Genomic DNA, 764,125 nt, shown 5'->3' on the forward strand with positions numbered 1-764,125 from the left:
AAGCGTAGGTCCCCGCCCGCTCTTTTTTTTATCGTTCGATCCGCCCTGCACGCCCCGCGTGTAGGGCTTTTTTTGTTGAGATTGATTAAAAGTGTAAAATCAATGAATAACTACTCTGAGATGTTTTTACCAAGGAATATTATTCGGTATATTAAAGGTTTGTAAGGACATTTTACTTTAAGAGTATAGATGCTTTAAACTCTCTCAAAATTTGTTAGTGGTTATGGACTTTTCTGAATTTATCAACCAATATAAAAATAAGTTACACAGTCTCTTTAATGTTCAAAGTGATATTGATGAGTTAAGTTTAAGCCGCGGTTTGCCTGATGAAATATTTGATCAAGTAATGGATTGCAAACCCCTGAGTGTATTTATTCCTGAAGAATACGGTGGTCGCGGAGCTGAAACTCACGAAGCGTTATCGATGTTGGAAGCCAGTTCATATCAATCGCTTCCGCTTTCCTTAATGATGGGAATTAATGGGGCACTTTTTTTACAACCGGTAGCAAATTATGGGCGTGAAGAAATTAAACAGTCGATATTTGATCGGTTTTTGTATGAAAAAAATATGGGTGGACTGATGATTACAGAGCCCGATTTTGGTTCTGATGCCTTGCATATGGAAACATCTTTTAAAAAGGTACAATCAGATGAGGGGGATGTTTTTGAAATTAATGGGACAAAACATTGGGCTGGCTTAACAGGGGCAGCAGATTTTTGGTTGATTACAGCTCGAAAGCAAAATAATAGTGGCGATTTAGGTCGTGATATTGGTTTCTTTATCCATGATAGTAAGCGTGGTGGTATTGAAGTGGAAGAATATTACAAAAATTTAGGATTGTACATGCTTCCATATGGAAGGAACAAAATCAATATTACTGTGCCAGAAGAGTATAAACTACAACCTAAATCGATAGGTATTAAAATGATGCTGGATGTGTTGCATCGGAGTCGGTTGCAATTTCCCGGTATGGGTATTGGCTTTTTGAAGCGATTGATGGATGAGGCTGTCACTCATTGCAAAGAACGTTATGTGGGAGGACAAAGTTTGTTTAATTATGATCAGGTAAAAAAACGATTAAATAGGTTACAGTCTTCGTTTACGGTATGTTCTGCTATGTGTGCATTTACAAGTGAAAATGTACCGCTTACCAAAGATGTATCTAATATGGATCTTTCTGCGAATGCTATTAAAACCTATACGACGGATCTAATGCAGCAAGCGTCTCAATCTTTACTACAACTCACAGGAGCCAAGGGATACCGACTCGATCATATAGCCGGACGGTCACTTATTGATAGCCGTCCGTTCCAGATATTTGAGGGATCCAATGATATTCTTTACCAACAGATATCTGAATCGGTCTTAAAGAATATGCGTAAGCTCAAGCTTAAAAATTTGCACGAATTTTTAAGCGATTTTAAGCTCACGAAACGGGCATCCGATTATTTTTCCGATCTCTTGGATTTCAAAATTGATCATACTTTAGCGCAAGATCGATTGGTAGAGTTGGGTAAGATATTGAGTCGTGTAATTTCACTTGAGTTTACCTTGCGCCTTGCTGACAAGGGTTTTAATCAAAAGCTTATTGATAATGCAATCTCTGTACTTAAAACAGATGTTGAGCGAATGGTTTCAACCTTTACCAATGAAAAGACTCAAAATGTAGTTGAAAATTATGAAGAATCAAGTTCTTGGTTAGAATCAATTCTCCCACAACACGCTCATAGTCAATAAGAGGTTTACCAATTCTAAGTTCATTGCTATGGAGAAGGTAGTAGTTCTGACCGGTGCTGGTATGAGTGCCGACAGCGGATTAAAAACCTTCCGTGATTCTGATGGTCTGTGGGAAGGCCATGACATACAGGAGGTAGCCACCCCACAGGCTTGGGAACGAGATAAAGAACTTGTATTAGAGTTTTACAATCAGCGAAGAACGCAGCTGCATTCGGTCGATCCCAACCCAGGTCACAAGGCATTAACTCAATTAGAGGAGCAATACGATGTGACGATTATCACCCAAAATGTTGATGATCTGCATGAACGTGCCGGTTCCTCGCACGTTGTACACTTGCATGGAGAACTATCGAAGGTTCGCAGTGAAGAAGATCCCTCTCTTGTCTATGATATTGGTGGAGATATTATTGAAGTGGGAGATACAGCCGAAGATGGTGCTCAGCTTAGGCCTCATGTGGTCTGGTTCGGTGAACCGGTGCCGAATATGCGAAAAGCGGCAAATATTGTCCCAGAGGCCGATATATTGATAGTGATTGGTACTTCACTTGTCGTTTATCCGGCAGCGGGGTTAGTAGATTTGGTAGATCAAAATATCCCAAAATTTATTATTGATCCTGCCACTCCCGAACTTCGAACGTTTGAGGGATGGGAGCACGTTCAAGAGACTGCAGCAGAAGGAACCCCAAAGTTAGTTCAGGATTTATTAGAAAATTAGAAAAATAATTTTTGAGACAACGTATTATTTATGTGTGATTATAAGGCAAGTAAAGAAGAGAAAGAAGTTTTAGAGAATTACCTATTGCAGTTTTTGAACCTGGAAAAGCGATACCCATTACTACCCGGTATTGAGAATAAAGCAGCCATGGCGGAATTGATGGGGTTAGAAAAAGAAGAGTTAACTGAACTTCGCGAGCGTTTTGCATCTAATGCTAAAGAGGCTGCAATTGAATTGTTGGAAGATGGAGAAGTTGCTGAATGGATTGAAGATCTTCCCTTTGAACCGGGAGATACTATTGTTGCTATTGGTGATTCTCTTACGGATGATTTACAAAGCTGGTTCAACATTTTTCAGCATGTGCTTGAAATTGGATTGGAAGGTGCAGACTTGACCTTTGTGAACAGTGGGGTTTCTTATGATACTTCTACCGATGCACTCAAACGGTTAAATCGTGATGTGTTGGATCATGATCCGGATTGGGTTATTGTGGCATTGGGTACCTTTGATGCACAGCGTTTGCACGTTTCTCCCGATCGCACATTGGTATCACTGGCTGATTACTGGGAAAACTTGAATACTATTGAAACGGTAGTAAGTGAAGTTACGGATAATCCACTTATCTGGCTTACACCTCCTCCGGTTATTACCGAAATGCAACAACAGATGAGACTTTTTCATTTTGATATTTTTGAGGAAGATTTAAGCCAGTATCGAGAAATTTTGACCGGTAAAAAGGGATACATCGTCGATCCTCTCGGTGAACGGATGAAAGACAAAGATGACAGCGTTGAAGATCAGGAAGAGGAAGAACCGGGTCCTGCAGCGTGGAATTATTTAAGTGATGGATTACACCCTTCACTCTCAGGACATTCAAATACTGTTAAAGAGCTTATCCGTTATTTGGCATTAGCGAAAGAACCTGAAGAAGGTGCTCAATTTGATACGCCCGATGATTACGAGGCAGGAGCTGAAGATTAATTAAAGAGTAATCTTCAATTCGAGAATACTTAACGAGGGTTTATAGCTGGTGCCATAGCTTTTGCTTGAAAGCTGTTTCTGTTCAATAAATTCAGGATTAACCATTCCTACCTGTATAGACTGATTAGCATTACTGTAAGTGATAAGTCCGTTAACGCTATGTTGGGACGAATTACTTGAAGCCTGCAGATTAGCAGGCTTATCAGCAAGCATGAAAGCATCCATTAATCCAAATCCCATACCCAGCCAGGCACCAACGCCGGCTCCATATTGTAACCCTTTTTCAACCCTTTCTTGCAGGATAAGGGTAATAGAAGTTCCGACGACCATACCACCAGCTGCACCGTAGATGGTATCAAGTAATACCAGTATTGACCGATTTGTACCATCATTAAAAGTGCCCGATATATAAAATTGTTCGCCTTTATCAATTTGGGATATATCATAAGCGCCCATTCCTATGCCGTACAGTGTGCCTGCTCCAAGTCCTATTTCAACTGGTCTATAATCATTGGAATTTTGCAGCGCCATAGTAGCACCGCCGAGTAGTACACCATTCATAGCTCCATTTAAGGTACTACTGCCTAATAGTTCTATAGATTGGGCTTGTACTTTATTTTGGGAAAATGCAATGCCGAAAATAACAATGAGTAATAGAACGAAATGTTTTTTCACGACCCTTGATTGCTATGTAATTAAAATTACAGCGTTAATGTAGAAAATATCGGTTAAGAATCCCATTTACTATTATTCAGGATCTTCGAGTGCTACGGGAAGAATTTTCCCATTGAAAAACGTAGAGCCTTCTAAGGCAAAATCGGAAATATAATCTCCCATTTCTGTTACATTCACCGGTGCTTCCAGACCGGGGAAAGCTTCCTCAAACATTTCCGTTTGTACGGCTCCAAGACAAAGTGCATTAGTTTTAATATTTTTTTCCGAAAACTCAACAGAGAGACATTCGGTTAAAATGCTTAGCGCTCCTTTAGAAACGCTGTATGCTGCGAGACCTGGAAATTTAGCGCTTCCTTGAAATCCCCCCATGCTGCTAATATTTACAATGTGAGCTGGGTCATTAAACAAAGGGAGCATCTTTTTGGTAATGTGTACTGCACTGATCAAATTACTTTCGATCTGTGATCGCCAGTCTTCTAACGTAAGTTCTTCAAACGATTTATTTATTAAAATCCCTGCATTGTTGATAAGGATATCAATATTGTCGAAATCCTTTTCAAGGAGTTTGATCAGTTTGTCAACATCCCTTTGATCGGTAAGATCAGTAGGGATGGCAGAAATATTGGGATAAGAACCGGCCAACTTGCTTAATGGTTGTTCCGATCGGGCAACAGCAACAGCATGATGTCCTTTATCAGCAAGTTTTTCACAAATTTCCTTTCCTATTCCGCGACTCGCTCCGGTAACGACAGCAACTTTTGACATAAATACAGTTTAATTTTTTAGTGAATGTACAAATCCCAATGAGACCTTACAACGTAGTTCTAATTATAAAAGTTTTGCCTGCCTTGCGTTGTTAAAGTGACCTAATTTATTCATATTTATAGCCGGAAATTATGCGTATTTGCCCAAATTGAAGTTTTAAATTTAGTCAGAATATTGGTAATCATGGCTGATTCAAGTGAACGTCGGTTAGTGCCGTTTAACATTCGAGATTTGTCTCCCTATGTGGCAGGTAAAACCATTGCAGAAGTTGAAAAAGAGTATCAGCCTCCACAGATTTCCAAGTTAGCTTCGAACGAAAATAGGTTGGGATGCAGCCCGGATGTGAAGCATGAAGTTGTGAAGGCGATGCAGGAAATTCAGGATTACCCAGACCCGATTTCCAGGCAACTCCGTAGAATGTTGGCCAAGCAGAATAATGTAAAGCCGGAAAATGTCATGATTGCTGCGGGATCAGAAAGTGTGATAGCCAATCTTTGCCGTACTTTTTTCCTGAATCATGAGGAAGCAATTACAGCCGATGCTACATTTGTAGGCTTTTTTGTTCAGGCAAATATTCGAGGAATATCTATCAACAAGGTGCCCGTAACTGATGATTATCGTTTTGATCTGGATGCAATGGTTGAGCAAATATCCGATCGGACAAAGATGATTTACATCGCCAATCCCAATAACCCTACTGGCACGTATATTACTGATTCTGAGTTTGAGCGTTTTATTCGTAGAGTGCCAAGCGATGTTCTCGTAGTAATGGATGAGGCTTATTATGAGTATGCCAAAGAAGTCGCTGACTATCCCCACTCACTGGACTATGACTACGATAATGTGATTACGCTCCGAACCTTCTCGAAAGCCTACGGATTGGCTGGATTTCGGATTGGGTATGCCATTGCATCTGAGGAGATAATCAGCGAAATGATGAAAACGAAGCTAACTTTTGAACCCACTACGCCGGCACAGGCAGCAGCTTTGGCCGCATTGGGTGACCAGCAGTTCCTGAAAAAAACGAAAGATATCGTCCAAGAAGGAAAAAGTAGACTTTACCAATTTTTTGAAAAACACAATGTCAATTATATCCCGTCTATTTCTAATTCGGTAATGATGATTTTACCTAATGAACAGCAGGCTATTGATTTTACCCAGGCTATGCTTGAAGAGGGCGTAATTTTGCGCCGAATTAATGCTTTTGGTTTACCTAACTGTGTGCGGATTACTATTGGACGAAAAAAGGAGATGAAGCATTTTGAACACAGTTTTGAGAAGGTGATGAACGTATAGAAATTTCAAATAAGCTTATAAAAAAGTAACAGATATGCCTACTAACGAAGAGCAACAAAAAGAAATGCCCCAAATCATATCATCGATCGATTGGAACGGGCTGGCAAAGCTGATGTTAACCTCTCGAGCTATGGATGATAAAGAGGAACATGAGCTTGTTCCTAACAAAGATGTCTTGTATCAGTTTTCTGCACGAGGACATGAGCTCGGGCAGATTTTATTGGGTTCACAACTTACTCATAAACACGACGCCGCCAGCGCATATTATCGCTCTCGTCCCCTAATGCTCTCATTAGGATTAAGTTTGGAAGATGCCATGGCCGCACCCATGGCTAAATCGGGAGGATATAGTGATGGTCGTGATATTGGTGTGGTTTGCAACAAACCCGGAAACGATGGGCCTACAGTGCTGCCAATGGCTGGTGATGTAGGATCGCAGTACACTCCTGCAATCGGTTGGGCTCAGGGAATCCAATATCATCAAAACCAGCTCAACGAAGAAGAATATGAGCGCGCAATTTCTGTTGTCTTGGGCGGTGAAGGGTCGGTAGCGACCAATGGTTTTTGGTCGGCACTGACCATTGCTACCACTCAGGATTTACCCATACTATTTTATATTGAAGATAATGGTTATGGTATTTCGGTCCCGGGTGAATTTCAGACGCCAGGCGGTAATATTGCAAAGAATCTGTATTCCTTTAAAAATATCAGAATTTTTGATGGGGACGGAACCGATCCGGTTGAAGCTGCTGATCTCATTAGTCAATCAGTCAACTATGTGCGTGACCGTAAAGGACCGGCAATCATTCACTTGACGATGCCTCGTCTTAACGGTCATTCGTACCAGGATAACCAGGCCTACAAATCCGAAGAATTGATCGAAGAAGAGCAGCAAAACGATCCGCTGGATCATCTAAAAACGTTTTTAGTACCCGACAATCTTTCGGGTGATGACTGGAAGGAACTGGAGAAAAAGGCCGAAGAAGATATTGAGGAAGTTGCTGAAGCTGCATTATCACGTCCGGAACCCGATCCCAAGACAACAGAGCGCTATGCTTTTTCAGAAACGGATGACAATGGAAATTTGGATACACAGCTTATTGGCGGGCTAGCCCCCACTGGATATACTTTTCCTGAGAGTTCGGGGACGCCCAAAGCCGGCAAGCAACGCATTAATATTGTAGAAGCCATTCGAAAGACGCTGGATTACGAACTTGAAACGAATCCCCGCCTGATGGTTTTTGGTGAAGATGTGGGAGCGAAGGGAGGGGTTCATGCCGCTACAATGGGATTACAAACCAAGTATGGCGATTCGCGTGTATTTGATACCAGCCTATCCGAAGAGGGTATTATCGGTCGTTCTGTAGGATTAGCTTACTCTGGACTGATGCCCGTTGCTGAAATACAATTTCGCAAGTATGCCGATCCGGCTACCGAACAGCTTAATAACTGTGGGACTATCCGCTGGCGTACGGCTAATCAATTTGCGGCGCCTATTGTTGTGCGTATGCCCGGGGGGTTTGCCAAATGTGGTGACCCATGGCATAGCCTCAGCAATGAGGTCTTTTTTGCTCATGCCGTGGGATGGGAGGTTGTGATGCCCAGCAATGCACAAGATGCGGTGGGGCTTTTACGATCTGCCATGCGAAGCAATAATCCAACGATCTTTTTTGAGCATCGTAATTTATTGGATGCCAAATATGCTCGACAGCCATATCCGGGTGATGAGTTTGTAGTACCTATTGGCAAAGCGAAAAAATTGCAGGAAGGGGAAGCCCTTACTATTGTAACGTGGGGTGCCATGTGTGAACAGGTAGAAATTGCTGTAAATGAAATGGATGTTTCTGCTGATGTCATAGATCTCCGGTCTATCATGCCGTGGGATAAAGAAGCGGTATTAGAATCTGTCCAAAAAACCAATCGCTGTTTGATTGTTCACGAGGATACCAAAACAGCCGGTTTTGGCGCTGAGATCAGTGCTCTACTCTCTCAAGAGGCATTCAAATACTTGGATGCTCCTATTGAACGGCTTACCATGCCAGATATTCCCGTTCCTTATAATGTTGGCTTAATGGATGCTGTATTACCAACATCCAAAAAAATTAAGGAGAAAATAGAAGCCTTAGTGGCCTTTTAGGTCAATAATTTAATTTTCAAAAACGGTTGATAATAGCTTCTTTTAGAATCTATTATTGATCGAAATCATGCAGTGGACTAAATGCATGATAATATAAAAAGTATATTTATGGGATTAGGGATATAACAAGCAAAACCTTTCCTATGTTGTTTCACGGTATTAATTAGGGACACAGTTGAATTTTTCATTTCCATGAAACTTAGCACCAAGTTAATAAGTAGTTTCTTAATCGTAGCTCTTTTTGTAGGAGGAATAGGGTTCACGGCTTCCTTTTTCAATGATGTGGTAAAAGATCAGGTCACTTATGAAAGTGATAAGGCTATTCAGGAGGTTACCTTAGCCGGTGAACTGGGATTACAGCTTTTCAAAAGCTTAACGAGAACGCAATATTTATTGGAAGACAGTTATCGTGAAAGTCTTTCGATGGAGTATAGTAGGAGCAATAAAACCAAAAAAGTACAGATTGCAGAGATTAAAAAATCACTTGGGAAATTTGAACAGAGTCTTGAAGAATTAAGAACATTAGTAAAAAAAGAGCCGGAAAATATTTTTGAACACCCTGTTGATTCCTCGGAAGTGCTTAGATTGTTGGAGAATTTAGAGAAAAAGTATAGAAATTATTCGGCCCTTCTCACTCAATTCCAAAATATTAGCAGCAACAACTATCAGGATCGAAAAGAATTTTTTACGGTAACCATAGAGCCTTATTTCCGATCGAATTTATTGCCTAATATTGAGCAGTTGCGAAATCAGATCCACCAAAACCACCAGCAACAAATTGCCGGCTTAAACAGTCAACTCGATAGAGTAGGTTATATCTTAGTTATTGCCACTGGCATAGTTTTAATTATTGCAATAGCTCTCTCCATGTTTGTTTACAGATCGATAGCAAATCCTATTGCTAAAATTGCGGATGCTGCCCAAAGTCTTGGCCGCGGAAATTTACAAAATCGCATTAATTATGATTCGAACGATGAATTAGGAGAGCTGAGTGATACCTTTGATCAGATGGCAGAGAATTTGAGTAAAACAACTGTTTCGCGCGATTATGTAGATAGCATAATTGAAGCTATGGTTGATTTACTGGTAGTGACAGATGGTAATTTTAAGATTTTGCGTGTCAATTCTGCTGCACTTAAAACTCTTGATCGTACAGAAGATGAATTGGTGGGGATATCTGTTGATTCCATTTTTGAGGAGATGCCGGAAGTAATTTTGGGTGAATCGATTGGGGATGCCAACAAGACCTACACGGGCAAGTTAAAAGATAAAAATGGGCACTTGATACCGGTAAGTATTTCAAGAGGTACAATAAAGGGTGAGGAGGAAAGAGTTAAGGAGTATGTATTTGTTGCCAGTGATATAAGTTCGGAAAAAGCCGCCCAGCAGAAAATTGCCGAATCACTCAAAGAGAAAGAAGTATTACTGGCAGAAATTCATCATCGTGTTAAAAACAATCTGGCCGTTATATCGGGATTGTTACAGATGCAGATGTGGGAATCAGAAAGTTCCAATGCAAAATCTGCTTTGCAGCAAAGCCATTTGCGTGTGCAAAGCATTGCGTTGGTTCACGAAAAACTTTATCAATCAGAATCGCTTTCTTATATCCAATTTAACCGTTATTTGGATGATTTATTGGCAACAATATCTGATGTGTATATGGATGATAACTCTGATATCGAGATGCAATCTAATCTTGAAGAAATAACCCTGACCGTAAATCAAGCAATTCCTTGTGCGTTATTAATCAATGAGTTGGTAAACAATGCCTTTAAGTATGCTTTTGATAGTGGTAGTGGAGTAATTAGTGTTACGGTTAAACGGAGCGGAGATCAAGTTTTGACAAAAGTTGCCGATAATGGTATTGGAATTCATGAAGAAGACAGAAATCCCGAATCAATGGGGTTGAACTTAGTTAGAACATTGGCCAAACAGCTAAATGGTGTGCTAAAATTTTATAATGATGACGGTGCTCATATCGAGGTTTTGTTTACTCCAGAGGAAGTTACAAAAATCTGATTCCTTTGGAATATTTTACGAATGTACAATTATTAGGACATCGATTATTTATAAGTACTCATATCTCTAACGAAATATTCTATTCTAAATAAAATGATCGTTAATGAATAGTAAGAAGTTTTTGTTAATCATTTTTTGTTTTTCCCTTTTGCCCGCGTTGCTGTTTGCACAGCGCTATAATATTAAAACCTATTCCGTAAGTAACGGTTTACCCCAGGCTCAGGTTCATGATATCACGCAGACACAGGATGGCTATATCTGGATGGCTACCTACGGCGGCGGGTTGGCAAAATTCGATGGGACAGAGTTTACAAACTATACGATGAAAGAGGGACTCAAGGATAACCTTGTTGAAGCACTACTTGTTGATTCTAATGATAATCTCTGGGTTGCAACCGATAAAGGAGGGGTGGCCAGGTTTCAGGGAGACAGCTTGGTATATCCCATAAAAAATGATTCTCTCGATCAATATTCGATTGGGGGGATGAATCAGCTTAGTGACGGCAGTATATGGTTTGCTACATACAAGGGAGGGGTATTTATCTTGCAGGATAATAAAGTGGATCGATTAACAACTTCCGATGGGTTATCCGGCAATATTGTTTGGGATTTTTTGGAAAGAAGCACCGGTGATGTCTGGATAGCGACAGGGAACGGACTTTCGATTTATGACGGAAAGAAATTTAAAACCTACAGTAAAGGAGATGGACTTTCCGGAAATAGGGTGTATAAGATTATTGAACGTAAAAATGGAGATATTTGGCTTGCTACCGACAATGGGATAACGATCTGGAATGGTACCCGTTTTGAGCCGGTTAGATCTGTCAATGATAATAGCCTTGATAGTGTTTACGATATTATTGAAACATCTGATGGCAGGCTCTGGATTGCAACAAGATCCCAGGGAATTTACATCTTTGAAGAGGGGCAGTTCAGGCAAAGAACGGAGGAAAACGGTCTCAGCAGTAATAATACCTATAGTTTATTTGAAGATCACAATAACCAAGTTTGGATAGCTACTGATGAAGACGGTGTTAATCTGTATAAGGAAAATGGATTTGTTTTCTATAACACGGATGCCGGACTTACAACCAACGAAGTATTAAGCATTCATCGAGATATGGAAAATGTTCTTTGGCTGGGAACAACAGAAGGGTTAGTATCTTTTGATGGGAATATCTTTAAAAACCATCCGCTGCCTGAAGATTATTATAACCAATACATTTGGAATATTGTTGGGTTACCTAATGGTAAGAAACTTATTGCTATGCCGGACAGTACTCTCATGGAATTTGATGGTAAAACCTATACGAATTTTTCTGAGAAATATGGTTTAAAAGAACTTTATATCTATAACCTGATGGTCGACTCTTCTAATAACCTCTGGATTGGCACGGATACAGGTTTGTATAAAGTAAATCTGGAAAGTCGAGAGGCTAAGCATTTTTCTACTGATGATGGGCTTGCTGATGATTCAATTTTTCAAGTTTATGAAGATGAACAGGGCAGAATATGGGTTGGAACTTACTATGGTTTAAATCTCATTGACGGAGAAACTATAAAAACATTCAGAATTGAAGACGGACTTGTTCATAATCAGGTGAATTGTATAACGCAGGATGAGCAGGGAGGTATTTGGGTTGGAACCCGGGGAGGGGTATCTGTTTTAAAATCAGTAAAAAATAATGAGCTCGCTGATATCGATAGTTTTGACAAGGAAGATGGGATGAGGTTGTTGAATGCTCATTTTCTTTGGTTCGACGAAAATGGATTATTATGGCAGGCTACTAATGGTGGATTGCAAAAGCTTGATGTGAATACCTATCGTGAAACAGGGGATATGCCGATTACCCATTATCCCTTATCGGATGAAGGTATAGGGTTAGAGTTTAACTTTCAGGCTTTGGCCACTCAAGACCAGTCACAGGCTTGGATGGGTAGTATGAGTGGGTTGGTCGGTTTTAGGCCGGATGAATTGGGAGATATGTCTCTTGCAACATTAAATATTACAGATATTAAGGCAAATAGTGTGCCCGTAAATTGGTCTGATTATAATGATCAACTGCAATATCATAATGGAAGTCTTGACTTTCCTTCAGCTACGTTCCCGGCCGAGAAAAATATTTTTGAGTTTACTTACCGAGGGCTTTCATTTACAAATACCGAGAATATAAGATATCGTTATAAACTTGAGGGATTTAATGAAGATTGGATGCCGGTTACAAAAGAAAATTCGGCGGTATTCACAAATTTAGATCCCGGCGATTATACTTTTATTGTTCAGGCCCGAATGGGACAATCCGGCTGGAAAGCGAATGAAGCGAAATATAGTTTTTCAATTGCGGCTCCTTTTTGGCAAACGTATTGGTTTTTCAGCATCGTCGCCCTAATGTTTGCGGGGTTTGCTTATGCACTGGTACGGTATCGAATGCATAAGTGGGAGAAGCAGCAGCTTCAGCAGCGCGTTGATAAACAAACAGAACATTTAACGGCAGCTCTTAAAGAGAAAGAAGTGCTGATTAAAGAAATTCATCATAGGGTGAAAAATAATCTGGCTGTAATTTCCGGTCTGCTTGAATTGCAGATGGATCATGCCGATAACCAATTTGCCAATCGTGTTTTGTCGGAGAGCCAACGCCGTGTACAGTCTATTTCTATGATCCACGAAAAACTTTATCAGAATGAAAGGCTGGCCGAAATAGATTTCGAAAAGTACATTAATGAGCTTATTGATATTGTGGCCTACTCATTTAGTAATCCCAATAAAGATATCGAGGTAAATACAAATATTGATGACTTTAAGCTTGGAGTTGATCAGGGTATTCCCTGTGGATTAATCCTTAATGAGGTGGTCAGTAATGCCTTTGAGCATGCTTTTACCGACCAAGATTCTGGAATCATAGATATATCGATCTCATTAAATGAGAGCCAGAAAGTAAAAATTGCGGTTGAAGATAATGGAAAGGGGTTGCCCGGAGAGCATGAAGATTTTAGACATGAAAGTTTGGGGATCACCTTGATCGAGACGTTAGGGCAGCAACTTGAAGGAGAGATAGGGTGGAAGAGTAACGAAAGGGGAACCACATTTTTGCTCGAATTCGAAAAAGAAACCCCTTCCGTTAAACTTCCTGCGTAGGATTGTTACTTGCTTTTAAACTCTTCTATAAAGTTCTTGGTAAAATCAGAGAGCACTAATCGGCCGCTTATTTCCGCCCGTTCTTCCAGCAGCTCATCCCAGTTCTCGGTTCCTTTCCAAAGCACTTTTTTAAGTTCTTTCATGGCATCGGGACTGTAACCGGCAAGCTGTTTTGCCAACGATTCTACTTTCTCATCCAGGTCAAAGTGATTTTCGCAGACTTTTGAAAAGAGTCCATTTTCTCGAGCCCACTCGGCCGAGTTCCAGCTCGAAGCATCGACCGACAACGTGCTGAATGCTGAGGTTCCCACTTTGCGTTCTACGGCAGGACCAACTACAAACGGACCGATGCCTAATGCCAGCTCACTCAGCTTAATAGCCGCGGATTCGTGTGCTATGGTGTAATCTCCAGCTGATGCAATACCTACTCCGCCTCCTACCGTTTTCCCTTGCACGCGGACGATAGTAAGCTTGGGGCACTGACGCATAGCGTTAAGCACCAGTGCAAATCCCATAAAGAAATGTTTCCCTTCCTGGTAATTATCGATGGCAATAAGCTCATCAAACGAAGCCCCCGCACAAAAGGCGCCATCTCCCCGACTTTTAAGCACGATTGCATATGCATCGGGATTTTTGCCCATTTGGGTAATGGTATCGGCTAAATCCCGCAGCATTTTTCCCGGCAGAGAATTTCCCTTGGGATGATAAAATTCAATGGTTCCAATGTTGTTTTCAATATTGGTCGTAATTTCTCCGTTGTCAGGCATGGTTTATATTGGATTATTTTGAAATTTTTTATTTACAAGAATATCAGAATAGCCTTTGAATAAGCGTCAATAAGTTTACTCACATCTTCATGTTTTTGGAATAAGTTCAGACTCCTCTAAATAACCAAGATCCTTGGATAAAATGATATAATATCTACATTCTTCTAAAGAACCCTGAGAAATATTCATGAAACGCCCGTTATCCTTCTTGCCGCGTTTCTTAAAACCTTCTGCAATGTTTGCTGCTATAGATACAGCTGCTCTTCTAAATTGTGAAGTTAAACCATACAACTCTGTTTTTGGGAAATCCTCAGTTTGGGAATAAACTTATAAAACAAATTCATGTGCTTTTTGCCATACAATTAGATCCTTAAATGTTTTGGCTGGTTTCCTCATGATTTGTCTTATACATTCTGATTTCGGAATTTTGGATTCCTTAACAGCAAGATCAGTTTAAGGAGGCAGCCTTACATTAAAGTTCAATCTGTGCAGAGCTGTGGTAAACTAATCTTCATTTCCCTCAAAAATATCCATATCCAGTACTTCACGGCGTTTGATAAGTGTTAGAATCGTATATTCAGCGACTAACACGTCATCTTGGTTTGTGACTTCTACATCCCAATAAACAATTCCAAACGGAAATTTATCTTTAGCTTTTTTCTGACGGACCGTTTTCCGCTTCACGATCAGCTTGGCCTGGATGGTATCGCCGGGAGCAACGGGATTCGTAAATCGTAAATTTTCTAATCCATAGTTCAGGATTACCGGTCCCTCATCGGGATGAACAAAGAGCCCTGCCGCTCTTGAAAGTACAAAATAGCCATGAGCCACAATCTCACCAAAAAGAGAGCGCTCGGCCGCTTCCGGGTCGGTGTGAGCATAAAATTCATCACCGGATAAATCTGCAAATCGTTCAATATCTTCCTCAGTTACTGTGTGTGTGTCAGTGGTTCGTGCTTCTCCGACTTCCAAATCCTCAAAATACTGCTGAAAGGGATGAGTTTCAGCCTCTTTGGTTTCCGCTCCTTTTATGTATTGATTAGTAATGTTTGTCAGGGTTGTTGGTGATCCCTGAAGCGCCACACGCTGCATATTGTGGATAACAGCACGAGCACCTCCCAATTCCTGTCCGCCGCCGGCATGACCCGGTCCTCCGTGTACCATGTGAGGCATGGGCGAACCATGTCCCGTTGATTCATCCGCACAATCACGGTTAACCACCATAAATCGCCCGTGATAGGGGGCACAACCCAATGTGACTTCGCGGGCGATATCATCATTCGCCGTAAAAAGTGATCCCACCAGCGATCCATCCGCTTTGTTAGCCAGCTCGATCGCTTCTTCATTTGATTCGTACGGCATTACGGTGGTCATTGGTCCAAAAGCTTCCACTTTGTGAATATTATCGACCTCCAGCGGTCTGTGACAAAGCAGTACTTTGGGATTGGTGAAAGCCCCATTATGCTGACCATTGCCGTTACTGTATACTGATTCAGTCGTCTCCAGGAGGGACGAAACCTGCTGCTCAAAACGCTCTACTTGCGTGGCGCTGGCCAATGGACCCATTCGCGTTTCTTTTTGCCCCGGATCACCAACAGTTGTTTTCTGCAGACGATTTTTTAGTGCTTCAACAACGTCATTGACCCGTTCTTTTGGGACGATAGTCCTTCGTATTGCGGTACATTTTTGACCCGATTTTACGGTCATTTCATTGGCCACCTCTTTTATAAACAAATCAAACTCTTCCATATCTGGGGTGACATCCCCACCAAGAATGGAGCAGTTCAACGAGTCCGCCTCAAGGTTAAAGCGCACGTTATTGGCGACAATATTGGGATGGGATTTTAACTTCTGTCCCGTAGTAGCAGAGCCAGTGAAAGAAACCGAATCTTGGCTGTTTAGATGATCCAAAAGATCTCCCGGGACATCGGCGGCAATAAACTGAATAGCTCCTTCGGGGAGAAGATTCGATTCCAGCATATCCTTAAAAACCTTGTAAGCCAGATATGAGCCGGTGGGCGACGGTTTTATGATGGCTGGCATCCCGGAAATAATGCAGGGGGCCATTTTTTCCAGCATGCCCCAGACCGGGAAGTTAAAAGCGTTGATATGTACGGCTACACCCTGTCGTGGCACGCAAATATGCTGCCCAACAAAGGTCCCTTCGCGCGATAGTCGTTCATGGCCGCCTTCCACATGATAGGGAAGATCAGAAAGTTCAATGCGTGATTTACTGGACAGCGTAAACATACTGCCGATGCCGCCTTCGATATCAATCCAGGAATCCTGTCGGGTAGCTCCGGTATGCGTTGAGAGCTCGTAATAGTCTTCTTTACGCTCCAGCAGATGCTGAGCCAAAAACTTAATTTTAAAGGCCCGTTCATGAATGGACATTTTCCGAAGTTCGGGACCTGCTTTTTGACGTGCATATTTGCAGGCCCCCTTGTAGTCCAGATCGGCTTCCAACATCTGAGCCACCGGACCACCGGTAACTGCACTGATAAGATCTTTTGATTCTCCTCGATCAATCCATTCGCCTTTGATATAGCTTTTTACTTGCATGGTTAAATACTTTTAGGCCACTGGTTTACACAGAAAAAAACCGTTCTAATCTGTGAAGATCTGCGGCTAATTCTGATTATTTTTTTGTTTTCCCCACGTATCATAATTCGCTGATTGACTCGGTCGGTCTTTGGGTTCCTCCCGAAGTGGTTCACACTCTTTCAGAGAGTCATGCAGTTGCCCGGGCAGTTGTTGATATAGTTCTGTACCTTTCGTTTTCCATTTAATCATGTCATCGGAGACATCTTTTATAATTTTCGCAGGATTACCAACGACCAGTTTACGTTTGGGAATTTCCATTCCTTCTTTGAGAAATGACATAGCTCCGACAATGCATTCATCTCCCAACTCTACATTATCCATCACCACGGAATTCATCCCTACAAGGCAGTTGCGTCCAATATGAGCCCCGTGAATAATGGCACCATGACCGATATGAGCACTTTCTTCGAGTACTACCGTTACGCCTGGAAACATGTGGATGGTGCAATTTTCCTGTACGTTGCAACCATCTTTAATCACAATCTTACCCCAGTCGCCGCGAATAGCTGCACCGGGAGCAATGTAGACATCTTTATCGATGATCACATTTCCGGTCACCGCTGCCTGTGGATGCACAAACGCACTTTCATCGACCACCGGTTTGTATCCTTCAAATTCGTATATTGCCATAACAAAATCTCTGATTACCATTAAGGCATTAAGATCTCAAAAAATAATCATGCTTAATGCATTGAGTGACTTAGGGGTTATGAAGAATTACACTTTTTCTAAGATAACTGCCATACCCTGACCAACTCCAACACAGAGGGTACAAAGCGCATATTGTTCGTTTTGCTCATGCAGTTCAATCGAGGCTGTTTGAAGTAATCGAGCTCCGGACATGCCCAACGGATGTCCCAGTGCAATAGCGCCGCCGTTCGGGTTTACGCGCGGATCTTCATCCTCGATGCCTAACTGACGTAATACTGCCAAACTTTGTGCAGCAAATGCTTCGTTCAATTCAATAATACCTATATCATCAAGGGATAGATCGGTGCGCTTCAACACTTTTTTGGTAGCACCAACGGGCCCCATTCCCATAATACGCGGCTCAACACCAACGACTGCAGAAGCAACAATACGTGCCATCGGTTCTAAATCAAAATCTTCGATGGCAGAATTACCGGCCACGAGCATAGCACAAGATCCGTCATTAATGCCACTGGCATTTCCCGGGGTTACAGATCCATCCTCACGAAAAACAGCTGGCAGTTTACTGAGTACATTAACGGTGGTATTGGGGCGAACAAATTCATCTTTTTCAAAGATAATAGGATCACTTTTCCGCTGCGGGATTTTCACCGGCATAATCTCTTTAGCCAGTCGTCCGCTATCGGTAGCACGACCCGCTTTTTGTTGCGACCAAGCTGCAAATTTATCCTGGTCCTCGCGACTTACGCCAAATTTATCGACAATATTTTCAGCTGTTTCGCCCATTGCCTCGCTGCCATACTGCTCATCTATTTTAGGGTTTACAAAACGCCATCCAAAGGTCGTATCATGCATTTCAGTATTTCCGGAGTAAGCAGCTTCTCCTTTACCAAGCACCATCGGTCCGCGGGTCATGTGTTCCATTCCGCCGGTGATAAACAGATCACCTTCGCCCACCTTAATAGATTTATAGGCCATAACCGCACTGCTCATGCCCGAAGCACAAAGTCGATTTACGGTTTCACCCGGGACCGAGGTCGGGAGTCCTGCCAGTAGCGCAGCCATCCGTGCCACGTTCCGATTATCTTCCCCGGCTTGGTTTGCACATCCAAAAATAACATCTTCAATGCGTTCGGGATCAATATCATCATTTCGATTCATTAATTCTTCAATCGTCAATGCCGCAAGATCATCGGCTCGAATAGGGGAGAGAGCCCCTCGATATTTTCCAATGGGGGTTCGAATAGCATCAATAATATAGGCTTCAGACATAAAGAGTAGTGAGTTGTGACTATCGAGTATTGAGACAGGTCGATTTTATCTGTGCATTCTCATAACTCAATATCATGTTCTAATTATCTTCTTTAAAATGGTATTCTTGTGTTCTGAAAACGGTTCCGCGAAAAAGGGCTACTTGCTCATTTTTTTGGTTTTTAATACTGATGTTATAAACACCAATACGTCGGCCCAGGCTGAGCTCCTCCGTTTCTGCAGTTAGGGTATCATTGGGCAAAACCTTTTTCATAAATGAAATATTGTTTTCCATGGCAACGGCGACCCGGCCATAGCTGTTGGAGGCAAAGGCCAGGGCACTGTCGGCCAGTGAGAAAGTGACGCCTCCGTGGCAAACATTGAATCCGTTCGTCATTTCTTGTCTAACTTTCATCTCAAGTTTCGCATAGCCGGGCTTGATCTCAATGACCTCAATGCCCAGCCATTGACTGAAGGCATCATCCGCCATCATTTTATCAACTACGTTTTCAGCTAATTTCTGCTTGTTCATTTGGCCACTGTTTTACACAGGTCAGCACGGATTAAATCAGTCAATATTCGTGAATATCTGCGGCTAATAAAATGTACTGTTATTTCGCACCTTTCTCTTCAATAATGGATTTGGGCGGTATCGATCCTCCCGGTATTCTGTCTGCAATCGCGAAATGCGATCAAGAACCTGCTGCAAGCCAATTTGATCAGCCCATTTCAATAAACCTTTGGGATAGTTGACGCCTTTGGTCATGGCTAAATCCACATCCTTAACCGTAGCCACATTCATAAATACGGCATCAGCGGCTTCGTTGATTAGCATAGCTAAGATTCGATCGACAATTTTTTGTCCAAGTTCTTTGTCTTTGGTTGGTTTGGGATTCTCAGCGTCATCGCCATATTCGTAGAATCCTTTGCCAGTCTTTTTTCCTAACCAGCCAGCTTCAACAAGTCTTTTCTGCGTGAAGGAGGGTTTGAATCGGGGATCATAGAAAAATTCTTTAAACACCGTCTCGGTTACTTTGTAATTCACATCGTGACCAATGAAATCCATTAGTTCGAAAGGTCCCATTCGAAATCCGCCAATTTCCTTCATCGCCCAGTCGATAGTGGGGACGTTGGCTACGCCTTCTTCGTATTGACGAATAGCCTCACTGTAAAACGGACGCGCTACACGGTTGACGATAAAGCCGGGCGTATCTTTGGCTAAAACGGTCGTTTTTCCCCAGTCGTCGATCTGCTTTCTGGCTGATTTTGTGGTTTCATCGGAAGTGGCAATGCCGGGAATAATTTCCCCCAGGGGCATAATGGGCGCCGGATTAAAAAAGTGAATCCCCAGGAATCGTTTGGGCTTCTTAAGTGCTGATGAAATCGAAGCAATGGACAGGGAGGAGGTATTGGTAGCCAGAATGCAATCACGAGAAACAATACCCTCCAAACGCTGAAAGACATCCTGTTTGATGTCCAGATCCTCAATCACAGCTTCTATGACCAAACTACATTCACCAAAATTAGTGAGATCTTCTTCAAAGTGGATACGGTCCATGACTCCATCCACTTCTTCTTGGGTCATACGATCTTTTTCAACCTGACGCTGCAGTATTTTACGCAGAGCATGTTTAGCTTTTCCCAACTGATCAGGATAAGCATCATATAAATACACTTTGTGATTGTTTTGGGATGCAATCTGGGCAATGCCCTGACCCATGGTTCCGGCGCCTACTACACCAATGATCTCATCTTTCATTTTTCTTGATAGTTGTTTTTGAATTCTTGCACTCTGAAAATAATGATTTCAATTCTAAAACCAACTCAGCAAATTTTAAAAAGAGGCGCCAACATAGAGAAAAAATGTCCCTGAAATTGAAACAAAGATTTATTTACCCTTAAACTCAGGTTTTCTTTTTTCCAGAAAAGCCTGAACCCCTTCGTGATAATCATCAGTTTGGCCGGCCTCGGTTTGCAGATCAGCTTCCAGCTCAAGATGTTTATCTAAATTATTAGATAACGATTGGTTGATAGCCTCTTTGTAGAGTGCAAAGCCTTTGGTAGGCATTTGGGCCAACTTTTGACAGACGGATTGAGCCTGATCCATAAGTTCGTTGGCTTCCACTGCCTTATAAATAAGTCCCATTGCTTCGGCCTTTTTAGGAGATATTTTCTCATCCAGCAAGTACATGGCATTGGTTCGTTGCAGGCCAACTAATCTCGGAAGGAAAAACGTACCACCGCTGTCAGGAATCAATCCAAGTTTGCTAAACGATTGCACGAAAACAGCTTCGTTGGATGCAAGTACGATATCGCAGGCGAAAGCGATGTTAGCGCCGGCTCCGGCTGCTGTTCCATTTACGGCACAAACAACAGGTTTGTCAAGCTCCCGAATGGCATTGATAATAGGGTTATAACTTTTTCGAACGGTTTTACCAAGTTCATAATCGTCTCCCTTATCAACAACTTCCGGCAAATCTTGTCCGGCGCAAAATGCCTTCCCATTGCCGGTGAGCAACACACAACGAACATTTTCATTTCGCGTTGCATTGGTAAGTTCTCGTTGTAGCTCTTTAGCCATCGGCTCTATAAAGCTGTTGAGCTTATTGGGACGATCCAGAGTGATAGTCAGAATATTATTCTCAAGAGAAGTAGAAATAAATTCACTCATATAGTTTAATATTTTTAGCAGCGGATTTTTGAACGGATTAAAATAGCTGTTGTAATCAGCATAGATCTATGGGCTATATGCATTTAAAATGTTCAAAGGGCTCGTCGCAGTCGTGACAATAATATTGCGATTTACAAGCTGTGGAGCCAAACTCACTTTGCAGTTCGGTATTCGTTGAATCGCAATAGGGACAGGGAATAACCCGACTTGATCCCTTAATATTTTTTAGAAAATCATCATCCTTTTCCATCTTGCCCGGAGGCGCAATACCATACTCCTGCAATTTCTTTTTGGCTTCATCCGGCATCCAGTCGGTAGTCCAGGTTTCAGAAAAATCTTTAATAATCTCAAAGTTTTGAATGCCGTTTATGCGCAGTGTTTTCTCAATTTCGTTCTCTATGGCTTTCATCGCCGGACATCCGGAATAGGTAGGGGTGATGCGTACCATAACCGTACCATTATCAATAGTCACTTCCCGGGCAATACCGAGTTCTATGATCGACAATACCGGGATTTCAGGATCCTTTACCTCAGAAAGCAGATCCCAAATCTCATCTTTATTATATGTGGTTACAGAAGCCATAACATACCATTAACGTTGTACTGCTAAGGATTATTAGTGTGGTAATGTTACTAACTAACAACCGATAACAGTAAATTACTCCCAGTTGGCATCGGGATACGAGCGCCGCAAGTGCTGCATTTCGGCCAGCAGGTGCCCCAGATGTTCGGTGTGCAACCCCTTGCGACTGCCTTCTACCATAAATTGATCCCAATCAGGGACATCCAAAGTCGCTTCTTCAAGGGTATCGGTCACTAAGTCTTTCCAGTCCGATTTAAAGGTTGTCGTATCAGCAGCTAATCCCTCATTTTGTAATAAATCGTCAATTTCATCTTGGTAAAATAGTTCGCCGATGTAAGTCCAGATATCGTCAAAGGAATCCTGAATACGTTGATGACTTTCTTCGGTACCGTCCCCGAGTCGTAATACCCACTCGCGGCTGTGACGAAGGTGATACTTTACTTCTTTAAAATGCTTTTCAACCATTCCACGGAACTGCTCATCTTCTACATCAGATAGCAGTTGATACAGATAATAGCTGTAAGAGGAAAACAAAAACTGTCGGGCAATGGTAAATCCGAAATCACCTTTTGGCAGTTCAACAAGCTTTAAATTTTTGTATTCGGGATCGTTTCGGAAATAGACTAAATCGTCGCGGTGCCGTCCCTCACCCTCAATTTCAACAGCATACTCATAGAGATTAGCTGCGTGACCAATATAATCCAATGAAATATTAGCTAACGCAATGTCTTCCTCTAAGATTGGCCCGTGTCCGCACCATTCCGAGAGTCGGTGTCCCAAGATAAGGCGGTCATCAGCCAACCGTACCAAGTATTCAAATAGGGCTTCCTGTTTTGTTACATTTGTTGATTTAGCAGCTGTAGTACTCATGATCGTCGTTTTGTAGCTCTGGGTACACTGTAAAATTGAGGGTGTCGGTATGGCTTGTCATCGGCTGGATCAAAAAAGGGTCCGGCGTCTTCACCTTTGGATGCTACAATTTGGTCGCTGGGCACTACCCAAATATTTACGGCTTCTTTACGCCGAGCATATACATCGCGTGCATTTTCTAAGGCTTTTTCGGCATCTGGAGCGTGCAAGCTACCCGCATGTTCATGGGGTTTGCCGTCACGTGGCTGGGTGAATACCTCCCAGAGCGGCCACTGCGTGTCTTCTTTTTCTGATTTTGTTTTGTGGTTGTTCATGTTGTTGTATGTAATAAGATTGACTCTAAAAAAGTAACGATGATCTAACTTGCTTTTTCTTCACTCAATTTCTGTTTCCCAGCATATTCTTCAGCTGCTTCGCGCACCCATTTGCCATTTTCATGGGCTTCACGACGTGCTTTCATCCGTTCTTTGTTCATAGGTCCATTGCCTTTGACCACATTCCAAAACTCATCCCAGTCAATTTCTCCAAACTCCCAGTGACCAGTTTCTTCATTGTATTCTAAATCAGGATCCGGAATTTCAAGCTCTACGGTATGGGCTTCTTGCACATGACGGTCAACAAAGCTTTGGCGAAGTTCATCATTCGTTTTTGATTTTACGCCCCACTTAATCAGCTCAGCACTGTTGGGTGAATCTTCATCATGAGGACCGAACATCATTAGGGTTGGCCACCACCAGCGATTGACCGCATCTTGAATCATATCCTGTTGCTCAGGAGTACCATCGGCCATTGTCGCTACCATTTCGTAGCCTTGTTTCTTGTGGAAACTTTCTTCTTTACAGATACGCACCATCGCCCGAGAATACGGGCCATAAGAACTGCGAGCTAACATAGTTTGATTAATGATTGCAGCCCCATCTACCAGCCAGCCGATTACGGCCACATCCGCCCAGGTAAGCGTTGGATAGTTAAAAATGCTTGAATATTTTGCCTTACCTTCGAGCAGCTGGTCGATAACTTCTTGTCGACTTGCCCCTAAGGTTTCAGTAGCACTGTATAGGTAAAGTCCATGTCCCGCCTCATCCTGTACTTTGGAAAGCAGAATCATCTTTCGTCGAAGGGAGGGCGCGCGGGTAATCCAGTTGCCTTCTGGTAGCATACCCACCACTTCAGAATGCGCATGCTGTGACATCATCCTGATAAGTTGCTGTCGGTAGCGATCAGGCATATCATCTTTAGGCTCAATTGTTTCTCCGTTATCGATACGTTCCTGAAAAGTTTTCATCTTGTTTGGTCACTCATAATTTACATTTTTGAAACCGGTTTCACTCGAACATATACATGAACATCAAATTAAACAAATACATTCAGTACAACGTGCTGAGATCATTAATCTTATAAGCAATATGGGAAGATAATTAAATAATTTGAGACGTAAACCGTTGGATACTATATTATCTTATATTAAACATAAAAAAAGAAAGAGGAGAACATAGGATGGGAGCACAACCTAATCAGACCGCTACTTTAGACCGACCAGTTGAGGAGGAATTTGATGACCATCTCGGCTTACAGGATGTTGATTATATAGAGCATTATGTAGGAAATGCCAAGCAAGCCTGTCATTTTTATCAAACGGTTTTTGGATTTGAACTGAAGGCCTACAGTGGGTTGGAAACCGGAAACAGAGATCGGGTTTCCTATCTGCTGCAGCAAGGAAATATCCGTTTTTTGGTGACTTCTTCGCTAAACAGCCGTTCTCCTATTGCCAAGCACATTGCTCAACATGGAGATGGCGTACATGATATAGCTATGCATGTGGAAGATGTGGATCGAGCCTATAAAGAAACCGTTAAGCGTGGAGCGAAGGGGATGGAAAAACCACATGAGCTTGAAGATGAGCATGGAACTATCCGCAAAGCAGCTATTGCTACTTATGGAGATACTATTCACACCTTGATCAATCGGTCGAATTATGAGGGGATTTTTATGCCCGGATTTGAACCCACGGAATCTCCGATTAAAAATATAGATCCGGTAGGTGTACAGTACGTGGATCACTGTGTTGGGAATGTCGAAAAAGGAAAGATGAATGAGTGGGTTGATTTCTACCGTGATGTGATGGGTTTTACGCAGTACATTCATTTTGATGATCAAGATATTTCGACGGAATATTCGGCCTTGATGTCCAAGGTGATGGCGGGGGGACGTGGGATGATTAAATTTCCGATTAACGAACCAGCTGAGGGCAAAAAGAAGTCTCAGATCGAAGAATTTCTGGATTTTTATGAAGGCCCCGGGGTGCAGCATATCGCTTTACTGACGGGCGATATTATCAAAACCGTGAAGGAGCTAAAAGGACGGGGACTCGAATTTTTACATGTTCCTACGACATATTACGAGCAGTTAGAAAATCGCGTCGGAAAAATTGACGAGCCCATTACTGAGTTGCAGGAATTAGGTATTCTTGTTGATCGTGACAATGAAGGATACTTACTGCAGGTTTTTAGCAAGCCGGTAGTAGATCGACCGACCTTCTTTTTTGAGATCATTCAGCGAAAGGGTGCTCGAGGATTTGGAAAAGGAAACTTTAAAGCACTGTTTGAGGCTATTGAACGTGAGCAGGATAAACGAGGAAATCTTTAAGGCAGTTATGAGTCTTGAGTAGTGATAATTTCAAGACTTATGACCCATTATCCAAGACTAAAAATGAGGTATCAATAATGATTTATCATCAGTTAGGAAAAATTCCACATAAGCGTCACACCCAATTTCGTCGACCAGATGGAGAGCTCTATCAAGAGCACCTGTTTGGTGCCGAGGGATTTCATGGTGTGTCATCATTGATGTATCACCATAATCCGCCTACCAAAACATTCAAGGTAGAAAAAGGTGAAGAAGTGAAAATTGAAAAGTGGGATGAAGGTATGCTGCGTCATCATCACCTGCGTACGTCCAATATCGAGAAGGGCGGCGATCCGGTAATGGGCCGTAAAGTGTTGCTGTATAATAATGATGTACAGATTGGAGCCGTTCGCCCCACCGAGCCGATGGATTATTTTTATAAAAACGGAGAGCATGATGAGTTACTGTTCATCCATGAAGGTGAAGGCTATGTACAAACTATGTTTGGTAAGCTTGAATTCGGTTGGGGGGATTACATCTATATGCCGCGCGGTACGATATACCAGATGGTTTTTGAAACAGATGAAAATCGTATGCTCACGGTTGATTCTACGGGTCCGGTGGATATACCTGATCGGTATTTATCCGATAAGGGACAATTTTTAGAAAACAGTCCTTTTTGTGAACGTGATATTCGTCGCCCGGAAGGGCCGATTTTCGTGAATAAACAAGGGGAGTTTGAAGTCCGCATCAAAAAGCAGGGACGATATACCTCGTATTGGTACGAGCATCATCCCTTTGATATAGTGGGCTGGGACGGCTACCTGTATCCCTGGATTTTTAACATAAAGGATTTTGAGCCGATTACCGGACGGGTCCACCAGCCGCCGCCGGTGCATCAGACATTTAAAGGGGACAATTATGTAGTATGTTCATTTTGTCCGCGTAAGTACGATTACCATCCGAAATCGATTCCGGCGCCTTATGCGCACTCTAATGTAGATTCTGATGAAGTGCTTTACTATGTACAGGGGGATTTTATGAGTCGAAAAGGCGTGGAAGAAGCAAGTATTACCCAGCATCCCGGCGGTATTCCACATGGACCGCACCCCGGGAAATATGAGGGCAGTATCGGTAAGGAAGGTACGGACGAATATGCGGTGATGATCGATACCTTTCATCCGCTGCATTTGACCACCGAAGCCAAGAAACTGGATGATGAAAGTTATCCATATTCCTGGAATGAAGATGCTGATAGAGAACAAGTGGAAGCCGAAGAGTAATTCCTTTTTAGCTATCGAATGGTCAAAGCCTGCCAGGTAAAAACTTGGCGGGCTTTTTTATGGTCAGTGTTTTTTTTGGAATTACATTAGCTCTAACTATTTGATTTTACTTAATTAGCCCTGCTTTTATATATTACTATAAACATTCAAATGGGATGAGCCAAAAGATCATCACTGTCATATTATTCCTAACTGTCTTTTGGGGAAAATCTCAAGGACAGATTAAGATTCCGACAAATCTCACCTTTTCGGATACGTCATTAGTACATACGTTAATTGATTCAAGTTTTGAACTTTCTTTTGCTGATCCGGATCGGGCGATAACGTTTGCCGGGCAAGCACTCGAAATTGCTCAGGAAATTAATTACCCCGAAGGTATTGCCAAGGCACATCGTGAGCTGGGGTATTCGAATGGAGTGATGGGAAATTTTGAAGAAGCACTCAATCACCATCAAAAGGGTATTTCCTATAATCGTAAATCAGGGGATACGCTTGGTATAATATCACAACTTAATGACATAGGAAATCTGTATAAGACTCAAACGCAGTATGATACAGCACTGGAATATTTTTTTCAGGCGCTCGAGTTGAGTGAGGCTAATGATGCGGAGCGTGCTATAGCTTCAATAGCCGGAAATATAGGCCTGGTTTATTTTGAGTTGGAGAATGAAGAAAGGGCAGAGGAATTTTATAAGCGTGCTTTGGAAATTAATCAGCGGTTGGACAATCGACATGGCATGTCGATTAATTACAACAATCTGGGGTTGTTGTATGGCGATCAGGGGAATTATGGGCAGGCGTTGGAGTATCATTCCAAAGCACTTAAGATACGCCGTGATTTGGAATATACTATCCGAATCGCAAACAGCTTGAACAATATTGGGCGAATATATATGCAGCAAAATAGTTATGATGATGCTATGGATTATCTAAATCGCGCTTTGAAGTTGAATGATGATCGGGACCCCGATCTCACTTCGATCATCCACGAAAATTTGGCGAAGGTGTATTATTCCTCAAAAAGGTATGATTCGGCGTTGGTTCATGCTGAAAAGACGTTGAACCTTTCCCGGGATTTTGGCACCAAGCTTGGGGTAAAAGTGGGTTACGAACTGCTTTCGGATATATATAGCGCTATCGGAAATTACGAAGAGGCGTATAACCACCAGAAAAAATTGAGGGCCGTCGAGGATAGTATTCTGAATGAGGAGAAGTCGCGACAGATTAACGAACTGCAGACCAAATATGAGACGGCTCAAAAAGAAAAGGAAATTGCGCTACTCGATAAAGAGAATCAGCGCGAAACGCTCATGAGGAAGGTTTTTCTGGCCGGGTTGGTGATGGTTGGTATCATTGGATTTTTGATTTATAACCGACAGCGACTGAAGATCAATAAAAATCAGACAGAACTTGAAAATATTCGTTTGAAGGAAAGACAGTTGGAAAAGGATCTTGAGTTCAAAAATAAACAGCTTACGACTCACACATTGCACTTGGTGCAGAAAAATGAGACGATGAAAGAGCTCAAAAATAAGATTACTACAATTTGTCGGCAGGATAATAGAGACATCAATAAGTCGCTGCAAAAGTTGCGAAACATGGTGAATTATAGCTTTAGTCTTGATGATGACTGGGAGCAGTTCCGCCTCTATTTTGAGGAAGTGCATACCGACTTTTTCAATGTCCTGAAAGAACAGTATCCTGATCTAACTCCTAACGAACTGCGACTTTCGGCACTGGCAAAATTGAATTTATCGATCAAAGAGACCGCCACTATTTTAGGTATTACACCCAATAGCGTAAAAACGGCTCGCTACCGTCTTCGAAAAAAGCTGGACATCGAGACCAAAGAAAACCTCACCGAGTTTATGATGGCAATTGAGAAGAGAGAGGCAGGACAAGAAAGTTAATAACCTTTGTTTAAAGCTGTTTGTGGTTGTTTTAACGTACTGTTTACCTATTGTTTACCTTCCTGAAATTGCCCTTTTCCATCATGGGAGATAGGTTAGTATTTGTCGGATATGTCGACTTTAAACCAACTAAATCCAAACGCTATGTATGACTACTTTTCAGTATTTATTGCACCTGTTTTAATACTCTTGATGTTGCCGGCTTTACTAATAGCTCAGGACCAAAGTGATGCTTTTGTACGGAATATAGACACAGAAGAACTTGAATGGGGAGGGTGTCCCGAATTTATGCCGCAAAGCTGCCGCATTGCAGTTCTTCAGGGAAACCCCGCCCATCCCAATGCAGATATTTTCTTCAAATTGGAAGGGAATACAAAAGTGCCCAATCACTGGCATCATTCTGCGGAGCGCATGGTGTTGGTAGCGGGGGAAATGGAAGTTGAATATGAGGGACAGCAACCCAAAGTGATAAATATCAATTCTTATGCATATGGACCGGCTGAGCACCGCCATAAGGCAGCGTGTATCTCGGAGGAGCCATGTGTGCTTTTTATTGCTTTTGAGGAACCCATCGACGCTTTTGCTGTTAAGTGATCTGTTTTGGATAACAGGTGGGATCTCTTCGGTCTTATTTTCTAAATCGGAACTACGAATCTTGATATGATGAAAAAACTAATCGCATTTATTTATGGAATTATTTGTTATCTAATTTTCTTTGGAAGTTTTCTGTGGTTGATACTTTTCCTTGGAAATTTTGAAGCCTATGCGCCCACAAAAGTGAACTCGGGCGCAGCAGCACCGCTGGTCCAATCTCTATTTGTTAACGTAGGATTGATAGCCCTGTTTGGGATTCAGCACACAGTAATGGCACGGAAATCTTTCAAAAATTGGTGGACAAAATTGGTGCCCAAACCGGTAGAACGAAGTACCTATGTATTGTTTTCGGCCATTGCACTAATTTTGATTCTTTGGTTCTGGCAACCGTTGCCCGAAACAATTTGGAAAGTCGAAACAGCGGGGGTCTCGTTGGTACTGCAGTGGGGATTCTGGCTGGGTTGGTTGATTGTATTCCTTTCAACCTGGATGATCGATCACTTTAATCTATTTGGTATCAAACAAGTCTGGAATTATTTAAGGGATAAAGAGCAAAGCCCGCCGCAATTTATGGAACCCGGATTTTATAGATATGTCCGTCATCCGCTTATGCTCGGATTTTTAATTGCATTCTGGTCGGTACCGCAAATGACCGTTGGACATTTAGTATTTTCTTTTGGAATGACGATCTATATCATTGTTGGTGTGTATTTCGAAGAGAAGGCAATGATCCGTCGCTTTGGGGATGAATATATCGAATATAGTGAGCGGGTACCTAAATTTTTTCCCGGTTTTAAATGGAATACAAATCCTAAAGAAGAGGAGTTTGTACAGGTACGGGAAGAAAGTTAGATATTTCTTTAAGATGAATAAAAACAGTAGTATAGATGGGTGTATATTGCCCAGTAATTAAAAATATTTAAAATGATAAACAACAGGGAGAGAATCTTATGGCTGATCCAGAAACGATTAAAGAAGCTTTTCAACGAAATCAAAAGGCATTACAGATGCGTCCGTCGAAAGCCAAAAGTACAGCGAAAACTAAAGTACGATTATTTGATGGAACGACCTGTGTAGTAGAGCATAAGCACTGGAAATTCAAAGTTGATATCGGGAAAGCAGAGGGTGGCAATGATGCCGGTCCGGGTCCCGGTATTTTGGAACGCGGCGCGTTGGGCAGTTGCTTGGCAATTGCCTATTCGCAGCGTGCAGCTGTGTTAGGCATCCCGATTCATAATATAGTAATTAATATTGAGTCCGATTTCGATGCTCGGGGCATGTTGCATCTTAGTGATGATCCGCCCGGTTTTGATGCCCTGCGGTACAAAGTATATATCGAAAGTCCGGCTCCGAAAGATCAAATCATGCAGATGATCGAGGAGGCAGATAGGCACAGCCCGGTGCTTGATGATTTTAGGCGGGCTATTCCGGTAGAGCGAGAAGTGGCGATTAAATCCACAAATCCGGAGGTTACATCATGACAAAGCAAGATTTAGAATTTGTGGCTCAACAGCTATGCAAACCATCGGGAGATTTTGCTGAAACAATTGGCCAAAAAATGGATGAAGTGAACGAACCACTCTTTGACCTGACATTGGCCGCGATGGATCCAGAATCCGGAGATCAAATCCTGGAGGTTGGTTTTGGTACGGGTAAGTACATCGAGCGACTTTTTCGGGGCAGCGAAAATCTACAGGTTACTGGGATTGATTATTCCAGTGAGATGGTAGAAATGGCCCGGAAAAACAATCAAAATGCCATTACCGACGGACAGCTTGAGGTGCAATTAGGCCAAAGTGATGATTTGCCGTTTCCAGAAGCATCTTTCGACAAAGTCTTCTGTAATATGGTGGTTTATTTTTGGGATGATCCGGCGCCTCATTTGCAAGAGGTCAAGCGAGTGTTAAAGCCTGGAGGACTATTTTTTACAGGGATTAGAGCTCGAGAGAGTATGCTTAATTTTCCATTTGTTGATCATGGATTTAGGCTTTACTCACTTGATAAATGGAAAGAAATCCTTGGAGAAAATGGATTCTCATTTGTGAGGACGACCTCGGCACTGGATCCGGCCATCGAAGTCGATGGTAGTGAGACGCAGCTTAGGTCGTATTGCGTAGTTGCTGCTAATTAAGAAATATTAAAATCAACAAGATAGTTAAAAAACAATGAAACCCGATTTACAGCGTAGAGTACAGCGATACGGATGGGATTATTCTTCGCCATATTACCAAAAGGGATGGGAGCGACAATTACGTCCCGCACAACAAAAATTGATCGAGGAAATTGATTTGCAGCTCGGAAAAAAGGTGCTGGATATTTCCTGTGGTACTGGACTGGTAACTTATCCAATTGCAAAAGCAGTGGGAGTAGAAGGTGAAATTATTGGCATTGATCTGTCCGAAAAGATGATTGAAAAGGCACGGAATATTTTCAACGATAGGGAGATAAAAAATGTGGAGTTTAGGCACATGGATGCAGAAGAGTTGGATTTTGAAGATGCTTGCTTTGACATCGGCGTCAACTCGTTGGGGTTGATGTATTATCCGAATCCGGATAAAGCAATTCAGGAAATGCATCGGGTTACAAAACCAGGTGGACGTGCGGCAGCATTGGTTTGGGGGCGTCGCAAAGCTTGCGGGTGGGCTGCGATTTTTCCGATCGTGGATCGTCGCGTGGAGTCAGATGTGTGTCCGCTATTTTTCCAGCTTGGTACAGGAGATACGTTAGCCCAAGAGTTTAAAGACGCTGGTTTTGTGGATATAGAGTCGGAGCGATTTGAGGTTTTACTGCCGTACGAAACGGATGAGGAAGCCCTTATTAGCGCATTTCAGGGTGGAGCAGTAGCTTTGGCATATCGCAAGTTTGACGAACAAACCAAGGAGGGTGCACATGCAGAATATATTGAATCCATACAGCCTTTTAGTAGTGGCACCGGATATGAGATTCCCGGAGAATTTGTGATCGTGTCGGGTAATAAGTCCGGATAAAAAAAATTGTTTTAAATCAAGTATGATTAAGGTGGATATCATGTTAAGGATTAGGTTATTTTTTTGGATATGCATCGAATATTTACCGATTGCAAACACCTATTAAAACGTGAATTCGTTGCTTCTTAAGCGCCTTGGAATTACAGTCACTTTTTTTTGTGTTTAATAGAAGCAAAACGAAAACAAAAAAGAATGTTGGCAGAGATTGGAATAAGGCTATGAGCAATATTTTAATCACTGAATTGAAAAATCAGGGTCCGGGAGATATTCTTGGTGCTATTGGTGGCGAAACGGATATCGATCCCGGAATTATTGGAAACATTGATATTAATGGTTCCAAAGCTTTTGTAGAAGTAAGTAATGGTAAGGCGGCAGAACTGGCAACTCAACTGAATGGAAAAAAGGTGGGCCATTCCAGAGTGTCGGTCCAAAATATTGACGAAAATGATTTTGCGGATATTGAAACAATATTTGATTATGTGAACCACTTCCAGCGACTGGTTGAGTTGGAGCGCGAAGCGGAAATGCGGGAGCATGAGGAAAGTATTCGAACCCTTTCTGGCCAACAGCGGGAGGCCGAAGGCAAAGCGATTCTCCATTTGAAGGGGCGTGATGAAGGCAATGCCCTGGAAGGAAAGCTTGTAAAATTTATGCGTCAGTACCAGGGAGAGCCGCTACCCGATACCGAAATATCTGTAGGCGATTTAGTGATGATCTCCCGTCGCGATCCACTGTTAAGTGATAATCCTACAGGAACGGTCGTGCAAAAGACCAATTATTCGATTACCGTTGCTTTTGATCAGCCCCGTAGCTTTATATTTGGTAAGGGGTTACGGATGGATCTATATGTCAATGATATTACGTACCAGCGGATGAACGAAGCTTTGGAGAAACTGCAAGGAGCAACTGGTCGTTCGGATACTTTGAGAAATATCATTGTTGGAATTAGCGATCCGCCCAAACCTAAAAAAGCAGAGGTGGATAAGTGGTTTAATCATAAGCTTAACGAGTCGCAGCAAGAAGCGGTAAGTTATAGCCTCGGTGCTAAAGACTTTCATCTTATCCATGGACCGCCTGGTACGGGCAAAACCACGACGGTTATTGAAGTAATTGAGCAGGCGGTCGCCAATGGACAGAAAGTACTTGCTACGGCGGCCTCGAATATTGCCGTTGACAACATGCTGGATTTTTTGCTTGACCGAGGAGTTAAAGCAGTTCGGGTGGGCCATCCGGCACGGGTGACTCCACAGCTAAAAAAACATACCCTTGATAGTCTGATTGAAGAAAATGACAAATACCAACAGTCTGAGGAGTTGAGAGCTCAGGCGTTTGAAGAAAAAGAAAAACAGGATGAGTATACGTATCCATCGGGGAAATTTCGGCGCGGAATGAGTAATACCAAGATTAGGAAGCTTGCTGAACAGGGGCGTGGTTCCCGTGGGGTATCCAAGGATAAAATTCAGGACATGGCGAAGTGGCTTAAAATTCAAGATAAAGTGGAACACCTTTTTGATAATGCTGATGAGTTGCGCGAAGATGCTGTAAATCAAATCATGGAACAAAAGCAGGTTATTTGTACAACCAACAGTACAGCGGGAAGTGAATTGCTGGATGATCGTAATTTTGATCTCGTGGTGATTGATGAGGCAACGCAATCAACCGAACCAAGTTGCTTAATTCCCATTACGCATGGCCAGAAAGTTGTCATGGCCGGTGATCATCGACAGTTGCCACCTACGGTAAAGAACCTCAAAGCTGCCAACAAAGGATTGGAGGATACGCTATTTGAGCAACTTGCTGAATCCCATCCTGAAATCAAGAACATGTTGCAGATCCAGTATCGCATGCACGAAAAAATTATGAGATTCTCCAATAATGAGTTCTATGACGGAGTGTTGTCGGCTGATGAAAGTGTAAAAGAGCATACGCTTGAGGATTTTCAGCTGGATGTCAATAGCTTTGATAACGAAATGATGTCGATCTTGGACCCTGGTGAAGCCCTCGTATTTGTAGATACCTCTGGGCGCGATGCAGAGGAGCGGACCAAACAGGGATCGACCTCCAAAGAAAATCCGGAAGAAGCATTATTGATAAAACAAATGGTAAATAGCTTGCTGCGATCAGGTATGCAGGCAAAAGATATTGCGGTAATTAGTCCCTATAAGGATCAGGTTGATCTGTTAGACCGCGAAGTGGATACCGAAAATCTGGAGGTAAAGTCTGTTGACGGATTCCAGGGACGCGAAAAGGAAGTGGTAATTATCTCGCTGACCAGAAGCAACAAGAAAAATGCCATAGGTTTTTTGAAGGATGTGCGCCGACTTAATGTTTCATTGACTCGGGCCAAGCGAAAGCTGATTGTTGTTGGAGATAGTTCTACCGTGGCATCTCATGAAACCTATGAACGTTTTCTTGATTATGTACGAGATGAAGGAAGTGTGATAGAAGTGTAGTTGTAGAATAGCTATTTCTGCCTGCTCAGCTCTTCAGCAGCTATTAGGGCTTTATACACATTAACTACTCCGTCAGAAACAGACAGCTCTGCAAATGCAGCCTGTTTAGCTTCTTGAGGATTTCCTTCGTGTGGAACAGTAACTTGCTGGTTAGGATACTGGCTGGTGTTATCCATGATGACTTGTCGAATCTGTTGGGCAGTTAAATCTGGATAATATGCCATAAGTAACGCAGCTGCTCCTGCAACCACAGGCGATGCCATGCTGGTTCCCTCTTGGAATTTGTATTTATTATCAGGCATAGTGGAATAGATATCCATGCCGGGGGCAAAAATATCTACGGTTTTATCCCCATAGTTGCTAAAGTTGGCGACAAATTCTTCATTGGGCATCCAGCTGGTAGCCCCGACACTGAGCCAAAGAGTAGCGGCAGAATCACCATCGATAGAATAGCTATAGGTGTCAGTAGGGTAATTTTCTCCGATATCATTATTTTGAGCTTCATTTCCCGCTCCCTGGACCATTAGCACGCCCTTGGAATCCGCATAGGCGACAGCTCGGTCAACCACTTTTTTATGGGGCGAATATCCTTTTCCAAAGCTCATGTTGATAACGTCAGCTCCGTTATCTACTGCATAGCGGATGGCGTTGGCTACGTCTTTGTCGCGTTCGTCGCCATTGGGCACGGCCCGAACGGCCATAATGCGTGTGTTGGTGGCTACACCATTAACTCCGATTCCATTATCACGCTCTGCAGCAATAATTCCGGCCACATGGGTACCATGTGAGGGATCAGGTCCGGCTACGTCGTTATTACCGTAGTACCGTTCGGATTTATCCTCATAATTATCGCCTACAATATTGCGGGGATTGAATTCCGGATTGTAGCCATATTTGGCAAACTCATATATCTGTTTCTTTTGATCCGCAATCAGTGTAGAATCGATGTCATTTTCCATGACATAGAGCATCACATTTTTGGCAAAATTAAGCTCTTGGCTGGTGGGTTGAAGATCTTGGATATCTTCATAGGAATAAGCGCTATCGGCGTAGTGATTGTTTAAAATTTGCCGAGCTTCCTGCATACTCTGGTTTAGTGACTCAATATTATTGTACTGTTGATTTAGCTGTTTGACTTCTTTTTCATAGTCAGCCCTAATTTCCTGATAGTAGGCAAAGCGTTTCCGTGCCTGTTTATTAAGTGTGGTAGTATCCACATTGGCAAACCGCTGGTGCAGCGGGCGATAAATGCGAGTAAGTTCAAAGGTATCGTGGTTGACATTTTCGCCGTTGGCACCACCAATGAAATTCCACCCGTGAATATCATCCACATAGCCATTTTTGTCATCATCTTTTCCGTTATTAGGAATTTCGTCCTCGTTGGTCCACATCACATCATCAAGATCTTCATGCTTTGTATCAACGCCGCCGTCAATAACAGCTACAATTACTTCTTTTTTTGGTGATTTATTACTGAGCACAGTTTCATAGGCTTCTTTACTGCTTATTCCTCGAAATTGTGTTTCTTGCTCATCCCAGTGATGCCAGCCCTTTGGCGGTTCCAGCATGGTTGAAAAATCGATAGTGTCTTTTATAACGGCCTGTTGATTTTCGGATGGAGCAGCCGTTTCGGGTTGTGTGGTTGTAGGTTCTGTGGTAGAGCAACCGTACAGGGTGGCGATGATACTAATAAAGAGAAGAATGCGGAAAGTCATAGGTGTAAATGGTTAAATGGTTTAACGTAACGGTCTGAAGTAGTGATCGTTATAAGTTCTTGATAGATTGCAAAAATTCGTCTGATGCTTTCTGATAAGCGGTTTTCAACGCTGCGGCCGTTGTTTGGCTCAGCCAGCGGCCGGCATCGGATTCATAAAAGGACTGATAGTCGCGAATTAGCTCATTATCAATACCGTGAAATTGAACCATCAGTTTTTGTTGGGTTTCTCGGTCGATTTGCATTTGGGCCTGGGTGCGAAAATTATCAACAAAGCCTTCAATTTGGTCGTCGCTGAGTGTTCGCTGTGGACTTAAGGTACTAAATGCTTTTACCAGCGAGCGGAACAGAATGGTCTGCATCTCAATTTCTGTCTCGACGGCCGACCTGCTTTGCACGAGGTTTGATAGGAGCTTAGTCCGTTCTTCAGAGGGGGGATCTTGTTCAAGCTCGTACCGGTTTACAACTCTTTTTCTGATGCCTTCAATGGTATAATATTCTTTTTCAGCATCCAGTAACGGCTGGTTTTTCTCTTGGACAAGCCACTTACTAACTGATTGAGCATGGTTTTGATCAAACTTTTCTTCAAACGTTTGCTGGATATAGTTTGAAAGGGTATCAGCCGTGAAGGTTTTCAGAAATAGGGCTATCATCTGCTCGTTCTGAGAGGCCGGCAGTCCAAAGGGGTTCTGTGCAAATTGTTGGTGCAAATCGCGTGGACTTTCCTTAAGCTGTTCTTCCAGCGGAATCTGCTCTAAGATTGTATTAATGGTATTCTGCTTGGATGATGATTGCGCGATGGTTGACAAAGGCAACACAAGCAGTACAAAAGAAAAAATCAGAAGTTTGCGAAGTGAAATCATATAAAAATTGTTCTCAAAAAGTGTGATGGAAATTGTAACAAAACTATAAATAAATTATTGGTCTTGAAATAGAAGAATGGGTTTTATCATTAAAATAGTCATTACTGTTGAGATTCACCCGTCATCGGTACAAAACGAACCGGAAGCATTTTTTGTCGGGATATATTGCCATCATTATCTTTAGTAATCTTCGTCAAAATTTGGTTGCTGTCCACACTGCCGACCGGAGCAATCATAATTCCGCCGGGCCCCAGCTGATCAATCAAAGGTTGGGGAATTTCCTCCGGGGCAGCTGTTAGAATAATTCGATCAAAAGGGGCGTATTCGGCCCAACCTTTATAGCCATCTCCAATTTTAGTTTGGATGGTGTGGTAGCCCAGAATTTCGAATCGTTTTATGGCCTGATCACCCAGCGGTTTTACAATTTCAATGGTGTAAACATGCGGTGTGAGCTCCGATAATACGGCTGCTTGATATCCGCTGCCGGTACCAATTTCGAGTACTTTATCTCCGGCCTCGACTTCCAGCCATTTGGTCATATATGCCACAATGTACGGCTGAGAGATTGTCTGATCATGGCCAATGGGCAGGGGACGGTCAGCGTAGGCCAACTCTTGATAATTTTTGGGAACAAAAAAGTGTCGAGGCACCTGTTTCATCGCAGCAACGATGGCCGAGTCGGTAATTCCTCTGCTGACAATTCCTTCTTCCACCATTTGGTGCCGCTCTTCTTTACGCTCATCGAAACGAGGGCGGTTCCAATTCAGGGTATCGGTCCTTATGGTGTCTATTGAAGATGCCTCTGAAAGCTGTTCAGTTTGAAGAGAAGGAGAATTGTCAAGAGCAATCCAAAGTCCTGCTCCGGCGATAAGTAAAACGAGTAATTGATTGAGCTTTTTCATGACGTTGAAATAACCGTTATATCACACATAGAAAACATACTACTGCCAATCGTTTGTTCAAAATTTGGCAGAGGTTTGCCTTTTCGCTTGGCAAAACCTAAAATTGAGCACAGATCAACGGGGAATAAAAATGTGTTTTATGGATTTCAAAGAACTTCAGCAAAAAATTGATCATGCACGTTCGCTTGATAAGGAATTGCCACCTTTGTCGTGTAAAGAAATTTCTGAGCTGTTACAGTTACGTTCGGATGATCAGCAGTCATATCTGACCTATATCGATGAAAATGATAACCGCACTGAGATAAGTTATGCCGATTTTTATCAACAGGTACTTAATTGTGCCCGCTTGTTACAAAATAAGGGACTTAGGCATGGCGATCGTATTGCAACTATATCACATAATCACTGGCATACCGTTGTCCAATACTTTGCCGCCTGGCTATTGGGATTGGTGGTTGTGCCCGTGAATCTGGGCGAAGATGATGAGCGCATTGCCTATATCCTCGAAAATGGAGAAGTGGAGCTGGCTTTTGTACGGACCGAATACCGAGAGCGATTTCGGGCTATCTTGGAAAAGTATGAATATCTGAAAAATGTAGAATGGATTGTTTGCGAAGGAAGGATCGAAAACTTCACCAAGGAGGAGGGTGAACTGGAACTCCCTAAAGATTCTTTGGCTGAATCGGAAGCGCTTATTGTGTTTACTTCCGGAACTACAGGGCCGCCCAAAGGAGTAGTACTGAGTCAGCGTAATTTGCTGGAAGATGCCCGTAGCATTGCCGAGTGGCATAATATTGATAGCGAAACTCGTATGATGTGTGTACTGCCTATACATCATGTGAACGGGACTGTTGTGACGCTTATAACGCCTTATCTTGCCGGCGGATCGACCGTTCTCAATCAAAAGTTTAGGACTGGCCGCTTTTTTTCCATCATAAAAAAAGAGAGTGTTCATATTGTAAGTATGGTGCCAACCTTGCTGCAGTATCTCAATAATTATTATGCGGATAACGAGGTGCCCGATACGGCTTTGCTGCAGCATGTTATCTGTGGGGCGGGGCCGTTGACCGTAAAAGTGGCGAAAACGTTTGAGGAGCGTTTTGATATCCCCATTATTCACGGATACGGTCTTTCGGAGACTACGTGCTATTCTTGCTTTCTGCCGGTTGATCTGGACGAAGAGGAACACAAAAAATGGATTGCTGATTATGGCTATCCGAGTATCGGAGTGCCTATTCCGGCGAATGAAATGGCGATCCACGATGAGGATGGCAACGAATTAGAAGAAGAGGAAAGGGGCGAAATTGTGATCCGGGGTGTAAATGTGATGATTAAATATTACAGTAATCGGGAGGCTAATGAAGAAACATTTAAAAATGGTTGGTTCCGAAGCGGTGATGAAGGCTTTTACGTAAAGGATGATGATGGGCGTTCGTATTTTTTTATTACCGGTCGGCTCAAAGAACTTATTATACGCGGCGGGGTGAACCTTGCGCCCCTCGAAATAGATGAGATTATTAACAAGGCGCCGGGCGTTAAAGCAGGTATTGCTGTTGGGTTTGAGAACGATTGGTACGGTGAAGAAGTAGGGGCATACGTTCAGCTCAAAGAGGGGATAGAAGGAAATGAGGAGGCAATTTTGGAGTTCTGTCGAGCACATTTACCGTTTTCTAAATCACCGAAAGTTGTTGTTTTTGGGGATCAGATTCCGGTGACCTCAACGGGGAAATATCAGCGGCGTAAGGTGATGCATCATTTTGAGGAGTGGAAAGGTGTGCAGTTTCGGGATGATTAGTGGAATGCCGCACCCAAAACAATAAAACTTGCTCCTGTCTTCGTTATTAATTAAGGTTGTAAAAAGGGATCATCTATATCACGGTACAAAAGCAGGAGGTCACTATGGCTCATTCACTCAACCTTGATCTTTTTACACGCGTTCAGTCTGATTTTGAATCTCAGCAGTACAAAATTCTGGCGGGACTCAAAGCCATTTCCGAGGATTTTCAGATGAATAAAATCTATCCTCACTTAAGTCATCTGGTAGAACTCTATACCACGCTCGACGATATTCTAAATCGTCTGCAGGATTTGCGCAATGAATTTCCGAAACGTATCAAAAAGATCGATTTTGTGAACGAAGTTATTGAGCACGAGGTCGTTTTTGTGGATGGATCGGATCTGAGTAAAGTTGAAGATTTAATTGACTGGGGATTACCCCTAATCAAGGCAAAAATCGAGGAAGGTAAGACGATTTATGAGTTTGTAAATGATGAGATTAAGCTCGAAGAAGTCGGTATTATTCCCAATTATACCGATGAGGGATACTTTTTTGTGCCCGATAATGAAGAGTCTAGACTATTGCTGTTCCAATACGAGCTTACCGTTTTTGAAAGTTCGCAGGATAAGTATCGATCGCTCAAAACGGCTTTTTTAAAAGGGTTAGAACAGGAAGGAGCCCATCGATCTCCAAATGCTATAAAGCTGGATCTTATTGATGAAAACAAACAGTTGCCCAATCCGGCCACTTTTGCCTTTAATACAGATCTGGATTTCCCATTTCGGGAGACTATTTTTCCGGTCACAAAGCGTAAATTATTGCAGCAGCTTTATGAGTAGTAATTAGTGAGGAGTCTTGAGTAGTGAGGGGTTAAGGAAATTGCTGCGATTTTATTTTGTAAGGAATCCACAACTAAATGGTCTTATCAATATCATTTATAATTAAAGACCATGATCATGAATAGGTTTAAAAATCTGGATTAGTTTCTCAACTTCGCAGATGCAGTGTATCTATTAGTTCTAATATCGCTGAGGGAGCAGGAAGGAATACAAATAAAGATTTCAAACGATTTCTTAGTATTGCGTATGGATCATCTTATGAATTGGAGACTCAGCTTATAATATCAAAGAATTTAGAATTGATTAGTAATTCTAAAAGCGAAAAACTTTGTACTGAAATAGAGGAGTTACAAAAGATGTTATATACACTTGCTCAAAAGTTAGTTTAATAATTTTGACTTCAAATACTGATTCCATTCTATAAATTAACTGCTCAAGACTCATAACTCAGGGCTATTAACCACCGCCAGAGTACACCTCGATACGCACACTAACTTCTGATCTTCATTAAAAATTCTGGTCTCCCATACTTGGGTTTGCCCCCCTTTGTGTAAGGGTTTTGAAATTCCAGTAACGGATTCTCCTTTATGGGCCGATCGAACGTGATTGGCATTAATTTCAACACCCACGGCCGTTTTTCCCTCTTCTTCAATATTTAACCAAGCGCCGATAGAAGCCAATGTTTCGGCCATAGCAACCGAAGCACCGCCATGAAGCAATCCAAAGGGTTGTATTGTATGTTTGTTGACCGGCATGGTAGCTTTTATTTCATCAGATTTGAATGAAGTAAAAGAAATATTAAGAGCATCCCCCATATTTTTTTCAGATATAGAGAAGAATTTTTGTACGCGTTTTTCGAGATTAGGTTGGATATACATAAATGATTCTCTTACAATTAATTAGTGGATGTTTAAGATAATTATAAAAGATGAAGAAAAAATTTAAATAGACTTTTAAATCATCCACAATCGTTTAAATTATTGGTAACAAACGTCATCAACAATTAAATAGCGTACTGTCATGGCTTACGATCCGACAACTATCATAACCGAGATTGAAAAGGGAATAAAGAAGCACGATAAAGAGGTTTTTATATCAACCAAACGCAATGGCGAATGGGTGGATACCTCCAGAGAAGAGTTTCAGGAGAAGGTTCGAAATTTGGCACTGGGATTGTACGAACTTGGGGTCCGTGCCGGTGATAAAGTGAGTCTGCATTCCGAGAACAGTGCTGAATGGGTTATTTGTGATCAGGCTATTCTTTCGCTCGGAGCGGTAAATGTCCCTATTTATACGACCCAGCCCGGAGAACAGATTAAGTATATCCTCGAGAACTCAGAGACCAAGGTGCATATTGTTTCGAACGATGAACTTTTTGCTGATACAAAACCCATTATCAAAGATATCACCAATGTAAAAGCTATTATTTCGATCTTTGCATCAAAACATGGCAAACTCAGAGAGTTTGAAGATATTTTGGGAATGGGAGCAAAGAAGCATCAGGAAAGCCCTGAGCTCTTTGAGGAATTGCGATCAAAAGTGCAGCCCGATGATCTGGCTTCATTAATATATACTTCTGGAACAACCGGAGATCCCAAAGGCGTGATGCTTTCGCACAATAACATTGCATCAAATCTTCTGGCCTCGCTGGAGCGGGTCCCTTTTGATGAAACCGTCCGGGAACATGAAAAAATGTTGTCGTATCTGCCGCTTTCGCACGTATTTGAGCGGATGATTACCTATATGTATTTGAGTATGGGCTACCCGATTTATTACATCGAGGAAGTGGATGAAATCCGTGAGGATTTTGAATATGTAAAGCCCTACTATTTTGCTACGGTGCCGCGGCTGTTGGAAAAGATTCATACAGGTGTTAAGGTGAAAGGGCAGGAGATGAGCGGGCTCAAAAAGCAGCTTTATTATTGGGCAATTAATCGGGCCGAGGATTATGATCCTGAAAATCCGCCCAGCGGACTCGATGCTATTAAGCATAAAATTGCCGACAAGTTGGTGTACTCAAAAATCCGTGAACTTTTCGGTGGAAACTTACTCGGAATGGTAAGCGGGGGTGCGGCACTGTCGCCCAATTTATTTCGATTTATGAATGCACTGGGGCTTATCTGTATGCAGGGATATGGGCTGACGGAAACATCGCCGGTGCTGTCAGTGAATGATAAAGATCACATGCGCATAGGTAGTTCGGGTACGCCACTTTCGAATGTAGACATCAAGATCGCTGATGATGGAGAAATCTTAGCTAAAGGTCCCAATGTGATGGAGGGGTATTATAACAACAAAGAGAAAACCGACGAAGTATTTACGGATGACGGTTGGTTTATGACCGGGGATGTAGGGAAATTAGAGGACAATTACTTGTTTATTACGGATCGTAAAAAGTCTGTCTTTAAGCTCTCTACAGGAAAATATGTTGCTCCCCAAACGATCGAAAATTTGTTATGTGAAAGTGGTTTCATCGATCAGGCTATGGTGATTGGCTATCAGCGTAAGTTTTGTTCAGCATTGATTGTCCCCGATTATGGGAATGCTAAAAAGTGGTTAAAGGGACGTGGAAAATCTGTTTCGGATCCCGCAAATGAAGATCCGGAAGTCCGAAGGTTAATACAGCGCGAGGTCGATAAGGTAAATAAGAAGCTATCGCCCTGGGAGACGGTCAAGAAGTTTGTTCTTCTGGAAACACCGTTTTCTATTGAATCCGGTGAACTTACACCGACGCTTAAAGTTAAACGACCTGTCGTCAAAGAACGTTATGAAGATGTAATCGAGTCGATTTATGAGGATGTGGAGGAAGAATCTACGGCTGAAAAATAATTTGTGCCTCTTAGTGACTTTGCCTGAGAACCCAAATAATAACTATTGATACAAAAGCATTTATGTCTACAAGCAAATACGATATTCAGAAAGTAGCGGTACTTGGATCAGGAACGATGGGCAGCCAAATTGCGGCTCATTGTGTGAATGCCGGAATGGAAGTTTGGCTGCTTGATCTCAAAGATGAGGAGAGCGAAAATCCTAATCAGACAGTGATTGATAATATTGCCAAGCTCAAAAAAATGAATCCTTCTCCAGTTGGATTGTCGGAATATGTTGATCGCATTACGCCCGGTAATTTCACTGATGATCTGGATATTCTTGCAGAGGTCGATTGGGTTTGTGAGGCTATTATTGAGAAGATGGATATCAAAAAAGACATGATGTCCAAGATTGAGGATGTTCGTACGGAAGGGACGATCGTGAGTTCCAATACTTCGGGTTTACCGATCGGTAAAATTAGTGAAGATTGCTCGAATGAATTTAAAGCACACTTTTTGGGTACACACTTTTTTAATCCACCGCGGTATATGAAGCTGTTGGAGGTTATTCCCACGGAATCAACGGCCGACGATGTTATCGAATATATGTCGCGCTTCTGTGAACGTGATTTAGGTAAAGGAGTGGTGAAGTGTAAGGATACCCCGAATTTTATAGCCAATCGTATTGGTATTTTCTCGATGGCCAGTATTATGCCGCACTTTTTCAATGGTGATTTTCGGGCTGAGGAAATCGATTATTTGTTGGGTACACTCACCGGCTATTCCAAAGCGGCTACATTTCGTACGGCCGATATGTCGGGTTTGGACGTGATTCATCATGTGGCAACGAATTTGTATCCTGCTATTCCCGATGATGAGCGACGCGAAGTATTTGATCTGCCCGAAGCTTTTGAGCAGATGGTGAAAGATGGTAAACATGGTAATAAAGCAGGCGAAGGATTTTATAAAAAAGTTCGCACTGATTCGGGAAAAGAATACAAAGTGATTCATCCCGAAACGGGCGAATATGAGTCGCAGATTGATCCCGATTTCGAAAGTGCAACCGAAGCCAAGAAAAAGTTTAAAACCTCCGAAGAACGGTTAAAATTTTTGGTAAACCAGGATGATAAAGTCGGGCAGTTTTTGTGGAACATTCACTGTGACCTACTGCTGTATGCTGCTCATCGTATCCCCGAGATTACCGAATCCGTGGAGGCTATCGACCGCGCGATGAAGTGGGGTTTCAACTGGGAGTTGGGGCCATTTGAACGGTGGGATGCCATTGGTGTTGAGGAGTCGGTAAAGCGTATGCAGGATGAAGGACTGGATGTGCCGAAAAATGTTTTAGACATGCTGGAGCGTGGACGAGATCAGTTTTATGACAAAGATGAAGGAACAGTATATAATTTAGCCACAGGAGAAGTTGAGGAGCTAAGTCCACCGGCTAAAGGAGCTATTCAGGTTTCTACTCTTAAAGCGAATGAAAACGAAGTGTTTGGCAACGAAAGTGCCGGATTGTACGATCTTGGTGATGGTATTGCTCTTTTTGAATTTCGAACCAAGCAGTATACGCTGGGCTTTGAGCTCGTGCAGTCGCTAAAGAAGGCGTGTGATGTGGTCGAGGAACAGTTTGACGGTCTGGTTATTAGTCATGATGGAGATAACTTTACCTATGGGGCTAACCTGATGGAAGCAATGGGCGCTTGGCAGAAGGGAGAGAAAGACCAGGTGAGACAGGCGGCAAAGAATTTTCAAGATGTAGCAGTAGGATTGCGCTATCGTCCCTTTCCGGTAGTGGCAGCGCCTTTTGGCCGGTCGCTCGGTGGCGGAGTTGAATTTATTCTCCATGCGGATAAGGTTGTTGCACATCACGAGTTGTATGCCGGTCTGGTGGAAGTAGGCGTTGGTTTGCTTCCGGCTGGAGGAGGGACCAAAGAAATGGTGCTACGAACCATGCAAGGTCTTATTGAAGATGAACAGGTTGATCCCATGCCGAATATTAAAGAAAAGTTTAAGACTATCGGGATGGCTAAAGTTTCTGACGGCGCGCCTAAAGCAAAGCAAATGGGTTATTTGCGCGATTCGGGTGCCATTATCATGAATCGAGACCTGTTGATTACCAACGCCAAGGCCGAGGCCAAAAGAATGGCTGATGCCGGTTATTATCCCCCCGAAAAACCAATGATTAAAGTGCTTGGAAACGAGGCATTGAGTTCGTTAAAAATGATGCTTCATATTATGCACGAGGCCAATTTTATCACTGATTACGATAAGGTAGTGGCAGAAAAAGTAGCGTATGTGATGAGTGGCGGTGATTTAAGCGAGCCACAGGAAGTACCTGAAGATTATATCTTACGGCTGGAACGAGAGGCCTTTTTAGAACTTTTGGAAGACGAACGAACGCAAGCCCGAATCGAGCACATGCTCAAGAAGGGAAAACCGTTGAGAAATTAGAACACTGATTACACAGATGGAGCGGATCGTCACAGAAATATTCCGTGTGAATTAGTAATATCCGCGTTATCTGTGTTCCAATTAAATATTTTACATTATGAAAGAAGCTGTAATTGTTGCTGCTGCGCGAACACCAACCGGAAAAGCGAATAAGGGATCATTGCGATTTACTTCGCCTGATACGTTAGGTGGAGAAGTAATTAAGAATTTATTGCAACGGGCCCCGAATCTACAGCCGGAAGAAGTAGATGATGTGATCATGGGTTGTGCTTTCCCCGAAGCGGCCCAGGGATTAAATATCGCTCGTCAGGCTGCTGCTTTAGGGGGACTTCCACCTTCCGTACCGGCCGCCACAATGAATCGCTTTTGTTCCTCGGGATTGCAGACTATTGCCCAAGCAGCCGAACGTATTATGGTGGGTGGTGCCAATGTTATTATTGCCGGAGGGGTGGAGTCGATGTCGCTTGTACCTATGGGAGGATATGTCTCACGATTGAATCCCGACTTGGTTGAGAACTATCCCGAGATCTATATCAACATGGGATTGACGGCCGAAAATGTAGCAGATAAGTACGATGTAAGTCGTGAAGACCAAGACGCCTTTGCCTATCGAAGTCATCAGCGAGCACTAAAGGCATGGGATGAGGGCTACTTTGATGATCAGATTGTGTCTATTGAAGTGAAAGAAAAGAAGGTAACGGCTGATGGTGAAGTAGAAGAAAATGGATTTATTTTTGATACAGATGAAGGTCCGCGTAGCGATACTTCTGAAGAAATCTTAGCAAAGCTGAATCCTGCTTTTAAGCAGGGAGGATCAGTGACGGCTGGAAATTCATCCCAAATGAATGACGCTGCGGCAGCAGTCGTGGTCATGAGTCGCGAAAAGGCCGATGAGCTGGAATTGCAGCCAATTGCTAAATATCACGGTTTTTCAGTTGCGGGTGTACCACCTGAGATTATGGGAATCGGTCCCGTAGAGGCAGTGCCAAAAGTGCTTACCCAAACCGGGATGGAACTTTCGGATATTGATTTAATTGAGCTTAATGAAGCTTTTGCTGCCCAATCTTTAGCCGTGATTCGGGAACTGGGACTAAATGAAGATATTGTCAATATCAACGGTGGCGCTATTGCCATGGGACATCCGCTTGGTTGTACCGGTGCTAAATTGACAACTCAGATTCTGCACGATTTAAAGCGACTGGATAAACAGTTCGCCATGGTGACTATGTGCGTTGGCGGCGGTATGGGCGCTGCCGGTATTTTCGAGAACTTAGCTTAGCTTTATGTCATTCTGAACTTGTTTCAGGATCTAACTTTTTAATTTTATAAAAGACTATAATGTTTACATCAGATACGTTAGCAGATCAAACGATTTTAATCACCGGCGGTGGCAGCGGATTAGGGTTGGCTATGGCCAAAAAGTTTGCCTCACTCGGCAGTAATATTGCTATTTGCGGCCGAACCGAAGAAAAACTCCAAAATGCGGTTGAGGAAATTGATAAAACCGGTAATGATAGTTCGGTCAAATATTATGTAGCTGATGTCCGCGATTATGACCGTATTAAAGAGATGGTCGGAGAAATTGCATCTGATTTTGGAGTAATGACCGGCCTTGTCAATAATGCGGCAGGGAATTTTTTGTCCGCTTCGGAAGACCTTTCTCCCGGTGGATTTAAAGCGGTGGTCGATATCGTCTTACACGGCTCATTCAATTGCACGCATGTATTTGGTAATTATCTGATTGACGAAGAGCGCGAAGGCAATATCTTAAATATGGTAACGACCTATTCTGAGGATACCGGATCAGCTTTTGTGCTTCCATCTGCTTGCGGAAAAGCGGGGGTATTGGCCATGACGCGGTCACTGGCTTATGAATGGGCTACGTATGGCATCCGACTAAATGCTATAGCGCCCGGACCCTTTCCTACCAAAGGAGCTTGGGAACGATTGGTTCCCGATGAAAGTGCAGAGCAGAAATTCCTATCTAAAATCCCTGCAGGTCGTTATGGTGATAAAGAGGAGTTAGCTAATCTTGCTACCTTCTTAATGTCGGATATGGCGCCCTATATCACCGGAGAATGTGTAGTCATTGATGGCGGTGAACGACTGTCAGCCGGTCAGTTTAATTTTATCGATAAGCTGGGATCACGTGACGAGCTAAAGAAATTTTTCAAGATGATGCACAAGAAATAATAAAATCATCAAGCATGATGGCTTATGAAAATAGGTAACTCAATGACTAAAGGCGTTTGAGACGTTTCTTAATTTTATCAATCGTCTTATTCAGTTTCCAAAGGTGATAGGCATTGTAAACTGTTTCCCGTTTAAGCTGGATTGATTTTAGAAAATCAAGAGCAGCTAACTCAGCAGCCCTGCTTGCATCAAAAGATTCACTGTTAAAAAACAGGTGACCATCTCCATTCTCTTCGCCTAACCGAACAGATTGTTTCAATACATCACAATCTAAGATAAAATGATTATTTGCAGCCAGTCGATGGTGCCGGGCGTCGGTTGCTGTTACATTAATAAAAATGTTAGCCGTTGCTCCACTTTCAAATCGCAGCAACATATGCATAACGTATAGATGTTGCTCTGAAAGTTCTACAGTCTTAATATCAATGTGGTGCACCGATCCGTTTATCCACCGTAAGCAGAATGCGAGCTCATCGATCCAGTAATATTCAAAAGGACGGTCTGACTCTATAAATTCTGAATAATTTAACTCACGATTGATTTGCAGAAATGAAGGTTTAGTAATCTTTTTCGCCATCCATTTTGAGGCGGGTGCCAGGGTAGGCCAGTGTGAGAACTGAACAAGTACATTTGATTCTTCAGCAGCGTGATAAACTTTTTCAACTTGTTTTGTATGAGTGGGAATAGGGGCTACTAAAAAAGTGTGATATCCTGCTTTAACCGCCTTCAGTAATTGATCCAGATTTTCAGTGGGTTCATCCATTAATAGGCATGCATCAACATCACCAATTTCGGAGAGCTTGGCAGAAATGACCACTTCAGAGACAGTGCGATGTGGACGCATATGTTTTTCCCATGCAACGGCTCTTTCAGCAGGACCAACGATGCCTATTCTCATAACCTGGTTATTTGTTAGTAATTAACTATCCATAGTTATGAAATAGGTCATTAATTTCAAAACTGATTAACCAAATAGAGAGGTATTATTCAGGCATGACTAACGCAAGAATAAAATAAAGAAGCACCGGGCTTCCCCAACCCAGAAAAGTTGTGATTACGAATATAATTCTAATAATTGTAGGATCCCATCCCAAGTATTCAGCAATACCACCGCATACTCCGGTAATCATTTTATCAGTTCGGGACTTTTTTAAACGAGCTCCCATAAGCAATATCAGTTAATGGTTTTATAGATATTTGTTGAAATAGTACGTCAGATTTAGTGGGATGTTTCGGATGATTTTACATTCACATAAAAAGAAAGTCCAAAGTAATAGAAGGGAAATAAAAATGAACTATAAATTAACCACGGCGGTGATTGATCAAAATAATATAATAATGCTAAGAGCTGCAGGGTGAAAATACCGCCTAATATCAATGTTAAAGGTCGCAAATATTTTGTGCGGGATGGGTAGACAAATTTGACAGGTAAAAAAGTAACGAAGGCGAACATTAATAGAATTCCAGAAGCAAATGCAACAGGCAATTCGAGCAGAAAAATATAGAATACAACAATATTCCAGTAGGATGGGAAGCCAAGGAAAAAGTGATCTTCTGTTTTAGCGTTGGTTTTTGAAAAGCCAAAAATACTTGCGACGGAACAAATTGCAAGTACCCAGGTAGGCAAACCCATGGTTGCATAAATCCAGAGCAGGGGGGCGATGGTCCACGTAATAAAATCGATGATGTTGTCCATCAAGGCACCGTCAATAGCTGCGGCATGTTCTTTGGTTTGCGTAATTCGTGCCAGTGCCCCATCTAAAGAATCGATGATACCAGCGACGGCCAGTACCCAAACCGTTTCTTGATAAAACCCGTTATATGTTAATATGAGTGCCCACAAGCCAAGTCCTGCCCCTAAAGCAGTAAATAGATGGACCCCGTACGCTGCTGCTTTTTTCACAAACAGTTTATGTTATTAATGATATCCTTCTTTTGATCATCCATAATAAAATAAAAAAAGCGGAACCTATGAAGTCCCGCTTTTTATCGAAAGGAAAGAGGTAATATTGTTACATTTTTGTGTCCATTGGACTATGATTCGTTATCATCTTTGGATAGTTGATAGCTAATAGGCAATGAGTACTGTACGCGTACCGGCTCGCCTTTAACTTTACCGGGTGTAAATTCGGCTTGTTTTACAACCCGTAGTGCTTCTTGATCTAAACTTTCATGAACTCCTTTTACGATGGTAGGATTGGTAACATTGCCGTTTTTGTCAACAATAAATTGTACGATGACTCGACCTTGGGCCCCGGCATCGCGTGCATCCTGGGGATAATCAATCATTTTCTGTAAAGAACCTAAGCCTCCAATGAGTTCTGGCATGTTTTCTACAGCAACGTAATAATTACCTTCGTCTGATTTTGAAGGGGATTTAGGTTTAGAATAAGCTTGTTCTTTGAGATCAGCGAATGCCTTATCAGGATTGTTAATTTCCATCTTGATAACGCCATATTTACCTGATTCGCCATACTGGGTTTTGGCTTCTTTACCCTTAAGGGCATCAACTGATTTAATATACTTTGGCTTCAGACGGGAGAGCTTGTCTTTATTTTCTTCCGTTCGGTCCCATTCTTCTCCATTTATTATATAAAGCGGAATGTTCTCGGAAGACTGATTAGCCATTTGAGCCTGTGTTTGTTCTACTTCACTTTTAGTAATATTGTCATCAGCCATATCCGTGCAGGAGATAGTCACAGTTAAAAGAGAAGCGGCAAAGAGTGTTAGCAAAAAACTTGATCGAAAATTCATAGTAGTATGGTTTTGATTAGACATAATTTGGATACGTTTTTTTAAAGAAGAAGGATTAACGGCCATTGATAAAGCTAACCGTTGATGACAGTCTCGCTTTGCAAGCTCGAAAAGAAGCGAGGCATACTTTTTCTTTGAAAAACGGTTAGTAGCTAAAACTTTAGTGTCACATAAAATTTCGCGGAATTCTTCACGCGATGAATAAAAGTGATACACTAACGGATGAAACCAGAAAAGACTTTTTATGAAGACTAAGAAGCTGTTAAGCAAAAAGTCATGGTTTTTGATATGAACCAGTTCATGCTGAACAGCCATGGCAAGTGATTCTTGATCTCTCTGTAAATCAGTCGGTACTACAATTTTGGTATTTAGCCACCCATAGGTATAGGGAATGGAGGTGTTGGTGGAATATGCTATGAGGGTATTTTGATAATGATCTGGACTTTCCGGCAGATTGTGCATCAACTCTTTTTCATTGGCTAAAGCATGAAAGTTCAACTCATTTCCAATTTTCCTCAGTCGAGCAAAATCGAATAAAAGTTTTATCAACAGTAAGGCTGCACCAACGACAAAGATCAGACTAATTACCCCGGTCCAAAAATGAGGAGTCAGTATTGCGTTCAGTATTGATGGGTCGGAGGTTGTGGCAGATACTGGTATCGGATTTTGTATCACAATAGATATTCCTGCTACAGCCGATTCTGTGCTGGTGTTTATTTTGTCTATCAGGTATGTCCCTAAAAGTCCAAGAGGGAGAACCAGCAACAGTGCTGTTCGAATGTGATAATGGTAAATGACATTGGGGGATTGATATTTGGATAATGCCCATGCTACAGGAGCAGCTACCAGCGTCCAGATAATGACTGGAAGCCATAAATACTCGATCATTTGATCGCCAAACGATTGAAGCAGATTAATGTATTCCATTATTGATTATCCTCCATGTTATCAATCATAGATTTAATTTCATTTAAGTCCTCCGAAGTCAAGTCATCACTATTAACCAGTGCCTGTACTAAGTCCTTGGGAGACCCTTTAAAGGCTTTTTTCATAAGATCTGTAATGATATTTGAGCGTACCGATTCAGGTTTTTGGGCGGGACTGTAAACATAGGTCACGCCTTCTTTACGATATTTGAGAAACCCTTTATCGGCCAGGTTTTTCATCACGGTCATAATAGTTGTATAGGCAACTTCGCGCTTTTTTAGGATGCGCTTGCGAACCTGTTTGACAGTAGCTTCGCCCATATCCCATACATGATTGAGTACTTCCATTTCGGTTTCACCCAGTGGCGTCAGTGATTTTTTCATCTGTCTACGACTTACTAATCATTTAGTTTTAATCAGTTAGTACTAATATAATAGTATTATTATTTTTGTCAAATTATAAGGAGAATAAATTATTTCTAAATAATGGTCTTAGCAATTTGGATAGCCTGATCTGCAGTTTGTGCTCGGGCGGGCAACGGATAATTCATTTCTGTGATAAAATCTATCAGTTTTGGAGAGGCAGCTAGTAATATAAGGGGTTTTTGTGCTTTAAGGGCCATCATTATTTCTGAGGTGGTCCCGGCCCCCGATCCGCAAGCTATAACTACATCAGAAGATAGTATGTTTATATTATTACGGGCACTGCCCATGCCGGTACAGACCGGTATATCTACAAACTTTGAGCAATTTCGTTTATCTGAGTCAGGCAATATTCCGATCGTAAGGCCGCCTGATTCTTTTGCTCCTTTCGAAGCGGCATCCATCACGCCTTTATTTCTACCTCCGGTTAAGAGAGTCCAATTTTGATTGGCAACGAATTTTCCCAGCTTGTAAGCAAGGTTTATATCTTTTTGGGATGCCCCATCACCGGGCCCCATTACACCAATGATAGTTTTTGTCATAGTAAACACACTTTAATTGGAACTTAGTATTGATAAAATATATTAACATAACGCATTCATTAAATATAAGTTCTGATTAATGTCATCACGGCCGTATTTAAAAGAGATTGATAGCCGCATAAATAACTCCGACCCGGATGCTCATGAGCAAGCTATTTTAGTATTACATGATCAATTAAATTTGTCGGTTTGGCCGGAATGGGTACACAAAGAACAACCTTTGTTACTATTTATTGAAGCGAAAGCAAAGGGAGCTTCATTGCCATATCACAAAAAGAAGTTGACCTACGTTCTGAGTTCCATGCGTCATTTTGCTGTGGAGTGCTATAAGAAAGGTTATCCAGTGTACTATTACGCTACTGAGGGGCATTTTGATGAAGGATTAACCGAAATTTTGACGGAGTATACTGATCTCAGTACTACTTTTTTTTTGACTCCTTCGGAATGGGACAGTCGTAACCGGCTTAGAAAGGTCAAAAATACCTTCAGGGATAGGGTTAAAGAAATACCCAATGCGTTCTTTTTTGCTGATTCAGAGCAATGGAAAGAGAACATTGAACCGGGATATCGGATGGAGTATTTTTATCGGGATATGCGCAGGCTAACTGGTTATTTGATGAATGAGAATCAGCCGGAAGGAGGAGAGTGGAACTATGATGAAGAGAATCGGGAATCGCTTCCCAAAGGATATTCTGTACCCAAGGTTACCTCTTTTGAGCCGGATGTCATTACCCAAGAAGTATTAAATCTTGTGGAAGATCGCCACCAGCATCATTTTGGAAAACTTGAAGGTTTCCAATTTGCAGTAACCAGAAAACAGGCGCTTCAGCTGCTTGATGAATTTATTGAGCAGCGGTTAGCTGACTTCGGTCTCTATGAGGATGCTATGGCCACTGATGAACCAACGCTATTTCACAGCACCTTATCACTTTATTTGAATAATGGATTGCTGCTGCCATGGGAAATTTGTGAACGATCCATATGTGCTTATAAAGATGGCAAGGTACCGATTAATTCTGTTGAGGGATTAATCCGACAAGTTTTGGGATGGCGCGAATTTGTCCACATCTATTATGAGGCGATGATGCCGGAGATTCGTGATACGAACTTTATGAATTTTGAGAATCCGCTTCCCAAAATATTTTGGTCTGGTGATACGGACATGCATTGCATGCAGCAAAGCTTAGAGCCGGTGATTGAGCAGGGCTATTCACATCATATACAGAGACTGATGGTGCTCAGCAACTTCAGTAATCTCACGAAAACCGATCCGCGTGAGCTTAACAAGTGGTTTTGGTTGGCCTATGTGGATGCCTATGAATGGGTAGTGTTGCCGAATGTTCTGGGGATGTCAACTTTTGCCGATGGGGGTGTGCTTGCTTCAAAACCGTATGTTAGTAGCGGGAACTATATCAACAAGATGAGCAATTATTGTACGTCGTGCGAATACAGTGTCACCAAGAAGACCGGCGAAGGAGCCTGCCCGTTTAATTACTTGTACTGGAATTTCGTGGATGAGCAGCGAAAAGCTTTTGAAGTGAGCGGACGCAATAGTTTTATGGTGAATATGTATGACAAAAAATCGGATGAGGATAAAAAAGCAATTAAAGAATCTTCAAAGCAGTTTTTACACCAATTAGAACGTTATTCAGTTTAATCAAAATTATTATCAATTATGGAATTTACACAAGTAAGTAATTTGAATTTCAATATTTCGAGAGTTACGCTTGGAACGTGGGCTATCGGCGGCTGGATGTGGGGTGGATCCGACGACCGCCTGGCAGTAGATACAGTGATAGAAGCCCTTGAAAAAGGAGTGACGACCATTGATACTGCTCCCGTATATGGATTCGGTAAGAGTGAAGAATTGGTCGGTCAGGCTGTGCAGGAATTTGGAAATCGGGATCAAATTCAGATTGCAACGAAATTTGGATTGCAATGGGATGATGACGGAAATATCCAGAGGAATTCAACGCGGGAACGAATTCTCAAGGAAATAGATGATTCACTTCAAAGATTGCAAACCGACTATGTTGATATTTATCAAGTACACTGGCCGGATTTGGATACCGATTTTGCAGAGACAGCCGAAACCTTGCAGGAATTGTTAGATGAAGGAAAAATTCGTGCCATTGGAGTCTCAAATTTTTCGCCTGAGCAGATGGACGAGTTCCAACAAACAGCCCCAATCCATGTTTGCCAGCCACCTTATAATTTATTTGAACGAGGTATCGAAACCGATATTATTCCTTATTGTAAAGAGAATGATATCACGCTGTTAACGTACGGTGCCCTTTGTCGAGGATTATTATCGGGGAAAATGAGTAAGGATCGTACCTTCAACGAAGGAGATATGCGACGTAATGTAGATCCCAAATTTCAGGGTAAAACCTTTGAAAGCCATTTAGAAGCCGTTGAAAAGCTAAAAGAATATGCTGATAGCAACTTCAATAAGGAAGTCATACACTTGGCTGTCCGTTGGATTTTGGATAAAGGAATAGATTCGGCTATCTGGGGTGCTCGAAAACCGGAGCAAGTTACCTTTGAGAAGGTTTTTGGTTGGAAGCTTACTGATCAGCAGATTAAAAAAGTTGAGCAAATAGTAGAATCAACGGTCGATGATCCGGTAAGTCCTGCTTTTATGGCTCCACCCGAGTAATAATTTATAGACGAGCATCTATTATGAAAAACATCAACAGCAAACGCGTATTTAAGCGAAACGAAAAGGAGCCTAATGCCGATGGAGATTATGTACTGTATTGGATGCAGATTAATCGTCGATTCCAGTATAATTATGCCTTGGAATATGCTGTGGGATGGGCCAATAAATTAGGCAAGCCGCTTCTGATTTACGAGGGGTTAAAAAGTGATTATCCCTGGGCCTCTGATCGTTTTCACCATTTTTTGATGGAGGGGATGGAGGAGCATTTGCAAATTGCTCAAGAAAAAGATTTGAATTATCACTCATATATTGAGGATGAATCGGGTGCTGGAAGTGGTTTGTTTTATGAGTTAGCTGATAATGCTTGCGCGATCATTTCGGATGAATTTCCGGTTTATATTATCCGAGACCATAACGAAAAAGTCAGCCCAAAACTGGAGGTTCCTTATATTACGGTCGATTCGAACGGGATTATTCCGTTGGGATTGACGGAAAAAGCACCCTACAATGCATACTTTTTCCGGAAGATCATGCAAAGAAATTTTGTGGATTGTTTTACCCATCCGCCCCGGAAAAATCCATTGGCAGATCTTGAAAATAAGTCAAAAGTTGAATTAAAGGATAACTTTCTGAAGAAGTATCCTCCTGCAGATGAAAAGCTCAATAACCGGAAGTCATTTATAAGCTCGCTGCCGATCAATCACCAGGTTGGTAAAATTTCCTTGCAGGGTACACGTCAGGCGGCACTGGGTAAACTGGGACAGTTTATACAGCACGGGCTGTGGAAGTATGAGGACAATCGCAATGATCCCGATATCAATGCAACCAGTGGGTTAAGTCCCTGGCTGCATTTTGGCAAAATATCAGAGTATGAAATTGTAGATGCTGTGCTCGATCATCAGCCCGAAGGGTGGGATCTGGATAACATCACGTTTAACAAAGGATCTACCGGAGGATTTTTTAACGGTGATCCCAATGTGGATGCGTTTTTAGATGAGGTGATTACGTGGCGGGAGGTTGGTTTTCATTTCGCACATCACGAATCAGAATATGATCAATATGATTCACTGCCTGATTGGGCGCTAAAAACGTTGGAAAAGCACAAAGATGATCCGCGGGAATATGTGTATGAACTGGAAGAATTTGCCGGGTCTCAGACTCATGATGAGATTTGGAATGCTGCCCAGACGCAGCTTCGAGAGGAAGGGATAATGCATAATTATTTGCGGATGCTTTGGGGCAAGAAAGTGCTGGAATGGACGCCCAATCCCGAAACGGCGCTGGCTTATCTCATTGAATTAAATAATCGGTATGCCATCGACGGGCGTGACCCCAATAGCTATTCGGGTATTTTCTGGATTTTCGGTCGCTTTGATCGCGCTTGGCAGGAGCGTCCAATATATGGGAAAGTGCGTTATATGACTAGTGACTCCACACGCAAAAAGTTGAAGTTGAACAAATACTTAGAGAGGTACGGTTCACAGCAAACATTGGAGATGTGATTATTGCGCTACCGGGTTGCGCCGATCAAAAAATAAACATCAATCTTAGACCTGTGTAGATCTGTGGCCTACAGTTTTTCAATTAAAGCTTTAACCAGCTTTGCAAAATCATCTTTACGAGCGTCGGCGGCTTCTTTGACTTCATCGTGGTCGAGTTTTTCGCCGGTTACACCGGTAGACATGTTGGTAATTAATGAGATGGCAGTACTTTTGAGATTCAATCGCGCAGCTTCAAAGAGTTCAGTGGCTGTAGACATCCCAACTGCGTCAGCCCCCATTTTACGGAAAGAACGGATTTCAGCTTTGGTCTCGTAATTCGGTCCGGTTACATATATATAGGTGCCTTGTTGAGTAACTAAGCCTAACTCAGCAGCAATCTCTCGCACTTTTGGGACCCATTGATGATGGTTGTAGCGATGCCGCTTGTTACCACGGGGAGAGATCGCCATGTTACTGCGGATTACGCTCTCAATAACCATTAGATCGCCCACCGAAAAAGAGGTATTGATAGCTCCGGCGGCATTTGAAACGATGAGTTTTTTAGCACCAAGATGATTAGCGATATATACCGGAGTGGCTGTTTCGTCAAACGAGAAGCCTTCGTAGTGGTGAAAGCGCCCCGAAAATGCCATTACATTAATTCCATTAACTTCTCCAAAAATAAGTTCTCCAGCATGTCCCTCAACAGAAGAAACCGGCATTCCTGGTATGTCATGGTACGAGATGGTAGAAGGATTTTTAATCTGATCCACAAAACCACCCAGGCCGGAACCTAAAATAATGGCGGCTCCGAAGGTATCGGGTAATGCTTGGTCATCTAAATAACTGAAAATATCGTCTGTAAATTCAGGATATGACATTACGCAATAGGTTCAATTTTGTAGCCTTGCTGTTCGTCATAGTCGGTTAGATTAAACAGGGGATGGTGCGAGTCATGATATCCCATCACGGTGTAGCCTTCTTCATAAGCTTTTTGAGTAAGCTCTTTGCGAACTTTCATGCTTTGGTCGGCATCAAAATCGTATTTAGCGGCAAACGTTCGATTTACTTCTCCCCGTGTCGCTAATACATCTCCAGCCATCAAATATTTTTGATTGCCATCATCAAATAGCAATACTTGCGAGAATTCGGTATGACCGCCAATTTTGTTAACGGTCACTTCGGGATAAGGTTGAGCTTCTTCCTCGAGGAATTGCAGGTCTGCTTTGGCATCTAAAAAATGGGTAAAAGCCGTCTTTTCCTCATCGTAATATTCCTCTTGGGCCATAACTTTTTCCCATCCTTTTTTAGAAACCCAAACGTTAGCATCGGGAAAGGTGAGTTCCCAATATCCTGATGATTGCCCGGCTAATCCACCAATATGATCGTAATGAAGGTGACTGGCAAAAACATCGGTGATGTCATATTCGGTCAGGTTGTATTTAGCCAAGTTATCTTTAATGATATCGGTACTTGTATCTTCACCAAAGTCGCCGATTCCTACATCAAAAAGAATGTTTTTATCGCCAGACTGAATCAGGAATGGGTTCAATGAAATTTTAAGGGCACCCTTGGCCGGTGGATCGTCCCGATCAATACGATTAAATTTTTTATCTAATCCAACACTAAAAGTCCCTTCATAGAGGGGATGGGCCGTTAATTGCTTGGTTGCCATCTTATGATTTTTTGTTCTTTTTATTTTCGTACTTGTCGTAAGCTTCGATTATATCGCGAACTAATTTATGGCGAACCACATCGTTTTCATCCAGGTAAACAAACGAAATCCCATCGATATCTTTGAGAATTTTTTGGATAGAGATAAGTCCTGATTTTTGCTTATGGGGCAGGTCAGTTTGGGTAATATCGCCGGTGATGATGGCCTTGCTGTTAAAACCAATACGTGTTAAAAACATCTTCATTTGCATATTGGTTGTATTTTGAGCTTCGTCCAATATCACAAACGCATTATTGAGCGTGCGCCCGCGCATATAGGCCAGGGGCGCAATTTCAATACTGTTTTTTGCCAGATGCATTTCTAACCGATCGTATTCAATCATATCTTCAAGCGCATCATAGAGAGGACGCAAGTAGGGGTCAATCTTTTCACGCAGGTCACCCGGTAAAAATCCAAGTGTTTCGCCGGCTTCAACGGCAGGACGTGCAAGCACAATCTTTTTTACTTTTCGTTCTTTGAGGGCCTTCACCGCCAAGGCTACCGAAGTATAGGTTTTACCCGTTCCAGCTGGGCCAATCGTAAATACAATATCATTTGCAGCGGCGGCTTTAAGGATCTTTTTTTGTCCCGGTGTTTTGGCCGTAATCGCTTCACCGGTATGGGTATTGAGGATAAAATCACCGGTAACGCGGGTATCATGTAATGGATTGGGTTTCTCTGTCTTGCGGTCGCTGTGCTTTAGAGCAAGGACCGTTTCAAGATCACTCTCCGTAAGGTCCTCATTGTGTACTGCCATGCGCTCAAGTTCATTAAAAATTTCAAGCAGTTCTTTGCAGTCCTTATCGGGACCGGAAATCTTTATAGTACTGCCGCGTGCCGTAATTTTTGAATCGGGGTAAGCTGCGTCGATCTTTTTTAGATGTTGATCCTGAAAACCTAAAATGAGGACCGGCTCAACATTATCTATTTGATATGTTTCTTCACGAATGGTCGATTGGTCTGCGATAAATGGCCTCTATTTTTAATTAGAAATCTGACCGTAAAATAAAGAAATTGTATGAATTTTTCGTAAATCAGGAAAAGGGATTTAAGCAATTTTCCCTTTTCCCACTTTGGCTTTCTGCGTCAGATTTTTAATCCGTTCAGGAATATTTTTGGCCTTGAATACTGCACTTCCCGCTACGAGAACATCAGCACCGTACTTCGTTACTTTTTGGATATTATCGAGGTTTACTCCACCATCGACTTCAATAAGAAAACCGGCACCATGCTCATCACGCATAACACTAAGTTTTTGCAAGCGCTGATAGGTATTTTCGATAAAAGATTGCCCGCCGAAACCGGGATTTACGCTCATCAGGAGTACTAAATCGACATCGTTAATTACCGGTTCAACAGTTTGCAAAGAGGTGCCCGGATTAAGGGCAACTCCAGCAGTTAACCCGTGGTTATGAATGTTTTGGATAGTGCGATGAAGGTGGGGACAGGCTTCTTGATGTACGGTAATCTGATCGGCTCCGGCATCAACAAATCGTTCGATATATTGATCCGGGTTTTCAATCATCAGGTGTACGTCCAGAAAAGCATCGGTACAGCTTCCGGCCGCTTCCACAAACTTGGGTCCGTAGCTGATGTTGGGGACAAAATGACCGTCCATAATATCGCAATGGAGCCATTGGACTTCAGACTGATTACACTTTTCGATATCTTCGCCCAGGCGTGTATAGTCAGATGCTAAAATTGAGGGTGCTAAAATAGGTAACGTAAAATCCATATCAATTAATTATTGTTGTCTTCAGATGAGGATACATTTGCAGTGTCAATGACCGCTCCGGATTCAAGCTCTTCCTTTACTTCAAATCGCTCTGATACAATGAGTTTAAGTGTTTCTCCTTCTTTTACCTGCTCTTTCTGCGGTTCATAGCTAAGGATGACATTTGCCTCAACCTCTTTGCTGGGTTGAAATCGAATTTCGCCAATCCGCAAACCTGCTTTTTGTAATTTTTGTTGCGCTTCAGCAAGTCGCAGTCCCTTGATATTGGGGACGTCTACCATTTTTTCGCCGAGTCCGTCACTGACAGCTAAATCAACCGTGGTACCCTTGGGTACAATATCATTTGGGGATACTGATTGACGTAATACAACATTTTTAAATCGGGACGATTCATAGCTGATCGTGCCCACACGCAACCCGTAGTTTTCGAGTTGGACCCGAGCATTGCGAAGCGAGAGGTCTACTACTTTGGGGACTTGAACCGTTGGATTTGATTCCGTGTTAACGGTGAGATACACTTTTCGGTTGGGCTTTACAATTTCTGCTGCAGCAGGCATCTGGTCGATTACATAATCGGCCGGGTATGCTGAATTGGAGCGGCGTTCAGCAACTTCGTATCGAAGCCCGTAAGACGTGAGTTGCTGTTGAGCTTCATCCAACGAAACCTGGGTGATGTCGGGTACTGTAACGCCTTCGTTGTAGTTGGTGTAGGCTGGCATGATGACAAAATCGAGCAGTGCTAAAAACAGTGCGCCTGCGGCAATAATACTAACCAGGCTCAGGTAAAATATTTTATGGGTGAGTAAGGATTTTATTTGTGACCACATGTGCTAAAAATATGATTCTTTAGGAATTACTTAAAAATGAAATTTCAGTGTAAAAGTTCGGTGTGGATTCAATAGATTCGTGTTCGCCTCCAGTTTTCGATTTTTAATCTTAACTGTCAGATAAGCGTCAAAAGCTGATACTACGTGATTTAATATCAGAAATGAAACCATGTTCCCCGCTAATCGATAGCTGTCATTAAAATCTTCAGCCATCTGGGCGCCTAAGATAAAATGGTTCGACATTCCGCTGCCATCCCAATTTAGCCGGTACTGAGTTGAAAAGTCATTCCAGCCCGGTCCGTATTGGTAATATTTGCTGATAAGTTCATAATATTGCTGTGAACCGTAGTCCGGCATAATATGCGAAAAATTGTTCCCAACATATTCTGGATATACAAACGGGGTATTGCGCTCTACATTGCGCAGTAGGTCAATATCTACTTTCGACCAGTCGCTATTGGGATTATAATCAGCAGTTTTATTTTCAATATGTTTTTTAAGATCATCAATATAGCTGTTTGATAAATTATTCTGTTCGTGATATTCCACCAGCCACTGGGCATAGTTGACCACACTCCAATTGTTGTTGGCAAATCGTTTGTATCGTCGTTCTTCAGCTTTCGCATCGTGAGAGCTTTTAAGATATACGCCTACCATCACCGCTTCTGCCAGAAAGTATAATCCTGCACGCATCCATTTTTTATTTATTGCTTGTCCGCTGCCGGGTATAACTGCTGAACTAAGCAGCGCCCATCCCGCTTTTTCTCGTGCAGGTTGATAAAAGGGGGACGATTGAGTGTAGTCAATTTTGGGCTTCAGATCATCAATAGTGATTTTTTGGTGCGTTTTTACGGTCTGAGCAGTCGTACTGCTAATTACCATTCCCACCATGAAAACTAAAATTGCTGATCTTTTAATCATGATTCAGAACATCAAAATCGAATGTTAACCCAAAATGGAAGTATATATCTTTTCCGTACGTAACCCCCCTTTCCGTTGATTCGGTCATAAATTCGTTTGGTAAAGTAACATCAAATTTGTTGAATCCATAGGCGCTACTAATGAATAATTTGAGTGGAAACAGGTAATAACTGTTGAAAGCAAATCGTAATTCGCCTCCTATTCCAGTTTTAAGGTTGTTTCCAATTTCGAGCGGACCATTCCACCCGTTGCCGGTTTCTGCGAATAATTGAAAATAAAGCTTGTCGAAGGTATGTCGACCAATTTGAGTATTCATTTTGTTAATCAGTGGAAAGGTAAAAGAAAGTTTAGCCAGAGCAGTGGTATTGCCGCCAAGAGCAAAATAGGGATAGCTGCGCATACCGGTAAATCCACCAATATAATCGAGATAGAAAAACTCATTAGGGTTATTGAGATAGCTGAATCCACGTCCGTAAAAGTTAAGAGCAGAGAAACGACCTACAGGATATCCCAGCCGTAGGTTTGCCTCCAAAGAATGATTCGTGGTTTCCTGATAGATGGGTTTGAGCGTACCGTCTTCGACTTCGTAATCCTCAAGCAGCTTATTAGGCTCATAGGTATACCGAAAAGCGCCACGCAGCCCAATAGGGGCTACATCATGGTTGGGATAGGGGGTCCAGTTTTCATAAATATAAGCGGTCGTTAAGGTGGTTCCTTTAAAATATTCGGATGAGGATGATGGAATGAATGATTCAAGTTCTTGGGAGTAAAATCCATCCGTTTGAACGCGGTATGGACTATATCCGACTCCGAGCTCAAGCAGGTTATGTTGATTTATTTTACTTCGCAGAAAAAGATCTGCTTCCCAAATATTATAAGCAATATCTACATTAGTGGTGTCGGGCAGGCAGGACGTACACGGAAATTCCTCGACGGCAAGTCCATCCGAAACATTACGCCGCAAATTATAGAAATCCAGTGTGATGGTAGGAGACCAACGTTTTTTGATAAAAGGAAGCCCTACCTGTTCAACGGATAAAAACAGATCGCGATCCAGGTTGGTAAGTCGAGAAGGATTAACGAAATCACCGATACCGTCGCTGGACTTCGAGGCAAAACCAAAAAGGGCACTTCCAAAGAAATTAAGTTGTCCCGTTACGTCGCGCGAAGAAAAATAGGTGCCCAGTTTCATGTCACGTAGAAGGTTACTACCCAAATCACCAAACTGTCCGGCCGTAAGCAGACGTCCATTGCTGCCATTTTTTTTGCTATAGTTGTCGAACCTAATTACAGGATAGAAGCTAAAACTCGTAAAGTTATTATCGTACGGCTGCAACTTTAATTGCCTTTTCGTGTTGGCCTTACCAGCGGGAAGCATAAGAGAATCGGTTCGTGCTAAATTTTGCAGTTTTGTTTTTTCTATGATGTCGATATGCTCGGCATCAGAAGGATAAACCAATTCAGATTTTTCAGGAAACTTTAAATAGGAGGGCGGCTTACGGTTATAGTGAGCCGCTGCTTTAGGAACATTTTTTGTGAGGTCAATAGAGGAAATCGTGTAGCCCTGAGATTTAAACTCAGAAAAATAAAGTGTGCTATCTTCTAAATGTGGCATAAATGCCCCGCCAACAACGCTTGTTAATTGCTCGGTTGATCGTTCCTCTTCTTTAAGCGGAATACGGTAAATATTGAAAATGCCATCTGGATTGGCAGTATAGTAGAGATATGCTCCCTGCTTATCGACATAGGGATCGCGGTAATCGGTGAGCGTATCCTGCAGTACCGGAGTTACAGTTCTCGATTGCATATTAAGCTGATAAATATCACGGCTGTGGTTGTCAGAGAAGGAAAAATAGAGCTTCTCTTGATGGGGATGCCACGCTGGACTGTAAACCTGTTCGCCCTGGGTATAATTGGTCAATGAACGCAAGGAACCCGATACAATATCGACCTCTACTAAATTAGTAGTGCCATTCGATTGCTGAATAGCAATCAGGGAATTTTGGTCAGGATGCCAACTGGGAGATGATAGCCGTTTACTGTGGGTGATGCGATGTTCTTTCTCAGTATTGTGATCATAAATAAACAGGTCGTTATAACGTTCTCCATACTTGTTTAGCTTTTGTCGGCTAAAGGCGATCTGTTCTCCATCCGGGGAAAAAGAGAAAGCAGATTGAAGATCTTTTACCGTAGCGTCCTGATTTTCGTAGAAACTGTACTGTTGACCGGAGGATTGTAATTGGCCAATATCGATAGCCAGTGATGAATTTTTAGCACGATCTCTATCATCAATAAAGAGCTGAACGGCCGACGATCGGCTATGTTTGTTAGACAGATAGGCAATCTTATTGTTATTGGGACTTACTTTTGGATAGAAGTTATAAAATCCGTCTGTCTGAAAGGGAGTCGTCTCTGTTGGTTTCAACGAATTTACCGTCTTTCGGTAATGATTTACAGATGCTGAGATGAAGTCATCGAATAGCTTACTGCTCGAAATACCGGTTGTTTCTTTTAGGGCTTCATCAATGGTGAAAACGCCGGTTTCTGCCAAGCTGTTTGACAAACTCGGTAAAATATCTTCTCCAAACCGATCTGCAAGGTAAGAGGTAAAGGCAAAGCCCTGATTATAAATACGTTCGCGCTGCAGAGCATTTTTGGATCCGAAAATGCCCATATCTTCAAAAGAAATAGGATTATCCGAGAGAATAGCTGTTCGAAATAGCATGTCGCGATGGGCGTCCCAGTAATCATAGAACAAGTTTTGGCGCTGATATTGGGCAACCCCCTCGGCGAGCCATGCGGGAACATTGATAGAGGCGAAGGGATAGGTGACGATGCCTTTGGGGTAACCGTAGAGAACGTCAGGACGCCGTACATCGGAGTATGAGAGCCATTGAAAGTAAATGGCGGGTATGGTACGGCCTTTCTTCATTGCCGTTTGTAGTTGTACGATATGCGTAAATTCGTGGGTAATAACATCCCATAACCAGTCGTGCGTACCGCGCAGTGGCATATCGAGTGATGAAACCCAGATATCAATTTGATTGTCAAAAAAATAAGCTGCTCCGTTGGAATAATCCCTTCGGTCTTTTAAGACAATATTCGTTTTAGTATTGGGTTCGAAATTGTAAAGTTCGGTGATAGGTGGATAGATTGCTTCTGCGATGCGGGCTGTAGCTTGTGCCGAACGGTTATTTCCCTCCTGGAAGTGGATATTAAAATGCTCACTTTCGATGGTGTACCAGGACAAGTGGTTATTGGGATAATTGAACTGAGAGGGTGATAGCTGTTGTGCCAAAGCAGTATTGAAGCAGTTACACCATCCCCATACAACAAGTAGCAGGGCGATATTGAGGTAACGATTATCCACCTATTGTATGACTACAATTTTAATCATTTTTTGTTCTTTTTGTCCGGCCACGGTTGCTGTGATCATCCCAAAATACAATCCGCTGCTCCAGCTTTGCGTAGAAATTTGATACTCTTCGGGAGCACCGCCGTTGGCTTCGTAATTCTTATCAAAAATAATTCTTCCGCCGGAAGTGATGATTTTTACTTCTACCGACCCCGATCCATTGGTCTGAAATCGAATATTGGTATGGTCATCAGCGGGATTCGGCCAGTTATATGTTTCTTCTTGTACAAGAATATCATCAGACGGAGGGGAGGGTTGAGAATTTTCGGAATCTAAATGTCCGGTGATTTTATTCGTAAATGAATTGCCATATTGTCCGGCCCAGAGCACCTCTTCAATATCATCCAGCTTCCAGGCTTTTACATCACCACGGTGACTGACGGCATACAGGATATTTCCATGAATGAGCGGATGAATAGGATGATTGTTTTGATCCGAGATATTCCCTACATACAATGGAAATCCCTCTACACTCTCACCATCAGTGGTGTATGCATTGATATTCAAAGAAATACTGTCTTGTGTGGGGATGTAAAGAATATTTTCTCCCGATTGTCCAGAGCGGGTGATCAATGGTGTGCCAGTGAATCGAGTATTTTTGGGAGGATAAATAGGAAAGTTCTGTAGTAATGCTCCGTTAGTATTGCGTGCTTCAAGAGCTCCATTTTGTCGATTTATGTAGCTGAAATTAATACGATCATTTTGGTTAAGGTCGGTGATAGCAGGCCATCCGATATCAGTATTTTGAACAATGGTTTTTGGTTGCTTAAAGCTCTCAGTGTCAAACAATAACAGTTCACTATCAGACAGATAATAAAATTTTGATTTCCCCTCACCAATTTTTATAGCTCCGGTATAATGTCGCCCTTCACTTTTATTGATGGGATAGGTGATGCCATCGGGTTTCAATAAAAGTTCCGTAGCAGTAAGTACTGTCTGCTTTCCGTGAACTGTTGCCGATTGCTGTTGGGCATTTAATATTGGAGACTGTACAGTCCCATCTGATAGATTAATTTCCTGGTCAGTAAAGTCGGCATAAAGAATTTGGCCATCGTTGGAACTCAAAAACGCATCATTTGCATCGATTTGGTTGGTCCACTGTGTATTCCACTGATTACCATCCCACTGCCAGGCTGCAAGTTTAACTTGAGGTTGGGTAGGGGACTCACCCAAAATGAGGTTGTTTGCAAGAAATGGTTGTTGTACGGATGCTGATTGAAAATCCAAAACCGGATCAGATTCGTTACCCAAATCTAAAGCATACGTTGACTGTTGGCTCGGAACGATGAGAAAAGAATCTGAGGCAGCGGTATGTAACGTAAGCCCCAATGGATACCCAGAAAAGTAATCTGAATCTGTGGTTGTATATGTGGTCTTGTCATCAATATTAGAGATCGGAAGATCTACCGACTCGATATTATTTGAAGAAGTTGGACGAATGCGAAAGGTAGCTACCGGTTCATTTTGAGAAAAATCGAATAGCTCGAAAAAACTGGAAGCACCGGAGTTGCTTTCATTCGAAGGGCGGGTGTCAGGCCCAAATCGGTTTTCATAGAATCGCAGCGTATCACCGTCAAGGGTAACTACAGAGGCATTATTTCCATCCCACCAGAAGTCGAAAGCGGTACCACGTGCTTGATTGCTGAAGTCGCTATTAGCGGCACGTCCGATATCCTGTGCTCCGTCAGCCTCTTCGAGATCGACGCCACGCCGATCAGGATTGTTATTTATTCTTTGATGTCCCATTTGATTATATATAACAGCTTCATCGATGTGCCAAATGAGTATTCCTCCGTTAAGCTGTCGGTCATCGACGGTATTTGCTGTTTGGTCGGGACCCACATCTAATCCCCCCGGTAAGTTCCATTCCAGATTACTCACATTTGTAACTACGCCCGGAATTAAAGACTCTTCAAAGCCATCAGATTGGTTTACAAAAACCTCATCATAATTGTTAAATGTCTTGGTTTGAACTGTTCCGTCAGATTGTTCAAAGGTGAGAATAACGCCATTGTTGTTGGGATCGCGATGACGGTTTTCAATCAGAAAATATTCACTGGTCGATAACGGTATTTTAGCAATACTATTTTGTTGATGGTACGAAGCAGCTGGCAGGGAAATTGGAGCGTTATTTGATTTACTCATAGAAATAGGGGTTTGCCATCCGAGGTAAGTCTTTTCCCAGGCTGAGGGCTCCGGTGGGAAGAGTCCACGGTAAGAAAAGAAACTTTCACCGTCCATCAATCCAAATCGTCCAATTCCGGAGTTACCGGTTTCGGTATTAAATAAATCGGGTAATCCCAAGTAACTGCCAATGGATGCACAAATAAGTCCATTGGTGGAGAGCTGAAGTATAAACTCCTCACCTGATATATCTTCGCCGCGGCGCGAAATACTACGAGGTAAAATCATGGAATTGGTTACTCTAAAGGCCCCGTTATTAATGGGGAAGCCTTCGAAATCAGGTTGGTTAAGTAAGTTGCTTAACACAGATTGGTCCAAAAACAGAGAAGGGATATCCTGTGGTGTTTTATCGAGGGTTGTTCCCGTAAGGTCAATATCACGGCCGATACCGGCATGAAAGATCGCAAATGTCGTTTTCTGTAGATCTAAATTCGAGGTAGAAAAACCACCTTGTTCGTCGACAGTCTGCCAAGTATCTTGGGCTAAACTAGCAACCTTTTCGTTGGTAAAGGTTTGACCGGTGGGAGCATACTGCTCCATTTTTTTGGGTAGCTGATATATGGCCGGAAGAACTCGGTATTCTATGTGTATCTGATTGCCGGAAACTTTTTTGAAATAGTTTTGGGTAAATTTCAGGTGACGTTCAAAATAGGATTGGTCATGGGGCAGTGGATCTATGGTAACGTCAGAATTATCGAGGTAGGTTAAATTGGAAGGGTCATAAGTGCCATCGCCCGATGTTAGTCGGTTATCGTCGGGCTGAAATTCAACCATAACAGCAATGATGGTTAGCGTATCAGGCACATTAGGTTGTAGATTGGTGGAGGAGGTGAGCGAATGGTTTCGCTTAATCTCTACTTGCTGGGCAAAGGTGTTACTAAGTCCTAAAAACAAAAGCATGCTGAAGATCAGCATGCTTTTATGAAAAAAAGTAAGTAGTGAATATAAAGTCATGAGCCCACGTTGGCCCGGATTAGAAGTTCAACAGTAAACCAAAGCGGGTTGTATTGGCAAGAGGGTGGTTTTCATCCCCCAGTGTATTAATATAGCTGAAATCAACTCCGACAAATTTATACCGGATTCCGGCTCCCAATGTCATATATTGCCGATCACCGTTATTGGGATCTTCATAATAGTAGCCGCCCCGAACCGCAAATAGATCGTTATACCAATATTCGGTACCTACAGCATACATTAATTGTTCGGGAAGAGAGAGAGTCACTTCTCCGGTACCTGTATTGCGGGTAAAACTTCCCCATGATGAGAAAAGCGAATTGATAACTCCTTTGGGTTCCCCACTAGAATCAAGACGTGCCATCACTTTTGAAATATCATTGGCAATCGTCAATTTATGGATGCCATCCTTGTCAAGATTTGTATTAAACGCCCATCCAATACGGAAAACGGTTGGCAGCGGGTCTTTTTGGGCATTGTCGGTGTAGTTTACACCGGGACCAATGTTTGAGATATTTAATCCTGCATTTACATTGGCATCGTTACCAATGAATTTGAAACTGTTAGATTTATACATGGCTGCAAGATCAACCCCCACACTGGAACCGGGATTAATTCGTTGCTGACTTACCTGACCATCAGCAAGACTACTATATATAAATCGGAATCCGGAGCCCAGTGACCAGTTTTCGTTAAGTTTTAGCCCATAAGAAAGTCCTGCAGCAAGTTCATAACTGTTAAAACGTCCCTGTTCTAATCCGGTTTCATCGGTTCTGAGTTGTTCACCCAAATTCAAAAAAGTGACATGTCCCCCGAATGTACCTATCCCATCCATGTGGTACTTACCTCCCAGGTAATCATAAAACAAATCAGCATTAAACTGGGGCAGCCATTCGCTATGTGTAAAGTTTATTTGGTTTCCTTTTTGAAAAGCAAGTCCAGCGGGATTCCAGAAGACTGCAGAAGCGTTATCAGCAATAGCAACACCTGTATTGCCCATTCCTGCTGCCCGTGAGTCGGGTTCGATCTGTAAAAATGGAACTGAAGTAATGCCAACCTGACCATACGATAAGGTAGCCAGTACAAATAGAAGGGTAAAAGTAGTAAATGCTTTCTTAATCATAGAAAATCAGTTGATAGAAGTACATTCAGCGTTTAACAGAAGATAATAATATTTGAAATTATTATTCTGAATAAAGTGCTCATTATTATCTTCTTGATATAAAGTTATCAGAATATATAAGAAATAAAAAAGCAGGATGAAATACTTCATCCTGCTTCCACTTTCTTAACGAAATTTAATTAAACATTTCAACAACCATGGCCGAAGCACCGCCGCCACCGTTGCAAATTCCGGCACATCCATAACGCCCGTTTGTACGCTTAAGGGCATGTAAGAGCGTTACAATAATCCGTGCTCCCGAACACCCAATGGGATGTCCAATACTGACTGCACCGCCATGGATGTTAACTTTTTCCGGATTGAGCTCTAAAATCTGCTCATTGGCCAGGGAAACAACTGAAAATGCCTCATTTATTTCAAACAGATCAATCTCCTCTTTATCGATGTTGGCCCTTTTCATCGCTTTGGGCATAGCATCAGCCGGTGCGGTGGTAAACCATTCGGGTTGTTTGGCGGCACTGGCCTGACTTACAATACGGGCCAATGGAGTATATCCAAGTTCTTCCGCTTTTTCTTCACTCATTAAAAGCACTGCAGCTGCACCGTCGTTTATACTGCTTGCATTGGCAGGGGTAACGGTTCCGTCTTTTTGAAAAACAGGATTAAGTTTAGGCACTTTATCGTAATTGATACGTTTGAGCTCTTCATCCATAGTAACTTTGGATACATTACCCTTGCGATCTTTTACTTTCATTTCAATGATTTCATCATCAAAATAGCCCTCTTCATGAGCTTTGATAGCTCGCTTGTAGGAAGTAATGGCAAATTCATCCTGCTCTTCACGACTGATATTGCATTCTTTTGCACAAATTTCTGCCGCATTACCCATGTGAAAATCATTATAGACATCCCAGAGACCATCTCTGATTATCCCGTCTTGTGCTTCCGCATGTCCCAATTTAGAACCAAAACGGTGTTTATTTAGGTAATAGGGGACATTACTCATGCTTTCCATTCCGCCGGCAACAATGACATCAGCTTCTTCAAGCTGAATCTGATTTGCAGCGATCATGATAGCTTTCATACCTGATGCACAGACTTTATTAACAGCTGTAGCGGGTGTGAGTTCAGAAAGCCCGGCTTTAAGAGCAGCTTGACGCGCGGGAGCCTGCCCGACACCTGCCGTAAGAACATTCCCGAAAACAACTTCTTGTATCTTTTCCGGTTCAATACCCGTTGATTTCATTAATTCCGTAATTGTCGCAGCTCCTAATTCTGGTGCTGAAAATGATGATAAGTTTCCGCCGAAAGAGCCAACAGGAGTACGTTTTGCATCAACAATAACTACATTCCGCATAATTTAAACAGTTTTTGGGTTATAGATCTTGTTCATAAATCTGGAATTTATTCAAATGCCTGATCCAGATCTTCAATTAGGTCGTCAGCATCTTCAATACCAACCGAGAGCCGGATCAACGAATCTTTGAGTCCCGCTTTTTCTCGAACCTCTTTTGGGATCGATCCATGGGTCATAGAAGCAGGGTGACTAATTAACGATTCTACACCGCCAAGACTCTCGGCTAATGTAAATATTTCTGTTCTACTCATAAATTCCTGCGCTTTTTCCATGGAATCATCCGTCAAAGAAAATGAGACCATTCCACCAAAATCGCTCATTTGTTTTTTTGCAATGTCGTGTTGTCCGTGACTCTCGAGGCCGGGATAAATAACCTGATCCACATCGGGATGTTCGTCCAAAAATGAGGCAACTTTCTTAGCGTTATCTACCGATTGTTGAACACGTACAGAAAGCGTTTTGATGCCCCGCAAAGTAAGGTAACAATCCATGGGTCCGGGAACGGCTCCTGTAGTCTTCACTTGAAAGCGGAGTTGTTCCATAATGGCCTCGTTAGAAGTAGCAACAGCGCCACCTATTACATCTGAATGTCCCCCCAAATATTTGGTAGTAGAGTGGAGAACCATATCTGCTCCCAACGCTAATGGTTGCTGCAGATAAGGAGAAGCAAAAGTGTTATCAACCAGTGATAGGATATCCTGGTTCTTTGCAAAGTTTGTGAGTTCTTCGATATCTACTACGCGCAACAGGGGATTGGTAGGCGTTTCGATCCAAAGCAGCTTAGCATCATCGGTAGCAGCTTTTTTTACATTTTCGATATCAGTCATATCTACAAAAGTAAAGTCGATACCGTATGGAGCAAAAACCTTGGTGAACAATCGATACGTACCGCCGTAAAGGTCATTAGAGGCAATTATCTGATCGCCGGGACGAAACATTTTGAGAACCGCATCCATTGCAGCACAACCGCTGGCAAAGCAAGCACAGGCATCGGCATCTTCTAATCCGGCAATAAGCTTCTCAAGGGCTGTACGAGTGGGATTGCCTACTCGAGCGTAATCATATCCTTTATTAACATTGGGGGCCTCCTGGGCATACGTAGAAGTTTGGAAGATAGGAGGCATTACCGCTCCAGAGGTTTCCTCTGGTTGTTGTCCTGCGTGGATAGCTTTAGTGTTGAATTTCATTACAGAAAGGTATTATAGGTTAGCCTTTACATTTTTTGCTTCCTGTTCCATTCCCAGAATAGAATATGCTTGGAAAAGCTTATTCCAGATTTCCTGATTTTGGGATTCCTTCTCTGTTAGGTTTTCAAAAAGGGGAATAGAAGCTGATAAATATTGCTTAATTTTCTCCTGTATTTGTTCATCGTGTTCCTCCGTTATCAATGGCACAAGTTTTTGATATTGGGAGGCACTGTTGTAGTAAAAAGTAGCTGTACGTTTTTGAATATCCAAGTTCCCCGGATTGGCATCAGAAATCCGGCTAAACTGTTCGCTTGCCCTAGTTAATAGGGTGTTCGCACTGTCAAATTTGGTTTCATCAAGTGCATCACCATTTTTAAGAGCACTAAAAACCGAATTAAGCTTTGCTTTTCCAGCGAAGTATAATTCGGTAGCCAAAGATTGACCGTAAATGATATTTTGCGGTTCATTTTCAATTAATTGTTCGAGCAGTTCTATGGCTTTTTGATGTTCTCCTGCATTGATATATGCATTTGAAAGCCCGTGAAGAAGATTTAGATTATTGTTGGAAAATGATTCGGCCTGTTCATAAACTTCTACTGCTTTTTTAGGATAATTATTTTCCAGATACAGATAGGCAAGTTGTTCCAAGAGAATAGTAGGAGGGTTACTTATCTTCGTCTGGGCTTCTTTTAAGGTGTTAATAGCTTGGTCAGGCTGTTGATCTTTATACAGGGCCCGTGCTTTCATTGTATAAGAAATGGCACTGTCTGGAATAATAATAGTGGCGTTATTGAAATGGGCAGTCGCTTCTGCGTAGTTAGGTTCTTCTATACTTTCTCCCTGCAATAATTTAACACCTTCATTATGTTCTAAACTCCAGGTTACATTGAGCAGGTCGGTTACTTTATCCTCTGATTTTGCTGATTTATTGTATAAATCGGCGGCTTGTTCTAAAGCCTTACGAGCATCTGAATAAGAGGGGACACGTTCAGAGGGTTCCTCTTTTTTTTGGGCCAGCTGAGTAAGTAGCTTTCCCTTTTGGAAGTATAAATCTGCCTTCTCAGGATCAGAAGAAATATTCTTATCTATAGATCGGATCTGTTTCTGGATCTGTTGTTCGGAAAGGCTATCAGATTCAGCCGGATTTTGAGTTGAAGATTGTAATGTTGAGCAACTAATAAAGAACCCGAATGCAAGCATAAGGCTTGCCATTCGGGTAAAGTCATGAATCATAAAAAAGAAAGTGAATTATTAAATGCGAGTGATTAGATGGTTGTTACCCGTCCATGCCCGCTTTTTCCATCGCTTCCTGGGCTTTTTCATCCATTCCAAGGAAGGTGTAAATTTGAAATAAGCTTCTCCAGTAACTTTGATTCTCAGGGTCAAGCTCTACGGCTTTTTCGTAGTAATCCATAGCTTGGCGAATGTCCTCTTTGCCTTGTTTATCAAACTTTGCCGCCTGTTGATTATCGGTGGTTCTGTTACGACGATCAAAAAGAGTTTTGGCTCGGTTTTGATAAATAACGCCCAGTGTTTCGTAGGCAGCGGGATCATCAGGACGAATTTCAAGAGCCTTTTTAATCTCTTTCTCAGCACGATTTGTAAGCTCTTCTTTTCTGGCTAACATCTTTTCATTTTGGTCACTGAGCTGTTGGATTTGACTCTTAATTTTATCCTTTTCTGAGCCATTAGCCTGTTTTAACTTTTGTTGTAAATCCATGATTTTCTCAGAATTAGTACCCATGGAATCTTGCAGCTCTAATGCCTGCTGATAAATTTGGGTACCCATCACTAAGCGGTACTGCGCATTATCAGGATTTTGTTGAACAAGGCTTTCCAGAGTTGAGATAGCTTTTTCGGGTTGATTGGCTCTGCGGTAGGCATCTGCAAGATTGGTAACAATGGGCGTACTCTCAGGAAAGCGTTCTTTACCTTTCTCAAACGCTTCAACAACTTTTTCCTCATTTCCTAAGTTGTAATAGTAATTTCCCAAATGCATGTAATCAACGGTATCAATCTCCGATTCGGAAATCATGCTCATATATTTTTCTTTTGAGGTAACGGCTTCTTTAAACTCTTGGTTGCGGGCAGCTATCTGAGCACGAACATTCCAAGAGCTTGCACTATCTGGCTGAATTTCGGTGGCATTTCGCAAGTGGAATAAAGAATATTCCATCGGATTTTCTACCGTACCTTTGAGACTGTCGTTGGTAGCATAGTCAACCCCTTTCTGAAATTCGTTTTGCCATACAGCAACTTTTACACCAGATATGTTGTCAATTTCTCCTGGTTTATTTTCAGAGGTATCAGCGACAGTTTTTGCTGTTTCAAATGCGTCATTCATTTTTTTGTAATACTCGAGACGCTCGCTCGGATCATCTTTAGATCCTGCAAGTTCGCCTAAAGCAACGGCTTTGTAATAATACCCCAAAGGATCTCCAGGATACGTTTCAATGGATTTTTCTGCTGATGCAATAGCAGCTTCAAAGTCCTGGTTTTTCAGATTACTTTGTGCTTCGTCAGCCAACGGATTTGAAGTTCCGCATCCTATCAAAATCGCCGCGAGCAACGTTACAAGTAGATGTGGTAATTTTTTAATAAACATGGTTTCTTATTGCTATAAATTCAATGTTATTAGAATATCCAATCGTGATTGCAGAAAGTAATCATATATAGCCCTTTCTGCAATATTAATGCTTAAATTTATTATATTAGGCAACTTATAAAGTAACAGTCTATTAACCCAGTTATCAACGTATATGTTCGGCAGCAGCCACTTCGAAAGTCACCACTACAACGATTTTGAGTATCTTAAAATTTCAAAGGGGACAGAGGATTCCCCAAATCTCGTTTTTTTACATGGTATGTTTGGGGGGTTAAGTAATTATGATGCCTTGGTAGACTATATAGATGACTATAATATTTATGTTCCCTCCATTCCCCTTTATGAGTTTAAGGCCAGAAAGCTGACGTTTAAGAATATGGCTAAATGGCTTCATTCTTTTATGGAAGCATTGGAAATTGAAAACCCTATACTGTTGGGCAATTCTATGGGAGGACACCTGGCTCTCGAATATACCGTTCAACAGCCGGACAATGTTTCAGCACTGATTTTAACCGGAAGCTCTGGTTTGCAGGAAAGAGATTTTGGGTCCACATTTCCCCGACGTAACGATCGCGACTATGTGCGAAAACAAGCAGCAATTACATTTTACGATGATGAGTTCGTAACTGAAGAACTTATGGATGAGATTATGGAAGTGATCAATGATCGATCAAATTTATTGAATGTACTTGCTATTGCCCGGGAAACCCATGAGTACAGCATGGAGGAATTTTTACCGAATATTGATCAAGAAGTACTGCTTATCTGGGGTAAACAAGATGAAATTACCCCTCCCGAAGTTGCGGTAGAATTTCAGGAATCTCTGCCGAATTCTCGACTCAAGTGGATAGACAAATGTGGGCACGCTCCGATGATGGAACATCCCGAAAAATTTGCTTTTTATATGAATGAGTTTTTGATCGAATTAAAAAATAAAAATGCAACTTCAATCAAATAATAAACTATGAAGAAGATTATTCATACATCACAGGCACCCGAAGCTATAGGACCATACAGCCAAGCCGTTGTTCATAATGATTTGGTTTACTGTTCAGGACAGATAGGATTAGATCCTGAAACCGGAGATTTTGCAGGTGATGATGTAAGCTCACAGGCTGAGCAGGTCATGAAAAACTTAAAAGCGGTCTTGGAAGAAGCCGGATCAGGGTTTGATAAGGTGATTAAGTGTAGCATCTTTCTTGACGATATGGATGATTTTGCAACGGTCAATGAGATTTATGGCAGCTACTTTGAAAGTGATCCCCCGGCACGCGAAACAGTTGCGGTAGAAACTCTGCCTAAAAACTGTAAGGTGGAAGTCGGCTGCATAGCGTATATCTAAAAAAGGAAGTAGGAAATATATTTGATACTTAGGAGAAACGGGGGAACCGTTTCTCCTTTTTTATTTATATGACCTAATTCTCTAATTCGAAAAGACGTTCTGCTTTGTTACCCATCTTGTCAAAAACAACGACTTCAATTTTCATAGAAGAGGAAGGTTCAAAATTAGGGTGATAGTATAAAAAGCGATCACTTTCTGGTTCAAATTTAGCAATTCCCTGTTGGTCATTGACAAATATTTTTGATCGCGAGTAGTCAATACCGGATAAGTTATCGGTGGCATCGATATAAATAACCCACTTACCATCGGGACGCTCCCGAACGCGCGGATTTGTGACCTTTGGGACCGTCTCGTCTTTTTTTAAAGAAAAATGCCCCAAAGATTCAGCCTTTCCTATGATATGAGTACTGGAAAACTTTGTAGGAACTAATTCCCATTCTTCGTCCTCTCGGTTGAAATTGTAGAACGACAACTTTGTAGTGTCAATTGCTATGCTATCTCGAGAGGTATAAAATCTAAAATTTTTTCGAACCGGATAGGAATTTGGGATGATATTAACTCGTAAAGAGTCATTGTTAAATTTATGCACAGACATACCTACCGAAACCGTATCGTAAAATGTTTGTTTGGGAAATACAGCAAAATGGTTTTGGTCGATGGTTGTAACAAATGAGGTGTTTTGAGGCTTTATGCGGTAAAATTGTAGTGGACCTAATGCAGGGCTGTTAATAAAAAGCGGGTTTTGTTCTTTCGTGCTGATAGCAACACCATTTACATGTTCGATAATGTGTTTTTTATCAGCTAAGCCAATTGTTGTATGCTCGTATTGATTGTAAGGGATGGTAACCCAATCTGTAAACCAGTTCCACTGATTGGGAGATACAAGGTTAATACCTGCGTTGTAATTGGTGTATGATCGTTTACGATTTTGCAGCGGGTCTTCAAGAACATTGATAGTACCCTTTGCCGTGGAAGTATTGCCGTAAAAATCTTTTGCCGTAATTGTGACCTGATGAGTGCCTGCTAATAAATTAAGTACGCCTTTACTATTATTGGTCTTGTAAAAAGGAAGTGAGTTCCCATCTGCAATATATAACCGCTGGAATCCTTTATCGGAATCTTTCAAAATCGGGTACACCCGATCAATAAACATTTGATGGGTTTCATTGTAAGAGAAGCTGTCAACTTTTGAATGAAAGATTTTTTCCCCATTTATATCAAGCTCCAGTTCGTAAACTGCATAACTGTTATGAACGTTATTTGATTGGTCAAAAGTGTTTACACCCAGTCCTACAGGACCATGAACATTGACGGTGCCGAAGTTGTAGGATCCATTTTTAAGTTGTGCTCGTCTGGTATAGATAGCATTTTCTCCTTCTATTGTAGAATTGGAGCTGAGTGGTTCTACCGAAAGCTCTTTAATTTGCGGTGGAATGTTATCTTTAACGGATAAATTTGTGAGTAGAGGATTAAAGGGTTTGTGTGATGGCGTTCGAAGTTCAAAATGCAGATGAGGAGGCCCAATACCTGATGCGCCACTGTATCCGATTAGGTCTCCCTGGGTTACTTCAATATTTCGCCATCCCCAGAATTTCTCCATTTCAAATTGATAATCTTCGGCAAACCGAACCGAATCGGCCAATTGCTGCAGTTTATCATTAAAAGAGAGTAGATGTGCATAAACAGAATAGGAGCCATCATTATGTTTTAAGTATATCACTTTGCCGTAGCCTCGGGGGCCAATCGCAACGCGATCAACCGTACCATCTCGGGTGGCATATACCTCATAGCCCTTTCGTCCCCAGGTTTTTATATCCAAGGCGGCATGAAAGTGTGCCGATCGTGTTTCTCCGAATGTTGAAGAAAGATAGCTGCTTGCTTCAGTTGGCCATTGATAGTGAGCTTGTGAGGGATCAAAATTATGTAGCTCCTGAGCAGCTATGGGCTGTGTGCTAAACCCGATGGCAATAAATGATAAGAGTAGATAGCGAATATTCATGAGTTATTCTACGGTTACCGATAGTGTCGTGAGTCCGCTGTCTAACGAAGCTTCAATAGTATCACCGCTCACAATAGGGGATACGCCTTTGGGGGTTCCGGTTAAAATGATATCGCCGGGCTGCAGGGTAAATATAGTTGATAAATAGTGAATAAGATCGGCTACTGAAAAAATCATCAGCTTTGTGTTATCAGATTGGCGGGTTTCGCCATTTACGGTAAGGTGCAGATCGATGTTTTGAGGATTTGCAATCTGATTTTTTTTGACGAAAGTGCTTAACGGTGCAAAAGTATCAAAGCCCTTGGCAACGGACCACGGATGTCCCTTGTCTTTAGCTTTTTGCTGGATATCACGGGCAGTAACATCAATACCGATACCATATCCACCAATATGCTCTAATACTTTCTCTTTGGGGATATTCTTGCCGGCCTTGTCAATAGCAACTGCCAACTCCACTTCGTGATGCACATTTTTGCTTTGTGGAGGGATATGAATAGCATCGCCATCAAAAATGATACTACTCGTCGGTTTTAAAAATACCAAGGGTTGAGCGGGTACTTCATTTTGTAATTCTTGGGCATGCTCAACATAATTTCGGCCAATGCAAAAGATATTACGAAATTGTAGATGGGATAGTCCCGGTATGCTTTGTTTTTTCATAAGGTATCAAATATAAAAAAGCCTTGGTCTCTTAAGAAACCAAGGCTTTAAAAATTTGGAATAAAGTGTAGTTACGAAACAGGCTCAACACTTACATATTTACGCCCACCGGAGCGAACGCGAAAAGTAACCTGTCCGTCAGCTTTGGCAAAAAGTGTGTCGTCGCCGCCACGGCCTACATTTTCGCCCGGGTGGAACTTGGTACCACGCTGACGTACGATAATGTGACCGGCTTTGACAACTTCTCCGCCATATTTTTTAACTCCAAGTCGTTTCGATATCGAATCGCGACCGTTCTTTGTAGATCCTTGTCCTTTCTTATGCGCCATAACAATCTAAAATTTCTGAATTATCCTTCTTGCTTACTGTTCAATGCATCCAAAACGGTAACCCGCTCTTCATCTTCGGGAACAAAATCTTTAAGATCTTCAAGATCTGTATTTCGGATATGACTGATTGCTTCCTTTGCTGTCATATCGGTAGATACTTGAGCCGTTTCTTCAGCTTCGGAAGTATCTTCTTTTTTCTTTGCAACCTTTTTGCTTCCGCTACCAGAAGTAAAAATACTGTTAATTTCGATTTGAGACATCGGTTGGCGGTGTCCGCGCTTAACCTGATATCCCTTGCGACGTTTCTTTTTGAAAACAATAACCTTGTCTGACTTCACATTATCAAGTAACGTCGCTTCAACAGCAGCACCATCAACAACAGGTTGGCCTACTGTTACATTACCATCGTCGTTAGTTAATAAAACTTCGTCAAAAGTTAGCTTTTGATCGGTTTCATCACTTTGTTTGTCAACAAATAGGACATCGCCTTCTGATACGCGATATTGATGCCCACCTATCTTTACTACTGCGTACATCTAATTATGTAATTTTATGTTTTAAATTCTTTTGGCTACAGAATGCCAAATATAAGCTTTTCGAGGCTCAAAGCAAAGCCAAAAATCTTATGAATTATAGTCGTTAAAATTGTATTATTGTCAATGAATTGAGTCCAATAGAATAAAAAAATTGTTATGGATAAGGAGTTACCTGATTTGCATAAGCAAGCTTTCATGTTTAAAAATAATAAACGCTTTCAAAATGATGGAGGCCGGGCATGGATTAAGGATTCACAACTTCATGAAGCTCGAAAAGATGCCAATGGTAAATTGAAAACCATCAATAAAAAGAAAGAAGCTGACCATGTAGAAGAAGCCAAAGATCACAATCCATCGTTGTAATGTTCTTCAATTCAATTGATTAAAATGAAATATGTCCGACTTCGTTCTTGGATAGTTTTGATAACCGTGGGAGTCGGTATCATTGTTCTGCTCAATTATTCTACCGGGGGTTCAGGTCCGTACAAAAGTGCTAATCCTATAACTGATTCGCTGCTTACGGAATCCTATCCTGAATTATATGAAGCTATTACGCAGCGGAATGCCCGGGATATTGAGCCGTTTCTTTCACACAAACATCCCGAAGTGCGCAAGCAAGCGTGGCGGGCTTTTGCCAATACTCCGGTAGATTCGATTAGCCAATTTATTGATCTTGCCAAAGATCAGAACACCGAAACTGCTTGGTTTGCAATAAGCAAGCATGCCCTTAACGAGAATCAACTTAGGGAACTCGAACAACAGTGGCTCGATAATCCTAAACTACGAACAGGTATATCGAGGGTGCTTGGACAACAGGGTGATGAGCAAACGCTCTCATTTTTATGGGATCAGCTGGACCGAAATTTAGCAGATAGCGAATATCATTTTGCATTGGCAGTGGGGCGTTTGGTTTTGAATCATGACGTGGGTCCAAGTCGCCAAATCAGAATTATTCAGAAAGCTTTTGACACAAAAAGCTACAAAGTTACTCGCGCCTATTTGTATGGATGGTATCGTGGTGCTAAATCCCAATTAACTGATACTGCACAGGATACTCTTTTTAATCGCTGGCAGTTGATGGGGACAGGCATGAGCCGGGATGTGGATCAATATATAAATAAGTTACTGCCCGAACGTACGACACATACGATGACGATTTTCTACAATGGTGAACAGATGCTGGATCACCAGGTTCAGCTGGCCTATGAGTTGGCGACTTCAATTGGTAAAGTTCCATTAAATGATAAGAATGCCTTAGCGGCTAATATTCTTTTGAGAAATGAAAATCCCCATGTCCAGGTTCGAATGCTGCAGAGTTTGGATGGAAAGATTACGGACGGTGACGACCTATATCAATACATCCGGGAAGAGATACTAACGGATGCCAGTTTGGCTGATGCTGTTTGGTTGGAAGCGTTGGCGCTTGTTAAAAAAATAGATGCTCAGATTGTGCGAGAGTATCAAGACAGGCTTGACTCTATAGGGGAAGATAATTCCTATTTGTGGCCGGAGGTTTTGGGGATTTATCAGCAATATAAACCTTTAGTGGAGTACCTGCAGCGTATTGAAGGAGTAGTACAAGAGAATGAGCAATTGCCAACGATGTATGCACTGCAAAGCTTGGGAAGTTTTGTGCAGGATATTCAAAATATTGGAGAGCATAGGCAACAAATTCGCAATATCGTTTTTGATGCACTGGACCTTGGTGATCGCGGCGTTGCTTACATGGCCGGTCCACTGCTTGAAAATGAAGACCTTTTTGGGCAAGAAGATTTTAATCGTATCAACAATAGTTTGAAGGCCTTTGCGCTTCCGGAAGACATTGAAGTCTATCAAAGGTTTGGGGCATTCTATAAAGAACGTTTTGAGGAACAGGCTAAACCCGTGATAGATTCATTGGCTGCTAAAAACTATCTGCCTTTAAATCGATCTTTGGCTAATGCCGGATGGGATGTTAATGTTCCGGAAGAACTGAAAGCTGAGTTCCGCTTGCCTGATTGGAATCGCCTTTGGGAGTTGGGGCGCACACCTACGCTGCTGATGCGAACAGAGAAAGGACGTATCCAGATTGAGATGAATACCCTTAGTGCTCCGGCAACGGTGGCGATGATTGATAGCATGAATAGTGCCGGTCATTATGACGGGGTTCCTTTTCATCGCGTGGTGCCAAATTTTGTAATTCAGGGTGGGGATATAGAACGGCGGGATGGGTTTGGCGGACCAGACTTTGTAATTCCTACCGAAGCATCAGAAAAAGAATTTCAACGCGGGGCAGTAGGTATTGCCAGTGCCGGTCCCGATACTGAGGGCAGTCAATATTTTATGATGCACCAATGGATGCCACATCTAAACGGTAATTATACCCGTTTTGGGAAGGTAGTAAATGGAATGGACGTGGTTGATAACATTGAGAAAGGGGATAGGGTGCTATCAACGTCTTGGTATTAGGGGTTGGTTATCCGGAGTGTCAGCATTTTTAAAAACTACTTTTGTGTGAAATTCTCCGTTTTCGCCCATGGGATCTATTCCATTAAGGCGTTGAAGCTGCATAACCAACTTTTGGTCGAATAATTCTCCTACCTTTAACAAAGATTGGAACTCGTCACTTACGGCACTGATTTTTATTTCTACCGGTTTTAAAAGTAAAATGGGCAGTAGTTCATTGAGTTCTTTTTGCCAAATCGGAAAAACACAGGAATAACCCATTTCGCCAAATACATCTTGTCGCCATTGTTTGATATCTTCTAAGTGCCAGTCGCCGAAAACGAGATTTTCAATAGGTTGATCTATTTGACTCAGTTTATCTGCAACTCGTTCCAAATAGGTGTCATTCGGGCATTCGGGAGGTAAGGCCACCAAAAGTATTTCCAGATTCAGAAATTTCGCCTGTTCTTTAATTTCAGCCAGGGGAATGTTTTGATGAGGTACAACTTCACTGGACTCATTAAATGTAGTGAGCAGTTTTACATCTGCCTCAGGATGAGATTCCCTAAAAAAATGCAGAGCCAAGTAGGCATCTTTTCCACCGCTCCAAAAAAGAATATTCATGTTGTGTGATTAGAATATTTGGAATTCGTGAGTTTGTAAATTAATAAAATATCGATTCTGAATTCTGATTATTGAATTCCTATATTAGGGCGCACGTTTATATGCTCTAAGATAAAAATATTCATTAACGTTTTAATCCAAGGTAGGTTTTTAATGAGCAGCGAGATCCAAAAAGTACATTTGCGAACCAAAGGTATACTGCCCGTCCAGAAATTGCGCGTATTAGCCAATGCGGGCATCATTTCACATGCTGATGGATATCCATTGCAGGATGACCAATTTCAGCCCAACTCCATAGATTTGCGTCTGGGAGAAAAGGCCTATCGGGTGCGTTGCAGTTTTCTCCCCGAAGACGAATCAGTAAATCAAAAGCTGGATAAGCTCAGCCAATATGATTTTTCAATTACGGATGGGGCGATTTTAGAACCCAATTGTGTTTATATCATACCGTTGTTAGAAGAATTGCACCTGCCCTCTCATATATCGCCACAGAAAACGTTATTCAATGGAAATGAAAACGGAGTAGACTATCAAATTGTATCGGGCGAACATCTTTCGGCCAAAGCCAACCCCAAGAGTACAACGGGGCGCCTCGATGTATTTACGCGTGTAATCACGGATTATTCGCATCGTTTTGAGGAAATACGATCTGGCTATAAAGGGAGAATGTATCTGGAGGTGGTTCCCAAGTCATTTCCCATCAAAGTAAAAACGGGAGACCGGCTAAATCAGCTACGCATTCGTCATGGTTATACTGTGCTTTCCGATCAGGATATTTTGCGAACACACAGCTCTGATCCGCTGCTTTTTACCGAGCAGGGAGAGCCGGTAAAAGTAGATAATCTAAAAGTTAATAATGGACTCTTTTTGAGTGTGAATTTACATGCTTCGGAAGGTCAGATTGTGGGTTACAAAGCCAAAAAACACCGCGATTATATAGATCTTGATAACATCAATTATTATGAAGTGTCAGAATTTTGGGAGCCGATCTACCATCAGCCGGATGATCATCTTATTTTAGAGCCGGAGGCATTTTACATTTTTGCTTCCAAAGAGCGCTGCCGCATCCCGGAATATTTAGCTGCAGAGATGATCGCTTATGATACCGGATCGGGAGAGTTGCGAACCCATTACGCAGGCTTTTTTGACAGCGGTTTTGGTGGTCGCGTAGAGGATAAAGGAGCACGTGCGGTACTCGAGGTACGCTCACACGATGTGCCTTTTTTGATTGAAGATGGACAAACGTTCTGCAGTATGAAATTTGAACCTAATACAGAAGTTCCAGAATTTGTGTATGGTGATGATATTAAGAGCAATTACCAGGGACAAGAGCTTCGATTAGGAAAACATTTTAAACAATAAGAGTAGAGCTTATTTTATGGCTCCGAATAATGTAAAAGAATGTGTGTGTCACAATCGGAATTTTTCCGAGATAAGGCAGTATGCCAGTCAAAATAATATCAATTCACTGAATGAACTTCAGGATCAAAACTATTGCAGTAACAGCTGCGGTTTGTGTGCTCCTTATGTAGAAATTATTTTGGAAACCGGTCAGACAGTATTTAGTCCTGGCGAACCCTTTCGAAAAAAACGGTGAGTGATGAATATATTTTATGCGCCTCCCTCGCAGATAAACAATGGGTTCGCCGAGCTGTTGGACCAGGAAGCTATTCATGCCTCAAAAGTGATGAGGGTGCGAGAAGGGGATTCTTTAACCGTTGTTGATGGAGAAGGAGGGCGTTATCAGGGGATTGTTCGTCGTATTACAAAAAAGTCGGTACAAGTAGAAATTAACCATGAGCAACACAGTTCCCGCCCAAAGCCTCAATTTATGTTGGGGATGGGAATCATCAAGAAAAGAGATCGCCTGGAATTTGCTGTTGAAAAAGCTATTGAATTGGGAGCTGCCCAAATATGTCTATTTCGAAGTGAACACACGATCAAAGAAAACGTGCGTATGGATAGGCTGAAATCGATTGCTGTTTCATCCATGAAACAGAGTCTGCAATCGCATCTCTGTGATATAGAAGTCTATCATTCGCTCGAGGTGATGATGGAGACAATTTCAGCAGATAACATAATGGTAGCTCACGAAAAAGTAGATGAATCCAACGATATTGATTATCAAAGTCTTTCTGCTGCCGAAAAGATTTTGCTATTGGTTGGGCCGGAGGGCGGCTTTTCAGATAATGAGATCGATGCATTTATAGATAAAGGAGCCGATCTTGTATCACTTGGAACAAACAGACTGCGTGCAGAAACAGCTGCAGTCGCTTTCCTAAGTCAGTTTTTGTAGAGAGAATTTTTCGTATTAAAACGAAAAAGCCCGGCCAAAAACATGAGCCGGGCTTGAATAATTTTACTTGAATAAACGGTTAGTACCGATTCTTTGAAGGGATTGTGTGTGAGGCCGCATATTCTTCCAGTTTTGCTACTTCATCCCACATTTTCCTTGCTTCCTCAATGGTTTCGTCAAGTTTGTTTCTTACAGGGTAGTATTTTTTAAGTCCCCACACCTGACGTGCTAATTCGGCTTTTATGAGTCCGCGAGGCATCCATTCAATTTCCTCAAGATGTCCTTGGGGAATAAATAATGTGTCAGATTTAAACTCCGGCTTAGAGAGCGTATCGGTGACAACCATATTTTTCTCTTTCAGGCGACTGAATACTTCATCCATCTGTTCTTTTGACCACTCAAATTCTTCATTAAAGCGATCATAGTTGTCCTCCCATTTTTCACGGAATGCGTCACCGTTTTCATCAAGATAATCTCGTACAAATTCGAAGCCAACCCGATTACGAAGCATATAGTTGGCAACAATTTTGGATTGAGCAGTATCGGGTTGAACAATATGATCGGGCACGATACCTCCGCCGCCGTAAACCGTTCGTCCGGCGTCAGTCGAAAATTTTAGTGAATCAGGAACATGAGAAACAAATTCCATAGCATCGCCTTTAGCGTCTACGCCACGTTTATAAATTTCATAGGCGTATTCTTCACCTCCCTTGTTGTTATATGGCTTCTGAATCAACCTGCCGGAGGGGGTATAATATTTAGATATCGTAACACGAATTTTGCTGGAATCAACCAGTTCATATTGCTGCTGAACCAATCCCTTGCCAAAGGTACGTCGTCCGACAATCCATCCCCGATCGTGGTCCTGAACAGCACCGCTTACAATTTCACTTGCTGAAGCAGATCCCTCATCAACAAGAATCATCAGCGGTTTATCTTTGAAGAACCCATCGCGACGTGAATAATAGGCTGAAGTGAATCGCGTATGACGGCTTTTTGTAGAGACAATTTTTGTTCCTTGGGGAAAGAATTCTTCCGTAATAGCCACAGCCTGACTTAAATACCCTCCCGGATTCCCTCTTAAATCCAAGAGCAGGCGTTCCATACCGTTATCCTGAAGTTCTTTCATCGCCTCCATGAACTCTTGGTGCGTGGTTTGGATAAACTTATCCATTTTGATGTATCCGGTCTTGTCGTCCATCATATAAGAAGCACCGATAGAGTAGAGGGGGATATCGTCGCGAACGATGGTAAATTGGATTGGATCTTTTACATTCGGTCGCTTGATCGTAACATCAACCTCAGAACCTTTGGGTCCTCGTAAGGTATTACGGACATCTTCATTGGTAAAACCAATGGCACTTTCGCCATCAATTTTGGTAATACGATCCCCGGATCGAATGCCCAACGCATCACTGGGTCCACCGGCGATGGCCGTGATTACCGTAATCGTATCTTGAATGACATTAAACTGCACCCCAATACCCTGAAACTTGCCTGAGAACTCATCATCGATATCATCACTAAGCGAAGGTTCAATATATACCGAGTGTGGGTCTAACCCTCTAAACATAGATTCAAGCGCATCTTCAGTACGTTCAGTCATATTTTCATCGGGATAGTTATTTGTGACATACAGATAAGCTTGTTCAAACTTATCGACTGATTCCCCCAGGCTTTTTATTTTTATATCCCCAAAGCTGGTGTCAGCCGGGGTATCTTTAAGATTAGCTGTACTATCTGAAAGATTTTTTACTAATCCCTTTACACTGTTTTTGTATAGTTCTGTTACATCAACCTGATCGACGTAATTGTCGATTATACGTCGTTGGGTCTGGACGTACTTTTTGATGTTTTTTTGCAGGGTATCATTTCCGGGAACGATGGTTTCAACACCGGCAAACCAGAAAAGTGATAATACAAACAGCGTGACAATATTAGGGATGATAAACTTTTTCATGCTCATGGTGCAAAGGTATTGGTGATTACATTACAAAAATTATTTCTAAATCGTACTGCTAAAGAAATAACGTATTATCGAATGCAAATGAGTAATTTTTATTTAAGCTGTAAATAGCTGATTAATTTAATATTTGTCAACGTATGACTACAGAATATATTGACTTAAATCTTTGTCTTTAACAAGATCATCCAGCTGTTTGTTCACATAATCTTTGTCAATAGTGATATCACCAGAGTTAATATCATCGGGGACAGCAAATAACAGCTCATCCAATAGCGAAGACAAGATGGTGTGCAATCTTCGCGCACCAATATTTTCCACCCGATCATTTACCTGGGCTGCAATCGAAGCGACTTCTCGGAGAGCATTTTCGGTAAACTCAATATCCACACCCTCCGACTTTAACATCGCTTGATATTGTTTGGTTAACGCATTTTTGGGTTGCGTTAGAATATCAAAGAAATCCTGTTCGGTAAGGGAGTTTAGCTCAACGCGGATCGGGAAACGGCCCTGTAATTCCGGAATAAGATCAGAAGGTTTGGAGACATGAAAAGCCCCTGAACCAATGAACAGCATGTGGTCAGTTTTAACCATGCCGTGTTTTGTAGAAACATTACTACCCTCAACAATCGGCAGCATATCACGTTGTACACCTTGGCGACTTACATCGGGGCCTCCACCGCCACCGCCTTTGCTATTATTTGATGATTCGGCCACCTTGTCGATTTCATCAATAAAAATTATGCCTTGTTTTTGAACGCGTTCAAGTCCTTCCTGTACTGCTGATTCGTGATCGATCAGCTTTTCGGCCTCTTCTTCCAATAAAATTTCACGCGCTTCTTCAATGGTTACCTTACGCTTGGTTTTTTTCTGTCCGCCCAGATTGCCAAGCATATCCTGCAGGTTGATTCCCATTTCTTCCATTCCACCCTGGGGACCAAATACTTGCATCATGGGAGAACGCCCAGATTTTTTGACCTCGATCTCTATTTCACGTTCATCAAGCTCACCATTGCGGAGTTTATCACGAAACTTTTTGCGCGTACGTTCATTGAGCTCTTGGTCAGACGCACTTTGCGGATTAAAATTCTGATCATTTGAATTGGCATCAAATCCCGGCGAACTGTTATCGCTTTGGTTTTTCTTGACAGGAGGGATAAGAATATCCAGAATGCGTTCTTCAACAATTTCACGCGCTTCTTCTTCTACCCGATCGCGCATCTCCGTTTTTACCATGTTGATGGAAATATCGGTCAGATCACGGATCATTGACTCGACATCGCGTCCAACATAGCCGACCTCAGTAAATTTACTTGCCTCAACTTTTATAAAGGGAGCTTCGGCAAGCTTAGCGAGTCGCCGGGCAATTTCGGTTTTACCGACTCCGGTAGGACCAATTAAAAGAATATTATTTGGCAGAATTTCGTCTCTGATATCTTCATCAGCATTCATGCGTCGCCAGCGGTTTCGCAAGGCAATGGAAACCGATCGCTTGGCATCATCTTGTCCAACAATGTATTTGTTCAATTCCGCAACCACTTGTTGCGGTGTAAGGTTTTTCTGTGTAACTGTCTTTTGTAAAGTACTCATCAATCTTCAATTTCTAATATACTCAGGTTATGATTCGTATAGATACAGATATCTGCTGCTATATCGAGTGCTTTTTGCACCATCTCACGAGCTGATAAATCCGGAGCGTTGTCTTTGAGAGCCCGCGCTGCGGCAAGGGCATAATGTCCTCCACTGCCGATAGCTAAAATTTGATCATCAGGTTCAATGACATCTCCCTGGCCCGATATCAGCAGAGCCTGATCTTTGCTCATTACGACCAAAAGAGCTTCAAGTTTGCGCAAAAATTTATCCTGCCGCCATTCTTTGGCCATCTCTACAGCGGCGCGTTTTAAATTGCCGTTATATTGCTTCAGTTTTTCCTCATATTTCTCGAAGAGGGTAAAGGCGTCGGCTGTTGAGCCGGCAAAGCCCGCAGCAATTTTTCCCTCATAGAGGCGGCGCACTTTATTAACGGTTGCTTTCATGACAGTATTTTCCATGGTGGCCTGTCCGTCACCACCAAGCGCAGCTTCACCGTTGTGAATAATACCCAAGACGGTTGTTGCTTTAATTTCAGGTAAACTCATTAAACTATATTCTGTTTCAATTTTTTAATTGGAATACGTAAAATCAGGAATCAGATTTGTAATACTTGGATTTGGAGCTTCCGCCCGAACGTGATGGTCGAGGTTTTCGCTCATCTCGTTTTTGCCGGCCACCCGACTTTGATCCATTTCCCTTGTTATAATAATCCAGGTCTTCACGGCCGGGACGGTCATCAAGGTCATCCAAATCGCTGGTTTCATTCGCTATAAGTTCGTCAATGTCGTTTTCTTGCATCACTACATCAGTAATATCAATATCAGAACCGGCGATGGTAGCTTTGTATTCATTTAGAGAAATGGAATCATCAGCAACAAGCGTAATCTTCAGCCAGTAGCGGAACATCCATTTGCGACGAATGCTCAGGAATCCCTTTTCCAGATAGGCTTTTAAATAAGGATTAATATAAATATCAACGGCGCGGTAATCGGTGGTGGTGCGGAACTTGCTTAACCATGCATCGAGGTCAGCAAGAATGGTATTTTTGGTCACTACGCTGCCCGATCCACCGCAAGTAGGGCATACTTTGGATACCGAATTAACAACGCTTGGTCGGATACGCTGACGCGTAATTTGAACTAACCCAAAATCGCTCATGCCAATAACATTCGTCTTGGCGGGGTCTTTTTTGAATTCCTTCTTAAGCTCGTCATAAATTTTCTTGCGGTTTTTATCATTACGCAGATCAATAAAATCAACGACAATAATTCCGCCAATGTCGCGCAGTCGTAACTGTTTAGCTACTTCGCGTGCTGCTTCAAGATTCGTTTTCAGGGAGTTGTCTTCCTGCTTTTCTTTAGCAGCATAAGGGCCGGAGTTTACATCTACCACATACATGGCCTCCGTCTGTTCAAAGATGAGATATCCACCGGACGGCATGCGTACCCGTGGACTAAAGATGGAGTCTACATCTTTGGCAACTTTCATAAAATCGAAGATATGCTCACGACCTTTGTAAAGCTCCACATTGGGAAGCATTTGCGGGGCCACCTGGCTGACGTACGATTTGATCTTTTTGTGCATCTCAGGGTCGTCAACCAGTACGCGATCATACTGTTTAGCAAAAAGATCACGAACCAAACTCTCGGTCATATCCAGATCTTTGTAAAGCAGCTCAGGGGGCTCAGCCGTTTCGAGGCGCTCCAGAATACGTTCCCATTTTTTGAGCACATCGCGCATATCATCCTCAATAGACTGCTCATCCTGTCCTTTGGCAACCGTTCGAATAATCACCCCAAACCCATCAGGCACCATCGAGCTCACGATGTTCTTTAAGCGTCGGCGTTCTTTGTAATTATTTATTTTGCGGGATACAGCCACGTAATCGCCCATGGGGATGAGTACGAGAAAACGTCCTGCCACGGTGATATCCGTCGAAATACGAGGTCCCTTAGATCCTATGGGTTCTTTAACAATTTGAACCAACAGCTTTTGGCCGGGGTTTAGAATTTTACCCGCCCAGTTCTGTTTTTCGTAGTTGGATATCTGATTGAAGTCCGTCTTTTTGAGCTCTTCGCGCACATTTTTATGAATGGCATCGCGACCGTTAAGCATCTGAACATATTCTTTCAGATGGTCACCGGCGTCAGAAAAGTGCAGAAAAGCATCCTTTGGAGTACCCATGTCAATAAATGCAGCACGGATACCGCTCATAACCTTGTGAACCTTCGCCAAGTAGATATTCCCTACTGTACGTTGGTTTTCATCAGATTCTATAAAAAGTTGGGCAAGTTCGCCGTTTTCCAGCAGAGCTATCCGGGTCTGCTTTCCCGAAGCGTGAATAATGATTTGATTTTTCATTTAAATATTCTTCTTTCACGCAGTTGCTGTCCTCCGGACGTATAATCCTGATCAGTAAATCAATGGCTTTCATAGTAACAACAGTCTTACAGTTCGTTCGTCTTAGCGGGATTACAGCAACCGCTAAATTAAAATTCCTGTTAGGAGAAAAATTTGTTGGTGTAATAAGATCGTATTCAGAGGAAGGGGTATCTTGCAGAAAACGATCACAAGAGATCAGCGAGTTCAAAAACTTCGCTGCATTCTTCAAAAAGAAGCTCAAATGTTTTCGAAAAGTAAATAAAACCTTAAGTAGTGCTTGTGAGTAAATAATGTGCTGCAAAAGGTAAACCTAAATTTTTTAAAAATCTCTGAATACTTGGTACAAAGTATCACGATAATATACAAGTAGTTTTGCTATTATGTAAACGGAAAATTGTCGGAGTGAGTTCGCGAGTTAATACGATCTTCTTTTATTCCGCTTTATTTAACAGCTTCTCAACTTTTGTGTTATTTGGCTCCGAAAAATAATTTATCTGATGGGAGCTTCGGCTGTGTATCCATTTTTATAGCGTCTAATGAGCCAAACTATTACCCTTCTTGTTGAGCACGGGTAATCTTAGCCCCAACATTGGTGAGTTTTTCCTCCAGATCCTCGTAACCCCGATCAAGGTGGTAGATGCGCAACACATCCGTTTTACCGTTGGCAACCATTCCGGCCAGAACTAAACTTACACTGGCACGCAGATCCGTACTCATCACCGAAGCGCCTTTAAGTTCTGTTTTTCCATTGATATGAGCAGCGTTTTTCTTGACGTCGATATCGGCGCCCAGCCGTACTAATTCAGGCACGTAGCTAAACCGATCATCGTAAATGGTATCCGTGACTTTTGATGCTCCGTTTGCTTGCGTCATCATGGTAGCCCATTGGGCTTGCAGGTCGGTAGGAAAACCGGGATAGACTTTGGTTTTTATGGAAGTGGGGATGAGCTCTTGGGGCGCTTTAATATGGATGCTACTGTTATTAATCGCTATTTGGGCACCCGTTTCTCGAAAAGTTTTTGGAAATTGACCGAGGTCATCCACATCCACATTGGTCAGTGTAACATTTGATTGCGGATGCATGGCGGCTGCGATCATGAAAGTGCCGGTTTCAATACGGTCAGAGGCGTTACGTGCCGTAATGCCTTGCAGGCTATTTACTTTTCGGATCGTTAGGGTGCGCGTTCCAATGCCTTCAATGTCGGCGCCCATTTCGACCAACTTTTTGCAAAGCAATACTACATCAGGTTCTTTGGCCGCATTTTTGATCGTAAATTCTTTAGCGCGAAGTACCGATGCGAGTACTAAATTTACCGTTGCGCCAACGCTGCTGGGTTCGAGGGTAAAGGTGCCGCCCTCCAATTCTTCGGGAGCGCTGGCGATGACATAGCCCTCATCGAGCTGAATATCAGCGCCCATCTCCCGCATGCCATCGAGATGTAAATCCACGGGACGCGGTCCCCAAGCACAGCCGCCGGGCAGCGAGACCTTGGCTTCGCCATATTTGCCCAACAGGGCACCCAGCATATAAAAAGAGGCCCGCATTTTTCTTACCAGCTCATAGGGAGCCTCGTAATGCGTTAAATTTTTGGGATCTATGGTGAGTACACCCTCGTCCTCATTAAAATCAACGCGACAACCCGTAACGCGAATTACATTATTAAAGGTGTAGATGTCGCGCAATTTAGGGATGTTGGTAATGGTTGTAGGCGAATCGCCTAAAATAGCTGCTGCCATCAGGGGCAGGGCCGCATTTTTTGATCCGCTGATTGGAATAGTGCCTTGGAGAGGGGTAGGGCCTTCAATTACAAATTTATCCACTTGCTTCTATTTCTAAGATTAGAGCGTCTTTTTCGAGAGAATCTCCCTGTTCAACAGCGATCGATGATATTACGCCTTTGATGGGAGCTTTAAGTTCATTTTCCATCTTCATGGCTTCAAGAACAGCAACGGGGTCGCCAAGTTCCACTTCATCGCCTTCTTCAACCAGTATTTCCAGAATTTTACCGGGCATGGGAGCATTGAGTTCTCCTTCACCAATTTCGGCGGAAGTTTTAAAACCCATACGATCCAGCAGTAAATCTTGTTCGTTGCGAACATCCACCGAATGCCAGTTACCATTTAACGTAAAAGTTACGGTATGCTTGTCGTATGATACATTATCGATTTTGTAGAGTTTTGTTCCCATTCGCAGCAGGTAGCGCCCGTTTTCCTGACGATGAAACTCGTAAGTTTGAGAATCATCATCAAAAACCACTTCGTTGGCATCTTCTACAATTTCGAGTTCGGTGGTGGTATCGTCTAATACAGCTTCAAATTTCATAATTAGGTCGATTTAATTTCAGCAAGTCCTTTGCTGGTGGCTTGGAAAGTAAAATCTTGCAGGTTATCGGTGTCATAAAAACTGGTAAGGGCAATTTTATTGCCGCTGCGCTCATAAGCCTCTACAAAGCCAAAGCTGAGCAGGTTGATAAGGTCATCGCGCAGCTCGCCCTGCAATAATCCCGTTTCTTCCATGATATCTTGGAATTCTTCGGGAAAGATGAGACGTTCGAGCACTTTTTTTTCGGTTTTCGTTATTTTATGCTTGCCCATAATACTTCTTCTTTTAAGAGACCTTGAACATAGGAGGGAGATCGCTTTTTAACAATTTACTCAGTGCCGATTTTAATATCGCCATAGGTAATTACATTTAAATCTCCGTCGAGGACACGAATTCTATAGAGCCCGTTAGCTTGGGAACCTCCCGATTGCCCGGAAATTTCCTGTCCATTTAATCGTATGGTCACCAGCGATGGTGAAGAGATATCGTCGCGAACGGCTATTGGAGGTTTACCGGCATCGGAAACGTTCTCAAAGGAATAGACTTCTATACGGTTAAGGTTGTCAATATTACTGAGATAAATATTAATCGTTAAATCCTGATTATAATCTATTGGATTCGGATAGGGGGGCTGTAGGCTTGATATGCCCGTTCCAATATTAAGAAGCCCCCGGTACATAGGACTTACACGCCAATCATCGGGATCATTATTGGTTATTTCTCCTTCAGCTTGAGTAGCGGTATACCCACTGGGAGCAGATAATGATTGGTTCTCGAACTCCCGCTGATCATCACTTTTAGAACATCCCGAAAAGATCAGGAATCCCGCAAAAAATAAAATAGTTACATATTGAGTAAATGAATTAAATAACATGAACGAAATTCCTATGAGATACTTTCAATAATATTTCAATTTCATCCATAAAATAGGGAACTTTGAACGCTTATTTAAAACAAATTTAAGAGTTTATTTTGAAAGTTTTGAAGCCGCTTGGTCTTGCTGGAATTCTTGTCATCTGTATAGTCGGGAGCATGATATTCCCGCAGAATGCAAAGGCGCAAGATTCGTTGTTGACCTACGAACATCCGGATAGGCCGCCTACAATGGAAGAACTGTTGAAATGGAAAGAGGTTTTTACCTACAAGGTAAAATTTGGGTTCTTCAAACTTGGGGAGGTAAAAACGACCATCATCAGGGATACGACCTATCAGGGAAAAAAAATATGGTGGCTGCGTACTGTGATAACATCAAATTCGGGGATCCCTTTTGTGGGCAAAGAAGAAAATCACTATAACACTTTTATGGTAGAAACCGACAGTATGCCTTACACAAAGCTGTATTGGCGCGATGATTTGGATGAAGAAGAATTTGAATCCGAGGTATATGAGTTTGATTATGAAAATGAGAAAGTGTACATCTCGGAGAAAATGACTCCTGTTGATACACTTTCGCTTACAGAACCGTCAAGTTCGGGGCAGCTTATTTTCTATTATTCCCGATTGTTTGCAGGTACTGATAAGGATTATCGACTACCGGTTTACCTGGAGCGTAAAAAGGGATATATCAACGCGACGAACAGTACCAAAATAGAGAGGCGCAACTATGATGCTTTTGAGGAGCCGGTCGAGACGTATTTTAGTAAGGGCGATGCTGATATTGACGGCCCATTTGGATTTCGAGGAAAATTTAAGGCATGGTATATCACCGACGATTTACGTGTGCCTGCCGAAGCTCATGCCAAGGTTTGGCTGGGCAATGTTAAAGTGCAACTTATTGATTATAAAAAAGAACGCAGATAACTAATGAAGATACAGTTTAAGAAGTTACCTCATGCTAAGGACTTACCGCTTCCTTCCTATGAATCAGCATTTGCGGCCGGGATGGATATTCGAGCTGCTCTGGAAGAACCCGTTACCCTGCAATCAGGCGAACGGCAGCTTATCCCATCAGGGTTGAAAATGGCGATGCCCAAAGGTTATGAAGCTCAAATGCGTCCTCGAAGCGGATTGGCCTATCGACATGGTATTACTATGCTGAATACGCCCGGGACTATTGATGCCGATTATCGCGGAGAGCTGAAAATGCTGGCGGTGAATTTAGGTGATGAGGCTTTTACCATTAACCACGGCGATCGTATTGCTCAGATGGTGATTGCTCCGGTTATCCAGGCCAAGGTAGATGAAGTAGAGGAGTTGACTGATACCGAGCGCGGCGACGGTGGCTTTGGCAGTACGGGCGTGAAGTAGGAGTTCGTTAATTTGTTATTAGTTATTGCCAACAGCTAATAACATATAAATAGTTATATATTTTGCTCGATAAGATACAACCCTATATTGACCTTGTTTCCAATAATCAAAATTACCGTCGGCTGTGGCTCAGTCAGGTTGTATCCAATTTTGGGGATTGGTTTGGGATTTTAGCCGTTTACGCCCTTATCACCAAGTATTCCGATTCGGAATTTTTGTTGGGACTCATCATTGTGGTCAAAATGATGAGTTTGGCCAGTTTCTCTCCATTTGCCGGTTATATTACTGATCGCTTCAACCGGCGTCGGCTGATGATGCTTTGCGACTTGGTGCGTGGGGCAATTGTACTGGGATTATTGCTGGTCGTATCCTACGAAACACTTTGGCTGGCGTATGTACTTACCGCGCTGCAGATGATGTTTTCAGCCATATTTGAACCCGCCAAAACCTCATCCATTCCCAATGTAACCACTGAACGAGAGCTCGTTGATGCCAATGTTCTTTCAGCGGCAAGCTGGAGCATCATTTTTACGATTGGTATGGGGTTCGGAGGTTTGGCAACAGCGTGGCTGGGAACCGATCTTGTCTTTATTATTAATGCGTTAAGCTATGTGCTTTCGGCTTGGTTTATCTATCGAGCGGTCATTCCTCAGAAAAAAATGGAAGCTGCCGAGCGCAAGCGAACAAGAAACCCATTAACGGGTATTAAAGAAGGCTTTCGGTATCTATTGGATAATCATCATGTATTGCGTCCCACCTTGGCCAAGGGATGTTTTACGATGTTACTGGGCGGACTTACTTATATGTTGATTCTTGTCTCGGAAGACGTGCTTCTGATGGGAAGCGTGGGACTGGGGTTGCTGTATTCGGCCCGCGGCGTAGGTACAGGCATTGGTCCGGTAATCGGGCGACGTATCTTTAACCGAGAGCGCGACTGGGTGCGAGCTATGGGGTACTGCATGATGTTTGCCGGGGCGATGTACGCGGTAGTTGGAATGACCACAAGCTTAGTTGTGATGTTGTTTTTTGTATTTATTGCCCATGCGGCATCGGGCGCAAACTGGGTAATGAGCACGGTGCTGTTACAACGGCGAACGCCAGACACTTTTCGCGGACGTATTTTTAGTACGGAGTGGTTGCTCTTTACGCTTACGCAATCGGCATCGGTAATGACCGCCTCCTGGGTTTTGGAAAATGACTGGCTGACCATTCAACAGACGATGATCGTCTATGCTTTGCTGCTTTCCGTAGCGGGAATTGTTTGGCATTTTACTATTGCGCAGCAAGAGCAGACCTTTCAACTAAACAGAGAGGAAAGTGAACATTTTGCGACTGCCAATAGGATAGATGTATAAGGAGAATCTGATTGTTAGGATCCTATGATTTTGTCCTAACTCTATAATGGAAAGAAAAAAATAAAAATCCCGCCATTCATAAAGACAATGACGGGATGTATGAATCTGATCAGGAATTAATTACCGGTATAAACAATGCGCCAGACATTGCCTTCAACTGAATCAGAAATATAAAGTGATCCATCGGGACCTGTAGCCAAGCCCATTGGTCGATGTTCGGCATCGCCCGGTGATTTTATGGTGTCTACACCGGCGAAATTATTTGCAAAGGTTTCGTCTTCTCCGGAAGGAGCTTCACCATCAAAAGGAAGGAACGAAACTCGATACCCTTCCTGAGTTTCAGGAGCTCGATTCCATGATCCATGGAAAGCTACAAAAGCACCCTTGCGGTATTTTTCAGGAAATTGCTCTCCGTTATAAAAAAGTAAATCGTTGGGCGCCCAGTGACCGGGAAAGGCGTAAATAGGATCTTCAAAATTGTCGGCCTGACCAACTTCTTCACCATCACCGCCGTACTCCGGCGCTAATACACGTTTTTCCTGGAACTGATCATAATAAGAGTAAGGCCATCCAAAATTATCGCCATCATCAATGGCAAAAAATTCTTCAGCAGGAAGCTCCGCATTTTCTTCCTCATCAAAAAAGTCAGGCCAAAGTGCACTCAGCTGATCGCGTCCGTGTTGCACGGCATAAAGCTTATTTACCGAGCTATTCCAATCAAGGGCAACAGCATTTCGAATGCCCGTTGCATAGCGATGCCCATCTTTTTGTTGATCCTGTGCCAACTGATCAGCCGAAAACTGCCAAATACCAGCCTGACGCTCCAACTGTGGACACGGGTCTTGTCCCGGAGATCCAGGGGTGCGTCCTTCTTCCTGACAAGCATTGGAGGGGCCGCCCACATTTACATAGAGGTTGCCGCTATTATCAAACGTAAATGACTTAGCAGCGTGGGTATTTTGGTCAGGTAACCCAGTCACAATGGTTTCAGCTTCGGAGCTGGGGATGAGGTTCTTCTCCGGCATTTCGTACCTAAATACTTCCAAGTCCGAACTTCTATACAGATAACCGTCGCGAATAGCTATTCCGGTACCGGTGTGTTCTCCAAAGTATTTAATTTCATCGGCCACACCGTCACCATTGGTATCGCGAAGAGCTGCAGTACCTGCCCCGTCTTGTTTTTCACTTAAGGCCAGATAGATATCTCCATTATCACGAATGGTAAGGTGGCGAGCCGGGCCAACGTCCTCAGCAACAACCACGGCCTGGAAGCCCTCGGGAAGTTGCAGTTGGGTATCTTGCTCAAAGGCCAGCTCTGATCGGTTGCCCGCTGTATCAGGCTCCGCCGTACAGGAGACCAGCATCAAGCCTATTCCTAAAATAATTCCAATATGAGCTGATTTATGCATGTATTACCGTTATTTTGATATTAAAAATATATATGACATTTCATTCACTTGTAACTAACCATCCTCATGGAAATATAAAAATTTAAAAAGCAGCTCAAGCATTCCAATTGAGAAGTAATATTTTGACGTTTGTCTGATGATATCCGGTCGCTTGTAAAGTCATTATCTCTTTATTTTAAGGCTATATATCTTTCATATCGTCTCCGTATCTTCTCCATAATTTATCAGAGAAAGTGCGTAAAAAGGTACGCAACCGTTTAGGGATTGATATAAACTTATAGCTTGACGGTTTTGAATGGGGTATTTGTTGCTTTCCGGATGTCGATTATATAGACCATCAATCTTTTAAGAGTAATAATGAGCCAAGACGGTTTTTTTAGGTGACAAATCCTAATAATTCATCAGATGGCAAAATCACAAAATTTTGAAATGCTGACCCACTAAAACAAGGATCGAAACAGCATTAATAGCGTTTTGCACTGTGCCTAAAATGGTAGTTCGAACAAAAACCCATCAGGTCGCCAAAATCTGATGGGTTTGAGTATGTAAAAAGAAGATTTCTCTATTATTATTCTTCCGGAATATTGTAATCAATGTTATCCGGTTGATAATCGCCCAGTAAGTGTTCGGCAAAGTAGCGCCAGCGAAGCCGTTCAAAATAAGGTGAATAATCTCCAAACCCATGACGCTGGCCGGGCAGCATCATAAAGTCGAATTTTTTACCACTTTCAATGAGCGCATTGGCTAATCGAATAGTATTGGCCGGGTGCACATTGTTATCTACGGTGCCGTGGACCAGCATAAGATTTCCTTCAAGGTTTTGAGCAAGATCAATATTGGTCTCAATTTCTGACTGGAATTCAGTTTCTGTTTTCACCGAATCCGATGAAGTGCTGTCGGCTTCTACTTGGTTTTCTACTCCTTTTACGCCATGATGGATTTCGCTCCACCACATATTGTAAATATTGTTGTCGTGATTTCCGGCTGAGGATACCGCCACATCATAAAAGTCAGGATAACTTAGTAGGGCTGCCGTACTCATAAATCCACCACCGGAGTGCCCGTAAATACCAACCTGGTCGATGTCAATATATGAGTGACGCGATGCCAGTTGTTCCAGCGCATATTTGTTGTCTTCAAGCGGATAGTCGCGCAAGTCGCCGTATCCATAATTGTGGTAGTATTTGCTTCGGATGGGGCTCCCGCCGCGCTGTCCCATGGCAACTACGATAAATCCAAGTTGGGAAAGAGCCGTCTCATCCACATGACGGAATCCGATAGGGAAGGGTTCGGTTTGTGGTCCGGGATAGACGTAGGTGATGATGGGATAACTTTTGGTGGAGTCAAAATCAAAAGGCTTCCACATTACCCCGTATAAATCGGTGGCATCGTCAGCTGCTTTAATGCTAAATGTTTCGGGGGCCTGCCATCCGGCTTCTTTTAAACGACTAACGTCGGTTTCTTCAAGCGTGGTTATTACGTCACCATCTTCATTACGGAGGACAGAACGCGTAGGTTGATCAACGCGGGAATAATTGTCTATAAAAAAGTTGCCTTTATCAGAGGCGCTGATATTATGGGTCGCCTTTTCGGGCGTGAGTCGCTCTATACCAGAGCCGTCAAAATTAACTTTGTAGAGTTGCGCATAATAAGGATTCATGTCAGCTTCGCGGCCATAGCCTTCAAAGTAGAGCGTGCGGTCGGTGGTATCGATCTTGGCAATATCACTGGCAACAAAATAACCGTCTGTAATTTTATTCTTCAGATTGCCGGTTTTATCATACAGGTAATACTGTCCCCAGCCGGTGCGCTCCGACCACCAAATAAATTCTTCGCCTTCGTCAATAATGGCCAGATTAGCCAGCATTACATTAAAATAGGGGTTACTTTCTTCGCTGAAGAGTACTTCCGTTTCACCGGTTTCTGTATCGGATTTGAGCACGTCAATTTTATTCCACTCGCGGTTGCGGCGCAGCATATACAGATAGTCGGATCCCGTTCCGGTATAGATGCCGCCATTATTGAAGTAAGCACCACCGATGACTTCATCCGTCCATTTTTCCTTATCGGTATCCAGTTTAACGCCTTCGGTATTTTGGAGGGTGTCAGCCTTGAAAGCCCACATTTCGTGTTGGGGGACATTTTCTTCGCCGGGCATGGGATATTTGTACGTTTCGAGCTCGGGACGTTCTTTCAGGGAGTTGATGACCCACAGTTCTTCGACATCGCGCTGGTCGGTGCGCTTGGCATACAGTTTATTGGAGTCCTCGAACCACTCAGCGACTGATTGCAGTTTTTTATTGCTCGTGGTATCTCCGGCATCAGCCTGAAAGCTATACCACCGTTCGCCATCATCCGTAAGCTGATATTCCGTACTGTCGGGATCATCGGCATTCATCAGGTAGAGGTTGTGATTCTTGGCGTAAGCAATCCAGCTGCTGTCGGGAGAATAGGTAGCCCAGCGCTCGTTGGATTTCTCTTTCAGCGAATCCCCTTTAATGAGTTTGTTGTTTTCGAGCTTGTACTTAAAATTGATGCTGTCAACGTGAAAGGTGAACAGACCATCTTTGACATTATATTCAAAGTCACCGAGCTCCAGTTTTTTGTGATTAAAGGTCTTGCTGAACGTTTCTGAAAGCTGCGCGGCCATTTCTTTGCGATTAAAAAGAGGACTTTTTTCTCCATCTTCAGCATCCACAAAATACCAGTGGGTTCCGGTTGGATTTTCATAGCTGTACCAAAAACGATCCTGGTCTTCAATCCACTGGGGATTTACTTGGGTATCGCCCGTCATCTTTTCCATACGATCTTCGGTAAAGCGCTGGGCAGCTTCAAAATTCGCCTTTTGGGCTTGTGCAGTAAATGAAACAAGCATTAGCCCAATAAATAGTAAATAGCCTCGCATTCTTGATTGTAGCATAACGTATAATAGTGCCGGTTAATAAAAGTTGGGTAGTATTTATAAAATTGATGCAATGGTTGTAAAAGAATAGCAGGTAAAAGATCGTAAAAAAAGCAGATTTTTATCAGGCAATGAAATGCAAAACTAATAAATATGATAACAGGCGAATAAGAAATACCTGTTACTCAAAGTGCTTTTTCTCTTTCTCGAAATCTTCATCTGAAACAAGTCCCTGTTGCCATAATCCCGTCAGGTAATCCATGCGCTCCATCGAACCCGGATTACCTTCAGGTTGCTCCGGTTTGGTTTGTTCTTTTTTCTGTAAGCGCTCCTTTTGGAAGGAAATCGCTTTTTCCAGCATCTTTTTCAAGGCGAATGGATCAGCTACCCCTCGAAGCCTCATAGAAGTAGCCGTAGTGTTAAGCGTAATGTTCCCAACGGAAACCTTTTTTTGCAACCAACTTTGCTCAACTGATACGCGCTCAATATTAACCAGATCAATGTTGCGTTGGTACTTATTATCTCGTGAAGAAATCTTGGTATCGCTAAAAGTATAGGTGTACTTTTTTTGTCGCTTATATACCAAGTAAAGTCCCACTAAGCCAATCCCAAAAAGAGGAATAAACAGTACTGAGAGGGCATATCCAAGCAGATGATTCTTCCAGCTGGTCTGCAGCGTGATGGTTTTTTCTGAAGTTTGATCGGCCATAAGGTTCAAGCTTTTTGGCAGTTAGTTGATCTGTTGTAAATGTAGGTAAAATTCAGCAAAGACTAAGGCGAAAAAACTAATTTTTCCCAAACAGATTTCATATATTATCAGGCTTTCATAATCACAGCATCGTTAGTGATGTAAGAATTTTTTTCATGAGACTTAAACCCTGGAAATATATTGTCGCTGTCTGGATGACAGCTGTTATCATCGCCGGCTTTTTGATCCCCATTCCCGATATCCCAATCCTCAAAGAATCGGCACGTAATTTGTTTTTGCACGTACCCATGTGGTTTACCATGTCGGTCTGTTTTGCAGCGGGATTATATTACAGTATCCGTTATCTGAACAATCCGATCATGAAGTTTGATCGTAAAGCAGAAACGGCCACGCAGGTAGGCCTTATTTTTGGTATTTGTGGATTGATAACCGGTGCGATATGGGCCCGTTTCACCTGGGGCACATGGTGGACGTTTGCCGAACCCCGTATGAACTTATCGGCATTGGGGATGCTGATTTATGTGGCTTATTTTGTATTACGAACGGCTTTTAATAATCCCGAAAAAAGAGCTAAAATTGCTGCCGTTTTCAATGTGTTTGCCGCCACAACGATTCCATTTTTACTGTATATTATCCCGCGTCAGCTGCCAAGCCTGCATCCGGGCGCCGAAGGCAATCCGGCTTTTAGCGAAATAACGGCTCCGGAGCTGCGATATATTTTCTATCCTGCTGTTGTTGGCTTTATTGCGCTGGCCGTTTGGCTGAATGACATTCTTAATCGCTACAAAACTGTAAAGCATTTAACTGATCAACAACGAGCATGAAATTTTTTCCTATTCAGGTACAAGAAGATACCGTTGCTGCCGTTGATACATTGACAAAGCAATATTCTCAAAAATGGGATGGCGCAGCCGGCTTGGATCAAGCCAGCCCGTTAATACAAACAGTAGCTTCGAACGATCTCATTTTTATAGTGTTGGGGGTCAGTCTTGTTATTTGGTTTGTGTTACTGTTTTTCATCATCAGAGTGGATAAAAAAGTGAGCAAATTAGAAGAAGAAATTGAAAAATCTAATGTCCAGGAAACGTCATGAAACCTAAACTCATTATTGGCATAATTGCTATTGTCGGGTTTACATCGTTGTTGATGTATAACTTCGGAAACAGCATTAGCACCTACGTAAACTTTGAACAGGCCTCAGGTATGGAAGGTGCCCACGTGGTAGGCAAGTGGGACGACTCTCAAGATTATGGCTTTTCGATGGAGACCAAGCAGTTTTCTTTTTATATGGAAGATCAAGACGGCAATGTTCGTCGGGTCATTTATCCCAAGCCCAAGCCGAACAATTTTGAAGAGGCCGACCAGCTGGTCGTAATCGGTGAGATGCAAAACGGGGTATTTTATGCCAACGATATGTTGATGAAATGCCCATCAAAATATAATAATGCCGATGAAGCTGAATTTGAAAGAGCAACGGCCTCCAGGGGTTAATATTTTATGATTGGTTTTTTAGGAAATCTTTTTATCAATGCCGCATTTGCCTGTTCAATTCTGGCGGCAATAGGATATTACATATACGCAAAGAACGAGAACCCCCAGCACTTCAAGATATCGAACTGGCTGTTTGGGATACAGGGCATTTTTCTGCTGGTTGCATCGGGATTACTGATGTACCTTATTCTTACCCACCAGTTTAATTTCTATTATGTTTATAATTATACCAGCAGCGATCTACAGTTTAAGTACCTGATTTCAGCCTTTTGGGGCGGACAGGAGGGGAGCTTTATGCTTTGGGTGTTCTTATCAACCCTCATTGGGCTGGGGCTGATGAGATGGACCCGCGAGCCATACCGTGGTCCGGTGCTCTTTTTTCTGACGTTAACACAGGTCTTTTTACTCTCGATGGTATCGGGTATCTCGTTGGGTGATTTTCAACTTGGAGCTTCTCCATTTCGGTCGTTGGCCGAAGCGATGCCCAATGCCCCGTTTCTGCAATCCAATCCTGATTTTGTCCCGCAGGACGGCAAGGGGTTAAATGATCTGCTTAAAAGTCCCTGGATGATGATTCATCCCCCCATTTTATTCATGGGGTTCGCGATGATGACCGTCCCATACTGTTTTGCGATGGCTGCCCTCTGGAAGCGCAAGTATAATGAGTGGGTAGATCCCGCTTTGCCGTGGACATTAGGGGCTAATGTTGCTTTGCTGACTGCTATTTTCTTAGGCGGGTACTGGGCTTATGTAACGCTGTCATTTGGTGGATACTGGGCTTGGGATCCTGTTGAAAACGCCTCATTTGTACCGTGGCTGCTTGGTACGGCCGGCATCCATACGATGATTATCCAGCGGAAAAGTTCTACCTCACAGAAAGCTTCTATTCTGTTCGCCATATTGGCGTATGTGGCTATTGTTTATGAAACATTCCTGACGCGTTCGGGAATTTTGTCCGACTCTTCGGTGCACAGCTTTGTTGATCTGGGGTTATATAACCAGCTCGTCATATTTATGGCGGCTGTCACTATTATTGGGTTGGGACTGTTTTTCTATCGATATAAAGAGTTGCCCTCTCAGGAGAAAGAGTCCAAATTTCTGAGCCGCGAGTTTATGACATTCGCCGGTGCCATGGTGCTATTTCTAATTGGGCTTGTGATTATTTTAGGTACAAGCTCACCCATCATCGGGCGTTTGTTTGTTGAGAATCCCACACCTCCCGAGGTCAGCTTTTATAACGAATGGACCATGCCATTGGCTATTATAGCGGCAATAATGACTGTACTGGGGCAGTTCTTGTTCTGGAAACGTCAGGATGGGGAGTCGCTGGCGGCCGATCTGTTATGGCCGGTTGCGATAAGCTGTGTTGCAGCACTGGCTACCATTATGATAGGGGATGTTCGCAATATTTATTACATGGTATATCTGTTGGCTTCCTGGTTTGCTGTGATTGGCAATAGCGTAATCATGTATCGACTGATCCGCAAGAAGCCCATACTCATTGGAGGGGTATTGAGTCATGTTGGTTTCGGAATTTTACTGCTTGGGATACTGGCTTCATCAGCCTATAACGAAATGCTTTTAGATGATTCTGTTAAAAATTATAATGCTGCCATTGAGCGGGGGGAGGTTACTGATGAGCAGGGATTCCAAAAAACGCAGAAGGTGAACTTTCTGGAGCTGAAACTAAATCAGCCCAAAGTTATTGATGATCGCTATAAAGTTACCTTCGATGGATTTACGCTTAAAAATCAGGAGCGACCGGGACAGCAAGAGTATCGCATTAAATTTGAGCCTGCTGATGGAGAAGGAGAGCAATTTGTGCTGAACCCACAGGTCTACCCGATGTTGTCATCTTCTTCGCAATCTGAAATTCAATGGTCGGTGGATCCTGATGTGCGTACCGGATTGATGAGTGATATTTACTTATATGTGGCTGGCAGTTCCTTTGTGGAGCGCCGTAATGACGAAGCCAAAGAAGCAGCGGCCAAACGCCGGGGTATGGCCTCAACCGAGGATGATACCGTAAAAGTTCAAGAAGTAAGTATTGGACGTGGTCAAACGATAAAAGTTGGAGAGTTTGATCTTTCTTTTGAAGATTATCAAGAGGTAGATAATCAACAGCTAAAAGATAGCACGATTGTAGCCATTCGGGCCAATCTTAGGTTGACCCAACGCGGTAGTGATTCTTCGGTACCACTCCGACCGTTGTTTTCCATCTACGTGCAGGATGACGAAAACTGGACCTACGCTCCGCCGGTCCCCATACCGGGTTATGAGGATGCAAGTGTTCAGTTTACCAGTGTTGACCCGTCAAATGGCGGCATTGATCTTAAAATCCGAGGGATTGATACAGAAGTGGAGGAGCAATGGGTACTGCTCGTTGCCGAAGAAAAGCCATTTATTTCGGTAGTTTGGCTGGGCACCTTTTTACTGATGGCTGGATTTAGCGTTTCCATTTTTCGACATTGGGGAAGAGAACGAAAAAAATCCGACTAATCATGCGCCAATATCTACCGGTCTTGTTGCTGATAATAACATTTGTTGCAGCAAATGCCGACCGGTCTTGGGCGCAACAACCCGATCCCAAAGTCGCATTTCTAAAATCCATGGCCGTTCCGGGGTGGGGTCACTATCATGTGGATCATAACAATTGGCGGCGCGGACAATATCATCTTGCCGCCGATCTGGTTTTGATTCTCAGCTATGCAGGGTTTTCTATTCATTCCAATAATCTGCAGCAAAACTGGTATGCCTACGGCCGACAACAGGCCGGAGTGACTATTGAAGGTCGCAGTCGGCAGTTTCAATTAGCTGTTGAGAATTTTGATAATTTGGAAGCCTACAATGATTACCAAGCGCGTAGCCGTAATTGGGATCAGATTTTTGATGACGTTCCCCAAAATCGATGGCAGTGGTCGGGTCGTGAACAACGACTGCAATATCGCGACTTGCGCACCCGATTTGAACAGATAGATCAGCAACTGCCGGCCTTGCTGGGATTGATGGTGGTTAATAGAGTGATAAGCGGTATTAGTGCCTACAATCGGGCCCAAAAGAAGCAGGATTCGAAGGTAAGTAGTTCACTTTATTTATCGCCTTATCACCGCACCGATGGACTGGTAGCTAATCTAAGGATAAAATTTTAGCATATGCCGCGATATAAGGTTTCGATAGAATTTAATGGCACCCGGTACAGCGGCTGGCAAAAGCAGCCGAATAGTAATACCGTGGAAGAAGAGATTGAATCGGCATTGTCCAGGATCTTGACTCAACCTGTTGATGTAATCGGCCAGGGCCGTACAGATAGCGGGGTGCACGCCGAAGAGCAGGTGGCACATTTTGATTTTCCCGAGCCACTTGACCGCGACCGTATTCTATATGCCTTGCTGGGCGTGTTGCCGCACGATATTGCCGTCTGGGAGATGCAGCAGGTTTCGGACGATTTCCACGCTCGTTTTGATGCTACCGCACGACGCTATCGGTACCAGATTATACGACGTCCGGCACCACTAATGCGATCAATGTCTGAACTGGTCCTTGATGAACTGAATTTTGAAGCGATGCGTTACTGTGCCCAAAAAATTGAAGGGTCGCACAACTTTGACAGCTTCACCAAGCCCGATAATGAAAATCCCGATTCAGTTTGTGAGGTCGCCGAATCTTCTTTCTCCGAAAGCAGTTACCAGCTTTGTTACCATATCGAAGCCAATCGGTTTGTTCGTCACATGGTGCGCAGGTTGGTGGGAACTATGATGGAGGTGGGAAAGGGCAGCAGAACGGTTGAAGAGTTTAATGATATGATTAATAACCCCAGCAAAAATAAGAATGCCCATGGAGCCGCTGCACAGGGTCTTATTCTGGAAAAAGTAAGGTACGAAAAAAGCTAAAAAAAATTCTTGACTCGGGTTACCTAAATCTATTATATTTGTCCTCTCTTTGAAACGGTTGAAACATTTTCAAAAGAGTTACATTCCTCGGTAGCTCAGCGGCAGAGCAATCGGCTGTTAACCGATGGGTCGTAGGTTCGAATCCTACCCGGGGAGCTCAAAAAATATAAGGACTGATTGGCGAATGCCGGTCAGTCCTTTTTTATTTTAAGATTTTTCTTTACCAGCTTATTATCCGCGACATGTGGAAATCTAACTGAACCCCTCCTTATAATTTGCCCAGACATAAGTATAGTATCGGGCATTATGTGATGTTTCTGAATGTACTCATTCGGCGTTAATCTCCTAGCGAACTGTGAGGCCGGAAGGAGTTATACCCAGATCACAATCTTTTGGCGGCCATTTTCCAAGAAAAAACCAATGTAGGTTTAAACATTCTGTACCAAATGTGAGTATTATGGAGAGAATATATAATAAGAAATTAGTAGGATACCTGGTATTTCCATATTAACTTGTAGTAAATCAAGAGTTTAATGCAACTTTGAGTTGCCATATCTATTCAGAAGAAAGGCTTGAAATACTAGAAAAGCTAGCGTATTCATGATTGAACCGGAGGGAAAATGTCTTTATTCAAGGGAATTGTAGAAATGGTTATGAAAAGACATCTCACTTCTAATAAGTACAAGACTGACAGAGACGGATCAAACAAAATTAATAGAGATTGTCGGTCATGAAAGAGTGACGCTTAACTATGATAGTAAATCGTATTCAAATTGGACAAGCTCCAGCACCAAACGTCCGGTTTAGCAGTGTTGCTATTTAACGAGAGCGGCAAAATCGTTTTTGAAGAGTTTACTATGATCTGCTGAGCACGATCAATGCATGAGGGTATTCGGTTAACCCGTCTTACGCTGAATCAAGTGGGTAAGTTTAAGCATTTGGTTACTAACCAAATAAATATCGGTTCCCCTGCTAAGTACATTAAAAAGCGATCCGGGTATTTGTCTGGCCGCTTTTAAAATTTAGTAAAGATGTCAATAAGCCCTTAATTGCGGAACTGATGATTTTCAATATCTCAAACACGCAGTACCAGTTTTAATACCCTCCGTTTTTATTATTGGTGCCACTGTTAATCTGGTAGAGAAGGATTTTAAGTATAAAAACCGAACAAATGAAACCACCGTCCAACATTCTTAAAGTTGCTTTAGTTGCTGCTTGTATTTTCCTAAATATGGTGGGAACAAGTTACGGCCAACAGTCACAGTTCCAGTTTGAACATTTTCAGCTGCCGGGTGGAGATCAGGCTAATTTTGTAACGGGCATCACTGAGGATTCAATTGGTTTCATGTGGTTCAGTACTTGGGATGGACTTTATCTCTTCGATGGATATTCATTTACCAATTATACCCACAATCCTGCCGATTCTACCTCTCTTTCTGCAAATTGGACAGAGACTGTGTATGCTGACCACGAAGGCACACTTTGGGTCGGAACTTATGGTGGCGGTTTGAATCGCTTTAACCCTGAAACAGCCACGTTTACACACTTCCGAAATGATCCTGATAATCCAACCAGTATAAGCCAGGATTCCGTAACGGTTATTATTGAAGATCACATGGGGCAACTTTGGGTTGGAACGATGGGCGGTCTAAATCACATGGATCGTAAGACAGGTACATTCACCCGCTATACGTATGATCCTGATGATTCAACCTCACTAAGTAATGATCAGATACGAGCGATTTATGAAGACAGCAAAGGTACTCTTTGGATAGGAACCAACAGCCCTTTTGGCAGCGAACAAGACAATCCCGGTCCCGGTGGGCTGAACCGTTTTAACCGGGAATCAGGTACATTCACACGTTATTTGCACGATCCGAACGACTCGAATACCCTGACCTCAAATCATGTTATGAGCATCTTTGAAGATTCAAGAGGAACATTTTGGGTTGGAACTTGGAATTATGGATTGCATACAATGAATCGCGATAAGGGTATATTTACTCGCCACCCGTATGATCCGAATGCGCCCGATAAACTCAGTGCATCATTTAGCGGCTTTCAGACAGATGTTGAGGGTGGGGGCGCTGTTCAGATTATCCATGAAGACAATCAGGGCGGTCTTTGGATAGGAAGTTTTGGGCTCGGTTTAAATCGATACGATCCTGAAACGGATAAACTCATCCGTTTTGAGCCTGATCCGGATGATCCATCATCCCTGTCTTCAAACAGTGTTTGGAGTATGTATCAATCACAAGACGGGACGAACTGGATTAGTATGATTCCGGGTGGTCTCAATAAAACCCGTTTAAATCAAAGCCCTTTCGAGCATTTTACTCTCACCCCAATGCATTCCAACAATTTCATAAATGTACTTGATGCAGACTATTCCGGAATATTACGCGTGAATGCATGCTGCCCTGAAAATACTATCGTCAGCTTTCAGCATTTAGAAAATGAGATTTCGTCATATAGGGCGAGTTCTACACTTCCTGTGATCGAAATTCTAATTACAGCCATCGAGCAAACAGAAGATGGAACTCTTTGGCTTGGCAGTCATGAAGGAACTCAAACGGCCCGACACGGCGGTCTCTACCAAATGAATAAGGAGACTAACGAGATTATCCCGGTGTTAGTTGATTCAACAGATACTGGTACCAAAATAGGGCCTATAGTAACCATTTATGAAGACCGTGAGGGTCTCTTATGGTTCGGTACAAATTGGACGGGTCTGTTTCGATTAAATAGAGAAACCGGGAAAGTAAGCCACTATACACATGACCCGGATAATCCAGCAAGCCTGAGTCATGCGAATATAACCACAATTTATGGAGCGCCCTTTCAACCGGGTGTATTTTGGATCGGAACCGAAGGAGGCGGACTGAATCGTTTTGATAAAGAGACGGAAACATTTACCCGTTTTCAACACGACCCCGGTAATCTGAACAGCCTGAATGGCAAATATATCACGAGTATTTATGAAGAGGGACCGGGCCGCCTTCTTATTGGAACACACAAATCCGGTCTCGATTGGTTTGATGTTGAAAAAAATATCTTTACACATTTTACCGCTTATAATAGTGGGCTTCCCGATAATTATGTTTCATGCATAATTGGAGACGATAAGGGGGATATTTGGATGGGTACTCCCCAGGGTTTAACTCACTTCGATCCCGAATCCCAGTTCTTCTATACTTTTGGAACAAGACACGGCGTCAGAGCTCATCCTTTTGTGTCATCCTGTGAACGTGATATAGCAGGCAATTTCATTTTTGGTGGAATAAATGGCTTTACCGTTTTTCATCCTGACGATATTCAATCAGACGTCTTAGCTTCTCCTGTGGTTTTCACGAATTTTCTACTAGCCGGACATCCAGTCGGGCCAGACAGTGATGGACCCCTACAGACTCCAATTTGGAAATCACAGGAGATTCGTCTGCAACATGATGAAAGTACTTTTTCTTTCGAGTTTGCAACTCTCGACTATCGCGATCCGCAGTCAAATCAATACACCTATTTGCTGGAAGGCTACGATCAGGATTGGCGTGACGCAGGGACTCAGCGCCGAGCCAGTTATAATCGTGTTCCCCATGGAGAATACGTCTTTCGAGTCCGGGCCGCCAACAGTGAGGGAGTATGGAATCAAAAGGGTACAGCAATCAAACTTTCCATTCTTCCTCCGTGGTGGAGAACGTGGTGGGCGTATGGTCTTTACGGTCTGATTCTTGCGTCAGGTATTTTTGTCGTGGACCGGTTTCAGCGATATAGGCTGATAGCAAAGGAACGGGAACGGGCACGAGAACTGGAGCTTCAGCTGGAAAAAAAACATAGCCGGGAATTTGAGAAAGCTTATTCTGAACTTCAAGACTCACTCCAAAAACTTACAGCCGCCCAAGACCAACTAGTTCAGCAGGAAAAACTGGCCTCCCTCGGTCAGCTTACTGCTGGCATTGCCCACGAGATCAAAAATCCGCTAAATTTTGTGAATAATTTTTCGGAGCTGAGTATGGAATTGATTGAGGAAGCGCGGGAAGAAGTGCGACGTGTGACGTGCGAACGATCACCGGATGATTTGGAAAGTGGCAAGGGTGAAATAAATGGAAAGCTTACCGATGACAGCCATCAGCTGAAAGTAATTTTAGACGATATCGAAGCCAACCTAAAAAAAATCCATAAACATGGAATACGCGCCGACTCTATCGTAAAATCTATGCTGCTGCACAGCCGGGGTAAAAGTGGAGAACGTATACCAACCGACCTTAATAAACTAATTGATGAGTATGTAAAGCTTGCCTATCACGGCATGAGAGCTAGTGATAAATCCTTCAACATCGACATACAAACAGACTATGATCCCCAGATTCCCATGAAAGATTTGGTGGCCCAAGACTTTAGCCGTGCTTTTTTGAACATCATTAATAACGCCATGTATGCCGCACATGAAATTTCCAATTCTCAGCCCGACCGGAAACCAGTAATTCAGGTAACAACAAAAAAAGAAGATAACAACGTTGAAATACGAATTAGGGACAATGGGGGTGGCATTCCCGATGACATTCGCGAAAAAATATTTGAGCCCTTTTTTACCACTAAGCCGACTGGAGAAGGCACCGGGCTAGGGCTTTCCATGGCCTATGATATTATAAAATTGCATCGGGGGGACTTGGAAGTTGATTCAAAACTGGGTGAGTACACAGAGCTTATTATTACTATCCCAATTGACTAATTCGAGTAATTATTATGACATTTTTAATGGTAGACGACGAAAAAGATATTGAAATGCTGTTCCGTGCCACGGAGTTCTTTACCAAACCAATAAACTTAGTTTCCTTGAAGACTGAAGTTCAAGATCAGTTATTAAACGGTGACGGCCAATAGCTAAAAAAAGGTACCTATGAAAACGTATAACATAATGGTCGTTGATGATGAACCAGATCTTCAAATGTTGATCCTTCAAAAATTCCGCAAGCAAATACAAAGCGAAGCCTATGCGTTTCTTTTTGCTAAAAATGGTATAGAGGCCATTGATCTCCTGGATCACGGAGCCAATGATATTTCTCTGATTTTATCTGACATTAACATGCCCAAAATGGATGGGCTTACCTTGCTTAAGAAACTTCAAGAAAAGGAAAACCAAGCTGTAAAAACCATCATTGTCTCGGCCTATGGAGATATGGAAAATATCCGAATAGCCATGAACCATGGGGCCTTCGATTTTGTAACCAAGCCTATAGATTTCAAAGACTTGGAAATTACTATTTTAAAGGGGCTGAAAGAGATTGGTTATATCAAGGAATCCCAAAGAGAGAAACGGTTATTGATTGCCGTACAACAGGATTTGGATATAGCAGCACGTATTCAGCAGAAAATGCTCCCACAAGATTTTCCGCCCTATCCGAACCGGGATGAATTCAGTATTTATGCTGAAATGCATGCTGCTAAAGAGGTGGGAGGTGATTTTTATGATTTTTTCTTCCTTGATGATACGCACTTAGGCTTTGTAATCGGAGATGTGTCGGGAAAAGGTATTTCGGCCTCCATCTATATGGCTGTGGCAAGAACAATGCTCAAAGCGATTGCATCCCAGATACATGATCCGGCAGAATGTCTTAAAAAGGTTAATCTCATGCTTATTCCTGAAAGTGATTTTACAACTTTCGTGACCGTGTTTTATGGTGTACTGGATACAACAAGCGGTATGGTAAGGTATTCGAATGGCGGTCATAATCTCCCCTATATTCTGAGGCAGGACCAAACATTGGAACAGGTAGAGAACACGGGCGGTCTTTTGCTGGGTAAAATTGAACCTGTCGATTTTGAGGCCAAACAAATACAGCTTAAACCGAGTGAAAAAATCATATTGTACACTGATGGGATAACCGAGGCTATGAATGAGCATGAAGAGATGTATGAAGAAGAGCGTTTCGAAAAATATCTTACCGAGCACCATGATTATACGCAAGATAAGCTCTTGCGCGGGGTCATGGCAGATGTACTTAAATTCACAAATCAGGCCAAACAGTCGGACGATATAACCCTTTTGGTCCTAGAGTACTATGGAACGAAGAGTGTCTGATCGCATATGCTTTTAGGTTACAATTTTGTTATATGATGATGGTTTTCGGATAAGCAGTTACTGAAATATTTACTCTGCTTTTCTCAACTGTACTTCTTCTTTTTAGTCTTCGAGATAACAACTTTTGTGTAAAATTTTTGGTTCGCATCATTAAAATTCGGGTACAATTTGAGCAGTTTTTGGTAGTCAATCTGGCACTTATTTCCTTTTGAACCCCGTCTTAGGACTCTTATAGGCCATTGTAAGGAAAAGACTTTCCGCATACCATCTGTATACGGGGAGCACAAAAGGCTTCATCTTTTATAGGTGGGGCCTTTTTTATTTCCTGCCATTCCGCTTTTAGCCATTTATCGTATATATGAGATGATAATTTCTCTTTCTCTTTTGTACCTCTTGTAAGCTTACTTGAAGTTGACTGTTTGAAAGTGATAAAATTTACCTATTAAGTGGTCCGAAAAAAGGAAACTTGCAATAGGAATTATTTTCTTTGAAAGGTATTCTCAAGAAAACAAATGGTGCCCCAGCGGGGCACCATTTTAAGGGTAGGTTTTATACTAAAAGCGGTAACCAGCAGAAATCTTGATAACACGATTATAGGCCTTGGTGTTTGTTACATCATCCATCTTCAACAAGCCAAAATCATAGTTTGCACTTACAAGCAAACCGTTATTAAATTGATAACCCATACCACCTACGGCTCCCAGGTCGAACTTTTTAAACCCGGAAACTCCTTTATCGGTATCCTTTTCACCTTCGAACTCATAGGGAACCTTATTATTTAATAGATAAGAGAACTGAGGACCTAAAAAGACGTTGAAATTTTTGGTCATCCCGTATTTTGCAAGCACGGGAAGGTCTAAGTAGGTAGAGGTGTTAGTAACGTCGAAATTAAAGCCAAGAATCTCTTGGTTGGCTTCAAATCCTTTTTGGGATATGTATAGCCCACTTTCCAAATTCCACGCTTTTGCAACAGGAATTTCCGCAAATGCGCCAGCATGGAATCTAATATGGGTATTCAGATCAGCATCTTTCACATCTTTTCCGTGCCAATTAGAAAAATCGGCACCTGCTTTTGCACCAAAACGTATGTCTTGGGCATGAGTATTTTGGAATCCCCACAAACAGATACTCAAAATTAGAATAGACTTTATTATTGTTTTCATAGGTATTGCCTTTACAATTTTATTTTTACGTGATATTGTTAGCTCTACCTTTGTTCACTGAATCCATTCTTGCTTTTGGACTGGTATATGAACCAGTGAAATCTGGGATTGGTCAGTATCTCTCTGCTCTACACACGGTTTTTGACAGTGTATAGTCTCGATGAGAAACAAAGAATACTGCTGATTTTATATTACGGACTTTCCAAATAATTATATATAGATTAGAAAAAAATAATTTTTGTCCCCCATTTGTTATCATTTTTAAAAGAGATATTATTAGTTGTAACGAAGATTCAAGAGTGAACGTAGCCAGCCTTTCCGGTACGTTCAAGGTCAGAATTCAGTTGGTTATGCAAAGAATTCAACATATCGGCTGAACCAATCATCCGATCACACTAATAGTCTTACTACAATGAACTCAATAACAAACCTGCGCAACAAGTCGATGGGGTGGGTACTATTTGGCGCCCTCCTAATTACAGGTTGCAACGACAATCAAGTCAGTGGTCCAGGTCAAAATCCCGACATTCCTAACCTATTGCAGACAATTCAGTCTGACCCCGGATTAACCATACTTGAAGAGCTGTTGGAAGGCACCAGCCTTCAGACCGTTCTCGATCAGAATGGAGCCACCACGTTCTTCGCACCTACTGATGCTGCATTTAGTAATCTTCCGGCCGGGTACCTGGAAAGTCTGGACATGAATCAAAAACGAGAGCTACTTGAATATCACGGTTATCAAGGCAGCTATCGCATACCAAACGAAATTAAAAAAGAGTCCATCACTACGATGCAAGGAGATCCTTTGTTTGTCGAGTTGGGACAACCTTTTGGTAATCTGCTCAATAATCAGGCACGGTTTATAAAAACCAATACCGAAGCCCCAAACGGAGTGCTTCATACCATTGACAAGGTACTTATTCCCGATCAATTGGGTACTCTGTACGATAATATCTATAAGCGGTATGAGTTTAAGAACTTCGCTGCGCGGCTGGAGGCGGCCGATCTGGCCGATATGTTGCGAGCTCCTGGGACTAAAACGTTGCTTACTACAAGTGATGTAGCACTGGACTGGTATGAATCCGGTGAAGGTCTCAGCTTCACCGAGGGGGAGTGGAATGAAATTATGCAATATCATGTACTCTTCACGGATTTCACCAGTACAGGACAAGGTACCAGAATGGCCTTGCCTACCATGCACCAGGATTCGGTTTATCTGGTCGTAGACCAAGTCGCGGAATTTTTGATTAACGGTGGAGGCGGAAGTCCTGTTCAGCAAGTATTTTCCACTAATGGAAAAATTGTACTACCGTCCGGTATTATGCTCCCTGATAAGTTCCTTGGGGTTCTTCCTATCCTGGACAAGCGATTCAATTACAAAACATTTCGTGCAGCATTGGCCACAGCGGGCATGACGGGCAGACTTTACAACAGCAATAACAACGCTGATGAAAAATTTACGCTCTTCGTGCCGGGTGATAATGCCGCTGGCATTAATAACCTGCCGAGCAATGAAACCCAATTAGCTGAACTATTGCAATATCATATTCTGCTTGATGAATTTGATACCGATGAACTGCAGGATGGACAAAGCTATACCAGCTGGCAAGGTAAACAGATAACGATTACCAGAAACGGAAATCAAATTCTGGTAAATGGTGTCGCTGCAGTAAAACAGCCGCAAATGACGGGGAAAAACGGTGTTGTGTATGTTATTGACCGTGTACTTGAGTTGCCATCCAATTGAATAAGGATTGGATACCTAGATTGTAGCTGAAGAATAGGCACATATAAGCCCTGAGTCATTGAGCCTCGGGGCTTGTTAATGGGGGAGGATAGGGTACTCGGATCTTTAGGATTTGGGTTTCATAGTCCCCGTCTATAAAAATAGGGGATAAAATTTATCCGCATTATGGTGAGTAAAAAAATTAACCAAGTAATACTCTTATTATGACCGCTAACATACACATAAGCCGAAAACTTAATATTCTAAGTGCTTTATCATTCCGGCTTTTTCTACTTCTAGTCTTCTTGCTTTTTTTAAGTAACTGTGCCACTATGAATTTTCCCTCAGATGATAAAGCACGGGAGGCTAATAACGTACCTGGTCATTTCCTCGTTGGAACACCAAATGGGACGACAACATTAGAACCGAATCCTGATGAGGGATGCCGGAACCCAATGGTTGATCCACGAGATGGTACAAAGATTCAATTGATTCGTTCTAGTAAAGATCGGGGTGACTATAAAGTACCAACCAATCGTTATGGGGTTGGTGGGAAGGAACTACTCAGGCTGGATTGTGGTACCGGCCGTGTGGTGGGAATTGTCAGGAAATAGTATTTGTCAATTTCTTACATCGATGGGGATAATTTTTCTAAGAGTGAAAAGTGAAGATCAAAGTATGGTTGTGTAAAAGATGAAATCCAAACAGGAAAGGCAATGGTTATTCCCTTCAGACTTTGCTTCTATTTGAATTGTACCTGCTGCTTTTGAAAACTTTATTAGGTTTGAACTATAGCTGTAAGGGAAAAAGCTATGTTTTATATATTCAATACTTTGGATACCCAAGCACGGCTAACATAAAATTTCCGAGCAATTTTAGCTTAGTTTTTCACCTTCCCAAAATTCAGCAATTATTGATAAACTTTAGGTTGCTTTCTCTTCTTTTTTAATAATTAAGGGTTAACAAATTTTGTGTAAAATTTTTGTTTCGCATCATTAAAATTTGGGTACAAGTGGAACAGTTTTTGGTAATCAATTTTGTACTCATTTCCTTTAGGACTCCGTCTTAGGACTCTGATAGCCCATTGTAGAGGAAATATTTTCCGCATATCGTCGCAGGTCATCAACTGTCGGGGAGCATAAAAGGCTTCATCTTTTATAGGTGAGGCCTTTTTTATTTTGTGATAGTCTTTTCACAACTGATTATAGGCTATATGTTACATTTCAATCATGATAGTTTTATCCACTGTTATTAAGATACTCAGTTACGAAGAAATTCGATTATCTAATGAAATCGATTACATTCTATGTATATTCCAAAGTTATTTTAAACCTATTTAATTAAGGCATGGGTAACAATAAAAAATATACGGTAGAAGATGTGGCAAGGGAGGCTGACGTATCTACAGCGACAGTCTCAAGGGTATTTAGTGGGTCAGCAAAGGTTAACAAAGAAACTACAGAAAAAGTACTTCAAGCTGCCAAAAAGTTGGATTATCGTCCCAATAGAGTGGCTAGTAGACTTCGGGGTAAGGGGGGACATTCAAAAGTTTTGGGATTAATTGTGACTGATTTGCAAAACCCATTCTTCTCAGATATTGCTCGAGGTGTAGGAGATATAGCCTATGAAAATGATCATGGCGTGATTGTTTGTAATACAGATGAAGATCCCGAAAAGGAGCGCTTTTATCTGGAGACATTGCTTTCAGAAAAGGTAGCAGGATTAATAATTGCGCCTACTATAGGCAACAAAGAATATTTGAGGACAGTAAATCAAACCCTACCGCTGGTTAGCGTTGATAGACATCTTTCAGACTTTGATGTGGATACTGTCACTGTAAATAATAAAGAAGGGTCATATCTTGCAGTTAAAAGATTATTGGAGTTAGGCCACAAACGAATTGGTATTGTTTGTGGCATAGAAGGCATTTTAACGACCGAAGAAAGATTAAACGGATACAAAAAGGCGCTTAAAGAGGAGAATATATCTATTAACGATGAGTTAATATTTCATGGTAACTCTAAAGAAAAGGGAGGGGTTGAGGGAGTACGTCATTTACTGAATATTACCGAACCACCTACTGCCATTTATTCAACCAATAATCTGATGACACTGGGGATATATGAAGAACTTTACAGACAAAATGTAAAGGTACCCAACGATGTTGCTATTGTTGGTTTTGATGATATGTCCTGGGCAACTGCACTTAACCCACCACTTACAGCAGTTCGACAGCCAGGGTATGAATTAGGAGCTACAGCAGTGGAACTTTTGCTAAAACGATTGTCAAATCCCAATCGACCCATTTCTAATACTGTGTTGAAGGCTGAGCTTATCATTCGCCATTCTTGCGGAAATCCTAAGTGATCACTCTTATGTGCTTATAATGGAGCTACGCGCACAAATTAATTGTAAACGTTTACATTTTATTTTAAAAAAAGTAGTAGTAAGGAATGGCTTCCTATTAAAAATGCCCTTATAAAGGCTTATATACCGATAATAGAGTAGGTAATCATTAATTTTTGCAAAGGTATTGATTTTATTGTGAAAACGTTTACATATTTAAAATGAATTTGATGTAGCTGTTATTATGTCTCAGTAATGTAACCGGTTTCACAAAGTTACATCAAGATAAAATGGGATTATCACTTAGCAGGAAATAAAAAATGAAAAGGGGATAATTTATGAGAAAAGTTAATCTTAAGTTAGGGATTTGCTTAGTTATAGTTTCTCTCGTGGTTTTATTTCGAGGACAAGTAAAGGCTCAGGATTCAGATACAAATCACACTGTAACTGGAGTGGTTATAGATGCTGACAATGGGAATTCATTACCCGGCGTTAATATATCTGTAAAAGGCACAACACGGGGTACAGCAACTGATTCAGAGGGATTCTATCAGCTGACAACTCCCTCGGAAACAGATACGCTTGTATTTTCTTTTATTGGATACGCAACGCTGGAAATCCCGATTGAGGGTCGCTCAGAAGTCAATGTAGAATTGAGTTCTCGAGCTCTTACCGGGGAAGAGATTGTAGTTACCGGTTATGGCGTTGAACGTAGAGATGAATTGACCGGATCCATATCCAGCGTAAATCCGGAAGATATAGCCGATATTTCAACCCATAATCCTTTACAGAGTTTACAGGGACGAGTATCCGGTTTAAATATTACCAGAGATGGAACTCCCGGAGGTGGTACTCAGCAGGTTCTTATTCGTGGGATAAGTACGCTCGGAGATAATGAACCACTTTATATTATTGACGGTCAGCCTGTTGAAAGGCGACGCTTTGATCTGTTGTCTTCCAATGAAATTGAGTCTATCCAAGTTTTAAAAGATGCTTCTGCCGCTTCTATTTATGGGTCAAGAGCCTCAAATGGGGTGATTATTGTCACTACGAAAAAGGGACAATCTGATCAACTACGGTTGGAGTTCAATACCCGAACTACATTTGAAAGCCAGTATCCAACGGTAGATGTAATGAATACCGAACAGCGGGGAAGAGCAGCTTGGCGTGCCTCGGTAAATGATGGTGCAGATCCAAACGATCAAGTGCATTATGACTATGATTGGCAGATGCAGGATGGTCAGCCTGTACTTAACAATATCCAAACGGTGGAATGGCTTGATCAAAATGTACAAGGTGGTATACGAGCTTCCGATACTGATTGGTTTGATGTTATTACCCGAAACGGACTTAGTACGGAAAATAACATCTCATTATCCACTGGTGGCGAAAACTATAGCTTGATGACTGCGGTAGGTCATAATTATCAAAAAGGGGTTGTTAAATTTAATGATTTTGAAAGGTACACGCTCCGCCTGAATTCATCCCTTGATTTATTAGATGGTAAACTGACGATTGGAGAAAACATGCAGCTGGCAAGGAGCGAACAGACTCCCTTTTCTGATTATGTGTTTGGTGGAAATCCTTTGAGTACAGCTACGTTACTCCATCCCATAATACCTGTGTATGCTGAAGATGGGAGCTTTGCTGGGCCAATTGGCGGGGGCTTGTCCGACCGGTTGAACCCCTTGGCTACCTCATCATTTCAACAAGATGATCAAAATGAGATACGATCAGTTTATGGAAGTCTGTACGCTGATTTAAGCATAACGGATAATTTAGAATTCAGTACAAATTTTTCCGTCGATTATGACGAGGAAGTGCAGGTCGTAACACTTGAGCAATTTAACATTGGGTTTCTTTCTCGTGACCCCAATAGGCTGGTGCAGGATAACCGAAAAACATCGAATTGGACATGGTCTAATACACTTAATTATTCATTTGATCTTGGGGAACACAGCACGGAAATACTGGCTGGCGTGGAAGCAAACCGCAGTGATACCGAATTTCTTTCGGCAGAACGGCAGGATTTTTTGCTGGAAACTGATAATTTCTGGGAATTTGATGCGGGATCCGGTCCAATGAGTGTGTCGGGCACTTCCACAGGTTTCAGATTGTTATCTTACTTTTCCAAGATTAATTATAATTATAGCAATAGGTACTTAGCAACCGCAACTTTCCGATATGACGGTTCTTCTCGCTTTGGTGAAGATAAGCGGTTTGGTTTTTTTCCCGCTTTTTCTTTGGGTTGGAGAATTACTAACGAAAATTTCTTTAGGAATAGTGATAGTTTCGACTTTATATCCGACCTGAAGTTGAGGGTTGGTGCCGGTCGTATGGGAAATCAGCGTATCGATGATAACGCTCCTTTTGCTTTCTTTACTCCTGCCTACGGCACCGCCGAGTTTTTATGCTGTGGCGCATTTGGTAGACCTACCGGCACAGCTTATGCTCTTGGCGGCCAACAAACGGGAGAACTTCCTTCCGGTATTAAACAAGTTCAACGAGCCAATCCTAATTTGAACTGGGAAGAAACAGATGAAGTGAATGTTGGTTTGGATTTCGGTTTATTTGACCAGCAGTTAACTGGTTCATTTGATTATTTTATACGCGAAACTCGTGATATCTTGGTTCTTCCACCACGTTTAGCTGTACTTGGAGAAGGCTCAGATAGGTGGGAAAATGGAGCCACAATGGAAAACCGTGGGTGGGAGGTTTCTCTAACTTACGATGATGTTATTGGAGAGTTGGGCTATAGCTTTACAACTTCACTTTCCTCATCTAAAGATGAAATAACATTTGTACCGGAATCTGTTGTTCGAGATTTCCCCGGGAATGTGGAAAAAACTATTGTTGGTCGTTCCATAACTGCTAATTTTGGATATGTAGCCGATGGGATTTTTCAAAATGAGCAAGAAGTGCAAGCACATGCTGATCAACCTGGAAAAGGAGTTGGTCGACTACGGTTTAAGGATCTAAACAACGACGGCACAATTAACAGCCTCGACCAGGATTGGTTGGGTAATGAGCTTCCGGATCTTCAATACGGGCTTCAAGGTAATTTCAGTTACAAACAGTTTCGTTTGTCCTTCTATCTCCAAGGAGTTTACGGTGTTGAACGGTTTAACCCTGTTAAACCCAGATTATTCTATGGGGTTGGGACCAACTCAGGTGAGAATTTATTAACTCGTGCTCTTGATGCCTGGACCCCGGAGAATCCCGACTCGGATATTCCAGCTTTATCTCTCGACAATGCCAATAATGAGGCCAGAATGTCTTCATTTATGATTGAAGATATGTCGTATGTAAAACTTCGCAACCTCCGGCTGGAATACACCTTGCCCTCAGCTCTTCAGGAATCTTTAGGGCTAACGAATGCACGAGTGCATGTGTCGGGAGGCGAACTATTTACAATCTCCTCCAGTGATTTTACGGGGGGAGACCCTGAAAATCCCGGATCATTTTATCCGCTTCCCCGGACATTTACCTTTGGTTTTAATTTAGCTTTTTAAGTCTGGAATTATACGCAATGCGCAAAACAAGATTAGCTTCCAATAAATTAAAAATAACAGGAAAAATATTATGTCTTTATTAAAAGGTAGATCAGTGATTTTTGCCACACTTCTTTTGCTGTTAATGTTGACAGGATGTGATAACTTCTTGGATTATAGTCCCAGTGGGGTTATAAATGAAGAAAATATAGAGGGTGTAGATGGTATTGAACAATTGACAACGTCCGCCTATGCTGCGCTTGGTAATTCGGACTGGCTTTATTCCTATGAGTCTAATTGGCTATATGGAAGTGTACGCTCTGATGATGCCTATAAAGGTGGCGGAAGTTTGGGTGATCAGGCTGAAATGGACTGGTATGAACGATTCGTTTTTATTCAGGAAGACCAGGGATACCAACAACGTGCATGGCAAGCACTTTTTGCTGGAATTGAGCGAGCAAATCTGGCTTTGCGAAAGATAGACGAAGTGAGGGAAGGAGGCCTTGAAGATTCAACATATCCTCTGCAGCAACGAGAGGCTGAAATGCATTTCCTAAGAGGTCACTTTTATTTTCGACTGGTTCTTCTGTTCAAAAACGTGCCTTGGATTGATAGGACCATGACGATTGAAGAAGTATCCGAAGTCTCTAATGTTAAATTTACTCGGGATGAGTTGCTCGATAATATCGCGGATGAATTTCAGTTTGCAAAAGATAATTTACCCGATATGCAGGAAGAAGTTGGTAGGGCAAGTGCCGTATCAGCAGCAGCTTATTTAGCTCGAACTCGGCTATATCAAGCCTATGAACAGGATGAAAATCATAATGTGATAAATATCAACCAGGATCGATTAAACGAAGTTATTGATGAAGCTGATTATGTAATCAATTCCGGCAAACATGATCTTTTCGATGACTTCGCCAAAAACTTTATCACTGAATATGATAATGGGCCTGAATCAGTATTTGCAGTCCAACATTCTTTTGATGATGGGACAGAACAAGGTGGTAGGATGAACTATGAGCATGGCTTGAATTATAATATGGCATCAGAATATGGTTGCTGCTGGTTTCATATACCCAGTCATAATTTAGTAAATGCGTTCAAGACCGATGAAAATACTGGATTACCTTTGTTTGATACCTTCAATGATGAGATGGTCAGCGATACTGATCCGAATGCTTATCAAGAACGGACATTTGATCCTCGTCTCAGCCATACGGTTGCCATTCCCGGCCATCCCTTTAAATATGACTCAGACTGGCTTTATGAAACCGGCTGGGCACGACAACCGGAGCTCTATGGTTCCCATGCTACGATGAAAGAAGTGCAACATCCTGATCAACCGGGTACCCAATCTTGGGGGCCTTTCTGGGGGAGCGCAAAGAATGTCGACATCATTCGATATTCGGATGTATTGCTGATGAAAGCAGAGGCATTGATACAGACAGGCCAGCAAAATGAGGCACTGCCCTTAATCAATCAGATTAGAGAGCGTGCAGCAGAGAGTACGGATATGGTGAGGTATTCGGATGGGTCTGCACCGGCTGACTATTTTATCGAACCGTATCGGGATGGTGACAACATCAACTGGACTCAAGATAATGCGCTGGAAGCTCTTCAATGGGAGCGCAGGTTGGAATTTGCAATGGAAAGTTGGCGCTTTTTTGACCTGGTTCGATGGGGAATTGCTGAGGAAGTACTTAATGATTATTTCCAAGTGGAACAAGAAAGAAGATCATATCTTGGTGAAGCCCACTTCGAGGCCAACAAAAATGAATACCTACCTATTCCACAACAGGAGATCGTTTTAAGTGAAGGGTTATATGAGCAAAATCCAGGTTATTGATAGGCAAATTAAAGTTCCTGCATTCGCTGTGATTAAAGAGTAAATCCAGTCTGATTTGCTGCAGCAGAGGGAACCTAATAACAAAACCATGAAATATTATGGAATGGACCCTAAAAAACCGCCTTTTTGCTATCTATTTTTTAATAGGATTAACTGTTGGGGTGAATGGAGAAATATATGGACAGAAATCAGAGATTAAATCTGATTATAGTTCACCAATACCTCAATTTGATTTCCCGAATACGTTAGAGGAGCAAGAGGAAGCGTTAAAGAGAAATCCGCTGATACAACGATTTGCAGAGTCGCGGGAAAGATTATCGGATGATCCATATAGACCAATTTTTCATTTTGTAAATCCAGAAGGAAATCTTAATGATCCAAATGGATTTTCTTTTTGGAATGGCAATTGGCATCTATTTTACCAAGCCTATCCGCCCGAGGATCCGCGACAGCACTGGGGGCATGCCGTTAGTAAAGATTTGGTACACTGGCGTGATCTGCCTTTGGCGATATATCCTAATCCCGAAAGGGCATCCTATTCAGGATCTGCTTTAGTAGAGGAAAATAGGGTTATTGTAAATTATCATGGCACTGAAGTTGGTAATATGGTTGCAATTTCAGATGATCCTCTGCTTTTAAATTGGGACAAGGTTACTGGTGAAGCTGTTATTCCGATGAAAGAAAGAGATTCGGCATTAGTTAATGGCGAAGCAAGATCTCATCATGTTTATGATCCATTTTTGTGGAAAGAAGATGATATGTACTATTCTATATCTGGGTGGAGAGATCGTGATGAAAAAACTGGCAGATTAGTTGCTACTGCAGAGCTGTATCAGTCACCGGATTTAAAGAACTGGGAATATGTGCATCAATTTGTAGATGGTGACCGCTTTACTATGGTAGAAGATGATTTGGCATGTCCGTACTTTTGGCCAATTGGTGATCGCTATATTTTACTTTTCTTTAGCCATTATAGCGGTGGACAATATATGCTAGGGGACTATGACAAGGAACGAAATAAATTTGTTCCGACTTCCCATGGTTATTTTAATCATGGGCCTGTACGTCCTGGTGGTGTTCATGCACCCTCTGCAACTCCAGATGGAGAAGGCGGAGTGGTCACTATTTTTAATATAAACGCTCCAAGAATAAACCCATCAAAAGGTTGGAACCAGATAATGTCCTCTCCAATGCGTCTCACCTTGAGAGACTCCGATGAGCTCGGCATTGAACCTGCAGGAGATTTTGAATCTTTGCGTTATAATCATCGATCTGTAAAACAGGTGACTCTTCCCGCAAATCAAGAAATTGTATTGGAAGATATTTCAGGGAATGCCATGGAGCTAAAAGCTAAGATAAATCCTAAAGATGCTCAGCATATTGAATTGAATGTGTTAAAATCTCCTGATCGAGAGGAGTATACAAGAATTACTTTTTATAATAATACAGGATTTAGAAAACGGGATTCAGGGAATCAGCAAAGCATGCTTTCAATCGATACGAATAATTCTTCTATACGATCAGATGTACAGTCGAGACCACCTGAAAATGCACCGCTTTATCTTGAAGATGATGAAAACCTTGAACTGCGAATATTTATTGATAAAAGTGTGGTCGAACTTTTTGCCAATGGCAAGCAATATGCAGCTGTACGGGTCTATCCTGATCTTGAGGAAAGTGTGGGTGTTTCCATACGATCTCAGGGGCAGGAAAGTGAGTTGATTTCCTTGGATGCTTGGCAGATGAAAAACACTTGGGAGATATCGGTAGATGAATGGTATGAAAAAAAAGTTTGGCGTTAACTGCAGCTTTTGCTTGATGGTTAAACTGAATTACGCCTATAAAGATTTATTTTTTAATTAATCTTCTACCTATGATGAAAATAAAAACCTTATTTCTAATAAGTGTACTATTATTGGCAGGGGCAATAACCGTTGAGGCTCAGCAGTCATTAACAAAAGAAATTACTATAGGGGAAAACGATCGGTATCTTAATTTTCCGGTTGTAGGCTGGAATAGTAAATCCGATAACGATCAGAAAATGATGCGAATTCGGTACAATGGAGAGGTACTTGATGAGTTTTTAATTAGTATAGCAAAGGGAGATGCAGACTGGTGGGCCTTTTTTCCCGTCGAACGTTATGCCGGTGAAAACTTGACGGTGGAGCTCGATGATTCTTCGGGCAGTAAAGCATTAGAAAAGGTTTACAGCGATACTATATTCCCGGGTCTCGAAAATCTTTATCGAGAGCGTTATCGGCAGCAAGTACATTTTTCATCACGACGCGGCTGGAATAACGATCCGAATGGACTGATCTGGTACGAGGGCGAATGGCACCTTTTTTATCAACATAATCCTTATGGGTGGAGCTGGGGAAATATGCATTGGGGACATGCGGTAAGTAAGGACTTGGTACAGTGGGAAGAACTACCCGATGCACTGTATTCACCTAATCACAATAACATGGCTTTTTCGGGTGGAGCTGTTGTTGATTCGGATAACACATCTGGATTTCGAAGAGATGGTGTGGATCCTCTTATTGCCACTTACACTCGAACCGGCTCGGGAGAACATTTAGCTCTTAGTTATGACAATGGTGGCACTTTCGAAGAATATGAAGGAAATCCCGTGGTTGAACATAATGGACGCGATCCTAAAGTTTTTTGGTATGAACCAGGAAACCATTGGGTTATGATCGTGTACAGTGAATCACAAAAGCGTGATTTGGCTGATTCCGGGGAGCAAGTAAGATTATATCAACATTCTATATATACCTCTTCTGATTTGAAGAACTGGGAATACCAGTCTGGCGTAGCTGATTTTTTTGAGTGTCCGGAACTATTTGAACTGCCTGTTGAAGGTAGCGACAATGAAAGCAAATGGATTATGTATGATGGGGATGGTAAATATGTGATCGGGGATTTTAACGGGAAAGAATTTACTATTGAACAGGGGGTAACGCAGTATGATTACGGTGGGGATTTCTATGCTTCTCAGACCTACAGCAATGTTCCAGACGAAGATGGAAGGAGAATTCAAATAGGCTGGTTCCAGACTGAAACTCCATATATGCCCTTTAATCAGAGTATGACTTTTCCAACTGAATTATCTCTCAAAAAAGATTCCGATGGTTATTTTCTGGCCCCGACACCAGTGAATGAAATTGAGAAACTTCATCAAAAAAGCTGGAAAATTGAAAATCAGATCTTAAATGATAACACCATCTCATCCCCGCTACGCGGAGATCAATTTCATATAATTGTTGAATTGGACAAAGGGGAAGCTACCAGCTTTGGCATGAATATAAATGGGTATGAATTGACCTATAATCAACTTCGAAGTACCCTCAACGATACGTTTTATCCCATCGATAAAACGCTCAAGCTTGAAGTTATCGTAGACAGAATGGGAGTCGAGGTATTTGTCAACGATGGAGAGTTATATTATGTAGAAGAACATAATTCTGTTGACACAGAGCAGAAGGTGGTGGTATTTAGCTCTGGACGTGGAGATTCTAAAATGCTGATAAAAAATTTTGAAGTTTATGAACTTTCATCAATCTGGGATAAATAGATCTTGTATCTACAATAAATCGGTAAACGAAAATATCAATTAAACTCATCCATAACTTTAAATGTGGGATTATGAAAAATTTTATTTCTTTTTGGGGCGCTATTATGTTAGTGTCCGCCGGTCTGTTACTAAGTGCTTGTCAGACTAATGATCAAACCAATGGCGTTACTTCTGAAGATGATATAGCCTACGACGAACTTTACCGTCCGCAGTTTCATTTTACACCGGCCCAAAACTGGATTAACGACCCCAATGGCTTGGTGTATCATGACGGTGAATACCACCTTTTTTATCAATACAACCCATTTGGTGACCAGTGGGGGCACATGAGCTGGGGTCATGCTGTAAGTACCGACCTGATGCACTGGGAGGAACTCGATGTGGCGCTTCAAGAAGAGGACGGCATCATGATTTTCTCTGGCAGTGCAGTTGTGGATAAGCAAAATACCTCAGGATTGGGGGCGGAAGAAAATCCCCCGATGGTTGCCATCTATACTGGTCATCACGACAGTGAGGAAAACCCCAAGCAGGATCAGCGCATTGCCTATAGCACTGATAACGGACGCAGTTGGACCAAGTATGAAGGCAATCCCGTAATTGATGAAGAAATGGAAAACTTTCGTGATCCCAAGGTGATTTGGCATGAGGAAACCGAAAAGTGGATTATGGTAGTAGCCCTACCCACTGAATACAAAGTCCGTTTTTACAGCTCTGATAATTTGATTGACTGGAAGATGGAAAGCGAATTTGGTCCAGCAGGAGGAACAGGGGGTATATGGGAATGTCCCGACCTGTTTAAACTCCCTGTGGATGGGCATGACGGAGAATCGCGCTGGGTTTTGCAAGTTGATATGAACCCAGGAGCAGTAGCCGGTGGATCGGGCGGACAATATTTCGTGGGTGATTTTGATGGATCAGAATTTACCGAAAGCGAAGAAACCAAAGGCGAAACGCTCTGGGTAGACTACGGTAAGGATTTTTATGCCGTGCAATCATATTCGAACATTCCCGATGGGCGACGCATTTGGTTGGCGTGGATGAACAACTGGAACTATGCCGGCGAAATTCCAACTAATCCGTGGAGAGGGGCTATGACTATCCCGCGGAAAGTAGGGTTGATGTCCACCGATGAGGGTCCACGTCTTACACAAAAGACGGTAGATGAATTAAATACTATTGCTGGTGAGGCCCAGCAGTTTGAAAATATCACCATTTCTGACGGATTGTTCACGGATGAAAACCTCGAAGGTACGACCTACAAAATTGAAGCCGAGATTCAGCTCAATGATGCCGAGCGTGTTGGATTTAACCTTCGCAAAGGAGATGAAGAACAAACTGTTGTCGGCTATGATGTGAGGGCTGAAGAACTTTTTGTGGATAGAAGAAACTCCGGAGAAGTATCTTTTCACGAAGATTTTGCAGCAGAGATTCAAACAGCACCGTTAAGATTAAATAAAAATATTCTGACATTAGAAATATTGGTTGATCGTTCTTCGGTTGAAGTCTTTAGCGGTAAAGGTGATCGCTCGATCACTAATCGGATATTTCCGAGCGAATCTTCGAACGGGATCGAAATTTTTAGCGAAGGCGGAGCCGCAGAGGTTGTGAATTTGGGTTTCCGGGAGCTGCAATCCACATGGAGTAATTCTCAATAAATAATTTAAATATTTCATTACTATACTATGATTAAAACGAGATCATTATTACTGTCGGCCATCGTTGCTTCGCTGGCGGGATTTCTATTTGGTTTTGATACCATTGTGATTTCTGGAGCCGACCGGGCGATACAGGAATTATGGCAGATCAGCGACCTCTTTCATGGTACCTTTATTATGTCGATGGCGCTTTGGGGAACAGTGGTAGGGGCGTTATTTGGTGGCATTCCCTGCGACAAACTGGGCCGAAAGAATACCTTATTTGGTATTGGTGTATTGTATCTGTTATCCGCACTGGGATCTGCATTGGCTCCCGATCCGTATATCTTTTCTTTATCCCGGTTTATTGGTGGACTGGGTGTTGGGGCCTCGTCGGTAGCGGCGCCAATTTACATTTCTGAGATTACTCCCGCCAAAGATCGGGGGCGTTTAGTAGCCTCATATCAATTTAATATTGTGTTGGGGATCTTGGTTGCTTACATATCAAATTATGTGATTGGTACCTACTTTGATGACGTGGCCTGGCGCTGGATGCTGGGAGTAGAGGCGGTACCCGCTGCCATTTATGCCTTCTTTGTGCTGGGCATCCCCGAAAGTCCGCGCTGGCTCGCACTTAAGAAAAATGATGATGCAACGGCAAGGAAACTGCTTGAGCAGCTCAATCCCAAAGCCAATATTGAGCAGCTAATGACAGATATTAAAGCATCTACAAAAAAGGTTACCGATGCTAAATTCTTGTCCAGGAAATATAGCTTTCCCATTTTATTAGCCTTTTTGGTGGCATTTTTCAATCAATGGTCAGGCATTAACTTTGTATTGTATTATGCACCCCGTATTTTTGAACAGGCTGGTATTGCTGCCACCGATGTGTTGGGGGCATCCATCCCGCTGGGAATCGTCAACTTGCTGTTTACTATGCTGGGGATGTATCTGATTGATCGTGTGGGACGAAAGCAGCTGATGTACTACGGATCATTCGGATACATACTGTCACTATCAGGTGTTTCATGGGCCTTTTTTAGCGGTGCCGAGGGTGGAATCGTTGTAGCGTTTGTTTGCTTTTTTATTGCGGCACACGCCGTGGGACAGGGCGCAGTTATTTGGGTATTTATTTCCGAAATTTTTCCTAATAAAGTACGTGATTCGGGTATGTCATTGGGATCGGGCACCCACTGGATTTTTGCAGCCATCATTACGCTCATAACTCCAACCGTGTTGAGTGCCTTTTCGGGCGGAACCATTTTTGCTTTCTTCGCTTTCATGATGTTCTTGCAACTTCTGTTTGTCTGGAAAGTAATGCCTGAAACCAAGAATAAATCCTTGGAGGAACTCGAGAAGGAATTACTGCCAGAAGATGCAGAATTGGAAGGCAGCTGGGAATAGCAACAGTACAATTTGATTAAGAAAATATAGACAAGCAGTAATCGATTTATGAGTGACAAGAGCAATATTTTGTGTATTGGTGAAGTACTATGGGATTCTTTGCCTTCCGGATTGTATTTGGGCGGTGCCCCCTTGAATGTGTGCTACCACTTAAATCAATTGAATATTGAGTCGGTCATCGCCAGTAAGGTAGGTAAAGACCGGTTGGGCAAAGAGGCCGTTCGGCGGATCAAAATGATGGATATTTCTACCGATTTAGTGCAGTTCGATGAACAGCACGAAACTGGTTTTGTAGGGGTGGAGTTCACAGAGGGTGGGGACCCCCAATATAATATATTACAACCGGTAGCCTGGGATGAGATAATACTTTCTGACAAGCTGGGAGATACCGCAGAGCAATCTTTGGGGTTGGTCTTTGGAACACTTGCCCAGAGAAATGAAACAAGTCGTAAAACCATACAATCCCTGATGGAACGCGGGTTGACCCTGATTTTTGATATGAATCTCCGTAAACCATTTATCAATAAAAAAGTAATTCGCCAGTCATTGGAAATGGCAGATATTGTTAAGATGAATGAAGACGAACTCAATCATCTTATCGAATGGTATTCGCTTTCAGGTGGTCCCAAAAGTGCTGTTGAGGATATAGTTGCTCACTTTAATTGTTCTACGGTGTGTGTCACAAAAGGGGCGAACGGCTCGATGCTTTTTAAAGATGATAAATGGTTTGAGCACCAAGGCTTTCCAGTAAAGGCTAAAGATGTTGTTGGTGCAGGTGATGCGTTTTTAGCTTCTCTAATACATGGCATTATTACTGGGGTAGACGGTAAGGATTTGCTGATTTACGCGAATGCGACTGGGTCGTTAATAGCTCAAAAAGATGGGGCGACGCCACAATATAGTTTAGATGAAATAAGAAGCGAAATGGTTTAGCGGTAATCTTATCTCTTTGGACAGAACGAAAAATCGTTTTGTGGGACGGTTAGTATTTTGCTCATTCTAAGACAATAACTCCAAAACCCAGGCCCGGCTCACACCAAATTTTCGAGCAATCTCGACTTGGTTTTTAACCTTCCCCGAGTCAAGCAATTCCTGATAAATCTTACGTTGCTTAGCTCGGCTTTTCCGTTGCTTTTTCTTCTTTTTTGATGATTCGGAGTTAATAAATTTTGTATAAAATTTTTGGTTCGCATCATTAAAATTTGGGTACAAATTGAACAGTTTTTGGTAGTCAACTTTGTACTCATTTCTTTTAGGACCCCGTCTTAGGACTCTGATAGGCCATTCAAGAGGAAAGACTTTCCGCATATCGTCTGTATACTTGGAGCTAAGTATTTCTGAAGTGCAAACCTGAACTTTTCCAGGGTCACTGTTTTTTTATTTACTGCCAGTCTTTTTCCAGCTGTTTATTGGCTAAATAATTGGTTTCAACTTCTCTAGTTTTATAAATATTCAAACCAGCTGGAGTATTATGACGGTTTGTATTCAGATTATAGTTGATAAAAATACAGGTCATTATTGTATAAGAAAGGGCTTTGGAAAAGTTAGGGTCCTTCTTATTCATTAATTATGTTTAGCCTCCATAAGGGTTTTTTGCTTCTAACAGATTAAATGATCATAGGTAGCAGTACAAAACAGAACTTGGATATCATCTCCTTGGTAAAGTGTGGAAGTTTTTTAATGTGAAGTTTGAATTAGAGTCTTAATAGTATGTCATCTGTAGAAAGAGTAACGTTTAATAACAGTACCAGTAGGGAGTTCAGTCAAACGGTAAAGCAGCGGGTTAACCAATATTTTGAGGAGCGTAATCTCTCAAAGAATGCCAACCTGCAGATGGTAATTAAAACCGTTGTAATGCTAACGCTTTATTTTGGACCCTATGCGTTGATCATGTCCGGGTCGCTCTCTGTCGGAGCGATGTGGTTTTTAACGTTTATTATGGGTATTGGCATGGCGGGTATTGGTTTTTCTGTATCCCATGATGCCTTGCATGGGGCGTATTCTTCTAATAAGTATATTAATCGTGCATTGGGATATACTTTCGATTTGGTGGGAGCAAATGGCTATATCTGGAAGATAACCCACAACATTATCCATCACACCTATACTAATATTCACGAACACGACGAGGATCTGGAGGTGGCTGAATTTATCCGCCTCTCCCCACATTCAGAGTATAAGCCAATCCATCGCGTCCAACATATCCTAGCCTTCTTTGCCTATAGCCTCTCCACGTTTTTCTGGGTGTTTATTAAAGATTACAAGCATTTTGCAAAGGATAATATTGGTCCGTACGAAAACAAAACTCATCCCACGAGTGAATGGATCATCCTGTTTGTAACCAAGGCCATCTACTATACCTACATGCTGGTGCTTCCACTGCTTCTACTCGATATTACGTGGGTTCACCTGTTGGTTGGCTTTACAACGCTTCACCTGACAGCTGGGCTAACCGTAGGCATTGTTTTTCAGCTTGCCCACGTTGTGGAGGGAACGGATCATCCGCTGCCGGATGAAGATAATATGATTGATGAACATTGGATGATTCATGAAATGGTGACTACCAATAATTTTGCGCGCGATAATAAAGCATTATGCTGGTTTGTAGGTGGATTGAACTTCCAGATTGAACATCACCTGTTTCCTAGAATTTGCAGCGTACATTATCCGGCTATCAGTCATATTGTAGAACAAACGGCCGATGAGTTTGATATTCCGTACAATCAGCATGACACCTTTTTTGAGGCAGTAGCATCTCATTATCGTACGCTCAAAAAATTTGGAGATCCGGAGTTTACGTATTCCGAAGCTCACACATAACAGGCGTATAGTCTAATTATGTGTTTTCTTCGAAGTTTAATCTTGAGGATTATCTAAAAACCCAGTTAAATGATTTTTTTAAATAGCCTCAGGGCTAAGGGGGAGCACACATATCTCCTTATTGTTTTTTAAGTGGTGTACATCCCCAGCCGGAATGAGTAGTGCTGGAGGAATTTCTTCCAAATCTTGCTGGGTTATACCATGTTTTCACGCCTTTTTCAAAGGTGTCTTCATCAAAAAAAGAAGTAAATTTGCAATCAATATTATTTGAAAAGGATTGCCTTTGATCCAAGGTGTCATATGCTGTGGTAAAAGTATGAAGTTTGTTTTGGTATTCTTTTACAACGTCAAGCTCATATACACTAAGAGTAATCGCAGTTTGGATCTCTTTTTCAAGGCGCTGATAGGTCTGGTTGGCCATCGAGTCGGCTAACTGAAAGGAAGAAATTCTCGGACTGCTCTCCAGTAAGTCCAACCTCTGTGAATCGATATGAGAAAGGTGGAGATTTTGCGGGGAAGCAAGCATAACATGGGAAAATGGCATAAGGTTCGCTGCCATTTCGGGTGTTCCATTATTACAAGTTGAGAGTACTATAAGATCATACCATTGATCATCTGTGGCCACAAACTTCTGGATGCCTGAAGAAAAAGTTTCAGTATTTACCGTAATATTTGGCAATGTTTGGTGGTATCTATTCCCTCCGTCATCAGGTATTTCGTGACCGAAATAAAGAAAGAAATTTCGCTGGTTCTCTTCCCCGGAATAGGTTCGGTATTGGTTATATAGCCGAGACTCAGTTGTAAAAAAATCTTCATTACTATTGGGATGGCGATAGTTTACCTGGCTAGTTTTCTCACCGTTTGTGTAGTGATAAAAACGGCTGCTTTTGCGTGGAAAAAGGCCCAGGAATTTTTTCTCCGGGCGCTGATAAAAAATAAAGACTTCTCCCGACTCCGCTTCGTCCGCAACGTTTAGCGCCGTATCAAGTACTTGTTGGTTTTTCCGTACCGGTTCTCCGACAGCATCATGATAAAGGTAATCGGCATCGGCGTGAATATAATAAATTACAGAATAGGCTACGTCTGTATTTTCATCAGTGGTGCCATCTCTGAATAATTCAGAAGTATGGCTACACCCCGATAAAACAATTCCCGTTAGTAGGGGTAGCCAAATCAGGGTTTTAGATAGGAGCATACATGCATAAATAATTTATAGCAGCAGAAGTATAATAACAATCAAAAGAGCAGTTGTAAGACCAATGGTTAAGGTTCTATCAGCCTGTTCCATGAAATCTTGAGAGTATTCGGAGAAGTCATCAAGGTCTTCGTCTACAACTTCATCGAATCCTTCTAAGCCGTTTAGTTCACTCTTTTTTTCTGATATACCATTTTTAAAAGAGTTTAATTGAGCTATTTTATCTTCAGATAAATTGGCCCGTGATTCGATGCGGTCAACAGCTTCGAGCATTTTGGTAAATGATTCATTAAGAAGCATTCGTTTTTTATCTGCACTTTCTGTTTCCTGAACCTGTTGAACAGTTTTGTTAAAGTGTTTCTTAAACGTTTCTTTTATATCTGTTGACTGTGCAACAGCCATCGATTGGACAGCAAACAGTAAAAGTATTGATGATGTTATAAGGCGTATTGTTTTCATATTAGTCTCCGAACATTATTTAAGGTTATTTTTCTTGATGTTTCTTTGACCAGTTGACTCATTACCAATGAAAATAATTATACATACTTTAAGTATATATATAATTAATCAAAGAAGTCTTATTTATTAACAATCCAGGCACATAACGTAAGAATCTGATTCATAGATCAGCCAATCAGGTGAATATACCCTTAACTCTAGCTACTGTACGAGGAACAATGTTTATCTTAGAATTTCAGTATTGATCACGAATTTGATTACAATCTAATATTATTTCATTGTTATTAGTAGTTAGAGCATGTCATAATCAAGATGCCCCAGCACGCTTACTAATGTTCAACTACGGATTACAAAATTATTTGTAGGTAAGCCGCTACCTTTGTGATTCAAGATCAGGATTACTATAAAGGTGAGGGACTTGGATGTTCAGCTTAAGCAGAATTCGTCTGGCGCAGTATCCATACGCGAGTTATTTGATGAAGAAATCGGACTATTAAAGGAAACGAGATTGTTCGGCTTTTACTTTGGCGACCTGCTTCATAAATAGATTTTTACTTAAGGACCTTCGAAACCCAGGCCCGACTAACACCGAATTTTCGAGCAATTTCAGCTTGATTTTTCACCTCTCCTGAATCAAGCAGCTCTTGGAAAATTTTGCGTTGCTCAGCCCGACTTTTCCGTTTCTTTTTCTTCTTCTTTGGTGATTCGGGGTTAACAAATTTGCATAAAATTTTTGGTTCGCATCATCGAAGTTTGGGTACAAATTTAGCAGTTTTTGGTAATCAATTTTGTACTCATTCCCTTTAGGACCCCGTCTTAGGACTCTGATAGCCCATTCAAGAGGAAAGACTTTCCGCATATCGTCTGTATACTTGGAGCCGATCGAAGCTAAAGTGCGAACTTGGTCCTTTCCAGGTTCGCACTTTCTTATTTTGTACCAGTCTTTTTCCAGTTGTTTATCGGCTATATACTGTATTTTGATCATGCCAGTGCCATTCTCATCTACATTGGCGTTAACAGCATGAATTAACGTTTTTACAATGTGTTCACGCTATTGGTGTCTCCATTTCTCTATTTGGCTGAAATACTTCAGGATCTTCTGGTAGGTCCTTAGATTAATACTTATCTGCTCTCCAAGAGTATTGATGTTGAGATGTGATATTAGTTGTAATACCTCTGAAATATGCAATAAGGATACAGCGTACTACGATCTTAAAATCCTTCAAGAAAATTTGAGCGAAACTCAAAAAAGAGGCTAATTGTACCCTGAAATATCAACAGATGATGGCATTAAAAACAACCAGGATACCTTTCGGTAATTCTATATTTAATTAGCTCTAAAAATTCTAATGTTTTTTTTCAGCACTATTTATTATTACCGTCAAAGTTTGAGTTGATACGGGTTGGCTGGAAATCATTTACAGATCTGGGGTTAAATAAGAGACTTTTTGCCATTCTACGTCCGCTCTTTATCTGAAGAACAAAATATGCTATGAAAGGATTAATTCATTTCTATCTGGTTACGACCATTTTATGTATCAGCTACATGAATGCGACAGGTCAGGGCGCCTCGGGTGCTAAAAAAGACGGTCGTTTTACCGCTAATGTGTCCGGTGTAGCACCTCTTAATGTTGATAAAGTTGGCCTAATGAAAGGTTTTGATTTGCGTCTACAGTGGTGGACACTGCTTGGGGAGCCGATGGAATATTATCATTTCCGATGGCATACCTCCAATGAGTATAAAATTGACGGTAATTGGATAAAACGGACGGATCTTGAAAAATATCCAGATCTCCTGAAGCGGTTTGATAATATCCGTCCAATTAAAGTAAACCTTGAAATTAAAGGGAACTTTGATGGATTTGTTTCGAATTCAGAAACAGAGAACGACCCCAAAATACAACCGTTTTTCAGTAGCTTAACTTCTGATGGATCGTTCAGTAACCATTCCGACTTTCGATACCGTATCAATGATATCCGACTCATGCGGGCTAAAAGTGGAGTGTGGGGTAAGGCTATCACTCCTACCAGCCCGTTGAACTGGGAGCATTTTCTTGAATTCTGGATCTTTACAAAACATGTGGCCTTGACTAATGATAGCCTTAATGATACCAAGGGGCTCACAGAACAAGAGCTGGAGCTTCGAAGAAACCAGATGAAAACGCTGTTTCGGGAATCTACTCAGATTATCGAGCTTTACGCAGAAGACCGGGACTGCGATTTTACTCTGCGAAATTTTATAGAGACCGAGATCAGTCACAACCTTCATAATCACGAAATAACTGTACTTACCGAAGAGGATCACACCTTTCTCTACAATATCGATACCGGCCGCTATTCATTTAAGAATTCGCAACAACAAGAGGTATCAAAGTCTACGATTCCGGAATATTATGTCTATGATCCTGTTTACATCGTACGACAAAAGTAATCGCCTAATTCATCCTTGATGATCTGGTATAAGGGGAAGAGGAGAGGAGCTGTTACTGATCTGACCAGACTGCCAGTTCATTACCACCCGGTTCTACAAAATGAAACCTACGGCCCCCAGGAAATGGAAAGATTGACTTTGTGATTTTACCACCAGATTGTTGGATTTTAGTTTGTGTAGCTTCCAAATCATTACTGTATAATACAACTAAAGCGGAGCCATTCTCTATGGCAGTATGTTTTGAAGATTTAAAAAAGCCACCATCTAATCCGGAATTTGAAAAGGCAGTATATTCTGGCCCATAGTCTTTAAATGACCATTCAAAGACCTCCTTGAAGAATTTCTTTGTAGCCAATAAATCACTTGAAGGAAACTCTACATAGTTTATTTTTTCGTGATTACTCATATGATCGGCTTTATTCTATAATGCTTAAAATTTGCAATGACCGAATAGTTTGATAATTCAAATGTACTATTATTATTTCAAATATTAGCTAATAAAATTTTAAGACGAAATCAGTACAGACAATCTACAATTTAGCAATAGAGGCATTTAAAGCTGAAAAGCATTTGGAAACGATCGCTCTTACCCAACAAGCAAAAAAAGCTTTAGGCCAAACCAATGATCCCCTTCAATAATACATGGATGGGCAGCCGGGATTTCCCGGAAAGCTTTTCTTATTTTCTGTTCTTGTTTCATCTGTAGTTTTTTTTGCTTGGGGGTACCCCTGCCGGTTGTGTGTACTATAGATGTAACTCACAATTAAAACAGCTAATATTATGCGATACACATTACTACGATGGTTATTATTGATTCCTTTTGCAGCACTGGTACTGATCTCGGGTTGCAACTCCACTGGGACAAACGGCAATCTGTCAACGTTATCATTGAGCTTTGCCGCCCAGAACTCCATACAATCCACACAAAAGGAGAGGGCTGAGATGCAAAGCAGTCATGTAGAAATTACCGAAGCCAAGATGTTGATTCGGAGGGTCGAATTTAAGAGTGATCTCGAGGATGATGGAGTAGCCGATGATTCTCTTGATTTTCAAACCGGCTCTTTTGTTGTCACACTGAATCTCGATGGAAGCCTCAATGAGGTTGCGGTGAGCGAAGTGCCGACAGGACAATATGACGAAATAGAGTTTGATGTGCACAAGCCGGAGGATAATGAGACTCCACCCGACCCGGATTTTAAAACGGGGGATAGCGGGGACCAGCGGTTTTCCGTAATTATTACGGGAACATATGACGGACAGGATTTTCGTTACCGGTCAAACGAAAATATGGACCAGGAAATTGAACTGGCTTCACCACTCATTATTGACGAGGATCAGGGAAGTATAAATGTGACCATGACTGTTGATATCTCGAAATGGTTTGTGGATGAAACCGGGAATGCCCTTAACCCGACCAATCCGGATAACCGGAATGCGATCGACGAGTCCATTGAACGCTCCTTCGAAGACGCCTTTGAAGATAATGACGGGGACGGCGAAGAAGATTAATCCCTCTGATGATGTAACCTACAACCGGGCATCCAGGTGGATGTCCGGAATAGGTCAAACATTTGAGCTGATTGTGATAACAAGGAAACTTGGTAAGTGCAGGTTACTCTGAGAGAAAAATAGTTGATATCAGAAGGAATAAAATAATAAGCACACAACCTATTACTGATATAATAGAACAAGTAAAGAATACTTCAGGAACTTCAGGAGATAATTTACTATTGGCGCTTGAAAACTTGGGCCCATTCTTGAAATCCGGGGTAATTCGTCTCCAGCTCTTCAAGTACCTTTTCAGACGCTATCTTTCCAACACCATTCGGGAAAACTTCTTTCATCCTCTTAACAAAAGATAGTCCATATTTCTCTACTAATGGATTTGCCTTCATCTCAAAAGCTGACTGATACCAAGCATAGTTACCAACTCCTACTTTCACATATCGTTTTTCAAAATCTTCTAACGTATGATACTGGGGCTCAAATCCTTCTTGGATAGCGTGTCCGGTGATATCCCAAATTTCCGCCAACTCGGGCCGTTGTTGAAACATATACAGATAGGAAAAATAATTGGCCATAAATTCATTAAACCATAAGGCTGGCTCACCAATCCCGTAAGCATTCTTATAAACATGCCCCAATTCGTGTAGGCTTACTAAATCCACCATGGTTCCTGAAATTTCTTCCCATGAGTACCCGGTATTTTGGATACGTTGGCGGAGATTTTTTGAAAAATTGTTATCCAGGGAAACCATAAAATCATACACGGTTCCCTCTCCACTAACAGGTAAGACCGCAACCGGAGGATCTTCATCATTCATACCACTAACATGGGGAAGTCCGTATGGTGAAGAACTAATTTGGATCCAGTCCAGTGAATCGACAAGTGCCAAGTGAAATTGTTGCGTTATCCCCAATTCTTTTTTGAAAAATTGAATAGCATCATTCAATAAAGGACCGAGCTTTTCGGCTCGCTCTTTATAACCCGGCTTATAATGTACCACAACACCTTCCCGCACAGATTCCAGATCAAGCGATTGTACTTTTGCAAGCATCGTTCGGTTATCCCTTTGACCGGTTTCTTGTGCAATGGCAGTGGTAGAAAAAATAAAAAATGCCATTAATGCTGATAGCAAACCTGCTCTCTGACAAATACTCATAACATTGATAACTTTAATTTGATAATTTTTTGAAAGACCAACGTAATGATATGCAATAACAACGACCACTCATCGGTCTCTAAGGTGATAATTAATGGATTTTATCACCTACTTGGTAACTTTTTTTCATCAAGAATCAGTATTTGAATCATTGCTATCATCCTTCACACACTCTCTTCCACAATGGCAATCTCCTCATCGGTAAGCCCATAAAGCTCGTACACCAGCTGGTCTATTTCCTCATCCAGTTCACTTGTATCGGCATTATTCTTTTTGGCAGTAAGAATTTGATCAACATTGGACTCAATTTTCTCTTTAACTTCATAGTCTGTATCAGCAATAGGAATACCACTAACATGCTGACGAAACCAACGCATTCGACCTCCCTTATCTGGATCACCTAATACAGAAGAAACTCGTTTATAATAGTTGAAGACCAGTTTAGAATTCAGAATACCCAACACATACCTGTTATTTGATGGAATAAAATATGCGGTATTGGTTAAATAGTGTCCTTTAGTATCCAAAGTAAATCTTCTTTCCTTAGCGATATCAGGATAAATAATTTTGGGTTTCTCAAACTCGTCATAATAATCGCAAGCTCTTAACTCCCAATAATGGTCGCCTTGGTCATACCTCTTTTTGAGCCTATCCTTATATTGATCTAAATAATTTTTAACGGCTGGATATCGATCAATATCAGTACCAATTTTGGTAACTATTAGATACAAGTCTTTAAAGGCTGTGCGGTAAAAACGGATATCATTTCCTTTCAGAACTGGTCTGATAATTTCTTTTGATTTAGCATCTTCTTTAATCAGCTCATCTTTCTTCTCTTCGTCTATTACGAATGCTTTGTTATAACCAGTTATTAACCCCCGGTATATTTCTGTACCTACATATTCCAGCAGTTCAGTTCCTTTCTCTCGCATTTTATCAATGATATCCAACTCAATTGGTTCTGCAAGTGACCAATTGCTTCCTGATATCGAGCGATTATCTAAGGTTGCCAATCCATTCGTTATACGATCCTGGAAGTTTTGAGAATCCAAGTCTTTTACTTGCATAAAGTCAAAGGCTTGCGTCTCAATTTTTCTATTCTGAGTCAAAAATATAGCTGGAAAGGTTGCTGCTTCTGAAAATACTGGTAATTCTCCGAAATCAATGATCTGGCTAATTTGTTTTAGTTCAGATAAGTAGTTTCGCAAATTTTCTCCGTAATTGGTTCGCATGAACTTATTGGAGGTAATCATACTAAACCAACCGTGGTCTTTTAGGATGGAGTGTCCCAACTCAAAGAAGTATGTATAAATATCCGCAGTACCATTATATACTTTGTAATGAGCCTTGAGGTATTCCTTGAATTCCCCTAACTCCTCCTGTCGTACATAGGGCGGATTACCAATCACTGTATCAAAACCAGCAAAGTTGCCATCTTCGTCAAGTACCTCGGGAAACTCAAATCGCCATTCAAAGGCTTGGTCGTAGAATGAGGCATTTTCGAGTTCTTCTAATTCCTCTTCCAGCTTATCAATGTTCTTCTTGGTCTTTTTGATTTTCTTCTGCTCTTTCTTGCTCTTCTTGTCACCCTCAAAAAGATCCAGCTTGGCTTCTTCCTTAATCAGCACTTCGCGCTGTTTCTTTAGCTTCTGTCGGACGGGGTGCAGTTCTTTGAGTCCCACGGAAAAGCTCTCTTTAATAGAGCTGATCTGCTCTTTCAGCGCTCGCTTGTCCGCCCGATCGCCGGTTTCCTTATAGCTGCGGACGGCCTGCTTGTAGTCTTCAATCGTCAAATCATCGTTGTTGGCCAGAATTTGAGAAAGGTCGGCATCCAGCTCAAAACGGCTTACCAGTGAGTTACCCTGTTTGATGTTGATATCAATATTGGGCAGTACTTCTAAAGCTTGATAGTCGGTATCTTTACGGTAATAGGCGTGCTTGAGGAGCTCGATCCACAGTCGCAGTCGGCATATATTCACCGAGTTGGGATTGATATCCACTCCAAACAGGCAGTTTTCAATGAGGATATTCTTTTCACGAAATAGGGCTTTTTGCAGGCGTTGGGTATCGCTGCCCACGCTACGCTCAATATGGCCGCTCTCTTTCCAGTCCGAGGTTACCCGGTACTCAAAAAAGGGATCGGTGCCCCAGGCAATACTCAGCTCATCATTATCCACGCTGATATCCACATCACGGAATCGGTTATTATCCTCATCCACAAAAATGCGCAGGTCATTCTTTATGGCTATCAGCTCGTTAAGGGCCGAAACCAAGAAATGCCCAGAGCCTACAGCCGGATCACAAATGGTGATGCTGTTTACGATCTCGTTGGCCTCAGGGTAGGGGATTTCATGCCGGGCAATTTTACTGGCCACCTCCTCGATGGACTCACAATCCCAATCCTCGTATGACTCGTTAAATTTCTGTACTACGGCCCGTCGAATGGTTTCCCGGCACATATATTCGGTAATATAGCCGGGCGTAAAAAAGGAACCGTCTTTATAGCCGTTGATCTTCTCGAAGATACGTCCCAGGACCGAAGCGTTAATGAGGGTCTTGGCCTCTTTCTGGACTTCCGCCGTGCCTTCGGTATTAAAGTTATACGCATCGAGGAAGCGCAGCAGGTATTCGAGGGTGGACAGGGATTCGCCTTTTAACCGCTGGCCGTCTTTGTCCGTGATTTTACTGCGATGGTACACGGGCATTTCCAAATTGTCTTCCAGCGCAGAAATCGCAATGGCATCGGCCTCAATCTCCGAGACATCAAATAGCGAGCTGTTCAGATACGGGATATGACCAAAGTGCTTGTTGATGCGGTCTGAACGCTCCTCATACTTTCGGGCCAGCACTTGGAAGAACAGCTTGTTGAGCTCGTCATACTCTTCAATTTCTTCGTGGCTCAGAAAGCGGAATCGGTCATCCTCCTTGTGATATTTGTAAAGCTGGGCTTCCAAAAGTTTGAGAAATAGAATACGATTGATCCAGGTAATCAATAGCTGGATGGCCACATTGAACAGCTGTTCCTCTTCATCGTCGCCATACTCCGAGTGGTTGGGGATTCTTGACAGCACGCTCATGCTTTTGAGCTGGGTGATCGTATTCTCAATGAGGGAGGCATGCTGTCGGTTTTCCTCATCCAGCCGTGTAATATAATGTGTGCCTTTTTCTTTGAACTCTTTAAGCCCCATGATGTAGAGCAGTTCGCGATAAAAGCCTTTATTCAGCTCATTACTGTCACTGGCAAAGGGCTCTTTAAGCAGATGAGTGGGAGTAAACAGCTTAAACAGCGGCACCAGCTTTTTCTGTTCGTCGCGGCTGAGTTCTTTCTTATCCAACAGCGAGCGGTAATTGCTGATATCGACCTGTGCTGCTTTAATACTGACATCGAGATCCTTAATAAATTCGGACAGGTGATCGTAGACGAATTGCGTGCGGGAGCTTACCTTTTTGTCCTGCCGCCACTGCTCATACCAGTTTTTTAGCTTTTTGGATTCATAAAAATGGCGCTCGAAATCCTGGGCATCAAAGATATACCAGTTGTACACATCGGTGATAATGATGTGTTTGATATCGTCGTTGTCATTGTCAATCCGTTCTCGCAGGTAGTAGAGTATGGATTCATGGAAAGCTTTACGATTCACCTCATCCCCGGTAATCATTTCGGCTTTGTTGGATGGGCGCTTGGCCTCAATCATTACGCCTACCGAGGACTTCCGCGTCTTACCGTTATGGATCGCCAGATCCTGCCGCTCCTTGGTATTGATGTAGTAGTCCTCCTCGAAATTCGTATTGCTGAGGAAGGGCTTGATGAGATTTTTCAGGTGTTCTTCCGATTCTCCTTCGTCAACGGCATCATCAGCTTGTTTTAATAATTTGAGCAGTCGCTGGCGAAAGGATTCAAATTCGGTTTCGGTGATCGTCTCTTGGAGAAATGCGTTATCAACGGCTTTTCGTGCGGTAATCGTCTCTGTCTGCATGCTTTACTTGTTCACTAACCAACATTTTGTTTGCCCTCATTCTAAGGACTGGCAGGGGAACAAGCAACATTGAGATTCCGGGCTTAATAGAAGGAGGGAGGTCCTTCTATTCGTGTAGATTATCAGCTGATATTCTTCCCGTTAATCGTACCCAATTTATTTCTATCTGCGTTGGCGATTATCTCTGGTACTAATAATCTTTATCCACAATTTAATTGCGGTTAAGCCAATGACTGAATATGAAATGATTTTATTGCAGAGATACCAACGGTAAGGTAGCCAATGTATATCGATCACGTACTACGGAATAAGTGTTACACCAAAATTTTCCGCAATGAAAGCAGTGATAACAAAACAAACATTGGTAATCCCAGCACAAGCGCCGAGCGACCACCAGAAGTTTATGCCGTTCTTTAATAGTACCGGCATAGCCAGAAACATCGGCAGGGTAGGGATAACATACCAAAAGGTATAAAAGGCGTGATTGCTTATCTTTTCGTCTCCCTGTCCTTCGATATACAGCCAGATCATCACCATAATGGTAACAAAGGGAAGGGAAGCCAAGAGCGCCCCCAACCGGTCGGTTCTCTTGGCCACTTCCGAAACCAAGACTATGATAAAAGCGGTCACCGCGTATTTAAGAATGAGAAATTTCATAATCTTGGTGTTTTTTTAGTCTGCAATTTTCGCTTCACTGTTCTCAAATTGAGCCAGCAGGGCAGGAATCACAATCATATTAAGCAAAGTGGAGCTAATAAGTCCACCCAGAATAACCTGTGCCATAGGCGACTGTATCTCATTGCCCGGTTCACCGGCCGCCAGTGCCAGTGGAATGAGGGCCAGTCCCGCGGTGAGGGCTGTCATCAGGATCGGATTGAGCCGTTCCATCGCACCCTGACGTATAGCCTCCATAAAGGATTTACCCACCTGCCAACGCAGATACTGGTAATGCGAAACAATTAATATTCCGTTTCGGGTGGCAATACCGAAGAGCGTAATAAATCCAACCAGAGAAGCAATGGATACAATACCGCTGGAGAACCATACGATAAAGATCCCACCGATCAGGGCAAAGGGCAGGTTCACCATCACCAGCAAAGCCGTTTTCAGGGAGCTGAACTCCAGGTACAACAGCAAATAAATGAGCAGGATGGCAACGATACTCAGTAGCGAAATGGTACGCGTAGCCTGGGCCTGGCTTTCAAACTGTCCGCCATATTCCACAAAGTATCCCTGTGGAAAATTAATATTCTCAGCTATGTTAGCACTGATGGCGTTTACCGTACCGCGCAGGTCGCGCCCGGCCACGTTGGCCGAAACCACAATTTTGCGCTGTACGTTTTCGCGGCTGATGGTGTTGGGACCACTGCGCGACTTTATGCTGGCCAGCTCTGATAGCGGAACCACCGTTCCATCGCTAAGCGTTAGATTGGCATTTCGTACGGCCTTAATACTGCCGCGGTGTGCTTCGTCGTAGCGGACCATCAGGTCGAACAAACGATCGCCTTCGATAATCTGCGAGACGGTTTCACCGGCAAAGGCTACGTCTATCTTCTCCGATAGGTCGCCCATGTTCATTCCATAACGCGCCAGCGCCCGGCGGTCGGGACGAATCTGGATTTGTGGGACGTTCTGCTGCTGTTCGACCGAGAGATCCACAACGCCTTCGACATCCTCCATCTGGCCCCGAACTTCCTCAGCCAAGGTCCGTAGTCGATACAGATCTGTACCGAAGATCTTTACGGCAATATTGGCGCGTGTCCCTGAGAGCATGTGGTCAATGCGGTGGCCAAGAGGCTGGCCGATCGTGATATTCGTACCCGAAACCACACTTAAATCAGCTCTCAGCTCTTCCAAGACATGCTCCTTGGTTGTGCCTTCGGGGATATCCAGGTTCACATTAATTTCCGAGGCGTTAACTCCCTGGGCATGCTCAGACATTTCTGCTCGGCCTGTCCTGCGTGCGGTACTTGTGACCGCGGGGTGATCCAACAATATATTCTCTATCCGTTGGCCTATTTCGTTGGATTCATCCAGCCCGGTGCCCGGAATAGTGACGGCGCTGATTACCAGGGTGCCTTCATTAAACTCGGGCAGAAAAGAACTTCCCAGGTACGGTACTATAACCAACGTCCCCAAGAACAAGACCAGCGTACCGGTCAGCACGCTTTTCTTGTAGTGGAGAACGCTATCCAGTACGCGATGATACCCCGATTTGAGTTTCTTGGTGAACCAGCTTTCTTCCAATTTGCCTTTTGATGCCTGACCGGGCAACAGGTAGTAACACAGCACCGGGGTTACCGTCATGGCGATAACCAGAGAGGCCCCGATGGATACAATGTAGGATAGCCCCAGTGGTTTCAGCATGCGTCCCTGCAACCCGCTTAAAAAGAAGAGCGGGATAAAGACGATCATGATGATCAGCGTGGCATTAATGATGGAGGTCCGTATCTCTTTGGATCCTTCAAACACCACTTGCATGGCCGACTTTTGCTCCGCCTGCGGAAGCTTGGCGTTTTCCCGAAGCCGCCTGAACACGTTCTCAACATCAATGATCGCATCATCTACAATTACCCCGATGGCAATAGCCATCCCGCCCAAGGTCATGGTGTTGATGGTGATATCGAAAAACTTGAGTACGAACACCGAGGTAATGAGCGCCAGCGGTATGGCTGTGAGGGAAATCATCGTCGTACGGATATTAGCCAGGAAAAGCAGCAGAATAATGACTACCAGAATAGCTCCATCCCGCAGGGCTTCAATGACGTTATCAATGGCCAGATTGATGAAATCTGCCTGACGAAAAATATGGGTGTTGATCGTAAATCCTTCGGGCAGATTCTGCTCAATCTGTGCCAGCGTTTCATCGACCCGATTCGTTAGCTCGAGCGTATTGGTATCCGGCTGTTTCTTGATGGAAATAATTACGGCCTGCTTACCATTGACGGAGGCATCCCCTATCTTTTGGGCAGCAGCAATTTTTACCTCGGCTACATCACCGATGGTAATGGGTTGATTATTGCGTTTGGCCACCACCGATTGCCTGATATCTTCCAGCGAATGAGCCCGCCCAATACCGCGAATGGTATATTGCTGGCTGTATTCCTGAAAGAAACCTCCCGAAAAGTTTTCGTTGGAGGATTCGGTGGCTTCCATCACTTGGTCCAGGGTTAGGTCGTAGGCTTTCAGTTTGTCGGGATTCACGCGGACCTGGTATTGCTTTAGTCCGCCTCCTATGGGGACGACCTGGGCCACCCCGGGAATCGCCAGCAGGCGTTGCCGGATTTCCCAGTCGGCAGCGGTACGTATTTCCAGCTCCGAATGCCGGTCGCTTTCAACGCTCACCAACATAATTTCTCCCATAATGGAGGAGATAGGCGCCATCACTGGCGGTGGCACTTCTTCCGGCAAACGGTTACTCACCATGGAGAGTTTTTCGTTGACGATTTGGCGGGCCTGGTAGATATCAGTACCCCATTCGAATTCCACCCAGACGATGGAAAATCCTTTGGAGGTAGCCGAACGCACCCGTCGCACGCCGCTGGCACCGTTGGTTGCCGTTTCAATCGGCAGGGTTACGAGCTGTTCCACTTCCTCGGGGGCCATCCCATGTGCTTCGGTCATCACCGTAACGGTTGGGGCCGTCAGATCGGGGAATACGTCCACGGGCATGTTGATGACCACATACGCACCGGCAAAGAATAAAACGATAGAGGTTACGACGACAACGAGTCGCTGCCTCAGTGATCCTTTAATAATCGCATCTAACATATTTAGTCTGTTTGATAAATTTTGAATTTCTAAGCGTATTTAGCCTGCATTTCTCACCAAGAAATTTGATTATCAGCAAGGCGAAGGTAAAATTGCCGCGGAAACGTACCGCAGTACGTTGAGCACACTATTTTCCCCTTAACGTAGCTGAGGAACAAATTTCGTAGTGGGTTGCACATCGTTCTATTTTTTTTTGCTGTTAAATATTGATGCAAGTTTATGTGATCCATAAGGATACAACGTTAAACCATAAATATTTGTGAGAAGTACAGGTTAGTGGGAGTGCCCGTGGGATGGCGCCTCGGACGAGAGCGAAGCCAGTTTCACCTGGTAGGCATTCTTGGTCACCACATGTTCTCCACCTTGCAGTCCGGAGGTGATCTCCACCCATCCGCGATGTTCAATGCCGGTCGTAACACGCTGTTTCCGGAAGGATTCCCCGGAGACATGGACATATACGTTGTAGTTTCCTTCTTCTTCAATTAACGCGGATTGCGGGATTGCCAGAACATTTTCTTGGGTATTGGTATTGATGTGCACTGTGGAAAACATGCCCAGTGGGAGTCCGTTTTTGGTATTGTCGAGCTCATAAATCAGGGACAATGTTCGACTCTGCGGATCGATGCTATTGGTACGACTGATTAACCGTCCATCCAGCTCACCAACTTCATACAGTCGGTCATTACCCTGCACCCGGAAGGCCGCTTGACTGGCATGGGCAATACGACTTTGCTGCGCAGCCGGAACGTTAGCCTTCAGCCATACTTTGGAGGCATCCGCTATGCGGTACAATGGTTGTCCGGCCTCAACCTGCATGCCGGGGGTGACAAAAGATTCAACGATCGTACCATTAATCGGAGCTTTGAGTGCAAACCGGTAGGATTCGATTGATTCGCCGTAGCCTTCAATGGCAGCGGTATCCACCTGAATTACCTCATTAATGGTCTGGTAGCGCGTCAACGCCTGTCGGTACTCGATGCGAGCCTTCTGCAATTCAGTTTGCGGGATGGCTTCCTTTTTATACAAGCGCCCGGAGCGATCCAGGTTGGACTTGGCCAGTTCTAACTCCGATTGTGCGTTAATAAATTGCTGCGCGTAATTTTCCCCGCCTGCCGATTGAATAGCCGGATTCAATACCGCAAGGGACGTCCCTTTTTGCAACTGTTGTCCAATAATCGGCAAGTTTCCATTCTGGCTGGACAGGATGATGCCTGAAAAGGGTGCAGAAACGACGGCCTGTCTATTCTGCGCAGCCATAATTTCTCCGGTGGCGTCTACGGTTTGCGTAAGTGTTCGCCGGTGCACCTCTTGGGTACCAAAGGGAATATCCCACTGCTGCTCTTTTAGAAAAGTAATCAGATTGGGATCTTCCTCGGCATGAGTTTGAGGAATTTCATCAGCCGAATTATACACTGGGATACCCTCTACTTGTATGGTGTCATTCACCATACCGTAAATCTCGATGGTTAAATCATAACGACCAGCCTGATAAAAGGTAACATCCGGACCGTAAATGCCGGGCACCTGTACCTCGGTTTCTTCTACCGATACCTCGGCACCATTATCCGAACGGAAGGTAAAGTACACCTCGGAGTTGGCAATAGGGCTGAAATCAGAAAGCCGGGTTAGATGCACCGCAAAGGTAGCCTGTTGGCCAACGATAATTTCAGGATATTCCATAAAGAGTTCGGTCTCGTCGGTCCATTGGGTCACGGCGCCACTACCTTCTCGCGGCAAACTATTACTCTGAGAAGTGGACTCCTCACCATCTTGGTGCTGTTCTTCATCCTGTCCGGGTGTATGTTCCTGTTGGGTTTGTTCGGTCGGTTGCTGGTGACTGTGGTCGGCCTCTTCGCCGTGACTGTGACCTTCATCAGAACCACAACCAGTTAGCAACAAAGCGGCTGATATTAATAAGAGAATCGTTAAACGCTTCATGAACTTTGTTTTTTTTAAGTTAAAGTAATGCTTCGCGGTAAGACGTTAGTGTTGATGGTCGCCGTCTTCACCATGGTTATGGTCGCTGTTCCCCATTTCGGAATGAGCATTCCAACGGTCGAATGTTTCCCCGTCAGCATCCAATTCAACCGAATGGCTTTCTCCGGCCGCAAGATCTACGGGGTTGGTAGGACCAAGGTCGGTTCCGTTTGATAATGCAACTCCAACCGATACCGCTGGCAGGGCATCTTGGGTCGTGTTTTCAATCGTGCCATTGAAAGATTCAGATTCGCTGTCGTACGACAGGGTCAGGCGAACTCCTTTTCGAACTTGCTCGTAGGTTTCATCAAGACCCAACATCGCGTCAGAGGTTTCTCCTTCATGGCTATGCGCATTTTCACCGGAATGCTCTTCTTCCGCCTCCGAGTGCTCATGCTCCTCCTCAGATTCATGCTGATGATTTGTTTCTGTACCGTCAGCATGCTGTTCGGTTTCGTGAGTATGTGTATCCTCTCCGTGGCTGTGTCCGGAATCGTCCGAGCCACATCCTGTTATCGTTAAACCTGCTGCGATTGAGAGAATAAGAAGTAAGCGTTTCATGGTATTAGCTGTTTTGAGAGTTAAAAATTCGTCCTGCGGATTGTACGTCCAATTCAAAAAGGGCCTGGTTATAGTCGGATATGGTTTCGTAGATCATGGTTTGTCCATCGACGTAAGCCTGTGTCGCATCGAGGAGTTCAACCAACGAATACCGTCCCTGCTGATAGGCTGCCCGGGCCGCCTCCAACATCGATGGGTCCATCGTATCTTGCATCAACCTCCATTGCTCCAATACGAGTCCCACTCGCTCGTAAGCCGTTGATACCTGGTTGCGGACCGCCTGCTGCTTTAAGGTCAGTTCGGTCTGTCGCGACCGCGTTTGGGCTCGGGTGATTGTTACATTGCCCCGATTCCGGTTGAATATGGGAAGCTTTATAGAGCCGCCGATCACAAATCCTTCGGCGCCATCCGACTGATTTTTATAGCCGAAATTAACGTTCAGATCGGGCAATCGTTCCCTTTTTTCAACCTTGTATTGCAGGTCAGAAGCATCAACCATTTGCTCTAAAGCAACAAGATCAGATCGGTTGGCAAGGGCATATTGAATGAGAGTTTGCTCCTGTACATTGATAGGCTCTATCGTCAAGCTATCTGCAGGTTGGATCTGAGTATCCAGTTCTTCTCTCGAAAACAAGTAGGTGGCCAGCTGATTGCCTGCCTGCTTACGGTTAAGCCGAACCTGATCCCGTTGCTTTCGGTATCGGCTGAGCTCTACGTTAAATCGCTGCACTTGCAGCCCGGAGAACGTACCCTCGGCTTCACGCGCCTTTGCTGAAGAACGTGCTTTGCGTATAACGTCCAGCGCTTGGTTATAGATTTTCAGTTTTTGTGAGTGCTGCCAGTATTCGGCATACAAGGATTTTACCTGCCGGATCAACTGTAGCCGATCATACTCAAATTGAAGCTCCGCCGCCTTTTGTGATTTGGAAGCGCTTTTGTTGCGCAAAAAAGGTTGACCTAATAGTTCAATGGGTTGCGATAGCATATAGGTCGTTTCCTCGTAATCGACCGTGCCGGCATTTAACTGTTCTCGATTGATACTGACTTCAGGGTTGGGATATGCCTTGTACCGGATCGCTTCTCCCTGCTTGCGCAACTGGTCATATCGGGCAAGCTCCTGCTGTAGGCTGTTTTGATTGAAAAGTTCGACGGCTTCATCAAGCGTAATAGATGTTGATTGTGCATGGACCATCACTGGAAATAATACCAGCAATAGAGTCCACCGTATATACCTTGTCATGGTGGGTAAATTGTTGTTTAAATAATACAGTTAGGAAAGGGAAGTCCTTAAATAAGGGAAAGTTAAGCTATAGGAGGGCCACGAAGGGAAAAAGAAAAGAGATCATATTGATTGCCTACCCGGCTTGGTGGAGGCAAATCCAAAAGCGTTGGAGACTGTTGAAGCGTTAGATTACAAGCATCAGATCCAGTATCTAAACCCAGAACTATAAATAACTGTATGTCTGGGCTCAGCTGATATGGGGTAGTTAACGTCCCAATAATATCATCGGCCATACTTACCTCATGCTGGTGGGTATTGTCTTCACTGTGATCGGCCTGCATGGGCTCATCATTACTTTCATGGGCGTGGATATGAGCATGAACGTCAAGATCGCTGTTCATGTGAATGTCTAAATCATGGAGGTGAGCTCCCTGTCCAAATAACACACAGAAAAAGGTCGCTGCTATGATCAGCAGACCGGTCGTAATTTTGACGATATGTTTATTGCTTTTAAACACCTAAAAGGATAGGTAAAAAGGGTGTTAAGATCAATCAGATCCTTTTAGCGTAAATAGTGATCTAAAGACCTGACAACGCGGTCATTTTGCGAATATGGAATTCATTAAAAAAAATAAAAACCGCGGGTCGGTCTCGGGGGCTGTATAACAGAGATCTGTTTTTGCTGCTATCTGCTACTCTTCTATTTCTACTTTACGCCATTACTGATTGCTTGGCTTTCTGCTTGAGATAGTATTGATCGATAGTGGCAAATATTTTTGCCATTGCTTCTTCGGCATAAACACCTGTGGCATAGATAGTTCTCTTACCGTTTGAAAAAGCGAGAAGCGTCATTCGAGATAGGGGATAGGTATTTTTTTTAATTTGATAAAATCCTTTATACCGATCCGTTTGGTAAAAGCTTCTAAACTTTTTGTCCGTAGTCATAATGTATTCCTCTTTTTTTTAAAGGACTCACATAAATTGCAAGTGGGTAAATAACCGTTTGTAGATAATATTATGCCGTTTTGAGTATTTCTGAGCGGCGCTTCGACAATTTAAAGTTTTTTCTGTGAATAAAAATTAATGTTTGTAAAACAATGTTAATATAAGCGGCAGTAATGCGGCTTTCTAACCAGTAGGGAGATATTTTTCTGTAACAACCTGATGGGTTTACTGCATTCCCCAATCTCTGTCAATATTTTGTAATAAGCTTATATACCGGGAATCTTTCTTAATAGCATTCAGCTCACGGGGGAACAGGTGATGCATTACCTGGGTTGGCCATGGTCTCCAAAAAGGTATATTCTCAAAGGCCTCAAAAGCCTTATCAATATCATTCAAAGCAGCATGAATAACACCCTGGGAAAAGAAGTCTTTTTCCTGGATAAAATACTTCAGATGATATTCCGCGGATTGGTTCTTTGAAGATTTGATATTTATCAATGTCTGTAGAAGTTTGGGACCGTTATTGGTCCAGGGAACGGTTAATTCCCCCAAGTATTTTTGCGACTCTTCGTACTTCTCCCTTTGATAATGTATCAGAGCTATATAAAAAGAAGCCGTTGGCCAGTCAGATTGCAAATCGTAAGCTTGCCATGCGTATTTCAATGCATCGCTAAAATGGCCGTTAATCAGATAAGAGTAGGCCAGGTTAATAACTGCTTCGGGCGAAAAAGGATCAAGGTCCACCGCTTTTTTAGCACTTTGAAGCGCCCGGTCCTTATTTCCCATTAGCTGGTAAATCCAGCTCAGTTTATTATGAGCGTTGGCATAACCGGGCCTTAGTCTTACCGCTTTTTTTAATGCTTGTATGGCCTCTCGACCTTCTTGTCGGCTGGTATGCAAAAGTCCTAAGGCCGAATGCGCTTCCGCCAGATTCGCATCTTGATCCAGTGCCTGATGAATAAGTTCCTCGGCTTCAGATAGTATCTTCTCGGTTTCTTCGTAACCGTAGCCGAATAAGCCCAGCAGAGCATGGGCCTGTCCTACCAGTGATAAGGAAAATTCAGGATCTACAGCGCTGGCTTCTTTAAAACAAGATAACCCTCGTTTTAGCCCTTTTTGGGTACGTTGTTCTACCCAGCTCCATCCTTGTGTGTAGAGTCGATAGGCTTCCAGCTGATCGGTATGTTGGACTTCTACGCGTTTTTTTTCTTTAGCGCTGAGCTTGGTCTTAAGGGCTTCTGCTATCTTTTTAGTGATAGTACTCTGAATACGAAACAGGTTATTTGCATTAAGTTTGTTTTCAAAATCCTTGGACCAGTACTGGCGATCTGTGGTGGTATTTATTAGCCTTACCCGAACCTTGACCTGATTATTCACTTGCTGCACGGTTCCCTCCAGAATCCACTCAACCCCCAGTTCAGCTGATATTTGCTTTAGCGGGATTGCCGCTTTTTTATATCGCATTACGGATGTTCGAGAGGTGACCTCAATACCCGAAATACTTGAAAGGCGCGTCAGCAAATCATCATGAATTCCATTGGTGAAGGTCGAAGAGGTATCTGATGATCTGAGTGTTTCGAATGGTAGTACGGCAATAGAAGGCGAAGATTCTTTTATTGCTGAATCATGGTTAGTATTCGAACTGGAAATTTGATTCCTGATACGTTCAATAGTTGTTTTTAGAGCATTAGATGGTGTTACCTGCCATTTGTGTTCAAGTTTATTACTGAACTCTTGGTAAACTTTTAATGCATCCGTTGGTTGTCCCGTGCGATTGAGCAATTCTATCAGTCGAATATGGGCCTCTTCTGAAAGCCTGGTATAGTCCACTGCTTTTTTAGCCCAAATCTGTGCCGCTTTTATATCCCCACTTTCTTCTGCCTTTTCTGCAAGTTTCCACGAGGCATCATGAGCCAACATTCTTAGTCGTTCTCTTTTGCTGTCCAACCAGTTGTAAAAATCATTGGAAACATCGGTTACATGAAAACCGACGAGTAGGTCATCGCGATACAGGTCAAGGGCAAGCTGATACTTTTCGTCATGCATTAGGTCTTCAAAAGCAAGGACGTCGCACCAAATATGGTTCTCATTGACACTAATTTCTTCCGAACCCCGGTTCTGAATGATCTCCTTCCCCAACGAACTTCTGATATGGTAAAGTAAATTGCTTAGGGCATTACGTGCTTTTTGCTGGTTTAATTTCGGCCAGAATAAAGCAATAATTTTATCTCTCCGCTTAAATCCGTTTGGATCTCCCAATATCAGGTAGGTAAGGAGAGCCAGTCTTTTGGAACCAGTCAGTAGGGAGGGATCATACTCACCATTTTCTTTCTGAATAGTCGTAGATCCAAGTATGCGAATTTCAACACCCATGGGAAGTAGAAAAAAATTGACTCTTAGAAGCAATCTAAGAGTAATAACGGATTAAACAAAGAAAGGGGCCTTATAATGACTGTGAACTAAAAACTTTCACAAAAAAGAGCTCTTATGAAAAATTCAAAAAATATATTTTTTAGTATGATCCGGTCGGGTATAACCATGCTGATGTTGTTCTTTATAGCCAGCGCTTGCAGCGAACAATCTGGGACTTCTACCGACTCCTTATCGGAGGTGAAAGATCTGACCCAAGCAAAGTTTGTAGCCCAGGGAGGTCCAAATGTAGTTGACATCACCTCGCAGCATAATCACGATACGAATGAACATCTGTTTCAGGTAAGCGAAGAGGAGATACCCACAGGCTGGACGACCTTTCGCTTTAATAATCGTACGCACTCAGATCATTTTTACTTGCTCTACAAAGTTCCCGATGCTGCCATACAAGCCGCCAATTCTGTTGGTGAACCGGTGCTGGATCACTGGTATAATACCGTGACGGTACCCTTTCAGCAGCAATGGAATCCTTATATAGAGGGAGATATTGATTTCGGTACTTTTGTTAATAATCTCTTCGGAGCAGTATTGAGTTCAGCCCCTTGGTTTGTGGAGGCTGTTACCATGGGTGGGCCGGGTCTAACAGCAGCAGGCCAAACTTCGCAAACGACTGTAAAGCTTTTGGCCGGGACTTATATTGCTGAATGCTATGTAAAAGATGAAAACCAGGAATTCCACTCCTATAATGGGATGCTCGATGTAATAAAGGTGACTGATGAAGCTTCTGGAGAAAAGGAGCCTCGTGCTACCATGGAGGTAACCGTAACACAGAACGGCATCGATCATGAAGAATCCGTTCGTCCGGGCATGCACACCGTGGCCATTCATTTTGGAGCGCAGCCCGCTACGGGTTATGGACACCTGCTGGGGCATAATGTACAGTTGGTACGTTTTGATGAAGGGTATGATCAGGAATTACTTGATGAGCTTGGCGCCTGGATGAATTGGACAACCGAAGAAGGGCTTGTAGATCGCGCTCCTGCAGGTGCTACTTTTCTTGGGGGAAGTATGGAGATGACGGGAGGTAACACCGCTTACTACCAGGTAAATCTAAAGCCTGGCAGTTATGCCTGGATTGCGGAGGTTCCCGATCCTGCTTCCAAAGGGATGCTTAAAACATTTTCCATACCATTTGGGAGATAAGCACGATAAAATCCTTAGCATTCCAAGAACAAAACGGCAGCAGGTGATAGTATGTTAATTAGTTCTTGAAAAAGACCTCGGAAAGCTTAATTGCTTCCGGGGTCTTTTTATATATAGCCCAATTTACTTTTTAGACAGAAATAGTATTGGCTCGTAGAAATGATGAAGAAAGCGGAGAATCATTGTCTGAACGGGTGAACCCAATAATGGAAAAACAACGAACACGGAAAGCCCATGGTCTATTCTGTTTGTTGAGCTACAGAAAACGCTTCTATCGTTTTTTTATTCACTGGTTGTTCAGAAATCCAGGCATAGCGACCGGGGACTAAATCAAGTGTGAAATAGGCGGTATTACCCTCGGGCATTTCTTGCGTGCCACCAATAAAGGTCGTTGGCGCAATGTTTTCAGCCGTTGAAACAAGTCCTTTCGCATTGTTAAAATCCATCCAGGTAGCAATTTTTTCAAGGCTGTCAGTTTCACTTAGTTTAGCGACATGAACATCACGGCCGATCAGGGCAGGGGTTTCTTCATTGAAATTAACTTTGACCAGATGTTTGCCCGGAGTTACCTCTCCCTGAATATCCAATCCTTCGTCGGTAGTTGTTATTTCAATAGTTGCAGACTGCGGTGGCATTGCATCGGTGGTATCAGTCGTTACATGCAGATCTCTCATCATCCCTTTTTTCCAATGGAATGTACCGTCAGCGGTTTTGATATAGCATTCCATAGCATAATTACCAGGGATCATAAAAAGAGTAGTCTCAGTAATTTTTCCGGGAGATACGAATCCGGCCCCGCCACGGAATATAATGTCGTTGAACCAGTCCGGCAGTTTGGAGAATACAGCCATGGCCTCGTCATTTTTCCCTTCCATAGTCAGATAGGAAGATTCCTGAAAAATGGGACTAACTTCTCTCAATAGATCCTTACTGGTTTTACTACCTGGTAAGTAGTCAAAAAAGAGAAAATGAACCATGGGGCTTTTGTTGACAAACCGAAATGTTGTCCACCCGGCGGAGATAGTATCGGTGTCCGTTTGAAATAGGTGTCGGTCATTTTCAGCATCGTAAATGGCACTCACTTCAACTAAGGTCGGTTCTTGGCTTGAAGAAGATTCATTCTGTGCCTGGTTGTTAGTACAGGCAAAGACGACTACGCTTAATAGGACTCCCAAAATTATATTCGATAATGATTTCATAATATTCCCTCTCTTATTTTTGCTCTATTGTTAAGTAAAATAATTTATAGTTATTAAAAGTACACTTCCGCCGGTTTAAACATTGATCAAGTTATATTCTTTGTATAATCATGAGAGTAATATCATCACTTTGGGGTGCTCCGTCAGCATGATCCTTAACATCCTGCAAAATAGCAGCTAATAATTCCTCTGAGGAATATCTACTATTCTTAGCAGCCTGTGCTTTTAATCGATCTATGCCGTACTCTTCCTTTTGGTGGTTCATGGCTTCCGTGATTCCATCAGAGTAAATTAAAAGTAAATCACTCGGCTGCAGTGAGATGGTTCGCATTTCATATTGCGATTCCTCCATGACTCCCAAAAGTAATCCCGTTGAATCAAGATGAACAGGTTCTTCATTATTTCGGATAAGAAGCGGGGCATCGTGACCGCCATTAGAATATTGGATGGTAGCATTTTTATGATCCAGAATGCCGTAAAATAATGTGGCAAATTTGGTAGGCTCGGTACTTCGGCAAAGTAAATTATTTGTTCCGTGCAGACACTTGATGCAATCCTTGTACATGATCGCATGGCTTCGGAGTGTTGCCTGTAAGTTAGCCATCAACATAGCGGCCGGCATACCTTTGCCTGTAATATCACCTACACAAAAACCGAGCTTGCTGTTTGGCAAGCTAATAAAATCAAGATAGTCGCCCCCGACAGCCTTGGCCGGAATGTTAGCAGTACTTATTTGAAACCCTTCAATTTCGGGGGTTGAATTCGGAAGCAGGTGCAATTGAATGTCCCGAGCCATTCTCATCTCTTCCTGTAAACTTAAAAATGCTTTTTCTTCCTCATACAGTCGTGCATTTTCTATTACTTGTGCTGATTGGGAGGCGATTATTGAGATAAGCCGGCGGTCTTCATCCGAGAATGGCTCCCCATCTTTTTTATTGAACACAGCCAGGTAGCCAATAAGATCTCCTTTTATCATAAGTGGGGCACAGAGGATAGAGCGGAATGAAAATGATGTCTTTTGAAGAAAATTAAACCGTTCATCTTCCTGAATATCATTGCTTAATAAAATGGACTGTTTTTTTAACATCCATCCCTTGAGATGGTCATCCAGTTTGATGGGCACCTTTTCAACAGAGGAATCATAATGTCGTACCATGGTATGAAATTCCTTTTCAGGGGTATCTATTTCAAGCAAACTTACGGTGCCTTCTTCCACGCCAAGATGTTTTATGCATTTAAAGACGATTTGGTCAATAATTTTTTTAACCGGCTGAATGGATGATATCGTCGTTGCAATGTCATTTAAAATTCGCAATTCATTTACGGCCAGTTGTAGCCGACGAGTTTCATCAGTTATGGACGGTTGCATAGTCATTTAAGTAACAATAGATAGGAATATTGTTTTGTGTACAGAGGAGATGCTAATCCTTCAGCAATAAAATATCCTAAATTATTTATAAAACTTATTATTAATACTAATAATATAATATATTATTTAATACTGGTATTAATAATTTAAATTAAGAGGGTGTAGAGAGTTAGCCCTTAGCTCCGTAATGATAAATTCTTTTTTACACTATGATGTGATTAAAAAACTCGGCGAAGGTGGGATGGGAGTAGTGTATCTTGCCCATGACACCAAGCTGAATCGGAAGGTTGCTCTAAAATTTTTGTCGAGACGTATCTCTTTTGATTCCGTCGAAAAAGAGCGGTTTCTGCAGGAGGCTCGAGCTGCAGCTTCCCTCAATCATCCTCATATTGCTCAAGTTTATGCTATCGAAGAAGTCGATGGCCAAGTATTTATTGTGATGGAATTCATCAATGGAAAAGAGTTACGAACGGTTATAAAAGAGGGTAAACTTACGCTTGAAGCAAAGAAATCTATTGCTATTCAGATAGCCGAAGGGCTACAAGCTGCCCAAAGTAAGGGTATTATACATCGAGATATCAAGTCGGGGAATATCATGTTGTCGCCTGATAACAGCGTTAAAATCATGGATTTTGGTCTGGCTCGAATAGAAGGGGCTCCACAAATTACCCAGACCGGTACGACTATAGGAACTGTTTCTTATATGTCGCCCGAGCAGCTTAAAAATAACAAAGTTGATAAACGATCGGATGTCTGGGCATATGGGGTGGTTCTATATGAGCTTTTTACGGGAGCGCTCCCATTTCAGGGAATTTATGAAGCCGCGATCATGTATGCGATTACAGAGGAGGATCCCGTTAAGCCTTCAAAAGTAAATGGTTCCATACCTGAAGAAATTGAATCTGTTATTGAACAGTGTCTAATTAAAGATCCGGACGTTCGATATCAGGATTTTGGAGAAGTATTAGGCGATTTGAAGGGGACATCCTCAAAAAGGGACAAGTTGGTGAAGCCCAATGCGAAGGCTGCCAAGCCAAAGCTTGGGAGGTATCTTTACGTAACCTTGCCTGCAGTATTACTATTGCTGCTTATTGCTTTTTTACCAATCAGGCAATATATCGGCTGGGAGAGTTCGGAAAGTGTGCTTTTGCCTGAAGAACGCGGGCTGGCAATTTTACCATTCAAGAATATTAGTGCCCCATCTGAAGAGCTGGAGGCACTTTCGGATGGATTGATGATGAATATAACAAGCCGACTAACCCAGGTAAGTAACTATCGGGGAGCCTTATGGGTCATTTCCGCAAGTGAAATTATTCAAGAAGGCGTCACTTCGCCCGGACAAGCTCGAAAAGATTACTCGGTGAATTTAGCGGTGACCGGTAGCATACAGAAGTTCGAAGATCGGATACAGCTAACCATGAATTTGGTCGATACCAAATCATTGCGACAATTAATTTCGCGAGAAATAAATAGCGAAGACAATAGTATGTCCGTATTACAGAGCCGAGTGTTTGAGGAGTTGTTAGACATGCTGAATATTGAATTGCAGTCCGATGTAACTGACGTTGTAATTGAAGGCAATTATAATAGTCGCAGTTCGCAGCACTATATACAGGGACAAGGGTATCTTTTGCGGTATGAAAAAGGTGACAATCTGGATAAAGCAATAAGTCACTTTCAACAGGCCGTGGATGATGATTCTGATCATGCCCCTGCCTATGCTGCGCTGGGAGAAGCATTCTGGCGTAAATACCAAGAAACCGAAGATGTAGTGTATGTTGAGCAGGCAAAGAATGCCTTGGCAAAAGCAATGAAAATAAACAGCGATCTGGTACAGGTAGTTTCAACTCTCGGATTGATAAACCGTGGAACTGGCGATTATGATGAGGCTATTGAGAATTTTAAAGAGGTTATTACCCGCGAACCCAATAATGCGATGGCCTTTCGGCAACTGGCCGGTACTTATGTCGAAAAAGGGGAATTGGATAAGGCAGAAGCGAACTATAAGGTGGCCATTAAGCTAAAACCAGACTATTGGAGAGGATACAGTGATTTGGGCAATTTTTATTTGCAATATCGGGGAGACATTGATAAAGCGGACGAGCAATATCAGCATGTACTGGCGTTGACGCCCGAAAATTATATTGGTTTGTCCGGGCTTGGGGTCATCAATATTTACCGGGAAAACTTTGAGCAGGGTATCAATTTTTTAGAGCAATCAATGAGTATAAGGGAAACGTATTTTGCCGCTTCAAATTTGGGAGTAGCGTATTATTATCTGGGCAATTACAGCGAAGCAATCCGCTGGTATAGTAGGGCCTATGAACTGAATTCCAGTTCTTACCGTGTTTTGGGGAACATTGCCTCAGCTCATGAGGCTATCGGTAATGATGATTTGGCTGTTAATTACTACAAAAAGGCTATTGATGCTGCCAAGCAACAGTTGGAGGTAAATCCCAATGAGGTTCGCATTATTAATAACTTGGGATCTTATTACGCTGATATTGGGGAAAACAGAGTGGCATTAGAGTATCTTAAACGGTCATTAGCGTTAGATTCGAATAATAACGAAATACTTTTTTATACTAGTGCTGCCTATGAACGGATGGGAAATCGTGAAAAAGCATTGGAATGGATAGAGCAAGCAATTAGAAAGGGGTATCCTATTTCGAATATCATAAATCAGCCTGAGCTGTATAGCATGATTAATGATGACAGGTTTAAAAAAATGATTAAAAATTATGAGTAGCGATTACTGACCTTGCCGATTTTTAGGATAGGACGTTGCTGTTAAAGGAGGTCGAATAGGAGGGAGCGCATAAATTATTGCCAAATAGAATAATGTTTTTACTATAACCCTGATTGTATCAGGATAACAATAAATAAAAAGGACAAACCCATGACCATTAACAAAATAATTTTACTTTTTGTGTTGGCTGTGTTCAGTTTTGCGACTATAGGTTTTGTTTTCCATGCAGAGAGCGTTGATGGAATGTTGCGTACTTTCAATGTTAAAATTGAGAAAACTGATGATGGCACTTGGCGTGTACGAGATAATAATGGCAGAAATAAAGGAACCTTAAGTGTTGAGAGAGGTGATACCATAAACTGGCAAGCAAAAGGGTCAGACTTGGTTTTTATCTTTTCGAAAGAGGTGGAAAACTATTTTGAGTACGAAGGGAGCATGTTTGAGGATGGACGTACTCAGAAAATTTTGAACAATAAGAAGCTACGTCTTACGCTTAAAGAGGATGCCCCTCAGGGGCTTTTGCCCTATGAAGTTTATGTAATAACTGAGGGTAAGTCGGTAGTGGGTAATTCACCACCCCGTTTAATTATTAATTAATCCTATTGGGTAGCAAGCTGTAATTTTAAAAAGGGGTCAATAGGTCTATCTTGATTTTTAGGGAATCTTCATGGGTATGACAATAAACTGTTTTAATCGTGATATAGAATTCCTTTCGTTTTAAGCAACCAATACTTTTTGAGCTGTGCTTGTTCGGCATATCATCAAAAATATTCATGGAGCAAGCCACATATATACTGAAAAAATATTATCCCAAAAGCTGGTGATAGCTGAATTCGTTGAATAAGAGGAATTTTTGTGAGAGTTTTGACTACAACTACAAAGGGCATAGTCTTTTGATGCCTGAGCTTTGGAGTAGGTACTTTTAAAAAAACGGATAGAAATCCGGTGCGCTAATCATACTCGAATGTCGATCTCAGATGGCAGAGCAAAAAACCGGCCAAAGCACAACCGAAAATATTGAGCAAACGCTTGGTATAGAAGGGGACGCAGGTAAAAAAAGAAAGAGAGTTTTCTACGGCTTATTGGTGGTCGTCCTACTTCTGTCAGGGTGGTGGGGATGGAAATATCTTTCGGCAACAGAACCGTTCAATTATGTTACCGGAGAGGTTTCCCGCGGTAATTTGACTATTTTAATATCAGCAACAGGAGATTTGCAGGCTGTTAATACTGTGGAGGTAGGCAGTGAAATATCGGGGCTGATCGAAGAAGTGTTTGTAGATTATAACGACCGCGTAACTGCAGGACAGCTTCTGGCACGGATTGACACTGATCGGTTGGAGGCCGAAGTGGCTCAGGCAGAGGCCTCTCTGGAGTCGTCGCAGGCTATGTTATCGGAGTCTATTGCGGGATTGGAGGAACAGCGTAGCATCACGGGAAGAGCCCGGCGGCTTGCTGAACAAGATTTAATTTCTGATCAGGAGTTGGAGAATCAACAAACAGCACTGACGCGTGCAGAAGCCGCGGTCGCCAGCGCCCGGGCACAGATTGTGGTTAATGAGGCGAACCTCAATATGGCACGAACAAATTTATCCAAAGCCTCGATTCTTTCACCCATTGATGGCGTCGTGTTAACCAGCGATATAAAATCGGGACAGGCCGTGGCCGCATCATTTCAGACTCCCGTGCTTTTTACTCTTGCTGAGGATTTGACACAGATGGAGCTTCACGCCGATATCGATGAAGCGGATATCGGGCGAATTAGTGAAGGACAACAGGCTAAATTTACGGTGGATGCTTATCCCGACTCAACATTTTCGGCTACACTCACCAAAGTGCATTACGCTCCACAAACGTCTTCGGGTGTTGTTACCTACGAGGCAATACTAACAGTGGATAATTCGGATATGCTGTTATGGCTTGGTATGACTGCAACCACCGAAATCGTCACGCAACAGGTGGAAGACGCTTTGATGGTTCCCAATAGTGCGCTCCGGTTTACCCCGCCCGAAAGTACTGATCTAACCGAGGGTGATGTCGTTTGGGTATTGGATGATAACAAACCGAAAGCCATTCCGGTAACAACGGGAGTCAGCGACGGGCGTAGCACGCAGATTCTAAAAGGTGATCTTGAGCCAGGGCAGCAACTTTTGATTAATATCAGGATTGAGGAGTAGGTAAATGACTCATGATGCTCCGTATACCGTTTCTAAAAAACCTCGCGTTGTTACTGGCAACGGGCGGAATCCACTGGTGCATTTTTCAGGCATTACAAAAATATATGGCGAAGGTCCTGCCCAGGTAGTAGCTCTGGATAAGGTAAATTTGCAGATTTTCGACGGTGAATTTGTGGCCATTATGGGGCCCAGCGGTTCGGGTAAATCAACGTGTTTGAATATGATTGGCTGCCTGGATACGCCGACCTCGGGCTCGTACAGTTTTAAAGAAGTAGAAGTGGACACCCTCGATCGGAACCAGCGTGCGCTGTTGCGTCGTTATTATCTCGGTTTTGTTTTCCAGGGATATAATCTGATGAAAAGAACAACCGCCCTCGAAAATGTGGAGATGCCGCTTATTTATCGAGGAGTCAGTAAAGCCGACCGGAGGACCAAAGCCATGCAGGCACTTGATGATGTGAATCTCCGGGGACGTGAGCATCATACCCCGGCCAAACTCTCGGGCGGTGAACAACAGCGGGTTGCAATCGCCCGTGCCCTGATAACTGATCCGGATTTGCTGTTAGCGGACGAACCTACAGGTAACCTCGATTCCAAATCAGCGGTCGAAATTATGGAGCTGCTGACATCGCTCAATAACAAAAAAGGGATCACCATTGCAATGGTAACCCATGAGCCGGATATGGCCGAATTTGCTGATCGTACGATTCATTTTATGGATGGACGTATCGTCAATAATGAAAAGAATAAGAACCGCCACACATGATTCTGAATATTATAAAACTGGCTATTTCCTCTATCGGACGTAATCTCATGCGCTCCTCGCTGACTATTTTGGGTATTGTGATTGGGGTAGCGGCCGTAATCAGCATGGTGACGATCGGCGGTGGTGCTACCAGTCAAATTACCGGTGAAATTACCAGTCTGGGTAGCAACCTTTTGATATTGAGGCCTGGAACACGGGGCGGCCACGGCGGGGTACGTACCGAAGCTCCTTCGTTTGAAGTTGCTGATGTTGAAGCTATTCGGGAGGACGTGACAGGAATATCCGGGATCACACCAGTATCATCAAGCGGAGCCGTTGCCGTGTATGGCAACGAAAACTGGTCAACCAGCATTATGGGCACTGATAATCAATACTTGTCTATTCGCTCGTGGAGTATCGTAAAGGGACGTTCTTTTTCGGATGGAGAACTTAGAGGCGGTAAGCTGGTCTGTATTCTGGGCGCCACGGTAGCCGACAAACTTTTTGGATATCAAGACCCGTTGGGGGCAAAAATCCGGGTGGAGTCGGTGAGCTGTACGGTTATCGGTGTGCTGGAGGGTAAAGGGGAGTCTACTTTTGGAATGGATCAAGACAACTTTATTCTGATGCCGATTAAAGCGTTGCACCGCCGACTAAAAGGGAACACCGATGTAGGTTCCATTTATATATCCGCGGTAAGCAAAACGGTATCGGCCCAAGTACAGCAGGATGTTATTTCGTTGATGCGGCAGCGCCGCAATATCAGAGGGGCTGATGAAGACGATTTTGAACTGAATGACATGGCCCAGATCGCCAGTACGGTAGAGAGCACTACCGGCATTCTTACAGCTTTTTTGGGGGCTATTGCTGCTATAAGCTTACTGGTGGGCGGTATTGGTATTATGAATATCATGTTGGTATCCGTGACCGAAAGGACCCGAGAAATCGGCATCCGGCTTGCCATCGGGGCGTTGAGCCGAGATGTGCTACTGCAATTTTTAGTTGAGGCTATTATGCTGTCGCTTTTCGGTGGTATTATTGGGATTGCTTTGGGATTGGGGCTGGCGGCCTTTGTGGCGCCGATGTTGGGCGTTCCTTTTGTGATAAATGCGGAGATTATTTTGATCGCATTTCTCTTCTCTGGCCTGGTGGGAATCATATTTGGCTTTTTCCCTGCTCGTCGCGCAGCTCTAATGGATCCTATTGATGCACTCCGGTATGAATAGAGAAAGTTCGTGACCTGGTTGCAGGATAAATTATACCCTGTATAAAAGGAGAGAGACGATATGTTAACTAATCTGAAGCTGGTATTGCTTGGGAGTTATCCCCATTTGTGATTTAAACACTTTGATAAAGTGGCTCAGGCTTGAATAGCCAACTTTATAACAGACGTTGGTGACATTGGTTCCTTTTTGTCGCAGTAATTTGCACGCAAGCTCAACTCTTTTTTCGTTGATGTACTCCACAGGAGTCATCCCAAACTCATTTTTAAAATAGCGGTAAAAGGAGGACTTGCTCATATAAGCGATTTTTGCAACCTTCTCGATAGATATTTCTTCGGTAAGGTTATCTTGAATATATGCTACTGCGTTTGATAATCGGTTTGAGGTGACATGGTCTTTATAGTTTTTAATCAATACTTTACGCGACTCCGACTGTAACATATATACGATAAGTTCGGATATGTTTAAATCAATCAAAAGGTCGCGCTGCTTTTTTGCTTTGGTGAATATATAGAAGAGTTTTTCAATTAGCATATCCACTGCTTTAATATTGGAAAAGTGGACTGATTCTTCCGGATGATATTCCCATTCCCCCGAATCACCGTGTCTGGGCATGGTTTCATTCATTTTTTGGACTACCCTATTCACTTTAGAATTAGGCAATTCTATGGTTATGCACTTCGTGGGATTATGCTCTTCTGCCTCCGGGAAATCGATAAAGATCTTTTTGTCAGGGGGTAAGACCAAAGATTCGTTTGGTTTGAACTCGAAGGAGGCATCTCGGTCGGAATGAATAATCTTTTTCCCGGATATCATTCCGCAATACATTGGCGTTGAGGGATGGAGGGCAACGCCTTTTGCCTTTTTGTAGGTATCATAAATGGAAAAGACCGCATTTTTTCCAGCAAAACTCGTACGGTTCTCTATTAATTGCTGCGGTTCGTTTTGCGGTGATTTCAATATCTGAGAACTCATACGTCTACCCTCATTATTAGATGATGACAAAAGGTTTATTAAGATATATAGGTATTACCCAAATTAAATACAAATTGGGAAAATAGCATCAAATTTTGATATAAAAGAACAAGATACTCTCAGTTATTTAACTAATAATCATTCATACAATAAAAATTAATGAGTGGAGATTATTATGATATACGAAAGACCTGATTTTAAGGACGCCTATGATAATTATATCGGCGGTAAATTTGTCCCGCCCGTCGATGGGGAGTACATAGAAAATATTTCACCAGTAGACGGCAAGCCTTTCTGCAAGGTAGCGCGCTCAAACGAGAAGGATATAAATGCTGCTCTTGATGCAGCTCATAAGGCGGCACCGGAGTGGAATAAAGCTTCTGCGGCCGAACGCGCGGCCGTGCTGAATAAGATTGCTGATATAATGGAGGAGAATCTTGAATATCTGGCAAGGGTTGAAACCATTGAAAATGGAAAACCTATCAGGGAAACACTTAATGCCGATCTGCCGCTGGCGGTCGACCACTACCGCTATTTTGCGGCTGCTGCACGTACAGAAGAGGGAACTATTTCTGAGCATGATGAACATACTGTCTCCATTCAACTGCCGGAACCACTCGGGGTCGTGGGACAGATTATTCCCTGGAACTTTCCCCTGTTAATGGCGGCTTGGAAAATTGCTCCTGCATTGGCCGCAGGGAACTGTACCGTAGTAAAACCTGCCGAGCAGACGCCTGCAAGTATCATGGTAATGCTGGAACTTGTTGGCGATGTGATACCGGACGGAGTGTTAAATGTGGTTAATGGTTATGGTCCCGAGGCTGGGCAGGCTTTAGCTACTTCTGAGCGGATCTCAAAAATTGCCTTTACCGGTGAAACCACTACTGGACGACTAATCATGCAATATGCTTCTGAGAATATTATCCCGGTAACGCTGGAGCTCGGTGGCAAGAGCCCAAATGTATTTTTTGAGAGCGTAATGGATCATGATGATGCGTATTTGGATAAGGCGCTGGAGGGTGCTGCCATGTTTGCCCTCAACCAGGGCGAAGTTTGTACTTGTCCCTCACGGATACTGGTACAGGAATCGATTGCGGATGAATTCATTGATATGGTGGTAGAAAGAGTTGAAAATATCAAGAGCGGTAATCCACTGGACAGTGAAACAATGATCGGGGCACAGGCGTCCAACGATCAGTTGGAAAAAATCCTCAATTATTTTGATGTCGGTCGTCAGGAAGGAGCAGAGGTTCTGGTAGGTGGAGAAGCCAAAGATATGGGCGGCAACGGGCTGTCGGATGGCTATTATGTTGAGCCGACAATATTTCGCGGTAACAACTCCATGCGTATTTTCCAGGAAGAAATATTCGGTCCGGTAGCCTCACTCACTACCTTTAGTGATGTCGAAGAAGCCATTCATATATCCAATGAAACGCTATACGGCTTGGGCGCCGGCGTTTGGACACGTGATGCCCATGAACTCTATCAGGTGCCCAGAGCTATAAAGGCCGGTCGTGTTTGGGTGAATAACTATCACACCTATCCCGCGCACGCTGCTTTTGGGGGATATAAAAAGTCTGGCTTTGGCCGCGAAAATCACAAGATGATGCTCAATCATTACCGCCAAACTAAAAACATGCTCATTTCCTATGATAAAAATGCGATGGGATTCTTTTAGAATCTATTTGAACATCAATGAGATGTTTGATGAAATGAAAGAAAGAACGGGTACCAAGGAATTGGAGATTCCCTGATTGTCTATCGTATTAACAAGTAATATGTAAATTACAAAACCTGTAATGGGGAGGGGGCGGTAAATCCGAGCCCTCCCTAAATAGGTTATAAAGACAAACTAAATGTTATGTCAGTTGAGAAAGTAAAGATAACACCGGAGGCTACGGAAATCCTGGAGCAGTTGCGTGAAAAACACGGAGAACTGATGTTTCATCAAAGTGGTGGGTGTTGTGATGGTTCTTCCCCAATGTGTTATAAAAAAGGGCAGTTTCGTATTGGAAAAAGTGATATCAAATTGGGAGAGGTTGCTGATACGCCTTTCTATATGTCAAAAGATCAATTTGAATATTGGAAACACATGCAACTTATCATCGATATCAAGGAAGGGAGAGGCTCCAGCTTTTCTCTTGAAATACCATTGGGAAAGCGTTTTGTCGTTAAATCCAGGCTTTTTACGGAAGAAGAGCTCAATAGTATTGAAGAGGAATAGAGTTTTAATTAAAAAAGAAAGTCTCTTAAGGTTTCACTGAAATTCCTTAAGAGGCCTCCCCGATGATATATTGTGGATGGTCCTGAAGTCAATCCCCAAATAAGAATGGGCAGGTGTTCAGGTTTTTCACTCATCAGTTTTTTGGTGTGATATTTTGATTTACATGGAAGAAATTATCCGGATCATATTTCGATTTTATCTTTTGCAGACGTTTGTAATTATCTCCATACGAGGCTTTTACACGGTCGGTTCCTTCATCCATCATAAAATTGATGTAGGACCCACCAAGCGTAAAGGGCTTTAATGCCTTCCAGTAATCCCGAGCCCATGTTTTGATTCTTTTTGCATTTTTAGGATCCGGGTCCACGCCTACGATGACCATTGACCACCTTGCATCACGCATATTCCAGGCCGTCTCCTCTTTTTCAGTATCATGAACTGCTCCATCGATCGGGTAGAGGTGCATGGTGGATTGGGCGGTGGGTACCTCGGCAAAGCGCACATGCTGTTCGATGGCTCCATCACTTAATTCCTTGACAAAATCCCCTTTCCAATACCATTGATCGCCAGATGGATAAAGACCATCAAACAGGGATTGCAGTGTCGGATAGGGCATCTCTCCGGTAAATTCAAATAACGGTTTGGCTACATCACGGGCCTGCTGTATGATTTCTTCAAATTGATCTTTTGGGCCGGTGTAGCACCATACAAGGCCGCATACTTTTTTTCCATGTATCTCTTTTGGGAAAGGATCACCTGCTGCTACTTGTGCTATGAGATAAAAAGCGTAAACGTCGTTTGGCATTTCAGGTAGCCAGTCGCGGTACCACTTCATCGTGTTTTCAAGCTGGTCGATAGGCCAGAACAGCGGGCCGCCGATAACGTTTTCTACAGGATGGAGCCGATATTCGAAAGAAGTAACCACTCCAAAGTTACCGCCACCGCCACGCAATGCCCAGAACAGGTCTGCATGTTCTTTATCATTGGCATGCACAAGTTTACCATTCTGAAGCACGATATCGGCACTAATCAGATTATCAATGGTAAGACCATATTTACGGCTTAGATATCCATGACCGCCTCCGAGAGTAAGGCCGCCGACTCCGGTTGTAGAGAGAATTCCGCTAACCGTTGCCATGCCGTATTCATGAGTGGCGCGATCTACCTCTCCCCAGGTACACCCGGCTTCCACGTGGACTGTTTTATTTTTTGGATCTACCTGTATCTTCTTCATGGGAGATAGGTCGATAACCAATCCACTGTCGGTTAAAGAAAGCCCCGGACCGTTGTGTCCACCACTGCGTATAGAAACTTCAATTCCTTCTTTTTGGGCAAAATTAACTGCTTTTATAACGTCTTCGGTGTTTTTGCACTTGGCTATGAATGCAGGATGCTTGTCAATCATGCCATTATATATTTTACGGGCCTCATCATAATTATCATCTGTTGGACGGATGATTTCCAAGTTCAGTTCTTTGGTTAAATCTCTTGTTTCTGGTTTCATAGTTATCCTGTTTGTAAAAGTTTATGGAATGTTATTCCGGATATTCGATATAAATCGAAATTGAATGAATGTGGTAAATGAGTCTGTGATATAATATTTATTGAAATAAAAAGGCCACGCAAACTTGCATGGCCTTTTTGGATATATCGGTGAACGTGCCATACTTAACTTAATCTTAACTTCGAGAAAGTCTTTTTATGGGTTTTCCGGCATAGTCGAAATACAAGGTCTGCTTGTTGTTATCTTTTTTCATTTTTACCTCGTATTCTGTCCTGAGAGCATCAAAGTCATGAACAACCACTTTGTTATTGGTCATTGTCCAATCCTTGTAGTCTTCGTCTATCAGATTCAATAAAATAATCTTTGGAAGACGCGTATTTTTTGTCACAAGCAAACCATTAATCAGATTACCATCTTTTTTATTATAAGTAGCAAATAGTTTTACTTGCTTGCTTCTACTGCTATTTTTTATGGCGTATGTTTTTATATATGAAGGGAGATTAATTACCCCCTCAAAATTAATATTTGAGTATTGTTGTAATTCTGAAATATTCATGAAGTATGGGTAGTCGTCTTCTCCAATCTCGCCAATGATTTTGAGTATATTTTGATCGGAAATTACTACTTCCGAACAAGGGCAATCTTTATCATTAGCCACTTGTGCATTGGCTAACAGAACGTTAAAGAACAAGAAGCCTGTGGTTAGGATCAGGGTTAGAAATTTATTTGTTGTGTTCATCATTTTCCTCTGAGTAGTTATACTCATTTTATTTATGGGGAAACATGATAAGAAGGGGGACTCAGTCAGTAACACTTTTGTAAGGAATGCTTTCTGGGGGGAGGCTTTCCTGAATATCAGTTTTGTCTTATCAATGTAGCTCTATTACAAACCGTATCCTATATATAAATTTAATATTTTCAAGCACTTATGCTGTAATAATAGAGAGGCGATGAAAAATAACGAACAGTGTTTATCTTTTTTTTAGAAAGAATTTCTTTGGTGTATTACGATCTGTGTGGAAAACCGATGCAGTGCTGAAATGTATTTGAAAGATTTTCTAATCACTTCTATGGGTTAACCTATCCTTAAACTCAATTTATTTCCGATAAAATAAATAAAAACAAATAGTTAGGATAAATTAATGAAAGTTATAGTTCAGAATTTTGTAACGTGATTAGCAGTTGGATATCCAACAAAACCAAATAAAATAGGAGAAGTTAAAATGAAGAAATATTTCTTAACAATTGCGCTATTTCTGATAGCAATGGGCGTTAATGCTCAGTGGCTGACGGAAACGTCATGCACTCAGCAGTCTCAAAAAATAGTTGACAAAGCAATTGCTCACCTGGTAAATGTGGAATCATCTTTGGCCGTAGGTATGGCAAATGCGGCACTGATGATTGATGAAAATTGTGGCACCGCTAAATTGGTGTTGACGAATGCTGCAATGGAGGGCGAATATGGGTCTCGCAGCCAAAAAGTGAAAGATCTTGATACGAAGACTTTTACAAACCAAGAGAAAGGCTGGCATAAGATAATGGCTACGCCGGCAGAAGATCGAACAAAAATAATTCAAGAAATTGCAGAAGCAAATCCAAAGGTGCCGCTTTTTGCTTTTTGGTCAAGTGCAACCCTTGAGGATGGAAAAGATAAATTGTCGGAATATGTTGTAGCGTTTCCCGAATATGCTGCCCCCGCTTATAATATTATGTCGTACCGGTATGCGGATGGTACTTACGGTGAAGAGCCGAATATGACGAAAGCTATTGAAACGGCACAAAAGATACTTCTTACCCACGATGGGCCTAATGCATATGACTCTATGGCCGAGCACTATGCTTTAATGGGAGATTATGAATCTGCTTTTAAGCACCAGGCAATGGCTTTAGATTATGCGGCAAGCGGTGGATCTGTTTACGGTGTCAATGCAGGCATCTATTTTCGCCAGAAAAACAAGCAAAGTCTGACTGATACCCTGAAAACAATGACCCAAAAGAGAATAGCCTATCAGATGAACAATGATTATGAAGGTTTGGCACAGTTCTATTCTGAAGATTTAGGAATGGTTGGATGTAACTCTGATATGGAGCCTTGTATATTTTATACTACTCTTGAAGAGGAAGATCCCAATTACGTATGGAAACGCTGGGATGTCAGCGACCTAAAAGTTTATTTCAGTCCGGATATGACGGTTGCGATTACGACCTTCAATAACGACGGAGAATATACCTTTAAAGGCAGCGATAAGCTGGTGGCTTACAAGACTCGTGCGAGCGAGGTGTGGAAATTGGATAACGATTGGAAGTTGATACATTCCAACTTTGCGCCGCTGGCACTTGGTTCTGGTATTCCCAAAACAGAGTAAGGGGCGGAGGGAAACCAAGTACTTTTTAAAGTTTAAAAATGAAAGGGCACCATTGGGGTGCCCTTTTTTATTTGCTCTAATATGAGAATGGCATTTTTTTAATACTGTAAACTATTATAAGCAAGTTTGAATAACCTGTATACCGACAGATCTCCCTATCTTTTTGCACCTAAAAAAATTTTTATTCCGGTGAAGGAACAATTGGCAGCGGCCCTATGTTGAGCGAGGTGATTGAAAAATGAAAAAAGCATAGATGAAGAAACAAGATCATATACAATTAAAAAGTTTAACAAAAAGTTATAAGGAGGGCGATAAGAGCCGTTCAGTACTTGATAAATTAGATCTCTCAATAGAAGAGGGGGAGATGATAGTTTTATTAGGTCGATCCGGATCGGGTAAAAGTACCTTGCTGAATATTGTAAGTGGAATTGATAGGCCTGACTCCGGGAAAGTTATTATCGGGGAGACGGATTTATCCAATATGGACGAAAAAAATCGTACCCTTTTCAGAAGGAAGGGGATCGGTTTTGTATTCCAGTCTTTTAATCTTATCCCTACGCTGACCGCCCTCGAAAACGTATTGCTTCCACTCAAGCTTAAGGGTGATGATGACAGAAATATCGCAGATAAAGCCCAACAGTATTTAGACCAAGTAGGACTGGGAGATCGGGGCGAAAGTTATCCCGATCGTCTTTCGGGAGGAGAACAACAGCGTGTTGCTATTGCGCGGGCGCTGGCCCATGAACCGATGCTGATTTTAGCCGATGAGCCTACCGGGAACTTGGATTACGAAACCGGCCGAACCATCCTGGATATGTTGAACAGCTTGGTGCGTAAAAATGGTCGAACGATGATCATTGCTACCCACGATCGTGATATTTGCAAAATAGCCGATCGGGTGGTGGAACTGAAAAGCGGGAAGCTGCATGATGTTGAATTTAGTGTTTCCGGTGTAGAATGAAGGATCAATCATCGAAAAATCTACTTTGGCTGTCCAGTATTCGTTTTTTGCTGCGCCACCCGTGGCATTTTGCGCTGTCGATATTGGGCGTTGCCCTGGGCGTGTCTGTAGTTGTTTCTATTGACCTCTCTAACAATTCTGCGAAAAAGGCCTTTTCATTATCAACAGAAACAGTGACCGGAAAGGCTACCCATCAGATCAAGGGGGCGGGGGAAAACCTGAATGAAGAGGTGTATCGAACAATTAGAATAGAAGAGAATATTCGAAAGTCGGCGCCGGTGATCGAAGGATATGGGCGTATCGAAGGCATGAACAGGACTTTCCAAGTATTAGGGGTAGACCCGTTGGCAGAAGGTCCATTTCGAGATTTTGCCAGTCAGCAATCCGGCATAGAGCTGTCGGAATTTATGAGCGGAGAAAATACAGGCATCTTGGCTAAACCGGTGGCGTTGCAGCTTGGCGCATCGATAGGTGATACCTTGGCGGTGTCGGTGGGCGGGCGCCATTACTCGTTGCGGCTGGTGGGGCTTATCAATGCCAGTAATGAACGCAGCCAACGCGCTCTTGAAAACCTATTGATTGTTGATGTAAGCACGGCTCAGCGATTGTTTGAGATGCCGGGCCAGTTATCTCGTATCGACTTGATCGTTCCACAGAATCAGGAAGAGACGCTTATCCCGGAAATAGCATCCCAGATGCCGGAGGGCGTGAGTATTGTTCGTTCGGATTCGAGATCTGAAACCGTCTCACAGATGACCCGGGCATTTGAATTTAACCTGCAGGCGCTGAGTATGCTGGCTTTGCTGGTTGGCATGTTCCTGATCTATAATACCATGACCTTTTCGGTTGTACAGCGCCGCCAACTTATTGGCCGTCTTCGTGCGCTGGGCGTTACCAAAAAAGAGATTCTCACCTTTATCCTTAAAGAGGCAGCATTAATTGGTTTTCTTGGGACGCTGATCGGCATTATAGCGGGTTTCTTTTTGGCACAAGTACTGCTAAAGTTAGTTACGCAGTCGATTAATGATCTTTATTTTGTTCTGTCGGTTCAAGAGCTATCTATTGGTTTTTTCTCTCTGGCCAAGGCAACGGTGTTAGGTATTGTCGCTACATTGGCTGCTTCATTCTGGCCGGCTCGCGAAGCATCGCAGGCAAAAGTCTCGACGGTACTTCGCCGGTCCTCGGGCGAATCAAAACTTACGGATCGATTATGGTTTCTGGCCGGAGCAGGATTTTGTGCCGGGCTTTTGGGCGTAGCTATGTTGCTGGTTCCTAATGGAGGAATTGCCGCAGGTTACACCTCGTTGCTTTTTATGATTGTCGGTTTTTCATTGATGATTCCACTGCTGGTTGTGTGGTTGGCGCAGTTATTTCGGCCGATGATGGGTAAGGTGAATGGATTAATCGGTAAGATGTCGGTCCGGGGTATTGTAACTGAATTGAGTCGGACGTCGGTGGCCATCGCGGCGTTGGTTGTCGCTGTGGCATCCACGGTAGGTGTCGGCGTTATGGTCGACAGTTTTCGAACGACCGTAGTGTCTTGGCTGGAGGCCCAACTCCAGGCTGATGTGTATATACAGCCGCCGAGTTCGGTAGCTCGAAAAACGGACTCAGAACTGGATCCTAAGCTGGTTGATCTGCTTAAAAAGACAGAAGGAGTTGCCCAATCTCATACTGTTCGTAGCGTAGATGTGCGCACTAATAATGGGACGGATAATTTAGTGGCCATTGATCAGGGGATTGAGGCTCAAAATAACTATCAGATGAAAAGTCAGGCCGGTAATTTTTGGCAACGCTATAACCACGAAGATATCGTAATGGTTTCGGAAGCATATGCATATCACAATGAGGTATTGATGGGTGACTCCATTTTCATACAAACCGATCGTGGTAAAGTCAGCTACCAGGTGCAAGCTATCAACTTTGATTACGCTTCGGATAGAGGCACGATTACCATTAATCGGGCTGTCTACAACCAATATTTTGATGACAATGCCATTTCGGGGTTGGCGCTCTATGCTGCGGAGAATGTAAACGTAGATCAGCTTGTGGAGCAACTCCGGGAGCGTGCGGCCGGTATGCAAGACGTTTTTATCCGATCTAATCGCGGACTCCGGGAAGCATCTATTGAAATTTTTGATCGCACTTTCACCGTTACTATTGTACTGCGCATGCTTGCAGTATTAGTGGCGTTTATTGGGATTTTAAGTGCCTTGATGGCTTTGCAGTTGGAACGTGCTCGTGAGCATGCAGTGCTTCGAGCTAATGGTATGACGCCGGGTCAGTTATGGAATTATGTGATCACTCAGACCGGGGTTATGGGGGCAATAGCGGGGTTGTTGGCGCTGCCATTGGGGATTCTGATGGCCTACATTCTTGTATATGTGATTAACCTGCGATCTTTTGGATGGACGCTACAGTTCGTGATTGATTATCAGTTGCTTCTACAGGCTGTTGGACTGTCAATTGTTGCCGCACTGTTGGCGGGAATTTATCCATCATTTAAAATGGCCAAAGCCAATCCTGCTGATGCACTACGAAACGAATAAGAAGAGGAGATGATGAAAACATCCTATTGGTATATCGCTGCAATTGCATTAATCATTGGTGTGGGCGGGGGAATATGGTATATGGTTGAAGATAATCCCCCAATTGAGGGATCGGTTTCGGTAGCCGAGGCGATGGGAGGAGGTGATCAGGAGGGATATCTGCGGGCTACTGGGCCGCGCGAATTTGTGTTTCCCGATGATCACGGTCCGCACCCGGGATTTAAAACCGAGTGGTGGTACTATACTGGGAATCTTTTTACCGATGACGGACGCCAGTTCGGTTATCAGTTCACCATTTTTAGAAACCAGTTGACACCGCCCTCCGAAGACCATGACAGCCTGAATGCACAGTCTAACTGGAATACCAATCAGCTGTACCTGGGTCATTTTGCTATTTCAGACGTATCTGAAGAAGAACATGTTTTTGAAGAGCGATATAGTCGCGGGGCAGCAGGTCTTGCCGGGGCTCAGGTAGAACCGTATCGCATTTGGCTGGAGGATTGGGAGATTAAACGAATTAATGCTGGAAGTGGCCGTGACAAAAATTTTCCGGTTGAAATAAAAGCTAAGATGGAGGACGGCACAGCCATCAATCTGAATATCAACCCGGCCAAGCCACTGGTGCTGCAAGGCGAGCAGGGATATGATAAAAAAGGGACCGAAGAAGGCAACGCCTCCTATTATCTGTCGTTTACGCGTATGCAAACCGACGGAATGATCACCAAAGGTGGCGAGCAATTCAAGGTTTCGGGGTCGAGCTGGATGGATCACGAGTGGAGCACTTCGGCTTTGGATGAAGGGCAAGAAGGCTGGGACTGGTTCTCCATTCAGCTCTCCAACGGCTACGACCTGATGTATTATCAGCTGCGAAATAAGGATGGCTCTGTCAGTCAATTTACGACTGGTGCTTTAATTGATCCGCAGGGGGAGAAAGTATTGTTGGAACCCGGAGATGTAACTATCGAAGTACTGGATCAATGGAAAAGTCCGCATACGAACTCTGAATATCCTTCGGAGTGGAGAGTGCATATTCCTAAATCAGATTTAACCCTTGATTTGGCTACTTTATTTGATGATCAGGAGATGGCGGTATCGGTGCAGTATTATGAGGGTGCCCTGTCTGTTTCAGGCAGCATGAACGGAGAACAAATCAGTGGTAATGGCTTCATCGAGATGACCGGCTATGAAACCGACTAAGCCTTTGGGAAGGAGTGGGTTAAATTGTTTACTGGCAAGTGCTGCAACAAGCGGCCGGCTCCGAATCAATAGGGTCGGGACGATCACTATTTGAAGGACTCCAAAAGCTATTATCGGAATACTTGTTTTGAATCCGCATTGCATTTGCAATGGCGATAAGAGCGACTCCCACATCGGCAAAAATAGCCTCCCACATCGTGGCTATGCCCAAAGAGGCCAGTATCATTACGAATATTTTAATTCCAAGTGCAAAGCCAATATTCTGCCAAACTACGCGATGCGTGAAATGAGCGATGTTGATGGCAATGGGAATCTTTGAAGGTTGATCCGTTTGAATGACCACATCGGCGGTCTCAATGGTCGCATCCGAGCCGATACCGCCCATGGCAATGCCCACATCAGCCAGTGTAATTACCGGCGCGTCGTTAACGCCGTCCCCAACAAAGCCCACCGTTTTATTGGGACCTAAGGCCCGTTCAACGTGGGCATATTTATCATCCGGGAGCAAGTCTCCATAGGCATTATCTATTCCCAATTCTCGAGCTATATGATCAACTATCTGTTGGTTATCTCCCGAAAGCATGATGATATGAGAAACCCCGAGCTTGTGAAGCGCTTCAATAGCTTGCTTGCTATCCTCTTTAATCTGATCTGCAATACTTATGGTTCCGATATACCTGCCATCTTCTGCTACATGTACGTAGGTATAAGCATCATCCCAGCTATTCGCAGTAAGGGGAATACCAAACTCTTTCAGCAGTTCCCGGTTTCCAACGACTACATTTTTCTGATTGATGATTCCCTGCAACCCTTTGCCGGAAATTTCTTGCTGATTTTCAACGGTATAAAGGGATTGACCATTCGTGTGATTGAGAATGGCTTTGGCAATGGGATGCGTAGATTGTTTTTCCAATGAAGCCGCCAGCTTAATTAATTCCTCTTTGTCGTAACCATTCACCGGATATACTTGCTCCACTTCAAAAGACGCTTCAGTCAGGGTTCCTGTCTTATCCATAAACAACGTCTTCATTTTGCGCAGCTGATCTAAGAAGTCGGATCCCTTAAAGAGAATGCCATTGCGGGAAGCTGCCCCTATGCCGCCGAAATAGCCAAGAGGGATGGAAATGACTAAACCACACGGACAGGAAACTACCAGAAAGATAAGTGCACGGTAAAACCAATCCTGAAAGACATAATTTTCAACGATTAAATAAGGTAGAAAAGTAAGTGCTGCCGCTGACCAAACAACGAAAGGAGTGTAAGTCCTGGCGAATTTGGTAATAAATCGCTGGGTGGGCGCTTTCCGTTTAGCAGCTTTTTGTACCATGGCAAGGATGTTTGCCAGTTTGGTATCCTCATAGCCACCGGTCACCTCAACCCGTATAGGTGTTTCCCGGTTAATGGAGCCGGCCCATACTTCTTCTCCGGCTTCTTTGCTCATCGGCTTGGATTCGCCCGTCAGAGCTGCTGTATTCAGGGAGGCTTTTTGTGTTATCAGTTTTCCATCTAGCGGGACCTTTTCACCGGGTTTAACTTGAATAATTTCACCGCTCTTGACAGTTGCAGGATGAACTTCTTTTGTGCTGCCATTTCGTTCTACAGTGGCAATATTCGGTTGTTGGTCTACAAGTGACTTGATAGATCTTCGAGCACGATGGACCGCATTGCCCTGGGCATATTCGCCGATCATATAAAAGAGCATTACAGCAACTCCTTCGGCGTATTCCCCAATGGCAAAAGCCCCTGCCGTTGCAATTCCCATCAGCAGAAACTCGCTAAAAATAGTGCCATTTTTTATTGAGTTATATGCTTTGATCCATACCGGGCCGCCGACTGAAAGGTACGAAAACCCATACAGTGGCAAGTACACATACGCTTGGCCTGAAAACGAGATTGCATGTTCAACAATCAAGGCTGCTGCTAAGAACAGCGAACTGACAACGGCTTCTTTATATTTTTTTAGGAAAAGCATTATGGTTATAACTTATCGATATTCTTTCTAAAGTTTTGGTATTAAATATTTTTTTTGACCTTAAGATAACTGCCGTTTCTTACTGTTCTCGCATTTTTATGTAAATTTTGTGCAGAATTTTGCGGAAATGAGTTCGCCCAGAAGGTTTTTTCTGTAAAGTATTCATCAGATTCAATAGTGGATGGAATAAAGTTAGATCATTGTTAGCAGCAATGATTTTCATCCTTTTGAACAGGTGGACATAGAATATCCCCATAAGAGCAAAATACGCAACAATCTCCTTTATTGGGTTTTAGTACCTTTTTGCAATTCGGGCATTCCCAAAAATACTGGCAGGAGTCGGTCGGCATAGTCTCTGTAGACTCATGTCCACATTTTGGACAAGTGATTGTTGATTGAAGTTTAATTTTTCGGTCAGCGTTATTCATTTTCTAAGTTGCTTTCCGGTTTCATTCTTTCCTTCTAACGCTTCAAGAATAGGGCAATCTCCAATAGGCCTATCTTCAGAACAGGAATCAATGAGATTGGTCAATGTTTCTTTGATACCTACTAGATCATCAATTTTTTCTGAGACATCTTGATGTTTTTGTTGGGCCTCTTTCTTGATTTTCGAGCAAGCGGTATTCTCATCTAGCCGCAACTCCAACAGTTCTTTGATTTCAGTTAAAGTAAATCCAAGTTGCTGGGCACGTTTGATAAATGTAATCTGATCAATATGACGCTGGGTAAAAATGCGATAGCCTGACCGGCGCCGATCAGGTTTGGGAATAAGTTCGCGCTGTTCGTAGTAGCGGACCGTTTCTTTGTTGACATCGACTCTTTTTGCCACTTCACCAATTTTGTAAGTGGTGATCCCCTCATATTTTTCCTCCATATCTTTTATCATAACAGATGGATTGTTTAATCCGGGGATACATATTCCCGGATAGTAGTATTAACTTTTCTTGACCATGGTTTTTACCACAGCAACAGGTTGGGTTTTGGGTCCCCGAGCAGTCGCTTGGTGCTTCTTTGATTACGGTGACTTCGCAGCCACAATTCTTGTTGGGACACTGATAAACTTCTCCTTTTTTGAGTGGCATAACAATACCCTTTTTATTACAGAATGTAATTCACCTACAATAATATTAGCCCTGTACCATGGTCGAGAGTCAAATTAAATCTCAATTATTACTGGACGACCAATGAAGGGCAGTGATATTCCATTTTCCTTTTTCTTTCTTAAGGACGGCCAGTTCAAGGCTGTTCAGATCTAACTTTCTATCGCTGTAGGTACCCCAGGTATGTGTTTGAGTTGAAACCCAAGCAGTATTGCCCTTAATCGTTACATTTTGTGATTCAACTTCCCGTTTCATAGCACTCAGAAATTTCCCATCAGAATGAAAGTGGTGAGACAAATATTCCTCCTTTGTTTCGATATTCCCGCCTTCGAGGATTCGTACAGATTCTGATAGTAGGTTTTTGGCTGCCTGGCTGTCATTATCAATAATTGCCTGGTGGAACGCATCAAGTGCCTTGATTACATTCTTTTCTGAAGCAGAAGGCTGGCCTACAGATATAGAAGTTCCGATTATAAGTAGGAAAATTGCAGCTAATGATATTCGAGTAAACATAATGTTGTTTTAATGATTAATTGAGTTGGGTTAAGGTCATTCGATCAATAAGTATGCTTCCAGTTCCATTTAGTTTTAGCCCCACACTTCCCGTCTCGGGGGCATCCCCATGGCCATGGACTACCATCTCTTTGTTGATATAACCCCGGAAATGAGTGCCGTTTCCGACCGTGCGAACAAACAGCATTCCCGAAGCAGAATAAGATTCTTCGGCAAAGACTTCACGGTTGCCCTCGCTGACACGTCCTTGTGAAATAGTCCCGTCGGAAGAGAGCGTCACAAAATCATAGTTTTGAGCATCCTGCACATGGTTGACGAGAGAAATACTACCCTCAAAATCAGACAGGTCCAAGTAATAATCGACCTGCACGTCTTGGAATGAGTCCTTTCCTACAAAGAAATTCGTGGTAGAGTCAGCCGATATCCTAAGCAGGTGATTATTGCCGCTTTTGACAACCGTTGGCTGCAGTTTAGAAGCAGAACCTTCCAGCCAGCGGAAGCGGGAAAGCAACGTGCTCACGCCATTGGGACCGATCTCCCATGACCAGTTGCCATTATCACTGACCCTGAAGGTGGTATTTGCTTGTTGCAGACTATCCGTGGAAACGGAAATAGTGCTTTGCTGCTCTACCAGCTGTCCGGTACCCGCACCATAGCCAAAGACCATTTTGGCACCGTGGTCGCCGGTTTCATAGAGGAAGAACACTCCGGGCAGAGCGATCACAAACAGCCCAATTCGAATGGCCTGCTGATCCATTTTTTGATACCAGTGGAGTAGTATCCGCAACACAGCATAGATCCCAAAGAACCAGACGGTCCAAAGGGCCCAATCAGCATGTTCATTCAAAACCGATTGCGCTCCCGACGGCAAAAACACGCTGTCAGCCGCAAGGGTCCCTGTATAGTAGGCGGCTATACCTGATACTGCCCCAATTCCATAGAGGATGGTAGACTTTAGGTCATCCCACCAGTTATCGGGTAGAAAGAAGTTTAACAAGTCCATCAACACTGCCAGTAGAATAATGGCTATTGGGAAATGAACAAGGATCGGGTGAATATTGGGAGCCCACTCTGGAATTAATTCCATAACAAGAGTTTCTATTAATTATAACAGTTGCGTATAAGCGAATGCGGATATTCCTAAAACATTAATGATAATAAATATGGAGACAGCAATTTTCTTGATTTTACCACCACTTTCCATGTCCATCATTTTCATTTCATGATCTTGCATATATTTTTTGTGTTGCCATACCAGCCATCCGGCTATAAATAGGAAAACAGCATTCATCCAGAAGGTGTAATCGATTTTAAACTGTGTGATCTCCGATACGATCCGCCGACTTTCCGGTACGATGTCCAGTAGTGAGAACAGCCCGTTCAGGATCAAGGCCGTAAGTACAATGCTGACAAACATGATTCCCGCAATATACAGGGCGACCCGCCAGCCGTAATATTTGGCATTGATATGTACCAGCGGGGGTACCATTAGATCGGAATAGATAAAGCCCATGATGCCGGCGAAGAGCACTCCGTTTTGATTGAGCACCGTCGCAAGTGGGATATTGCCCATTGAGCCAATGAAAGTAGCAGCTGCTACAAAAGGAGCAACAAGGGCATTCTCCAAGGTTACCAGCCAGCCGGGCAGGTGCTGGGCTTCGGTCAGAAACAGGCTCGCCCAGAACGACTCGGGAACCAGCACTGCCACAAATCCGGCAATGGTGAATCCGATCAGAATATCTTCCCAGGCCATCTTCCAGTCATTGACAAACTTGTGTCCGACCAGCTGCCATCCTTCTTTACTGGTGATGCGTTCTTTCCAGTCGAAATCCTCAGTCAGTCCGTCGTCATCCTGTTCTACTTTTTCGCGGGCCGCCTGCAGCCAGCTTTCGGGATAGGTCCATTTGATAAGCAGGCTACTGATAGCAATGAGTACCAGTCCGCCAATAAGTTCAGCCGCCAGGAACTGCCAGCCCAGAAAAATGAGGACCAGAATGCCCAATTCAATGACAAGGTTGGTGGAGGCAAACATGAAGGCTACGGCAGCTATAAAGTGCGCTCCTTTTTTGACCAGCGATCGCGCGGCGGCCAGGGCGGCAAAAGAGCAGGAGGAAGAAGCGGCGCCAAAGAAGGTAGACAGCGAAATGCTTTTCAGATTAGCATCGCCCATGTATTTGGTAAGTTCTTTCTTGGGGACGAAGGCTTGGATCATCCCGCTGACAAAATAGCCAAGTATAAATGCCCAGCCGGACTTCCAGAAGAACCCGAGGGCCGTTTTTGCTGATTCACCATATAGGTTTAAAAAATCCATAAGCAATGATGGTTGCAAAATAGTTGCTTTCAAAAAACAATACACCAAGTCGTTTAAACCGGGCGCAGGATATTTGTTTGTAATGGGATTTTAAAGAAATTGACTACGTTGATGTTTATAAATGATTCTGTCAGTTATAGTTATTTAAGTAATTCTCTTTTTCTCTTATTAAATTCTTCTTCATCGATTTCTCCACTGGCATATTGGCGTTTAAGTATCTCCATGGGGGTTTCTTTGCTTTTGCTGTTTTGATTTACATTCATGAGAGATCGAACAGCAAATACAACCAGCGCTATTATTAAAAACCACCATACAAACATCATCCAACCGCCTCCGAATAAACTAAAATCATGCATAATTCAATTTCAGAAATTTAATTTTTGTTGATTCAATAAACCTGTACTAACTATTAAAACCACATGCGGACGCCGCCGACCATACTCAGCTTGCTTAGGTGGCCGCCCTCGGCGCGGGCCATGTCGGCGGTTTCTCCCAGCTTGCGCTCCCAGTTGATGCCGACGTAGGGCGCAAATTCTCGTGCGAATTCATAGCGAAGCCGGAAGCCGAGTCCGATGTTGTTGAAGCCAGCCCCAACGCCCCATTCAGGTACATCCTGAAGGGCAAGGCTGGTTTCAAATACCGGCTGGCCAATCAATCGTTGTGTAAACAAAAGATCATATTCGGCTTCCAGGGAGGCAGAAATATCGCCGTTTTCGCTGATGAACATACCGCCGTCTACATGGAAGAAGTAGGGGGCCATGCCCTGCAGGCCAATTACCGCAAAGCCTCTCGACTTGTTGCCTCCGCCTTCATAGGCCAAATCATATCTGATACCGCCCTGAATGTCAAAGTACGGCCCAATGGCTCGGCTATACAAGCCCTGGAATTCCATTTCGGCTTCCCGTTCGGTGGTTAGCGCTTCCCCGCGGGATTTGAACCAGAACTTATTTAGGTCTTTGCCCACGTAGCCCTGCACCTCCCACATCAGGGGATTAACACCGCTGACACTGCGGTATTCCAGCTTTTCAGCAATCAGGTAAACCTGTGTTTGATTATCCATCATCAAATCATTGCTGAACTCAGGTGCTTTTTGAGCAAAGGCTGAGCTGCTGGCGATTACAATGATAACGATAGCAGTAAGAATGAATATTGACGCGCGTTTAATCATGGTCATGATGTTGCAATTTTGTATGTCAGATAGAATTCGTTCGTAAAGGTTCGCTGGATCTACTTACGAATAGTCCTGTCCGTAAATGCTTCCATTTTTATCGGCTACTTGGACCACACGGAACATACCACGCTCCATGTGATACAGGATGTGGCAGTGGAACGCCCAGCGCCCTTTGTCTCGCGGCGTAATGAGCGCTGAAATGCGTTGAGCGGGTTGTACCAATAGGGTATGTTGACGAGGATTGTATTGCCCGTTGCCGTTTTCCAGCTCCATCCACATGCCGTGCAGATGAATCGGGTGCTCCATCATGGTATCGTTGACCAGCGTTAGCCGAAGCCGTTCGTTGTGTTTAAATTCGATAGGGCCATCCACTTGGTGGAACTGCTTGCCGTCAAACGACCACATGTAGCGCTCCATGTTACCGGTCAGGTGTAGTTCTACGTCTCGCTGGGCATTGCGTTTATCCCTGTTAGGACGCAGGCTTTTTAGATCATTATATACCAGTACTTTTCGCCCGTCGTTACCGAGGCCGATGCCCGGTTCATCGAGCCGGTCAAACTGATTCTGTGCAATAGCAGCCGCGCCCGGTCCGTGCTTGTTGGGACCATGCTTGACGGGGGATTGGGGGTCTTTGGACATCTCCATGTTGCCATAATCCATATCTCCGTGATTCATATCCCTATCATCCATTCCTTCCATATTGTCGCCTTCTATCTCCATGTCGCCCATCGACATCATCATGCCCATATCTTTCATGTCGCGCTTGGGGCGGGGGCGGAGGTCTGGGACTGGTGCCTCTATGTCTTCACGAGGCGCCAGTGTTCCACGGGCGTAGCCACTGCGGTCCAGGGATTCGGCAAATATGGTATAAGGCTTTTCTTCTTTGGGTTCAACGACAACATCATAGGTTTCGGCAATGCCGATGCGGAACTCGTCAATGGGCACTGGCTCTACATTCTGGCCATCGGCTGCTACTACGGTCATCTCCAGGCCGGGAATACGAACATCAAAGGCCGTAGTACCGGCTGAAGCGTTAATAAATCGTAGTCGTACTTTTTCGCCTTTCTTGAACAAGGCATTCCAGTTGGAGTTAGGGCCGTGGCCGTTCATCAGGTAGGTATAGGTGGCACCAGTGACATCCAGCAGGTCGGTAGCACTCATGCGCATATTTCCAAACATGGCATAGTCTTTAATGGTGTCGCCGAGACCGTTCTTTTTGACATCACTGATAAATTCTCCAAGATCTCGTTTCTGGTAATTGTAATAGCCCTCCATTTTGATGTTGTTCGCCAACACGTCATGCGGATCTTCGAAGGTCCAGTCGGAGAGCACAATCGGATAGTCGCGATCATATTCAACAGGATCCTCATCGGCGGGATCAATGACCAATGGCCCGTAATGCCCCAGCTGTTCCTGCAGGCCGGAGTGGCTGTGATACCAGTATGTGCCGCTTTGCCGCACCGGATAGCGATATTCAAAGGTCTCACCGGGGGCAATGCCGTCAAAACTAACGCCGGGTACCCCATCCATCTGGAAAGGCAATAGGATCCCGTGCCAGTGGATGGAAGTCGTATCATCCAGTTCGTTGGTTACTCGAAGCATTACGTCTTGTCCTTCTTGCAGGCGGATTAAGGGCCCCGGCACCGAACCGTTTATACCTATGGCTTCGCCCCGCTTACCGTCAATCTTGTGAGGCATTTTACCGATGGTCAAATCAATGACATTGTCGGGGCCCTTGGGAGTTAACACTTCCCACTTCTCGCTGCCGAAGCCCGCTAACGCGTAACCCGGCAATACCGCACTTGCCCCGGCAAAAGCTGCCAGGGAGCCAGCATATCGGAGAAAGGTGCGGCGATCCATACCATTATTGTTATCGTCACTCATAAATCAGCCTAACTTATTGTTTTTAATTAGCTAAAGCGTCGGTTTCCAAATATCGAACCGAAACATACGAACCGAACCTTAAATTAAGCTTAAAACATTATTGGTCAGTGTCTTTTATCTTAGAGGTGTTATTTCATTAAATAGAATTACAGTTTTATGTGGATATTATTAGTTGAAGATGAAAAACAGCTGGCTAACAATTTGAAGAGGGGACTGGAAGAAGAAGGTCACGTGGTGGAAGTGATGCACGACGGAGAGGAAGCTGAGCTACAGGGACTGGTGAATGATTACGACATGGTTATCCTGGACTGGCGGCTGCCTAACCGTGATGGCAAGCAAATTTTGGAGCACTGGCGTGCAGAAGACCGATCTTTTCCTGTTCTTATGCTAACAGCACTGGGAGATTTGGATCACAAGGTTGCTGGTTTGGATGCCGGGGCCGATGATTATATGGGTAAGCCATTTTCTTTTGAAGAGCTCCTGGCTCGCGTTCGAGCATTAGGACGGCGATCCTCGGAGATACAGAATAATGAAGTGGTTTTGGTGGGGCCTATTGAATTGGATTCGCGCAAACACTGGGTAAAAGTTTGTGGCATTAAGCGTTCGTTGCGGCCCAAAGAGTTTATCCTCTTAGAACTTTTGCTCAATGAACCGGAGACCGTCTTTTCCAAAACACAGATTGCCGAGCGGGTCTGGGGATCGGCCTATTACGTCAGTGACAACACGATTGAAGCTACGATCTCTACGCTACGACAAAAGCTGGCGGAATCATTTGAAGAGTGTAAGGAGACATTCTTGGAGGATAATTCAAAGGTCATTGAAACCATCCGAGGAGCAGGTTATCGCCTTAATAGCAATTTAACACAGACGGAAGAATAACATAGTGGCACATTTTACCTCATTTTTTGACCGACTTTCAATTTCCAAAAAGTTGGCATTTTGGTATGGGCTTAGCCTTTTCGTGATGCTTAGCCTATTTGGCTATTTCCTGTACGAGACATTTCATAATTCCATTCACCACAACTATGACCGGCATCTCCGGTTTGAGGCGGAACAGTTGATTCCTTATATCCAAACCGAAGATTCGCTCTCCATAGATCTTACAGGGTATAGCAGAAATGCCGCACTTGAAAGTGGGGTTGAATACGGCACATATGTTCGACTGTATAACCAACATGATAGCCTGATTTATAAGAGCCCCAATTTTTCAAATGTATCACAGACTTTGAATACAGATATTCCCGATATGCCCGAGGAATATTCGTTCAGCAGCCAGTGGCAGGAACTTCCAGCACGGACACTGTTTTACCCTATTAACAATAGTGAAGGCGAATTCTGCGGGTGGCTTGAAGTCACTGGTTTTGAATGGACCCTGCATGAGGAGCTAAGTCGGTTTAGGCAATATCTTCTTGTCTTGATTGCCATAAGTGTGGCATTTTCCATCCTTGGGGGATACTGGTTGTCACGTAGAGCACTTCAACCGGTAGCGTCTATCAATGATGCGGCCAAATCAATCACAGCTACCGATTTGGATAAACGCATTCCGGTCAATTACCAAGTAAAAGATGAGTTGACCGACTTGGCCGAGACATTCAATATGATGTTGAATCGGCTGCAAAAAGGTTTCGAACGAGAGAAACGCTTTACCTCCGATGCGGCTCATGAGCTCATGACGCCACTGTCATCAATGCGCAGTGATGCCGAGATTATGCTCCGTAAACCACGATCCAAAGAGGAGTACCAGGAAACAATAGAGCGAATGCTCACCGAAGTTCGAAAGATGAGCGAAATGATACATCTGTTGCTGCAACTTTCACGGGTAGAATCGGTACACCGCTCGAAGCCGGAGAACGTTAGCATCAGCCGCATTGCAGAAGTAGTGACCGATCAACACCAGGAAAGTGCTCAGGCAAAGAATATTAGTATTCAAACACAAATTGATCCTGACCTGCAAGTTATGGCGCATGGAGCTTATATAGAAGAAGTCATCAACAATCTTCTGGACAATGCTGTGAAGTACACGCCCAAAGGCGGAAAGGTGAAGCTGCAATTGCAACGCAGCAGCGGCAAGGCGGTCATTCACCTGAGTGATACCGGAATCGGTTTTGATGAAGAGACCAAACAGCATCTGTTTGAACGGTTTTACCGGGCCAATGAGTCAGTAGTGCAAGAGCAAACCGGGAGTGGCTTAGGGCTGCCACTCGTAAAAGCCATTATCGAACTATATGGTGGAAAGATTCGAGCTTATAGTGAAGGAGAGGGGAAAGGAAGTACATTCGTGGTTGAGTTGCCGCTGGCAGATGGAAAGGAAATTTAATGCGGTTTGCTCGCTTCGATTTTTTTGAAGATGCCCTTCGCAGTTAAATCCTGAACCTTTTCAATATTCCAACCGGCCTTTTCAACATTTTCTACCGTATTACGGGCAATATGAACGCCACTCAGGTAGTGGATGGGAGTATCCAGTTTTTCCATTAGACTGGCAAGAAAGGTGTGTTCTGCCCGCATGTGCTCCAGCAGATGCAACCGGCCGCCGGGCTTGGTGACTCGTAAGGCTTCCTGTAGGCCACGCACCGGATCCGGCACCGAGCAAAACACAAAGGTGGCAACCACCTCCTCAAAATGATTGTCGGGAAACTCCATGTCTTGGGCATCCATTTCGCGGAGGGTTACTGAATCGCCCATCGATTTCGGCAGCAACTTATTGGCTAGCTTCAGCATGCCTGGGGAAAGGTCTATCCCCGTTAGTTGAATATTCTCAGGATAGTACGAAATATTTTTCCCGGTGCCCACTCCAATTTCCAGTACTTTTGGACCGTGGATTTTCTGCCAGAGTTTTTGTCGCCATTTTTTATACCAAAGCTGTTCTACCGGCCACTCCATCAAGTCATAGATGGTCGATACAGTGTTATATCGTTTGCGGGTAAATTCCGTCTGTCCGTTTTTCAGCTCCTTCATAAGCGTGTGCAAATAGTGGTGAAAAAAGACTGACAAATAATTAGGTATTAGTGATTTCCTCCGCCCATGCCATGACCGCGGCCATTTCCGCGTCCGCCTTCTTCCCAATAATCACAGGTTCCATTTTGGTTAGCATCAGTAAAGCCAGGCCCATGCCAGGTGGAACTGCCGTCTTGGGCATAATCACAAATACCGTCTCCGTTTTGATCTACGAAGTTATGACCAGGCCCACTGTGAGTATTTCTTTCAAAATAGTCATTGATTTGGTTGCTGTTTTCATCATGAAATCTCATGCCTTCATGACGTTGATGCATAGCATGGGAGGTATCCCAGTAATCACAGATACCATTACTATTCTGATCTACAAACCCCGGTCCGTGCCAGGTTGGGCTCCCATTTTGGGCATAGTCGCAGATACCGTCACCATCCTGATCTATGAAATCATGACCGCGCTCCCCGAAGTGTTGATCTTTCATCAACTGAGCATCATTACTATTTGAGGTAGCAATCGAACCTGCTTCATGGGTGGACTGTTCCACATAGTCATTGATGTTATTACTGTTTACATCTACGTACATGGGATAGACGGCGTCATCTTCTTGCTGGCTGTTGGTGCTGCCACAACTGCTAAGCAGTAATATGACCGCTATGTATACTAGATAACTTATCAGGCTTCTCATCTTGATCCTCTCGTTAGTATTGTTGAATATTTAATAATACATATATTAAAATACGGTTGTCTTACTAAGCACGCGCAGAAGATTTATCGCCTTACTTTGTCATGAAAATACCTACAACAAAACTCACGCAACTGTCGAGTTACTCATCTGTTGTTTGTTGAAGTTCTGACGCGGTCCAGGGGCGGGTGCGCTTTCTATATTTTTTGGAGACTTTGATAACCTCATCTTGGCTGATCTCAGGTAAATCTTCCTGATTTTGGGCACGTAAATAGTTAAGTATGGAGGCAATTTCCGCAGCACTCAGACGGGCTTTGAATGAGGGCATAATGCCTTGATACGTTTGTCCCTGAACGTCAATCTCACCCTGCAGACCATGAAGTAAAATACGGATGGGAACAGATTTGTCGCCGCTGACCCATTCTGAATTGACCAGTGGTGGAAAAACGCCTGATACCCCTTCGCCGTTACTTCCATGGCAGGAGGCGCAGTTTTGAGAATACAGGTTTTCACCATTCAATAACGCCGGATCCCCCTCTTCGTTAAAAGGTACTTCGCTTGGTTCATCGAGGCCGGGAATCATTTTTCTCATATTGCCATATTCTTCGGAGAGACGACGGTTCATTTGGGCCATATTTTGCTGCCCCATCCGCTGGTGCAGCCGCGCCATCTGATCATGCATGCCCATCATCTGGCTATACCACTCACCGGTCATATGACCCTGCATGTGCATCCCCATGCCTTCAGCCATCATATTATCACCCTGCATATGACGCCCCATGTTGCCAGCCATCATTTGGCGGTGGCTGACATCCATGTCGCTGTGCATCTTCTGCATCTGGCGGTAAAGTGATTGTAAGTCCGAAGGAAGTGTGTCCGTTGCGCCTTCGTAGTTTGCCACTAGCATTTTGTAATTAGATTGCAAAGAATCATAGGCGACTTGTAGTTGCTCTCGTTGCTCTTCACTCATGTAGTTTGAGCGTCCCATTTGACAGGAGGATAGAAAAACGAAGAGCCCAATTATAACCAGATAAAATCCAATGCCTTTTTTATTCATATCAACTCTCTTTTATAGTTAAAATTAACTTATCACAAAATTTATTAGTTGGGATTCATAGCCATCCACTTCGAAGTCCTGCTTTTTTCAACCCCTTTACAATATGACTGGAGCTTCGAATAAGCTTCCAGATCAATTCCGACCGATAGTTCTCTATCATCAAGATAACAGGACCAAGGTTGATACCATAATGATAGGAAGACGTCCACCCATTACTGGTATTTTTCCCATTTGGATAACTCAGGTTAAAACTGCATCTGAGACAATATTTTCCTGTGATCTGAGGATATACGTCTTGGAAATTTTGGATAGTTGGCAAGACAATTTCAGGGGCGAAGGGGAGTGATGTGAGGACAGCCCACGGGGCAACCGTGCCATCATCGGGGCCGTAGGGTGCGCCACGGGCGATATAGCCAAAGAAGGAGCGTTCAATGCCGTTAACTTTTTTGGTACTCCAACCCGGACCATCACTGGCTGTTATTCCCCAGAAATTTTTCCCATAGCCTTTAAAATCCAATGGATTTCGTATGGCGTATTCTTGCTGGATATAGGTAGCACGACGGCTGTTCTCAAAATAGTCGATTCCTTTTTCCCGCATAAAATCGTCCTGGATTCCACGAAAATCGATCCAGATGTGGGAGTATTGGTGGATAAACAGCGGTCCGCCATAGATGAATTCATAGCCATATATCTTTTTCCATTCATAGGTAGATGTCCAGGCTTTGTAGCTTTCCTTTGATAATGGTTGAGACGGAGAGCCGAGGGCGAGGAAGTACAGGAGCCCGGCCTCGTCATAGCCTTCCCACCGATAGGGCAGAAAGCCGTCCTTCGGTGTCCACCCGTGGGTGATTGTGGCCTTACCGTTGCAAGCCCATTTCCAATTGACGCGGCGATAAATGTCATCGGCCAGGGTACGTATTTCCTGTTCCTGTTTGGTATCGCGGTCAAAAAAAGCGGCAGCCAGTAGCATGCCAGCCAGCAGAATACCGGTATCGATCGTCGACAATTCGCACTTACCAGCACGTTTCCCAGTCTTCATATCCAGAAAATGATAATAGAAACCTTTGTGTCCAGTAGCACTTGGAGCGGGACTTTGCTCGCTGGTCCAAAAGAAGCGCAGGGTGGATAAGGTACGTTGAATTGCTTCCCTTCGTGATATCCAGTCGCGTTCAACGCCTACCACATAGGCTCCTAGTGAAAAACCGACCGACGCTATACTGGCAGGCGCGCCCAACTGTGAATTGTCTGCTACCAGCCCGTTATTCGGATTGGTTTCATGCAAGAAATAATCGAAAGCGTGGCGTTGCAACCTATCCAGTCTTTCACTATCAAAGTCGGAAGGTGGTTCGTGTTCTGTTGGTATCTTATCGAATCGAATATTTTCTGATTTTTTTGGAAGCTGGCGAAATGCTTCTTCTGTTATCCTTTGGGTAGAAATACCATCATAGAGTTTATCCTCTATAGCCTTAATTACCTGGTCAATCACTTTGGAATCAGCACCGGTAGCAACCAGCATACGGCGAAGCTTAGCCTCATTGAAAGGCTCTTGTTCTCCGGATGCTTTTGTGACATTTATTGTTGCCATTCCTGCATAGTTGATTGATAACCTTTCAGACAGGCCTGATAGCTAGCTGTTTTGGTTCAAAATCTTTTTCCGCTCTTCAAATTCTTCCCGTTCAATTTCGCCGTGTGCGAACCTCTTTTTTAAGATTTCCATGGCATCCTCTTCCAGTTCTTTTTTGGGACGATAGGGGATGACATTGAAAACAACCAGCAGGATAATGCCAACCACAATGAGCCACCATATCCAATGCATGCCTATAAAGTGATGATCGTAAAACATAATCCTGATATTTTAGTTTACAGCTGGTAAATACATCAATAACTGTATTTAAGTCATATTTAAGATAGGAAGAGGTGCCTTAAAACAACCTTAAAATAGCTGATAAAATCAGCCTGTTCTGTAATTAATCGATTGTTTGAATAGGTTGGCGATATATTGCAACCCATTTCATGATGGGTTACTTTCCACCTGTTCATCTGCACCCAATCCAATATTGTATATAGTTGCTATCAAAGCACCGACCAGCCAACCCAGAATAAAGGTTTGTATGAGGCCCAAGAATGCATCCAATGGCGGGACACTCATGCGAATTATGGGTTCTACATCCAGCCCATGCAAAAGGCTGTTAAAGAAAAAGATAGTCGCCTCTCTTCCCACCGAAACCATCAGGATAATACAGCCGATATATAGAACAGTGCCGGTAGCACCAACGGCCAGTCCCATTTTTTTGATGTTTAGCGTTTTCATAGTGACCTCCGAATTTAATGTTGATGATCCTGATGTTTGGATCTTTTTTGGTGGTGACCAATCATCAGGATGTGGCAGGCAAACATCGCCACGACAAATAGAAAGATGATTATATTATTGCTCAGCCCCAGCGTTGGGGCGAAAAACAGAAGCAGAAGTGGAACACCACATCCAATAATCATCCAAAGGGTATGCTTGCTCATTTTTATATGATATGGTTAGTTGTTGGTAAGGGAACTTTTGAGCCTGTTGAACTCTTCTTTTGATATTTCACCGGTTTGAAATCGTCTACGGTGAACTTCGACGGCTGCATTTCTGGTTTCAAGCCGGTGCTTGTCGCAAAGAGCAAGATACCAGATCAGAAGAAAGACCCCAGCAAGAAATAACCACAGTACCGGGGCCCAATGAGTATTTAGAGCGTTTAGCCAATCTATGATCAGTTGTGATGTTATTGATGGTTACTGCCTTTCATGCCATCTTTTTTGTTCATCATTCCCTGGCCATTCATCATGTTACCCTGCATCATTTGCATGCACATCATCTGCATTTTCATCATGGATGAATCACCCATCATCTCCATCATTTTAGAGTGATTCATATTGCCGTTCATCATAGACTGCATCATATCCATGTGTTGTTGCATGCGCTTCTTCATTTGAGGGTCATTCATCATCTTTTGCATATTGCCCATCATCATGGTACTGTCCATCTTCATCGAACCCATCATCTGCTGCATCATTTGTTGGCGCATCTGGGGATTCTGGGCCATGTGTTCCATCATCATGGCGCGCATGGTGGAGTCTTGCATCATCTCCATCATTTGTTGCCTTTTTTGTGTCATGTCTCCCTGCTTCTGCTGGGTCATACCCATAGTTGTAAAGAGTAGCATGAAGGATAGAATCATTGTTAAGCGTTCCATAGTAGTCACCTTTTATTTGGATTAAATTCCAGTTTAATTTCTTGTTATAGGTTGTTTATTACCTTTTTTAATCTCTTTCGGACCTCGTCAGCAATAGGCTGAAGCCGGTCATTGGATACGGCCTGCATCGAAGCCACCGGGTTTACGGCCGAAACTTCTACCATGCCATCTTCATTTTCTTCTACAATGACGTTACAGGGTAGCATCACACCAATTTTGTCTTCCGCCTGCAGCGCCTTGTGGGCAAAGTTTGGATTACAGGCTCCCAAGATTTTATACTTTTTAAAATCTACATCCAGCTTCTTTTTCAGCGTCTCCTTGACGTCGATTTCCGTCAACACTCCAAAGCCCTCTTTTTCGAGTAGGCTGGTTACTTTTTCGATGGCCTGATCATAGGAAAGATCGACTTTCTGTGATGTGAAATATTCCATAGTGTTTTTGGTCTTTTAAGATTCAATAGGTTTTTGATGTTCTGCTGTAACATACAACAACCTCCCTTAAAGCAACCTTAAAGTGTGGAGTTTAATTAATTGAGTATTTCAGCCCCTTCTTTACCATCTCTTATTCGGTATACTTGTTCAATGGACGTGACAAAAATAATACCGTCACCTTTGCGTCCGGTTCGGCCGTTTTCTTGAATAATTTGAAGAATCGAGCTTATCTGTCCAGCTTTAGCTGCTATTTCAATTTTGACAACATGAGTATGCATGGCCGGAAAATTTAGAGAACCATGTTGTTTATCGGGGTCACTGTACCGACCTGTTCCTTCACCTTCGAAAACGGTCATGGAACTGTAGCCTTCATTTCTTAGTGAACAATAAACATCTTCTAAGAGCTTGGCTCGGATATAAGCTTTGATGAGTTTCATACAAACCTCTGCCTTAACTGGAGTTTAAATCTAATATAAAAAGTATTGCTTAAAATAAGCTTAAAAACTCTCCTATTTTTTGATAAGACGTAAAATTATAGGGATGACAATATCTTCGTAATCCAAGCCCCACTGATACCGAACTCTCGAGCAATTTCGGCTTGGGTTTTCCCTTTCACTGAATCAATAAATTCCTTGTAAATTTCACATTGCTCAGCCTGAATTTCTATTTCTCCGGTCTGGTGGGGATTATATTTGGTTTTTATGAATCCATCGGAATGCTTCAGTATGAGTAGAGCGTGCTTAGGGATTAAAAAAGGGGAGGGGTAATATTATTAAAATCAGTTCATTAACAGGTAGTTGACAATACCATTGCGTTGTTACCAATAACAAGAAGTTAGTAAGTAATTAATGATTCTTTTTCTTGTTTTGTGAACTGCTTGATCTGATATTCCCTACTGCAAGCTTGCGAACGATTAGGAAATAGCTCTACATAAACGACTTCTTTTGGTTTGTGGGCCTTTAGGTATTTGGCTCCATCACCCCGTCTATGTTGGTGCCAACGCCGTATCACATGATTTGTGCTTCCTGTATAGAGAGTCCCATCTGTGCAGCGAATCATATATACAAACCACGTTTTCATAAAGTTGGGAATAGTTGGCTGGAATAAAAGTTGATTAGGTTGAGTATAACCAGCTTTTGCGAATAGTAATAGTTTAAGTAACTCATAGCATCTACAATATTATTGATCCGGTGGGGCAGATCAGTATATTTTCAGATATTTATCTGACTAACAAAGAGGCGGGAGGTGAAAAGTATTTGTACTTTTATCATTCCAAGTATATTACTACTTTCTTCAGTTGTTTTATATGCAGAAAGCTAAGCAGACATATTACCTTTCCTTTTTACAGGTTGCATTAATTCTGTTGCTCTTAACAGGGATGCAATTTGAAGTAGAATCGTCTCATCAGATAGATAATGCTTCGACAATCCATATTCAGGAGACACAATCATTCCAATCGCCTTCAAGATTTTCGTTTCGCAGTTTAGCAAAAACATATAATTCTCAGGCGCTTATTTTTTCGTCTCGATCTTCGGAGAATCGATCTCTTTTCTCTTTTCTCACAGTCTGTGAGAATGAACAGAATACCGAGGACAAAAAAGAGAATTGGATCAAAGTTTCTCGAGCTATCGAATTTGCGATACCGACATTGATCAATAAATCCCATCTTTCAAAATCCGGATTCAGGAATTTTTCGATAAAAGACTTACCGCTGATCCTCCTTTCTACTGTAGTATTCTTGCATTAAAGGTTTTGCTATTTACCTGGACTCGTGAATAGCAGGGGGACTACCCTTTAAGAACCATTGCAAGAAGAATCTGATCACATGAAGACCTTATTAAAAAAACTGAAAGAGCGGTGGAAAATTAACAGTAACCGTCAACTGCTGCTAATTTTGGTCATTTTTTCTATCTCTGGCATGTCCGTCCTTTATGTTCGCAAGGCGGCATTTGCATGGTTAGGATTTACCAACCAAACACCCTTTTGGGAAGAAGCAGTAGTCTGGCTGTTAGTCGTTGTTCCATCATATCAGTTGCTATTTCTTATTTACGGCACTTTACTGGGACAATTTGAATTTGCATGGCAGTTTGTAAAGAAAAACATCAATCGGTTAAAACAGCTGGCAAAAAAGGTTAATCTATTGTAATGAACTCATCCAAGATTAACAGAAACCTATGAAGCCATGCCATCTGAAACTAAACTTTCACTTTTTGATGCCTGTGGAATGGCAATAGGAGGTATGGTAGGTGGGGGAATTTTTGCAGTCCTGGGAGAGGCCGTTATGACTTCCGGGAATGCGGCATTTATTAGCCTTGGACTGGGTGGGGTACTGGCACTTATTACGGGTATTGTATATTCAAAGTTAACCATTCAATTTGATGAATCGGGTGGTGAGTTTGTCTTCATAGAACATATTGCAGGAGCGCGGTTTGCAGGTACTATAAGCTGGTTTCTACTCTTGGGATATGTGTTCACCATAAGTTTATATGCGTACACTTTTGGGGCTTATGCGGGACGATTGTTTGGGTTGGGGTCGGGTCCAAATGCTCTATTGGGCAGCATCGTGATAATGGTGATTGTCGGGCTTAACCTTTCCGGTGTTAAAAAATCCGGGATCTCCGAAGATATACTGGTATATACGAAAATCATTATTCTGATTGGATTGATTGGTGTTGGCTTTATTAATGTGAGTCCGGATAAGGTATATCCGATTGTGAATATGGGTATTGGCAGTACTGTAAAGGCGGGGGCTCTGGTATTTGTAGCGTATGAGGGATTTCAACTGCTGACCTACGATTACAACACCATTGAAAACCATAAAAAAAATCTTCCGCGTGCAGTCGTAATTTCGATAACGACCGTTATTGCAATCTATATACTGATTGCTTTTGTGTTAACGGGCTCTTTAAGTCCCGATGTTATCAGTCATCATAAAGAAACGGTCCTCGCGATGTTGGCTGAACCTGTGTTAGGACAATTTGGGATCCTGGTTGTTTTGGTAGCTGCTGTTTTTTCTACGGCCTCCGCAATTTTAGCTACAACCTTTGCGATAGCGCGGCTTGCAAAACGTATAGCTGCCGACGGACAGCTACCGCATCAACTTACAAGCTTACAAAGAGCGGGCTTGCCTGTTTATTTCACCTTTTTGGTTGCAACACTTGCGATTATCGTGCAATTTTTTGGTAACCTGGAACAGATTACAACCTTCTCGAGTCTTGTCTTTCTGTTTGTTTTTTCGATCGTCAACTTTATGGGATACAAACATGCTATTTATGAAGGTTGGAAAAGCAGTCTTCCTGTCGCAGGGGCCGTGGGATGTTTTTCGGCAATGGGTGTGTTGTTATATGAAACCTACGCCTCCAATAAAGAAACGGTATTTATCGTCGGGGGAATTGCAATAGTGCTGCTTGTCTGTCGCGAAGCTTATATCTGGGGACATTCGAAGTATATATAAAGGAAAAGAAAATTGATTAACTATTAACTTAATTGAAAAAAAAACGTGAAAGAACCAACATTTAAAAAATCGATTCAAAACTTTTTTAGAAAAGATTCGGCTGCTGGAATAATGTTGATACTTGCTACTCTTGCAGCATTATTAGTAGCTAATAGTCCAATCAGTGGGTTATACCATCATTTTATGGAATTACATATATCACTTGGCATTTCTTCGCTGAGTATTGACCATTCCGTGCATGAATGGATTAATGACGGGTTGATGGCCATCTTTTTTCTATTAGTGGGCTTGGAGATAAAACGGGAGCTAAAGTATGGAGAACTATCATCGGTACAGTCGGCTCTGTTGCCGGTTATAGCTGCTTTTAGTGGGGCGGCACTTCCTGCATTGATCTTTTGGGCATTAAACGGAGGATCGCCCTATATGAACGGTTGGGCAATACCCATGGCTACCGACATTGCTTTTGTAATTGGGATAATGGCCGTTTTAGGGTCAAAAGTACCTATTTGGGCTAAAGTATTTGTTACAACCATAGCAGTGGTGGATGACCTGATAGCCGTGATGGTGATTGCCATATTTTATACCGAACAGATTAGCATGTTTGCATTGGGTATTGCTGCGGTGTGCCTTGTGATTTTACTGATGTTGAATTACGGAAAAGTAAACAAGTTATCGCCCTATTTGATTATTGGATTTATTATGTGGTGGGCCGTTCTTGAATCCGGCGTTCATGCGACAATTGCAGGCGTAGTGCTCGGCTTTACCATTCCAACGGCCCGGGGATGGAGTGTAGAGCGTCTAAAAGAGTATGCGCGTGAAGGATTTGAGCTATTTCAACAAGCTGCTGACCATAACCTGCCCGTTACCAAGGATCAAGCCCTGCATCACATGGATGCAACTATGCACCAGGCAGAATCCCCTTTGCACCGGTTGGAGCACAAGCTGCATACTCCGGTTTATTTTGTCATAATGCCCCTTTTTGCATTTTCTAATGCGGGCTTGGTTTTTGACCCCCAAATAATAGGTGATGCTTTTGCTTCTACATTGACTTGGGGGATTATACTGGGACTCTTTTTCGGTAAGCAGATCGGAATTTTCAGTGCTACTTGGATAATGACCAAGCTGAACTTTTCTCAGCTTGCCGATAACAAAGAAACTTGGAAGGTAGTATATGGGCTGGCACTTCTGGGTGGAATAGGTTTTACGATGTCGCTTTTTATTGCCAACCTATCATTTGATAATCAACTATTGTTGGAATATTCAAAAGTCGGTATCCTCACAGGGTCAATTATCAGTGGTACCGCAGGATATCTATTACTAAAGCGGCAACCCGAGTATGGTCGTGATACGCAGCAACCTTTTGATGTTCCGGAGCAGCAGGTAGAAAAAGCCGGGACCCATAAGGAATGACAACGGAACCGATGATTTAAATTATTACAAAAGTCTCTTTTCTACCCATAATGGTGATACTATTGTGACGACCATTTATTTATCAATCAGGCTGTATGGCCCGATGATAAGCAATGTTAGTGATAATAGGTACAAGTATTGCTATGAAAAGCTTACAGTAGAAATAGGTTAAACCATTCAAATTTTGCAGGTGATCTCAACTATGTTTGGAGAGCTGATTAGAAAGTCTGGTTAATAGTATTAAAATCTTAAAAGGAGAGTAATTATGTCTTTAGCAAAAGTAATCGAAGTAATTGCCGAGGGAGATACCATGGAGCAAGCTGTTGAAAATGCCGTCAAACAAGCTTCGGAAACGGTAAATAATATCAAGAGTGTATATTGCGAAAATATTCAGGGTATTGTAGAAAACAACCGCATAGAGAAATATCGCGTGAATGCGAAAGTGACGTTTGTTGTAAAAAAATCTTAATCAAATACTTCGGTTCAGCCTTGTTAATAGGTAGATGTTAGATTAGAATGGGCCCCGTATTTTGGTACATGGAAAAAATATGGAGTTTCTCCATCAGCAGGATAAGATTATACCTATGAAGGTGGAAAATCTTACAACGACAGGATTATCTTATCCAGCAAATATTGATGGTTTATTTTCTTTATGATCAAAAACGATAGATAATTTTCGCTATTCTTCTGCGCTGGGTGTTATCGATATGGATGATGGACTTATTTCTTGTCCGGGGGGACGAGGAGGTGGATTGGTCTACAACCAATAGGCGAACGAATAAATCACCTTGTTACAGTATAGGGATGATGCCTATAATATTTGGGCTGCGAGTCTAACCGAACATGGAGCCATGCTACACCGCCTCCGGCGGTATTGAGCCAAATAGTATGATCCGAAATAAGCTTCTTGGTTACTTTCCCTACCATTTGCCAAAAGGCCAATTGTTGTTCTTCAGGAGCATTCTTAGTAAAGACGCCAATATGTGAATAATTGAGTTGTTGATTACTGGGGGTCGGGGCAATCAATTTGGCATCGCCACCCAGGTTCTCGAAGAGTACAACTTGTTTGCCGGGCTGAAAATATTGAAGAAATGGACTCGGATCCGGAGGCAAGTCGATAGCAGGTGCACGCGTAACTGTAAACTCAAAGGATTGATCTAATGAATGCTGGGTAGCAGGGGGTGTTTCCCAGTGATAGGCGCGAAATGGTATATCCGTTAATAGATCAATAAAGAACTGCCGGAATGCTTTTTGCTGCTTCAAGAGATCTAAAAATGCTTCGTAGCTAAGCTGATTATTTGCTCGATATAGTCGATACTTGTAGGCCTTGTTTTCAGTAACGGGGTTAACTTTAAGGCTGTAGTCCATATCATCGATCACCTGCAGCAAATTGGTATTTATTCTTCATCACGCTTTATGACAATTAGCGTAATATCATCACTCTGCTCACTCGATTTACTAAACTCTTTGACGTCCTCAATAAGCAGCTTAATTGTTTCTTCGGGAGTACATTCGGGATGTTCAAGCAACCAATCCTTAAAACGGACTTCTTCGTAAAGGTCGCCATTAGCATTTTGTGGTTCGCTGATACCATCAGAATAAATAATGATTTGCTGGCCGGGTTTGAGCGTAACTTCTCCTTCTTCAAACTCCGCATCATCCATAATACCTACCATCAATCCACCTTTGTTGAGATGGTTGATATCGCCTTTGTCATAATCAATATGAAAAGCATCGGTGTGGCCGGCATTCACATAAGAAAAGGTGTGGTTTTCAGCATCGAGCTGACCGCAGAAAAGGGTGATGAATTTGTGGTTTGGCGTATCTCTGAAAAGCGAACGGTTAACAAATTCAATAGTTTTGGTAAGAGAGTGATTATTTTCAATCTGGGTTCGAAGTACGGCCCTTGAAGAAGCCATCAATAAAGAAGCGGGGATACCCTTTCCGGTTACATCGCCCAATGCCAAAACATGATCCATATTGTTGCTCATTGAAATAAAATCATAATAGTCACCGCCCACATAGGTTGCCGGTTGCGTTATACCTGCAATTTGGTAGCCGGGGATGGTGGGGGCTTCTTTAGGAATAAATCCTGACTGAATTGAGCGTGCCAGATCCAGCTTTTGTTCAAGCAGCATTTTCTGTTTTTGCTGTTCGTGCAGACGTGCATTTTCTATGGCTATAGCTGCTTGATTAGCCAGTGCCTGAAAGATAGGAATTTCAGATTCTATAAAGTCTTCATTCTCTTTTTTATTCAGCGCCTGGATGATTCCAATAATCTCTTTTTTATGATTAAGGAGCGGTACGCAAATAATATTTCGAGTTGTGAATAGATCCGGTTCAATATCACCCAAAAAGCGGGAATCCTTCTCAACATCATTTACTATGGTCGGCTCTTCATTCATAAAAACCCAACCGCCTACGCCTTCGTCTTTGGGGATATGTTGACCGGTAATCTCTTCCGTGGCCGGCCCGGTAGGGATGCTTAGTACCAGGTCATCAGTTTCTTCTTCATAAAGCATAAGCGAGCTGGCTTCGCACTGCATGATCAGCTTAACTGCATTAATGATATCCTGAAGCATGTCATCCAGATCCAGGTTGGAATTGATCTGCCCGGTGAGTTCCATCAAAAGGTCAAGGCGCTCATCTCCAAGAATTTGTTCTGTCTTATTGTTAATAAAATCTGTTTGCTGGTCCATAACGGTCTCTCTAACGTTACCCCTGAATATTTTTTTATTGTTCATAAGGGTACCAATTTTAGTTTTATCGATCAAATTCGCATAATTAGCTAAGTCTTGTATATTATTAGCTCTAAATTTAATTAGAGAGACAACCTAAACAGAAAAAATACCTTATGAATTATTCGATAAACGAGCGATATAACTGTATTTTGATAGAGTTTAATGGAGATCTTATGGGAGGTCCGGATGCCAATAAATTTAACAAAGACCTGCATGATTTAATCGACCAGGACAAAAAGGAAGTGGTAGCAGATTTGAGCAACGTTAAGTTTATGAACTCTTCCGGATTGGGTATTTTAATTGGCGGACTTACAACAATGCGAAATGCCGGTGGCGACTTGCGGATTGCAGGGGCTGATAAGAGAATTGAAAGTTTATTGATGGTTACAAAATTGATAACTGTTTTTAATAGTTATCGGACGGTTGAGGAGGCTATTGAATCGTACGAAGAAGATCCAATAGGAGAAGAAGGTGAAGAGGAATAAAGATATAGGATATGTAGTTTATTTGAGGTGCCGCGAGATTCATGCTTGCGGCATTTTTTTATTGATAATAAAAAAGGCCGCTTTTAGCGGCCTTTAGAAATCAGATAAGTGGATAAACGAAATTAAATTTCGTCAACTTTTCCAGTGTTTTTCCACTCTTGAATTTCCATTCGAATATCTTGCGCCTTTTTCTTCATAGCTTGAAGGGTTTTACGAGCGCGCGTTCCTGCAGCTTTATTTCCCTTGTTGTAGAACTTATTAATATCTGGTTCCAGTTGATCTAACAATTCATTCATTTCATCGAATCGGCTCATTATATGACTCCGTTTGATTAGTGTTAATATTTAAAAATTTCTTCCGATATATATACTTTTGTTACATCGAATGGTCGAATCTATGTATATGGAACTGTCGTGTCAAGTAAAAAAGCCCATTTTAATTCATTAAATGGACTTTTTTCACAAAAAAATGGGGATTCTGAATTTGTTTTCGGAAAATAGGTTAGTTTTTATGGGTATTGATGGCAATAGTTTGATCTAAATTTGGAAGCTGATTAAAATCTCGGGCCGTTGCAATTCGTACGGGATGATGAAAATTGCTAAACTCATCCGGAATTTGGTTCTCCCGGAATTTGGAATCCATCGAGTCCCAGCTTAGATCGGTTTTGGGTTTATTATCTGTAAAAATTTCTGATTCATCGGATTTTGAAAAAAGAAACAGTTGTTCTGCCTGTAATTCATTGTACAAGAAGGTAGATAAGCGTGGCAAAGGTAAGGGTTCTAATTTATCTTCATCAGCGTTTTGGATCAACGTAGAAAGTACTAAAACCGATTTGTTGGGCAGTGTATCCATAAATGTATGATCAAGGATTAACTCACCGTTTTGTTGGGTTATTACATTGCGTTTATAAGGATTAATACCAATGGCAGATACGCCCTCGTCAGCAAGAAGGGCAATAAGACGGTTGTTGAGATCTTTGATGCTACGGATTGTTGCCTCATTTCGCATAACCCCGGTTTGTATTATTCGTTCGGTGTATTCGCTATCGGAATGAATAATAATAGAATGCAGGTCGGAGTTGCTTTGCTGTTGTGAAAGTGAGCGAGCTAAACTGGTTAAAAAGACCCCATTATCTAAGTGATCGTAGTCGAGTGCTGCAATGTATTTCATATAAAAAGAATTATCTGTTTGAAAGTGATGTGGAACTAAAACTATGGGGAAGAAGATCTTCGCTAAAGTGAATGGATTCAGAATTGTCGGCATGATGAAGATGCACTTGTCTCTTTGGCAGGTGTTCAATAATAACCTGTCGGCAAGCACCGCAAGGACTGCTGAATTCTCCTTTGCGGGTGTGTATTTCGAGACTTTTTAATTTATCGCTGCCAAACGTTAAAGCTTTTGCAATGGCAACACGTTCGGCGCAAAGTCCCATATTCCACGAAGTACATTCTATATTTACGCCGGTAAAATATCCCTGATCGGTCTCAATCAGCGCTGAAACTGGAAAATCTGATTCATTGACAACAGCCATATCCAATAGCTGTTTTAGCTTTTCTATTTTGTTGATATTAAACTCCAGAGCTGGATTTTCGAATACAGTACTTTGAAACTTATCCTTATGAAGGGGTTTGGCAGTACACCCTAATTCCGCTTCCCAGCTTGGAATCATCGATGAATTTATTTCATCCGTAAATAGTTCCGAGGGTTGATGGCCCTCGCTTAGGCAGTAAAAAAGGGCATTTTGGGCAGCGCTGATACTCAGTGGATAAGAGATATTTTCGATACGAACCCCGGGAAACCATTTGCCGCTCTCGCTGCGGACAACAGCCGCTGAAGCTTTTTTGGAATAGGGAACATAATTTTGATCGTAAAGGTCGTTAATATCCATTACTCTATGATTGATGACATAACAGCGTTCGCCACTTCTGCTCTTATATTACTGATATTTTTACCGTATGACCGGTAGGGATACGTTCGATTTGTTAAAATAATAATTGCCAGATTTTCTTCGGGATCAATCCAGTAGCTGGTCCCGGTAAAGCCAAGATGACCAAACGTTTTTTCACTGGTCAGTGATCCCGCAGTGCTATTTTTTCCGCTTTTTCGATCAAATCCATAGCCGCGGTTGCTGTGTTTGCCTTGACGCTTGGTAAACTGTTCTATGGTCGAACCGTCCAGGTATTGACGTCCTGCATACCAGCCATCATTTAGCAGCATCTGGCAAAAAATAGCGAGGTCTCGACCGCTCGAAAATAATCCCGCATGACCGGCAACGCCATTTAGATAATAAGACCGTTCATCATGGACCTCGGCATGGATCGTAGTGTCTCGAAAAACCGTGTCAATTTCAGTGGGAGGAATACGATCAACAAAATAGGAGCCCATTTTTCGGGGATTGAAAAAGGTAGAAGACATCCCCAGGGGATAATAAAAAGTTTCTCGCAAATACCGGTCGAGCGGCTTCCCGGAAACTTGTTCTATAATTTCTCCAAGTAGAATAAACCCCAGATCACTATATCGATAATCGGTGCCGGTTTTATAAGTGAGCGGCTCATTTTTAATGGCCTCAATAATTTTCTTCTCTGATTTCAGCGAATCAACATAGATCCTAAAAGGAGGGAGGCCCGAGTTATGTAACAGAAAGTTTCGGATAGTGATATCCTTTTTTTCGCCTTCCGAAAACGCAGGTATATATTTCCCAATTTTATCTTTGAGGTCAATTTTCCCTTCCTCAACCAGTTTCATTACTGCAGCTGTTGTAGCCGTTACTTTTGTGAGTGAAGCCAGATCATAAACCGCATCTTCTTTTATCGGGTTGAGCTTTTTATACGTTTCATACCCAAATCCTTTTTGATAGGCTATGGTTCCATCTTTTACGACAGTGACTACACCACCCGGGAACGTGGAATCAAAAATAGCCTCATTCATGATATGATTGATATTGCGTAGTGAATCTCGCGACAGACCTGCCACTTCCGGTTCATCATAACGCAATGCAGTTTGCGGTAGCTCTATTCCATGGCCGATGGAATATAATCCCGGAATATTAATGGGCAGCTTGCCACTTATTGCTGATCCCCCAAATAGCGCGGGCACGGTACTTTTTACCTGATTACCATTGGCTGACCATGCTAACAGTTGTACATCGGTATCTGATAAATCCTGAACCACATAGGGATTTCCAAAAGCGGTTAACACAGAGGGCTTGTTGCGGATTAGCTTTTTTAAAAAAGGTAACTGTTCATTGTTGAGTTGTACTTTTTGACCGGATTTTACGTAGATAAATGAGCCAATGATAATGAGGTCGGATTTTTGAGCCTCTTTGACCATCTCCTGTTTGTCTTCTTTGCTTGTACGTTGATCCAACAGGTAGGAGCTAACATCGGGATGATAATCTCTGAGCCGTGAGACAAAAGAAGAACCGGTATATCCGCTCTTTCCATCTGAGACTGATACCACCATTACTTTGGGATATTCGGATGCTCGGATCGGTAGAATATCTCTATCATTTTTAAGCAGCGTCAGTGATTTTCTGCTGATTTCTTCGGCAATTAACCGGTTATTTCGAGTGTTAATGTTAGCGCTTAAGGAATCAATATCAATTTCTTTGTCTTCAAAGAGTCCTTGCTGCTTTTTCCACTTGAGGAGTTTGCGAACTGAATGGTCAATGCGCTTTTCTGTAATCTTGCCCGAATTAACAGCTTGCTCAATTTCGCGAAGGGCCGTTAATTCGTCAGGGCTCAATAGCATAAGATCAACGCCCGCCTTCAGTGCTTTTACAACTGCTTCGCCGGGCGAAAAGTTGGAGGAAATACCGTGCATATCTAATCCGTCACTTACAACTACACCGTCAAACTGAAGAGAATCTCTGAGTATGCGATTAAGTACAGTAGCGTCCATTGTTGCGGGTAATGCGGAGTCGGGACTAATTTTAGGGAATGAAATGTGGGCGCTCATTATACTATTTACCCCATTATTGATAGCTGAACGAAAGGGTACCAATTCGAGAGTATCAAGCCGTGCAAAATCGTAGTTAATTACGGGCAAAGACAGGTGAGAATCGATATCTGTATCGCCGTGTCCTGGAAAATGTTTAGCTGTTGGAATGACTCCCTCGGACTGGACGCCTTCAATAAATTTATTTCCATATTCAGCTACAACATCAGGATTGCTTGAAAAGGAACGAACATTAATCACCGGATTCTTAGGATTGTTGTTTACATCCATTACCGGAGCAAAAATCTGTTGAACGCCGAGTGCCTTGGCTTCTTGTGCCGTGATTTTTCCCTTCCAGTAAGCGTATTCGGGATTTTGGGTTGCTGCTACTCCCATGGCGTGTACAAATCGGGTAGTACCTTCTACCCGCATAGCGGCTCCATATTCCATATCTTGGGTGATCCATAGGGGGATTTTCGAGGCACGCTGAAGTTTATTGGTTAAAACCGTCTGACCGTATATAGATCCGCTGAAGAAAACAAGTCCGCCGATTTGATACTCTTGAACATGGCGTAACAACTGCTGGTAAGTATCGCTGTCATTGCTTTGGTAGTTTCCATATGCGCGAATAAAAAACAGTTGACCAATCTTTTCTTTGAGTGACATCTCTGCCAGGAGCGAATCCACATTTACAGAACCGCTAACCTGTTTGTGCTTATCAGCTGCTACTGATTGTTCTTTTGTTTTGGTGTTTTGCTCGGAAATGTTATTCAACACACTTTCCTGTTGAATGCTCCCTGGCTTTGGAGATTCGGAGGTTGTTTTTTTAGATGTAGAGCACGACTGAGTTGAAGTGATGAAAACGGCAATGGAAGCTACCAGCAGAAAGGTGTTTTTGTAAGAAATGGTCAAATAATTGTTCATGAGATTTGAAAAGATGATATCTAATAATACTAAATGGTTGATAACATAGTTGAATGCCGAAGGGGAATCAACATCAGCAAAATAGTAAGCGGAAGTTTTATTCCTCCGCAGGGATAAAGCTCATAGTTTTAAACTGATTTTCGTCAAAAAAAGTACTGTCTTGATACAAAAATTTATACTGACCGTTCAGCCAGCTTTCGGTTTGATCCCCATAATATTCTGAAAGTGGGTTTCCGGATTGCCCCGTTGGATTGATAGACCAACTTTTGCTTACGTCAGAAAAATCAATAATACGTCGAATAGAGGGTCCCAGCACCATTTCGTAGGGATTATTCCAACTGTATTCCCCGTTGTTGATGCTCATGTCATGCCCGTTTACGGGATGTGGCCCATTATTAAGCAAGTTATTAACGATCAATTTCAATGCTTGCGGGGCATTGGGATCTTTGGCGGCTTGCCCAAATAACTGAGGCTCAAAAGTGATAGTATGCAACTGCCCCCATCGCCATTCAAAGGGCTGGTTGCCGTAATTCTGCTGTAGAAAGTTGATAGCTTCGCCCATGCTTTTTTTAATGATATCGTCGCGGGTTTCGATTCTATCTTTCGTATTGATATCATCAAAAAAGCTGCTACCGTTTTGCATAAAGCGGCTGAGTGCACGAATGGGCATTGAAGAGAATCGTACAAAGTTTTCATATCCTGTTTTGCCCATTTCGTCTCTAAAAGTGTTTTCAGCAAGATGGATTAAAAAGACATCCATGATAGAAGCCGCCGTTTCCGATTGCTCATACCGAGAATCCCAGTTTTCTAAGTAGGAAATGGCGGTCTCGTACTGCTGCTGATCACTGTTTTTTAAAACCGGAAGAATGAGTTGTGAGAGATCTTCGGAAAATTTGGAATAGTTATCATTTTGCATCTGCTGGAACAATGGTGGAGAAAGCTGATCGTTTTCCGTCAGGTATTGTTCTATCCGACTGATGCGGGAATCCGGCTCCCAATACACCGAAATATAGTAGGGATAATCACTGTCGACAGGAGAGGTATTTGCGTTGGCTACCCAGCCTCGATCTGGATTAATGATCGTTGGCAGCTGTTCGTCCGGCACATATCCCTGCCAGTCGTGTTCGGTATTCCAGCCTTCTCGCAATAATATCGGATTTTCATCCCGAATGGGAATATTAGCCATCGACAGCTGGGCAATATTGCCAGCTTTATCAGCATAGATGAAATTTTGCGCCGGTACTTTAAAGTTATAGGCCCCTTTTTGAAATTCTTCAAACGATTGTGCCCAGTTCATGGTTAAAAGCGCTTCAATCTCATTGGATACCTCGTAGCCGGTCCACTGCATAGATATAACGCGGTCTTCGGTAAATTTTTGCTCAGGATACACTTCCGAGATCACCGGTCCATGGTTGGTGATCTTGCGGGTAAATAGCGTATCATCTGCTCCCTTTATTTTTATGACCTCTTTTTGGATTTCGAACTTGTCATAAACCGCTTCGTTAGCCAGCGAATCAATAACATATTCGTTGGGGTTTTCGGGATTTACAGCCTCTATAAAAAAGTCGGTATCATCAAGCATGACATTTGTCAGCGACCATGCCAGATGATCGTTCTGCCCTAATATTACGATAGGCGCACCGGCCAGCGTTGCTCCAGAAAGGTTTCGGTTGTTGACGCTCAAGTGTGTTTCGTACCACTTGCCCGGCATATTCAGTCCCAAGTGGGGATCACCCGCTAAAAGAGGTGCTCCTGTGGAAGACTTTTCACTGCCAACGGCCCAAGCATTGCTTCCGACGTGCGAACCCTGCCGCCCCATACTTTTATTTAACCGTTCATTTTTTTCGAGCAGTGGCATCAGCGTTTGCGCCCAGTTAGATTCGGTGGTGTTATTTTTGGTTAGAAATCGGTTGTCGGGCAGCAGCTGGCCGAATTTATCCTCTGAAAGAGTATCTGCAAAATAAGTGTAGTTTAATTCCGATTTCCACGCCAGATTTAACTCCCAAGCCATCATACGTGCCATTGCAATAGAATGAGTTGGTGTCCATGGGATGGGTTCCATTTCGGCCAGCGTAAATTGTATAGGCAGACTTTTGGGATTGTTTTTCACATAAGAGTTGACGCCATCCGAATAAGCTTGAAGTATATTTTTCGTGGAATCGGATAAGGTGGGAGCAATTTTTTGGGCCATATCCCAAAACCCCAGGGTACGCTGTAGTTCGTCGTAGGGAAGGAGGTCTTTTCCCAAAAATTCGGCAAACCGCCCTTCGGCTGCCATCTGACTTAAGGTCATCTGCCAGAGGCGGTCCTGGGCGTGGACATATCCCAGCGCATAATACAGATCCTCCATATTATCAGCATAAATATGGGGTACGCCATGGGTATCCCAGTGGATATCAACTTGTTGCTGGATGCTATCGTGCGTTTGAGTGGATTGATAGTCGGGAAGCGGTCGGTAAAAAGTCCAATAAATGGCCAGACTGCCGATTCCAACAATCAGGATGAGCAGAAAAAGCGCAATACGTAAAAATTTATTCATAAGTCCGCGAAAATAGTTGATGGTAAATCAGGAATGTAGCAAACATAGCAATTAATGAGTAACGGGGAAAAGGTTAGTTCGATAAATTGGGATAAAGATGTCTTGCTGTCATTTATTTTAAACAATCTGCGATGTATTATTACTTTAAGTTCGTTGAAAATGCCTCAGAAAATCGATACTCTCTTTTATCAATAAACAACAATTAATAGCAATAAATTTTTAGTGATATGGATATTAAAAAAGTAGCTGTCATTGGCGGCGGTACCATGGGAAATGGCATTTGTCATGTGTTTGCAATGAATGGCATTCCGGTGAATCTGGTAGAGATGAATCAGGAGCTGGCTGACAAGGCATTGGCGACCATCGAGAAAAACCTGGAACGGATGGTCAAAAAAGAAAAGATTGATGCGGATCTAAAAGTGCAGACGCTCGAAAACATTGAAACGCATACTGATACGGCTAAAGCTGTTAGTGACGTGGATCTGGTTGTAGAGGCGGTGCCTGAAAACTTTGAGCTAAAGAAAAAAGTATTTTCAGACGTCGATAAAGCTGCACCGCAAGAGGCGATATTGGCTTCTAATACATCATCCATATCGATAACAAAGTTAGCTGCAACTACTTCGCGTCCGGAGCGCTTTGTGGGCATGCACTTTTTTAATCCCGTGCCTATAATGAAGCTGGTAGAGGTTGTTCGTGGGCTGGATACGGATGCAGATGTTGTGAAAGCAATTGAAGAGACAGCTGAACTTTTAGGCAAGAATCCCGTTGAGGTGGCTGATTATCCGGGTTTTGTTTCCAACCGGGTGTTAATGCCGATGATCAATGAAGCAATCTATTGTGTCTATGAAGGCGTGGCAGAACCCGAAGATGTAGATCAAGTAATGAAGTTAGGAATGGCACATCCGATGGGGCCCCTGCGGCTGGCTGACTTTATTGGTTTGGATGTTTGCCTGGATATTTTAAATGTGCTTTATGAGGGATTCAAAGACCCAAAATATCGACCGTGTCCGCTGTTGGTTAAGATGGTAGATGCCGGCAAGCTCGGGGATAAGTCCGGAGAAGGGTTCTATACGCACGAGTAAAACAATGAGTTTATTTGAATGTTAAACCCTCAGGAATCTGTATTCTTGAGGGTTTTTGTTTTCCCTACCAAAACTTCCAATAGTTAAGGTAGTGTTTAAGGCGATCTATGAAATGTTGGCCTTGGAACCATCCGAAAACAAAGCATATAATTATGAGGGTATAAACAAGTACCGTTGTTAAACTACTGGCAATAGTCGTTACTGCGTGATAGCCAGAAAGCATATAAATCCCTCCTAATCCTATGCCCGGAAACATCCAGAAAGCTATAATGTTAATTAGCGCAAAGCCAAGGAAAGCACTTAATAGGGCGTGGGTTAGTCGTTCGGTTAATGTAGGTACCCGTTCGTGATTGCGCTCATCAATATGTAATTCATTCTCACTCAATGCAGGTCATTTTGTTATTCATCGATTAGTAAGGTTCTAAAAGTTATTGATAAATAAAAAAATCTCCCTGTAGTATTAGCTATTTAGGTGTTGGAAGCTGTAAAAAAATGTTTCTCGTTTCCATTTTTATCATATTCTTGTTATTTGTTGACGTCTAAACATTTATTGAAAACGGGATTTTTATGGAAAAAATAAAACCACTGTTACTGATTGTCTTTTGCACGTTGATCACTATTTCCAATGGTCAGGCAGAAGACTTCGAGGATACAATTTTAACTCATCGTTCATTTTCGACTTTTCAAGCTGATACGGCTGATACTGCTACAACGAAGGAAGCGGATTTGCCACTTAAAGCGGAACGGATTATTGATATCAGCACCTCCGAAGGCACCTGGATGTCGGTTGATGTAAGTCCCGATGGCCGGCAAATTGCTTTTGATTTGATGGGGGATATTTACACCATGCCGATTTCGGGTGGAGAGGCTAAACAGATTACTGATGGAATGGCTTTTGACGCCAAACCAAAATTTAGTCCGGATGGTAAAAATATGCTGTTTACCTCAGACCGAGATGGTTCTGATGAAATATGGTACATAAATTTGGGAACGGAAGAGTTACATCAAGTGACCAAAGGTAATGATAACCGCTATAATTCAGCTGAATGGACACCAGATGGGAGTTATATTATTGCAGCAAAAGGAGGTTTGACGAACAAGCTTTGGTTATTCCATAAAGATGGAGGCAGTGGTGTTCAATTTGTTGATGGCCCTGAATCGCTCCGCACTATAGAACCTGCTATTAGTCCCGATGGACGATTTGTTTATTATTCACAGCGGATGGGAGCCTGGAATTATAACGCACAATTGCCCCAATATCAGTTGGGCGTCTATGATCGCGAGAACGGTGAAACAAGTACCATAACGTCGCGCTATGGTTCGGCGTTTACCCCGGTTGTTTCGCCTGACGGGAAGTGGTTGGTCTATGGATCTCGGTATGAAGATCAGACAGGATTAGTCATTCGCAACCGTGATAACGGCGATGAGCGTTGGCTGGCGTATCCGGTGCAGCGTGATGAGCAGGAGTCGCGCGCTACATTGGGGGTGTATCCCGGAATGTCATTTACTCCGGACAGCAAGGAGTTGGTGGCCTATTACGGTGGTAAAATCTGGAGGATCCCGATTGATGGGGGAGAGGTCCAAGAGGTACCGTTTAAAGTGGATACAGAAATTGAGCTTGGCCCACGACTGGATTTTAATTATCCCATCAGCGATGAACAGGAGGCTATTGCTACTCAAATAAGAGATGCCGTGCCGTCACCGGAAGGAGAAAAGCTCACGTTTACGGTGATGAATAAATTATATGTAATGGACTTCCCGGGTGGTACACCGCGTCGCGTTACGGATCTGGACGTAACCGAGGCTCATCCCACATGGTCGCCCGATGGCAGATGGATCGCTTTTGCGACCTGGGATAAAGACGAAGGAGGGCATATTTATAAAGTTACACCTGACGGACGAAATCTTCAGCAACTTACCGAGAAAGCGGCAATTTATGGAAATCCTGCCTGGTCTTACAACAGCGATAGAATTGTGTTCTTGAAAGGAACTGCTGAAAGTTACCGTGACGGATTAGGTCCCGGGGCTTATTTTGGCTCATTAGATGATATTTTGTGGATTCCGGCTGATGGAGGAGAGGCAACATTGGTTGCTAAAGCCGACGGACGTACCAATCCGCATTTTATTAAAAGTAATGATCGTATTTATCTCAATGATGATAATACGCTGGTTTCGATTCGTTGGGATGGTACTGATGAGAAAGAGTATGTGGAGATGACCGGTATTACAACGGCCGGATTTGGGAATCAAAATGGTGTTCCGCACGAAGAGCGTATCCTTCACCCGGTTTCACCAAAAGAAAATAATCCTCCAAGTGAAGCTTCCCTGATAACTATGGCTCCGGAAGGAGATCAGGCGTTGGCGAAGATCAATAATGAAATTTATGTGGCTACGGTGCCCAAGGTGGGTAATAAGATTAGTGTATCGGTTGCAAACCCAGATAACGCGCAATTTCCCGCCCGCAAGTTGACTGAAATTGGTGGTCAGTTTCCCCAATGGAATACGGATGGACGGAAAGTACATTGGTCTATTGGTAACGGGCATTTTGTCTATGACCTGGATGAGGCCAAAGCTTTTGATGATAGCGTAAAAGCGGCTCAAAAAGCGGAGGAAGAGCAAGAAGCTGAAGATGGCGAACAAGAATCCGAAGAGGATAAGAAAGAGGAGAAACCCGAGGAAAAGAAAACGCCTGAAAAGTATAGTCCGGAAGAATATGCAGTTGAAGTTGCTTATGATCGAGATATGCCAGAAGGGATTGTGCTATTACGGGGTGCTCGCATCATCACGATGGATGGAAGCGAAGTGATCGAAAAGGGAGATATTCTTATTGAGGACAATCGCATCAAAGAGGTGGGAATGAGTGGAACATTGCATGTGCCGTCCGGTGTCGAACGTATTGATGTATCGGGCAAGACGATTATTCCCGGCCTGGTGGATACCCATGCTCATATGTGGCCGACGTGGGGCATTCACAAAAATGAAATATGGAACTATTGGGCAAATCTGGCCTATGGAGTTACAACCACTCGTGATCCACAGACTTCTACCACAGATGTTCTTTCGTATAGCGATATGGTGAATGCCGGAAAGATGCTTGGTCCACGCGTATATTCGACTGGTCCCGGCATTGGGTACTGGGCGTATAACATTCGCGACCTTGATCATGCCAAGGATGTGATGCGACAATACAGCGAATATTATCATACTAAATATATCAAGATGTACCTTGCCGGAAATCGTCAGCAGCGACAGTGGCTGGTGATGGCTGCAAAAGATCAAAAAATAATGCCTACTACTGAGGGCGGGCTCGATTGGAAGTTGAATCTTAATCAGCTCATTGACGGTTATCCCGGACATGAACACAATTTCCCGGTGTATCCCATTTATAGCGATGTGGTTGATGTGGTTGCCGAATCTAAAATGGCAGTAACTCCCACCTTGCTTGTTACCTACGGCGGTCCATGGGCCGAGGAGTATTATTATTCTACCGAACAGCCCTATCAGGATTCAAAGCTCTCATTCTTTACACCCTATGCCGAGCTTGCATCCAAATCACGAAGACGCGGTTTTTGGGCTACAAAAGATGAACATGCGTTTTACAAACATGCAGAGTTTATAAATGATCTCGTTGAGTCCGGAGGGTGGACTGGTATCGGAAGTCACGGTCAGCTTGAAGGTCTTGGTTATCACTGGGAGCTTTGGTCGGTACATGCCGGTGGAATGTCGAATCATAATGCATTGAAAGTGGCAACGATTTTGGGTGCTAAATCCCTGGGACTTGATGAAGATCTGGGTTCCATAGAAAAAGGCAAGTTGGCTGATTTGGTTATTTTAAATAAAAATCCGCTGGATGAAATCCGTAATACCAACTCGGTACACTGGGTAATGAAAAATGGCCGCCTGTATAATGGGGAAACACTCGATGAGATCTACCCCCGAAAACGCAAAGCTCCGGAGCGGTGGTGGGGGAATGATAAACCCGACGCAGGACTGCCAGGAATGAAAAATGAGTAATTTTAAAATTCACAATGAATTAATAATGATTCTGATTGTAGTATGAATACGATAAAAATTCCTACGCCCCGCGAAATTGAGCAGGCACGAGAAAAACTGGGAGATCGGGTGCGACGGACACCCGTTTGGCAGTGGAAGAGTGATGTAAAAGATCAGTTTTTAAGTGCTCAAACCAATGTGTTTTTGAAGTTAGAGCTCTTTCAATATGCCGGCAGCTTTAAGCCACGCGGTGCGCTTATGAATATGCTGAATCTCTCAGAAGAGCAGCTCAAAAATGGCGTTACGGCCGTCAGTGCTGGGAATCATGCTATTGCTGTTGCGTTTGCTGCGAAGTCTCTTGGTACTACCGCAAAAGTCGTGATGCCCAAGACAGCTAATTCATTTCGCGTTGAAAAGTGTAAGTTGCATGGAGCAGCGGTAGAATTAGTTGATGATGTTCATACGGCCTTTCAGCGGGTAAAGGAAATCGAAAAGAATGAAAACCGTGCCTTTATTCATCCCTTTGAGGGAGAGCAAACAGCATTAGGCACTGCAACGGTTGGATTCGAATTTGTGCAGGATGTCCCAAACCTTGATGCTGTAATTGTTCCTATTGGCGGGGGGGGATTATGTGCCGGCATTGCCTCGGCCGTCAAGCAAATGGTCCCGGATTGTAAGGTATATGGTGTAGAGCCGGTGGGGGCCGATAGTATGAGTAAAAGCCTAAAAGCAGGTGAACCCGTCGAAATTGATGAAGCTGATACCATCGCCGACAGCCTTGGAGCACCACATGCCGCACCCTATAGCTTTGGATTGTGTCAGCGTTACGTGGATGAAGTTGTTACCGTTACCGATTTGAAGATGGCCCAGACCATGCGCGTAATGTTTGAAGAGTTGAAATTGGCTGTTGAACCGGCGGGGGCTTCAGCCCTGGCTGCAGCAACTGGACCGCTTGCTGATGAGGTCATGGATAAAAATGTGGGAATTATTGTCTGCGGCACTAATATTGACACTGAAAGTTTTCAGACAATACTTGATGATATAAGATAGCGTAAAAAGCAAAGCCTCATCTTGAATCCCAATGTGTCGCAACAGGTTCTGATGCAGGATATACTATCAAATAAATGTAAAAATTATGAATACTGATGATTGACCTACGAAGTGATACCGTAACTACTCCAACCCCTCAAATGCGAAAAGCTATGGCCGAGGCCGAAGTGGGGGATGATGTCTTTAGAGAAGATCCAACAGTAAATGCTCTTGAAGAGAAGGTTGCGAACATGTTTGGTTTCGAGGCAGGACTATTCACGCCAAGTGGTACCATGGCTAATCAGTTGAGCATCAATGTATTAACCGGTCAGGGAGATGAAGTCTTGATCGAAGAAACAGGGCACATTTTTAACTATGAGTCAACAGCAGCTTCACACCTTTCATCAGTTTTACTTCGTCCGCTGCAAGGAGTGAAGGGCAAACTCTCCGCAGATGTGCTAAAAGATACCATCCGCGGACAAAAAGAATGGGAACCCCGAACGCAGGTTGTTGCATTAGAAAACTCAACGAACAAAGGGGGCGGGTGCTGTTATACAGAGCAGGAATTTGCGGCAATAAGCTCGTTTGCTACTCAAAATGGCTTGGCCATCCATCTTGACGGCGCGAGAATTTGGAATGCAATGACAACTACCCAAACAGAGCCCACCTTTTTTAGCAGAATTGCCGATACGATGTCGGTGTGTTTTAGTAAGGGACTCGGCGCACCGGTGGGATCCATGATTCTGTCATCCCAAAAAAATATTACCGAGGCTCGTCGCATGCGCAAGATGTGGGGCGGAGGTATGCGTCAGATTGGGTTGTTAGCCGCCGCGGCAGATTATGCCATCGAACACCATCTGCCAAAGCTCAAAAAAGATCATCAAAGAGCTCAAGAGCTGGCCAAAGTAATAAATCAATGCTCAGGTCTAAGTATTGATTTGGAGTCCGTAGAGACCAATATTTTGATTTTTAACGTAAAGGAAATGGCTGCTGAGGAAGCTGTTGAACAGTTGGCGGATGAAGGCATACAAGTAGTGCCCTTCGGACCAAAAACACTGCGTGCCACTTTCCATTTTCAGATTGATGATGACGACTTGGCGACCGTCAAAGAAGCATTTGAGAAGCTGTTTAACGGATAAAAAACTACTGGCGCTTTTCGTCGCTTTGATACGATTGGAACAGTGGGTTGTCACGTCCCACAATCTGTAATTGGTTAAAATCACGAACCCCCAGGTGCAGCCGAATATAAGGACTAACGGCTCTCAAAAAGTACCAGTAAGCACTTTTCTCCATTTCTTTCCGGTACTCTTCCACAAACTGGTCCAGCTCTTTTTGCGCTTCAAAAGGTGCCCGATAATATTGCGAAGCCGAAGGCACGTTATAAGTACCCATATCCGTAAGTGCTCCGCCCGAAACCGACCGGCTGTATTGCTGATCTAATTGGATGGGAGTATCAGTTTCTTCATCCGGCTCAATAGAAATCCGCGTGGAGTCGATTTCCTGCGCAGCCCCATCTTCAGGCACTGCAAACAAAAATCCGCCCAAAACAATGAGCATCAAAAAGTGATAAAAATGCATGCTGGTTATTGAATTATTTTTTTATCCAGTAACTATAACAAAAAAACACCCATTTTGTTTTCTTCAGGATGATATTTTGTGGATTGCCGACACCAAAACCTCAGCCAATGTAGATAAGTCTTTTTCTTTGGTAACAAGCGGCGGCACAAGTCTCATTACATTCCCCTGTGTACAGTTCGACAGTACGCCATGATGCATCATCTCTTCCACGACCGGACGTCCTTCAAATGAGAGCTCCACTCCGATCATAAGTCCTCTGCCACGGATATCAACTACCTCATCCATATCAGAAGTACGGTCAGCAATTTTCTGCTTCAAGAACGCTCCTTTTTGTTTTGCCTGATCGACCAGATTTCCATCAATAACCGTTTGGAGAGCAGCAAGGGAAGCAGCACAAGCCAGAGGATTGCCCCCGTAAGTACTTCCGTGATCACCATAGCTCATCGTTTCGGCAACCTTATTTTGGCAGACCATAGCGCCAATAGGGAATCCACCGCCCATCGCTTTAGCCATCCCAATAATGTCGGGCTGTACGCCATAGTGTTCAAAGCCGAACATTTTACCTGTTCGAGCAACGCCCGTTTGGACTTCATCAACAATCAAAAGCGCATTGTGCTGATCGCAAAGCTCTTGAATGGTATCCATAAACGCCTGCGAAGCTATATGCAATCCGCCTGAGCCCTGAATGGTCTCAATTACAATACCGAGCGTGTTTTCATCAAAATGTTTGTTAAGCACCTCAATATCATTCATTGGGATCTCTTGGAAGCCACCTAAGAGGGGATCGTAGCCTTTAGCATATTTGTCCATGCCCATCGATATCGTCCCGACTGTTCGGCCGTGAAAAGCGTTGCTGACCGTTAGGAGAGAACCTTTTTTTTGATGAGTTTTGCCATATTTTCTTGCTGCCTTTAAACATGCTTCCATTGCTTCCCCACCGCTGTTGCATATAAATCCTTTATCCAGTCCGGTAATTTCTGATAGCAATTGCAACAGCTCAGCCTGTGGCTTACTGTAATAGAAGTTGGAAATATGCATGAGCTGCCCGACTTGATCTTGCACTGCTTCCACCACATTCGGGTGGCAATGTCCTAAACTGTTAACCGCAATACCGGCCAGGGCATCCAAGTATTTGTTGCCTTCCTCATCCCAAACATAAGCGCCTCTGCCTTTGGTAAGGGTGATAGGATAGCGGTTATAAACGGGCAGGTGGTACTGTTCGGTAAGCTGCTGATAATTCATAAAAACGGTGAAAGCTGTAGCCAATTAAAAATTATAACAATAAACTCTTTTTGTACGAAGTATTAAAGCTTCTAAAAATAAGATCAATAGTAATAAAAATTTACCGAAACTATGAATAAAACGGATTTGCTTACCTTGTTAGTGATAGTATTCCCTTTAGGGGTCTGGCAGGTTTTTGGTTAGGACAATGGCGATACAGAATCTTCTATTTCCTTAAAAAAAGAGCAACCAACCTTGTTTGACTTTTCATCCTTACACGCAAAAATACATGAAGAAAGACTCAATATTTCGGAAGATTTGGAAGCTTTTTTATGGGTATTTGATGCTGCTATTTTCATCCCTAATGCCAAGTCTGCAGAGCCCATAATATCACTGGTCAATTAGATCATTAGCGGTGGAAATGGAAATCATTTTTCAATTAATATTTTGGTATGCACCGATGCCCAAATAGGGAAGGGGTATCGAATATTTTTCTACCGAATATTTGATCTAAAAAGTACTCCAGAATGGAGATAAAAATTGGGACATATTAGGAGTAACAAGGAAGAAAAAAAAACTGAAATGAAGTTTATGAATATGTTATTGAACTTCATTGATGTACTAAAGAACATGGAGTGATAGTTCCTTTTTGAATAGTGTGGCAATTTGACATATAAAGCGATCAATTTGAGTAATGAATGGTTGCAGGTTCAATACCTTGTTGGGTTGCAATAACTTACAGCGATTAATCTAATTGGGTTTATCATTTACATTGTAAGAGGCGAAAAAGCTATAAAATAAAATTGTCAAGAGTACTGATATTCTAAGCGTGTATAATTTATTTTATTAGCCTTTAAGTAAAATACACCGAATACCTAAAAAGTACTTTAAGTGTATCCGGTGTTAATATTGTGCGGTACTTAAATTATTTAGGTAGGAAATAGACGGTTTGTTGAAGAATGGAATAGAAGGATAGTTTATATTCCTGTAAGTCCAATTATATTAAGGGTTTATAGTATATTAATTGCGGGTTAATTTGTTGGATTACTAAAGTCAATCTCCGCCTAAATAATTTAAGTTTATGCTTCAAAATGGATGGAAGACAATTTTTCAGTACAATATTGAAAGTATGCAAATAAATGAAAGGCAATTAATTACAAGATATACTTAATGTAAAATAAATATAAAAAAGGGCTGAGGTAGACCTTTATTGGCTAAAATAAATTTGAAAGTTACACTTTAGAGCCTCTCTACTGTAATAGAATTTTGGAAATTTTCAGTACTCAGGAGAAAAGTTTTTATCTGGAGAAAGGAAATGGACAGGTAATTATAGATAAGATTTGCGTTGTAACAACCATAGGAATGTCAATACGAAATAGAAAAATTTGACAAAAAAATAAGGGACTAAACAGTCAGTAAATAAACGACTATTTAGTCCCTGAAATGGATGAGGTATCTATCTGTCAGGTACTCATTTTCTAACTCAAATTAGATGAAAGTTTTAGTCCTAAATCAGATTAATCTACGAGTGATAATCCAATGCGACCACGCTCCAAATCGAGCGATACAATCGTGAGTTTTAGGATGTCGCCAACGGCAACAACATCATGCGGATCTTCGACCTTCCGATTAGCCATTTTTGAGATGTGTAGAAGACCGTCTTGCTTCACTCCGATATCCACAAAAGCACCGAAGTCAACAACATTGCGAACCGTACCTTCAAGCGCTTGTCCTTCGCTCAAATCTTCCATCTTCATGATGTCATTTCGGAGCACGGGTTTGGGTAGCGATTCCCGCGGATCGCGTCCCGGTTTCTGCAGGTTTTCAATGATGAGTTCAAGGGTCGGAACACCCACGCCAATCTGTTCAGCGATCTGTTCCTTATCTATATGTTTGAGTTTTTTGGCAATAGCTTCTGTCTGTTCGCTCAACTTTTCCAAGTTGATATCAAAGAGATTGCAAAATTTTTCAGTTGCTTCATAGCTTTCCGGGTGAATGGCGGTGTTGTCGAGAGGATTGCCAGACTCTGGAATACGCATAAATCCGGCTGCCTGCTGGAAACGAAATTCACCGACCCCCTTAATATCTTTGATTTGCTCGCGATCTGAGAAGATCCCTTCGGTTTCGCGATGTTGCACTATGCGTTTGGCTACTCGGCTGCTTAAACCGGAAATATGGGACAATAATGGCGCACTTGCCGTGTTTAGGTTCACTCCCACCTGATTTACGCAGCTTTCAACCACATCATCCAGTGACTGTGCCAACTGATTTTGATTTACGTCGTGCTGGTACAATCCCACCCCAATCGATTTCGGGTCTATTTTGACCAGTTCAGCCAGCGGATCCTGCACGCGGCGGGCGATGGAAATATTGCCGCGTTGCGGGGCATCCAGATCCGGAAATTCCTCAGCCGCCACTTTTGATGCTGAATAAACAGAGGCTCCAGCCTCGTTGACAATCATGTAATTGAGTTCCTCATCGGGGTGTTTCTCTTTTCGCTTCTGTAAGAAATTTGCCACAATCTGTTCGGTCTCGCGACTGGCAGTTCCGTTGCCGATGGCAATCAGATTGACATCATATTTGTCGATAAGTGTATCAAAAACCTCTTCGGCTTCGGCGACCTTTTCCTGTGGCGGCGTGGGATAAGTGGTCGTTCCTTCAAGATATTTACCCGTCTCGTCCACCACGGCCACTTTACACCCGCTCCGATAAGCGGGGTCAATGCCCATCACTACTTTGTGATCGAGCGGCGGCTGCATCAACAAATTTGATAGATTTGTTGCAAAGGTTTCGATAGCGTGCTGGTCGGCTTTCTCGGTCAGATTATTGCGAAGCTCACGTTCCAGTGAGGGAAGCAGCAGTCGTTTATAGGCATCTTCAACCGCATCCTGAATGTGGGGGACAAAAATGCTCATGTCATTTTGTATTACCACATCGTCAATATTTTCGAGGGTGACTTCATCCCATAGCTCCACATTCACGAACAACACGTTTTCACGTTCCCCGCGATTGATCGCTAAAATCTGATACGGTTTAAGATGTTTAGCCTTTTGGGAAAATTCGTAGTAGTCTTCGAAATTGGTACGTTCTTCTACTGCGGGATTTTTCTCCGTTTTAATCACGGCATGCTCCTGAAAGATATCGCGCAGCTTCTCCCGCACATCGGCTGACTCGTTAATCCATTCAGCGATAATATCGAGGGCACCGTCCATGGCCTCCTCCGCGGATTCAACTTCTTGTTCGTCATCCACAAACTTGGCCGCGTGCTCCATGGGGTCGCCCTGCTCAATCTCCTGTTCCCAGATAAGCTCAGCCAGCGGCTCCAATCCCTTCTCTTTGGCCATATCGCCCTTGGTGCGGCGCTTCGGCTTGTAGGGTAGATAGAGATCCTCCAGTGTATTTAGATCAGTGCAGGCTTTGATTTTTTCTTCAAGCTCTTCGGTAAGCTTATCCTGCTCATCTATGGTCTTAAGAATGGTTTTTTTACGATCCTCGAGCGTGCGGTGGAACTCCAGCTTGTCGCGCACACCTCGGATATCCTCCTCATCAAGTCCGCCGGTGGCCTCCTGACGATAACGTGCCAGAAATGGGACGGTGGCACCGTCATCCAAAAAGTCAGCTACTGCTTTTACCTGCTTCGGTTTAAAGTTCAATTCCTGCGCAATATTGCTAAAAATCTGTGAATCAGTCATGTAATGAAATAAAATCTTAATGGTAAATTTGAGTCTTCTGGATTCTGAATCCTGAGTTCAGAATCCTATATTTGACCTGCCAAAAATAACTACACTAAGACTATAAGTACACATGAATTTTGACTTGGATATGGTACACGAAGCGGCTGTTGAAATAGCAAAGTTAGGGGGCGATCATACGCTCAATTATTTTAATAAGTCATTTGATATAGAGCGCAAATCAGATGATTCTCCGGTAACGGTTGCCGACCGGGAGGCGGAAACAATTTTACGAGAGGAGATTCAAGCCCGTTTTCCTGAGCACGGCATCGTGGGAGAGGAGTATGACGTTCATAATCCCGATAGCAGCGTGCAGTGGATCTTGGATCCCATCGATGGAACGAAGTCATTTATCCACGGGGTGCCGCTGTATACGACGCTGATTGGAGTGATGGTTGATGACGAACCAGTGATTGGTATCATTTATGCTCCGGCGCTTGATGAACTTTGCGATGCGGCTAAGGACAAGGGAGCGCGCCTGAATGGGGAACCGTGCAGCGTGCGTTCTTGTGATAATCTGTCCGAGGCCAGTTTTATGAGCACGGATGTATATACAGCAGCGAAGTTTGGGTATGGGGATGCGCTTGATGCTCTGATCGAAAAATCGCGCATTCATCGTACTTGGGGCGATGCATACGGACACATGCTTGTGGCAACGGGACGCGCCGACCTGATGTTTGATCCCATTTTGAATATTTGGGATGCGGCACCACTTCTAACTATTCTACAAGAGTCGGGGGGAGTATTTTGTGACACGGAGGGCAAAGAAACAATTAAATCAGGAAATGGGTTTTCGTGCAGCAGGGAATTATTGCCGGAGGTAATAGAGGTTTTTGAAAGTAATTAATAAAAAAGGTCGCAATGCAAAACATTGCGACCCTATTAGCAATTAACTAATAATAGCTATCACATTTCCAGAACTACTCGGAATCGCGCCTCATTATTGATCATTCGATCATACGCTTCATTTGCTTCTTCAAGTGGATAAGTTTCAATAGTCGGCGTGATATCTGTCAGCGCACTAAAGTCCAGCGTATCTTCGGAGTCTTTTGCCGTGCCGCTGGGCCATCCGCGAACAGACTTACGTCCCATGATGAGTTGAAAAGGACTTACTTCAACCGGTTCTCCGGTGGCAGCGACAATCATCAGCGTACCGTCAGTACCGAGCCCGTCAATAACCGATGAAATGGCATCACTGTTAGGAGCTGTTGCCAGTATTACTTTTGCTCCGCCCAACTTTTGAAGTTCTTCAGCGGCATCATTGGCTTCAGTATCAATAAAATGATCGGCACCGAGCCCATAAGCCAGTTCCTGTTTGTCCGTTCCGCGCGATAGGGCAACGACTTCGCATCCAAACTTATGAGCATATTGTACGCCCAGGTGACCGAGTCCACCAATACCTTGGACGGCTACCAAATCACCGGGATTAAGATCACTGTTGCGCAGAGCGTTAAAAGTGGTAATGCCGGCGCACAACAGGGGAGCCGCATCAGCAGAATCAAGTGATTCGGGTACATCAGCCAGTGCATTTTGAGGAGCCGTCATATATTCGGCATAACCGCCGTCGAAAGTAAGTCCCGTTATTTGAGCGTTTTCGCAGTTAATAAAATCACCTTTACGACAGGCTTCACATTCGTGGCAATGTCCGCCGTGCCAGCCTACGCCTACGCGCTGACCTTCTTCCCATTCGGAGACGTTGCTGCCAACTGATTCAATGGTACCTATCACTTCATGACCCGGTACGCGCGGATATTCAATGCCCGGCATAGTTCCATCTTTTACAAAGGCATCACTGTGACAAATGCCACAAGCTTGTACTTTAATTAACACTTCATCTTCAGAAGGAGTGGGAATATCTTTTTCAACGAGTTCAAAATCTGAACCCGGTTCTGATACTTGCATTGCTTTCATTGCACTCATAAGTAATAATATTTTAAAGTTGAACTTTCTTTGCTTTTTACCAACAGAAAAGCGAGCCCAATCATTTACATTTTTGGGAACAATTAAAAAAAGCTTCACTTAGATTTATCGGAAAGTATAAGACTCCTTATATTCCTGCGTTAGGTAATAGCTGCCAAGTATTTAGAAGTGACTTTTTAACATCCAATTTTGATCTTGCTCATGTCCATAAATCGTAATAATTCTTTTTCTGTTACGGCAATAATCGTTTCTCTCACCATTTTGATAGGTACGGGTATTAGCTCAGTACAGGCTCAATCTTTTGATCACGAACCGTATCCAAAACTTGATTATGATTTCATTTCGGTAAATCTGAATTTGGGGGTACAACCTCAAAATATGCGCATTGATGGGGAAGCTACCTACCAAGTTGAGGCCAATATCAGTGGGGCGGATACATTAACGCTTTATGCATCGCATCTGGATGTCAGTAATGTGTCGGTAGATGGAGAAGCTGTTGATTTCTCACTACAAAATGACTCCCTGTTTATTCCTGTGGATGACTCTACGGTAGCAGGATCGCAGTACGAAGTCAATATCCGTTATTCCGGACGTCCCCAGTTTGGAGTCCTGCAAAACCAACACGAAACTATTTGGAGTTCTCAACTGCCAAGGGCACAACGTCACTGGATCCCTATCGTTGATCATCCGCAGGTAACACTCCAAACCACTTTCAATATATCGGTGCCATCAGGGGTGAGCGTTTGGGCGACCGGTGAAAAAGTGGACGAGGAAGTGCTTTCGGTTGAAGCTGTTCGTTATACGTTTGCATCACAGCAAGAAATTCCGGCTTCCAGTTTGGCCTTTGCCATGGGTGATTTTGAAAGTCAATCAACGAGTTACGGCGAAAAGAAAATTAATTTGGTTGTTGAAAAATCGCTTGCCAATGAAATTGATCAGCAAACCGTACTGCAGAATGCATACAATTATTTAGAATCCGTAGAGGAAGCATTACAGCGCGATTATCCCTTCAGTCAGTTGCAGGTTGTGGTGTTAGGCGATCACAGCGGAGAGACCAAATCGTGGGGAGCCTCTACGGTTTTTTTATATAAGAATAGGGGAGATTGGGATACCCAATTAATGCGGGGCATCATTGGTCAGTGGTTTGGCATCCATCAACGCGAGCGACAGTGGAGCCAGGCCGATGCCATAACGCTGAGTCAGACACTCCTTTTTCAGGAGTTAATGTCAGATAACACTACGCTAAATACAAGTAATCAACCACAAGGATTTTCAAACTCATTATACCAACAGTTTGGTCCGGAACGATGGAATAGCTGGCAAAAAGGCATTGGAGAATGGCAAAATGAATCCATAAAAACATTTATGCGGGATTCTCTAACTCAGATGATGGATCTCGGTGGAGTAATCAGCTGGGAACAGTATGCAAATTTCTGGTATGCCCATAAGGGACAACCGTTATTTGAAAAACCACAATTTTCATTGGATGCTGAGGATTCTGTTACGCAACGAGATTCTGTAGCTTATGAAGTGTACTATGATTTCAATGAAGCAGAAGGAACAATTAAGCTGCAATTTAAAGCTACCAATGGATTTTTTGGGGAGCTGACGACCATAAATGCCTATGCGATATATCCGGGTAAAGTAGATACCTCAGAAGTAACCTTTACCGGCAAGGAAGATTCTATTGTGCTGCAGGTTCAGCCGACAATAAATACGCTTAAATTAGATACACAGGACCATCCTTCGCTGACTCTCGAAGAGTTTAAGCCGTCTTCATTTTTGATCAACGACCTCCGCGATGGTGAAACGGTGACAGACCGTGCAAAAGCTGCCCGTAAGCTGGGATATCATAGCGATAATCCTGATCTGCAGCTTGCAATTAAGGATTTTATGAACCAGGATCTGGAGCCGGAAGTGGAAGCGGGGCTGCTGCTTTCGCTGGCAGACATTACGGACGGTGCTTCCGGTACTGAGCAAGTTTTTTTGGACGCTCTAAAAAGCGATCACCGTGTTATTCGTGAGGCCGGATTAATGGCACTGCAAAATTATCCCCAGAATAGTACGGTTGTGAATACCGTACAGGCCGTGGCTCAACGGTCTGATGAACTGCCCATGTTTAAAAAAGCTACGGAAGTGCTTACTGTTGTGATGGCTGAGGAATCATTCAGTGGATTTGTACAATCGGTCGTCCAGTCGGATACGGAGGGTCATCGATCTATTTTTTCTATTCGGCAGCTTGCTAACGTTGGACAGGTTGCGGATGCCATAGAACAGGCTAACCTATTTACGGAAAATCAATACTCTTTTGATATCCGGAGTGCGGCGCTGCAGATTTTAATTCAGCATGACCATGCGGCTAATAATTGGTTGTCATTAGCGCAAAATTTACTTGATGAAGCTGATCCCCGTATTCGGTTTTTGGTGCTGAAGGGATTAGAGCGGAATATGAATAATGAAATCCGGCAGTACCTGAAAGATTATATGCAGGATGAATATGACGCTCGGGTATATCAGAAAATTAATGATATTCTTTGATTGGATGGAATATTGGAACCCCCCGGCATTAGCCTGAGAATGGTCGCGGCATTTTTTAATGGTGTATAAGATCCGGAGAGGGGTTCCCAGAATTTGCTATCCCTGCTTAATCCATTTCATGAGTTCTTTCCAGTTAGCACTTTTACCATAGCTTAATATACCTACGCTGTATATTTTAGCGCTCATCCACATAATTCCACTAAAAGTAGCAATCATCAACAGAATAGAAGAACCAATCTGCCAGAAGGGGACATCCGTGATGGCAATACGGGTAATCATGACGATAGGCGTACAAAACGGGATTAGTGAGCCAACCACGGATAATGTTCCGTCCGGATTTTCCATAGTCTGAAACATGATAAAATAGGCGATCATGATAGGTACCATAATGGGGAACATATACTGCTGGGTGTCAGCTTCAGAATCAACGGCTGATCCTATGGCTGCAAAAAGACCTGCATAAAGCAGATATCCAAGGATAAAAAAGATTGCAAAATAGATGATTAATGAAGTTTCAATAGTGGGTATGGTAAACACCGATGGATCAATACCCTGCGAAGCCTGAGCTGTTTGGGCTGCCTCGGGCATATTCGACATCTGTTCGGTTAAGAAGATACTGGCGATTGGACCCGCTGCTGCGGCAAGGCCCAGCAGAGAAACCACCCAGAAGGTCATTTGGGTAAGGGCCAAAGCACCGATACCGGCCAGTTTGCCGTATAGAAGTTCAATAGGTTTTACTGATGAGGCAATAACTTCAATAATTCGGTTGGTTTTTTCCTCAATAACGCTACGAGTAATTAATCCGCCATAGCCGGTTATTGATCCAAAAATGATGATCCCCATAAAAATACCGACAATCGTGAGAAATCCAGTATCATCTTCAGTTTCTTCCCCGGTATCGGTGAGCTTTGTAGTCGATATGGTGATACTACTTTCATAAATCTTTTGCACATCTTCGGATACATTTGCGCGGGCCAGCCGCTCATTGCGAATCACTTCGCGTAAATCTGTGCGCAGCGTATTTTGCAGTTTAAGTCCGCCGCTGCCGCTGGATACAAATTCAGGATTTTGTTGACCTTCAATATGCGATTCATTAAGAACGATAAAGCCGTCGATCTCTTCCTGTTGGACCAGGGTGCGCAGTGAGTCTTCGGTGAGATCAGATAAATTTTGATATCTGTCAGGGGCCATTTCTTGCAGTCGCGGATATAGGACTTCTGTTTGATCCGATATGCCAATTTTTTGTGGGGCATCAGAATCCCAGGCAGCAATCCCAACAATAATGCCAATAAAAGCGATCATCCCCAGAGGAATTAATATGGTAGCAAGGATAAAAGCTTTTGAACGGATGCGGGTCAGGTATTCCCGCTTGAGTACGAGTAAAATTTGACGCAAACTCATGTAATTAACTTAATTCTTTTGGATTAATATTATCTTCGCCAACAGTGGAGATAAAAATTTCGGTAAGTGAGGGTTCCACACGTTCAAAGGTATAAATTTGGGCATAGTTTATGGCTTTTTTGAGGATTTCCTGCATGGATTGCCCATCGAGTACCCGAATTTCAGCATAGTTCGCCGAGCGGTTGTTGATTCGTACCTCTTGTAATTCATCCAGAAACGAATCATCGCCCTCAAACTCGATATTGATAGTATTTTTTCCGTATCGCTGCTTTATTTTACGAAGATTACCATTTAATACCGCTTTGCCCTTATTGAATAGGCAGATGTCATCACACATTTGCTCTACCTGTTCCATTCGGTGCGTTGAAAAAAGGATCGTATTACCATTATCGCGCAGTTCAATGACGATCTCTTTAAGCATTTCGCTGTTGATAGGATCAAGACCGCTAAACGGTTCATCAAAAATATAGATGTCCGGATCATGGGCAATGGTCGCAATAAATTGAACTTTCTGAGACATTCCTTTTGAAAGCTCACCGACTTCTTTGTCAAACCAGTCGATGGCCTCAAAACGATCCAGCCAGTAGCGGGTTTTCTTTTTGGCTTCGTCGTGGGATAACCCTTTGAGCTGTGCCAGGTAAATAAGTTGTTCACCCACCTTCATCTTTTTATACAGTCCGCGCTCTTCTGGCATATAGCCGATCATGCTCTGTGTTTTTGAGCTCACGGGATAACCGTTAATCGTTACCGTACCGCTGTCGGCAATAAGAATGTGATTGATAATACGAATTGCTGTTGTTTTGCCAGCTCCATTGGGACCCAATAACCCAAATATGCGGCCTTTGGGAATTTCAAAGCTTACATTATCAACAGCTCGGGTATCCCCAAACGATTTCGAAATATTATTTACTTCAATTACTGCCATAAATGGATTTGATGATTATTTTTTACTGAAAGTAGGACAAAGTTACTTATAAAGAAAGATTTTGATTGACGCCTAAAGTTTTGATTCTTTCAACAAGAATAAATGAGTGCTTCCAATAAGGCAATGCTAATACGAATCACATTTTAAAGGGTTACATATATGAAAGTTTTCCATCTTAGTGCGGAATGTTATCCGGTTGCAAAAGTTGGAGGGTTGGCAGATGTCGTCGGAGCATTGCCCAAGTATCTGAATAAAGAATTGGCTGAGGCTTCTGTAGTGATGCCCAAGTATGCCAATGGATGGATGGCCAATCACAGTTTTGAGACGGTATTGCAGGGCTCTGCACCGTTAGGCGATTGGCAGTTTGAATTTACCATCGAACGAGAGTCCAAAGATACATTGGGTTTTCCCCTGTACCTGGTTGATATTCCCGGACGGTTCGATCGTCCCGGCATTTATACCGATGCTGATACTGGCAACAGTTATTGGGATGACTTTGAGCGTTTTGCCAGCTTCCAAATTGCAGTGTTGGATTGGATAAATGGGATGAAGCAGAAGCCCGATCTGCTGCATTGCCACGATCACCATACCGGGCTGGTACCATTTATGCTTACTCAGTGCTATCGTTATAATGACCTGAAACATATTCCCACAGCATTAACCGTGCATAATGCAGAATATCATGGCGCTTACGATCGGGGTAAGGCTCACCTGTTGCCTAATTTTGATGAGTATAACTTTGGCCTACTTGACTGGGACGGTAAATTAAATTGTCTTGCTGCCGGACTTAAAACCTGCTGGCAGATTACCACTGTTTCAGAGTCATATATGAAAGAGCTTTCCTATAACAGTAACGGCTTGGAATGGCTGTTCCAAGACGAACAACAGAAGTCACGCGGTATTATTAACGGGGTCGATACTAATGTTTGGGATCCCGACAACGATCCGATGATTGCTCATTCGTTTAACAAGCGCAAAACGGCGGCTGGTAAACGAAAAAATAAGAAAGTACTTTGCGAAAAATTTGGTTTGGATCCACAGTATCCCACCATATCCTTTATTGGACGCTTGGTTCATGAAAAGGGAGCCGATTTGCTGCCGGATCTTTTTCGTTCTTTTTTGGAGTCTGAGCAATCGGTGAATTTCATCGTACTGGGCACCGGTGATCGAGAGCTTCATCATCAGTTTGAGTCTATGAGTGATCGGTTCGTTGGTTATTTTGATGCTACGTTGGATTATAACGAACCGTTGGCGCATCAGATTTATGCCGGCAGTGATTTTATGATTATGCCTTCGCGCGTTGAGCCATGTGGGTTGAATCAAATGTATTGTATGCGTTATGGTACGGTACCAATTGTGCGCAATGTCGGTGGACTGAAAGATACGGTGGTCGATATTGGTAAGGATGATGGTTATGGATTTACATTTAACGATTTTACCTTTCATGCAGCCCACGATGCGGTGCAACGAGCGATCAATCTTTTTGAAGATGGACGGAAAATGGCAGGTATTCGTAAGAGAATTATGAATCTGGATTTTTCTTGGAATGCCTCGGCCAAAGAATATATTAAAATGTATACCGAGCTGATTAAACAATAGTCAATTTATAGAAAACTATATTTACATATGCGTAGAAAAGTAATTGCGGTTATATTAGGCGGTGGACAAGGGACTCGATTATTTCCACTAACGAAAATGCGGTCGAAGCCGGCCGTTCCGGTAGCCGGGAAGTATCGGTTAGTGGATATACCTATTTCAAACTGTATTAATTCTGGTGTTCGACGTATCTACGTGCTTACCCAGTTTAACTCTGCTTCGCTAAACAGACATATCAAAAATTCATACAATTTTGATGTGTTTAGCAGAGGTTTCGTCGATATTTTGGCTGCTGAGCAAACCCCTGACAGCAAAAACTGGTATCAGGGCACGGCCGATGCAGTGCGGCAGTCCATCCATCACATGGAAAACCACAGCCACGAGCATGTGTTGATTTTATCCGGGGATCAACTTTACCAAATGGATTATCGCAAGATGATGAAAAAGCATGAAGATAATAATGCTGATATTACCATTGGTACCATTCCGGTTGTTGCCGAAGATGCTACCGGTTTTGGAATTATGAAGACGAATAAAAATGGATTTATTGAAGACTTTGTTGAAAAGCCGGAATTTGATGAGCTGGACCAATGGAAGTCAGAAACCCCTGAAAAGTTTAAAAATGAGGGAAGGGAATATTTGGCATCGATGGGGATATACATCTTTAAAAAGGAGATCCTTAACGACTTGTTTGATGAATATGAAGATGCCACAGATTTCGGAAAAGAGATCATCCCCGAGGCTATCAAAGAAGATTATCAGGTACAAAGCTATGAGTTTGATGGTTACTGGACAGATATCGGGACGATAAAATCTTTCTTTGAAGCGAACCTGGCACTTACTGATGATCTACCCAAGTTTAACCTTTATGACAATGAGGATTTTATCTATACCCATGCCCGGATGCTTCCGGCCTCCAAATTGTCTGGAACAACCTTTGATCATTCGGTACTGGCTGAGGGCTGCTTGATTGAAGCCAGCCGCATTGAACGATCCGTCATTGGTATTCGATCACGAATAGGAAAGGGGACCACGATAGAGCACTCCATCATCATGGGGAATGATTTCTTCCAGTCTCAGGAAGAAATTGAGCAAAGTAGCGACGAAAATCCCCCCATGGGCATTGGGCAACGCTGTTTTATCAGTAATGCCATTGTCGACAAAAATGTTAAAATCGGAGATGATGTACGCATTGCCGGCGGTGACCATCTCGAAGATGGGGAATACGAACACTACCATGTGGTTGATGGCATTGTGATTGTACCCAAGGGGGAGGTCATCGAAGATGGAACGAAGATATAGCCATTCGTACTAAGTGATGAGTACTGAAAAAAATACGTTCAGTTTTTTTAAACTCGATCCGTTGCAATATTGCGGATCGAGTTATTTTTTTGTGATGAGATATCGTAAATGACTAATCACCGTTTTGAATTTCTTTAAGCTTACTCATCGCCCGGTCGTTGAGATTGTCAAACAGTTCTTTGTCAATATCGCCGACGGTGAATTTGAGATGGAGCCAAACTACGTAGGTCGCCATCACATCCTCGTAGCAATAATGCTCGATTTCAGCCAGTTTATCCTCCCGAAACATTTTGAGCACCTCATTCCCTTCGCCGGTCTGTTTAAAGGGGATGTCTATCAGGTAGCCCAAATGTTTGAGTTTTGGCCATGAACTTGCCCCATAATTACTGAACTCATCAAGGAGATCAACATTGTCGTTGCTGTATCGATATTTGATATCGTAATGGTTGAGGCGCTTGGGCATCTGTAACCCGTGCTTTAATGCACGATAGGTGAGTAGAGGGAGGTCAAAACCACGACCGTTATGATGTACCAAGCCAAAATCCTTGTAGGTGCTCAGAGCGTCAAATAGTTTTTTTAGTCCCTCTTCTTCATCAGTGCCGTGCCAGCCCACTTTCTTTTTTGGCATACCATTATTTTCGATCCACAATCCGACCCAAGAGATCATTTTATGATACATAGGCGGTAGAAATCCGGATGAGTTGCGTGCTAACTCTTCACTGGCCTGTATAAGTAATTCATCGTCATTGCTCTCGGGATTTTCAATGACCTTACGTACAAATTCAAAATCGGGGATGGTCTCAACATCAAAAACAAAAAACATAATTACTCCGTCATTTCTCCAACTAAATTCTTATTAAATTGCTCGGCTACAGCAGCATTATCCTCATGCTTGGCAAGAAGATACATTATTTTTGTGAGCGTTGCTTCGGTCGTCATATCTTTTGCGCTGAGGGCTCCCAGCTCAAGTGCTTTGCGTCCGCTTTCGTAATTGTTAAGCTCCACCGCATCATAGGCAGCTTGGGAGGTAATAATTAGAAGAATATCGTTACGCAGGCATTGTTCAAAAAAGGGTAGCAGGCTTTCCCTACCGTGGATGGGAAAGTTGCCGCTTCCAAACGCTTCGATAATGAGGGAGCGCGTATCCCTAAAGTTAATTTGATTTAAAAAATCGGGATTTAAGTTTGGATATATTTTTAGCAGAAAAGCCTGATCAGAAAAGTTGGTAGAGACATCCAGTGAATTTGAAGGAGTATGCACATGTTTACGGATATCAATATTGATTCCGATTTCTGCCAAAGGCGGGTAATTGGGGGACGCAAAGGCATCAAAATCACCGATACTCATTTTAGTAGCCCGATTGCCGCGGTATACAAAATCGTTGAAACAGATGGCCACTTCGGGCAACGGCATGGTTGCTATCTCAATAGCATTAATCAGGTTGCGGCGTGCATCGCTGCGGATATTACTCATGGGCACTTGGCTGCCGGTTAGAATAATGGGTTTGTCCAATCCCTGTAAAGCAAATGATAATGCAGATGCCGTATAAGCCATGGTATCGGTGCCGTGCAGAACTACAAAACCGTCATAATCTTCATACCTGTGGTGGATAAATGCTGCTAATTTCGCCCAGTGTTTTTTGTTGATGTCGGAGCTGTCCTCGAAAAAGAGTCGTTCCATTTTTATATCCGCAATTTTTGAAAGCTCCGGAATGGACTGATACATCAACTCAGTCCACTTCTGGGGATTCAGGGTCGGTTTTTGACCAGCGCTGGTATCCATGGCAATAGTACCGCCCGTCTGTATTAGTAAAATATTTTTCATGAATGGTAAAGGTTTAAATTTATTTGCGATTAATGTTACCAAATTTACCGCAAAGTATTGAGTTCAAATCTTTTTTTGCCTTACTTGTTGAAAGACAACGCAACGCACCGGAGTAAACAATGGTTGAAAAGGCTCTGTTACATATCAGCTTTCCTACAAATGACTGCTGCCATTGTATATTGACAGATTACTTTGGTGTTTCCCCTCATTCCAAAAAACGGAGGTAGCCTATGAATGTTTATAAGCCATCAAAAATTAGAAATGTTGTACTATTGGGACATGCCGGTTCGGGAAAAACGACCTTGGCAGAAACGATGCTGTTCGAATCGGGAAGTAAGAACCGACGGGGTTCCATAGAAGAAAAGAATACCTCGTCGGATTATCATGAAATTGAGCACGAAAAAGGAAAGTCGGTATTTTCCAGCCTGTTGAACCTTGATTGGAGAGGCAGTAAGATTAATCTCATCGATACGCCGGGCACAGCTGATTATATCGGAGAGGTGGTAGGGGCGCTTCGCGTGGCTGATACGGCTATTTTTTCTCTCAATGCAGAATACGGGGTGGAGGTTGGAACCGAGCTGCACTGGAAGTACACGGATCGATACAATATTCCGTCGCTTATTATTGTCAATAAACCGGATAACGAATATTCTGATTTTCAAAGAACGGTAGATATGGCCAAGGAGCGTTTTGGTCGCGGGGTGGTTGTGGTTCAATATCCCTATAGTGAGGGCGAAGATTTTCATGCTATTATTGATGTTTTGAAAATGACGATGTACGAATTTCCCGAAGATGGCGGCAAACCAGATAAATTGCCCATTCCGGATTCGCATAAAGCGCAGGCTGATTTATTGCATAATGAACTTGTTGAAGCAGTGGCCGAAAATGATGAAACGTTGCTGGATTTATACCTCGAACAGGGAGAACTCACGGAAAGCCAGATGCGAGAAGGCCTGCAAAAATCTTTATTGAACAGGGATATTTTCCCGCTCTTTTGCTGTTGTGCCAAGCGCAATATGGGTACCGGTCGTGTAATGGGATTTTTGGGCAATGTGGCTCCCAATCCACTGGAGGCAAATCCACCAAAATCGGTAGATGGAGAAGATGTTGCTTTGACGACTAATGGCGATCCACTATTGTTTGTCTGGAAAAACAGCTCGGAATCGCATGTGGGAGATATGCTCTATTTTAAATCATATGGTGGTACCGTTCAGCCGGGACAAGATCTTGTTAATCATAAAACGGGCAGTGGGGTACGACTGTCTGGACTCTATTGGGTGAATGGTCACAAACGTAAAGAAGCAGATCGTGTACCCACGGGTGATTTGGCAGCTGCCGTGAAACTGAAAAATACCGGTGTGAATGATACGCTGCATCCTAAAGGCGGTGAAGTCGAAATTGAGCCGATTCATTTTCCCGATCCGGTAATTCGTACCGCTATAAAATTAAAACAGGAAGGTGATGAAGATAAGCTGGGAAATGCGTTGCATCAGTTGCAGCGCGAAGATCCATCCATGCAGATTGAGCACAGTCAGGAGCTAAAGCAGGTGATTGTCCACGGACAGGGTGAGGAGCACTTGGCTGTTATCAAATATGCACTTGAAACACGATTTAACCTGAATCTGGAATATGTTCAGCCTAAAATTCCGTATCGCGAGACCATTACAAAGTCAGTAAGAACGGAATATAAACATAAGAAACAATCGGGTGGAGCGGGGCAATATGCTGCTGTATCATTGTTAATAGAGCCGCTTACCGACAATATGCCCGAGCATGATGATCTGAAAGTACGTGATACACAGGAAATTGATCTGGAGTGGGGGGGCAAGCTAATCTTTAGAAACTGCATTGTGGGTGGCGTTATCGATAATCGCTTTATGCCGGCAATCCTGAAAGGAATCATGGAGAAGATGGAAAATGGTCCGCTTAGCGACTGTCGCGTTCGGGATCTGCGCATTTCGGTATATGATGGTGATATGCATTCGGTCGACTCCAACGATGCGGCGTTCCGTACAGCGGGACTTATGGCTTTCAAACAGGGATTTATGGATGCTAAACCAAAGTTAATGGAGCCGGTCTACACGATTGAGGTTAACGTTCCTGCCGATTATATGGGGGATGTAATGAGTGATATTAGCACGCGGCGCGGACAGATTCTGGGCATGGATTCTGAGGGATCTATCCAGAAAATTAAAGCTCAGGTTCCACTCGAGGAGTTGGATCACTACGCTACACGCTTAAAATCCATAACCCAGGGTAGCGCTCGATACAGTCGGGAATTTTCTCATTACGATCAGGTGCCTCATGATATTCAACAGCGTGTTATGGAAAAAACAATGGAGATGCAGGAGGTATAAATCACTGAAAAATCAGGATACTTTTGAAGTGTCCTGATTTTCATTGCAGGATTAATCAGCGTTTTCTTTTTTTAACCACTTGCTGTTGGGATGATTGGCTTCCAAATGTTGAATATATCGAGCTGGTAATGCAAAAAAGAGTTCCTCGCGGATTGCTGGAAAGCGCTGCTCCATTTTTTCTTTTGGTTGTTGTGGTCGTTGTTCCGGATTCCAGCTGAACCCTTCGAGGCGGCGGGCTTTGGTCTTTTCGCTTTCCGGTAGATACGATCCGTTAACGGCCCCAATGGCTTTCATTCTCGACAATTCTCCCTCTTTAAAAAAGATGCGGATATTCGGAGCAGATAAATCTACAGCACCGTCGGGTTGGTCTTGGTCGTTTTTTGTAAATCTCAGAAGTTTAGAATTGCCAAATACATAAATTTCATGCAGTGCTCCTTCCATAAAATCCGCATGGAGAGTATCACCTGTAATTTGGTTTAAGCGATCTATACTTGTGTCTTGCTGTACTGAAAAGGGACGAGGATGAGAAATTAAGCTATCAATATCGCCATTAGTAATTTTTGCTCTGATGTAAGGTCCGGTTAGCTGCACTTGTTTATGCCATGATTTTGCATTCGACCATAGCTCAAACGTATCCGTGCTGTCGGAATATTTTGAAGTATCTGAAACGGATGAAAAAGAAGGAGACCAGATGCGAACGCTGTCATAACCAAACACTATGGTTGTGGTATCGATAAGAGTGCGTTGCTCTTTAGACAAAATGGTTTTGGCTCTGATATGTGTCGTATCAGCTTGGGCAGTGTCGGCGGTATCCTGTTTGAAACTTTTGAGCCAGGCGTTGCCTTCAAGGAGTCGACGACCGGTAGAATCGGCTTCAAGGTATTGGCCTTTAATCATGGAGTCGTTCTCACGATCATCCCCAAAAATATCGCCGTAGAGTTCGTAATATTTTGTTTCTCGATTGCTGAAAAGAGAATCTCCTTCGAGGTACTGAAGAGAATCAGAAAGCTGTACCTTGCCGTAAAACTTTGCACTATCGGCTTCGCGGTAGTAAAAGCCAGAGTCTGCTACCAGGGTTCCTCGCTGATCTTCGAGGCGAATCTCATTGAGAAAGTTGGCCACTTTGGTTGTAAATCGATAATCAACGCTATTCCCAAAGAGGGTAGTGCTGTCCGCTTCAATGATAACGCGTCCACGCAGTTGACTAAAATCGATATTGGTGTAATATCTGAGCGTGTCCGCCCAAATTTTTTCTTCGTCTGTATTGATTTGAATGTTACCAAAAGCGCGTATTTCATCTCTATTTACAAACTGATAGGCGCTGTCGCAGTACATCTCCATATTTTGGCTTTGCAGATGTACATTCCCCAGAATCTTTTGCACGCGTTCGTCTTGGTATTGCCCGCCTTGAATACTATCAGCCTCCAAGATATTAACCTGATTTTGAGCCAGTGCCTCTTGATTCCATCCAGCCAGCAGAACTGCTAAACAGGCAAGTAGCAGGATAAATATTGTATATAGTTTCTGGATGTTTTTCGGGTCCATTTAATTAACAATTACGCGTCCCTTTGGTTCTTTTATAGTATAGTCTACTAAGTCGGTATCACCTTCAAAGCCGGTACCGGCAATGCTGTCAGTCGGGGTTTTAATAATGACAAATTTGGGTGTACTGATATTATTGTTGGATTGATTCCATTTGAGATATTCGGAGTCAAGATAGCGATTATCTCTGGTTTCTACCTGTACATTCCCAAAGAGTTCAAAGATGGCATCTTCTGGTTTATATATTGCTCGGTCAGAAAATACCTTTGTCTTTACTGCTCCCAGCGAATCAAAAACGTGGACGGTAACCGGGCCTTTAATACGGGTTTCGTTTGTATTATTGGATGAATAAGTTGCTGCATATGAACCCCAAAGGCGGACTTTTTTTAAACCGTCTTCCATAATTTCCATATCTACATCCCAAGTTTCAGTGGAAGAGGTAAGCGAATCTTTTAACGCTTCGTCAACCTTTTGGGATTCTTCTTGTGATAGATCGCCACAAGAAGAAATGCCTACCATAATCAGCACGCATATGCAAAGCGAAATAAGCTTTTTATGTTGTTCCAAAATAGCGGTCACCTGCATCACCTAATCCGGGGACAATAAATGCATCTTCATTTAAGTGGTCGTCGATGGCTGCGGTTATGGTATGCACATTGGGATGTTCTTCTTCCATTTTTTGCAAGCCCTCGGGTGCACAAATTAACGATACAAACCGTAAATGTTGTGCTCCTTTGTCTTCTAAAAAAGAAAGTGCATCGTGGGCACTGCCCCCGGTGGCCAGCATTGGATCAACAACCAAAACCATATCATCTTCAACGCCGTTTGGAATATTGGAATAGTAGTCTTCCGGCTCATGAGTCGTCTCGTTTCGTTCCATGCCTAAATGTCCAACCCGCGCATCGGGAATAAACTGAAGCAGAGCATCAGAAAGGCTAAGGCCGGCACGTAATATCGGAACCACCATTACCCCTTGATCGATATCGTATCCGGTTGTTTTCTTGATCGGTGTTTCGACCTCAAAAGTGGTTTGCGGTAACTCCTTAAGCGCATGATAAGCCAGAATCATAGCAATACGCTTTATGGCTGACCTAAATTCAGAAATATTTGTATTGACATCCCGCAGTATCGTTAGATCTCTGTTGACTACGGGATGTTTTATAAGCGTGACATTTTCAAAATCAGACATAATGATTGTGATTATACATCTGGATTTTCAAAGTATTTCTTGGTGATTTTGTAAGCAACACCGGACAATGCAAATAGCGCAATAATGTTAAAGAAAGCCATCAGCCCCAGCATTACATCACCGAACGCCCATATTGTTGTGAGCGTAACCACGGCACCAAAAAAGTGCATACCTACAAAGGCCAAACGATACCAGAAAATAGATTCAAAGCCGAACAGGTATTGAGCGGCGCGATCACCATAGTAGCTCCAGCTAATGGAGGTCGAGATAGCAAACAGTAGTACTGCAAATGTTACCAGATATCCACCACCTGGAATAATAGGGGCTAATCCTCGTTCAAAAGCTGCTGAGGTTAGCGGAGCACCGTTTTGTACTACTCCACCATAAAGATTATTTAACTGGGTGCCATCAGAGGAGTAGACAGTTACACCACGGTACCCGTCTTCATTTTGTCGGGGGGCCAATTCAATACGACCGTTAAAAGGGGTGTTGTATGATACATCAGAAAACATTGTATCAACGGGTGCTTCGTAATGTGTCATTTCACCGTTGGTAGGAAGTCCATTTTCAAAATAAAGTACAGGAGCATCTCCTGCTTGTCCTGTGCCACCAGATGTTTGAGTGTACGTATAGGAAACGATATCTGCTGTAGGATCAACAGAAGATTTATGATGCATGTCCCAAGCACCGGTAGAAATAATTACCAGTCCGGTCATGGTACAGATGATAAGCGTATCGATAAAAGGTTCAAGTAGTGCAACAACCCCTTCGCGAACTGGTTGGTCGGTTTTGGCTGCTGAGTGAGCAATAGGAGCGGATCCCTGTCCCGCCTCGTTTGAGAATAATCCCCGCTGAACACCGTAGCTCAATGTAAAGATCAGGGCACCGGAACCGACCCCCAATGCACCGGCTGTTGGGTTAAAAGCATTACTGACGATAGCCACAAAGGATGGAATAACGTCTTCATAATTAATCAAAAGAATTATCAGGGCGCCCAATACATAAAGAATACCCATAAATGGAACCAGACGCGATGTTACTTTTCCAATACGCTTAATACCGCCAAGAACAACAGCAGCAACTAAACTGGCAGTGATAAGACCGGTAATCCAAACTGGGATTTGAAAGTCTGTTTTCATCACATCGGCAACGGTATTAGCCTGCACCGCATTACCGGTAAGGAAAGCACAAATGGCAGCTGAAATGGCAAATGCGACAGCCAGCCATTTCCAGTTTTCTCCAAGCCCTCTTTCTATATAATACATGGGCCCTCCGGAGACACTGCCATCGGGATTAGTTCCGCGATACTCTTGAGCTAACGTTACCTCGGTATATTTGATAGCCATTCCAAATAAAGCTGTTACCCACATCCAGAATAAAGCACCCGGACCGCCGTAGTGTATGGCAAGGGCTACACCTGCAATATTACCGATCCCCACTGTTGCCGACAAAGCCGTGGTAAGTGCTTGGAAGTGGTTAATATCACCCTCGTCCTCAGGGTCATCATAAAAGCCCGTTACAACTTTTAAACCATGGCCAAATCTCCGAATTTGTATAAAGCCCAAACGTACGGTAATGTAAATTCCGAAGGCCAACAAGATGACGACCATGGCGGGCATGGCTTCGGGGGTATTCCAGATAAGATCTACAAGCCAGCTTATAATTTGATCAAATGTCTCCATGTGTTAATAAATGTTCTTGGGTTATTTTTGAGAAACAATCAAGCGGAAGGTATAAAAAGATTTTCGAATTTTTTAAGTTTAATTGATAATCTACTATGACAAACCATTAAAAAACGTTAAAATGATATAGGTAAGTGCAATCGTCTTAATTGATTAAAGTACTTATATTTCGAAGGAACAACGGTTAATAGTGATTAGAAAAATGGGTGAGGCTCTATGACTAAAGCAGACATTGTAGACGTAATTGCATCTTCAACAGGACTTACAAAAGTTGAAACTGAGGCTGTTGTTAACGGTTTTATGGAAACAGTGATAGATGCAATGAAGCGTGGAGAACATATTGAGTTGAGAGGATTTGGGACATTTAAAGTCGTAAAACGTGCTCAACGGGTTGCTCGAAATCCCAAGACCAATGAGGAAGTGATAGTGCCGGAGCAATATGTGCCGGTGTTAAAAATGTCGAAAGATTTCAAAGAGGCTGTGAATGAGTCGGTTATGGAGGACGAGGGAGAATAGAATAGTTTTTTTTTTTGAGCCCAAATTTTTGGGTTTTATTTTAGAGATATCCGTAACTTAATTGGTTATTACAATTATCGGATGCCTGTGGTATCGACGAATTTTAAAAATTGAGGTGGTTATTATGCCAAGCGGAAAGAAAAGAAAACGATCAAAAATTGCTAAGCATAAGCGAAAAAAACGGTTACGTAAAAATCGACACAAGAAGAAATAGTGTCGATTATCTATAAGGCTAAAAAAGCCTTCAGATTATTCTGAGGGCTTTTTTTATAGTGATTCTATCCCGATAAATCTTATGCGGCCTGAGATTCCAGGGTTTGATCTGCAATTCGCAACACGCGGTTTGCTTTAACAAGCAGTTCTTGCAGGCATCGACTCACAAAATCATGCACATCATTAAGGCTGTTCATATCTTCAAAGGTATATTGAAAGTAGGATATCAGGTTAACTGCTGACAAATATTTTCCACTTTCAGAACCCTCAACTTCAATGTGCCAGCGTGTAATAATATCGTCATCGGACAGCAATTCGTTAACCTCCTTACTGATTTGCTCCATCCATTGGCTGGCATCTTCTAACCGATGGTGACCATTATGGGCCGCCAGCGTAGAATGAGGGGCCTTTTCATTAAACAGCCAAGTGATTTCGATATCAATGGCCGGTGAAATGTTAGTGCTAACCATGTTGTCTTCCTGTAAAAAGGGATGTTCTTCCATTCCTTTTAACTCCTTGGCCAACACCGTTTCACGAAACCGATCCCAATCAAAATTAATCGATAGTGCTTTTAGGAAATCGGATTTGGGTTTGAGATCAAATTCTATTTCCAGTCCCGTCGCATTTATTCTATCTTCATTCCAAGTGCGAAAGGTATTGATAGTAAAGTCTCTCTTATTTAAGTCACTTTCTATCCGGTTTACTACAGAGTTGAATATCGGATATGTCATTCGTTCAACCTATTAAGTTCAAAATTTGTATTTCAGAACGTCTCTTTAAAGCATGAATAACTTTTACACGCTAATATATTTAAACCGTGAGATAAAAGAAAAAATCCAGGATGCATTTTTTAGTTTTGCAATTTCCCCCCACAAAGATGTGCTCCATATATATATTGACAGGGATGATGAAACTTCGCGACTGATATTTAGTGCCAACCCTAAAGAGACAGCCCTATTTTTGGATTTTTATCGTCCCCCCAAAAAAAGTAATGTCATTGATTTTTTTGATCCGCTTGAGGGTAAACAGATTACCAATATGACATTGGCTGAAAAAGATCGCTTGGTAACAATTTATTTTGAGACCGGACAGCAGTTGCTTTTTAAGCTTTTTAGTGGAAATCCCAATGTGTTTTTGGTTGAGAATGATGTGATTGTTGATGCGTTTAAGAATCCAGAAGAAGTAAAAGGACAAAAACCTCCTAAGCCCGAAGCACCCATTTTTTTGGATGAGGTAAGCCCACGCCGATCGGCCAAAAATCAGATGACGGAAGTAAATCCACTGCTGCCACGAAATTTGTTACCGTATTTGATTGATGAGCATAATGTGGCAGATATGGAACCCGATGAAGTAAAGAAGTTTACTAATAAAGTTACACGGGCATTGCTTGATGATCCCAATCCCCGGGTGCTAAAGACCGGTGATTTTTGCTTGTGGTCGAAAGAATGGCTGGATATTGTCAGTGAAAAAGAGTGTGAAGAAGTGAATGATTGCGTGGCGTTTGCCTATAAAAATGCCGTGCATCTGCGTAGGCTGCATGAAAAAAAAGAGGATATTTTGCAGTTTTTAGAGCGAAGTAAATCCCAAAAAGAAAGTTTGATTGCCCAGCTGCAACAGGCTGATAAAAGTTTAGAGCGAGCTGAACAATATGAGAAATATGGGCATCTGTTGATGGCGCATGCTCACGAGACGGTTAACGAGGGGACTACTGAAATTACCATTGAGGATTTCTATGAAGGCAACGAAGAGATTACGATCCCGCTGAAAAAAGAGAAATCAATCTCCGATAATGCTGAGTATTATTACGAGAAGTCCAAAGATGCCAAGAAATCATATCAGAATGCCAAGCAGCGTTTGCCCAAGGTAAAGGAGGAACTTGAACAAGTGAATAAGCTGTTAGGTGAACTCGAGGCAATAGAACACTTACCAGATCTCAACAGCTGGATTAAGGATCATAAGAGGCAGCTTGAGGATTTTGGTTTTGGCAGTGGAGATGATAAGCAGGCTACTTCGCCATTTCGTAAATTCAAGGAGGGGAAATTTGAAATATGGATTGGAAAAAGTGCAAAAAGTAATGATCAGTTAACCAGTCACGCCCATAAAGAGGATATTTGGCTTCACGCTCGTGGTGTGGGCGGCTCACATGTTGTTATCCGCATGGGCAACCGGAAGGATTTTCCCCCGCAGCAAGTTTTGTTGAAAGCGGCAAGCTATGCAGCTTATTTTTCGAAGGCTCGAGGCATGAAATCGGCTCCCGTAATGTACACTAAAGTTAAGTATGTCCGTAAGCCGAAAGGGGCCGCACCGGGAGCAGTAGTTGTGGAACGTGAACAAGTAGAAATGGTACCCCCGATGAAACCCCAAAATGCATAACAATGATTTCTAATTTACCGAAACGTATTTTTCTTAGTGGATTTATGGGCGCTGGTAAATCGGTAATCGGTAAGTCATTAGCGCGGCAATTAGATTTGGCTTTTTTAGATTTGGATGAAAAAATCGAAGAACAAGTTGGACAATCCATTCCCAAGTTGTTTGAGGAGTCCGGTGAATCGACTTTTCGGACAGCTGAGCGACGTGCATTACTGGAAGTGATCCGGAATTTCGAGGGTGTAGTATCGCTTGGGGGAGGGAGTTTGCAAAATCAGCACATGCTCGACCACGTTAAATTAAATGGATTGCTTGTTTTTATAGAGACACCGATTTCTGTTATTTTAGACCGCATCTCGCAGGACGAAAACCGTCCACTTCTTTTAGATGAGCAGGGAAATCCCAAGAGTAAAAAACAGCTAAAAAATGAATTGACCGCATTGTATGAAGAACGACTCACTCTGTATCAGCAAGCGGTAATCAAAGTGGAAAATGATGGACAGCAGAGCGTTGAAGAAATTGTAGAAATGCTATTGAAAAAGATTAAAAATCATGTCGAATATTATTGATGTGCACATTTCGCTGCAACAACAATATCAAATTACTATTGGGCAGCAGTTAACTGAATCCTTTAAAGCATATTGCGAAGCACATTACAATCGAAGTAACATTTTTGTTCTCATTGATGAGAATGTTAACCGTTTGCATCGGGATAGGGTAGAAAAGTTGGTTCAGGATTTCAGAAGTATTCATTTTATTGAAATTCCGGAGGGAGAATCTTCGAAATCAGTTCGGGTATGGGACAATCTTGTTAATGAGATATTGGAAACAGGCATAGAACGATCAACACCGATTTTAGCTGTAGGAGGCGGGGTAACGGGTGACTTAGCGGGATTCGTTGCAGCAACAGTGCTTCGGGGTGTTCCACTTATCCACATGCCGACTACACTTTTGGCGATGGTGGATAGTTCTATTGGCGGCAAGACAGGCGTTAATCACAGCACGGGTAAAAATTTGATTGGTAGTTTTTATCAGCCGCATGCCGTATTTTCGGATATCGCATTTTTGGAAACACTCGAACAAAAAGAGTGGATTACTGGAATGGCAGAAATATTGAAATATGCTGCCATTCGGAATCCGGAACTTTTTAATGAGATGGAAGAGCTGATTCATCAACCGTTAACCCCCAGGCAGCGATGGGTTCAAGTTGTTGAAGAAAGTGCCCGAATTAAATCTGACATTGTAGAAGAAGACGCCCATGAGGCCGGAAAAAGAGCGTATTTGAATTTTGGTCATACTTTTGGTCACGCTCTCGAGAAGGTGTCAGGGTATGGGGAGGTTACCCATGGCGAAGCCGTTTTTGTGGGGATGATTGCGGCCTCTCATTTGTCGCAAGAGTTGGGACATCCGGTAAGCGATGCACGTTTTTCTCCTTTTCTATCGTTGTATAAAAAACAAATTTCGTCGCTTTCCGTAAATATCGAAGAACTTTTGGAGGCCATGAAATCTGACAAAAAAGTAAAAAACAATACTATTCGTTTAGTGTTGTTGAATGAATGGGGATCGCCGTATCTTTATAATTGTAAAGACCTTTCGCTGCTTAGGCAGAGTTGGGAATATGCTTTAGATAAATTTAATGATTAACTCTTTCGCAGGTACTTGTGTTTTATCGCTGGTTACATAAAAGCTGGAAATACTTCTGGAGAATAGTCTTTGTACTATTAATCATCGCTACCGTTTTATCGGGAATTGTGATTGGTGTTTTACAGCTTGACGTGGCTAAAAATTATCTTGCCGACCGCATAGTGCGACAGATAGAAGATACTTACAAAGCAGAATTAAATATCAGGGATGTCGATGGCTTTCTTCCGTTCGAAATAAGTTTGTATGATGTTACATTACTGCGCACTGACGATGCTGATACTGATACCTTGGCCTCCATCGAGCAGCTTGACAGTGAAATTGATGTGTGGGGATTACTGCAAAATAAATTGACCATTGTGGGCTTTTCGTTGGAGTCGCCGGAGATTAATCTTCGATCAGATGAGAGGGGTAAATTGGTGTTGCTTGAACGCAGGGTCGACGCTAAAAAGCGCCAGGCGGTAAATGATGATACCTGGTTGAGTAGAATTGAAATAATTGCTCCCAGTGTAAGCATAAAAAATGGACACGTTCACTTAAAAGCCGAAACGGATAAACATCAAATTGGGAATTTGCCCTCTTCTTTTTCGCTGAGGAATATTAATGCTTCGGTCTTTGTGGATTGGAGTGAAAAACAGCGTTACCTGGACATCGAGTCTTTTTTCGCAGAGTCAGAAAATTTACAGGTCGAAAATATTTCTGCATCCGGACAACTTTATAATGATCACCGATTTCTGGAGTTTAATTCATTTTATTTAACATTGGGTAATTCCCGGTTCGTTTTTAATGGAGAAGTTGATGGAGTAAATATTTTAGAGCCTGATGTGACAGATCAACTTAAAGCGGCTCGGTATGATCTTGATGTACGTTCCAATGAAATCCATCTGCAGGATCTCGCAGATTTTATGGATAATACCCCAGAACTTGAAAAACCATTGAGCCTGGATTTCAGAACTGAAGGATCGGCAGATTCTCTATGGATTGACCGTGCTGAACTTGGGATTGGCGATAGTTTTGTAAATTTGAATGGGTCTGTAAAGAATGTTATTGACCCGCAAAACCTTTTTTATCGATTTCGTTTTGAAGGGATAAATCTCCGAAATGAAGATCTTGCACAACTTTTGGATTCGCTTGCAATTCCTAATAATAAAGAACTTCAAAGTTTAACCGTTTCGGGTCAGGCTACTGGTAGTTTGCAGAAGGTGCAAGGTGATTTTTCCCTATCGAGTACTCTTGGAACGCTTGAAGTTGAGGTGGAAACGCAGCTTGTAGCCCCCTTTAGCTATAATGGTTCTCTTACAGGAAAGGGATTGGATATTGCTCCCTTTTTTGCTGAAAGCGTAGACACGACTGCACTTAATTTTAATGCTCAGATTACAGGCAGAGAGTTTTCGTTGAAGAAAGCAGCCTCGGATCTAAATATAACCTTTACGAATAGCAGAATTGGGACTCATGAATTTGAGCAGTTCGCTCTTGCTGCTTCACTGGGCAATCAAATTTTAAATCAAAATTACGAATATCGTAATAATGATGAATTTCTGCAGGGTTCCGCATCCATAAATTTTAGATCAAAGGATCCGGCATTGGCCATTAAAGGGAATGCCGAAAACATTAATTTAGCGAATTTTTTGCCCCGTAATTCGGTTTCTCAAACTGCTCTTAATTTTGATTATAGTGTAGAGACGCAGGGAATTGATCCCGAACGTATTCAGGGCCGGGCGAATCTTGATATAGCCACTTCGGTTATTGCTGGTGATACAGTACGTGCCCATCAGCTCTATATGGATTTAAATGCACCGGATGCTTCGAACCGCCAGTTTAGACTCACCAGCTCTCTGGTTGATGTGAGCATTAGTGGAGAGGTAACTCCTTCTGATGTGATTTCGCAAACAAAATTTTGGAGCTCATATCTTAAAAGTAGGTTCAATTCCGAAATAGCAATGACTCAGCCAATTTCTGCTGATTCTTTTAATGGTTCTCCACAAGATAAGAATGTGGTTGTGGATGGTGATATTCAAATAAAGGATTTGGGATTGATTAAAAAATATCTCCCATCATTTCCCACGATTTATGCCGAGTCGGATGTTGCTTTTAATGTAAATACAGACGGTACGCGATTGCTTCTGTCAGCAGAAATGACATCGGATACCTTGGCTTATAATGATTTCAATTTTGGCAATGCCAATACTCAATTTACTGCCAGCTTTAGGAGTGATCGAACGCTGAGTGAATTTTCTTCGATAGACTGGGAAGCCAATATATCAAGACTGGAAACGGAGTCAGTTGATTTAGATTCAGTTGTTTTTGACCTGTCTATAAAGCAGGATTCTGTTTCTTTAACCCAGCATATAGGTGCCATATCAAACGATGCGCAATTTGATATGGCAGTACAATCACAAATTTCTGATTCAGTGATTACTATATCGATACAAGAATTTTTTCTGGGAAATCAGTTATATGCGTGGGTTGACGAACGAACCCCGCAACTGCGGTACCATCGCAATGGAGAGGTAGATTTTGATGAGTTTAGCTTTCGGAACCGGAATGAGTACTTCAGATTACAGGGCAAGCTAAGCCCCAACCGCAGTGATTCGTTGATTTATACGCTGCGTGATATAAACCTGAAGCGGATATCGGATCTGGTTAAAGGAAAAATTGATTTTGCAGGAGTACTTAATGGCAGCTTAATTACCAAATCCCTTACGAGCCAGCCGACAATACAGGGTAATCTTAACGTAAACCGGTTAAGGTTAAATAACCGTATGGTTGGGGATGTACATTTTAACAGTGAATATAATCAAGACTTACAACGGTTTGATACGCATGTTGATATTTTAACTGACAGCACGAAGTATCAGGATTATCTTGAATCAAATGATGGAATAGGGCAGGATATTCGGTTGGATGGATATTTTGTTACTCCCGACCCGTCGGTCCGACAAGATACCGTATACTACTTCGACGCCAATTTTGAGCAGGTAGATCTATGGTTTTTAGCGGTAATTGCTGATAATGTTTTTGCAGAGGTCGAGGGGCAAGCTTCGGGGTCGGGTTATATTACCGGCAACTTAGAGAATTATGATTTTGCTTCCCAATTTGAAACGAAGAACGTATTTGCACGTCCAGAATTTTTAAATACCAATTACTTTTTAAGCGGCCCGGTACAATTCAATAAGGGGGGAGGGGTGATCCTTGATTCGTTAAATGTGATGGATACCAAGGGAGGCACGGGAACAGTTTGGGGCACCGTAGATCTTAATGATTTTGATCCTATCACCTATCTTGATTTAGCGCTGGATATGAACCAGTTACAGTTTCTTAATAATAAGATGAATCCGGATGTGCCATTTTATGGCAATGTATCAGGTTCGGGGCTTGTAAGGCTTTCGGGGTCAAACACTGATATGTTTCTGCGCACAGAAAATCCTGTAGAGATAACCAGCGACTCTGAGGTTTCCATTCCACTACTCGAAGAGACAGAACTGCAGGAGAGTGGAAAGTTTATTCGCTTTGTAGATTCTTTTGATGAGGTGAATAAAAAGTCGGAAACGGCTATTCAGCGTACTGCCCAACAGTCTGAACGATCCGAAGAGGCGTTAGAACAGGCTCTTGAAGAGATGACATTTAGCGAGCGTTTTGACCTGGATCTGCGATTTAATGCATCTGAAAACCTAAGAGTTAATCTTATCTTCGATCCCGTAACGGGAGAAGTGCTTACCGCGCAAGGAACCGGGCAACTTCGCATCACAATGCAAGACCAAGACGTACAGATGTTTGGTCAATACAATATCAATGCTGGAAACTATCAGTTTGTAACAGGAGAAATTATTAGTCGTCGTCTGCAGTTGGAATCCGGCGGTACGATCGTTTGGGAAGGCCCTCCCGATAATGCCCGGTTGAATATCAGTGCGGTTTACAATGCGCGTCCCAATGTATCAACATTGCTGAATGGGGAGGGAGGGAATGACCCAAATCAGAATGGTAGCCAACAGGTACCGGTAGACCTTATTGTTGAAATAAACGGAACACTTAATAGTGTTGAAAATAATTACTATTTTAGACTCCCTTCTACGATGGAGCTTTCCTCAAATTCAACTTTGCAATATACACTTAACCAAATCAACCGAGACGAACAGCAAAAACTGTTGCAGGCCACCAGTATTCTTTTTACGGGGCAGTTTATCCCCACCCAAGGTATGGGCAGCGGTACTGCAACGCTAAGTCAAAATCTAACTCGTGGATCTACGTATTTGAATCCACTGCTATCAAGCCAGGTAAGTTCGTTGTTATCTAATCAAATAAATACCTTACTTAATAGTGATGTAAGTCGTCTGGATATTGATTTCAACTTGAATGCTTATAACGAAGTGGACTTGGGTATTGCATTGCGCTTGTATAATGATCGGTTAATTTTACGGCGTGAGGGACAAATAACAGGTGGTGGCACGCAAAGTACGCCGGGTGATCGTATTGGTGATTTAAATGCTACATACCGCATCAGAAAAGGATTATCGTTGACAGCCTTTCATCGGCAAGATCAAGCTTTGAGTAATGTTCAGGGGCCTCAAGCCGGTGATGTAACACCGTATGTAGATGGATTGGGGATTGAATCGCAGGTACAGTTTAATACTTGGCGGGAATTGATAAATCGAATTAAAGGGATTTTTGGGATAAACAAAGATTCCGAAAACAGTGAATAGTAAATTTATGTTGCTGAAATAAATGCAACGCGGAAAAGAAATAAGAAATTTTTAAAACGTTTTATATAAATAATTAATGAAGAAAAGTAAGAAAGAGACATTTGAAGATATTATTCTCGATATTTTGCAGAATAATCCGGAGGCACATCTGCCATTCGAGGTTTTGCAGAATATTTTGAAGGTAGACAGCAAGAAAGATAATCAGCGTCTTAAAGACGCCATTAACAGTTTATACGACCGCAACTTGATCGTAAAGCGAAAAGGCGGTGCTATACAACTCTCAGCCAACAACGGCAGTGACAACAACAAGAGGGATCGTAACACCGTAGTTGGCAAAATGGATATCAGTCGGCGCGGTACTGGTTATCTGATTGCTGAAGGATTTGATGAAGATATTCGAGTGCACTCGAAAAATCTTGGCACCGCCCTGCAGGATGATACGGTAAAAGTAAAACTCTTGAGAAAAAAAGGTAACAAAAGTCGACAGGAAGGAAAGGTTGTTGATATTGTAGAACGCGGACGCAGTATATTTGTCGGCATTCTTAAAAAGCAGGGCAAACAAAACTACATTATTGAACCTGACGAAAAATCAGCTCATACCGATTTCTTTATGCTTCCAAATAATATTGGTGATGCACACCCGGGTGAAAAGGTGGTTTTTGAACTGGTGGATTGGGTGCATCCCAAGTCGCTACCTGAAGCCAAAATAGTGGAAGTGCTTGGTAAAGAAGGGACCAATGACGCCAATGTACTTTCTATATTGGCGGAAAATCAGATCAAGGCAGGATTTCCTGAAGAAGTTGAAGAGTTTGCGGGTAATATTAATCGAGAAATTACCGGGAAAGAAATTGACCGACGTCGCGATATGCGGGATGAGGTAGTACTTACCATTGATCCCGATACGGCCAAAGATTTTGATGACGGACTAAGTATCAACGTACTTGATAACGGGAACTACTATCTGGGCGTACATATTGCTGATGTAACCCATTATATGCCGCGAAATACAGTACTTGACGATGAGGCTGAACATCGTGCTACCAGTGTGTATTTGGTAGATCGCGTTATCCCCATGCTGCCCGAGGTTTTGAGCAACGATGTATGTAGCTTGAATCCGCGTGAGGACAAGCTTGCTTTCAGCTGTTTTATGGAGATTGCCCCAAACGGTAAATTGGTAGATTATTCTATTGAGGAAACCGTTATCCATTCCAATAAGCGATTTACGTACGAGCAGGCACAAGAAATTATTGATGGCAAGGAAAGCGAGTATTCCAAGCAGATTCAAACGGCCGCCAAATTAGCACATGTGCTGTTGGATAAACGTTTTCGTGAGGGGAGTATTAACTTTGAGACACCCGAACCAAAATTTGTGCTGGATGAAAATGGTAAGCCCATTGATGTAAAACTGAAAGAACGGTTATTTGCCCATAAGCTGATTGAAGAATGTATGTTGATGGCGAACCGGACGGTTGCCAAATATATCGAAGATATACGCAAGCAGTCCAACAAGGAGAAATCCAAAGACCTTTATCCATTTTTATACCGTATTCACGACCAGCCCGATCTTGATAAACTCAAGAATATTGAGGAAAATGTGAAGCCCATTGGGATCAATTTTCATATTGACAGCCCGACGGTAAGCTCTAAGGCGATAAATGTGTTATTAGAACAGATAGAAGATACATCGCTGGAGCTCACAATTAATGATTTAATGCTTCGGGCAATGTCGAAAGCGGAATATAGTCCTAACAATATTGGTCACTTTGGATTAGGCTTTAAGAATTATGCACACTTTACCAGCCCCATCCGGCGTTATCCTGATGTGCTGGTACATCGCTTATTGAAAAGCTATCTTACTGGAAAGCCCAGTTATTCTCATAATGAACTTAAACAGCTGGGATCGCATTGTAGTGAAAGAGAGCGGGCTGCAATTGAGGCCGAACGAGATTCGGTTAAATTGAAACAGGTAGAATATCTGAGTGAGCGCGTAGGAGAAGATTTTGACGGTGTTATTAGCGGCGTCATGGACGGTGGTATTTTTGTTGATTTAAAAGATATCCACTGCGAAGGTATGGTTCGTGTTAGTGATCTCGATGATGATTATTACGAATATGATGAAAAACAGCATTGCCTGATTGGTAGAAATCACGGAAAAAAATATCAATTAGGGAAAGAAGTTCGAGTTAAAGTCGTTAGAACAGATGTAAAGGCGCGACAAATAGATTTAAAATTGGCAGATAGTTGAAATTAATTTTAATGCGTATCCACTTATGAAATTATCTCAATTTCTTCGGCGATTTCTGGTAGCTCTTTTTCTTACCGCTTTTGTTGGTGGGATGATACAAGAAGCGCAAGCTCAGTATTTTTCATTTGGGAAGAACAGGGTACAGTATAAGAACTTCAATTGGCGGTATGTGCAGTCGGAGCACTTCGACGTATATTACTATCAGACAAAGAATTATGATTTGGCCAATTTTACAGTTTATTCGATGGAATCAGCTTATAGACAGCTGAGCGAGGATTTTGATCATGAAATTGCTGATCGTATACAGGTAATTATTTATGACTCTCACAATGATTTTTCCCAGACTAATGTAGTACCCCTGCCGGTTAATTCTGAGGGTATTGGTGGGGTAACGGATGCGTATAAAAACCGCATAACTATGCCTTTTGATGGGAACTTTGCCAAATTTAGAAGTACACTACATCATGAACTTGTCCATGCTGTTATGAACGACATGTTTTATGGCGGCAATGTGCAATCACGTTTGAGTGGTAATGCCCTGCAAATTCCGTTGTGGTACAGTGAGGGGATGTCTGAGTATACTTCTCTCGGATGGGATACCAATACCGATATGTGGATCCGTGATGCAACAATCAATAATTATCTTCCCCCGATTCGCCGGCTTGGTGGATATTTTGCCTATCGAGGGGGACAATCGGTTTGGAATTATATTGCTGAGGAATATGGTCGCCCAAAAATCACCGAAATTATGCAGTCGTTGCATAATCAACGAAATCTGGAAGTGACCATAAACAGAACGCTTGGCTTAAGTCTGGAGGAACTGTCGAAACGTTGGCAAGATTTTTATCGAAAACGATATTTGCCGGAGGTTGCTAACCGAGAGGATATTACATCATTTGCCGATCTGTTGACAGAACGTGATAAAGCCGGAACCTACAATACAAGTCCTGCTGTGTCACCACAAGGTGATAAAATAGCGATGATTACTAACAAGCGGGGCTATTTTGATGTTGTGGTGATCAGTGCTATAACAGGTGAAAAAATTAAGACTCTTATTAAAGGGGAGGATAATGTAAACTTTGAAGAACTCAATATTCTTAATCCCAATTTGACATGGTCGCCAGATGGACAGAAAATTGCTCTTTCCAGTAAGTCTAAAGGCTCTGATAACTTGGCTATTGTTGATTATGAGACCGGAAAAGTGAAGATGGTTCAGTTTCCTAAACTTGATGCTATCGGTTCAGTTGACTGGGCACCGGATGGGAATAAAATTGCCTTTGACGGAAATATTGGCCCTAATCAGGATATATACGTATACAACCTGCAAACGCAGGAGTTTAATAATGTCACTAATGATGTATTTTCAGATTATGAGCCTGCTTGGAGTGCTGATTCCAATACGCTTTATTTTGTTTCGCACCGCGGCAATGAGGTTCGTTTGAATAACGTGCAGAATACCTCGCGCTTGTTAATGGATGAAGATCTTTACACTTCCGATATCTATTCTGTTAAAATTGGTTCTTCAATGGCACAGCGACTTACGAAGACTCCCAATTGGAATGAAAAGCAACCTGCAACAAGCAGAGATGGTAAACTCTTTTATATTTCCGATGAAAATGGGATTCCCAATATCTACTTGATGAATCTTCAAGATCGCACCTCCTCACCGGTTACAGACTTACAGACCGGTGTTATGCAGATGTCGATTAGTGCTGATGCCAGCAGATTGGCCGTGAACTCAATTAATGATGGCTACCTGGATATATTTATGATTCAGTCGCCGTTAACTCGTGTTAAAGATCGTCCGCTTGAACCCAACCAGTGGGCTAAGAGAAGAGCACAAGAATCCGAAGCTGAACGGGTACCGGCTACCAAGTACGTACGCGAAATGTTGACAGCGCAACCGATAGATTCAACCAGCTTGACCGATGCTGTTTCCTCTCAAATAGATCCAACGCCCAAAAAGGCGTATGTAGATACTAATGCTACCCAGCCAGACACAACAACTAACCGGCAAGATACCACCCAGCAACAAGAGGAATCCGACAGCTTTGATTTTAGAAATTATGTGTTTGATTCTTCGGTAGAAGAAGACACGGCTTTCGTGGAAGAATATATGGATGAGGCAAAGTTTAACCTGGAAGGTAATCAAACTGATGATGGGCGATATATCCCACGGGAGTACCGATTACGTTTTAGTACCGATATTATTTATGCGGGGGGTAACTTTTCTACCGCTTACGGTACCTATGGCATAACACAGATCCAGTTTAGTGACTTACTGGGAAATCACCAGATAGCATTTGGTACGAATCTAAACCTGGATTTGCGGAATAGCACCTACTTTCTTCAGTATGCCTATTTAGAAAACAGGGCTGACTGGCAGTTTACGTTCTTTCACAACGCCAGTAATTTTCAGGATTTTTCTGGCCAGCTTTATCGATTTCGATCTTATGGCGGAGGTATAAATATGCGATATCCGTTCGATAAATTTCGACGTATTGATGTTGGTCTCTCAGCAGTGGGAATAGCGCAAGATTACAGTATTGCTTATGCGGATACCAGTCAAAATGAGACTACAGCCTTTGCTTATCCACAAATTATTTATACCAGTGATAAAACACTGCCCGGATATATTACTCCTGCCGGAGGTTCGCGCTATTCACTTAGTCTTACAGGGAGCCCGCCCATCACCAATGAAACGCTACAATTTGCCTCTGTATTAGGTGACTATCGCAAGTACTTTAATTTAGGTTCTCGATACTCATTAGCGTTTCGCGGATCCGGTGCTGCTTCGTTTGGACGCGATTCGCAGACCTTTTTCATGGGGGGTATGCTTGGATGGATAAATTCCAAATACTCGGGACGCAGTATCCCCACAGATAGACTGGGAGATACCTTTTTTACCTTACCGGCACTGCCGTTACGAGGACATCCATATAATTCTATTTATGGAGATAAATTTACCTTGCTTAATGCAGAATTTCGATTTCCGCTCTTTGCGGCCATTCTTCCGGGTCCCATTCCTATTCTGCCTCTCTATAACTTAACTGGTGTTGCCTTTTGGGATGCTGGCATGGCTTGGGGACAGGATATCGTCTTTGAGTATTATCGGCAAAACGTCAACCAGCAATATATACGTGAGAGTGTAGTGCTCAACGAGTCAGATCTTAATTTTAAAGTTAGTAAAAAATCTCAGCGTCAAGTTAATACCGGTAACGGTACATTTAATGTACCGGTGAATGACGGTGATATTTTGATGGGTGCGGGTTTTGGATTGCGTACTATTCTATTTGGATTCCCGCTCCGTTACGATGTGGGTTGGCCGTATTATCGTGATGGCTTTGATAGTGACCCAATTCACTACATTACTATTGGTGTAGACTTCTAATCAACCTTATCAGGTTGAGGGGCTGAATTCTTTGTGAGTCGCAACTCTATCGTTTTAAAACTCGATCTACTTTGAGCAGACGATCAAAGTTTTTGTCGGGATCTTTAAAATAAATAAAGGTTAAATACTCTTGCTGGGCCGATAAAAATCCTTGGTCAAGGCTCAGATCGTCCAGTTGATTATCTTGTACAATGATATATTTGTAAGCGTAGGTTCCCTGCTTGATGAGTGCTTGCCCTGTCCACATTTGTTCATCGGGATCAAAGCTCATTTTGTTGAGGTCACTAATCATCCAATTATTGAAATGACCCACGATGTAGATATCTGCTGAAGAAGAGATTCTTTCATCTGTTTGCAGCCTAAAGGCTACTTGTGCATAGTTGCTATTGCGTTCATCACCGCGATTGCCTTCCGTGGCAGCTGCTTGGGTTTGATTTGGATTCGTATCAAGGTTTTGTACATCCCGGCGCAAAATAATTCTGGGTGGTGTAATACCCGGCTGATAATCCAGAATTTGTTGACCATCAACCTCAAAATTTTGAAGATCAAGACGTTTAAACTCGTAGTTGCCTATAAAAGCATTATCATGATCAATGTATCCCCGCAGTTGGCCCGGGGTAATGGTATCCAGAAACTCAACCTGTTTCGTTCGTCCCCAAAACCTATTTTGTACGAATGACATTGCCAGATCAAATTGGGGATATTCTACAAAATCAGGATAGTCATAGGTGCTAAAAAGCTGCTCGAGGGGCCGGCCATCATTGCGCTGGGCAAAAAGCCGCTCCGCCTTCGTTTGAACCCGTCCTTCATCTTCGGTGATAAAAAACGGCATTGAAAACAAAAGACTGCTATCATCGGTAGAGTATACCTTAATAAGATAATTTCCGCTTACTGCAGGTTGCAGTTCGTTATTGGGAAAAGAAAATTCTAAATGCTGATATGATGGACGCTGCCCAAAGCTTATGTTGGAAGATTGGATGGTAGTCTCTGAAAAGCTGTTTAGGTATGTATTGGGTCCAATTCTGCTCTTGTTCCAACTTTGATCAAAGTGTTCAATCGTCACACGGAATTGCCGGTTTTGTGTCCCCAGATAATCAAAAGAGAGCTGAAGGGATTGGCCCGAATGGAGTGTTATTATGGGCGCTTCTTGGGGTTGTCCTGTAGGGTATAGTTGAATACTCTGGATATCATTCGGCGGGGCTTTTTGTGATGTGAGCGCAAGGCTTCCATCCAAAGGTTTTTTTGAAGAAAACTGTTGCTGTTGTGAGGGGCCTGAGGCTGCACATCCCACGGTAATGACTGCCAGCAAAACATTGAAAATAAGTCTACTGTAAAAATGTACCTTTAAATACAAAATGTGCGGGCCCCTCGAGTTTAATGTTGTTGTATTTATTTAATTCGGGCTCAAATGAAAAATGTACCGTTAATGTCCCACCCTTGGTTTCCACCGAATATTTACTCTTAGATGTTTGATCATCTTGTAGATAGTGCCAGACAAGGGCAGAGGCGATAGCTCCGGTGCCGCAGGCAAGCGTTAAATCTTCTACCCCACGTTCATAAGTTTGGAGCTTGAGAGCGGAGGACCCTGTGCCGCAGATAAAGTTTATATTTGTTCCTTTTGGTTCAAACTGTTGATGGTATCGAAGCTGGCGTCCCCGGTTAACAAGTTCTTTTTCGTTATTTAACTCTTCTTCATCTATAGTTTTTACCGCATGCTCGGTGCCGGTGTGAATAGTATACAATTGTTCGTTGTTAACCATTTTTTCTTTAACTGAAGCCGCCATGGGAAATGAGATAACTACGGAATCCGGACCGGAGACTTCAGCCATGTATATATTATCGTGCACATTAAAAGCGTGCTGGCTATCAAACCCCAGAGAGCGTGCAAACAACGCAATACAACGAGCGCCATTGCCGCACATCCCTGCGTCACTGCCATCAGGATTACGATAGAACATGGTGTAATCAACGTTGTTTAGCTCCGGGGGAAATAATGCTAAGATGCCGTCAGAACCTACCCCGAATTTTCGATCACAAATTACAGGAGCCCATGAAATGAGTTCCTCTTTGGTCAATGATTCGGAACGGTTATCAATTACAACAAAGTCGTTGCCTGCCGCCTGCATTTTTGTGAACGGTATGTTTTGGTTCGGGGTATCCATTATTCAGAGAAAGCGGGTAAATGTTGCCAGGAATCTTCTTTGTTGATGATGGGATCATTGCCACGCATCAGGCTCGAAAATCGAAGTGCCAAAGAGGTAAAAATGAGTTTGGGCTGGACGTTGCGGTAAACCATTGGTTTGCAGTCATTGACGTGTTCAATCATTTCTTCAAGTCGGGCATTAGCCAGTGTTTCGCAAAACTTTTTGATGACTTCCAGTTGATCAGCATTGGTAATTAAATCTTTATTTTCTGTAGCTCTAAAGACCAGCAAGTCGCGTAGAAAAACCTCCATCACATTCAAAATCGCAATTTGACCCTCGAGATTCTCTTGACTCTGCCAGTCTTGGGCCGTTTGCGTAATATTAACGGCATCCTGTGAATAAGAGTGCCGCAAATATTCAATAATAGCTTCGCGCGTACTTTTAAGCGTATCTACGTCAAAAAAGCGTGTCATCGCATAATTACCGCCCGAGACGCGTGCCAGGTACGAAGCCTCATTCTCATCTACACCATCTTGTTCAATAAGAGCTTGTTCAATCTCTTTTGTTTTTAAGGGAGATAGCTGAATATGTTGGCATCGCGAAATAATAGTCGGAAGCAGCGCTTCAGTATGATCAGTAGTGAGCAAGAATATAAGATCCTCGGCCGGTTCTTCAAGCAATTTTAAAAAGGAATTGGCGGCTTCCTTCTTCATGCTTTCAATGCCAGTCATGATAATCACGGTTTTTTGTCCCTCGTTTGGTTTGTAATAAGCAGCAGGACGAATTTCTTCCCTGAAATAATCGATTGGGTAAAAAGCACGCTTGTTTTTGGTACTTTCTTCATTGGTGAGTGATGGCCGTAGGCTAAAATCCACGATTTCGTAGGGATCCTCTCGTAACAATTCTAATCGCTCCCGAAGCTCCTCTACGGAGACGTTTGTTGGAACAGGTAAAAATACGTGAATATCGGGATGGGTAAACCACGATGATTTTTTGGAAAAGGCTTGGTCTCCCAAATCAGTCAGGTGATCAACACCGTTAATAAGTTCGGCAAAGGCCAGTGCAAAAGCGGTTTTACCGATGCCCGGCGGACCCGAAAAAAGGTAGGAATGACTAATGCGCCCCGAGTTGATAATGCGCTTTATCTGCTCACGGGCAAAATCTTGCCCCACCAGGCGACGATCACCAAAATTAAATGTAAGATCTTTATAGTCGATCATGATGTGTTATTCTTCAAAAATGTAATCAAAAAGTAAAATTCCTGCGGTAATGGTTACACCGGCATAGCCAAAGAGCGCCCAAAAATCGTTGAGATAGTTATCGGTAAATCCCTCTATCAATGCGGCTTTGGTCGTTCGCACAAGAATAAGAATTAGCGGGAAAAGAAGCGGAATGCTGAGCACTGAGAAAATAGCTCCTTTGCGATCAGCTTGAGAAACGATGGCGCCGAGCATAGTGGCTACCCCTGATAGTCCTGCTGTTCCAAAAAGTAATACTAAAATAAGTGCCCAAAAATCTGCAATCGGCATACCGAGCAGAAAAATATAGAGTAAAAACGTGACGAGGTTTACAGTGAGTGTAAATAAAAAGTTGTAGCACAGCTTACCTACAAATACTTCGGAGGCATTGCTGTGGATGCGAAGCAGATCAAAAGTATTGCGGTCGGTTTCCATTACAAAAGAACGTGACAGACTGGACAGGGCGGCAAAGAGTATAACAATCCAGACAAGTGCACTTTTGGGGGTGGGAGCCAGCTGCTCGGCATTAAGAGCAAAGAGGATAAGCAGCAGCGATGCTCCTACGAAGGTCAGCACGGTATTAATCGCATACCTCGACCGTAGCTCAGTTTGTAAATCTTTGGCGAATACTGCCGATATTCCTTGTAAAAAATCCATCAGCAAAGTTTACAAAATTTGCTTCCAACTTTTAAACCAAAATACAAAATATGAGTGCACAAATTGGTCGAGTAATTAAGTTGTAACAGATGAAAAACGATGAGTATATTTGACCTGCATATGATATATATAATTTAGATTTTTTCGCATGAATATTTTCAGCTTATTAAATGAGGAAACAGTGTTTTCAAATCTACAAGCCAAAGATAAAGCTGAGATATTAAACAGGATGATATCTTCGTTAGAAAATGATGTATCTGATGAAGAACTTGATGAAATTAGAGAAGCCGTTTTTGAACGAGAAGGAATTATGTCTACGGGGGTTGGCAAAGGATTGGCTATTCCACACGGCAAGGCATCAGGAATTAATCAGACGTATGCTGCTTTTGCTATTTTAAACGAACCGGTTGATTACGAAGCTATTGATGGCGAACCGGTAAATATGGTTTTTCTTTTAGTGGGGCCACAGGCCAGTAATAACTTGCACATAAAAATGCTGAGCCGTATCTCACGATTGATGAATAACAGTGATTTTAGAGAACGGCTGCGAAATTGTTCAACTGCTGAAGAAATCATTGAGGCTTTTAAAAATGAAGAGCATGTTTCGCTGAATGATTAATATTTGTAGAAAGCAATCAGACCGAGATATATGTCTCAAAAAAAATCAATGTTTCTGGGTACCGGCCTGTTTTTCGCATTTTTATTTTCGATCAGTACGGTTCAGGCACAGCAAATCATTTTTTCGCCGGAAGTCGTTAACACTATTGAAAATAGTCGGGCTAATGATGCTTATTGGTCGGTCATTGTTCGCGACACCACAGGAAAAATTTTAGAAGGATATAATTTTGAAAAATTAGTGCGTCCGGCATCAAATCTAAAGCTGCTTACTTCAGGGGCAATTTTAGACGAGCTGGGGCCCGATTATAAGTTCCGTACAAAAATGTACGGCATCGGTTCACTGGTGGATGATACTTGGAAAGGTGATATTATTATTCGCGGCGCTGGTGATCCATCCATAAGCGGAACGTTTTATCGGGATGATCGCTTTCATGTATTCGATAAGTTTTTCTCGGCATTGTACAATAGAGGCATACGCAGAATTGATGGCAATTTAATTGGGAATGACTCTTTTTTTGATCAGCAGCCTTATCCCAAGGGATGGAGCTGGGAAGATCTTTCATTCTATTATGGCGTCGAGATCAATGCCCTTTCTTTCAATAATAATGCGGTGGATCTGACAGTTTATGCAAATGGCGATGTGGGAGAAACGCCCGAAATTGAGTGGTTTCCCTTTGATACTGATTACGTAAATTTTATCAATGATCAGGTTATTGCACCGGCCAATACCGAGTATGACGAATTTTATAGGCGTAAACTTGGAACCAATACTATTGAGCTGGCCAGTAAATTACCCAAAGGATATGTAGAGAAGGAATCACTTTCGATACATAACGCCCCGCTTTTTTTCTTGGATACGTTTGAAAGGTATCTCGAAGATGGAAACATTGAGCTGAGCGGAAGAATTATGGTTGACAGTCAGCCACAGGACTGGAATGAAAAAAGTTATCAGCAGTTGGCCGAGCATGTTTCCGTTCCCTTTGATTCGATGTTGACGCAAGTAAATAAAGAAAGTGACAACTTTTACTCCGAAATGTTGCTTAAAACAGCTGCTGCCGAGCATTATGATGCGACGGGAAGTACTGAGCTGGGAATAAGCCTGGTTAAAGACTTTGCCAAATCCATGAAGATAGATACCACGGATCTTGAAATTCAGGATGCTTCTGGAATGTCAGCCGGTACGATGGTAAGGATTTCGGACTTGAACCGGTTTTTAGTTGAGATGAGATCCCATCCCTATTTTGGTATCTACAAAAAGAGTTTACCGGTAGCGGGGCAAGATGGATCGTTAAAAAGTCGATTTTTGAATTCGCCGCTTAAGGGTAAGCTATTGGGTAAAACGGGCTATGTTTCCGGGGTACGGAGCTTGAGCGGTTATATGCAAAGCATTTCGGGTAAGCCGTTAATATTTTCGGTAGTGACGAACAACTATACCCAAAAGACCTCTTATATTGATACCGTGCAGGAGCAAATTCTGGAAAAGATATACGTAAAACATTAGGATTCGATGACAGATAAAAAACCCACCATTTTAATAACGGATGACGAGACAAGTATCCGGAATTCGTTGCGAGATATCCTCGAGTTTGAGGATTATCACGTGCTTGAAGCAGAAAGTGGGAAAGAGGTATTTGATCTCTTGGATGAAAATGGAATCGATCTTATGCTACTGGATATTAAGATGCGTGGCATGGATGGGATCGAGATCCTTACCAAAATAAAAGAGGAAAACTATCAGTTTCCGGTGATCATGATTTCGGGCCACGGCAATATTGAAATTGCCGTTGAAGCTACCAAAAAGGGCGCTTTTGATTTTATTGAAAAACCCCCTGATCTCAATCGACTGTTGGTTAGCGTTCGCAATGCGTTGGATCAACATCGCCTTACCGAAGAAAATAAGAGCATCAAATCGCGTCTGCCTGATGTTCCTGACATCATTGGGGAAAGTGATGCCATTAAAAAGATTAAGAAAACCATTGATAAAGTGGCGCAGACCAGTTCACGGGTGATGATTACCGGTGAGAATGGAACGGGAAAAGAGCTCGTTGCACGTTGGATTCACGAGAAAAGTGATCGCAGTAGTGAGGCTTTTGTGGATGTGAATTGTGCAGCTATTCCGGCTGATTTGTTGGAAAGCGAACTTTTTGGTCATGAGAAGGGAGCCTTTACCGGGGCCAGCAGCCAGCGCATCGGTAAGTTTGAACAGGCCGACGGAGGAACATTATTTCTTGATGAAGTAGGGGATATGAGTCCAGATGCCCAGGCAAAAGTGTTGCGCGCCTTGCAGGAGAATGCCATTGTTCGTGTCGGTGGAACAAAGAAAATATCGGTTGATGTGCGAGTGATTTCGGCAACTAATAAGAATCTTCTTGATGAAATAGAAACTGGTGGATTTCGCGAAGATTTGTATCATCGCCTAAATGTCATTCCAATTCATGTACCGCCACTACGCAAACGCCGCGAGGATATTCCACTGCTGGCCAAAGATTGTCTCCAGAAGTTGGCTGAAAAAGATATTATGTTTTCAGGAATAAGCTTTACTGATGAAGCATTGGAAGAACTCAAAAAGCAGGACTGGTCTGGGAATGTGCGTGAGCTGCAAAATGGTATTGAGCGATTAGGATTATTGGCGGATGATTCAGAGATAAACAAAGAGGATGTCCAAGACCTCACGCTTTCTGGCGGCAAGAAAAGTGATACTTTTACCGATTTGGCGGATAATGTAGAAACGTTTCAGAAATTTAAGGAATCGGCAGAACGGTTGTTTTTGATACGCAAATTGGATGAAAATGATTGGAATATTTCCCAAACGGCCGAAGCCATTGATATTCAGCGGAGTCACATGTATAACAAGATGAAAAAGTACAATATTGAACGTTGAGAATACGGCATACGAAATATCCTTTTTATGAAGGAACAGGATATTTCGTAGTTCGTATCCTACGTATGATAATTTTAGTTCCTAACAGCATTTAGAATGTCAGCAAAGATTATAGACGGAAAAAAAGTTGCTCAGCTAACGCGTGATGAAGTTCGATTGGATGTGGAGGATTGGACAGATGCCGGTCATCGTCCTCCATTTCTACAGGTGGTCTTGGTGGGGAATAATCCCGCCTCGGATGTATATGTAGGGGCCAAGACTCGGGCTTGTAAAGAAGTTGGAATTGAAACGGATACGATGCGTCTCCCCGATACCGTTTCTGCCAAAGCCTTGAAACAGACTATCCATGAATTAAATAATGACGATTCTGTGGATGGTATTTTAGTTCAGCTTCCGCTTCCTAATCACTTGTCGGCGCATGATGTTATTGAGTCAATCGATTATCGAAAGGATGTGGATGGGTTTCATCCTATGAATGTAGGTCGGCTGACCGTTGGAGAGCCCAGCTTTCGATCGTGTACGCCGGCCGGAATTATCGAACTATTAAAGCATTACAGCATTCCAACGAAAGGAAAACATGCCGTTGTGGTTGGGGCCAGTAACATTGTGGGACGGCCGATTTCAATCTTGCTGAATAAAGAAAGTGGAGAGCAGGGTAAGGCTACAACAACTGTTTGTCATAAGTTTACTAAAGATTTGACCAAGCATACCATCGATGCTGATATATTGGTAGTAGCAGCGGGACAGCCAGAGCTTATCAAGGGAGAGATGGTCAAAGAAGGGGTTGTTGTTATTGATGTTGGTATCAATCGCGTAGCAGATGAAAAAAAGGAAAAAGGCTATACCCTGGTAGGTGATTGTGATTTTGAAAGCGTTAAAGATAAAGCCAGCTGGATTACCCCCGTACCCGGCGGCGTGGGCCCAATGACTGTGGCCATGTTGATGAAAAACACCTTGCTTGCCGCTAAAAAGTCAATCTACCCGGAATAAGCTATCGGTTTTTTGCTATCTATAATATTGATGGGATGACAAGATCAGTCATCCCATCAAATTCATAAGCTCTTATTTTACTTCAAAGCTGATGGCTGTTCCACCGCCCGGGGCCATCCAGAGTTCGATCGTCGTATCTGCAGTAACTTCCTGTGTTTCGATTTCATAAGCTGTGGGGTTTTGCTGCCAGTGAGCGGTTTCTGCATCCCGATATATAGTGGCATGATAAGTCTTTCCGGTATCCAGAAAATCGAGAGATACTTCCTTCGTGCGTTCATTTTCGTCTGTAACTGCTCCTAAAAACCAGTTGTCACTGCCTTTCTCTTTACGAGCCGTAATGACATAATCTCCAATCTCTGCATCAAGCACGTGAGAAGCATCCCAATCTATCGCAACATCCCGAATAAACTGGAACATGGGATGAAAATCGCCATTATCAGTAAGATAGTTTTCCGGTAGATCAGCAGCCATCTGCATGGGACTATACAATACGACATAAAGTGCCAGCTGATTAGCCAATGTTGACCCCACTTGTTCGTCATCACTGTATTTATCAAAGGTGATATCAAAAATGCCGGGCGTGTAGTCAATAGGTCCGCTTAGCACGCGCGTAAAAGGTAGAATAGTGGTGTGTTCGGGAGGCATGCCTTCACTCCAGGCATTATATTCCATGCCGCGCACTCCTTCGCGGGTCATCATGTTGGGATAAGTTCGGCGTAGTCCCGTTCCCTTGATGGGTTCGTGGGCATTGATTCCAATCTGATATTCAGCCGCTTTTTGGATCACTTTTCGATAGTGACGCACCATCCACTGACCGTGATGATATTCTCCTTTTGGAATAACCCCTCCGGCATAGCCTGTTTTGACGTGATGAATTCCGAGATCCTGATAAAGCTGAAAGGCGGTATCAAGACGAGTTTCGTAATGAGCAGCTTGTCCTGAGGTTTCGTGATGACCAACCAGCGCCACATTGTTTTCTTGGGCGTAATGGGCCACTTTCTGCAGATTGAAGTCAGGGTATGGAGTGGTGAAATCGAAAAAGCCCAGTGAATCTGTTCCCCAGTATTCCCAGCCGGTATTCCATCCTTCGATGAGCAGCCCTTTGATGCCGGCTTTGTTGTTAAAATCGACATATCGACTGGCATTTTCAGTAGTAGCTCCATGTGTTGATCCACCCTGATCACCAAAAGAACCGTCAGCCGCTTCTTCCATGCCCCAGGTTGATTTCCCGAGATGCATCTCCCACCAGATGCCGGTGTATTTCATGGGCTCAATCCATGAAGTATCATCCAGTTTGTTGGGCTCGTTTAGATTCTCGAGGATAAAAGATTCGGCCAGTTCTCCTGCACTTTTGCCAACTTGAATAGTACGCCAAGGCGTAGAAAAGGGCGGTTTGGTTTTTACCTTTGTGCCATCCGCCCAAGGGACGAGTTCGCTTACTAATTTCAAATCCTCCGTAACACCAAGGGTCATTCCTGCATAATCGGTGAGATTCGCTTCATGAAAACTCAGGTAAACGCCATCGTCCGTTTTCATGGTGATGGGCGTGTTGGCCGCCTTGAAGTTATCAATCTGTCGATCAACACGCTCATTTTCACTGGCGAATTCAGAGGCGTCAATTTTACTTACTTTTGACTGCTTATAATTGTATTCATAGCTGTCATAATCAGCGGGGATCCACCAGCTGGTGTGGTCGCCGGTCAGTGCGAAATTGGTATGCTCATTCATAATGAACAGGCTGTCAGCCATCGACTTCTGGGCAGGAACTTCATATCGAAATCCAACCCCATCATTAAAAACTCTGAAACGAAGTTTTACTACACGCTCTTGATTGTCCGTTTCTTTGAGTGATACCAGCAGTTCGTTATAGTGGTTACGAATTTCTTTTTGTTCGCCCCAAACCGGCTGCCAGCTATCATCAACAGACCTCCGTTCAATGCTTGAAATTTGCAGACCGTCTTTTAAAGGAGGGCGGTTTTTGAATTCAAATCCCAAGCCTGAAGTGTCAACAACTTGCTTTCCTTCGAACTGTACAGTGTATTGAGGATTTCCGGAATCGGAAATAGAAAATGTGACTGCGAGCTTTCCATCCGGAGAAGAAACTGTTGATAATTTATTCATCATGTCACAGCTAAAAATTACGAGCGAGCTGATTATTGCGAGCGTAAACGCTTTCAAATAATGCATAGTAAGCTATTGATGTAAGTAATTATTAATAGGACTTAAAATTCATGCTTTTGGGATAAAAAACAACTTCCTGACCAAAGAATAGAAACGGCATTAGATGGAATTTATAGTTTACTAAAAAAGGGGTGACATAATGGTGTCACATATGGTAATTAAGTTAGAACTGAACATCAATTAAACAAAAGTAATCTGCCATGAATACCGCGATAAAAACAACACAAAAAAGTCTTGATACGAACTTAGAGCCAGTTCTTCGTAAGGTTTTGAAGGAGGCTGAAAAAGAACACCGTCAACTCGAGGAGATGTTTGAGCTGATGGGATGGGGCGATATACCCGACACTCTGAAGCTGGAAATCAAAGATGATGTTTCGGCAATGGTTAATGAATTGAAGGGCCAATACTCCAGCTGCGATCCATACGTAGAACGTCGTCGTCAGCGCGTGGTGCACTGGGTGGAAAGTTATCGTGATGGCATCTGCTCTCTGGATACCGCCATTAAGGCCTTGCATATAAAATCGTTGTGAAATTATTGGAGAGGCGCTTGGCAGCAAGCGTATGTGAGCGGTCTTATTTAGCATTTTTAAGAAATTCTGTTAAGCAGGTCGCTCACATTTTTTTTATCTTTGCTCAAACCAGAACCGCAATGCTTGCAGATTCTCTGTGCTATGAAAAATTCCTCTCCTTTTGATCGAATATCACGCCAAGGACTAACCTATGATGACTTGCTTTTAGTCCCGGGGCATTCCGAAGTTGTTCCCCGCGATGTAGATACAAGCGTGGATTTGACTTCGGATCTTACGCTTAACATTCCCGTCATCAGTGCGGCCATGGATACCGTTTCCGAGTATAGACTGGCTATTGCATTGGCGCGTGAAGGAGGTATCGCTATGCTGCACAAAAATATGTCGATTGAGGATCAGGCTGATCAGGTACGCATGGTGAAGCGCAGCGAGAGCGGCATGATTGTGGATCCGGTGACACTGGGGAAAGATGAGACGGTCCGCAAAGCACGGGGATTGATGAAAAAGCACAAGATTGGAGGAATACCCATTGTGGAGGATGACAATACCCTGATTGGCATTGTTACCAATCGCGATCTTCGTTTTGAGCATTATGTGGATAAGAAGCTCAGTACCATCATGACGACTGAGAATCTTATTACGGCTCGCGAAGGGACGACACTGGATGAGGCAGAGAAGCTACTGCAAAAGCACAAGGTTGAAAAGCTACCTATTGTTGATGAAGATATGAAGCTTGTGGGATTGATTACCTTCAAGGATATCGAAAAGAAGATGAACTTTCCCAATGCCTGTAAAGATGATATGGGGCGTTTGCGTGTAGGGGCGGCTGTGGGTGTTACGGCTGACACCCTTGACCGCGTTGAAGCATTAGTGAATTCCGGGGTTGATGTCATCACGATTGATACGGCTCACGGGCATTCGCAAGGAGTGTTAGAAATGGTAAAAGAAGTGAGAAGCACCTATCCCGACTTGAACCTTATTGCCGGAAATATCGCGACGAAATCCGCAGCTAAAGCTCTTGTTGATGCCGGGGCCGATATTCTGAAAGTAGGAGTCGGACCGGGATCTATCTGCACCACGCGCGTGGTGACCGGCGTTGGAGTGCCGCAAATGAGCGCTGTGATGGAAGTGGCTGAATTTGCACACGAAGCTGGTGTGAGTGTTATTGCAGACGGTGGTATTAAGCAGACCGGGGACATCCCGAAAGCACTGGCCGGTGGTGCTCATGCTGTGATGATGGGGTCGATGTTTGCCGGTGTTGATGAGGCTCCGGGCGAAACGGTGATTTACGAATCGCGCAAGTATAAGTCGTACCGTGGAATGGGAAGTTTGGGCGCAATGGAACAGGGTTCAAAGGATCGTTACTTTCAAGATGTGGAAGATAATATCAACAAGCTGGTGCCCGAAGGCATTGAAGGACGTGTGCCTTATAAAGGATATCTAAGCGAGGTCGTGCACCAGATGACGGGGGGGTTACGTGCTGCGATGGGCTATTGCGGAGCACCGGATATTCCCTCGCTACAGAGAGCGGAATTTGTACAAATTTCGGCGGCGGCTTACAAAGAAAGTCATCCCCATACCGTAGAGATTACGAAGGAGGCCCCCAACTACTCGGTAAGCTAAACAGGTAATTACGAGTTATTTACGGGCGTTTACGAGTATACTTATCCCAATAATCATAAATATCAGGTGTGGGAGCGTTGCGGCTAACATGGGGTCAATTTGTCCCTGCCCACCAAAGGGTTCAATGACTTTCATCATGACCAAATACAGAAAACTTACTGCCAGTCCGGCTGCAATATAGAATCCTTTGCCGCCTTGTCGTCGTACTGATGCCAGGGCAAATCCCACAATAGTGACTACGATTATAGAAAACGGGTAAGCGTATCGTCCATAAAGCTGTACTCGTGGCAATTCTATACCGCCTGCTCCGCTGCGTTGAATAGATTGAATATAGTTTTGTGCTTCGGGGTAGGTAAGCTGATAAATGTCGGACGTTTTGCGGGTTAAATCACGTGGGTATATATTCAGCGTTGTATCCATGGAATCGATATGGACCTCGGAATATCCCATCTGGGAAAAAGTTTGTTTCTTTACATTTTCAAGCTTCCAGTGTTGCTGTTTTTTCTGCCAAATCATGCGTTGTATGAATAGTTTTTCGCTGATACTATCGCCTTTAAAGTTTACCACATCTACCCGGTATCCGATCCCCTTATCGGGATTGAAGTAGTTGATTTTAAAGATGGAATTTTCAGATTCTTGTCGAAATATTCGGTTTGTATCTACTTTATCCGATTTACCGCTTAGATATTCCTGCTCAAACGTAATGCGTTTTTCATTGGCATTGGGGATCACAAAAGCATCGAGATAGCTCATAGTGGCTGTCATTAAAAAAGCGAAAGCCAGATAGGGTAAAATGAGGCGGTATAAACTTACTCCGGCTGCTTTGAGGGCTGTGATTTCAAGCCGTTCGGCCATTTGTCCTGTTAAATACAAACAGGCAACAAATACGGCAACAGGTATAATAAGGCGGGTAATCTCAGGAATATAATTGAGATAATAGACTCCAAAAATTTGGATAAAGGTGGCTCCTTTATCCGTAAAGTCTTCGCTATTTTCCGAAAAGTCGATGACGATAAAAATGAATATCAGCACCATCATTACAAACAAAGTGATGGTCAACATCCTAAAAAAGATATAGCGGTCAATTTTTTTTGTCACGTTGAGTCCACAATCTTGAAAGTTTAAAAGGGGTACTAATGCTGATGACCATGAGAAGCCCCACGGCACCGAGCACAATATCTGATATCCACATGCCGGTGAATGGGGAAATGAAAAGCCGATCTGCCAGTTTTTCGCCTTGTATAATAGAGATCCAGTAGAAGGTTAAAAATACCGTACCAATAAGTGCAGCATATCCCAAATTGCCTTTCCTGGTATACATTCCGATAGGGGCGCCGAGGAGTACAAAAACAATACAGGCAATAGGGATAGAAAATTTTTTATGGATTTCAACCAGATATTGCGCAATCTTTTCGAGGCGCCACTCAGTATCGGAGACGACTTCTTCAATAAACGATTTATAATTGCGAAGTTTCATCAGGCCAATATCGTGCAGTCTCAATTGTTCTGCTTTTGACTGGAACTGTTGCAAAGCTACAAATTGGCTTTCATAAGGGATATCTGTAGTATCACTATTGGATTGTCTCAACTTAGATTCCCTTTTTTGACCGGTATTGCCTTTGGTAAGTGTAGGATAGATATAGTTTTTATTTTGTTGGATATGCTCTTTTTGTTCTTCTATTTGATTCTGAAGGGAATCGACAACGCTACTCATTGCCTGAATATTCATAGTACGGTCGTTGCGGGAACGATCAGCAGGGTTAGAGCGCGAAAAAGCTAAATCTGAAAGGTCAAAACTGATGCGGTACCGTTCAAATTTTGTTTCTTCAAATACGTCAATCAGTTTTCCTTTTTGCCGGCGATCAAGTTTGCGGAGCACGGATCCGTTACTGAGAAACAAGGTTAAAGTTTGTCCGCTCTGTTTACTCTCCAGTCGTCCTTTTTGGGCTTTTATATAGGCTTCTTTACGGTCGCGCGTAGGATGTTGGTATATGGTTACATCACGGAGTGAATCAGATTCATTGGTGATTTCCTTTACCAGAAAAGTGTAATTATCGATACCCTCGTAAAATTCATTTTCCTTCAGATCAAAACCCGGTTTTTTGAGTCGGATATCGATAAACAGGGAGCGAGCCCGCTGATTGGCGTCGGGAAGTATATCATTAGAAAACCACATTAAAAAGACAGAAAGCAAAATAGCAGCTGTCAAAACAGGATTTATAACATGAATGGGATTAATGCCCGCGGCCCGTATAGCTGTTAACTCGTTTAACTCGGTAACTTTGCCATAAGCCATCAGCGAAGCCACAAGTACGGCCATTGGTACAGCAAGAACCACCATGGAAGCCAGGTTGGTAATAATCAGCTCTAAAATAACTCCCAGTGGTAATCCCTTGCCGATCAGCATATCTATATAAAGAATCAGAAATTGCATTAGCAGCAGGAACATCAACGTGCAAAAGCAGAAGATGAAGGGGCCTATATGCCGCCTAAGAATATCTAATTGTAGTTTGTTGGGTAATAATCGCATAATGTTGATCAGTTAAGAAGCCTAAAATTAGGTCTATATGGGTTCTTTACAAAATGGAGATTTATTATGAGGACAAAACCAGAGTTTGTACTTTTATGGAAAGCAGGAATCCATTATAATTCTTCAGAGTGCATGGAGATACGATCATTTCAATAAAAAAAAGGAGCTGTATATAGAGAATCGCTACTATAGATTTGCTGATAGAAATAATATGTAAATATATTCTACAACGGTTTCGTGCAGCTCAACGCATTTAATTTTTTAACCTTAGTTTTATTTTTTTGCTTGGCAGCTATGGTAGCGGGCCCCGAGCAGAGTATGGCTCAGGGTGGAGAGGATTTACTGCACATAACGCCTGCCCAACCAGATACCTTGCCCCGGTTGCATGAGCCACCTGCTATTTCACAACCTTTTCCAGATACTCCTCCCAAGCTTTTTTATATAAAACTCCCACAAGAACAGACCTATATCCAGCGTGATTCTTTGGGAGCGTACCATAGTCAGCGCATGCTATTTGAGATGCCGATTGCATCCAGCATGCGGATGAGTTTTGAGGAATATGCTGAAAAGTCTAAACAGCGCCATCTGAAAGATAATTGGCAGAAGCTAATACAAGAGCAGCAAACCCAAAGTCAGCAACAGGCGGGACTGCTCGATTTTAATCTTGATATACCGGGCGGGGAGGAGTCTGCATTTACAACTATTTTCGGCAAGCCTGAAGTTAATCTGCGCATCAACGGGACGGCCAATATGAATGTTGGGGCTTCGATTCAGACGACCGAAAATCCCGAAATACCGGAAGATCAGCGCCGGCAGATCGATCCTACTTTTGAGCAAAGTTTGAAATTAAATATTCAGGGAACCATCGGGGATAAGCTTTCGATCCAAACGGATTGGGATACCGAGCGTGACTTCGATTTTATGAACCGCCTGAGTATTGTCTATGATGGTTACGAGGATGAGATTTTGCAGCGTCTGGAGTTAGGGAACGTATCTATGCAAACAGGCAACTCGCTTATCAGAGGCGGTAGCGCATTATTTGGGGTTAAATCCGTAGCACAAATTGGATCATTGAAGTTGACGTCCGTTTTATCACAGCAGGAGGGGGATAGTAAAACAGAAACGATTACGGGCGGTGCCCAAGAACAGGAAATTTCTATTCGTCCGGGGGATTACGAGTCGGATAAACACTTCTTTCTGGATTTCTTTACCCGCCAGGAGTTTGAAAATAACGTCTCAAATCCACAGCAGCAGGGACAGGCGTTGCAGCTTACGGAGGTAAACGTGTGGGTGCTTCGTGAATCTTCACAATCACAAGAGGGCGAACGTCAGGCAATAGCGCTGGGCAATTTAGGCGTTGTGCAAAATCCGGATAGTACCTTTTTACCGCCGAATGAGGAACAAGATGTATTTGATGAGGACACGCTGGCCCAATATCGGGACCCTGCTCAAGGGGTATCAGCCGAAAGTTTTGGGGTGGAGGCCACCTCATTTGTAGAAGGATACTTTGTTCCCCTGCAGGAAGGCGCGGACTATAGGTTGGATCGAAACCTGGGCTATTTATCTATCAAACGGAATTTAGGTTCACGGCAGGCACTGGCCGTTTCGTTTAAATATCGTGATCCCCAGACCGGTGAAACTGTTAGTGTGGGGGATGTGAGCCAAGGGGGGAATGAGCGTATGTATTTAAAGTTGCTGCGTCCTCAGACGGTGACCACCACGAATGTTTTGTGGGATCTGATGATGAAGAATGTGTATTCATTGGGCGCGAATAATTTAACACAGGATGGATTGGAACTCGATATTAAATATACCGAGCAAAATGTTCCCAGCAGTTCTCTGCCGCAACGCGATCAAATTTTGCTACAAGATTTGGGGCTTGACCGCGTAGATCAGCAAGGGGCATTAAACCCGGATAACAAAATCGATTTTAGTACAACAGTGTTAGAGCCTTCTACGGGCATCCTTGTTTTTCCCTATTTGGAGCCCTTTGGTTCACGTATTGAACAATTACTTACAGAATCGGGGACTCCGCCTGATCGTGTAAGTGATCTGACATTTGATGAACTTTACAACGAGAAGAAGGTCAATGCGAATCAAAGCTCAAAAAATAGTTTTTATCGGATTCAGGGGAGCTCAAAGGGTAGTATTTCATCGAGTTATTCACTGGGATATTCACTGGTAGAAGGATCGGTAAAGGTCTTTGCAAACGGACGCGAGCTGCAGGAGGGCACTGATTACGCTGTTGATTATTCGATTGGAAGTATTACGATCTTAAATGAACAGTATCTGCGGCAGGGACAGGAGATTAGAATTGAATACGAAAACAATCAGCTTACCCAGATTGGGAAGAAAAGCTTTACCGGACTACGAGCAGAGTATCAGTTTACGGATAATATATCGCTTGGAAGTACCTATTTTAATCTTAAAGAGCGTCCGTTACAGGACAAAATTCGTATTGGGGACGAACCGGTAAATAATTCGGTAGTGGGGGTTGATGCCAATGCTCATTTTGACACCCCTTGGCTTACACGGCTTATTGATCAGGTTCCATTGCTGCAGACCAAGGAAAATTCGAACTTGTCTTTGAGTGGAGAATTTGCCCATCTCCGACCGGGCGTATCCCAGACAAGCGCTGTAAATGATGCGATTGAAAGCAACCGCCTGTTTGAAGATGAAGAAAATGGGTTGTCTTTTATCGATGATTTTGAAGGTTCGGATATTGGACTGAGTTTTATGAACCCCAGCCGCTGGAATCTTGCTGCAGCACCCGCAGCCGTGCCGGGCTATGGGCCGGATGAGGTCTTTTTTGAGGATAATCCGCCGGAAAATCTATCAACGAATATTGCAGATAAAATTGCCCGCTCCGATCTTAGGGGAACATTTGCCTGGTACAGTATTCCACAAAATATTGATCAAATCTTGGGCGGTGTTAACTTTACGCCTGAAACCGAGCAAGTTAAGGTGACGGATGTTTTTCCTAATCGGGATGTTCTTACCGAAGAAAATTTTATTAGCACGCTCGATATTTATTTTGATCCCACTGAACGCGGGCCTTATAACTACAACGAAAATCTACGAACGTTGCTGCGGGATGAACCGGAACGTACCTGGAGTGGGATGACGACCACCCTGCCTTCGGGTCAGGAAGATTTAACGCAAAATAATATCGAATTCCTCGAATTTTGGATGCAGTCGGTATTGCCTAACGGACAATCTCCATCAGCACAGGACCTGCAGGATTATGAGGGTAAAATTTATATAGATATTGGAGTCGTTTCAGAAGATGTGGTTCCCAATTATAAAACCAATACCGAGGATGGATTGGTACGACGCCCTCAGGATTTACAAGAAGATAATATTAGCGGGCAGTCCCGATCATATATTCCCACACCGCTGCCAGCTCCCGAGGGTCAATTTTCAAATGATACTCGGGAGCTGTCGGATGTAGGATTAGATGGTGCACCGAATGCTGGAGGAGTCGATAATAAAAACGAGCAGAATTTATTTTCAGGATTTCTTGAGGCTATGGCTTCAGAATATGGGATGGGGACGCAGCAATATCAGCAGATTGAAAATGATCCCTCTAACGATGATTACGTGTATTATGGAGAGAGTCAATTGAATAATAGAAACCTCCAGGAAAGATTTGCGCGTATGTATGGCTATCATGATGGGAATACCCCGCCAAACGAGGGTGAAAAGCGTGCCGTGACCAATAAGCCCGACACCGAGGGATTGATAACGCCATCTATTGTTGAGCAAAACAACGCTTATTTTCAGTACGAAATTGACTGGAATCCTGCCGACTTTTCTGAATTGGAACCGGGTACCGAAGGCACTTTTATTGTTGATAAAGTAGATGGGGCCAATCAGCAGGATCGGTGGTATCAGGTTCGCCTGCCATTAGAGGATTGGGTACGCAAAGTGGGCGGTATCGAAAATTTCCAGAATATCTCATATATCAGGGTATGGCTTTCGGGATATGAAAAACCATTTACCCTTCGCTTTGCTACTTTTGAGCTGGTGGGTAGCCAATGGCGCCCGGCCACCAATGTAGATCAGCAGCAAGGTACTACGCAAGGAGAGTTCAATATTTCATCGGTAAATATTGAAGAAAACAGCCAGCGCCGCCCAATTCCATATCGCCAACCCCAAGGAGCAATACGAGCTGTCAATCGCGATCGTCAGCGGCAAACTATTGCTAATGAGCAGTCAATCACCATGAATGTAGAAAATCTGGGACCCGGTGAATTGAAGATGATGAAGCGCGTATATCCAGGAGGATTGAATATGATTAACTATTCCAATGTGCGAATGTTTGTGCATGGGGAGGGATACGATAATCGCAGTGATGCAGAGCTGGTGGTACGGTTTGGGACGGATCTTACAAACAATTACTACGAGTACCGTCAACCTATTTCTCCCTCCGACCCGAATTATCCTTATAGTACTGAGCAGTTAAGTGAAATGAGTGAGGCCGAACGCGAGATGGAGGCTGAGGAAGTCTGGCTCTACGAAGAAAACAGCCTGAATATTTTGACGCGAGCCTTTAATGAGTTAAAACAGCTTCGCGATCAACAGGGGGTCGAAGCCAATACGGTTTTTGAGCGCAGCGATCTGTTACAGGACGCTCCTTCAGGGGCCGTAATTGCTGTTAAAGGAAATCCTTCACTTGACAGAGTGGGAGAGATCGGAATGGGGATTCAAAATCCCTTTGATCCGCAAAATCCCGATGCCGGTGGAATTGCTTCATTGGACGGGCAATTTTGGTTTAATGAGTTACGGGTATCGGGCTTTGATAATAAATCGGGTTGGGCAGCCAATGCCAAAGCAGAGATGAAGTTGGCCGATTTTGCTACGGTAAATGCAAACTTTAACAGAGAAACGGATGGTTTTGGTGCTCTTAATTCACGGCTGGGGCAGCGGCGGATGTCTAACGTTCAGGCGTACGATCTGAATTCAACGGTTAATATGCACAAGTTTATACCCGATCGTTTTGGCTGGAATATCCCGGTATCCCTTTCAACACGACGTTCATCTTCTACGCCTCGATATTTGCCGAACCAGGGAGATGTTCGGCTCTCAGAATTTGAAGATGCGGTAAATTCTCGCAACGATATTACTGAATCCCAGAAACAACAAATTATTGATCAGCGTATCCGTCAAAGTCAGACGGTAACAGAGAGTTATTCCATCAATGTTTCAAATTTATCAAAGTCCAGATCGCAGTCAAAGCTTGCTGAATATACGCTCGATAAAACTACTATAAATTATGTTTACAATGTTAGCAAACGACGAAATCCCCAATATCAGCGCCAGGATAACTGGAATTATAGCGGTTCTGTTCGGTACAACTATAATTTCCCGCAAACAAAGGTATTCCGGCCACTGGGATTTCTTGGGCAAGTGCCGCTTTTGCATCCCTTAGCTGGCATTCAACTGGGATATACTCCGGCTTCGATCAACGCATCGGTGGGGATTGATCGGGAATACGACGAACAGCTTCGCAGGGTTACCAATCCCGATTTGGAGAATGCGCTGCAACAGTCACACAGCTTTACTTACGATACGGAATTTGGCTTTGGATATAATGTTACGCCAAGTATTAAAACAACTTTTCGCTCTCGCACGGTCTTTGATTTATCGCGAGCTGGAATTGAACAGGCCGGCTCGGCTAATCCCATGGCTGATTCTACCCGGTATTCAGTTCGTCCTTCTTTTAATGTGCTGAACGACTTGGTATTTGATACGTTGTCATCCAGACGTACCAACTACCAGGAGTCGTATACTGCCGGTTGGCAGCCAAGATTAAACAAGGTACGTGCGTTAGACTGGATTAACTATTCTGCTAATTATAGCGGTGGATATCAATGGAGGAACAGTCCAAGGGGATCCAATTTGGGGGCAAACGTGTCGAATAATTTTTCGTTAAATCAGACCCTGGATTTCAGTATGCGGAGTCTGCTAAACGGAATGGATTGGTATCGAAACTTGCAAAATAATGGTAGGTCAAATAATACTTCAGCGGCGGATACGTCCAAAGGCTTATCAGAAGATCAGCTTGCCAAAACGCTTGGCAGTATTGGGAAAAAGGCGGCAGGAGCATTACTAAGTATACAGTCTATAGACTTCTCATTTAATATTTCACAGAATTCGCTCCAAAGTGGATACGCCGGCACCTCACCGCTTTATGATATGTTTGGACGCAATAGTGAAGGATATTCGCCCCCATTCTTGTACCGCACAGGATTTGCAAACGAAATTGGACTCGATCGGCTGATTGATAATCCAAGTGAAAAATCATCGCTGCAGCTCCCATCAAATCGTAGTTTAACCGACGATATTACCGTACGGTCTCGGTTACAGCCATTTAAAAACTTGAGAATCGATTTGTCTTGGAATACCAAATGGAGTGAGACAAACTCACAATCAATTACTATTGATCCTAATCAAAATCAGAGTATAGTACGTTCACAAAATGGATCTATTTCTTCGAGCGTATGGGTATTTGGGAACGGTTATGAGGATTTTTTCAAGGAACAACTGAACACCGCTTTCAATGATATTGGCAATAATACAGTTATTATCGACTCCACCGGTAATAGTGATGGACGTACCGTCTTGGGCCGAACTGCTCTTCAGGATGATTTCAGGAGATCATACTTAACCTTTAGCCAAGGAGCTATTGGCGACCGTAGCTTTGCGCCGTTTCCACTTCCCGGCTGGCGAATTACATGGACCGGCATTGAAAAATTTATTCCCTACTTTGGGGACTTTATGTCTCGCGCATCTATATCGCATAATTATAGCGGTACTTACCGACTGGGATGGGTTTACAATGCGGATCAAAGTAGGCTGCCGGATATTTCACTGGGGGCTTATTCAGTGAGTAACCGTCGTCCTGAGTTCGAACCCAATAGTATTAATATTGAGAAGCGATTTAGTCCACTTCTGGGATTAAATTTGACCTGGGAATCGAACTTACGCACCAATGTGCAATATGAACAGAGCAAGGTTACAAGTCTTGCTTTATCAAATTCCACAGTTATCGAACGTATTTCAAAGGGACTCAAACTCACCTTTGCCTATACCATCCGGAATTTCAAAATTCCATTTCTCACGCGCTTGGATAATGCCGTAGATATTACGCTGAATGGGAGCTATATCGAGGATGAAGAGAAAAAGTTTAAACTCGATTCCGATCTGGATGAGGCTCTTACCGCCGGACCGGATGATATTATTAAAGATCCCAATCGTGCGGAGTTTTCAAGTACGGTTACTGGTGGACAGGCGCGTATAAATGGGGCAGCCGTTATTGGTTACCAGTTTTCACAAATGATTCAGGCCAATTTTGAATACAACTACAGTAAGTTGCTGCCCAAAACATCAGGAGTATACGGACGTACCGATCACGATATCAGGTTTAATATTGTGGTGTCCATTCGGTCGAATTAGGAAAAAGATCCGCAAAGTTTTGGAAACTTACCGATATGAATGCAAAAAAATTATTCCGTATTTGTTTTCTTGCCACCAAATGAAATTCCTATCCCAAAAATTGAGAGAGCTATCATCAAATAGGGCAGCCAGTCTCCGAAGCGGGTGTACAGTGTTTGGGAAGTAAGTACCGGTACTTCAAAATCAAAAGCGGTCGTTTCCCAGTAGGGGGTTTCTACTTCGACAGAACCATCCGGGGCGATGATACCCGAAATACCGTTGTTGGCACTGCGCACAACCCAGCGATCAAATTCAATGGCACGCAGACGTGCGTACGCAAAATGTTGCTCATGTCCGCTGGTATTGCCCCACCAGCCGTCGTTAGTAATGATGGTTAGATAGCCTGCTCCATTGCGCACGTAGTTAAGGATCCAGTTAGGGAATACTGAGTCATAACAGATCAGCGCAGGTGTTGCCGTGCCATTTACAGAAAACTGATCAGCGGCATATCCTTTGCCGTAACCTTGAATTTGATTCCAGTCTACCCATCCGAAAATGTCAACAGCATTAAGAAAATGGACAAAAGGAATGCGTTCTACAATGGGTACCAAGTTATGCTTACGGTAGACTTCCATCGATTTATTAGGATAAAACCCGAGTGCGGCATTAAATGGTAGATATGCTCCACGCTGACTTCCGTAGGTAAGGGCAGGGATATTATCGTCATAAAATTCAAAAAAAGTAGCTCCGGAGATGAGGGTGATCTGCCATTTTTCAGCATATTTCTGGAGCTGTTTTTTCGTGCGATCTGAGAACCTACGGTAATTGTTTATGTTTAGAATTTGATTCTGCACGGCATTTTCGGGCCAGACAACCAGCTGAGTACCTTTGGTGATCAGGGAATCGGAAAGGGATAATAAATGATTATTAGCCTGTTGAGCGTTCTCAAAACCACCGTTGGGTTGGTAGGAGTCAAAGTTGGGCTGTACCACCACCACGTCATGGGTCTGTTCGGGTTCTGTTTCACTTCCAAACAGGGAGATAAGACCCGACCAGAGGGGAAAAATAAGCAGTACCGAAGCCATTACAATTTTTGTGGTCCGCTGGGGCTTTTTCAGGTGTTGATACGCAAGCGCTGTAGTGAGAATCACCCAGAAAGAGATACCCCAGTAGCCGGTCACAGAGATATATTGCACTAACTGTGGGACGTTAGCCCATGCATTACCCACAGCGAGCCACGGCCAGGCTAAATCCCAAAGGTGATGCAGGTATTCATAACTGAGCCAGAAGGCCGTTTGTAGCAGGGCAATAAACCACGGAGAAAAACTTCGATGCTGTACTTTGTACTGCAGCATCACGGGGATGGTCATGACGGCGGCATTGGCCAGAATTGCAGCCACACCGCCGGCTACGGTTGCCATCACCAGCCAGTAGGTAGTGATGATATTCCAGATGAGAAAAGCTGGATAGACTTTGTAGGCTGCCTCCCGAGCCGAATCAGACAGGTCGATGATACGGAAGACAAGCAGGAATGCCGGAAAGATAAGAAAGGGCAGCGGTAACGGGGGATAGCTTAACCCCAGCAGGATTCCTGCCGTGATGCTTAGCATCCAGCTGTTATTCCAGAGTTGTTGAATAGTATTTTTCATTCGCTGTAATCTTTTGGGGCAATAATAACCACTATTTCTCCTTTAATGTTATCGCGAAGTTGAAAAGTGTCATGCACTGATTTTATCGATCCGCGAATCACTTCTTCAAACTTTTTGGTAAGTTCACGGCAAACCGCCATCATGCGTTGGTCGTCCATATATTCTCGCAACTCTTCTAAGAGTTTCATGAGCCGGTGGGGACTCTCGTATAGCACAATACTTCGCTCTTCGTCCACCAGTTGTTTTAGCTGCTTTTGACGACCTTTTTTCTGAGGCAGGAAGCCTTCGAATACATATTTATCGCACGGAAGTCCGCTGGCAACGAGGGCTGTTGTAGCAGCATCAGGTCCGGGAATTACGGACACTGAGTGACCTGCCTGATGTACAGCACGAACGGCCAGAAATCCCGGGTCGGAAATGCCCGGCATGCCGGCGTCCGAAATTAGGGCAACATTTTGGCGGGCATCCAATATATTTAGCAAATGTTCTACTTTTTGATGCTCATTATGTGCGTGAAAGGCAAATGTTTGGGCATCAATTTCCAACCGGTTAAGCAAAACAGCCGAAGTGCGGGTGTCTTCACAGGCGATATAGGAAACAGATTTGAGCGTTTGGATGGCACGTTGAGAGATATCATCCAAATTTCCAATGGGCGTTGCAACAATATATAGGGTGCTCAAAAGTGATCAAGTTTTAAGGTTTTCGGATTTTAAATCCCATGAAAAGTAACAAAAACTTCTTAACTATTTCGACTGTCTATCGTAATTAAGCGGGCTGATATTTAGGCGGAAAAAGGCTATACTAAGCTCCGTTAGAAAATGAATGGTGATTGAGGGTTTTTGTGTTATCAATCCTATCAGAATTTCATCACCTAAATAATCAGGATACTATTACTATGACAGATTTTAGTCCATCAGGTATTAATCATATTACTATTCGCGTTAATGATATTGAGCGAGCTGAAGAATTTTATGGGGATATTTTAGGATTTGAGTTACTCCGAAAAATGGGCAAAAGTATGGCTGTATACCAGGTTGGCGATGAGGATACGCTGGTCTTGGTTGAGGCGGAAACAAGTTATGACCCTGAATCGCGTGATTACCGGGTTGATCACTTTGGGTTTTACCTGGATTCGGAGGAAGAAGTTGACGAGATGGCAGCATATTTCCGTGAAAAGGAGGTGACGGTACTAAGTGGACCGGCGAATCGAAAGCGTGGCCGATTTGTGTTTATTTCGGATCCTGACGGCAATATGCTGGAGTTTTTCTACGAAGAAGATGACGAATAGTTTTAGGATTGAAACGTTATAGATCAATCCTAAAAGCTGACACTCTGAATCTTTCAATTTCTTGGAGAATAGAACTTCCGTAACTTTGTCAGCAGATATGGAGGTATAGGGTGATGGCATGTTATTTGCATTATTGCACTCATAAGAATCAAAATAGAATTTAATTGTTTAATTTAGTTTCACATGAGCGAATCCAAAGATAAAGCAACTGAAGAACAAACAGCCGAAAAGGAACAACAGGAGCAGTCGGCTGAACAAAATGAAAAAGCTGAAGCGCTGCATGCGAAGTATGAAGATTTTGAAGCAGATGAGCTGCGTGAATTGCTTGTTGCACGCGATCAGGAAGTGCAGAAATTAGAAGAAGAACTGGCTGAAGCGAAGGACAGTCACTTGCGTAAAGCTGCTGAACTGGAGAATTACCGCAAGCGGGTACAGCGAGAACGATCACAGGTGTATGAGACGGCAAAAGCCAATGCGCTGGATGACTTTCTTGAGATTAATGATGATCTGCAACGCACGCTCAAAGCGGCTGAAGAACTCGATGTTAATGATACGCTGATGGATGGTGTAACCAACGTGGCCAGTAAGTTTAAAGATGTGCTCAACAAGTACGGCGTAGAACGCATTGACGAAGAAGGGGTTCCGTTTAACGTGGATTTACACGATGCGATGATGCGACAAAAGCCAGAAGATGATAGCATTGACAGTGATGTTGTGCTCAATGTTGTGGAAAGCGGCTACCGTATGGGAGATCGCACTATCCGACACGCAAAAGTAATTGTAAGCGAATAGAATTTTTAAGATTAGTTAGTAATTTAATACATGTCTAAACGAGACTATTACGAAGTACTCGGCGTCAGCAAAGATGCATCCGAAAGTGAAATCAAAAAGGCCTACCGCAAAAAGGCAATGAAGTTCCATCCGGATCGCAATTCTGAAGATCCGAAAGCGGAAAAGAAGTTTAAGGAAGCTTCAGAAGCCTATGAAGTGTTAAGTGACGAGCAGAAGCGTCAGCGGTACGACCAGTTTGGTCACCGCGGAGTGAATGGCAATGGCGGATTTGGTGGCGGCGCCGGATTTGAAGATATCGGTTTTGAGGATATCTTCAGTCGTTTCAGTGATATATTTGGCGGTGATTTTGGTGGTGGACGTGGTCGTTCGCGCGGACGTCGTTCTTCGGGGCAGCCGGGTTCGGATATGAAACTTCGCATCGAGCTATCACTGGAAGAAATTGCTTTCGGAACCGAGAAAAAGCTGAAGGTTAAAAAGCACATTAAATGTGACGAGTGTAATGGTACCGGTGCGGAATCAGAAGAAGATTTCGAGATGTGCGGTACCTGTAACGGTACAGGTGAAGTACGACAGGTTCGCAAGACGATGCTCGGACAGATGGTGAATGTACAACCGTGTCCGGAATGCCGTGGTGAAGGACGTATCATCCGTAACAAATGCTCAAAATGTCACGGAGAGGGTCGTTATCAAGGAAAAGAAACAGTGAAAGTAAATGTCCCGTCCGGCGTATCCGAAGGAAATTATATCACGCTGCGCGGTAAAGGTAATGCCGGTAAGCGCGGTGGAGAAGCAGGATCGCTGGTAGTGCTAATTGAAGAGAAAGAGCATGAGCATTTTGAGCGTGATGGTAACGATATTTATTACGATCTGGTACTCAGTGTCCCGGATGCTATTTTGGGGACTGAAGTTGAAGTGCCTACGCTTAAAGGCAAAGCAAAAATTAAGATTGAAGAAGGTACACAACCCGGTCGGCTGTTGCGGATGAAAGAAAAAGGCATCCATGGCTTAAACCGATCTGGAATCGGAGATCAATTTGTGCGGGTGAATGTATATATGCCTAAGAATCTTTCTGATGAAGAGAGAAAGCATGTCGAGGCGTTGAGAGGCAATGAACACTTTAAGGCCTCAAACAAAGAAGATGACGGCAAGGGATTCTTCTCGAAGATCAAAGATGTTTTTACTTAGTTTTTTGCCACGAGATAATAGATAAAATCAGCAGTAGTACGGTATCCCGTGCTACTGTTTTTTTATTTCAGGCAGTTTTTTTTGCCATCCATTTGTCGAAAACCTTGGCAAAACGTTCTGGTGATTCCGGATCCATATTAAAATAGAGTGAGGGTTCAATGAGCTCCAGCTCCATCAGCGCAAAAGTGTTGTTGGCTGTGCGGACGTAGTCGGCGCGGGTGTACAACGGTTCCGGATCAATCATATCACGCATAGAACGGGCCGTTTTTAATAGATGGTCTTTCGGTTTGACCAATGTAAGTCTACCGCCGTGTTCTTCCTGCACGCGAAAATCGTTGGTTTTTGGTGTTTTTAGGATGGTGTGACTGTAAATATCACCAAAAAAGAATACCGAAAATTCTCCCTCCTCTGTGATGTTATCCATAAAAGGCTGCACCAAAAAAGGCCGGGAGGCAAAGACCGTTTCCAGATCTTCGACAAACACATCATAATTTGATTGATGGATGCGAAAGGTGTCGTCGGCTCCTGCGCTGATGGTTGGTTTTACAACGATTTCGTCGGATTCCAAATCCGTAAATACCGATGGAAATAAATCCGAAGAAAATTTATCAAACCAAAGGCTTGAAACGATCTCAACCCCCTGGGAGTCGAGGTCACGAAGGTAAGTTTTGTCGATATTCCATTTGACGATGTCGAGACTATTTTCGAGCACTGCATCTGATTGCTCAATATCTGTCAAAACCTGCATAAAAGCCTGTGGATCGTCTTGATAATCCCAAGGACTGCGAATAATGACGGCATCGAAACTGTTCCAATTTACCGTAGCATTGCGCCAGGAAACCTCTTCGGCATACCAGCCTAATGCTTTGAGTGGATCAAAAAGCAGGTGATCGTAAACTTCAAAGTCCTCATAATTATCCATCGACAGAAAGGCGCAGCGCTTCATCATTAAAATAGGTATGGTATTGAAATTTAGCTCGCGCTAAATATACTATTCCGGATTTAGAGCGCCAAGCGATGTCTGAAAATGGCTTATCTTTTATCAGCGGCTTAGTATTTTACAAACAAAAAAGCCCCGGAGTGTTATCCGAGGCTTTATATCATTAGACAATATGATATTATCGTCGGTTACCGGCTTTTTCTTTGGGACGGGCTTTATTCACTTTAACGGCACGACCGTTAATTTCGGCACCGTCGAGTTGATCGATTGCAGCTTGAGCTTCTTGGTCATTTTCCATTTCTACGAACCCAAATCCCTTGGATCGACCGGTTTCTCGATCTTTAATCACTTTGGAGGAGGTTACCTCTCCAAATTCTTCAAAAACGTCCATTAATTCTTGGTCTGAAACCTTATAAGAAAGATTTCCCACGTAAATATTCATTAGTTTTATTCAGTTAATTGCTGTTGATATCGGCAGGAAGTAAATTAAATTCCCATCGTGCAAAAGTATATTACGAGGTTTTACAATAGGAAAAAATTAAATTTTTAAAAGAAGTGGGAGCTAATCAATTCGGATACTAAAACACCAAGAGTGATGCACGCTCGGTGTGACACTACAACTTTTTATACATATAAAGATGGTCTCGGTATTTGTCATTGAAATTGAGGGCATCGGGAATACGTCCTGCTTCACTGAAGCCAAATTTATTTAGGAGGGCAATACTTGCTTCGTTATCACTTACCAAAATGGCAACGGCAATTCGGTAGTCTGATTGTTTGCAAAATTGCAGGGCATGTTCCATCAGCTGGGTAGCTATTCCTTGGTTCTGATGGTTGTAATCCACATAATAGCTAACTTCAATAACTTCGGAAAGAGCTGCGCGGTTTTTGCTGTATTTTGATACCGATAGCCAGCCAAGCAGCTCATTATCATCCAGATAAACAAAAACAGGGTAGGTATTCTTGGGATGGCGGTTGAACCATTGCTTGCGTTGTTTTAGAGAAACGGGGTGGGTATGTGCCGTACGAAATCCCTCTGCAACCGCCTGATTATAAATATCATTTATGGCTTTTAGATGTTCAGGCTCAGCCCGGGTAATCATGAGTCAAAAGGCAATGTAATGGGAGACTATGAGTTTACTTTAGATTTCTTTTTACCCATCTGTTCTCCCTGACGTTTTTTACAAGCCTCAATATCCTGACATGTCCCAAAAAAGTGGAGGGAATGCCCGGTAATATTAAATTTGTGGATTTTCTCCATCATCGTTTTGATCTCCTGAATTCGGGGATCGCAAAATTCTAAGACCTTGCCGCATTTTTTACAGATGATGTGATCGTGTTGCTGGTAGGCGTAAGCACGTTCGTAATAATATTGGTTTTCACCGAATTGCTGGCGCTGCACCAGTCCGCATTCCACCAATAAATCAAGTGTATTATACACCGTTGCTCTCGAAACACGTGTGCCCCCTTCTTTCATATTGAAAAAGATATCATCGGCATCAAAGTGCCCGTCGGCGCGGTAAATTTCTTCGAGAACCATGAAACGTTCGGGAGTCTGTCGTTGATTGTGCTCTTTTAGGTACGAGCTAAAAATCTCTTTTACTAAATCAATTGTTTCTTCGCTTGCCGGATGAGCCATAAAAAGAGGATAAAATTTTTCTTTTAATATAAGGAATTGGGATACCTAAAAAAATTCATTCAATGCCGTATTATACCATTTTAAAACCACAAATATTGAATGGTGCTGAATTTTCAATTCAGAATGTTATATTCGATCTGTACAAATTGATTGTGATCAGTGTTTTAAACAGTAACTAATTCTTGATTTATGCCCACAGTTGTAGCTTTTGAAACGTTAACCGACCTATTTCTAAATTTATCGAAAAAATATAAAGGGACCGATAAAACGGCTTTTGCACGAAAGCCGAAGACGGATGAACCCTATGAGACGATAACTTGGGATCAAGTTCACGAAGATGCTCATACCTTGGCTGCCTACATAGTTAAGCATGGGATTGAGGCCGGTGACCGAGTAGCCATCCTCAGTGAAAACCGCTATGAGTGGGCAGTAGTGGATTTAGCTCTGCAACTAATTGGGGCCATTAATGTATCGCTTTATACCTCGCTGCCATCAAAACAGTGTGAGTATATTTTGAAGAACTCGGAGGCGAAGATGTTTTTTGTCTCTACGGGCATACAGCTTAAAAAAGCGCGCGAAGTTTTTGATAATTGTGAGCATCTGAATCGTGTTATTGCATTTGATGAGCCCAATATATCAAGCTACATGGATGATGCTTACGTTTCTCTTTTTGATCAAGCGATGGTAGAGGGGGCAAAAGAATTGCCAAAAGTAGAAGATGAAATTGCTCGTCGCAGTAAGGCAATTGAACCCGAAGATCTGGCTACGCTTATCTATACGTCGGGGACAACGGGCAAGCCTAAGGGAGCAATGCTTACGCATCGTAATATTGTCAGCAATGTAAAGGCCGCCCATCAGCAGATCGAAATCATGGATAATGATCGCTGCCTTTCGTTTTTGCCTCTTTGTCACTCTTTTGAGCGAACGGCGGGCTATTATGCAATGATGGCTGGCGGGGCTGAAATCTATTATGCAGAAAGTGTGGATACGGTGGCCAAAAATATGACTGAAGCACATCCCACAATTATTTTGAGTGTGCCGCGTCTTTTTGAGAAGATTTATAATCTTGTTTCTAAGAGCGTGGAAGAAGGTAGTGCTATCAAACAAAAAATATTTGATTGGGCACAGAAAGTGGGCCGCAAATATGCTGATGGTCAGCGCGGGGTGGTTTCTATGCAGAAGAAATTGGCTGATAAACTGGTTTTTGATAAGCTTAAAGAACGTACTGGCGGGCGTATCCGCTTTTTTGTGTCGGGTGGAGCGGCTTTACCGGCAGAGATAGGTCATTTCTTTATGGGGGCGGGCCTCCATATTATTGAGGGATATGGCCTTACCGAAACTTCTCCCGTTATGTGTTGCAATACCTATGGAGATGAGCAGATGGGAACCGTTGGCAAAGTGTTGCCGGGCGTTACCGTAGCCATTCAGCGATTGGAGGATAGCCAAATTATTGCCGAGATAAGCGGTGAAGATTATCCGACAGATCAGAATTCAGAGCAGGGTGAAATTTTATGCAAAGGCCCCAATGTAATGAAGGGATATTGGAAAAATGATGAGGCTACTCGCGAAATGATTGATGAGGAGGGTTATCTGCATACTGGTGACGTAGGAAAATTTGTGGATGGCAAACTGCAGATTACGGATCGCATCAAACACATGATTGTAAATGCCGGTGGCAAAAATATTTATCCGGGGCCCATTGAAGACCTGTTTAAAACAAGTAAGTGGATTGATCAGTTGGTCGTTGTCGGTGAACGTCAACCTTACATGGCGGCACTAATTGTACCCGATTTTGAAGTGCTTGAAGAACATGCTAAGGAGAAGGGGATTGCGTATGATTCTCTTGAGGATCTGATTGAAAAAGAGGCAATACAGAACATCTATCGTAAGGAAATTCGAAGTCATGCTAAGGACTTAGCATCGCATGAAAAAATCAGGGATTTCCGCATTGTCTCCAATGAGTTTACTGTTGAGTCTGGTGAGCTGACCCCCACTCTAAAGATCAAGCGCCGTATTGTTGAAGAAAAGTATGGCCATCTTATTGATGACATCTTCTCAAACTAAAGCAGCAATCATGTTGGTATTGGTAGTTATTGGCTAAAGAAGGAGGAAGGCATTTGGCTGATTCTGATTTATTTTTATTTATTGTAAAAGGGGAGGTGGCTCAAGCATTCATCAATGGTATTTGCCGTTTTTAGCAGTGATCGATTATTCGGGCTGATAAATTTATTTGCTACTGCTTCGTCAATAAATGAAATGAGCTTGTTGTAGTAACCATCAATATTGTAAATAATTACTGTTTTGTCCTGGATTCCAAGTTGCCGCCAGGTAATCGCTTCCATCAGCTCTTCGAAGGTGCCGAAACCACCGGGCAGAGCTATAAACGCATCCGAAAGTTCGGCCATCATCGCTTTTCGTTCATGCATGGTATCAGTGATATGCAGGGCAGTAAGGTTTTCGTGGCAACTTCCATGTCATACAGATGTTGTGGGATAACACCGTGAACCTGTCCGCCACGTGACAATGTAGCATTGGCAATTTCGTTCATTAAGCCCACCGAACCGCCGCCATACACCAAGCCTATTTTATTAGATGCCAATGCGTGGCCCAGCGCCTTTGTCTGAGGGATAAAGGAAGAATTATTCCCGGTTTTGGATCCACAGTAAACGCAAACTCTCTTTTTGAAGCTCATACTTTTTCCGTTGGCATCATCCGTTCTACGACAACTCCGATTTTTTCAAGGAAATAGTCGATTTCTTCAAGCGTATTTTGTTTGCCCAGACTGAGACGAATGCTCGAATTGGCAATTTTATCATCGAGTCCGATACCGGTTAACACGTGCGAGGGCTCCATAGCTCCCGAAGTGCAAGCTGATCCGTTAGAAACGCAGATATTTTCCACATCGAGATTAAGAATAAGCATCTCCCCGTCAATGCCATTTCCGTTTGAATCCATAAATGAGATATTAATAATATGAGGCACGCCGTTTTCGATATCCCCATTGATCTGATAGCGATCGCCAAATTTTTTATCAAGCCCGTTAATGAGCTTTTTCCGAAGTTTGGTGAAGTGTTTATGATGATCGTTCATTTCTCGTTGGGTCAGCTCCATTGCTTTAGCTAAGCCGATAATACCGGGTACATTCAGCGTACCACCGCGCCGGCGACGTTCTTGAGAACCGCCGTGCATCCAAGGCATCCAAGGTGTAGCATGACGCATGTACAATACCCCAATGCCTTTGGGGCCGTATATTTTATGGCCACTGATACTCAAGAAATCGAGTCCCAGTTCATTTACATCCACCGGAAGTTTGCCAACGCTCTGAACGGTATCAGAGTGGAAAGGAATATTGTGCTCATTACAAACCTCACTAATTTCTTTAAGCGGATTGATGGAACCGATTTCGTTATTTACGTGCATCAGTGAAACCATGGCCGTATTATCGTTGATGGCTTCCTCAACCTGCTTAGCAGTGATAAGCCCCTTGGAATTTGGCTCCAGATATACCGGTTTGGCTCCATGACGTTTTAACGCTTCAGCAGTATGTAAAACTGCATGATGTTCAAGCGGAGAGGTAATTACTTCCGTTTTTCCTGTAGCATTGACAACGCCCTTGATGGCACAGTTGTCACTTTCTGTCCCGCCGCTGGTAAAGATAATTTCAGCCGGTTCGGCCCCGATCATTTCGGCAATGGTTTCCCGGGCTTCTTCAACAGCCACTTTTGCGCTATTACCCATTCCATGTGGAGAATTAGCGTTTCCGTAGTGTTCGGTAAAGTAGGGTTTCATTGCATCAAACACACGTGCATCCACTGGAGTGGTGGCGGCATGATCAAAATAAACGGTATCCATATCACAGATTTTCATTAACGATTAAAGCAGTCCAAAGATATTTAAAATCAGGTAGAAAAACAGCTGCTATCGTCATCCAAAAAGGAGGATAAGATGATGTTTTGAGTTAATCCGGTTTTTATCTGTGTCCTTTATAGGTTAGTGGCATTCATTATAGAAGCTGATTTTGGGGCAAATATATCAATTAAAACAGTTTGGACGCTTTTCTATGAACTGGTAAATTCACCTGTGCAATAATTAGTTTAACAGCTCAAAAATTATAGTCACTCATGGATAAGATGACGCTCGAAGATGTGCAGGTTAAAGGGAAAAAGGTTTTAATGCGCGTGGATTTTAACGTGCCGATTAAAGATGGAAAAATTGGCGATGATAATCGTATAGTGCAGGCGTTGCCATCTATCAATTACGTAATTGAGAATAAGGGAAAGCTCATTCTGATGAGCCATTTAGGTCGTCCTGGTGGAGAAGTTGACCCTTCGTTGAGCTTGAAACCGGTAGCTGAGCATCTGCAAACATTGGTCGATACGAATGTGCACTTTGCTGAAGATTGCATCGGAGAAAAAGCAAAGAACGTAATCGATCAGGCTGAGGATGGGGAGATTGTATTGCTCGAAAATGTGAGGTTCCATGCAGGAGAAAAAGCCAACGATGAAGAGTTTTGTAAACAGTTGGCCGAGCATGGCGATCTTTTTTGTAATGATGCATTTGGGAGTAGTCACCGGGCACATTCTTCAGTAGCAGGGGTGACGAAGTTTTTACAGCCGGCTGTATCGGGCTATTTATTGGAAAAAGAGATTAAATACTTGAACGATTCAATAAATCATCCCAAGCGCCCTTTTGTAGCTATTCTGGGCGGAGCCAAGGTATCCGATAAAATTGGAGTAATTGAAAATTTACTTGATAAAGTGGACAGTATTCTTGTCGGTGGTGGAATGACTTACACTTTTTATAAAGCCAAGGGCTTGCCGATCGGTGATTCACTGGTGGAAGATGAAAAAGTGGATCTGGCCAAAGAATTATTGAAAAAAGCAGAAGAAAAGGGGGTCAATTTTGTATTGCCCTTGGATTCCGTTGCTGCCAAAGAGTTTAATAATGATGCCGAACATAAGGTCGTCGATGAAGAGGGGATTGAAGACGGTTGGATGGGCGTTGATATTGGACCGCAGACCTGTCTATCGTTTGGCAATATTATTAAGAATGCCAAGACTGTGGTTTGGAATGGACCGATGGGCGTTTTTGAGATGCCCAATTACGCCGAGGGTACAAACGCCGTGGCTGAAGCACTTACAGAAGCCACTAAGTTGGGAGCTACCACTATTATTGGTGGCGGTGATTCGGCATCAGCGATTAAGCAGGCAGGACTTGAAGATGCCGTTTCTCATGTTTCTACCGGAGGTGGTGCCAGCCTTATGTTTCTTGAAGGCAAAGATCTGCCGGGAGTAGTGGCGCTAACTGACAAGTGACAGGGTATAGTCCAAGGTTTGCTTTTAATATAAGGACGGGATGATTTCCCGTCCTATTTTTATTTATACTACTTTGTTAGATCAAAAACCTAAAAAGAGAGTTTCATTATGTCACGTCCGAAAAACGAAGTGCTTACCGATGATTATAAAGCCAGTAAAAATTTTTATAAGTCTGATCTGATTCTCCAAGATTATGTTAACCAATATCTGTCTGAACAGGCGAATAGATTTTTAGCCGAGAAGTTAAATCAGTTGGGAAAAGTAGCAGCAACTGAGATGGATGAACTTTCGCAGCAAGCAGATAAAAATGAACCGGTTCTTAAAAAGCGTAATAAGTTTGGGGAAGATATTGATGAAGTCGAATTTCATCCGGCTTATTGGGAGTTAATGAATATTGCCGCTGAATCAGAGATGTTTTATTTGAAATATCATCCTGAAAAACGGGAAGAGTTTACGGGAAGTCGACATCAAATGGGTTTTGCACTCGGTCAATTGTATGCCATGAGTGAACTTGGGCAGTACTGCCCGCATTGCATGACCGATGGCGCTGCCTATTTATTAGAAAAATTTGCTGATGATGACGACAAAGAACGTTTATTGCCAAGGTTGGGAGCCCGATTGGGGCATAAATTATTTTCAGGAGCGATGTTTTTGACGGAGAAATCGGGCGGTTCGGATGTAGGGGCTAATTTATGCAGGGCTGAGAAAGTTAGTGGGGATGCCTACCGTCTTAATGGTGAAAAGTGGTTCTGCAGTAATGTCAATGCAGATGTGATTATGGCCTTAGCACGTACAGGGCCGGTGGAGAAAGGCACGCGCGGACTGTCGCTTTTTCTCGTTGAAAAGGAGCTGCCCGATGGAGAGCGAAATTCATTAGAGATTATTCGGCTAAAAGATAAGTTGGGCGTGCGATCAATGGCTTCGGCCGAAGTTCGCTTCAACGATACACTGGGTAAACGCATTGGTCGTGAAGGAGAGGGCTTTAAGACGATGGCGCACATGATTAATATATCCCGAAACTACAATTCGGTAGCAGCTCTGGCGGCACATCGTCGGGCCATCATTGAAGCCTGGCAATACCTGAATCACCGAAAAACTTTTGGCAAACGCGCAGTAAAGCATGCGCTGATCAGGCAAAAATTTTTGGAGCTGGGTTCAAAATATTTAGCTGACTTTCTGTTGGTTTGGCGTGGTTTGCGGGCTATGGATGATGCTGAAAGAGGGGATGAAGATGAACAGCATCTGCTGCGCATGATTACGCCGATGGCAAAGTGGTGGTCGGCTGAGAATGCGGTTTATGGCGTTCGCGAATGCATGGAGCTGATGGGTGGTAACGGCTATATCGAGGATTTTGTGATGCCAAAGCTGCTGCGTGATGTCAATGTTTTACCCATCTGGGAGGGGTCGGGAAATATTATTGTATTGGATATGCTTCGTGCCTCCAAAAAGTCTCGTGGTTTGGATATAATTTTTGAAATCATAGAAAAAGCAGCCAAGCGATCTTCAGATTATGGAGGAGTTATAAAAGAGAGATTGGCTGAAATCAAAATGATTTGGAAAGACATCCGTGCGTTTGATAATCGTGATAGAGTGGAGGCCACTGCAAAGCCATTGTTTAAACAGTTAATCAAGGTCTTTCAGATGGCACTTCTTGTAGAGGAGAAACAATCAGATGGTAGTAAACGGTTTCAGCTGGCACTTGATTACTTCGCAGATACCTTTGAAAGCTCATTAAAGGCACAAAATCCACCGGACATTGATCATATTGAAACCCTTATTGGATGGGAGTATTAGCCCGCGCTTGCAGATGCACCGCCTCCCGCAGTACTGGCAGAAGCACCTGCTCCTCCGGTTGTTCCGGGAAAAGATGCTGTGCCTGTTGCCCCGAGTGTAGAAAAGCTGTTGGCAACACTTGCCACCGAAGGGGTATTTGAGCTAAAGGCTATCCAGGTGATTATAGGAACGGTATCAGTATTCGCCGTAATAATATTTTCGAGTTCTTTTTCTCCCAGACCGAAAGCCAAGGCATAAATAAAATGCTTATCCAGTTTATCTGAGGAAATACTGTGTTCTTTGGCGTGTTCAAGCCCTTTTTTATAGTTACTCCACTGATGGTAAACTTCCTCACCTTTGGGCGTACGTCGAATGATGGTAAAAGACAATATTAATGCAAGCACGGTAACAAAGAGAGCTATTAACCCAACAGGACCCGCATAAATTAGTACCGGAATACTGGCTATAACCAGTAATAATTGCACTGCAATATTCCAATAGCAGCCGGTATAGCTTTGCTCATCAATCCAATATTGGTCAAATGCATAACCTTGTAAACTTTTCTTCCAATTGGAAAACCATGATGATACCTCCGAAGATGTTCCTTCAAAGATATTATGCAATTTCTGGTGACCCTCTTCGAGGCGTCGTTCCACAAAGGTGATAATCTGTTTTTCCCACTCCTGTAATTCTGTATTTAACTGTTTTTCTGTTCGCTTGATAGAAAATGTAGGCTTATTATCAGCCAGAAAACCTTCTTCGGACGGTTCCTCCTGAATTTTGAAATACCCGTCTCGAGCCAAGTCAAGAACCGTAGCCATCAACAAGTTGCTGGTGATATTTCGTCCTTGCAGAAGCCAGCCAATAGCTGCCGGACGAATTTGGCCTGGGGCCATGATTGTTTCTGTGGATGAAAATCGGGAAGTAGAATGCCGCTTACCATATTTTTGATAAAGCAGGACAAATCCCCCGATGCTAAGTAGAATGATGAGGTAATTGAGGGTACTCCAAAGATCTGACAGATAAGCTTGGCGCTCTATTTGCTGATCACGTTTTTCCTGGTACGCCCGTTCTTCTTGTTCGGCTTGATCAAGAGAAAAACTGTTATTGGTAACAGCGATCTGTGACTTATTCAGAATCCCGGTAGGAAATATGGTCCTAACTTTAGTGAATTCGTCTTTATTGATATTAGATGCATTTCCCGTAAGTGCATTGGGTGATTTTTGAAGATTAAACCGTCCTTTGGGGCCTCTTGTCCAACCGTAAAGAGAGTCCACTACAACTGCTTTGGGGAGTTGGATATTGATTTGCAGCTTGGCAGTAGGTTTGTCTCTTTCATCCGATAGAAAATTCCAGAAAAATTGTGACCATTCCGGTCCAATAGTTAAAGCCCCTTCTAATACGTAGGAAACAGTGAACCTTCGCTTTTCATCCTCTGCTGAATAACGCCATTTCAGTTTAATGGCGTTATCATTTTTTGCTATGCTGAAAGTTCCGGGCGCCTCTGTGTTTTTATTAATATATGATTTACCATTTTCACGAACTTGAATATCGGTAATAGCCGAAAAACCCTGTCTTGGAATTTGGTACTCCGCCCAGGAAAAAGATCCATCATACACATAAGTAAGGTGTTCTGTAATCTGAACGGTGCCATTTTCATTGATAGTAACTTCAACACGGATTTCAGGAATCTCATAGTCTTTTGCAGCGCTTTGAACAAATCCCACACAAAATAATAGAGCACTTAAAGCAAGAATTTTTCGCCACATAGCTTATCAATTTGGAATAAATTGTTTGCTTTTTGTAAATCCCGGTGGGGCCAACACCGGGATAATAAGGACTATTCTTTCATTACCCGAAATCCGGTATAGTTGGTGGGAGCAGAAGGAACCTCATCCCGCTCATCCACAAAATTAATGGCCGAGTAACCGTAAGTACTTTTGGTATCAGAACTATCAAATAACTCAGCTGCATTTCCTCCTAAATCATAGATGTTTGCCTCCCCAATTTTGACACTTTTATATGATCCGACTTCCTTTAACATTGTGTGATTGAGTTCTGCCATTTTCTGGCGAAAATCGGCAAAATCGTCGTAGTTGATATCGTATCCTGCCCAATAGTTTAGCGTATTTTCGGATTTTGCCACCTTTCTTGCCTCTTTATTCAGTTGTTCAGCCTCCTGGGAATTGGGCAGTCTGTAGCTTTCACCGGTTTGATTGTTGAGCCATTGAATATATTCTTGAGCCTTTGCTTTGGTTACACCAGTTACCGGGTAATTGGCTCGCACTTCAGCGTAGGAATGATTATTATCAAAAGCTGCATACTGGGCGTTAGTAACCTCAAATCGGCCGATAGAAGTAGAGTCTTTTTTTATGGGGGTAGTTTCAGGGATGAGCGTTCCGTTTTTTATTATTCCAAAAAGCCCGGTATTTGTTTGGGCTTTGTCTTTGGTGATCAAATCAGCGATAGGACTTTCTTCTTTAAACGCTTCATTTTCTTCCTCGTAGGTGCCAAATAGATATTTATCAAACCATTTGATTTCCTCTTTCATCTTACGTGTTTGATGGGTGATCTTTTGCAGGCCGTGAGGCTGTCCCGGGAACCATAGAAAACGTACCGGGGCTTGATCAATTTGCTGCAGTGCGCGATAGTATTCCCATCCCTGGTCACGCGGTACAGCCCGGTCTTCGCTACCATGAAAGATGATGGTAGGGGTTTTAATCTTTTCCATCTCAAAAAGCGGGGATTTTTGGATATAGGTCTCGTTGAAAATTTTTCCATTGGTATCATCCCAAGGAGCACCACCAAAGTAGCTCTGGTCAAAAGAGACGCCGAAGCGACAGGTTCCGTAATCGGACGTCCAGTTGACATCTCCGGCACCCGGTGCTGCAACCTTAAACATATCGGGATACTTGACGGTGAGCATTGTTGTGATAATAGCACCATTTGACCAACCCTTAACGCCCATCGAATCGGGATCGACCTTGCCTTCATCAATCAGCATTTCAACACCATTAACCACATCGGGAACCTCATATTCATAGTAGTGTCCTTTGATCGACTCCACAAACTCTTGTCCGTGATTGCCTGAGCCGTGATAATTCGGCTGTAGCACAAACGCTCCCTTTTGAGCCATGATATTATTAAAATCGGTCCACGATTCATTCCACTGGTCCAGATCTACCCCCGATGGACCGCCATGGATAGTTACGACCAAGGGATATTTTTTGCCTTCTTCATAGTCGTGTGGATAGTAGAGGATGCCATTCACTTCCTCATCCAACGCACCGGTCCAGCGGATAACTTCGGTTCTGGCTTTCTTCTTTTTATCGAGATATTTGTTAAGTTTAATAACTTCATTGCCTTCGGGGATTTCTACCGATCGACGTTTTTCATTCAGTTCGGCCAGGCGATATTGGGGAGGCAGGGAGGCAGTGGAGTAGACATAAACGAATTTCTTGTGATCCTCCCCGACTGCTGTTACGGTAATATGTTCGTTTCTGTCTCCGGCATCCACTGATTTCTTGCGCCAATCGGCCCCATTTTTTTCAAGATAGGCAAGCTTGCGTGTAGGTCCGTTGGCCAAGCTGACCATCACATCATTACCAAATACATCAAAGCCGCCTCCAAGTCCCCAATTCCAATCGATGGGTACGTCAGTAACATTATTATTTTCAAGAGAATAATAGTGTAGCACACTTTTTCCGGCACCATTCCACTCCGGATCAGATGAAATAACTGAGACAAAATAAAATCCATTTTCATCGTCAGTAAACTCAAAATTGCCCGGTGTCTGGTACCCATCGTTTAGAATTTGCTGTTTTGATCCATCTTCAAGATTCCATAGATAATAGGTGGGCTTGGGATTGGCATCAGCTTCGTAGGACGGAGACATAATATGTGATGTCACCATCCAATGGCCATTCTTAGAAACCTTATATTGTCCTACCGGATATTCATTATCCGTAAGTCGGTTAATGTTTTTATCTTTTAAATCAAAAGAGTAAACCCGAATGGCTTTAAAATGAGCAGTGTCTTCTACGACGACTGTGTTATCTTTCATTTCTTCATACTTTTGCTCATAAAGTGTTTTTCCCTCGTTAGATTCAAAAGCCAGTTTCTGTTCGCCCATCCATTGTATATTGGAAATGCCGGTCTTAAACTCGTGCACTTCGTATGGTTCGCCCCCCAACGTACTCATTGCCCAAAGCTTTTTTCCTTCGTCGCGTGAGGATAGGAAATAGATTGTTTCTCCATCCTTAGAAAACAGTGGACTATAATCAGATTCATTGCCGCGGGTTAGTTGAACGGTTTTATATTCTCCGTTATCCCGTTTATCCAAATGTGTGAGATAAAGATCACTTTGAGAGGCATCTTTTTCCTTATCTGGCTGATATTTAACCCAGACCATGGAATTTCCATCCGGAGAAAAAGTAAGCGAAGATGCCCGTTCCTGATTGATAACGTCTTCGACCGTCCATTCATTAGTTTGCGCAGCTGCATCATTGATAGACAAAAACAGCAGACCAACGCATAGCAGTGAGTACAGAAATTTCATATCAAGTTGGTAGTTTAAGAATATTGAAGTTGACACCAAGAGAACTATTAGAACACATATCAACAGATAAATAAATAAAGTAGCAATGGCAATGGGTATAAAAACTTTTTACCTATTTATAATAGGTACAAGCTTCTACGCAAAAATTTCTGTAAGGAATTCCTCCGAAATATATCTTACCTTTAGAACGAAATAATAAAAATTAATGAGGAAAACGTTATGAGTTCACTCAATAAAGCAATGATTATCGGCCGATTAGGACAAGATCCGGATGTGCGTTATACGCAGTCCAATACCGCCGTCGCGAATTTATCAGTAGCAACATCAGAACGCTATAAGGATAAACAGGGCGAATGGAAAGAAAACACCGAATGGCACCGCGTGGTGGCCTGGGGGCGTTTGGCCGAAATTTGCCAAGAGTATCTAAAAAAAGGATCACAAGTTTATATTGAAGGTCCCATTCAAACACGAAAATGGGAAGATAAAGAGGGGCAAACTCGATATACCACAGAGATTAAGGCGCTGACCATGACGATGCTTGACAGCAAAGGTGAAAGCGGCGGCAATGTGCCTCCCAAGCCGGATAACTCGCAACCGGTATCGAGCAATGTTGACCTTAATGAAGATTTTGAGGATATCGACGACGACTTGCCATTTTAGTGGTATCCTTTCAAAATTTAGCCTAAATTAAAAGCGGTAGGGAGTTCTCCTTGCCGCTTTTACTATTCTTGAACCTCGTGGCTACAGTCAATAGCTTTAAGTAAATCTGAAATTAAAAATAGGTAGTTGGACGACCCGAGTAGTTTAGTGTTTCTTTTCGACTTTGTGTCGCAGCAGGGAGAATCTGTGCTCATCGATCCTACGTTAGATCCAGTGGCGCTGACGATACAGATTGTATTAATTATTCTGGGACTCTTTTTTTCGGCTCTTTTTTCGGGATCTGAGGTAGCTTTTTTCTCAATAGTTAACCAGCAAGACCTGCTGACCAATCGTGATACCGAGGGTTCTCCAGATTATATGCTTAGCAAGATGTTTGCATATCCCCGGAGGTTGTTAGCGACTATCCTGATTTGCAATACCTTTGCCAATATTGTGGCTTCGGTGTTGGCTGCAGTAGTTGCAGGGAATATTGTAGCCTATTTTGGGCTTTCGGAGTTTTTGATCTATACGCTGGAGGTTATCGTGCTGACGTTCATGATTTTAATCCTCAGTGAAATAACGCCTAAAGTCATTGCTATAAATAATCCGCTGAATAGTGCTCGGCAGCTAAGCTCCTTTGTCTATGTATTATTTATGCTGTTGAAGCCGATTTCCACTCTTATTGCCAGTAGCACACTTAGCCTGGAAGAACGGTTACCCAAACTTAATAGCAAGATGACTTCTGAAGATATTATGACGATGGCAGAAGTCAGCGAGCAGGAGGGGTCTATCAAAAGTGATGAGCGGGAGATTATAGAAAACGTGATAGAGTTTGGTACAACTACGGTCCGTGAGATAATGACTTCACGTGTTAATATTGTTGCTATATCTACCGACAACTCCCTTAATGAGGTGTTACAGCTTATTCGGGAAAAAGGGCTGTCGCGTATGCCGATATACGAAAACGACCTCGATAATATTTTAGGGGTAATTCACTCTAAAGATGTGCTGCCATATATCAATTCTGATATTGAACGGACAACAATAAATTGGCGTACCATTGCTCGCAAAGCTCTTTTTGTTCCCTCTACTAAAAAAGTCGATGATCTGCTTCGCGATTTCCAGCAGGAAAAAACACATATCGCTATTGTTGTTGATGAATACGGTGGTACTGAAGGGCTTATTACGCTGGATGATATTTTGGAGGAGATCGTCGGAGAAATTTCTGACGAGTATGATGATGTGGAAGAAAGTCTGTATACAAAATTTAAGAGCGGCGTATATATTTTTGATGCTAAAATAGATCTCGATGATATGGAGGATATACTGAATATGGAGCTTACCTCCGGGGATGATGAATATGAAACGTTGGGTGGTCTTGTCTATCATCTTACAGAACGTATCCCCAATGTAGGCGAACGGGTATATTATAATAATATGGAGCTTACAATCCACTCCGTTAAAAATAATCGCGTAAAAAAACTCCGTGTAAAGGTTCAGGATCGCCCCAAAAAATAAAATTATTTGAAAAATAGTATAGCTATAAATGAGCACTGTTTTTGAATCGCTTGTAAAAACCGATGTAGATTTAACGCCTTATAATACGCTGAATATTTCTGCAAAAGCGCGATATTTTGCTTCGGTTGAATCTGAGTCGCAGCTAAAACAAATATTGCAACATCCCAAAAGCGAGGGACTACAAATTTTGGTGCTGGGCGGGGGCAGTAATGTCTTATTTGTAAATGATTTTGATGGTTTAGTACTGCACATTGGGATCAAAGGACGAGAAGTGATCAAGGAAACGGATGAAGATATCTGGCTAAAAATTGGGGCAGGAGAAAACTGGCATCAGATCGTGCGTTACTGTGTGAATAACGGATGGGGCGGTATCGAAAACCTTTCGCTGATTCCCGGCACAGTGGGAGCAGCCCCCATTCAGAATATTGGCGCTTATGGCGTTGAGCTGGAAGAGGTTTTTGAGTGGCTGGAGGCTGTAGATATAGAGGGAAGAGAAACCCGCCGATATGAAAAGCAGCACTGTGAATTTGGCTATCGCGATAGCATTTTCAAAGGAGAGTTAAAGGGGGTTGTTATTGTAACAAGTGTTGTACTGAAACTATCTAAACAACCCGAACTGAATACTTCATACGGCGCGATCCAATCAGAGCTTGATAAAAGGAATATTAAGCAGCCTACCATTAGGGATATCAGTGATATTGTTATTGATATCAGAAATAGTAAGTTGCCCAATCCTGATTCACTTGGTAATGCAGGCAGTTTCTTTAAAAATCCCATTGTCAAAGAAGAAGTCTATGAGCGTATTATAGAGAAATATCCCGAAGCGCCGGGCTACGATATGGGAAATCAGAAAACGAAAGTACCGGCCGGCTGGCTGATTGAAGAAGCCGGTTGGAAAGGGAAAGTTGTGGGGAATACCGGAACCTACAAGCAACAGGCGCTGGTTATAGTAAATCATGGCGATGCCACTGGTAGAGAGATTATGGACTTAGCCGACCGCATCAAAACGACAGTGAAAGAACAATTCGGCATCGATCTTGTTCCGGAAGTTAATATTGTGAGTTCGGATGGCCTGGTTTAACGATCGTAATAAATATTTTAGCAGACACCTCTTTGGGGCCGGTCTGGAATGTCCGGTAAAGCTTTATTACTACCGGCAAGGCTATCCCCAAAATAAGCAGTCGCGACCATTTATAGAACACGCGATCTATAATAAGAGATTGCTTACGGCTTTAGCTCGTTCCGTTTATTCCAACGGAATATTGGTAAATGAGAAGCAGGTAACCAAAGCATCTGATAAAACTGCGCAGTTTTTGCAGAGTGATGAGGTTGTTGTTTTTGATGCAGTATTTGAGCATCAGCAGATGATGGCGCGTTTGCCCATCGTGCATAAAGCAGGTAATCAGCTAACGGTTTTTTATATCCGTACCAAAGCATTTGATTCCCGTAAACACAGCATTACAGATGCCGAGGGGCAAATCAATAGTAAATGGGAAAAGTATCTGTTGGATTTAGCTTATCAGATATATCTGGTTTGGAAGAATTGGCCTAAGGCGGACATCCGGGCAATACTGGTTATGCCGGAAAAGTCGAGCAACGCATATACCGATGATCTGCCACTGTTATTGCATCCGTTGGATAATAGGGCTAAAGCCGAATCCATTGATGCTTCCAATCAGGAATTGTTGGCCAAATTGGATGTTTCTGAGGTAGTTAAGAAATTGATAGGAAACACTGGCTTTGCTGAACAATATCTTCCCAAACCTTCGGTGGAAGATACATTGAATTTTTTTCGTTCGGTCTATTTTGGAGATGAAAAACCGGCTACGGAGGTCGGTTTAAAGTGTAAAAGATGTGAATTCCGTATTGAGTCGGAGAGAATTAGTAACGAAAAAAAAAGTGGATTTAACGAATGTTGGTCCTCAGTAATGCCGGTAGAAAATCCATCCGAAAATCACATTTTTGATTTAATAGGTCCGGGTACCAATCGGCGACTTTCTAATGGCAATTTTGACCCAAAAGATATTCCTACTGATTCTATTTTCAGTTCCGCAAGTGTTATGAAATCGGAGGGACGGATTTCTCAGGAGATGCGCCAGGCGTTGCAGGTTCATAAGAAGAAGGATGAAGAGGTTCCTGAGGAAATTATCCGACCTGATTTATTTGAAGAGCTTGAACGGTGGCAATTTCCATTACATTTTCTTGATTTTGAGGCGGGCAACTATGCCGTACCGGTCCGTAAAAATCGCAGGCCTTACCATTTAGTTGTTTTCCAGTTTTCGTGTCATACGTTGTATCGGGATGGATCCTGGAAACATAGAGAGTGGATTGATGATTTCCGGAGTGGCTACCCCAATTATGAACTGATCAGAAAGTTGAAGCAGGTCCCCGATATTGAAGAAGGGACTATCGTACAATATTCCAACTTTGAACGGAATGCCTTAAAAACAATCCGGTCAGAGTTACTGCATGAACAAGATGTAATTGCAGATGCGAATAACCTTAACAACTGGATTGAACAGATTATAAATCGTCACGATTCTTCACACTCTCAGCCACCCTATATTGCCGATTTAAGTCGCCTGGTAAAGAATTATTATTACAATAGGGAGATGGAAGACTCCCTAAGTATCAAAGATGTACTTCGTTCGGTTATGAGCCATAGTCCCTATCTGAAAAATATCTATTCAAAACCGTATTCGAGCAGTAATTTTGATCAAATTATTTGGTGGCAATCCAATGGGCATGGCGGAGCACGTAATCCTTACTCAATCCTGACAGAGACCGGGGATTCGCCTATACGTCGTGGCACGGAGGCGATGGTGGTGTACGGCAAAATGATAGCACAGGAGTTGCCCCCCGAAAAGCGTAACGCCTATCAAAATGCGCTGCTGAAATATTGCGAACTTGATACGTTAGCTATGATGATGATATATCAGCACTGGCAGAAAAAGAGGCAAGAATCCTAAATTTTTGTACAGGAACATATATAAATTGTGTACATTTATATATGGTTACTACCGAATTTAATTCATCAAAGAAATGATACCTTCTCTAAGATTATTTATCACGGCCCTTGTACTTTCATTTTTTATAAGTTCTTGTTCTGTTCAGAAAAGTCCTATTACCGGATCTAAAAGAGCTTATGGTTACAGCTGGCAGCAGGAATTACAGATTGGGCAGGAGGCTGATCAACAAATTCAACAGCAGTATGGAGTTTATGATGATAAAGAGGTACAGCAATATGTTGAGCGTATTGGGCAAGAGGTGCTGGAGGTTAGCCATATGCGGCGCGAAGATGCCGATCCTCAATATCGGAATACAGAATTCTATTTTCGAGTTTTGAATAGCCCGGTGGTAAATGCTTTTGCTTTACCCGGTGGATATATTTACGTCACTCGCGGATTGCTGGCTCATCTTGAAAATGAAGCACAACTTGCTGTGGTACTTGGCCACGAAATAGCCCATGTGGCGGCACGACATGCCTCACAGCGTGCTCTTGAACAGCAATTGGGACAAATTGCATTGATTGGCGGTGCGGTTGCCGGTGAAGAATTGCTTGGAGTGCCGGGACAAAGTGTGCTGCAACTGGGAGGTCAGGCCGCTCAATTTTTATTCCTGAGCTACGGACGTAATGACGAGCGCGAATCTGATGAGCTGGGGGTAGAATATGCCGCTATGAAAAAATATGAAGCTGAAGATGGTGCCGGTTTCTTTTCTGCTTTGGAACGAATTTCAAACCAGTCGGGGCACACTATTCCTACGTGGCAATCATCGCATCCCGATCCCTCCGAGCGAGCCAAACGTATTCCCGAACTGGCCGAACAGTGGCGCCAAAGGGGATATGAACAGAATGTTGAAAATGCCGATGAGTATATGAAGGTGATTGATGGCATTATTTACGGGGTAAATCCGCGAGAAGGTTTTACTGAAAATGGTGTGTTTTATCATCCGGATTTAAAGTTTCTGTTTGATTATCCGGATAAATGGGAGGTCGTAAATCAGCCTACTCTTGTTGCCGCGGTTAGTCCGGAGCAGGATGCCATTTCACTTATGGAAATCGATGCTAATGCTGATTCGCCGCAAACATCGGTAATGAATTATGTCAGTCAGGATGGCTTTACCGTACAGTCGAAGCAGTCTACCCGGCAAAATGGATTAAATGGTTATCGGGCGATGGCTACTGCTACGACTGAAGATGGAACCCAGTATCGTTTTTTAGTGTACGCTGTTACGTATGATGGCAATATCTATCGTTTCACCAATTATAGTCTGGCTGACAAATTTGGCATTTATCAACCAAACTTTGAGCAAACCAGCTATTCGTTTGAAGAGCTTACCGATCAGGATAAGTTGAACCGGAAGCCAGTTCGCCTGCAAACAAAAAGGATGGATCGATCGCAGCCACTGTCGTCACTTACAGATAATTTACCAATGGATATAACGTCTGAAGATGTGGCTATCATCAACCAGATTGATGACGATGCAACAGTTGAACAAGGAAGTTGGATTAAGATTCCTCGGCAATAGTTGTAAATGAGAGATGAGTTTTTCGAACTCGTTATTTAATACTCATTTTGCCTTACTTTTAAAGAAATAAGCAATATCTTTGGACGAACTTTCTATTTAAATAAAGTCCAAATTTATTAGCAATGATTGAGCGATATTCCCGTAAGGAGATGGCCGATATCTGGTCGCTGGAAAACCAATTCCAAGCGTGGTTGGAGGTTGAGCTGGCTGCTTGTAACGCCTGGAGCAAGCTGGGTAAAATTCCCAAAGAAGATGTCGACAAGCTCTACGAAAAGGCATCATTTGATGTAGATCGGATTAAGGAAATCGAGAAACAAACACGTCACGATGTAGTAGCTTTTACGCGATCTGTCTCGGAGTCGCTCGGCGAAGAGAAAAAGTGGGTTCACTACGGTCTTACCTCCACCGATGTTGTAGATACGGCCAATGGATATCGCTTGAAACAGGCTAACAAGATCCTGCGAAAAGATATTCAGCATATCATTGATGTACTGGCTGAGAAAGCTAAAAAGCACAAATACACTGTGATGATGGGGCGTACCCACGGGGTGCATGCTGAGCCCACCACATTTGGACTTAAATGCGCGCTCTGGTATGCAGAGATGAAGCGGAACCAAGAGCGGTTTGAGAAGGCAGCCAAGAATGTGGAGTTTGGAAAGATGAGTGGCTCGGTGGGAACCTTTGCCAATATTCCCCCGGAAGTTGAAGCATCGGTCTGTGAAGAATTAGGACTTTCTCCAGCCCCAATATCTACGCAAACACTGCAGCGGGATCGGCATGCAGATTACATATCTACGCTGGCACTTATTGGGTCAACGATGGAAAAGATGGCGGTGGAAATACGACATCTGCAGCGTAGCGAAGTGCGAGAAGCGGAGGAGTTTTTCCGGAAGGGACAGAAGGGATCATCCTCGATGCCGCACAAGCGGAATCCGGTCAGCTCAGAGAATATTTCGGGGTGTTCACGTGTGCTACGCGGTTATATGATGTCGGCTTATGAAAATATTCCGCTCTGGCATGAGCGCGATATTTCTCACTCATCCGTTGAGCGCATCATTCTGCCTGATGCTACGATTTTGCTGGATTATATGCTTAATCGTTTCTCGGGGGTAGTCGAAAAGCTTACGATTTTCGAAGATAATATGCACGACAACATCTATAAAACGTTTGGGCTTACGTTCTCACAGCGCGTATTGCACAAACTGATTGATACCGGCATGTCGCGTGAAAAAGCTTACGACACTGTGCAGCCGCTGGCGATGAAGGCTTGGGAGGAAAAGACGATGTTCCGTGATCTGGTGGAGGCTGATGAAACGGTACAGGCCAATCTCACTGATGAGGAAATTGAGGAGGCTTTTGATCTGGATCACCACACCCGGAATGTGGATCGTATTTTTAAACGTGTGGGATTAGAATAACAGGGATTTAGCAGATTAATACAGGATTTTGGCAATGGTACTTTGTAGAGCTATACGTAGCTTAGTGGCAGGTTTAAATATTATTATATGAATAATTGGGCAAAACTTATTTTTTCGGGAGAACTTTCATTTGAGGAGAAAGCCAAGGAGGTTTTCGAATACCAGTTTGAGAACAATGTGGTATATCAGAGATACTGCAAGGCTTTGAATATCGATTTGAAAGTAGCTCGGGATGATCCCAATAGTATACCATTATTGCCCATCAAAGCATTCAAAGATGCAAAAGTCACAACCCATCCCGAAGAAGAGCCTGAGGTTGTATTTAAAAGCAGTGGGACTTCCGATATGCAGCGGAGTATTCATCGGGTGTATGATTCTACGCTTTATGAGCAGTCGCTGTTAAAGGGATTTCGTCAGTTTTATAACTTGGATAATGCTGTAATTTGGGGCTATACGCCGGGCTATGCTGACAATCCACATTCCTCACTGATCTACATGATCCAAACCCTAATTGAGCAGGATAACAGTGGATTAAGTCGATTTTTACCGCTGGACGAGCCAGTGAATCCCGGTGCAGTGAAAGAAGTTAAGCGGCAAGAGAAACAGTTAATTTTATTCGGTGCAGCCTTTGGGTTAGTCGACCTACTGGAGATTGAAGAGCTTAAACTGCCCTCTAATAGTTTTATTATTGAGACCGGAGGAATGAAAACCCATCGTCGCCAGCTTTCGCGTGCGGAGCTGCATCGGCAATTGGAAAAAGGTTTTGGACTGGATGGCAGTCGTATTCATTCCGAGTATGGCATGGCCGAGCTGTTAAGTCAGGCGTATGCTTCAGGGGGGAAGTGGTTTTCTACTGTCCCGTGGATGGAGGTTACGATACGCGATCCTGAGAATCCAAAGAACATATTACCGCCATACAAAGAAGGATTAATTGGTGTGATTGATCTGGCAAACATTCACAGCTGTTCATTTTTGTTAACGGGAGATAAAGGTGTGATGGATAAAAAAGGTCGCTTTCAGGTGCTGGGACGATGGAATCCCAAGGATTTACGTGGCTGTAATTTTCTAATTGACGAAGATTAAATTAAGGGCGCATAGATTTAAAAGACAGTTACCTTTATGACCGATACCGAACAACGAATAACAGCCTTGCTTAAAGCTTCTGAAAATTGGCTCAGCGATGATAATCACTACCTGTTGGACGCCATCGACCGCACCGTGCGAGAAGGGTATTTTAGCTTGGAGGATGTAAAACATAGCATTCGGACGATAAAGCAAAGCATTAATCGGAAGTCGATCGAGGAGTGGATTAACCGTGCTGGGATAACTGACAAGCAGGATGCATCCGGCAATAATATACTTTGCCTGCATGCCGGAAATTTGCCGCTGGTGGGCTTTCAAGATGCCTTTGCTACGCTCTTGAGTGGTGCTCGTTATACAGGTAAAATTTCGCGCAAGGACCCGTACTTATTGCCTACTTTTTTAAATGAAGTTAAGAAAACCGATGTATGGTCTGATCGGGACGTGCAATGGACACATCGTCTGGATGATTTTGAAGGAATGCCGCATGATAAAATTATTTTTGCAGGATCAGAATCATCAGTGCCGGAGGTAAAACAGGCTATTCAAAGGTTGAATTTAGCGAAAAAAGATGCAGGATTTCTGATTCGTACCGCTCATTTTTCAATGGCTTATTGTGATAAAAAGGATAAACAGACCATGCAAAATTTGACGGAAGCTATATTCCGGTATGGTGGAAAAGGGTGCCGATCGGTTGCCATTGTGGTTTCTCCTTTTTCTTTGGATGAGATTCAGGAAGAACTGATAGATCAAGTTAAACGCTTCTGGGTCGAAAATCCTCAGCACGATTATCCATCTCCAAAACTTAAGCAACAAGTTGCTTATAATATGGCCGTTGAACGACCCCAAGTCTGGTTAGAGTACTTTTTGTTGCAACAGGGTGGGTTGGAGTTAGATCAAGATTTTGTATGCTACTGGGTACAGGGTGATGAGCCAGCCGTGGCAGAGTTGGCTCGATATTACGAATCCCAACTCCAAAGTGTTTATGTAACTGATTCTAAAGTGGAAATTTCTGGAATTGAGCACGAAACAGAATTATTGAACAATGCTCAAGAACCATCACTGTCATGGAAACCCGATGGCGTAGATACGTTAATGTGGTTAACTGAGTAAGTTATGGATTGGACGCTATAAGTTGGTTAACTGTTCGTTGAGCACTTTCCAGCGCACCATCCATGTAGCCGGGGAATTCATTTGCTGTTTCCGATCCTGATATAATTAATCGGTGATCCCAGTATGGAGTTTGAAAAACAGTATGTCCGTTATGTTGATGAGGAAGGATATGCGTCTCGTAGCTTGCAAAGCTAAAGGGTTCATTCTTCCATACTGTTTCGTGATAGGAGAGATAGTTATCAATTTTTTGACCGTAAAACCTGCGGAGCTGATTGAGTACTAACTCTTTTCGCTCGTCTCGAGATACCGAATAATAAGCTTCGTTCATGAATCCCTTTAAGGCGTATCGGGATTGTTGCTCATCGGAGTGGTCGTACATCTCAGTGACGGGACCTACATTACTGAAAATTGTGCCACTGGAACTGTCGGCTCTCCAAAATGGATCTTCAAAAGTGAGAGCAACTTTGATTGATTCAGCCATCCAGGTATGTGTTTCTTCTGCGGTATCAACAAGAGTATCTGGCAGAGTAGGTTTAAATGCAATGGAATCCACCAATAGTTTGGGTGGCAGCGTACTGATAACGATATCCGCTCTAAAATGTTCGGTACTTGTTTTCACGGCAAGAGAACCCTCATTTTTATGGATGGATGTAACTTGCTGGTTCAGCAATATATTGCTTTGCTGTAATTGGTCATTTAGTATTTGAATCAATTTGTCTGTACCGCCCTTAATACGATAGCTGGGTTCGTCGTTGGATGGCAAATCAACAAGTTGCGGCGGCGAAATGGACATAGGCTCATAATATCCCTTACTGCCCATATACTGTTTGTAAATACTTATATTGAGTTCATCCAGGAGGTCAGTTAAGTGCTGATGCTTTTTGCCCAGCCAAGTTGCCCCCATTTCGATGGGAGCTTCGTTCTCGGTGCGGGATGTGTAAATACGTCCACCGAGCCGGTCTCGTGCCTCAAGGATGTTAGTATTAAACCCCTCTTTTTCAAGTAGATATGCCGTGGTTAATCCGCATAAGCCACCACCGATGATGATAATATTCATAAATATTTATCGCATTAATTGCCGAATACAATTGTGATAAGTAGGATAGTATCTTCTTTTACACTATACGAAAAAGGTTGTCCCTCTTTTAAATAGAGCCAGTCATCCTTGATAAGAGTTTCTGCTTTGGAGTCAATGTGAAATAGAATTTTCCCTTTTAGACACAGGGCAGATATTTCGCTGTCAACAGAATGCTGTTCAACGGTCTTTCCCTTAGGGAGTGCCATGCGAATGACTTCCATCTTATCAGTTTTTACCAACGCATAGGTGGTGTCTACTTTAAGTTCTTCGCGCAGTGTTTGTAGGTTGATACGATCCCCTGATTTTACGTGTCCGTAACTCATAGTCAACCTCCGGTCATTTGGTGGAAATAGTTACTAATAATCTACTTAGAAAAGCCCAATGGATAAAGTAAATTCAAGCAAATTTTAAGCTCTACAATCAAAAATAAATTATTTTTTATCCCCGTAGCTGGATTAAAGTAAACGGTATTAGGTAAATGAGTCCAAGCAGGTATACCGAGGATAGTTTAGAAAAGAAACACAATTTGTTAGTAAGGGTCATCCAGGTCAATAATGCCTTGTTCAACTAATTTTATTACGCCTCAGACTGGAACCGATTTAGAGATCGATTCCACTCGACAGTAAGTTTCGGTTGTCATGGGTTGCTGTGTTTGAAGGTTGGCATATCCATAAGATTTGTTCCAGATAAGGTTCCCTTCCCTGATTAGTGCAATGTTGACGCCCGGAATAGCATAGTTGTTCAAAATTCGGGGAATGCGTTCATCCAGCATATCGGAAAATTCCGAATGGGGGAGCTTGCTGGTAAATGAGGGCCGAAGCATAGTTTTAACAGCCCAAACCAATAAGTCCCGTGAAAAATGCAACCGATGTTTTAATCGACCACCGCGTTTTTATTCTTGTATTATTCATAGTTATGGCAGCTTTGGTGAGCACTGCCTCCTAATTCAATTGGCTAATGGTTTTTCCATAACGACATAGATATCTCGACCTGATCCCTGCGCAGAACTAAGCAGGGAAAAGCCCGCCATTTTGAGTTCTTTTATAACTGTCTTAGCAGTAACACCATGCTGACTTCCAGAATCGCGCCCTTCGGGTTCTGATTCTGAGCCACGTGGTTTAAAGTCAATAATGGCTAATCGCCCACCCGGTTTGAGAGATTGATACAGACTCGCGTTAAAGGCTTCTGGTTCATCAATATGATGATACACTCGGCGCATAAATATAGCATTGCAGCATTCCCGGGGTAGGTTAGTGTTGTTAGGAAGACCTTTGAGCACAGTAATATTTTCTAAATCAGATTCATTTACGGCTGCCCGGAGCTCTTGAAGGGCTGTCAATTCTGTACTGAATATTTTACCTTCTGGACCTATATGTCGGGCGATGGCCAGTGTTTGATCACCATCTCCGGCTCCGATATCTGCGACTACGGAGCTATCTTCAATAGCAAGAACTTCAATAAGCCAATCTACATCGGATTGGTCACCCGGAGCCTGGCCACAAGAAAGAGAGGTGATTGACATGATAACCAATAGGGTAATACATCCGCGTTTTGCAAAATTGTCAAAAGTAAATTTCATCATTATTTGCGAAGTTTTGTTGCTTTACAAAAGTATTATAAAGCAATGAGTTGTTTATTACTAATGACATTAATTTTCGTTTTACTATTTCTGTCAAAAGATACTGACATCTTTTATATTTGCCCTGCACCATTTCCAAATATGGACTTACAATACAGATCAGCACACAAATAAACTGAATCATGAGTTATACCTTTTGGGATTTTCTACAACTTATTGGGGCACTGGGAATTTTCATTTATGGGATGAAAGTATTTAGTGATGGTCTGCAAAAAGTGGCAGGTAATAAGCTGCGGGCTATCCTTAAAGGAATGACCAGTACACGATTTCGCGGTATCCTTACCGGCTTTAGCACGACGGCGATAACACAGTCTTCATCCACTACAACGGTCATGGTAGTGAGCTTTGTCAATGCGGGGCTGATTACGTTTCTGGAGTCCACCGGCGTTATCATGGGTGCTAATATTGGTACTACGGTCACATCATGGATTATCTCGGTATTTGGATTTAAGATGCAAATTACGCCTCTTGCGATGATTATGATTGGGGTGTTTTTCCCCTTTATGTTTTTTGGTCGTGAGCGGCTGCGTAACTTGGCAGAATCGATGATTGGTTTCGGTATACTGTTTATTGGTCTTGATTTCATTAAAAATGGGGTGCCGAACATCCAGCAAAATCCTGAGATGTTTCAGTTTTTGAATCAATTTACCGAATTTGGTTTCCTTTCAATTGCGCTCTTTGTGATCGTGGGTACGCTGTTAACGTTGCTAACACAGTCTTCTTCGGCAGCAATGGCCATCACCCTCGTGATGCTCTTTCAGGGATGGATAGATTTTCCTATTGCGGCGGCCATGGTACTGGGCGAAAATATTGGAACGACGGTGACTGCTAATATTGCTGCCGTGGTTGGGAATGTGTACGCCAAAAGGGCCGCTCGATTTCACTTTGTGTTTAATATCTTCGGTGTACTATGGATGATGATACTTATGCAGCCTTTTCTTTTGGGGATTGACGCCCTTATGGGATATTTCGCTCCTGGAGCGGGATCCGTAATGCATGCCACCAGTGAGATGGGAAGAGCTAATGCTACCTTGGCACTATCGCTCTTCCACAGCACCTTTAACGTAATAAACGTATTGTTGCTCGTTGGCTTTGTGCCATATATTGTCAAGTTGGTAGAGAAGTATCAGAAAGAAAAAGAGGACACCCAGACGCGTTTAAAGTATATTTCATCCGGGATGATGTCATCGCCCGAACTATCTATTGAGCAAGCGCACAAAGAGATCCAGTTTTTTGCCCGTCTGATCGACAAGATGCACTTTAGCATTGAAGGATTATTGTTTAACAAGCAGAATAAACAGGATAAATTTCTTGAAAAAATTGAGAAACGAGAGGGCATAACCGATAATATCGAGCTGGAAATAGCGGAGTACCTGACCAAGATATCCAGCTATAATATTACCGAGGAATCGACGCGACGTATCCGCGGAATGCACAGTATGATCAATGACCTTGAACGGGTGGCCGATATTTACTATCAGATGTCGAAAACCTTTGAGCGAATGCAAGGGGAAGGCTATGAACTACCCCAAACAGCAATGGAGAAAATTCACAAGCTGCTCGATCTGGTACACGATGCCATCCAAAACGTTCGAAATAACCTCTCTGAAGCCAACGGAAAAATCAATTTACAAGAATCGATTGAAATCGAAGATGCCATTGATGAATGCCGGGATAATTTGCAGGAGTTTCACTACTCTCAACTTGAGAATAATGTGTATTCCAATGAGGTGGGATTTGTCTTTCTTGATTACTTGAACCGGCTGGAGAAAATTGGTGACCATCTCTTTAATGTCAATGAAGCGATTGCCGGGGTTAAAGTAAAAGCGGCCTACGAAGAAGTGGTCGAGGAAATGGCATAATAAAACTTCAACTGGTGTTCAAGCCAGTTGAAGTTATCGGTAGCTTTTTAATAATAGAACACAGATTGTGCACATTGCTACAGCGAGAGTTGATTAGCATCCAGATCACCAAATATCTGTTAAACTGATGACGAATACTAAATCTAAGAAGTTACCGAAAAAGCTCGATCGAAGAAGTAGGTTATAAAAGAAAGGCGATACCCAACTACCAGTGATTTATTGTTTTATTTACTGATATATTCTGACCTCTAAGAAAATAAGGACTCTTCAACATATTGAAGAGTCCTTATTGAATTTTATGACATTAATTAGCGGGCCAATTACCATAAATGCTTTTATAAGAAGCTTGGTCAGTTCCCAGTAGCGTCCGCTGAGTTCCCAATATTATGGCATTCATCACTGAACGAGGTGAAACATGCAGCTTGTTATTTTTGGTAACAGATATTTTACCAAAGTGACCAAAACCTAATGCATGACCATTTTCATGCAGGGCCACTGTTTCTAAGTCAATTTCTGTAGCTGTATTTCCAGAATCAGTCCAAGTAAAATCATCATTGTACCAAACTTCTTTGAGGGCGGTGTCATCGGCTCCGTCGTTATTGATGTCGGTTGGGTTTCCATCTTCATCAATAAAGACAAATGTAAAAGTTACTCCCAATACATTGTTACTGGACCCTGATCCTACATAAGTCTCAAAAAATATACCAGGTAGGAAACCAACTTGAGAAATATCTGCCAAGAAAGGATTACCGCTTAATATAAAGCTTGGATTAGATTGCGTGTTCGATCGCTTGACGATCTCCAGTTTTGCATTGGTTTTAATGGTATTCCATGTATCAAACGAAGCGTCAATTGCCGCTGTCCCATCAAATTGATTCGTAAAACCAAAATTTGCCGGAGCAAAAATATCCCAAACAATATAGGTAAGGTTATTTCCATCGGCATTACGACGGCTGTCGTTGGGTACCCAGTGGGCCGTCAATTGCTTGGTACGATCGTTGGCGAAGATAGTCTGTCCCGAAGCACGGTTATTATTATCTTTTTTGGTTACAGTTTCGGCATAGGCAAGTCTAATATTTGATCCTTTATCTTTCAGCATGGTATTTATACCATCAAAACTACTGACCCCTTCTAAACTAATTTGGCGAAGGTCCTTTGTTTTCGTCATGCTTAAATTATTGATCCGGTTCATTAATAACGACTCTATTTCTGAAGAAATATCTCTCTCTGGAGTGGGCGCATTAATGGATGAATCGCTGCAGGAGGTAATTAGAAAAATACTAATTATGAATATGCAGGTAACTTTTCTTTTGAAATGTAACATAGTAGCTCTCTATTTAATTTTTGTTTTATAAATTGCATCTCTCCTAAAATATTTAGAGATATAATAATTATAGCTAAAAAATTTATATTAGAAAAAAAAATGGGTTTTTTATTAAACTTCTTTGGTGTTAAAGGACTGCTCTCCATATCTAATGTAATCACCCTTCAAACCAGTCTTAATTTTGCTTATCTTTGGCAACTAATTATAGGACAATAGAACACAGATTACGTAAATCTGGTAGATAACTCCAGAAACTTAACTCTTTAAGATCGGTTGTATTCCAATCAGCCGTATAACACAAATAACTAATACCAAAGACTAAGAACTTACTGAATGAGCTCGTACAAGCCGGAAGATATTGAATCCAAGTGGCAGAAATACTGGGAAGAACAAAAGACGTTCAAAACCCCGGAAAATCACGATAAGCCCAAATATTATGTGTTGGATATGTTTCCCTATCCCAGTGGATCAGGGCTGCACGTGGGACACCCGGAAGGTTATACCGCCACTGATATTCTGGCACGCTACAAGCGCATGAACGGCTTCAATGTGCTACATCCGATTGGGTGGGATGCTTTTGGACTACCGGCTGAGCAGTATGCGGTAAAGACGGGCACACACCCGCGTGATACGACCGAAAAGAATATTAACCGGTTCCGCGAGCAGCTCAAGGATCTGGGCTTTAGCTACGACTGGGATCGTGAAGTAAATACGACTGATCCGGACTATTACAAATGGACGCAGTGGATTTTTCTAAAATTGTTTGAAAAAGGATTGGCCTACGAAGACGATGTGCCGGTAAACTGGTGCCCTGAGTTGGGTACAGTATTGGCCAACGAAGAAGTGATTGACGGCAAGAGCGAAGTTGGTGGTTTTCCTGTAGTCAAAAAGCCAATGCGTCAGTGGGTGTTGAAGATTACGGAATATGCTGATCGGCTGCTTGAGGGACTTGATGATCTGGATTGGCCGGATTCAACCAAAAAGATGCAGCGCGATTGGATCGGAAAATCTATCGGTGCTGATATCGATTTTGAAGTGGCCGAATACGGTGAGGAGATCCGCGTATTTACCACCCGACCTGATACGATTTTTGGAGCTACCTATATGGTGTTGGCGCCCGAGCATGATCTGGTGGATAAGATTACGACCGAAGATCAGAAAGAAGCCGTGAAAGCTTACCAGGAAGAAGCGGCGCAAAAGTCTGATTTGGAACGTACCGAGCTTAGTGATGAAAAGACGGGTGTGTTTACGGGGGCTCATGCAATTAATCCGGCTACGGGAGAAGAAATTCCCATATTGGTCGCCGATTATGTATTGGTGACTTATGGAACCGGAGCTATTATGGCGGTACCCGGTCACGACGATCGCGACTGGGAGTTTGCCCAAAAGTTTGATTTGGATATCGTCGAAGTGGTGAAGGGTGGTGATGTTTCTAAAGAAGCCTATACAGATACCGAAGAGGGGACGATGGTCAACTCTAAAAATGATGATATTTCATTAAACGGCCTGCCGGTTGATGAGGCGATCGAAAAAATTACGGATTGGCTTGAAGTAATCGGGCAAGGTGAAAAAGCAGTAAATTATAAATTGCGCGATTGGTTGTTCTCACGACAGCGCTATTGGGGCGAGCCATTTCCCATCATACATGTGGATGGAGAACCCAAACCGGTTGGCAAAGATGATCTGCCGGTTACGCTACCCGAGATGGATGATTTTGAGCCTACCGATGACGGAAATCCGCCGCTGGCCAAAGCTACGGACTGGGTTAATACGGAAGATCCCGAAACCGGCAAACCGGCCGAGCGCGAAACCAATACCATGCCGCAGTGGGCAGGGTCCTGCTGGTATTACCTGCGCTATTGCAGTCCAGAGTTTAATGAAGGTCCCGTTGATCCCGATGAGGAGAATTACTGGATGCCGGTAGATATGTATGTAGGCGGCGCCGAGCACAGCGTATTGCACTTGCTGTATGCACGTTTCTGGCACAAGGTGCTGTACGATTGCGGAGTTGTATCCACCAAAGAGCCGTTCCAGCGACTGGTGCATCAGGGGATGATCCTGGGTGAAATGGAGTTTACCGGATATAAAAAAGGCGGTGATTGGATTTCATCGAATATCAAGGATGATTACAACAACCTTGAACGTGTCAAATTGGACGACAAACAGGTTGAAAAAAAAGGAGATGACTTTGTAATTAAAGGCACTGAAATCCGCGTGGATGCAAAAGCACACAAGATGTCGAAGTCTCGCGGAAATGTGGTCAATCCGGATGATATTATTGATCAGTATGGAGCAGACTCCATGCGACTGTACGAGATGTTTATGGGCCCCTTGGAGCAAGTGAAGCCCTGGAGCACGAAAGATGTGGACGGCGTTTATCGGTTTTTGGGACGCGTGTGGCGCCTGATGATTGATGAAAATAGTGGTGAGTTAAACGATTCCGTTACGGAGGGCGAACCATCCAAGGAACAGCTGAAGGTACTGCATGAATGCATCCAGAAAGTGACCGGAGATATTGAGGAGCTGTCGTTTAACACGGCGATTTCAGCGATGATGATTTTTATTAATGAGGCAAACAAGTGGGAACAACATCCCAAAACCGTATTGGAACCGTTTTTGAAATTACTTTCACCTTTTGCGCCACATATCGCTGAAGAGCTATGGCATAAACTCGGCCATGATGAAAGTATTGCTTATGCCGACTGGCCGAAGTTTAATGAGGAATACTTGATCTCTGATACGCAGTTGTACCCTATCCAGGTAAATGGGAAAGTACGCGGTGAGATTCATGTTCCTCGTGAGAATGCCAAGGACAAAGAGTATGTGCTTTCAGAGGCGAAGGCTGAGGAGAATGTGAAAAAATATTTAGAGGATGGAAACCTTGTGAAAGAGATTTTTGTCCCCGAACGCATTGTAAATCTGGTGGTGAAGTAGATTAGTAGCCGCTGGTTTAAGTGGATTAAGACAGGCTTAAAAAAAAACTGGCATCGTAGTTCTGCTGCGGTGCCAGTTGTAATTTTGCTTTATTGATTATATTGGAATATCATATTCCTATTTAACTATTTAAAGAAGGCGATATCTTCCTCGTCGCGCAAAATAGCGGGTAGTTTACCCTGAGCCTTATCTTTTCCTTTGCTGGCCAACCAATTGTTAATCTGCTGTTGAGATATGGAATAGACTTTGGGAAGGCCAAGAGCATTACTTTCTCTGCGAATAGCGTAGTGACGATTGATCTCACGAACCTCACCGTCAATTTTTTCGGCAAGTCGATCTAATGTATCACGATGAAGCTGCTGCGGGGTACGGATAAACCAAAAGTGTTGAGGAGCGGCTGCACCTTCTTGAAGCGTGGCCCCAATAGTGAAGTTGCCAATTTCAATGTCCATATCTTGCGATATGATTTTTAAAGCTTCTTCAGCTTCATAGGCATACAATGCTTCTCCATAATCATCGAGCATTTCACTGACTCTTCCCATAACTTTAATCCGGGGTGGGTTAGTCTGGGTGAATTCTACAATATCGTTTAGCGCATACCGCCACAGTCCCGAGTTAGTGGTTACCAGAATGGCATAGGGCGTGTTAGGTTTCACATCCCATAGAGGTACCGTCTCTTGCACGGCCATTGAGTCTTGGTCGGGGAGAGGATTAGGAATAAACTCATAAAAGATTCCATTATCGGCAACGAGTTTCATATCTGGTTTAGTCCAGTTATCTGAAAATGAAAAGTAGCCTTCCGAAGCCCCATAGGTCTCAATAAAACTCACATCATGGTTATCCATCAGTTTTTCGAGATGGGGTTTATAGTTTGCCAGCTTTACGCCACCACAGACCAGCAGGGTTAGATTAGGCCAAACTTCGCGAATGCTTGATGCTCCTGTTCTATCGAGCACTTCTTTAAATATGGTCAAAATCCAGCTGGGGACTGCAGTGATAACACGAATATCACTGTCTATGGCTTTATCAACGGTTTGATTTACTTTTTCATCAAATGGGAGCTGGCTTAGTTTTATGGGATCAATTAACTGGAATGGAGTTAGCCACCACGGAGCTTGTTGTGCAGTATAGGCACTTATTTCTCCAATTTGATACCTATCTTTTTCTTCAAGCGTTCCCGGAATGCTTATATGCTTGCCCCAGAGATCAAATATGTTGGGATGTTTTTTAAGGTAGTTCAATACTACTTTCCGCATGAAACTACGATCGCTTTCAAGTCTTGCGTCCGTCAGGGGCAGGTGTTTTCCTTCGCCCGAGGTGCCGGCCGATACAGCAAATTTGTTAACCTTTCCAGGCCAAAAAATATTACTCTTGCCTTGTTTGAGCTCCGCTATTTGCGACTTGATATCCTTATAAAATGAGATCGAAATACGATTTGTAAACTCATCAAAGGTACCGATGGATTGCAGATCGTGTTGCTGACCAAATTTAGTGTTTTGGGCAGTTTTTAGTAATCGAATAAGCTGTTGCTGTTGAATTTCTTTAATACTCAAAGCAGGATGATTTGGACTAATAACGTTATAGTAAGAAAATAAAAAAGCCCCGAAAAAGTTCGGGGCTAAATATTTAATACAAAGAATCCAATAGGTTATCGCTGTTCAACGGGAACCCATTCTTTATTCTTTTCGCCAACATACAGGGCACGGGGGCGAACAAGGCGGTTGTTTTCGGCTTGCTCAATATAATGTCCCGTCCAGCCGGAAACGCGGCTCATAGCGAAAATACAGGTATAAAGATCAGGCTTGATGCCCATCGAGTAGTAAACGGTAGCAGAGAAGAAATCGACGTTGGGATCGATATTTTTTTCATCCTTCATTGTTTTCAGGATAGCCTCTGACCATTCATACAGATTTTCATGTCCTGTTTCTTCAGAGAGTTCTTTTGACATGCTGCGTAGAATTCGGGCGCGTGGATCCATCGTTTTGTATACGCGGTGACCAAAGCCCATAATTTTTTCTTTACGCTCCAGTCGTCCATGTACATAATCAACGGGATCGGCATCTTTATCTTCAATATCCAACAGCATATTCATCACCTGCTGATTGGCGCCGCCGTGTAATGGTCCTTTAAGAGCACCAATAGCACCGGTCACTGAAGAGTACATATCTGACTCCGTTGAGCAGATGGCACGGTTGGTAAAGGTTGAAGCATTCATGCCATGTTCAGCGTGTAAAATGAGGCAGAGATTCATCGTCTGCTCGGCCTTTTCACCCGGCTCTTCGTCGTTGAGCATATAAAGGAAATTATATGCCGTACTCTTTTTATCGAGAGGAGCTACAATATTTTTGTTATTACGAGACCGATCAAAAGCAGCAATAATAGTTGGAATTTTGGCTGTAATGGAAATAGCCTGATTAATACGAAACTCCTCTACATCATCGGTTTGTACTTCGTGAAAGTCTCCGAGCATAGAAACAGCTGTTCGAAGCACAGCCATGGGTTCGGCGTTTTTCGATGTGCTTTTGATATAATTTAAAACCGGCTCGGGGAGCTCACGATCATTTTGTAGCTTAGTATTTAATGCATCGAGCTCTTCTTGGTTGGGAAGACGATCATTCCACAAAAGAAAGCAAACCTCTTCAAAGCTCGCGTTTTCGGCCAATGTGTCAATATCGTATCCGGCATAAATAAGCTCGCCTTTTTCGCCGTCAATAAAACTTTTAGTACTGCTAAAGGCAACAATACCTGCAAGCCCTTTATTTATGTGCGGATACTGACTTAAATCGATTTCTGTATTTGTACTCTCAGCCATTCTATACTCCGAAATTTTGGATTGAATATATACTTTTTGTTTCGGTTAAATGTAATAAAAACAGATCAAAAAATCAGGGATAAGTTGAACGCTATCAACCGATAAACCCAGTTTTTACGATGTATAACGAAAGTTAGGTTAACAGCGTTTACCTGAAAGACTTAAATTAATACTTTTTAGTCTTAAATCGAAGATTTTGAAGGCTTTTATTTTTGTTTTTTGGCTTGATTCCAATGCTCATCCATATCTTCAAGCGTAGCATCAGAAAGTGATTTGTTCTCTTGATTCAGTTGCTCTTCAATGTATTGAAAACGCTGGATGAATTTTTTATTTGTTGACCGAAGGCTGTCTTCAGCATTGAGATCGAAAAACCGTCCGGCATTAACTAAAGAGAAAAGCAGGTCACCAAATTCTTCGTGGCTTTTTTGGGGATCGTTTTCTTCCAGTGTTTCTTTAAATTCTTGGAGTTCTTCTTCCAGTTTATCCCAAACCTGAGAAAATACAGGCCAGTCGAACCCTACATTAGCTGCTTTTTCCTGCATACGCTGGGCGCGGATGAGGGCAGGAAGTTGATTAGGGATACCATCTAACAAGGATTTTTTGCCTTCCTTCATTTTAATATTTTCCCAGTTTTCGGCTACTTGCTCTTCATCTTTAGCGACTTCATCACCAAAAACATGGGGGTGACGGCGAATCAGTTTTTCTTGGATGGAGTAAATTACGTCTTCAATTGAAAAGGTGTTAGATTGTTCGGCCATTCGGCTGTGAAATACCACATGCAATAAAACATCGCCCAACTCTTTTTCGAGTTCTTCAAAGTCTGATTCATCGATTGCTTCAACCGCTTCGTAGGCTTCTTCAATAAGATTATCTTTAATACTCTGGTGGGTCTGTTTCCGATCCCAGGGACATTCATCGCGAAGAATTTTCACGATCTTGATAAGGTCATCAAAACTTTTTGTGGGTTTTCTGTAATCTGCCATCGGGATGTAAAATGAGAGTTAGGAATTTAAATTACTGAACATCTGTCCACTGAATCCCTATCACGTTTTGCGCTTTTTCTTTTTAGCGGCGGGAAACAGAATGTTGTTTAAAATCAGGCGGTAGCCCGGGCTGCTGGTATGTAAGCTCAGGTCGGTGGGAGGGTCGTTGACGCGGTGGGTATAATCTTCGGGGTCGTGTCCTCCATAGAAGGTGAAGGTTCCCTTTCCATAATTTCCGTGGATGTATTTAACCATATCACGGCCGGGACTTTCACCTAAAATTACAACTGATTCTTTAATCTTATCTTTTTGAAACGCCGTTGATTGTCCATAAAACCCACGAATGCTGCTTACGTGATTTTGTGTAAGCATGGTTGGAACAGGGTCCCATTTGGCCGAAAACTCAAAGAGAGTAAAAAAGTCGATCGACTGATCTACGTTATCTAATTGTACTGGCACGTCAATATTGGCATGTTCATATTCGGAAGGATCAGTACTCAATACAAAATCAGTGAATGCCAGCGTATTTTCGAAATTGAGTTTTTGTTGGGCTTTGGGATCCATGGGATCGCCATCAAATTGGGTAGGGGCAATATCAATATCCTGGGCTGCCAGTGCAATATCAAAGGTGTCGGTTCCCGAGCACATAGCAAACATAAATCCACCGTTTCCAACATATTCTTTAATTTTGGCGGCCACTGCTTTCTTCTCGTTGCTTACCTTGTTGAAACCTAATTCTTTGGCCATGGCTTCCATTTGGCGAACTTGCTTAATATACCACGGCTGATTGCGTGATGAGACCCAGAACTTTCCATACTGTCCGGTAAAATCTTCGTGATGCAAGTGTAACCAATCATATTCCGAAAGTTTGCCGTTTAATACTTCGGGATCCCAGACTTTATCGAATTCTACTTCGGCATAGGTGAGGGCCAGTGTAACGGCGTCATCCCAGGGTAGGGCTTGCTTGGGGGTGTAGACGGCAATATTGGGTGCTTTATCGAGTTGAATGACTGATGTATTTGCATCGGGATTCTCAACTTGATTAATAATTTGGGCCGCTTCGGAATTGGATTTGGTTTCTATTTTTACATTCCGCATTCTTGCTTTTTTGACCAGATCCTCGGAATAATTAGTCATAAAACTCCCCCCTTTGTAATTAAGCAGCCATTGTGAAGAGTTTCCATCCTGGAGATTGTTGAAAATGATTCCGTAGGCTTTAAGGTGATTGGTTTGGGAGGCATCCATCGGGATAAAAAGTTTATCCTGTGCCAAACCGGGCACACTTGCCAAAAGGATGAGGATAAACGAAATTAGAAGAGAACGTTGCATGATGTCAGACCTGAATATCTTCGAGTTCTTGAATGCGTTCGCGGGCATAACTTGCATAAAATCCATTGGGAAATTGTAGTAAAAATTCTTCGTAAAGAGGTAACAATTGATCTATCGTTTTTGGAATTTCATGAGTTTTATGTTCAGGAAGTTGAACGTGTTTACCTTTTGGTTGCTGCTGTTCTACATTCATATCATTGTTCGTTATCAACTGGTCGGCTAATCGGACTTTGGCCCACATTAATTGTTCACGGAGGGCCGATCTGTTTCCTTGTATTTGTAAAAAGCTGGCTAATGCGCGATATAAAAACGATGCATTCTGTTTGTTTTTTGAAGTATTTAATTCAAGCAGAGCATACCCTAATAATGGATTGTAGCGATCTTTTTGAAATAATTGCTCCAGGGTGGCAATGCTTTGTTCCTGTTCACCGTGGGAAAGATGTTCTATAATTTTAGCAAAAGGGTCAATTTTAGAGCCCGTGCTGTCAGCCTGTAATCCTTTTTGTATCCATAGCCGAAGTTGAACAGCATCATTGGCAAAATAAGAGGTCGTCTGACGCTCGAGTGCGTTTAGTTGGATCTTGGCAAATTCATAGTCCCCGGCAAAAAAATCTGTAAGAGCCAGATAATAACGATTTTTTTCGGCCAAGTCGCCAATGCGCTCCTGCTTATTGCTTTTTGAAAATGATAGTCGGGCGCGGGTATATTCTTTGGCAAAAAGATTTAAGCGTCCTTCGATATATGCTTCTTTTGCTATCGTGCGATTATTACCGGCTAAATTTTTCAGCTCAGTCAAGTATGTTTTTGCTTTATCCGGATCATGCAAAACATCCAATGACAGTTCGCTCAAGGTCGTTAAAACCTGATCCATCTGATAATAATTGGGATCATTGGTTCGGAGAGTATTCAAGGTTGAAAAAGCTTTTTGATAAAGAGACGAACGTCTTGCGGAGAGATCCAGATTATGATTCTCAAGATATTTAGCCCACTGTATATATACCTGCGCCAGTTCCTGACGGCTTCTGTTTGACAGGGAAACGATATTGTTATCTATGTAGTAGGAATAGGCTTCTTCGGCCAACTTAAACTTTTGTTCAGCCCGCAATTTGGAGCCAATATTAAAGAGGGAGTAAGTGAGGCTGGATGATTCCTCTTCCATATTTTTTGCGGTTACTACTGCTCGTTCAAAAAGCTTGCGTTCCATCAGCAGCCAAACTTCCAACTGTTGTAGATTTCGATAACTGGGATGGGAGGGAGCAAGCTCATCTAAAAAGTCTGAAATTTCCAGAATAGCTACATCATATATATAATCATCCCGAAAGCGCATGAGTCGACGCTGCACGTAAGTCAGGCGATCGGGATTGTTTTTCACTAATCCCAAAAATTCTTGCATGGCCTGTTCATAGATGCCCGCCTGCATATAGGTTTCTGCCAGTTCTGAGGAAACCAGGTTTGATTGTCCCGATGATGATTGTAATTGCTGATAAATTTCGATAGCCTTTTCGTATTCTTTACGTTCTTTAGCTGTGCGAGCAATTTGTAGGTGTACTTGCTGATTGTTGGGATAGTCGCTAAGAACGTTATTCCAAATTTCCACACTGTGTTTAATGTCACCGCTAATATGATATAATTCGCCGAGACGTATTTTTGCTTGTGGAAGATGTCTGCCATCTCGTACAGCTTTTTCTGTTATGGCAATAGCTTTATCATATTGTTTAAGGTTAATGAGACTCTCAGTAAGCTTACTAAAATACAGATATCGATGAGGTTCTTTGTTGTACAGCTCTTCAAACTGTTTAGCAGCTTCCTCATATTTTTGTGCACTCAATAACTGGTCAGCCTTAAAATAACTCTCATTTTGCTGAGCAAACACCATTTGATGGGATAGCACTCCCATCAAAAAGAAAACTAAGAGTACAACGTTTTTAATGACAGATTTAAGAATCATCGGAATGTTGATAAATTTTTTGCTGCGTAAGGAATTCCGGGGCAAATGATGTCATCGCATTATAAAAGCTGTGAAGCGGAAATCCCACCACATTGTAATAATCTCCTCTTATTGCTTTCACAAAAAGGGAACCGTGCGGATCTTGAATACCATACGCTCCGGCTTTATCCATTGGATTTGCCGTTGCTATATAAGCATTGATAAGTTTGGAATTAAGATTGCCAAAAATAACAGTTGTTGTCTCAACTAACGTAGTGGTATCGGTTATGTTATTTGAGGCATCTGATTTTACCAAGGAAACCCCGGTAAGTACTTGATGCGAATTTCCGCTCAACTGCTGCAGCATGTTTTTTGCTTCCGAACGGGTCGGTGGTTTCTCAAGAATTTTATTGTTAAAGGTGACAATAGTATCGGCACCTATCGTTAGAGCATTACGGTAGTGAGGGGCTACAGCTTTGGCTTTGCGATCAGCAAGTGTTTCTACAATTTGGCGGGGCGACCAACGGGAATTGTAGTCTTCAGTTATATTGCTGGCATGAACCTTAAAAGATATGCCTATTTTTTTAAGGAGCTTTTTACGTCGGGGACTACCGGAGGCCAAGGTAATGGTTTTCAAAATAAGAAGTTACAACCTGTTTAGAATTGGTTTATAATCATCCAAAAATAGAAAAGAATAGGTATTTAAATTGGTAATATGCTATAACAACTAATTATTGAAGTAAGATCTCAAAATAGAGGGAATTATTGTAATGCTAAGACAGTACTTTTTGTAGCTCAATAAATCAATCGTTACTTTAGCCGCAGCATCGTGATGAAAGAAAAGAGATATTCTTTCGTTACATTGTTCATTATCACCATATTATAAAATGATAAATTACAATGGGATCACAAAAGTACGGACGCAGAAGTTCTAACCAACCAATGATTTTCGATGCCTGGAATTATAAAGTGCTGGCATTGGGACTATTTCTGGTAATTGTAGGCTTTTCAGCAATGTATCTCGAAAATGAAGTTGAAGGTTTCATATCTCTATATATTTCTCCGATTGTGATTATGAGCGGTTATGCAACCGTCATTTTATCTATCCTTAAACATGACCGGAACTCCTCAAAAACATCCTGACAATATTTTGACTTGAGCTGATGGATCGGAAGCTAAATGCGTTATTCCTTTTTATAGCGGTTATCGTATTTATTACTGCTGCGAATACTACACAGCAGTGGAATATACTGCTTGGTGTATTATTGGCTGCCTTTTTTTCTTTGGGAGCTTTTGTTTTTAACGGTTTGTCGCTTGACGGGATGTTTTCAGCGATAGTTATTGGAACTTTTGCTTTTGGACTTGGAGGTTGGGAGTTGGCGGTTGTACTGCTACTGTTTTTTATAAGCAGTGTTGTTATTTCAGATCGCTCAAAAAGCCGCGATCAAAATATTTCGCAAAGTGTAAGACGAGGGGGGTTACAGGTTTGGGCTAATGGCTTTTGGGTTGTATTATTTTTGATAGGTGTTGCCATTTTAAATACCCAAATATTTTTGATCGGAGCCATAGCTGCAATTGCAACTGCTGCAGCTGATACCTGGGCGACTGAGCTGGCCAGCCGAAATCCGGGGAGCACTTATTTGATAACAAATTTTAAAAAGGTTAACCCCGGTACTGACGGGGGCGTAAGTGTTAAAGGAACTACGTCAGCTATTTTTGCAGCAGCAATGATTTCGGGGGTAAGTGTTTACGTTTTTTCACTTCATTTTTCTGTTTTTCTGATCATATTCGTTGCAGCTTTTTTAGGATGTCTTATAGATTCATATCTGGGAGCCCTTTTTCAACAGAATAAACGTTCAGTAATGTTACCGGTTCTCAATTTCGAGATTAATTTTTCGAATAATTTGGTGAACGCAATTGCTACGGGTATTGGTGGATTACTGGCAATAACTTCAAAAATGTTTTTTGCATGAAAAAAGTATGGTATAAGCAACTGCATTGGCAAATTATTATTGGACTTGTTTTAGGGTTAATATGGGGCTTGGTAGCCAGTGTCACCGGATTATCAAGTTTTACGGTTGACTATATACAGCCCATTGGTACCATATTTATAAACCTTTTAAAACTAATTGCTGTCCCACTGATTTTAGCTTCGCTTATTGTTGGGGTTACAAGCCTTAACGATATCGCCAAACTTTCACGCATGGGAGGGAAAACTATTGGTATTTATCTTGTTACCACCATGCTGGCGATAACCATTGGGTTGACAGTTGTAAATGTTATCCAGCCTGGAAATTTTTTGCCGGTTGAAACCCAAGAACAGCTGATGTCTGGATATCAGGATAATATTGAGGGGGCTGACCAATCCGCCCAGGAGGTTCTGGATCGAACTCCTATGTCATTTTTTGTAGATATTGTTCCTGAGAACTTTTTTGCCGCGGCCTCTGACAATGGCAATATGCTTCAGGTTGTGTTTGTGGCCCTTCTTCTCGGCATTGGACTTATGCAGATACCGACGGAGAAAAGTAAGTCACTTGTTAACTTTTTCGATTCCCTGAATGAGGTGATCATCAAAATAGTAGACCTGATCATGAAGGTGGCGCCATATGGGGTTTTTGCCTTAATGGCAGGTGTTATTGTGGATCTGGCTGGCGATGATATAGGCCAGGCACTGGATTTATTGGGGGCGTTGTTCTGGTATACTTTCACGGTAATTTTAGGCCTCTTTTTGCACCTGATGATTGTTTATTCTGGGCTGTTTAAAATTTTTAGCAAGATGAAATTACGTGACTTCTTCAAAGCCATTCGTCCGGCTATGCTTTTGGGATTCAGTACCAGTTCAAGTGCAGCTACATTACCCGTAACGATGGAGCGTGTGGAAAAGAATGTTGGCGTTGATGAAGAGGTTGCCAGCTTTGTACTGCCGATCGGTGCAACGATTAATATGGATGGTACCAGTCTATACCAGGCGGTAGCAGCAGTATTTATTGCCCAGGCTTTAGGCATGGACTTGGGGATTGCTCAGCAGATAACGATCGTACTTACAGCTACATTGGCATCTATAGGGTCAGCCGGGGTACCCGGAGCGGGAATTATCATGTTGGTAATTGTTTTACAAGCCATTCAGGTGCCGGTTGAGGGTATTGCCCTTATTTTGGGGGTTGATCGTATCCTTGATATGTGCAGAACGGCCGTAAACATAACCGGTGATGCTGCGGTTTCGGTGGCTATTGCACATACCGAGGGATTGTTGGGAGAAATGCATCTTGATGATGAATAACAGATAGCACGAACGTTTTAATCTCGATGCCTTGTTTGGCTCATACCGGTTACACTAATAAATCCCAGTTTTACCTGGCGTTGTGATATGAAATCAGAAAGTCCGAGCATATGAAAGTGATCAGCCTGTCTTGGCTCTTAATTCTATGTAGTATTGGTCCCATCGAAATACTTGCTACTCCAACAGCCAACCAGATAGACTCTGTCTCTTATGAACAGGAGTTGAAAGAGGGGATTGATGCTTTTTACCGAGCGAACTGGACGAAGGCCGGTGCTGTGTTTAAAGAGCTTCAGGAGGTAAAGCCAGAGGACTCCCGTGCTTACTTTTTTGAGTCAATGATTCCTTTTTGGAAATATTACTTTGGGGATCGTTCAAAGCAAACCGCTGACCGGTTTTTGAGTCTTTCCCAACATGCTATCGAGGTTAGTCAGGATCAGCTCAATAAAAATTCCAGTGATACCACAATGGTATTAATGCTTAGTGGACTGTATGGATATCGGAGCTTGGTAGCAGCTGCGGAAAAAAATTATAAAGAAGCTCTGCAAAGTGGAATGACGGGCTTTAAGTATACGCGACAGCTTTTGGCACTTGATGCCGACGATCCCAAAGCACTTATCGGCAAAGGTCTTTTTTACTACATGGTAGGGAGCGTACCCAATGGACTAAAATGGGTTTCCAACATGGTGGGGATGTCGGCTGATATGCAGGAGGGATTTAATGCATTGGAAAAAGCAGCACGGTCGGATAGCTACGTTAGCAATGATGCCCAAATGATTCTTGCATATTTGTATGAACGGGAGCAACAGGATGAAAAGGCGCTGAATCATTTAGAAGAGTTGTGCAAGCATTATCCCGAAAACATCATATTCCAATATAACAGGGCGCGTCTATTGGAGAAGACGAATCAGCTTGCTCAGGCACGAGAAAAATACCAAATGGTTGCAGCTATGGATACCAATGCATTGGGAATTTTGAAACAGAAAAGTAAAGACAGGTTGCAAAAATTATAATCTGTTTGTAAAAAATGTTTAACTCTAAAAATAGAGCTCCATTTTTTTGAAAAAGATTACGAAAAACACGTAATTATTAATTAATAATGCAATTGTTCATTTCCCAATATATAGTGTATGGGCATAGGGCTACCGAGTGTTTCTTTTAAAAAAATAATCATTGTATTTACACTTCTTTTGGGCTTTGCCCTGCAAGAGGGGTATAGCCAGTCTGCAGGAGATATTGCTGTTATTGGTTTTAATTCGGATCGAGATGATTTTGCCCTAACTACATTTGTTGATCTGCCATCTGGAACCACCATTTATTTTACCGATCGTTCTTGGGATGAAGAATCCAAAAGCTTTAATGGCAACGAGGGGACATATTCTTATACGGTTCCATCCGGTGGTTTTAAGGCTGGAAATGTAATTACTATTAATCCTGATTCCGAAACAGCTACTGATGGTGGAGTTGTTTCTCGAATATCAGGTAGTTTTGATTTAACCAACCGAGGCGACGAGTTATACTTTTATTTGAGTACGGCAATCGAGAGTCCCGAAGATAACCCTTCCTCTTTTTTGTTCGCAATGACTAATAATAATTCGTGGGAGGCAAGCAAATTAAACAATACAGGGTTGGCAGCGGGGAGTACGGCTCTATCTAATATTGGTGGTAACATTAATAATAATGCAGAATATATCGGAACCAGGGAAGGGACCGCTTCAATTCTGAAAGAAGAAATTCGTAAGGTTAAAGAAAATTGGTCAAGTACAGATAACTCAAGTGATCAAAGTATTTCTTTTAATACTACTCCTTTTTCGTTAATCCTCCCTCCAACCATTGCTTTTAAAGCATCTGCGATTACCGCTAATGAAGGAGATGGTACTGCAGAACTTACGGTGGAATTAGTAGAATCCAATAACACAGCTGTAGATGTGGAAGTATCTTTTTTGAGCAATTCCAGTTCAGCTATTAATGGTGATGATTTTACCAATTATTCTACTCAGACCCTTAGCTTTGATAATCAGTCTTCCAACGGAGCTACCCAAACTGTTATAGTGGACATAACGAATGATTCTGATTTTGAGAACTTAGAAAAAGCTGTTTTTCAGCTTCAGAATATTTCTGAAGGTGCCATTATTGAACCTGATGTATTGACGCTAACTATTGAAGATGATGATGCCCCTGATATTGTGATAAATGAGGTACATGCCGATCCTACAGATGGACTTGATGGTGATGCAGATGGAAATGGAGAGAGAGAGGCCAGTGCTGATGAATTTATTGAATTTGTAAATAATCAAAATTCTGATTTGAATATTAGTGGCTGGAAAGTTTTCAATAATTCTGATTTAAAGCACACTTTTACAACTGGGACTATTTTATCAGCTAATAATGCTTTAGTCCTTTTTGGAGATAGCGAGGTAAGACCTGTTGGTAATTTTGGTGGTGCTTTAATTCAGAGCAGTAATGAATCCGCATCACTTAGTTTGGGTGAAGATGGTGATAATATAAGACTTGTAGACTCAGACGGTAATGAAGTGATAAGCTTGGATTATACCTCTGCAAATAATGACCAATCAATTGTGAGGAAACCGGAAATTACTGGTGAATTCGAACAACATACCACTGTTGCTGGAAATAGTGAAAAATTATTCTCTCCCGGTACTAAAGTAGATGGAACGGCCTTTGGTTCGAAATACGCTATTGGTATTCGTGGATCTGCAGGTTGGCGAATGATATCAACGCCTACCACAAATACTTCTTTCGATGACCTCTTGGGAAGTCTTTGGATGCAAGGCATCTCGGGTTCTGATGATCCTTCCGGTAGTTTAACAGTGGCAGGATGGAACGAGTTACAAACATCTTTTGATGATATCCCTTCCAGCATGTCTGATAAGATGAGGGGCGGGAAGGGGTATATTGTGTATGTTTTTGAGGACGATGATTTTAATACAACCGGTATACAAGGAGGGTTTCCAAAAGTTATCAAAACCGATGGAAACGAAAACAGCAGTACGGTTGACGTAACGGTATCGGCTACTGATTCAGATAATTCTTCTTCAATAGAAGGTGATGAAGGCTGGAATTTATTGGGGAATCCTTTTGGTACTGATCTTTCTGTTGGGGCATTGATTAGGGCTCTTGAAGATATTGCTCCTGTAGTAAATACGAATATTTATGTTTGGGACCATAACGAAAATAATGGCAATGGCGGATATATTACATTATCTGATGGCGATCGAATAGCCCCTTTTCAGGCATTCTTTGTTCGATTCAGTAATGAAGTAAATGACCAAACATTTACTTTTGATAAAAGTGCATTAGAGGCAAATAACAGTGCTGAATTTTATAACAGCAAAGTAAAAGATTCCTTTGCATTTGATGTAGAACTTCATGGAGATGAATATTACGATACCTATTCCCTTGAATTCAATAAAAATGGTACTATAGATTTAGATCGATATGATGCCTACAAATTGATTTCGCTAAATCCCAATGCAATTAATTTATTTGGTAAGCATGGTAACAATCGCTTGCAAAAAAGTGTGTTGCCTGAGGATCTAAAAAGTAATTTGGAAATCCCCCTTTCTTTTGATGCCAATGAGCGTAGGAATTTAACCTTCCGATGGAATAATATTGATGATCTTCCTAATGATTGGGAGGTTATACTGGTTGATAAAGAGACAAACAGAAAAATTGATCTACGTACTGCAAAAGAATACCAGTTCACAGTTTTATCAGCTGGTCAAAAAGAAACGATCAATAACCAAAGGCTTTTGAACAAAAGAAAAATCGGTGGAGAAGATTCGCGTTTTGTACTTTCGATAAATGCGAATTTGGAAACAACGAATGGGAGAGATCTTCCCGAATCTGTTAAATTGAATCCTAATTATCCCAATCCTTTTAATCCTACAACGACTATTCCATACGAAATTGCCGAGGATACGGAAGTAAAACTGACAGTCTGGAATATGATTGGCCAAAAAGTAGCTACGCTTGTTGATGGGATGGTCGAAGCAGGAACACACAAAGAAACTTGGAATGCTACTAATATGCCGAGTGGTATTTATATTGCACGTTTTGAAGTGGGTAACGAGGTGTTTACTCGGAAAATGACGTTGATAAAGTAAAAGGATAAATATTTTGGAAGGGTAAAAGAGGAGAAGAATTTTTTTATCGTGTTTCTTATTATCTTGGTAAGGGTATTGTTTAACTTATTTGGTGATGTTCTGGCACAACTTGGGTTAACGTCATACGAGAACAACTCCCATTGACGGGGGCTGGGAAATTTAGCTGCTTTAGGCGGTACGGATGCCAAAAAAAACGTTATGCGATCATAATCAAGAATAGATTTTTTAGATCTATCCAACTTTCTATATTTTCATTGAATCATATAATATTTTAAACTGTTAAAACAGTGATTTTAATCCTAACAACAATGGAGTTCTCCCTTTAATACAAATGCAATACAAAAATATTCAGGGTCTTGAAGTGCCCGAAATTGGTCTTGGAACGTATAAACTTCACGACAGAGAGTGTTCACAAATAGTACGTAAAGCACTTGAGATCGGCTATCGACATATTGATACTGCACAAATGTACAAAAATGAGCGAGCGATAGCTGAAGCACTGAACGTTTCAAACGTACCCCGGGAAGATATCTTTTTAAGTACAAAAATTTGGCACACAAATCTCGAAGCTGATGATGTGCTTCAATCTACAGAGGAGACGCTGCGTCAGTTAGATACTCCCTATGTTGATTTGCTGATGATTCACTGGCCTAATGACCAATATGATCTCCGGGCAACCATTGAATCAATGTTAGTGCTTCGAGATCAGGGTAAAGCCATGAATATCGGTGTGAGTAATTTCCCCTTACACTTGCTTAAAAAAGTAAAAGAAGAAATTCGCGCTCCCATATTTTGTGACCAGGTCGAATTTCATCCCTTTATTGATCAGCTTGACTTGCTGGATTATGCTATCGAAAATGATATCATGGTCACAGCATATAGCCCATTAGCGCAGGGGAAAGTCATGCAGAATGAAGATATGCAGGAAATTGCTGAAAAATATGACAAATCACCTGCCCAGATATCATTGCGCTGGTTGATTGAGCAGGAGAATGTCGTGGCCATTCCGAAAGCTTCAAGCGAAAAACACCTGCGTGAGAACTTTGAGGTCTTCGATTTTTATCTTGAAGACGATGACTTTGATCGTATCGATCAGCTTGAAAAATCGACAAGGCTTGTCAATCCAAGTTTTGCCCCCGACTGGGGATAAGCTTTTGCTGAAATAAATGTAAGATTATTCTAAGTGCCCGATGCGTTAAGTGTCGGGCATTTTTTTTGGTTCATTCTTACTTCATGAAGAAGGAGATAGATCTTTTGGCATTAATTTGAGATCGCTTTTGCTAAAACTTTATTATCCGATATTCTTCGTATCTGATGATTGAAAGAGGGCTTGTTTGAATCAGTTGAAACCTTATTTGATTCAGCTAAAATAGTATCATCAAGAACCGATTCAGCCATAAATTTAATGTCTATCTCGCTAACAGAAGCATTTTCCGGCAAACAGGAAAGAGCCCATTCAACATAGCGAACATTATTGACGTGCTGATTAAGATCAAGATCGGATTTTCGAACTTCAAATTGTTGTGAGTAATCTGCTTGATCTAAATCAGTGAAACCGGCTTTGGTAACAGGGAGTACATGGTCGGTTTCATCGGGAGCCAGTTGTAAAATTTCTTCCGGAATACGCGTGGGACGGCGACTCTGAATATTCATGATGAGCCAATAACTCAACGATTTGCCGATGATTTTTCCGTTTTTATCCATAATTAAAAAGTCGCGGTAGGCACGAAGTCCATCGCCGCTTGAAGGCCAGGTTTTAATAATTACTTTTTCTCTCCACTTGGGAAAGCGGTCAATTTTAACATTGAGCCGATGTAGAACCCAGGTAAGTTCATCTTGTTGCAAGTCAGTAATATCAAATTGAAGCTTTCGAGCATGGTTCCCGGCAACTTCCTGCAGTAAATTACAGATGGCGGGTAGTGTGGCCTGTTGATTGATATCAATCTCCGAGGCTCTGATTTTGAATTGTTCTTGAAAGGTTAAGTCGCTCACAGTAGTCTATTGTAATTAAAAAAGGAAAGTAAACAATACTGGCAGGCATCCGAAAAAAGAAATCCCCAATACTTCTAAAGTACCGGGGATCTTTACCTATGACTCGGAGTGTGGTTATAGGATTATTTGCTTTGGCCCATACGCCAAACCCGATTTCCCCATAATTTAATATCATCAAGGATAAGATAGATAGCTGGTAAAATTATGAGGGTAACGACCGTAGAAAACGTTAGTCCGCCGACGATAGCACGTGCCATGGGATAGTAGGGCGGCCCGTCACCGCCAATTTGTGTGGTTCCAAAGCAAAGTGGTACCAATCCAAGTACAGTTGTTCCGGCGGTCATTAAAATAGGACGCATACGATCTTTACAACCTTTAATAATAGCTTCAAATCTGGATAGTCCCATTTCTCGGAGCTGATGGATATGATCAATCAGTACGATTCCATTATTAACTACGATCCCCATCAAAATAAGAATGCCGATCATTGCCATAAACGAGAAAGTAGTTCCGGTAATAAAGAAGAACCAGAATACTCCGACGATACCAAAAAATATGGAAGTGATAATGCTGGAGGGAAATAGAACTGATTCAAAGAGCGATGCCATCACCAAGTAGATTAAAAACATGGCCAACAGTATGTTTACCATCATTTCGTCCATGGCCTCCTGATCCTGCTGAAAACTGCGGCCTTTGTTCCACCCGTAGCCGGAAGGATAATTTATTTGATCTAACACCGGGAAAATGCGCTCTTTCGCTTTATCCATGGTTATACCATCAAGATTGATCGTAATACCCAGTGATGTTTGTCGATCTTCACGCTGTATTGTTCTTGGTCCTCGATCCATTTTATAATCGGCCAGCGATGCCAATTGTGCCGACTTCCCATTGCCAATGCTAACAGGCAATTGCATCAGGTCCTGTATTGTTTTTCGGTCAGATTTCTGAATGGCCAGTACTACATCTGTTTCTCCATGTTCACCGCGGACCCGTCGTAAATTCATTCCTCGCATTGAATTGGATACCAAACTGGCAATTTGCTGAGAAGATACCCCCATATTGCGTGCTCGTTCTCGGTTAACTTGAACTTGGACTTCTTCAGTTCCGGTTTCTGCTTCGGATCGGACATCAGCAAGGCCTGGAATGTCCTCTAAGCGTCGTTCAACTTCTTTTGCAAGGTCAGATAGTACCTCAGTTGATTCGCCAATTACAAAGACTCGCAGCTGTTCCCCTCCGGTACGATCTCGGTACTCAAAAGAAGGGGCACCAATGGCGAGCTTAGGCATTTTTTCTTCAATTTCCTTTTTAATCACGGTAACATCTTTTTGAGCGTCTTCGTCATCTGTCAAAAGGATGGTTGAAGTTGCCGAACCGGTTTCGAAATAGGAGTAAACAGCATCAATTTCGAGGTCTTTCTTATTGGCATAGAGAAATTCTTCAACACGAGTAACCGATTTTTCAACCGTTTCAAGGGTATAGGTATCATTAAGATTGTAATGCAATCGGAGTTCTCGTGATTCTGAAGCTCCGAACATTTCAACATTTACGGCGTTCATTGGGATGGCTACACTTAATAGGGTACCTAATATCAAGGCTACGGACAGATATCTGCGCTTGAGCAACCAGCTGAGCATGCCACCATACCAATTTTGTAACCTATCCAACCAATCTGTTTGTTCCTTTTTTTCAGGAGGAGATATTTTGGAAGTCAGTAGGGGGATAACGGTTAACGAAATCAGCAGGGATGCTGCAAGTGCTAAAATAATCGTAATGGCAACATGATAAAGCTGTATGGCGATCATCGAATCTTCACTAATGATATTGGGCAGAAAAACAATAATTGTTGTTAATGTACCTGCGGTAACAGCCATTCCAACCTGCTTAACACCGCGTTTTATAGCTTCAGTTTTATCATCCATCAGATTCTGGTTACGATGGATATTCTCGGTAACTACTACCGCATTGTCAACGAGCATACCCACCGCCAGCATCAATCCCATCATGGAAAGGATGTTGAGTGAAAGTTCCATAAAGTAGAGCAGACCAAGGGTAACAATCAACGAAAAGGGTACAGCCAGGGCTACAATTAAAGTTGTACTAATGCGCCGTAAGAAGAGATACAGAATGATGACCGAAAACAGGGCGCCCAACAGTCCGGCTTTAAATAGTTCGGTAAGCGAGCTGATGATTCCCGTTGCTTGGTTGTGCATCTCAAATATCTTAATGCCCCGCATTTCCGGCAGCTTGTTAACTTCATCAATTTCGGCAATTACGCGATCACCAACTTTAACAGTGTTGGCACCGGATTCTTTAAAGATATCCAGGCCGATAGCATATTTTTGGTCAAGATGACGGCCATAATCGCGTTCGGGACTACCATAGCCAACCGTAGCGATATCTCTTAACTTTAGATCATTGGGGCCTACAACAAGATTAGCGAACTCGGCCGGTTCAGTAATCTCTCCTGTTGGCCGCACAAGGTATCGTTTACCGGCGTCTTCAACTTTTCCGGCCGTTACCGAGAAGTTACTGCGCTGCAGCCTTTCGGCAAGCTCGTTGAGATTAATATTGTGTGATTTTAGACGCTCTGGGATCAGCTCAATTCTGATTTGTTTTTTCTCAACGCCATATAAATCTACCTTAGCTACGCCCTGTATGCGTTCGATACGTTGTTTAAGATTGCGATCTAAGAGATCATAGGCGTTTGAGAGGTCTCGTTCGCTGGAAATTCGCAGGTTCATCATCGGATTATCCTGCGCAGAGAATTTATTGATGGTAAAGCGTTCAAGATCATCCGGCAACTGATTACGGATACCGTCGATTTTTTCTTTCAGTTCCATCGCTTTCAAGCTGATATCAGACCCCATCTCAAACTTTACAAAAATGCCCGCCTGGTTTTCGCTCGAGTTTGAGCTTATCTGTTCAATACCGCTGATGGTAGCAATAGCCTCTTCAATGGGACGCGTTATATTGCGGTCAACTTCTTCGGGTGTTGAGTTCTGATAGGGGACACTAATGTAAGCTCCAGGAAAAGAGATATCCGGAAAATATTCCAGGGGCACCATACGACTGGCAATAATTCCAATAATCACAAAACTGATGAATATCATCATCGTGGTTACCGGCCGTCGTAACGAAAGATCAGTGAATTTCATAATGGTTGTTCCTCCGTTTTAGCTGTTGGATTGATCAAGTGCCGGTTTCTGTTTGTAGACCTTGCGGTCCATAATGGCGTACATGGTTGGAATCACAATAAGCGTAAGCAGGGTTGAGACGATGAGTCCTGCGATGACCGTGATGGCCATAGGGGCTCGAAGTTCGGAGCCATCACCGAATCCGATAGCCAGCGGGAGTAATCCCAGTGTAGTTGTCAATGTAGTCATAACAATGGGACGAAGGCGTGATTTTCCGCCTTCAAGGATGGCTTTGATTTTATTCATTCCTCGATCACGATATTGGTTAATCAGATCGATTAGTACAATAGCATTATTCACCACAATGCCGGCCAGTAGTATTAATCCGATAAAAACGACGACGCTAATTGTTGATCCCGTAATCCATAAACCAAGGATAGCACCCACCAGGGCCAGTGGAATGGTAAATAGGATGATGAATGGGTGGAGTAGCGACTCAAACTGAGAAGCCATGACCAAATAAACCAGAAATATGGCCAGTGAGAGGGCAAAAAGGAGTGATCGGAATGAATCAGCCATCTCTTCGTTTTGACCAGTAACTTGTGCTTGCACTCCCATTGGAATTGCTGTTTCATCTATTACATTTCGTATTTCATCTGCAGCAGTAGCAAGATCACCGTAATTTAAGTTCGCTGAGACAATAGCAACCCGTTGTTGGGCGGCCCGACGAATTTCACTTGGCCCCGTTGCGACTTTAACATTGGCAATACTGGATAACGGAACCGGAGATTTGCTATTGGGATTGATGATGATATTTTGGATATCCTCAATTGAGGAACGATCCTTCTTTTTAGCACGCACCAGTACATCAATTTTTTGATCTCTCCAAGAATATCGGGTTGCGACATCTCCCCGTACCTTACTGACTACGAGATCGGCCACTTCGTGTACCTGCAAGCCAAGTGAGGATGCTTTCGGACGATCAAAAGTTATTTGTATCTCGGGACTACCTTGCTCCATTGTAGATTTTACATCGGCAAAACGTTCGTTGGTAGATAGTTTTTGGAGAATTTCATCGCTTACCTTTTTTAAATCATCTAAATTATAACCGGATATTTCGACCTCGACCGGAGTTTTAAATGTAAATAGGGCTGGTCGTGAAAACTTGTAGTTTAAGCCCGGTATACGTCGTAAATCAGTTCGCAATTCATCCATGGTGGTTGCTTCAAGAGATCGACCTGCCCCGCTTGCAAGTGTTACCTTCAATTCACCCCAGTTTTCGCCCCCCTGATTTGGATTGGCGTCCATCTGATTACCTGTCCCGGCTACGGCAAAGGTCGTTCGGATAGGATTTATATCCTGGGCAGCTTGTTGCACTTGCTGTAGAGCTTTATCAGTCTGCTCGATAGGAGTCCCCGGGGGAAGGTTGAATTCGACGTTAAACTCTCCCTGCGAAAGGGAGGGGATAAGTTCCATTCCCAATTGGGGGACCAGCATTAGAGATCCTAAGAGACTCAAAAATGCAAAGGTGATGACTATAAAGCGATGGCGTAGCGACCATCGTAAAACGGTCGGATATTTGTCTTCCAGAGACGAAAACCAATTTTCAAAAGCATTTAAAATAGGATTTAATACGAACATAGTCCCTTTGCTGAAAATATTGACGACTTTAGATCCCCCTTTAATAATATTGGTTGGGATGGTTTCAAAGACGAAAATACGGGCGGTCCGCATCCATCCGCCTGCTTTTGTTTTAGGTTCTTTTAGCTTTGGTTTCTCAACTTCTGATTTTTCTCTTCCCGCTAATGAGGAAAGCATGGGAATCAGGGTAATGGCAACAATCAATGAAGCAAGTAGGGAGAACGTTACCGTCAGTGCCTGATCACGAAAAAGTTGTCCGGCTATACCATGGACGAAGACCAGTGGAAAGAATACAGCAATAGTTGTGAGGGTAGAAGCAACCACAGCCATACCTACTTCCCCCGCACCATCACTGGCAGCTTTCAAAGGGTTCTTACCCATCTCGCGATGACGAGCAATATTTTCAAGCACGACAATGGAGTTATCAACCAGTAAGCCGATCCCGAGTGCTATACCACCCAGTGACATGATATTCAGGGTGATATCATTGCCATACATCAAATTAAAAGTGGCAATGACTGACACCGGAATAGAAAGAGAAATAATAACTGTTGCCCATAGGTTACGAAGAAAAAGGTAAAGAATTATTATCGCTAAGATACCACCGATTATTCCCGCATCAACAACTTCACTCACTGCAGAAGAAATGAATGTAGATTGATCAAAAACCTTGGTCATTGCCATTCCTTCTGGAAGGCGTTCTGAAAGGTTATCCATCTGCGCTTTTACATTTTTGGCAACATTAACGGTATTGGCGTCACCCTCTTTGTAAATGGCTATTTCTACCGCCTCCTGACCGTTAAGCCGTGTTATGGCTTCGCGTTCTTTATAACCTTGGGTGATTTCGGCAAGATCTTTTAAATAAACGGGATTTCCATCTTGGCTGCTCACCACCACATCTTTGATGTTATCAACAGATTGAAACTGGTTAAGTGTCCGTACCAGATATTGTTGTGTACCTTCTTCTAGGCGGCCGCCCGAAAGGTTTACATTTTCCGCTCCAAGTACCTGTGTAATTTGGCCGATTGAAATTCCCAGGTGCGATAATCGATCCTGATTAACGGCCACCTCGATTTCTTCCTCCAGTCCACCACTGATCTTAATGGAGGCAACACCCAGTGCCGATTGTAAATCTTTTTTTATCTGCTCATCAGCATAGCGGCGCAGTTGCTTGAGCCTACTGATTTGAGAGTCCGATTCCTGTTCCTGATAGTTGGCAAAGTTAATGTTTTGCTGCTGATCCGGTTTTTTATCCTTTATGTAAAAAGCGTATCGCATGATAGGATCGAGGGAAGGATCGAAACGTAATATTACCGGCCGATCAACTTCCAGTGGTAACTGCAAAGCATCCAGTTTTTCGCGAACATCAATACTGGCAAAATCCATATCGGTTCCCCAGGCAAATTCCAACGTCACATCTGATTGTCCGGATCGAGAAATGGAGCGCACCTGCTGTACATTTTTCACTACACCTAAGGCTTCTTCAATAGGTTTGCTGACCAGGTTTTCGACTTCAGCGGGTGCTGCTCCTTCAAAATCAGTCCGTACCGTAAGTGTCGGGTAACTTAACTCAGGCAGTAGATTGATATTGAGCCGGCTCAGTGAAACCATTCCAAAAAGAATAATACCGATCGTAAACATGGCAATGGTGACCTTGCGTCTGATGGAAAAGTCGATCAATTTCATAGTGAATCTCTTTAGATGATAATGATAAGCTGTTGATTATTATAAAGATACAATTTCGACCAAAGCACTGTCTTGGAGACTACTTTGTCCAATAGTTACCACCGTGTCGGATGGAGCCAATCCTTCAAGTACTTCAATATTATTCCCATTAGAGTAACCAGTTTTTACATTTCTGCGATAAGCCATACTATTTTTGATGACGTACACACTGTTCATTCCGTCCTCTTGGATGACTGCATTTTTGGGAATCATGAGGGCATCATTATGGGTGTCGTAAACAATACGCACGCGACCGAACATCCCCGGTCTTAACTGTTTGGATTCATCGCGGATGGATACGGTGACTTCAAAAGTCCCTGTTTCTGGATTTACCGTCGGACTAACGCGCAGTACCTTTCCTTCAAAAGTCTCATTTTTGATGGCATCAACCTGTAACAGGGCTTGCTGGCCCTTTTCAATTTTAGACATTTCATGCTCGGGGACTTTAAGAACAGCCAGTATGGGATCGAAATCAGTAATTTCAAAAACTTCCTGATCGGTATTAATCATATTGCCCACTTTAATCAGCCGATCTGAGATAACCCCCTTAATAGGAGCCCTGATTTTTGAGTTCTTAATCTTAAGTTGTGCCAACTCGTATTCTGATTTCTGGGCCTGATATTCATACTTAGCGTTTTCAAATTCCTGTGCACTGATTAGGTTCTTGTTAAAAAGCTCTTCTTTTCTGATAAGCTCATTTTTCAGACGATCCATCGTAGCTTTGGCTCGTTTAGCTTCTAATTCCAACTGTTCATCTTCCAATTGGGCAAGCACCTCATCAGCATTTACAAAATCACCTTCTTCTACATTGATCTCCGTTACCATTCCCCGGACTTTTGAAACTACCGTAGCTTCGTCCTCAGCTTCAAGTGTTGCGGTGCTTGAATAGTAAGCCGAAATTTCACCATTTGTTGCCTTGGCAATTTCCACAGGAATAGCAGAGGTGGAATCTTCATCACTTACATTTTTTGACTGTGATTCTGTACTGCAGGAACTGGTTACTATTGACACGCAAAACAGTGATCCTAAAACAACCCAACTTTTTAACGTCTTCATGTAATATTTCTGATTTTGAGAGATTCCGATTAAGAACTATCTGTGTTGCCTTACGGATAGATCAGAAAAAAAGTTACGATTTTTTATATGATGGGAGCTGAATTTTTAAAAAGGGAGGAATATAAAAAGGCTGCATGAAATAGAATCATGCAGCCTTTGAAAAGATATAAGGAGTAATTATTGAGTAAACATTTCGGGATGCTGAGTATGAAAATCAGTAGCCTGTTGATATTCTTCTGCAACGCCTATTAATAGGCCTTCATCAAACAAATCACCAATGAATGTAATGCTTGTGGGTTGATTTTCATCCGTAAAACCATTGGGAACAATAACGGATGGATGCCCGGTAAGGTTAGTGAGCAGCAGATTGTTACCGCCATAAGTAGGGGATATATACAAATCCACTTTTTGCATCAGCGAATCCATTTTTTGGATCAGAAGCTGCCGCGCCCGGTTAGCTTGAATATATTCTACGGCGGGAATAAAACGGGCGGATCGAAAAAGGTTTGGCCAGGCAGACTTGCCTTGGCGCACCATTTGATCGTCTTTGTTTGACAGGGTAAGCTGATCAAAGGCTGCGGCACCCTCGGCTGTTAAAACAAAACTTAGATCATTGGTGGGAAAGTCGGGGAGTTCGATAGGAGTGAGATTTGCTCCAAGGTTTTTGAGTGCTGCCAGTGTAAGGCTGTCTCTTTGTCGATTATCATAATCGCTTTCAAAGGCCGATTTTAGATACCCAATATCCAGGGTACTAAAATCAATATCGTTCTGATAATTAAAAGGAACATTGACAACAGTTTGGTCGTGGCCGTCAGGTCCGTAAATAGCATCAAAAACCAAGGCAGCATCTTTGGCCGATCGAGTAATGGGCCCAACTTTGTCCATGCTCCAGCTCAGGGCCATTGCGCCGTGACGACTTACGCGCCCAAAGGTGGGCCGCAGCCCGGTTGTTCCGGTTCTGTTGGATGGGGATATAATTGATCCCCAGGTCTCGGTTCCGATTGCAAAGGGGAAGAGCCCGGCTGACGTACCTGCTGCCGAGCCTGCTGATGAACCGCTCGATCCCTGTTCAAGATTCCATGGGTTCTTGGTTTTGCCATCAAACCACACATCGCCGAAGGCCAGGGCGCCCAAGGTTGTTTTAGCAATAAGAACAGCTCCGGCCTCTTCCAGTTTTTTAGCTACCGTAGCCGTTTGGTCAATTTGTTGATCTTTGTAAGGCGTGGCTCCCCAAGTGGTTTTATATCCTTTTACTGAAAATAAATCCTTAAGACCGTACGGAATGCCGTGCAACGGACCGCGATAATTTCCGTTGGTAAGTTCCTCGTCCATCTTCTTGGCCTGCTCTAAAGCCAATTCTTCGGTTACAGTAATGATCGCTTTAAGGGTATCATTGTATTGTTCAATCCGATTAAGGTAAAACTTTGTGAGTTCGGTGGAGGAGATTTTGCGTTGCTTTATCAGCGAGGCCAATTCCTCAACGGTGTAAAAAGCCAGATCGGTTTGTTTCTCCGGCAAGTTTACATCCTCCGGTATATTCCAATTGTTGGGTTGCGCTGTTTTGTGGAGGGTTTTACCCGGAGGAATAGGGTTAAAATTTAGTGCCGGTGGAATTTTATTATTCAGTTCAAGATTGCGGATGCTTTGGTATGATTCCCGATTTGATTCCAGTTCGGTAATCATTGAATCGCGCTCAGCGACCGTAAAGTCAATACCAATTAATTTTGAAGCTTCGGAAATAACCTGGGGCGTAATCTCATCATCTAAAAAATGAATAGAAGTAAAAGCCAGCAGAAAGCCAAGGAATAATCCCAATGCAAGAATGATATATCGGTTGCTCATGGTAGTAAGGTTGGTGAAAGTTTGATGAGTAATATAAAAGAGTATCGCAGAAATGGAAGCTGAATTACATCCTTTAAAATAACAGAGTAGGGAGTAATACGGTTATTCAAAATTGGCTTCTCAATATTAATACCGTTATTATCATGAGCAGATTATAATTTTATTTACTGATTCAATACAGGTCCGTATTTTACTTTTAAATGCGGTTAAAATGGGAATCCGGTGCTCTCGAATATATTCAAGATAGTCCGGAGCAGTCCCCGCTGCTGTAAACTCCGTAAGCTTTTGATCCTTCATAAACCACTGTTCCAACGTTTTGGGACGGGAAGGTTGTCGAAAGTGGAGTAAGCCAGAAGACCTGCCGGTATTGATGACGGCAACATGCTTTCGGGAAGAAAAGCTAAGTCCATGATTCGAATACGCTTACTTTATCTATATAAGGCTGTGTTTTTGTTGGGATTATTGCTTTCCCTTTTTATGGGGGGATGTGATACAGGTCAAAAAGCTGAGCAGTCTGATCAGCCCAAGAATCCCGCAGAAGTACATTTTTCTGATTCTCTTAAGGCAGAATATGCGGAAGGTTTCAGAATTACTTATCACAACAATCACAAGTTGCTGGAGATTCTAAAGCCTTTTCAAGACCAAGTAGACACGCTTCGATATTCGTTAGTACCCCGTGATATTGCTGATGAAGTGAAAATTGAAAATACAACGGAAGTTCCCATCCCCATTAGAAGCCTGTTGGCAACGTCTACCACCCATATTGGCTTGGCCGAAATGCTTGATGCCACGGATATTATAACTGGAATGGTCGGGGCGGACTATGTTTATAATGAGGCTATTAAACGGCGCCTGGAACAGAAGGAAATGGTAAGTCTGCCGAAAGGAGAATTAAACAAGGAGAAGGTACTGTCGATGGATCCCGATTTGCTTATGGTTTCCGGTGGTCAGTCATCACAATTCGATAATATTAGAATTTTGATGGATTCTGATATTGATGTGGTAGTCAACTCAGAGTGGTTGGAAACTACTCCACTCGGAAAAGCGGAATGGGTTAAAGTTTTGGCAGCGTTGTTGAATAAGGAAAAATCAGCTAACAAAAAGTTTAATGCAGTTGTCAAAGAGTATAAACGTCTCAAGTCCAAGGTAAGAGAGAAAAAAGATAAGCCGTTGGTTATCAATAATATGCCTTATAAAGGGGCATGGTTTGTATCTGGTGGAGAAAGCTTTATTGCTCAGTTTTTAAAGGATGCCGGAGCCGATTATCCATGGTACAATTCCGAAGAGACTGGGGGGTTACGAATGGATTTTGAAGTGATCTATGAGATTGGACTGGGGGCAGATATTTGGATCAATCCTGGTGCTGCAAAGAGCAAGGAGGATATTTTGGCTAAAGATTCTCGTTTTAAAGATTTCAAAGCTTTTCAAACGGGTGAAATCTACAATAATAATAAGCGAGTTAGTGCGTCAGGAGGAAATGATTTTTGGGAATCGGGGGCGGTACATCCGGAAAGAGTACTGGCTGATCTCATTAAAATTTTTCATCCTCAGCAGCTGCCCGACCATCAGCTCTACTATTATCAGAAAATCGAATGATGGCCAATAATACTGCAGACATAACGCCACGGCATAAGACGGGGATTCGTCCGCTCTATTTTGGGCTGTTGATTGTCGGTCTTGCTGCACTTTTGCTGATTAATTTGGCGCTGGGTTCGGTAGATATCCCGTTGGGCGATATTGTACAAATTTTGATTGGCGAAGAAGCGACCAACCAAGCCTGGAATAAAATTGTAATTAACATCCGTATTCCACGCGTAGTGACAGCGATTTTGGCCGGCAGTGCGTTATCAGTAGGTGGGTTACTCATGCAAACACTTTTCCGTAATCCGCTTGCCGGCCCGTCGGTGCTGGGTATTACGGCTGGTGCCAGCTTGGGAGTTGCCATTGTGATGCTGGCCGGTGGAACCATCACCAGTATTTTTGCCATTCAACAGTTGTCGGCTTTAGGCAGCTGGGTTATTGTGATTGCAGCCAGTTTGGGGGCCGCGGCAGTGCTACTGCTCATCTTGCTTATATCCATTAAAGTGCGTGATAATGTAACGCTCTTAATCATTGGTTTGATGATTGGAAATCTAACGATTGCGTTGGTAAGCATCTGGCAATATTTTAGTCGTCCCGAACAAATACAGGACTACCTGATTTGGACATTTGGCAGCCTTGGCGGTGTGCCCTTGGATCAGCTGTGGATATTGGCTGTTGTGGCATTCATTGGGGGCGGGATTGCGATGGTACTTTCAAAGCCGCTAAATGGACTTCTGTTGGGAGAAAATTATGCTCGCAGTATGGGATTATCCGTTTCCGGATCTCGAATTTGGATAATTGTAAGTACAAGTTTATTGGCGGGTGGTATCACTGCATTCTGTGGACCTATTGGTTTCGTGGGTATTGCTGTGCCGCATCTTACCCGATCGTTGATGGGAACGAACGACCACCGTGTGTTAATTCCAGCTACATTATTAATGGGGGCTATCTTATTGCTTGCTTGTGATATTATTGCCCAGGTTCCCGGTTCAACAACGACGCTTCCCATAAGTGCTGTTACATCGATGGTGGGATCGCCGGTTGTAATTTGGGTTATTATCCAGCGCAAAAACCTGCAGGCATCATTTTGATGGAAATAGGGAACACCATTATATCGACCCGGGACCTTACTATCGGATTCCCCGCAAAGGGGCGGAGGAGATCCCCAACAGTGGTTGCAACTAAAATAAATGTAGCATTGCAAGGGGGGCACATTGTATGCTTGCTGGGCCCCAACGGTTCAGGAAAATCTACTTTGATTCGAACTTTGGCTGGGTTGCATAATCCATTAGGTGGAAGCGTTCTGCTGAACGGGAAAAATTTGAATCAGTTCGGAGTAAAAGAAATTGCTCAAAAAATAAGCACCGTCTTAACGGATCGCATCACCATCGGAAATATCAGTGTGTATGAGTTGGTGGCTTTTGGACGATCGCCCTATACCGGTTGGTTTGGGTCGCTGAATAAAAAGGACGAGGAGGTAGTACGATGGGCTATAGAATCTGCGGGCATTGAAGATTTTGTTGATCGCGATGTCTTGCACTTAAGTGACGGCGAACGTCAAAAAGTGATGATTGCACGGGCGTTGGCCCAAGACACTTCGGCGGTGTTACTCGACGAACCCACAGCACATCTTGATCTGCCCAACCGCGTAGAAATAATTCGATTGTTGCGAAAACTGGCGCATGATACCCAAAAAGGCATTTTGTTGTCCACTCATGAATTGGATTTGGCCCTTAAAGCTGCTGATACCTTATGGCTTATCAGCCGTGATGGGCAAGTAATTACAGGTACGCCCGAAGATCTTGTCCTGGATGGAACATTTGAATCGGTCTTTGAAAAAGATAGTTTTGATTTCGATCGCAGTACCGGCTCTTTTACGCTCCATCATCCTCAAAAAGGGATGGTGCATTTATTGGGCGATGCAGTGCCGACCTTCTGGACACGGCGTGCACTTGAGAGAGAAGGTCATCAAGTAGTAGAACATAATGGAACTTCTCTTCAGGTTGAGGCAACATCAACAAAAGAGGGATATAAGTGGAAGGTAATGTCAGCAAAAAACAGTTATAATTGTTCTTCTATCAAAGAATTGCTGACGACATTGAGGCAAAAATAAAATCTAACCAAAAGGTTTTGATTTATTGGGCATGCCCTGTATTTTCGAGTCGTGCATTGGTTTCCATTTCCGAAATATTCTCGGGATGGAATTAAAAGGGAATCCGGTGCTCTTCCCGACTATTCGGGTAGAAAATCCGGAGCATTCCCCGATGCTGTGAGTTCCATAACCTTTTGATCTTTCTTGAACCACTGTTTCTCTCGGTTTGACCGGGATGGGACGGGAAGGTTGTCAAAAGCGGAACAAGCCAGAAGACCTGCCAACGCACAGCATTCGTAGCTTTCGGGAGAAAAGCGAAGAGTAAAATGTCGTTTCTGGCTTTCAGGACGTATTTATACCTTCCAAGTTTGATGCCCAAAGGTACGAATGATGAATTAATCATCATTTGTAACCTAAATTTTAAATTATGATCACAACTAAAAAATTACTTTCAGGGCTGTGTGCCTTGGGGATTTTTCTATGGATAACTACACCAACGCTGGCGCAACAAAAAGGCGGAGAAAAAGATAGTACAATTTATGAGCTGGACGAAATTATCATCAGTGCCAGCAAATACGAGCAGTCGCCACAATCGGTAGGGCGCAATGTTACTGTTATTTCGCAGGATGAAATTCAGAATACTGCTTATACTAATATCAGTGAGCTACTGGCACAGCAACAGGGTTTGCATATGATAGGGGCTGGTCAAACCCCGGGATCATTGCAACAGGGTTTTATCCGCAATGCCAATTCCAATCATTCTGTCGTAATGATTGACGGTGTCCGAATTAGCGATCCTTCCACTAATAATAACTCCATTGACCTTTCAGAGCTTTCGCTTACCGGTATCAAGCAAATCGAAATTGTTCGTGGCTCGCACAGTACTCTTTATGGCTCATCGGCCATCGGAGGAGTTGTAAATATCATCACAAAAAAAGAGGGAACCGAAGGATTTAATATTAATGCTGAAACCAAACATGGACGGTTTGGTGAGGGGACCTATACTACTACAAACAGTTTGTTCGCAAATTATTCAACAGAGCAGGGTTGGTATGCCAATGTAGGGGCCAATTTTCAGCTCACTAATGGACTGGATGCAACCATAGATACGCTGAGCAGTAACAATAATTTTAATCCACAGGATCAAGATGATTTTAATAAATTCGATTTAATAGGAAAACTTGGATATGCGGCTAATAAATATGAGTTCTATGCTTCGTACCGGCGTGAGGACCAGCGTAGTGATGTTGATCAGGGCGCATATCAGGATGACAGTAATGCTTATACTGCATTTGAGCGCGACCTGTTTACTTTTGGTGGGGATGTAGAATTATCAGATCGCGTAGCAATTGAATTTCAGGGCGCATATTCCGATCTGAAAAGAGATTTTGTAAATGATTCGTCGTTGGTAAGTGCTAATGGGAATTATGATGGCATTTATACAGAACTTAATGCCGAGGGAGCTCTTTGGGAAAATGAATTGAAGGCTATTATCGATGCTGACCACATCCGATTTGTTGCCGGCGCTTCCACATCACGGCAAACAATGTCTACTCATAATTATACCTTTAGTCGGTCTCAGTTTGGCGTATATGAATCTACCACCGACCTGGATTCCCTGGGATTAAAGGAGGTTATTTATAACGCCTATGGACATGCTAATATTAATGGTGGAGTTCTTTCCGAGCAGTTAGATTCGTTTTCGTTAGGATTGGGAGGAAGATTGGTCCATCACGATGAATTTGGTTCGCACTTTACCTATGAGATTAATCCCAAGCTTCAACTGACCGAATCCACGCTTTTTTATGGAGCGATAACCAGTGGATTTAATGCCCCCTCGCTATATCAGCTTTATTCACCTTCAAAAGGTGCGAACAGCTTTACTAATCGCGGTAATAAAAATCTGGCTCCCGAAAAATCGGTCTCCTACGAGATTGGGTGGAAACAAGAGGTTGGCAATCAGTTTTCTTTTGAACTCTCTGCTTTTAAGACAACAGTGACCGATGTGATTGAATATGTTTATTTGTGGAATGGCGAAACCCCGATAGAAAACTTAAGCGTAAGTTTTCCTGATTCGGATTATCGCGGTGATACATTTATTAATGCTTCGGAGCAACAGATAAAGGGAGTAGAGTTATCAGCCAAGGCCAGTATAACATCCAGGTTAAATATCAACGGGAATATCTCGCTTACCCGTTCAACCTTAGCGTTTGCACCGACTGATGTTGATCCGTCATATACGGGAAATAATCACGTGCAAATATATGAAAGTGGGCAATTTGTTACCCAAGAAAAGGAAATTGAGGGGTTAACCCGACGGCCCTCTGTGAATGCATTTATGAGTGCTACTTTTTTGGCAACAGATCAGTTGCGTATCAAAATTGATTCGCGATATGTGGGAGCCCGCGATGATGTATATTATAGTGCTAATCTGGGACCGTATGGAGCTCTCGACCGTAGCAATATCTCAGGATATAATGTAACTAATGCTACGGTAGGTTATTCGATTTCAGAAAAGCTATCAACTTTACTAAAGGTCGAGAATATTTTTAACTCTGATTACCAAGAGTTGAACGGATATAATACGCGAGGAAGAGGATACTTTATCAAGTTACAGTATCATCTTTAAAATTACCCTTGCTCAAGTAGTTTTGAGTCTCCTTCCATGAACGTTTATGAGGAGGAGACTTTTTATTTGTCATTTAACGTTGATTTGGCAAATAAACAATAATAAAACAGTGCTTCTGTAAGTCCTAAGCGTCTAAATTTGAAAGTTATCCACATTTTATTCTAAAACGGATAAAAAACTCCGTAAATATTGCATCAATATTTGTGACCTATTGTGGATAACTTCTTCATTTTGTGGAAAAGTTTTGGCCTTTTTGACTTGCTCCCAAGTACCAGTCCGTTATATTTAATTGATGGAATAAAGAGACATCATTATTGCTTTTCAGCACCTACCAAATAGTCATAATTTTATTAAAGTAAACCGGAGTTAGCTATATGAAGTTTTCACGATTTTATACACAAGAGAAGTGGGATAGTCCATTTGGGGATATGAATTTTGAGAGTCGCAAATCGGAGATTAAAAATCCTGATGGGTCAATTGTTTTTTCAATGGAAGAATTGATCGTCCCTGATTCCTGGTCACAGGTATCAACAGACGTTATTGCGCAGAAATATTTTCGCAAGGCTGGAGTTCCCCAGATGACAAAGAAAGTGAAAGAAGAGGGAGTACCGGAATGGTTGCAACGATCGGAAGCCGATGAAAAAGCGATGAAAAAAGAAGGGATTGATGAAGATGATTATTATGGCGGGGAGTATGACAGTCGCCAGGTTTTTCATCGCCTTGCCGGTTGCTGGACATATTGGGGATGGAAACATGATTATTTTGATTCAGAAAAAGACGCCAAGGTTTTCTATGAGGAGTTATCATACATGCTGGCTAACCAGATGGCTGCACCAAATAGTCCCCAATGGTTTAATACCGGTTTACATTGGGCTTATGGCATTAATGGTCCGTCGCAAGGCCACCACTATGTAGATGGAAAAACAGGTGAATTGAAGGAATCCGAGGACGCCTATTCTCATCCCCAGCCGCATGCCTGCTTTATCCAGAGTATCGATGATAACCTCGTTAACGAGGGTGGAATTATGGACTTGTGGGTCCGTGAGGCACGTCTCTTTAAATATGGTTCCGGAACAGGCAGTAACTTTTCCAAAATCCGCGGTGAGGGAGAGCCCCTGAGTGGCGGCGGAAAATCATCCGGGTTAATGAGCTTTTTGAAAATTGGTGATAAAGCAGCCGGGGCTATCAAATCGGGTGGTACTACACGGCGCGCAGCGAAGATGGTAACGCTTGATCTGGACCATCCCGACATTGAAGAATATGTAAACTGGAAAGTCCGAGAGGAGCAAAAAGTTGCTTCTATTGTTACCGGATCTAAAATATTGGAGAAGCATCTTAAGAAAATTATCAAGCTTTGTAACAAGCCGGTAGAAATTGACGGACGAACTTTTAACGGAGCGGTTAGCCGCGATCCTGTTAAAAACAAAGAACTTGGGAAAGCAATAAAAGAAGCGAAACAAGATCAGGTGCCACTAAACTATATTGAGCGTGTTGTTCAGTTAGCGGCACAAGGTTACACCGATCTCGAATTTGATACTTATGATACCGATTGGGATTCGGAAGCCTATCGCACGGTAAGCGGACAAAATTCGAATAACTCTGTTCGTATTCCCAACAAGTTTATGAAGGCCGTCAAAGAAGATGACGAGTGGGATCTTTACTGGAGAACGGAGAAGCGGAAGGCGGCGGAAGAAGGACGTGAACCTAAGCCGTGCAAGACGATGCCGGCCCGTGAATTGTGGGATCAGATCTCAAATGCAGCCTGGGCATGTGCCGATCCGGGAGCACAGTATCATGATACTATTAACGAGTGGCATACGTGCCCCAACGACGGACCGATTAATGGAAGTAATCCATGTTCGGAATACATGTTCCTCGATAATACAGCTTGTAACTTGGCATCGTTGAACTTGATGAAGTATTTCAAAACGGACAGCTGCGAAGAGTTTGATGTGGAATCGCTCCGCAATGCTTCGCGTTTGTGGACGGTCGTGTTGGAAATCTCAGTACTAATGGCGCAGTTCCCATCCGAAGAAATTGCGGATCTATCATACAAGTATCGTACGCTTGGACTCGGATTTGCCAACTTAGGTGCGGCACTGATGGTTCAAGGAGTTCCATACGACAGTGATGAAGGGTGCGCCATCGCCGGTGGGTTGATGAGTATTATCCACATGAATGCATATAAGACGAGTGCAGAGATGGCCAAAGAACTTGGCACCTTTGAGCGATTCGAGGCTAATAAAGAACCGATGCTAAAAGTTGTCAGAAACCATAAGCGTGCGGCTTACAATGTGGATCCTGATGAGTACGAGGGTTTGACCGTAAAACCGATGGGCATTGATGCAAACGAGTGTCCGGAGAATTTATTAAAGGCGGCTCGTAACGATTCTGATGAGGCCGTGAAAATGGGAGAAAAGCATGGTTATCGTAACGCGCAAGTTACCGTTATTGCCCCAACCGGAACGATCGGTTTGGTCATGGATTGCGATACGACAGGTATTGAGCCTGACTTTGCGCTGGTGAAGTTCAAGAAGCTTGCCGGTGGCGGACACTTCAAGATCATCAACCAGTGTGTGCCTAAAGCGTTGCAAAATCTGGGATATAGTCCCAAAGAGCGTGAGGAAATTATTAACTATGCTAAGGGACACGGTTCGCTGGATGGCTGTCCCCATATTAATGAGGAAAGTCTTCGCGAAAAAGGATTTGGTGACAAACAGCTTGAAGCCATTGAAGAAGCGCTTCCAAGTAGTTTTGAGATTAAGTTTGCTTTTAACCAGTGGACGTTGGGCGAAGACTTTTGCAAAGACGAGCTCGGTCTTTCTGATGAACAGCTTGGAAATCCACAGTTTGATATCCTCAAGCATCTTGGGTTTACCAAAGAAGAAATTCGGGAAGCCAACAATTATGTTTGTGGTACTATGACGGTTGAAGGTGCTCCACACTTAAAAGATGAGCACTTGCCGGTTTTTGATTGCGCCAACCGCTGTGGACGTATCGGGACACGTTATATCAAGCCTGGCGGACATATCCGCATGATGGCTGCTGCTCAACCGTTTGTTTCAGGGGCAATTTCCAAGACTATTAATTTGCCGAATGAAGCAACAGTTGAAGATTTCAAGGATGCGTATATGGAATCTTGGGAGCTGATGCTCAAGGCTAATGCCTTGTATCGGGATGGTTCTAAGCTGAGTCAGCCATTGAATAGCCTGAGTGATGTCTTTGAAGATCTGGACGAAGAAGATCTGGATGAGGAGACGAAGGCGCAGCAAGACAAAGTTGTTGAAACAGCGGAACGCATTGTTCATAAATATGTAGCTGATCGGAAGCGTTTGCCAAGTCGCCGAAATGGATATACCCAGAAGGTGAAGATTGGCGGGCAGAGTGTTTACTTGCGAACAGGGGAGTATAAGAATGGTCAACTCGGTGAAATTTTTATTGATATGCACCGCGAAGGCGCTGCGTTCCGGAGCTTGACGAACTGTTTTGCGATTGCTATTTCACTTGGCTTGCAACACGGCGTACCGCTCGAAGAGTTTGTTGATGCATTTACATTCACCAAATTTGAGCCCAGTGGTACGGTCAACGGAAGTCCCCATGTAAAAATGACGACTTCAGTTATTGACTATATTTTCCGTGAGCTTGCCGTTACATATCTCGGTCGTGATGATCTGGCTCATGTTCCTGCAGAAGATATCATGTCGCGCAAAATGCGACCTTCTGAAGAGGCCAAACAGTCCAATGAAACCACGAATCGGGTAGATACGCCCGAACAGACCGAGGCAGATGATAGTGCTCAACAAGCTGAAACTGTTGTTGAATCACAGCCAACGAAACAATCGCAAGCTGCTGCTGATGACGATAGTTATCAAAGTGATTATGAGAAGGCGAAGGAACTGGGTTATACTGGTGATTCTTGCCCCGAGTGTGGAAGCATGACGATGGTCCGCAATGGAACTTGTCAGAAGTGTATTACCTGTGGATCAACCACCGGTTGCTCGTAAAAATTACATGGTTAAATAACTCAATTTAAAAAAGCCCGCTGTGCAAACAGCGGGCTTTTTTATTGTCTTATTCCTTTGTCAACTCCTAATTGGGACTCTTACGTAGCACTATTACCCAATCCACGGATAGTCATCCCAGTTGGGTTTACGCTTTTCGAGGAACGCATCACGTCCTTCGGCGGCCTCATCGGTCATATAAGCCAGGCGTGTCGCTTCGCCCGAGAATACTTGCTGACCAACCATGCCATCGTCTACAAGGTTAAAGGCGTATTTAATCATACGGATAGCTGTGGGACTTTTCTCAAGGATTTCCTGCGCCCATTGGTAAGCCATTTTCTCGAGCTTATCGTGAGGAACAATGGCATTGACCATCCCCATGTCATAAGCCTCTTGAGCAGAGTAGTCGCGGCCAAGAAAAAAGATTTCACGCGCTTTCTTTTGTCCCACTTGTCGGGCCAGCAGGGCGGAACCAAAGCCTCCGTCAAAGCTGGCTACGTCTGCATCGGTCTGTTTAAAGATTGCATGCTCTTTGCTGGCAATAGTAAGATCACAGACTACATGCAGACTGTGTCCACCGCCAACGGCCCACCCGGGAACCACTGCAATTACGACCTTGCCCATGAACCGGATGAGTCGCTGAAGGTCCAAAACGTTTAATCGTGGTGTTCCGGCATCATCTTTATATCCGGCCTTGCCGCGCACGTTTTGGTCGCCGCCCGAGCAGAACGCCCATTTCCCGTCTTTTGGGGAAGGGCCTTCGCCGGTGAGCAGTACTACGCCGATGTTCGAATCTTCACGGACATCCAGGAAAGCATCCTGTAATTCGAAAAGAGTTTTCGGACGAAAGGCATTGCGAAGTTCGGGACGGTTAATGGCAATACGTGCCACCCCGTTGGATTTTTTAAAGGTAATATCTTCGTACTCATTGACGGTTTTCCAGTTCATAATATCAGTAGTAATTATTGTGTAATTAGTTTTAAGAAAAAGAGTCAGATATTTTCCAAAAAATCGTTAATCTTTTCGATCAAGGCCGAAGGATTATCGAGGTGGATCCTATGTCCTGCTTCAATAGATGAAAAGGTAGCATTTGGCAGCTGCTCTAACAAGTTCTGATTAATGTGTTGATATTTTTCGTCAGCCGATCCTGCTATCAGTAGGGTAGGCGTCGTAATTTTTTGGAGCGTATCGCAAACCGGTGTCATGCTTCCGGTACCAAATCCTTTTAGCGAAGCCGCGAGGGCAGGGGGCCATTGTTCGGATTGTATTTTCTTGTAGAGGGCCACACTCGATTCATCTTGAGGGACCGGGGATTTGAACAGCTCCAAATTCTCCCAGTTTGAAAGAAAATCCTCAAAATTTTTGGTGATCGATTCAGCTCGCTCAACATCAATTCGCCGGCGTTCTTTTCGTTCTTCGGGATCGGAAATTCCGCAGTTAGTACTTTCGAGAATCAATCCCTCAAACAACCCAGCATGTTGAGATATAATTTGGAGTGCTAAGCGTCCGCCCATGCTGTAGCCATAGAGATAATGAGGCTCATTATTGAGATTTTCTATTAAAGAGTAAAGATCATCTGCCTGGTATTCTTCTCGGTACCGCTGAGGAGATGTCGGTTTTGTAGTTTGCCCGAATCCTAATAAATCAATGGTTATGGGATTGCAAAATTTGCTGAGATCCTCAATTAAATGAGTAAAAACGCGCTGATCGCCCATAAAACCGTGCAACATTAACAAATAGGGCAGTGTGTTTTTTTGCTGATGAACCGTTGTTGCGTACTCCTGGTTGTTGACAGTTAGATACTTCATAGCTCGAAATTCCACAATTTTTTGCGCAGCTCCATCGAAGCGTGGGGGTCGGTTTTACATTCGATAATTGAGAGACCTTGTTGAGATGATACAAGTTCGGGAAGATTTATCTTTTTGAGAGTCGCTTTCGAGTCAACTGAATAATAGGGGATGTCATAAGTGCTGGCAAGTTTACTGATATTGGCCTGTTGTGGCGTTTCAAAATAGGTCTCAAAATGCTCTTGATCGTCGGCGATGGGTAGCATCCGGAAGATAGACCCGCCATTATTATTTAGGATGACCACGACAAGCGATTGATCCATATTTCGATGATTGAGCAGGGCGTTGGTATCGTGTAAAAAGGCCAAGTCGCCGATGAATAGTACCCCCGATTTTTGGAGTCCTTGACTAATACCCATGGCTGTGGAAGTAATACCGTCGATACCGCTGGCACCCCGGTTCACAAAAAACGGAATGTTTGTTCCCTGTTGACCAAATAAATTTATGTCGCGTGCGGGAAAAGAGTTCGAAGCCATTACAAAATGTTGGTCGCTAAGTTGCGGCGTTAAATGATGGTAAATATGGCCATCGGTAAGAGTCTGTTGGGGTGTGATGGCGTTCATATAATGCGACTCAAACTGCTGTGCTGCTTTCTTCCATTGGTTGAGCCATTGCGATCCGGTTTCAGAAGAAATTCCATCAATACTGAATTTCTTACCCATCCACGGAATGCGTTGACTATTGGATAAGGTGGCATCCTGCCAGTCAGGTGTACTGGCAAAATGGAAGTGGTGGTTGGGTGACCATTGGTCTAATGCCAGTTCCAGGCTTTTATCAGTCGGCTGAAAGCCGAATCGGAGTATCAAATCAGGGGCAAGTTGGCTGCGTAGATCTTCATTCCGTAGAAATCCAGCAAAGCCTTGGATTCTTTGCTTTGATGCAATAGGAGATTCTGAGAGAACCGGCGCATTTATTTTGTTGGCCAGTGCTGTAATAGAAGAGGTATCATCACCGGGTGCCAGCGGACCAATTATAATAACCGGTTTTTGAGCAGATAAAATTTGTTGCTGGAGAGAATTATTGAATTTGATTCCTGTTGATGTTGCTGTATAGTGCTTTCCCGAATCTCGGCTATTTTTTAGATGCTCCTGCTCGATTTTTTTGCGATAATCTTCAGTAGGTTCCAGCGGCTTTCGAAAAGGAAAATTCAAGTGGATGGGTCCCCGTTTTTCTCGGGAAATGGCAACCGATTGATGAGCAAGCATTTGAAGGCGTTGTAAATCCTTTTCGGTCGTCGTGGGCTCACCTATATTGTGGAAAAAAACAGGATAGCCCCCAAAAATTTCAAGTTGGTCAATAGCTTGATTGGCCCCTGTTGCGTGTAAGTGCGGAGGCCGATCAGCTGTGGCTAATATAAGAGGAACTCCAGACTGCCGTGCCTCGATTACAGCGGGGTAATAATTGGCTAATGCTGTTCCTGACGTACAGATTAAGACGGCAGGTGTATTTGTGGCTTTCCCTACTCCTAATGCTGTAAATGCAGCTGTGCGTTCATCCAAAATAACCTTTTTTTGCAATCTTGGATTGAGGGCCGCAGCCAATGTCAAGGGCGTGGATCGGGAACCCGGAGAGATAATTACGTGCTGAACACCGTAGCTTGAAAGGTGATTAAAAAACGTATTTGTCCAGTGAAGGGCTATATTGCCTTGGTGTTGGTTAGTCATATTGCAGGGCCGAAAGCATAGGCTTCAACTTAAGATTCGTTTCCTCCCATTCGGTAGCAGGGTCGGAATCCTTTACGATTCCGCATCCTGCAAATAAATGGGCATAATCTTTTGTACATAAAGCACTACGGATGGCAACAGCAAATTCCATATTACCTTTACCGTTTATCCAACCAATGGGGCCGGCATATCGACCGCGGTCAAAATGTTCCAGATCTTTCATGAAAGGAGCTGCTTTTTTCCAGGGATAACCACCTACTGCAGGCGTGGGGTGTAGTTGACTTAGCACATCAAATGCATTTGACTCTCCATTTAATTGTGCTCGAATAGGAGTGTAGAGATGTTGAACATTGGATAATTTTTTAATTTCGGGCGTCTTACTCCGGGTTACGTCTTTTACAAAAGGTTGCAGATGTTCTTCAATATCCTGAATTACAAAATTATGCTCGTTACGGTCTTTGCCATTGGTCGATAATTTCTTTTCTAAAAAAGCATCCTCTGTTGCCGTATTCCCTCTTCCGATACTTCCCGCCAGTGCTTCGGTAAGGAGCAGTTTGTTTCGTGCTGCAATTAATCGTTCAGGAGTGGATCCTAAAAACGTATCGCCGGATGGTTTATGGATTAAAAAATTGTAGCAGTTTGAATATTGTTTCCGCAGGTTGTTTACAACCTGCGTAGGCGGAATGGCTGTGTTTTTGGCGACTTTGATACTGCGTGCCAACACAATTTTCTCAAAGGTATTGTTATCAATAAGAGTTTTTGCCTTTTGTACAGAATCAGACCATTGAGGATAATCCAATTGTTGTTTTGGCAGGGGCGTTGTTGATATCTCATCGTGTTGAGTTGCATCTGGGATAGCTCTTTTTTGCTCTAAGGCAGCTTCAATATGCTCAAGTTGATTAACAAGGTAATCATAAAGTTCAAGTTTTGTATCAAAGGTTTCTATATCTACCACAAATGTAGCCAAACTAAATTTTCCATCTTTGATGATCATCCATTCCGGAAGGCTGAATGAAGCCGGGGGAAACTCATTCCAGAGTTCGTCATGATTTTCGTCAAAAAAGGAAAACCCGCCAAGTAAAAATAATCCTGAGTAGGGATGAGAAATTGCCGAAAACTCTGCAGTGTTTTGGCGAATGTCTTCAATCTTATCACTAATTATCTTAAATCGATCACTACCTGCAGCGGAAACTGAGGTTATCTGATTACCGGCAGCAATAGCAAATTCGTCGGTTGGTTTCTCCCAGTAATATTGAAAACCATCTTGTTTCCAGCACATTTCGAGGTAGGCCAGGGGGTCAATCGATTGGATAGGGAAACTGAATACGGCGTAACGCGAACGGGTGTTTGGGAAAAGATTATCTAAAAAATCGTTTAGCTCCGATTCACTGAAATGGGTAACTACAGCCGGCAGATGATCTTTTAAATCTGATAAACTATTGTCATTCATGAAATAAGTACACTTTGTTAACTATCGCTTTCACAAGTTTCAATATAAATTGAAAATTAATATTTCCATAATGATAATCGATCGATTGTTCAGGTAATTAAATTGAAAGCGCTTTCAACAAAAATGATAAAACAAGTTTGCATATCTATGTTAAGATTAAGAAAATTGAGCCGATAATATTTTAGTACAGACAAATATCATTTACAAGCATTGGCTATGGTAGAAATAAAGGAATTTGACCTTCAGAATGTATCTGTGCACTATAAATGGAATAATGATAAGCAGCTGAATTATTACGATTCGGATTATCCTCATCAGCATGAAAGTTTTGAAACGTTTCTAAAACGAATTAAATCGGTTTTGGATGAGCGCAATGAAACCAGTGAGTTGTTCGAGATTCACTTGTCTGAAAACAACAAGCTTATAGGTATTGTAGACATTCACGCTATCGACAAATACAACAAGCGATGTTTTGTGAACTGCACGATTGGGGATCGCCATTATGCCGGTAAAGGATATGATGTGGAAGCGTTAAAAATTGTACTTGCTCACTGTTTTAATGAGAAGGGCATGCACAAGGTTGGTACAGCAGCTTTTGATTTTAACACCTCGTGGATTGAAAGTGTGGAAAAGCTTGGGTTCCAGCAAGAAGGACAATTACGTGAACATGTCCTAAAGAATGACTCCTACTGCGACAAACTGATTTTTAGTATACTGGAAAAAGATTTTCAGACCAATAAAGTAGAAGCTGCTGTTGCAGAATAAGAAATATTTATTGCCTACTGGGCACTGTCATCACCACCGGAATCATAGGGATTATTTATACCGTATTCAGTAGGATCATAATCGGCTAATTCAAAAAAGTGATCCCAAGCTGCTTTGCTTTTCCCATCTTCATCAACCCAGTTAGGATGACTTTGTTTGATAAGTCCAACTGCACGCTTGGCATATTCCACCCGTTCTTCTTCATCTTTGATGCGAGGCAGAGAATCAATCATACGATCAAGATTGTATCCACAATCGAAATCTTTCGGTTTTTTCTGTTCTACAAACATAAATGGTTTTCTTGGTCGTTAATTTTTGAGGAAGATAACAGAGTTGACTGTTCGAATAAAGAACTATTTTAAACTTATCGATCTCATATTATAGGGTATTTCAAATCTTTTTCGAGTAGAAAACTCAAAATTCCTATATTCCGACGCTTACATTCATTTTTAAACTTTTATCGAAAAGTAACTACACGCAATATATAAGATGTATCATAACTCCATATTAGAAACCATTGGCAATACGCCGCTGGTAAAGTTAAACGAGGTCACAAAAGAATTTGAAGGGACGATCTTGGCAAAGGTTGAGTATTTTAATCCCGGTCAAAGCGTGAAAGATCGCATCGGGCTTAAAATGATTGAAGATGCCGAACAGAAAGGCCTTATAGAGCCGGGGGGTACGATTATTGAAGGAACGTCCGGTAATACCGGTATGGGATTAGCGCTTGCTGCCACCATAAAAGGATATGATTGTATTTTTACCACCACCGATAAGCAGAGCAAGGCCAAAATAGATCTCTTGCGGGCATTGGGCGCTGAAGTTAAGATTTGTCCTACGGATGTAGAACCCGACGATCCGCGGAGTTATTATTCGGTTGCCAAACGCCTTAGTGAAGAAATACCCAATTCCTATTATCCCAACCAGTACGATAATCCCAGCAATACTCAGGCACACTACGAAACTACGGGGCCCGAAATTTGGGAGCAAACCGAAGGCAAGGTAACACATTATGTAGCCGGTATGGGTACGGGAGGAACCGTATCAGGGACATCAAAATATTTGAAGGAGCAAAACGCTGATATTCAAACAATTGGCGTTGACAGTGTAGGCTCGGTGTATAAACATTATTTTGAAACCGGAGAATTTGATAAAGATGAGATTCATCCCTATTTGACAGAGGGCATAGGAGAAGATATTATTCCCGAGAATATGGATTTTGATCTCTTAGATGAAGTCATCCAAGTTAATGATAAGAATGCCTTTCAAATGACGCGAAAGCTGGCAACCAAAGAAGGGTTATTTGTTGGCGGTTCTTGCGGTGCTGCTGTATACGGAGCACTTGAATATGCCCGCAATAACAACTTTGGCAAAGATGATATTATGGTGGTCATTCTACCGGATAGCGGAACGCGCTATGTGTCAAAGATTTTTAATGATGAATGGATGGACGAGCACGGATTTTTAGATTCTGATGAGTAACGAACGGCAAATTTAATTTGTAATCAGTTTATTATGGCCGATCAAACAAAAGATTTTAAACAGGGACAGATTCAAATTGAACTACCTGAAGAAGAAGCTTCGGGCACGTATTCAAATTTGGTAATGATATCGCATTCACCTTCTGAGTTTATTCTGGATTTCATTTCAGTGATGCCGGGAGCCCCGAAAGCAAAAGTTGTTAAACGCATGGTGCTTACGCCCGATCATGCCAAGCGATTAATGAATGCCCTTTCGGAAAATATTCAGCGCTACGAAAGTGAAAACGGTGCGATATCTAATAATAACGATGATATCGATGTTCCATTTAATTATCGCGGACCTACGCCCGAAGCGTAAACCAACGACTCCATGTTCGAATTTCTAAAACGGTTATTCAAAAGCCAGGATCAGGATCTTACGTTTGTCGTTTTTGATGATGATCCGGAGTCTTCCACATCCTATAATTTTAAACCTTCAAGGTTGTGGAACTTATTTTATACTTCCCTTTTAATCGTTTCTGTTATTGTATTGCTACTGGTCATGTTTACGCCTATCAGCGGATTGCTGTATAACCAGCATGATGCCGAACTACGTGAACGGGTTATTGAGGTCTCGCAAAAGGTGCAGGCACTTAGGGATTCGTTAGAAGCACGAGATACTCAACTGGCAGAGATGCAGCAGGTTATTGCTACTGGCAGTGATACCTCATTTAGAGTTGATCAACAGAGGTCATCCGCAATGCAATCAGCTAATCAAGAAATATCGGAACTTGATTTTACATCTGAAGTAAGTAATAAGGGAATGTTGTCTCAAAACGAGATAATTTTTTCGAATATATTTAAGCAGGCACCTGAATTCCCGACAAATTACCCTGTTGACGGTACTTTTACCCGAGGGTTTAACCCCGAAAATGGACATTACGGTATTGATGTTGCTACTAAACAGGGAACATCGTTTAAAGCAATAGCTGATGGATCCGTTATCAACCAAGATTGGACGATCAACTATGGATATGTACTGCATGTACAACACAGTAATGGTATAATTACAGTGTATAAACATGCGGCAAGTGTTTCAAAATCTATTGGTGATATTGTTTTAAAGGGTGATATTCTGGGAACGACGGGTGATGTGGGAGTATTAAGCTCCGGTCCCCATTTGCATCTTGAAATTTGGAAAAACGGAGTACCCCAAAACCCTAATACGTATTTAATAAAATCTTAAGCTGTTTATGTTCAATAATAATAAGAAAGACAAGGAATCTATGAGTCCTAATAAATCCGGTAAAAATTTACCCTCTGTAAATATGATCAGCGAAGGCACCGAACTTAAAGGTACCTTGGAAACAAAAAATGATATCCGTATTGCAGGAACCTTGGATGGTGAAGCAAAAGCGAAAGGCAAAATTATTGTTTCATCAACCGGAAAGGTTGATGGTAACATAGAAGCTGTTGATGCTGATATTGCCGGCAATATCGACGGAGAAGTTCGAGTCACCAACAAACTTATCCTACGCAAATCGGCTACTATAGAAGGAGATATTTATACGAAAACGATTCTTGCCGAGGAAGGATCCCAGATAAACGGTTCTTTCCACATGGGTGATGATATTAAAGAAGAAATAAAGAAGAACGGTTTATCTTCGAAGTTGGGAAGCTCAAAATCAAAAGATAATAAAGCAGATAAATCGGTTGCTAAAGGTAAGTCAAAGGTCAATAAAGATTGACGAATAATAAAAAGCCGACTGATTATGTAGAATATCTTTCGTTAGGGGGAGAGATAGCAGCCGGGCTATCTGTACCTATCTTTATTGGGTATGGGCTGGACAGTTATTTTGATACGAGTCCCTGGCTGCTATTAGTCGGTTGCTTAATAGGGATTGTTAATATTTTTATTCTCATCTTTAAGCTAAATGACCGGTTGAATACAAAGTGAAATAAGGGAGTTGGTGGATCAGCAGGTTAAACATTTGGCGCACAAATTTTTCTGGTATTCTCTTTTTGCTTTCCTGGCATTAATGGGAATACCTTCCCTATTAAGTGGTTCCAATTACTTAGCTGTTAGTGTTGGGTTTCTGCTGAGTTTCTTATTTGTAGGCAGTAATTTTTTTGTTATAAAACAAATAAAGACCGAAAAAAGCGCAAATATACTAACTCGATTTTACCTTTCACTTGGTATTCGTTTTCTGTTGGTCATAGCTGCTTTAGTAGTGATTTTGAAGACGATAAAAATTCATCAAATTTACTTTACAGTTAGCTTCATAATTTCTTATATTTTCCACTCTGTAATCGAGATTATTTTAATCAACAAACTACTTGAAACTGATAATTAGAATTTAATGCTAAGGGCCTGCCGCCGACTGTTCGTTACACTCTTACTGGTTCTCCTCTTCACCCCATTAACACAAGCCTCGGAAAAAGCCGCACAGAATTCCGAAGGTGCTCCTATTGACGTTGTAGGAAAAGTTGTCGACCATCACGAGTTGGCGGTTTTGGGATATCATTTGCCATTACCCCGTATCTTTCTTGTAGAAGGAGAGTGGTTTGTTTACGGTAGTACAGAAAGTGCTGTAGAATCTGGAGAGTTTGTTGAAAAGGATGGGGCATTGGTGCCTGCTAATGGTGCAGAAATTACGGTCGACTTTTCCATAACCTCTCATTTGATGTATGTTTGGTTCGGGCTGATACTGACCATTTGGATAACTATCGCAATGGCTCGAAAGTACAAGAAGGGAGTAGGGCGTAAGACTGAACCCCAGGGATGGTTCCAGAATTTATTTGAGATTGTCTTTGTATTCGTACGCGATGATATTGCAAAAACAAATATCTCCGATGCAAAATATGAGAAGTTTGTTCCCTATTTATTTACGGTCTTTGTGGGTATTTCTTTTATGAATCTTTTTGGGCTGTTACCGTGGGGCGTAACAGCAACCGCTGATATTACTGTTACAGGTGTGTTAGCAGCATTTACCTTTTTTATAACGCAATGGAACGGCTCGAAAGATCACTGGGAGCATGTGTTTTGGTTCCCCGGAGTTCCAGGCTGGATGCGTATTATTTTAACTCCCATTGAAATTATTGGATTGTTCACCAAGCCTTTTGCGTTGGCTGTTCGACTCTTTGCAAATATGCTCTCCGGTAAGATTATGATTATCTGCATTCTGGGATTGATCTTTATTTTTGCCGACCTTTTTGGCGGTGCGGCCGGTTTTGGTATGAGTTTATTCTCTGTACCGCTTACCGTTGCACTTTATGCACTGAAGGCTTTTGTAGGTGTTTTGCAGGCGTACATTTTTACACTTCTTTCGGCCGTATTCATTGGGATGGCAGCCGAAGAGCATGCGCATGATGAAGGAATTGAAGCGCACGCATAACAAATTTATTTAAATCATATAATCTAAACCTAAACTTAAAACTAAAATAACAGGTAATAAATATGGGTTTATTAGCAGCAGGAATCGGAGCAGGAATTGTAGCAGTTGGTGCCGGAATTGGTATCGGTATGATTGGTAAAAGTTCAGTTGAAAGCATCGCTCGTCAACCCGAAGCATCTGATGATATTCGTGGCGCTATGATATTGACCGCTGCTCTTATTGAGGGTGTGGCACTTATTGGCGCTATTGTATGTATTCTCCTTGCTCTTGGAATCGGTTAATAATAATTATTCAATTATAAACTATGATGCTATTTTTAGCAGGCGGAGGAGGAATACTCTCCTTTAATAGCGGTTTCGCTATTTGGGTAGCCATTTCGTTAATAATCTTTCTTGCCGTAATGGGCAAGTATGCGGTTCCATTAATTATGGACTCCCTGCAAGAGCGTGAAAACCGTATTAAAGATTCTTTAGAATCGGCTGAACAGGCGTTAGAACGTGCTGAGAAGATTTCTAAGGATAATGAAAAGGCACTGCGTGAAGCAGAGAAAAAGGCGAAAGAAATTCGCAAGGAGGCTATCGAAGAGGCCGAAATGCTCCGTGCAGAACGAATTGAAAAATCCAAGCAGGAAGCTGAAAAAATTGTTGAGCAGGCTCGAGAGTCCATCGAACAGGAAAAGAAACGTGCAATGATGGAGCTTCGCGATGAAGTGGCACGTTTGGCTATACAGTCTGCTTCTAAGATTATTGATGCCGAATTGGATGAGGAAAAGAATAATAAGCTGGTAGAAAGCTTTATAAAAGACATTTCAAAAAACTAAAGTAGATGCCTACAACAAAAGCAGCCGAAAGATATGCGACCGCCCTTTTAGGATTGGCTAAAGAGCGGGATGAGGTTGAAGAAATATTGGAAGATATCGAGTACATCCATAATACGCTTGAGGGTTCCAAGGATTTGGTTGTATTTTTAAAAAGTCCTGTCATTAAGTTTGATGACAAGACTCAGGCTTTGGAAAAGTTGTTTTTTGATGAACTTGAAGAGCCAACAAAGCTTTTTCTAAAGCTCTTATCCCGTAAAGATCGCATAAATCTGTTAGATCAGATTACTGAGGCTTTTATTGCGAAATATAAAGAATATGCCGGTATTATTACTGTGCAAGTGTTTGTTGCCCGGGAGTTGAATAAGGAACAGCAAGAGCTGCTTCATAAAAATCTGGAGCAAAAAACACAGAAAAAAGTGGAAATGAATATCACTGTTGACAAAGAACTAAAAGGTGGTATGGCTATCCGCATTGAGGACACAGTAATAGACGGAACGGTTAAGAATAAGCTTAGTGAGCTTGAAGAATCGTTATTGTCAACAACTGTAGAATAGAAATTAAAGACGTTTTAAATAACATTTGAACCAATGAGTCAAGTTAGACCAGACGAAGTTTCAGCAATATTACGCAAACAATTATCCGGCTTTGATAACGAAGCGGATACCTATGATGTGGGAACAGTCCTCGAGGTGGGGGATGGTATTGCCCGCGTATATGGGTTGTCAAAAGTACAGGCCGGTGAACTTGTTGATTTGCCTGATTCAATAGATGAAGATGGTAATTCCATTCGTGGAATGGTACTTAATCTTGAGGAAGACAACGTTGGAGTCGTTCTTTTTGGTGCAACCAGCGCTGTTGAAGAAGGAGATACGGTTCGACGAACAAAGAGTATTGCTTCTATAAATGTTGGAGATGGTCTTCTCGGTCGCGTAATAGATCCTCTTGGACGTCCACTCGACGGTAAGGGGCCTATTTCTGGGGACACTATTCGAATTCCCCTCGAGCGTAAAGCGCCCGGTGTAATTTATCGTGAACCGGTAAAAGAACCGCTCCAAACAGGTATTAAGGCTATTGATTCATTGATTCCTATTGGCCGGGGACAGCGTGAGCTTATTATTGGTGACCGCCAAACAGGTAAAACCTCGGTTGCTGTTGATACAATTATCAACCAGAAAGAAACACAAGATACTGATAAGCCGGTTCATTGTATCTATGTAGCTGTTGGTCAGAAAGGATCTACTGTTGCAGGAATTGCCAAAGCCCTGGAAGACAACGATGCAATTGATTATTCGACGATTGTATCTGCTCCTGCAAGTGCTACTGCTCCCATGCGCTTTATTGCTCCTTTCGCCGGAGCTGCTATCGGGGAGTATTTCCGTGATACAGGGCGCCACGCCTTAGTAGTTTTTGATGATCTGTCTAAGCAGGCTGTCGCTTACCGTGAACTTTCGCTACTACTCAGAAGACCTCCAGGGCGTGAAGCTTATCCCGGGGATGTATTTTATTTGCACAGTCGTCTCCTGGAGCGTGCGGCAAAGATTATTGATGATGATGAGATTGCCAAGCAGATGAATAATGTGCCTGAAGAATTACGACCACTGTTGAAGGGAGGAGGATCGTTAACCGCATTGCCTATTATTGAAACACAGGCTGGTGACGTTTCCGCATATATTCCAACAAATGTAATTTCTATTACTGACGGCCAGATATTTCTCGATACTGATCTGTTTAATTCTGGTGTGCGACCGGCTATTGATGTTGGTACCTCGGTATCTCGTGTAGGTGGTTCCGCACAGGTTAAATCGATGAAGAAACTCTCCGGTACAATGAAACTTGACTTGGCGCAGTACCGAGAGCTCGAAGCTTTTGCCAAGTTTGGTTCTGATCTTGATCCGGCCACGCAGCGACAGTTGAAGCGTGGAGAGCGTACTGTTGAACTCTTGAAGCAGGATATCTATGAACCACGTCCGGTTGAAGATCAAATAGCTCTACTCAAGATTAACAGTGAAGGACTGCTTGATGAACTTGAAGTTGATCAGATTCAGGAGTTTGAGCAAGAGTATATTGAAACGGTACATGTCAAATTTGACGATGAGATGGCCGAGCTTGCTGAGTCAGGAACCCTTGATGATGAGTTCGGTGACAAGTTAATGGACGTTGCCAAAACGATAATCAATCAACTTAACGCTACACAAGAAGAGGAAGCGTAATTCATGGCGAATCTTCGTGACATACGGAACCGGATAGAATCGATTAAAAATACGCAGCAGATTACGCGCGCCATGAAAATGGTTGCTGCTGCTAAACTGCGTAAAGCGCAAGATCGCATTACACAAACACGGCCATATGCTTCAAAAATGAAAGAAATGGTGGCACGGTTGGTGAGAAACTCCGGTGATGACAATGTATTATTGCGTACACCTGAGTCAACAGATAACGTATTGTTTATTGTTGTTGGTTCTGATCGCGGTCTCTGCGGTGGGTTTAATAACAACTTGTTCAAAGTTGTAGAAAAAACGATAAAGAAAGAGTATAGCAAGTATCATGAAAGTGGTAACCTTTCGTTGATATGCATAGGTCGCCAGGCAACCAAATACTTTGGAAAACGTAATTACGAAGTTATAGCAGAATATCCCGGCTTTTGGGATAATATTGTTTTCAATAAAGCAACTGAGATCATGAAATCAGTTGTTGGAGATTTTAAAGCAGGAACTTATGACGAAGTGAAGCTGGCTTATAATGAATTTAAGTCAGTTATCGCTCAAAACCGACTTGTTGAATCGGTACTTCCAATTGATCCATCAACGTTAGTTGAGGATGAAGATATTTCTGCAAAAGAATATATTTATGAACCTGATGCAGAAAATATTCTCCAAAAACTATTACCTTTACACTTGAACTTGCAGCTCTGGAAAGCTATTCTGGAATCAAATGCTGCTGAACAGGGTGCACGGATGACAGCAATGGATAATGCTACTGAAAATGCTCAGGAAATGAAGGAAGATCTTCAGCTTGAGTATAATAGGGCACGGCAGAGTGCAATTACAACCGAAATTTCTGAAATTATTTCGGGTGCTCAGGCTCTGGAAGAAGCATAAATAATATTTTACAACTGGAGGGATGGCAGAGCGGTTGAATGCACCGGTCTTGAAAACCGGCAGGCCCTTATGGGTCTCGGGGGTTCGAATCCCTCTCCCTCCGCTCTAATGAAAGCCCCTTCTTAACGGAAGGGGCTTTTTGTTTAAATAAATCTATCGTTTGTTCGTTGGTAGATATAATATTTTGATTATAACAGTTCAGCCATGAAAAAATATATATCGGCATCTCTTTTTTTATTATTGTTGCTTCCGATGATTAGCATGGGACAAGATACCGTGAAAGTATCACTTGAATCATTTATTGAGCGTGGAATTGAAAACTCCGGACAAATTGAATATGAGCAGAGAAAGGTTGCACTTGCAAATAATCAGATTAATCAGGCACAGTCTAAACGATTTCTTCCCCAGTTTGAACTTAATACGCAGCATGGTATTGTTCCCGGTGTAATAAGCCAGACTGATTTGCCTAAAGATCAGTATTATTTAGATCCCGAATTGGAAAATGATTGGGAGAATTGGGCCGTATTTACACGGGCCGAAGTATCTGCGGTACAGCCCATTTTTGCATGGGGAGCTCTTAAGAATGCCGTTAAAGCAGCAAGATCTGCCGCCGTTGCGGCTCAAAAGCAGTTTGAAAAAGAAAAGGCAAATTTACGGGTCCGGCTGTTTGAACTTTATCAGAGTTACTTGCTAACGAATGAAATATTGGTTTTGCTTGATGAAGCCCAAAATCAAATTGACAAGATCGAACGTCAGATTGAGGAAAAACAAGAAGAGGGGGATGCCGATTTTGATGAATCTGATTTATTTAAATTCAAGGTATTTAAGTCTGAGTTTGATATCCGTGCGGCCGAAGTACGAAAAGAAGCAGAAATGACACAGCGTATCTGGAATTATGTGCTTAGTGCCGATGAAAACACGGTTTACGAGCCTGATAGTAATTTTTTAGATCCTGTTGAAGAGGAGTTAAGAGAAATAGATTATTACCGTTCGTATGCTCTTGCCAATCGTTCTGAAATTGGTGCCATCGAAGCCGGTATTAATGCGGCTGAATATGGTATGAAGGCCCAAAAGCAGAAGAATTATCCCACTCTTTTTATAGGGTTAACAGGCAGCTATGCGAATACGCCCAATCGCCCGCGCCAGAGCAATCCTTTTATTATCAATAATTCGAACTATGCCTCCGGTTCTTTTGGATTTGGTATCCGCCAAAATCTGGATTTCTTGAGTATTCAAGCTGATATTGAAAAAGGTAGAATTCAATATCGTCAGGCAAAACATTTGAAAGACGCAGCCGTTGATGGTATAGTTTTGGAAATTAATCAGGCGTATAAAGAGACGTCTTTATCAAAAGTTAAAGTTGATAAAACGGATGAGGCTCACGTTACCAGTAAACAATGGCTGCGACAGGAACAATTAGACTACGATTTTGGTATGGGAGATACCAAAGATCTGATTGATGCCATGAAGAAAGAACTTGAATTGCGGGTTAACCTCAAACGAGAAATTTTCAACTTCAATAATAACATTGCTGAATTGTATCGTAAATCAGGTCTGCCCATTTTAGAACTTTCGAACCAGAATTAATATCATGAAATTATTGAATAAGGTTACCATAGTATTTTTATCAGCATTGTTGGGATTCATTTTTTTTAATCCCGCAAACAGTTTTGGCCAATTAGATAGCTCCTCGGTTCGTAATTTATTAGAAGAGCGGGATAAGGAGATGAAAGATCTGCTTGGACCCAAAGGAACAGAATATACTCAAAAGCAGCGCGATCAGCTTAAAGATATCATCAACGGGATTATTGATTACCGTGCCATGGCTCAGCAAGCACTGCAGACTACCTATGATACCCTGTCAGAAGAGCAGCGTACTGAATTTGTAGATCTCTTCTCGACTATCATTCGTGACCAATCCTTAAATAAGTTGGATATTTACAGGGCGGATATAAAATACGAGCAAATAAAAGTAGAGGACAGCTCTGCAACAGTTCAGACTTTGGCTCAGCTCGAGCGGGTACGAACCCCGGTTACTTATAACATGAAATATAAGGGAGAAAGTGAACAGTGGGTGGTTACCGATATGATTATTGATGATGTCTCAACAGCAGGATCTTATCAGCGGCAATTTCAGAATGTCATCCGCAAGAAAGGGTATAATTCTCTTTTGGAAACCCTCCGCAAGAGAGCTGCTAAATAAGGTTTAATAAAGAGGCATTATCCCATTATATTTCTATCAAATTAATCCAGATTTATGCTAAAATCAGTACAACAAAAGCGATTGGCTTCGGAGGGATATGTATATGCCACTTATGGTCATCCACGCTATTTAAAGCATGCTATAGCTTCTGTGGTTTCGTTGCGGCGGTACGATGAAGATCGACCGGTGGCGTTGGCTTGCACTGATAAACACAAAAAGATTCTCGAGGAACATGGTCTCAAGGATGTTTTTGATCACATCCATATTTTACCCGAAGAAAATGCATCTATTGTGGGATTTAAGCATCACCTGCATGAATTCATGTTTTTCGAAAAAAATATATTTCTTGACAGTGATATTATTTGGTGCAAAGAACCGGAAAGCCTGTGGCAGTCGTTCGAACCTTATCCATTTACTATAACGGGAACTCAAATTTCTGATAACTTCTTTGGTGGTCCTAAGAATATTGGCATTATTGCGGATATCCTTTTTCAGCGGCGAAAACGCACGCTTGATCATTTTGGGCTTACCTATTTAAGTCGCGTACAAACGGGAATGGTTTATGCCCAAGACTACAGTTTGACCAAGAAAGTATGCGAGTTATCACAGAAGATGCTCGATCGCAAAGATGAGACCCATTTCAGAAGTCGTACCCTGGAGCAGGGACGGAGTGAGGAATCTTGTGAATGGAGTATGGCCATGGCTATGTCTAAGCTTGATTTGCCGGTATATCCATGGCTGCAAGGGCATACCAGTCCACAGTTAGACTATATTTCTGATTTGACGTCCCACGACGCAGATTTCGAGTATGTGGTTTGTAAATATTACAGCGACCGCTTTGTGTACAATTTTAGGGGATTAAAGAGCAAGTTCCTTCGCAAGTTATTAACGAAGATTTTTTCATTAATCCCGGGTAAAGGAGATTATTTAAAGACAACCCCATATTGCCTGCATTTCGGCTGGTATCATCAAAAACAGCCGTTTTTCGAATTTTCTGAACGTACGTGGAACCGGTTGGTTAAAAGTTATAAACGATTACCCAATAAGCAGCGTTTGGCCAAACATTCAGAATAGTAGTCGAGTAGGAATTTTGCGTCGTGACTTTTCTTTAGATGTAGTTTATATTCTTTCCATTTGAATAAACAATTCACAAAAGTTTTAAGGTATTTGGCATCGAATTTAATCGGATAAAAAATAGGTGGATTGCTTTTTGGCGGACAAGTTTTGGCAAGAAGCTTTCGAAAGTTATTCAGTACAGCTTTGTTGCCGTAATCATAACCTATTTAATTTATCAGCTTACAGAAATTGGGTGGCAGCGGGTCTGGGAATCACTGCCGGTAACTCCGTGGTTCTATATCTTATTTCTATTCTTATACTTTGCATTACCGGTATCAGAACAGTTTATCTATGGTACATCGCTTAAATTTTCTTTTAGAAAGGGCTTACCGGTCTTTATACAAAAGAAAATATATAATGCAGATGTGTTGGGGTATTCCGGAGAGGCGTATTTTTTTGTTTGGGCAAAAAAGAACCTTGAGGAGTCGTCCGGTTATATTTTTGGGGTAATCAAAGATAACAATATAATCTCTTCGATTACTTCCACATTGGTTGCCGCTGTACTGCTATCTATATTTTTATATGTCAGCCAGTTAAATTTACAGCAGCTAATCGATGTAAATCGCCAATACTTCTATTATGGTGCCATAGCTGTTGTTTTAATATTGGCTTCTCTAATTTATTTCAGACAGTATGTGATTACAATGCCTTTAGAAACGGCCTCAAAAATATTTGGCATCCATATGGCGAGGCTCCTTTTTGTTTACAGTATAGAGATCATTCAATGGATGGTCGTCATGCCTGAGGTTCCGCTGTATATCTGGTTTACCTATATGGGGGTTAAAATCATTTCGACACGCATTCCATTTTTGCCAAGTAGAGACCTCTTGTTTATTGGTGCCAGTTTGGAAATATCGAAATTTTTAGATGTTTCAGGGGCTGGTATCGCCGGAATATTATTGGCAAGTAATGTATTGACCAAATTGATGAACGTTGGTCTCTATTCATTTTTGGCATTTCGCGGGCGGTTAATTAAAAAGAATGCCTCGCAAAACGACGACGAATCCTGAAATAAACTTAGTCCAAATCGTATCTTGACAAGAAGAGCTACGAGATTTTTACACTCCATTGATAGGTTTTTCTCAAGAGGAGATTACTCTCAAAATTTATATAGCGGTCAAGCATTTTTGCCCAGGGATATCCAATGATGAGAAGTTCGTAGATATACACGTCAAACATGATACTCATTGTCAAATATACGCCAAAGTGCATCATTATGAGAGCAGTAGCGATATAAGGGCGTGTTTTTTCAAACCAAAAGAGAAATCCAAAGAGTTCAGCCAATAGTCCAAACACAAGGGACATGGTACCAAGAAATCGGTATTCCAAGACCCATTCCTGGATAATATTAGGAGTAAATTGTCCTTTAGCTGAAGCTACATCAACACTTCGTTCGGCAATCCAGAGCGAAAGGTGTTCGCCTGCCGGCCAGGTAAGACCTGTTCCAATTAATTTGCTTATAGCCGCGGAAGTATATCCTAATCCAAAGAAGAAAAAGATAAAACCCATTGTAAATCGGCGGTACTACAAGGGGTTATTACCGAAGAAAAATAAACCAAGCCCTAATGCTAATAGGCTCATCCCGATAAAATTGGATCCGTGAGATATTTCTCCCAGCGAAAAGCGTGACACATAGTGCAAATGAAAAAGGGCCAGGGCAATCAGGTAAGAATATTTAGGTAAAATTCTGACAAAGCCCATGATTGCAAATAGGGAGATTAGAGCAGCATTTATCAATGAGATATTATGCTCAAACATAAAAGAAACATCCACATACTGGGCCATACCCAGTGGGAGTACTACCTCTCCAATTTGTTGAATGTAAGGACCCCACTGCCAAGCATATTTTAATACAAAAACAATAACGAAAAGCTCAAATACTTTAAAAAAAAGAGCTTCTCCTTTTGTCGGTTCTTTATCACTCTTAAATAAATTTTTCCAAAAATTCACGCCTACTCAACTCTTAGGTTATTATTTAATAGTGTAGTATCTGCAGTAAGATAGATAAATGGTATAAATTCTATTTGCGGCTCGTCATCTTTTGTTAAGGATCCCCTTGCCTGATAAACCAATAAATTACTTTCACTCAATTTTTTTCGCAATAATTTCCGCATTCCTGATTGTTTTTTGTGCGTCCATACTTCAGTCTTGGATATATAATTGGCAATGTCATTGGTGTTAACATTTAATTTATCAAGAGCAACCGTTTTGCCCGGCAAGCCATCTTTATCAGTTGTTTTCCAAAGAGAGTCTATCGTTGTTTTGGAAACATCTTGTACAATAGCTCTTTTCCAAGGGGTTCCAGCCTGGGAAAACATAGGATAAATACTAAACGGCCAAAATTCTCCAAGGTGGGTGGCCACAAGCAACCCATAAATAATTAATGTGGTTAGAGTTACTTTTACTGATTTTTTGAGGGAATTCTTTCTCTCCAAAATAAGCTATCGAATAGTTAAAATTTCGCGTTAAATATACGTACTTTTGCACTTGTAAAAAAACTAACCGTGGCTAATTAGTTCTGATGAATTTACTACTTGTTACACAGGATTTCCCCCCGAAAACAGGGGGGATCGAGACCTATTCTTTTGAGCTCGCGAAACGTTTTAATGGCCATGTTGAAAAATTTGGCGTAATTGCCCCGTCACACCCGAAAGCATCGGTGATCGATAACTCTGTGCCATTTGAGGTATTTCGCGTTCCGATTAAAGATAGTCTGTTACCATTGGCTGCTCCGGTGGTATTACTCCAGGTCATTGGAAATAACCGATTTGATACGGTGTTTCATGCCCAGTGGCAAACTGTTATTGCTTCAATCCTCACAAAAAAGCTCATTGGATATCCCTCTAAAATATATGTGGCTGCCCATGCACGAGAACTATTAATCGAACCTTTTGCAGGGCAAGCGGGCCTCATATCTAAGCAATTACATAAGTTTAGAAAAAAGCTGTTAGCTATGGTTGATGGATTTTTTCCTGTCAGTCATTACACTTCGGATTTACTTAAAAGTGAGGGTGTGGCAGATGAGAAAATTAACGTAGTGAATAATGGCACTGATCCCCAATTCTTTTCTCCCCGAGATACTCAAAATTTGGCTGAGAAATTAGGAGTTACTGACAAAAAAGTAATCTTTTCGGTTTGTCGGTTGGTGCCCCGCAAGGGAATGGATTTAGTTCTTCGGTCATTAAAAGAGATAGTAAAGAAAGACTCTAATGTAATATACCTTGTTGGCGGGAGCGGGCCTGATGCTACTCGACTCAAGGAATTATGTAGCTTGTTCGATCTGCAAGATCATGTAAAGTTTTTGGGACGCCTTCCGGAAGCTGAATTACCCCATTATTATAGCTTGGCTGATGTATTTGTGATGCCCGCCAAAAACGATCCTCCGGATGTTGAAGGATTTGGAATTGTATTTTTAGAGGCTAATGCCTGTGAAACTCCAGTGATTGGAAGTAAAACGGGTGGAATACCAGATGCTATCGTTGATGGCCAAACAGGTTTACTGATAGCGGAAAATAATATTGAAGAATTATCAGAGGCTATGTGGAAGATGATCACTGATAGCGATATGGCACGACGTATGGGTAAAGTCGGCCGCGAACGAATTTTATCTGAAATCAATTGGGATACCTCAGCCCAACGTATATTAGCTGAAATGAAATAATATCTTTACGTTCTAAGAGTTTATTAATATCAACAGACGGTTATTACTTTTAATTATTAACAAGCGATTTTTTATTGTGAAAACTATTTTCGCGAGAATTTTATTAGTATTTCTTTGTATTACCGCAACCTATTCATCGAGTTTCGGTCAATCCGAAATAAAAAAATTCGAAGACGGTTCTATTCTGCTGGAAGATTTTGAAGATGATTGGGTGGGAGATTTACCGGGTGACTGGTATGACCGTGATGGAAATAAACCCCTATATGAGCATACCATTGAGGAACAGAAGACTTACAAATACAAGGTAAAAAAAGAAGACGGCAACAAGTTTCTACGTTATGAAGGTACCCGTGCAAAACACATGGGATTTCCGTTGATCGATAAGGATCAAAATAATATTTACGATATAAATATCTATGATACGCCTATTTTATCATGGAAAGTGCGGGCGCATCGGCTGCCGAAAGATGGGAATGAAAAATCGAGTGACCACAACGATTCGGTGGCAAGTGTTTATGTGGTTTTTGATATGGGCCGCGTAGCATTAGTGAAAAAAGTTCCTAAATCAATTCGATATACTTGGAGCTCAACTTTACCAGAAGGAGAGACCGGTTCAAAACTTTTTGGCAATCAACAAATTATTGTTGTTAAATCTGGTGTACAAGATACTGGGAAATGGGTTACTTTTGAGCGAAATTTGGTGGAAGATTATCGACGTATGTTTGGCGATGATCCGCCCCAAAATCCATTAGCTATCCTTATTTTAAGCGATGGTAACAGTACTGATAGCTATGTAAAGGCTGACTATGATGATATAATTCTGAAACCGGCGAAGTAAATAGCTATTCATTGCAGATATTTTTATAAAATGATTAACTTCACGGTTTATAAAAATTTAATGATTTTATTTTAATGGAAAAGATTCTCCATTTCTTTCGTCCCCTCATAAAATTTAACGCCTCGCATCCATTTTGGGTATTGGGAGTATCCATACTATCTGCAATACTGTTGGGTGGTTATGCACTGCAGTTAAAGATTGACACCGATTTGGCCAACTTGCTACCTGAACAAAATCCGCATGTTCTGGCACTGGATGAACTGCAAGAGACCGTAGGTGGAGAAACCGCGATGGAGGTGGCTGTAAAATCGCCCAATTTTGAAGATAATAAGCGCTTAATAAATGATCTGATCCGGGAAAGCCTCAAATTGTACGATGATGAGTCTAACCGCTATTTCTTTAAGCGGTCTGAGTTTCGCAAAGAAACCGACTTTTTAGAAAATAATGCCCTCTATTTTGCCACCTCTGATGAGTTGGCTGATATTAAATCATATTTGAAGGATGAGATCCAAAAAGCCAAAGAAGATGCTAACCCTTTTTTGGTAGATTTTGATGACGAAGAAGAGGACTCCACAGAAATGGGGAGGTTTGAGGAGAGCTACGAGGCGTTGATCCCGTTAGAATATCCCATCAGTGCCGATAGCACTATTGCGGTTTTTAAATTATATCCCACCGGTTCAAAGAGCGATTTAAGTTACCTACGGCGGATGTTTTCGTCATACGACTCGCTGCTTACCGAAATGAATCCCCAATCCTATAATGCCGAAATGCAGGTAGAGTATGGTGGACGCTTAAAAAGGCATCTGTCAGAAATAGATTCCATCATGGGTGATGTTTTCAGTAGTTTTGCCTCGGGTATTTCAAGCGTCTTGCTGTTAGTGATGTTTTACTTCTCTTTTAAAAAGTATCTTAACTACCAGCGCGGGAGCAAAGAGGGCAGGGAGCATACCTTTTGGGAACACCTGTTGCGATTGCCGGTGCCAATTTTGGTAATTGGCATCCCCCTTGTTATTAGTCTTACCTGGACCTTCGGTATCACGTACTTTGTACTCGGAACACTCAATACTATGACCTCAGTGCTGTTTGTGATCCTCTTTGGGATGGGGATTGACTATGGCATCCATTATTATGCACGATATATTGAGTTCCGTGCTGGCGGAAAACCCATCATGGATTCGCTTATTGAGACATACGAAAATACGGGTTCGGCTATTTTGGTAAGTGGATTAACTACGGCTTTTTCTCTCTATGTACTGGTGCTGGCGCAGTTTAGAGGATTTTCTGAATTTGGATTTATTGCGGGTTCAGGAATTATTCTGGCGCTGTTGTGTATGCTATTTATCATTCCGTCATTACTGGTGGTTTTTGAACGTTTGAATTGGATTTTGTTTAATGCGAGCGAAGCCCCCAAAGATCGTTCAAAAAGCCTGATGCATCGCTTTCCGTTTGCACGTTCTATTGTAGTCATGGGATTGCTAATTTCGGTTGCTGTAGTATTCAATTCTCAGCACTTGCAGTTTCAGTATGATTTTGGTGATCTGGAGCCGGAATTTCCAGAGTATGTTAAGTTTAATGAATTGGAGAACCAGGTTTCCAGATCTAATAAACGAAACCCTGCATATATATTAGCTGATAACCAAGACCAGGTTATTGAGATATTAAAAAAGCTGCGCCACAGAATGCAGACTGATACCACCAGTCCTACAATTTTGGATGTAGAGGCACTGCCAGAGCGTTTTCCGCCTTCTGATGCAGCCGCTAACGCCAAGCTCCAAGAAATCGCCGAAGTTCGAGAATTACTGAAAGATCCATTTTTAGTTGATCAGGAAGATGAGCAGCTTAATAAACTTCGAAAGGCTGCACAGACCACAGAACAGCTAAATATCAATCAGGTGCCGGATTATTTTAAAAGTCAATTTGTTACACAAGATGGAGATGTTGGTAATTTTGTGATGGTATACCCCAGCGTGGGGTTATCTGATGGAGAACAATCCATAGCTTTTAAAAATGATGTGGGGAAAGTAGAACTTGATAGCGGTGAAGTGTTTTACGCCGCCAGTACGTCAATTATAGCGGCCGAGATGCTCGAGTTGATGCGCAAAGAGAGTCCCTATATGGTCGGGGCCACCTTGCTGATGGTTTTTATTTTAATGTTTGTTGCTTTCCGATCTTTTAGATGGGCTATTATTGCGATGCTTCCACTGTTAGTTGGATTACTGTTGCTGTTTGCTATTATGATGTTTACAGGCATGATGTTTAACTTCTATAATTTGGTGGTCTTGCCAGCTATCCTGGGAATAGGAGAGGATAATGGCGTTCATTTGGCCAGTCGATATCGCGAAGAGGGGAAGAACAGTATGTGGGATGTCCTGTCGAGCACTGGTCAGCACGTAACTATTGGATCCCTAACAACTATGCTTGGATTTTCGGGCCTACTTTTTACCAATCATCCCGGCCTGCAATCGCTTGGTACTATGGCCGTTATTGGAATTGGAATGACCCTTGTGGCTGCACTTACCTTTTTGCCTGCGCTTATACAATGGCTTGAGGATGCCGACTGGATTCAATTTTAGAGATGATCTTATTTGATCATATATATTCTACTCCGTTAGACTGGTTGAATCAACTAAACGAGGATGTAGAAGTGAGTAAATTATTTTTATAGTGTTAGCGCAAATCTTATCTTCGCATCAGATACAAAGCTAATTAAAAAATATACCAACCGTGAAAGATTCTATCAGGATTGCATCAGGACAAGGGTTTTGGGGAGATCTGCCGAATGCACCCATAAATCAGGTACGTAAAGGACCTATTGATTATCTGGTAATGGATTATCTGGCCGAGGTGACGATGTCTATTATGCAGAAACAGAAGTTGCGTAATCCTGACTATGGTTATGCCCGGGATTTTGTGGGAGTTGTAACTGAAATTCTTCCCGATATTGCCGAGCGCGGCATTAAAGTAATCTCAAATGCCGGTGGTGTAAATCCTGAAGCCTGTAAAGAACAAATTCTGGAAGCCATTGAGGACCAGGGTTATGAGGATATCAAAGTAGCAGTGGTTGATGGTGATAATATTTTAGGTGATCTTGATACATTGATTGCCGATGACCATCCCCTGAACAATATGGAAACCGGTGAACCCATTACATCGGTTAAGGATGAGCTGCTCAGTGCCAATGTCTATTTTGGATCGCGTCCCATCGTGGAAGCACTGAATAAAGGCGCTGATATTGTAGTAACCGGACGTGTGACTGACACTGGTTTAACGTTGGCACCAATGATTCATGAGTTTGACTGGTCGTTTGATGATTACGATAAAATGTCTGCAGGAACGATTGCCGGCCATATTATCGAATGTGGAGCCCAGGTTTCGGGGGGTAATTTTACCGATTGGCAGAAGGTGGATGACTTTTTGGATATTGGATTCCCAATTATTGAAGCGAATCCTGATGGTAGTTTTTATGTGACCAAACATGAATATACCGGGGGCTTGATTAGTGAGCAAACGGTAAAAGAGCAGTTGCTTTACGAAATTGGAGATCCTACCGAATATATTACCCCTGATTGTATTGCTGACTTTACATCTGTGAACCTTGAAGAGGCCGGACCGAATCGAGTGAAGGTGTCCGGGATCAAAGGTCGACCTGAGACTGATACGTATAAAATTTCTGCCAGCTATAACGACGGTTACAAGTTGTCATCAACGCTGGTGTATTCTTGGCCGCAGGCGTTGAAAAAAGCCCAAAAAGCTGGTGAGATATTACAGGATCGTGCTGACGCACTGGGCCTCGAATATGAGGATTTCAGGGTAGAGTATGTGGGTGTAAATGGATGCAGTGAACGACCAATAACTGACGAGCTTTTGGGAGAAGAACATGAGGAAGTGCAGATGCGCGTTTCTCTGTCCGGGAACAGTAAAGACGATTTAAATCGTTTTGGCAAAGAAGTGGCTCCACTCATTCTAACAGGACCCAGTGGTGTTACAGGTTTTGCAGGGGGACGACCGAAAGCCAGTGGCATCGTTGCTTATTGGCCTGCTCTTTTAGATAAAAAGGCTGTTTCTCCAAGGGTTCGTATCTTCTAAATTTATCGCTAATTAACTTAGAATTTTGGCGTAATATTTCGGATTTTACAGTGCTGAAAAATAAAACAGTAAAAAAGAGTACCTCATAAATGGTTATTGGAATTATTGGCGCAAGTATTTCGGGATTAATTGCCGGCAAGCGGCTGGCTGAGGCCGGGCATGATGTTACAATTATTGAAAAAAGTCGTTCCCTTGGCGGTCGCCTCAAAACAGTGAAGTTGGATGATCTGAATTTGGATGTTGGGCTCACGCATTTTGATGTCAACACTAATACCTTTGGTTCCTTTGTAAAAAAGCAGGAAGAGGAGGGAGCGGTACAGAAATGGGCGAAAGAATTTAATTATTACGATGGGACAAAACTTTTAGATGTTGGTCCCAATTCTGATTCCCACCAATATTATACAGGTACAAATGGACTACAGTCTTTAGCAGAAAGTATGAGCCGGTGGGTGGATATTAAATCGGAGGAAAAGGCTGGTGGATTGACGTATATTGGGCCTGATCGTAGTAAAAAGCGATCCTGGATGATCAATCTTACTGATATCAGTGTTTTTGAATGTGATGCTGTTATTATTGCCACTTCTGCTGTAGATGCTTACGGCCTATTGCAAACAGTGCAGAACAAAACAGAATCCCGCCGCATAATCCGACATATTGATGAAGTCCGATATGATGGTTGTTTCTCACTGGCTGCAACCTATAATAAACAGGAGTTGCCGGATTGGAAAGGTATTGAATGCGAAAACAGTGCTATCAAATGGATTAGCAATGAATCGTCGAAGTTAAATGCTGATCAAGCAGCACTTGTCATACAATCCACACCAGCATTTTATCGTGAGCACGCACACAAAAGCGATGATGAGATTAAAGAGCTGATTTTTGAGGAAGCTTCTGATATCGTCGGATCGTGGGTTCACCATTCTAAATCAACCTATCTACAAAACTGGAAGTACTTTAAAGCCAAAAACCCCATTAATGAATATTTTATGGAGTTGGAACTCGATGATGCTCCACTTGCGTTAATAGGAGACTACTTAGGTGGTTTTTCTCTGGAAAACGCCTTTGTATCAGGGTATAACTTGTCAGAATATTGGAAAAAGAAATATACCGAAGTTACGGTTTAATAATTATTGCATAATAATCTGAGAGAGTCAGATAGAAAACAGGAAGGTCCCCGTGGGGTCGCTACAAAAGCTCAATCAATATTTCAAAAAATATAAGGGAACCATCATTCTTGGTTCTCTTTTTTTGACCGCTTCAAATTTCTTTTTGATTTGGATCCCTGTATATCTGCGTCGGACTGTGGACGAAGTTTCCAGTATCAATATCGAAGAATCACCTGACTCTTTTGATACAATTATTGAGGTGCTTTTTGATAGTACTGCAAGCTGGGTACTGGCTAAAAATGCGCTTTTACTTGTAGGCGCTGTTTTGCTTTCAGGATTTCTGCTGTTTGCCACCCGTCAAACCTTAATTGTAGCTTCTCGGAAGATTGAATTTGATCTGCGTAACGATATTTTTGACAAACTGTTGAAGTTACCCCAGCGTTTTTACAGTAACTATGATTCCGGGGAAGTCTATGTTCGTGCAACAGAGGATGTATCTAAAGTGCGTGAATATTTTGGTCCTGCCTATATGTATACTATCAATACCTTAACGCGCATGGGGTTTATTATCACGATGATGATTATTGTGAGTCCGGAGTTGACATTGTGGGCACTGCTGCCGCTACCATTCCTTTCCGCATTCGCCTATTGGGTAAGCGGTTATATCAATGATTATTCGCGGATTATTCAAGAGCAGTATTCGACCATTGCGGGACGGGCCAAAGAATCGTTTTCAAGTATCCGTCTTATTAAAGCCTACAACCGGGAAGATTATGAAATGCAGCGCTTTGAAAATGAAAGCGAATCATATAGAAAGAAGAAATTGCGTCTCGACTTGGTTGAATCGCTCTTTCATCCCACATTAAATTTATTGATTGGGTTATCAGTAGTTATTGTCGTTTGGAAGGCGGGCCAGCTTGTCATAGAAGGACAGCTTACCGTTGGGAACATCCTGGAGTTTATTGTGTATGTGGCATACCTGACATGGCCGGTAGCTTCACTGGGATATACGGTAAATCGTTTTCAACAATCCATGGCATCGTGGAAACGAATTGACCAAGTGTTAACCGAGGAGATTAACATTGAGGACAAAGCACATACCGATCAGGAAATTGACCAGATAAAAGGAGCAATAGAATTTAAGGATGTATTTTTTAAGTACCCCGGGGCCGAAGAGTATGCATTAAAAGATGTAAATCTTAAAGTGGAAGCCGGGCAAAATGCAGCTATTGTCGGGCGAACGGGAAGTGGAAAAACAACGTTGATTGAATTAGTACCACGCTTGTTCGATGTAACCAAAGGAGATATTTTGATTGATGGTAAAAATATCGAATCTATTCCGTTGCAACTACTTAGAGAAAGTATTGGACTTGTACCTCAGGATACGTTTCTATTTTCTGATACTATCGGTGAAAACATCGCATTTGGAACGCATGATGCTTCGCAACAAGATATTGAAGAGGCCGCTGAAAAAGCCCAGGTACGTGACAATATTTTGGAATTTGATAAAAAATTTGAGACCATATTAGGCGAACGAGGCATAACCTTGTCGGGCGGACAAAAACAGAGGACTGCCATTGCAAGGGCTTTGATTCGAGATCCTAAAATTATAATACTCGATGATTCGTTAAGTGCAGTAGATACTAAGACTGAAGAGGCAATTCTGCAACATCTCAGAAAAGAACTTAAAGGAAGGACAACCTTAATGATCAGCCATCGCATCTCAACAATAAAAGATGCAGATATCATATATTATCTGGAAGATGGCACCGTTGTAGAACAGGGAACTCACGAAGAGTTACTTGAAAAAGAAGGTCGTTATTCAGTGATGTATAACAAGCAACTCATCGAACAAGAGTTGGCTGAAATTTAGCGAAAGAAAAGTAAATAGAATCAATAACGAATAAAGATTGATTGTTTGATCGCAATCTAATCTAAAAATAAAAAGAGGTATCACAATGATTATTGTACCATTAGGTGTCGGTTCTGCTACACCAACGGCTACACGTCACCTTTCATCAGTAGCTGTGTGGAGAGAAGGCAGTGTCTACTTATTTGACTGTGGAGAAAACGCACAAATGAGGATGCTGCAGGGAGGATTAAAACGTTCACAAATCGATTGTATCTTTATTTCACATTTTGATACAGATCACTATTCAGGACTCATTGGGTTACTCTCGACTTTGCAGCTTCAGCGCAGAGAAAGAGAATTAACCATCGTTGGTCCGAAGGGGATTAAAGATTTTGTAGAATGGAATTTTAACTTTGCGAATATTGATATCAAATATCCTCTTAACTTTGTAGAAGTTGAAGAGGGTTTTGAAGAGGAACGTGTTGTTGATGAGGATGAATTTTACGTTGAAGCACGTCCGTTGAATCATACGAAGTTTTGCATGGGATTTCGTTTCCAGGAGAAGGATAAACCCGGAAAAGTTGATGCTGAAAAAGCCCAGGAGCAAGGAATTAGCGAAGACTGGCAATACAAAGAATTGAAGGCGGGTAATGATGTTGAACTTGATGACGGTACGGTTGTAAAATCAGCAGATATTGTTGGACATCCGCGTCCCGGAGATAGTTTTGCCTATATTACGGATACGAAATATTGCCCTAATTCTGTTAAACTGGCTATGCACACAAATGTACTTTTCCATGAAGCTACATTTAGTGAAAGCCTTTCTGAGAAAGCTGAAGAAACGGGACATTCTACAGCCAAAGATGCGGCACGTGTAGCTAATGAAGCTAAAACAAAGCTGTTAGTGATTACGCATTTCTCGGCACGATATACCAATGAATATGTATTGCTTCGCGAAGCCCGCGATGATTTCTTCCCAACGTGGGTGGCAACCGAATTGCGACCGATCTTTACCGATCCGGCTCATGAAAAGGGAATTATTCAGCCAAAGGTTTATCTCAAGGAGATCAACCAAAATAAAGACAATGGCAATAACAATAATAACAACAATGACGGTGGTTCCTCATCGTCGGGTAAAAAGAAACGAGGCCGGAAAACGAAGAAGCGTTTTCGTAAACGGAAGAACTATTCGGGAAAAGGTAAAAAATCTCGAAAAAAGTACAGCAAAAGCAGCAATAGCAGTGATTCCGGTAGAACCAGAAAGCGAAGAAGTAAAAGAGACAGCAAAAAAGATAACAAAAACAATAATAACAATGGTGGTAGCAGCAGTGATCAACGCCAACCCAAGCAGATTACCCCACGCACCCCATTTGATGATTTCGACCGTTTCTAAATTACCTATAGTGTGAGCAACTCAACAACTGATAAAGCCGTCGATTCGGATCTACTTCGGCGGCTTTATCAATTTATAAAGCCATATCGATGGTATGTATTACTGGGCATTGCACTTACCCTAAGTGCGGCCTTCATGGGTACGGTACGTCCCAAGCTTACCCAAATAGCCGTGGATGAGTATATCCGTAATAAAGATTTCGACGGTCTCCTTTGGATTATCTTACTGCTTATTGGGGCCTTGGTCAGTGAGTTTTTATTGCTTGTAGCGAATACATATTTAACCCGCTGGTTTGGACAGGGAACCCTGTTCAATTTACGTAACGCAGTGTTCCAAAAAATACAGTCGTTGCATGTACAGTTTTTTGATAAAAATCCCATCGGTCGCTTAATTACCAGGACGACCAGCGATATTGAAGCATTGAGTGATCTTTTAAGTGATGGGGTGGTCAATATTATCGGGGATATGTTCCGTATCTTCTTCATATTGTACTTTATGTTTAGTATGAGCTGGGAGCTATCGCTGGTCGCAATTTCAGTATTGCCCATCTTGTTTTATGCAACCTTTGTTTTTAAAGCAAAGGTGCGGACGTCATTTCTTAAAGTTCGTGACCAAATAGCCCATCTCAATTCATTTGTGCAGGAGCATATTAATGGGATGGCTGTCGTCCAGCTTTTCAATAAGGAAGAGCGAGAACGGGAAAAGTTTAAAGATATCAACGCCGGCCATCGTGATGCCTATATTGAAACCATTTTTTATTTCGCCATCTTTTGGCCGCTGGTGGAGATTATTGCCAGTTTGGCTATGGCTTTGGTTATTTGGTATGGAGGCGGACGTGCATTAATGGGACAGGTAACCTTTGGGATTTTGTTGGCCTTTGTTCAGTATGTACGAGATTTCTTTCGACCAATTCAGGGGCTTTCTGAGAAGTTTAATACTCTGCAATCGGCTCTTGCATCATCGGAACGAATTTTCAATGTATTGGATACTGAAAACGAGATTGCTGATCCAGAAAACCCTGAATATATAGAAGAGGTTAACGGAGAAATTGAGTTTGATCATGTTTGGTTCGGTTATAATAAGGAAGAAACGGTCTTAAAAGATGTTTCTTTTAAGGCACAGCCGGGGAAGACAATTGCCTTTGTAGGGGCTACCGGTGCAGGAAAATCAACTATTATCAATTTGTTGCTTCGTTATTATGATATCAATGAAGGATCGATAAAAATTGATGGAAAGGATATAAGAGATCTGAAACTTCAAGAATTGCGTTCTAACTTTGCGTTGGTATTGCAGGATAATGCGCTTTTTTCCGGTAGTATTATGGAAAATATCACCTTGGGGAATCCCGATATATCTGAAGAAGAGGTCATTGACACGGCTCGCGAAATTGGGGCTGATACCTTTATTAATAAGCTACCCAATGGATATGGTTATGAGCTCAGTGAGCGAGGACAATCAATCTCGATGGGTCAGCGGCAGCTCATCTGTTTTATCCGTGCAATGGTTTATGATCCTAACATCTTAATTCTTGATGAGGCTACATCCAGCGTAGATTCTGAGACCGAAGAAACGGTTAATAAAGCGTTTAAAAAGCTCATGGAGGGCCGAACATCAATTGTAATTGCTCACCGCTTATCAACGATACAGGGCGCCGATAAAATATTGGTCATGCACAAAGGGGAGATCCGGGAGCGGGGTACTCACAAGCAGCTTGTGGAAAAGGAAAAGGGCATTTATCGCAAGCTCTATGAACTACAGTACAAGGATGAACTGCTTCCTGTAGTTGAATCAGAATAGGATTTACCGACTTATCACATTATTAACCGCATTTATAAACTGTTCAATTTCTGCTTCGGTGTTGTAATAGTGGACAGAGGCTCTCACGAGATTATCAAGATTTCTTTCCTGCATATCTAATAACGTACTGCTTTTGGATGAGGTGCTGACGTTGATTCCTTTGTTGAAGAGACGGCTTTTTATTTCTTCGGTTGATTTTGAATCAGCTGTAAAAGTAACAATACCTCCTTTGATTTCTCCAATATTATGGACGGTTATGCCGGGCAGTTCCATGAGTTCCCAGCGCAGGTTTTCTGCCAGTTTGGTGATGCGTTTCCAGATTTGCTTGATCCCAATATCGCTGGCATATTCCACAGCCTTTTGTAAGCCCATAATTCCAGCATAGTTCATTTCCCAGTTTTCAAATCTTCGGGCATCGCTGCGGATTTTATACGCTGTCTCTGATTTCCACTCGGCAGCATGTAGATCAATAAACGGAGGGAGGAGAGTATCTATATTATCTCTTTTGACATATAGAAATCCAGTGCCTCGTGGTCCCCGCAAGTACTTCCTCCCTGTAGCTGAAAGCATATCACAGCCAATCTTTTGGACGTTAACGGGATATTGACCTACGGACTGACAGGCATCAACCAAATAAAAACAGTCGTAATTTTGGGCGACTTTACCAATGCCTTCGACCGGGTTAACAAGTCCACTGTTAGTGGGAATATGAGTAACGTTGATCAATTTAACGCTTTTGTCCATCATCTTTTTGAGTGATTCCACAGACGCTTGCCCATGCTGGTCGTTTGGAATAATCTCAATTTGGACATCCACATATTCCTTAAGTCGCAAATAGGAAATAAAGTTGCTGGCATATTCAGCTTTTGAGGTTAGAATACGATCGCCATCCTTAAAATCAATTGAATAGAATGCCATATTCCATGCCGCGGTAGCATTTTCAAGAAGTGCAATTTCATTGGGTTGAGCATTTATAAATTCTGAGATAATATGATAAGTCTGCTCAATAGCTTCCCTGTTTTTATGGGCCGTTTCGTATCCTCCATACAGAGATTCCTCGTTCAGGTAATTGACAACGCTTTCGGAGACCACTGTTGGCATCAGTGATGCACCGGCATTATTAAAGTGGATAACATTTTGAGTCCCCGGTGTGTCGTCTCTTAATTTATCAATGTTCATTACAAAATTATTCCTGTTATGATTCTCAGGATTGTGTATGGTAAGAACCTACTAAAATCTGGAAGAGAAGGATATCCAAAATGAATGCTAATAAAAAAAGGCGATGTATTGGAATACATCGCCTTTCAAATTATAAAGTTGGACTTTCTTGTAGATTTAGTTTCCAAATCGATTTAGAAACTCATCATAGGCTTGTAAAGCAGCCTCATCTTCTCCCATTTCATCAAGCGTTTCAGCCCGAACCATCATCGCTTTTTGCAGATACTCCTGGTGACTGCCGGAGTCTTTGAACCTGTTGATGAGCTTCGTGCTGGCATCCAACAGCATAGACGAATCATTCTCCTTAGCAATTAAATCAAATCGCTTACAATGGATTTCATCGAGTTTTTCTTTCATCAGGAGTTCAGAATTAGCACCCAGCCTGTTGATGATGCTATTGTAAAGCGGGAGCAGTTCATCAGAAGTGGCATCAGTTTTTTCCAGAATATTAACCTTGAAGATCATAGCTCGTGATGCTTGTTCATAGAACTCGGTATTGTTCGAATCTTTAAAACGATTTATAACTGAGTCTAAGGCAGGGAGCGCTTCATCCTGTTTGCCGAGCTTTAAAAGGGCAATAGCCCGACGGATAACTGAACGTTCTGCCGCCTCTTTTAAATTAATGCCATTTTGGTTGTCGTAACGATCAATAATTTCTTCGAGGGTAGGAATAAGCTCTTCCCACCGTTTCATTTTATAAAGTAGATCAGATTTGCGCAGCAACGCCTTTTGTACGAATTGATGTTCTTTAGTTACTTTTTGCATAATATTATTTGATTGCGTGGCCTGTGACATTGGCAGTTCCAGGTCAATGGGATCGATATCAGCGTTTTCATTCTCTTTGGGTGGTTTAGAAGAGGGGGATTCTGTTCCTTGATCTGATTGCTCGTCTATTTTAAAATCAATATTACTTTTATCTTCCACATCATTTTTGTGGCCCGCTTCTTTTGAACCTTTTTGTTCTACTTCGTCAAATGGTTCTACCGGTTCGGAATTTTTATCGGTTTCCTCTTTTGAAGCTGCGGACTGCTCGGTAGATTCCTCCATATTTTTCATAAACTCCTGGATGGACGAATCCTCATGTCGGTTACTATTAACGGGAGAATCCTGCGATTGGTTATCAGGAATATCAGGAGAGGTATTTTTAGAACCTGTTGCTTCGAAACTGTTTAAAAAATCGTCAAGATTATTATCACTTATTTCCTCTCGTTGAACCTGTTGTTGGTCGTTATCATCATTGGTTAGTGTATTACCGGTATCCTTTCCATTGCTGGTACCGTTTTTTTTAGAAGTTTCAACAGCCGCAACTGATGCTGCATTTTTTTCTTCATCAGTTTCGCTGTTTAATACAGCATCAACAGTAGATACACCGACATGAGAAACAATCTCTTGAAATGTTTTCGAAATATATTTGATGATCAGATCTGTTTTTTTGTCTTTAAAATGTTCTGCAAAGACCTCCTTTATCTTTTCAGCTTTTCGCTGGTGAATATCGGGATGCTGATCAAAAATACCCTCATAAGCAGTTACAAGTCCTTTTGCTAATGCTTTTTTAGTAGTGTCGGGATTTTGGAATTCCTCAAAATACTTATCGGGCTTACCTTCGTTATCGAGGATGGAAAAATCTTTCAAAATTCGCACGACCAACAGATCATTGGGATCAGAATACGAAAGACGTTCTAAAAGATCACTGTTAACTACAATCTCATCGGCATCGTAATTAACCAACGTCTCAATGATTGGCTCAAAATTCTTTGTGTTTACTAAAAAAGCTTCAGATACCTTCATAGCATGAATAGTTAGTTTTGCGTTGAATTCATTTTCTTAAATTAACGGCAGAACCACTAATTAAAAACTGCTAATAAAAGCCTTTTCGAATTAGAATTTTGTAATAGTCACAATAAGTGAGGGGAGATCAGGAAGAAGAATTAGTAAATGATTTAGCAAAGGCGCTTTCCAGGCTCTCTTTTGATATGGGTTTTGTCAGATAAGCAACATAATCCGTTTCTTTGGCGCGTTCCAGATGTTTGGGATCGTCTGATGAGGTTACATAGATCAGCTTTACGTCGCGGTGTTTATTGATTTCTTTAGCGGCTTCGATACCGTCAACGTCATCGGCAAGGTTGATATCCATTAAAATAAGATCAACAGCCCCAATACGGAGTGCCGATTCTATAGCTTGGGAACCTTTGGAACTGGAACCAATGACCGTGTGACCCATTTGATTTATAATACGTTCAAGGATGATCTGTTGAATTTTGTCATCCTCCACAATCAATACTTTTTTAGATTGTACTCCTGTATTTTGAGCCATAAATACTTTGGGGGCTATTGCACATTGTAGTGATATTCATTTGCGCAAGTATGCAAAATAAGCACTAATTTTACAATTAGTTATATGGATTTTATCTCTTTAGAGCTTGTGGTTTAAATAATAAATGTATTAGTAAATGCTTTTAATGCTCTATAAAAAAGACAGGCTACCCCAGATGGAATAGCCTGTCTTTTTTGCTTGAAAAGTATTTAACCAGTATGACCTTGCTTTTATAAAAGTTATTCCTCAACAGCCATATCCATTTTTGCCATAGCTTGTGCCTTATTACGAACCAAGGCATATTCAAGGGAATGTTCGTTCCACGTAGAAATGTTTGCAAATACCTTTTGGGCATCTTCACTCATCCCTGATTTTTGATAACTCATTGCCAGGTAAAATTGACCGTATACGTTTTGGGGATCACTCTTTTTGAGTTCCTCCACCGCCATGTCAAAGTTATTCTGTTGATACAAAACAATTCCATTGAGCATATGATACAGTTTCATTTCGCTGTCATTTTGTGATTGTTCAGCACGTTTATGGATATTTTCTACCATTGCAGTAGCTTTTTCGAAATCGCCTTGCTTTGTAGCTTTTAAGACTTCATTTCGCATTGAAAGGAGCTCCAAATTGCGTTTTCTGTTTTCCGTCAGTTCATTGTTCGCCAGTATGCTATCAGAAGCGTTCATGCTTATTTCCGCTGCTTCGATGTCGCCTTTTTCAAGACTAATGAGTGCTTTTATCTGGTAAAGTGTTGCTGCATTTTCAGGGATTGATTCCTGTTCCGCCCACTTTATAGCATTATCTGTTTCTTTAAGAGATTGATCATAATTATCCTCATAAAGATAGGTATTGGCCATCGCCTGATGCATGAATATTTTATTACTTGCCGAAGGAGCAATGGCAATAGCTTTTTGATAAGCATCACGTCCTTCTTTGTAGTATCCCTTAAAGATCAGGTTATCACCAATTTTTTGTTGTGAGAAGTAAAAATTGGGATTTAGCTCCAGTGCTCTGTTATAGTGCTCAATAGCTAAGTCGTATTCTCCCATCTTCGTATACAAGTCGGCTATAGAGTCGTGGGGATTTGCTTCTTGGGGAAGTAAGCTTATATAGGTATTAAAAACGTTTTCCGCTTCAGTATAGCGGCCCTTATCTTTATACAGATATCCCAAATTATTATAGGGAGGAGCAAACTTATTATCTAAAGCAATTGCAGCCTGTAACTGCTTTTCAGCCTCATCGATCATATTTGAGCCCTGATAATAAATGGCCAGTTGATGGTGCAGGCGTTTATCATCGGGATATTGTTCAGTAGCTTCCTTTAACAATGTGATGGCTTTCATGGGGTTATTTTGAGCATTGGCATAGACTGCCTCAATAAGAAGACGTTCTCCATCCGAAACTTGATCCTTATTATTAACCGCTTTTGTTAGATGTTGTTCAAATTCGGTATCGGTTGATGCTACCAGTGCCCGATAGACGTTGGCAAGAGCAAATTGAGGATCTTCTTGCAAAGCCTTGTCAAAAGCCTCGCGAGCTTCTTCAACCCTGATATTGTCAAAAAGTGTCCTTCCCTCAACAAACAGCGCTTTTGCTTCGTCGTTAGTGGTGGTTACCGGTATTTCCTGAGCAAGCGCAGGAGATGCCATAATCATCAACACCGTAAATAAACATACAATGTCATACTTGATATATAGATATATCTTTTTCATACAAACCTCGATAGTTAATTGGGTAATATGGTTATGTAATTATGACCGTTAATTTTAACTACCGTACCTTTAAAAGGTTCCTAACATAAATAAAAACAGATACTTATAGAATTAAGTAGAATGTTAATAAATGTGGGGTAGGAGATATTAGAAAATGCTTAATTAATAAAATTTAAGCGACAGAAAGCATTTAAAACTTTACTTTAGCGTGTAATAATTTCACAGTTGAACGTACGAACCCTATTACGTATTCGCTGTTATCCTAAAATAGTGTTAGATGAAAAACGCTAAGATATTTATTGTAGACGATTCTCCTATACAGCTTGTATTACTGGAAAAGGTGCTGCTGAATGAGGGATTTAATGTAAAATCGTTTTCAAATGGTAAAAAGATGGTACAAGCTATCATCCCCGAGAGGCCAGACTTAATAATTTCTGATATTCATATGCCGGAACTGAATGGCTTTGAACTGATTGAAGAGGTCAGGAGTTTTTCGGAAGGCCAGAATATTCCATGCTTTTTGGTTTCTTCGAAAGCGGATGCTGTGATCCGCCAAAAGGTAGATGCCATAGGGGCCGATGGTTTTATCAAAAAACCTTTTGAATACCAGTCATTGATGTCCGTAGTTAAAAGTCTGCTAAAAGAAAATGAATTGGCTGGAAAAAGTGCGCTTTAAATTAATATCAGTTTAACGCTGTTTTCCCAGATACATTCCAATTTCTTTTTACCTTCCTGATATAAATAGTCTCGTTGGGTAGTAAATTTGTAGAGTTACATATTTGTACTTTATCTCGCTGCAGTCCTTGGAATTTGAGCAAACAAAAAAGTTTGTTTTTAACTATTTACGGATATAGATAATAACGATTACCGCGCGATGAGCTGTTAATAACATTTACCTTAAAGATTCGAACTACAAAAACAGTATTAGATACCTTTCGTTGGGGCCTGCATCTTGTTCCCGTTAATGTCAGCCGCCAAGGAAGCAAAACAGATCATAAAAAAGTGCAAATTCGGTTGTAGAAATAACAGCTTATCTCTTATATTCAGTTTCTCAAATAAAATGCCTGAGTGGCGGAATTGGTAGACGCGCCGGATTCAAAATCCGGTGGCCATTGCGGTCGTGGGGGTTCGAGTCCCCCCTCAGGTACTTTTCATATCTTAAACGGCAAGCAACTCTTTTATGAAGCCCAAAAAATTTTTTACCTACGCTGCACTCATTATCCTCATAGCCGGAGGGGCTATTTGGTATATCATTGATAATTATAACAATCGCCAGGAAAATGCTACTGCCCAAGTAGTGATGTATAAAAATCAAGGCTGTCAGTGCTGCGACAAGTGGGCGACCTATATGCAAGGTAGCGGATATAGCGTAAAGTCAGTGAATTCGCACAACTTATATGCTGTAAAAGCGGACCAAGGGATTCCCCAGAATATGGGGGCTTGTCATACGGCGGTTGTGGGCGATTACGTGGTAGAAGGGCATGTGCCTGCTGAAGATATTGGACGCTTGCTGGCCGAAAAGCCCGATGCGCGCGGTTTGGTGGTTCCGGGCATGCCGGCCAGTTCACCGGGCATGAATACAAAGCTTGGTGAACCTTATAAGGTTTACCTGCTTAAGAATGATGGTTCTACCGAAGTGTTTGCCCAACATTGATTATAAATACAGAAGCATGATTGATGATGAACACCTGTTCCCGTTATAGCCTTCTTATTTTATTGTTGGTCTTTTTGTTTTGGGGATGTAGTTCCGAAAGCGGATCACAAAAGAAGGGACCCACTCAGCCCCTCAAGCAGCTTGATCCCGGATCAGCGCAATTGTATCCCGCCCAGCGAGAGGCGAAAGCCCGTGATTTTGAAGTTACGTTATTAAGTGATAAGACGTTTAAACTCTCGGATTATGAGGGACAGGTGGTATTGCTCAATATCTGGGCTACCTGGTGTGCACCGTGCCGAGAGGAGACTCCCGATCTACAGGAACTGTATGAAAAATATAAGGATCAGGGGTTAATGGTGTTGGGGGTTTCCATTGATGAGCAGGGAGAGTCGGTGGTGCGCCCGTTTATTGAAAAGTACGAGGTTTCTTACCCGGTTGTGATCGATGACGGAAGTATTATGGATAAATACGGTCCTACCATGGGAATTCCGACGACCTACGTCATCAATAAAAAAGGGAATCTGGAATATTTTGCGGTTGGGGCGCTGACCAATAAAGAGTTGGAACCACGTATTAAGGATCTTCTTAAGCAATAGCATTGCCCTTATATTAACGTTGAGGGAATAGGGCCATTTTGAAGTAGCATTGACTGCTTTTTTGACTTTTAACAGCTATATACTCATACTAACAACGTCATAAAAATTAACTTTCGGGATAGGTTGGGTATCAAGAGGTGCAGCCGTAATACCGTTTGCTGTAGGAGTTGCTTGTGATAAATAAAATGTTGGCGGTAGTTATATATTTAGCATAGCTGGTACTAAATTCGATTCCCTTCTTAGTGTTGTTGTGTTCTGTCTCGTTGAACATTGTTGTATAGGAAGAAGATGTTGGCGATCAAACCACCATTCGACTTTAAGCGAATTATAAGCAGCCAATATCTATCTTTCTTCAGCCAACTAACACGAAATAATAGATCAGGTATGAGTTTGCTTAAGAATAAAAGGGTTGTATTCACAGTTTTCATTTCGGTCTTAATGTTAACAATTGTAGCCGGTAGTCCATATTCGGCCAATGCGCAGCAGAAGGGTGATGACGTTAATAAAACGCTTCCCCATATCCAGAAAAAGTTAGATCAGCTCAGGGAGCGCGGGGTGTTGTCTAATAAAGATAGTATGGATTCTGCTAAGGTTCGCAGTAGGGTTACTTCGGGTGTAGATTATAACTCGCTTAACAGTGATTTTACGGTTTTCGAACACGATCAGAGCTCGAATCGGAACCCGAATCCTAATCCCAGTCACAACTTTGAGCTTTACTCTCAGGGACAGCCGGTTGGGAATATCAATGGAGATAGTTTAAATGGAAATCCAGTTGATGACTATATCGTAACGGCTATTGCACGCGATGAAACCACTTCGGAGTTAGATGACCAAACATGGAAAACGGCGGTATTTTATGGGGATAATACCTCCGGAACGCCCGATCAAATCATTCGCAGAAAACTTGTGCCCGCCGGTGATCTGAATGGCGACGGTTATGCCGATGCGGTAGCAGTCGAAACTAATTTGCAATATCCGTCGAATACCGGACAGCCTGTATATATCTACGAGGGGTCGTCAAACGGTTTTGTCCAGACAGGTACTACCTTATTTGGTGGATTCAGCAGTGATCAGAAGCAAATATCATTTCAGGATTTTAACCGGGACGGTTACCAAGATGTGCTTACCTATTATCCTGATTCGTCAACGGATGTAATTATTACGTGGGGGGCGTCATTATTTAGTGATATTACATTTAATACTTTTACATCAATACTTCCCAATGGTCCGCGTCGCTTGGCTGTTGAGGATGTAGACGGAGATACGCTAAAAGAGATAGTTTCGCTGAATGGTTCGTATGGTGATGGACAGATTCATGTTGCCGAGATAGATACTACGGCCCAAACCAATCCCACAACAGGTATTACTGTAGAGCAGCAGTTTGGGTTTACCTCATTTACCTCTCAGGCCAGCGATCAACATCTTCACCTTATCGATATTGATGGCAGTGGTTATCATGAAATTTATATCTCAGAAGGTCGAAAGAGTCCCAAACATGTGGTGGCTTATGATACCGTAAGTGGTACGGGCTATAATACAGCATCTATCGAATTTTTTAACGGCTCGTTGGTTCCTTTCGGAGATTTAAATAATGACGGGCGTCACGACTTTATACAGGGTGACTCAACCAATTCCTATATGCCATATATTTCTTACGGCCCGGCCGACCTAACTACCAATCCGTCCCTGGATTATCAGCTGACAGGGAATAACAGCTCCAACTGGCAATGGGAAATGGGGTATAACCCATACAGTGGTTTTGGCGATTTGAACGGAGATGGTATTGATGATGCTCTTCTGGCTCATAACGAAGCCGTCAGTAATGAACAGATGTTGGGGCGCCGAATATTACAGGGCAGTGGATCCGGGGCTTTTAATTCCGTTTTTCATCAGTATCCTGGAGTAAACTTTTACAGTAGAATAGCATCAACAAAAAATGTCGGGGATATCAATGAGGATGGTACGGAAGACTTTGCCATGGCCCTAACGGATCAGCAAAAAGTAGAAATATATCACAGTAACAATCAAACTCCTGATATGACGCTGGATCTCACCTATTCTCCTACGTTTATAATGCAGGGAGATTTTAATGGAGATGATGTGTCTGATATAGGGGTGATGAGTCGAGATTTTTTGACTAAAACAGCTACCCGAATTGAAATATTCTGGGGTGGGGCATCGATGGATGCTAATGCAGATTTTACAGTAAATGCCTCTGATTTTCAAAGTGCTGATTCCCCGGAAATTTATGGAGTGCATAATATCGGAGATATAAATGAAGATGGGATGGACGACTTTTTAACGGGCTCATCCTTTGCTCATGACAGCACCACAAGCCCGGTTACCTACCTTAATGAGGCTTATATCTTTTATGGTGGCAGCACTATTTCAGCTTCGCCCGATATAACGATACAGATGGGCGATGGAAATGGAAACTATATCTGGGCCGGTGAAAAAGCGGTTTCACTGGACGATATCAATGGGGATGGCGTGGGTGATTTTGCAGTAAGTGCTGCAGGAAAGATGAATGCTGACGAAACATATGGGCAGGTACAGGTTTTTTATGGGGGATCCGGAAACACCTATACGAATCCGGATATGATTCTCACTCCTGCAGATTACTCCATCTCAAGTTTTGGATGGGGACTGGCATCCGGAGATTTTAATGGTGATTCGGAATTTGATATTGCGGTTAGTGGAATGAATTTTTCCGGTAGTCAAGAAGCAGGAGAGGCAATAGGGATCCAGATATATAATGGAGGACCTGATTTTGATAATATGGCTGATCGATTTTTGAATCGTCCGGTTGTTGATCTACAGAATTATTCTGCCATCAGCTATTACACCAATTTTGAGGTTAATGGTGCCTTGGAATCACTGTCTGATTTTAATCGGGATGGTAAAAATGAATTATTGTTCACTTCTTCAAATTCATCAGGTAGCCATGCAACTATATATACCTTTAACACCAGCAGTTCTGGTCCCACAATGGTATTGAAAGGGGCAAATAAGGCTACAGGGTTGGGTGGACCCTACCATGCGGCAAACGGAGATTTCGATGGTAATGGCCAGGTAGATATCGTAATGACGCAACTGCTCGACAATAACGATGCCTTTAATTCCAGTCGTGTGTATTGTTATCTGCTACCCGATCCTATTAATATCGCTTCGGTCGAAGATGTACCAGAAGACCAGGGAGAGTGGATACGAATATCGGTTGACGGTTATCTCATGGACGCGATGAGTGAAGATATTTACGGTTTTGACAGTTGGTCTGTCCGTCGTATGGAGGTTGATAGCAGTTGGACAAGCGTGGCCACAGTCAAGCCATATAGTGATGGTTCTAAGTTTGTGGATGTCCGCGTACCTAAAACCCAACCAACTGATGATAATTCGGTAGATCATACTTATCATTTTAAAGTGGTAGCGTATGATTATACCACTGATAACGTGACACGTGTGTTAGCGGAAACGGTTGTTGATAGTGGAAAAGCGTTTGATAATATAGCACCGGGACAGGTTGGCAATGTGGCGGTCACTGAACAGGCTGCCAAGACCTTGTCCTGGTCGGCAACGGACGATAATGATGTAGATTCGTATCTGATTCATGAGATAGATGCCAATGGTCAGGTGGCTAACTCTGCTGTTGGTAGCACACCACATACTGCTACGAGCTTTACACTTCCCGATACCTTCGATGGGGTGCGAAACTTCGCGGTACAGACCCGTGACGTTAATAATAATACCGGACCTGTATCTCAGGCAGTGAGTGCTCTATATCCCCAAGTTACCGGGTATAATTTTAATGCGGGTTGGAATCTCATCGGTTTGACTGTTGAGGCTGATCCGGATTCCATTCAAGCCAAACTTCAAAATGCAGCTGCCAGTGGTGTTTTTGAATACAATGGTGGGTATACGGAAATTTCTAATATGGAAGCAGGAAAAGGGTATTGGGTGAAGTTTTCTGGCGATGAGCTACAAGAGCTGCAAGGACTTCCCTTCGCAGATCTAACGGTAGATTTACAGCAGGGATGGAATCTTATTAGCGGTGTGGGCGGAGCGTTGCCTGTTTCTATGATACAAGATGCTGATGGTATATTTCTGTCCAGAACAGTATATGCGTTCGATCAAATGTATGCTTCTTCGGATACACTACAACCGGGCACGGGGTATTGGGTTCGGGCTTCAGCTGATGGGACAGTGAGATTGACACATCCCAAAATACAGGCTGCAAATCAAAATACGGCACCGAAGAGAAACCAGTTAACAAAGCAAGATGAAGAAGTCGAAAAACAATTTGGAATGGTTACCATATCTGATGGTCATAATAGCCGAACCCTCTATTTTGGCAGTGAGCTGCCTGAGCAGATTGACAAGCGGAACTATTCGTTGCCACCATTGCCTCCCGGCAATGTTTTTGATGCACGCTTTGATGATGATATGCGTCTGTCTGAAAAAGAAGAGGTGCAAATCTCATTAAACAGAGCTGAAGATACAGCGCTGAATATTTCTTTGAATACCCAAAACCTTATTGATCATAAACGCTATACGGTGCAAGAGTTTAGGGATGGAGAGCTTCTTACCGAATATACTGTACAGGGTGATGAGTCGGTGGATATAAAATATGGGGAAACAAATTCACTACTGTTGTCACCTGCTGGCAATGAACTTGATACAGAGAATGATATGCCTGAGAAATTCAAGCTGGAGCAAAATTATCCCAATCCATTTAATCCAACTACTCAAATTGAATATGCTGTTACTGAGCAGGCCAGTGTTACCTTGGAAGTATTTAATATTCTGGGACGGAAAGTAGCAACCCTTGTCAACAATGAGCAACAACCCGGTAACTACCAGGTTACTTTTGATGGATCTAACCTTGCCAGTGGAGTATATTTGTATCGCTTGCAGGCGGGCAATAAGGTATCTACGAAAAAATTTATCTTAGCTAAGTAGTAACATCACAATAATGTTAATTCTTAATGCAATTAGCTGATGCGATTATTACTGATATCATTGCTGCTTAGCTTTATGCTGACCAATTGTCCTATCCAGGAGGATACCGATTTGGTTGAGATGCAGGCTTCAGTAAATCCGGAAGAGGCAGGAGAGGTAAATCCACCGATAGGAACTTATATAGCAGGTAAAGAAATTACGGTTACTACACAGTCTGCTGATTCGCAATGGCAGTTTACTGGGTGGAGCGGAGATACCACCGCACAGAAAGATTCCATCACTTTTGCTATTACCAAGAATATGAATCTTACTGCTAACTACAGAATTCCGGCTAAAGCTTTTAGCAATAAGGTTACGGTAACCGATGGTTTAAACAGTAAGCAATTGGTTTTTGGGATGAATACCGATGCTACCGCCGGCTTTGACAGCGGCATTGATGTGGAATTGCCGAATGTAACTCCACCCGATGGAGCATTTTATCGACGATTTAACATCCCCGATTACGCACTAAGTGAAGATTACAGAGCGGTACAAGAAGAGCAGACCGTCTGGGAGATAGAGTTTGCTCCTCAAGAAGGACAGAGTATTACGCTTAGTTGGGATTTTACCGGGACAACTCATGTAGGGACGCTTACCCTTACCGATGATCCCATAAATCCCACATTTGAAGTGGATATGAAGGCTAACACCACTTATGATGTAACGGATACATCCGTAAATACCTTATATATTGTTAGTAACTGATGTTATGAATCTTGTTGCGACTTGCCGTGATCTTTAGCCGGTAATTTGCCGGTATAGGTTATGCTTTGATCAATAAATTTTTGCAGGGCTTTGGAATGTGAGTACACTTTTTCTTCGATCATGATAAAGTCATCATATAACCCCTGATCCGGTAAATATTTTCTGATGCCGGGACGATCGGTCAATGATGATGCCAGCTGCTCTCCAATTCGGGCTATAAGCAGATCCTCATAAATACCCAGACACATATTTCCGTTAATGAGATAACCTACACCGCCGCCTTCCTTTCTTTTTTCCAGCTCTTCATTGGCAATTAGATGGTGATCTAATAAATCTTCCAGTTTCTCACTATACTCAGCCACGGTTACCCGATTAATTCAGAATATTATTTATTTGCTCAAGGTGGTTCGCCAACACTCTTTTTTTAAGATTATCAATTTTATGCTCGATATCCAATGGAACAGAAGCTTCTGAGTCTTGTAAAGATCTTCTATACAAAATGAGCGCTTGTCCCATAGATTTTTGAGAACGTTTGAATGATTCTTCGAATAGCAGATCTCCCTGTTCAACAAGCAGATCTGCAACGGCTAAAGCTAACTCAGATTTAAAAGTATCATCATAGGTAAAAAGCTCAAGTGTTTGCTTAAAGCCAAGCTCGTAAAATTTCTTTGGATGATCTTTGGTGAGCCTGCATAATGCATTCTGGATTTCTTCTATGGCTTCTTGATATTGGTTTTGGTTCTTTTTGAATATGATCTGCTGAAGCAGTTGCGTAAGATATTAGATCTGCCGCATCAAGAAATCCTGTTCGTGGCGATGCATAAAACCTTACTTCAGGTTTTGGGTTTTAGCCCGCGAGGCTTCGGCCATCTTACTGTGATATTCTGATAATTTACCGTCAAGCTCATTGTCTGTAGTGCTGAGCATGCGAATAGCCAACAGAGCGGCATTGCCTGCCTTGCCAATAGCTACGGTTGCTACAGGAACACCCGGAGGCATTTGCACAATAGAGTAGAGGCTATCAAGTCCGCTTAGTGTGCTTGTTTTAACGGGAACGCCAATAACAGGCAGGGTAGTGTGAGCGGCCGTCATTCCTGGCAGGTGAGCGGCGCCTCCGGCACCTGCAATAATTACTTGAATACCCCGATCACGAGCTGTTTTGCCGTATTGAGCCATGTCATCAGGGGTTCGGTGGGCTGAAACCACTTTTTTTTCATAGGGAATCTCAAAGTCATCTAATATTTCACAGGCTGCTTTCATCGTTGGCCAATCACTGTCGCTGCCCATGATTACGCCAACCAGAGGATCTATATTACTCATTCTGTTTGATTTTATTGGAATTTAATTATGATAAAGGATACAGAATCAGGTTGAATGTTAAAAGCTTGGTTATTTTGAACTTTAACCCATAAGCCTCAACGATCCTAAAACTAAATTCGAATTCCATCAGTTAAGGATTGAGCTTTTTTGTAAGTGGATTCCATGTCGTTACCCAATAGGGTGTAGTGGGCCATTTTTCGACCTGGACGACTATCGAGTTTGCCATAAACATGGAGATGTCCGTCGGATGCAGTTAATGCCTCTAATGCATTATCAACTTGGGTATCGCGCTCATCGGTACCTAACAGATTAATCATGGCCACAGCCGGGGCACGCAATTCGGATGAGCCGAGTGGAAGGCCCATTACAGCACGGACATGATTTTCAAATTGTGAGGTTACACACCCTTCGATGGTGTAGTGTCCTGAATTATGGGGACGGGGAGCCGATTCGTTGAGCAGCAGGTTTCCCTCTTTGGTTAAGAAAAACTCATAGGCAAAAATACCCTTCCCGTCGATAGCCTCTGTAGCTTTGACTGCCAACTCTTGAGCTTTTTGTTGGATGGACGTTGCCACGGGGGCGGGAGATTTTACAGCCACACAGATATGGTTTTCTTGCACTGTTTCGCAACAAGGGTATACTACATGACCCGTTTCATTGCGGGCAACCTGCACAGCCAATTCATGGGTAAAATCTACAAATGCTTCGGCCACAATATCGTGATTGTCATGTCCGCCAAGGTCATTAAACGCTTTTTTGGCCTCTTCGAGATTTTGAATCGTTTCATTTCCATAGCCGTCATATCCCCCTTTGGATGATTTGAGCACATACGGCCAGCCGTAGTTTTGGCCAAATTCCTTTAGGTCTGTTACCGTTTTGACGAGCTTATAGGGGGTAACCGGAATGCCGGCGTTTTCGAAAGTACGTTTTTCGATGAGTTTGTTTTCAATTTTAGCAAAACTATCGGGGGCGGGAAATATATTTGTGCCGCTTTGCTCTTGGGCTTTTCGGAGAACGGCCGAATCAATAAATTCATTTTCAAGCGTCAGAACATCACATAATTTGGCAAATTTAGCAAGGTCATCCACTGAATCATACGACCCTGTGGTTGAATGTGGGGTCATAAATTGTACGGGCTCGTTTTCATTCCGATCAGAAAACACACCAACCTGAATACCGTACCGAAAAGCCTGTAATCCAGACATTCGAGCTAACTGTCCGGCGCCGAGAAAGCCCATTTTAAAATTTGCGGATAAAGGATTTTTATTCATTATGCTATTGCTATTTATAATTTCGAAATTTGAACCGAACTTAATAATTATTCAGCTGGGAATTAAGAAAATTGGTACGGTAATTTGAATAGCTTATCTATTCTTAATTTTGCACAAAGTATCGTATTTTAAGAGCCGTTAATTTTAAAAACATCTTCCAAAAGAAGTAGGTACATGGATATTGAAGCTAAGTTAGAGCAGGTAAAAGAACGGTTTGAAGAAGTAACAGCGGCGATGAGTGATCCATCGGTGTATGATGATCCGGACCGTTATACTGAGCTTACCAAAGAGCATAGTGATTTAAAGGAATTGGTGGAACTTTATGACAATTGGAAAGAAACAAAAAATCAAATTGCCGGTAATAAAGAGCTTATTGAAGAGGGAGATGACGAAGAAATTACAGAAATGGCTAAACTTGAGTTGGAAGAGTTAAAGCCGAAGCTTGAGCAATTGGAAGAGGATATTAAGTTTAAGCTAATTCCCAAAGATCCGGATGATACCAAGAATGTAATTGTTGAATTGCGTGCTGGAACGGGGGGAGATGAAGCTGCTATTTTTGTAGGAGATCTGTTTGATATGTACCGTCGTTATGCGGATAAAAAAGGATGGAAACTGAATATCCTGAGCCTTAGCGAGTCTACCAAGGGAGGATACAAAGAACTGAACTTTGAATTGGAGGGTGATGAAGTCTATGGTGTAATGAAATATGAAAGCGGAGTCCATCGCGTGCAGCGCGTACCGGAAACGGAAACGCAGGGACGCGTACATACGTCAGCGGCGACCGTCGCCGTATTGCCCGAGGCCGAAGAAGTAGATATTGACGTAAATATGTCGGATATCCGGGTAGATACGTTCCGTGCCAGTGGGGCTGGAGGACAGCATGTGAACAAAACAGATTCAGCAGTTCGGTTAACGCACGAACCAAGTGGAGTCGTAGTAGAATGTCAGCAGGAGCGTTCGCAACATCAAAACAAAGATAAAGCGATGAAGATGTTGCGATCAAAGTTATATGAGAAAGAAGAGGAGAAACTTCGCAAGGAACGTGAACAGGAACGCAACAGTCAGATTTCTACCGGTGACCGCAGTGCCAAGATTCGAACCTACAATTTTCCGCAAAGTCGCCTGACCGACCACCGCATTAATTTAACGGTGTATAACCTCGAAGATATTATGAAGGGAGAACTTGAGGAGGTTATTGAAGCGCTGCGTGTTCAGGATAATCTGGATAAGTTGAATGCCGTAATGGAGGAAGGATAGTTATTGGTTATTAGTTATCGGGGAAGCCCCGATAACTAATAACCAATAACTAATAATAACTAATCGTTAAACGGTAGGACCTGCCTTGATTAATTCTTGGCTTGCCTCATCTTCAAATTGCTGAAAGTTTTCAGCAAACATAGCAGCTAACTCTTCAGCTTTTTCATCATAGGCTTCCTTGTCACTCCAGGTTTTTCGAGGAGTGAGTACTTCTGTTGGAATGCCATCCACTTCATTAGGAATAGCCAGCCCAAATACCGGATCAATATCGAAGGTGGCATTATCAAGGTTGCCGTCCAGGGCTTCACTCAACATCTGACGAGTATGGCCCAGTTTCATCCGGTGACCTTCGCCATAGGATCCGCCGGTCCAGCCGGTATTAAGTAACCATACCGTTGAATTATGCTTGCGGATCTTGTCGGCCAGAAGCTCGGCATATACTGTGGGATGCAGCGGCATGAAGGGGGCACCAAAACAAGCTGAAAATGTCGCCTGTGGTTCAGTAACACCACGTTCGGTACCTGCTACCTTTGCAGTATATCCGCTTATAAAATGATACATAGCCTGCTCAGGCGTCAGCTTGGAAATGGGAGGGAGCACTCCAAAAGCATCACAGGTTAAGAAAATTACATTGCTGGGATGATTACCTTGGCCACTATCAGCAGCATTGGGAATATAGTCGATGGGGTAGGAGCAGCGCGTATTTTGAGTATAGCTGGTATCGTCAAAATCGGGTTCACGATTTTGGTAGAGTACTACGTTTTCGAGAATAGTACCCGGCATTTGGGTGGTAGCATAAATAAGGGGTTCCCCTTCTTCAGAAAGATTGATGGTTTTGGCATAGCACCCGCCTTCGATATTAAATACACCGTCTTCACTCCAGCCATGTTCATCGTCACCAATAAGAATGCGACTTTGATCAGATGACAAGGTGGTTTTTCCTGTACCTGACAACCCAAAAAACACTGCGGTATCACCGTCTTGATCCATATTGGCCGAACAGTGCATAGCCATTACATCCTGCTTGGGAAGCAGGTAATTCATCACGGAAAAAATGCCTTTTTTAACTTCGCCGGAATACAGCGTGCCGCCAATCAGGATAATCTTTTTATCAAAATTAACGAGTACAAAAGCCTCACTTCGAGTTCCGTCTACCTCGGGATCGGCTTTGAAGTTAGGTGCAGCCAGTACCGTAAAATCAGGTTCATGATTTTTAAGCTGCTCATTGGTAGGACGAATAAACATGTTGTGCGCAAACAACCCATGATAAGCGGCTTCACTTACAACCCGTACATTCAATTGATATTTTTCGTCGGCGCCGGCGTAGCAATCCTTCACATACAGTTTTTTGTCCTGCATGTAACCGGTTACCTTTTCATACAAATTTTTAAAAACTTCCTCATCTGTAGGCTGATTGATTTCTCCCCAATCAATGTCGTCATGAATAGAAGGTTGATCAACAATAAACTTATCTTTGGGGGAACGTCCGGTATATTTGCCGGTTAATACACGAAGCGCATAGTCTTTAGTTAGAATGGCCTCTCCATTTTCAATCGCCTCTTCATAAAGCTCAGGAGGTGTGAGATTCCAAATGGCTTTCTCGTTGTTTTCTAACCCTAAATAATCAAGTCCAACGTTGCTGCGGGGATGTGAATGCTTACTCATTGATAAGTGATTTTAGATTCCTTTAGCGTTTTTATTATTCCAGCTCAAAAATAAAAATTGGTTGTTATAATCGCTACCAATTTCAGATGCTAAGTATAAGCATAATTATCATGAAAGTGTTGTGCCTCTTGAGGATATGAATTCTTTATATATCGAAAGCGCTTACAGCCTAAATAACAAAAGAAGAGTACAAGGTATTTATAAATAAGTTATATACGTGATCTAAATGAATAACTAAATAAAGTATCCTTTTTTTAATCAATACCAGTCTTTTGGAAAGGACAAATCATAATATTTCCAATTGGCATCTGAGCAACTGGTACATATAAGGCCCATTATTTTTCACTGTGGAAATTCTGCAAGAAGTTTTTTGGTGTTGAGTGTTAAGTCAAACGTTTCTCCCTTGAGATCAGTAAAAATACGGTATGCTTTTTTAAGATACTCTTGGGCTAAATTATATTCTTTTAACTCAAAATAGGTTTTGCCCAAATAATGTTGGTTTTTCCCATAATACAAGGTGTTGGTTTGATCATTGTCCTCAAAAATTTCTTCTGCCCGAAGTAATAATTCATCAGCCTGTTCATAGTTATTTTGCTGATACTTAAATATTCCATGACTGTTTAAAATCTTGCCCAGTTCTAAAAAGGAAGAACCATAATTATCTTGAAATATTTTTTCTCCCTTTTCATAATAGGTATTTGCTTTAGTCGGTTTATTCCACTCCTTATAAAGGGATGCTTTTGTAAAGGCCAGATACCCATTATAGCCGTGTTCCTTACCAAATGCATCAATCATGGTTTGGGTGGCTTTTTCCAATGTTTGTTCAGCTTGAATAAACTTTTTTAAATCTATTAATAGGGTGGCATAATTACGGAGAGCAAGAGCATAACGGTAATGCGTAGTTCCTGCTTGTTTTTTTATAATTCGGATTGATTCCCGGTGATATTTGATAGCTTCATCAGATTTGCCGAGTTCATGAGCAGTGAGTGCCAATCCGCTTGCTGTGGAAGCTACCAACATATGCTCCGTACCTAACGCCTGTTTTCGAATACGATAGGCCTTGTTGAATAATTCATAAGCTTTGTTACTAAGATTCATTCCCATATAGGCTACCCCCATATTATGGTAGGTGAGTCCAAGCTCGGGATTATTGGGTTCATATATTTTTTTTCTTAGTTGTAATGAGGCCTCATAATTTTCAATAGCCTTTTCAGGGTTACCTAACTTGGAATATGCTACAGCTAAATTATTAAAATAGTATGCTTTATCGCTGATTGATTTGGAATCATTATTATTGACCGGAAACTGATTGATCTTCTCTAATGTTTTTATTGCTTTGTTGTATTCTGCACGTTCATTATACACATTGCCAATATTGTTAATATTGACTCGGTATTCAGAAGTGTGGACCGATCCCATTTTTTGGTGTAAAGAATCTGATTCTTGGAAAAATACCAAGGCCGAATCGAGCTTTCCTTCTGCACGATATAAATTACCTATTAGAGTGTAAATATCTGCTGTCGATATTGATTCTGTTTGTACGGAGTCAGAAATTAATTTATAGGCTCGCTTAATATTGGGTTTGGCCTCATCTACTTGGCCCATGTTTAATTGAATTTGCCCTATTGATCCCAGAATAAGAGCTTTGTTGTATGACGAGACGGGTTTCGAATCAATTTTTTGTAAGCCACGTTTGAGTATTTCGCTGGCGGTCATGTCTTCGCCAACACTTTCTTTAGGATTATTAGACCTAAATAGAGAAAGAAGAAAATTTGTCATCTCTTCAGCACGCTCACTTTGGATTTGAGCGCGATTGCGTTCTTCTGTCAATCGCCAGGTATAAAACCCGATGAGCCCTATGGTCAGCATCATAATAACGGCGGATAGTGTTAGGCTTTTCTTATGACGTCCAACAAATTTAGAGGCCCGATATTTGAAGGTATCGGTACGGGCCGATACGGGTAGACCGTTCAGGTAATTATTTAAGTCTTCCAGAAACTCAGTGGCCATTCGGTACCGTTGTTCCGGCTCCTTGCGAATTGCTTTGAGTGCGATTCCATTGAGATCGCCTTTTAATTGTACAGCACGTTTTTTAGAAGGGGCTTTTTTACTGGGTTTATCTGCAGACTCTGTTAAAATAATCTGTTCAGCTTCGTATGTAGTTCGATCCTTTAAGTCAAAAGGGGGGTGTTCACAAAGAAGCTCATAAAAAATGACTCCCAGCGAATATAAATCAGTAGCAGTGGTAATATTTTCTTGTTTGATTTGTTCAGGGGCGGCATACTTTGGGGTCAGAAGGCGGGTCCCCGTTCGGGTAAGAGAAAGGTCATCGTCATCTTCGAGTAGTTTGGAAATGCCGAAGTCAAGAATTTTAACATTACCGCTTTCATCAACTAAAATATTATCCGGTTTTAAATCGCGGTGTATTACCAAGTTTTCGTGAGCAAAGCGAACAGCCTCTAAAATCTGTTTAAAAAGGACTATTCGATCTCGGATTGAAATCTCATTCTTGCTACTATATTCAATAATGGGAACTCCGCACACATATTCCATGATGATATATGGAAAACCGTCGTCTGTAATACCGCCATCATAGAGCTGGGCAATACCCGGGTGTTTAAGTCCGGCAAGGATGCGTTGCTCTCTTCTGAAACGTTCAATATTAGTCTCAGTAGCTTGACTATGGCGAATAATTTTGATCGCGACTTGATGGTCAAAATTATCATCAGTACGCTCAGCCAAGTACACTAACCCCATACCACCCTGACCGATTTGTTTTTTGATCGTATAGGATCCAACTTGTTGACCTATGAAATCATAGTTGGTATTCAGTGATTCCAAGTCTCCTGTAATGCCACCTAAAAATTCATGCTTGTGATTTTTTAGGTCATTTAGCCATCCTTCGGAATCAAAGATGGATTCCACTAATTGCGTAACCTCATTCTTCAGACGTTTATTTCCTCCACAGGTTTTTTCAATGTAGGCGTAACGTTTTCCTGGGGGTAGGTCAAGAATCTCATCAACAATCTGTTCAATTTTGTCCCAGTTTAAATCACTCATGATGGTATCAATCCCGAATTGAATTTAAGTTACATACTGTTAGGCAACGAAGAATATCGCAGTGATCTATTTTATATAGATATACGAAAATAAAAGATCTAACAGATCATCTATTCTATCTCAAATCTTGCTTTCAATTTATTATAAAGCCATCCCCGAGCCTTCATCCAGTCTCTTTTTACGGTACTTTCTGAAATGTTTAGTGCTAAAGCTGTTTCTTCAATGGTCATTTCCCCAAAAAAACGCATTTCAACCACTCTAACCAGTCTTTCGTTTAGTTTTTCCAGCTCATTTAATGCATCGTCGATATTTATAAATTCTTCAGTCTTTTGTTTTTGAGCATTTAAAATACCATCAATATAGGTTAGGTTTTTTTCCTTACCACCCCGTTTCTGGGCATGCTTTTTTCTTGCATGATCAATGAGAATTTGTCGCATGCATCGCGAGGCTATTGCCAAAAAGTGAGACTTGTCATTAAACTCAATCTGGGTTTGGTCAATCATTTTAAGGTAAGCTTCGTGCACCAGCTCCGTTTTTGAAAGCGTGTGATCAGGATTTTGACGCGCCATATGAGAATAGGCCATCCGATGCAATTGCTCATAGATGAGGGGATATATTTTATCAAATACTCCTTTTTCTCCTTCCCTAAGTCGTAAAAGCAGTTTTGTAACTTCTGAACCGGTACCCATTTATGTCTGTAATTTATTTATCAAATCTTTCGGCATTCTCTCACTATTACGTATGCCTCGTGTTTTTGGAGATGATTTAGTTTGAGCCAATTAACATAAATTTTTCGTTATACGCCAGTTTGCCTGTTTATCTCTCTTATTAAGGAAAGGAGGGCTGTTTTATATCCCCAAAATAATCCGGATCTCTTTGAGCCCTTTCACCAATTGGTTTCGTATTTCTATTCTGATGGGGATCACCCTTTCAAAAAGAAACTTAAACCATACATACAACTAAAAAAATATAATTTATGAAAATCATACGAACGCTACTTGGTTTTTCGATAATGGCGATGGTACTGTTTAGCTCTTGTTCGGACAGTCCATCAAGTACTGACGATAACAATACTAACAACCCTCCTGTCAATGAAGCCCCAACTGCTGTGGCCGATGCCGATGCGACAACCAAAGATGTAGGTGAACAAATTACCCTTGATGCGTCCGGCTCTTCTGATCCTGATGGTGATAATCTTTCATTCAGCTGGAATTTAGATACTCCCAGTAGCAGTAATGCTCAACTGTCTGATACTCAGGTTGAAAACCCTACGTTCACCCCAGATGTTGCCGGTGACTATGTGGCTACGGTAACTGTAAATGATGGGAATGGAGAATCCAGCCAGGATGATGTTACGATAACAGCTGAATCAAATATTGTTGAGATTACTGATGATATTACGGAAGATGAAATCTGGACCAGTGATAAACAATACCGAGTGTTAAATTATATTGAAGTACGAAATGGTGCCAAATTAACCATTGAACCTGGAGTTACGGTTACATTTGCCTCGGATGCTGGGATTTCGGTTAGTTCCGATAACTCGGTACTTGTTTCTGCTGGTGAGTCAGGAGCACCCATTACTTTAACTGGTGAACAAGAATCTAACGGGTATTGGAGAGGAATCCGTATTAATTCAAATTCCGTAGAAAATGAAATTAGTTATACTATTATAGAATACGCTGGTAGCACTTCCGCGGGTACATACTTTGAGGCGGCAGCACTGACCATTGATCGAGCAAAAGTTCAGCTTGCCGATGTTACCATTACTAACAGTGGACAGCATGGTATTCAAACCCGAAGGGATGGTTCGGAATTTGCGATGCAAAACATGATCTTTGCCGAAAATGATGGGGATCACGCTTATATTCATATCAGTCAAATTGGATATTTTGATGCCGGAAGTACCTTTGACGGTGGATATGTAACAGCATTTGGCGGTGGTACAACCGTTGATATGAACGTAGCTGCTCTTAATGGTGCAAAATATCAAATCGTAAATAATGTAGACTTTGATCATTATGTAACAATTGCAGCCGGCGCCGAGTTTGAGTTTATCGCTGATGCGGGAATTGTAGTCGGAAACGGAGCTGTTATTGAGGCGGTTGGTACTGAAACCGACAAAATTGTGTTTACCGGAACCAGCAAGGCACCAGGCGCATGGCGTGGTCTGAGAATTGTTTCGGCTTCTGTTGACAATATTATGGAGCATGTTAATATCAGCTATGGCGGAAGTACAGAAATGGCGACTTATTTCGGAAAGAGCAATATGGTAATTGATAATGCCAAGCTTACCCTTCGAAACGTATCTTTTACGGGCAGTACCGGTTATGGTATCGAAACCCGAAGAGAAGGGGCAGACTTTACCTTGCAGAACAGCAGCTTCGATAATAACGCAGATTCCCATATGCTAATACATCCCACACAAATTAGTGGAATTGACAATCAAACCAACTTCAATGGTGGAGATGTGGAGGTATATAAAGGGGATACAGAATCCTCGGGATCTGAAACCTGGAGTAATCTTAACAACGGAGCCTATTATGTTACGGGCACCATAACATTTAATAACAGTGTAACGATAGAACCCGGAACACTTTTCGAGATGGATACAGACAAAAAGCTGATCGTTTCTGCCGGAAATAATCCGGGTACAATTAAGGCCTTGGGCTCAAGTCAATCACCTATCATATTTACTGGCCGATCAGAGGTACCGGGCGCCTGGGGTGGCATTCTTGTTTCGTCTGGGTCTGTAGAAAATGAAATGGATCACATAAAAATTGAATATGGCGGTGGAGATGATCTGGCTATCTATTTGGATGCCGGTAATCTTGGTGTCTATAATGACGGATACCTGAATCTATCCAATGCCCAAATAGAAAATAGTGCAAGTTACGGAATCATCGTAAGAGAGAGTAGAGATGCACAGCTCAATATGGGTAGTAATGTGACCTATTCAAATAATGGGAACGACAATTTATTAATCGATTAACACATAGTTCAAAATTGCATTTAATAGCCGATAAAAGCGGGACGTTGATAGCGTTCCGTTTTTTTTTATTAATGAGCTGTTTTATGATTAAAGTAAGTAGCTATGAGTAAGTTCATACATAAAAAAATTAATACAAGCATTCCCCGATGGCTCGGGGGGATTCATTGATGGTTCAGGAGCGTTAACTAAAAGGTTAAAGACTTACGATTAAGGTGGGTACTTGGGAGATTTAAGATATTGATTAAACAAATTCGTTGACCTGTTTTATCTATTATATAATATCATTTTTTCAGGATTACGGCTATATGACCTGTTTTTGAGTTCGGTCTCGTATATACTACTGGAGGTGCAAAAACAAATACCGAATTCAAATTCATATCGCTATGATAAATAAAGCTACGCTACTCTGCATTGTAATTTCACTTTCACTTATTTTTGGGTGCAGTGATAACAGCACGGGACCTGACAATAATAATGATAACGGAAACGAAGATAATCCACCTACTGCAAGTGCAACAGCAGATGCCGGCAGTAATTCAGATGAAGTAGTAGGGTTTGAAGTTATCGCAGATGGGTCGGGTTCAAGCGGCAGTAGCAGTGTAAGCTATTCTTGGGCCATAAGCAGCCAACCGGCAAACAGCAGTGCTTCATTAAGCGATGCGGATACAGAGAATCCCAGTTTTATTCCGGATTTGCCCGGAGAATATACCCTGCAGCTTGAGGTTACCTCAGATGGTGAGAGTGATACCGATGAAGTGGTTTTTTCGGCTATTGCAAAGCGCCTTTTTGTGGATGCCAACAATGGTTCTGATGGAGATATCAATGGATATATGCAAGACAGTCCCTTAAAAACAATTACAAAGGCACTGTCTGTTTACGATCAAAATGAGAATGATGCCTTTTTGGATATTGATACGATACGTGTCGCTGAGGGGGTATATGATGAGGCCAATGGAGAAAGTTTTCCGATTGATTTTTCTGGAAACCTAATAGTAAAGGGGGATCAAAATGTCGATCGGAGTAATATCCATATTTTAAGTCCTGATGTAGACAGAGATCCGGCCATAGAACTTGGTGAAGGAATAACCTTGCAACACTTGCATATTGAGAATGGTTATACCGGCGGTTCTTTTAACGGAGATCCTGATGCCGTCTTTATTAAAAGTGGAACTTCAGTTGAGACCTCAAATGTGATCTTGGAAGATGTCTCAGTAACTATGAATGCTGAAGAAGGGGTGGCAATCTCAACCGGCTCATCAATGAATGTAGAAGTAAGAGGTTTCGAAGGGGCACGTAATATTATTAATGGGAAAAGTGTTGGACAAGCCTATACAAACCGTTTTAATACTTCGGATACGCGGGTTCATATCCAGGATACCGACGTAATAAATATGGGTGATGTTGAGGCCTTTGACATGGAGGATGCTAATAACCTGAACGTGATTGTAACCAATACGACCGTAAGACCGGGTGCATCAGTTATTGAACCGCCAACGGCTTTTCAAATAAATGCCAATAATTGCAGTTTATCACTTGATGGCGTTACAGTAACCACAAGTAACGGGACCGAAACTGGAAATCGATATCAGCGGGCATTGGATATGGATGCCGACCAACCCAACAGTAATATTGAAGTTCGTAATTCTACTTTCCAATATACCGCAATCTCTACTATCGAGTTATATGCTGCTGATGTAAATATTGTTGATAGCATTATTGAAGGCACCAACACCGAAGAACGGGCAGCTGGTAGTATCAACTACTTGAGTAATGATGGCATCAAGCATCTCGATGGTTCTCTTAAAGTACGTGGTACCACTATTCGAAATATTTACGGCAATGCTATTGCGATTGGAGGCCCTGATAGTCCAAATGATAATAACTTCAGCGTCGATTTAGGAACCGATGGGTCAGCCGGAAATAACGTTTTTGAAAATATTGATGGTTGGGATATAGATCTTACCCGCGGTTCAGGTGATGTGTCCGGCGAAGTCCCGGCTATTGGTAATACGTGGTCAAATGCAGCAGCTCCCAGATGTGGTGCAGATCGCAGCCAGCCTGAAGATGGAGAGATTCAAGTGAGTGTCAGTGGAAACAGTCTTCGATGGGGGTTAGGAAGTGGTGAAGTCTGCAACTGATCTAACCATCAGGAAGTAGCTAACTATTACGGGTCTTATAAATAAACTACTCTGATAGAGATAGATACCTTTGATGCCATCGCTTTAGGGCGGTGGCATTTTTTATTTTGTCTGAAATTTCCAAAGAATGTTTAAATGGATTTATTAACTATTTAATTAAAAACGATTCTATAAATTAAAGTAGGTAGCTTGTTCGCTTGGAATTTTGATATTCGGATTCCGGTTAGTGATAAAGCGCATGATTTTAGCGATATCATCTACCTTTAGAGTGATAGCTGCTGATTGATCCCCCAGTAGTTTCTGAAAAGAGGTTTCGTTTTTTTTCTGATAGAGCAGATGATAATTAGTAGAGAAATCGAATAGGGCTTCATCAGCATCACGTGGATCATGTGGGGCAAATTGCAGCTGTTGAATGTTATCAACCGGAATTTCGAGCGTATCGGTTTTCAAATCTCCCTTTTTGATATTAATAAGGAGTAAATTATCATCAAAATAGAGAATAAAATGATACAGAGGTTCTGATAATTTGATGATGCCGGAAAAGCTTATTCCAAAAAGACCCAATGCAAGCAGCTGTCTGATATTAAAGGGATACCAGTTCATCGTTACAAAAGAACCGGCCAGTAAGTAGGTTCCGCCGGCAGTGGCAACCAGAATAATTAATCCCCAAAAAAGGTGGTTGCTTTCCTCGAATACATGCAGTTCTTTATGTCTCATTGCACTTGCATTATGATGAGTTGATTTTATATCAGAATGATTAATAAAAGTCCCAGACGTTTAATATCTTTCGCCATTAAATTGCGTTCTCAAAATTATGTTATAGCGTCATTCTGTAATCTTGAATTTGATATACAGAATTGTATGCGATTTTGTGAACATTTCGGAAAAAGTAATATAAGAATTTTAAGTAATGAGCAGCTCGGTTAACGATAATTACGAAGCAGTTATTGGGCTTGAAGTACATGCCCAGCTATTAACAGAAAGTAAGGCTTTTGCCCCGGTTTCAACAGAATTTGGCGGATCGCCCAATACCCAGGTTACTCCGCTTTGTTTGGGGCATCCCGGTACTTTGCCGGTATTAAATGAAAACCTGGTGCGTTATATCATTAAGATGGGATTGGCGACGAACTGTGACATCGCCCGAAAATCAATTTTTGCGCGTAAGAATTACTTTTATCCTGATCTTCCCAAGGGATACCAGATTTCGCAATACGATACGCCCATCTGTCACGATGGACATATTGGTATAACTACTGACGGGGAGGATAAAGAAATTGGCATTACGCGTATTCATATGGAGGAGGATGCCGGGAAGTCTATTCACGATCAGGACCCGTTTAATACGCTAATTGATCTTAACCGAGCCGGTGTTCCGTTGATAGAGATTGTTTCGGAACCGGACCTTCGTACCCCCAAAGAAGCCTATGAATATTTGAAACGAATCAAGCAGATTGTGCAATACTTGGAGATCTGCGATGGGAACATGGAAGAGGGCAGTCTGCGTTGCGATGCTAACGTCTCTGTCCGTCCGAAAGGCCAAGAGGAGTTTGGTACACGGACTGAGCTTAAAAACATGAACTCATTTCGTAATGTGGAGCGGGCGATCGAGTTCGAAATTGAGCGTCAGATTGAGCTCATTGAATCCGGAGGCGAAGTTGTACAGCAGACATTGCTCTGGGATGCCAATAAGATGGAAACACGCATGATGCGCTCTAAAGAAGAAGCGCATGACTATCGGTATTTTCCCGAACCGGATATTCCACCGGTTATAGTAACTGACGAAATGCTCGAAGACATTAAGCAGGAGCTGCCAGAAATGCCCGATATACGCAAGCAGCGCTTTATGGATGAGTTCAATATGAGCGAAGAAGATGCGCAAACGTTAACTGAAGATCGTTATTTAGCAGATTTTTATGAAGATGTACTGCATCATGTTGGTAGTCCAAAGGCCGTTTCCAATTTAATTTTAACCGAGGTGTTGCGAACGTTAAACGATCGAAGTATTGGGATCAAAAAACTTCCTATTTCCGAGGAGCGACTGGCTGGACTAGTACAATTGCGTGAGGATGATAAAATCAATTCATCTGCAATGACCGAAATTTATGATGCTATGCTTGAAGAGCAAAAATCAGCCGAAAATCTGGCCAAAGAAATGAATCTAATTCAAGTTTCAGATACCGGATTTCTTGAACCTATCGTTGATGAGGTTATCGAACAATACCCTGATGAGGTAGAACGATACAGAGATGGCAAAAAGGGGTTGATTGGCTTTTTTATAGGACAGGTTATGCAGCGCTCACAAGGGAAGGCTAATCCGCAGATGGTTCGAGAGATGATTTCGGCACGGCTTGAAGAAGAATAATTAAGTGTTATAACATAAATTCTTTTGTTTCAGAAAAAGACTATGCTAACCAAATTAAGGTACTGTTTTATTGTTCTGGCTATTGGGGTAATCAGTTGGGGATGTTCAAACGAGCCGGAAAATAAAACGGCACATATTTCTGGGAGTTTTACCGTTTCAGACTCCATAGATTCAAGCGGAGACTTTTCAGGTATTGGATTTACGATCATTCAAAAAGATTCTGCCAATGCCGATGCTGATACTCTTTACCATGCGGTAACTGATTCTAATGGCAGTTTTTCCGGTCTGGCCACCTTTCAGGAAAAACGCCGATATCCATTAATTATTAGTCGAAACAAAAGAAATTTAGCCCGAAGTGGTATTATCCTGGCTGAGGATGATTCTGTTTTTATTACGGGAGAACTACCCAACATCAGGGAAACACTAAAGATTTCTTCCCACGAGCACGATGCGATGGAGACCTATCAACGGTTGGGCAAAAATTTTCAACGGGTAATGCAGCTGGCACGATCCGGACAGCTTAAAGGGGATACCTTGCGTGATGAGCTGCAGAAATGGTCGAACCTCTATTGGGATGTCTATGAAGAGGAAGAAGGGACTTTTGCATCAAATTTTGCTGCTCGTGAGGCTATTAAAATTCTGGAAAGCTTTGACAAGCCTCAAATGATGAATCGTATTAGAGCGGTTGATGGATATGATGATTTAAGTGACCTTGGGGCTACTTTTGGAAAACGATATATGGCAGAGAACAAGGGATTGGATTCTGCGCTGGTATATTTAGATTCATTGGCTCAGATGACAGAGTCGGAAGGCAGTACAAAACGCATTGCCCGAGAAAAAATAAAATTGCTCTATGACAGTGCCCGGGTAGATCAGGCGCAACAGCAATTGTCTGCATTTAAGCAGTCATATCCTGAAGATTCGACCAGTAATTGGGTTGAGTCCATGTCATACGATCTTAACTATCTGTCGCCGGGAGATACAATTCCCGAATTTCAATTTTCTCAAAATGGGAGAGTCATTAGCCGGGATTCGCTTTCGGGAACTCCCTATATCTTGGAAATTACTAGGCTAAGTAATCGTTTGTATCAAAATCAGTTTGACCGAACGGTTGTTATTCACAGTATTTACAAAAACTACGGATTACAAATTGTAACATTACCTCTTGATGAGAGTCAGGTTACGGTGGATGCTTTTTTTGAAGAACGAGTAAAGCCGTGGCCGGTAGCCGATGCTCAGGCATTTGACCGCGAAAAATTGTTAAAGAAATTTAATATCCGTTTAATACCTACGCGCTTTCTTGTTGACGAGCATGGGAAAATTATAAGAAAGTATGTGGGCAACGAGTTTGAAGATGTAATTCAAGGAATCCAAAGAATTATTAACAAAGACAAAAACGAGGAACCTACATCATGAGACGATTTTTAATCGCCGGAAATTGGAAAATGAATTGTGGACCCAAGGAAACCTCAACACTTCTGCAGGGTATAGAAAATATTATTGGAAACATGCCCAAAGCTGTTGACGGATTGGTTTGTCCGCCTACCATTTCGCTAACTACGGCCTCGGTTGAATTACAGGATATTGACGGCCTTGCCTTAGGAGCCCAGAATGTACATTCTGAAGATAATGGAGCTTATACAGGTGAAGTAAGCACTGAGATGCTTACTGAGGTAAATTGTGAATATGTTATACTGGGGCATTCCGAACGTCGCCAATATTTCGGTGAAACCGATAAAACAGTAAATGCCAAGGTGAACAAAGCATTAAATGACGGACTAAAGCCAGTGATTTGTGTGGGCGAATCATTAGAACAGCGAAAGGCCAATGAGCACAAATTGCGTGTAAAAAAGCAGGTTCAAGGTGCATTAATTGGTGTTGAAGAAGATGACGCTTCTAATCTTGTTATTGCGTATGAACCGATTTGGGCAATCGGAACCGGAGAAACGGCTACTCCTGATCAAGCCCAAGAAATGCATAAGATGATTCGCGAAGAATTGTCCGAGTTGTACTCGGAAGAGGCAGCCGCCAAAATTCGTATTTTGTATGGCGGTAGCATGAAACCGCATAATGCTGAAGAATTGCTTCAGAAACCCGACGTTGATGGAGGACTTATCGGGGGCGCTTCACTTAAGGCTGACAGTTTTACGGATATCATCCATATTGCAAATGAGCTTTCTTAGTGGATCTATCCCAAAATGAATCCAAATTACGATTTTGAATCTTAATTAGCTGTAAATAATGAATGTATTACTACTGGGCAGTGGCGGACGCGAACATGCAATGGCGTGGAGCATTGCCAAATCAGATCGATTAGATGAACTCTTTATTGCCCCGGGTAATCCGGGTACGGCGCAGGCTGGTACCAATGTAGATCTTAACCTGTCTGATTTTGATGCTATTCTTACCTTCATCGAAGAAAATAACGTTGAGCTGACAGTAGTAGGACCGGAAAAACCATTAGTGAATGGTATTACTGATTTTCTGGAAGAGAAGGGGCACAAGGTTTTCGGGCCATCCAAAGTAGCGGCACAGCTCGAAGGCAGTAAACAGTTTGCCAATGAGTTTATGAAGAAGAATCGAATACCTACAGCTAATTTTGAGACCTACTCGCGGGATGAATTTGATAAGGCACTTAAAATAATTAAAAGCAAAGACGAGTATCCTGTAGTCTTAAAAGCGGATGGTCTGGCCGGTGGAAAGGGGGTTTTTATCTGTGAGTCGGCCGAAGAGGTCGAGAAACGTCTTAATGAATTAAAAGAAGATGAGCGTTTTCAGCAGGCTGCCCAAAAGCTGGTGGTCGAAGAGTTTATGAAAGGGGATGAAGCCTCGGTATTTGTTATCTCGGATGGGAAAACAGCTAAAATTTTGCATTATGCCCAGGATCATAAACGCATTGGAGAAGGGGATACCGGGTTGAATACCGGTGGAATGGGCGCCTATTGTCCTACCCCTGTCATTGGCAATCGCATGCTCCAACGGGTAGAGAAAGAGATTATCTTACCTACCATATCGGCCATGCTGTTAGATGAAAATTCGTACAAAGGTATTTTGTATTGTGGCTTAATGATTACTGATGATGGACCCAAGGTCGTTGAATTTAACTGTCGCTTGGGGGATCCCGAAGCACAGGCGGTTTTACCGTCATTGGAGTCTGATTTGTTGGACCTTATGGATGCGGCTGTGAATGAGCGGCTGAATGAGAAAGAAGTGAAAATTGATAACAAGTATCGCTGCTGTGTGGTAATGGCTTCAGCAGGATATCCGCTTGACTATGAGAAGGGTAAAGTAATTACTGGAATAGATAATGTTTCTGATGATGCTCTTGTATTTCATGCCGGGACCAAGGCTGAGAATGGTAAAATATATACTGATGGGGGACGGGTACTAAGTGTGGTCGCTGCCGGGGATACGTTGCAGGAATCTATTAAAAACACCTATGCCGAAGTGAAAAAAATCGATTTTGATAATAAGTACTACCGATCAGATATTGGAACAAAAGGGCTTAAATACTTCGATTAAAGGCCGTTTTTTTGAGATTTGTTCTTATTGTTCTGTTCGCTGTAAAAAAAGTTCAGCTAACTTACTCCTGATTATTTTCCCCGTTCTGGTTTTGGGAAGCTCATCGACCCGAATAATTTCTTTGGGGATTTTATAAGCAGCAAGCGTTGTTTTTAAATCCTCTTTAATGGCCGTGAAATTGATGGGCTCTCCATTTTTAGTGACAGCAACAGCCACAACTTTTTGTCCCCACTCATTATCAGCTATTCCAAATACGGCTGCTTCTTTAATAGCTGTTAGCTTAATGAGGTTAGATTCAACCTCAAAGGGAGAAACATTTTCTCCACCGGTAACAATGCGATCCGTACGTCGCGAATCAATAAAGAGTTGGTTATTAGCATTAAAATAGCCAAAATCGCCTGTTCTAAACCATCCCTTCTCATCAAAAATATTTTTGTTATCCATATTCAAATACCCATCAAAAACCTGTGGTCCCTTAATCCATATTTCGCCTGTAGTGTTAATACTGACGACCTCGTTTTCTTCATCTCGTATTTGAATATTATTCGGTTCAAATACAGTTCCTACACTTTGTAAAGGCCCATACGTGCCGCTGGGTTTTAAGATAGGATTAGCTGCAATTTGAGCACAGGTTTCAGTCATCCCGTAACTTGGAACCAACGGAATACCTTTGTTTCTACATTCTTTGATAAGGTTTACATTAATGGGGCCGCCGCCAAGCAAAATGGCTTTAAAATTTTGATGGACAAGAAACCCTGATCGCTCCATCAATCTTTTTAACATAGTCGGAACCAGCGATGCGGCTTGGAAAAGCTTATTTTCAGTTAAAAAGGTAGTAATCATTTTAGGGTGAAAACTCTTCATCCTGAATATGGCAGAGCCATATAGAAGAGACCGTAAAATAATCGAGACTCCTCCAATATGAGCTAACGGTAAACAAAGCAGCCAGAAATGGTTCTTACGAGGTTTAAAATTTTTGGCAGAAGCTTTTGCTGCAAAAAGCATTTGCCGTCGTTTAAGTGGCACAATCTTTGGGATGCCGGTGGTTGTTCCGGAGGTGAAAAAGTATCCAAAAACCTGGTCGGGCCCGGTTTGTGGAGTGTAATGTTTAGCTTCAAAACCAAGGGCAACATCAATTTCAAGTGATCGTGTTAAATCGAGTTGCTTAATATCTATGGAATCAGAATGATCTATTTTAGCCTGTAGTTTTTGGTCAACAAATACCAAGCCGGGATCAGTTTGCTCAAGCTGACGATTAAGTTCGCCTGACGAGGCTTTGGTATCAAAGGAAATAAAGGGAATACCGAGGTTCCAGCAAGCAGCAATCGCAAAAATAAGAGTGTCAGAAGAGGGGGCCAGAAACCCTATTGGTTTTTCAAAGTGATGATCGAAATCGAATAGGAATTGCAGAAAAAAACGTTCAAATTGCTTGAGATCCCCATAGGAATGCAAGCCAAAGCTGGATCCCAGGAACAGATCATCTTGTCTGGGGGCAGCAAATGTTGGTATTTGATCTGTTTTACCCACGGTCAAAAAAGTTTTTTAAAAAGCTTTTGTTGCTCAAAATTGATTGATGTTACGGGCTGAGATGATATATTAAGGTATCCCTCTGAAAAGATATTCTTATCAGAGGAAATATCCTTTGCTAATAAAAAGCCGGTTGAAAGTCCATGTGCTATGAGTGGTGATCCCAATCCCGCTGCCATTAAGTCTATAAAATATCGGCCAACGCTACTTTCAAGGCTCGTCGTAATCACTACTTTATTATTATGAGTGTTTGCAAGCCGTTTTGTTTCAATATTTTTTTGGAAACTGCCAACTACCATCGGTTTTATAATAAGATATTTGGTGAAAGGAAGTAAATTTGGCCAATATGGATGTTGCGCAGTTGATTCATCCAATGCAAGGGGCAGGGCAGTATGTTGGGATAATTGTTCCAGGTTTTTGGGAGTAGGCTCAACTAACGGTTCTTCACAATATTCAATATTCAAGTCATTTAGCTGATTGCAATACTCAACAGCTTGATCCAAACTCCAGGCCTGGTTAGCGTCGACTCGAATCGTTAGTTTGGGATATTTATTTCTAATCTTGCGGAGCAGCGGAAGTTCTTGTTCAAAGTGAAGTCCAATTTTACACTTAATCGTTTGGTACCCGGATGTAATGTTACGTTCAACAGTATTAAGAACTGTATCCTCTTGAAGTGAAATTAATGCGTTGACAGGTACTTTTTTCGCCGAATCGGGGAATAAATAGGGAAATAGTGATTGATTATTTTGCTGAGCTTTAATTTGATATGCAAGGGTATCCAAACCAAATTGCAGAGAGGGGGGGATATCGGCATCTCTATAAAATTGCTTAAGCTCATCAATAGGTTTTGAACTATCTAATTTATTCTCAAGTGTTTGTTGATGAGCGAGCAGTATTTTTTTGACCGACTTATGGTTTTCTGCCGAGAAACCGGGTAATGGCGCTACTTCCCCAAAAAATTCCTGCTCCTTTTTCGTGTGAAATAAAACAAATCCCTTCCGATATTGAAAGATTTGGTTACTTGTTTTTAGTGGTTTAGAAAAAGGGAGTTTATATGAATGGCAGGCTAATGTCATAACGAATCCACAATGATTCCTATACTAAAAAGAACGCCATAAAAGGTCATAAAACGAGCGGTATCTTCCAATACCTTATTGAATTTACGTTTATCATCCCAAAACCAGACTTTGTAAAGTTGTGAGAATCCATAAGGGCTAATTACAAAGGGTAGAAATACGATGGCATCATATCCCAGCTGGAAATAAAAATGAGGAGGAATGGCTAATGCCAATAATAACATCAGCAGGTATTCCCAACGCAGGGCAGTCTCCCCAAAAATGACCCCGAGCGTATTTTTGCCAGCAACTTTATCCTGTTCGACATCACGCAGATTATTGATGACTAAGATGTTTGTTGAAAGTGCCCCCACCGTTAAAGAAGCCCAAAACGAAGCGTTACTCCATTCGAGGGCATTAACATAATAAGTGCCCATAACGGCAACGATTCCGAAAAAAATAAACACAAAAATATCTCCAAGTCCGTTATAGCCCAGTGGAAAAGGGCCCCCGGTATAAAGTATTCCGAAAACCAACGAAGCCACTCCAATCCAGAATATAGCCCAGCCGGCATGCCACACAAGATATAAGCCCAGAAGAAAAGCGAATGCCATAGTGATTATGGTCGCATTACGCATGGATTCGGCAGAAATGAAACCTTTTGCGGTAGCTCGTTCAAAGCCGATACGTTCGTCCGTATCAGCTCCTTTTTTGAAATCAAAGTAATCGTTGGCAAAGTTAGTCCCAATTTGAATCAAGAAAGCACACAGCAGAGCAACAATTGTTGCATCCCATAAAAACTGTTGATCATGATAGGCCAAAGCGGCTCCAACGCAAACAGGGACAAAGGCAGCAGGCAGTGTTTGGGGACGCGCAGCTTTGACCCAAATACTCACCGTTGTAGAGTTTTTCATGTAATAAATAAGAGAAAAATTGTGGAAAAAGTTTGACTCCAATTATAGCAATAAATATCTCGCTTAAAAAAACAAGCTATTTTCAATTTCCGGTAAAATATTTTAACCAAGAATAGATAAAAAGCATATAATAATTAAAAAAATTAATCAAAAAGCTATTTAGTCCTTTTAAAATAATATGTTAATAAAAATATAATTAAATAATTTGTGTAATATCGAGTATATCGACTATATTTAGGGCAGTTTAAAATTTTAACACAACACAACTTAATACTCCAATGACAAAAGCAATGCGACGATACGATCCTTTGGCAGCCGCACGAAATTGGTCACCAGAATCAAACGGGAAAGAACGAGAGGCGATGAACATTACTGAGATCTTCGGTGAAAATACTTTTCAGCAGGAAGATCTTGAAGATCGGCTTCCCGAGACTATTTGGAAAGATTTAAGAAAAACGATCCGGGAAGGAGAGCAGCTAAATTCTGAAGTAGCTGATGCAGTCGCTGTGGCCATGAAAGATTGGGCTACTGAAAAAGGCGCTACACATTTTACACACTGGTTTCAGCCGCTGACAGGGCTCACTGCTGAAAAGCATGATAGTTTTATAACGCCCAACCAGGGAGGGGGAGCTATTGCCGAATTTTCAGGGTCAGATTTGATTCAAGGTGAACCGGATGCTTCCAGTTTTCCCAGTGGCGGATTACGACAGACGTTTGAAGCCCGTGGTTATACGGCATGGGATCCTACATCTCCTGCTTTTATCATGGAAAATGATAATGGTTGTTATTTGTGTATTCCCACTGCTTTTGCTTCATGGTCTGGTGAGGCGCTTGATCACAAGACGCCCATTTTACGGTCTAATGAAAGCCTCGATAAACAAACGAAGAGAGCTTTGAAACTTTTTAATGTTGATGCCAAGAGAGTTTCTTCTACCGTGGGCTGTGAACAGGAGTACTTTCTGATTGATCAGGAGTTTTTCTATCGTCGTCCTGATTTAATGACTGCCGGCAGAACGCTTGTAGGCGCTAAGCCTCCACGTGGCCAAGAACTTGATGACCATTATTTTGGCACTATCCAAGAACGAGTGCTTTCATTTATGTTGGAAGCTGAAAAAGAGTTATACAGGCTTGGTATACCGGTCAAAACACGTCATAATGAAGTTGCTCCGGGACAGTTTGAAATAGCTCCCATTTTTGAGACCTGCAATATTGCCGCCGATCACCAGCAGTTAATGATGATCACCCTCAAACGAGTGGCTCGAAAGTACGGTTTTGAGTGCCTGCTGCATGAAAAACCCTTTGATGGATTAAACGGGAGCGGCAAGCACCTTAACTGGTCCCTTAGTACCAGCGATGGAATGAACTTGCTTGAACCGGGTGATAATCCTCATGATAATATGCAGTTTCTGTTTTTCTTTACAGCTATTTTAAAGGCTGTATATGAACATCAGGACTTGCTGCGCATAAGCATTGCTCATGCGGGTAATGATCATCGTCTGGGAGCTAATGAAGCCCCGCCTGCTATTATTTCGGCTTATATTGGTGAGCAGTTGTCAGATGTAATTGATCAGCTGCTAAATGGCGGAGCCAAAGAATCTAAGCAGGGTGGTCTGTTGGGATTAGGAACACCTGTGTTACCTTCACTGCCTAAGCACGCAGGTGACAGGAACCGGACCTCCCCGTTTGCTTTTACAGGCAACAAGTTTGAGTTCCGGGCTGTAGGATCCAGTCAGTCTATCTCTTTCCCGATTGTGGTATTAAATACTATTGTGGCCGATGCCATCGATAAACTTTGTACTGATCTTGAGGAGAAAGTTGATGATGGGGAATCATTGGAAGAATCGCTTGGAGAAGTGGTTCGAGAGGCCCTTTCCGATTCCAAAGATATCATCTTTAACGGTGATGGCTATTCTGAGGAATGGGAAAAAGAAGCTGAAAAACGTGGATTGCTAAACCTGCGTACTACCATGGATGCACTGCCAAAGCTGACAGACGAGAAAAACATTAATCTGTTTGAGAAGCACAAGGTGCTAAATAGTCGTGAGATACATTCAAGGCAGGAAATCTGGGCTGAGCAATATCTGACTACGCTCAATATCGAGGCAGATACTACTGAAGCCATGGCTAAGACCATGATTTATCCCGCCGCAGTACGATATATGAATGAGCTTGCTGATAATGTGAAACGTATTGACGGCCTCGGCTTGGAGAACAGAGGATCCATGGAGATGCTTAAAAAAGTTAACAGTGGACTGAACGATCTCAATGATGCTCTGGAAGAACTTCGTGGAATTGTCCTTCAAAGTAATGGAGACTCAGTCTTGGAAAGTGCTACCTATGTGAAGGATAATGTACGGCCGGCCATGACAAAGATTCGTGATTCGGTCGACTTTCTGGAGCGTCATGTAGCGGATGATTATTGGCCGTTACCTATCTATCGAGAAATGCTGTTCGTTAAATAGCAACGGTTGATAAACGGTTAATTTTAAGAACCCTCGGGGTAATCAAATCCCTGAGGGTTTTTGTATTTATACCTGTGGTAAGTGACTTCCTGCACATTTGTTGTAAAAAGGAGAATGATTTTTTGCAGGTCTGCGATTATTTCAACAAAATGAGAAAGTTTGGAAACTAAAGCTTTTAATTAATCATCATATTATGAACAGGATAGGATCTGGAATTCTCATTGCAGTACTATTATTGGGACTACAATGGCCAGCGATGGCTCAGCAAGAGGATTCCCAAAAGCGGTATAAGCAGATAGACGAACATACAGAAGAAATCTTTGAACAGGTTGTGGAATGGCGGCGTCATTTTCACGAAAACCCTGAGTTGTCGAACAGAGAAGCAGAAACCGCTGAATATATAGCCGATTATTTACGTGATCTTGGAATGAAGGTTGAAACCGGTGTTGCGCATACGGGTGTGGTCGGAGTTCTGGAAGGGGGTAAAGAAGGACCGGTGGTAGGATTGCGAGCTGATATTGATGCACTCCCAGTTAAGGAGCGTGCAGAGGTACCTTTTAAATCTACGAAAACGACTACCTATCTTGGCAAAGAGGTAGGGGTAAGCCACGCCTGTGGACATGATACACACATCGCTATGCTGATGGGCGCCGCAAAAATTCTTGCCGATATGAAAGATGAGCTGAAGGGGACTGTTAAATTTATCTTTCAGCCGGCTGAAGAGGGAGCACCTCCGGGAGAAGAGGGAGGCGCCGAATTAATGGTAAAAGAAGGAGTATTGGAAAATCCTGACGTGGATGTGGTCTTTGGCCAACATATCAATTCACAAACCGAAGTGGGAAAGATTCGATATCGTCCCGAAGGTACGATGGCTGCCTCAGATCGTTTTGTAATTACCGTAAAAGGAAAACAGACACACGGTTCCACACCATGGACCGGTGTCGATCCGATTGTAACATCAGCGAAAATTATAGAAGGATTGCAGTCGATTATCAGCCGTCAGACTGAACTTACAAAAGCTGCGGCAGTAATATCGGTAGGTAAGATTGAGGCCGGGGTTCGCAATAATATTATCCCTGAAGAAGCAGAGATGATTGGTACTATACGTACGTTGGATACTGAAATGCAGGATATTATCCATAAAAAAATACGTCATGTTGCAACAAAAACAGCAGAAAGCATGGGTGCAACTGCGGAAGTTGAAATTGAAAAAGGGTACCCGGTAACCTATAATGATCCTGCGCTAACCGAACAGATGCTACCGACCTTGGAGGGGATTGCTGGCTCAGATGATATTATTTTATCGGATGCAATTACCGGGGCCGAGGATTTTTCATTTTTCCAGAAAGAAGTGCCCGGATTGTATTGGTTTGTGGGAGGTATGCCCAAGGGAATGAATACCAGTGAGGCCGCTCCTCACCACACCCCGGATTTTTACATTGAGGAAGAAGGGATGAAGTTGGGCGTGAAATCCATGGTGGGCCTCACTGTCGATTACATGAATCAATACTCAAAATAAAAGATAGAGGAACTCTGTCGTCACATTTTTGTTTTCTATTGTTCATTGCTGATTTATGGCAATCAGAAAATTAGTATAGAATGCTTTTCTGTATAACCCTTTTTTGATTGGGATGGACAACAAATGCATGTGGCAACCGTATCAATATTTGTTTGCGATAGTTGAGTTCTATGTACTGTTAGAATTGGCGGTTATGAACCGTATATTCCACCAAAATTAATTGCTAATAAATTTTATTTATTCTTGAATTATCAATCCCCACAATACAGTCCGAATACGCAAATTTCGATATTTCCACCGGCTGTAAAACATCTGCTTATTATTAACTTATTGGCGTTTGTAGCGTTAAATACGCCTATGGTTGCTGAGTATTTATTTACCTATGGAGCACTTTGGCCTATTGGGTCCGGACGTTTTGGCGTTTGGCAATTGGTAACCTACATGTTTTTGCATGCCAGCTTTGGGCACATCTTTTTTAACTTGTTTGCACTTTGGATGTTTGGGCAAGCCATCGAAAATTTTTGGGGAACCAATCGTTTTGTGATTTACTACTTTTTAACCGGTATTGGAGCGGCTCTTTTGCATATGCTGGTTGGTGGCGCAGGCGCTCCAACATTAGGTGCTTCCGGGGCCGTTTATGGCATTTTGCTGGCCTTTGGGATGATGTTTCCCAACCGACCGATCATGCTTTTATTTCCGCCTATCCCCATTAAAGCAAAATACTTTGTAGCTATTTTTGGAGCTATCGAACTTGTCAGCGGGTTAACGAGAACCAACTCTGGAGTGGCGCATTTTGCACACCTCGGAGGTATGCTTGTAGGTTTTATCCTGATAAAATATTGGGGATTAAAAAGTGAAGAAACTTACTACTAACAGTAATTTTTTTTTACCTTTACTTAATGTTATAAAAACATTAATGGCGGACTCGACCTATGTATGACGATTCTTTCGGTAACTCAGTAAAGCGCGGTTATTGGGGATTGCCTGTGGCAATACGGGTGATTATCACCATTAACGTGGCGATATTCATTGTTCAAACGCTGCTGAGTATCTTTAGTCCTGCCTTCAGTAATTTATTTGTTGATGCTTTTGCTTTTTATCCACAGTGGCAAACGGCTCTTTTTCAGCCTTGGAGAGCCGTTACTTATATGTTTTTGCATGGCGGTGCTTTTCACCTGCTTTTCAATATGCTCTGGCTTTGGTGGATGGGGCGATCTGTTGAACAATCGATGGGGCCGCGGACCTTTTCTGTTATCTTTTTTGGGGCCGGAATCGGAGGAGCATTGTTTAATGTTGTGGCAGCTCCGCTCTTAGGGTTTAATCCCGTTATTGGAGCATCAGGAGCGGTATACGGCATTATGGTGGCCTTTGCGATGCTCTATCCCACTATGCCTATTATGCTGATTTTTTTTCCGCCTATCCAGGCACGATACGTTGTAGCCGGACTTATTGCTATTGATGCATTATTGCTGGGATCATCAGACGGAACCGCGCGTATCGTCCACTTGGCCGGGGCTGGCGTAGGTTATTTATTGATGAAATATCACGGACAAGGTCATGATTTAAGCCGCTGGATATTACCCATTGAACAGTTTTGGTATCGATTGAAGGGGGCCTATCAAAAGAAAAAATCACGCCCCAAAAATAAGAATATGTATTCTGTTTCTGATGCTGAAATTGTTGAGGAAACAGACCAGTCTGAACTTGATGCTATCTTGGAGAAAATTTCCCAGAAAGGCTATGATGGTCTTACGGATGAGGAGAAGAAAAAACTCTTTGAGTTAAGCAAGAAAAATTAAATATAAAATTTGAATGATTTTTATCGTTCCTGTGGTTCAGTAGGGTACGATCAGAAAAAGTAACAAAGATATTATGTCTCACATTAAGCGACGAGATTCTATTCAGGTCATGGTTGGTGATGTACCGGTGGGCGGTGGTGCACCCATTGTGGTACAATCGATGACAAACACCGACACCTCCGATTTTGATGCTACGGTCGATCAAATTAAGCACTTACACAGGGAAGGATCGGAGATCGTCAGAGTTACCGTTAATAATGACGCGGCCGCTGAGGCTGTCCCCAAAATCAAGGAAAAACTGTTGGCCGATGATGTAACGGTGCCTATTGTCGGAGATTTTCACTATAACGGTCACAAGCTGCTGGTTGATTATCCTGAAGCGGGGCAAGCGCTCTCTAAATTTCGTATTAATCCCGGAAATACCGGTACTAAAACACGGGATGAGAACTTTTGCACAATTGTAGAGCAGGCCATCAAACATGATAAGCCGGTGCGCATTGGCGTAAACTGGGGGTCGCTGGACCAAAAGCTGTTGGCTAAAAAAATGGATGCGAACAGTGAGCTCGAAAATCCCAAGTCGTCGAAGCAGGTAATGCTGGATACGATGGTGGAAAGTGCTCGTCGTTCTGCCGAGCTGGCCGAAAGTGTAGGCCTGGCATCCAACAAGATTATCATTAGTTGCAAAATGTCACACGTGCAGGATGTTGTGCATGTGTACGAACGTATCGCAGAATTGCTTCCTTATCCGCTGCATGTGGGACTCACCGAAGCGGGCATGGGTATGAAGGGAACCGTAGCCAGTACGGCTGCACTTTCGGTGCTCTTGCAACAGGGAATTGGCGATACTATTCGTGTCTCCCTTACTCCTAAACCTGGCGGTGATAGGGCACAAGAAGTGCGTATATGTCAACAGGTTTTACAATCACTGGGCATACGCAATTTTGTGCCCCAAGTGACGGCTTGCCCCGGTTGCGGACGTACTAACAGTACCTATTTTCAAGAGCTTGCGGATGAAATTCAGGATTACCTGCGCGAAATGATGCCGATCTGGCGCGATGTTTATCCCGGAGTTGAAGAGATGAATGTTGCGGTGATGGGTTGTGTAGTTAACGGTCCAGGTGAATCGCGCAATGCCAATATCGGTATTTCCCTGCCCGGTACCTTTGAAGAGCCCAAAGCCCCCGTTTATATGGATGGTGATCATTATACAACCCTCCGTGGCGAAGGCATCGGGCAAGAGTTTCGTAATATCCTGGATGATTACGTGATGAGAAATTATGGGAACACAAATGGGAAAGAAGAGCCTGAAACTGCTGAAGAAACAGGATAAATCTATCGGCCTCATAAATGCTTTTACAACTGCTGTTTCCCCTAAAGTAGTTGTTTTATTACTTTCAGTAGTTCTGTTTTCTTGCAGTGATCGTGCCCCTGTCAATGAACAATATTTGGAGACCGAAACCTATAAGCAGTTCAGTAAAAATCAGCAGAACGAGTATACCACTCGTTTAAAAAATCTCCAGTCACTAAAAAAATATCTGACCGAGTTTGCGGAATGCAATACAGAGCAAGAGCTAAGCTTTCCAGTTCAATTTGATGGTAGCATTCTGGAGAGAGAACACAATGCCTGCGAACAGGTAGCGGAGAAAGTTAATCGTAATTTTACCTCTCAAAGAATTGGATATTCTAAATGGCAGGATATTGTTATTCGCTGGATCTTGCTTCAAAAAGAATCAGTTTATGAGGATGCAGAGCTTTTAGCTGCTACCTACCGCGGTAATACACTGATAGGTTTTCAAACGGTTGGGGTATTCAGGCAAAATTTACAGCAAAATTTTTCTACGGATATTGAGGTTGCTCAGGATCGCGATCAAATAGTCATAAAATCGGCAGTAGATCGTGGGATTAAATATCCTTTCGAACAAAACAATGTTATTGAAACGGTATATCAAGTGGATACTTCCGGTACAATCGTAGAACAAACCGATCAAAAGACAAGTTATCAGTCATTGCCAAAAATTCTCAATGATTTGAACCGCTGTGCTATGGGCAAGAGATGGATGTTGCCGGCCCAAATAAATGAAGTTACTTTGAACAAGGAGGGCGTTTCCTGCGCAAAAGTCGGCAGTAAATACAATGGTAACTTTATAGCTCGCTCTGTTGGATATACGATTTTTAAGGATCTAACTGTGCGCTTGTTTGATATGAGAAGCCGTTTACATCCAGAAAACCACCTTACGATGGCGGGGACTTATAAGGATGAAGCACTTGTCAGTTTTCAAACGGTCGGTAAATTTCATAATTATTCCCCGAACTTTATTACTGATATCGATATTTCCTCAAATGTTAGGATTCATCAAGATGGAGATTCTCTGTATATTATAAGCAATGTTATTCGCGATCGGTCTTTTCCGGTCAAGCAACAAGATTTGATAACTGCAAATTACGTATTGGGTGCGGATGGTAATATCAGAGAAATCTAAATAATATAAGATTAGTTAATATCACAAATACATTTTTTATGATTATGGATTATTCAAAGCGTTTTATCATTTTTATCGTGTTACTCGTAGTTCCCCTAATTGTGTTCGGGCAATCCAGTGTTAGTGAGGTGGAGGAAAAAGCGGATTCGCTATATCAACAGTTTGAGGAAGAACAAGCACTGGAATTGTACCAGCAAGTACTTGAAAATAACCCCAATAACTATAAAGCGCTTTGGCGGGCCAGCTTTTTGTATTCTCGGGTTGGCAACCGGTTTAATGACAAGGATGATCAAAAGAACTATTATAACCAGGGGATTGATCTTGCTGAGCGTGCCCTTAAAGTCGACTCCACTGATGCAGAATCTCACTTTGTGATGTCGGTTGCTATGGGACGAAAAGCACTTATTTCAGGCGCTCGGGATCGTGTTGCTGCCTCACGCGCTATTAAAAAGCATGTTGACAAGGCATTGGAATATGATGAAAACCATGCCGGGGCATGGCATGTACTCGGGCGATGGAATTTTAAGGTAGCGAATTTAAGCTGGGTGGAACGTGCTGCGGCCAATACTTTATTTGGTGGCATACCCGGTAATGCAAGCAATCAAAAAGCTGCTGATGCGATTCAAAAAGCCATAGATCTTAACGATAAATATATCCTGTATTACGTTGATCTTGCCAAGGTTTATGAAAAGATGGGGCACGATCAGCAAGCGATATCAGTTTGTGAAAGTGCAGTGAAGCTTGATAACCTTACCCCCGATGATCCCACCTTAAAAGAACAGTGCAGAAAACTTATTTATGATCTGCAATAATTGTTATGTTTAGCGGTCAAAATTGGATATTTGGTAATTGTATTTTGCTCATCCAGGTAATTAAGAATTTCAATTCTCAATAAATAATGGAACGAATAGGTGTATTAACATCCGGTGGAGATGCCCCGGGGATGAATGCCGCCATACGTGCGGTTGTGCGAACTTGCGTATATTACAATTTAACCCCTTATGGTATTTGCCATGGATATGAAGGACTCATACAGAATGATATTAAAAAAATGGATGCCGGTTCGGTAAAACATATCATTCACCAGGGCGGGACGATCTTAAAATCTGCTCGCAGTAACGATTTTAAAACTGAAGAGGGCATGCAAAAAGCCTGGGAAAATATTCAGAAGCACCAGCTTGACGGCCTTGTAGTGATTGGTGGTGATGGAACCTTCACGGGAGCTATGAGATTTGGTGAGAAATTTGATTTCCCTATTGTTGGAATTCCGGGAACCATTGACAACGATATTTTTGGTACAGATTTTACGGTTGGTTTTGATACAGCTGTAAATACAGTTGTTGAAGCCGTCGATAAAATTCGCGATACGGCCACTTCTCACAACCGGCTGTTCTTTATCGAGGTTATGGGTCGCGATGCCGGATTTATTGCCGTGTATTCAGGCATTGCCGCGGGTTCCGAAGAAATTCTGATACCTGAAGAAGATCGAGGGGTCGAAAAGCTTTTTGAATCTTTGGCACGAACATCAAAACGAAATAAGTCATCACGACTTGTTATCGTTGCTGAAGGAGATAAAAATGGCAGTGTTTATGATCTCGAAGATAAAGTGAAAGAAGAATTTGGGGATCGCTATGAAACCAAAGTCACAATTCTGGGTCACGTACAGCGCGGCGGGCGTCCGAGTTGTGCCGACCGGGTATTAGCGAGCAGGCTTGGTGTAATTGCTGTTGAGGCCTTAAAAGATGGGAAAAGAGATATTATGGTTGGGGTTCGTGATCGAGAGATCCGGTATACCGAATTTGAAAAAGCTACTAAACAAAATCCGAAAATGGATAAAGAGCTGCTTCGTATAGCCGATATCATTTCTATTTAAGGGTTTATATTCTAATATAATTTAATGGAACATCCTCCTGATCATACCTCCCAAAATGGAAATTCTGTTGATACATCCTACCACACCCCGGAATGGGCAAAACATGTAATTTGGTATCAGATTTTCCCCGAGCGTTTTCGCAACGGCGATCCATCCAACGATCCTACACGTGAAAGAGTAGGGGGGCCCGAGGGATGGGAAATATCGCCTTGGACGGGCGATTGGTATGAACGGGCATCTTGGGAGAAATCACTGGGAGATTCTTTTCGTGATGGGGTATTTAAACGGCGATACGGCGGTGATCTGCAGGGTATTATCGATAAACTGGATTATCTTCAAGAGCTCGGAATCGGCGGCATATATCTCAATCCTGTTTTTGATGCGGTGTCATTGCATAAGTATGATACCAGTCATTATCATCACATCGATCGCTTTTTTGGGCCCGACCCCGAGGGGGATGTCGAGATCATGAAGCAGGAAGATCCCGAAGACCCCAAAACTTGGCAGTGGACTTCAGCAGATAAGCTTTTTTTGAGACTGATTGAAGAGGTTCACAAACGAGGGATGAAAATCATTATAGATGGTGTTTTTAATCACACTGGAACCGACTTTTGGGCTTTTCGGGATGTAAAAAAGAATCAGTCAAAATCGAAATATAAAAAATGGTATTCCATCAATTCATTTGCTGATGAGGAGGGGAAGAAATTTGATTACGATGGATGGTGGGGCGTCAAAAGCTTGCCAGAATTAAAAGAAGTTCATGGTGCGCTGGTAAAGCCTATTCGCGAACATATTTTTGCTATTACCCGTAGATGGATGGATCCCGATGGAGATGGGGACCCGTCTGATGGTATTGACGGCTGGCGTTTGGATGTGCCTGAAGAGGTTGGGAAAAAGTTTTGGAAAGAGTGGAATGCAGTGGTTCGGAGTATTAACCCCAATGCATATACGGTGGGCGAAATATGGACGGACAAAGGCAGAGAATGGGTCAACGGTGAGCTGTTTACGGCGGCGATGAACTATCCCTTTACAGAAGCTATTCAGGATTACATGATTGACCAGTCAATGACTCCTGCTGGTTTTCTGAAAAGATTGCGAATGATTAGAGAAGGATTGCCCGATGGGGCCGAACTGGTTCAGCAGAATCTGATGGATAGTCATGATACGCCGCGGGTGGCATCGATGATTGTTAATCCCGGTCGTGAATTTGATACCAATACCAAGCCGGAGGAAGGGTTTGAAGTGCGTAAACCAACCGCTGAAGAACGACGCCTGCAGAGGTTGATCGCTTTATTTCAATATACCTATGTAGGGGCGCCGATGATTTTTTACGGTACCGAGGCGGGTATGTGGGGTGCGGACGATCCTGATGACCGCAAGCCGATGGTGTGGCCGGAACTTGATTTTGACAATGAGAAAAGCCATCCTCTGGGCAAAAAGCGACCGGTAGATCAAAATGCGTTTGATGAGGGATTATTTAATTGGTATAAGAAATTGGGTAACATTCGCAATCGGCATTTAGCATTACGGGTAGGGAAGCTTAAGGAGATATTGGTGGATAACGAACGACAGGTTTTTAGTTTTGCACGTTTTCTAAACAACCAAATGTTTTGTCTGGTAGTCATCAACCGATCAGAATATACCCGCAAAATAAAAATACCGATCGACCATTTTGAAGTTAAGCAGCGGAAATATCTTGAAAATGTAATTACCGGAAATGGTGCACAGATAAACAACGGTAAAGTCACTGTGATGCTCCCGCCAATTTCCGGTGCTGTTTTATCCCCGGAAGAGACTTAACCATGCGTATAGATCCCAAATACTTTAACACCTTTTTGCTTATTGTTGCGGTAGTGGCCGCCTCTCTTATTGCTTTCTTTGTGATGAGTAATCGTAGTGCCGAGAGGTCGGATTTTAAGCAGCGTATGTTTGCTCAGGATTCGCTGCAAACCATCTGGTGGAATAAGGTGCAATCCGATGACAGCCTGAGAATAGCTGACTTTAAGGGAGCTTTTATCGTCTTGGATTTATGGTCAAACTGGTCGGATGCTTCGCTCAACTCACATACCGAACTGGCCAAAGTTAAGCAAGAATATCCGAATGAGTTGCAAGTTATGGCAGCCGCAGTGGGACTCCAGAAACAAGAAGTAGAAGAGTATATCGAAGAGCACAAGTTTCCTTTTCACTTCGTAGCAGGTTCAAGACAATTTTCAGCGTTCGATATGCCCGGCTTACCTGTCCAATTTGTATATGATCAAAAACTTGAACTTAGGCATGTGTTCTTGGGATATTCCAATGACCGCCAATACGATAGCTTACGGGTTCTAATAACCAATGGAAACCAGCAATAACTGGATTATATTTGATGGAAAGGTCATACCGGAGGATCAACCGGTGGTACCTGTGGTTTCTCGGGGTTTAATGTATGGGGATGGTATTTTTGAGACCTTTCGCACCTACGAGGGGCAATCTTTTTGCCTAAAAGAACATCTCGATAGACTGCATTCCGGTATGCGTATTCTGGGTATAGATGTCAATTCCAAATTACAAATTGGAACGTTACAAAAGATGGTGTTTAAGCTGTTGGAAAAGCAGCAGCTGTTACGTAGGGGTGCTATCGTTCGATTGCAGGTATGGCGCGATGGTCAGCGAGGCTATCATCCACAAGAGGAGAGTATTACCCATTTTTCAATAACGGCCTCAGCCTGTCCTGATGAGTTTTCATTGCCTGTTTTAAAAACTGTTAACCGGAAGCGCATCCCTTCTCAGTCAATACCGTCGGATGTAAAGTTTACCAACGGTATCAACTATATATTGGCAGCACAGGAAGCGGCTAAGGAGGGAGGCGATGATGCCCTCATGCAAACTGTTGACGGCTTTATATCAGAGACGACTATCGCTAATATTTTTTGGATAAAGGGTGATAAAATCTATACGCCCGACAAGGAATGTGATCTTATTCCGGGAATCACAAGAATGGTTATCATGGATATTATTCGCGAAAGCAATGGCTGGAAACTCGAAGTGGGCAAATATTTTCTTGATCATATTTTAGATGCTGATGCTGTATGGCTGTGTAACTCGGTCCGAGAGGTATTACCAGTTAAAAAGATTGACAGGCAAGCGTATGATGTTGACCATACTGCAATACAAAAATTACAAGCTTCGTATATTCAACGCTGTCGATCAAAGAAGAAACCGTTAAAATCGTAATTGGGATGGATGACCTGCTTATATTAACTAAATATTTTGCAACACAAGGAAATGTTATTTTATTGCAGTCTCAGTCCGATGCTCATCCCTCATCACGGGTTTCTTATTTAGCAGCATGTCCTAAAGCAACGATTAAAGCATATGGAGATCAAATTACCGTCATCAGGGGTGGAGAAGAGCAGAGCATTCAAAAAAATCCCTGGGATGCTTTGCAAGCTTTTCGTAACGAAGCAGATGGTTGGCTTTTTGGCTATTTAGGCTATGATTTAAAGAATTATATTGAGCAGTTAGACTCTTCTAATACCGATCCGGTCGCGGCGTCGGATATGCATTTTATAGTCCCGGGATTTTTACTGAAATACGATCATAAAACGAGAGAAACAACATTGATAAAGGGCGATATGCCCTCCAAGGATGAAATTGATCGGCAAACTTTCGACCAAGAAGAGTTTGCGCTTGGAAAGCTGGAACAACAGACAAATCGCGAGCGATATATACAAAAGATAGAAGAAGCACAGCATAGGATAAGTGAAGGTGATTTTTATGAAATTAACCTTTCGCACCAAATGAAAGCACCTTTTAAAGGTTCGGCAATGCATTTATATGAAAAGATGCGAAAGGTTGGGCCGGTACCTTTCGGCAGTTTTCTAAAGTATGACGATCTTTCTATTTGTTCCCAATCTCCAGAGCGATTTCTGCGAAAGGAGGGGAGCACTGTTTACTCTCAACCGATTAAAGGAACCGCAAAACGAGGCGCGACCGCCGATGAAGACGATATTTTGAAGGACAAGTTGATGGCATCAAAAAAAGAGCGGGCCGAAAACCTGATGATTGTTGATCTGGTTCGAAATGATTTAAGTCGGATTGCTCAAAAGGGTACGGTAAAAGTCCCTGAACTTTTTGCTATTCAATCGTTTGGGACGGTGCATCAAATGGTATCGACGGTAATCGCAGAGACCATCGAGGAGGACCCTGTGAATATACTTCGGGCTTGTTTTCCAATGGGATCGATGACGGGAGCTCCCAAAATTAGTGCTATGAAATCTATAGAGGAGCTTGAGGACTATAAAAGAGGAATCTACTCTGGAGCAATAGGTTATATAACCCCTGAGGCAGATTTTGATTTTAGTGTGGTAATACGAACAGCTGTTATAAAAAATAGTCAACTATATTATTCGGTAGGTGGGGCTATTACCAGCGATTCGGATGCCCAGAAAGAGTGGGAAGAAACACAAATTAAAGCTCGCGCGCTCTTACATGTACTTGAAAACCTTGAAAAAGAGTAAGCACTTTCCCCAAATGCCGATATACGTCTCTAAAGGGCTATTTTAGGGATTTAAAAGAGAAGTTGCGAAATCCTTGAAATTAGTTATTATTACAAATGTAAGCCCTTACATATTTTTACTTGAATTATTTTTTTAATTATGATTTTTGAGGAATAATCAATTGGCTGGTAGTACAATATACGACATTGCAAAAAAAGCAGGAGTGAGCATAGCCACTGTTTCGCGAGTTGTTAATAATAGTGAAGGTATCGCGGATAAAACGAGAGAAAAAGTTTTAAAAGTGGCGGATGAACTTGGATACTATCCACAGGCCTATGCTCAGGGATTGGCGCGAAAAAAGAAGAATATTATCATGGTCGTGGTTCCGGTATTATCCAACTACTTTTTTATGGAGGTATTGGCCGGTATTCAGGATGAGATCTCCAAATACAATTATGACCTTAATATTTTTAATGTGCAGAGTACCGGTGAAGATAATATGTTTTCTCAGGTAGAGAATATTATCAAGCGCCAGTGGGCTGATGGATATCTTTTTATCTCTACACATTTACGGGATACCGAACTTGAGAAGCTGCAAAATTATGATATGCCGATTACACTTATTGATGAATCGTATCCCGGGATGGATTCAGTTTCGGTTGATAATGAAAAGGGTATTGAAAAGGCGATGCACTATTTCCTTGAGAATGGGATGACTCGTATTGCAATCATTAGTGCCATGAAGACTTCCAAGCCCGGAAGGCAGCGCATTGAGGGCTATAAAAAAGCACTTAAGGAAGCCGGTGTTTCTGTTGAGGAAGACCTTATTGTATCGGGTGACTCTATGTATCGCGATGGATTTTCTGAACAGAATGGCTACGAGGCGATGAAAAAGCTGTTGGAACTTCCGAACCCTCCGCAAGCTTGTTTTTGTACTTCTGACATTCAGGCGGTAGGTGCTATGAAAGCAATGGAAGAAAAAGGAATGCAAATACCTATTATTGGCTATGATGACATTACGATTTCTAATTACATCGGATTGTCGACCATACGCCAGCCCATGTATGATATGGGCAGTCTTGCTACTAAAAAGCTGATGGATCGCATGAAAAATAGAGAGGTAGAGCCTGAACATAAGGTTTTTGCGCCCGAGTTGATCCTGCGTTCTTCCACAGAAACAGAAGTAAAAGAAGAAGCTTGATTCACAAACCCGAATTGCAATTTTAGAAAGGAATTTTAAATTATTTTTTGATTTATGTGGAAACCTGAAGCTTGCATTTTCGACCTTGATGGCGTTATTGTAGAGACATCTGATGCTCATTTTAAGGCCTGGCAACGATTGGCAGAATCGCTGGGGATTTCTTTTGGGGAAGAGTTTAATGAGCAGCTTAAAGGCGTAAGTCGACGTAAATCAATAGAAAAGATTTTAGCTCTTGAGGACCGGCAATTACCCGAGGAAGAAATCCAGCGACTAATGGATAAAAAGAATGGCTGGTATCAGGATTCTATTGCAGAATTGACTCCAGATGATATTCTGGAAGGCGTCCCTGAATTTTTAACATCGCTACAACAAATGGAGATTCCGCTGGGTATCGGCTCATCCAGTAAAAATGCCCCTTATATAATTGATTATTTGCAACTGAACGATACCTTTGGAGTAATCATCGATGGGAACAAAGTGGATAATACGAAGCCTGACCCGGAAGTATTTTTGAAGGGGACCAAAGCATTGAATGCTGATCCTTCTAAAACGATTGTGTTCGAAGATGCTGCCTCGGGGGTAGACGCGGCTAATAATGGAGGGATGATTAGTGTTGGTGTTGGTTCTCAAGAGTATTTGGGAGATGCCAACCTTGTAATTTCTGACTTTGTCGGTTTAACCCCACAGAAATTATTTTCTCAGTTAAACGAAAAATAACAGATCGATCTAAAACCTTTGATTTATGGATAAGTATTTGAAAACTGATCAATGGAAGATTATTGAAGAAGGCTTTGATCCTGAACGACAGCGTTCATCAGAAAGCATTTTTAGTATTGGCAATGGCCATATGGGCCAACGGGCTAACTTTGAAGAGCAGTACAGTGGTGATTCACTGCAGGGCAGTTATATTGGAGGTATTTATTATCCCGACCCAACAAAGGTAGGATGGTGGAAAAATGGCTATCCCGATTATTTTGCCAAAGTGCTTAACTCGGTAAACTGGATTGGTATTGATGTGTATGTCAACGGTGAGCAGCTGGACCTTGCCGAATGTACAGTTACGGATTTTACGCGTACGTTGGACATGAAGCAGGGACTCTTGCAGCGAAGTTTTATAGCTGAACTGTCGAACGGAAATAAGGTTGCCGTAGAAGCTTGTCGATTTGTGAGCATGGAACGGACTGAGGTAGGAGTTATTGAATATAATATCAAAGCGCTGAATTTCTCCGGAACCGTTACATTTACGCCGTATATCAATGGCGAAGTCTACAATGAAGATGCTAATTATGATGAAATATTTTGGGAGGAAGTGACCCAGGATTCTTTTGACGATGGGGGCATAGTAACGACGCAGACAAAAAAGCTCGATTTTCACGTCTCGGCGGCGATGAAAAATGACGTTCAGATAAATGGGAAAACACTCGATATTGATACAGCAGCTTCTGTTTCTTCAATGTATGCCGAGCAGTCTTACGAAGTTGAAGTCAGTGAAAATAATGAAGTTCAATTTCATAAATATGCTGTAGTTGCTTCTTCTTTGAATCATGATCGTAAGCGCTTACATGACCATACAAAAGAGTCTGTGGCCGATGTGGCTTCCGTTGGATTTGATCAATTAAAGGGGGAACACATCGATCGGTGGCATACCATTTGGGAAGGCAGTGATGTGCATATTGAAGGTGATGATGAAGCTCAGCAGGGGATTCGATTTAACATTTTTCAACTTTATCAAACGTATACCGGCGAAGATGAGCGCCTAAATATTGGTCCAAAAGGATTTACCGGCGAAAAGTATGGCGGTTGTACCTATTGGGACACCGAAGCGTATTGCCTGCCGTTTTATTTGAATACGGCACCCGACAAGGTTGCACGTCAGCTGCTATGGTACCGCTACCGCCACTTGCCCAAGGCTATTGAAAACGCTGAAAAACTCGGCTTCACCGATGGAGCAGCACTCTATCCCATGGTAACCATGAACGGAGAAGAGTGCCATAATGAATGGGAGATTACCTTTGAGGAAGTCCACCGTAATGGTGCTATTGCATATGCAATTTATAATTATATCCGTCACACGGGGGATGACTCCTATCTAAAGGAAGCAGGACTCGAAGTGCTTATTGCAATTTCACGCTTTTGGAGCCAGCGGTTTAATTTCTCTGAAAAGCGCCAACAGTATGTGATGCTGGGTGTTACGGGTCCCAATGAGTATGAAAATAACATCAATAACAACTGGTACACCTCGTACATTGCCTGCTGGTGTATGCGATATACAATGGAAGCTATTGAGAAAGTGCGCGAAGAAGCACCGGAGCAATTTGAGGAAATTCAGCAGAAGACTTCATATAATGATGCCGAAACTGAGCGATGGAAGGATATCTTAGAGCGGGTATATCTTGGTGAAGATGAGGATCTTGGGATTTTCTTACAGCAGGATAATTACCTGGATAAAGTCCAGCGTACGGCCAGCGAACTCGATAAAAGTGAGCGTCCGATCAATCAGTACTGGTCGTGGGATCGCATTCTACGTTCGTGCTACATCAAACAAGGCGATGTGGTGCAGGGACTCTACTTTTTCGAAGATCACTTTGATGAAGATACTATTCGCCGAAATTTTGATTTCTACGAGCCCCGAACGCTACATGAGTCTTCATTATCGCCTTGTATTCACGCTATAATCGCTTCAAAGCTCGATTATAATGACAAGGCCTATCAGTTGTATTTACGGACTGCACGACTCGACCTCGATGATTATAACAAAGAAGTCCATCAGGGGTTGCATATTACCAGTATGGCCGGTACGTGGATGTCGATTGTAGAGGGCTTTGCAGGAAAGCGGGCCAAAGACGGAAAGCTGTATTTTAATCCATCGTTGCCTGATGAATGGGATGCCTATTCCTTTAAAATTTTGCTCAATGGTAACCGGCTTAATATCCGTGTTGAACCGGGGCAAGTTACTGTCCGTTGTGAAAAAGGCAGCGAATCCACCGTGAACATTTATGGTGATGAATATACGGTTTCGCCTAAAAATAAAGCCGTAATTTCATCGCCGGAGCTCCACTAATAACCAATATCAAATTAATGATTAATTAGTCTCTATCATTATGAAGAATCAATTTTCTTTCTCTACCAGAATACTTTCCTTTCTATTATTATTTTCTGTTTCTGCCTTAACGCTGGGATGTGACAATACAAACGGACAAAAACCGGATGCCAATGCCCATATTGAGCATCCCGAGTGGTCGAAAAGTGCCAATATGTACGAAGTAAACATCCGTCAATATACCGAGGAGGGTACTTTTGAAGCTTTTCAAGAGCACTTGCCGCGGTTAAAAGAGATGGGGGTGGATATTCTCTGGTTGATGCCGATTCATCCCATTGGAGAAAAAAAGCGTAAAGGCGAGTTGGGCAGTTATTATTCGATTCAGGATTATACGGCCGTCAATCCTAACTTCGGGACGATGCAAGATTTTAAGGAACTTGTCAAAGCAGCGCATGAGCATGATATGAAACTCTTTTTGGATTGGGTCCCGAATCATACGGCGTGGGATCATCCGTGGACGGAAGAGCATCCTGAATATTATATGAAAGATTCTACCGGAGCGATTACGTATGAAGCCGACTGGACGGATATTGCTCAGCTCAATTATGAAAACAAAGAGCTTTGGGATAAGATGATCGAGAAAATGAAGTTCTGGATTGAAGAGACCAATATTGACGGTTATCGCGTGGATCATGCGGGACATGATATTCCATTGGAATTTTGGAAAAAAGCTATTCCTGAAGTAAATAAGTCGAAGGATGATTTCTTTTGGCTGGCCGAGTGGAATACGCCCGACATGCATCCTTGGTTTGATGCGACCTATACCTGGGAGTACTTTCACCTGACTACAGATATTGCAAAAGGGGAAGCTTCTGTTGATGAGATTACGGAGTATATGGCGAAACAGGATTCGGTATACCCGGATCACGCTTACCGGTTGTATTTTACCTCAAACCATGATGAAAATTCGTGGAATGGTACGGATGAAGAGTTATTCGGTGATAACTTCGAGAATTTTGCCGTAATGGCTGCAACCATTGATGGGATGCCTCTTATTTACAGTGGGCAGGAGACCGCCCTGGATAAACGGTTAGAATTCTTCCAAAGAGATCCGATTGAGTGGGAAGGGTCTGAGTACGAAGATTTCTACCGCACGCTATTTGAACTCAAGGATCGCAACGAGGCACTTTGGAATGGTCAGTATGGCGGTGATTTCGAAGCTGTGGCTACGGAATCATCCGGACAAACGTATGCCTATAAAAGGGGTAAAGGAGATCAAGAAGTGTTGGTGATCCTTAATTTTGAGGGGAACGAACAAGAGATTTCATTTCCGAACTTAGATGATTCAACGGAGTATATCGACGTATTCAGTGGTGAAAATGTGACCATTGATACTGAGGGGGTAACGCTTGAGGCAAATGATTATCTGGTTCTCGAGAAGTAAGTCCTACTTTGATACGCTAATTTGATATGCAAAAAATCATGCTATGAAGAAAAAAAATGAAAAACCCAGGCTAAGCTTTTGGGATATCTGGAATATGAGTTTTGGATTTTTGGGCATTCAGTTTGGCTTTGCCCTTCAGAATGCAAATGTCAGCCGCATATTCGAAACGCTCGGCGCCAGCGTTGATGATATTCCCATTCTATGGATTGCCGCTCCCGTTACGGGCTTAGTGGTACAGCCCATTATTGGTCACCTTAGTGACAGAACCTGGAATAGTTTTGGACGGCGAAAACCATATTTTCTATTCGGAGCAATATTTGCGTCATTGGCGCTTATCATCATGCCCAACTCACCTGTACTATGGGTGGCCGCCGGTATGCTTTGGATTATGGATGCTTCTATAAATATTTCAATGGAACCATTTCGTGCTTTCGTGGGGGATATGTTACCCGCCGAGCAGCACACCAAAGGTTTTGCAATGCAGACCTTTTTTATTGGCACCGGAGCTGTCATTGCCTCGGCCTTGCCGTATATTATGACAAATTGGGTGGGTTTGGCTAATACCGCTGCTCCGGGTGAGATTCCCCCGGCGGTTCGGTGGTCGTTTTACATTGGGGCAGCTACTTTTTTGGGGGCTGTTTTATGGACGGTTTGGACGACCGAGGAATATCCACCGGACGAACTTGAGCAGTATTCCAAAAATGAACCGGGCGAAGGTTCCATTATTGATGCTGCCAAAAAAGGAGAAATTGATTCTGGAAATGCCAAGCGTAAATTTACTGCAGGATCTATTTTAATCGCGATTGGATTAGCGTTAACCTATTACATTTATGGAGCTTCATTTGAAAAAGAACTCTACATTTTTAGCATCGGGGTAGCCGTTTTTGGCTTGGTGATGACCGTAGCCGGTTTTATGCAGAAGAATTTAGGCAAAGATGAGCATGGACTGGTCGTCGTTGTGTCTGATTTTTTGAGTATGCCCAAGACCATGGTTCAGCTTTCGGCCGTACAGTTCTTTTCTTGGTTTGCCCTTTTTGCCATGTGGATTTATACCACAGCCGCGGTTACGTCTCATGTGTACGGAACCAGTGATACAACCTCTGCACTTTATAATGAAGGGGCCGACTGGGTAGGAATGCTGTTTGCTATATACAACGGTTTTGCCGCTATTATCGCTTTTGCACTGCCGGTGTTGGCCAAATGGAGCAGTCGAAAGATTGTGCATGCAATTTCTCTGTTGATCGGAGGCATAAGCCTTGCAAGTATTTACCTGATAAGTGATCCCATGATGCTCATTCTGCCTATGTTGGGTATTGGTATTGCCTGGGGAAGTATTTTGGCGATGCCGTATGCTATTTTATCGGGTGCTATTCCGGCCAAGAAAATGGGGGTGTATATGGGATTGTTTAACTTTTTTATTGTGATACCCCAGATTGTGGCCGCCAGTATTTTGGGCACAATGCTCAGAAATCTATTTAACGGTGAAGCCATATTTGCTCTAATAGCAGGAGGGGGAGCCATGGCTTTCGCCGCACTCATGATGATTTTTGTGGATGATAAAGCAGCTCAGGAAATGAATGATCCGGAAGCCGTGGAACCCACCGAGTAATTATTTGGATGTAGTATCCAACCCGATGACCGGATTTGAATCGGATGGGTTTCTTAAACTGATTCTCGATCCGTAGTTCTGCTGCGGATCGTCTTTATTTGTTGCTGATATAAAAAAAGCTCGACACCTATAAAGTGCCGAGCTTTTACATGAGTTTTTCGAATGATGTTTTTTAGTCCAATTCCAGAATTAATACAGACCGAGAGGGAATTTCAAGATCATCCACTTTGTACGTTTCGCCTGTAATAACATCTGTTCCAGTGGAAAAGCCATTTAGCCGTTCGTAATAATAATCGGTATCCAACGACATAGCCTCTTCGTTTTTATTGAATGCTATCATTACCGATTTTTCTTCATTATAACGGAAAAAAATATATACGCCATCATGTTTGGGCGCGTACTGCATCAGTTCACCGGAATGAATAACGGGATTATCTTTCCGCCAGTTGAGCAGCTTTTTCACAAAGGCCTGGGCTTCTTGTTGTTTATCGGATAATCCTTCTCCGGTAAAACCATTTTTGGTATCGTTTTCCCATCCGCCCGGAAAATCCTCGCGAATCTGTCCGTGATCGTGTTCCTTTTCATTACTCATCAATAGTTCAGTACCATAATAAAATTGAGGGATGCCACGCATCGTCATAATGTATGCCAGTCCCATTTTATATAGATCTAAGTCCTGATTTACTTGTCGATAAAAACGATCCATATCGTGGTTATCGGGAAATATCACCATGTTAAAGGGATTAGCGTATGCATAATCGAAGCTCAAGGTTTCGTAAAGATCAACAAATCCGCTGCCCCAGTTTTCATCGTTGTTTAGAGCTTCAACAAGCGTCGTTTGAATGGGGAAATCCATGAGGCTGGGAAGACAGGAGCTAAAGTTGTCAGGCTTGTCGCTGCCGCGCTGCCATTTGGATAGTACCAGTGGATCAACGCTCCATTCTTCACCCACAATATTGAAATTGGGATATTCTTCCATGATTTGGCAGGTCCACTCGGCCATAAACTCCTGTCCGGCATAGGGATGGGTATCATGACGAATACCATCGAGACCGGCATATTCAATCCACCAGAGGCTATTGTAAATCAGGTAATCAGCCAGCAGGGGGTTGCTTTGATTGAGATCCGGCATCGTTTTCACAAACCAGCCATCCGTCATTATTTTCTTGTCGATATCAGAAGCATAAGGATCGTGCAATGTCGTTCGCCGGTGATTCGTTTCCTGATAGTTATCGGGATAATGCACCCAGTCCTCGGTTGGTAGATCGTCCATCCACCAGTGATTAGAGCCCGCGTGATTCATAATCATATCCATGATAAGTTTAATGCCTCGTTTTTCAGCTTCCTCACTCAGTTTTTTATAGAGCTCGTTGCTTCCGAAGCGGGGGTCTACTTTGTAATAATCGGTCGTGGCATAGCCGTGGTAAGAAGCTTCCGCCATGGCATTTTCCTTGACGGGATTCAGCCACATCGCCGTAAAACCCATCTCTTCGATGTAATCAAGATGATCGATAATACCTTGAATATCGCCCCCATGCCGACCGTAATCGTCATCTCTGTCGAGACTATCAGCATATCCTGCTACACTGTCATTATCGGGATTTCCATTTGCAAAACGATCGGGCGTAATCAGGTACATGACGTCTGATGAGTTAAAGCCTTGGCGCTGCGCAGAGTTTTGCTCTCGCTCTTTGAGTTCGTATGCATAGCTGAGCTTCTGTTCGCCATCTTTTGAAAGTGTGATGTCAAAGCTTCCGGGTTTGGTATCTTTGGAGATATCCAGGTAGACAAACAGGTAGTTGTCGTTTTCTACTTTTTGCACCCGTTTAATTTTAATGCCTTCATAGTTGACGGCAGGAGAGAGGTTTCCAATATCATCGCCGTAAATCATAACCTGCAATTCGGGATTTTCCATCCCCACCCACCAGTGGAGTGGTTCCACGCGCTCAATGGCGTAGTCTTGTGCATCTGCTGAAAGATTGAATATCAGGAATAGAGCTAAAAATGTTGTTATAAAATGATATTTACGTTTCATAGAAGTAGGGGTTCATTCTGATTTACATTCGAGCTTACTTTTCTAACAAAAATGTCAGTGGAATATGTAGTCTGTTTGACCAAGACTTTTCGGAATGATCAGCCCCTTCAAATTCCCGGCTGATCCAGTTTTCGGGCGTATATCCTTTATCACGCATTGTTTGATCAATAAGGTCTTGGTAGGGAGGATAGAGCGAATCCAGCGTTGCTGTACCATGATCGAAGTAAATTTTATGGTTTTCCGGTGAAGGTAGATTGGCAGAAAGATAACTATTAATCGCCTTGGGAATAATGTTATCCGATTTTGAAGTTCCAATCCAGTGGGTAGATAAGCATGCGGCTCCACCGAATAAATCTGGATATTCACTTAGCCCATAAATAGAGATAAGTCCGCCCATACTTGAGCCCATCAAATAGGTATGCTCGGAACCGGGTTGAGTTGAGTATGTACTGTCGATGAAAGGTTTGAGTTCACTGACGAGAAACTTTAAATAATAGTCTGCTTTCAAATTAACAGGACCTAACTTCATCAGAGAATCCCGTTGAGTCTTGGGAATATAATTAACTGCTTTTGCGGGAAAATATTCAGCAAATCGCTGATCGTCATTGTTCCAAATTCCAACTACAATAACAGGTGAAATTTTATCTTCAGAGATTAACTTGCCAGCCACTTCATCTACTTTCCACTCTTGGTTGTTCCAGGTTTTGGAGGAATCAAAAAGCATTTGCCCGTCGTGCATATAGAGGACACTATATTTGTTGCTGCTGCTGTAATTGTCTGGAAGCCAAATATCAACGTTTCGAGCATCTACAAAATCTGATGAGAAATGATACCGATTAATATGTCCCGATGTTACCTGCAAATTATGGGTGGTATCCTGCTGAATCTTATTCTTTTTAGGCTGATCTGATAAATCAGAATTGCAGGCTTGCGTGAGAATAATAACTAAAAAAGCTAATATTGGAGAAAGGAGGATTTTCATAGGAAGTATTATTTATTATGGACGGTCGGGTGGATTTGAAAAAGGGGTAATCTCCAATTGGGAAGACATGCTGCTTTCGTTTTCATTTTCGTCAATGGCCGTAAGGCGATAGTAGTAGGTGGTTCCATTCTCAAGAGCGGTGTCCGTATACTCAGCAGCCTGTATCATATTTGACCCGTTGACCGGATCCATACCTGAGATGTCTGAGATGCTGCTGGTGGATCGGTATAAATTATAGCCGGTCAAATCACTTTCCGTATTGGCATCCCAGGTTAATACCACTTCCTGATCTCCGGATGTCCCTTTTAGGCTGGTTGGTGCCGAAGGAGCGTTATTATCGGTATCATCAGGGCTGGTGGAAGAGCCTCCGCAGGAGGTCAGTACCAAAAAACCACAGAGTGTTATTACTATCGATGGTATTAGAAATATACGGTTCATAAAATTCTTGGTTATTTGATTAACGTCATCTTTTGAGTAAACCGCTGTTCGCCAATTTCAAAAACAGCAAAATACATCCCACTGGCCCGCTGACTGCCGTCAAACGTAACGGTATGAACACCGGCCTGACGAACTTCATTATTTATGAGCGTACTCACTTTCTGACCAAGTAAGTTATAAACCTGAACTCGTACCTCTGATTGTTCCGGTAGCGAAAATCGCAGGGTAGTGGATGGATTAAACGGATTGGGATAGTTAGGGTTTATGGTTATTTCCTTGGGTAGGAATTCTTCTTGTTGCTCGTTGATATACCGTGTATCCCCGATTACCAATAACATGGAAGTATTTTCGCGATCCGGGATAATTGTTACTTCTTTTTGATTACTTAAATCATACTTACGGCCTGACTTAGTATTTAAAAGCCCAAGTTGAATTCCTGGATTATTCTTCCAACCCTTAGCGCTAATAGTAACTGGTTCTCCGGGAGTAGCCGAGAGGGCTAATTCTTCTCGATGACCTTGTTTGTTTTGATTTCGATATACATGCGCTAACAAGTTGGCCCGTGCAGATTGTTGTTCACTCTTATTGGTTGCAAATCGCAGTGATGCCCCTTCAAATTTTGAGGGGGGAGCTACAATATTAGCATGGGATTTTTCATCATTAACAAAGGTGAGGCGGCTTGTAGATGTTTTTTCTCCATTTTTTTGAGTAATGAGTTGGAGTTCGGTTTGTTTCGCTTCTGGTTTTTGTTTGGAGGATGTCTCCTCGTAGGGAATTAGTAAATGATTTAACCCTTGATCATTCCAAAAGTAAAAAGCTTCACCAGAACGTGCTGATACAAAATCGTCTGCTTGGTTGTATGAGCCATCAAACTGCCAGATGGGTTGTAGGTTACTATCGTTGATTTCTGATACCTTTGACCACGCCACATCGGTATGCAGTGGATTGGATATAATATTCCATCCGTCGTGTAGCGGAATCGAAGCCTGATTATTCTCATTGAGTTGTACGGTGGGGACGGTCTGCTGGTAAGTAAGATCTTCTTTGCTGGTGACCCAGAAACCGTTGCCGGCATTCATGTTGAAGGTAGAGCTGCCATCGTATTTAACCATATAATTCTGATCTTCGCCATTGTCCCAGAATGCTTGCCAGTCAACACTTGGTTCACCACTTAACAGGTCAGATAAACCTTGATTGGGGGTACCGGGCAGGGCTACTAATCGGTAATCTTTGGTAGTGGAGGCCTCGCTAAAAGTTCTTGAGATATCCACAGCTATTTGTGTAGGGACAAAGCTGAGCAGATCTTCTGCAGGTGCCTCAAACTTTTGAGTGGTATAGATATGAAATTCGCCGGCCGTCATCGTAAGTGTCGTATCAGTATTGTTTACTGAGAGGGTATCCCCGGAAAAGAAATCGTACCAATCACCGGTTTGAGAAAATTGAGGCTTCAGTTCAGTATCCGTAACACCAAAATTACCCGCAATATTTACTTTTAATTGGGGATGACTAATCGTAATACGTTTGGTAGCATCAGTCACGTCCATGATTACATCGGAGGTTGCGGAGGTAAAAGCTTCGTGAGAATTGCGAAGCCGGATAAGTGCTTTGTAGGTGTCATAAAGTTTTTTGCGATTTGCCTCCTGGTAATACTCCCAGCGGATCGGTTTTTTTCCCGTCCGTCCATTTTGATTGATATCAATCTCATAACCCAGCTCTCCAAATTGCCAGAACATCTTGGGGCCCGGCACGGTAAAAAAGAAAGCCGATGACAGTTTTATTCGATTTAGTGCCGTGTTTAATTCCGTAATATCATAAGAACCACTACTGTTACTGTTGCCGTAGTTTATGTTTTCATACATAATACGCTGCTCATCATGGCTTTCCATATAACCCACTAAATTAGGGTTGCTCCAGTTTCTGTTTGCATGATAGATCCCGGAGAAATTACTTTCTGAGCTATATCCCATCGAGGATTGTTTGTAATTGTGATGCATATTGCCCCATAGCAGCATGCCATAATCGGCCAATTCCTGTTCTTCACTGTTTGCCGTCAAGTGTTCCAGGATTACATAAGAAGAATCGTCCACCGCCCATTGCTGGTCGGCCATGCGTTTTAAAATTCGTATCCGATCGTCATCACGAGCCCATCCATCGCCCATATTTTGGGTAAAACCTTTGGTGAAGTCGAAGCGATATCCATCCGCATTAAACTCCTCGAGCCAGTAACGGGTCACCCGATCTACATAATATTTGGTGGCTTGAGATTCATGATTGAAATCATATCCCCAAGAATACGTTTGATTAGGAGATTGGACATTAAGATACGGGTTTTGGGTTGTAGGTTGCCCGTAGTCACCTTCGTTCCACAGCCGTACCAGGGGTGACTGACCATACACGTGATTTAACACAATATCTAAAATGACCGCCATGCCGCGGGAGTGAGCTTCATCAATAAAAGCTTTTAGATCATCAGCGGGGCCGTAATACTTGTCCGGTGCCAAAAGAAAAGCCGAATTGTATCCCCAGCTGATGTTACCCTCAAACTCCATTACCGGCATTAGCTCAATCGCATTCACACCAAGCCGGTCGAGATAATCAAGCGTGTCAGTTAGCGTTTTGTAATCGTGATTCTCTACGAAATCCCGAACCAGCAATTCGTATACTACCAGTTCCTCTTTGTCAGGGCGATCGTAGTTTTGGTGCGCCCATTGGTAGTCCGTTTTTCCGGGCTGCAAAACGCCCACACTAAAATCCGTTTGATCGGCAGGGTAGGGTTGTAAACCCGAATAGGTTGCTTCACTGATATACTGGTCGTCGGGTTGCAGGACTTTTTCGGAATAGGGGTCCGCTACGCGTATTTCTCCATCTACAAAATATTGAAATCCATATTCTTTATTTGGATCAGGTACATCAAATTCAATCCAGAAATAACTGCTGTCGGCATTGACCGTCTCTTTATTCATAAAATAATTGGGATCCACTTCCCAATTCGTAAAATCACCGATTACGTATACAAACTCCTTGTTAGGTGCAAAAAGGGAAAGGCGAACCGTATTGTCATCCACATAAGTGATACCATCTTGGAGGCCCTGCGGACGAGCTTGCTGGGTAATTTCCGGGTTAACGACCAGTTGCTGAGTAACCTGATCGGTATTCGTACCATCAGTTCCTTCTAAACGCACTTCAAAGTTACCGGCATTTTGAGCAGGATAATCATGTGAAATAGTATTGCTCTGGCTTTGAGCAACCTGCTGATTGTTGATAAAAAGAGTAAGCTGCTCATTACCAGTGTCGGTGGATGCAATCCCTTCGATGGTAACCGTACTGTTTTGTGAGGTAAAAGCGGGATCCTCAGAAGGAGAGGTAAGGCTTACATTAAATTGATTTTGGTACACCTCCGCAAATATATCTTCGCCGCCGGTGGCTTTTCCTTCTCGTGAGCCATCACTACTTCGGAAAACAAAAGCCATTTGTTCGATGGTTTCACCTTCTGGCACGCCATAATACTCGCGTATAGAAGGAGTAATATCCAAGGTATAGCGATTGGGATTATCAGCATCGCGCTCCATTTTTGCTTTCGGGATATTTTCACCCCAATCAGCCATTACATATTTCCAATCAGAGTTACTGGTACTTTCGTTAGTAATAACGCCGGTATGAGCATACACATCGCCTGTATAACCCTCCAGGCCGCCGGTTCCTTTGGTAGCATCAAAGGTAATCGTTACCGATTCGCCCGAAACAGGAAATTTGGGATTGGTTGTAATTACTTGTGCCTGAGCTGTTATAAAAAGCCCCAGTAAAAACAGAAGTGTTGTGGCAACGCGTCTCATAATAGTGTAGGTAAATTAATAAAAGCCCACCCATCATTGATGAGTGGGCTTTTTACGGATTTTAAACTAATGTTAGTTTTGGGTTATACTATATGTATAGGGATCACCGCTGAGATCTAACTCAATGGTATAATTTCCATCAGAATCGATGGCGATATTTTCACCGCCGGCCTCAAGAATACCGTCTGCGCCGTTATCCCCATATTCGATATTCCAGGCATCATTTGCACGGAACTTAACTTCACCAGAGGTAAGATCTGTGGTAATGGTCCAAACTTGATTAGCAGAGTCATAAGTCATGTTTTGGTCAGATTCCCACTCATTCGCTGTAGCTGAACCAATTAAACCCCATTGGGTTTGGGTTACGGTATATTCCAGGCGATTGATATTAACATTAATTTTATAATAACCTGGATCAGCAATTTCAATGTTGTCACTTCCTGGCTCTAATGTTCCGTCGCCACCACTGTCACCCCAATCGGAACTCCAATTACGCTCGGGGGTAAACTTAAATTGGTTACCTCCATTAGCCATATAAACATATCCCTCGTAATTATCAGTCAAGTCAACTGTTGTAAGGGCAGGAGCGGTTCCCGGATCCCAATCGTTGCCTTCGTTACTGGCTCCTTGATAACTGCCGGGCACATATATTTCCGGACAATACTCACAAGTAGAAAATGGAGTAAAGCCAAGGGTTATCGTATCTGATGTATAAGAAGTATCAGTGAGTGTTGTCTTGACACGAAAGTCTAAAGTTGACTCTTGTAAGGGAGTGAAGCCAAGACCCAGTAAGTTTGCATTCATTTCTCCTACTGTTATTGAATATGATGTGCCTTGGGTATTAGCAAATTCAATAGGATCAGAAAAGTCATTACCTGTCTCAACCATTTCAATAGTAACATCAGGTGCAGCAGAAAATCCATAATCTGGATTATTCCATTCAAATGTGACCAGATTTTGATCTGTCTCATCTTCTGAAAGGGTAAAACTCTGACCGGATTCCGGAGCGGTAATTGCCGGAGAACCCGGATCACTGTTCATAACGGGTCCCATTTCCTCTTTGTCACAAGAGGAAAAGACCAGGAACCCTGCCAGTACAAATGTTAATAGGCTAAGTTTCTTCATGATTATTTGTTTTTAGATTTAAAATCGTTTTGAAAATCGGACTAATTAATAACCCGGATTCTGTTCCAGATTTAGATTTGAGTTGATGTCGGAAGCCGGAATAGGGAAGAGGTTAAATTTTGAATCAGTACTTCTTCCGGCCGGATCTTCACCTTTCCAAGCCCATATATAATCACTTCCGGTAAATTGACCGAATCGACGCAAATCAGTTCTGCGGTGAGCCTCCCAGTACAGCTCTCTACCGCGTTCATCAAGGATGAATTGCAGGTTAAGATTACTGGTACTAATATTGGCTTCATCTGATCCGTAAGCTCGTTCTCTCAGATCATTAATAAGACCAACTGCCTTATTCATATCACCAGAATTTCCGCGCATTGTAGCTTCAGCATACATTAAATATACATCTGCTAACCGGAACATGGGAAAATCAATATCTACAAAGACTTGATCGGAACCACTTTGACCGTTTTGGTTTAGGTTCTTCCACTTGGTAAGTCCATAGCCATTGGTAAACTCAGCCAAAATAGGAATTTCTTTTTCTTGACCGTCAGTAAATAATGTATTCCTATTATTAGCCAGTTCAACATGGTATGTACTGTCATTTAAATTGACTGTAATATTATGCCGACCGGGTTGCTGCGCATAAAGGTTGTCTCCTCCAGAATCAAGAGTTCCGTCTCCTTCATTATCGCCCCAATCTTCATTCCAATTTTGTTCCGGAGTAAACTTAAATTCGCTACCAGCATCATTAATGTAGATATATCCGGTATAAATACCATCATTATTGTTATCTACAAGGGCAGGGGCTGTTCCTGGATCCCAGTCATTTCCGTAACCGCTTGCTGATTGGTAGCCGCCAGGTACGTAAATTTCGGGATCACTGTTTGGATTACTTACCTGTTCACCGGCTGTTCCTATTAATTCGAATTTATCGGCGAACTGTGGAGTGGTACGGTGTCCGGCCCATGCTTCATTGGTTCCAAAGTTGCTGGGATTCATATTACCCCCAATAGCGGCGTGGTGGATGAATGTTGTCCCTCCATAGGTTTGGGTATTTACGCCGTCGAAGGGGATGGAGAAAATGAGTCCATCAGCATTATGGTTATCAGCCATGAATAGCTGATCATAGTTGTCATCCAGCGTATAACCGCCTTGGTCAATCACTTTATTTGCATAGGTGACGGCGTCGCCGTAACGAGCTTCATCAATATAAACTTCGGCATTGAGGTACAGCTTCGTTAGGAGGGTCCAAACGGCTCCTTGGTCAGCTCGTCCGTAGTCGTTATCGCCGGGAGCAGGCATTTCGCTTTCAATTTCAGTGAGTTCCGTCTCAATGTAATTGAAGAGCTCCTGGGCACCAACTGGTTCGGGCTGATAAGCTCCAACAGGATCATCTTCGGTTACAAATGGGACATTACCGCCAAACATATCAAGGGCATGCCAGTAGCTGAGGGCACGCAAGAAACGAGCCTCGGCAAGGTATTGCTGTACTTGCTGGTTGTCACTACCCTGCGCGTTACGAATAAATTCATTGGCAAGACTAATTTGATAATAGATACGACTGTAAAGAGCCATTACAAAGTCGTTGGAGGCATTCCATGCATGGTAATTGAATTCCGGAAGGCCGGTATCATTCCATCCAACAACGGCTTCGTCTGTTGATATTTCTTGCGCTACCCAGAGCTGACGAATATAGCTTGAGAAGCCTTCGTCAATACCCTGTATGTCGGCGTCGCCAGCTGGCCCTTGCTGTCCGGTAGTGGCAAATCCTGCATATAACTTTGCCAGAACTTGGCGGTATTTGTCAGGCCCTGTATATACTGATTCTGATGTTTCAACATCGTCATCAATCGGACTGGTATTGAGATCGTCCGTACACGAAGTAGCGGTAATAGCCATTAAGGCGATTAACACGATCGCGACTATTTTAAATTTTGTGTTTAACATAATGGTCGGTTTTAAAGAATTTCAATTAAAAGTTGAGGCTTAATCCAAGGATAAAGGTACGAGGGCGTGGATATACTTCGTTATCAATTCCACTAAATACCTCGGGATCCAGCCCACTGTAATTGGTAATTACAAAGGCATTTTGCACGGTACCGGAAACACGCAGCGATTGTACCTGATCAAATAGATTGTTAAAGGTATATCCAACCGAAACGTTATCCATTCTCAGGAAGGATGCATTTTCAACGTAATGATCAGACTGATATTGAGCGCTACTGAATCCATAGTCATTAATATCGCTCATGGCATTGTTTAAGTAACCGGTACTGTTATACATAAATTCATAGACCATGTGATTAGACGCTACGTTGTTGTATACGTAATTTCCAATATTAGCCCGGGCAGAGAATGATGCATCCCAGTTTTGGTACTGAAGCTTGGATGATAATCCAAAAGTAAAGTCAGGTGCAGGATCTTGATAACGGTATTTGTCGTCAGCCGTAATTTGCCCGTCTTCATTACGATCAACATAAACACCGTCTAAAGGTTTTCCATTCTCGTCATATACCTGTTCGTATACATAGAACGAACTTCGGGGATTACCTTCACTGTGGATCTGAATAGTATTGCCAACTCCACCCGAAATTCCACCGGTTTCAACACCGATATAGTCTTCGGATTGTACGTTTGTGAGCTTGGTAATTTTATTAACGTTGTGGGTAGCATTAAATCCAACTTCAAGATACGTATCTTCTTTAGAGATCAAGCGTCCGGTAATATTGGCTTCAAGCCCCTGAACTTCCAATGTTCCAATGTTTGAAAGTATTCGGTTCGTGAAGTTTGTTCCGGCCGGTACGGGAATAACATTCAACAGATCATCCGTTACACGGTGATAGGCTTCCAGAGAACCGAACAGTCGGTCGTCAAAGAATCCATAGTCCAACGCAATATTATAAGTAGTTGTTTCCTCCCACTTTAGATTAGCGTTGTATCCCTCAGGTCGCAGGGTGGTCACAAACTCATTGCCGAACTGGTAACGAGCTGTTGGTTCACTGGCCGTATAACGTGCAAGGTAAGGATAGTCACCCTGATTAATGCGCTGCTGGCCGGTTACACCGTATCCTAAGCGAAGTTTCAACTGGTTTAAGTTCTCAAAACCATCCATGAAGGATTCTTCGTGGATTTTCCAAGCCAGAGCAGCAGATGGGAAAAGTCCCCAGCGCTCGTCTTTAGAGAATCGAGATGTACCATCTTGGCGCAAGGTGGCGGTCAACAGATACTTGTTGTTGAAAGTGTAATTCAACCGACCGAAGAACGAAACAATATAATGCTCGGTTTTAAAGTCGGTGTTTTCATTGACAACCAGGGTATCTGCTGTATTGTAATTGGTAACGTAGTTCGAGCTTTCCTCATAATGATGCTCCCATGAGTAACCGGCTGTTACATCAAGTTTGCTATTAACAGAGGGTAGCTCATTTTTGTAATTCAGGTAAAAGTCGAGCAGTTCGTTTTCTTTGCGCTGATCGTACTCAGTACGGATACCATTTGGTTGACCTTGGCCAACATATTCAAAAGCGGCCTGGTCAGTGACCAAATAATTGCCATCAGCTACATCCGAATAGTCATAACCGAGATTTAACGTTGCAGTTAGGTTTTCTTCAAAAGGGAGGGTGTAATCAAACTTAGCGCTACCGATTGATCGATAAACTTTAGATTCGTCAGTCGTTTGTTCCAATAGGGCCATTGGATTTGACGGAGCAATTGAAATAGGATTACCATTCTGACCCGTCCATGCATAATAATTTCCAAATGCATTATCAGCACTAACCGGCTTAGTCGGATCAAACGTTACAGCGGATCCAATAGCACCGCGATTGGCAAAGCGGTTATCAACCTGAGAGCCTTTGATGTTTAAGTCAACTTTAAGCTGATCATCAAAAAAGGTGGGATTAACCGCAATTGAACCGGTAAAGCGATCCATGTTAGAGGTTTTGAGTATCCCGTTGTTGCCGTTAAAGCCAAGAGAAATACGATAGGGAACACTTTGGAAGGCACCCGTTAAACTAATGTTATGTTCTTGACTAAAAGCATTCTCATATATTTGATCTTGCCAGTCAGTATTTGCTTCACCCAGCAACTGTTGAGCAGAAGGATTCAGTTGCTCTTCTACAACAGTTCGGAACTCATTAGCTGAAAGTACATCAAGTTCTTTGGTTTTGGTCTGGAAAGAGAACTTGCCAGTATAGTCAACAGCCAAGGCCTGATCGGCGGTACCTCGCTTGGTGGTAATAAGAACAACACCATTAGAAGCACGTGAACCATAAATGGCCGTTGCCGAGGCATCCTTCAGGATAGAGATTGATTCAATGTCATTGGGATTAATCGTGTTCAGGGGGTTACGCATTCCTGAAACATCGCCACCACCCAGTGGAACTCCGTCTATGACATAAAGCGGGTTATTATCTGCAGAAAGGGAGGACCCTCCGCGAATGCGTATAGTAGCTCCGCTACCAGGGGCACCGTCGTTTGAGGTTACCGTTACACCGGCCGCTTTGCCTTGAAATAATTCTTCCGGAGAGGTGATAGCACCTGCGTTAAAATCATCAGAATTTACCGACGTAATTGATCCGGTATTATCATCTACATCCTGTGTCCCGTAACCGATGACTACAATATCTTCGAGTTGTTGGACATCGGGGGAAAGGGTTACATCAATGGTTGTTTGTCCATCGATTGGGACTTCTTTTTTAATATATCCTACAAAGGAAAAGACCAGCGTATCTTGCAACGAGGGTACATTTAATGTAAAGGTTCCGTTTGCAGTAGAAGCAGTTCCGCGTTCGGGCATATTTTTAACAGTAATATTAACGCCCGGCAGGGTTTCCCCGCTTTGAGCGTCTGTTACCGTTCCCGATACGGAAGTCTGCGCTAACCCGGGGACTGTGAGCCCCAGTATCAGACATGACGTAATGAGTAGCTTTTTGATTGGTATCATAGAGGTTGGTTTAGATTATTGTGGATAAGTCTGAACATGTTCTTTAATTGAGATAAAAAATCTTTCAATATTTTTAGTTTACACCCGATATGTAAGCGCTTTCATCATACATAAAAAAATTAATGGTCACCACGATATGTAAGCGCTTTCATATCCACTCATAGGTAACAATTTATGAGGAGATATTCAAGTAAATACGTACCGTCGGTATTATTTTTTTATGCTTTAGGTAAGCACTGTATTTTGACAATATCGTCAATCAAGTAAAGCTGGTATCATATAAAAATGAAATGATTATGATTCATATTAGGTTATAAATTATTCCAAATTGCAAAAATTAGTGAAGAGGTAAATGAAAAATCTGAAGACTACTGTTCATACATTAGGTGAGTTAAAGGAATCGGGCTGGGAATCAATTTCTGTCAAAGAAGAAATAAGGCAAAACCTTATTGCAAAAATAAAATCCGGAGAAACCCTTTTTCCCGACATTATGGGCTATGAAAAGTCTGTCATTCCGCAGCTACAGCATGCCTTGTTGGCGAAACACGATATTATATTGCTGGGGCTTCGAGGGCAGGCTAAGACCAAAATACTGCGCCAACTAACATCTTTTCTGGATGAATATATGCCCATAATTGAAGGTTCTGAAATCAATGATGATCCCTTTAACCCGGTTTCTAAACAAGCACGAGAATTAGTTGATGAAAAGGGAGACGACACACCAATAAGTTGGGTGCACCGTAGCGAACGCTATGGCGAGAAACTTGCAACCCCCGACACGGCCGTGGCCGACCTTATCGGTGATATCGATCCCATTAAAGCGGCAGCCCAAAAATTAACGTTGGCCGATGAGAATGTCATCAATTTTGGTTTGGTACCAAGAACCAATCGCGGAATTTTTGCTATTAACGAACTGCCTGACTTGCAGCCACGTATTCAGGTAGCGCTTCTTAATATTATGCAGGAACGTGATATCCAGATTCGAGGCTTCAATGTTCGTATTCCGCTGGACGTAATGATGGTATTTTCGGCCAATCCCGAGGACTATACCAACAGGGGAAGTATTATTACGCCGTTGAAAGACCGCATTGATTCTCAAATTTTGACGCACTATCCCAAAGAGCTGGAAACGGGAATGAAAATTACCCAGCAAGAAGCATGGATTTCCCGCGATGGGGCCGTAGATGTTATGGTTTCTCCGGTTATCAAGGAATTGCTGGAGCAGGTTGCTTTTGAGGCCCGTGAATCAGAATACATCGATCAGAAAAGTGGGGTTTCTACTCGCATGCCGATTACGGCGATGGAACAGCTTATTTCTGCAGCTGAACGCCGGGCTCTGGTAAATAATGAATCTGAGACCCAGGCTCGCATCACGGATGTATTTCATATTGTTCCTGCCCTTACCGGTAAGTTGGAGTTGGTATATGAAGGGGAACAGGAGGGGGCGATAAATGTGGCTAAGCATATTATTGGCAAGGCGATCAAGAAAACGTTTGCCCAGTATTTTCCCGATCCTGCAGAACAGAAAAAAAGTGATGAGAATATGTATCAGCCGGTGCTTGATTGGTTCGCCGATGGCAATACATTGAATATCAGCGATAAAATGAGTCAGAAAGAGTATGAAGACCTACTTAAAGGCGTTACCGGGCTCTCATCATTGGCATCAGAAAATTCACTGCTTGATAAAGATAACGATCTATATGTGATCATGGATTTAATTATTGAAGCATTGCACCAGTATTCAATGGTCGGGAAAGAGGATCTGGACAATGCACGCAGCTATTCTGATATGCTGGGAAGTATGCTCGGCTCTATTGATAATCTGGATGATTTCGAGGATTTTGATGAATGATAGTGATTGCAAGTAGGCTTGTAAGCCCTTATATTTACCGACCGAATTAAGCAATAAAGAAATTTAATGATCCCATGAAAGACGGAATTCACCCAGAGTACAAAGAGATTACGGTTGTAATGAGCGATGGTACCGAATTTAAAACTCGCAGTACGATGGATACCAATGACGGTGTGTATCAAAGCGAGGTTGATTCCAAAAACCATCCTTTCTATACCGGTAATATGAACTATCAGAAGAAAGCAGGTCGTATCGATCGCTTTAAGAAGCGTTACGGCAAGCAAGACGACTAATATTTTCTGGAAGCCTAATGAAATTCGGGATGCATTTCATAAAGAGATGCATCCCTTTTTTATTTGATGATTTTTTTTAACCTAATGAGTATTGGTCATGGATGTTTTAAAATATACTGTCGGACCTTTTGCTGAAAATACCTACCTGCTTTTGGAAGGGAATCAGGCTTTAATTATTGATCCCGGTTTTTTAGAGGATTCCGAATATCAAAAAGTAAAAAAACACTTTGATGAACAGGATGTAGAATTATTAGCGGTTGTATTAACGCATGCGCATGTGGATCATGTGCTGGGATTACAAAAGGTTCTTGATGATGTTGATATTCCTGTTTATTTGAGTAATAAGGACCGTTACCTGTGGAATAATTTTGGCTCACAAGCAGCCATGTTTGGGTTCACCTCCGATGGGTTTTCTTTTGAACCCGATGTGTTGCCGGTTACTGAAAACTGGTCATTGGGCAACTTTTCTTTCGATGTTCGATACACACCAGGTCATGCGCCCGACCACGTTTCTCTATATAGTAAGGCTGATGGCTTGGTTATCGCAGGAGATGTCCTTTTCAGAGAGGGTATAGGACGTACTGATCTATATAAAGGTGATTTTAAGGTACTGGAACAGTCTATCCGCGAGCAGTTATATATGCTACCGGAAGATACGGTGGTATATCCCGGACATGGAGAAAAAACAACCATTGGCCACGAAAAGCAGGCCAATCCTTTTGTAAAAGCGTAGACAGCGAGCGTTACTCTTTTTCGTTGCTGTCTTGATCCTGCAAGGTTTTAAGCCGATTGATTTCCTTCTGATACTCCGCACGCTTATCAGGTTTTAATTGTTTAAGTCGTTCGTATGTTCTGATGGCGGCCCCAAGTTTTCCCTGTCGTTCATGTATTTGGGCCAGCGTTTCCGAGACAATATCGTCAACATCATCGGCCGATATATTCTTTTTTGTTTTATCTTCTGATTGTTTTGTCTCTTCCGGACGTATGCGCTTTGATTCAACAGAAGAAAGCTTTTGGATGAGCGAATCCAAATTTAATACGGGGCCTGGTTCATCAATCGAATGCGTGCTTTTTTGAGTAGAAGCGGTATCGGTTTCAGGCGTCCAGGCTTCGAATGTATTGGGATGGCTCAGATAGTAATGCAGTTTCTCAAAAAACGGGCTGCCGGGTGCAAATATACGAGCTTTGAGCGCTTCATCGACAGCTTGATCGTCCATTCCTTCTAAGTGATAAAACCATGCCAGTAGAAAATGTCCTACCGCATCAGGTCCGCGTTTCTTAAGCTGTTTTTTAAGTCGTTTTGTAGCTTCAATGGGCTCCTTGTCGAAATGTTCGGCATAAGAAGCCAATGATTTTGGAATTTTAAAGGGTAACTGAGGCATCTTTAAATTATTACTGATTCCCGGCCAATGTATGCACTTAATATTATATAAATAGATTTGTGGAGCCCATCAAAATATTATTCCGCTCTACCAATCACTCACCGCATCGTTAAACATATTGTTGGCTATTTGATTGAGTGCTTCAACAGCCGCGTTTGTTTCTCCTTCAATGGGGTTTTCGTTAGTATCATATGTTTCTGATCCGCTGAATGTGCTGCTCCATTCAGCCTGCTCTTTGTCGGTATACTGAAAGGTAGCCCGTACCGAAATGGTAACTTCGTTTAAACTGCTTTGGCCTTCGCCGGTTACGCTGAATGGCTTATTGGCATAATTGACAATGGATCCTTCCAATACGGCATCAGCACCATCCCTTGAATTCGAAAGTTGTAGTCTTGTTTGATTAATAAATCGATCAACAAGGGCGGTATTAAGTCGATCACTTAAATTTCCAACTCCGCCGGATGATTGATCGGCAAAGAAGGGAATATAAATAGTGTTAACATCTTCCGGAATAGATGTCCCGGTAAAGCTGTATCGAAAACATCCGCTTAGGGCAACAGTGATAAGCAGTAAAACAAAAAGCCCCCGTTTTTTATTGCAGATCATATTGGTCCAACTTGCGATAAAGAGTTCGTTCGCTAACGCCCAGCGCTTCGGATGCTTTTCGACGATTTCCATCGAATTTTTTGAGAGCTTGCTCAATCAGAAATTGCTCCGCTTTTTCTATTGAGGGTACTTCATCATCATTAAAAAACTGATAGAATAAATTTTCATCTTCAGATTCTTCTTCAGAAATATCTGCTTCGGCAAAAGATTCAACGCCGCCGATCTCCTCATCAGCAGCATTGCCAATATCTACGTCCATTTCAACGTCAGACATATTGCTTTGACTAAACTCGTCCTGGATGTTTTGAGGAAGCGCCTTCATGTTTTTTTGCGAAAATGTGGAATAGAGAAATGTCCCAAGCATTTTCTTTAAATCCCCAATATCGCTTTGCAGCTCAACAAGGGCTCGGTAAATGAGGCGTTGATCATCATTCCCAAATGCTCCGTTTGAATCTCGTTGTGAATCTTGATCGGCAAGGACAGGCAGGTTATCGGCTGACCCTTCGTGCTGTCGTCCCTTGAGATATTTCTGAAGTTTTTCGGTATCAATAAATTGCGATTTTTCGAGCACTACCAGCTGCTCGGCTACATTGCGGAGCTCTCGGACGTTCCCCGGCCATCGGTACGAAATTAAAAGCTCTTTTGCATTATCCGAGAAACCCTTGAAGACAGAATCGTATTTGGCAGAAAATTCAGTAACGAATTTTCTGAAAATAGGGATAATGTCATCGGGTCGTTCGCGAAGAGGGGGAAGTTTTACTTTTACGGTATCCAGTCGGTAATAAAGATCTTCGCGAAAATCTTCATCTTGAACAAGCTGCCATAAATCCTTGTTAGTGGCAGCTAATACTCGTACATCTGTCTTGCGGACTTTGCTGGAACCAACTCTAAAGTATTCGCCCGTTTCAAGGACTCGCAATAATTTCACTTGAACATTGGGAGGAGTATCTCCAATTTCATCCAGAAAAATGGTACCGCCATCGGCTTTTTCAAAATACCCTTCACGCGACTCATGAGCCCCGGTAAAAGCCCCTTTTTCGTGTCCAAATAGCTCGCTCTCAATAATGCCTTCGGGGATAGCTCCACAGTTTACAATCACCATGTTTCCATCTTGGCGATGGCTGATCTCATGAATGGCTTTGGCCGTTACGTCTTTTCCCACACCACTTTCACCTTCCAAAAGCACGGTGATATCCGTATCGGCCACCTGTATAACTTTATCAATAACCTGCTTGAGCGCGGCAGATTCTCCAATAAGTCCAAATCGTTCTTGAAATGCTTCACGATCCATAGGGGAGAAGCTCGTTTAAATAAAATTTATATTAAAACTCTTTTGTATAGGTAAAGGTAATAATTACTGCTTTAGATACATAAAGAATAAGCAGCAAGTGTTATAACGGGAGCTCTTTTACAAGCGTTTCTCAGCAGTCAATTATCGGGTGTTAATAGATAAGTTGCTGAGATATAATTCAATTATGCAGCGACTGTTTCCTGGCTGTACTCCTGAATGCTGCTTTTTTTGATGACATCTCCCATCAATGTAGCAGAAGTACAATCCGTAATCGTAACCTCAACGTAATCACCTTTTCCAAGGTGATCTTCGCGATCGAAAACAACCATTTTATTCGTATCAGTACGTCCGCATAACTGTTCATCGGAACGCTTACTGGTGCCTTCAACAAGTACCAGGTGACGTCGGCCAATTTCTTTCTTATTGAGCTCTTCTTGGATATTCATTTGCTGCTCGATAATCTCAGAGAGGCGACGTTTTTTAACATCTTCCGGTACATCATCCTCATATTTCCGCTGTGCTAATGTTCGTCCACGCTCGGAGTAGGCAAACATATAGGCCAAATCATACTTTACTTCAGCCATCAATGACATGGTATCTTCATGCTCTTCTTCCGTTTCGCCACAGAAACCGGTAATAATATCCGTTGAGAGTGTAACGCCCGGAATGATATCGCGCATTTTTTTAACGAGATCTAAATACTGCTCTCGAGTATAGGGACGTCGCATGCGTTCGAGTACGTCATTATTGCCCGACTGTGCCGGAATGTGAATATAGTTACAGAGGTTCGGCTGCTCGGCGATAATTTCAAGCAATTCCTCAGGGAAATCCTTGGGGTGTGGCGATGAAAAGCGAATACGCATCTCCGGATCAACCTGGCTGGCCTTGTACATCAGGTCGGCAAAGGAGTTCTCCCCATCGTCGTAAGAGTTAACATTTTGTCCAAGCAGGGTAACTTCTTTGTAGCCCTGATCGCTAAGTTGTTGGAGTTCTTCAATGATGCTCTCAGCGGTGCGGCTTCGCTCACGTCCACGAGTAAATGGCACTACGCAAAACGCGCACATATTGTCACAGCCGCGCATGATCGTAACAAAAGCGCTAACGCCGTTATCATTTCTGCGCACCGGCTTGATATCGGCATACGTTTCTTCGAGGGAAAGAATAGTATTCGCAGCCTTTTGCCCGTCATCAACATCAGAAAGCAATTTGGGTAAATCACGATAGGCATCAGGACCCACAACGAGATCAACAAGCTCTTCCTTTTCCATGATCTTTTCGCGGATGCGCTCTGCCATACAGCCCAGCACGCCCACCGTCATATCGTGGTTTTGACGTTCGCGTTTCATTGCTTTAAACTCTTTAAGGCGATTCCAGACGCGCTCCTCAGCATTATCACGGATAGAGCAGGTGTTGATAAAAATGACTTCGGCATCTTCGGGCTCGTTGACCGGCTGCATACCTTCCTCCATCAAAATGGAGTTTACAATTTCGGTATCAGAGACATTCATCTGACAGCCGTAGGTCTCAATGTAAAAGTTCCGTTGATCCACTGTGGACAATGTTTTATTCCTGATTATTTAGACTGGTGAATATAAGAAGAGATTCGCTCTTTATGAAGCTGATGTTAGGGGAAGTTTAACTGAGTATTTATAAAAAAGGCTCGCAAAGTATTGGGCTTTACGAGCCTAAATTAGGAAACCAATAGCCATCAACTAATAATAAATTCCTAATTTGGCCAGGTTTCGGGTTGTTTACGCCACTCGGCCAGTGTTTCGAGATCAGATTCATCTACATAATTGTTTTTACTGGCCACATCGATAAGCGTAGCATAGTCGGTAAGCGTAAACATGGGTACCTTGGCTTTTTCGAAACGCTCATTGGCCTTGTCAAATCCGTAAGTGAAAATGCTGAGTACTGCTTCGATATCGGCGCCGATAAACTGCAGGGCTTCGACCACTGAAATAGCCGATCCACCGGTCGAAATCAGGTCTTCAATAACAACGGTGGTTTCTCCCTTTTGGATACCACCCTCAATCTGATTGCCAAGTCCGTATGCTTTAGCTTTGGCACGGACATACGACATTGGCTTATCCATATTTTCTGCCACCCAGGCCGCGTGCGGTATGCCCGCTGTGGCTGTTCCTGTAATGACATCCACTTCGGGATATTTGTTGGAAATAAATTCCACAAATTGTTGAGCAATCTTTTTTCGGATTTTGGGATACCGCATCGTCAGGCGGTTATCACAATAGATGGGCGAATTCCACCCCGACGACCACGTAAAAGGATCGTTGGGACGCAGGATTACCGCGTTGATGTCCAGTAAATCAAGGGCGATTTCTTCTGAGAATGTTTGATCAATAATCATATACAATTGTTAATAGTTCGTGTGCTGATCAACGTTAATGATAATAAAAATGTCGTTACTGATTGATTAGCATATTGTTAAATAATCTCTAAAACATATAAAAGTCCCTGCATACATATCAGGGCGTAGAATCCGGCTAACAAATCATCCGCCAGAATGCCCCAGCCTCCAGGTAGACTTTGCAATTTATTTACTCCGAGGGGTTTCTGTATATCAAAAAAGCGGAAGAAGATAAATCCAGCGAGCAGCAAGAGCAGATCTTGTGAAAGGATGCCGCTAAAAGGGATGGCGATAAATGCCATGGCTTGCCCGGCAAATTCATCCATCACCAGGGGAGAGGGGTCGCCGCCCCATTCTTTTTCGCATTCCTCGGATACCCAAACGGTGATATAGGAAAATAGTGCTGTTATGAGGGCCATGCCGTACCACGGACTATATAATCCCACAAAGTAGATAGGGAAAAGGGCAAAAAAGCTGCCCCAGGTTCCTGGGGCGTTTGGTAAAAATCCGGAATAAAAAAAACTACCGAGTATCGGTTTTAGTTTTGGCATCGCTCTGTTTTAAAAATATTTTTCTATTAATTAAAATGTATTCTATTCCCGAGTAAACGGTTATGGCCACAATGATCATCATCAGCCAGCCTAAAATTCCTGACTGAAGGAGTTCTATACAGTAACTGCTGAGCCAAACATCTGTTTCGATAAAAACGCCCACCATCAGTACCAGGTAAAGAAAGAACATCTGGCTTAAGGTTTTTGCTTTGGCCGTCATCCGAGTATCCATCGTAAAGTCGCGGTAATCAGCCAACATGCGCATACCGGTGACAAAAATATCCCGGAAAACAATAACACCAATAGCCCACCACGGAAATTGTGCGGCATCAATAAAGGGCAAACAGATAAAACCTGCAAAGGTTAAAAACTTATCGGCCAATGGATCTAAAAATACCCCGTAATCGGTTTCGGCGCTGTACATACGGGCGATATATCCGTCAAAGAAGTCGGTGACGACAGCGACCGCAAAAATACCTACACTAAGGGCACGCCACACCACTTCATCCTGTACATACAGGATTAAGAAGATGGGGGCCAGAATAATACGGATCGTACTTAATATGTTGGGTATTTGTCGCACGGTCAAAAGATAGTAATTGTTAAAGAGAATTAAATCTTTTTTGTGATGCAATAATTAGCTTCGAAAAGCTGCCAGAGTTTGATATTTTGATCAACGATTTTGTTAAAACTAAATATTGATGTTGCATGCAGTGCCGGATTATATCTATCGGAAATGAATTATTGATTGGTGATACCGTAAATACCAATGCCAGCTGGTTGGGCAATGTACTTACCGAGGTGGGCATTGATGTGACCCACATTTATACTATTGGTGATGATCTGGCTACGATGAAGGATATTTTATCGGAGGCACTGTCTGCTACGGATCTTATTATAACGACAGGTGGGTTGGGACCTACCCATGATGATATTACCAAACGAGCGGTTACCGAGCTTTTTGATTGTGAATTGGTTCTTGAGGATTCGGTACTGGATTTTATTAAAAAGGTATTCAAAAAGCGCAATATTCCTTTTAGCAAGTCCAATTATCACCAGGCTGAGGTTCCCGACTGCTGCGAAGTGCTTTTTAATACGCATGGGACGGCCCCCGGCATGTGGTTTGATCGGGGATCGGTAAAGCTGGCTGTTTTGCCGGGCGTTCCACACGAGATGAAACATCTGGTGAATGAAAAGGTGATACCCAAAGTACGAGCTATAAATGGAGATACGGAATTTCGACGATCACACTATATTACGACTGCCGGGATTGGGGAAAGTACACTTAGCGATGAGGTCGTTGGTTCGCTTGTTGACGTATTACCCGAGCACGTAAGCGTAGCATATCTGCCAAGTCCGCAGGGCACACGCATTAGAATTAGTGCGTACGGCAGTTCAGATGATGAAATTGACGAGCGAATTGCTCCGGTTCGGGATCATATCAAACAAAAGGCTGAAAAATATATTATTGGTGAAGGCAAAGACCTGAACCTGGCGAAAGCGGTTGGTGACTTATTAGTGGAGCACGAGATGTTAATAAGTGTTGCAGAAAGCTGTACTGGCGGTTATCTGGCGAATGCCATAACCGATGTTCCGGGCAGTAGTCGGTACCTGATGGGTGGCCTTGTTGCGTATGCCAATCAGGTTAAAGAAAACCAACTTGGGGTTTCAACGGACGATCTAAATAGCCACGGCGCTGTAAGTAAGCCAGTGGCGCTGCAAATGGCCAAAGGGGTTGCCAAACAGTTAGGGGCTGACATAGGCGTTTCAACAACGGGGATTGCCGGTCCCAGCGGTGGAACCGAGGAAAAGCCGGTGGGGACGGTTTGGATTGGATTCTGGAATCAAGATGAGCATTTCGCTATTAAAGCTCACTTTACAAATGATCGCCAAATCAATAAAGAGCGATCGGGTGCCGTTGCTTTAGAGATGGTAAGGCGATCGATCATGGGAATCAAAGAAATGCCATACGGCTTCAAAAAATATCCGGCTTGAAAGTATTACGCACTACATACTTGCTTTTGATGCTGCTGGCGGGATGGCAAGCGGTGGCTGTTGCGCAGGTCGATTCTACTGCTGTAGATTCTGTAGCGTTCGATTCTGCGGCAATAGATACCCTCTTTTTATATCCCCCGGAATTTCCTTTAGCAGTTACTGATACCACTTCTTTAAATACTGTAGCAACAGACACTCTTTTTCGTTTTCCTCCCAATTTAACTGCATTGCAAGATACCACGGGTCAACTCGTAGCAGAAGAAAAGAAAGAGCTTTTTAAAGTTAGGCCCTGGGAATTTCATTCACCATTGGGAGCTGATCGGACGGCTACCGACAGCACGCTACGATGGCAGCATTGGTCGGATTGGATCTATAAGCTTAATCGAGAACCCGGCATCATTAGTTATCGATTGGGAACCAACATTCGTTCCAATGCGGTACAGCGCAATGCTCACGAACCGCGTCACCAACAATTATATTGGGAGGATATCTCGTTAAATGATCCCGTATCCGGAGTGGTGAATTGGGGACTGATTCCTGAAAATAAGATTGCCGATTTTTATACCCGTGATTTGGGTACGGTCCACGAATCACGGTTTTATCATCACCAATATTATATAAACAAGCCGCTTTCCAGGCTGATTTATAGCGAGAGCAAGTTCAACTATCGCAATCTGGAGTTTGAAGTGAGCCATAATTTGTCACAGCGGACCAATGTTGAGTTAAGCTACTGGGATCGAAGATCCGGCGGAGAGTATAGCAACTCCGAAATCACTGGACGCCAAATTTATTTAAAGGCCAGCCATCACTTAGGCCAAGACAAATACTTAAAGCTTAATTACATCACTAATAGTTATGATATTGGTGAACCTTTTGGGTATAACATGGCGGATATGCGGACCTTTAATTTTGATCGCTATGCAGCCTCGGCCGTTCAGTCTTCAGCTACATCGGAGCAAAAAAATAATGTATTGGCACTAAATTATTATCAGCGCAATTCGGACAGCACCCAAACAAAAGATAATTTCAGGGCGGGACTTTTTCATCGAAGTGATGAACGATTTTTGACCTCTCCAGGCGATAGTACCGGATATAGTTTGACATCAGTAGGAGCCAACACCCGCAAGTGGTGGCAGTGGGGAGGATTACAGCTGGAGGCCGGAGCTAAGGCCAAGTATTCTTTTAATAAAACACCGGCAAACAGGAGTTTTACAGCCGATGATTGGGCTAATATAAAAGCAGAAGGAAGTACGTTGATCGAGTTTATTCCGCTTATTGATTTAATGGCCGATGGGGAATTACAGATGCGATCCGATGGGTTTCAGTCTTATCAAATAAATGCCGAGGGTGAAATACCAGTTGGTAGATTTACCTTGACGGGCGGAGCATCTTCAGGTACTGTTATGCCTACCCCACAGCAATTGTATTGGGATTCGGGGCAATTTAACGGAAATCCCGATCTCGAGAATGAAAAGATCCAGGATGTGCGGGGAACGCTGAGTTATGGATTCAATCCTGACACTAAAATTGGAGTTCGAGCGCAGCACAAAGAGGTTACCAATGGTATTATGATTGCAGACAGTCTTTTTAGGAATGTGGATCGTTACGCCTCGCAATCGGCTACCGCCTTTTTTGAATGGGATTTAACCCACTTTGAATTTGAAGGGTCGGCTGTTTTCCATCGTTTTGCCGATAGCTATGTATCGCCAACCGGTACAATCCCGATGTCGTCACAGGAACGGGCTTGGTTGAAGGGAAGCGCTTATTGGAAAGGGTATTTGTTTGACCGTGCCACCTACGTGAAAGCAGGCGTTTCGGGGATGGCGGCTCCGTTTCGTTATCAGGCCGATCATTATAATCCCGAACTAAATTACTGGCAGTCAATGAGTAATGACCAGTCATTGCCGATGTTTAACAGGTTGGATGTTGATATTTCGGCACGAGTGCGTTCGATTATATTTATTTTGCGGTGGGAAAATGTGCTTGATGATGTTAGCCAACTCGGCTACTTTGAGACTGCTCAATACCCCATGTCGCAGCGTCGGTTTATTTTTAGCGTGCGGGCACTTTTCAGAAATTAAAAAATGACAAAAGGATGAGTTTAGGTTACGTCGTTAAGGAGGGCATGGCTGGAATCGGCCGTGCAAAATTGGCAGCATTTACGTCAATATTTTCACTGTTTATTGCGGTATTGCTGTTGGGATTATTGGCTCGTTTGGGCTATAACGGATACGAGGTAGCACAATCCCTTAAAAAATCTATTGACGTAGAAGTGTTTTTAATGGATTTGGACGAGCGAACTACGGATGAGCTCTCTGAGCGACTGGAAGAGGAGGATCTTGTTCAAGAAGTATCCTACATATCTAAAGACAGCGCAGCAGCTGTTTTTGAAGAGGAGTTCGGTTCTGCTGGAAGTTCATTGGCTGACCTCAAGTTTTTACCTGCTTCTTTTAAGCTGAATATTAATCCCAATGCTCAAATATCACAAGTGGATTCGCTGGTTGACAAGATTCAATCTTATCGCGGAGTGGATGAAGTACGGTTTAATCAGCAACTGCTGAAGCGAATAGAGTCAAACTTTGAGACCGCGGCTATGATGGGCGGGGGATTGGGTATCCTTATTTTACTGGCTTCAATGATTTTGGTTTTTAACACCATCCGACTTACGATTTATGCCAAACGAGATCTTATAAAAGCGATGAAGCTTGTTGGGGCTACCAATGGATTTATCCGCAGGCCGTTTGTAGTTGAGGGAATTATACAGGGATTAATTGCCGGACTGTTTTCGGTAGGGGTGATGTATGTTATATTCCACTATCTGCTCCCCCCATATTTGCCTCAACTGGGGGTTTTGGAGTGGCCTTTTGGGCGCTGGTATTATCTTAGTGGAGCCATGCTGCTATTAGCTGTTTTTATGGGATTTTGGGGAAGTCAATGGGCCGCCCGCAGGTTTATCAAAGAGACTTCCATTTCTTCTGAATAACAGAAGTCATGTAAAATGGGTTCAGAAGGGCGTTGGGTCAGTTAAATCCGGTTTGATTTCTATTTTCGCTTATCTTTTACATAAATAGCTTTTGATTGCCCTTCGCCGGTTGAACGTTCTTCAATCTCAAATAATTTAATAGCCTTTACCAGGTTGCCCAATTTACGGTACCCATAATTGCGGGGATCAAATTCGGGGGACTGTTTGGCGATATAGCTACCCACCTGACCGAGATGTGCCCAGCCGCTTTCATCAGAGGACGCCTCAATGGCATTGCGCATCAGGTTGACGAGTTTGGTGTCTTGCTTAAGCTCATTGGTTGAAATACGTTGGATGGTTGCATCTTCGTCCGTTTCTTCTTCGCTGCGAAGCACCTCGGTGTAGATAAATTTGTCACAAGCCGCGACAAAAGGTTCCGGGGTTTTTTGTTCTCCGAATCCATATACAATAAGTCCGGCCTCACGGATGCGAGCTGCTAACTTGGTGAAATCGCTATCACTTGAAACGATGCAAAACCCATCAAACTGATTCGTATACAGCAAATCCATGGCATCAATAATCATGGCACTGTCGGTGGCATTTTTACCGGTAGTGTAACCAAATTGTTGGATTGGTTGAATGGAGTGATCAAGCAGGTGGTCTTTCCATCCACGAAGCTTTGGAGAAGTCCAGTCGCCGTAAATGCGTTTAACATTGGCGGTGCCATATTTTGCTATCTCTGCTAAAAGCCCTTCTATGATAGACGGTTGGGCGTTATCAGCATCGATTAGTACTGCTAATTTATCCGATGTTTCCTGATCCATAAATTGAAATCATTCAAATTAAATTTCTTGTCACTCCTCCTACTGATAGGAGGTTAATAAATTACGATATTAATGCTTAACTCCAAGATGGGATAAAAGGGTTTTACAGGATGGCCAAATTTTCAAAGGTTGGTTGTTCTCAATGAAGAAAATAGAACAGTGTGTAAGCTTCCACAACAGAGCTACTGATGGGCGATAATAATTTATGGCAATAGTAAGCACAGCAATTTATCATGAGATAACGACAAAAGGCTTTTTTAGAGTGATAGAAAAGGATTGGTGCTCAAGAATTAACATTGAGTTAACAAAAGACTCAGAATTTTGAAATACATTAAGTCACAGAATTTCAGCACACTATCACAATATGAATAATCAACTCTAAATATCTGAGAAAATGGTTAAAAATATTTTTGCACTCATCCTTTTTAGTAGTGTTTTCTTGTATTCTTGCGGATCCGGTGGACCTGCTAATGAGGTTAAAATTGACGGATCAAGCACAGTTTATCCATTGACCGAAGCAATTGCTGAAGAATACAGAAGTGAAGCTCCGAATGTGAGAGTTACCGTAGGGCGATCTGGGACCGGAGGCGGGTTTCAAAAGTTTATTCGCGGAGATATCGATATCAATGATGCTTCCCGCAAAATAAAAGAAAGTGAAGCGAAAGTAGCTCGAGAAAACGGGATGGATTATGTTGAGCTTTCTGTTGCGTATGATGGATTGTCGGTTGTTGTACACCCTGATAATGACTGGGTTGATTATTTGACAGTTGAAGAACTGAAGATGATCTGGGAGCCCGAAGCCCAGGGAGAAATAACGCACTGGAATGATGTACGTGAAGAATGGCCTGAAGAACCCATAAACTTGTATGGGCCCGGTACAGCATCCGGAACGTTTGATTATTTTACCGAGGCTATTGTTGGTGAAAGTGGTGCGAGTCGCGGAGATTTTACGGCCAGTGAAGATGATAATGTGCTGGTTCAGGGCGTGAGCACTGATAAAAATTCACTGGGCTTTTTTGGTCTTGCGTATTTTGAAGAAAATAGTGAGAAGTTAAAGCTTGTACCTGTCAAGGACGGAGACAAAGAGCCTGTTACGCCAACTATCAAGGCAGTGGCAAATAACACATATACCCCTCTTTCACGTCCACTATTTATTTATGTAACCAAGGAAGCTGCACAACGAACTAATCCTCAAAACTTTGTGAATTTCTATTTGGATAACGCTTCAGAGGTAGCGCGTTCCGTAGGATACGTAAGTATGCCTGACTCGCTGTACGAAGTAGAGAAAGAAAAATTCCAAGCATTCTATTCGCAATCTGATACTACGGCTGCTGCAGAATAACAGTATAAAGGCTACTGTTCGAAGAGGACGGTAGCCTTTTTTAATATCATTTGTTATCAGATATGAGGATTAAAGAAAAAATTATTGAGAAAATCCTGGCGGCGTGTGCCCTGATTACGATACTCACGACCCTTGGAATTATTCTTATTCTCGCGGTTGAAGCATTCAGCTTCTTTCAGAAAGTATCTATAGTAGAGTTTTTTACCTCAACAGAATGGACACCGCTGTTCACCCAAAAGAGCTACGGCATACTTCCGCTTCTATCCGGTACGGCGTTAACAACGTTCATCGCGATTGCTGTAGCCTTACCTATAGGTATTATCGTGGCGGTTTATCTTAATGAATATGCCAACGATCGACTACGACGGATTTTAAAGCCTCTGTTAGAAATATTGGCGGTTGTCCCAACTGTGGTGTATGGCTTCTTTGCCCTGATGATTGTGACTCCATTTCTGAAAATATTTATTCCCAATCTGGCGGGATTTAATGCCCTTTCTCCGGGTATTGTCATGGGGATTATGATTATTCCTTTTGTGTCATCGCTAAGCGAGGATGCGCTAAGTTCAGTTCCCGATTCCCTGCGAAAGGCTTCATTTGGAATGGGATCTACGAAATTTCAAACAGCCTTTCGCGTAATGGTTCCCGCAGCCTCATCGGGCATTATTGTTTCAGCGATTTTAGCCTTATCCCGAGCAGTGGGAGAAACGATGATTGTAGCGATTGCCGCCGGTATGCAGCCGCGTTTTTCGTTTGATCCAACCGTACCCATTCAAACAATTACCTCATACATCGTGCAGGTCAGCATGGGCGATGTACCGCATGGATCAACCGCATATCAAACTATTTTTGCCGCCGGTATTACACTTTTTGTGTTCACCTTTATCCTGAACAACATCAGCTATTGGATTAAATCAAGATATCAGGAGAAATATGAATAACGCTAAAAAAAGCAGATTACTTGATAAAGGTTTTAGATACTTTGGGATTGGCGTGACGATTTCATGCTTACTGGTGCTGTCTATATTTATCGGATTTGTGCTCTATATGGGTCTCAGTCGTTTAAGCTGGGAATTTCTAATTAGTTTACCGTCTCGTTTTGCAGAACAATCGGGTATTTATACCGCATGGATTGGTACCGTTTGGGTATTGGTATTTACGACCCTCATTTCGTTTCCCCTGGGGGTAGGAGCGGGAATTTACCTCGAGGAATATGGCAAAAAAAGCAGGTTAGCTACTTTTCTCGAAATCAATATTGCCAACTTGGCCGGTGTACCATCTGTTATTTATGGCCTGTTGGGATTAGAGGTTTTTGTGCGCATGATGAAGATGGGTAACAGTATTTTAGCTGGCTCTTTAACCCTTGCACTGCTTATTCTGCCGATTATTATTGTATCAACGCGAGAGTCACTGCGTGCAGTACCAAGCACTGTTCGTGATGCTTCCAATGCTTTGGGGGCATCAAAATGGCAGACGATATGGAATCAGGTGCTGCCAGCTTCGTTTGGCGGCATATTAACGGGTGTGATTTTGGCCTTATCTCGAGCAGTGGGAGAAACAGCTCCTCTTATTGTGGTGGGAGCATTGGCGTATGTCCCCTTTGCACCATCGGGACCGCTGGATGAGTTCACAGTGCTGCCTATTCAGATTTTTAATTGGGTATCACGACCGCAACACGAATTTGTGATTAATGCCGCAGCAGCTATTATTGTGTTACTGCTCATTACGTTTGCTATGAATGGTATTGCCGTGTATTTACGGAACAAATGGCAACGAAAGATCAACTGGTAGGTATTATATTTTTAATTAGGTTAATATGAGAATGGATTTAGAGACAACACCAAGTCAGAAACCGAAAACATCACAAGTTGAAACCAAACCCAAGCTGAATTCCAAGAACCAGTCGTTCAAGCTTCAGGCTAAAAATATTGATGTTTTCTATGATGATTTTAAGGCTATTGACAATATCAGTCTGAATATCGTAGAGCAATCCATTACTGCTTTTATTGGCCCTTCAGGATGTGGTAAATCAACGTTTTTGCGCTTGTTTAATCGTATGAACGATTATATTGACGGCTTTGATATGAATGGAAAAATCCTGCTTGATAATAAGGATATCTATGATCCGTCTATAAAGGTAGAAGAACTTCGCAAAATTGTTGGGATGGTTTTTCAAAAGCCCAACCCATTTCCTAAATCTATCTATGAAAATGTAGCTTATGGGCTGCGAATTCAGGGAATTAAAGACGAAGAATTTATTGAAAATCGTGTAATAGAGTCTCTGAAACAAGCTACGCTCTATAGCGAAGTGGACGGTAATTTAGATAAGCAGGCATTGTCATTATCCGGTGGCCAACAGCAGCGATTGTGTATTGCCAGGGCATTAGCAGTAAAACCGTCGGTACTGTTGATGGACGAACCCACATCAGCACTTGATCCTATTTCGTCTGGTAAAATCGAGGATTTAATTCATGAGCTTAAAAAGGAATTTACGATTGTTATTGTAACACACAATATGCAGCAGGCAGCACGTGTAAGTGATAATACTGCTTTCTTGTATATGGGTAGATTGATTGAATATGGAGATACTCAAAAAATATTTACCAATCCGGATAAAGATCGCACACAAAATTATATTACCGGACGATTCGGATAACAACTCATCAGTCAGTCAACTATTTAAAATTTTTAAAAGATGGCACCACAACACTTGGATAGCGAACTTAAGTTATTAAAAGATAATGTCTTGGAGCTGATGTTTTTGGTAAAAAACCAGCTCGAAAAAGGGCAGGAAGCCCTTCATGATTTTGATGAAGAGTTGGCTCACGAAATTATGGCCAACGAAAAGCGGGTAGACAGTCTGGAACTTACCATTGATCGGGATTGCGAAAATTTGTTAGCGCTCCATAATCCGGTAGCCGTAGATTTACGTTTTGTGATGGCTTCCTTTAAGATAAATTCCGATTTGGAACGTATTGGTGATCACGCAAATAGTATTGCTAAATATATTGTGGATTTTGGCCGTAAAATAGATGATGAAACCTTAGAAACGATGCGTCTTGATGAGATGTATGATACGGCTAACAAAATGGTAAGTAATATCTTTAACGCTTTTATCACAGAAGATACCGGGTTGGCAAGAAAAGTTTTTCGCCTGGATGAGACACTGAATCAAATTAATCGTGAGGTGTCAGCATCCACGGCTGAACTCATTGAAAAAGATGTAAGCCAGACCAGAAACTACTTATACCTGTTTTCCATCGTCAGAAAACTGGAGCGGGTGGGAGATCTTTCTAAAAATATTGCCGAAGAGCTCATTTTCTATATTGAAGCTAAAGTGCTTAAGCACAAGAAAATGAAATCTAAAAACGGTGACGACGGCAATTCTGAATAATACTTGTCATCGTAATTTATTGGTAAGTAACTGCAGTAGTTTCCTTTTGCTAAGCAAATTAGCAAAGCAGCAGTAAGTATTTTATTTAATAATAAGATCAGCACATAAAAAACAATTATTATGAAACGTATAGCATTTCTATGCATATTTTTACTAAGTATTTCTGTCATTCCATCTTTTGGACAGATAAATTTAGGTGATGATGCAACTCTAAGTGGCCGCGTATATAGCGATTACTACTGGGTGGCACAACATCATAACCAGGATATTGAAGGAAAAAATGGATTTTGGTTCCGAAGAATTTATCTGACCTATAATCGGGATTTAAATGAGAGTTTCTCTACCCGTGTTCGTCTGGAGATGAACTCCGCCGGTGACTTTCAATCCAGTGCCGAGATGATTCCTAATGTGAAAGATGCGTACTTAAAATGGCAAAATGAGAACCATCAGATTATAGCCGGGATTTCAGGGTCGCCTCTTTTTGGAACTACGGAAGATGTGTGGGGCTATCGATCCGTGGAAAAATCTCCGCAGGATTTGTATGATTTTGGCAGTTCTCGGGATTTTGGAATTGCGTTTAAAGGAGAACTGGGTAGTAATCAGGCATTGAACTACCATCTTTTTTTGGGTAACGGCAATAGTAACAAACCCGAAATTGACAAGGGTAAAAAAGTGAGCTTTGCCTTGGGGTACGACGTTACTGACAGTTTTATCATTGAGGCGTATGGAGATTTTAACAGTAAGACCAATGATCCCGATAGCTATACCGGGCAACTTTTCGGGGGATACCAAACCGAAAATGTCAATATAGGTGCGCTGTATTCGTATCAGTACCATGAGAGCCAACTTGGCCTGTCAGCGCGAAACCTGGACCTTGTATCAGTATTTACGAATTTCAAAATTAGTGATAAAGCCAAAGGATATTTGCGTGCAGACCATCTTTTTGATGGATATGTGGGCGGCAGTGGCAACTCCTATATTCCTTTTGCAGAAGGCGTTGAATCGACATTTATGGTTGCAGGAGCCGATTTATTGTTAGCCGATCAGGTACACTTAATGCCAAATATCGAAACCATTATTTATGGCGAAAACGATCAGAATTTTTCACCTGACACCGATATCATTCCCCGGTTGACCCTATTTTATGAATTTTGATCTACTCCATTTTATAGGCTGATCCGCCAGTAATTTCAGTAATAGTTAACATTAATGGTTAATCCTGATTACCTTTGTGCCAGCATTTGAGCAAGAAAATTATGTTAAAGAAAAGGTATTTTGAGTTCTGAAGTTACCCTAAAACATATTGCCCAGGCACTGGGCGTGTCAGCAATGACGGTTTCTCGTGCGCTGAATGACCGTGATAATGTGGATGAAAAAACCAAGGAGCGGGTCCGCGAAAAAGCACAGAGCATGGGGTATACTCCGAACAGGGTGGCCAAAAGTTTGGTATCCCGAAAAACGCATACCATCGGTGTTGTTATACCTGAAATCACCCATGCTTTTTTTCCAGAAGTAGTTCGAGGCATTGAAGAAATAGCCTACAAATTAGATTATCAGCTCTTTCTAACCAATGCTAATGAGTTGTTTAGCCGCGAGAAAGAAGCCATTGAAACCTTACGCAGTCAGCGAGTTGATGGATTGTTAATTTCATCATCACTCACTCACGAGGATTACTCCTTTTATCAGGATATTATTGCGGGTGGAGCTAAAGTGGTCTTCTTTGACCGTTGTATTGAGGATATTGGTGCGAGTTGTGTTAGTGTAAATGACCAGGAGAGCAGTCGAAAAATAACTGAACATTTGATTACTGAGCATAATCATACGCAATTAGCTCATCTCAGCGGTCCCCAGAAAGTGTCGATTGGAAAAGAGCGCTTACAGGGATATATAGATGCGCTGGAAGCTCATGACTTGACCATAAGCGATGAATGGATCATACAGGCGGGATTTAAGGAAAATACCGGCTATGAAGCTATGATTAGACTTCTTGAAAAGGGGAGGGAAAATCTTCCCGAAGCTGTTGTGGCGGTTAATGATCCAACAGCGATTGGTGCTATTGAAGCAATAAATGAATATGGATTATCCATTCCTGATGACATTGCCATTGTTGGTTTTACCGACGATATCCGTTCTCCTTTGCTTAATGTACCGTTGACAACCGTGCATCAGCCTGCCTACGAAATGGGAGAACGGGCGGCAAAAAAACTTATTAATTTTATTGAAGAAGATGATACCACCGTGGAAAAAATTGAAGTTCCTACCACGCTAAAAATTCGATCTTCGTGTGGTTGCTAAATTAGAAATTATCATTTTCTAAAAAATATATCCTACCTTTAATTCTGTTTGATAAAGTCTTTGATTGTCTTATATTTTTAATCAACTATGTTATCGTTAACATTATTGATAATTGTTTTGTTGTAACCGGTTTCAACTAAATAGTTGCTGGTATGATTAAGAAGTATTTGTTTATCTCTTTGTTTTGTTTGGCTTTTATTGGTTGTCAAGGAGATATCCCAACTGATAATGAAAACGGGGATGATGGGAATGAATCTACAACACTGATAGAGGAAACAGGGGGCGAATTTGTAATGGGAGCCGACCTCTCTTACGTGAATCAGGTTTTAGATCATGGTGGCATTTATAGAGACTCTGGAGCTGTTGAAAATCCTTATAAAATATTTAGCGATTATGGCACTGATGTAGTACGGTTACGATTGTGGCATGATCCCAAGTGGACGGCTAATATATATGAGGGAGAAAATAATCCCATGTATAACGGTCTGGCTGATGTAACTGAAGCTGTTCATCAGGCTAAGGAGCACGGCATGGCGGTGAATCTGGATTTCCATTATTCAGATACCTGGGCCGATCCCAAACAGCAAAATATCCCCCAGGCGTGGCGCGATATTACAGACTTGGATGAGCTGAAAAATGCGGTGTACAACTATACCAAAGAAACATTGCAGCACTTAGAAGATCAGGGATTAATGCCGGAATACGTGCAAATAGGCAATGAAACCAACTGTGGACTGATGTACAGCAATGCACCGCAGGATTTTCCGGCGCTTAATGTGTGTGATAATAATTGGGCGAATGCCGGAGAAATTTTTAATAGCGGTATTCAGGCCGTCCGGGATGTTGCTTCGAATTCTGATGTGCAAACTAAAGTTATCCTTCATATTGCGCAGCCCGAAAATGTATCCTGGTGGTTCGATAATATGACTACAACCGGTAATGTTACTGATTTCGATATTATTGGATTTTCGTATTACACAGCGTGGTCGGATGTACCTTTTAATCAGATTAGTAATCGCATTTCGGAATTTCGTGAGAGTTTTGACAAAGAAGTGATGATTGTGGAAGTGGCTTATCCCTGGACTATGGAAAATGCCGACAACTACAATAATATTTTTGATCAAAATGCTTTGGTAAATGGATATCCGACAACAAAAGAAGGTCAGTACAAATTTATGATTGATGTGACCAAGGAAATTATGGACGGCGGTGGAACCGGATTGATGTATTGGGAGCCGGCCTGGATCTCATCTGACATGAAAACCCAATGGGGAACTGGTTCCGCTTGGGAAAACAATACGCTCTTTGATTTTGACGGTAATATTCATAAGGGCATCGAGTATATCAATCACGACTATTAAACGATTAGGGTACAAATGTTAACGGATCCTAAACCAATTTTTATGAAAAAAGGTAATGATTCCATCTTAAAAGCTCTTTGTATTGGTGTTATTCTGATAATATTTGCGGGAGTAATGCAATCGGCAAATGCTCAACAGCAATCGTTGGTAAAAATCGATGACAAGGGCGTTATGAGAATGCTTGATTCGGGAAAAGAAACGTCTTTCTTTGGGATAAACTATTCGCCGCCGTTTGCTCACAGTTATCGCGCTATCAATCGTTTAGGAAAGAGTCATAAAAAAGTTATAGATCAGGACACTTACCATTTTACTCGCTTGGGATTTGACGGATTTCGCCTGCATGTTTGGGATACTGAAATTAGTGACAGCCTCGGACATTTGGTAGAAAATGAGCACTTAGATATACTGGATTATAAGTTGGCAAAATTGAAACAGCGGGACATTAGAGTAGTACTGACGCCCATCACCTATTATAACAATGGTTATCCTGAACCTCCGACTAAAACCGATGGTTTCGCCAATTATATCTCTAAAGAAGAGGCCCCCCAAAATCCCGAGTTTTGGCCGGTCATCAAGCGGTATCTTACGGAGTTTATAAATCACAAGAATCCGTATACGGGGCTTACCTACAAGGAAGATCCCAATATTATTGCTATTGAGATTGATAATGAGCCTACGCATAGTGGCAGTCAGGATTCGGTAACCAGTTATATAAATTTGCTGGCTGATTATCTGCGGGCGAACGGACTGGAAAAGCCCATCTTTTACAATATTGCCCAGAATCCATCGATGACCGAGGGCGTGATGAATGCCGATATCGAGGGTACAACTTTTCAGTGGTATCCCGGGGGATTAGTGGGCGGTCAGGAAATCACCAAAAATTACCTGCCGTATATCGATGAATATGTGATACCATTTGCTGATGAAGCAAACTTCCAAAACAAGGCGCAGATGGTCTATGAGTTTGATTCGGCCGATTTTTTGGAACCCTATACGTATCCCGCTATGGCCCGCAGTTTTCGGGAAGCGGGGTTCCAGTGGGCTACACAGTTTGCCTATGATCCTATGGTAATGGGACATGTCAACACGGATTACAGGACACATTATTTGAGTATGGCGTATACGCCTTCAAAAGCAATAAGTATGAAAATTGCTTCGGCGGCATTCCACCAGCTTAAACGAAATCAAAGCTATGGGCGATATCCATATAACAATACGTTTGGGGATTTTGAGGTGAGCCATGAAAGTAGACTAAGTCAGCTAAATACAGATACGGATTTTTATTATTCCAATGATTCGGAAACAGCCCCGAAAGACGCTCAGGCGTTGAAGCATGTTGCCGGCGTAGGCAGTTCTCCGGTGGTATCGTACGAGGGAACAGGCGCCTATTTCTTGGATAAAATAAGCGACGGTATTTGGCGCTTGGAAGTGATGCCTGATGCCATTCAGATTCGAGATCCCTTTGATGTGGTTTCATTGGATAAACGGCTGACGTGGATTGACTGGAATATCCATCCCATGAGTGTCGATTTACCGGATTTGGGTAATTCTTTTCATGTTACAGGGATTAATAATGGCAATGATGAACAGATAGGTGCTACGGGCGGATCATTTTCGGTATCGCCCGGAGTTTATTTGGTATATCGGGATGATCAGTCCCAAAACCTTCCAGCTTTAGACTATAAAATGGGTAACATAGGCATCAATGAATTTGTGGCTCCTCCTGAAACCGAGAGTGAGCCGATTGTTCGACATGATTCTCCAAGTAATGTTCGTGCAGACAAGCCTGTTACCATCACTGCTAAAGCCGCTGCATTGAAGAAGGGTGATACAGTGAATCTTGTTGTACAGAGCGGTTGGCAGACGAAAAATATTTTAATGAAGCAAACGTCTGCTTATGCCTACGAGGCAACAATTCCCGCTGATGATTTATATAGTGGTACGATAACATATTGGATTACGGTTGATTCCGGTAAGAAATTCCTCACCTTCCCCGGTGGAAACCAGGGTCACCCCGGCGATTGGGATTATTATCACAATAATCAGTATCAGTTTGAGGCCTTTGACCCAGAAACTCAAATTTCGCTTTTTGATGCCTCGAATGGAACATCAGCGATAAATTATGCTTTTCAAACCTGGAACAGTGATAAGGGGGTAGAGGTGATTGCTTCTGGCCAAGCCGGCCAGCGAGCACTGCAGGTGTATGCCGGAGAAAATCTAACCAAAGAAAATGAAACCCTTGGTTGGAATCTGATATTGGGAGATAAATTGGAGTTAGTGGGACAGTCATTTGATCAGTCTGACCATTTTGCGGTAGAAGCCAAAGGGGGAAGCGAATCAGGGACTATAAAAGCTATCCTCGTCCTGCAGGATGGTACTTCCTACAGTACAATGATAGAGTCGTCAAATGAATTCAATACCTCTAAAATACCATTTTCAGCTTTCCAACAAGATGCTATGATGCTGCTTCCCCGTCCGTACCCCATCTTTTTACCGCTTTGGTTCGAGGCAGATGTAGAGAGGGCTCTTGATCCTTCAAAAATAGAAGAAATCCAATTCCTATTTGTTCCGGCTGATGGAGGCTCTGTCGTAAAAGAAAACACCAGTTTTTCAGTGGAATCAGTATGGATAGAACAAGCAAAAAATTAATCATGTTTATGAGAAAACTTTTAACGGTACTCATTATTTCCACATTGCTGGGATGGGGTTGTAGTCCATCCGATAGCACAAACGAGTCATATAAAGATGAAACCACGCTCAATTTTAACAGCGACTGGCAGTTTGCGAAAGGTATCGATACCACCGTTGTTGATGATTATTTTGAGAAACAGAGCCAAGTAGAATGGGAGGATATTTCTCTACCACATACAGCACATATCGAACCGCTGGTCATTGAAGATCAACAGTGGCAGGGCACGGCCTTTTATCGCAAGTTTTTTGAGGTTGCATCTGAACACAACGACAAACGCATTGCCGTTAAGTTTGGTGCCGCTATGCATGAGGCTGATGTCTATCTGAATGGCGAAAAACTGACTAAACACAAGGGAGGTTATTTGCCATTTGTAGTGGATATCACCGTTGAAGTGCGTTTTAATCAGGAAAACGTGCTGCTGGTCAAATTGAATAACGAAGACAATCCGACTATTCCACCGGGAAAACCTATTGCCAATCTTGATTTTAATTATTTCAGCGGTCTATATCGTAACGCTTATCTATTAATTGATGAGAAGCTACATATCTCCGACCCCATTGCCGCAGGTCGTGTAACTGGCGGTGGACTGTTGGTGCAAACCTCTGAAGTATCCGATGAGTCGGCGATCGTTAGTGTACAGACTGATATATGGAATTCAGGTGAACGTTCTCAAAAAGGGTTAGTTAAAGTGACTCTTCACAATGAAAATGGAAATCTCATTGCAGAAGAGCAGACATCAACCGAAGACATTAATGCTGGTAAGTTCAAAAAAGTAAGTCAGCAGTTTACCGTTAACAATCCCAATTTATGGTCACCGAATACCCCTTATCTCTACACTGTAACCGTAGAGCTCGAAAAGGGTGGTGAAACTGTTGATACAAAACAGGAAAAGGTGGGCATTCGCAGCTTTCATTTTAATTCGGATAATCAGTTAGTACTCAATGGCGAAGTCATTCATCTTCGTGGTACCAATCGTCATCAGTCGTATCCGTATATCGGCTACGCCTTGTCGGATAATGCCCAATACCGCGACGCTTACAAAATTAAAAAAGCTGGATTCAACTTTATTCGCACAGCCCATTATCCGCCGTCGCCGGACTTTTTGGATGCCGCTGATGAGCTTGGTCTGCTGTTTATGAATGCGATACCCGGCTGGCAATTTTTCGGGGATGAGGAGTTCCAGCAGCTGGCCTATAGGGATATCCGTCAGATGATTCGCCGTGACCGTAATCATCCCAGTATTGTGCTTTGGGAAGCCTCGCTGAATGAGTCGGATATGCCAGAGTCGTTTATGGATAAAGCGCATAAAATTGTGCACGAAGAACTACCCTACAAAAACACATACTCAAGCGGTTGGATGGATTACGCTTACGATGTCTTTATCCCCGCTCGTCAACATGCACAGCCACCTGAATATTGGAACGAATACTCCAAGGATAAGCCATTTTTTATCGCCGAATATGGCGATTGGGAATATTATGCTCAAAACGCCGGATTTAATCAGGATGAGTTTGAGGATTTGACTGAAGAAGCACGTAACTCTCGTCAGCTTCGCGGGGACGGGCAAAAACGGCTGGCCCAGCAAGCGCTTAATTTTCAGGAGGCCCATAATAGTAATTTGCAAGGTGGAGCTTTTGGTGATGCCAACTGGGTAATGTTTGATTACAATCGGGGTTATGCTGACAATATCGAAGCCTCTGGCATTCGAGATATTTTCCGTATTCCCAAGTTTGCTTATTACTTTTATCGGAGCCAGGCCGGACCCAACATGGCAGACGATGCTGAGTTTGGCAAGCCGATGATTTACACAGCTAACTTCTGGTCGGATGATGAAGTTAGCACTGCCAAAGTATATAGCAATACCGACGAAGTCGAACTGTTTTTGAACGGAGAATCCTTGGGGCGCCAATTACCGGACAGTAATCGCGTATCTTCAAATCTGAACCATCCGCCGTTTACTTTTGAAATTGATGAATTTGAACCGGGTAAGCTGCGTGCTGTCGGATATATCGACGGGGAAGAGGTTGCCGAGCATATCCAAGCGACACCCGGTGAAGCCCAAAGTATTGAGTTGGAGGTAGACTTTAGCAATAAACCGCTGCAAGCCGGACAAAAAGATGTGGTATTTGTGTATGCTTCTGTGGTAGATGAAAACGGAACCGTGGTTCCTAATGCTGATCATGAGATTTATTTTGAAGTTAAGGGCAATGCAGAACTCGTTGGGCAGAATCCTATAAGTGCCGAAGCCGGTATTGCCACAATATTGCTCCGTGCAGGGGATAAGCCAGGAATGCTTTTAATTACCGCCACAAATGAAGAATTAGAACAGTCAACTAGTCAGATAGAAATTCAATGATTATTTAACATAGCCCTCTACTAACCCATGTCACCCTGAATTTATTTCAGGGTCTAATGTAATGGATGCTAAAACAAGTTCAGCATGACATGGTAGGGGGCTCACAAAAAGCTTCTAATAAAAGATGGTTAGTCTTAACTGTAATTAGAATTTCCTAGCGGCTTTAACAACCCATTTTGTTACGGTAAAAATGGGACATCAATCAAAAAGATTAGTTAAACCTAAATATGATGAAGACATTTTTAATTAAACTTATAGGGCTCATTTTTGTATCGGTAATTTTTGTTACTCATAGTTTTGCCCAAGACTCCACGAAACCCGAAGGCACGGTCGACATCACCTATGCTGTAGGTGCCGATATGTCGTTCCTGAAAAGTGCTGAAGATAACGGCAGAGCATTTAAAGACAATGGCAAAGTAAAACCCGGACTCGATATTTTTAAAGCTCACGGTTACAATTGGATACGTCTGCGGCTGTTTCATTCGCCGGATGAGTTGCCTAACGATCTGGAATATACTATTGAGTTAGCAAAAGAGGCTAAAGAGCGCGGGTATAAATTCCTGCTCGACTATCATTATGCTGACAGCTGGGCCGATCCCGGTAAGCAGCCTATTCCTGAAGCGTGGAAGGGATTATCGGTAGATGTATTGGCAGATTCAGTCTACCAGTACACAAAAAATACCATTGAAGCCTTTCGGGAAGCAGGGGTAATGCCGGAAATGGTACAGGTAGGCAACGAAATACGCAATGGCATGTTATGGCCTACTGGAAAGCTGCCCGATAGCTGGGACAATTTTGCCAAGTTGGTGAAGGCCGGCGTTGATGGTGTAGATGCGGGACGAGGGCAGGCCGCACGTCCATTGATTATGATTCACTACGATCAGGGGGGCGATGCTGAGGGCACCAAGAAATATTACGATAAATTTAATTCCTACAATATACCCTACGACATTATTGGGCTTTCCTACTATCCATGGTGGCATGGAAACCTCTTGGAATTTCGCGAAAACCTGTTGTCGCTCGTTGAAAATTTCACCAAAGATATTATTCTGGTGGAGACCGCTTATCACTGGAAACCCTCGGAGTATGAAAATACGATTCCACCATATCCCGAAACGCCAGCCGGGCAACGGGAGTTTTTAGAGTCCGTCAATGAAACCCTGCTCAACATTTCATCCCCAAAAATTAAAGGCATTTTCTGGTGGGAGCCGGCAGTAGAAGGTGGATTGGGGGCACGTAGCTATTTTGACGAAGAGGGCAACGCTTTGCCGGTGATGAATGTGTTTGATAAGTATCGACTGGGGCAAAAAGAGGAAGAGGGAATTCCGGATTAGATATTTCTTGAAAGATGATCAAGCCAAATGTTAACGCCAGACTTAAATCTTATGAGTTTTAACTTCTTAAATAAATCAATCCAGATATTTTGCCTTGCTCTGATTGGTATTTTATTAGTACCCAACTTTTCAGAGGCACAGAGTCGTCAGCGTTACTCCATGGATTTGGATTGGCGTTTTACTCGGGGAGATATAGAAAATGCCGAAAATCCTGATTTTGATGATAGTGATTGGCGTCAGCTCGATGTACCACACGACTGGAGTATTGAAGGGGCATTTAAGGAAGACTACCCCACTGGTGGGAGCGGTGGTTATTTACCCACCGGGATAGGATGGTATCGAAAAACCTTCACGGTACCTCGGGATCTGCTCGATAAAAAAGTATGGCTACAGTTTGATGGCATCTACATGAATAGCGATGTATGGATTAATGGACACCACTTGGGGCATCGTCCGTATGGCTATATAAGCTTTAAATATTATATCGAACCGTATTTACAAGCGGGCGAAAATGTTATTGCCGTTCGGGTGGATGACTCCAAACAACCCAGCTCACGATGGTATTCGGGAACAGGCATTTACCGGCATGTATGGATGACTGTAACCAATCCATTGCATGTTGATCACTGGGGCGTTTATGCGACGACTCCTGTAGCGAATGAGGATCATGCTGTTGTTGAAGTACAAACGGATGTGACGAATGAGATGAAATCGCAACAGGAGGGCACATTGTCAGCTGTGTTGCTTAATGAAAACGGGATAGAAGTAGCTCGGGCCGATAGTAATTTTTCAGTTCATTCTACCAGCCAACAAATGGTAGAGCAAAAACTGAGCATAAAAAAACCGCAGCTTTGGTCTATTGATTCTCCATCGCTGTACACTTTGCAGGCTGTAATTAAACAAGGAGACGAGGAGATAGATCGTAAAGAAACTACAATTGGAATTCGCAATATAGAATATAAAACAGATGAAGGGTTCTTTCTGAATGGGGAACACGTGAAGATGCACGGTGTAAACTTGCATCACGATGGCGGACCGGTGGGCGCAGCGGTTCCCATAGGGGTGTGGGAACGACGACTTCAAAAGCTTAAGGCTATGGGCGTTAATGCTATCAGAACGGCTCACAACCCAATGTCGCCCGAATTTATGGCACTTTGCGACCGTATGGGATTTCTGGTGATGGATGAGGTGTTTGATGAATGGAATCATGGAAAACGAGAATTTACGTATCACCAATATTTCGAAGAATGGGGGCAGAAAGATGTAAAGGATTTTATAAAACGTGATCGTAATCATCCGTCAGTAGTAATGTGGAGTGCGGGCAATGAAATTGGGGAACAGGTGCCCAAAGCAGGCGTAGGTACGCTGGAAAAATTAATTGGGACTTTTCATTACATGGATCCCACTCGTCCGGTAACTACTGGGAACGATCATATCGGAGATACTACTGCTCCTACTACAAAGCGGTTTTTAGATGCGTTGGATATTGTAGGCTACAATTATGCTGATCGGTGGACAAATCGGCGGGAGCTGGTATACACCGTTGATAAGCTCGACCATCCCGATTGGAAATATGTAGGGACCGAGAGCCCTAATATTGTTGCCCAACGAGGAGATTACACACTGGGTGATTCTACGATTGTACAGCCCAACTATAATTCCAATATGATTCGTGTTGCCGAGCTCTGGAAGTTTGTCCACAATCACGATTACGTTATTGGAGACTTCATGTGGACGGGTATTGATTACCTGGGAGAAGCATGGTGGCCCAACAAGCACGCTTCATTCGGCTCACTCGATTTGGTGGGATTTCCTAAGGATTCGTACTACTTTTACCAGAGCCAATGGACCGAGGAACCCATGCTGCACCTGTTTCCACACTGGAATTGGGAAGGGCATGAAGGGGATGTGATTCCTGTGTTGGCTTATACCAATGTAGATGTGGTAGAGCTCTATTTGAATGGTAAATACTATGGTGAAAAGCGCATCTCATTCCCGAGAAAAGGAACGACCTGCGGATGGAACTGCTACGATGAAGAACCGGTCGATGCGACTACAGCCGATTTGCATGCTGCGTGGGATGTTGTTTATGAACCCGGCACTATAAAAGCGATAGGAAAAAAAGATGGTAAAGTGGTTGTTACCAAGGAAATTCAAACTACCGGACCCCCTGCATCAATACGTATTAGTAGTGATAAAAACGAGTTATCGGCTAATGGACGAGATGTGGCTCATATCAAAGTCGAAGTGGTTGACAAAGATGGAAATGTTGTTCCCCGAGCCAACAACAAGCTTAATTTTGAGATTGAAGGAGAGGGCAACATTATTGGAGTTGGTAACGGCGATCCCCAGGATCATACTTCGCATCAAGCAAATTACCGTAAAGCTTTCAATGGAATGGCTCTGGTTATTGTCCAATCAACACGAACAGCAGGGGTAATAAGAGTATCGGTAAAAGTTGATGGGATGGAAGGGCAAACCATAGAAATTAATACCCGGCAAAGCGAGGACCCGTTTAATTACTGGCAGCAATAGATATCGGTATATAAAATTTTCAATTAATCGAAGGTTGAAATTCTTATGAATACAGATACAATAAATATCGAACAACATGAACAGCATACCTTACCGGTTGTAGAGCTTGAAAATAAAGAGCTTAACATTGCGATCCTCCCGGATATGGGGGGTAAAATTATAGAACTGAGAAGCAAGCAATCGGGTACTCAGTTTCTACAGGAATCGGCCACAGATTATAATGTTGTTTCTCAGCCTGCTTATGGTGAAGAATTCTCACCTCCTTTTGCTGCCGGGTTTGATGAATGCTTTCCAACTGTTTCTCCATCTAAATATGAGTTTAAGGGACAAGAAATTGATCTTCCTGACCATGGTGAACTGTGGACAAAAGCCTGGAACTACAAGGAACACAGAAATGGTGTTTCAATGTGGACACATGGCGAGCAGTTAAATTATCAGTTTGCAAAACATATAGAACTTGATGGATCAACAGTTCAGATTACATATGAAGTAGAAAGTCTGGAAGAAGTTCCGTTTGAATATATTTGGTCGGCACATCCTTTGTTGAATATTTCGGAGGGGGACGAGCTCATACTACCCAATGAAATATCTGAAGTTGTCTTAAATTGGGCTTCGAAACCCAACTTAGGTAGTTTGGGTGATACCTTGCCATGGCCAAAAATACTTGGGAATAACTCAAATATTGATTTTCATTACGTACAGAATAAATCTTTAAGTTTCGCGGCTAAGTTGTTCTCTGATCGTTTGACCAACGGAAAAGCCGGACTTTATAAACAGCAAGCCGACGAAACTTTGATGTTTTCATTTGATACCGACCAGGTTCCTTTTTTAGGGCTCTGGCTTTGTTATGGAGGATGGCCTACAGGCAGCAAACAAAAAGAATATACGTTGGCTTTAGAACCCTGTAATGCTCGTCCTGATTCTCTCGCGGAAGCGTGTAGATGGGATGATCAGCAACAAATTTCTCCATTGAGCATCAAGTGCTGGGAAGTAGATATATCTATTTTTGATGGTAAACAGGATCTATAGACGCTTAAATTTATAAAAATAATTTTATGGAATTTTCATTATTAGATACTATTGTTTTTTGCTCTTATGCATTGATGATTGTGGGCATTGGACTTTGGGTGTCGCGGGATGAAAAAGGACATCAGAAAACAGCCGAGGATTACTTCCTTGCTGGCAAATCTCTGCCGTGGTGGGCTATTGGGGCCTCATTAATAGCGGCTAATATTTCGGCCGAGCAAATTATTGGGATGTCCGGTTCCGGTTTTGCCGTGGGATTAGCCATTGCTTCTTACGAGTGGATGGCAGCGGTTACACTCATTATTGTTGGTAAGTATTTGCTGCCCATCTTTATTGAAAAAGAAATTTTCACTATTCCTGAATTTGTTGAACAACGATTTAACACCACGCTGAAGACGATTTTAGCAGTCTTTTGGATCGCGCTATTCGTCTTTGTAAATCTAACTACGGTGCTCTACCTCGGAGCATTGGCGCTTGATACGATTATGGGAACCGGTGATGGTAGCTTAATGATGTATGCACTCATTGGGCTTTCAGCTATTGCAGCCGCGTATTCATTATATGGTGGACTCTCGGCCGTAGCGTGGACCGATGTCATTCAAGTTGGACTGTTGGTTCTTGGGGGCTTTGTGGTGACTTTTGCCGGCCTTTACAACCTTACGCCCGATGGTGGTATTTTCAACGGTATTGCTCATCTTTATGAAGTGGCCGGCGATAAGTTTGATATGATTCTGGAACATTCCAATCCTGAATTTAGCAATCTGCCTGGTATTGCAGTTTTAATTGGCGGGATGTGGGTTGCCAATCTCTATTACTGGGGATTTAATCAGTATATCATTCAACGTACGTTGGCGGCCAAGTCGTTAAAAGAGTCTCAAAAAGGAATTATTTTTGCAGGATTTTTAAAATTGTTGATTCCACTGATTGTAGTAATCCCCGGTATCATCGTTTATGTATTATTTAATCAACCCGAAGGAACTATGCAGATTACGGGTGTTGTAGATGCATTTACGAAACCTGATGGGAGTATTCAATATGATAATGCCTATCCATGGCTGATGAAGGTGTTTTTATCGCCCGGCTTCTTGGGATTGGTAGTGGCGGCACTTGCTGCGGCTATTGTCTCGTCGATGGCTTCGATGTTAAACTCGGTGGCCACCATCTTTACGATGGATATCTATATTCCATATATCAATCCAGATGCTTCAGATAAGCAAACGGTAAATATGGGACGAATTTCGGCTTCTGTGGCTTTGATAACTGCTATTATTGTAGCACCGCAGCTCGATAATGTGCCCCAGGTTTTTCAGTATATCCAAGAATACACAGGGATGGTGAGCCCCGGAATACTGGCTGTATTTTTGATGGGACTATTCTGGAAAAAAACGACTTCCAAAGGGGCCATATACGGAGTACTGTCATCTATTGTCATTGCGGTCTTTTTAAAAACACCGGCTGTGCAACTTCCATTTCTGGATCAGATGTTGTATACGCTCATTCTGACGATTGTTATTATCATGGGGGTCAGTTTGACGACCAATCCGCATGATGAAGATCCCAAAGCGATACATACCACTGCTGAGATGTTTAAGACCAGCCCTGCATTTAATATCGGATCCTATATTATTTTGGTGATTGTTGCGGTATTGTATGCCGTATTTTGGTAATAAATGAGAATATTTAGTATTGATTCATGGAACAGTTTATTCAACAAATTGAAGAGGAATTTGAAAATCGTTTTGGACAGAATTATAAGCTGATCGAGTCTCCGGGTCGGGTTAACTTAATTGGGGAACACACGGATTATAACGATGGATTTGTGTTGCCGGCGGCCGTGGATAAAGGCATTTATTTGGCTATTAATGTTAACGGTACCAATAAGTGCCGGTTTTATGCTGTTGATAAAAAAGAAGCATTTGAAACCGATATTTCTGATGATATTGAAAGGTCGGATTTGGGATGGCCCAATTACCTGCTTGGCGTCGTCGATCAGCTGAAGAAACATGGCTACGATGTAGGTGGTTTTGATTGCGTATTCGGCGGAAATGTCCCCATCGGAGCGGGTATGTCGTCGTCTGCTGCATTGGAGGGCGGCGTGTTATTTGGATTGGCTGAACTCAATGGTTGGGATATTCCACCGGTGGAGATGGCAACGATCGCCCAGAAAGCCGAAAATGAATTTGTGGGCGTACAATGTGGGATTATGGATCAGTTTGCCAGCTTGAATGGAAAGGAGGGATATGCGTTAAAGTTGGATTGCCGTAGCCTCGATTATGAATACTTTCCTTTTAATAGAGATGATATTAAAATTGTGTTATGTGATACCCAGATTCGCCGCGAGCTGGCTTCATCAGAATATAATGTGAGACGGCAACAATGTGAGCAGGGCGTTGAGACTCTGCAGCAATGGGATCCTGAAATTAAGAGCCTTCGCGATGTAGAACTTTCTTTGCTGTTACAGCATGAAAAGGAAATAGATTCGACCATTTTTAAGCGGTGCAAATATGTGGTGGAAGAAAATAAACGCGTGATTCAGGCTTGTGATGATCTGCATCAGGGAGACTTTCATTCTTTTGGTCAACGCATGTATCAATCCCACGTAGGGCTACAATTAGAGTATGAGGTAAGCTGTAAGGAGCTTGACATATTAGTTGATATCGCTCGTAGCCTTAATGGCGTATTTGGCGCCCGAATGATGGGGGGCGGTTTTGGAGGCTGTACCATAAACCTGGTAAAAGAAGAGCATGTAAATGCTTTTACCGATCAGATTAAAGAGCAATATAACGACCAGACCGGTGAGGAGATTAAGGTGTACAAAACTAAAGTCTCTTCGGGAACGCACGAGATAAACCGGGCGGAAGTGACTTCTGAATAGTTTTCAAGAAATTAAACCAATAGTATTATGTCATTAGATTTAAATAACCACCCACATCGCAGATGGAATCCGTTAACCGGCGAATGGGTGCAAGTATCGCCGCACCGAGCCAAACGTCCGTGGCAGGGAAAGGAAGAAGAGACACCGGGCAATAAAAAGCCGGAATATGATCCCGAATGTTATTTGTGCCCCGGTAATGATCGGGCGGGTGATGCCAGCAATCCGGAGTATGAATCAACCTTTGTATTTACCAATGATTTTAGTGCTCTAAAACCTGATGTTCCTTCAGATGAGATGAATACCGATGATTTGTTAGTGGCAAAGGGAGAAAAAGGGACCTGCCGGGTAATCTGTTTTTCACCTCGGCATGATTTAACGCTTCCGGAGATGGAGCTTTCGCAGATTCGAGATGTCGTAGACCTATGGGTTGATGAATACACGCAGCTTGGGAACAGGGATTACATCAATTATGTGCAGATTTTTGAGAACAAAGGAGAGATTATGGGATGCAGTAATCCGCATCCACATGGACAGATCTGGGCTCAGCAAACCATTCCCGATGAACCGTCAAAAGAGTTAAAACAGCAGGTTACCTATTTCGAAGATCATGGACATACGCTGCTTTCAGAATATTTGGACTTGGAGCTTGAGCTCGATGAACGGGTGGTAGTTTCCAATGAACATTTTGTAGTAGTAGTTCCTTATTGGGCGTTTTGGCCGTTTGAGACGCTGCTTATTAGTCGACGTCCGTTTGGACGGTTTACAGATATGACCGAAGACGAAAAAGATGCATTGGCGGATATTGTGAAACAAATTACTGTTAAATATGATAATATTTTCGAGGTTTCTTTTCCCTATTCGGCTGGGTTTCATCCCGCACCCACGGATGGAAAAGAACATCCGGAATGGCATTTCCACATGCATTTTTATCCGCCTTTATTGCGTTCTGCTACGGTAAAAAAATTCCGCGTAGGGTACGAAATGCTGGGGACGCCTCAGCGTGATATTACCCCGGAGGCCAGTGCCAATCTTATGAAGGAGTTATCTGATGTTCATTATAAAGAGCAATAGCATTTCCACCACTGTATAGCATAAATACGAGGTTGGAATCTCTCGCGTTTTTGGTGTTAAAAACCGTAAAACAGAAATTCCTTTTGCAAAATATCATTAAAGGAGTTTTTCATAAGGGTTATTAGTTGACTATATCAACTAATAACCCTTATCTTTGCTCATCTTATTTTTAAAAGGTATTTGTTCATGAGTTTACATCAAAAGTTGTATTGCGAAACGACCGGATGCCGGATGGCATACGTAGTAAAGGAAATGGTCCGAAGTCTGAAGAGCCGTTTTCAGGAAGAGGATATTGATTTGACCATTGAACAGTTTTTTATCCTCAATATTTTGGATAATGAGGATGGTCTTATTCTGCAAGAACTGGCTGAAATTGTTGACAGGGATAAATCAGCTGTACTTCGACATATCGATGGATTGGAACAACATCACTTTGTGACTCGCGTTCAGGACGAATCCGACAAGCGGAGAAAAATATTGCTTATTACGAAGCCCGGTTTAAAAGTTTTGGAAAAGGCACGAGCTGTCGATCAACAGCTGGATAGAGAAATCAACGCCGAAATACAGAATATCGAAACGAAAGAGTTTGAGGATGCGTTGGCTAACATGTATAATTTTTTGAGTGATTAATAGTTGATGTTATCAACTAAAATATTGTGAAAAACAAATCAGTAATTAGTAAAAGTAGAATGAAGAAGTCGTACAATTCGGGAATAACTTATTTATTTATCATTTCAGTAATACCACTGCTGATTTTTTCTTGCGGGGATGCGAGTCAGCAGCGAGGGCAACAGCAGGTGCAGCAATATCCTGTTCTTGAGCTTCAACCTCGAAGTATAGAGTTAACGAGCACTTATCCCGCAACCCTCGAAGGGAAACAAACGGTAGAGATCCGTCCCCGGGTACCGGGTTATATTATAGAGATGCATGTTGATGAAGGAGATTGGGTATCAAAAGATGAGGTATTGTTTACGCTGAATAATGAAGAGTATCAACAAGAGGTACGGTCGGCTAAAGCTGATATTCAAGCGGCAAAAGCACGGGTTAGTACCGCCGAAGATGAAGTAGAACGTTTGCAAAGTCTTGTTGATAAAGAGATTGTGAGCCAATACCAGCTGCAATCAGCAAAAAATGAATTAGAGTCGAACCAAGCCGCTTTGGCACAGGCTGAATCCCGACTGACAAATGCTCAGGTTAACCTGGGGTATACGGAAGTTAAAAGTCCGGTTACCGGCATTATTGGGACTATTCCGTATCGCATCGGAAGCTTAGTAAATAGTACGATTGCGCAACCTATGACGGTAGTTTCTGATATCTCTGAAGTTTACGCTTATTTTTCTATGAGTGAGCGTGAGCTGCTGGAGATGGCGCGAACCGTTTCAAGTGATGGAGAAGACCAAACCATACAGCAGCAGGTGGCAGAGATGCCTGAGGTTAATTTGCTGCTTGCGGATAATAGTAAATATGAACATCAGGGCAAGCTTAAGCTGGCCAGTGGACTGATTGATAGACAAACCGGATCGGCTTCTTTTCGTGCTGCGTTCCCAAATCCTCAAGAAATACTGCGAAGTGGCGGATCGGGTAATGTCCAAATTCCTTTCAATCAGGATGCAGCTATCGTTATCCCAAAAAGGGCCACCTATGAAATCCAAAATAAACGATTTGTCTATGTTGTGACGGACAGCAATACGGTAGAAAGTCGAGAGGTTTCGTTATTGCCCGTTGATACTAAACAGTTGTCTGTGGTTAACGAGGGGCTTTCTGAAGGGGAGCATATTATTAGTTCAGGGATCGGTCAGTTAGAGGACGGCACAACAATTCAGCCAAATTCTGTTGATGCAGATAGCTTGTATCAATCCCTCACAGATTTTGAGTAATTGGCTACGACATAAAAGCATTATTAGTTTAGAATTTAGATATAATGATTAAACGATTTATACAGCGACCGGTATTATCGACGGTCATTTCAATTATTCTTGTTATCCTGGGATACCTCGGTTATAACGCCTTGCCCGTGTCACTTTACCCCGAGATTGCTCCGCCAACTATTCAGGTATCGGCAACTTATCCGGGTGCCAATGCCGAAACAGTCTTGAATAGTGTTGTTGCTCCGCTCGAGGAACAAATTAACGGGGTCGAGGGAATGACCTACATAACCTCTACGGCCAGTAATAACGGACGGGCTCAAATTCAGGTTTATTTTGACCTTGGCACGGATCCTGATATTGCTGCAGTAAATGTACAGAATCGGGTTTCACAGGCTTCAAATTTGCTTCCACAGGAGGTAACGCAGACTGGTGTTACTACTCAGAAACAGCAGACCAGTCGTTTGCTGATATTTACAATGTATAGCCCCAATGGCACCCATGACGGCACCTTTTTGGAAAATTATGCTCGCATTAATCTCATTCCACGCCTGCAACGGGTTAATGGTGTTGGTACGGCCGATGCGTTTGGGGCCAATACCTATTCGATGCGAATATGGATGAAGCCGGATAAAATGGCTTCGTACAATTTAGTGCCTTCTGATGTTATTACTGCTCTAAATGATCAGAGTTTTGTGGCGGCTCCCGGGACTATTGGAGAAAATAGTGGACAGGCCTTTCAGTATACGATGAAGTACAAGGGACGTCTTTCAACGGCACCGGAGTACGAGAATATTATCATTCGAGAAGGATCTAAAAATGGAGAAATGTTGCGCCTTAAGGATGTCGCCGATGTGGAGCTGGGGGCGCAGACCTACAGCGTTCACAGTACCGCCAATGGTGGACCCAGTGTGGGGATGTTTGTATCTAAAACAGCGGGTGCTAATGCGCAGGAGGTCGTTGAGAATGTTAAGGCTGAAATTGAAGCTGCATCAGAAAATTTTCCTGATGATATTGAATACACTACCGTTTTTGATGCAAACAGTTTTCTCACGGCATCGATCGATAAACTGTTTGTAACCTTTTTAGAGGCCTTCATTCTTGTATTTATTGTAGTGTTTGTATTTCTGCAGGATTGGCGATCAACCTTGATACCGGCCATTGCCGTCCCTGTTTCTATTATCGGTACCTTCTTTTTCCTAAATATATTTGGATACAGCGTCAATTTATTAACGCTATTTGCATTGGTATTGGCGATTGGGATTGTAGTGGATGACGCCATCATTGTAGTTGAAATTATTCACGCTAAACTCGAGGAGGGAGCGGAGTCTGGAATGCAGGCCGCCATTGAGGGAATGGATGAGATTGCCGGCGCCATTGTTTCCATTACGTTGGTAATGGCAGCGATCTTTGTTCCGGTAACGTTTATAACGGGATCTACGGGCGTTTTCTTCCAACAGTTTGGTATTACCCTGGCAACGGCTATTATCATATCAGCCGTAAATGCCCTGACATTAAGTCCGGCACTGTGTGCTTTAGTCCTTAAACCCGAGCAAAAACAAATTGGAGAAAGTAAGTCTTATGTTGATCGTTTTGCCATTGCTTTTAATGCTGTTTTTGAAGTAGGAAAGTATCGTTATCGTAAGGTATTGGGCTTTTTTACGCGTAATGCCTGGGCAGCTGTAGCGGTAGTTGTTGCCGCTATTGGTATTTTTGGCATTTTGTTTCAAACAACACCTACCGGTTTTGTTCCGGATGAAGACCAGGGGACGTTCTTTGCAAACGTAAGCCTCCCGCCATCGGCATCGCTGGACCGGACCAAAGAGGTAATGGCTGAGATCGATCAAATTATGGCGGATACCGAAGTTATCGATTCACGGCTTGCTATTTCTGGATTTGGACTCATTAGTGGTTCCGGAAGTCAATACGGCTTCATTGTCGGTAAGCTAAAGCATTGGGACGATCGGGATATGGAAGTGAATGATGCTATTAACTTGTTGCGACAAAAAACAGCAGGTATCAAGGAAGCTGATATTGCCTTTTTTGCCCCACCGGTCATTTCGGGTTTTGGCAATACCAGCGGTTTTACAGTTAACGTCCAGGATCGATCGAGTGGCTCGCTTGAGCAGTTGGACCAAGTTAGTAAAAAGGTACAACAACAACTCTTTCAACGTCCTGAAATACAATATGCGACCACATACTTTCAGACTGATTATCCGCAGTACATGGTAAATGTTGATGTTGCCAAAGCGCAACGGGCTGGATTCTCGGTACAGTCCATAATGAATGTTATGCAGTCTTATTATGGTGGACTGTATGTATCCAATTTTACGCGATTTGGTAAACTGTATCGTGTTTATGTTCAGGCGGATGCTGAGGCACGAGGATCCGAAGAAAGTTTACAGCAAATTTCAGTCCGAAATCAAAATGGACAGATGGCGCCATTGAGTTCTTTTGTTAATCTCGAACGGGTATATGGTCCGCAAAATGTATCGCGATTTAATCTCTTTAATTCTGTTGAGTTAACCGGAGCCACGAATCCCGGATACAGTTCGGGGGATGCCATTCAGGCAATTGAAGAAATTTTTGAGGAAGAGATATCTGGTGATTACACCTACGCATATTCTGGGTTGACAAGAGAAGAAAGTCAGTCGAGCGGACAGGAAATCGTTATTTTTGCGCTCTGCTTGCTGTTTGTCTATTTCTTTTTGAGTGCTCAATACGAGAGCTATTTAGTTCCATGGGCGGTTATTTTACCATTGCCCATCGGATTAATGGGGTCCTTTATCTTTGCCAATATCTTTGGCATTGCTAATAATATTTATCTGCAGATATCGGCTATTATGTTGATGGGGCTTCTGGCTAAGAACGCCATCCTGGTGGTTGAATTTGGTCTACAACGACGTCGTGAAGAAGGCATGAGTATTGTGAAAGCAGCCATTGATGGGGCCGAGGCACGACTGCGTCCTATCTTGATGACTTCTTTTGCCTTTATCGCCGGTCTGTTACCACTGGCACTTGCAACAGGAATTAATGCCAATGCCAATCAATCTATTGGTATTGGCACAGCGGGTGGAATGTTTATTGGAACCTTTATTGGATTACTGGTGATACCGGTGCTCTTCATCATCTTTCAAACACTTCAGGAGAAAATATCAGGACCACCTGAAGTGGTACAAAAGCGAAGAGATCAAATTCTGAAGCCTTGATTACATTAGTAACTAAATATTGTTCAACTGATTCTATGTTTCATAATCATTATTTAAAAATAATAGCCACATTGGTGATCGGCGTTTCGCTGTCGTCATGTATCGCAACTAAGTCGTACGATCAACCTGATATGCAGACCGATGATCTGTATCCCTTTGAACAGGTTGAGATGGATAGCACCACGCTGGCTGACATGCCGTGGCAAGAAGTATTCAAAGATCCGCAACTGCGCGACCTTATTGATGAAGCGCTGGAAAATAACCTGCAACTTCGAAATGCTATCGAGCAAATTCGTGTTGCTGAGGCCGATTTCTATCAGGGTCGAATGAGTATGCTGCCAACGTTGTCGTTAGGAGCTAACGCTTCATATAATGAACAATCTGACAACAGCACTAATTTTGGCGGGGCTGGGATAGGGTCGATCCCTGCCAGTGAGCGTTATGCGGTTTCCATGAGTTCAAGTTGGGAGCTTGACGTTTGGGGAAAGCTGACAAGTGCAAAGCAAGCAAGCTTCGCGGCTTTGTTGCAGGCCGAAGCCACACGTCGTGCGGTACAGACCCGACTTATTGCACAAGTAGCAAATTCTTACTACCGATTGTTGGCCCTCGATAAACAGCTTGAAATCACCAAAGAAACCGTCCAAAATCGACGGGAAGATGTTGAAACAATTCGAAGTTTAAAGGAAAGTGGTTTGGTCACAGGGGTATCGCTGCAACAGAGTATTGCCAACCGGTATGCAGCAGAAGTAACCATCCCGGAATTACGTCAACAGATTACCGAGCAAGAGCATGCACTCAGTGTATTGCTTGGTCGTGCGCCAGGTGGTATTGACCGTAACAGTCTGGAAGAGCAATCGCCCATAGATTCACTTGCTACCGGGGTTCCGGCCCAATTACTAAGAAATCGTCCTGATATTATTGCCGCTGAACATTCTTTCCGGAGTGCTTTTGAGCTGACGAACAGTGCCCGTGCTCAATTTTATCCTTCGTTTCGGCTTACCGCCGAAGGGGGATACCAAAGTCTGCAAACGGATGATCTTTTTCAGCCGGGTTCGGTATTCTACAATCTAATTGCCGGTATTACGCAACCCATTTTTAACAGGGGACAAAATAAGGCACAGCTAAAACGAAGTAAGGCACAACAAGAGCAGGCAAAATTAGCACTTCGCAGTACAATCATTAATGCCAGTAGTGAAGTTTCAAATGCGTTGAGCTCATTCAATAATGCGGAAGAGAAAAGAGATTTGACTCGCAAACAACTGGAAGCCTTACAAAATGCCATTGAATACTCACGAGAGCTGCTCCAATATGGAGAAGCCAATTACACAGAAGTGCTAACAGCTCAGCAAAATTATTTATCGGCTCAACTTTCTGATATAAACAATAAGCTACAGCAGTTGACCGCTGGTGTAGATCTTTATCGCGCCCTGGGGGGCGGATGGAATAAATCCACCATCCAACGCCAACAAAGTGAAGAAAATTAGACTCAAAGAACTTTTTGTCTCATAACCTAATCCACAGTAGCCTAACCATCTACTGTGTATCCCTAACGAGAGTCGCACTGTGAAAGGTGCGGCTTTCTCTGTTTATATGCTTCCAAGGAAAGAAATATTCTACGACTCACCTAACAATTCTTTGGGTTGCCATGACTTATTGCGGTTTTGAAAAGTTTTAGATATTTCGATTACATCATCTTGGGTAATTTTACTGTAATCCCCTTCACTCTTATCCCGCAGATGATTTATGATAGCTGCTATTTCTGCGGTGCTGAGTCGGGCTTTAAATGAAGGCATGTTTCCACGGTATGTTTCGCCGTTGACTTCAATCTCTCCCTGTAACCCGTCTCTCACTATACGGACAGGAACTGATTTATTGCCGGTTATCCATTTTGAATTTACAAGTGGCGGAAAAGTATTACTGAAGCCTTGACCATTATTACCATGGCAAGAGGCACAGTTTTGGGCATAAAGATCGGCTCCGTCTAATAGGGCAGGATCTACATTTTCATTAACCGGCTTATCCGACGGCTGACCGTCTTGGGGAACCATCATTTTCATTTTGCCGTATCCCTGGCCCATTTGGCGGTGCCGTTTTGCTTTCTCAGGGTCATTCATCTGTTCATGCCTTTGCGCCATTTGTTGGTGCATACTTTCCATTTGACCATACCACTCCCGAGTCATGCCGTTTTGCATGCGTTTGCGCATTTGCCGTTGCTTTTTCATTGGTCCATCATCCTGATGCATTCCCATACCATTTTTTTTCTGCCCTGACATCATGTGGTCATGATTTTGAGCCATTTTTTGATGCATATTTTGCATCTGCGAATAAAGTGTTTTCATTTCGGCGGGTATAGAGGCAGAATCCTGCTCGTATTCTTGAAGCAGAGCTTTATAAGATTGCTGTATGGAGCTAAAGGATGAATGCATCTTTCGTTGTTGGGATTTGCTCATTTGTGAAGAGTCCCCCATCTGACAAGCAGAGAACATTAGGAATGAGAAAAGTAGGATGATTGTGATATATAAGTTCTTCATACAGGAAAATTCAGGAGCTGTCTATTTAAAGTTCGATGCTAACTCGTCAAAAGTTTTCAAGAGATGCTTTTCAGCTTTTTCTTTATTAAATGAGGTTTGCGCAGGAGCATCTGCTCCAACAATGATAAGGCGATTATTATTGAATGACATATATGAAATAGCAGACTCCTCTTTGCGGTAAAAAAGGCGAGCATTCTTGTGTACAATTTGTTGGAGATCAGTATTAGGTTCGCTGAGTTCTTCCTGTAATTGTTTGTTGAATTCTTGGGCCAGTTTACCTTCCGCTAATTGAATATTGACTGAATAGGGAAGATTGCTGTTACCATAGGTGGTAGAAACGACCGGTTCAGATGCATGCTGAGATATTTTACCATGTTGCATGCCTGCTAAATTATCGGGCAATAATTTTTTTAGTAATTCTGACTGGCTCTTGTTTTTTGCAGAGGAAGATTGGCTACTTGAAGGGGAATCCGTTTTTGTAATTTTTTCTGTAGAAATAGCTTCTAATATGGTGGATATTTGTTTGTCGACCATTTCTTTAGGTCCGGTAATTCGGACTGAAAAATTATTGTCTAAAAATAGTAGTGCTTCTCGTTGGCCCATTATTTCACCCAGATAAAGGTTGTGTTCACCAACTTCTTCAGTTTTACTGTTTTGCTTTGTTTTCCGTTTTTCTTGATTCCATTTGTTAGCAGAATAATGTCGAATACCAATTTGGATTATAGCATTATCAGGCCCCATGTATGAGACCCCGCCCCAATGTTCATCTTGGGAGGTAAAACTATTGAATGATGATTTATTCCAGGAGTTATCAATGGTTTCAGGCAATAAATGCTCAAACTTTTCAGGCTGAACCAGTTTTTGAGCTGATGATGGAATTATTACTCCAAGTGTAAATAGTATTTAATAAGCTTGCTTTTAATAAATTGCAGACCTGTTTTCGATAATTTGAATACTTTATTCTTGATGATTTCATATCAAATATTTTGATTAAAAATTCTCCTTAATCTTATAAATGGGTACTTATTTTTCAAGTAATAAATGTTGTCATCAAAGGGAAAAGATGTGTATATTAAGCGCTCTTGAATTGATGTACTGCCCATGGAATTTTGGGTGCTTAGCTCAGTTGGTTTAGAGCGCTACCCCGACACGGTAGAGGTCACTGGTTCGAATCCAGTAGCACCCACATACAGCGAAAGCCTGTTGCCCAAAAGGGTATGACAGGCTTTTTCATTTTAAATAGAATATAGAACGAATGTAGTCATATCTCCAGCCAGTAAATGATATGACGAACGATTGGTTTTATATTTGGATTGATTAAAACGGTGATAGAAACAAATGGCTCAACGCAGAGAAGCACGAGAAGCAGTTTTGCAGGCTCTTTATGCCAATGAAATTGGTAAAGGGCAATGGGAGGATATTATTAAATCGGTGATTAAGCCGAAACTATCTGATGATAGTGACATTTTTAAATTTGCTGAGCGCTTATTCCTTAAAATTGTAAATAAGCAAGATGAAATTGATGAAATTATCCAAACCCATTTAAACAACTGGCGTATAGATCGTCTTAACACTATTGATCGACAATTGCTGCGAATTGCTATTGCCGAATTTATACATTACGAGCAGATTCCAACGAAGGTATCAATAAACGAAGCGATCGAGATTGCCAAGAAATATTCGACCAAAAAGTCAGGTAACTTTATCAACGGTATTTTAGATTCTTCACTGGATCAGCTGCAGAAAGATGGACGTATTAATAAAAAAGGACGCGGACTTATTGAATCGTCCTTTAAATCGTAGGGCTATTCTATTTTGAGTAACCAGAAATATATAGCGATTGGTGATATCCACGGTTGCTTTCATTCCATGAAAGCACTTCTCAAAAAGCTTGAACCTTATTACGACCGGAAGTTCGTTTTTGTTGGTGATTATATTGATCGCGGGCCGGGATCAAAACAGGTTATTGATTACTTGCTCAATTTTAGAGAAGAAGTCGATTGTATTTTTTTGCGCGGTAATCATGAACAAATGCTCCTGGATGCCTTTCAAAGGGGTAATAGAAGTATGTGGATGATGAATGGGGGGCGCGAGACAATCAAATCCTATAACCCAGATGGCGATACACTCTCACTGCCGGAGAACCACAAAGTCTTTTATGAAAAGACACGTCTGTATTATGAGACTGATGACTACTTTTTTGTACACGCGGGATTATCACCGGCTAAAACGATTGCTGAGAGTATCAAAGATGAGGATGAGATACAGGAATTTCTCTGGGAGCGATCACATTTAAATGCTTTTGAAACGCCTTGGGAAAAAACAGTGGTTTTTGGTCACACGCCGCGCTCTAAACCCATCCAAAAGGATAAGATGATCGGTATTGATACCGGCTGTGTCTTTGATCGGGTAGGATACGGAAAACTTACTGCGGTTAAGCTACCCGAAGAAGAGTTTATACAACAAACTGCTCTTGACTGAGTGGTTATTAACTAATTGATTAATATTTTTAACTTACTGTAATACATGAGCTTACGATGTGGAATTGTAGGGCTTCCTAACGTTGGAAAGTCTACCTTGTTTAATGCTTTAAGTGATGCCGGCGCTGATGCCGCTAACTTTCCTTTTTGTACTATTGATCCCAATATTGGCGTTGTGCCCGTTCCTGACGAACGGTTGGATACGTTGTATGATATTGTTGGGTCGGATGAAAAAATCCCGACCAGTGTCGAGTTTGTTGATATCGCAGGACTTGTTAAGGGAGCATCAGAGGGAAAAGGCAAGGGGAATGCTTTTCTGTCTCACATTCGTGAAGTTGATCTAATCGTGCATGTTGTTCGCTGTTTTGATGACGAGAATGTAATTCACGTAGAAGGAGATGTTAATCCTACCCGTGATATTCATATCATTGAAGATGAACTGATTCTAAAAGATCTCGAATCGGTAGAAAAACGGCTCGAAAATCTTAAACGTGATGCTAAAAGTGGTGAGAAGGAAGACATTAGGCGCATGGAGATTGTCCAACGCCTAAAAGAACATCTCGAAAATGGTAATGCAGCACGAACCTTTGAGGCTGACAAAGAAGAGCGCAGGGCTTTCCAAGAACTTTTTCTCTTGTCCGAGAAACCGGTGCTTTATGCTTGTAATGTTTCTGAAGATGATCTGGACTCAGGGAACAAATGGGTAGAAGAAGTTAAGGAAATTGCCGCTCGTTTTGATGATGAGGTGGTTACTTTTTGCGCTAAAATTGAAGAGGAGATTGCAGAGCTGGATTCGGAAGAACGAGCTATGTTTTTGGAGGAGCTTGGTGTTGAAGGGGCTGGTCTGGAACGACTAATTCGTGCGGCATACAAAGAGCTTGGACTGATTACGTATTTCACGACAGGACCTAAAGAAACGAGAGCGTGGACTGTACGAAAGGGAGCGAAAGCTCCGGAGGCAGCGGGTGTTATTCATAGTGATTTTGAACGGGGATTCATTCGAGCTGAAACGGTCAGCTACGAAACGTACAAAGAGCTCGGCTCCGAAAAGGCTGTTAAAGACGCTGGAGAAATGCGTCAGGAAGGAAAAGATTACATCGTCCAGGATGGAGATGTGATGCTTTTCCGTTTTAATGTGTAAGTCTTAGTACAATCATTTACGCACTTTTACAGCACAGGGTTTGCTTTCTGACCATGTCTTTGGTTTAATATTGTTCTATCGTCATTTCAATCAAGGACATCAATAATGGTTACGCAATACTACCGGAAGCTGCCACTTTATGTAGCGATATGTATTATTTTTGTTGGATGTACTCAGGGACCTAAGGCCTATGTTAATAGTATTGATGAGGCCCGTGAACTGTTATCCAAGCAGCGGAACCAAGCGCTAAAACAGGTAGAACAAGAGGCGACTGCCGAAAACATTGAAAGACTGATTACGCTTGGTCTTTGGGATGAAGCTGAATCATACCTATCGGATATAAAAAAGCCGAGTGCTCTGTTAAAGCTTACAGAGGCCCGCCTGTTGATTAAAAAGCACCAATATACAAAAGCCGAGCAGATTGTATCGTCTGTTCTTCAAGAAAAGCACGCTAACCGAGAGGCAATATTATTACAGTTAGAGCTCGATATACAGGCCTGGCGGCTGGACCAAGCAGATCAAAAAGCTGTAAAGTTATTGGGTGCCAATGCTGAAGATCCCCAAGCCGGTTTGATCCGGGGAAAGATTGCGTTACTAAATCGCAATCACGACAAAGCATTGGGGTGGGCACGGAAAATACAGCAGTGGGATTCCCAATTTGCCGGTGGATACTGGCTTGAATCGGAGGCTCATTTCTGGTCGCAAAATCCTCAAAAAGCGGAAGTTTCACTGCAGAAAGCGTTATCAATTGATCCGTTTAATGCTGATGCCCGTTTTAGTTATGGATACGCTATTTGGCGAAGGGTAGATGCTACTCAACTCGATGATATGGCTGCCCAGTGGAATTTAGCTTTAGAGGTGAACCCGTTGCACTATCTCACGCATTGGCACTTTGGCAATGGCCATACCAATCTAACCTATGCGGATTATGTAAATCCCAGCGACAGTACCGTCCGTAGCTTGTTGGATAAAAGCGAGAACTTAATTGCTGGGAATCAGCTTAAAGAAGCTATTCAGGTTACCCGTACAGTGGAGAAAGAATACCCAGCATCTATTTTGCCGGCTATGACACGGGGATCTATTTTTTATATGGCTTATGAAATGGATCGCAATACCCGATTGGATTCCGCCCAGGCAATTTTAAAAAATATTTTAGATAAGAAAGAAAATTATGGTCCCGCCCACAATGGCTTGGCGGCTGTTATCAAGCAGCGGCAATTTGAGCAGTTAGACGAATTTAAAGCATTGGAGGATTCCATCGCAAAAACTCCGGTACCTGATGGAGGTTCGGTCTTATATGAGGTATTTCCGGATGCACAATACTTTCCCGGTGATCGCGTAACAAAAATGATTGCCCAGCAAATTGGTCCCAGTAAAGCATACTTGCCAATGATTGATAAGTTTGGATCCAATTTTGCGATTCCTCCACTACATATCGATTTGGCGGAGGCAATGGAGAATAACTATTTCCGGTACGGTACCACTTTTGATAATCGTCAGTGGATGGATATTCGCGGCGTAGGTAGTGGCGCCACGGGTATTGAGTATCTTGAGCGAGGTGCCCATCTGGAACGGAATGTACTGGCCCATGAATATGCCCATTTGTATCACGGACGAATTCTGACGGATAGAGAAGATCGACGCATACGTTCCCTGTATCATGATGCCATGAAAAATAACCATACGCTTGATTATTATGCGGCAAACAATGAAAGTGAGTATTTTGCTCAGGGATATGCTGGATTTCTATCAGAGCAGAAGGTTCATCCATTGAATCATAAATCGATGAATACCCGAGAATATATTCGGGATAAAGATCCTAACTTTTATGCATTTTTAGACTCGTTACTGAATAAACAGCAAATGTATCTATCGGGGAATAAAAATGTTTTTGATGATAACTGGGCACAGACCCACTTGGCACTGGCAAGTCGTTCCTCAGAAGCTTCCACAGCAAAGGCACATCTTGATACAGCGCTCTCTTATAGTTCCGATTATCTGCCTGCAATTCTGGAATACGCTGAAGTTGAGGCTCGTGAAGGAGATTTTGAGGAAGCTGATCGAAGAGTGGCTAAGGCCAGGAAGCTTGATTCCAACTATGCTCCGGTTTTTGTAACAGAGGCTGAAGTCTGGCATCAAAAAGCATTAAGCAAAAATATTTCTTTTGATGAATCAATAGAGCGTCAGGTTACTTTATTCAAAAAAGCAGAAAAGCTGGAAAATGATTTGGCTGAACGGGCACAACTAAATCGTATTCAGCGGGATCGTTATAACCAATATGGAAAAATGGATAAGGCGTTGGAAGCCGCAAAGCACTATGCGGAGAATGGGCCTATCATTTCAACGTATTTGCGTGATCGTAAAGAAGAAGCTGAAGCGGATTATTATATGATGCGAAGTCGTATGGGATATTCTTCTGAGGCTGTTGATTTTTTTGAGTCACTTGTGGATCAAAATCCACAAAATTTCGAATATCTCCTGAGGTATAGTGATGCATTAATTGCGGCCAAACAGCTGGATAAAGCGGCCTCAGTGCTAAAAGAGGGACAGCGAATTATGGAATCCGCAGATAACGAGCGAGCTGATTATAGGTTACGACAAGGGTATGTTTACTTGCAAAAAGAAGATAAAAAAGAGGCAAATCGAGCCATTGATCAGGCGGAAACCAATAGGTTAAATGTTGAAGATCAACTGCTTAAAGCAAGGCTTATGCTGAAGTTAGACCAGGTTGAAGCTGCGGAACAAATTATAAGCTCTGTTGAAGTAAGGTTACCTGCTGAACAGGCTTCTCTTCACTTTACCAAAGGAGTATTTTCGGTCAGAAATGGGGACCTCGAAAATGCTAAAAAGGAATTGAGGGAAGCCCTGTCAAAAAATCCATACCATCTGAAGGCAAGGGTTCAACTGATATCGATAGTTGATAAAGAGGAGCAATCAGAACTGATGAATGAAGTTGATCAGCTGGCCGTACAATTGGGACCTGATTTCAAAGAATCAATTTGAGTTCTTTTGGGTCGTTAAGGAATCTGCAGACAGTGGTTCAGGTTTTTTGATCTCAAATTTAGCGGTATCTGCCGGAATATCCGAGGGTTCTATTCTATCGTGCACCACCCACGCCTCAGGATATTTAGATTTTATCAGGCGGGAAAACTTGTTGGCTTGGTTACGCTGCTGAAAGTCACCCACATGTACCTTATAGTAAGGTTGTCGAAAGGATACATAAGCATCGGGAGTATAACCAGCAATGGTTGAATCAGCCCACATGCGGAAGGAGTTTGCTACAGAATCAGCATGTTCTACATTGCGTGTCGAAATAATTTGAATACGATACCCGTCATATGGATTACGATTGATTTGTCCGACTGCTGAATCAGCATTAAGATATATCTCAGGGATATCCTGTTTCTGTGATAGGTACACATCACCTAAGTTGCTTCGGCTTTTATCAAGCATTACTAAAAATTCGGATAAAGATTCCTCCCGGTTAGTAATAGTTGGATCATCCTGTTCGGTAGTTGTTTGCTCAGCTGTTTTACAACCGATAATTCCTACTACTAATAGCGCAAGAAAGGAGAATGAAATGTTGCGGAAAAAATGAGTCATAAAGTTAGAGTCCAACCGGATGCCAGGTTGTTTTTGTTTCTTGGAAGTCAGTGATGTAATAGGGGGATTGTGATTCATCAGAAAGCCAATCTTCTACCGGTTTATACCGAACCCGCTTAAGATTTAAAGTGGCATTTTCATCTATTTGTTTCCTTTTTTCTGGATCGATATCAGGATCAGTATAAAAAAAGGCGTTCACATCTTTATGGGTCGTCATGTGTTCCAGGAGCTCATCGCGGTAACCGGTAAGAATATTCACAACTCCCCCCGGAACGTCTGATGAATTAAGCACTTCGGCAAAACTTATAGCACTCAGCGGATATTTTTCTGGTGCTAAAATGATACAAGTATTGCCGCCAATAATAACGGGAGCCATCACAGATACCAATCCCAGTAGGGGGCGATCTTCGGGTGCCCAGATGTTGACAACACCTGTGGGCTCGGGCATGGAAAAGTTAAAATGCGAGCTTGCCACCGGATTAATAGTGCCAAACACCTGCTGATATTTGTCTGACCAGCCAGCGTAGTAAATTAGGCGATCGATGGAGGCATTAACTTCTTCTGTAGCTTTTTTCGTTTTATAGCCAATGGTCTCCAGCTCTTCTACAAATTGAACCTTACGGGTTTCCAGCATTTCAGCAATGCGATACAGTATTTGTCCGCGGTTATAGGCAGTACGATCATTCCATCCGGATTGTGCTTTGCGTGCTGCTACAACGGCATCACGGACATCCTTGCGTGAACATTGACAGGCATTTGCCAGGATGTTATCGTCTCCGTCATAGACTTTGTAATACCGTCCGGATTCTGTACGTGGAAAATTGCCGTCCACATACGTTTTATAGGTTTTTTGTACTTCAATTCTGTCAGGCATAATATGTTATTTTAAGATCGTTGTCATTTCGAGCGCAAGCAAGTGATCCAATTATCTATTGTAATTTCACATAGGGATAAAGCCCCTGCAGTCCGCCTTCGCGACCTTCGCCGCTTTCTTTATAGCCGCCAAACGGTGAAGTGGGATCAAACTTGTTGTAGGTGTTCGACCATACTACACCATTGCGGATGTTACTTCCCACATTGAATATTTTAGATCCTTTATCGGTCCAAACACCACCGGCTAAGCCATAAGGCGTGTTGTTTGCTTTTTCGATTCCTTCTTGAGCCGTGCGAAATGTTTGGATCGTTAATACCGGGCCAAAAATTTCTTCCTGAACAATGCGATTGGATTGTGCAACATTAGTGAAGAGGGTAGGCCGGCAAAAATAACCTTTTTCGGGGATTTGACAGGAGCTTTGATACATCTCTGCACCTTCGTTGACCCCAATCTCGAGGTACTCATTAATTTTATTGTACTGCTGTTCGGAGTTAATGGCACCGATATCGGTATTTTTATCCAACGGGTCACCAACGATTAGTGTTTCCATTCGGTCGCGCAGTTTTTGAATCACCGTATCGGCCACACCTTCTTGAACAAACAGGCGCGACCCGGCACAGCAGACATGCCCCTGATTAAAGAATATTGCATTAATAACGCCTTCAACGGCTTGATTCAGGGGAGCATCCTCAAAAATGATATTTGGGCCTTTGCCGCCCAGCTCCAGTGTATAACGTTTATCGGTTCCCGCCAGCGACTTTTTGATAATCTTTCCAACATCGGTGGAACCGGTAAAAGCAATTTTGTCGATGTCATCGTGATTGACAATGGCAGAACCCGTTTGGCCTGCACCGGTGACAATATTAACTACGCCGTCAGGCAGGCCGGCATCCTGACATAATTCAGCAAACTTCAAAGCGGTAAGTGATGTTGTTTCGGCCGGTTTAAGCACCACGGTATTACCAGTTGCCAGGGCGGGAGCAATTTTCCAGGCCAGCATCAGGAGAGGAAAGTTCCAGGGAATAATTTGTCCGGCTACTCCCAGTGGTTCTGCATTTCGGCCGGGGAATGCATATTCGAGCTTGTCAGCCCATCCTGCGTAATAGAAGAAATGAGCAGCAGCAAGCGGAGCGTCGACATCGCGTGATTCACGGATCGGCTTACCTCCATCCATACTTTCGAGAATGGCAAACTCTCGAGCCCGTTCCTGAATCAGTCGGGCTAAGCGATAGATATATTTGCCTCGTTCTTTGGCCTCAAGCGTGGACCAGCTTTTCTCAAATGCTCTACGTGCTGCTTTTACCGCTTTATCAATATCTTGTTGAGTGGCTTCGGCAAAAGAAGTTAGCTTTTCTTCCGTGGCCGGGTTCAGTGAATCAAAATAACGGCCTTTTTCGGGAGCAATAAATTTACCGTCGATAAACAGATCATACTGATCTTTGTATTCTGCATGATCGGCATCTTGGGGCGCATCATCATATTCCCAAAAACCGTCAAAGTTCAGCTTTGAATTTGGAGAGGTAGGCTTAAACGGTTTTTCTTCAACGGTTTCAGCTTGTTTTGAATCTTCAGACATAACGATAAAAATCTATAATAAGTTAATTAGTCATTTCGAATATCAGTAGCAAATTAGTAGATCGATATGACAGTGGTATTTAATCTGTAGAAAAATAATCGGGTCCTTGATAAACACCGGTTTGCTGCTTTACAATCTGCATTAACAGATCGTTAGTCAGCGAACTGGCACCAAAACGAAAATATTCGGGCGTTAGCCAATCGGTACCAAGAGTTTCTTTTACAAGCACTAAATATTGAATAGCCTGCTTAGCTTTTCGAATACCGCCCGCCGGCTTCATACCGACCATACGGCCGGTATCATAAAAATAGTCGCGTATTGCTTCCAACATTACTAATGTTACCGGCTGTGTGGCTGCAGGTTTAACCTTACCGGTAGATGTTTTGATGAAATCCGCACCGGCATGCATAGCCAGATCGCTTGCTTTGCGTACGTTTTCATACGTTTGCAGTTCGCCGGTTTCTAAGATGACCTTGAGATGAGCCTCTCCGCAGGCCTCTTTAACGGCAGCAATCTCATCATACACATAGCTGTAATTCCCTTTCAGAAATTCGCCGCGTGAAATTACCATATCAACTTCATCAGCACCGTCTTCGACAACCTGTTGCGTTTCTTGGAGCTTTGCTTCCAGCGTGCTCATCCCGCTGGGGAAAGCCGTAGCTACACTGGCAATATTGATATCAGTGCCGCGCAGGGCTTTTTTGGCTGTAGGTACCATATTAGGATACACGCAGACAGCAGCTACAGTAGGGAGGTCAGGAAGTGCCACATAGGGCTCCTTGGCCTTCTGACAGAGCTGGATAACTTTTCCAGACGTATCCATGCCCTCCAGTGTGGTAAGGTCGATCATGCTGAGAGCCAATTCAAGAGCCTGTATCTTGGATTCTTTTTTTATGCTTCTGGAGTTAAGCCGTGATACCCGTTCCTCAACTCCTACTTCGTCAATAGGTACTGTTTTTGTGATTTCAGAAATCTTCAAAATCGAATTGTTCATTATTAATTCTGTAAAGCGTCAAACGCAACATAAAACATTGCGTTCATATCCTTTTGAAGGTAAGAATAGATTGTAATTCCCCCAAAATATAACGCCTAATTATCCAAGTAATGAATTACTGACAGCACACAGTTTGTAGGATTTTCCCTTATACCAATGCATGTAAGAATTTAGTATTCTGAATGCCATAAATCCAAAAAGGGGAGGTTAAATGAATGAGATAGAGAGTTATGAGAAGGTGTTGATTAATATGTCGCCCAAACAATGGCGTACATTTCTTATGGAGAATGCATTTATATCAAGAGATAAAATTAATGTTGAATTGGCCGAGACCTTCGCCCGGGTAGGGACATTGATGGATTTTAAGCAGTTTGTCCGCATAGACCATGTCGAAGCCATTGAAGGTTCGGCAGAGGCTTTTTTAACATATTGTGGCGTGTTGGGATATGGGGTTTATCTATCAAAATATTATGATCACGGATTACTTAATCAGCTTCGGGAACGAGCAAATGATCCCAGGCTCATCATACGAAAAGCGGTTATAAAAGCATTGCAATATATCGGCCGGAAAAAATTAAAACGGCTTCTTAATTATGTTGACGAGTGGAAAATCGGAACCCCTTTAGAGCAGCGTGCCTGTTTGGCCGCGGTATGTTCTGACAAGGTGTTAAAGGACCAAGAGGGGTACCTCGAAGCCATGGAGTTACTGGAGTGGATTACCGCCACGTTTGTCGAAGACTTGGAGTGGAATCAGGATTATAAAGTTTTGCAAGAGGAGGTTGCTCGATGTTGGTCTATTGCGGTTTCTACCAATCCTCAAAGAGGGAAACGGTTAATGGAGCGATGGATGAAAGAGCACCATTTTATGGTTAATACAGTTATGAAAAAAAGCTTGCTTAATGATTCATTGCAAACTTTGGATCCTCGGTGGGCAAATGAGTGGCTGACCAAACTTCAGTAATTTTACGGGGGTGAAAATCCCCACATTAACACCTTATTAAACAACTACAAATCGGGATTGTTTATCGCCAATTTGTGGTCTATACTGCAAATAGTGTCTGACAAGTTATTAACCATAATGTTAGAGGCTTAGAGAGAGTTTTTACTTCAGAGTTTTAGGGAGATGCTTTGAAGTAGTGCGCCGAGGGAGATGGGATAATACCCATCTCCCTTTTTTATGGTCTCATGAACAGATATTCTTAGTCAGATTCTGTGGATGTCAGCTTATCTTTCCGTTGTCACTGATACCTTTTTCAAAATTCTGGAAAGCTGTTTTTATATCCAATTCTTACGACCAAACGCTCTTCTAAAAAATCGACAACTCTTCAAGTATTACCGAATTTTGATCTTGAGTCGTTACTCCCGATTAAAATTTTCTCATGGCAGATGTGGGAAATATCACATTGAAGCTAAGCTTCTGTAATATTTTACTCCAAAAAACTGTAAGTAATGTCCTGTAGGGGTTTGAGACCTTTATCCTGCTTTTAATTGATGCTTGTCATGTAGGGAATATCCCCACACTATGTAAGGGGTGTTGAATGGTATTTCTTTTTGGAAATGATTGGTATTGTAATTGTTCAAATTTTGATTAGCTAAAGGAATTGCCGATAGAAATTAGCTATTTTTTATTATTTGGTGATTTTTAACGTATTAAGGAGTATTATCTTTTAAAATAGAGTGAAAGAGATGCAGGAACTATTAAATCATATCGCCAGCGCCCGCCAGATTCTGGAGCACATGGATCACGGTGTTATCACTACAGATTTGAACGGGATCGTAGCCTATTGGAATCATACTTGCGAAGAGATATTCGGTTATTCAAGAGAAGAGATGATTAATGAGCCTTTGAGCAAGATATATCCCTTTGTAGCGGAACAACAATATCACGAGCATTTTAAAAAATTACTATCAGGTGAGGAGGTTCAGGGCCAGTGGAAAAGCATAACGAAAGAAAATGAGATTATCTGGATTGATGTGAACGCCAAACCGTTGATGGATGATCAGGGAAAACCACAGGCAATCATTGCATCAGTGCATGATATTGGGGAACTAAAGCGAATTGAAAAAGAATTGGAAGAAAATAAAGCTCGCGCCCAGGCTATTTTGGAGACCACTCTTGATGGTATTTTTACGACTGATAATGAAGGCTATATCTTGAACTTTAATCATTCTGCCGCTCGTATTTTTGGATACCACGAAGAAGAGATTACGGGTAAAAATATCAAAGTGTTAATTCCCGATCCTAATTTTGTTACTCCTCGAGCAGATAATAAAGATGGCTATTTAATGAAATGGCATGACGAAACAGTTGAGAAAAATATCATAGGATATCGCCGAGAGCTGATGGGGCGGCGTAAAGATGGGTCTGTATTCCCGTTGGAGTTATCGGTCAGTGAAGTCGATTGGGAGGGAAGTCGAATTTTGACGGGGGTAGTAAATGATATCAGTGAACGTCGTCGCCTTGAACAGGAGATTTTGCGTATTTCAGAAGAGGAGCGCAGAAATTTAGGGCAGGATCTTCATGATGGTCTTGGACAAATGCTAACTGGGATTCATCTGATCAGTAAAAATTTGGCTCGCAAATTAGAATCCAACGGTATTCCCGGCTCAGATGAATTACAAGAGATATCTGATCTGATAAAAGAAGCCGATGAATATGCCAAAGCGTTAGCACATGGCTTAGTTCACATTGATTTTAAAGAAGAGGGGCTTAATACTGCCTTAGAACAGTTGGCTCAACAGGTCGAAAAGCTGTTTGATGTTAGCTGTGTGGTAAGTAATAAAGAAAAAATAAACCTGCATAATAATATGCAAGGCATGAACTTATACAGAATAGCTCAGGAATCAATTAGCAATGCTGTAAAGCACGGTAGGGCCAGTAATATTCGCATTGATTTAAAAACTGAAAATGGTTCTTTAAAACTTTCTGTAAAAGATGATGGTATTGGTTTTACCGAGTCTCGAAACAAAAAAAAGAAAACGGGTATGGGAATTAATATTATGCGGTACCGCGCGAATATGTTATCGGGACGTATTGAAATTTTCGAAACTGAGAATCAAGAAACAAAAGTAGTATGTACTATTCCATTTAACAATTAAGAAAAACGGTGAAGGCCCATGTCTAATAGTTTTAAGAAGAGCGTTGTTTTGGTTGATGATCACCCATTAATGCGTAAAGGATTGGCACTTACGCTGGATACTGATCCGGGCTTTGAGGTTATTGAACAGCTTGATCGCGGCGAAGAACTTATACAGCGATTGGATGAGCTCAACCCGGATTTAATAATTGTAGATGTATCTCTACCGGGAATGAGCGGCCTTGAATTGGTGAAGCATGTGATATCCCATAAAGAAGACCAGAAAATACTCGTAGTCTCACGCCATGATGAATCACTTTATGCCGAACGGGTTATCCGAGCAGGAGCAAAGGGATATGTGATGAAGCTTGAAGCCAGTGAGGTGTTGTTAAAGGCCGTTAGAAAGGTTTTAAATGGGGGCATCTACGTCAGTGAAGAGGTGAGTGAACGCTTATTGTTGGGAATGGCACGTGGACAAAAAGAGGTTATGGAATCACCCATTGAGAAACTTAGTGATCGTGAATTGGAGGTTTTTGAATTGACCGGTAAAGGGAATAGTACACGTAAAATTGCTGAACAACTACACCTTTCTGTAAAGACGGTTGAGTCATATCGTGCTCGGATAAAAACAAAATTAAATCTGGACAATGCTACTGAATTAATGGTTCATGCTGTTAAGTGGGTAGAAACCGAACATTCAGATATGTATTGATAAAATGATTATGTAAACGGTAAGCTGAAATACTGGTTATCCGCCTTTGTTAGCGTTTTTTGGATAACTAATTTCGTGATTTTCCTATGTAGGGAATTTACCTATCACCGAATCGCCTTTACACTTACAATGCTTCTATAGAAGCTATTGCACTTCCGCTGCCTTCTATGCTTTATGTTCAATCCAATGGGTATTTACCCCAAGAAACCATAAATCAAAAAGGAAGGAGTTATTATGAAGCAATTGACAAGATATCAGCCCACGACTGCCCCGGTGAGCAATTTGCGTAGAGAAATGGATCGCATATTTAATGAGCTTATTCCCTTTAGCTGGCGGTTGGATGACAATGAAACTGGAATGATGAAGTGGACCCCAACCACTGATATGTTAGAAACAGAAGCAGAATATATTGTTGAAGTTGAGTTGCCGGGACTTAGCAAGAAAGATATTCAGATTAACTGCCACGACAATGTGTTATCCATCGAAGGAGAGCGAAAACAGGAACATAAAGAAGAGCGTCCTGGATATTTACGGAGTGAGCGTTCATTCGGAGCTTTTAAACGTTCAATAATTTTACCGGCTCCAATTTTAGAAGATAAAGTTAAAGCTACGTTTAAAGAGGGGATTTTGAGAGTGACTGTTCCAAAAGCTGAAAAGAGCAAACGGAAATCCGTACCTATTGAATAGTCCGATTATATATTAGATTGGTTAAAAGGGCTGCGCAAAAGCGTGGCCCTTTTTATATAAAAAAATTATCAGGACTTTTATCGCTACATCATAATTTTATTGTAAACTTTTTCATAGCAATAATTTATAACTTTCTATTAAAAAAATTATAGAATCTAATCAACGTTAGGTTCTTACAGCTGAAGAGTTGTGATGAGTAATTCGAAAACGGTATCACTATCTCTGTAATGAAAAATCGGACAGTGAAGTGGGGTATCACCTGTAGTTATTCATCGCCGTTTTTTTATACATATCTATAATACTTTGAACTGATTAAGTGTAGAGGGTCGTTATGGATTCCAAGAAAATTAGCAAGCAGGAGTGGCAAAGGTATTTTGATGCATTCTCTATAAAATATCTAAAGGATAAACGGCCGGAATATATTGAGATTCAAGTGCTTTCGGAGGATATGGGAGCACAGAATGAAATTAAATGGACCCCCTTGAAAGGCATTACCTATGATCCCAAAAGTGATATCCTGGAAATACAGATCGATAAATTGGATCATCTCATTTCACATCCCCAAGAGATATATGTAAACGAAGAAGATAACGGTTGGTTAACTGCGATGATGGTGGTGCGGCGTGACGGTGAGAAAAGTATCATCGACATCAGATAAATATCAATATAAAAGGGACAGAAATCATCAAAAGTGCGGGTAGGTAACACAAATTTTTTTCGACTGTCCGCTTTAACAGTGCTTGGCTATGGCTACAGAAACACAAGTCCATTTTAATAAACAATATTTGGAAGAGGAGATACGCCAACTCGCTGAATTGCAGCAAGTTACCCTTGAAGCTAAGCCGATGCAATCGGTCGATGAAATTTTGGTATCGGCCAAAAAAACTCTCACCGAAACCTACACGGTGTTGGCAAGGGCGGCGAAGCTTAACCGGGAATTGAGTTCGGCGGGCGAATGGCTTATTGACAACTTTTATATTATCCAAGAGCAGATTGTACAGCTGAAAGCAGATTTGCCGAAATCGTATTACGAGAAGCTACCCCGGTTAACTCAAAGCGAATTTAAAGGGTATCCAAGAACCTACGAGATTATACAGCTGCTGGCATCAATCAGTGACAACATTATTGATCGGGAGAATACTACCATTGCCATTCGAGCCTACCAGGAGGTAGATACTTTAAATTTGGCTGAGATGTGGTCGGTGCCGCTAATGAATCGGTTAGCACTTATTGTTCGATTGGCCGAACGAAGTAAAAAGCTACTCAGAGATCGAAAGATCCAAGATGATATTGATGCATTATTAAATGATAAGATTTCGGGTAATATTGATGAACCCGGTTTTCTACTTCGGAAACTGTCCGAAATTGTTGATCAGCAGCACAACTCGATCCGCTATTTGGTGATTTTGGCCCAGCGTCTTCAATCACGGGGCATTTTTACTGAAAATGAACGCCGTTGGTTTGATTATAAACTTTCGAGCTGGGAAACGAACCTCGAAGAGCAACTTCGAGACCGGATACAGCAGACTTCGCGGCTGCACTTAAGTATTCAGAATGCCATATCTTCGCTGCGAGAAGTTTCAGAAACCGACTGGTCACTTTTTGTGGAGAGCTGTTCGGTCGTCGAGCGTATCTTGCGACTCGATCCCGCCGATATGTATCCGCGTATGGATTTTAGTACGCGCGATCGTTATCGCAAAATAGTGGAAAAGCTTAGTGCTCATTCCACCTACAGCGAGCAGGATGTGGCCGAAAAGGCACTGATGATGGCCGAAAGCGCTGCCCAAAACGGCACTAAACAGCGCAGTAAAAAAATGCATATCGGCTACTATCTTATTGACGACGGTTATGTTGATCTCTGCCAAAAACTATCGTACAAAAAGCCATTTGATGAGCGTTTGCGGGAGCTGGCTGAAGATTATCCTGTAATCTATTTTTCCCTTATTGGAATCCATTTTGTATTTCTTATTACCATTGTAGGGCTCGTTACCAATTTATTGGCCCGGGAAGTTTGGATGGTTATTCTCACACTGATTATTTCATGGTTGCCGGCTCTTGATTTATCTATTGTTTCTACCAATCGGATTCTTTCTTTTTTAATTCCACCCCGTATTTTGCCCAAACTGGAATTTGAGGGAGAAATTCCGAATGCGTACCGTACGGTTGTCATTGTACCAACGATGTTGTCATCACCTGCTGATGTGGAAGCACAGTTTGAACTCCTTGAAATTCGAGCACTGGCCAATGCCAACGAGTCGTTGCAGTTTGCTATTGTTTCGGATTTTCTTGATGCCGAGACTGAAACGAGAGAGGACGATGAAGCTATTTTGGAGGCAGCCCGCCAACAGATCAATCGACTGAATGTGCAATATCATAGTAAATTTGGTGATAAATTTCTGTTTTTTCACCGTAAGCGATTGTGGAATGATTCGGAGCAGAAATGGATGGGGTGGGAGCGAAAACGCGGTAAAATTGAGGAGTTCAACAAGCTGTTAAAAGATAAAGATGCAAGAACGAGTTTTACAGAAATCCCAGAAGATTTTTTTGCATCCGTCCAAAAGTTTCCGGTCAAATTTGTAATTACGCTCGATGCCGATACCAAACTCCCGCCGGGTAGTGCTCGCATGCTTATTGGGGCTGCTGCGCATCCGCTTAACCAAGCAGAGATCGATCCTGAGCGTAACATCGTAACAAAAGGATACGGCATATTTCAACCGCGTATATCCATCCCGCCCAAATCGGCTAATAAAACGATGTTTGCTAAAATTTATTCCGGCAACGTCGGACTTGATCCCTATACCACAGCCGTCTCGGATATCTATCAAGATATTTTTGGAGAAGGGGTTTTTACCGGTAAAGGATTATATGACTTAGATGTTTTTGAAAAAGTACTTGCTGATCGTTTTCCTGATAATCGTATATTATCGCACGATTTGTTGGAGAGTACCTATCTGCGGGCGGCTTTACTGACCGATATTGAACTTTTTGATGACTATCCGACTACCTATTTGAGTTATTCCAAACGGCTTCATCGGTGGATTCGGGGTGATTGGCAGATTTTGTATTGGCTGTTTAATAGGGTGTATAAAGGCGATAAGGACAAGGAAAACAATCCCATTAACAGTATTTCGAAATGGAAAATATTTGACAATCTTCGTCGATCACTCAATCCGGCTGCATTATTGATTTTTCTATTAGCCGGATGGATTTTTCTGCCGGGATCGGCGTTGATATGGACGGCCGCCGTATTTGGCATTATGGCTTTTCCCATCTACTCCAGTTTCTCAACAGATATTTTTCGACGTCCACAGCGTGTGGGATGGCGTCTATATCTGGATAAAATCCGTGTTGATATCAAGATGAATACTATTCAAGCGGTAACGAGTTTTTTGGATCTTCCGCACCAGGCTTTTATCTCACTGGATGCTATTTTCAGAACTCTTTATCGTCTGTTTGTATCGAAAAAACACTTACTGGAATGGACTACTGCTACCCAGGTCGAAAAAGAACATGCCAATGGATCGCAGTGGGAGTATTGGAAAAAGATGGCACCCAATATTATTTGGAGCGGACTTTGTTTAGCACTGGTAAGTGTTTTTAGTACCACGGTATTATTTATTGCAATACCTCTTTGTTTGGGATGGTTCATTGCACCTTATGTAACTTACTTTTTAGGGCGACCTCTTAAAACTGAAAAACGAGTACTGTCATCGCAGCAGCACAAAGAGTTACGCCAATATGCTCGAAGAACGTGGCATTTCTTTGAGCAATATGTGAATGAAGAACACTCTTGGTTGCCCCCCGATAATGTACAGGAAGAACCATATATCGGGGCGGTGGGACGTACATCCCCAACCAATATGGGTTTGGCTTTAACAGCGGTGTATTCCGCTTTTGAGATGGGATATCTCACCCTAACCGAAATGGTATCACAGCTTGATAAGATGCTAACCTCAATGAATAAACTCGATCGGTACCGGGGGCATTTCTATAATTGGTACAGTACGAAGTTGGGAGCAGTTTTGAATCCCAATTATGTATCCACTGTTGATTCAGGGAATTTGGCGGCCGCACTGCTGGTTGTTGAGCAGGCATTGCATCAATTGGATAAACAGCCCTGGCCCAATCCAGCGTTTTGGGAAGGGTTAGAAGATACTCTCCAAGTTTTAAATGATCTTTTTACCGAGCTCAAAGAGAGTGACAATCACCAAAATTTGGTTGATGAAGTGATTGCTATTACAAAGCAGATGGAAGATAACATTCCCAAAAACCCATCTAAGTCCATTGAAAACTGGAAAGATGACCTGGTTTTGCTTCGTAAAGATGCCCTTAAACTGGATGAACTTGCAGGCGGTGTCTTCGAGTATTCATTAGAGGATCAGCAAAGTCACGAGTGGAGCGATTGGATACAACGTCCGCTGATTCAGATCGAACATCAGCTGGATGAAATTGAGGAGTTGGGAGCAGTTGACAGCAAATCAACAGATAAAGAAACATTTAACCCTACCGTATACGCTGATCTTCTTGCCAGGGCTTCAAAATTGAGCCGTGTTTGTCGGCAGATGGTTCAGAGATGGATTTTTCATTGGTATATGATTCAGAGCGTGAGCTTTTTAGTATCGGGTATAATGTAGATCGGGCTCATCAGGATAACAGTTACTATGATCTGTTGGCCAGTGAGGCGCGGTTGGCGTCGTTTATAGCCATAGCAAAGGGAGAAGCCCCGCCAGAACACTGGTTTAGGTTGAGCCGGCGTTTAACAAGTATTGAGCGCAACGAAATTTTACTTTCATGGGGTGGTACGATGTTTGAATATCTGATGCCGCTGCTGTTTATGTCGCAATTTGAAAATACCCTACTCAGCAATACTTATGACAATGTGGTTTTGTGGCAACGAAATTATGGCTCCCTGCGGAATAAACCATGGGGATTTTCTGAAAGTGGGTATAACGTGCGAAACTTGGAATTACATTACCAATACCGGGCATTTGGTGTACCGGGGTTAGGGTTGCGACGTGGGCTTGCAGAGGATTATGTTGTGGCGCCATACGCTGGCATGCTCGCGCTGATGGTGGATCCAAGGCATGCTTTAAGCAACTTGCAAAAATTGCGGGATGTGGGGGCTTATGGGGCCAATGGTTTCTATGAAGCAGTCGACTATACCCCCCGGAATCTTGACATGAATGGGAGCACCGACAATGCCGTAGTAAAAATGTATATGGCGCATCATCAAGGTATGAGTTTGTTAGCGCTGTTTAATGTATTGGATAACAACCGCATACAGCGATTGTTTCATGATCATCCTTTGGTTCGTTCCTGTGAACTGCTTCTTCAAGAGCGAATTCCGCGAGGTATTCCTATCAAAGAACCGCGCCCTATTGATGTTGAGCTTGAGCCCGCAGAAGAGGAACGGGCAGTAAATGTCGTTGAACATGCCAGCATTGAGGATCTGGACGATACACCGCCTCGGACACATATTCTTTCCAATGGACATTATTCGACTTTGATTACCCATTCCGGAACTGGCTACTCTTATGCGGATGATATCATGCTTACCCGGTGGCGAGCAGATGTGGTGGCCGACCATTATGGCATGTTTTTCTATATACGTGATTTGGAAAGTGGCAATTACTGGTCGGCAGGCCATCAGCCGGTTAAGCGCAAGGCCGACCGTTACGACTCATGGTATCATTCCGGGAAAGTACAGGTTGCCCGGGTGGATGACTGGATTGAAACATTCATGGAAATCTGTGTTTCACCGGAAGACAATATTGAGTTGCGTAAAATAACTTTGACAAACTATTCTGACCGTAAACGGCAGATTGAGATTACCAGTTACGCCGAAGTAGTCTTAAACACGCAGCAGGCCGACCGAGCCCATCCAGCCTTTTCAAACTTATTTGTGCAAACAGAATATCTCCATCAGCATCATTCTATATTGGCCAAACGACGTCCTCGTGCAGAAGATGAAGATCCCATTTGGTTGGTACACACCATAGCCAGTGAAGGCACCGATCAGCATAACGAAGATCTGCAGATTGAAACAGATCGCGGCCAATTTATTGGTCGAAACAGGTCCATGCAAAATCCGCAGGCATTAGACCAGGGAGCAAGACTAAGCGGTACCGTGGGAAATGTGAAGGATCCCATCGTGAGTATTCGAAGAGTGATAACACTCAATCCCGGAGAGAAGAGGAATATTACTTTTGGGTTGGGGAGAGTAGCTAATCGAGAAGAAGCGGTGGCTATGGGGGATGAGTATGATAACCCCTATGCAACAGATCGTGTTTTTGAACTTGCTTCTATTTACGGCAATGTAGAGTTAGAGCATGTGGGCTTAAGTGGAGAGCAAGCCCAGTATATTCAACACCTCACGGGTTACCTTATTTATAATTGCGAGGTACTGCGTGCCGATGAAGGTACATTAACCCAAAATAAGAAAACGCAATCGAGCCTCTGGGCGCACGGCATTTCCGGGGATGTACCTATTTTGGTTTATCATATTGATGATAAAAAATATATGCGTGAAGTAACGGTATTACTGAAAGCACATCATTTTTGGCGCCAACGCGGGTTAAATATTGATTTAGTTTTTATGAATGATCATCCGCCGTCATATGTAAATGAGCTTCAAGAATTAATTCACCAGCAGATACAGCAAACCACCGAACTTCATACGCAGCGAGACAAAGGAGGGGTGTTTATCCTCCGCAGTGACGAGTTGGGTAGAGAGGATAATGTTCTTATCGATACGGTAGCCCATGTGGTTCTTGAGGGGAAATTGCCCAACCTTAAACAGCTAAAAGAAGATAATCAGGCAGTGATCCCTGAAGAAAACCATGTATCAACATTCAGGCCGATAGAACACGCTTTTGCCGAAAACCAATCAATCAGTGTTGGGGATGAGTTACTGTTTTATAATGGTTATGGTGGATTTACCGCAAAAGGACATGAATATGTTATTACGCTCCGGACCGATCCTGATTCCAAAGAACTGCTTTTCCCGCCGGCTCCTTGGATCAATGTATTGGCAAACCCCGAATTTGGTTTTTTGACGACCGAAAAAGGATCCTCTTATACTTGGAGTAAAAATAGTAGAGAAAATAAGCTTACTCCATGGTCAAATGATACGGTGTTGGATCCATCAGGTGAGGTGATTTATATACGTGACGAAGACGAAAAATTATTTTGGTCGCCCATGCCACAGCCGGTGCCCGGTAGTGCCAACTATGAAATCAGGCACGGGCATGGGTATTCCACTTATAAAAGTGCGACCATGAATATAGAGCAGGAAGTTACCACATGGGTAGCCAAAGATGATCCTATTAAGTTTGTAAAGCTTAGGCTTTCTAACGAAGGACTGATGGATAAAAAGCTAACATTGTTTCGGTATACCGACTGGGTATTAGGTGTTTTTAGGGAGGAGGCAACACGACAGATTATTACCTCGGTTGATGAAAAACTACAAGTCATATTTGCCAGGAACCATTACAATAATGAATTTGCCGGAAGGGTAGCGTTCACAGGGCTATCAACAGATCAGAAGACCCCGTCGATTTCTTATTCCTCCGATCGACAATCATTTATCGGGCGCAACCGAGATTTAAAAAATCCACTGGCAGTAATAGCAAAAACAGCCCTTAACGGACGTTTTGGGATGAGATTTGAATCGTGTGCTGCATTTCAGTTTCCATTGGAATTGAAGTCAGGTGAATCAGTTGAAATTTATTTCTACCTGGGCGAAGCACAACACCAAGAAGAGGCTCGTACGCTAATCAGTAAATACCAGTCTGCTGATGCAATTTTACAGTCACTCAGGGATGTCAAAGCGTTCTGGCGTAAGAAACTGGGTGGCATTAGAATTAAAACACCAGAGCCAGAATTGAATATTCTAATGAATGGCTGGTTGCAATATCAGAATATAGCATGCAGAATGTGGGGGCGAACCGGTTTCTACCAGGCGGGTGGGGCATTCGGATTCCGTGATCAGCTGCAAGATGCTACGGCAGCTTGCTATATAGATCCCGAGCTTACGCGTAATCAAATTTTATTGCATGCCGCCCATCAGTTTGAGGAAGGCGATGTGCTACATTGGTGGCATCCGCCGACTGATCGAGGTATTCGTTCAATCATCACTGATGATCTGCTTTGGCTGGCCTATGCAACAGCTTTTTACATCAAGAATACCGGGGATAAAGAAATTCTGGATGAACAGGTGTCATTTTTGAAAGCACGTCAACTGTACGAAGGAGAGCATGAGGCCTATTTGCAGCCAGAGGCTTCGCTTGAAAAGGAATCCCTATATGAGCATTGTTGTCGGACAATCGATCGATCACTAACCAAAGGCGAACATGGATTACCATTAATTGGAGGAGGGGACTGGAATGACGGGATGAACAAGGTAGGGGTTGAGGGCAAAGGTGAAAGTATATGGTTGGGATTTTTTCTCTACACCATTTTGGATGATTTTATCCCAATTGTGAAAAAATATGATGACAATAATAGACTTGAACAATATCGGGCGTATAAAAAAGAGTTAAAAAGGCATCTTAATAATGAGGGATGGGATGGCGAATGGTATCGTCGTGCTTTTTACGATGATGGGACTCCATTGGGATCATCCCAAAACGATGAGTGCCGCATAGATGCTATTGCACAGGCTTGGTCAGTCATTTCTGGAGCCGGTGCACCGGCCAAAACGGAAAAAGCATTACTTGCTGCTGAACAATATTTGGTATCAAAGGAAGATGGTATTATAAAATTACTCACGCCTGCATTTGACAAAACTGAGAAAAATCCCGGTTATATCAAGGGTTATATTCCCGGGGTGCGAGAAAATGGCGGCCAGTATACTCATGCCGCGCTTTGGTTGGTGAAAGCGTTTGCAGAAGCCGGAAAAACGGAAAAGGCCATTTCGTACATGAAGATGCTTTTGCCTATCAACCATGCTTTAAATAGTGTAGATGCAAACCGCTATATGGTTGAGCCTTATGCGGTTGCAGCAGATATTTATGGTGAACATCCGTTGGTCGGAATGGGAGGATGGACGTGGTATACGGGTTCTGCGGGATGGATGTACCGCGTAATCCTGGAATCTATTCTGGGCATATCCTTTGTTGATGGAACGAAGATTCAGATTGCTCCCAGTATTATTCCGTCGTGGAAGTGGTATGAGTGCTCGATAAAAAATAGAGCACTGGATGTGGAAGTGAATATCAAAGTCCTGAATCCTAATAAATTATCAGAAGGGAAAGTCTCTGCGTCATTCAATGGGTTACCGGTTTCCATAAAACATAATGTGGTGACCTGTAAAATTCCTGATAGCCCGGGCATTTATCAATTAAAAATCACCATAGAGGAGTAGGTCGTTGTGTATTTTTAGCGTGGTAGAATTTCTTACATCTACCATATCGTAGTACGTACATGGGACCGGAGAATAATTTCATACATTCATTTTCACGGAATCACAATTTGACTGCCCCAGAAAAATTTTTGCTATGGATATCATAAATGTTCTGATTATTGATAAAAACATTCTCGTAAGAAGGGCGATAACTACCATTCTGCAACAACATGAACAATTCCGGGTGTTTTGGTTGAATGATGAGTTTGATACGGTAGAAACAGTTGTTCGTGACGTTGAGCCTGATATTGTTTTGTTAAGTATCGAAAATATTGAGGGCGAAGGCTTAGATATTTTGCAAAAGATACGGACAACATTTAGCAATTTACCGGTGGTTGTGATAAGTCCCCGCAGTAAAGATGGGGCAAGAGCGGCTATAACGGCACTTCGTTTGGGAGCCATTGATTTCATTACCAAGCCAGAGTCAAAGAATCTCATTCTTTTTGCAGAACGCCATCTTAAAAAACGTTTGCAGCCTTTAATTAAGGCTATTTATAAAATGAATGAGCAACAACTTGTTGATAATGTTATGCTCGAGTCGTTGACGCAGCCGCAAAAAAGTTTTGAGGATTTTACTCCGGGAGTTGAAGACCAGCAGCCGATTGAAGTTGTAGTGATTGGTGGATGTACAGGAGGCGTACAAGCACTTTTTGAAATTCTAAGTAACTTACCCGAGGATTTGACAGTCCCAGTAGTAATAGTGCAGCATCTGCCACGGATCTATACCGAATATTTAGCTCATTCTTTAGATTCTTTTTGCAAGATACCAGTTCGAGAAGTTCAAAATGGGGAAAGCCTGGAGGCTGGCACTGTTTATGTTGCACCTGGTGGATATCAATGTGAAATTTCTCATTCAGCTTCAAAAATAGTGGCATCCGTACATCGAGGACCCCGTGAAAATAACATGCGCCCATCCATTGATGTGCTTTTCCGGTCTGCCGCCAATATTTTTGGTAATAAGACACTTGGAGTATTACTTAGTGGCTGTGGATGTGATGGATTGAGTGGTGCGGAAGAGATAACAAAACACTCCGGGAAACTTATCATTCAGGATCCCCGATCTGCCATTGCTTCAGAGCTTCCATTGTCGGCTATTTCGCAGGGGTTGACTAAAATGTATTGTACTCCACAAAATATTGCGCAGCAAATTACTAAGCGCTCTATGCTTGTTAGCAGTGATTATTATTCGCAGGAAAAAGATCCAATAAATACCAATTATTTGTTTTAGATTATCCATAGATACATCATGCAGAATATGATAATATTCATCTATGGACAGATCAGCTGATACCAATCCATTCTATGACAAACAACCGTGGGCACTGGATATATCCACAATTCTTCAAGAATTAGAGGTTAATTCGGAAGATGGACTCTCCACTAAACAAGTTGAACAGCGACAAAAAAAGTATGGAGCTAATCAGCTTCGCCAGCATAAAAAGCGTAGTTTAGCTGAGATTCTGATCGCTCAGCTAAAGAGTATAATTATTCTTCTATTGGCTGCTGCTGCGCTTTTCGCATTTTGGCTGGGTGAATATGTGGACGGTTGGGCCATTATGATTGTGATCATTATTAATACCGGTATCGGATTTTTTACCGAACTACGCGCCGTTCGCTCCATGGAAGCTCTTTTCAAGTTGGGAAAAGTGGCCACGAGAGTCCGCCGAGCAGGTAAGATTTTAGAAGTTGATGCCGAAGATTTGGTGCCGGGGGATGTGGTCATCATCGAAGGAGGCGATATTATCACTGCTGATCTGCGCATTATGGAACAATCCAAGTTACAGGCGGATGAATCAGCGCTTACAGGAGAAAGTTTGCCGGTATCAAAACAGGCTGATGCGATTGCAAAAGATACCGTATTGGCTGAGCGGAGTAGCATGCTTTACAAAGGGACGGCAGTAACACGTGGGGCAGGTGAGGCGGTCGTAATATCAACCGGATTAGACACCGAACTGGGAGCAATTTCATCGCTGGTTGAGGAAGCTGATCAAGAGCAAACCCCACTTGAAGAGCGGCTCGATAAGCTTGGCTATCGCTTAATTGCGGTAACACTACTGATAGTGCTGTTTGTGGTGGGATCAGGCATCTGGGCCGGCAAAGAATTGTATTTGATGATTGAAACGGGCATTGCATTAGCTGTAGCTGCGATCCCGGAAGGATTACCTATTGTGGCCACTATCGCTCTGGCTAAAGGTATTCGGCTTATGGCTAAGAAGAATGCTTTAGTGAACCGACTGTCATCGGTAGAAACGTTAGGGGCTACCGGAATTATCTGCACGGATAAAACCGGAACGCTGACAGAAAACAAAATGACGGCTACCGGTATCTATCTTTCAGGAGATCGGGATGTTAATTTGTCTGAGCAAACTGCTACAGATAACAGTGATCTAAGATTGGCTCTAGAAGTGGGGGTTCTCTGCAACAACGCATCGCTGCATCACCAAAAGAAAGGCGGGACGGGTGATCCACTGGAGGTGGCATTGCTTGAGGCCGCTAAAAAAGGAGGAATAGCGCTTGATGAACTCTCGTCACAATATAGAGAAGTACGGGAGGAATCTTTTGATGCGGATGTGAAAATGATGGCAACCTGGAATCAGTTGAATGACGGAGAATACCGGGTTAGTGTGAAGGGGGCGCCGGGTGCGGTTCTGGATGTTTGCAGTTCGGTTATGATGGATGGGAATGTAAAACCGTTACAAAAGCAGGATCGCCAACAGTGGGAGGAACTTAATCTGAAGCTGGGACAAGAAGGGTTGCGCATGTTGGCATTAGCTGTTAAAACGGTGAATACGACCGAAGGAAATCCCTACGAAGAGTTAACGTTGGTGGGGCTTATAGCACTGAACGATCCGCCCCGCAGTGATGTGAAACCTGCTATTTTGCGGTGTCAGCAGGCAGGGATTCGGGTGGTGATGATAACTGGCGACCAAAAGGCAACAGCGGAATCAATTGCTGAGGCCGTTGGAATTGATCCGAAAAACCGTGAAGCTATTCACGGCAGAGAGTTACCTGATATAGCCGGCTTGGATTTAGACAGCGAAGAGGCTAATCGTATCTATCACACATCGGTCTTTTCTCGTGTGAGTCCCAACCAAAAACTGGATCTTATTGAGCTGTTTCAAAAGAAAGGGCAAATTGTAGCGATGACGGGGGATGGTGTAAATGATGCGCCCGCTCTTAAGAAGGCCGATATTGGTATTGCCATGGGGCAAAGGGGCACACAGGTAGCGCAAGAGGCCTCCGATATGGTTCTTACGGATGATGCTTTCTCCACCATTGTAAGTGCAATAGAACAGGGGCGCGTGATTTTTAATAACATACGTCGTTTTATTTATTACCTGATGTCGTGCAATGTGAGTGAAGTGATGGTGGTAGCTATGGCAACCATAGTGGGAACGACCTTGCCCATTTTGCCATTGCAGATCCTGTTTTTGAATTTGGTAACTGATGTTTTTCCGGCCTTGGCATTGGGTGTTGGTGAGGCCGAGGAGGGGATTATGCAAAAACCGCCGAATAATCCGGATCAATCTATTTTAGGTGGTAGCGAGTGGATGGGAATAGCCGGATATGCCTTAATTATCACAGTATCAGTTCTGGGATCACTTTTTATTGGAATGGAATACTTGATGCTATCGGCAGATAAAGCAGTCACCTTGTCTTTTTTAACGCTTGCTTTTGCCCAGTTATGGCATGTATTTAACATGCGCAGCAGCGGTTCCAAGTTTTGGAATAATACGATTACAAAAAATAGCTACGTTTGGGGCGCACTATTGTTGTGCACGGGCTTGCTTTTTATGGCGGTTTATGTGCCGGTATTCAGTGATGTGCTAAAAGTTACTCCCCCGACAGCAACCGGTTGGATAGTAGTCTTTGGCATGAGTGGCGTTCCGCTTTTGGTGGGACAACTGTGGAAAACCTTTGAAACTGATTTTCAGATTTGCCAATAATAAAAAAAGCCAACAGTTTCCTTATTTCAGCATTATCTGAATTAAGTATTGGAGGTATAATCTCAGCCTTGAATTATCAAAGCACCCTCAACTGTTGGCTTTATTATCGGTATTGTTATACCGATGAATTTTAGACCGTTGCACACAACTTTGAAAAGCCTGATGTAGGCCAGTTTCCAAGAAGAAGTCTCCGGTCATTAATTTGGACTTACCCTCATATTATACCGTAGCATTCATAGGGCCGTGCAATTTCAAAATGTCAAACTCTCCTGTTTTTATCTACAATCAATATAATACCGGAGTAGGAATACATCTGTAGGCAGAATCCGATACAACGTGTAGAAATTTTCATTACACAAAATAGCTCACGGATGCCTAATATTTGATTTTTGTTCAAATACGGTTAAGAGAGCAGGTAATAAGAATAATGCCGCAAATAGGGTCAATCCAATACCTAAAACGGCCATTTCTCCTATTGATCTCATTCCCGGATGTATGGAAAAAAGAAGACCGGCAAAGCCGAGCATCGTAGTAATTGCACTTACGGTAATATGTTCACCGGTTGAGGTAAGAACCTTGCGGATCGAACCCTTGCCTTCTTCCAGATATCGATGGACCAGATGGATGCCACTGTCGTCACCAATACCCAAGACCGTAGGCAGCACTACAAGGTTGTAGAAATTGAGCTTCCATCCCACAATTTCAAGTAATCCGAACATCCAAAGAAAACTGGCTGTAAGCGGAAGTAAAGCTAAAATCATCCATTTTATCTTGCGCAAAACTATAAGTTTAAAGATGATGATGAATAGGATAGTGAGGGTGACCATAATGGGTGTTTCTTCTATCATCAGCCGGAGCATATCAGAGGCGACAATTGAGGTTGATCCCGCATAAAATGTTTGCCCATTGGGAATGGTGATTTCACCAACATCATCAGCAAAAAGTATTGAATTACGTCCGTCAGCAAGCCCAACAGATGGATGTATAATCACTAAAGTGCCAATTTCTCCCGTTTTAGAGGTAAAGGGATCTTTTATGAAGGCAGGAACATCCTCCAATGGAATGAAACTCTTTGTGGATGCTGCCTGACGTAATTGTGCTATCTGTGGATCATTTGAATCTTTAAGGAATGGGTCTTGAAGTAGCTCACGGATATCATTAATGCGATTTAACTGCTTTTGAGCAGCAACACTGTCTTCCCGGTAACGATCCTGGAAGATTTCTACTGATCGTATGGTGGGTGTTAAGGTATCGGTAGCTATATGGCTACGAAGTTGATTGGCTACAGCAATAGCTTGGCTGGGGGTATCAACAATTATGTAAGCTGCATTGCGGGTTTTCCGGTCACTATACACCTTATTCATTTCATCACGCAATACGGTATATTCCTTATATTCCGGTTCTAACTTTGCGAAATCATATTCAAATTTTAAATTAGGAAGTTCGACAACGGTTACTGCTGTTATAATGAGCGCAATGGCTATAATTATATATGATATTGTCAGGTTTCTACGGGATTGTTGTTTTGCAGGCGTCGAAGTATCTTCTTGCACTTTTTTAAGAGGATGATCGGATAAATTAAGCCACTTGATTTGTTCAAGAATTACTAACAAGGCCGGCAGTACAAAGATATAGGCAATAATAGAGAGAAGAAGGCCTACGCCCGCAATAAATCCGAATTCACTGAATCCTTTAAAGTCTGCCAGCATAAGAATAAAAAATGCTGCGGCTGTTGTTATCCCCACAATGGCAATAGCCTGTCCTGTAGTCATAAATGTTTTTATAAGGGCATCAGGTATGGAATTCGTTTCTCGTTCCTCGGTGTATCGAGCAAAAAAATGGATCCCAAAATCTATACCCATTCCAAAAAGAAGCAACCCCAAGGTAGCGGTCATGATGGTTAGTTTTTGATAGGCCAGCCATGCAATTCCAAAAGTAAGGGTTAAGCTGAATGCCATGGGTAGAGCAACAATGAGCGCATGAGCCGGAATATGGCGAAACTGTTTAAGCATCAGACTAAAGGAAAAATAGTCACCGGCTTGAGATCGATAGCTTTTGTATTGAAAGTAGAGCACTACAAATACAAGCAGTAGTAATGCTCCGGCCCCAAAAGAGTTTATGATATCTTTGGTAATAGCTTGTACTTCGATGAGTGTCCGGATCAGCCGTCCTGCCAAAACAATATTCATATTGGGATGAAAGTCGGCCGGTCTTATCCGATTGACAAGGTTTTGCAGCTCGCTATAGGTATTACGAACAAAGGTGAGGTCGGTTTGGGATCCGCTCGGAAATAGTTTGACCGCTAGTGCAGTGGAATCCGGTGAGATAGCATATTCGGCTCCAATAAGCTCATTGTACAGGTTGCTTAGCTCGTTGCCCAGAGAATCCAACTCAGAAGATTCTTCATCATCCAGTTCAAAATAAAACGGGTTTGCTTCTTCTTTTGCCTTATCAATTTTTTGAACCAGGTAATCTTGCAGTTGATCCAACTCTTTATCGGTAGCGAAATAAAGGGCATTTTCTTTTATGAAGGTTATCTCTTTGCGATATTCTGCACGGACAAAATATGGATTGCCGTTTGCCTGCTGCATTTGTAATGCTTGAGGAATGAGTGCTTCGGCAAATGCTTTATTTGCTTCCAGTGAAGGGCTCTCTATAATTACAGCCACTTCATGTTCGGCACCAACTTGTTCTTGAAGCTTTTGCAGGGCTTGTACGCTGGGATAATCGTCTGGAATAAGCTCAGAAAGGTCGGTATCAACCCGAAGGTTGGTGGCCAGTACCAATCCTATGATGCTTAAAACGAGGCTAACTACAAGAGCTGAAATTGGAAAACGAATAATGGATTTTAAGATCCGTTGTAACCTGTTAAAAATCGTTTCCATAGGGTTAACCTGCTAAAAGTGTTAAATGGCATTTCCTCTCATTGTCCAGAAATACCGTAAAACAGAACCAAGCCCATAGAAAATTAGTATTACGTTTATAATCGGGCCTGCATAAGGAATCATTGTTAGTAGAAAGATAATTACCATTCCCAGTATAAGGCCCCAATAATAATCTGTGAACGCTTCTGTTTTGAAATATCGAATCGCCAATGAGCCAAATAAGAGGGCAACCAAAAGGTAACTTATTAGTAACGTGATGGTGTACAAGGTCCATATTATAAAAGATAAGGGAATGGTAAAGATAAGCAGTAGCAGCAAAATACTAATGATAGGAATTCCCAAAAAGAGGAGTAATCCGATGAATGTATTTTTCATATAATGCTCTTGCGAAAATCGATAAAGGTCAACGGTGGTCTGGGGGAAAATGGTCAGCAGTAACATCCCGATGATCAAAATGGAAATAGAAATCCATAAACTGAATAATAGTTTTACTGCCCATCCATCTTGTTTTTCTACAATGATAGTGAGGTTTTCAGGTGCGTTAGGTATGTCTTCAGCTTTTATTGCACTGGAAGTAGTGAATGTAGTAGCCTCGAGGGGGTTATAATTATCTGCAAAAGTAAGGTCATTGACATAGAGGTCTACATAGCGATTTACTGTACCTCCAAGCCTTACCTCATTTCCATATATGCGAAGCCAACCCTCAATTGTACTATTTTCGAGCTGAACTTCGTTTCCGGCAATAATGACGTTCCCGCGAATGATAGCATCAGGCGTGAGTCTTATTTCATTACCCGCAATAAAAAGATCGCCTCCTACCTCTCCGTTGATCGTGATAGATTCTCCTGCCGCAACGACCATATCCCCTACAGATCCATTTAAGTTGATGCTTTCCGCTCCCATAATGGCATCGTCAGTAATAGTGCCTCCAATTACAATATTGTTTGCAGCCGCAAAAAGATCGTCTTCCAAATAGCCATAGATCTCCACAACTTCAGCTGCTGAGAGTACATTGTTAGACAGGGTATCACCGGAGTTTATCCGAATGGTGGAACCAAGTTTATAGGTCGATGGCTGGGCAAGTAATATTATCGGTAAAAGAAGTAGAAACGTCGTCCAAAAGATGAATTTTTGATACATAATAACCGGGATTAATGAAAAGCCTCTTTTTAAGTAAATACTACTTTTTACTGGGTAACTGCCGTAGCGTATTACCCCTTGCAGATGTAACCTATTGATGAAAAACATTGTAGTGTATAGCCCTACAAAATTATAAATAGATTGTTTTAATCCATTGTTGCTAATTAGTTTATGGATATTATATAAATTAATTTCGGATTTTTATTTACCTTGTTAAGAACAATCATATAAAAAAAAGGGTAGAAGATTATGGACTTTTCAAATATCAACATGTTCGCAATATTGGCAGCTACGCTTTCTACTTTTTTAGTGGGATGGCTTTGGTATGGACCGCTTTTTGGTAAGTCGTGGATGAATGTTGTGGGATTATCAGAAGAGCAAGTTCAACAGGGGAATATGGCAAAAATATTTGGCTTCGCTTTTCTTTTTGAGCTCATCATGGCCTTTAATTTGGCGGTGTTCTTAACAGGGTCGCCGGAGGCCGCCGAGATGATGAATGCTACAATGGGAGCTTTTTATGGCTTTTTAGCTGGATTTGGTTGGGTGTTTTTTGCTTTGGCGGTAAACGGTTTATATGAACAAAAATCCTGGAAGTACATTTTTATCAACGGGGGATATTGGACCGTAACTTTTACTATCATGGGATTAATTTTAGGGGCCTGGAAGTAACTGCGCACTCAATTACATTTTATGAAGTTTAATCCTTTCGGATGTTATTATACTTTTTGTTTGAATTTGCTCCTGCTTTTAAATTATTTCCATTTCACTTTCTAACAAGTATTTAACTGATTTCAAATTCAATGAAATATATCGGAGCACATGTAAGTGCCGCAGGCGGCGTCGAGAATGTCCCGAAGCGGGCACATAAAATAGGAGCAAAGGCATTTGCTTTATTTACAAAGAATCAACGCAGGTGGGAAGGTCCGCCACTCACCAAAGAAAACATTGAAGGCTTTAAGGCCGGTTGCGAAGAGTTTGGGTACTCCATGGATCAGGTCATTCCCCATGATAGTTACCTAATTAATTTGGGACATCCCGAAGAGCAACAGTTACAGAAATCCAGGAATGCTTTTTTGGATGAAATGCAGCGCTGCGAGCAGTTGGGCATCAATCTGCTCAATTTTCACCCGGGAAATCACCTCGATAAAATGAGCGTGGAAAAATGTTTAGATCGTAATGCCGAATCACTGAACTGGGCGCTGAAACAAACTGAAGGTGTAACAGCTGTCATTGAAAATACAGCCGGACAGGGGACGAGCGTAGGGTATAAGTTTGAATATTTGGCGCGAATTATTGATCAGGTTGATGATAAAGGCAGGATAGGTATATGTATTGATACCTGCCATGCTTTTGCTGCAGGATATGATTTGTCAACCGAGAAGGGGTACGAAGCCATGTGGAAGAAATTTGAGGAAAAAATCGGCTTTGAATACCTCAAGGGGATGCACCTGAATGATTCCCAAAAGGCATTGGGCAGTCGTGTTGATCGTCATGATAATATTGGAGAAGGTAACATTGGGTTGAAGGGATTTAAGCTACTAATGCAGGATAACCGTTTTGATGATATTCCAATGATTTTGGAAACCCCGAATACCGAACGCTGGCCACAGGAGATTGAAATGCTTTATGAGTTGGTTGATGAATGAACCTTTCCCAAGCGTAAAAAGAAGGGAAAGGTAACGGGTATGTTTTTGCTATTAGTAAATGTGGATTTCAATTTTGTGATAGTTTTATCAACAGGATTATACCCTTGTTCAGATTTTATTTTTTGTACGGCCGACCAGCTATTAAAATAGCCTTTCAAATGATCAAATGACCATTGATAAGTCATTTCAAAATCAGGACTCTCAATCTCATCAAAGGGAAATGGAATAGTTTGATATTGCTTGTCCAAGTATGTTCTGTTTTCATTAAAATACTGTTCGAACGCTTCTTGATACAGTTCATCAATAATGGGATTTACCTCTGGTATGCGAATCATACCGTAACCGATTACCGCGAGCAGGGCGTTTTTTCGGGCAGTCCTGCGTACTTCGTCATAAAATTCATCGAACTTAAGCCAGTGAATAGCTTGCGCTGTGGTAATCAGATCGAAGGTGTCATGGGGGAGGCCGGAATGTTCTGCGGGGGTATTTAGATAGGTGATATTCTCCTTCTCTGGAGCATAGCTAAGTTGCTCCTCACTAATGTCATTGGCAAAAACCCGATCAAAATGATCTGAAAGGTAGTTTGCCACTTGACCAGATCCCGTAGCGCAGTCCCAAGCTGTTTTCTTTTGATGGAGATGCTCAAAAATGAAATCATACAGTCCATGGGGATAGTTGGGGCGATACTTTGCATAAAGATCAGCTTGCTCAGAAAATCGTTTCTCGGATGTTGACATATTAATACGATTGGGCGTCTTTAAACATTTTCTCACCGGCCGGAATGGCTATCGGTAATCGGTTTTGGGACGGAGGCAGGGGACAGGTAGCATAATCGGTAAACACGCAGGGTGGATTGTATGATTTATTGAAATCGATATAGGTATTACCATTCTCATCAGGGGTTGGAATATAGATATATCGTCCGCCTCCATAAGTCGATTCCCCGTTGGTTTTATCGCCAAAAATAATGAAAAACTTATCGCCTTTTATTGGATGATTAAGCGGTGCCAGGGTATACTCTTTGCCATCAACAGAAAATTTAAGCGTACCGTACAGGGTATCCGAAAAGCCTTCGTTTAAGACGTCAGGAACGGTAATGGGCTTGGGGTCATCAAAGGGATTAAACTCCGCTTTTATCCGCCATTTGGAGTCGATGGGGAAGCGTTGAATACCGTCAAAAGCAGTAAGGTTGGGATGTTCTTCATCCACAAGACGAATATAGTAGGTTCCGCGTCGATCAATGAGATACCATATCAGGGATTGATGCTTAAGTACGGTCCCCGATCGGGCGTTGCCGGGTATTTTTGTAATTTCCGAGACCGTATCTTGATTGTGAGTGACTACCACATCGTCGTGTACTTGAAGGGTAATGGTCGTATCTTTTTTGGTGATAGTCCCAACTGTTGGAGCAGCTTTGGGAGGAAATACTAAGTCATTTGTTGAGTCGGCCCCAAAACTTTGTTGACCTTCTTCCAGTTCATATAAACCTGCCAGTTTTAGCCAGTCCTCAGGTCCCAGTAGGTTGTCGATGCGTACTTGATGCCAAGCGTTTACTTCTTTGAGGTGTTCAGCCTCTGTTTGTTTTTCATTAGAGCTACAGCCAATAGCCCCAACAAATAGAATGAAGATGATGAAGGTATTTTTCAGAAAGTATTGGCTGTTGATCATTATTGGAAATAGTAAATAAATTAAGTTCGATTTTTTTAAACAGAAAAAGTACCCTCAGCGTTTTACGGATACCCAACAAGGATGCACTTCAATCCAGTATTAATTCAATATCCACCTGTTTGTTTTTTTGATAGAGCAGGGGAATGAAGAGTGCCATCACATAACATAGAATGCCCATCACAATGAAAGAGATTCCGATGCGAAGATCATATTCCAGCGCATTAATCTGAACCAATAAATTATACCAATCGTGGGATTCTTTTCCCAAGCCGCCAATAAGGGGCAATTGCCGCGCACCGCCATCAGCAGCATAGGTTGCAACATCCAGCCAGCTGATGCCGAGGAGCAGGAAAGAAAATTGCAGCCCAATATATTTTCGATTAATCCAACAGTAACCGAGAATGGCCAGCGGAAGCAGAATTTGAAAAAGCGATCCCCCAAGAACTGTGAGAAATCGAAAGCCAAGCAGCCAAAAGAAGGAGTGACCGGCTTCGTGAGTGATCAGCAGAAAGGTATCGATAAATAGATAGATAATATTGAGGGGGAAGGGATAGCTGTAATTTACTGCAAAGTAGATGTTATAATTGATAGCCCAATAAACCTGGTGCAGAGAATAGATCATTAACGGTACCATCAGCAGAGAAGCCCACCACTTTTGTAAAAAAGAAATGGCTTGTTCTTTAATTTTCCCGGAATGCATTGCTAAGTAAATATTTCACTGAATTTTCTTTTGCCCTTCATAAAATATTCCCACACAATGGCTTTGGAAAGCAATGGGGAGGGGTTGTTCTCAACCTTGCGTTGCCGTTGCAAAAAGTGGCGTTTTTGATAGGTATTGTAAAATCCTTTCCAGAAATCGCGATGGGCTCGGTAGATTGCCTTGAATGATTCAAAATCTCCTTCGGCAAGGGTCTTAAAGGCCGCTGCAATATCGAGCAGATATCGCCCGATAAATTGCCAGGCAATAGTATGACTACTACTGTTTTTCCAGATCATTCTGAGGTTATTACGGTAGTTGTAATAAAGTTTTCGGGGAGAATCCATCGGCAATGAACCGCCTCCCAAGTGGTAGACTGTACTTTGGGGACAATAGCGGACGCGATACCCCATATTCCAGAGGCGCCAGCAGAGGTCAATTTCTTCCATGTGAAATTCAAAATCCTCATCAAATGGCCCAATTTTCTCAAACAGTTCTTTTCGTATGGCTAAAGCAGCGCCGCTGGCCCATAAGATATCCGATTCATGATTGTATTGTCCCTGATCTTTTTCCAAAGTATCAAACACGCGTCCGCGACAAAATGGGTATCCAAATAGATCAAGAAAACCACCCGCTGCTCCAGCGTATTCGAAATATTCGGGATTTTTATCCCAAAGCATTTTAGGTTGCACTGCGGCTATGTTTTCATTTTTCTGAAAGCATAGCGCGATGTTTTCGAGCCAATCAGGTTCTACCCGCACGTCGTTATTTAAGAAAACAAGGATATTACCATTAGCATAAGGAACAGCTCTGTTATTTCCACCACAATAGCCATAATTTTTATCAAATTCGGCAATTTTTGTACCTGGAAAGTGATCTCTTATCCATTGTTTCGACCCATCAGTTGAGGCGTTATCGGCCAGAATAATTTCGTAGTTGGGATAGTCGGTAGCAGCCACGCTCGGAAAATAAGTTTTAAGATGATGCAATGCATTCCATGATACAATAATGATGCTAAAAAAGGGCATATTTGATTTTTAATGACCAATAAATTGTTTTTCTTAATATTTTCTTGGAATCATAAGACGGCAGTAAAAACGTTATTATAGAGCTGAAGATGATAAAGAATCTACTATGATCAAAGTTGGATTAATTTCGGATACCCATTCCTATCTCGACCCGCAGGTACTGGACTATTTTGAAGACCGTGATGAAATATGGCATGCGGGTGATTTTGGGACCATTGAAATCGCTGATACCCTGCAAGATATAGCCCCATTAACCGGTGTTTATGGCAATATCGACGGTCAGGATATTCGGCAGGAGTACCCGTTGCATCAACGGTTTTCGCGTGATGGGATTGATTTTTGGATGACCCATATCGGCGGAACATTGGGTCGCTATTGCATTCCAATCAGAGACGAGATGGAAAAAAATCCGCCGGATGTTTTTATTTGCGGACATTCGCATATCCTTAAAATTGGTCGTGATCAGGAAAAAGATAAAATGCTTTTTATTAATCCGGGTGCTGCCGGGCGGTATGGTTTTCAAGTGTATCGAACCTGCGTCCGATTTACTATTGATAATGGAAAGGTCCAAGATGTGGAGGTAATAAATCTTGGGCAAAAAGGAGAAAAATAATCCTACTCTTCAAATCGGTTAATCAGTTCTACCGCATGAAATGCAGAAAGCGTAACCAGTGGTATTCCGCCTCCGGGATGTGTGCTCCCACCTACCAGATATAACCCTTTAACCGCCCGACTTTTATTTTTCGGACGCATAAAAGCGGCAAGTTTGCTGTTTGATGAAGTGCCGTAAATACTGCCTTTATTACTCCGATATTTTTGATAGAAGTCTTTAGGCGTAATGACATTAGAATATTCGATATGATCACTCAAATCGGTTAATCCCTGCTCTTGGAGTTTCTGTATGACCTTTTCTTTATACTGTTCTTTCTTGTTTGCCCAATCAATGTTATCACTTAAGTAGGGAGCATTGACCAGAATAAATAAATTAGAACTATCTTCCGGAGCATCCTCCGGATTGGTATGAGAGGTATTGGCTATATAAATGGTGGGATCTTCTGGCATCACCTTGTCTTCAAAAATCTGCTTGAACTCCTGCTTATAATTCTGCGAAAAGAAAATGTTGTGATGGGTCAGCGCATTGTATGTTTTATCAATTCCCAGCAGAAGCACAAAGCCGGAACATGAGGGTTCTACATTGGCAACTTTTTTTCGTTTAAGGATGGAGATATCTTCTTTATCGACTAGGTTGAGATAGGTCTCAGAGGCATCTGAATTAGCTACTATAATGTCAGCAGTATGGATATTGCCTTCAGCATCAGTAACTCCTTTGATATTGCTTTTTGCAGTGTTTATCTGCTTTATTTCGGTATCATATTGTATGGTTACATTCTTACGTTTTGCAAGTGAAGTGAGAGCCTCAATAAGCGAGTACATGCCACCATCGAGATAATATCCGCCCATCGATAGTTCAACATGGGGAATGACGTTGAGGGTGGCCGGAGCCTGATAAGGCGAAGAGCCGTTATAAGTCGTAAATCGCTTAAAAAATTGCTGCAACTCTTCTGATTTAAATTGTTTATCCACCCGCTCGGATACGGTTCGAAAAGCATCAATTTTGAAGAAGTCCATTAAGTGAAGTTCGCTCAAATCAGAAAGGCCGTACAAAGGATTAAATAGAAAGGCGTCCTTGGTGCGTTCAAAAAGCTGCTCAGCATACGCTATAAACTCTTTATATGACTGAACATCATCCGGGGCAAATTGTTGAATTTGAGCAGTATTTAAACTTGAATCCTGATAACAATCAAACTGAATTCCATTGGGATAAAAGTATCGGCAAATGGGATCTACCGGTTGAATATTCAGGTAATCATCTATTTTTACATCACAATATTCAAACAGTTTTTCCAAGATAAACGGCATGGTAAGCAGGGAAGGGCCGGTGTCAAATCGGTAGCCGCCAGCTGATATCTGGTTAATTTTCCCGCCTGGCGAACTGTTCTTTTCTAAGATTGTAACCTCATGACCATTTTGTGCTAAGAGGCAAGAGGCTACAAGTCCACCGAGGCCCGCACCTATGATTTTAATATCCATATCAATCAATTATAATAAGAATTCTAATGATAGTAACAATTAATTGATAATGGTGGGGCATTGGGTTTAACATTTTTTCACGTTTTTATCATGATGAATATTTGTATCTGTATAATTGAAAATTATTTTATGAATTGTAATATGTTAAAACTGTATTAAACCACTTCGATATGCAATATTTTAAGAAACTACATTACTTTTCTGCTACGCTTGTGTTTGTAGGATTCATAATGGGAGTGACTAATTCTACGGCAGGACAGTCGGTGAAGGCCCCTGTTGATACTTCTATTACAACGCAGCATGAACAAACTATAAATGGCCAAGAGGTCAGATATACAGCAAAAGTAGGTAATCAACCGGTGCGAAATGATGATGGCGAACCGATTGCCACATTATTTTATACGTACTATGAACGTACTGATGTAGATGATAATGAGCGAAGACCTCTCGTAATTTCATTTAATGGTGGACCCGGGTCGGCTTCAGTTTGGATGCATATTGGTTATACAGGGCCCAAGAGGGTAAAAATTAGCGATGAAGGATTTCCCATACAGCCTTATGGGGTTGAAAATAATCCTCATTCCATACTTGACGTAGCTGACATTATCTATGTAAATCCTGTTAATACTGGCTTTTCACGCATTTTGGACGAAGAAGTCGACCGGGAAAAGTTTTTTGGTGTTAATGCTGATATCGAATATTTAGCTGACTGGATTGATACTTTTGTGTCGCGACATAATCGGTGGAGTTCGCCAAAATTTTTAATCGGCGAAAGTTATGGCACAACCCGTGTTTCCGGGCTGGCCAATGAACTGCAATCTTCACAATGGATGTTTTTAAATGGAGTTATACTGGTTTCCCCAACCGGACTTGGTATAGATCGTGATGGTCCGGTAGAGGATGCCTTAACACTGCCATATTTTACCGCAACAGCTTGGTATCATGAGGCCTTGCCTGATGAACTACAGCAGCAAGATTTGAGTGATATTTTGGGAGAGGTCGAAACCTATACCGTTGATACATATATTCCGGCGCTTACCCGTGGTGGAGCGATAAGCGATTCTCTCAAACAGCGCATAGCTGAAAAAGTATCTTATTATTCCGGAATTGATCAGGAAAAGATCTTGGATCGCAATTTACGTATGTCTACTTCATTTTTCTGGAAAGAGTTACTGCGGGATGAGAAAGAGCTTACGGTGGGACGTTTGGATTCGCGCTATAGGGGCCAGGATAGAGAAAATGCTGGGAATCGGTATGATTATGATCCGGCCTTAACAGCTTGGAACCATGCGTTTACGCCCGCCATAAATGATTATTTGCGCAGTGATTTAGGATATACCACTGATTTACAGTACTGGATGTTTGGTCCGGTACATCCATGGGACCGCGACAGAAATAATACTGGAAACAACCTCCAATCGGCCATGGCTGAAAATCCGTATCTAAATGTATTGGTCCAGTCGGGTTATTACGATGGCGGTACTCCTTATTTTGATGCCAAGTACACAATCTGGAATATGGATCCAAGTGGCAAATTACAGGATCGTATCTCCTTTAAAGGATACCGGAGTGGACACATGATGTATTTACGAAAAGAAGATCTGCGTACTTCTAATGAAGATATCCGGCAATTTATTCGCCAATCCATACCAGAGGAGGGAACTCCTGCAAAATATTAGGAAATTAGCCTGAGGGTTCATCCTCAGGCAATATTGTTTTAATCCCTTAACCGAAGTTTGGCTACTGTTTCGATGTGATAGGTCTGGGGAAACATATCGACCGGTTGTACTTCTTGAATATCGTAAACCTTGCTTAATTCTTTTAAATCGCGGGCCATTGTTGAGCTATTACAGCTTACATAAACCAGTTTAGGAACTTTTAATTTCGTAAGGCGCTCAACTACATCGGGATGCATTCCGGCCCGTGGAGGATCGGTGATCAGGCAATCAGGGTTACCATATTTATCGGTGACCTCATTGGTAAAGACGTCTTTCATATCCCCTTGAATAAAAGAGACATTCGAAACGTTATTTTCTTTTGCATTCTTCTTGGCATTATTAATGGTTACTTCTTCTAATTCAATACCTGTCACATGTTTACAGTGCCTACTTAGAAAAAGACTAAGGGTTCCTACTCCGCAGTACAGGTCATACAGTATGTCATCTTCACTAAGATCAGCAAATGATTTAGCAACTTCATAGAGCTGTTCGGCCTGTGCGGTATTGGTTTGAAAAAAAGCATTGGCATCAATTGTAAAATGATAGGGTCCAATGTGGTCAGTGATATAGCCCGGCCCGTAAAGAACTTTTTCGTAACGCCCTTCGGCCGTGGGAGAACGGGTATCATTAACATTGTTCACAATCGTAGTAATTGCAGGAAATTGTTCCCGAAGAGCATGTGAAAGAGCCTCGACTACATCCTGATCATCTTTATAGGTTACTACATTCACCATCAGATCATCGGTATAATGCGCCTTGCGGATCACTAAATTCCGCATAAATCCTTCGTGATCAATACGGTTATAGGGCGCAATATCATATTCATTGCACCATGAGCGTACAAAATCAAGTATTTTGAAAGATATCGGGTCTTGTAGATGACATTCATTAAGGTTGAGGATCTTGTCAAAACGTCCGGGTGCGTGTAATCCTGCCGCAAAACAGCGGTCACTTACAAACTCATCGCGGTCGACTTCTTCTTGGCTTAGCCAACGCTTGTTGCCCATCGAATACTCCATCTTGTTGCGATAATAGAATTTATTATCGCAACCAATGGTAGGATTTACTTCAATATCTTTCAAATCACCAATGCGATGCATGTGGTCTTCAACCTGATCACGCTTAAATTTTAGCTGATGATTGTAAGAAACGTGCTGCCAATTACAACCTCCACAATTTTTAGCGTGCTGGCATTTAGGTTCAATACGATTGGGACCAGGTTCAATAACTTCGAGAAGTTTGGCTTCGCGATAACTCTTTTTCTTTTTGATGATTCGAGCCTTTACCCGATCGCCGGGAGCTGTATTGGGGACAAAAATCGCTAATCCATCAATTTTACCGATCCCTTTACCTTTATAGGCTGCTGAATCAATGGTAAGCTCGACGTCGTCACCTTTCTTAATAGCCATGTAATCTTATTAGTTAGTTCTATTCTTTTTCTGCTTCCATATAAGTCTGGAATTGTAGTGAAAATGCGCGTTCGGCCGTACTTGCCTTCTTGAGTTCTTTGGTAGTTATTTCAAGTTGTTTCATCGCAATCATGGCCAGCGTTTCCATAAACTTTACCGCAATGGTAGGGTGTCGTTTTTTGAGCGTTTCAAAATCCGGCTTAAAAAAACCAAGCAGGGTACAGTCAGTGATACACTTCGCACTTGAAATTCGACGTAGTTCATATCCAATTGAGAGAGCGCCAAAGCTTTCGGGTGATTCAATGACATAGCTGTGGGTTTTCTGATCTTCGACTCCGGGCTCAGGTTCTACAATAAGCTCTACTTTACCATCCTCTATAAAGTACATTCCTGTACCGGGGTCGCCTTGATAATAGATATGTTCGTCCTCTTTGTATTGGCGGCGATGGCAATACTGTAAAAATTCTGAGCGTTCCAGCATGGACAAGTTTTTTAAAAAACGAGATTCGAATATAAGATCACTCTTTTTTTTCATGTTGCTGAATGTATTGGAGCCGAACATATTGCAAAGAAGTTAGTTACAAATTTGATTGCCTGTAATCTACTAACCAAAGGGGATGGTACCAATTGGTGGTATTGCTAAAAAGAATGACCGATACCGAAGCTAAAATAAGGCTTACTATCATTAAACCATCCTCTTTGTAAATTGTGGATTCGGAATGCAAAATCAAATCTAATAATTACATACTCCCAATCCAATCGCAGTCCCAAGCCCGATCCCACTGCTATTTGTTTGTAAAATTCGTCAAAACGGAACCTGCCTAACTCAAGCAATTGCTGTCGTTGGGTTTCTGAAATTTGTTGAGGATCCTGTAAATTTGAAGTAGATAATTCTGTACGAGGACCATACCAAACGTTGCCAGCATCGGCGAAGAAAGCTGCAATCCAATTCGCCGATAAGAAATTACCAATAACTTGTTGCCGTAACTCAACCTGTGACATTAATTTTATTTGCCCGCCGTTAATGGTGACATCATCCAGTGGTATGCCGCCCGGCCCCAAGCTATAAATATCCCAACCTCTAATATCATTAGCACCACCAGCATAAAATCGTTGATTTAATGGGATCGTAGTGCTTTCTCCGTAGGGTAGGGCTAAGCCTAAAAATCCACGATAACCAAAAACAGCATCATCTGATAGAGGAATATATCGCCGGTAATCAGCAGTCCCTTTGGCAAATCTGCTGTAGGCCAAACTATTCTGGCTACCCGGGATAATAGCCGGCAAATTACCTTCAAGCGTGTCGGGAGTTATGATAAAACGATCTGTCAAATAGGGAATGTTTCCCCCGGTAGCAATAGAATATTCGCTAAAATAACCGCGATCTCTTTTGATTAAATCTGTTCTCTGACTGCGAAATGTATATCTGATTATAGATGATACCTGCGGCCGGAAATCTTCAAGCACCTGTTGAAGCTGGAAGGAGTTTTCTCCGAAGCGATTTTCTAAGGCATTTTGAAATTCAGGCGAAGGATCGGTATCAAGCAGATCAAGCTCAATAAGATCTAAAAAGCTGGAATACCGTTGATTATGTTGTACTTCGTAGCGAAGGTTAAATCGAATATCGGAGTTGATATCGAAAAGAAGTTGATTGGATCGGGTAAAGGAAAGAGAGTACCGTGTACGGCCGTTTGAGAAGAAAATATTTTTATCAAGTGAAGCAAAAGGGAAAATTAAGCGAGGTAGAGAATATTCGGCCCGGGTTTCGAAGCTTTGGAAGAATCGGCCGTCGTATGATTTAGAGCTTGTATCTGCATCAGAGGCAATGTCGCGCACAGTTTGTGAACGCACATATTCAAAGCTCCCGTTAACTCCAATTTGAAAGTTTTCAGCTTTTCCGAAAAGGTTATTATTGGTATATGTGATACCTGCCCCAGAGCCAAATCCGTAGCGCTTCATGCCAAAGAGGTTAAGGTTTACCGAATGCCTGGGCAGGGTTTGTAAAGAAAACATGACGGGAATTTCGTCTTTGGAATAATCGGGCAATGAACCGTCTTCACTTAATCCGAATTGGCGTATGTTGAGCATCCCAAGATTCTGAAATTCATTAACCGTGCGTAAATAAAGTGATTGATCAAACACATCGCCCGGCTTAAATAAAATTTGATTGGTTAATAACTGAAATTTTGTCTGGGCTGCGGCTCCCTTTTCGAGAAAAATAGATTTGTTGTTGATGGTAAAGGGGGCGCTCCGCAAAGTATCGCGCTGATTATAATTTAAGCTATCACCCGGTCCGCTAAGGCTAATATAGAGATCTCCAAACCGATATTTCTTTCCTGCATTGATAGTAAAGAGGGCGTCCAGTTGCTTGGAATTGGCGGTATCTCTTTTTACCAGCAAATTTACCGAGTCGCGCTGGGCAGAGGCGAACCCATTATTTTTTAAAAAATTGATAATTCTATTGCGTTCTACATTAAGTTGGTTTTCGGAATATCGCTGGTTGACAATAAAGGTAGAGTCGTTTAACTGATCCTTGGTAAGAGGACTATCATGTAAAAACCGAGTTATTTTTTTCGGATTATCAAATTCTGGAAGTCCGGTATAAGCTAATGTGTTAATGGAAAAGGCGGGCCCTTCATCAATCAAAAAAGAAACTTCAACTCGATCTTTCTTAAATTCAACGATATTTGTATCGACGGAAGCTTCTAAAAAGCCGACCGTCTTGTAATATTGTTTGATGCGCTCTATATCGTTGGCTACCGTAGCACGATTTAGATAGGAGGGCGGTTCCCCTAAACTTTTTGTGAGTTGCCAAATAAAATACCATGGAGTAAATCGCGGTATTCCTAAAAACTCACGGTTTGTTTGGGTTCGTATTAATGTTTTGAGGGTATTGTCCTTAACATTGTCGTTGCCTACAAAGCGAACAATGCGCACAACCTTGTTAGTGGTATCACTTTCAAGAGCTAAGTTTTGAGATATACCTTCCTCACTACAGAGCAGTAAAAACCCACTGATGAGTAGAGAAATTATTAGAGAGCGCAAGAAAACACCTTTCAAGAAATTTGAGAGCTTATGATATTCAAAAAAAACGGTTGCATGAAAGAAATCATGCAACCGTAAAAATATACGTTCTTTTCAGATCAATTTTTAAACATCATCATAATCAAAGCCTTCATCATCTTCATTATGAAAGAAATCCTCTTTCCCAATGTAATCGGGCCAAATATCCTCTATCCCTTCATAGACGACATCTTCGCCTTGTTCAATCTCTTCAAGTTCATATAAGTTATCGAGCACCTGCTGAGGACTTCCATTGCGTTCGGCCCACTCAATAAGTTCATCTCGCGTTGCTGGGAAGGGTGCTTCATCTAAAACGGCTGCTAATTCAACAGTCCAAATCATAAAATATAGTTCAGTTTTGATTTTTAAATTTCAAGTAAATTTTATTCACCTATAAAAAGGTTTGACACATTAAATTCAAGTCAATTTTTAAGGAAAATGCAATTATTTTTTCCTTTTTATGACTCAAAGGTCTAATAAAAAATTGTTATCTTCCTGAGTCACAATTATAAACTTTAAATAAAGGCATTTATTATGGGAAGTTTCGGCGGAATGGAGATTTTGATTATTGGCCTGGCTATACTCCTTTTCTTTGGTGCCAAACGAATTCCTGAATTGGCCCGTGGTCTTGGACAGGGGATGAAGGAATTCAAGAAAGCATCAAACGAAATAAAAAAAGAGCTGGAAGAAGGACAAAAAGAAGGTTTTGACTCCGGCACTAAATCTGAAGAAAAAGAACAGCAGAAGCAGTAAGGTTAACCAAATCCATTGCTAATCCATTGAGTTTTACAAATTTTACCCAGATTCAACAATCACTTGAATCTGGTGATATTTCACTTTCTGATATTGTACAGTCCTACATCGATAATATTGAACAGAATAATGATGAAATTAATGCGGTAGTTAGTATCGACAAAGAAAATGCTCTTGAACGAGCTGATGAGATCCAGCAGCGCATTGATGATGGTTCAGCCGGTAAATTGGCAGGGATGGTAATCGGAGTGAAAGACCTCATCTGTGAAAAGGGAAAACAAACAACATGTGCATCAAATATCCTTTCTGATTTTGAAAGCGTATACGATGCAACGGTTATTAAACGCTTGCGAAGTGAAGATGCTATTCTTTTGGGACGCTTAAATATGGATGAATTTGCCATGGGATCATCCAATGAAAATTCTATTTATGGTCCTGCAAAAAATCCCCATGATACCTCTAAAGTACCGGGTGGTTCTTCGGGAGGCAGTGCTGCTGCGGTAGCAGCCAATTATTGTACAGCCTCCCTCGGTTCTGATACTGGTGGGTCTATTCGTCAACCGGCTTCTTATTGTGGTGTTGTGGGCTTAAAACCTACCTATGGACGAGTTTCGCGGCATGGTTTGGTGGCTTTTGCTTCTTCATTTGATTGTATTGGGCCATTGACAAATTCCGTTGATGATGCTGCTCGTATCTTAGAAACGATTGCAGGTCCAGATCCCAATGATAATACCTCATCAAGCCGTACGGTACCCAATTACACCAAATATACTGAAGACCCGGATTCCAATATCAAAATTGGTGTGCCCGAGGAATATTTTGGTGAGGGACTGGATGATGAAATCCGAGAGGGTATCCAAAATAAGCTGAATGAACTGGAACAGTCGGGCGCTGAACTGGTTCCTATTCATCTGCCTCACATGAAATATAGCATTGCCACATACTATATTTTAGCTACTGCCGAGGCTTCCAGTAACCTGGCTCGGTATGATGGCATCCGCTATGGCCATCGAGCCGATATTGAAGATGTGGAACAAGATCTTAAAGAAGAACAAGAAGCATTAGAAGAGCAGATTAAGCAGGCAAAGGGAGATGCTAAGCAAGAGTTGGTTGACCAACTTAATGATATGGATTCTTCGCTAATCAGGTTGTATAAGAAAAGTCGAACCGAGGGATTTGGTCCCGAAGTTAAGCGCAGAATTATGTTGGGTACGTATGTGCTTAGTGCCGGTTATTATGATGCCTATTACGCGAAAGCGCAGAAGGTTCGTCGTTTGATCAAGCAGGATTTTACCGAAGCTTTTGAAAAAGTCGATGTCATTGTATCTCCTACGGCGCCAACCACTGCCTTTGATCTCGATTCCAATCAGGATAATCCTGTGCAGATGTATCTCAATGATGTTTATACCACTTCAGCCAATTTAGCCGGTATTTGCGGCATTAATGTGCCCACAGGTACCCACTCCAATGGTTTGCCGTATGGCATGCAATTGATGGCCGGTGCATTTAAAGAGGGTACATTGTTTAATGCAGCTAAACTTGTTGAACAGTTAGATTAATTTTTAAATACAGTTTTTATGCAAAATCGAATTAAGGAAAAATGGACATTTATAACGGGAGCTACCGCAGGAATTGGAAAAGCTACGGCCGAAATATTTGCAAAGTCTGGCAGTAATCTTGTATTAAATGGACGTCGTAAAAATCGTCTTGAAGAGCTAAAAAAACAGTTAGTACAACATTACAGTATTGAAGTAGTGTTGGCTCCATTTGATGTTAGAGATCGAGAAGCTGCTCAACAGTTTTTAGATAATTTTTCTCCCCCTATTGATATCCTGGTCAATAATGCGGGACTGGCCAAAGGGGTAGAAGCTGTTTTTAATGCCCATCTTGATGATTGGGATACTATGGTTGATACTAATATCAAAGGGGTATTAAATATGACTCGACTCATATCCCCAGAAATGAAAAAGCGCAACAGCGGTCATATTATTAACATAGGTTCTATTGCCGGTCACGAAAGTTATCCGGGCGGATCGGTATATTGTGCGACCAAACATGCGGTAAAAGCATTTACTGAAGCTACAAAGAAAGATTTACACGGCACCAAGGTTCGGGTTAGCATGGTATCACCGGGACTGGTTGAAACCGAGTTTAGCGAAGTTCGTTTTAAGGGTGATACAGATCGTGCGAATGAAGTATATGAGGATATGAATCCGCTTATTGGCGAAGATATTGCAGAAATTGTCCATTTTATGGCAAATAGGCCTCCTCATGTCAATATCATGGATACCGTTGTTTTCCCTGTCGCGCAATCATCTTCAACGATGGTTCATCGAGATAATGAATAAATTCCTTTTTGGGGTTGTAGTTCTGGCAGCTGCACTAACCTTCAACTCATGCAGTGGAGGGAGCTCCGAGCGGTTAAATTTTGAAGAGCAGGGACGTAATGTTCCTGTATTTAATGCTGATAGTGCCTATCATTTTATTGAACGGCAGTTAGATTTTGGTCCGAGGAACCCTAACTCAAAAGGACATCAACAGGCAAAGGAATATTTTTTAAAAACTTTGCAAAGATACGCCGGCTCACGTTCCGTATATGCTCAGAACTTTACCGCTAAAGGTTATGATGATGACTCGCTGGCGCTTTCTAATATTATTGCTTCATTCAATCCACAGAGCAAAGATCGAATTATGCTTTCTGCCCATTGGGATACCCGTCCCCGTGCTGATAAAGCCCCAACTGATAAAGAAAAGCCCATACTTGGGGCGGATGACGGTGCCAGTGGTGTCGCTGTATTATTGGAATTGGCACGTTTGTTTAAAGAAAATCCGCCGCCGATTGGCGTAGATATCGTGTTGTTTGATGGAGAGGATTACGGGAAAGAGGGAGATATGTCGAAATATTTCTTGGGTTCACGATATTGGGCTAATAATCCTCCCGTCCAAGGTTATTCTCCAAGATTTGGCATTTTATTGGATATGGTGGGAGGTAAAGATGCCCATTTTCCCAAAGAAGGATATTCGATGCAGTTTGCCCCAGCATTGGTTAACGAAATATGGTCAATTGCCGATGAGAAAGGTCTCAATTATTTGTTTACATCCGAAGTGGGTAACAAAATTTCTGATGATCATGTGGTCATAAATCGAATTTTAGGTATCCCCACGATCGATATTATTCGCCATAACACGAACTCAGAAGGATCTCAATTTGCTCCTTACTGGCACACCCATAACGATGACATTTCTAACATAAGCAAAAAGACGTTGGATGGGGTTGGGAAAACAGTGCTTGAATTGATTTATAATAGGGTAAATGTTTCCAATTAATTTATAAGTTTATAAATGAAGTATTTAAAGCTGGTCATTCAAATAGCTGATGAGTACCAGGAAAGCCTGATTGCTGAGCTTTTTGATATGGATTTTGATGGTTTTGAGCAGCGTGATGACCAAATTATCACCTACATCCAAAAAGAACATTTCGGGATTAGTGACAGAGAACATATCGATATGTTACTTGCTGCTTATCCCGGTGACGGTTTCATTGAGTCTGAAGAAGTAGTGGCCGATCAGAATTGGAACCAACAGTGGGAGGAAACAATAAAAGCACAAACAATTGGAAGGTTTTTTATAAAACCGACCTGGTCACAGGAGGTGGTGCCCCAAGATAAAATCCTGCTCGAGATCGATCCCAAAATGTCATTTGGCACGGGTTATCATGAAACCACGCGATTGATATTAGAGCTCTTGCCAAATGTTATTTCGGATGATGATTTTGTTATTGATGCAGGTACCGGGACGGGCATATTGTCGATTGCAGCTATAAAACTCGGGGCCCGCCATGCTTTTGCTTTTGATATTGATGAATGGAGTATTTCAAATACCGAGGAAAACATTTTACTCAATAATGTGAATCATCACATCAAAGTAGAAAAAGGGTCTTCTGAGGTTATATCAGAAAAAAATACGGCGGATGTTGTGTTAGCGAATATTGAACGAAATACCATTCTTGATATTTTTTCTGATCTGGATGCCGCTCTTAAAGAGGGAGGAACGTTGGTCCTTTCAGGATTATTGGAAAAAGATAAGGCATCCATCAAATCTGTTCTTAAGGAGAAATATCAAATTATTGCTATTCCACAAGAAAACGAATGGATTGCCATCCAAGCTAAAAAGGCTGAATCGTGAAGGCTTCGATAGATATTGGTACAAATACGGTACTTCTTTTAGTTGCAGAACTTGATGGTAACTCTTTAACAGTTATTGATGAGCAACAACGTATCCCACGTCTGGGGTCTGGTGTTGATGAAAGTAAGAAGTTGTCGAAAGGTGCTATGCAACGGGTTATTGACTCCCTAAATGAATACCGAAAAATAGTGAGAAAAAAATATCCTGAAGTTGAGAATATTTATGTTACAGCTACAAGCGCAGTTCGTGATGCCGAAAACAAAGCTGAATTTTTGGATTTGGTTGAACAAAAAACTGGGTTAAAAGTCCAAGTTTTAAGTGGATTAAAGGAGGCTGAATATACATTCTTGGGAGCTCAAAGTGTACTCAATGATGTTGAAGGCTCTAAGCTTGTTATTGATATCGGCGGAGGGAGTACTGAATTAGCATATGGCCAGGAGCAACTTGAAGATCGCTATTCATACGATATGGGTTGCGTACGCTTTACTGAACGATTCTTGAAAAACAATCCACCCACAGATTTACAAATCCAAGAATGTCGAGATGCTATTAAAAGGGTATTGGAAGAATATCGATTTAACTTCCCAACACAGACAACATTTATTGGTGTTGCCGGTACGGTAACATCATTAGCCTTTATCGATTTGAAAATGAGCTCATATAATGCAGAAACGTTATCGGGGCATATAATTACAAAAAAGAAACTCCAAAGTTACATTAACCGCTTTTGCAGCTATACTTCTGATATGCTTGGAAAAAAGTATCCCGAAGTGATGAAGGGGAGGGCCGATATTTTCTTGGCAGGACTACTTATATTGGATGAATTTATGAAGTCGAATAATATAGAAGAGTTGATCACATCAACAGGTGGGATTCGATACGGAACATTAATTGCTGAGACAAAAAAATAAAAAGGGTACTCTTTAAAGAGTACCCCTAAATCAATGCTTTGCTGATTTTAATCCCTTAGAAAGGGAATCGTAGCCCGGCGGAAATGGCTAATTGATCGGCGTTGCCAATCACATATTTCAGTTCTGTATAAAGATTAGCGAAGTCAATTCCGAATTCAGCACCGCCACCAAGGTTAAGACCGAGTTCGGATTCAGAATTAGAGCCAAATTGTCCTAAGTCTACTTTCAACGTAGCATAATTCAAGCCCGCTAAACCATATACACGTACGTTATCTTTGGCATAAAAGCCATAATGCCCATTTACGTTTAGCTCCCACCAATCGTAATTATCTGGAAAGAATATGATGAAATCTGCAGCACCATTAATTTTTTCAGTAAAATTATAAACCCCTCCGGCTTGTATTCCAATAGCTTCTACTTCACTCCCATAGGCTAACCCTCCTCCCAGTTTAAAATCTTGGGCTTGAGCACTTGCATGATAAGCGAAAATTAATCCGAAAAGGAGTAATGCTAATTTTATTGTTCTCTTCATAGTGTTGTTTATTATTTGATTAAGGTTAATATCCCCTTTATGGGTGACTTATTCTATACGTAAGCTCCCTGAAATTTGTATCAAATTAACCGAAACTAATTTATTTTACCAATTTTCAGTTATTGCTAAGTTATTCAATAAAATAAGAAAAGGGGAGCAGGATTAACTGCTCCCCTTACTTCTTACTAATTTAGCTTTAAAAAGAGTAGCCGGCAGTTATGAATAGGGCTCGATTAGTTGTATCACCCATTCCAGATCCTGATGCACTATCATCAATATTTGTAATTCCAAGGTCGTAACGAACGCCAATATTGAAACCGCTTATATTAGCTCCAACCTCACCAGCTACACCAAAGTCAGTACCTTTAACGTTATCACTTATGTCTGTTGTTTGTCCGCTACTCTCACTTTCAGCATTTACATTAAATCCCAAATAAGGACCAGCAGCAGCATAAGGTTTAAACGAGCTCCCCCCGGCACTAAAACCATATTTTGCCAATACTGGAATTTCTATATAATCTAAGGTAGTAGTAGTTGTAGTATTACTAAACGTACTTTCTGCCCCTTTTTGCACATATAGAAGTTCTGGCTGGAGCATAAAACCTGAACTCATTTCGAAGTTGGTATAAACTCCAGCTACAAACCCAGTTGTTGAACTGCTTGAGATACTGGCACCACTACTGGAATATGAAAGTTTTGCAAAGTCTAAGCCACCTTTTACACCAATATTTGGTTGTGCATCAGCGGTATTAACATTCATAAATGTTAAGCCAACGAGTATTAAGCCTAAAGCCAATCCTGATATATTTAGCAACTTTTTCATAGTAACTTGATGTCTTTATTTAAATTTAATGTTTACTCTATATAATGAATATTAGCCATTTACCGGCCGTCTTGTTTGTATGACCGCTTTATGGCTAATTCCTTACAAAATTATTTGTTTTCCTCTATTGAGGAAATTGATCTTCAAATATTAACATCAAATGGGAAGATGTTTTGAGTGGGAATAAAGTGACACTTTTGCTAAGTTTGGGCCGAAATTAATAATAGCAATTATTTTCCTGTCTTAACTGGGAATGTCTGATTCTAACGCTACAAATTCACAAACTTCTGATTCCCCGCGCGAAAATGCTTCTGAAAGCAGCCTCGAGGATGATGTCTTGGTTAAAAGAGCAAAGGGGGGAGATGAAAAGGCCTATAAAAAGCTGGTAGACAAGTATGAGCGAGCTCTTTATTTCCATATCCTCAAGATGGTTAAAGATCGCGAACAGGTAGAAGATCTTGTGCAAGAAGCATTTGTGAAGGCGTTTGATAATTTAAATACTTACAGTACCAATTACGCTTTTTCAACGTGGTTATACCGTATTGCGACCAACAATACGATCGACTATTTACGGAAAAAGAAGTTGAAAACACTCTCCATTGATAAGCCGATGAAAACCAAGGACGGAGAAATGGAGATGCAGCTGCCTGATGAGTCGGCCAGTACCGATCGGGATATCATAAAGAAGCAGCGCAAAAAGATTGTACAAAATGCCATTGCTGATCTTCCTGATAAATACCGGAAGGTTATTGAATTAAGGCACATGGAGGAGAAAAGCTACAAAGAGATTTCTGATATTTTAGATAAGCCGTTGGGAACAGTAAAAGCACATATTTTTAGAGCTCGTGAATTGCTGTACAAAGAACTTAAAGATAAAAAGCATCGCTTTTAATACCGCATTAATCCTTTTTATTGAGACTTTCGGCGGTTGCTGCTACATTATCTTTGTATTTCTCAAACTTAGCTCGTCTAATCGCGCTTCCCTCAAATAGGGCATCATATTGGGGAATATCCAGTTCTTGCCAATAGTTGATATCATGATCCAAAATTTTTTTACGGGGAAATAGGTCTTCCATTTGCCCGTACTTTGCATCACGATTCCACGGACAAACATCCTGACAAATATCACAACCGAACATCCATCCGCCTAAATCATCCCGATGTTCTTCAGGGATTTCTTCTTTCAGCTCGATGGTCAGATAGGAGATGCATTTCGTTGCATCTACCCGGTAGGGCTCATAAATAGCGTTAGTGGGGCACGAATCGATACAACGTGTACAGCTACCACAATGGTCAGTTACCGGAGTATTGTAGCTGAATTCAGCATCGACGATCATTTCACCGATAAAAAAGAAAGATCCCAAATTTTTGTTGAGGATGTTGGAGTTTTTGCCCATCCATCCGAGACCTGATTTTACTGCCCAAGCCTTCTCTAAAACAGGAGCTGAATCAACGAAAACACGGCCTTCCAATCCGCCTAAAAGCTCTCTGGTTTGTGCAAAAAGTTTTTTGAGTTTTTCCTTATATACCTTGTGATAATCACGTCCCTGGGCATATTTGGCAATTTTTGGCCCATCATTCTGTTGCATTTGCCGTTCATGTTCGGGATGAAAGTAACTGCCTATTACCGAAACTACGGATTTTGATCCCGGGACAAGCTTGGTAGGATCTACTCGCTTTTCGAAGTGGTTTTCCATCCAACCCATAGTACCGTGCCGGTCTTGGTTTAGCCATTCTCGTAATCGGCGTTCTTCCTTTTCTAACCGGCCTGCTTTGGCAAACCCACAGGCGTTAAATCCTAATCGGAGGGCATATTCTCGCACTTTTTGGGTACGCTCACGGATGTTCATTATCACATAGAAATTTAGTGCGTTTTATTTTCTAAAAGGTAAGGTATTTACAATGAAATATTTAGCAGTTTTATCGAGTGAAATAGCCATTTCGGACTTTCGAATCCTCAAAATTTAGGCGTATTGTTTGGTTAAGTTTTGCCATTGGAACTGTTAATAGTGAATGACTTTTCAACACCGACACCAGTAATTCCACCTACTAAAAAACCAGTTGGGTCCATTAATAATGGTCTAAACGGTTATCAAAATTGATGACCCAATTCTATAGTTTATTGATTGCTATATCTTTAATCTTTCCATCGTCAAGTTTGAGGGTACGATAGGGATATTGTTTGACGGTATCATAGTCGTGGGTTACCATAAGTACAGCCATACCACGGTTGTTGATCTGTTTAAGGAGTTCCATAATGGAGGCTGAAGCCTCCGGGTCGAGGTTGCCCGTAGGTTCATCAGCCAACATGATGCGAGGCTCATTGGCCAAGGCTCGGGCAATGACTACCCGCTGTTTTTCACCACCTGAAAGGTCATTGGGCATGTTTTTTCGCTTGTGACTTAATCCAACCATTCCCAACACTTCGAGCACCCGCTGTTTGATATAGCTCTTTTTTTCGCCGATTACTTGCAGCGAAAAGGCTACATTATCATACACGGATCGGTCGGGAAGAAGCTGAAAGTCCTGAAATACAATACCGAGCCTACGTCGAAGGTACGGAACTTTTTTATCGGGAAGAGAAGTGACATCCAGATCTGCTACGCGAACTCCACCGGAATCAGGAAGCAGGTCGCGGTAAATGAGTCTTAAAAATGAACTTTTGCCGGCCCCGGTTTGACCTATAAGATAGGCAAACTCCCCGTTTTCAAGCGAAAAGTTAATATTGTCGAGTACCGGCTGGTGATCGTAGGATACTGTTACGTTTGAAAACTCTATTACTGATTGCTGGGACATTGTAATACCATTGTGATTCGTAAACTATGGGTATCGGCTTCCTCAAATTCGAAACCGCTGTATTTTGCTCGTATGTTATACGCTGTTTGATCGATAATATCAAGCATTTCTTGCAAGGTGTAAATACGCTGGTGATGAACTTCGCTGAATTCCTCAATTACCGTTTCTTGATCCTTGGCAAGTTTTTCTATGCGAAAAGCATTTTCGTGTAGCTGGTTTTCTGGATCGTAACTGCTTTTTCGAAAATACCTATAGTTATCATCGGTATATCCCTCTTCATTGTTTAGATATTCAATAGCTTGCACCGAGTTTTTTGGTGTAGTAAAATCAAAAATGAGCAGTCCACCGGGGTTAAGGACTGCTTCTGTCTGATTGAGGAATGTTAATACTTCATCGCCATTTTGCAGGTAATTGATACTGTCGAAAACACAAAATGCAGCATCAAAGGTGCGATCGAGCTGAATATCCAGAAAATCCATAACCTTGAAATCAACATTGCAATGCATGGCTTTATTTTTCTCACGTGCTTTTTGGATCATCTCTGGAGATTTGTCCGTTCCTACAACGTTATAACATTCCAACTCATCCAAGAAAAGAGAAATAGAACCCGTACCGCAGGCCAGCTCCAGAATTTCTACGGGGTTTGGGTGATGCCGAAGCATGATAGCATCAATAAAATCAGCCCAGAATTCGTAATCCACATCTTCCATGACGGCATCATAAATATCAGCCAGTTTTGAGTACTCCGGTTGTTGACCTGTTTTATCAGTACTCATTACTTTACTACTCGTTTATTTCGATGCTCTATAAGTTCTGCAGCGAGCTTCAAGGCTTCAGTAAATGAGGATGGGTTAGCTTTATTTTCTCCGGCGATATCAAAAGCAGTACCGTGGTCTGGTGAGGTTCGAATAATAGGAATACCGGCAGTGTAATTTACACCGCCGCCGAACGAGAGAGTTTTAAACGGGATTAATCCCTGGTCATGATACATGGCCAAAATACCATCATACTGTTCATGTTTTCGATTGCCAAAAAATCCATCGGCGGGGTGGGGGCCGGTCACGTCCAATCCTTTGGAACGGGCTAATTCAATAGCGGGACTTATAATTTCCTGTTCTTCGGTACCAATAACACCACCATCACCGGCATGGGGATTAAGGCCAAGCACAGCAATGTTTGGGGATGCGATATCGAAATCATTTTGCAGAGCATTATGCATCACCCCAATATATTTTGTGACCAAATTGGTGGACAGGGTGGAAGAAACATTCGATACGGGAATGTGTCCGGTTACAAGTCCCACTCTTAAATCTTCGTGAACCAACATCATCATGAAGTCAGAGGTATTAGTTTTTTCGGCCAGAAATTCGGTATGGCCCGGGATATGATACCCTGCTAAATTTACGGCTTCTTTAGATATTGGAGCCGTAACCAGCGCATTGGCTTGCTGTGATTTGCACAACGCAATTCCTTTTTTGACAGCCAGCATGGCACACTTGCCCGACTGCTTAGAAAATGTTCCGGGTGAAACTGAAATATCTTCATCCCCATAAGTTTCCAGAAGGTTAAATTGTTGTTCGACAATATCATCAATGGATGATGCATGATGATAATCCAGTGTTTGGGAAAGATTATTAAGCCACCAGTTTAAAACCTTTTTTGAGCTGAGAATAATTGGGGTAAGATCTTTCAGTGGTTGTTTACTCAATGCTTTTATGACAACTTCGGGTCCGATTCCATTTACATCTCCAATGCTTATTGCAACGCGTTTCCCCATAAAGTAGCTTTTGGATATTTATTTTGATTGATTGGAAATGAGTTTGAAATCCCCAAAACCGGTAGTAGCTCTGAAAATTAGTTGCCTGTTTGGGTAGGTCCATATTTCGGTCGTGGCACCGTTATTAGGAAATTTGCGGTTTATATCTTTGGGAGGTCCAAATTTGATGTAGGCCTCTCCACGGTCGCTATTAAAACCTACAGTGTTTTCGGTAGAGAAATTTTTATAAGCGTAATCGATGCGACGGTAATATTCAGCCATCAGTTCATTAAACTCGGTATCCGGGGTAGGGTCACGTTCTTTCCAGAACGACCGAAACTTTTGCTCTCGTTCTTCCGGTGTCCCATTATCGATTTTTCGAATGGTTTGTTTGTCTGCAATAAATCGAAGCATCTCTATAGCAGTATCAAGGTTCAACAAGCTGTTCGGCATGTCTTTCCACTTTGAGCGAAAGTTATCTCGTGCAACTATATTACCTTTACCGTCTTTTATCGTGATTTGATATAAGGAATTTTCGAATTCACGGTTTGGTACATTTATAACTGCGTAAGTATAGCCATTGTCAGTGATGTTGAGATTCAGATAGGGCTTACCATCCATATAAAGTAACTGGGGGCGGACATCAGTTTTGATATTTTCTTTTGCAAGCTTCTTTGAAAAGACCCTTTCTTGTTTAGTCGTATCTTCCCGCAAGGTACTTAGTTTGGTAATTTCCATTGTATAAGATTCTTTTTCTTGATACCGGGGCAGATAAGCAATCGCATAAAAATCTTTAGCATACTCAACCGTATTTCCCGTAGTATTAAGAATAAAGCGGGAAGATTCAGAGCCTTCCGAATATGTGGGACTTACGAGTATGTTTCCGTTCTTTTTTTCACTATAGGGGGTTATGTTAATCTTTTGCGTTCTTGAAATCCGGTTTTCGGTCTGATCACCCCGTTTCATTTGCAATACATAATTATAGGATCCGGGTTTAAGATTTACCTTCATATAACCGCTTAAAAACAGATCGTTGGATTGGCTACTGTCGTAATCTTTGGCATAAACCGTATCAGACCAAAAAGCCCGCCCGGCAGGCTCAAGACCTTCTAATGAAATATTTTCTTTTTTCTTGTTTTTAATGGATGCCTCTTCTGCTTTAAAAACTTCCATCATCAAATCCATACTGCTAAAGTATTTATTGTCTGACGAGCGGTCTTTGTTTTTTTTAAAGGGTAGCGAACTGTATGGAAGGTGGAAGATAACGACAAATTGTACAAGCTCGTTATCATTGCCCGGCAGGGTCAGGTAATCAAAAGAAGCCTGTGATTGTTGCTGGCGCATAGCCAGATCTCGATAACTTACATTACGTTGACCGAAAAGCTCAGCAACCGAAATCAATGAAAATACTATAACGACCAGAAATGCCAGAAAAGTTTTCGAATTTTTCACAAGCAGATGCGTTTTTTAAAGGTTTTTTATCTCAAAAAGGAAACTAAAGAACTTTTAGTGGAATAGATAGAAACAATACTTTTGAGATTGCTAAATTTCGTTATTTTTGAAACGATTTAATCAATCCAACTATTATCCAAAATAATAAATCGCACTTATGAGTTCCCAAGATTCCACAAGTACCTCTCCACAGGATTTAAAATCACTTATTCAAGAGATTAATAAAACAGAGGAGGAAATTAAGAAGGGTGGCGGAGAAAAAAGGATTAAAAAACAGCATGACAAGGGAAAACTTACTGCCCGTGAACGCATCGATATGCTGATTGATGATGACACCCGTCTCTATGAACTGGGATTGTGGGCCGGTTATGAAATGTATGAAGACGAAGGAGGATGTCCATCCGGTGGTGTTGTAACGGGTATTGGTACAGTGTCCGGAAGAGATTGCGTGATTGTTGCCAATGATGCCACCGTAAAAGCAGGCGCTTGGTTTCCTATTACAGCCAAAAAGAATTTGCGTGCCCAGGAGATAGCACTCGAAAATAAGTTGCCGATTTTGTATCTGGTCGACTCAGCCGGGGTTTATCTGCCCATGCAGGATGAAATATTTCCCGATAAGGAACACTTTGGACGTATTTTTAGAAATAATGCCCGCCTCAGTGCCGAAGGTATTCCACAGATTGCTGCTATTATGGGTAGTTGTGTTGCCGGTGGTGCATACTTGCCGATAATGAGTGATGAAGCGCTCATTGTGGATGGTACGGGCAGTGTATTTTTAGCGGGCAGTTATCTTGTGAAGGCGGCTATTGGCGAAGATGTTGATAATGAGACCCTTGGCGGTGCTACCACACATACCGAAATAAGCGGCGTTACCGATTATAAGATGGAAGATGATGAAGAATGCCTTTCAACCGTCCGTGACCTCGTTGATAAGCTGGGTCCGTTTGATAAAGCTGGGTTTAACCGAAAAGAATCTGTTGAACCGGCTCGTGATGTAACCGAAATATTTGATGTTTTTCCGGATGATCGCACCAAGCCCTACGATATGAACAAGGTTTTAGAATGTATCGTGGATGAGGATTCCTTTACTGAGTTCAAGAAGGGGTATGGACAAACGTTAATTACTGGTTTTGCGCGTGTGGATGGTTGGAGCGTGGGCATCGTGGCGAACCAACGCAAAGTAACGCGTACTAAACAGGGCGAAATGCAGGTAGGCGGCGTCATCTATTCGGATTCCGCCGATAAAGCAGCCCGATTTATAATGAACTGCAACCAAAAGAAAATACCCATTGTCTTTTTGCAGGATGTCTCCGGATTTATGATTGGTAAACGTGCTGAGCACGGTGGTATTATTAAAGATGGTGCCAAGATGGTAAATGCCGTCTCCAACAGTACGGTCCCTAAAATTACTATCGTGGTTGGCAACAGCTATGGCGCCGGCAATTATGCCATGTGTGGACGAGCCTACGACCCACGCTTTATGTATGCCTGGCCGTCAGCACAGATCGCAGTCATGGGCGGAACTCAGGCAGCAAAAGTATTGACACAGATTCGGGTTTCGGCGCTGGAGAAAAAAGGAAAGGAGATTACCGAAGAAGAGGAACAGGAGATTATGAAAGAGATCAGCGAACGTTACGAGCATCAGACCGATGTGCGTTATGCTGCTGCTCGTCTCTGGGTTGATGGGATTATTAATCCGATTGAGACCCGTGACCGAATTTCACACGCTATTAATTGTGCGGATCATAATCCTGACATCGAAGAATTTAAAACTGGTGTAATGCAGGTATAATCGTAATTTTTTTAGGAGTCCATTACCGGCCGTAAGCAATCACTTTAAGCGGGTCGGTATTTGCTGCAATACGAGCCGGCAACCACGAAGCCAGGGCACAGAGGAGAAGCGTTACCCCGGCAACCAATGCGAAATCGAGCATGTGTGGCTCAACAGGAGCATAAGCCATGTAATAATTTTGTTCCGAAAGAGGAATAATCTGATAGGTTGATTGAAGCCAGGCAAAAACCAATGAAAGGGTGATGCCGATCAATAATCCTGTAACGGCTACAAATAATCCTTCTAATAAAAAGATACCACGGATACTTTTATTACCGGCACCAATGGTTTTTAGGATGCCAATATCGCGGGTTCTTTCAAGCACCATCATCAATACGGTGCCAATCAAGTTAAAAGCAGCTACAATAATCATTACAGCTATCACAAAGGGGATGGTTTGCTCTTGCAGGTCTACCCAGGCAAAAATGTTGCTATAACGTTCGTAAATAGTTTCTGTGAAATAGGGATAGCTTAATTCACTATTTAGTTTTTCACCAAATGATTCTATTTGAGAAGAATTATTAAGCCGAATCTCTATGGCAGAGGCTTCCCTGGGCGACTTTAGGAAGAATTTTTGAATATAAGGGCGTGCCGCGAGTGCCAAAACATCGTCAAATTGACCGATACCTGTCTGATAGATTCCTGACAGACGGAACTGCTGAATTTCGGGAGAACTTAAAGGCGAGGGCAATCCATCTACGGTGTATGCAGTGAGGGTTGAATTGATACCAACATTAAGGGTTTGGGCCAACTTTGAACCTACAACAATGCCGGGCCGTCCTGAGCTGTCGGTACTTAAATCGTAGGAACCCCTTGTGATATAATGTTTGATGTCAGTGACATCTCCGCTTTCATCTACGCCCTTTAACAATGTTCCCGTAACATCATCGCCACCCTGAATCATTGTTTGACCGTTAATTACAGCCTGTGCCTTGTCGATCTCGGGATAGGCTTCAATCTTGTTTAACAGGGTATCAGCTCGATTAATAGCTCTGCCGCTAAAAGATGTAACCGTTACATGAGGTGCAAAACCAAGTACTTTGTTATCTATGACGGATTTAAAGCCGTGAACAACCGACAAGGCGATAAGTAGCCCAGCCGACCCGACAGCTACTCCGGTAATAGCCATCACTTTTATAAAGGATAGAAAACGGGATCCTTTCCGCTTTCCCTTAAAGTATCGTTTGGCTAAATACCACTCAAAGTTCATGTTATTTATATTAGATGATTGTTAACTGTTTAATGATCATCAAGAGAAAAATTAATGACCATTAATAATCAACAAAAAACTATTTCTCTGGCTTCATTTGCGGGAAGAAAAGGACATCACGAATAGAATCTGAATCCGTCATAATCATCGCCAGTCTGTCAATACCGATCCCGAGACCTGCAGTAGGGGGCATACCGTATTCAAGGGCTTGCAAAAAGTCCTCGTCGATAGTCATTGCTTCTTCGTCTCCTTCGGCTCGCAGCCGCGCCTGCTCTTCGAAACGCTCACGCTGATCTACCGGGTCATTAAGCTCGGAAAAGGCATTTGCGATTTCCTTACCGTTACAGATGCATTCAAATCGTTCGACCAACCCCTCTTTTTTTCGATGTTTCTTAGCAAGCGGACTCATTTCGATGGGATAGTCTGTAATAAAGGTGGGCTGAATGAGGTTAGGTTCAACGTATTCTCCAAAGATTTCATCGATAATTTTTCCCTTACCGAAACTTTCTTCCAGCTCTATGTCAAGTTCTTTGGCAATGCTTTTAATTTCGTCTAAGTCTTTGCCATAAAGGTTTTTACCCGTTTCATTTTCAATAGCTTCAAACATCGGAATGCGCGGCCAGGGAGCCGAAAAATCGATCTCATTATCGTCTACGGAAACGGTAGTAGATCCGTGAAGTGATTTTGCAACCGCTTCAACCATATGTTCCACAAATTCCATCATCCAGTTGTAATCCTTGTAAGCTACATACAGCTCAACTTGGGTAAACTCGGGATTGTGAAAGCGGGAAAGTCCCTCGTTACGAAAATCTTTAGAAAATTCATACACCCCATCATATCCACCCACGATAAGTCGCTTCAGATAGAGCTCATTGGCGATACGCAGGTACAGTTTCATATCCAGCGCGTTGTGATGCGTTACAAAAGGCTCAGCTGAGGCTCCGCCGTAAATAGGTTGCAGGATAGGCGTCTCAACCTCCATATAACCTTTGTCATTCATATAGTCGCGCATCGCCTGTACCATATCAGTACGCTGCTTAAAGACATCCCGTACTTCAGGATTCACGATTAGATCGAGGTAACGCTGACGATAACGCTGTTCTTTATCTGTAAAAGCATCATACACTTTTGTTTCTCCGTCTTCCTCAACTTCTTTTGGAAGGGGAATAGGGCGAAGTGTTTTACTAAGCAATACAAATTCCTTGGCATAAACCGTGGTTTCGCCGGTACCTGTTTTAAACACATGGCCTTTAATTCCAACAATATCACCAATATCGGTCAGACGCTTGAATACCTCATTATATTCTTCCTTTCCGACATCATTTTTTCGGATATAAACCTGAATCTGGCCTTCTGAGTCCTGCAGGTTGAAGAATGTAGATCCACCCATAATACGACGCGTCATAACACGTCCGGCAACAGATACTTTTTCAACGTCATCTTCATCTTGGTCGTCTTGTTTAATAAGCTCTGGATTTTCCAGGATCTGTTTACTCTTGTGGGTCACCTCAAAATCATATGGATAGGGATCATAGCCCATCTGCCGGAGTTCCTGTAATTTTTCCAGACGTATTTCGTGTTGCTCGCTTACTGAAGACTCAGTATTGCTCATGAGAAGGTGTTGTTTGTTTCGTTTTTACTAAGGTTTATTAAGTCGCTAAAAATAAAGAATTCATCACAAAAGTGTGACTTTTTTCTCAACCGTAATTAATAGTTTCAGAAGAGTATTAAATTATAGATTTTCAATTGTTTTTGATTGAATGAAAGAATGTAATGAGTAATCAGTTTTCAGAAATTAAAGAGCTATTACCGTTCAAGGCAGAGTTTTCTCTGTCAAAGATTGCATTTGTTTCTTCAGAAGCGATTGAGCGGCTTAGCGATGCGGAGAGAAGAGAGTTTGAGCAGTGTAAAAGTCGCAAGCGTCAACGCGAGTTTGTGAGCTCACGGATCATCTTAAAGGAAATGTCCCGAAAAATGGGGGCTGGGCAGGATTTTGAAATTCAGAAAGATGAACTTGGTCAACCCGTTGGTAAAACAGGAAACCAACGGTTTTTTGTAAGCATCGCTCATACAGATGAGCTTGTATTTTGCGGGATTTCAGCAGATCAACCTATTGGAATTGACCTTGAGCCTGAAGGTCGATCAGTACCTTCCAATCTTGAGCAGCGCATCGCTCATCCCAACGAACAGGATCTCACGGAAACCATACCAGCTATCCGTCTGTGGACGATTAAGGAGGCTTATATCAAACTCCGCGGCCGGGGTTTACGCATGAATATGAATGAGGTGCATATTGAGCAAGAAACAGAGCAGATATTTACCAAAATAAATAATGACAAAAGGGCTAAAATTTGTAGTTTCCGATCGAAAGAAAATTGGTTAGCAGTCGCATATTATCATTAATAAAAATATAGCAGAACCGTTTCTATGAATATCACTTCGTATTCCCGCAGTCAAATCAAAGAAGGCCTTGAAAACGCGCGGGAGCGCCATGGAGAAGTCAACGAGCACATTCGTTTACTTTTTGCACCAGAAGTAATTAACGATGATAACTTTGATCGAGCTTGTGATATATACAGCCGGTTGGATATGTCGAATTATGATACGGTTGTAGTGGTGGAATCGTATGATAAAAAGTTGGATAAAAAGCTTCCGATGGCGTCGAATACATTTTTCGAGACCCCTCTCGGAAAGGTGCCGGTCGATGACTATATGCGCAACGAATTTTGTGATGAGGATGATGATTTCTTTATCCATGATGAAGCTTTCAACAAAAATATCAGTTTGTTCCAGCAGCTGATGTTTTTGCAGACTCTTTCGGATGATTTTAAGGCACTGAGCGTACAAATTGCTGACCCTGATCCTGCTATTGTGAAGGAAATAGGTTATGTGCTTGAAGAAGTATTGGCATCACGTAGAGCTTTGCTGATATTTAGTTGTGAGCTTGACAATGACCGTAAAAAGGAGTTCAAGAAAGTCGTTGAGATGGTGGAGAATAAGAATGAATCCGGACTCATGAATTATTTGAACAGCGGAGAGTCTTATATAAAAGGCACCACTTCTTTTATTGCAGGGGTTATCGTGGCAAATAAATGGGGGCTTGATCTCCATTTTTTACGAGGCGAATATGAAGATTACAGTGGCAGTTTGTTAACCGGTTATGCTGATCGCCAAAAAATAATTTTTTCATAGAATACTATGCCGGCACCAGATATCACAATCATTGGTGTAGGTGGATTGGGCCATTCTTTGGCAAAGGCTTTATCAGCAGCGGATATCCCTGTCAAAAGTATTTTTAATCGCACAACAGATGATGCTAAAAAACTTGCTGATGACCTTGATATACGCATATCGGGATCTTTTCCATCTGCTGATTATGAATTGGGTGATCTCATCTTTATTACCGTCTCAGATTCTGCTATTGAAAAAGTTGTTCGGCAATTAGCCGATGTTTCAGCAGATTTTAGTCATAAAACAATTGTTCATTGCTCGGGTAACGAGTCGGCAACACTTTTACAGCCGATAAAGGAAAAGGGGGGGCTTATCGCCTCTTTTCATCCGTTACAAACCTTTACAGCACAGTCGGGCCCTTCAGATTTCAAGGACATCTACTTTAGCTTACAGGGAGATAAGTCCGCTTTTCCTCAGCTTAAAGAGATTGCGTCCCAAATGGGTGCCTATACGTTGGAAGTTAGCAAAGAACAAAAATCTCATCTACATGCTGCTGCGGTTATCGCATCCAATTACTTAAATACCCTACTGGATGCAGCTGTGGCTACGGCAACGGTCAGTGGTCTTTCTAAAGAAAAAGCTAAGCAAGCACTGTTTCCCTTAATAAAGACAAGTTTGAAAAATATTGAGTCTCAATCGTTTGAGGAGGCCCTTACCGGACCCATCAAGCGAGGCGATTGGGAAACGGTAGAACATCACTTGCATTTATTGGATGATCAACCCGAGTTGCTGGCGATTTATCAAATCATGGGAAAGAGGACCATCAAGCTGGCAAGAAAATCCCAAAAAATAGATAGCGACACGGCTAAGAAATTATATCGTTTGTTGGAATGAGCAGAGCCAAAGATTATTATCAGCGTGTGTATGAGGTTGTCAGGCAGATTCCCCACGGCAGGGTTAGCACCTATGGCGCTATTGCTCGCTATTTGGGTATTAAATCTGGGGCCCGAATGGTGGGGTATGCGCTAAATAACGTAGCAGAAACGAACATTCCTGCACATCGTGTTGTTAACAGAAATGGTGAGCTTACGGGGCGTGCTTATTTCCCTGATGATACGATGCGAGAACGTCTAAAACAGGAAAACATCACTTTTTTAGATGAATATAAGGTAGATATCGACCGACATTTTTGGAACCCTTTAGAGGAAATGGACTAACGAATAATGAATATGATTAAACATAAGCGGATAACATCTTTTCTATGTTTTCTGGTCATCGCCGTTGGTTTGGTGGGTAAGTTACAGGCACAAAAGATATCAGATGACTCTTTATTGAAGAATGCCTCCGGTCAAGAGTTGCAACAAGTTATCAGCTCATACGAGGGGGAGAAAGTGGTATTGGTAAACGTATGGGCTACTTGGTGCGCCCCTTGTATCGAAGAATTTCCTTATATTGTAGATTTGCAGCAAAAGTATGAGGATATGCTGCATGTTATTTTTATCTCGGCTGATTTTCCCAACCAGCGCGGTAAGGCGTTAGAGTTTTTGAAAGAGCAAAATGTTGATTGGGTGACCTATTTTAAGACAGGCAAAGATCAACCTTTTATTGAAGCAATTTCTGATGAATGGAGTGGAGCTTTGCCGTTTACAAAAATCATAAATAAGGAAGGAAAGCTTGTTGCCAGTTGGGAACAAGGCGCTGAATACGAAAAGTTTGAACGTTTCATTAAAAAAGCAATAAATGTCTGACTGCCATGAATTTACAAAATTTACTTTATGTGTTTATAATACTTTCAGCTGTAGGATTGTTGGCGTTTTTGCCAGTTGAGAATCATAATACTGATCGGTTAGAGATTGGTGCCAAAGCCCCGCTTGCGGATGTGGAAGTGACAGACATATCAGGAGAAAAATTAACACTTGCTGAAGTTGCTGGTAAAAATGGTTTGTTGGTGAATTTTTCGTGCAATACCTGTCCATGGGTAGAGGCTTGGGAAGACCGGTATAATCCCATTGTGAATATGGCCGAAGAAAATGGAATAGGTGTCATTATGTTGAACCCCAATGCAGCTATTCGGGATAAGGGAGAATCAATGGAAGATATGCAAGCACGAGCAAAGTCAAGCAATTATAATTTTTATTATGCTCTTGATGAACAGGCGAAACTGGCCGAAGCTTTTGGTGCAACCAGAACGCCGGATATCTTCTTGTTCAATAGTGACATGGAGCTCGTATATACCGGAGCTATTGATGACAATGCCAAATCAGCCAAAAACGTCGAGCAGCCTTACTTGAAAAATGCGATTCAAAATTTGGTAGCAGGCAAGGAAATCAATCCCAAGACGACGAAAGCTCTTGGTTGCACAATTAAGTGGCCTAAGTAATTCCTAATTGTCTCAATATTTCCTTATTTTTGGAGGCTTGCCAATTACGGCGAGCCTTTTCTTTTAGAACCGAAATAATGAACAACAAATGCCCACTTGGACATTACATACAGAATTTAAATTTGATGCTGCCCATTTGATTGAGGGCTATGACGGTAAATGCGGACGTATGCACGGACACAGCTATAAAGTGCATATTTCAGCGGAATCGGATAAGTTGAATCCCTCAAAATACCTTGAGGCTGATGATATGGTATGTGATTTCAAAGAATTGAAGTGGGCGGCAAAAGGCTCAGAAAAGGGAGGGTTAGACCATTCTGTCTTGAATGAGGAGCTGCCGGTAAATCCCACTGCTGAACGCATTGCAGAATTTATCTATAAGGAAACACAGCAGCGCATTCCCGACGGTATCAGGTTAAATGTGACAGTTTGGGAAACGGAAAATAGCTGGGTTGAATATACCAAAGACCATGTTTAACGAGATTGATCAGGAAAAGTTAGAAGAGCTTATCGACCAGGATGAGATGCGGTCGGTTGAATATCCGCTGGTGGAGGATTTCTACACCATTCAGGGCGAAGGTGCTCACAACGGACGACCCGCCTATTTTATCCGTACTGCGGGATGTGACGTCAATTGCTGGTGGTGTGATGTCAAGGAAAGCTGGGATGAAGAGCAACATCCACCGAAAACAGTTGAGCAGATTGTAAGTGGGGCAAAGGAAAGCGGCGCTGAATTTGCTGTCATCACCGGTGGAGAACCGCTGTTGCACGATCTTGATCCGCTAACATTTCAGCTTAAACAGGCTGGATTACAAGTCCATATTGAAACCAGTGGATCGTCACCTATTTCAGGATTTTTAGACTGGATCACATTATCGCCCAAACGATTTAAAGAACCACTGGATGATATTTTTCCCTATGTGGATGAGCTGAAAGTAGTGGTACTAACCAATAAAGATTTAGAGTGGGCAGAGAAGAACGCGGCCAAATGTCCCGATAGCACACAACTGTTGCTTCAACCCGAATGGGAAAAAGAGGGGGCAGTAGAGCTTATCGTCGATTATGTGAAAGAAAATCCCAGGTGGGGTATCAGTCTGCAGACCCATAAATTTATGGGGGTTCGATAGTGACCAAGCAGGAAAATCATTCTGTAGTTATCACCGGCGCCAGTCGCGGTATTGGTCGTCGGATCGCTCAGGCTTTTGCTCGACACACAGATTTTGCCCTTCTACTTATTGCACGCACAAAATCAGATCTAAAAGATACCCAAACACTGTGCAGGAAAATTGGGGATAATGAAGTATCCATTTCGGCTTGTGATGCTGTAAATCCAAAGGCTGTTCAGAAACTTGCGTTGCCCAAAGGATTTCCGACTCCAAAAATTATCATTAATAATGCCGGTTCCTATCTACTCAAGAAGTTGCAGAAGACATCACACGAAGAATTTGCCGAACAAATTCAGACAAATCTATATTCAGCCGTCAACATAACACAGCGGTTTTTGGGTGATCTAAAAACAAAACCTCACGCCTTGATCATCAATATTTGTTCAGTGGGGGCTATAGAAGGACTGGAAGACAGCGGTGCTTATTCCGCCTCAAAGCATGCGTTATTGGGATATACACGCTCTCTCCGCAAGGAATTACTGGAAACTGAAATTGGCGTCACAGCTGTTAATCTGGGGCAGACGCAGTCTACATCGTGGGAGGGATCACTCATAGATCGCGATCTGTTGATCGATCCTGATGATGTAGCAGAAATTATACTGAATTTGACTCAATTATCGCCGAGAACGGTGGTTGAAGAAATATTGGTCAAACCGCAACATGGTCGCGTGCCACCGATGTAATGAGATAACCTATGGCCTGACGCTATGCGAGACCATCAGGAAATCGAGATTTCGTTATGGAGATGAGAGTTAAGGCTTGGTTCTTCGAGCCACGCCACTTTCATAAGCAGCCTCTTCTACCGCTTTGGAAACCTTGCGAACGACATCTTTACTAAAGACGCTCGGTACAATATATTCCTCACTAAGTCCTTCTTGATTAATACATTCGGCAATAGCATGCGCAGCTGCCAACTTCATTTCCTCGTTAATGTCGGTAGCTCGTGCATCCAAAGCACCGCGGAATAATCCCGGGAATGCTAATACGTTGTTGATCTGGTTCGGGTAATCGCTTCGCCCGGTTGCAATGATTCGCGCAATATCTTGAATCTCTTCGGGCATTATTTCCGGTACCGGATTGGCAAGTGCAAATACGATGGGATCATCAGCCATTTTTTCTATTGCTTCAATGGGGACCGTTCCAGGTCCGCTAACCCCAATTAATAGATCAGCGTCTTCAGTTGCATCCAGTAGGGAGCCGGAAAGATTATCAGGGTTGGTGTTCTTTGCGACCCACTGTTTGCTTGAATTAAGCTCATCCATTTTATCGCGATTGATAATACCGCTCCGGTCGCAACAAAGAATTTCTTCTGCACCTGCCTCTAACAAAATCTTGGTAATCGCTACACCGGCAGCGCCAACTCCAACAATCACGGTTCGAAGATCAGACAGATCCTTCTCAACAACTTTTAAAGCATTAATAGTAGCGGCAAGTGCGACTACGGCCGTTCCATGCTGATCATCATGAAAAACCGGGATATCAAGCTCTTTTTTCAGCTTTTCTTCAATTTCAAAGCAGCGTGGTGCCCCGATATCTTCCAGATTAATTCCACCAAAACCGGGCGACATCCATTTAACAGCATTGACAATTTCATCTACTTCCTGGGTCTGCAGACAGATAGGATAGGCATCCACATTAGCAAACTCTTTAAACAACATGGCTTTCCCTTCCATGACGGGCATCGCGGCCTCAGGGCCAATATCCCCCAATCCTAATACAGCAGAACCATCACTAACCACAGCTACAGAATTTTCTTTGATCGTGAGTGAGTGAACCTTCTCTTTATTATCGGCGATAGCTTCACAGACACGACCCACGCCCGGGGTATAGGCCATTGAAAGGGAGTCGCGTGTATCAACAGGTACCTTGTTTTTAATGCGAATCTTGCCGCCCAAATGGAGTAGAAATACACGGTCAGAAACATTGCGAACCTTTACACCGTCAATTGCTTTAACAGCCTTAACAATAGCTTTGGAATGCTCTTCATCACGAGCACTTACGGTCAAATCCCGAACTTTATATTTTCCCTCCACTTTAACCACATCAACGGCGCCGGGATCACCTTTTTGATCTGCAATTTCGCTTAATATTTTGGCCAGCATACCGGGTTTGTTTTTAATGTATAAACGCATGGTAAAACTGTAGCTGACACTGGGTTGTACTTCACTCATTGGGATATGCTTTTCCGTTTTAAATAAATTCTAAACTCAAAAATTACAAGCAGCAAAGTTACAATCCTTATAACTGTGCAACAAATTCTATTCCCTGATTTTCTCTGCTGCATCTGTAAAGCAGATGATTTTTTAAATGTGGGGTCAAATATTGTTCTCAATTTAAAGTGTTGTGCAGTAGTAGTTAAAAGTATCATTGTATTTTGCTTTACATCTTTTTTCCTTTATAAACTTTGAAATAATATTCATAATGATATATTCAAATTGGTTTAAATTTGCACTAAAATAATTTTTATGAAGAAAACAGCTCATTTTACTGTTCTTTGTTTTGCTTTATTGTTGATGTTCGCATCACAGGGGTGGTCGCAGTCATCACCGGCTGAGGCGTTTAAAAATGTAATCATCCATACTGCTGATGGAAAGCTTATCAAAAGTGGAACTATTGTTTGGAGAAACGGTGTCATTACTGACGTCGGAAAAAATGCATCGATTCCATTTGACGCCTATGTCCATGATGGAGGAGATAGTCTGCATGTATATCCGGGATTTATTGATGGATTGGCTCTTTGGGGAAGTCCTGATGTGGATGAAAATGTGGGAACTCCCAATGTGCCTGGTAATCCCGGTTATGGACGGGCCGGAATACAGCCCGAACGTCAACCTTCTAAGATATTGCAAACAGATAGTAAAGCCCTATCCGAAGCACCTAAGCATGGATTTACAACTGCCGCATTAGGCCTAAAGGGACAAATGCTGCCCGGACAGGTTGAGTTGTTTTTTATAAATGGGGAAGAGACAAAAGATCTTCTTTTAGAGTCAGGGATAGGACTGATGGCCCAATTTGAGGAGGCTCAGGGGCAAGCTTATCCCTCCACAACTATGGGAGTTATGACGCAATTTCGACAGCTCTTCAACGATGCAAAAGCTTTACAGCAACAGGAGCAGTATTTTGCTTCGGTTTCATCGAATTATCCCGCACCAAAAAAGAATGAAGTGCTCGAAGCACTCTATCCGGTGATGAATCAGCAGCAGCCGTTCTATTTTGTAGTTGATAGCAAAGAAAATATTGAGCGTGTATTTCAGCTGCAGGATGATCTTGGTTTTGAGGTTGTTATTGTATCCGGAAAAGAAGCCTATGAAAAGGCTGATGAGTTGAAACAGCGTGATATACCGGTATTAGCCAGCATTGATTTTCCAGAGGAACCCGAATGGCGTTCAAAGGAAGAGGACGAAGATGAGCCTGAGATTACAGAAGAAATGCGCATCTTCAGAGATAAACAGGAAGCAGCTTACAAAGCTGATATCCAAAATATTGCCAAGCTTATTAACAGCGGGGTACAAGTCGGATTTGCTTCAAATGGCTTAAAGCTATCAGATTTGGGTAAACACCTTTCTGTTTTACAAGAGGAGGGTGACCTTGATCCAGAAGAAATATTACAATTGTTGACACAATCTACGGCCGATATTTTGGGATACGGCAACCGACTCGGTAATATTACAGAAGGTCGAATTGCCAACTTTACGGTCTTTGACAAGCCGTTTATGGAAGAAAAAGCAACGTCGATTTATTCCATTATAGATGGAAAGCTTAAAGAATTTGAACAAGAATCTTCTGAGGAGTAAGTATTATGAAGAAGTTATTTTTAGCAATATTAATTTTTTGTTTTAGCCTAACGGGCTATGCCCAAGAGAAGGGTTCAGTTCTTATTAAGAATGGAACCCTTATTACAATAGCCAATGGCAATATGCCCAACACGGATCTATTAATTAAAGACGGCATAATCAGCGAAATTGGTAAAGATATTTCTGCTCCGCGCGGTGTCAAAACGGTTGATGCCTCCGGAAAATATGTTATGCCGGGTATCATTGATGCTCACTCGCATATTGCCGGGGTCGATATCAACGAATGGACAAATCCTGTTACAGCTGAAGTTTCAATGGAGGAATCCATCAACCCGAATGATATTAATATCTATTGGGCGCTGGCCGGTGGTGTTACGTCAATTCACTTGATGCATGGATCTGCGAATGTAATTGGCGGGCAGAATGAGACCTTAAAGCTCCGTTATGGGGCTAATATGGATGAGATGCGTTTTGAGGATGCTCCTCGAACCATCAAGTTTGCATTGGGCGAAAACCCGACACGTGTACATGGGCAAGGGTTTGACGTACAACCACGAACTCGTATGGGCGTTGAACAGGTCATCCGCGACCATTTTGATGCAGCCATTGATTACCGGCGCAATCGAAAGGAATACCATGACGCAAAAGAAGCGTACGAAAATGGTGATCGGTCCACGCCACCCGTACCGGTAGCTAAAAATGAGCGGCTCGAAGTGCTGGTTGATATTTTAGAGGGCGAAGTGCTCGTTCATACACACTCATATAGAGCTGATGAAATAAGCATGCTTATGCGTGTTTTTAATGACTATGGAATTGAAGACTATACGTTTCAGCACGCAAATGAGGCTTTCAAGGTTGCACCGGAGCTCAAGAAGAATGGTGCTTATACCTCGGTATTTGCCGACTGGTGGGCCTACAAATTTGAAGTGTACTATTCGACGGCTTACAACGCTTCTATCCTAAATGCGAATGGCGTAAAAAATAGCATTAACTCCGACAGCGGAGAGTTGATACGCCATTTAAATCATGAGGCAGCCAAAGCAGTACACTATGGTAATACTTCCAAGCAAGATGCCCTCAAAATGATTACCCTAAATCCAGCTGTCCAACTGGGAATCGATGATAAAGTAGGTAGTTTGGAGGTAGGAAAACATGGCGATGTTGCCATCTGGGACGGCCATCCGCTGAGCATCTACAGTAAAACACTCAAGACATTTGTAGATGGAAAAAAATACTTTGATCGTGCTGAAGATGCCGACGATATGCGGTTAAAGATTGACGCGGAACAGGATTTCGATGAAGCCTCAGGACGTTGGTACAACGAAAATGGTCGTCATTCAGAAACATGCCTGCAGGGTGCTGAAATTCGTTTTAGCAAGCAGGGCATGAAACTTCAAGGCAATTAATTACAATGACCAAAGACACAGAAATTATTATGACGTATTTGAAAAGCATTTTATCAGCTTGTCTCTTGGTACTGTTATTGGGGATGAGCGCAGAAGCCCAGATAACTGAAAAGGCTGAATTCGGGAAATTTGCTATTACCAATGCCACCATTCATACGGTTACTAATGGTGTTGTTGAAAATGGAACCGTTCTGATAAACGGAGAAAAGATTACCGAAGTTGGTACGAACATCAATATTCCTTCCGGGTATAAACAAATTGATGGATCAGGCAAACATGTATACCCAGGTTTTATTGATGCAGGGACACAGCTCGGACTGCAAGAAATTGGAGCGGTGGCTGTGACAAATGACCAGGCAGAGCTTGGTGATTTTAATCCCCACGTACGAGCATTTACCGCTATTAATCCAAGCAGTGTCAATATTCCTGTAACACGGGTCAATGGTGTTACGAACGTAATTTCGATGCCTGTCTCCGGACGATTGGCAGGTAAGGGCACACTCATCGATCTCTATGGTTATTCTCCTGATTCTATGGCTGTTAAACCTAATGCAGCGATACACTTAAATTGGCCAACTTCTAAGAAAGGCGGCTGGTGGGATGACCGATCAGACAAGGAGGTCGAAAAGGAATATAAAGAAGATCTGAAGAAGCTCGATGATTTTATTTCTCGAGCCCAGTTCTATGAAAAAATGATGACGGATTTTCAAAATAATCCAGATAACAAAGAACAGCCTGATAAGGATAAAAAGATGCAGGCTATGCGAGAGGTTGTACAAGGAGAAGTTCCGGTTATTATCTCGGTCGATGCCAAAAGTGATATTTTGGATGTTATTGAGTGGACCAAAAACTATCCTGAAATGCAATTTATTCTGGCCGGCGTAAGAGACGGCTGGCGGGTGGCTGACGAAATAGCCGAAGCTGGACTTCCATGCTTGGTTTCTACGTTATATACCCCCGAACGCGATTATGATAATTACCAGCGTCCTTATCAGAATCCCGGTAAGTTGCATGCTGCTGGCGTAAAAGTTGCTATTGCAACCGGTGGGGTCGAAAACGTACGAAATGCTCCATATCATGCTGGATTTGCTGCAAATTATGGTCTTGGCCAACAGGAGGCTTTAAAAGCAATTACTATTAATGCCGCCGAAATATTTGGTGTTGAAGATAAACTTGGTAGTATTGAAGCCGGAAAGCAGGCGAATCTTTTTATTGCAGATGGCGATCCTTTTGAGCCGATGAACCATATTACGGATGTCTTTATCCGGGGTAATAAAATACCAATGGTAAGTCGCCACATACAGCTTTACGAGCAGTATTTAGATAGAGGGGCAAAAACGAATTAAATTTACTTCCTGCTATAATTATAGAGGTGCGGCATGAATAATGTCGCACCTTTTTTATTTTAAAGTTTCGAGTTATTTAATTGGAAATATATTTAACCATCTAAAATACATTATATCATGATTTCTGAGTCATACCGTGCTGCTGTAGTTCAGATGAACAGCCAAACGGAGCTGCAGGTCAATTTGGATTCGGCCTACCGGTACATCAAAAAGTCTGTAGATAAGGGAGCCAGGGTCGTGGGATTGCCCGAAAATTTTGCATTCCTCGGAGGGCTTTCTATGCGAATGGAAAGGGCAGATACTATTGCTAAACAGGTTCCTAAATTTCTTTCTGACACTGCCAAAGAGTTTGGAATCTATCTTATGGGTGGGAGTTATCCTGTCCCGGTAGAAAATGGGAAAGTATATAACCATTCTCCATTTTATACTCCCGATGGAACAGAAGTGCAGGACTATAACAAAATCCATCTTTTTGATGTTGACCTGGATAACGATGAGTCTTATCGGGAGTCTGATTATGTGCAAGCCGGGGATCCTGAACCAGCAGTTTACAAAAATAGTGAAATTGGCAACTGGGGACTTTCAATCTGTTATGATCTGCGTTTTCCAGAGCTCTACAGGGAGCTTGTTGATAAGGGAGCCGAGATATTATCGATTCCTTCTGCATTTACGTATACGACTGGACAAGATCACTGGCGTCCGCTGTTAAGAGCTCGTGCTATTGAGAATACGAGCTATGTGTTTGCACCCGCACAAACCGGATTACATGGAAAAAATCGAAAGACGTGGGGTCATGCAATTATCATCGATCCTTGGGGGCGTGTTATCGCAGATGCGGGGCAAGAACCTGGTATTGCAGTTGTAGAGATAGATCCTAATAATATTCAGCAGGTACGTAATCAGATTCCTTCCCTTAAACATCGCAGAATCTGAGTTTTCGGATCAGGAAGCCTTGGTATATTGATATATTAGTTGATCCAGCATAAGGAGGATGGCGGAAAGACTACCGAGAAGAATTACACTCAGCAACGGTTCCCAGATTACAAACCCACCAATTACCCCCAAAATGGCCCCCAGGTATTGGATATAACGCAGCTGTTCATTGGTCGCCGAGCGTATGATGTTTGAGATATGCTGTTCATCATAACTCCGTAAATTTTCCTCTACCAGAGCATGCACATTTAGCTGATTGATAAGTTTATAAAGTAGGTTGGTGACGATATTTTCGATGTTTTCACTATTCTTATCAATTTTCCGTGGCAGTTGATCTAACAAGTCATCCAGCTTATCCAGGCCACTTTCTACCGAAGTGGGAATTTGCACCAACGCTTCTTCGATTATTGATTGCATCTCTTGACCTTTTACAAAAGTATAGGTTTTTAGCGCAATTTTTTCGAAAGATTTATTGTGCAAGGCCTCCTCAATTTGGGTGAGAATACGTTTGGCAAGTGCTGCTCTGATTTCAGGATCAGCGATCATTTCATCAAGATATTTTAACACCCACTGTTTAATATCACTTCTGAATTGGGGATCATCAATAATACTTTTGATATATCGCGTTGAAAGCCTCCGGTAGCGGCCAATGATATTAGAATCTGTAATTTTCTTTTTGATGATCTCGGGATTGATGAGGTCTTCAGAAACCGCTTGAGCCAAGCGATGTGCAATACGATTTTTCTGTGCCGGTATCAGGCCATGTCCGAAAATAGGACGTTTTTCGGCGGGCTTAAAAAGCATGGTAATAGCTATCCAGTTGGTAAAAAAACCTATTAAACCACTGACACTGAGTATTTTTAAGAGTCCCTCAAATTGAAGATGTTGTCCCCAAATAGCAGTTGACAGTCCATTAAAATCCCAATAAAAAGAAACCCCGAAAAGCAGTATCAGCAAATATGGAATAAGTGACAGAGTCGATATAAACGTGCTGCTATATAGCTGCTTGTGTTCCGGTTGGCGCTTGGATTCCGCAGTTGGCTTTGCAATTTCTTCAATCCGAGTATAACGACTAATAATCTGCCAAAGATTCCGGGCATGTTCACGTGTTTTGTCTTTGGCGGTATCCAACGCACGATCAGACTTATTTTTAGGCAGGTGGTCTACGCTCATTACCGTTAACTGTTTATTAAAATGGTTACGGATAGCTATACGTAAATATGGGTAAGTAGTTTAGGATCTGCAATTGGAGATTTGTTATTGCAGTTTTTTAGTCCTGCTGAGATAAAAATCCTCTTTTTTGGTCATCTTCTCCTTTTCTCCCGTGGATTTATCATCGTATCCTGCCAAATGTAGCAGACCATGGATATAGATCCGCAAAAACTCTCGTTCCGTGGATTCGTTAAATTCTTGGGCTTGTTCGATGATTCGCGGTGCACAACAGAACATCGTGCCTTCGATATCCTGATTCGTATCGGCATCATCATATCGAAAGGTAATAATATCGGTCACGTAATCTCTGTTGAGATGCTCCTTATTGATCTGCACAATCTTTTCCTCATCAACGAAGACAACCTCCACAAAGTTAAAACTACATTCTTCGTTTTCTGATAATTGGTTGGCAATAGCTTGACACAATGCTTGCTCAAGAGGAGGGGATAAATTCGTTTGGTTAAAGATTTGAATATCAGGAAGTTCCTTTGCCATTAATATCAATCTTCATCAAAAGAAAAGTCATCAAGATCTACAGATTCGGTAAGTGACAGGGCAATGGCACTCATCATCAAGTCTTCGGGCAACTGTGTAAAATCGCTATTTAAGATCGTTTCGCTTACGTTCGCATACAAACTGCAACCGGCGCCGGTTTCAACAATAAGACCTGATGTGCGTTCGTTCTGGCGTCCAAAGAATGTTACCTGTTGTAGCATATCACTGGCAATAAAAGCCGTGCAGTTGTGAAGCTGTAAAAATGTATTTTGGGCATATACCGAAACCATGTTTGAGTTTTCGCCTTTAACCTCGAGGCCAAGATGTATCTCGAGGGCCAAACGTCGGTTTTCTTCTTCATTTACTACCTCAAGACGAAAAACATCATTGCCAAGGGGCTTGGCTTTGGTTTCAAGCACATTGGCGATAGCATCGATATTTTCTTTAGTAAACTGATGAACCATTGGTTCGCAATCTTATGCAATCATTATTTTGATTCTGTGAAATATACCATTCACAGCTTTAAATTAGAAATTTTGGCTGCGTAGTTCATAAAGTAAACTTGAACTTTTTACAGTTGGAATCGATCAAACTCTTTTTTGTTTTCTTCTTTGGTAGCCGGAACGGAAATTCGTTCACCCGTTATGGCGTTAACTCGATCATGCAGGGCTGTGGCTTCTTCATCATTACCATTCATAAAGTAAATGCGCTGTATGATGGTAAGGTGGCTGATGGATCTTGAAATATCGCGGGCTATTTGTTGACGTTGTGACCCAATACCCTGCATACGTTGCTTCAAACGACGCTGAGCCTCCATATTAGCATTATTGCGTGCCTGTTCAGCCTTTTGGTTTAGTTCTGATATTTCGTTTTGGATGTCATCGTATTCCGCAATGGTATTTTCAAGGTTTTTCAATACGTTCTCTTCGAGCTGTTTCGCCAACTCATAGGCATTTTGGGTATCGCCCACATCTGCATAACTGTAAGCATAGAGTATCGTTGAGTTAATGTTATTATCATTAATATTAAACGGCAGTTTCTCTTCACCCCACTCCAACCAGTAGCTCGCACTGTCGGGCATGCCTATCTGGCTGTATTTATTAGCCAGCTCGGTGATGCTAAACCGATAATTACCCAACATGCGACGAATGTTTTCATCAAAGTAATTATTGGGATTATTCCATTCTCTAAACCGGAAATTTGAAAGTCGTTTAGCATGAATACTTGGATCCATCCAGCCATAGCCCTGTGATTGTCGACGCTGAGGAACTACGCGGAAGGCCTTGCCTTCGAAACGGAAGTAAGGCTGTAGGCTCATTTGACTCTGATTGGATACGGTATTTGCAAAATAAACCGGTCGCAACCAATTATTATTCCGCAGGATATCTAAAATAACCTCATCCTGAACCTGAGTATAGTATCGTCGGTTACCCTGACGATCTTGCCCGGCTGAACGCCCCTCATAGTACCAGGCCATTTCGTTATCCAGTGAATCAATAGGGATTTGATAACCGATTTCAGATAAATTAAAGCCGAGATCCTTACTGAGATCAACACCTGTTGCTTCTTTGTAATTTTCCATGCTGCTAAATGCATTTTTCAACATGTTTTTGTTTACAGGAATTCTCAGTGTGTCAGGATTATGCATCGAAAGACCACTGGTCAATTGCTCAACTTTATCGTCATCAAAAGAAATGGGAAGGGGAGCAGATTCATGAGACCATTGATCTCTTAGCTGTTTAATATACCAATCCGTATTAAGCAAGCTAAGGCAGACAATACGAACATCGGTTCGCACGCCTTCCACTTCCTGAAGGTACCAAAGCGGAAAGGTATCGTTGTCGCCATTAGTAAAGAGTATAGCGTTAGGAGCTGTTGAATTGAGCAGGTTGTAGGCATAGTCCGGGGCTACATAACGTTCACTTCGGTCATGATCATGAAAGTTTTCCATGCCCATCCACACCGGGGCAGCTAAAAATAGTATACCGAGAATAGTATAAGAAGCAATCTTACTTGATTTAAGATAATCTTTAACTAATTCTACTAAACCAATGCCACCCATACCAATCCATATAGCAAACACAAAGAAAGAACCTACGTAGGCGTAGTCGCGTTCGCGCGGCTGCATGGGGGTCTGGTTTAGATAAAAGATGATGGCCAGTCCTGTAAAGATAAACAATGCTAAGACTGATAAGGCACGTTTCCAATCATTTTGAAAGTGGAATAGCATTCCGAAAATTCCCAGCAGAAACGGGATATAGAAGTAGCTGTTGTGGGCGGGATTTTCTTCATGTGCAGTATCTGTAAATCCGGCTTGCCATCCCGCATCCTGAATGTCGGAATCACGACCTATAAAATTCCAGGCAAAATACCGCCAGTACATATGGTTAACCTGATATCTCAAAAAGAAATCCCAGTCGCTTGAATATTGGGCGTACTGTTGCATATGCTGAGGGTTGGTAGAATAGCGACGAGGAAAGAAGGTCTCTTTATCACGATTAACAGTTCCCTGGCTGCTATCATAGGTATTACCGGTTAATAATGGGGTCTGTCCGTATTGTTTGCGTTCCAGATAATCGATAAAAGCTTCAACCGTCTCGGGATCATTTTCATCAATGGGAGGATCGGCAATAGAGCGGATAAAAATAAGGGAATACGAGGAGTAGCCGATTAGAATCATTGTGTAACAAAGTATTACGATATTTGCTACTCGGTGCCCATTCTTGTGGGTGTAATACAGGCCGAAACTCATAGCAATCAATACAAGGATGATGAAGCCCAATGGACCAATGAGTCCATAGCTGGCGTTGGTAATCCATTCCATAAGACTGGGAATCCCCTGAATAGTACCGGGATAAACCAGTAAAAAGGCACCCGCAGAAACCGCCATTAGGACACCAAATGATTGATAGCTGAATTCATACTTTTTGAAATAAATAATCAGTGCTACAAAAAATAGGGCGAGGAGGTTAAGCAGGTGGATGCCCAACGCAATCCCAAAAAGGTAAGCAATGAGAATAACCCAACGCTCATTGTAAGGCTTATCGTGATTTTCGGCCCAAACAAGAGCCAACCAGACAACCAAGGCTGTAAACAACATTGACAGAGCATAAACTTCGGCCTCAACAGCACTAAACCAGAACGTATCGGTTACGGCAAAGGTAGCAGCACCAAGTAGAGCACCCCCATACATCGCAACTTTATCGATCTCAAGCATATTTTCGGGTGCGCCTTTCCATTCTCGCATTAACCGCATAATAATCAAATATAACAGCATTACGGTAAGTGCAGAGCTCAAGGCACTAATAAAGTTGATGCTGGCCGCTACGTAAGCAGTAGGCATAAACATAGAAAACAGACGACCCAGTAAGGAATAAAAGGGAGCCCCGGGAGGGTGATTAACCTGCAGGCCGTGACCAACAGCTATAAATTCTCCGGCATCCCAAAAGCTGGCGGTGGGGGCCATCGTTAACGTGTACAAGATAAGAGAGGCAAAGAAGGTAATTAAAGCTAACGTACGGTTGGTTGTCTTGTGATTCGAAAACATTCGTACCTGATACTTTAAATGCTGTTTAAAAATGGATTTCTTTAGCAGGCAATAATAGCCATAGGCATGATAGAATCAAAATGTTAATAAAGCCTTACCGCCCGCTGACAAGATTGTTAAACGATTATTAATTATGAATATTTTTTTATAAAAGTAGTAACAATTTGCTGTGTCGGTTGCCACTTCGCCAAAAAATCATTAAAAATAGACGCAGATAATTTTGAACTGTTTAACTGATAAAGTCAGCTTTCTATGAGCAGCAAAAACGGATCAGGGGATCTATTTTCAACAAAATTGGGGCTTATTCTGAGTGTATTGGGGATCGCCGTGGGTACGGGAAATATTTGGCGATTTCCTCGCATTGCCGCACAAAATGGCGGGCAGGAGGGAGCGGGGGCTTTTCTCATTGCCTGGATCAGTTGCTTATTCCTCTTTTCCATTCCACTAATTATTGCTGAGTACGGTATTGGAAGACACGGCCGAAAAGGCATCATTGGCTCGTTTATCAACCTGGTGGGTAAAAAATATGCCTGGATGGGTAGCTTTATCGGTTTTGTATCTACAGCAATTATGTTTTACTACAGTGTAGTAGCCGGCTGGTGTTTATACTATCTGATTGAATCCATATCTGCAGGCTTACCGGCAAGCATGGCTCAAGCCGAAACGGTGTGGTATGGTTTCCAGGGATCTATGTGGCCCTCGGTTTTCCATGCAGTAATGATTGGCCTCGGCGGATTAGTCGTCGTCAAGGGGATCTCATCCATAGAGCGCATTAATAAGGTGTTAATTCCATCATTGTTACTCGTGGTCGTTATTTCGCTCATTCGGGCGGTTATGCTTCCCGGCAGCTTTCAGGGTATTGAGTACCTGTTTACCCCCGACTGGTCTACATTGACGCAGCCCAGTCTTTGGCTCGAAGCACTTACACAAAACGCATGGGATACCGGCGCCGCCTGGGGACTTATCCTAACATACGGCGCTTATATGCGTTCCAAGGATGATATTACTATCAGCGCCTTTCAAACCGGTATTGGGAATAACATTGTATCATTACTGGCAGCCATGACCATTTTTGCGACCGTTTTTGGCACGCTTGGAAGTAGTATGACCAATGGAGAGATCCTCGATATTATGAAAACTTCTGGTCCCGCTTCAACAGGACTTACGTTCATGTGGATGCCTCAACTTTTCAACGAGATGGCCGGGGGTAAAATATTTGCCATCCTGTTCTTTTTAGGATTGACGTTTGCTGCGTTCAGTTCACTTATTTCTATGATTGAGCTGGCCAGCCGCGTTTTTGTGGATATGGGATTTCCCCGGAAAAATGCTACCATTGCGATTTGCATAACTGGATTTCTTCTGGGGATGCCATCAGCGATTTCTACCGATATACTTGCCAATCAAGACTTTGTGTGGGCGGTAGGATTAATGGTTTCCGGTGCCTTTATGTCGTTTGCTATTATTAAATTTGATCCTGAGAAGTTCCGTTCGACTATCGTAAATACCGGTGAGCACAAGTATGAACTGGGCAAATGGTGGTCGGTAATTATAAAGTATGTTGTGCCGGTAGAAGTGATTTCGTTACTTATCTGGTGGATATATCTCAGTATTACATCTTACGCCCCTAACAGCTGGTACAATCCGCTTAGCGCTTTTTCTGTGGCGACTATTGCCGTACAGTGGGGCATTGCAATGGGACTGTTTTACCTCTATAACGATGACATTGCAGAACAGACGACCGGGGAATCTACCTAACCTGTTTGGAATTCATTTTTTGATCTATTGATTGTAGTGAATCTCTGATTTCTTTGAGTACCGCCAGAGTAGATTCTTCGGTTTCTGTTGATGCGGAGGAAAACTTATTATCGGTTACTTTATCACGCTGCTCTAAAACCTGGCTTCGAAAGTCCGATGCATTCCTGATACCGACGAGTGTAAGATCAGCTTGTCCCTGGCCACTGCCACCTGCGGTTTCTACCTTCAGGATACTTAACCCAAAATATTTAAGCAGGGGACCTTCTTTAAAAGTAAGATCTTGAATTTTATCCAAAGGAATAGTGCGCTCTACATGGAATAGCACCCCTTTCTCAAAACGAAGGGCTCGTGAGGTTAGCTCAGCGCTCAGACGATCAAAGTATTTGTTAATCAGAATAGGGGCTATAATAAAATAAATGGGGAGTAACACAATGCCTACAATAGTTACGATTGAGAAAAGCATCCCATAGACCAATAGATACCTCTTTATTCGTGGATTGAACTCAGCTTGTTGTAATATTTTTGTTTTTGTAGCCATAAATATCTTTTGAAAATTGGTGGAGAAGTATCCAGTTAAATAGTGTATTATGGAATCCCATCAAAATAATTCAATACCAACTGTCGCCCCTATCCAGAAAACATACTGGCGACCCTTGGCTTCAATATCAAATATTCGATAGGGCGCATAGTCATCGCTTTCCTGTAATCGAGAGATCAGCATATTAAAAGTGGGCCCACCATAAACTTTAAGCTGTTGATTGAATTTCTTTCCGAATAGAAGACGATATTTAAATAATGAATTTAAATCTTTGGTCCAGTTACCCTCATTGATTTTAAAGTACGAAAAATCAGTATGGAGATCGTACCCCTCATATTCATGTAGTCGACCAATACTCCATCCGACCTGCCAAACATTACGATTGAGAAACGGATTATATCCAACAGAAAGCATGTTGTAGACTTCTTGGGTTCCCAGCTTAATGCCAACGTTTGTAAAACCGGTCTCATTGGTCCACAAATCAATATTTTTCCTACCGTCTCTATAATAACTTATAAGGCCGATTGGTACCCCTTCAAATTTGTCCCCATAATTTATTAATCCGGCTTGAATACCCTGGCCTTTATCCACAACATTTACCATCCCAAGTTGAATGCCTTGAAAATCATGACTTATATTTACCGAGCTGAGGCTGATTCCCTGAAAAGATTTTGAATAATTTAATCCCCCTGAGGTAATAATTCCCTGCATGTCGTGGCGAGAAATATTGGTCAATCCTCCGAATAACAATCCTTGTATATTTCCGCCCGAAATATTACCCAAGCCCGATACTAATAGCCCCTGAATATCATTTTTAGCTATGTTAAATCCCCCCGAGCTTTGCAGCCCTTGGATACTGCCCCCGGATGCGTTGAAAATACCTGCGAATTGTAAGCCCTGTATGTCAGTTGAGCCCCAATTACCAATGCCTGATATTTGTATTCCCCGCATTGCTTTACCGCTATAATTTCCCAATCCAGCTATTTGAACTCCTAAGGTGTGATGTCCAGAGTAATTCCCAATACCGGCTATCTGAACACCTGAAGCATAATACTTATTGGCATTGATCAAGGTACCCAGCTCAAATCCCTGATGTAGCGCACCGTGGTATCCCCCTAATAAGTTAAAAGAGTATTTTGAGGCATAACCTAATGCATCAATACCGTTGGAGCTTAACCCAGGTACGAGCGTTACCCGATAAGTGCGGTAGTTTAAACCATAATTTTGCCAGTCTTGATCGGTATGGTCTTGTGCTTGTGCCGGTTGAGAAGTGAATGATAAGGTTATGAATAGGGTGGCAAATAAAAGATGAATCTTACTCATTGGAATCTTCAAATACTGTGATTATTGTTTGGGATTTTAGACAGGATACATTTACGAAACCAAACAAAATTTGTTATAGGAAAAGCAGTACTTGCAGTTTTCCCTCCTTAAATCAGAAAATAGTAATCCCGGTATAAAAGATATTTGAATCTACTCCCGGATTAATTTGTCCAAACTGTCCGTTAGACATGTGGTGATATTTATATCCAAGAGAAAAAGAGAGGTTGTTTAGTACCATTATTTCTAATCCTGCTCCTAATTCAAGTGTAAAATTAAATTGAACACCACGATCATCGGGAAAAGGTTTTTTAAAATACATAAAGCCTGTTGAGGTCTTAAGAAAAGGCTGTAGGGTATTCGTTCTATTAAAATTAAACTGAAATCCTAAAGGTGCTATCCCAAATCCACTATAAGAACCGGATTGATATCTCTCGGTATCGGAAAGTGAGTAATTAGCTGCTAAATTGGCTTCTGCAGTATATTCGAGGAGATGTTTATTGTTGTAAGTCAGAAGCTTTCGATTGTATCGGAGAGTATAAATATTGAGCTTTGCCTTTGGGATCTTCCCCCAAAATCCCTTAGTAGAAGTAAAGGAATGACCGGCAACAAAATTCATCTCATGGATATTCACTTTCTTTTTATTAACCCATGTAAATCGATCAGTAAATTTTGGATCTGATTTTTGAGTACTATCATAATTTGGGGCTTGCCCAAACCCAATTTTACATACTGATAAAAAAAGTATTAATGTAATTAATGCATTCTTAATCATTAGCGTAGTATATTGTAATACAATTAGTTATAGTGTAAGTCTAAAATTATTATCGGTCATTTTCTTCTGCTTCTATAAAGACCCGTTTTACAAGTGGGTATTCCTTTTTTATCTGGGAGGATATAGTTGATATATTCTCCTCAATATTATTTACATCCATGGTATTCTCAAAATTGACACTAAGATTCAGCAGGATGTAATTTGGGCCCATGTGCATCGTCAGTACTTCATTAACCCCGGATATAAAGTTATAATTGTTTGCTAAATTGGTAATTCCTGTGACGATTTTCGGATCAGCACTTTCACCAATCAACAACCCTTTGGTCTCATAAGCAAGCCATGCAGCCGTGATTCCCAATATTATCCCAATGATAATGGAAGCGATACCATCAAAAATATGAAGCCCTGTAAATTGACCTAACGCTATTCCAAGAAATGCTACAATTAAACCCAGCATCGCAGCTGAATCTTCAAATAAAACAACAAACAACGTTGGGTTTTTCTCTTTACGTATGGCTTCGTAGTAGCCTCTGTCACCGCGTGCTTGATCAAACTCCTTCCAGGCAAAATACCAGGCAAAGCCTTCAAATATCATAGCCAGTCCCAAGACAACATAATTTATGATCGGATTTTGCACCGGGTGAGGATCCATCAGGCTGTGAATACCTTCATAAATAGAAATACCTGCACCGACCGCAAAAATCATAATAGCAACAATAAAGCTCCAAAAATAAATTTCTTTGCCGTGCCCAAAGGGGAACTCTTTATCGGCTGGCTTTTTGGCCTTTTTCAATCCTAACAATAATAAAAGCTGGTTGCCGGTATCAACAGTGGAGTGAATACCTTCCGACATCATCGCTGAACTTCCTGTTATTACCGAAGCTATAAATTTCGTAATGGCGATGAGTGCATTTCCAATTAATGCAGCGTAGATAACTTTTTTTGAAGATGCGGCCATGATAAACGGAATTATGTACTACAAAGACGTGATATTATTTTAATATAGGTCAGTTCAATTATAGGTAAATAAATTGGGTTCCTAAAAGGATATAAAAAGGTAGATAGTTAATTAAAAATTGTAAGGATTCCCTCCGGGTACGGTCTTACTAATAAAACAACAAAGGAGAGTCTTATGGCAAAATCGGTATTGCTTAGCGAGATTCGTACAGAGGTTAGAAGAAGGAGAATGAGTTATCGCACCGAGCAAACCTATATTGGGTGGATCACTCGTTTTATTTACTATCACAATTTAGAACATCCCAAGAATATGGGGGAGCAAGAAGTGGTCGAATTTTTAAACCACCTTGTTACCAATCGGGAGGTCCCGGATTCCATTCAAAATCAGGCCCGGCAGGCTATACATTTTTTATATCGTCATATTATTGGTAAGCCTTTGCCATCGTTAAAGGGCTTAGTGCAGGGGGAGACTCCATATATTTGCCGTTCGCGGAATAGTAATAGAAAGCAACAGGTCTCGGCAGGATAGGTTAGGGCTGGCCATTTCCTTTGGAGCGGCGTTCTTGAAAAAATTGCTTAAGAATCCACTCGCAGTCTTCTTCCATAAATCCATGCATTACATCAACTTGGTGATTTAACTTATCACTTGATGTAATATTGAAGACACTTCCACAGCTTCCTGCCTTAGCATCCAGCGCACCAATAACTACCCGATCAACTTTTGACCAAACCATAGCGCCAGAACACATCGGGCAGGGTTCAAGTGTTACATACAAGGTACAATCTTGTAGATATTTTTGTTTAAGCGTGGAACATGCTGCAGAGATGGCCAACATTTCGGCATGAGCTGTAGGATCGTTCAGTCGTTCCGTTTGATTATATCCCTTCCCAATAATGCTACCATTTTTAACAACTATGGCACCCACGGGAACTTCTTTTTCTTCATAGGCTTGTTCAGCCAGAAAAAAAGCCTGTTGCATAAACCGAAGATGTTTTTGGGTACCGGAAATATCAGAATTCATTCTATTTGCTTCCTTGGGTATCAATTAACTATTATCAGCTTGACAATATGAATCAGAAAATACGGCAAATGGATGGAGTTAAACAACAAATAATTGCACTGCTGAAAGAGAATATCCGTAATATTCCAGACTTCCCTAAACCGGGTATTCAATTCAAGGATATCACGACGCTCTTGCGAAATCCAGATACGCTGGAACTTACTTCTCAGGTGTTGGCACGTCCATTTCGCCGCATGAATATTGATTACGTGATTGGGTTAGAGTCTCGCGGATTTTTATTTGGTACCAATCTTGCGCAAGACCTGCACGCTGGTTTTATTCCCATCCGCAAGCCGGGGAAGCTCCCAGCGGATACTGTTTCGGCGACCTACGCGCTTGAATATGGTGAAGATACAATCGAAATGCATAGCGATGCTTTTGACGAAGGAGATCGAATCCTTATCCATGATGACTTAATAGCAACTGGAGGATCGGCAAAAGCAGCAACACAATTAGTCGAAAAACTGGGAGGACACGTTGTGGGGTATTCGTTTATTATTGAGTTGGAAGCCTTGCAGGGATGTGACCAACTACCTGAAGATGTACAAAAAGATATCCTCATTTCTTTATAGTGGGCGTTATACCTATTTTTTAAGAGATTTTTTATCCTATTTTATTCGATTATTGCCAACCTTAGTACTGTCATAGGTAGGTGTAAGGAACATTTATTTGTGATACCCTCTATAAGTAATTGGACAGCATAATAATAGTACAATTACGAATAAATCGAATAAACGGTATCATGAAATCATTCATAAAAACGGTTACGATGGTATGTATGGTTGCAGCTCTGTTTATAACAGGCTGTAAGCAATCAATGGTTATCAGCAAGGTAGACTATTCGCAATCAATTGAGTCTGTATTACAACCAGATGAGAACGGAACAGTTGAAGATGTCAAGCATGGACTAACCTTCAATATCAAACCTATCCAATATGCAGAAACTCAAGATACTTCTTCTGTAACCACGGAACAGGTGCGTTACATCCGCGGACAAGAAGGATATTACTATATAACGGCGCCTAATTACCAAAATGTGTATGTGATGGCCCCAGAAAAAGGAAGCTTGGTATTGAAAGAGACATTGAAGGTACTGGAGGAAGGTATTACCAACCCTGCTTTTAATCAACGTATGTCATATATCCAGTTGCTTAACCAATCAACGGACGATGTGTGGCGAATAAATCCAGAAAGTATTAAAAAAGAAGACTCACAAATGGCTCAACGCGAGGTGAACTAATTATGAAACTTCGAATAACAATTTTATTGACGCTCATAATTGGACTCTTCTCTTCCGAGCTTCATGCTCAACAAGCGCAGTCTGATTATAAGATACAGCAAACATTTAAGGAACAATATGCTGATTACCAACAGCAGATAGAGGATGTTACCTCTCCCGATAGTGCTGAAAAAGTGATTGATTCTATCAAACAGTTTGAACAAAGATATAACAAACACCAGGAGTTGTTAGATAAAGCCTTATATCCGGATACCTATGAGCAAAAAATGGAAGAACTAAAAAAGTCATCGGTTCGTACTCTCAATAAGATCGAAACGATTACGGAACAAAAAAGTCAACTCCAAGAACTTGAGAATCAGCTGGCATCATACGAGCAGGATCTAAATCAACTTGATCAACAGACTGATTCCCTTAAAAATGCCATCCGGAAATCGACCGAAAGCGAAAAGGAGCTCTCCAATATGGTGCGCAAATATCGTCAAAACTTGGAGAAGCGTGATGAGCTAATATTAACGTTTATTGACTCGATGGTTGTGACGTATCAGGATATGGACTTGGAAGCATTGGAGGAGATCGAGAATTATGATCAAAAATCACGGATCAAAACAAATGATGCATTAAAGTTGATCCACGATATTTCAGAAGAGAACATTCAAATATTACAACGCAATGCCTCAAGCTTACAGCTGGATGATTATATGCGCATGGCCGAGGTAAACTATCAATTTCAATCCATGTGGAATAAACTGGGTGATAAGATTCATGAGGTATATGAGGGTGAAAATGCCGATATGTTGGCAGACAACATCAACGGGAACCTAACAAAATGGAACAGTTTGTTGCAATCAAATACCCTCGATGCTGTGAAGGAGTATTTTGCACAGCAAGATATTGAAACTGCTTCTTTTAAATCTGCTAATGAGTTTTATACTGCTTTAGATTCGTATCTTGATCAAAAGATCAAGGAAAGTAAAGATAATCGTTCCGATGAAAATTACAGTGATCTCCAAAAATTTAAGGAGTTTTGGGATCGGGTAGAAGTACAGTGGACCAGTAATTTGGCTTATGCAGATGTGTTAAGCAGGGAACAAACAACTGAACTCAACCAAAAAGTTGATGAATGGACCAAGATTGCCCAGCCGCGATCGAATAATATCTTAGTCTATCTGCTGGGAGGTAGTGTATTACTGGCGGTAGCATTAGGCGTTATGTTGATTCGTGAAAAGAAAAACAGCGGATCAGCATAGGATTGGAAAGCTTTACAGTCGATTTTAAAAGCGGATCCGCCACGACGGATCCGCTTTTTTATTGCATTAAAATTATTTCACCTTATTTGATTCTTCGTCATCCAATAATTTCAGGAATAGCGTCATTGAGCTGGTTATAGTATAATACTCCTTGCAGGCCTTGATCAATACAAAAATAAGGACGGTCCAAAATACAATTCCAATTGTTAGGTCAATCCATTCCCAATCTTGACCAAACTGAATGAGATGCCAGAACGAATAAAATGAAACAATGATAATACTAAATAAGACTGCCCAAAAGATATTTTTTGCTTTATCAATTTGACGCTCAGCAAATTCTTTCAGGCGATTTTGTTTGAGCAATTGCTTGTCCTTATAAAGGAACAGATCGGTATAAATAGTAAAACCGCCCGTAGTTTGGAGCCCTTCTTTAAAGAACTCTTCAATAGTTTCTCGACTGCCCATGGCTAATTATTTTTTGGGTTGAGACGTGCCTTCTTAGCACTGTCAATTTGAGCAGGAGAGAGGGAGTTGTCAAAATTATAGAGGGCATTCTCCCATGAGCCATAGACAGGATTAGGTAATACACACCATAACTTGCCCCATTTTTCTCTATTTTCTTCAACTATATGAGCCCGTTCTTTTTGGGAGATATTTTTAGCAGAAATAAAATCATTAAGATCGTCCCCAAAAAGCATGATTATTCGGTAATTTTGTGCTATATATGCACGTCGTTGCGTTTTAGCAGACGTCCAGTTATCTCGTTCATTCTTACTTAGGATTCGATCTTCATCCTCAGAAAGTGGAAAGCCAAATTCGTTTAAGTTTTCACGGGTTCCGTCTTCGACCTTGGCTTCACGATTCGTCAAATAGAAAACAGCAACTCTTCGTTTTGCTGCTCGTTGCGTAAAATCAACAGCCCCCGGCACAGGATTCGCCTTGGCTTCCATCACCCAATCATTCCATTGTTGGGGATCATAACTGCTATTTTGCTGGATCATTCGAGCCTGAAAAGGAGAATTGTCAAGCACAGCCTCATCCACATCTACAATAATCGCCGGAGGGAGTTTGCGAATTTGCTTATTCTCTTGGGCTGGATAAGCCGTCCAGTACGAATCTTCAATAGCCATCGCAAGATTGGAAGTTGCAGCCCGATAAACCATTGTCGTTAATGCCTGATATTCAGCGGCATTTTGTGTCCACAGCGTGGCCGATGTGGTGGGATGTTGTAGGGTAGAGGTACTGCTGCATGAACAGAAAAGAAATCCAACTACAAGAACCCCTAAAAATGATAATTTCCGTAATGAATGAAGCATTATATAGGTTAGTTACATTAAAAAAAATTCAACTATAAGGTATTAAAAAGTAAGAAATTTAGAAGTAATGAATTTCAAGTTCACAGATGATACAATGCTGAATAACTTGTATACTTGGGTGGATTCATTTAACGATTAATGTGATGGTGAAATGGCTGCTAAAAAGAAGGAACTTAACATTATCGGCAGGTTAGAACCAATCAATTTTCCCGAATGGGATTTATATGATATCGATGCCAAAATTGATACCGGAGCGTATACCTCAAGCTTGCATTGTCATCATATAAACCCGGTAGAAAAGGAAGATGGAGAATTTGTGCGGTTTAATTTATTGGATCCATCCCATGAAACCTACAATGATAAGCTTTTTGAGCTGCCCATACATCGTAAAAAAGTGGTTAAAAGTTCTAACGGATCAAGAGAACAGCGTTTTGTCGTAAAAACTAAAGTTCAACTTTTTAATAAACTTTTAACGGCTGAGCTGTCACTTACCGATCGTTCGGAGATGCGTTATCCCGTATTGGTTGGACGAAAGCTCATAAATGGTCGGTTTTTGGTTGATGTATCCCAAAAATATTTATCGAAAAAAGAAACTAAAGAACAGAATTAAAATTTATACATGCACATAGTTGTCTTATCCCGAAATTCTAAATTGTATTCCACATCACGTCTTACCGAAGCTATAGAAAATGCCGGTCACGAAGCCACTGTTTTGGATCACCTTAAGTGTGATATCGTAAGCGAAAAGGATAATCCCTGTATCTATTATCGCGGTACCAAAGTGGCCGGTGTGGATGCAGTGATTCCTCGTATTGGGGCCTCGGTTACCTTTTACGGATCGGCTGTTGTACGGCAGTTTGAGATGATGAAAGTATTCACGGCCGTTGAATCACAGGCACTGGTTAGATCACGTGATAAATTGCGAAGCTTGCAAATAATGGCTCGTGCCGGAGTGGGGATGCCAAAAACAGTATTTACAAATTATTCTACTGAAGTACGAAAAATTATCGAATCGGTTGGTGGGCCACCGTTGATTGTCAAGTTGCTTGAGGGTACGCAGGGTGTTGGTGTTGTACTTGCCCCAACGTTTAAAGCGGCTGAGTCGATTATTCAGGCATTCCACAGCATGAAGGCCCGAGTAATTGTGCAGGAATTCATTGAAGAGGCCAAAGGGGAAGATATTAGGGCCTTTGTGGTAGATGGTAAAGTTGTTGGCGCTATGAAGCGTAAAGGCGTTGAAGGTGAATTCCGATCGAACATTCATCGCGGTGGCAGTGGAGAATTGATTAAGTTAAGCAAGGAAGAGCGTCGCGCGGCACTTATTGCTGCTCGTGCAATGGGATTGTCGGTTGCAGGAGTAGATATGCTGCAATCCGAACGCGGACCACTGGTTCTTGAAGTAAACTCATCACCTGGGTTGGAAGGTATTGAATCTGCCACTGGTAAAAATATTGCTGGGCGCATCATCTCGTTTGTTGAACGTAAGGCTATCGAAACAAAGAATAATCCCCGGAAGAGTCATAACTTGACAAGAAATGCCTGATCCAATTACGATCAACAATCACAAGATTGAGCCCGGTGAGCAGAAAGAGATACAGCTGAATATTGCTCGACTGCCTACCTATACCAACATTGACCTCCCGGTGCATGTCTTCAGATCCAAAGAAGACGGGCCAACATTGTTACTTACCGGCGGCTTGCACGGTGACGAGCTAAACGGCATCGAAATAGTGCGACGTATGATTGCCAAAGATCTATTGATGCCACAAAAGGGCAGTGTCATAGCACTCCCGTTGGTTAATGTATACGGATTCATTCAAAATGTGCGCGGGTTGCCAGACGGAAAAGATATTAACCGCAGTTTTCCGGGAGTAAAGGGAGGTTCTTTAGCTCGGTTACTTGCTCATACGTTAATGAATGAGATCGTACCCAAGATTGATTATGGAATTGACTTCCATACCGGAGGGGCAGCAAGGTCTAACTATCCGCAAATACGCTGTACGTTGGATGTGGAAAAGAACAAAGAGCTTGCTGAAGCCTTTGAAGCACCATTTATAGTACACTCCTCACTTATAGAAAAATCGTTTCGTAAAGCGGCACATAAAAAGGGGAAACATATTTTGGTTTATGAATCGGGAGAATCTACTCGATTTTATGAGTTTGGTATTCAGGAGGGGATAAATGGCACTATGCGATTAATGAAATACCTGGGGATGAAAGATGAAGCTCCCGAATCACAAAAAAATACCGAGATCTATCGGAAAACAACTTGGGTAAGAGCTAAATACGCTGGACTTTTCCGTCCTAAAATTTCACTCGGTGACGAAGTCAAAAAACGACAGGTATTGGGACATGTTACGGACCCTTATGGAAACGAACAGTTTAAGTTTACTTGCCCACATGAGGGGCGGGTAATAGGCTTGAACTATGCTCCGGTCGTTCATAAAGGAGATGCCTTATTACATTTAGCATACGAATAAATTAAAATCACTTTACTCATATTATGCGCGACGATCTTTTATTTCATATCACGACAAAAGAACTTTGGAAACAGTTTAACAAAAGCGGAAGCTATGAGCCGGAATCCCTTGAAACCCAAGGATTTATTCATTGCTCAACAGGTGAGCAAGTAGAGCGTACGGCCAATAGTCTTTTTGGAGATAAAGAAGAGATTCTTTTGCTTGTCATTGATGCTACAACCTTACATGACGATGTTAAATATGAAGAGGATGAAAATACCGGAGAAAAGTTCCCACATCTTTACAGTCCGTTAAATACTAATGCAATTATTGATAAAATTGCTATTGAGTCCGAAAATAACGGCACGTTTGATATTGCATTTTCAACCTCTTAAAGAATGATAGATAAGGCCATAACACATATTACTGAAATTGCTCAAATCCCTTCATTCAGTTCCTATGAAGAGCGACTGCATCCATATATTCGCAGTTTATTTGACAATATACCTTCAGCAAAAGAGATCAGAGTCCCCGGTAATAACCTCATTTATCAAATTGGCAGTGATCCGAAATTACCGATGATTGCCTTAACGGCACATCTCGATAAAATAAATCATTACGGCACTGATTATCCGGATCCATTGCCCGTTGATATCGTTGATGATCAGGTTGAGGGAGCCATGGATGACAGTGCCGGGCTGGGAATAGTGGTAACAATGGCGGAAATAGCCGAAAAACGGGAATGGCCGAATCTTCTGTTTTTCTTTTCCGAAATGGAAGAGAAGAAGGGCCTTAAAGAACATCCCGAGCTTCTAAAGAATAAAGGGAAAGGGTATTCAAATGGGATGGGGGCAAAACGTATTGCTCAACGATGTATAGAAGAGCAATTGGTTCCTGACCAGGTTATTACATTGGACACAACGCCTTTATTTAAAGGAGATAACGGCATTGCACTGTACGCCAATCACTGGGAATTAAATAATATTGACCCAACTGAAGAACTCATCCTAAAAACAGAGAAAGCCGTTAATCGATTTTTAGCTATCGATTCTGATATTAAGGTAGATAACAATACCAATGATTATCTCCATTACGGTGAAGTATTTAATGAAAATGGCAGCAATATGGTTTCAATAGCCTTAGAACCATCTATTTATCCTTACCACCAAATAGGTGAACGAGTGTTTATTGATGATTTACAACGCTCTTTAACCATTTTAGAATCGTTTCTAAGTGATTCCATCTCGTGAAACGCTATGCCTTTTTATATAATCCCGGGGCTCAAGGTGGCAAATCGGGCATGAACCTTGGGCGTCTTCGAGAATACATTTCTGATTTTACCTATGCTCATCTTTTCCAATCTCTGAATATCGGAGATATAACTGATTTCATTAACCAAAGTTTGGATGATTTTGATGTTTTTATAGCATGTGGTGGCGATGGGACAGCTCGAGAAGTTGCAGCTCCTCTTTTAAATACCGAAAAAAAGATGGGGATTATTCCGATGGGAACCGGTAACGATCTCTGTAAAACCCTTAATATTCCACTTGAACTGGAAGAATCTATCTCTTTAATAAAAAAAGAACATACAGTAGATATTGATGTCGGTCGCTGTAACGATTTTATCTTTTTAAACTCATTAGGATTTGGTTTTGACGGCCTTACAAATCGTTATGCATCAGAGCTGAAGCATTGGAATCCATTTTTGACATATGCTGTATCAGCGTTAAAAGCAGTTATCAATCACTCACCCTTTGAGCTAACAATTAATGAGAATGGCAAGGTGGTTTCAGGACCTGCTATAATGTTTGCTGTCGCAAATGGAAGGGTAGAAGGAGGTTCTTTTTGGATCGCCCCTCAGGCATCTATCACAGATGGAAAACTAAATACTGTTTGGGTAAAGCCTATAAACAAATGGCTCATTCCTATTTTGTTACCCTTATTCTTAATTAAAAAACCAAGACCTATTCCACAAGTAAAATCAGCGAAAGTAGAAAAGATTTCACTGCATTTTTCCGAAAAAGTTGATATCCATGCTGATGGAGAAATTATAAAATCTACATCAAATGATTTCCATATTTCAATGCACCCCAAAGCACTAAAAGTAATTTGTGGGCTTTAGGAGTTATTATTTAATAACTCCGTCAATAATATGAATAATACCGTTACTTGCTCTAATATTCGATTGGATAATTTTGTTTGATTCAATCGCCAGATTGTTACCATTTTGATTTTGAATCGAGATGGTTTGGCCACTTAAACAAGTGATATCAGACATTGCCCGCAAGCTCCGTTCAGTTGCCATACCGGTAAGTATATGATTTAACAAAAGATTATTATTAGATTGCTGTCCGACGCTAAGGTCGTTAAAGGTCGAATTTGTTGGAGCAAATACCGTGAATGGCCCCGCTTGTCTTAAACGATCTGCTAAACCAGCATTTTCTAAAGCTTTAGCGAACTGAGAAGTCTGACTATTAGATTTTAACTTTTCTAACACTGATTGGGCCTGTACATCAGTAAAAACAACAAAAAAAGAAAGGATTAATGCTGTTTTTAAAAATTTATCAGTAAACCTCATATATATTGTGCTTAAATGGTTAAAAATATTCTTGATGAATGTGGTCGTAAGTTTTCTTGATAATCCTCTTTATTATAATGTGTTTTTTATGAGATACAAATATTTCAACCATTATTAATATTAATCAAACTTATCTTGGTACCCGACTATTAATTTTCCGTTCCCAAATTAGTCGGCAGAGGTAAATTTATCGATAAATGATCAAAATTATATTGAATAGACATAGTAAACCATCACAAATTAATTAACGCCTCTTAAAATCGAAATTTGAAAATAATCCGCCTTATTAAGCTAATAACGGGTATAATTCATGATTTAGAAATGTTTGCAGGTGGTATTTCAAGGAATGATGTTAAAACTGACTCTTATGAACGGAAAGTACTTATTGCTGGATTTTCAAAAGGAAATAAGGATACAAAAAGAAAAATTGAGTGTGATCAGTTTGGGTTGACAAAAATGATTGCATTTTAGGTATAGCAGAGTTTGGAAGAATAACTTTTAGATTCAGAATGGTAGTAGCTTTCTTGAAAAAAAATTAATTGATCCAAAAAAATAAGTATGCCTGCTCATATTGTTATCAGTATTCTTACGTAAGTTTAGTAATCGAATCAACCGTTATATAAATCCTTCTTTATTCTATAAAAACTAATTGTCGTATAATTTATATTATGTAAAGTAAGAATACTATAAATATCCAATTCATAATCTTGATTGCTGTTATAGCAATTGGAAATGATGCGCTCTCTTCCCCGTTTGGGGATGAAGGATTTAGTTCAGCTTAGTAAGTGTTTTTTGAATAGCCTTGAAGTTTGGCAACTCGCTGGCATTATCTAAAACTTCTTGAAACCTCAAGGTTCCCTGCTTGTCTATTACAAACGATGCTCTTTTCGACACGCCCTTCATTCCATAAAAATCATCATATAGAACTTCATACTTTGATGATACTTCCTTGTTAAAATCACTTAGCAGAGTGAAATTTAAATTTTCACTTTTTTTTAATTCCCGTAGACAAAAGAAGCTATCTACACTTATACCGATTACCGTTGCATTCAGAGAATTATATAATTTCATGTTATCTCTTGTTGTACAAAGTTCCTTAGTACAGGTACCAGAAAAAGCAACCGGGAAAAATAGCAAAACTACATTCGAATTCCCTTCATAATCAGAACGGGTTATCTTTTCACCTTCAGTATTTTGCAGGGTGAAATCTGGAGCTTTAGAATCAAGTGTTAAAGCCATAATCTTTAGGCAGTTTTAGCTTCTATTTTGTATTCTGTTTGTTTGTATCCAAAAATGCTTAAAAGCATAGCACCTCCTATCAATAATTTCCAGATCCATTGATGGGAATCCTGTATAGCGGTAACACTCCAAAAAAGAATGTATGATATTAGGAAAAGGAATATACTTACCAGAATAAAAACATATTCCCTCCTTCGATAGGTATAAACGGAGTACATTAAGAGTGCTACAACGATTGCTCCTCCCTGGTAGATCACTAACAACCATGTTTTAAGTGCATACGTATCTTGGACCAAGAAATAAGAAATGATTATTAAAAGCGGCAAAGCTGTATAAATCATCGGAAATTGTGCAAAAACAGGTTTCGATTCCCGAATAAAAATAGCTAATGAACTAAGGACAAACGCAAGAATTGTTATGTGCCCCCATTCAACAAGAAACTCAGTAGCTGCAGTTATATTAGGGTCCGTCATTAGATATTCTAAAAAAACTGAAAGCTGCATGATTGTAAAAACAACCGATGCAATGGTAAATCCAAGATATTTTAGGCGACCTTTTTTGTTGGTGAGACTAAAAAAATTTGCAGCAACATAACCACTAACCAAAACGAGTAACAATGTTGCCCAGATCATAAACGCTGATTAATGGTTCTTAGTTTTCGGTGGGATGTTGATTTGGCCGTTGTGAGCGACGCTGTTCAATATCGCGTTTTTGTTTTTTGTCTTGATTATAGATACGCACTTGATCGGTTATATCTTTTAATATTCCCCTTTCAAAACGAATCATCTCCTGCATGAAATCAAATAATAGTAGTGGTTCTTTTTTTCTGTAAACTACTGTCTCCCAATCGATTAGGGATATGTTTTTAATAGCATTTACAAGTCCTGCCCTATGTTTAGCAATTTTTTTGAGGATTTTGTGGACATCTTCAAGCTTTTCCTCATCCTTTTCAAAATCCTCTTTATAATGTGTGAAGTTCTCAAGGTGGGTAGGTCGTGGATCATCGATCGCCTTCTCCATTATTGGTCGATAATAGGAAAGCTGAGCGTGATCAATAAGTAATAGCATTTCGGATATAGAACGACCCTCAGGCGGGGTTTTAGAGTAAGGAACACCGTCAATCACATACTGCATAGCTTCAGCTTCATCTTGCAGATATGAAGCATCATCGACAAGTCGGTTGAGTTCTTCTTGTGAGATTTCCCGATCAGTCATAATGTGATTATCTCACCCATTCAGATTCGGGCTCCACATCATCATTATGGCGTTGCTGTTCAAGCATCTCTACAAGAGAAAGCCCGGAATGAAATTCTTTATCTCTATCACGGACGGAGTGAATGTTGTTTTCTTCCTGGAAATCCCAAAACTGTCCAAATTGCCGGTTTTTGTATTCACGAAGAAATTCTAATCGATCTTCAAGATCTTCTTTGGGAACAAGCAGACGTTGTTTGTCATAAATAGCCTCTTCCCTGGACTCAAAAACAATATCGTAGTCCTTACTCATGACAATAGCCTCTTCCGGGCAGACTTCCTCACAATATCCACAGTAAATACACCGCAGCATATTGATTTCAAAGAAATCAGGATAACGTTCCTTGGGATCATCAGAATCTTCATTAGCCTGCATACTAATAGCCAACGGTGGGCACGCTCGAGCACATAAGCCACAGGCCACACAACGTTCTTTGCCGTTATCTTCAACTAACACCGGTCGTCCCCTGAATATGGATGGTGGATCCCATTTTTCCTCAGGATATTCCATTGTTATAGTGGGTTGAAACATCTGCTTAAGCGTATACCACAACGCTTTGAAAATTTCTGGCAGATATAAGTTTTCCAGAAAAGAAAATGAACGCTCTCGATCAAATTGTTCATTGAGTGCGTTGGCTCTGGGTTGCTCTAAATTTTTGGGTGCTGACATGAGTATGCAATTAAAAAATTGGTTGTTTCTCAACGAAATGTCGATGGAAAAATAACTGATTCAATCATTCACTTCAAAAGGAATATTAATTATTTCTCAACAAATCTCATTGTGATCGGGACACCGGTAAATTTATATTCGTCTCTTATTTTATTTTCAATAAAGCGCCGATAACTGGCCGGTAGTTCTTCAGGCTTATTCATAAAAAATTTGAATACTGGTGGATTCGACTTCACCTGAGTGCCATATTTTATTTTCAAAGGCACCCCGCGGCGAACCGGTAATGGTTTTTCCTTTAAAATACGTTCGATAAAATCATTTAAATCAGAAGTCTTTATAGTCTTTTTTCGTTCCTTTAAAACTTTGTCGGCCACATCTATTACCTTGTGGATACGCTTCCGGTGTAAGGCCGAAATGGATACAATTGGAATGTATTTCATCATCGGCACGCGACTATAAACATATTCCTCGAATTCCTTGTGAATGTTAGTATCCTTATCAGGCACCAAGTCCCATTTATTGAGTACAATAACAATCCCCTTGTTGTATTTGGCCGCTTCTCGGAGAATACGTTTGTCCTGCTCCTCAAAACCACGCATGGCATCAAGCATAATTAAAGCAACGTCGCACTCTTTAAGTGCCCGATCGGTTCTTACCGTACTGTAGAATTCTACATTCTCTTTGACTTTAGCTTTCTTGCGCAACCCCGCCGTATCTATAAGAATATATTCTTTTTCATTATATATAAGTTTACTGTTTATAGAATCTCGAGTTGTCCCGGGAATGTCAGTCACAATACAGCGTTCATCATCCAATAGCGCATTAATAAAACTGCTTTTACCAACATTGGGTCTTCCAACGACTGTTAATTTTGGGATAGATATTTCCGGCTCATTCTTCTCTTCCGGCAGCAGTTTGACCAACTCATCCATCAAATCGCCCGTACCTCGTCCACTTACAGCCGATATGGGGTATAATTCTTCAAAACCAAGAGAATAAAATTCAGTTGCATTTAGCTCGCGCTCTTTATTGTCAGCCTTGTTAGCAACCAGTAAAACAGGTTTTTCTTCTTGTCTCAGCATTTGTGCTACCGATTGATCGAGACTCGTAATCCCGGCCTCAGTATCAACGACAAACAGAATAACATCAGACTCTTCAATAGCGATATGAACCTGCTCCCGTATACCCTGAATCATCACATCCGTTTCGTTCGGAAGGTATCCTCCGGTATCAATAACATTAAATTCACGGCCGTTCCAGAAAGATTCTCCGTAATGACGGTCACGGGTAACACCATATTGATCATCAACAATAGCTTTGCGGCTGCCGATAAGTCGATTAAAGATAGTAGATTTGCCTACATTAGGCCGCCCTACGATAGAAACTACAGGGAGCATGTGGTATTTTTTATTTATATTTTATTTTCAGTGACAAGCCACAAAAATAACGAATTTAACTATTAAAGTAGAGTTTAAACTCAATGCTTGAAACCTTTTATAAAAGCTTCGGATTTATCGGTTCTATCACGCTTGCATTCTTTATTTTCCTTGCTTTCATTTTTTGGATGGCCGGGATCGCTGGTCTTTCTCAACTCCCCGAATCACGTAAAAAAAACATGAAACTTGCCTGTTCGGTAGTTTTTCCGCCCTACCCTATCATTTGGGTTTTCGTTGATATGTATCGTCAAAGTCAGCTTATGAAGGAAGAAGAGATTAGCTGATAATGACTGCAGAAGATTTTAAAAAATCCTTTTCGCGCCAACGGCAAACCGATATTTTTTTAGGAAGTCTTCGGGGAAATAATCGAACAATTCCCATCTCTTTTGATAAACTGCGTGCTGCTGCTAAAAATAATATGTCAAAAGAAGCCTATGCTTATATTGCCGGATCTGCAGGATGTGAAACGACCAAAAGGTCCAATCGCACTGATTTTAAGCAGTGGAAAATCGTGCCGAGTATGCTTAATGATGTTTCTGACTGTAATACGAGCGTCTCATTATTTGGGCAAGACTATCCTACTCCATTTTTGTTAGCTCCAATTGGGGTGTTGGATATGGCTCATCCTAAAGCCGATTTAGCAGTAGCCAAGGCCTCAGCTGCGGAAGGCGTACCCTTTATCTTTTCCAATCAAGCATCAGTAGATATGGAAACATGCAGTTCTGTAATGGGGGAATCGCCGCGTTGGTTTCAGTTGTATTGGAGCACGTCTAATGACCTTGTTGAAAGTTTTGTACGGCGTGCAGAATCATGTGGTTGCGAAGGTATCGTCCTTACGCTTGATACAACAATGCTGGGTTGGCGCCCCCGCGATCTGGATCTTGATTATCTTCCTTTTTTACGTGGAAGGGGAATCGCACAATATACCAGCGATCCTGTCTTTCGCAAACTGATGAAAACTTCTGCCGGTGACGCTGACAAACCGCCGAAGCTGACCTGGAATTCGATTAAAGCTCTTGTTAAAATGGCAAAGAATTATCCCGGCAGTTTTTGGGGGAATTTACTTTCTGAAGAACCTCGTCGGGCCGTTAAAACATTCATAGAATGTTATTCTCGTCCTTCATTAAAATGGGATGACCTGTCTTTTTTACGATCAATTACCGATTTACCGATCCTTTTAAAAGGGATTTTGAGTCCCGAAGATGCTCGCAAAGCCATTAAAACCAATATGGATGGAATTATTGTGTCTAATCATGGAGGACGTCAGGTTGATGGCGCCGTGAGCGCAATTGAAATGCTGCCTGATATCACACAAGAGGTTAACGGAGAAATGCCGGTTTTGATGGACAGCGGAATACGAACCGGCAGTGATATCTTTAAAGCCATTGCGTTAGGTGCTGATGCAGTCTTATTGGGCAGACCCTATACCTATGCCCTTGCTACTGCTGGCGAACAAGGAGTTCGGGAAGTTATCCAAAACTACCGGGCAGATTTTGAATTAACGATGGCCTTATCGGGATGTCGATCAGTAGATGAGATCCATGCTAATCGTTTGCAAACTGACTAATATTCTATCCGAATTAGTCTTTTTATTTTTACCCTCACAAAGATATATTCTATGCTTTAACAGACGCATATAGAATCAGTTATAAACAATATTTATGCTTAACGAACCGTCATTTGTACCACAAAAAGTTGGTTGGATTGAAGTTGTCTGTGGTGGAATGTTTAGCGGTAAAACCGAAGAGCTTATCAGGCGCGCTAAAAGAGCTCATATTGCCGGGCAGAACGTTGTTGTTGTAAAACCAAAGGTTGATAACCGTTATGATAACGACGATGTGGTCTCCCACAATCAAAATGTATTGCCGGGTTTGGTAGTTGATACAGCTGATCAAATTGTATTACTCACCGGTGAGGCCGAAGTTGTTTGTATTGATGAAGCCCAATTTTTTGATAAACAACTGATGAATGTTGCTAATACCTTGGCAAATGACGGGAAAAGAGTTATTGTAGCCGGTCTTGACATGGATTTTGAAGGTCAACCATTTGAACCTATGCCCCAGATGCTGGCCATTGCCGAATATGTCACCAAGTTACATGCCGTTTGTGCGGAAAGCGGAACCATGGCCCATTATTCGCAGCGGGTGGTGGAAAGCACGGATCGAGTTCTCGTTGGGGAGACGGATGCCTATGAACCTCGCGCAAGACATTGTTATCGCCCTCCTGTTGACAAGCGAAGAGGAAAGCCCATTCAACCTATTCGGAAACAAGAAAATTTGAAAGGACAAGACGAATCATGATTGATATACTTCGTGGGATGATCGGAATGGCAGTTATTATTGCCATTTCAATATTATTCAGCAAAAACAGAAAAAATATTAATTGGCATTTAGTGGGCACTGGTTTGGGTATACAGTTCGTTTTAGCTGTGTTCATTTTGAAAGGCCGAGAAATGGCAGATTATTGGGCACCATTGGGATGGCCGAAGGATTTCTTTAGCTGGGTCTCTTCTTTTTTTGTGATTGTACTGGACTTTACCACCGAAGGGGCAAAATTTATTTTTGGGGATTTAGCTAAGAGTCCCGGTATGGAAGGCAGTATGGGTAACTTTTTCGCTTTCCAAGTGTTACCGACTATCATCTTTTTTGCTTCACTTACCGCAATATTATATCACTATGGCATTCTGCAACGCGTTGTGAAATATATGGCCAAAGGAATGCAGAAAGTTATGGGCACTTCAGGAGCTGAATCTCTATCGGTGATCTCAAATATTTTTGTAGGCCAAACCGAATCGCCTCTGGTTATTGAGCCTTATATTAAAAAACTGACTAAATCTGAGCTTTTGGCAGTTATGACCGGTGGAATGGCGACGATTGCGGGCGGTGTTATGGCTGCTTACGTACAAATGTTGGGCAATTCGTATGCTCAAGCACATGATGTTGCACTGGATGTAGGCCGCCTGATGTTTGCCGAACAACTATTGGGTGCAAGTTTGATGGCCGCCCCGGCTGCCCTTGTTATTACCAAGATCATGTACCCCGAAGAAGATGATCCGGTGACCAAAGGCGAAGTAAATATGAGCATTGAAAAAACAGATGCCAACGGAATTGATGCTGCAGCCAGCGGCGCAGCTACAGGACTAAAATTAGCAGGAAATGTTGCCGCTATGTTATTGGCATTTATCGCTTTATTAGCGATGGGTAATTATTTTCTGGAAAGCTTTGGAAGTATAACCGGTATCAATAGTTTAATCACAGATGGAAAGTTAACGATTGAAAGAGTGCTTGGCTGGATTATTGCTCCCGTAGCATTTGTTGTAGGGGTGCCCTGGGAGGATGCCATTAATATGGGTTCATTGCTGGGGACCAAAGTGGTATTAAATGAATTTGTTGCCTACTTGCAGTTATCAGATATGGTAAGTGCCTCCGAAATTAGTGAAAAGACAATTAGAATGGCTACATTTGCTCTGTGTGGATTTGCTAACTTTTCATCTATTGCTATTCAAATTGGAGGTATTGGCGGCTTGGCACCAAGTAGAAAATCTGAACTTGCAGAGTTTGGTCTGAAAGCGGTATTAGCCGGAACACTTGCTAACTTAATGACGGCTACAATTGCCGGAATGTTGTTTTAAAAAAATATGAGCTCTGATTATCTACTTTATTATTTGTTGCTTGCTACAGGCATAACATTCTTCCTTGCCTCTTGTCAGCAAACCACAAATCAACATAACGAAGGTGCGCTTGCCCGTGTCGGCAGTGAATATTTAACGATTGATAAAGCAGTTGATAATATTCCTGAATCTGTTTTAGCCGAAGATAGTGTAAAAGCTTTAACGCAGTACCGCGACAACTGGATCCGGGAACAACTGTTACTGCAAGAAGCAACACGACTTGATTTACACCAAAAACCTGAAATACAACAGAAAATTGAGCGGGCAAGACAGGAAATCCTGAGGCAAGCCCTGAAAGACTATGTGTTGGCTTCTAATGATAGCGACATGCAGATAACAGATGAGGAGGCTCGAACATATTATCAGGCGAACAAAGAGCAATTTGTACTGGAAGAGGATTTTGTAAAATTTCGACATCTGCGTACAAAAACAATTAAAGAAGCTCGCAATGCTCGTCAGGATCTTTTAGACGGTGTGCCTTGGCCTGAAGTTGCTCGTACCTATGCTATCGATCCTTCAACTGTTATTAGTGAATCTGATCAGTACTGGCCTATATCAATGGCTGCACAAGGAATTGATATTATGAATCGATACCTGAAGGTTATTGGTCAAAATGAAATTTCTCCTATCCAGCGTGTTAATGGGGTATATCATTTTGTACAATTGCTCGATACAAGACCCGAGGGCAACCATCCCAACCTGGAATGGCTTATTGAACAGATAAAAGATTGGATGACTTTGAATAATCGGCAACGAAATTTCAGTTCCTTTGTTAAGAATCTTTATCTTAAGGCCGAATCGAATAATGAAATAGAGACTTTTAACGTTTTACCTTCTAAACCTAATCAAAATTCAACGCTTCAAGATACCCTTGAAAACAACTCAACGAATGAATAAAGCATATTTACTGCTCGTTTTTGTAGTTTCATTAATATTAACTCCTCTCTTTTCTCAAGCACAAAATCAGCCTTCAAACAAGAAGCTGGATCAAATTGTTGCTGTCGTAAATGATCACATCGTATTAAAATCGGATGTAGATCAAGAAGTACAACAATATATGATGCAGCTTCAACAGCAACGGAATCAACAAATATCGTTTAGTAAAGAAATTTGGTACACGGTGTTAGAGAACATTATCGATCGTAATGTAATGCTTGACCAGTCCAAGCGAGATTCCATTACGGTCTCCGATGAAAGAGTTGATCAGCAAATTAACCAGCAAATCAACTCTTATATTAATCAGGTTGGCAGCGAGCAAGCCCTTGAAGAAGAAATGGGGAAAAGCATTGTTCAAATTAGGGCCGATTTACGCGAGAATTATCGCGAGCAAATGATCGTTCAACAATTTCAGCAGCAAAAGCGGAGTAAAGTATCTATAACTCGGCCTGAGGTCGAAAAATATTTTAACAAAATCCCCCAGGATTCTCTGCCAATGATTCCGGAGCAGGTAGCAGTATCACAAATAGTTTCGGTACCCCCACCCTTGCAAAATGCCAGATCAGAAGCCCAAAAATTAGCTAAACAGTTGCGCGATTCGGTACTTAATCATGGCAAAACGATTGAAGAATTGGCCAAAAAATATAGTGATGGTCCTTCATCTTCATCAGGCGGTAAATTACCCATGATGTCGATGGATGATTTTGTGGCTGAATATTCTGCTGCAGCTTCAGCACTTGAACCTGGAGAGATTTCTCAGGTCGTAGAAACAAGCTTTGGCTTTCACGTTATTCGCCTCAACAAGCGTCAAGGTGACCAGATTGATACCAACCATATCCTTATCAGAGTTGATGACCAAAGTTATGACGATCAGGCAGCGAAGGATGAGTTGATGCAAATTCGGGATTCTGTTATGACTAATGATGAGATAACATTTGCTCAGATGGCCAGACGCCATTCCGATGATCCTAACACGGCTCCTCAAGGTGGCCGTGTGCTGAATCCACAAACGGGTCAACGTCTTATTGCGCTTGAACAGCTTGATCCTGCCTTGTATCGAATTGTGCTCTTATTGGATGAAGTTGGAGATATTTCAGAGCCGAAATCATTTACGATGGGTGAAGAGAATAATTCGCAACGCGCCTTTCGTATTGTTCGACTTGACAGACGGATAGCGGAACACAGAGCCAACTTAAAGCAAGATTATTCACGTATTAAACAGGCTGCTTTACAAGAAAAGCAGGCTAAGTATATGAATAACTTGTTGTCTGATTTGCGGGAAGATATGTACGTGGAATATAAAATTACGATTCCTGAGCGCTACAAAAATATTAATTTATAGACCATATGAGCACAATACCTGAGGAATCAATTGAGGCGGTAGATTTTTTCCAGGAATCTTTTGAAAAGATTCGAAAAGAAGTGGGCAAAGTTATTGTTGGTCAAAAAGAGATTCTTGACCAACTTCTTATTTGCCTTTTTTCACGTGGCCATTGTGTACTTATTGGGGTTCCCGGTCTTGCGAAAACGCTTCTTATCAGGACAGTATCTCAGACGTTAAATCTCAGGTTTAGTCGTATTCAGTTTACCCCTGATCTTATGCCCGGTGATATTACCGGGACAGAAGTAATTGAAGATGATCGAGAAACGGGTAAAAAGAGCTTTAAATTCGTTAAAGGTCCCATTTTTGCCAATATTGTTTTGGCTGATGAGATTAATCGTACCCCGCCCAAAACACAAGCGGCTCTTCTCGAAGGGATGCAGGAATTTCATATTACTGCGGCGGGACATACCTATCCACTGGAACCACCGTTTTTTGTATTAGCTACCCAAAATCCGATCGAACAAGAAGGCACCTATCCCTTGCCGGAAGCACAGCTTGATCGTTTCATGTTTAATTTGTGGCTGGATTATCCTTCCCTGGATGAGGAACAAGATATTGTAAGTCAAACCACTTCTATTAGAGAGGCTGAAATAAATTCTGTATTAAATGCTGAACAGATTGTTGAATTACAGGATTTAGTCCGCAAGGTGCCCGTACCAGATGGGGTGCTAAAATCAGCAGTTGAACTTGTGACCAAAACTCGTCCGCAATCCGAAATAGCTCCAGAATTTATTCAAAAATACATGAGCTGGGGGGCCGGCCCGCGTGCTTCTCAATATTTGGTACTGGGTGGCAAAGCGCGAGCTCTTTCACGGGGACGATATAATGTTTCTGAGGAAGACATCAGGGCTCTTGCAAAACCGGTATTACGTCACCGTATTGTCAACAATTATGCAGCAGAGGCAGAAGGGTTAACAGCTGACAAGCTTATTGAAATGCTGCTGGACGAAATGTAAATCCCATTATCGTGGACTTTATCTTCCAAGGATTCCAGGCATCGCTTCCCATTTGGGTATATATCCTGATATTTGCCTGCACCCTTTTTATCTCTTGGTGGTCGTATACCCCGCTAAAAAAAGTCGGTGCTCGTTATTACTATCCGCTTATTTTACTGCGCAGCGGTGTTTTTTTTATTCTACTTCTTCTACTGATAAACCCCTTTATAAAAAAAGAAAATACCTATCATGATCCTGCCAATATTGTAGTACTTCTTGATAATTCTGCAAGTACCCAAATTGAGAAAAGAGATTACAAAGGGAGCCAAAGTTACACTGAACTCTTACAGAAACTTGGGTTTGACGGGGCTAATGATATCAATTATCAGTTTTATAAAGTAGGCAACAACGTTGAGCCCACAAATATCGACAGCCTTACATTTGATGAAGACCAGACAAACCTTACGGCCGGGATTGAAGCAATCAGGTTTAATCAGAATGAGGCGACCGCAGCAATATTTATAAGCGATGGAATCTATACGAAAGGGAAAAATCCCATCTATGAGACTTCTGATATTAATATTCCTGTTTTCTCAATTGGCTTGGGCGATACAACTTTTCAGCAAGATGTGTTGGTTTCATCAGTATCAACTAATTCCAGTGGGTATTTAAACAGCACCCAAACGGTAACGGCATCCATAAATAGTCAAGGCTTTGAAGGAAACACCATTCCTGTTGAGCTCAAAAAAGGAGACCAAGTACTATCGAAAGAAATCATTACTCCCAAAATAAGGAATAGCAGCCAAGAGGTGAGTTTTGATCTTTTACTTGACCAAGAAGGCCTTCAGCAATATCAGATTCACGTTCCTGTGCTCAGCAATGAATGGACGGAAGCCAACAATACCCAACGTTTTACGGTAGATGTAAAGGATGCGAAACAGCACATACTGTCGATAGCTTTGGAAGTACATCCCGATGTACGGTTTATTCGATCACTCTTATTAAAAGATGAAAATGTAGAACTTATAAACCGAACATGGCTTACAGGGAATAATTTTATAGAGGGAAATTTATCTTCGGTAACAGATTCACTGGACCTTGTAGTCATTCATGGTTATCCCCAAACAGGCTTACCTGCAAGTGTAAAAGATGAAATTAAAACGTTGGGCGATGAGATTCCCTTAATTATTGCTTTTACCCCGCGGTTTAATGTTCAACAGTTTGAACAAAATATTTTGGAGCTACCTGTTTCCATTACCGGCCCATTGAATTACAGCCAAATCTCCCTTCGTCTTGAATCTGAAAACGCCGGACACCCTATTACAGAGCTCCCAGCTGTAACGTTTGATCAGCTTCCCAGTCTAACAGGCCCAACAGAAAATATTCGCACTGCCGGCTACGCGACCATGTTATTTAGCAGCCGTTATCGCGGGGAATCTATCCAAAAACCTGTAATTGCAACCCATCAAATGGGAAACAAACGTCACCTTTTTGTAACAGCTTATAACTGGTATCGTTTCCAGCAAAATCAAAATCCACAAACACGGGAGTTTGCAAAACAGCTCTGGCAAAACATGATAAGCTGGGCCGTTACCGATCCCGATGACCAATTACTTGATGTACAACCTCAACAAGACTCTTTTTCAAGTTCAGACCCAATCATTATTGATGCTTATCTTAAGAATGAACGAGGTGAGAATGAATCGGAAGCAAATATAGCTATTTCTATTGGAACCGATACGGCAGATAACCGCATGTATTCCATGGAGAATATGGGTAATGGAAATTACCGCCTGAATATACCACCTTTAGCCGAAGGTATTTACTCTTTTGAAGCTACGGCACAGAAAGGTGACAGAACCTTGGCTACCAAGCGTGGAGAGTTTTCGGTAAGTGCTTCAAATGCAGAGTTTATTGATGTCAACAGGAACGACCAGATCCTCAATCAAATTGCTCGAAATACAGGGGGCCAATACTTTCCGTTTGATTCAGTTGGAGGATTCTGGAATCAGTTAGAAGAAAAAGGACTCTTAGATCGCAAGGAAAAAGTTGAAACAAATTTCTTTTATCTCTATCAGCATTGGGGTTGGTTTTTCCTGGTAATAATCTTTTTGTGCAGCGAATGGATATTGCGGAAATATCTATCCCTGCCCTGACATACGCAATTACCTTACCGCACTTTCTTTTAGTTTAATTATTCCTTTTTTAGCATTCATTTGCACAGATAATCCTACCGGCAAAGTAATCATGTTATCAATATGGCCGATCATTGCTCCCGAGAAAGCAGGAACATCAAGGGGTTTAATATGATCATCAAAAACCTGTTTAAGGGTCAGGCTTTGATCGCTTGACATTTCACATGAGATACACTGCCCAAAAACAAATCCTGATATTCGCTCCAACACGCCATTTAATTTAAGTTGCGTCAGCATGCGATCAAGTCGATAAACATCTTCTCCCACATCTTCCAAAAAGAGAATACTGTTATTCCAATCAGGCAGGTAATCAGATCCCATCATCGCTGACAAAACGCTTAAATTACCACCTATAAGCTTTCCCGTTGCCTGCCCCGGGGTAATTACAGCTAATTCATCACAGCTTTCGCATACGCCTTTTTCAGGAATATGAAATTGATTCAGTTTCCCACCAAGCACTTGCTTGAAACTTTGCGTGGTATAATCTGTCCATTCAGATTTCCCCACCGGCCCGTGAAATGTTATCAAACCGGTTTTAGCAAAAATAGATACCAAAAGCGTTGTGATATCGCTATAACCCACCAAAATTTTTGGATTATTTCGAATAGTTTCGAAATCGATGAATGGTAAAATACGATTGCACCCCCATCCTCCTCTAAATGGCATAATAGCATCTACAGTATCGTCGGCAAACATGGCATTGAGATCAGCTGCCCGCTCTTTGTCAGTTCCGGCTAAATATCCATATTTGTTACGTGCATTGGGCCCCTCCTTAACCTTGTATCCCAATTTTTTAACTTGCTTAATAATTTCATCGTACTTCTTGGGATCTGGTAAAATAAACCCCGGACTTATCAGCCCAATAGTGTCACCTTCCTGTAATTTCTTGGGTTTGATAAAGCTGTTATCTTCATAGGAACTAAAGCTGGTATTTGCAAGAGCCGTTCCAATACTTCCTGTAGATAAAAGTCTTAAAAATCCCTTTCTATTCATCATTTATCTCCCGGTAAAGTTGTTTTGATGCTATTATTTGTTTTACGGATAAAGGAACAAAATCTAATATATCATCTCCATTAGCAATTGCATTTCTGATCATGGTAGATGAAATATGTACAGGTTCATGATCAACAAAATGAATATGATCTCTCAAAGATGGGTCAATATTTTTTGTATCTACAGAAGGGCGTTGAGCAACCAGAAGGTCACAATAGTTAAGAATTGTTTGCCACTCCTTCCATTTTTTGAAATTTTGAAGTGAATCGCCGCCAATACACAAATAAAAGGAGTAGTCAGGGTATTTATCCTTCATATACCTAAGCGTCTGAATGGTATATGAAGGTTTCGTTAATTGCTGCTCAATATCGCTGACTTTTATATTATCATAGCCCGAAAATGCTGCACGTAGCATTTTTAAACGGGATTGAAAAGCAGCCTGTGGCTTACCTTTTTTATGAGGTGGATCGGGTGTAAGAAGCACCCACAGTTCATCTATTAAACCAGAATTCTCAAATGATTCCGCAATAGAAAGATGCCCGTTGTGCACAGGGTCAAAACTGCCCCCTAATATCCCTATGCTCCTTTTCAGAGCCGTCATTGATTGGAATTTGTCTGGGTATCAGTATTTATATCTTCACTCGAAATATTATTCTCGTTATCTTGAACAACGGGTGCTTCCTCAGGTAGTTCGGCTAATGCTGATCGGGATTCATCAACCAGTTCTTCAGCCTGTTGACGGAATTTACCATTTGGGAAAAGCTGAATGAACTTTTCGTATGCTTCAATCGCTTTCTGATAACGTTCCCGCTGTTTAGAAGCAACACTGCGTTCGGCATAAATATTATAGGTTTCTATTTCATCCACTAAAGCCCGTTGAGCCCACTCTGTTTCCGGATACTTATCAATCGTTAAGTCGTAATAAATAATAGCTGCTTCATACCGATCAGTACGCAGATATAAATCGGCAGAATGATACAACTTTTTGGCAAGCTTTGTCCGCATTTCAGAAATGTACTTTCCAACTTCATCAGCTTTTTCTGAATTTGGGAAACGCGAGTTGTATAGTTGAAATTTCTCTATCGCATTTCGTGTATATTTTTGGTCGAGCTTATACCGGGGACTTAATTTATAATAACAGTATGCTTCCTTAAACTGGGCTTCTTGTCTCCTTTCCACCCGGGGAAAAAGCGAAATAAACCGCTCATATTCCGAAGCTGCTAACAAATATCGTTCATCGTTATAATAAGATTCTGCCAAGTAAAATTGTGCTTCTTGCCCGTATTCCGTTCCTCGAGCAATCTGAACAACCGTTTCAAAAGCCTCGGAAGCTTCGGTATAGTCTTCCTTCTCGTAAAACGCCATTGCTTTGTTAAATGCAACTTGCAGAGAATCCCCTCTTTGAATACGGTCAGTGTTTTTGCAGGAGGCAAAGACTAATGTAGCAACTAATAGACAAGAAAGTTTAAACGTAAAAGTAGAAAGCTTATGCATTATTTTTGTTTCTGATTTAATATTCACGAGAAATCAAGTGATTAAAAAAATTGATAATTTCTTTTTTGTACTCCGAATCATCAAACCGTTCCAAATGTTCCATCGCTTCTTGATAATGGTACTGAACGGCATTTTTAGTGTCTCTAATAATATCTAATTCACGATAAATTCCAATAACATTATCGACATCCTCGGGGCTACTTTTTTGATCTACCAGTGTCTTTTTTAACTGTTTTTGCTGCTGATTATTACATCGCTCCAAGGCAAGCAGTGTTAGATATGTTTTTTTGCCTTCAATAATATCGCCCCCCTTCTTTTTCCCAAATTTTTCGGGGTCGGCAATAGCGTCAAGCAAATCATCCTGGATTTGAAAAGCAATACCAGCCTTTTTACCAACAAAGCGAAGTTCCTCAAGAATAGAATCGTCCTCTCCCGCAACGGCTCCTCCTATTGCCAAAGCTCCACTGATTAGTGCCGCGGTTTTACCTTCAATCATTTGAAGATATTGCTGAATACTTACATCCGATTGATCTTCAAACATAAGATCATAAGCCTGTCCCTCACAAACCGTTTCAGCACTTTTTAGAAAGATATCGAGTATTGTTTTATACTGCTTCTTACTGTAAAAGTCTGATTGACCATAATATTGCAGTTGCTTAAACGCCTTGGCATACATTGCATCACCGGATAAAATAGCCGTATTAGAATCCCATTTTTTAAAAACGCTGGGTTCGCCCCTTCGGGTATCTGCCCGGTCCATGATATCGTCGTGTAACAACGTAAAGTTATGAAGAAGTTCGATGGACAGCGCTGCGGGCAATGCTTCTTCAACATCTCCGTTGCAAATGCCACAACCTACCAATGTTAAATATGGACGTATGCGTTTGCCGGCTAATTCAAGCGTATATCGTACAGGATCATAGAGTAAAGACGGCTCTTGTGGCAGGTTTAGTTCTGCCAGCTTTTTATCTATGAGGTCAGAAAGTTTTTGTTGTCGTTCAGTAATATTCAAACTCTTTAATGCTGATTTTTCAAAAGACCAAATATAAGTAATTCACAGGAACATATTGTTGCTGTTATCTTTTCACTTTTAGGTGCTTGGCGGTTAATTCTGATGGTGATTCACATCCCAGTAAGGTGAGAATGGTTACGAGCTGCTTTTTCCAGTTTTGATATAATTTTTCTAATCCTTCGTACCCTTTATTTATTACTGCTTTAATTACAGGTTGTGCAGAAGCAGCAAAATCAGAACCCAGGCATAACGATTTGGCAATGTCATGACTTGATCGAATACCTCCAGAAGCTATGAGTTCAAAATCATACTCCTGCTTAAGATTCTTCAATTGTTTGACACATTCCAAGGTTGGAATCCCCCAGTTGTTGAAATCGCTATCCGGATTGTTATTTGATGCGCGCTCGTTTTCAACTTTCGCCCAGCTGGTTCCGCCTGCTCCGGCAACATCAATGACTTTGACACCGGCATCAAGTAATCGCTTAGCCACTTCTGCAGAGACCCCTGCCCCAGTTTCTTTAACTATTATGGGAAGCTCCGTATCCTCACAAAGTTGTGCAATACCTTGCTCAATTCCTCTGAAATCACGATCCCCTTCCGGCTGCATAATCTCCTGGAGAGGGTTTAAATGGACAATCACCGCGTCGGCTTCGATAGAATCTATGAGCAGGTCTGTTTTCTCTTTTGATAATCCCCCAACCAATTGAGCACCTCCGATATTTGCAGCAATAAAAGCGTTGGGGGCTTTTTTTCGTACAATAGAAAATGAAGAAGTCGTATCAGGCTCTTCGAGCATCGCACGCTGACTACCAACTCCAAAAGGTAAATTATTGTTCTCGCAAAACTCCGCAATAATAGCATTTACTGCTTCTCCATCGGTATATCCTCCTGTCATCGAGGAAATAAAAAGGGGGAATGAAAACTTTCTGTTGAGCAATGTGGCTTTTGTTGAAACTTCATCGACATTTATCTCGGGAAGTGCGTTGTGAGCAAAATAATATTTTTCAAATCCGGTTGGGATTTGATAACTCATATCCGCTTTTGCGGTGAGCTCAACATGATCTTTCTTGCGATCTTTAATACTCATAATTAAATCATGTAGCTTCCACCATTAATATGAAAGGTCGATCCTGTCATGTGGGGCACTTTACCGCTGGCAAGGAAAGCCACCAGTTCACCCACTTCATCAGGGGAAGTAATTTCATCAAACGCCATGCCCTGGGTTAAATATTCTTCACCATAAACCTCTATTGAATCAATAGCCATATCAGTTTTAATAAAACCAGGTGCAATCGAATAAGCTGATATTCCTTTTTTACCAAAGTCTCGTGCTACACTTTTTGTAAATGCTACAAGTCCACCTTTGGAGGCTGCATAAGCGGAGTATTCTTGTGTGTCGCCTCGGTAGGCCGCCCTGGAAGATACATTGATAAGATAGCCTTCCTCCTCTTTTACCCAGCGGTTTAAAGCCCATTTTGAGATCAAAGCAGGAGCTCGAAGATTCACCTGCATAGTTTTATCCCACTTCTGAAGCCAGGTTTCATCATTCTTTTCAAAGCCGGACTCCATAAAAATACCGGCATTGTTTATAAGTACATTGGGAACCTCATCGCGATCAAATATTGGTTTTATAGTCTTTTTAACGGCTACGGGGTCTGCTAAATCAACGTACAACGACTCAAAATTGTCATTTTGAGTAAAATTTTTGGGAAACTCAGAAGATCGGGCCGTGCCAATAACTTTGAAATCCTCTTTTAAAAGCGATTTGGTGATACTTTTTCCAATTCCACGAGAGGCTCCGGTAACTAATGCGTACACAGTAAATCATCGTTCGTTAAAAATTGCTTTCTGTGAAGGTAAGAATCGGAATGAGGGCTTCCAAAGATTTGGTAAAAACTATACGCGATAAACCGGGACGTTGGAACAGGCTTCCCCGTACATCAACTTCTTTACATATGGTATAAGCTTTTGCGTAGCATAAAGATAAACACTTTCAGGGACTTGTTTTTCTTTACTCGTACACCCTTTAAGTATTACAAACTTATCTTTGTAACTACTCCAGTCGATATCATCCAGCCTTCGCCGATACAGCTCAAAAAGCATGTCTTCTTTTTGCCCCTTAAATACTTCCTTAGCTTTTCCGGCAAGGTGTTGTCCTACAAGCATATAGGCCCACTTGGATATGATGGCATCCGTAGAACAATATATCCCGACATATTGTCCTTCAAATTGACTCCAGTTAAAATCTTCCAGTTGATCTCGAAAATCCTGCTCTTTCAGAATCATTCCCTTGAAAAGGAATTGCTTAAGGTCAAGTTCAGCTCTGGGGTTCTCATCATAATATTTTTGTAGATCGATGGTAACCAGCTTATCAGACTGCTTAACCTTATTTACAATTTCGCCTTTTGTGTCGGTAGCCATAACTTAAATTGAAAATGATTCTCCACACGAGCATGTGCGATTGGCATTCGGATTATGAAAATGAAACCCTTCTCCTTCTAATCCATCTGTATAATCAAGTTCCGTTCCCGAGAGGTATAAAAAGCTACGCATGTCAACAACCAACTTTATGCCCTTATCTTCAAACTGCTGATCTTCATCATCAGTATTATCAGGATTAGTATCAAATTCCAGGTCATAAGTAAGTCCAGAACATCCACCACTTACAACGCCTACCCGTAGCATCGCATCATAAGCAATCTCCTGCTCTTCGCGAATCTGCTTAATACGTTGCGCTGCGCGATCTGTGATGGAAATGGACATATTGGAAAGAGTGCTTACTAATTATACAGAGACGACCTGAATTTCAGGGTCAATGCGTTTAACCATACTTTCGATGGCGTATAATGTACCGCTTGTTGCGGTGGGACAGGTTCCACAGGCGCCCTGATAATGTACTTTAAGGCGATTGCCGTCAAGACCGAGTATCTTAAGTCCACCACCGTCAGCTAACAAATATGGACGAACCTGTTCATCCAGCATTTTGTTAATTTCCTGCAGTCGTGGATCATCGGTCTCCTGCACTTCTTTAGTGGCATGCACTTCTTCATCTTCCACGGCATCATTTTGAGGAGTTGCCTCACGAATAGGTGGAGCTAATTGACGAAGAAGTTCGGACCATACCGCATCACCGTCTTGAGTTACAGTTACGTACTTATCCACATAATAGACATTGATCACGTGATCAATAGAGAAAAGCGCCGATGCCAGTTCATCATTTTCTGCATCAGATGCATTTTCATACGATTTAGTAACACCATTGGTCAGTGCTTCACCCAACACAAAACGCATGGCGTCGGGATTTGGTGTACGCTCAATTTCTTTAATCTTAGGCATAATAGTTTAGTCTAATAGCTTTTAATATTTCACTATTTAGAATGAATATAAATATATATTAGTTCAATTCACAGCTCCAAATTGAAACTATTGGAAGATAGAAATCGCTTTTTTAATTCCTTTTATAAGCCGATCAATGTCCTCTTTATTGTTATAGAAAGAAAGTGAAGCTCGAGCCGTAGCGGGCACGTTAAACCTACGCATCGTCGGTTGTGCACAATGGTGGCCGGTGCGTATGGCTATTCCTTGTTGATCCAATATCGTGCCTATATCCGTAGCATGAATATCTTCATGGACAAAAGATAAAACCGAAGCTTTTTCTTTAGCTGTACCAATGATACGAATACCCTCAACAGCATTGAGTTTTTGAGTTCCATATTCGAGCAGCTCTCGTTCTTGTTCGGCAATATTTGGCATCCCAATTTCTTCTAAGAAAGAAATCGTTTCACCGAATCCAATTCCGGCTGCAATAGGCGGTGTACCAGCTTCAAACTTGTAGGGAGTGATATTATACGTTGTTTCTTCAAAAGAAACCTTATCAATCATATCACCGCCACCGCGATATGGGGGCATCTCATTAAGATATTTCTTCTTACCATACAGGATTCCAAAGCCGGTAGGGCCGCACATTTTATGAGCAGAAAAAGCATAAAAATCGGCATCTAAATCCTGAACATCGACCGGCGTATGTGGAACGGCTTGTGCCCCATCTACCATGACAGGGATATCCCGTTTATGCGCCTCTGATATCATCTTTTTGACAGGATGAACAGTCCCTAAAGCGTTGGAAACATGCCCCACTGCAACAATAGCAGTGTTATCGGTGAGAAGTTCTACATATTTATCCCAAATAATATCACCGTGGTCATCAACAGGGATAACATTTATTTTCGCCCCCTTCCTTTCGGCAACCATCTGCCATGGAACAATATTAGCATGATGCTCAACCTCAGAGATCAGGATTTTATCTCCTTCCCCAATAAAACGATCGCCAAAGCTGTTCGCTACAAGATTAATTGAATCGGTAGTACCGGTTGTGTAGATAATTTCTTCTTTATGACCGGCATTAATAAAACGTTGTACTTTCTTTCGCGTCAACTCATAAGCATCAGTAGCTTTTTGGCTGAGCGTATGAATACCCCGGTGGACGTTAGCATGCTCATTACGCTGGTAAGCATCTATCCGATCTGCAACGCGGGAAGGCATCTGGCTGGAAGCTGCATTATCAAGATAAACCAACGTTTGCCCCTTTATCTGTTGCGAAAGGACAGGAAATTGTTCTCGAATGCGCTGAAAATCCACATTCGACTTTGATTGTATTACAGCTTCAGCCATTATTAAGCCATTTATACGGTTAATTTAGAATCAAGCTGATTCTCAGTGAATCTGTGAACTTCATCAACAAGCAGATCCTGAACCGAATCAACGGTTATGTTTTCAATTGTTTCGAGTGCGAAAGCGTAAATAAGCATTTCACGAGCTTGTTGCTCATTCAGTCCACGACTCTTAAGGTAAAAGAGTTCATCTTCTTCCAGTTGTCCTACGGTAGCACCGTGTGTGCAAACAACATCATCAGCAAAAATCTCCAACTGTGGCTTGGTGTTTACCAAACCCTTTCGAGAGAGCAAGAGGTTACGATTCTCCTGGAAAGAATCAATTTTCTGGGCATCCTTGCGGACAAAAATCTTTCCGTTGAATACCGAATGCGCATTGCCGTTAATTACACACTTATGCAACTGGTGACTCTCACAGTGCGAAAAGCGGTGATCCATTACCGAGTGCGTGTCAGAAACCTGATCTCCATCAATAAGTACGAGACCATCTACCGTAAATTCTACTTCTTCATCACGTTGAGAAATACGCGGCTCGTTGCGTGAGAGCTTTGCTCCTCGTGTGATGGTATACGACTCATAGTTGGCGTGGTGGTGCACAAAAGCCGCTGTGCGCGCTATGTGAATTGCTTCCTTGCTGTCGCGCTGAATCTTGGTATGCTTTACGTAGGATTCCTCTGCGGCATTCACCTCAACAACCGGAAGATTAAAATATTTATTATCTCCTAATCCAACATGATCTTCAACTATGGTTACTTCAGATCCTTTATCCGCAACCACAACGCTGCGCGAGGTGGTAAAATAGTTGGTATCAGCATCAGTTTGCACAAATAAAAAGTGCAACGGAGTATCAACAGTCATTCCCTCTGGGACGTAAACAAAAACGCCATCCTTCAAAAATGCTTTGTTAAAGGAGCTGAATATGTCTTCCTCAAAATTATTCTCAACGTATTTATTGAGATGTTCTTTGAGAAGATCATTGTCTTCTTCGGCTAACCCTGCAATATTTCCGATAACAACTTCTTCGGGCAGATCATCCGTGGAAGAATGTTCTGCAGAGAAAGATCCATTGATAAACACCATCCGGGCTCCCTTACTTTCCGGCAAATAATGCTCACTGATATCCGGGACATCCACATTCAGGTCAGAAACCAGCTCATAGGAATCTTTATACAGATCTCGAAGACTAATAAACTTCCAGTCTTCCAGTTTCTTGGTAGGGAAAGGAATATTTTTGACCTCCTCGGCCCCTTTGAGGCGTACCTCGTCTAAAAATTTAGATTTACCGTTCAGTGAACCTTGAAAGTTAAGTAAGTCTTGTAAAAACGTGCGTTCTTTTTGTTGTTTCACTTTTCCCATTTGATTATGACAATTCTCCGTTTACAGTACTGATGCCTTTTCGCTTAACCAGTCGTAACCTTCCTCTTCAAGCTTGATGGCCAGATCTTTATCTCCCGACTTGGCAATCTTACCGTCAATCATTACGTGAACATAATCTGGAGTCACGTAATCAAGGATACGCTGATAGTGTGTGACAAGAACAACAGCATTATCTTCGTTCGAAATCTGATTAATCCCGTTAGCTACAATTTTAAGCGCATCGATATCAAGTCCAGAATCAGTTTCATCCAAAAACGAAAGTTTGGGATTTAATACCGCCATCTGGAAGATCTCATTTCGCTTTTTCTCACCGCCACTGAATCCGGCATTCACACTTCTATCAAGAAACTCTTCTTTCATGTCAACGAGTTCCAGCTTTTCTCGAGCGTAATCCTCAAACTGCAGAGGATCCAACTCTTCGCGCCCTTGTTCTTGGGCGATTGTATTGTACGCCTGTCGAAGCAAGTTTTTATTAGTTACGCCGGGAACTTCAACGGGATATTGGAAAGCGAGGAAAATGCCCAAGTGAGCACGCTCATCCGCTTCAAGTTCAAGAATACTTTCGCCGTTGTACAGGATGTCGCCCTGAGTTACTTCATAAGCTTCATGGCCTGCGACAACCTTCGAAAGCGTACTTTTACCGCTTCCGTTGGGACCCATAATAGCATGGATCTCACCGTCTTTGATTGTCAAATTAACTCCTTTAAGGATCTTTTCTGATGGTTCTTCCTCTACGCAAACATGTAAATCTTTAATTTCTAACACTTTACCTTATTCCTCTAATATTTTAATTAAAAAGTTATCTGATCTGTTAACCTACACTGCCTTCGAGCTTAATGCCGAGCAATTTGTCAGCCTCAACGGCGAACTCCATCGGCAGCTCTTGTAATACCTCTTTGGCAAATCCATTAACAATGAGCGAGATAGCATCGTCCTCGTCCATTCCGCGCTGCTGTAAATAAAAGATTTGATCTTCACCAACACGGCTGGTAGATGCCTCGTGTTCAACTTTTGCCGTTGGATTGGCGGATTCAATATATGGGAAAGTATGTGCCCCACAGGTTTGACCAATTAACATCGAGTCACAAACAGAATAATTTTGTGCTCCATCGGCCCGGGGACTAATTTTTACCAAGCCACGATAACTATTGTTCGACTCACCGGCAGAAATACCTTTCGAAATAATGGTGCTCTTGGTGTTTTTACCCAAGTGAATCATCTTTGTACCGGTATCAGCCTGTTGACGGTTATTTGTTACCGCAACAGAGTAAAACTCACCAACTGAATTATCCCCTTTCAGTATTACACTTGGGTACTTCCAGGTAATAGCAGAACCGGTCTCAACCTGTGTCCAGGAAATTTTTGAATTATCTCCTCGGCAGTGGCCTCGTTTGGTAACGAAGTTAAAGATACCGCCCTGCCCTTCTTTATCACCGGAGTACCAGTTTTGAATGGTCGAATATTTAATTTCAGCATCTTCGAGAGCTACCAGCTCAACAACAGCTGCATGAAGCTGATTTTCTTGGTACATTGGCGCCGTACAGCCTTCGAGATAACTTACATGGCTGTTATCCTCACAGATAATGAGCGTACGCTCAAATTGTCCCGATTGCATATTATTTATACGGAAATACGTAGAAAGTTCCATCGGACAAACCGTGTCTTCGGGAACGTACACAAACGATCCGTCAGAAAATACTGCGGAATTTAAAGCCGCGTAAAAATTATCGCCTTTGGGTACCACCGTTCCCAAATATTCCTTAACAATTTCGGGATGCTCTTGAATGGCTTCTGAAATAGAGCAAAAAATCACTCCCGCTTCAGCAAGCTTTTCCTTGAAAGTCGTAAAGATGGATTCACTGTCAAAAACCGCATCCACCGCTATACCCTGCAGTTGTTTCTGTTCTTCGAGAGGGATTCCAAGTTTTTCATAGGTTTCCAGAATCTGTGGATCAACATCTTCCAGACTTTCCGGTTTCTTGCCGTCTTTCTTCTTTGTCGAAGAATAATATTGAATATTATCAAAATCAGGTTTCTCATACTCAACATTGGGCCAGTCAGGTTCTTCCATCTGCTTCCATTTTTCAAAAGCTTCAAGACGGAATTCCAATACCCATTCGGGTTCGTCTTTGCGACGAGAAATTTCCCGAATGATATCCTCATTTATGCCTTTTGGGAAATCTTCATATTCCACATCGGTGGTAAAGCCATATTTATATTCACCACCAACCATGGATTCAAGTGCTTCAGTTTCACTCATAAGAAATTATTGCGGTAAATTTACGATTTCAGCAGTTCGGTTAAATAAACAGTAGAACAAATTTTAACGTTCGGAAACTAAATTTGGATTAATTCTAAGTAAAGATCTTTAATCCATTAATCAGCTCCTCGAGTAGAGCCTCAAATATAAGGATTATTGGATGTAACTTAAACTTAATTCAGCCACTTCTATATACTTGCCAAGTTCATTTCTAATGCATGAAAAATGATATTCAATTGTCATTTTTACCAATCGAAAGATGCTATTGCTTTGATAGGAAGCATTTATGACAACTTCTTAGCAGAGGTATAAAAACTATTATTCTCCCATCAATATAGCTGCGCAGGCAGCATTCACAATATCCTGCCAATTGCAGCCTCGGGAAAGATCCATCATAGGTTTGGTAAGCCCCTGCAAAATCGGTCCTGTTGCGGAAGCCCCTGCAAGACGTTCGGTAATTTTATAGGCAATGTTCCCTGCATCTAAGTTGGGAAATACAAATACATTCGCGCGACCCTTTAGTGGAGAGCCCGGTGCTTTTCGTTTTGATACTTCAGGAACAAAAGCGGCATCAAACTGCAACTCACCATCTATTGTAATTTCCGGCGCTTTATGTTTAATGAGATTTGTAGCTTCTACAACCAGTTCAGTGCGTTCATGTTTGGCACTGCCTTTGGTCGAAAATGAAAGCATAGCTACTCTGGCCTCCTTCTGGGTCAGCCGTTGATGGGTGCGGGCCGATTCAATAGCAATGTCAGCAAGTTGTTCGAGATCAGGATATGGAACGACCCCACAGTCGGCGTAGGTCAGCGGGGGCTGATTTTCGAGGGCCATCAAAAAGGTACTGGAAACGGTATTGTTACCCTCCCGAAGACCAATGCTGTGAATAGCAGCTCTGATCACTTCTCCGGTAGTAGCTATAGACCCAGCCACGGCTCCATCGGCGGCTCCCGTCGCCACCAATGTTGCTGCCAGATACAGCGGATCTTTAAGCATCTGTGCAGCTTCTTTTCGTGAGGTCCCTTTATGTTTCCTTCTTTCATGCAGGTGATCCACCAAAGAATTTTTATTAAAGTCTTCATCAACAAAGAAACCAGACAGATCTGTTGAAAATTCACTCACTTCATTTTTATGAAGAGCAAGAATTTCTTTCTTGTTTCCTAACAACAAGACTTCACATATCTGTTTCTCAACCAAATACGAAGCGGCCTTCAATACACGGGGATCCTTGGCTTCGGGAAAGACAGTCGTTTGATTCTTCTTTGATGCCCGTTCACGGATTTTATTAATAATTTCTATCTCCATAGCGTCTAATAATTATATCAAAAGTGTAATGGCAATAACCGCAGTTGCAATTCCAATCCACTGTTTAGTAGAAACCTTGTCATTCCAAATTAATAACCCCAAAAAAGTACCGCCCAACACGTTTAAAACGTTCACGGTGGGATAAGCAATGGATCCGCTGATATCACCGAGCGCATAAATTAAAAAAATTGAGGAATATAAGTTAGGAATGCCAATAATTGCACCCAGAATTGCTTCTTTTTTTGTGATAAGCGGTGCCTTTCTAAACAGGTTGATAATCAATCCAATAGCAAAAGCTCCTGAAAATACAAGCCCCATAAAGGTGAGCTCATTAAGGTTGGTGCTAAACTCCTCTTCGTAGATTTTGAGTGAAGCATCCGCAAAACCGGATAACACAAAGGTTAATATCAACAGCCAGGACGCACTTATGGAACCAATTTTAATATCATTCTTTTTGGGAATGAGTAACAGCATAGCCCCGAACACGCCAATAATTCCCACTATTTTAAGTCCACTTAAATATTCCGCATACCAGTATATGGAGATCAAAACTGGAATCAGTAATGATAATCGCATAGCTGCAATAGTGATCCCCACCCCATTGGTATGAACTGACTTACTGTAAGTAACAAAGTTACCAATAAAAAAGGCACCAACAACGACACAAAAGAACAGTAGAATAGATGAATGATTGACAAAGGTAGAAACGAAATCCCCCTCAAATCCTACAAAAAAAGCAAAAATAGCTGCAACAATATAATTGACCGTGAGGGTATTTAGAGTCCGCAGGTTTTGACTTTCGGTAACTTTTAAAAGATGGGCAATGGTAAGCGAGCATGCCGAGCTTAATGCCAGGAATACATAAGCCATTATTCTGCTGCTAAATTAAGTTGGGTATTGCCAAGTAAGAGTGGGTCCTGGGGATGGTCAAAGAGTCGCCGCGAGGTGTAGGAAACATTGCGCTCAAGGTATTGATAGATGTCCGAAAGCACAGTTCTACGCTGTTGCAGTGCCTTTGCAAAGAAGTATGGAAAGATATGATGCTTTTTATCTTCCCCTTTTGCGGACATGAATAAACGGGAAGCATTATTTAGCTGGGAACCCATCAATACAGAACTGTTGGGATTTCGCAACAATAAAGGCGAAACATTATTTTCTATAATTTGACGCATCTCATTTTCAGAAAAGGACTTACCGCGGCTACCACGGACAAAATCAATATCACTCAATACCAATGTTTTTTGGCTGGGGATCTCTCCAATTCGTCGATATAGATCGGATAATGCTATGGTAGAGTCTGACTTATTTTCGGAAGATGTATTTAAATAATGCAGTCGAAATTGATCTTTTTGTTTATCAACACTTCCGTATCCGCTTAGGTACACGAAAAGTTCGGTACTATCATTCGCCGTTTTCTGCAGTGATGAAAGCAATGTATTTAGGCTATCGCTGCTGCTGATATCAGCTAATTGATAAATATTGTCTTCGGAATACCCTAAGGCATTTTGAAGATAGGTACGCATCAGGCGCCCGTCCCGCAGCGCATAATTACGTTCGCCAAGCGTATCATTATAGTTCTGATTAATCAGCAATAGTGCTATTGCATTGGGGTTTTCATCGCGCAACATGGGGATATTGCTTTCTACATCAATTTCGCCAAAGGGTACCCGGGGTACGGTTACAAGCTGGTCTTCAATCTCATAATCTTCTGATCGCCAAATAATACTGGCATCCGATTTTTTGATGTAGGTTTCAGATATCCCATACAAAACCTTGTACCACTCGTCCTCGATGCTGTCGATCTTAAGTTGACTACCCTCTACAAGATCTGCAAGAACATTATCGGCGTTCTCCTGCGGACTGTTGCGCAAAGCTGTCAGTTGTTTATTAACGACGGCATACGGTTCTAAAACCGTATCAATGGGATAATTATACCAATACAATGAATCGGCAAAAAGTACTTCGACCCTGGCACTGCCGGGCCCCTGCCCTGACAGTTTTAAATTATTCAGGATGTTTCCAATTGGAATATTCAAAGCTCCCTCGGTAATATCCTGATTATGTTCCTCAAATATAATCAGATCATTATAAAGGATATAAACAGAAGCGGAGGTATCTATTTCGGCATCGGCTTTCACAGTATCGATTTCCACGGCAGTGCCGGTACTCCGTAGGTAGCGTTCTTCTCCTGTAGGACGCGGATCACCGACAGGCTTCATATTCAAAAATCCGGATGCGAGCATTAAGGCACCCATCCCATTTAGCGTCCATTTTTTTGTAGGTGATGAATGACTGCCAAAGTCAGCAAGATTAGCTAAATAAAAAGCCATTGCTGCTCCTCCAATACCAAGTGCTGTGGTCCCCGGCCGTAACTTATAATCTTGTATATTACGTTCCATCAATACACGTTGCGTGTACTCGTAATGGGTTTCAGATAAAAGCTCTAACGACAAAAGCGGGGTTCCGGATGTTACTTCTCCACTTTGCTGTAAAAAGTACTTTTCTTCTACAACCTCATAATCCGATTGGTCAATAGATTCCTTCTCTTTCACGGTCCAGCGGGCACTGGTGCAGGATCCCAAAAAGAAGAGCAAAAATAGTACTAATGATATGTAGGATAAATTTTTCAACAATATTTACAATGTAATTGTTGCTCCTATGCCGAACACCTGTCGAAATTTAAAAGCATTTTCTACACCGGGGTGAGAAAGCCAAAATGGCATATCATAACGCAAAGTTATTCCCCGTGATTTACCAAGATAATCAGGAATATCGATTGACAGTAAAAACCCCAGACCAGCATCAGATAATAGGTTAGGCTCCTCTATGCTCGTAAATCCAAGTGATGTCCCCGTATCCCAAAAAAGGTATGAGCGGAGATCGATCAACCCACCTATAACAGGAATCTTCTTTAAGCCATTATCTAACGGATTGGGATAATTCATTTCAAAATTAACAGCAGAGAGTGATGTATATAAAGGCTGGTTTCCATTATTTAATGACTGAATATCATTATTCAGATATCCTCTCAAATTAGGTCCGCCGGTTACTTGAATATTGCCAATTTGCATCCATGAAGGCGGAATAGTACCTCGTGCTCTCGTAAGTCCACTTTGCATCCAACTGCGAGCAGAACTAAAACTATGGGTAAATAAATACTCAGGAGCAGTATTATCAGTAGCAAAACCAGAATATAAACGCCCGGAAAGGGAGAACTGTTCAGTAAACTCCACTTTTTGACGAAGAACTATTTCACTGCGTAGAAATGGGTCTACTTTTCCTGCTATGTTTGCATCTGCAGAAAATGATAAGGCATATCGTCCAAGTCCATTGACATTTGTAAGTTCAAAAGTAGCATTTGTCAAGTATAACCATTGTGTTTGCCAGAGCTGTTGATACAACAAGTAATCTTCGTTAAAGCGATAATCTCCTTTAACTCCAATCGATAACTCTTTGTAATTCAATTCATTAAAGCCAGTTTGCCAACGCTTGTTAAAAGTCAGTCCATGTGATTGAAAACCGGTACGATACGATGTTTTGGCCGATATACTTCCTTCACTTCCAAAATCAGAGATCGCAGGAATCGGTTCGGTGTATTTTAGATAATATGAGACTGGATTGGCTGGAAAGTTGGTGCCGAGCCAAAGGCCGGCATTTAATCTATGTGGACCGTCACCAAAAGTTCCCGGCACTTGTCCGCGAAGTCGAACTCCAACTCGAACACCGTCAACACTATTGTACCATGCATCCGGTGCCGGAAGAAGCTCATACGAAGAATTATTCTGGGCTATAGAGTTCTTTGGTATGGCAATACCTGCTATAATGAGTGCTAAAAATAGCGGAATGAAACAATTAAACGGCTTTAAAATTTTATTATCCACTCGTTCAAAATTTCTTTAGATGTTATAATCTCAGCTAATAATTTCATCAGTCGTTCTTGTTCCGGCCATTGAATATAGGTATCTATTACATCTTGGGAAATCCATTTCCAGCTAATATGCTCATGGTTCAATATAATAGGTGCCTCTTGATCTACTTGGGCTCCAAAAGCCGGGATTTGGAATATGTTGTCACTTTTATGATCGTAAAATTGATTAACGGAGGGTATTGACCAAAAAAGGCATGGGGTCAAATTTGTTTCTTCATTTAGTTCTCTTATCCCCGCCTCATAAAATGTTTCCTCAGGATCAACTTTCCCCCCAATCATCCGCCATTGATGCGCATATTTTACCTCAGCAGATCGCTTCAAGAGAAGAAATTTCACCTCGTCTTGTTCCCTTCGATATGGATAAACGTCAACAAGGCGTTTCATAATGCGATATATTAGGAATCCAGTACTTTTGCCTTAAAATACTCCAGCGCTACTGTTAACCCTTCCCTGCGATCATACGTCGGTTCCCAGTTAAGTATTTCTTTCGCAATAGTAATATCAGGCTGACGGATTTGAGGATCATCCTTAGGCAATTCTTCAAAAATAATTTCACTTTCAGATCCGGTGAGCTCAATAATTTCCTTGGCAAAATCAAGAATCGTAATTTCTTCGGGATTGCCAAGATTTACCGGCTCTACATAATCCGACTGCGAAAGTCGCCATACCCCTTCTATCAAGTCATCAACATACATAAAAGAACGTGTCTGTGAGCCATCCCCATAAACGGTTAGTGGATTACCGCGCAGTGCCTGCCGCATAAAAGTCGGAAGTGCGCGTCCGTCATGTAGACGCATTCGCGATCCATAGGTATTAAAAATGCGTACAATGCGGGTCTCAATGTTATGATAGCGATGATAAGCCATCGTCATCGCCTCAGCAAATCGTTTAGCTTCGTCATAAACTCCTCGGTGTCCGATAGGATTTACATTACCCCAATAGTCTTCTTTCTGGGGATGTGTAAGCGGATCACCATACACTTCACTGGTAGAAGCTAACAGAAATCGGGCATCTTTTTCTTTGGCTAAGCCAAGAGCCTTGTGAGTACCCAGTGATCCGACCTTAAGCGTCTGGATGGGCATCTCTAAATAATCAACAGGAGAAGCAGGGGAAGCAAAATGAAGAATTAAATCTAATTCACCTTTCACATGAATAAAATTAGTGACATCATGTTTGACAAATGTAAAGCCCTCAGTCCCGATTAGATGAGAAATATTTTCGGCACTGCCTGTGAGGAGGTTATCCATACAGATAACCTCATAGCCTTCTTCCAAATAACGATCGCATAAATGCGATCCAAGAAACCCGGCTCCCCCTGTAATTAGGACTCGTTTAGTTGACATTTATGGCCGGCCTCCCTACGCTGATGTATGTTATCCCTGCTTTTTCAGCTCTTTTGAGGTCATAGAGATTACGGCCGTCAAATATGACGGGATGCTTCATTTCTTCGGCAAAGTTATCGACCGTCGGGCGACGAAATTCGTTCCATTCGGTGCAGATCACCAGGGCGTCGATGTCGTCCAAGGCTGCTTTTTGGTTATGCACGAAGCTCGTGTTATCAAGCACTGCCTGGCTGGTCGCCTTCTTGAAGGTGCCAATTGCCTCGGGGTCGTAGGCCAGCAGTTTCGCTCCACGTTTTACTAACTCCTCAGCGATATACAGTGCGGGTGCTTCTCGAATATCATCTGTCTCGGGCTTAAAGGACAGCCCCCACAAGCCAAAGGTCATCCCGCTAAAGTCGTCGGTGTCGAAGTATTCTTCCATCTTACGGACAATAGAGACTTTTTGGGCATTATTGACCTGCATCACCGAGTCCACAATTTTAAAGTCGTAGCCATGTTGGCCGGCCGTATGGTGGATGGCCTGCACGTCTTTGGGAAAGCAGCTGCCCCCGTAGCCAATGCCGGCAAACAGAAAACGCTTGCCGATGCGCGAGTCGGTGCCAATGCCGCGGCGGATGTTATCCACGTTGGCCCCCACCTTTTCGCAAATATTTGCGATTTCGTTCATAAAGGTGATCTTGGTGGCCAGCATCGCGTTGGCCGCATATTTGGTGAGCTCGGCGCTGCGGCGGTCCATCACAATGATGGGGTTGCCCGAGCGGACAAATGGTTCGTAGAGTGTGGTCATAATATCGGCCGCTTGGTCGCTTCCAGTACCAATGACCACCCGCTCGGGATACTTAAAATCTTCCACGGCGGCTCCCTCCCGCAAAAACTCCGGGTTGGATACCACGTCAAACAGCTCGGGGTCGATGTGCTGGCCGATGATTGCTTCCACGCGGTCGCCGGTGCCCACAGGTACGGTCGATTTGTTGACTATAACGGTGTAGCTATCCACAATAGGTCCCAGCTGCTTGGCTACGGCCATCACGGCCGAAAGGTCCGCCTGTCCATCGCCGCCCGGCGGGGTAGGCAGACACAAAAAGACAATATCAGCTTGGGGGACCGCATCCCCGATATCGGTGGTAAATGTCAGGCGCCCCTCCCGCTGGCTGCGGGCAAAGATCGTCTCCAGGCCCGGCTCATAAATGGGGATCTGTCCGTCGCGAAGCCGGCCTACTTTGTCCTCATCAATATCTACACACGTTACGTTGTTGCCGGAATCGGCGAAGCAAGTCCCGCTGACCAGCCCCACATATCCCGTTCCTATGACTGCTATATTCATTTAGTTATCGCTCAATATTTTTAACTTCTAATTTTAGTTTTCCAGCAGGCACATCCACCTCGAACGTTTCTCCCACTTCTCTACCAAGAATAGCTTTTCCAATCGGAGATTCAACAGAAATTTTGTTCTTTTTAAAATTCGCCTCGTCCTTCGAAACAAGTGTATACTTGACCTCTTTATCTACATTGTGATTATAGATGGTTACCGTTGAAAGCAAATAAGCTTTATCGGTTTTAATATCCTCTTCATCAAGTATACGAGCATTCGCCAAGGCATTTTCAAGCTCGGCAATTCTTTTTTCGAGCATGCCCTGCGCTTCTTTGGCAGCATCATATTCCGCATTTTCACTCAAATCTCCCTTTGCCCGTGCTTCGGCAATTTCTTCGGCAATCTCTTGTCGCCCACGGGTTTTCAAATCTTTCAACTCTTCTTCAAGCTTTTCGTAACCTTCTCGTGATAGATAATTCTTATCCACGGTACTTTTTCTTTGGTTTAAATCCTCGTTTGTGCAAGCTTTCAAATAATAAATGCCAGCCATTAACGCTGACACTATTCTCGAAAGCGACTTAAAATACCATGATTTGCGCTCTGTTTCCAAATCTAAATTTTGTACCTTTTTACGAAATTTAGAACCTAAAATTGATTTATTTTGGAAAAGCTGAGTACGAAAAAAATTCTGCAGCAAAATCTAAAACGTACGACTCCGGGCCAAATAAACAAACTCAAAATATTACTTCATAATGTCCGAAGTATGCATAATGTGGGGGCCGCTTTTCGCAGTGCTGATGCCTTTGGTATTGATGAGATTTTAATCTCCGGATACACTCCAACTCCGCCCCGTCCGGAAATCGCTAAAACTGCTATAGGAGCACAGGAGCATGTAGACTGGCGACACGAAGAACATCCCCAAAAACATATCGAAAACCTTAAAGAAAATAACTATCGCCTGGTGGCACTCGAGCAAATGACAGACAGTATTTTACTACCTGAATATACCATACCTGAGCAACAGTCTATTTGCTTGGTTTTTGGAAACGAAGTTACGGGGATTGATGAAGATATTATCACTTTTATTGATGATTTTATAGAAATTCCCCAGTATGGCCACAAACATTCTCTTAATGTATCAGTTACTGTTGGTGTAGCGTTGTATGCTTTTTTGGTTAAGTATTGGTAAGGCAATTGATGTGCCTGTCGCTTCTTTATTTGTTTGAGTTATAAATATTGATTGTTATGAACAATAGCCCACGCCCAATCCCAACCTCAACTTATTCCCCAAAAACATATTCCAGTAGGTGATTTACGCCATGTAAAAAAATTTAAAATAAGTACTTCATGCTATTGCATTTACAATTTCCTTGTCGTAATCTTGCATCAATAATATCACTCCAGCACAATTTATTATTGAGGTCAATTTGAGCCAACCGAATAAAAAATTCAGAGATTATTATGCTACTGATAAATATCGAGGATTTTATAAGATAAGAGAACGTGTATTTAAGTTGTCAGGCAAAACTACGATGACATTCACCAATGGCGAGAAAGAAGTTTTTGCTTCTGGGTTGTTTAAAGAAGCTGCACTGACAAAAATATTCGACCAGATAGATAATATCATAGATGCAAAGGATTCTACGGAAGAAGAAACTGAAAAGGAAGACTTGCCGTATTTGCATAAATATCGATGAGAAATACCTGATGCCCCATTGCTACCAAATACGCTAAAGAAACGATCTGTTTATTTTTTTTAATTTGCTGTTCCACTATTTATGGATATCAACAAATCGCATAAGCGAATACAGAATGATGACCGATGAATTTAAATCCGAGACGGTATTGTATCCATTGACTCCCCATTTGCGAAAGATGCGTAAACCGATTTAAAAAGGATTCTTTGGGCTACTGAATCACAAAGTATTGAGGTAAAGTTCATAAAGAGATAAGATAGATTATTATATTTAAAATCGGTTTATAACAAAAGAATAAACTGAGGCGACAGATTACAATTTATCACAAAACCGTTTTTAATTTTATAGTCGATACTCTTATTTTCGAGCTTTGAAAATTAATCGCCAAAATTCAGTTCATGTCCAAACGAACACTTGTAACTTCTGCCCTTCCCTATGCCAACGGCCCCATACACTTGGGACATCTTGCCGGGGCTTATCTGCCCGCCGATCTTTATGTACGCTATAAGAGATTAACAAATGAGGATGTTATCCATATTTGCGGTTCTGACGAACACGGCGTACCCATTACTATTGCGGCCGAAAAAGAAGGGGTCAGCCCTCAGGACATCGTGGATAAATTCCACAAAGAAAACAAACAGATTTTCAAGGATTTCGGTATTCATTTTGATTACTATGGACGTACAAGTTCAGAAGTACATCACAAAACATCACAAGAGTTTTTTAGCAAGCTCTATAATGACGGTGTTTTTGTTCAAAAAACTGAAGAGCAGCTTTATGATCCCAAAGCAGCAATGTTCTTGCCGGATCGTTATGTAAAAGGCACGTGTCCCAATTGCGGATATGAAGAAGCCTATGGCGATCAATGTGAGAGTTGTGGCACGTCGCTCTCTCCTACCGAATTGAAGAATCCCAAAAGTGCCATTACCGGTGATACGCCCGAAACCAGAGAGACTACGCACTGGTATCTGCCACTGGGCGATTTTCAAGAGCGCCTTGAAAAATGGCTTGACACGCGCGAAAACTGGAAACCCAACGTAATGGGTCAAGTTAAAAGCTGGCTCAATGACGGGTTGGCCGATCGGGCTGTAACACGCGACCTGACTTGGGGCGTACCAGTTCCCCTTGATGATGCCAAAGGGAAGGTTTTGTATGTCTGGTTCGATGCTCCTATCGGCTATATTTCTGCAACCAAAGAGTGGGCAGCCGAGCAAGGCGATCCTGATAAATGGAAAACATATTGGCAGGATGAGGAGACCGACCTCATCCACTTTATTGGGAAAGACAATATTGTTTTTCACTGTATTATGTTTCCCGCAACGTTGATGGCACACGGCAACTACGTACTGCCTAAAAATGTACCGGCCAATGAATTTCTGAATTTAGAAGGCAAGAAACTTTCAACTTCGCGCGGTTGGGCTGTTTGGCTGGATGAATACTTGGAAGAATTCGATGCTGACTTGTTGCGCTATGTTCTGGGGACGACCCTGCCCGAAACTAAAGATTCCGATTTTTCCTGGGAGGATTTCCAGAATAAAGTAAACAGCGAACTGGCTGATGTGCTCGGTAATTTTGTATATCGTACTACATCCTTCATTGAAAATTATTTTGACGGGCATGTTCCTCAGTTAAACAACGCAACTGAGAAAGATCGCGAAACATTAGCTAAAATTGAGGAGCAAAAACAGAAGATCAGTCAGGCCTATGAACAGTTTAAGTTGCGCGAGGCCATAGCCGAAACGATGAATCTTGCACGTATCGGGAATAAGTATTTTACCGATATGGAGCCTTGGCACACGCGCAAGGAAGATCTTAAAACGTGTGGTAACACTTTGCATGTTTGCCTTCAGATTACAGCTGCTTTGAGCATTCTTTTTGATCCCATTCTGCCCGTTAAGATGGCTGAATTGCGTAATGAACTCAATATTGGCGATGAGATTAATTGGGATCATATCACTGAAACTATTCTGGATAGTGGGGCATCTATCAAGAAAGGGGCGATTTTGTTTGAGAAAATTGAAGATGAAGAAATCGAAAACCAATTAAATAAATTGAAAGAACGTACTGATGAAAAGGAACAAGAGACCACAGACTATGAACCTCTCAAAGAAAATATGGAATTCGATGACTTCATGAAGATGGATCTGCGGGCGGGCAAAATTATAGAAGCCTCAGCAATAGAAAATGCTAACAAACTTCTTAAAATAAAGGTAGATCTTGGCTTTGAAGAACGTATAATTGTTTCGGGTATCTCCAATGACTTTTCTGCCGATGAGATTGTAGGACAAAACGTCTGCGTAGTAGCCAATTTAGCACCCAAAAAATTGATGGGTGTCGAAAGCAACGGGATGATTTTAATGGCTGAAGAGGAAGACGGATCGCTTAAATTTGTTGGAACCGACGCCGAACCTGGCAGTGTTATTAAGTAGATTTATTCGAAAACGCGGTCTTTTGTTACTTAAAAAAATAGAATAAACACTACGCTGCGTTTTTACGGATTAACATTTTTCAAAAATTTGATTTGTAAGTAAGCTTCTTGCATTACATTTTACGGCGACTTTTTAATCAATGCTTGTGAACCAAAATTAAAGACATAAGGGGATCTGACTTTTGGCTGAAACTAATTCAACAACTCGGGGTAATTGGAATTCAAAACTGGGTTTTATTTTAGCAGCTGCCGGTTCTGCGGTTGGCTTAGGTAACATTTGGCGCTTCCCTACCGAGGTGGCCTCTAACGGTGGCGGAGCCTTTCTGCTTATCTACTTGTTATGCTGTTTTGCTATTGGTTTTCCGGTGATGGTGGCAGAATTAAGTATCGGCCGTAATACAGACCGTAACCCGGTTGGCGCTTTTAAAGCGTTAAGCTCCAATAAACTATACCCTCTTATTGGATTCTGGGGCATTATGTGCGGTGTGATGATTCTCTCTTTCTATATCGTCATTGCCGGATGGACTTTTAGCTATGTATTTGAGGAAATTCTTTTCTTTACCGGCTTTACCGAATGGTCTGCCTTATTTGCTGATGTTTCTCACGGTGTTAAAAATGCCATATTTTCGGTCATCTTCATGGGCGCTACCGTATCAATAATTCTGGGAGGAGTGAGCGACGGTATTGAACGGGCTACCAAGTTTTTGATGCCCGTGTTAATTGGAATTCTTCTTATAATGATTGGTTATGTAGCTTTTCAGCCTGGAGCTGGCGTAGGATTTGTGGAATACCTGAAACCTGATTTTTCAATGATCTCTGCGCCTTTAATTTTTAGTGCTATGGGACAGGCATTCTTCTCTCTTTCTCTGGGAATGGGCGCTTTAATCACCTACGGGTCATACCTGAGCAAAAAAGAGAATATCCCTGAAGCAGCAGCCTATGTGACGCTGGCGGATGTGGGTATTGCTTTTTTAGCCGGGCTACTTATTATGCCAGCTATGTATATGGCAGATTCTTTTGGTGTCGATATATTTGGGGAATCAGGAGAATTGCTGGCAAGCACCGACCTAATATTTCAAGTGCTTCCCGCTCTGTTTCATAGTCTAAGTTCAACTGCCGGAATTATTTTTGGTACCGGTTTCTTTTTGCTTTTGTCAATGGCGGCACTCACATCAACAATTTCCCTGCTTGAGGTTCCTACCTCTTATGTTATTGACGAATTCAATGTTAAGCGCAAAAAGGCGGCCTCTATTATTGGAGGAGGAATTTTAGTCATCTCCCTGATCATTTCATTCGATACATCCCTCATTGGATCTATAGACTTTATTTTTAGTACCGTTGGGTTACCTCTTGGTGGATTTCTAATCTGCTACTTCTTGGGCTATGTCTGGACTGTTGAAAATGCATTGGAAGAGTTAGAACATGGTTATGCCGGAATCCACAAGTCAATATTTAGGGTAGTTTGGCCCATATTCATCAAATTTATCGCCCCGTTGGCTATTTTATATAATCTGTTAGAGGCAGTCGGATTAATCACGTATATTCAAGAGCTATTTTAAGCTTGTTATCCTTTATGCCTCATGGTATTTTTGGGCACTAAATTCGAAGATCATTAAATAATTTATGGCAAAAGTTTCTACATCCAATTTTAGAACCGGAATGGTCATACAGCTTGATAATGAGCTTTATGAAATTATAGATTACCAACACGTAAAACCCGGTAAGGGTGGTGCCTTTTTGCGCACAAAATTAAAAGGGGTGGTAAATGAAAAGAATATTGAGAAGAAATTTCGCTCTGGCGAAGATGTAGAAGAAATTCGTGTGGAACATCAGCCCTATCAGTTCCTATATAAGGATGGGAACCTCTACTATTTTATGCATCAGGAAACCTATCGACAACTGCCTGTTTCAGAAGAAAATGTAAATAAGGCTGAATTTTTTGCCGAAGGACAAGTTGGAACGCTGGTTATTGATGTAGATAATGAAGAAGTCTTATATGCACAGCCACCTGATCACATTACAGCCAAAGTTGCAAAAACGCGCCCCGGCCTTAAAGGCGATACCGCAACGGGGGGTAGCAAGCCGGCAACATTGGAGTCCGGTGCCAAGGTGCAGGTTCCGCTTTTTATTAATGAAGGGGAAGAAATCAAGGTTGATACACGAACATCAGAATATATTGAACGCGTAACATCAAACTAATTTTATATCATGGATTTAAAAGAAATTGAAAATCTTCTGGATCTCATTGCTAAAAGTGAAGTCAATGAAGTATCTATAGAAGAAGGGGATTTCAAAATTAAGGTTAAAAAGAAACCTGATGTCAAAGAATCTTCGGCTCCTCAAATGCCGATGCAATATCAGGTTCCTGCCCAGCCACAGCAAGCACCACAACCGCAACAGGCTCCACAACAGCCGCAACAAACTTCTGGTGGTGAAACATCCGGAGACTCCGGCGGTGATAGTCAGCCATCTGGTGATGTTGTTACCTCTCCTATTGTTGGAACCTTTTATCGGGCTCCATCTCCCGACGATGATCCCTTCGTAAAGGTAGGCGATACCGTAGAAAAAGGTCAGACCTTATGTATCGTTGAAGCCATGAAAATTATGAATGAAATTGAATCTGAATACTCCGGAGAGGTCAAGAAGATTCTTGTCGAAGATGGCGAACCGGTAGAATACGATCAACCCTTATTTATCATCGGGTAAAAAGCATAAAAATTCATGTTTGACAAAATTCTTATCGCCAACAGAGGCGAAATTGCACTACGTATCATTCGTACATGTAAAGAAATGGGGATTCCCACGGTTGCAGTTTTTTCTACTGCTGATCGTGACAGTCTGCCTGTAAAATTTGCTGATGAGGCGGTGTGTATTGGCCCCCCGCCCAGCAAGGAAAGCTATCTTAAAATCCCTAATATCTTATCTGCTGCCGAAATAACCAACGCTGATGCCATTCATCCCGGCTATGGATTTTTATCCGAAAAAGCAGAGTTTTCCCGCATATGTGCCGAACATGATCTAAAATTTATTGGTCCGGCTCCTGAAAGTATTGATGCCATGGGGAATAAATCGATGGCTAAAGAAACCATGGAACACAGTGGAGTTCCAACGGTTCCCGGTAGCGATGGTGTAGTAGAAAGCTTAGAAGAGGCAAAAGAGATTTGCAACGAGATTGGATACCCATGCATTATTAAGGCTTCATCGGGTGGCGGCGGACGTGGCATGCGGGTCGTTCATGAGGAAGCAAACCTCAAGCAGGCTTACAGCATGTGTAAAAACGAGGCTGAAACAGCTTTTGATGATCCGGATGTTTATATCGAAAAATTAGTAGAGGATCCTCATCACGTGGAAATTCAGATTTTGGCTGATCAACATGGTAATGTGATCCACCTCGGAGAACGCGACTGTTCGCTCCAGCGGCGCCACCAAAAGATATTGGAAGAAGCTCCTTCTCCCCTTATGACGCCTGAACTGCGAAAGAAAATGGGCGATGCTGCTGTAGATGCCGCTAAAGCGGTCGATTATGAAGGCGCCGGAACGGTAGAGTTCTTGGTCGATAAAGACCACAACTTCTACTTTATGGAGATGAATACCCGAATCCAGGTTGAACACCCGGTGACTGAAGAGATTACTAATTATGATCTTGTTGCTGAGCAGATCAAGGCAGCGGCCGGCATAAAGATGGAGCAGAAAGAGCTAAAAATGCGTGGTCATGCTATTGAATGTCGAATTAATGCCGAGGACCCAGAGCATAACTTCCGTCCTTCAGCCGGAAAAATAGAAGTATTCCATACCCCGGGCGGACATAGCGTTCGGGTTGATACACATGCCTATGCAGGATATCGTATTCCACCGGACTACGATTCCATGATTGGCAAACTGATTGTAAGTGCTCCCACCCGCGAAGATGCTATAAAACGCATGAAACGTTCGCTTGAAGAGTTTATCATAGAAGGTGTTAAGACTACTATTCCCTATCACATACAATTGATGGAAGACGAAAATTTCAAAAAGGGAACCTTTAACACCAAGTACTTAGAAGAGTTTCAATTTAACCCTGACAACTGATTCAAATAATTTAATATGAGCTATCCCGCCGATTTAAAATACACCAAAGAACACGAATGGATTCGAGATAACGGTGACGGAACAGCTACCGTTGGAATTACCGAATTTGCCCAGAGCGAACTCGGAGATATCGTATTTGTTGAAATCGAACCCGAAGGTTTTACTTTTGATCAAGACGAAGTTTTTGGAACGGTTGAAGCTGTCAAAACAGTTTCTGAACTTTTTGCTCCTGTAGCTGGGGAAATTGTTGAAATTAATGATCAACTGGAGATGGAACCGGAGCTGGTAAACGATGACCCTTACGGTGATGGCTGGATGGTTAAAATATCAGTTGAAGATAAATCTCAACTCGATGAGTTGATGTCGCCCGACGAATATAAAGAAATTGTAGCCTAATTTATACTGGCACCCCTTCCGGGTGCCCTTTTTATTTAATTCTGTTTTATGCAACACCGCCCACAAAACTGGATACTCATCCTCGATTTTGGTTCGCAATACACTCAGCTTATAGCCCGACGTGTACGCGAACTGAACGTATACTGCGAAATCCATCCTTTTAATAAAGATCTGACCGCATTTTCTGATAACACCCCCAGTGGAGTTATCCTTTCCGGGGGGCCGAGCAGCGTTAATGACGAGAATGCTCCCGAATTAAATGAAGCGATATTTGATTGGGACGTCCCAATTTTAGGTATCTGCTACGGACTTCAGATATTGGCTCATAACGAAATACCCGGTAGTGTAGAAAAAGCAGATCGCCGTGAATTTGGACGCTCAGAGCTCATTGTTGATGATGGTTCTGATCTTTTAAAAGAAATCCCACAGGAATCTGTGGTATGGATGAGCCATGGGGATCATATTCAAGAGCTGCCTCCTCAGTACAACATCATTGCCCATACCGACAATGCTCGTGTAGCTGCAGTACGTCATACTGAAAAGCATATATATGGAGTTCAATTCCATCCCGAGGTCGTTCATACAGTGTATGGTAAACAGATTCTATCGAATTTTGTTTATTCAATTTGCCATTTAAAAGGTGATTGGACAGCACAGTCATTCATTGAATCTACGGTACAGGAAATACGCGAAAAAGTTGGAGATAGCCGGGTTATTTGTGGTTTAAGTGGCGGAGTAGACTCCACGGTAGTAGCTACACTCGTTCATGAAGCTATTGGCGATCAACTGCAATGTATCTTTGTAGATAACGGTGTGCTGCGTAAAAATGAATTCCAGGATGTGTTAGATATTTACGAAGACCAACTGCACCTGCCGGTCAAAGGCATTGATGCCAGTGACAAATTTCTGGAGCGACTTAAAGGAATAATTGATCCCGAAAAAAAACGAACGATCATCGGCGAAACATTTATTGAGGTGTTTGACGATGCGATTGCTCACGACAATTCGTACAAATATTTGGCGCAGGGTACGCTATATCCTGATGTGATTGAAAGTATCTCTTTCAAGGGCCCTTCAGCCACCATTAAATCACACCATAATGTAGGTGGTCTGCCTGATGAGATGAATCTCGATCTGATTGAGCCGGTTCGTGAACTTTTTAAAGATGAAGTCCGCAATGTGGGGCGCGAGCTCGGAATACCTGAACATTTCATTAAGCGCCATCCCTTCCCGGGCCCCGGCTTAGCAATCCGTATTATCTCTGATGTTGATCGCGAAAAACTTGATGTCTTGCGCGAAGCTGATGACATATTTATCAGTGAACTTCGAAATCAGGACCTTTATGATGAGGTCTGGCAAGCCCTTGCTGTACTCTTACCAGTCCAAAGTGTTGGCGTTATGGGTGATGAACGAACCTATGAGTTTACCATCGCTTTACGAGCGGTCACCAGCGTTGATGGTATGACAGCCGACTGGGCTCATCTGCCCCATCCTTTTTTGGCTCATGTATCAAACAGAATCATCAATGAAGTGCGCGGTATCAATCGGGTGGTTTATGATGTCAGCTCAAAACCACCCTCCACAATTGAGTGGGAATAGTTCAGAGAACAAAACAGCCAGTATTTCGTTAGTATAAACGACACTGACACCGCTTCTAATAATTTTATCTTTATGAACCTTTCTAACATTAAAAATTTTCCACCTCTATTATTACTCCCCATAGTGTTTTGGGTTTTACAGCCTAACGTTTCTCATGCTCAATCTATAGACTCCGGGATTGAGTATTATCAACAGGGAGATTTTAAAAAGGCAATACAAGTGTTTAATAACATTGAAACTCCCCGATCAAGACTATTTTCAGGGAAATCGTATTATAGTCTTGGTCAATACCTGACAGCCAAGACATACTTAAATCAGGTTTCCAAAGAAGCTGGAAATGAAATTTATATTGAAGCAGAATACACGATGGCCTTGGTCAATTTTCAGCTGGGATTATATGGAGATGCATTAAATCAACTTTACGAACTCCAAAAGCAACCCGTAAAAACGAGAACAGTAACAAGCGGCCAACAGCTTTATAACGAGATATTAGGTTATTTAACACTCAACCAGCGAAAGAGTGCCTTTCAACAAGCCAAAACGCCAGAAATTAAGTTCGACTTGGTCAAAGCAGCGATAGGATCAGTACCACTTGAGGATGCCCGCACCTTGTATTCACAACTGATCCAATCAAAAATTGATACCGCAAGTACAGCCATGCGAAAATTATCCGAAACCATCGCAGATTCTGTCAATTATGCAACACAGCGCAGGTATGGTAACCCCGTTAGTGCTCCCAAAGGCATTGTTTATAATATTGGTGCTGCTCTTCCCTCCCACACCGATTCTGGCTCTGAATTCCAGGTTGCCCGTGGATTGCACTTCGGATATGTTTTAGCAGCAGAAGAATTTAATAAGCAACACTCAGGTAAAAAAGCCTTTGTTAGACATCAGAATACTGCGGCAAATATGGACTCTGCCGGACATGCCATGACTAATTTGGCGTGGAATTATCATGCAGATGTTGTATTGGGTCCTTTATTTTCTGATCCGGCTCGTACGATGGCTGATCTGGCCGAACAGTATCAGATTCCATTGATTGCCCCTTTAGCCAACTCTGACACCCTAAACGTCGACAATCCCTATGTGTACCAGGCCAATCCTACCTTTACCTCTCACGGGCGTAAAATGGCTGAGTATGCTGTTAGAGAAATGGGAATGGACACATTGGCTGTGTTAGCGGAGAAAAATTCTCTGGGTGAAGCTTCAGCCTTTGCTTTTAGGGATAGAGCTGAAAAGCTGGGAGCCAAGGTAACCCATTTCTTTGTCGATGACTTGGAATCAAAAGGATATGACCTTACTCATTATACCAAGTTTTTTACTACCGACAGTGCCAAAATAGACAGTTTGGCAAACTATCACTATATCGATGGAATTTATGCTCCATTTACTGGTCAACCCGCCTCTACTCTTGCTGAATTACTGCTTGTAGATTTAGAAGCCAAAGGCAGTAATATCCCGGTACTGGGCTCCCAGGAATGGGGCAATTTTAACATCCCGGAAATTCAGTTGGAAAATCAGCCTATCTATTTTTCCGAAAGTTACTATATCGATCAAAAAAGTGATCGCGTTGGGCAGTTTAAGAAAACATTTAAACAGCGTTTTAATTCCGAGCCCAGCCGTTTTGCGATGATAGGCTATGATGTGGCCTCATACGTGTTAAAAACCCTGGAGCGTGTAGAAAACCCCGCCTATTTAAAGAATGCTTTGAAAACGCAGCCCATGTACCAAGGAATTATCAGCAACATTAATTTTAAGGGTCAACACATCAATCAAGAAGTAAAAATATTTGAGATGTCTAAAAATGGGATCCGCCCGGTATTAAATCAGAATTAGTTTTCTTTGTGCTCCTTCATGCGCTTGATACGGTACTGCTCTTGGAGCCATTTTCGCCATTGGGCACTTTTTTGTTTGTGTTCTTCAAACGTTTTTGAAAAAGCATGTGCCCCATCAGGAGTAGCAACCATGTATAAATAGTCATGCTCTTCGGGGTAAAGCGCTGCTTTGATGGATCTTAAGTCAGGATTGGTGATGGGACCCGGCGGTAAACCTCGGTAGAGATATGTGTTATAAGGATGATCAACTTGATAATCCTCATACAAAAGTCGTCTTCGTTCTCCCACAGCAAAATTCACGGTGGGATCTGCCTGCAGGCGCATCCCTCTGTTTAACCTATTCCAGTAAAGACCGCTTATCCTACGCTTTTCATCACTATTTCGAGCCTCCCATTCAACAATTGAAGCCAACGTAACAATCTCATCTACCGATCGATTCAATTGCTCAAATTGACGCTGATGAGAATGAACCACAGCTTTGTTAAACTCGTTTATTATTCGCTCAAAAAAAGCTTCTGGGGATATCGTCCAATAAACGGAGTAGGTATTAGGAAATAATCGTCCAACTACATCTTTTTGATCCAGATTTTGCCGTGCGAGGAAAACGGAGTCATCAATGGTTTGATGAAAAGCAAGTGAATCAAACTTAAGTCGATTGGCTACGGTAGAGACAATATCTGCTTTGGATCTACCCGGTAGAATAGTCACCGAAACCGGATCCTGAATCCCCCGAGCCAGTTTTGACAAAAAAGTATCATAACTTAAAGGGTTACTCACCAAATAATGTCCTTTTTGGAATCTTTTCCACCCCAAAATACCGGCTGCCCATTTTAATTCTTCTTTACTCTCAATCAGGGATGAATCTGCCAACAATTGGGATAGGTTATCCAGTCCCGTAGATTTGTCTAAATAAATATGTACAGAATCATCTGCCGAAATAGCTTTTGAATTATGCAAACGAGACCAACGCCCTTCTGCTACAATAAATACGGTTGTAAGCAGTATCAGAATTCCTAAAATAAATTCATCATCAGAAAAAAGTAAAAAACGCTTCTTAATCAAAACAGACAGGGTGTTATCAAATTATCTTCGCTGTAGTTTGGCAAGCAGTCTTAAAATCTCAATATACAGCCAGATAAGAGTAACCATCAAACCAAACGACGTATACCATTCAAAATATTTGGGAGCATTGGCCTCGGCCCCTTTTTCGATCATATCAAAATCCAAGGCAAGATTGAGAGCGGCTACGCCTACAATAATAAGACTAAATCCGATACCCATGAATCCAGAACCGTGGATCAGACTAATATTTATTCCAAAAAAACTTAACACAAAGCTGGCCAGATAGACGAGGAAAATACCACCTGTTGCGGCCACAACGCCCGTTCGAAACTGCTTAGTAACTTCAATCCAGCCGGACCGATATGCCAGTAGCATAGCAGCAAATACACCGAGTGTTAAAAGGATGGCATTATAGACAATACCCGAATAGGCCGCCTCATACATAACCGAGATTCCACCCAGGAATAACCCCTCTAACCCGGCATAAAGAGGAGCTGTAAATGGGGACCACTCTTTTTTGAAGATGGTAGCTAACGCGACAATAAATCCACCGATTGCTCCTCCCCAAATAAGTAGTTGTGCTGGTTGGTACCAGCTAATAGAGGCACCAATCAAAAGAATAAGAAAGAGCATTCCGGTTTTGTTTATAGTTCCGCTCACCGTCATGCTACCTTCTGATGATACGGTGGATCTATCAATATTTTGGAATGTCTTTTCGCTTAGCGTAGGATTTCCGGATCTCATACAAGTGATTCTATTAGATTTATTTTTGCGTACCTAATATACAATCTCGCTGTTAGGAATAACAACATTTCAGGTCAAAAATTTTGCACCTATTACTTGCGTAACAACCTAATCAATTATTCGTAATACTAAGTGGAAGAGCAACAATTTGGAGTTTCTTAGCTCTAAATGCCCTAAAGAAAGAGCTCCCAGCTTTGATCGGCTGGGAGCTTCTATTTGCCCCCCCCAACTATTCTCTCAAATTATTTCATATTTCGAGGCAACCCTTTCTATTAAAGTCTTGTATCATTAAATAGAAGGTATCATAAATCTATTAACGGGATAGGTTCTGTTTTGATCAAAAAGATCATTAAAGGCTGCAGAAAGAGGCAGCGGAAAAGCCAAAAAGAGTTGTATAAAAAGTTTTATGCCTATGGCATGAGCATCACCCTGAGGTATGCCGATTCCAGGGAACAAGCAGCAGAAGTATTAAACGACGCTTTTATGAAGGTTTTTACAAATATTGAAAAATATGATCTTGACCGTCCCTTTAAACCTTGGCTGCGGCAAATAATTGTAAATACAGCTATCAACCAGTATCACAAAAATCAAAAGAAACTCCAGAAGACTGATTTAGAATCAATTAATCATAAGCCTGCCCGAGATCAGGAAGTGCTGAGTGGAATATCTTATGATGAAATTATAGAGATGGTTCAAGAACTTACGCCCGCCTACAGAACGGTTTTTAATCTTTATGTGATTGAAGGGTTTAAGCATAAGGAAATTGCAGACATGCTTAATATTGCAGTTGGCACTTCTAAATCGAATTTGTCTAAAGCCAAAAAAAATCTGCAGTCGATTGTAGAGAAAAATTTTATCTAAGAATATGACTAACCAAGAACATAACGATCCCCTTGAGGAATTCTTTAAAAAGAAGGTTCGGGAATACGATATAGAATATAAGGAAGAGGATTGGCTTCAACTTGAACGCAGGCTTGACGCAGCGCAAGCGAACAATTATCGTCAAAGTTATTGGAAACGTTATTCAGCTGCAGCTGCCGTCATATTACTGCTTTCTATTTTGGCGTATTACACGTATCAACAACAGCAAAGAATTGATCAACTAAATGAACAATTAGTAAAAAGTGAAAAGATCATAAATCCTCAACGTAGTCCTATTGAGATACTGCCGGATGGGCTCTTTGACTTTTCTTTTCCTCACGATCCATCAGAGGTGCAATCCAACGACCAATTTAATCCGGAGCAACGTTCAGGCAATCTTGCTGATAATTCATCCAAAAGGGACAACGAACAAAGTAATCAGGCATCGAATGAAGACTCGGAACAGGAATCCGTCCTTTCCGACCCAAACCAGAAACATATAGCTCTGACTAAATTGCCGGATAGTATCCAACTTTCTGCCAACGATATAGGTCATAATAATGAGACACTTGCATTCAACACTAATAAATTAATTCCAACCAATACCACTGACCGATCAACATCTATCAGTGATGCTCTGGATCCGAAAAATTCTACTCGATTCAACACTCAGAATCAGTTTTCAGGACGGGAAACTCCGCGACTTACGGTTGGGCTAATCGGAGGACCGGACTTGAGTACCGTTGGTGGAATTTCCAATTTCTATGATCCCGGTTATAAAATAGGCTTATCTGTTGAATATAATCTATCCAAAAACCTTGCCCTTTCTGTTGGTGCAATACACTCAAAGGTGCAATATACAGCCAGTGGCAACGATTATAATCCGCCCGAAGAATATTGGTCTTACGGAGAGTTGCCATCCAAAACAGTCGGCAAATGTCTTCTCATTGATATTCCAGTAAGCTTAAAATACAATCTGGTACATTTCGACCATTCAAGAATTTTTGCTACCGGTGGAGTCTCCTCGTACATCATGCTTAATGAAGATTATCGGTTCAATTATAACAGTTACACAACCGGTCAACAGCAACGTTGGCAAGAGCGAACTGGAACCCGCCATTGGATGAGTAACGCTGTGTTCTCTGTGGGTTATGAAATCGACATCAGAAAGCATGTAAGTTTGCGTGTTGAACCATTTATCAAAGTGCCAGTGCGTGAAGTAGGATGGGCGAATGTTAAACTCTATTCAATGGGTTCATTCATATCGGTTAACTATAACATCTTTTAAGTCTATAAACACTTAAATATAAAAGTGCCAAATCGGAGGTAACCAATGAAATATTTAAGATCTTTTTTCATCACTGATGACCAAGATAAAAGCCGGTTGTCAACTAAGTCCCGCTTTTTTATCACAACATGCGTTGGCTTTCTCACTCTTGTACTAGTTTCCTGCGGTGGGGATGGAAACAGTACCGGCCCAGATCCGGATCCCGATCCTGACCCGAACCAAAATCGAAATGTAAGTTTCTCTCAGGATATATCACCCATATTTCAGTCATCTTGTGCAACAAGTGGGTGTCATGATTCCGGTACACAAGAAAGTGGCGTCAATTTGAGTTCTTATGATGATGCTTTGAACAGCGTGGGTAACCAGTATGGAGAGAATGTTATAGATGAGGGGAATCCAAATGAAAGCCCACTGGTTGATAAAATTGAACCAAATCCTCAGATCGGACAACGTATGCCCTACCAACGTGATCCACTACCTCAGGCAGATATTGATTCCATCCGAGCTTGGATAGCAGACGGTGCCCCGGATAATTAATCATATTTAGCAATACACACTAAGCTATCAATGAACAAAAGCAGGCACATACTATTCGGCTTCCTTTTTGTTCTCGTGATTTCTGCAGCCCCCCTATCGGGCTCATCACAGAGCTATATGACCAAATCAGGTCATGTAGAGTTCGACTCATCAGTGCCCTTACACTCTTTTACAGGAGTATCTGACCACCTTGTTGGTAAAATAACAGTGACTGACTCCATTGTAGATTTCTATGTAGACGTCAATACCTTAAAAACCGGTATTGACAAGAGGGATAACGACATGCTGAAAACACTTAAAGCCCAAGAATACCCGTTTGCTGAATTTTATGGCAAGATAGTATCGGATTTTAAGCCCATTGGCGTTCAACCTCAAAAAGTTACGGTAGAAGGTAAATTTTCCGTTCATGGGGTCTCAAAACAGAGGACAATAGCCGGGACACTTAAAAAAGTAAAAGAAGGAATACACGTTGAGGCGTCATGGACGCTCAATATGACAGACTACAATATTAAACCTCCCGGGATTTTATTTTACCGCGTGAGTGAAAGAATTGACATTTCCATTTCTGCCACCTTAACTCCCAATTAATTTTTTGGAAAAGCTATGAGAGATCAACTAAAATATTATTTGATACCTGTAATTTTACTCCTCTTTTCGATGCCGAGCATAGCTCAAATGGAAAGAGAAAAAGCAAATATTGTGGAACCGGTAGAAACATTCTGGACTCCTACCCTAATTTCTCAAGCCACAACAGAACATTTGTCAGTTGGGAATCTAAACGTTACTATCATGCACAGTTTTGGAATAGCAACAACTAATCCTATCCAGAATTTCTTTGGGTTAGACAATGTCCAAAATGTGCGCTTGGGACTCGATTACGGAATTACGGATAAATGGACAGCAGGAATTGGGCGTTCTTCACTGTTTAATGTCGTTGATTTTCGTACTAAATATGCCATTTTGCAACAAAACACCAGTGGTTCAAAACCTATTAGTATATCGCTAAAAGCCGATTTAGGTATCGTAACACAACAAAACAGGCAACCATTTAAGAATGATTTAAGTACGTTGACATCGGCTATTATATCCAAAAAAGTTAATGAACAAATTAGATTACAGCTATCTCCAATGTACGGATACTTCAGTTCCGTAAGCGCGGGTAATCAAACTCATTTGTTTTCAATTGGTATGGGATCCCAAATTAATATATCGGATAGATTTGCCTTAATGGCAGAATACTATCCCATTATTGGAGAGAGAAATCCAGACACCAAAAATACGTTTTCTTTGGGGTTAAATATCCAAACCGGTGGACACGTATTTCAGTTGTTTTTCGCCTCCACCCGATGGCATCTGGAACAGTATGCCATGGCTCAGAATCGTGAGGAATTTTGGGCCGGTGATTTTCGCTTCGGATTTAATGTAAACCGAATATTCGGCTTATAATTACTATTCAATCAATGAAACAGCTTCCCGGGCAACATCCCTGTTATATTCAAAAGCCAAGTTTTTATAGTTAATAACATCTACTATTGTCCCGATAAAACAGAGTCCCGCAGTAAACAGATATAATAATCCCATTCCCAATTGTCCAACGAGAAATCTATGGACTCCCGCTACTCCAAAAAAACCAATGAGGGCCGTTAGTAATACAGTTTGCGGGTCTTGTCTTCGTGCCCTGTAAACCCGAGTAAAACGATCAGCTGATTTTTCATCCATGGATTCCATCACCTTTGAGATATAAGCCGCCTCGTCTCCCTCAAGTTCAGGTAAATAATCTATTACATTAGCCATGATATTATTTAATTTTGTTATGATTGAAATGGTTTTGAGAGAACAAATACAAAATTCTCCCCGACAAAACAATCAAGGCAAAAGGCCCTAATATATTTGCTTCCAAAGCATTATTAAATTCTCCTCGAAAAATATAAGATACTGAATGACCTAACCCATCTCCTGGACAATATGGGAAGTTTAGATTTTCCAATAAGCATAAACCTGGTCCGCTCGCCGTATCAGGATCCATTAAAGCCAGCAACAGAAGTCCTACGCTAAAAGCAGCCAGTTCAAAATAATTTCGGTATAAGTATACTACAATATCTTTCATCACATTAGAAGTACGACCCTTACCAGTTGAAGTTACAATAAACAAGTAAATAAAAGTTAAAAGTGTAAGAAATTTTTATTTCATTGGAACTGAAAATCAGGAATTACTATCTATCCTGCTTTGTTAACAGGCCTTAATTATCCGAAGATTTAAATCTCTACAAAAAAGCATGTCCAATCAAAACCAAAAGAACTGTTTTTGTTTTCATCTTGTGAATGCTTTTACACGTTATCTGCTTTCATGTATTATTTTACTCACTTTATTTACAATTCCTATTCATGCCCAAGATACTAATGACAGTTTAACAGTCAATCTCCAGCCAATTGAAGTAACAGCGATGCATTCGGTCGTCAGCTCATCGGATGCGCCCGTAGCCCTGAGTACGATCTCCAGAGATTTAGATGAGATTAATAGCAGTGCTACCCTCTCACTTGAAAATATAACCCGCCAAATGCCAGGCATCTGGGTCAACGATCGGCAAAATCATGCATTGGGAGAACGCCTTACAATACGAGGCGTTGGCTGGCGTGCCGCTTTTGGAGTCCGTGGCGTTCAGGTTGTGCTAAACGACATTCCCATCACTGTGGCCGATGGACAAACCATGCTTAATATCGTAGATCCTGCTTTCATTCGCCGAGCCGAGCTATTAAGAGGTCCTGCCGCGACCTATTGGGGTAATAGCAGCGGTGGTGTATTGTACCTTTCTACTAAGCCCGGCTCCGACGATCAAAATAATGTTCGGTTAAAAACAATGGGGGGCTCCTTTGGAACACAAAAAATTGAAGGGGAGTTTTCTGTTCGAAATTCAAAACACCAAATGACGGGCTATACCAGTTATTTAAATACGGATGGATATCGGGATTACAGTGCCGCTCAGGTATTCCGATCAGGAGTTACAGGTGCTGTAAATCTTACTTCCAAAAGTCGACTAAAATATCAGACATCCATCATAAACATGCCTAAAGCCCAACACCCAAGTGCTCTAACCGAACAAGATGCCGAAAACAACCCCACTAAAGCGGTATCTTCCTTTGTAGATGCCGGAGCCGGCAAACAACTAACGCAGCAGCAAGCGGGATTATCTTATATGCTTGATACGGGAGCAGGTACGATAGATATTACTGGCTATGGTATTTATCGCGATTTAAATAACCCTCTACCCTTTGGAATTATTACCGTTAATCGTTCTGCCGGTGGATTTCGAACTACCTTCGATAAAGACTGGGAACAGCTTAAAATGAAAATAGGAGTCGAAACGAAGTTCCAAATTGACGATCGTGAAGAGTTTGAAAATACCGGAGATGCTAAACGAGGGGCAACAACTGTTGATCAAGTGGAAAAAGTGTGGAACCAGGCAATCTTTTCAACGGCGACCTACTCAATGGATAAGTTCAACATTCTTGGGGGACTTCGCTTTGACAGAATCAATTTTAGTACAGATGCCAATACTGCATCACAATCCGGTAATCGTACCTTCCAATCTGTGAGCCCAAGCCTTGGAATCAATTACCGACCGGGCAACCAAAATATATTTGCGAATCTTAGCACCTCATTCGAAGCTCCAACAACAACCGAACTGGTTAACAGACCCGGCGGCGGCAACGGCTTTAATCCCAACTTAAAACCTGAACATACTACTGGTTTGGAAACAGGGATTAGAGGACGCATTGAATCCAGCGCTCTTACTTACGATCTTACATTCTATAGACTTTGGATTGATGATTTACTCTTTCCATATCAACTTGAAACAGACGGGCCTACCTATTATCAAAACCAGGGCAAAACCCGCCATACCGGGCTGGAAGTACAGCTCAGATGGCAAATGCGTCAAGATTTAAGAATTTCTACTACAACAACCCTAACCAATGCAACATTTAAAGAAGTACGACCCGATTCACTTGAAGGCAACGAAGTGCCGGGCATTGCTCCCTTCCGGCTCAACAGTAATTTACGCTGGACCCCCGGGAACTTTCTACTTTCGCTCACCTATAAGCATGTAAGTAGTTATATGGCTGATAATCAAAATACGGCGGAAAATGAAGCCTATAATGTGTTTGATGCCTCGTTTAGCTTAAAAAGGCTTATAAACACGAAAGGTGTTGAGGTCCAGCCGTTTATTGATGTTAATAACCTCTTTGACACGCGATACAATGGATCAGTAACCGTTAACGCTTATGGAGGCCGATATTTTGAGCCGGCCCCAGGCAGAAGCTGGCAGGCAGGTATTTCAGTAAACTTTTAAAAAGGCCTAACCTACATAAATCCATTCTAACTTGTAACAAATAGCATTTATGCTATCTTGATTATACAAACATGATAGTAAACGGGATCCTATTATGATTAAACATTTTCTTTTTGTCGTTTTATTGATTGGCGGTGTCTATTACTACTGGACCACGCGTCCCGTAGAGCACGGACCCGGAGAAGTAGCCCCTGAAACCCCTGTTCAGGAAGCCACCTATAATGCTGATAAATTCCATTACAAGACGTTTGAAATTACGCCCAAAGCTAATATTGACCTCGAGGCACGAGTACTCTCCATCAAAAATTACTATTTCGACGATTACTCGGAGCTCGTGCCAACCGATATAGTTGTGGGTTGGGGACCAATGTCTGATGAGCGTAATCTAAGCTCGTTAATGGTTCGTCAGTCCGATCGCTCTTTTTATTACGAAATGGCAAAGCCCCCTATTGAGAAAAATGCCATGTGGAGAAACGCCTCAAATATGCATCTTATTGGCTCCACCAAAAAAATACGAGATAAGATAAACTCCCTGAGACAGGGTCATATTATTCGTATCGAAGGGTATTTGGTGAATGCTACTTCAACCAACGAAAATTGGACACTTAAAAACTCCTTAAATAGAGATGATATCGGCAAAAACTCCAGCGAATTAGTTTGGATAAAAAGCCTTACTATTCGTTAATTGGATGCAATAAAATTATATCCAATTAGAAAAATTTTTATGTCTTGGCTTAAAGATGTTGTTGTTGATATCCTGGCAACGAGTGTCATTATCGCTACTGTTCTTACTTCAAATATATTCTTAAACGGTCTTGTTTGGGGATATACGGGATTGTTGCTTTTTGTTAAACTCTTGGTCTATTTTGGGGATGGTTTTAGGAATATGATGAATAAAGCTAAAACTTCTGCCCCTGATTGGTTTACTCATCTTCTCTATGCAACTAATACAGCCGTACTTTTTTATTTTCAATGGTGGTATGCTGGAGCCGGATGGGGTATTATTTGGCTTATTTCTTACCTGACGCAAAAAAAGATAGATCAAAAATGACTTATCCATAAATCAGTGGAAAGGTTTACTGACGGTTATTTCTCTTTTGATAGATTGCATCAAATTAAAAAAAGAAAAACGATTCGAAGCATTATTAAAGGATTGCCTTAATCACTTTAATTTGGATAAATAAGATACTGCCTTATTGATTTAAAAAAATTATGTTATGTTTTGAGTTGAATTAAATTCTTGCATTAAACTCTTGTTTTCTATGGAAAAAATGGATCGACTTCGCGATGCGATTACAGATTACATTAACGATAATGGAGTGGAATATCAGCGGCTACTTCTATCAAGAACTTTCTATACAAAATTGAAAAAAGAAGCAGATGATCACGATGTCCCTATCGATCTTCCAAATATGGAAATAAAAGACAACGTGGAATACGATTTTAAGCTTCTCCCCTGATCTGCTTTTTATTCGGAACACCCGGAGCTTAAGAGCATATAAAAGCTAAAAAAGTATATGTTCTGGATCGGTTCAGGTGCCCTTGCAATCATCTTTTTTAGCTTTCGAGCTTATTCCAACAACCGGAAAGATTACCAAAGTAGAATAATTCGTGATCAGTACTCACGATTGTATTTTTATCTGTTGCAAGGAATAAATGTTGTGCTCATTATTTCAGGGCTCCTATTCTTAATGCTTGCAATCGTAAGTCATGTAAATGGATTTGAGCTAATATTTTCATCGGAATACGATTATCATCTAAAATTAAATAGCGGTTAGTCATTTCACCTGCTATTTTTGTATTTTAAGTCCAATAATACCCGCGAGTACGCGTTGTATTTTTGTAAATAGTGAATAGAATCATTATTTATGTACGGAATAATTTTAAGTTTAAATAAATAAAGGTAGATATACTCTATGCCACGATGTGAATTGTACCAAGACGCCAAAGGCGAATGGAGATGGAGACGAACAGCCAAAAATGGTGATATTGAAGCCTACTCAGATGGCGGATTTGAAGATAAAGAAGAAGCAAAGAAAGACGGAAAAGAGAACGGAAATTGCACAAGTTATACACGAAGCAATTCCTATTAATTCCTTTTTGACGACTATTAAAGCTGCTCTCCAGCTAAGGTGGGCAGCTTTTTTTATTGGTAAGTTATTTAGTACTATCCACTTACCGGCAAAAGGACATTTAGCAACTACTGTAGGAATTATTTTATTAATTAAGTAGTTATTTTTACTATACTTAACGTAATAATTTTTAAAGCTACATTACCCATTTGCGAAACCCGGATGTCAATAATCGGGGCTAACCCATTGCATTAAACTCCCTATCTATATCTATGGAAATTCGACTCTACCAACAAGGCGACATTAAACAGGTTGCCCAACTTCTTGGTGATTCTGTAAGTATTTTAAACGCCCAAGGTTTTTCAGAAACAGAAATGCATTCATTTGCACCCGACAATATTCATTTCAAAGACTGGGAACAAACGTGCATGTCAAAATTTACTGTTGTAGCAGAAAGTAACAACAGAATTACCGGCATTGGCCAAATCGACCGTAGTGGACATATCAGCTGTTTTTATTGTCATCCCGACTATCGTGGACAAGGAATAGGCAAACAACTATATAAAGCTCTGGAAGAGTATGCAGCGGCTAAGAATATAACCACCATCCATACCGAAACCAGTGCCCTTGACCGACCATTCTATTTCAAAATGGGCTTTTCTACTGTTCAAAAACAAAAGATACTATTGCAGGGCGAAATTCAATCAAACTTTGTAATAGAAAAACAAGTACCGGCTTGACATAAAAAAGGGACATCAATATTTATTATTTATATTCCTTGGTCATAATATTTTAAGCTATTTCAATGAAGCTTTTGTTATGACTGAAGGGTTATATCAATCGAAATATTGGCTAAGCATCCTCATAATACAACGAGGGGTGGGATTCGTTTATATTAACGCATTCCTGGTTGCCATCAATCAATTCAGACCACTGTTGGGAGAAAACGGGCTGATGCCTGTGCCTCGCTTTTTAGAGCGTATATCTTTTAAACAGTCCCCAAGCATTTTCCACTGGCATTTCTCTGACCACTTTTTCGGTATTATTGCCTGGAGCGGATTCACTCTTGCCTTACTTGCTACATCGGGCATTTCTGATATAGGTCCCCTTTGGCTTTCAATGCTGATCTGGTTCTTGCTATGGGTTTTATATCTCTCCATTGTAAATGTGGGGCAACTTTTTTATGGCTTCGGGTGGGAGTCGCTGTTGTTAGAAGCCGGATTTTATAGCATCTTTTTGGGTCCCCTCCACTATGAATATTCAATAATTATGATATTCATCCTTCGGTGGTTGGTCTTCAGGGTCGAGTTTGGAGCCGGCCTCATAAAGATGCGCGGGGACAAGTGCTGGCGAAAGCTCACCTGCCTTAACTATCATCACGAAACACAGCCTATGCCTAATCCATTGAGTAGATTCTTTCACCTGCTCCCTAAAAATCTGCACAAGATTGAAACGCTCTTTAATCATATTGTTCAACTGGGTGCCGTCTGGTTACTTTTTTTACCTCAACCTTTTGCCACGATCGGGGCATCGCTAATCATACTGTCTCAATTTTATCTGATTATAAGTGGAAATTATGCATGGTTAAACTGGTTGACGCTACTATTGGCATTTAGTGGTATCAGTAACCGGTATCTGGAATATATAATCCCTTTATCACCGCCAACAACACTCCTATCCAGTTCGCTGGTATGGATAACTTCTGTCATACTCGGACTCAGTGTAGCCTATTTAAGTATTGATCCCATTAAAAATATGATCTCTTCACAACAGCGTATGAATGCAAGCTTTAATCCGTTACATCTGGTCAACACCTATGGTGCGTTTGGATCCGTAACACGAAGTCGTTACGAGATTGTTATTGAAGGAACAAATGAACAGAATATCGATTCTGATACCGTTTGGAAAGAATATGAGTTCAAAGGAAAACCCGGTAATCCTCGAAAAGAACCAATGCAATGGGCTCCCTATCACCTGCGACTTGATTGGCAAATGTGGTTTGCTGCAATGACTTCACCGCGATCCAACGGGTGGCTTTTGAAATTTGTTTATAAACTATTAACAGATCATAAACAGACCCTGAAACTCATATCAAAAAATCCCTTTAACTATAAAGCTCCTGAATATATACGGGCATGCCTTTTTAAATATAAATTCACCACGTGGGAGGAATATAAAGAAACCGGTAACTGGTGGAAAAGAAGTTTTGAAAAAATATATATTCCACCCCAATCAAAAAAGGATTTAGAACATGTGACAAATTAGTAGTAACTAAGGAATCATAAATTCTTCATCTTATTATTGGTATCGCTTAATCATTTTTAATCAACTAAAATACTATGTTTTTCCTAAAATCTGGTGAACTTCAAAATCATATTAACTCCATTATTCACAAAGAAACCCAGCAGCACGAAACACACTTTGACTTAACTGTATCTACTGTCCATAAATATGCCAAAGCTGGGTCCCTTGATTTCGGAGGAAGTGAATTCAAGCCAGCAGAAAAAGAATTGATTAAACCTCAAAAGAATCAAGGTGATGATTACGGTTGGTGGAACCTGCCACAAGGGCACTATCAGGCAACCATGAACGAAACCATAAAAGAAGTTGAAGATACCATAGCTTTTATAGGACTCCATTCACATGCCCGTGAGGCTGGTATTATCTCTAATGCATCCATGCTTTCAAATCAACAAGATGAAAATGCCATTACTCTAAATTTCTTTGCCCCTGATCCGGGTTGTAACATTAAAGAAAATGCACGTTTTGCGGTCTTATATTTGTTGGCCAGCTAATATTTTGAGATACTAAGGTCAATTTTTAATACAACAATTATTAATGGACAAGATCACTTGGGGCATTCTTAGCACAGCTAAGATAGGTATTGAAAAAGTTATTCCAGCGATGCAAAAGGCAGATAATTGTACCGTACAGGCAATAGCCTCCCGATCAAAGGAAAAAGCAAACCAAGCAGCGAAAGATCTCAATATTTCCAAAGCATTCGGTTCATACCAAGAACTATTAGCGGATGAATCAATTGATGCTATTTATAATCCCCTGCCAAACCACCTGCATGTCCCAAAAACAGAAGAGGCGCTGGCGGCCGGCAAGCATGTGCTGTGCGAAAAGCCCATAGCGCTTAATAAGTTAGAAACACAAAAACTATTGAAAGCGGCTGAAAAGTATCCAAGTCTAAAAGTCATGGAAGCATTTATGTACCGCTTTCATCCACAGTGGAAAAAAGCTAAGTCGCTTGTTAGCAATGGAGAAATAGGTCCCCTTAAAACAGTAAATTCCTTTTTCTCCTATTACAACAATGATCCCAATGATATCCGGAATAAACCTGATATGGGGGGAGGCGGACTTATGGATATCGGATGCTATTGCATTTCATTGTCACGTTTTCTTTTTGATGAAGAGCCATCTGATATATCTGGATATTGGAAAATCGATTCTGATTTCAACACAGATTATCTGGCATCCGGAACGCTTAAATTTAGTTCCGGCACCGCCACCTTTACCTGTGCTACCCAAACTGAACCACATCAACAAGTAACCATTGTGGGTACAGACGGGCGAATTGTTATTCATATACCTTTCAACGCTCCACCGGAACAAACCACACGTATTTGGCTATTTAAAGGTGGGGAAAAGCAAGAAATTAGCTTTCCTCCGGTAAACCAGTATACCTTACAAGCCGAAGCATTTGCTAAGGCTATAATAAATAATAGCAGCGTACCAACGCCACTTTCAGACGCGGTAAAAAACATGGCTTGCATTGATTCCTTTCGAGAAAGTGCGACAAGTTCATCAAATTAGACTTTAATCCACTGGCAAAATTACTATTTTAAACTTTTAAACGAGTATTTTCTTACGATTTATGGGTCAGAAGACAGAAAAAATTTATGAGCGGGCAAAAGAAAATTTTGATAACGAAAACCACGAACATGCCCTACGCCTATTTAATGAGGTTCTAAACAGAGAGCCGGGCCACCCTGAGGCTCTTCGAAATAAAGCCCTCATTAAAGTGATGAATGAGGATGACAAAGAAGCGGAGAAGTTTCTATTGTTTGCAATAGATCAACAGCCCGAGGATGATCAGCTTTTGCAACTGCTGGGAACCTTATATCACAACAATGGAAAACCTCAAAAAGCGTTGGCGCAATTTAAAAAAGCCATTAATCTTAATGATGAAAATGCCATTGCTCAAAATGGAGCTGCTATGGTATATGCTCATGTATTAGGAGAACACGAACAAGCCATTATTCACTTTACAAAAGCTCTTGAACATGATCCGAAAAATGTGGAGCTATTATTTAATCGTGGATGTAGTTATATGATATCCGATCAAATGGAGAAAGCAGAACAAGATTTAACCCGGGCAGCCAACTTTGATCATGAAAGAGCAAAAGAGATGTTACATAAGTATTTCTGACCTCATTGGTCTTTAGCCTTCGTTATTTGATTAAATACCCGTTTGAGAAACGGTAATATTGAGGACACTACTACTCCTTTTTTTCTTAGTTGATGTCCGATTTCGAAGGCGATTTTCCACTGTTTCATTAAGATATTCTGGCCTTCAATGAAGGAGAAGCTTTCATCATAAATATTTGTTGACTCTGAAGTTACTCCATTCACTTCAACAATCTTCAATCCTGCTCCTTGTTTAAGTTGCTCATAATTGGGCACTTTAATGTCAAACCTGCCAAAATAAAATCCATCTGCTGATTCAACTATTTCATTCATTCTATTGGTCAATGCGTCAGTAATCAGCTCTTGGCCGTCGAAAAACAGTGCCCCACGGGCATGGGTACCCACATCAATTAATGTAAGCTTTTCGCCCTCCTCGGGAATATCAAATAAATGATCTCTATTATTTTCAAGATATTCTTTCGCCATATTTACGGCCACATCATCTGACAAGATAAGCTCTTGTACAGTTTTTTGACCATCACCAACTACTTGTGGTAACTCCTTTCGGGTGATGGAAAAAACATGTCCCTGTTCTTCCTGGGGTTTTTGATAATAGAATATTCCTACTTCACAACCCTCTAAAAACTCTTGTACAATAATATCATCTGTGCAATCGGAAAGGTAATCCTGCAATGCATATCTATCTTTGATCACCTTTACTCCCTTTCCCCTTTCTCCAACATCTGGTTTTAATACCAACGGGAAATCAAGATTATTTTCTTTTATAAATTGATCTGCATCATACAACATATTTTTAAACTCCTCATCAAAAGGAATCTTCATAAAAACCGCCACTGCTGAAGAGTCTTTAAATAAATCCAAAATCGCACTTTTTGATTCTCCAACAAATCCACCGTCAACAATAGCAGGATTAGCGGCCGTAAATAACACCATACAACGATATTTGATCCCTAAATATATAATATACAGCGTTACCGGAGTATAGATTATTAAAGGCCACCAGTATTGCCACTGAGTTAGCTTCCGATATCGAGACACTAATAGTCGCCGTCCTTTGTATCTAAAGGCAGGAATAACCAATTTCACAAATAGAATAATAAATAGGATAGCCCCCAGGAATACCCATAGAGCATAATCCTGGTAGACCGTAAAATAGCGGAGCAACTCGTTTCCAAGCACTTTAGAGATGCCCACAAGCATAGGCGTCCAAACAATTCCTGCAAGAATAAAGTAAAACACAAACATCCAAAAACCGGCCCTGATAACCCCCGCACTAAAATAGGTTGGCATTCTACTACCCGGTAAAAATCGGGTAGCTATGATAATGGCCGGACCTTTAACCTTAAACCATTGCGCACTTTTCTCGAGGTCTTTTTCTGATATAATCCATTTTAACGGCGCCCTTTTAATAGCCGGCCGTCCCAACCATCTGCCTGCCAGGTACAGTCCAACATCACCAATAAAAATACCAAGAAAGCAAGCTAAGGTTGCAGGCCAGAATCCGATAAGTCCTCGGGCCACCAGCAAACCCGCACCAATACAGGTTAAATCTTCACTTATCAATGTACCCAAAATGATAATAAACATGATGATCAGAAGCGAAACCCCTTCAAATTTTGCGAACTCAACATTGGAGAATGATTTTTGGGCTTCTTCGATACGCTCCTGTGTTGCATTTGCTGCTGTAACAGCCGATCCTTGTTCTACTTCGTTTATAAATGAGATGATTGCCCGACTAACCGAATCGCTATGTGTTTCAATAAGATCATGATCGGCATCAAATAGTTGCAGCTTACTTTGTGGAACAATTCGATAATGTTCCTTAGCTGCTGCCAGAGGCACCAATGGATCATCTCTGCCATGCAATACCAGCATAGGTTTTTTAAACTCCTTTAAATAAGATCTAATGGGTCTTTGATCCGATTCGTAATGCCTTTTTGCATAAGAAACATCAAGTTCAATGGCGTCAAAAAGACCAAAATGTGGAATGGCGTTATATAAGAGCCATACTGCCCCCAGTTGCATGCCATGCACGGCGTGATTTAAGCGATAGCTTCCTAACAACTCCAGTTCTTGAACACCTACTGATGCTATAAGTCCAATCGAAGCTATTTTTTGAGGATGATCATGGGCCAAATGGATCGCACTGGGACCTCCCAAACCAAAGCCGAATACATGGGCATGAGTAACATTAAGCGTATCTAAAAACTGAGCAGTATATACAGATGACGTTTCAAACGAATAGCTTGGTAAATCATCATTTTTGCCTCCATATCCCGGTAAACGTGGGATTAAAATCCGCATTCGGGATGACAAATCAGAAACGATCTCTTGAAATACCTCAGGACCTTCAGGCCCGCCGGGAACCAGCAATAGAACGGGCGGATTCTCTTCTGATCCGCTATAAATATCCTGATAACCAATGGTCACTTTTTGATCAGACAGAGACTGATCAGTATTAACTACACTGAGCTGTACGGTATTCTCAGGATTTTCTTGATCCGGTAATGAATTCTGAAAAAAACTTATTACAAGGTGAGATGCTGCCAGAGCAACGAGATAAATAAGTACGTATCTTTTCCACCCTTTTATGCTCTTCAACATCTAATTGAAATATGAATTATGTCTCTGAACTTAATCCTAAGAATTCACAATCGGAATAAAGGATTGCGAAACCTCTTTGTGTAACTGTTTTGCCAGTTTCTTTCTGTTATCTCCAACATGTTTTGGGCCAAACCTTACCGTAACATCAACCTGTTTTATCTTTAAAAGCTCCCAAAAATGAGGGAAGAAAGCCATGTCCCCCCACCAGCAAACATGCGACCATGCAGGACGGTCATCATCATTCGACCGATATGAAATAGCTGCACAATTTACCGGCATTTCGTTTTCCGCCGGATAGTTTAACAAAGAGGAGTTAAAAGGCAAAACCCTTTCCCCTTTCGAACTTGTGCCTTCGGGAAATAAAATAATCCCTTGAGAACTTGATATAGTCTCTGCTATTTGGTTGTTCATTCGTCGAACATCAGTCTGCAGTTCCCGGTTAATAAAAAGCACCCCCAAAGTTCGGGTCCCCCATCCGAAAAAAGGCCATGATTGCACTTCATTTTTGGCAATAAATGTGCCATCTAAAAAATACCAAAGTGGAATAATATCAATATAGCTTAAGTGATTGGATACCAGAAAAAAGGGAGGCTTGGGAGGAGACCCTTCCAAAGTAATATTGAGACCCAGAATGTTAGCTGTTAACGAAGCCCAAATAGTAATTACATGATTTTTCCATTTGGTTGCCATAAAAGGCTTTATAAAGCGCAGCAGTATATTACCCACGGCAACGAACATTACAGTACAGAAAGAAAGCAGAAAGAAAAAGATGAGACGAGCAGTCGCCCTTAAATTATCAACTGTATTCTTCATACCTACCGGAAAAATAACTTCCTTGAATCTTCATCAAGGCTCTCAAGATCAACCAATATTAAAAAATCAATCGTCTTAAAAGCCAAATCAAGAGCTGGCTTTGATAAGGTTTTAGCCCCTAAATCAATATAGAGATTAAATAGTTGGGGTAAGTTGACATTTTTCCAGGCTTCAGCATCTCTTTCGTGGTCGGGACAATAATAATCTTCTTTTGTATCAACACTTAGAGAACTATGTATATGATTATTTTTTTGTAAATAATCATATACGATCCATCCTTCAGCCGGGTCTGTACTTTTTATTGAACAGCATCCTAATAGATAACGTAATCCAGTCATTTGCATATATTTTGCTATCCCTTTCCACAATAAATACAATACACGCCCATTGCGATGTTCTTTTCTAATACAGGCGCGACCCACTTCAACCGACTGTTTTAATATTTCTTTGGGAATGGTAGCCAGATCAAACTCATCCGATGTATAAAAACCGTGCTTTTGAATAGCTTTTTGATACGTCTGTAACCGATAGGTTCCTACCACATTATCCGCTTTTGTGTCTACGACAATTAGGTGGTCGCACTGAAAATCATACCGGTCCATATCAAGACCTTGTCGATGCGATTCTTCCAATCCTTCACCCAGCTCTACATTAAAAACATGATACCGCAGTGTTTGGGCGGCCCGCAAATCAGCTTCCGTTTCAGCAAATTTCAGGCAGTAACGATTGGTCGTGAGCAGTTCTTCAGATTGTTTTTTTTCCACAGGGGTAAAACGTATTTAATACTTAGCTAACCTTTAGAATAAGAAACTAAGCATAAAAAAAGAACCGAAAGTTGTTATTTCTCACTGGTTAAAAGAAATCACGTTAGTTATTTTTGGCTATCCAGTATTTAAGAGCAGAAGTTACCAAAGTAGAGTAATACATATCCTGACTATCAGCTATCTTCTTCATTTTGTCAACCAAATCAATTTCCAAGTAATAGCTTACAACTTTCTTTTTATCCTCTTTTTTCTTTTTGGATATAGCTTGCTCATTTTTTTTATCTCTATCTGATTTAGTAATTGTTGATGTCGTGTCAGATTTTTCTTTTTTGTCTGACACTCCTCGGTCGGGAATGAACCCCATCGCACTTTTTTGAGACTTAAAAGCAATGGGACTGCTTCCTAAACTCTTCTTTTTAGACATAATAAGCTGATCCCTATTAAGATTCTACGCGTACTGCAACTGACCATTTCTGATTTCTTGGGCCAATGCTTTGTAATCTTTAGCCCCATGGCTATCAGGTGCATATTCAAAAATTGTTTTATGGTGACTCGGTGCCTCTGCCAACGCTACATTATCCCGGATTAATGTATCAAAAACTTTTTCACCAAAATAGTCCTTAATATGATCTACGACCTCATTATTAAGATTTTTTCGTCCGTCGAACAAGGTGCAGATGATGCCGCTGATTTCTATGTCCGGATTCAATCGCTCTTTAACAACCTGGATCACATCCATTAGCTTCGAAAGCCCATGTAAGGCCAAATACTCTGACTGCAACACAATAAAGATCTCCTTAACAGCTGTAAAAGCATTGAGCGTCAATAATCCTAAATTTGGCGGACAATCAATCAAAATGTAATCATAGTCCCTGGATAACTTCACCAACGAATTTTTGAGTAACATTTCCCGGGCAGGCTCATTGGCAAACTCCATCTCAGCTCCTGATAGGTCAATGGAAGAAGGCATTATATCAAAGCCATTATGACTTATGATAGCTTCATCTGCCTCAACGTCACCTTTGAGTACATCATAGATACTCTTTTCTAATCGATTTGAACTTAGGCGAAGCGAATAAGTCAGATTGGCCTGCGGATCTAAATCAACCATTAAAACCTGGAACCCCTCTCGGGCAAGTCCCGCCCCCACATTAATTGTTGAGGTGGTTTTTCCTACTCCTCCTTTCTGATTGGTAAAAGCTATTGTCTTCATACGTACACACCGTTTGTAGATTCCCGAAAATCAATTAATAATTATTAATCAGGGCAATGCCCTCTTTTATTAATAGAGTTACAAGACAACGATTTGTTACAAAAATATTAAATATTTTTAATGTTTCTAAATGTGAGCTTTATACAGGACTGGGAGGAATATCGCAGAAATATATGACTATAAAGACTTCTGAAAATTATTTAAGAATAGAAAAGCGAATAAAGCCGTTCGAAAATAGACTTATAAATTGGGAAAGAAATACCCAATAATAAATTGTATGGCGTAAACAAAGGCGACTAATCCAGCGGCGAACAAAATAACGGCAATAGCAATTGTTTTCCCTTCAGAATCTTTCTTTTTTGAAGCCATAATTTATGAGATTTGTTTATCCTTCTGATGACTATAATATTTGATAGCAATCTATCAGACCGGATGTTGAGTTGCAAGTGCAAATCAATATTTTACCTAAAATTTATTTTTAATCTTAGCATTACCTAATGGATAAATCGATAACCATTTCAGAAGAAAATTATGATTTCTGGAAAACGGGAGCCCTTATTTCAGGATTGTTATCTATAATTATCTTTACCGTTTTTTGGAACTTAGAAGATCCATTTTGGATAAGTATTACCAGATTAGGGGCATTTGTTTTTTTTGCCCTAACGATACTTTGTTACTTGCAAATTATGAACGGTCCCATTGAAATTACAATGACTGTAACCGACGAACAGGTGTTGGTCTCTTATTACAAAAATGGTAAAAAAATTCAGAAAGAAGAATTCAAGAAAAACAGTATAAAAGAAATATCTCCAACCACATCAGGAGTGAACTTTTTGCTGCTCAAGTTTAAGCCAACAATAAAAACGTTTAGAATAAGCTTTACCGATACCGAGAAGAACCTTTACTTATTCGAGTTCAGTGGTCGTCCACTGCTATTCGGGAAAACTGCTCAGGAAAAAGTACTTCAGCTTTTTAAAAATCCTTCCTGAAGCTCCAAATGTTGCTATAAGACGGGCACTGGATAAACGGCAGGAACTTGCATTCCTAAAATCATCTACGGCTCGAATTCCAAATATCTAAGACCCATAATAAAACACTCTGAATACTAATTTGATGATAGTTCATAATCATTGAAGAAGAAATTCAACAAGCGTTCATTCAATCATAAAGCTTTCATTACCGAAATGTTGTAAAATGTTTTTTTAATACTTGCAAAGGTGCATTTTTTGATCAACATTCAACAAAACTTTCAACTAAATAAATTAAAGGATGAAGAGTATAAAAAACATTAGTATTGTACTTTTATTGGTACTCCTATTTGCCGGCTGCGCCAAAACTAATCAATATCAACAGCAGGCAGAGGAGCTCGCTCAAAAAGTAATTATCGTTGATGGACATGTAGATTCCCCTTATCAATTAAAAGATGAATGGGTAGACCTTACTAAGTTGGTTCCCGATCGTAATTTTGATTATCCAAAAGCCAAGGAAGGCGGCTTGGATGCTCCATTCATGTCTATATATATCCCTGTTGAGTATCAAGAAACCGGTGGTGCCAAAGCTGCAGCAGATAGTCTCATTGATATGGTTAATAAAATTGCTAATGACAATCCTGATAAATTTGCCATAGCTACTTCGCCCGAAGAGATACAAGCTAACTTTGAAAAAGGATTGATTTCGCTGCCGATGGGTATCGAAAATGGAGCTCCCGTAGGAAATAAATTATCTGACGTGCAGTACTTCTATGAACAGGGAGTCCGTTACATAACACTTGCCCATGCAAAAGATAATCGGCTCAGCGATTCTTCTTATGACACGACCACAGATACACATAATGGTTTAAGTGATTATGGTAAGGATGTTGTAAATGAGATGAACCGACTGGGAATGATGGTAGATGTATCTCATATCACCGACAGTGCATTTTATGATGTCATGGAGGTTACGGAAGCACCAGTAGTAGCCACGCACTCTTCATGCAGGCATTTCACCCCCGGTTTTGAGCGTAATATGAGTGATGACCTCATCAAGCGTCTTGGAGAAAATGGCGGTGTTATCATGATTAATTTCGGTTCAACCTTCTTGGATAGTGCCTCACAAAATAGTCAAGAACAAGTCCGAGCGGAAATGGCAAAACTAATTGAGGAGAAAGATTTAGATCCGGAAAGCGAAGAAGCTGACAAGTTTCGGTCCCAATATTTCCAGGACAACTTTCAATTTAGTAGCGTAGAAAAGGTAGCCGATCATATTGATCACGTCGTTGAGCTTGTAGGTATTGAGCACGTTGGCTTAGGCTCAGATTATGATGGCGTAGGCCCTACTTTGCCCACTGGTCTCAAAGACGCTTCCACCTATCCCAACTTGTTTACTGAGCTCTTAGAGCGTGGTTATACCGAAAATGAAATTGAGCAAATTGCTTCTGGTAATATTTTCAGAGTTTGGCAAAAAGTGGATGAAGTTGCTGCTAACAAGCAATCCGGAAACTAATTTAAATTTACCCTATTAGCCCTGATTATGTATGTAATCGGGGCTTTTATTTTTCAACATAATTTATCTTTATGGAAAACATTACATCGCCAACCCTTTTGCTGGATGCAAATATTTGTAAGATAAATATTCACGCTATGGCGAATAAAGCAAAAGAACATGATGTAGCTTTTAAGCCACACATGAAAACGCACCAGTCGACTACGATTGGTGGTTGGCTTTGTGATGCTGGCGTAGAGTCTATCACAGTTTCTTCGGTGAAGATGGCTCAATATTTTGCCACTCATGGATGGAGTGATATCACCATCGCCTTTCCATGTAATATTCGTCAAATTAATGCCCTCAATGAGCTTGCTGCCAATATTTCGCTCACAATTTTAGTGAATAAAGTAGAAGTCGCTGAGGCCGTTGATAAAAAACTTAAATCCACTGTTAATGCTTATGTTGAAATCGACACTGGTTCGGCCCGGAGTGGACTTCCATCAGATGATATTCGGGGAGTAAAATCTGTTGTAGAATCAATACACAAATCAACTAATATCACTTGGTCTGGATTATATTCTCATCCTGGACATTCCTATGGCTGCCGATCGAAACAACAAATTGAGGCTGTTCATCACTCTGTCATGCGACAATTCAAACAACTTAAACAGGAATTATCCCAAAATTATGAGGACTTTGAAGTTTGTATTGGTGACACCCCCTGCTGTTCAATTGCAAGTGCTTTTGACTCGGTCGATGCCATAAGCCCAGGGAACTTTGTGTTTTATGATCTGATGCAGCAGCAAATTGGAAGTTGTAAATATGGCGATATTGCAGTTGCTATGGCTTGTCCAATTGTTGACAAGTATGAGAGTCATAATCAATTAATTATTCATGGCGGAGCAATTCACTTCTCAAAAGAGTCCATGGAAACCAGTGACAATACCCATTTTGGTTTGGTTGCTAAACGTGATAATGACAGCTGGAGACCTGTAGAGCCTTATTCCTACGTCACGAAATTATCTCAGGAGCACGGCGTGGTATCCTGTTCAGAAAAACTCTTTCAAAACAGTAATATTGGTGATATGATTACCATTTTACCCGTCCATTCTTGTCTTACAGCCAACCTAATGAAACAATATAGTTTGATTAATGAAGAGCAAACATTGGTCGAAATGATGAAATGATATACAAAAAAAGGCACTCAATAATTTTGAGTGCCTTTTTAGACTAAACGCTGCTTAAAAATAAAATCGATCAGGCTTTACTTTGCTTTGTATAACCAAGCTTCGGAATTCTGATATTGCCGAATATCCGCAAGAGCCTTTGAAGCACTTTGCCGGTCATTATAACCTTGATAAGAAACATAGGTAACATCTGAATTAGACTTTTGCAGCAATACAGGATCAAAGCCTTCTTTTTGTAACCTATCTCTTAGCTTCTCAGCATTTTTTTGTTGGCTAAAAGATCCACCGATAATATAAAATGTATTACCCGCAGGAGAATTATCAGCTACAGATTCTTCTTTAACAGGTTCAGGAGTCGCTTCAGTTTCCTCGTTATTTCCTTGGGCATCTCCTTGTTCGCTACCTCCCAGATTAAGTTCTACCTTAGGTACTTCAATATCCGTTTCTTTTTTAACGGGCGGAGATTCTTCCTCCTCTTTTTTCTGCTCTTTAACCTGATTTTCCTCAGACCTGTTCTGTTTCTCTTTTTCTTGAGCAGTTACGGTTCTCTGGTCTTCAGTATTGTTAGACTGTGCTTTCCCTGGGATATGATCAGGCTTTGGCATTTCTTCGTCAGTTTCCAAGTCGAGATTATCCGAAAGTTTTTGTCCATTAAAAATCTTATCACTTTCCTCAACATCTCTAAAATTCTGCTGGCGTTGCTTTTGCAGAGTTTTAAATTTATTCGTCATTATACCTCTTTGCATACGCTCAGGAATAGTAGGCTCAATAGATACCTCTAAGAGTACGACCAATTCTCTCATTAAAAAGTCATTAGAGGTATAACCGAAAAGGTAGCGAAGCCCAAAAAACCACGGGGGCAAATCTTTTAGTAGTGGTACACCTCGACGAACCTGAGAACGTTCTGTTCTGTAAAGGCCGGCTACAACAGTCGTTTGCCCATCAAGTAAAAGAGCTTGCGTTTCAGCTTGTTGTTTATTGATAACTGTACTCACGGGATCGGGCTGCGCAGAAGAACGTTCTGCAGAAATATCGAGATGAACGAATGTTGTATCATTCTGTTCAATAATTGTAGGAGTAACCTCAAGAATAGTACCTACGCTAAAAAATTCTTCCACTACATTTCCGGCAAAGTCACGCTGCTTAACAGAAAAATCTTGCCCAACCTGAATTCGACCTTCTTGGCCGTCCATTACCCTAACAGTGGGTGAGGATAAAATTTCACCCAAGTTTTCAGCCTCAAAAGCGCTAAATAGTGATTGTACCCTTATACCCGTATTTCCTATTTCTCCAAAGTTGATTACCGACTCAAATACACGCTGTGAAACGTTAGAAGCTCCTTGCGAATTAACCTGTACAAACGGACCGTCCCCAAATTCAGAGGAAGGTACTTGGACCCCTTCTTCTCCAGCATCAGTTACGGATTCAGGAGTATTTTCGGATATAGTGCTCCAGTCCACACCAATTTCTTGTAGTGCCCTACGGTTCCCTTCAAAGAATATCGCATTAATCCGCACCTCCTTTGTTTGGGTAGTCGCAAGCGGACCTTCGCCTTCACCGCCGCCACCCTGCCCTGTAGCAACCTGTTGTGCTCGACGAGTTCCGTCTTCAGTGGCTTTGGGTTCTACAATCTCATAGAATTCACGGCTCTCAATTAACTGCAGCTCTTTTACCCTTAATATTAATTTAAGGGCATCCATCCAATGTTTAGGAGCAACAGCTATACCAATATTGCCTTCAGTGTTAGTACGATCGAGTACGGGCTTATTCCGAAATTCCTGGGAAAATTCATTAATTACATCTATCGCTCTGGAAAACGAAGTAGTTCGATCAAAAGTTACTATTTCTTCGGGATTCGTATACTCCCGTACAGGTAAGTTATCGTTTTGAGCTTGGGTAGAACTCACATCCATACAACCCAAAATGAAAACAACCAATAAAAATCTAACTGAAAAATTCAATCGCATAACTGTATGATTAATTACTTTCACTGTCATCTTTATTGTCATCATTAATCCGCAAGGTCACTTGCTCAATAATACCACCTTTATTCAAGACAAAAGTGGCAGTTCCTTTGTCTATGTTGAGCGATCTGAGTTTACCTAAATAAACCTGATCCCCCAGTGATAACTTCCGTAACATTCCAGATTGATCTAACAGAAAAATCCGGTTGGCACTTACTGCAATTAATGAACTCGATTCTACATTTATTAGATTTTCGCTATTTTCTTCAACATCTCTAATAAGCGGGAAAAACGGATTATAAACCGATCCAAGGATATCTTCAGTAACGGCCATTGAGGTATTCTCAAAACCAGCCTGACCACGATCGTACAAACTTTTTAAGTTAAAGGTATAATTAACCCGGCCATAAGATTCCAAATTATTTATCGGATTGATTTTAATGTTCTCAATTTTATTAATCGGATCGCTTAACTCAATTCGCCGGATGAAATTAACAACATTTCGATAATATCCCTCACCGGTAACGGTCATATTAATAACACCATGACGATCCATGGTTGTAGAATCTGAGAATGAAAATGTAAAATCAGTGTAAGCAGATCCATTATTAATCGTGTTCAGAAAGTGATATACCTGATCTTCATTGTTGTTCGGATATAAAGATTTATCAAAATTTTCCAAATAATTGCTGGCCTGTTTAAACTGTTCAGAAATAACAGGATACTGATCAGCTATTTGTTGTTTATTGTTGAGCTCTGTTTGTTTTTCTTCTACTTCCTGCTCTAAACTTTCAATTTCAGGCTGCTGAAAGAAATGGATATACCCCCAGCCAGCTCCCACAAAGAGGATCAAGACTGTGAGTAAAATAATAGTATTTCTGAGTCCGTAAGACATTAAATGTTGTAGCTATTTAGTTATCTGCCAACAAATTCTTCACTTCCTTCGGTTGAGGCGGTGAATAGATATCATCAGATTTAGCAAATTTTTTAACCGAAATATTAAACCTATATACACGCTGTTCGCGCATTTCCTCATTGTTAACACTCATCAGTGTAGCTTCTTCAAAAATATTTACAATATCTGGAATTCTGTTCCGGTACAGCGTATATCCTTGTATAGTGATATTATTATCAGATTCATTTAAAGAAGTAATCCAGCTGTTATTTACTCCGTCAATACCATCATTAAGAATAGAAAATTTTGCCGACCATTCCCGACTGTTTTCCGACAGATCGTTAAGCAATTGCAGCTGGTCCTTTAATCCGGCAATTTTCTGTTCAAGAGCTTGGGTCTCCTCAACAATTGGATTTAGTCGTTCAATACCAGATTCCAGTTGACGAACCTCTGAAGATAATGATTCAATCTTTTGGACGTTTTGCTGATAAAAATAATTAAAGGTAATAGGAGTCAAGAAAATTAATAGCAGAATGGCTATGCCATGCCACTGCAGCTTAAATATCTTTTGCCGATCTACTACATAGGTAGGTATAAATGATAGCTTGGGAAAATTATCGAATGCCCCCGATGCAGCCATCGCCGTACCTATTGCAGTGGTAAATCGTGGCAGGCTCGACGGATCTACATTTTCAGTATCAACAAACTCTTCATCCAGAAATAAATTCTCTACTTTAATATCAGGGAAATTATCACTGAAGAACTCAATAGCGTCGTCCCCTATCGTATTATTCGCTAAAATAATCCGATCCAAATTAGGCACTTCTCCAGTATCAAGCTGAAAAAGAATTTTACTAAATACCGTATTCATGAAGGACTTCTTGTCGGTCCCTTCATTAATAATTGGTGAGACTAACCATACTTCATCACCCTTCATAAAAACAACCCGGCTTGTTTCTTTGCCAAACTGAATAATGCCGGTAATATCGTCTGGGTCAAGATCATAATTAAGCCGAACCAACCCAACGAGAATAATTTCGTCGGGAAGAATTTCTTCAACTATTATCTTATCGTTATATATTTCAAGCGTCCTATTCAGCAGTTGAAGCGTTACCGATTCATCCTCAACAGATCCCAATAACAGGGAACCATCTTCGCGAACTTCATAAGAATAATTATCACTGGAATTCGATTTGCCATAAATAGACTCCAGCTTACCCTCAATATCATTTATTAGATCTTTATGCTTAACTTCGCTAAAGTCAGTATCACGGATTATCTGATAAATAGCATCGCCGGCGGGTATGTTTAATCCCAACCGTAATTTTTCTTCCTCAAACTCCGACAAAAGATTAAATAATAAAAGCTCGTTGGTCTGAGGAGTATCACTTTCCTCAACCATATCCATAGACAAATCTTCTTCTCCCATTGAAAAGGTGTCATCGTCATCCTCTTCGTCGTCCAGATCGTCAAAATCCAGATCATCAAGATCATCTAATTCATCTTCAGCCTCTTCTTCACTTTCATCAAGGCCAAAAATATCATCGGCCTCTTCCTCGGAGCCACTGCCTTTATCCTGTTTTGAGGACTCTGACTTGAGCTTTTCCACCAAGGAATAACGATCGAGCTTGATCAGTTTTGCAGAATCTTTCGTTACACGTAGCTTTGCCACGCGGATGAAGTCATCCTGTACTGCTAATCCAATATAATCTTTGTTGCCGAACATTTAGGGATACCTGTAGATATTAAAATTGGGACTCTTTAATCAGCTGTTTTACCCGTTTTTTATTATTTGCGTTATTAATAGCCTCTTCTTTGGAAATTTTACCTTCACTGTATAAACGCTTTAGATCTTGTTCCATGGTATGCATTCCCATATCACTGCCTTCCATCAACATCTGGTAAATTTCATTCACATTATTATTTCTGATAGCAGCTTTTACTGAACTATTTACCACCAATACCTCTTTGGCCAACACTCGCTTACCGTCTAAACTCGGGATAAGTTTTTGGCTAATTACGCAGGTTAATACATCGGCCAGTCGAGTTCGAACACGATTTTGTTCATCCGGTGGCACCTCTCCCATGATTCGTTCAATACTTTCCATGGCGGAGCTGGTGTGCAGGGTCCCAAATGTTTTGTGTCCCGAGTCGGTAATTTCAAGAGCAGTCATTATTGTTTCGGGGTCCCGAAGCTCACCTATTACAATAATATCGGGGTCTTGCCGCAGAGCCTGAATGGCTCCTTCTTTAAATGAACTTACATCTCTACCCACTTCGCGATGACGCACAACCGATTTTTTGGGCTCATGGACAAGTTCCACCGGCGATGCAATAATCACAATATGGGAGTCAACCGTGCGATTGTTTGCATCAATGACCGTATCAAGCGTAGAAGACTTTCCTGAACCCGTGATACCTGTCACAAGCGTCAATCCATATTTATAATATTTTAAACTAAGCGCTTTGGCTACTTCAGGGTGCAAGTTAAGTCCCTTAAACGGACGAATTTCATCATCAATTTTACGCATATTAAGGGCAAGATGCTCCATATCGAAATACAGGTCGGCTCTGAATCGCTTAGAACCAGCGACTGATTCGGAATCACCTATAGCATAGGAGAAGTCCAAATTCTTTTCTTCAAACAGGTGCTCACGCTGAGCGGGCATTACTAAATTATGGAGCAAAAAGTTAGTCTCGGTAAGCGTAAATTCAGGAGAACTTTTATCTGGAGACTTATCGCCGTGAATGCGATACCAAATTTGATTATTACAACCCGGCCCGCCCAAATCGATATCCGATGCTTCATTTTTATACATTTTCATTAAAAAGCTCTCCACCATATCACGGAGCTTAAAGCGGATCTCTTTGGGCTGATCATCAATAATACGACCTATATGTCGATGCCGTTCGATGCCCCGTGCCGTAGCCTGCACCTGCTCATTAAGGGAAGCGATAATATCCTTAACTTCCTTAACTAAACTTTTTTTTACTTCGGTTTCCATCCTATTCGTAATATTCTACAACTTTTACAAATTATTAACACATTCCTGTGTTCACTTTATCCCACCCAAAAACCACCAACATAATAACCGGTCAATAAGGGAAGTTGCTACACGCCATAAAAGATTAATTTTTTTTAATACTTCCAAATATCTTTTTAAAAAGGGGGCAAAGCAAAAAAGAAAGCAATATTCTAAATAGTTATTAATCTAATCGGCAACGTTACCAGTTACTATCGTCCAATAATCGCTTTTTAAGCTGTAACAATTGAATATTCATATTGCTAATTTTTTGTTGCTGAATCTCAATAATATTTCGAGTAAAAATATTAAACAGCTTTTCGGGTTTTTTGCGGAAGAAGTTCAGTGCTTCATAGCGTTCAAATTTTAGAAGCTGCGACTCTCCCTCCGATACTACTTTTGCCATCCGGTTGTTTTTACTAAAAAGAAAAGTTTCGCCCAAAAAGTTGCCTTTGTTAAGGGTTGCAAGCTGAATATTATCTTTCCAAATAGAAACTTTACCTTTGGAGATTAGGTAAGCAGAATTCACATATTCCTCTTCATTTATTATCACATCATCCTGAACAAACCGCTCCTCCGTCCCCAGGTTGAGGAATTCCATGATATCCTCATAATGAAAATTCCGTAATAATAAGGGCGGTTCTTTTAAAAACTGCCGAATATATTCGGGTGTTGCTTTTTTTTCTGCTTGGTTTTCAGCTGCCATAACTTATCTCCTAATTTAACTTATCCTAACCCCTTATAAACATCGATAATATTAATGATAATTTTATTGTACCCTAAACGTCTAAGAATTTTTTAATCTTCAATTGTAATTGCTGCAATTTCTTCTATTGTTGTAAATCCATTTTTTATTCGCTCCCGGCCAGAACCGCGCAAACTCAACATTCCCCGGCTCATTGCATGTTCTTTAATAGCAACTTCATCGATCTCGTCCCCCGACTCCAAAATCATTTTACGAATCTCTTTATCAAAATAGAGAGCCTCCATAATAGCAGTACGACCTTTATACCCATTGGTACATTTATCGCATCCTACAGCCTTATAAAAAGTAGTCTCTTCGTACTCTTCTTCAGTAAAGCCAATCCCTTTTGCTGTTTCAATATGAGGTCTATACTCTTCTTTGCAATTCTTGCAGAGTGTACGTATCAGACGCTGAGCCATTATCAAATTAACTGCATTTGCAATTAAGAACGTTTCGACCCCCATTTTATAGAGACGGGAAATAGCACTGGGAGCATCGTTCGTGTGCAGAGTTGAGAAGGTAAGGTGACCAGTGTTAGCCAGCTTAATAGCAATCTCGGCCGTTTTCAAGTCACGAATCTCACCCACAAGCACAATATCCGGGTCGTGACGCAAAATACCCCGCATCGCCATGTCAAAGGTCATATGATGACCAATTTTAAGCTGTCGCGCTCCCTCAATCAGGTATTCTACCGGATCTTCAACCGTCAATACATTCACTTCGGGAGTAATTACGTAGTAAAGCGCAGCTACCAGCGTTGTTGATTTACCACTTCCCGTAGGTCCCGTAACAATGACTATTCCCGAAGGCTTTTCAATAGCCTTGACAAAATCTTCTTTCGCCTTTTTCTGAAGCCCCAACACATTCAAATCGGTAATAACCTCACGATCATCCAGAATACGTATTACAATCGACTCAAACTTTCGATCAAACTGTGCCCCTACCATCGGCATGATCGATACACGGTAACGGATATTATGCCCATCAACTGCCCGTTGAATGAACCCATCCTGCGAAGCATCCCGCTCGAAGCGATCCACATTTCGGGTTTTATCTTTAACAACAGCCGATATCGCTTCCGGCTTAACATTATTTTGTTGATGCCAGAGCTGGAGCTTACCGTCAATACGGAATCGAATATCTGTTGAAGTAGGTCCGCATGGGACAATGTGGATGTCACTGACCCCTTTACGAACGCCCTCAACAAGAAAACCCTCAACCAGAGAGTTAAGCATACTCTGATTGATTTCGGCATCAATCTCCTCCTCATCAATTTCCTCAGTTTCTTCTTCCAGATCGGGTTCTTCATATTCGATCTCTTCAAGCAGATCCAAAAATTCATTCTTCTGCTCATAAACCTGCGTCAAAATTTGCTCTACCAGCTCGTACCGGCAATAAACAATATGATGTTGTTTATAATTGAGCTTCGAAATGATATTCGAAAGCGTCGGGTCAGAAGGATCAGCAGCAGCTATGGTAAGCGAATTATTATCTTGCCGCAGGGGTATCGCCTTTTGATGGACAAGCTCATCGACCACTTCAGTGGGCAAATCATCAATATGAGACTTAATATTTTCAATCTTTTCTTCGCGAATACTATCCTGATCAGCAAAAACCTCGTTAAAAGCATAGATTGAGGCAATCTCTCTCATCACCTTATGGCGATTGACACCTAAATCCTGATAAAGAATCTGCCCGAGACGGCGATTGGAGGAATCGGGCTCTTCCCGAAGTATAGCCAACGCCTCGTTGAGTTGCTCTTCGGTAATAACATCCCGGTTCACAAGGATATCACCAATATGTCTACGCGTATTTACCTTACCCATCTGTAGTATTTACAACTCATCCAGTTAAGAGGATCTAATGAAACTATTCTAATATACATTTTCTGAATCGCAATGCCAGCAATAAATTTACTTTCACTCCTTCCTACCACCCAGTAACCCCCGCCCCTCAGGAGTAGAAAGAAATCAACATCGTTGTCAGGATTTTTCAATATGATACATTTATGGCGCTCCGGGTGCTTTAGGCTTAATCAAGGCCGCCTCTGATGAAACGATCGTAATAGCAATCAATACCACCATAATAAATAAGTTAATAAAGAGACTTATCATATCAATTACGGTATCCATTTTATAGGTCGTTTGCAGCTCATAATATTCGGCAAGCTGCTTGGCATTCTCTCTAAGCGCTCCAGATTCTGCTCCCAGCTTAAACCGGCTTATGGCCGTTTCAGTAAACACTCCTGTTGCTCGCAGCGATTCTATCAAGCCGGCTCCATCTTTAAGCATCTTCTTAATGGCCACTTCTTTGATTTGTTTCTCCATATATTTATTTCGGCATGCCTCTGCGGCCACCTTAAGAACTTCAATATTTTGTCCCGACCCGCTGTACAGCGTATAGAATACTCGTGAAAAAATTTCGATACTGGTTTTATGTATGATATCTCCCAAAACAGGTAGTTTGGTGATATGTTTATCCTTCCAAAGCTCTCCCTGTGGGGTTTTTATCCAATAGTAAATACCCGCTATTGGTATTATATGGGCCAGCGTAATAGCAATCCAGTTATCCTGCAGCCAATAACTTAAATCAAGCGTATAAGCAGTCATGGGCGCCTGCTCATACAAATCAATGCCAATATCCAGGAAAACCTCAGCCGTGGCGGGGAAAATATACCCCACATAAAAAAGTAGTACCGCAATCGTTGCCAATACGGTAATGGTGGGCATCAACAGCGCCTTGCGCAAATTAGACTTAAACTCTTGGTCCCGCTCCATAAATTTAGCAGTACTTTTAAATACCAGCGCCATGTTACCACTGGTAGAGGCAACGCTCAACATATAGCAAGCAAACTTGCCAAACACATCTTCGTGTTTGCTATACACTTCGCGACCGTCTTTACCATCTTTGAGATCTTTCTGAATCTCTTTAATGGTTTCTTTCATGCGCTGGTTTTGGGTATCCTCATACAAAAGGGTAAGAATCTCGTCAAAGCTTAGCTGCTGTTCCAACAAATCCGCCGACAAGCTAATAAAAGAAACCACTTCTTTTTGTGGGACACTTCCCTTGAAGTCGAACCATTTTTTGTTAACCCGAATAACTTTATAGCCAAGCTTAACCAGCGCTTTTTCAACTTCTTCTTTTGAATAGGCCTCCTGTTCTCCCGTTACCGGGTCTTTTGCCCCTTTCTGAACCTTATATTGATAGGTTTCCTTTTTGTCAATTGATTTTACCTTGAATCCCTTCTTTCGAGAGAGCTTGTCAACCTTGTTCTTGGCTTCCTTTTTGGAGGTCGCTTCGAATTCGGTTTTTATGGCTTTACCCTGTGGAGAAATGGCTTGAAGTCTGAACTCTGACATACTGAGAAACCCGATCTGTGATTACTATGCTTTTCGTTAACATGATCATGATTTTATGACATTGTTACAAATAAAAATGATGAGCTTATTTTAAATAACAAAACCCTCGGACCTTAAAAGTCCTGAGGGTTTAAAATTTTTTTATACTACAAATAAGTACTAAGGCGTTGTTTCTTCTATATCCGACCAGTCGATATTATTTTTGGCCACTGTTGCGGTCAACGTTTCGACTCCAGACTGGTTAAATGGATCGGAAGATGAATAATTGGGATCGCTGGCTAAGTAAGCCGTAACTGTAAAGGTATTGCCGGCGTCGGTATTAAGTTTATAGCTACCATTTAGATTATAGGCCATCATCCCATCCGCAGAAAAAGATTCAGCGGGAAAGTTGATATTCTTAAACGTCATACCCGAAAATGAGTTAGCGCCCCCTCCCATCATCTTTGGTTTTAAATAATACCCCTGTGCCGATGAAGCAATCACCAGTACATCCTGACGAACGGAATCTTTATTGGCACTTTTCGCACTGGTGCTAAATACGTTAATAGCCACAACCGTTGCAATGCCTACAATGATCGTTACTAAAATTACGAGTAAAAGCTGTTGTTGTCCCATGATGTGTCATATTGGTTAAGAGGTTTCGCCAACATGATACATCATTTGAAAGAATTGTTATGTGTAAATAAATGAAATCTAAGGTATGTTAGGGAGATTTAATGAATTAGATATAACTCATCTTTTATTTATCTACTTTTCTTTCCGGCAATCCTATAACCCCTTGATCCCAATACCGTGGCGAAAGTCTGTTAGCATGTACTTCATTCTCAATTAGTTCCAAATATTGCTGCCTGTTTTCATCAAGGTTTGGAACCTGAATACTATAACTCCAAATTAAAAAGCCGGCAGCCAACAAATTAATGCCAATTAAGCTAATTCTACTTACTAAGCTCGAAGAAAAGTTTTCCTCTTTATTTTTTTCTGTAGTGATAGAGAGTCCAACCATCCACCCTATCACTAAAACCATCATTATTTGACTTATCGGGGTATTAATAATCCCGGAAACAAGACCATGTATTAAAGCAGCCAGTAATGAAGCTGTCAAGGTAACTCGAGTTAACGTTTCTGGTGAATTGGGTTCTGAAGACTTAATTAGCCTATCACTTTTTTTAAACCAAGAATATAATCCCCAAATAACTAATCCGGCAAATAAAGTCCCACCTATTAGTCCCCATTCACCGGCAAATTGCATATATATATTGTGAGGATGTTTGGCTAAAGTATCAGTCCATTCAGAAAAATGCATAGGACCTATGCCAAACAGTGGATTTTCAATAATCACGTTTAATGCATTTTCCCATAAGGCAAGCCTTTCGCTACCCGGACTATACCGGCTAAATGCTGTTCTTCTGCTCGCGGTATTGATTAACAAGGGAAAAAGTTTAAAAAATAGTCCGTACCCAATAAATCCAATAATTGCAGAATAGCTTATTTTTTTAACCCACTCCTGCGCCTTATCTCTGTACATATAAAAGATAAAACCTATGGCTATAAATGAGGAGAGCATTGTCCCTCGTGCATCAGAGGCAAATACCAACATCCACCAACCACACAAAACTATAAAAGCAATTTTCGAAAAAGCCCATTGGCGCTTAGGTATGTAAACTACCAGAAGGCTAAGTAAAGGTAATGTCCATGTCTGCAGATGATTAAAAAAGCGAATATTCACAAAGTTTGAAAAAGGTTCGGGATACCTATACCCTATATCCTTAAACCAAATACGTGTAAAGTCGGTACTTGGCCATAATGGAAAATCAGGGATAAAAAAGACGTATAAATAACTAATTCCAACGTTAATCAAATATATTCCGGCCATTACTCCAATTACGGATAATAAACCAATCTCGAAATAACGGGGTGCATATTGAAATCCTACAACAGTAAAAATTATTAAATTAAACAGGAGAAAATAATGACTTACCTCTAAGAGGGCTGCATCGGTATGAACTGCCAAAACTGATGAAACAATGCCAATTAAAAAAAATAAGCAAAGACTAACTATAGCTTTTTGACCAAATTCCTTAACAATGGTCAACCACCAGCTTTGTATTATACTTGAGGAACATAAAACACCAACACCTAAAACTAATACAATTCCTTCGATTAAACGTTTTTCATTATAGGGCACTTCCATATAAAAAGTAAACGAAGCTCCTAATACCACAAATAAAACAGTGGCCAATGACAAAAATGAAAAACGTAACTGTATTAATTTCATCAATTTTATTTTTCTACCATAAATTAATAAGGCCCTTATAAGTAATAAGGGCCTTTAAAATTCTACAATGAGATGTCGCTATTTATTAACTATCCCAGTTAATATTACCTTTAGTTACTACTGCTTCAAGTTGAGCATCAGCCGCTGCAGTTGGGAAATCAGCTGTAGAGCCAGCATAAGTTTCATCACTCGACGGATGTGCTGTAACTCTGAGATCCGTTCCACTATTTTCTACAGCTAATACATATGTCCCGTTCATATTTTTTGCTGTCATATTATTATTTGTTTCATCTATATCAGATGCAGAAAAGTTAAACTTAGTGAAGTCAATCCCGGAAAAAGAATTTCCTCCACCGCCCATCATTTCAGGCTTGATATACCAACCTTGCGCTGAAGAGGCAATAGTTAGAATATCCTGACGAACGGCATCTTCGTTAGCGCTTTTAGCACTGGTTCCGAATACGTTAATAGCCACTACTGTAGCGATACCTACAATAATGGTTACCAAAATTACGAGTAAAAGTTGTTGTTGTCCCATAGTTATTACCTATTTGTTAGATGATTGTTTATGAAGTAAAAGATCTGTGCCCCGAAAGGCTTTCCCTTATTTGTTCACTCTTAAAGAGTTAGTGAGTGATAGTTTGTTACAAATATTTTGATATTCAAGAGTACGCTTATGAACAAGGCCAAACAAATTAATTTTTCTTAAGCCCTGTTAAAAGCTTTATCTGACTTCAAATATTATAGCTGCAGAACTTAAATGCAAATTAAATATTAGAATATTTTAATATTTCTACCTTCTTCTCTGTATCTCAGAAATACTTTTTGCAAAAATTATTAACAATCAATAATAATTTGATCGCAGGCAAAATAACTGTGCAAATTCAAAATAGTATCACTCAAAATATCATCCGCCTCTTCTTTGCATTTGGATCCTTTATAAATAGAATGAAAGTTTATCGCAATAAATGCCTCCATTCTTATTGCAATTCAATGATCGATAAAAGACTAAAATTATAATCTCTCTATTCAACCATTATTATAATTGACAATACCATTGGATCATCTTAAGATTAAATATTAATTTTTTTTAATATTAGTAATCGCATTGGTGGTAACTACTCCTTGTAGAGTAATCTTCGCAAGACCGACTTTATAATTTTATCTAAATCATCTCAGTCCAATGAAAAAGTCTCTACTTCTCCTATTTCCGTTTATTTTTGCACTTTTCCTGCAATCCTGTACTACTAATGACACCGCAATCATTGCAGGACAGGTAATTGAAGCCGGTTCGGGTAATGCCGTCAGCAATGCCATTGTGGAACTAACTCAACCTGAAAATCTACAGCAAACAGCTACCACAGATTCTGTAGGCAATTTTTCTTTTGACGTGGATCCCGGCAGTGAAACAGTAAGCGTTACATTGGAAACATCTAAGCAGGGGTATCAAACACAAACGACTTCTTTTAAGTTGGCTCCTGAAACTGATGTTGATGATTTAGTTATTGAACTGCAATCGACAGATAGTTCTGGCAATAATGGTGACGAAGGTGGAAGTGATGAGGTTGGTGGAGAGCCTGAAGGACCGGCAGCCATTATTCTTCAAAGTATATCAGATCAAGCTATTTTTATTAAAGAAACAGGTGATAATATCAGTACGGCCTTTACCTTCCAAGTGGTAGATTCTGCGGGAAGAGCGTTAAATGCTAATGGAGCTGTAGATGTTGATTTTGATATCCTATCGGGACCCGGCGGTGAAGAAGAGATTATCCCTAAAACAACTACAACCAATTCAAATGGTCAGGCAACAACTTCGTTATTTAGCGGAAATGTGGCCGGACCCGTTAAGCTCCAAGCGAGTATAGAAAGACCTGAATTGGGAGTTACTATTAAGTCTACTCCTGTACTGGTTGCCATTCACGGCGGCTTTCCGGATACTGACCACTTTAGTATTTCAGCAGAAAAACTAAATTTTGAAGCATACGATATAAATGGTGTTAGAAATCCAATCACCGTTATTGTTGGAGACAAGTTTTCTAATCCTGTAAAACCTGGAACGGTCGTTTACTTCAATTCTACCGGAGGAGTTATTCAAGGTTCAGGCGAAACTGATGATGATGGGATTGTTACCGTTGATTTAATCTCAGGCGACCCCAGACCCACCAGTGGAATTGCTACTGTTACAGCGACAACCGTAAATGAGAATAACACACGTATATCAAAAAATATCGACGTTGTATTCTCAACTCAAAGTGCCAACATCAGTGCTGCTTGTGATACTTCTGTCCCCGAATGTGTGACCGAAACAACTTTTGACTTACCACCAGACGGAGGAGTAAGTTTTTCATATACGGTTGAAGATTTAAATGGTAATCCTATGCCAGCGGGTTCACAAATAACCGTTGAAGCCGGGAACGGAATGGAGGTTACCGGGGATGCTGATTTTGAACTTGGTAATCATTCATCAGCTGGACCTGGCGCAACCCAGTTTAATTTTTCTATTCGCGATACTGATGATCAATCTGATTCAGCTGCTCCCTTAACTGTTAAAATATCAGTGACTACTCCTTCTGGTAATACAACCACCTACACTGAAATATCAGGTACGCGTCGTAAAAGTTTCTAAATAGATACCAAAGTCAGACCCTGTCAGCAAGCTTAACACTGGCAGGGTTTTTTATTTTAAAATTACTTTTTCCTTAAACCCCAACCTGATTTAAGTTTACAACTTGGAACAAAAAAGATAGTGAAATTACTATCAAAAGTTACAAACTTGCAGTAGTGTTGGGCCTATTATACAATTACCCTTTCCATTAGCCCTTGACAATTCTTATATTTTCGGCTGATTTTTTCAACTACAAAAAGTTACATGGAAGCACCATATACCCCTGATTCATACGATAAAAAGCTTGATAAAATAAACTGGGTCAGTGGACTTCCCTTTGTTTTACTGCACTTGGCGGTAGGATTGGTTTTCTGGGCGGGATTTAGCTGGACCGCCCTTGCAGCATTGCTCATCACTTATGTGATACGAATGTTTGCGATCACTGCGGGGTTCCATCGTTACTTTTCACATCGCACCTTTAAAACCAGTCGCCCCTTTCAATTTATCCTCGCATGGCTGGGCACCACCGCCGCCCAAAAAGGTCCGCTTTGGTGGGCCGCACATCATCGGCATCATCACAAACATGCCGATACGGAAAAGGATGTCCACTCACCGGTAAAACGCAGCTTTTGGTGGTCACACGTGGGCTGGATATTGAGTAACCGCTTTAAAGACACCAATTATAATATGGTTAAGGATCTAAAAAATATTCCAGAACTCAATCTTCTAAATAAATATCACCTCATCCCTCCCATCCAATTGGCAATAGGCACTTTTGTAGCAGGCGAATTGCTTAATTACTTCTTTCCCGCTTTAGGCACTTCTGGATTCCAGCTACTGGTATATGGGTTCATTATCAGCACGGTTCTGCTTTATCACGGTACGTTTACGGTCAATTCGCTGGCTCATGTGTTTGGTAAGCGGAGATTTGAAACCACTGACGACAGTCGCAACAACTGGTTTATTTCTTTGATAACTTTGGGAGAAGGCTGGCACAATAATCACCATCGGTTTCCATCATCTGAACGACAGGGTTTTTACTGGTGGGAATTCGATTTTTCGCACTATGCCCTTAAAGTGCTTTCCTGGTTTAAGGTGGTTTGGGATTTACGGGTGCCGCCCAAACGGGTTTATGCCGAGGGCAAAGTTTTTAAACGTCCGCCAGAGGTCATTGACCATCCGGGAAAAAGGTAATTGGACGAAAATAGACAAAATTAACTGATATATTTGAATTAGAGACTTGATTAAATTATAAATTGTATTAATTGCTTCAATCCTCCTACCCTCATCTTCCAGGAAGGAATTTCATTGATTAAATAAAATCTCTCTCGTAGAAGAGGAATTTAGGGAGATGGAATCAAGCTCAATGTCCAAATAAAAGTACCAGAAATTGAATATGCTTCATATACTTATAAAAAAATTAGCTTTTTAAGTTATGAGTAATCTATTGCAACTCTTTGAAAACAACGAAAAATGGGCTGATAATATCAGACAGCAACAGCCCGATTTCTTCGAGGAATCGGCCAAGGGACAAAGCCCCAGTATTTTGTGGATTGGCTGCTCCGACAGCCGCGTCCCTCCTGTCCAGCTTACCGAGCTCGGCCCCGGCGATCTGTTTGTCCACCGCAATATAGCCAACGTTATCCATCACTCTGATATCAACAGTCAATCGGTAATACAGTATGCCGTCAGTGTATTAAAAGTAAAACATGTGGTGGTTTGTGGTCATTATGGCTGTGGCGGCGTAACAGCAGCATATGAAGATCAAACACTGGGACTGATTGACAACTGGCTTGCTAATATTGAGGATGTCTACCATACCCATCAAAACGAAATTGAAGCCCAGGCAACCAAAGAGAAAAAACTAAATCGCTTTTGCGAGCTCAACGTACGAGAACAGGTTAAAAACATCTGCCACTCCCCTTTTGTCCAGCAGGCATGGGATCAGGGTCAGGAGTTAAATGTTCACGGATTAATTTATGATCTCGAAACCGGACTGCTTAACGATTTGGATATCCACATCACCTCTGCCAAAGAAGCCTCTGACTTGCAAAGTTAACCCTTCGGTCTATGAGATACGTTTCATATATTTAGCTGTAATTTCAAATCATGGTAACCGCTTACCCAATTTTATAAAATCATAAGTCTGATGGATATTCAAACGACTGAAAACCAGTTTCAAAACGTTTCTTATAGAGATGATGTGTATAACGAGCTATTAAATCATCTGGAATCTGACGTTGAAAAAGATCGGCATCACTTAAGCTTGTTTTTGGGGATTTTTGAACCTAACAAACAAAAGGCACTGCAAGATATTGAGCAAAGGTTACATCGAAAAGTGCACGTTGTTGATACTTCAGATCTGGCCTCTCGTATTGAATCTGAATCGTTTAAAAAGCTCGATGACTTTTTTGACAACATGGAACAATCCGAGGATATCCTGTACTTCAAAAATGGCGAAAAACTTTGTGGCGTATATTCCAGCTATTCCCATTCTCACACGAAGTATGCAACTCCCCAAGAGCGTTATTTCTTGAAGAAAGTAAAAGACTTCAACGGTCTCGTTATCGTTGATATTGAAGAGTTTTCGGATGCCGATAAAACATTGCGACGTGCAGCTGGTTCGGTCATTTCATTTACCTTGCCCGAATCTAAACTTAAACGTGCTTTTTGGCATCTGCGGAATTTTTCTCCCCACGGCTTTGAGCTCAAGACCACTCGTCCCGAAGCATACGGCGAAACAGGTTAAATAAATTGAACAGAGACTAAGCTTCTCATAATTTTTTGTTTAGATGCGTAAACCCATAAAACCCCTCCCCACCGACTGTTGCGGTTCGGGGTGTCCCAAATGCATTTACGAGATTTATGAAGAGCATCTGAAAAGGTATAAGGAGTGGAAAAATCAGCAGAAAGAAAATCAGAATAAGGAAATTTAAAAGCAGCAAAAACGATTATGGCCATTAATATTAAACTGGATACCAGCGGGCGACGCGGCAAAACGGTTACAATGATTACAAATATCCAGCATAACCCACAGGTTATCGAGAAGCTGGAAAAACAGCTTAAACAAAAATGTGGTGCCGGGGGGACGAGTTATGCTAAAACGATTGAAATCCAGGGGGACCACGTCGATAAAGTACGCACTTTTTTACAGGATGAAGGATATAATGTTAAGTAGAGTAATACTTTAACAAATAAAATTTCTCAACCGATAATCCCGTATTATGAGCCTTAATATTTCAGAAAAGGAATACCAAGAGATATTAGAACAGATCAAAGATGATGACAGCCCGGTGGGTATTGATGCCGGAAAAACGCATGTGCTCATTTTGCAAAAATTATTACGTATTGAACGCCGCCTGGAAGCGCTCGAAATGCGTTTCTTTGAAGAAGAGGAGGAATAATTAATCCTTATCCATAAGGCTTTTGAATAATTCCTTCTGCTCTTTTCTTATGGATGAGTACCGGTCGGTACTCTAACATACTATTCTGCGAGACTATTGACGAGCGCAGCCCTACAAAATTTGAATAATCAATAAAAAGGGATATGGCCAAACTATATCCCTAAAGACAGATTCCATAACAGGGTTACCTACAGATTTACTTTACTTTCTCTTTTGGGATCTAAATCATAAAGCGATGAAACCGTAGCCTGCACCGTCTTATACCATTCATTGCCATATTTATCATTGATCTCATAAAAGTCTGAAAAGTCGGGTTTGCGAACCTTCATTTTCCACTCTTGATTTTTGGCTTTGTACACAGGATCAACATGTAAAAGCTGATGGAATACGACCATCTCACGGGTTTTTTGGTCAAGCATATCCCACATTTCTCCGGAAATTTCAATCAGGTAGTTATGACCGGAATAATATTCGACCTCTCGTGATGCTTTTTTACACTTGGCAGCTTTGTATTTTGAAAGATTTGGATATACCAAGAAATAACCAATAGAAGCAGGACCAAAATCAAGGCTTTCCCGCTCTATCACTGTTTCAGCAATTTTTGCAATTTCAGGAGATTCCATTAATTGTTTGTTACTGTGTGCTACGGTATCTCCGGGTTTCAAAAAATCATTGTCTTTCATGGACGAACTTCTTCAATTTTAAATTCACAATTTCGTGGCTACCAAAGGTATGATTCTAAGGCGATCTTTTCATCCATTTTTAGACATAATTCTTCGCAAATAATTAATCTGTCCGAGGTGATAATTTAAGTGCCTATATAAGTGAATTAAAAATCCTCTTGTTGTTGACTCAAAAGGAACTTCCATAGGATAGTCAGCTTCAATTTCTTCATCGCCAAGCTCATAATAAATAGCATCCAAAGTTTGCTTTAAAGCTTCCACATCAGAGATAAGATTTTCTTTAGGGATCGGAATATTTTCAAATTCACGCTCCCTATCTCTTTCATATGCCGTATTTCCAAGCCCTTTCCCAATAAAGTGATTCATATTTCCTGCCAGGTGCTGAACTAATACACCAATACTGTTAGCTATCCCCTCGGGAGTTTCCCAGAGAATTGCTTCGGGCGTATCCCTGAGGTTCTCGATAAGACGATTTAAGTCTCGTTGAAAAAGAGCGTTTAAATCTTGTTGTGAAGAGCTCATAATATAGATTTATTTATTCCATATTTAATCCTGAAGTTGACAATTGGGGCAGAAATATATTTTACGCCCGCCCGTTTTGTCTTCTTCAATAATGGAACCGCATTTATGGCAGCGATCATCCGTACGTTTATAAACGAAATGCCGATAGTCGCTGTATGACGCATTTTCTCGCTTTAGCGCTTCAACGATCTTCTGATCATTTGTAATTCCTCCCGTTTCGTACGATCGGGTGGTAAGTTTATATGTTGCCTCGGCAAGTGCCTCCTTTTCCTCCCCTGTATATTCTCGAAGTTTTTTCTCTGGGTTAACCTTGGCATAAAACATGATTTCACTCCGCAGGTAATTGCCGATGCCACTTACAAAGCCTTGATCCAGCAGTAGGGTTGTCAACTTGCGATTTTTGAACTTCTCCGACTTAAATTGAACCAAAATATCTTCATAAGTCGTATCAGGATGTAATACATCGGGTCCTAATTTTTTGATATAGGAATGCTGGTCTACTTCCTCACGGTTCAACATCTCAATTTCAGAAGCCGAATACAGATAAGCTGATTTATCACCGTTATGAATGGCAACACGAAGCGACCGATTGGTATCGGGTTCTTTATCCGCATCACTTACCATCCATTTTCCATATAGCTGGTTGTGGCTATACATGACGTTATTATTATCAAAAAAGGTAAGCAGGGCTTTCCCGCGAGCCTCCACATTTTCAACAGATTGTCCTTTAAGCTTTGCTTCGTAATCCTTTAATTCATCAAAGGCAAAATAAAGGTCTTCTATAGGTCGATCTTTAAGGGCTTTGGTTAACGAATCAGCAGTTCTCCAAATTTCTGGTCCTTCTGGCATAAAGAGTATTTTTAACTGTTAAAATTTTCATTGACCTTACAACTTTAAGCTTTAAATCGTTTCGGATATTATGGTTAGAACCATGGCTGCCATCGCAGCAGGATATTTTTCTATTGCTGCCCTAAACAGTTTTATACATCTAATTACCTCCATCTATTTCAGGGCCGACATTACGCTCACTGGCATAAGCCATCTGCCGTCCACTTCATGGGTCATCGGTATAACGTTTTTACAGTTTGCTTTCGGCCTGTTTGGAGGATTGCTTGCGACTACCATAGCGAAACATACTTCAAAGGTAATTTTGGGATTCATATTAATCATGGTAGCTGTATCGCTCATCAACTACTCCGTAATGGCTGAAACTGAACCTCTCTGGTACCTGATAATAGCACCCGTGCTAACAATAAGCGGAATATATATGGGTTACCGGCTCCAAACGCAAGAATCAAAACCACAGTTTTATGAATAAGAACTACACACTTGTTTTATTATTTTCAGTATTAATATGGGGATGTACCTCAAACCCGCAAACCGTTAAACAGTTTTCAAATCCAGCATCACCCAATAGCGTTTATCCCTACCTGTTCAGCACCGGGGATCAATTATATATGAGCTGGATTACGAACAATCAAAACCAAACGCATAGCCTTAATTACGCATCGTATTCTAACAATAAGTGGACCTCCACAAAAACCATTGCCACTGATTCTACCTGGTTTATAAATTGGGCCGACTTCCCTTCTATTATTGCCGATCAAAATGGGCCCATTGCCGCTCACTGGCTTAATAAAAAACCAGGAGGCTCCTATGCTTATGATGTCAATATCTCAACAGCTGACAATTCAGGAAACTGGAACAAGACTTTAACACCTCATAACGATGATACGCCCACTGAACACGGATTCGCATCAATTATTCCCTGGGATGAAGATAGGTTCTTAGCCGTTTGGCTGGATGGGCGCAAAACGAATGGACGATCAGACGAAGACTATTTTAATATTACCTTTGCTATGACCTTAAGGGGTGCGCTTATCAATAAAGAGGGTGATATATTGCGACGATTTCTTATAGATGATTCGGTCTGCGACTGCTGTCAGACATCATTGGTAAAAACAACTGATGGAGCAATGGTAGCCTATCGAAATCGAACTAATAATGAGGTTCGCGATATTTATACCAGTCGGTTTAACGGAAATCAATGGACCAGCCCCAAAGCTGTTTTTGAAGATGGCTGGGAAATTGGCGCTTGTCCGGTAAATGGTCCTAAACTTGCTGCGGAAGATTCTTTAGTTGTCGTGGCTTGGCATACCGGTGCCCAAGACACCCCCACCGCTAAGTTTACTTTCTCTATGGATAGCGGACAGACCTTTAATGAACCCATTCAGCTAAATACAAACACCTCTTTAGGTCGCGTCGATGCTGAGATTATTGATAAAAACATCTACCTATCCTGGATGGAAAAAGGTGATGCTAACACTCGATTAAGGCTTTCTGCTTTCAATAAACAAAGCCCGCTTAACAGTCCCCGAACGGTTGCTGTTCTCAATGAATCACGAAAGACCGGCTTTCCACAAATGGAACATTTAGAAAATAAATTAATCTTTGCCTGGACTAATGCCGATAGTGCTCAGACAAAAATTATCACTAAAAGCGTTGCTATTCCTTAGATTTGAAAGTGCCCACGTGGGGCTATGGCTAAAAGAGTTGCTAAGATAGCTTAATCCTCCGATACATTGTCTATCTTTGAAGGTTCTTGCTCCCGCCACTCGGATAGTTGATCTAAAATATCCTGCCGAACTTCATTTGTTAGTTTTTGAATATCTGATTTCTCGAGTTCCTCTGTTGAGATGGGATCAAGAATTTTCAATTTAATATGTTTGGCTACACCAAACTTCCAACTGCGTTTAGGCAACGTATTTTGCGTACCGTCAATCACCATTGGTAAAATCGGTATTTGTTCTCTGATTGCAAGATCAAAAGCCCCAGCCTTAAACCGATTTAAATTTCCATTTCGCGATCGGGTACCTTCCGGAAAGAACATCACTGAACAGTTGTGACGAAGATAAAACCTGGCTTGTTTATAGGTCTGTTTTCTGCGATCACGGGCTTCACGATCTACCGAAATATCCCCCGCAAGTTTCATCATCCACCCAATAACCGGCGTATCAAATAACTCTTTTTTCGCTATCCATTTCATTTCCCACGGTAAATTTGAAATCAACGGAATATCGGCCTGTGACAAATGATTACAAACCATGATATATGGCTTGCGGTCATCGATATCTTGGTATCCAGTAATGACAATCTGCCAGTTGGGGTTTATTTTCGAGATGTATTTCCCAAGTTTACGGAATAGTTTTCCCGTTCTATACCGGGCCGGATCGCGATCAAATAAGCGACTCACCGCTAACAACGGCAGCCATACTATAACCAATATGACGATGCCAATCCAAATCAGGATAGATTTTATCACTTCCCACATGCTGCTCTAAAATCCAATCTTAGGAATATAGCTTTTGATGACGCCCCAAATACCTTTTGCTGGCTTGAGAGATCGCCGGTTTCGGGAAACAGCTTTTTCAATAATTTCCGGCTGAAAAATATCTTCCTCCTGTTCCGCTTCCCGAATATGTTTGGGGATATTAATATTTTTTCCGGATCGTCCTGAGTTATTTTTCTTGGGCGAACTTTTCTTACTGCCCGAGGATTTCTTTTGCTCACTGCCGTTTGATTTCTCCTTCGATCTACTTGGACGCGGCTTTCGCTCTTTCTTCTCCTTTGATTTCTGTTGGGAACCTTTATTCCCGGACTCACTCTCATTCTCCTGCTTAGCCTGCTCTTTGGATTTCTCCTTTTTAGGCTTGGTCTCCTTTTTTTGCTCTGTGGACTGCTTGTCGTCTTTCTTATCTTCAGCTTCTTTGGCAAACTTACTTTCCTCTCTGGAAACAGGCTTTTTTCTTTTTTCAGACTTTTCCTTTGGCTTCGTTTCCTGTTGTACTTTCCCATTTGAAGGCCGCTCTTTTTTCTTCGCATCCTTTTCTTTGGATGACCTTTCATCGGGAAGATCTTTGACCGTCAGCTGGTCGCCTACTACATTCTTAATCGCATGATAGTACTTCTTATCTTTATTGCTGACGAACGTAATGGCAGTCCCCTTTTTGTCGTATCGTCCCGTTCGACCAATGCGGTGAATATAATCTTCCGGATTATTCGGAACATCAAAATTGACGATAAGGGATACGTCATCGATATCAATACCCCGCGAGAGTACATCGGTGGCCACCATCACAGGATGGGTCTTATTTTTAAACAGTCGCAATGCCTCATTGCGCTCTTCCTGATCGCGATCCCCATGCATACTTACCGCGTTCACGCCCCGCTTTTTGAGCATGCGTTCCACTTCATCGGTGCCACGCTTAGTCGCACAAAACACAATAGCCGTTTTGTATTTATCGGCGTCAAAGAGTTGTTCAAAGAGAGATAATTTCTGTTTAGGATGTACAAAGTAAATTTGCTGATCTACGCTGTCGGCAGGTTTGGATACCTCAAATTCCACCTCAACCGGATCCACCATTACCTGATCGACGACTTTCTGCACCTCTTCGACCATTGTAGCAGAAAACAGCATTGTTTGCCGCTTTTTGGGCAACTGTTCAACAATTTTCATCACATCGGGCAAAAATCCCATATCGAGCATACGATCAGCTTCATCCAACACCAGAAAGTCCAGCCCGCTAAAATCAAGATTGAGTACATTCATCTGATCAATCAAACGCCCCGGAGTAGCTACAATAATATCAACGCCCGCTCGAATAGCTTTAACCTGAGTTCCGTAATCACTTCCACCCGTTACCGTAGCAGATGTAACACCGGTATGATATCCCAATGCGAAAATCTGTTCTTCGATCTGTTGTGCAAGCTCACGCGTTGGGGATAAGATGAGCGCTTGGGTGTCTTCTGACTTATCGTTCATGATTTTCTGGAGCAACGGAATAACAAATGCCCCTGTTTTACCTGTTCCCGTCTGTGCTGCCCCAATAACATCTTTGCCTTCTAAAATAAGTGGGATACATTCTTCCTGAATGGGCGTAGGTTCGCTGTAGCGCAAATCATTCAACCCCATCATGAGCTCATTGCTCAGATTAAACTTCTCGAAACTCAATATGCTGTTTTGTTAATTTACAATTACTGTGATATGCATGCGCTTCTTTATGAATTCTAAAGATACGATTTTCTTGGCAATTCACTTAACAGAGTCTGTTATTTTTTAAAAGCTAAAATTTGGATAACTTCGAAGACTATTCAGAAATTCATAACAAGAATTAATCTTTACAAATACTTATGAAGTACACAACCTATATTTTTTATTTTCTATTAGCCGGTGTTCTTGCCTTTTCCGGCTGTAATTCCAATTCGGGTAATGTTTCTCTGGAAACTGAAGCAGATACGCTTAGCTATAGCTTAGGCTTTCAAAACGGACAGTTTATGGCTGAAAGTGGTATGAGTGAAGATATTGACCCAGAGCTGGTAAAAGCGGGATTAGAACAGGCGATGAACAAGCAGGAAGGTCTGCTTTCTGATGTGGAAATGAAGCAAGCGATCCAAAAGTTTCAAATAGAAGCACGCCAAAAGGCCCAGCAGAAGAAAATTGAAGAAAGCAAGGGAAATCAGGAAAAGGGGGAAGAATTTCTGGCTAAAAACAAAGAAAAAGAAGGAGTACAAGTTACAGATAGCGGTCTGCAGTACAAAGTACTTGAAGAAGGTTCTGGGGCTACCCCCGGCGAAGAAGACCAGGTACGTGTTGATTATGAAGGCACGCTCATAGATGGTACGGTATTCGATAGTTCTTACGAACGAGGAGAACCTGCTACCTTTCCGGTAAACCGTGTAATCCCGGGCTGGACTGAAGGACTCCAACTAATGAAAGAAGGAGCAAAATACAAGTTCTTTATTCCAGGCGACTTAGCTTACGGACAAAATCCTCCTCCCGGAAGTCAAATTGGAGTCAACGAAACACTCATTTTTGAAGTAGAACTTCTTGAAGTTAATCCGGAATAGACGTTAAAACGAAAATATTTCTTTTTGTATAGTGTAGAAAAGCTTGGCAGAATTCCCTGTCAAGCTTTTCTAATTTGAACCACCTACTCAAGCCCCGATCCGATCAACTCAAACAATTCTTTTTTATCAACATTAAAGCGATCGTTATAATCCTTAATGCTTCTTGTTATGACCTCGGCCGCTTCCTTTTGGTTATAGATATGAGTTATTTCTACTTCCCTTTCTTCATCGCTGAACGGCCGCTGTTTATAGGTCAAAAAATAATGTGACAACCGTTCTACAATATGTTTGGGCACATCTTGAATATCGTTCATCCCCCCAAATGAGGCATCTCCTTTCATTACCGCGATTATCTTATCATCAGCCTCTTCCCCGTCAATCATACGAAATCCACCTACGGGTATTGCATCGAGTATGATATTTCCGTGCGGAATATTTCGTTCTGTAATTACACAAATATCGAGCGGATCTTGATCGCCTTCAATATCATCTCTTCCTGTTTTTTGCATGCAATATTCGCCAACCAGCTCATCACATAACGTCTGGGGAACAAACCCATACGGCATAGGACAAATATTTGAAAACCGTTGGGGCCGGTCCACCTTGAGATAACCACTATCTTTATCCAGCTCATACTTCATCGTATCTCCGGGGACAATCTCAATAAAAACTTTAACTACATGAGGATTATCTCTCCCTATATCGATGCCGTGCCAAGGATGAGGCTTGGAGAATAGTTTTGAAAGCTTTAAAAAACGGCGGATATCGGAACGTTTCATAAAAATGAAATTTAATTGATTTGAACCTTTAAAGATATGAAAAAATACCTGCTTAGAAGAGCAAAAAAATAAACAGGACCGGGATCAACCGGCCCTGTTTTGTACGTTGGCTTTTCGGGGTACAAATCAATGGTTACAATAGATAAGTAACCAGGGATCAGTATGTTCAATAATTAATACTCAAAATAATTGGCTTTGTTCCAATTTTTTTGTCTTAATTACTGAAATTAGATAACGCTTGAATTCCCTTATTATTAGACGGAAATTTACCCTTATTTATGACCAAAGATGGTCTCTTAAGCCCGAGGAACGGCGAATTTTCTTTTGAATCCCTTTTTCGAAAATCCGTTTTCGACCGGCAATGGTAATTTTTGTTCGTGCCCTTGTGATGGCCGTATATAAAAGCTCCCTGTTCACGACTTTTGAAACGGTTCGTGGCAATACCAACAACACCTCATCAAACTCTGACCCCTGGCTTTTGTGAACTGTCATGGCATAAGCCGTATTATGATCGGGCAGCCGGCTTGGGGCTATCCCACGTACTTCGCCCTCACTCTCAAAGTATACTTTCAGGTCACCATTCTCATCCTGCAAACAAACTCCGGTATCTCCATTAAACAACCCCAACGTATAATCATTGGTATTGATAATCACCGGCTTCCCGGGATACCATTGCGCATATTTGGGAATGAGTGACTGGTTTTGCAGTATTTGCTCAGTAAGTCTGTTGAGATGGATGATACCCCAGAGCCCTTTTCGATGAGCTGCTAACATCCGGAACCGGTTAAACTTTTTAACCGCATGGCGTGGAGTTTCAGCGTCCAATATATCTTTAAAGAACGAAGAGATTTTTTGGCCTAAAACCAATTCCAATGCTGATTGGCTATTAATGCTGTGAAAGCCGATATCATCATTTGCCGATTGCAAAAGTGACTTTGCTTGGTCGGCATTTCCGTCATTTACCTTTTTGCTTAATTGCCCAATACCGCTGTCCGTTGAAAACCGGTAACTCTTGGTCAGTAACGTAATGTTATCGATGAGTGGAAAGGATTCGCTTGTGATAAACTTATCAGAAACATCGAGCGATAACGTCTTTAACCATTCAGCATTTGTTCGGGAATATATATTATGTTCAATACCACAAATATCGCCGAGTACCGATCCGGCCTCTACCGAAGCCAACTGATCTTTGTCCCCCAATAAAATAAGTCGGGCATCATCAGGCAAAGCCTCTACCAACTTACTCATCAATGCCTGATCTACCATCGAGGCTTCATCCACAATTAACAGATCATACGGCACAGGATTATCCGCATGGTGCTTAAATTGAGAACTGTAGCGCCGGGCGCCCAACAGCTGGTGTATGGTTTGTGCTTTTTCAGGGATAGCTCCCCTGATTTCCGGGTTAACATCCAAGCCCTCCTTGGCACTTAAAATAGCATCCTGCAGACGAGTTGCAGCCTTACCCGTGGGAGCCGCTAAAGCAATATTCAATGGATTTAGATCATCTTGATGCTGTTCCAAAATCAATGCTAAAATACGTACCACGGTTGAAGTCTTTCCCGTTCCCGGTCCACCCGAGATAATGGAGAGTTTATTACGGACCGACGTAGCAGCAGCTACTTGCTGCCAATCCGGAGATTGAGATACATCGGTAAAAAGGCGTTTTAATCCATCCTGCAATAGCGATTCATCAATATTATCAACTTGCTCACGGCTCCGTGCAACCAGTTGTTCAGCCAGCGTGTGTTCGTAATGCCAAAGCTTGTGCATATACAAACGATTGCCGTCATCTAAAATAAGGGGCTTGTAATCGCCGGGTTTACCTACAGCGGGGGATGCTCTCAACATTGACAGCCATTGATCCAGTTTGGGACCTTTTAACCCGTCCTCTTTTGATTGGTTCTCAAAAACAGGCTGACCGGCATAGTCGTCCAAGGGTACACACACGTTTCCTTGTTGATACAGGTAACTTGCCAAGCAGGCAGCGATCAGGACTTCATTGTTAAGTGTTGGATGGCATTCCTTGAGAAAACGACCCCATTCCACGTCAATGGCATGAATAATTTCTTTTTGGCGAAGTGAATCCAATTCCTGCATTATATTATCCATCACTTCTCCCCTTTGATGTATGCATTCAACGTAGTAATGACTTGTTCCTCAGGGCGATCAAAGAAAATGCCTTCCCGACCCTGTCCATTCATACCCCTTACAAAAAGGTAAAAAGCACCCCCAAAATGATCTTCATAGGTATAAGACGGCAGGCGCTTTTTTAAGAATCGATGAAGTGCCACGGTATAAATGTGATACTGTAGATCATAAGAGGCTTCTTTCATTTCCTGTTCTAATTGATCCTGACGATAATTGCGTATAGCATCTCCGAGATAATTGGTCTTGTAATCCAGTAGATAATATTTCCCGTCAAACTCGAACGTCAAGTCTATAAATCCCTTTAAAAAACCGGTTACTGCCATGCCTTTATTTTCCCAGTCAGGAGCGGTTTCACCTCTAATAATGGATAACAGTTTCCGAGTCTGAATCCGCCCATTTTGATAATAAAACTCCATCTCTGGAATCTGGCTATCTTTAACAGCAGACAAGCTGAAGGCTTCATTATCTTGATGGAGCGATTTATTCAACACCAGTTCAAGCATATCCGAAACGGTATCTTTCCAGTCCCCATCAATGCCATTTAGCTGTAACTGTTTGGTGATAACCTGATTTTTGTCACCCGATTTCGAAAAGTAATCTTCAAAAATATTATGGATACACGTCCCCGGTTGTGGTCCCTTTGGAAAAGTAAACATGGTTTTTTCTTCAGGATAATCCTCATCCGGTACCTTATAGTTTTCATAATCAGTAAACTGATCATAATCCGGTACATCAGGATCATCTTCCTCCATCCAGCTGCTAAGCGATGAAAAACTTGACACGCTGTAACTGGTTGTTAGCGGTAACGACCGATTAAACCTTCTAACTTTATATGGCTTCTGGTCGTCTTCAAACTGATTAAACGTGCTATCCCCCTGGACATTAGTGCCCTCTTCAAGAGTAAATAAGTGACTATTTTTCTTACAAAGGGTTTCAAGTACTTCATGCATCTCATCGGCAGACCAATCTACCGACTCTCCATAATCCACTTTTGATTTTAAAATAGCTTCGGCTTGATCCGGATCCTGTAGCAAGTAGGCCAGTGATGAAAACTCGGTATCCTTGGCAAAAGCCCACGTTAAATACAGGCAATGTTCAGCGCGTGTCATCGCTACGTAAGCCAACCGAAGGCTTTCTGCCAACTCTTCCTTGTGATGGTAAAATCGTTTTTCGGGTCGATTTGGTCCATCCTTACCACTTAAATCCAGATAGGCAGTTTCTGGCTGGTTGGTATGATGATACGTAAGCGGACTTCCGTTCTTTTGAATTCGTGGTCCATCCCATAAGAACGGACAAAACACAATAGGATATTGGAGCCCCTTACTTTTGTGCATGGTAACGACCTTTACCAAGGCCTCATCACTTTCCAGGCGCATCTGTTCTTCATCTCTACTATTGTTGGTCGTATCCTGGCGCTTTCGTGCCAGCCAGTGTAGTAAACTGCGTATTCCTTCTCTTTGGTTACGGGATTCCTCCTCCAGTAATTCTCCGAGGTGCAATAAATTGGTCAGTCGCCGCTCACCGTCATTGTATTTAATTACGTGCTCCTGAACACCCAACGTTTTTAACAAAGAGCGATACATTGCAGAAAACCCTTTCTCTATCCACATTTTATGCCAATCCGAAAATTGCTGAAGCATCTCAGGCCAATTATCATCATCTTCAATAGCAAATAATTGAGCGGCCGAATAGTCGGTAAGCGGAAGCGATAATGCTGTTCTGATGAGCGTTTCATTCCCCGGTTCAGCCACAGCTTTCAACAACTGCTCAAGGTGAGCTGCCTCATCACTTTCAAAGACACTTTGATCGCTATGGCGAATACTTTTAATCCCGAGTTCTTTCAAGGCCTCACTTATCAAATTGGCTTGTTTATGTTTGCGTACCAACACAGCAAAATCTTTTGCTTCGACGGGGTCGTCGCCAATATGCACATCTTCATTCCTTCCGCCTTCCAGCAATCGATAAATCTGGTTGGCCGTATCCTCCGCAGCTTTTTTGCGAACATCAGATTTATTTTGGGCATCCTGCCCCGGTTTCGAAAGACTTCGAAATCGAATAGGTGGACGATCCGATCCATATTCTGTTAACGACTCATATTCATCCTCACTCCTGCCCGACCTCACCTTTTTGTATTCGATATCATCATCTACCACAAAAGGCCGATCGTGCTGTCCCCAGAAAGCGTTCAACGCCTCAAGAAGTACGGGGGTTGATCTAAAGTTACGATCCAGGTAATAGCGGTTTTGCTTTGGAGCATCCTTTCGCGCTTTGATATACGAGTAAATATCCGCTCCCCGAAAACCATATATTGACTGTTTGGGATCGCCAATCATAAACAATACACCATCCGAATCCTTATAGACCGTACGAAAAATATCGTATTGATTGGGATCCGTATCCTGAAATTCATCCACCAGAGCAATGGGATATTTCTGCCGTAGTTTTGAAGCTAACCGCGCTCCATATTCATCGTCCAGGAGGGCGTTGCGAAGCCGCAGTAACAGATCATCATACGAAAGCACCTGAAGGTCTTCTTTCTTCTGATTGAGTTCTTCGCGTAGAAAGTTCAACAGTCCTTTTTTGAAAAGAACATCATAATCTTTTATTGATTGAGTAATCTCCCAATATTCATCAGCCAATTCAAAAAACTGGTGTTGAGGCGGATCAATCCCATTCCTAACGGCATTCTTTTTCAAGCTATTATCAATATAGCTTTGGATAAACCGCTCAAATTTGTCAAAGACATTTATAGTAGCAATATCCGAATAGAATATTTTATCCATTTTACCGAACCAGCTTGAAAGCCAATTCGACCGGTAGTTGCTCATTTCGTCTCTACTCAAGAGGGATAACAGTTCTGAGCGATCATCCTTCCAGATGATTTTCATCTTCTCATGCAGCTCCTGTAGCTGCACCAATCGAGACTCTAATCCTTCAATTTGGGCATTTTCAGGCAGCACTTTCAGGTATGGCTTCCCGATATAGTCTTTTAGCTCATTAGCCAGCGAATCGGGATTTATTCCCTTATCATTAAGTAGTTTAAGTAAGGACTTCTTTTGAGGATTTTTTGAAACCTCTGCCACCCAATTCCGCCAGTAATCATCCACAGCCTCCTGCACCAGCTCTTTATCATCGCCAATCATCTCCGCATCGTACATGGCTCGACTCTCAAATGCCTGCTCCTGCAGTGCCTGGTAGCAAAACCCGTGGATGGTATAAATTGAGGCTTCATCAAACGTGCGGACGGCCGCCTCGAGTTTTTCCACCGCCTTTTGGGGACGATCGACCTCTGTCAACAACGCCTCTAAAAAATCATCCGATTCTTTATCTACTCGACCGGACTCTAATACCTCTATTGACGCTCGAATGCGACTCAACAGGCGATCTTTAAGTTCCTTAGTAGCCGCTTCGGTGTACGTAACAACCAGAATTTTGCCTACCGAAATATCTTGCTCGATGAGCGCTCGGATGTACAGCGAAGTGATGTTATACGTTTTCCCTGTCCCCGCGCTGGCCTCCACCAGGTTAATACCCGACAAATCTATTTCAAAAGGTTTTAACAGCTTCATCTTTTCCATGTTAAGAATCCTCCTTATTTACAATCTCAAAATACGGCGACCATACTGTTTCAGCGATTGTGATAAACTTCTCGTCAAAAGGATCTTTCCCGCCCGTCGCTAACTTGTAGTAGGCATCATCGCCTTCGCCCGGATAGTAATTTCCTCCATAGCTGTTTGCCTCCCATTTTTTTTCCGCACCGCTAATCCCTGCTTCAATATCTTTGCCTTTATTGAACACCTTTTCACCGAATTGATAGGAGGATTTGCAAAACAACTTGAGCGGCTTAGATAATCCTTGCCGATAAAGTTGTATCAAATCTATAAGTATGTTCTCAGCATCATCAATTGCGGCTAAATACAATGCTTTGAAAGAGCTATCATCCCAACTAAAATATTTGCTTATCCCGGGATGTCCGCTGGGTTTTGTTAGTTGAAAAAGCAAATGCCGAATCCAAAATGCCGTTAAATATTTAGGTTTTGCTTTCCCAAAACGATAATCCATCTGTGCTCCCTGATAAATATTTTCCAATTTGCCCAAAATTCGAAATCCATTCATTTCAAGGTCAACGTCAATATCGTCCAACGACTGATCATGAAGACGATGTTGAATCTCCTCTCCGAACGCCTCCACTTCTTTGACCTGCCGTTGATACTCCTGCTCTCCGGTCCATCCTTCGGGCAGTATATCACGTGCTTGCATCACCTTGTGATACTCTTCAAGCGACTGCTCTTTCAGGTAGCGATCCAACAACTCTTGCTTTACCTGATAACCGGATAGATTATCCAGTTCAAAAGGCTCCCGATCATCAGTCAGGATATCTTCCTCCCGCAGATAAAGCCCCAATCGATTACGCAACAAATACTTTGAAGGATGCTGAAAAAAGGAGATCAAATCAGATATTGAAAGCTGCTTCCACTCTTCATCAGGTTCGGGCAGTGGCTTATCGAAAAAATCAGTCCCCGTTGTATCGGGTGATTGTAACCTTTCACTGATTTTTTTTCGGGTTTGAGCATAACTAAAATAATCGTCATTGGTAAAGTATTGTCGGCTAAAGGCCTGTAAACGATGCTTTGTGATGAGATCATTAGCATTGAACCCATAATATTCTTCGAGATGGTCGATAAATTCACTGAGTATTACCGACGGCGGAAAATCGGTATCCTGACTGTTACTTTGTCCTACATAACTGAAATAAAGGTGAGATCGAGCGGAGAGCACATTTTCCAAAAACAGATAGCGATCCTCTTCCGATTGAACCGGGTCTCCCAGCTGTGGATCAAGATGCATTAAATCAAATTCAATAGGAATTTTTGACCGTGGGAAAGCACCTTCATTCATCCCAATCATCCCAATTACCTTGAATGGAATACTCCTCATGGGCATCAGTGAGCTGAATGTAACCCCACGTCCTAACCGTCCCCCACCAGTGGCTTGCTGCTGTAGTTGGTCTGCCAGCCAGCGACGTAATACTGAAAATGCTATGGGTCGATTATATCCGGCTAAGTCTGCATAATCGGTCAGATCGTTAAAGCATTCCCTGATATTATTAATCTCCCAGAAAATATCACGAGAATCAGGCAGAAAAGTATCAACGATATCGTTTAGTAATTCTTTCCACTCTTCCGGATTATGAGGGGTATCTGTACGATTGGATACCTGGAAAAGCTGGTTCAAGAAATACGATATTTTTCCGGCCAAATCTGCATCATCCGAGGTTGCAATCTCATTATAAGCATAGATATTTTCGTATAGCTGATCATCCAATGGACGCATGGCATAACCCAAAAGGATACGACGTAATCCAGCCCGCCACGTAAAATGATCACTCTCAGGCAGGTCCAAGCTCTTTTTTTTCTGTCCATCGATTCCCCAGCGAATTTGATTATCGGCCACCCACTGCTCTATGCGATTTAGCTCATCATCAGTAAAATCAAAAGCTTCCCGGATGGGATCACTATCCAACAGATCAAGCACATCGGTGACCTTAAAACGACTATCGACGAGGTTCAGAATTTTCAGGAAGGTCTCGGTAGCAGGTTGCTCACTACTTACAGCACGATCTGCAATTGAAAATGGGGTCTCCAGCTGTCCTTCATCCGGTGTACCAAAAATTGCCTCGATAAAGGGAGCATATGTCTCAATATCGGGCGTCATAATCAATATTTGATCTGGATTGAGTTCTGGATTCTCATCTAACAGCGCCAACAGCTGATCGTATAGCACCTCAACTTCGCGCATGGGGCTGTGGCAGTTATGTACCTGTATAGATTGATCAACATTTGGAAGCGACGTTTGCCCCGATGGTAGTTGGTCATTACTCAAATCAGACTGTACACTAGTACATAACGATCCATGGGAATAATCGGATTCACCCACCGATTTAAGTTCGACATCAGCAACACTGGAAAAAAGAGACATGAAATTAGCTCCCTCTAAACCCAGTGACTGAAGCAACGAATTTTGAAACTGATCACCATCCGTAACATGCGGATCAATTAACAACTGATAGAAATAAACATCCGTCAGTTGCGAAAGTTTTACCATCGTTTTGATGAAAGCCGGAGAGACCGATGAAACGCCAAATACCGTAATACGATCGGGCAACTGATCTTTTTGTAGGTCCCCCTGCTCAATGGCTTCCCAGAGTTGATACTGTAATTTAGCTCGGTGCAGATACTTACCATCGTAGTTATTATCCCAGTAATTACAAAGGGTTCTCCAAAGCCGGGATTGCCACTGTTCAGCTTCTACGTTTTGCGTATGCAACTTGCGCTGGTCCCAGTCTAATATCATTTGTGGGCGATAAATCAGGTATTGATCAAAGACATCTGCAATTTTCGAGGCCAGCTTCCAGCTGCGCATTGCACGTGTGGCAGGTTCGTCTTCTCCAATATAGTCACGCAGATTTTTAAACTCTTCCAGAAACTGTTCCTCTTCAAAAAGCTCCATGAGTGTCCACGTTAATGGACCGCGGTCTGACGGTAAGGTTTGGGGAATATCATCATCCATTAATCGAATGAGGCTCCAGATGCGCTCAGAAGGAAACTCAAACTTTAAATTAGCAGCGATACCCTCCTTACGCCGGGCCATCCGCAGCGAAAGCCATTGACCTATGCCATGGTTTTGAACCACAAAAACTTCTTCTTCAAGCGGATTTAGTGGATTATCTTCCAGCTCTTGGAAAAGTTGGTCGGCCAATTTTTCCAATTCGGTACCGTAATAAAATGTGAGCATTGTGCCTCGCTTGATAAGATCACTACGTTAATTTCAAGAATTATCAAAAACAGAAAAAACCGAACAAAAGTAAATAGATAAACCAGCATCAAATCGAAATAATGATATGATGCTACCGATTCTTTATAGTCTTCATAAAAACCCGAATGCGCTGAGCATTTCTGCCAATATCACTTTTGCCAATTCGTGATGCCGAACGCATGTCGAGCTTAATATCATCCGAGACTTTCGCAGTATCTAAGCGAATGATGATGTCGTCTTTAAATCCAAACCAGGCCAGCTGATCAACGGCCTCAATAGTACCACCCTGTTTGTCAACACTAACAATCTGCTCCCATTCCATCTCGCGAGTAGCCTCAAGTGCTCGTTCAAAAGCCTCAGAATATGTCATATCCAGGTAAATCGGTTGAATATCAGGATAATAGGAACGTTGGAAATCAGCATTTTTCTCCCGGTTGTAGGCAATATCATTTTGTGCTTCAGTGCGGAGCGGGACGACAGCTCGAAACTCCGGAGGGTTCTCAATATCTGTCGTTATATCGTGGATAAAAGGATATTGCTGTGCTTCGGTAAACCAGTATCCGATCACTCCGATCACAGTGATACTCAAAAGTAATCCCACTACTGCAGGAACAATCCCTTTGATGCTCGGTTTGTTTCTTCGTGCTGCTCCAAAAACCAATGATAAGGCAAAACTAATAAGAGCCAGTATTGAGCTGCTTGGAATAACCCATATTAATGCTGTACTAAATTGCCACCATCCCCATTGGTAACCGTATCCCGATAGCCATAACAAGATAGCAGCTGTTACTCCAAACGCCATGCTCCCCAGTGCCCATTTTGAAGTTTTTCTCTTTTCCATATCTCTTTATTTCAGCTATTTAACAGTTCTTTTTCTTTTAATTTGTACCAGGATAACGGCGACAAGCACCAGCAAAATTCCAATAACCTGATAGAACGTAAGTATCTCATTAAAAACCAAAACGCCAAGTAGTGTTGCCACTACAGGCTCAACCGTTGCGGCTATGGATGCCCTTCCGCTTTCGATCATCGACAATCCTGAAGTATATAAATAGTAAGCTAAGGCCGTTGGGAAGAATCCCAACCCTAAAATGTGCATCCAAACATGTGTGGAAGCCAATTGCTCTGATTTAATAGTAACCCCACTTACCGGAAGCATCACCAGGGAGGCAAAAACAAATGTATATGTTATAATCGTGAGCGATTTATACTTTTTGAGGGCATGCTTGCCAAAAATACTGTACAGGGCATAACCGAAACCGGACCCCAACCCCACTAAAATACCGTACCATGAAATATGTTCTACTCCGATGGGAACCACTTTTATAACCAGCATACACCCAAATAACGTTAACAGAAGGGCACCTACTTTTCGGGATGTCATAGGCTCCTTGAAAAATATACGAGATAAGATCACCACAAAAGCAGGTCCGGTATACAACAAAATAACAGCCACCGAAAGTGATACCTCTTCAATAGCCGTAAAATATGCCCAATTGAAAAATACGATGCTGAAGATACCGGTCCCGATAAAGCTCAAAGCATCTTTTAGCTCAATCTTAAGCAGTTTTGGATTTTTAAGGGCCAGATAACAAACCAACATCACGGAGGCACTAACCACACGAAGTGTCACAATTTGAAGAGCAGAAAAACCTGCTTGGGAAAGCTCATCTATAAATAAACCAATAATACCCCATAAAGCGGCGCCAAGGAACACATAGATGTAGGCCTGTCTGTCTTTTAATGCTGCCAACTGTTTATGAAAAAATTATTCCAATGAAAAATGGTGCACAGAGGATACACAGAGTTTCAGGAAGTTTCCAACATTCATTCCAAACAGTGTTATGGGTTTTAACTTTATGTATTTATTAGTCAGTCACATTTTCCTGCAAAAAATTACTTCAGCCAGTTGCAATTATTGTTTAACTACTGCATGTTAGGCCCATCAAAATTGTCCCATTAATTTATTATTTCTGCCAGTTATTTAATGATACAGCCACATAAAAATTTAACGGATCCCCAAGCCCTTACCCTATATAAAAACTTACTTCTTCCCCGCCGTATTGAGGAGCGGATGCTTAAGCTACTCCGACAAAATAAAATCAGCAAGTGGTTCTCAGGCATGGGGCAAGAAGCCATTTCAGTGGGCGTCACCTCTGCCCTTTCTGCTGATGATTATCTGCTGCCCATGCACCGTAACTTGGGACTCTTTACCACCCGCGGCGTCGATTTATATACCTTGTTTTGCCAGCTTTTGGGCAAGGCAGACGGTTTTACCGGCGGACGTGATCGCTCATTTCATTTTGGGGTACCCGAAAAACGAATTGTGGGCATGATTTCTCATTTAGCTGCCACCATGCCCGTAGCCGACGGGCTGGCACTGGCTTCGAAGCTGCGCGACGAAAATTTTGTAGCCGCAAGCTTTTGCGGGGATGGCGGGACCAGCGAGGGAGAATTTCATGAAGCCCTTAACCTGGCTGCTGTTTGGGAGCTGCCGGTTATTTTTGTCATCGAAAACAACGGCTACGGCCTCTCCACCCCCACAAACGAGCAGTTTGTTCCAGAAGACCTCGTGGATCGAGCCCAGGGTTATGGTATGCGCGGAGTCAAAATTGACGGCAACGATATTTTTGCCGTGATGGATGCTGCATCCAAAGCCAAGGAGCATGCGTTAAACGAAGGTCCGACCTTTATTGAGGCCAAAACATTCCGCATGCGGGGACACGAGGAAGCATCGGGTACGTTTTATGTTCCTGATGAAAAGTTTGAACGATGGAGCGAAAAAGACCCTATCGATCGCTTTACGGAGTGGCTTAAATCTGAGAAGATTGTTTCGGGAGAGGATGAATTGACTTCACTACAGGATGAGGTTGATGACCGATTCATGCCTGAATTGGAAAAAGCCCTCGAAGCCGATGAGCCTGAATTTGATCTCCAGGAGCAAACCAACCGTATATTTACTCCTGTTGATTACTCTAATACTCCTCCAACGAATGATTCAAAATCTGAAAAACGTTTTGTGGATGCCATTCAGTTCTCGCTGCAACAGGCATTTGAGGAGAATGAGGACTTTGTGATTATGGGTCAGGATATCGCCGAATATGGCGGAGTTTTTAAAGTGACCGAAGGATTTACAGAAAAGTTTGGCAAAGAACGTATCCGAAATACGCCTATTATTGAGGCCGGTGCTTTGGGCTGTGCCCTGGGTCTGGCCCTCGAAGGGTTTAAACCAGTGGTAGAAATGCAGTTTGCTGATTTCATCTCGTGTGGATTTAATCAGATTACAAACAATATCGCCAAAGGACAGTACCGCTGGATGCCTCCGTTGAACATCACAATTCGGGCTCCGCATGGTGCAGGCGTCGGTGCAGGACCATTTCATTCCCAATCGCCCGAAGGCTGGTTCATGCAGCATTCGGGTTTAAAGATTGTGGTCCCATCTACGGTCGAAGATGCGCAAAACCTGTTGTACAGCGCTTTACACGACCCCAATCCGGTGCTCTTCTTTGAACATAAAAAGCTCTATCGCAGTATTCGAGAAGTAACTCCTGATAGCTGTATGCCGGAGGAACTTGGTAAGGCTAATATCATCAGTAAAGGAACCGATGTCTCTATTATCACCTACGGCATGGGCGTTCATTGGGCTCAAGAAATAGCTGATAAATACGATGGGAAAGGAATCAATATTGAAATTGTAGACTTGCGATGTCTGGCACCACTGGATATGGAAACCATTAAAAAATCCGTAGCCAAAACAAATAAAGTACTGCTTTTGCAAGAGCCCTCGACTACACTGGGACCAATGAGCGAAATTTCATCCCTGATCACCGAAGAATGCTTCGAAGAGTTAGATGCACCAGTAATGCGCTGCTCTTCGCTGGATATGCCCGTACCCTTTAGTCCGAAGTTGGAAAAACATTACTTGGCAGATGACAGGCTACAAAATGTTTTGGATGATTTGTTGGCCTACTAATTAAGTAGCGATAATATTACTGACATTCTGAAAATATCAAGACAAGGCCGAAGAAATATCCATATTCAGACACTCTTCAAACATAGCATCGAATTCATCAATACGATCAGACCAATCTAAATGCTTATTGATTTTTTGAAGGGATGACTTCGGCAAGGGTTTGGATTCTTTCATCAACAGATCTTTCAGATAGTGAAACAGATCGTCTTCGGTATCATACAGTACAGGCGCATGTAAGAGAGGTTTGTGTAGACTCTCGGGAATTAACTCGGGGTAGTGAAGACGGTTAGGTACTAACGGGTGACATCCACAGTAGATAGCTTCCATAATCGCTACACAAAAGAATTCGTACGTCGCTGTTGAAACCACGATATCGCCGCTGTGAAGCAAACGGCTATAGTTTTCGCGATCCTCAACATAACCAAAATGCGTAATATGTCGGCCATACCGCTCCCAGGCTTTCTCAAACTCTTCAGGCTTCTCATGCTGCGTATCTCCCGCCAGAATCAGATCAAAAGTAAGGTCAATATCGTTTAGACGATTGAGGACACGAAAAAACATGGCGGGATTACGGTCAAACTGCCAGCGCTGGTTCCAAACAATCACCGGGTTATCATTATCATTACGCTGATCGGCCTGCGTATCAAAACGTTTTAAATCAAGACCGGGATACAACACCACACTTTTATCAGCTATTTTATCAACCGGATAGTAATATTTGTCATCGGGATAGTCTTCCAGAAATTCCGGCAGTGCTTTCAGGAAATCATCACGATGAAAATTAGATGAAAAGATAAGTTTGTCCGCCGATAGCATGCTCAGGTAGTTGAGGTAGCAGTAGGTTTGATCGCGCTCCTCTCCTTCCGGCATTGGCTGGGTGAACTGATTTTCGTGCATATACATCACCTTGGGGATGTTAGCAAAACGAGGATTGGTCAATGACAAAAAAGCCGGCAGATTTGTCATGCTGCTTACCAAGAGGAGATCAATTTCCTCTTTTACCTCTTGAGTCATCCCGGCCAATACTACTGAATTACCGTGCATACGCCATTTTCGTCCCTTATAACTCAGGTTAATGGGAAAAATATTATGCCGGGAATATTGCGATAGTCCCTTTAAAAAAGCTTTATGGGAGCCGCTGTAAAACGGCTCTACAGCCAAAATATTCATGTAACCCTTTTTTAAAAGCTTTCAATCCTTCCCACATTTCTAAAATGCAGTAAGGGTTTTAGTAATTAATTAACGAAAACGTGCTTCGATATCTTCGAGTGGAATATATTCCAAGGTCGGTATGTTAAGCGGATCCTTATAGGGCTCATCGCAGGCAAATAACTGATCAAGCAGGTTCTCCATCTCCAGATCGGTCAGTTTTTTTCCTTTCGGGATAGCCGTTTTTGATGCAAAAGCGATAGCCAGTTTCCGACGCTCATCAAACTCAAATTTACCGTCCAGTTCCCGATATTGCTGCAGCATCGACTTCAAAACGGATTGTTCATCCCCAACATCAATATCAGCCGGAACCCCGCTTATCATGGCGGTATTACCACTCATCAGCTGGATGTTAAAGCCCATTCGTTGAATAATGGGATGTAATTCTTCGAGTAAGGAAAATTCTGAAGCGGAAAGCTCCATGGTCTGGGCAAACAACAGTTGCTGGGTACTGGGGATAGCCGCTTCGGTTGCACTCAGCGCCTTTTCAAAAATAATGCGTTTGTGGGCCGCATGCTGATCGATCATACACAAGCCGGACCGTGTTTGGGTTAAAATATACCGATCGTGTAACTGCCAAAAACCGCGATCGCGCATACGTTTCGGGCGATCGGCCTGCTCAGATTGAGTTTGTTCGTTCTTCTCGGGCTGATCAAAATCGTACAGCTGCTTTGAAAAATTACTTTGATCCCCTCTTTGGGATTTCGGCCGATCAAAATTAATACGTGAAGGAAATTTTACCGGCTTCTTTCCCCCTCCATTTTGCTGTTTATTCCTCGGCCCACCAAAATTAAAATCAGAAGAAAATCCTTTCGAAGAAGAAAAACTGTTTTCTTCATCTCTGTCAGGTACATCCGGAACCATAAATTCTTCGTGCAGTGCTTTCTTTACAACTGATTTCGTCAGTTTAATAACACTGCGTTCATCCTCAAATTTGACCTCTTCTTTGGCAGGATGCACATTGACATCTACCTGCTTGGGATCGACTTCCAGAAATATGGCATAAAAGGGATAATCCTTGTCACCAGTCCAGGCATCATAAATATTGAGAACAATATGTGTTAAATAACGGTGTTGAATCGGACGTCCGTTGACAAATAGAAATTGCTCCCCGCGGCTGCGCTTCGTCAGTTTGGGATCTGCCAGGACCCCATGTACAGTCAAATAGCTGGTTTCTTCCCGAAAGTGGATCAGGCTGGCCTTATAACTCTTGCCGAACATATCCGTGATACGCTCTTTAATATTCTGCTCTTTAGGGAGGTCATAAATGGTATCCGTATCAGCAATAAGCTCAAATCCCAGATCAGGGTTTGCAAGAGCCGCCTGCTGAACGGTTTTTAAAATATGTCGAAATTCAGTGGCATCAGTCTTCAAAAATTGTCGCCGCGCCCGGACATTATAAAAAAGATTTCGGACTGCTACCGAAGTACCATCCTCCACAGCTGCGGGTTCAAAAGACTTTTCTTCCCCACCCCATATTTCATATTTCCAACCCATTTCATCACCCGGGCGTTTGGTCTTGAGCGTAACCTGAGAAACGGATGCAATTGATGCCATGGCTTCACCGCGGAAACCCAACGTACGGACTTTAAACAGATCATTTACATCTTGAATTTTTGAAGTGGCATGCTGCTCAAAACAGAGTTTAACATCTTGCTTTCCCATCCCACAGCCGTTGTCAACAACTTGGATAAGTGTTCGTCCGGCATTTTGAATAACAATTTTCAACTGATCAGCTCCGGCATCAATAGCGTTATCCAATAGTTCTTTGACGACCGAGCTGGGTCGTTGAATAACCTCACCGGCGGCTATTTTGTTGGAGATTTCGGGAGGAAGTTCTCGTATTATGGATTGCTGGGATTCCGTTTCCTGACTCAAATGTCTGTACTTCTTTTATGATTTTTGTTGGCGGGATAATACAAAATTATGAATCTGCATGTAAGCAATTTAGCAGATCCAATAAGGAGTTATAATAAATACATAATGTAGATGACCAGTGCTAATCCCAAGGCATATAGCATTACAGAACGACCTTGGTGATATTTCTTACGGTTACGACGGATCTTTATGCGTTCCCGTCGACTCATCTCCTTCTCCGGATCATAATACCGGTACTTGTATTTAAACTTCTTGTTCTTGGGCCGGTAATCAAACATTCCCTTAATCATAAGAATCTCCGTTCCTTAACTGACTTTGTTTTCTTAAACTTAATATAATGAGAATTTCATTCAATTTTTATCCCTTCAAGGGATGACTGATAGCATGCAGATGGTGATTTTTTTTGGTATACTGCGAACCCGAAATTTAATTCGAAATTTATCCCAAAATTCATGAGTTACGAGAAGATTACACCTCCCGAAACTGGTACCAAAATTGAAGTAAAGTCTGATGGCTCGCTTGTGGTTCCCGACAATCCAATTATTCCCTTTATTCAGGGTGACGGCATCGGCATTGACATAACGCCGACGATGAGAAATGTATTGGATAGCGCCGTCGAAAAAGCCTACAACGGTGATAAAAAAATAGAATGGTTTGAAATTTATGCCGGTGAAAAAGCCGTTGATTTTTATGGTGAAGGCAAATGGCTGCCCGAAGATACGCTCAATGCCATTGAAGATTATAAAGTTGCTATTAAAGGACCTCTGACAACGCCTGTAGGTGGTGGAATTCGTTCGCTAAACGTTGCTATTCGCCAAGAAAAGGATCTTTTTGCTTGCGTGCGCCCGGTAAAATATTACAAAGGAACGCCAAGCCCGGTTAAACATCCCGAAAAAACGGATATGGTTATTTTCCGTGAAAATACTGAAGATATTTACGCCGGTATTGAATATCAGACGGGAACACCTGAAAACAAAAAGTTGAAAGACTTTTTGATAAATGAAATGGGCGTTGATCAAATCCGCTTCCCAGATACGACCTCATTGGGTATCAAGCCAATTTCTGAAGAAGGCACTAAACGCCTGGTGCGCTCTGCTATCGATTACGCTATATCTGAGGGCCGAGATAGTGTTACGCTTGTCCACAAAGGGAATATCATGAAGTTTACGGAAGGTAGCTTCAAGGATTGGGGATACGAAGTAGCACGCGAGGAATATGACGCAGAAGTTATTGGTGACGGCCCCTGGTGTAAGCTGCCCAATGGTATTGTCATAAAAGATGTAATTGCTGATGCCTTTTTACAGCAAATTTTAACTCGTCCGGATGAATATGACGTAATTGCCACTATGAACCTAAATGGCGATTATGTTTCTGATGCCCTTGCCGCTTGTGTAGGTGGAATTGGTATTGCCCCCGGTGCAAACATCAACTATAACACGGGATTAGCTGTATTTGAAGCCACACACGGCACGGCTCCTAAATACACCGGTCAGGATAAAGTAAATCCCGGCTCATTAATCCTTTCAGGTGTGATTATGCTTCGATATATGGGATGGGCCGAAGCCGCTGATCTCATCGAGAAAGGTATTGAAGGAGCAATCATGAAAAAACGCGTCACCTACGATTTTGAACGCCTTATGGATGATGCCACACTGTTGAAGTGTTCAGAATTTGGAGAAGAAATCATCTCAAACATGTAATTGATCTCTTCTTAAAAGACTAAAGCCCGCAAAGTGTAATCACTTTTGCGGGCTTTTTTATTTATATGTATTTCAAAAAATTACCTAAAAGCTGTTGAAGGCTTCAGACTTCTTCATCGTATTCCAGGCTTTTTCATACCCCCCTAACCGTTTACCAATACGTTGAATAAGTTGATCTTTTTTAACGCTTATTTCTACAAATCCGCGAACACTTTCATACCCTTCGACGGTTTGAACTTCAATGTTTCCAGTCTCAACCAAAGGTTCCACCGCCTTGGGGGCTTTGCGTAAGGCCATTAGAAATCGAGCTTCATCTAACCCTGATCCTTTGCCTTCGTCAACAACAACTTCAGAGCGTATTTCTTCCAACTTATCCGATACCGAAGATTCCAATTGTTTAACAGCCCAGGATTTTGCTTTGTTAACAGCAGCGGCCGAATCAGTGTCAATAGCTGTAGCATACGCAAAAAGATCGGTATCATCCGATACAAATTCCTGCTGTGGATACCATGATGGATAATTTGAAACTTCTTTCTGTGGTTCTTCTTGCTGTGGGGTCACCTCTCCTGAGCCTGCACATGAAACAAATAACCCTGCAAAACCTACTACCGCTAAAAAGTAAAAAATACGTCGCATTAAATTAATACCTAAACTATTTGGATTGAATGGTTTTTATGTTTCCATCCTGAGATTTTAGTTCAAAGGAAAACCTTTCATCAGTCTCAGAATTTTGCGTTATAAAATGCCTCAAAGATTGCAGATCTTCAACTTTATGACCATTAACTTTCAAAATACGATCTCCTTCTTGTAAACCAATACGATCTGCATCTGAACCCGTTATAACACCTATTATCATCAATTTCACTTCTTCCTGACCAGCATTTTGAAAAGCCATCACCCGAAATCCCAGCTCAAAAGTGGCAAATTCAACCTCTTGCACTCCCTCGTTATCATTCCTTTCTGCTTCTCGTTGCTGAGGTTCTATAGACTCACGGGGTTCTTCTTGACGCCCAGCAAGCTCTTCCTGTTCCCGTTCCAGCATACCCAGCACTACCTGTTTGGTAATTTCTTTCCCCCCACGATAGATACCAAGTTCCACAATATCACCGGGATTTAATACAGCTATCTTTTGCTGAAGCTGATTAGATTCATTAACCTTTTCTCCATTCACGCTCAAAATAACGTCATCCGTACGGACTCCATGTTTCTGGGCAGCACTTCCGGGCGAAATTCCTGACACATATACTCCGCGAATAGTGTCCATATTTAATTGTTCAGCCATCCTTGCATCAATACTGACGATAGTGACCCCCAGCAAAGCTCGCCTTACCTCTCCGTATTCAATAATATCTTCGGCAACCTTTGCCGCCAGATTCGAGGGCACGGCAAAACCATAACCTTGATAATTACCACTTTGGGATGCAATAGCCGTATTGACACCAATAAGCTCACCACTGGTATTAACCAATGCTCCACCGCTGTTGCCTTTATTAATGGCGGCATCTGTTTGTATAAAGCTCTCTACCCGCATTTGATCATTGATAATCTGCACATCCCGACTCAAGGCACTTACAATGCCCGCTGTAACAGTTGATCGAAGTCGAAAGGGATTGCCAATCGCCAACACCCATTCTCCAACACCCACTTTATCCGAATTACCGACTGTGATAGCCGGCAGTCCCCGGGCATCAATTTTCAGCACCGCTAAATCAGTTGTGGGATCCTGTCCGACAATTCGCCCTTTAAATGTACGCTTATCGTTAAGCACAACCTCTATGTCGTCATTTACAGCGCCATCAACGACGTGATTATTCGTAAGAATATAGCCGTCACTGCTTATCAGAATTCCAGACCCCACCGTTCGGGCTCTTTTGGGGAGCATATCCCCCCAAAAGCTATCTTCATCATGAAATTCATCGTCGGGCATATTATTCCTTGAAAACGGAACCGTAGTTTCAATATAGACGACCATCGGCGTTACACGATCAGCAACACGTTCAAACAAAAACCGGGCATCCAGGTTCTCGAGTTGTTCACTGGTAAATAATGGTTCCGTACTATGTTTTACCTCTGTAACATCAACGTCGGCCCTATCATCAACAGGAGTATACAAACTATAGAATGCGAACAAAGTGCCTACAATAATCCCAATAAGAATGAGAAGGATACCACTTAAATACCGGTTGTTAAATTTCATAACCTATTCCTGTAATATTTGTTCAAAGATAGCATCTGACTTTCGAGCCTTAAGCCCTTCAACATGATATTTCAAATACCGATCCAGATGCTCGATTAAATGCCGCAATTCACTGGTCTTAAAATCAATATCAAACAACGCAGAGCTTTGAGCCATCAGGGCGATCCGAATATATAAAAGCTGATTGGGCGTTAATTTATATGAGTGCGATGACACCTGCTTGTTAGTAACTAAACCGGATTCGAGGTTTAAATAGTTCGTTTTATTATCACCACTATGCGTGTCCAATTGGAGTCCTATCCCGGTTAATTCAGCCAGTCGTATTTGAAGATACGGAAATAGCTTGGGGGGATGTACTTCAGCAGAATTGAGCCAACAAAGCATTTTTTTAGTGAAGGTAAAGAGGGGTTCATTAATCTCGTTGTCATGCAACAACTGACTTATAAGCTCGATAGCCGAGGTCATAGTGGCCATCTTCTCAAAATCCAACCGAAGATTCTTATTTTTTACCGAATAACTGGCCTCAGAAAGGATTTGAACCGAACGTGATGATTTATAGTAATAAACGACGTCCAAAATGTTACCCGGTTCGATGAGTCCTGAAAACTTGCTTTTGGGCTTTTTGACGCCTCGAACCATAAGGGCAATTTTCCCGTGCTCAAGCGTAAAAGCTGTAACAATTTTACTGGACTCTTGGTAGTCAACCGATTTAAATATTATAGCTTCGGTATGGGTAATCATTCTCTAACCAATTAAACAATAAGAAATCAGATAGAGAAGTATAGAAGCTTTTAAGTTCAAAAAACAGTGTTAATTACCGGATCCCGTTAATTGAATAGAGTTGACTCGATTGTTTTGAATAGTAGGCTCTTGGATAAGCTGTAACTTTTCGGTCGATCTCTGCAGAATAGTTTGAAACTGCTGCTGTTGATTGGAAAACTGATCTTCAAAACGAATAATATCATTTCGATCAATCCACGGATCAACGTTACTGGATTCAGCAGTAACTTGTTTTGTGGTACTATTGAAATTACTGCCTGCAAATTGGGTAGAACTTACCCCATTGTCTCCTGAACTGACGCGATCTATACCCTGCGTTTGAGCAGCAGTGGGTGAGGAAACAGAAGCCGTAGTTGTTTGCTCCGAATTGTTAGACTTTGTATCTCCACTGCCAATAAAAAGCCAAGCTCCGCCAGCGGTAAGAGTAAGGGCCAGTGTTGCTGCCACAGCATATTTATAGGCCGGACTAAAGGTCTGATTCTGATTTCGGTTTTTCTTGGCTTGTTCAGCAGCTTTTTCCTTTATGGCTTCGGTAACATCAGATGGAGGCTTAACCTCAGGCAGTTGGTCAAGCTTTTTGAGGGTCTGCCGCATGCTTTCTACTTCAATGAGCAGATCCTCATCCTCCATCATGGCCCGCTCCATTAGCAGTTCTTCAGAGGGATCCATCTCCTTCATCAGGTACCGAATACAATCATTATTATCCTCGTTCCGCATAACTGTTTTCTTCTTGTTCTTTTTCTTTATCAAAAAGTTTTCGAAGATTTATTAGCGCATACCGCATACGTCCCAGTGCGGTGTTAATAGAAACATCTGTAAGTTCTGCAATTTCTTTAAACGGCATTTCATAATAATGTCGCAGCATAACTACTTGACGTTGCTCTTCAGGAAGCTCTCCAATATGACGCATTAAACTGCTTTTTGCCTCATCTTTTTCGAGTTGTTCCTGTGCGCTGACAAGATCTTCATCAGGCAAACGATCATAGAAATCAGTGTTTGATTCTTTGTCGTAGTTAGAACTAACGTCCACAAACCGTTTTTGTTTTCTTAAATAATCGATTGTTGCATTATGGGCAATGCGCATAACCCAGGCGATCCATTTACCCTGTTCATTATACGTATCGTCCATTTTGGTAATGACTTTCGTAAATGTTTCCTGGAAAATATCATCAGCTTTAGCTCCATCCTTTACCATACTGTAGATATAGGAATATATCTTTGTCTGATGGCGATTCATTAATTCACTGAATGCCTGCTCATCACCATTTTGACGGTAAAAGCGAACCAAATCTTTATCATCCAGCTGTTGATACTTCTTACTTATGTGGTTTGATTGTTCGAGCTTCATAATAACCTCACGCCTGATTTAAGAAAAATTAGTCATTACTGTAAGCAATGATTAATTATTGCTTACATTTTGACCTTAACCTATAATCAGAACAAAATTTTATTTGCAAAGAGTTCATTATCACCATGTGATACATTAACAACCATTACAATATATTGTTCCTTATCGGTTAAGAATCATTCAACAACATCGCTACAATAATTGTAAATGCTCTTGAACCGATTTTCTATCACATGTTAATGTTACATCAGTTGTCTGCAATATTTATGCCGAAACCTTGATTACTGACAGAATGCATTATTAAAAGAAATTTTTTTCATCATCAAAAATTAATCCTCTGATTAACACCTCTAAAAAGCTTTCAACATCTTTTACACTTTCGTGTATTTCAATAAAGATAGCGTATATGATCTCAAGGAAATATAAAACTGGTACTACTCTTCTTCGGATGATGAGTTATGAAAATACTGATAGACTTTTTGTCCGGTTTTATCCCCAATTTCTTTCTTCAAAGCCTCAAGCGGGGCTTTTTGTACTGATTTTACAGAACCAAACTCCTTAAGCAGTTGCTTGGCCGTCTTTTCACCGATGCCACTAATTTGCGTGAGTTCTGTCTTAATCGTCCGTTTTGATCGCTTATTGCGGTGGAAAGATACCGCAAATCGATGTGCTTCATCTCTGACTTTCTGTAATAATTTTAATGCTGACGATTTTTTGGGGATCATGATGGCTTTAGACTTTTCAGGCACAAATACCTCTTCAAGGCGCTTGGCCAGCCCAATCACTTCACATTCCCCATAAAAACCGATCTCCTTAAGCGCGTCCACCGCACTGCTGAGCTGTCCTTTTCCTCCATCAACAACAATTAAATCAGGAATTTGCTGCTTTTCATCCATCACACGTTTATAACGACGACTGAGTACCTCCTTCATAGAGGCAAAATCATCAGGTCCTTCTACCGTTTTGATGTTAAAACGCTTGTATTCACTCTTTTTGGGCCGCGCATCCACAAAACAAACCATTGATGCCACCGGATCACTACCCTGCAAATTGGAGTTATCAAAGCATTCAATACGTCGCGGTAATCGCTGCAAGTCAAGTTGTTCTTTAAGCTCTTTTACCGAATGCGGAATACGTTTCTGTGCAGCTTTCTCTTTTTCCAGCTTCCGTTCTCCCAACAGGTATTTAGCATTCGATAGCGCCATCCGAATCATCTTGGCCTTTTCTCCGCGCTGCGGACGATGGATGCGCACTTTTTTGCCGCGTTCCTCCCAAAGATACTGGGCAAGTGGTTCCTCGTTAATCAATGCATCACTTACATACACTTCATCGGGAATGCCTCCGGCATGCTGACCGGTATAATAGTCCTCCACAAATGACTGTAACATCTCTCCTTTTTCCAGGTGTTTTATATTTTTCAAAAAGCGGTGAAATTTACTAATCAGTTTCCCTTCACGAACTTTAAACAGCACGCCGCAGGCCTCATTAATTTCTTCATCAACCTTTACAGCAAATAGATCACGGTCCACCTTTTTATCGGCCACCATCTTCATCTTCTTACTGTACTTTTGAACGGCTTCCAGGCTATCACGAATGCGGGCGGCCTGTTCAAATTCCAGGGCATCCGACGCGATTGACATTTCTTCTTTTAGATCTCTGATTAGAGCATCCGTTCGGCCATTAAGCATTCGCTCCACCTTATCAATGGTGGATTGGTATTCTTCCAGATCCCAGTCACCAGAACAGCTTTCAAGGTAATCATCGAAACAGGAATGCCACTTTGGCGGACCTTTGGTACGATCGATATTTTTACGAGAGACTGCACAAGTACAAAGATCAAACGCCTTACGAATTGTTTCGAGCATGCGTTTCATGTGTGTAACGCTGTCGTATGGTCCGTAATACTTGCTCCCGTCATTAATTACCGTACGGGTAGGATAAACACGTGACCGATCGTCGTTAGTCACACAGATGTAGGGATAGGATTTATCATCCCGATAAAGAATATTATATCTTGGCTGGTGGTTTTTGATCAGGTTATTTTCAAGGATAAGAGCCTCTGCCTCGGAATCCGTAACAATAACTTCCAGATCATCAATTTTACGAATCATTACGCGAATACGTCCGTCGTGGTCACTGGAATTCTGAAAATAGGAACGCACTCTGTTTCGCAGGCGTTTTGCTTTACCTACGTAAAGTAGCCGTTCTTTTTTGTCCTTAAACATGTACACACCGGGCGAAAGTGGAAGGTTATCAACCTTCTCCTGAACATCCACCTCAGCATTTTCATTATCACTCATTCTTCGAAATGAAACGTTAAAATTTTACTGATCAAAACACCCGTAAACTTACTGATACTGATGCTTGATTGGAAATGATAACTACTTATTTCAACCGGAAATTATCCACCCCCTCCACTTCGATGCTGTATATAAAATCATTAGTTTTGTATCGCTATAAATGGCTTATAAGCAGATATAATTCACGATCATGAAACAGACCCTAACCGATCCCAATATTCAAATAATTTATGAGGATGACGACCTGCTCCTCATCGATAAACCGGCCGGCCTGCTTTCTCAAGAAGATCATACCGGCGATCCGGATGTGTTATCGGTTTGCAAGGAGTACTTAGGCCGATCACAAAACGGCAATCCTTACCTGGGATTAATACACCGTCTCGATCGTCCGGTAAGTGGACTTATGCTACTGGCCAAAAAACGAAATTCAGCTAACAATTTATCTGAGCAGATAAGCGACCGGACCATGCAAAAAACGTACTGGGCGATAACATCGGGCAATCCTCCCAGAAACGGCGTGTTATCTCATTACCTTCATAAAGACCGTAACGCCAATATTGTTGGGGTTGTGTCCGCAAGTAACCAAAAGGGTAAACAAGCTGAACTATCATTTGCAAAATTGGAAGAAGCCGATCATCTCAACTTGCTTTCTATACATCTGCAAACCGGTCGTCCCCATCAAATTCGTGTACAGCTGGCTCATGAAGGCTATCCCATTTGGGGAGATTACAAATATGGCCATAATCAACCTGACGGGCGATCAATGGCATTGCGAGCTGTAGAATTAGCATTTAATCATCCGAAAACAATGCAGCAAATACAATTTGAACTAACACCTCCAAACGAACATCCTTGGACCCAATTCTCCATCGCCCATCAATAGTTTATGAAAGCCGATCAAATTAGCAAAACCGCTGCATTTATAGCTGTAAAATTTTATGGATTAACACGAAAAGCTCATTTTCGATCACTTTTTGACGATTCTGTAATCACCTTTTATGAACGAGTGGTGCAAAGCTTGCCACGGCCAATAAATTATTATCAATACTGGCTCAACTTTGATTGGGTTCGACGACTGTATATGTGGTCTGAAGAGTTGCTTCTACCGGGAGATCTGCTCCATATTATCGCCCGAAAATACTACATTCGGCAGCTCATAGATGAGTTAAACAATGATGAATACCAGCAAATCATTGTTCTCGGAGCAGGATTTGACGATTTGGCATTTACCTATTCACAAAAGGGGTTAAGTTGCTTTGAGATTGATGTTCCCCGTATGGCCAGACACAAGCAAGAGTTTCTGAATCAGTATTATGCTGATTTTAAACACCCTGAAATCATTAGTTCTTACCTCAAAAACTCCTCACATGCTTTACCGATAGATAATATTGATCCCAACAAAAAAACCATTATTGTTGCCGAAGGTTTTTTTGATTATCTACACACAGATCTTGTTCAAGGTATTTTAGATCAAATTCAACACTATTTTAGAAGTACCCCAACACTAATCACCACACATTTTGATTTGGACGAACTTCCCCTGCACCACCGTTGGTCCTTTAAAACAGGCGTTAAAACTGTGGGAGAAGAGCTTAAGTTATTCCAAAACATCACTGAATTTCAGAATCTATTGAGGGCAAGTGAGTTTGTCATTAAAGAACTGTATAATTATCGCTCCATGGCTACAGAACTCCAACAATTAACCGGGACAACTCTCCCCATGCTAAAGGGATTCTATTTGTTAAAGACCAACTAAGCGTCCCATTCTCAGTTGTAAAAATCAGATCCAAATTGGAACACAATATTTGTCGACTGTGTTGATTAAATAGGTTATTAACAAATCTAAAAAAACATCTGCCAGATGAGCTCAAAATATTATGAATCGTAAATTGAACAAATCGGAGGCACTGGAACTTTTAACACCAGTGGTTGACAATGAAGTAAGTGCTGAGGAACGCGAAGCATTTCTGGCATATATTGCACAAGATGAAGAGGTGAGACAAGAATATAAGTCCATGAAGACGATTAAGGCTCTTTTAGGGGAACGGTGCCCCTGTGCAAAAGCTCCGGATTCACTAAAGGACTTTTTATCGACCTTTTGTTCTTCTGAAACTTTCGATGATCCCCCCATCTATGATATTCCCAACAAAAAAACGGTAGCCCAGCAACGGCAGCCCTCCTCCTCAGATTCATCTACCCAGCAGTCAAGATGGTGGTACTATGCAGCCGCTGCCATTTTATTAATAACTGTTTCTTTTTGGGGGTTCTTAAATTACGGAATTACCTCAGTTGAAAATTCAACCTATAATATTGAGGAATATGCCTATCAACACTTTATGAAACACGATGGCAAGCTGGTTCCGCCTACTATTTCCACAGCCAGTCTGGGATCAGCTGAAATTGAACTAGCTCAGAATTATGATATGTCAATGACCATCCCCGAATTGAATAAGGCTGAATTTAAAGGCATAGTGTATGAAGAATTTGTCCCTGATTTTAAAGCCCCCATGCTGGAATACTATATATCAGCAGAAGATCAGTACATTTATATTTTCGCTTTCGAAATTGATAAAATGGAAGAGTTTGGTCAGCTGGTACGTGACCAGGAGGCGGTAAAAGCCTGTACAAAATCACGCGATTTCCATATTCGCAATATAAATGGCAAGCACGTGGTTTCCTGGAAATGGAATAACATATGGTATTCAGCTATATCCAATCACGACGGTAATACCCTCGCCTCTCTGGTAAAGCCACTGAATTACGAGCCCTCTGACAACTAATCTTTCTTAAAAGCGAAGACTTGCGGTAAGCACCGGAGCTACTTTATCGTCAACTACCGTCGGCCTTACGTTAACTGAGAAATTTCTCCCACCAGTATTATATTGCTCAACCGAAGCATTTAGGCTTATCATATTATAAATAAACCCGGCTAATAAGAGTCCTTCTCCTATCAACATTTTGGTGTCGGTCAGTGATACCTTCTCGTTATCCACATTCAAGGTATTGGCAAAGCGGTGACCAAAGACCTCACGTGTAGCATCAACCATCAGAAGAGTTCCCACAGCTCTGGCCCCCATTCCAATCACTCCACGTGGATAATCTTCGGCATAAAAATTTCCAGTCGATGTCCCGACCACTAATCCATAAAGAGTAAGATAAGCACCGGTTTTCTGAATGGTATTATTGTCAAAAAGAGCCACCGCAGTTACACCTGTACCGATAGAAAGCACTGTATTCGTTAAGGCAATACTGCGGGCTTTGGAAACCGTTTTCTGCTGGTCACCGGCAAAGGGGCGGTTTATGCTAACTTCGCTCTGAGGATAAGCGGCAGATGATATTCCAAATAGTAAAACAAGTAAAAGAATTGTCTTTTGCATAAGTCCAAATATCAAAAGCTTTGCGTTAAAAGAAAATTACGAATGGGGTTCCTTCTCGTTTTCTTCATCTTCGATTGTATCAGAAGCTTCTTCCTGATCAAGGAGGTTACCTGACAACTTTTTACTGTTATTTGCTCCTAATTTTCGCAACTTATCAGCTTGGCCGATCAAGTCACCCCGGCCTGTCTTCAGTCTGTTCATCGCCTGATCATAACTTTCCTGCGACTGGCGAATACGCATGCCTATCTCTTCCAGGCTTTCTACAAAAAGTACAAACTTGTCATACAGCTTACCACCGCGTTCAGCAATTTTTTGTGCGTTCTTATTTTGATATTCCTGCTTCCATACGCTGTCGATAGTCGCGAGTGTTGCCAAAAGCGTAGAGGGACTAACAATCACGATATTTTTATCAAAGGCATCGTAATAGAGGCTGGAATCTTGTTGCAATGCCACGCCAAAGGCCGACTCGATCGGGACAAACATCAATACAAAATCGGGGCTGTTTCCGCCATACAGCTGTTCGTAATTTTTACTGCTCAGTCCCTTTACGTGACTGCGTAACGAAGCCACATGTTTCTTGAGCGCCTTCTGGCGTTCATTCTCGTCCTCGGCCGAACTAAACTGCTCGTAAGCTTTCAGTGAAACCTTGGAATCAATCACCAATCGCTTCTCATCAGGTAAATATACCACCACATCCGGATACAGGTGACGCCCATCTTCACTGCGATGATTTTCCTGTATCTCATATTCCCGACCCTTGCTGAGTCCCGACTTTTCAAGAATCCGCTGCAAGATCACTTCGCCCCAACTTCCCTGCGTCTTCGAATCACCCTTTAAGGCACGGGTTAAATCTTTCGCTTCCTGTGCCATCTGTTGATTCATCTCCTTAAGATGCTCCAGATGCTGCTTCAGAGAACTGCGTCCTTCAATATCCTCTTTGTGAGTCTGCTCTACTTTCTTTTTAAACTCCTCCATCTTTTCGCCAAGCGGCTTCAGCAGCTGATCCAGTTTTTCTTTATTCTGCTCGGTAAACTTCTTCGATTTTTCTTCCAGAATTTTATTCGCCAGGTTCTCAAATTCATCCTTGAAGCGCTCCTGCAGGTTTTTCATTTCTTCTTTCTGCTCATCGAGCCGTTCCTTCAGATTATCATTAACTGATTTAAGACGGACATTCTCTTTTTCCGCCTCATTTGCCCTGCTCTGTTCTTTGTGATAATTATTCTTGACCTCAGACACCTCGGCATCGAGTCGCTCATTTCGTTCCTCAAGCCGTGATATCGTCTGCATGGCCTGCTCACGTTCATTTTCCAGAGCATCAGCCTCTTGCTTGCTCAAAGCTTGATTACTTTTATTCTGAAAGTGAGCGATGGTGTAGCCGAGAGTCAGGCCGAGAATGATATAAAGGATAGAAATTAGTTCCATGAGGTTTTGTGGACATTGAAAGTTAGAGGATAGTTCAAAGCTGTTGCCAATATCACAGTTCTGATATCCAGATTCCAGTGTGGTAATAAATTAAAGATGAGCAATGACACCATATTGGCAGTATATCTGCAGGTGATTCGTACAGGGCCAGCATCAGTATTTTTACCTCTTTTGCACACTAAGAATCTTATCGATTCGCCCAATGCCTTGTTAAGTGACAACTGAACTAAAAAAGAAGATTGGCAAATAGTTGATCGATATATGCAAAACAATCATTGCTATATTTGTGATCTTCTTATCTTATAAAATAATTTTAAAATCAAATATTAATGTAAAAACATATAGCCATGCAGCACGAAAACTGGAAATGTCCCAAATGCAGTAACCGTACTTTTGAAACCGGACAAGTTGCCGGTACGGGTGGAGCTTTTTCCAAATTTTTTAACATCCAAAACCAGAAATTTACCACCCTCACCTGTACACGATGTCTTTATACCGAATTATACAAAACCGATACCAGTACACTGAGTAATGTGTTAGATTTCTTCGGGAACTAAATTCACAGTTCATAATCGATTGTGGTTATCAGGAATGTGAATGTATTTGTCTCCAATTTGTTTATTTTGATGTGAAAGTAATTTTAATAGCAAGATATCATCTTTATGAAAGTAGAAATCTGGTCTGATGTAATGTGCCCTTTTTGTTATATCGGCAAACGGCGCTTCGAAAAAGCCTTGGATAATTTCGATTATGCTGATAAAGTTGACATCACTTGGCGCAGTTTTCAACTCAATCCCGATATAAAAACTGATACCGAAGCCAACATCAACGAGTACTTGGCTGAAGCTAAGGGATGGTCACTCGAACAGGCACAGCAGATGAATCGGCGGGTGACAAAAATGGCGGCTGATGAGGGCCTGGAGTATAATATGGATCAGGCCGTAGTAGCTAATTCGTACGATGCTCATCGGCTGGCTCAGTTTGCCAAAGACCGCGGAAAAGCTGACGAAATGGAAGAATCGCTTTTTAGGGCCTATTTCACTGATGGTGAAAATATCAGCAATCATAAAACACTTATTAGCTTGGCAGAGGAGATCGGAATTGATCCCACTGAAGCAGAAAGCATATTAGAAAGTGATAAATATGCTAATGCAGTCAAGCATGATATTCAATTGGCTAAAAATATCAACATAACCGGCGTACCGTTTTTCTTGTTTAATCAAAAGTTTGCCGTATCGGGTGCTCGTGAAACTGAAGTTTTTTTAAAAGCATTAAAACAGACTTGGAATTCAAGGCTTGAGGAACAAGAGAAAACAGGGTAAGATTTTCAAACATTTATTTTTCTAAAAAAAGTCTTCCATTTGAGCGTAGAATTTTTATAATTACGCATAGACGTGGCTATAAAAATTCAATATCAGTATTATGATCTTCAGACGACTCAAAGCCTCATTGGTTTGCATTCTATTTTTCTTACTTACCTTTCCCGCTTTAGGGCATGAGGATCCCGATAAAGAGAACCTCTCTTCTCTTATATCGTTCCTTAAGCAGAAAGGTTTTGATATTCAATCCCTGTTGGATGATCCGCGCTTTGAGATGTATGAAGATATTGTCAATCGCTTTAAAAAATCGGCAGAGCGCAAGTCGCACACCCTCGATTCCTATAAGAAAGTGCTAAACTTTGAGGATAAAGCCCATAAGCTTGACGATTTTATGGAGCAATATTCGGAACAACTGGACCAGGCAGAACAAAAATACGGTATCTCGTCCTCCGTCATTGCTGCCATCATCGGCATCGAGTCTGATTACGGTAAAAATGTGGGTTCCTACAATCCGTTTAATGCCTATGTATCGATGTATGTTAATGGATATCGTCAGGATTTTGCCAAAGCTCAAATATCCGAGCTTTTGACTTTTGTGAAGCGTAATAACATCGATGTTTTTGAATTGAAATCGAGTTATGCCGGCGCAATGGCTTTTGGCCAGTTTATCCCCTATTCGCTGAACAAATGGTTTGTTGGCGATGATATTTTTGATATGACCAATAACATCATGTCAGTTGCCAACTATCTTGCACACTTCAAGGAACGAACAGGGGATATTAAAACGGCTGTTTTACGATATAATCCCAGCAGTTTATATACCCAAGCCGTTTTAGATTTGGCGGAGCAGGCCAAACTGTAATTATTATCGGCAAAATAGTGCAGAGAGTTATTGCAAAAGTTTGATCTGTTTTCATTGCTATTCTGTGGTTTTAGAGTTGCACATACATTAAAACTCCTGATCAATAAGTAAACACAGTGAATTCCAAGATCTATTCGGCCCTCTTTATTTTAATGGTTTTTGCTGGATGGTTGCTGCTTAGCAATGGATTGACGGTTAAGATCTCAAATCAAAACGCAGCCCCCCTTTGTCAAGAGCCGCTAACCTATAAACTGGGGGATATTGATTCCCGCTTTAACATCACCAAAAAAGAGCTGACCCAAATTATGAAAGAAGTTGAAAACGTTTGGGAATCGGAGGTCAATAAAAACCTGATAGAATTATCTCGTGATGGACAGCTATCCCTAAATCTGGTCTATAGTAATGAACAAAAAAGAACCGATGCCGAACGGCAGTTTTCCGATCGTATCACAGCAAAAGAGCAGCAAACTTCGGTTGTAAAAAAAGAGCACAATCGGCTTTCTAATAAGTATGAGAATGCAGAACATAACCTTCGTCAAACACTGGAAAAATACAATAGCAAGGTTTCGTCATACAATCAATTAGCACAAAAGTGGGACGGAGGAAAGGCTACGTCTGAAATAATTACCAAGTTTAAGACCTTGGAAGAAAAAATAAACATCCTCGAAACTACCTTGGAAAGAAAAAAAGAAAATTTGGCAACGCTGAGAAAACGAACCAATGCCAAAACCGAACAGTTAAATAACCTTATTAAAGAGCATAACAACTTGATCGCAGAGTACAACAGCCGTTTTAGCAAACCTCGAAAATTTGATCAGGGACGGTTTGTAAAACAAGGAACCGAACAGGAAATAGATATTTACCAATTCGGCAACCGTGCTCAACTCAAAATAGTGCTGGCTCATGAATTTGGGCATGCAATGGGATTAGATCATGTTTCCAATCCAAAATCTATCATGCACAAAATGATGGCAGAACAAGACATGACTGATTTACAACTCACGAAAGAGGATAATTCAGCTCTCCAAAAGCAATGTAACAGCTAACTATCTACATGAATATCCTTAAAACGGGACGGCTGATACTACGAGAATTGATAAAAGACGATGCTCTGTTTGTTTTGGATTTGTTAAATGAACCCGCCTTTCACAACTATATTGGGGATAAGGGCATACGAGATCAAACAGCAGCACGGGAATATCTGCAAAACGGCCCCATTGCAAGCTATCAAAAGAATGGTTACGGTCTTTATCTGGTTAAGGAAGCCACCTCCGGCTCATCAATTGGTATCTGTGGTCTTAAAAAACGGTCGACCTTTGACCTTCCTGATCTTGGATACGCTTTTCTTGAAAAATATTGGGGCCAAGGTTATGCAACAGAAGCGGGAAGTGGTGTATTAAACTACGCCCAAAAGGAATTACAATTATCTCGTATTGTTGCTATTACTCACCCGGATAATAAAGGATCCATAAATGTGCTTATGAAGCTTGGATTCAGATTCAAAAATGTAGTTAATCTATCCGGATTTGACGGCCCCAGCAAACTCTTTGAAATCGATCTGAATTAGCCGCTTCCCTTTGTGATTGGTGAACTGCATCTTACATTACTTATTCAACAGACCCAAAACAAAGTTTTCAATTATGGCTCAACGCAAAATAGAACCCGCTGAAGTTGTAAATCTATATACGCCACCCAGTGACTTACCGGAAGATGCTACTCTTGCCTTGATGAAAACACAGGATATGGAGGTCATTCGGATGGTGCTTCCCAAAGAAAAAGATATCACCGAACATAGCGTGGACGGACAAATTTCTGTGCAATGTTTAGAGGGAAAAGCCGAATTTGGCGTTGAAGGCGAAAAACATGTGCTGACCAGTGGCGACTGGTTGTACTTGGAACGTAATCAACCACATTCACTCCGTGCAATCAGAGATTCTATCCTGTTAGTCACTATTCTGTTTGTTCATGCTCATTCGGAAGAAGAGTAAAAAATGTATTTCCCCTGCTAACAGTAAATTGGTATTTTGGGCGTCAGAAATTTAACAATAGCACTATTACATGGATCCCGTAACACACGGACTCATTGGCGCCTCCGCATCGCAATCAGTAGTATCAAAAGAGCAACTGCGTCCTGCAGCTATCATTGGCATGCTCTCGGCCATGCTTGCCGATCTGGATGTATTTATTTCAGATTCATCTGATCCCCTATTAAACATCGAGATCCATCGCCAATTCTCTCATTCCTTTGTATTTATTCCCATAGGCGCCCTCATTGCTGCAGGACTGCTGTGGTACTTTTATCGCCAAAATATGTCATTCAAAAAGATCTATGTCCTTAGTTTTCTGGGGTATGCCACTGCTGGCATTGCCGATACGTTTACAAGCTATGGCACCAAATTATTCTGGCCATTTTTAGATACTCGTTTCTCCTGGGATCTTATTTCTGTTTTTGATCCACTTTTTTCTGTCGTCATTCTTGGACTTATCATTTGGACGCTTTACAAGAAAAATCCCAAAATAAGCTGGTTTACCTGGGTATGGATTCCCATTTACTTATCGATGGCGCTAATACAACAGCAACGAGGCAAGACCGTAGCAAAAGCGATTGCCGAGCAGGAAAACCATCAGATAGAACAAATAATAGTAAAACCAACACTCGGCAATCAATTGCTGTGGAGTATTCGGTATATAGCGCATGATACGCTCTTTGCAAGTGGCGTCCGCCTTGGGTTGGATACCAAAGTGTATCCCGGAGAATCGGCCCCGTTGCTCGACTGGCAACAGCAGTACAGCAGATATCATGGTACTACCCTTTACAACGATATCAACCGTTTTGACAAGCTTTCTGAGGGTTATCTAATCAGACATCCCGAAAAGAAAAATGTTATCGGTGATGGGCGCTATGCCATGCTCCCTACTGCGATGAGTCCATTATGGGGTATTAAAATTGATACTTCCCATCCTGACAGGCACCTGTTATTTGAAACTTTTCGGGAACCAACACCCAAGGTTAGAAACGCCTACATAGATATGCTGTTGGGTAATAATCCTTAGAAATTTGTATTGGGGAATCAACCCTTAGGGCCTTATCTTTGATTATTCATTTTATACCCTTGATTTCAACAATTTTCATGTTCAAACTCGGTACCTACCAAACGCTCAATGTAGCTCGCATTACAGAATACGGTTACTTCCTTCAAAATACATCTACACGTGGTGAGGGCGAAGTGCTACTCCCCAATAAACTGGCCTTTCGCGACTTGCAAGAAGGCGAAAACGTTCGCGTATTTATCTATAAAGATGGTGAAGAACGTATTACGGCCACCATGCAGGATCCTAAAATAACCCTCAATAGCTTAGCTTTTTTAGAAGTTAAGGATGCCAATCGTCATGGAGCATATCTCGATTGGGGGCTCGACAAAGATCTTTTTGTGCCACACCGCGAGCAAGTGGGCACGATGATACAAGGTCAATCTTATCTTGTATATATGTATCTGGATGATAAAACCGATCGACTGGCTGCCAGTGCCAAGTTGGATAAATTTTTGGATAATGAGCATATCTCCGTTGAAGAAGGAGACAAAGTAAACCTATGGATTTGGGATAAAACAGATTTGGGCTACAAAGTGGTAATTAACGAAAAGCATGAAGGACTTATCTATCACAATGAGTTTTATCACGATGTGTATACCGGGGATCAAACAAGCGGTTTTATCAAGCAAATAAGAGATGATAACAAGATTGATGTAACGCTCCGCCCCATCGGATATAAGAAGGTGGGCCCCAATGCTGAGTTTATCTTAGAACGACTCAAGCAGGTTGGTGGATTTTTAGATTTACATGATAAAAGCGATCCTGAGGATATCCATAATCGGTTAGAAATGAGTAAAAAGACTTTTAAAAAAGCCATCGGCCGACTTTATAAAGAGAATATTATTCGAATTGAAGATGATGGTATCTACTTGGAACAGTAATATCTAATGGCCTATTATTATGCTAAAATAATTTTCCTATTCCTCTCTAAAAGTAGGAACATTTGACAGTCATTAGCCTATAAGAAAGGGACCTAAATCCCAATTAGTCCCTAAAATTATGATTGACAAATGGCTTAATATCTTAGAAGCATATATCCGCATAGGTTTTGATTTCATCGCAACTTATTTAATGACGGTGGAAGGAATAGTTGCTCTCATTTTTGGCGTCTTCTTCGTGGGATTACTATCTCAAATTCGCTCATAAAAGAAGAGTATACTTTGGCTTAATTTACGATATGAGAAGCAAATTAGTTTGACCTACCAAGTTATTATAAATATTATAGACTAAAGATTCTATTCTATTGCTGTTCATATAGTTAAGTATAATTACTTAATAACTTCTTTGAGGCTCGTATGCTGATGGAACTTATTCTTAAAGTCAATATTTTCAGCTACTTATAGATATTACAGGTAAAAAAATTATTTAACCCTTAGAACGTGTTTTTTTGACAAAAAATAAGGACATCCACTACCCTTCTATCATTTTATAACCTCTGACAGTCAGTTAGTAATGCCCTTATTATAATTTGATACTAATTATTGCAGCACCTTATTTGCTAAATAATTATTTCTTTTTTGGGGTTTCTTCTCTTTTGTTTGAAGAGGTTTTTTTAGCGTGTTTTGCGTCAGTTTTTTTAGTCTTTTTTCTGGTTTTAGGATCCATGGTAGTTCTCGTTAATTATTCAATATGAACTGTTCTCATTTTGACAACAGCCTAAGACTAAAAAGAGGTTAGTAAAACCTCTTTTGTTTAAGATAAGCAAAGCCTTATTGAAGGCATGTAATAGGAAAGAATTAATTATGATCAAGAAATTCACGCTATCGTGTAATATGAATTCCTACAATGGCTCTCCAACTTATAATTGCAGAGCTACCTTCACCAGAAAAGCAATTCCCAGAGCCAATAATGCCGAAAATAGTGTTCCAATTAGCACATACTCAGCAAAGGTTCTACTTTCAAAATCCTTGAATCGGGTAACGCCTTTAGCAGCTAAAATAAATCCTATTGCTGCATATTGATTCATAAGTACAAACAGGAATACAAAAATGCGCTCAAGCATCCCAATAACACGTCCCGTATTGTATTCTTGCTCATCTACCTCTTTCGTTTTCCCTAATGATTTTAATCCCACTAATTTTAACAAAAATCGTAATATGATGTTAGCCTCATTCAACACCATCAAAAACCCAAAGATAGATAGCTGAATATTGCCTATCGTTATCTTGGATATCATCATTTCAGGAAAAAATATTCCATGAATCCCAGCTAATAATGTACCTGTGAATTCATTCACCGATAGTTCAAATATTGGACTACATAAAACACCAACTGCGATTAAATGCAACAGCATCATGACCATCCGGTTACGATTAATCCTTGCCTTTTGTTTTTCCAGGAACATCATTAGCACCGGATAGCTGAGAAGATATATAGCAAGTAATATCCAACCCAGATTTAAGCCTAAAAACGGTAAAACCAATAGTGGGATAACTGTAATTACCCACAAATCCGTCTTTTTGATCCCTTCATCCCTTGAAATAAGACGCAACCTGGACAGTAGAATAAGATTTAGAATACTCAAAAATAGTAGGTAGTTCATTCCTTTAGTTTTTGATTAATTACGTCCGCAATATTATCACTTAACTCATCTACAACATCCAGCATGCCGGCATCTTTATTTTTGTAAAAGGCTGGTTGTGAAATTTCCAAGGCCTTTGAAATCTCTTTATAATTGTAGCCCTCCTTCATCATATGTAAGATAATCAAGCGCCTTCTGTTCCATCCCCTTATGCGTCCCGACAAAAGCTGTAAACTATTATTGATAATTTTCAATTCGGACGAATCTTCATTCTCAAATCCTATATTAAATATATACCCGCTTTCTTTCAGCATTTCTACTCCATGTCGAGCCTGATGAAAAGCCGGCCCATCCATTCCAATGGCCTGCTCGGTATTGATTGCAGTTTCAATCGCTCCCACAGCCAATGAGAACCGTACACTTATGGGATGTATAGCAGCCATTAATTTCATCATTTGTACAAAAACAGCATCTGCGCTATTAAAAACTGCTTGGAATTCATCCCCCAGTGTAATCGTATACGGTGATACAATTTCCTCCTTATATGCCTCATTAATCACTTGCAACTCATCCGACAACTGCTCCTGCAGGGCCTTTCTGTCTCTATCCTGAATCGACTGAGAATCTTCTATATCACCAATTAATACCAGTAATTTTTCCATACCTGCTTACTTTTACCTAATTATAGCCATTTTGGTTTAAAAAATCAATATATAACTATATTGGTTTAATAAATGACTTTTTGCCTGTATCAGTATAAAAGTAGCAGGTCAATTATCAATAATATTAACTGCTCAAATTCTTATTTGTACAAAATGGTTGGTATTTTATAACTGATAAAATAAACGGTGGCCAATCAAACCATAGAGATTAGAAAATATAATATGAAGAAGTCATTAGGATCATCAAAGCTGTTTCGGATTGCACTCCCTCTCCTACTCATTGTCATACTTATTGGAGTATTTTCGGATTGGATTATAGAATGGATGTGGTTGGATAATCTGGGCTATGATCAGGTTTTTTGGACTATCAAAATAACTCAGGCCCTGCTACTCATTTCTGCATTAGTCATGGCCATGTTGTACGTCTTACCCAACATGAGCAAGCTGGGTAAAAAGTTTAGTACTATGCACTTTGGTCAGTCTCCGTTGGCCCAACTCAAACTGCATGAAATTGAACCCCGGAAAATTAAAACCGTTTTTTATGGGGCCGGAGCGGCAATAAGTGTTTTCTTTTCGCTGGCATTCTTTATGCGCTGGGATACCTATTTCCGTTTCCACTGGAGTGAAATGTTTGGGCAAGTTGACCCCATCTTTGGTCATGATATTGGTTTTTATGTATTCCGCCTGCCCTTCCTTGAACTCATCCAAAACAGTTTAACCTCACTGGTCTTTTTCATCACCGTGGGGACTATCATCCTATATATATATTCAGGGGCTTTATCATTACAATCTATCCGTAACTTAAGCGCCTCTAACGACGTCAAAAAGCATATTTTTATCAACTTAGGCATCTGGTTTTTGCTTCTCTCCTGGGGATATTATCTGGAACGCTATAATCTGCTTTATAACTCAACCGGAGCAGTATATGGGGCCAGCTACGTAGATATTAATGTTAAACTACCGGTAATTTGGCTTCTTTGTGGACTAACATTCCTGATGGGATTATTATCTTTCTTTCAACTCTATAAAGATCGATTAAAATGGATTCTCTATGCTGCCGCGGGTACCATTTTAATCGGTGTGGTCGGCAATGGATTATTACCCGGCATGATCCAACAATTTGTTGTACAACCCAGTGAGCTACAGCTCGAAGAACCATATATCGAGAACAGTATAGAACAGACCCGAAAGGCCTATGCCCTCGACAAAATGAAGACCCAGCCCTATAGCGCACAACCATCCAAAGAGATGGGTTGGCCTACTATTGAACGGAATGAGGAGACTATTGAAAATATTCGGCTGTGGGATCCCCGGCTATTGATACAAACCTACCGACAGCTGCAGGAAATAAGGCTATATTACCAGTTTTATAACGTTGATGTGGACCGCTACCATACCGATGAAGGCTATCTCCAAATGATGGTAGCGGCGCGTGAACTTTCAGAGGAAATGCCTGAAGGGTCTGATACCTGGGTGAATCGAAGATTGCAATATACCCACGGCTACGGCTTGGTGATGAGCCCCGTAGCCCAAGAAGGTTCTCAAGGTGACCCGCGTCTGACTATCAAGGATATCCCACCGGTCAGTGAATTGGGGCTCAATGTGGACCAGCCGGCCCTCTATTATGGAGAACACAACAACGATTATAAAATCGTCAATACCAATGTTCGGGAACTCGATTATCCCAGCGGTGATCAGAATGTCTACACCAACTACCAGGGAAGTAGCGGAGTGCCTATAGGAAATATTTTTACGCGTCTGCTCTTTGCGTGGAACTTTGGGGATATAAACATCCTGCTAACCGACTACATTAAAGACGACAGTAAAATTATTTTCTGGAAGAGGATACAAGATCGTGTCCGAAATATCGCTCCATTCCTGAGGATGGAAGATGATCCTTATTTGGTTTTGGATGAGGGCAAGTTGTACTGGATACAGGATGCCTACACAACATCTGCTAATTTTCCATATTCCGAACCCTTTAACACCTCCTTTAACTATATTCGCAATTCCGTTAAAGTCGTGGTTGACGCTTATAATGGCTCGGTAGACTTTTATGTCTCGAACGAAAATGATCCTATTATTGACATGTATAAGGATATCTTTCCGGATATGTTTCAACCAATTGATGATATGCCGGGCACCCTAAAACAGCACGTTCGATATCCGATCTACTACTTTAAAACCCAATTGGATAAATACAATAAGTATCACATGACCGATCCGCAGGTATTTTACAATAATGAAGACCTGTGGACTCGACCTAATGAAAAGTACGGGGGACAATCCATTAAAATGGAACCCTATTACGTGTTGACTAAACTTCCAGACCAGAATGAGCTTCAATACCTGCTCATTAGCCCTTTGACACCAAACAATCGTGATAATATGATTGGATGGATGGCGGCAAACTCTGATTATCCCAATTATGGAGAGGTATCCGTTTATCAACTACCCAAAGACCGACTTATCTTAGGTCCGGCGCAAATTGAGGCACGCATTGATCAGGATACTGAAATATCAAGGCAGCTGGCCCTTTGGGATCAGCGTGGATCACGCGTTATTCGCGGTAATTTGATGGTTATTCCAATCGAAGATTCCTTCATCTATGTAGAACCTGTATTTCTGATTGCCGAAGGAGTTGACATCCCGCAGCTACAGCGTGTTATAGCAACCACGGGCGAAAAAATTGCCATGCAACCAACGCTATGGGAGTCGATTGAAGCACTCTACGGCAAACGTGATGAACGCATTGCAACTGCCGAAATAGATACGACCACTGCACTACCAGAACAACCTGCAAGTACTGTAAATCAAGATTATTCTCAATTACAAGGGCTCTGGGATGAAGCACAACAAGCGCTTCAAAGTGGCAATTGGGAAGAGTTTGGACGTAAGATGAAAGAAATTGATAATCTAATTAATCAATAGTATAAGACTCAGCCCGCCGGATTTAAAAGTCCGGCGGATTGTTTGCGATTAATCTTCCAAGGTAAACTGCAACGCAAATTTAGTACCCGGATTTTCGTTGCTGAATTCCGCTTCAGCATCTAATTGTTTGGAAAGCGTACGAATTAACTTGATCCCAAGTGACTTCGGTTTCTCAAGATTAATATCATCTGGAATTCCTATACCATCGTCAACAATTGATAGATAGATTTCATCCCCTCTCCTATTTAAATTGATGTCTATATTCCCTTTCTCTTTTTCGGGATACGCATGCTTGTAAGCATTGGTAATGATTTCGTTTAAAATGAGTCCGCATGGTATCGCCTGATTAACGGTGAGGCTCACTGAATCAACATTAATGGAAACGTCTATGTCGGTTTGTGATGTACCCATCGAAGCCAATATCACCTCAGTCAACTCCTCCAGGTATTGTTCAAAACAGATCTCCGATAAGTTTTTATTTTGATAAAGTTTTTCGTGAATCAACGCAATAGAATTTACCCGCATCTGACTAATTTCAAGTACATCCGTAGCTTCCTCCGAGCTGGTATTAAACGCTTGCAGCTCGAGTAACCCTGTAATAACGGCTAAATTGTTTTTTACACGGTGATGGATCTCTGCTAAAAGTACTTCCTTCTCCTTCAGAGAATTTTTAACCTTTTCCTCAGCCTGTTTTCGTTCGCTTATATCTACATAGATCCCAAAAATAGCCACTGTTTTCTCATTTACCGTTACCGGAACACCATAAATAAGCACATCAACGTAGCTTCCATCTTTGCATAACCGTTTGCCGGAATGAAAAGCCGTTTTTCCTTCAAAAATGGTGTTTGAAACCTCAAGGGCCTCTTTTTTCTCGTGCTCGGGAACAATAAGCTTATCAATATTGATGCCTTTTATTTCTTCGGTATCATAGCCAAACGTTTCACTAAAAGCTTCATTTACCTGCCGTATCTCCTGCCGTTTATCCAGTAGTGCTATTGAAATAGGAGAATTTTGAAACAGTTGACGAAACATCTCTTCGTTTTTCCGCAGTTCTTCTTCTGCCTTATAGCGTTCACTTATATCTCGAGCAATGGTTATCACAGCATCTTCTCCAAAATAACTGCCATTGCTAATAACAATCTCTTGTGGAAACACTTCGCCGTTTTTACGCTTGCCCCACCACTCAAAACTTTGTGTTTCCCCATTAATAGCTTTCTGTATATGTGCTTTCATCTTATCCATATCAACTTTGCCGGGAGCAGCCAGTGCCCGAGGATTTTTACCGATAAAATAAGATTGATTATATCCATACATCTCTACGGCTCCCCAATTAACCTCAAGAAAACGCCCCCTGCTATCTTGGATATAAACAGCATCACTTATGGAATCAAACAAATTTTGGAACGTCTCTACACTCGAGCGATACTTCCGGAATACCTCTTTATCCTTGGTGATATCAACCAATGTGCCTACAATAGCGGGTTTACCTTGGTACAAGGTCTTAGAACCATATAAGCTTACATCTATAATACGCCCACCTTTGGTTACGCCTTTTATTTCATACTCTTCTTCGGCTTCAGGATTTCCATTGAGGCGATCCTTCATATTGGCGATGATCAGAGCCCGATCATCGGGATGGGCAAGTTCCTGGGGCTTGAACTCTTCAATTATTTCTTGTTGATCATACCCAAAGATCTGGGCAAATCTCGGATTCACATATTTAAACTGGCCATTCTGGATGAGAAAAATTCCAACCAGGGATTTTTCGGAAAGCGTCCGGAATAAATTTTGAGATTCTTTACGCTTACTGATGTTAGTAACCAGTGAATGCACCGAATGGATATTATCATTCTCATCATAAATCAACGAGTTATACCATTCACAACTAATAGTATCACCACTTTTAGTAACCGCTTTACCTTCTACCGAATAATGAATTTTGTGATTATTGACGGCGTTACTAAGGTTTGCCTTTGCCTGCTCAATTTCATCTTCAACAATTATTTTGTCCAAAAAATTATCCCAGCCAATTACCTCATCTTCCCGCCAACCAAAAAGTTCTTCAGCCTGTTCAGACCAGTTTTTAATCCTCTTATCGGCATCCCACTCTATCCTTGCCAATGGGAAATTTGACTCATGCGTAACAAATTTTGGAAATTGGATACGTCGCTTCTCATTCTTTTTAACCAATTCACTTACATCGTGGGCAATTGCTATCTTGGCCGGCTTCCCTTTATGGTAAAACGTATGATAGGTAAACTGAACGTAAAGCGTCTCCCCAGTTTTGGTTTCTTGTATCCATATTTTGTCAATGCTATTGTTGTCCTCCGACACTCCTTCAATTAGTTCAACTCTCTTTCTTTTTTCACCAAAATCATACACACTCATCGAAAGAAATTCTTCACGAGAATATCCATAACAATCTATCGCCGCTCTATTGACATCCAAAATTTTTAGTGACTCGTGATCAAGAATAAATATGGGTTGATCATCAAAAAATGAGGAGAAATCGCCTTCCATTATCTTATGTTTATTCTTTTAACAGTGCCATCTGTAAATATTATCGGCGATAACCTATAATTCTATAACAATAAATAAAACCTTTACTTTAGATTGGTTATTTAACCTAAAATGAGCCTGTGCCTGTTTAGTAATTTTTATATCTTTAGAAGCTTAAATAAAAGTACTAATTCCTTCTAAACGCATATTTTCTCTTAATGGCTGAACAGATTACCATTACATTCCCAGATGGAAGCGAAAAACAGTTTCCCAAAGGTACCACCGGACGCGAAGTTGCTGAGTCGATTTCAAAAGGATTAGCACGTGAAGCGCTCAGCATTACTCTGGACGATGATATCATGGATTTAGATCGTTCCATTCATCGCGACGGCACAATTACCATCAACACCTGGGATAGCGAAGATGGCAAATATACATTTTGGCACTCCTCGGCACATGTTTTGGCTGAAGCTATTCAGGAATTATATCCCAATGCCAAATTTGCCATTGGCCCGCCCGTAGAAAATGGGTTTTATTATGACATCGACTTTGGAGATCAAACCGTTGGTCAGGATGACCTTGAGGAGATCGAAAATAAGATGATTGAGCTTGCACGTAAGAAAAATGAGTTCGAGCGCAAGCCGATTTCTAAAGAAGAAGCACTCAATTTTTACAAAGACGTAGACAATAAATATAAAATTGAGCTGATCGAGGATCTTGAAGACGGTGACATTACTTTTTATGAACAAGGTAATTTTACTGACTTGTGCCGCGGTCCGCATATCCCGGATACGAGTCGCATTAAAGCGGTAAAGTTGACAAGCTTGGCCGGTGCTTATTGGCGCGGCGATGAAAACAACGAGCAACTCACTCGTATTTATGGAATTTCGTTTCCTAAGCAGAAACTCCTTAACCAGTACATCGAACAGGTTGAAGAAGCCAAAAAACGTGATCATAAAAAGCTGGGTAAAGAGCTCGGCATTTATATGATCGATTCTATGATTGGACAAGGGTTACCGGTATGGTTACCCAATGGCACTGTTTTGCGCCGTACCCTCGAAGCTTTTTTGCGCGAAGAACAGAAGAAACGTGGATATCAAGAAGTTATTACTCCACACATCGGAAACCTTGAGCTATACCGAACTTCCGGACATTTCCCTTATTATAGGGAGTCACAGTACAATCCTATTAAAATGGGAGAAGATGGAGAAGGCTACCTGCTAAAGCCGATGAACTGTCCGCATCATCACCGTATCTACTCGAACGAGCTACGCAGTTATCGTGATCTTCCACTACGACTGGCCGAGTTTGGAAGCGTCTACCGCTACGAACAATCCGGTGAACTAAATGGACTCTCACGTGTCCGTGGATTTACCCAGGATGATGCGCACATTTATTGTACGCACGACCAACTTAAAGACGAAATTATCAACGTCATTGAATTAACGGAACTTGTATTCGGCACCTTTGAAATGCCGGTAGATATTCGTCTCTCTTACCGCGATGATAATGAAGAGAAATATGGCGGTGCTTCGGAATTCTGGGATCGAGCCGAGCGCGAAATTAAGGAAGTTGCTGATGAAATGGATCTTGACTACAAGATTGCCCGTGGAGAAGCCAGTTTTTACGGACCCAAAATTGATTTCATTATCCGCGATGCTATTGGAAGAAAATGGCAATTGGGCACCATACAAGTAGATTATGTAATGCCAGAACGATTTGATTTGACCTACGTAGGCTCTGATAATAACAAACATCGTCCGGTGATTATACACCGTGCACCGTTTGGATCCATGGAACGCTTTACCAGTATTTTGATTGAACATTTCGCCGGAGATTTTCCTGTTTGGCTGGCTCCAAAACAAGTACAAATCATTCCCGTTTCGGATGACTTCAATGGCTATGCATTTAAATGTGCATCTAAGTTAAAAGAGGAAGATATTCGGGTAGAAGTAGATACGCGAAGTGAACCTATCGGCGGAAAAATCCGTGATGCTGAAACGAGCAAGATCCCATATATGTTAATAGTTGGTGGTGATGAGGAATCCGATGGTACAGTATCCGTTCGCCGCCACAAAGAAGGTGATATTGGAACTTTTGATTTTTCTGAATTTCTTTCTAATCTCACTACTGAGATTGACAATAAAGAAGTACCTAAACACTAATTTTTAGAATCAATTAATTTTAATAAAACAACAAGAGGTAACTTATCGCAAGAACAAGAAGAAGACGACCACGTGGCAACGATGATCGTCCAAATGCCAATGAAGAAATCCGTGCCTCTAAAGTACGGGTTGTACATCCCGAAGATGTTGAAAAAGAACACGAGGTTGTACCCATTGATCGTGCCTTGGAAATTGCAGAATCATATGGGTTGGATCTTGTAGAAGTAGCACCCAATGCCAACCCCCCGGTATGTAAGGTATTGGATTTCGGGAAATACATGTACAAAAAGAAAAAGAAGGAAAAGGAAGCTAAAAAGAAACAGCATACGGTTCAGGTTAAAGAGCTTCGTTTCCGACCCAATACCGATGATCATGACCTTAATTTTAAAACACGCCATGCCCGTGAATTCCTTGAAGGCGGAGATAAAGTAAAAGCTACGGTCCAATTCCGCGGTCGTGATATGCTCTATACCGAAAAGGGCGAAGAATTGCTCCATAACTTGGCCGAAGAATTGGATGATGTTAGCGAAATTGAATCTAAACCAAATATGGAAGGTCGCCGAATGATTATGATGCTGGCTCCTACCGGTAAGGGCGGTTCATAGGTAGTAGTTATACTTCATCTACCTATGGTATAAGTGCTATATATTTTATTTTTGCACTACCCTGTTCAAGAACATTTTCAACAGGGTTTTTAATCTAAAGCAGTTTTTTAGATATGCATTATATGCAGATTGTTATATAAATAACTTTGAATTAAGAGTTTAATCTGTACCCTTAATTGCTTATCTTCCAAGCCATAATTCCAAGAAATTCAAAAAGGTATTTCGTTATGCCAAAAATGAAATCACATAGTGGGGCCAAAAAGCGCTTTAAAAAAACCGGCTCTGGTAAATTTATGCGCAAGAAAGCCGGAAAGGCTCATATCCTCACCAAGAAAACAAGTAGAAAGAAGCGTAAACTCGGCAAAGCTACAAAGGTTGATAAGACCCAGCAGAAAGATGTCGAGCAAATGCTTCCATATAGCTAATTCATTAAATATTAACTCTTAAACATTAGACCAAATGCCACGATCAAGAAATAAGGTGGCTTCCCGTCGCCGTCGCCGCAAAATTTTAAAACAGGCGAAAGGTTACTGGGGCAAGCGAAAAAATGTTTACAAGTTTGCGAAAAATACGATCGAAAAAGGGATGCTGTATCAGTATCGTGATCGTAAAGTCCGCAAACGTGAATTCAGAAAACTCTGGATTACACGCATTAATGCTGCTGCCCGTCAAAACGGTACTACCTACTCGCGACTGATGGGAGCCTTAGGACAAAAAGATATTCAGATCAATCGCAAGGTCTTGGCTGATCTTGCCGTCAATGATCCGGAGACATTTACCGCTATTGTTGAAGAAGCACAAAGTTAATAGCGTATAATGATTTTAAAAACCGGTCCCCTCGTATTTTCGGGAGGATCGGTTTTTTTATTTCCATTGAAGGGTTCCTCCGAATTAAATAGATTCCACTTATTATTACGCAATACGTCGTACGCCTTATTCCGCGTAAAGCGTATTGCGTATTTCATATATAGCTGAAATCATTTTCGATACTTATTCTCATGCTCGACGATATAAAAAAATTAAAACAAGAAGTAACTGATTACAGCATAACTAATAAGGACGAACTTGAGGCCTTCCGCCTTGAGTTTTTGTCCCGAAATGGTAAAGTGCAATCGATGTTTTCTCGGATGAGCGAAGTGCCCAATGAAAAAAAAGCCGAAGTAGGCCGGGCAATGAATGAGGTAAAAAATCTTGCCCAGAAAACATTTGAGGAAGCTGAAAAACGATTGGAGCGCAAAGAAGCTGCCGATCTGGATGCTACAGATGATATCACGCTACCAGCCCCGCCCTATGCCTCTGGTTCTTTCCACCCGCTCACCCAAACACTTGAGGAGATGAAAAACATCTTCTATCGCCTTGGATTTTCTATTGCCCACGGACCAGAAATTGAAGACGACTTTCACAACTTTACGGCGCTGAACTTCCCCCCCAACCATCCGGCACGCGACGAACAGGATACCTTCTTCATCCAAAAAAATAAAAACAACGAAGATTTGGTGTTAAGAACTCACACTTCTCCTGTTCAAATTCGTCTGATGCAAGAACAAGAACCACCTATCCGGGCAATCATGCCGGGGCGCGTCTATCGTAATGAAGCGGTATCACCAAAATCATACTTTCTGTTTCATCAAGTGGAAGCACTGTATATTGATACTGATGTAAGCATTGCAGAACTCAAAGAAACACTCATCAGCTTTGCAAAACTGATGTTTGGGACAGATGTAAAATATCGTCTTCGTCCGGGCTATTTTCCATTTACAGAACCCAGCTTGGAAATGGATATCTGGTGGCAAACAAATGATCCCAATGACGACGGTAAGTGGCTCGAAATTCTGGGGTCCGGTATGGTCGACCCTAACGTGCTCGAAGCCGTAGATATTGATCCAGAAGGATATACCGGCTTTGCCTGGGGAATGGGCGTTGAGCGTATTGCCTTGTTGCGTCACCAGATCGACGATATCCGTATCTTCTATAACAATGATGTCCGATTCTTAGAACAATTTCATTAATAAAATTCCACATTGTCATCTCGACCATAGTAGATTTTTTTAACTCTCGATCGATATGACATCTTCTTAAAATAGTTTTAAGTACATGAAGATTTCTTACAACTGGCTCAAAGAATTTATTGATCTTGATTTATCCCCTCAAGAAACGGCCGAAAAGCTTACTCTTATTGGATTAGAAGTCGAAGAAGTGACTTCCTATGGAAGTAAACTTGAAGGAGTTGTTGTCGGTGAGGTTTTGGAAGTCAGCGACCATCCCAATGCCGATCGACTTCGTATTTGCCAAGTCAATATTGGCTCTGAAAAGAATCAAATAATTTGTGGCGCTGATAATGTGGCTGCAGGACAAAAAGTGCCTGTAGCTACTGTTGGCACTACCCTGCCGGTTAAAACAGAGAACGGTGAACCGTTTACCATCCGTAAAGCCAAGCTTCGTGGAGAAAAGTCCAACGGAATGATTTGTGCTGAAGATGAACTCGGACTGGGCGATGATCACAGCGGTATCATGGTGTTAGATCAAGCGCTCATACCGGGCACCCCCCTGCATGAAGCAATAGATTTATATCAGGATTTTGTTATAGAGATCGAAATTACGCCTAATCGTCCCGATGCTACTTGTCATCTGGGCGTTGCACGGGATTTAGCAGCTGCCCTGAACTTGGATCTAAACAAATCCTTTTCGACTGATTTCGACGAGACCAAGCCACTGGACGAAATTGAGATTGAGATTGAAGCCCCGGAGAAATGTCACCGATATGTAGGCAAGCTTGTCAAAGACGTTACTATTCAAGAATCACCCAATTGGCTGCAGAATCGCCTTAAGGCCATTGAAGTGCGCCCGGTTAACAACGTAGTTGACATCACAAATTACGTGATGTTTGAACTCGGACAGCCTCTCCACGGTTTTGATGCCGATACTATTAAAGGGGATAAAATTATTATTAAAGATTTTGATGAACAGATCGAATTTGAAACACTGGACCATGTAAAACGAACCTGCTCCCCGGGGACGCTTTTTATTTGTGACGCAGAAGAACCCGTTGCCATTGCTGGTGTGATGGGTGGTGTGGATTCCGAAGTAAGTAAAAACACCACCAACGTGCTAATTGAAAGCGCTTATTTTGACCCCTCTACGATCCGAAAAACAGCCAAAGAACAAGTGCTTCAATCTGATGCCTCCTATCGATTTGAACGTGGTATTGATCCTCGGCTACAGCGTATTGCTGCAGAACGTGCGGCAGAACTTATGGCCGATATCGCCGGGGGCACCATTGTTGATGCCTGCACGGACAAACATCCTGTAAAAACGGACACTAAAGAACTAACACTACGAAAATCCTACGTCAACCGTCTGTTAGGCACTGACTTTAGTACAGACAAGATTGAAGAAATATTACATGGATTAGAGTTTACACTGCTCGAAAAAGATGATGATACGCTTACCTATTCCATTCCTACCTTCCGTCCCGACTTGCAGCGCGAAGTAGATCTCATTGAAGAGGTAGGGCGCTTATTTGACTATAATAACATCCCTACCCCAAAACATGGCAAGTTCACTTCACCGGAACCACTCACTGACTGGGAACAGCTGTTGAGCAAGGCCAAGGAAACAGCTAAAGGCATGCAGTTCAGAGAAATATACTCTAACTCACTGATGCCGGAAGAAGATGCCGAGCTACTTGGCGATCTGGACAATATGATTCACACGCTTAATCCGATATCAACGGATATGACGACCCTCCGTCCTTCCCTTTTATATGGATTTCTCAGCTCAGTGGCTTATAATTTCAATCGGAAAGTAAGACAGGTTCAGTTTTTTGAAGTGGGCAATGTTTTTGAAAAAGCTGATCAAGGAACCTATCATCCGAACATAAAAGAACAAACAAATATCCTGTTTGGACTTGCGGGTTTTAAAACTATTGAACACTGGAAAACGGATCCCAAACATTTCGAGGTTTTTGATCTGAAAGCTCCTGTAGAAAACTTTCTAAAACAACTTGATATTTATAGTGTACTCAACCAGGAAGCGGACGAAGAAAACAGGTTGTTTTACACTTTTAAAGACGAAGAAGTAGGCCGAATCTTTGAAATCCCAGTAGAGCTAAGAGACCATTATGATATTGAACTTCCGGCATTCGCGGCTGAATTCTCACTAACAAGTATTCACAAAGTACGTCAACAGGTTGGCACACAAAAGTACGAACCGGTATCAAAGTTTCCTGCTTTTGACTTTGATTTTGGAGTTGTAGTGGATTCCCATATTAAAGCAGGTGATCTTTTAAGAACGATCGAAGAAACGGCGGGCGACTCATTACAGGAACTGGATGTTTTCGATGTTTTTGAGGGAGAATCACTCGGAGAAAACAAAAAAAGCATCGCCTTTAGACTTTCTTTCCTTGATAAAGAAAAGACATTGACTATCAAGGATGTAGAACCTATAATTAATAAAGTTCTAAAGGTGCTTGAAAACCAGTATTCAGCAAAACTTCGACAATAATTTCGGATTGTGTTATCAAACGAAAGCCCATATCAGGAGCAGTTCCACAAGTTACTCGATGAGATTCGTGAAGAGATTCACTCTCTGAATGATGAAATTAAGGAACTCAAAAAAGAGAACAGTGATCTGCGTTCAAAGTTGAAAGAGATACAGGATGGACAAACCGATATCTATTCTGCTATTTCGGAATCAGAGCGGCTTTCCCTTCGTCACCAGGTGTTGGGCTTAATATCAAAAATTGATAACCATCTGGAGGACAACCAATGAAATCCATAAAAATTACCATACTTGGCAAGCAGTATCCGCTTAAAGTTGAGGAGTCTGAAGAAGAGGCCATGAAACGCATTGCCGGATATGTTGACGATAAATTTCGTCAATATAATAAAGAGCTCAATAAGCAGCCCGATACCACTATTATGACCCTTGCTGCCCTTAGTATTGCCGAGGAACTGTTTGAAGAACGAAAGCGCAATCGGGAACTTAATCAACAAGAGGATAAAACCTTAAAAAACGTCAATGAATCTCTTGAAAAATTCATTGAAGAGATACGCCAGTAGTATCTCAATTCAATTCTGATAAGGCTATTATTTTCCTTACTTTTACAGCTTCATTTTAGAAGCTATTTTCGTTTTAATCATCAGCAGCATGTCTAAAGATCTGATAAATATACTTTTTGTGGGTGACATTGTAGGTGAACCTGGGTTAAGTCTCCTCGAAACTATCTTGCCGGGATTCATTGACAAATACGATGCCGATTTTGTGATTGCTAATGGAGAAAACTCACATGAAGGAAAAGGTATTAACCGATCCATTATCAAACGTCTTTATGACCTGGGCGTCCATGTTATTACGGGTGGAAATCACTCATTTGCTAAGTGGAAGGTTTTTGATTACATGAAGGAAGATGGAAACATCTTGCGTCCCATGAACTATCCCAAAGGTAACCCCGGCTATGGATTTGGCGTTTATGATATCCCCAATTCCGATGAAAAGATTGGAGTACTCAACCTGCAGGGACGTACTTTCATGCAAGCTATAGACGACCCCTTTAATACTGCCGATTGGGTAATTGAGCGCATGAAAGAAGAAACCGATCTTGTTTTTTTAGACTTTCATGCTGAAGCTACGGCAGAAAAGCTGGCCCTTGCATGGCATCTCGATGGTGAAATCTCGGTAATGGTAGGTACGCATACTCACATCCCCACGAATGATGCTCGTATTTTTCCTCAAGGAACGGGTTACATTAGTGATGTAGGAATGACCGGCTCCTTTGATTCGGTCTTGGGGATGGATAAAAATACTTCAATGAAACGCTTTAAATTGGGTACGCCCCACCGCTACCGGTTGGCCAACGGAAACAACCACATGTGCGGTATTCTGGCTAAAGTAAATACCGATTCTGCAAAATGTGAACATATTGAGCCTATTATCTATCCGGGATTTAACAGAAGTAACCTTGACGACTAATATTGTCCATGTCGATTATCTTAGAAGGAAAAAATATTACCAAGCAATACAAGACTGAATCAGGTAATGGAACATTGACAGTCTTGGATAATACGTCTGTAGGTATCCAAAAGGGCTCTATTTCAACCGTTATAGGAGTAAGCGGCAGTGGTAAAAGCACGCTTCTTCATATACTTGGCGGCCTTGACAAACCTAATACCGGTACTGTGCTCTGGGGAAATGAATCTATTTATGACATGGATCCTGAGTCACTGGCTCATTTTAGGAATACTAAATTGGGGTTTGTTTTTCAGTTTCATCACTTGTTGCCCGAGTTTACTGCCCTCGAAAACATTATGATGCCGATGTTAATACAAGGAGAATCACCCGAAAAAGCAGGACAGAGGGCAAACTATCTGTTAAAAGAGTTTGGTATCCCTGACCGAGCCGAACACCGCCCTACCCAACTATCAGGCGGCGAACAGCAACGCGTAGCCATGGCACGCGCTTTAATGAACAGCCCCGACTTAATACTTGCCGATGAGCCAACCGGCAATCTTGACGAAGACAATACCTCAATAATTCTGGACTACCTGTTTAATCTCAGAGAAATCGAAGAGGTTAGCATTCTTCTTATCACCCATGAAAAAGAAATTGCCAACAGATCTGATACCATTTATCAACTTTCAAAAGGTAAGTTAGATATCCTTTAAATTTTACTATCAAATAAAACAATCATATTTTCAGCTACTCCTGAAATAAATCGATAACAAGCTTAAACCATGAGTAAGAAACAAGTAAAAGAAGAATTAGAACAAGACGTACTCCTTGAAACTTTTTCAAAAGCACAGAGTTTTTACGATAAAAACAAAAACGCTGTAATTGGTGCGGCCATAGCATTTGTTCTTTTTATCGGTGGTTCTGTGGGATATTATTATTACGCGGAAGCACAAGAAAGTGAAGCACAAGAACTGATGGGCTATGCCTCACAGGCTTATCTGCAAGGTGATTACCAAAAAGCCCTGACAGGTTCTAACGCAGATTTTACCGTGGGATTTGAACAAATCATCAACAATTACGGCATGACAGATGCTGCAAATCTTGCCCGATATTATGCAGCAGTAAGTACTTTTAAGCTTGGAAATTACCAAGAAGCTTTACAGTATATCAGAAGTTATGAGGTTCCCGAAGGAATTATGGGTGTTGGGCCTCTCTCCTTTCATGCTGTTATCCATACCGAACTCGGAAATCATGCTGAAGCGGCACAAATGTATGTCAAAGCAGCCGAGTGGGATGTAAATGATTCTACCACACCGTATAATTACCTTGAAGCAGCAAATGCTTTCCATGATGCAGGTAATAATGAAAAAGCCCAGCAATACGCTCAAAAAATTATGGACGAATATAATAACAGCGATCAAGTCACAGACGCAGAACGTTTGTTGGGAATGTTGGCTGTAGCCGAAAAATAGTGTAAATCTCTTTTTTACTATTAATAAAGCCCGAACTCATTTATTAGTTGAGTTCGGGCTTTTTTTATTTTCATTTAGCCAAAAGAGCTACTGTAAGCTTCAAAATTATACTGCCTATTTTGTTCTATGCATAGCAGTTAAAACTATGCTACCCATTTTCGGTATTAACTAATACTATTTCTTAATAAAAAGTTGTTGTCTAATAAGACTAATCCCCGGACGATAGCTCTTTACTGAACATCCACTCATAAAGATGTGGGTTTCGATAGGCCTGCACCCATGCTCCTATATGTCCCTCATCGGGATATTCCGTATATCCAGGTTCACCGCCAGCAATTCGTATGGCTTCGACCATGGAACGGGAAAACTCAGGGTGAACAACTTTATCCTGCGTGCCATGAAAAACCCACATCGGAATATCAGTAAGGGTAAAAGCACGTGTTAAATCTCCACCGCCACAGATGGGAACAGCTGCGGCAAACTTATTGGCATGACGCTGAATTAAATCAAATGTACCAAACCCGCCCATGGAAATACCGGTGACATAGAGCCGATCTGTATCAATAGAAAACTCCTCTTGAAGTTTTTCCAACAGCTGAATAGTAAGCTTCATTGGTGCACTTGGCTCCTCTGCCATGGGCTGAGTATAGGAGCTTGTATCGCGCACGGATGAAAGCGTTGACCAGTACTCTCCTTCTGGAACCTGTGGAGCCACCACAAATGCCGGATATTTCTCCCTCATCTTGGGTTCGGCAAGATGCGACACTCCCCATTTAAGCTGACTATAATTGTCATCGCCTCGTTCACCGGCCCCGTGCAAAAATAAAACAAGCGGATAGCTCTTGCTGCTATCATAATTCACAGGTTTTAAAATCCGGTACTTTAATTCTTGTCCAAGGCTGTCTGTAAATGACTTTGGCTCAAAGTCTGTCACTTGAGCCTTTGTGAGGCTAAATGAAAATAATAGTAAGCCAACTAAAACTAATATTTTCTTCATAATCCGATCAATAGTTTAAGAGAGAATTACATATTTCTACGATACTGCCCGCCAACTTCGTAGAGTGCCTGAGAAATTTGTCCCAGCGAAGCCACTTTCACCGTTTCCATGAGCTCTTCAAAGATATTGCCATTATTACGAGCTACTTCCTTAAGTTGCTCAATAGCCTCTTCAGACTCTTCCTTATTGCGTTCCCAAAAGGCTTCGACATTTTGTATCTGCTGCTCTTTTTCCTCTTTAGTCGAGCGTATCAGGTCGACTTCTTTTTGATCCTCAACACTTTCAGCATCTTCATTCTTGAAGGTATTGACCCCAATAATTGGTAACTCACCACTGTGCTTTTTAGATTCGTAATGAAGACTCTCATCCTGAATTTTACCCCGTTGATACATATTTTCCATGGCTCCAAGTACGCCACCACGTTCCGTAAGGCGATCAAATTCAGAAAGAATGGCCTCTTCTACAAGATCCGTAAGCTCTTCGATGAAATATGATCCTTGATTAATATTCTCGTTCTTTGCAGGCCCCATTTCTTTATTAATAATCAACTGAATCGCCAAAGCACGTCGTACCGACTCTTCAGTTGGCGTGGTTATCGCTTCATCGTAAGCATTGGTATGCAATGAGTTGCAGTTGTCATAAATAGCCATTAGCGCCTGCAGGGTAGTCCGGATATCATTAAACTGAATTTCCTGGGCATGCAACGATCGTCCGCTGGTTTGGATGTGATATTTAAGCTTCTGTGACCGTTCGTTGGCACCGTATTTCTCGCGCATCGCTACAGCCCAAATACGTCTTGCCACTCGACCAATAACCGCATATTCCGGATCCAATCCATTGCTAAAGAAGAACGAGAGGTTATGGGCAAATTCATCAATATCCATGCCGCGGGAAAGATAATACTCTACATACGTAAATCCATTAGCCAGCGTAAAGGCCGCTTGTGTGATGGGATTAGCGCCGGCTTCGGCAATATGATATCCCGAAATAGACACCGAGTAGTAATTGCGGACATGATGCTCGGTAAAATATTGCTGGATATCACCCATCATCTTAAGGGCAAATTCGGTAGAAAAAATGCAGGTGTTTTGAGCCTGATCTTCTTTCAAGATATCGGCCTGAACCGTTCCACGGACAACGGAAAGTGCTTCTTCTTTTATTTCTTCATAGATATCATCATCAATTAATTTATCACCGCTAATACCCAGTAAACCCAATCCAAAACCATCATTGGTATCCGGTAGTTCACTATGGTATTTCGGAGCATCTACATCGCGTTCTTTAAAGTAGTTCTCAATTTTTTGCTTTGCCTCATCCCACTGTCCATTCTCTTTGAGATAACGCTCTACCTCCTGATCAATAGCCGTATTCATAAACATCGCCAAAATCATCGGGGCCGGACCATTTATAGTCATTGATACCGACGTTTTGGGAGAAGTAAGCTCAAAACCGGAATACAGTTTCTTCATATCGTCCAGCGTGCAGATACTCACGCCCGAGTTGCCTACTTTACCGTAGATATCGGGACGATGATCGGGATCCTCTCCATATAACGTTACCGAGTCAAAAGCCGTTGACAGTCGAGCCGCAGGCATGCCTTCACTCAGATAATGAAATCGCTTGTTGGTTCGCTCTGGCGTTCCTTCGCCGGCGAACATGCGCGTAGGATCTTCTCCCTCACGCTTAAACTCAAACACACCAGCTGTAAAAGGATAGTACCCTGGCAAATTCTCTTTGAGGGCAAATTTAAGCTGTTCCCCTTTGTGCTTTGTTTTGGGAAGGGCAACTCGTGGAATCTCCAATCCACTCAGCGATTCGCGGTACATTTTATTCTTAAATGTTTTATCACGCACCTGAACTTCAACATAGTCCTGCTGATATTCCTCAAATAGATCGTCCCAACCGTCCAAGATTTTCTTACAGCGTGCATCCAGCTTACTGAGCCAATGCTTTTGCATAGATTTTAACTTAACCTTCAGCTCATCCTTTTCGTCAGGGTCCCAGCGATCAACCTGTTCGATGGTACCGGTTACATTCTCCAATTTACTGGCAATCTCTACCTGCTGTTCGGTCCAGCTGTGGTAATCGCGAATAGTATCCGAAATATCGGATAAATAACGCTGTCGCTTTCCGGGAATTATTGATTGCGCCTGAATATCTTCGGCTGGATTAGGGTTGGTATGTAACTTTGTTTCCCAGTTGATGCTGTAATAATCATTAACTTTATCGACAATCGCTTTAAATAACCGATTGACGCCCTCATCGTTAAACTGAGCCGCAATCGTCGGATATACCGGCATAGCTTCGGGATCTAAATCCCAGGCCCCACGATTACGTTTCATCTGTTTCCGTACATCTCGCAGGGCATCCAGCGAACCTTTCTTTTCAAATTTATTCAATACGACCAATTCAGCCAGGTCAAGCATGTTAATTTTCTCAAGCTGTGTGGCCGCTCCATACTCGCTGGTCATGACATACAGGGGGATATCTGAGATATTCACAATTTCAGTATCACTCTGTCCAATACCACTGGTTTCTACAATCACCAGATCAAAGCCGGCCGTTTTACAGATTTCAATAGCCCCTTTTACTGACAAGCTCGTCGCTCGGTTGCTTGCCCGCGTTGCCAGACTACGCATATACACGCGATCCGGATCAAGGCTATTCATGCGGATACGATCGCCGAGCAATGCACCACCGGTCCGCACTTTTGAGGGGTCGATAGAGATTACAGCAATATTAATATTTTCAAATTCCGTCAAGAATCTCCGTATTAGCTCATCAGTCAGCGAACTTTTTCCGGCTCCACCTGTTCCGGTAATTCCAATTAGTGGAATCGGATTCCCATTCTTCTGAGCAGGGATCATATTTCCTTTACCATCAAAGAGCTTATCATCTTTAAAGGAAATGATGTCATCGTGTTTATTCTCCAACGCTGATATACACCGGGCAATAGTTTGTGAATCTTGTTGTGTGATGTCCTGAGCATCAACCTCTTCTATGTCAGCTGTATCAAAATCACACTTTTCGAGCATATAATTGATCATGCCCTGTAGCCCCATTTCACTGCCATCCTCAACAGAAAATATGCGACATACACCGGCCTTGTGTAGCTCTTCAATCTCTTCATCAACAATAACACCACCGCCACCGCCAAAAACATTAATATGTGAGGCTCCGCGCTCTTCAAGCAACTCTACCATATATTTAAAATACTCCATGTGTCCCCCTTGATAGGAACTCACTGCAATGCCTTGTACATCTTCTTGGATAGCACAGTCAACAATCTCCTGTACCGATCGGTTATGTCCCAAGTGGATTACCTCTGCCCCACTGCTTTGCAAAATACGCCGCATGATGTTAATACTGGCATCATGACCGTCAAATAGACTGGCAGCTGTTACAAAACGGATATTATGCTCGGCCTCATAAACGTCCGGCCGACTATCACTCTTTGTTTCTGTATGTTCTTTGGATGCCGTATGAGTTTCTTGATCAGAGGCCATGGTATCTTCAGACATAATATTTTTAATATTTTCTGTTGGATGTGTTAGAACGGAAGGTAACAAATTTGAGGGACATTATTTATTACTTACGCCCTCAAAATATCGTTTATTTCTTGGTCATGATGCTATCAAATCCGCCAGAAACAATGTTTGTCAAATTTGATAATACGCGTGGCAGCGACCAGCCCCCAGGGCCAACTAAGAATTTAGGCTCCCATACAGGATTAAACTGACTCTTATATCTTCGGACTTTTTTAAAGCCGTAAATATTTTCTCCATAGGTATATACAAAATCTGCCAACTTATTCCATCCCGGAGAAAAGTCGTGTTCACCCATACCCGATAGTGGTGCCATCCCTAAATTAAACCATTCATAATCCTGTTGCTTTCCCCATAGCATCGTGTGGATTAACATATAATCAATGATACCAGCCGGCGACTCCGGTCGATAACGGAGTAGATCGGTAGTCAGCTCGTACCTGTCTGCTCCCTGCAGAATATTAGCAAAAGCCAATAGGTTTCCTCCTTTTTTAACTACTGCTATTGGGAACTGGCTTAAATACCCTTTATCAAAATAACCAACCGAAAAGCCGCGTTCTTTTGTATTTCGTGCCGAAAGGCTGGCATCCGAAATGACTTTTAACTCGGGCAGATAGGACGCTACTGACTTTTGCGGAATTACTTCAAAGCTGTAGTCCCGCTGCTCTAACTCCTGATAACCCGACCAAACTTTGTTATCAATAGATTTTTCCGGATCAAAATTGGGCAGACCAATACGAGCTTCCTCTCCCAATTTGTAAAGGGCCAGCCCTAAATCCATATAATGCTCCAAATATTTCTCTCCTACCTGATAAAATACCGGCCCATATCCCTGGTTGGTACACTCATCATAAAACTCCCAAATCAACTCTTCTGTCTCATCGCCAGCGCCAACCGGATCACCCAAGGTGACCCAGTTTTGAGCTTCTCGAGCAAACATGATAAATGAAGAACGAGACTCATTAATTAATAATTCTTTATCCCCGAGCAATACTAAATTAGAAAGTGCGTTTTCTGACCTGCTGATAATATCCTTTGCCATAAGCAGCTCCTGATCACCGGGTTCCCTGGTCTCTTTATGCTTGGGACGAAGCAGTTTAACTAATCCGATAATAACAGCAAATCCTAACACCGCAACCATAGCCCGCATATAGCGAGGGGCATCCCCCGTTAGAGAAAACTGCCACCAAAGTTCTCTTTGATATTCAACGTGTCCGTATGAGAAGATACCAAGCCAAATTGCACTGGCCAGTACCATCAAGATTAAGGAGAGCCAGCGAGCCGAAAAGAATTGATCCATGAGTGATGCTTTACGGTGAAACTCTTTTCGGCAAGGTATCAATGCAATAAGCATCACGGATAACATCAAAGCTTCTTCGTAGTCAGCCCCTTTTAAGAGAGAGAACAAAATCCCGAATACAAGTAACCCAATTGTTAAGTGATAAGCGCCATCGATACGCCGCTGCAATCCACTGGCTAAAACCAGTAATGCAGCTCCAACTAAGCTGGCAAAAAAGTGCGACATCTCAATAACCGGAAGCGGAATAAAATGCTGTAGCCATTCCATGCGAGGTACTTCTGACGGTACCGCTCCAGAAAATAGTAAGATAGTTCCACCAATAAATACAGAAAAACTCATAACCTGTGGCACGACACGCGGTACCCAGTTGGCGGCTTTTCGCTGTAGAACCTTAACCTTGCGACGATTAACGATATACTCCTGATATCCCAAGACAATTAATGCCCCCAACAACGGAAGGATATAATAGATAATACGATACACAACCAGAATGCTAAGCACCTGAGAACCAGGCATAAAATTCGTCAGATACATTAACATGATAGATTCAAAAACGCCTAATCCACCGGGTACTTGACTAAATAGCCCCACAATTTGCGCCAACAAAAACGCCCCTACAAAACTAAAAAAACTAATTCCTAAATCCGGGAGCAATACATACAACACCGAAGCTGCCAATAACCAATCAATCGATGCAATAGCTACTTGCTGTAATGCCAACTTTGAGCTGGGAAACTTAAAGGACCAGCTTTTGAAGGTGAGCTCTTTTCTGAACTTATAACTCGCTGCAATATAGGACAACACCATAACCAACAATATTGCCCCCAATATTCGAAGTGATACAAATGGAAGCACTACATCATTTGGCAAATCGGGGGTTGCAAAAAGTAAGGCCAAGCCTGCAACCGCACAAAAACCAATCCAGAGGGTAAAAGCACTAAAGGCTACAATCTGCGTGACCTGCATACCCGAAAACCCCCAAACCGAATAGATACGATAGCGAATAGATCCACCGGTAATTAGGGCCATACCCATATTATGGCTAAAAGCATAACCCACATATCCCGCTCGAATAATTTTCCCCGCTTCCAGTTTCTCTCCAATATAATGTACACCCAGTGCATCATAAGCCGTTAATAATAGATAACTTAAAAACGAGAGCACCAGCGAAAAAAGAATATATTTATTGGGAATGTCCGAAAGCTGTGTCATTACTTCCGACATTGCATATTGCTGTAGTTCCTGATGAAGAAACCACAAAGCAAAAGCAAAGAATATAATACTTATGAAAGGTGTAAGTTTTTTGAGCTTGTTTTTCATCTAATAGAGTAACTACAGATTTTGATCTAATTGGGGAATACAATCGTGAGATCGCCGGTAAGTCCTTCTTCTACCGGCACCTGTTTTCTTATGTAATACGATTCGGGCTTTACATAGGGATCAATTTGTCCGTAATCCCAACGGCCATTGGAGTTACTATCATGATAAACCGTCAACTTATAATTAAGAGGGGGTAAATTATTGATTTCTACCTGACCTGTAAACAATGTATCTCTTTTTAGCCCCGATTCGTTATTTACGAGCCGCAATCGTACATCTTTTAGGGTGGAATCCTCCATCATCACATTCAATGCTCCCATTTGGGAAGAATGCCATATCTGCGGGTTAAACTTTCGATAATCTTCTGTAAGGGGGTCCCATATACGTACTTCATACTCAACCCCATCTTTCCATTGTTCAGTAGGATTAATCCGTAAAACATTTTGTTTAATCTCAATATTTGGCCATGTATCCAGAAGGGTATCGCCTTCCACAATTTTAAGAGAATCTGTAATTGCAGGCTCATCAATAGGTTTCGCATAGGTAATTTCAAATGGCTGGCTGGGATAGTAACCGGATGTTGTATTTCGTTTTATGATTCTCTGCTGCGTAGTATCTGTCTGGGCAGAGCCGGTAAAAGAATTTGTGTAATCGTCAACCGGATTTTCTGCCCCATCAAAAATACCAGTCGTAGTCAGGCTATAACTCGATTCCGAAGCCAAAGAATCTATACTGTGGGCAAACAGGATATACAGTTCCCCCGGTTGAATATAAAGAGGCCACGCTTGGCTGTATTCGTTACCTAAAGTATCCGTTACAACAATATTGGCACTGTCCGTTAACATAATATCTTCACTAAACCGCATGCGCATTCGGTTTGATGAAAATAACCCCACCCCTTGCAAGGTTGGTTTTATGGTGTCTACGGAGGTAAAAAATAGCGTTCCAAGTGTATCCTTCTCCTCTTTTTGTAGAGTCACAAATTCTCGCTTAAACGGTTGGGCTCTTTCTTGCTGCGGTTCCCATATTTTATTTCTGTTGCGATCATCTGCCCAAAAGAGTTTAAACTTTCCCTGGGGCAGATAAGAAAACTGAAACCGTCCCGCTGTGTCAGTAGAAGCGATATAATCAGCCTTTTGGGTTAAATCATAAGGCTCTCGGTAAAGCAATATTCGGCTACCTTCTGCCCCTTCTCCCGTTGCTGCATCAAGAATTTTTCCACGGATCTCCCCTTTGTCAATTTCTGCTCCCGTAGATACAGCTACTTTTTGGGGCGATGACATGCCGTTATTATTAGTATCAGTTAAATCAGTGCCAATTGTCACAATTAGTGTCGTTGAATCAGGAATTTGACGGTCGAATTCAATTGCCGCTGATTTTCGCCCCCAGTCGATGCTATAGGATATTCCAATATCAGGTTCAATAACAATTGCCTGATTAAGAGAAGATCGCTCCACAAATTCAGAAAAGTAAAGCGTAATACGTTGACTACTGAAATTCGTAGTTCCGGTTTCGGGCTCGGTACGTATAATTTCAGGTCCCTTTTCATCAGGAGGCCCTCCTGTTGGGGATGTAGGTGTGGCACAACTGCCCAATACGGCACCCGCTAAGACCAAAATAATTATAATCCAAGCATTATTAGAATTCACAAAAATCAATACTTACCGTTTAGTAAAATTTCGGTGCAAAGATACAAATTATAACCGCCTTTGCAGATATAAAAACAGTGTTCTTTTATTTGGAAATCAAAACACCCGCAAGTTAAATAAGAGTATATAGCAACAAAATGATCCTAACATCTTTATGTTTCTTCGTCGCAGAACCAATTAAGTAACAAAATAGTTACAGCTTCTATATTGTATTGGTTATCTTTGGTTGGCTTTAATTTATAATAGCATAAAAGTTATGACTTTAGTCCAATCCGACCATTCAACAATACTTGAGCGCCCGGCACTATATACTGATTATTATGAGCTTACAATGGCTCAGGGATATTTTTTGGCGGGAAGACAGGATGAAGAAGCTACTTTCGATTATTTTTTTCGTGATCTTCCATTTGAAGGCGGATATGTTATATTTGCTGGTTTGGCCGACTTACTGAAAACCCTGGAAAACTTTCGTTTTCACGAAGATGAAATTGCATATTTGGCTAAACAAGGATTTCGAAAAGAGTTTCTGGACTACTTACGAAACTTTAAATTATCAGCCGATATTTATGCCGCGAAAGAGGGAGAAATCGTCTTTCCCACTGAGCCAATTATCCGTATAGAAGGAAATATAATAGAAGCTCAAATTTTAGAAACTTTACTGTTAAATATTCTGAATTTTGAGTCGCTTATTGCCACGAAAGCTTCGCGGATGAAATATGCAGCAGGTGATCGAAAAGTGCTTGATTTTGGATTGCGAAGAGCTCAGGGATTGGGGGGCATTCAAGCAAGTAAGGCAGCTTATATTGGTGGAATTGAAGCCACGTCAAATGTTTATAGTTCTTTTCATGATGATATTCCCGCCAGTGGTACTATGGCCCACTCCTGGATACAGTCGTTTTCCAACGAGCTAACTGCTTTTCGCAAATATGCTGAATATTACCCGGATGATTGCATTCTGTTGGTCGATACTTATGACACCCTCAATAATGGAGTGCCCAATGCTATCAAAGTAGGTAAAGAACTGGAAAAACAAGGCCATAAACTCAAAGCCATACGTTTGGATAGTGGCGACTTGGCTTACTTCTCAAGGCAGGCACGCAAGCAACTTGATGAAGCTGGACTTGAATACGTTAAAATTGCTGCCTCCAATCAGCTTGATGAACGACTTATCAAAAGTCTGTTAAGCCAGAATGCCCCAATTGACCTTTTTGGTGTTGGAACGCGTCTTGTCACCGGTCAGGATAGTCCCGCTTTAGATGGCGTGTATAAGTTGGCTTCCGTTAATAATGAACCAAAGCTAAAAATTTCTGAAAATGTTGAGAAAATTACGCTGCCGGGGCGTAAAGAGGTTATCCGCTACAGCGGAGATGATGGCACTTTTTATGGTGACGGTATTATTCTTGCCGAAGAAGAAAATGTTGAAACCATTTATCATCCCCACTACCCCACCAAGCATGCCACAGTCACTGACTTTAATGCCGAGTATTTGTTGCATAATGTAATGAGAAACGGGAAACTCACTATTGATATCCCTACTCCTAAAGAAAGTGCGTTGTATGCACAGGAAAGATTGACAAAATTGATTCCCGAACATAAACGTTTTGACAACCCACATATCTACAAAGTGGGCATAAGCAAAAAATTGATGAATTTACGTGATAATCTAACTCAAGAACTAAAAAAAGGTTAACAATCTTATTATGAGAGCTCTTTTGATTATTGATGTTCAAAACGATTTTTGTCCCGGAGGAGCACTTGAAGTACCAAAGGGTGATGCAATTATCCCAACCATTAACAAGCTTTCTGAGCAATTTGATGTCGTCATTCAAACGCAGGACTGGCATCCCGACGGACACTCTTCCTTTGCCTCCTCTCACCAAGGAAAAGAACCGTTTGAAACCATTAATATGCCCTATGGAGAACAGGTTCTCTGGCCTGATCACTGCGTTCAAAGGAGTCAAGGTTCTGATTTCCATCCTGATCTCGAAACCAGCCTCTCACAAATGATCATCCGTAAAGGCTTTCGAAAGGATATCGACTCCTACTCGGCATTTTTCGAAAATGATAACAGCACCTCTACAGGGCTCTCCGGCTACCTGAAGGAAAGGGGGATCGATACTCTCTATGCTGTGGGATTAGCAACCGACTTTTGCGTAAAATGGTCGGTACTTGATGGTATCAAAGAAGGATTTGATTTATATGTGATAGAAGATGCCGTAAAAGGAATTGATATTGAAGGATCTGTCGATCAGGCGTGGGACGAAATGCTTGATCAGGGAGCAACAAAAATCACATCATCAGAGCTCTTGAATTAATTAATGATTCGAAAGACTGATTTCTGTATTCTTGGCGGGGGTATTGCTGGCCTTTCACTTGCTGACGCCCTGCTCGAACACAACATAGAATCCATAGTTATTGATCAAAACGAGATTGGTTCAGGTGCTTCCGGAACGCCGGGGGGACTTGTAAATCCAGCTACGGGTAGAAGGGCCAAAAAAACCTGGAAGGCCGAAGAATGCTTCGAATCCATTTTGTCAAACTTAGAAAAAGCTCAGGCCTTTTCTGACAGCTCCTTTTTTTATCAAAATGGCCTTTTACGTCCGGCCCTGTTTGAAAAGATGGCTCGTAAAATGAAAAATCAATACGACAAAACAACTTGGCCTGAAGGATGGTGCGAATGGAAAACTGACAATGAGATACAAGAAATTCATCCGAATATAAACTGTGTTGATGGAGGGTTATGGCTGCCAATAGGTATTACAGTTGATGTTGGAGCATACATGAAAGCTTATAGCCGATTTTTGAAGAGTTCAGGTATTGATATTTATTGTGGAGAAAAGCCTTATCCCATATCGAAGGATGACTATTGGTTACTTGAGCTTAATGAAATTACCATACATGCTGATCACCTGGTTTATGCTACCGGTCACACTGTTGCGACCTCTCCCTTTTGGGATTGGATACCCTTTAACCTCATCAAAGGTCAAGTAGCTAAGTTTCAAAAAGAGAGTGGTCCCCTCGGCTTTCCACATTCTATTTCAAGTCTCGGATATATTGCTCGTTTAGGCGATGAAGATACATTTATTCAGGGAAGCACCTATGAGCACGACTTTTCTAATCTACAACCTAATGATGAAGGAGAAGCGTATCTTCGGAAACGGTTGAGACGAACACTACCACAGCTGGAGAAAGAATCTACGATTGTAGACCAGTGGGCCGGCGTTCGCACCTCCACACCAAACTATAAACCAATTTTAGGCTTACATCCGGCCTATACTAACCTCCACGTATTTGCAGGACTCGGATCCAAAGGACTATTATACGGGAAGTTTCTTGCCAATCACTATGCCGACCATCTTACAACTGGAAAGTCCCTGTATCCGGAAATAGATTTAAATAGATATACACTGAGTTAGTAATTTTCAGATCTTAAAACCTGATCACCAATCCGCTCCAGGCTCCGCCCATGCCTGAACCTCTATTTTCAGAGTTGGGCACGGTTAATCCGGCCACTGTAAATTCGAAATTTCGTAACTCTATACCCGTTCCAAAGGTAATGCTCGACGAGGTTAATCCTCCCGTTCGATATCCTGCTCTAAGTGGTATTACATCAAATAGTTTGTATTCGGCCCCGAATCCCAAAGCAAGACGAGGGCTATTCATGCCCGTCTCATACATCCCTTTCTGAATATCAAAGGCGAAACCCAACTTACCGGCTTGCAGTTGTGCTCCAAAATTCAGTTTTGTCGGAAGCTTTTCCGTAATTTCATTGCTTTCTGAGGGGGCATAATTCTGATAGATTTCTTTTCGCACACTATCAGCAAAATTATCGGACAAACCATCTTCAACATCGATACCATCCCAGCTAAAGGTTTCATCCGCTGAAAATTGGTCAGCGTTATTATCATACGTAATACTTCCGATATCCGTTATCGAAAGACCTACCCGAAGCGTTTTATCTCCTTCAATCCACGAGAAAGCACCTCTGATCGGTCCCGCTAAATCCATTTCCAACGTTCCGCCTAAATCAACCCCAAAACCTGTGCCCTGTGTTTCTGTAAAACTTGCTCCATCTGGATCAACAAAATCGCCTATCTCACCATCAAAATTAGGATCTTGTCTGGCTTGGTAGTAATCTTCAAACTGGGTGGTTAACTCTCCAACCGAGCTAAAAGTATACGAGAAATCATGGATCACTTCGTTTTTTGTAACTTGTAAGGTAGAATTAAAATCAATACTCGAGGTATAATGTGGAATCAGATATTTGGGAGCAACACCTGCAAATAATTTCACATTCTCTCCAATCCCCAAAAGCGTGGGCAGTTCTAACAGTTGATAAGAAAGTCCGGCTGAAAGTTCACTGAACGCTACCCCTTTGCTACTAAAATTGAGAGGTTGGGGGTCAGAAAATCGTTCTTGACTGATACCAGTGAGTAACACCTCTGAGAATCCTCTATTTACTGATCCTGAAAAAAGCGCGCGATTCCGAAAAGCAAGGCTAAAAGCCATCTTATCTCCACGCCATGATGCCGCAAGAGGTATAACATCTACCTCCATGCCCATGGCTCTGCTGTTTCCCATGGCAGAGCCAAACCATTCATCAATGGCTTCGTGAGCAACAACATCACCGGTAGTAAAGTGTCTATTATATACCGAAATATTCATAAGCGGTCCGCCTGCAGTCGCTGAAACACCTCCCAGCAACCCAATAGAAGTAGAGGGCTTTGTATCTGCATTGAGCATAAGATTAGCGGGATTGACAAAATTTGCATGATAAGTATCAAGATATGCGGTACCTGATCCACCCAATCCCAAACTTTTGGCCGAAAAATGGCCCGACTGCGCTTTAGCTGATGTGCCCCATCCAACAATTAATAATCCTGCTGCTATACAAATGAATGCAAATTGCTTACAAATCTTCATAATCTTGATCCCTATTCCCTTTAATTAATTGTTGAGGTTATTCCGGCCCTCACTTTCACCTTAAAAGTAACAGCATCGTTCTCCCTTAGACTTATGGTCTGTTGACCAGCTGTATTAATTGAGATATCCATCACCATGGATCGAGTACGGTGTAAATCATTCATCTCGCTCTCAGAAAAACTTATTTCATAATCGTTTTGAGAAGAATCAGTAGCATATCCCTCCTGATTAGTTGATGCTGCCTCTACCGCAATATCACTTTTAGTTGTAACTTCATTTCCATTAGCATCAAGCATGATTACATCCAAGCTTAAATCAAGTGGCAATCCATTTGAATAATTGATAGTAATTGCCGCCTCCGATAATTTGCGATCTTCCTTTTCTTCTGGCAGATCGCTGAAGTCAGCATCCACCGTGTCCTTATATGTAGCATTGTTTGCTGATAAGCTAAATGGAATTTCAACACCAAATGACGGCTCAAAGATAACAGGGTTTACTACTGTTCCATTTTCTTGTTTGTCATTGACCTCAGCAACCCCTATAAATCGTATCTTAGTAGGTAAATTGCTGAAAAAGTCAGGAGCGTTGGTATTCGAGGCATCAAATCTATTACCTCGGGACTCTCCTTCCCCAGGATCCGGATTTGAAGCGGTTTCAAGCTCAAATTTAATTACCTGATTTTCTTCAGCCCGTTGACCATTGACTTGTAATTCTGAGGGGATCTCACTGTTCTGCACTTGATGGGATGTTCCATCAAGGCCAGTTAAAAACTCTTGATTGCCATCGCTATCTGTGCCAACAATCACAGCATAAATAGTTGTTTGGACTCCAAGATTTGTCTGATAGAGCATATTCAATACCGGATTATCAAAGGTAATATTAGCAACCCGGTCAGAAATTTTATCGATACCGTCAATCTGTGTTACCTCTGCTTCATCATCATTGAAAACATCAATATTATCTACAAAATCGGTGGTTTTATCCTCATTTAATAATATTTGACGTGGTGCGAGATACCCTTCAGCACGACCAATATCCAATCCCTGTAAATTTATTTCTGCAACTATATCATCCGATTTACGTATGGTGCTTGCATTGCTTGAATTCTGTGTATTTTGGGTTTGGGCAGCGATAGTGTAATTAATTTTTTCTGAGGTAATCTTGTGCTCCGAGATATCGTCAGTTATTGACGTACTGCTATTTCGAGCAATATCACTCATACTTATTGAATAAGGATTACCTTCTCTATCCTCAATGCCCAAAAAGGTGATATTCAAATTCTGAATATCGATATCGATATTATTGGTAATATCAATATTCAATTTATTAACACCCTGCGTGCTATCACTAAGCTCAATTACATCCTCCTGTTCCCGGAACTCAAAATCTTGATTATCCACATTCGTTGTACCGTTTGCATCAAAGCTTTGAGAGGCAATCTTCGCAGTTACTTCAGATAGCATTAACCCATCCGAGGGATTTGCGGCATCCTGACCAAAGACATTATTAACTACTAAATTCCCGGGATCAGATTGCATTTCTTGATTCGACCATGCCACATCTATTTCAACCCCTAAATTTGAAAGTTGGTCACCGGCAGAAATATTTATTTTTGCTGTATCTGTTTCGTTATGATCAAGCGAACTCACATCATCATTCCCGACCTTAACCCCATTAGATTTTAAAATAACATTAAAATTATCATCAGCATTAAAACCCAAACTATTGGTTACTACAATATTTAAAGATCCATCATTTTCTACTATAGCACTTTCGAAATAGTCAGGATTAAAATTACTTATTTCAATTCCATTAGCAGATCCTTGGGTTAAACTGTCTCCTTGTTGCAGTGTAGAGGCACCGGGAACAAAATCTTCTGCTGCAATACTACCTACATTTCCAGAAGAAGCAAATTCTTTAACCTCTATTTCACCTACATTTGGGTTTACAGTTGTTGGTGATATATCTATCACCGGAATAGCATCATTTAGATCGCCAAAACTGGCCTTTTCTTCTTTAACCAGTCGAACCAAGCCATCGCCATCAGTTGTAAAGAGATCTACAAAATCTTCGGAAGTTGTATCTACTAAAGCTTCATCTGCCCCCAAAAATGGATACGTTTTTTCCATTGTCAATGGAATTTCGACCTGATTATTTACTTTGAAGTCTGGCGATTTAGGTTGTTCGCAAGACCAAATAGAAAATGCTAAAAATAGTGTGAGTGCAATGGGAAGCGAGTTCTTCATCTTTTCTAAGCCTCTGTTTAAGGTAAAATTTCTTAAAATGCCTTCTTGTTAAAATTGATACAGCGAAGTTTATCGTTGTAAGATCAAAAATTATATGTCCCTGACAGTACCAATCACGCCCTAAACGCTAAACTTGTCTTCTTGATAACTTTCATCCCCCGATTGGAGATCAATCCAAAAAATTGGATGTAAAACACAAAATTTGATTTCTAAATTGCCTTTACATTACTAATATATATCGGCCTAAAAACAGATAGGTTAAATAAAAAAAGCTTCGTTACATTAGTCTTAAAAGACCAACGAAACGAAGCCTTAAAATAATTATGCGGAGAGGGAGGGATTCGAACCCTCGGTACGCGCTAGACGCACACACGCTTTCCAAGCGT

628 protein-coding genes, 4 tRNA genes, 1 pseudogene and 3 riboswitches are annotated in these 764,125 nt (G+C 42.1%); of the genes and pseudogenes, 331 read left to right on the top strand and 302 right to left on the bottom strand.

The window, feature by feature from the left end; genetic code table 11:
- The first annotated feature begins 223 nt into the window (after window positions 1-223).
- Genes ACQ76V_RS00005 through ACQ76V_RS00015 form a run of 3 tightly spaced genes read left to right on the top strand, consistent with a single transcriptional unit; the run spans window position 224 to window position 3,434 of the window.
- The gene (locus tag ACQ76V_RS00005; RefSeq protein WP_440998404.1) at window positions 224-1,738 is read left to right on the top strand and encodes an acyl-CoA dehydrogenase family protein; all 1,515 of its coding nucleotides are present in this window, start codon (window positions 224-226) and stop codon (window positions 1,736-1,738) included.
- Window positions 1,739-1,766: 28 nt separating this feature from the next.
- Window positions 1,767-2,453 carry an SIR2 family NAD-dependent protein deacylase gene (locus ACQ76V_RS00010; RefSeq protein WP_440998405.1) on the top strand — a complete coding sequence of 229 codons (687 nt, stop codon included), beginning with the start codon at window positions 1,767-1,769 and terminating at the stop codon, window positions 2,451-2,453.
- Window positions 2,454-2,483: 30 nt separating this feature from the next.
- Window positions 2,484-3,434, top strand: a complete 951-nt coding sequence (locus ACQ76V_RS00015) for an SGNH/GDSL hydrolase family protein (RefSeq protein ID WP_440998406.1) — start codon at window positions 2,484-2,486, stop codon at window positions 3,432-3,434.
- Here ACQ76V_RS00015 and ACQ76V_RS00020 read toward each other — a convergent pair whose 3' ends face one another.
- Complete coding sequence (locus ACQ76V_RS00020) at window positions 3,435-4,109, bottom strand: hypothetical protein (protein WP_440998407.1); 675 nt, start codon at window positions 4,107-4,109, stop codon at window positions 3,435-3,437.
- Between the two features lie 72 nt (window positions 4,110-4,181).
- Window positions 4,182-4,874 carry an SDR family NAD(P)-dependent oxidoreductase gene (locus ACQ76V_RS00025; RefSeq protein WP_440998408.1) on the bottom strand — a complete coding sequence of 231 codons (693 nt, stop codon included), beginning with the start codon at window positions 4,872-4,874 and terminating at the stop codon, window positions 4,182-4,184.
- A gap of 183 nt (window positions 4,875-5,057) precedes the next feature.
- Here ACQ76V_RS00025 and hisC point away from each other — a divergent pair, with 183 nt between their 5' ends.
- The 4 genes from hisC (at window position 5,058) to ACQ76V_RS00045 (ending at window position 13,462) form a co-directional block, all read left to right on the top strand.
- On the top strand, window positions 5,058-6,170 hold the full coding sequence (gene hisC, locus ACQ76V_RS00030) for a histidinol-phosphate transaminase (protein ID WP_440998409.1): 1,113 nt from the start codon (window positions 5,058-5,060) through the stop codon (window positions 6,168-6,170).
- A 34-nt stretch (window positions 6,171-6,204) separates the two neighbouring features.
- The gene (locus ACQ76V_RS00035; protein ID WP_440998410.1) at window positions 6,205-8,307 is read left to right on the top strand and encodes an alpha-ketoacid dehydrogenase subunit alpha/beta; all 2,103 of its coding nucleotides are present in this window, start codon (window positions 6,205-6,207) and stop codon (window positions 8,305-8,307) included.
- A gap of 192 nt (window positions 8,308-8,499) precedes the next feature.
- Complete coding sequence (locus ACQ76V_RS00040) at window positions 8,500-10,326, top strand: sensor histidine kinase (RefSeq protein ID WP_440998411.1); 1,827 nt, start codon at window positions 8,500-8,502, stop codon at window positions 10,324-10,326.
- A gap of 103 nt (window positions 10,327-10,429) precedes the next feature.
- Window positions 10,430-13,462 carry a two-component regulator propeller domain-containing protein gene (locus ACQ76V_RS00045; RefSeq protein WP_440998412.1) on the top strand — a complete coding sequence of 1,011 codons (3,033 nt, stop codon included), beginning with the start codon at window positions 10,430-10,432 and terminating at the stop codon, window positions 13,460-13,462.
- 5 nt (window positions 13,463-13,467) lie between these two features.
- Here ACQ76V_RS00045 and ACQ76V_RS00050 read toward each other — a convergent pair whose 3' ends face one another.
- The 12 genes from ACQ76V_RS00050 to paaA form a co-directional block, all read right to left on the bottom strand.
- Window positions 13,468-14,229, bottom strand: a complete 762-nt coding sequence (locus ACQ76V_RS00050) for an enoyl-CoA hydratase/isomerase family protein (protein WP_440998413.1) — start codon at window positions 14,227-14,229, stop codon at window positions 13,468-13,470.
- A gap of 87 nt (window positions 14,230-14,316) precedes the next feature.
- Window positions 14,317-14,520 (bottom strand): four helix bundle protein, encoded by a 204-nt coding sequence (locus tag ACQ76V_RS00055; RefSeq protein ID WP_440998414.1) that lies wholly within the window; start codon window positions 14,518-14,520, stop codon window positions 14,317-14,319.
- A 213-nt stretch (window positions 14,521-14,733) separates the two neighbouring features.
- Window positions 14,734-16,791: a phenylacetic acid degradation bifunctional protein PaaZ gene (gene paaZ, locus ACQ76V_RS00060; protein ID WP_440998415.1), complete on the bottom strand. Its 2,058-nt coding sequence runs from the start codon at window positions 16,789-16,791 to the stop codon at window positions 14,734-14,736.
- 66 nt (window positions 16,792-16,857) lie between these two features.
- The gene (locus tag ACQ76V_RS00065; protein ID WP_440998416.1) at window positions 16,858-17,463 is read right to left on the bottom strand and encodes an acyltransferase; all 606 of its coding nucleotides are present in this window, start codon (window positions 17,461-17,463) and stop codon (window positions 16,858-16,860) included.
- Window positions 17,464-17,550: 87 nt separating this feature from the next.
- A complete protein-coding gene (pcaF, locus tag ACQ76V_RS00070; RefSeq protein WP_440998417.1) occupies window positions 17,551-18,756 on the bottom strand; it encodes a 3-oxoadipyl-CoA thiolase in 1,206 nt (401 codons plus the stop codon).
- A gap of 79 nt (window positions 18,757-18,835) precedes the next feature.
- Entirely contained in the window at window positions 18,836-19,267 is a 432-nt protein-coding gene (gene paaI / locus ACQ76V_RS00075) for a hydroxyphenylacetyl-CoA thioesterase PaaI (protein WP_440998418.1), read from the bottom strand.
- A gap of 63 nt (window positions 19,268-19,330) precedes the next feature.
- On the bottom strand, window positions 19,331-20,494 hold the full coding sequence (locus ACQ76V_RS00080) for a 3-hydroxyacyl-CoA dehydrogenase NAD-binding domain-containing protein (RefSeq protein WP_440998419.1): 1,164 nt from the start codon (window positions 20,492-20,494) through the stop codon (window positions 19,331-19,333).
- 129 nt (window positions 20,495-20,623) lie between these two features.
- Window positions 20,624-21,406 carry an enoyl-CoA hydratase-related protein gene (locus ACQ76V_RS00085; protein ID WP_440998420.1) on the bottom strand — a complete coding sequence of 261 codons (783 nt, stop codon included), beginning with the start codon at window positions 21,404-21,406 and terminating at the stop codon, window positions 20,624-20,626.
- A 73-nt stretch (window positions 21,407-21,479) separates the two neighbouring features.
- A complete protein-coding gene (gene paaD / locus ACQ76V_RS00090; protein WP_440998421.1) occupies window positions 21,480-21,989 on the bottom strand; it encodes a 1,2-phenylacetyl-CoA epoxidase subunit PaaD in 510 nt (169 codons plus the stop codon).
- Window positions 21,990-22,064: 75 nt separating this feature from the next.
- Window positions 22,065-22,859, bottom strand: coding sequence for a 1,2-phenylacetyl-CoA epoxidase subunit PaaC (gene paaC, locus ACQ76V_RS00095; protein ID WP_440998422.1), 795 nt, complete (start codon window positions 22,857-22,859; stop codon window positions 22,065-22,067).
- Window positions 22,856-23,173, bottom strand: a complete 318-nt coding sequence (paaB, locus tag ACQ76V_RS00100) for a 1,2-phenylacetyl-CoA epoxidase subunit PaaB (protein WP_440998423.1) — start codon at window positions 23,171-23,173, stop codon at window positions 22,856-22,858. The genes paaC and paaB overlap by 4 nt, the downstream gene beginning before the upstream one ends.
- Window positions 23,174-23,217: 44 nt before the next feature.
- Complete coding sequence (paaA, locus tag ACQ76V_RS00105) at window positions 23,218-24,144, bottom strand: 1,2-phenylacetyl-CoA epoxidase subunit PaaA (protein ID WP_440998424.1); 927 nt, start codon at window positions 24,142-24,144, stop codon at window positions 23,218-23,220.
- A 212-nt stretch (window positions 24,145-24,356) separates the two neighbouring features.
- Between paaA and hppD the strand changes: the two genes are divergently transcribed.
- From hppD to ACQ76V_RS00150, 9 genes are all read left to right on the top strand, one after another.
- On the top strand, window positions 24,357-25,505 hold the full coding sequence (hppD, locus tag ACQ76V_RS00110; protein WP_440998425.1) for a 4-hydroxyphenylpyruvate dioxygenase: 1,149 nt from the start codon (window positions 24,357-24,359) through the stop codon (window positions 25,503-25,505).
- Window positions 25,506-25,582: 77 nt separating this feature from the next.
- Window positions 25,583-26,767 (top strand): homogentisate 1,2-dioxygenase, encoded by a 1,185-nt coding sequence (locus ACQ76V_RS00115; protein WP_440998426.1) that lies wholly within the window; start codon window positions 25,583-25,585, stop codon window positions 26,765-26,767.
- 155 nt (window positions 26,768-26,922) lie between these two features.
- Window positions 26,923-28,677 carry a tetratricopeptide repeat protein gene (locus ACQ76V_RS00120; RefSeq protein WP_440998427.1) on the top strand — a complete coding sequence of 585 codons (1,755 nt, stop codon included), beginning with the start codon at window positions 26,923-26,925 and terminating at the stop codon, window positions 28,675-28,677.
- 111 nt (window positions 28,678-28,788) lie between these two features.
- Window positions 28,789-29,271: a cupin domain-containing protein gene (locus ACQ76V_RS00125; RefSeq protein WP_440998428.1), complete on the top strand. Its 483-nt coding sequence runs from the start codon at window positions 28,789-28,791 to the stop codon at window positions 29,269-29,271.
- Between the two features lie 66 nt (window positions 29,272-29,337).
- Window positions 29,338-30,123, top strand: coding sequence for a methanethiol S-methyltransferase (gene mddA, locus ACQ76V_RS00130; RefSeq protein WP_440998429.1), 786 nt, complete (start codon window positions 29,338-29,340; stop codon window positions 30,121-30,123).
- Between the two features lie 98 nt (window positions 30,124-30,221).
- The gene (locus ACQ76V_RS00135) at window positions 30,222-30,752 is read left to right on the top strand and encodes an OsmC family protein (protein ID WP_440998430.1); all 531 of its coding nucleotides are present in this window, start codon (window positions 30,222-30,224) and stop codon (window positions 30,750-30,752) included.
- On the top strand, window positions 30,749-31,402 hold the full coding sequence (locus ACQ76V_RS00140) for a class I SAM-dependent methyltransferase (RefSeq protein ID WP_440998431.1): 654 nt from the start codon (window positions 30,749-30,751) through the stop codon (window positions 31,400-31,402). Before ACQ76V_RS00135 ends, ACQ76V_RS00140 begins: the two co-directional genes overlap by 4 nt.
- Before the next feature lie 34 nt (window positions 31,403-31,436).
- On the top strand, window positions 31,437-32,258 hold the full coding sequence (locus ACQ76V_RS00145; protein ID WP_440998432.1) for a class I SAM-dependent methyltransferase: 822 nt from the start codon (window positions 31,437-31,439) through the stop codon (window positions 32,256-32,258).
- 218 nt (window positions 32,259-32,476) lie between these two features.
- Window positions 32,477-34,711, top strand: coding sequence for an IGHMBP2 family helicase (locus ACQ76V_RS00150; RefSeq protein WP_440998433.1), 2,235 nt, complete (start codon window positions 32,477-32,479; stop codon window positions 34,709-34,711).
- Window positions 34,712-34,722: 11 nt separating this feature from the next.
- On the opposite strand, the gene ACQ76V_RS00155 is transcribed toward ACQ76V_RS00150, so the two are convergent.
- The 3 genes from ACQ76V_RS00155 to ACQ76V_RS00165 form a co-directional block, all read right to left on the bottom strand.
- Window positions 34,723-36,426: a S8 family peptidase gene (locus ACQ76V_RS00155; RefSeq protein ID WP_440998434.1), complete on the bottom strand. Its 1,704-nt coding sequence runs from the start codon at window positions 36,424-36,426 to the stop codon at window positions 34,723-34,725.
- Between the two features lie 49 nt (window positions 36,427-36,475).
- Window positions 36,476-37,288, bottom strand: a complete 813-nt coding sequence (locus tag ACQ76V_RS00160) for a hypothetical protein (protein WP_440998435.1) — start codon at window positions 37,286-37,288, stop codon at window positions 36,476-36,478.
- 101 nt (window positions 37,289-37,389) lie between these two features.
- Complete coding sequence (locus tag ACQ76V_RS00165) at window positions 37,390-38,190, bottom strand: protein-L-isoaspartate(D-aspartate) O-methyltransferase (protein ID WP_440998436.1); 801 nt, start codon at window positions 38,188-38,190, stop codon at window positions 37,390-37,392.
- Window positions 38,191-38,329: 139 nt separating this feature from the next.
- On the opposite strand from ACQ76V_RS00165, the gene ACQ76V_RS00170 reads away from it, so the two are divergent.
- The 3 genes from ACQ76V_RS00170 to ACQ76V_RS00180 all read left to right on the top strand — a co-directional run bounded on the left by ACQ76V_RS00170 (window position 38,330) and on the right by ACQ76V_RS00180 (window position 41,195).
- On the top strand, window positions 38,330-39,985 hold the full coding sequence (locus ACQ76V_RS00170) for a class I adenylate-forming enzyme family protein (protein ID WP_440998437.1): 1,656 nt from the start codon (window positions 38,330-38,332) through the stop codon (window positions 39,983-39,985).
- A 104-nt stretch (window positions 39,986-40,089) separates the two neighbouring features.
- A complete protein-coding gene (locus ACQ76V_RS00175) occupies window positions 40,090-40,806 on the top strand; it encodes a hypothetical protein (RefSeq protein WP_440998438.1) in 717 nt (238 codons plus the stop codon).
- A gap of 185 nt (window positions 40,807-40,991) precedes the next feature.
- Window positions 40,992-41,195 carry a four helix bundle protein gene (locus ACQ76V_RS00180; protein ID WP_440999015.1) on the top strand — a complete coding sequence of 68 codons (204 nt, stop codon included), beginning with the start codon at window positions 40,992-40,994 and terminating at the stop codon, window positions 41,193-41,195.
- Between the two features lie 51 nt (window positions 41,196-41,246).
- On the opposite strand, the gene ACQ76V_RS00185 is transcribed toward ACQ76V_RS00180, so the two are convergent.
- Window positions 41,247-41,684 carry a hotdog fold thioesterase gene (locus ACQ76V_RS00185; RefSeq protein ID WP_440998439.1) on the bottom strand — a complete coding sequence of 146 codons (438 nt, stop codon included), beginning with the start codon at window positions 41,682-41,684 and terminating at the stop codon, window positions 41,247-41,249.
- A 142-nt stretch (window positions 41,685-41,826) separates the two neighbouring features.
- Here ACQ76V_RS00185 and ACQ76V_RS00190 point away from each other — a divergent pair, with 142 nt between their 5' ends.
- From ACQ76V_RS00190 to ACQ76V_RS00205, 4 genes are all read left to right on the top strand, one after another.
- Window positions 41,827-43,635: an AMP-dependent synthetase/ligase gene (locus tag ACQ76V_RS00190; RefSeq protein WP_440998440.1), complete on the top strand. Its 1,809-nt coding sequence runs from the start codon at window positions 41,827-41,829 to the stop codon at window positions 43,633-43,635.
- 62 nt (window positions 43,636-43,697) lie between these two features.
- Window positions 43,698-46,070 (top strand): 3-hydroxyacyl-CoA dehydrogenase/enoyl-CoA hydratase family protein, encoded by a 2,373-nt coding sequence (locus ACQ76V_RS00195; RefSeq protein WP_440998441.1) that lies wholly within the window; start codon window positions 43,698-43,700, stop codon window positions 46,068-46,070.
- A 97-nt stretch (window positions 46,071-46,167) separates the two neighbouring features.
- Window positions 46,168-47,349 carry an acetyl-CoA C-acyltransferase gene (locus ACQ76V_RS00200; protein ID WP_440998442.1) on the top strand — a complete coding sequence of 394 codons (1,182 nt, stop codon included), beginning with the start codon at window positions 46,168-46,170 and terminating at the stop codon, window positions 47,347-47,349.
- Window positions 47,350-47,408: 59 nt separating this feature from the next.
- Window positions 47,409-48,263, top strand: coding sequence for an SDR family oxidoreductase (locus ACQ76V_RS00205; protein ID WP_440998443.1), 855 nt, complete (start codon window positions 47,409-47,411; stop codon window positions 48,261-48,263).
- A 46-nt stretch (window positions 48,264-48,309) separates the two neighbouring features.
- On the opposite strand, the gene ACQ76V_RS00210 is transcribed toward ACQ76V_RS00205, so the two are convergent.
- The 6 genes from ACQ76V_RS00210 to ACQ76V_RS00235 all read right to left on the bottom strand — a co-directional run bounded on the left by ACQ76V_RS00210 (window position 48,310) and on the right by ACQ76V_RS00235 (window position 52,908).
- Window positions 48,310-49,161 (bottom strand): hypothetical protein, encoded by an 852-nt coding sequence (locus ACQ76V_RS00210; protein WP_440998444.1) that lies wholly within the window; start codon window positions 49,159-49,161, stop codon window positions 48,310-48,312.
- Window positions 49,162-49,246: 85 nt separating this feature from the next.
- Window positions 49,247-49,429 carry a PspC domain-containing protein gene (locus tag ACQ76V_RS00215; RefSeq protein WP_440998445.1) on the bottom strand — a complete coding sequence of 61 codons (183 nt, stop codon included), beginning with the start codon at window positions 49,427-49,429 and terminating at the stop codon, window positions 49,247-49,249.
- A 53-nt stretch (window positions 49,430-49,482) separates the two neighbouring features.
- Window positions 49,483-50,166 (bottom strand): CDP-alcohol phosphatidyltransferase family protein, encoded by a 684-nt coding sequence (locus tag ACQ76V_RS00220; RefSeq protein ID WP_440998446.1) that lies wholly within the window; start codon window positions 50,164-50,166, stop codon window positions 49,483-49,485.
- Window positions 50,167-50,297: 131 nt separating this feature from the next.
- Window positions 50,298-51,944, bottom strand: coding sequence for a TonB family protein (locus tag ACQ76V_RS00225; protein WP_440998447.1), 1,647 nt, complete (start codon window positions 51,942-51,944; stop codon window positions 50,298-50,300).
- Entirely contained in the window at window positions 51,944-52,327 is a 384-nt protein-coding gene (locus ACQ76V_RS00230) for a BlaI/MecI/CopY family transcriptional regulator (RefSeq protein WP_440998448.1), read from the bottom strand. The genes ACQ76V_RS00225 and ACQ76V_RS00230 overlap by 1 nt, the downstream gene beginning before the upstream one ends.
- A 95-nt stretch (window positions 52,328-52,422) precedes the next feature.
- A complete protein-coding gene (locus ACQ76V_RS00235; protein WP_440998449.1) occupies window positions 52,423-52,908 on the bottom strand; it encodes a TIGR00725 family protein in 486 nt (161 codons plus the stop codon).
- A gap of 79 nt (window positions 52,909-52,987) precedes the next feature.
- Between ACQ76V_RS00235 and ACQ76V_RS00240 the strand changes: the two genes are divergently transcribed.
- Genes ACQ76V_RS00240 through ACQ76V_RS00250 form a run of 3 tightly spaced genes read left to right on the top strand, consistent with a single transcriptional unit; the run spans window position 52,988 to window position 57,072 of the window.
- Window positions 52,988-54,565, top strand: coding sequence for a cryptochrome/photolyase family protein (locus ACQ76V_RS00240; protein WP_440998450.1), 1,578 nt, complete (start codon window positions 52,988-52,990; stop codon window positions 54,563-54,565).
- Between the two features lie 18 nt (window positions 54,566-54,583).
- Entirely contained in the window at window positions 54,584-55,567 is a 984-nt protein-coding gene (locus ACQ76V_RS00245) for an aldo/keto reductase (protein ID WP_440998451.1), read from the top strand.
- Window positions 55,568-55,590: 23 nt separating this feature from the next.
- The gene (locus ACQ76V_RS00250; protein ID WP_440998452.1) at window positions 55,591-57,072 is read left to right on the top strand and encodes a hypothetical protein; all 1,482 of its coding nucleotides are present in this window, start codon (window positions 55,591-55,593) and stop codon (window positions 57,070-57,072) included.
- 68 nt (window positions 57,073-57,140) lie between these two features.
- On the opposite strand, the gene ACQ76V_RS00255 is transcribed toward ACQ76V_RS00250, so the two are convergent.
- From ACQ76V_RS00255 to ACQ76V_RS00315, 13 genes are all read right to left on the bottom strand, one after another.
- On the bottom strand, window positions 57,141-57,932 hold the full coding sequence (locus ACQ76V_RS00255) for a purine-nucleoside phosphorylase (protein ID WP_440998453.1): 792 nt from the start codon (window positions 57,930-57,932) through the stop codon (window positions 57,141-57,143).
- On the bottom strand, window positions 57,932-58,726 hold the full coding sequence (locus tag ACQ76V_RS00260) for an MBL fold metallo-hydrolase (RefSeq protein ID WP_440998454.1): 795 nt from the start codon (window positions 58,724-58,726) through the stop codon (window positions 57,932-57,934). The genes ACQ76V_RS00255 and ACQ76V_RS00260 overlap by 1 nt, the downstream gene beginning before the upstream one ends.
- A 1-nt stretch (window position 58,727) precedes the next feature.
- Window positions 58,728-59,714 carry a PhoH family protein gene (locus ACQ76V_RS00265; RefSeq protein WP_440999016.1) on the bottom strand — a complete coding sequence of 329 codons (987 nt, stop codon included), beginning with the start codon at window positions 59,712-59,714 and terminating at the stop codon, window positions 58,728-58,730.
- Window positions 59,715-59,813: 99 nt separating this feature from the next.
- Entirely contained in the window at window positions 59,814-60,500 is a 687-nt protein-coding gene (gene rpe / locus ACQ76V_RS00270; protein WP_440998455.1) for a ribulose-phosphate 3-epimerase, read from the bottom strand.
- A gap of 5 nt (window positions 60,501-60,505) precedes the next feature.
- Complete coding sequence (locus ACQ76V_RS00275) at window positions 60,506-61,327, bottom strand: PASTA domain-containing protein (protein WP_440998456.1); 822 nt, start codon at window positions 61,325-61,327, stop codon at window positions 60,506-60,508.
- Between the two features lie 30 nt (window positions 61,328-61,357).
- Window positions 61,358-62,248 (bottom strand): DUF5683 domain-containing protein, encoded by an 891-nt coding sequence (locus ACQ76V_RS00280; protein WP_440998457.1) that lies wholly within the window; start codon window positions 62,246-62,248, stop codon window positions 61,358-61,360.
- Window positions 62,241-65,618: a hypothetical protein gene (locus ACQ76V_RS00285; RefSeq protein WP_440998458.1), complete on the bottom strand. Its 3,378-nt coding sequence runs from the start codon at window positions 65,616-65,618 to the stop codon at window positions 62,241-62,243. The genes ACQ76V_RS00280 and ACQ76V_RS00285 overlap by 8 nt, the downstream gene beginning before the upstream one ends.
- Complete coding sequence (locus tag ACQ76V_RS00290; protein WP_440998459.1) at window positions 65,619-68,747, bottom strand: T9SS type A sorting domain-containing protein; 3,129 nt, start codon at window positions 68,745-68,747, stop codon at window positions 65,619-65,621. It abuts the gene before it with no gap.
- 73 nt (window positions 68,748-68,820) lie between these two features.
- Window positions 68,821-69,924 carry a type IX secretion system outer membrane channel protein PorV gene (gene porV, locus ACQ76V_RS00295; RefSeq protein WP_440998460.1) on the bottom strand — a complete coding sequence of 368 codons (1,104 nt, stop codon included), beginning with the start codon at window positions 69,922-69,924 and terminating at the stop codon, window positions 68,821-68,823.
- A 175-nt stretch (window positions 69,925-70,099) separates the two neighbouring features.
- Window positions 70,100-71,281 (bottom strand): acetyl-CoA C-acyltransferase, encoded by a 1,182-nt coding sequence (locus ACQ76V_RS00300; protein WP_440998461.1) that lies wholly within the window; start codon window positions 71,279-71,281, stop codon window positions 70,100-70,102.
- 47 nt (window positions 71,282-71,328) lie between these two features.
- The gene (locus ACQ76V_RS00305; RefSeq protein WP_440998462.1) at window positions 71,329-72,468 is read right to left on the bottom strand and encodes a cystathionine gamma-synthase; all 1,140 of its coding nucleotides are present in this window, start codon (window positions 72,466-72,468) and stop codon (window positions 71,329-71,331) included.
- A 12-nt stretch (window positions 72,469-72,480) separates the two neighbouring features.
- Window positions 72,481-73,701, bottom strand: a complete 1,221-nt coding sequence (locus tag ACQ76V_RS00310; RefSeq protein ID WP_440998463.1) for a tetratricopeptide repeat protein — start codon at window positions 73,699-73,701, stop codon at window positions 72,481-72,483.
- A gap of 43 nt (window positions 73,702-73,744) precedes the next feature.
- Entirely contained in the window at window positions 73,745-75,073 is a 1,329-nt protein-coding gene (locus ACQ76V_RS00315; protein WP_440998464.1) for a tetratricopeptide repeat protein, read from the bottom strand.
- A gap of 154 nt (window positions 75,074-75,227) precedes the next feature.
- On the opposite strand from ACQ76V_RS00315, the gene ACQ76V_RS00320 reads away from it, so the two are divergent.
- Together ACQ76V_RS00320 and ACQ76V_RS00325 are read left to right on the top strand one after the other, a co-directional pair.
- Window positions 75,228-76,031: an alpha/beta fold hydrolase gene (locus ACQ76V_RS00320; protein ID WP_440998465.1), complete on the top strand. Its 804-nt coding sequence runs from the start codon at window positions 75,228-75,230 to the stop codon at window positions 76,029-76,031.
- 6 nt (window positions 76,032-76,037) lie between these two features.
- On the top strand, window positions 76,038-76,415 hold the full coding sequence (locus ACQ76V_RS00325; RefSeq protein ID WP_440998466.1) for a RidA family protein: 378 nt from the start codon (window positions 76,038-76,040) through the stop codon (window positions 76,413-76,415).
- 73 nt (window positions 76,416-76,488) lie between these two features.
- Here the strand turns inward: ACQ76V_RS00325 and ACQ76V_RS00330 are convergent, their stop codons facing one another.
- The 4 genes from ACQ76V_RS00330 to rplU form a co-directional block, all read right to left on the bottom strand.
- A complete protein-coding gene (locus tag ACQ76V_RS00330; protein WP_440998467.1) occupies window positions 76,489-78,414 on the bottom strand; it encodes a M23 family metallopeptidase in 1,926 nt (641 codons plus the stop codon).
- Window positions 78,415-78,417: 3 nt separating this feature from the next.
- A complete protein-coding gene (locus ACQ76V_RS00335; RefSeq protein WP_440998468.1) occupies window positions 78,418-79,074 on the bottom strand; it encodes a fumarylacetoacetate hydrolase family protein in 657 nt (218 codons plus the stop codon).
- Between the two features lie 71 nt (window positions 79,075-79,145).
- Complete coding sequence (rpmA, locus tag ACQ76V_RS00340; RefSeq protein ID WP_440998469.1) at window positions 79,146-79,403, bottom strand: 50S ribosomal protein L27; 258 nt, start codon at window positions 79,401-79,403, stop codon at window positions 79,146-79,148.
- Between the two features lie 20 nt (window positions 79,404-79,423).
- On the bottom strand, window positions 79,424-79,939 hold the full coding sequence (rplU, locus tag ACQ76V_RS00345) for a 50S ribosomal protein L21 (RefSeq protein ID WP_440998470.1): 516 nt from the start codon (window positions 79,937-79,939) through the stop codon (window positions 79,424-79,426).
- A 156-nt stretch (window positions 79,940-80,095) separates the two neighbouring features.
- On the opposite strand from rplU, the gene ACQ76V_RS00350 reads away from it, so the two are divergent.
- The gene (locus ACQ76V_RS00350; RefSeq protein ID WP_440998471.1) at window positions 80,096-80,302 is read left to right on the top strand and encodes a hypothetical protein; all 207 of its coding nucleotides are present in this window, start codon (window positions 80,096-80,098) and stop codon (window positions 80,300-80,302) included.
- 24 nt (window positions 80,303-80,326) lie between these two features.
- Window positions 80,327-82,387, top strand: coding sequence for a peptidylprolyl isomerase (locus ACQ76V_RS00355; RefSeq protein WP_440998472.1), 2,061 nt, complete (start codon window positions 80,327-80,329; stop codon window positions 82,385-82,387).
- Here the strand turns inward: ACQ76V_RS00355 and ACQ76V_RS00360 are convergent.
- Complete coding sequence (locus tag ACQ76V_RS00360; RefSeq protein WP_440998473.1) at window positions 82,370-82,987, bottom strand: hypothetical protein; 618 nt, start codon at window positions 82,985-82,987, stop codon at window positions 82,370-82,372. The two genes, ACQ76V_RS00355 and ACQ76V_RS00360, sit on opposite strands and share 18 nt — an antisense overlap.
- A gap of 153 nt (window positions 82,988-83,140) precedes the next feature.
- Here ACQ76V_RS00360 and ACQ76V_RS00365 point away from each other — a divergent pair, with 153 nt between their 5' ends.
- Both ACQ76V_RS00365 and ACQ76V_RS00370 read left to right on the top strand, forming a co-directional pair.
- Window positions 83,141-84,349 (top strand): 2'-deoxycytidine 5'-triphosphate deaminase, encoded by a 1,209-nt coding sequence (locus ACQ76V_RS00365; RefSeq protein ID WP_440998474.1) that lies wholly within the window; start codon window positions 83,141-83,143, stop codon window positions 84,347-84,349.
- 238 nt (window positions 84,350-84,587) lie between these two features.
- The gene (locus ACQ76V_RS00370; RefSeq protein ID WP_440998475.1) at window positions 84,588-85,283 is read left to right on the top strand and encodes an RsmE family RNA methyltransferase; all 696 of its coding nucleotides are present in this window, start codon (window positions 84,588-84,590) and stop codon (window positions 85,281-85,283) included.
- 79 nt (window positions 85,284-85,362) lie between these two features.
- Here the strand turns inward: ACQ76V_RS00370 and ACQ76V_RS00375 are convergent, their stop codons facing one another.
- The 8 genes from ACQ76V_RS00375 to ACQ76V_RS00410 form a co-directional block, all read right to left on the bottom strand.
- A complete protein-coding gene (locus tag ACQ76V_RS00375) occupies window positions 85,363-87,249 on the bottom strand; it encodes a S41 family peptidase (RefSeq protein WP_440998476.1) in 1,887 nt (628 codons plus the stop codon).
- 141 nt (window positions 87,250-87,390) lie between these two features.
- Complete coding sequence (hslU, locus tag ACQ76V_RS00380; protein WP_440998477.1) at window positions 87,391-88,836, bottom strand: ATP-dependent protease ATPase subunit HslU; 1,446 nt, start codon at window positions 88,834-88,836, stop codon at window positions 87,391-87,393.
- Window positions 88,836-89,384, bottom strand: a complete 549-nt coding sequence (gene hslV / locus ACQ76V_RS00385) for an ATP-dependent protease subunit HslV (RefSeq protein ID WP_440998478.1) — start codon at window positions 89,382-89,384, stop codon at window positions 88,836-88,838. The genes hslU and hslV overlap by 1 nt, the downstream gene beginning before the upstream one ends.
- 43 nt (window positions 89,385-89,427) lie before the next feature.
- Window positions 89,428-91,200: an Rne/Rng family ribonuclease gene (locus ACQ76V_RS00390; RefSeq protein ID WP_440998479.1), complete on the bottom strand. Its 1,773-nt coding sequence runs from the start codon at window positions 91,198-91,200 to the stop codon at window positions 89,428-89,430.
- Window positions 91,201-91,770: 570 nt separating this feature from the next.
- Window positions 91,771-93,042 carry a UDP-N-acetylglucosamine 1-carboxyvinyltransferase gene (murA, locus tag ACQ76V_RS00395; protein ID WP_440998480.1) on the bottom strand — a complete coding sequence of 424 codons (1,272 nt, stop codon included), beginning with the start codon at window positions 93,040-93,042 and terminating at the stop codon, window positions 91,771-91,773.
- Entirely contained in the window at window positions 93,035-93,544 is a 510-nt protein-coding gene (locus ACQ76V_RS00400; protein ID WP_440998481.1) for an acetyl-CoA carboxylase biotin carboxyl carrier protein subunit, read from the bottom strand. Before ACQ76V_RS00400 ends, murA begins: the two co-directional genes overlap by 8 nt.
- 2 nt (window positions 93,545-93,546) lie before the next feature.
- Window positions 93,547-93,816, bottom strand: coding sequence for a hypothetical protein (locus ACQ76V_RS00405; RefSeq protein ID WP_440998482.1), 270 nt, complete (start codon window positions 93,814-93,816; stop codon window positions 93,547-93,549).
- A 56-nt stretch (window positions 93,817-93,872) separates the two neighbouring features.
- Window positions 93,873-94,418 carry a hypothetical protein gene (locus ACQ76V_RS00410; RefSeq protein ID WP_440998483.1) on the bottom strand — a complete coding sequence of 182 codons (546 nt, stop codon included), beginning with the start codon at window positions 94,416-94,418 and terminating at the stop codon, window positions 93,873-93,875.
- 98 nt (window positions 94,419-94,516) lie between these two features.
- Here ACQ76V_RS00410 and ACQ76V_RS00415 point away from each other — a divergent pair, with 98 nt between their 5' ends.
- The 3 genes from ACQ76V_RS00415 to ACQ76V_RS00425 all read left to right on the top strand — a co-directional run bounded on the left by ACQ76V_RS00415 (window position 94,517) and on the right by ACQ76V_RS00425 (window position 97,146).
- The gene (locus ACQ76V_RS00415) at window positions 94,517-95,344 is read left to right on the top strand and encodes a DUF3108 domain-containing protein (protein WP_440998484.1); all 828 of its coding nucleotides are present in this window, start codon (window positions 94,517-94,519) and stop codon (window positions 95,342-95,344) included.
- A gap of 3 nt (window positions 95,345-95,347) precedes the next feature.
- On the top strand, window positions 95,348-95,791 hold the full coding sequence (gene dut / locus ACQ76V_RS00420) for a dUTP diphosphatase (RefSeq protein WP_440998485.1): 444 nt from the start codon (window positions 95,348-95,350) through the stop codon (window positions 95,789-95,791).
- 62 nt (window positions 95,792-95,853) lie between these two features.
- On the top strand, window positions 95,854-97,146 hold the full coding sequence (locus tag ACQ76V_RS00425; RefSeq protein ID WP_440998486.1) for an MFS transporter: 1,293 nt from the start codon (window positions 95,854-95,856) through the stop codon (window positions 97,144-97,146).
- Window positions 97,147-97,262: 116 nt separating this feature from the next.
- Here the strand turns inward: ACQ76V_RS00425 and ACQ76V_RS00430 are convergent, their stop codons facing one another.
- From ACQ76V_RS00430 to ACQ76V_RS00440, 3 genes are all read right to left on the bottom strand, one after another.
- On the bottom strand, window positions 97,263-98,555 hold the full coding sequence (locus ACQ76V_RS00430; protein ID WP_440998487.1) for a PQQ-dependent sugar dehydrogenase: 1,293 nt from the start codon (window positions 98,553-98,555) through the stop codon (window positions 97,263-97,265).
- A gap of 568 nt (window positions 98,556-99,123) precedes the next feature.
- Entirely contained in the window at window positions 99,124-101,475 is a 2,352-nt protein-coding gene (locus tag ACQ76V_RS00435) for a DPP IV N-terminal domain-containing protein (protein WP_440998488.1), read from the bottom strand.
- Between the two features lie 163 nt (window positions 101,476-101,638).
- The gene (locus tag ACQ76V_RS00440; protein ID WP_440998489.1) at window positions 101,639-102,166 is read right to left on the bottom strand and encodes a hypothetical protein; all 528 of its coding nucleotides are present in this window, start codon (window positions 102,164-102,166) and stop codon (window positions 101,639-101,641) included.
- A 155-nt stretch (window positions 102,167-102,321) separates the two neighbouring features.
- Here ACQ76V_RS00440 and ccsA point away from each other — a divergent pair, with 155 nt between their 5' ends.
- From ccsA to ACQ76V_RS00485, 9 genes are all read left to right on the top strand, one after another.
- Entirely contained in the window at window positions 102,322-102,990 is a 669-nt protein-coding gene (ccsA, locus tag ACQ76V_RS00445) for a cytochrome c biogenesis protein CcsA (protein WP_440998490.1), read from the top strand.
- Window positions 102,987-103,259: a CcmD family protein gene (locus ACQ76V_RS00450; protein WP_440998491.1), complete on the top strand. Its 273-nt coding sequence runs from the start codon at window positions 102,987-102,989 to the stop codon at window positions 103,257-103,259. Before ccsA ends, ACQ76V_RS00450 begins: the two co-directional genes overlap by 4 nt.
- The gene (locus ACQ76V_RS00455) at window positions 103,256-103,657 is read left to right on the top strand and encodes a cytochrome c maturation protein CcmE domain-containing protein (protein WP_440998492.1); all 402 of its coding nucleotides are present in this window, start codon (window positions 103,256-103,258) and stop codon (window positions 103,655-103,657) included. The genes ACQ76V_RS00450 and ACQ76V_RS00455 overlap by 4 nt, the downstream gene beginning before the upstream one ends.
- A gap of 6 nt (window positions 103,658-103,663) precedes the next feature.
- Window positions 103,664-106,156 (top strand): heme lyase CcmF/NrfE family subunit, encoded by a 2,493-nt coding sequence (locus ACQ76V_RS00460; RefSeq protein ID WP_440998493.1) that lies wholly within the window; start codon window positions 103,664-103,666, stop codon window positions 106,154-106,156.
- 2 nt (window positions 106,157-106,158) lie between these two features.
- Window positions 106,159-106,806 (top strand): hypothetical protein, encoded by a 648-nt coding sequence (locus tag ACQ76V_RS00465; protein WP_440998494.1) that lies wholly within the window; start codon window positions 106,159-106,161, stop codon window positions 106,804-106,806.
- Between the two features lie 3 nt (window positions 106,807-106,809).
- Window positions 106,810-107,547 (top strand): tRNA pseudouridine(38-40) synthase TruA, encoded by a 738-nt coding sequence (gene truA, locus ACQ76V_RS00470; RefSeq protein ID WP_440998495.1) that lies wholly within the window; start codon window positions 106,810-106,812, stop codon window positions 107,545-107,547.
- Between the two features lie 84 nt (window positions 107,548-107,631).
- Window positions 107,632-107,703 (top strand) — tRNA-Asn (locus tag ACQ76V_RS00475).
- A gap of 1,015 nt (window positions 107,704-108,718) precedes the next feature.
- A complete protein-coding gene (locus tag ACQ76V_RS00480; protein ID WP_440998496.1) occupies window positions 108,719-112,273 on the top strand; it encodes a two-component regulator propeller domain-containing protein in 3,555 nt (1,184 codons plus the stop codon).
- A gap of 168 nt (window positions 112,274-112,441) precedes the next feature.
- On the top strand, window positions 112,442-113,623 hold the full coding sequence (locus tag ACQ76V_RS00485) for a PP2C family protein-serine/threonine phosphatase (RefSeq protein ID WP_440998497.1): 1,182 nt from the start codon (window positions 112,442-112,444) through the stop codon (window positions 113,621-113,623).
- A 554-nt stretch (window positions 113,624-114,177) separates the two neighbouring features.
- On the opposite strand, the gene ACQ76V_RS00490 is transcribed toward ACQ76V_RS00485, so the two are convergent.
- Window positions 114,178-114,786: a porin family protein gene (locus ACQ76V_RS00490; RefSeq protein ID WP_440998498.1), complete on the bottom strand. Its 609-nt coding sequence runs from the start codon at window positions 114,784-114,786 to the stop codon at window positions 114,178-114,180.
- Between the two features lie 412 nt (window positions 114,787-115,198).
- Here ACQ76V_RS00490 and ACQ76V_RS00495 point away from each other — a divergent pair, with 412 nt between their 5' ends.
- The 10 genes from ACQ76V_RS00495 (at window position 115,199) to ACQ76V_RS00540 (ending at window position 131,743) form a co-directional block, all read left to right on the top strand.
- On the top strand, window positions 115,199-116,533 hold the full coding sequence (locus tag ACQ76V_RS00495) for a fasciclin domain-containing protein (RefSeq protein ID WP_440998499.1): 1,335 nt from the start codon (window positions 115,199-115,201) through the stop codon (window positions 116,531-116,533).
- A 311-nt stretch (window positions 116,534-116,844) separates the two neighbouring features.
- Window positions 116,845-117,126: a hypothetical protein gene (locus ACQ76V_RS00500; protein ID WP_440998500.1), complete on the top strand. Its 282-nt coding sequence runs from the start codon at window positions 116,845-116,847 to the stop codon at window positions 117,124-117,126.
- Window positions 117,127-117,859: 733 nt separating this feature from the next.
- A complete protein-coding gene (locus ACQ76V_RS00505) occupies window positions 117,860-118,879 on the top strand; it encodes a LacI family DNA-binding transcriptional regulator (protein WP_440998501.1) in 1,020 nt (339 codons plus the stop codon).
- 368 nt (window positions 118,880-119,247) lie between these two features.
- Window positions 119,248-122,370, top strand: a complete 3,123-nt coding sequence (locus tag ACQ76V_RS00510) for a SusC/RagA family TonB-linked outer membrane protein (RefSeq protein ID WP_440998502.1) — start codon at window positions 119,248-119,250, stop codon at window positions 122,368-122,370.
- A 70-nt stretch (window positions 122,371-122,440) separates the two neighbouring features.
- Window positions 122,441-124,198, top strand: coding sequence for a RagB/SusD family nutrient uptake outer membrane protein (locus ACQ76V_RS00515; RefSeq protein WP_440998503.1), 1,758 nt, complete (start codon window positions 122,441-122,443; stop codon window positions 124,196-124,198).
- 161 nt (window positions 124,199-124,359) lie between these two features.
- Window positions 124,360-126,000 carry a glycoside hydrolase family 32 protein gene (locus ACQ76V_RS00520; RefSeq protein WP_440998504.1) on the top strand — a complete coding sequence of 547 codons (1,641 nt, stop codon included), beginning with the start codon at window positions 124,360-124,362 and terminating at the stop codon, window positions 125,998-126,000.
- Window positions 126,001-126,071: 71 nt separating this feature from the next.
- Entirely contained in the window at window positions 126,072-127,772 is a 1,701-nt protein-coding gene (locus tag ACQ76V_RS00525) for a GH32 C-terminal domain-containing protein (protein WP_440998505.1), read from the top strand.
- 71 nt (window positions 127,773-127,843) lie between these two features.
- Window positions 127,844-129,427, top strand: a complete 1,584-nt coding sequence (locus ACQ76V_RS00530; protein ID WP_440998506.1) for a glycoside hydrolase family 32 protein — start codon at window positions 127,844-127,846, stop codon at window positions 129,425-129,427.
- 27 nt (window positions 129,428-129,454) lie between these two features.
- Window positions 129,455-130,810 carry a sugar porter family MFS transporter gene (locus tag ACQ76V_RS00535; protein ID WP_440998507.1) on the top strand — a complete coding sequence of 452 codons (1,356 nt, stop codon included), beginning with the start codon at window positions 129,455-129,457 and terminating at the stop codon, window positions 130,808-130,810.
- 48 nt (window positions 130,811-130,858) lie between these two features.
- Window positions 130,859-131,743, top strand: a complete 885-nt coding sequence (locus tag ACQ76V_RS00540; protein WP_440998508.1) for a carbohydrate kinase family protein — start codon at window positions 130,859-130,861, stop codon at window positions 131,741-131,743.
- A 448-nt stretch (window positions 131,744-132,191) separates the two neighbouring features.
- Here the strand turns inward: ACQ76V_RS00540 and ACQ76V_RS00545 are convergent, their stop codons facing one another.
- Window positions 132,192-132,374: a hypothetical protein gene (locus ACQ76V_RS00545; protein WP_440998509.1), complete on the bottom strand. Its 183-nt coding sequence runs from the start codon at window positions 132,372-132,374 to the stop codon at window positions 132,192-132,194.
- Window positions 132,375-132,520: 146 nt separating this feature from the next.
- Between ACQ76V_RS00545 and ACQ76V_RS00550 the strand changes: the two genes are divergently transcribed.
- Entirely contained in the window at window positions 132,521-133,630 is a 1,110-nt protein-coding gene (locus tag ACQ76V_RS00550; RefSeq protein ID WP_440998510.1) for a fatty acid desaturase family protein, read from the top strand.
- A gap of 118 nt (window positions 133,631-133,748) precedes the next feature.
- Here ACQ76V_RS00550 and ACQ76V_RS00555 read toward each other — a convergent pair whose 3' ends face one another.
- Window positions 133,749-134,825 carry a hypothetical protein gene (locus ACQ76V_RS00555; RefSeq protein WP_440998511.1) on the bottom strand — a complete coding sequence of 359 codons (1,077 nt, stop codon included), beginning with the start codon at window positions 134,823-134,825 and terminating at the stop codon, window positions 133,749-133,751.
- 15 nt (window positions 134,826-134,840) lie between these two features.
- Complete coding sequence (locus tag ACQ76V_RS00560; RefSeq protein ID WP_440998512.1) at window positions 134,841-135,284, bottom strand: hypothetical protein; 444 nt, start codon at window positions 135,282-135,284, stop codon at window positions 134,841-134,843.
- 1,492 nt (window positions 135,285-136,776) lie between these two features.
- On the opposite strand from ACQ76V_RS00560, the gene ACQ76V_RS00565 reads away from it, so the two are divergent.
- Window positions 136,777-137,715 carry a hypothetical protein gene (locus ACQ76V_RS00565; protein WP_440998513.1) on the top strand — a complete coding sequence of 313 codons (939 nt, stop codon included), beginning with the start codon at window positions 136,777-136,779 and terminating at the stop codon, window positions 137,713-137,715.
- A gap of 52 nt (window positions 137,716-137,767) precedes the next feature.
- On the opposite strand, the gene ACQ76V_RS00570 is transcribed toward ACQ76V_RS00565, so the two are convergent.
- Window positions 137,768-138,121, bottom strand: coding sequence for a VOC family protein (locus tag ACQ76V_RS00570; protein ID WP_440998514.1), 354 nt, complete (start codon window positions 138,119-138,121; stop codon window positions 137,768-137,770).
- Window positions 138,122-138,495: 374 nt separating this feature from the next.
- On the opposite strand from ACQ76V_RS00570, the gene ACQ76V_RS00575 reads away from it, so the two are divergent.
- Entirely contained in the window at window positions 138,496-139,224 is a 729-nt protein-coding gene (locus ACQ76V_RS00575) for a hypothetical protein (RefSeq protein ID WP_440998515.1), read from the top strand.
- 218 nt (window positions 139,225-139,442) lie between these two features.
- On the opposite strand, the gene ACQ76V_RS00580 is transcribed toward ACQ76V_RS00575, so the two are convergent.
- From ACQ76V_RS00580 to ACQ76V_RS00625, 10 genes are all read right to left on the bottom strand, one after another.
- Window positions 139,443-140,339 (bottom strand): hypothetical protein, encoded by an 897-nt coding sequence (locus ACQ76V_RS00580; RefSeq protein ID WP_440998516.1) that lies wholly within the window; start codon window positions 140,337-140,339, stop codon window positions 139,443-139,445.
- 203 nt (window positions 140,340-140,542) lie between these two features.
- Window positions 140,543-144,355 (bottom strand): type IIG restriction enzyme/methyltransferase, encoded by a 3,813-nt coding sequence (locus ACQ76V_RS00585; RefSeq protein ID WP_440998517.1) that lies wholly within the window; start codon window positions 144,353-144,355, stop codon window positions 140,543-140,545.
- 300 nt (window positions 144,356-144,655) lie between these two features.
- Window positions 144,656-145,012 (bottom strand): DUF3147 family protein, encoded by a 357-nt coding sequence (locus ACQ76V_RS00590; RefSeq protein ID WP_440998518.1) that lies wholly within the window; start codon window positions 145,010-145,012, stop codon window positions 144,656-144,658.
- 15 nt (window positions 145,013-145,027) lie between these two features.
- Entirely contained in the window at window positions 145,028-148,126 is a 3,099-nt protein-coding gene (locus ACQ76V_RS00595; protein ID WP_440998519.1) for an efflux RND transporter permease subunit, read from the bottom strand.
- Between the two features lie 273 nt (window positions 148,127-148,399).
- Window positions 148,400-150,064, bottom strand: coding sequence for an efflux RND transporter periplasmic adaptor subunit (locus ACQ76V_RS00600; RefSeq protein ID WP_440998520.1), 1,665 nt, complete (start codon window positions 150,062-150,064; stop codon window positions 148,400-148,402).
- A gap of 45 nt (window positions 150,065-150,109) precedes the next feature.
- Window positions 150,110-150,664 carry a hypothetical protein gene (locus tag ACQ76V_RS00605; RefSeq protein WP_440998521.1) on the bottom strand — a complete coding sequence of 185 codons (555 nt, stop codon included), beginning with the start codon at window positions 150,662-150,664 and terminating at the stop codon, window positions 150,110-150,112.
- Window positions 150,665-150,668: 4 nt separating this feature from the next.
- Window positions 150,669-151,904 carry a TolC family protein gene (locus tag ACQ76V_RS00610; RefSeq protein WP_440998522.1) on the bottom strand — a complete coding sequence of 412 codons (1,236 nt, stop codon included), beginning with the start codon at window positions 151,902-151,904 and terminating at the stop codon, window positions 150,669-150,671.
- Between the two features lie 62 nt (window positions 151,905-151,966).
- Window positions 151,967-152,404 carry a hypothetical protein gene (locus ACQ76V_RS00615; RefSeq protein WP_440998523.1) on the bottom strand — a complete coding sequence of 146 codons (438 nt, stop codon included), beginning with the start codon at window positions 152,402-152,404 and terminating at the stop codon, window positions 151,967-151,969.
- Between the two features lie 193 nt (window positions 152,405-152,597).
- The gene (locus tag ACQ76V_RS00620; RefSeq protein WP_440998524.1) at window positions 152,598-152,831 is read right to left on the bottom strand and encodes a hypothetical protein; all 234 of its coding nucleotides are present in this window, start codon (window positions 152,829-152,831) and stop codon (window positions 152,598-152,600) included.
- Between the two features lie 225 nt (window positions 152,832-153,056).
- Window positions 153,057-155,204 (bottom strand): BTAD domain-containing putative transcriptional regulator, encoded by a 2,148-nt coding sequence (locus tag ACQ76V_RS00625; protein ID WP_440998525.1) that lies wholly within the window; start codon window positions 155,202-155,204, stop codon window positions 153,057-153,059.
- A 114-nt stretch (window positions 155,205-155,318) separates the two neighbouring features.
- Between ACQ76V_RS00625 and ACQ76V_RS00630 the strand changes: the two genes are divergently transcribed.
- Entirely contained in the window at window positions 155,319-156,404 is a 1,086-nt protein-coding gene (locus ACQ76V_RS00630) for a hypothetical protein (RefSeq protein ID WP_440998526.1), read from the top strand.
- Between the two features lie 239 nt (window positions 156,405-156,643).
- Here the strand turns inward: ACQ76V_RS00630 and ACQ76V_RS00635 are convergent, their stop codons facing one another.
- Both ACQ76V_RS00635 and ACQ76V_RS00640 read right to left on the bottom strand, forming a co-directional pair.
- Entirely contained in the window at window positions 156,644-157,603 is a 960-nt protein-coding gene (locus tag ACQ76V_RS00635) for a hypothetical protein (protein ID WP_440998527.1), read from the bottom strand.
- A 91-nt stretch (window positions 157,604-157,694) separates the two neighbouring features.
- Window positions 157,695-158,972: a GAF domain-containing SpoIIE family protein phosphatase gene (locus ACQ76V_RS00640; RefSeq protein ID WP_440998528.1), complete on the bottom strand. Its 1,278-nt coding sequence runs from the start codon at window positions 158,970-158,972 to the stop codon at window positions 157,695-157,697.
- 187 nt (window positions 158,973-159,159) lie between these two features.
- On the opposite strand from ACQ76V_RS00640, the gene ACQ76V_RS00645 reads away from it, so the two are divergent.
- The 5 genes from ACQ76V_RS00645 to ACQ76V_RS00665 all read left to right on the top strand — a co-directional run bounded on the left by ACQ76V_RS00645 (window position 159,160) and on the right by ACQ76V_RS00665 (window position 165,866).
- Window positions 159,160-161,721 carry a protein kinase domain-containing protein gene (locus ACQ76V_RS00645; protein ID WP_440998529.1) on the top strand — a complete coding sequence of 854 codons (2,562 nt, stop codon included), beginning with the start codon at window positions 159,160-159,162 and terminating at the stop codon, window positions 161,719-161,721.
- Window positions 161,722-161,871: 150 nt separating this feature from the next.
- Window positions 161,872-162,318, top strand: a complete 447-nt coding sequence (locus ACQ76V_RS00650; RefSeq protein WP_440998530.1) for a hypothetical protein — start codon at window positions 161,872-161,874, stop codon at window positions 162,316-162,318.
- A 380-nt stretch (window positions 162,319-162,698) separates the two neighbouring features.
- Window positions 162,699-163,895, top strand: a complete 1,197-nt coding sequence (locus tag ACQ76V_RS00655) for an efflux RND transporter periplasmic adaptor subunit (RefSeq protein ID WP_440998531.1) — start codon at window positions 162,699-162,701, stop codon at window positions 163,893-163,895.
- 4 nt (window positions 163,896-163,899) lie between these two features.
- A complete protein-coding gene (locus ACQ76V_RS00660; protein ID WP_440998532.1) occupies window positions 163,900-164,661 on the top strand; it encodes an ABC transporter ATP-binding protein in 762 nt (253 codons plus the stop codon).
- Complete coding sequence (locus ACQ76V_RS00665; RefSeq protein ID WP_440998533.1) at window positions 164,658-165,866, top strand: ABC transporter permease; 1,209 nt, start codon at window positions 164,658-164,660, stop codon at window positions 165,864-165,866. The genes ACQ76V_RS00660 and ACQ76V_RS00665 overlap by 4 nt, the downstream gene beginning before the upstream one ends.
- A gap of 63 nt (window positions 165,867-165,929) precedes the next feature.
- Here ACQ76V_RS00665 and ACQ76V_RS00670 read toward each other — a convergent pair whose 3' ends face one another.
- A complete protein-coding gene (locus ACQ76V_RS00670; RefSeq protein ID WP_440998534.1) occupies window positions 165,930-166,838 on the bottom strand; it encodes a helix-turn-helix domain-containing protein in 909 nt (302 codons plus the stop codon).
- 175 nt (window positions 166,839-167,013) lie between these two features.
- Between ACQ76V_RS00670 and ACQ76V_RS00675 the strand changes: the two genes are divergently transcribed.
- Both ACQ76V_RS00675 and ACQ76V_RS00680 read left to right on the top strand, forming a co-directional pair.
- Entirely contained in the window at window positions 167,014-168,516 is a 1,503-nt protein-coding gene (locus ACQ76V_RS00675; RefSeq protein ID WP_440998535.1) for an aldehyde dehydrogenase family protein, read from the top strand.
- Between the two features lie 183 nt (window positions 168,517-168,699).
- The gene (locus ACQ76V_RS00680; RefSeq protein WP_440998536.1) at window positions 168,700-169,062 is read left to right on the top strand and encodes a DUF779 domain-containing protein; all 363 of its coding nucleotides are present in this window, start codon (window positions 168,700-168,702) and stop codon (window positions 169,060-169,062) included.
- A gap of 133 nt (window positions 169,063-169,195) precedes the next feature.
- On the opposite strand, the gene ACQ76V_RS00685 is transcribed toward ACQ76V_RS00680, so the two are convergent.
- Window positions 169,196-170,566: an FAD-binding oxidoreductase gene (locus ACQ76V_RS00685; RefSeq protein ID WP_440998537.1), complete on the bottom strand. Its 1,371-nt coding sequence runs from the start codon at window positions 170,564-170,566 to the stop codon at window positions 169,196-169,198.
- Window positions 170,567-170,741: 175 nt separating this feature from the next.
- The gene (locus ACQ76V_RS00690) at window positions 170,742-171,308 is read right to left on the bottom strand and encodes a hypothetical protein (RefSeq protein ID WP_440998538.1); all 567 of its coding nucleotides are present in this window, start codon (window positions 171,306-171,308) and stop codon (window positions 170,742-170,744) included.
- Between the two features lie 481 nt (window positions 171,309-171,789).
- Between ACQ76V_RS00690 and ACQ76V_RS00695 the strand changes: the two genes are divergently transcribed.
- The 4 genes from ACQ76V_RS00695 to ACQ76V_RS00710 all read left to right on the top strand — a co-directional run bounded on the left by ACQ76V_RS00695 (window position 171,790) and on the right by ACQ76V_RS00710 (window position 177,639).
- A complete protein-coding gene (locus ACQ76V_RS00695) occupies window positions 171,790-172,932 on the top strand; it encodes a hypothetical protein (protein WP_440998539.1) in 1,143 nt (380 codons plus the stop codon).
- Window positions 172,933-173,185: 253 nt separating this feature from the next.
- A complete protein-coding gene (locus ACQ76V_RS00700) occupies window positions 173,186-173,893 on the top strand; it encodes an ABC transporter ATP-binding protein (protein WP_440998540.1) in 708 nt (235 codons plus the stop codon).
- Window positions 173,890-176,442 carry an FtsX-like permease family protein gene (locus ACQ76V_RS00705; RefSeq protein WP_440998541.1) on the top strand — a complete coding sequence of 851 codons (2,553 nt, stop codon included), beginning with the start codon at window positions 173,890-173,892 and terminating at the stop codon, window positions 176,440-176,442. Before ACQ76V_RS00700 ends, ACQ76V_RS00705 begins: the two co-directional genes overlap by 4 nt.
- Before the next feature lie 9 nt (window positions 176,443-176,451).
- Window positions 176,452-177,639 (top strand): lipocalin-like domain-containing protein, encoded by a 1,188-nt coding sequence (locus tag ACQ76V_RS00710; protein ID WP_440998542.1) that lies wholly within the window; start codon window positions 176,452-176,454, stop codon window positions 177,637-177,639.
- Between the two features lie 28 nt (window positions 177,640-177,667).
- On the opposite strand, the gene ACQ76V_RS00715 is transcribed toward ACQ76V_RS00710, so the two are convergent.
- From ACQ76V_RS00715 to ACQ76V_RS00760, 10 genes are all read right to left on the bottom strand, one after another.
- Window positions 177,668-179,611 (bottom strand): heavy metal translocating P-type ATPase, encoded by a 1,944-nt coding sequence (locus tag ACQ76V_RS00715; RefSeq protein WP_440998543.1) that lies wholly within the window; start codon window positions 179,609-179,611, stop codon window positions 177,668-177,670.
- Window positions 179,612-179,814: 203 nt separating this feature from the next.
- Window positions 179,815-180,039 carry a GDCCVxC domain-containing (seleno)protein gene (locus ACQ76V_RS00720; RefSeq protein WP_440998544.1) on the bottom strand — a complete coding sequence of 75 codons (225 nt, stop codon included), beginning with the start codon at window positions 180,037-180,039 and terminating at the stop codon, window positions 179,815-179,817.
- On the bottom strand, window positions 180,036-180,497 hold the full coding sequence (locus tag ACQ76V_RS00725; protein ID WP_440998545.1) for a heavy metal-responsive transcriptional regulator: 462 nt from the start codon (window positions 180,495-180,497) through the stop codon (window positions 180,036-180,038). The genes ACQ76V_RS00720 and ACQ76V_RS00725 overlap by 4 nt, the downstream gene beginning before the upstream one ends.
- Window positions 180,469-180,693 (bottom strand): hypothetical protein, encoded by a 225-nt coding sequence (locus tag ACQ76V_RS00730; RefSeq protein WP_440998546.1) that lies wholly within the window; start codon window positions 180,691-180,693, stop codon window positions 180,469-180,471. Before ACQ76V_RS00730 ends, ACQ76V_RS00725 begins: the two co-directional genes overlap by 29 nt.
- 81 nt (window positions 180,694-180,774) lie before the next feature.
- Window positions 180,775-181,224 carry a nuclear transport factor 2 family protein gene (locus ACQ76V_RS00735; protein ID WP_440998547.1) on the bottom strand — a complete coding sequence of 150 codons (450 nt, stop codon included), beginning with the start codon at window positions 181,222-181,224 and terminating at the stop codon, window positions 180,775-180,777.
- A gap of 16 nt (window positions 181,225-181,240) precedes the next feature.
- On the bottom strand, window positions 181,241-182,311 hold the full coding sequence (locus ACQ76V_RS00740) for a DUF2231 domain-containing protein (protein ID WP_440998548.1): 1,071 nt from the start codon (window positions 182,309-182,311) through the stop codon (window positions 181,241-181,243).
- Window positions 182,312-182,329: 18 nt separating this feature from the next.
- Window positions 182,330-183,535 carry a permease gene (locus ACQ76V_RS00745; protein WP_440998549.1) on the bottom strand — a complete coding sequence of 402 codons (1,206 nt, stop codon included), beginning with the start codon at window positions 183,533-183,535 and terminating at the stop codon, window positions 182,330-182,332.
- A 140-nt stretch (window positions 183,536-183,675) separates the two neighbouring features.
- On the bottom strand, window positions 183,676-183,891 hold the full coding sequence (locus ACQ76V_RS00750) for an SHOCT domain-containing protein (protein WP_440998550.1): 216 nt from the start codon (window positions 183,889-183,891) through the stop codon (window positions 183,676-183,678).
- 53 nt (window positions 183,892-183,944) lie between these two features.
- Window positions 183,945-184,709 (bottom strand): copper resistance protein B, encoded by a 765-nt coding sequence (locus tag ACQ76V_RS00755; RefSeq protein WP_440998551.1) that lies wholly within the window; start codon window positions 184,707-184,709, stop codon window positions 183,945-183,947.
- 57 nt (window positions 184,710-184,766) lie between these two features.
- On the bottom strand, window positions 184,767-186,590 hold the full coding sequence (locus ACQ76V_RS00760; protein ID WP_440998552.1) for a copper resistance system multicopper oxidase: 1,824 nt from the start codon (window positions 186,588-186,590) through the stop codon (window positions 184,767-184,769).
- A 156-nt stretch (window positions 186,591-186,746) separates the two neighbouring features.
- Here ACQ76V_RS00760 and ACQ76V_RS00765 point away from each other — a divergent pair, with 156 nt between their 5' ends.
- Both ACQ76V_RS00765 and ACQ76V_RS00770 read left to right on the top strand, forming a co-directional pair.
- Entirely contained in the window at window positions 186,747-187,469 is a 723-nt protein-coding gene (locus tag ACQ76V_RS00765) for a response regulator transcription factor (RefSeq protein WP_440998553.1), read from the top strand.
- Between the two features lie 4 nt (window positions 187,470-187,473).
- Window positions 187,474-188,907, top strand: coding sequence for a sensor histidine kinase (locus ACQ76V_RS00770; protein ID WP_440998554.1), 1,434 nt, complete (start codon window positions 187,474-187,476; stop codon window positions 188,905-188,907).
- Here the strand turns inward: ACQ76V_RS00770 and ACQ76V_RS00775 are convergent.
- The 11 genes from ACQ76V_RS00775 to ACQ76V_RS00825 form a co-directional block, all read right to left on the bottom strand.
- On the bottom strand, window positions 188,904-189,545 hold the full coding sequence (locus ACQ76V_RS00775; protein WP_440998555.1) for a class I SAM-dependent methyltransferase: 642 nt from the start codon (window positions 189,543-189,545) through the stop codon (window positions 188,904-188,906). The genes ACQ76V_RS00770 and ACQ76V_RS00775 overlap by 4 nt on opposite strands.
- A 47-nt stretch (window positions 189,546-189,592) precedes the next feature.
- The gene (locus ACQ76V_RS00780) at window positions 189,593-190,225 is read right to left on the bottom strand and encodes a hypothetical protein (RefSeq protein WP_440998556.1); all 633 of its coding nucleotides are present in this window, start codon (window positions 190,223-190,225) and stop codon (window positions 189,593-189,595) included.
- Window positions 190,226-190,364: 139 nt separating this feature from the next.
- Complete coding sequence (locus ACQ76V_RS00785; protein ID WP_440998557.1) at window positions 190,365-191,039, bottom strand: c-type cytochrome; 675 nt, start codon at window positions 191,037-191,039, stop codon at window positions 190,365-190,367.
- Window positions 191,040-191,334: 295 nt separating this feature from the next.
- Entirely contained in the window at window positions 191,335-192,864 is a 1,530-nt protein-coding gene (locus ACQ76V_RS00790) for a glucoamylase family protein (RefSeq protein ID WP_440998558.1), read from the bottom strand.
- Window positions 192,865-192,906: 42 nt separating this feature from the next.
- Window positions 192,907-193,122 (bottom strand): SHOCT domain-containing protein, encoded by a 216-nt coding sequence (locus tag ACQ76V_RS00795; protein WP_440998559.1) that lies wholly within the window; start codon window positions 193,120-193,122, stop codon window positions 192,907-192,909.
- Between the two features lie 168 nt (window positions 193,123-193,290).
- The gene (locus ACQ76V_RS00800; RefSeq protein ID WP_440998560.1) at window positions 193,291-193,590 is read right to left on the bottom strand and encodes a DUF5676 family membrane protein; all 300 of its coding nucleotides are present in this window, start codon (window positions 193,588-193,590) and stop codon (window positions 193,291-193,293) included.
- 14 nt (window positions 193,591-193,604) lie between these two features.
- Complete coding sequence (locus tag ACQ76V_RS00805) at window positions 193,605-193,793, bottom strand: hypothetical protein (RefSeq protein ID WP_440998561.1); 189 nt, start codon at window positions 193,791-193,793, stop codon at window positions 193,605-193,607.
- Between the two features lie 245 nt (window positions 193,794-194,038).
- Window positions 194,039-194,509 carry a hypothetical protein gene (locus tag ACQ76V_RS00810; RefSeq protein WP_440998562.1) on the bottom strand — a complete coding sequence of 157 codons (471 nt, stop codon included), beginning with the start codon at window positions 194,507-194,509 and terminating at the stop codon, window positions 194,039-194,041.
- A gap of 44 nt (window positions 194,510-194,553) precedes the next feature.
- On the bottom strand, window positions 194,554-194,940 hold the full coding sequence (locus ACQ76V_RS00815; RefSeq protein WP_440998563.1) for a DUF302 domain-containing protein: 387 nt from the start codon (window positions 194,938-194,940) through the stop codon (window positions 194,554-194,556).
- A gap of 95 nt (window positions 194,941-195,035) precedes the next feature.
- Window positions 195,036-195,377 (bottom strand): P-II family nitrogen regulator, encoded by a 342-nt coding sequence (locus tag ACQ76V_RS00820; RefSeq protein WP_440998564.1) that lies wholly within the window; start codon window positions 195,375-195,377, stop codon window positions 195,036-195,038.
- Window positions 195,378-195,774: 397 nt separating this feature from the next.
- On the bottom strand, window positions 195,775-196,020 hold the full coding sequence (locus tag ACQ76V_RS00825; RefSeq protein WP_440998565.1) for a GIY-YIG nuclease family protein: 246 nt from the start codon (window positions 196,018-196,020) through the stop codon (window positions 195,775-195,777).
- Between the two features lie 745 nt (window positions 196,021-196,765).
- Here ACQ76V_RS00825 and ACQ76V_RS00830 point away from each other — a divergent pair.
- The 4 genes from ACQ76V_RS00830 (at window position 196,766) to ACQ76V_RS00845 (ending at window position 200,273) form a co-directional block, all read left to right on the top strand.
- Window positions 196,766-197,086 (top strand): DUF6787 family protein, encoded by a 321-nt coding sequence (locus ACQ76V_RS00830; RefSeq protein WP_440998566.1) that lies wholly within the window; start codon window positions 196,766-196,768, stop codon window positions 197,084-197,086.
- Between the two features lie 36 nt (window positions 197,087-197,122).
- Window positions 197,123-198,394, top strand: a complete 1,272-nt coding sequence (locus tag ACQ76V_RS00835; protein WP_440998567.1) for an APC family permease — start codon at window positions 197,123-197,125, stop codon at window positions 198,392-198,394.
- 45 nt (window positions 198,395-198,439) lie between these two features.
- Window positions 198,440-199,804 (top strand): Na+/H+ antiporter NhaA, encoded by a 1,365-nt coding sequence (nhaA, locus tag ACQ76V_RS00840; RefSeq protein ID WP_440998568.1) that lies wholly within the window; start codon window positions 198,440-198,442, stop codon window positions 199,802-199,804.
- Between the two features lie 265 nt (window positions 199,805-200,069).
- Window positions 200,070-200,273, top strand: coding sequence for a dodecin family protein (locus tag ACQ76V_RS00845; RefSeq protein WP_440998569.1), 204 nt, complete (start codon window positions 200,070-200,072; stop codon window positions 200,271-200,273).
- 314 nt (window positions 200,274-200,587) lie between these two features.
- Here ACQ76V_RS00845 and ACQ76V_RS00850 read toward each other — a convergent pair whose 3' ends face one another.
- Window positions 200,588-201,184: a DUF6940 family protein gene (locus tag ACQ76V_RS00850; RefSeq protein WP_440998570.1), complete on the bottom strand. Its 597-nt coding sequence runs from the start codon at window positions 201,182-201,184 to the stop codon at window positions 200,588-200,590.
- 17 nt (window positions 201,185-201,201) lie between these two features.
- Complete coding sequence (locus ACQ76V_RS00855) at window positions 201,202-202,503, bottom strand: PP2C family protein-serine/threonine phosphatase (RefSeq protein WP_440998571.1); 1,302 nt, start codon at window positions 202,501-202,503, stop codon at window positions 201,202-201,204.
- Window positions 202,504-202,658: 155 nt separating this feature from the next.
- Here ACQ76V_RS00855 and ACQ76V_RS00860 point away from each other — a divergent pair, with 155 nt between their 5' ends.
- On the top strand, window positions 202,659-203,030 hold the full coding sequence (locus tag ACQ76V_RS00860) for an STAS domain-containing protein (protein WP_440998572.1): 372 nt from the start codon (window positions 202,659-202,661) through the stop codon (window positions 203,028-203,030).
- 122 nt (window positions 203,031-203,152) lie between these two features.
- Here ACQ76V_RS00860 and ACQ76V_RS00865 read toward each other — a convergent pair whose 3' ends face one another.
- The 5 genes from ACQ76V_RS00865 to ACQ76V_RS00885 all read right to left on the bottom strand — a co-directional run bounded on the left by ACQ76V_RS00865 (window position 203,153) and on the right by ACQ76V_RS00885 (window position 210,429).
- The gene (locus ACQ76V_RS00865) at window positions 203,153-203,344 is read right to left on the bottom strand and encodes a histone H1 (RefSeq protein ID WP_440998573.1); all 192 of its coding nucleotides are present in this window, start codon (window positions 203,342-203,344) and stop codon (window positions 203,153-203,155) included.
- A gap of 187 nt (window positions 203,345-203,531) precedes the next feature.
- Complete coding sequence (locus ACQ76V_RS00870) at window positions 203,532-204,200, bottom strand: hypothetical protein (protein ID WP_440998574.1); 669 nt, start codon at window positions 204,198-204,200, stop codon at window positions 203,532-203,534.
- 10 nt (window positions 204,201-204,210) lie between these two features.
- A complete protein-coding gene (locus tag ACQ76V_RS00875; RefSeq protein WP_440998575.1) occupies window positions 204,211-204,918 on the bottom strand; it encodes a cytidine deaminase in 708 nt (235 codons plus the stop codon).
- Window positions 204,918-207,890 (bottom strand): glycoside hydrolase family 3 N-terminal domain-containing protein, encoded by a 2,973-nt coding sequence (locus ACQ76V_RS00880; RefSeq protein ID WP_440998576.1) that lies wholly within the window; start codon window positions 207,888-207,890, stop codon window positions 204,918-204,920. Before ACQ76V_RS00880 ends, ACQ76V_RS00875 begins: the two co-directional genes overlap by 1 nt.
- A gap of 97 nt (window positions 207,891-207,987) precedes the next feature.
- Window positions 207,988-210,429, bottom strand: a complete 2,442-nt coding sequence (locus ACQ76V_RS00885) for a penicillin acylase family protein (protein WP_440998577.1) — start codon at window positions 210,427-210,429, stop codon at window positions 207,988-207,990.
- 227 nt (window positions 210,430-210,656) lie between these two features.
- On the opposite strand from ACQ76V_RS00885, the gene ACQ76V_RS00890 reads away from it, so the two are divergent.
- Entirely contained in the window at window positions 210,657-211,511 is an 855-nt protein-coding gene (locus ACQ76V_RS00890) for a 3-hydroxyacyl-CoA dehydrogenase family protein (protein WP_440998578.1), read from the top strand.
- Between the two features lie 64 nt (window positions 211,512-211,575).
- Here the strand turns inward: ACQ76V_RS00890 and ACQ76V_RS00895 are convergent, their stop codons facing one another.
- Entirely contained in the window at window positions 211,576-211,896 is a 321-nt protein-coding gene (locus tag ACQ76V_RS00895; RefSeq protein WP_440998579.1) for a hypothetical protein, read from the bottom strand.
- A 182-nt stretch (window positions 211,897-212,078) separates the two neighbouring features.
- Between ACQ76V_RS00895 and ACQ76V_RS00900 the strand changes: the two genes are divergently transcribed.
- The 3 genes from ACQ76V_RS00900 (at window position 212,079) to ACQ76V_RS00910 (ending at window position 217,672) form a co-directional block, all read left to right on the top strand.
- A complete protein-coding gene (locus tag ACQ76V_RS00900) occupies window positions 212,079-215,525 on the top strand; it encodes an amidohydrolase family protein (protein WP_440998580.1) in 3,447 nt (1,148 codons plus the stop codon).
- 42 nt (window positions 215,526-215,567) lie between these two features.
- Window positions 215,568-216,554 carry a threonine ammonia-lyase gene (locus ACQ76V_RS00905; protein ID WP_440998581.1) on the top strand — a complete coding sequence of 329 codons (987 nt, stop codon included), beginning with the start codon at window positions 215,568-215,570 and terminating at the stop codon, window positions 216,552-216,554.
- A 95-nt stretch (window positions 216,555-216,649) separates the two neighbouring features.
- Window positions 216,650-217,672 carry a threonine aldolase family protein gene (locus ACQ76V_RS00910; RefSeq protein WP_440998582.1) on the top strand — a complete coding sequence of 341 codons (1,023 nt, stop codon included), beginning with the start codon at window positions 216,650-216,652 and terminating at the stop codon, window positions 217,670-217,672.
- 4 nt (window positions 217,673-217,676) lie between these two features.
- Here the strand turns inward: ACQ76V_RS00910 and ACQ76V_RS00915 are convergent, their stop codons facing one another.
- From ACQ76V_RS00915 to ACQ76V_RS00925, 3 genes are all read right to left on the bottom strand, one after another.
- On the bottom strand, window positions 217,677-218,111 hold the full coding sequence (locus ACQ76V_RS00915) for a hypothetical protein (RefSeq protein WP_440998583.1): 435 nt from the start codon (window positions 218,109-218,111) through the stop codon (window positions 217,677-217,679).
- A gap of 63 nt (window positions 218,112-218,174) precedes the next feature.
- The gene (locus tag ACQ76V_RS00920) at window positions 218,175-219,377 is read right to left on the bottom strand and encodes an aspartate aminotransferase family protein (protein WP_440998584.1); all 1,203 of its coding nucleotides are present in this window, start codon (window positions 219,375-219,377) and stop codon (window positions 218,175-218,177) included.
- Between the two features lie 1,472 nt (window positions 219,378-220,849).
- Window positions 220,850-223,024 (bottom strand): Tex family protein, encoded by a 2,175-nt coding sequence (locus ACQ76V_RS00925; protein ID WP_440998585.1) that lies wholly within the window; start codon window positions 223,022-223,024, stop codon window positions 220,850-220,852.
- 112 nt (window positions 223,025-223,136) lie between these two features.
- Here ACQ76V_RS00925 and ACQ76V_RS00930 point away from each other — a divergent pair, with 112 nt between their 5' ends.
- The gene (locus tag ACQ76V_RS00930; protein ID WP_440998586.1) at window positions 223,137-223,910 is read left to right on the top strand and encodes an inositol monophosphatase family protein; all 774 of its coding nucleotides are present in this window, start codon (window positions 223,137-223,139) and stop codon (window positions 223,908-223,910) included.
- A 59-nt stretch (window positions 223,911-223,969) separates the two neighbouring features.
- On the opposite strand, the gene ACQ76V_RS00935 is transcribed toward ACQ76V_RS00930, so the two are convergent.
- Complete coding sequence (locus ACQ76V_RS00935; protein ID WP_440999017.1) at window positions 223,970-224,974, bottom strand: alcohol dehydrogenase; 1,005 nt, start codon at window positions 224,972-224,974, stop codon at window positions 223,970-223,972.
- Window positions 224,975-225,184: 210 nt separating this feature from the next.
- On the opposite strand from ACQ76V_RS00935, the gene ACQ76V_RS00940 reads away from it, so the two are divergent.
- Window positions 225,185-227,521, top strand: coding sequence for a hypothetical protein (locus tag ACQ76V_RS00940; RefSeq protein WP_440998587.1), 2,337 nt, complete (start codon window positions 225,185-225,187; stop codon window positions 227,519-227,521).
- 96 nt (window positions 227,522-227,617) lie between these two features.
- Here ACQ76V_RS00940 and ACQ76V_RS00945 read toward each other — a convergent pair whose 3' ends face one another.
- Window positions 227,618-228,922 carry an ABC transporter permease gene (locus ACQ76V_RS00945; protein ID WP_440998588.1) on the bottom strand — a complete coding sequence of 435 codons (1,305 nt, stop codon included), beginning with the start codon at window positions 228,920-228,922 and terminating at the stop codon, window positions 227,618-227,620.
- A gap of 4 nt (window positions 228,923-228,926) precedes the next feature.
- The gene (locus tag ACQ76V_RS00950; protein WP_440998589.1) at window positions 228,927-229,847 is read right to left on the bottom strand and encodes an ABC transporter ATP-binding protein; all 921 of its coding nucleotides are present in this window, start codon (window positions 229,845-229,847) and stop codon (window positions 228,927-228,929) included.
- Window positions 229,848-230,006: 159 nt separating this feature from the next.
- On the opposite strand from ACQ76V_RS00950, the gene ACQ76V_RS00955 reads away from it, so the two are divergent.
- Both ACQ76V_RS00955 and ACQ76V_RS00960 read left to right on the top strand, forming a co-directional pair.
- Window positions 230,007-231,446 (top strand): glycogen synthase, encoded by a 1,440-nt coding sequence (locus ACQ76V_RS00955; protein ID WP_440998590.1) that lies wholly within the window; start codon window positions 230,007-230,009, stop codon window positions 231,444-231,446.
- Window positions 231,447-231,473: 27 nt separating this feature from the next.
- Window positions 231,474-232,745, top strand: a complete 1,272-nt coding sequence (locus ACQ76V_RS00960) for a glucose-1-phosphate adenylyltransferase (RefSeq protein ID WP_440998591.1) — start codon at window positions 231,474-231,476, stop codon at window positions 232,743-232,745.
- A 112-nt stretch (window positions 232,746-232,857) separates the two neighbouring features.
- On the opposite strand, the gene ACQ76V_RS00965 is transcribed toward ACQ76V_RS00960, so the two are convergent.
- Window positions 232,858-233,568: a ribonuclease H-like domain-containing protein gene (locus ACQ76V_RS00965; protein WP_440998592.1), complete on the bottom strand. Its 711-nt coding sequence runs from the start codon at window positions 233,566-233,568 to the stop codon at window positions 232,858-232,860.
- A 2-nt stretch (window positions 233,569-233,570) separates the two neighbouring features.
- Window positions 233,571-234,569 carry an asparaginase gene (locus ACQ76V_RS00970; RefSeq protein ID WP_440998593.1) on the bottom strand — a complete coding sequence of 333 codons (999 nt, stop codon included), beginning with the start codon at window positions 234,567-234,569 and terminating at the stop codon, window positions 233,571-233,573.
- Between the two features lie 230 nt (window positions 234,570-234,799).
- On the opposite strand from ACQ76V_RS00970, the gene ACQ76V_RS00975 reads away from it, so the two are divergent.
- Window positions 234,800-236,926 carry an elongation factor G gene (locus ACQ76V_RS00975; RefSeq protein ID WP_440998594.1) on the top strand — a complete coding sequence of 709 codons (2,127 nt, stop codon included), beginning with the start codon at window positions 234,800-234,802 and terminating at the stop codon, window positions 236,924-236,926.
- A 51-nt stretch (window positions 236,927-236,977) separates the two neighbouring features.
- On the opposite strand, the gene ACQ76V_RS00980 is transcribed toward ACQ76V_RS00975, so the two are convergent.
- From ACQ76V_RS00980 to ACQ76V_RS00995, 4 genes are read right to left on the bottom strand one after another with little or no spacing between them, the layout of a single operon-like run.
- Complete coding sequence (locus ACQ76V_RS00980; protein WP_440998595.1) at window positions 236,978-238,471, bottom strand: OstA-like protein; 1,494 nt, start codon at window positions 238,469-238,471, stop codon at window positions 236,978-236,980.
- Window positions 238,472-239,035 carry an LPS export ABC transporter periplasmic protein LptC gene (gene lptC / locus ACQ76V_RS00985; protein WP_440998596.1) on the bottom strand — a complete coding sequence of 188 codons (564 nt, stop codon included), beginning with the start codon at window positions 239,033-239,035 and terminating at the stop codon, window positions 238,472-238,474.
- Window positions 239,022-239,657, bottom strand: a complete 636-nt coding sequence (gene upp / locus ACQ76V_RS00990) for a uracil phosphoribosyltransferase (protein ID WP_440998597.1) — start codon at window positions 239,655-239,657, stop codon at window positions 239,022-239,024. Before upp ends, lptC begins: the two co-directional genes overlap by 14 nt.
- Window positions 239,658-239,668: 11 nt before the next feature.
- Window positions 239,669-241,339: an alanine/glycine:cation symporter family protein gene (locus ACQ76V_RS00995; RefSeq protein WP_440998598.1), complete on the bottom strand. Its 1,671-nt coding sequence runs from the start codon at window positions 241,337-241,339 to the stop codon at window positions 239,669-239,671.
- 216 nt (window positions 241,340-241,555) lie between these two features.
- Between ACQ76V_RS00995 and ACQ76V_RS01000 the strand changes: the two genes are divergently transcribed.
- Window positions 241,556-241,855 (top strand): HU family DNA-binding protein, encoded by a 300-nt coding sequence (locus ACQ76V_RS01000; RefSeq protein WP_095605016.1) that lies wholly within the window; start codon window positions 241,556-241,558, stop codon window positions 241,853-241,855.
- A gap of 293 nt (window positions 241,856-242,148) precedes the next feature.
- Here ACQ76V_RS01000 and ACQ76V_RS01005 read toward each other — a convergent pair whose 3' ends face one another.
- Complete coding sequence (locus tag ACQ76V_RS01005) at window positions 242,149-242,799, bottom strand: hypothetical protein (protein WP_440998599.1); 651 nt, start codon at window positions 242,797-242,799, stop codon at window positions 242,149-242,151.
- 52 nt (window positions 242,800-242,851) lie between these two features.
- Between ACQ76V_RS01005 and ACQ76V_RS01010 the strand changes: the two genes are divergently transcribed.
- The 6 genes from ACQ76V_RS01010 (at window position 242,852) to ACQ76V_RS01035 (ending at window position 256,412) form a co-directional block, all read left to right on the top strand.
- Window positions 242,852-244,441, top strand: coding sequence for an NFACT RNA binding domain-containing protein (locus ACQ76V_RS01010; RefSeq protein ID WP_440998600.1), 1,590 nt, complete (start codon window positions 242,852-242,854; stop codon window positions 244,439-244,441).
- Between the two features lie 2 nt (window positions 244,442-244,443).
- Window positions 244,444-245,004, top strand: a complete 561-nt coding sequence (locus ACQ76V_RS01015; protein ID WP_440998601.1) for a shikimate kinase — start codon at window positions 244,444-244,446, stop codon at window positions 245,002-245,004.
- Entirely contained in the window at window positions 244,988-246,079 is a 1,092-nt protein-coding gene (aroB, locus tag ACQ76V_RS01020; RefSeq protein ID WP_440998602.1) for a 3-dehydroquinate synthase, read from the top strand. Before ACQ76V_RS01015 ends, aroB begins: the two co-directional genes overlap by 17 nt.
- 17 nt (window positions 246,080-246,096) lie before the next feature.
- Window positions 246,097-250,776 (top strand): hypothetical protein, encoded by a 4,680-nt coding sequence (locus ACQ76V_RS01025; RefSeq protein WP_440998603.1) that lies wholly within the window; start codon window positions 246,097-246,099, stop codon window positions 250,774-250,776.
- Between the two features lie 76 nt (window positions 250,777-250,852).
- Window positions 250,853-253,021 (top strand): ribonuclease R, encoded by a 2,169-nt coding sequence (rnr, locus tag ACQ76V_RS01030; RefSeq protein WP_440998604.1) that lies wholly within the window; start codon window positions 250,853-250,855, stop codon window positions 253,019-253,021.
- Between the two features lie 25 nt (window positions 253,022-253,046).
- A complete protein-coding gene (locus tag ACQ76V_RS01035; protein WP_440998605.1) occupies window positions 253,047-256,412 on the top strand; it encodes a peptidase MA family metallohydrolase in 3,366 nt (1,121 codons plus the stop codon).
- A gap of 46 nt (window positions 256,413-256,458) precedes the next feature.
- On the opposite strand, the gene ACQ76V_RS01040 is transcribed toward ACQ76V_RS01035, so the two are convergent.
- Genes ACQ76V_RS01040 through ACQ76V_RS01055 form a run of 4 tightly spaced genes read right to left on the bottom strand, consistent with a single transcriptional unit; the run spans window position 256,459 to window position 260,451 of the window.
- The gene (locus ACQ76V_RS01040; RefSeq protein ID WP_440998606.1) at window positions 256,459-257,766 is read right to left on the bottom strand and encodes a type IX secretion system plug protein domain-containing protein; all 1,308 of its coding nucleotides are present in this window, start codon (window positions 257,764-257,766) and stop codon (window positions 256,459-256,461) included.
- A complete protein-coding gene (gene dapF, locus ACQ76V_RS01045) occupies window positions 257,738-258,574 on the bottom strand; it encodes a diaminopimelate epimerase (protein ID WP_440998607.1) in 837 nt (278 codons plus the stop codon). Before dapF ends, ACQ76V_RS01040 begins: the two co-directional genes overlap by 29 nt.
- Window positions 258,574-259,776 (bottom strand): DNA polymerase III subunit, encoded by a 1,203-nt coding sequence (locus tag ACQ76V_RS01050; RefSeq protein WP_440998608.1) that lies wholly within the window; start codon window positions 259,774-259,776, stop codon window positions 258,574-258,576. Before ACQ76V_RS01050 ends, dapF begins: the two co-directional genes overlap by 1 nt.
- A gap of 6 nt (window positions 259,777-259,782) precedes the next feature.
- The gene (locus ACQ76V_RS01055) at window positions 259,783-260,451 is read right to left on the bottom strand and encodes a heme exporter protein CcmB (protein WP_440998609.1); all 669 of its coding nucleotides are present in this window, start codon (window positions 260,449-260,451) and stop codon (window positions 259,783-259,785) included.
- A gap of 148 nt (window positions 260,452-260,599) precedes the next feature.
- Here ACQ76V_RS01055 and ACQ76V_RS01060 point away from each other — a divergent pair, with 148 nt between their 5' ends.
- The 4 genes from ACQ76V_RS01060 to folD all read left to right on the top strand — a co-directional run bounded on the left by ACQ76V_RS01060 (window position 260,600) and on the right by folD (window position 264,940).
- A complete protein-coding gene (locus ACQ76V_RS01060) occupies window positions 260,600-261,070 on the top strand; it encodes a PTS sugar transporter subunit IIA (protein ID WP_440998610.1) in 471 nt (156 codons plus the stop codon).
- Window positions 261,071-261,100: 30 nt separating this feature from the next.
- Window positions 261,101-262,570 carry a D-alanyl-D-alanine carboxypeptidase/D-alanyl-D-alanine endopeptidase gene (gene dacB, locus ACQ76V_RS01065; protein WP_440998611.1) on the top strand — a complete coding sequence of 490 codons (1,470 nt, stop codon included), beginning with the start codon at window positions 261,101-261,103 and terminating at the stop codon, window positions 262,568-262,570.
- Between the two features lie 6 nt (window positions 262,571-262,576).
- Window positions 262,577-263,950 carry a sigma-54-dependent transcriptional regulator gene (locus ACQ76V_RS01070; RefSeq protein WP_440998612.1) on the top strand — a complete coding sequence of 458 codons (1,374 nt, stop codon included), beginning with the start codon at window positions 262,577-262,579 and terminating at the stop codon, window positions 263,948-263,950.
- 96 nt (window positions 263,951-264,046) lie between these two features.
- The gene (folD, locus tag ACQ76V_RS01075; protein ID WP_440998613.1) at window positions 264,047-264,940 is read left to right on the top strand and encodes a bifunctional methylenetetrahydrofolate dehydrogenase/methenyltetrahydrofolate cyclohydrolase FolD; all 894 of its coding nucleotides are present in this window, start codon (window positions 264,047-264,049) and stop codon (window positions 264,938-264,940) included.
- A gap of 72 nt (window positions 264,941-265,012) precedes the next feature.
- Here folD and ACQ76V_RS01080 read toward each other — a convergent pair whose 3' ends face one another.
- Window positions 265,013-267,064: a glycoside hydrolase family 97 protein gene (locus ACQ76V_RS01080; RefSeq protein WP_440998614.1), complete on the bottom strand. Its 2,052-nt coding sequence runs from the start codon at window positions 267,062-267,064 to the stop codon at window positions 265,013-265,015.
- Window positions 267,065-267,321: 257 nt separating this feature from the next.
- On the opposite strand from ACQ76V_RS01080, the gene ACQ76V_RS01085 reads away from it, so the two are divergent.
- The gene (locus ACQ76V_RS01085) at window positions 267,322-267,651 is read left to right on the top strand and encodes a hypothetical protein (protein ID WP_440998615.1); all 330 of its coding nucleotides are present in this window, start codon (window positions 267,322-267,324) and stop codon (window positions 267,649-267,651) included.
- Window positions 267,652-267,792: 141 nt separating this feature from the next.
- Window positions 267,793-269,271 (top strand): IMP dehydrogenase, encoded by a 1,479-nt coding sequence (gene guaB, locus ACQ76V_RS01090; protein WP_440998616.1) that lies wholly within the window; start codon window positions 267,793-267,795, stop codon window positions 269,269-269,271.
- A gap of 15 nt (window positions 269,272-269,286) precedes the next feature.
- Here the strand turns inward: guaB and ACQ76V_RS01095 are convergent, their stop codons facing one another.
- Both ACQ76V_RS01095 and ACQ76V_RS01100 read right to left on the bottom strand, forming a co-directional pair.
- Window positions 269,287-270,369, bottom strand: coding sequence for an LptF/LptG family permease (locus tag ACQ76V_RS01095; protein ID WP_440998617.1), 1,083 nt, complete (start codon window positions 270,367-270,369; stop codon window positions 269,287-269,289).
- A complete protein-coding gene (locus ACQ76V_RS01100) occupies window positions 270,353-271,801 on the bottom strand; it encodes an LptF/LptG family permease (RefSeq protein ID WP_440998618.1) in 1,449 nt (482 codons plus the stop codon). The genes ACQ76V_RS01095 and ACQ76V_RS01100 overlap by 17 nt, the downstream gene beginning before the upstream one ends.
- Window positions 271,802-272,095: 294 nt before the next feature.
- Between ACQ76V_RS01100 and sprA the strand changes: the two genes are divergently transcribed.
- The gene (gene sprA / locus ACQ76V_RS01105; protein ID WP_440999018.1) at window positions 272,096-279,259 is read left to right on the top strand and encodes a cell surface protein SprA; all 7,164 of its coding nucleotides are present in this window, start codon (window positions 272,096-272,098) and stop codon (window positions 279,257-279,259) included.
- Between the two features lie 50 nt (window positions 279,260-279,309).
- Here the strand turns inward: sprA and lnt are convergent, their stop codons facing one another.
- Window positions 279,310-280,887 carry an apolipoprotein N-acyltransferase gene (lnt, locus tag ACQ76V_RS01110; protein WP_440998619.1) on the bottom strand — a complete coding sequence of 526 codons (1,578 nt, stop codon included), beginning with the start codon at window positions 280,885-280,887 and terminating at the stop codon, window positions 279,310-279,312.
- A complete protein-coding gene (gene rsmI, locus ACQ76V_RS01115; protein ID WP_440998620.1) occupies window positions 280,884-281,567 on the bottom strand; it encodes a 16S rRNA (cytidine(1402)-2'-O)-methyltransferase in 684 nt (227 codons plus the stop codon). Before rsmI ends, lnt begins: the two co-directional genes overlap by 4 nt.
- A 215-nt stretch (window positions 281,568-281,782) precedes the next feature.
- On the opposite strand from rsmI, the gene ACQ76V_RS01120 reads away from it, so the two are divergent.
- The 3 genes from ACQ76V_RS01120 to dnaJ all read left to right on the top strand — a co-directional run bounded on the left by ACQ76V_RS01120 (window position 281,783) and on the right by dnaJ (window position 284,152).
- Complete coding sequence (locus ACQ76V_RS01120; RefSeq protein ID WP_440998621.1) at window positions 281,783-282,175, top strand: VOC family protein; 393 nt, start codon at window positions 281,783-281,785, stop codon at window positions 282,173-282,175.
- 183 nt (window positions 282,176-282,358) lie between these two features.
- Complete coding sequence (locus tag ACQ76V_RS01125; RefSeq protein ID WP_440998622.1) at window positions 282,359-282,967, top strand: nucleotide exchange factor GrpE; 609 nt, start codon at window positions 282,359-282,361, stop codon at window positions 282,965-282,967.
- Window positions 282,968-282,997: 30 nt separating this feature from the next.
- The gene (dnaJ, locus tag ACQ76V_RS01130; RefSeq protein ID WP_440998623.1) at window positions 282,998-284,152 is read left to right on the top strand and encodes a molecular chaperone DnaJ; all 1,155 of its coding nucleotides are present in this window, start codon (window positions 282,998-283,000) and stop codon (window positions 284,150-284,152) included.
- Window positions 284,153-284,219: 67 nt separating this feature from the next.
- Here the strand turns inward: dnaJ and ACQ76V_RS01135 are convergent, their stop codons facing one another.
- The 4 genes from ACQ76V_RS01135 to ACQ76V_RS01150 form a co-directional block, all read right to left on the bottom strand.
- Window positions 284,220-285,101, bottom strand: coding sequence for an ATP-grasp domain-containing protein (locus ACQ76V_RS01135; RefSeq protein ID WP_440998624.1), 882 nt, complete (start codon window positions 285,099-285,101; stop codon window positions 284,220-284,222).
- A gap of 169 nt (window positions 285,102-285,270) precedes the next feature.
- Window positions 285,271-285,534 (bottom strand): RNA recognition motif domain-containing protein, encoded by a 264-nt coding sequence (locus tag ACQ76V_RS01140; protein ID WP_440998625.1) that lies wholly within the window; start codon window positions 285,532-285,534, stop codon window positions 285,271-285,273.
- 172 nt (window positions 285,535-285,706) lie between these two features.
- Window positions 285,707-286,195, bottom strand: a complete 489-nt coding sequence (locus ACQ76V_RS01145) for an N-acetyltransferase family protein (RefSeq protein ID WP_440998626.1) — start codon at window positions 286,193-286,195, stop codon at window positions 285,707-285,709.
- 26 nt (window positions 286,196-286,221) lie between these two features.
- Window positions 286,222-286,731, bottom strand: a complete 510-nt coding sequence (locus ACQ76V_RS01150; protein WP_440998627.1) for a Fur family transcriptional regulator — start codon at window positions 286,729-286,731, stop codon at window positions 286,222-286,224.
- Between the two features lie 189 nt (window positions 286,732-286,920).
- On the opposite strand from ACQ76V_RS01150, the gene ACQ76V_RS01155 reads away from it, so the two are divergent.
- Window positions 286,921-288,795 carry an AMP-dependent synthetase/ligase gene (locus ACQ76V_RS01155; RefSeq protein ID WP_440998628.1) on the top strand — a complete coding sequence of 625 codons (1,875 nt, stop codon included), beginning with the start codon at window positions 286,921-286,923 and terminating at the stop codon, window positions 288,793-288,795.
- A 74-nt stretch (window positions 288,796-288,869) separates the two neighbouring features.
- On the opposite strand, the gene ACQ76V_RS01160 is transcribed toward ACQ76V_RS01155, so the two are convergent.
- The 3 genes from ACQ76V_RS01160 to ACQ76V_RS01170 are packed head-to-tail and all read right to left on the bottom strand — an operon-like array spanning window position 288,870 to window position 290,583.
- Window positions 288,870-289,157, bottom strand: coding sequence for a TIGR00730 family Rossman fold protein (locus tag ACQ76V_RS01160; RefSeq protein WP_440998629.1), 288 nt, complete (start codon window positions 289,155-289,157; stop codon window positions 288,870-288,872).
- Window positions 289,136-289,423 carry an LOG family protein gene (locus ACQ76V_RS01165; RefSeq protein WP_440998630.1) on the bottom strand — a complete coding sequence of 96 codons (288 nt, stop codon included), beginning with the start codon at window positions 289,421-289,423 and terminating at the stop codon, window positions 289,136-289,138. Before ACQ76V_RS01165 ends, ACQ76V_RS01160 begins: the two co-directional genes overlap by 22 nt.
- Entirely contained in the window at window positions 289,420-290,583 is a 1,164-nt protein-coding gene (locus tag ACQ76V_RS01170; RefSeq protein ID WP_440998631.1) for a cysteine desulfurase family protein, read from the bottom strand. Before ACQ76V_RS01170 ends, ACQ76V_RS01165 begins: the two co-directional genes overlap by 4 nt.
- 269 nt (window positions 290,584-290,852) lie before the next feature.
- Here ACQ76V_RS01170 and ACQ76V_RS01175 point away from each other — a divergent pair, with 269 nt between their 5' ends.
- Window positions 290,853-292,046 (top strand): phosphoglycerate kinase, encoded by a 1,194-nt coding sequence (locus tag ACQ76V_RS01175; protein ID WP_440998632.1) that lies wholly within the window; start codon window positions 290,853-290,855, stop codon window positions 292,044-292,046.
- Between the two features lie 108 nt (window positions 292,047-292,154).
- Window positions 292,155-293,840: an acyl-CoA dehydrogenase family protein gene (locus ACQ76V_RS01180; RefSeq protein ID WP_440998633.1), complete on the top strand. Its 1,686-nt coding sequence runs from the start codon at window positions 292,155-292,157 to the stop codon at window positions 293,838-293,840.
- On the opposite strand, the gene ACQ76V_RS01185 is transcribed toward ACQ76V_RS01180, so the two are convergent.
- Window positions 293,837-295,588: a DUF2207 family protein gene (locus ACQ76V_RS01185; protein ID WP_440998634.1), complete on the bottom strand. Its 1,752-nt coding sequence runs from the start codon at window positions 295,586-295,588 to the stop codon at window positions 293,837-293,839. The two genes, ACQ76V_RS01180 and ACQ76V_RS01185, sit on opposite strands and share 4 nt — an antisense overlap.
- 71 nt (window positions 295,589-295,659) lie before the next feature.
- Window positions 295,660-298,377, bottom strand: a complete 2,718-nt coding sequence (locus tag ACQ76V_RS01190; protein ID WP_440998635.1) for a S9 family peptidase — start codon at window positions 298,375-298,377, stop codon at window positions 295,660-295,662.
- Window positions 298,378-298,596: 219 nt separating this feature from the next.
- Here ACQ76V_RS01190 and ACQ76V_RS01195 point away from each other — a divergent pair, with 219 nt between their 5' ends.
- The 8 genes from ACQ76V_RS01195 to ACQ76V_RS01230 all read left to right on the top strand — a co-directional run bounded on the left by ACQ76V_RS01195 (window position 298,597) and on the right by ACQ76V_RS01230 (window position 308,675).
- Window positions 298,597-299,037, top strand: coding sequence for a single-stranded DNA-binding protein (locus ACQ76V_RS01195; RefSeq protein ID WP_440998636.1), 441 nt, complete (start codon window positions 298,597-298,599; stop codon window positions 299,035-299,037).
- A gap of 126 nt (window positions 299,038-299,163) precedes the next feature.
- Window positions 299,164-300,534 carry a hemolysin family protein gene (locus tag ACQ76V_RS01200; RefSeq protein WP_440998637.1) on the top strand — a complete coding sequence of 457 codons (1,371 nt, stop codon included), beginning with the start codon at window positions 299,164-299,166 and terminating at the stop codon, window positions 300,532-300,534.
- Between the two features lie 28 nt (window positions 300,535-300,562).
- Window positions 300,563-301,615 (top strand): UDP-N-acetylmuramate dehydrogenase, encoded by a 1,053-nt coding sequence (gene murB / locus ACQ76V_RS01205; protein WP_440998638.1) that lies wholly within the window; start codon window positions 300,563-300,565, stop codon window positions 301,613-301,615.
- Window positions 301,602-303,503 carry a DUF2779 domain-containing protein gene (locus ACQ76V_RS01210; RefSeq protein ID WP_440998639.1) on the top strand — a complete coding sequence of 634 codons (1,902 nt, stop codon included), beginning with the start codon at window positions 301,602-301,604 and terminating at the stop codon, window positions 303,501-303,503. Before murB ends, ACQ76V_RS01210 begins: the two co-directional genes overlap by 14 nt.
- A gap of 73 nt (window positions 303,504-303,576) precedes the next feature.
- Window positions 303,577-305,064, top strand: a complete 1,488-nt coding sequence (locus ACQ76V_RS01215; RefSeq protein ID WP_440998640.1) for a M48 family metalloprotease — start codon at window positions 303,577-303,579, stop codon at window positions 305,062-305,064.
- A 122-nt stretch (window positions 305,065-305,186) separates the two neighbouring features.
- A complete protein-coding gene (gene purB, locus ACQ76V_RS01220) occupies window positions 305,187-306,482 on the top strand; it encodes an adenylosuccinate lyase (protein ID WP_440998641.1) in 1,296 nt (431 codons plus the stop codon).
- Window positions 306,483-306,569: 87 nt separating this feature from the next.
- Entirely contained in the window at window positions 306,570-307,565 is a 996-nt protein-coding gene (locus ACQ76V_RS01225) for a LuxE/PaaK family acyltransferase (protein ID WP_440998642.1), read from the top strand.
- Window positions 307,566-307,601: 36 nt separating this feature from the next.
- Window positions 307,602-308,675, top strand: coding sequence for an acyl-CoA reductase (locus ACQ76V_RS01230; RefSeq protein ID WP_440998643.1), 1,074 nt, complete (start codon window positions 307,602-307,604; stop codon window positions 308,673-308,675).
- A 1-nt stretch (window position 308,676) separates the two neighbouring features.
- Here the strand turns inward: ACQ76V_RS01230 and ACQ76V_RS01235 are convergent, their stop codons facing one another.
- The 4 genes from ACQ76V_RS01235 to ACQ76V_RS01250 form a co-directional block, all read right to left on the bottom strand.
- Entirely contained in the window at window positions 308,677-309,732 is a 1,056-nt protein-coding gene (locus ACQ76V_RS01235; protein WP_440998644.1) for a flavin monoamine oxidase family protein, read from the bottom strand.
- Window positions 309,733-309,746: 14 nt separating this feature from the next.
- Window positions 309,747-310,076, bottom strand: coding sequence for a hypothetical protein (locus ACQ76V_RS01240; protein ID WP_440998645.1), 330 nt, complete (start codon window positions 310,074-310,076; stop codon window positions 309,747-309,749).
- Between the two features lie 260 nt (window positions 310,077-310,336).
- Complete coding sequence (locus ACQ76V_RS01245; RefSeq protein WP_440998646.1) at window positions 310,337-310,576, bottom strand: serine hydrolase; 240 nt, start codon at window positions 310,574-310,576, stop codon at window positions 310,337-310,339.
- A 123-nt stretch (window positions 310,577-310,699) separates the two neighbouring features.
- Window positions 310,700-311,335 (bottom strand): class I SAM-dependent methyltransferase, encoded by a 636-nt coding sequence (locus ACQ76V_RS01250; protein ID WP_440998647.1) that lies wholly within the window; start codon window positions 311,333-311,335, stop codon window positions 310,700-310,702.
- A gap of 179 nt (window positions 311,336-311,514) precedes the next feature.
- On the opposite strand from ACQ76V_RS01250, the gene ACQ76V_RS01255 reads away from it, so the two are divergent.
- Window positions 311,515-313,254 (top strand): Na/Pi cotransporter family protein, encoded by a 1,740-nt coding sequence (locus tag ACQ76V_RS01255; RefSeq protein ID WP_440998648.1) that lies wholly within the window; start codon window positions 311,515-311,517, stop codon window positions 313,252-313,254.
- A gap of 304 nt (window positions 313,255-313,558) precedes the next feature.
- On the opposite strand, the gene ACQ76V_RS01260 is transcribed toward ACQ76V_RS01255, so the two are convergent.
- Window positions 313,559-314,422 (bottom strand): matrixin family metalloprotease, encoded by an 864-nt coding sequence (locus ACQ76V_RS01260; protein WP_440998649.1) that lies wholly within the window; start codon window positions 314,420-314,422, stop codon window positions 313,559-313,561.
- Window positions 314,423-314,911: 489 nt separating this feature from the next.
- Between ACQ76V_RS01260 and leuS the strand changes: the two genes are divergently transcribed.
- Window positions 314,912-317,512 (top strand): leucine--tRNA ligase, encoded by a 2,601-nt coding sequence (leuS, locus tag ACQ76V_RS01265; RefSeq protein WP_440998650.1) that lies wholly within the window; start codon window positions 314,912-314,914, stop codon window positions 317,510-317,512.
- A 125-nt stretch (window positions 317,513-317,637) separates the two neighbouring features.
- On the opposite strand, the gene ACQ76V_RS01270 is transcribed toward leuS, so the two are convergent.
- The 6 genes from ACQ76V_RS01270 to ACQ76V_RS01295 all read right to left on the bottom strand — a co-directional run bounded on the left by ACQ76V_RS01270 (window position 317,638) and on the right by ACQ76V_RS01295 (window position 325,200).
- The gene (locus ACQ76V_RS01270; protein WP_440998651.1) at window positions 317,638-319,065 is read right to left on the bottom strand and encodes a GH3 family domain-containing protein; all 1,428 of its coding nucleotides are present in this window, start codon (window positions 319,063-319,065) and stop codon (window positions 317,638-317,640) included.
- Window positions 319,066-319,160: 95 nt separating this feature from the next.
- Window positions 319,161-320,324, bottom strand: a complete 1,164-nt coding sequence (locus ACQ76V_RS01275) for a citrate/2-methylcitrate synthase (RefSeq protein WP_440998652.1) — start codon at window positions 320,322-320,324, stop codon at window positions 319,161-319,163.
- A gap of 206 nt (window positions 320,325-320,530) precedes the next feature.
- The gene (mazG, locus tag ACQ76V_RS01280; RefSeq protein WP_440998653.1) at window positions 320,531-321,307 is read right to left on the bottom strand and encodes a nucleoside triphosphate pyrophosphohydrolase; all 777 of its coding nucleotides are present in this window, start codon (window positions 321,305-321,307) and stop codon (window positions 320,531-320,533) included.
- A 60-nt stretch (window positions 321,308-321,367) separates the two neighbouring features.
- Entirely contained in the window at window positions 321,368-322,636 is a 1,269-nt protein-coding gene (locus tag ACQ76V_RS01285; RefSeq protein WP_440998654.1) for an asparagine synthetase B, read from the bottom strand.
- A 4-nt stretch (window positions 322,637-322,640) separates the two neighbouring features.
- Window positions 322,641-324,584 (bottom strand): tetratricopeptide repeat protein, encoded by a 1,944-nt coding sequence (locus tag ACQ76V_RS01290; protein ID WP_440998655.1) that lies wholly within the window; start codon window positions 324,582-324,584, stop codon window positions 322,641-322,643.
- The gene (locus ACQ76V_RS01295; protein WP_440998656.1) at window positions 324,574-325,200 is read right to left on the bottom strand and encodes a Maf family protein; all 627 of its coding nucleotides are present in this window, start codon (window positions 325,198-325,200) and stop codon (window positions 324,574-324,576) included. Before ACQ76V_RS01295 ends, ACQ76V_RS01290 begins: the two co-directional genes overlap by 11 nt.
- Window positions 325,201-325,463: 263 nt before the next feature.
- On the opposite strand from ACQ76V_RS01295, the gene ACQ76V_RS01300 reads away from it, so the two are divergent.
- The 6 genes from ACQ76V_RS01300 (at window position 325,464) to ACQ76V_RS01325 (ending at window position 333,117) form a co-directional block, all read left to right on the top strand.
- On the top strand, window positions 325,464-325,706 hold the full coding sequence (locus tag ACQ76V_RS01300) for a hypothetical protein (RefSeq protein ID WP_440998657.1): 243 nt from the start codon (window positions 325,464-325,466) through the stop codon (window positions 325,704-325,706).
- Window positions 325,707-325,726: 20 nt separating this feature from the next.
- Window positions 325,727-326,536 carry a DUF92 domain-containing protein gene (locus ACQ76V_RS01305; RefSeq protein WP_440998658.1) on the top strand — a complete coding sequence of 270 codons (810 nt, stop codon included), beginning with the start codon at window positions 325,727-325,729 and terminating at the stop codon, window positions 326,534-326,536.
- On the top strand, window positions 326,533-327,843 hold the full coding sequence (locus ACQ76V_RS01310) for a dicarboxylate/amino acid:cation symporter (RefSeq protein WP_440998659.1): 1,311 nt from the start codon (window positions 326,533-326,535) through the stop codon (window positions 327,841-327,843). Before ACQ76V_RS01305 ends, ACQ76V_RS01310 begins: the two co-directional genes overlap by 4 nt.
- Before the next feature lie 110 nt (window positions 327,844-327,953).
- Window positions 327,954-328,853 carry a tetratricopeptide repeat protein gene (locus tag ACQ76V_RS01315; protein ID WP_440998660.1) on the top strand — a complete coding sequence of 300 codons (900 nt, stop codon included), beginning with the start codon at window positions 327,954-327,956 and terminating at the stop codon, window positions 328,851-328,853.
- A gap of 117 nt (window positions 328,854-328,970) precedes the next feature.
- A complete protein-coding gene (locus ACQ76V_RS01320; protein ID WP_440998661.1) occupies window positions 328,971-331,967 on the top strand; it encodes a lamin tail domain-containing protein in 2,997 nt (998 codons plus the stop codon).
- Between the two features lie 331 nt (window positions 331,968-332,298).
- Entirely contained in the window at window positions 332,299-333,117 is an 819-nt protein-coding gene (locus tag ACQ76V_RS01325; protein ID WP_440998662.1) for an aldo/keto reductase, read from the top strand.
- 110 nt (window positions 333,118-333,227) lie between these two features.
- Here ACQ76V_RS01325 and ACQ76V_RS01330 read toward each other — a convergent pair whose 3' ends face one another.
- The 5 genes from ACQ76V_RS01330 to ACQ76V_RS01350 form a co-directional block, all read right to left on the bottom strand.
- Entirely contained in the window at window positions 333,228-333,959 is a 732-nt protein-coding gene (locus ACQ76V_RS01330) for an acyl-[acyl-carrier-protein] thioesterase (RefSeq protein ID WP_440998663.1), read from the bottom strand.
- A gap of 122 nt (window positions 333,960-334,081) precedes the next feature.
- Window positions 334,082-337,114, bottom strand: coding sequence for an efflux RND transporter permease subunit (locus ACQ76V_RS01335; protein WP_440998664.1), 3,033 nt, complete (start codon window positions 337,112-337,114; stop codon window positions 334,082-334,084).
- A gap of 18 nt (window positions 337,115-337,132) precedes the next feature.
- Entirely contained in the window at window positions 337,133-340,420 is a 3,288-nt protein-coding gene (locus ACQ76V_RS01340) for an efflux RND transporter permease subunit (protein WP_440998665.1), read from the bottom strand.
- A 39-nt stretch (window positions 340,421-340,459) separates the two neighbouring features.
- Window positions 340,460-341,515, bottom strand: a complete 1,056-nt coding sequence (locus ACQ76V_RS01345) for an efflux RND transporter periplasmic adaptor subunit (protein WP_440998666.1) — start codon at window positions 341,513-341,515, stop codon at window positions 340,460-340,462.
- Window positions 341,516-341,692: 177 nt separating this feature from the next.
- Window positions 341,693-343,357 carry an amidase gene (locus tag ACQ76V_RS01350; protein WP_440998667.1) on the bottom strand — a complete coding sequence of 555 codons (1,665 nt, stop codon included), beginning with the start codon at window positions 343,355-343,357 and terminating at the stop codon, window positions 341,693-341,695.
- Between the two features lie 162 nt (window positions 343,358-343,519).
- A riboswitch (cobalamin riboswitch) is annotated at window positions 343,520-343,737 on the top strand.
- Between the two features lie 28 nt (window positions 343,738-343,765).
- On the opposite strand from ACQ76V_RS01350, the gene ACQ76V_RS01355 reads away from it, so the two are divergent.
- The 5 genes from ACQ76V_RS01355 to ACQ76V_RS01375 all read left to right on the top strand — a co-directional run bounded on the left by ACQ76V_RS01355 (window position 343,766) and on the right by ACQ76V_RS01375 (window position 353,663).
- Entirely contained in the window at window positions 343,766-344,953 is a 1,188-nt protein-coding gene (locus ACQ76V_RS01355) for an ABC transporter substrate-binding protein (RefSeq protein ID WP_440998668.1), read from the top strand.
- Window positions 344,953-346,029: an iron chelate uptake ABC transporter family permease subunit gene (locus ACQ76V_RS01360; protein WP_440999019.1), complete on the top strand. Its 1,077-nt coding sequence runs from the start codon at window positions 344,953-344,955 to the stop codon at window positions 346,027-346,029. Before ACQ76V_RS01355 ends, ACQ76V_RS01360 begins: the two co-directional genes overlap by 1 nt.
- Window positions 346,029-347,051 (top strand): ABC transporter ATP-binding protein, encoded by a 1,023-nt coding sequence (locus tag ACQ76V_RS01365; protein WP_440998669.1) that lies wholly within the window; start codon window positions 346,029-346,031, stop codon window positions 347,049-347,051. Before ACQ76V_RS01360 ends, ACQ76V_RS01365 begins: the two co-directional genes overlap by 1 nt.
- A gap of 40 nt (window positions 347,052-347,091) precedes the next feature.
- A riboswitch (cobalamin riboswitch) is annotated at window positions 347,092-347,329 on the top strand.
- Window positions 347,330-347,457: 128 nt separating this feature from the next.
- The gene (locus tag ACQ76V_RS01370) at window positions 347,458-349,659 is read left to right on the top strand and encodes a TonB-dependent receptor plug domain-containing protein (RefSeq protein WP_440998670.1); all 2,202 of its coding nucleotides are present in this window, start codon (window positions 347,458-347,460) and stop codon (window positions 349,657-349,659) included.
- 374 nt (window positions 349,660-350,033) lie between these two features.
- Entirely contained in the window at window positions 350,034-353,663 is a 3,630-nt protein-coding gene (locus ACQ76V_RS01375) for a vitamin B12-dependent ribonucleotide reductase (protein ID WP_440998671.1), read from the top strand.
- Between the two features lie 111 nt (window positions 353,664-353,774).
- Here ACQ76V_RS01375 and ACQ76V_RS01380 read toward each other — a convergent pair whose 3' ends face one another.
- Genes ACQ76V_RS01380 through ACQ76V_RS01395 form a run of 4 tightly spaced genes read right to left on the bottom strand, consistent with a single transcriptional unit; the run spans window position 353,775 to window position 358,621 of the window.
- Window positions 353,775-354,608, bottom strand: coding sequence for a 1,4-dihydroxy-2-naphthoyl-CoA synthase (locus ACQ76V_RS01380; protein ID WP_440998672.1), 834 nt, complete (start codon window positions 354,606-354,608; stop codon window positions 353,775-353,777).
- Between the two features lie 44 nt (window positions 354,609-354,652).
- Window positions 354,653-355,468 carry a 2-succinyl-6-hydroxy-2,4-cyclohexadiene-1-carboxylate synthase gene (menH, locus tag ACQ76V_RS01385; protein WP_440998673.1) on the bottom strand — a complete coding sequence of 272 codons (816 nt, stop codon included), beginning with the start codon at window positions 355,466-355,468 and terminating at the stop codon, window positions 354,653-354,655.
- Window positions 355,465-357,171 carry a 2-succinyl-5-enolpyruvyl-6-hydroxy-3-cyclohexene-1-carboxylic-acid synthase gene (gene menD, locus ACQ76V_RS01390; RefSeq protein WP_440998674.1) on the bottom strand — a complete coding sequence of 569 codons (1,707 nt, stop codon included), beginning with the start codon at window positions 357,169-357,171 and terminating at the stop codon, window positions 355,465-355,467. The genes menH and menD overlap by 4 nt, the downstream gene beginning before the upstream one ends.
- Window positions 357,164-358,621, bottom strand: a complete 1,458-nt coding sequence (locus tag ACQ76V_RS01395; RefSeq protein ID WP_440998675.1) for an isochorismate synthase — start codon at window positions 358,619-358,621, stop codon at window positions 357,164-357,166. Before ACQ76V_RS01395 ends, menD begins: the two co-directional genes overlap by 8 nt.
- A 216-nt stretch (window positions 358,622-358,837) precedes the next feature.
- Here ACQ76V_RS01395 and ACQ76V_RS01400 point away from each other — a divergent pair, with 216 nt between their 5' ends.
- A complete protein-coding gene (locus ACQ76V_RS01400; protein ID WP_440998676.1) occupies window positions 358,838-359,386 on the top strand; it encodes a GNAT family N-acetyltransferase in 549 nt (182 codons plus the stop codon).
- Window positions 359,387-359,400: 14 nt separating this feature from the next.
- On the opposite strand, the gene ACQ76V_RS01405 is transcribed toward ACQ76V_RS01400, so the two are convergent.
- The gene (locus tag ACQ76V_RS01405) at window positions 359,401-359,676 is read right to left on the bottom strand and encodes a DUF4290 domain-containing protein (RefSeq protein ID WP_440998677.1); all 276 of its coding nucleotides are present in this window, start codon (window positions 359,674-359,676) and stop codon (window positions 359,401-359,403) included.
- A gap of 199 nt (window positions 359,677-359,875) precedes the next feature.
- Between ACQ76V_RS01405 and ACQ76V_RS01410 the strand changes: the two are divergent.
- The 16 genes and pseudogenes from ACQ76V_RS01410 to ACQ76V_RS01485 all read left to right on the top strand — a co-directional run.
- Window positions 359,876-360,856: pseudogene (locus ACQ76V_RS01410) on the top strand (PLP-dependent cysteine synthase family protein); the annotation flags it as partial.
- A 45-nt stretch (window positions 360,857-360,901) separates the two neighbouring features.
- Window positions 360,902-361,225, top strand: a complete 324-nt coding sequence (locus tag ACQ76V_RS01415) for a DUF3467 domain-containing protein (RefSeq protein WP_440998678.1) — start codon at window positions 360,902-360,904, stop codon at window positions 361,223-361,225.
- A gap of 12 nt (window positions 361,226-361,237) precedes the next feature.
- On the top strand, window positions 361,238-362,092 hold the full coding sequence (locus ACQ76V_RS01420; RefSeq protein ID WP_440998679.1) for a murein hydrolase activator EnvC family protein: 855 nt from the start codon (window positions 361,238-361,240) through the stop codon (window positions 362,090-362,092).
- 40 nt (window positions 362,093-362,132) lie between these two features.
- Complete coding sequence (locus tag ACQ76V_RS01425) at window positions 362,133-362,594, top strand: bactofilin family protein (protein ID WP_440998680.1); 462 nt, start codon at window positions 362,133-362,135, stop codon at window positions 362,592-362,594.
- Window positions 362,591-362,803 carry an AtpZ/AtpI family protein gene (locus tag ACQ76V_RS01430; RefSeq protein ID WP_440998681.1) on the top strand — a complete coding sequence of 71 codons (213 nt, stop codon included), beginning with the start codon at window positions 362,591-362,593 and terminating at the stop codon, window positions 362,801-362,803. The genes ACQ76V_RS01425 and ACQ76V_RS01430 overlap by 4 nt, the downstream gene beginning before the upstream one ends.
- A gap of 403 nt (window positions 362,804-363,206) precedes the next feature.
- On the top strand, window positions 363,207-364,241 hold the full coding sequence (gene atpB, locus ACQ76V_RS01435; protein WP_440998682.1) for a F0F1 ATP synthase subunit A: 1,035 nt from the start codon (window positions 363,207-363,209) through the stop codon (window positions 364,239-364,241).
- Window positions 364,242-364,303: 62 nt separating this feature from the next.
- A complete protein-coding gene (gene atpE / locus ACQ76V_RS01440; RefSeq protein ID WP_095604927.1) occupies window positions 364,304-364,522 on the top strand; it encodes an ATP synthase F0 subunit C in 219 nt (72 codons plus the stop codon).
- Between the two features lie 23 nt (window positions 364,523-364,545).
- Window positions 364,546-365,061, top strand: a complete 516-nt coding sequence (atpF, locus tag ACQ76V_RS01445; RefSeq protein ID WP_440998683.1) for a F0F1 ATP synthase subunit B — start codon at window positions 364,546-364,548, stop codon at window positions 365,059-365,061.
- Window positions 365,062-365,066: 5 nt separating this feature from the next.
- On the top strand, window positions 365,067-365,615 hold the full coding sequence (gene atpH, locus ACQ76V_RS01450; RefSeq protein WP_440998684.1) for an ATP synthase F1 subunit delta: 549 nt from the start codon (window positions 365,067-365,069) through the stop codon (window positions 365,613-365,615).
- A 33-nt stretch (window positions 365,616-365,648) separates the two neighbouring features.
- The gene (gene atpA, locus ACQ76V_RS01455) at window positions 365,649-367,271 is read left to right on the top strand and encodes a F0F1 ATP synthase subunit alpha (RefSeq protein ID WP_440998685.1); all 1,623 of its coding nucleotides are present in this window, start codon (window positions 365,649-365,651) and stop codon (window positions 367,269-367,271) included.
- A gap of 3 nt (window positions 367,272-367,274) precedes the next feature.
- Window positions 367,275-368,159, top strand: a complete 885-nt coding sequence (gene atpG / locus ACQ76V_RS01460; RefSeq protein ID WP_440998686.1) for an ATP synthase F1 subunit gamma — start codon at window positions 367,275-367,277, stop codon at window positions 368,157-368,159.
- Between the two features lie 16 nt (window positions 368,160-368,175).
- Window positions 368,176-368,262 (top strand) — tRNA-Ser (locus ACQ76V_RS01465).
- 101 nt (window positions 368,263-368,363) lie between these two features.
- The gene (locus ACQ76V_RS01470) at window positions 368,364-369,746 is read left to right on the top strand and encodes a TolC family protein (RefSeq protein WP_440998687.1); all 1,383 of its coding nucleotides are present in this window, start codon (window positions 368,364-368,366) and stop codon (window positions 369,744-369,746) included.
- 4 nt (window positions 369,747-369,750) lie between these two features.
- Window positions 369,751-370,362 (top strand): MlaC/ttg2D family ABC transporter substrate-binding protein, encoded by a 612-nt coding sequence (locus tag ACQ76V_RS01475; protein WP_440998688.1) that lies wholly within the window; start codon window positions 369,751-369,753, stop codon window positions 370,360-370,362.
- A gap of 54 nt (window positions 370,363-370,416) precedes the next feature.
- Entirely contained in the window at window positions 370,417-371,436 is a 1,020-nt protein-coding gene (locus ACQ76V_RS01480; RefSeq protein ID WP_440998689.1) for a hypothetical protein, read from the top strand.
- Between the two features lie 410 nt (window positions 371,437-371,846).
- On the top strand, window positions 371,847-372,488 hold the full coding sequence (locus tag ACQ76V_RS01485; protein ID WP_440998690.1) for a hypothetical protein: 642 nt from the start codon (window positions 371,847-371,849) through the stop codon (window positions 372,486-372,488).
- Between the two features lie 37 nt (window positions 372,489-372,525).
- Here ACQ76V_RS01485 and ACQ76V_RS01490 read toward each other — a convergent pair whose 3' ends face one another.
- Genes ACQ76V_RS01490 through ACQ76V_RS01500 form a run of 3 tightly spaced genes read right to left on the bottom strand, consistent with a single transcriptional unit; the run spans window position 372,526 to window position 373,913 of the window.
- Complete coding sequence (locus tag ACQ76V_RS01490; RefSeq protein WP_440998691.1) at window positions 372,526-372,987, bottom strand: hypothetical protein; 462 nt, start codon at window positions 372,985-372,987, stop codon at window positions 372,526-372,528.
- A gap of 15 nt (window positions 372,988-373,002) precedes the next feature.
- Window positions 373,003-373,428: a hypothetical protein gene (locus tag ACQ76V_RS01495; RefSeq protein WP_440998692.1), complete on the bottom strand. Its 426-nt coding sequence runs from the start codon at window positions 373,426-373,428 to the stop codon at window positions 373,003-373,005.
- A gap of 2 nt (window positions 373,429-373,430) precedes the next feature.
- Entirely contained in the window at window positions 373,431-373,913 is a 483-nt protein-coding gene (locus ACQ76V_RS01500; RefSeq protein WP_440998693.1) for a hypothetical protein, read from the bottom strand.
- 86 nt (window positions 373,914-373,999) lie between these two features.
- Between ACQ76V_RS01500 and ACQ76V_RS01505 the strand changes: the two genes are divergently transcribed.
- The 8 genes from ACQ76V_RS01505 to ACQ76V_RS01540 all read left to right on the top strand — a co-directional run bounded on the left by ACQ76V_RS01505 (window position 374,000) and on the right by ACQ76V_RS01540 (window position 386,211).
- Window positions 374,000-375,139: a glycosyltransferase family 4 protein gene (locus tag ACQ76V_RS01505; protein ID WP_440998694.1), complete on the top strand. Its 1,140-nt coding sequence runs from the start codon at window positions 374,000-374,002 to the stop codon at window positions 375,137-375,139.
- Window positions 375,140-375,215: 76 nt separating this feature from the next.
- Entirely contained in the window at window positions 375,216-375,977 is a 762-nt protein-coding gene (locus tag ACQ76V_RS01510; protein WP_440998695.1) for a DUF3047 domain-containing protein, read from the top strand.
- Window positions 375,978-376,051: 74 nt separating this feature from the next.
- A complete protein-coding gene (locus ACQ76V_RS01515) occupies window positions 376,052-378,550 on the top strand; it encodes an efflux RND transporter permease subunit (RefSeq protein WP_440998696.1) in 2,499 nt (832 codons plus the stop codon).
- 151 nt (window positions 378,551-378,701) lie between these two features.
- A complete protein-coding gene (locus tag ACQ76V_RS01520) occupies window positions 378,702-380,063 on the top strand; it encodes an acyclic terpene utilization AtuA family protein (RefSeq protein WP_440998697.1) in 1,362 nt (453 codons plus the stop codon).
- An 89-nt stretch (window positions 380,064-380,152) separates the two neighbouring features.
- Window positions 380,153-381,187: an NAD(P)/FAD-dependent oxidoreductase gene (locus ACQ76V_RS01525; RefSeq protein ID WP_440998698.1), complete on the top strand. Its 1,035-nt coding sequence runs from the start codon at window positions 380,153-380,155 to the stop codon at window positions 381,185-381,187.
- 52 nt (window positions 381,188-381,239) lie between these two features.
- Window positions 381,240-383,042 carry an ABC transporter ATP-binding protein gene (locus ACQ76V_RS01530; RefSeq protein ID WP_440998699.1) on the top strand — a complete coding sequence of 601 codons (1,803 nt, stop codon included), beginning with the start codon at window positions 381,240-381,242 and terminating at the stop codon, window positions 383,040-383,042.
- A gap of 85 nt (window positions 383,043-383,127) precedes the next feature.
- Window positions 383,128-384,414 (top strand): ribonuclease Z, encoded by a 1,287-nt coding sequence (gene rnz, locus ACQ76V_RS01535; protein ID WP_440998700.1) that lies wholly within the window; start codon window positions 383,128-383,130, stop codon window positions 384,412-384,414.
- A gap of 12 nt (window positions 384,415-384,426) precedes the next feature.
- Window positions 384,427-386,211 (top strand): ABC transporter ATP-binding protein, encoded by a 1,785-nt coding sequence (locus ACQ76V_RS01540; protein ID WP_440998701.1) that lies wholly within the window; start codon window positions 384,427-384,429, stop codon window positions 386,209-386,211.
- A gap of 3 nt (window positions 386,212-386,214) precedes the next feature.
- On the opposite strand, the gene ACQ76V_RS01545 is transcribed toward ACQ76V_RS01540, so the two are convergent.
- From ACQ76V_RS01545 to ACQ76V_RS01560, 4 genes are all read right to left on the bottom strand, one after another.
- Complete coding sequence (locus ACQ76V_RS01545) at window positions 386,215-387,390, bottom strand: aminotransferase class V-fold PLP-dependent enzyme (RefSeq protein WP_440998702.1); 1,176 nt, start codon at window positions 387,388-387,390, stop codon at window positions 386,215-386,217.
- Window positions 387,391-387,546: 156 nt separating this feature from the next.
- Window positions 387,547-389,217: a DUF5343 domain-containing protein gene (locus ACQ76V_RS01550; RefSeq protein WP_440998703.1), complete on the bottom strand. Its 1,671-nt coding sequence runs from the start codon at window positions 389,215-389,217 to the stop codon at window positions 387,547-387,549.
- 127 nt (window positions 389,218-389,344) lie between these two features.
- Window positions 389,345-389,743: a response regulator gene (locus ACQ76V_RS01555; protein ID WP_440998704.1), complete on the bottom strand. Its 399-nt coding sequence runs from the start codon at window positions 389,741-389,743 to the stop codon at window positions 389,345-389,347.
- Window positions 389,744-389,982: 239 nt separating this feature from the next.
- Complete coding sequence (locus ACQ76V_RS01560; RefSeq protein ID WP_440998705.1) at window positions 389,983-391,458, bottom strand: tetratricopeptide repeat protein; 1,476 nt, start codon at window positions 391,456-391,458, stop codon at window positions 389,983-389,985.
- A gap of 277 nt (window positions 391,459-391,735) precedes the next feature.
- Here ACQ76V_RS01560 and ACQ76V_RS01565 point away from each other — a divergent pair, with 277 nt between their 5' ends.
- The 6 genes from ACQ76V_RS01565 to ACQ76V_RS01590 all read left to right on the top strand — a co-directional run bounded on the left by ACQ76V_RS01565 (window position 391,736) and on the right by ACQ76V_RS01590 (window position 399,408).
- Entirely contained in the window at window positions 391,736-392,134 is a 399-nt protein-coding gene (locus tag ACQ76V_RS01565) for a response regulator (RefSeq protein WP_440998706.1), read from the top strand.
- Window positions 392,135-392,520: 386 nt separating this feature from the next.
- Window positions 392,521-392,605: transfer RNA gene (locus ACQ76V_RS01570), tRNA-Leu, on the top strand.
- Between the two features lie 33 nt (window positions 392,606-392,638).
- Entirely contained in the window at window positions 392,639-393,112 is a 474-nt protein-coding gene (locus tag ACQ76V_RS01575) for a DUF411 domain-containing protein (protein ID WP_440998707.1), read from the top strand.
- 23 nt (window positions 393,113-393,135) lie between these two features.
- Entirely contained in the window at window positions 393,136-393,708 is a 573-nt protein-coding gene (locus ACQ76V_RS01580; protein WP_440998708.1) for a TlpA disulfide reductase family protein, read from the top strand.
- 438 nt (window positions 393,709-394,146) lie between these two features.
- Window positions 394,147-398,664, top strand: coding sequence for an FG-GAP-like repeat-containing protein (locus ACQ76V_RS01585; RefSeq protein ID WP_440998709.1), 4,518 nt, complete (start codon window positions 394,147-394,149; stop codon window positions 398,662-398,664).
- A 39-nt stretch (window positions 398,665-398,703) separates the two neighbouring features.
- Window positions 398,704-399,408, top strand: a complete 705-nt coding sequence (locus ACQ76V_RS01590) for an InlB B-repeat-containing protein (protein ID WP_440998710.1) — start codon at window positions 398,704-398,706, stop codon at window positions 399,406-399,408.
- Window positions 399,409-399,410: 2 nt separating this feature from the next.
- Here ACQ76V_RS01590 and ACQ76V_RS01595 read toward each other — a convergent pair whose 3' ends face one another.
- The 3 genes from ACQ76V_RS01595 to ACQ76V_RS01605 all read right to left on the bottom strand — a co-directional run bounded on the left by ACQ76V_RS01595 (window position 399,411) and on the right by ACQ76V_RS01605 (window position 401,999).
- Window positions 399,411-399,770: a hypothetical protein gene (locus ACQ76V_RS01595; RefSeq protein ID WP_440998711.1), complete on the bottom strand. Its 360-nt coding sequence runs from the start codon at window positions 399,768-399,770 to the stop codon at window positions 399,411-399,413.
- 466 nt (window positions 399,771-400,236) lie between these two features.
- Window positions 400,237-400,719 (bottom strand): 5-(carboxyamino)imidazole ribonucleotide mutase, encoded by a 483-nt coding sequence (gene purE, locus ACQ76V_RS01600; RefSeq protein WP_440999020.1) that lies wholly within the window; start codon window positions 400,717-400,719, stop codon window positions 400,237-400,239.
- Window positions 400,720-400,838: 119 nt separating this feature from the next.
- Window positions 400,839-401,999 (bottom strand): 5-(carboxyamino)imidazole ribonucleotide synthase, encoded by a 1,161-nt coding sequence (locus ACQ76V_RS01605; RefSeq protein ID WP_440998712.1) that lies wholly within the window; start codon window positions 401,997-401,999, stop codon window positions 400,839-400,841.
- Window positions 402,000-402,140: 141 nt separating this feature from the next.
- On the opposite strand from ACQ76V_RS01605, the gene prfA reads away from it, so the two are divergent.
- The gene (gene prfA / locus ACQ76V_RS01610) at window positions 402,141-403,256 is read left to right on the top strand and encodes a peptide chain release factor 1 (protein ID WP_440999021.1); all 1,116 of its coding nucleotides are present in this window, start codon (window positions 402,141-402,143) and stop codon (window positions 403,254-403,256) included.
- Window positions 403,257-403,322: 66 nt separating this feature from the next.
- Here the strand turns inward: prfA and pckA are convergent, their stop codons facing one another.
- The 3 genes from pckA to ACQ76V_RS01625 form a co-directional block, all read right to left on the bottom strand.
- Complete coding sequence (gene pckA, locus ACQ76V_RS01615; protein ID WP_440998713.1) at window positions 403,323-404,921, bottom strand: phosphoenolpyruvate carboxykinase (ATP); 1,599 nt, start codon at window positions 404,919-404,921, stop codon at window positions 403,323-403,325.
- 342 nt (window positions 404,922-405,263) lie between these two features.
- Window positions 405,264-407,981 carry a protein kinase domain-containing protein gene (locus ACQ76V_RS01620; protein WP_440998714.1) on the bottom strand — a complete coding sequence of 906 codons (2,718 nt, stop codon included), beginning with the start codon at window positions 407,979-407,981 and terminating at the stop codon, window positions 405,264-405,266.
- A 110-nt stretch (window positions 407,982-408,091) separates the two neighbouring features.
- Window positions 408,092-408,670, bottom strand: a complete 579-nt coding sequence (locus ACQ76V_RS01625) for a sigma-70 family RNA polymerase sigma factor (RefSeq protein WP_440998715.1) — start codon at window positions 408,668-408,670, stop codon at window positions 408,092-408,094.
- Between the two features lie 287 nt (window positions 408,671-408,957).
- On the opposite strand from ACQ76V_RS01625, the gene ACQ76V_RS01630 reads away from it, so the two are divergent.
- Window positions 408,958-410,973 (top strand): PKD domain-containing protein, encoded by a 2,016-nt coding sequence (locus ACQ76V_RS01630; RefSeq protein WP_440998716.1) that lies wholly within the window; start codon window positions 408,958-408,960, stop codon window positions 410,971-410,973.
- A 383-nt stretch (window positions 410,974-411,356) separates the two neighbouring features.
- Window positions 411,357-413,111, top strand: coding sequence for a DUF1565 domain-containing protein (locus ACQ76V_RS01635; protein ID WP_440998717.1), 1,755 nt, complete (start codon window positions 411,357-411,359; stop codon window positions 413,109-413,111).
- A gap of 168 nt (window positions 413,112-413,279) precedes the next feature.
- On the opposite strand, the gene ACQ76V_RS01640 is transcribed toward ACQ76V_RS01635, so the two are convergent.
- Window positions 413,280-413,828 (bottom strand): hypothetical protein, encoded by a 549-nt coding sequence (locus ACQ76V_RS01640; protein WP_440998718.1) that lies wholly within the window; start codon window positions 413,826-413,828, stop codon window positions 413,280-413,282.
- A 193-nt stretch (window positions 413,829-414,021) separates the two neighbouring features.
- Between ACQ76V_RS01640 and gatB the strand changes: the two genes are divergently transcribed.
- From gatB to purD, 4 genes are read left to right on the top strand one after another with little or no spacing between them, the layout of a single operon-like run.
- Window positions 414,022-415,473, top strand: coding sequence for an Asp-tRNA(Asn)/Glu-tRNA(Gln) amidotransferase subunit GatB (gatB, locus tag ACQ76V_RS01645; protein ID WP_440998719.1), 1,452 nt, complete (start codon window positions 414,022-414,024; stop codon window positions 415,471-415,473).
- Between the two features lie 42 nt (window positions 415,474-415,515).
- On the top strand, window positions 415,516-416,889 hold the full coding sequence (locus ACQ76V_RS01650; RefSeq protein ID WP_440998720.1) for a TlpA family protein disulfide reductase: 1,374 nt from the start codon (window positions 415,516-415,518) through the stop codon (window positions 416,887-416,889).
- Window positions 416,886-417,656, top strand: coding sequence for a triose-phosphate isomerase (tpiA, locus tag ACQ76V_RS01655; RefSeq protein ID WP_440998721.1), 771 nt, complete (start codon window positions 416,886-416,888; stop codon window positions 417,654-417,656). The genes ACQ76V_RS01650 and tpiA overlap by 4 nt, the downstream gene beginning before the upstream one ends.
- A 58-nt stretch (window positions 417,657-417,714) precedes the next feature.
- The gene (gene purD, locus ACQ76V_RS01660; protein ID WP_440998722.1) at window positions 417,715-418,995 is read left to right on the top strand and encodes a phosphoribosylamine--glycine ligase; all 1,281 of its coding nucleotides are present in this window, start codon (window positions 417,715-417,717) and stop codon (window positions 418,993-418,995) included.
- Between the two features lie 24 nt (window positions 418,996-419,019).
- Here purD and ACQ76V_RS01665 read toward each other — a convergent pair whose 3' ends face one another.
- From ACQ76V_RS01665 to ACQ76V_RS01675, 3 genes are read right to left on the bottom strand one after another with little or no spacing between them, the layout of a single operon-like run.
- Complete coding sequence (locus ACQ76V_RS01665) at window positions 419,020-420,522, bottom strand: AMP-binding protein (RefSeq protein WP_440998723.1); 1,503 nt, start codon at window positions 420,520-420,522, stop codon at window positions 419,020-419,022.
- 2 nt (window positions 420,523-420,524) lie between these two features.
- Window positions 420,525-421,598 (bottom strand): o-succinylbenzoate synthase, encoded by a 1,074-nt coding sequence (menC, locus tag ACQ76V_RS01670; RefSeq protein WP_440998724.1) that lies wholly within the window; start codon window positions 421,596-421,598, stop codon window positions 420,525-420,527.
- The gene (locus ACQ76V_RS01675; RefSeq protein WP_440998725.1) at window positions 421,595-422,491 is read right to left on the bottom strand and encodes a 1,4-dihydroxy-2-naphthoate polyprenyltransferase; all 897 of its coding nucleotides are present in this window, start codon (window positions 422,489-422,491) and stop codon (window positions 421,595-421,597) included. Before ACQ76V_RS01675 ends, menC begins: the two co-directional genes overlap by 4 nt.
- Window positions 422,492-422,769: 278 nt before the next feature.
- On the opposite strand from ACQ76V_RS01675, the gene ACQ76V_RS01680 reads away from it, so the two are divergent.
- From ACQ76V_RS01680 to ACQ76V_RS01760, 17 genes are all read left to right on the top strand, one after another.
- Entirely contained in the window at window positions 422,770-424,953 is a 2,184-nt protein-coding gene (locus ACQ76V_RS01680; RefSeq protein WP_440998726.1) for a glutamine synthetase III family protein, read from the top strand.
- Between the two features lie 193 nt (window positions 424,954-425,146).
- Entirely contained in the window at window positions 425,147-426,472 is a 1,326-nt protein-coding gene (locus ACQ76V_RS01685) for an amidohydrolase (protein ID WP_440998727.1), read from the top strand.
- A 243-nt stretch (window positions 426,473-426,715) separates the two neighbouring features.
- Window positions 426,716-427,345, top strand: a complete 630-nt coding sequence (locus ACQ76V_RS01690) for a rhomboid family intramembrane serine protease (protein WP_440998728.1) — start codon at window positions 426,716-426,718, stop codon at window positions 427,343-427,345.
- Between the two features lie 59 nt (window positions 427,346-427,404).
- Window positions 427,405-428,271: a rhomboid family intramembrane serine protease gene (locus ACQ76V_RS01695; RefSeq protein ID WP_440998729.1), complete on the top strand. Its 867-nt coding sequence runs from the start codon at window positions 427,405-427,407 to the stop codon at window positions 428,269-428,271.
- Window positions 428,272-428,344: 73 nt separating this feature from the next.
- On the top strand, window positions 428,345-429,601 hold the full coding sequence (gene ispG / locus ACQ76V_RS01700) for a flavodoxin-dependent (E)-4-hydroxy-3-methylbut-2-enyl-diphosphate synthase (protein WP_440998730.1): 1,257 nt from the start codon (window positions 428,345-428,347) through the stop codon (window positions 429,599-429,601).
- Window positions 429,561-430,751, top strand: a complete 1,191-nt coding sequence (locus ACQ76V_RS01705) for a hypothetical protein (protein WP_440998731.1) — start codon at window positions 429,561-429,563, stop codon at window positions 430,749-430,751. Before ispG ends, ACQ76V_RS01705 begins: the two co-directional genes overlap by 41 nt.
- Before the next feature lie 44 nt (window positions 430,752-430,795).
- Complete coding sequence (locus tag ACQ76V_RS01710; RefSeq protein ID WP_440998732.1) at window positions 430,796-431,563, top strand: tetratricopeptide repeat protein; 768 nt, start codon at window positions 430,796-430,798, stop codon at window positions 431,561-431,563.
- Between the two features lie 86 nt (window positions 431,564-431,649).
- The gene (pfkA, locus tag ACQ76V_RS01715) at window positions 431,650-432,624 is read left to right on the top strand and encodes a 6-phosphofructokinase (protein ID WP_440998733.1); all 975 of its coding nucleotides are present in this window, start codon (window positions 431,650-431,652) and stop codon (window positions 432,622-432,624) included.
- A gap of 24 nt (window positions 432,625-432,648) precedes the next feature.
- Window positions 432,649-434,424: a glycoside hydrolase family 13 protein gene (locus tag ACQ76V_RS01720; RefSeq protein WP_440998734.1), complete on the top strand. Its 1,776-nt coding sequence runs from the start codon at window positions 432,649-432,651 to the stop codon at window positions 434,422-434,424.
- A gap of 2 nt (window positions 434,425-434,426) precedes the next feature.
- Window positions 434,427-434,975: a TlpA family protein disulfide reductase gene (locus ACQ76V_RS01725; protein ID WP_440998735.1), complete on the top strand. Its 549-nt coding sequence runs from the start codon at window positions 434,427-434,429 to the stop codon at window positions 434,973-434,975.
- Window positions 434,959-435,837 carry an aminotransferase class IV gene (locus ACQ76V_RS01730; RefSeq protein ID WP_440998736.1) on the top strand — a complete coding sequence of 293 codons (879 nt, stop codon included), beginning with the start codon at window positions 434,959-434,961 and terminating at the stop codon, window positions 435,835-435,837. The genes ACQ76V_RS01725 and ACQ76V_RS01730 overlap by 17 nt, the downstream gene beginning before the upstream one ends.
- Before the next feature lie 5 nt (window positions 435,838-435,842).
- On the top strand, window positions 435,843-437,123 hold the full coding sequence (gene pabB / locus ACQ76V_RS01735) for an aminodeoxychorismate synthase component I (protein WP_440998737.1): 1,281 nt from the start codon (window positions 435,843-435,845) through the stop codon (window positions 437,121-437,123).
- Window positions 437,124-437,283: 160 nt separating this feature from the next.
- On the top strand, window positions 437,284-438,303 hold the full coding sequence (locus ACQ76V_RS01740; protein ID WP_440999022.1) for a LacI family DNA-binding transcriptional regulator: 1,020 nt from the start codon (window positions 437,284-437,286) through the stop codon (window positions 438,301-438,303).
- Between the two features lie 54 nt (window positions 438,304-438,357).
- On the top strand, window positions 438,358-439,020 hold the full coding sequence (pgmB, locus tag ACQ76V_RS01745; protein WP_440998738.1) for a beta-phosphoglucomutase: 663 nt from the start codon (window positions 438,358-438,360) through the stop codon (window positions 439,018-439,020).
- Window positions 439,021-439,045: 25 nt separating this feature from the next.
- Window positions 439,046-441,364: a family 65 glycosyl hydrolase domain-containing protein gene (locus tag ACQ76V_RS01750; protein ID WP_440998739.1), complete on the top strand. Its 2,319-nt coding sequence runs from the start codon at window positions 439,046-439,048 to the stop codon at window positions 441,362-441,364.
- Window positions 441,365-441,404: 40 nt separating this feature from the next.
- The gene (locus tag ACQ76V_RS01755) at window positions 441,405-442,787 is read left to right on the top strand and encodes an alpha-amylase family glycosyl hydrolase (RefSeq protein ID WP_440998740.1); all 1,383 of its coding nucleotides are present in this window, start codon (window positions 441,405-441,407) and stop codon (window positions 442,785-442,787) included.
- Window positions 442,788-442,830: 43 nt separating this feature from the next.
- On the top strand, window positions 442,831-444,396 hold the full coding sequence (locus ACQ76V_RS01760) for an MFS transporter (RefSeq protein WP_440998741.1): 1,566 nt from the start codon (window positions 442,831-442,833) through the stop codon (window positions 444,394-444,396).
- 172 nt (window positions 444,397-444,568) lie between these two features.
- On the opposite strand, the gene ACQ76V_RS01765 is transcribed toward ACQ76V_RS01760, so the two are convergent.
- From ACQ76V_RS01765 to ACQ76V_RS01795, 7 genes are all read right to left on the bottom strand, one after another.
- Window positions 444,569-446,431 carry a glycoside hydrolase family 13 protein gene (locus ACQ76V_RS01765; RefSeq protein ID WP_440998742.1) on the bottom strand — a complete coding sequence of 621 codons (1,863 nt, stop codon included), beginning with the start codon at window positions 446,429-446,431 and terminating at the stop codon, window positions 444,569-444,571.
- 34 nt (window positions 446,432-446,465) lie between these two features.
- Entirely contained in the window at window positions 446,466-447,413 is a 948-nt protein-coding gene (locus ACQ76V_RS01770) for an alpha/beta hydrolase (protein WP_440998743.1), read from the bottom strand.
- Window positions 447,414-447,428: 15 nt separating this feature from the next.
- Window positions 447,429-447,851, bottom strand: coding sequence for a fibronectin type III domain-containing protein (locus ACQ76V_RS01775; RefSeq protein WP_440998744.1), 423 nt, complete (start codon window positions 447,849-447,851; stop codon window positions 447,429-447,431).
- Window positions 447,852-447,862: 11 nt separating this feature from the next.
- On the bottom strand, window positions 447,863-451,684 hold the full coding sequence (locus tag ACQ76V_RS01780) for an alpha-amylase family glycosyl hydrolase (RefSeq protein WP_440998745.1): 3,822 nt from the start codon (window positions 451,682-451,684) through the stop codon (window positions 447,863-447,865).
- Window positions 451,685-451,756: 72 nt separating this feature from the next.
- Window positions 451,757-452,809: a SusE domain-containing protein gene (locus tag ACQ76V_RS01785; RefSeq protein WP_440998746.1), complete on the bottom strand. Its 1,053-nt coding sequence runs from the start codon at window positions 452,807-452,809 to the stop codon at window positions 451,757-451,759.
- 45 nt (window positions 452,810-452,854) lie between these two features.
- Window positions 452,855-454,756, bottom strand: coding sequence for a RagB/SusD family nutrient uptake outer membrane protein (locus ACQ76V_RS01790; RefSeq protein WP_440998747.1), 1,902 nt, complete (start codon window positions 454,754-454,756; stop codon window positions 452,855-452,857).
- A gap of 25 nt (window positions 454,757-454,781) precedes the next feature.
- The gene (locus tag ACQ76V_RS01795) at window positions 454,782-457,751 is read right to left on the bottom strand and encodes a SusC/RagA family TonB-linked outer membrane protein (RefSeq protein WP_440998748.1); all 2,970 of its coding nucleotides are present in this window, start codon (window positions 457,749-457,751) and stop codon (window positions 454,782-454,784) included.
- Between the two features lie 352 nt (window positions 457,752-458,103).
- On the opposite strand from ACQ76V_RS01795, the gene ACQ76V_RS01800 reads away from it, so the two are divergent.
- From ACQ76V_RS01800 to ACQ76V_RS01810, 3 genes are all read left to right on the top strand, one after another.
- Window positions 458,104-459,603, top strand: coding sequence for a sigma 54-interacting transcriptional regulator (locus tag ACQ76V_RS01800; RefSeq protein WP_440998749.1), 1,500 nt, complete (start codon window positions 458,104-458,106; stop codon window positions 459,601-459,603).
- Between the two features lie 74 nt (window positions 459,604-459,677).
- Entirely contained in the window at window positions 459,678-459,896 is a 219-nt protein-coding gene (rpmE, locus tag ACQ76V_RS01805; RefSeq protein WP_440998750.1) for a 50S ribosomal protein L31, read from the top strand.
- Between the two features lie 97 nt (window positions 459,897-459,993).
- Window positions 459,994-460,629 (top strand): MBL fold metallo-hydrolase, encoded by a 636-nt coding sequence (locus ACQ76V_RS01810; RefSeq protein WP_440998751.1) that lies wholly within the window; start codon window positions 459,994-459,996, stop codon window positions 460,627-460,629.
- Window positions 460,630-460,639: 10 nt separating this feature from the next.
- On the opposite strand, the gene ACQ76V_RS01815 is transcribed toward ACQ76V_RS01810, so the two are convergent.
- The 7 genes from ACQ76V_RS01815 to ACQ76V_RS01845 all read right to left on the bottom strand — a co-directional run bounded on the left by ACQ76V_RS01815 (window position 460,640) and on the right by ACQ76V_RS01845 (window position 466,677).
- The gene (locus ACQ76V_RS01815; RefSeq protein ID WP_440998752.1) at window positions 460,640-461,278 is read right to left on the bottom strand and encodes a hypothetical protein; all 639 of its coding nucleotides are present in this window, start codon (window positions 461,276-461,278) and stop codon (window positions 460,640-460,642) included.
- 87 nt (window positions 461,279-461,365) lie between these two features.
- Window positions 461,366-461,884: an LPS assembly lipoprotein LptE gene (gene lptE, locus ACQ76V_RS01820; RefSeq protein WP_440998753.1), complete on the bottom strand. Its 519-nt coding sequence runs from the start codon at window positions 461,882-461,884 to the stop codon at window positions 461,366-461,368.
- Window positions 461,871-463,175 carry a sigma-54 interaction domain-containing protein gene (locus ACQ76V_RS01825; RefSeq protein ID WP_440998754.1) on the bottom strand — a complete coding sequence of 435 codons (1,305 nt, stop codon included), beginning with the start codon at window positions 463,173-463,175 and terminating at the stop codon, window positions 461,871-461,873. The genes lptE and ACQ76V_RS01825 overlap by 14 nt, the downstream gene beginning before the upstream one ends.
- 182 nt (window positions 463,176-463,357) lie before the next feature.
- Window positions 463,358-464,725, bottom strand: coding sequence for a tRNA (N6-isopentenyl adenosine(37)-C2)-methylthiotransferase MiaB (gene miaB / locus ACQ76V_RS01830; RefSeq protein ID WP_440998755.1), 1,368 nt, complete (start codon window positions 464,723-464,725; stop codon window positions 463,358-463,360).
- Between the two features lie 176 nt (window positions 464,726-464,901).
- Entirely contained in the window at window positions 464,902-465,543 is a 642-nt protein-coding gene (pyrE, locus tag ACQ76V_RS01835) for an orotate phosphoribosyltransferase (RefSeq protein ID WP_440998756.1), read from the bottom strand.
- Window positions 465,544-465,620: 77 nt separating this feature from the next.
- Window positions 465,621-466,094, bottom strand: coding sequence for a phosphatidylglycerophosphatase A family protein (locus ACQ76V_RS01840; RefSeq protein ID WP_440998757.1), 474 nt, complete (start codon window positions 466,092-466,094; stop codon window positions 465,621-465,623).
- The gene (locus ACQ76V_RS01845; protein ID WP_440998758.1) at window positions 466,066-466,677 is read right to left on the bottom strand and encodes a CDP-alcohol phosphatidyltransferase family protein; all 612 of its coding nucleotides are present in this window, start codon (window positions 466,675-466,677) and stop codon (window positions 466,066-466,068) included. The genes ACQ76V_RS01840 and ACQ76V_RS01845 overlap by 29 nt, the downstream gene beginning before the upstream one ends.
- A 125-nt stretch (window positions 466,678-466,802) precedes the next feature.
- Here ACQ76V_RS01845 and ACQ76V_RS01850 point away from each other — a divergent pair, with 125 nt between their 5' ends.
- The 3 genes from ACQ76V_RS01850 to ACQ76V_RS01860 are packed head-to-tail and all read left to right on the top strand — an operon-like array spanning window position 466,803 to window position 471,072.
- Window positions 466,803-468,089 (top strand): competence/damage-inducible protein A, encoded by a 1,287-nt coding sequence (locus ACQ76V_RS01850; RefSeq protein WP_440998759.1) that lies wholly within the window; start codon window positions 466,803-466,805, stop codon window positions 468,087-468,089.
- Window positions 468,086-470,170, top strand: a complete 2,085-nt coding sequence (locus ACQ76V_RS01855; protein ID WP_440998760.1) for a putative porin — start codon at window positions 468,086-468,088, stop codon at window positions 470,168-470,170. Before ACQ76V_RS01850 ends, ACQ76V_RS01855 begins: the two co-directional genes overlap by 4 nt.
- Before the next feature lie 14 nt (window positions 470,171-470,184).
- Window positions 470,185-471,072 carry a cell division protein FtsX gene (locus tag ACQ76V_RS01860; protein WP_440998761.1) on the top strand — a complete coding sequence of 296 codons (888 nt, stop codon included), beginning with the start codon at window positions 470,185-470,187 and terminating at the stop codon, window positions 471,070-471,072.
- 59 nt (window positions 471,073-471,131) lie between these two features.
- Here the strand turns inward: ACQ76V_RS01860 and ACQ76V_RS01865 are convergent, their stop codons facing one another.
- Window positions 471,132-471,875 carry an NYN domain-containing protein gene (locus ACQ76V_RS01865; protein WP_440998762.1) on the bottom strand — a complete coding sequence of 248 codons (744 nt, stop codon included), beginning with the start codon at window positions 471,873-471,875 and terminating at the stop codon, window positions 471,132-471,134.
- Window positions 471,876-472,269: 394 nt separating this feature from the next.
- Between ACQ76V_RS01865 and ACQ76V_RS01870 the strand changes: the two genes are divergently transcribed.
- The 20 genes from ACQ76V_RS01870 to ACQ76V_RS01965 all read left to right on the top strand — a co-directional run bounded on the left by ACQ76V_RS01870 (window position 472,270) and on the right by ACQ76V_RS01965 (window position 500,711).
- The gene (locus ACQ76V_RS01870) at window positions 472,270-473,217 is read left to right on the top strand and encodes a PstS family phosphate ABC transporter substrate-binding protein (RefSeq protein WP_440998763.1); all 948 of its coding nucleotides are present in this window, start codon (window positions 472,270-472,272) and stop codon (window positions 473,215-473,217) included.
- Window positions 473,218-473,279: 62 nt separating this feature from the next.
- The gene (pstC, locus tag ACQ76V_RS01875) at window positions 473,280-474,155 is read left to right on the top strand and encodes a phosphate ABC transporter permease subunit PstC (protein ID WP_440998764.1); all 876 of its coding nucleotides are present in this window, start codon (window positions 473,280-473,282) and stop codon (window positions 474,153-474,155) included.
- Window positions 474,148-475,005, top strand: coding sequence for a phosphate ABC transporter permease PstA (pstA, locus tag ACQ76V_RS01880; RefSeq protein ID WP_440998765.1), 858 nt, complete (start codon window positions 474,148-474,150; stop codon window positions 475,003-475,005). The genes pstC and pstA overlap by 8 nt, the downstream gene beginning before the upstream one ends.
- A gap of 31 nt (window positions 475,006-475,036) precedes the next feature.
- Window positions 475,037-475,870 (top strand): phosphate ABC transporter ATP-binding protein PstB, encoded by an 834-nt coding sequence (gene pstB / locus ACQ76V_RS01885; RefSeq protein ID WP_440998766.1) that lies wholly within the window; start codon window positions 475,037-475,039, stop codon window positions 475,868-475,870.
- A gap of 39 nt (window positions 475,871-475,909) precedes the next feature.
- Window positions 475,910-476,608, top strand: a complete 699-nt coding sequence (gene phoU, locus ACQ76V_RS01890; RefSeq protein ID WP_440998767.1) for a phosphate signaling complex protein PhoU — start codon at window positions 475,910-475,912, stop codon at window positions 476,606-476,608.
- A 120-nt stretch (window positions 476,609-476,728) separates the two neighbouring features.
- The gene (locus ACQ76V_RS01895; protein WP_440998768.1) at window positions 476,729-477,763 is read left to right on the top strand and encodes a porin; all 1,035 of its coding nucleotides are present in this window, start codon (window positions 476,729-476,731) and stop codon (window positions 477,761-477,763) included.
- A gap of 120 nt (window positions 477,764-477,883) precedes the next feature.
- Window positions 477,884-478,903, top strand: coding sequence for a LacI family DNA-binding transcriptional regulator (locus ACQ76V_RS01900; protein ID WP_440998769.1), 1,020 nt, complete (start codon window positions 477,884-477,886; stop codon window positions 478,901-478,903).
- 152 nt (window positions 478,904-479,055) lie between these two features.
- On the top strand, window positions 479,056-480,264 hold the full coding sequence (locus tag ACQ76V_RS01905) for a glycoside hydrolase family 53 protein (protein WP_440998770.1): 1,209 nt from the start codon (window positions 479,056-479,058) through the stop codon (window positions 480,262-480,264).
- Between the two features lie 42 nt (window positions 480,265-480,306).
- Window positions 480,307-482,913 (top strand): membrane or secreted protein, encoded by a 2,607-nt coding sequence (locus ACQ76V_RS01910; protein ID WP_440998771.1) that lies wholly within the window; start codon window positions 480,307-480,309, stop codon window positions 482,911-482,913.
- An 8-nt stretch (window positions 482,914-482,921) separates the two neighbouring features.
- On the top strand, window positions 482,922-485,312 hold the full coding sequence (locus ACQ76V_RS01915) for a glycoside hydrolase family 2 protein (protein WP_440998772.1): 2,391 nt from the start codon (window positions 482,922-482,924) through the stop codon (window positions 485,310-485,312).
- A 227-nt stretch (window positions 485,313-485,539) separates the two neighbouring features.
- Entirely contained in the window at window positions 485,540-486,646 is a 1,107-nt protein-coding gene (locus ACQ76V_RS01920) for a glycoside hydrolase family 53 protein (protein ID WP_440998773.1), read from the top strand.
- Between the two features lie 51 nt (window positions 486,647-486,697).
- Window positions 486,698-489,181, top strand: a complete 2,484-nt coding sequence (locus tag ACQ76V_RS01925; RefSeq protein ID WP_440998774.1) for a sugar-binding domain-containing protein — start codon at window positions 486,698-486,700, stop codon at window positions 489,179-489,181.
- Between the two features lie 45 nt (window positions 489,182-489,226).
- Window positions 489,227-490,210 carry an aldose epimerase family protein gene (locus ACQ76V_RS01930; protein WP_440998775.1) on the top strand — a complete coding sequence of 328 codons (984 nt, stop codon included), beginning with the start codon at window positions 489,227-489,229 and terminating at the stop codon, window positions 490,208-490,210.
- 26 nt (window positions 490,211-490,236) lie between these two features.
- Window positions 490,237-491,874: a sodium/sugar symporter gene (locus ACQ76V_RS01935; RefSeq protein ID WP_440998776.1), complete on the top strand. Its 1,638-nt coding sequence runs from the start codon at window positions 490,237-490,239 to the stop codon at window positions 491,872-491,874.
- 26 nt (window positions 491,875-491,900) lie between these two features.
- Window positions 491,901-493,082: a galactokinase gene (locus ACQ76V_RS01940; RefSeq protein ID WP_440998777.1), complete on the top strand. Its 1,182-nt coding sequence runs from the start codon at window positions 491,901-491,903 to the stop codon at window positions 493,080-493,082.
- Window positions 493,083-493,106: 24 nt separating this feature from the next.
- Window positions 493,107-494,153, top strand: a complete 1,047-nt coding sequence (locus ACQ76V_RS01945; protein ID WP_440999023.1) for a UDP-glucose--hexose-1-phosphate uridylyltransferase — start codon at window positions 493,107-493,109, stop codon at window positions 494,151-494,153.
- Between the two features lie 186 nt (window positions 494,154-494,339).
- Window positions 494,340-494,783, top strand: a complete 444-nt coding sequence (locus tag ACQ76V_RS01950) for a MarR family winged helix-turn-helix transcriptional regulator (protein WP_440998778.1) — start codon at window positions 494,340-494,342, stop codon at window positions 494,781-494,783.
- Between the two features lie 59 nt (window positions 494,784-494,842).
- Window positions 494,843-496,030, top strand: a complete 1,188-nt coding sequence (locus tag ACQ76V_RS01955; protein WP_440998779.1) for an efflux RND transporter periplasmic adaptor subunit — start codon at window positions 494,843-494,845, stop codon at window positions 496,028-496,030.
- A gap of 44 nt (window positions 496,031-496,074) precedes the next feature.
- The gene (locus tag ACQ76V_RS01960) at window positions 496,075-499,227 is read left to right on the top strand and encodes an efflux RND transporter permease subunit (protein WP_440998780.1); all 3,153 of its coding nucleotides are present in this window, start codon (window positions 496,075-496,077) and stop codon (window positions 499,225-499,227) included.
- Between the two features lie 35 nt (window positions 499,228-499,262).
- Window positions 499,263-500,711 (top strand): efflux transporter outer membrane subunit, encoded by a 1,449-nt coding sequence (locus ACQ76V_RS01965; RefSeq protein WP_440998781.1) that lies wholly within the window; start codon window positions 499,263-499,265, stop codon window positions 500,709-500,711.
- A gap of 129 nt (window positions 500,712-500,840) precedes the next feature.
- Here ACQ76V_RS01965 and ACQ76V_RS01970 read toward each other — a convergent pair whose 3' ends face one another.
- Both ACQ76V_RS01970 and ACQ76V_RS01975 read right to left on the bottom strand, forming a co-directional pair.
- Entirely contained in the window at window positions 500,841-501,677 is an 837-nt protein-coding gene (locus ACQ76V_RS01970; RefSeq protein WP_440998782.1) for a c-type cytochrome, read from the bottom strand.
- Window positions 501,678-501,779: 102 nt separating this feature from the next.
- Window positions 501,780-502,499: a hypothetical protein gene (locus ACQ76V_RS01975; RefSeq protein ID WP_440998783.1), complete on the bottom strand. Its 720-nt coding sequence runs from the start codon at window positions 502,497-502,499 to the stop codon at window positions 501,780-501,782.
- A 370-nt stretch (window positions 502,500-502,869) separates the two neighbouring features.
- Between ACQ76V_RS01975 and ACQ76V_RS01980 the strand changes: the two genes are divergently transcribed.
- The 5 genes from ACQ76V_RS01980 to ACQ76V_RS02000 all read left to right on the top strand — a co-directional run bounded on the left by ACQ76V_RS01980 (window position 502,870) and on the right by ACQ76V_RS02000 (window position 508,382).
- A tRNA-Val gene (locus tag ACQ76V_RS01980) sits at window positions 502,870-502,944 on the top strand.
- A 152-nt stretch (window positions 502,945-503,096) separates the two neighbouring features.
- Window positions 503,097-503,561 (top strand): transcription antitermination factor NusB, encoded by a 465-nt coding sequence (gene nusB, locus ACQ76V_RS01985; protein ID WP_440998784.1) that lies wholly within the window; start codon window positions 503,097-503,099, stop codon window positions 503,559-503,561.
- 12 nt (window positions 503,562-503,573) lie between these two features.
- On the top strand, window positions 503,574-504,239 hold the full coding sequence (locus tag ACQ76V_RS01990) for a metallophosphoesterase family protein (protein ID WP_440998785.1): 666 nt from the start codon (window positions 503,574-503,576) through the stop codon (window positions 504,237-504,239).
- 45 nt (window positions 504,240-504,284) lie between these two features.
- A complete protein-coding gene (gene ychF / locus ACQ76V_RS01995) occupies window positions 504,285-505,379 on the top strand; it encodes a redox-regulated ATPase YchF (protein WP_440998786.1) in 1,095 nt (364 codons plus the stop codon).
- Between the two features lie 105 nt (window positions 505,380-505,484).
- Entirely contained in the window at window positions 505,485-508,382 is a 2,898-nt protein-coding gene (locus tag ACQ76V_RS02000; RefSeq protein ID WP_440998787.1) for a tetratricopeptide repeat protein, read from the top strand.
- Here the strand turns inward: ACQ76V_RS02000 and ACQ76V_RS02005 are convergent.
- The 4 genes from ACQ76V_RS02005 to deoC all read right to left on the bottom strand — a co-directional run bounded on the left by ACQ76V_RS02005 (window position 508,374) and on the right by deoC (window position 512,426).
- Window positions 508,374-508,982: an SPOR domain-containing protein gene (locus ACQ76V_RS02005; protein ID WP_440998788.1), complete on the bottom strand. Its 609-nt coding sequence runs from the start codon at window positions 508,980-508,982 to the stop codon at window positions 508,374-508,376. The genes ACQ76V_RS02000 and ACQ76V_RS02005 overlap by 9 nt on opposite strands.
- A 4-nt stretch (window positions 508,983-508,986) precedes the next feature.
- Window positions 508,987-509,856: an aldehyde dehydrogenase family protein gene (locus ACQ76V_RS02010; protein ID WP_440998789.1), complete on the bottom strand. Its 870-nt coding sequence runs from the start codon at window positions 509,854-509,856 to the stop codon at window positions 508,987-508,989.
- Window positions 509,857-509,911: 55 nt separating this feature from the next.
- Window positions 509,912-511,432 carry an aldehyde dehydrogenase family protein gene (locus ACQ76V_RS02015; protein ID WP_440998790.1) on the bottom strand — a complete coding sequence of 507 codons (1,521 nt, stop codon included), beginning with the start codon at window positions 511,430-511,432 and terminating at the stop codon, window positions 509,912-509,914.
- 79 nt (window positions 511,433-511,511) lie between these two features.
- Window positions 511,512-512,426, bottom strand: coding sequence for a deoxyribose-phosphate aldolase (deoC, locus tag ACQ76V_RS02020; RefSeq protein ID WP_440998791.1), 915 nt, complete (start codon window positions 512,424-512,426; stop codon window positions 511,512-511,514).
- 211 nt (window positions 512,427-512,637) lie between these two features.
- Here deoC and ACQ76V_RS02025 point away from each other — a divergent pair, with 211 nt between their 5' ends.
- From ACQ76V_RS02025 to ACQ76V_RS02065, 9 genes are all read left to right on the top strand, one after another.
- A complete protein-coding gene (locus ACQ76V_RS02025; RefSeq protein WP_440998792.1) occupies window positions 512,638-513,387 on the top strand; it encodes a hypothetical protein in 750 nt (249 codons plus the stop codon).
- A gap of 725 nt (window positions 513,388-514,112) precedes the next feature.
- A complete protein-coding gene (locus tag ACQ76V_RS02030) occupies window positions 514,113-515,525 on the top strand; it encodes a PAS domain-containing sensor histidine kinase (protein WP_440998793.1) in 1,413 nt (470 codons plus the stop codon).
- Between the two features lie 18 nt (window positions 515,526-515,543).
- Window positions 515,544-516,215, top strand: coding sequence for a response regulator (locus ACQ76V_RS02035; RefSeq protein WP_440998794.1), 672 nt, complete (start codon window positions 515,544-515,546; stop codon window positions 516,213-516,215).
- Between the two features lie 234 nt (window positions 516,216-516,449).
- A complete protein-coding gene (locus ACQ76V_RS02040; protein WP_440998795.1) occupies window positions 516,450-516,902 on the top strand; it encodes an Hsp20/alpha crystallin family protein in 453 nt (150 codons plus the stop codon).
- A gap of 331 nt (window positions 516,903-517,233) precedes the next feature.
- Window positions 517,234-517,560 carry a DUF5335 family protein gene (locus ACQ76V_RS02045; RefSeq protein ID WP_440998796.1) on the top strand — a complete coding sequence of 109 codons (327 nt, stop codon included), beginning with the start codon at window positions 517,234-517,236 and terminating at the stop codon, window positions 517,558-517,560.
- An 88-nt stretch (window positions 517,561-517,648) separates the two neighbouring features.
- Window positions 517,649-521,536, top strand: coding sequence for a hypothetical protein (locus tag ACQ76V_RS02050; protein ID WP_440998797.1), 3,888 nt, complete (start codon window positions 517,649-517,651; stop codon window positions 521,534-521,536).
- Window positions 521,476-526,266, top strand: coding sequence for a GH36-type glycosyl hydrolase domain-containing protein (locus tag ACQ76V_RS02055; protein ID WP_440998798.1), 4,791 nt, complete (start codon window positions 521,476-521,478; stop codon window positions 526,264-526,266). Before ACQ76V_RS02050 ends, ACQ76V_RS02055 begins: the two co-directional genes overlap by 61 nt.
- A gap of 133 nt (window positions 526,267-526,399) precedes the next feature.
- Window positions 526,400-527,533: a chemotaxis protein CheB gene (locus ACQ76V_RS02060; RefSeq protein ID WP_440998799.1), complete on the top strand. Its 1,134-nt coding sequence runs from the start codon at window positions 526,400-526,402 to the stop codon at window positions 527,531-527,533.
- 43 nt (window positions 527,534-527,576) lie between these two features.
- Window positions 527,577-530,252, top strand: coding sequence for a cation-translocating P-type ATPase (locus ACQ76V_RS02065; protein ID WP_440998800.1), 2,676 nt, complete (start codon window positions 527,577-527,579; stop codon window positions 530,250-530,252).
- A 1-nt stretch (window position 530,253) separates the two neighbouring features.
- Window positions 530,254-530,351, bottom strand: a riboswitch (TPP riboswitch).
- Window positions 530,352-530,617: 266 nt separating this feature from the next.
- On the opposite strand, the gene ACQ76V_RS02070 is transcribed toward ACQ76V_RS02065, so the two are convergent.
- Together ACQ76V_RS02070 and ACQ76V_RS02075 are read right to left on the bottom strand one after the other, a co-directional pair.
- A complete protein-coding gene (locus ACQ76V_RS02070) occupies window positions 530,618-533,137 on the bottom strand; it encodes an efflux RND transporter permease subunit (protein ID WP_440998801.1) in 2,520 nt (839 codons plus the stop codon).
- A gap of 21 nt (window positions 533,138-533,158) precedes the next feature.
- Entirely contained in the window at window positions 533,159-534,277 is a 1,119-nt protein-coding gene (locus tag ACQ76V_RS02075) for a hypothetical protein (RefSeq protein WP_440998802.1), read from the bottom strand.
- 249 nt (window positions 534,278-534,526) lie between these two features.
- Here ACQ76V_RS02075 and ACQ76V_RS02080 point away from each other — a divergent pair, with 249 nt between their 5' ends.
- On the top strand, window positions 534,527-534,946 hold the full coding sequence (locus ACQ76V_RS02080) for a DUF1761 domain-containing protein (protein ID WP_440998803.1): 420 nt from the start codon (window positions 534,527-534,529) through the stop codon (window positions 534,944-534,946).
- A gap of 131 nt (window positions 534,947-535,077) precedes the next feature.
- Entirely contained in the window at window positions 535,078-535,923 is an 846-nt protein-coding gene (gene nfo, locus ACQ76V_RS02085; protein WP_440998804.1) for a deoxyribonuclease IV, read from the top strand.
- Here nfo and ACQ76V_RS02090 read toward each other — a convergent pair.
- The 4 genes from ACQ76V_RS02090 to ACQ76V_RS02105 all read right to left on the bottom strand — a co-directional run bounded on the left by ACQ76V_RS02090 (window position 535,902) and on the right by ACQ76V_RS02105 (window position 539,316).
- Window positions 535,902-536,660, bottom strand: coding sequence for a class I SAM-dependent methyltransferase (locus tag ACQ76V_RS02090; protein WP_440998805.1), 759 nt, complete (start codon window positions 536,658-536,660; stop codon window positions 535,902-535,904). The two genes, nfo and ACQ76V_RS02090, sit on opposite strands and share 22 nt — an antisense overlap.
- A 1-nt stretch (window position 536,661) precedes the next feature.
- Window positions 536,662-537,591: a DUF1684 domain-containing protein gene (locus tag ACQ76V_RS02095; RefSeq protein WP_440998806.1), complete on the bottom strand. Its 930-nt coding sequence runs from the start codon at window positions 537,589-537,591 to the stop codon at window positions 536,662-536,664.
- Window positions 537,592-537,679: 88 nt separating this feature from the next.
- On the bottom strand, window positions 537,680-538,291 hold the full coding sequence (locus ACQ76V_RS02100; RefSeq protein ID WP_440998807.1) for a hypothetical protein: 612 nt from the start codon (window positions 538,289-538,291) through the stop codon (window positions 537,680-537,682).
- Between the two features lie 2 nt (window positions 538,292-538,293).
- Entirely contained in the window at window positions 538,294-539,316 is a 1,023-nt protein-coding gene (locus ACQ76V_RS02105; RefSeq protein WP_440998808.1) for a glycosyltransferase family 2 protein, read from the bottom strand.
- Between the two features lie 106 nt (window positions 539,317-539,422).
- Here ACQ76V_RS02105 and ACQ76V_RS02110 point away from each other — a divergent pair, with 106 nt between their 5' ends.
- Entirely contained in the window at window positions 539,423-539,929 is a 507-nt protein-coding gene (locus ACQ76V_RS02110; RefSeq protein WP_440998809.1) for a metallophosphoesterase family protein, read from the top strand.
- Between the two features lie 2 nt (window positions 539,930-539,931).
- Here ACQ76V_RS02110 and ACQ76V_RS02115 read toward each other — a convergent pair whose 3' ends face one another.
- Window positions 539,932-541,407, bottom strand: a complete 1,476-nt coding sequence (locus tag ACQ76V_RS02115) for a phytoene desaturase family protein (protein ID WP_440998810.1) — start codon at window positions 541,405-541,407, stop codon at window positions 539,932-539,934.
- Between the two features lie 170 nt (window positions 541,408-541,577).
- On the opposite strand from ACQ76V_RS02115, the gene ACQ76V_RS02120 reads away from it, so the two are divergent.
- Entirely contained in the window at window positions 541,578-543,086 is a 1,509-nt protein-coding gene (locus tag ACQ76V_RS02120; protein ID WP_440998811.1) for a S10 family peptidase, read from the top strand.
- Window positions 543,087-543,124: 38 nt separating this feature from the next.
- Here the strand turns inward: ACQ76V_RS02120 and rlmD are convergent, their stop codons facing one another.
- From rlmD to ACQ76V_RS02140, 4 genes are all read right to left on the bottom strand, one after another.
- On the bottom strand, window positions 543,125-544,534 hold the full coding sequence (gene rlmD / locus ACQ76V_RS02125) for a 23S rRNA (uracil(1939)-C(5))-methyltransferase RlmD (RefSeq protein ID WP_440998812.1): 1,410 nt from the start codon (window positions 544,532-544,534) through the stop codon (window positions 543,125-543,127).
- 19 nt (window positions 544,535-544,553) lie between these two features.
- Window positions 544,554-545,069: a cyclic nucleotide-binding domain-containing protein gene (locus tag ACQ76V_RS02130; RefSeq protein ID WP_440998813.1), complete on the bottom strand. Its 516-nt coding sequence runs from the start codon at window positions 545,067-545,069 to the stop codon at window positions 544,554-544,556.
- A 104-nt stretch (window positions 545,070-545,173) separates the two neighbouring features.
- The gene (locus tag ACQ76V_RS02135) at window positions 545,174-547,579 is read right to left on the bottom strand and encodes a BamA/TamA family outer membrane protein (RefSeq protein WP_440998814.1); all 2,406 of its coding nucleotides are present in this window, start codon (window positions 547,577-547,579) and stop codon (window positions 545,174-545,176) included.
- Window positions 547,580-547,684: 105 nt separating this feature from the next.
- Window positions 547,685-547,939, bottom strand: coding sequence for a DUF2795 domain-containing protein (locus ACQ76V_RS02140; protein WP_095604793.1), 255 nt, complete (start codon window positions 547,937-547,939; stop codon window positions 547,685-547,687).
- Between the two features lie 192 nt (window positions 547,940-548,131).
- Here ACQ76V_RS02140 and ACQ76V_RS02145 point away from each other — a divergent pair, with 192 nt between their 5' ends.
- From ACQ76V_RS02145 to ACQ76V_RS02170, 6 genes are read left to right on the top strand one after another with little or no spacing between them, the layout of a single operon-like run.
- Window positions 548,132-548,350, top strand: a complete 219-nt coding sequence (locus ACQ76V_RS02145; protein WP_440998815.1) for a Sec-independent protein translocase subunit TatA/TatB — start codon at window positions 548,132-548,134, stop codon at window positions 548,348-548,350.
- A 26-nt stretch (window positions 548,351-548,376) separates the two neighbouring features.
- Window positions 548,377-549,909, top strand: coding sequence for an amidase family protein (locus ACQ76V_RS02150; RefSeq protein WP_440998816.1), 1,533 nt, complete (start codon window positions 548,377-548,379; stop codon window positions 549,907-549,909).
- A gap of 18 nt (window positions 549,910-549,927) precedes the next feature.
- Window positions 549,928-550,698, top strand: a complete 771-nt coding sequence (locus tag ACQ76V_RS02155) for an SDR family NAD(P)-dependent oxidoreductase (RefSeq protein WP_440998817.1) — start codon at window positions 549,928-549,930, stop codon at window positions 550,696-550,698.
- Window positions 550,622-551,677 (top strand): M28 family peptidase, encoded by a 1,056-nt coding sequence (locus ACQ76V_RS02160; RefSeq protein ID WP_440998818.1) that lies wholly within the window; start codon window positions 550,622-550,624, stop codon window positions 551,675-551,677. Before ACQ76V_RS02155 ends, ACQ76V_RS02160 begins: the two co-directional genes overlap by 77 nt.
- Before the next feature lie 15 nt (window positions 551,678-551,692).
- Window positions 551,693-552,535, top strand: a complete 843-nt coding sequence (gene prmA / locus ACQ76V_RS02165) for a 50S ribosomal protein L11 methyltransferase (RefSeq protein WP_440998819.1) — start codon at window positions 551,693-551,695, stop codon at window positions 552,533-552,535.
- Complete coding sequence (locus ACQ76V_RS02170) at window positions 552,532-553,446, top strand: Ppx/GppA phosphatase family protein (RefSeq protein ID WP_440998820.1); 915 nt, start codon at window positions 552,532-552,534, stop codon at window positions 553,444-553,446. The genes prmA and ACQ76V_RS02170 overlap by 4 nt, the downstream gene beginning before the upstream one ends.
- 55 nt (window positions 553,447-553,501) lie before the next feature.
- On the opposite strand, the gene ACQ76V_RS02175 is transcribed toward ACQ76V_RS02170, so the two are convergent.
- On the bottom strand, window positions 553,502-553,978 hold the full coding sequence (locus ACQ76V_RS02175) for an outer membrane beta-barrel protein (protein WP_440998821.1): 477 nt from the start codon (window positions 553,976-553,978) through the stop codon (window positions 553,502-553,504).
- A 196-nt stretch (window positions 553,979-554,174) separates the two neighbouring features.
- Complete coding sequence (locus ACQ76V_RS02180; protein ID WP_440998822.1) at window positions 554,175-554,801, bottom strand: porin family protein; 627 nt, start codon at window positions 554,799-554,801, stop codon at window positions 554,175-554,177.
- Window positions 554,802-555,054: 253 nt separating this feature from the next.
- On the opposite strand from ACQ76V_RS02180, the gene ACQ76V_RS02185 reads away from it, so the two are divergent.
- Window positions 555,055-555,693 (top strand): RNA polymerase sigma factor, encoded by a 639-nt coding sequence (locus ACQ76V_RS02185; protein WP_440998823.1) that lies wholly within the window; start codon window positions 555,055-555,057, stop codon window positions 555,691-555,693.
- 7 nt (window positions 555,694-555,700) lie between these two features.
- Here the strand turns inward: ACQ76V_RS02185 and queG are convergent, their stop codons facing one another.
- The 5 genes from queG to ACQ76V_RS02210 all read right to left on the bottom strand — a co-directional run bounded on the left by queG (window position 555,701) and on the right by ACQ76V_RS02210 (window position 560,805).
- Complete coding sequence (gene queG / locus ACQ76V_RS02190; RefSeq protein WP_440999024.1) at window positions 555,701-556,651, bottom strand: tRNA epoxyqueuosine(34) reductase QueG; 951 nt, start codon at window positions 556,649-556,651, stop codon at window positions 555,701-555,703.
- Window positions 556,652-556,913: 262 nt separating this feature from the next.
- Window positions 556,914-557,597, bottom strand: coding sequence for a cell division ATP-binding protein FtsE (ftsE, locus tag ACQ76V_RS02195; RefSeq protein WP_440998824.1), 684 nt, complete (start codon window positions 557,595-557,597; stop codon window positions 556,914-556,916).
- Window positions 557,579-558,373: a class I SAM-dependent DNA methyltransferase gene (locus ACQ76V_RS02200; RefSeq protein WP_440998825.1), complete on the bottom strand. Its 795-nt coding sequence runs from the start codon at window positions 558,371-558,373 to the stop codon at window positions 557,579-557,581. The genes ftsE and ACQ76V_RS02200 overlap by 19 nt, the downstream gene beginning before the upstream one ends.
- Window positions 558,373-559,374, bottom strand: a complete 1,002-nt coding sequence (pdxA, locus tag ACQ76V_RS02205; RefSeq protein WP_440998826.1) for a 4-hydroxythreonine-4-phosphate dehydrogenase PdxA — start codon at window positions 559,372-559,374, stop codon at window positions 558,373-558,375. Before pdxA ends, ACQ76V_RS02200 begins: the two co-directional genes overlap by 1 nt.
- Before the next feature lie 18 nt (window positions 559,375-559,392).
- Window positions 559,393-560,805, bottom strand: coding sequence for a GWxTD domain-containing protein (locus ACQ76V_RS02210; RefSeq protein ID WP_440998827.1), 1,413 nt, complete (start codon window positions 560,803-560,805; stop codon window positions 559,393-559,395).
- A gap of 157 nt (window positions 560,806-560,962) precedes the next feature.
- Here ACQ76V_RS02210 and ACQ76V_RS02215 point away from each other — a divergent pair, with 157 nt between their 5' ends.
- Window positions 560,963-562,597 carry an acyl-CoA carboxylase subunit beta gene (locus ACQ76V_RS02215; RefSeq protein WP_440998828.1) on the top strand — a complete coding sequence of 545 codons (1,635 nt, stop codon included), beginning with the start codon at window positions 560,963-560,965 and terminating at the stop codon, window positions 562,595-562,597.
- Window positions 562,598-562,619: 22 nt separating this feature from the next.
- On the opposite strand, the gene ACQ76V_RS02220 is transcribed toward ACQ76V_RS02215, so the two are convergent.
- Both ACQ76V_RS02220 and lysS read right to left on the bottom strand, forming a co-directional pair.
- Complete coding sequence (locus tag ACQ76V_RS02220; protein ID WP_440998829.1) at window positions 562,620-563,846, bottom strand: FtsX-like permease family protein; 1,227 nt, start codon at window positions 563,844-563,846, stop codon at window positions 562,620-562,622.
- Between the two features lie 79 nt (window positions 563,847-563,925).
- Window positions 563,926-565,458, bottom strand: a complete 1,533-nt coding sequence (gene lysS / locus ACQ76V_RS02225; RefSeq protein WP_440998830.1) for a lysine--tRNA ligase — start codon at window positions 565,456-565,458, stop codon at window positions 563,926-563,928.
- A gap of 161 nt (window positions 565,459-565,619) precedes the next feature.
- On the opposite strand from lysS, the gene ACQ76V_RS02230 reads away from it, so the two are divergent.
- The 9 genes from ACQ76V_RS02230 (at window position 565,620) to ACQ76V_RS02270 (ending at window position 571,246) form a co-directional block, all read left to right on the top strand.
- The gene (locus ACQ76V_RS02230; protein ID WP_440998831.1) at window positions 565,620-566,249 is read left to right on the top strand and encodes a 4'-phosphopantetheinyl transferase family protein; all 630 of its coding nucleotides are present in this window, start codon (window positions 565,620-565,622) and stop codon (window positions 566,247-566,249) included.
- 24 nt (window positions 566,250-566,273) lie between these two features.
- Complete coding sequence (amrB, locus tag ACQ76V_RS02235; protein ID WP_440998832.1) at window positions 566,274-567,038, top strand: AmmeMemoRadiSam system protein B; 765 nt, start codon at window positions 566,274-566,276, stop codon at window positions 567,036-567,038.
- A 6-nt stretch (window positions 567,039-567,044) separates the two neighbouring features.
- Window positions 567,045-567,911: a Rossmann-like and DUF2520 domain-containing protein gene (locus tag ACQ76V_RS02240; RefSeq protein WP_440998833.1), complete on the top strand. Its 867-nt coding sequence runs from the start codon at window positions 567,045-567,047 to the stop codon at window positions 567,909-567,911.
- Complete coding sequence (locus tag ACQ76V_RS02245; RefSeq protein WP_440998834.1) at window positions 567,908-568,234, top strand: MGMT family protein; 327 nt, start codon at window positions 567,908-567,910, stop codon at window positions 568,232-568,234. The genes ACQ76V_RS02240 and ACQ76V_RS02245 overlap by 4 nt, the downstream gene beginning before the upstream one ends.
- Window positions 568,235-568,246: 12 nt before the next feature.
- Window positions 568,247-568,765, top strand: coding sequence for a TlpA family protein disulfide reductase (locus tag ACQ76V_RS02250; protein WP_440998835.1), 519 nt, complete (start codon window positions 568,247-568,249; stop codon window positions 568,763-568,765).
- Window positions 568,766-568,770: 5 nt separating this feature from the next.
- Window positions 568,771-569,397, top strand: coding sequence for a thioredoxin family protein (locus ACQ76V_RS02255; RefSeq protein WP_440998836.1), 627 nt, complete (start codon window positions 568,771-568,773; stop codon window positions 569,395-569,397).
- A gap of 88 nt (window positions 569,398-569,485) precedes the next feature.
- Window positions 569,486-569,875: a 6-pyruvoyl trahydropterin synthase family protein gene (locus tag ACQ76V_RS02260; protein ID WP_440998837.1), complete on the top strand. Its 390-nt coding sequence runs from the start codon at window positions 569,486-569,488 to the stop codon at window positions 569,873-569,875.
- A gap of 46 nt (window positions 569,876-569,921) precedes the next feature.
- The gene (locus ACQ76V_RS02265) at window positions 569,922-570,524 is read left to right on the top strand and encodes a 7-carboxy-7-deazaguanine synthase QueE (RefSeq protein WP_440999025.1); all 603 of its coding nucleotides are present in this window, start codon (window positions 569,922-569,924) and stop codon (window positions 570,522-570,524) included.
- Window positions 570,524-571,246, top strand: coding sequence for an SDR family oxidoreductase (locus ACQ76V_RS02270; RefSeq protein ID WP_440998838.1), 723 nt, complete (start codon window positions 570,524-570,526; stop codon window positions 571,244-571,246). The genes ACQ76V_RS02265 and ACQ76V_RS02270 overlap by 1 nt, the downstream gene beginning before the upstream one ends.
- Before the next feature lie 69 nt (window positions 571,247-571,315).
- Here ACQ76V_RS02270 and ACQ76V_RS02275 read toward each other — a convergent pair whose 3' ends face one another.
- Window positions 571,316-572,734, bottom strand: coding sequence for an NAD-dependent malic enzyme (locus tag ACQ76V_RS02275; protein ID WP_440998839.1), 1,419 nt, complete (start codon window positions 572,732-572,734; stop codon window positions 571,316-571,318).
- Between the two features lie 294 nt (window positions 572,735-573,028).
- Here ACQ76V_RS02275 and ACQ76V_RS02280 point away from each other — a divergent pair, with 294 nt between their 5' ends.
- From ACQ76V_RS02280 to ACQ76V_RS02295, 4 genes are all read left to right on the top strand, one after another.
- Window positions 573,029-574,357, top strand: a complete 1,329-nt coding sequence (locus ACQ76V_RS02280; protein ID WP_440998840.1) for an amidohydrolase family protein — start codon at window positions 573,029-573,031, stop codon at window positions 574,355-574,357.
- 5 nt (window positions 574,358-574,362) lie between these two features.
- Window positions 574,363-575,763, top strand: a complete 1,401-nt coding sequence (locus tag ACQ76V_RS02285; protein ID WP_440998841.1) for an amidohydrolase family protein — start codon at window positions 574,363-574,365, stop codon at window positions 575,761-575,763.
- A 5-nt stretch (window positions 575,764-575,768) separates the two neighbouring features.
- A complete protein-coding gene (locus tag ACQ76V_RS02290; RefSeq protein ID WP_440998842.1) occupies window positions 575,769-577,109 on the top strand; it encodes an amidohydrolase family protein in 1,341 nt (446 codons plus the stop codon).
- 117 nt (window positions 577,110-577,226) lie between these two features.
- Window positions 577,227-578,042 carry a carbon-nitrogen hydrolase family protein gene (locus ACQ76V_RS02295; RefSeq protein ID WP_440998843.1) on the top strand — a complete coding sequence of 272 codons (816 nt, stop codon included), beginning with the start codon at window positions 577,227-577,229 and terminating at the stop codon, window positions 578,040-578,042.
- A 9-nt stretch (window positions 578,043-578,051) separates the two neighbouring features.
- On the opposite strand, the gene ACQ76V_RS02300 is transcribed toward ACQ76V_RS02295, so the two are convergent.
- From ACQ76V_RS02300 to ACQ76V_RS02315, 4 genes are all read right to left on the bottom strand, one after another.
- Window positions 578,052-579,215 carry a DUF445 domain-containing protein gene (locus ACQ76V_RS02300; RefSeq protein ID WP_440998844.1) on the bottom strand — a complete coding sequence of 388 codons (1,164 nt, stop codon included), beginning with the start codon at window positions 579,213-579,215 and terminating at the stop codon, window positions 578,052-578,054.
- A gap of 84 nt (window positions 579,216-579,299) precedes the next feature.
- Window positions 579,300-579,749: an rRNA maturation RNase YbeY gene (gene ybeY, locus ACQ76V_RS02305; RefSeq protein ID WP_440998845.1), complete on the bottom strand. Its 450-nt coding sequence runs from the start codon at window positions 579,747-579,749 to the stop codon at window positions 579,300-579,302.
- A 5-nt stretch (window positions 579,750-579,754) separates the two neighbouring features.
- Window positions 579,755-580,213 carry a hypothetical protein gene (locus ACQ76V_RS02310; protein WP_440998846.1) on the bottom strand — a complete coding sequence of 153 codons (459 nt, stop codon included), beginning with the start codon at window positions 580,211-580,213 and terminating at the stop codon, window positions 579,755-579,757.
- A 107-nt stretch (window positions 580,214-580,320) separates the two neighbouring features.
- On the bottom strand, window positions 580,321-583,296 hold the full coding sequence (locus ACQ76V_RS02315; protein ID WP_440998847.1) for a protein O-mannosyl-transferase family: 2,976 nt from the start codon (window positions 583,294-583,296) through the stop codon (window positions 580,321-580,323).
- Between the two features lie 252 nt (window positions 583,297-583,548).
- Between ACQ76V_RS02315 and ACQ76V_RS02320 the strand changes: the two genes are divergently transcribed.
- Window positions 583,549-585,051, top strand: a complete 1,503-nt coding sequence (locus tag ACQ76V_RS02320) for a sodium-dependent transporter (protein WP_440998848.1) — start codon at window positions 583,549-583,551, stop codon at window positions 585,049-585,051.
- Here ACQ76V_RS02320 and ACQ76V_RS02325 read toward each other — a convergent pair.
- The 4 genes from ACQ76V_RS02325 to ACQ76V_RS02340 form a co-directional block, all read right to left on the bottom strand.
- Entirely contained in the window at window positions 585,044-585,589 is a 546-nt protein-coding gene (locus ACQ76V_RS02325) for a PH domain-containing protein (protein WP_440998849.1), read from the bottom strand. The genes ACQ76V_RS02320 and ACQ76V_RS02325 overlap by 8 nt on opposite strands.
- A gap of 60 nt (window positions 585,590-585,649) precedes the next feature.
- Window positions 585,650-586,912, bottom strand: a complete 1,263-nt coding sequence (locus tag ACQ76V_RS02330; protein WP_440998850.1) for an LA_2272 family surface repeat-containing protein — start codon at window positions 586,910-586,912, stop codon at window positions 585,650-585,652.
- Window positions 586,913-587,024: 112 nt separating this feature from the next.
- Window positions 587,025-587,684 carry an acyloxyacyl hydrolase gene (locus tag ACQ76V_RS02335; RefSeq protein ID WP_440998851.1) on the bottom strand — a complete coding sequence of 220 codons (660 nt, stop codon included), beginning with the start codon at window positions 587,682-587,684 and terminating at the stop codon, window positions 587,025-587,027.
- Between the two features lie 49 nt (window positions 587,685-587,733).
- Window positions 587,734-588,642, bottom strand: coding sequence for a cation diffusion facilitator family transporter (locus ACQ76V_RS02340; protein ID WP_440998852.1), 909 nt, complete (start codon window positions 588,640-588,642; stop codon window positions 587,734-587,736).
- Window positions 588,643-588,816: 174 nt separating this feature from the next.
- Here ACQ76V_RS02340 and ACQ76V_RS02345 point away from each other — a divergent pair, with 174 nt between their 5' ends.
- Window positions 588,817-589,170 carry a site-specific integrase gene (locus ACQ76V_RS02345; protein WP_440998853.1) on the top strand — a complete coding sequence of 118 codons (354 nt, stop codon included), beginning with the start codon at window positions 588,817-588,819 and terminating at the stop codon, window positions 589,168-589,170.
- 1 nt (window position 589,171) lies between these two features.
- On the opposite strand, the gene tadA is transcribed toward ACQ76V_RS02345, so the two are convergent.
- A complete protein-coding gene (gene tadA / locus ACQ76V_RS02350) occupies window positions 589,172-589,663 on the bottom strand; it encodes a tRNA adenosine(34) deaminase TadA (protein WP_440998854.1) in 492 nt (163 codons plus the stop codon).
- A gap of 47 nt (window positions 589,664-589,710) precedes the next feature.
- Here tadA and ACQ76V_RS02355 point away from each other — a divergent pair, with 47 nt between their 5' ends.
- From ACQ76V_RS02355 to ACQ76V_RS02365, 3 genes are all read left to right on the top strand, one after another.
- A complete protein-coding gene (locus ACQ76V_RS02355) occupies window positions 589,711-590,274 on the top strand; it encodes an adenine phosphoribosyltransferase (protein WP_440998855.1) in 564 nt (187 codons plus the stop codon).
- Between the two features lie 170 nt (window positions 590,275-590,444).
- Window positions 590,445-590,942: a hypothetical protein gene (locus ACQ76V_RS02360; RefSeq protein ID WP_440998856.1), complete on the top strand. Its 498-nt coding sequence runs from the start codon at window positions 590,445-590,447 to the stop codon at window positions 590,940-590,942.
- A gap of 2 nt (window positions 590,943-590,944) precedes the next feature.
- Complete coding sequence (locus ACQ76V_RS02365; RefSeq protein ID WP_440998857.1) at window positions 590,945-592,189, top strand: hypothetical protein; 1,245 nt, start codon at window positions 590,945-590,947, stop codon at window positions 592,187-592,189.
- 72 nt (window positions 592,190-592,261) lie between these two features.
- Here ACQ76V_RS02365 and ACQ76V_RS02370 read toward each other — a convergent pair whose 3' ends face one another.
- Both ACQ76V_RS02370 and ACQ76V_RS02375 read right to left on the bottom strand, forming a co-directional pair.
- Window positions 592,262-592,654 (bottom strand): hypothetical protein, encoded by a 393-nt coding sequence (locus ACQ76V_RS02370; RefSeq protein ID WP_440998858.1) that lies wholly within the window; start codon window positions 592,652-592,654, stop codon window positions 592,262-592,264.
- A 2-nt stretch (window positions 592,655-592,656) separates the two neighbouring features.
- On the bottom strand, window positions 592,657-593,505 hold the full coding sequence (locus tag ACQ76V_RS02375; protein ID WP_440998859.1) for a 5'-nucleotidase, lipoprotein e(P4) family: 849 nt from the start codon (window positions 593,503-593,505) through the stop codon (window positions 592,657-592,659).
- Window positions 593,506-593,656: 151 nt separating this feature from the next.
- Here ACQ76V_RS02375 and ACQ76V_RS02380 point away from each other — a divergent pair, with 151 nt between their 5' ends.
- Genes ACQ76V_RS02380 through ACQ76V_RS02405 form a run of 6 tightly spaced genes read left to right on the top strand, consistent with a single transcriptional unit; the run spans window position 593,657 to window position 598,086 of the window.
- Window positions 593,657-594,115 carry an ATP-dependent zinc protease family protein gene (locus ACQ76V_RS02380; RefSeq protein ID WP_440998860.1) on the top strand — a complete coding sequence of 153 codons (459 nt, stop codon included), beginning with the start codon at window positions 593,657-593,659 and terminating at the stop codon, window positions 594,113-594,115.
- A gap of 9 nt (window positions 594,116-594,124) precedes the next feature.
- Window positions 594,125-595,048: a 30S ribosomal protein S6--L-glutamate ligase gene (gene rimK / locus ACQ76V_RS02385; protein ID WP_440998861.1), complete on the top strand. Its 924-nt coding sequence runs from the start codon at window positions 594,125-594,127 to the stop codon at window positions 595,046-595,048.
- Window positions 595,041-595,985 (top strand): succinylglutamate desuccinylase/aspartoacylase family protein, encoded by a 945-nt coding sequence (locus ACQ76V_RS02390; protein WP_440998862.1) that lies wholly within the window; start codon window positions 595,041-595,043, stop codon window positions 595,983-595,985. Before rimK ends, ACQ76V_RS02390 begins: the two co-directional genes overlap by 8 nt.
- A 23-nt stretch (window positions 595,986-596,008) precedes the next feature.
- The gene (locus ACQ76V_RS02395; RefSeq protein WP_440998863.1) at window positions 596,009-596,359 is read left to right on the top strand and encodes a DUF952 domain-containing protein; all 351 of its coding nucleotides are present in this window, start codon (window positions 596,009-596,011) and stop codon (window positions 596,357-596,359) included.
- A gap of 3 nt (window positions 596,360-596,362) precedes the next feature.
- Window positions 596,363-597,214 (top strand): M28 family peptidase, encoded by an 852-nt coding sequence (locus ACQ76V_RS02400; RefSeq protein ID WP_440998864.1) that lies wholly within the window; start codon window positions 596,363-596,365, stop codon window positions 597,212-597,214.
- Window positions 597,211-598,086: a diacylglycerol/lipid kinase family protein gene (locus tag ACQ76V_RS02405; RefSeq protein WP_440998865.1), complete on the top strand. Its 876-nt coding sequence runs from the start codon at window positions 597,211-597,213 to the stop codon at window positions 598,084-598,086. Before ACQ76V_RS02400 ends, ACQ76V_RS02405 begins: the two co-directional genes overlap by 4 nt.
- 6 nt (window positions 598,087-598,092) lie before the next feature.
- On the opposite strand, the gene ACQ76V_RS02410 is transcribed toward ACQ76V_RS02405, so the two are convergent.
- The 6 genes from ACQ76V_RS02410 to der all read right to left on the bottom strand — a co-directional run bounded on the left by ACQ76V_RS02410 (window position 598,093) and on the right by der (window position 603,099).
- The gene (locus ACQ76V_RS02410) at window positions 598,093-598,542 is read right to left on the bottom strand and encodes a fasciclin domain-containing protein (protein ID WP_440998866.1); all 450 of its coding nucleotides are present in this window, start codon (window positions 598,540-598,542) and stop codon (window positions 598,093-598,095) included.
- Window positions 598,543-599,310: 768 nt separating this feature from the next.
- On the bottom strand, window positions 599,311-599,781 hold the full coding sequence (locus ACQ76V_RS02415; protein WP_440998867.1) for a redoxin domain-containing protein: 471 nt from the start codon (window positions 599,779-599,781) through the stop codon (window positions 599,311-599,313).
- A 5-nt stretch (window positions 599,782-599,786) separates the two neighbouring features.
- Entirely contained in the window at window positions 599,787-600,413 is a 627-nt protein-coding gene (locus ACQ76V_RS02420; protein WP_440998868.1) for a hypothetical protein, read from the bottom strand.
- Window positions 600,414-600,432: 19 nt separating this feature from the next.
- Window positions 600,433-600,996 carry a hypothetical protein gene (locus tag ACQ76V_RS02425; protein ID WP_440998869.1) on the bottom strand — a complete coding sequence of 188 codons (564 nt, stop codon included), beginning with the start codon at window positions 600,994-600,996 and terminating at the stop codon, window positions 600,433-600,435.
- A gap of 7 nt (window positions 600,997-601,003) precedes the next feature.
- Complete coding sequence (locus ACQ76V_RS02430) at window positions 601,004-601,702, bottom strand: NuoI/complex I 23 kDa subunit family protein (RefSeq protein ID WP_440998870.1); 699 nt, start codon at window positions 601,700-601,702, stop codon at window positions 601,004-601,006.
- A gap of 89 nt (window positions 601,703-601,791) precedes the next feature.
- The gene (gene der / locus ACQ76V_RS02435; protein WP_440998871.1) at window positions 601,792-603,099 is read right to left on the bottom strand and encodes a ribosome biogenesis GTPase Der; all 1,308 of its coding nucleotides are present in this window, start codon (window positions 603,097-603,099) and stop codon (window positions 601,792-601,794) included.
- 83 nt (window positions 603,100-603,182) lie between these two features.
- Between der and ACQ76V_RS02440 the strand changes: the two genes are divergently transcribed.
- The 8 genes from ACQ76V_RS02440 to ACQ76V_RS02475 all read left to right on the top strand — a co-directional run bounded on the left by ACQ76V_RS02440 (window position 603,183) and on the right by ACQ76V_RS02475 (window position 612,219).
- Window positions 603,183-603,422: a hypothetical protein gene (locus ACQ76V_RS02440; RefSeq protein WP_440998872.1), complete on the top strand. Its 240-nt coding sequence runs from the start codon at window positions 603,183-603,185 to the stop codon at window positions 603,420-603,422.
- A 2-nt stretch (window positions 603,423-603,424) separates the two neighbouring features.
- The gene (locus ACQ76V_RS02445) at window positions 603,425-604,705 is read left to right on the top strand and encodes a lactate 2-monooxygenase (protein WP_440998873.1); all 1,281 of its coding nucleotides are present in this window, start codon (window positions 603,425-603,427) and stop codon (window positions 604,703-604,705) included.
- Between the two features lie 94 nt (window positions 604,706-604,799).
- Window positions 604,800-605,438, top strand: coding sequence for a thymidine kinase (locus ACQ76V_RS02450; protein ID WP_440998874.1), 639 nt, complete (start codon window positions 604,800-604,802; stop codon window positions 605,436-605,438).
- A complete protein-coding gene (locus ACQ76V_RS02455) occupies window positions 605,435-606,769 on the top strand; it encodes a NupC/NupG family nucleoside CNT transporter (RefSeq protein WP_440998875.1) in 1,335 nt (444 codons plus the stop codon). The genes ACQ76V_RS02450 and ACQ76V_RS02455 overlap by 4 nt, the downstream gene beginning before the upstream one ends.
- Before the next feature lie 6 nt (window positions 606,770-606,775).
- Entirely contained in the window at window positions 606,776-607,705 is a 930-nt protein-coding gene (locus ACQ76V_RS02460) for a peptidyl-prolyl cis-trans isomerase (protein WP_440998876.1), read from the top strand.
- Complete coding sequence (locus ACQ76V_RS02465) at window positions 607,698-609,086, top strand: peptidylprolyl isomerase (protein ID WP_440998877.1); 1,389 nt, start codon at window positions 607,698-607,700, stop codon at window positions 609,084-609,086. Before ACQ76V_RS02460 ends, ACQ76V_RS02465 begins: the two co-directional genes overlap by 8 nt.
- A 5-nt stretch (window positions 609,087-609,091) precedes the next feature.
- Window positions 609,092-610,084 carry an AAA family ATPase gene (locus tag ACQ76V_RS02470; protein ID WP_440998878.1) on the top strand — a complete coding sequence of 331 codons (993 nt, stop codon included), beginning with the start codon at window positions 609,092-609,094 and terminating at the stop codon, window positions 610,082-610,084.
- Between the two features lie 11 nt (window positions 610,085-610,095).
- Entirely contained in the window at window positions 610,096-612,219 is a 2,124-nt protein-coding gene (locus ACQ76V_RS02475) for a vWA domain-containing protein (RefSeq protein ID WP_440998879.1), read from the top strand.
- Window positions 612,220-612,228: 9 nt separating this feature from the next.
- Here ACQ76V_RS02475 and ACQ76V_RS02480 read toward each other — a convergent pair whose 3' ends face one another.
- The 21 genes from ACQ76V_RS02480 to greA form a co-directional block, all read right to left on the bottom strand.
- A complete protein-coding gene (locus tag ACQ76V_RS02480; protein ID WP_440998880.1) occupies window positions 612,229-613,254 on the bottom strand; it encodes a S66 peptidase family protein in 1,026 nt (341 codons plus the stop codon).
- Window positions 613,244-613,852, bottom strand: coding sequence for a nicotinate (nicotinamide) nucleotide adenylyltransferase (gene nadD, locus ACQ76V_RS02485; protein ID WP_440998881.1), 609 nt, complete (start codon window positions 613,850-613,852; stop codon window positions 613,244-613,246). Before nadD ends, ACQ76V_RS02480 begins: the two co-directional genes overlap by 11 nt.
- Entirely contained in the window at window positions 613,849-614,745 is an 897-nt protein-coding gene (locus ACQ76V_RS02490) for an outer membrane protein assembly factor BamD (RefSeq protein WP_440998882.1), read from the bottom strand. Before ACQ76V_RS02490 ends, nadD begins: the two co-directional genes overlap by 4 nt.
- 16 nt (window positions 614,746-614,761) lie before the next feature.
- On the bottom strand, window positions 614,762-615,757 hold the full coding sequence (locus ACQ76V_RS02495) for a polyprenyl synthetase family protein (protein WP_440998883.1): 996 nt from the start codon (window positions 615,755-615,757) through the stop codon (window positions 614,762-614,764).
- Window positions 615,758-615,821: 64 nt separating this feature from the next.
- The gene (fni, locus tag ACQ76V_RS02500) at window positions 615,822-616,844 is read right to left on the bottom strand and encodes a type 2 isopentenyl-diphosphate Delta-isomerase (protein ID WP_440998884.1); all 1,023 of its coding nucleotides are present in this window, start codon (window positions 616,842-616,844) and stop codon (window positions 615,822-615,824) included.
- Between the two features lie 2 nt (window positions 616,845-616,846).
- On the bottom strand, window positions 616,847-617,575 hold the full coding sequence (locus ACQ76V_RS02505; protein ID WP_440998885.1) for an SDR family NAD(P)-dependent oxidoreductase: 729 nt from the start codon (window positions 617,573-617,575) through the stop codon (window positions 616,847-616,849).
- A gap of 78 nt (window positions 617,576-617,653) precedes the next feature.
- Entirely contained in the window at window positions 617,654-618,178 is a 525-nt protein-coding gene (locus ACQ76V_RS02510; protein WP_440998886.1) for a DUF2480 family protein, read from the bottom strand.
- A 3-nt stretch (window positions 618,179-618,181) separates the two neighbouring features.
- Window positions 618,182-618,520: a HesB/IscA family protein gene (locus ACQ76V_RS02515; RefSeq protein WP_440998887.1), complete on the bottom strand. Its 339-nt coding sequence runs from the start codon at window positions 618,518-618,520 to the stop codon at window positions 618,182-618,184.
- A gap of 21 nt (window positions 618,521-618,541) precedes the next feature.
- Window positions 618,542-619,093, bottom strand: coding sequence for a NifU family protein (locus tag ACQ76V_RS02520; RefSeq protein ID WP_440998888.1), 552 nt, complete (start codon window positions 619,091-619,093; stop codon window positions 618,542-618,544).
- Window positions 619,094-619,180: 87 nt separating this feature from the next.
- Window positions 619,181-620,428 (bottom strand): aminotransferase class V-fold PLP-dependent enzyme, encoded by a 1,248-nt coding sequence (locus tag ACQ76V_RS02525; RefSeq protein ID WP_440998889.1) that lies wholly within the window; start codon window positions 620,426-620,428, stop codon window positions 619,181-619,183.
- An 11-nt stretch (window positions 620,429-620,439) separates the two neighbouring features.
- On the bottom strand, window positions 620,440-621,774 hold the full coding sequence (gene sufD, locus ACQ76V_RS02530; RefSeq protein WP_440998890.1) for a Fe-S cluster assembly protein SufD: 1,335 nt from the start codon (window positions 621,772-621,774) through the stop codon (window positions 620,440-620,442).
- Window positions 621,775-621,804: 30 nt separating this feature from the next.
- Entirely contained in the window at window positions 621,805-622,569 is a 765-nt protein-coding gene (gene sufC, locus ACQ76V_RS02535; RefSeq protein ID WP_440998891.1) for a Fe-S cluster assembly ATPase SufC, read from the bottom strand.
- Window positions 622,570-622,615: 46 nt separating this feature from the next.
- A complete protein-coding gene (gene sufB / locus ACQ76V_RS02540; protein ID WP_440998892.1) occupies window positions 622,616-624,064 on the bottom strand; it encodes a Fe-S cluster assembly protein SufB in 1,449 nt (482 codons plus the stop codon).
- Between the two features lie 318 nt (window positions 624,065-624,382).
- Window positions 624,383-625,369: a phosphate acetyltransferase gene (gene pta, locus ACQ76V_RS02545; RefSeq protein WP_440998893.1), complete on the bottom strand. Its 987-nt coding sequence runs from the start codon at window positions 625,367-625,369 to the stop codon at window positions 624,383-624,385.
- A 12-nt stretch (window positions 625,370-625,381) separates the two neighbouring features.
- The gene (locus tag ACQ76V_RS02550) at window positions 625,382-626,239 is read right to left on the bottom strand and encodes an EamA family transporter (protein WP_440998894.1); all 858 of its coding nucleotides are present in this window, start codon (window positions 626,237-626,239) and stop codon (window positions 625,382-625,384) included.
- Window positions 626,239-627,999: a caspase family protein gene (locus ACQ76V_RS02555; RefSeq protein ID WP_440998895.1), complete on the bottom strand. Its 1,761-nt coding sequence runs from the start codon at window positions 627,997-627,999 to the stop codon at window positions 626,239-626,241. The genes ACQ76V_RS02550 and ACQ76V_RS02555 overlap by 1 nt, the downstream gene beginning before the upstream one ends.
- Window positions 628,000-628,005: 6 nt before the next feature.
- Window positions 628,006-629,250: a hypothetical protein gene (locus tag ACQ76V_RS02560; RefSeq protein ID WP_440998896.1), complete on the bottom strand. Its 1,245-nt coding sequence runs from the start codon at window positions 629,248-629,250 to the stop codon at window positions 628,006-628,008.
- Window positions 629,232-629,681, bottom strand: a complete 450-nt coding sequence (locus tag ACQ76V_RS02565) for an NUDIX domain-containing protein (protein WP_440998897.1) — start codon at window positions 629,679-629,681, stop codon at window positions 629,232-629,234. Before ACQ76V_RS02565 ends, ACQ76V_RS02560 begins: the two co-directional genes overlap by 19 nt.
- Window positions 629,682-629,692: 11 nt before the next feature.
- Window positions 629,693-630,640 (bottom strand): UDP-glucuronic acid decarboxylase family protein, encoded by a 948-nt coding sequence (locus ACQ76V_RS02570; protein WP_440998898.1) that lies wholly within the window; start codon window positions 630,638-630,640, stop codon window positions 629,693-629,695.
- The gene (locus ACQ76V_RS02575; RefSeq protein WP_440998899.1) at window positions 630,630-631,964 is read right to left on the bottom strand and encodes a UDP-glucose dehydrogenase family protein; all 1,335 of its coding nucleotides are present in this window, start codon (window positions 631,962-631,964) and stop codon (window positions 630,630-630,632) included. Before ACQ76V_RS02575 ends, ACQ76V_RS02570 begins: the two co-directional genes overlap by 11 nt.
- Before the next feature lie 4 nt (window positions 631,965-631,968).
- Window positions 631,969-632,439 carry a transcription elongation factor GreA gene (gene greA, locus ACQ76V_RS02580; RefSeq protein WP_440998900.1) on the bottom strand — a complete coding sequence of 157 codons (471 nt, stop codon included), beginning with the start codon at window positions 632,437-632,439 and terminating at the stop codon, window positions 631,969-631,971.
- A gap of 174 nt (window positions 632,440-632,613) precedes the next feature.
- Here greA and ACQ76V_RS02585 point away from each other — a divergent pair, with 174 nt between their 5' ends.
- The 10 genes from ACQ76V_RS02585 to ACQ76V_RS02630 all read left to right on the top strand — a co-directional run bounded on the left by ACQ76V_RS02585 (window position 632,614) and on the right by ACQ76V_RS02630 (window position 643,976).
- Window positions 632,614-633,141, top strand: a complete 528-nt coding sequence (locus tag ACQ76V_RS02585) for an RNA methyltransferase (RefSeq protein WP_440998901.1) — start codon at window positions 632,614-632,616, stop codon at window positions 633,139-633,141.
- Window positions 633,142-633,379: 238 nt separating this feature from the next.
- Window positions 633,380-633,649 carry a hypothetical protein gene (locus ACQ76V_RS02590; RefSeq protein ID WP_440998902.1) on the top strand — a complete coding sequence of 90 codons (270 nt, stop codon included), beginning with the start codon at window positions 633,380-633,382 and terminating at the stop codon, window positions 633,647-633,649.
- Window positions 633,650-634,047: 398 nt separating this feature from the next.
- A complete protein-coding gene (gene metG, locus ACQ76V_RS02595; protein WP_440998903.1) occupies window positions 634,048-636,078 on the top strand; it encodes a methionine--tRNA ligase in 2,031 nt (676 codons plus the stop codon).
- Between the two features lie 181 nt (window positions 636,079-636,259).
- On the top strand, window positions 636,260-637,636 hold the full coding sequence (locus tag ACQ76V_RS02600; protein ID WP_440998904.1) for a sodium-dependent transporter: 1,377 nt from the start codon (window positions 636,260-636,262) through the stop codon (window positions 637,634-637,636).
- Between the two features lie 64 nt (window positions 637,637-637,700).
- Window positions 637,701-638,276 (top strand): elongation factor P, encoded by a 576-nt coding sequence (efp, locus tag ACQ76V_RS02605; protein ID WP_440998905.1) that lies wholly within the window; start codon window positions 637,701-637,703, stop codon window positions 638,274-638,276.
- 9 nt (window positions 638,277-638,285) lie between these two features.
- The gene (accB, locus tag ACQ76V_RS02610; protein ID WP_440998906.1) at window positions 638,286-638,783 is read left to right on the top strand and encodes an acetyl-CoA carboxylase biotin carboxyl carrier protein; all 498 of its coding nucleotides are present in this window, start codon (window positions 638,286-638,288) and stop codon (window positions 638,781-638,783) included.
- Window positions 638,784-638,798: 15 nt separating this feature from the next.
- Window positions 638,799-640,145, top strand: a complete 1,347-nt coding sequence (accC, locus tag ACQ76V_RS02615) for an acetyl-CoA carboxylase biotin carboxylase subunit (protein ID WP_440998907.1) — start codon at window positions 638,799-638,801, stop codon at window positions 640,143-640,145.
- A 15-nt stretch (window positions 640,146-640,160) separates the two neighbouring features.
- The gene (gene gcvH, locus ACQ76V_RS02620; RefSeq protein ID WP_440998908.1) at window positions 640,161-640,541 is read left to right on the top strand and encodes a glycine cleavage system protein GcvH; all 381 of its coding nucleotides are present in this window, start codon (window positions 640,161-640,163) and stop codon (window positions 640,539-640,541) included.
- A 48-nt stretch (window positions 640,542-640,589) separates the two neighbouring features.
- Complete coding sequence (guaA, locus tag ACQ76V_RS02625) at window positions 640,590-642,140, top strand: glutamine-hydrolyzing GMP synthase (RefSeq protein WP_440998909.1); 1,551 nt, start codon at window positions 640,590-640,592, stop codon at window positions 642,138-642,140.
- A gap of 72 nt (window positions 642,141-642,212) precedes the next feature.
- On the top strand, window positions 642,213-643,976 hold the full coding sequence (locus ACQ76V_RS02630; protein WP_440998910.1) for an ABC transporter substrate-binding protein: 1,764 nt from the start codon (window positions 642,213-642,215) through the stop codon (window positions 643,974-643,976).
- On the opposite strand, the gene mltG is transcribed toward ACQ76V_RS02630, so the two are convergent.
- Both mltG and ACQ76V_RS02640 read right to left on the bottom strand, forming a co-directional pair.
- Window positions 643,973-645,037 carry an endolytic transglycosylase MltG gene (gene mltG, locus ACQ76V_RS02635; RefSeq protein ID WP_440998911.1) on the bottom strand — a complete coding sequence of 355 codons (1,065 nt, stop codon included), beginning with the start codon at window positions 645,035-645,037 and terminating at the stop codon, window positions 643,973-643,975. The two genes, ACQ76V_RS02630 and mltG, sit on opposite strands and share 4 nt — an antisense overlap.
- A gap of 21 nt (window positions 645,038-645,058) precedes the next feature.
- Window positions 645,059-645,781 carry a Bax inhibitor-1/YccA family protein gene (locus ACQ76V_RS02640; RefSeq protein ID WP_440998912.1) on the bottom strand — a complete coding sequence of 241 codons (723 nt, stop codon included), beginning with the start codon at window positions 645,779-645,781 and terminating at the stop codon, window positions 645,059-645,061.
- 390 nt (window positions 645,782-646,171) lie between these two features.
- Between ACQ76V_RS02640 and ACQ76V_RS02645 the strand changes: the two genes are divergently transcribed.
- The 5 genes from ACQ76V_RS02645 (at window position 646,172) to ACQ76V_RS02665 (ending at window position 649,913) form a co-directional block, all read left to right on the top strand.
- Complete coding sequence (locus tag ACQ76V_RS02645; RefSeq protein ID WP_440998913.1) at window positions 646,172-646,642, top strand: RNA polymerase sigma factor; 471 nt, start codon at window positions 646,172-646,174, stop codon at window positions 646,640-646,642.
- Between the two features lie 4 nt (window positions 646,643-646,646).
- Window positions 646,647-647,930, top strand: a complete 1,284-nt coding sequence (locus ACQ76V_RS02650) for an outer membrane beta-barrel protein (protein WP_440998914.1) — start codon at window positions 646,647-646,649, stop codon at window positions 647,928-647,930.
- Window positions 647,931-647,975: 45 nt separating this feature from the next.
- The gene (locus ACQ76V_RS02655; protein WP_440998915.1) at window positions 647,976-648,467 is read left to right on the top strand and encodes a c-type cytochrome domain-containing protein; all 492 of its coding nucleotides are present in this window, start codon (window positions 647,976-647,978) and stop codon (window positions 648,465-648,467) included.
- Window positions 648,468-648,584: 117 nt separating this feature from the next.
- The gene (locus ACQ76V_RS02660; RefSeq protein WP_440998916.1) at window positions 648,585-649,055 is read left to right on the top strand and encodes a YceI family protein; all 471 of its coding nucleotides are present in this window, start codon (window positions 648,585-648,587) and stop codon (window positions 649,053-649,055) included.
- A 15-nt stretch (window positions 649,056-649,070) separates the two neighbouring features.
- On the top strand, window positions 649,071-649,913 hold the full coding sequence (locus ACQ76V_RS02665) for a DUF5777 family beta-barrel protein (RefSeq protein WP_440998917.1): 843 nt from the start codon (window positions 649,071-649,073) through the stop codon (window positions 649,911-649,913).
- A 3-nt stretch (window positions 649,914-649,916) separates the two neighbouring features.
- Here ACQ76V_RS02665 and ACQ76V_RS02670 read toward each other — a convergent pair whose 3' ends face one another.
- Entirely contained in the window at window positions 649,917-650,261 is a 345-nt protein-coding gene (locus tag ACQ76V_RS02670; RefSeq protein WP_440998918.1) for a TM2 domain-containing protein, read from the bottom strand.
- A gap of 4 nt (window positions 650,262-650,265) precedes the next feature.
- Window positions 650,266-650,574: a DUF2752 domain-containing protein gene (locus ACQ76V_RS02675; protein ID WP_440999026.1), complete on the bottom strand. Its 309-nt coding sequence runs from the start codon at window positions 650,572-650,574 to the stop codon at window positions 650,266-650,268.
- 169 nt (window positions 650,575-650,743) lie between these two features.
- Here ACQ76V_RS02675 and ACQ76V_RS02680 point away from each other — a divergent pair, with 169 nt between their 5' ends.
- The 10 genes from ACQ76V_RS02680 (at window position 650,744) to ACQ76V_RS02725 (ending at window position 659,323) form a co-directional block, all read left to right on the top strand.
- Window positions 650,744-652,816 carry a TonB-dependent receptor family protein gene (locus tag ACQ76V_RS02680; RefSeq protein ID WP_440998919.1) on the top strand — a complete coding sequence of 691 codons (2,073 nt, stop codon included), beginning with the start codon at window positions 650,744-650,746 and terminating at the stop codon, window positions 652,814-652,816.
- A gap of 94 nt (window positions 652,817-652,910) precedes the next feature.
- A complete protein-coding gene (locus ACQ76V_RS02685) occupies window positions 652,911-653,501 on the top strand; it encodes a hypothetical protein (protein ID WP_440998920.1) in 591 nt (196 codons plus the stop codon).
- Window positions 653,502-653,867: a hypothetical protein gene (locus ACQ76V_RS02690; RefSeq protein WP_440998921.1), complete on the top strand. Its 366-nt coding sequence runs from the start codon at window positions 653,502-653,504 to the stop codon at window positions 653,865-653,867.
- 211 nt (window positions 653,868-654,078) lie between these two features.
- Window positions 654,079-654,276, top strand: a complete 198-nt coding sequence (locus tag ACQ76V_RS02695) for a hypothetical protein (RefSeq protein ID WP_440998922.1) — start codon at window positions 654,079-654,081, stop codon at window positions 654,274-654,276.
- A gap of 456 nt (window positions 654,277-654,732) precedes the next feature.
- Window positions 654,733-654,909: a hypothetical protein gene (locus tag ACQ76V_RS02700; protein ID WP_440998923.1), complete on the top strand. Its 177-nt coding sequence runs from the start codon at window positions 654,733-654,735 to the stop codon at window positions 654,907-654,909.
- A 251-nt stretch (window positions 654,910-655,160) separates the two neighbouring features.
- The gene (locus tag ACQ76V_RS02705; protein ID WP_440998924.1) at window positions 655,161-655,628 is read left to right on the top strand and encodes a GNAT family N-acetyltransferase; all 468 of its coding nucleotides are present in this window, start codon (window positions 655,161-655,163) and stop codon (window positions 655,626-655,628) included.
- Window positions 655,629-655,707: 79 nt separating this feature from the next.
- Complete coding sequence (locus tag ACQ76V_RS02710) at window positions 655,708-657,153, top strand: lipase maturation factor family protein (RefSeq protein WP_440998925.1); 1,446 nt, start codon at window positions 655,708-655,710, stop codon at window positions 657,151-657,153.
- Window positions 657,154-657,227: 74 nt separating this feature from the next.
- Window positions 657,228-657,683: a hypothetical protein gene (locus ACQ76V_RS02715; RefSeq protein ID WP_440998926.1), complete on the top strand. Its 456-nt coding sequence runs from the start codon at window positions 657,228-657,230 to the stop codon at window positions 657,681-657,683.
- Window positions 657,684-657,726: 43 nt separating this feature from the next.
- Entirely contained in the window at window positions 657,727-658,707 is a 981-nt protein-coding gene (locus tag ACQ76V_RS02720) for a Gfo/Idh/MocA family protein (RefSeq protein WP_440998927.1), read from the top strand.
- Between the two features lie 61 nt (window positions 658,708-658,768).
- A complete protein-coding gene (locus ACQ76V_RS02725; RefSeq protein WP_440998928.1) occupies window positions 658,769-659,323 on the top strand; it encodes a tetratricopeptide repeat protein in 555 nt (184 codons plus the stop codon).
- A gap of 2 nt (window positions 659,324-659,325) precedes the next feature.
- On the opposite strand, the gene ACQ76V_RS02730 is transcribed toward ACQ76V_RS02725, so the two are convergent.
- From ACQ76V_RS02730 to ACQ76V_RS02755, 6 genes are all read right to left on the bottom strand, one after another.
- On the bottom strand, window positions 659,326-661,926 hold the full coding sequence (locus ACQ76V_RS02730) for an alpha/beta fold hydrolase (protein ID WP_440998929.1): 2,601 nt from the start codon (window positions 661,924-661,926) through the stop codon (window positions 659,326-659,328).
- Window positions 661,927-661,962: 36 nt separating this feature from the next.
- On the bottom strand, window positions 661,963-662,739 hold the full coding sequence (locus tag ACQ76V_RS02735) for a lysophospholipid acyltransferase family protein (protein WP_440998930.1): 777 nt from the start codon (window positions 662,737-662,739) through the stop codon (window positions 661,963-661,965).
- 2 nt (window positions 662,740-662,741) lie between these two features.
- Window positions 662,742-663,503 (bottom strand): GNAT family N-acetyltransferase, encoded by a 762-nt coding sequence (locus ACQ76V_RS02740; RefSeq protein WP_440998931.1) that lies wholly within the window; start codon window positions 663,501-663,503, stop codon window positions 662,742-662,744.
- Between the two features lie 103 nt (window positions 663,504-663,606).
- On the bottom strand, window positions 663,607-663,927 hold the full coding sequence (locus ACQ76V_RS02745) for a hypothetical protein (protein WP_440998932.1): 321 nt from the start codon (window positions 663,925-663,927) through the stop codon (window positions 663,607-663,609).
- 24 nt (window positions 663,928-663,951) lie between these two features.
- A complete protein-coding gene (locus ACQ76V_RS02750; RefSeq protein WP_440998933.1) occupies window positions 663,952-664,716 on the bottom strand; it encodes a ParA family protein in 765 nt (254 codons plus the stop codon).
- A 240-nt stretch (window positions 664,717-664,956) separates the two neighbouring features.
- Entirely contained in the window at window positions 664,957-665,085 is a 129-nt protein-coding gene (locus ACQ76V_RS02755; protein ID WP_440998934.1) for a hypothetical protein, read from the bottom strand.
- Window positions 665,086-665,213: 128 nt separating this feature from the next.
- On the opposite strand from ACQ76V_RS02755, the gene ACQ76V_RS02760 reads away from it, so the two are divergent.
- The 3 genes from ACQ76V_RS02760 to ACQ76V_RS02770 all read left to right on the top strand — a co-directional run bounded on the left by ACQ76V_RS02760 (window position 665,214) and on the right by ACQ76V_RS02770 (window position 668,369).
- Window positions 665,214-665,705 (top strand): hypothetical protein, encoded by a 492-nt coding sequence (locus ACQ76V_RS02760; protein ID WP_440998935.1) that lies wholly within the window; start codon window positions 665,214-665,216, stop codon window positions 665,703-665,705.
- A gap of 280 nt (window positions 665,706-665,985) precedes the next feature.
- Complete coding sequence (locus tag ACQ76V_RS02765) at window positions 665,986-667,200, top strand: dipeptidase (RefSeq protein ID WP_440998936.1); 1,215 nt, start codon at window positions 665,986-665,988, stop codon at window positions 667,198-667,200.
- 71 nt (window positions 667,201-667,271) lie between these two features.
- On the top strand, window positions 667,272-668,369 hold the full coding sequence (locus tag ACQ76V_RS02770) for an alanine racemase (RefSeq protein ID WP_440998937.1): 1,098 nt from the start codon (window positions 667,272-667,274) through the stop codon (window positions 668,367-668,369).
- A 77-nt stretch (window positions 668,370-668,446) separates the two neighbouring features.
- Here ACQ76V_RS02770 and ACQ76V_RS02775 read toward each other — a convergent pair whose 3' ends face one another.
- The 10 genes from ACQ76V_RS02775 to ACQ76V_RS02820 all read right to left on the bottom strand — a co-directional run bounded on the left by ACQ76V_RS02775 (window position 668,447) and on the right by ACQ76V_RS02820 (window position 681,168).
- Window positions 668,447-670,276 carry an SPOR domain-containing protein gene (locus ACQ76V_RS02775; RefSeq protein ID WP_440998938.1) on the bottom strand — a complete coding sequence of 610 codons (1,830 nt, stop codon included), beginning with the start codon at window positions 670,274-670,276 and terminating at the stop codon, window positions 668,447-668,449.
- Window positions 670,277-670,346: 70 nt separating this feature from the next.
- The gene (locus ACQ76V_RS02780) at window positions 670,347-671,228 is read right to left on the bottom strand and encodes a hypothetical protein (protein WP_440998939.1); all 882 of its coding nucleotides are present in this window, start codon (window positions 671,226-671,228) and stop codon (window positions 670,347-670,349) included.
- Window positions 671,229-671,244: 16 nt separating this feature from the next.
- Window positions 671,245-672,954: a PilN domain-containing protein gene (locus ACQ76V_RS02785; protein WP_440998940.1), complete on the bottom strand. Its 1,710-nt coding sequence runs from the start codon at window positions 672,952-672,954 to the stop codon at window positions 671,245-671,247.
- 19 nt (window positions 672,955-672,973) lie between these two features.
- Window positions 672,974-674,233 (bottom strand): type IV pilus twitching motility protein PilT, encoded by a 1,260-nt coding sequence (locus ACQ76V_RS02790; protein WP_440998941.1) that lies wholly within the window; start codon window positions 674,231-674,233, stop codon window positions 672,974-672,976.
- Between the two features lie 220 nt (window positions 674,234-674,453).
- Window positions 674,454-674,957 (bottom strand): cyclic nucleotide-binding domain-containing protein, encoded by a 504-nt coding sequence (locus tag ACQ76V_RS02795; RefSeq protein ID WP_440998942.1) that lies wholly within the window; start codon window positions 674,955-674,957, stop codon window positions 674,454-674,456.
- A gap of 92 nt (window positions 674,958-675,049) precedes the next feature.
- A complete protein-coding gene (locus ACQ76V_RS02800) occupies window positions 675,050-676,822 on the bottom strand; it encodes a GspE/PulE family protein (RefSeq protein ID WP_440998943.1) in 1,773 nt (590 codons plus the stop codon).
- Between the two features lie 180 nt (window positions 676,823-677,002).
- Entirely contained in the window at window positions 677,003-678,355 is a 1,353-nt protein-coding gene (locus tag ACQ76V_RS02805) for a type II secretion system F family protein (RefSeq protein WP_440998944.1), read from the bottom strand.
- 159 nt (window positions 678,356-678,514) lie between these two features.
- Window positions 678,515-678,970, bottom strand: coding sequence for a hypothetical protein (locus ACQ76V_RS02810; protein ID WP_440998945.1), 456 nt, complete (start codon window positions 678,968-678,970; stop codon window positions 678,515-678,517).
- A 124-nt stretch (window positions 678,971-679,094) separates the two neighbouring features.
- A complete protein-coding gene (locus ACQ76V_RS02815; RefSeq protein WP_440998946.1) occupies window positions 679,095-680,630 on the bottom strand; it encodes an O-antigen ligase family protein in 1,536 nt (511 codons plus the stop codon).
- 85 nt (window positions 680,631-680,715) lie between these two features.
- The gene (locus tag ACQ76V_RS02820; protein ID WP_440998947.1) at window positions 680,716-681,168 is read right to left on the bottom strand and encodes a hypothetical protein; all 453 of its coding nucleotides are present in this window, start codon (window positions 681,166-681,168) and stop codon (window positions 680,716-680,718) included.
- A 645-nt stretch (window positions 681,169-681,813) separates the two neighbouring features.
- Here ACQ76V_RS02820 and ACQ76V_RS02825 point away from each other — a divergent pair.
- The 7 genes from ACQ76V_RS02825 to ACQ76V_RS02855 all read left to right on the top strand — a co-directional run bounded on the left by ACQ76V_RS02825 (window position 681,814) and on the right by ACQ76V_RS02855 (window position 686,639).
- A complete protein-coding gene (locus tag ACQ76V_RS02825) occupies window positions 681,814-683,256 on the top strand; it encodes a carboxypeptidase regulatory-like domain-containing protein (protein ID WP_440998948.1) in 1,443 nt (480 codons plus the stop codon).
- 243 nt (window positions 683,257-683,499) lie between these two features.
- Window positions 683,500-684,429: an acyl-CoA desaturase gene (locus ACQ76V_RS02830; protein ID WP_440998949.1), complete on the top strand. Its 930-nt coding sequence runs from the start codon at window positions 683,500-683,502 to the stop codon at window positions 684,427-684,429.
- A gap of 241 nt (window positions 684,430-684,670) precedes the next feature.
- A complete protein-coding gene (locus ACQ76V_RS02835; RefSeq protein ID WP_440998950.1) occupies window positions 684,671-685,294 on the top strand; it encodes a carbonic anhydrase in 624 nt (207 codons plus the stop codon).
- A gap of 90 nt (window positions 685,295-685,384) precedes the next feature.
- The gene (locus tag ACQ76V_RS02840) at window positions 685,385-685,984 is read left to right on the top strand and encodes a hypothetical protein (RefSeq protein ID WP_440998951.1); all 600 of its coding nucleotides are present in this window, start codon (window positions 685,385-685,387) and stop codon (window positions 685,982-685,984) included.
- Between the two features lie 43 nt (window positions 685,985-686,027).
- Window positions 686,028-686,171: an oxidoreductase-like domain-containing protein gene (locus ACQ76V_RS02845; protein WP_440998952.1), complete on the top strand. Its 144-nt coding sequence runs from the start codon at window positions 686,028-686,030 to the stop codon at window positions 686,169-686,171.
- A gap of 17 nt (window positions 686,172-686,188) precedes the next feature.
- A complete protein-coding gene (locus tag ACQ76V_RS02850) occupies window positions 686,189-686,413 on the top strand; it encodes a translation initiation factor (RefSeq protein WP_440998953.1) in 225 nt (74 codons plus the stop codon).
- A 46-nt stretch (window positions 686,414-686,459) separates the two neighbouring features.
- Window positions 686,460-686,639, top strand: a complete 180-nt coding sequence (locus tag ACQ76V_RS02855; protein ID WP_440998954.1) for a hypothetical protein — start codon at window positions 686,460-686,462, stop codon at window positions 686,637-686,639.
- 188 nt (window positions 686,640-686,827) lie between these two features.
- Here the strand turns inward: ACQ76V_RS02855 and ACQ76V_RS02860 are convergent, their stop codons facing one another.
- The 3 genes from ACQ76V_RS02860 to nei form a co-directional block, all read right to left on the bottom strand.
- Entirely contained in the window at window positions 686,828-687,322 is a 495-nt protein-coding gene (locus tag ACQ76V_RS02860) for a putative metallopeptidase (RefSeq protein WP_440998955.1), read from the bottom strand.
- 69 nt (window positions 687,323-687,391) lie between these two features.
- The gene (locus ACQ76V_RS02865; protein ID WP_440998956.1) at window positions 687,392-687,844 is read right to left on the bottom strand and encodes a DinB family protein; all 453 of its coding nucleotides are present in this window, start codon (window positions 687,842-687,844) and stop codon (window positions 687,392-687,394) included.
- A 24-nt stretch (window positions 687,845-687,868) separates the two neighbouring features.
- Entirely contained in the window at window positions 687,869-688,693 is an 825-nt protein-coding gene (gene nei / locus ACQ76V_RS02870; RefSeq protein WP_440998957.1) for an endonuclease VIII, read from the bottom strand.
- A gap of 70 nt (window positions 688,694-688,763) precedes the next feature.
- Between nei and ACQ76V_RS02875 the strand changes: the two genes are divergently transcribed.
- Together ACQ76V_RS02875 and ACQ76V_RS02880 are read left to right on the top strand one after the other, a co-directional pair.
- Window positions 688,764-689,162, top strand: coding sequence for a hypothetical protein (locus ACQ76V_RS02875; protein WP_440998958.1), 399 nt, complete (start codon window positions 688,764-688,766; stop codon window positions 689,160-689,162).
- A complete protein-coding gene (locus ACQ76V_RS02880; protein WP_440998959.1) occupies window positions 689,155-690,360 on the top strand; it encodes a hypothetical protein in 1,206 nt (401 codons plus the stop codon). Before ACQ76V_RS02875 ends, ACQ76V_RS02880 begins: the two co-directional genes overlap by 8 nt.
- Before the next feature lie 50 nt (window positions 690,361-690,410).
- Here ACQ76V_RS02880 and ACQ76V_RS02885 read toward each other — a convergent pair whose 3' ends face one another.
- Together ACQ76V_RS02885 and ACQ76V_RS02890 are read right to left on the bottom strand one after the other, a co-directional pair.
- Window positions 690,411-691,175, bottom strand: coding sequence for a lysophospholipid acyltransferase family protein (locus ACQ76V_RS02885; protein WP_440998960.1), 765 nt, complete (start codon window positions 691,173-691,175; stop codon window positions 690,411-690,413).
- A 6-nt stretch (window positions 691,176-691,181) separates the two neighbouring features.
- Entirely contained in the window at window positions 691,182-692,855 is a 1,674-nt protein-coding gene (locus tag ACQ76V_RS02890; protein ID WP_440998961.1) for a DEAD/DEAH box helicase, read from the bottom strand.
- Window positions 692,856-693,034: 179 nt separating this feature from the next.
- Between ACQ76V_RS02890 and ACQ76V_RS02895 the strand changes: the two genes are divergently transcribed.
- Complete coding sequence (locus tag ACQ76V_RS02895; protein ID WP_440998962.1) at window positions 693,035-693,751, top strand: FKBP-type peptidyl-prolyl cis-trans isomerase; 717 nt, start codon at window positions 693,035-693,037, stop codon at window positions 693,749-693,751.
- Window positions 693,752-693,834: 83 nt separating this feature from the next.
- On the opposite strand, the gene ACQ76V_RS02900 is transcribed toward ACQ76V_RS02895, so the two are convergent.
- The 6 genes from ACQ76V_RS02900 to ACQ76V_RS02925 form a co-directional block, all read right to left on the bottom strand.
- A complete protein-coding gene (locus ACQ76V_RS02900) occupies window positions 693,835-694,530 on the bottom strand; it encodes an inorganic pyrophosphatase (RefSeq protein WP_440998963.1) in 696 nt (231 codons plus the stop codon).
- A 276-nt stretch (window positions 694,531-694,806) separates the two neighbouring features.
- Window positions 694,807-696,642: an exodeoxyribonuclease V subunit alpha gene (recD, locus tag ACQ76V_RS02905; RefSeq protein ID WP_440998964.1), complete on the bottom strand. Its 1,836-nt coding sequence runs from the start codon at window positions 696,640-696,642 to the stop codon at window positions 694,807-694,809.
- Window positions 696,642-700,259: an exodeoxyribonuclease V subunit beta gene (gene recB, locus ACQ76V_RS02910; protein ID WP_440998965.1), complete on the bottom strand. Its 3,618-nt coding sequence runs from the start codon at window positions 700,257-700,259 to the stop codon at window positions 696,642-696,644. Before recB ends, recD begins: the two co-directional genes overlap by 1 nt.
- 1 nt (window position 700,260) lies before the next feature.
- On the bottom strand, window positions 700,261-703,476 hold the full coding sequence (gene recC / locus ACQ76V_RS02915) for an exodeoxyribonuclease V subunit gamma (RefSeq protein WP_440998966.1): 3,216 nt from the start codon (window positions 703,474-703,476) through the stop codon (window positions 700,261-700,263).
- 112 nt (window positions 703,477-703,588) lie between these two features.
- Window positions 703,589-704,338, bottom strand: coding sequence for a DUF1499 domain-containing protein (locus tag ACQ76V_RS02920; protein ID WP_440998967.1), 750 nt, complete (start codon window positions 704,336-704,338; stop codon window positions 703,589-703,591).
- 15 nt (window positions 704,339-704,353) lie between these two features.
- On the bottom strand, window positions 704,354-705,250 hold the full coding sequence (locus ACQ76V_RS02925) for a DMT family transporter (protein ID WP_440998968.1): 897 nt from the start codon (window positions 705,248-705,250) through the stop codon (window positions 704,354-704,356).
- A 234-nt stretch (window positions 705,251-705,484) separates the two neighbouring features.
- Between ACQ76V_RS02925 and ACQ76V_RS02930 the strand changes: the two genes are divergently transcribed.
- A complete protein-coding gene (locus ACQ76V_RS02930) occupies window positions 705,485-707,470 on the top strand; it encodes an alpha-ketoacid dehydrogenase subunit alpha/beta (RefSeq protein ID WP_440998969.1) in 1,986 nt (661 codons plus the stop codon).
- Window positions 707,471-707,506: 36 nt separating this feature from the next.
- Here the strand turns inward: ACQ76V_RS02930 and ACQ76V_RS02935 are convergent, their stop codons facing one another.
- The 3 genes from ACQ76V_RS02935 to ACQ76V_RS02945 form a co-directional block, all read right to left on the bottom strand.
- A complete protein-coding gene (locus ACQ76V_RS02935; protein ID WP_440998970.1) occupies window positions 707,507-708,640 on the bottom strand; it encodes a tRNA-queuosine alpha-mannosyltransferase domain-containing protein in 1,134 nt (377 codons plus the stop codon).
- Between the two features lie 69 nt (window positions 708,641-708,709).
- Window positions 708,710-710,557, bottom strand: a complete 1,848-nt coding sequence (gene mutL / locus ACQ76V_RS02940) for a DNA mismatch repair endonuclease MutL (RefSeq protein WP_440998971.1) — start codon at window positions 710,555-710,557, stop codon at window positions 708,710-708,712.
- Window positions 710,558-710,646: 89 nt separating this feature from the next.
- A complete protein-coding gene (locus tag ACQ76V_RS02945; RefSeq protein ID WP_440998972.1) occupies window positions 710,647-710,847 on the bottom strand; it encodes a hypothetical protein in 201 nt (66 codons plus the stop codon).
- Between the two features lie 162 nt (window positions 710,848-711,009).
- Between ACQ76V_RS02945 and icd the strand changes: the two genes are divergently transcribed.
- A complete protein-coding gene (gene icd, locus ACQ76V_RS02950) occupies window positions 711,010-712,257 on the top strand; it encodes an NADP-dependent isocitrate dehydrogenase (protein WP_440998973.1) in 1,248 nt (415 codons plus the stop codon).
- Window positions 712,258-712,341: 84 nt separating this feature from the next.
- Here the strand turns inward: icd and ACQ76V_RS02955 are convergent, their stop codons facing one another.
- The 6 genes from ACQ76V_RS02955 to uvrC form a co-directional block, all read right to left on the bottom strand.
- Window positions 712,342-712,893: a hypothetical protein gene (locus ACQ76V_RS02955; RefSeq protein WP_440998974.1), complete on the bottom strand. Its 552-nt coding sequence runs from the start codon at window positions 712,891-712,893 to the stop codon at window positions 712,342-712,344.
- 16 nt (window positions 712,894-712,909) lie between these two features.
- Window positions 712,910-714,454 carry a trypsin-like peptidase domain-containing protein gene (locus ACQ76V_RS02960; protein WP_440998975.1) on the bottom strand — a complete coding sequence of 515 codons (1,545 nt, stop codon included), beginning with the start codon at window positions 714,452-714,454 and terminating at the stop codon, window positions 712,910-712,912.
- 3 nt (window positions 714,455-714,457) lie between these two features.
- The gene (gene recO, locus ACQ76V_RS02965) at window positions 714,458-715,195 is read right to left on the bottom strand and encodes a DNA repair protein RecO (RefSeq protein WP_440998976.1); all 738 of its coding nucleotides are present in this window, start codon (window positions 715,193-715,195) and stop codon (window positions 714,458-714,460) included.
- 69 nt (window positions 715,196-715,264) lie between these two features.
- Window positions 715,265-715,951 (bottom strand): hypothetical protein, encoded by a 687-nt coding sequence (locus tag ACQ76V_RS02970; RefSeq protein ID WP_440998977.1) that lies wholly within the window; start codon window positions 715,949-715,951, stop codon window positions 715,265-715,267.
- Window positions 715,935-716,582 (bottom strand): RNA polymerase sigma factor, encoded by a 648-nt coding sequence (locus ACQ76V_RS02975; protein ID WP_440998978.1) that lies wholly within the window; start codon window positions 716,580-716,582, stop codon window positions 715,935-715,937. The genes ACQ76V_RS02970 and ACQ76V_RS02975 overlap by 17 nt, the downstream gene beginning before the upstream one ends.
- A gap of 434 nt (window positions 716,583-717,016) precedes the next feature.
- The gene (gene uvrC, locus ACQ76V_RS02980) at window positions 717,017-718,882 is read right to left on the bottom strand and encodes an excinuclease ABC subunit UvrC (protein ID WP_440998979.1); all 1,866 of its coding nucleotides are present in this window, start codon (window positions 718,880-718,882) and stop codon (window positions 717,017-717,019) included.
- Window positions 718,883-719,072: 190 nt separating this feature from the next.
- On the opposite strand from uvrC, the gene ACQ76V_RS02985 reads away from it, so the two are divergent.
- The 3 genes from ACQ76V_RS02985 (at window position 719,073) to ACQ76V_RS02995 (ending at window position 721,662) form a co-directional block, all read left to right on the top strand.
- The gene (locus tag ACQ76V_RS02985; protein WP_440998980.1) at window positions 719,073-719,765 is read left to right on the top strand and encodes an RluA family pseudouridine synthase; all 693 of its coding nucleotides are present in this window, start codon (window positions 719,073-719,075) and stop codon (window positions 719,763-719,765) included.
- A gap of 3 nt (window positions 719,766-719,768) precedes the next feature.
- Window positions 719,769-720,638, top strand: a complete 870-nt coding sequence (locus ACQ76V_RS02990) for a class I SAM-dependent methyltransferase (protein ID WP_440998981.1) — start codon at window positions 719,769-719,771, stop codon at window positions 720,636-720,638.
- Window positions 720,639-720,759: 121 nt separating this feature from the next.
- A complete protein-coding gene (locus tag ACQ76V_RS02995; RefSeq protein WP_440998982.1) occupies window positions 720,760-721,662 on the top strand; it encodes an anti-sigma factor family protein in 903 nt (300 codons plus the stop codon).
- Window positions 721,663-721,668: 6 nt separating this feature from the next.
- On the opposite strand, the gene ACQ76V_RS03000 is transcribed toward ACQ76V_RS02995, so the two are convergent.
- Together ACQ76V_RS03000 and rmuC are read right to left on the bottom strand one after the other, a co-directional pair.
- Complete coding sequence (locus ACQ76V_RS03000) at window positions 721,669-722,259, bottom strand: hypothetical protein (RefSeq protein ID WP_440998983.1); 591 nt, start codon at window positions 722,257-722,259, stop codon at window positions 721,669-721,671.
- Between the two features lie 36 nt (window positions 722,260-722,295).
- Window positions 722,296-723,594 carry a DNA recombination protein RmuC gene (rmuC, locus tag ACQ76V_RS03005; RefSeq protein WP_440998984.1) on the bottom strand — a complete coding sequence of 433 codons (1,299 nt, stop codon included), beginning with the start codon at window positions 723,592-723,594 and terminating at the stop codon, window positions 722,296-722,298.
- Window positions 723,595-724,028: 434 nt separating this feature from the next.
- Here rmuC and ACQ76V_RS03010 point away from each other — a divergent pair, with 434 nt between their 5' ends.
- From ACQ76V_RS03010 to ACQ76V_RS03045, 8 genes are all read left to right on the top strand, one after another.
- Window positions 724,029-724,238, top strand: coding sequence for a zinc ribbon domain-containing protein (locus ACQ76V_RS03010; RefSeq protein ID WP_440998985.1), 210 nt, complete (start codon window positions 724,029-724,031; stop codon window positions 724,236-724,238).
- Between the two features lie 105 nt (window positions 724,239-724,343).
- On the top strand, window positions 724,344-725,003 hold the full coding sequence (locus ACQ76V_RS03015) for a DsbA family oxidoreductase (RefSeq protein ID WP_440998986.1): 660 nt from the start codon (window positions 724,344-724,346) through the stop codon (window positions 725,001-725,003).
- 100 nt (window positions 725,004-725,103) lie between these two features.
- A complete protein-coding gene (locus ACQ76V_RS03020; protein WP_440998987.1) occupies window positions 725,104-725,862 on the top strand; it encodes a lytic murein transglycosylase in 759 nt (252 codons plus the stop codon).
- A 116-nt stretch (window positions 725,863-725,978) separates the two neighbouring features.
- Window positions 725,979-726,908: a matrixin family metalloprotease gene (locus tag ACQ76V_RS03025; protein WP_440998988.1), complete on the top strand. Its 930-nt coding sequence runs from the start codon at window positions 725,979-725,981 to the stop codon at window positions 726,906-726,908.
- A gap of 8 nt (window positions 726,909-726,916) precedes the next feature.
- Entirely contained in the window at window positions 726,917-727,429 is a 513-nt protein-coding gene (locus ACQ76V_RS03030; protein ID WP_440998989.1) for a GNAT family N-acetyltransferase, read from the top strand.
- 73 nt (window positions 727,430-727,502) lie between these two features.
- Window positions 727,503-727,850, top strand: coding sequence for a cupin domain-containing protein (locus ACQ76V_RS03035; RefSeq protein ID WP_440998990.1), 348 nt, complete (start codon window positions 727,503-727,505; stop codon window positions 727,848-727,850).
- A 70-nt stretch (window positions 727,851-727,920) separates the two neighbouring features.
- Complete coding sequence (locus ACQ76V_RS03040; protein ID WP_440998991.1) at window positions 727,921-728,916, top strand: metal-dependent hydrolase; 996 nt, start codon at window positions 727,921-727,923, stop codon at window positions 728,914-728,916.
- A 77-nt stretch (window positions 728,917-728,993) separates the two neighbouring features.
- The gene (locus tag ACQ76V_RS03045) at window positions 728,994-729,836 is read left to right on the top strand and encodes a CvfB family protein (RefSeq protein ID WP_440998992.1); all 843 of its coding nucleotides are present in this window, start codon (window positions 728,994-728,996) and stop codon (window positions 729,834-729,836) included.
- A 917-nt stretch (window positions 729,837-730,753) separates the two neighbouring features.
- Here the strand turns inward: ACQ76V_RS03045 and ACQ76V_RS03050 are convergent.
- A complete protein-coding gene (locus ACQ76V_RS03050; protein ID WP_440998993.1) occupies window positions 730,754-731,497 on the bottom strand; it encodes a hypothetical protein in 744 nt (247 codons plus the stop codon).
- Window positions 731,494-732,138 (bottom strand): SatD family protein, encoded by a 645-nt coding sequence (locus ACQ76V_RS03055; protein ID WP_440998994.1) that lies wholly within the window; start codon window positions 732,136-732,138, stop codon window positions 731,494-731,496. Before ACQ76V_RS03055 ends, ACQ76V_RS03050 begins: the two co-directional genes overlap by 4 nt.
- A 222-nt stretch (window positions 732,139-732,360) precedes the next feature.
- Between ACQ76V_RS03055 and ACQ76V_RS03060 the strand changes: the two genes are divergently transcribed.
- Window positions 732,361-735,069 (top strand): UPF0182 family membrane protein, encoded by a 2,709-nt coding sequence (locus tag ACQ76V_RS03060; protein ID WP_440998995.1) that lies wholly within the window; start codon window positions 732,361-732,363, stop codon window positions 735,067-735,069.
- A gap of 48 nt (window positions 735,070-735,117) precedes the next feature.
- On the opposite strand, the gene ACQ76V_RS03065 is transcribed toward ACQ76V_RS03060, so the two are convergent.
- The gene (locus ACQ76V_RS03065; protein WP_440998996.1) at window positions 735,118-737,589 is read right to left on the bottom strand and encodes a PAS domain S-box protein; all 2,472 of its coding nucleotides are present in this window, start codon (window positions 737,587-737,589) and stop codon (window positions 735,118-735,120) included.
- Between the two features lie 197 nt (window positions 737,590-737,786).
- Between ACQ76V_RS03065 and thrS the strand changes: the two genes are divergently transcribed.
- The 11 genes from thrS to ACQ76V_RS03120 all read left to right on the top strand — a co-directional run bounded on the left by thrS (window position 737,787) and on the right by ACQ76V_RS03120 (window position 747,759).
- Window positions 737,787-739,733, top strand: a complete 1,947-nt coding sequence (gene thrS, locus ACQ76V_RS03070; RefSeq protein WP_440998997.1) for a threonine--tRNA ligase — start codon at window positions 737,787-737,789, stop codon at window positions 739,731-739,733.
- Window positions 739,734-739,777: 44 nt separating this feature from the next.
- The gene (gene infC / locus ACQ76V_RS03075; protein ID WP_440999027.1) at window positions 739,778-740,338 is read left to right on the top strand and encodes a translation initiation factor IF-3; all 561 of its coding nucleotides are present in this window, start codon (window positions 739,778-739,780) and stop codon (window positions 740,336-740,338) included.
- Window positions 740,339-740,565: 227 nt separating this feature from the next.
- Window positions 740,566-740,763, top strand: coding sequence for a 50S ribosomal protein L35 (gene rpmI, locus ACQ76V_RS03080; RefSeq protein ID WP_440998998.1), 198 nt, complete (start codon window positions 740,566-740,568; stop codon window positions 740,761-740,763).
- Between the two features lie 34 nt (window positions 740,764-740,797).
- Complete coding sequence (gene rplT, locus ACQ76V_RS03085; RefSeq protein ID WP_095606598.1) at window positions 740,798-741,145, top strand: 50S ribosomal protein L20; 348 nt, start codon at window positions 740,798-740,800, stop codon at window positions 741,143-741,145.
- A gap of 191 nt (window positions 741,146-741,336) precedes the next feature.
- Window positions 741,337-742,347 carry a phenylalanine--tRNA ligase subunit alpha gene (pheS, locus tag ACQ76V_RS03090; protein ID WP_440998999.1) on the top strand — a complete coding sequence of 337 codons (1,011 nt, stop codon included), beginning with the start codon at window positions 741,337-741,339 and terminating at the stop codon, window positions 742,345-742,347.
- Window positions 742,348-742,432: 85 nt separating this feature from the next.
- Complete coding sequence (pheT, locus tag ACQ76V_RS03095) at window positions 742,433-744,841, top strand: phenylalanine--tRNA ligase subunit beta (protein ID WP_440999000.1); 2,409 nt, start codon at window positions 742,433-742,435, stop codon at window positions 744,839-744,841.
- A gap of 9 nt (window positions 744,842-744,850) precedes the next feature.
- Window positions 744,851-745,108, top strand: a complete 258-nt coding sequence (locus tag ACQ76V_RS03100) for a hypothetical protein (protein ID WP_440999001.1) — start codon at window positions 744,851-744,853, stop codon at window positions 745,106-745,108.
- Window positions 745,105-745,398 carry a cell division protein ZapA gene (locus ACQ76V_RS03105; protein ID WP_440999002.1) on the top strand — a complete coding sequence of 98 codons (294 nt, stop codon included), beginning with the start codon at window positions 745,105-745,107 and terminating at the stop codon, window positions 745,396-745,398. The genes ACQ76V_RS03100 and ACQ76V_RS03105 overlap by 4 nt, the downstream gene beginning before the upstream one ends.
- Before the next feature lie 88 nt (window positions 745,399-745,486).
- Window positions 745,487-746,308 (top strand): TIGR00282 family metallophosphoesterase, encoded by an 822-nt coding sequence (locus ACQ76V_RS03110; RefSeq protein WP_440999003.1) that lies wholly within the window; start codon window positions 745,487-745,489, stop codon window positions 746,306-746,308.
- An 8-nt stretch (window positions 746,309-746,316) separates the two neighbouring features.
- Complete coding sequence (locus ACQ76V_RS03115; RefSeq protein ID WP_440999004.1) at window positions 746,317-747,000, top strand: ABC transporter ATP-binding protein; 684 nt, start codon at window positions 746,317-746,319, stop codon at window positions 746,998-747,000.
- Between the two features lie 69 nt (window positions 747,001-747,069).
- A complete protein-coding gene (locus ACQ76V_RS03120; protein ID WP_440999005.1) occupies window positions 747,070-747,759 on the top strand; it encodes a tetratricopeptide repeat protein in 690 nt (229 codons plus the stop codon).
- 208 nt (window positions 747,760-747,967) lie between these two features.
- On the opposite strand, the gene ACQ76V_RS03125 is transcribed toward ACQ76V_RS03120, so the two are convergent.
- The 4 genes from ACQ76V_RS03125 to ACQ76V_RS03140 form a co-directional block, all read right to left on the bottom strand.
- Window positions 747,968-748,756 carry a prolyl oligopeptidase family serine peptidase gene (locus tag ACQ76V_RS03125; protein WP_440999006.1) on the bottom strand — a complete coding sequence of 263 codons (789 nt, stop codon included), beginning with the start codon at window positions 748,754-748,756 and terminating at the stop codon, window positions 747,968-747,970.
- A 26-nt stretch (window positions 748,757-748,782) separates the two neighbouring features.
- On the bottom strand, window positions 748,783-752,277 hold the full coding sequence (locus ACQ76V_RS03130; RefSeq protein WP_440999007.1) for a methylmalonyl-CoA mutase family protein: 3,495 nt from the start codon (window positions 752,275-752,277) through the stop codon (window positions 748,783-748,785).
- A gap of 91 nt (window positions 752,278-752,368) precedes the next feature.
- Window positions 752,369-754,921: a bifunctional lysylphosphatidylglycerol flippase/synthetase MprF gene (mprF, locus tag ACQ76V_RS03135; RefSeq protein WP_440999008.1), complete on the bottom strand. Its 2,553-nt coding sequence runs from the start codon at window positions 754,919-754,921 to the stop codon at window positions 752,369-752,371.
- A gap of 26 nt (window positions 754,922-754,947) precedes the next feature.
- Window positions 754,948-756,570 (bottom strand): Ig-like domain-containing protein, encoded by a 1,623-nt coding sequence (locus ACQ76V_RS03140; protein ID WP_440999009.1) that lies wholly within the window; start codon window positions 756,568-756,570, stop codon window positions 754,948-754,950.
- 256 nt (window positions 756,571-756,826) lie between these two features.
- On the opposite strand from ACQ76V_RS03140, the gene ACQ76V_RS03145 reads away from it, so the two are divergent.
- The 3 genes from ACQ76V_RS03145 to ACQ76V_RS03155 are packed head-to-tail and all read left to right on the top strand — an operon-like array spanning window position 756,827 to window position 759,986.
- The gene (locus ACQ76V_RS03145) at window positions 756,827-758,260 is read left to right on the top strand and encodes a nicotinate phosphoribosyltransferase (protein ID WP_440999010.1); all 1,434 of its coding nucleotides are present in this window, start codon (window positions 756,827-756,829) and stop codon (window positions 758,258-758,260) included.
- A gap of 10 nt (window positions 758,261-758,270) precedes the next feature.
- Entirely contained in the window at window positions 758,271-758,885 is a 615-nt protein-coding gene (gene pncA, locus ACQ76V_RS03150; protein WP_440999011.1) for a bifunctional nicotinamidase/pyrazinamidase, read from the top strand.
- Window positions 758,886-758,888: 3 nt separating this feature from the next.
- The gene (locus tag ACQ76V_RS03155) at window positions 758,889-759,986 is read left to right on the top strand and encodes an NAD(P)/FAD-dependent oxidoreductase (RefSeq protein WP_440999012.1); all 1,098 of its coding nucleotides are present in this window, start codon (window positions 758,889-758,891) and stop codon (window positions 759,984-759,986) included.
- A gap of 13 nt (window positions 759,987-759,999) precedes the next feature.
- On the opposite strand, the gene ACQ76V_RS03160 is transcribed toward ACQ76V_RS03155, so the two are convergent.
- Together ACQ76V_RS03160 and ACQ76V_RS03165 are read right to left on the bottom strand one after the other, a co-directional pair.
- Entirely contained in the window at window positions 760,000-761,493 is a 1,494-nt protein-coding gene (locus ACQ76V_RS03160) for a DUF5723 family protein (RefSeq protein WP_440999013.1), read from the bottom strand.
- Between the two features lie 20 nt (window positions 761,494-761,513).
- On the bottom strand, window positions 761,514-763,739 hold the full coding sequence (locus ACQ76V_RS03165; RefSeq protein WP_440999014.1) for a hypothetical protein: 2,226 nt from the start codon (window positions 763,737-763,739) through the stop codon (window positions 761,514-761,516).
- Window positions 763,740-764,125: the final 386 nt, after the last annotated feature.

The organism is Fodinibius sp. SL11 (assembly GCF_052060035.1).
GTDB lineage: Bacteria > Bacteroidota > Rhodothermia > Balneolales > Balneolaceae > Fodinibius.

What these genes read in the sequence shown, in the direction of transcription:
- ACQ76V_RS00005 (WP_440998404.1), top strand. Translation starts at nt 224, where the DNA reads ATGGACTTTTCTGAATTTATCAACCAATATAAAAATAAGTTACACAGT.
- ACQ76V_RS00010 (WP_440998405.1), top strand. Translation starts at nt 1,767, where the DNA reads ATGGAGAAGGTAGTAGTTCTGACCGGTGCTGGTATGAGTGCCGACAGC.
- ACQ76V_RS00015 (WP_440998406.1), top strand. Translation starts at nt 2,484, where the DNA reads ATGTGTGATTATAAGGCAAGTAAAGAAGAGAAAGAAGTTTTAGAGAAT.
- ACQ76V_RS00025 (WP_440998408.1), bottom strand. Translation starts at nt 4,874, where the DNA reads ATGTCAAAAGTTGCTGTCGTTACCGGAGCGAGTCGCGGAATAGGAAAG.
- hisC (WP_440998409.1), top strand. Translation starts at nt 5,058, where the DNA reads ATGGCTGATTCAAGTGAACGTCGGTTAGTGCCGTTTAACATTCGAGAT.
- ACQ76V_RS00035 (WP_440998410.1), top strand. Translation starts at nt 6,205, where the DNA reads ATGCCTACTAACGAAGAGCAACAAAAAGAAATGCCCCAAATCATATCA.
- ACQ76V_RS00040 (WP_440998411.1), top strand. Translation starts at nt 8,500, where the DNA reads ATGAAACTTAGCACCAAGTTAATAAGTAGTTTCTTAATCGTAGCTCTT.
- ACQ76V_RS00045 (WP_440998412.1), top strand. Translation starts at nt 10,430, where the DNA reads ATGAATAGTAAGAAGTTTTTGTTAATCATTTTTTGTTTTTCCCTTTTG.
- ACQ76V_RS00050 (WP_440998413.1), bottom strand. Translation starts at nt 14,229, where the DNA reads ATGCCTGACAACGGAGAAATTACGACCAATATTGAAAACAACATTGGA.
- paaZ (WP_440998415.1), bottom strand. Translation starts at nt 16,791, where the DNA reads ATGCAAGTAAAAAGCTATATCAAAGGCGAATGGATTGATCGAGGAGAA.
- ACQ76V_RS00065 (WP_440998416.1), bottom strand. Translation starts at nt 17,463, where the DNA reads ATGGCAATATACGAATTTGAAGGATACAAACCGGTGGTCGATGAAAGT.
- pcaF (WP_440998417.1), bottom strand. Translation starts at nt 18,756, where the DNA reads ATGTCTGAAGCCTATATTATTGATGCTATTCGAACCCCCATTGGAAAA.
- paaI (WP_440998418.1), bottom strand. Translation starts at nt 19,267, where the DNA reads ATGAACAAGCAGAAATTAGCTGAAAACGTAGTTGATAAAATGATGGCG.
- ACQ76V_RS00080 (WP_440998419.1), bottom strand. Translation starts at nt 20,494, where the DNA reads ATGAAAGATGAGATCATTGGTGTAGTAGGCGCCGGAACCATGGGTCAG.
- ACQ76V_RS00085 (WP_440998420.1), bottom strand. Translation starts at nt 21,406, where the DNA reads ATGAGTGAATTTATTTCTACTTCTCTTGAGAATAATATTCTGACTATC.
- paaD (WP_440998421.1), bottom strand. Translation starts at nt 21,989, where the DNA reads ATGGCTTCTGTAACCACATATAATAAAGATGAGATTTGGGATCTGCTT.
- paaC (WP_440998422.1), bottom strand. Translation starts at nt 22,859, where the DNA reads ATGAGTACTACAGCTGCTAAATCAACAAATGTAACAAAACAGGAAGCC.
- paaB (WP_440998423.1), bottom strand. Translation starts at nt 23,173, where the DNA reads ATGAACAACCACAAAACAAAATCAGAAAAAGAAGACACGCAGTGGCCG.
- paaA (WP_440998424.1), bottom strand. Translation starts at nt 24,144, where the DNA reads ATGAAAACTTTTCAGGAACGTATCGATAACGGAGAAACAATTGAGCCT.
- hppD (WP_440998425.1), top strand. Translation starts at nt 24,357, where the DNA reads ATGGGAGCACAACCTAATCAGACCGCTACTTTAGACCGACCAGTTGAG.
- ACQ76V_RS00115 (WP_440998426.1), top strand. Translation starts at nt 25,583, where the DNA reads ATGATTTATCATCAGTTAGGAAAAATTCCACATAAGCGTCACACCCAA.
- ACQ76V_RS00120 (WP_440998427.1), top strand. Translation starts at nt 26,923, where the DNA reads ATGAGCCAAAAGATCATCACTGTCATATTATTCCTAACTGTCTTTTGG.
- ACQ76V_RS00125 (WP_440998428.1), top strand. Translation starts at nt 28,789, where the DNA reads ATGTCGACTTTAAACCAACTAAATCCAAACGCTATGTATGACTACTTT.
- mddA (WP_440998429.1), top strand. Translation starts at nt 29,338, where the DNA reads ATGATGAAAAAACTAATCGCATTTATTTATGGAATTATTTGTTATCTA.
- ACQ76V_RS00135 (WP_440998430.1), top strand. Translation starts at nt 30,222, where the DNA reads ATGGCTGATCCAGAAACGATTAAAGAAGCTTTTCAACGAAATCAAAAG.
- ACQ76V_RS00140 (WP_440998431.1), top strand. Translation starts at nt 30,749, where the DNA reads ATGACAAAGCAAGATTTAGAATTTGTGGCTCAACAGCTATGCAAACCA.
- ACQ76V_RS00145 (WP_440998432.1), top strand. Translation starts at nt 31,437, where the DNA reads ATGAAACCCGATTTACAGCGTAGAGTACAGCGATACGGATGGGATTAT.
- ACQ76V_RS00150 (WP_440998433.1), top strand. Translation starts at nt 32,477, where the DNA reads ATGAGCAATATTTTAATCACTGAATTGAAAAATCAGGGTCCGGGAGAT.
- ACQ76V_RS00155 (WP_440998434.1), bottom strand. Translation starts at nt 36,426, where the DNA reads ATGACTTTCCGCATTCTTCTCTTTATTAGTATCATCGCCACCCTGTAC.
- ACQ76V_RS00160 (WP_440998435.1), bottom strand. Translation starts at nt 37,288, where the DNA reads ATGATTTCACTTCGCAAACTTCTGATTTTTTCTTTTGTACTGCTTGTG.
- ACQ76V_RS00165 (WP_440998436.1), bottom strand. Translation starts at nt 38,190, where the DNA reads ATGAAAAAGCTCAATCAATTACTCGTTTTACTTATCGCCGGAGCAGGA.
- ACQ76V_RS00170 (WP_440998437.1), top strand. Translation starts at nt 38,330, where the DNA reads ATGGATTTCAAAGAACTTCAGCAAAAAATTGATCATGCACGTTCGCTT.
- ACQ76V_RS00175 (WP_440998438.1), top strand. Translation starts at nt 40,090, where the DNA reads ATGGCTCATTCACTCAACCTTGATCTTTTTACACGCGTTCAGTCTGAT.
- ACQ76V_RS00185 (WP_440998439.1), bottom strand. Translation starts at nt 41,684, where the DNA reads ATGTATATCCAACCTAATCTCGAAAAACGCGTACAAAAATTCTTCTCT.
- ACQ76V_RS00190 (WP_440998440.1), top strand. Translation starts at nt 41,827, where the DNA reads ATGGCTTACGATCCGACAACTATCATAACCGAGATTGAAAAGGGAATA.
- ACQ76V_RS00195 (WP_440998441.1), top strand. Translation starts at nt 43,698, where the DNA reads ATGTCTACAAGCAAATACGATATTCAGAAAGTAGCGGTACTTGGATCA.
- ACQ76V_RS00200 (WP_440998442.1), top strand. Translation starts at nt 46,168, where the DNA reads ATGAAAGAAGCTGTAATTGTTGCTGCTGCGCGAACACCAACCGGAAAA.
- ACQ76V_RS00205 (WP_440998443.1), top strand. Translation starts at nt 47,409, where the DNA reads ATGTTTACATCAGATACGTTAGCAGATCAAACGATTTTAATCACCGGC.
- ACQ76V_RS00210 (WP_440998444.1), bottom strand. Translation starts at nt 49,161, where the DNA reads ATGAGAATAGGCATCGTTGGTCCTGCTGAAAGAGCCGTTGCATGGGAA.
- ACQ76V_RS00215 (WP_440998445.1), bottom strand. Translation starts at nt 49,429, where the DNA reads ATGGGAGCTCGTTTAAAAAAGTCCCGAACTGATAAAATGATTACCGGA.
- ACQ76V_RS00225 (WP_440998447.1), bottom strand. Translation starts at nt 51,944, where the DNA reads ATGGAATACATTAATCTGCTTCAATCGTTTGGCGATCAAATGATCGAG.
- ACQ76V_RS00230 (WP_440998448.1), bottom strand. Translation starts at nt 52,327, where the DNA reads ATGAAAAAATCACTGACGCCACTGGGTGAAACCGAAATGGAAGTACTC.
- ACQ76V_RS00235 (WP_440998449.1), bottom strand. Translation starts at nt 52,908, where the DNA reads ATGACAAAAACTATCATTGGTGTAATGGGGCCCGGTGATGGGGCATCC.
- ACQ76V_RS00240 (WP_440998450.1), top strand. Translation starts at nt 52,988, where the DNA reads ATGTCATCACGGCCGTATTTAAAAGAGATTGATAGCCGCATAAATAAC.
- ACQ76V_RS00245 (WP_440998451.1), top strand. Translation starts at nt 54,584, where the DNA reads ATGGAATTTACACAAGTAAGTAATTTGAATTTCAATATTTCGAGAGTT.
- ACQ76V_RS00250 (WP_440998452.1), top strand. Translation starts at nt 55,591, where the DNA reads ATGAAAAACATCAACAGCAAACGCGTATTTAAGCGAAACGAAAAGGAG.
- ACQ76V_RS00255 (WP_440998453.1), bottom strand. Translation starts at nt 57,932, where the DNA reads ATGTCATATCCTGAATTTACAGACGATATTTTCAGTTATTTAGATGAC.
- ACQ76V_RS00260 (WP_440998454.1), bottom strand. Translation starts at nt 58,726, where the DNA reads ATGGCAACCAAGCAATTAACGGCCCATCCCCTCTATGAAGGGACTTTT.
- rpe (WP_440998455.1), bottom strand. Translation starts at nt 60,500, where the DNA reads ATGGATTTTACGTTACCTATTTTAGCACCCTCAATTTTAGCATCTGAC.
- ACQ76V_RS00275 (WP_440998456.1), bottom strand. Translation starts at nt 61,327, where the DNA reads ATGTGGTCACAAATAAAATCCTTACTCACCCATAAAATATTTTACCTG.
- ACQ76V_RS00280 (WP_440998457.1), bottom strand. Translation starts at nt 62,248, where the DNA reads ATGATTAAAAGATCAGCAATTTTAGTTTTCATGGTGGGAATGGTAATT.
- ACQ76V_RS00290 (WP_440998459.1), bottom strand. Translation starts at nt 68,747, where the DNA reads ATGCTTTTGTTTTTAGGACTTAGTAACACCTTTGCCCAGCAAGTAGAG.
- porV (WP_440998460.1), bottom strand. Translation starts at nt 69,924, where the DNA reads ATGATTAAGAAAGCATTTACTACTTTTACCCTTCTATTTGTACTGGCT.
- ACQ76V_RS00300 (WP_440998461.1), bottom strand. Translation starts at nt 71,281, where the DNA reads ATGCGGAATGTAGTTATTGTTGATGCAAAACGTACTCCTGTTGGCTCT.
- ACQ76V_RS00305 (WP_440998462.1), bottom strand. Translation starts at nt 72,468, where the DNA reads ATGAAATTCAACACTAAAGCTATCCACGCAGGACAACAACCAGAGGAA.
- ACQ76V_RS00310 (WP_440998463.1), bottom strand. Translation starts at nt 73,701, where the DNA reads ATGATTCATGACTTTACCCGAATGGCAAGCCTTATGCTTGCATTCGGG.
- ACQ76V_RS00315 (WP_440998464.1), bottom strand. Translation starts at nt 75,073, where the DNA reads ATGTTTATTAAAAAATTACCACATCTACTTGTAACGTTGCTCGCGGCG.
- ACQ76V_RS00320 (WP_440998465.1), top strand. Translation starts at nt 75,228, where the DNA reads ATGTTCGGCAGCAGCCACTTCGAAAGTCACCACTACAACGATTTTGAG.
- ACQ76V_RS00325 (WP_440998466.1), top strand. Translation starts at nt 76,038, where the DNA reads ATGAAGAAGATTATTCATACATCACAGGCACCCGAAGCTATAGGACCA.
- ACQ76V_RS00330 (WP_440998467.1), bottom strand. Translation starts at nt 78,414, where the DNA reads ATGAATATTCGCTATCTACTCTTATCATTTATTGCCATCGGGTTTAGC.
- ACQ76V_RS00335 (WP_440998468.1), bottom strand. Translation starts at nt 79,074, where the DNA reads ATGAAAAAACAAAGCATACCGGGACTATCCCATCTACAATTTCGTAAT.
- rpmA (WP_440998469.1), bottom strand. Translation starts at nt 79,403, where the DNA reads ATGGCGCATAAGAAAGGACAAGGATCTACAAAGAACGGTCGCGATTCG.
- rplU (WP_440998470.1), bottom strand. Translation starts at nt 79,939, where the DNA reads ATGTACGCAGTAGTAAAGATAGGTGGGCATCAATATCGCGTATCAGAA.
- ACQ76V_RS00350 (WP_440998471.1), top strand. Translation starts at nt 80,096, where the DNA reads ATGGATAAGGAGTTACCTGATTTGCATAAGCAAGCTTTCATGTTTAAA.
- ACQ76V_RS00355 (WP_440998472.1), top strand. Translation starts at nt 80,327, where the DNA reads ATGAAATATGTCCGACTTCGTTCTTGGATAGTTTTGATAACCGTGGGA.
- ACQ76V_RS00360 (WP_440998473.1), bottom strand. Translation starts at nt 82,987, where the DNA reads ATGAATATTCTTTTTTGGAGCGGTGGAAAAGATGCCTACTTGGCTCTG.
- ACQ76V_RS00365 (WP_440998474.1), top strand. Translation starts at nt 83,141, where the DNA reads ATGAGCAGCGAGATCCAAAAAGTACATTTGCGAACCAAAGGTATACTG.
- ACQ76V_RS00370 (WP_440998475.1), top strand. Translation starts at nt 84,588, where the DNA reads ATGAATATATTTTATGCGCCTCCCTCGCAGATAAACAATGGGTTCGCC.
- ACQ76V_RS00375 (WP_440998476.1), bottom strand. Translation starts at nt 87,249, where the DNA reads ATGAGCATGAAAAAGTTTATCATCCCTAATATTGTCACGCTGTTTGTA.
- hslU (WP_440998477.1), bottom strand. Translation starts at nt 88,836, where the DNA reads ATGAGTACTTTACAAAAGACAGTTACACAGAAAAACCTTACACCGCAA.
- hslV (WP_440998478.1), bottom strand. Translation starts at nt 89,384, where the DNA reads ATGAGTTTACCTGAAATTAAAGCAACAACCGTCTTGGGTATTATTCAC.
- ACQ76V_RS00390 (WP_440998479.1), bottom strand. Translation starts at nt 91,200, where the DNA reads ATGAAAAATCAAATCATTATTCACGCTTCGGGAAAGCAGACCCGGATA.
- ACQ76V_RS00400 (WP_440998481.1), bottom strand. Translation starts at nt 93,544, where the DNA reads ATGAAATTTGAAGCTGTATTAGACGATACCACCACCGAACTCGAAATT.
- ACQ76V_RS00405 (WP_440998482.1), bottom strand. Translation starts at nt 93,816, where the DNA reads ATGGGCAAGCATAAAATAACGAAAACCGAAAAAAAAGTGCTCGAACGT.
- ACQ76V_RS00410 (WP_440998483.1), bottom strand. Translation starts at nt 94,418, where the DNA reads ATGTTATTTAATTCATTTACTCAATATGTAACTATTTTATTTTTTGCG.
- dut (WP_440998485.1), top strand. Translation starts at nt 95,348, where the DNA reads ATGAAGATACAGTTTAAGAAGTTACCTCATGCTAAGGACTTACCGCTT.
- ACQ76V_RS00430 (WP_440998487.1), bottom strand. Translation starts at nt 98,555, where the DNA reads ATGCATAAATCAGCTCATATTGGAATTATTTTAGGAATAGGCTTGATG.
- ACQ76V_RS00435 (WP_440998488.1), bottom strand. Translation starts at nt 101,475, where the DNA reads ATGCTACAATCAAGAATGCGAGGCTATTTACTATTTATTGGGCTAATG.
- ACQ76V_RS00440 (WP_440998489.1), bottom strand. Translation starts at nt 102,166, where the DNA reads ATGGCCGATCAAACTTCAGAAAAAACCATCACGCTGCAGACCAGCTGG.
- ccsA (WP_440998490.1), top strand. Translation starts at nt 102,322, where the DNA reads ATGAGACTTAAACCCTGGAAATATATTGTCGCTGTCTGGATGACAGCT.
- ACQ76V_RS00450 (WP_440998491.1), top strand. Translation starts at nt 102,987, where the DNA reads ATGAAATTTTTTCCTATTCAGGTACAAGAAGATACCGTTGCTGCCGTT.
- ACQ76V_RS00455 (WP_440998492.1), top strand. Translation starts at nt 103,256, where the DNA reads ATGAAACCTAAACTCATTATTGGCATAATTGCTATTGTCGGGTTTACA.
- ACQ76V_RS00460 (WP_440998493.1), top strand. Translation starts at nt 103,664, where the DNA reads ATGATTGGTTTTTTAGGAAATCTTTTTATCAATGCCGCATTTGCCTGT.
- ACQ76V_RS00465 (WP_440998494.1), top strand. Translation starts at nt 106,159, where the DNA reads ATGCGCCAATATCTACCGGTCTTGTTGCTGATAATAACATTTGTTGCA.
- truA (WP_440998495.1), top strand. Translation starts at nt 106,810, where the DNA reads ATGCCGCGATATAAGGTTTCGATAGAATTTAATGGCACCCGGTACAGC.
- ACQ76V_RS00480 (WP_440998496.1), top strand. Translation starts at nt 108,719, where the DNA reads ATGAAACCACCGTCCAACATTCTTAAAGTTGCTTTAGTTGCTGCTTGT.
- ACQ76V_RS00485 (WP_440998497.1), top strand. Translation starts at nt 112,442, where the DNA reads ATGAAAACGTATAACATAATGGTCGTTGATGATGAACCAGATCTTCAA.
- ACQ76V_RS00490 (WP_440998498.1), bottom strand. Translation starts at nt 114,786, where the DNA reads ATGAAAACAATAATAAAGTCTATTCTAATTTTGAGTATCTGTTTGTGG.
- ACQ76V_RS00495 (WP_440998499.1), top strand. Translation starts at nt 115,199, where the DNA reads ATGAACTCAATAACAAACCTGCGCAACAAGTCGATGGGGTGGGTACTA.
- ACQ76V_RS00500 (WP_440998500.1), top strand. Translation starts at nt 116,845, where the DNA reads ATGAATTTTCCCTCAGATGATAAAGCACGGGAGGCTAATAACGTACCT.
- ACQ76V_RS00505 (WP_440998501.1), top strand. Translation starts at nt 117,860, where the DNA reads ATGGGTAACAATAAAAAATATACGGTAGAAGATGTGGCAAGGGAGGCT.
- ACQ76V_RS00515 (WP_440998503.1), top strand. Translation starts at nt 122,441, where the DNA reads ATGTCTTTATTAAAAGGTAGATCAGTGATTTTTGCCACACTTCTTTTG.
- ACQ76V_RS00525 (WP_440998505.1), top strand. Translation starts at nt 126,072, where the DNA reads ATGATGAAAATAAAAACCTTATTTCTAATAAGTGTACTATTATTGGCA.
- ACQ76V_RS00530 (WP_440998506.1), top strand. Translation starts at nt 127,844, where the DNA reads ATGAAAAATTTTATTTCTTTTTGGGGCGCTATTATGTTAGTGTCCGCC.
- ACQ76V_RS00535 (WP_440998507.1), top strand. Translation starts at nt 129,455, where the DNA reads ATGATTAAAACGAGATCATTATTACTGTCGGCCATCGTTGCTTCGCTG.
- ACQ76V_RS00540 (WP_440998508.1), top strand. Translation starts at nt 130,859, where the DNA reads ATGAGTGACAAGAGCAATATTTTGTGTATTGGTGAAGTACTATGGGAT.
- ACQ76V_RS00545 (WP_440998509.1), bottom strand. Translation starts at nt 132,374, where the DNA reads ATGAATAAGAAGGACCCTAACTTTTCCAAAGCCCTTTCTTATACAATA.
- ACQ76V_RS00550 (WP_440998510.1), top strand. Translation starts at nt 132,521, where the DNA reads ATGTCATCTGTAGAAAGAGTAACGTTTAATAACAGTACCAGTAGGGAG.
- ACQ76V_RS00555 (WP_440998511.1), bottom strand. Translation starts at nt 134,825, where the DNA reads ATGCTCCTATCTAAAACCCTGATTTGGCTACCCCTACTAACGGGAATT.
- ACQ76V_RS00560 (WP_440998512.1), bottom strand. Translation starts at nt 135,284, where the DNA reads ATGAAAACAATACGCCTTATAACATCATCAATACTTTTACTGTTTGCT.
- ACQ76V_RS00565 (WP_440998513.1), top strand. Translation starts at nt 136,777, where the DNA reads ATGAAAGGATTAATTCATTTCTATCTGGTTACGACCATTTTATGTATC.
- ACQ76V_RS00570 (WP_440998514.1), bottom strand. Translation starts at nt 138,121, where the DNA reads ATGAGTAATCACGAAAAAATAAACTATGTAGAGTTTCCTTCAAGTGAT.
- ACQ76V_RS00575 (WP_440998515.1), top strand. Translation starts at nt 138,496, where the DNA reads ATGCGATACACATTACTACGATGGTTATTATTGATTCCTTTTGCAGCA.
- ACQ76V_RS00580 (WP_440998516.1), bottom strand. Translation starts at nt 140,339, where the DNA reads ATGGCATTTTTTATTTTTTCTACCACTGCCATTGCACAAGAAACCGGT.
- ACQ76V_RS00585 (WP_440998517.1), bottom strand. Translation starts at nt 144,355, where the DNA reads ATGCAGACAGAGACGATTACCGCACGAAAAGCCGTTGATAACGCATTT.
- ACQ76V_RS00590 (WP_440998518.1), bottom strand. Translation starts at nt 145,012, where the DNA reads ATGAAATTTCTCATTCTTAAATACGCGGTGACCGCTTTTATCATAGTC.
- ACQ76V_RS00595 (WP_440998519.1), bottom strand. Translation starts at nt 148,126, where the DNA reads ATGTTAGATGCGATTATTAAAGGATCACTGAGGCAGCGACTCGTTGTC.
- ACQ76V_RS00600 (WP_440998520.1), bottom strand. Translation starts at nt 150,064, where the DNA reads ATGAAGCGTTTAACGATTCTCTTATTAATATCAGCCGCTTTGTTGCTA.
- ACQ76V_RS00605 (WP_440998521.1), bottom strand. Translation starts at nt 150,664, where the DNA reads ATGAAACGCTTACTTCTTATTCTCTCAATCGCAGCAGGTTTAACGATA.
- ACQ76V_RS00610 (WP_440998522.1), bottom strand. Translation starts at nt 151,904, where the DNA reads ATGACAAGGTATATACGGTGGACTCTATTGCTGGTATTATTTCCAGTG.
- ACQ76V_RS00620 (WP_440998524.1), bottom strand. Translation starts at nt 152,831, where the DNA reads ATGACTACGGACAAAAAGTTTAGAAGCTTTTACCAAACGGATCGGTAT.
- ACQ76V_RS00625 (WP_440998525.1), bottom strand. Translation starts at nt 155,204, where the DNA reads ATGGGTGTTGAAATTCGCATACTTGGATCTACGACTATTCAGAAAGAA.
- ACQ76V_RS00630 (WP_440998526.1), top strand. Translation starts at nt 155,319, where the DNA reads ATGAAAAATTCAAAAAATATATTTTTTAGTATGATCCGGTCGGGTATA.
- ACQ76V_RS00635 (WP_440998527.1), bottom strand. Translation starts at nt 157,603, where the DNA reads ATGAAATCATTATCGAATATAATTTTGGGAGTCCTATTAAGCGTAGTC.
- ACQ76V_RS00640 (WP_440998528.1), bottom strand. Translation starts at nt 158,972, where the DNA reads ATGCAACCGTCCATAACTGATGAAACTCGTCGGCTACAACTGGCCGTA.
- ACQ76V_RS00645 (WP_440998529.1), top strand. Translation starts at nt 159,160, where the DNA reads ATGATAAATTCTTTTTTACACTATGATGTGATTAAAAAACTCGGCGAA.
- ACQ76V_RS00650 (WP_440998530.1), top strand. Translation starts at nt 161,872, where the DNA reads ATGACCATTAACAAAATAATTTTACTTTTTGTGTTGGCTGTGTTCAGT.
- ACQ76V_RS00655 (WP_440998531.1), top strand. Translation starts at nt 162,699, where the DNA reads ATGGCAGAGCAAAAAACCGGCCAAAGCACAACCGAAAATATTGAGCAA.
- ACQ76V_RS00660 (WP_440998532.1), top strand. Translation starts at nt 163,900, where the DNA reads ATGACTCATGATGCTCCGTATACCGTTTCTAAAAAACCTCGCGTTGTT.
- ACQ76V_RS00665 (WP_440998533.1), top strand. Translation starts at nt 164,658, where the DNA reads ATGATTCTGAATATTATAAAACTGGCTATTTCCTCTATCGGACGTAAT.
- ACQ76V_RS00670 (WP_440998534.1), bottom strand. Translation starts at nt 166,838, where the DNA reads ATGAGTTCTCAGATATTGAAATCACCGCAAAACGAACCGCAGCAATTA.
- ACQ76V_RS00675 (WP_440998535.1), top strand. Translation starts at nt 167,014, where the DNA reads ATGATATACGAAAGACCTGATTTTAAGGACGCCTATGATAATTATATC.
- ACQ76V_RS00680 (WP_440998536.1), top strand. Translation starts at nt 168,700, where the DNA reads ATGTCAGTTGAGAAAGTAAAGATAACACCGGAGGCTACGGAAATCCTG.
- ACQ76V_RS00685 (WP_440998537.1), bottom strand. Translation starts at nt 170,566, where the DNA reads ATGAAACCAGAAACAAGAGATTTAACCAAAGAACTGAACTTGGAAATC.
- ACQ76V_RS00690 (WP_440998538.1), bottom strand. Translation starts at nt 171,308, where the DNA reads ATGATGAACACAACAAATAAATTTCTAACCCTGATCCTAACCACAGGC.
- ACQ76V_RS00695 (WP_440998539.1), top strand. Translation starts at nt 171,790, where the DNA reads ATGAAGAAATATTTCTTAACAATTGCGCTATTTCTGATAGCAATGGGC.
- ACQ76V_RS00700 (WP_440998540.1), top strand. Translation starts at nt 173,186, where the DNA reads ATGAAGAAACAAGATCATATACAATTAAAAAGTTTAACAAAAAGTTAT.
- ACQ76V_RS00705 (WP_440998541.1), top strand. Translation starts at nt 173,890, where the DNA reads ATGAAGGATCAATCATCGAAAAATCTACTTTGGCTGTCCAGTATTCGT.
- ACQ76V_RS00710 (WP_440998542.1), top strand. Translation starts at nt 176,452, where the DNA reads ATGATGAAAACATCCTATTGGTATATCGCTGCAATTGCATTAATCATT.
- ACQ76V_RS00715 (WP_440998543.1), bottom strand. Translation starts at nt 179,611, where the DNA reads ATGCTTTTCCTAAAAAAATATAAAGAAGCCGTTGTCAGTTCGCTGTTC.
- ACQ76V_RS00720 (WP_440998544.1), bottom strand. Translation starts at nt 180,039, where the DNA reads ATGAATAACGCTGACCGAAAAATTAAACTTCAATCAACAATCACTTGT.
- ACQ76V_RS00725 (WP_440998545.1), bottom strand. Translation starts at nt 180,497, where the DNA reads ATGATAAAAGATATGGAGGAAAAATATGAGGGGATCACCACTTACAAA.
- ACQ76V_RS00730 (WP_440998546.1), bottom strand. Translation starts at nt 180,693, where the DNA reads ATGCCACTCAAAAAAGGAGAAGTTTATCAGTGTCCCAACAAGAATTGT.
- ACQ76V_RS00735 (WP_440998547.1), bottom strand. Translation starts at nt 181,224, where the DNA reads ATGTTTACTCGAATATCATTAGCTGCAATTTTCCTACTTATAATCGGA.
- ACQ76V_RS00740 (WP_440998548.1), bottom strand. Translation starts at nt 182,311, where the DNA reads ATGGAATTAATTCCAGAGTGGGCTCCCAATATTCACCCGATCCTTGTT.
- ACQ76V_RS00745 (WP_440998549.1), bottom strand. Translation starts at nt 183,535, where the DNA reads ATGGATTTTTTAAACCTATATGGTGAATCAGCAAAAACGGCCCTCGGG.
- ACQ76V_RS00750 (WP_440998550.1), bottom strand. Translation starts at nt 183,891, where the DNA reads ATGCATGATTTTAGTTTATTCGGAGGCGGTTGGATGATGTTTGTATGG.
- ACQ76V_RS00755 (WP_440998551.1), bottom strand. Translation starts at nt 184,709, where the DNA reads ATGACCATGATTAAACGCGCGTCAATATTCATTCTTACTGCTATCGTT.
- ACQ76V_RS00760 (WP_440998552.1), bottom strand. Translation starts at nt 186,590, where the DNA reads ATGAGTGACGATAACAATAATGGTATGGATCGCCGCACCTTTCTCCGA.
- ACQ76V_RS00765 (WP_440998553.1), top strand. Translation starts at nt 186,747, where the DNA reads ATGTGGATATTATTAGTTGAAGATGAAAAACAGCTGGCTAACAATTTG.
- ACQ76V_RS00775 (WP_440998555.1), bottom strand. Translation starts at nt 189,545, where the DNA reads ATGAAGGAGCTGAAAAACGGACAGACGGAATTTACCCGCAAACGATAT.
- ACQ76V_RS00780 (WP_440998556.1), bottom strand. Translation starts at nt 190,225, where the DNA reads ATGAGAAGCCTGATAAGTTATCTAGTATACATAGCGGTCATATTACTG.
- ACQ76V_RS00785 (WP_440998557.1), bottom strand. Translation starts at nt 191,039, where the DNA reads ATGGATGTCAGCCACCGCCAAATGATGGCTGGCAACATGGGGCGTCAT.
- ACQ76V_RS00790 (WP_440998558.1), bottom strand. Translation starts at nt 192,864, where the DNA reads ATGGCAACAATAAATGTCACAAAAGCATCCGGAGAACAAGAGCCTTTC.
- ACQ76V_RS00795 (WP_440998559.1), bottom strand. Translation starts at nt 193,122, where the DNA reads ATGTTTTACGATCATCACTTTATAGGCATGCATTGGATATGGTGGCTC.
- ACQ76V_RS00800 (WP_440998560.1), bottom strand. Translation starts at nt 193,590, where the DNA reads ATGAAAACGCTAAACATCAAAAAAATGGGACTGGCCGTTGGTGCTACC.
- ACQ76V_RS00805 (WP_440998561.1), bottom strand. Translation starts at nt 193,793, where the DNA reads ATGAGCAAGCATACCCTTTGGATGATTATTGGATGTGGTGTTCCACTT.
- ACQ76V_RS00810 (WP_440998562.1), bottom strand. Translation starts at nt 194,509, where the DNA reads ATGGAACGCTTAACAATGATTCTATCCTTCATGCTACTCTTTACAACT.
- ACQ76V_RS00815 (WP_440998563.1), bottom strand. Translation starts at nt 194,940, where the DNA reads ATGGAATATTTCACATCACAGAAAGTCGATCTTTCCTATGATCAGGCC.
- ACQ76V_RS00820 (WP_440998564.1), bottom strand. Translation starts at nt 195,377, where the DNA reads ATGAAACTCATCAAAGCTTATATCCGAGCCAAGCTCTTAGAAGATGTT.
- ACQ76V_RS00825 (WP_440998565.1), bottom strand. Translation starts at nt 196,020, where the DNA reads ATGAAAACGTGGTTTGTATATATGATTCGCTGCACAGATGGGACTCTC.
- ACQ76V_RS00830 (WP_440998566.1), top strand. Translation starts at nt 196,766, where the DNA reads ATGAAGACCTTATTAAAAAAACTGAAAGAGCGGTGGAAAATTAACAGT.
- ACQ76V_RS00835 (WP_440998567.1), top strand. Translation starts at nt 197,123, where the DNA reads ATGCCATCTGAAACTAAACTTTCACTTTTTGATGCCTGTGGAATGGCA.
- ACQ76V_RS00845 (WP_440998569.1), top strand. Translation starts at nt 200,070, where the DNA reads ATGTCTTTAGCAAAAGTAATCGAAGTAATTGCCGAGGGAGATACCATG.
- ACQ76V_RS00855 (WP_440998571.1), bottom strand. Translation starts at nt 202,503, where the DNA reads ATGGACCAGCAAACAGATTTTATTAACAATAAGACAGAACAAATTCTT.
- ACQ76V_RS00860 (WP_440998572.1), top strand. Translation starts at nt 202,659, where the DNA reads ATGAATTATTCGATAAACGAGCGATATAACTGTATTTTGATAGAGTTT.
- ACQ76V_RS00865 (WP_440998573.1), bottom strand. Translation starts at nt 203,344, where the DNA reads ATGAGCCGATTCGATGAAATGAATGAATTGTTAGATCAACTGGAACCA.
- ACQ76V_RS00870 (WP_440998574.1), bottom strand. Translation starts at nt 204,200, where the DNA reads ATGAAATACATTGCAGCACTCGACTACGATCACTTAGATAATGGGGTC.
- ACQ76V_RS00875 (WP_440998575.1), bottom strand. Translation starts at nt 204,918, where the DNA reads ATGGATATTAACGACCTTTACGATCAAAATTATGTTCCCTATTCCAAA.
- ACQ76V_RS00880 (WP_440998576.1), bottom strand. Translation starts at nt 207,890, where the DNA reads ATGAACAATTATTTGACCATTTCTTACAAAAACACCTTTCTGCTGGTA.
- ACQ76V_RS00885 (WP_440998577.1), bottom strand. Translation starts at nt 210,429, where the DNA reads ATGAATAAATTTTTACGTATTGCGCTTTTTCTGCTCATCCTGATTGTT.
- ACQ76V_RS00890 (WP_440998578.1), top strand. Translation starts at nt 210,657, where the DNA reads ATGGATATTAAAAAAGTAGCTGTCATTGGCGGCGGTACCATGGGAAAT.
- ACQ76V_RS00900 (WP_440998580.1), top strand. Translation starts at nt 212,079, where the DNA reads ATGGAAAAAATAAAACCACTGTTACTGATTGTCTTTTGCACGTTGATC.
- ACQ76V_RS00905 (WP_440998581.1), top strand. Translation starts at nt 215,568, where the DNA reads ATGAATACGATAAAAATTCCTACGCCCCGCGAAATTGAGCAGGCACGA.
- ACQ76V_RS00910 (WP_440998582.1), top strand. Translation starts at nt 216,650, where the DNA reads ATGATTGACCTACGAAGTGATACCGTAACTACTCCAACCCCTCAAATG.
- ACQ76V_RS00915 (WP_440998583.1), bottom strand. Translation starts at nt 218,111, where the DNA reads ATGCATTTTTATCACTTTTTGATGCTCATTGTTTTGGGCGGATTTTTG.
- ACQ76V_RS00925 (WP_440998585.1), bottom strand. Translation starts at nt 223,024, where the DNA reads ATGACTGATTCACAGATTTTTAGCAATATTGCGCAGGAATTGAACTTT.
- ACQ76V_RS00930 (WP_440998586.1), top strand. Translation starts at nt 223,137, where the DNA reads ATGAATTTTGACTTGGATATGGTACACGAAGCGGCTGTTGAAATAGCA.
- ACQ76V_RS00935 (WP_440999017.1), bottom strand. Translation starts at nt 224,974, where the DNA reads ATGAAAGCAATGCAAGTATCAGAACCGGGTTCAGATTTTGAACTCGTT.
- ACQ76V_RS00940 (WP_440998587.1), top strand. Translation starts at nt 225,185, where the DNA reads ATGTCCATAAATCGTAATAATTCTTTTTCTGTTACGGCAATAATCGTT.
- ACQ76V_RS00945 (WP_440998588.1), bottom strand. Translation starts at nt 228,922, where the DNA reads ATGAGTTTGCGTCAAATTTTACTCGTACTCAAGCGGGAATACCTGACC.
- ACQ76V_RS00950 (WP_440998589.1), bottom strand. Translation starts at nt 229,847, where the DNA reads ATGGCAGTAATTGAAGTAAATAATATTTCGAAATCGTTTGGGGATACC.
- ACQ76V_RS00955 (WP_440998590.1), top strand. Translation starts at nt 230,007, where the DNA reads ATGAAAGTTTTCCATCTTAGTGCGGAATGTTATCCGGTTGCAAAAGTT.
- ACQ76V_RS00960 (WP_440998591.1), top strand. Translation starts at nt 231,474, where the DNA reads ATGCGTAGAAAAGTAATTGCGGTTATATTAGGCGGTGGACAAGGGACT.
- ACQ76V_RS00965 (WP_440998592.1), bottom strand. Translation starts at nt 233,568, where the DNA reads ATGTTTTTTGTTTTTGATGTTGAGACCATCCCCGATTTTGAATTTGTA.
- ACQ76V_RS00970 (WP_440998593.1), bottom strand. Translation starts at nt 234,569, where the DNA reads ATGAAAAATATTTTACTAATACAGACGGGCGGTACTATTGCCATGGAT.
- ACQ76V_RS00975 (WP_440998594.1), top strand. Translation starts at nt 234,800, where the DNA reads ATGAATGTTTATAAGCCATCAAAAATTAGAAATGTTGTACTATTGGGA.
- ACQ76V_RS00980 (WP_440998595.1), bottom strand. Translation starts at nt 238,471, where the DNA reads ATGGACCCGAAAAACATCCAGAAACTATATACAATATTTATCCTGCTA.
- upp (WP_440998597.1), bottom strand. Translation starts at nt 239,657, where the DNA reads ATGTCTGATTTTGAAAATGTCACGCTTATAAAACATCCCGTAGTCAAC.
- ACQ76V_RS00995 (WP_440998598.1), bottom strand. Translation starts at nt 241,339, where the DNA reads ATGGAGACATTTGATCAAATTATAAGCTGGCTTGTAGATCTTATCTGG.
- ACQ76V_RS01000 (WP_095605016.1), top strand. Translation starts at nt 241,556, where the DNA reads ATGACTAAAGCAGACATTGTAGACGTAATTGCATCTTCAACAGGACTT.
- ACQ76V_RS01005 (WP_440998599.1), bottom strand. Translation starts at nt 242,799, where the DNA reads ATGACATATCCGATATTCAACTCTGTAGTAAACCGGATAGAAAGTGAC.
- ACQ76V_RS01010 (WP_440998600.1), top strand. Translation starts at nt 242,852, where the DNA reads ATGAATAACTTTTACACGCTAATATATTTAAACCGTGAGATAAAAGAA.
- ACQ76V_RS01015 (WP_440998601.1), top strand. Translation starts at nt 244,444, where the DNA reads ATGATTTCTAATTTACCGAAACGTATTTTTCTTAGTGGATTTATGGGC.
- aroB (WP_440998602.1), top strand. Translation starts at nt 244,988, where the DNA reads ATGTCGAATATTATTGATGTGCACATTTCGCTGCAACAACAATATCAA.
- rnr (WP_440998604.1), top strand. Translation starts at nt 250,853, where the DNA reads ATGAAGAAAAGTAAGAAAGAGACATTTGAAGATATTATTCTCGATATT.
- ACQ76V_RS01035 (WP_440998605.1), top strand. Translation starts at nt 253,047, where the DNA reads ATGAAATTATCTCAATTTCTTCGGCGATTTCTGGTAGCTCTTTTTCTT.
- dapF (WP_440998607.1), bottom strand. Translation starts at nt 258,574, where the DNA reads ATGGATACCCCGAACCAAAACATACCGTTCACAAAAATGCAGGCGGCA.
- ACQ76V_RS01050 (WP_440998608.1), bottom strand. Translation starts at nt 259,776, where the DNA reads ATGATCGACTATAAAGATCTTACATTTAATTTTGGTGATCGTCGCCTG.
- ACQ76V_RS01055 (WP_440998609.1), bottom strand. Translation starts at nt 260,451, where the DNA reads ATGGATTTTTTACAAGGAATATCGGCAGTATTCGCCAAAGATTTACAA.
- ACQ76V_RS01060 (WP_440998610.1), top strand. Translation starts at nt 260,600, where the DNA reads ATGAATATTTTCAGCTTATTAAATGAGGAAACAGTGTTTTCAAATCTA.
- dacB (WP_440998611.1), top strand. Translation starts at nt 261,101, where the DNA reads ATGTCTCAAAAAAAATCAATGTTTCTGGGTACCGGCCTGTTTTTCGCA.
- ACQ76V_RS01070 (WP_440998612.1), top strand. Translation starts at nt 262,577, where the DNA reads ATGACAGATAAAAAACCCACCATTTTAATAACGGATGACGAGACAAGT.
- folD (WP_440998613.1), top strand. Translation starts at nt 264,047, where the DNA reads ATGTCAGCAAAGATTATAGACGGAAAAAAAGTTGCTCAGCTAACGCGT.
- ACQ76V_RS01080 (WP_440998614.1), bottom strand. Translation starts at nt 267,064, where the DNA reads ATGATGAATAAATTATCAACAGTTTCTTCTCCGGATGGAAAGCTCGCA.
- ACQ76V_RS01085 (WP_440998615.1), top strand. Translation starts at nt 267,322, where the DNA reads ATGAATACCGCGATAAAAACAACACAAAAAAGTCTTGATACGAACTTA.
- guaB (WP_440998616.1), top strand. Translation starts at nt 267,793, where the DNA reads ATGAAAAATTCCTCTCCTTTTGATCGAATATCACGCCAAGGACTAACC.
- ACQ76V_RS01100 (WP_440998618.1), bottom strand. Translation starts at nt 271,801, where the DNA reads ATGCGATTATTACCCAACAAACTACAATTAGATATTCTTAGGCGGCAT.
- sprA (WP_440999018.1), top strand. Translation starts at nt 272,096, where the DNA reads ATGGTAGCGGGCCCCGAGCAGAGTATGGCTCAGGGTGGAGAGGATTTA.
- lnt (WP_440998619.1), bottom strand. Translation starts at nt 280,887, where the DNA reads ATGAAAAATACTATTCAACAACTCTGGAATAACAGCTGGATGCTAAGC.
- ACQ76V_RS01120 (WP_440998621.1), top strand. Translation starts at nt 281,783, where the DNA reads ATGACAGATTTTAGTCCATCAGGTATTAATCATATTACTATTCGCGTT.
- ACQ76V_RS01125 (WP_440998622.1), top strand. Translation starts at nt 282,359, where the DNA reads ATGAGCGAATCCAAAGATAAAGCAACTGAAGAACAAACAGCCGAAAAG.
- dnaJ (WP_440998623.1), top strand. Translation starts at nt 282,998, where the DNA reads ATGTCTAAACGAGACTATTACGAAGTACTCGGCGTCAGCAAAGATGCA.
- ACQ76V_RS01135 (WP_440998624.1), bottom strand. Translation starts at nt 285,101, where the DNA reads ATGATGAAGCGCTGCGCCTTTCTGTCGATGGATAATTATGAGGACTTT.
- ACQ76V_RS01140 (WP_440998625.1), bottom strand. Translation starts at nt 285,534, where the DNA reads ATGAATATTTACGTGGGAAATCTTTCTTATAAGGTTTCAGACCAAGAA.
- ACQ76V_RS01145 (WP_440998626.1), bottom strand. Translation starts at nt 286,195, where the DNA reads ATGATTACCCGGGCTGAGCCTGAACATCTAAAAGCCATAAATGATATT.
- ACQ76V_RS01150 (WP_440998627.1), bottom strand. Translation starts at nt 286,731, where the DNA reads ATGGCTCATCCGGCAAGCGAAGAAACAATTGATTTAGTAAAAGAGATT.
- ACQ76V_RS01155 (WP_440998628.1), top strand. Translation starts at nt 286,921, where the DNA reads ATGCCCACAGTTGTAGCTTTTGAAACGTTAACCGACCTATTTCTAAAT.
- ACQ76V_RS01160 (WP_440998629.1), bottom strand. Translation starts at nt 289,157, where the DNA reads ATGCATGAACGAAAAGCGATGATGGCCGAACTTTCGGATGCGTTTATA.
- ACQ76V_RS01165 (WP_440998630.1), bottom strand. Translation starts at nt 289,423, where the DNA reads ATGAGCTTCAAAAAGAGAGTTTGCGTTTACTGTGGATCCAAAACCGGG.
- ACQ76V_RS01170 (WP_440998631.1), bottom strand. Translation starts at nt 290,583, where the DNA reads ATGGATACCGTTTATTTTGATCATGCCGCCACCACTCCAGTGGATGCA.
- ACQ76V_RS01175 (WP_440998632.1), top strand. Translation starts at nt 290,853, where the DNA reads ATGGATAAGATGACGCTCGAAGATGTGCAGGTTAAAGGGAAAAAGGTT.
- ACQ76V_RS01180 (WP_440998633.1), top strand. Translation starts at nt 292,155, where the DNA reads ATGTCACGTCCGAAAAACGAAGTGCTTACCGATGATTATAAAGCCAGT.
- ACQ76V_RS01185 (WP_440998634.1), bottom strand. Translation starts at nt 295,588, where the DNA reads ATGTGGCGAAAAATTCTTGCTTTAAGTGCTCTATTATTTTGTGTGGGA.
- ACQ76V_RS01190 (WP_440998635.1), bottom strand. Translation starts at nt 298,377, where the DNA reads ATGAAATTTCTGTACTCACTGCTATGCGTTGGTCTGCTGTTTTTGTCT.
- ACQ76V_RS01195 (WP_440998636.1), top strand. Translation starts at nt 298,597, where the DNA reads ATGAGTTCACTCAATAAAGCAATGATTATCGGCCGATTAGGACAAGAT.
- murB (WP_440998638.1), top strand. Translation starts at nt 300,563, where the DNA reads ATGAGCACTGTTTTTGAATCGCTTGTAAAAACCGATGTAGATTTAACG.
- ACQ76V_RS01210 (WP_440998639.1), top strand. Translation starts at nt 301,602, where the DNA reads ATGGCCTGGTTTAACGATCGTAATAAATATTTTAGCAGACACCTCTTT.
- ACQ76V_RS01215 (WP_440998640.1), top strand. Translation starts at nt 303,577, where the DNA reads ATGATACCTTCTCTAAGATTATTTATCACGGCCCTTGTACTTTCATTT.
- purB (WP_440998641.1), top strand. Translation starts at nt 305,187, where the DNA reads ATGATTGAGCGATATTCCCGTAAGGAGATGGCCGATATCTGGTCGCTG.
- ACQ76V_RS01225 (WP_440998642.1), top strand. Translation starts at nt 306,570, where the DNA reads ATGAATAATTGGGCAAAACTTATTTTTTCGGGAGAACTTTCATTTGAG.
- ACQ76V_RS01230 (WP_440998643.1), top strand. Translation starts at nt 307,602, where the DNA reads ATGACCGATACCGAACAACGAATAACAGCCTTGCTTAAAGCTTCTGAA.
- ACQ76V_RS01235 (WP_440998644.1), bottom strand. Translation starts at nt 309,732, where the DNA reads ATGAATATTATCATCATCGGTGGTGGCTTATGCGGATTAACCACGGCA.
- ACQ76V_RS01240 (WP_440998645.1), bottom strand. Translation starts at nt 310,076, where the DNA reads ATGAGTTACGGACACGTAAAATCAGGGGATCGTATCAACCTACAAACA.
- ACQ76V_RS01245 (WP_440998646.1), bottom strand. Translation starts at nt 310,576, where the DNA reads ATGCTTCGGCCCTCATTTACCAGCAAGCTCCCCCATTCGGAATTTTCC.
- ACQ76V_RS01250 (WP_440998647.1), bottom strand. Translation starts at nt 311,335, where the DNA reads ATGATGAAATTTACTTTTGACAATTTTGCAAAACGCGGATGTATTACC.
- ACQ76V_RS01255 (WP_440998648.1), top strand. Translation starts at nt 311,515, where the DNA reads ATGAGTTATACCTTTTGGGATTTTCTACAACTTATTGGGGCACTGGGA.
- ACQ76V_RS01260 (WP_440998649.1), bottom strand. Translation starts at nt 314,422, where the DNA reads ATGACGAAAACAAAGGACCTTCGCCAAATTAGTTTAGAAGGGGTCAGT.
- leuS (WP_440998650.1), top strand. Translation starts at nt 314,912, where the DNA reads ATGAGCTCGTACAAGCCGGAAGATATTGAATCCAAGTGGCAGAAATAC.
- ACQ76V_RS01275 (WP_440998652.1), bottom strand. Translation starts at nt 320,324, where the DNA reads ATGGCTGAGAGTACAAATACAGAAATCGATTTAAGTCAGTATCCGCAC.
- mazG (WP_440998653.1), bottom strand. Translation starts at nt 321,307, where the DNA reads ATGGCAGATTACAGAAAACCCACAAAAAGTTTTGATGACCTTATCAAG.
- ACQ76V_RS01285 (WP_440998654.1), bottom strand. Translation starts at nt 322,636, where the DNA reads ATGCAACGTTCTCTTCTAATTTCGTTTATCCTCATCCTTTTGGCAAGT.
- ACQ76V_RS01290 (WP_440998655.1), bottom strand. Translation starts at nt 324,584, where the DNA reads ATGATTCTTAAATCTGTCATTAAAAACGTTGTACTCTTAGTTTTCTTT.
- ACQ76V_RS01300 (WP_440998657.1), top strand. Translation starts at nt 325,464, where the DNA reads ATGGGATCACAAAAGTACGGACGCAGAAGTTCTAACCAACCAATGATT.
- ACQ76V_RS01305 (WP_440998658.1), top strand. Translation starts at nt 325,727, where the DNA reads ATGGATCGGAAGCTAAATGCGTTATTCCTTTTTATAGCGGTTATCGTA.
- ACQ76V_RS01310 (WP_440998659.1), top strand. Translation starts at nt 326,533, where the DNA reads ATGAAAAAAGTATGGTATAAGCAACTGCATTGGCAAATTATTATTGGA.
- ACQ76V_RS01315 (WP_440998660.1), top strand. Translation starts at nt 327,954, where the DNA reads ATGAAAGTGATCAGCCTGTCTTGGCTCTTAATTCTATGTAGTATTGGT.
- ACQ76V_RS01320 (WP_440998661.1), top strand. Translation starts at nt 328,971, where the DNA reads ATGGGCATAGGGCTACCGAGTGTTTCTTTTAAAAAAATAATCATTGTA.
- ACQ76V_RS01325 (WP_440998662.1), top strand. Translation starts at nt 332,299, where the DNA reads ATGCAATACAAAAATATTCAGGGTCTTGAAGTGCCCGAAATTGGTCTT.
- ACQ76V_RS01335 (WP_440998664.1), bottom strand. Translation starts at nt 337,114, where the DNA reads ATGAAATTCACTGATCTTTCGTTACGACGGCCGGTAACCACGATGATG.
- ACQ76V_RS01340 (WP_440998665.1), bottom strand. Translation starts at nt 340,420, where the DNA reads ATGAAATTGATCGACTTTTCCATCAGACGCAAGGTCACCATTGCCATG.
- ACQ76V_RS01345 (WP_440998666.1), bottom strand. Translation starts at nt 341,515, where the DNA reads ATGAAGACGTTAAAAAGTTGGGTTGTTTTAGGATCACTGTTTTGCGTG.
- ACQ76V_RS01350 (WP_440998667.1), bottom strand. Translation starts at nt 343,357, where the DNA reads ATGAGCAACCGATATATCATTCTTGCATTGGGATTATTCCTTGGCTTT.
- ACQ76V_RS01355 (WP_440998668.1), top strand. Translation starts at nt 343,766, where the DNA reads ATGATTCGAATACGCTTACTTTATCTATATAAGGCTGTGTTTTTGTTG.
- ACQ76V_RS01360 (WP_440999019.1), top strand. Translation starts at nt 344,953, where the DNA reads ATGGCCAATAATACTGCAGACATAACGCCACGGCATAAGACGGGGATT.
- ACQ76V_RS01365 (WP_440998669.1), top strand. Translation starts at nt 346,029, where the DNA reads ATGGAAATAGGGAACACCATTATATCGACCCGGGACCTTACTATCGGA.
- ACQ76V_RS01370 (WP_440998670.1), top strand. Translation starts at nt 347,458, where the DNA reads ATGATCACAACTAAAAAATTACTTTCAGGGCTGTGTGCCTTGGGGATT.
- ACQ76V_RS01375 (WP_440998671.1), top strand. Translation starts at nt 350,034, where the DNA reads ATGAAGTTTTCACGATTTTATACACAAGAGAAGTGGGATAGTCCATTT.
- ACQ76V_RS01380 (WP_440998672.1), bottom strand. Translation starts at nt 354,608, where the DNA reads ATGAACTGGAAAACCGTCAATGAGTACGAAGATATTACCTTTAAAAAA.
- menH (WP_440998673.1), bottom strand. Translation starts at nt 355,468, where the DNA reads ATGAAGTATCTAACTGTCAACAACCAGGAGTACGCAACAACGGTTCAT.
- menD (WP_440998674.1), bottom strand. Translation starts at nt 357,171, where the DNA reads ATGACTAACCAACACCAAGGCAATATAGCCCTTCACTGGACAAATACG.
- ACQ76V_RS01395 (WP_440998675.1), bottom strand. Translation starts at nt 358,621, where the DNA reads ATGAATGACAATAGTTTATCAGATTTAAAAGATCATCTGCCGGCTGTA.
- ACQ76V_RS01400 (WP_440998676.1), top strand. Translation starts at nt 358,838, where the DNA reads ATGGTAGAAATAAAGGAATTTGACCTTCAGAATGTATCTGTGCACTAT.
- ACQ76V_RS01405 (WP_440998677.1), bottom strand. Translation starts at nt 359,676, where the DNA reads ATGTTTGTAGAACAGAAAAAACCGAAAGATTTCGATTGTGGATACAAT.
- ACQ76V_RS01415 (WP_440998678.1), top strand. Translation starts at nt 360,902, where the DNA reads ATGGCCGATCAAACAAAAGATTTTAAACAGGGACAGATTCAAATTGAA.
- ACQ76V_RS01420 (WP_440998679.1), top strand. Translation starts at nt 361,238, where the DNA reads ATGTTCGAATTTCTAAAACGGTTATTCAAAAGCCAGGATCAGGATCTT.
- ACQ76V_RS01425 (WP_440998680.1), top strand. Translation starts at nt 362,133, where the DNA reads ATGAGTCCTAATAAATCCGGTAAAAATTTACCCTCTGTAAATATGATC.
- atpB (WP_440998682.1), top strand. Translation starts at nt 363,207, where the DNA reads ATGCTAAGGGCCTGCCGCCGACTGTTCGTTACACTCTTACTGGTTCTC.
- atpE (WP_095604927.1), top strand. Translation starts at nt 364,304, where the DNA reads ATGGGTTTATTAGCAGCAGGAATCGGAGCAGGAATTGTAGCAGTTGGT.
- atpF (WP_440998683.1), top strand. Translation starts at nt 364,546, where the DNA reads ATGATGCTATTTTTAGCAGGCGGAGGAGGAATACTCTCCTTTAATAGC.
- atpH (WP_440998684.1), top strand. Translation starts at nt 365,067, where the DNA reads ATGCCTACAACAAAAGCAGCCGAAAGATATGCGACCGCCCTTTTAGGA.
- atpA (WP_440998685.1), top strand. Translation starts at nt 365,649, where the DNA reads ATGAGTCAAGTTAGACCAGACGAAGTTTCAGCAATATTACGCAAACAA.
- atpG (WP_440998686.1), top strand. Translation starts at nt 367,275, where the DNA reads ATGGCGAATCTTCGTGACATACGGAACCGGATAGAATCGATTAAAAAT.
- ACQ76V_RS01470 (WP_440998687.1), top strand. Translation starts at nt 368,364, where the DNA reads ATGAAAAAATATATATCGGCATCTCTTTTTTTATTATTGTTGCTTCCG.
- ACQ76V_RS01475 (WP_440998688.1), top strand. Translation starts at nt 369,751, where the DNA reads ATGAAATTATTGAATAAGGTTACCATAGTATTTTTATCAGCATTGTTG.
- ACQ76V_RS01480 (WP_440998689.1), top strand. Translation starts at nt 370,417, where the DNA reads ATGCTAAAATCAGTACAACAAAAGCGATTGGCTTCGGAGGGATATGTA.
- ACQ76V_RS01490 (WP_440998691.1), bottom strand. Translation starts at nt 372,987, where the DNA reads ATGGGTTTTATCTTTTTCTTCTTTGGATTAGGATATACTTCCGCGGCT.
- ACQ76V_RS01505 (WP_440998694.1), top strand. Translation starts at nt 374,000, where the DNA reads ATGAATTTACTACTTGTTACACAGGATTTCCCCCCGAAAACAGGGGGG.
- ACQ76V_RS01515 (WP_440998696.1), top strand. Translation starts at nt 376,052, where the DNA reads ATGGAAAAGATTCTCCATTTCTTTCGTCCCCTCATAAAATTTAACGCC.
- ACQ76V_RS01525 (WP_440998698.1), top strand. Translation starts at nt 380,153, where the DNA reads ATGGTTATTGGAATTATTGGCGCAAGTATTTCGGGATTAATTGCCGGC.
- rnz (WP_440998700.1), top strand. Translation starts at nt 383,128, where the DNA reads ATGATTATTGTACCATTAGGTGTCGGTTCTGCTACACCAACGGCTACA.
- ACQ76V_RS01545 (WP_440998702.1), bottom strand. Translation starts at nt 387,390, where the DNA reads ATGAACATTGATAAATTAAGAGACGACACACCGGGGACTCAAAATGTT.
- ACQ76V_RS01550 (WP_440998703.1), bottom strand. Translation starts at nt 389,217, where the DNA reads ATGAAGGTATCTGAAGCTTTTTTAGTAAACACAAAGAATTTTGAGCCA.
- ACQ76V_RS01555 (WP_440998704.1), bottom strand. Translation starts at nt 389,743, where the DNA reads ATGGCTCAAAATACAGGAGTACAATCTAAAAAAGTATTGATTGTGGAG.
- ACQ76V_RS01560 (WP_440998705.1), bottom strand. Translation starts at nt 391,458, where the DNA reads ATGAAAAAGATATATCTATATATCAAGTATGACATTGTATGTTTATTT.
- ACQ76V_RS01565 (WP_440998706.1), top strand. Translation starts at nt 391,736, where the DNA reads ATGAAAAACGCTAAGATATTTATTGTAGACGATTCTCCTATACAGCTT.
- ACQ76V_RS01575 (WP_440998707.1), top strand. Translation starts at nt 392,639, where the DNA reads ATGAAGCCCAAAAAATTTTTTACCTACGCTGCACTCATTATCCTCATA.
- ACQ76V_RS01580 (WP_440998708.1), top strand. Translation starts at nt 393,136, where the DNA reads ATGATGAACACCTGTTCCCGTTATAGCCTTCTTATTTTATTGTTGGTC.
- ACQ76V_RS01585 (WP_440998709.1), top strand. Translation starts at nt 394,147, where the DNA reads ATGTTAACAATTGTAGCCGGTAGTCCATATTCGGCCAATGCGCAGCAG.
- ACQ76V_RS01590 (WP_440998710.1), top strand. Translation starts at nt 398,704, where the DNA reads ATGCGATTATTACTGATATCATTGCTGCTTAGCTTTATGCTGACCAAT.
- ACQ76V_RS01605 (WP_440998712.1), bottom strand. Translation starts at nt 401,999, where the DNA reads ATGAATAAAAATCCTTTATCCGCAAATTTTAAAATGGGCTTTCTCGGC.
- pckA (WP_440998713.1), bottom strand. Translation starts at nt 404,921, where the DNA reads ATGAGTAAGCATTCACATCCCCGCAGCAACGTTGGACTTGATTATTTA.
- ACQ76V_RS01620 (WP_440998714.1), bottom strand. Translation starts at nt 407,981, where the DNA reads ATGAGTGATTTAAACTGGGACAAAATTGAACAGATTGTTGATGAGATT.
- ACQ76V_RS01625 (WP_440998715.1), bottom strand. Translation starts at nt 408,670, where the DNA reads ATGGGTACCGGTTCAGAAGTTACAAAACTGCTTTTACGACTTAGGGAA.
- ACQ76V_RS01630 (WP_440998716.1), top strand. Translation starts at nt 408,958, where the DNA reads ATGAAAATCATACGAACGCTACTTGGTTTTTCGATAATGGCGATGGTA.
- ACQ76V_RS01635 (WP_440998717.1), top strand. Translation starts at nt 411,357, where the DNA reads ATGATAAATAAAGCTACGCTACTCTGCATTGTAATTTCACTTTCACTT.
- ACQ76V_RS01640 (WP_440998718.1), bottom strand. Translation starts at nt 413,828, where the DNA reads ATGAGACATAAAGAACTGCATGTATTCGAGGAAAGCAACCACCTTTTT.
- gatB (WP_440998719.1), top strand. Translation starts at nt 414,022, where the DNA reads ATGAGCAGCTCGGTTAACGATAATTACGAAGCAGTTATTGGGCTTGAA.
- ACQ76V_RS01650 (WP_440998720.1), top strand. Translation starts at nt 415,516, where the DNA reads ATGCTAACCAAATTAAGGTACTGTTTTATTGTTCTGGCTATTGGGGTA.
- tpiA (WP_440998721.1), top strand. Translation starts at nt 416,886, where the DNA reads ATGAGACGATTTTTAATCGCCGGAAATTGGAAAATGAATTGTGGACCC.
- purD (WP_440998722.1), top strand. Translation starts at nt 417,715, where the DNA reads ATGAATGTATTACTACTGGGCAGTGGCGGACGCGAACATGCAATGGCG.
- menC (WP_440998724.1), bottom strand. Translation starts at nt 421,598, where the DNA reads ATGACATTAGCCTGCCATTCATATAAACTCCCTTTTTCTAAACCACTA.
- ACQ76V_RS01675 (WP_440998725.1), bottom strand. Translation starts at nt 422,491, where the DNA reads ATGAAAAACTCTACAACGGTGAGTATTTGGGTCAAAGCTGCGCGTCCC.
- ACQ76V_RS01680 (WP_440998726.1), top strand. Translation starts at nt 422,770, where the DNA reads ATGACAAAAGCAATGCGACGATACGATCCTTTGGCAGCCGCACGAAAT.
- ACQ76V_RS01685 (WP_440998727.1), top strand. Translation starts at nt 425,147, where the DNA reads ATGAACAGGATAGGATCTGGAATTCTCATTGCAGTACTATTATTGGGA.
- ACQ76V_RS01695 (WP_440998729.1), top strand. Translation starts at nt 427,405, where the DNA reads ATGTATGACGATTCTTTCGGTAACTCAGTAAAGCGCGGTTATTGGGGA.
- ispG (WP_440998730.1), top strand. Translation starts at nt 428,345, where the DNA reads ATGTCTCACATTAAGCGACGAGATTCTATTCAGGTCATGGTTGGTGAT.
- ACQ76V_RS01705 (WP_440998731.1), top strand. Translation starts at nt 429,561, where the DNA reads ATGGGAAAGAAGAGCCTGAAACTGCTGAAGAAACAGGATAAATCTATC.
- ACQ76V_RS01710 (WP_440998732.1), top strand. Translation starts at nt 430,796, where the DNA reads ATGGATTATTCAAAGCGTTTTATCATTTTTATCGTGTTACTCGTAGTT.
- pfkA (WP_440998733.1), top strand. Translation starts at nt 431,650, where the DNA reads ATGGAACGAATAGGTGTATTAACATCCGGTGGAGATGCCCCGGGGATG.
- ACQ76V_RS01720 (WP_440998734.1), top strand. Translation starts at nt 432,649, where the DNA reads ATGGAACATCCTCCTGATCATACCTCCCAAAATGGAAATTCTGTTGAT.
- ACQ76V_RS01725 (WP_440998735.1), top strand. Translation starts at nt 434,427, where the DNA reads ATGCGTATAGATCCCAAATACTTTAACACCTTTTTGCTTATTGTTGCG.
- ACQ76V_RS01730 (WP_440998736.1), top strand. Translation starts at nt 434,959, where the DNA reads ATGGAAACCAGCAATAACTGGATTATATTTGATGGAAAGGTCATACCG.
- pabB (WP_440998737.1), top strand. Translation starts at nt 435,843, where the DNA reads ATGGATGACCTGCTTATATTAACTAAATATTTTGCAACACAAGGAAAT.
- pgmB (WP_440998738.1), top strand. Translation starts at nt 438,358, where the DNA reads ATGTGGAAACCTGAAGCTTGCATTTTCGACCTTGATGGCGTTATTGTA.
- ACQ76V_RS01750 (WP_440998739.1), top strand. Translation starts at nt 439,046, where the DNA reads ATGGATAAGTATTTGAAAACTGATCAATGGAAGATTATTGAAGAAGGC.
- ACQ76V_RS01755 (WP_440998740.1), top strand. Translation starts at nt 441,405, where the DNA reads ATGAAGAATCAATTTTCTTTCTCTACCAGAATACTTTCCTTTCTATTA.
- ACQ76V_RS01760 (WP_440998741.1), top strand. Translation starts at nt 442,831, where the DNA reads ATGAAGAAAAAAAATGAAAAACCCAGGCTAAGCTTTTGGGATATCTGG.
- ACQ76V_RS01765 (WP_440998742.1), bottom strand. Translation starts at nt 446,431, where the DNA reads ATGAAACGTAAATATCATTTTATAACAACATTTTTAGCTCTATTCCTG.
- ACQ76V_RS01770 (WP_440998743.1), bottom strand. Translation starts at nt 447,413, where the DNA reads ATGAAAATCCTCCTTTCTCCAATATTAGCTTTTTTAGTTATTATTCTC.
- ACQ76V_RS01775 (WP_440998744.1), bottom strand. Translation starts at nt 447,851, where the DNA reads ATGAACCGTATATTTCTAATACCATCGATAGTAATAACACTCTGTGGT.
- ACQ76V_RS01780 (WP_440998745.1), bottom strand. Translation starts at nt 451,684, where the DNA reads ATGAGACGCGTTGCCACAACACTTCTGTTTTTACTGGGGCTTTTTATA.
- ACQ76V_RS01785 (WP_440998746.1), bottom strand. Translation starts at nt 452,809, where the DNA reads ATGAAGAAACTTAGCCTATTAACATTTGTACTGGCAGGGTTCCTGGTC.
- ACQ76V_RS01790 (WP_440998747.1), bottom strand. Translation starts at nt 454,756, where the DNA reads ATGTTAAACACAAAATTTAAAATAGTCGCGATCGTGTTAATCGCCTTA.
- ACQ76V_RS01795 (WP_440998748.1), bottom strand. Translation starts at nt 457,751, where the DNA reads ATGATACCAATCAAAAAGCTACTCATTACGTCATGTCTGATACTGGGG.
- ACQ76V_RS01800 (WP_440998749.1), top strand. Translation starts at nt 458,104, where the DNA reads ATGAAAAATCTGAAGACTACTGTTCATACATTAGGTGAGTTAAAGGAA.
- rpmE (WP_440998750.1), top strand. Translation starts at nt 459,678, where the DNA reads ATGAAAGACGGAATTCACCCAGAGTACAAAGAGATTACGGTTGTAATG.
- ACQ76V_RS01810 (WP_440998751.1), top strand. Translation starts at nt 459,994, where the DNA reads ATGGATGTTTTAAAATATACTGTCGGACCTTTTGCTGAAAATACCTAC.
- ACQ76V_RS01815 (WP_440998752.1), bottom strand. Translation starts at nt 461,278, where the DNA reads ATGCCTCAGTTACCCTTTAAAATTCCAAAATCATTGGCTTCTTATGCC.
- lptE (WP_440998753.1), bottom strand. Translation starts at nt 461,884, where the DNA reads ATGATCTGCAATAAAAAACGGGGGCTTTTTGTTTTACTGCTTATCACT.
- ACQ76V_RS01825 (WP_440998754.1), bottom strand. Translation starts at nt 463,175, where the DNA reads ATGGATCGTGAAGCATTTCAAGAACGATTTGGACTTATTGGAGAATCT.
- pyrE (WP_440998756.1), bottom strand. Translation starts at nt 465,543, where the DNA reads ATGATTATTGATCAAACATTCTCAGAAGAAATCGCCCTTGATTTACTG.
- ACQ76V_RS01840 (WP_440998757.1), bottom strand. Translation starts at nt 466,094, where the DNA reads ATGCCAAAACTAAAACCGATACTCGGTAGTTTTTTTTATTCCGGATTT.
- ACQ76V_RS01850 (WP_440998759.1), top strand. Translation starts at nt 466,803, where the DNA reads ATGCAGTGCCGGATTATATCTATCGGAAATGAATTATTGATTGGTGAT.
- ACQ76V_RS01860 (WP_440998761.1), top strand. Translation starts at nt 470,185, where the DNA reads ATGAGTTTAGGTTACGTCGTTAAGGAGGGCATGGCTGGAATCGGCCGT.
- ACQ76V_RS01865 (WP_440998762.1), bottom strand. Translation starts at nt 471,875, where the DNA reads ATGGATCAGGAAACATCGGATAAATTAGCAGTACTAATCGATGCTGAT.
- ACQ76V_RS01870 (WP_440998763.1), top strand. Translation starts at nt 472,270, where the DNA reads ATGGTTAAAAATATTTTTGCACTCATCCTTTTTAGTAGTGTTTTCTTG.
- pstC (WP_440998764.1), top strand. Translation starts at nt 473,280, where the DNA reads ATGAGGATTAAAGAAAAAATTATTGAGAAAATCCTGGCGGCGTGTGCC.
- pstA (WP_440998765.1), top strand. Translation starts at nt 474,148, where the DNA reads ATGAATAACGCTAAAAAAAGCAGATTACTTGATAAAGGTTTTAGATAC.
- pstB (WP_440998766.1), top strand. Translation starts at nt 475,037, where the DNA reads ATGGATTTAGAGACAACACCAAGTCAGAAACCGAAAACATCACAAGTT.
- phoU (WP_440998767.1), top strand. Translation starts at nt 475,910, where the DNA reads ATGGCACCACAACACTTGGATAGCGAACTTAAGTTATTAAAAGATAAT.
- ACQ76V_RS01895 (WP_440998768.1), top strand. Translation starts at nt 476,729, where the DNA reads ATGAAACGTATAGCATTTCTATGCATATTTTTACTAAGTATTTCTGTC.
- ACQ76V_RS01905 (WP_440998770.1), top strand. Translation starts at nt 479,056, where the DNA reads ATGATTAAGAAGTATTTGTTTATCTCTTTGTTTTGTTTGGCTTTTATT.
- ACQ76V_RS01910 (WP_440998771.1), top strand. Translation starts at nt 480,307, where the DNA reads ATGAAAAAAGGTAATGATTCCATCTTAAAAGCTCTTTGTATTGGTGTT.
- ACQ76V_RS01915 (WP_440998772.1), top strand. Translation starts at nt 482,922, where the DNA reads ATGAGAAAACTTTTAACGGTACTCATTATTTCCACATTGCTGGGATGG.
- ACQ76V_RS01920 (WP_440998773.1), top strand. Translation starts at nt 485,540, where the DNA reads ATGATGAAGACATTTTTAATTAAACTTATAGGGCTCATTTTTGTATCG.
- ACQ76V_RS01925 (WP_440998774.1), top strand. Translation starts at nt 486,698, where the DNA reads ATGAGTTTTAACTTCTTAAATAAATCAATCCAGATATTTTGCCTTGCT.
- ACQ76V_RS01930 (WP_440998775.1), top strand. Translation starts at nt 489,227, where the DNA reads ATGAATACAGATACAATAAATATCGAACAACATGAACAGCATACCTTA.
- ACQ76V_RS01935 (WP_440998776.1), top strand. Translation starts at nt 490,237, where the DNA reads ATGGAATTTTCATTATTAGATACTATTGTTTTTTGCTCTTATGCATTG.
- ACQ76V_RS01940 (WP_440998777.1), top strand. Translation starts at nt 491,901, where the DNA reads ATGGAACAGTTTATTCAACAAATTGAAGAGGAATTTGAAAATCGTTTT.
- ACQ76V_RS01950 (WP_440998778.1), top strand. Translation starts at nt 494,340, where the DNA reads ATGAGTTTACATCAAAAGTTGTATTGCGAAACGACCGGATGCCGGATG.
- ACQ76V_RS01955 (WP_440998779.1), top strand. Translation starts at nt 494,843, where the DNA reads ATGAAGAAGTCGTACAATTCGGGAATAACTTATTTATTTATCATTTCA.
- ACQ76V_RS01960 (WP_440998780.1), top strand. Translation starts at nt 496,075, where the DNA reads ATGATTAAACGATTTATACAGCGACCGGTATTATCGACGGTCATTTCA.
- ACQ76V_RS01965 (WP_440998781.1), top strand. Translation starts at nt 499,263, where the DNA reads ATGTTTCATAATCATTATTTAAAAATAATAGCCACATTGGTGATCGGC.
- ACQ76V_RS01970 (WP_440998782.1), bottom strand. Translation starts at nt 501,677, where the DNA reads ATGAGCAAATCCCAACAACGAAAGATGCATTCATCCTTTAGCTCCATA.
- ACQ76V_RS01975 (WP_440998783.1), bottom strand. Translation starts at nt 502,499, where the DNA reads ATGGGGCCTGATAATGCTATAATCCAAATTGGTATTCGACATTATTCT.
- nusB (WP_440998784.1), top strand. Translation starts at nt 503,097, where the DNA reads ATGGCTCAACGCAGAGAAGCACGAGAAGCAGTTTTGCAGGCTCTTTAT.
- ychF (WP_440998786.1), top strand. Translation starts at nt 504,285, where the DNA reads ATGAGCTTACGATGTGGAATTGTAGGGCTTCCTAACGTTGGAAAGTCT.
- ACQ76V_RS02000 (WP_440998787.1), top strand. Translation starts at nt 505,485, where the DNA reads ATGGTTACGCAATACTACCGGAAGCTGCCACTTTATGTAGCGATATGT.
- ACQ76V_RS02005 (WP_440998788.1), bottom strand. Translation starts at nt 508,982, where the DNA reads ATGACTCATTTTTTCCGCAACATTTCATTCTCCTTTCTTGCGCTATTA.
- ACQ76V_RS02010 (WP_440998789.1), bottom strand. Translation starts at nt 509,856, where the DNA reads ATGCCTGACAGAATTGAAGTACAAAAAACCTATAAAACGTATGTGGAC.
- ACQ76V_RS02015 (WP_440998790.1), bottom strand. Translation starts at nt 511,432, where the DNA reads ATGTCTGAAGATTCAAAACAAGCTGAAACCGTTGAAGAAAAACCGTTT.
- deoC (WP_440998791.1), bottom strand. Translation starts at nt 512,426, where the DNA reads ATGAACAATTCGATTTTGAAGATTTCTGAAATCACAAAAACAGTACCT.
- ACQ76V_RS02025 (WP_440998792.1), top strand. Translation starts at nt 512,638, where the DNA reads ATGAATGAGATAGAGAGTTATGAGAAGGTGTTGATTAATATGTCGCCC.
- ACQ76V_RS02030 (WP_440998793.1), top strand. Translation starts at nt 514,113, where the DNA reads ATGCAGGAACTATTAAATCATATCGCCAGCGCCCGCCAGATTCTGGAG.
- ACQ76V_RS02035 (WP_440998794.1), top strand. Translation starts at nt 515,544, where the DNA reads ATGTCTAATAGTTTTAAGAAGAGCGTTGTTTTGGTTGATGATCACCCA.
- ACQ76V_RS02040 (WP_440998795.1), top strand. Translation starts at nt 516,450, where the DNA reads ATGAAGCAATTGACAAGATATCAGCCCACGACTGCCCCGGTGAGCAAT.
- ACQ76V_RS02045 (WP_440998796.1), top strand. Translation starts at nt 517,234, where the DNA reads ATGGATTCCAAGAAAATTAGCAAGCAGGAGTGGCAAAGGTATTTTGAT.
- ACQ76V_RS02050 (WP_440998797.1), top strand. Translation starts at nt 517,649, where the DNA reads ATGGCTACAGAAACACAAGTCCATTTTAATAAACAATATTTGGAAGAG.
- ACQ76V_RS02055 (WP_440998798.1), top strand. Translation starts at nt 521,476, where the DNA reads ATGGATTTTTCATTGGTATATGATTCAGAGCGTGAGCTTTTTAGTATC.
- ACQ76V_RS02060 (WP_440998799.1), top strand. Translation starts at nt 526,400, where the DNA reads ATGGATATCATAAATGTTCTGATTATTGATAAAAACATTCTCGTAAGA.
- ACQ76V_RS02065 (WP_440998800.1), top strand. Translation starts at nt 527,577, where the DNA reads ATGGACAGATCAGCTGATACCAATCCATTCTATGACAAACAACCGTGG.
- ACQ76V_RS02070 (WP_440998801.1), bottom strand. Translation starts at nt 533,137, where the DNA reads ATGGAAACGATTTTTAACAGGTTACAACGGATCTTAAAATCCATTATT.
- ACQ76V_RS02075 (WP_440998802.1), bottom strand. Translation starts at nt 534,277, where the DNA reads ATGTATCAAAAATTCATCTTTTGGACGACGTTTCTACTTCTTTTACCG.
- ACQ76V_RS02080 (WP_440998803.1), top strand. Translation starts at nt 534,527, where the DNA reads ATGGACTTTTCAAATATCAACATGTTCGCAATATTGGCAGCTACGCTT.
- nfo (WP_440998804.1), top strand. Translation starts at nt 535,078, where the DNA reads ATGAAATATATCGGAGCACATGTAAGTGCCGCAGGCGGCGTCGAGAAT.
- ACQ76V_RS02090 (WP_440998805.1), bottom strand. Translation starts at nt 536,660, where the DNA reads ATGTCAACATCCGAGAAACGATTTTCTGAGCAAGCTGATCTTTATGCA.
- ACQ76V_RS02095 (WP_440998806.1), bottom strand. Translation starts at nt 537,591, where the DNA reads ATGATCAACAGCCAATACTTTCTGAAAAATACCTTCATCATCTTCATT.
- ACQ76V_RS02100 (WP_440998807.1), bottom strand. Translation starts at nt 538,291, where the DNA reads ATGCATTCCGGGAAAATTAAAGAACAAGCCATTTCTTTTTTACAAAAG.
- ACQ76V_RS02105 (WP_440998808.1), bottom strand. Translation starts at nt 539,316, where the DNA reads ATGCCCTTTTTTAGCATCATTATTGTATCATGGAATGCATTGCATCAT.
- ACQ76V_RS02110 (WP_440998809.1), top strand. Translation starts at nt 539,423, where the DNA reads ATGATCAAAGTTGGATTAATTTCGGATACCCATTCCTATCTCGACCCG.
- ACQ76V_RS02115 (WP_440998810.1), bottom strand. Translation starts at nt 541,407, where the DNA reads ATGGATATTAAAATCATAGGTGCGGGCCTCGGTGGACTTGTAGCCTCT.
- ACQ76V_RS02120 (WP_440998811.1), top strand. Translation starts at nt 541,578, where the DNA reads ATGCAATATTTTAAGAAACTACATTACTTTTCTGCTACGCTTGTGTTT.
- rlmD (WP_440998812.1), bottom strand. Translation starts at nt 544,534, where the DNA reads ATGGCTATTAAGAAAGGTGACGACGTCGAGCTTACCATTGATTCAGCA.
- ACQ76V_RS02130 (WP_440998813.1), bottom strand. Translation starts at nt 545,069, where the DNA reads ATGAAAAAAAAGAGTGATCTTATATTCGAATCTCGTTTTTTAAAAAAC.
- ACQ76V_RS02140 (WP_095604793.1), bottom strand. Translation starts at nt 547,939, where the DNA reads ATGATTTGGACTGTTGAATTAGCAGCCGTTTTAGATGAAGCACCCTTC.
- ACQ76V_RS02145 (WP_440998815.1), top strand. Translation starts at nt 548,132, where the DNA reads ATGGGAAGTTTCGGCGGAATGGAGATTTTGATTATTGGCCTGGCTATA.
- ACQ76V_RS02155 (WP_440998817.1), top strand. Translation starts at nt 549,928, where the DNA reads ATGCAAAATCGAATTAAGGAAAAATGGACATTTATAACGGGAGCTACC.
- ACQ76V_RS02160 (WP_440998818.1), top strand. Translation starts at nt 550,622, where the DNA reads ATGTCAATATCATGGATACCGTTGTTTTCCCTGTCGCGCAATCATCTT.
- prmA (WP_440998819.1), top strand. Translation starts at nt 551,693, where the DNA reads ATGAAGTATTTAAAGCTGGTCATTCAAATAGCTGATGAGTACCAGGAA.
- ACQ76V_RS02175 (WP_440998821.1), bottom strand. Translation starts at nt 553,978, where the DNA reads ATGAAGAGAACAATAAAATTAGCATTACTCCTTTTCGGATTAATTTTC.
- ACQ76V_RS02180 (WP_440998822.1), bottom strand. Translation starts at nt 554,801, where the DNA reads ATGAAAAAGTTGCTAAATATATCAGGATTGGCTTTAGGCTTAATACTC.
- ACQ76V_RS02185 (WP_440998823.1), top strand. Translation starts at nt 555,055, where the DNA reads ATGTCTGATTCTAACGCTACAAATTCACAAACTTCTGATTCCCCGCGC.
- queG (WP_440999024.1), bottom strand. Translation starts at nt 556,651, where the DNA reads ATGAACATCCGTGAGCGTACCCAAAAAGTGCGAGAATATGCCCTCCGA.
- ftsE (WP_440998824.1), bottom strand. Translation starts at nt 557,597, where the DNA reads ATGTCCCAGCAATCAGTAATAGAGTTTTCAAACGTAACAGTATCCTAC.
- ACQ76V_RS02200 (WP_440998825.1), bottom strand. Translation starts at nt 558,373, where the DNA reads ATGAGTACTGATAAAACAGGTCAACAACCGGAGTACTCAAAACTGGCT.
- pdxA (WP_440998826.1), bottom strand. Translation starts at nt 559,374, where the DNA reads ATGGGGAAACGCGTTGCAATAAGCATTGGAGATGTAAATGGAATCGGA.
- ACQ76V_RS02215 (WP_440998828.1), top strand. Translation starts at nt 560,963, where the DNA reads ATGAGTTCCCAAGATTCCACAAGTACCTCTCCACAGGATTTAAAATCA.
- ACQ76V_RS02220 (WP_440998829.1), bottom strand. Translation starts at nt 563,846, where the DNA reads ATGAACTTTGAGTGGTATTTAGCCAAACGATACTTTAAGGGAAAGCGG.
- lysS (WP_440998830.1), bottom strand. Translation starts at nt 565,458, where the DNA reads ATGAGCAATACTGAGTCTTCAGTAAGCGAGCAACACGAAATACGTCTG.
- ACQ76V_RS02230 (WP_440998831.1), top strand. Translation starts at nt 565,620, where the DNA reads ATGAGTAATCAGTTTTCAGAAATTAAAGAGCTATTACCGTTCAAGGCA.
- amrB (WP_440998832.1), top strand. Translation starts at nt 566,274, where the DNA reads ATGAATATCACTTCGTATTCCCGCAGTCAAATCAAAGAAGGCCTTGAA.
- ACQ76V_RS02240 (WP_440998833.1), top strand. Translation starts at nt 567,045, where the DNA reads ATGCCGGCACCAGATATCACAATCATTGGTGTAGGTGGATTGGGCCAT.
- ACQ76V_RS02245 (WP_440998834.1), top strand. Translation starts at nt 567,908, where the DNA reads ATGAGCAGAGCCAAAGATTATTATCAGCGTGTGTATGAGGTTGTCAGG.
- ACQ76V_RS02250 (WP_440998835.1), top strand. Translation starts at nt 568,247, where the DNA reads ATGATTAAACATAAGCGGATAACATCTTTTCTATGTTTTCTGGTCATC.
- ACQ76V_RS02255 (WP_440998836.1), top strand. Translation starts at nt 568,771, where the DNA reads ATGAATTTACAAAATTTACTTTATGTGTTTATAATACTTTCAGCTGTA.
- ACQ76V_RS02260 (WP_440998837.1), top strand. Translation starts at nt 569,486, where the DNA reads ATGCCCACTTGGACATTACATACAGAATTTAAATTTGATGCTGCCCAT.
- ACQ76V_RS02265 (WP_440999025.1), top strand. Translation starts at nt 569,922, where the DNA reads ATGCGGTCGGTTGAATATCCGCTGGTGGAGGATTTCTACACCATTCAG.
- ACQ76V_RS02275 (WP_440998839.1), bottom strand. Translation starts at nt 572,734, where the DNA reads ATGAGTGAAGTACAACCCAGTGTCAGCTACAGTTTTACCATGCGTTTA.
- ACQ76V_RS02280 (WP_440998840.1), top strand. Translation starts at nt 573,029, where the DNA reads ATGAAGAAAACAGCTCATTTTACTGTTCTTTGTTTTGCTTTATTGTTG.
- ACQ76V_RS02285 (WP_440998841.1), top strand. Translation starts at nt 574,363, where the DNA reads ATGAAGAAGTTATTTTTAGCAATATTAATTTTTTGTTTTAGCCTAACG.
- ACQ76V_RS02290 (WP_440998842.1), top strand. Translation starts at nt 575,769, where the DNA reads ATGACCAAAGACACAGAAATTATTATGACGTATTTGAAAAGCATTTTA.
- ACQ76V_RS02295 (WP_440998843.1), top strand. Translation starts at nt 577,227, where the DNA reads ATGATTTCTGAGTCATACCGTGCTGCTGTAGTTCAGATGAACAGCCAA.
- ACQ76V_RS02300 (WP_440998844.1), bottom strand. Translation starts at nt 579,215, where the DNA reads ATGAGCGTAGACCACCTGCCTAAAAATAAGTCTGATCGTGCGTTGGAT.
- ybeY (WP_440998845.1), bottom strand. Translation starts at nt 579,749, where the DNA reads ATGGCAAAGGAACTTCCTGATATTCAAATCTTTAACCAAACGAATTTA.
- ACQ76V_RS02310 (WP_440998846.1), bottom strand. Translation starts at nt 580,213, where the DNA reads ATGGTTCATCAGTTTACTAAAGAAAATATCGATGCTATCGCCAATGTG.
- ACQ76V_RS02315 (WP_440998847.1), bottom strand. Translation starts at nt 583,296, where the DNA reads ATGTTTTCGAATCACAAGACAACCAACCGTACGTTAGCTTTAATTACC.
- ACQ76V_RS02320 (WP_440998848.1), top strand. Translation starts at nt 583,549, where the DNA reads ATGAGCAGCAAAAACGGATCAGGGGATCTATTTTCAACAAAATTGGGG.
- ACQ76V_RS02325 (WP_440998849.1), bottom strand. Translation starts at nt 585,589, where the DNA reads ATGGCTACAAAAACAAAAATATTACAACAAGCTGAGTTCAATCCACGA.
- ACQ76V_RS02330 (WP_440998850.1), bottom strand. Translation starts at nt 586,912, where the DNA reads ATGAGTAAGATTCATCTTTTATTTGCCACCCTATTCATAACCTTATCA.
- ACQ76V_RS02335 (WP_440998851.1), bottom strand. Translation starts at nt 587,684, where the DNA reads ATGATTAAGAATGCATTAATTACATTAATACTTTTTTTATCAGTATGT.
- ACQ76V_RS02340 (WP_440998852.1), bottom strand. Translation starts at nt 588,642, where the DNA reads ATGGCCGCATCTTCAAAAAAAGTTATCTACGCTGCATTAATTGGAAAT.
- ACQ76V_RS02345 (WP_440998853.1), top strand. Translation starts at nt 588,817, where the DNA reads ATGGCAAAATCGGTATTGCTTAGCGAGATTCGTACAGAGGTTAGAAGA.
- tadA (WP_440998854.1), bottom strand. Translation starts at nt 589,663, where the DNA reads ATGAATTCTGATATTTCCGGTACCCAAAAACATCTTCGGTTTATGCAA.
- ACQ76V_RS02355 (WP_440998855.1), top strand. Translation starts at nt 589,711, where the DNA reads ATGAATCAGAAAATACGGCAAATGGATGGAGTTAAACAACAAATAATT.
- ACQ76V_RS02360 (WP_440998856.1), top strand. Translation starts at nt 590,445, where the DNA reads ATGAAATCATTCATAAAAACGGTTACGATGGTATGTATGGTTGCAGCT.
- ACQ76V_RS02365 (WP_440998857.1), top strand. Translation starts at nt 590,945, where the DNA reads ATGAAACTTCGAATAACAATTTTATTGACGCTCATAATTGGACTCTTC.
- ACQ76V_RS02370 (WP_440998858.1), bottom strand. Translation starts at nt 592,654, where the DNA reads ATGGGCAGTCGAGAAACTATTGAAGAGTTCTTTAAAGAAGGGCTCCAA.
- ACQ76V_RS02375 (WP_440998859.1), bottom strand. Translation starts at nt 593,505, where the DNA reads ATGCTTCATTCATTACGGAAATTATCATTTTTAGGGGTTCTTGTAGTT.
- ACQ76V_RS02380 (WP_440998860.1), top strand. Translation starts at nt 593,657, where the DNA reads ATGGCTGCTAAAAAGAAGGAACTTAACATTATCGGCAGGTTAGAACCA.
- rimK (WP_440998861.1), top strand. Translation starts at nt 594,125, where the DNA reads ATGCACATAGTTGTCTTATCCCGAAATTCTAAATTGTATTCCACATCA.
- ACQ76V_RS02390 (WP_440998862.1), top strand. Translation starts at nt 595,041, where the DNA reads ATGCCTGATCCAATTACGATCAACAATCACAAGATTGAGCCCGGTGAG.
- ACQ76V_RS02395 (WP_440998863.1), top strand. Translation starts at nt 596,009, where the DNA reads ATGCGCGACGATCTTTTATTTCATATCACGACAAAAGAACTTTGGAAA.
- ACQ76V_RS02400 (WP_440998864.1), top strand. Translation starts at nt 596,363, where the DNA reads ATGATAGATAAGGCCATAACACATATTACTGAAATTGCTCAAATCCCT.
- ACQ76V_RS02410 (WP_440998866.1), bottom strand. Translation starts at nt 598,542, where the DNA reads ATGAGGTTTACTGATAAATTTTTAAAAACAGCATTAATCCTTTCTTTT.
- ACQ76V_RS02415 (WP_440998867.1), bottom strand. Translation starts at nt 599,781, where the DNA reads ATGGCTTTAACACTTGATTCTAAAGCTCCAGATTTCACCCTGCAAAAT.
- ACQ76V_RS02420 (WP_440998868.1), bottom strand. Translation starts at nt 600,413, where the DNA reads ATGATCTGGGCAACATTGTTACTCGTTTTGGTTAGTGGTTATGTTGCT.
- ACQ76V_RS02425 (WP_440998869.1), bottom strand. Translation starts at nt 600,996, where the DNA reads ATGACTGATCGGGAAATCTCACAAGAAGAACTCAACCGACTTGTCGAT.
- ACQ76V_RS02430 (WP_440998870.1), bottom strand. Translation starts at nt 601,702, where the DNA reads ATGTCAGCACCCAAAAATTTAGAGCAACCCAGAGCCAACGCACTCAAT.
- der (WP_440998871.1), bottom strand. Translation starts at nt 603,099, where the DNA reads ATGCTCCCTGTAGTTTCTATCGTAGGGCGGCCTAATGTAGGCAAATCT.
- ACQ76V_RS02440 (WP_440998872.1), top strand. Translation starts at nt 603,183, where the DNA reads ATGCTTGAAACCTTTTATAAAAGCTTCGGATTTATCGGTTCTATCACG.
- ACQ76V_RS02445 (WP_440998873.1), top strand. Translation starts at nt 603,425, where the DNA reads ATGACTGCAGAAGATTTTAAAAAATCCTTTTCGCGCCAACGGCAAACC.
- ACQ76V_RS02450 (WP_440998874.1), top strand. Translation starts at nt 604,800, where the DNA reads ATGCTTAACGAACCGTCATTTGTACCACAAAAAGTTGGTTGGATTGAA.
- ACQ76V_RS02455 (WP_440998875.1), top strand. Translation starts at nt 605,435, where the DNA reads ATGATTGATATACTTCGTGGGATGATCGGAATGGCAGTTATTATTGCC.
- ACQ76V_RS02460 (WP_440998876.1), top strand. Translation starts at nt 606,776, where the DNA reads ATGAGCTCTGATTATCTACTTTATTATTTGTTGCTTGCTACAGGCATA.
- ACQ76V_RS02465 (WP_440998877.1), top strand. Translation starts at nt 607,698, where the DNA reads ATGAATAAAGCATATTTACTGCTCGTTTTTGTAGTTTCATTAATATTA.
- ACQ76V_RS02470 (WP_440998878.1), top strand. Translation starts at nt 609,092, where the DNA reads ATGAGCACAATACCTGAGGAATCAATTGAGGCGGTAGATTTTTTCCAG.
- ACQ76V_RS02480 (WP_440998880.1), bottom strand. Translation starts at nt 613,254, where the DNA reads ATGATGAATAGAAAGGGATTTTTAAGACTTTTATCTACAGGAAGTATT.
- nadD (WP_440998881.1), bottom strand. Translation starts at nt 613,852, where the DNA reads ATGACGGCTCTGAAAAGGAGCATAGGGATATTAGGGGGCAGTTTTGAC.
- ACQ76V_RS02490 (WP_440998882.1), bottom strand. Translation starts at nt 614,745, where the DNA reads ATGCATAAGCTTTCTACTTTTACGTTTAAACTTTCTTGTCTATTAGTT.
- fni (WP_440998884.1), bottom strand. Translation starts at nt 616,844, where the DNA reads ATGAGTATTAAAGATCGCAAGAAAGATCATGTTGAGCTCACCGCAAAA.
- ACQ76V_RS02510 (WP_440998886.1), bottom strand. Translation starts at nt 618,178, where the DNA reads ATGGCTACCGACACAAAAGGCGAAATTGTAAATAAGGTTAAGCAGTCT.
- ACQ76V_RS02515 (WP_440998887.1), bottom strand. Translation starts at nt 618,520, where the DNA reads ATGTCCATTTCCATCACAGATCGCGCAGCGCAACGTATTAAGCAGATT.
- ACQ76V_RS02520 (WP_440998888.1), bottom strand. Translation starts at nt 619,093, where the DNA reads ATGCCTAAGATTAAAGAAATTGAGCGTACACCAAATCCCGACGCCATG.
- ACQ76V_RS02525 (WP_440998889.1), bottom strand. Translation starts at nt 620,428, where the DNA reads ATGGCTGAAGCTGTAATACAATCAAAGTCGAATGTGGATTTTCAGCGC.
- sufB (WP_440998892.1), bottom strand. Translation starts at nt 624,064, where the DNA reads ATGAGTGAAACTGAAGCACTTGAATCCATGGTTGGTGGTGAATATAAA.
- pta (WP_440998893.1), bottom strand. Translation starts at nt 625,369, where the DNA reads ATGGAGATAGAAATTATTAATAAAATCCGTGAACGGGCATCAAAGAAG.
- ACQ76V_RS02550 (WP_440998894.1), bottom strand. Translation starts at nt 626,239, where the DNA reads ATGGCTTATGTATTCCTGGCATTAAGCTCGGCATGCTCGCTTACCATT.
- ACQ76V_RS02565 (WP_440998897.1), bottom strand. Translation starts at nt 629,681, where the DNA reads ATGAAACGCCTTGTTGACGTTTATCCATATCGAAGGGAACAAGACGAG.
- ACQ76V_RS02570 (WP_440998898.1), bottom strand. Translation starts at nt 630,640, where the DNA reads ATGTCAACTAAACGAGTCCTAATTACAGGGGGAGCCGGGTTTCTTGGA.
- ACQ76V_RS02575 (WP_440998899.1), bottom strand. Translation starts at nt 631,964, where the DNA reads ATGAATATAGCAGTCATAGGAACGGGATATGTGGGGCTGGTCAGCGGG.
- metG (WP_440998903.1), top strand. Translation starts at nt 634,048, where the DNA reads ATGTCCAAACGAACACTTGTAACTTCTGCCCTTCCCTATGCCAACGGC.
- efp (WP_440998905.1), top strand. Translation starts at nt 637,701, where the DNA reads ATGGCAAAAGTTTCTACATCCAATTTTAGAACCGGAATGGTCATACAG.
- accB (WP_440998906.1), top strand. Translation starts at nt 638,286, where the DNA reads ATGGATTTAAAAGAAATTGAAAATCTTCTGGATCTCATTGCTAAAAGT.
- accC (WP_440998907.1), top strand. Translation starts at nt 638,799, where the DNA reads ATGTTTGACAAAATTCTTATCGCCAACAGAGGCGAAATTGCACTACGT.
- gcvH (WP_440998908.1), top strand. Translation starts at nt 640,161, where the DNA reads ATGAGCTATCCCGCCGATTTAAAATACACCAAAGAACACGAATGGATT.
- guaA (WP_440998909.1), top strand. Translation starts at nt 640,590, where the DNA reads ATGCAACACCGCCCACAAAACTGGATACTCATCCTCGATTTTGGTTCG.
- ACQ76V_RS02630 (WP_440998910.1), top strand. Translation starts at nt 642,213, where the DNA reads ATGAACCTTTCTAACATTAAAAATTTTCCACCTCTATTATTACTCCCC.
- ACQ76V_RS02640 (WP_440998912.1), bottom strand. Translation starts at nt 645,781, where the DNA reads ATGAGATCCGGAAATCCTACGCTAAGCGAAAAGACATTCCAAAATATT.
- ACQ76V_RS02650 (WP_440998914.1), top strand. Translation starts at nt 646,647, where the DNA reads ATGACTAACCAAGAACATAACGATCCCCTTGAGGAATTCTTTAAAAAG.
- ACQ76V_RS02655 (WP_440998915.1), top strand. Translation starts at nt 647,976, where the DNA reads ATGAAATATTTAAGATCTTTTTTCATCACTGATGACCAAGATAAAAGC.
- ACQ76V_RS02660 (WP_440998916.1), top strand. Translation starts at nt 648,585, where the DNA reads ATGACCAAATCAGGTCATGTAGAGTTCGACTCATCAGTGCCCTTACAC.
- ACQ76V_RS02665 (WP_440998917.1), top strand. Translation starts at nt 649,071, where the DNA reads ATGAGAGATCAACTAAAATATTATTTGATACCTGTAATTTTACTCCTC.
- ACQ76V_RS02670 (WP_440998918.1), bottom strand. Translation starts at nt 650,261, where the DNA reads ATGGCTAATGTAATAGATTATTTACCTGAACTTGAGGGAGACGAGGCG.
- ACQ76V_RS02675 (WP_440999026.1), bottom strand. Translation starts at nt 650,574, where the DNA reads ATGAAAGATATTGTAGTATACTTATACCGAAATTATTTTGAACTGGCT.
- ACQ76V_RS02680 (WP_440998919.1), top strand. Translation starts at nt 650,744, where the DNA reads ATGTCCAATCAAAACCAAAAGAACTGTTTTTGTTTTCATCTTGTGAAT.
- ACQ76V_RS02685 (WP_440998920.1), top strand. Translation starts at nt 652,911, where the DNA reads ATGATTAAACATTTTCTTTTTGTCGTTTTATTGATTGGCGGTGTCTAT.
- ACQ76V_RS02695 (WP_440998922.1), top strand. Translation starts at nt 654,079, where the DNA reads ATGGAAAAAATGGATCGACTTCGCGATGCGATTACAGATTACATTAAC.
- ACQ76V_RS02700 (WP_440998923.1), top strand. Translation starts at nt 654,733, where the DNA reads ATGCCACGATGTGAATTGTACCAAGACGCCAAAGGCGAATGGAGATGG.
- ACQ76V_RS02705 (WP_440998924.1), top strand. Translation starts at nt 655,161, where the DNA reads ATGGAAATTCGACTCTACCAACAAGGCGACATTAAACAGGTTGCCCAA.
- ACQ76V_RS02710 (WP_440998925.1), top strand. Translation starts at nt 655,708, where the DNA reads ATGACTGAAGGGTTATATCAATCGAAATATTGGCTAAGCATCCTCATA.
- ACQ76V_RS02715 (WP_440998926.1), top strand. Translation starts at nt 657,228, where the DNA reads ATGTTTTTCCTAAAATCTGGTGAACTTCAAAATCATATTAACTCCATT.
- ACQ76V_RS02720 (WP_440998927.1), top strand. Translation starts at nt 657,727, where the DNA reads ATGGACAAGATCACTTGGGGCATTCTTAGCACAGCTAAGATAGGTATT.
- ACQ76V_RS02725 (WP_440998928.1), top strand. Translation starts at nt 658,769, where the DNA reads ATGGGTCAGAAGACAGAAAAAATTTATGAGCGGGCAAAAGAAAATTTT.
- ACQ76V_RS02730 (WP_440998929.1), bottom strand. Translation starts at nt 661,926, where the DNA reads ATGTTGAAGAGCATAAAAGGGTGGAAAAGATACGTACTTATTTATCTC.
- ACQ76V_RS02735 (WP_440998930.1), bottom strand. Translation starts at nt 662,739, where the DNA reads ATGAAGAATACAGTTGATAATTTAAGGGCGACTGCTCGTCTCATCTTT.
- ACQ76V_RS02745 (WP_440998932.1), bottom strand. Translation starts at nt 663,927, where the DNA reads ATGTCTAAAAAGAAGAGTTTAGGAAGCAGTCCCATTGCTTTTAAGTCT.
- ACQ76V_RS02750 (WP_440998933.1), bottom strand. Translation starts at nt 664,716, where the DNA reads ATGAAGACAATAGCTTTTACCAATCAGAAAGGAGGAGTAGGAAAAACC.
- ACQ76V_RS02755 (WP_440998934.1), bottom strand. Translation starts at nt 665,085, where the DNA reads ATGGCTTCAAAAAAGAAAGATTCTGAAGGGAAAACAATTGCTATTGCC.
- ACQ76V_RS02760 (WP_440998935.1), top strand. Translation starts at nt 665,214, where the DNA reads ATGGATAAATCGATAACCATTTCAGAAGAAAATTATGATTTCTGGAAA.
- ACQ76V_RS02765 (WP_440998936.1), top strand. Translation starts at nt 665,986, where the DNA reads ATGAAGAGTATAAAAAACATTAGTATTGTACTTTTATTGGTACTCCTA.
- ACQ76V_RS02770 (WP_440998937.1), top strand. Translation starts at nt 667,272, where the DNA reads ATGGAAAACATTACATCGCCAACCCTTTTGCTGGATGCAAATATTTGT.
- ACQ76V_RS02780 (WP_440998939.1), bottom strand. Translation starts at nt 671,228, where the DNA reads ATGTCTTACGGACTCAGAAATACTATTATTTTACTCACAGTCTTGATC.
- ACQ76V_RS02785 (WP_440998940.1), bottom strand. Translation starts at nt 672,954, where the DNA reads ATGTTCGGCAACAAAGATTATATTGGATTAGCAGTACAGGATGACTTC.
- ACQ76V_RS02790 (WP_440998941.1), bottom strand. Translation starts at nt 674,233, where the DNA reads ATGGAAACCGAAGTAAAAAAAAGTTTAGTTAAGGAAGTTAAGGATATT.
- ACQ76V_RS02795 (WP_440998942.1), bottom strand. Translation starts at nt 674,957, where the DNA reads ATGGCAGCTGAAAACCAAGCAGAAAAAAAAGCAACACCCGAATATATT.
- ACQ76V_RS02800 (WP_440998943.1), bottom strand. Translation starts at nt 676,822, where the DNA reads ATGGGTAAGGTAAATACGCGTAGACATATTGGTGATATCCTTGTGAAC.
- ACQ76V_RS02805 (WP_440998944.1), bottom strand. Translation starts at nt 678,355, where the DNA reads ATGTCAGAGTTCAGACTTCAAGCCATTTCTCCACAGGGTAAAGCCATA.
- ACQ76V_RS02810 (WP_440998945.1), bottom strand. Translation starts at nt 678,970, where the DNA reads ATGGGACAACAACAGCTTTTACTCGTAATTTTAGTAACGATCATTGTA.
- ACQ76V_RS02815 (WP_440998946.1), bottom strand. Translation starts at nt 680,630, where the DNA reads ATGAAATTAATACAGTTACGTTTTTCATTTTTGTCATTGGCCACTGTT.
- ACQ76V_RS02820 (WP_440998947.1), bottom strand. Translation starts at nt 681,168, where the DNA reads ATGGGACAACAACAACTTTTACTCGTAATTTTGGTAACCATTATTGTA.
- ACQ76V_RS02825 (WP_440998948.1), top strand. Translation starts at nt 681,814, where the DNA reads ATGAAAAAGTCTCTACTTCTCCTATTTCCGTTTATTTTTGCACTTTTC.
- ACQ76V_RS02830 (WP_440998949.1), top strand. Translation starts at nt 683,500, where the DNA reads ATGGAAGCACCATATACCCCTGATTCATACGATAAAAAGCTTGATAAA.
- ACQ76V_RS02835 (WP_440998950.1), top strand. Translation starts at nt 684,671, where the DNA reads ATGAGTAATCTATTGCAACTCTTTGAAAACAACGAAAAATGGGCTGAT.
- ACQ76V_RS02840 (WP_440998951.1), top strand. Translation starts at nt 685,385, where the DNA reads ATGGATATTCAAACGACTGAAAACCAGTTTCAAAACGTTTCTTATAGA.
- ACQ76V_RS02845 (WP_440998952.1), top strand. Translation starts at nt 686,028, where the DNA reads ATGCGTAAACCCATAAAACCCCTCCCCACCGACTGTTGCGGTTCGGGG.
- ACQ76V_RS02850 (WP_440998953.1), top strand. Translation starts at nt 686,189, where the DNA reads ATGGCCATTAATATTAAACTGGATACCAGCGGGCGACGCGGCAAAACG.
- ACQ76V_RS02855 (WP_440998954.1), top strand. Translation starts at nt 686,460, where the DNA reads ATGAGCCTTAATATTTCAGAAAAGGAATACCAAGAGATATTAGAACAG.
- ACQ76V_RS02860 (WP_440998955.1), bottom strand. Translation starts at nt 687,322, where the DNA reads ATGAAAGACAATGATTTTTTGAAACCCGGAGATACCGTAGCACACAGT.
- ACQ76V_RS02865 (WP_440998956.1), bottom strand. Translation starts at nt 687,844, where the DNA reads ATGAGCTCTTCACAACAAGATTTAAACGCTCTTTTTCAACGAGACTTA.
- nei (WP_440998957.1), bottom strand. Translation starts at nt 688,693, where the DNA reads ATGCCAGAAGGACCAGAAATTTGGAGAACTGCTGATTCGTTAACCAAA.
- ACQ76V_RS02875 (WP_440998958.1), top strand. Translation starts at nt 688,764, where the DNA reads ATGGTTAGAACCATGGCTGCCATCGCAGCAGGATATTTTTCTATTGCT.
- ACQ76V_RS02880 (WP_440998959.1), top strand. Translation starts at nt 689,155, where the DNA reads ATGAATAAGAACTACACACTTGTTTTATTATTTTCAGTATTAATATGG.
- ACQ76V_RS02885 (WP_440998960.1), bottom strand. Translation starts at nt 691,175, where the DNA reads ATGTGGGAAGTGATAAAATCTATCCTGATTTGGATTGGCATCGTCATA.
- ACQ76V_RS02895 (WP_440998962.1), top strand. Translation starts at nt 693,035, where the DNA reads ATGAAGTACACAACCTATATTTTTTATTTTCTATTAGCCGGTGTTCTT.
- ACQ76V_RS02900 (WP_440998963.1), bottom strand. Translation starts at nt 694,530, where the DNA reads ATGAAACGTTCCGATATCCGCCGTTTTTTAAAGCTTTCAAAACTATTC.
- recD (WP_440998964.1), bottom strand. Translation starts at nt 696,642, where the DNA reads ATGGATAATATAATGCAGGAATTGGATTCACTTCGCCAAAAAGAAATT.
- recB (WP_440998965.1), bottom strand. Translation starts at nt 700,259, where the DNA reads ATGGAAAAGATGAAGCTGTTAAAACCTTTTGAAATAGATTTGTCGGGT.
- recC (WP_440998966.1), bottom strand. Translation starts at nt 703,476, where the DNA reads ATGCTCACATTTTATTACGGTACCGAATTGGAAAAATTGGCCGACCAA.
- ACQ76V_RS02920 (WP_440998967.1), bottom strand. Translation starts at nt 704,338, where the DNA reads ATGGAAAAGAGAAAAACTTCAAAATGGGCACTGGGGAGCATGGCGTTT.
- ACQ76V_RS02930 (WP_440998969.1), top strand. Translation starts at nt 705,485, where the DNA reads ATGATACAGCCACATAAAAATTTAACGGATCCCCAAGCCCTTACCCTA.
- ACQ76V_RS02935 (WP_440998970.1), bottom strand. Translation starts at nt 708,640, where the DNA reads ATGAATATTTTGGCTGTAGAGCCGTTTTACAGCGGCTCCCATAAAGCT.
- ACQ76V_RS02945 (WP_440998972.1), bottom strand. Translation starts at nt 710,847, where the DNA reads ATGATTAAGGGAATGTTTGATTACCGGCCCAAGAACAAGAAGTTTAAA.
- icd (WP_440998973.1), top strand. Translation starts at nt 711,010, where the DNA reads ATGAGTTACGAGAAGATTACACCTCCCGAAACTGGTACCAAAATTGAA.
- ACQ76V_RS02955 (WP_440998974.1), bottom strand. Translation starts at nt 712,893, where the DNA reads ATGCGACGTATTTTTTACTTTTTAGCGGTAGTAGGTTTTGCAGGGTTA.
- ACQ76V_RS02960 (WP_440998975.1), bottom strand. Translation starts at nt 714,454, where the DNA reads ATGAAATTTAACAACCGGTATTTAAGTGGTATCCTTCTCATTCTTATT.
- recO (WP_440998976.1), bottom strand. Translation starts at nt 715,195, where the DNA reads ATGATTACCCATACCGAAGCTATAATATTTAAATCGGTTGACTACCAA.
- ACQ76V_RS02970 (WP_440998977.1), bottom strand. Translation starts at nt 715,951, where the DNA reads ATGCGGAACGAGGATAATAATGATTGTATTCGGTACCTGATGAAGGAG.
- ACQ76V_RS02975 (WP_440998978.1), bottom strand. Translation starts at nt 716,582, where the DNA reads ATGAAGCTCGAACAATCAAACCACATAAGTAAGAAGTATCAACAGCTG.
- uvrC (WP_440998979.1), bottom strand. Translation starts at nt 718,882, where the DNA reads ATGAGTGATAATGAAAATGCTGAGGTGGATGTTCAGGAGAAGGTTGAT.
- ACQ76V_RS02985 (WP_440998980.1), top strand. Translation starts at nt 719,073, where the DNA reads ATGAAACAGACCCTAACCGATCCCAATATTCAAATAATTTATGAGGAT.
- ACQ76V_RS02990 (WP_440998981.1), top strand. Translation starts at nt 719,769, where the DNA reads ATGAAAGCCGATCAAATTAGCAAAACCGCTGCATTTATAGCTGTAAAA.
- ACQ76V_RS02995 (WP_440998982.1), top strand. Translation starts at nt 720,760, where the DNA reads ATGAATCGTAAATTGAACAAATCGGAGGCACTGGAACTTTTAACACCA.
- ACQ76V_RS03000 (WP_440998983.1), bottom strand. Translation starts at nt 722,259, where the DNA reads ATGCAAAAGACAATTCTTTTACTTGTTTTACTATTTGGAATATCATCT.
- ACQ76V_RS03010 (WP_440998985.1), top strand. Translation starts at nt 724,029, where the DNA reads ATGCAGCACGAAAACTGGAAATGTCCCAAATGCAGTAACCGTACTTTT.
- ACQ76V_RS03015 (WP_440998986.1), top strand. Translation starts at nt 724,344, where the DNA reads ATGAAAGTAGAAATCTGGTCTGATGTAATGTGCCCTTTTTGTTATATC.
- ACQ76V_RS03020 (WP_440998987.1), top strand. Translation starts at nt 725,104, where the DNA reads ATGATCTTCAGACGACTCAAAGCCTCATTGGTTTGCATTCTATTTTTC.
- ACQ76V_RS03030 (WP_440998989.1), top strand. Translation starts at nt 726,917, where the DNA reads ATGAATATCCTTAAAACGGGACGGCTGATACTACGAGAATTGATAAAA.
- ACQ76V_RS03035 (WP_440998990.1), top strand. Translation starts at nt 727,503, where the DNA reads ATGGCTCAACGCAAAATAGAACCCGCTGAAGTTGTAAATCTATATACG.
- ACQ76V_RS03040 (WP_440998991.1), top strand. Translation starts at nt 727,921, where the DNA reads ATGGATCCCGTAACACACGGACTCATTGGCGCCTCCGCATCGCAATCA.
- ACQ76V_RS03045 (WP_440998992.1), top strand. Translation starts at nt 728,994, where the DNA reads ATGTTCAAACTCGGTACCTACCAAACGCTCAATGTAGCTCGCATTACA.
- ACQ76V_RS03050 (WP_440998993.1), bottom strand. Translation starts at nt 731,497, where the DNA reads ATGAACTACCTACTATTTTTGAGTATTCTAAATCTTATTCTACTGTCC.
- ACQ76V_RS03055 (WP_440998994.1), bottom strand. Translation starts at nt 732,138, where the DNA reads ATGGAAAAATTACTGGTATTAATTGGTGATATAGAAGATTCTCAGTCG.
- ACQ76V_RS03060 (WP_440998995.1), top strand. Translation starts at nt 732,361, where the DNA reads ATGAAGAAGTCATTAGGATCATCAAAGCTGTTTCGGATTGCACTCCCT.
- ACQ76V_RS03065 (WP_440998996.1), bottom strand. Translation starts at nt 737,589, where the DNA reads ATGGAAGGCGATTTCTCCTCATTTTTTGATGATCAACCCATATTTATT.
- thrS (WP_440998997.1), top strand. Translation starts at nt 737,787, where the DNA reads ATGGCTGAACAGATTACCATTACATTCCCAGATGGAAGCGAAAAACAG.
- rpmI (WP_440998998.1), top strand. Translation starts at nt 740,566, where the DNA reads ATGCCAAAAATGAAATCACATAGTGGGGCCAAAAAGCGCTTTAAAAAA.
- rplT (WP_095606598.1), top strand. Translation starts at nt 740,798, where the DNA reads ATGCCACGATCAAGAAATAAGGTGGCTTCCCGTCGCCGTCGCCGCAAA.
- pheS (WP_440998999.1), top strand. Translation starts at nt 741,337, where the DNA reads ATGCTCGACGATATAAAAAAATTAAAACAAGAAGTAACTGATTACAGC.
- pheT (WP_440999000.1), top strand. Translation starts at nt 742,433, where the DNA reads ATGAAGATTTCTTACAACTGGCTCAAAGAATTTATTGATCTTGATTTA.
- ACQ76V_RS03105 (WP_440999002.1), top strand. Translation starts at nt 745,105, where the DNA reads ATGAAATCCATAAAAATTACCATACTTGGCAAGCAGTATCCGCTTAAA.
- ACQ76V_RS03110 (WP_440999003.1), top strand. Translation starts at nt 745,487, where the DNA reads ATGTCTAAAGATCTGATAAATATACTTTTTGTGGGTGACATTGTAGGT.
- ACQ76V_RS03115 (WP_440999004.1), top strand. Translation starts at nt 746,317, where the DNA reads ATGTCGATTATCTTAGAAGGAAAAAATATTACCAAGCAATACAAGACT.
- ACQ76V_RS03120 (WP_440999005.1), top strand. Translation starts at nt 747,070, where the DNA reads ATGAGTAAGAAACAAGTAAAAGAAGAATTAGAACAAGACGTACTCCTT.
- ACQ76V_RS03125 (WP_440999006.1), bottom strand. Translation starts at nt 748,756, where the DNA reads ATGAAGAAAATATTAGTTTTAGTTGGCTTACTATTATTTTCATTTAGC.
- ACQ76V_RS03130 (WP_440999007.1), bottom strand. Translation starts at nt 752,277, where the DNA reads ATGTCTGAAGATACCATGGCCTCTGATCAAGAAACTCATACGGCATCC.
- mprF (WP_440999008.1), bottom strand. Translation starts at nt 754,921, where the DNA reads ATGAAAAACAAGCTCAAAAAACTTACACCTTTCATAAGTATTATATTC.
- ACQ76V_RS03145 (WP_440999010.1), top strand. Translation starts at nt 756,827, where the DNA reads ATGACTTTAGTCCAATCCGACCATTCAACAATACTTGAGCGCCCGGCA.
- pncA (WP_440999011.1), top strand. Translation starts at nt 758,271, where the DNA reads ATGAGAGCTCTTTTGATTATTGATGTTCAAAACGATTTTTGTCCCGGA.
- ACQ76V_RS03155 (WP_440999012.1), top strand. Translation starts at nt 758,889, where the DNA reads ATGATTCGAAAGACTGATTTCTGTATTCTTGGCGGGGGTATTGCTGGC.
- ACQ76V_RS03160 (WP_440999013.1), bottom strand. Translation starts at nt 761,493, where the DNA reads ATGAAGATTTGTAAGCAATTTGCATTCATTTGTATAGCAGCAGGATTA.
- ACQ76V_RS03165 (WP_440999014.1), bottom strand. Translation starts at nt 763,739, where the DNA reads ATGAAGAACTCGCTTCCCATTGCACTCACACTATTTTTAGCATTTTCT.